The following is a 922,746-nucleotide window of genomic DNA, read 5'->3' on the forward strand; positions in this document are numbered from 1 at the left end:
TGTGATTCAACGCACCGCGCCGGAGGCCCCATGCTCCGTCTTGTTCGATTCGTTCCCGCCTGGGTTTGCTTCGTTGTCAGCGTCGGCGTGGTCCCGTCGACTGCCGTGGCCGACACCTATTGGGACAAGCTCAAGTGGCAGGTGCGCCCGCTGGTGCTGGTGGAGGGCGGTCCGGAGGCGGATAAATGGACTGAACGGCTGCGGGACGATCGCTGCGCACTGGCCGAGCGTCGCGTTCACTGGCTGGTCATCGACGAGGAAGGTGCGGTGTGGCGCCGGTTCGACGGCGGCGAGACGGCCGACTTCGAGTCGACGCGGCTGGATAAGAGTGCAGCAACCATCGTACGCGATCGGGTGGGCTGGTCTAGCGGTAATGACACGCGCCTGCTGTTGTTTGGCCTCGATGGGCAACGCAAGTACAGCGGTCGGCCCGATGCGTTGGAGACGATCTGGGCCCTGATCGATCGAATGCCGATGCGGCGTACCGAACTGGCCCGGGATCCGGATGACTGCCAGGGCCCTTGATAGCGTCCGGCGTGGAGCCATACCCGCCTACCGGCCCACGATCAGAAAATTCGATCATCCGGATATTGATTTGAACGATGCGCCGCGCAAGTATGAGATGAGAGGCTAATCGTTCGCCGGATTCGTTTTGTCGGCTTTATCTAGGGAAACGCTGCACGATTCGATGGCGTCTCTGCGGGACCTCCAAGGGCCCAGATGCAAGGCCGCAGCCCGCCGTGAAGGACCGTCGCCCTTTACAAGGGCTGTAACGCCGCAGATGGGCTACCAGAACAACGGCTACACTCTGATCCCGGGGTACGATTAGGGGAACGGCCTACGCGGGTTCGATGCCACTCTGGCCCGTTGGCCCCCAAGGGCGCGCGTGAGCCGGGCACCTGCCGCGTTACCGTTCTTGGAAAGGGAGTGACCCTTCCACGGCGAACGGGCGCCTTGCATCTGCCCGGCTCACGACACGCAGAGCAGCATCGAACCCGCGCAGCCCGTTCCCAAGGCTGGCAAAAGCCGGATATGACCCGCCTCCAGGGCGGGTTTTTCGATGGAACGAGAGGGAAGTGATCAATGACCGACGGCAAACCCACGGTTGGCTTGGCACTGGGCAGCGGAGCGGCCCGGGGTTGGGCGCATATTGGCGTGATCAAGGCGCTGGAAGAGGCCGGCATCCGTCCGACGGTGGTCGCCGGCTGTTCCTTCGGTGCGCTGATCGGGGCTGGCTACGCCGGCGAATCCATGGACAAGCTCGAGGCCTGGGCGCGCAGCATCCGCTCCTGGGACGTGATGCGCCTGCTGGATGTCCGGCTGGGTGGCGGGCTGATCGAGGGTGACGATCTGATGCGCTCGCTGGCCAAGCAGGTCGAGCCGGTCGACATCGAGAAACTGCGGATACCGTTTGCCGCGGTGGCGACCGATCTCGAAGCCGGCCGCGAGGTGTGGTTGCGAGAGGGCAGCCTGATAGACGCCGTCCACGCCTCGATTGCCGTGCCGGGGCTGATGTCACCGGTGCGCAACGAGGGCCGGTGGCTGGTCGATGGTGGGCTGACCGACCCGGTGCCGGTGTCGTTGTGTCGGGCGCTGGGCGCGGACGTCGTGATCGCCGTGAATCTCAACAGCGATCTGGTGGGGCGGCATGTGCGTGACATCCGCGGGGCGGCGCGGCACGACACCGACAACGAAAGCGGGCTGCGCAAGTGGGTCGACGGTCTGGACGAGCGCCTGCTCGATGGCCGGATTGGCAAGTGGCTGGAAGAACGTGAAAAGGCTGAGCCCACGCCGGGCATGCTCGACGTCATGGCCGGCGCGATCAACATCATGCAGGACCGCATCACCCGAAGCCGCATGGCCGGCGACCCGCCGGAACTGATGATTTCACCGAAGCTGTCGCATATCGGCCTGCTCGAATTCGAGCGTGCCGACGAGGCAATCGAGAAAGGCTATGAAGCGGCGCGCCGGGCGCTTGACGATTCGGCCCTGATCGTCGAGATCGGCGGCAAGAACCGGTCGTGATTGCCTATTGGCGGGTTAGTCTTCCAGCAATTCCTCGAAGCGGATATTTCCATCCGTGTCGCGCGTGAAGGCTTGGCCAAAGGCATTGTCGAAGATGCTCAGGAAAGCAGCCCAGGTGCCTCGTTCCGGGTCGTTTAGGTTCCCCTCGATCGGGATGCGGAAGGCGAACTGGTCCTCCGGTTGGTTCTTGAAGACATCCATGAACACGGAGACGGCCGACTCCCACAGGGCGTTGATCGGGTTCTGGTCGCTCTCGCTCAGGTCGACCACCGAAACGTCGGTGGCCACCGTCTTGAGGTAGCCGGTCAGGCGCCCGTCCACTGCGGCGAGCTCTGAAAAGAGGCCGACGGTCCCGCTCTCGAAGTCGATCGCGGCGGCCGCCTGGGTGTAGTCGTTGAAAGCCGCCAGGGAGGCGCCCCGCAACGCCAGGTCGATGTCGAAGTCGGGCGTCGACTTGATCACGTTCAACTTGCCCTCGACCGTCAACTCACCACCGCCAATCGAGTGGCCGGTGATGTTCAGGTCAGAGGGCAGGGTTGGATCGCCGCGCTCGACGTTACGCAGGTTTGTCACCCGAGCCTCGATGTCATCGATAAAGAGATGCACGTTCGGCTCGGTGCTGTAATCGATATACGCCACCCGGCCTCCGTGAATGGTCAGCCGGTTGATATCGAACGGCGACCAGGCTTCCACCAGGCGTTGCCAACCTGCGCCTTCGCCGCTTTGGGTCCGGGAGAAATTGAGGTCCGCGTCGTAGATGTCGATTTCAGCGACCACCGCGCCATCGAGCAGGGCGCTCCATTCCACCGACAGGTCAATGGTTTCCGCGGCGACGAAGGGTTCTTTCAGTCCGCCCTCCAACTTGTGGATCTCGAGACCATGAACGACGTAGGCGCCGCGCCACAGGTGGATGTCCACGTCCTCCAACGATCCTGCGTATCCGTCGAGGGCAGCAATCTGGGTATTCAGATAGTCGGTGACCCAGTAGGGCAGGTAGGCGCGTCCTACGATCAACAGAACCACGATCACCGCGATCAGGCCGAAGGCCACACTTCTTTTCTTGATGCCCTTCATGGATTCCTCCCGGGAGTACGGGGCGGGTGCGCGTCACCGGATCGTTTGCCGTCCGCGTCGTTTGCTGGAATGGGACAGGCGGGTCGACGATTCGGTTCGCTTATGGGAGCTTAGCTTTTCCGGCAGGTGCCGACAGGAAGCCGTGTCCCAAGGGAAGGATTACCAGATCAGGTCGTCGGGCACGGTGAATTCGGCATAGGCCGGATCGCGGATCTCGCCGCCGCTGGGCAGGGCCAGCAGATAGGCCGGGTCGCGCTGGGCGATTTTCTCGGCCGTGGTTGCCGAGACGATGTAGTAGCGCTTGTCCCACGTCGCCAGGCGCAGCTTGCGCGTGGCCAGCCCGCGCCGCAGGCGGGCGTTGACCGGCAGGCTCAGTATCCGACCCTGATCGACGAAGTAGAACGGCTCGCCGTGGCCGGCGAGTTTCTCGGCATGGTCGAGAATCAGCTGGCGGACCTCGGCACGCTGGGCGCGACGCTGCTCTTCCTCGCGCTGGCGGGCGCTGTTTTCGCGCGCCTTCTGGCGCTCGCGCTCGAGTTTCTCGGCAGCCGCCTTCCTGGCCGCTTCGATCTCAGCGGGCGGCTTGGTGTTCGCGTCCTTGTCGTGGCGATTGACGCGCCCCCAGGCCGACTTCTTCTGCTTGGGTTGCTTGCCACCCTTCTTGGCGAGGCCTGCCTTGAGTAGTTGATCCTGAAGCGATGCCTTGCTCATGAACCTGCCGTCTGTCGTGATTTAGGTCGAAGAGTTTATCAGTTCGACCGGGCGACCGACTCGGGCGTGGCGATGGGGTGCATGATCGATATCGCCGCGCGGCGGCCCCATCAAACGCTAGCCATCGCAGATTTCTCTATGCCGATCGGGCAAAGCTGCTATGCTGCGCCGGCTCGGTCTGACCAGTCCTGCCGATTTCATTACTGATGATGTGCCCACGGCACACCATCAACCCCGCGTTTTCCTTGCCGACTGGCGTGCGTCCCCTCCCGGGGCCGTGTGACGGGAAACGCCACGCCATTCGAGACGCCATTTTCGTCATGGCCTCCATGCGCTGAGCGTTCTCGTCCCCAAGGAAAATCATTTCTATGTTGTTTTCAGAACTGGGCCTTCGCCCGGAACTCCAGCGTGCCATCGAAGAGCGCGGCTACACCGAACCTACCCCCATCCAGGCCCAGGCCATCCCCGCCGTACTGTCCGGCAAGGACCTGCTCGCCGCGGCCCAGACCGGTACCGGCAAGACTGCCGGCTTTACCCTGCCGTTGCTTGAGCGCCTGATGGAGACGCACCCGGAAGGCGGCCACAAGGGTGGCAAGCGTCCGATTCGCGCACTGATCCTCACCCCGACACGTGAACTGGCCGCCCAGGTCGAGCAGAGCGTGCTCGACTACGGCCACCATTTGCCGCTCAAGTCGATGGTCATGTTCGGTGGCGTGGGCATCAACCCGCAGATCGACAAGCTCAAGAAGGGCGTCGACATCCTCGTCGCCACGCCGGGTCGTCTGCTGGATCACCAGAACCAGCGCACCGTGGACCTTTCGCAGGTGGAAGTCCTGGTGCTGGACGAAGCCGACCGCATGCTCGACATGGGCTTCATCCACGACATCAAGAAGATCCTCAAGATCGTGCCGGAAGACCGCCAGAACCTGCTGTTCTCCGCCACCTTCTCCGACGAGATCCGCACCCTGGCAGGCAAGCTGCTCGACAGCCCGGCCGAGATCTCCGTCACGCCGCGCAACACCACCGTTGAGGCGGTCAGCCAGTCGGTCTACGAGGTCGATCGCGACAAGAAGCGCGAGCTGCTCGCCGAATTGCTGATCGACCAGGACTGGCAGCAGGTGCTGGTGTTCACCCGCACCAAGCACGGCGCCAACCGCCTGGCCGAGTACCTGTCCAAGCGTGAGATCCCGGCGATGGCCATCCACGGCAACAAGAGCCAGACGGCCCGCACCAAGGCGTTGGAGTCCTTCAAGAACGGCACCATCCGCGTGCTGGTCGCCACTGATATCGCCGCGCGTGGCATCGACATCGCCCAGTTGCCCTACGTGGTCAACTTCGAGCTGCCGAACGTCGCCGAGGACTACGTTCACCGCATCGGCCGCACCGGTCGCGCGGGCGAGTCCGGCGAGGCGATCTCGCTGGTCTGCATCGACGAGCACAAGCTCCTGGCCGGCATCGAGCGCCTGACCAAGCAGAAGTTCACGCGCCACGTCGTGCCCGGCTTCGAGCCGGACCCGAACGCCAAGCCCGAGCCGATCCCCAACGGGCGTAACAACGCCGGTGGCGGTCGCCGTGGTGGCGGTGGTCGTCCCGGTGGCGGCCAGGGTGGTCCGCGTGGTCGTGGCGGTCCCGGCGGCGGCCAGGGTCGCGGCCCCGGTGGTGGCGGTCGTGGCCCGGGCGGTCGTCCCGGAGGCCGTGGTGCCCGCGGCGGCGGTGGCGGTGGTCGCAGTGGCAACCGCTAATTAAGACGCATTGATCGTCGGCTGCGGCCGATGATCGACAATCGAAACGCCCGGCTACTCAGCCGGGCGTTGTTCGTTTAGGGCAATCATCCTGTTGGCACCGGTGGGTAGCCCCTTATTGAATAACAGGCAAAGTAATTGGTGTTGTCCGTCGGGTCGGCTACCGTCTGATGGGAGAACACGACAATCCCTCAGGGATGCGAGGAGGAGCCGATGATCAAGCGTGCCTTGCTGTTTGCCTGCCTGCTGCCGGCCATGACTATTCCTATCGCCATCGCCAGTGATAACCGCCCCTGGGGCACGGCCGAGCTGAACGAGAAGGACTACCAGCCCGACAAGGTCGTCTACGACGTGGCGGCAAAGGATGCCGAGGCGCTCAACAGCATCATCGGCCGGGTCAGTCACCTGAACAACGAATACGCCGGCGATGTCTTCGACGCGCATATCGTCGTGGTCCTGCACGGCGACGAGATCCCGCTGTTCACTCACGAGAAGTACGAGGAGAACAAGGAGCTGATGGAGCGCGCGCAATCGCTCACCGTGGCCGGCAATATCGAGTACCGCATGTGCGCGGCTGCCGCGGCACTGCACGACGTCGCGCCCGAGGACGTGCATGGTTTCGTCAAGGTGGTGCCCATGGCCGACGCCGAGATCATCGAGTTGCAGCACCAGGGCTATGCCTACATGAAGTGATCGTCGGGTTCTCGAGAGGCCCCGTCGGCTCTATTTAAAGGGTTCTGACCCCTTTTTCGCGGGTGGGATTATCAGCACGAGTTCCTCGCGTCGCCACGGATGTGCGGTGAAGCCGCGGCGTCCGTCCCACCATTCCATGATGGCTACTTCGATCTGTGCTTCTTCGAGACGCCGGGCGATCGCGGGGTTGTTGTCGACGGTCATCTCGATCTCCGTTTCCGGTTTCCGGGTGCGGAAATCCTTGAGATAGGCAGGCAACAGGTACACGCCGATGTTGGTGCCCGCGCCAATACCCAACGAACGGTCCCGGAAGTGGGCACGCGCCCGCTTTTCGGTACGTAACAGGCTTTCGGCGTAGGGGACCAGTGCCAACCCTTCCGGGGTGGGCTTGCATCCACTGTGCTGACGCTGGATCAGTCCGACGCACAGTTCGGCCTCGAGCTTGCGGATGTGTTGGGAGAGGGCGGGTTGTGACGTCCCTGTCCGCGTTGCGGCTTCTCGGTAGCTTCCGTGTCGGAGTACCGCGAGGAAGCTCTCCAGATGTCTGAGGTTCACGCGCCTTTCCGTACCTGCGGGTCGTTGAGAGCACCATGTGGCCGGTCTCCGGCGAGGGCCTGAAGGATGTTGCGTGCCGCCTCGAGGGCGATGTCACGCCGAACGGCATCGACTGCCGAACCGCTATGCGGGGTGAAGAAGGTGTGCGGATGTTCCAGCAGGGCGGGCGGGATCTCTCGGGGACGTTCCGGCCGCGCCCATTCCTCCAATTCGAATACGTCCGCAGCGTAGGCGGCGAGCTTGCCGGTGTCCAGTGCCTGTGCGACGGACGCCTCGTCTACGACTGAGCCGCGACAGGCATTGACCAGGATGGTGCCGTCGCGCATCTGCGCCAGGGCATCGGAGTCGATCAGGTGAAGCGTCTCGGGTTTTATCGGGAGCATGGGGATCACGTAGTCGCTGCGGGAAAGCAGCTTCGGCAGTGCCACTGCTTCGGCCTGCCACGCCGCCTCTTCTTGCCGGCTCAGCGGCACCGGGTCGGTGTAGAGGATGCGGGTGTCGAAGGCGGCCAGGCGTTTGGCGATGGCGCGGCCCACCGCGCCCATGCCGATAATGCCCACGGTGGTGTCGGCCAGGCCGGTGCCATACAGTTGGGGGCGCCAGCCCGCGAACTCGCCACTGCGAACGAAACGATCTCCCTCCAGCATGCGTCGCCCGGCGGCCAGCATCAGTCCAATGGTCAGTTCGGCCGTGGGCACGGTGAGCAGATCCGGCACGATGGTGAACCAGATGCCGCGCTGGGTGCACGCCTGGACGTCGAAGTTGTCGTACCCCTTGAGGGCCGCCCCGACTACGCGCAGGTGCGGGCACGCGTCCAGGAATGCCGTATCGATGCTGTCGGGCATGAATACCATGATGGCGTCGGCATCGGCGGTGCGTCGACGGATTTCTTCGGCGGACAGCGTTTCCCGGGTGGGGTTGGCGACCACCTCGCAACGCGTCTGCAGTAGCTCGATCACCTCGGGGTGGACCCAGTGGGTAAGGACGACTTTGGGTTTGGACATGGATAGACTCCGATGTGGGAACAGGCGGCTCGCGCGCCGCGGTGGTGTTACTTGAACTTGCGGCGCAGTACGGCACTCAGGGCGTCGACCATGGTCACCATCACCAGGATCACCAGGAGAATCGCGAGAACCTCCTGATACTGCATGATGCGCAGCGAGCCCATGAGCTCGAAGCCGATGCCCCCGGCGCCGACCATCCCCATGACGGTGGAAGCGCGGAAGTTGTATTCCCAGCGATAGATGGAAACATCCGCCATTTGCGGCAGCACCTGGGGCAGGATGCCGTGCCAGATCACTTGCAGACCGTTGGCGCCGGCGGCGCGGGTTGCCTCGACTGGTGCCTCGTCAACGTGCTCGATGGCCTCGGCGAAAAACTTGCCCACCATCCCGATCGAGTGCAGTCCCAGGGCCAGGACGCCAGGGAGCGCGCCAAAACCGACCGCGGCGACGAAGATGATCCCCATGATCAGTTCCGGGATGGAGCGCAATCCGTTGAGAATGGCGCGGGCGACTTGGTAGACCACTGGGTGGGGGGTGGTGTTGCGCGCGGCCAGCAGGGCCAGGGGGACGGAGAAGGTCACGGCGAGAGCGGTGCCGGCGACACTCATGGCAAGTGTGTCGAGTAGCGGCTCGACCCAGTCGCGAGCATTCTGGAAGTCGGGCGGGAACATCTCGCCGATCAGGCTGATCATGCTCGGGATGCCCTCTGCCAGACGCGCGCCGTCGAACAGACCGACGTAAATGGAGCAGATGGTGATTACCGTGGCGACAACCAGCAACTGGATGCTGCCGCGGCGAAACGTTTGTCGCTGCTGGAGCAGTACTGCATCGTGTTCGCTTTGCATGGCGACGAAATACCTGTGGAGTTTCCTGTTCGTTCGAACGAGGGAAGCCGGCGGTCACACGAGCGCCGACTCCGTTTCGCATTACATCTTGGAGAAGTCCAGGTCGAGGAGCTGGCCGAGTTCACGCACCACGTCGTAGTCGCTGTCGGAAATGGGCTCGAAGGCATCTGCCTTGAACGGCTTGAGTACCGCCGGGTCCTCCAGATCGTAGAAGGCGTTGCGAATGCGCTCCTTGACTTCCGGTGCCAGGCTTGAGCGCATGGTCCACGGATACTGCGGATACGGCTTGGAGACCTCGATGACGCTCACCTTGTCTTCGTCGACCATCCCGCGGGCAACCAGCGAGTTGTAAATGGGCTGGCTCAAACCGCCGGCCTGAGCTCGGCCGTTCATGACGGCGATGGCCACTGCATCGTGGGAGCCGAGGAAGTGTTCCTCGTAATCGCCCTCATGGCTGATCTTCTGTTCGGCCATCATGGCCTTGGGGATGAGGTGACTCGAGGTGGATGCGACGTCACCGAAGGCGACATCCTTGCCAGTGATGTCTTCGTAGTCTTCAACACCGGCTTCGACGTTGCCGATGAGAACGGCGTGGTAGGAAGTGCTGCCGCCCTTGTTGATCGCTGCGAAGGCCTCGATCTCGCTCTTCTGTTTCGCCAGCACGTAGGAGAGCGGACCAAAGTAGCCAAGGTCGAGCCGGCCATGACGCATGGCCTCGATCATCGAGGAGTAGTCGGTGGTGACAACCAGTTCGATTTCCTTGTCCAGGCGATCTTCGAGGTAGTCCTGGAGCGGCTTGTTGTTCTTGATGATGGTGGCGGCGTTTTCATCCGGCAGCAGAGCAACCTTTAGGGTATCGGGGTCGGCCTGCGGCGCTGCGTGGGCTGCGCCGGTCATGAGGGTGGCGGCGGTAAGCAGTCCTGCGAAGAGCTTCTTCATCACGATTTCTCCGTTGCTAGGTTCAGGGGGAACTCGGTTGTGGTGGAAGGGGCGGCCGTGGCCTCGCTGCTGCGGGTCGGGTCACGGCGGTAGATGGCTTCCAGGTGGAGATCGCTGAGTCCGGCGGGTGCGCCATCGTAGACGACCCGTCCGGCTGCGATGCCGACAATGCGATCGGCGAATTGGCGAGCCAGGTCGAGTTGATGCAGGCTCACCACGGCGGGGATGTGATCCTCGGCGCAGACCCCGCGAATGAGTCCCAGTACTTGCACCGACGTGTGGGGATCGAGACTGGCGACGGGTTCGTCGGCGAGGACCATCTGCGGCCGTTGGGCGATCGCTCGGGCAATCCCGACGCGTTGTTGCTGGCCGCCTGAGAGTGAGTCGACCCGTTCCAGAGCCTTCGCCATCAGGCCCACGCGATCGAGGGCCTGTAGTGCGATACGTTGGTCTTCAGGAGGTAATGGAACCAGGCTGCGCCAAGTGCCGTGATAACCGAGCCGGCCGGTTAGTACGTTGCGCAACGCGCTGAGGCGGCCGATCAGCTGGTGCTGCTGAAATATCATTCCGGTACGTCTGCGGTGGGCCAGGAGTGCCGAGCGCCGCTTCAATTCGCCGATCCCTTCCACATGCACATGGCCGCTACTGGGGACATTGAGGTAGTTGAGGCAGCGCAACAGGGTCGACTTTCCGGCGCCGGAGGCGCCCAGCAGGACCGTGAACTCACCGCGACGGAATTCGATGTCCGTCGGGTGCAGGGCGGTGAAGCCGCCAGGGTAGGTCACGCTGACCTGATTGAGTCGGATCATGCTCGCCTCCACTTAGTTTGAATCAAAACCTAGATTCGATTCGAAAACCGAATTGAGTTCAGGCTATGGGGTAGATGTGACTACGCCGTGACGGGCGGATGACCAGGGGATGAAGCTTGATGGCCGTGGTGGATGTTCGTGACTACCCCGGGTTTGGAGGCTTAAGAAATAAGTGCTAACTCAGTTGTCGTGTTTGTCGAGATGGCAGCATGTCGCTCGAGATCGACATGATGGAGGTGCATTCGACGGCAATGAGGAAACCGCCGTTCGAGGTGCTTGTTGAGTAGGTCGCGTTTTTCCCGGGCATTGAGTCCGTGGGTGTGGAAATCCGCATCAGGCAATTGCGATCGCGCTGCTGGAACAAACGTTGACGGGGGGGGATGGACACAATCTGACGCGCGCGTTAGATGTCCCAGGTGATTTTTCGCCGGTGATCGTTCGTGGACCGACTGGCGACAGCGCGCATCCGACACGTCTTTAGGCCGGACAGGTCGTGGCCGTGCAATTCGTGCTGACGCGCTACCGGCGGGTCGTATGATCTGACAAAAAAAACGCCCAGCCGGTTTAATCGGCTGGGCGTTTGTGGATTCGGCGGGCCTGCGACGTCAGGAGAAGAAGGCGGCGACCGCCGAGTCGAGGGTATCGCGCATGTCCGGGTCGTCGGTGATCGGACGGACAAGGGTCATGGAGCAAGCATCGCGCGGGTCGACGCCCTTGGCGATCAGCTGGCCTGCGTAGACGAGCAGGCGGGTGGAGATGCCCTCGTCCAGGCCGTGGCCCTTGAGGTTGCGCGCCCGCTGGGCGATCTCTACCAGCTTGCCGGCGGTGTCGCGGTCTACACCCGTTTCGTGGGCAAGGATCTCGGTCTCGGTGTCCGGGTCCGGGTAGTCGAAGTCCAGCGCGCCGAAGCGCTGCTTGGTTGACTGCTTCAGGTCCTTCATCAGGTTCTGGTAGCCCGGGTTGTAGGAGATCACGATCTGGAAGTCGGGATGCGCCTCCACGAGCTCGCCCTTCTTCTCCAGCGGCAGGACGCGACGGTGGTCAGTCAGCGGGTGGATGACGACCGTGGTGTCCTGGCGGGCCTCGACGATCTCGTCGAGGTAGCAGATCGCGCCCATGCGGGCGGCCGTGGTCAGCGGGCCGTCCTGCCAGCGGGTGCCGTCCTTGTCGAGCAGGTAGCGGCCGACCAAGTCGGAGGCGGTCATGTCCTCGTTGCAGGCCACGCTGATCAGCGGACGCTGCAGCTTCCAGGCCATGTACTCGACGAAGCGGGTCTTGCCTGAGCCGGTCGGGCCCTTGAGCATCATCGGCATGCGGGCCTTGTAGGCGGCGTCGTACAGCTCGATCTCGTCGTGGACCGGGCGGTAGTAGGGCTCGGTCTGGATGCGGTACTGGTCGGCGTCCGCGCTGCTGGTGCCTTGTTGGGGGCTTTGATCAAACAACATGTTTGCGCTCTCGATTCGGTGTTGGGGTGTCGGTGGCGACGGCTGGGTCGCAATGCTACCGCGATCAGCCCTTGAACTTAACCAGTCGGCTGACCTGGATGTCGGAGACGAAGACCACACCGCTGTGCTTGTCAAAAAACGGGGCGAAGCCTTCGAGCAGCGGCTCGACCAGTTCTTCCGGAACGGCGGCGATGATCATGATCAGCACCTCGTCCTCGTTGAACATGAGGTGGCCTTCGTGGAAGCCCTGGCTGCCCTTGCCGGACAGGTTGCCGACGATGGTGTAGCCCTTGACGTCAGCGCGGTCGAGGAGGTCGGTGGCGAATTCTTGGTGCTCGCCCTCGATGATGATCTCGAGCTTCTTCAGCGGGTTGAGTTTGAGATTGCTCATGCAGGGCTCTCCTCTGCGTCAATGGATTCCAGTTGCTTGGCCCGCTGGGGTGCCGGTCCCAGGTCGTGCCATTCGCCGCGATCGAAGAAGTGCAGGTGGCCGCTCTCGGGGTCGGCGACCACCACGTTGATCCAGCCGTTGACGATCAGGCTCAGTGCCTTGGGTACCCGGCCGGCGGCGGCCAGTACGTGCGGTACCGGCGCCTCGACGATCACCAGCAGGCGCAGCGGCTCGTGGTACGGGCGGCCGTCCTTGAGCACCGTCTGCGAGGGCAGGCCGGTACGGATGTCGGACAGGTTGCCGGTCATCACGCCGAAGCGGCCGGCGACGTTGTGGTAGGCCTTGGAGCCGCTGCCGAAGCCCTCGTTGTCGACGGCAGAGAAGTAGTGCTCGAGGTTGATCCACTCGCCGATGATCAACGGGCCGGAGAGGATGGTATCCAGCAGGCGGCCCTTGGTGTCGAGCTTGTAGTCGTATGACAGCAGGAAGCTGCGCCCGTCGAGGTTCATGTCCTCGGTCAGGTGCCGGCCGCCGACGACCACCGCGGCATTGCGCGCCAGGCCCCACTCGGGGCGTACCTGGGTCCAGTCGCTGGTGTTGCGCTGGATGTGGCGGTACGCCGTGGTGGTGTCGAGGTTCGGGGCGACGCCATCCTCCAGCGTGGGCAGTCGTTCGGCGGCGCACAGGCGGCTGGCCGCGCGCAGGCCGTTGCGCAGGCGCTCCATGTAGACCAGGTGGCTGGTCGGCAGCAGGTCGAGGTCGTGCAGCACGATCTCGTCCGAGGTGGTGTTGTGCTGCGCCGGGACGAACCAGGTGTCATCCGGGATGTGGATGCCCTGTTCGGCCAGGCGACGACGCACCTCCGACTTGTTGGCCATCTGCGCAAGCACGCGCGCGGAGACCAGGCCGTGGCCGCCACCGCAGGCCCCGCAGTCCAGCGCGGACTCGTAGGGGTTGTTGTCCGACTGGCTGGCGTGGCCGGCGAGGATGACGAAACGGGAGAAGGTTTCCTTCATGCCCATCATCCGCAGCGCCTGGCCGACGAAGTAGACCTGCTCGTCGGTGGAAAAGCCGATCTTGCCCAGGCGTTCCATCTGCATGGAGACGAACGACGGGTTGATGCGGTACTCGTCGCGCAGCGTCTCGATGAAATCGGCCTCGGCCGCCGGGCTCAAGGCAAACTGGCGGGCGAACTCCGAGGTGCCCTCCTTGTTGCCCATCGCGATCTCGCGCAGCTCGCGGATCATCGCGTCGGTGATCGCGTCGCGGTCGATGCCGAGCTCCTGGCCGATGGCGCGCACGATCGTCACCCGCTGCAACGAGCGGACGATCGAGTCGCCCTGCTCGCGCGAGAGCTTGTCGATCAACAGGCGCGTCGAGGCGTCCTTGGGCTCGATGCGATTGCGCCAGCGGTCGTAGACGCGCGGCGCGACGGTCTTGCCGATCATGTCGAAGCCGAACAGCAGGCCGATCGCCTCGACGGTGAAGTAGGGCGAGAGCACCGAACTCTTCACGTCGTGCAGCACGTGGCTGGCCGAGGAGTAGAAATCTGTCTCGATCTGCGTCGCACCGGTGGGCACTTCCAGCACCACGTTCTTGGGCGTGATCTGCACCGGGCAGAGGTCGAGCTCGGTGCCCTTGCCCAGGCCGATGAAGCTGACCGGCACGCCGAAAAAGCCGGCGATGCCGAAGGTCTGGTAGTCCCCGACGTGCTCGAGTTGGCGACGGATGCGCTCGGAACGCACGTCGATGCAGAACAGCGCCTGGGCGAACGGGCGCTTTTCGCGCTTGGCCGGCGGCAGCAGCTTGATCTCGTTGAGGACCGACTTGCGGTAGACCGCTTCCATGGCGCGCAGCCACATCATGCCCTCGCCATCCTCGAACTCGTCGAGCAGGGTGAGCAGGGTGTCGACCTGGTCGGCGTCCAGCGCCTTGAGCGCCTCGGTCTGCCCGGCGGCCTCGGCCAGTGAGAGCAGGCGGTCGGCCTGTCGGCGCGCCTCGGCGATGCGCTCGGCCTGCAGGTATTCGGGCAGCAAGCGGTTGATGCGCCCGGGGTGCTTGTGCGCCAGGGCGTCGTCGACGCGGTGGGCCCACTCCGGCTGGACGGTGCCGCCGTGGTAGGCCTGGCGCAGGTAGCACTCGGCGGTGTGCTGCTCGAGATACGCGGCCAGCTCCGGGAAGGTGGCGGGCAGGCGCTTGCGACGGGCGTGTTCCCGGATCAGCGCCAGCCCCAGCACCAGCCGGATGGCCAGGAAGTCGATCAGGTCGGCGGGGTAGGTCTGCGACCAATGGTAGCGGTTGGCCGACGAGCGCCAGCGGATGAAGCCGGCCCAGCCGTGCAGGCGGGTCAGCTCGCGGGTGATCAGCCCGTCCCAGTGGGCCTCCTCGATGCCCAGTTCACCCAGCACGTAGGCGATCACGCCCTCGGCGGAGGTGTCCTGGGCGAGGATCTTCTTGATGTGCAGGCCGCGCAGGAACAGGCGCAGGTTGCGCTTGGCCAGCGCACTCCAGGCGGTGAAAAAGCCGTGTTCGCGGCCCGGCATCTGCAGGGTCGACTGGCCTTCGTCGAAGAAGTCCAGGCAGCTCTTGATTACCAGCTCGTCGAGGGTGGTGCCGATCTCGGTGCCGAACAAGAGGTCGATGGACTCGTACAGCGGGCGCTCGGGCGGGAACTGCCTGGCGAGGCCTTCCTGCAGGGCGTCGATGTCGGCGGTTACCTCGGCGCAGGAGGTCTCGCCGTCCATGGTGCACTTGATGTCCTCGGCATCCGCGAGGTCAAGCCTCACGCCAACCGTCTCCGGCGTCCGGCACAGCAGGGTCTGCAGCAGGCCGTGGAGGTCGAGTCCACCGATGGCATCGCGCTCGGCCAAGAAGCGACGGATGTCGTCACCGAGCGTGGCGTCGTCGACCTTGCCCTCGGCGTGGTAGCGCTGGTAGTCGGTTCGCGGCAGGAAGGCCCGGCCGTGGAACAGCTGCTCGCCCTGGCGCACGCCCTGCTCGAAGGGCAGGTGCTCGAGGCCATGCAGCGGGTTGTGGTGGATGAAGGTCCGCATCGGCCAGAAGAACGGGATCGGTTCGGCGGCCATGTGCACCATGGAGCGGATTTTCAGGCGATGGCCCAGCGTCAGTCGGCTCATGGCGTCAGACTCCTGTCCAGATCAGGTTCAACACGACCGCGGCGACGATCACGCCCGCGAAGGCCCAGGCGTGGGGCGCGGGCAGGTCGGCGACCTGCTTGCCGCTACGCGGACCGAATACCGTGTCCCGCAGCAGGCGGGTGCCGGCCCAGCTCCAGAAGAGCCAGGTCAGCAGCGCCACGATCACGGGGGCCGGGTCGCTCTCGAGCAGTAGGTCGAGCATGACGAAGAAGCCCGGCGAGATCGGCAGCGCCATCGCGGCGAGCAGCACCACCGTGATCAGGCCGGCGAGCCGGGGGATGTCCCGTGCCATGCCGGTGACCAGGCCGGAGTAGGCCGCCCCCAGGCGGCGTTCGAGCAACGTGGTGACCGCGACCAGCAGGGCCGGAGCGACGGCAAAGCCGAGGACAAAGGCGTGCAGGTCGACCGCCCCTGCGCCGTCGGCCGCCATCACCCAGGTCAGCGCGAAGGCCGAGGTGGCGAGCATGGCGGCCCACTGGCCCAGCTCGCGCACGGTGAGCAGGCGCCAGGCGTAGAAGGCGGCGGTGATCAGGCCCCACCAGAGGAAGGCGCTACCGGTCAGCGGCACGCCGGCGGCCAGCACGAGCAGCACGCCGATCTGCGGCCAGACGAGGATCAGCAGCACGCGGACGACGGGGTTGTTGAACCGCCCGAGCAACCAGTTGAAGGCCATGCTCAGGGGGAACAGGGGCAGGAAGAACCCTGCCAGCAACAGCAACAGCGTGTTCATGTCAGCGCCACCTCATCCAGACATTGATGCGCTTGGAGCCCTCGAGCAGGGCCTGGCTCAGTCGCTCGTACAGGTCGGCGATGTAGAGCTCGCGCGAGATCAGCGAGTAGAGCGTCAGCCGCAGCTCGGAGAAGCGGTTGCCGAACAGCGATTCCTCGCGGCTGGCGAGGTAACTGCCGATCCAGCCGACCAGCACGATCAGCCCCAGCAGCAGCACCAGCCCGTCGAAGGTGACCGCATCGAGCCCCGCGGCGTGATACAGCGCCTCGCGGAAGGCGGCATCCGGGTAGAGGAAGGTCTCGAAGGTGTGCCCGATGATGCTGTAGCCGATCACGATCAGGGCGAACGAGAGCAGGATCATCAGCATCATGCGCACCGGGTTGGTCGCATCCAGCCGATGGGTGGCGAACAGCACCTGCACGCCGGTGATCCAGCCGAAGAACAGGAGCACGATCGCGCCCTGTTTCTGGAAGAAGTCCGGCGAGACCGCCCAGTGCGCCAGCAGCAGGATGACCAGCGGCACGACGAGCGTCACCACGCCGATGGCGAGCCACGGTAATCGCGCCGGTTTGCCGGTCTTGCGGTCGACCAGGAAGGTATACAGCGGGTTCTGCGGCACGTCGTCGTGGCGGCGGGCATCGCCGATCAGGTCTCCCGAGCTCAGGAACATGGTTGCCTTGAACATGCCGTGGGCGATCAGGTGGAACACGGCCAGCGAAAATGCGCCGACGCCCGTTTCCATGATCATGAAGCCCATCTGGCCCATGGTGGAGTAGCCCAGCGACTTCTTGATGTCGTTCTGCGTGAGCATCAGCACCGAGCCGATCACGGCGGTGAGCAGGCCGACCACGAACAGCAGGTGCAGCACGCCGTCGGCATTGACGAACGCCGGGGCGAAGCGGTTGATGATGATGCCGCCGGCGTTGACGATGCCCGCGTGCATCAGTGCCGAGACCGGCGTCGGGCCGTCCATGGTGTAGGGCAGCCAGGTGTGCAGCGGGAACTGGGCGGACTTGGCGAAGGCCGAGACGGCGATCAGCCCGGCCGCGGTGATCGCCGCCGGCATGCCGAATACCTCGGTGTCGGGGGCGGCCATCAGCCGGTCGAACAACGTCGGGAAGTCCAGCGCCCCGTAGGCCTGGAACAGGATCACGGCGGCCAGGACCATCGGCAGATCGCCGATGCGGTAGGTCAGGAAGGTCCAGAAGGCATAGCGCTCGCCCGGCCGGGATTCGGTGTTCTGGCCGAGCAGGAAGTACATCATCACGCTGACCAGGTGCCAGGCGATCAGCAGGGTGATGAGATCACCGGCGGTGACGAACAGCAGGATGGATGCCGTCATCAGGTCGAGCAGCATGAAGAAGCGCGCGTAGCCGGGCTCCTCGGCCATGTAGCGCACCGAGTAGATGTGCACGATCAAACTAAAGCCGGAGACCACTAGCGCCATGGTGGCGCTCAGAGGGTCGAGGTAGACGCTGCCCCAGTTGCCGCCGATGCCCATCCAGCTCGGGCCCTGGTCGCTCGTGATGAAGACCACGATCTGCCAGAGGGCGACGAGGAAGGTGATCACCCCCATGCCCACGCTCAACTGGGCGACCCGCCTGCCAAGCCGACCGGCCAGCAGGTGCACCAGCAGGGCGGAGAGCACCGGCAATAAAGGGATCAACCATTGCAGTTTGATCATGTCCTTACTCCATCTTTCACTGGCCGGTGCCAGTTCGCTGCAAAAAAATCTCGTTTCCGCTCGCCGACCGGGCCCTGGGCCGGGTGGGGCGGTGATCGCCGTCCCGGCGGATCAGCGGGTCATCGACAGGTACAGCGCCGGCAGCTTTTCCGGCAGCCGTGAGACGTGGTCGAGCACCATGAAGTTCTTCGGGCCGAACACGCGCGAGACGTACTCGTCGGCGTTGGGGTCGAGGGTGACGCAGAAGGTCTCGACGCCCTGGCGGTGCAGCTCCTCGACCGCCTTCTTGGTGTCGTGGCGCAGGTACTGCGGATCGCGTACGTCGTTGTCCGAGGGTTCGCCGTCGGAGAGCATCAGCACCAGCTTTCGCTGGCTGGGCCGCCGGCTCATGACCGAGCCGGCGTGGCGCAGGGCCGCACCCATGCGCGTGGACAGCTGTCCGGTCATGCCGGCCAGACGCGCCTTGGCCTTGTCACCGTAGGGCTCGCCGAAGTCCTTGAAGCGGTAGTACTCGACGTCGTGGCGGCCGTTGGAATCAAAGCCGTGGATGGCGAACGGATCGCCCACCCGGTGGATCGCATCGGCCAGCAGGGCGGCCGCCTCGCGGGCCAGATCCAGGACGGTGGTCTCCTCTTCACCGCGGCCGATGATGTCGTTGGTCGACTCGGACAGGTCGATCAGCAGCATCACCGACAGGTCACGGACCTGCAGCCGGGTGCGGATGTTGATGCGTGGGTCCGGCGTCTGGCCCATGCGGATGTCAATCATCGCGCTGATCGCGGCGTTGATGTCGATCTGGTCGCCGTCCTCGACCTTCTTCTCGCGCACCACGCCCTGCGGCTGGATGCCCTCGATCAGGTACTTCAGGCGCCGGACCAGCGGCTTGTGACGCTCGAGGATCGCGTCGATGGTCTCGGGGTCGCCGTCGACCGGGCGCTTTTCGTTGATGGTGGTCCAGTACGGGCGCTCGAGCTGGGACATGTAGTCCCACTCGTGGTAGTGCACCGGCGAGGCGGTGCGGTCCTCGGCGAAGATGTCGGAGTACTTGCGGCCGTGGTTGTCGTAGAGCTCGGTGCCCAGCACCCAGATCTCTTCGGCGTCCTCGGCGGAGATGTACTCGACGTCAAGTTCGTTGAGCATTTCCATCAGCGAGACGTAGCGACGCTTGTCGTCGACGCTGCCCTGCTGCTGGACCTCGAAGGCCGACTCCGGCTTCTCGAACAGGAAGCGGTTGTCGTCGCGGTAGGGGATGCTGGGCACGTCCTGACTGGGGCTGAAGTGCAGGCCCATCTGCTCGGCACGTTCGGCCAGTGCCAGGCCTGCCTGGCGGACACGCTCATAGTCCTCGAGATCCGCACGGATGGAGGTCACCGCCTCGCGGGCCTGGACGATCAGCGGATGATCGTCGGTGTAGTCCGGGTCGAGCAGGGCGAGGGCCAGCCGGTCGAGTAGCGGGCCGACGCGCTCGGCATCGGTTTCTTCGTGGCGATTGACCGCGATGCGCGCGATACGCGTCCACAACGGCGCCAGGCCGGGGAAGTCCTTGCCGGCCAGCGTTTCGACGCGCGCATCCTCCATCAGGCCGATGAAGGTCTGCTGGAGCTTGGAGGCCTCTTCCGACTCGGCATCGAAGCCCGAGTAGATCATGTGCGCCGCGGCGTGAGCGGCCGAGGCGCGGTAGAGGTTGACGCCATCGACGGAGGAATCATCGCGGTCGACGTAGTCGTCGAAGGCATCGGGCAGGTTGATGAACGGCCCCTCGATGAACGGCCGGTAGCCCTGGCGGCTTTCGAAGTCACCCGAGGTGGGACGCAGCAGGAAATTGCGGGCCCACAGGGCACGCAGGTACATCACCAGGCGCCGCTGCACGTCGACGAACAGGGTGCCGCGACGCTCCTTCTGCAGCACGGCCTCGGCATCGGCACTCGCCAGGCTGAAGTAGGCGTCCAGTGCCTCGAAGTCACTGCGGTGGGCATTGATACCCCAGGTGGCCCAGCGTCGCAGGCCGCCGAGGGTGAGCACCTCGAGCAGGTGGTCGAGCTGCGTGAGCATGGGGCGCAGGGCGCGTGGCGCCTGCGCCAGGATGTAGTTGACCAGTGACAGGTACTGCTGGAACAGCGAGGCCTCGCCCAGACGGCTCGCGGCCACCGGGGCCGTGGAGAACAGCAGGACGAGCACCGCGGCACTGGTCTTCGAGAACATCTTGATCGCCATCGAGAGCAATTCGAAGGCGGCATCGGTGCCAAGCTCCCGTGCCACCTGGGGAGTGCTCTCGATATAGGCGAGGACCAGTTCCTCGCCACGTCCAAGCGATTGCAGGCTGATCGCACCCTCGAGATAGGCTTCGAGCGCACGCGGCGGGAAGACCCGCGAGGCGTCCACCCAGTGGATCTCGAGGATCTCGCGCGCGGATTCGCCCAGTTCGTCCAGGCGCTCCTGGTCTTCTAGCCGTGCACTCGTCATGACGTCGATCGTGGCTCTGCTGTTGACAAGGAAGAAAGTCGGCCGGCGCTAGGCCGGCCTGGAGGCAGGATCAGTCCGGCCAGACGCGGCGCGGGTGCAGCGGCTGTTCGCCCAGACCCGGCGCCTTCTTCGGCTTGCTGGCCGGCTTGCGGGGGGTCGAAGACTTGGTCGCGGTGCTCGACTTGGTGGCGGGCTTCTTGGCCGCGGTCTTCGTCGCCGGTGCCTTGCGCGCCGGGGCGGAACGCTTGGCGGGTGCCTTGCGGGCGGTGGAGGAGGCCGCGGCCGGCTTGCTGGCCGTGCTGCTTGCTGCCGTCGTCTTGGTTGCCGTGCTGCTGGTTGCGGCCGGCTTGGATTCGGTCTTGGGGGTCTCGGTCGGCTTGGACTCGGAGTCCGACTTCACGCTGGCGCTCAGCTTGTCTTCCAACTTGCTCATGGTGACGTTACCTCGTCGATGATGTTCTCGATTTCGTCCACCGCCGCACGACCACGGCCGCCAAGCTGGTAGACGCTCACTCCCTCCACGACCGCCGTCCGATAGGCGGCCCGACGGCGGACGGCCGCCGGGAGGACGGGCAAGCCAAGTCCCGTGACAGCATTCTGCATGGCACGGGTCATGGCGCTACGCGGTTCGGTCTGGTTGAGCAACAGAGCCGCGGAAAGTGATTGGTTGCCGTTCTCGCGTGCCTTGTTCACCGCTTTGACGGTGTCGGCGCTCGCCCAGAGGTCGAGCGGCGAGGGGAGAACGGGGATCAGGACCTGGTGACTGTGAAGCAGCAACTCGATGGTCACGTTCATGTCGAGTGACGGCGGGCAGTCGACGATCACGTAGTCGCAATGCTGGCGTGCCGCCGCGAGGTTGGCGTGGGCATCGTCGTGGTCGTCGAACAGACGTGGGAGGCCGGACTTGGCCTCGCCCCAGCCCGACCAGTGGCGCAGGGCACCCTGGGGGTCGGCGTCGATCAGGCCCACCTCGGCGCGCCGGGCGAGTCCGGAGGCGAGGTTGATCGACAGCGTGGTCTTGCCACAGCCGCCCTTGAGGTTGGCCAGTGCGATGACGTGTGCGGCCATGGTGTCACCCTCCTTGATGGGCTTAGCCTGCCTGGTTAACCCGCTTGGGTCTTCTCGGCCAGTTCGGTCGCCTGCTTGGCGAAACGCACCTCGAGGTCGCCGAGCGTCTCCTCAAGCGGGGAGACATTGACGCTGACCTGGGTGCGGTCGAATTGCAGGCTGGGGTGGTAGCCCATTTCCTCGGACACCTCGGCGAGGCGATCGAGAAAATCACGCGTCTGCGAATAGTCCTCGAACTCGAACTTGCGGATCAGCATGGGGGGGCGCTTCTGGGTCTGCCAGCCGTCCACCTGGATGTCGGTCGTCTCAACCATGTGCGTTCTCCCTGAGAACTCGTGTTGCCTAGCCGCCGAGCTGACGGACGTGGCCCAGCTCTTCGTTGAAGAGGTGGGCGAAGAGGGCGCCGGTTTCGTCCGGCTGGAAACGCCGGAACCAGTTGGACGCATCCTCGTAGAACCGTACGGTCTCCCATTCCTTGGCCCGACTGAGGGCCAAAAGTTCCTCCGGGTCCCGGCCGGGCCGGACCGGGGCGAGGGAGAGCGCCGGCGGGGCGAACCCCAACAGCAGCATCTGCCGGGTGACGAGGTCGGCATGCCCCATTTCCTCGTCCGACAGGCTGTAAAGTTGTTCGGCCAGCGAATGCTGGCCCCAGAGCGATGCCAACGTGGCACGGGTGGCATGCTGCTGGGCGGATTCCATTTCCAGTTCCAGGGCTCGTCCAAGTAGCCCGATCACACGCGAATTGTTCCGCATGCTCATCGCTAATCCCTCTCAAGGAACCTCTGCACGAATCGATAGTGTCTCTGCGGGACCGCCAAGGGTCCAGATGCAAGGCGCGGTGTGCAGCGAATGGTGGTTGCCATTCGCAAGCGCCGCAACGCCGCAGATGGGCCCTTGGCGGCCCGCCCGGGCGGGGCTCGCGGGTTTGTTCGCACTCGTCGTTACCGGCCCTCGACGGGCAACAAGCCCGCCTTCGGCCCGGCGCCTCGATTGCGAACAAACCCGCGAGCCAGAGGCACCATCGATTCGTGCAGCGGTTCCTTCGCTATCAGCCATTGTCAGTCGTGCGTCACGCGATAGACGGGACGCACCAGGAGGATTCGCAGTGGGCGGCATCCTCCGGCAGGATCGACTCGACCTCACCATGCACGCGGGCAATGATGTGGGCAGCCACCAGGCCGTCGCCGACTCGCTCGCAGGCATCGGCGCCGGCACGGACGGCGGCGTTCACGGCCCCGGTCTCGCCGCGCACGAGAACGGTGACGTAACCGCCACCGACGAACGAGCGGCCGACCAGCCGCACTTCGGCGGCCTTGGTCATCGCGTCCGCTGCCTCGATGGCAGGGACCAGGCCACGCGTTTCGATCATGCCCAGTGCAATACCGGAATTAGCCATGTAATGAACCCTCGGGTCGGTCAATCCAACAAGAGCCGTCAGCACTCATGTCTGAACGGCTCCTGAAAAAGAATCTGGTTGGCAGACAGGGTCGCGCCACGGGGACACGACCACAGGAGCCTGCTCAAATCGCGCGGACTTAGGCGTCCGGCGCTTTCGGCAGAATGTTCTCTACCTCGGAGTGGACGCGCGCGATGATGTGCGCAGCGACCAGGCCGTCACCAACGCGCTCACACGCATCAGCGCCAGCGCGAACGGCAGCGTTGACCGCGCCGGTCTCACCACGGACCAGAACGGTCACGTAACCACCGCCGACGAACTGACGACCAACCAGGCGAACCTCGGCAGCCTTGGTCATGGCGTCAGCCGCTTCGATTGCCGGCACCAGGCCGCGCGTTTCAATCATTCCCAGTGCGATACCGGATACATCAGCCATTTGAGTTACTCCCAAGCTGTAGTTGAATCAGTCGGCGACGTCAGGCCGCCGACATTACGTAAATCCGCCTTAGGCTTCCGGGGCTTTCGGCAGGATGTTTTCTACTTCGGAATGGACACGCGCGATGATGTGCGCGGCAACCAGACCGTCACCAACACGCTCACACGCATCAGCGCCAGCGCGAACGGCAGCGTTGACCGCGCCGGTCTCACCACGGACCAGAACGGTCACGTAGCCACCGCCGACGAATTGACGACCAACCAGGCGAACCTCGGCAGCCTTGGTCATGGCGTCAGCCGCCTCGATAGCCGGCACGAGACCGCGCGTTTCAATCATTCCCAGTGCGATACCGGATACATCAGCCATCTTGTCTCTCCTCTCGAACGACTTGTTAAAACGAAAACCTAATGTCAGCAAGGATCCCAGTGATCGATGATGCCGACAATTGTCAGATCCGTCTGGATCGTGGGATCCGGGAGCGCCAACCGGGCGGCGGAACCGCTGACGGTGACGACCCATTTACCCTCTGGTGCCCCGACCGGATCGGCCGCGACGTTGAGGCTGCCGGACTGGTCGACCAGCACCCTCAAGGAAACATGTTTCAACCCGGGCACGCGCCGCGTGGCCACCAGGTCGGAACGTACCTGCATGATCTCCATGTCACTCAGCGGACCACTGGTCGATGATCCCGACGATGGTCAGATCGGACGGGTAGGACTTGCTACCAGCCGCTTCCCGAGCCGCCGAGGAACCGACGCAGATCACCCAGTCACCCGGGATGCAGCCGATCGCGTCAACGGCAACCTGCGGCGTGCCGCCCGGCTTGTCGGTCACGACCAGGAGCGGGCGGTGGCCCAGCTCGCCGATCCGGTTGGTCGAGACCAAGGTCTTTTCGACCCGCATGATCTTCATGCCTGAGAAACCTCTTCAATTTCGCTGCCCGACGGGCGGTCCTGTACGGTCAGCTGGAAATACAGCATGTCCTGTTCATCCAGCTCCGAGTGACGCTCGCGGATCGCATTGCAGACCCGCTGTGCCCGGGCCACGGCCCGTTCGCGTCCACCCGGAACACGACCGTCGTAACGGAAGTGGATGGCGATCGGGATGGGCAGTCCGTGGCTCACATTGAGCTTGCGGAAAATCTTGATCCCGACGTCCAGGTCGTTCGTGTTCTCTTCCACCGTGTGGAGGTGCGCGAAATACGCCAGATTGCGCATCTGCACCTCCTCGAAGCCATCGCCGACGCTGATGTAGCGCTCGGCGTGGCCGATGATCTCGGCCGGGTAGCGCCCCTGGTAACGCTCCGTCACGTAATCGATCTGTGACAGGTTGTTGATCAACAGGTTGGCAATGAACCGCCGCATGCCGTCGTGCGGTTCGCCCCCGGTCGTGCGCCCCCAGTCGTCGGTTTCGTTGACCGAGCGGATGGCATCGTAAATGGCCAGATGGGCCGCATCGCGCTCCAAGTTCAACGTCTCCTGGTACAGGTAGGCGTTGTCGATGTATCGATGCACGCTGACATCGCCGTTGGCGTCGGGGACGTGGACGCGAATCGCGTCCGTGTCCGTGTCGACACCGACCAGCAGGATGTCCGTGCTGGCACCACAGCAGTAGGTATTCTCCACTGCCTGGCGGAAGGCCTGCAGCCGGTCCAGTGCGGCCTCGGCTGCCTTGCGCTCGTCGCTGCCATGCGCGGCGCAGCCTTCATGGTGAGGGTCCGATGAGCTGCCGTGGTAAACCGCGATCTTGAGATAGCGGGTACCCTCGTCAGCCCGGTTCGGTACGCCCTCGCGAAACCGGCGGAGTTCGACTTCGCTCCAGAGCCGAAGATCCTCTTCGACGTCGAACAGTGCGCCGGCATACGCCTTGCGATAAGTGAACGACCAGGGCGGGAGCCGAAAGATAAACGGCATCAGGCCCTTTAACCGTCCGTCCGAGCAGGGACTGATATCGACCGCGTGAAAATCGCAGTCGAGGAAGAAGCTGCTCGTGGACAGTGCGTCGTCCTTTTGGTCTTCCAATTTGCGCCCGAACTGCTTGGTAGCAGCGTTGAGCGCCTCAAAGGTGGCACTTGCGAAAAGCCCCTTCAGGTCCGGGCCCTCGATCCAGCTGTCGTTGACCAAGGCATCATCGAAGCCATGGCCCAGCCGGTTTTGGGCCAGATCCTGGATGCGGTCGCCCAGCTGCCCGTCACGGGGCAGGGCGGCCACTTCCTTGAGAAACGGAACGATGCGATCGAACCGCTCCTTGACGGAGTCTTCGCAATACGCCAGTTGTCGGTTGGCCTCGTGGTTGGTGAGCGGATGATGACAACCGCGTTCCGGCAGCGAGGGGCAGGCCGGGTGCGCCATCGGCTGAGGCGTGCCCAGGGGGCTGCGAAGCCCGCTGGGTGCGCCCAGACCGAACGGCGCCCGACGCTGACCCAGTCGGGGCGCACCCTGACTGCTGCGACGAAACGGCTGCTGTGTCATCTGACCGTTCATTCCTGCCACTTAGCCTCGAGCACCACCGGAGTAGGTGATCGTCGAGCCGTTCATGTCACTACCGCTGCTGCCGGTGATCTTGGATGCCGGAACATCCGGACGCGGCACTTCACGGTTGACCCAGGCATTGCGCACGGCACCACGAGCCTGACCACGCATGGACGGGTTGCGGCCCTGGGCCCACTGGCCCTCGGTACCGGTCACCGAACCGTTGCGAGACCAGTCATCACCGGAGATGCGGCAGCGTTCACCGCCTTCGCCAGTGACACGCTCACGGACTTGTGCTTCAGGAGCACACTGCAGCGCGGCGTCGGCCGGAGCAGCAGCCGGGATCTCCGGTTGCGGCTGGGCGGCTTCCACCGGCTGGGCCGGCGCGTTCTGAGTCGGTGCCGGAGCAGCCGGGGCAGGCGCGGGTGCCGGGGCCGGTGCCTGCGGGGCAGGCGTCGGCGTCGGCATGACCGAACCCATCCGCGGATGCGCGGCGCTCGGCTCAGGGTGACGGAACTCCGGCGTGCCGGTGATCAGTCCCATCGCCATGTTGCCGGGACCCGTGATGCGGCCACTACCCTGGTCAAACGAACTGCCCGTGACGCGGCCGCGAGCGGCGCGTGCCGGCGGGTTCACGCTGAAGTCCTCGGGGGCCGTGATCGGCTCCTGGGGTTGAGCGTAAGCCGCCTGAGGCGCGTACCGAGCACTCGGCTGGGTCCGCGCGGCCAGCGGGTAGCTGGTCGGTGCGGCACAACCGGTGTGCATCGCGTTGGCGTAGGGCGTGCCGCTGACGTAGTGGTCGTAACCGTACTCGTTGCCGGTGACGTGATCGGTCCGGTCCATCGGCGTGCCGCCAACGGTCTGGCCGTCACAGGTCATCGACGTCTCGACCTTCTCAGCGTGGGGTGCGGGCGAACCCGAGCAGTAGGCACCGTAGTGTTCAGTGCCGTAATACTCGGTACCGGTGACGGGCATGCACCCCCCTTGCTCGTCACCGGACATCTTTGGGTGATGGTCGACGCGCTGACCGGTCAGTCCACGACCCGCGAGGGTGTGCATGGACTGCACCTTGTCGACGCCGCCACCGCAAAGACGCGGTTCACCGTACTGAGAACCCGTGACACGGGAGCAGGAGCCCGGCTCGTTACCTGTCACGCGCTCGCTACGGTCCACGAGGTTACCCGTGATCCGCTCGCCTTGGCGCGACTGGTCGACGCCGACCTTCTGGTAGCCCGGCTCGGGGCGCGTGTCGCAGAACGACTCGTACTGCTCGAAGCTCAGATACTGAGTACCAGAGACATTGCGGCAGGTGCCCGGCTCGTCACCCGTGACGTGGCTGGAACGACCCATGGCGGTGCCCGACACGGTACGACCGGTGTAGGTGTGCGTTTCCGCAACCTTCTTCGGTGCCCCGTTGATGGTCATCCGCGCTACGCCGGAATCCGCGTACTCGGACCCGGTGATCGACCGGCTTGCGCCCGTTTCTCCACCGGTGGCCCGGGCGGGACGGAATTCGTCGCTACCGGTCACACGCATCTGCTTCTCGGTCCGACCTTCCACCACCTTGTTGGCGTGGGTTGGACGGGCCTTGGTGCCGCAGAACGATTGCAGGTCCTCGCTGCTCAGGTACTCGGTGCCGGTCACGGACTCGCAAGTCCCGCGCTCGTCACCGGTGACCTGGGCGGCTCGGCCTACCGCGGTGCCGCTGACGCCACGACCGCTGGCGGTCGTCGACGTGCGAACCTTCGGCGCGTTCGGCTGCGGGCGGGTGGAGCAGAACGATTCGTACTGCTCGTTACCGATGTACTCGGTACCCGAAATCATCCGGCAGCTGCCGGACTCGTTACCCGAAACGCGATGGGAGCGCTCCACCTGGGTGCCCTTCACCTCACGGCCGGAAATCGTGTGACCGGTTTCCACCTTTTTTGGCGTGGACGCCTCGCTGGTGGTATCGGTCTTGCGACGTCCGGTAGGACGGCAGGACGGGGAGCTGCCCCGGCCGTAGTGGCACAGCATCTCGCGATGGCGCATGGCCGCCTCGCGACCGCTGGCGCTGGTGTCCAGATAACCCGGAACCTGGTACCCCACACGTCCCGGACCGCCCTGCGAGGCCGGCTTGGCCGGCAACGCACGCTTGCCCTTGTTTGCCATCGCCTCGCGGCGAGCTTGGCAAATCTGGCGCACGCGGTTGGCCTGCGGGCCAAGGCGGGCCGGACGCTTTTTGGCGACCGTGCAGAGTGACTCGAACGAAGCCTCGTGCTCGGAGTCGGCCTGGGTCTCGTTGCTAGCCGGTGCCGGCTTCGGCTGCGAGCGAACCTCGTCAGCGAAGGGCATCTGCTTGCGACCCGGGCCACCCTGGGAGGCGGGCTTCGGCGGGAGTGCACTCTTGCCGTACTTCGCCATGGCCTGGCGACGGGTACGGCAAACGGACCGCACCAGATCTGCCTCGGAACCGTATTGACTCGGATCGGACTCGGCGAGCGAGCACATCTCGTCAACGGATTCCTCGGTGGACCCGGATGCGTGGGATTGTGAGGCGGCAGCGCCGTTGCTGCCGGAATCCCGCGATGCCGCGGGGTTCTGGCGAGCGGCCGACGCAGCCGTTTTCCAGGTCGAGGTGCTGGCGTTCTTGCCGTGTGCAGACAACTGCGCACGACGGGCGCGGGCCAGGTCCTTGCCGGTCAGACCGGCGAGGCTGCCGCCACCCTGAGAAGCTGCCGCGGTGTTGCCACCACGGGAAAGCTCCTCACGTCGGGCGTGAGCTGCTGCACGATTTCTGGCTGCATTGTTTCCAGATTGTACAGGCATGCCTGTTGTACCTCGTGTTGATGGTTAAGCTGCCTGCCCGAAGGCGGGCAGCCGCATCGCTTATCAGCCGGCGCGGTAAACCACGAAGGCCAGACCCTGGCTCTGGGTGAAGTTGTCATACGCAACCAGGCGAACGTGGTGGCCCGGGTACTTGCGATGGCACTCTTCGATCTCGGCCAGCACGTTCTCAACGTTGTCTTCACCGAAGAACGGCAGCTTCCACATGTACCAGTAGTGGTTCATCATGTTTTCCGGCTCGACGTGCTCCACGCTCGGGCTCCAGCCCTGGGCAATGGCGTACTCGATCTGAGCGCGGATCTGGTCCGGAGTCATCGGCGGCAGGTAGGAGAAAGTCTCGAACTTGACCGTCGTCTTGTAGTCCTGCATTTGGTTCATGGTTTCTTACCTATGAGTCAGATTCTGGTTAAGAAGGCCTGGATTAGCGGTTCTGAGTGTCGAGCTTGTCGACGGTGTCGAACTCGAACTTGATCTCTTTCCAGGTTTCCATGGCGATCTTCAGTTCCGGGCTGTGCTGTGCAGCCTGGGTGAGGATCTCCTTGCCTTCGCGCTCTACGTCACGACCCTGGTTGCGGGCCTCGACACAGGCTTCCAGAGCGACGCGGTTGGCGGCGGCGCCAGCGGCGTTGCCCCACGGGTGACCCAAGGTGCCACCACCGAACTGCAGGACGGAGTCGTCACCGAAGATGGCGACCAGTGCCGGCATGTGCCAGACGTGGATACCACCGGATGCGACGGCGAAGACGCCCGGCATGGAGCCCCAATCCTGATCGAAGAAGATGCCGCGCGAGCGGTCTTCCGGGATGAAGGATTCACGCAGCAGGTCGATCCAGCCCAGCGTGGAGGCGCGGTCGCCTTCCAGCTTGCCTACGACGGTACCGGTGTGCAGGTGGTCACCGCCGGACAGACGCAGGATCTTGGTCAGTACACGGAAGTGGATACCGTGGGTCGGGCTGCGGTCGATAACAGCGTGCATGGCACGGTGGATGTGCAGCAGGACGCCGTTTTCCTGACACCACTTGGCCAGACCGGTGTTCGCGGTGAAACCGCCGGTGATGTAGTCGTGCATGATGATCGGTGCGCCAATTTCCTTGGCGAACTCGGCACGCTTGTACATCTCTTCCGGAGTCGGCGCGGTGACGTTCAGGTAGTGACCCTTGCGCTCGCCGGTCTGGTTCTCGGCAGTCTGGGTGGCTTCCTGAACGAACAGGAAGCGGTCACGCCAGCGCATGAACGGCTGAGAGTTGATGTTCTCGTCGTCCTTGGTGAAGTCGAGACCACCACGGAGGCACTCGTAGACCGCACGGCCGTAGTTCTTGGCCGACAGGCCCAGCTTCGGCTTGATGGTGCAGCCCAGCATCGGACGGCCGTACTTGGACAGCTTGTCACGCTCGACCTGGATACCGTGCGGGGGACCGCCACAGGTCTTGATGTAGGCGATCGGGAAGCGAACGTCTTCCAGGCGCAGGCCACGGATGGCCTTGAAGCCGAATACGTTGCCGACCAGCGAGGTGAACACGTTGACGACAGAGCCTTCCTCGAACAGGTCGATCGGGTACGCGATGAACGCGTAGAAGGCGGAGTCGTCACCGGGCACGTCCTCGATGCGATACGCACGGCCCTTGTAGAAGTCCATGTCGGTCAGCAGGTCGGTCCACACCGTGGTCCAGGTACCGGTGGAGGACTCGGCTGCAACGGCGGCAGCGGCTTCCTCGCGGTCGATGCCCGGCTGCGGGGTGATCTTGAAGCACGCCAGCAGATCCGTGTCGAGCGGCGTGTACTCCGGCATCCAGTAGGTTTCGCGGTAATCTTTTACGCCCGCGCTGTAACTTTTGTTCGCCATAGCGATCCTCCGGAAGGGTAAGGTTGGCATTGGGTTTGGGATCGACCTAGGGGAAGGCCCCCTCTTTCGTCTCGGCCGATACTATACGTCCAGCGACCATCAAAGCAATTCAAAATAAGTGATGTTCACCATAAAGAAAGCCTTATGGGTTAGCCGATGATTCGATTCACACTGCACCAGCTGCGCGTCTTCAGCGCCGCGGCCGAGCTCCTCAACTACACCAAGGCAGCCGAGAAGCTGCATCTTACTCAACCCGCGGTGTCGATGCAGATTCGTCAACTGGAGAGCAATGTCGACCTGCCCCTGTTCGAGCAGACCGGTCGTCAACTGTACCTCACGGATGCCGGAAGGGAACTGTATGGATACGCCCAGCGCATCCTCGAGGTGATTACCGAGGCCGAGGAGGTGCTCGAGGGCATGAAGGGGGTGCACCGCGGCCACCTGCGTGTCAGCGTCGCGAGTACGGCGAACTACTTCGTCGCCCGGCTGCTGGCCGACTTCTCCAAGCGCTACCCGGGAGTGTCGATCAGCCTGGACGTGACTAACCGTCAGAGCCTGCTTCGGCAACTGGCTCACAACGAGACCGACATCGTGATCATGGGCGAGCCGCCCACGGATGCCGACCTGCATTCCGAGGCGTTCCTGGAGAACCCGCTGGTCGCGATCGCCGCGGCGGATCATCCCCTGGCCGGGCGCAAGTCGATCGCGCTCGAGGAACTCGCGCAGCACCGCTTCGTGCAGCGCGAATCCGCCTCGGGCACGCGGGCGGCGATCGAGCGTTTTTTCGAGGAGCACGGCCTGGCGGTCAAACCGGGGCTTGAAATGCGTTCGAACGAGGCGATCAAGCAGGCAATCGAGGCGGGCCTTGGTGTGGGGATCGTGTCGCAGCACACCCTCGAGCTTGAGTTGGAGACCGGCCGGCTTGTGATTCTGGACGTCGACGGGCTACCAATCATCCGGCACTGGTACATGGTCCAGCGCCAGGGCAAGCGGGACACGCCGGTGATGCGCAGCTTTCACGATCACGTGCTGGAGCAGGCCGAGCGGCAGGTGCGTCTTCCTAAGAAGCAGTGAGACTAGCGCTTCTGGCGCTCTTCCTCGCGCACCAGCGGCGCCCAGAATTCCCGCAACGCGCCAACCGGAACGGGTTCGCGCGCGTTCAGGAAAGGCTCGGCGCTGGTGACCAGCACCGGGTGGCGCTCGGTCATCTGCTGCATCCAGTGGATGTCGCGGTAGGAGAGGTAGTCGCGGCTGAAATGGGCCGGCAGGGCCACCCACTTGGCGACGGTTGCCGCCGGTGCCAGCGCGAGCCAGACGGCCATGGCAATCAGGGGCACGCCCACCCATGGATGCCCGTATTGCGCCGTGTCGGCCAGCAGCGACCATTGCAGCATGAAGAAGGCGCCGGTCAGGGCGATCACGCTGGCGTAGATCCAGCGATGGTTGTTGGCGATCTCGTAGACGTCGACCAGCCGGGCGATCAGCTCGGGCTGGTAGTCGAATTCGTCGCGCAGATCGAGGGACGGCTGGGTCATGCGGACTCCGGAGTTGGCGGTTCCGGCGGGGTGCCGCGCACCGCCGCCGTGATCGGGAATCCCTTCACCGGATGATAGTTGATGTCGTGGATCAGGTCAGACCGGCAAGGCCGGCCGAAATTCAGGCCGGAATGCGATCGAACACCAGGAACTGGTAGGCGTAGGGGTTGCGATCGTCCGGGTCGTGGCGCGTGGCCTCGGTCAGCTCCCACTCGTCGGGGACGTACACCGGGAAATGCGCGTCGCCCGCGACCTCGACTTCCACCAGCGTCAGGTACATCCGGTCGGCCCGGGGCAGGTACTGGTAATAGATGTTCGCCCCACCCATCACCATGGCCTCCTCGCTCTCGTCGAGGTGCTTCTCGGCCTCGGCCAGGGCGGCATTGAGCGAATGCACCACGATCACGCCCTCGGCGGCGAAGCCCTCGTCGCGGGTGACCACGATGTTGGTCCGGCCGGGCAGCGGTTTGCCGATCGACTCGTAGGTCTTGCGCCCCATGATCAGGGGCTTGCCCATGGTCAGCTGCTTGAAGTGCTTGAGATCGGCCGGCAGCCGCCAGGGGAGCTGGTTGTTGCGACCGATGACCTGGTTGCGGGCCATCGCGGCGATAAGACTGACGCGCATGCGGTTTCCTGCCTCGCGGCATGGTGATTGAGTGGGACCGACCCGGCAGTCTAGCCCAAACGTGGGGGCGGTTCACCTCTATCCGCCCGTTCTGACGCGAGGCCGACGTCGTCGGACGGCGACCTTGTTACACGGCGACCTTGGCCTTGATGTGCGGGTGCGGGTCGTAATCGGTCAGCTCAAAATCGTCGAAGACGAACTCGTCGATCGTGCGGCGATCGGGGTTGATGCGCATGATCGGCTGGTCGCGTGGCTCCCGGGTCAGTTGCTCGCGCGCCTGGTCGAGGTGGTTGTGATAGAGGTGCGCGTCACCCAGCGTGTGGACGAACTCGCCCGGCTCGAGATCGCAGACCTGCGCGATCATCATCGTCAACAGCGCGTAGCTGGCGATATTGAACGGCACGCCGAGGAAGATATCGGCGCTGCGCTGGTAGAGCTGGCAGGAGAGCCGGCCGTTGGCCACATAGAACTGGAACAGCAGGTGGCAGGGTGGCAGGGCCATCTCGGGCACGTCGGCCGGGTTCCAGGCCGTGACGATCAGCCGGCGCGAGTCCGGGTTGGTCTTGATCTGCTCGATCACCTGGCCGAGCTGGTCGATGGTGCCGCCGTCGCGCGTCGGCCAGGAGCGCCACTGCGCGCCGTAGACCGGGCCCAGGTCACCGTTTTCGTCGGCCCACTCGTTCCAGATGCGCACGCCATTGTCCTGCAGGTAGCGCACGTTGGTGTCGCCGCTGATGAACCACAACAGCTCGTGGATGATCGAGCGCAGGTGCAGCTTCTTGGTGGTCAGGGCGGGGAAACCCTTCGAGAGGTCGAAGCGCATCTGGTGGCCGAAAACGCTGCGCGTGCCGGTGCCGGTGCGATCGTCGCGATCCACGCCGTGGTCGAGGACGTGCTGCATCAGGTCGAGATAGGCCTTCATTCGGGTCTCGCGGTCGGTTGGGTGTCAGCGGGGCGGTCCATGATACCGCGGCGATAGGCCCAGATCAGCAGGGCGATGCCGGCCAGAATCATGGGCGCGGACAGCACATGACCCATGGTCAGCCAGTCGCCGGCGAGATAGCCGATGTGGGCATCGGGCTCGCGTACGAACTCCACCGCGAAGCGGAACGTGCCGTAGCCGGTGAGGAACAGCCCGGAGACGGCCATGCGCGGCCGGGGTTTCATCGAGAACACCCACAGCAGGACGAACAGCACCAGCCCTTCGAGGAACGCCTCGTAGAGCATCGAGGGGTGTCGCAGCTCGGGGCCGCCACCGGGGAACACCATGCCCCACGGCAGGGCGGTAGGGCTGCCCCACAGTTCGGCGTTGATGAAATTGCCGATCCGGCCGAAGAACAGGCCGATGGGGACCAGCGGGGCGATGAAATCGGTGACCGTGAAGAAGGCCAGTCCCTGTCGCCGGGCATACAGTGCCATGGCGACCAGTACGCCCAGCAGTCCGCCATGGAAGCTCATGCCGCCGTCCCAGAGCGCGAACAGCGACAGGGGCGAGTCGATCAGCTGCCCCGGTTGGTAGAACAGCATGTAGCCGATGCGCCCGCCGGCAATTACCCCCAGCGCACTGTAGAAAAGCAGATCGTCGACCTGCACCGGCTCGATCGGCCAGTCGGGACGACGGGCGCGCAGGCGGGCCAGCGCCCAGGCGCCGGCAAAGCCGAACAGGTACATCAGCCCGTACCAGTGAATGGCCAGGGGGCCGATCTGCAGGGCGACGGGGTCGATGGCGGGATAATCCATGGGGGCGTCGGTTGTGTCGGTTGTGAAAGTCGGGTGAGTCTACCAGTATCGTTGGCCCCGTTTCGCGACGTCCATCCGTCGCCTCAATGGAGCGATCCGATGAGCAATCCGCGCCTGCTGGAATCGACAAGCCCTTACCTCCAGGCCCACGCCGATAACCCGGTCGAGTGGTATGCCTGGAACGACGAGGCCCTGAGTCGTGCCCGCGACGAGGACCGACCGATCCTGCTGTCGATCGGCTACGCCGCTTGCCATTGGTGCCATGTCATGGCGCGCGAGAGCTTCTCCGATCCGGAAATCGCGGCGGTGATGAATCGGCATTTCGTCAATATCAAGGTCGATCGCGAGGAGCGCCCCGATCTGGACAAGACCTTCCAGACGGCGCATGCACTCCTGAACCAGCGCGGGGGCGGCTGGCCCCTGACCGCCTTTCTCAACCCGGATGACCTGACGCCGTTTTTCATCGGTACCTACTTTCCGGCAAAGCCGCGCTTCGGCATGCCCGGCTTTGCCGATCTGCTCGAGCGGGTGCACAGCGTCTACCGGGAAAAGCGTGACCAGACGCGAGAGCAGGGCATGGCGGTCCACCGGGCGCTCAGCGCAACGCCCCCCGGGGGTGCCGACCTGCCGCGGGTGTCGATCGCCCATGCCGCGCGGGCACGGCTGGATGGAGCGCTGGATGACAAGCACGGCGGACTGGGTGGTGCACCGAAATTCCCGCAATTGCCCATGCTCGACTTTCTGCTCGACGAGGCGGCCGCTCGCGGTGACGACGGGCAAGGCCCCTTGGATCACGCCGTGGCGGCCTTGCTCGACGGCGGGCTGTTCGACCACCTCGACGGCGGCATCTTCCGGTACTGCGTCGATGCCGACTGGACCATCCCCCACTTCGAGAAGATGCTCGTCGACAACGCCCAGTTACCGGACACCCTGTCGCGCTTTGCCGTCCTGGGAGGCGAATCGGACGGTCGACGCGCCGTGATCGAGTCGCTGCTCGAACGCAGCATCGACCACTTCCTCGAGCGCATGCGCCTGGCCGACGGCACCTTCGCTGCGAGCCTGGATGCCGATACCCAGGGCGAGGAGGGCGCCACCTACCTCTGGAAGCCCGATGAGGCGCGCGAGGTGCTGGAATTAGCCGGACTCGATGCCGACACCATCGAGGGGTTTCTGGGCGAGTACGGGCTCGACCACCCGGCGAACTTCGAGGGCAAGTGGCATCTGGCCGCGGTGCGCCGTGCTAGAAGCGTGGAGCAGGTGCGGCCACTGGCCGAACCCCTCCGTCGTGCCCTGCTGGCACGACGCGATGCCCGTCCGCAGCCCAAGCGTGACGACAAGTCCCTGCTGGGACTCAATGCCTTGCTGGCCACCGGGTTCCTGCGGGCCGGCAATCGGCTCGGGCGAGACGACTGGACAACCAAGGGCCTCGACCTGCTCGATCGGCTGGTACCCGCGGCCACCGCCGTGGCCGACCTGCCGACCGGCTATCTTGACGGGCGCCCGTCGGTGCCGGCCTTTCTCGACGATCTTGCCTTGCTGCTGGAGGCCCAGACCGAAGCCTTTTTTCGCGTACCCGACGCCGAGCGGCTGGCCCGCATCGAGGAGATCATCGGCACGATCACCGAGCGGTTCACTGATGGCAGTGGTGCCTTCCGGCTCAGCCATGCCGGTCACGGGGCACCGGTGGCGGGGCTGGTCGTGTTCACCGACGACGCCCAGCCGGCCGGCAACGCGGTGCTGGCCGATGTGCTTACCCGGCTGGGTTATGCCCTGGGCCGGACCGACTGGCTCGACATCGCGGAGGCAATCTTCAAGGCCGCCGCCGGGTCGATCGAACGTGCACCGCAGGCCCACACGCGGCTGCTTGCCGCCCTGCGACGCTTCCACCAGCCCGCGACGGTGGTGGTAATCAAGGCCCGGGAGATGACGGCCTGGCAGACGGCGATCGCCACGTTGCGTCGCCGCGGCATCACCGTGATCGCCAGTGGCAGTGATGACTTGCTGCCCGACAAGCCGTTGCCCCAGGGCGGCTCCGGGTTGGCGTACATCTGTCGCGGCACGGCCTGCCTGCCTCCCGAGGCCGATCCGGATCAGTTGCTTCTGCAGTTCGCGTAAGCAATTCCGGCGCAAATTGCCAGCGACTGTCATCCGGTCATCGGATCGACATCGTTTCGTCACCACGCTGCCAACTGGCCTCGCCACCCTGCGATCAGTATCAAACGCCAGGGGAGACGATCTATGCAGCGAGACGAGGGAAGCCGGCGTGACCGGCTGAATGAATCGGGTGGGCTGACGGTGGCCTTTGCCACCACTGGGGCGGAGCGCGAGGCCTGCTACCGACTGCGGTACCGGGTGTTCGTCGAGGAGATGGGGGCGAGGATCCCGCCGGGGCATGATGGCCTGGAGCGCGACGCGTTCGATCCGCACTGTCATCACCTGATGGTGCGGGATCGCCGCGGTGCGCTGGTGGCCTGCACCCGGGTGCTGACCGACACCCAGGCCTGCCTGACCGGCGGGTTCTATTCCGAGCAGGAATTCGATCTTGCCGGGATCCGCAAACTGCCCGGACGGGTCATGGAGATTGGGCGGACCTGCGTGCATCCCGACTGGCGTCGGGGTGGCACGATCGCTGCCCTTTGGGCGGGGCTGGCCCGGTTCATGGCGGACAACCGCTTCGGCTACCTGATCGGCTGCGCCTCGATTCCCATGGACGATGGTGGGGCAACCGCCCGGGCGATCACCGACAGCCTGCTCAATCGCCACCTGGCACCTGCCGAGCGGCGCGTGCGCCCGCGTCGTCCACTGCCGGCCCTCGATGAGCCGCCGGTCAGCATGCCATCGACCCGCCTGCCGCCACTGCTGAAGGCCTACATGCGCCTGGGGGCGACGGTCGGGGGAGAGCCGTGCTGGGATCCGGCGTTCGGCTGTGCCGACCTGTTCATCCTGCTGGAAAGTGCGGACCTGCAGGCGCGCTACCTGCGTCACTTCGTCGAACGCCGCCGCGAGCCGGAGCCGCGGGCGGGCCGCGTGCATATCGCGGCTTGAGTCGACTTAGGTTGGCTTACTGGTCCGGGTCGCGTTTGCCGCAGTAGGGGGTGAGTTCGTCGACCAGGGCCTCGAGGCCGAGTCGGATCTCGCGCAGGTCGAGCTGCCGGCCGCTGGGAACGGGGGCTTCGGGGGGTGGAGTGGCCGGTGTGGTTTCGTTGTCTGGCCGGGTTTCCCCTTGCGGGTCGAGCGCCAGCAGGTTGCCGCCACTCTGGCTGATGCGTTCGCGCATGTCGCGCACGGCTTCCAGCGCACTGGAGGACTCGCGCGAGGAGGCCTTGGGCAGGGCGGCAAGCTGCTGGCGGGCGCCGGCGATGGTGAAACCCTGATCGTAGAGCAGGGTGCGGATCAGGCGGATCAGCTCGATGTCGTGGCGTTGGTAGTAGCGGCGGTTGCCGCGGCGCTTGATCGGCTTGAGCGGTTCGAATTCCTGCTCCCAGTAACGCAGCACGTGCGACTTGACGTCACAGAGCTCGCCGACTTCCCCAATGGTGAAGTACCGCTTGCTGGGGATCGGCGGGAAGGTGAATTCAGTCTTGCTCTGGGCCGTCATAAGCTTCCACCAGCGACTTGAGTTTCTGGCCGGCGCGGAAGGTCACCACCCGGCGGGCGGTGACGGGAATCATCTCCCCGGTGCGCGGGTTGCGCCCGGGGCGTTCGTTCTTGTCCCGCAACTGGAAATTGCCGAAGCCGGAGAGCTTGATGTCCTCGCCCGATTCCAGCACCTGCCGCATCTCCTCGAAGAAGAGATCGACGAAGTCCTTTGCCTCACGCTTGTTGAGGCCAAGTTCGTTATGCAGCGTTTCTACCAGATCCGCTTTCGTAAGAGCCATGTAAATCGGTTCCCGGGTTCAAGTCAACCGCGCAGCTCGACATCGTGCTGGCGGAGGTTCTCGAGTATGTGATTGATTGTATCGGTAATTTCGTCGTCGGTGAGAGTGCGCTCGTCATTCTGGAACACGAGCTTCACTGCAAGCGACTGCTGGCCGTCGGCCACACCCTCACCCACGTAGCGGTCGAAGGGCTCGACATCGCGCAGGAATGCCCCGCCGGCGGCGCGGATGGCAGCGGCCAGCTCGTCGAAGGCAAGCGTGGTCGGGGTGACCAGCGCGAGATCCCGGCGGATGCGCGGAAACTTCGACAGCGGTGCACTCTGCGGCAGGGGGCGCTCGGCAATGCCCTCAAGTGACAGACGGGCGGCAAAGACCGGCCCCTTCAGATCGAAGGTCTTGAGCGTGTCCGGGTGCAGCGCGCCGATTTGACCGACCGGCTGGCCGTCGATCCGAATCTCGGCGGCCTGGCCCGGGTGCAGTGCGGGGTGCTCGCCGGGATGGAAGGAGAGCGCGTCTTTCAGGCCGAGTCCTTCGAGCAGATCCTCGAGGTCGCCCTTGATGTCATAGAAGTCGACGGTTCGCGTGGCCTGTCCCCATTGCTCGGGGGCCGCGTGGCCGGCGGCAACGAAGGCCAGTTCGCTTGATTCCCGCGCGGCTGCGGCGGTCGAACCGGCGAAGCGGTGGCCGGTCTCGAACAGGCGGATCGCCGGCTGTTGGCGTTTCTGGTTGTGGGCCACGGCCTCGAGCAGGCCCGGCCAGAGGCTCTGGCGCATCACCGCCATCTGCGAGGCGATCGGGTTCGCCAGTTCGATGGCGGGGGTGCCCGGGGTGATCACCGCATCCAGATCGCGGTCGACGAAGCTGTAGGTGATCGCCTCGAAGTAGCCACGGTCGGCCATGAGATCGCCGATGCGCGTGGTGGTGTTGGTGGTCGCCGCCGGCAGGCCGATCTCCGGGGTCATGCGCGTGATCGGCGCGCGGAAGTTGTCGTAGCCGATCAGGCGCGCCAGTTCCTCGAGCAGGTCCTCGGGGATGGCCAGATCGAAGCGGCGGGTCGGCGGCACCACGGAGAGCACGTCGGCATCACGAGTGACATCGCAGCCCAGCCGGGTAAGCAGGTCGGCGGCACGCTCGGTGGCGACCGGCAGGCCGAGGCGTCGCTCGGCCCATTCCATGTCGAGCGTGATCGCGGCCGGGGTCGTCAGTTCGCGACCGCCGCTCGCTTCGACCACCGGCCCGGCCTTGCCGCCGAGCATCTCGGTGATTAGCTGGGCGGCCCGGTCGATTGCCTGGCGCGGCAGGCCCGGGTCGACGCCACGCTCGAAGCGGAAGGCGGCATCGGTGGTCAGGCCAAAGCGGCGAGCGCGACCGGCGACCGCCTCAGGGGTGAAGTGGGCGGATTCCAGCACGATGCGGCGAGTCTCGCCTGAGACCCCCGAGGGGGCGCTGCCGATAATGCCCGCCAGCGCGATCGGGTTGCCGGCATCGGCCACCACCAGGCAGTCGTCCTCGAGGGCCAGTTCCTGCTCGTTCAATCCCACCATTTTCTCGCCGGCCTTCGCCCAGCGCACGCGGATGTCGCCGTCGAGCTTGTCGCCGTCGAAGGCGTGCATCGGCTGGCCGGTCTCGAGCATGACGTAGTTCAGGAGATCGACGATCGGCTCGACCGTCGAGACGCCGGCGCGGCGCAGGCGCTCGGCGATCAGCAGGTCGGTATCGTCACGGGCCGGGATATCCTCGATCACCTGGGTGAGATAGACCGGGCAGGCATCGGCAGCCTCGATCGCTGCCGCGCGGTTCGAGTCGGTGGCTGACGTGGGCGCCTGGGTGTCCGGTGCGGTAAGCGTGGCGTCGAACAGGGCGCTGCATTCCTGGGCCAGGCCCGCGATCGACAGGACATCACCGCGGTTGGGGGTTATCCCGAGCTCGATCACGGCGTCGTCGAGATCCAGCCACTCGCGCAGGTCCGCACCCACCGGCGCATCGTCGGGCAGTTCGAGCAGGCCGTCGCGGGAGCTTGCCAGGCCCAGCTCGTCGGCGCCGCAGAGCATGCCGTGGGACGGCTCGCCGCGCAGCTTGGCCTTCTTGATCTTCATGCCGCCGGGCAGGGTGGCGCCCACCCGGGCCAGCGGTGCACGCATGCCCTCGCGGACGTTGGGCGCACCGCAGACGACCTGCCAGGTGGTCTCGCCATCGAACACCTCGGTCACACGCAGCTTGTCGGCGTCCGGGTGCGGACGCACGGTCTTGACCTCGGCGACGACGACGTTGTCGAAGGCCGGGGCGGCGGGCTCGATGGCATCGACCTCGAGGCCGGCCATGGTCAGGCGGTGGGCCAGCTCCTCGGTATCGACCTGCGGGTCAATCCAGGTTCTCAGCCAGTTCTCGGAAAAAAGCATCGGGTGTCAGGTCCTCGGGCCTTGGTCCGGTCGGCCGCCGCGACGATGCGGGGCCGGGCACAAATCGGTGGGTCGGCCGGTCATACCGGCTCGACGGGAATCGGGTTTACTGGAATTGGCGCAGGAAGCGCAGGTCGTTCTCGAAGAACGCGCGCAGGTCGTCGACCCCGTAGCGGAGCATCGCCAGGCGCTCGACGCCCATGCCGATGGCGAAACCGCTCACCTCGGCCGGGTCCAGATTGACCGAGCGCAGCACGTTGGGGTGGACCATGCCGGCACCCAGCACCTCGATCCAGCCGGTCTTCTTGCACACGCGGCAGCCCTCGCCGCCGCAGTGGACGCACTGGATGTCGACTTCCGCGGACGGCTCGGTGAACGGGAAGAACGACGGGCGCAGGCGGACGGCCAAGTCCTCGCGCTCGAACAGGGCGGCGAGGAAGGTCTCCAGCGTGGCGCGCAGGTCGGTGAAGCGCACGTTCTCGTCGAGGTAGAGGACCTCGATCTGGTGGAACATCGGCGAGTGCGTCATGTCCGAGTCGCAGCGGTACACGCGACCGGGGGCGATCACCTTCAGCGGCGGCTTGGATTCCTGCATGGCGCGGATTTGCACCGGCGAGGTGTGGGTGCGCAGCAGGTGGTTGGCGTCGAAGTAGAAGGTGTCGTGCATCGCCCGGGCGGGGTGGCTCTCGGGGATGTTCAGGGCGGTGAAGTTGTGCCAGTCGTCCTCGATCTCCGGGCCTTCGGCGACGCGAAAGCCCATTGCCTGGAAGATGGCGGAGACGCGCTCGGTGATCTGCGTGACCGGGTGCTTGGCACCGGGCGGGCGGCGACGGCCGGGCAGGGTGACATCAATGGTCTCAGCACTGAGCTTGGCGGCCAGCGCCTCGGCCTGCAGGGTCTCCCGACGGCCCTTGAGCGCGCCGATGACCCGGTCCTTGACCGCGTTGATGGCCGCGCCCTGCGTCTTGCGCTCTTCGGGGTCGAGCTGGCCGAGGGTCTTCATCTGGGCCGTGATCGACCCTTTCTTGCCGGTGTATTCCACCCGCAGGGCCTCGAGTGCGTCGAGACTGTCGGCCGCCTCGATGCGCGCCAGTGCGTCGGTCTCCAAGGTGTCCAGGGAGTTGCTCACCGCTTAAACGCTCCTTCCAGTTGCTTAGCCACCCTTTGCCGGATGCCGTTGGAACCGGCATCTGGCGAAGGGCGTTATTGTGGCGTAAAGCCTAATAAAATCAATGCCTTCAACGAAAAAAGGCGCCGTGAGGCGCCTTTCGGGAATCCGGGCGAGCGGCCAGTGACCGTCCGCAATCCGTGATCGGTCCGGATCAGCCTGCCAGGGCAGCCTTGGCTTTCTCGGCCAGGGCGGCAAAGCCCGGCTTGTCGTGCACCGCGATGTCGGCGAGGACCTTGCGGTCGACCTCGACGTTGGCCTTGTTCAGGCCATCCATCATGCGGCTGTAAGACAGGCCGTTGTTGCGTGCCTCGGCGTTGATGCGAGTGATCCACAGGCCGCGGAACACGCGCTTCTTCGCGCGACGGTCACGATAGGCGTACTGACCGGCCTTGATGACCGCCTGCTTGGCAGAGCGGTAGGTGCGCGAACGGGCACCGTAGTAACCCTTCGCCTTGTTCAGGACTTTCTTGTGCTTGGCATGGGCGGTAACGCCACGCTTAACTCGTGCCATGGTCTATCTCCTCACTTCTTGCCGTAGGGCATCATGCGCTCGACGAGCTGGACATCGGCCTCGTGAACGTAGGCCGGCGAACCGAGCTGACGCTTCCGCTTCGACGATTTCTTCGTGAGGATGTGACGCAGGTGCGACTGACGACGCTTTACGCCGCCCGCGGTAATCTTGAACCGCTTGGCGGCCCCGCGATTAGTCTTGATCTTGGGCATGATCAACTCCAGTTCAGGTTTGTTTTTGGATATCCGGCCACGTCGGAGTGTTTAACGTGCGCGGACGATTTCACCGTTGCCTGCCCACGAGAGTTCCCGGGGCGGCGAAACGGCGCATGAGAATACCGGAGAGCGGTCGTGATCGCAATCCTTCCATGAAAAACACGAGGTTTGCGGTCGCCCGTCAAAGGCGGCGGACAACGCGCCGATGTGGCAGACCGATGCAGAATGGGTTGCACGGATGGGCGTGAAACACAGGGCAAGGGACTATGCTTGACTGCCATCCCGGCTGGGGTGTGTTGCGCCTTGGGGCTATTCCAGCCTTGTGCTGAGCTACCGGAGTGGCACAAAGCCATCTTCTTCCGGAGTCTTGTTGTGATGAGGAAGGCCGTGCTGATTTACTACGACGCGCGCATGCTCGGCCACGAGCCGTCAGGCTGGGACACTAACCACCCGGAATGGAGCGATGCCGTCAAGGCGATGATCGCTCACCAGTATCCCGAGGCCAGCCTGGAAACCTACGCCTACCCCGAGCGTCCGGAACGGTTGACGGCGATTGTCGAGCGGCTGCATGCCGAACCTGTCGACGGCCAAGGCTGGCGGACCCCGGTGCAAGCGACACACGCCCAACTCCAGCGAGTTCATACGGTCGAGCATCTGGCCTATATCGAATCGCTTGTCGGTGGTTCGGGCTGGCTGGCACAGGACACGACCGCGGTATCCCCCGAAAGCGTTGTCGCGGCGAGACTGGCTGCCGGCGCCGGCATCAGCGCCATCGAGGCCATTGCCAGCGGTGACGGTCGTCATGCGTTCTGCATCGTGCGCCCGCCGGGGCATCACGCCTCGACCGATCACGCCCGGGGCTTTTGCCTGTACAACAACATCGCCGTGGCCGCCATGCATGCACGGGAGGTACTGGGCTATCGCCGGGTGATGATCTGGGACTGGGACATGCACCATGGCAACGGTACCCAGGAGATATTCTACGACCAGCCCGACGTGCTGGTCGTCGACAGCCACTGCGAGGCCCCGTTCTACCCCGGCACCGGCACGCTGGCTGAAACCGGCACCGGGGCCGGGCTGGGCTATCACCTGAACGTCCCGTATCCACGGGGGAGTGGCAACGCGACACTGCTCGATGTGTTCGATCAGGTGGTGCGCCCGGCGGCACGGGCGTTCCGGCCCGAGCTCATCCTGATATCCGCCGGATTTGACTGCCACTACCTGGACCAGACCTGCACCATGGACGACACCGGCTTTGCCGCGCTGACGCAGCACATGTGCGCGCTGGCGCACGAGCTTTGCGACGATCGACTGGTGATGATGCTCGAGGGGGGCTACAACGCGCAGGCTTTGTCGGATTGCGCGCATGCCACCATCCGGGCGCTCGCCGGCCACATGGTGGATGGGATCAACGTGCTGCCCGCGGACGAGGGCCGTGCCGCGGTGGCCGAGGCGGCCCGATTCCACGCCGATTTCATCGCTGCGCTCGGGCGGCGGTCGGAGGGATCAGACACCGTCGGAGATTCTTTGTAGGGACGGTCTGCACGCATCCGGCAAACAAGAAACCCGCCGAGTGGGCGGGCTCCAAGGGTCAATGAACGGGGTGTCGGTCGGGCCTCGGCAGGTTTTGCCTTTCCAGGCTGTCTTTGCAAGGCCGCTGGGTCCCGTTGCTTCCCTTCATCGGTGGTATTCGCCCGCGCGCTCGGGTTGGTAGACCACTTCCTCGATGCGCACCTGAAGCGTACCGCCACCGGGGCGAGGCCACTCCATTTCGTCGCCCTCCGACAGCCCGATGAGGGCGCTGCCGATGGGTGCGAGGATCGAGATCGTGCTGCCATCCTCGGCCACGTTCTTCGGGTAGACCAGCGTCAGGCGGAATTCCTCATCGGAGGACATGACGCGGAACCGGACGGTGGAGTTCATGGTGACCGTGTTTGGCGGGATCGCGTGCGGATCGACGACATCGGCGCGATCCAGTTCCCGGGCGAGGTCTGCCTTGCCGGGAAAGGTGTCGGCCGGTGTCTGGTCGAGCAGTTTTTCCAGACGTTCGAGATCCAGTTCGGTGATGACGATACGTGGCTTGTCCATGAGAGTCGCTCCGCATGAACACCGGCACGAGGGCCGGTGGGGGTGATGTAAAAAAACCCCGCCGCAATGCGACGGGGTCGTTCGCAGGTCAGTCGCCCGGAGGCGAGCGGACGTGCGCTACCGGTTCGCGCGTGGAGCCATCACCATGGTGGCCTGACGGCCCTCCATGCGCGGCTTTTGCTCGACGGCTGCCAGCTCCGACAGATCTCCCTCGATACGGGAGAGCAGTTCGGCGCCGAGGTCCCGGTGGGCCATCTCTCGGCCGCGGAAGCGCAGGGTGATCTTCACCTTGTCGCCGGCCTCCAGGAAGCGAGTCGCGTTACGCAGCTTGACCTGGTAGTCGTGATCTTCCGTGCCGGGACGGAATTTCACTTCCTTGATCTCGATCTGCTTCTGCTTCTTCTTCGCCTCGTTTGCCTTCTTGCTCTGCTGATACTTGAACTTACCGAAGTCCATGATCTTGCAGACGGGCGGTTTGGCGGTCGGCGAGACCTCTACCAAGTCCAAGGCGGCGTCCTGAGCACGGCTCATTGCCTCATCCGTGGGGACGACTCCGACCTGTTCGCCGTTTTCGTCGACCAATCGGACTTCCCGAACGTTGATTTGATCATTGATCCTGGGGTCGTTGCTGTTGCTGCGACCCGCTCCGCGTTGTTGAGCGATGTTCGTACCCTCCAGTCAGGTTTGAACCGAATAGTACCCCGAAAAGCCGTCGGCCCGGGGCGATGTTGCGAAAATTAGCACACAAGTTGCGGTGGTTGCCAACCACCGCCCGTTTTAACGGGCTTGCCTCTTGGCTTAACGATGCTCGCTTATCTCGCCCTTGAGGCGCTCGATCAACTCGTCGACCTTGATCGAACCCAGATCCTCGCCCGATCGGGTGCGCACCGAAACCGAATCGGCATCGATCTCGCGGTCGCCGGCGACCAGCAGGTAGGGCACGCGCTCAAGCGTGTGCTCGCGGATCTTGAAGCCGACCTTCTCGTTGCGCAGATCGGCCTGCGCCCGCAGTCCGGCGGCCTTGAGGCGCTCGGCGACCTGGTCGACGTACTCGGCGTGCTTGTCGGTGATGCCCATGGTCACGGCCTGCGTCGGGGCGAGCCACAGCGGCATCTGTCCAGCGTGGTGCTCGATCAGGATGCCGATGAAGCGCTCCATCGAGCCGACGATCGCGCGGTGCAGCATGACCGGATGCTGGCGCTCGCTGTGCTCGTCGATGTAGGTCGCGCCCAGTCGCTCGGGCATCATGAAATCGACCTGGATGGTGCCCAGCTGCCAGGTCCGGCCGATGGCATCACTCAAGTGATATTCGATCTTCGGCCCGTAGAAGGCGCCTTCACCCGGCAGTTCTTCCCACTCCACATTGGCGGCACGCAGGGCCGAACGCAGGGCTTCTTCCGCCTCGTCCCAGACCTCGTCCGCGCCCATGCGCTTGTCCGGGCGGGTGGCGATCTTCACCTGCACGTCGGTAAAGCCGAAGGTCTCGTAGACCTCCAGTGCCTGGCCGTGGAAGGCACGCACTTCCGGCTCGATCTGCTTTTCGGTGCAGAAGATGTGGCCGTCGTCCTGGGTGAAGCCGCGCACGCGCAGGATGCCGTGCAGCGCGCCCGAGGGCTCGTTGCGGTGGCAGGAGCCGAACTCGCCGTAGCGGATCGGCAGGTCGCGGTAGCTGTGCAGGCCGTGGTTGAACACCTGGACGTGGCCCGGGCAGTTCATCGGCTTGACCGCGTAGGTGCGCTTCTCCGACTCGGTGAAGAACATGTTTTCCTGGTAGTTGTCCCAGTGGCCTGACTTCTTCCACAGGGACACGTCCAGGATCTGCGGGCACTTGATCTCCGCGTAGCCCGAGCGCTTGTAGACGTCACGCATGTACGACTCGATCACCTGCCAGATCGCCCAGCCGCGCGGGTGCCAGAACACCAGGCCCGGCGCCTCTTCCTGGAAGTGGAAGAGATCCAGCTGCTTGCCCAGACGACGGTGATCGCGCTTCTCGGCCTCCTCGCGCTGCTTGAGGTAGCGCTTTAGCTCCTTGTCGCTGGCGAACGCCGTCCCGTAGACGCGGGTGAGCATCTCGTTGTCCGAGTCGCCGCGCCAGTAGGCACCGGCCACCTTCAACAGCTTGAAGGCCTTGAGCTTGTTGGTGTGTGGCACGTGCGGACCGCGGCAGAGATCGGTGAAGTCCCCCTGGGTGTAGATGGAGAGCTCTTGCTCGCCCGGGATGTCCTTGATGATCTCGACCTTGTAGTCCTCGCCCAGGTCCTTGAAGAAGCGCACGGCATCGTCGCGCTCCATCACGCGGCGCTCGAGCTCGTCGCCCTCGCTGGCCAGCTCGCGCATGCGGGTCTCGATCTTCTCAAGGTCCTCGTCGTTGAAGGGCCGATCGAAGGCGAAGTCGTAGTAGAAGCCCTGGTCGATAACCGGGCCGATGGTGACCTGCGCCTCGGGGTAGAGCTGCTTGACCGCTTGGGCCATCAGGTGGGCGGTGGAGTGGCGGATGATCTCGACGCCCTCCTGGTCCTTCGCCGTGACGATGGCGATGTCCGCGTCATTCTCGACGGTGCGCGACAGATCAACGAGCTTGCCGTCGATCTTGCCGGCGACGGCGGCCTTGGCCAGCCCCGGACCGATGTCGGAGGCAATCTCGGCGAGTGAAACCGGGTGGTCGAACGTGCGCTGACTGCCGTCGGGTAGCGTGATAGTCGGCATGTGCCCTCCTGAAAAGCACTTGGGATGCCAGTGGCGGGCCCTACCAAAGCCCGCGTTTGCATCCGTGTGGGTCGAAGGGTGCGGACAGCATGGACCGTCGTGGCGCACCCGGGTAGCGGTGATTTTAGGGCCGGAATCATACCAGAGCAGGGTGCGGCCGGGGAGGGCGATCGGCTGGTTCCAGACGTCGTTTTGACGGCGGCTGCCTTGGCTCCTGTGTGCCCACCGGAAGAGGCTGGTCATCTGTGCTTGGGGCAAGGGCCCGTCGACAACCACCGACTGGTTCGCCAGTCGAACACGAAAAAGCCCGGCGAGCATGATGCTGCCGGGCTTTCAATGTTGGTAGGCGCGATTGGATTCGAACCAACGACCCCCACCATGTCAAGGTGGTGCTCTAACCAACTGAGCTACGCGCCTGTCGTTCAGTGGGAGCGCATTCTACCGCCTCTTGGTGGGGTGTCAACTCCGAATTTGATTGTGGCTATGGGCAGACATGTCCCCCTGAACCAACGGCCATCAATACACTCCTGTCTTTTGTCTTTGCTGGCCGCTGTCCTTCATAGCGTCCGGTTTGATACTGTTCGCTGGTTAATAAAAACCTGTTGAAGACCACGACATCCGTCTGGATGCAATGTGCCTTGAGTGGGTGCAAACTGAGCTTTTGCGCCACTTCCGGGTACTATCGGGCGCTGCAAAGCCAGATAACTATGCTTCGCACGCGCCTGTGGCGATGCTCCGTATGGGCGGTCCTTCCGTCGATGTTGCCTCTCGGGCCGAATGGCCCGCTTGGTTCCAGGCGGCGGAGGCCATTGAGTTGCAAACTCATTCGGATGCTGGGTTCGGGGTTGGTGTCTTCATCTAATGGATAAATAAGGGGTTTGTTCGTGTCGCGACTAACCGATCTGATCGCACGGACGAAGACGAAGGATCGAGCGCTTGGAGACGAGCTGGAGCGTGAATTCAAAGCCCTGGCGTCGCGGCGTGCGTTCGGCCTCAACTTCGAGCGGCATCGCCCCGAGAGCGTGGAATTGCCAGAGCGGCCGATCCGCTGGGGCGACAAAGTGCGGATCCTGCCGGCGCGCGGGTCCACAGAGAAAGGCGACCAACGTTTGTGGAAGGTGCTCCGGATCGACGAGGCGGACGGCAAGCGAACCGCGCACCTCACTCTCATCGACGCCGGGGAGCCTGAGACTGCCGCCAGGGCAACCGAAGACTTGGTTGTGGTGGCGGAATTCCGAGACCACATCTACCCGGGGCTCATCAGTACCGGGAAGGTCGAGCGCGGTGGTGACAAGCCGTATCACACTGTGATCAACGGCGAGAACTTCCATGTTCTGGAGGCCCTAACCTACACGCATCGGGGGAGGATCGACGCGATCTACATCGATCCGCCGTATAACACCGGCGCGCGCGATTGGAAGTACAACAACGACTACGTTGAAGGCGAAGACCTGTACCGTCACTCCAAATGGCTTGCCATGATGGAGCGACGGCTACTTATTTCAAAACCACTCCTCAACCCGAACGAAAGTGTTCTGATTGTCACCATTGATGAAAAGGAAGTTCTTCGCCTTGGCTTGCTACTAGAACAGATCTTTCCCGAAGCGAAAATCCAGATGATCTCTTCGGTGATTAACCCGAAGGGAACAGGACGAGTTAACGAGTTCTCCAGAACAGACGAATATATTTTCTTTGTCCTGTTGGGCAACGCTGGTGTTCCAAATAAGGTTGGCGACGGAAATGCCGTAGAAGTCCGGTGGCGGTACCTCAGAAGAACGGACGTTGAGTCTGCGCGTGGAACCAAGAAAGGTGGGCCTTCCCAATTCTATCCGATTTATGTGGACAACGAGACGGGAAAGATTGCCAAGATTGGGGCACCGCTTCCTCATGGCGTAGATCGCAACCAGGCACCAGATCTAGATGGGTGCACAAAAGTTTTCCCCATCAGAGAAGAAGATCAGATGGAGATGAACTGGGGTTTGACGGGACCTAGCTTGCGGAAAGCAATTGATAATGGGTATGTCCGTGTTTCGAGGAACGAAAAATCTGAGCTCCAACCATTTATTTTTTCGTACCTAACCGCACCAAATGTCAAAAAGATCGCACAGGGAGTTCTAGAGAAAGTAGGTAAGAGGGAAGACGGTTCATGGATTGTGGTTGACCCGAGTGGGAAATCCTCCCGACCGACGACGGCATGGAAATTTAAGAGTCATGAAGCGGGGGCATATGGGACTTCTATTCTAAGGTCCCTGCTTCCCGGCCGAAAATTTCCTTTCCCCAAGAGTATCTATGCAGTCGAGGATTGCCTTCGACTCTTTGTTGCGAACAAGCCATCGGCAACAATTCTGGACTTTTTCAGTGGGTCCGGCACTACGGCTCACGCCGTGATGCGATTAAATCACCAGGATGGTGGGCATCGACAGTGCATTTCCGTCACTAACAATGAAGTGGCTGCCGCTGAGCAAAAGGCGCTATGCCTTGAGGGTAAACGTCCCGGCGATCCCGATTGGGAGCAGTGGGGTATCTGCGACTACATCACGAAGCCACGTATCAGGGCAGTGATCACGGGAAAGACACCCGAAGGTGAATACATCAACGGCGACTATAAATTCACCGACGAGTTCCCGATGGCCGAGGGATTCGAAGAGAACGCGGAGTTCTTCACCCTGACCTACGAGACACCAATTTCGGTTCATCACAACCTCGCCTTCAAGCGCATAGCACCTCTCCTATGGATGCGCGCTGGGGCAGAGGGGAGCCGGATTGACGAGTTGCCCGAGCAGGGTTGGGCAATCGGCGACACCTATGGCCTCCTTATCGATTTGGATCGCTCAGCGGATTTCTGCGCCGCAGTCGAATCGCGCGAGGCGCTTCGCATGGCCTTCATCGTTACCGACGACGATCGTCGCTTCCAATCCGTCGGACGCAGATTGCCCGACTCGGTTGAGCCGATTCGCCTCTACGAGTCGTACCTATCCAATTTCCGCTTTTCTATGGGGCGTTAACCCATGAAGTTCACGCTCAAAGATTATCAGGAAGATGCCGTCAAAGGCGTGCTCACCAACCTCCGCAAGGCTGCGAAGCGCTGGCACGAAGATGGCGACCGCCATGCATTCTCGCTCACCGCGACCACTGGTGCCGGTAAGACTGTTATGGCTGCGGCTGTATTCGAGGCCCTCTTTCACGGTGACGACAATTTTGATTTCGAGCCCGATCCCGGTGCCGTCGTAATCTGGTTCAGCGACGATCCAGCGCTGAATGCTCAGTCGCAATTCCGGTTGCGCGAAGCGTCGGACCGGCTGACATTGTCCGATCTAGTCATTGTTCAGAATACCTTTAACCGCGAAAAGTTAGAGGCGGGGAAAGTGTATTTCCTGAATACGCAGAAGTTGAGCAAGTCAAGCCTTCTAGTGCGCGGCCATGAGATGGACGGTCGTCAGACGGTCATGCCCGACATGCGCGCGTTCACCATCTGGGACACCATCCAGAACACCATCGAAGATCCGCATCTGACCCTCTATCTCGTGCTGGACGAAGCGCACCGCGGCATGAAGGCTTCAAGTGGGAACGGTAGTGGCGAGAAGCCCACCATCGTCAAACGACTGATCAATGGGGCCGGCTCGGTACCCGGCATCCCAATCGTCCTCGGGATCTCAGCAACGGTCGAGCGCTTCAACACCGCGATGGCCGACATGCACAGCCGCGCCACGCTCCCGAATGTGGTGGTAGATTCTGCCAAGGTGCAGACCTCGGGTCTTCTAAAGGATACGATCATCCTGGACGTACCGAACGAGGTAGGACAGTTCGACACAGTGCTGGTGCGGCGCGGCACCGATAAGCTTAAAGAGATTACGGCCGCCTGGGGTGAGTACGCCAAGCAACAGGATGACGCGGACACCGTGGCACCGCTGATGGTCCTGCAGGTGCCGAACTCACCAGACCACGGCGAGATTGGACGCGCTCTCGATACGATCTACGAACGCTGGCCCGAACTTGCTAATGACGCCGTGGCCCACGTATTTGGGGACCATAAGACTCAGACCTTCGGTAGCTACTCGATCCCCTATATTTCCCCGGAGCGCGTACAGGAATCGACCTGGGTGCGCGTGTTGATCGCGAAGGATGCCATCAGCACTGGCTGGGACTGTCCTCGGGCAGAGGTGATGGTGTCGTTCCGACCCGCCAAAGACAGAACCCATATCACGCAGCTTCTGGGTCGAATGGTGCGCACTCCGCTTGCACGGCGGATTCCTGGCAATGAACGCCTAAACGCTGTGGACTGCCTGTTGCCTTTCTTCGACACCCAGTCCGTCAAGGATGTTGCAAAGGCGCTCATGTCTGGCGGGGACGGGGGCGAAGAGCTCCCTGGCCGGCGAGTGTTGATCAATCCGGACGAGATGAAGCCGAACCCGACAATTCCGGAGGTTGTATGGGACAAGCTGCTCTCACTCCCTTCGCAATCTCTTCCGAAGAGGCAGGCGAAGCCGGTCAAGCGGCTTACATCGCTAGCGCACGAACTTGCGGCTGATGGACTGCTTCCCGGGGCCGGTAAGAAGGCCCATGCCGACATGCACAAAGTGCTCAACGGCGCGCAGGAGCGTTACAAAACGGAAATTGAGAACGCGCGAAAAGCCGTTCTCACAGTTGAAGGGAAGAGCCTCAAGACGGATCTTAAGACCCAGGAGATGTCATTCAACGACTTTCTTGAGGCCGCAGACTTCGCCGTGATCGACGACGCATATCGGCGGGCTGGGCGTGCCATCAGCCCAGATCTCGCAACGTCCTACAGCGAAGCTCTTGCGATGGCGAAGGGCGACCAAGGTGATCTTGAAGCCGCGCTAATCGAGGCTCGCGTCACGGTCGCCGCCCTCGGACTGGTGCCGGAAGTGAAGGGTTATCTGGAGGCAGAAGCCGAAAGTCTTGCGAACCAGTGGCTTACGGAATACCGCGTTCAGATCAAGAGCCTCTCCGACGAACGTCAGGAGGTCTACCGCCAGATACGCGAGATGAGTGTGCATCCTCTTGATGTAGATCTTGCCAAACCGGCATCGTGGATGCAGCCGACTACCATTCGTGAAGCTGACGGGACGGAGAAACAACTGCCGCGCTTCGAGCATCATCTGCTATGTGGTGCGGACGGTATGTTCCCAGAAGACTTCAACTCATGGGAAGAGGAAGTTTTGTCCGCTGAGCTGAAGCGCCCGGATACGATCGCCTGGTATCGCAACCCCTCTCGAGCCAGCCAGGATTCTCTAGGCGTGACCTACGAAGAGGACGGTGATGTCAGAATTCTGCGTCCTGATTTCATCATTTTCGCAAAGCTTCCGGATGGCTCAATTGTTGCCGACATCATTGATCCGCATGGAACGCAGTTCAGTGACTCGATCCCGAAACTGAGGGGACTCGCACAATATGCCGCAACCTATGGAGAAACATTCCGCCGAATAGACGCGGTGGCTAAGGTTGGTGATGGATTTCGTGTACTCGACCTGAAAGAGTCTTCAGTGCGGTCGGCAATCGACAGCGCTACCTCTATCAAGGCCCTCTACGGCGGTGATGTGGCGGGCGAGTACGTTCTCTAGGACTGTTATTTCCTTTTGGTCGCCCGCTCGGCCGCCTCGAGCTTGATTCGTTGCTCACTCTTAATATTCGTGATATCTCAGGACGAGCAGCTGTAATGGGAAACGCCACCGACGTGGAACAAAGATGACGGCTTGAGCCGGTAGTACTTTTCTTCCACCGCTTCTGATTGCTCGGCGTATGGCTGCGTCATTACCTCCTGGAGTTCCCTGATTGCCGAATAGTCGCCGGCCGCCGCTTTTTGGTACGCGGGTACGAGGAACCACTCTCTCAAGGTGTACTTCGGGTTGACCCGTTTCATGGCCTTGGAGATGTCGTCGCGCGCTTGGGCCAACTCGGTTGCGGACTTGTTGTCGTCGACACCGGCGAGCGATCGCCACTTGGCCAGCCATTCGGACCAGCGCTCGCTGGTCGCGCGGCTGTTCTGTACAGACGGTTTGCTTGAAACGTCCGCGGCATCGAGATCGGCATAGAAGCTCTTCTTGAGCGGCTCGATGCTGTCGGGGACGTTCGAAAGCTCATGGAAGAAGAGGGTGTAATCCACCGGGGTGGTGGTCATCAGCGTTTGCAGTTCGGCAAACAACTCGGCATCGACCGACGCCAGGCCCAGTTTGCTGGCCCACATCCGTTCCAGTTTTTCGCCCATCACCTTGGCGAAGTCGTCCTGAATCGCGTCCAGTTGCTCGATGGCCTCCGGATCGTCGTCGAGTAGTGGGCGCAGGGTCGTGCAGAACGTGCGGAAGTTGCGTTCCGCGGCGGCGGGCTGGTTGGAAAAACAAAAATGACGTCCGCCGCCCGTCCAGGGTTGAAAGTACAGGTCGAAGGCTTCGATAAACCCGAACGGGCCGTAGTCGAGCGTGAAGCCCCCGGCCGCGCAGTTGTCACTGTTGAAGTTGCCCTGGCAGTAGCCCACCCGAATCCAGTCGGCAACCAGCGAGGTGAGCCGGTCTCGGAACGCGAGCGCGAGCGAAATCATTTGCTCGCGAACCCCCGCTTCTCGATCAACGTCCTCGGCGTATTCCCGGTCAATCAGGTGCGAGACGAGCGCTTTCAGTTCTTCCCTGGCTGTCGGGTGAGCCTGCTTGCGGGCGCGTCGGCTGAACAGCTCGAGCTGGCCGACCCGGATGAAGGAGGGCGCCACGCGGGTGGAGATGGCAACCGGTTCCCGTACCAGGGTGTCGGGATTCATGGCCTCGCTGCCCTCGGAGTACCAGGGTCGATCGACCGTTTCGGTTTTCGATACGTACAGGCTTAGTGACCGCGATGTGGGTATTCCGAGGGCGTGCATGTGCTCCTGGGCGAGAAATTCGCGAACGCTGGAGCGCAGGACCGCCCGGCCATCCGCGCCCCGGCAGTAGGGCGTGCGACCGGCGCCTTTCAGTTGCATCTCCCATCGCTGGCCCCTTGTCACGACCTCGAGTATGGAAAGGGCTCGACCGTCGCCGTAGCCATTGCCGGTCTGAAACGGGCACTGGCGGTCGAACTCCGTGCCATAGATGGACAGGGCGTAGCCAGAGGCCCAGCCGACATGGCTCATCGTCTCGGGGACGACGGACAGGTCGCCGGAGAACAGGCGGACGAAACCGTCGGATCGCGCCAGGCTGTCGTCGAAGCCCAGGTCACGGAAAAGCGCTCGACCGTGGGCGACGTATTCCGGGTTTTCGATCGGGGTCGGTTTGACGGGGACGTAATGCCCGGAGAAGACCTGTCTGGGTGCGTGGTCGATGCCATTGGTCCTCGCATCCGGATCGCGTTTCAGCGTTCTCATCAGGGAGTAGTCGACGACGTTGGCGAGTTCCTCAAGACTTGAGATGGCAGAGTGCTTTTCGGGTAAGTTTTCCTGGTTCTCTTGTTGGGTCTGTTTTGGGGTCATGCGTATTCCCGGGTGTACTTGGTGACGAACGGCGGGTTACGTGGGGCGAGTAGGGTTATCGCTGTTTTTGGCCGGACAGGCGGGGTGACGTCGGTACTCGTCGTGTGTTGCCTTTCCGAGTGACAAGTCGAGCCAGGAGATGGCCTACGCGGGGAGAGGTTCCGGTTTCCTGCCTCCCCGTGTCGACTGGCAGGCAACCGTCAATAGGTGGGCATGCTGCGATCGACTTGCGCTGCCCAGGCATCGACTCCGCCGGTGAGGTTGATCACGTCGGTGAATCCCTGCTGTTCCAGGAACCGGGCAACCTGCATGCTGCGCATGCCATGATGGCAAATGCACACGATCGGCCTATCTCGCTCCAAATGCGCGACGTTGGCCGGAACCGTGTTCATCGGCATCATCCGTGAGCCGTCGATATGACAGGTCTGGTGCTCCCACGGCTCTCGCACATCGAGTAGCAGGGGGTCAGCGCTTGTCTCGTCATCGAGCCACGCCGCGAGTTCTCTTGCCGTTACGTTTCGCATGGATTGAGCCTGTCGTTGCAATTGGATCTCGGAGGTATGGCGCCGGTGAGTGGGCGCTGAGCTGTTTTCGGTACGTTAACAGTGAATCGCTTCAGTGACCGATTGATGAACCCAACGCGGAGGGGTCTCTGTCGCTTGGCGGTGGAAGAGATGAAATGCCTTTTCTGCTGGAGTTCGACAAGGATGTCTTGGCGATCACGACAGCTGCATCAGTTGCTCAAGTGTCAGTCCAAAGAGCGCTCCATCCCCACGGGATGATGGTCCCGAATGCGGGGGCTTTGAGACCGATCTCAACTGCCCTGTCTGGGCTTGACTCCGAGCCTTGCGGCCATGCGGTGCAGGTTGCCGGGGTCCATGTCGAGCTGGCGTGCCGTGGCGGCCCAGTTGCCATTCTGGGATGACAGGGTGCGCAGAATGGTGTCTCGTTGGAACGCGTTGGTGGCCTCGCGCAGGCTGAGTGCTTCCGGACAATGGTCGGTTGATGCCTGAGTGCCGACGGGCTTTGGGTCGCTCGCTGAGCGCTCGCGGGACAGGTCCAGGTGCCGGTCGTGGATGCGGATGACGGCTCGGCGCTGTTCTTCGGCAGAGAAGGCGTCGGCCTCGCCCAGTGCGCGCAGTGCGCCCCGGGCAAGCACGTGCTCGAGTTCCCGGACGTTGCCTGGCCAGTCCCATTGCAGCAGGGCCCGCTCGGCCTCTGGCTCCAGTCGCAGGTTGGCTACGCCCAGGCGAATGCGGTTTTCCTCGAGAAAGTGTCCGGCCAGCAGCGGGATGTCCTCGAGCCGTTCACGCAGGGGTGGAACCCGTAGCGGGAAAACACCCAGCCGATGATAGAGATCCTCGCGAAAGCGTCCGGCCTTTACCTCGGTGATCAGATCACGGTTGGTCACGGCGACGACGCGCACATCTACGGGCTGCACCCGCTCGCTCCCCAGCGGTTGAATCTCGCCTTCCTGAAGCACCCGCAACAGCTTGGGTTGCAGCGACAGCGGCAATTCGCCGACCTCGTCGAGCATCAGGGTGCCGCCGTCCGCCATGGCGAAGTGTCCGCGGTGGTCGTTCATGGCGCCGGAAAAGGCGCCACGGCGGTGGCCGAACAGGGCGCTCTCGATCAGGCTCTCGGGCAGGGCGGCGCAGTTGACGTGCACCAGGGGGCCGTTTCGGCGTTGGGATCGATCATGCAGGGCGCGAACGACGTGCTCTTTGCCCACCCCGGTCTCGCCGGTCAGCAGGACGTTCATGTCCGTGGGGGCCACCAGCTTCACCGAGCCCATCAGCTCGCGCATGACCGGGCTGCCCCATTCATGCAGGGAGGGCTGGTGGTGGCCGTCATCCAGCGCTTCGCTGAGCATCGAGCGCGTGGCGCTGAGCCGTTTCGCCACGCGCAGACAGGTGGCGAGGAGTTCGGCGGCCGCCTGAAGCTCGCCTTCGTTGAGGTTGTCTAGATCGCCGGGGCCGAGCGCGTCGAGCGTCAGGATGCCCGTCAGGCGACGATCGTCCTTCAATGCCACGCCGACGCAGTCGTGCACGTGACTGAGTTGCTCGTCCAGCAGGCCGTCGAACGGGTCGGGAAGGTCCGTATCCGGGGGGAAGCGGCAGACGCCCGGGTGGGCGGCGATGGCGGCAAGCCGGGGGTGTTCGCCGAGTGTGAATTCCCGCCCGCGAACCTCGTCGTTGAGGCCGAGAACGGCGACGGGGCGCAGGATGCCATCGTCCATCACCATCAGGGTGCTGGCGTCGGCGGGATAGTCCCCGACCAGCGCCTGCAGTATCGATTGCCAGTGTTGGCTCAGCGCCTGGTCATCGTCGCCATCGGCCAATCGGGCAAGGAGTTCACGCAGGGAATGCAGGAATTCGGTCATCATGGATTGTTATCTTAACATCGACCGTGTCATTGGAACATTGTTGTTCGATGTCGAAAAAACATTGATTCGATTGGCTGCATGACGGCGACGAACGGGAGAGATGGCGTGGTGGCGCCATTTTCGAGGATTAAGCGTCGATCAGTGGGGTAGGCACGCTGCTTGCTCAGTGAAGGGGTAGACGATTCAATCCGACCAGGAGCTAGACCATGCTGACGAAAGACCAGGAAAGCCTGATCGAGGCCACTGCCCCGGTAGTGGCCGAGCACATCGACGAGATCACGAAACGGTTTTACCCGTTGATGTTCCAGCGTTACCCGGACGTCAAGCCGCTGTTCAACGAAGCCAATCAGAAGAGCGGCCAACAACCCCGCGCCCTGGCCGCTGCCGTGGTCGCCTACGTGCAGATGCGCAAGCACCCGGAATTGGTGGGCGACAAGATGGCCGTGGTGGTCAGCAAGCATGTCTCTCTTGGCATCCGTGCCGACCAGTACCCGATTGTCGGTGAGTGCCTGATGGCGGCGATTGGCGACGTGCTGGGAGAAGCGATCACCCCCGAGATTGCGGATGCCTGGGGTGCGCTTTACTGGGAACTCGCCGATTTCCTGATCGAGCAGGAAGATGCGCACTACGCGGCCTTTGCCGGCAAGCCTGGTGGCTGGCGCGGGACACGCCGGTTTCGCATTGCCGCAACCAATCAGGAGAGTGCGGTCATTCGCTCGTTCGTGCTTGAGCCCGAGGATGGCGGAACCGTGGCCGACTTCCAGCCGGGGCAGTTCATCGGCGTTCGGCTGACGATTGATGGCGAGCCGGTCTACCGGCACTACAGCCTGTCGGAGGAGCCCAACGGTCGCTATTACCGCATCTCCGTCAAGCGTGATCCCAACGGCACCGCCAGTCGTCACCTGCATGATGCAATGACCGTCGGAGACACGCTCGAGCTGCTACCGCCGGCGGGCGACCTCACGCTGCAGAAGGGCAGTGAGCCCTTGCTGCTGGTCAGCGGTGGTGTGGGGCAGACACCGATGCTGCCGCTGGCACGGCAGGCCCTGGCCGATGGACGCAAGGTGGTCTACATCCATGCCGCCATCGATGCGGACCATCATGCCTTTGCCGAGGAAATCGCCTCTTTGCGGGAAGGGCATCCTGAGCAGTTGCAGACGGTCACGATCTACGACCAGGGTGGCGGCGGTGATCACGCCGGCCGCATCGATCGGGATTTGCTCGCCCGCTATCTACCCGGCAGCGAGACCCGTTGCTACTTCGTGGGGCCGGCGCCATTCATGAGTGCAGTCGAGAACGCCCTGGCCGATTTGGGTGTGCCCGAAGATCGACGCCACTATGAGTACTTCGGCCCGTCACAGCCACTCCAGGCGGCCTGACACGCGTCACACGACGCACTGTCTCAAACCCGGAACCATCGTCGTTCCGGGTTTTTTTGTTGCGCCGGTGAGGGCTGGGTGTCGGAATCCATCACCCGCCCGCGAGGGGCGCTCTCTTCAATGGCGCGAGCGCCGCTATGTGCTCGGGTGACAGGCCGCAACAGCCACCCAGGACCTGCGCGCCTTCTTCGATCCATGTTTCGGCATACCGGCGCAGTTCGGGGGGCTCGATCACGTCCTCGAACTGCCAATGAGGGGATTTGAAATACCCCGAGTCCGGGTAGGCCATGAGCGGGCCGTCGAACGTCGCGCGCAGGATTTCCAGGGCATCGGAGACCAGATTCGCTGGCGTGTGCATGATGCCCGCCGCGTCGACTTCCCAGTCGTGCAGGATCGAGATGATTTTCGCGAATGGGACATCCTCACCGGGCCCGAACCCGAGGAGCTGCCCGTTCTCGCCGCGCCGGGCGGAGAATCCGGCCCAGACGGGCAGGCCGGTCTGGGCGGCCGCTTCGAAGACGAGCGGCATTCGGGCCGGGTCGTACATCATCTCGAGGAGGAGCAGATCGCAACCTTCGTCGCGAAGGAGCAGGGCCTGCTCGCGGAGCGCGCGAGCCATGTCGGCGAGGCCGATGGCCGCATTCGTGTCCGGCCGTGCCGATGCCTCGGCGATCGGTCCCCGATGTGACAACGACCCGGCGACCATCACATCCGGCCGGTGGCAGCGCTCCCTTGCCCGCAGTGCGGCGCGGACCGATGCCCGGTTGATCTCCTCGAACTTTTCGCCAAGGCCGTCGATTTCAAGCAGCGCGCGCGAGGTGGCGTAGGTATTCGCCGTGATGATGTCGGCACCAACAGCGATGTAGTCCCGGTGGATCTGTTCCAGGATCTCGCCGTGTTCGAGAGAGGCCGGGCCACTCCACGCGCCCACGCTCATGGGCACGCCACGTTTCTCAAGCTCGGTGCCGGTTGCACCGTCCAGTAGCCTGACCTCACCTTTTTGCAGCGCTTGGTACGTCATTGCCATGCCATCCCGGGTGGATCCGTGTCTCCCTGTCATTGTGGCAGACAACGTGGTTGCGGCTGGGGTCGCCGCCGTTCAGGCAAACGGTTGGTCCGTTGCGTGTGGCAGACGTGGCGGGTTGCTCGGGCTATCGATTAGCTCACCTGCGAGTCTGGCGGTGATCTGTCGCCAGAGTCGGTCGTGCTGCGCGAGTATCCGTCCGCTCGAAGTCCATGACTTCAGCGCGATTTCATCGGCAAGGCCGGCTAACATAAGCCCAGCTATCTATTTTTTCCAGGCTGGGGCCAGCATCAACCAATGGCGTGGGCCAACCGGCCGGCGTGATGTTTTCTTCTCGTGGAGGCCTTGCCGATGACATTCTCCCGCCCGTTTCTCGCGATCGTTCTCGCGACCTCATCCGTGGCAGCCTTCGCCGGTGACGAACCCAGCGGTATGTCGCTCGACGGCGTCGAGAACCACGAGGCGGTCATCCCGCCCCAGTGCTACACGCGCACCGAAGAGCGTTTCAATCCCTGCTTCACTTGCCACCAGAGCTACGAGGACGAGAAGCGCCCGAACTACATGCGGGATGCCAAGCTCCAGGCCGAGTACGACTTCTCCGATTTCGCCATGACCAACCGCTGGTCGAACCTGTTCCGCGATCGCTCCGATGAAGTGGCGGCGATCAGCGACGAGGAGATCCTCGAGTACATCGCCGAGGATAACTACTCGGCACTGGCCGGGCGTCTGGAGTCGATGGGCTGGGACGGGTTCGTCCCCGACCTCGATGACCTGCACCTGGCCGGCGGGGCGTTTGATGAACACGGGTTCGCGCGCGACGGCAGTGGCTGGGTGGCGTTCAACTACAAGCCCCTGCCGAGCACCTTCTGGCCCACGAACGGCTCGACCGACGACGTCTTGCTGCGCCTGCCGGAGCACTTTCGTCAGGCCAACGAGTGTTCGGGCGAGGGCGATTATTCGGTCGATGCCTACCGCGCGAATCTCGCCATCCTGGAGGCCGCGATCAAGGATCTCCCCGAGATCACGACCCTGCCGGTCGACGAGAACGCGGTGTGTGCGGATCTCGACGGGGATGGCGAGCGCACTCTGGTGACGCGGATCCAGCGCCCCGACCATTACGTCGGCGATGCCAGCGAAGTGGCGGTGGCATCCATGCTGTACCCCACAGGCACCCAGTTCCTGCACACGGTGCGCTATGTCGGAGTGACCGAGGATGGCCAGATCACGCCCACGCCGCGCATGAAGGAAGTGCGGTACATGAAGAAGCTTGCCTTCCATGATCGCGACGAGCTGCGCGAGATCTACGAGGGATCGGAAGAGGGCCATGACGACGGCGATCACGAGGAGGAGCACGGCGACGAGCAAGATGCCGATGTGCTACCGGGCTTCGCCGACACCGGCCACGGCCTGAAGAACGACTTCGGCTGGCTCGTGCTCGGGTTCATCGAGGACAAGCAGGGCGAACTGCGCCCGCAAACGAAAGAAGAGCAGCTTTTCTGCATGGGCTGCCACAGCACCATCGGCGCGACCATCGACCAGACGTTTGCCTTCCCGCGCAAGGTCACCGGGGCCGATGGCTGGGGTTACCTTGATCTCAAGGGAATGAAGGATGCGCCGAACGTCGGCGAGGTCGACGGCGAGATCCTGACCTACTTCAAGCGGGTCGGTGGCGGCAGCGAGTTCCGCAACAACCCGGAAATGCAGGCCCGCTGGTTTACCGACGACGGCGAGGTGGACCGCGACAAGGTCGAGGCGGCCGACGTCTATACCCTGATCACGCCGTCACCCGAGCGCGCCCTGCGGCTCAACAAGGCCTATCGCGTGATCGTCGAGGAGCAGAGCTTCATCCACGGACGCGATGCAACGGTCGTACCGCCGGAAAACGTCATCGAGAAAGTGGACGCCAGCGAGCAACCGCTGCCCGAGGAGCATCAGTACAACTGGGATATTCGCCTGGACTGGTCGCAAGTGGACCGCTCGAGCGAGAGGTAATGGGCCGATTCGTTGTTCAGTCGAAATCGGTGCGGTTGCGCAACCCCTCGGAGTCGGTCGCTGGGGTGAGGCCGAGTCAAAGCCACCCTTCAGGGCAGCAGGATTTTCACTTCAAGCCCGCCCAGCGTCTCGGAACGGGAAAAGGCGAGCGAGCCGCCGTAAAGCTCGACGATCTCGCGGACGATCGCCAGCCCCAGTCCATGGCCATCACGGGATTCGTCGAGGCGTGTGCCGCGGCGGGACAGTTCGTGGAGTGAATCGACCGCCACGCCGGGGCCGTCGTCTTCCACCCGGATCAGCCAGCCATCGGGGGTTTGGTTGACCGTCACGCGCACTTCGCTGTTGGCCCACTTGGCGGCATTGTCGAGCAGGTTGCCGAAGAGCTCGTACATGTCTTCGTGATCGGCGGGGAGTTGGGTTCTATCGCGGACCTCCAGCTGGGAGGTGAAGGTCATGTCGCCGTGGATGTGGCGAAACATATTGAGCAGCCGCGGGATTTCGCGGCCAACGTCGAAGCGGTGGGCACCACGTTGTTCCCCGGCCATGCGGGCCTGACGCAGCTCGCGGTCGGTGATCCGGCGCATGCGGGCGAGCCCTTCGGCCAGTGTTTCCACATCCTCGGGGGGGAGTCGTTCACGGGAGCGTTGCAGTACCTGATCGATCAGCGTGATCGGGGTCTTCAGCGCGTGGGCAAGGTTGCCGAGCGCCTTGCGTGAGCGCGACAGGCGTCGTTGCATGGCGTCCTGGAGGTGGTTGATCTCCTCGACCATGGGCTGAAGCTCCGGCGGGACGGTCTCGTCCAGCCGGTCGATCTCGCCGGCCTCGAGGCGACGGCAATCCCGCCGGACTCGATCGAGCGGGCGCAGGCTTGCCCGGACGATCAGCCGCTGCGCGACGAGCATGATCCCGAGCAGGATCAGCGTGACGATGGAAAAACGCCAGCGGAAGGTCTCGATCCGCTCCCCCAGCGCCGAGAGGTCCTCGGCCACGTGCACCTCGATCCAGGTGCCGTCCTTCTGAATCCGATCGGCATAAACGAGCAACGGCTGTTCCGCCGGGCCGGTGGCGTGGTAGGTGCCGGGGAGCGACTCGAGTTGGGCAGGCTGGAAGTCGAAATCCCACAGTGACCGCGAGCGCAAGGGGTCGCCGCCGACATCGAGTTGGTAATAGTGCCCGGAGTAGGGGCGCTCGTAGATAGGGTTGGCATAGGCCGAGTCGAGTCGGGGCGGCTCGGTGGTGGGGTCGACACCGAGTACGAGTACCTCGGCGTCATGGGCGAGCCGGTCGACGACGTAGCTCTCGGTGAGCACCACCGGGGCGCGGGCGGTGACCAGCCAGAACAGGGCGACCAGTACCAGCACGCTGGCCAGTAGCCAGAGCGTCAGGCGGGTCTGGATATGGCGGGGCTTTAACCGTTTCACGACCGTCTGTCCGGCGCGCGATGGAAAACGTATCCCTGGCCGCGGCGTGTCTCGATCCATTCGCGGCCGAGCTTGCGACGCAGGCGCGTGACGTAGGCCTCGATGACGTTGGGGTCCCGGTCGTCATCGAATTCGTAGAGATGCTCGGCCAGCCGTCCCTTCGACAGCACGTGGCCCGCGTGGTGGACGAAGTAGCGCAGCAGGCGGAATTCCGTGCCGGTCAGTTCCACGGGCTTGCCGTCGACCACGGCCTGCTGGCGGGACTCGTCGAGGGCAAGGCCACCGCTCGAGTTCATCAGGTCGGCGGGGTGTTCGCTCGCCCGCCGCGAGAGGGCGCGCAGTCGGGCGGAAAGTTCCTCGAAGTGAAACGGCTTGGCGAGGTAGTCGTCGGCCCCGGCCTCGAAGCCCTCGACCTTCTCGAACCAGGCATCCCGAGCGGTGAGCAGCAAGACCGGCAGGTCCAGTCCCCGTTCGCGCCATTCAAGCAGCACGGCCAGGCCATCCTTGCCGGGCAGGCCGATGTCGAGCACCACCAGGTCGTGCACGTTTTCACTGCCCAGCCACGCGGCCTCGACACCATCGCGTGCCCAGTCGACGGCATAACCCTGCTCGCGCAGGCGGGCCTGCAGGTCGGCGCCCAGCGATTCGTCGTCTTCGGCGAGCAGCAATCGCATCAATCAGTCGCCATTGTGGTGGTGATCGGAGCGAAAGGACTCCTCGGTCTCCTTGTGCTCGGAGAGGAGGCGTCCGTCCCGGGCATCGAAGTACATCTCGTGGTAGAGGTCGTCCTCGCCGTAGACGGTGATCTCGTAGACCAGGTCCTTCTCGTCGAGCCGTGCCTCCACCATCTGGCCGGGATGAATGGTCTGTGCCCGGTCGATCAGTTCGACCAGCGAGAGGATTTCGCCGCGCTGGTGCAACTCGAAGACCTGGTTGTGGTCGGCCCCGGCCGGCGATACGAGCGCCAGGGCGGGCAGCATGGCCGCCGCGACCAGCACCACGCGCAACCGGGAGAGGATGCCTGGCCGAGCCGTGTTCTGTGCCTGGATCATTCGATCGCTCCGCTGTCGAGCAGGGGGACGAGCCAGTATCGCAGACCGAGGCCCGAGAGTTCATCCCGCATGGCGGCGATCAACGGGTCGGCCTGGGTCGAGTCGATCTGCAGGTGAAACACCGCGCGGCGCTGGCGGCCGGTCACCTGTTCGACCAGGTTGAACTGGCCGTGATCCCGGCTGTGGCCCCAGGCGGCCTCGCCGGTAAAACCGGACAGCTCGTCGCGACCGAGCAGCCAGTCGATCACCACTTCCTCGACGTCCGGGCGGGCTATCAGGGTCAGCAGCATGTTCATGAGTCGGCTCCCGTGGGGATGGCTTTGGGTGATGCTTCACCGAAGCGGCGGTAGAGGATGGGCAGCAGGACCAGGGTCAGCAGGGTGGACGTCACCAGCCCACCAATGACGACGGCAGCGAGCGGCCGCTGGATCTCCGAGCCGGGCCCCGTCGCGAACAGCAGCGGGATCAGGCCGAATGCGGCGATCGAGGCGGTCATCAGCACCGGGCGCAGGCGCCGCTTGGCACCTTCGACCACGGTGTCATGCAATGACAGGCCCAGGGCACGCAACTGGTTGAAATAGCTCACCAGCACCACGCCGTTGAGCACCGCGATGCCCAAGAGGGCGATGAAGCCCACCGAGGCTGGCACCGACAGGTACTCGCCGGAGATCCACAGGCCGAACACGCCGCCGATCAGGGCAAACGGGATGTTCAGCAGGACCAGGATGGCCTGGCGGATCGAGCCAAAGGTGGTGAACAGCAACAGGAAGATCAGCCCGACCGAGACCGGCACCACCAGTCCCAGTCGCTTGGCCGCGCGTTGTTGGTTCTCGAACTGTCCGCCCCAGGCAAGGCGATACCCCGTGTCCAGGGAAACCTCCTCGGCAACCGCCCTGCGGGCGTCCTCGACGAAACTCACCAGGTCACGCCCGGCAACGTTCGCGGCCACCACGACGAACCGCTCACCCAGCTCGCGCTCGACCTGTACCGGGCCCTCGACCCGGTCGATGGTGGCCAGCGCCGTCAGTGGCACCCGGCGCCCGCCCGGCAGGCTGATGAGCAACTCGCGCAGGGCCTCCGGCGAGTTGGCGATCTCGCGGCTGCCGCGGATCATCAGCGGGGTGCGACGCATGCCCTCGTAGACGGTGCCGACGTCCTTGCCCTCGAGTTGTGCCCGCAGCAGGGTTTCCAGTTCCTCGATGGCCAGCCCGAAGCGACCGGCGGCCTGTCGGTCGGCCGTGACCTTGAGGTACTGCACGCCCTCGTTGCGGCTGTAGAAGACATCCGAGGCGCCGTCGACACCGCGCACGGTCTCGGCAATGCGTTGGGCCTTGTCGTTGAGGACGTCCAGGTCGGGGCCGAACAGCTTGATGGCCAGGTCCCCACGCACCCCGGTGAGCATTTCCGAGACGCGCATTTCGATGGGCTGGGTGAAGGCGTGGGCCATGCCGGGGAAGTCGGCCAGTACCTCGCGGATGGCCTCGACCAGTCCCTCCTTGGTCTCGAAGCGCCATTGGTCGCGCGGTTTCAAGACCAGGAAGCCGTCCGTCTCGTTGAGCCCCATCGGGTCCATCCCGAGCTCATCCGAGCCGGTGCGGGCGATCACGCCGGTGACTTCCGGCACACGTTCGATCAGGGCCTTCTGGAAACGCTTGTCCAGGGTGATCGATTGCTCCAGGGAAATGGAGGGCAGCTTCTCGAGCTGCACGATGACATCGCCCTCGTCCATGGTGGGCATGAAGATCTTGCCGATCTGCGTGTAGGCCGCGGCCGTGGCGCCCAGGGCGGCCACGGCGACGATGCCGATGACCTTCGGGTGGGCCAGCGACCAGCCGAGTGCCGGGGTGTAGACCTTGTGCAACTGGCGCACCAGCCAGGGGTCGTCATGCGGCACGTTGCGCAGCAAATACGAGCTGATCACCGGAATGGCCGTCAGGGACAGCAGCAGCGAGCTTCCCAGGGCGAAGACGATGGTCAGGGCCACCGGCTTGAACAGCTTGCCCTCGAGCCCCTGCAACGTGAGCAGCGGCAGGAAGACGATCACGATGATCAGGATACCGGCGGTCACCGGGGCGGCGACCTCGCGCACGGCGCGGTAGATCACGTGCAGCCGTGGCAGGCGTCGGGCCTCCTTCTCCCGCGCCAGGTGGGCGACGATGTTCTCGACCACCACCACGGCGGCGTCGACCAGCATGCCGATCGCGATCGCCAGCCCGCCGAGGCTCATCAGGTTGGCCGACATGCCCATCCGGTCCATGAGGATGAAGGTCACCAGGGCGGCCAGCGGCAGGATCAGGGCGACCGTGATCGCGGCCCGCAGGTTGCCGAGGAAGACCAACAGAAGGATCAGCACCAGGATGATCGCTTCTTCCAGCGCCTTCGTGACGGTATGCACGGCCCGGTCGACCAGGTTGCCGCGGTTGTAGAAGACGTTGATGGTCACGCCGTCGGGCAGGGTGGAGGACAGTTCGTCGATCTTGTCCTGCACACCGGCGACCACCTCGCGGGCATTCGCCCCGCGCAGGCCCAGCACCAGCCCCTGCACCGCCTCCTGTTCGCCGTCCTTGGTGACCGCCCCGTAGCGGGTGAGACTGCCGATCTGCACGCTGGCGACGTCCGCCACGTGGATGGGCGCACCGCCCGGGGTCATCGCCACCACGGTTTCGCGCAGGTCATCGAGTTGCGTGACGCTGCCCTCGATGCGGACCAGCAGGGCCTCCTCGCCATCGCGAACGCGGCCGGCGCCATCGTTGCGGTTGTTGCGCGACAGGGCCGTGCGCAATTGGTCGAGGGTGATGCCGCGGGCGCTCATCTTCGACGTGTCGGGGGTGACCTCGAAGGTGCGCACGTGGCCGCCCAGCGCGTTCACCTCGGCCACGCCCGGCACGGTGCGCAGCGCCGGGCGGATCACCCAGTCGAGCAGCGAGCGCCGCTCGGTCAGCGACAGGTCGCCGCCGTCGATGGTGAACATGAACATCTCGCCCAGCGGCGTGGTGATCGGCGCCATGCCGCCGGTGGCATCGGGCGGCAGGTCGGCCCAGACGGCATTCAGACGCTCGGCTACCTGCTGCCGTGCCCAGTAGATGTCGGTGCCTTCGGCAAAGTCGATGGTGATGTCGGTCAGGCCGTACTTGGCCACCGAGCGCAGCATCGCCTGGTCGGGGATGCCCAGCATCTCCACCTCGACCGGGGCGGTAATGCGCTGCTCGACCTCCTCGGGCGTCATGCCGGGGGCCTTGATGATGATCTTCACCTGGGGCGTCGAGACGTCCGGGAAGGCATCGATCGGGAGATTGAGAAAGGCGCGGGTACCCAGGCCCGCGATCAGGGCCACCAGCAACAGGATGAACAGGCGCTGGGTGAGCGAGAAACGGATCAGGGAGGCAAGCATCACTCGTCGCCTCCCATGCCTTGCCAGGCCCCCTTGATGGCGGCCACGCCATCCACGGCCACCTGGTCACCGGCCGACAGCTGGCTCTGGTCACCCGTGTCGCTCACCCGGATGGTCAACAGGCCATCGGCCTCGCCCAGCCGCTCGATCGGGAGGGCATCGAAGCCGCCGTCGGTCGCGACGAAGATGAAGAATGCCTCTCCCTGGCGGATGACGGCGTTGCCCGGCACCCGCAGCAGGCCTGCCTGGTCCGCGCCCTCGAGGCGCACGCGCAGGAATTGGCCCGGCCGCAGCCGGCCATCGACCGCGTCGACACGGGCCCGGACCATGACGGTCTGGTCATCCGGATCGATGCGGCTGCCGACGAGGATCACCTCCGCCTGTATCGCTTCGTCCACGACGGTTACCCGGTCGCCGGGTTGCACGTCGGCGAGGCGTTCGGTCGGCAGGCGGACCTCCAGCCAGAGCGTGTCCAGTGCGCTGATGCGGACCAGGGCGGAGGCGGCGTCGACCCGTTCGCCCGCGGTGACCATCTGTTCCATCACGGTGCCGTCCCGCGGGGCGACGAGGTCAAGCACGGCATCGATACGACGGGTCTGATCGAGCCGATCGATGGCCTCATCGCTCATCCCGGCAAGCGACAGGCTCTGGTGCAGGGCGGAAAGACGGGCATCGGACTGGTTGTAGGCGCCGCGGCTCTCATCGAGGCGGCGCTTGGCGATGATGCCCTCCTCCGCCAGTGCCCGGTCGCGTTCCAGGGCCTGTGCCGCCACGCGGTGGGACGCGAGTTCCTCGAGGTAGTCGCGTTGCAAGCCGACCAGTCCCGGGCTCAGCAGGCTGGCGATCGGCTGGTTTTGGGTGACGGTCTCGCCTTCGGCGACCCGGACCTGCTGGATCAAGCCGTCGACCGGGGCGGCGAGCACGGTCTCGTTGGCCGGCGGCACCCGGGTCTCGGCGGGGTAGGCGTGTCCGGCGACGTTGCTGGCCGCCTGAACCGCCGCGGTTTCAATACCCAGTGCCCGGGCCTGGGAGTCGCTCATGGTGATATCCGCTGCCTGCAGGGTCGGGCTGGACAGCAGCGCGGCCCCCATGGCGGCGAGAAGCACTTTCTTGATGTGACGATTCACGGCATGACCCCCTTGGCCTGGTTGTATTCGGCAATGCTGCGCTGCAGCCGGACGTGGCTCATTGCGGCGCGACGCTGTGCGGCAAGCTGGCGTTCCTGAACGCGAAGCAGGTCGGAAAGCCCGATCTCGCCCAGCGAGTAGGCCCGGCGGGCGAGTGAGAGGCTTTCGTCGGCCAGCTCGCGGTGAACCTGCGCCTGCTCCAGTTCCTCGCGGGCGGCAGAGAGGGACTCGTCGGCCTGCACGACCGCCAGGCGCAGACGGCGCTCGGTCAGGGAGGCCTGCGAGTGGGCATCGGCCACGCTCACGTTGGCGCTTGCTTCCTGCGGGGCCCGCAGGCGTTGGAATTGGAGTGGCAGGGAAATAGAAATACCCACGCTGTCGATCGAGTCACGGCCGTTTTCTTCCCGGCGGATGTTCATCCCCACGGTCGGTTGCGATCGGCCGCGTTCGCGGACCACCGCCCGGTCGGCTTCGGCGACCTGCACATCGGTTCGAGCGGCGAGGAGGGTGGGGTGCTGTTCAAACGTGGCGTCTGATGCGGGGGGCTCGGCCCAGTCGGCGGGGCGAGCGTTCAGGCCGGTGACCTGGCGGTATTCCTCGGCAACCTGGACCAGGGCCAGTTCCGCCTGTCGCAACTCGGCCTGTCGTTGCAGGGTTTCCTCCTGGGCGAGGATCAGGTGGGTGCGCGGCACGTCACCGTGATCCAGTCGCTTTTGCACCTGTGCTTGCAGTTGCTCGGCGGTATCGAGGGCCTGCCGGGCCAATGTCACGCCTTCGTCGGCTTCGGCCAGTCGGGCAAGCAGCCCTCGGACCCGGCCCGCGATCTCCAGACGCCAGGCGGCGGACTGCTGTTCGACGGCCACAAGGTAATCCTCGGCCTGGCGTTCGGCTGCCGACTGCAGGCCGGGCCGGCGGAGGGGAAGCTCGACCGACGTTTCCCATTCGCGCATGCCGGTGTCGCCGCCGAGTGCGTCGGTCTGGTGGGAAAACCCCAGCGAGGGCGGCCCGTCGAGCGGAATGCCGGCGCGTTTGTCCAGGGCATCAGCGTGCACGCGCTGCGCGTCGAACCGTTCGTTGTCGGGGCTGTGAGCCAGCGTGGCCGCCGTCACCTCGGCGACGCTCAGCTCGGCGTCAACGGTCAAGGCTTGTGTGGCGTGTGCGGGAGGGAGCATCCCCGCCAAGGCGAGCAATGCCAAGGCGGATCGCAAGGCAGTGTGTATGCGGCGCATGACCATCTCCGGATAAGGTATGCGGCGCATTGAATCAACCGTGCCTGAATCCAGGCTGAACAAGTCGGTCGTGCGTCCTTATCCGACGCAGCGCGGTAACAGCGGCACCCGGGGGAGGAGGGGAGTGAAATCAGGTGGCTTGCGCCAGATGGGTTTGGCGGGCCGACAAACGAACGCCCGGCGACCTTAGGCCTGCCGGGCGTTTTTCTTCCGGGCGAAAGAGCTGGCTAGAACCACATCCTTACGCCGGCAACGAACCGCAGGTCGTCGGTGTCGTGGCCTTCCGCGCGGGCCAGGTCGGCGGTGTCGCCCAGCTGCTTCTTCCAGCTCACGCCGATGTAGGGGGCGAACTCGCGCTTGATCTCGTAGCGCAGTCGCAGGCCGGCCTTGACGTGGTTGACGCCCTGACCGACGCCGAACTCCTCGACCTCCTGGAAGGCGAACGAGGTGCCGAAACGCGGCTGCAGGACCAGTCGCTGGGTGAGCAGAAAGTCGTACTCGGCCTCGAAGTCGACCGAGGCGTCGCCGTCTTCGCTGACCCGCAGGCTGGTGTCGATTTCGAACCAGTAGGGCGCCAGGCCCTCCAGGCCCACCACCGCAAAGCCGCGGTCATGATTCGGGCCGGGGCCGTATTCGAGTTGGTAACCGACGCCGGCCTGCACGGACCAGTACGGGGCGATCAGTCGGCCGTAGAGGAGATCGAGTGCTTCGATCTCGCCACCGTCGCCGCCGGAGACGACGTGTTCGCCTTCGCCCTTGACCACCAGTCGGTTGGTGTCGCCGCCGTACCAGCCCTTGAACTCCCAGTCGACGCTGTCCTCGTCGTCACCGGCGGCGTATTCCAGCCGGTCGAATAGCAGCACGCCTGTCTGCATGTCCGGGACGGGTGAATCCCAACCCTGTTCGCGGGCGTAGTCGCCCCGGCCATCGGCCCATGCCAATCCGGGGGCGAGGGCCAGTGCGCAGGCGGTAACCAACCATCGCGTCGGGTGTTTGATCGTCTTCTGCATAGTCATTGGTCTTTTTCTCCCGAGATTCACGCCACGGACACGACACGGAACATGCCGGCGTCCATGTGATAGAGCAGATGGCAGTGGAAGGCCCAGTCGCCCTTGTGTTCCGGGGTGATCTGCGCGGAGACCATCTCGCCGGGCTTGAGCGACAGGGTGTGCTTGCGTGGCCGGTACTTGCCATGACGGTTTTCCAGTTCCATCCACATGCCGTGGAGGTGGATCGGGTGGTCCATCATGGTGTCGTTGACCAGGATCAGGCGCAGCCGCTCGTTGTGGTGGAAACGGATCGGGCCGTCGACCTCGGAGAACTTCTTGCCGTCGAACGACCACATGTAGCGCTCCATGTTGCCGGTCAGGTGCAGCTCGATCTCGCGCTCCGGTTCGCGCTCATCCGGCCACGGGGCCAGTGCCCGCAGGTCGTCATAAACCAGGACCTTGTGATCCTCGGTGCTTTCCAGACCGATGCCGGGGTCGCTCATGCGGTTCTGCGGGTTGCTGGCGACCATGGCCGCGCCCGGGCCGTGATCATCGTGGCCGTGGTTGATCTTGCGGCCGGCGAGTGGCCACTCGTAAGGCTCGTCATCGGCCATGTCCATGCCACCGGAATCATCTTTCATGCCGGCCGAGTCGGCGCCATTCATGGCCTGGCCACCGCCGCTCATGTCGTGGCCGGCATGCGGGTCGCTAGCGTCGGAGGCCATTTCCTTGCCGCCGTTCATGTCGCCCGACATGTCGTTCTGGCCCATGTCCATGGCGCCGTGGTCCATGTCCATATCCATGTCTCCATGGTCCATGCCCATCGACTCCATGCCGCGTTCGGGCATGGGGCGGCGCTCGGGGATCTCGCCGCGCTCACCTTCCCGGGTGGCCAGGGTGGCGGCGGCATACCCGCTGCGATCCATGGCCTCGGCGAAGATGGTGTAGGCGCGATCCTCGGTCGGTTCGACGATCACGTCGTAGGTCTCGGCCACGCCGATCCGGAATTCGTCGACCGGCACGGGCTCGATGTTCTGCCCATCGGCCTGCACCACGGTCATCTTCAGTCCGGGAACGCGCACGTCGAAGAAGCTCATCGCCGAGCCGTTGATGACCCGCAGGCGCACCTTTTCACCTTGCTGGAACAGGCCGGTCCAGTTGTCGGCCGGTGAGCGGCCGTTGAGCAGGTAGGTGTAGGTGCTGCCGGTCACGTCGAGCAGATCACGAGAGCTCATGCGCATTTCGCCCCACATGGCCCGCTCGCGCATGGTCTGCTCCCAGCCCTTGCGCTTGATGTCCTCGAGCAGGTCCTGGACCGTGCGCTTCTGGTAGTTGTAATAGCCCTCGGCGACCTTGAGCTTGCGGAAGACGTCGTGCGGGTCCTCGAAGGTCCAGTCGGAGAGCATCACCACGTACTCACGGTCGTAGTCGAACGGCTCGGGTTCGGCCGGGTCGACGATCAGCGGGCCGTAATGGCCTTCCTGCTCCTGGAGCCCGGAATGGCTGTGATACCAGTAGGTGCCGCTCTGGCGGACGGGGTAGTGGTATTCGAAGGTCTCGCCGGGCTTGATGCCGGGGAAGGTCACGCCCGGCACCCCGTCCATCTCGAACGGCAAAAGGATGCCGTGCCAGTGGATCGAGGTGTCCTCGTCGAGGTTGTTGGTCACGCGGATGCGCACGTCCCGGCCTTCCTTGAGGCGGATCAGGGGGCCGGGCACGGTGCCGTTGACCGTGATCGGTCGCGCGTCCTTGCCGTCGATGGGCATCGGCGTGCGGTCGATGGTCAAGTTGAAGATGTCGGTATCCCCATCGGCCTGTTTTTCGGCCTCGAGGTTGCCACTGCGGGGCCAGGCGAAGGCCGGCTGAAGGCCCCCCACACCGTAGAGGGCGGCGAGGACGCTCATGGAAGTCGCGTTGCGCAAGAACCGGCGGCGGGACAGCCCGTCGGCGGTTAGGGTGTTGTTAGACTTCATTGGATCTCCTCCGATTACGTCGAGAAGCACGGTTGAGGGGGAATGCGTTTCATTGGGCCACGTCGATCCTGCCTTTCATGCCGGCCTCGAGGTGTCCGGGCAGCAGGCAGGCGAAGTCGATCTGTCCGGCCTGCGTGAATCGCCAGACCAGGTCGCCTGACTCGCCGGCATCGAGCTGGATCATGTTTGGTTCGTCGTGGGCCATGCCGGGGTGCTGTCGCATTTCTTCGGCGTGAGCCTTCAGGTCCTCGATCGAGCCGATGACCATCTCGTGGGGTTGGTCGCCGGTGTTGATTACGCGGAAACGCACCGTTTCGCCCGCTTGCACGTCGATCGACGACGGCTCGAATCGCATTTGGTCGTCCATCCGCACTTCGATGTGGCGATCGACTTCGGCCATCTGTCCCGGCTCGCCTGTGGCCGTCCCGGCATCCCCATGACCGCCGGCGTGTTGACCCGCGGCGAGGGCCGTTAAGGGAAGCAAGAGCGAGGTGATCAGCGCGTGTCTCATTGCCATCGGTCAGTTCCTCGTGGTTTCGACATTGCGTGCCGTGACGTTCCTGTTTCGATACCCATGACCTTACGCAGCCGGGCTGTCATGGACCTGACGGCGGGATTACGGTTTTGTCATCTTTAGGGGTTGTCCGAGGCTTTCAGTTCAGCGGTTGGTTGTCGGCCTATACGACTACGACGTGGTTAGAGGAGAGGGGAGAGTGGGGCAGCAGGTGATGTCGGGATTGGTGCCGCCGTCCCGCAAGGCAATGGCCCCGATTAGGGTGGTCGAGGCCGGTGGGCTCAATCGAGTTCGTCCTTCATGCGTTGGTAGGTCTCCTTGTCGATCTCGCCTCGCGCGTAGCGGCGATCGAGAATCTCCCGGGGAGACGGCTCTCCTGAGGAACGGTCTTGCCTGGACATGGCGACGACCAGCCAGACGATCGCCGCGATGACTAGTATCCAGATGACCCACATGAAGCCTCCGCCAAATCCCATGTAATGATCCCATCCCATTTTCTTCTCTCCTGATAACGCTGAGCCGAGGCCCGCCACCCGCCGGTGAGTCGGTTCAGGAAACGGTGAAATGTCCCATCATCCCGGCATCCTCGTGTTCCAGGATGTGGCAGTGGTACATGAACGGCGTGTCCTGGCTGGCCGGCTGGGTAAAACGAACCGCGATCTCGGCACGGCCATCGACCAGCAGGGTGTCCTTCGCGCCTCGATTTTCCAGCCGGGGCGATTGCCCCGTCTCGTCGGCGAGCACCTGGAAATGCACCCCATGGATGTGGAACGGGTGCATCAGCATGTCGCTCTCGATGGTCCAGTGCTCGATGGTGTCGAGCGCGATGTCCTCGTTGATGCGATGCGGATCGAACGGCCGGCCATTGATGCCCATGGAGGGCCCGGAGCCGTCACCCATCATGCCCCGCATCATCGGCATGCCGCCGAGCATCATGTCGAGGCGTAAGTGGCGTCGACGATCAAAGGTCGTCGGCCGCGATGGCGCGGAGTCGCCCGTGGCGTCGGGGAGCCGATCGACCCGGCCCTTGCGGCCATCGGGGTGGAACGACAGCACCCGTTGGTCGCCTTCGACCAGCCCGGAGGCAAACGAGCGGATGTTGCTCATCATTCCCATCATGCCGGGGCCGCCCCGGTTCTGATCCGGGCCGGTGATCAGCGCCACCTCGCGCCCGTCGCGGAAATCCACCAGTACCTCGAAGCGTTCGCCCGGTGACAGGCGCAGTTCGTCGGTGGCCACCGGCTTGGGCCAGAACCCGGCGTCGCCCGCGATCACATGCATCGGGCGCCCGTCCTCGAAGCGCAGGTGGAAGATGCGGGCATTCGAGCCGTTGAGCAGGCGTAACCGGACGATGGAGTTAGGCACCGGGCTGCGGGGTTGTTCCGCGCCGTTGACGAACAGGCGGTCTCCCTGGAAACCGTGCATGCGATCGAACATGCTCAGCCGGTAATCCAAGCGGCCTGCGTCATCGAGGCGCCGGTCCTGGATCACCAGCGTCAGGTCATCGACGCCGTGTTCGTGTGGCACGCCCCGGTCGGCATCACGCCCATCGTCGACCTGAAACACCCCGGCCAGGCCCGCGTAGACCTGGCGGGCCGTGTGCGGGAAGGTGTGGGCGTGAAACCAGGCCGTCGACGCCGGCTGGTCGATCGGCAGGACCGGCTTCCACACCTCCCCGGGGTCAATGGCCTGGTGAGGACCTCCATCGACGTCTCCCGGGATGAGCAGGCCGTGCCAGTGGGTGGCCAATGGCTCGTCGAGGTCGTTTTGTAGCCGGACGGCGACCTCCTGGCCCTGACGCGCCCGGACGAACGGGCCGAGGTAGCCCTGGTTGTATCCGAGCGTCGGCGAGGGCGACCCGCCGGCAAAGGCCGTTTTGCCGGTCTGGGCATTGAGTGTCAGGCGTCCGCTCTCGGTGACGTCGAGGAGCTCGGGCATCGGCAAGACGGGACGGTTGCGGTTGGCCGCCTGGACGGGGTAGGCGGTGATCGAGCCCAGGCTTGCCGTAGCGGCCACCGCGACGCTGTGCTTCAAGAAACGACGTCGATCCATTTGAGTGCTCCCTTGGGTTGCCTTGTCCGAATGACTTTTCTGGCTACTTGCTCACGAAGGTAGCCCGGGGAGCTGTCAGGCGCCTGACCTGCGGATTACATCCTTGTAATGTTCGTGGGCCAGATCTCGCCAGGTGGCAGAATGACCGCAGTTTGTTCGGGAGCTGTCGAATGAAAGTGTTGATCGTCGAGGACGAGAGCAAGACGGGTCAGTACCTGCAGCAGGGACTGACCGAGGCGGGGTATACCGTCGATCTGTCGAGGGACGGAGTGGAGGGTCTGCATCTGGCGCTCACCGAGCCCTATGACCTGATGCTGCTCGACGTCATGCTGCCGGGCATGGATGGCTGGCAGATATTAGAGACCTTGCGCCGCGGCGGTCGAGACATGCCGATCCTGCTGCTGACCGCGAAGGACCGGGTCGAGGATCGTGTGCGAGGTCTCGATCTGGGGGCCGACGACTACCTGATCAAGCCATTCGCCTTCTCGGAGTTGCTGGCGCGCGTGCGCACCCTCCTGCGTCGTGGCCGTGGCGAGCCGGAGCCCACGACGCTACAAGTGGCCGACCTGGAGCTCGATCTGCTCGGTCATCGGGCGACCCGGGCGGGTCAGCGCATTGACCTGACGGCCAAGGAATTCGCCTTGCTCGAGTTGTTCATGAGGCGCAAAGGGGAGGTGTTGCCCCGCTCCCTGATTGCCTCCCAGGTCTGGGACATGAACTTCGACAGCGATACCAACGTGGTCGAGGTCGCGGTACGCCGGTTGCGGCGAAAGGTGGACGAGCCGTTCGATACCCGTCTCATTCGCACCATCCGTGGCATGGGCTACGTCATGGAGGCCGAGCCGGCATGAAGCACCCGGCCTCCCTCACGACGCGCCTGACACTGCTATTTGTCCTAGTGTCATCAGCGGTGCTGATTGGGCTTGCCTGGGTCCTGCACGCCGCAGTTGAACGCCATTTCGTGGAAATGGATCGCGGCATCCTCCAAAGCAAGGTGGAGGTGCTTGAACGTCTCCTGTCGCGCCCGCCGGCACAAGAGGAGCTCCCGGCCCTGCAGCAATCCGTCGATGAAATGTTTCGCAGCGATCCCGGGCTTCAGTTGTTTGTCGAGACGACGGACGGAAACGTGTTGCTGTCATCCACGGAAACCGCCTTTCCCGCCGACAGGATTCGGGCGTTGGCCGAGGGGAAAACGCCCAGCGTGATTTCCTGGCAGGCGGATGAGTCTAGGTACCGGGGGCTGGTCAAGCGGATCGAGCCGGAGCTGGCCGACATTGATTCACTGATCGTGACTGCCGCGATCAATATCGATCACCACGATCGCTTCATGGATCGCTACAGCCGCACCCTTTTTGTCTTTATCCCGATTGCCACCGTGTTCAGCGGGCTGCTGGGCTGGTGGGCTGCCCGGCGCGGGTTGTCGCCCTTGCGACTGATTCAGGAGCGCGCCGCCGCCGTCACGGCCAGTCAGCTGAGCCAGCGGTTGCCGGAGGATTCGGTGCCCCGTGAGCTGACCGGGCTGGCGCATGAGCTCAACTGCATGCTCGACCGGCTCGAAGAGGCCTTTCGGCGGCTATCCAATTTCTCCTCGGATCTCGCCCATGAAATGCGCACGCCGGTCAGCAACCTGCTCACCCAGACCCAGGTTGTCCTCAGCCGTTCGCGCAGTGCTGCCGAGTACCAGGAGGTGTTGGCCTCGAGCGCCGAGGAGCTGGATCGATTGTCGCGGGTGATCAGTGACATGCTGTTTCTTGCCAAGGCGGAAAACGGCATGTCGACCCCCTCCACGCAGGAGCTTCGGTTGGACGAGGAAATCGCCGACCTGTTCGAATTTTACGATGCCCTTGCCGAGGAGGAGGGGGTGACACTTTGCGCGTCGGGCCGTGCCGCCATCCGCGGTAATCGTTTGATGCTGCGCCGGGCGCTGAGCAACCTGCTGTCCAATGCGCTGCGCCACACTCTGCCGGGCGGTCACGTCGGGGTGTTCATCCGTGACCGGAACGGGACAGTCGAGCTCACGGTCGAGAACGAGGGCGCGGCCATCCCTGCCGAAGAACTGCCGCGGCTGTTCGATCGGTTTTACCGGGGTGATCCCGCTCGCAGCCGGGACGATACCGCCGGCGTGGGGTTGGGTCTCGCTATTACCCAGGCGTTGATTCGTGCACATTCCGGAACGATTCGGGCGGAATCCGGCGACGGGGTGACGCGGTTTGTCGTTGAGCTGCCCCGGTCGGCGCCAATGCCTGCCGCCTGACCGGGCGCGGTCGGTCAGTCCTTTGCGATACGCCACTCGCCGCGATCGAAATTCTCCAGCGTGTGGCGCATCCGGCGCACGTGGCTGCCTCGCCAGAGGACCTTCTCGCACGTGGGGCAGTACCAGCCCTCCCGGGCGATGGCCAGGGCCGTTTCCGGCACGCGATCGAGTTGGGCGGGCGTCGCCGGGAGCAGGGGCGTGTTGCAGTCCAGGCAGCGGCTGAACGGTTGGTGCAGCCAATCGATCCCGAATCGAGCGGTCAGTTCGGCGGCAAGCTCGGTGGTCTCGTTGGCGTTGAGCAACACGATGCGTCCGTCGCCGTTTCGAAAGCGGGCCAGGTGCCGATCCCGGGTGATCAGCCAGCGTTTCTCGACGTTGGCCTGGGCGACCAGTGCACGGTCCTCGCTGCCCGGGGTGGCGATGGCGGTATCAAAGCCGGCAGCGCGCAGCCAGCGCCCCAGTCGCTGCAGCATTTCATCGCAGAGAAAGCGTGGCTCGGCCATGGTCGGTGACGGGTCAGTATGGTGTTTGTTGCCTGCCGGTAGTGTCTCAATCCGATGGGGCGGTCACGGAGCCTGCATAGAAGACCTCGCAGCTTTCATCGCCTCGTGAAATCGCGGCCAGTCCCCGTTGTAGCAGGCCGATCGGCGCGCCGAGAAGGGCTTCGATCAGGTTGGGTTCCTCGACCTGGGGCGCATCGAAGCTGCCGTGGACCTCCTGCGTCACGACCGGGCAGCCCTGCCGATCCACGACCGCCACGGTGGCCTGGTTGATCCGTCGCGACGGCAGATCGAGCGAGGCCTGGGCCGCGACACGATTGCGTGTGGTCGACAGGGCGACATCGCGGGTCCGCGCAGTACCCTCCTTGATGGTCCAGTCGGAGACCAGTTGGACCACCTGGGTCTGCTTGTCCTGGGCCCCGTCCAACATGCGCACGAAGTCGGACCCCTTGGTTGCCAGCAACGCGGCCGGGCCGAGGAAGATGACCGCGCCCGCATCCACGAGACTGAACCGCTGGATGCGCCGGTAATCGGCCAGTTCCGCGTCCAGGTCGACGCCGCGCAGTCGCAAGTCCCTTCCGCTCAGCTTCACCTCGCCCTGCAGGTGGCGCGGCACCGAGCCGGGTTCCACTTTGCTTGTCAGCGAGGCGGTCAGTTCCGCGCTGCCGGAGACACTACCGGCGGGCGCCCATTGTTCCGGCAGGTTGGCGAGTTGCAGGGAGTCGAAGGCAATCTCGAGCGTGGCATTCGGCGGCGAGTTGCGGAAATCCAGCGTGGCGTTCCCTTTTCCGCGGCTGTCGAGGAATGTCATTTGCCAGTCGTCCGTGGCAAACATACCGTCCTCCGCTGACCCCGACAGGGTCACGTCTGACAGGTGCAGGGTATTGAGGCGCACGGCATCGGCGGAGGCCGTCAGGTTCAACGACGCCTGCGCCAGCAGGTGTTCTCCCTCAGCCGGCCTCTGCCAATGCAGGTTGTCGAGGTCCAGGTCGAGACCTTTTATCGACATCTCCCGATCGCCTGCCGGTGTGCGCCAATGGATCTCGCCATCGCGGATACGCAGGTCCAACGGCTCGTTCGGATCGCCACGTCCGGTATCGGTCGGCGTGCCACGCGCGGCCAAGGCCTCCAGGATGCCCGGCGTCAGGCGCGCAACCGGGGCATCCAGCCGCAAGGTTTCCGGTACCAGGTCACCGCTGATCAGGGGCCACCAGCGCATGGACAGGCTGATCGCTTCGAGCTCGCCGACCGGATCATCACCCGACCCGGGTGCCGGCCCGACCCTCACCTCGGTCGCGTGGAGGGTGGGGAGGGGCCAAAACCGTAACGAGACGTCGCCATCGACGTGCACCGGCAGGCCCAGCTGGTCGCTTGCCAGTTGCGTGACGCGCTCTCGCAATTCGTCGGCGGACCATAACCGTGCCGCGACGATGGCAAGCAGGATTAGACCCACCACGATTCCCGCGAGCACGATGACTAGCGAACGGACCGGGTGGCGAGTGATGGCGTTCATGGCACGGCAGCTTCCTCGCGGGTTTGCTCAAGTGTAGGCAGGCGAGCGTGTTTCGACTGCATTTTTGACTGATCCGGTATCGATGGGAGGTCACGTCTCGGGCTGGATGTGGGGGAGGCCGTGAAGACTTTGTCCAATAGATAACCGTAATGCGAATGGTTTGCATGTAGATAGGCGATCCGATACGATCCGGAAATCGAGTCACGGGGGCGTCGAGCCGCCGCGCGGGCGTAACGGTGGGAGAACGACATGCAGGCAATTTCGGTGCAACCGCCAGTTCGCGTGGGGCGGCCCGGTCATTCCATCATCCTGCGCCCGGATGACCTGATGTTCTCCGGCTCGCTTGCGGAGATTCCTCAGCCGGTGAATCTGGCGGGGCCCCGCAGCGTGTCCGGCGCCTCCCTTAGGAATGGCTCGGTTGTCGATGAACTTCTGGATCGTTTTGCCACCGCCTACCCAGGGGGCGATCGACGTGCGATCGCCTCGCAATGGTCCAAGTGGCTGTTTCATGCCTGGCTATCACCGACCATCGCCGTCATGGTTCTGGATGGGTATTCGTTGCCTCGCCAGTCGGCCGACTGGGGGATGCGCTTTACGCCGGATGGACGCCCCGAGCGGCTTTGGCTCAGCTCGACGACTGTCCCGGTGCGACGTCAGCCCGTCGATCGACTGTTGGCGCAATTGGTTTGCGAGGAGCTCGACGACGTGGTGGCTACTCTGGCTCGCCATTCCGGAGCTTCGGTCAACGTGTTCTGGAGCAATGCAGGCAATCTTGTCGAGCATGTGCTCACGCGGCTGGCCGAGCATCCCGTCACCTGTGCGGATCGGCTGGCCCAGGCTCGGGCGTTTCTTGAAGCACCGCGACTGGCCGGCAGGCGCAATCGACTGTACCGGCCGGTGGTCTACCGCGTTGACGAGGGCTCAATCGAGCCCCAGCGACTGCGCCGGGTCTGCTGCATCCGCTATCGACTGGATGAACTCGACTACTGCGAGAATTGCCCCCTGGCCTGCCGGTCGGGCAAGCCGGCCGGGGAGGGGCGCTGATGTTCGAGGTGAGCGCGGCCACGTTCGTCGCCGGCGGCACCCGGGTGCTCGGGCCGGTGGATGCCGCCTTCGCACCGGGCGAGGTGGTCGGGCTGATCGGTCATAACGGTTCGGGCAAGTCGACGCTGCTCAAGCTGCTGGCCGGCCAGCAGGTGCCCTCGTCGGGAACGGTACGTTTCGAGGGGGTGCCGGTCGCGGACTGGGGGGCGCGGGCCTTCGCCCGTCGCGTTGCCTACCTGCCGCAGCACCCGCCGGCGACCGGGCACCTCACGGCCCGCGAGCTGGTGGGGTTCGGTCGGTATCCCTGGCACGGCCTGCTGGGGCGGTTCACCGCCGACGACCGTCGTCGTGTCGACACCGCCTTGCGCATGACCGATACCGAGGCCTTTGCCGACCGCGCCGTGGACACGCTTTCCGGGGGCGAGCGCCAGCGGGTATGGCTTGCCATGCTGCTGGCGCAGGAAAGCGATTTCCTGCTGCTCGACGAGCCGCTCTCGGCGCTCGACATCGCCCACCAGGTCGAGGTGCTCGAGCTGATTCGTCGCCTGTCGCACGAGTTGGGGCTGAGCGTGGTGATCGTCCTGCACGACATCAACATGGCCGCGCGCTTTTGCGACCAGCTGGTGGCGATGCACGGCGGCGGACTGCTGGTGCGCGGCACGCCGGGGCAGCTGATGGACTCGGCCACGCTGCGCAGCATCTACGGCGTGTCCATGCAGGTGCTCACCCCACCGGGACAGTCCCGTCCCGTCGCCATCGTCGATTGAACCGTGATGCGGTCCTCACCAACCGGCCGCCGACGGTGGCGCTGGCCGCTGGCCGTGTGGTTGCTGCCACTGCTGATGGCGGCATTGTCCGTACGGGCTGCCGACACGGCCCCGCGCATCGCCACCCTCGACTGGACGGTTGCCGAGACCTTGATCGCCATCGATGCCCGCCTGGTGGGCCTCGCACAACTCGACGGCTACGCGTCCTGGGTCGCCCGGCCGGCCGTGCCGGGCGCCGTGCGTGACCTGGGCCTGCGGGCTCAACCGAATCTCGAGCAGCTGGCCGCGATCGCCCCCGACCGGATCGCCCTCTCGCCCCTGTTCGCCAACCTCGAAGGCCGTCTGTCGATTGTCGCGCCGGTCGAGGTGTTCGAGCTCTACGGGCCCGGGGTCGACACCTGGCCGGCCTTGCGGCGTGTCACCCGCGAGCTGGGGGAATACGCCCATCGCCAAGGGCAGGCCGAGGCCCTCATTCGGCGCACGGAGGACCGTCTCGACGAGATCGCCGATCGCCTGCCCGACAAGCCGCCGGCGGTGATCGTGGTCCAGTTCATGGATGAACGTCACGTGCGGGTCTTTGGCAAGAACGGCCTGTATCACGCGGTGCTGGAGCGACTCGGCATCGACAATGGCTGGACCGGCGCCACCAATCGCTGGGGCTTTGCCCTGGTGGGGCTCGAGGAGCTGGTTGGACTCGACGGGCGCCTCGTGGTGGTCAAGCCCTATCCCGTGGGTGTCGAGCGTGCCTTGTCGAAAAGCGCATTCTGGCAGCGACTGACTCACGGTGCGGATCGCGATCCACTGGAGCTCGAGCCGGTCTGGAGCTTCGGTGGCCTGCCGTCGGCCGGCCGGTTTGCCGAGCAACTGCTGGGGGCGTTCAATGCGGACTGAGATCCCGGCCCGGTCGGTTGCCGCGCCCCTCGGCGTGACCGCAGGGCTGTTCGCCGTCCTGGTGGGGTTGGCCGTTTTGCAACTGCAGCAGCAGACCGGCGGGTTTGCGTGGTCGAGCTGGTGGCCGGATCTTGGCGGTGCGTCGGTGTCCGCTGGCGACTGGGCATTGGCGTTGGGTTGGTGGCCGCGCCTGATCACCGCGCTGGTCGCCGGTGCCGGGCTGGCGCTGGCGGGCGTGCTGATGCAGCAGGTGTTGCGCAACCCGCTTGCCTCGCCGACCACCCTGGGCGTCGCCGGCGGGGCGAATCTCGCCCTGATGGCGGCGACCCTGTTCGCCCCGGCGCTGATGGGGTGGGGTGCCGAGTGGGTGGCCTTGGCCGGCGGCGGGCTGGCGATGGGGCTAGTGTTCCTGCTCTCCTGGCGACGCGGGTTGGCGCCGCTGGTGGTCGTGCTCGCCGGGCTGGTGGTCAACCTCTATCTCGGCGCACTGGCCATGGCGCTCCTGCTGTTCAACCAGGAGACCCTCCAGGGCCTGCTGATCTGGGGGGCGGGGTCGCTGGCGCAGGACGGTTGGCACGACGCCGCGTTCCTGCTGCCACGCTTGGCGATCGCGCTGGTGATTGCCTGGTTGCTGCTCCGCCCGCTGCGGCTGCTCGAACTGGACGATGCCAGTGGGCGTGCGCTGGGGGTAAACCTGGCCTTTCTGCGGCTGGCCGCGCTCGGGGTGGCGGTATTCCTCACGGCGGTGACCGTCAGCGTCGTGGGCCTGATCGGCTTCATCGGCCTGGCCGCGCCGAATATCGCCCGGCTGTTGGGCGCGCACCGACTGGCATCCCGAGTGGTCTGGTCGATGCTGATCGGGGCGTTGCTGCTCGCGGTGACCGATCTCTCCCTCCAACACCTGGCTGCCTGGTTGCCCACCATGATCCCGACCGGGGCGATGACCGCGGCCCTGGGGGCCCCGTTGCTGCTCTGGCTGATCCCTCGGTTGCGCCTGGCCAGCCGGACCCCGCCGGAAACCATGACCTCGGGCTGGCCACGGGCGGATCGGCCGGCTCGCCGCTTGCTCCTCATGGCGCTGCTGATGCCGTTGGTGGCCGCGGTCTCGCTGCTCAGTGGCCATCTCGCCGACGGCTGGTCGTGGGTCAGCGGTGCCTGGACGGTCTGGGAGTGGCGCCTGCCGCGCCTGCTGGCGGCCGCCGGTGCGGGTCTGCTGCTTGCCGTGGCCGGCACCCTGCTGCAGCGCCTGAGCGGCAACCCGATGGCCAGCCCCGAGGTGCTTGGCATCAGTGGCGGGGTGTCGATCTTCCTGTTGCTCGGCATTGTCTGGATGCCCGCGGCCAGCACGTCTATCCTTGCCGCGCTGGGTGTGGGTGGGGCCTTGGCGGCCCTGAGCCTGTTGATCGTGCTCAACCGGCGAAGCGGATTTCTGCCCGAGCGGTTGCTGTTGACCGGGGTGGCCATCATGGCGCTGGCCGAGGCGGTCCGGGCGCTGGTGCTGGCCGGTAGCGACCCGCGCGGCCAGCAGATCGTGGCGTGGCTGTCGGGCTCGACCTACTATGTCGGTCTCGAGCAGGCCCTGCTGATAGTCGCGCTGGCCGGCGTGGCATTGGTGGTCGCGCTGCTGCTGTCGCGCTGGCTGGAGGTCTTTCCGCTGGGCGCCGCGGTCAGCCGGGCAGTCGGGGTGCCGGTGACCGGCGGGCGACTGGCGGTGCTGGTGCTTGCCGCCGTGATGACCGCCGCGGCGACGTTGGTGATTGGCCCGCTCTCGTTCATCGGGCTGCTCGCCCCCCACATGGCCCGCCTGTTGGGCCTGTCCCGCGCTCGCGACCACCTGCTGGGCGCGGCCCTGATCGGCATGGGGCTGATGGTTCTCGCCGACTGGATCGGCCGGCAGATCCTGTTCCCCCACGAGATCCCCGCCGGCCTGGTCGCCTCGCTGATCGGCGGGACCTATTTCCTCTGGGCGTTGCGCCGCTTCTAGGTGCCATCGGCTGTCGGCCACGGGGTAGTCGCCGTCGAGCATCGCGGCGCGACTCAACACCCCACTTTCCCAAGCATGACCCTTCCGCCTCCGTCACGGCCCCCGTCGCCGTAATCCGTCGCCGCAATCCGCTGCGGCAATCGGCGTGTCGCCGTCACGGTTGGCCATGCAGATCGGTTCGGGAACCCGCACGCAGCGCAAAAAAAAGCCCCGCACGGGGCGGGGCCTTCGGGGTCATGAGGACGTGTTGCCGACTCAGTACTTCCAGTCGAGCGTCAGCATGACGTTGCGAGGCTCGCCGTAGAACGCCTGGTCGTACTCGACGCTGTTGAGGTACTTCTCGTTGCCGACGTTGTTGACGTTGAGCGAGGCGCTCAGGTTGTCCGAGAACTCGTAGCGCGCCATCAGGTCGGTGACCAGGTAGTCGTCCTGGCGGGTCTGCCCGGTGTTGTACTGCTGGTCGCGGAAGGTTTCGCTCTGCCAGCGGATCTGGCCGCCGACGGTCATCTGCGGCCAGAACGGCAGCTGGTAGGTGGTCTGCGCGCGCAGCATCTGCTCCGGGATGAAGGTACGGGCCCGTTCGCCGTCGCTGTCCTCGATCTCGAGGTAGGTGTAGCCACCGCTGGCGCGCCAGCCCGGCAGGATTTCGCCGGCCAGCGTGAGTTCGATGCCTTCGCTGGTCAGGTCGCCGCTCGCCTCGTAGTAGTTGAAGTACCCGGGGCGCGGGTTGCTGAATGTGCCGGCGAGGGTGGCCGTGTTGTTCTGCTCGGTGCGGAACACGGCGGCAGTGGCATCCACGCGCTCGTCGAACAGGGCGGCCTTGAGTCCGACCTCGTAGCTGCGTCCCTCGATCGGCGGCAGCGGCTGGTAGTTCTGCGTCACCTCGTTCTGCGGCTCGAAGATCTCGGTGTAGCTCGCGTAGGCCGAGAGCGTGTCCGTGAGGTCGTAGACCAGGCCGGCGTAGGGGACGATCTCGGCGTCGTACTCGCTTTCGCGGGCCACGGTGTAGCTCACGCCGCTGTTCTCCAGCCAGGTGGCGCGCGCGCCGAAGATGGCGGTTGTCCGGTCGGTCAGGCTCAGGCGGGTCGCGCCGTAGATGGAGCTTTCCTCCTGGGTGAAGTCACTGCCGCCGTCGGAGGGGCCGAAGGTCGGGCGCGAGTAGTTGCCGTCCCACTGGTCGAGTGGCACGTCGATGTCGCTGGTCTCGTAGAGGCGGGCGGAGTAATCGGTGATCTCCGACTGGCTCCAGTTCACGCCGACCATGGCCTCGTGCTCGCGGCCGAACAGATCGAAGGGGCCCTTGGCCTGGGCGTCGGCGACCCACTGCTCGTTCTCGTAACGGTAGTTGTCCATGATGATCGACAGGTCTTCCGTGGTGCCCGGACGCAGCTGCTGGGCCGGGTCGTAGAGGTAGAAGATCTCGCTGTCGGAATCCGAGCTGAGGTAGCTGCCCGTCAGGGTCGCCTCCCAGCCGCCGGGCAGGAACTGCTGCACTTCGACGAAGCTGCGGTGGTCCTCGTTGTCCCAGTAGCTCCACTCGGGCGAGGAGCTGGCCGAACGATCGTAGTTGGTGGGCGAGCCATCGCCGTAGTACATCGGCAACGCGCCCCAGAGCGGGCTGTCGCTGTCGTTGTTCTGCCAGGTGTGACCGGCGGTCAGCAGGGTGGACTCGGTGAGATCGGCCTCGATCACGCCGTAGGCGACCTGGCGCTCGCGTCCGTGGCGGTCGAGGTAGGAATCGCCTTCTTCGGCGGCCACCACCAGGCGACCGCGCACCCGGTCACTGCCGAACAGAGAACCCGAGACGTCGCCTTCGATGCGGCGACGATCCCACGACCCGGCCGAGAGGCTGGCCGAGGCCTGCGTCTCGGCGGTGGGGCGCTTGCGAATGAAGTTGACGGTTGCCGACGGCGTGCCGCTACCGGACATCAGGCCGTTGGCACCGCGCACCACCTCGATGCGGTCGTAGACGGCGGTGTCGATATCGCCCTGGACGTTGTCGTAGGGCAGGGGGGCGCCGACGCCGTCGATCTGGAAGCGCTGGATGGTGAAGCCGCGCGACGTGTAGTACGTGCGATCGGTTTCCGGCTGCTCGACGGTGACACCCGGGGTGGATTCGAGTGCGCTGTTGACGTCGTCGAGCTGGAAGTCCTCCAGCTGCTGGTTGGTAATCACGGACAGCGATTGCGGGGTCTCGCGCGGCGTGAGCGTCAGCCCGGTCGCCGACGAGGAGGCCGGGGCGCGGTATTGCCCGGTCTGCTCGGTGGGTTGGAAGAACCCACCTCCCTCGACGACCACCTGATCGAGCACGACGGCGTCGTTTGACTGCTCGGCGGCGTGAATGACTCCGGTTCCGAGCGCGAGGCAGGGCAGGGAAAGGGTCAGGCAGTGCCGAACCGCTCGATTGATGGGTGTGCGCCGGGCACGTTTGGTTTGGGTCATGGCAAGCGGTCTCACGGATTGGATGACGAAAAATGGATCGATTCTTTGATCGCGACGGGTGTCGCTGTGGCGAATCTACATGAGAACGATTGCCATGCGCAATACCGATTGTTTGCTTGGGCGGCTTCCGTCCATGGGGAAACGAGTGAGGAGTAGGCTGGTCCTAACATTCGAGATGTCGGCGTGCGTCGACCACAAACGAGGAGATTGCCAATGGCTGGCGGCTGGGCGAAAGACGGCGCCGAGCAGGCGCAGATCGACGATACGGTCGAGGATGCCCTGCAACGGGTGCGCAGCGAAATTCCGGCAGGCGAAAGCCTGGCCGAGTGCGAGGAGTGCGGTGAGCCGATTCCCGAGGCGCGTCGTCGCGCCGTGCCGGGGGTGCGACTGTGCGTGGTCTGCCAGGCCGAACGCGACGAGGCGCAGGAGACGGCCTCGCCCTACAACCGCCGGGGATCGAAGGACAGCCAGCTTCGGTAGGGATTAAATAGGTGTGCGGGCGCCGTGGCGATGTATCGCCGATCCGCTGTCGCCGGGTGTCGGTCCGCTACACTCCCGCCATGATTCCTTTTTCCATTCTTGATCTCGCGCCCATCACCGAAGACTCGGATGCCGGCCAGGCATTGGCCCACACTGTCGACTTGGCGCAACGAGCCGATGATCTGGGCTATCGACGTTACTGGCTAGCCGAGCACCACAACATGCCAGGCATCGCCAGTGCTGCCACCGCGGTGGTCATCGGCCAGGTCGCCGCCAACACGCGAACGATCCGGGTCGGTGCCGGCGGGATCATGTTGCCGAATCACTCGCCGCTGGTGATCGCCGAGCAGTTCGGCACCCTGGATGCCTTCTTCCCAGGTCGCATCGACCTGGGATTGGGGCGCGCGCCGGGCACCGACCAGACCACGGCGCGTGCCCTGCGGCGCGAGTCGGCCAGTCATCCCGACCGTTTCCCCGATGATGTCGCCGAGATCCTGGCGCTGTTCGACCCACCCGAGCCCGGCCAGACGGTGCGCGCCATTCCGGGTGCCGGGAGCCAGGTGCCTGTCTGGATTCTCGGCTCGAGCCTGTTCGGCGCGCAACTTGCCGCCGCTCTCGGCCTGCCGTACGCGTTTGCCTCGCACTTCGCCCCCGGTGAACTAAAGCGCGCGATCGAGCATTACCGCAGCCATTTCCGTCCCTCGCGATTTCTCGACCGGCCCTATGCCATGGCGGGATTCAACGCCTACGTCGCCCAGACGGATGCCGAGGCGCGCTTTCACGCCAGTTCGATGGAGCAGGCCTTCGTGGCGTTACGCCAGGGGCGCCCCGGGCCGATCCCGCCGCCGATCGAGGGCTACCGGGAACGCTCGGGGCGTCTCGAGCGTTCGGTGGTCGAGCAGACCATGGCCTGCTCGGCAATCGGCTCGGTCGATACGGTCCGTGACGAGATCGCCGCGTTTGTCGCGCGCACGGGCATCGATGAGTTAATGGTGACCAACTCGACTTTCGACCACGACGCCCGCGTGCATTCCTACGAGCTGCTCGCGGAGGTGCGCAAGCAGCTTGATGGCCGCGTCACGTGAATGATGCGCTGATGGGTGGTGGCAAGGATGTGGGTTCACCCCCTGTCAGACGGGTCTTCCTCGCGCTCTGGCCGGATGAGGCCACGCGGCTGGCGCTGCACCACGTGGCGCGTTCATTGCCGGGCGGTCGCGGCGTACCCGCCGCCCACCTGCACCTGACCGTCGCGTTTCCCGGCAACGTCGGTATCGAGGTGGCCGATTGCCTGGCCGAACGGCTGGAATCGCTGGCGTTTTCACCCGTCCCGATCCTGCTTGACCGCCTGGGGTATTTCCCGGGTCCGCGGGTCACCTGGCTGGGTCCAAGTCGGGTGCCCGAGGAACTCGAGCATCTCGCAAGCGAGGCGCGCGGCCTGTGCCTGGCCTGCGGCGTCCCTGCCGATGCCGGCGCGTTCGTCCCCCATGTGACCCTGCGCCGTTTTACCCGGCCGCCGGTTTCGTCGGTGGTCGAGACGCCGATTCATTGGTATGCCGACCGGTTGGCGTTGGTCGAGTCGGGCCGGCATGGGCATCTCGGTCCCTATCGTCTGCTGGCTCGTTGGCCGGAGGGGTGATTAGCTGTCAGCGAGCAGATGTGCGCGGCGGACCTGCTTAGCGTGCTTGTGGTTCCACTGGCTGACGGAATGGGAGGGCCGCATGCCGGCGGATCACCGGTCCACCCGGTGAAGCCTACCTCGACTATCTGCTACGGCGAGATCGGGCCGATCGATGCCCTGTCTGTTCCACCTCGCGGAGTCATATCTCTCAACCCGGTCGATAATCTCCCGTGGCCTTCGGCCTCTTGCCTGTCGAGCGGTGAAGTGGGCCGAAAAGATATCGCCGGACACAAAAAGGGCCATCCGAGATGGATGGCCCTTGCGTGGGTCCTGGTCGTGGATGGGCGGTCAGAACTCGTATTCGATCTGCCAGCGCAGAATACTGTCCTCGGTCTCGTCGTTCAGACCGAAGAGCAGGCCGGCTTCCCATTTCACGCGCTCCATGCCGAAGGGGTTGGCGCCAATCAGAACCGGGCCCAGTGCCTGCGTGTCCTCGCTGCCGTAGTACTCGATGCCCGGCTCGAGCGTCGGGCTGAGCCGATACTTCAGCTGGGCCGAGCCGAGCGTCTCCCAATCACTTTGTGCGACGTCGTCGCCGAATTTCTTCTCGAACAGCAGGTTGCCGGTCGCGACCATCTTGCCGAACTGCTTCTGTACCAGCGGGCCGACCTTCGTTTCCCAGGCATCCTCGTCGAAGGCCTTTTCCAGCTCGACCAGCAGGCCGAAGTCGGCCCAGTACTGGCCCTGCTCGGTCAGTTGGAACTTGTTCTCGATCTCGGCTTCCTCGACCTCGAAATCGCCATCTTCCTTTTCGCCGATCAGGTAGCCTTCGACGAACCAGCGCGAGGTCACGCCATAGCCGATGCCGACCTTGGTCTTGTACTCGCCCGAATCGAGGCCATGCACGCCCCGGAGTTCGAGTTCGACCTCGCCCTGCTCGACATAGGGGTCATAGACCTTATCGACGCCGGCAAAGGCGGTGGTGGAGGCGAGGGTGGTCATGGCGGCGAGGCCGCTAAGCGACGTTTTCCACATACGATGGATTCCCGAATTTCAGTGGGTTGATGAAACTATCGGCCGATGGCTGGTGCCCCGTTGGCGCGACAGCACCATGCCGACGGCGATCAGCACCAGCGTGGTGAGATAGAAGGCGAGCTGGATGGCGGTGGGGCGATCCTGGTAGCCGACCAGCACGTGCAGGATCTCGCCGGGTACTGAGTGCTGCGAGAGCAGATCGGAGCTGTTCCAGAGCGGATGCTGCACCGGCAGCCAGCCGGCCTGGGCGAGAAAGCCCGCCGCACTTGCGGCCATACCGGCGGCGAGCAGCAGGATCAGCCAGCCGGTGACGGTGAACAGGTGACGAGTGGGGATGCGCACCAGACCGAAGTAGATCAGTGCGCCGAGGGCCAGACCGGCACCCAGCCCGATAACCCCGCCCCAAAGCAGCGACAGGTTGTCACTGCCGCCGGCGGCCATCCCCTGGGTGAATAGCACCACTTCCGAGCCTTCGCGTAGTACCGCCAGGCCCACGGCCATGGCGAGGAAGTAGATCGGCAGTCGGCCGCTGGAGACATTGCTCCCCACCTGCCTGAGATGGGTGACCAACTGGCTGGCGTGCCGCGACATCCAGATGTTGTGCCAGGCGAGCATCGCCACGGCGGTCAGGAGGATGGCGGCGTTGAACAGCTCCTGGCCGACGCCCTCGAATGCCATCGAGATCTCCTGGGTGAGGCCGGCGACCACGAACGAGCCGAGGAGGCCACCGGCAATGCCGCCGACGATCCAGCGGCTACGCCCGGCCAGCCCCTGCGTGGCGGCGAGGACGACGGCGACGACCAGCGCCGCCTCGAGAACTTCGCGGAACACGATGATTGCCGTACTGAACATGCGTCACCTGTGCGTTTGCTGAGGGTGAGGTGTCTGCGAGGGATTACTCGGCGATCACGTGGCCCTGGGCGGTGGCCTGGTTGAACTCGCCGAAGAAGGGGTATTCGCCGGGTTCGAGCGGACCGATGAAGATCACGGCCTTGCTGTTGCCGGGAATGATCTTTTCGCGGTTGAGCTCGTAGCTTTCGAACTCCTCCGGGGTGGCGTCCTGGTTGTGCACCATCAGCTTGACCTTCTCGCCGGCGGGGATGGTGACGGCCTCGGGCTGGAAGCGGTGGTCCTTGATGGTCAGGTCGAATGTCTGGGTGCCGGCCTGTGCGGTACCGGCGGCGAGCAGGGCGGCAGTAACGAACGAGAATGTAATGCGTGTCATGAAGCAAACCTCAAGTGGAACGAGAACAGTTCGCATTCTGCACAAAAAAGATTGCAATGCAATGGAATGATCTCGAGGAGGTTCCCCCGGTCGGTTTGTCGATGGGCAGGTGGCGACCGAGCGTGATCTCGGTGGTGCTCGGATCTGCTCTTACGAGGAGGTTGTGTTCACCGGGGTGTGGAGAGTGGGCGCAGCTGGTCGGGTGCTACCGGGGCTGGGGGCATCGGTTCACCCCTTGGCGCGATGGGCGCGGCTCCCGGTGTGTCCAGTTACAACATCCACTCGATCGGCATCAGCGAGAAGAACCACGTTACCGCGCGCTTGATTGGTCCGGCGCCTGGCTCCCTCGTGTGCCGGGTGATTTCGTTTTCTGTCCGCTCGATCCACCGAATCTCGCCGTCTTCCAGTTCCAGCTGATAGGTGGTCTTGGGTACGTGCATGCCGAAGGTGTGGCTGATCGCGCGGGCGAGATCCGGGCTGTCGATGACAAAACCCAGTTCGGTGTTGAGCAACACCGAACGGGGATCGACGTTGTAGGACCCGATGAACACCTGCGCGTCGTCGATCACGATGGCCTTGGCGTGCAGGGTGGTCGCCGGACTGCCGAAGGGGCCGGCGTCTGCGGGTTTCGGTTCCTGGTCGGCAACGCGACGCATTTCATATAGCTCTACCCCGGCTTCGAGCAACGCGACGCGGTAGCGGGCATACCCGGTATGCGCCGGTGCCATGTCGGTGGCATCGAGCGAGTTGGTCAACACGCGCACGCGCACGCCCTGACGCGCCAGGGCAATCAGGTCGTCGGTAAGTGTCGGCGTGGGAACGAAGAACGAGGAGATGATATCGAGCGACTGCTGTGGGGTGCGCAATTGCTCACGCAACGACAAGGTCAGCAGGTCATTCGGTTCATGTTCCCCCAGCCCCTTGGCAGGCGGGTCGATGACCAGTCGGGTGGGTGCCCAGGCCAGGCCCAGTTCTCCGTTGAGCAGCTGGCTGACGACGTAGTTCTCGCGCACCGCCACCATCAGGTCGCCAGCCTGGGGATCGAGGGCGATGGCGTCCGCTTCGAAGTCGAGCGTTTCCAGGGTTTCGGCCACCGCGTCGTTTTTCGGGGTGGGCAGGATACGGTCGGCCGGATAGGACGAGCGGCTCTGCCAGTACTGATCAAAGCCGCGCGAGACCTCGTCGACCACTGGCCCCACCCCGAGTATGTCGAGATCCGAGAACAAGAACCCCTCGGTCGAACCGAAATAGCTGTCGCCGATATTGCGTCCGCCGCTGATCAGGGCCTGGTTGTCGGCGATGAATACCTTGTTGTGCATGCGACGGTTGGCCCGATCGAAGTCGGTGAGAAAGCCGAGCCAACGCGCATCGCGAGTCATGAACGGATTGAACAGGCGCACGGCGATGTTGGGATGGGCGTGCAGGGCGGCGAGTTGGTCATCCAGCTGGCGTGTGCCCTGATCGTCGAGCAGCAACCGCACGCGCACCCCTCGGTTGGCGGCATCCAGCAGTTCGCGCAGCAACAGGGTGCCGGAGCGGTCGGCGTACCAGATGTAGTACTGCACATCGAGACTGCGCTGCGCGGTGCGCGCCAGATGGGTCCAGGCGGCGAAGGTCATCACCGGATCCGACAGGAGGTACACCCCGGTCTGACCCGGGTTGGCGGCCTTCTGCGGGGCGAGGGCATCGCCCAGCGGGGTGGCGCGTGCGTCGGCCGGCGTGATGGTGGTGCTGACGTGACGGCCTTCCAGTGGGGGCAGGGCGCACCCGGTCAGCAGCAGGGCGAGCAGGGCGACGAGCCCCGTCTGTCGTATCGGCATTCCCTTGATCAATCGCGAATCCTCCCTGGTTGTCCGCGGATCGAGCCTCTCGATGATTTCACGAATACCGGCTTGCCGTCATGGGGGTGTCGCACGGATGTCCTGACTGGTTGGAGGCGGGGGAGCAGGCGGGGTTCCGGCTGAGCGGAAAACCGGTGCATCGGGCCAGCCTGGGTGGCACAATCGCGCCCCTTTGAGCAGATCGTTTGCTTGCTTATCGATAGTGAACCTTGTTCGGTTGGGGTAAATCCTCGTAGAACACTAAAGTTTTCCTTCGCAGGCTCGAAAACGTCGATACCTGGGCGAATGGACCCATCTCGTCCGGCTTCCGTCCCATCCCCATCTTAGTCTCTGATTCATGCGAAATAACCTACCCGTCACCGATACCGAACGTACCTTCGCCCCCGGGGAGCGGCTGGTCTCGACCACCGATCTCAAGGGGCGGATCACGCATTGCAACGAGGCGTTCGTCTCGATCAGCGGGTATTCGCGTGACGAGCTGATCGGTCAGCCGCACAACATCGTGCGGCACCCGGACGTGCCGCCGTTGGCGTTCGAGGTGATGTGGAACCATCTCAAGGCCGGCCAGCCGTGGATGGGCCTGGTCAAGAACCGCTCGAAGAACGGCGACTACTACTGGGTCGATGCGTACGTCACGCCGATCACCGAACACGGCGAGGTAATCGGCTACGAGTCGGTGCGCTCCTGCCCGTCACGCCAGGATATCCAGCGCGCCGAGCGGCTGTACCGGCGCATCAACCAGCGGGGATACCGGGCGCGTCGTTTCCGCCTGCACGGCCAGGATGTGACCGGGTTGGTTGGTCTGATCGGCTCGGCCGGACTGTGGGCCGGTGGGTACGGTCTGCCGGCCTTGTGGGCATTGGCCGCCACGGGGCTGGTGTTCGGGGCGATGGGGCGGCTGCGTGAACGGCAACTGATTTCCGCCCTGACCGAGCAGTTGCCCAATGCCTTCAGCCACCCGCTGGCGGTCGACTCCTACACCGACGAGGCGGGTTTGCTGGGTCGCCTGAAGGTCTCGATCAAGAGCGAGCAGGCGCGGATGATCACGGTGCTGACCCGGATCGAGGATGCCTCCGACCAGGTCAGCCGCCAGTCTTCGGTGAGTCTGGAACTGTCCACCCAGGCCAAGGACGAAATCGCGCGGCAGCAGGCGGAAACCGAGCAGGTCGCCGCGGCCATGCACGAGATGTCGACCACCATCAACGACGTCTCCGAGCACGTCCAACGCACGGCGGACGAGGCCAGCCGCTCCCAGGAACTGGTCGAGGAGGGGCGCCACCTGTCCACCCGCACCCGCCAGTCGATTGTCGACCTGCAGGGGACGGTCAATGCCATCGGCGAGTCGGTCGAGGGGGTGTCGAACCAGACCGGGGCGATCGCCAGCGCCGCCGGCATCATCGATCAGATTGCCCAGCAGACGAACCTGCTGGCACTGAACGCCGCTATCGAGGCCGCCCGGGCCGGCGAGCACGGCCGTGGCTTTTCCGTGGTGGCCGAGGAAGTGCGCGACCTGGCACGGCGGACCCAGGAATCGACCCGCGACATCCACGAGATCATCGGTTCGTTGACGCAGCAGGCCGAGGAATCGGTGGCCGTTGCCCGGCGCGGTCGCGACGCGGCAACCGCTGGGGTCGAGCGCGTGCGCGAGTCGGAGGAAATGCTCAATGGCGTGGCCGAGGCAGTGGCGCAGATTCGGGACATGGCCACCTCGATGGCCGCGGCCGTCGAGGAGCAGGCAACCGTGTCCGGCGAGATCGACCGGCAGGTGCACACTATCTCCGATCTGGCCAGCTCCAGCCTCGGCCAGTCGGCCTCCGCCGAGGAGAAGATCCACGATCTCGAGCGCATCGCCGCCGAGCTTCACGAGCTGGTCACCCGCTTCAAGCGACATTGATGCCGGTGGGGACTGCGGTCATCGATTGGGCCCCACCTCTGGCATGCCAGTTCCCGGTCCGTGAACTAAGGTCCCCTCTACAAATCCCATGAACAGAAGTGCATTTCTGGTTGAAATGTGCCGGTTCACCCGAGAAGGAGGTGGTTCATGACCCAGGCAGAGATCATCAGCGAACAGTTTCCCCATAAGGTCAGCGCCGTATTCAACGATGCCGGTCGTGCCCGCGATGCGGTCAATGCATTGGCCGCCAAGGCCGGTTTCGCTTCGGACCAGATCGAACTGGTCGAACCGCATGACCAAAACCTGTCAAGCAAGGTCGAGAGAGATTCGGGCGCAATCTTCTCGACGATCCTGCGTTCACACGCCATATTGGGAGTTATCGGCGCCGTCGCCGGTTTGATCCTGGCCGGGATTCTGGTCGGTGCCGGCTTGGATTGGGCCACGACAAGTCCGGGCTGGGTCTTTGGCGTTTTCGCTGTGGTCGGCGGGGCAATCGGCATGCTCGGCGGGGGGTTGGTCTCGATCCGCCCGGACCACGAGCGGGTGATCACCGATGCCGAGGATGCCAGCGAGCACGGCCGATGGACGGTGGTGGTCCACGCACGCGACGAGGACGAGAAGCACCGCGCCGACGAACTCCTCGAGCGCCACTCCAAGAATGTGGCCGAATCCCTCTGATGCGGCGGCCAGCCGACCCCGACACAGCGATAGTGGGCTGTACATGACCCGGGAGTGGGTTTCGGGAAATTGCCAAGGCCGACGTCGTGGTCGACGCGTCGCCAGGGAGCCCGCGGATGCCATTTGATATCGATTGGGTCTCGGTTTACTCGAACCTGACCTACATGGCAGCAGCCTACGTGCTGGCCTTGCCGGTGGCTCTGGAGCGAGAGACGCACTCGCGCTCGGCCGGTTTGCGTACGTTTCCGCTCGTGGCGGTCGCCAGCTGCGCGTACATGCTGCTCGGCATCAACGTGCTCGAATCCAGTGGCGCCGAGGCGCGCGTTTTCGAGGGCATCATCACCGGCATGGGTTTCATCGGTGGCGGCGCGATTCTCAAGAGCCAGAATCGCACCACGGGCACGGCTACGGCAGCCAGTCTCTGGACCACCGGGGCGATCGGCGTGGCCGTGGCCTGGAACCATTTCGAGATTGCCTTGCTGCTTTCGATCGTCACCTTCGCTAGCCTGAAGCTGCTTTCACCGGCGAAACAGGTGCTCAATGGCCATCGGGACGAAGCACGCGAACCCGCCGCGGAGCGGTACAAGAGGGACGAGGACGGCTAGTTTGGACCGTAGTCGCAACGTCCAGCCGTCGGCGGGTTGGAAGCAGCGTCAGACGCGATCGCGCGCGTCAGCCAGAAACGAAAGAAGGCCACCGATCACTCGGTGGCCTTCTTGTCGTCAGGGGAGGGATTAGCAGCGGCCTTTCTTCGCCTGGCCCGGCGGACAGAAATTCCCGTGGCCGTGCCCATGGCCGTGGGTCTCGCGATAGCGATAGCGCTCATGGTGGCCATCGTCGCGATAGTAACGATCATCACGGCTGTTGCGCGTGGTTACGCCGGTGCCGACGGCCGCCCCGATGCCCGAACCGACGATCGCGCCTCCGCGGCCGCCGACTTCAGCGCCGACGACACCGCCCAGTGCACCGCCGAGCGCACCGCCAATAGCGGCGTCGCGGTGAAGATCGCCGCCGAACGCGGCGGTGGCCGGCAGGATCAGGGCAGCGAGCAGCGTAGGAATGCGTTTGGTCATGGTCTTGCTCCTGTGAGTGATGTCACGGGCCTGCCAAGCGCTGCCTGGCTGTATCGTGAGCCCGTGATGTTCAACCGATGACCGGTTTGATAGTCAGGTTTATCGCAAGTTCCCAAAGGAAGGTCTGGACGAATAGCCAACGTCTCTGCGGCCCGCCCGGCGGGGCTTGCCGGCTTGCCCGCCTTCGGTGTTGCCGATCCTCGCCGGGCAACGAGCCCGCCTTCGCATCGGCGCCTTGATGGCGAACAAGCCGGTAAGCCAGAGGCATTGGCTATTCGTCCAGACCTCCCCAAGGCGTTATTCGGCCCCGTCGTCCACCTCGGTTTCCTCGGCCGTGGGGCCGACGATCACCACCACCCGTTTCTGCGGCTCGACATGCCGTTCGAAGGCCTGACGGATCTCGTCGGCCGTCACGGCCTCGACCCGGTCGGTGTAGTCGTCGAAGTAATCCAGCGGCAGGTCGAGGAAAGCCAGCGCACCGATCTGCTCGATAATCTTGTCGTTGCTGTTCAGCCGCATCGGAAAGCCGCCGACGATATTTGCCTGACTGTCGGCCAGTTCCTCGTCGGTCGGCCCTTCATCGATGAAACGTGACAGCTCCTCATCCATCAACGACAGGGCCGTCCCAACCTGATCATTGCGCGTCTGGATGCCCATGACCAGCCGTCCACCGGCACGCAGCGGCATCAGGTAGCTATAGGTGCTGTAGGCCAGTCCGCGTTTCTCACGCAGCTCGGACATCAGCCGCGAGGCAAAGCCGCTGCCACCCAGCATGTGGTTGCCCACATAGAGCGGCAGGTAGTCCTGGTGCTTGCGTGGAATGCCGTCGAGTGCGACCAGCACCGTCGACTGCTCCGAGGGGAAGTCGATGCGCACTGTTTCGGACTCTTGGAGCGGCTCCACCTCGGGCAGGGCAGGCGCGGCCTCGCCCGTTGGCAGGTTTTCGGTGAGCGTGCCCGCCAGGCGGCGCGCCTGCTCGCTGTCCAGGTCGCCGACGATCACCACGGTGGCGTTGGTGGCCACGAACCGCTGCTGGTGGAAGGCACGGACATCCGAGGGGGCAATCGACTCTACCGACTCGCGGGTGCCGTCGGTGGGGTGGGCGTAGGGGTGATTCCCAAACGCGGTCTTGCGCAACGCGTCGCTGGCAACCGCCTGCGGGGATTGCTGGCGCGACTGGATGCCGCGCAACTGCTGTTCACGCTCACGCTGGATGTCCTCGTCCTCGAAGGCCGGCTTGGCGATGACCTCGGCCATCAGCTCGACCGCCGGCCAGAGCCAATCCTCTTCGGTCAGGCTGCGCAGGCGCACGGCGGTGGATTCGAGGTTGGCGCTGGCGGAGAACTCGGCACCCACGCGGGCGAAGCCATCGGCGATCGCCTTGGCATCCCGCTTGCTGGTGCCTTCCTCGAGCAATGAGGCGGTGAGGCTGGCCGTGCCGCCTTTGCCTTCGGGGTCGCGTGCGCTGCCGGCATCGAAGATCACCCGCGCGTCGACCATCGGCAGGCTGTCGGTGGGGTAGAACAGCACGTCGGCGCCGTTGTCGGTCTGCCAGGTCTCGACCGGCAGGACCGGCTCGGCACGCGCGGTGGTTGACAGAAGCAGGGCCCCGGCAGCGAGGATTGCCAGCCAAATGGTGTTGCGGGCATCAGTGGACACGTTCGATACCTCCGGTCGGGCTGGGCAGGGTGGTCGGCTTGTCGCTCGCCGGGTCGAGGGTGGCGATGGTCAGACCATCGTCTTGGAAATACTTGCGCGCAACGGCCTGTACGTCCTCGACGGTGACCGCTCGCACGCCTTCCACAAAGCGGTCGGCCAGTCGGTAGTCGAGTCCCACCGTCTCGTACATGCCCAGCTTCATGCCCTGGTAGAACAACGAGTCACGCTGGTAGACGTCCGAGGCGACCACCTGGGCCTTGATGCGCTCGAGTTCCTCTTTCTCGACCGGTTCGTTCTTCAGCCGTTCGATCTGTTCACGCAACAACCGCTCGACCTCGTCGAGTGGCTGGCCGTCGCGCGGAGTGGCATCGACGGTGAACAGGGTCATTTCACGGGCATTCAGGTTGTAGCGCGTGGAGGCTGAAGAGAGTTTGCCCGCGCGCACCAGGTCGTTGTTCAGGCGCGCCCCGGAATCGCCGGCGAGGATGCCGGAGACGACGGCGAGCGCGTAGGCGGCACCCGAATCCTCGGCGGTGACCAGCGAGGGGACCTTGTAGCCCATCGTCAGGTGCGGCAGCTTGGCGGGGATGTTGAGGCTCGCCCGCTTGAGGCCGTGTTGGGCCATCTCCTCGCGAGGCTTGGCCGGGGCCAGGTCGCGCTGCTCGACCTGGCCGTAGTGGCGCTCGGCCAAGTCGACCACTGCGTCGGGCTCGACGTCGCCGACCACGATCAGGGTGGCGTTGTTGGGCGCGTAATGCTCGCGGTACCAGCGTTGCAGGTCCTCGACGGTGTAGGCATCGATGTCGGTCTTCCAGCCGATGACCGGATGGTGATAGCCGCTGCTGGTAAACGCCGTGGCGTAGAGCAGTTGGTTGAGGCGGGCATTGGGGTTGTCGCGCACGCGCGAGCGCCATTCCTCCTTGACCACTTCCTTCTCGCGGGCGAATTCCTCGGGATCGATCTCGAGGTTGGCCATGCGATCGGCCTCCCAGCGCATCACCGTCTCCAGTTCGTCGGCCGACAGGGTCTGGTAGTACCCGGTAAAATCGCGGCCGGTAAACGCGTTTTCCTCGCCACCGAGGCGCGCGATAATGTCCGAGAACTCGCCGGGGCCGAGGTTTTCCGTGCCCTTGAACATCATGTGCTCGAACATGTGGGCAATTCCGGTGACCCCGCCCGGTTCGTCGACCGAGCCGACCTTGTACCAGATCTGGTGCGTGACCACCGGGGCCCGCTCGTCCGGCAGGACGAGGACCTTGAGGCCATTGTCGAGCGTGGTTTCGTGGACCGCGGCGCTCGTCTTGCCCGCGGCCGCCATCGGGGCGGCAATCAGCGCAAGCGAGGAGAGCACGACGGGTAGGAGGGCGGCGAGATAACGTCGGGGTTGCATGCGTTTGGGCTACCAAGGGTTGAACGAACGGTCAGCCATGCGGGCATGGCTGGGACAAGTGTGACCTGCGCCAACGGCGGCGGTTTCAAACTCCCGCCGCCGGGTCCAGACTCAAGGCTCGGGTTCCGAGAGACGGCCGCGGGAGGTGCTGCATGGATTTCTCGATCATACAGGGCAATATCGTGACGCAATCGGCCGATTGCCTGGTCAATGCCGCCGGCACGTCACTCGCCATGGGCAGTGGCGTGGCTGGGGCATTGCGCGAGGCCGCCAACGGGCCGATCAACGAGGCGGCGATGGCCCAGGGGCCGGTCCCGCTGGGCGGTGTGGCCGTCACGCAAGGCTTCGATCTGCCCGCCCGCTGGGTGATCCACGCGGCGGCCATGCCGCATTACGGCGATGGGCGCGCCACGGAGCATAGTATCCGTGCGGCGGTTCGCAACACCTTGGCCAAGGCCGATGGGCTGGGGTGTCGCTCAATGGTGATCCCGCCGCTGGGCTGCGGGGTGGCCGGTTTTGATCTTGCCACCGGGGTGCGCCTGATCCTCGAGGAGATCGACCGCTACGAGCCCGTCACGTTGACCGACCTGCGGTTGATCGTCTATCGCGAGGCGGATCTTCAGGTGGTCGAGGACGTTGCCCGCGCGGTTCGTGGGGGCTGAAAAACCAAGGTGACCACGAAAAAATCCGGGCCCGGTTGTGCTCCCGGGGCCGGATGGTTGATGGTCGAAGGGTCCTCGTGGATCAGGCGTTGACTACCCGTCGGGGCCCACTGCGCGGCGCCTCCTCCATCGCCGGCGGCGTGCCGTCGGATGCCTTGTCCGCGTAGGGCGTGCTCGGCCCGTTGACCAGGAAGTCCATCAGGTGGTTGCGGAACGGGTAGTAGTGCTCGTCGTGGTGCATTTCCTGGCGTGAGCGCGGCTTTTTCAGCGGGTTGTAGGCGCATTCGGCCACCTCGGCGAACGGCCCGTTGGTCATCAGCAGGATCTTGTCGGCCAGCAGGATCGCCTCGTCGACGTCGTGGGTGATCATGAAGACGGTCTGGTTGGTGGCCTGGCAGATCGCCAGCAGCTCGTCCTGGATCACGCCGCGGGTCAGGGCGTCGAGCGCACCGAACGGCTCGTCCATCAAAAGCATCTTCGGCTCGATGGCGAAGGCCCGGGCGATGCCGACGCGCTGGCGCATCCCGCCGGAGAGCTGGTGCGGCTTCTTGTCGATCGCCGGGGTCAGCCCAACCATGTCGACGTACTTCTCCACCTGCGCGTTCACCTCATCCTTGGAGTGGCGCTTGAAGCGGGATTTCACCGCGAAGGCGACGTTCTCGCGCACCGTCAGCCAGGGCATCAGGGCGTGGCCCTGGAAGACCACGCCGCGGTCGAGGCCCGGTCCGGTGACTTCCTTGTTTTCCATGAAGACGTAGCCGTCGGTCGCGGCATCCAGCCCGGCCAGGATGTTGAGGATGGTCGACTTGCCGCAGCCGGAGTGGCCGATCAGGCAGACGAACTCGCCTTTCTCGATCTCGAAGTCGAGGTTCTGGAACACCGTGACCGGTTCCTGGCCCATCGGCGCGGGGAAGGTCTTCTCCAGGCCGTCGACCTGGATGAATGCGGGGGTAGTCATGGTCAGACCTCCTTATAGCTGACGGCCTTGCCAAGCAGGCCGAAGATCATGTCGAGGATCATGCCGACCACGCCGATCAGGAGGATGGCGAAGATCACGTTGGCGAGATCGAGGTTGTTCCACTCGTTCCAGATGAAGTAGCCGATACCGGTGCCGCCGACGAGCATTTCCGCGGCGACGATGACCAGCCAGGCGATGCCCATCGAGATGCGCATGCCGGTGAGGATCGTGGGGGCCGCCGCCGGCAGGATCACCTTGAACGCCTTCTTGATTGGGCTGACCTCGAGGGTCTTGGCCACGGCGAGCCAGTCGTCGCGGACCGAGGCGACCCCGTAGGCGGTATTCACCATCATTGGCCAGATCGAGCAGATGAAGATCACGAAGATCGACGAGATCGAGGCGTCCTGGATGATGTAGAGGGCCAGCGGCATCCAGGCGAGCGGCGAGATGGGTTTCAGGATCTGGATGTACGGGTCGAGTGCCTTGTGCATCAACGGCGACATGCCGATCAGAAAGCCCAGCGGCACGGCGACCAGCGCGGCGAGCGCGAAGCCGGCGAGCACCCGCCAGAGCGAATGGGCCAGCTGGATACCGATGCCCATGTCGTTGGAGCCCGAGACGTAGAACGGATCGGACAGGTGCGTCCAGATCGCCGAGCCGATGTCCCCCGGGGTCGGGATGTCGGATTCCTGGACGGTATCCAGCCCCATCATCGCGGCGTACTCGGGATCCATGTCGCCGAGGTCGACCTGGGTGGGCAGGGTCGCCCCCCACCACGCGCCGATGAAGGCGAGCAGCAGGAGAATCGAGACGATGCCACCCCGTAAGCGCAGTGACTGACTCATGACTTAGGCCCTCCCGATCTCGAACGATTCGAGGTATTCCTGCGGGCGCGCCGGGTCGAATTCCTTGCCCATGATCATGTGCTTCTTGCTGTTGATCTCCGGTGCCGGCAGGCCCATCTCGGCCAGACGCTGGCGCGCGTCGGTTGCGCGGAAGATCTCCTCGGCGATGTCGGCGTAGTCGATCTCCTCTTCGATGTAGCCCCAGCGCTTCATCTGCGTGAGGATCCACACGCCCATCGATTCCCACGGGAACGGGTCGAAGTCGGCACGCTCCGGCTCCTCGATGATGTTGCCCAGGCCATCTGCATAGCGGCCGGTCATCACCTGGTCGAGCACGATCTTCGGCTGGTTGAGGTAGTTGGCCGGGGCGATCGCCTCGATGATCTCCGGGCGGTTCTCCTTCTTGTGCGCGTAGACCGTGGCGCTGGCGATGGCGCGGAACAGCGCGGAGAAGGTGTTGGGGTTCTCCTCGACGAAGCTCTTGGTCGCACCGAAGGCACAGCAGGGGTGGCCGTCCCAGAGGTCTTTCGACAGCACGTGGATGAAGCCGGCGCCCTCGTAGACCGCGCGCTGGTTGAACGGCTCGGGGCCGAGGAAGCCGTCGATGTTGCCGGCCTTGAGGTTGGCGACCATCTCCGGCGGGGCGATCACCTTGAGCTGGACGTCCTTGTCCGGGTCGACGCCGTGCTCGGCGAGGTAGTAGCGCAGCAACAGGTTGTGCATCGAGTGGTCGTAGGGGATGCCGAAGGTCATGCCCTTCCAGTTGCTCGGATCACGATTCTCCTTGTGCTTGTTGTGCATCGTGATCGCCTGGCCATTGATGTTCTGGATGGTGGCGACGTAGGTGTCCTGCTGGCGCGCGCCGACCCCGAGCGAGGCGGAGATCGGCATGGGCGAGAGCATGTGCGAGGCGTCGAGCTGGCCGTTGGCGACGTTGTCGCGGATCAGCGCCCAGCCGGCGGTCTTGACCACTTCGACGTCCAGGCCTTCACGCTCGTAGAAGCCCATCGGGTGGGCCATGATGATCGGCGTGGCGCAGGTGATCGGGATGAAGCCGACCTTGAGCTTCTTTTTCTCCAGCGGTCCGACCGGATCGGCGGCGACCGCCCGGGCGGCGGCCATCGGGAAGAAGGTGGAGACCGCGGCCATGGCCGTGCTTACGCCCACGGCCTTGAGGAAGTTGCGCCGGGTGTGATCTTCCGGGAACAGCGAACGCATCACCGCCGAGTCCACCGCGCGGTTGAGGGCTGCCTCCTCGTCGGTCGGCATGGCGCTCTCGGCGATCGCGGCGTTGTGATCGGCCTGGTTGGCGTGCTTGCCGCAGGTGCAGCCGCGGTGCAGTGACTTGTCGGGATCGAACGGGTTATCGAATGTGGACATGGTTTCGCTCTCGGGTCGGTGAGTGACGACCTCGAGATTGCAGATGCCGTGCCAGACCGCCCGTTTGCGTCAGATCAGCGCTGAATAGCCGAAAATGACGCATTTTCGCACCACGAAAGAGCGGTGGCGCGGCATCGGTCCCGCTCTTGGTGCGTCGATAGGGCCCGAATCGGCGCGCAATGCCCGCCAATGGCGGACACAGTCATGGGCCTGCTTCTTGCAGTTCCGGGAATGTCACCTATTCGCCCGGAGTTGCCCCATGACCCACGCGCAAGTCATTCAATCGTCGGCCCGTGCCGACAGTGCCGATGCTGAACTGCTCGTCGTGCACGACGCCACGCAATGGCTCTCGCACTTGAACGACCCCGACACCGTGATCGGCCGGATGCTGCGGTTGCTCTCGCAGATCACCGGGCTCAACCGTGGCCGGGTGGTATTGCTTGATGCCAGCGGCGAGTTCATGGAGATTCGCTACGCCTACGGCCTGTCGTCCCACGAGCGCGAGCGGGGACGCTACCGGGTGGGCGAGGGCGTGACCGGGCGGGTGATGCGCACCGGGCAGGTCGCGGTGGTCCAGGACATTGACGAGGAGCCGGTCTACCTGACCCGCGCGGTCGAGCGCGACACCCTGCCGCACGAGACGGTGGCCTTTTTGGCCGTGCCGATACTCAACGAGGATCAGCCGATGGGCGTGCTCGGCGCGCACCGCATTCGTGAGCGCCACCGTCCGTTGCACCGGGACATCACGCTACTGCGCATCATGGCCGCGTTGATCGCGCGCGTGCTCAAGGTCGACGACCTGATCCGCGAGCAGACCGCCGCGCTGGCGGAGGAGAACGAATCCCTGCGCGAGGCCCTGTCGAGCAACCAGGAGGCACGTCACGGCATCCTCGGCGAGAGTCCGGCGTTGCGTCAGGCCTTTCGCCAGACCCTGCACGTCTCGCCCACCCAGGCTACCGTGTTGCTAAACGGCGAGTCCGGCACCGGCAAGGAGCGCTTTGCGCGCATGGTGCACCTGACCAGCCCGCGCTGCGACGGGCCGTTCATCGCCATCAACTGCGCGGCCATTCCCGACCAACTGTTGGAATCCGAGCTGTTCGGTCACGAGAAGGGCGCGTTCACCGGGGCGGTCTCGGCCAAGAAGGGCAGCGTCGAACTCGCCTCCGGCGGCACGTTGTTTCTCGATGAGATCGGAGACTTGGCTTTCGATTTGCAGTCCAAGTTATTGCATGTGCTGGAAAAACAGACCATCCACCGGGTGGGTGGAACCAGGGATGTGCCCGTGGATGTACGCATCATTGCCGCCACCCACAAGAACCTGCAGGAGGCGGTCAACCAGGGGCGCTTTCGCATCGACCTGTTCTACCGGCTCAACGTCTTTCCCATCCACCTGCCGGCCCTGCGCGAGCGCGACGGCGACGTGAAGTTGCTCGCGCGGCACTTCCTGCAGGTCGCGAGCCAGGAGTTCGACCGCAACGCCACGTTCGAGGCCGGCGTGCTCGATCGGCTGGCGGCCTACAACTGGCCGGGCAATATCCGGCAACTGGAGAACGTGATCAAGCGGGCGGTGCTGGTGGCACAGAACGGCTGGATCACCGTGGCGGATATCGAACTGATCCTGACCCACGAATCGCACGTCACCGATCACCTCGAGGCCGGCGGCACACCGAACGCCCCCGAACCGCAGGCTGATTGGGGCGCGACTGAAACCGGCCGCCCGCGACCGGGGGGCACTGCATCATCCCCGCCCGCGACGGTCCCCGAGCGGAGTTATCGGTGGGTGCGCGAGGACGAGGCCGAGTCGTTGCTCCAGGCATTGCAGGAAACGGGCGGCAACAAGACGCAGGCCGCCAGGCGACTGGGCATGACGACCCGCCAGTTCCGCTATCGTCTCGATAAACTGCACTTGAGCGCGTAAGGACGCCCGGTTGGCCAGGTCGTGGTCGCGAGTGGAACTTCACGAAAGCGGTCTAGACTAACTGGCACGTCGTGGTTGCGGCGTGAAGTCGATTTCTACCAGAGGGAAATGTGATGAAACGAGTCGCCCGAATCGTCAGCCCATTCGTGATCGCCTCTTTCACCGTCGGCAGCATGCCGGCGATGGCTACCCCGTCGGCCGTGGCCGATGGGCTGGTCACGACCCAGGAAGCGGTGAGCGCCGATCAGGCCAGCGCCGATCGTGAGCGGATTGTCGAGCTGCTGTCCCGCGATGAGGTGCGTGACCAGCTGATTGCCCAAGGTGCCGATCCGGCACAGGTCGAGGAGCGTGTCGCCGCCCTGTCCGATCAAGAGGTGCGCGAGATGAACGAACGTCTCGACCAGATGCCTGCCGGTGCCAGTAGCGTCGTCGGCGTCCTGTTCGCGGTGTTCGTGATCCTGCTGGTCACCGATCTGCTGGGCTTGACCAACGTGTTCCCGTTCACCCGCTGATAGCGAGTCGTCGCGAGCATGCGATATCGATCGATCAAAAGCGCCCGCTGGTCGGGCGCTTTGTTGTTTCTGGTGGCCGCCTTGCTGAACGGTTGCGCCACGACGCCGCCGCTGTCCGAGGACGCACGTTCGGCCGTACCGGAGCGACATCTGATCGAGGAGGTGCCGTTTCACGGGCAGCGTGATTACCAGTGTGGCCCCGCGACATTGGCCATGGTCCTCGACCAGGGTGGCCGGACGGCCAGCGTCGACGAGCTGATCCCGCAGGTGTTCTTGCCCGGCCGCGAGGGCAGCGTCCAGCCGGAAATGCTGGCCACCGTTCGTCGTCACGGGCTGATTCCGTTCGTCATTCCGGGGCGGCTGGATGCCGTCTTGCAGGAGGTGGCGGCGGATCGGCCGGTGGCCGTGCTGCAGAACCTGTCCCTGCCGTGGTGGCCGATGTGGCACTACGCGGTGGTGATTGGTTACGACCTCGACGACGAACGTCTGGTGCTTCACAGCGGCGAGACACCACGCATGGACGTTTCCATGGGGCGCTTTGATGCCACCTGGTCGCGGTCGGATCGCTGGGCCTTCGTCGCCTTGCCACCGGGCGAATTGCCGGCCTCGGGCGTGGATCGCGAGTCCGCCAAGGCCATATCGGCGTTCGAGTCGGTGCAGGGGGCGGAAACGTCGCTGCCTGCGTGGCAGGTGCTGGCGGATCGTGAGCCCAAACTTGCCCTGGCCCAGTTCGGGTTGGGCAATGCGCTGGCCGCCACCGACAAGCCGCGCGAGGCGGCCCGGGCCTTCCGCCATGCGGTGGACGCAGACCCGGAGTTCGCGGCCGCCTGGCTCAACCTGGGGCTGGTGTTGCGTTCGCTTGACCGGACGGAGGAAGCCGAGGATGCCCTGCGTCGGGCTGCCGAGATCCCCGGCCCCCTGCAGGAGCGGGCGCAGCAGCGACTCGAGGAACGCTGATCCAGGCTAGTTAACCGACTCACGGCCCCGCGGCGATTGGTCGATTCAACCCGAATCGTCTTCCTGTTCGATCAACGGCACATAGCCGGGCAGGGCCTCGACCCGTGTGATCCATTTGCCGACTGCCGGGTAGGGGGCCAGTGACACGCCGGCTTCGTCGGCCAGCGCCACGTAGGGGTAGCAGGCGAGATCGGCGATGGTGGGATGATCGGCGGCCAGCCACTCGGCCTGTTCGAGGCGTTGCTCCATCAATCCCAACCCGGCACGTCCCTCCCGCTGGCACTGCTCCCGGTTGAAGGGTGAACCGAGCCGCCAGACGGCGCGGGCGCGGGCCAGACCGTAGAGCAGCTCGTCGCCGGCCACGGCCAGCCATTGCATCACGACCGCCTCGGCAGCCGGATCGTCGGGGAGCCAGTCGGTTGTGGCGTATTGGCGAGCCAGGTACACCAGAATCGCCATCGAATCCCAGATCCGTACCTCGCCATCGACCAAGAACGGCACCTGGCCGCGCGGGCTGATGCGCTTGTATTCCGGGGAGCCAGGTTGCCCGGCGACGACGTCGATGGGGACGCGCTCGTGCTCCAGGTCGAGCATCGAGAGCAGCAATCGCACCTTGTGGCAGTTGCCGGACAGGGGAAAGTCGTAGAGCGTAATCGAACTCACGGCGGCGTCTCCGGGAGTGGGTTGGGGCGGGAGTCCATTCGGCCCGCAGAAGAAAGGCCCGGCATGCCGGGCCCCACTGACATATGTTGGCGCCGCCAGGGCACGTCAGGTCAGGCCACGAACGGCAGGCCCTCCTCGATCGGCAGGCTCGGGTCGCGCGACCACTCGTTCCATGAGCCGAAGTACAGCCGCACGTTCTCGATGCCCGCCGCGCGCAGGGCGACCAGCGTATTCGACGCCCGGGCACCCTTGAAACAGTACAGGAACACCTGCGAGTCCGGCGAGATGCCGACGCTGTCGCACTCGGCGCGAATCTCGGCCGGCGACTTGAAGCGCGCCACCTCGCCGGGCTTCATCAGGGAACCCCTGCACGGTTCGATAGCGTCTCTGGCTCGCGGGTTTGTTCGCAATCAAGGCGCCGGACCGAAGACGGGCTCATTGCCCGTCGAGGGACGGCAACGCTGAGTGCGGGCAAACCCGCGAGCCCCATCCGGGCGGGCCTCCAAGGACCCATCTGCGGCGTTGCAGCCCTTGTAAAGGGCGACGGCCCTTCACGACGGACTGCGTCTTGCATCTGGGCCCTTGGAGGTCCCGCAGAGACGCTATCGAACCGTGCAGGGGTTCCCGTGATACCACTCGATCCACTTGGCATCGGGCAGACGCCCCTTGCGCGGGCAGAAATCCTTGCCGTAGGGCGAGGAGCTCTCGGCGATCCACTCGTCGACGTCACGCACGTCGAGCAGGACCACGTCGTCGCGCTCCAGGGCCGCGAGCACGTCGTCCTTGTCCAGCATGACGTCGCTGGCGCTACTGTCGAGCGGGAAGGTGGCGGCCACCGGGGTGGGCGTGTCGGTGCTGACCGGTAGGTCTGCTGCCACCCAGCCCTGGAACCCGCCGTGCAGGATGCAGATCTTGTCCTTCGGGTAGCCCAGATGCTCCAGCAGGAACAGGCCGCGACAGGACTGGCCGAAGCCCGTGTCCATCGCATCCTCGTAGAGCACCGCGGTCTTCTCCCCATCCAGCCCGGCGGCACCGAACTTGTCGCTGAACTGCTGTTCGAGTTCGTGTAGGGAAACTCTGCACGATTCGATGGCGCCTCTGGCTTGCGGGTTTGTTCGCAATCAAGGCGCCGTGCCGAAGGCGGGCTTGTTGCCCGGCGAGGGGCGGCAACGCCGAGTGCGGGCAAACCCGCAAGCCCCATCCGGGCGGGCCGCCAAGGACCCATTTGCGGCGTTGCAGTCCTTGTGAAGGACCGCGCCATTCACGGCGGACTGCGCCTTGCAACTGGGCCCTTGGCGGTCCCGCAGAGACGCTATCGAATCGTGCAGAGTTTCCCTGGCCCTTCCGGGGTGGAGGTGGCGAGGAAGGTGAAGATCTCCGGCATGTTGATCGCCCCCGGCAGATGCCCGGCGGCGTAGGCCTCGGGGCTGCGCGTGTCGATCGGCACCACGGCCGTTGTTCCGAGTAGTCCCTGCAGGTCCTGCGGTTCGATGAGGGGGTTGCTCATGTGTTGCTCCTGTGTGGTTCCTGGGGCTTTGGGCCCGGCGGTTGTGTCAACGGCGTTGGCCGCGGTTAGCCGGTGCGTCCCGCGACGCGCCGGTAAAGGGATTCGTGCTCACCGACCGCCTTGCCGGCCAGGGCGTAGCCGGCGAGTTGGCCGCGGCTGACGAAGTCGTTGCGCTGGCCCTCGGCCACGGTGTGCAGGGTCCAGCGGCCCAGGTCGGCAAGCCGGCGGTCGGGCGGGCAGAGCATGATCGGCAGACTGGGGGTCTTGACGCGAATCGCGGCCGGACGGTGCTCGAATGGCTCACAGTCGCCATTCAGGGCCGCGGCTGCTGTCGTGGCCATGCGGCGGATCGGCTCGATGAAGAAATAGCTGCGCCCCTTGATCTCGGCGCAGTCGCCGACGGCATAGACGTGCGGGTCGCTGGTCTGCATGGTTTGCGCCGAGGCGAGGATGCCGCGGTTGGTGACCAGCCCGGCGCGGTTGGCCAGATCGGTGTTGGGCACCAGCCCCATCGCCGAGATCACCTCGTCGGTGCGGATTTCCCCGCCGTTGGTCAGCGTGACCTTCAGGCGATCGTCGGCCGGGTCGACGCGGGCGAGGCTGATGCCAGGGCGAAAGTCGACGCCCTTGGCCGCCAGATGCCGCCCCAGCTCGTCGCCCAACGGGGCGGGGGCCAGGCGGTCGAGCGGGCGTTCGCCGAGATCGAGCACGGTGACGCGATGCCCGCCGGCGGTCAGGTCCTCGGCCAGTTCCACGCCGATCAGGCCGGCGCCGATGATGGTGACGTGGCGCGGTTCGCCGTCGAGACGAGCACGTAGACGCTGGTAGGCGGCGAGATGATTGAGCCGCGTGATGCGATGGGCGGCATCGCCGTCGAAGGCGCGAAAGCGCTGGCGGGCGCCGAGGGCGAGCACCAGATCCCCGTAGTGGACCGGGCCGCGGGTGGTCAGCAGTCGCTTGCCGTCGGTGTTCAGTGCGAGCACCGAGGTGTTCGGTTGCAGGGTGATGCCCAGTTCGGCCGCCTTGGCCGGCCCGCTTTGCTCGACGAGATCCTCGGGGGCGCGTCCCTGGCTGATCGCCATCGACAGGCCCGGCTTGGTGTAGGCGGCCGCTTCGTCGTTGCTGATCAGGGTGATCGGGCGGTCGGGATCGCGGGCACGCAGTTGTTCGGCGACGGTCCAGCCGGCGATGCCGGCGCCGACGATGACCACCGAGTCCGGACCGCCCACGCCGCCTTGTGCGGTGCGAGGGCGAGGGGCGTCGTTCTGGGCGGCGCGCTGGGCGGCGTATTCGTGCAGGGGCATGAAGTCGGCCTTGGTCACCCCGCACAGCGGGCAGTACCAGTCGTCGGGGATGTCCTCGAAGCGGGTGCCGGGCGCCAGCCCGCTGTCCGGGTCGCCCTCGTCCTCGTCGTAGATCCAGCCGCACACGGTGCAGATCCAGCGGATGTCTTCTTCAGGCGTGTTCATGGCGGGTCACCTTGGTCTCGTTTACTTCATTGGGCGCCGACGGGCGCGGTTCTGCCTTGGGGCGGGTCACGTCGATGGCGGCGAGGCACAGCCAGGCAAGCAGGCTGCCGGCCAGGAGCAGGATCGGCGTGCGTCCCGCGTGGGGCGCGGTCATGACAGCGCCTGCTGGTTGTTGGATCGTGGGCGGGGCATGGGATTAATCGATCAGTGCCTCGATTTCCTTGCGCAGATGCTTGATCGCCGGGGTCACGATCGCGACGAAGTACGCCTCGCGCAGCTTGCGTTGGGCCGGGGCATCGACGAGGTAGCCGTTCGCGCCGGTGTGCAGCATCGCGCTGTTGGCCGCGCGCAGGGCGAGCTCGGAGCCTGCCAGCCGCAGTTCCAGTACCTGGCGGAAGTACGCCGGGTCGGGGTTGTATACGTCCCGGGCCAGTTCGCGGACCAGCGCGCGGGTGTCTTCCAGTGCCTCGCGCAGTTCGTCGGGGCGGTCGTCGAGGTAGCAGTTGACGTGGCCGAGGCGCGGTTCGACGTCTTCGCACAGGCGGATGCAGCCCTCGATCACGCCGGTGGCCATGCCTGCCTGCAAGAGGACGAAGCCGGGCTTGATGCGATTGAGGAGCGGGCCGACCGGGTCGGCGATGATCTCGTTGTGGGGGATGAAGACATCCTTGAAGAACAGGGCGTAGGTGCCGGTGCCTTCCATGCCGCAGAACTCGGCCAGCTGCCGGAACTCGAATCCGGGGGTGTCGGTGTGGACCAGCGCCATCACGTCGCGCGGGTTGTCGCCCTCGACGCGGAAGATCGAGCCGAACACGTGCGATTCGCCCAGGTTCGAGATCCAGGGCAGTTGGCCATTGACGATAAAACCGTCCGCGGTCTCCTCGGCGTGCAGCAGGATGTCCTCGATGCCGGCGAAGTACTTCATCGGGTTGGACAGGGCGGTGCCGCCGAGCAGTTCGCCGCTGGCGAGCTTCGGCAGGACGGTGTCCTTGAGGTGGCGGTTGTCGGAATTCTCGACATACCAGGCCACGGCGTCCTGGCACCAGGTCATGAAGCCGGTGGACATGCATTCGGCCGAGATGCGGTCCATGTCGTCGATGGCCGCGGCAATGTCCATGCCGGCTGGGTTCTGTGAGGCGAGATGGTGGCGATAGGCCCCGGCTGCACCGATTTCGTGCAACACGTCGGCGGGGTATTCGCCATGGTCGATCGCGATCACCTTGGGCTTCAATGCGCGGCGAATCACCGTGTCGAGGTCGGGCGTCGCGTCGGTTTTCAGGAACGCCGGTACGTCGGGCGGGGCCGCCGTGGGCCGGGCTGCCACGGGGTCGTGGGTGGCAAGATTCATGGGATCACCTCCGGTAGAAGGCCCGGCGGACCGGGCCGATTGGACGACGTCTCGGCGATCAGGCGAGATGGCAGGAGAGGTCGACCGGACGGGTCATGGTGTTGGCCACCGGTGACCACTTCTCGGCGGTGTCCAGCAGGTCCTGCAGGTCTTCGTCGCTGATCGGATCGACCGTCTCGACGTCGAAGTAAACGCGGATGGCGGTAAAGCCCAGCGGCTTCGATTCGTCGAGGTCACCCGTGCCCCAGACGGCGGTGACGTTGATGTCCGCTTCCATGTTCAGCTCGAGCTTGCTGATCTTGATCTGGCGGGCGGTGGCGTTGGCATGCACGCCCACCGCCAGGCAGGCGCCCAGCGCAGCTAGGGTGGCCTCGGAGGGGTTGGGAGCGGTGTCGTCGCCCAGCAGGTGCGGCGGTTCGTCGACCACCACCGGATCGAGGTCGCGGATGTAGGTCAGGTTTCGGAAACGGCCTTCGCAGACGGTCTTCGCCTTGAGCGTGACCACTGCATCCGGGTTGGCCTTGCCCTTTTCACTCAGTGCCTTGAGGCCGTCGGCGTCGATTTCCTTGATCGCCTGGCGGATGCAGGACGGGGCGACGGGTTGGGCGGTTGCTGTGCTCATGGGTATTCACTCCGGTTTTGGATTGGCTTGGACGTGGGTCGGGATATCGCTGGACGAATCCCGTCGTCGCCCCCTGTATTGCAGAGGCTGTGCCAATAACCGGAAATGTCGTTGTGGCGCCGTTTGGAGGGGGTGGTGCATGGCGCTGCCCCAGGGTGGGGCAGGCATTGTCGGACAATGTCGGGGCTTTCGCCGGCGTGGGGCGGACAATGTCCGGTTGGCGGTGTGTTAGTGCGTTGATGGAATGCGTAAGTAGCGGAAATAAAAGGATAAGTGCTGCTTGGCAGGCTTCTTGTAACGACAGGGGACAGTGGCCCTGACGGTCACGACGACAAACCCGATATCCCTTGACGGAGATGCCCACATGATGACCAAGCAAGCACTGACCGACCTGATCCTGGAAAAGAAGACCGCGCTCGGCCTGTCGTGGGCCGATATCGCCAGTGGCGTCGGTCTGTCCCCGACGTTCGTCACCTCGGCCTGTTTAGGCATGAACAGCCTCAAGCCCGAGTTCGCCGACAAGCTGATCGCGATCCTCGAACTGCCGACCGAGGCCAAGGCCGCGATCGAAGCCTGCCCGATGAAGACCTGGGAGCAGACCGTCCCGACCGACCCGCTCATCTACCGCCTCTACGAGATCGTGGGTGTCTATGGTTCGACCATGAAGGAGCTGATCCACGAGGAATTCGGCGACGGGATCATGAGCGCGATCGACTTTTCCCTCGACATCGATCGCGAGGTCAACCCCGCCGGCGATCGCGTCGTGATCACCATGAACGGCAAGTTCCTCCCCTACAAATCCTGGTAAGGCCGCTTGCGGCGGGCCCGCGAGCCGAACGTGAAAAGGGCGCGTCCAAGACGCGCCCTTTTTCGATGACCGGCGGATGACGATCCGTCCACCGGGATCGGCTTCGCCGACACGATCAGTCGATCAGGACCCGTGCGTTGATCGGTTGAACCGGTCGGTTGTTTTCCTGGCCGATCGCCTTCTCGAACGACGTGATCTGCTCGGTGGAGAGGGTGGGGTGCTGTTGCATGATCACCCAGCGGACACCCTCGCTGCAGGGCGGCGTGGTCAGCGAACCGTTGTAACGATAATGTTCGGTTCCGGCAGGTAGCAGTTTGGCCGCGTTGAACGCGGCATCCAGCTCAACCTCTTCGCCTGCCGAGCCGGGGAGCTTCTTCACGAGCGGCTCGAGCGCGTCGTTGGCTTCTCCTTCCTCGAACAGCGCGGCCACGACGGCTAGGTTGCCGTCCGGGTCGGCATGGACGAAATGCACTTCCAGCGGGAAATGTTTCCCATCAATGGTGTGCTCGCTCGGGGCATGGAAATGGAACTGTTTGAGCTGGAAGTCCCGTCCGTCGAGCGTAAGGGTGCTGCCTTTCTGGTAGTCGACCTGAATGGCGTGACCATTATTGACGAGGTGGGTGCCGCCGTCGCTGTAGTCAAATGTCGGGGCTGACTGATCCGCCGACAAGGATGCAGTTACATCGATGGGTGACTGGTTTACGCCGTCACCACAGCTCGAGTAGGCCGGGTCGAGCGAGGCCCACTGGTCCGGGCCGGCATCGCCCTCGTAGCTCCAGTGAGTGGCGTCTGCTGCCATGGTGTGATGGGGCAGGCCGAACGCGGCGACCAGTACGGCAATGGTTCCGGGAGTAATTCGCATGTGGGACTCCTTGTTTGTTGTGGTTGGCGGATGACCGATCAAGTGCGACTAGGTAGCCAGGCTATTAGTTCCCCGAACGGTGAACGCTTTTGGTCCAAGTGCATAGACGGCTAATCAAAAGCCCGCTACCCTCGTGCCGTGCCTCGAAAACCATGACAAGGAGAGTGACGATGCTGATGCTGGACGTGAAGGATCTCGGGTGGTGGTACTGGTTGGTGACGGCCATGCTGCTGAGTGTCGGGCTGTTGATCGACCCGGTGGGGCTGTGGCTGGCCGTGGGGCTGACCGTTATCAACCTGGCGCATTTTGCCCTGCGCGCCGATCGCCTGACCGCCTTCCCGGTGCAGGTGCGGTTCTTCTACCTGCTGTTGCTGCTGGTTGCGTTGCCCGAGGCGATGCGCTGGCTGTTCTGGATCCCCATGATCGGCACCTGGGCGCAGGTGCTGGTGGGCTACTGCACCATGGCCCGCCTGGTCTCGCTCCTGCCGTGGAATCGCCGCGAGCCGCTGACCTGGCGGCTGGTGTGGCGGCGGTTCATGTCGCCCCCGGTACGGGGCAGCGTGGCGGACTGAGTCATCGAGGCCCGGGACGTGAACAAAAAACGGCGCGGATGATTCCGCGCCGTTTGCCGTTCTGGGTGCAGAGTTTCGCTAGGGGCTTACGCCGCTTCGCTGACCCAGTCCCCCGGGCCGCGGCGGCGCTGCACGTCGCCCTCGTCGGTCAGACGCAGCAGGGTGAGCCAGCGATTGCCCACCAGGTGCTGCAGGGTCTCGTTGCCTGCGATGATGTCGTCGATCGCCTCGGCCGGCGCCTCCACGAAGGCCGACAGGCGCAGCGGTTCGTGGCGCCAGTTCTCGCCGTCGTGCAGCGACTGCATCGACAGGCCCACCCGCAGGTCGCCGCCGTTGCCCTCGAGCACGCCGACCAGGCCGCCGACGACGTTGTGCAGCACCTTGTTGCCCGAGCCCTGGCGCTCGTTGTCGACCGTCGAGCCGTAGTACTGCAGGTTGATCCAGCTCGCCACCACCAGCGGGGCCGTGAGGATCAGCTCGAGCACGCCGAAGCCCTCGTCCTTGCGCCAGTCGTAGTCGTGCAGGAACGACCGGCCGCCCAGATCCAGGTCGCGGGTGCGCTCGCGCGGCGCGGCGATGAAGGCCGCGTTGCCGGCCAGGCCCCATTCCGGGCGGACCTCGGACCAGTCGCGCCCGCGATGGGCCACGGCCTTGCGCGCGGCCTCCCGGTCCGCCGGGTTGTCGGACAGGTTCTCGCGCAATGTCACCAGCCGCTCCAGGCGGGTGAGGTCACCGGCCTGCACCAGCGCCTGGCCCAGTTCGTCGAGCGTCGCGCGATCAACCGCCCCCTCGTTGAGGTCGAGCAGGTCGACCTCGTCGGTGGTGGTGTCGTGCAGCGCGGCGACGAAACGCGTGTCGGCGGGGATCTCGATGCCACGCCCGACCAGGCCGTCGCGGATCGCCGGGTCGTTCAGCAGGTCGGCGGCCACCCGGGCGCTGACCTCGCCGGTCTGCCCGGCGCAGGCACCACAATCCAGGCCCGCGCGGTGCGGGTTGTTGGTCGTGGTGCTGCCGTGGCCGGCCAGCAGCACGATCGGCGCGATCGACTCGGTCAGGCCCAGGCCGCGCAGGATGCCCTCGGCCATGCCCACGCGGGCCTCGAGGTCGGCCTCGGAGGCGAGCGACGGGTGGATCCGGGCGCGCTCCTCGTCGGTCAGCCCGGCCTGGTCCGGCGGCGGGGCCGGGGTGTGCCAGCCGAGCGTGTCGCCGATCAGCTTCGGGATGTAGGTCAGGCCGGCCGACTCGACGAAGGTGAAGCAGGAGGCCGCCGAGAGCTTGAACTGCTTCCACGACAGGCCGTTGCCGATCCGTTGTTCACGACGCGCGGCCAGTTCCTGGCCCGCCTGGTCGCCACCCTCGGCACGATCCGCGACGGTCACGCCCGGGTTCAAGAGCACCGGGGTGTGGGTGCGGCACTGCGACTCGCCCAGGCGCTGGTAGGCCAGCGGCACGCCGAAGAAACCGGCAAAGCCGATGGTCCGGGCACCCGGAAAGCTGGTTTCCAGATGACGACGGAAGACCTCCGAGCGCACGTCGATGCAGAAGGCAGCCTGTACCGGCGGGCGCGCCGCGTCGGTCCGTTCGGCAGGGCTCGCGTGACGGAAATGCCGGATGACCGGGTCGCGGAAGGCGATCTCGGTGGCCGTGAGCATGACCTCGTCGATCACCGCCTCGTTCTCGGCGGCGGCGATCGCCTCGTGATGGCGTTCGATCTCGCGCTGCCAGTCGCGACGAATCGCGGCGCTGTCGGTGGCCTTGAGCGCGAGCGCCTCCCAGACCAGCCGCACGGCGAGCAGGTCGGTGAGGTCCTCGTTGCTGCCACCGGTCAGCTCGGCGCCCCACAGGCGGTAGCGGCAATAGGCCGCCCAGCCGTTGATCGACTTGAGCGCGGCGAACAGGTAGTCGGCGTGGACCGATTCCGGCAGCTGCAGGGTCTCGATCGCCCAGGAGATCGCCTCGATCGGGTCGCTGGGCACCGCCTTCAGGTGGCGGCGCGCCTCGCCCAGGCCGGCAGCACGGGCGCTGCGATCGATCAGGGTGTACTCGCGCCAGGCGGTGAACAGCGATTCGCTCTCGTCCGGGGCGCTCCAGATCGCCTGACCGCGGTCGAAGTGGGCGGCGAGGAAATGGCTGATCTGGTCGACCACGAAGATCGAGATCGGGGCCGCGCCCGGGCGGTCGAGCATTTCGACCAGCATGGGGATCGGCGTGCTGCTCCGGTGCGGGGCCTCGAGTGCCTTGATCACCGTCTCGATGCCCACCGGGTGACCCAGTTGCTCGACGGCGCGCTCGATGTGCGTGCGGGCCAGTCGCCCGTCGCGCCAGCGCTGGGCGTACCACTCGTGGTCCATGACCGTGCGCTCGCCGGCGATCGCACCGAGGTAGCCGGCCGCCTCGCTGAACGGCTGGTCGATCAGGCCCAGGTAGGGATTGACCGCTACGAACGAGTCCAGCGGCCAGAGCGGGGCGATCTTGCGCCCGGCCGTGTCGGCCAGCTCGCGGACGTGGTCGAGGTCGAGCCGTCCGGTCGGGTCAGGCATCTGGGCGTTGTGCTTTTGGGGCTGCGTTGCCAGTGTCATGGCAGTGTCCTCCCGGTAGATATCCGGCGAATCAGTATTGGGTGGTTGTGACGGGCGTTTGCGCCTTGAGCGCGTCATGGCGCGACCGGTGCTGACCGACCTTGTGCGGCCAGAGGCGATGCGCGGCTCGCTCGACCAGCAAGTCGACGTAGAGCCCGTTGTAGAGGTGGACGAACAGCCCCTTGCGGCCCGAGCCGTTGAAGTGATCGCGGCCGGGGCCCTGCAACCACGCGAGGAACAGGAAGCTGATCGTGGTCAGCCCCAGCATCAGGCCGTAGGCCGGCGTCAGGGTGTCGGGGATCCCGGCGACCGTCGGCCCGAACAGGATCACGAAGGCTTCGTGCAGCGCGAAGTAGACCGCGGCCATGATCGCGGCAAGCCCCGCGGCCCGCGCGATGCCTACAGCGCCCGGCGCGACGATGATCGCCTTGAGCACCAGCTGGGCCACGGCCAGGGCGACGATCGCGATCAGGGCGATCAGTGCCGGTTCGTGGCTCACCGACAGGCCGAGCACGGCGGCCAGTGCCGAGGTCAACGCGAGGCTCGCGGCGATTGTGATCGCCCAGGTGCCGAAGCCGACGCGGCGGCGCGCTGCCGGTTTCGGCTGGCGCAGCTGGTCGGGGATGCTGCCGGCGGCGAGGAAGGCATGCGCCTTGTAGAGCGAGTGGCCGACCAGGTGCAGCAGGGCCAGGGCGAACAGGCCCAGGCCCAGCTCGAGCAGCATGAAGCCGAGTTGCCCGGTGGTCGACCAGGCCAGCGAAGACTTCACGGCCGTCTGCGTGAGCATGACTAGGGAGGCGATCACCAGCGTTGCCAGCCCGACGATCGCGAGCAGGAACAGCGCGCTGCCCTGGGCGGCGAGGAATTCGCTGGTGCGCAGCACGATGATCGCGCCGCTGTAGACGACACCCGCGTGCATCAGGGCCGAGACCGGCGTGGGCGCCTCCATGACCTGCAACAGCCAACCGTGGAACGGGAACTGCGCGCTCTTGAGGATCGCGGCGAGCACGATCAGGAAGGCCGCCACGTGCATCCCCATCGGCATGCCGTCCTGGGCATGGGCCCACTCGGCGATCGCGTCGAACTGCAGGCTGCCGACCTGGTGGCCGATCAGCAGGGTGGCGCCCACCAGGCAGGCGTCCGCGCTGCGGCTGAACAAGGATTTCTTGTGCGTTGCCATCACCGCGCGGGGGCGGTCGGGGTAGAACAGCAGCAGCTTGTGCAGCGAGAAGCCGGTCAGGATGATCGCCAGCGTGAACAGCGCAAGGTTGGCCGAGATGACGACCAGCAGGAAGAAGCCGGCGGTCAGGGCCAGCAGGCGGAAGAAGCGCGCCTGCTGCGGGTCGCCGTCGAGGTACTTCTCGCTGTAGCGGGCGATCAGGGTGACGACCAGCGCGACCAGTACGGCCAGCGCCATCGTGAGCTGGTCGACCTGGATCGAAAGTGCCAGTGCGCCGGTTTCGCCGGGCAGCGGCAGGGCGGCGAGCGTCAAGGAGGCACGGTCATCGGCCAGGAAGACGAGGGTCGCGGCGATGGCCAGCGCCAGCGCACCGATCGAGGCCCAACGAACCCGCGTGCGGTAGCGACGTGCCGTCTCGACGCCCCCGGTGGTCCCTGGAAGCGCGGCGACCAGCAGTAGCAGCGGCATCAGGGCGAGTAGGGCGCCGGCAAGCGGCCAGTTGGTCAATGCGTTCATGGTCTCCCTCCGGTCAGGCTGGTGGTTCGGGTCCGCTCGCGGAATCGGGGCGGTCCCGCCGGCAGGACGAAAGGTAGTGACGAGCCAAATCGATCACCAATACGAATTTCCGAAGCAACCCATTGGCTTTAGTCTATGCCAAGATTTTCGCTGGGCCTTCGGGGCAATGAATGCCCGTTTTGAGGGTGAAAATTCGCTCCAACGACCGCCGTGGCGGCGTTTCGTCATGGTATTGGTTCTAGTCAATGGGTTGCCGTTGGTTTATCTATGGATAGACTGGGTTGAATGGAATGGATCGAAAATTTCAATACAAGCGATCGATCTCCCCGCCTCGGCAGCCGGTGGGGGCCACGGAAATCAACGAAGGCCACCGAAGGACGACCGGATCGACCTTGGAGCCCGGGTTGCATAGAATTCGATCTATGCGAGAGGTGAGAAACAGGAAGGGGGGTGATGATGGCTAACGAGAACCGGCAATCAGAGGCGCGTTATCTCCTGCGGCGGGCCACCCTGCGACAGATCGAGATCGTCGAGGCGGTTGCCCGGCTGGGGAGCTTTACCCGGGCGGCCGAGGAGCTGTTTCTGACCCAGCCCACGGTGTCGGCCCAGGTCAAGAGCCTCTCGGAAACGGTCGGCATGCCGCTGTTCGAGCAGATCGGTCGCAAGATCTATCTCACGGATGCCGGCAATCGGGTCGCCCGTGGCTGTCGCGACGTGATCGACACCTTGTCGAATCTCGAGATGTCGCTCAACGATCTCAAGGGGCTGAAGAAAGGCCGGCTGCGCCTGTCGGTGATCACCACGGCCAAGTACTTCGCGCCGCTGGCGATGGGGGATTTCGCCAAGCAGTTCCCGGACATCGAGATGGAGCTCAAGGTTTCCAACCGCGACACGCTCGTCAAGCGCATCGAGGACAACCTTTCCGACCTCTACATCATCGGTCACGTGCCCGACAGCGGGCTGGATCTCGAACTGATTCCGTTCGCCCCCAACCCGCTGGTGGTGATCGCCCACCGTGACCACCCGCTGGCACGCGAGCGCCGGATTCCGCTGGAGCGGATCGCCGAGGAACCGTTCATCATGCGCGAGCCGGGGTCGGGCATCCGCAACAAGATCGAGGAACACTTCGCCCAGCATGGCCTGAAGCTCAGGCAGCGGCTGGTGTTGGAAGGGCCCGAGTCGATCAAGCACGCCGTCGTCGGGCAACTGGGTATCTCGGTCGTCTCCGAGCACGCACTCAATCTTGAAAGCGAGGCCGGACCGCTGGTCAAGCTGGACGTGGAGGGCTTTCCGCTGCAACGCCAGTGGAACATAGTCTACCCGCGCGGCAAGGCCCTGTCGGTGATCGCCCGCGAGTTTCTAGCCTTTCTCAAGGAACATGGCGGTGATTACCTCAAGATTGGCTGATCGGCGCCGAAAAAGGGTTATGGCAGCGCGTTCCCAGCCGCCGGTCGGCCTGGCCGTCGTGATAAAGTCTCGCCGCTCAAATGCTCGCACCGGGATCTCGCCCCAGACGTGAAACAAAGCTTCCGCCCCACCCTGATAAAACGGATTGCGCAGAATCCGGACTTCCCGGCGTTCGCGCGTACGGTGCAGGAAGCCTATCGCCTGACCGACGACGAGCTGGCCTCGGCCAACGATCTCTCCGCGTTGATCCTGCGCGACCCGGCGCTGACCCACCGCATCCTCCGCCTGGCCAATGCCGCGCATTACCGGCACCTGGGCGGGCAGATCAACACGGTCACCCGCGCGGTGACGGTGCTGGGCTTCGAGGAGGTGCGACTCGCCGCGCTGGCGCTGTCGCTGTTCGAACAGATCGACAGCAAGGCGCATAGCCGATTGCTGCAAAGCCGTTTCATGCAGGCGATCTACCAGGCCTTCCTCGCCCAAGGGCTGGCCCGCGAGCTGGGCGGTCTGTCCGCCGAGGAGATGTTCCTCTGCGCGCTGTTCCAGGATTTCGGCGCGTTGCTGGTCTATCGCCACGCCCCCGAGCACCTGGCCGAGATCGAGCGGGCCCGCCGAGAGGACGGGCTCGACGAGGACACGGCGATCCAGAAGGTGGTCGGCGTGCTGCCGGTCGCGCTGGCGCGTGACGTCTGTCGCCAGTGGGGCCTGCCGGAATCGGCGCGGCGGTTCCTGACCACGGCGCGGGCCTCGGGCAAGATCACCCGGCTGACCCCGGAGGCGCGCGCGCTGCGACTGGCGCAGCTGGCGCGCGCCTCGGCCGAGGTGATCGCGCGCGGCGAATCGGTCGATGCGATCCGCCGCGACACACTGGACCTTGCCCACCGCTGCGAGGTGGAGACGTCGGTCTTCGAAGAGGCGAGTGCCGCCGCGCGTGACCATATGCTCGAGTACGAGGAGCTCCTGTCCTCGGCCGAGCGCCCGGCGTTCCTGCAGCGCATGGAGGCCGACCAGGACACGCCGATGCCGGTGGAGGAGGGCGTCTCGAGCGCCCCGCAAGCCGAGGAGCGCTCGGAGCGCCTGATTGCCTGCATCGAGCAGACCACCCAGGCGTTGACCGAGGAAGAGCCCCTCGGCCAGATCTTCGCGCGCATGCTCGAGGCGATGCACGAGGGACTGGGCCTGGACCTGGCCGTGCTCTACATGCTCGAACGAAAGGCCTGGAAGCTCGTGCCCCGCCTGGGCCAGGGCGCCTCGTTCGCCGAGTTCAAGCCGCGCATGACCGTGCCGCTCGCGGAAACCAGCCGACTCGCTCAGGTGTTCCAGTCGGGCGAGGATCGCAGCATCCACCGCCCGAAGATGCCCAGCGACGACATCTTCGACTGGCAGTTCCGTGGGGCCGGCGATCTGGCGATGGTCTACCCGTTGCACGTCAACCGCGCCCCGTTCGGCCTGTTCTACCTTGAAGGCCCGGCCGCGGCCTTCACCGAGGGCAACCTCAACAGCCTGCGCACCCTGCGCAACCAGGCTGCATTGGCACTCAAGTCGCGCTCGAAGCGCTGATCGGCGCGACTCACAACGCCCCCGGCGTTACCCCGTGCGTCGACTGGCTACCAGTCGGTAGAGCGCCGGCAGCACCACCATGTTCAGGAAGGTCGAGGTAATCAGCCCGCCGAGGATAACCACGGCCATCGGCGCCTGGATCTCGGTCCCGGTCTCGCCCAGTCCCATCGCCAACGGAATCAGTGCCAGGCCGGCGGTCAGGGCGGTCATCAGGATGGGGGCAAGTCGCTCCATCGAGCCGGTGACCACCGCCTGGTCGACAGTCATGCCTTCCCGCGCCAATGCCTGATAGCGGCTGATCAGCAGAATGCCGTTACGAATGGCGATGCCGAACAGGGTGATGAAACCCACGAGTGCAGCCACCGTGATCGTCCCGCCCATGAACCAGACGGCCGCCACGCCCCCGACCAGGGCCAGCGGGATATTGACCATCACCAACAGCGCCAGTCGCAGCGAGCGGAAGGCCATCTGCAGCAGAAGCAGGATGCCGGCGAGCACGGCCAGCGAGACCCAGCCGATGGTGCGGGTGGCATTGGCCTCGGCCTCGAACTGGCCGCCGTACTCGATCCGGTAGTCCTCGGGCAGGGTCATGTCGGCGTCGACGCGCGCCTGGATGGCCTCGACCGCGCCACGTAGGTCGCGACCGGCGACATTGGCGCTGACCACGAGTCGGCGCTGGGCATTCTCGCGCAGGATAGTGCCCGGCCCGCGCTCGAACGACGGTCTGGCCAATGCCCGCAGCGGCACCATGTCGCCGATGGGTGTCTCGATCAGCGTGTCACCCACCGCATGGCGATCCCCGCGGGCCTGGTCATGGAAGCGCACCACCAGGTCGAAGCGGCGATTGCCCTCGAATACCTCCGAGACGACCTCGCCGCGGTAGGCCGTCTCCACCAGCCGGGCAACGTCTTCCACCGTCATGCCGTAGCGGGCGATGGCCTCGCGATCGGCACGCAGTCGCAGTTGCGGCACGGCTTGCAGCGGCTCCATGGCCACGTCGACCAGACCGTCCACCTCCTTCATCGTGGATTCGAGTTCACCACCCAGCTGCCGGAGTTCGGCGAGCGACGGGCCGAAGATTTTCACCGCGATGGCCGCCCGGGTGCCGGAGAGCATGTGATCGATGCGATGCGACAGCGGCTGGCCGATATTGAGGTTGACTCCGCGCACGCCATTCAACGCGCCGCGCAGGTCGGCCATGAACGCCTCTTTGCCTTGCGGGAGCTCACCCAGCGTCACCTCGAGCTCGGAGGCGTTGGGTCCCTGGGTATGGGCATCCAGGGCCGCACGACCCGTCTTGCGGGCCACGGTTTCCACCTCCTCGAAATCGAGCAGGACCTCCTCGAGCTGTCGGCCGATCGCCGCCGAGGTCTCCAGTGAGGTGCCGGGCGGGGCGGTCGCCTTGATGGTGAGGCTGCCCTCGTTGAATTCGGGCAGAAACGAGCGACCGAACTGGCTGATCACCAGCAGCGTGGCCACCACCATGATCACCGAGAAACCCAACACGGCCGGTGCGAACCGCAGGCTGGCGTTCAGGATCGGGGTATAGAGCCGCTTGGCAAAGCGGATTACCGGGGGGTCTTTCTCTTCACCCATGGCCTTGTCCTTCGATAACAACCACAGGCTCAGGACCGGCGTCAGTGTCAGCGCCACCAGCAAGGAAGCGGCGATCGCGAACAGGTAGGCCAGTCCCAGCGGCTCGAGCAGGCGCCCCTCGACCCCCTGGAGGAAGAACAGCGGGGCGAATACCAGCATGATGATGGCCGTCGAGAAGACCACCGACTGGCGCACTTCCGAGCAGGCGCGGTAGACCACGCCGGCCGCCGGGGCGGGCTGCTCGCGATGGGCGTTCTCGCGCAGTCGTCGGTAGATGTTCTCGACGAAGATGATCGCGTCGTCGACCAGTGCGCCGATGGCGATGGTCATGCCACCGAGGGTCATGGTGTTGATGCCGATGCCCATCCACTTGAGCCCGATGAGGGCGACCACGAGCGACAGCGGAATGGCGAGCACGGAGATCAGCGTGGTGCGGAAACTGAACAGGAAGGCGAACAACACCACCACGACGAAGATCGCGCCATCCCGAAGGGCGACGGCAACGTTGTCGATGGCGCGGGAGATGAAATCCGCCTGGCGGAACAATCCCGGCTCGAGGTGGATACCCTCCGGCAGGTCGGTCTCTGCCTGCTGCAGGACCTGACCGATACGCTCGGTCAGTTCGAGGGTGTCGGCGCCGGGTTGCTTGGATACCGCGACGACAACGCCCGGATCGCCGTTGATCCCGCCATCGCCAATCGGGATGCCCGGACCCTCGCGTACCTCGGCGACATGCCGGATGCGAATCGGTGCGTCGTCTCGGACGGTGATGACGGCTTCACCGATGTCCGGGGCATTTTGCGTGCGGCCGAGAAAGCGCAGCACGTAGTCCTGGCCACCCTCGCTGATCCAGCCGCCACCGGCATTCCGGTTCGACCGGGAGGCCGCCTCGCGCACCTGGTCGAGACCAATGTTCATCTCCTGCAGGCGGTCGGGCGAGACCAGCACCTGGTATTCGCGAATCTCGCCCCCCAGGGCGGTGACGTTCGCCACGCCGGGGATGGCAAGCAACTGGGGCTCGAGTAACCAGTCGGCGACCTCCCGGGCCTGCATGAGATCGCCGTTTTCCGAGGCGCGGACACCGAAGAACTCGATCTCGCCCATGATCGAGGTGATCGGGCCGAGTTGCGGCACGCCGGCGGCCCGGGGCAGGTCATCGCGGGCCTGATCGAGTCGCTCGGTGACGATCTGTCTCGATTCGAGGATGTCCGTGCCCCACTCGAATTCCACCCAGACGATGGAGAAGCCCGGCACCGACTGCGAGCGCAGGCGTCGGACGTCGGTCGCGCCATTCATCGCCGTCTCGATGGGGAAGCTGACCTGCTGTTCCACTTCCTCGGCGGCCAGGCCCGGTGCCTCGGTCATCACGGTGACTGTCGGGGCGGTGAGGTCGGGGAATACATCGACGGGCACATCGCGTGCCGTGATCACACCGAGGACAAGCAACACGGCGGAGGCGGCCACCACCAACAGACGGTTCTGCAGTGACCAGCTGATCAATCGGTCCAACATGTTTGTTCTCCGTTACGGAATCTCGGGCCGAATCGTCGGCGTCTCTGGTTTTCGGGTTGGTTCGTAATCAAGGAGCGGGCGCGAAGGCGGGCTTGTTGCCCGTCGAGCGCCTGCAACGCCGAGTACGGGCCAACCCGGAATCCCCTTTCGGGCGGGTCGCCAAGGGCTCATCTGCGGGATCACCGTCCTTGTGAAGGCCCTCGCCATTTACGGCGGGTCCCGCCTTGCGTGCGACCCCTTGGCGATCCCGCAGAGATGCTGCCGATTCGACCCGTGATTCCTTTAGTGGGCGTGGCCGTGGCCGATGTCCTGTTCGCCTCGCGAGGCCAGCAGGACGGTGTAGGCGCCTCGCGTGACCACGCGCTCACCCGGTTGCAGTCCGGCCGTGATCGCCACGCGGTCGCCACTGCGGATGCCGGTCTTGACCTGACGGCGCTCGAAGCGCTCGCCGCCGTGCTGGACGATGACCACCTCGATGCCGTCGTCGTCGAGAATCGCGGATTTCGGCACGACCACGGCCATCTGCCCGGAGCCGATCGAAAAGGCCGCCGACCAGGCCGTGCCCGGGATCAGCTCACCGTCGGGGTTGGGGACGTCGAAGACCACTGCCACGGTGCCGTTTTCCTCGGTCTGGCTGCCGACGTAGGCGAGTTCCGCACCAGCGAGCCTCTGCCACTGGCTGCCGGCCTGGCGTGCGAGGACGTTGTCGGGGCGCTTGATCCGCGCCATGTCGCCGGGGTAAGCCATGGCCTTGAGCCAGACGCGACTGTCGTCGAGCAGGGAGAACACGGTCTTGTTGGCCGCGACCATTTCGCCCGGCGCGTGTTGGCTGGCTGTGATTACCCCGCTGATCGGGGAGCGAAGGGTGATTGCTGCACCCGCCTGATCGCGCTCGCCTTCGACCTGACCGAGCCGTGTTCGGGCCCGTTCCAGTGCCTGTTGCGCAACGCGGTATTCGGACTGCGCCTGATCGAGGCGTTTTTGCGAGACGACCCCACCCTCGTACAGGTCCTGTACGCGATCGCGTTCGGCGCGGGCGAGGGAAACCCGTTCCCGCGCCTCGGTCAGGTCAAGACCGAGCAGGCTGACGTCATCGGCTCCGCTCAACGGCAGAACGCGGGCCAGGGCCTCACCGGCCTCGACGCGGTCGCCGGGGCGTTTCCACTCGCCACTTTCCGGCGGAACCAGCATGCCACCGGCCGGTGTGGCGGCCTCGACGCTCTGGCCCGGTCGGGGCTCGATGCGCGCGGGCACCGACAGACGCTCGGTGATGTAGTCGCTGAAGGCTTGGCGCACGGCAAAGTCCATGCGCCATTGCTGTTCCTTGAGGAACGCGATATCACCCGCCTCATCGCCATGTCCGTCCTCATGGTCTTCGGTGCCATGGTCGTGACCATGCTCGTCGTCCGCGGCACGGGCCTCGCCCGGCGCCGTGACGGTGACATGCCCGGCCTCGATGGTGAGCGCGTCCTCGCCCGTGCCGAGGATCAGATCGAGTTGATAGTGTCCCGGTTTCTCGACGCTGATCTCGGGCAGGAAGATGCCGTCCCGGGCGATCGCCTCGGCAACGTGTTCCTCGACGTGGCCGTCGTCGCGCTCGAAGCGGTAACGGAGCGGGCCGGACATGACGGGCGAGAACTCGCTGAGGTGGGTGAGGTGCGTGATGTACTGGCCCGGTTCGCCGGCGGTCGGCGCGGGGAACTCCATGAACAGCTCGAGTTCCCGCGACCAGGTCGTGACCGCGCGCATGGGCGGCTCGTCCGTGGCGGTATCCTCGCTACTCGCCTCGACATGCTCGCCCTGCTCGTCGTGTTCGTGGCCGAGTTCGTCGAGACAGCCGGACAGGGGAAGACTCAAGGCAGCCGCAAGGGCGAGCCAGAGCCGCCGGTGGGGCATGGCAATCGGGTTCATCGGTCTTGCTCCGGGTAATCGGTCGTGAGCATCAGGCCGGCGGCCAGACGCAGGTCGGATTCGTGTTCACGCGCCTCGAGCAGCAGGTCGATATACCGCCGCGAGCCGCGAATGTTGGCCTGGGCGGCGTCGATCAGTTCGGTCAGGCTCAGCTCGCCCTGCTCGAACCCTCGGCGTGTCTGCGACAGCACGTCGTCAGCCGGGGCCAGCACGGCCGTCCGGTGTTCGTCGATGTGCTCAAGCACCCCGGAGAGGCGCGCATGGGTGCGTTCCAGACGAATGCCGAGGTCACGCTTCGTCACGTGACGCTCGGCATCCTGTCGGATGGCCTGGCTTTGCTTGGCATCGACGCGACCACGTCCCTGCGACCAAAGGGGTAATTCGACCTGGAGGCCGATGTGGTTGGTGGTTTCCTTGCCGCCGTTGATATAGCTGCGCTCGCGTCCCATGCGGACGGCCAGGTCCGGCAGCCGCTCCGCCCGTGCCTGCTTTACCTCGGCGCGTGCGGCGGCCAGCTGTCGGGCAGCGGCGTACAGGGTGGGGTGGCGGTCGAGTCGCTCGCGCAGGGTGTCGAGTGCCGGGGGCGTGTCGGGCCGGCTCAGTTCGGCCAGGGAGACGGGGGTCTTCCTGTCGATGGCGAGCACACCGCGGTAGTCAACGAGCGCGGCCTTGCGCACCTGGCGAGCCTCGTCCAACTCGGCCTGGGCCTCGGCATGCAACAGGTTCAAGCGCAGGCGTTCGCGTTCGGACAGGTCGCCTGCACGGGCGCGGCGGTCACCGATGTGCGCGAAGCGCTGGGTCCATTCCTGCTGGTTCTTGGCCTGCTCGATACGCGCTTGTGCCCATTGCAGCCGGTGAAAGGCGAGGGCGGCGCGGTGTTCCATGGCGAGCGCGCGCTGGAGTTGCTGTGCCTCGGCCGCCTCGACGCGCTTGCCGGCGGCGTCTGCGCGGTGCGCAATACGCCCGTCGATCGGTAGGGGCTGGCGGATCACGTATTCCTTCACCGACCAGCCGCCCGAACCGTCCTGGATGCCGAGTTCGTCACTGAAGTTGACCTCCAGATCGGGGTTGGGCCAACGGCCCGCCTCCTCGGCCAGACCAGCACGGCGATCACGCTCGGCACGGGCGGCGTCGATTTCCGGTGCGACGGACAGTGCGCGTTCGGCACTGCGCTCGAGCGTCCAGTCGGCGGCCGGCAGCGTCATCGGGAGGAGCAACAACAGGCTGCCCACGAGCAAGGGGCGATGGGTAGGGCGAACCCACCTCGGGTGAGGCGTCAATGGCATGACGAACTCCTCTGGATCAATGCCCGCTATGGGGCGGATAACCACGCGTCGCTTCACTCGACGGTTGGCGTGGTGCGATCAGGGTGCGGAGTTGTCAGGCGAGGGGAGGGGCGCGTTCCGGGGGGCGCAGCCTGAGTAGCGATGAGCCAGGCGCGTAGGTGGCCAGCGGTGGGCGGATGGCTTGGGTGCGCGGCAGGACGATAAGCAATGCCACCAGGACCAACAGGGCAAGCCCACCGCCGAAGAACTTCAGCAGCGCGAGCGACTCGATCTCTACCGCGTCGGCGTGGTTGGCCTGATGGGATTCCGCGTGTTCCATGTGCGCCGGTGTGGCGAGATTGCCATGGTCACCCGAGGCGTGAATATGCCAGGCACCGAAGACAAGCCCTTGCAGCATGACGGCCACGCACAGCAGCCCGACGAGAAGCCGGGCTTGGGCAATGCGTTGTCGCAGTCGATGGATCAAGGGCAGTCCCGAGGCTGTGGAGTTCGGCCAACCTAGCCAGTCGGCACCTCGAGGACTGTAAGGCAAGACCCGGCTGGCCGCAATAACGCCGCAGGCCACTATTCTCGGTTGCGTGCTGTCCATTCGGGCTGCGCTGGGTTGCATGCCGCCACTTGGTCGAGTGGAGTGGGATGGTGACCGACATGGCATTATCGGCCCACGCAAACCCGTCAGTGGGGCGGGTGGGTTGCTGCAACCACAGGAGGTCCCATGGCCTGGTTGATTTTCAAGTACCTGACGACAGCCGGGGTAGTGGTGCTGGTTTCCGAGGTGGCCAAACGCAGCGACAAGCTCGGGGCACTGATCGCGGCCTTGCCCTTGGTCACGATCCTGGCGCTGATCTGGCTCCAGGTCGAGACCGGCTCGCAGGAGAAGGTGAGCAACCACGCCTGGTACACCTTCTGGTACGTCGTGCCGACCCTGCCGATGTTCCTGGCCTTTCCGTTTCTTCTCGGGCGGCTCGGCTTCTGGCCCACCATGCTGGCAAGCGCCGCGATCACGGTCGTGTCGTTCTGGCTGTTTACCTTTGTTGCTCGCTACTTCGGCGTGGAATTGATGCCGTGACGTTCGGCAGGGCATCCCGAGCTGGCGTGCGTGTCGGACCCACGTGGGGTGTTGGCAGGGTATCCTGTCTGTCCTTTGCGCGTTGGAGTCTGAAATGAGTGAGATGCCCCCTTGCCCCGAGTGCGGCTCGACCTTCACCTACCACGACGGCACGCTGTTCGTCTGCCCCGAGTGTGGCCACGAGTGGTCCGGCGAGGCCGAATCATCGAGCGAGGCCGGTGAACCTGCCGCGCGGGATGCCAACGGCAACCCACTGGCCGATGGCGACACGGTGACCGTGATCAAGGATCTCAAGCTCAAGGGCGGCTCGGGTGTCGTGAAGGTGGGCACCAAGGTCAAGAACATCCGCATCGTCGAGGGCGACCACGACATCGACTGCAAGGTCGAGGGCTTCGGTCCGATGAAGTTGAAGTCCGAGTTCGTCAAGAAGGCGTGATCGCCAGCCGGGCGGTTGGTCAGGCGATCGCCCAAGTGCTCGCCCAAGGTTTCGTCTAGGCGAGTTTCGAGACAGGGGCAGTCAGGGAGGAACGGAATGACTCGACGCCAATCGTTACCCGTCCACGCCATCACGGTCGAGGAGGTCGTCGCCGCTGCCGACCGCCTGTCGCGGATGGTGCGCTCGAGCGGTTATCAACCCGATACCGTGATCGCCGTGGCCCGTGGCGGGTTCATGCCCGCCCGGTTTGTCTGCGATTTCCTGGGCGTCTCGCGTTTGGTGAGCGTCAAGGTGCAGCATTACGCGGCCGGCGCGCACGCCGGGATGCAGGCGCGGGTCACCGTGCCGCTCGGCGGTCCGATCAAGGGCGAGAATGTGCTGGTGGTCGATGATGTCAACGACAGTGGCAAGACCTTGCAGGCCTTGCGCCCGTACCTGGACGATCTCCACCCGGCCTCGGTTCGTACCGCGGTATTGCATGAAAAGCAGGTGACGGAATGCCCGGCGGACTTCGTGGCCGAGTCCATCGAGCAATGGCGCTGGATGCTCTACCCCTGGGCGGTGGTCGAGGATGTCGGCCAGTTCCTGCGCGACATGCAGCCCGTGCCGGCAACCCGCAAGGAGGCGGTGTCCCGGCTAAATGCCGAGCATGGCTTGCGACTGGACGATGCCGAGCTCGACCGTGTGCTGTTCTTTGGCGGCATCCGCCTCGACCAGGACTAGGCGGTGGGCGGCGAGGACTCAGCACGTCACTTCACGCACACGTCGGACCCGGTCGGGTGGCCCGATCAATTCGACCAGCCCCTCGTACGTGACCGGCAGTTGGTGGCAGACGGAACCGTCCGCCGTGCACAGGACCGGCGAATGCCGGCCGCCGTGGCAATGCGAGCACAGGGTGATGAAGGCCGGTCCCTGCGCCTCGAAATGCACGTAGATGCCTCCTCCCTGGAACGCGGTTTGCCGGCTTGCCTTTTCCTTCCACGTGTCGGGCCATTGCGGTGGCGGCACGAAGGCCGGCAGATAGCGCGCGGTGAGGCTAGGGGTGAGTGCATCGAGCGCGATGGGTCGGCCTGCGTCGGGCAAGCGCATGGCGAGCGGGGGGAGGGCGTCCGGTGGTCGGCCCCGGTTGTCGATGCGCACCAGGTAGTACATGTACTGCTCCGGCTGCTCGAGTTGCTCGCCGAACGCGGTCAGGTGGTCTGCATCGACACGCGAGACGTGGGAACAGCCGCCCAGAAGGAAGGCCGAACCGAGCAGTGCGAGCACCAGAAGGGGTTTCACGTGGTGACGCCTCGTTGGATGGGGTAGCCGTTGCCGGGAGTTTAGCCTCCAGTTCAGCCGCCAGGGCCGCCGGTCGCCGCGAGCATCCCCTGGGTGATCAGGGCGCCGGTGGACAGCAGCATCCCCGCCCAGGGGATCCACCGAGCAACGTTCGGCACGTCCTCTGGCTGGCCGCGACGCTTGAGGACGATCAGCGAGGCGTTCACCGTGATGAAGACGGCCAGCATGATCGCGCTGGTGAGATTCGCCAAGGTCGCCAGTGGCAGGAAGAGTGCCAGTAGCAGGATGGTGATGGTCACCGCGAGGGTCGCGACGATCGGGGTATGGGTGCGGGAATGCACGCGGCCCAGCACCGACGGCGCCCCGGCCCGGTCGCGTCCCATATCCATGAGCAGGCGCGTGGCCATGATGATCTGGCCCAGCGCGCCGTTGACGATGATGAACAGGCTGATCAGGCCCAGCGGCACGCCCGGGTGCCCCATGGCCTCGACCACGGCCACCAGCGGAGCGTGGGCGCCGGCCAGATCATCCGGGGCGAGTACGCTGGTTGCGGCGATGGCGACCAGCGCGTAGACCACGAGCGAGATCACCACGGCGCTGACGATCGCGCGTGGCATGGTGCGCGGGGCGTCGCGGACCTCCTCGGCGAGGTTGGCCATGTCCTCGAAGCCGATGAACGAGTAGAACGCGAGGAAGGCGCCCAGGAACAGCCCAGTGACCATCCCGAACTCGAGCCCGCTTAGCGATTCGGCCAGCCGTACCGGCGCATCCCCCATCGCCGGGGCAGCCACCCAGACCACGTACCCCAGCCCGGCCATGCCCAGTAGCGTGGTGGCGGCCATGAACCAGGCGCTCTCGCGCATACCCGCGATCGCGATACCACCCAGTGCGAGGGTGACGATGATCAATGTCCAGGCGCGGGGCAGATCAATGAACAGCGAGGCATAGCGCTCGAAGCCGGTCAGGATGGTGGCCCCCGAAACGGTGCCGGTGGCCACCAGCCCCCAGCCGATGGCGATGCACAGCCCCCGTCGGCCAAAGGCCTGCCGCGCGTAGTCAATCGGCCCGCCGGCCTCCGGGATGCGCGCGGTGAGTTCGCTGAATGACAGCGCCGTGAGCGAGGCGACCAGCGCGGCGAGGATGAAGGCAAACGGTGTGAGCAGCCCGGCCGCACCGGCCACCTCGCCGATCACCACGTAGATGCCGGCCCCGAGGATGGTGCCCAGGCCATAGAGTGTCAGCAGCACCGGCCCGAGCTCGCGCCGAAGAACGGCCTGCCGTGGGGCCGGGAGGCCCTGAGGTGGGGGAGGGGTGTCGTGCCGGCCGTCGGGATCGCGCGTCATGTTCGGGAGTGTAGTCCCGTGGCCGGTCGGTGCCGAACCTCGGGGGATGGTGGGTTACTCTTGTTCTTGATCCGATTTACCAGATACACGCCCACGACGTGGAATCCATTGCATGCCGCTTTTTCTCTGGATGATGCCTGTCGCTGCGTTGCTGCTCCTTTCCGGGTGCAGCGACCGCTCGCCACAGGTCGTGCTGTCCTCGCCGTTCGACACGCAGCAGCTGGTCGTGGCGACGCGTAACGGCCCCACGACTCGCTACCTGGGACGTGACCAGTTGGCGACCGGTCCCGAGCACGACCTGGTCACCGCCTTTGCCGACAGCCGTGGCTGGACGGTGGAGTGGCGGGTTTATGAGTCGACCGCGGAGGTGGTCGAGGCACTGGATACCGGCCGAGCCCATCTCGCTGCGGCCGGGCTGACGCATCTGTCGGCGCGGAGCGAACGGTTCGAGCCGGGGCTGGTGCACGGCGAGGTGGTCCAGCAGGTGGTTTGCCATCGCGACGACCGGCCCTTGCCGAACACGATTGAAGGCCTGGCCGGGGTGGATCTGCAGGTGACGGGCGAGTCGAGTTATGTCGCGCGTCTCGAGGAGCTGGCGCGCACGGTGCCGGATCTGACCTTCGCCGCCGATCCATCGCGCAGCAGCGAGGTGCTGCTGACCCAGGTGGCGACCGGGGAGGTGGGGTGTACCGTCGCCGATTCGTCGATCGTACGCATGGTGCGGCGATACTGGCCGCATCTCGAGGTGGCGATGAACCTCGGTCAGTCCGAGTCGGTTGGTTGGTATGCCGCCGCCTTGCATGCGGATCTGGCCGAGGCCACGCGAGACTGGCGGGAGAGTGATCCCGGTGATCTGGCGGTTGCCAAGATGCGCGAGCGCTATTACGTGCACATCGGGGAATTCGATTTCGTCGACCTGCGGGCGCTCAATCGCCGGCTCGACGAGCGGCTGCCACGCTACCTGGACGAGTTCCGGCAGGCCGCGGAGGAAACCGGTCTGTCGGTGGAACTGCTCGCGGCGATGGCCTACCAGGAATCGCATTGGGACCCGCAGGCGACCTCGCCCACCGGGGTGCGCGGCATCATGATGCTCACCCGGCCGACCGCCGAATCGCTGGGGGTGGAGGACCGGCTCGATCCGCGCGAGGCCATTCTCGGTGGAGCGCGCTACCTTGCTGATCGTCGTGCGCGCTTGCCGGAGGATATTCCCGAACCGGACCGCACCTACCTTGCCCTGGCCAGCTACAACCTGGGACGCGCACACGTGCTGGATGCACGCCGGCTGGCTCGTGAACTCGGCCGCAACCCGGATTCCTGGGCCGAGATGCGCGAGGTGCTGCCGTTGAAGGCCGACAAGCGCTATTACCCGCAGACCAAGTACGGCTATGCACGCGGATACGAATCGGTGCACTACGTCCGCCGCATTCGCAATTACCGCGACGTGATCGATCAGGCCCTTCCCGATTGACTGCGAGTGCATCGCCGACCGGGCAGGGCAAGGTTCAATCCTCTAGTGGTCGTTCCGTTTCCATCCTTTCTAGCGGGGCGGTATTGGTCCTGGCGCTCACAAAAAAGCCCCGGCATTGCCGGGGCTTTTGATGCCGGGTTGTGAACCGATCAGTAGTCGGTCTCTTCCTCGACTTCGTCACCCGCCTCTTCGGCGTCGCCACCCATCTCGTCGGTGGCCTCCTCGATCTCGTCGCCCGCTTCTTCCATGGTCTGGTCGATCTGCTCGCCGGCCTCTTCTGCCGGACCTTGCTCTTCGGCGCAGCCAGCCACGGTCAGACCCAGAGCCATCATCAGGGCAATCAGTGCATTACGTGCGTTCATGTGTCGCTCTCCATGTCATGCCGGAACGTCCCGGCGAATGAGTGTCAGACTCGAAAAAGTGAAGGGGCAGTTTCGCGCTGCCAGCCCTTGGAGGTCGCTGTGACCGACAAGTTCAGAATCCATCGACATGGCGCACCTCGTCAAGCGAGAGCTGTCCAGGCCGGGGCCAGACGTCGGCGGCCTTCTTGCCGATCGCGACCATGAACGAGATCAGGTGATCATCGGGCAGGTTGATCAGGCGGCCGACGGCCTCGAAATCAAAGCCGTCCATTGGGCAGGAATCGAGCCCCATTTCCCGTGCCGCGAGCATCAGGCTCTGCCCGGCGATGCCGCAGCTGCGCATGACCTCGTCGCGTTCGACCTGCGGCTTGTCACGATAATAGGCATCGATCGCCCCGGCCATCATCTCGCGCACTTCGGCCCGGGGCATCGCGCCAGACGCGTTCGGCCTCGTCCTGCCAGACGTCACGACGGCCGGTGAGGATCACCAGCATCGAGGCGTCGGTCACCTGGGCCTGGTCCCATGCAAGCTCGCGGATCGCCTGGCGGCGCGCAGGATCGCGCACCACCACGAACCGCCAGTGTTGCAGGTTGAAGGCGGTTGGCGACTGCATCGCCAGTTCGATCAGCCGGTCCTGATCGCCCTCGGATAATTGGTGTTCCGGGTCGAATTGCTTGATGGCGCGTCGGGTTGCAATCGCCTCGCTGACTCGCATGCAGTCTCCTCGTATTACGGGTTTCGGTACGGGAGTATAGGCATCGAGTCGGTGGTTCGCCGGCGGGCTTGCGCGGGCACGATCGGTTCAGAATGACTTGCCGCGCAGGGCGCGCAGCAGGGCACGCGCCTGCTTGGCCGGCTTGTGGTGTGGGTTGAGCTCGCGCTCGGCACGCTGCTGCTCGGCGACCAGCCGGCGCTTCTCGATGCTCTCCGGTGTCTCCCGGTAGAGCAGCGCCGCCTCGCTGGCCGGTCCGCGTTTGGGATTGAGTGCCTCCACATCGACCACGAACCGCATGCCGGCCTTGCCGATAGTCAGCCGGTCGCCGGGACGTACCGACTTGCCGCGCTTGGTCACGGCCTGGCCGTTGAGCTCGATCTTGCCGCCGTCGATGGCCGTCGAGGCCAGCTGGCGGGTCTTGAAGAAACGCGCGGCCCAGAGCCAGGTATCGAGCCGTTGGCTGTCCTGGGCATTCGAAGCGGAAGTGGAATGACGTTTCTTGTCAGTTTTTTTCACGTTAACTGCGGCAATAGCGGCGGCCGGTAGGCTACGATTCGGGTCTAATTCGGACGACGTACGCGTGTCGCCCGCGGTTTTTTCGATGTGGAGGCATCATGCAACTCGAACTGATCAGCTTCAAGCTCTGTCCCTTTGTCCAGCGCTCGGTGATCACCCTCAAGCACAAGGGCGTGCCGTTCGATACCACCTTCATCCAGCTCAACGACCTGCCGAGCTGGTTCGACGAGGTCTCGCCGCTGGGCAAGGTGCCGGTGCTCAAGGTCGATGGCGAGGTGCTGTTCGAGTCGGCCGTGATCAACGAATTCCTCGACGAGTCCTTCGGCGAGCGCATGCTGTCGGACAATGCCCTGGAGCGCGCGCAGCAGCGGGCCTGGATCGAACTGGGTTCAGCGGGAATCATGGCGATGTTCGGCGCGATCACTGCCGCGGAGGAGTCCGCCAGTACCGCCAAGCGTGACGAACTGGCCAAGCTGTTCGGTCACCTGGAGAGGCAGCTGGCAAAGAAGCCACCCGCCCCATTCTTTGTCGGAAAAGAGCTCTCGCTGGTGGACACCTCGTTCGCCCCGCTGTTCCAGCGCCTGTTCGCCCTGCCGGAATCACTGCTCGACTGGAATACCATCCCGACGGTGATGCGCTGGGGCGAGCGACTGGTCGACGAGCCGGTGATCCGCGACTCGCTGCCTGAGGGCTTTGACGAGCTTTTCCCGATGATGCTGAAAAAGCAGAACGGCTGGTACGCGCAGCAACACCTGACCGATTGAATCGCCGGGTTCAACCTCGCTCGAGGCGGCGATTGATCCAGCTGCCGGCGCCCGATCCGACCAGGATGCCGGCGACCACCCACAGGGCGAACCCCTTGCCCTCGCCGATCATCGCCAGTGCGGTGCCGGGGCACACCCCGGTGCCGGCCCAGCCAAGCCCGAACAGCACCGCGCCGACGATCAGTCCACGCTTGAACGGCTTGTGCTGAATCGAGATCGGCTCGCCGGTGTTGCGCGCGCGCCAGCCCAAACGCCAGGCAAGCCAGGTGAGCGCGGCACCGAGGGCCACGGCGGTGGCGATCACCCACAGCAGGCGAAGGTCCTCGAACAGGAGTAGCTCACTGATGATCGCCGGGCTGGTCGCACCGGCCCGGCTGAGCAGGAAGCCAAAGGTGGTGCCGAAGGCAAGAAACAGCAGGTTGCGTCGGTTGATCATCGCTCAGACCCCCAGCATCCAGGCGGCGAGTTGGGCGGTGCCCACCGCGACGGCAAAGAAGACGGCCGAGGCCACCAGGCTCGCCGGTGCCCCCATGGCCACCCCCGCAATGGTATGGCCCGAGGTGCAGCCGCCGGCCAGGCGCGCGCCAAGGCCGATCAGCAGACCGCCGACCAGCCACCAGATCGCCGAGCCGAGCGTGGACTCGGGCACCAGGGCGGTATAGAAGCGGCCGAACTCCGCGGCGGTGCCTTGCCAGGCCGGTGCACCATCCGTGAGGGCTGCGATCAGGCCGCCGAGGACGATGCCCAGCAGGAACACGATCCGCCAGTCGTCCTGCGGGTCGCGTGCCGTGCCGGGCCTGAGATAACCCGCCAGGTTGGCAAAGCCGGTCGAGCAGGAGAGGGGCTGGTCGACCAGCCAGCGCTGAGTGAAGGCGAGCAGGGCGATCAGCGCCCCCACCAGCACGGGCGTCCACAGCGGGGAAAACAGAGCGTCGATGAGCGTTGCGAACGTATCCATTGTCGACAAGTGCCACGGTTACGGAATTAACGAACCTGGCACCTTAGCGGCCCTCGCGCATTGGCGCCAACAGATGTTTTTTACCGGCCCATAACGACAAACACCCCCGACTGGCGGGGGTGGACGAGTTGAGCTCAGAGCGGCGTTGGGCGGTCAGTCGGACCGCTCGTTGCCTTCGCCCTTCTCAGGCAGGGTGATGTTGAGCTCGAACAACTCGAACTGCTCGTTGTGTTCGACCTCGAACTTCACCGCATCGTCCTCGACGTGGACGTACTTGCGGATGACCTCGAGGATTTCCTTTTGCATTTCGGGCAGGTAATGCGGCGTGATGTGCTGACCCTGGGCGCGTTCGTGCGCGATCAGGATCTGCAGACGCTCCTTGGCCATCTTGGCCGACGGGTCCTGTGAACGGTTACGAAAGATATCCAGCAATCCCATGGCTTAACTCCGGCCGAACAGGCGACCGAAAAGCGACTTCTTTTCGGTCTCGATGAAACGCATTGGGCGCTCTTCGCCCAGCAGGCGACCAACGGCATCGTGGTAGGCCTGACCGGCGTCGGTGTTCTCGTCGAGAATCACCGGCCGGCCCGCGTTGGAGGCCTGCAGCACCGCGTTGGATTCTGGGATCACGCCCAACAGAGGCACGGCCAGGATCTCGAGCATGTCCTCGACCGACAGCATCTCGCCGGTGCCGACGCGATCGGGGGCGTAGCGGGTGATCAGCAGGTGCTCCTTGATGGCGGTCTCGCCATCCTTCGCCCGGCGTGATTTGCTGGCGAGGATGCCCAGCATGCGGTCGGAGTCACGCACCGAGGAGATCTCGGGGTTGGACACCACGATGGCCTCGTCGGCGTAGTACATCGCCAGTTGCGCGCCACGCTCGATGCCGGCCGGGGAATCGCAGACGATGTAGTCAAAGCCTTCCTCGCGCAGGTCGTTAAGGACCTTGCCGACGCCTTCCTCGGTCAGCGCGTCCTTGTCCTTGGTTTGCGAGGCGGGCAGGACGTAGAGGTTGTCGACTTCCTTGTGGCGGATCAGGGCCTGGTTCAGGCCCGCCTCACCCTGGATGACGTTGACGATGTCGTAGACCACGCGGCGCTCGACGCCCATGATCAGATCGAGGTTGCGCAGGCCGACGTCGAAGTCGATCACCACGGTCTTCTTGCCGGCCATGGCCAGGCCGCTCGAAATGGCGGCGCTGGTCGTCGTCTTGCCAACGCCGCCCTTGCCGGAGGTTACCACCAGGACTTTGGACACGGATTGTCTCCCTAATCGCGAAAGATTGTTGACGTCATGCCCCGCGGGGCGGGGTCGTGAGGTGAGGCGGACTGTGCCACAAAGGCGGGCCTTCCCCAACGACCGTGAAATTCTTCCATTCGCACCGTACGTGTGCGTTCAGTCAAACGGATGGACCATCAGCTGGCCATCGACCAGTTCAACCAACACGCGCTTGCCCCAGGCCGGATGCCGCGCCAATTGCTCGCCATCGAGGAAGGTGCCGCAGATGGCGATGATCTCCGGCTCGAACGACTCGCAGAAGATGCGCGCCTCGATCTGGTTGCCGGCGCCGGCCGCGGCGGTGCCCTTGAGCGCGCCGTGGATGTAGATCGATCCGTCCGCCACCACGCGTGCCCCGGCACCGACGGTGTTCATCACCACCATGTCCTGACCCTGGGCGTAGAGCTCGGTGCCGGAACGGACCGGGTGGCGCAGGATCATCGGGGCGATCGGGCCGGCCGGGCCGGCCGGGGCGGGTGATGCCGGCTCGGCAGGTGGTGCCGGTTCCTCTGCCTTGACGGGTTCCGGTTCGGCGGCGGGTTCCGGTTCCGGCTTGCTCTGAGGCTGAGCCTGCGCTGGTGCGTCGGCAACCGCCTGGTCGTCGAAGACCGGCAGGTCGGCGCCGCGCGCCTGGGTCTTTTGTTGATCGTTGCCGTGGACCACGCCGACCGGTTCGAGGCGATAGTTGCGTAGCAGGCTCACCAGGGCCGGGAAGTCGATCCATTTGCCGCTGTCCGCGATCGCCGCCAGATCGATCACGCAAGGCTGTCGCTCGTCACCGACCCCGGGGTTGCCGAAACGCTCGCTCAGGCTGCGGGTGAGCTTGAGCAGATGCGTCTCGTACAGGTGAACATGGGTGAGCGCCAGCGAGCGCTGGTCGATGTCGAGGGCCGGGGCGCCTGTCCTGGCGGCCTTGCGGGTGGTTGCGGTCATTGATGAGCTCGGTTTTCGTCCTGACGATGGTAAAGCCATGCTCGCCCTCGCATGGGCCTGGCTCCCTTCCGGCCTATCGGCCGGCGAAGGGATGGCCTGGGTGTCACAAACGGCACAGGGCGAGGCGGAATTCGATGTCTTCGTGGACCTGGCGTGGATGGCCGTTCTCGCGGTCCAGTGTCATGAAACGCACGGTAAAGCGGTGCTTGCCGGCGCTGATCTCGGGATAGCAGACGGTGTCGTCGTCGATCATCACACGCAGCAGTTGATAGGGCGTCGCGCTCTCGATGCTCTGCTGCAGGAAGCCCTCGTCGGCGACCACCGACATCGTATCGACGCTGTTTCGTATCAGGCTGATGACCAGTTCGTTGGCTTGGCGGATGTCGGTAAACGGCTCCAGCCACGTGTCGATATCCTCGCGGCGCTCGGCGTCCGGCAGGCTCAGCCAGTAGTGCAGCCCGGGTATATCGAATTCGCACAGGGCGCCGGGAATCGAGGCACGCTGACGCACGGCGTTCAACAGCTCGTGGGTCTTCAGGTGAGCGCCGGGCTGGGCGTGGTAGGCGTGCAGCGCCTTGATCAGGTCGTTTTGCTGATCGAGCAGGGCATTGAGCTTGTCGCGATCGACGCCGGGCGAGTCCGGCACGTTCATCAGGCGGGCCTGCTGGCGCTCGAGTTCCTTGATCAGTTCGCGCTTGATGTCGATACGCGAAAGGACGTCGGCGGCTTCGAGCAGCAGCAACACCGTGCAAAGCGCGTCGTCCCGCGAGGTGCTCTGCAGGTGATGGTCGATGCGGGTGAACAAGTGGTCGAGCCTGAGGCAGGCCCGGATCCGTTCGTTCAGTGGTTGCTCGTAGATTTTCAGAGGTGCGTTCCGATCCATTGGATGCCGATGCGGGTCGAGGGTGTGTCGGCGCGTCTCGCGCCTGCCATTCTCAGCCTGCTCGCGGGATAACTCAACTCCCGCGATCATTTGCAGGCGGGTGACGGTCAATCCGGCTCGTACCCCAGGATTGGCGCGAGCCACTTCTCGGCCTCGGCGCGGCTCCAGCCCTTGCGGTGGGCGTAGTCGTCGACCTGATCCGGGCCGATGCGGCCCACACCGAAGTAGCGTGCCTCCGGATGGGCGAGATACCAGCCCGATACGGCAGCGCCCGGGTGCATGGCGTACGAGTCGGTCAATTCCATTCCGATTCGTTCGGGCGCCAAGAGTTCCCACAACAATCCCTTTTCGGTGTGATCCGGACAGGCGGGGTAGCCGGGGGCGGGGCGGATGCCCTGATATTTCTCGGCGATCAGCTCGTCGTTGGAGAGCTCCTCGTCGGCCGCGTAGCCCCAGAATTCCTTGCGCACGCGCTCGTGCAATGTCTCGGCGAAGGCCTCGGCCAGCCGGTCGGCCAGCGATTGGAGCAGGATGGCGTGGTAGTCGTCGTTCGCTTCCTCGAAGCGCTTGACGTGCGGTTCAATGCCGTGGCCCGTGGTGACGGCGAACCCGCCGATCCAGTCCTTGACCTTGCTGCCCGTCGGCGCGACGAAGTCGGCCAGGCACTGGTTGGGCTTGCCGCCCGAGCGCGGCATCTGCTGACGGATGTGATGCAGGGTGGTGAGCACACCCTGACGCGTCTCGTCGGTGAACACGCGGATGTCGTCGTCGATCGAAGCGGCCGGCCAGAAACCGTAGACGGCGTTGGCCGTGAGCCACTTCTCCTCGACGATCTGCTTGAGCATGGCCCGGGCATCGTCGTAGAGCTTTGTCGCCTCGGTGCCCACCTTCTCGTCGTCGAGGATGGCCGGGAACTTGCCGAACAACTGCCAACTCTGGAAGAACGGCGTCCAGTCGATGCGTTCGACGATCATCTCGAGCGGGTAGTCCTCGAGGACATGCACACCCGGCTGCTTCGGCGCGACCGGGGTGTAGTCCTCGAAGTTCACCTTCTGGCGATTGTCTCGCGCCTGCTGGATGGAAACGCGCTTGGCCTCCTTCTGGTTGGCTTGGCGGCGTTCGACCACCTTGGCGTATTCGCCTTCGACCTCGTCGACGAATGCCTGTTTGTTCTTGCCCAGCAGCTTGCTGGCCACGCCCACGGCGCGTGAGGCGTCGAGCACGTGGATCACCGGCTGGTCGTAGACCGGGTTGATCTTGAGCGCGGTGTGCAGCTTGGAGGTGGTCGCCCCGCCGATCATCAGCGGGATGTCGAAGCCCTGGCGCTGCATCTCGCTGGCGACGTTGGTCATCTCCTCGAGCGACGGGGTGATCAGGCCGGACAGGCCGATCAGGTCGGCGTTTTCCTCGCGGGCGGTGTCGAGGATCTTCTGCGCCGGCACCATTACACCCAGGTCGACGATCTCGAAGCCGTTGCATTGCAGCACCACGCCGACGATGTTCTTGCCGATGTCATGCACGTCGCCCTTGACGGTGGCCATCACCACCTTGCCGGCCGACTGCGCCTGGCAGCTTTCCTCTTCCATGTAGGGCAGCAGGTGGGCGACGGCCTTTTTCATCACGCGGGCGGACTTGACCACCTGCGGCAGGAACATCTTGCCGGCGCCGAACAGGTCACCGACGACGTTCATGCCGTCCATCAGCGGGCCTTCGATCACGTGCAGCGGCAGTTCGGCGCGCTGGCGCGCTTCCTCGGTGTCCTCGACCACGTACTCGTCGATGCCCTTGACCAGCGAATGCTCAAGGCGCTTTTCCACCGGCCACTCGCGCCATTCGAGGCTGGGGCCGCTGGATTTCTCGCCGCCGGATTCACGGTACTTGTCGGCCAGATCGAGCATGCGGTCGGTGGCATCACTGCGGCGGTTGAGCACGATGTCCTCGACCGCCTCGCGCAGTTCCTCGGGGATCTCGTCGACCACGGTGAGCTGGCCGGCGTTGACGATGCCCATGTCCATGCCCGCCCGGGTGGCGTGGTAGAGGAACACGCTGTGAATCGCCTCGCGCACCGGCTCGTTGCCGCGGAAGGAGAACGACACGTTCGAGACGCCGCCGGAGACCAGCGCATGCGGCAGGTTTTCCTTGATCCAGCGGGTGCCCTCGATGAAGTCGACCGCGTAGTTGTTGTGCTCCTCGATGCCGGTGGCGATGGCGAAGATGTTCGGATCGAAGATGATGTCCTCGGGCGGGAAGCCGATCCCGGTCAGCAGGTCATAGGCCCGCTGGGCGATTTCCTTGCGCCGCTCGAGGCTGTCGGCCTGGCCGTCCTCGTCAAAGCCCATCACCACGGCGGCCGCCCCGTATCGCTGGACGGTACGCGCCTGCTCGAGGAACGACTCTTCGCCTTCCTTGAGGGAGATCGAGTTGACCACCGCCTTGCCTTGCACGCACTTGAGGCCCGCCTCGATCACCTCGAACTTCGAGGAGTCAATCATGATCGGCACGCGCGAGATGTCGGGTTCGGCGGCCACGAGCTTCAGAAAGCGCTGCATCGCCTCGACGCCGTCGATCAGACCCTCGTCCATGTTGATGTCGATCATCTGCGCACCGTTCTCGACCTGCTGGCGCGCGACGTCCAGCGCCGTGTCGTAGTCACCTTCCTTGATCAGGCGACGGAAACGCGCCGAGCCGGTGACATTGGTGCGCTCGCCGATGTTCACGAACAGCGAGTCGGGGGTGATGTTGAATGGCTCGAGCCCGGACAGGCGGCAGGCGATTTCCGGCTTGGCGGGTTTGCGCGGCGCGACGCCGTCGACCCGGCGAGCCATCTCGGCGGTGTGCGCGGGCGTGGTGCCGCAGCAGCCGCCGATGATGTTGAGCAGGCCCGCCTCGGCCCATTCGCCGATCGAGGCGGCCATCGGGTCGGCCTCGAGATCGTATTCGCCCAGTTCGTTGGGCAGGCCGGCGTTGGGGTGCGCGGAGACGAAGTATTCGCTCAGGCGCGAGAGCTCGGCGACGTACTGGCGCAACAGGTCGGGGCCCAGCGCGCAGTTCAGCCCGATCGACAACGGTCGGGCATGACGCAGGCTGTTGTAGAACGCCTCGGTGGTCTGGCCCGACAGCGTGCGGCCGGAGGCGTCGGTGATGGTCCCCGAGATCATGACCGGCCAGCGCTGGCCACGATCGACGAACAGTTCCTCGAGGGCGAATACCGCCGCCTTGGCGTTGAGCGTGTCGAAGATGGTCTCGATCAGGAAGATGTCGACGCCGCCCTCGAGCAGGGCCTCCGCGGATTCGCGGTAGGCCTCGACCAGTTCGTCGAAGCTGGTGTTGCGGTAGCCGGGGTCGTTGACGTCCGGCGAGATCGAGGCGGTGCGGTTGGTCGGGCCGAGGATGCCGGCGACGAAACGCGGCTTGTCTGGCGTCTCGGCGGTCTTGGCATCGGCGGCCTTCCGGGCGATCTGCGCGGCGACCACGTTGATCTCGCGCGACAGCTCTTCCATCTGGTAGTCGGCCATCGCGATGCGGGTGGCCGAGAAGGTGTTCGCCTCGATGATGTCCGCGCCGGCGTCCAGGTACTGGCGATGGATGTCCTCGATCACGTCCGGGCGCGTCAGGACCAGCAGGTCGTTGTTGCCCTTGAGGTCCACCGGCCAGTCGGCAAAGCGCTCGCCGCGGAAATCGTCCTCGTTGAGCTGCGCGTTCTGGATCATGGTGCCCATGGCGCCGTCGAGCACCAGGATGCGCTCGCGCATCAGGTCACGAAGCTGGTCGAAAACGGGGTGGTCTCGGTCGATCGAAGTCATGGGCGACGCGCGGTCCTGGATCGGCCGGGCCGTCGTCCTGCACAGGCGGGGCAGGCCGCACGGCCGGCGCGGTGAATTATTAAGGAAGGTCTGCACGAATAGCCAACGCCTCTGTGGGTCGCCAGGCGTCCAGATGCAAGGCGCAGTGCGCCGTTCAATGGCCGTAGTCATTGGCAAGCGCTGCAACACCGCAGGTGGGTGCCTGGCGACCCGCCCTACGGGGCCTGCCGGCTTGCCCGCCCTCGGTGTTGCCGATCCTCGCCGGGCAATGAGCCCGACTTCGAATCGGCGCCTTGATGGCGAACAAGCCGGTAAGCCAGAGGCATTGGCTATTCCTGCGGACCTTCCTTTTGAGCGGGAGTATAACGTAGAGCCCCTGCAAGGAGGGGAGGCGCGGGGTCAGTGCTTGCGCGAGTCGCGCTGGGATTGGCGCAGACGCAGAAAACGCTGGGCGCGGCGACGGCGCTTGTGGATCGAGATATTGATGCGCCAGAGCACGCGGATGATCGTAAAGCCGAGCAGGGCGCTGACGAACGACAGGGTGAGCAGCCCGACACCCAGCGGCAGCCAGATTGCGGGCAACTGGCTCATGGCATAACCAACGCTCATCTCGCCGGTTGGCGGGGCCAGTGCCGCGCCGGTAAGCATGGCGCCGATCTGGTAGGCAAGCCAAAGCAGGGGCGGGATGGTGACCGGGTTGGTGGTCCAGACGAGCGCGACCGCCAGGGCGATGTTGACACGCATGGCAATCGCCCCCACGGCCGCGATCAGCATCTGGCCCGGCAGCGGAATGAAGGCGAGAAACAGACCGAGGGCGACACCGCCGGAAACCGAGCGGCGGTTGAGGTGCCAGAGGTTCGGATCGCCGAGGAACTGCGCCACCGGGCGCAGGAACGGCTGGTTAACGATCCGCTGGCGATTGGGTGTCAGTCGACGAAAGAACTTGCGTGGCATTCTGGCCTCGTCAGACGTCGGCTTGGCGGCTCACCGGCGTTGCCCGTGAATGGCGGCGACCGTTGTGCCGCGTCACTCAAAGACTCTTGAGCAGGTCCCGCACCTTGCGGCTCAGTGTCATGTAGTCGCGTTTCTCCTCGTCGGTCAACTCACCGAGCACCCGGTGGCGGAAGCGAGCGAGGGCCTGGTCGGCGGCCTCGATGCGTGCATGGGCGTCGGGCTTGAGCCAGATGGTCTTGGCGCGACGGTCCGATTCGGAGATCCGCCGCTCGATCCAGTTGCCTTTTTCCAGGCCATCGAGCAGTTTGACCAGCGTTGGCCCTTCGATGGCCAGTTCGCCGGCGAGTTCCTTCTGCGTGCGGCCTTCGCCCTCGTCACGCAGGATGCGCAAGACGGCCCAGGCCGAGGCGGTCAGATCGAATTCGCTTAAGGTGTCGTTGACCTGCACGCGCCACAGCCTGGAGACGTCGAATACCAGACGAGTGATTTCGTCTTCGCGTTGCTGGACCGGATCGGAAGATTGGGTCATGGGCTGGTGCCGGCTGTCATGGGAATTAAACATCCGTATGGTCGCATTACTCGGGCGTTTTGGCCATCCCGCTGATTCGGATTGGGGTGGGGGAGCGTCGCCGGCCCTGGCCGGCGGTTGCGCGCCGGCGCGGGCGGGCCGCGGCGCATCTCGGGCTGGGCGGATAGATTGCCGCTGCAGGGCGTTTGCGGTACCATTCCGCCCTTGAAACGGGGCCCGTCGGCCCGCCTTTTACTTCGTCTGGAAATGGTTCGTTAATGACCAAGTTCGTCTTCGTTACCGGTGGGGTCGTCTCGTCACTGGGCAAGGGAATCGCCGCCGCCTCGCTGGGCGCGCTGCTCGAATCGCGCGGGCTGCGCGTGACGCTGATGAAGCTCGATCCCTACATCAACGTCGACCCGGGCACGATGAGTCCCTTCCAGCACGGCGAGGTGTTCGTCACCGACGACGGCGCGGAGACGGATCTCGATCTGGGTCACTACGAGCGCTTCGTGCGCTCCCCGGTCGGTCGACGCAACAATTTCACCACCGGGCGGGTCTACGAGACCGTCATCCGTCGTGAGCGGCGTGGCGACTATTTGGGTGGCACCGTCCAGGTCATCCCGCACGTCACCGACGAGATCAAGCGTCGGGTGGTCGAGGGCTCCAAGGGCTACGACGTCGCATTGATCGAAATCGGCGGCACCGTCGGCGATATCGAATCCCTGCCGTTCCTCGAGGCAATCCGTCAGCTGGGCGTAGAGATGGGCCGTGATCGTGCCATCTTCATGCACTTGACGCTGGTACCGTTCATCAAGGCGGCCGGCGAGGTCAAGACCAAGCCTACGCAGCACTCGGTCAAGGAGTTGCGCTCGATCGGCATCCAGCCAGACATCCTCGTCTGTCGCGCCGAGGTGCCGCTGCCGGAAGAGGAGCGACGCAAGATCGCCCTGTTCACCAATGTCGAACACGACGCGGTAATCTCGTCGATCGATGCCGACACGATCTACCGTATTCCGCGCCTGCTGCACGCTCAGAAGCTCGACGAGACGGTCCTGCGCAAGCTGCACTTGAGTGCCGGGCCGGCGGATCTCACCGAGTGGGACCGGGTAGTCGAGGCGCAGACCAAGCCCGACCGCATCGTCGATATCGCGATGGTAGGCAAGTACGTCGACCTCGTGGATGCCTACAAGAGCGTCAACGAGGCGCTGCTGCACGCCGGTATCCAGACCCGCACGCGGGTGAACATCCATTACTTCGACTCCGAGTCCTTCGAGCACGACGGCGTGTCCCGTCTCGAGGGCATGGACGCGATCCTGGTCCCCGGCGGCTTCGGTTCGCGCGGGGTCGAGGGCAAGATCGCGGCGGTTCGCTTTGCTCGCGAGTCCGGCAAGCCCTACCTGGGCATCTGCCTTGGGATGCAGGTGGCCGTGATCGAATACGCCCGCCACGTCGCCGGCCTCGAGGGTGCTCACTCGACCGAATTCGATCGCGACACGGAGAATCCGGTGATCGCGCTGATCACCGAATGGCGCGACGAGGAGGGCAACCTCATCGAGCGGGGCGAGGACGTCGACATGGGCGGCACCATGCGCCTGGGCGCGCAACGCTGCCGCATCGAGCCGGGCACGCTGGCACACCGCATCTACGGGCAGGGCGAGATCAGCGAGCGGCATCGCCATCGCTACGAATTCAACAACGGTTACCAGAAGGCGCTCTCCGAGGCCGGGCTGGTATTCGCCGGCTGGTCGGCGGAGAACGAGCTGGTCGAGACGGTGGAGTTGCCGGATCACCCGTTCTTCTTCGCCTGCCAGTTCCACCCGGAATTCCGTTCCACGCCGCGCGACGGCCATCCGCTGTTCGTCGCCTTTGTCAACGCGGCCCATGCCCAACGAGTGGGCAAGGCCGAGGCCCTGGACGACGCATGACGATGAAGCTCTTGGATTTCGAGGTCGGACTGGACCAGCCGCTGTTCCTGATCGCCGGCCCCTGCGTGATCGAGTCGGCCGACCTGGCGCAGGAAACGGCCGGTCGCTTGAAGGAAATGGCAGAAACCGCCGGTATCCGGCTGATCTACAAGAGTTCCTTCGACAAGGCGAACCGTTCCTCCACGGAAAGCTTCCGTGGGCCGGGGCTGGAGAAGGGGCTGGCGATCCTCGAGGACGTCAAGCGCGAATTCGGTCTGCCGGTGCTGACCGACGTCCACGAGGACACGCCGCTGGAGGAGGTCGCGTCGGTGGTCGACGTGCTGCAGACGCCGGCCTTCCTCTGCCGTCAGACGAATTTCATCCAGAACGTCGCCCGCCAGGGCAAGCCGGTGAACATCAAGAAGGGCCAGTTCCTCGCGCCCTGGGACATGGCCAACGTGGTCGAGAAGGCCCGTGCGGTTGGCAACGACCAGGTGATGGTCTGCGAGCGCGGCGTGTCCTTCGGCTACAACACGCTGGTTTCCGACATGCGCGGCCTGGCGATCATGCGCCAGACCGGCGCGCCGGTGGTTTTCGATGCTACCCACTCGGTCCAACAGCCGGGCGGACAGGGCAAGGCGTCGGGCGGTCAGCGCGAATTCGTGCCGGTGCTGGCGCGCGCCGCGGTGGCGGCCGGTGTGTCGGGCCTGTTCATGGAAACGCACCCGGACCCGGCCAAGGCGCTTTCCGACGGGCCGAATGCCTGGCCGCTCGACGAGATGGCCGACCTGCTGCTGACGCTGACCACGCTCGATCGTACGGTCAAGGCCTCGGGCTTCCCGGAGAACGCGCGGCTGGGTCTGACGGACTGAGTCGAACGAGTGCCGTCCCCAAACGGCAGGGCGGCCGACAAACGAATACAGGGCCGGGCGCGAAAGGCGCCGGTCCGCATCCGATCCAAATCGAACATATAGTCAGGAGAACACTGCATGGCAGCCATTGAGCGAGTGCACGCACGCGAAGTCATCGATTCACGCGGCAACCCGACCGTCGAGGCCGAGGTTCATCTGGCCGGCGGTATCGTGGGCCGGGCGATCGTACCCTCCGGCGCCTCCACCGGCGCCCGCGAGGCGATCGAGCTGCGTGACGGCGACAAGAGCCGGTTCCTCGGCAAGGGCGTGACCCGTGCGGTCGCCAACGTCAACGGTGAGATCAATGACGCCGTCAAGGGCATGAACGTGCACTCGCTGGCCGACATCGACAACAAGATGATCGAGCTCGATGGCACCGAGAACAAGTCGCGTCTGGGTGCGAACGCCATCCTCGCCGTCTCGCTGGCCGCCGCGCAGGCGGGTGCGCTCGAGCGCGGCGAGCCGCTGTTCTCCTACCTCGGTGGCGAGGCGGCCGTGACCCTGCCGGTGCCGATGATGAACATCATCAACGGCGGCGAGCACGCCGACAACTCCATCGACATGCAGGAGTTCATGATCATCCCGGCCGGCGCGCCGAGCTTCTCCGAGGCCCTGCGCTACGGCGTCGAGGTATTTCATGCCCTGAAGCAGGTGCTGGCCGCGCGCGGTCTGTCCACCGCCGTCGGCGACGAGGGCGGCTTCGCCCCCGATCTGCCGTCCAACGAGGCGGCGATCGAGGCGATCATGGAAGCGATCGAGAAGGCCGGCTACACCCCGGGCAAGGACGTGTTCCTCGGTCTGGACGCGGCGAGCTCCGAATACATCAAGGACGGCAAGTACGTCCTGAGCGGTGAGAACCGCACCCTGGATGCCGCCGGCATGGTCGACCTGCTGGCCGAATGGGTCGAGAAGTATCCGATCCTCTCGATCGAGGATGGCATGGCCGAGGACGACTGGGACGGCTGGGCGCTCTTGACCGAGCGACTGGGCGACAAGTGCCAGCTGGTCGGCGACGATCTGTTCGTCACCAACGAGAAGATCCTGCGCGAAGGCATCGAGCGCAAGATCGCCAACTCCATGCTGGTGAAGGTCAACCAGATCGGCACCCTGACCGAGACCCTGGCAGCCATGCGCCTGGCGCAGGAGAACGGCTACACCAACGTCGTCTCTCACCGTTCCGGCGAGACCGAGGACACCACCATCGCCGATCTCGCCGTGGCGACCAACGCCGGCCAGATCAAGACCGGCTCGCTGTCGCGCTCCGACCGGATCGCCAAGTACAACCAGCTGCTGCGTATCGAGGAGCGTCTTGGCGACAAGGCTCGCTTCCCGGGTCGTGCGGCCTTCGGTCAGTAAGGCCTCGGCTTAGGCCTTCGGGACGCACTGACCAGATGCCTTTCATTCCATCGGTGCCGTGCAGCGAACCCTCTCGGGACGTGGTGAATGCGGTGCCATCGACGGAATGGAGCGTCTTGTGCGCCTGCTGACCGTCATTCTCTTGTTGATGGTCGCCGGTCTGCAATGGCGGGTCTGGTTCAGCGAGGCCTCCGTGGGCGAGGTGAATGCCAAGCAGGAGCGCCTGGAGTCCTTGCAGGCCGAACAGACCCGTCTAGAGCGGCGTAACGAGACCCTGGCGGCCGAGGTGGGCAGCCTGCGGGAGGGCGTGGATGCCGTCGAGGCACAGGCGCGGCTGACGTTGGGCCTGGTTCGCGAGGACGAGCGTTTCTACCAGGTGGTCGAAGGGGTTCGCCCCGATACCATCACCCCGCCCGCGGTGGACCCGACCCGCGTGACGTCTCCCTCGATCGGCGAGTGATGCATCGATGAATCGATCACGGTCGTTGCGTTTCCCCGTGTCCGTCGAGGTTTGTGCACTGTCAGGTCGAGTAGGGCGATGAACGTCGCCGCCACCACCTTGCCGCCCGCCGCGGCGACTCCGGCTGAGGCCGGACGCTGGTGGCTGGTCGTGCCCGCGGCCGGCTTCGGCCGTCGCATGGGGAGCGAGACACCCAAGCAGTACCTGAGCCTGGGCGAGCGTTCCGTGCTGGAGGTGACCCTGTCGCGGTTTGCCGATCTGCCGGGACTGGCCGGGGTGGTGCTGGTCACCGGCGAGCAGGTCCCCGAAGGCACACTGCAGGCGTTGCACGTGGCCGGCGTGCCGATCCATCGCGTCGATGGCGGTGCCACGCGGGCGTTGAGCGTGCGCAACGGACTGGCCCTGTTTCGTGATCGCTGGGCGAGTCTCTCGCCCGGCCAGCGGCACGAACCGGCCGATGGGCTGGGGGAGTGGGTGATGGTGCATGACGCCGCGCGGCCTTGCGTGGCACCGGGGGACCTGCGCCGCCTGCTTTCTGCCGCTCGCTACCCGGACGGCGCATTGTTGACCGCGCCTGTGCGCGACACCATCAAGCGTGTCGACGCGGAGGGTCGGGTGGTGGAGACCATTGACCGCCGCGTACTGCGCCATGCCTTGACCCCGCAGCTGTTCCCGGTGGGCGTGCTGCTCGAGGCGATCGAGCAGGGCCTGGCGGCAGGGGCGGAGATCACCGACGAGGCCTCGGCGCTCGAACGCCTGGGCCTGTCGCCGCTGGCCGTGGACGCCGGCACGGACAACCTCAAGATTACCCACCCGGAGGATCTCGGCATTGCCCGGGCGATCCTCCGGCGGCAGGGGGTGCTCGATGATTGATCCCTTCTCGCTGCGTATCGGTCACGGCTTCGACGTGCATGCCTTCGAGCCGGGCGATCACCTCTGGATCGGCGGTTGCCGCATTCCCTTTGAACGAGGCTTTCGGGCGCATTCCGACGGTGACGTCCTGCTGCATGCGATCTGCGATGCCTTGTTGGGCGGGGCAGGGCTCGGCGATATCGGCCGGCATTTTCCGGACACGGACCCTGTCTGGGCGGGGGCCGACAGCCGGGACTTGCTGCGCCGGGTGGTCGAGCTGCTCGAGCAGGGCGGTTGGCAGCTGGTTAATGTCGATGCGACCGTGATTGCGCAGGCACCGAAGCTTGCGCCGTGGATCAACCCCATGCGTGAGTCGATCGCGGCGGCCGGCGGCTGGTCGACCGAGCAGGTAAACGTCAAGGCGACGACCTCGGAGAAACTCGGCTTTACCGGACGGGGTGAGGGCATCGCCGCCGAGGCGGTCGCCATGCTGTCGCGCACGCCCCGGGCGGATTGATTTATGGGGGGCGGCCAAGTAGTCTTGTCGCCCGTTTCCCGGGGCGGTGCGCGCAACTCGCGTCGCCGCGCGCCGGGGCAACCGATTTCGATAACTGACTCTCGAACATTTCAAGTGGAACCATCGGATGCGTAAACCGATCGTCGTAGGAAACTGGAAGCTCAATGGCGCGCTGGCCGACAACGAGTCGCTGGTGCTGGGCCTGCTTGACGGCATGCCGCAGCTCGAAGGCATCGATGTTGCCGTCTGCCCGCCGTTCGTCTTTGTGCCGCAAGTCGCCCGGCTGGCTGAATCCACCGCGTTGGATGTCGGCGCGCAGAACTGTTCCGAACACGACAATGGCGCGTTTACCGGCGAAGTCGCCGCGCCGATGCTGGCCGACGTGGGGGCGCGTTACGTGATCATCGGTCACTCCGAGCGTCGCGCCATGTACGGCGAGACCGACGAGATTGTCAGCGCCAAGGTCAAGGCCGCGCTGGCCGCCGGGCTCACACCGATCCTCTGCGTCGGCGAGACACTTGAAGAGCGCGAAGCAGACGAAACCGAGGCGGTGGTGCGTCGTCAGCTGGCCGCCGTGATTAGTGGCAACGGCATCCAGGCCTTTGATCGGATCGTGATTGCCTACGAGCCCGTCTGGGCGATCGGCACCGGCCGGACGGCCTCGCCGGAGCAGGCACAGGCCGTTCACGCGTTCATTCGCGGTCAGTTGGCCGACCACGACGCGGGCATCGCCCAGTCGGTGCGCATTCAGTACGGCGGCTCGATGAAACCCGGCAACGCGGCCGATCTGCTCGCACAGCCGGACATCGACGGCGGCCTGATCGGCGGGGCGTCGCTCAAGGCCGAGGACTTTCTGGGAATCTGCCGCGCCGCGGCGGACACGGTAGGTAAGTAATGACCACATTCGTAATCATCATCCACGTGCTGCTGGGTCTGGCCCTGATCGGGCTTGTGTTGATCCAGCATGGCAAGGGCGCGGATGCCGGCGCTGCGTTCGGTTCGGGCGCGTCTGGCACCGTTCATGGGGCGCGTGGGCCGGCAAACACCCTGCAGAAAGTGACTGGGTGGATGGTGGTGGCCTTTTTTGGCACCAGTTTGTTGCTTGCCTACGTGATTAACACTTCCCAGGAGCCCTCGAGCGTGGTAGATTCTGCACCCGTTTCCGAGAGTGGAAACGCGCCAGAGCAAGACGGACGCACCCCGTCCGACAAGCCGGCAGGCACGCCGACCGACGTCCCATCCTCGAACTCGGCGGCACCCTCTGGGCAGGAAGACGGCAGCACCCAATCGCCGTCGGATGTGCCCGGACAGTAACGGCAGTCAAACGCCGTTACGACCGGATCAAGCGATGATCCGGTGACAACCAAAGCGGACGTGGTGGAACTGGTAGACACGCTATCTTGAGGGGGTAGTGGCGAAAGCCGTGTGGGTTCGAGTCCCACCGTCCGCACCAAACACACTTTTCCGGTTCGATTCGTTATTCTTGTACGTTCCCGTGGTGATTTCTCCCGGTGCGCGCAAGGCGGTCGAACGCGCAGAAAAAATCGGCCGGGATCGACCCGGCCGGGTTTCGAGCAAGAGGGTGTCAGATGCTTGAAGGCTACATTCCCATCCTGATCTTCTTCGGTGTGGCCACCCTGTTCTCCCTGGGTCTTCTGGTCATTGGTCAGGTGTTGGCACCCAACCGGCCGGATGCGGCCAAGCTGGATGCGTACGAGTGCGGTTTCGCGCCCTTCGAGGACGCGCGCATGAAGTTCGACATCCGCTACTACCTGGTCGCCATCCTGTTCATCATCTTCGATCTGGAGATCGCCTTCCTGTTTCCCTGGGCCGTTGCGCTCGAGGACATCGGCGGCTTCGGGCTCGCGGCCATGGCCATTTTTCTGGGCGTGCTCGTGATCGGCTTCATTTACGAGTGGAAGAAGGGGGCGCTGGAATGGGAGTAGAAGGCGTTCTTGAGAAGGGCTTCGTCACCACGTCGGCCGACAAGCTGATCAACTGGGCCCGCACCGGCTCGCTCTGGCCGATGACCTTCGGCCTGGCCTGCTGTGCCGTCGAGATGATGCATGCCGGCGCGGCCCGTTACGACCTCGATCGCTTCGGCGTGGTGTTCCGCCCGAGTCCGCGTCAGTCCGACGTGATGATCGTGGCCGGCACCCTGGTCAACAAGATGGCCCCCGCACTGCGCAAGGTCTACGACCAGATGGCCGAGCCGCGCTGGGTGATTTCCATGGGCTCCTGCGCCAATGGTGGGGGCTACTACCACTACTCCTATTCCGTGGTGCGTGGTTGTGATCGGATCGTGCCGGTCGACATCTACGTGCCCGGGTGCCCGCCGACGGCCGAGGCACTCTTGTACGGAATCATCCAGTTGCAGAACAAGATCCGTCGCACCAACACCATTGCGCGTGCCTGACGGGTACCGGCAAGCACAGGGGTAGCCTCATTCATGAACCTGCAAACGGCCCTCAAGGAAACCATCGGCGAGTACATCGTCGATCAGACCTTCGACCGTGGTGAGCTCACCATCCAGGTCGAGGCCAAGCACTGGCGCGAAGTCGCCGAGCGGCTCGAGTCGAGCGAGGCGACGCGTTTCGAGCAGTGCGTCGATCTGTGCGGCGTCGACTACCTCGAGTACGGTCGCGATGAATGGGCCGGTGAAGAGACGGTTTCCTACACCGGTTACAGCCGCGGTGTCGAGCCGAATACCAGCGGCTGGCTCAAGTTCGGCGACGAGCCGGACCTGGGTGACCTGGGCCGACCGCGCTTTGCCGTGGTCGCCCACCTGCTTTCGTACACCCACAACTGGCGCCTGCGTGTGCGGGTCTATTGCCTGGACGACGAGGCCCCGGCGGTGCCGTCGGTGGTGTCGGTGTGGGCCGGTCTGAACTGGTTCGAGCGCGAGGCGTTCGACCTGTTCGGCATCCTGTTCGACGGCCACCCGGACCTGCGGCGAATCCTGACGGACTACGGCTTCGTCGGCCATCCGTTCCGCAAGGACTTCCCGCTGATCGGGCATGTCGAGGTGCGTTACGACGACGAGAAGCAGCGGGTGGTCTACGAGCCGGTTTCGATCGAGCCTCGTGTGCTGGTGCCGAAGGTGCACCGTGACGACAGCCGCTACATTGACCTCGACGAGGGCTGATAGATGCCGGAAATCGCCAACTACACCCTGAATTTCGGTCCCCAGCACCCGTCGGCCCACGGCGTGCTGCGCCTGGTGCTCGAGATGGACGGCGAGACCGTCGTTCGTGCCGACCCGCATATCGGTCTGCTGCACCGCGCGACCGAGAAGCTCGCCGAGAGCAAGCCCTACAACCAGTCGATCGGTTACATGGACCGGCTCGACTACGTCTCGATGATGTGTAACGAGCACGCCTACGTGCGCGCCATCGAGCAGTTGCTGGATCTGGAGATCCCCGAGCGCGCCCAGTACATCCGGGTGATGTTCGACGAGATCACCCGCATCCTGAATCACCTGCTGTGGCTGGGCGCACATGCGCTCGACATCGGTGCGATGGCGGTGTTCCTGTACGCCTTCCGCGAGCGCGAGGACCTGATGGACTGCTACGAGGCGGTCTCGGGTGCCCGCCTGCACGCCACCTACTACCGCCCGGGCGGTGTCGCGCGCGACCTGCCGGACTCGATGCCCAAGTACCAGGCATCCAAGTGGCACAGCGAGCGTGAAGTCAATCGCATGAACGAGGCGCGCCAGGGCTCGCTGCTCGACTTCCTCGAGGACTTCACCGAGCGTTTCCCGAAGTACGTCGACGAGTACGAGACCCTGCTGACCGACAACCGTATCTGGAAGCAGCGGACGGTCGACATTGGCATCGTCAGCAAGGAGCGGGCGCTGCAGATGGGCTTTACCGGCCCGATGCTGCGCGGCTCCGGCGTCGAGTGGGACCTGCGCAAGCACCAGCCCTATGCCGTCTATGACCAGCTCGACTTCGACATCCCGGTGGGCAAGAACGGTGATTGCTACGACCGTTACCTGGTGCGCGTCGAGGAGATGCGCCAGTCCAACCGCATCATCCGCCAGTGCATCGACTGGCTGCGCAAGAATCCCGGGCCGGTGATGGTCGACGACCACAAGGTCGCGCCGCCGCGCCGCGAGGAGGTGAAGGCGGACATGGAGTCGCTGATCCACCACTTCAAGCTGTTCACCGAGGGCTACACCCTGCCCAAGGGCGAGGCCTACGCGGCCGTGGAACACCCCAAGGGCGAGTTCGGTATCTACCTGGTTTCCGACGGGGCCAACAAGCCGTACCGCCTCAAGATTCGTGCGCCGGGCTTTGCCCACCTGTCGGGTCTCGACGAGATGTCACGCGGCCACATGCTGGCCGACGTCGTGGCGATCATCGGCACCCAGGACATCGTATTCGGAGAGGTCGACCGCTGATGACCGAGAGCAAACTCCACCTGTTGACCGATCACAGCCGCGAGGAAATCGACGGCTGGCTCGCGCGCTACCCCGAGGACCAGAAGCAGTCCGCCTCGCTGGCCGCGCTGCGGATTGCGCAGCACCAGAACGACGGTCACGTCACCGTCGATCTGATGGACGCGATCGCCGAGTACCTCGGGATGGAGCCGATCTCGGTCTACGAGGTCGCCTCGTTCTATTCCATGATCGAGACCAAGCCCTGCGGGCGCCATCACGTCTCGGTCTGCACCAACATTGCCTGCTCGCTGATGGGTTCCGACGAGATCGTCGAGCACTGCGAGAAGAAGCTCGGGATCAAGACCGGCGAGTCGACGCCCGACGGCCGGATCCTGCTCAAGAAGGAAGAAGAGTGCCTCGCGGCCTGCGGCGGCGGTCCGATGATGCAGGTCGATCACGTTTACTACGAGAATCTGACACCCGAGAAGGTGGACGAGATTCTCGACAAGCTGGATTGACGCCATGAGTTTCAATTACGTCAGTTCCACCCCGGTCTGCTTCGCCACGCTCGAACACGAGCAGCCGTGGTCGTTGGAGGCCTACCTCGCCTCCGGCGGCTACCAGGCCTGGAAGAAGATCCTCGAGGAAAAGACCGACCCCGCGCTGATCATCGAGGAGGTCAAGACCTCGAATCTGCGTGGCCGCGGCGGCGCCGGCTTCCCGACCGGGCTCAAGTGGTCGTTCATGCCGCGTAACGCCCCGGGGCAGAAGTACATCGTCTGCAACTCGGACGAGTCCGAGCCGGGCACCTTCAAGGATCGCCAGATCCTGATGAACAACCCGCATGCACTGGTCGAGGGCATGGCGATCGCCGGTTACTCCATCGGCGCGACCAAGGGCTACAACTACATGCGCGGCGAGTTCTCGGACCTGGTGTTCGAACGCTTCGAACAGGCCGTGCGCGAAGCCTACGAATACGGCGTGCTGGGCGAGAACATCCAGGGGTCCGGGATCGACTTCGACCTCTACGGTTCGCTCGGTGCCGGCGCGTACATCTGTGGCGAGGAGACCGCGCTGCTCGAATCGCTCGAGGGCAAGAAGGGCCAGCCACGCTTCAAGCCGCCGTTCCCGGCCAACTTCGGCCTGTACGGTCGGCCGACCACGGTCAACAACACCGAGACGCTGTCGTCCGTGCCGGCGATCATGCGCAACGGCGGCCAGTGGTTCGCGGATCTGGGCGTGCCCAACAGCGGCGGGGTGAAGATCTGGTCGGTCTCGGGGCACGTCAACAAGCCGGGCGTGTTCGAGATCCCGATGGGAACGCCGTTCGCCGACCTGCTGGAAATGGCCGGAGGCATGCGCGGTGGCAAGAAGTGCAAGGCCGTGATTCCCGGCGGCACCTCGTCGCCGGTCATCCCGGGCGAGATCATGCTCGAGACCAACATGGATTACGACTCGATCGCCAAGTCGGGCACGTTCCTGGGCTCGGGCGGGTTGATTGTCATGGACGAGGACACCTGCATGGTCAAGGCGCTGCGTCGCGTGGCGCAGTTCTATTACAAGGAATCCTGTGGCCAGTGCACGCCGTGCCGCGAAGGTACCGGCTGGCTGTTCCGCATGCTCAACCGGATCATCGACGGCAAGGGCACGCTCGAGGATCTCGACCGTCTCGACGACGTGGCGAGCAAGATCGAGGGGCGCACCATCTGCGCGTTCGGCGATGCCGCTGCCACGCCGGTTCGGAGCTTTATCAAGCACTTCCGGCCGGAATTCGAGTACTACATCAAGCACGGCCACAGCATGGTCGACCGCGCATCCCAGGCGGCCTAAGGCCGGCCGTGCAATCAGGTTTCCAGGTATGAGTGACGAGCAGATTACCTTTGAAGTCGACGGCATGACCCTCCAGGGCAACCCGGGGGACATGCTGATCGAGGTGACGGACAAGGCGGGGATCAACATCCCGCGCTTCTGTTATCACCGCAAGCTGTCGATCGCGGCCAACTGCCGCATGTGCCTGGTGGAGGTCGAGCGCGCGCCCAAGCCGCTGCCGGCCTGTTCGACGCCGATTTCCGAGGGCATGAAGGTCTCCACGCGCAGCCCCAAGGCGATCAGCGCCCAGCGCTCGACGATGGAGTTCCTGCTGATCAACCACCCGCTCGACTGCCCGATCTGCGATCAGGGTGGCGAGTGCGAGCTCCAGGACGTGGCCATGGGCTACGGCGAGGGCGTCGGTCAGTACTCCGAGGCCAAGCGCGTGGTCAAGGACAAGGACATCGGTCCGCTGATCGCGACCGACATGACCCGCTGCATTCACTGCACCCGTTGCGTGCGGTTCGGCGAGGAGATCGCGGGCCTGAAGGAGCTGGGCGCGACCGGTCGTACCGATCAGATGGAGATCGGTACCTACATCTCCAAGAGTGTGACCTCCGAGCTGTCCGGGAACGTCATCGACCTGTGCCCGGTCGGCGCGCTGACGGCCAAGCCGTCGCGCTACACGCATCGTCCCTGGGAACTGGTGCAGCACAAGCACCTGTCCACGCACGATGCCTTCGGCTCGAACCTCTACATCCACACCCGCGAAGGGCGGGTGATGCGCACCGTTCCGCGCGACAACGACGCGGTCAACGAGACCTGGATCGCCGACCGCGATCGTTACGCCTACACCGGCCTGTTCACCGACGACCGTCTGACCCGGCCGATGGTCAAGCGCGATGGCGAGTGGGTTGCCACGAGCTGGGAAGAAGCACTCGAGGCTGCCGCCCAGGGCATCCAGGAGATCGTCAACCAACAGGGGCCGGCATCACTCGGCGCGCTGATCTCGGCCAACGCGAGCCTCGAGGAGCAGTACCTGACCGCGCGCATCGTCCGTGGCATGGGCTCGAACAACATCGATCACCGTCTGCGCCAGACCGACTTCTCCGGTGACGCCGACGACCCGGTCATGCCGTGGCTGGGCATGGACATCCCGGCGATCGCGGATCTGAACGCGGCTGTGACCGTCGGCATGGCGGTACGCGAAGAGGTCCCGCTGTTCGCGCACCGCCTGCGCCAGACTGCATTGAACAACCAGGCGCGGATCACCCTGATCCATCCCTACCAGCAGGATCTGACCTTCCCGGCGCGCCAGGCCCCGAGCCAGGTGGCCGAAGGCGGCGAGCTCGGCAGCCTGCTGGCACTGCTCAAGGCCGCCGGTGGCGAGATCCCGTCCAATCTGTCCGACCACCCGGTCGCCCGGATGGATGACGCCGCCGCGATCGTCGCCGAACTCAAGGACGCCGAGAAGGGCGCGATCTTCCTGGGTGCCGTGGCACAGAACGCCCCCGAATTCGCCGCGCTGCGCGCCGTGGCCGCCGAGCTGGCGCGACTCACCGGCGTCCAGCTGGGCATCGTCGCGCAGGGTGGCAACGCCGCCGGCGCCTGGCTAGCCGGCGCGGTGCCTCACCGTGCCGCCGGTGGTGCCGATGCCGTCGGGCACGGCCGCAACGCCGCCGACATGCTGGCCGAACCCTGCGAGGCGATGATCCTGCAGGGCATCGAGCCGGAATTCGATTCGGCCGCCGGTCAGGCCGCCATCGATCGGCTGGAACAGGCCGGTTGCGTGGTCGCCATCACCAGTTACGTCACCCCGGCGATGAAGCGTTACGCCGGCGTGCTGTTGCCCATGGGCACCGCGGTCGAAACGGCCGGCACCTGGGTCAACGGCGAAGGGCGGTGGCAGTCGGTCAACGGCGCGGTCCGGGCGCTGGGCGAGTCGCGCCCGGCCTGGAAGATCCTGCGGGTGCTGGGCAATCTGCTCGACCTCAACGGCTTTGACTACATGGCGGTCACCGAGGTGCGTCGCGAGATCCAAACGCATTGCCAGGAAGTGGCGCTCGAGAACAAGACCGCGTCGCTCGCCGAGGCGCGCTACGAATTGCCGACCAAGGCCGGGCAGGGCGGCTATCAGCGGGTTGCGCCGGTGGCGATGTACGGCATCGACCCGGTCATCCGGCGGGCCGCTCCGCTGCAGGCGACAGAAAAGACCGAGATGCAGCACCATGTGCTGGTCAATCCGGCCGATGCCGAGCGCGAGGGCTGGGCAGACGACATGACTGCGGCGATCGAGCAGGACGGCGTGCGCGTCGAGTTGCCGATCCGCGTCGATCCGCGCGTCACACCGGGCAGCGTCGTCGTGTTCAGCGGCGTGTATGCCGGTGAACTGGCGCCGCGCGCCGGCAAGGTCGAAATTCATGTGGAGGTCGCGGCATGATCACCGAATGGCTCTCGCCGGTTATCGGCTGGATGTCGCCGTCGTGGCAGTACTTCGTCGTTCACCTGCTGCTCACGCTGGTGATCGTCCTGCCGATCGTGGTCGCGGTCGCCTACCTGACGCTCGCCGAGCGCAAGGTGATCGGTTACATGCACGTGCGCATCGGCCCCAACCGGGTCGGGCCGCGCGGGATGTTCCAGCCGTTCGCCGACGTATTCAAATTGATGTTCAAGGAGGTGATCACGCCGACGGTCGCCAACAAGTTCATCTTCTATCTCGCGCCGGTCCTGATCCTGGTCGCCGCGCTGGTGGCCTGGGCGGTCATCCCGTTTGACGACGGCTGGGTACTGGCCGACATCAACGCGGGTCTGCTGTACGTGCTCGCGATCGGTGCGGCGGGCGTCTATGGCGTGATCCTTGCCGGCTGGGCCTCGAACTCCAAGTACGCGCTGCTCGGCGGCATGCGCTCGGCGGCGCACAAGGTTGCCTACGAGCTGGCGATGGGCTTTGCGCTGGTCGGTGTGTTGATGGTGGCCGGCAGTCTGAACCTCTCCGAGATCGTGCGCGGCCAGGAGGGCAGCATCCTGCACTGGTACTGGCTGCCGCTGCTGCCGATGTTCGTGGTCTACTTCGTCTCCGGCGTGGCCGAGACCAACCGCGCACCGTTCGATATCTCCGAGGGTGAATCGGAAATCGTCGCGGGCTTCCACGTCGAGTATTCGGGCATTGCCTTCGCGCTGTTCATGCTCGCCGAATATGCCAGCATGATCCTGATCTCGGCGCTGACCGCGGTCATGTTCCTGGGTGGCTGGCTGTCGCCGTTCCAGGGCACGTTCCTCGAGCCGGTGTTCGCCTTCGTGCCGGGCATCGTCTGGTTCCTGCTCAAGATCTCGTTCCTGCTGTTCGTCTTCATCTGGTTCCGCGCGACGTTCCCGCGTTTCCGTTACGACCAGATCATGCGTCTCGGCTGGAAGGTCTTCATTCCGGTGACGATCCTCTGGATCGCGGTGGAAGGCGCGTTCTTCTACTTCGAAGTCGGTCCTTGGTTCTAAGAGGTTCCTGCGATGAACGCGATCAAGCATTTTTTCAAGACCTGGTTCCTGTGGGAACTGTTCCTCGGCATGTCGGTGACCGGCAAGTACTTCTTCGGCCACAAGTACACCGTGCAGTACCCGGAGGAGAAGACACCTCAGTCGCCTCGTTTCCGTGGCCTGCACGCACTGCGTCGCTACGCCAACGGTGAGGAGCGCTGCATTGCCTGCAAGCTCTGCGAGGCGGTCTGCCCGGCGCTGGCCATCACCATCGAATCCGAACAGCGCGAGGATGGCACGCGCCGGACCACGCGCTACGACATCGACCTGTTCAAGTGCATCTACTGCGGCTTTTGCGAAGAGGCCTGCCCGGTGGATTCCATCGTCGAGACAAGGGTTTACGAGTACCACTTCGAGAATCGTGGCGAGAACATCATGACCAAGGACAAGCTCCTCGAGATTGGTGATCGCCTCGAACCGCAGATTGCGGCGGACCGCCTGGCGGACGCGGCCTACCGGTAACGGCTCTCGATCAGGTGTAATCGGTACGGGGTGACGTGCCGGCGGGCGGTGGTCGTGGTAACGTCCCGTCCCGTCGTGGCACGACGCCCGGCACCTGGAACAACGAACGAAACAACGGTCAACCGGCTCAGGGGCGGACGCCCGCTCCCAGCAGAAGGATAGTCATGTCGCTCTATCAGATCCTTTTCTACGTATTCGCTTCGGTCGCGGTGCTTGCCGCCATCCGGGTGGTGACGGTCAAGAACCCGGTGCATGCCGCCCTTTACCTGGTGCTGACGTTCTTCTCGACCGCGCTGATCTGGATCCTGATGGAAGCGGAATTCCTCGGCATCGTGCTGCTGCTGGTCTACGTCGGGGCGGTGATGGTGCTGTTCCTGTTCGTGGTGATGATGCTCGATGTGAATATCGCGCCGCTGCGCGAGGGCTTCATCCGTAATCTGCCGGTGGGCGTGTTCGTCGCGCTGGTGATGATCATCGAGCTGGCACTGATCCTCGGCCCGGCGAGCTTCGGCCTGGATATCTACCCGTCACCGGAGCCGGCCCCGGCGGACGCGGGCAATACGCTCGCGATCGGCCAGGTGCTGTACACCAAGTTCGTCTATCCGTTCGAGATCGCGGCGTTCATCCTGCTGGTCGCCATTGTCGCGGCGATCGCGCTCGCCCATCGTCGTCGCCCGGGCGTCCACTACCAGGACATCGACGCGCAGGTGCGCGTGCGTGCCGAGGATCGCGTTCGCATTGCCGAGCTGGATGCCGACAAGACCCGCCGTGGCGATGTCGCGGGCGACTCCAACGCCAACCAGGATAAGGAAACGTCATGATCAGCTTGTCCGAGTTCCTGATCTTCGGCGGTCTGCTGTTCTCGATCAGCGTCGCCGGCATCTTCCTCAACCGCAAGAACGTGCTCGTGCTTCTGATGGCCATCGAGCTGATGCTTCTGGCGGTCAACGTGAACTTCGTGGCGTTCTCGCACTTCTCCGGCGATATCGACGGCCAGGCGTTCGTGTTCTTCGTCCTGACCGTCGCCGCGGCCGAGGCGGCGATCGGTCTGGCGATCCTGGTGACGCTGTTCCGCAATCGACGCACGATCAACGTCGAAGACCTGACCGAGATGAAGGGCTGATTCAATGGAAAAGGTTTATCTTGCCGTCGTACTTGCCCCGCTGATCGCCTCGATCATTGCGGGCCTGTTCGGACGACAGATCGGTCGGTCCGGCGCCCACTGGGTCACGATCATCGGCGTGGCGATCGCGCTGGCCGCCTCGGTGTACGCCTTCTACATGCACGTCTTCGGCGGGCTGGGGACGTTCGACGGCACCGTCTACACCTGGATCGCCTCGGACCTGTTCGAATTCAATATCGGCTTTCTGGTCGATAACCTCACCGTGATGATGATGGTGGTGGTCACCGCCGTGTCGCTGATGGTTCACATCTACACCATCGGCTACATGCACGATGATCCCGGCTACCAGCGCTTTTTCAGCTACATCTCGCTGTTCACCTTCTCGATGCTGATGCTGGTGATGTCGAACAACCTGCTGCAGTTGTTCTTCGGCTGGGAAGCGGTCGGCCTGGTCTCGTACCTGCTGATCGGCTTCTGGTACAAGCGCGAGTCGGCGATCTTCGCCAACCTCAAGGCCTTCCTCGTTAACCGGGTGGGCGACTTCGGCTTTTTGCTCGGCATCGCCGCGATCCTCGCCTACACCGACTCGTTGCACTACGCGACCGTGTTCGAGCGCCTGCCCGAGCTGGCCGACATCACGGTCGAGTACTGGCCGGGCGTCGAGTGGTCGCTGATCAGCGTGATCGCGATCCTGCTGTTCATCGGCGCGATGGGCAAATCGGCACAGGTGCCGCTGCACGTGTGGCTACCGGATTCCATGGAAGGCCCCACGCCGATCTCGGCGCTGATCCACGCGGCCACCATGGTGACCGCCGGCATCTTCATGGTGGCGCGCTTCTCGCCGCTGTTCGAACTATCCGATGCGGCGCTGTCGTTCATTCTGGTGATCGGCGCGGTGACCGCGATCTTCATGGGCCTGCTGGGTATCGTCCAGCACGACATCAAGCGCGTGATTGCCTACTCGACGCTCTCGCAGCTCGGCTTCATGACTGCCGCGCTGGGCGTGTCGGCCTACAGCCCGGCGCTGTTCCACCTGATGACCCATGCCTTCTTCAAGGCGCTGCTGTTCCTCGCGGCCGGCTCGGTGATCATCGCGCTCCACCACGAGCAGGACATGCGCAAGATGGGCGGGCTGGCGAAGAAGCTGCCGATCACCTTTGCGACCTTCTTTATCGGGGCACTGGCGCTGATCGGCTTCCCGGGCACCTCCGGGTTCTACTCCAAGGAGTCGATCATCTACGCCGTGGCGGCCTCCGAGCTACCCGGGGCAGAGTTTGCCTACTGGGCGCTGTTCATCGGCGTGTTCGTGACCGCGTTCTACACCTTCCGCATGCTGTTCCTGGTGTTCTTCGGCGAGTCGCGGATGGACGCCCATACGGCCTCGCACGCCAAGGAATCGCCCAAGGTGGTCACCGTGCCGCTGGTGCTGCTGGCCGTGCCGTCACTGATCATTGGTTTTCTGGTGGTCGAGCCGATGCTGTTCGGTGCCTACTTCGATGACTCGATCCGCGTACTGGCCACCCACGGGGCGATGGCGACGCTGGAAGACCAGTTCAAGGGCGCGTGGGGCATGTTCCTCTACGGCTGGACCACGCCGGTGGTCTGGATGGCGCTCGCCGGCGTGGCGGGTGCGGCGATCATGTACCTGGGTATGCCGAATGTATTGCCGCCGCTGTTCGCCCGCGTGTTCGCCTGGCCCAAGCGGATTCTCGAGGAAGGCTACGGTTTCGACAGCTTCAACAACACCGTCATCGCCGGCGGCTCGCGGCTGCTGGGCCGTGGGTTGTGGCAGGGCGCCGACCTGCGGGCGATCGACGGCTGGCTGGTCAATGGCACGGCCGCATTCGTGGGTTACATGGCCCGCACCTGGCGCCTGATCCAGACCGGCTACCTCTACCATTACGCGTTCGTCATGATCCTCGGCCTGATCGGGCTGATGACCTGGATCGTGTTCATTGGCGCGTAACGCCCAAACCGATAACAAGCGAAGGAAAACGGTTCGATGCTGACCTCCTGGCCCATACTGAGCCTGCTCGTCTGGTTGCCGATCGCGGCAGGCCTTGCCGTCATGCTGTTCGGCGAACGGCGTGCCGCCTCGGCGCGCTGGTTCGCGCTGATCGTCTCCGTCGTGGTCTTCGTGATCAGCCTCGGCCTGATCGTCGGATTCAACACGCAGACCGCCGCGATGCAGTTCGTCGAGCATCTGCCGTGGATCCCGGCCTTCGGCATCAACTATGCGTTGGGCGTCGACGGCATCTCCATGCCGCTGATCGTGCTGACCACCTTCACCACCATCCTCGTGGTGGTGGCCGCCTGGGAAGTGATCAAGGAAAAGGCCCACCAGTACCTGGCCGCCTTCCTGATCATGGAAGGCATGATGAACGGCACCTTCGCCGCAATGGATGCCATCGTCTTCTACTTCTTCTTCGAAGGCATGCTCATCCCGATGTTCATCATCATCGGTATCTGGGGTGGCCCGCAGCGGGTCTACGCGACGATCAAGTTCTTCTTGTATACCTTCCTCGGCTCGGTGTTCATGCTGGTCGCGCTGATCTACATGTACTTCCAGGCCGGTAGCTTCGCCATTCCCGTGCTGCACGAGTTGCCGCTGACACTGACCGAGCAGATCCTGATCTTCCTGGCCTTCCTGATCGCCTTCGCGGTGAAGATCCCGATGTGGCCGGTACATACCTGGTTGCCGGATGCGCACGTCGAGGCGCCCACCGGCGGCTCGGTCATCCTGGCGGCGATTATGCTCAAGATCGGTGGCTACGGCTTTCTGCGCTTCTCGCTGCCGATGACGCCGGACGCGGCGGCGACGCTCGACTGGCTGATGATCGCGCTGTCGCTGATCGCGATCGTCTACATCGGCCTGGTGGCGATGGTCCAGTCGGACATGAAGAAACTGGTCGCCTACTCGTCGATCTCGCACATGGGCTTCGTCACCCTGGGCCTGTTCGTGATCTACATGATTGTCGCCAACCCGGACAACGCGTCGGCTAGTGGCGTGACCCTGGCGCTCGAGGGCGCGATGGTGCAGATGATCTCGCACGGCCTGATCTCGGCGGCGATGTTCCTCTCGATCGGCGTGCTGTACGACCGGCTGCACACCCGCGACATCTCGGCCTACGGCGGGGTGGTCAACACCATGCCGTGGTTCGGCGCGCTGGTGGTGCTGTTCGCCATGGCCAATGTCGGTCTGCCAGGCACCTCGGGCTTCGTCGGCGAGTTCATGGTCATCCTCGCCGCGTTCAAGGCCAACTTCTGGATCGCCCTCGCCGCGGCGCTGACGCTAATCATCGGCGCGGCCTACACCCTGTGGATGGTCAAGCGCGTGATCTTCGGCGAGGTCAAGAACGAGGGCGTCAAGACCCTCCAGGATCTCAATTTCCGCGAGGCCTGGGTGCTAGGCGTGCTCGCGTTCCTGATCGTGCTGATCGGCGTCTGGCCGAACCCGCTGGTCGAGGTCATGCACGCCTCGATCGAGAATCTGGCGCAACAGGCGCTGACCACCAAGTTGTAAGACGTTCCCTATGACACTCGCCTCTCTGAACCTGCAACCGGTCCTTCCCGAAATCGTCCTCGCGGCGATGGCGTGCCTGATCTTGCTCGTCGATCCGTTCCTGCCCAAGCGCGGGCCGACGGTGAGCTTCGTGCTCTCGATCCTCACCCTGGTCGCGCTGTTCGTGATCACACTGGTGCAGATGGACGACAGCGTGCGCATGAGCTTCGGGGAGATGGTGGTCAACGACCCGATGGCCGACCTGATGAAGCTGGTGGTCTACGTGCTGGTCGCCGCGGTGTTCGTCATCTCGCGCACCTACCTGCGCCAGCGCGGCATCGACAAGGGCGAGTACTACATGCTCGGCCTGTTCGGCGTGCTGGGGATGATGATCACCATTTCCTCGAATCACCTGCTGCTGCTTTATCTCGGCCTCGAGCTGATGTCGCTGGCGCTGTACGCCATGACCGCGTTCAAGCGCGACGACGGCCGCGCCTCCGAGGCGGCGATGAAGTACTTCGTGCTCGGCGCGCTCGCCTCGGGCATCCTGCTCTACGGTATGTCGTTGCTCTACGGCGTCACCGGTGACCTGACCCTGACCGCGATCGCCGAGTCGGTGGCCGCCGGCGAGGACTCGATGGCGCTCAAGGCCGCCGTGGTGCTGATCGTGGTCGGCGCGGTGTTCAAGATGGGCATCGCCCCGTTCCACATGTGGTTGCCGGATGTCTACGAGGGCGCACCCACGGCGGTGACACTGTATCTGGCTGCCGCGCCGAAGGTCGCTGCGCTGGCCCTGGTGATGCGCCTGCTGGTCGATGGCATGGGGCCGTTGTTCTACGATTGGCAGCCGATGCTGATTGTGGTGGCGATGCTGTCGATGGCGATTGGCAACGTGGTCGCCATCGCGCAGACCAGTTTCAAGCGGATGCTGACATATTCCACCATCGGTCACGTCGGTTTCATCCTGCTGGGCGTGCTGGCTGGCACCAATGAGGGCTACGCCGCGGCGCTGTTCTACACCATCGCCTACGCGGTAATGACCATCGGTGGCTTCGGTATCATCCTGCTGCTCGCACGCCAGGGCTTCGAGGCCGAGAGCATGGATGACCTCAAGGGGCTGAACGATCGCAGCCCGGTGATGGCATTCGTCTTCCTGCTGCTGATGTTCTCGATGGCCGGTATCCCGTTCACCTTCGGTTTCTGGGCGAAGCTTGCCGTGCTGCAGTCGATCGTCGGCGTGGGCTTGTGGTGGCTTGCCACCTTTGCCGTGGTCACCGCGGTGATCGGTGCGTTCTACTACCTGCGTGCGGTCAAGATGGTCTACTTCGACCAGCCGGAAGACACCAGCCCAATCCAGGCCGACGTCAACGTGCGGGGGGTGCTGATCCTCAGCGGTGCCTCGATGCTGATCTTCGGCCTGTATCCGACCGGCCTGACTGCACTGACGGCTGGGGCCTTCGGGCTCTAAACCCACACTTGCCACACGCCACCGAAACGAGGCCCACATGATTGCCGACTGGATTATCGCGAGCTACCTGATCGGCCTGTTCGTTCTGGCGAATCTGCCTTTCATCAACCAGCGACTGTTCCTGGTGATCCCGGTGGCCGAACCGGGTCGCCAGAAGTCGTTCTGGTGGCGGATCGTCGAATGGCTGGTCTACTTTGCCATCGGCATGGGAGTCGGTATCTACCTCGAATACTCGATTGGCGGTATCGAACCCAAGGGCTGGGAATTCTGGGCCATAGCTACGTCGATTTTTGCTGTCTTCTCGGTGATCGGCTTCATCTGGCAGTACCAGTTGCGGAAATACCTACAGGCCTGACCCAACTCGCAACCCGAAGGGGTGTCTCGCCACGAAAAAACCGCCAGTCGAGCATGGCTCACTGGCGTTTTTTTGTGCCCGTTATCTAAGTGATGACACGTTGCCACGATTGGCGTGGAGCGAGGCCGGGGCGTGTTCCTCCCGCTGGTCATTGGGTGAGGAGGGCGGGTTGTCTTTCGCCCGGTCAGTGGCGCCCTGTGGATTGATCGCGGGGCTCGTGGTCGGCCGTTGCCTCTGACTCGTTGTCGTTGGATGCGGTCTCGGCAGGCGCGGCCGGCGGATAGATCAGGCTTGCCGGCTGCTGCCGGAGCAGTTGCCAGTAGGCCCGCACGAGGTTCATCGGCTTGGCGATGCGGGTGCCGCGCGCCCGCAGGGCGACGTTGAGGGCTAGGGCGAAGCTCACGGTGAGGTTGACCGCGCCGATCAGCAGCACGAAGCCCAGCAACAGGGCGAACGTGAGTGGTCCGGCGAATTCGTGCGACATCGCGTAGCCCAGGTCCGCCGAGGAAAAGGCTACGTGGCGGATGTCGAGTGGCAGGCCGAGCAGGTAGCCCACGTAGCCGGTGGAGCCGAGCATGATGCCGAAGGCGAAGTTACTGATCAGGGCGCCGTAATGGCCATCGATGTAGGTAGCTAGACGATGGCGGGCGCCTTGCGGCAGCACCCGTTGAAGCAGCGGATGCTCGCGCAGCCTCGCCTCGAGTCCCAGGTACGCGGCACGGTTGTCGAAGAACCCCGCGATCAGGCCCGACAGGAACAACCAGACGCCGGCGATGGCGGCGTAGAACAGGGCCAAACCGCTCACGGGATTGATTCCCGCCAGGATGTAATCCGCCCGTTCGCTGGTGATCAGCGAGCTGCCGGTCTGTTGTTGCCACAACCAGGCGATCAGGAAGGCAAGCGAGAGGGCGGCGATGACGTTGCCGGCGATGGCGACGAACTGGGTGCGTCCCACGCGCAGCAGGAGATTCGCGAGCTTGCGGGGGTTGGCGCGACCGTGTTCGCCTTGCTCGACCTGCTCGGCGATGCTCGCGGCTGTCATGGCCGGCTGCTTTGTGGCCACCGTCCCGTGCAGGATGTGGATCAGGACGAAACCCAGCCCGTAATTGAGACTGACCAGCACGGTTTCGGGCAGGCGCGCAAAGCCGCTCTCAAGGATGTGGATCTTGAGCAGGGCCATGACGGCGATGACTAGCCCGCCGGCCAGCCCCGAGGCCAACATGCGGAAATAGGCGGGGCGGTCGCCGGCGATGTAGTGCTCGCCCTTGTCACTGGCGTTCTCGGTGACGCTGCGCGCCAGTTGGCGCACGCTGCGGCGGATCAGCGGGCGGATGCCGTGGCGTTCGGAACTGGCCTCGACCAGTTCGGTGAACAGGGCGGTCGCCCGCTCGTTGCATTGCTCACATGCCTTGGGGTCAAGGATGTCGAGCAGTCGTTCGATCCGGGCGATGGTCTGGCCGAGGCGCTCGAGTAGGTGGGTCAACGAGATGCTGGTCCCGCGCGTGACCGCGCGCCGGTGCAGGCGTTCGACCTCCTCGCTGCATTGTTCGAGCAACACGCGGATGTGGGCATCATCGTGGAAGTCCTCGAGCTTGCCGTCCATCCAGCCGACGTAGTCACGCACGTAGGCGCCGACCTCACGTTGCAGGGCAATGAAACTCGAATCGCGGGTGGCCATGCTCGGGTCGAGTCGCAGGATGTCGGGCTCGAATTCCTCGGCCGCGATCCAGATGGCCAGCATCTCGACGGCGTACAGTGTCTCGCGGGTCAGCCGGTCCCTGCCTTTCTGGCCCGCCTCGTCCGGCGACCACGGCCAGAGTGTTCGCATCAGCCGCCCCCAGCAGGGCGGCGGCACCTGCGCCACCCACTCGGGGTCATCGGTCTCGTGGAACGCGAGGTAGAACACGTCACGCACGCTCATCGGATCGGCCGGCGCGGGATTCAGGCGCTCGTAGACCCGCTGACCCAGCTCCCGCAGGAAGCCGCGTCGCGAGAACAGTCCCAGTCCGGCGAGGATCTGAAAGAAGCGCGCCTGGTCGAGCCAGTCCCCAAGGCGCTCATGAAGGGCCTCCTGCATCGTGGAGTCTGCCTCGAGCGCTACCTGCAGTTGCTCGATGCGTTCGATGGCCGCCGAGGCATCCTCGTCCGAGCCGGGACGCAACCAGTCGATGATGGCGACCAACGTGCCGACCGGATCGTCTGCATGGCGTTCGGTGAGCGTCCGGAGCAGCTGTTGGGGCATGGCGTGATCCTGTGAGGAAGATGGCCGGTTGGCGGGCGGTTCAGAGGCGTCGCACCAATTCCTCGGCGCGCGCCAGGTACTTGCCGCGCTGGAACAGCAGGCGCCAGCGCCTACCACCCACCTGGTCGAACAGAATGGTCGCACGCACCCCGGCAAGCAGCAGGCCGCGGACCGACGCGGAGATCGCCATGTCCTCGAGGTGATGCTTCTCGCCGTTGATGACGAATTTCTGTGGCAGGTTGCTCAGGGTGCTGCGATAGAGGTTGTTCAGATCGGCCATCAGGCCGCTGTCGGCACCGTGTTGATCGAAGGCGGGCTTGAGTTCCTCCAGGCGGGAAAATAATTTCCCCGCCATCTCGTCATCGCGACGGAATGCCTTGGTCACGGCAAACAGCGTGACCAGGTAGCGGGTCAACTCGAGATCACGCTGTGCGCGCGAGTTGCCGGCCAGCATTTCGGTCAGTCGCGTCATGCCAAAACGTACCCCCGAGAGCCCGCCGTAGATGCTGGCCGTGTCGGGGGCGTCGAAGGCGAACAGCGAGCCGATGCTCGCCTCCAGCGCTTGGCTGTCCGCCACGCGGCCTTCGTAGGCCAGCGTCTGGATCAACTGGACGGCCTGGGTCATGCCGGCCATGGCGATCAATTGGTCGTCGGTATCTTGTGGCATGCGTCCCGAATCGGTTGGATTGATGATCAGTCCCGGGGCAGGGCGCGGGTAATCACCGCGCCACCCAGGCAGATGGGGCCATCATAGAACACCACCGACTGGCCGGGGGTAATCGCGCGTTGCGGCTCATCGAAGGTGGCGATCAGGCGATCGCCCGTCTGCTCGATGCTGACTGCCTGGTCGGGTTGCCGGTAGCGGATCTTGGCGGTCAGTGGCCGGTCGGTCGGTGGCGGCTCGATCCAGTGGACCTGCTCGGCCTCGAGCCGGTCGGCGAACAGGGCTGGGTGGTTCTTTCCCTGAACGACCAGCAGCGTGTTGGTCTCGAGATCCTTGCCCACCACGTACCAGGGCGCATCGCCATGGGTCCTCGTGCCGCCTATCCCTAGCCCCTGGCGCTGACCGATGGTGTGGTACATCAGGCCCTGATGGGTGCCCAGCGACTCGCCCTCGAGGGTCTCGATCGGGCCCGGCTGGGCGGGCAGGTAGGTCTTGAGGAAATCGGCGAATCGACGCTCGCCGATGAAACAGATGCCGGTCGAATCCTTCTTGTCCGCCGTGATCAGATCGTGGGCAGCGGCGATCTCGCGAACACGCGGCTTTTCCAGCTCACCGACCGGGAAGTAGGCCGAGCCGACCTGGTCGCGGGAGAGCGCGTGCAGGAAGTAGCTCTGGTCCTTGTTCGCATCGACGCCGCACGCCAGGTGCACGCCGGTCTCGTCGTCGAGCCGTCGCACGTAGTGACCGGTGGCGATCGCATCCGCTCCCAGCGCCCGGGCGTGGTCGAGAAAGGCGCGGAACTTGATCTCGCGGTTACAGAGGATGTCCGGGTTGGGCGTGCGCCCGGCCTGGTATTCGGCCAGGAAGTGCTCGAAGACCCGGTCCCAGTACTCGCCGGCGAAATTGACGAAATGGAACTCGATACCGAGCTTGTCGGCCACCGCCATGGCATCGAGCATGTCGTCCTTGGCGGCGCAGAAATCCTCGTCGTCGTCACCCTCCCAGTTCTTCATGAACAGGCCCTCGACGCGATAGCCGGCCTGCTTGAGGAGCAGGGCGGCCACCGAGGAATCCACGCCACCGGACATGCCCACCATGATGCGCGGCGCATCGGCCGGGGCCGGGGGAATCAGATTGACGAAACGGGTATCAGTCATCGGATCGAGTGCAGCAGGTCGAGGGGATAGCGGCGCCCCTGTTCGAAGTCGCGGATGGCGGCGGTGACGAACGGGGAGCGATGCGGAATGGTGGTGCGCTCGAGCGCCGCGCGGCTCATGAAGTGCGCGGCGAGGATGCCATCGTCCAGCGGCTCGTCGTCCGGGGCCTCGTTGATCTCGCCGATGATCGCCACCCGCAACACGCGCCGGCCCTGGTGCGGGTTGTCATGGTACAGCCCCAGCAGTTCGGTCGGCTCGAAGGCAAAGCGGCTCTCCTCGCGCACCTCGCGGATCACCGCCTCGAGCAGGGTTTCGCCCGGCTCGACGTGGCCGGCCGGCTGATTGAGGTAGCGCTGGCCGCGGATCCGTTCCTCGACGATCAGGTACTCGTCGTCTCGGCGGGCAATGCCGGCAACAGTCAGTGAAACCTGGGGACGATCGGTGGAATGTTCCATGGGGCCATTATACCGGGGAAGGCAAGGGGGACCGGTGGCCGTTGCTGATCCGGCTTGTCTCGGGATAGCGTCATGACGTCATGACGCTGATATACTGGTGACTTCGCTCAACGCAGCCACTGGGAGCCGAGCATGACCACTGAGACGAAACGCTCCACCATTTACTTCGATGCGCAATTGCATCAGGCCCTGCGATTGAAGGCCGCACAGTCCCACCGCTCAATTTCCGACATCGTCAACGACGCGGTCAAGGCGGCTCTGGCGGAGGATCAGGAGGACCTCGCCTCGTTTGACGAGCGAGTTGCCGAGCCCACGATCACCTATGAAGCGCTGCTCGAGGACTTGAAGGCGCATGGCAAGCTATAAGCTTTGTTTTCGCCAATCGGTTACGCGTGATCTCCGCCCCATACCTCGCCCTGATGTCGAGCGGATTCTCCGTCGGGTGGCAGCGCTCGCGGACGATCCGCGGCCATCAGGGAGCGAGAAGCTATCTGGACAGGAGCGATACCGCGTTCGCCAGGGCAATTATCGAATTCTGTACGAGATCGTCGATGACGAATTGATCGTCACCGTGGTCAAGATCGGCCATCGTCGGCACGTCTACCGGCGTTGATCGCCGGCGTCATTCCTGACGGTTAGCCTTCCATTCGTAAAGTAGATCGAGTGCCGCCCGGGGGGAGAGCTCGTCCGGATCGAGTGCGTCGATCGCCTCGAGCAACGGGTCGGGCTCGGGTTCGGTGAGCTCGGCCGGTCCTTCCGCCGCGAACAGGTCCATCTGCGGCACCTCGCCCCCGGCATGCGACTGCCACTCGAGTTTCTCCAGCAGCCCGCGCGCCCGACGAATGGTGGGGCGCGGCAAGCCGGCCAGGCGGGCCACGTCGATGCCGTAGCTCTGGTTGGCTGGACCGTCCTTCACGCCATGCAGGAACACCAGCTCGCCGTTGTGCGTGATGGCCTCAAGGTGCACGTTGATCAGCGTCTCGAACTGCTCGGACAGGGTGGTCAGCTCGAAATAGTGGGTGGCGAACAGCGTCATCGCGCGGTTTTTCTGCAACAGGTGCTCGGCGACTGCCCAGGCCAGCGCGAGGCCGTCGAAGGTCGACGTCCCGCGGCCGATCTCGTCGATAAGTACCAACGAGCGCTCGGTGGCGTGATGCAGGATCTCGGCGGTCTCGGTCATCTCCACCATGAAGGTCGAGCGACCGGAGGCCAGATCATCGGAGGCGCCGATGCGGGTGAAGATGCGATCGATCGGCCCGATCTCGGCCCCCTCGGCCGGCACGTGCGCCCCGGCGTGGGCCAGCAGCACGATCAACGCGGTCTGGCGCATGTAAGTCGACTTGCCGCCCATGTTCGGGCCGGTGATCAGCAGCATGCGCCGGTCGGGTGCCAGCTCGGCATCGTTGGGCACGAAGACCGCCTCGCTGTTGGCCTCGACCACCGGGTGGCGCCCCTGGCGGATGTCCACGCCCAGTGCCTTGCGAAAGCTCGGTGCGTTCCAGCCGTGGCGTTCGGCGACGTCGGCCAGCGCGGCCAGGGTGTCGAGGTCCGCCAGGGCATTGGCCCGACGGCGCAGCTCGCCCTGGTGCCCGGCCAGGGTGACTAGCAGCCCCTCGAAGCATTCGCGCTCGCGGGCCAGCGACCGGTCGCGTGCGGTGAGCACTTCCTGCTCGAAGGTCTTAAGGGTGTCGTTGGTGTAGCGCTCGACGGACTTGAGCGTCTGGCGACGGGTGAAGGTCTCCGGCATGCGTGCCGACTGGCTGCGCGGCACCTCGAAGTAGTAGCCGTGGACCCGGTTGTAGGCGAGTTTGAGGTTGTCGATGCCCGACTGGCGCCGCGCATCCTCTTCCATGGCGGTGAGCGTGGTGTCGGCGCGTTCGGACAGCCCGCGCAGGCGGTCGAGTTCCTCGTCGAAGCCGCTCGCAATCACCCCGCCGTCGCGCAGCCAGACCGAGGGCTTTTCGGCAATCGCGGCATCCAGCAATTCGCACACCTCGGGCAGATCGGCCAGCTCGTCGATCAGTGTGGTCAGCAGCGGCTGGTCACACGCGGCCAGCGTGGCGGTCAACGAGGGTAGCTGGTGCAGCGAGTCGCGTAGGGCGGCCAGATCGCGTGGGCGTGCCGTGCCCAGGACGATGCGCGTGGTGATCCGCTCGATGTCGTTGACCTGTCGCAGGGCGTCGAAGAGTGCGGCCGGCAGGTCGCGCTCGCGCAATTCGCCGATTGCCTGGTGCCGGGCGGCGAGCTGATCGTGGTCGCGCAGCGGGCGGGCCAGCCATTCGCGCAGGCGGCGCGCGCCCATGCCGGTGGCGGTCCGATCTAGAAGGCCGATCAGGGCGCCATCCGGTCGCCCCTGGCTGTCCTCGAACAGCTCCAGGTGGCGGCGGGTATGCACGTCGAGCAGCAGGGCGTCATTGGTCTGCTCCACGGCCAGGCCATCGATGTGGCCCAGGTGCGTCTTTTGTGTGTCGTTGACGTACTGCCACAACGCGCCGGCCGCACCCAGTGCCGCATCCAATGCCTGGCGGTTGTCGGCATGGATGCCGAAGCCGGCGAGATCGCGGGTGCCGAACTGGGCGCACAACCGCTCGGTGGCCGTCTCGCTCGAGAAGTGCCAGACCGGGCGTTCCCGGCTGAATCCCTCGGCGCGAAACAGGCCATCGGTCAACGCCTCGATGCGCAGCCCCTCGGGCAGCAGCAGCTCGCGCGGGTCGACGCGGGCGAGCTCGGTGGCCAGTTCGTCGGGCCCGTTGGGCGCCATGATGGCAAAACGCCCGCTGGAGAGGTCCAGATGGGCCAGACCAACGTATTCGCGACCACGCGAACGGCTGCGTGCCACCGCGACCAGGCGGTGCGCCTGGCGCTGCTCAAGCAACGCCTCGTCGGTGACCGTGCCCGGGGTGACCACCTTGACCACTTCGCGCTTCATCGGCCCCTTGGCCTGCACGTCGCCGACCTGTTCGCAGATGGCGACCGACTCGCCGGCCTTGAGCAGACGCGCCAGATACGACTCGTAGGCATGCACCGGTACACCGGCCATCGGGATGGGCTCGCCGGCCGACGTGCCGCGCTGGGTTAGGTTCAGATCGAGCAGCCTCGCTGCGTGGCGGGCGTCCTCGAAAAACAGCTCGTAGAAGTCGCCCATCCGGTAGAACAGCAGCACGTCCGGGTAATCTTGTTTGATCCCGAGAAACTGCTGCATCATGGGCGTATGCGCGCTGAGGGCGCCTGTCTCTCCGGCCGTCTCCGAGATCTGGACGGGGTGGGGCGATGTCGGTTTCGTCATGCGCGGCATTGTAACCAAAACCCCGGCCTCGGATTGATTCGGGATCGGCCGGCGGCACGAGGGAAGGGCAAGCAGGATGGCCGAGCAAGACGACGCGCAATCCCCGCAGCGACCGCCGGCATGGAACGGTATTGACTCGATGACCGAGGGTGGTCTGGAACGGCGCCCACGCATCCGGTGTTTGGGCGAGGCACTGACGTCGCGCGGCCTGCGTCTGGCCGTGGCCGAATCCTGCACGGGCGGGCTGTTGGCGGCTAATCTCACCGAACAGGCCGGCAGCTCGGCCTGGTTCGAGGGCGGCTGGGTCACCTACAGCAACCGGGCCAAGCAGCGCGAGCTTGGCGTGCCGCCCTCCCTGTTTGCCGAGGTGGGCGCGGTGTCGGGCGAGGTGGTCACGGCGATGGCGCGCGGGGCGATCGAGCGGGCGGATGTCGACTATGCGGTGGCCATCAGCGGCGTGGCCGGCCCGGGCGGTGGCAGCGAGACCAAGCCGGTCGGCACCGTTTGGATCGGTTGGAGCTATCGCTCATTGGCTCAATCCGATGCCACCCAAGCCGACCTGAGCACCTTCGCCACCCGCTTTCGTTTCCCCGGCGACCGGCAGGCCGTGCGCGAGGCGTCGATCGACGTTGCGTTACAAGGCCTCTGCGCCCACCTGGGCGGCAAGGGCTGGAGTCATCAGGCCGCGAGCCGATGGTCATCGGCCCACTGGCCGGCCGCCGGTCTCAAGTGGTCGGAAAACTAATTTTCCCAAGGGCGCCTCGCAAAACCGTAGCGAGCAGATTCGAGTGCAAGGAACCGCGCAGTGAGTGACGAGACATATCAATTGGATAGGCAGAAGCGGGCCGTCCATGGCCCGCTCCCTTCGGGCGCGGTGAGCGCGTCCCGATTTGCTCCAAGCAAATCGGTAGGAGCGAACGAGCACGTGACGCCGCAATCGGACTGCGCAGTAGGTTTTCGAGGTGCCCGCAATGAATATTGACCCTGCCACCCATCGCCTCGACAGCGCCCGCTATGTCCTGTCACCAAATCACGATCAGCGTCCCCGCGACGAGCGGATCGAACTGGTGGTGATCCACGGCATGTCACTGCCGCCGGGCGAGTTCGGTGGCACGGCCATCGAGCGGTTTTTTACCAATTGCCTTGATCCGGCCGAACACCCGTATTTCGAAGAGATCCGCGATCTGCGTGTGTCCGCCCACGTCGTGATCTATCGTGACGGTTCGGTCACGCAATTCGTGCCCTTCGACCGGCGCGCCTGGCATGCGGGGCAGTCGCGCTTCGGCGAGCGGATGCGCTGCAACGACTTTTCCATCGGCATCGAGCTCGAGGGCACCGACACCGACCCCTACACGGCGGTGCAATACGAAGTGCTCGGCAAGGTGCTGGCCGCGATCAAATCCGCCTATCCAACGGTGCACGCGGTGCGCGGTCATAGCCATATCGCCGCAGGGCGAAAGACCGACCCGGGCCCGGCGTTCGACTGGGGGCACCTGGCATCCCGATTGCCCGAGGGGGTCGCTAACGCATGACATCCCGTTCCTATTCATTACACGTTGGGGCATCCACGCGATGAAACTCCTGGTCCTGATCCTCGTCGTCGCCATCGATCGGTTTCTGGAATTCTTCCGGCGCTGGCGTGCCGATCGTTGGCCGCATCGCGCCACGATCGAGGTGTTCGACACGTTGGCTGGAATGATCGGCTCGACGGCCGCGCGCCTGATCGTCTGGTTGCTTTTGCCGGTGGCCTTGCTGATCTTGCTGGGGGCGGGCGGTGACGGTTGGATCGGCTGGGTGGTGTCGCTGGTCGTGCTTTTACTGGTGATCACGCCGCGCAACACCTCGGAGATCAACCGACAGTTGCTGGATGCGGCCGGTCGCGATGATCAGGAAACCGTCGAATCTGCACGCAAGGTGCTGTTCGACGGTACACCGGTCGATCCGGCCGCGGCGACCACCCGTCAGACCGGCGAGCGCATTATCGTGCTGGCGTTCAGGGAATGGTTCCTGGTGCTGTTCTGGTTCGTCCTGCTTGGCCCGGCCGGCGCGCTCTTCTATCGATTGACCGAATGGCTCGCCCAGGAGAACGACCCGGGGGTTGTCGAGGGGGCGAAGGTCGCGTGGCTGCATCGCTGGCAGAAAAAGACGCATGCACTGCTCGTCCTGCCGGCAGCCCCGGTGTTCACTGTGCTGATGCTCCTGGCGGGGTCGTTCCAACGTGGGGTGAATGCCTGGCGGGGCGATCCGGCTTTGGGCCGCGAACACGGCGCCATGGATGGCTGGGAGGCAGGCTCGATCGGGCTGATCGCCCGGGTGGGTCACGCGGTCATCGATGTCGAACGGGCCGACGAGTGCCTCGACGAAAACGCTTGCCTCGCCGACCAGCGCGCCTGGTATCGAGCCGCCCATGCCATCGTGCTGCGCGCCTTGTTGTTCGGATTGGCCCTGGTGGCCGTGCTCACCATGATTGGCTGGGTGCCGTGATCGGATACCCGGCTGGCCGCTTGCCACGGTGACTTGCCACGGTGGTAGGGCACGCACATGCTGCCCTTGTGTGGGTTGGGATGCCCAAGCAACGGTTGGGGTGACCGCCTACACTTGAACCAGTTTCCCCACACTAGGAGTAATCATCATGAAAACGCAGCAGATTATCGGCCTCGCCTTGCTTGTGCTCGGTCTCATCCTCCTCTTTTTTGGCTACCAGGCATCACAAGGCCTGGAAGACCAGCTCTCCGAGGCATTCACCGGCGAGTACACCGACAACACGATGATCTACTGGATTGCCGGTGGCGTGAGTGCGGTGGTTGGGCTGGTCATGCTGGTAGCCGGCAAGAAGTGACACTCGTCGGGTAGCCTTTTCCCGACCGACGGCGCCCGCCGTCGGTCACCGTTTGTCGCGAGGCCACAGGACCGCGGCGAACGGCGCTTGTCTCTCCCATCCCAAAGGGAACACTGCACGCATGCCATCCCGCTCTGCGTGCAGTGTGACTGATAGAATCCCGCCTCGAATTCGAACCGCGAGCGTCCATGACCTCCCAGACCACCCGACTCGATCTGATCCGCCACGGCGAACCCGTCGGCGGCCGCCGCTTTCGTGGCGACGCCGTCGACGATCCGTTGAGTGAACTCGGCTGGCAGCAACTCGAGCGTCGCCTGACGATGATCGAGGCACGTGGCGAAGCCGACTGGGACGTCATCGCCACCTCGCCGATGCGCCGCTGCCGCGCCTTTGCCGCCTCCGTCGCCGAGCGTCGCGGGCTGGAGCTGGTCGTCGACCCCGACCTGCGCGAGATCGGCTTCGGCCCCTGGGAGGGCTTGCGACATGCCGAAATCCCCGAGCGCTATCCCGAACAGCACGCGGCCTTTCTCGCCGATCCGGTCGACGGCCGCCCGCCCGGCAGCGAGCCGATGGCCGATTTCTTCGAGCGCGTCACGCGCGGGCTGGCCCGCCTGGAAACCAATCACGCTGGCCAGTCCGTGCTGGTGTTGTCGCACGCGATCGTCATGCGGGTCGCCTGTGCCTGGGTGCTCAATGCGCCGATGGCGGCGATTGCACACGTGGAAACCGAATACGCCGCCATGCTCTCCATCCGCCACAACCATCGTGGCCGGCGGTTGCTCGGCCTGGATAATGGCTTGGACAACGGCTTGTCGGGTGACCGGGCGTGACGCGGCGGGTCGTTGATGTCGAGCTGGGTGTATTGGGCCTTGAGCCGCTCGATGCACCGGGCGATGACCAGAGCGGCTTTTCCCGTCCCATCTGGACCTGGCCCAAAGGGGGGCTGGAGGGTTCCGAGACGGACGTTTCCCGCCTGGCCCATCTGCTCGATGGCCGCTTTCAACGCGGTGCGTCGACCGATGACGGCTCTCCCGAGGTGGTCTGCGACGATCCCGATACGCTCGCGCTGGCGGCCGTGGAAGGCGCCGCGCCATCTGGCATCACGAGCCCGGGCTACGCGCTGGCTCGCGCGCTGGGCGACTGGTGTCTTTCCGGCGGCACGCGGGCCGGGTTTACCGAGCAAGCCGCCGACTGGCGCACGCAGGGTTTCGCGCGGCTGCTGTGTTTCGATCCTGTTCACCTGAAGCCCGAGACCGACCATGCCATCGTGCTCGGCCCGCGTTTTCTCGCCTTGAGCGAAGCCGAGCTCGATGGCCTGCTCGATGACCTCAGTCCGTGGCTTGCCGACGATGGCATGCAAGCCGTTCGCATCGGTCGTCAGCTTTACCTGCTGGCCCAGTTGCGCCCGGACGGGATCGGCCCGGCAAATGCGGCCTTCCATCGAGGCGGGGCGCCGCTGGCCTGCCTGTTGAACCGCAATGCCGGGGTGTTCCTTAACGAGGAGCGCAGCGACCCCGTGCTGCGCCAATGGCTGACCGAGCTGCAGATGTGGCTCTACCCGCATCCGCTCAACGACCGCCGCGCCGCGCAAGGGCAACCCATCCTGAGCAGCTTCTGGCCGCACGGGCTGAGTGCCCTGTCCGATGAAATACCGTCACCATCAGCCGGGGAGCGATTGGTCCTGACCGACTCGCCCGCCGTGGTCGCCGAGTGCGATGCCAGCGTGTGGCAGGGCGACGAAGTGGGTGCGGCAAGCGAGGCGATTCGTGCCGGCCGGCCCGTGCGCGTGCTGCTGACCGAAGCGGCGTGGTGTCGGCTCGAAGGTGACGTCGGCGGTTTCCAGCAGGAACTGGCCCGCATCGATGCCTGGCTTGAACGATTGGAGACCGAGTGGCCGGGCGTGCGGGTTCGCCTGGACGATGGCCAGGGTGGGGTATGGCATCCGGAATCGTCGCTGAAACGTGCGTGGCGACGGCTGCTCCAGCGGGTGGGGCGATGACCTCTGCGGCAAAGGCGAACCCCAAGGTAGCTCGCCTGCTGGGCGTAGCGAGCATCCGCCGGCGGCAGGCGCCCGAACCCAGCGACGCCTTGGGGCATCTCAACCCCCGCTTGGCCCGCGTGCTCGCCGCGCGTGGGATCACACAGGCCGCGCAACTCGATCATCGCTTGCAGGCGGTCCTCCCGCCGGCCGGCCTGCCGGACCTCGATGAAGCGGCGCGACTGGTCAGCGATGCCATTGAGCGCCACGAATCCATCCTGATCGTCGGCGACTTCGATGCCGACGGCGCGACCGCTACGGCCCTGTGCCTTCGCGGCCTGCGTGCCATGGGGGCCGAGCGGGTCGACTTCCTGATCCCCGATCGCCAGCGCCATGGCTACGGCCTGAGTCCGGCGTTGCTCGACGAACTCGACGCGCCGCCGGCGTTGATCCTCACGGTCGACAACGGCATCAGCGCCCACGACGGGGTCGCCGCCGCCAAGGCCGCCGGGTCGCGCGTGGTGGTCACCGACCATCACCTGCCGGGCGAGACGCTCCCCGCCGCTGATGCCATTGTCAATCCCAACCGCACCGATGCCGACTTCGGATCAACCGCGCTGGCGGGCGTTGGCGTGGCCTTCTATCTGCTGGCCGCCGTGCGTGGCGAACTCGATCGGCGCGGCTGGTTCGCTACGCGGCAGCGGCCCAATCTCGCCAACTGGCTGGATCTGGTCGCCCTGGGCACCATCGCCGACGTGGTCGAACTCGATGACAACAACCGGCGCCTGGTCGCCCAGGGCATGGCTCGCATCCGCTCCCACGCCTGCGCGCCAGGGATACTCGCGCTGTTTGCCGTCGCCGGGCGGGACCCGCGCGAGGCGCGATCCAGCGATCTGGGTTTTGCCATCGGCCCACGACTCAACGCCGCCGGGCGACTGGAGAACATGAGGCTGGGGGTCGAATGCCTGCTCGCCGATGATGCGGCCGAGGCCCGCCGGCTGGCTGGCACGCTCGATCAGATCAACCGGCAACGTCGCGACGTCGAGGCCAACATGCTCGACACCGTCGCCGCCGACCTGGATCGGGCGATGGCCGGGCAGGGCGATACGCCGCCGTCAGACCCGGCTGACTGGGTGCGCTTCGATCCGGGCTTTCACCCCGGCGTGATCGGTATCGTCGCCGGGCGCCTGAAGACCCGCTGGGCGCGCCCCGTGTTCGTCTTCGCCCCGGCCGAGGTCGGTACCAATGACGGTCGGCTCAAGGGCTCGGGCCGCTCGATTTCGGGCATCCACCTGCGCGACCTGCTGGTCGAGATCGACGCGAGACACCCCGGGCTGATCGACGGCTTCGGCGGACACGCCATGGCCGCCGGGCTGTCACTCGAGCGCTCCCGACTCGACGCCTTCCGCCAGGCCTTCACGCAGGTTCTCGAACGCCACCACGAGCGGCTCCCCGACGGTCGCGAAGTGATCACCGATGGCCCGCTCGACGCCGCCGACCTCCACCTCGACTTCATCGACGCCCTCGACCACCACGGACCCTGGGGCACCGGCTTTCCCGAACCACTGTTCGACAACGCTTTCGAGGTGCTCGAGAAAACCGCCCTGAAAGACGGCAAGCACTGGCGCCTGTCGGTACGCCTTCTCGACCACCCCAACGCCCGCCCCGTCGACGCCATCTGGTTCCGCGCCCCCGATCCACTACCCCCCGGCCGCCACTGGCAGATCGCCTACCGCCCCGTCGCCGACAGCTTCCGCGGCCGAAAGCGCCTCAAGCTCTTCGTCGAGACGGCGTTGCCCGTCGGTGGCTGACAAACATCCTGTTGCCTGTAGGCGCGGCTTTAGCCGCGAAATATCAACGATCCCGCCCACGCGACAAGCGGCACGAAAGGCGGGCTAAATGGGGTGGTCGTTGAGCCGATTGTTGGACTGAAGTCCAACCCACAATCGCTCGTTCGATGAGGCGAGGGACCCTGTGGGTTGGACTTCAGCCCGACAATCCGCTCGTTCGGGCGGATGGTTTTCTGGATCTGAGTGGTTTGTAGAGTCTGTTCGCCTACATGACTTGAGACCACGACGGGGCCTAAGCTCGGCAGACGAGCCAACACCTTTTTTTGCCATTCATCAGGGACGATGAATGATGAGCTATACCGATCTCCTTCGCGGACGGTACTCCGAACCCGGTCGGGAATACCTGATTACGGCGGTAACCGATAAGCGCAAGCCGGACCTTGAATCGTTCGACGTCGCCCGACTACTGATACAAGTTTTCCGCGCATCCCATGAGACGGCACAAGCCGAATGGCTCGCCTTCGTGGTGATGCCGGATCACTTTCATGCGTTGTTGCGACTCAGGCAGATGTCTCTGCCCGCCGTGATGCGGTCAGTTCGCGGCTCCAGTGCACGGCGCATCAATGGATCACTCGGCCGCACCGGTCGGCTCTGGCAGCCCGGATACCACGATCGAGCGCTGAGATCGGAAGAAAATCGCGTTGCTGTCGCGCGCTACATCGTCGCCAATCCATTGCGCGCTGGCCTGGCCGAGCGTCTCGCCGACTACCCGCATTGGGATGCGATATGGCTGTGAGTCGGCCTAGAGGCCGACTGTTGGACTGAAGTCCAACCCACACCGCAAGGCGGGCCTCATGCCCGTGGGTCGGGCTTCAGCCCGACGTGCCGAGTTGACCGAGCGTCTTGCAGACTGTCCGAACTGGGATGCGATATGGCTCTGAGTAGGCCTTGAGGCCGACTGTTGGACTGAGATCCAATTCACTAAGTTACCAGACCCCGTGGGTCGGGCTTCAGCCCGACAATCCGACCTTGGAGGGCGGATGGACAAGGACTCAGGGCAAGGTGCTCGAGATAAGGTCGGCCCTGCGGTCGAACGTTGGACTGAACTCCAACCCCAAACTGGGCTCTGACACTGAGTTCTAGCCCGTCAAGCCTGATTTGTTCCCTGTTGAAGCGGTGAGCTTGAAGTCCACAGGACGTAAAACCCGTGATCGTCACATGAAGATTCTCGTAACGGGCGGCGCCGGTTTCATCGGTTCGGCGGTCGTCCGCCACATCATCGCCAACACCGCCGACGAGGTGGTGAACGTCGACAAGCTTACCTATGCCGGCAATCTGGAGTCGCTGGCATCGGTTGCCGACGATCCCCGCTACCGGTTCGAGCAGGTCGACATCGTTGACCGGGCTGCGCTGGCGGATGTGTTCTTCCGGCATCGCCCCGACGCGGTCATGCACCTGGCGGCGGAAAGCCATGTGGACCGATCCATTGACGGGCCGGCGGCGTTCATCGAGACCAACATCATCGGGACGTACACCCTGCTGGAAGTCGCGCGAGCCTACTGGAACGAGTTGGGCGACTCGGGCAGGGAGCGTTTCCGGTTCCATCACGTCTCCTCGGATGAAGTCTACGGTGATCTCGACGGCCAAAAAGGGCTGTTTTCCGAGCAAACGCCTTATGCGCCCAGCTCGCCGTACTCGGCATCCAAGGCCAGTTCGGATCACCTGGTGCGGGCCTGGCAGCGTACCTACGGGTTACCGACGCTGATGACCAATTGCTCCAACAACTATGGCCCCTACCACTTCCCGGAAAAGCTGGTGCCGTTGATGATCCTCAATGCCCTGGAAGGCAAGCCATTGCCGGTCTACGGCAAGGGTGAGCAGGTGCGCGATTGGCTCTACGTGGAGGATCATGCCCGGGCGCTGTACACCGTGCTGACTCATGGCGAGATCGCTGAGACCTACAACATCGGTGGTCACAACGAGAAGCGCAACATTGACGTGGTCCACGCCATCTGTGAGTTGGTAGACGAGATGAGGCCTGCCTCCTATGGCCTCACACGTCCCGCGTCCAGCTTGATTACGTTCGTCGCGGACCGCCCGGGTCACGATCTGCGCTATGCCATCGACGCCGGGAAGATCGAGCGGGAACTCGGATGGGCACCTGAGGAAACTTTTGAGAGCGGCCTGCGCAAGACCGTGGCCTGGTACCTGGATAACCTCGACTGGTGCCGCCGTGTGCAGGACGGCAGTTACCGAGGCGAGAGGCTCGGGGCCCGGGCATGAAGATCTTGCTGCTCGGCGCGAACGGACAGGTGGGGCGCGAGCTTTCGCGCACCTTGCTCTCGCATGGTGATGTGGTGGCACTTGGTCGCGAGCAGCTCAACCTGGCTGTGCCGGAACTTATGCGGCCGCGATTGTCCCACGAGCGGCCCGACATCATCGTCAACGCGGCGGCTTATACCGCGGTCGATAAGGCGGAAAAGGAAGAAGGTCTCGCCAGGGCGGTCAATGCGGAGTCCGTGGCAGAGATGGCTGCGTATGCCAACGATACGGGCGCGTTGGTAGTGCACTACTCCACGGACTACGTGTTCGACGGCTCAAAGCAAGGTGCTTACCAGCCAACTGATTCGACCAATCCGCAAAACGCCTATGGGCGCACAAAACGAGCCGGCGAAATTGCGTTGCAAGAAAGCGGTTGCCGCCACCTGATTTTCCGCACGAGCTGGGTGTATTCCGCGCGTGGGCAGAACTTCATCAAGACCATTCTGCGGTTGGCCTCGGAACGTGAGGAGTTGAAAGTGGTAGCCGATCAGATTGGTGCGCCAACTTCGGCGGCGCTGATCGCCGACGTCACCTCGCTTGCACTAGCGGGATTACGAAAGGATGAATTTTCAACCGGGATCTATCACCTCACCGCGAGCGGCGCGACAACCTGGCACGGCCTGGCCTGCCGAGTCGTTGAGCGTGCGATCGCCAATGGGCGGAAGCTGCGACTTCGTGGCTCCGACATTCATGCGATTGGCACAGCGGACTTCCCGACGCCGGCAACCCGCCCGGCGAACTCGTGCATGGACTCGAGCGGCCTCGAAGAGGCGCTAGACCTGCACTTTCCTGATTGGACCATTGACGTCGATCGGGTGGTCGACCAGATCACGAAGGAAAACGGATCCTGATGAAGCGAAAAGGCATCATCCTGGCGGGCGGCGCGGGAACGCGGCTGCATCCGGCGACGTTGTCGGTGAGCAAGCAGCTGCTTCCCGTGTACGACAAGCCGCTCATCTATTACCCGCTGAGCACACTCATGCTGGCGGGTATCCGCGACATCCTCATTATCTCCACGCCTCAGGACACGCCTCGCTTCGAGCAACTGCTCGGTAGTGGTGAACAGTGGGGACTCAACCTCCAGTACGCCGTCCAGCCCTCACCGGATGGTCTGGCCCAGGCATTCCTGATCGGAGAGGAGTTCATCGGCAACGATCCGTGTGCGTTGGTGCTGGGTGACAACATCTTCTATGGCCACCACTTCGATGACTTTCTGGGCAAGGCCGTGGCTCGCGAGCACGGTGCTACGGTGTTCGCCTACCACGTTCATGACCCGGAGCGTTACGGCGTGGCCGAGTTCGATGCGCACGGCAAGGTGCTTTCGCTGGAGGAAAAGCCCAAGAAGCCGAAATCGAACTACGCAGTGACCGGTCTCTATTTCTACGACAACGACGTGATCGAGATGGCCAAGGCCCTCGAGCCGTCGGCGCGCGGCGAACTGGAGATAACGGACATCAACTGTGGCTACATGGATGCCGGCAAGCTCAACGTCGAGATCATGGGGCGCGGTTACGCCTGGCTCGACACCGGTACTCACGAGTCGCTGTTGGATGCCGGTCAGTTCATCGCCACGCTCGAGCAACGACAGGGGCTGAAGGTGGCCTGCCCGGAGGAGATCGCGTTCCGTAAGGGCTGGATCGGAAGGGAACAACTCGAAGAGCTTGCCTCACCGTTGCTCAAGAGCGGGTACGGCCAGTACCTGAAACGCCTACTCAACGAAACCGTCTTCTGAAACCAACTGTAGGAGCGGCTTCAGCCGCGAAGAATAAGGGCACGCCGCTGTTCGCGCCTAAAGGCGCTCCTACAAAGGAAGAAAGAACCGTTGGACCGGCTTTAGCCGCGAAGGACGTCTACCGCCGCCGGGTCGCGCCTGAAGGCGCTCCGGCAAGGGAAAGGAAAGCCGTAGGGCCGCCTTCAACCGCATGAACCGCAATCCAATATCGCAACGACCAGAACACCACAAACACACCATGCAATCTACTCCCCTCGCCATCCCCGACGTCATGCTCATCGAGCCGCATGTGTTCGAGGACGAACGTGGTTTTTTCTATGAGAGCTACAACCAGAAGGCCTTTGAAGAGGCCGTCGGCTATCCCGTCACCTTCGTCCAGGACAACCACAGCCTCTCAGTCCGGGGCACCTTGCGTGGCCTGCATTTCCAACGTCCGCCGCATGCCCAAGGCAAACTGGTGCGCGTAACGGTAGGCGAAGTATTCGACGTGGCCGTGGACGTCCGCACGAACTCACCGACCTTCGGCCAGTGGGTGGGTCAAACGCTCTCGGCCGACAACCGGTGCCAGATCTGGATTCCACCTGGCTTTGCCCATGGCTTTCTGGCGGCCAGCGATGTGGCCGAGGTCCAGTACAAGTGTACGGATTTCTACGCCCCTGGTTGCGAGGCCAGTATCCGCTGGGACGACGCTGAACTCGGTATTGATTGGCCGATCCAGGGCCAGCCATTGCTCTCCGTCAAGGACGCCCATGCCCCGTCGTTCGGCGATGTGCGGACCTTCAATGATTGAGTGAGAGTCGGTACAACCGCATCCTCGGCAGCGCCCCGTTGATGTCATCCAGTGCAGCCGGACCACGTCTGACAATTAGGCTGCCGCTCCGTTGCCGATAGCTTTCTCGGTCGAAAGCGCCTTGAACTGTGTGTCGAGACGGTGTTGCCCCGATCAGCTTTTAAACACCTGTGAACCAGTATCTTTCATACTGAAGCGGCTGAAGCGGCTGAAGCGGCTGAAGCGGCTGAAGCGGCTGAAGCGGTCGAGGCTCCGTGGATTGCGCTGTAGCCTTGCATTCCTCGGCGCCCCCGTCATTCCCGCGAAAGCGGGAATCCAGAGCACGAAGCCACCAAACGCGGCTCCGGATCCCCGTTGTCCCGGGGATGACGAACTCGCGACCGGCACTCGCGGCCGAATCGGGCTCTACCCGACGAGTCTCTCGAGGCCTTCCGCTCGACTGCTCATTGCTCACCAGAGAAGACCTTCTGGCCTAAAATCCCCCCTCAGAGCCACCTCATTGAGATACAATCCCGCGCTAATCAATCCGAGTTAAACGGGAAACGGATTCATGTGCGGAATCGTCGCAGCGGTAGCCGAACGGCAGGTGGGGCCCATCCTCCTGGAAGGATTGCGTCGCCTGGAATACCGCGGCTACGACTCGGCCGGCGTGGCGTTGCTGGATGAAGAGCAGGGGCTGGCCTCGGCGCGTGCCGTGGGCAAGGTCGCCGCCCTTGCGGAGAAACTTGAAGCCACCCCCATCACCGGTCAGCTCGGCATCGCTCATACCCGATGGGCGACCCACGGTGTGCCGGTCGAGCGCAATGCCCACCCGCATCTCGCGCCCAATTGCGAACACGGCCGGGTGGCGGTGGTGCATAACGGCATTATCGAGAACTTCGCGACTCTCAAGGCCGAATTGGTCGATAGCGGCTGCACCTTCGCCTCGGATACCGATACCGAGGTCATTGCCCACCTCATCCATCACCAACTCGGACTCGGTCTGTCGCCTGAGGCCGCCTTCCATGCCGCCGTCGATCGTCTTCAGGGCGCGTTTGCACTGGCGGTAATCATCACCGATGCCCCCGAGACATTGTTCGTCGCCCGTCAGGGAAGCCCGCTGGTCATCGGTGTAGGGATCGGCGAGCACTTCGCCGCCTCGGATGCGCTCGCGCTGCTACCGGTCACCCAATCGTTCATCTACCTGGAAGAGGGTGACCGGGCGGTCATCACCCGCGAGACGCTCGCCGTCACGGATGCGGCGGGCAACGCCGTCGAACGCCCGGTACGCCAATCCGCCCAGCGGGCGGAAAGCGCCGACCGTGGGCGCTTTCGCCATTTCATGCTCAAGGAAATCCACGAGCAACCTCAGGCGATTGCCGACACCCTCGAAGGGCGCATCGCCCACGGCCACATTCTGCCGGCGGCGTTCGGGGTGGGCGCGGACGAGATGTTCGCCTCGGTTGAGCGTGTGCAGATCATCGCCTGCGGCACCAGCTATCACGCCGGCATGGTGGCGCGTTATTGGTTCGAGGATATCCTCCGCGTTCCCTGTGCTGTAGAGGTGGCCTCCGAATTCCACTACCGCAACCCGGTGGTCAGCCCCAATACCCTAATTGTGGCGCTGTCTCAGTCCGGCGAGACGGCCGATACCCTCGCCGCCATCCGTATGCTCAAGCGCGAGGACCCGAAGCGTCCGGTGCTGGCCATCTGCAACGCTCCGGAATCTTCGCTGGTACGCGAGTCGGACCTGGTGCTGATGACCCGCGCCGGCCCCGAGATTTCGGTGGCCTCCACCAAGGCCTTCTCCACGCAGCTCGTTTCGCTGGCCCTGTTGCTGCTCGCCGTTGGGCGCGCCAGCGGCCGCATGGAAGAAGCCGAAGAGCAACGCATCGTCGCCGGGCTGGAGAAGGTGCCCGGCCGTATCCAGGACGCCCTGGATCACGGTGACCGCGTCCGTGAGCTGGCCGAACTGCTGGTGGAAAAGGAACACGCCCTGTTCCTCGGACGTGGCCCGATGTACCCCATCGCCATGGAAGGGGCGCTCAAGCTCAAGGAAATCAGCTACATCCACGCGGAAGCCTACCCGGCGGGCGAGCTAAAGCACGGGCCACTGGCACTGATCGATGAGACCATGCCGGTGATCACCATCGCCCCGCAGAACGAGCTGCTCGACAAGCTGAAGTCGAACATTGCCGAGGTGACTGCGCGTGGAGCCGAGTTGTTCGTATTCGCTGACGAACGTGCCGGACTGCACTCGGCGGACTTCACCCATGTGCTGCCGGTTACATCGCATGTAGGGCGAATCAGTGCCCCGATCATCTTCAATATCCCGTTGCAGTTGCTGGCCTACCACGTGGCTGTACTCAAGGGCACGGACGTCGACCAGCCGCGCAACCTGGCCAAGTCGGTCACGGTGGAATAACTAAATCTGTATGAAAAAGGATGAATCGATGAACGAAATCCGGCCCAGCCAGCCGCGTACCACCAATCCGCCGCGATTTGACGATGAGATTGATCTGGTGGATCTGGCCCTTGCCCTGTGGCGGCGCAAGTGGACGGTGGTGGTTGTGGCGTTGATTATTATGGTGTTGGCCGCTCTCTATGCCTTTGCCCGGGGTGACGGTATAAAAGCCTCTTCATACGCGTCGATCTACAGCCTTCCCAAGAGCGTCGATGAAAATGGTAATGACCATTACATCATCGGACCGAGCTCGGTGATGGAGCTCACCGAACGGGTGTTTGTTCCCAAGTCCTTGAAGGAAGACCGTCAGGCCAAGTCTTCGGAAAGCTGGCGAGAGCTGGAGATTGGGCTGGACCATCCCAAAAGCACGTCACTTATCGTGCTGGAGACGCAAGCAACCGAGAACGAAGCAAAACGTGTCGAAACGCTGCATGAATCGATCATCGAACGGATCGCCGGCCTGGTCGAGAGTGAGGTTGACGATTTGCGAGAGAAACTGGATCGGCGCATCGAGATGCTGGAAACCCGCCTCGCCAACGCCGAATCTTTGGCGGAATCACTGGCCCAGACGGACGGCGACCTCGCGGACATTTCTCTCGAGATTTCGAAAGTGAAGGCAGACCTGCTTTCAGCGGAGCTGGAAAAGTCCTCGCTCGCCAGTGGTCGCCTGGTTGAGCTTGGTCAGCAACGCGATCTAGACGAGGGTGTTTCCGGTAAGTTGATCGTGGCCTTGGGCGCCATCCTCGGCTTATTTGCCGGGCTATTCGCCGCCTTGATGGTCAACTTCATTGCCGCCGCCCGAGAGCGCCTGCACGACGAGCTCGACGCTGAAGATTAATTAACAAAACGACACATCATGACGACAATCAACAAGTTTAACCCGCCCAAAGACGTCAAGATCGCCATGGTTGGCCTCGGCTACGTCGGTCTGCCGCTGGCCGTGGCTTTTGGCCGTGTCCAACCCGTGACCGGTTTCGATATCAACGCCAAGCGCATCGCTGAGCTTAAAAACGGTGTCGACCACACACGTGAGGTCGAGCCGGACGAACTGGCCGAGGCAACCCAGCTTTCCTTCACCGACCGCGTGGAAGACATTGCCGACTGCAATGTCTTCATCGTCACCGTTCCCACACCCATCGATCGATACAAGCGCCCCGATTTAAGCCCGCTCATTGCTGCCTCGAAGACAGTCGGCCAAGTGCTGAAGAAGGGCGATGTGGTCATCTACGAATCCACTGTCTACCCCGGCGCTACCGAGGACGACTGCGTGCCGGTGCTTGAACAGACCAGCGGCCTGACGTTCAACCAGGACTTCTTTGCCGGTTACAGCCCCGAGCGAATCAACCCGGGAGACAAGGAACACCGCGTCGCGGACATCATGAAGGTGACCTCGGGCTCCACGCCCGAAGCCGCCAAGTTCATCGATGCGCTTTATCGGCGCGTTATCCACGCCGGCACGCATCTGGCCCCGGCCATCCGCGTCGCCGAAGCCGCCAAGGTGATCGAGAATACCCAGCGGGACGTGAACATCGCGTTGGTCAATGAACTGGCCATGCTGTTCAACAAGATGGGCGTCGACACCCAGGCGGTACTCGAGGCCGCCGCCACCAAATGGAACTTCCTGCCCTTCAAGCCGGGTCTGGTCGGCGGCCACTGCATCGGCGTCGACCCTTACTACCTGACCCAGAAGGCCCAGGAAATTGGTTACCACCCTGAAATGATTCTCGCCGGCCGCCGCACCAACGACGGCATGGGTGAATACGTCGCTGCACAGATAGTGCAATTGATGACCCGGAAACGGGTACAGGTCGTCGATTCCAAGGTGCTGATCCTAGGGCTCACCTTCAAGGAAAACTGCCCCGACCTGCGCAACACCCGCGTGATCGATGTGATTCGTGAATTACGTGACTACAACGTCAATGTCCACGTCCATGACCCCTGGGCAGACCCGGACGAGGCCTGTGATGAATATGGCATTTCTCTCGTGGAGAAACCCGAGAAAAAGGATTATGACGCCGTCGTGATCGCCGTTGCTCACAATCAGTTCGTTGAGATGGGCGCGGAAGGTATTCGCTCGCTCACCCGAAATGGCGGGCTGGTTTACGATATCAAGCACGTGTTGGAGCGCCACGAAAGCGACGGGCGTTTGTGAAAAAATGGCCGGGATTTCGCGGCTAAAGCCGCTCCTACCTATCGTTTTCCGTAGGAGCGCCTTCAGGCGCGAAGCCGTAACCCGGCAAGTTTGCTGCGCACCGCGTTCTGACGGCGATACGCATCGTGCGTCTAGCCGTCCACCGTATTGGAAGACTCCTGAATCCACCAACAAAGACAAGACCCAATGTTTGAAACGATAACCGACCGAAAGATCCGCATCGCCATCGTCGGCTGTGGCCGCATCTCCCGCAATCACTTCGGCTCGATCGAAAAGCACGCCGATAACCTGGAACTGGTAGCGGTGTGCGACACGGACAAAGCCACCTTGGATGAGCATGCCGATAAGTACGGCGTGCCGGGCTACGGCAACATGGAAACCATGCTCGAGTCGGAAGACATCGATCTGGTTGCCCTGTGCACGCCCAGCGGCATTCATCCAGATCAGGCCGAGTTGGCAGCGCGCTACAAGGTCAATGTCATGACCGAAAAGCCGATGGCCACACGCTGGTCCGACGGTATGCGTATGGTCAAGGCCTGCGATGAGGCACGTGTTCGAATGTTCGTGGTCAAGCAGAATCGGCGCAACAGCACCCTGCAGTTACTCAAGCGCGCGGTGCAGGAGAAGCGCTTCGGACGTATCAATATGGTCCATTTGAACGTCTTCTGGACCCGCCCGCAGGAGTACTACGATGCGAGCAAGTGGCGTGGCACCTGGGAGCTGGATGGCGGCGCGTTCATGAACCAGGCCAGCCACTACGTCGACCTCTTTGATTGGCTGATCGGTCCCATCGCTGATGTGCAGGCCATGACTGGCACACTCGGTCGGGATATCGAGGTGGAAGATTCGGGCGTGTTGAACGTGCGCTGGCGGACGGGCGCCCTAGGCTCCATGTCGGTAACCATGCTCACCTACCCGAAGAACCTGGAAGGCTCCATCACCATCCTCGGCGAAAAGGGCACGGTCAAGGTTGGTGGTGTGGCCGTGAACGAGATCGAGCACTGGGAATTCGACGAGCCGCGCGACTACGACGAGGATGTGCTCAAGGCCAACTACGAAACCACCTCCGTCTACGGCTTCGGGCATCCGCTGTACTACAAGAACGTCATCGATACCCTGCGGGGCGACGCCGAGCCCGAGACCGACGGCCGAGAAGGCCTCAAGTCGCTTGAACTTCTCATTGCCGCTTACCTCTCCGCCCGCGACCGGAAGACCATCTCCCTGCCGTTGGAGTATTGAAGCTCACGCAAAGGCGCTAAGTCACTAAGTCCTCAAGGAAGAGGATGGCGAATGGAACAAGAGAATCGGATTGCGCGAGAGATTGTTGATGCGGCTTACAAGGTCCATGTGGAGACGGGTCCGGGGTTGCTCGAGTCGGTTTACGAATCCGTCCTCGCATACGAGCTGGGCGCGCGGGGGTGTCAAGTGGATGTGCAGGTGCCGATTGGCATCCGTTACCAGAGACTGGAAATTCCCGACGCGTTCCGCGCGGACCTGATAGTGGACGGGAAGGTGATCGTGGAGCTGAAGTCCGTGGAGCAGGTGCAGGCAGTTCACAAGAAACAGTTGCTGACATACCTGAGGTTATCGAACAGGCGGCTGGGTCTACTGATCAACTTCGGTGCCCCACTGCTCAAGCAGGGCCTAACCCGCATCATCAACTCATCAGACTTGCCGTGAGACATAGCAGTCGCGCCAGATTCTCACAAGCTTAGCGCCTCCGCGCCTTAGCGAGAGACCATAAAACTATGAACTACCAAGTACACGAAACCGCCATCGTCGATGAAGGCGCCACCATAGGCGAGGGCACCCGCATCTGGCACTGGGTGCACGTCTGTGGCGGGGCCCGTATCGGGCAGAAGTGCTCGTTCGGCCAGAACGTATTCGTCGGCAACCGCGTCGAGATTGGTGACAACGTCAAGGTGCAGAACAACGTCTCGGTGTACGACGACGTCACCCTTGAGGACGACGTCTTTTGCGGGCCAAGCATGGTCTTCACCAACGTCTACAACCCGCGTTCCGCCGTATCGCGCAAGGACGAGTACCGTCCCACGCTGGTTAAGCAGGGCGCGACCCTGGGCGCAAACTGCACCATCGTCTGCGGCGTCACCGTCGGACGCTACGCCTTTGTCGGTGCCGGTGCCGTCGTCAACCGCGACGTACCCGACTACGCCCTGATGGTCGGCGTGCCCGCGAAACAGATCGGCTGGATGAGCGAATACGGCGAACGCCTCGACCTGCCTCTGAAAGGGGATGGCGAGGCAGTCTGTGAGCACACGGGCAAGCGTTATAAGCTCTCCGGTGGTCAAGTAACGGCTGAGTGACTCTCGCTAAGGTGCGTAGTTACCAAGATAAAGAACAACAGCGGGTGCGGCAGGGATGCGCTGCCCGCCCATACAGGTGGAACCCCGACCCTTAGCGTCTTAGCGCCTTTGCGTGAGACCAAAACGAAGACCAAACACTATGCAGTTCATCGACCTCGCCGCGCAGCAGGCGCGCATCAAGGACAAGATCGACGCAAACATCCAGCGGGTGCTCGCTCACGGCAAGTACATCCTCGGCCCGGAAGTGGCCGAGCTGGAAGAAAAGCTCGCCGACTTCACCGGTGCGAAGTACTGCATCTCGTGCGCCAACGGCACCGATGCCCTGCAGATCGCCCAGATGGCCGTCGGCGTCGGTCCTGGCGACGAGGTGATTGTTCCTGGGTTCTCATACATCGCTACTGCGGAAACACCCGCCGTCCTTGGCGCGAAGCCGGTCTATGTCGACATCGATCCCGTGACCTACAACATGGACCCGGAAAAGATTGAAGCCGCGATTACGTCGAAGACACGCGCAATCATTCCGGTTTCGCTGTACGGCCAGTGTGCCGACTTCGACGAAATCAATGCGATTGCGGAAAAGCACGGCATACCGGTGATCGAGGACGGTGCGCAAAGCTTCGGCGCCACCTACAAGGGCGAACGCTCCTGCAATCTGACCACCATTGGCACCACCAGCTTCTTTCCAAGCAAACCGTTGGGTGCTTACGGTGACGGCGGAGCCCTGTTCACCAACGACGATGAACTGGCCACAAAACTACGCCAGATCGCTCGCCACGGCCAGGACCGCCGCTATCACCACCTGCGCGTAGGCGTGAACAGCCGGCTGGATACCCTGCAAGCCGCCATCCTGCTCCCCAAGCTGGAGATTCTGGAAGAGGAACTTGACCTACGAAACGAGGCGGCGGCTAGATACAACAAGCTGTTGTCGGCCACGGACGTTCACGGAAATTCACTGACAGAAATTCCGTCCGAGGCCCTCCGTGCTTTCCGTGGCCAAACTCCCGTCATCAAGGAACACAACACCAGCGCCTGGGCGCAGTACACCATCCGCGTTCCCGATCGGGATGCGGTGCAATCGGCGCTTAAGGAAGCCGGCATTCCCACAGCCGTCCACTACCCGATTCCGCTCAACAAGCAGCCGGCCGTGAGCGACGAATCGGTATCGCTGCCCGAGGGCGATATGGCAGCGATGAAAGTTATTAGTCTGCCCATGCATCCGTACTTGGCGGCCGAGCAACAGCAGGCGCTGGTTCGCGCTTTGGTAGATCGCCCCAAATGATTTCGGGAGCTCGAGAATCCCAGCGTGGAAAGAGCGCCGTCTCCTGCAAATACGCTTGGACAATTAGCAAGTTAGGGCTTTCCGACAAGCCTCACGGATACGTAAGTCTCTGATGATCCGTGCCAAGGCGCTAATTCAGCGGGGAATGAATAGCCGCTTCCTGCGCGGTGTCGCTGTACTGACATCGGCAAACGCCGCCGGGCAATTAATTCTGCTTGCGGTCGTCCCGCTGCTTACACGCCTGTACACCCCAAGCGATTTCGGCGTCTTTGCGGTCTTCGGCGCGGTCATGAGTGTCGTTCTGGTTGCCTCCAGCTTGCGCTATGAGTTAGCCATCCCACTGCCTCGACACGAACGGGACGCAGAAACCCTCCTGATCATTGCTCTGATGATCAATGTAACTACCGCGTTGATCATGGTGGTTGTGGTGTTCCTGCTCGGGGAGCGGATAGCGACATGGACGGAAACCCCGGCCCTGGCCAGTGTCCTGTGGTTGTTACCGATTGTTATTCTCGTCGCAGGCACCTACAAGGCACTCAAGTTTTGGGCGGTTCGTCGTCGAGATTTCCGAAGAATTGCGAAGACGCGCATCAGTCAGAGCCTCGCCAATGCCACAGCACAAGTGCTCGGTGGCTTGGCCGGATTGGGTGTGTGGGGGTTAGTGATTGGTCACGCGATCGGTCAGAGCGCCGGGGTCAGGAGCCTGTCCAGTAATCTCGGCCTCGTGACGTGGACCAAGGATGCGATTTCCCGGCCATTACGGTCCAAAGCACTTATCCGCAGACATCGACGGTTTCCGATGTATGACGTGCCAGCGGCGGTCGTGAACACTGCCAGCGTCCAGCTTCCCAATTTCCTGTTGGCGGTGTTGTTCAGTCCTGTTGTCGCCGGTTTTTACTACCTGGCGGACCGGATACTGGCTACTCCCATGACCATGGTCAGTCAAGCCGTAGCTCAAGTGCTTTACGGTGACATGAGGAACCTGCTGGCAGCCGGGAAGGCGCGCCAACGGTGTTTTCAGTTGCTACTCGTTATGGCAATTATCGGCCTGCCCCCAACACTTGTGATTTTTTTCTACGCCGAACCAATCTTCGCAGCTGTTTTCGGAGAAGACTGGCGAGATGCTGGTGTTTACGCCAGTTGGTTGATCGCAGGGTTGTTCGTTCAATTTCTCTATTCGCCACTTTCAATGGTTCTGATGGCAATTGAAGGGCAAATTTTCAATTTCCTTGTTCATTTGTTGATCGGCGCCATGAAGGTCGGTGCGTTGGGTGCCGCGTATGTGATTGAGGATGAGATGGTTGCCGTTATGGGAATTGCCGGGGCGACTATGGTTGGGTATGGCGTGGCTGTTGGCCTCGTGTTCTTTTTGCTTTCCAGATCGGGCCGGGTGGTTAGTAATGCGTGGTAAGCATCTCCTTCTATCTCTTGAGAGCCGAGGCTGGTTTGTTTTTAGTGGCCTTTTCCTGTGGGCAATGCTCGATTTTGGATATCGGATATATGTAAGTCCGGTGCACGCGTACTCTGGGTTTGGTTACGAGCCAGCTTGGGTAAAATATTTTGAAGGGCTTCTGCTGTTTGTCCTGCTGTTGATCCTAGCGCCTCGGTGTTTGGCGCGGCCGTCTGACTATTTTATGAATTTCCTTCTGTTTGGATTGATGGCGCCGTTGTTAATTTTTTACGGATTGGCGGATCAGTCGCGTGAACATTTGTATATAGTGCTACTCGGCTACGTAATCATTGACGCGATTCGAAGAGGCGCGTTAATCCGGTTTCCACTGTTGAAGGAGGGACCTTTTATTGCCTATGTGGGGCTCGGCGTAGGTGCGGGTCTGGTTACTATCTGGCTGATAGTTTCAGGCGGTGTTGCATACTTGAATCTGGACTTGAGTGAAGTATATGAATACCGCCGCGATGTGGGAGCTGTCATCAACCAAGGTTTCATGGGATATGCGAATACTTGGGCATACAAGATCTTTGGGCCAGCGCTTTTGGCAATTGCCCTCTGGAAGCGAGTGTACTGGTTGGCAGCTCTGGTGTTTGCGCTCCATGTGTTTTGGTTTGGTGTGAGTGCTCACAAATCGGTTCTATTTTTTCCGTTTCTCGTTCTGTTCTTATGGGTATGGTTCCGTAAAACTCGTGCGTTAAGTGTTGTGCCCATTGCGATGAGCGGGGTGGTTGTTGCCACTTTGCTTTTGTACGTGCTTTTTGATTCCGGATATCCAGCGAGTTTATTCGTGCGTCGGGTGTTTTTCGTTGTTGCTGACAATACGTTTGACTATTACTCGTTCTTCTCAGTTAATCAGCACGTCTATTGGTCCAACTCGATCCTTTCATCCCTAGTTGAATACCCGTATCATATTGGGTATCCGGAGCTTATCGGAGAGGCGCGAGGGACTGAGTCCCATGTAAATAACACCTTCCTGTCTACCGGGTTCATGCACGCGGGCGTGCTTGGAATAATTTTTTATTCAGTATTGGCCGGCTTCTTGTTCAAATTGATAGACAGTGTTTCTGCGCAAGGTATTCCGGTGTGGGTGGCGGTTGCCGTGCTTATTGTTCCGAGTCGGTCGTTGCTGCTTAGTGCGGATCTTCCTACAGCCCTGCTGACTCATGGTATTGGTGTTGGCTTCTTGTCTTTGTTCCTGCTGAGGAGTAAGCGTACGGAGATTGAGACAGGGGTACTCGTGAATAACAGGCATGGAGCCAGAATGCTTTGTAATTTTAAAAGAAAAGCGTCATGTTGATCCATTTCACAACAGTTCATCCTCGTTCTGATACGCGCATCCGGATCAAACAGGTTGCGTCATTGGCCGGGGCTCTTGAGGAGTCGGTGGCGCTTTATGTCCAGGACGATAAGGGCAACGAGCGAGATGAGGCTCGTGGCATCGATGTCGTTGATACAGGGGTGCCGTCTGGTGGTCGTCTGGCTCGCATGACGAAAGGGGCCTGGCGGATGTACCGTGCGGTGCTGGATGCGCGGCCGTCCGTCGCGCACTTTCATGACCCTGAGTTAATCCCGATTGGGATGTTGTTGAAGTTGTCCGGGATCAAGGTCATCTATGACGTGCATGAAGACGTGCCGCGGCAGATCTTGGGAAAGCACTGGCTTCACCCGTGGATACGTCGGCCCGTGGCGGTGTTGGTCGAGGGACTAGAGTGGTCTGCGGCCAAGTTGTTCGATGGGATAGTCGCGGCTACGCCGACAATTGCGCGTCGCTTCCCGGCGCAAAAGACGGTGATTGTCCAGAACTTCCCTGTGTTGGCGGAACTGGTCCTCCCGCAATTCACCCCATTTGCTGCTAGGCCCACGCATGTTGCCTACGTGGGTGGGATTACGGCCGCACGCGGTGCGCGAGAAATGGTGAAGGCCATTGGTCGCGTTAAAGACGATCACGTTCGGTTGCAGCTTGGGGGTACCTTTACCCCTACGGTTCTGGAAGATGAAGTCTGCGCTACAGAGGGTTGGAGCCGCGTCGTGGCACATGGTTGGATGGGGCGTGAAGACATTGCCGAAGTATTGGGGAATGTTCGGGCGGGTCTAGTGGTATTGCATCCGACCAAAAATTATCCGGATGCATTGCCGGTCAAGATGTTCGAGTACATGGCTGCTGGGCTACCAGTAATTGCCTCGGACTTCCCGTTGTGGCGGTCCATCATCGATGGAGCAGGCTGCGGACTTCTGGTGGATCCGCTGGACCCTGAGGCGATTGCTGAGGCGATCGACTGGGTAAACGAGCACCCGCAGGAAGCCGAAAGAATGGGGCAGCGGGGGCGTGCGGCCGTCGAGGACCGCTTTAATTGGTCGCATGAAGAGCGCAAGCTGGTTGCGCTTTACAAAGAAATGGTAACTGGCCAGTGAAAAGACTTGCTTTTTTCTGCGTTGTAATGATGTTTTCTGTTGGGTGTGATCAGACCAGCGCAACCGATCAGTTCGAAGGTCCAATCGCCTCCCGCGAAGATGTGCTGGGACCCGGAATCACTGAACTTTGGTGCAATTACCTCGCAGATCCGTTGTGGTCGGAGCGGGATGCATATGATGCAGCTCATATGCTCATGATCCCGCTTGAGTACTCTTACGCTTTCGACAATCCCACTTTGAAAGGCTGTTTTGCTGACTACGTTGACCGGCTCGAGAAAGCGGTAAAGGCCGATAAGGTCGACCTCGGGCGGTTGAACTGGTTGCAGCACCTTCACCTGGTGGCTCGCTATTTGGTACTGGAAGACGATGTAGATGCAGCTGGCTGGGTTCTTGACGAGTTCAACCGGTACTGGTCAGCGGAACCTGCCTGGCTATGGGGCCGGGAGCCATTTGCCGGCATTAGCGAGCGTATCGAGTGGAAACTTGCCACGACTAATGATGTGCTGGAACGCTCGTATTACAACGTAATCTTTGACGAAGATTATTTCGCCATGACACTAGGATTGGACCTGTATGGCCTATTTTCCAGAGCGGGTAAGCTGGGAGAGTGTGGATTGGGATGCGCGCAAGCAAAGGAATTTTTCCTTCGCGTGTTCACGGAGCGTGTGGAATGGCAAGGGGATGGATGGTTGATAGATGTCGGGCGATGGGATGATCATCGGGATTTTGCGTACTCCAGATACTACCGTCAGCCGGTATCGATGGACGGAGAACCTCTTCCTCCTCAACCCCTTGAGGATGCCGTAATTGATTCCAGTCACGCTCATCGCTATCCATCCTGGTTGAGATCAGCTGAGCTCTCGATCGGTAAAGAAACGGGGTTGATTCTTCGGTTGCAGGACGGCTTGGTTCATCAATTTCTTTCTGAGGTGTTGGCGCCTAATCAAGGCACAATTCCATTGCTAAATAATTATATGGACGGACATAACGGTTGGTTTCGCTGGAAATACGCATCGCACAAAGGCGTGCTGCAAGGATATGGACCATATGGATTATCCGGGACCTTTGCATTTGGGTGGTGGGCCTTGCTGGGCGATGAAAGAGTATCGTATCAATATGAAAGATTGATTGATTCGTTCCCGTTGAGTTCGTCTGAATTGAGTGTTTATTCAGACACATCAACCCGTCGGCGCCATCCGTTAGTCGAAACAAGGTGGTCTAACGGAATGATGGAATCATTGGCTCAAATGAGCGCCCGCATCTCGGAAAAGTTCTAGTTCCTTTTTTGTAAACACTTCGGAGTGTGTTTATGATTTTGTTTGTTTCAGGGCGTCTGGCTGCTCGATTGCTGGCCATATTTTCAGCGGGTGCGTTGCCCATCGACCAGGCCGAGTTGGTCGAGATTGGCGCCAACGAATTTTTTGCGGCGGACGTTGTTCCGGTCGTAGAGGCAGCAAAACGGCACCGGCACCTTGGCGAAGGTGATGACGGTGAGCTCTACGGTGGGAACGAAAAACCCGAGCGAATTGTCGGGCAGTTGCTTCATGGATCCGGTGCGTCTGCATGACCTCACGAACGATTTGGATCATCAATCAGTACGCGTCCTCTCCCTCAACTGGATACGCTGGTCGGCACTATAACTTAGCGCGGGAGTTAGCTGCCCAAGGGCATGGGGTTTATGTGATTGCGGCGAGTTTCACGCATCTCTTGCGGCAGGAGCCTGAGACCACGGGGGACATCACGCTGGAGGAAGCAGACGGCTTTCATATGGTGTGGCTGCGTATGCCGCACTACCCGGATGCCCACTCCAAAAAGCGAGTCGCCAACTGGTTTCGGTTTGCGTGGAAGTTGTTGAAGCTGCCGCGCGTAATTCCACATGCGCCCGACGTGGTGCTTTATTCATCGCCCGGGCTGGTTGGCTTTCTTGGTGCACAGCGTTTGGCCAAGCGCTTCCGGGTGCCTCTCATCTTTGAGGTGCGCGATATCTGGCCGCTGACACTGATGCAAGTGGGTGGCTACTCACGCCATCATCCATTCATGCGGTTCTTGCAGTGGATCGAGGACAAGGCCTATCGGGACGCGGACCGGGTGATTTCGAATCTCCGAAACGCGGTCGAACACATGCAGGCCCGCGGTATGAATCCGAGAAAGTTTGCCTGGGTGCCGAATGGCTTTTCGATGGCTGAGGTTTCCGCGCCGGAGCCTTTGTCGGAGCGAACCGTGGCACAGTTGCCGTTGGGGAAGTTCGTCGTTGGGTATACCGGAACGCTCGGTGTCGCGAACGCTCTGGACGTCCTGTTAGATGCGGCTTGCCAGTTGAAGCAGCATGGCGATGTCGCGTTTGTTCTCGTGGGCGGCGGGAAAGAGAAGTCAGCACTTGAGGCCCAGGCAAAGCGGTTGGGACTTGAAAATGTCACCTTTATTGACCCGATCCCCAAGACCCAGGTTCAGTCGATTTTGCAGCATTTCGATGTGTGTTACATCGGGTGGAGGGATGAGACGCTGTATCGCTTCGGAATTGGTGCCAACAAGCTTCCCGAGTATTTGTTCTCAGGGAAGCCGATCCTTCATTCTTTTTCTGGCTCCTGTGACCCTGTTGCGGAGTCTCGCTGTGGGTTGACCGTTCCTGCCGAAGATTCGAAGGCCGTTGCTGATGCGATCCTCAAGCTTGAGAGTGTGTCAGCGGATGAGCGCGCGGCTATGGGACGCGCTGGTCGGAAGTATGCCCTCGAGAACCATGAATTTGACGCACTGGCTAGTCGGCTAGGGGCAGTGATCGAAGAGGCGACGAATGAAAAGACTGTTTGATGTTGTTGTCTCGGTGTTCTTGTTGATCGGCTTGTCGCCGGTAATTGTTGTCCTGATTGCCCTCATCCGTTGGCGTTTGGGCACCCCGGTGTTCTTTCGCCAAACGCGCCCTGGGTTGGATGGTAAGCCGTTCGAGATGGTCAAGTTCCGCACCATGCGTGACCTTTTCGACGAATCTGGTACCCCGTTGCCGGACGAACAGCGCATGACGCGTTTGGGTCTTTTTTTGCGTTCCACGAGTCTCGATGAGCTTCCCGAGTTGTGGAACGTGCTCAAAGGTGAGATGAGCTTGGTCGGTCCAAGACCGTTGCTGATGGAATACTTGCCTTTGTACAACGCCGAGCAGATGCGACGGCACGAGGTGAGGCCCGGGGTGACGGGGTGGGCTCAGGTCAATGGGCGGAATGCTGTTTCCTGGGATCAGAAGTTCAAGCTCGATGTCTGGTACGTGGACAACCGGTCCTTCTGGTTGGATTTGAAGATACTGCTGTTGACCGTAAAAAAGGTGGTATCGCGTGAGGGTGTCTCGGGAGAAGGACACGTGACCGCCGATCGTTTTCGAGGGAATGACGAGTGAAATTGGCTGTGCTTGGTGCGAGTGGCCATGGCAAGGTAGTCGCCGAAACGGCTAGAGTCGCCGGCTGGTCCGAGATCGTTTTTTTCGACGACGCGTGGATGGGAAAACGGTTCGTGAGGCATCACCCGGTGGTCGGGGATGCAGCGGCAATGGTCCGGTCGGCCGCTGAGTTCGACGGAGTGATTGTCGCGATTGGTAATAACCGTGTGCGTCTGGACAAAACTCGCGCTCTTGTCGACGCAGGTGCCAAGGTGGTGAGCGTAATTCATCCCACCGCAGTGGTCAGTGAGTCGAGTTCGGTTGAGCAAGGGTCAGTGATCATGGCCGGCGCCGTGATTCAAGCAGCTGCGTCTCTCGGCGCCGCCTGTATCGTCAACACGAATGCAAGTGTGGATCACGACTGCCGATTGGCAGACGGGGTTCATGTGTGTCCTGGCGTGGCTATCTCCGGTGATGTTATCAGTGGAGAGTGTGCCTGGTTCGGTGTGGGCGCTTGTGTCCGCCAAGGGGTGCGTATCGGTGCTGATGCCGTGATCGGGGCCGGCGCGGCTGTCGTCAAGGACGTCGAACCCGGAACCACGGTAATCGGGGTGCCGGCTAGACCTGCTTCGTAAAGTTTACCGGCGACGGTTCCGTCGCCGCTTCTATTTTTGGTTTACATATGTTGAACGGACCTTTTTCGCCTTGGCCGTCTTTCACTCAGGAGGAAGCCGAAGCGGTGCAGCGTGTGCTGCTTTCCAACAAGGTTAATTATTGGACGGGACACGAGGGTCGCGAGTTTGAGCGTGAGTTCGCGGCTTTTGCTGAGACCGCTCATGCAATTGCCGTAGCCAACGGGACCGTTGCGCTGGATTTGGCGCTCAAGGGGCTGGGGGTCGGCGAGGGAGACGAAGTGATCGTCACTTCGCGGACGTTCCTCGCCTCGGTCTCGAGCATCGTCACGGCTGGAGCGGTGCCTGTCTTTGCGGACGTAGATCGTGAGTCACAGAACATCACGCTTGAGACGGTGGCGGAGAAGATCACACCGCGCACGCGGGCGATCATGGCGGTTCACCTGGCCGGCTGGCCCTGCGAGATGGACGGATTGATGGCGCTGGCCGAGGAGCACAATCTCTACGTGATTGAGGATTGCGCCCAGGCACATGGGGCGACGTACAAGGGGCAAAGCGTGGGCTCCATCGGCCATGTCGGCGCCTGGTCGTTCTGCCAGGACAAGATCATGAGCACCGGCGGGGAAGGCGGCATGGTCACCACGAATGACCGACACTTGTGGAAGCACATGTGGGCCTACAAGGATCATGGCAAGAGTTGGGAGGCAGTCTATGAGCGCGAACACCCGCCGGGTTTCCGTTGGCTGCATGAGTCGTTCGGTACCAACTGGCGGTTGACGGAGATGCAGTCGGCTATCGGGCGTATCCAGCTTGCGCGGATGCCGGAGTGGACGGCGACCCGACGAGCGCATGCCGGGCGGATATGGGAAGCTGCAAGGCAGTGCGAGGGCGTGCGGGTGCCGAGCATTCCTGACGAGATCGGTCACGCTGCCTACAAGTGCTATGTGTTCGTCGAGCCGGAGGCATTGAAGCCCGGCTGGGATCGCGACCGGATCATGCAGGCCATTCAAGCCGAGGGTGTGCCCTGTATGAGCGGATCCTGTTCCGAGGTTTATCTGGAAAAGGCCTTTGACGGGACCGGTTGGCGCCCGGACAAGCCCTTGCCGGTTGCGCACGAGTTGGGCGAGACCAGCCTCATGTTCTTGTGCCACCCGACGCTGACCGACGAGGAAGTTGAGCAAACCTGCGGGGTGCTTGATGAGGTTATGGCGCAAGCGGCTCGGTGAATTCGGGGGGGTACGTGCCTCGACAAGCGCGGGTCACGTTCCCGCGCAGGCGGAAATCCATATCGGAGTGGCTGGTGACCTCGGATTCAGGATCCCCGCTTTCGCGGGGATGACGCGATTTGGGGCCGTGCCAGGTGTGGAGGGGTGGGCATCACCAGACAGCTTGTTGGATTGGTCCCTGTTTCGATCAGGCATTTCGCCAGCCATCCTGACAGGCGGATCGTCGGGCTGAAGCCCGACCCACAGGGGTTGGCTCTAGACCTCGGCGTGGTTGCTATGTGGGTTGGCCTTCTCAGGCCCACGGCTGGGATAGAGGCCGGTTTCGTGAGTCACCCTTTGCCGGATGTGACAGAATCCCCTTTTCTATGAGCGCGCACATATAACCGCGGCGTGCACTTTCTCTTTATCTCTCGGAAGACACATCAGTGACGTCGATCGCACGTTTCAAACAACTCCTCCGTGAACTGCCGTCCATCTACAAGCGCGGGTTGATGGTGGCGCTCGACCTGTTCTTGATCCCCTTCGCGCTCTGGGCGGCGTTGTCGTTGCGCTATGGCGAGTGGTTCACGGATTTCAATCGGGCCGCTCTGGCCTTTGTGGGTCTGGTGGCCTTCACCATTCTCGTGTTCGTTCGGCTCGGGCTTTACCGCGCGGTGATGCGCTTTCTGGGCTGGAAGGCCTTCGAGCAGATTGCGATGGGCGTAGCTGGCTCGACGCTGGTGCTTTTGGCCATCCTCTTGCTTCACCCGCAGGCGGAGTTGCCGCGGTCGACCTTTGTTATTTATGGCCTTTTGTTGTTTGTGCTGGTTGGTGGTTCGCGCTTTCTGGCGCGGCGTGTGCTCGGTGCTGTTCCAGGCAGCAAGGGCCGTGAACGGGTGGCGATTTATGGGGCGGGTGCTAGTGGCCAGCAAGTCGTGGGAATGCTCAGCAAAGGTACCGACTATGAACCGGTCGTGTTCCTCGATGATGCCGAGGATCTGCATGGGCGCGAGATCGATGGCTTGCGGGTGGTCGATCCGAAAAAGCCGGGACTGACCCTACTTCTTGAGCGGATGGGGGTGCAATCGATCCTGCTTTCCGTGCCGTCAGCGGATGCGGCGACCCGACGTTCGATCCTGAATTTCCTCGAGCCCCTGCCGTTCCATGTGCGCACGGTGCCGGGTATCGAGGACATCCTGTCAGGCAAGGCGACCCTGGATCAGGTGCGCGAGGTCGATATCGAGGATCTGTTGGGTAGGGAACCGGTGCCGCCACGCCCGGAACTATTGGGTAAATGCATCGCGGGCAAGACCGTACTGGTGACCGGCGCCGGTGGGTCGATCGGCTCGGAGCTGTGCCGGCAGGTGGTCGATCAGGGGGCGGCACGGCTGATCCTGTTCGAGGTCTCCGAGTACGGGCTTTATCAGATCGATCAGGAATTGCGACGAATCCCGTCCGTGGCCAACGATTCGGTCGAGTTAATCGCAGCGTTGGGCAGCGTGCTCGACGAACGCCGCCTCAAACGGCTGTTCGACCATTTTTCCATCGATACCGTCTACCACGCGGCGGCCTACAAGCACGTGCCGCTGGTCGAGCACAATCCCATCGAAGGGCTTTCCAATAACGCGTTGGGGACGTTGATTGCCGCACGGGTGTCGGCAACCGCCGGCGTGAGCCATTTCGTGTTGATCTCCACGGACAAGGCCGTGCGCCCCACCAACGTGATGGGCGCGAGCAAGCGCTTGGCGGAAATGGCGTTGCAGGCATTGCAGCCCGAGTATGCGGCCACGACATTCAGCATGGTGCGTTTCGGCAACGTGCTGGGGTCGAGTGGTTCGGTGGTGCCGCTGTTTCGTCGACAGATTGCCGATGGCGGTCCGATCACCGTGACGCATCCGGACATCACCCGCTATTTCATGACCATCCCCGAAGCCGTGCAGCTGGTCATCCAGGCCGGCAGCATGGGCGAGGGCGGTGACGTGTTCGTGTTGGACATGGGCGAACCGGTGAAGATCGATCACCTTGCCCGCCGTATGGTGCATCTAAGCGGGCTGGAAGTGCGGGACGCGGAACACCCGGATGGCGATATCGAGATTACCTACTCTGGTCTCCGCCCTGGCGAGAAGCTGTTTGAGGAGCTGCTGATCGGTGAGGCGGTGAGTGGCACCGAACACCCGCGGATCATGCGCGCCAGTGAGGACTGCCTGCGTTGGCGAACCTTCGAAAAGTGCCTGTCGCGTTTGCAGAAGGACATGGAACACCATGATCTCGAGGCTGTGCGGGCGCAGTTGGCTCAATTGGTGAGTGGTTACAAACCGCACGAACGGATTGAAGATCATTGTTGGCAGGAACGGGACTGACGTGGTCAAGGCTTCGTCTGGCTGTGCAGCGTTTAAATCCTCAAGACATTCCCGCGCACGCGGGAACCCAGACTAGTGTTCGGCTAGCTTCGTTTGATGGATCCCCACTTCCGTGGGGATGACGGTTGAGCGGTTGGTTTCGGCTCGATGCCGGACGAGTCGGCGACTAAAACGCAGTCATATAGTGGGTTTTTCTGGTGGCTATGCTCACAGCGGCGCTTTTGGCCTGCTATCCTTCTTCACATCTTTCGATTCCTCCGGTGATGTGCCGGAGGTCATCCTTTTGTTTGAGCAACCAAGAAGGAGATCTTGATATGGCTTTTCAACTGCCTGATCTGCCGTATGGCTACGGTGACCTGGAAAAGTCCATCGACGCACAGACGATGGAGCTGCACCACACCAAGCACCACAACACCTACGTCACCAAGCTGAACGACGCCATCAAGGACTCCGAGTGGGACGAGAAGTCCATCGACGAGATCATGGCGAACATCTCCAAGCTGCCGACCGCGGTGCGCAACAACGGTGGCGGGCACTACAACCACGACCTGTTCTGGAAACTGATGTCGCCGAACGGTGGTGGCAAGCCGAGCGGTGCGCTGGCGGATGATATTGCCTCGTCCTTCGGCTCCTTCGACGACTTCGTCGAGAAGTTCAACAATGCCGCGCTCACGCGTTTCGGTTCCGGTTGGGCCTGGCTGGTCGTTGATGGTAGCGGCAAGCTGCAGGTCACCTCCACGCCGAACCAGGACAACCCGGCGATGGACATCGCTGAAGTGAAAGGCAGCCCGATCCTGGGCCTCGACGTCTGGGAGCACGCCTACTACCTGCGCTACCAGAACCGTCGCCCGGACTACGTCAATGCCTTCTGGGACGTGGTTAACTGGGACGAAGTGGTCAAGCGCTACACTGCGGCCAAGTAAGCAAGGTTCTACGGCCAGAACGACGAAAGCCGGGCAAATCGCCCGGCTTTTTTGTATTTGACGAAACGTAGCCACAAAAAAACCGCCCGTAGGCGGTTTTGATTTGAAACGGTAAAGGCTTAGAACTTGTAGGTGTAGCCTACGGTTGCCTCGTACTGCTTCATGCGAATGGTGAGCTGCTGGTCGATACCTTGAGCAGCGAACAGCGGGTTATCACCGTGAACTTCGACTTCCGGGGCGTACATGAACGCGCCGTGCAGCTCGTGGTTTTTGTTGAACGCGTAGCTGAAGCCGGCGGTGTAGTGGTTTTCGACCACGCCCGGCGCGATGGTGTTGAACAGCGCGTCCTCCGAGCTGATCGGGTTGTCGCCATGGTTCCAGCCGGCACGCAGCTGAAGCTTCGGCGTAGCTTGCCACTGGACGCCCAGTTTGAGTACATCCACGTCGCTCCACCCAAAGCCGGCGCCGTTCTCACCACCCAGTCGCTTCTCCGGTTCACCCATCATGGAGTCCATCAGGTAGGAGGTGGACGGGTTGGAGATCGCTTTTACGTCCTCGTAGTTGATGCGCTGGTAGTCAAAGGTCAGGGTGACGTCATCATGGACATGAGCGGCTAGGCCAACGGTCCAGGTCGCCGGGATATCGAAATCACCACCTTCAGCGAATAGGCCTGAGTAGTCGTCAAACTCGTCCATGTCGATCTTGGACTGGTAGCTTGCACCCAAGGTGATGAATTCATTTGGCTTGAATGTGACACCCACTTTTCCACCGAAGCCCCAAGCGCTGTCGTGACCGTTGCCGGTGACATAACCTGGGTCCGTGGAGTAGACCGGGTTATCAAACGCGTCCAACCCCTTGGCGGAGAACTTCTGTCGAGCAATGACTGCGCTGACGCCCAGCGACAGCTTGTCGCCCATGAACTTACGGGCGTACGTCGGGGTGATGAACATCTGCTCGAGGTCGACGCCGGCTGCACCAGCGCCGTACGGGCCAGACTCCGGTCCCGGGCCGCCCATCGGGCTGTAGAGGTAGTTGCTGTCGGTTGCGGGGTAGTCGGTGTTCATACCGCCATTGCCGTAGATGGCCAGACCAACCGCATCCCTTTCACTCATCTTGTAATTGAAGGCCAAGCTCGGGATGAAGAAGTTCTCGCTGTCGCTGTCACCGGAGCCGGACATTACCGGGCCGCCCATCGGCGAGAAGTCGGTGCGGAAGTCGTAGCCACGAACGGGCTTGAACCAGGACAAGTCGCCGTGCGCCTGGCTGCTGACATCGGTAATGCCAGCCGGGTTGGTGGCGATCACCATGGCGTTGTCGTTGGCGAAGGCGACGCCGCCACCTGCCATGCCCATGCTCTTCACGCCGTAGCCGTGCGAGAAGTAGCCGTTGGTGGCGTGTGCGGTGCCCGTGGCAAGTACGGCGCCGGTTACGGCTGCTGCTAGTAGGGTCCTTTTGAAGGTCATTCCTCTTTCCTCTCCTGTCGTCAATTCCATTGCCTGAAATTGTTGTTATCAAATCCATGTCGCCGACATCACTGTCGGCATGCAGAGCACGTTGATCGGGATCGGCTTGTCCTTGCCGAAGTTGTCCTTGTGGCCGTCTGCAGCGACCCGCCCGGATCAGTGACGGCAGTCAACGTATCAGAAATCGGTAATTTGCCCATTCAAAAACATTAAGTGTTGATTAAAAATTCCTACCTTTGCTTATGAATCGATTTGCTTATATTAGAGGGCGCTGATGCGCGGAGGTGGTGTCAACTTGATAAGCAATTGATAAGAAAGCGTGTGTGTTGATTTTTTGAAGGCTACGACGGGCAGTTGGGAAAGTGGTTGTGAACATCAGAGGTGATGTTGGCCGGAAGGCGAGGTGTTGTTTTCGCGACGAAAGGTTGGGGGTGGAGGTGGCTGGTTGGCTCTCGGTGCCACCGGTCGTTCTCAATCACGTCCTGGGTAAAGGGTTGGATAAAACCCTGCTTTGGCGAGGGTTATGGCGTTGCTTGAGAGGGGAGGGTGTTTCCGGTCCTCGCCCTTTGTTCGCCCCGATGGAGGGGGTGTCTGTCCGCTGTGGCCTGCCGGGAATCGTTGCTTTGTCGCAAGCGAGAGGGGCATTTTCGATAGGGGAGGGATCTGGGCGATTCCTGCGCTGAATTCTTAAATTGTCCTCTTGGAGTAGTACCCGCCGGCGATAAAGCGGGAGCAGCCCGTTGCCAGGAGCATTCCCGGGGTCATTCCGCTAGGGTTGGTATGACGGTTGATGCCATTTCAGGAGGGCCAATGAAGCTGCTGACGTATTCGATCGACGGTGAATCGCGCGTAGGGGCGTGGTTGGATCGTGCCTCTATCGTGGAGTTGTCGGATACCCGAGGATTTCCCGATTCGATGCTGGGGTTGATCGAGGAGTGGGATGTCTGGAAGGATCGGTTGCCCGAGTTGATCGAGCAGGGCCCGCGGCGCTCACTCTCCGACGTGCGTCTCGAGGCCCCGGTCCCGATCCCGCCACGCGACATTCTCTGTGTGGGGAAGAACTACGCCGACCACGTCAACGAGGTAAAGGCGCTGGGGTACGGCTCGATCCCGAGTCACCCGATTGTCTTCTCCAAGGCGACGACCACGATCAATCGGCCTGACGGATTGGTGGATATATCGGCCGACCCGACGGAAACCACCGATTATGAGGGTGAGCTGGCGGTCATTATTGGCACGGGCGGCCGGTATATCGATGAACGCGATGCCCGCGATTACGTGTTTGGTTACACGCTGATCAATGATGTCTCGTCCCGCGACCTCCAGGGGCGGCACGTGCAGTGGTTTCTGGGCAAGAGCATTGATGGATATGCCCCGATGGGCCCGGTTGTGGTTACGGAACAAGCGGCCGGCAATATCCGCGACTGGCGCTTGAAGACGGAGGTGAATGGCGAGTTGCGTCAGGATGCGTCGATCAGTCAGATGATCTTCTCGGTGCCCGAGGTCATTGCCACCATTTCTCGGTACGTGACTTTGATGCCCGGGGACATCATCGCTACTGGGACGCCCTCCGGCGTGGGAGCGGGGCACGAGCCGCCGGTCTATCTAAGGCCTGGGGATGAGGTGGTGGTGAGCTGTGAGGCGATCGGGGAGTTGCGGTCTCGGTTTGTTTGATTCGCGGGCGGCGGTAGGTCTTGGTTTCGCGCCTGAAGGCGCTCCTACGGTGGAAGAGCGCTTAGGGGCACCTTCAGGCGCGAAATGTTCCAAGGGGCAGTAAGCGGTCACGCGTCGGTGGATCGGTCAGAGGTCGATGTACTCCCCCTGTTCCGGCATTAGCACCTTCGTGCCGTGCAATGCCTCGGCAAATGCTTCCATCGCCTTTTCTTCACCGTGTACCAGGATGGTGCGCTCGGGCTTGATGGCGCCGTGCCAGGCGAGTAGCTCGTCCCGGTCGGCGTGGGCGGAGAAGCCGTTGATGGTGTAGATGTGGGCGTTGACGGGGATGTCGTCGCCGAACAGACGAACCTGTGCTTTTTTGTCTTCCTGCTTGCCGCTGTCGATGATCCGGCGGGCGAGGGTGCCGGGTGCCGCGAAACCGACGAAGATCACGCTCGCTTCGCGTTTCCAGAGGTTGTGGCGCAGGTGGTGGCGCACGCGGCCGCCGGTACACATGCCCGACCCGGCCATGATTACCGCGCCGCCAGACAGCCGGTTGAGGGCCATCGAGTCGGCCGTCTCGCGGGTGAAGTGCACCCCGGGCAGCCAGAACGGATCGATGTCTTGGGCGAACAGTGCCTGCGCCTCTTCGTCATAGCCCTCCGGGTGATGCCGGAAGATCTCGGTTGCCGAGATTGCCATCGGCGAGTCGAGGAAGACTTGCAGTGTTCTCGGCAGGGTGCCTGATTCCACGCCTTCCCGCAGGTGGTAGAGCAGCTCCTGGGCGCGTTCGAGTGCGAAGGTGGGGATGATGACATTGCCGCCGCGTGCCATGGTCTCGTTAATGGCCTCGTAGAACTCCTCGATCGACGGACCCAGCGGCTTGTGGTCGCGATCGCCATAGGTGGTCTCCATGACCACGGTTTCCGCCGCGGGCGGCACATGCGGATCGCGCAGCATCGGCCTGTCGCTGCTGCCGATGTCACCGGAGAAGATGATGGCCTTGTCCTGATCGCCGTCGCGGTAGCTCAGGCGGATACTGGCCGAACCCAGTATGTGTCCGGCGTCATAGAAGGTGGCGGTGACACCGGTTGCCAGGTCCAAGGGTTGCTCGTAATGCGCCCGGCGACCGAACAGGTCCATGGCGTTGAGCGCGTCGAGCTCGCCGTACAGGGGAGCCTCGGCCCGCTTCCCTCGCCGCTTGGCCTTGCGGGCGTTGCGTTCGGCCTCTTCCTCCTGCAGGTGAGCGGCGTCCAGCAGAATCACGCGCGCGAGCTCACGGGTGGCCGGCGTGGCGATGATCTCGCCGGTAAAGCCGCGCTTGACCAGAAGCGGAATCCGCCCGCAGTGATCGAGGTGCGCATGGGTCAGGAGCAGGATGTCGATCTCGCGCGGGTCGAAGCCGAATTCCGCGGCGTTCTCCTCGTCGATCTCTCGTCCGCCCTGGAAGAGGCCGCAGTCGACCAACACCTTGAGCCCGTCGAGCTCCAGCAGGTGACAGGAGCCGGTCACGCCCCGGTTCGCTCCGTGAAAGGACAGCCGCATCATGATGATTCTCCCTTGCCGCTAGAAATGGCCTTGCTCTTATTCAAGCACGGACCAGGCTCGAGTGCGCAGAGATGTCGTCATCAAGAAGGTAGAAACGAAAAAGGCGACATCCGCGGATGTCGCCAATTCGTCATTGTGTTCTGGTGCCGAGGGTCGGACTCGAACCGACACGATGTTTCCATCGGCGGATTTTGAATCCGCTGCGTCTACCAATTCCGCCACCCCGGCAGGGCAGCGAAAGGTAGCGCAACTGTGGTACAAAGGCAAGCCGCCGAACGGGGTGCCGGCGGCGCTCGCGCGTTGCGCGCATGCCCCGTTGGCGGTACCGATTCGATAAAGGACGACTGACATCAATGTGGACCCTTGGGGACGTATTCATCTTGATCCTGGTGCTGGCTGCTGTCGGCGTCTGGGTTCAGCACGATCGGTTCCGTCGGCGTGCGCTCTCGTTGGCGCGCCAGGCGACCGAGAAGGCGGACGTGCAATTGCTCGATCAGAGCGTGAGCCTGCGCCGAGTCGGGCTGGGGCGAGACGACCGGGGTTGGCCGCTGATCACGCGTCGGTTTGGCTTCGATTTCTCGCGCAGCGGATTTGATCGTTATAGGGGGCACGTGGATTTTCGCGGCCAGCACCTCAGCGAGGTCGAACTGGACCTGGGTGATCCCCACTGGCGCCACGAAAAGAACTGACATGCAGGCGCCTCGAGATACCTGTTGCGCCACCCGATTGCGGCGTCGCGTGGTCACTCGCTTCTCGCCTATCGATTCGATATGTCTCGTCGCTCGTTCGGCGGCTCCTTGCACTCGAGCGGCTCACGACGATTTTTCGAGGCGTCTATGGCCCTGAGTGAACTGGACCAACGCCGCATCGAGAAACAGGTCGGCGAGTTTGTCGATGCGCGTCGACCGCCGCCGGACATTCGCCCGCAGATCGATATCGGTTATCGGCTGGATAACCAGGCCGTCGAGTTGTTCGAGCGGCGCCGGTCGATGCGGGGGCACCGTATCGAGGAGGAATTCGCCCGTTTGGTGTATGTGAAGTCACGTGATGTCTGGAAGCTTTACTGGAAGCGGACCGATTTGAGATGGCATCGGTACACGCCGTTTCCGGAGTCGACGCGGCTGGATGTGCTGCTGCAGGAAATCGACGAGGATCCCAACGCCTGCTTCTTCGGGTGACGTTCGAGCTCTCGGATCCCGTAGGAGCGGCTTCAGGCGCGAAATATTCATGTGGCAATTCGTTCTGGTTTCGCGGCTGAAGCCGCTCCTACAATGCACGTGACGGCCCAAACGCAAAATGGCCGCCCGAGGGCGGCCATTTTCTTTATCGATGGTCGAATTCCTTATCGACGGTCGAAATTGCGACGCGGCGGGCGCCCCTTGCCGGGGTGACCACCCGGGCCGCCAGGGCCGCGGGGTTTGCGGCGCGGTCGGCCGGCGGGTGCTGGGCCGATCGCCTGCAGGCCGAGTTTGATGCCGAACAGATGGATGTTGCTCATCTGCTGGACCAGGCGGTCGGGCATGCCGCCGGGCAGGTCGACGAAGCTGTGATCCTGCTCGATCTCGATCGCACCGATCTGCTTGCCGTTGATGCCGCCCTCGTTGGTCAGCGCGCCGACGATGTTGCCCGGCGTGACGCCGTGCTCGCGGCCGACATTGATGCGATAGCGGATCTTGTCGGAATCGTCGCGCGGGCCGCTGTCACGCTCCTGCATGGCCGGCGGCGGGGCCATTTCCTTGATCTGCTCGGCGATCACCGGGCGATCTTTTTGCAGCAGGAAGGCCAGTGCGGCGGCCACCTCGGCCATCTCGATGTCGTGCTCGTTCTGGTAGTCGTTCAACATCTCGACGAACGGTGTCAGTTCCTCGGCCTCGCGCACCTCGGTGATCTGGTCCTTGAGCTGTGAGCTGCGCTTGCTGGCGATGTCGGTCGCGCTCGGCAGACGCATCTGCTCGATCGGCTGGCGCGTGGCCCGCTCGATGGCCTTGAGCATGCGCTTTTCACGCGGGGTGACGAACAGGATCGCCTCGCCCGAGCGCCCGGCACGGCCGGTACGGCCGATGCGGTGGACGTAGGCCTCGGTGTCGTAGGGGATGTCGTAGTTGATGACGTGGCTGATGCGCGGCACGTCGAGGCCGCGGGCGGCGACATCGGTGGCGACGATCATGTCGAGTTGCCCGTTCTTGAGCTTCTCGACCGTCTTTTCGCGCTCGGCCTGGCCCATTTCACCCGACAGGGCCGCGGCAGAGTGGCCCCGTGCCTGCAGGCGCTCGGCCAGGTCGTTGGTGGCCTGACGCGTGCGCACGAAGATGATCGCGGCGTCGAAGTCCTCGACCTCGAGGATGCGGGTCAGCGCGTCGGGCTTGTGCATGCCCGAGACCGGCCAGAACCGCTGGCGAATCGCCGAGACGGTGCTGGTGCTGTTCTTGATCTTGATTTCCTGCGGGTTGCGCAGGTGACGCTGGGCGATGCGACGGATCGGCTCGGGCATGGTCGCCGAGAACAGGGCAACCTGGCGCTCGGCGGGGACCTCGGCGAGGATCGCGTCGACGTCGTCGATAAAGCCCATCCGCAGCATCTCGTCGGCCTCGTCGAGGACGACCATGCGGATCTGGTCGAACTGGAGCGTGCCACGACGCAGGTGATCCTGGATGCGGCCCGGGGTGCCGACGACCACGTGTACGCCGCGCTGCAGCAGCTTGCGCTGCTGGAACATGGCCTGTCCGCCGTAGATCGGGGCGATGTGGAAGTCGGGAATGTGGCGGGCGTAGTTGGCCATCGCCTCGGCGACCTGGATGGCCAGTTCGCGGGTCGGGGCGAGGACCAGCATCTGCGGGGCGCGAATGCTGGTATCGATGCGGCTCAACAACGGCAGCGCGAACGCGGCGGTCTTGCCGGTGCCCGTCTGGGCCATGCCGATCAGGTCGCGGCCTTCCAGCAGCGGCGGGATGCTCTGCGCCTGGATCGGGGAGGGGGTTTCGTAGCCGACGTCCTGGATCGCCTGCTGGATGGCAGGGCTCAGATCGAGATCGGCAAAGCGAACCGAGGGTTGCTCGGTAGCGGGGGTATCGGACATGGATATCTCAACAACAGGCGGCAGGGGCCGCGGGGGACAGGCGGGCGCTGGGCCCTCACATCGGAGCGCTCCGGAGATGGTCCGGGGCTCTTTGGCGGGCTCGTGGCTCGGCGGAAACCCGGGGGCGCGGTGTATCGCAAGGCGACACAAAGCGGTAAATCCCGAGTAATCGGTCATTCTACCGTTCCGGGAGCGCTTTGTCCCGAACTATTGTGCGTCTCCGACTATTGAGGTGGCCGACGCGACGATGGGATGGCTGCTATGTTGAGTGAGGCGCGCGCCCGCGTCATTGGTCAATGGCAAATGGAGCTAGCAATGGTCCACGGATTCGAGTCGTATCTTCCCATGCGCCGCTGGCCTCGATTCGCCCATTATCCGATCCGGTCGCGACTACCGTCTTGGCGGGGCCTGATGGTAGTGGGGCTTCTGGTGCTGGCCACGCCACTGGGAGCGGCTACCAGCAGCGCGTTGACGCCGGGGGCAGGCTCGTCCAGCGCCGCCGCGACGGATGATGACGACGAGACGCCGGAGCCGAATCTCGACTCGCGCCTCTACGAACCGGACGGGGACCTGCGCTCGTCAGCGATCGGGGATCTCAGCACGCCACGTGGCACCCTGATGAACCTGATTGCGGCGGCGGGCAGTGCTGACTATCGACAGGCTGCCAAATCACTGCAAGTACCCGGCGACATGACGCAGGCCGAGATGGAGGACGCCGCCGGCAAGTTGACCTACGTGCTGCGCCAGCGACTGCAATTGCGGGAGGACGTATTGCCGAACAATGGCGACGGATTGCGTGAAAAGGAACGTGAGGAGGAACGGTCTCCCCGAGACTCGATCCTGTTGGCGGAGTTCGAGGTGGCGGGAGAGCAGGTGCCGGTGCGTCTCGTGCGCACGGTTACCGACGAGGGCGCGCGCTGGTGGTTCGATGCGGAAACCGTCGCCGGGACGGACGTTCTGTACGACAACACGGGCATGGGGAAGATTGTCTCCATGTTGCCGTTCTACCGGATCAAGTACGAGGTGCTGGAAAGCAACGTGTTCCGGCTGGGACTGGCGGCCTTCGGCGTGGCGCTCAGCGCGATCCTGGCCTTGCTGATTCGCTGGGCGGTGTTGCGTCTCGCAAGGCGCTTGTTGCCGAATGATGTGGTGACTGACTGGATGCCTTATCTGCGGCGTTATGTCGGCTTTGCGTTCCTGTCTCTGGTCTTCTTCCTGCTGGCGGGGTCGTTGTTTGAGCCGCTGATCCTGTTGCCTGCTCCGGCGCAGTCGTTTTACGAGTCGCTCGTTTTCGTCGGCGTGGCCGGCTCGGTGACCTGGCTGCTGATCAACGTGGTGCGCATGTTCTTTTCCACCTACGGGCAGAGCAAGCTGCGACGGCTGGAGGACAGCAGCATCTTTCTTGCCCGCACCTACAACACCAAGATGACGGTGCTCAGTCGGACGCTGATCGGTGTGATCTTTTTCGTCGGTGTGATTGTCGCGTTGTCGACCTTCGACTGGTTTGCCTCGCTGGGGCTCTCGTTGCTTGCCTCGGCCGGCCTGATCAGTCTGCTCATCGGTATCGGTGCCCAACGCAGCATCGCCAGTCTGTTTGCCGGGCTGCAGGTGGCGCTCACCCAGCCGATGCGCATCGGCGACCTGGTGATTTTCAAGGGCGAATGGGGGTACATCGAGAACATCACCTATACCTACGCGGTGATCCGTATATGGGACCTGCGTCGACTGACCGTGCCGTCGACGATGTTGATCGACGAGCCGATCTACAACTACTCGTATGCCAGTGAGGATGGCGACCTGAACGTCTATGGCGAGGTTTACCTGTATCTCGATTACACCGCGCCGATTGATGCGATCCGGGAGAAGCTGGCCGAGTTGGTCAAGGATGACGAGAACCACGACGGCGAGGTGGCCAGCGTCCTGGTCACCGACTGTCGCGACTGGACACTTGAGGTGCGGGCATTGGTGAGTGCGACCGACGGGTTGGCCGCCTGGTACCTTCGTTGCAAGGTACGTGAAGGACTGATTCGCTTCCTGCAGGAACTCGAGGACGGGCGATACTTGCCGCGCTCACGGGTGGTGCTCGAGCGAGAGCTGGCCGATGGCGGGTCGAGCGGAGAGTCGAGTCGCGGGGACGGCGATACGACGCCACAGCGGTCGCAGGAAGAGCGTCACGGTGTCGGGGCGCGTCCCGACGATCTTGCCGAGAACACCTGACGCGCCTGCGGGTGTGTCTGGTATCAAAGCCTTATTCGGGCCGCAGCCAATAAAAAAACCCGGCCTGTTGGGCCGGGTCGATGATCGATCGATGTTTGCCTTGCGGGTTATTCGCCCTTGTCGGCCTCTGCCTTGGCCGCCGCCTCTTCGAACAGCGGCTTCAATTCACCACGCTCGTACATCTCGATGGTGATGTCCGCGCCGCCGATCAGCTCGCCATTGACGTAGACCTGCGGGAAGGTCGGCCAGTCCTGGTAGCTCGGCAGGGCCTGCATGATCTCCGGGTCGGCCATCACGTTGACGTAGCCGAACGGCACGCCGCAGGCCTTCATTGCCTCGGCGGTACGGCTGGAAAAGCCGCAGGTCGGGAACTGCGGCGTGCCCTTCATGAAGATCAGGATCGGGTTTTCTTTGACGAACTGGTCGATGCGCTCAAGAGCATCCATGGTGATGGTCTCCCGTCTAAGTCGGTGTCTGGTGGCCCGTCGATGAACCGGCGGACCGAATGACTTTATATGGGACCAAATTCGTACCGATTTGGCAAGGCTTGCACGGGCGCGGCCCGACAGGCAGGGCGCACTAGTCTTCGTAGTGGCGCGCCTTTACCTGGTTGCGGCCGGCCTGCTTGGCGCTGTAGAGCGCGCCGTCGGCGGCGTTGATTATCTCTTGCGGCGTGATGTGTTCCGGGTAACCCGCCACACCGGCGCTGAACTGGCAGTGGATGGTGTCGCCGGCCTCGGTGGTCACGGCGATCTCGGCGAACTGCTCGCGCAGCCGGTCGATCAGCTCCACGGCCGCATCAATCTCGGTGGCCGGCAGGACGACCAGGAACTCCTCGCCGCCGTAGCGGCCCACGCCGTCGTACTTGCGCAGGCGGGTGTTCAGCAGGGTCGAGAGGCGGCGGATGACGCGGTCGCCACTCGGGTGGCCGTGGGTGTCGTTGATGCTCTTGAAGTTGTCGATGTCGATCATCACGACCGACAGCGGTTGTTCCTGACGGATGGCGCGGTCGAGCTCGCTGTCGACCAGGTTGGTGATCGCGCGGTGGTTAAGCAGCCCGGTGAGCGAGTCGGTGCGACGCTCGGCACGTGCCTGGCGGTAACGTTGCGCGCGGTAGCGCACCATGCGGATCAAATCGTCGCCGGCGATCGACTTGTTGAGGAAATCGTCGCCGCCCTGGAGCTTGGCCTCCAGTCGATGCTGGTCGCGTTCCTCGGTGGACATGAACAGGATCGGTACGTCCGAGAGCTGTGGGTGCTCGCGGAAGATGCGCGCGAGGTCCACGCCGTCCATCTCCGGCATGTAGAGATCCAGCAGGATCACGTCCGGCTGTTCGGTGATCGCCGCATCGAAGGCGGCCTGGGGGCGGGTCTCGAACAGCAGGCGGACATTGGCACGGGCGAACTGCTTGCGCCAGTACATGCCCGCGGTGGCCATGTCGTCGACCAGCAGCACGGTGATCTGCTCGTCGTCGCATTCGTAGGCGCGTGCCCCGGTCAGCAAGGTATTGAGGCGCGCGGAGTCGATCGGGTAGGTGATCACGTGGTCGATGCCGGCACGCACGGCGGCCGCGCGGATGGCGAAGTCGTCGCGCTGACTGATCATCAGTGACTGGGCGCAGGCGGACATGCGCTTTTTCAGGTCGGCAAGTTGGCTGAATTCGCGCTCGTGATCGGCATCGTCCTGCGCGAGATAAATCAATAAGCCCGTGTGCTCCAGCAGGGCCGGATCGGGGTTTTCCAGGTTGATCGGATGGGCGCCGAATCCGCTGCGCCGCAGGGAATCTTCCAGCACTTCGGGGACGTCGGTGCTGCCGGTGTAGAGCGCGATGGCCTCCGGGGTGTCGTCCTGCGTCTTTTGCAGGTGCTGGACCAGGCGATCGAAGTAGCGGATCAGTCGATTGAGCCTTGATAGGTCGGCCGATCCCTGCGCGTGTTCACGCGCGATTTCCTGATCGATGCGGTTGAGCACCCCCAGCAGCACGCGCAGCTTTTGGTGGCGGGCACGCTGAATCAGGCAGCGAACCTGGCTCTGCAGGTCGGCCAGTCGCGTTGCGCGGCGAGCGGTGGGGGCATCGACGGTCGCCCGCAGCGAGGAGGCCGCCATCGGCCAGTCGCGGGGGCCCGTGTCCCAGTCGGGCAGATCGATGGGGTCGGGCTCGGTCACGGCGTCGTCTGGCATGGGGCTCGGTCCATTGAGTCGGTTGGGCTGAGTCAGTTCAGCGTTTCCTGATATTGACTCTAACGCAATCCAACGACGGTCTGTACCGCCGCGATTTGATTGCCCATAAAGCTGGATAGTGAGGCAATCGACAGGCGTAAAGGTTCCCTGGCGGGGCGTACAGACCTTCCTTAAATACCCTGCTGTTGCAGCCAGAGTTCGAAGACTGCCAGGTGCCAGATCTTCGCCCCTTGCAGGCGGGTGAAGTGACGATCGGGTTCGGCGAGCAGCTTCTCCACGTAGGCCGGCTCGAACAGTCCGCGGGCGCGCGCGGTGTCCGAAGTGAGGATCTCGCGCATGAACTCCAGGAACGGGCCGCGCACGAACTTGAGCGCCGGCACCGGGAAGTAGCCCTTGGGCCGGTCGATGACCGTATCCGGAATGCGCCCGCGGGCGATGCGCTTGAGGATGCCCTTGCCACCCTGCGCGAGCTTGTGTTCCGCCGGCACGCGCATGGCCGCCTCGACCAGGGCGGTGTCGAGGAAGGGCACGCGCGCCTCCAGCCCCCAGGCCATAGTCATGTTGTCGACGCGCTTGACCGGGTCGTCGACGATCAGGGTGCTGGCATCGAAACCCAGCACGCGGTTGGCGAACGACCCGCCGCCGGCCCCCGCCAGTCCCTTCTTTACCAGCTCGCTGGTCGCATCCGGCCCGCGGAAGCGCTCGGTGACCATCGCCATCAGTTCCTCGTGGCTGCGGTCGAAGTAGTACGGCGCGAAGCGCTCCAGGTCGGAACCTTCTGTCTCCGCCATCTTCGGGTACCAGAAGTAGCCGCCAAAGACCTCGTCGGCGCCCTGGCCGGAGAGCACCACCTTGACCTCGCGTGCGACCTGCTCGGAGAGCAGGTAGAAGGCCACCGCGTCCTGGCCGAACATCGGCTCGTTCATCTCGCGCACCGCCTCGGGCAGGCGGGTGAGCACCTGCTCGTTGGGCACGTGAAAGCGGAAGTGCTCGGTCCGGTAGCGCTCGGCGACCGGGTCGGCGTACTCGAACTCGCTGCCCTTTTCCTCGGGCTGGTCCTCGAAGCCGATGGTGAAGGTCTTCGGGGTCACGCCCGCCTCGTGGGCCAGGGCGACGATCAACGAGGAATCCAGACCACCGGAAAGCAGTACGCCCACCGGCACGTCGCTGATGGCCAAGCGCTTTCGCACGGCATCCAGCAGTCGCTCGTGGATCAGCTCCGGCCACTCGTCGGCCGGGACGTCGTGGTCCTCGGCGGTATCGATGGCCCAGTAGCGTTGCAACTGGCGGTTGCCGTTGCGATCGACCCGCATCCAGTGGCCGGGCGGCAGCTTGTTCACCCCGCGGAAAATGGTGCGCGGCGCCGGCACCACGGCGTGCAGGGTGAACTGGTGGTGCAGGGCGGTGGGGTCAAAATCGGTGTCGACGTTGCCCGCGGCCAGCAGGGCTGGAAGGCTCGAGGCAAAGCGCAGCGGACCCTCGCCGACGGTGTGATAGAGCGGCTTGATGCCCTGGCGGTCGCGGAACAGGAACAGCGATTCGTCGCGCATGTCCCAGATCGCGAAGGCGAACATGCCGTCGAGGCGTGCCACACCATCCGGGCCCCACTCGCGGAAGGCGGCAAGGATCACCTCGGTGTCGCCGGTGGAGGCGAAACGATGCCCGAGCGACTGCAGTTCCTCGCGCAGTTGCGGGTGGTTGTAGATCGTGCCGTTGAAGACGATCGCCAGCCCACGCTCGCGGTCGACCATCGGCTGGTGGCCGTGGAAGGAGAGATCCAGGATCGACAGGCGCCGGTGACCGAAGGCCAGCGGGCCGTCGGAGAAGCTGCCCTCGTGGTCGGGCCCACGCCGTTCCAGCCGGCTCATCATCCGCCGTACCGCGGTCAGGTTGCCGTCACGTCCGCCGGTTTCCAGCCATCCGCAAATGCCACACATCGTTTCGCTCGCCTGTCGTCTGATCGTTGTCGGGATCGAGAGTCTAGCGCACGCTACCGGCCTACAGGCCGATGATGCCGTACTCGGTCAGGGTGGGCTCCCAGCGGCGCCAGTCGGGATAGGCATGATCCATCACGCCGTAGAATCGGGCGTTGTGGCCGCGCTCGACCAGGTGCGCCAGTTCGTGGACGATCACCAGGTCGATTGCCGCGACCGGCAGGCGCACCAGCTCGAGGTTGAGCCAGATGCGCCGCGCCTGGATGTTGCAGGTGCCCCAGCGTGATCGCATGCGCCGGATGCGGGTCTCGGGCCGGGTCAGCGCCATGTGATCGGCCCAATGAGGGACGCGGTGGTCGAGTACGCGTTTGAATTCCTGCCGGCAGTGCTCGCGCAGCAGCGCCTGCGCCTGATCGATCCCGGCGCTGCGGACATGGATGGTGCCGGGCTCCCGCCGCACTTGCCCCCGGGGTGTCGAGTCGTCGTGCCAGACAAGCGCGTGTTCCTCGCCGAACAGGTGGAGTCGATTCGGGAGTTGACCCTCGGTGATGACGGGCGGTCGATTGGCCAGCTTGCGGCGCTGTTCCTCGATCCAGCCGGCCCGGCTGGTGACAAACGCCCGCACCGCGCGGTCGCTGACTCGGCGTGGGGCGTTGACCCGCAGCGAACCATCCGCCGGATCGAGCCGCAGGTAGAGGTGTCGAATGGATTTGCGCTGCACCCGGACCTCGCCCATTGGGTGGTCGAGGCGGCTGACGCGTGTTTGTGTAGATCGTTTGGGGAGCAGGCGTTTCATTGGGGACGAAGTCTAACCGAGCGCGGCGAGCGGAACGGCAAGCGACTACGCTGGTCGCACGCGAAACCAGTTTCGAGCCAATGATCGAGGCCCCGGATGCTCAAGACACTGCAATCGTTGTTCTTCCCTGACCAGTCGACCACCGAGACCACCCGGGAGACACGTGTCGATGCGGCGGTGGCCATCCTGTTGATGGAGGTGGCGCGGGCGGATTTCGACGTCGCCGAGGGTGAGCTCGGCGTGATTCGCCGCACCCTGATCGACGATTTTGCTATGGGGGCGGATCAAGCCGATGAACTGGTGCGTCACGCTGCGGCCGAGGTGGATGATTCGACCGGATTCTTCCCGTTCGTGCGGGTGCTCAACGAGCAACTCGGCCAGAATCAGAAGCGACAGGTGGTCGAGACACTCTGGCGCGTGGCCTACGCCGATGCCGGCAAGCACCATCTCGAGGAATCGATCATCCGTCAGATAGCCGATCTGCTTTACGTGCCGCACAGCGAGTTCATCCGCGCCCGGGTGCGGGCCGAGCAAGCCGCCTCCGATTGAGTTCCGGCGAGGCGCCAATAAAAAGCCCCGCGACCGATGGGTGCGGGGCTCGTTGATCTCAACCGGTCGCCGTTCAGGTCTTGAACTGGTTCACCAGTGCCTGCAGCTGCGAGGCCAGTCGTGCCAGTTCGTGGCTCGCCGTTGAGGTCTGCGCACCGCCCTCGGCGGTCTGGGAGGCGGCCTCGTTGATGTTGGAGACGTTGCGGTTGATCTCCTCGGCCACCTGGCCCTGTTCCTCGGCGGCCGAGGCGATCTGGTGGTTCATGTCGGTGATCGTCTCGATCGCGCGGGTGATGGTCACCAGTGACTGGCCGGCCTCGCGGGCCTGATCGGCGGTCTTGCGGGCATGCACCTGGCTGCTCTGCATGGCGCCGACAGCCTGCTTGGAGCCACCCTGGATGCTCTCGACCATCTCGCGGATCTCCAGGGTAGAGGCCTGCGTCTTGCTTGCCAGCGAACGGACTTCTTCGGCCACCACGGCAAAGCCACGGCCGTGCTCGCCGGCCCGGGCCGCCTCGATCGCGGCGTTGAGGGCCAGCAGGTTGGTCTGCTCGGCGATCTCGCGGATGACATCGACCACCGTGCTGATCTTCTCGCTGGCGGTCTCGAGGTTACCGATGATCGCGCCGGCCTCCTCGATTTCGTCGGCCAGCGCGGCGACATGGTTGATCGTCTCGTTGACCACGCGCTGACCGTCCTTGGCCTCCTCGTCGGCATTCTGCGCGGCATCGGCGGCGCCCGAGGCGTTCTGGGCGATGTCCTGGACCGTGCTGGTCATCTCGTTCATGGCCGAGGCGACCATCTCGGTCTCTTGGCGCTGCTTCTGCACGCCCTCGTTGGTGTCCGCGGTGATCTGCGAGAGTTCCTCGGCGGAGGCCGAGAGCTGGCCGGTCGAGTTCGCGACTTCGTGGATCGAGTCGCGCATCTTGGCGGCAAAGCGGTTGAACGCGGCGGACAGGTCAGTGATCTCGTCGCGACCGCTCTCGTCGAGGCGCTGAGTGAGATCGCCGTCACCCTTGGAGATATCGTCCATCGCCTGGACGGTCCGACGCAGCGGCCGTGTGATGCTACGAGTGATCAGGAAACCGATCAGCGCGGCGATGGCGATCGCCACGGCCATCACGGAGATGACCTTGTTGCGGGCCGCGGCCTGGCGCTCAACGTACTCGCTGCGATCCATGCTCACGGCAAGCACGCCCACCGGGTTACCCGAGAAATCCGCGATGGTGTGGGCGTAGGTCACCATCGGCGTCTCGTCGAGCGCGTGCTCCCAGATCGTGGTGTCGCTCTTGGCGGCACGCAGCTGGTCGGCCGCGAGCGCGCTTGGCTGGCCGAGGGTCGAGCCGAAGGCCTCGAAGCCGCCGCTGTCGGTTTCCAGGTACAGGCCGATGTCCACGCCGTAGCCGGTCTTGAACTTGTCGAAGAATGGCTGACCGAAGCTCATGCCGAATTCGACGCTGCCCTGGTGCTCGCCCTGGTAGCGGATCGGTGCGATGCCGCGCATGCCGAGTCCGGCCACGCCGCGCTCCAGGCCTCGAACGCGCTTGCTTTCATTGTTGGTCGCCAGGACGGTCTTGCGGAAACTGGAGAGGTCGTCACCGAACTTCTCCGGCTTGTGGGCGCGGAAGAAGGAGGTAGCCGGCGGCAGGTGGAACTGGAACTGGCGCGCGCCGTAGTCCTCGCGCATCGGGGCGAACATCGGCAGGGTCATCGTGCTGATCCGCTCCCGATCCTGCTCGGCCATCGCCTGTTCGATATCCGGAATGCGCGAAACTGCCGTGCTCAACGCCTCGGCCAGACGCCCCTCGGCGCTGATCTCGGCCTGTGCGCTTTCGAACAGCCCGCGCAACTCACGTTGCTGGGCCTGCTTGATGGTGGCCGAGAATTCGGTGATCACCAGAGGGATGATCAGGGCGGCGATAAAGACGATGACCAGGGCAAAGCCGAGGGCGAGTCGGGCGCCGATGGTCAGGTTCTTGAAGAGGGCAGGCATGGTTGGCTCCGCGTGGTCTGGCTCGGGGCAGATGGATGAGTCGGGACCCGTGAAATCGGCCGATGCGCTGGAAACTTTAACCTCAGTTATTTGCTGAGGTATTAGTTCGTACTCAAACGATTCTCCGGCGCGGCTTCACGCGTTGGCCGGTCCGGTCCGAGGGTCACAAAAGGGGCGGGAGCCTAACCAACCAACCCTCCGTCGTCCATTGGAGGGCGTTTCTCAGTCGCCCTCGAGTTCCATCCAGCGGTCGAGAACCGCTTCGAGTTCCTGCTCGAGCTCGGTGACGCGGGCCAGCGTGCGTTCGACCTCGGCGGGATCGCCCTGGTAGAAGGCGGGATCGTTGATGGTGGTCTGCAAGTCGGCCTGTTCAGCCTCCAGCGCCTCGATGCGGGCGGGCAGGGCGTCGAGCTCGCGCTGGACCTTGTAGGAGCGCTTTTTCGCCTTTTTCGGCTTGTCTCCGGCCGGTTTCGCGTTTGCGCCGGCCTTTTGGGGGCCTTTCTGAGCCGTTGTGGCAGCCGGGTTGGACCGGGCCGCGCCTTGCGCTACCTGGTCGAGGTAGTCCTCGTAGCCGCCGATGACTTCCTCGATCTCGCCATCGCCCTTGAAGACCAGCAGGCCGGTGACGACGTTGTCGAGAAACGCCCGGTCGTGGCTGACCAGCAGCAGGGTGCCGTCGTAATCCGACAGCGCCTGCTCGAGCACCTCGAGGGTCTCGAGATCGAGATCGTTGGTGGGTTCGTCGAGTACCAGCAGGTTGGCCGGCTTGGCGAACAGTTTGGCCAGCAGCAGGCGGTTGCGCTCACCGCCGGACAGCAATTCGACCCGCGTGCGGGCCCGTTCCGGGGTGAACAGGAACTGTTGCAGGTAGCCGATGCCGTGGACGTTACTGCCCCGGACGTCGAGGCGGTCGCCACCGTCGCAGAGGTTCTCGATGGCGGTCCAGTTGTCGCGCAACTGGGCACGGTGCTGGTCGAAGTAGGCGATTTCCAACTGCGAGCCGCGCTTGATGCTGCCCGAGGTCGGTTCGATCTGGCCTAGGATCAGCTTGATCAGGGTGGACTTGCCTGCGCCGTTGGGGCCGACCAGTCCCACTCGATCGCCCCGCAGGATCGTGGTGGTCAGATCGCGGATGACGGTCTTGTCGCCGAAGGCCACGCTGGCGTCCTGTATCTCGGCGATGATCTTGCCGGAGGTGCGGCCGGAGTCGGTCGACAGGGCCACGCGCCCGGCCTTGTCTCGTCGGGCGGCGCGCTCGGCGCGCAGTTTTTCCAGGTTGCGGACACGCCCCTCGTTGCGGGTACGCCGCGCCTTGACACCCTGACGGATCCAGACCTCCTCCTGGGCGAGCGTCTTGTCGAAGCGCGCGTTCTCCTGCGCCTCGGCATTGGCTCGCTCCTCGACCCGCCGCAGGTAGTTGTCGTAGTCGCCCGGCCAGCTGGTCAGGTGACCGCGGTCGAGCTCGATGATGCCGTTGGCCAGCCGCTTGAGGAAGGCGCGATCGTGCGTGATGAAGACCACGGCGCCGGTGAAATTGCGGACGAGGTCCTCCAGCCATTCGATCCCGGCGATGTCGAGGTGGTTGGTGGGCTCGTCGAGCAGCAACAGCTCGGGCTCGATCACCAGCGCCTGGCCGAGCAGGACGCGGCGGCGTTCCCCACCGGACAGCCCGCGCACAGAGGCATCGGCATCCAGGCCCAACCGCGTCATGACCTCGTCGACCTTCTGCCCGGCCATCCAGCCGTCGCGGGTTTCCAGTTCGTGCTGGAGAACGGACAGGCGATCGAGTGCGGCATCGCTGTCCGCGTTCTGCGCCAGTTCGTGGTACTCGGTGAGCACGTCGTGCAGGTCACCCAGGCCCGAGGCGACCACGGAGTAGACCGTCTCGTCGGTATCGAGATGCGGGTCCTGCGGCAGGTAGGCGACCTGTGAGCCGGGTTCGAGGCGAATCTGGCCGTCGTCGGCTCGCTGAATGCCGGCCAGCATCTTGAGGAAGGTGGACTTGCCTTCGCCGTTGCGACCGATCAGCGCCAGCTTGTCGCCGCGCTCGATGGTGAGGTTGGCGTGGTCCAGTAGCTTGCGGTCGCCGATGGCGAATTGCAGGTTTTCGACGGTCAGAAGGGGCATAGGGGTCGGAGCTTGAAGCTGAAGGCTGAAAAGGGGTGTGCATTGTACGCGGTTGCTCCGCGTCAAGGCGGGGGATTCTCCCCTCAGCGTCGTTCGCGGAAGAACTCGGTGAGGAGTTCGGCCGCCTCGGTCTCGCAGGGGCCGGTGTCGATCACGGGACGAAAGTGATGCCAGTCGGCCCGATTGAGGTCGATGGCAGAGCCGCAGGCACCGCCGCGCGGGTCCGGGGCGGCGTAGACGATCCGTGCGACGCGGGCGTGCGAGGCCGCAGCCAGGCACATGGGGCAGGGCTCGAGGGTGACGTAGAGAGTGCAGTCGTCGAGGCGATAGTTGGCCAGATGCCGCCCGGCCTCGCGCATGGCCAGTATCTCGGCGTGTGCGCTCGGGTCGTGCAGGGCGACGGGGCGGTTGTGCCCGCGGCCGATGGTGGCTCCGTTCGCGTCGACCACGATGGCGCCGACCGGCACCTCGCCCAGCTCGATCGACTGTCGAGCCAGGGCAAGGCAGGCCTGCATCTGTTTGCGGTCGTGGCCGCTCATGGAGTCAGGGCTGGCGGCGAGCGGGCGTCATTCCCACTCGATGGTGCCGGGCGGCTTGCCGGTGACGTCGTAGACCACCCGCGAGATGCCGCGGACCTCGTTGACGATGCGCAGCGAGACCTTTTCCAGGAACTCGTAGGGCAGGCGTGCCCAGCGGGCGGTCATGAAGTCGATGGTCTCGACCGCGCGCAGGGCGACGACGTAGTCGTAGCGACGACCATCGCCCATCACGCCCACGGAGCGGACCGGCAGGAACACGGCGAAGGCCTGCGAGACCTGGTCGTAAAGGCCGGCCTCGCGCAGCTCGTGGATGAAGATGGCATCGGCGCGGCGCAGCAGCTCGGCGTATTCGTGCTTGACCTCGCCGAGGATGCGCACACCGAGGCCCGGGCCGGGGAAGGGGTGTCGCATGATCATCTCGCTGGGCAGGCCGAGTTCCAGGCCGATCTGGCGGACCTCGTCCTTGAACAGCTCGCGCAGCGGCTCGACCAGGCCGAGTTTCATGTGCTCGGGCAGGCCGCCGACGTTGTGATGTGACTTGATCACGTGGGCCTTGCCGGTCTTCGAGCCGGCCGACTCGATCACGTCGGGGTAGATGGTGCCCTGGGCGAGCCATTGCGCGTTCTCGCGCTTACCGGCCTCGTCATCGAAGATGTCGATGAAGGTGTTGCCGATGATCTTGCGCTTCTTCTCGGGGTCGGCCTCGCCGGCCAGCCGCGAAAGGAATTGGTCCTCGGCGTCGACACGGATGACACGCACGCCCAGGTGCTCGGCGAAGGTGCGCATCACCTGGTCGCCTTCACCCTCGCGCAGCAGACCGTTGTCGACGAAGATGCAGGTGAGTTGGTCGCCGATGGCGCGGTGGAGCAGGGCGGCGACCACCGATGAGTCCACGCCGCCGGACAGGCCGAGGATGACTTCCTCGTCCCCGACCTGCTCGCGGACCTGGTCGATCATGGTCTCGATGATCGCGTCCGAGCGCCACAGCCCTTGCGTGTCACAAATCTCGCGGACGAAGCGCTCGATGATGCGCGCGCCCTGGCGGGTGTGGGTGACCTCGGGATGGAACTGCACGCCGAAGAAGTTGCGCGACTCGTCGGCCATGCCGGCGATCGGCGCGTTGTCCGAGGAGGCCATCAGTTTGAAGCCCTCGGGCAGGTCAACCACGTGATCGCCATGGCTCATCCAGACGTCCAGCAGCCCGAAGCCTTCCTCGGTGACCTCGTCCTCGATGTCCTTCAACAGCGCGGTATGGCCACGGGCGCGCACCTTGGCAAAGCCGAATTCCTGGTGGCTGGCGTTCTCGACCTTGCCGCCCAGCTGGGCGGCCATGGTTTGCATGCCGTAGCAGATGCCCAGTACCGGTACGCCCAGAGTGAACACCAGCTCGGGGGCGCAGGGCGCGTTTTGCGGGTCGATGACCGATTCGGGGCCGCCGGAGAGGATGATGCCAGTGGGGTTGAAGTCACGAACGAAGGCGTTGTCGACATCCCAGGAGTGGATTTCACAATACACCCGTGACTCGCGCACGCGCCGAGCGATCAGTTGCGTGTACTGTGAGCCGAAATCCAGGATCAGGATGCGCTCGGCGTGGATGTCGGGATGCGGGATGGTCGAGGAAGCGGTCATCGTGAGGTCCGTGTTTTTCAGGCAAGGGCAGCTTGGCCCTGTAACAAGTCGACCCGGCAGGCAGGGCCGGGTCGATGGCAAACGAGGCGCCCCGGCAGGGGCGCGGCACTGGTTTTACACCCGGTAGTTCGGGCTCTCCTTGGTGATCGACACGTTGTGGACATGCGATTCGAGCATGCCGGCATTCGTGATGCGCACGAACTGCGGCTGCTTACGCATGGTGTCGATGTCCTTGGCGCCGACGTAGCCCATCGAGGCGCGCAGGCCGCCGATCATCTGGTGGACGATGGCGACCAGCGAGCCCTTGTAGGGCACGCGGCCCTCGATGCCTTCCGGTACCAGCTTCTCGGCGGTGGTCTCCGCCTGGAAGTAGCGATCCGAGGACCCCTGCTGCATCGCCCCGAGCGAGCCCATGCCCCGGTACGACTTATAGGAGCGGCCTTGGAACAGCTCGACCTCGCCGGGTGACTCCTCGGTGCCTGCCAGCATCGAGCCGACCATCACCGAGTGGGCACCGGCGGCCATGGCCTTGGCGAAGTCGCCGGAGAAACGTACGCCGCCGTCGGCAATCAGCGGCACGTCCGTGCCCTTGAGCGCCTCGGCCACGTTGGAAATGGCGGTGACCTGCGGTACGCCCACGCCAGCGACGATGCGGGTGGTGCAGATCGAACCCGGGCCGATACCGACCTTGACCGCGTCCGCGCCGGCCTCTACCAGCTCGAGGGCGGCCTGGCCGGTGGCGATGTTGCCGCCGATCACCTCCACCTGCGGGTAGCGGCCCTTGATCCAGGCCACCCGGTCGATCACGCCCTTGCTGTGACCATGTGCGGTGTCGACCACGATCACGTCCACGCCGGCGGCGACCAGCGCCTCGATGCGCTCCTCCGTGTCACCGCCGGTGCCGACGGCCGCGCCAACGCGCAGTTGCCCGGAGGCGTCCTTGCAGGCATTGGGGTAGTCGGTGGACTTCTGGATGTCCTTGACGGTGATCATGCCGCGCAGCTCGAAGTCATCGTTGACCACCAGCACCTTCTCGATGCGGTGCTTGTGCAGCAGGGCCTCGACTTCCTTGCGGTTGGCGCCTTCCTTGACGGTCACCAACTGCTCCTTGCCGGTCATGATGTTGGCCACCGCCTGGTCGAGATTCTGTTCGAAGCGCAGATCGCGACTGGTGACGATGCCGACGAGGTGGCCTTCGCTGACCACGGGCACGCCACTGATGGAGTGATCGCGCGTGATCTTGAGCACGTCGCGAATGCTGGTGTCCGGGGTGACCGTGATCGGGTCCTTGATGACACCCGATTCGTGTTTCTTCACCCGGCGGACATGCTCGGCCTGCTGCGTGGCCGTCATGTTCTTGTGGATGATCCCCATGCCCCCTTCCTGGGCAAGCGCAATCGCGAGGCGCGCCTCGGTGACCGTGTCCATCGCCGAGGAGATCAGCGGGATATTGATTTGGATATTACGGGTCAGGTGCGTGACAAGTGACACGTCCCGGGGCAGCACCGAGGAGCGGGCCGGAATGAGCAACACGTCGTCGAAGGTGAGACCTTCCTCGAGGATTCGCATGGTTGGGGGACTCTTGCGGATGGTAGAAAGTGTCCGCGCAATTATAGTGGCCTGCGCCCGACGGGTAAATGTCCGGATGGCTCGGTGTCCCTCACCGGGAGCATTCGGATGCGGTTTTGGGGCCATAAAGGGGCGTTGTTGGCATCCCGACTTTGATTGCGCTAAAGTCGGACTCGCTACCAGAGCAAACCACCTAGGAGGCAGTAAATAATGATTAAAACAGCACGCGTTGTTGCCGCAGCAGCGGGCTTTGCCCTGATCGGTTCGGTTGGCATGGCCAACGCCGCCAGCGAAGCAGATTACGAGAAGGCCAAGCAAGAAGCCCAAGCCGCCGTTGAAGCCGTTCAAGAGAAAGGCTACGCGCCGTGGAGCCCGCACCCGAAGAGCGCCTTGTTCGGCGAAGCCGACAAGCTGGCCAAGAAGGGCGAGTACGACAAGGCCATCGAGAAGGCCGAGTACATCAAGGAGCTGCAGGCACTGGCCGAGAAGCAGTGGGCCGAGCAGGAAGCCGGTCCGTACAAGACCTGGTAAAGGCTTGATGGTCCCGGCCAGCCCTGGCGGGTTGGCCGACCGCTAGAAACAGCAAGCATTCCCGGGCCGCGAGCGTTGTTCGCGGCCTTTTTCGTGCTGTACTTCGGGGCTGACTCGAGTCCCCGTCTTTTTTCTTGATCACGGATTGTGCCCATGTCATCTCCCACCGGATCGACCGCCCTGTCGGTCACCCAGATCAACAAGCAGGCCGGTGATCTGCTCGGCCAGGTGTTCGGCCTGGTCGAGGTGGTCGGCGAGATCAGTGAGCACAAGCGGGCGGCGTCAGGGCATCACTACTTCGCACTCAAGGATGATCGGTCGCAGTTGCGTTGCGCCTTTTTTCGCGGCAACGCACAACGCTGCGCCCATCCACTACGCGAGGGCGAAGAGGTGGTCGCGACCGGGCGGCTGGGTATCTACACCGAACGAGGTGCCTACCAGCTGATTGTCCAGTCGATCGCGCCGGCCGGTGAGGGGCGCCTGGCCGCCGAGTTCGAACGACTCAAGCAGCGCCTGCTGACCGAGGGGCTGTTCGCGCCAGAGCACAAGCGACCAACACCGGAGCTGCCGCGACATATCGCCGTGATCTCGTCGGACACCGGTGCGGCAATCCATGACGTGCACGTCACCTTGGCGCGGCGCTTTCCGCTGGCGCGGGTCACGTTGTTCCCGGTGCGGGTGCAGGGAAGCGAGTCGGCCGGCGAGTTGCGCCAGGCCGTGTCGCAGCTAACTAGTGATGTCTTCGATGTGGCGTTGATCGTGCGTGGCGGAGGGTCGTTGTCGGACCTCTGGTCCTTCAATGACGAGACGCTGGTGCGTGCCTTGTATGACTGCCCGGTGCCGGTGATCAGTGGGGTCGGTCACGAGACCGACACCACGCTCTGCGACCTGGTGGCCGACCGCCGGGCGGCCACCCCCACGGGGGCCGCTGAACTGACCACACCCATCACGACGAGCGACATGCGCCAACATGTGGGGCGGTTTGCCGATCGGGCCCGTCTGCGCTGGGAGGGGCGGCTGCAGGCCGAGTCGCAACGCCTGGACGGGCTGACGCGGCGCCTCGATCGTGCCGGTCCGGTCGAGCGGCTACGTCTCGGTCGTTATCGACTGGCTGGATTGAAGTCACCACTGCGACACGGTATCGAGCGTCGCGTCGCCCAAGGGCGTGAACGTGCCCATGGTTTACGCCGACGCCTGGAAGGGGCGCATCCTCGGCGTCGCCTCGAGGGGCTCAGGGAACAACTGGTGGGGCCGGCAAGCCGGTTGTATCGATGCATTGCCGCAATCAACTCCGCCGAGCGTGAGCGGGTTGCCACGCTCTCCCGGCGCCTGCTGGTGAGCCGAGAGCGGCTGTTGCCTCGCTGGCGAGTCCGTCTTGATGCCACGCGGCTTGATCCCCAGGGCCTCGAGCGGCGACTGCGTGAAGAGCGTACCCGGCTTGCCGGCCTGTCCCGTCAGCTCGAGGCACTTGGCCCGCGTCAGGTCCAGCAACGGGGGTATGCCCTGATCGAAACCCGTGGTGAGGTCCGAAGCGATGGTTCCGGCGTGTTGGTCAAGCGGGCCGCGGAGGTCGAGCGGCTGGGTAGTGCGACCGGGCGATTGCCGTTGACCATTCGGTTCGTTGACGGTGACGTGGCGGTGGACTGGACGGCGCCGATATCCAGCGAAGCTTCATCGGACTCCTGACAACCGGATAACGTGGGGCGGGTTTTCCGGTGGCGTATTGCGCAACCGTGCCGGTCATCAGCGCGCTGAGCGGCGCTCCATGGCGTCCAGCTGTTCCTCGATCCAACGGCGTGCCGGGACGGGGCGGGCAAAGCAGAAACCCTGGAACCGTGTGCAGTCGTTTGCCTTGAGGTAGTCGAACTGCTCGCAGGTCTCCACGCCCTCGGCGACCACGTCGATGCCAAGGCGTGCGGCCATGGCGAGGATGGCCTCGACCATGGCGGTGTCACCCGGGCTGCCGGGGACGTCGTCGACGAAGCTCTTGTCCAGCTTGATCTCGTTCAGGGGCAGGCGCTTGAGATAGGCGAACGAGGAATAGCCGGTACCGAAGTCGTCGATCGAGAACGTCAGGCCCAATTCGGCCAACGCGCGCATGCGTTCGATGGCCTCGGAGGCGTGGCTGACCAGCAAGTTCTCGGTGATCTCGATCATCAGGTGGGCCGGATCGATGCCGGTTTGCTCAATGGTCTGTCTCACCTGATCGACGAAGTCGGGCGTGCGGAACTGGCGCGGGCTGACATTCACCGAGATGTTGAGATGTCGCTGGCCGGGCGGTGTGGATTGCTCGAGCCCATGCAGCAGGTGGCAGGCCTCGTGCAGCACCCATTCGCCGATGGCGATGATCTGCCCGGATTCCTCGGCCAGCGCGATGAATTCCGCTGGCGAGACCAGCCCGCGCACCGGATGACGCCAGCGCAACAGCACCTCGGCGCCGACCACCACCTCGTCGCGGTCCACCTGGGATTGCAGGTGCAGCTCGAATTCGCCACGTTCCAGCGCCTGCTTGAGTTCCTGTTCCATTCGATAGCGGCGGGTCACCGACTCGACCATGCCCGACTCGAAGTTGACCAGGTTGTTCCGGCCGGCGCGCTTGGCCTGATACATCGCGATATCCGCCTCGCGGACCAGTTCCTCCGCGTTGTCGACCTTGCCGGCGAACAAGGTCAGGCCCACGCTGGCGGTTGCCAGGTGGCGGAAGTCCTCGAACTCGAACGGTTGTTCCATGGCATGGCGCAGCTTGTCGGCCAGCGCCGTCGCGCTGTGACGCGCCCCATGGATGTCGTGCGCCATTTCGGGAACGAGCACCAGGAATTCGTCGCCACCCAGCCGGGCCACCGTGTCGGTATCGCGGACCAGGCCGGACAGGCGTTGCGCGACCTCCATCAGGACCTGGTCGCCGCGCGCGTGACCGTACAGGTCGTTGATCTGTTTGAATTCGTCCAGGTCAACGAAGAGCAACGCGCCGACACCACCATGGCGTTTGCGTTGTCGGATAGCCTGATCGACCCGATCGAGCAGCAGGGCGCGGTTGGGCAGGTCGGTTAACCCGTCGTGATAGGCCAGTCGTTCGAGCTGGGCGGCGGTTTCCTTGTCCGCCGTGACGTCGACGCATTGCCCCATGACGCCCACGAACTCGCCCCGGCTGTTGAAACGCGGTGTGCCCTTGGCCAGCAACCAGCGGTATTCGCCGCTGTGATGGCGTAATCGATACTCGCGCGTGAACGGGGTGCGTCTCTCGTAGGCGGAGGCAATGGTCTGCTGCAATGCCGGCAGGTCGTCGGGATGCACGGCGCGCTGCCAGCCGTCTCCGAGCGCCACGGATTGGGACAGGCCGGTGAAGGCCAGCCAGGGGCGGTTGACGTAGTCGCGTTTGCCCTCCAGGTCGGCCGTCCAGATCAGTGTCTGGCCGTTGTCGGCAAGTGTGCGAAAGTGCTGTTCGCTCTCGGCAAGCGCGTCGCGCAACCGATATTCCGCGCTCACGTCATGGAAGACGAGCACGACCCCCACCAGCGAGCCGTCGTCATGCTGGATCGGCGCGGCGCTGTCGGCGATGTGGTACCGATTGCCGCTGCGGTCGGTGAGGACGGTGTGGTTTGCCAGTCCGACCAGGGTGCCTTCGGCCAGTACTCGGCGGATGGGGATCGCGATCGGCCGGTTGTCATCGGTCTGGCAAATCACGAACACCGCCTCGATGGGTTTGCCGATCGCCTCCTCGCGCGACCAACCGGTGAGCCGCTCGGCCACCGGGTTCATCAGCGTGATATGGCCGTCGAGATCGGTCGCGATCAGGCCATCGCCGATCGAGTCGAGAGTGACCGCCAGACGCTGTTCGCTTTCGAGCAATCGGTCGCGCGCCTCGGCGATCGCACACGTCATTGAGTTGAAGCCTTGAGCGACCTCGGCAATCTCGCTGCAGCCCCGCTCGGGCAGGCGCACGTCGTGATCACCCTGGCGCAGGCGCATTGCTGCCCGCCGCAGTCGTCCCAGTGGCCGGGTGATCTGCGAGTTGAGCACCCAGGCGGTGAGCAGGATGATCAGCAGCATCACGCCGGCCTCCGGCAGGCGCGCGAGGATCGCCTCGTTGCGGATGCGGGCGAGCGAGGCCGTCAGGTCCATGCGTACACAGACCACGCCGCGACTCTCCGAGCGCGGGCGGTCGGACAGGCCGGGCAACTCGAACGATTGCAGCGCACGGAGCGTTTCGTCCTCGTCCAAGTGCTCGAGGTAAGGCAGGCGCTGGTCCTGTCGTTGGCCAAACGTGCCGGGATTGAGATCGGCCAGCAGGTCATCGACCGACTTGCCTTGCCAAGTCCGGTTTGGGGAGACCAGGACCTCGCGATCGGGGCCAACGGCAATCAGCATGTCGACGCGCGGATCGGTCAGGATGCTGCTCACGCGTGCATTCAGGATGCCGGATTGTTCCAGCCCACCCTGTTCGATCGTGCGGGCAATCTCAGTCGTGTAGCCGAGCAAGCGCTGGCTCGAATCGGCGAGGAAGATGGCCGAGCGATTGTGGATGCCATTGACCAGCGAGACGGCCGTGATCAGGAGGAACAGCAGGCCAAGTCCCAGTGGGACCATCAGTCGCAAGGACAGGCGCGGCAGTTTCATGGCCCCTCCGGCAGGAAACGAGCCGTGGCGAGATCGGACAGGTCGGGGATCTGCTCGATCAGGGCGTTGGATTGCATGATTTCGGCGACGGTCCGTGCCGCCTCTCGCAGCGGGGCGGCGGGTGGCTCCAGCCAGGCATGATTGTCGGTCAGGCTCAGCAGGGCGATGCCCCCGTAGGCCTCCGCGGTTTCCTCGACGGTCAGCCCCAATCGCGGTGCCATGAGGCGGTGCGCTCGCCCCGGGCTCGATTTCACCACGGCCAGGGCCTCGAAGTAGGCCGTCAGCAGGTCGGTGAGTGTCGTGTGCTGGTGGTCGATGGCCGTTTCACTGACGGCCAGCACGTCGACAATCAACCCGGGAAAGGCACTGCTGTCGTAGAGCCGGTTCGCCCCGAGTGCGACCAGACGCGAGGCGAAAGGCTCGTAGCTGATCACCGCGTCGACCTCGCCGTGCCGGTAGGCATCCATCTGGCCGCCGCCGATCACCGGTACCCGGGTGACGTCGTCGGGTGTCAGACCGGCTGCCTCGAGCGACTTTCGCAGCATGAGGGCGCCGGCGGCCGTGTCTTCCACCCCGATCCGTCGACCGGCCAGATCCTCTAGCCGGTCGATGCCCGGACGGGCCATGATGACATCGGCCCCCTGGGAGGTGTCGAAGACCAGCGCGATGCGTACCGGTATGCCGCCGGCACGAGCGAGAATGAATTCATCGAGGGTAAGCGTAGCCGCCTCGACTTCGCCGGAGGCCAGCTGCATCAGGCTGTTGGTATTGGAGGGGGACTCGATTAGCCGGATCCGCTCGGGGGGAAGCAGGTCGAGTTCGCGGGCGAGGAACAGGGGCTCGTAGCCGACCCAGGTGATGCCGGAGATGCGCAACAACGGCTCGCGGGCCTCACAGCCGAGCAGGGCGGCGAGCGGGGCGAGTGCCCCGGTGACGAGAAACTGCCTTCGTTCCATGGCAGAAGCCCTCCCTGTGGGGCGTCGTGGTCCTTCCGAATGCGACCCGGGCGTTGGCTCGATGGCCCGTCAAAATCCGTTTCCGGATTATCCGCTCTGCTTGACTGGTGCAGACCAAAAGCCGCGTCGTGCCGGCAGGCCGCCTCAGAATTACTCGGGCCGGTTTCCTGCCAACTGTAGCTCATTGGCCTCGGCAGCGCGTCCCCCGCCCACGTACTTGCCTGACCAGAACACGTTGTCGAGGCTCGCGAATGAGACGGACTTGCCGCTGGAAGGGGCATGGATGAAGCGATCGCCACCGACGTAGATGCCGACATGATCGATCCGGTTGCCGTTCAATCGGAAAAACACCAGATCGCCGGGGCGTAGCGCCTCGCGCTCGATGCGCTTGGTGGCACGGTACTGCTCGGCGGAGGTGCGAGGCAGCTCAATGCTTGCCGCCTGGTAGGCGTGTTGGGTCAGGCCGCTGCAATCGAAGCCGTTCTCGGTGGACCCACCACCCCAGCGATAGGGCGTGCCCAGTTGGGAGACGGCCTGGATGACGGCCTCGATGGCGCGCGGATGCATGCCGGACAGGGTGTCGATGGTTTCGAGTGGGTCGTAGGGCAGGTTGCTGCGTCGCTGCGCCTGATCGAGCACCTCGGCTGCTTCCTTGGCCTTGCTGGCTTGCTCGCTGCTGTTCGGCTTATGACTGGGTTGGGTGGCGCACCCACTGGCCAGGGTGAGGACCAGCCCCAGTCCGGCCCAGCTCAACAGGGTGGATGGAAACCAACGCCGGGCCGTCATTTGGCCGGCGTCACTCGGCCGGCTCTCACCCGCGTTACTGGCCCGGAGGCCCCGCCCGTTGACGTCGCCATGGCGCTCAGGGACGCCGGATTTCACAGACAAAACGCCGCTCCGGGGTGCGTGCGAAATCCTTGGGCAGTGTTTTTCTCGAAATATCATCGATTTGGAATCGCTTCTCGATGGAAGGGTGCAATGTAAACCCTTTGCGGTTGTTTGAAAAGACAAGTACGCCACCCGGGGCGAGGTGGGGCATGCAGGCCGCGATCAGATCCGGGTGATCCCGCTGGATGTCGAGCGTGTCGTCCATCGACTTGGAATTGGAGAAGGATGGTGGGTCGAGAAAGATCACGTCAAAGCGTTCCGCGGCCGGCGGCCGGTGGTCGAGCCAGCGCAGCACGTCCGCGCGGAGCAACTGGTGTTGACCATTGAGGGCGATGCCATTGAGTTCGAAGTTGCGCTCGGCCCAGTCGAGGTAGGTATTGGAAAGGTCCACCGAGGTGGTGGCCTGCGCCCCGGCGACGGCGGCGCGTACCGAGGCGCTGGCGGTATAGCAGAACAGGTTCAGCAGCCGCTTGCCGCGTGACAGCTCGGCCAGGCGATCGCGCACCAGCCGGTGATCGATGAACAGGCCGACATCGAGGTAGTCGGTGAAGTTGATCAGCAACCGGGTGTCGCGCTCGCGCAAGATGCGTTCGATGTGTTCCCCGCCGAGTCGACCGTACTGCTGTCGACCCGACTGCCGAGCGCGCTGGCGCACCACGACACATTCAGGATCGACACCTAGGGTGTCGACCGCGATGGCCGTGGCGGCCGCCAGGCGGGTCCGCGCCTTCTGCGGATCGATCTGTTTCGGTGCCTGGTATTCCTGGATGTCCAGCCAGGTCTGGTTGTCCTCGGTGCGGTACCAATCCACGGCGAGCTTGAAGTCGGGCAGATCGGCATCGTAGATGCGCAGGGCATTGTCACCCTGCTTGATCAGCGACTTGCGCTGTTTCCAGTTCTTGGCCAGGCGATTGGCGAAGTCGGCGGCATCGTATTCGCCACGCCGGCCCTGCTCGATCAGTCGACCGGCCAGGGCATGCGGTCCGGCGGGCCGCCGCAGGCTTTTCTCGGAGAACTGTCCGCGCAGGAACTCCACCTCGACACCCCCGTGGAGCACCATCACGCGCTTCTCGAAACGCAGCGGCCAGGTCAATTCGCTTTCGGCTGCACGCAGGATGCCCCAGTACCAACCGGGCAGGCCTTCCACCCAGCGCGAGCACAGGGCGGTCCACTCGGCCTGGTCCTGTGATGCGTCGATGCGCTGGCCGAACGGCACGTTGCTGATCAGCAGGCCAGTGTCGACGGCTTTAAGTTCGGACGGGCAGGGCGAGCGGAAGCTGTCGGCATGGATCAGCTCGATCGCCTCGCCGAGCCCGGCCGACTCGATATTCGCGTGTGCGGCGGCAAGCTGCAGTGGATCGCGATCCTGGCCGACCATGGTGAGCGAGCCTCGAGCCGGCGGGTTGTCGAGCCAACCGCGCGGGGCATCCTCTAGGATCGCATCGCGGGCGGTCGGCACATGACCCTTCCACGCCGGCGAGCCCAGTCGTCGTTGGCGCATCGCGGCAGGCATGCCCCAGAGCGACAGGGCGGCCTCGACCAGGAAGGTGCCCGAGCCGCACATCGGGTCGAACAGCCCGCCACCGAGGCTCGCGACCTGCGGCCAGCGCGCCCGCCACAACAGACCGGCGGCCAGATTCTCGCGCAGGGGAGCCTCGCCGCCGTCGACCCGGTAGCCGCGCCGATGCAGCGAGCCGTTGGACAGCTCGATGGCGAGACTGGCCTGACCGTTGCCGGAAACATGGCAATGCAGGCGCAGGCCCGGGGTTTCGCTGTCGATGTCGGGGCGTTGGCCCGTTGCCGCCCGCAACTGGTCGACGACCGCATCCTTGACCCGGGTGGCGATGAAACCGGTGTGTCTAAGGGCCTCGTTGCCGCCGGTTGCCGTGATCGAGAGGCTGTCGGTGGCGGCCAGATGCACGGTCCAGTCGACCGAGTCGGCGAGATCGTAGAGTTCGTCGGCCTGTGAGGCCGGCCCCCGCGCGACGGGCAGGTAGACGCGCCCGGCGATCAGGCTGTCGGCGAGCACGCGGTAGACCGCCTCGACCGGCAGGTCGGCGCTCGCCCCGAACGGCCGATCGCTGATCGGCTCGCCGGTCAGGTGGCGCAGTTCTTCGGCCAGTGCCGTTTCCAGGCCAGGTGGGGCGATGATTTCCACCGACCAGACCGGCGCCTGCTCCTGATCCGGGAAGGGATCGGAACCGGTGGCGGCAGGGGATGGGGAATACGCGAGGGGATCTGTCATGGCAAAACGCGCAAGTCTACCGGAATGATTGCTGCATTCCGATCCTTTTGGTACCGGCCGCCTTCTTTAAGCGGTTGCTTTCTTTATCGATCCTCAAGGTGTTGCCGCGTCGCGGACGAGATGCAGGCGGGATTCAAGCCGACCCTCGAAGTGCGCCTTGAGGGTCACGCCATGGTCGTTCGCCTCGATCGCCAAGCCGGGTTGTGCCGGTGGGGAGCTTTCCTCGAACGCGAGCATCCCCTCCGGCCAGCGCACCTCAAGGCGGACCTGCATGGGGTAATAGCCGTCGAGAAAACGCCGCATGAAGGGGCCGTTCTCGACCACGTAACCCGCCTTGTCCGGGTGGGGCAGGATGGCGAGCGCTTGCGCCTCCACGCAGACACTCGCGCCCCGCTCTATGTCCCTCATCTGAACACTGGGGCCATCGACCTCGGCCTGGCCGACGCCGTCACGACGGGTGATGCGGATGTCGCGCGTGCGCTCGTCGTTATAAACGATCTGCACGGCCGGGGCAGGGTCGAGATTGTGATGGCACTGGTGCATGCGGGCCCAGCCATCGGTAAGGCTTTTTTGGTCCAGTTCGAGGCGTTTCTCCATTCGTGCCGAGTCGGGGGCAGGGTCCTGTTGGAGGAAGACGAGATCGCCTTCGTTGACGTTTTGGGCCTTTTCCAGCAGGCGCTGGTTTTCGCGTTCCCGCTCTTCGGCTTCCGCCCACGCCGCCTCCCACTCGGCCTCCGTGTCCTGGGCATGCAGTGCCGGCACGGCGAGCAAGAGGGTGGCGAGCGCAACCAGAGGGACGACTGGTCGGAGACGGATAAACCTCGTCGCGGTCATGGTGGCGCGCATGTCGTGTCGAACCTCGCTGGTCTGGCGGAACACCGTTCGGTGAAAATAGACGACAATCCGCCGGCATGACCCGTATTGGTTGGCTATCTTTGCGTGTGAGGGAGTCGTTCCCTCGAGTACCTCACGTCGAGGAGGACACGCTTTATGAGTACGAAACGCTCAAAAATTTCGGCCGTCGCGGTCGCGGCGGCCCTGAGCCTCGGTCTATCAGTGCCCATGGTCGCGGGGGCCCAGGAGACGGATCCCGCGCCGATCTACGGCAGCGAGCTGATGACCCAGGAGGAACGCCTTGAATACCGGCAGCGCATGCAGTCGGCGCAAAGCGCCGAGGAGCAGGAACGTATCCGGGTTGAACATCACGAGCAGATGCAACAGCGAGCCCGTGACCAGGGCGTCGATCTGCCCGAGCCGCCGGCGCGAGGCGGTGCCGGACAGGGCATGGGGCCTGACGGCGGTCCGGGAATGAACCAGGGACAGGGCATGGGCCCGAACAGCGACAATCCCATGCGGAACGATGGCTACCGAGAGGAGCAGCGCCAGCGCATGCATGATGCCGACTCGGCCGGTGAGCGTCAGCGTATCCAGCAGGAGCGTCAGGAACAGATGCAAGAACAGATCCGCGACTCGGACCCCTCCTACGAGCGTCGCCGTGACAACGGTGGCGGTGCTGGTGGGGGCGGTGGCATGAGGAACTGATTGTCCTTGCCGCTCACGAACCCCTAACCCCGGCCGCCCCCGACCGGGGTTTTTCTTTTCTGGCAAGCTCCGGGCGCTCCAGGACTCACGTTCCGGCGCAATTTGCTTTATGGTTTCCTCGGCATCTCGTCCCGAGTGGCGAGGCATGAACACTGACCGGATTCGAGGAGAACCGATGGCCGAGGCCGAGCCCAACCGGACCATAGAGAGCGACCCCCGCGCGATACTCGAGATGGATCGTCTGCATGTGTCCGTTGACGGCACGACAATCGTTCACGACGTGTCCTTCTCACTGCGTTCCGGCGAGCGGGTGGCCCTGGTCGGCGAGTCGGGCTCCGGCAAGACGGTGACGGCGTTGTCGATCCTGAGGCTGTTCGATGCCGCCGGGATGGAAACTCGTGGCGAGATCCGCTTCGAGGGTGAGAACGTGCTGGCCATGAGCATGCCGGCGATCCGGGCACTCCGGGGGGCGCGCGTCGGCATGATCTTCCAGGAGCCGATGACCGCCTTGAACCCGCTAAAGACGATTGGCGCACAGATTGCCGAGGTACTGGTAAGGCATCTGGGACTCCGAGGAGATGCGCTGCGTCGACGGGTTCGGGAACTGCTCGAACAGGTTCGACTCCCCCAACCGGAGCGCGTCATGCGGGCCTTGCCCCATCAACTCTCCGGCGGGCAACGTCAACGAGCGATGATCGCGATGGCCATCGCCTGCAATCCCAGCCTCGTGATCGCCGACGAACCGACCACCGCGCTGGATGCCGGTCTGCGCAAGACCATCATGGACCTGCTGGTCGAGTTGCAGCAGCGGATGGGCATGAGTTTGCTGCTGATTACCCATGATCTGCCGGTGGTGCGGCGCTATGCCGATCGTGTGATGGTGATGCGTGATGGTCGCATCATCGAGTCCGGTCCCACCGACGCGATCTTTGCCCGACCCAAGGACCGTTACACCCAGACCTTGCTGGAGGCGCGCCAGGTGGCCCCCATGATCGGGCCGATCGAGGAGGACGCCGTCGAGAGAATGCGCTGTGAGGGATTGGGGGTGACGGTCGGCAAACGGCGCTGGTTCGGGCCCGATACGCGCAGCGAGATACTCAAGGGCATCGACCTTGCGTTGCATGCCGGTCAGACGCTGGGCGTGGTGGGCGAATCCGGATCAGGAAAGACCACGCTTGCACTGTCATTGTTGCAATTGATGGATGGGGCCGAGGGGGCGGTTTGGCTGGCCGGCCGCCGGGTCGACGGCTTGAGTGAAAAGCAGTTCCGTGCGTTCCGTCGTGATCTGCAGGTGGTGTTCCAGGATCCTTACGGCGCGCTCTCGCCTCGCATGAACATCGCCCAGATCGTCGGTGAGGGTCTGGATGTCCACGAGGCGGGGCTCACGCGCGTCGAGCGGCGCCGACGCATCGAGCGGGTGCTTGAGGAAGTGGGGCTCGACCCGGCGGTGATGTCGCGTTATCCACACGAGTTCTCCGGCGGGCAGCGCCAGCGGATCGCCATCGCCCGTGCCCTGATCCTCAAGCCCAAGGTACTGATCCTCGACGAGCCGACCAGCGCACTGGATGCGGCCGTGCAGTTACAGGTATTGCGGCTGTTGCGGGACCTGCAGGCCGAACACGATCTCACCTACCTGTTGATTACCCACGATCTGGCCGTGGTGCGTGCATTGGCCCACCGGGTGATCGTGATGCTCGAGGGCGAGGTGATCGAATCGGGCCCGACCGGGGAGTTGCTCGATTCCCCCGGGCATGAGTACACCCGTCAGTTGATCGACAGTGCGCTGATGGCCTGAACGGCTCGACCGGCGTGATCGACCGTGCCGGTTATCTGAATGCAGGCGGATGACCGCCGGTCAGCCGGATTCGCTCTCAGGGCGTTTGATTACGTGGATATCGTCGGACTGGCCATCGCAGACGGCGATGCAGCCTCGGCCGGCCGCCTTGGCGGCATAGAGGGCCTGATCGGCCTCACGTAGCAAGTCGTCTCCTCTGTCCTCACGTCGGGGCGGCTCCAGGCTGGCGACGCCAACGCTGGTGCGGGTGTCGCAGGGGGAGAAGTCGGCCCGTTCCACGGCATCGAGAACTCGTTTGGCCACCTCGGTTGCCGCCCGACGGTCCGCCAACGGCAGGATGATCGCAAACTCGTCACCACCGTAACGGGCGATGAAATCGGTGGGACGCGAGACCGACCGCAGGATGTCGGCGAAGGTGCGAATCACCCGGTCGCCGACCTGGTGGCCGAATCGATCGTTGCAGGGCTTGAAGCGATCGAGATCAAGCAGCACCAGCGACAGTGGACTCTCGTGGTCGCGGGTCAGCACCAGGTCTTCCTCCAGGCGCGCGTCGAAGGCCGACCGGTTGCCCAGGCGTGAGAGCTTGTCGGTATCGGCCCGCACGCGCAGTTCGCCGGCCAACGCCTCCAGTTCCTGGTTGCGATGCTCGAGGTGGGCCAGGATGACCTCGCGCGCCTCTTGCTCGCGGTGCAGCTGTTGTTCGCGCTGCCCCAGTACGATTAGGCGCATCACCTGCCGGGCAAGGGCATCCAGTGCCTCGCGCTGTTCGATGTCGAGCGTGCGTGGTTGGTGATCGACCACGCACAGCGTGCCGAGCGGCAGGCCGTCGGCAGTGACCAGGGGCGCGCCGTAGTAGAAGAGGGTCGGCGGCTCGACAGCGACGACATTGGGATTGTCGGCGAAGCGAGGGTCCTTGCGGGCGTCGGGTACGTAGGTGGGGCGGTCAGGCGTGAGGATCGCGTGGGCGCAGAAGGTGTGGTCCCGCTCGGCGTCCCTGAGGGTGGCGCGGTCGACCGACTTGAACCACTCGCGGTCCGCATCGATCAGACCGATCAGCGCGAGCGGGGTGCCAGCGATGTAACGGGCAATGTGAGTGAGATCGTCGAACGACGCCTCGGGTGGCGTATCGAGGATATTGAGGCCCCGCAGGGCCTCGAGTCGTTCGCCTTCGTTGTCCGGGATGGCTGGCTGCATGGGCCTCCGTGCAAACCGGGGCCGTCCACGGCTGGGCGTGGATCAGCCCTCGAAGCGCTGCATCACCAACGAGGCGTTGGTGCCGCCGAAACCGAAGCTGTTGGAAAGGACGGTGTTGAGCCGCTTGCCTTCGAGCTTCTTCGTGGCGATGTTGGCGTTTTCGGCGTCCGGCTCGAGCGTCTCGACGTTGGCCGAGGCCGCGACGAAGTCGTTTTGCATCATCAGTAGCGAGTAGATCGCCTCGTGAACGCCGGCGGCGCCCAGCGCGTGGCCGGAGAGCGACTTGGTCGAGGTGACGATCGGCTGGTGCTCGCCGAACACCTCGGTCATCGCCTGCAGTTCGCGCAGGTCACCGACCTTGGTGGAGGTGCCGTGCGCGTTGACGTAGTCGATCGGTGCCTCGACCGTCGCGAGTGCCTGCTGCATGCAGCGCACCGCGCCTTCGCCGGACGGTTGGACCATGTCGTAGCCGTCGGAGGTGGCGCCGTAGCCGGTGACCTCGGCGAGGATAGTCGCGCCGCGGGCCTGGGCGTGCTCGAGCGACTCGAGGACGACCATGCCGCCGCCACCGGCGATGACGAAGCCGTCGCGGTCCACGTCGTAGGGACGCGAGGCCTTGTCCGGCGTGTCATTGAAGTTCGAGGACAGGGCGCCCATGGCATCGAACATCGCCGACAGTGACCAGTGCAGCTCCTCGCCGCCACCGGCGAAGATCACGTCCTGCTTGCCGAACTGGATCTGCTCGACGCCGGCACCGATGCAGTGCGCGGAGGTCGAGCAGGCCGAGCTGATCGAGTAGTTGATGCCCTTGATCTTGAACGGCGTGGCCAGGCAGGCCGAGGTGGTCGAGCCCATGGTGCGGGTGACCATGTACGGACCGACCCGCTTGATGCCTTTTTCCCGGGCGATATCGGCGGTGGCGACGATGTTCTCGCAGGAAGAGCCGCCAGAGCCGGTAATCAGACCGGCGCGCGGGTTGGAGACCTGCTCTTCGGTCAGGCCGGCTTGCTCGATCGCCTCTTTCATCGCGAGGTAGTTGTAGGCGGCTGCCGAGCCCATGAAGCGCAGCAGCTTGCGATCGATATGCTCGGCCGGATCGATCTTGAGCGTCCCGGCGACGTGCGAGCGAAAACCGTGCTCGACCTGCTCGGGGTTGCGTTCGATGCCCGAACGACCTTCCTGAAGCGAGGCGAGCACCTCTTTGCAGTTGTTGCCCAGGCTGGACACGATGCCCATGCCGGTGATGACGACTCGGCGCATTGAGTGGTTACTCCGAAAGTGCTTCTGTGCTGGTAAACAGTCCTACCCGAAGATCTTTGGCTTCGTAGATGACGACGCCGTCGCAGAGCATCTGCGCATCGGCAATGCCCATCGTGAGCTTGCGCATGATGACGCGCTTCATCTGCACACGGTATTCAACCTTCTTGTTTCTCGGCAAGACCTGTCCCGAGAATTTTACATCACCGACGCCCAATGCGCGTCCGTGGCCCTTGCCGCCGCTCCAGCCGAGGAAGAAGCCGACCAACTGCCACATGGCGTCCAGGCCCAGGCAGCCCGGCATGACCGGGTCGCCTTCGAAATGGCAGGCAAAGAACCAGAGATCCGGGTGGATCTTGAGTTCCGCCTGCATCTCGCCCTTGCCGTATTCGCCACCCTCGTCGGTGATCAGGTTGATGCGATCGAACATCAGCATCGGCGGCAGCGGCAGTTGCGCGTTGCCGGGCCCGAACATTTCGCCTTTGGCGCAGCGAATCAGATCGTCGTATTCGAAGGTCGATTGGGACATGGTATTCCTGGCGCAAAAACGCGGATGGTACCGCAATCCGGTCTTGTACGCAGCCTGCGGCAAATCACGCGGCACGTAGGTAATTGAATTGGCATATGATCACCTGTGTCGTGGTTGAAGACAATGAGTGGAGGTGACCAGATGAAAGGACGTATCGATAAGACGGTCGCGGGCCTGATGGCCGTGTTGCTGGCCCTGGGGCTGGCATTGGGGCCGGCGCAGGCCAGCGAGGACGAACACGATTCCAGCGGCGTGCACGAATTCCACGAAACCATGGAGAAGCTGGGCGAGCACACTGAGCAGATCGTGAAGGCGATCAACCACGAAGACTGGGAGTGGGTGGCCAAGGAAGCGCGGGCCATCGCGGAACACCCGCGCCCGCCCGCCGAGGAGCGCAAGCGCATCATGGCGTTTGCCGGGGATCGTCGTGCCGAGTTCCAGAAAGCCGACCACGCGGCCCACGAGTCGGCGGCGACGCTCGCCGACGTGGCGGATATCGGTGATGGCCGAGAGGTCATACGGGCGTTTGCTGACCTGCAGGCCACCTGCCTCGATTGTCACGCGAGTTTCCGGAACGATTTCCGCCAACACTTCTACGTAAACAAGTAGGGGCCAGTCGGTTAGTTCTTGTGTCATCGGGGCCAGACCTTGCGCCCCCCACAAAAGGCCGTCGCGTCTCCCTGCCATCGTGGCGGGGGCGGGCGGCCTTTGTCGTTACCTAATCGAACTCGGGCCGCTTGACGGCCAGCAGGCCGGTCAGCCAGCCGATCCAGCCGAGCATCAGAAATAGCCCGCCAATGGGCGTGATCGCCCCGGGCCAGGGTTGGTTGAACAGGGTCAGGGCGTAGAGGCTGCCACTGAACAGGATGATGCCGATCAGCCAGAGCCCCGCGATGGTCAGTCGCCAGCGCGCTGGGGCAGCCCAGTGGGCCATCAGCATCAGTGCTAGGGTGTGCACGAAGTGCAGCATGATGGCGGTGTCCACCTGCCGTTGGGCGTCCAGTTTGGTCGGCGCCATCGGGCCGTGCGCGGCCAGCGCGGCCAGCATGACCGCGACCAGGCCACTGACCAGACCGATGGCCAGCACCCGTCGGTCCGCGAGATGGACTTGATGGCCGGGAGTCTCCCGCATGCGTTGGCTCCGCTGGTTTGGAAGGGGGGGTCAGAACTCGTCGGTCATCTGCGCCCGCAGTCGGCGTTCCTCAAGGAGGTCGTCAAGTCGGCGCCGGGCATCCTTTGTACCCTTGATGCTGTCGAGCAGGGAGTCGTTGTTCTGCTCGTCGTCTTCGACGTCGGTATCGTCCCAGTCGTCGATATCTTGGTAGTCGTTTTCTTTGCTCATGATGTACCTGCCTGATCAACACGTTCAAGGCGACCATCGAGCGAGGTCGCGTTGGTATCGATCGACGGTCATGGCCAAGTCCTACAGGCCATCATGGGTCCCGGGTTCGTTTCCCGAGCCGGCGACCCGTCCGCGGGGATGACCAGCCGATTTCCGGCGCGTTATACCGCGTTTTTTCGGTCGGTCAAAGCAAATTGTTCATCGCGCCGGGGCGCGCAAGGGCGCGGGCTTTGCAGCGATGCAACAGGTGGGTACGGGGAGGTCGGAAAACGCGTCCGTTGAGCGCGTGTGCCGGAGCGCGGGAAAGGGCGGGGGTGAGGCTGATGCCGAGGCTCAGATCAGGTCGTGGTCGCGCAGTTTTTTTCGCAGTGTGCTGCGGTTGATGCCCAGGCAGGCGGCGGCCCGGCTCTGGTTGTGATCGCAGCGTTCCAGCACGCGGGCGAGCAGGGGGCGCTCCACCTGACCCATGACCAGCTGATAGAGGTTGCTGGGCTGGTCTTCCTCGAAGGCATCCCAGAGGATGTCGAGCGCGTCGATGATGGTCTCGTGCACGTCTTGGTGACATTCGGCCGCACGACGGGCGCTGCCGTTGAGCGACGACACGTTGGGCTGGGAGGTGGCGGTGCTGGATGAGTAGGTCATTATTCTTTTCAACAACGCGGCATGAGGGGCGGACAGGACCACGAGACGCCGGGACGAACGGATCACTCCGTGGTCGTCCCGTGTCTCCTCGATCGAGCGTTCCGCTGGCCGTTCAGGCGCTCACGTTGGCGGACGGTCTCGATACGCTGCGAAGCTCGGCCTCCCGCCGGTCAAGCCACCGGCGCTGGGACTCGATGGTCTCCAGACGGTTGAACTTCTTGCGCGTCCCTTCGTCAATCGGTAGCTGCGAAGAATACCACCCCCAGTGCTTCCTCGCGATGCGCACGCCCATCACATTTCCGTAATGGCGATAAATATTCTCGAATTGCTCGCGCACAAAGCCCATGATCTCGGTCGGTGCCGGGCCGCGCGGAACGTCGCGGCCTTCCAGCGCGGCACGCAACTGGGCGAATAGCCACGGGCGACCGAAGGCAGCACGACCGATCATCAGCCCGGCCGCACCGGTCTTTTCCAGCACCGCCAAGGCCCGGTTCACCGAGTCGATATCGCCGTTGGCCAGCACCGGGATGCGGCGTTCGGCGACCACCTGCGCGATGGTGTCGTATTCCGCCTCGCCGAGGTACTTCTGCGCCCGCGTGCGACCGTGAATCGAGAGCATGGCGATGCCCGACTCCTCGGCGATCCGGGCGATTTCGGGGGCATTGCGCCATGTCTCGTCCGGTCCGGTACGCATCTTGAGCGTGACCGGGCAGGGCACGGCATTGACCGTCGCCTCGAGCAGTCGGGCGACCGTATCGGGCTCGGCCATCAGGGCCGAACCGGCCGCCTTGCGGCAGACCTTCTTGGCCGGGCAGCCCAGGTTGAGGTCGATCAGTTGCGCGCCGTCGCGGTAGGCCTGACGCGCGGCCTCGGCAAGATCATGGGGCTCGTTGCCCAGAAGCTGGACGGCCCGCGGCTCCGGGTCGTCGGTGCGTATGCGGCGTTGTTCGCTCTTGCGCGTGTTCCGCAGCTCTGGCTTGCAGCTGATCATTTCGTTGACCACCAACCCCGCGCCCTGATCGAAGCACAGCTGACGAAAGGGGCGATCGGAAATGCCGGCCATCGGCGCGAGCGCCAGGGGAAACTCGATCGGCAGGCGCTGGTCGCGTCCGACCAGCTCGATCGGTGCAAGACGCGCTGCAGACGCGGTTTGCGTTGGCAGGTCAGGGTGTGCGGACGTCAAGGGTCTCGGGCAGCCAGGTGACGATGTCCGGGAAGATCACGAGCAGGGCCAGCACGGCTATCTGGATGGCGATGAACGGCAGGACCCCGCGATAGATCTGGGCGGTGCGAATGCTGGCCGGTGCCGCCCCGCGCAAGTAGAACAGAGAGAAGCCGAACGGCGGGGTGAGGAAGCTCGTCTGCAGGTTTACCGCGAGCAAGACGCCCAGCCAGATCGGGTCGATGCCCATCATCAGCAGGACGGGGGCGACGATCGGTACCACCACGAAGGTGATCTCGATGAAGTCGAGCATGAAGCCGAGCAGGAAGACGATCACCATGACGATCAGCAGGGCGGTCATCGCGCCCCCTGGCAGGCCCGAGAGCAGGTCATGAACCATTTCGTCGCCGCCGAACCCGCGGAAGACCAGCGAGAAGATCGAGGCGCCGATGAAGATCATGAACACCATCGCGGTTACTCGCAGGGTGGCGGTCAGGCTCTCGTGCAGCACGGGGAAGGTCAGGCGTCGCTTCGCCAAGGCGAGCAGCAGGGCGCCAACCGCGCCAACGGCGGCCGCCTCGGTCGGCGTGGCGATGCCGCTCATGATTGAGCCGAGCACAAGCACGATCAAAGCGATCGGTGGAGCCAGCGCGATCAGCAGCCGGCTGATCGGTGGTCGCTCGGCCAGTTCCGCCTCGGTGAGTCCCGGCACCCGCTCGGGCTGGCGCCAGGCGACGAACAGGATGTAGGCGGCGTAGGCGCTCACCAGGATCAGGCCGGGGATCAGGGCGCCGCTGAATAGATCGCTTACCGCCACGGTCTCGGGCGAGAAGATGCCTTGCTCGAGCTGCGCCTGGGTGTAGGCGTTGGCGAGCTGGTCGCCCAGCAGCACGAGGATGATCGACGGCGGGATGATCTGGCCGAGCGTGCCGGCGGCGGCCACCGAGCCCGAGGCCAGGCGGGGGTCGTAACCGCGGCGCAGCATGACGGGCAGGGCGATCAGGCCCAGGGTAACGACGGTCGCCCCGACGATGCCGGTGCTGGCCGCGAGGATCGCGCCGACCAGCATCATCGATAGCCCCAGTCCGCCGGGTCGCCGGCCGAACAGCGCGCTCATGTTCTCCAGGAGATCATCGGCGACGCGCGCCTTTTCCAGCAGCACGCCCATCAGCACGAACAGCGGCACGGCCACCAGCGTCTGGTTGAGCATGATGCCGAACAGGCGGTTGGGCATCGCGCTCATCAGGCCGTGGTCGAAGACGCCGATCAGCGTGCCGATGCCGGCGAAGACCAGTGAGACGCCGGCGAGCACGAAGGCGACCGGGAAGCCGCTCATCAGCGCGGCGAAGATGGTCAGCACCATCAGGAGCAGTAGCCATTCCATGCCTTACATGCCCTCCTTGATCGAGCCGTGCTCGGGTTCGGTGGGCTGCTCGTTGCGCAGCACGGCGACGTGTCGCAGCAGTTCGACCAGCCCCTGCCAGAAGAGCAGGGCGGGCATGAGGATCAGCAGGGTCTTCAAAAGATACAGCAGCGGGATGCCACCGGGCTCGGGCGAGCCCTCGCGCATGGCCCAACTGTTGCCGACGTACTCGAGGCTGCTGATGCCGATGAATAGGCAGACCGGCCAGAGCAGGAGCACGACGCCGATGATCTCGATCCAGGCGCGGGTCTTCGGCCGGGCGGTGCGCGAGAGCACGTCCACGCGCACGTGGCCGTCGTGGCGGTAGGTGTAGCCCATGCCCAGCATGAACATCAGCGCGAACCAGTAGGTGATCGACTCGGACAGCCACTGGTTGCTGTCCGATAGGCCGTAGCGCAGCGCCACCACGCCGAAGACGGTCAGGGTCAGGACCAGGCCAAGCCAGGCGACCAGTCGCCCGGTCCATTCATTGACCCGGTCGAGTCGGTCGACCAGTCGGCTCAGCCGGCTGTATGTATCCGATTGGCTCATCAGCGCACCTGTGCGGGCTGGTTGGTCTCGATCCACTTGCCGGTTGCGGTGCCGGCGGCGCGGTGCGCCTCGAGGATGCGGCGGAATGGCGTCGGGTCCTTGATGTAGGTCATCTCGCCGGCTCGCGGGAAGTATTGATCCTGCATGCGCGAGACCCAGAAGCGCAGCGCTGCGGCGCGCAACAGACCCGGCCAGGCCGCCTGTTCGGCCCCGGTGAAGGGGCGTTCGGCGAGATAGCCCGCCAGGAGCGCATCGCGTTCGGCGGCACGCGACTGACCCTGCTCGTCCACGCACCAGTCGTTGAGCGTCACCGCGAGATCGTAGGCGAACACGTCGGTGCAGGCGTAGTACAGATCGATGATGCCGGTGAGCTGTCCCGCGTCGAACAGGGCGTTGTCGCGGAACAGATCGGCGTGGATCGCGCCCTTCGGCAGCCCGGCGCGCGACTGGCCCTGTTGAAAGGCGATCTCGTCGTCGAGCAGCTCAAGGTCGTCGTCGGTGGCCTTGCTGTGCAGTTGTCGGGCGACATCCTCGGCCCAGGCAAGATCCCGATCAGGCGCGCGATATTCCGGGAAATCGGCAGAGACGCGGTGAAAGCGCGCCAGGGTCCGTCCGATCTCGGCGCAGGCAGCCGTGTCCGGGTGGTCGAGCGACGCGCCCGTCAGTCGCTGGACCAGGGCAGCCGGCTTGCCGTTGAGTTCGGTCAGGTAGGCCCCGTCACGGGTTGGTATCGGGTGGGCCGTGGGGATGTCGTGTTCGGCGAGGTAGGCCATCAGGTCGAGAAAGAACGGCAGCTCGTCGGCGCCGTGATTCTCGAACAGGGTCAGCACAAAATGGCCGCCGGTTGTGGTGACGAAGTAGTTGGTGTTCTCGATCCCGGCGGCGATGCCCCGGTGTTCGACCAACTCGCCCCGGTCAAACCGGGTCAGGAAGGTGGCGAGTTGTTCGGTATCGACCTTGGTAAAAACCGACATGACGGTCTCGTTCGTTGCTTGGGTTTGCCCGGATTTCGTTGTGTCGGCTCAGAGATCGAGCAGCTTCTGCTGCTCTTCCTCGGTCGCCGTGACACCGCGGTTGCGGTAGAAATCGAAGATCGCGTCCACCGCCTCGTCGGCCGTGTCGCACAGGGTAAAGAGGTCCATGTCCTCGGCGGCGATGGTCTTCTCGCCCAATAGCTGGTCGCCGAACCAGTCGATCAGTCCCTGCCAGAACGTGCTGCCCAGCAGGACGATCGGAATCCGCCTGGACTTGCCGGTCTGCACCAGGGTGAGGATCTCGGCCAGCTCGTCGAGGGTGCCGAAGCCGCCCGGCATCACCACGTAGGCCGAGGCGTGCTTGACGAACATCACCTTGCGGGCGAAGAAGTGCTGGAAATGCAGCGAGACATCCTGGTAGTCGTTGTCGTTCTGCTCGTGGGGCAGGGCGATGTTCAGACCCACGCTGGGTGCGCCTCCGGCCTGAGCGCCCTTGTTGGCCGCCTCCATGATGCCCGGCCCACCTCCGGAGATCACCGAGAAACCGGCGTTGGAGAGCTTCTGCGCCACCTCGACAGTCAGGCCGTACCAGGGATTGTCTTCCTTGTACCGCGCCGAACCGAAGATGCTGACGGCCGGCTCGATGCTGGCGAGCGTCTCGTAGCCGTGGACGAACTCGGCCATGATCTGGAAGACTTTCCACGACTCCTGCGAGAGCCGCTGTTGCTGATCCAGCCGGGTCGGGTGATTGGGTAGCTTTCTACTCATGCAAGACCGCGTGAAGCCGAGGTGTTCCCGGGGTGTTTCCACCGGAGTTCAGTGGGGTTTCAGTCGGTGCCGACCCGTCGGTGACGGGGCTGTCTGTGGCATAGTACCGGCCTGATATCCACGGAATACAAAAGGGGCAAATCCTACCATGTCCGACCGCAACGGACCCGTGATTCTCGTCGATGGCAGTTCCTTCCTGTTTCGCGCCTTCCACGCCCTCCCGCCGCTCACCGCGCCCGATGGCACGCCCACCGGCGCCATCCACGGCGTGGTCAACATGCTCCTCAAGATGCGGCGCGAGGCCGATCCCAGCCACATGGCGGTGGTGTTCGACGCCCCGGGGAAGACCTTTCGCGACGACATTTATCCCGACTACAAGGCTCACCGGCCGCCGTTGCCCGACGACCTGCGGGTGCAGATCGAGCCGGTGCATGCACTGGTTCGGGCGTTGGGTTTTCCGCTCCTGTGCATCGAGGGGGTCGAGGCCGACGACGTCATCGGCACCCTGATGCACGAGGCGCGCGAGAACGACGAGGAGGTGATCGTCGCGACCGCCGACAAGGATTTCGCCCAGCTGGTGGCCCCCAGCGTGACGCTGGTCAACACCATGAGCAACAAGACCACCGACGTCGCGGCCGTCGAGGAAAAGTACGGCATCACCCCGGCACAGTTCATCGATTTTCTCGCGCTGGTCGGCGACAAGGTCGACAACATCCCCGGCGTCCCGGGTTGTGGCCCCAAGACGGCCACCAAGTGGATCAACCAGTACGGCTCGCTCGACGAGATCATCGCTCATGCCGAGGAGCTAAAGGGCAAGGTGGGACAGTCGTTCCGCGATTCGCTCGAGTTCCTGCCCACCAGCCGCGAACTGGTGACCATCCGCACCGATTGCGAGTTGCCGGTAACCCTCAACGAGTTGGTGATCGAGCCGGCGGACGTCCAGACCGGCCTGGCATTGGCCGATCGCTACGGACTCAACTCGCTGCGCCGCTGGTTCGGCGAGCAAGGGCTAGAAGAGGGCAACTCGGTCGCGGAGACGGCCGAACGCCCCGAGGTCGAGTACCACACGGTGACCGATCTCGACACGCTGGATGCCTGGATCACGCGGATCGAGGCGGCCCCGCGCGTGGCCTTCGACACCGAGACCAATTCGCTCGAGCCGATGCAGATGGCGGTGGTCGGGCTGTCGTTCGCGGTCGATCCGCACGAGGCCATCTACGTGCCGTTCGCGCACGTCGATGCCCACGGGGAACGCATCGAGCCGCAATTGGATCGCGACACGGTGCTCGCCCGGCTCACCCCCTGGCTGGAAGACGATCGACCCACCAAGATCCTGCAGAACGCCAAGTTCGACATGCACGCGCTCGCCAATCACGGCATCACCCTGCGCGGGCTGGTCGACGACAGCATGCTCGAGTCCTACGTGCTCGATCCGACCGCCTCGCGCCACGACATGGACACGCTCGCCTCCCGCGAGCTGTCGCACCAGACCACTACCTTCGAGGAGATCGCCGGCAAGGGTGCCAAGCAACTGACCTTCGACCAGATCGAGATCGACGTGGCCGGCCCGTATGCCGCCGAGGATGCGGACATTACCCTCCAATTGGCCGACCGATTGCGCGCACAGCTGGCCGAGGTGCCCACCCTGATGACGGTCTACGAGGGGATCGAGCGGCCACTCGTGCCGGTGCTGTTCAACATGGAGCGTGCCGGCGTGGCGATCGACAGCGAGCAGTTGGCGCGCCAGGGCGAGGCGATCGCCGCACGAATCGCCGCGATCGAAGCCCAGGCCCAGGAGATCGCCGGCGAGACCTTCAATCTTGGTTCGACCAAGCAGCTCAAGGCCATCCTCTACGAGCGCATGGGGCTGCCGGTGAAGGTCAAGACGCCCAAGGGCGAGCCGTCGACCAACGAGGAGGCGCTCTCAGCGCTGGTCGACGAGCATCCGCTCGCCCAACTGATCCTCGATTACCGTGGCCTGACCAAGCTCAAGAGCACCTACATCGACCGCCTGCCCGAGCGCATCGACCCCACGACGGGGCGGGTGCACAGCATGTTCCACCAGGCGGTGACCGCCACCGGGCGCCTGTCATCCTCGAATCCCAACCTGCAGAACATCCCGGTGCGTACCGAGGAGGGCCGGCGCATCCGCAAGGCGTTCGTCGCCACGCCCGGTCACAAGCTGATTTCGGCAGATTACTCGCAGATCGAACTGCGGATCATGGCGCACCTGTCGGGTGACGAGGGATTGCTGTCGGCTTTCGAGCACGGCGAGGACATCCACCGGGCCACCGCCCGCGAGGTGTTCGCCGATGGCGGCGAGGTCTCGGACGAGCAGCGTCGTGCCGCCAAGGCGATTAACTTCGGCCTGATCTACGGCATGTCGGCCTTCGGGCTGGCGCGCCAGATTGGGGTGGGGCGGACCGAGGCGCAGGATTACATCGATCGCTACTTCGCTCGTTATCCCGGCGTGGCGCGCTACATGGACGACACGCGCCGGCAGGCCCACGAACGTGGCTTTGTCGAGACCGTCTTCGGCCGGCGCCTGTACCTGCCCGAACTCAAGAGCCGCAATGGCCAACGACGCCAGTATGCCGAGCGCACCGCGATCAACGCCCCGATGCAGGGAACGGCCGCCGATATCATCAAGCGGGCGATGTTGGCCCTGCACGAGAACGTGGTGCTGCCCGGTCGGGCCCGGATGATCATCCAGGTGCACGACGAGCTGATCTTCGAAGTGCCGGCCGCTGAGGCCGAGTCGCTGGCCAACGAGATCGAGGCCACCATGATCGCCGCCGCCGAGCTACGGGTGCCGCTGGAAGTGGGTATCGGCATCGGCGAGAGTTGGGACGAGGCGCATTGAATATGGGTGACTGAAACGATGCCCGATGGTATCGACAGGCCATCGAGTTGACTGAGGATTCTTCTCCCAGCCCACGCTCACGGGCAATCAAAAACGCCCGCTGGTGCAGAAGGCATCGGCGGGCGTTTTTTGTGGAAAGTGGGTCCAGTCTCAGTCGGTCTGACGGCTTGGTTGGATCTCGGGTACCGGGTAGCTGGGGATATTGCCGTGCATGAACTCGCCGTCCCAGTAGTCCTCGTCGAAGGGCCGTGAGAAGACGAAGCCCTGAATCTGCAGGCGACTGCCGAACTTTCGCAACTCGACCAATTGCTGTGGGGTTTCGACGCCCTCGATTACGACCTCGAACTCGAGCTTCTCGGCCATCGCGAGGATCGACTCGAGCAGCTTGCGGGCATCCTCGCTGCGCTCGATTTCGTCGACGAACTGCTTGTCGATCTTGAGCTTCGAGATCGGCAGATTGTTGAGGTAGGCGAGCGAGGAATGGCCGGTGCCGAAGTCGTCGATGGCGATGGCAAAGCCGTGCATCGCCAACTGGTGGAGTCGCTCGGCCAGCAGGGTCGGGTCGGAGCCGAAGTCGCTTTCGGTGATCTCGAGCACGATCGACGAGGTCGGCAGGCCGGCGGTCTTGGCCAACTGGATCAGGCGTTCGTCGACCTTGTCGAGCAACAATAGCTGCGGGGGGACGTTGATCGAGATGGTGAGTTCCTGGCCCGCCTGACGCTGCCAGTCGGCGACGCGCCGACAGGCGTGGTTGAGCGCCCATTCGGTGAACTCGCCGATCAGGTTGTGCTCCTCGGCCAGGGGAATGAATTCCGCCGGCGAGATCCAGTCGCCACGATAGCGCCAGCGCATCAGGGCCTCGAAGCCCACCAGCGTGCCACTGGCCAGTGACACCTGCGGCTGGTAGTGCACCCGCATCTCGCGATTGCCGAGCGCCTTGCCAAGCGCCTGGGTCAGCTCGAAACGCCGTTTTGCGGCATGCGTATGGCCTTGGGCGTGGCCGATGATGCGGTTGCCGCCCTCGGCTTTGGCCTGCGAGAGGCCGTTATCGGTAATGCGCAGCAATTCCTCGGCGGTCTGACCCTCGGCCGGGAACTGCGCCGAGGTGACGCTGGCGCGGATATCCAGGCGGTATCCGGCCAATTCCACGCGTTGGGTGAGGTGGGCGTGGGCCTGGCGCATCGCCTCGTCGACCCGCGATTCGAGCTCGGCGGCATTGTCGGCGAAGACCAGGAAGGCGAATTCGTCACCGTCGATGCGTGCGAGCAGGGCGCGTGGGTCGGTGATCTCGGCCAGGCGATCGCCCATGACCCGCAGGATACGGTCACCGAAGCGTCGGCCCAGGGCCTCGTTGAACGCCGTGAAGCCGTCCAGGCCCAGCGCGACCAGGGCGAATGGTTGGTCCGGATGAGTCTGAATCTGGGTGTCGACCTGCTGAACGAAGTAGCCGCGGTTGAGCCGGTCGGTGACCCGGTCCTGGCGGGCCAGCGCGAGGACCTCGTTCTCGCGGGCACGGATCTCGGTGTGATCGTTGATCACCACGATCACGTGGCCACGTTTCTCCCGCGGTTCGCCGACCAGCCGGATGGACACCAGCGCGATCAGTGCCTTGTCGTCCTCCGGGCGGGTGAACTCGATTTCGCTGCGCCACTCGCCCTTTTCCAGGACGTGCTTCCAGATCGGTGCGACCACGTGGCTGGGCTGGGCGAGCAGGATCTCGAGCAGGGGGCGTTCGGCCAGTTTTGTCGTGCTCATTTCGAGCAACAATTCAGCCGCCGGGTTGGCACGGCTGACGAAACCCTGAATGTCGGTGACCAGCACCGCCTCCTGCACCTCGTCGAAGACCGAGGCAGTCAGGGCCAGTGAGTCCTCGGCGCGCCGGCGACTCAGGGATTCCTTGTCGTGCTTCTTGAGCATCGCCTGGAGTTGCTCGCGGGAATTCGACAGGCTGACCAGCGAGCTGCGGAACTGCTGTACCGCCCGCGCAATCCGCCCCAACTGGTCGCGACGCTTCTGCTGGGCACCGGCGCTGGCCTGTTGGCCGGCGACGATGCGCTCGGTGATCTCGGCCAGCTGACGGATTTGCCGGTTCGTCAGCCAGAGCACCAGCATGAGCAGCAGGGCCTGCAGGGCGACGAACACGATCAGGACGAGTTGGTAATTGTCGGTGACCGCGGCATTGGCGCTCCGGATGGCCCGCATGGTCTCCTCGAGTTCATCGTTGGCCGCGTCGATCAGCCCACCGAATCCGTCGGTCATGATCGCGGCTCGCTGTTCGGCCAGCCGAGTCTGAATGCGCGCTATCTCGTCACGTGGCGCCGCGGCGACGTTCTGGTTGGCCTCGACGAGGCTGCGTGCCTGGGTTTCGACCGAATCGGCGAGCCGGTTGATGGCGCCGGGGTGGTTTTCCCGCAGCGGGGCGAGGGCCACGCTGCCTCGAATCGCGGAGGCGATCTGGGTGAGTTCGGTGCGCAGGTTCGAGACATCGCGGCGCGCCCCCGGTGCGAAGCCGGCGACCTCCCGTTCGACCTTGGCGGCGATGCCCGCGTACTCGTTACGGATCTGCTCGATCGACTTGTGCGTCTCGACGAAGCCGTGACTGGCCTCGGCGAAGGTCTCGACGTTCGACTGGGCCAGATTGCCCAGGTAGAAAACCAGGCCGGCACTGAGAGCCAACTGGGCGAGGATGAAGAGGAGGAATTGCAGCGGCAGGGGGAGCAGTCGCATTCGGGTCGTCCTGAGTCCGAGAAGATTTGTCCGTCGTCGTGGGCTTACACGGCGTGCGCAGAGTTTCGCGCAAGGGCATCCCCGAGTCCAGCGGCGATCGGTTGGATTCGGGCGAGCAACTCGATCGGTTCCATCGGTTCGCGCTCGCCGGCGCCCCAGACCACACCCGGCCAAGCCGGATCGTCGTCAAAGCGGACCACACAGTGCAGATGGAGCTGGTCAACGAGGTTGCCGATCGCGCCGACGTTGAGCCGCTCCGGCTGGTAGAGGCGTTCGAGGGTCTCGCTCAAGGCCTGAAGGCCGTCAAGCGCCTCGTTGCGCCAGTCTGGCGGGAGCTGATGTAGCTGCTCGGCGTGGGGACACATCGGCACGATCAGGGTCCAGACAAAGCGCCGGTCGTTGATCAGTCGGAACTGCAGCCGTCCATGATTGATTACCGGAAAACTGTCGGCTTTCAGGCGCGGGTGCAGGCGCCAATCCGTAGCGGTCGGGCGGGCATCGGTCATCGTGCGTCCTCCTCGTTGGCGGGCAGCTCCAGCACCAGATCCACTCGGCGGTTCTCGGCGCGGCCGGTGGCGGTGTCGTTGCCGGTGATGGGTTGCGTGTCGGCCAGCCCGACCGCGTGCAGTCGGCGGGGGCGGATGCCGGCATCGATCAATTCGCGTACCACCGCCGCGGCCCTCGCCGCCGACAACTCCCAGTTGGAGGGGTAGCGCCAGGTCTGAATGGGGCGATTGTCGGTGTGGCCCTCGACGGTGATGCGATAGTCGCTGCCCTCGAGGCGTTCGGCGAGTCGCGCGAGCAGGTGACGGCCAGCGCCTGACAGACCGGCCTCGCCGGTGGGGAAGAGGATATTGTCCTTGACCCGCAATTGCACCCGATCGGCGATTGTCGAGACCTCGACGTCGTCACCCATGTCCTCGAACTGCCCGGCCAGGGCTCGGGCCTGCTCACCCGAATGGTTTTGTCCTTGGGCGGATGCCCCACTGCCATCGGCGTCCATGGCCGTGCCGGACGTCGGCTCCGGTGCTTCCTGGTGAGACTCGGCATCGCCGGGTTCAGCGAACAGTTGCTCGTGGCGCTCGCCGATCAGGGCATCCCCGCTGGCGGTGCGGGCATCCGGGTTCGGTTTGTCGCCTCCAATGATTATCTCGGGTGGGTCGGTATCCCCGGTGGCGTCGCTGGCCGCTGGCCGATCCGTGTTCGCTGGCTGGTTGTTCTGCATGCCACTGCCCGGCTCGATCGGATTCTGTGCCTTGTGCTGATAGGCGTAGGCGGCGAGCAGGACGAACAGCGTCAGCAGCAGGGTCATCAGGTCGACCATGGTCAACAGCCAGTAGTTCTGATCGTCCTCGACCTGGCGGACGTCGGGCTCCCAGCCCTCGCTCCATGGCCGCCCCCCATCACGGGCGGCCGCGGCAACCCGAGCCTCCTGGAGTTCGAGTTCCTGTGCGCTGGGGTCGGCGCTCACGCTGTTCACTCGCTGGCCTGTCTCGGACGACGTCGTGGGCTTTCGCTCCGGCCGTTGGATCGATCCTTGGCCCGACTGCGTTGCCGGTCACCGTCACGTAGCTCATCCTCGCTCTGCGCAAGGAACGAGCCGAGCGTCTCCCGGATGAAGGCCGGCGAGCGATCTTCCTGCATTAGCAGCACGCCCTCGACCATCATGTTCATCAGCATCACGCGTTGCTCGGTACGCCGCTCGAGCTTCAGCGCGATCGGCTTGAACAGCATGTTCGACAGCAGGATGCCGTACAGGGTGGTGATCAGGGCCAGCGCCATGTTGGTGCCGATGGCGCCGAACTGGTCGGCATCCATCGCCGACAGCATATTGATCAGCCCGAGCAGGGTGCCGAGCATGCCGAAGGCCGGCGCGAAGGTCGCCATGGTGCGGAAGATCTGTGCCTCGGCCCGTTCGCGGGCGCGCATGCGGGAAATGCGCCACTGCATCAGGGTGATCAGATCCTCCGAGGACGCCCCGTCGAGCACCATTTGCATGCCCGAGCGCAGAAACGGGTTCTTGATCCGGTTGAGTTTCTCGTCCGCCCGGCTGATCTGGCCCTGGAACTTGAGCTTGGACACCTCGACCAGCTCGTTGATGTCGCGCTCGGCGTAGAGTCGTTCGTTCTTGAGCACGATGCCGAACACGCGAAAGACGCGCAGCACCTCGTGCAGCGGGTAGCTGACCAGCGTCGCCGCCATCGTGCCGCCGACGACCAGCAACAGGCCCGGCAGATTGAGGAAGTTGGCCGGATCCTCGGCGGAGAGGCCAATGGCCGCGACCACGATGGCCAGGCCGGAGAACATGCCGAGTAGCGTGCTGGGATTCAAAGGGCTCGGTCCTCGAGGATCGGTGATGCCGGAAACAAGGGCGCCCGCAGCAAACAGGCGAAAACAACAACCGCCACGAACAAAACGGACAAGCCAAACGATAGCATTGCCTTCGGCGTCCCCGATCCCGTTTGCGCGGGGCGTTCGACTCGTCCAGGTTGGCTGGCCGGGGCGACCGCCTGATGCCGGCGGTTATCCGGTTCGCCCGTGTCTGACGGTTATCTTTATCATCGACCGACTGGCCGTATTCTTGAGCCCTGATCTCAACTCAATGGCAGATAGGAGACGCAGCGTGGAGCGGATTGATACCCATTGTCACCTGGAAGCGGCCGCGTTTGCCGACGATCTCGACGAGGTGGTCCGGCACGCGCTTGCCAACGGGGTAACCGGAATCGTGGCGGTGGGGGTGTCTCCCGTCGACTTTAACGATCAGTGTCGGGCCATGGCGCAGGCCCGCGCCGTGGGCGTGTCTGCCTGGGGGGCGTTCGGCACGCATCCCTGGTGGAGTGATCGGGTGGATATTGATCAGGCCCTGGCGGGTCTGGAGCATCAGTGGCAGTCGGCCGAGCGTCCCATCGCGGTGGGGGAGATCGGCCTGGATTTCGCCCAACCGGGTCTGGATGCCGACGTGCAGAACGCGCTGTTCACCGCCCAGCTCGACTGGGCCGGCGAGCGAGGCCTGCCGGTGATCCTGCATGAGCGCAAGTCCGCCGATCGATTGTTGTACTGGCTGCGACGCCATCGTCACGCCGGCGGGGTGGTGCACGGGTTCACCGGCTCGCACCAGCAGGCCCAAGGCTTCATCGAGCAGGGTTTTTACCTCGGCGTGGGCGGGGCGATCACGCACCCCGGTGCCCATCGCATGCACCGGATGATGCGTGAGCTCCCGCTTGATGCACTGGTGCTGGAGACCGATGCCCCCAACCAGCCCGGGCACGCGCATCGCGGCGAGCGCAATCTGCCCGGCTACCTGCCCGAGAATCTGGACAGCCTGGCCGAATTGCGCGGTATGGAGCCGGAGGAATTGCTCGAGCGCGTCAATCGAAACACCCGGCGACTGTTCAAGAACCGGCTTGGCTACAATGCTGCCCCGTAATTCTCCAACCGCCACACGACAACCGGACCGAGCCAACGTGACTGCCATCAATCCCGTCGACGAACGTACCGAACTGCTTATCGGAGAGGAGGGTCTGCAACGCCTGCGTGCCGCGACCGTGCTGGTCGCCGGATTGGGTGGCGTGGGCGGCGCGGCTGCCGAGTCGTTGGCCCGCGCCGGGGTAGGGCGATTGATCCTGCTGGATCACGACACGTTCGCTGCTTCAAACCTCAATCGCCAGTTGCTATCCACCCGCGAGGTGCTCGGGCGTGGCAAGGCGGAAGTAGCGGTGGAGCGGCTGGCCTCGATTCGCGACGACATTGAACTGGTACCCAGCGCGGACTTTCTCGACGTCTCTGGGGTGGAGGTATTCCTTGACCGGCATCAACCGGATTTCGTCGCCGACTGCATCGACTCGATCGCGGTCAAGGCGAGGTTGCTGGCCGTGGCGCGCGAGCAGGGGCGAGGCACGTTTACCGCCCTGGGAGCGGGTAATCGTCTGGATCCGCGCCGGATGCAGGTCGGGCGGCTCGATCAGGTGCACGGCTGTGGGTTGGGGGCGGTGCTGCGGCGCAAGCTGAGAAAGGCGGGCGCCCCGGTGGACTTCCCGGTGGTCTACTCGACCGAAGCGCCGCGCAAGCCCGCCCCGCATCAGCCGACCGACGATGGCAGTCAGCCGCGCGCGGTCAACGGCACCATCAGCTACCTGCCCAACCTGTTCGGCCACGTGGTCGCCGGCGAGATCATTCGCCGGTTGCTGGACGGCGAAGGCTGAGCGCCGCCTTCGAACTCACTGCTCGCGCAGGAATACCCGCCGACCATTGACCCAGGTGGTCTCTACCTGGTGGGCGAAGTCCCAGCCCGTAAACGGCGTGTTCTCGCCGGCGCTCGCCAGGCCGACCGAGCCGAGGCTCCACATCGCATCTGGATCGACCAGGGTGAGATCGGCACGCTGGCCCACGGCGATCGAGCCGGCATCGGACAGACCAAACAGCGCGGCCGGGCGCGTCGTCAGCGCATCGATGGCGCGCTCGAAACCGATCACGCCTTCCTCGACCAGCTTCAACACCAGCGGCAGCAGGGTCTCGAGCCCCGAGATGCCGGGCTCGGTCTCCGGGAAGGGGGCGAGCTTGGCATCCGGTTCGTGCGGCTGATGATCCGAGACAACGGTGTCGATCAGGCCCTCGGCAAGCCCCCGGCGCAGCGCATCGCGATCGCGAATGGTCCGTAGCGGCGGGATGACGTGGGCGTTGGGATCGAGCGCGTCGGTGTCCATCTCGGTGAGCCAGAGATGGTGGGCCGAGACGCCTGCGGTGATCGGCAGGCCATCGGCCTTCGCCCGCTCGATCAACTTGAGGGCGGCGGTAGAGGATAGCTGCGGCACGTGCACTCGCGCGCCGGTCTCGCTGATCATGGCGATCAGTTGCGCCAGCGGCGCGGTCTCGGCGGAGACCGGCAGGCCCGGTAGGCCGAGGCGGGTGGCCACGGCGCCATCATGTGCGCAGCCCCGTGCGGAGAGCGAGGGGTCCAGCGGCTGGAGCAGTACCTGCAGATCGAAGGTCGCGGCGTACTCCAGTGCCCGCCGCATCAGGCGCAGGTCCTGGAATGGGTAGTGGGCATTCGAGATCGCGACGCAGCCACCGGCGTCCAGTGCCGCCATTTCGGCGAGCAGCTCACCGCCCAGTTGCTGGGTCATCGCGCCGATGGCAACCACGCGGGCGCGACCGGCCAGCTGGGCGCGGCGCTTGATGTAGCGCGCGACCGCGACGGTATCGAGTACGGGAACGGTATCGGGCGGCATGACCACCGTGGTGATCCCGCCGGCCACGGCGGCGGCGCTCTCGGTGGCGATGGTGGCCTTGTGTTCATGACCCGGCTCGCGCAGGCGCGCCCAGCCGTCGATGACGCCGGGAATCAGCCATTGGCCCTCGGCACAGACATGTTCAGCGGTGTCTGTCGGCCAGTCGCCGGGTGCCTCGCCGATACCGACGATGCGGCCATCGCCAAGGTAGATGTCGGTGGTGGTGTCGAGTCCATTGGATGGATCACGCAGCCGCGCGCCGCGGATCACCCAACGATCGCAATCGATACCGGGACGACATCCCTCCGGGTGGCGCACCGGGTCGTGATCGATGCCGAGGTTTTCCGGTGCGTCCTTCATGTGTTGTCTCCCCGGTTGGCGCTCATGCACAGACTCATCACCGCCATGCGCACGCCGATGCCGTTGGATACCTGCTCGAGAATCACCGACTGCGGCCCGTCGGCCACCGACGATTCGATTTCCACGCCTCGGTTGGCCGGGCCCGGATGCATGACCATCGCGTCGGGCTTGGCCCAGGCGAGTTTCTCCTCGGTCAGACCGTAAAGGCGGTAGAACTCCTCTTCGCTGGGCAGCAGGCCCGCCTCCATTCGTTCGCGTTGCAGGCGAAGCATGATGATCACGTCGACGTCCTTGAGCCCTTCACGCATGTCGTGGAATACGCGCACGCCGAGCTTCTCGACGTCGGTGGGGAGCAGGGTACGCGGGGCGATCACGCGCAGTTCACCCACATTGAGCGAGTTGAGCACGTGCATCTGCGAGCGGGCCACCCGGGAGTGGCGGATGTCGCCGACGATCGCCACCCGAAGCGGCGTGAAATCGCCCTTGTGCCGACGGATGGTGAAGGCGTCGAGCAGGGCCTGGGTCGGGTGCGAGTGCCATCCGTCGCCGGCATTGAGTACCGAGACGTGCGGGGCGACGTGGCGGGCGATGAAGTGGGCTGCACCGGACTGCTCGTGGCGGACGACGAACATGTCGGCCTGCATCGCCTCGATATTGCGCAGGGTGTCGAGCAGGCTTTCGCCCTTCTTGGTCGCCGAGGTGGCTAGATTGAGGTTGAGCACGTCGGCGGAGAGGCGCTTGGCGGCAAGCTCGAAGGTGGTACGGGTGCGGGTCGACGACTCGAAGAACAGGTTGACCACGGTCCGCCCGCGCAGCAGCGGCACCTTCTTGATCTCGCGATCGGTGACCGAGACGAAGCCCTCGGCGGTATCGAGAATGCGCGTGATCCACTGCGGCCCGAGTCCCTCGATTGTCAGCAGGTGGCGCAGGTGGCCTTGTTCATCGAACTGGATTGCCCAGGGATCCGGGGCAAACTTCGGGATCTTCGGGCGGACGAATTTCACGGCCATGGCGCTCAGCTCTCCTTGCTGGTGACGAGTCGGGCGGTCATCGGGTCCGGCCCGTCGACGTGGATCTGTTCGTCGGGGCCGAGCGTCAACTCTTGACCGGCCCAGTCGGCGCAGATCGGCAGCTCACGACCGTCGCGCTGGTAGAGCACCGCCAGGGCGATCCGGCGTGGTCGGCCGTAGTCGAACAGCTCGTTCATCGCCGCACGCACCGTGCGACCCGTAAACAGCACGTCGTCGACCAGGATGATATCGCGGCCGTCGACATCCACCGACAGGTCCGAAGGGCTGACCTGAGGATGCAGGCCGAGTGTATTGAAATCATCACGATAGAAGGTGATGTTCAACCGGCCCAGCGGCTCCTGGCAGCCCAGTGCGCGGTGCAGGGCATCGGCCACCCAGACCCCGCCGGTGTGAATACCCACGATCAGTGGATCCACCAGAGTGCCATCCTGCTGATCCGAGCGGATCCGGGCCTCGAGCCGGTCGATGGCCTCGTTGACGGGCAACAGGCGGTCGGTCTGTGTCATCGCAGGGGAGTCCGGGTGAGATTGATGGGATCGAATTGTATCAATGCCGTGACGTAGCGGGAGAGCCGACCAGGTTTTGCGTGACCTCGGCCTTGGTGACGGTCTCGATCAGGCGCGGCGTCGACTGGGCAAAGAAGGTATCAAGAATGACCGCGGCGGCCATGGCGTCGATCTGACCCTGATCGCGTTCGACGGCACGGCGCCCGCGGCGCTTGACCAGACGCTCGGTGGCCTGCTCGGAGCTCATGCGTTCATCAACGATGAATACCGGCAGGTGGTAGCGTTCGCGCAGACGATTGCCGAAGCGGCGGATGGCGGCGGCCTGCGGGTAGCAGCGTCCCGCGTCATCGATCGGCCAGCCGAGCACCAGCGCATCGGGCTGCCACTCCGAGACGAGGGCCTCGATCGCCGTCCAGTCAATCTGGTCGGCGTTGCGATTGTGCAGGGTGGTGAGCGGACGGCCACTAGCAAGGCGCCGGTCGCCCACGGCCAGCCCGATACGCCATTCGCCGTAGTCGAAGCCCAGTGCCAGGGAGCCGGGCATGGAGTCGGCCTGGGAGCCGGGCGCTGGTGAGGCAGGCTCCGTGGCAGTCATCAGGCGTGACCGGCCTCGCCGGAGAGCAGGTTGATGTCGATGCCAAGTTGGCTGGCCGCGGTCGTCCAACGCTCCTCGACCGGCTGATCGAACAGTATTTCCTCGGTGGCCTCGACATTGAGCCAGCTGTTTTCGGCGATCTCGCGATCCATTTGCTCGCGGCTCCAGCCGGAATAGCCAAGCGCGACGATGGCCTGCTTGGGGCCCGCCCCGTCGGCCAACGCCTGGAGGATGTCCTTCGAGGTGGTCAGACCGATGCGGTCGGTCACCTCGAGCGTGGATTCCCAGCCGCCGTGGGGGGCGTGCAGGACGAAGCCCCGCTCGAGGGCAATCGGGCCGCCCATGAACACCTGCCGGCTCCGTACGTCGGGGTCGGTGCAGGTGATGCTCATGTGGTCGAGGATGTCGCCGAGGTCGAGCTCCAGCGGGCGGTTGATGGTGATACCCATCACGCCCTCGTCGTTGTCTTCGCAGATGTACGTCACGCTGTGACTGAAGTTGGGATCCTCCAGGTTGGGCATGGCGATCAGGAGCTGGTTGGTCAGCGAGCTGTTTTCTTGCATGGTCTCCCCAGTATTGGTGGCGGGCGCGTTGCCTTCAAGCCCGAATGCGGCGAGCGCTTTTGGGCGAGGGCCTCTCGCCTCAGCGGCTCGTGCCGCGCCGGCGATTGGCTGCCCCGCCGCCCTTGCGTCGCGAGGTGGCCGGCTTGATGGTCGTTTCGCGCTTGAGCGAATGCCCGACCGGGCCGGCACTCTTGCCGCCCCCGCCACGGCGGGGTTGCGCGCGCTTGCTGTCACGCACCGACTGACCGGCCTTGAACGGCTTGTGGGCGCGGCGTGCGTCGTGGCGTCCCAGCGTCTTCTGCCGGGTCTCGGCCTTGAGGCCCACCAGTTCGGCCAGCGCACCCTGGACGTCGGGTTCGAGTTCCTGGACCTTGCCGGGCCGCAGACGCGGCGGCAGGGTGACCCCGGCGTAGCTGATGCGGATGAGCCTGGATACCGCCCCATTGACGGACTCGATCATGCGGCGCACCTCGCGGTTGCGGCCCTCGTGCAAGGTGACGTGGTACCAGTGGTTCTGCCCCTGGCCGCCGGCATCGACCAGGCGCTTGAAGCTGGCCGGTCCGTCGTCGAGTTCGACCCTTTCGAGCAGTTGTTTCTGCTGTTCGTCACTCAGGCCGCCGAACACGCGTACGGCGTAGGTGCGCTCGATGCCGTAGCTCGGGTGCATCAGCCGATTGGCCAGCTCGCCGTCGTTGGTTACCAGCAGCAGGCCGCTGGTGTTGAAGTCGAGTCGACCGACCGTGATCCAGCGACCCTCGCGGATCGGCGGCAGGTTTTCGGCGACCGTCGGTCGGCCCTGGGGGTCGTGGTTGGCGGTGATCTGCCCCTCGGGCTTGTGGTAGATCAGCACCCGGCGCACCGGTCGCACGTCGGGTACCTGGATGCGTCGCTCACCCATCTCGATGATGTCGCCGGGCCCGGCCTGGTCGCCCAGTGTCGCGGTCTGACCGTTGACGCGGACCGCGCCCTCGGCAATCCAGTTCTCGATCTTGCGACGCGAGCCCAGCCCCATGGCCGCGAGGACCTTCTGCAAGCGCTGTTTTTCCATGGGCATCTCCTCGTGTCGCGGTTATCCGCGTGGGTTGCGTTTGCCGGCGTGGTCAAGACGCGCGGCAGCCGCCAATAAAAGGCCCGGCATTCTATCAGGTTCGTCTGATCCGACCGACGCAACTGCCTTGCGATGAGGTGCGCGGTGGAGACCTTGCCAAGACGAATAGACGAGTGGGGCGCTTTGCGCCTACGCTTGGGCAATACAGTTGTTCGCGTTTGCATCGATTGCCTAGGCGGGGCGAGGGCTCCGGTTGGGGGCGAGCAGCGCCTAGGCTGCCGGTATTCTCCGTCCGAACAATCTGCCGAGATCGCCCGGTTCATGACAGAAAATGGATCTTCCGTGAACGTGCCGCCGCGTATCGCCCTCGATCGGGGCGATAACGACGTGTGGCACCTGCAGTTGGCCGGCGAATGGACCCTGGCGCAGTCCGAGACCCTTTCGACAATCGATCGGTCGCTACCCGCCGGATTCGGCGACTCGGCCGCGAGGGGCAAGACGATTCGGGTTGGCGGTGAGATCGATGCGCTCGACAGTGCCGGTGCACTGAGGCTCGCCCGGATCGTCGACGGAATGGAGCAGGGCGGTGCGGCGGTGGATCTGGAGGCGTTGCCTCAGAGGCAGCGCAATGTGATCGAGTTGCTCAAGGGGCGTCTGCCGCCACCCAAGACGCCGCGGCCGCCGCGCGAGGGCGTGTTGGCGGGAATCGGCCGGGCGACCGTCGCCAAGTTCACCGAGGGCAACGCCTTTCTCGCGTTTATCGGCGAACTGGTGGTGCGTGGCGGCAAGTTGATCGCTTTTCCCTGGCGCATTCGTTGGCGCGAGGTGGTGGCCGAGATCGAGGCGGCCGGGTTGCGTGCACTCGGTATTGTCGGCCTGCTCTCGTTCCTGGTCGGGATGGTGATGGCCTACCAGGCAGGTGCGACCCTGGCCGATTTCGGCGCCAACATCCTGATCGTCAACCTGGTCGCCATCATCACGCTGCGCGAGATGGGACCGTTGTTGACGGCGATCATCGTCGCCGGGCGGACGGGGTCCTCGTACACCGCGCAACTGGGCACGATGCGGATTACCGAGGAGATCGACGCGCTGCGATCCATCGGCATATCGCCGTTCGACATGCTCATCCTGCCCAAGATCATCGCCTTGATGGTGGTGCTGCCCCTGTTGACGGTGTTCGCCAACCTGCTGGGGTTGTTGGGCGGGGCAGTGGTCGCGGCCTACCGCTTCGAGGTGAGTTTTGCCGTCTACTTCGATCGGTTGCCGGAGGTGGTCGACTTGACCACGCTGATGCTCGGTCTGATCAAGACGCCGGTATTCGCCATCGCGATTGCGCTGATCGGGTGCATGCAGGGCATGCGGGTGGCGGGCAGCGCGCTGGCCGTCGGGCGGGCGACGACGGTCAGCGTGGTGCAAGCGACCTTCCTGGTCATCGTGCTGGATGCCGGGTTCTCCGTGCTCTTCAACCTGATGGGGTACTGACTGGCGATGGTTTCCGCGTCCCACAGCCCAGCTCAGAACGAATCCATGGCGCCAATCGCGCGTCTGAGCGGCATTCGAAACTGCTTTGGCGACGAGTGCGTCCATGACGGCCTGAGCCTTGAGCTTCCACCGGGACGGATCACCGCGCTGGTCGGCGGATCGGGAACCGGCAAGACGGTCCTGCTACGCACCCTGTCCATGCTCCGCCGCCCGGATGCAGGCCAACTGGAGTTGTTCGGTGAGGATGCCCTCGCGGTGGGCGAGCGCGCCCAACGCGACCTTCGACGGCGGATAGGCCTGTTGTTTCAGGGGGGTGCGTTGTTCACTGCCCTGACGGTGCTGGAAAACGTCATGCTGCCGCTGCGTGAACACACATCGGTTCGGGGGCACTGGCTCGAGGAACTGGCGATGAGCAAGGTGCTCCTGGCCGGGCTACCTGCCGATAGTGCCGGCAAGTACCCGGCCGAACTGTCGGGGGGCATGGTCAAGCGTGCGGCCCTGGCTCGCGCGCTGGCGCTCGATCCGCGCCTGTTGATCCTGGATGAGCCCACCTCGGGGCTCGATCCGATCGCCGCGGCGGGTTTCGATGATCTTATCCGCGAGTTGACCGATTCCCTGGGCCTGACCGTCATTCAGGCCACCCATGATCTCGATTCGATCTGGCGTGGTTCGGATGTGGTGGCCTTTCTGGCCAGAAAGCGCGTGCTCGCGTTCGCCCCGGCGGCCGAGCTGGCGCAACGCGACGAGCCGGAGCTAGTTGCCTATTTTCAAGGTAGTCGATCCGCGGAATATGCGAAACTCGGAACGAGTCAGCCGGGAACGAGCCGGGGGAGCGCCTAGGGCACGGTCATGGAATCAAAGGTCAATTACAGCATCGTGGGGTTGTTCGTCGTGTTGCTGCTCGGCGCGTCGGTGTTGACCGCCTGGTGGCTTTACAGCGGCGGTTCGTCTCGTCAGTACAACCCGTATGTGGTCTACGCCACCGACAGCGTTTCCGGTCTGAATAGCGACAGCCGCGTCTACTACCACGGGGTGGACGTCGGCTACGTGGATGAAATCCGCATCGATCGGCGCAACCCGGACAACATCCGGATCCGGCTGTTGATCGATCAGACCGTGCCCATTCGGGCCGATACCAGCGCCCAGTTGCAACCGCAGGGCGTCACCGGCCTGAGCGTGCTCAACCTCAAGGGCGGCTCGGCCGACGAAGATCTCCCGGCCGCCCCGAACGCCTGCTGCCCGGTGATTCCCTACGAGCCGTCGCTATTTTCCAAGCTCGAAGGCGGACTCAACGACACCATGGTGCGGCTGGTCGCTGTCAGCGAACGGATCGACCGGTTGCTGAGCAAGGAGAACCTGCAGGCGGTCGAACGCACCGCCAAAAACCTTGACCAGATCACCAGCACGCTCGCCGAGGAGCGGGAGACGCTCCGGTCCCTGTTGAACAACGCATCGCGTACCGCGGAGAACACGGCGGAGCTGACCGAGCACGGCGAGCGCCTGCTCGCCCGGGCCGACGGCACCATGGACTCCCTTGACCAGGCGATCGGCAAGTTCTCGGTGACCATGGATACGTTTGACGAGACGGCCGACCGGGTAGCCACCGCAGCCGAGGTGACGGTCGGCTTCAGCCAGGCGGGCGAACGGGCCGCCGACGAGATTTCGCGCCAGACGCTGCCCGATATCAGTCTGCTGATTCGGGATCTTCGGGATTTGTCGCGCCGACTGAGTGACTTTACCTCGACGCTGGATGATGACCCGTCGCGGGCGATCTTCGGTGGTGATCAGCGCACTCCGGGCCCCGGCGAGGCGAGCCGATGAGTGCCTCTCTCGAGCCGAACCAGGATGGAAGGAAGATGAATCAGGTCATTGAAAATAAAATGGAAAACATTTCGATGCGGTTGCTGGTGACGCTCGGGTTTGTGCTGCTGTTGGGTGGTTGCGCCGTCTTGCCGGAACGGGGCGGGGAGCCGCAGCAATGGCGGCTGGTTGCGCCCGCCCCCGTGGTAGAGGGGACCGACGTCAGTGATCCGGTGATCGTCCGCCTGATTGAAACGCGTGCCGCCAGTGCAATCGACCGACGGGACATGGCCTATAGCCGCGAACGTCAGTCGCTCGCCTATTACCGCGACAACCGCTGGGCCAGTCCGCCCGGTGTGATGCTCAACGAGATCATTGACGAGACCCTGTCGACCCAGCCCTGGGTGAGGACCGTGGTCCGAGGTGGGGCGCGCGTACCGTCCGATCTGAGCCTGTACTGCGAAATCCAGCGTCTGGAACATCAGCTCGAGCCCGGTGCGGCGATGACGCAGTCCGGGCAGGTGCAGATGAAGGTGGCCTGCAGTTGGTATCGGGCCGCCGAGCGACAACTGGTCGAGGCGATGATCTTCAATGAAACCATCGACCTCGAAGCCAATAATGCGGAAAGCTACGCCAAGGGCGCGCAATCGCTGGTCGACCAGCTGATGACACGGCTCGCCGCCCAGGGGGCATCGCTTGCCGCAACCACCACGCCGTTGCCTTCGGCCAAGGACTGACGGTCGTTACCGGGCTTGTTGGGCCTCGCGATACCAGGCATCGGGAATCGGCAGATGACCGGTCTTGACCCAGATGGTGCAGCCGGTTTCCGAGTAGGGCTGGTGAAGGCTCCAGTGGGGGTTGCGTAGCCAGGTCCCGGCGGGATAGCGACCGTACTCGTCGGCGAACGTCCCTTCCAGCACGAAGATCTCCTCCCCGCCAAAGTGATGGTGCGGTTTGAAATGCGTGCCCGGCGCCCATCGCACCAGGGCGGTGTGCTCGCCCTCGAAGCCGGCCAGCGGCATGACCTCCAGACCTTCGACCAGACCTGGTTGCCAGGGCGTGGCGTGGGTGTCCACCACCACCTGTTCGTCCTCACGCGAGTCGAGGTGGTGGAGCTTTACCAGGATCACGCAACCATTCGGCGCGCTCGGACTGTGGCGAGATCCGGGTGGATTGCGCACGTAGTGACCGGCGGGGAAGCAGCCGCTTTCATCGCAGAACGCCCCCTCCAGCACTAGGAACTCCTCTCCGCCGTGATGGACGTGCTCGGGAAAGCTCGCCCCGGGGGCGAAGCGCACCAGGCTGGTCGCGCGCGTGCCGTCGCCGCCCTCGCGTTCGATCAGCTTGCGCTCGACGGTCGGCTCCGGGGACTGTACCCAGGGCAGGGCGTTGGTATCGACGACGGCGCGCTCGAACAGGTCGGCGTGCCGCGGAGTCAGCGGATGTTCGGCCATCGGTTGGATCGCTTGCGGGTGTTTAACGGAGGCTTAAGCGTAGACAAAAAAAACCGCGACTGGCCAGATCGGCGGGTCGCGGTTGGTCTCGGCGCATGCCTGGCCGTCAGGCGGCCTTGCGTGCCTTCTTCTCGGCCTTGATCTGCTGATCGAGCTGCCAGAAGTAGTACATGATCGGGATTACCAGCAGCGTCAGCATGGTCGAGGCGAAGGTGCCGAAGATCAGCGAGACGGCCAGCCCGCCGAAGACCGGATCGGTGATCATGATCGCCGAGCCGAACATGATCGCCAGCGCGGTGAGCAGGATCGGGCGGAAGCGCACCGCGCCCGCCTCGAGCACAGACTCCTTCAGGCCGTACCCCTGCTGGCGATAGTCGAGGATGAAGTCGATCAGCAGCAACGAGTTGCGCACCACGATCCCCGCCAGCGCGATAAAACCGATCATCGAGGTGGCGTTGAACGGCATGTCGAACAGCCAGTGGCCCGGGAAGATGCCCACCAGGGTCAGCGGGATCGCGCCCATCACGATCACCGGCAGCATGAACGACTGGTAGTAGGCGACCAGCAGCAGGTAGATGAACACCAGCGCGACGATGAAGGCCGCCCCCAGGTCGCGGAAGACGTCGAGTGTCAGTCGCATGTCACCGCCCCAGAGGACCTCATAGCCCTTGAGGTCATCCGGCTGGCTGTCGACGAAGCCCAGGTTGCCGGTGCTGATCTCGACGTTGTCGTCGAGCTCCATCTCGTTGAGCCACTTGTTGAGCGTCAGCGTGGCGTAGACGGGGCTCGAACCGAGCAGGTCGCCCTGGACGAAGACCACCGGGTGCTGGTCGCGATCCATGATCGGCTTGGTGACCGTGCCCTCGCGGATATCGACCAGGTTGCCGATCTTCACGGCCTTGCCGTCGGGATTGGTGACGGTCAGGTCACGGATCTGGCGGATCCAGGCGCGATTGGCCTGATCGAGGCGCAACACGATGTTGACCGGCTCGGAGGTGTCGGTGTCGTGCACCGTGCCGAGCGTCTGGCCGTTGACGTACTCGTGGACCACCTTGGCGATCTGTGCCGGGGCGATGCCCGACTGCAGCGCCTTGGTCTGGTTGACCTCGATCCGGTATTCCGGCGCATCGGCGGTAATCGAGTCGTCGACGTTGATCATGCCGTAGACGTCGTCGAAGCGCTCACGCACCTGGCTTGCGATGTCGCGCAGGGTCTCGTAGTCCGGCCCGTGGATGCGGGCGAGCACTTGCGCACGCACCGGTGGACCGGGCGGGGTCAGGAACAGCTTGATGCCGGAGTCCATGTATTGCTGACGCACCGGTTCGAGCTGTTTCCACATCTCCATGGCGACTTCGCTGGTCACGGGGCGATGGTGTCGATCGACCAGATTGACGCGGATCTGTGCCATGTTGGGGGCTTGGCGCATCATGTCGCCACGGACCATACCGGCGAAGGTCAGCGGACCCGTGCGTCCGACGTACGTCTGGTAGTCGGTCACGTACTGGTTCTGCGAGACGACGTTGCCTACCGCGTCGGCGACCAGCGACGTGCGCTCCGTGGCCGTGCCTTCCGGGGTGTTGACCTCGAGCAGGAAGGTGTCGACGTTGCCCTCGGGCAGCATCTTGAGGCTCACGCCGGCCGGCGAAAGCGGGCCGTTCATGCCCGAGTCGCGCACGAACTGCCACGCCGGCATCAGCATCGAGGCGATCATCAGGCCGAGGACGAACAGCAGGAAGGCCAGCGAAAACATCCTCGAACCGAGCAACGGCTTGGCAATGCGCTTGTAGTTGCGCATCAGCCAGTCCTCGTGGTGCGGGTCGCCCTCGAGGGTTTCGCGCTTGGCGAGCGCCTTGCGGGCCTTCGAGCCCAGCCAGCGGTACGCCGTCCACGGGACGATGATGTAGGCGAGAATCAGCGAGGCGATCATCGCCACCGAGACGTTGATTGGGATCGGCAGCATGAACGGCCCCATCATCCCCGACACGAACGCCATCGGCACAAACGCCAGGATGACGGCCAGCGTCGCGATGTTGGTCGGGTTGCCGATCTCGTTGGTCGCCCGCACCAGAAGATCCGCGAATGACGGCTCCTTGCCCTCGTGCAGATGGCGGTGGATGTTCTCGATCACCACGATCGCGGCATCCACCAGCAGCCCCAACGACAGGATCAGGCCGAACAGCGAGATGCGGTTGATGGTCTGACCGAAGATCCAGCCCACGCCCAGGACGACGAACAGCGTCAACGGCACGGTCAGGGTGACGATCAATGCCTCGCGCCAGCCGAGGAAGAAGAACAGGATGATCAGGACCACCAGCACGGCCACACCGAGGTGCTCGATCAGGGTATTGACCGCGTCATCCGCCCGATCACCGTAGTCGCGCGTGATGGTCAGATCCACCTGTTCGGGCAGCAATTCGCGCTCGATGACCGCCAGCTTTTCCTTGACCGCCGCGGCGACCGTGACCGCGTTGGCCCCGGCGCGCTTGCCCACGGTGACGGTCACCGCCGCCGTGGGGTCGCCGGCAAGCTTGCCCATGTCGTTGGCCGGACCGAAGGCGTGGGTGGTGTACTGGTCGTTCTCCTCGGGCGTGTAGGAGATATCGGCGACCTGGGCGAGGTAGATCGGCCGCTGCTCGTGCTGACCGATGACCAGGTTCTCCAGGTCTTCCGGGCCGGTGAAGGCCGCGTCGGTACGCAGGCGGATTTCCTGGTTGTCGTTGGTCAGGGCGCCGCCCGGCAGGACGACGTTCGCGCCCTTGAGCATCTCGCTCAGCCGGCTCATCGGCACGCCGGCGGCCGCCAGGCGTTGTGGGTCGATGTCGATCGCCAGTACGCGGCGGTGACCGCCGATCACGTCGCTGGCACCCACCTCGGGCACGTTCTGGACCTGCTCGAGCAGGCGCTGGCCCACCTCGCGCAATTGGGTGCTGTCGAGCTCCTCGGAGCTCAAGGTCAGGCTCATGATCGGCACGTCGGTGATGCCGATGCTCTTGACCAGCGGCATGCTGGTATTGGGCGGCAGGCGGTCGAGGTTGCGCGAGATCTCGTTGTACAGGCGCAGCAGGCTAGCCTCCTCGTCGCTACCCACCTCGAACTGCACGGTGACCATCCCCAGGTCGTCCATCGCCACCCCGTAGGTGTGCTCGACACCCTTGAGACGCGCCATCAGCGCCTCGAGCGGCTTGACCACCTGGTCTTCGATCTGGGCGGCGTCGTTGCCCGGTCGTTGCACGAAGATCTGCGCGCCGGGAACCACGATTTCCGGGTTGTACAGGCGCGGGGTGATCAGCACCGCCATCAGGCCGAACAGGGTGATGGCGATCATGATCAGCGCGGTGATCTTGGAATAGAGAAAGCTGTTGGCCAGCCGGCCGGCAAGATTCAGCTTCGGCTCCTTGGCGTTGGTCGTCTGGTTCATGACGATGCATCACCCTCGCTTGCATTGCTCGATACGACCTTGGTCCCGTTGGCCAGTCGACCCTGGGCCGTGGTGATCACGCGATCACCGTCGTTCAGGCCGGCCAGCACGACCACCTCGCCGGCACGCTCCTGGCCCACGCGGACCAGGCGGAACCGGGCGCGGTCCAGGTCGTCGAGCACGAACACGCCCTGCATGCCGCCGCGGTCGTGAATGGCCTCCTTGGGTACCAGGATCGCTGCCTTCTGGTCGAGCACCACGCTGACGGTGACGAAATTGCCCGGCGTCAGGGACAGGTCGGACGGCACGCTCAGCTTGACTGTGTGGGTGCGGGTGATCGGGTCGGCGGCCGAAACCAGGCGCAGCACCTCGGCGGAGAAGGTCGCCGGGTTGCCGTCGTTGTCGCGGTAGCCCACGTCGAGTGTGTCGCCTTCGGAAAGCCGCGCAAAGGCCTGGTCATCCACCTCGACCTGCACCTCGCGATCGCCGCTGCCCATCAGCATCAGCAATGGCTGGCCGGGGGTGGCCAGCTGGCCGGGATCGACCATGCGCTGGACGATGGTCCCGGCAAACGGGGCGCGGATCTGGGCGTAATTGACCTGCGATTGCGCCTGTTCGACCGCGGCCTGCGCGGCCTGGAAATCCCCCTGGGCCACCTCGTAGGCCGTGCGCATCTGCTCGAACTGCTGCTTGGGCACGGCGTTCTGCTCGTATAGCCGCTGGAACCGTTCGTAGTTGCTGCGCGCATTCGCCAGTCCGGAACGGGCCTTCGCCAGTGCCGCTTCGGCCTGACGGATCTGCGTGTCGACGTCGCTCTGGTCGATGGTGAGCAACGGCTGATCCTTCTCGACGGTTTCGCCCTCGCGCACGTTGATCTCGCGCACGTAACCCATCATCCGCGAGGCGATCGGCGACTGGTCGCTTGCGATCACCGTGCCGGGGAAGAGCGCCGTGTCGTCGACCTGGCCCGCGTCCACGGTGACCCAGTCGGCCTGGATCTCGGTTTCGCCACCAGCCGGTGGTTGCTCGGTCGGTTCACCACCACAGCCCGCCAGCAAGAGGCCGGCGAACAGGGGGGCGACCAGCCGGCGGGCAAGTCGGTGGTCCATGACCGGGAAGAAGGAGTGTGTCGCTTGCTGCATCATCGATGGATCTCGTTCGTTGGATCGCAATAGGAACCGCGGCCGGGCCTGCCGACCGATCAGGATTCGGAGGTGTCGAGTGCCGCCTTCACGCCATCGGCGCGGACGGACTCGACCCGCTCGGGACCGAGTTCGCCCAGCGCCAGCCACAGGGCGGCGCGCTGCATGGTGCGTTGGAAACGGGCGCGGATCAGTTCGGCACGGGCGTTGTCCAGCTCGGTCTGCGCGGCGAGCAACTCGGTCATGGTCGCCAGGCCCTGCTGGTAACGCAGTTCCTCCAGGCGCACAGCCTCCTCGCTCTGGTTGATGGCCAGTCGACGCACCTCGACGCGCTTTTCCGCCATATTGGCTTCGCGCCAGACCTTGCCAACCTGGCCGATCAGCTTGTCGAGGGCCTGCTGGCGCTCGGCGAGACTGGCGTCGACCTTCGCCTGGGCCCGATCGACCTTGCCGGAGCGGGCGCCGAAGTCGAACACCCGCCAGGTGAGCACGCCGCCGACGGTGTAGCTGTCATTGCGTAGACCCAGCGATTCGTCGTTGAAGTCCTGCTGTGCCATCAGGTTGAACTGCGGCTTGTAGTCCGCCCGAGCCACGTCGACCTCGGCGCGAGCCGCGGCAATGCGGCCACGCAGTGCCTGGATGCGCGGGTTGTTGGACAGGGCCAGTTGGCGTGCCTCGTCCAGCGTGGTCTCGGGCAGGGAGACGTCGATCGCCTCGTTGAGCTCGATGTCCTGACGGGTGTCGATGCCGGTGAGTACCTTGAGGCCATCGGCGGCGTTGGCGGCCTGGTTGCGCGCATTCTCGATATCGAGTTCGCGCTCGCCGAGATTGACCTTGGCCTTGAGCAGGTCGGCCTTGGTGACCACACCCTCGTCATAGAGCTTCTGCGACAGATCACGGAAGGAGGTGGCCGCTTCCTGTGCCTGGCTGGCGACCTCGACGAAGGCCTCGGCGGTATTGATGCCCGCGTAGGCCTCGACGGTATGCAGTACCAGTTGCTGGCGCGCTGCCTCGTCGCCCGACTGTGCGGCCTGCAGCAGCGCCTGGGCCTGGGTACGCATCTCCCGGATCTTGCCGCCGTTGTAGATCGGGATGGAAAGCTTCAGCGAGGTCTGGAAGTTGTGGTGCCAGCCGGGATCGTTGAGGTTGTCCGGTTCGGTTGCCAAGGCACCGTCTAGGTCACCTTCATTGAACTTTTGGAAGAATTCGCCGGCGCCGAAATCGTTGAAGTTGGCCTGCTCCTGCTGCAGTTTCATGCCGAAGACGTTCAGCGGGTTGTTCGACCCCATCACGCCGAACGACAGGTCCAGCGTGGGCAGAAGGTTGCCGTTGGCTTGTTCGATTGCCGCGCGCGCCTCGGCGATTCGCGCCTGGGAAAGATCCACGGCGGCATTCTGGCTGAGCGTGCGTTCCACTGCCGCGTCGAAGGGAAGCGTCAGTGCTTGCTGGCTGTCGGTCGCCGGGGTGTCGGCGGTGAAGGCGATCGACTCGCCTTCGTTGGCCATCGCGTGGCCGCTGACGGACAGGGCCAGGATGATGGCGGCCGAGAGCAATCGCTGCGGCCGGGCCGGGTTGGGGAGGCGAGCCGATGAGATGCCGTATTCGCTCGTTGAACCCAGAGAGTGGTTGCTGCGCGCCATGCTGCGTGTCCTTGAATGCGGTTGCGGAGAGTCCGAAGACATCGTTCGCGTTCCCGTTAAGGTCGATGACATGAGCCGCTGGACGGGCCCATTTCCGGTCGATCCCTCACGGGCAGCGCGCACAATATCAGTAAACGCTAATATATGAAACCCGCGTAGTTATCCCTATCGATTGGATGCTAGCACGCGGATTCGTGCCTGCCTTTTCTATCAGTACGTTGCGAGATACTTATAGAGCATGGGTCATGCCTGCGTGGCGGCCGTTGGGTTAATCGGTATCATCGCGCTTCCTGTCCTAACGGTCGGGCTTGAGCGAAAGCAATTCGAGGGGAGTGGGGCATGCGATTGGCCATGGGGGTCGAGTACGACGGCGGGCGCTATCACGGCTGGCAACGTCAGTCGCACAGCGATTCCGTGCAGGAGCGCGTCGAGCGGGCGATCAGCCGTGTGGCCGACGGCCCGGTCGAGGTGGTCTGTGCCGGGCGCACCGATCGTGGCGTGCATGCCACCGGGCAGGTGATCCATTTCGACGTCGAGGTCGAACGACCGGTCTACGGCTGGCAGATGGGCACGATGCAGCACCTGCCGCGCGATATAACCGCCCTGTGGGTGCAGGAAGTGGACGAGACCTTTCATGCCCGGTTCTCCGCCACGGCGCGCGAGTACCGCTACTGCCTGATCAACCGATCCACGCGGCCGGCGATCTCTTCGGGGCGGCTGAGCTGGTGGTATCGCCCCCTGGACGAGTCGCTCATGCAGGCCGCCGCCGACCGCCTGCTGGGTGAACACGATTTCTCCAGCTTCCGCGGCAAGGACTGCCAGGCGCATTCCCCGGTGCGCACCGTAGAACGCGTCGATGTCACCCGCCAGGGCGACTACCTGTTCATTGACGTGCGCGCGAATGCGTTCCTGCACCACATGGTCAGAAACATCGTCGGCAGCCTGTTTGCCGTCGGGACGGGCGAGCGTCCCGTCGAGTGGATCAGCGAGGCGCTGGCGGCCTGCCATCGCGAGGCGGCGGGCATCACCGCCCCGGCCGATGGGTTGTACCTGACCGGGGTCGACTATCCGGCGGCTTTCGATCTGCCCACCCGGCCACGCCGGCCGCTGTTCGAGCAGGTGGGCTGAGGTCAAACGGACTCGTTTCCCCATGTTGGGAAGTCGATGCGGGCCCGCGGGGGAGTCGAGAGCCCTCGGGAATCCTGCTAGAATCCGCGGCCCCAATTATCTTTCTTAAGTCATCTTTCTCACGAGGGCCGACAAACCGGTGGACAGCAGCCGCACACGGGTAAAGATCTGCGGAATTACGCGTCTGGCCGATGTCGAAGCAGCGGTCGCCGCCGGAGCCGATGCGCTGGGCTTCGTGTTCGTGCCGGCCAGTCGGCGCTCGATTCGCGTCGAGACGGCGCGTGACCTGGTTGCCCGAGTGCCGGCCTTCGTGCAGACGGTGGCCCTATTTGCCGATCCGAGCGTGGACTGGGTCGAGACGGTAATCGACCAGGTCGGCCCGGATCTGCTGCAGTTTCATGGCAGCGAGACCGGGCGTTTCTGCCGGCAATTCGGTCGCCCCTACATCAAGGCGGTCAGTGCCGACCTGGACGACGAGGCGCGCCGGCGGATCATGCAGGAGCATCACACGGCACGCGGCTTTCTGATCGACAGTCACGCTGTCAGCGGCCTGGGTGGCACCGGCCATACCTTCGACTGGAGCCGCTGGCCGCGGGACAGCGGCCGGGACCGCCGACCCTGGATCCTGGCGGGCGGGCTGTCTCCGGATAACGTGACCGACGCGATCAGCACGCTGTCGCCTTACGCCGTCGATGTCTCCAGTGGGGTCGAGGAGGCGCCGGGCATCAAGTCGGCCGACAAAATTCATGCATTCATGCGAGGGGTGGGCCATGCCCGAAACCAACGTTAAGGCGACCGGCGCGCCAGTCGATTACGCGAGCTTCCCGGACCAACGCGGTCGTTTCGGGGATTACGGGGGCCGTTACGTCGCCGAAACCCTCATGGGGCCGATCGAGGAGCTGACCGCCGCCTACGAGAAATATCGCAACGACCCGGGCTTCATCGAGGAGTTCGAATCGGACCTGCGTGACTACGTCGGTCGGCCGACTGCCCTCTACCACGCCAAGCGCCTGTCCGAGCTTTACGGCGCGGAGATCTGGCTCAAGCGCGAGGACCTCAACCACACCGGCGCGCACAAGATCAACAATGCGCTGGGTCAGGCCCTGCTGGCCAAGCGGATGGGCAAGACCCGCATCATCGCCGAGACCGGTGCCGGGCAGCACGGCGTGGCCACGGCCACCGTGGCCGCGCGGTTGGGCATCGAGTGCGTGGTCTACATGGGCGCCGACGACATCCAGCGCCAGGCCCCGAACGTCTTCCGCATGCGCCTGCTGGGCGCGAAGGTCGTGCCGGTGGATTCCGGGACGCGCACGCTCAAGGATGCCCTCAACGAGGCGATGCGCGACTGGGTAACCAACGTCGATGACACCTTCTACATCATCGGTACCGTCGCCGGTCCGCATCCGTACCCGCTGATGGTGCGCGACTTTCAGTCGGTGATCGGCCGAGAGGCCCGTGCCCAGATGCTCGAGAAGACCGGTGAACTGCCCGACCAGGTAGTTGCCTGTGTGGGCGGTGGCTCGAACGCGATGGGCATCTTCCACGCGTTCCTCGCCGACGACTCGGTGGAGTTGCACGGCTCGGAGGCCGGTGGCGAAGGCCTCGAGTCCGGCCGCCACGCCGCCCCGCTGACCGCCGGCCGCCCGGGCGTGCTGCACGGCAACCGCACCTACCTGATGGAAGACGAGAACGGCCAGATCATCGGCACGCACTCGATCTCCGCCGGCCTCGACTACCCCGGCGTGGGGCCGGAGCATTCCTGGCTCAAGGATATCGGCCGCGTTCACTACGCCGCGATCACCGATGACCAGGCCATGGCGGCCTTCCACGACACCATGCGCTGCGAGGGGATCATCCCGGCGATCGAATCGGCCCACGCCGTCGCCCACGCCCGCCTGCTGGCCGAGGCGCGCGGCGGGCAGCGCATCCTGGTCAACCTGTCCGGCCGGGGCGACAAGGACATCAATACCGTGGCAAAGCTCGAGGGGATCGAACTGTGAGCGAGACGACCAAGCAACCCGCAAGCCGCCTGGCCTCCCTATTCGAGCGACTCAAGGGCGAGAACCGCGCGGCACTGATCCCCTACATCACCGCCGGCGACCCGGATGCCCAGGCCACCATCGAGCTGATGCACGCGATGGTCGAGGGCGGGGCGGATGCCATTGAAATCGGCGTGCCGTTCTCCGATCCCATGGCCGATGGCCCGGTCATCCAGGCCGCGCACGAACGCGCCCTGAAGTCAGGACTGGGTCTGCGCGGCGTGATCGATCTGGTGGCCGAGTTCCGGCAACGTGATGCCGAGACGCCGGTGGTGCTGATGGGCTACCAGAATCCGATCGAGGCGATGGGTGTGGCCGCCTTCGTCGACAAGGCGGCGTCAGCCGGCGTGGACGGTGTGCTGACGGTCGATCTGCCGCCGGAAGAGGCCGACGAGATGTCCGCGGCGATGGGCGAGAGGGGCATGGCACCGATCTTCCTGCTCGCGCCGACCACGAGCGCGGCGCGCACCCGCGAAGTGGCGAGCAAGGGCTCGGGCTTCGTCTATTACGTCTCGCTCAAGGGCGTCACCGGGGCGGCCAACCTGGACACCGATGCGCTCGCTGCACAGGTCAAAGGCGTTCGCGAGGCCTGCGCGTTGCCGGTGGGTGTCGGGTTCGGTATCCGCGATGCCGAGACCGCTGGACAGGTCGGCCGCGTGGCGGATGCGGTGATCGTCGGGAGCGCCATCGTCCGATTGATCCACGAACAGGCCTCGGCGGCCGGCGGCATGAATGCCCAGGGGTTGGAGACGGTGCGTGCCTTTCTCGCCGAGTTGCGCTCGGCCGTGGAAAGCGCACGGCAATAACGACACATACGCGAGGCCGATCCACCGCGAGGACTGCGGTGGTGCGGTCCGAGAACGACATCATCCTGGGAGAGTTCGAGCATGAGCTGGCTGGACAAACTGATTCCATCACGCATCCGAACGGAGAGCACCGGCAAGCGCGGTGTGCCGGAGGGATTGTGGGTCAAGTGCGACGGCTGCGATGCCGTGCTCTACCGCGAGGAGCTGCGTCGCAACCTCGAGGTCTGCCCCAAGTGCGGCCATCACATGCGCATCGCCGTGCGCGCAAGGCTGGATGCCTTTCTCGATCCGACCGGGCGCGAGGAATTGTTCACCGATATCTCTCCGGTGGACATGTTGAAATTCCGTGACCAGAAGAAGTACCGCGATCGCATCAGCGCGAGCCAGAAGAAGACCGGCGAGAACGATGCGTTGGTGGTGATGCGCGGCAGCACCGATGGCGTGCCGGTGATCGCCGCAGCCTTCAACTTTGCGTTCATGGGCGGTTCGATGGGCTCGGTGGTCGGCGAGAAATTCGTCCGGGCCGTCGAGGCGGCCATCCAGAACCGCTGTGCGCTGGTGGTGTTCACCGCCTCGGGTGGCGCACGCATGCAGGAAGCGCTGTTCTCGCTGATGCAGATGGCCAAGACCTCGGCGGCACTGACCCGCCTGTCGAAAAAGCAGCTGCCGTTCATCGTGGTGCTGACCGACCCGACCATGGGCGGTGTCTCCGCCTCGCTGGCCATGCTGGGCGACGTGCAGATCGCCGAACCGAATGCCCTGATCGGGTTCGCCGGCCCGCGCGTGATCGAGCAGACCGTACGCGAAACCCTGCCCGAGGGCTTCCAACGCAGTGAATTCCTGCTCGAGCACGGCGCGATCGACATGATCGTGCCCCGCGACGAGCTGCCGCAAACCGTGGCCCTGCTGGTCGCCAACCTGCAGAAGAAGGACCTGCCTCGCGAGACGAACCGCGCGGCTTCGTGACGGCGACTCGTTTCATACCAGCCATCCCGTTGGGCAAGTCTCGGGGCCCGAGGACGTGACCCGCACGGTCGATGACTGGCTCGAGGTCCTGTTGCAGCGCGACCCGAACCGGATCGAGCCGGGGGTCGAGCGTTGCCGACGGATAACGCACGACCTGCTGGGTAACCGGTCTCCGGCCTGCGTGATTACCGTGGCCGGCACCAACGGTAAGGGCTCGAGCGTAATGATGGCATCGGCCATCTGCCGTGCCGCGGGATACCGGGTGGGCAGTTACACCTCGCCGCACCTGGTGGATGTACGTGAACGCTTTTTGATCGACGGTGAGATGGTCGAGTCCGCCGCTTTGGTTCGCGCCTTCGAACGCATCGAGGCGCACCCTGACAGCGCCGCGTTGACCTACTTCGAGTGGCTCACCGTGGCGGCGTTTCTGGTGTTTGCCGAGGCGGGCGTCGACGTCTGGGTTCTTGAGGTCGGACTGGGCGGTCGCCTGGATGCGGTCAATGCCCTGGATGCCGATCTTGCCCTGATCACCGCGATCGGGCTCGATCATCAGGACTGGTTGGGCGAGGGGCGCGAGGCGATCGCCCTCGAGAAGGCGGGCATCCTGCGCCCCAATCAGCCGGCGGTGTATGTCGATCCGGAACCCGTAGAGGCGATCCGGGTGGCGGCTGCAAGGATTGGCGCCGATCTGCTGTGTCTGGGTGAGGATTTTTCCGTCTCGTCGACCTGCCCGTTGTCGGCGACCGGGACGGTACCTGTGTTCGGGCTGGAGCGAGACGGGCGGACCGTCTGCCTGCCACGGCCCGCGCTCATGGGGCGTCACCAGTGGAATAACGCCGCGGGCGTCGTTGTGTTGCTGCAACACCCGCGCAGCCCGCTTGCCATCCCGGATGAGGCCGTCCGCGAGGGGTTGGCGACGGTGCGATTGCCGGGTCGCTTGGAGCGATTTGTCGACCACGGGCGAACGGTGATCTTCGACGTGGCCCATAATGTCGAGGCGGCGCGGACGCTCGCCGCCGCGCTGGTCGAGAAACCGGTCGGTCGTCGACTGGCGGTGTTTTCGGCACTGGATGACAAGCCGATCGAAGCGATAGTGGAGACATTGGCCGCCTGTTTCGATGCCTGGTGGGTTGCCCCGCTCAAGGAACCACGGGCGGCGGATGTCGGTCGGATCGAGGCGGCCCTCGATCAAGCCGGCGTGAGAACCGTGCACCGTGAAGCCGATCTGGCCGGTGCGTATAATGTCGCGCTTGCCGAGGCCCGGGAGGGGGACGAAATCCTGGTGTTTGGTTCGTTCCACGTAGTCGGTCCATTGCGGGCACGACTGGATACGCGAGAGAATGTGGGGCATTGACGCCAAGTAGTCGTGCCGCCCCCGTTGCAAAGAGGACGCCGTGGCTGAGCAAACCGAATCAAGCTGGACCGAATCGCGCTTCCGCCAACGACTGGTGGGGGCCTCGGTGGTGGTGGCGCTGGCCGTCTTGCTGTTGCCCCTGTGGCTCGATGGCAGTGGCATCGACAGCCTGAGGGTGCAGTCGGCGCCCGAAAAACCCAAGGTCGAAGGCACGGACGGGATCGAGGTGCCCCAACCACCGGCGGATACGGGCGAGCCGCTAGAAAACCCGCCGACGTCGCTGTTTCCGGATCAGACGCCAATCGAGGCTCGCGAAGGAGCCGACACGACCGCGTCGCCGGCCGAGCCGGCGGCGTCTTCCCTGAACGAGGCCGAGGTGGAGGTCGCTTCCGCGGCCGGGGAGAACCGGGAGGGCGCGGATCAAGCAACATCCGCCGACTCCGACGCCTCCAGTGACCAGACCTCCAGTGAGGATCGTGAGGACTCACCGTCTGAGTCGGGACCAGCGGACGGTAAGGCTGCCGAAGACGACGAGCCATCGGAGCAGCCGGAAGAGACCGAGACGGAGACCGACTCGGCGTCGTCCGGCGAGAATCTCCCGGAAAGCTCGGCCAGCGGGGAATTCGTGGTCCAGTTGGGCAGTTTTTCCGACGAGCGGAATGCGCGCGCCTTGGCCAAGTCGGTCGAATCCTCGGGGTTCGATGTGTCGGTCACGCCGCTGTTCTCCGAGCAGGGCACTGTCTGGCGGGTGCGTGTCGGCCCGTATGCCACTCGTGATCTGGCAAGCGAGGCAACCGAACGGTTGCGCCAGCGCATCGGCCGGGACGGTCTGGTGATGACCAAGTGACTCGCCCCGGGAGCGGCGTGAGGAGTAAGGCAAGGAGGCAGCCATGACGATGGTCGACTGGATATTGCTGGCAATTGTCCTGATCTCCACGGCGATCGCGCTGGTGCGAGGTTTCGTCAAGGAGGTGATCTCGCTGGTCACCTGGCTGGCCGCCTTCGGTATTGCCCTGGCATTCTCGCAAACCGCGGCCGTGCTGGTGCCCGAGGCGGTGGACATTCCCTCGGCGCGCGTGGCGATCGCCTTCGTGGCCCTGTTCGTCGTGGTTCTGATCCTGGGTGGGATCATCAACTGGGCGATCTCGAAACTGGTGGAAACCACCGGCCTTTCGGGTACGGATCGGTCGGTGGGCATGGTCTTCGGCCTGTTGCGCGGCGTGCTGATCGTCGCCGGGCTGCTGCTGTTGGGCGGGTTCACCGCCTTGCCACAGGAAGCATGGTGGCAGGCCTCGACGCTGATACCGCACTTCCAGGTGGTGGCCGAGTGGCTGCTGGCAGTCATGCCGGCGGACGTTGCCCGCAACGTGCAGTGGTGACAGCGACTTCTTCAACAACACGGTGGCGTGCGGGATGCGTGTCGCCTTCGGGGATTTCCCGAACTGCGCCGGAACGGTCGACCGACCGCTCCGGCGTCGCCGTTTCGGCCTCGGGCAGGACGGCCCGAGCCGAGGCTTTTCGACTTTTTGCACGGTTACATACCGAGGTGGTTTGACGCATGTGCGGCATTATTGGGATGGTGGCGAAATCGCCGGTCAATCAGGCGTTGTATGACGGGTTGACCGTCCTGCAGCACCGTGGTCAGGATGCGGCGGGCATCCTCACCTGTGACGAGGAACGGCTTTTTCTCCGCAAGGAAAACGGTCTGGTCAAGGACGTCTTCCACACTCGTCACATGCGCCAGCTGATGGGCAACATGGGGATCGGTCACGTCCGTTACCCGACGGCCGGCTGTGATTCCTCTGCCGAGGCCCAGCCGTTCTATGTCAACGCGCCCTTCGGCATCGCGATGGGGCACAACGGCAACCTCACCAACGTCGACGAGCTGCGCGCGGCGGTGGTTGCCGAGGATCGGCGCCACCTCAACACGAACTCCGATTCCGAAGTGCTACTCAACGTCTTCGCCCACGAGTTGGGGGCGGTTGCCAAGACACGGCCGTCCGCCGATGACGTGTTCGCCGCGATCACCAACGTGCATCGCCGCGCCCGGGGCGCCTACGCCGTGATCGGCCTGATCGTGGGCGAGGGCGTGTTCGCCTTCCGTGACCCGCGCGGTATCCGCCCGGTCTGTTACGGCAAGCGCGAGACGGAAAACGGCACCGAGTACATGATCGCCTCCGAGTCGGTGGCCATCGAGGCCGGTGAATTCGAGCTGGTGCGTGACCTGGCCCCCGGCGAGGCCATCTACATCTCTCGCGAGGGCGAGGTGACCTTGCGCCAGTGCGCCGATGACCCGCACTACGCCAGTTGCATCTTCGAGTACGTCTATCTGGCACGCCCCGATTCGATCATCGACGACGTGTCGGTGTACCGGGCGCGCATGCGCATGGGCGAGATGCTGGCCGAGAAGATTCAGCGCGATTGGGCCCATCACGATATCGACGTGGTGATACCGATCCCTGATACCAGTCGAACGGCGGCGCTCGAGATCGCGGTCAATCTCAACCTCAAGTACCGCGAGGGCTTCGTCAAGAACCGTTACATCGCGCGGACGTTCATCATGCCGGGGCAGGCCAAGCGCAAACGCTCGGTTCGCCAGAAGCTCAACGCGATCGACCTGGAGTTCCGTGGCAAGAACGTGCTGTTGGTCGACGATTCGATCGTGCGCGGCACCACCTCCAGCGAGATCATCCGCATGGCTCGCGAGGCCGGTGCCAAGAAGGTCTTCATGGCGTCGGCGGCGCCGGCGGTGCGCTACCCGAACGTCTACGGCATCGACATGCCGGCGGCGAACGAATTTGTCGCCCACAACCGCGACGTCGAGGCGATTCGCGACGCGATCGGAGCCGATGATCTGATCTACCAGGACCTCGAGGACCTCAAGGAAGCCGTGCGTCTGGGCAACCCGACACTGGATCAGTTCGATTGCTCCTGCTTCACCGGCGATTACGTCACCAACGACATTGACGGCGATTACCTCGACAACCTGGCGAGCAATCGTGCCGACAGCGAGCGTGACAGGGCCAACGGGGCAGCCGGGGCATCACGCCGATCTCGCGATATCGTTTCCGTCGGTCTTTACAATGACCAGTAACCGTCTGCCGCGTCGGTGGCTTGCGGCCTTCTGGTTTGCCCTGATCGGCATGATGGGAATCGGCCCGGTTGCCGCGCTTGCCTCAACCGCTGAGGGTTCGTCGATGAGCGCTCAAGAGACGACAGTACCCGATCGCGTGCTGCGCTCGGCCGCGGCCATGGCCGAACGGCTCGCCGCTGCGGCCGAACCGGTGGAGCAGGCCCTGGTCGTGGATGTGTCCAGCCAGCGCCTCTACCTGTTCGAGTCCGGAGAACTGGTCGGCAGTTTCCCGGTGTCGACCGCCGAACGGGGCACCGGCAACCGGGAAGGCAGCCTGCAGACCCCGCTGGGACTGCATCGAGTCGACGAAAAGATCGGCGCCGACGCGCAGCGCGGCATGATCTTCCGTGGCCGTCAGCCGACCGGTGAACTGGCCGAGATACTCCAGGGGCCGGACGAGCGCGCCGCCCGCGACGACGTCACCTCTCGCATCCTCTGGCTTCAAGGCTTGGAGCCCGGCGTCAACCAGGGCGGAGACGTCGATTCCAAGCAGCGCTACATCTATATCCACGGTACCCCGGAGGAAGGGCGGATCGGCCGTCCCGCCTCGCATGGCTGCGTGCGCATGACCAATGCCGACGTGATTACCCTGTTCGACCGCGTCCGGGAAGGCGCGCTGGTCGACATCATCGAATAGGGGAAACTCTGCACGAATGCCATACCGCTCTGCGCGCCTTGAGCCGGGCAGATGCAAGGCGTTCGTCCGCCGCGGAAGGGTGATTCCCTTTCCAAGGACGACAACGCAGCAGATGCCCGGCTCAAGGCGCGCCCTGCGGGGCCTGTTGAGCCGCCCGTGCTCCGCGTTGCGTCGTCTTGACGTAGCCACCGGCACGCCGGCGACCACGCGCCTTGATCACGAACGGCTCGACAGGCCAGAGTGGCATGGTATTCGTGCAGAGTTTCCCCTAACAGACGACCCACCGTTTTTCGGAGACCCGATCCATGCCCGCTTATCGTTCCAAGACCACCACCCACGGCCGCAACATGGCCGGTGCCCGCGCCCTGTGGCGCGCGACGGGCGTGAAGGACGACGATTTCGGCAAGCCGATCATTGCGATCGCCAACTCATTTACCCAGTTCGTGCCGGGGCATGTCCATCTCAAGGACATGGGTCAGCTCGTGGCACGCGAGGTGGAGAAGGCAGGCGGGATCGCCAAGGAATTCAACACCATCGCCGTGGATGACGGCATCGCGATGGGTCACGGCGGCATGCTCTATTCGCTGCCCAGCCGCGACATCATCGCCGACTCGGTCGAGTACATGGTTAATGCCCACTGCGCCGACGCGCTGGTGTGCATCTCCAACTGCGACAAGATCACCCCGGGTATGCTCAACGCCGCCATGCGGCTGAACATCCCGGTGGTGTTCGTCTCCGGCGGACCTATGGAGGCGGGCAAGACCCGCCTGTCACCGGATTCCGATGAGGTGATCAAGCTCGACCTGGTCGATGCGATGGTCAAGGCGGCCGACGACTCGGTTTCCGACGAGACGCTCGCTCAGATCGAGCGGTCGGCCTGTCCGACCTGTGGGTCGTGCTCGGGCATGTTTACGGCCAACTCGATGAACTGCCTCACCGAGGCGCTGGGCCTGTCGCTGCCGGGCAATGGCTCGTTGCTGGCCACGCACGCCGATCGCCGCGAGCTGTTCCTCGAGGCCGGCCGCCAGATCGTGCGGCTGGCCAAGGAGTACTACGAGAACGACGCGGCTGACGTGCTGCCGCGCTCGATCGCCACACGAGAGGCCTTCGAGAACGCCATGGCGCTCGACATCGCGATGGGCGGTTCGACCAACACGGTGCTGCACCTGCTGGCCGCGGCCCGCGAGGGTGAGGTCGAGTTCGACATGACGGACATCGACCACATGAGCCGCAAGATCCCGCATCTGTGCAAGGTCGCGCCGAGCACGGCGCAGTACCACATGGAGGACGTGCACCGGGCCGGTGGCGTGATGGCGATCCTGGGCGAGCTCGATCGTGCCGGTTTGCTGCACAACGACATCCCGACCGTGCATAGCAAGACCGTGAAGGAAGGCCTTGACCGCTGGGATATCGCGCGCGAGACGGTGTGCGAGGAGGCCAAGAGCCGTTACTTGGCCGGCCCGGCCGGTATCCCCACCCAGACGGCGTTCTCGCAGGACACGCGCTGGCCGAGCCTGGACATCGACCGGGCCAAGGGCTGTATTCGCGACTACGAACACGCCTATTCGAAGGACGGCGGTCTGGCCGTGCTCTTTGGCAACATCGCCCGCGATGGCTGCATCGTCAAGACGGCCGGCGTGGACGAATCCATCCTCAAGTTCACTGGCCGCGCGCGTGTCTTCGAGTCGCAAGATGCCGCCGTCGAGGCGATCCTGGGTGACCGGATCGTGGCGGGCGACGTGGTGGTAATCCAGTACGAAGGCCCCAAGGGCGGGCCGGGGATGCAGGAAATGCTCTACCCGACCAGTTACTTGAAGTCCAAGGGGCTGGGCAAGGATTGTGCGCTGCTGACCGACGGGCGTTTCTCCGGCGGCACGTCGGGGCTGTCGATCGGTCATGCCTCGCCGGAGGCGGCCTCCGGGGGCGAGATCGCGCTGGTCGAGGAGGGCGACACCATCGTGATCGACATCCCCGAGCGCACGATTCATCTCGACATCAGCGATGCCGACATGGCCCACCGTCGCGAGAAGATGATCGAACGGGGTGATGACGCGTACAAGCCGGTCAACCGCGAGCGCTACGTCAGCCAGGCGCTCAAGGCCTACGCGGCGTTGACCACCTCGGCCTCGCTGGGCGCGGTGCGCGATCTCTCGCAGATCGGCGTGAAGTAAGCCGGTGACGGCCGGGACCTACATCCCGCCGGCCTTCCGCCAGGACGACCCGGCGGTACTGGCCGACGTGGTGGCAAGCCACCCGTTCGCCGCGCTGGTGCTGGCCAATGAAGGGCAGATGCGATGCGTGCATTTGCCCTTTCTTCGTTTTGGCGAGACCTGTCGGCCCGAGCAATGGCGGTTTGAGTCGCACCTGGCCCGGGCGAACCCGGTGGCCCAGGCACTGGCCGATGGCCGGGAGACTCAGGCGATACTGATCTTCACCGGCCCGGATGCCTATGTCTCTCCCCGCTGGTACGTGGATGCCCACGACACCAGCGTGCCGACCTGGAACTACCAGGCGGTTCATGTGCGCGGCACGGTCCGACTCGCCGGTGAAGGAGATACGGGCTGGCTCGACCGTCACCTGCATGACCTGATCGACACGCACCAGGAGCGGATCGGGGGCGATCCGTTCGACTGGGATCACCTGCCGGATAAGCAGATCGCCGGGATGAAGGCGGCGATCGTGGGCATCGAGTTGCTGCCCGATCGGATCGAGGGTATCGAGAAGCTGGGGCAGAACAAGACGGCTGCCGACCGCGGCGGCGTGATTGCCGGGCTCGAACGGCGATCGGACCACGAGTCGGGTGCGATGGCCGAGTTGATGGCCTTGCGTGAACCCACCGGGGACGTGGGCCATAATACCTAATTTGTTGTCGAGATAAACCTCGCAGGTGTCTGTCTATACTCCGTTTAACGTCGTTTCATTCGTAGGCGACGTAGGAGGAGTGTCGGTAGCCGCGGCAACCAGCCGGCGAGCAGCCGCAGGTGCATCCAGATCAGCAAACGGTTGTCCCGTCCGTAGCGAAAGTGCGACACGCCGTTGTGCTCGGCATCGAAGTATTGCACCGGGGCATCGACGTTGACCGGGGTGACCCCACGCCAGACCAGGCGCACGGCGGCCTCGGGATCGAAATCAAAGCGTCGCATCCAGCGCGTGCCTTCCATCTCCGCGATCAGGTCATCGATCGGGTACACGCGCATGCCGAACAGCGAATCCCCGATCCCCGCCCAGACCGTTTCCAGATTGGCCCAGAAATTCGAGACCTTGCGTCCGTGGACCCGTAGCGCCGGGGCATCGGCCGAGAACACCGGCCGGCCCAGGATCAGGGCATCGGCCTGTTCCTCAGCGGCGGCGATGAAGGCGGGAATGCGCTCGGACGGGTGCTGACCGTCGGCGTCCAGGGTCAGGGCGTGGGTGAAGCCCGCTTGTTGTGCCGCCCGGATGCCGGTAAGAATCGCGGCGCCCTTGCCCTGGTTTGTTTCATGGTGGAGCACCTGCACCCGCTCGTATTCCGTGGCCAATCGAGCCAGTCGCTCGCGGGTTGCTCGCCCACTGCCATCATCGACCACCCAGACCGGAAGTCCTTCGACGTGAGCCAGGGCATCACGCACCGTGGTTTCGATCCGTGGGCCCGGGTCGTAGCAGGGGATCAGGATCAGTGGTCGCATAGAGGGGGTGACGGAGGAGTTCATGGCGTACCGAGTTGTCGCTCGAAGCACTGCCGCCAGTCGCGGGCCGCCTGGTGGGGGCCATGATCGCCCGTTGCGTCTGGCACGTTTGTCAGGGCATCAACGTGCAGGTGGACGGGAAGTGGCGGTAATTGCCACACCGGTAGCTCCTTGGTGAGCAAGGGCCGATCGTATCGAAACACGAAGGCGTGCAGCGGGGCTCCCGCCCGACTGGCGAGCATGAACGGCGCCGGGTGGAACGGGCCGGTCGCCTTTTCGGTGCCGGAAGGGGTACGCGAACCCTCCGGGAACAGCAATACGTGGCAGCCGTTTCGGATGGCTTCGCGCGCGCCGAGCATCATCTCGACTGGGTGGTCGTTGGGCAGGTAGCCGGCAAGTCGAGCGGGCAGGGCGAACATGGGATTGCGTAACAGGCCGGCGCGCATCACGCAGACGACATTGGGTGCATGCGAGAGGACGATCAGGGCATCGAGCAGCGAGGGGTGGTTGGCCACGATCACCCCCGCGGGGGCATCCCGGAGTGTGTCGAGCGTGCGGCTGTCGATGCGCAGGACACCAATCAGCGTGAGCCACACTCGGTAGGCCTGCATGGCGTGGTGGATCAGCCGGCGCGCCGCCGCTCTGCGGGTAGGCCGCGGCAAGACGACGATGACCAGTGCAATCGGCAACCAACCGATGAGTAGCAGGGCCAGCCCGCCGTGTCCCAGTAGCCCGGCGATTGGTCGGTGCACTGCGCGCAAGATCTTGATCAGACGCGTGTTCACAATTCCGGCCATGCATCCCGGGCTGCCTCGGCCCCGGACCGGGTCTGGCGCAAGGTCGCCTCGATTTCCACCAGCAGGTCTGTGCGGCAGATATCAGCCTGCAAATAAACCCGTCTCGCGCGACTATCGAGCCAATGGTCGATCTGGTCACGGACAAGGGGCAGGTGCTCGGGATGGCGCAGGTAGACCCGCAGCAGGCTGCCATTATCCCAGGCGAATTGGGACTCACTCGGTCGTCGTTTGCCGTTGGCCTCCTGTAGCACGGCCTCGAGGTTGGCAATCGTCTCCCGAGTCTGGGTGACGACGTCACCCTGGTGACGGGTCTCGTGGCCGACGATCGAGGCGGTACCCGAGATAAACAGCCAGTCATGCCGTTTGCCCCGAGCCAGCGCTGCCCGCGCGAACAGCGGGCTTTTCGGGCCGTAGCGTTCGGGGTAATCCCAGGCACTGACCTGGCGCGGGTTCTCGATCCGCTCGGCCGGCGTGTCGGCGGCTAGGTAGATCACCCGGCCAGTGGTGTCGCGGGGACTACCCAACGCACAGGCGGCCGGCGCGGACTGGGCTGGCCCCTGATTGGCCCATTCGAAGGCGTTTGCCCGCCCCAGGTTGAACAGGCGGTAACGCTCGAGTCCGGTGGCTGTGTCGATGGCGTTGATGGCGGGTACGTAGTGCCAGACCCGCCAAAGGTGGGGCGTGTTCTCGCCATGCAGACGGGCGAACAGTTGTCGGTACGCGGTCTCGGTCGCGTGGATGAGCCCGTCGGTTTCATCGAGCGGGATGCTGCCGAACAGCCAACCCTCGGCGCGGGCCAGGCATTCGCCGGCGTGGTGCCGGGTGGTCACAGGCCCCGGGGCAAGGAATCCTTCCAGCAGGTCATCGACATTGCCGTCAAGCACGGCCAGCGGCAAGGTGCCGAGGCACCCCCTTAACTCCTCCGGATGGCTGCCGGGCGTGCCAAGCGCCCCCAATTGTCGTTCAGGGGACTCGGGTGGCATGGTGCATGTCGGTTGGTCGGCCATCATCACCGCAGGTCGGTTTCGCTGGTCAGTGGGCGGACCTTGCGGCGATGGGCGCGCCAGTCACCGACCGCCCGGCGGAGTCGTGCGAGCGAGGTGAGGTAGTAGATCCCCTTCAGTATCCGGATCGATGGCCAGATGGGGGTGCCGCGATGGATGTCGGCCGCGAGCAGCGAGATCAGGGCTTCCTTGACGCGGAAGAAGTTGCGCGGTGCCATGAACAGATCGCGCATGACCGGCTTGGTGATGCGATAGATGAACCAGGAGAACTCTTTCGGGCCCCGGCGCACCTGCCGGTCGTAGCGGGTCAAGGCCTGTTCGGCCTGCGCCGGCTCGCGCAATACCGTATCAATCGCCTCGCTGCCGAACGCGCCGCTCTGCATGGCGAGAAACACGCCGCTGGAAAAGACCGGGTCGATGAACATGAAGGCATCGCCCACCAGGATGAAGCGCTTGCCGTGGCTGCGGTCGGCCGAGTAGGAAAAATTGCCGGTCGCCTGCACGTCGCGCACCAGGGATGCCTGCGACAGTCGGCGCTTGAGTTCCGGGACCGTGTCGATGTTGTCGAGCAGAAACTGCTCGAGCGAGCGGCCCTGGCGCGATTTCATGTGGTAAGGCCAGGTGACCATGCCCACGCTGGTGACGCCGTTTTTGAGCGGGATGAACCAGAACCAGCCGTGGTCGAACCAGAACAGAGTGATGTTGCCCTCGGTCTTGCCCGGGTTGCGTACGGCGTTGCGGAAATGGCCGAACACGGCCGCGCTGTTGTGCTTGCGGCTGCGGCGCTTCCAGTCATGGCGGTTGGCGAGGAAGGTGTCGCGCCCGGTGGCATCGGCAACGAAGGCCGTGTGCCATGTCTGCTGTGTGCCGGTGTCATCCTGGGTGGTGATCGTCGCGTGGTACTCGCGCCCCTGATCGTCGCTGCGCGCGGCGTCGTGAAAGTCGATGTCGATTACCTTGGTGCCCTCGAAGGTACGCACCTCGTTGCGCTCGGCATTGCGAAACAGGATGCGGTCGAACTCGGCACGCTCGACCTCGTAGGCCTTGGGCATGGACTTGTCCCAGGCCTCGCCGAAATTGTAATGCTGGGTGTGATCGTGCTCCGGCGAGACGAACTCGGCCCCCCACTTGTCGATGCCGATCTCGGCGATCTCGTCTGCCACGCCCAGGGTCTCGAATAGCTCGAGGTTCGCCGGCAGCAGTGATTCGCCGATATGAAACCGCGGGTGGTGTTCCTTTTCGACCATCACCACGTCATGCCCCTTGCGCGCCAGTAGGGTCGACAGGGTCGAGCCGCCCGGACCACCGCCGACGACGAACACGTCGCAATAGCCGCCCGCGGGGGGGCGCTGGGCGTGTTCGGCATCAGTAGGCGAGTGGTTGGCGGAGGAGGTCGTGTCCTGGGCGTGCATGCGGTCGGCCTTCGTGGCGGTGTTCGGTGGTTCGGGGCTCACGTCGGCCGGTCAACTCCGGACGGCCTTGGCGGCGGGGCGATATGATCGGAGTCCGGGCAGGTCGCGTCAACTTCGATGGGCTGGCCAACGATTCCCCTGCCGTTGCCCGGCCCGGCACGTCCTTGTTCGACGTCTCAAAGGAGACTCAGAAAATGGCGGTCGCTTGAATGCGCGGGTAAGGGCGTGCGATAGTCGCGCGCACTCAGGGAAACCCTGCACCCTTCGATGACGTCTCTGCGGGACTTCCAAGGGCCCAGATGCAAGGCGCAGTCCGCCGTGAAGGGCCGTCGCCCTTTACAAGGGCTGCAACGGCGCAGATGGGCCCTTGGAGGCCCGCCCGGACGGGGCTCGCCGGTTTGCCCGCACTCGGCGTTGCCGTCCCTCGACGGGCAACGAGCCCGCCTTCGGCCCGGCGCCTTGATGGCGAACAAACCCGCGAGCCAGAGACGCCATCGAATCGTGCAGAGTTTCCCATTAGCGCACACGCCGGGAGCGAAATCAGGGTGGTATCGGACGACAGAGGAGGTGACGGCGCAGTGACGGGTGGGGACGCATGGTGGCGGGAGGTGCTTCGGCGGCTCGCTTGCTGCTGGCTCCTGAAGGGGCTGGGCACCACCGTGCTGATGACCCTGTTCTTCATCGCCTACTTTCACCTGCTCAACTCGCCGTTGGACGACCCCCGGGTCATGCCTGAAACCTGGGTCGACCGTCAGGTGTTGTTCCAGCCGATTTTCTTCTACCTGTATGCCTCGCTGTGGTTGTACGTCTCCCTCGTCCCGGCCCTGATGCCGGACCGGGTGACGCTGGTGCGTTACGGGGTGGCGATCGGCGGGTTGTGTCTGGCAGGCCTGGCGGTGTTTCTCGCGTTTCCTACCAGCATCGAGCGTGATCCGGGGCTGTGGGCGGGCGAGCCGGCCTTTGCCTTTTTGGCCGCCGTCGACAGCAGCGGCAATGCGTTTCCCTCCCTGCATGTCGCCACCGCCCTGTTCAGTGCCTTCTGGATGGATCGCCTGATCCGGGCGATCGGCATGCCTGCCTTCTGGCGCGGACTCTCGGCGCTCTGGGCGCTGGGCATCGTTTATTCGACCCTGGCCATTGGGCAGCATGTGTTCTGGGATGTGCTGGGCGGCGCGATGTTGGCCACCGCCTTCGCCTGGCTCTCAGCGAACAGGCTCTCGGTGCGACACCCGGTCGGGGCGCGGGCCGAGCAAGCCCAGAGCCTGTCCTCCATTGACCGATCGCCAGAGGTGGATCCATGAGCGCGTCGTCAGTCCGTGCGGCGTTGTCCCCAACCTTCCCCCGACTCGGCATCACGGCCCTGACCGCCACCACCGCGGCCGGGCCGGGTCAGGGTGCCTTGCTGGATGCGCTGCGTGATCGGCGTGGTGCGCTGGCGCCCTGCGACTTCCTCGATGTCGATCTGCCCACCTGGATCGGCCGGGTGGCGGATCTCGAATCGGTCTCCCTCCCGCGTGACCTGTCCGACTATGACTGCCGCAACAATCGGCTCGCCGAACTGGGTCTATACCAGGACGGGTTCGTCGAAGCGGTTGCAGCGGCAGTCCAGCGCCACGGTGCCGAGCGGATCGGCGTGGTTCTCGGCACCAGCACCTCGGGGATACTGCATACCGAACTGGCCTTTCGCGAGCGCGACCCGGAAACCGGGGCGCTGCCCAGTCCGCTGCACTACGCGACCACACACGAATTGTCTTCCGCCCCCCGGTACGTGCGTGAGCGCCTGGGCCTCAAGGGGCCGATCTATGCCGTGTCCACGGCCTGCTCGTCCAGCGGCAAGGTGTTTGCCAGCGCGCAACGCCTGATTGCCACCGGGATGTGCGATGCGGTCGTGGTTGGTGGCGTCGACAGTCTCTGTCTGACCACCTTGTACGGGTTCGCCTCGCTCGAGTTGACCTCAAGCGGGCCGTGTCGGCCGGGGGATGTGGCCCGGGATGGCATCTCCATCGGCGAGGCGGCCGGGTTCGCCTTGGTCGAGGCCGACCGCGGCGAGGCAGCGCTTTGCCTGTTCGGGGTCGGCGAGAGCGTCGATGCCCATCACATGTCCTCGCCGCACCCCGAGGGACTGGGGGCGGAACTGGCGATGCGGCGCGCCCTGGATGCCGCCTCGCTTTCTCCGGAATCGGTGGATTACGTCAATCTGCATGGCACGGCCAGCCGGGTAAACGATGCCGCCGAGGACCGTGCGCTGGAGTCGGTGTTCGGCCCGGGACAGGCGTGCTCGTCGACCAAGGGATGGACGGGTCACACGCTCGGCGCGGCGGGCATCACAGGACTGGTAACCGGGGCGCTTGCCATCGAACACGGTTTCATGCCCGGTACGCTCAACACCGAGCACGTCGATCCGGCCTTCACGGCCGACTACCTTGTGGAGAACCGTGACCAGCCCCCGGCCCGGGTGATGACCAACTCGTTCGGGTTCGGCGGGAACAATTGCAGCCTGTTGTTCGGTCGGTCGGAGGACAACGCATGAAGCTCTCGATCAGCGGCATCGGCTTTGTCGGCGCCGCGCTCGCGGACTGGGACGAGGCGGCAGACGCCTTGCGAAACGGCCGCGAGCCGGGTCACATGCCGCTCGACGAGCTAGGGCGGGCGCTGAAGGCCGATCGACTGCCCCGCACCGAGCGGCGCCGTGCCGGCAAGAGCACGCGCCTGGCGATGACGGCCTGCTGGGACGCCGTCGAGGCCGCCGGCCTCGATCCGGCCACGTTGCCGATGGTATTTGCCTCGTCCACCGGTGATACCGAGGTACTCACCCACAGTTGCGCCTCGCTGGCCGAGACAGAGCGCATGATCTCGCCGATTCGCTTTCACAATTCCGTGCACAACGCGGCCTCGGGCTACTGGTCGATTTCGGTGGGCGCGCAGGAACCCGCGACCGCCATCGCCGCTCACAACGAGACGGCCGCGGTCGGGCTCCTCGAGGCGGGGATGCAGGCCACCCTCGGGAACCGACCGGTGTTGCTGGTCGTTTACGACCTACCGTTCCCCGAGCCGATGCATCAGGCCGAGCCGATCTCGGAGCCCCTTGCCATCGCCCTGGTCATCCAGCCGGCACGGGAAGGCGATGCCGACCAATTGCATCTCGGACTGGCCGCCATAACCGATCCAAGTGATCCCGGTATGGCCGATCCGGCCTGGGAAAGGCTGCGCCGGGAAGTCCCCGCCGGTCGGCTCCTGCCATTGCTGGAGGCCATGGTCCGGGGCGAGCCACGCAAGTTCGCGTTGGCACTCGACGAGACCAGTGGTTTCAACCTGAGCTATCAACCCAAGTGATGAAAGCAAGCCCATGACTAACAAGGAATCGGTGCCAAGAAAACTGGCCCTGGTCACCGGTGCCAGTGGGGCGATCGGGGCGGCCATCGCCCGACGGCTCGCCGCCGATGGCTTCGATTTGCTGTTGCACGCCAACCGCAACGCCGAACGCGTCGGGGAGCTGGCCGTGGAGTTGCGTGCCGCGGGGGCTGAGGCCGAGGTGGTCATTTTCGATGTGACCGACCCGGAGGCCGTCGAGGCGGTCCTGGCCCCGATCCTCGCCGAGCGCCCGGTGCAAGTGCTGGTTAATAACGCCGGCATGCACGATGACGGCCCGCTGGCGGGGATGTCCGCGGCACGCTGGCGCGCGGTGGTGGATGTCTCGCTCAACGGCTTTCACCACGTGACCCAGCCGGTGCTGCTGCCCATGATCCGCACGCGCTGGGGACGGGTGATCAATATCGCCTCCGTCAGTGGCCTGATCGGCAATCGCGGCCAAAGTAATTATTCGGCGGCCAAGGCAGGGCTGATCGGTGCGACCCGTGCATTATCCCGGGAGGTGGCCTCGCGAGGGGTGCTGGTCAACGCCGTCGCGCCAGGCCTGATCGAGTCGCCTATGAGCGAGGGCTCGGCCGCGGCCGCTGGCATCAAGGATCACATCCCCATGCGCCGGGCCGGTCGACCGGAAGAGGTCGCCGAGGTGGTCGGTTTTCTGGCCGGCGAGGGCGCGGCCTATGTCACCGGGCAGGTGATCGCCGTTGATGGTGGCATGACGTGAGTCCGGGGCGATTCACGCCATGATGCGGCCATGAAGCCAATCAAGGGTGGGGTCGGCGGCTATCCCGTCATGCTCAGTTTCGATGACGGCCCGCGGCCCGGAACGACCGAGCGGGTCCTCGACGTGCTGGCCCGGCGTGGTGATGGGGCTGACGTCCCGTTACGCGCGGCGTTCTTCACGCTTGCGCGCAATCCGCCGGGCTGGTGGGCCCGCCGGCTGCTGTTCGCACCCTACGAGATCTGGACCGAGAAGGGGAGCCTCGATCGCCACCCCGATCTGGCACGCCGGATCGTCGAGGAGGGGCACTGGCTGGGCAATCACGGCGCGACCCACTTCTGGCCACGCTGGCCCTGGTATCGAAACCGGCGTCGTGTGATCGCGCAACTGCGGGAATGGGAGCGGGTGGCGGATGCCGTGGTGCCCGCCTGGCGGGGGCAGGTGGCACGCCTGGCACGCGCGCCTTACCTGATACGGACCTCCGCTTGGCGTGCGGCGACTGCGCAGACCGGATTTGCCGACCTTGGCGGTTTGACCACCGGCGATGCCGACCCGCGTGCCGACTGCGACGATGTCGGCCGTACGCTTTTGACTCGTCTCGATCGCGAGCGGCGACTGGCCGCCCAATCAGGCCGACCGGTGGTGCTGATCTTCCACGACATTCGCGAACTGACCGCCGAGTGCCTTGATCGGTGGCTCGATACGATCAGCGCGGCCGGGTATGACCTGACCGATTTCGAACCCGACCGTCTCTGACCGGCCGGCCCATCAAATGCCGTTCGTCAGCCAGACGGACAGGCCTCCCTCGAGTATCACCGCGCCTTCATGCGCCAGGGTGAACCCGTAGCGCGCCATCTCTCCGGCGTGCGCCTCGCAGGTCACGGTGATTTGTAATGGACCGACTAGCTCATCGAGCCGTTCCACGCGCGGGTTCAGGCTTTTGGCGCGCGTGATCATGCCTTCTCCGGCTGGTGCGTTGTCGTTGGACTGCAGCGCCAGGTGCAGGGCCATCGCCTGCCCGGCCATCTCCACGCCAGCAAAGGCTCCTAGCTGACCGCCCACGCACAGGGGATTGTCATCCCGCTGATGGGCCCGGGTCTCGGCGATGAGTCGGGTTTCATCAGCGCTCACGATTCGCTCGATCTGGCAGACATCACCGTGATGCGGCAGGCGTTTGCAGATGGCCGGGCCATCAAGGCTGGTCAGATCGGTCGGCATGGGTGCATACCTCAGGTTTGTCCTGTCATGTCAGGTAACGGGCGGGCGGCAGGGGTGGCGAAGATCGCGGCCAGCAGCCAGGCGGCAAGCGCCCCCGGCGCTACCGTGGCCCCGATGGCCTGCAGCACGGGTACCGACGAGAATGCCAGTACACCAAAGGCACAGACGGTGGTGGTCGTTGCCAGGGTCAATGACGCAAGGGTGCGCGCGTCCAGCCCGTTGCTCTGGCCTGGTGGCGGCTGGAAGAACAGGGCGTAGTTCGAGCCGATTGCCGCGACCAGCAGCAGGCCAACCAGGTGCAGCAGGGTCAGTTGCCCGCCAAACAGTGCGTGCCCCGCCACCACCAGCAGGACCGCAAGCGTGATCGGCAGCAGCGTGCGCAACGTGCGCCGAGGATTCGCCTGGACGATCAGGAGCAGCAGGACGATCGCTGCGGCGCCCGCGAGGGACACGACAAGCGTGGTGTTGAGGTAGCGAGCGTAGAGCCGGTTCGACTCCGTGAGCAGGTCGATGAGCACGGCGGATTCGACCGGGGCGATCGCCTCGCGCAGCGACGCCATTTCCTGCGGGCTGGTGTCGTCGGTGTGCAGGGTGATGACCGCCACGGCTTGACCCGCCGCGGCATCGGATGGCAACTGCCCGGCGACCGCGAGCCAGAGGGGCGTGCCCTCGAGATCCGCCAGTTCCATCGCCGCCGCCTTTTTCTGGCGCGCCACGTCATCGATGAAGCCTTGCAGCCGATTGGGCGATACCGGCAGGTCGGCCAGTGCCTGCTCAAGGCGTTGCTCCAGTTCCTCGCGAGCCGGCAGGGCCGTTTGGCGCGCGCGCTGCGTTGCCAGCGAGGGCAGCGTCTCGGTAGGCGAGCGATAACCGGCGAGCAGGCCAGCCTCGACCTGCTGATCCAGTATCGAGGTGACGCGTTCGGCCGCGCGTAGTGCGACCTCCCTGTCCTCGCCCTTTACCACGACCAGATGGCGGGGGCTCGGGGAGCCGAGTTCCACGCGCAGGCGGGTGTCGGTGGCCTCGAGTGCGGGGTCGATCGGGGCCAGCCCGGAAAGCGTATCTCGCCAGAAGCCGTCCTGCTGGAAGACGAGCACGACCACGGCCAATCCGCCGATCAGCACGGCAACGGGGCGCAATCGCCGCATTCCGGCGACCGGACGCTCGAGCCGTCGGCCCAGCCCGGCAATGTCCGCGCGGGGCAGCCGGGGCCCCAGGATCGGCAGAACGTAGCGCGTGACCAACGCCGCGGTCAGCAGGCCGGTCATCGCGTAGAGACCGATCTGCATCAACCCCGGGAAGCCCGAGAAGAGCAGGGCGGCGAAACCGATCAACGAGGTGATCAGCCCGAGGCGCACGGTGGGCCAGTAGTCGCGGAGCCAGGCACGTTGTCCCGCCCGTTGCCCGTCGCTATCCATGCCTGCCTGCCGTGACTGGACGAAGTAGTAGATGCTGTAGTCGATCGCCTCGCCCATCAGGGCGGTACCAAAACCGATCGTGATGCCGTGGACCTCGTCGAAGCCCAATCCGACCATCGCAATGCCGACCGCCACCCCGCTGCCGACCGGCAACAACCCGGCCAGCAGCACGGGCAGCGAGCGATAGGCGAGCAGCAGCACCAGGGTCACCAGGATCACGCTGATGGTCGTGAACAGGGTGACCTCGGCCTTGATGCGGTCGCGTGCCTCGATGGCAAACATCGGTGAACCGGCGATCGCGAGATGCAGGGACGGGTCAACGTCGTCGCGGATGGTGTCGAATGTGTCCTTGATGCGTTGGGAGGCACGGGCGAGCCCGTCGGTGTCGGAGCCAGACGCACTGGCCTGCGCGACGAGCAGCATGGTCGACCGATCGGAAGACGACCAGACGCCACAGCACCGAGCCGGGCCGCTGCCTGAATCGTGTCGGTCGAGCAGCGCCAGCATTTCACCCGTGGGATCGCGCGGGAAGAGCTCGCGGGTGACGTCGCCCAGCGGCGAGTTGAGGTCGCGGATCGACTTGCCAATGGCGCTGGTCAGCCCCTCGACGGAGAACCGCTCGGTATCGACGGCCGGGCTCAGGAGATAGCGGTGCTCGAACAGGAACTGGCGGGCCTGCTCCTGGTGGGCCCGATCGCCGTTCTGTATGGCGGCGAAGGCGGGGTCATCGACCAGGTTGGCATGCAGTTGCCGACTGGCCTCGGCACGCTGCTCATCGGTCCCGCCCTCGATCCCGACGAGGAAGGTGCGCGAGACCGCGCCTTGCTGGAGCTGATCCACCAGCAGCTGTTGCTCCGGGCTGGGCGAGGCCGGCAGGAAGGCAGACATGTCCGCCGTGAAGCGGGTCTGGGTGATCGAATAGATGGCCAGCAACACGACCGTCAGCCACAGACCGAGGGTCAGTGAATGCTTGAGACGCAAGCTCATGGTGACGCTGGCTCGTCATCCGGCTCATCTTCCCGATGCTGGTCGAGCCGCATCACGCTGCGATCGCCGTTGGCGAATTCCAGCGTCAACCGCTCGACATTGGCGATACCCGCGTCGATCTGTCCGATGACCTCGATGCGGCGAATACGGTCGGCCAACTCGTCGCGTAGCGGCAACAGGTTCAATCGCCAGCCATCGCCCGATCGTTGGTGCAGCACCAACTCGTAGTCCTCGCGCAGCACGTCGACCCGACCATTGAGGATACCGCGCAGGCTGTCGGCCAGCGCTGCGCCCTCGGGGGAGTCATCCAGTTCCACGACGCGTCGTCGACCGTCGGCCTCGAATGTCAGTTGCTCGCCGTCGAGCGTGAGGGTGCGGGCCTCGGGTTCACGTTGTTCCTGAACGAGACGATCGGGGGGCTCGAAAGAGAGACGGCCGCTGGATTCCAGTGGCTCGTCGAGGATGCCGAGATACCGCGTCTGCTGGTATTCCGTGCTGTCGGCGCCACGCTCGGCCAGAGCGGCCGCGAGCTCCTCGATGTCGATGGCGTACGTCGGTAGTGGCAGGCTTAACAGGAGCAGGACGGCGAAACGTCGGAAGATCGACAGGGTCATGATCGCTCCTCGGGTGAAGCTTGGGTGGTCGGTTCGCGGTTTGCCCTCCGGGATGGTGAGTCGGTTCGCTGCGAGCCGGTTTCCCATGACGGCGTGTCCCGGGCGCCTGCCCAGAAATCGAAGAAATTGAACCAGTTCTCGGGGTGCTCACGCACCAGCGCCTCGAGGCGTTCGACATAGCGATCCATGGCGGCTTCGACGGCCTTCGAGCGTTCACGCCGCGACACCTGGCGAAAATCAGCCAGCGGCTCGAAGTGAATCCGGTAGCGGTTGCCGCCCAGGTAGATGCCGGCCATGAACAACAGTCGCTGGCGGAGTATCGCGGCCATTCGAAAGGGGCCGGCGGCAAAACGCGCCGGTCGACCGAAAAACGGCCGCGTGCCCATCGGATCCCCATCGAGGCTACGATCGGCAAGCATGCCAATCAGTTCCCCTTGGTCAAGACGGGCGCCCGCCTCGAGCATCGAGTCGATCCGCCCGAGCGGGATGATGTCTCGCGCCCGCTCCGGGTTGATGGCGGCCAGCACGCGCTGGATCTTCCGGGCGTTCTCCGGGTACATCATCATGCTGATGGGCAAATCGCGCTCGACACGACCCATGGCGCGCAGGACGTCGAAGCTGCCGAAATGCGCCCCGACGAGGATCGCTGACTCCGGGGGCTCGAAACACTCACCGCCCTCCACCTCGATCTCGAACGCATCGAAGCGTCCGCTGAGGAAGAACACCCGGTCGTGGATCGTGCTGGCAAACGCATGGAAGTGCCGGTAGATCTCGGGCAGGCGCGGCGGTCGGCCGTGGACCTGGCGCAGAAAATCCCGGCTGGCGCGCCGGGCGGCCGGGACGAACAGCAGGAAGTAGAGGCTGATGGGGGCGAGCAGCAGTCGAGTCGCACGCCGGCCGGCCCAACGTGAGAGGAACGCCATCAACCGGATCAGCGCCGGGTGGCCCCGTTCCCGGCGTGCATGCCACTGGTTGGATTCGGCCTCCGGCTCGTTCACGGACTCTCCTCCACGCCACCGTGACCGGGTGAGTCGAGCAGTGCGTCCAGCACGACATAGGCCTCACCGTCGCTGGGCATTGCCAGGATCTGCAAACGTGTGCGGTTTCGGCGGGCAGTTTGCTGTTCGAGTTGGAGCGGCACGTCCGGGCGGGCAGGGGCGAGAAAGCGCGCCTGGCGCACGGAGCAATCGGCGACGCTATGTTGATTGGCGTTGGCCCATGCCGACACGGCCCAGTCGAGGAGCATGCTGCCGGGAAGGAGGGGGTTTTCCGGGAAATGCCCGGCGAACACATGTGACTGCGATGACGGCGTCCATTCGGCCAGGAATTGGCTAGGATGGTTCATCAGCTCGCATCCCGTCGTTGGTGGTCGGAATCGTTGCTGTCCGTCAACAGGGAATCGAGGGCATCGCGCGTGATTTTGCCGGTGGCATTGACCGGCATCTGCTCGACGAGCAAGAGGGGGCGGGGCAGGAAGACGGGGTCGAGTCGTTCCCGCAGGGCGCGGCGAATCGAGTCGGCGGTCAGTCCCGGTCCACGCACCACCGCAGCCAAACGCTCGGGTTGCCGACCATCGGAGCCGGTCGAGCGTGGACGAAAGAACACGCCGTCCTCCACGCCGTCGATCGCCTGCAGGGTGGCGTTCAGATACTCGATTGAACTGCGTTTCCCGGCAATGTTGACCTGATTGGCAAGGCGGCCGATCAGTCGGAAGCGGCCCTCATTCATCACTTCGATGCAATCTGCCAAGGAAACCGGGTGTTCGACATGTCCACCCGAGGCGATCACCTCGCCACTGGCCGTTTCCTCGAGGCGAACACCGTCCATCAGTTGCCAGTCGGCGCCTTCGGTTGGTTGGCGCACGGCAATCTGGCCCGTCTCGGTCGAACCGTAGATCTCCTGGAGTACCCCGCCCAAGGTCTGTTCGGCCTGGGTGGCAAGCCCGGGATCGAGTGGTGCCGTGGCACAGAGGATGTATTCGCAGGGTGGCAGGGCACATTCCGAGGCAAGTAGGTGATGCAGGTGGTAGGGCGTGGTCACCAGCATGCGCGGCGATGGCAATCGGGCCAGCGAGGCGGCGATATCACCGGGGAAAAAGGGTTGATCGACGGACAGGGTGGCGCCGCCACAGAGCGCGGCGAGGATCAGCGACTCGAAGCCGTACATGTGCTGGGACGGCACTGTCCCGAGCAGGTGGATGCCGTCGAATTGGCCGTGGTTCGCCTTGATCGCGTCGCGATTTCGGGTGGTGAGGGCACTGCCCGCAACCTGGGCGTTCGCGACTAGTCGACCCCAGTGCTTGTCATGCCCCTTGGGCTTGCCGGTGGTGCCCGAGGTGAATACCCGTGCGACCAGTTGGTCGGCGGCGATGCGCGGGACCTCGGCAACCCCCTCGGATGGCGGTTTCGCCCTGCGCAAGGGCGGGATCGTCAGGTGTGGGCCACAGGCGGCCAGGACCGGTTCGAGCGACTGGTCACTGTCGTGGAGGATCACGGTATCCGGATGGTCGGCAAGTAGGTCCTCGATCGCGCCACGACTGCGGGTCGAGGGCATGAGGCTCACCTGTGCGCCGAGGATGCCGGCGACGAGACCTACCAGGAACTGGTCGCGGCGGCCCGCAAGGTTGATCAGATGCGTGACCGGGCCGGGCAGGGCGCCGAGTGCTTGCTGTAGTTCTCGTGCGGTGGCCAACACGTCGGCAACCGTCCAGGGGTTGTCGCCGTCCAGCAGTAACACCCGGTGGAGGTTGCCATCCGGGGCCAGCGGGATGGAGTCGGACGTGGCGTCGATCATGGCTGGCTCCGTCGTTCGGCGCGTTCACGAACGTGGCGGCGGTAGGCGATGACCGCACTCCAAGGGCTGGAAAGATCCTCGCGCGGCAGTACCCCAAGTCGCACCAGGTACTCCAGCACGAACATCAGGGCGACCAGCGGGAAGGTGGCGTAGACGGCGTAGTCGGCCCAGATGGCCGGCCCGGCAAGGGCCATCAATGCCACCGAGAAGGCGCCATTGATGACAAAGAACAGCCCCCATGCCCAGGTGACTTGCCGGGTGTAGCGATTCAGTGCCGGCGTCATGGCGTCGTGGACCTGTTCGGCGAAACGCGTGCAGGCGGGGACCCGGCCTGATTGCAGGCTGGTTAGGAAAAAGGCGGCCAGTGCAATGTGGACCGCCAGATGTTGCAACAGGTAGAGCAGCGAAACCCGGTCGTGCAGGACGGTCGCGGTACCCAGCACCAGCAGCGATAGCCCGACGAGCCCAATCAGGCCGCCGATTCGGTTCAAGCGAGGAAGAACAAGGATCAGTGCGACGATGCCCAGCGGGCCGACGGCCAATGCCGCCTGGGCGAGCGAGACCTGATCCTGCCCGGCGAACAGATGGGCGAACACGACGTTGAGCGCCACCATGGCGCCGATCAGCCAGCCACGGAGTCGCGTGGCGGCACAGTCGCCGCTTACTTGGTCCGGTTCTCGGCGATGAAGCGGCATAGGTCACGCAGCGAGGCGAATATCTGCTCGTTTCGGTCGTCGTCGGAGCGCAGGTTCAATCCGTAGCGCCGCGAGACGACCAGGGCGATTTCCAGCACGTCGATGGAATCGAGACCCAGCCCGTCGCCGAACAATGGTTCGTCGGGATCGATTTCCTCGGGCGTCTCGTCGAGGTTCAGGGCCACCACCAGTTCGGCGGCAACCTCGGGGATCAGGGCATCGATGGTGTTGTCGTGGCTTTCGGTCATCGTTTGAGTCGGTCTGTCGGTGATAAAAAGGGGCGCGGCACGTCAGCCGTCGGGGCACGCAAAGGCCAGCACGGCATTGGTGCCGCCGAATGCGAACGAGTTCGACAGCGCCGCCCGGATGTCAGGGGCCTCACGCGCCGTGCCGCGTACGTGATCGACCCCCTCGCAGGCGGAATCAAGCCGATCCAGATGCGCGGTCGGCGGGAGTTTACCCTGTTGCAGCGCCAGGACGGTCAGTGCCGCCTCGATTGCACCGGTTGCGCCCATCGCGTGGCCATGGACGGCCTTGGTCGCGCTGACCGGCAACCGTTCGGCGCAACGGTCACCAAAGGCCTCGCGGATGGCGCGCACCTCGATGGCATCGCCCTCCGTCGTGGCGGTGCCGTGCGCGTTGATGTAGCCAACCGCATCGGGGGCAAGCTCGGCATCGGCCAGTGCCGCCCGGATGGCCCGAACCTGACCGCGGTGGTCCGGGCGGACGACGTGGTTGGCGTCGTTCGAGGCACCGTAGCCGGCCAGCTCGGCCAGGATCGGTGCCCCCCGGCGCTGGGCGTGTTCCAGCGATTCGAGTACTAGGCAGGCCGCGCCTTCGGCAAGCACCAGTCCGCGGCGATCCGGGTGAAATGGCAGGCAGGCCCGGTGGGCACTGCTCTCGTCGCCCGGGGCGAGCATGTGCATTGCATCCCAGGCCCGCAGTACCCCGACGCCGAGTGGCAGATCAGAGCCACCGGCGACCATCAGGTCCATTTCACGGTCACGGATGCGCTCGTAGGCCTCGCCGATGGCGATGGCGGCCGAGGCACAGGCGACGCTATGGGTCACGGACCGTCCGCCCAGCCCGTAGCGGATACCGATCTGCGAGGCGGCGGCGTTGTTCATGCCCATGACCACGGACATCGGCGAGAGTCGCTTGCGTCCCTCCTTCCAAAAGGCGCGATAGCCACTCTCGAAGGTGTTGATGCCCCCGAGCGCGGTTCCCCAGTGGACCCCGGCGCGCGGATCGGGTTCCTTGGCCGGTCGCGTCAATTGTGCCTGTTGCCAGGCCTCCTCGGTGGCTAGCAGGGCCAGGCGTGCGAAGGGATCGGTGCTGCGGCAGGTGGTCTTGCCGAGCCGCGCCTCGAAGTCGATCGGGTCGAAGTGGACGGCCGGCGTAGAGCCGCCGATCGCCTCGTCGCCGTAGGGAAACAGGCGAACGCTGGACTGGCCGGCCACGGCGCGTTCGAATACTGCATTCGTGTCACCGCCGAGCGGGTCGAGAATCGAAAGGCCGGTAACGACGACCCGTGCCTGGCGGCGGGATTCAGCCATTGGTGGGCAAATGGGGCTGGAGGATGTCGATCAGGTCCTGGACAGTCTCCGGCGTGCCGACGTCGCTTCCCAGTTCGATTTCCATTTGTTCCTCGAGCGTAAAGATCAATTCGAGCAGGGTGAACGAATCGACGCCGAGCTCATCGAGCCGGCTCGACGGGGTCACGGTGGCGGGGTCGATATCCGTGTTCTCGGCAATGCCGGTGCGGATGAGTTCCAGTGCCTGCATGCGTTCCTTCCTGTAAGCGCCTTTCACCGATGTCCAGCGTGCTTCGACCCAATCCCTGGATCGAGAATCCACCGACGGTGGCGGCGTGGGCTAGCTCAAAAACAAAAAAGACACCCGGAGGTGTCTCATTCGTCCGATCTGGTGGCGGAGGGTCAGGGATTCGAACCCTGGAAGGGCTATTAACCCTTGCCGGTTTTCAAGACCGGTGCATTCAACCGCTCTGCCAACCCTCCGAAGCCCGCGCATCTTCCGCGATCGAGCCGGTTGGTGTCAAGCCGGGCATCTGTTGTTGTGGATATACAACACGCCGTGTGGCGCTAAAGCAAAAAGGCCGCGTGGCGTGGGAACCGGATTGCTGTGTTCCAAGTCACAGCGCAGCAACTCGATACGGTTTTGCCGGTCGGGTGCTGTGCTATTGTTTTTCTCAGTCTCGTGTTGACTGAAGTATCCCAATTCAAGGAGATCGAATTATGCGTTGGTCCTATCTTGCTTCTGTCGGTGCACTGGCCGTGGTCCTCTCGGCGTGTAGCTCCACGCCGGATTCGGGGGCGGGTGCCGGGGACGGCGCCGATTCCGCCGATGGCGCACAAAGCACCGGCATGTATGGCGATGGCGGTATGAGCGAATCCCAGATGTACGAAGGTCAGCCGGCCGAGCGTGAGCGCGTCGTCTACTTCGGCTTCGACGAGTACTCGGTTGCCGGCCAGTATCAGGGCATGCTGCAAGCCAATGCCGATTTCCTCAAGGAAAACGGCAATCGCGAAGTGGTAATCGAAGGTCACACCGATGAGCGTGGCAGCCGCGAGTACAACATCGCGCTGGGTGAAAAGCGTGCCAATGCCGTTCGTGACGTGCTGCTCTCCTACGGCGTTTCCTCGAGCCAGATCGATACCGTCAGCTACGGTGAAGAGAGCCCGGCCGTGGACGGCAGTGGCGAATCCGCCTGGTCGAAGAACCGCCGTGCGGTGATCGAATACGGTCAGTAAGCCGTTTGACTTGACCGGTCGGGACGAGCCCGACCGGAAACACGAAAGCCAGGCATGTGCCTGGCTTTTTTTGTAGGAGGGTGTGCGTCAGCCTTGCAGCGGTGTGCCGTGGTGACGATCGCGGACGCTTGGGTAGGGGCGTGCCGGAGGTGGGACTAGCACGGTGTTGAAGTGCTCGGCCCGAGGGTTGGTTTGCGGGAAATCCTTGCTGAAATGCAGTCCACGGCTTTCGTGGCGCGTGAGTGCTGAGCGGACGATCAGGTCGGCGACTTCCACCAGGTTGCGCAGTTCGATCAGATTGTTGCTGACACGGAAATGCGCGTAGTAGTCGTGTATCTCGCGGCGCAGGAGGTTGATGCGGTCCCGGGCGCGGTACAGGCGTTTGGTGGTGCGCACGATCCCGACATAGCTCCACATGCTGCGCCGCAGTTCGTCCCAGTTGTGGGTGACCACCACGGCCTCGTCCGGATCGGTGACCTGGCTTTCGTCCCAGGCGGGGATGGTCGGGTGCTCGCGAACGGCCGCTTCCGGGGCTTCGGCAATGCGTTCAGCGGCAGCTTGGGCGAAGACGAGGCATTCAAGCAGCGAGTTGCTGGCCAGTCGATTGGCCCCGTGCAGGCCGGTATGGGCGGTTTCGCCGATGGCGTAGAGGTTCTCGATGTCGGTGCGCCCGTGTTTGTCGACCATCACCCCGCCACAGGTGTAGTGGGCGGCCGGGACGACTGGCAGCGGCTCACGGGTCATGTCGTAGCCGAACTCTAGGCAGCGGGCGTGGATCATCGGGAAGTGGGTCTCGATGAACTCGCGTCCCTTGAAGCTGATGTCCAGGTAAACGCAATCGATGCCCAGCCGCTTGATCTCGGCATCGATGGCCCGGGCGACGATGTCACGCGGCGCCAGTTCGGCGTCAGGGTGGTGCTCGGGCATGAATCGAGTGCCATCCGGTCGCAGCAGCACGCCGCCTTCACCGCGCACCGCTTCGCTGATCAGAAAGGATTTGGCGCGCGGCTCGTACAGGCAGGTGGGGTGGAACTGGATGAATTCCATGTTCGAGACCCGGCAGCCCGCACGCCACCCCATCGCGATGCCGTCGCCGGTGGCGCCGTCGGGATTGGTGGTGAACAGGTACGCCTTTGCGGCACCGCCCGTGGCGAGGGCCGTATGCCGAGCCCGCACTGTGATCACCCGATCATTTTTGATGTCGAGTACGTAGGCGCCCAGGCAGGCGTCTCGTGTCTCGCCCAGCCGACGAGCGGTGATCAGGTCGACGGCGTTGTGGTGCTCGAGTACGGTGACATTCTTGCGGGCGCGGACGGCGCTGACCAGCGTTTCCATCAGGGAGCGGCCGGTGTGATCGGCGGCATGGGCGACGCGGCGCTGGCTGTGGCCGCCCTCGCGTGTCAGGTGGAGGCGTTCTGGGTCATCGTGATCGTGACTGAAGGGCATATCCAGTGACTTGAGCCACTCGATCTGTTCCGGGCCGGCACGTACCACCCGTTCGACCACCTCGCGCTCGGGCAGGCCGGCGCCGGCCTTTATGGTGTCCTCGATGTGTTGATCGATGTCCTGGGGGCCACCAAGGGCCGCGGCGATTCCGCCCTGTGCCCAGGGTGTGCTTCCCCCGACCAATTCCGCCTTGCTGAGCACCAGCACCCGCAGGTTCTCTGGGAGCCGCAGGGCCATGGCCAGGCCGGCCGCTCCCGAACCAATGATCAGGATGTCGCTCTGAAGGGTGCTGCTGTCGTTTTGATCGCTCATGAAGGCTTACGAGTCCTCTTTCCGTGGGCCATGCGGATACGGCCTGCGGTATATGTCTCAAGCGTGGTTTTTCGGTACAATACCGCCCGGCGAGTATACGTGCTTAGGCGCCTCGGGCGGGGGCGGGCATTGCCTGATCAGACGCGGGGTCTTGAAGGCGACCGAGGTTGGCTGACAAACCAACCCAACCGTGTCGCCCGAAATGCCGCAACTTCACCTCTCTTAAATTAACGATTTGTACGCAAGGTAGGACCGGATACGAAAATGAGCGCCGAGGAGAACGACAAGGCCCTAGTGGCCCGCGCCCGCAAGGGCGACCGGCGAGCCTTCGATCTCCTGGTCCTGAAATATCAACATCGCGTGCAGCGTCTGATTGCGCGTTACATTCGCGATCCCGAGCAAGTATTTGATCTGTCTCAGGAAACCTTCATCAAGGCCTACCGGGCACTGGAGCGTTTTCGGGGGGACAGCGCGTTCTACACTTGGATCTATCGCATTGCCGTCAACACCGCCAAGAACCAGCTTGCCTCGGATGCGAGGGGCGGTTACATGGTTTCGTTGAACTCCGGCGGATCGGACGAGTCAGACGAACCAATGATGGAGCCCGAAGCGTTGCGTGATGGCGGAACGCCTGACGCGCTCGCAGCGACCGAGGAACTCAAGGGGGCCATTGATCGGGCTATCTCCGAACTGCCCGAGGACCTGCGCACCGCCTTGACGCTGCGAGAGATGGAAGGGCTCAGTTACGACGAGATCGCGGCGGTCATGGACTGCCCGATCGGGACGGTACGGTCGAGGATTTTCCGCGCCCGTGAAGCCATTGAACAGTCGATTGAACCGTTCAAAGGCGGTTAATTTAGGTGGCAACTGTGATGAAACAACGGCAAGCAAACGATCCAACAACCCTTCGGGACACCGTTTCCGACTGGTGGGACGATGAATGGCAGGCGGGCGAGCGAGAAATCGACGCACTGTTGGCCGATGTCGACGGCGTTCGCTCGCATACCCGCGACTACGATCTGATCGGTAGCCGGCTGCGCGGCGAGCCGCTGGTCACGCGTGATCTGCTTGATTCGATCAACGCGCGCCTTGACGAGATTCCGGATGCCGAACGTCCGGGCGGCGGCAAGGTTGTCTCGTTGCCCACCGCTCGCAACTGGCAGTCCCGCCGCGTCTGGCAGGGGGCCATGGCTGCCTCGCTGTTCGCCGCGGTGACAGCCGTTGGCTTGACTCTGTCAACCGGGGAGCGCTCGGCAGTTGACGTAGAGACGCCCATGCAGGCCGAGGGCGAGACGGATAACGATCGTGCCGTCATGGCGTCACTCAACGCGCAACAATTGCCTGAGGATGCCTCGCCGGCAGCGCTTGCGGCCAAGGCTCAGCAAAGTGGTGTTGTTCAAGTCTCCACGGCGCCGAGTAACGGCTCCAAGCTTCCCGATTGGGCGACGGGGCGTAGCGGGGCCGGTCCGGACCCCTACGTGGTGACCCATTACCGTATGGCGTCGCCCGAATTCGGCACCACCGGCCCCGAGGCGCGGGCCACGACCTTTGACCGGAAGTAAGCGAGGCGTGATGCAAGCATTGCGGTTGCCTTTTAGCAAGCCATTCTCGTTGGCCACTCTCGCTTTGGCGGGGGTGGCCTTCTGCTGTGCGCCCGCCAGGGCGGAACCACTGCTCAAGGCCCTTCCCGCCGAGCAGGAAGGGGTCAGCAGCCTGGAAACCCCGGCGGAGGGCGCCGGCCAAACCGACACGGAAACCCTGCGTGACCGTGTGCGATCGATGGTTGAGGCCATGGCCAGCCGCACCTACGGGGGCCGGTTCATTCACGTCCGTGGCGACCAGATCGACCTGATGCGAGTGGTGCACCGCCAGATTGATGGCAAGCGTGTCGAACTGTTGGTTGCCGAGAACGGTGAAGTCCGGGAGATCCGCCGACTGGGCGAACGATGCGCCTGTTTGTGGCCGGAGCGCCGTCAGGTGATGTTGGGCGACTATCCCAACATCAACAGCCGACTTTCCGGCGAGCGTTTCGAATCCATCGATCAACTCGAGGATGATTACCGCTTGATCGATCTGGGTGGCAGTCGCGTGGCCGGAATGACCTGCAACATGATGGCCGTCGTGCCGCGCGATGATTATCGATACGGGTACAAGCTCTGCATTGGCGACCAGGAGCCATTGCTGCTCCGCATGAGCATCTACGATGAGCGCGGTCGTCCGATCGAGCATAACCAGTTCACGCAGGTCGAATCGTTGGACTCGGTGGAACTGACGTTCCAGGACCAACTGCTCGCGGGGCTCGAGGAAGATTTCGAGCAGATCGAGCTGGGTGGCGAGCCCGTAGAGCAGGCACCCATCCGCCAGAGTGGCTGGGTTGTTGATCCGTTGCCGACCGGCTACACAATCAGCTCGCGTAGTTGGCGGCGTAACCCGGTCACTGGCCAGTATTTCGAGCACATGGTGATCACCGATGGGTTAGCAACGGCTTCGGTTTTCGTGGAGAAACGCGATAGCGACGCTGCGCAACAGGTGACACGTACCGACCAGGGCATGACGATGGCCGCGCGCAGTGTCGACAACGTGCGCATTACCGCCATGGGCGACGTGCCCTCGGCAACTGTCGAATCCCTGGTCGAAAACACGGTGCGTGACGTGGCCTCGGCGGGTACGGAACACGTCGAGCCCGGCTCGGGTGAATAATGGATCAGGAACGGGCGGCGATTGACCAGCCTGTGCTCGAGGCGGCACGGGTTGTCGCCGTGGAGGCTGGTGGCGCCTGGCTCGAGTCGGAAGGCCAGAGCGGTTGCGCCAATTGCCGCGAAGGTCGTGGCTGTGGCGTCAGTGTGTTCCAACGGCTGTTTCGTTTGCCCCGCCATCGGCTCTATTTGCCGACAGAAGAAGCATTGTCGGTGGGCGACCACGTGGTGATCGCGCTATCGCAACGAGCGGTGCTGACGGCATCGTTGTGGCTCTATCTCGCTCCGCTTGTCGGCCTCCTCGTGGGCGCGCTGTTGACCGAGATGCTTTTTGCGCGGGAAGGCTTGACGGTTCTGGGCGCAATTACCGGATTGGCCGGCGCCTTGCTGTTCGTGCGTGGCCGCCAACAACGTCAGGCCCGCTCCGGGGCATTCTTCCCCGTGCTGCACGAGATCACGCTTCGTCAGGCCGACGAGTCACCGAATAAGGCGTCGTAACGGATTGATTTTTCTTGGCGCTTATTCGGAGTAACCTTGCGCATCCGCCATGTGGCTTAGCATGCGGCATTGCCGCCGCGCGGCCCCGAGTTCCCGTCTTTCACGTTTCCCCGGTCGTTTCCCGATGCATTCACTCCGAATGATCTTTCCGCGCCTTACGAGGTTCCCGCGGGTACTCACGCTCGTTCTGTTATCGCCGCTGTGGATGATGGGTTGCACGGATCCCGAGGATCAGCGCCCACCCGAGCAGGTGACTGGCTTGCCGGACTTCACCGAGTTGGTGGAGGCCAATGCCTCGTCTGTCGTTAACATCACCAGCGTCAGCAGCCTGCCTTCCCTGTCTGAACAGGGGGAGGGCGGTGACAGCCGTCACGACTGGATGCGCGGCCTGTTTGGGGAGCGCGCGGATGAGTTGCCCGGACCTTTGTTGCCACAGGAAAACGATGGGTCGGGCTTTATCCTCAGCGAGGATGGCCACGTCGTCACCAACGCCCATGTGATTGATGGGGCAAACAAGGTGTTCGTGCGCTTGAGCGATGGTCGCGAGCTGGTTGCCGACGTGGTGGGTGTTGACGGTATTGGCGATATCGCGCTGCTCAAGGTGGAGGCCGATAGCCTGCCGGCGGTCTCGCTCGGCGATTCGGATGCGGTGCGCCCTGGGCAATGGGCGCTGGCTATCGGTTCGCCCTACGGGTTCGACCAGACCGTGACCGCCGGGGTCATTAGTGGGCTGGGTCGGCATCTTCCCGGTCAAGCAAACCAGCCCTATGTGCCCTTCATTCAAAGCGATGTCGCCATCAATCCGGGCAATTCGGGCGGTCCGCTATTCAACACGAGCGGGCAGGTGGTCGGCATCAATGCCCAGATATTCACCGAATCCGGCGCCTTCAACGGCATCTCGTTCGCCATCCCGATCAACTACGTCGTCGACGTGATCCGTCAGATAAAACAGAACGGTGAGGTCAAGCGGGGTTACGTCGGCGTCGAGGTGCGCGGTGTTAATCGTCAGCTTGCCGACCGCCTGGGCCTTGATGAGGCTCGTGGCGCCGAGGTGGTGCGTATCGTCGAGGGCTCGCCGGCGGCCGACTCGTCGATTGTGGCAGGGGACATCATCCTCGCGGTCAATGGCATTCCTATCAAAGATGGCGCCGACCTGACCGAAGCGTTGGGATCGTTGCCGCCGGGTTCCGAGGCATCCCTGGAGGTTTGGAGCGACGGGGAGACGCGTGATGTGGAGATCACGTTGGCCTCGCTTCCCGAACCGGAGGAGGCGCAGTCGGATACCACCATCCCGGAGTCTTCGGAAGAGCCGGAACTGGTCGTGATCGAGACCCTCGGCATGATCCTGCGGCCACTGGAAGAAGGCGGGGTGCGTATCGGTGAGCTTGATCCGAAGGGGCCCGCGTCCCTCGCCGGACTGATGCCGGGGGATCGGTTGATCTCGATCGATCGCCAGCCCGTGGGGACGCTGTCCGAGGCGTATCGAGAGATCGCTCGCATCGCGCACAACCGCAGCGGTAAGGGCAACGATCTCGTGCTGTTCCTGGTCGAACGTGATGGCAAACAACGTTTCTTCATGCCCGCCTTTTCGGGCAACCCGCATCAGTCGCGCTGACTCTGCGGGCTCCGGGGAAGGGCCTACACGAATCCGGTACCCCTCCGCGCCTCGTGCATCTGCCCGGCGCAAGAGGCATTCAGTTAGGCCAGGGTGGCGCCGGATTCGTGCAGCCCGATCCCTCGCCCTATATACTGTGCGGCTCTTCTCGCGGCGCGTTTTCGTTGCCCGCGGGGCTTTCCCCACGAACCGAAAGTTAAACCTCTATGGCGTCCGAGCGACTCTCCCGGATTCGCAATTTCTCGATCATTGCGCACATTGACCACGGCAAGTCGACCCTGGCCGATCGCATCATCCAGCGCTGTGAAGGCCTGGAAGAGCGCGAGATGAGCGCGCAGGTGCTCGATTCCATGGATATCGAGCGCGAGCGCGGTATCACCATCAAGGCGCAGAGCGTCTCGCTGGACTATCACTCCCGCGACGGTGAGACCTATCGCCTGAACTTCATCGACACGCCCGGGCACGTGGACTTCTCCTACGAGGTGTCGCGTTCGCTTGCTGCCTGTGAAGGGGCATTGCTGGTGGTGGATGCCTCGCAGGGCGTCGAGGCCCAGTCGGTCGCCAACTGTTACACAGCGATCGACCTTGGACTTGAAGTCGTGCCGGTGCTCAACAAGATTGACTTGCCGGCCGCCGAACCCGATCGGGTCAAGGCCGAGATCGAAGACATCATCGGCATCGAGGCACAGAACGCCGTGACCTGCTCGGCCAAGACGGGCGAGGGCGTCGACGAGGTGGTCGAGCGCCTGATCGAGCAGATCCCGCCGCCAGAAGGCAACGAGGACGGCCCGCTCAAGGCGCTGATCGTGGATTCGTGGTTTGACAACTACGTCGGCGTGGTCGCGTTGGTGCGCGTCATCGACGGGGCGATTCGGCCCAAGGCGAAGATCAAGGCCATGGGCACGGGCGACGTGTTCACCGTCGACAAGACGGGCGTGTTCACCCCCAAGACGCTGGCCCGCGACGGGCTATTCGCCGGCGAGGTAGGCTTCGTCATCGCGGGTATCAAGGATATCGATTCGGCCAAGGTGGGGGACACCCTGACCGACGCCGAGAATCCGGCCGATGGCCCGCTGCCGGGCTTCAAGGAGATGCAGCCGCGGGTCTTCTCCGGTCTTTACCCGGTAGAGGCCGATCACTACGACGACCTGCGCGAGGCACTGCGCAAGCTGCGCCTGAACGACGCGGCGCTGCATTTTGAGCCGGAAGTCTCGACCGCGCTGGGATTCGGTTTCCGCTGCGGCTTTCTGGGGCTCCTGCACATGGAGATCATCCAGGAGCGGCTCGAACGTGAATACGACATCGATCTGATCACCACCGCGCCGACGGTCATCTTCGAGATCGAGGAAAAGGACGGCACGACCTACCAGATCCACAATCCCTCGCAGTTGCCGGAACCGACGCTGATCAACGAGATCCGCGAGCCGATCATCGAGGCGCACATTCTCTGCCCGCAGGACTATGTCGGACCGGTACTCAACCTGTGCATGGAAAAGCGCGGCGTGCAGAAGAACATGCTGTATTCCGGCAATCAGGTCACTCTGATCTTCGATCTACCGATGGCCGAGGTGGTGCTCGACTTCTTCGATCGCCTGAAGTCGGTTTCGCGCGGCTATGCCTCCTTCGATTACCACCTGGACCGTTTCGAGGCGGCGCGCCTGGTCAAGATGGACATCCTGATCAACGGTGAGGCGGTCGACTCGCTCTCGTTGATCGTGCACCGCGACAAGGCCGAGCAGCGGGGCCGCGAGCTGGTGGAGAAGCTCAAGGAGCTCATCCCGCAGCAGATGTTCGAGGTGGCACTGCAGGCGGCCATCGGCGGCAAGATCATCGCGCGGACCAACGTTAAGGCGCTGCGCAAGAACGTGTTGGCCAAGTGCTACGGCGGTGATGTCTCGCGCAAGAAGAAGCTGATCGAAAAGCAGAAGGCCGGCAAGAAGCGGATGAAGAACATCGGCAAGGTCGAGGTGCCCCAGGAGGCGTTCCTCGCCGTCTTGCAGATGGACAACAAGAACTGATTGTCGCCACGAGCGACCCGATTGACCCAACGCGGAGCACGTCGTGGATTTTGAACTTCTCTTGGTGGTGGCCACCTTCGTCAGTGGTCTGATCTGGCTGATCGATCGATTGGTCTTCCGGCCCCGGCGTCGTGCCCGGTTGTCTTCCGAGGCGGAACATCTGGGTGCCGAGGCGGGTATCGACGGCGGGGCGGCCAAGGACCACGAGCCACTGCTGGTCGACTACGCCAAGTCGTTCTTTCCGATCCTGCTGGCAGTGCTGGTAATCCGCTCGTTCCTGTTCGAGCCGTTCCGTATCCCGTCGGGATCGATGATGCCCACCTTGCTGGTGGGTGATTTCATCCTGGTCAACAAGTTCACCTACGGCCTGCGCCTGCCGGTGGTCAACACCAAGGTGTTACCGATTGGCGAGCCCGAGCGTGGCGATGTCGCCGTTTTCCGTTATCCCGAGCAGCCCGAAGTCGATTACATCAAGCGCATCGTCGGTTTGCCCGGGGATTCGGTCCGGGTCGACGATCAGCGGTTGTGGATTAACGGCGAGGAAGTGTCACTGGAGACAACCGGGCGATACGACGGTGACGCCAATCTCAAGCATGCGGGCCTGACCACCGCAATCGAGACCCTGCCGGACGGCGGTCCGCACCAAATCCTGATGGATACCGACCGTCGCCTGGGTGCGGCGGAGTGGACCGTTCCGGAGGGGCAGTATTTCGTCATGGGTGACAACCGCAATCACAGCAACGACAGCCGCTTCTGGGGCACCGTGCCCGAATCGAATCTGGTGGGCAAAGCGGTTATGATCTGGCTGCACTGGAACTGGCAGGATGGTGGTTTCGACACCGGGCGCATCGGCCGCTCGATCGACACCGTCGATGCCGATTGACGTCAAACGAGGGAATGCCCCGTTCCTACCGGCGGGCAAGACGAGGATGAAGGAAATGGACAACAGCGTTTCGAAGGGACAATTCCGTGGGCAGCTGAACGGCCGAGCCGCAGGCGCCACTCGTCAGGGCGGCATGTCGCTGGTGGGGTTGATCATCGCCGCGATCGTGCTGGGTTTCTCCGCCCTGGTCGTGATGCAGGTTGTGCCGCTTTACATCGCCGACCAGAAGTTGACCAGCATCTTCAAGGGTCTCGAGGAAGCGTCCGCGGGCAGTCCGGCTGAGATCCGCCGCACGATCGACAAGCAGCTGGACATCAACGAAGTTGATGATCGCTTCGACTCGAAGGAATTCGAGATTCGACCGGTCACGGGCGGCTACAGCGTTACCTACAACTACGACGGGCGTGCCACCCTGTTCGGCAATCTCTCGCTCGTCGCCGAGTTCAAACATCAGACCCGTGTCAGTAACTAAAAGTTCCAATCCCCTTATCCGTGATCCCGACGCCCTGGCGCAATCGCTTGGGTTGTCTTTCGATAATGCCGACCTGCTCGGGCAGGCGCTGCGTCATCGCTCGTCCGGGAAGCTGAACAACGAACGCCTGGAATTCTTGGGCGATTCGATCCTCAATCTCGCCATCTCGGACTACCTCTACCGCCACAAGCCAGAAGCAACCGAGGGGGCGCTTTCCCGTCTGCGTGCCTCGGTGGTGCGCGAGGAGACCCTGGCTCAGGTCGCGCGCCGCATCGGTTTGGGGGACTACCTGGTCATGGGATCGGGCGAGTTGAAGAGTGGTGGTCATCGCCGGGATTCGATCCTCGCCGACGCGCTTGAAGCAATCATTGGGGCGTTGTACCTCGACCAAGGATTCACACCGGCCCACGACTGGGTCCAGTCGCTGTTCCAGGACGAGTTGACCTCGCTGCCGGACGCCCAACAGCTCAAGGATGCCAAGACACAATTGCAGGAATACCTGCAACGCGACCGGCAGCCATTACCCGAATACGAGGTGATCGAACAGACCGGTCAGGCCCACAAGCAGACTTTTGAAGTCGCCTGTCGGGTCAATTTCCGTGACGATCCGTTCGCGACCCGCGCAAGTGGATCGTCGCGTCGTCGTGCCGAACAGACGGCCGCACGCCGGATGCTCAAGACGCTCCAGGAGCGTCACGGCAACAACGCCCCATCGGAGAGCCAGACATGACTTCATCGCCCCGTTTTGGTCACGTGGCGATCGTCGGTCGCCCCAATGTTGGCAAGTCCACCCTGGTCAACCGACTGGTGGGGCAAAAGGTCTCGATCACCGCGCCCAAGCCGCAGACAACCCGTCATCGGATCACCGGCATTATCACCGAGCCGCGCGGCCAGATTGTGCTGATCGACACGCCGGGGCTCCACGAGGGCGGCCGGGATGCCCTCAATCGTCAACTCAATCGCACGGCGCGTAGCGCGCTCGAGGGCGTCGACCTGATCCTGTTCATGGTCCAGGCGGGGCAGTTCGGTGCCGAGGACGAGGCCGTGCTCCGTCTGCTCTCGCATGTCGAGGCGCCGGTGGTGCTGGTGGTCAACAAGGTCGACCTGGTCAACGACAAGACCGAACTGCTGCCGTTTCTGGCCAGGATCGGCGACAAGGGCGATTTCGCCGAGGTCTACCCGATGAGTGCCCGACGCCAGCGTGGCCTCGACGGCCTGCTGGACCTGGTGTTCTCGTACCTGCCCGAAGGGCCGATAGGTTACGACGAGGACCAGGTGACGACCGCGCCGGTACGCTTCATGACCGCGGAGATCATCCGCGAGAAACTGGCCCGCTCCCTGCACGACGAGTTGCCCTACCAGACGACCGTGATGATCGAGCGTTTCGAGGAGACCGATCGCCTGGTCACCATCGGGGCGGTCATTTATGTGGCGCGCGCCGGTCAGAAGGGCATCGTGATTGGCAATCGTGGCTCCCGCCTGAAGATCGTGGGGCAACAGGCGCGCGAGGCGATCGAGCACCTGCTCGACAAGCGCGTGATGCTCGATCTCTGGGTGAAGGTGGCCGACGACTGGGCGGACGATGAACGCTCCGTGGCCGCGCTCGGGTACCAGTTGCCCGAATGAGGCCGACCGGGCCCGTTGGCAAGGGCGGGTGACGCCATGCGCGGCTTTCTGCTCCACGCGCGACCATTCAAGGAACACGGCCTACTGCTCGACTGGTTGACCGACACCCGCGGCTGGGTGCGCATGCGCCAGAATGGGGGGCGTCGGGTCAAGAAACGCGGCAGTCAGCGGCCGCCCAATTTCGTCTGTCTCGAGGTGGAGACGGCCGGGCGAGGGGGCTGGCCAATACTGACCGGTGCCGAACCCGTCGAGGGGCTGCGTTTCCTACATGGCCAATCGTTGGCAGCGGCCTTCTACCTGCATGAGCTCATCCTTCGGGCACTGCGTCCGGAAGAGGCGATGCCGGGCCTGTTTCTCGACTACTGGAAAAGCCTGGCCATGCTCGATTCGCCTGAAATGCCGGTTTCCGTGGTGGTGCGTCGGTTCGAGCGTCGCTTGCTGGAACACCTCGGCGCCGGTCTTGACTGGGAGCAGGCGGCCAACGGCCTACCGATCGAGCCGGAACGGCAATATCGCGTCGGCCTGCAGGGCGGTATTGTGCCTGGCAACGGGGCGAATGCCGTCTCGGGCCGCCTCCTGCGTGCGATTGCCCGTGACGAGGCGCTGGCCGAGGCCGATGACCGGCGCCGGGCACGGGACCTGATGCAGGGCCTGCTGGCGCCGCATGTCGGCTCCGCGCCCTTTCTGTCGCGAAGGCTGTGGCCAAGTGCCGGGGATTCGGCTCGGGGACCCGATGCAGGCGATACTCTCAGGCCCTAGACTGTTCGACCAAGATAAATGCTACCCAGGCTCGACCCGCTCAACGCTCACACGAACTCCGGAAATCGAAGACCATGACCAATCGCGTCACCGCCCAATATCCCTTGCTCGGTCTGAATATCGATCACGTCGCGACCCTGCGTCAGGCGCGCGGGACGCGCTATCCCGATCCGGTGCATGCCGCCTTGCTCGCGGAGCAGTCGGGGGCCGACAGCATTACCCTGCACCTGCGCGAGGATCGTCGACACATCCAGGATCATGACGTGGCAACCCTCCGTGACCTGCTGCAGACCCGCATGAACCTCGAGATGGCGGCAACCGACGAGATGATCGAGCTGGCCTGCCTGCTTCGCCCCCACGACGTCTGCCTGGTACCCGAGCGGCGCGAGGAACTCACAACCGAGGGTGGCCTGGACGTGGCCGGTCAGATCGACCGCATCCACGCGGCCTGTGACCGGATGGGCGAGGCCGGCATTCGCGTGTCTCTGTTCGTCGATGCGGACCCGCGACAGATCGACGCGGCCGTGGCCTGCGAGGCGCCGGTGATCGAGATTCACACCGGTCATTACGCCGATGCGACCGATGATCACGCCGTCGCCGAGCAGCTTGAACTGATCCGCCAATGCGCCCGTGATGCTGCCGACGTCGGCCTGGCAGTCAATGCCGGCCACGGGCTGCATTATCACAACGTGGCGGCGATCGCGGCGATCGAGCAGATCGAAGAGCTCAATATCGGCCACGCCATCATCGCCCAGTCGGTGTTTTCCGGCTTGCCGGCGGCCGTGCGCGAGATGAAGACGCTGATGCACGCGGCCCGCTTCGGTCGTTCCGCAGGCTGACACGGATTGGGCCGGACACTGCTTACATGATTCTGGGGATCGGCACCGACCTGGTTGAGATCGCTCGTATCGAGGCGGCACTCGGACGCCACGGCACGCGGCTGGTGGAACGTGTCCTCGGTCCGGTGGAGCGTGAACGGGTGCCGGAACGCAACGCAGCCCCGTGGATCGCCAAGCGCTTTGCGACCAAGGAGGCCGTCGCCAAGGCCCTGGGCACTGGGTTTCGGGATGGCTTGCGCTTGGTCGATATCCAGACCGGGCATGACGAGTACGGTCGCCCGAGCGTCTTGCTCGACGGCAAGGCACGTGACCGTTTCGAACGGATGGGCGGGTTGTCGGTCGACTTGTCGGTCAGCGACGAACGTGCCTACGCACTTGCCTTTGTCGTGATCAGTGGTTGATGGCCTTTCGCCGCTGGCGTTGATACAGGGTGTCAAAAACGGCGATCGTGGCAGTGGCGGCGGTTGGAATGAGCAGGTTATTGGTGGTCCCCAGCGGCCCCTGAGCGAACACCGCCACGCTCCCGCCGGTGACATAACCCCCGAGTAGCGTCAGCAAAAGCCACCCTTGCCATGACCAGGCCCGTCGACGGATCAGCCGTGCCAGGTACACGCCGAGATCGGTGGCGATGCCGGTGACGTGAGTGGTGCGTATCAGCAGGCCTCGGTAACTGGCCACCAATGCGTTCTGCAGGCCACAGGCAATCGCGGCTGCCGCCAGGGCAGCGATGGCTTGACCGAGAACGACGCCGATGACGGCGGTCGCCAGGAGCAACGATTCCAGCCCGAGGGCCCAGGCATACCGTGAGCTTTCCGGGAATGGCCTTCGTCCGATCAATAGCCCCGAGAGGGTGGCCCCACCGATGAATCCGGACAGGATGATCACGGCGGTGAACATCACCATCGGGTCGGCCAGCGCCATTCCTTCACTCAGGTGGGAAGCCATGCCGGTCATCTGGCTGACCGGCAGGCCGAAGGCCATCAGCATGACGCTATTTATGTGACCGGCAAGGCCGGCCATGACGAAGGCGATCAGGAATGCCTTCGCTGGGGTGGATCCGTTCGTCGCGCGGGGTGGGTAGGGCATGTCGGTTGCTGTCTCATGATGGGGACGAGGCGTCGAGGATAATCAGATGATAGCCCTTGATGTGGCCGTTGAATGGCCGTAGAATCCGCCGCTTGTTTCTCCTGCCTGACCGTTCCGCATGCGGCAGGCTGCCTTCAATCCACAGGAGTTTTGATCCATGCGTCATTACGAAATCGTCTTCATGGTCCATCCGGACCAGAGCGACCAGGTCCCGGCCATGATCGAGCGCTACCGCGGCATCATCGAAGCTGCGCAGGGCACGGTCCATCGCCTTGAGGACTGGGGTCGCCGTCAACTGGCCTACCCGATCAAGAAACTGGTCAAGGCGCACTACGTCATGCTGAACGTCGAGACCGACCAGGAAGCCCTGGCCGAGCTCGAGGAAGCGTTCAAGTTCAACGACGCCGTTCTGCGCCACATGACCATCCGTTGCGACGAGGCCTACACCGAAGCCTCCCCGATGATGCAGGAGCGCGAGGCCGAGCGCCGTCCGCGCCGTCGTGACGATGACAACAAGCGCGAAGAGCGTCGTGACGACGACAAGAAGTCCGACGACTCCAGCGAATAAGTTTCAAGAGGTTTGATCCATGGCCCGTTTTTTCCGTCGCAAGCGTTTTTGCCGTTTCACCGCCGAGGGCGTGAAGCACATCGACTACAAGGACATTGACACCCTGCGTCAGTACGTCACCGAAACCGGCAAGATCGTGCCGAGCCGTGTGACCGGTACCAACGCCCGTTATCAGCGTCAGCTGCAGACCGCCATCAAGCGTGCGCGCTTCCTGGCCCTGCTGTCGTACACCGACCGTCACTGATCGCGTCCGTCCCGAGCGTCTAGGAGTCAATATCCATGCAAGTAATTCTGTTGAGTAAGGTCGAGAACCTCGGCTCGCTGGGCGACGTGGTCCGCGTCCGCCCGGGTTACGCCCGTAATTTCCTGATCCCGTACGGCAAGGCCAAGCCGGCCACCAAGGCCAACATGGAAGAGTTCGAAGCGCGCCGCGCCGAGCTCGAGAAGAAGGCCGCCGATGAGCTGGCTGCCGCCCAGGCCCGTGCCGCCAAGATTGGTGAAGAAGCCAGCGTCACCATCCCGGTCAAGGCCGGCGCTGAGGGCAAGCTGTTCGGCTCGGTTGGTACCGATGAAATCGCTGACGCGGTCAACGAAGCATTCGGTGTCGAGATGGAGAAGCGTGAAGTGCGGATGCCGGAAGGTGCCCTGCGCGCGCTGGGTGAGTTCCCGATTCAGCTCCACCTGCACTCGGAAGTCGACGTCGAAATCAACGTCGTGGTCGTTCCGGAGCAGTAATCCGGTCGATCGGTCCTCACGGTCGCCTAGCGCCCGTGAGAGCGCCGCCGACAGTACGGCAAGGCCCGCCCTCATTGAGGCGCGGGCCTTTCTTTTGCCCACAGCAAAGAGAAAATGTGCCGCTTTGGGATCAGGGAACCGGCCTCGATCCGCGTGGTCAACGTCGGACGCAGGGCGTATCATCGACCCTTCCATCGGGGGAGTCCCAACCGGCCGCCATGACGACCGTGGTCGGATGTCCCCTTGCGCCGTCACACCCTCTGGTACACGAGATACATGTCACTCCCGGACTACGATTCCGACAAGCCCAAACCCCGTCGCAGCGCGAATTCCACGGTGGGCTCACCGTTGGCCTTGCGGGTGCCACCGCATTCCCAGGAGGCCGAGCAGGCCGTGCTCGGTGGGCTGATGCTCGATCCGCTCGCCTTCGAGCAGGTGGGTGACAAGCTCGCGGCCCCGGATTTCTATTTCCACGACCATCGGTTGATATTCCAGGTGATCGGAGAGTTGGCCGAACGCAGCCAACCCTTCGACGCGATGGTGGTTTCCGAGCGCCTCAAGACGCTGGAAAAACTTGAGGACATCGGCGGGAACGATTACCTGGCGGCCCTGGTCGATTCGGTTCCCAGTGCAGCCAATATTGCCGCCTATGCCGAGATCATCCGTGAGCACTCGCTACTGCGCCAGTTGATCGAGGTCGGTACCGAGATCTCCCGCAAGAGTTACCAGACCGAAGGGCAGACCGCTTACGACGTGCTGGAACTGGCGGAAAAGCAGATCTTTGCCATTGCCGACGAAGGGTCGCGGACCCGGCGCGGCTTTCAGAGCATCACGGATCTGTTGACCGTGGCCATGGACCGCATCGCCGAGCTTTACGAAAACAAGGGCGAGGTGACTGGGCTTAGTACCGGTTTCAGCGACCTCGACGACATGACCACCGGGTTGGGCAAGGGGGATCTGGTGATCGTCGCCGGGCGCCCCTCGATGGGAAAAACCACCTTCTCGATGAACATCGCCGAGAACGTGGCCTTGTACAGCAAGAAGGCCGTTGCCGTCTTCTCGATGGAAATGCCGGGCGACCAGCTTGCCGTGCGGATGCTGTCGTCGCTGGGCCGGATCGATCAGACCAAGGTGCGTACCGGTCGTCTGGAAGACAGTGACTGGCATCGGATTTCCGGGGCGGTGGGCCAACTGAGCCAGACCAAGATCTTCATTGACGATACGCCGGCGCTTTCGCCGTCCGATCTGCGTTCGCGTGCGCGGCGGCTCGCACGGGAAGAGGACCTTGGCCTGATCGTGGTCGACTATCTCCAGCTGATGCAGGTGCCGGGCTCCAAGGAGAACCGGACCACCGAGATCTCGGAGATCTCGCGCTCACTCAAGGCGGTGGCCAAGGAGCTCAACGTGCCGGTGATCGCGCTCTCCCAGCTCAACCGTTCGCTCGAGCAACGACCCAACAAGCGCCCCGTCATGTCCGACCTGCGCGAATCGGGCGCGATCGAGCAGGATGCCGACATCATCATGTTCATCTACCGGGAAGAGGTCTACGAGCCGGATACCGAGAAGAAGGGCATGGCCGAGATCATCATCGGCAAGCAACGTAACGGCCCGGTGGGCACGGTGCCGATGACCTTCCGCGGTCAGAATACCCGGTTCGAGGACTTCATCAGCCCTGAGAGCGTTCCGGAAGCCTACCGGTGATGCGGCGCGCGCGATTGCTGATCGATACCCGGGCGATGCGACACAACCTCGAAGTGGCGCGGGATGCCGCCGGCACACGATCGATCTTCGCCGCGGTCAAGGCCGACGGCTACGGCCACGGGCTTCTCACGGCCGCGCGGGCGTTCTCTAAGGCCGAGACCGACGGGCTGGCCGTGGCGACGCCGGGGGAGGGCATCGCGCTGCGGGAGGCGGGGCTGTCCGAACGGATTTTGGTCCTTCAGGGCGCGCTGACCACCGAGGAACTGGAAGCGGCGGCTGCCCGTTCGCTCGATCTGGTCTTTCACGAGATGGCGCAACTCGATCTCTTGGAAAGCCACGCCCCGTCTTTACCGGCCGGACGCATTCGAGCGTGGATCAAGGTGGACACCGGGATGCATCGTGAGGGGTTGGTGCCCGAGCAGGTGCAATCAGCCCGCGATCGGTTGTCGGTCAGTCCGGCGGTCGGGGGAACGATCGGCCTGATGACTCATTTTGCCCGGGCCGACGAGCCGAATGGTTCGGCCACCGACGAGCAAATCGAGACGTTTCGTGCCGTTGGCCGAGACTGGTCGGGTGAGACGAGCCTGTGCAATTCCGCAGCACTGCTGGGCGCGAGCACGGCGGGTGGCGACTGGGTGCGCCCGGGCATCATGCTTTATGGCGGCAACCCGTTCATTTTCGGCGAGGCGGCCCAGTATCGTCTGCAGGCCGCCATGACCCTCAAGACGGTTCTGGTGGCCGTGCGCCAGGTCCCGCGCGGCGAGCCCATTGGCTATGGGGGGCGTTTTGTGGCCCCGGAGTCGATGCCGGTGGGACTGGCGTCGGTCGGCTATGGAGATGGATATCCGCGCCACGCGCCCGATGGCACACCGATCCTGGTCAATGGCCAGCGCAGCCAGGTGATCGGACGGGTCTCGATGGACCTGGTCACGGTGGATCTGCGTGGTATCGAGGCGCAGGTGGGTGACGAGGTGGAGTGCTGGGGAAGCGGATTGCCGATCGACCAGGTGGCGCAGGCTGCCGGCACCATCAGCTACGAGTTGATGTGCCAGGTCAGCGGACAGTTGCGATCCGAGGCAACGATTCTGGACTAGTTATCGCCGGCTGGGTCGGCCGCGCGTACGCGGCCGCGGCGGGGAAGACGGATGGGGCCGGTTGGCCATTCCCTTTCCCGGCTTCAGCCCTGGCCCTGTTCACGTTGGGTCAGTGCCACCAGGGTGCGTTCGACCAATCCCGCCTGGGCGTTCTCGTGGCTCTCGATGAGTGCGTCAAGCCGTCGTTCGCCTTCCACGATGGCAACGAAGGCATGCGCCGTCGAGCCCTGAATGCCGGCCGCCCGAGCCGCTTCGCGCATCTCGTTCAAGGCCGCCAGGGCGTCGCGCTCCCCCCAGGTGGCGGCGAGGATCAGGGCGGCAATCTGTTCGGCGGCTTCGACTTCGGCCTGTTCAGCGACGTGGTGCAACCACCGGGGCTCATCCTTGGCCCGGTCGATCGCCGCGAGGATCATGCGATCTTCGTCATCGAGCGTTGACTCGTCGACCGTCCGTCCAGTCAGGCGTCTCTTGAGGGCCTCGGCCAAAGCGCTCCAGCCGTCCTCCCGGTACCGATCGATTGCCAGCATCGCGGCTGTGCCCGCCGTCGGCGTGGCCTCGGGCAAGGTTAGTGCGCTGCTCACGGCCTCGATCAACTCGAGGTGTGCGGCGGCGACCTGACTGGAAACGTCTGTCATCTCGGCTACTCTACTGGGCTGTATTCGTGTGGCTGCATTGGCTGGGCCCAATGAGCCGGGCTTGAAGACATGTCTTGCAACACGCGGCCGCTCACCCGGAGCGGCATCACAGACTAAAGCGCTTGGAGTAACGATGGAATACCGACGACTGGGCAACAGTGGCCTCAAGGTGAGCGAGATCTGCCTCGGCACCATGACCTTTGGCGAGCAGAACACGGAGGCCGAGGCACACGAACAACTCGACCACGCGGTCGCCTCCGGGATCAATTTCATCGACACCGCCGAGATGTACCCGGTGCCTCCGCGTGCGGAGACACAGGGGCGGACGGAAGCGTACGTCGGTTCGTGGCTGCGCAAGCAGCGGCGTGACGAACTGATCATCGCCACCAAGATTACCGGGGCAGGGCGTGCCAGCCTCAATCATGTCCGTGGTGGCCCCCGCGTGACGCGAGAGCAGGTTGGGCAGGCCATCGATGACAGTCTGCAACGATTGCAGAGTGACTACGTCGATCTCTACCAGATTCATTGGCCCGATCGGTACGTCCCCAAGTTTGGCCAGGTCTATTACGATCCCGACGAACGTTGGGAGAGCGAATCGATCGATGCCCAGTTGCGGGCGCTCGGCGAGCAGGTCGAGGCCGGCAAGGTCCGTTACTTGGGGTTGTCGAACGAGACGCCCTATGGCGTGATGGCTTTCGTTGAGGCCGCGCGCCGGCATGGCCTGCCGATCGTCACCTCGGTACAGAATGCCTACCACCTGATGAACCGGACCTTCGAAACCGGTGGCCTGGCCGAGGTCTGCAACGAACTCGATGTGGCGCTGTTGCCCTACAGTCCGCTGGCCTTCGGTCACCTGACAGGCAAGTACCTGGACGATCCCTCTGCCCCGGGGCGAATCACGCGATTCCCGGATTTCGGCCAGCGTTACGAAAAGCCCAATGCCGCCGCTGCCACGCGCGCCTACGTCGATCTGGCTCGGGAACACGGTCTGTCTCCGGCGCAGATGGCGATCGCCTTCACCCTACGTCGCCCCGAGGTGGCTGCCACCATTATCGGTGCCACCACGCTGCGCCAGCTGGAGGAAAACATCGCCGCGGCGGATGTGTCACTCTCGTCGGAACTGCTCGACGCGATCGATGCGATCGACGCCCGCTACCCGAACCCCACGGTCTGAAGGGAGACGACCATGAACGACGATCTGATTGCATCGCTTGCCGGTGATCCGTTGTTCCGCGAGGCCTGCTTTATCGACGGGCAATGGATTGCACCCGAGAATACGGAACGACAGGCGGTTACCAACCCCGCCAACGGGGCGCAGATTGGCACGGTCCCCCGGCTGGGAGGCGAGCACACCCGGCAGGCGGTCGAGGCGGCCAACCGGGCCTGGCCGGCCTGGCGGGAGCAGACCGCCGAGGCGCGTGGCGCGATTCTGTACCGCTGGTACGAGCTGATGCTGGAGCATGAACAGGCGCTGGCGCGGATCATGACGATCGAGCAGGGCAAGCCGTTGGCCGAGTCGGCCGGCGAGATCCGCTACGCGGCCTCGTTTCTCAAGTGGTTCGCAGAGGAGGCTCGGCGTGCGTATGGGCGAACCATTCCGCCAGCCAAGGCCGGGCAACAGATCGTGGTGATTCGACAACCGATCGGCGTCTGTGCGGCGATCACGCCCTGGAATTTTCCTTCCTCGATGATCACCCGCAAGGCCGCCGCGGCGCTCGCGGCCGGTTGTCCGATCATAGTCAAGCCGGCCAGCGCCACGCCGTTTTCCGCCCTGGCGTTGGCAGTGCTCTCGGAACAGGCGGGGATGCCGGCCGGGGTGTTCAACGTGTTGACCGGTTCGGCCAGCGAGATTGCCACCGAAATGACGGCCAACCCGATCGTGCGCAAGATTTCGTTCACCGGTTCCACCGAGGTCGGCGGCGCCCTGATGCGCCAGGCGGCCGGGAACGTGCAGAAGATTTCCCTGGAACTGGGGGGCAATGCACCGTTTCTCGTCTTCGACGATGCCGACCTCGACGCCGCCGTGGATGGCGCGATTGCCGCCAAATTCCGGAACACCGGCCAGACCTGTGTGTGCGTCAACCGCTTCTATGTCCAGGATGGCGTATACGATGCGTTTGTCGGCCGGCTGAAGGACCGGATCGAGGGCCTGCAGCTGGGTGACGGCATGCACCCCGATTCCGACGTGACCCCGCTGATCGACAAGGCAGCCGCCGACAAGGTGCTGGCGCAGGTCGAGGATGCGATGGCGCAGGGTGCCACGCTGGTTAGCGGCGGCCGGCGTGATCCCCGCGGCGAGAATTACGTGTTACCGACCCTGCTGACGGAAATCCGCCAGTCGATGCTGGTCATGCGGGAGGAAACCTTCGGCCCACTGGTTGCCGTGTCACGCTTCACAGACGAGTCGGAGGCGATCGAGATGGCGAACGATACGCCTTTCGGCCTGGCAGCCTATTTCTACAGCGAGAACGTGCATCGGGTCTGGCGGGTAGCCGAGTCGATCGAGGCAGGCATGATCGGGATCAACACGGGGCTGGTGTCCAATGCCGCCGCGCCCTTCGGTGGGGTCAAGGCATCGGGCCTGGGTCGCGAGGGTGCGGCCGAGGGATTGGACGAGTACCTGGAGACCAAGTACTTGTTGATGGGATGAGGCCGTTGAGGCCGGTGCGCGATCGCATCGGCAGCGAGACAGGCCGGCCGCGTTCGGATCAAATGGCGGGCTGGCTCAGGCCACCGCATTGAGGTTCGAGCCCGGCACTGCTTGCTCGGCGGTGCGGCGATAGGCGGTGGCCGCGTCGCTGGACTCGCTGGTTGCGGATGAGCGGTCCTCGTCGCCTTCGGCGCCGGTGTCAGTGCGTGACTCGGCTTGGGCACGGTTACGTTCGGCCGTTGCCTGCGCGGCCACGGCGAGATCGGTAGGTGACGGTTCGGCCGGGGCCAGGGCAGCGCGGATCACCTGCGACATCTTCTCCGCGGTTGCTCGCGGATCGTCCGGGACGGGCGTGGTATCGATCTGGACGTCGCCGCCAACCGCGTAGCGTTTACCGTCCGGTCCCTGTTGGTAATCGTAGGAGCCACCGCGCACAAGGTCGCCACCGGCCGCACGATGCGCACTCTCATGGGCACGCACCTCGCGATCACGGGCCTTGAGGTCCGTCAGCATGCGTTGCTCCTCGATCGAGGCCGCGTCGGTCGCCGCGGGCGAGCGTTGCGGCCGTCCCGCCTCGCGCTCGCGCCCGGCAATCGAGGGTGTTTCGGTGCTTGCCGACGACCCTTGCGGTTTGTCGGCTGGCCCGGTGCCGCTTGGTGTCGCGCCAGCCGACCCGCCCGGCACGAACGGCGGGGCAGGCGGCAGGCTGGGCAATGAGGCGGCGATCGGCGTCATGGGCGAGGGCGGGGATCCATTGAGAACAATAGGTTATATCTTCTTCCCGCACGATCTGCAATGGCTGGTGGGCACGAAGGCAGCGATGGTGCCCGGTATAACGATTGGGCCCGAGTTAATGGAACCCCGTGCTGCTGCCGTTGTCCCCCAGATGGGTCCAGGTGAGCCCGGCTTGGATTCGCCCAAACCGACGACTACTCTCTAACGGAGAGTTGGACTTTATTATCAAGAGGATTCGCGACATGGCACAGGCACCACAGAAAGACAGCAACGCCGAACTGGAAGCGGTCAAGGCCGATCTGGCGAAACTGCGTGGCGACATGGGCGACCTGCTCAAGGCCGTCAAGGAGCAGGGTGAGTCCCGTGTGCGGCATGGCGCCGGCCGAGCACGCGACGAGGTCAAGGACGCCTTCGATGAAGGCCTGGACACCCTGAACCGCGGTTACGAGCATGCGCGACAGTACGGCGATAAGCGCGTTGAGGAGGCCGAGCAACTGGTCGGTCGCCACCCGTTGACCTCGGTGGTTGCCGCTTTCGGCGTCGGGTTTGTCATCGCCAAGCTGATCGACGGAGGCCGACACTGAAAGCGCTGACCGATTACGTCCTCGCCCTGACCAATCTGGTCGAGGCTGAGGGGCGGGTGCTCCGCCGACAAGTCGGCCGCGTCGCGGCCGCTGTCGTGATGCTGGGCGTCGTTGGCCTGTTGGCGGTGGTTGCCATCGGGTTGGTGCTCGCCGCGATCTACCATTGGGTTGCCCCGTTTTGGGGGGCGGCCGGTGGTTTTGCGGTGATTGCCTCCGTGAGCCTGCTGATAGCGGCCGTGTTGGGTATCTGGGCCTACCGATGGTTGCGGTGACAACCGGCGCCCGGCGGCTCGAGCAGCGCGCGCGTTTGCACCACCTCGAGCCTGACACGGTTACTCGGCGCGACCTCTCACCCTCAGAGGACTTGCACTGGGCCAAGCTGGCCCTGCAAGACAGCAGTCGACGCCTGCAAAGTGACGCCGAGATGCTTTGGCTACCGGTTGCGGCCGGCGTGCAGCATCATCCGTGGCGAACACTGGGTCTGGCCGTGGCCGCGGGCACGGCCTACGGGTGGCTGGATGATGCGACGCACGGCGCGATTTCTCGTTTTGCTTGGCGTATGTTGCGAACCCGCCTGCTCGGGAGTGGTCTTAGGTTGCGGTAACCACGTTCACGGGGGAGCGGTGATGCCGCAGAACGAAGACCGACCGCTGCCGGGCCAGGAACTGGCACTTGACGAAACACCGCGCAACCTGGGAGATCTGCTGCAGCGGATCGCCGAGGTGGCGTCCGTCCGTGACGAGGTCTATCTCGCCACGATCATGGATGCACTAGGGACCCGTTCGTTCGGCCCGGTCCTTCTCTTGATCGGCGTGATACTAGTCTCGCCCCTGAGTGGCGTGCCGGGCTTGGCGACGGTGTCGGGGATCGGCCTCGCGCTCATATCCTTGCAAATGCTGTGGGGGCGGGAGTCTTTTTGTTTACCTCGTTGGCTGCTCAATCGACACATCTCCAGTGACCGCCTCAGGACTGCACTTCGTTGGCTTGATCGGCCAGCGCGATTCATCGATTGGTGGCTGCGACCGCGATTAACCATGCTCGCCTCTGACAGCGGTGCGATGGTCGTCGCTGGCGTCTGTCTGTTGTTGGGGCTCGTCATGCCGGTAATGGAGTTGGTGCCATTCTCGGTGACGGCGGCGGGACTCGCTTTGGTCACGTTCGGTCTGGCGCTGGTTGCGGTCGATGGCCTGTTCGTCGTTCTTGGCGTGGTTTATCTGCTGACGGTTAGCGCGTTGGCTGTTACGGGACTTGTGGCGTTATGAGACGGTCGCTCGGTTTCTAATGTCGGCGACGTGAATAAGGCGTGCCACATGTCTCAGTCAGTCGGTTCTAACGCAGTCGATAAAGTAGCGAAGGCCCTCTTCCGTTTCCTCGGCCACGAGACCGTGCACATCGGTTTCAAACCCCGGTACCTGTTTGTTGAAGTGGCGAACGAACTTCAAGTACTCCACGATGCGGGCATTGAAGCGCTCGCCCGGGACCAGGAGGGGAATCCCCGGCGGGTAGGGCGTCACCAGTGACGCGGTGACCCGTCCCTCGAGTTCATCGATCGGCACACGGTCGATCTGCTTTCTCGCCATCTTCGACCAGGCATCCGCCGGGCGCATGGCCGGCTGGATATCCGAGAGATACATCTCGGTGGTCAACTTGGCGACATCGTGCTCCCGGTAGACCGCGTGGAGCTTTTCGCACAGATCACGCAGACCCACCCGTTCATAGCGCGGATGCTTGTTGACGAACTCGGGCATGATGCGCCACAGGGGCTGGTTGCGCTGGTACTCGTCCTTGAACTGCTGCAACGCGGTCAGCAGGGTGTTCCAGCGGCCCTTGGTGATGCCGATGGTGAACATGATGAAGAAGCTGTAGAGACCGGCCTTCTCGACCACCACGCCATGCTCGGCCAGATAGCGGGTGACGATTGCCGCCGGGATGCCCCAGTCGTGGAAATCGCCGTCCACGTCCAGCCCCGGCGTGATGATGGTCGCCTTGATCGGGTCGAGCATGTTGAAGCCGGTCGGCACCTGGCCGAAGCCGTGCCATCGGTCGTCCTCGTGCAGCATCCAGTCATCGCGCGTGCCGATGCCTTCTTCTGGAATCGAGTCCGGGCCCCAGACCTTGAACCACCAATCGTCGCCGTACTCGGCATCCACCTTCTGCATGGCCCGGCGGAAGTCCATCGCCTCGAATATGGATTCCTCGACCAGCGCGGTACCGCCCGGCGGCTCCATCATCGAGGCGGCCACGTCGCAGGAGGCGATGATCGCGTACTGCGGCGAGGTCGAGGAGTGCATCAGGTAGGCCTCGTTGAAGACGTCTTGGTCGAAGCGCTCCTGCTTGCAGTCCTGCACCAGCACCTGGGAGGCCTGTGACAGTCCCGCTAGCAGCTTGTGGGTCGACTGGGTGGAGTAGATCACCGAGTCCTCGCAGCGACGCCGGTCGGCACCGATGGCGTGGTAGTCGCCGTAGAAGTCGTGGAAGGCGGCGTGCGGCAGCCAGGCCTCGTCGAAGTGCAGGACCTCGACGAACCCGTCGAGCTCGTCCTTGATCTCCTCGACGTTGTAGAGAATGCCGTCATAGGTCGACTGGGTGATGGTCAGGATCTTGGGCTGCTGATCTTCGGCCTTGCCGGCGAACGGGTGTTCGGCGATTTTCTTCTTGATGTTCTCCTTGGAGAACTCCCGGCGCGGGATCGGGCCGATGATGCCGTAGTGGTTGCGCGTTGGCATCAGGAAGACCGGGATGGCGCCGGTGAGAATGATCGAGTGCAGGATCGACTTGTGACAGTTGCGATCGACCACCACCACGTCACCCGGCGCGACGTTCGAGTTCCAGACCATGCGGTTGGAGGTCGAGGTGCCGTTGGTGACGAAAAAGAGATGGTCGGCATTGAAGATACGCGCGGCATTGCGCTCGGAGGCGGCGACCGGGCCGGTATGATCGAGCAGCTGGCCCAATTCCTCGACGGCGTTGCAGACATCGGCACGCAGCAGGTTCTCACCAAAGAACTGGTGGAACATCTGACCGACCGGGCTTTTTAGGAAGGCCACTCCGCCGGAATGCCCCGGGCAGTGCCAGGAGTACGAGCCGTCGGCAGCGTAGCCGGTCAGTGCGCGAAAGAAGGGCGGGGCGAGCGAGTTGAGATAACTGCGCGCCTCGCGGATGACGTGGCGAGCGACGAACTCGGGCGTGTCCTCGAACATGTGGATGAAGCCGTGAAGCTCCTTGAGCACGTCGTTGGGCAAGTGCCGGCTGGTCCGCGTTTCACCGTATAGGAAGATTGGGATGTCGGCGTTGCGAAAGCGAATCTCCTGGATGAAGTTGCGCAGCTGGACGATGACCTCCAGCGATTCATCCACCGATGCGTTGCCGCCGTGGAATTCCTCGTCATCGATGGAGATGACGAAGGCCGACACCCGTGCCTGCTGCTGCGCGAAGGCGGCCAGGTCCACGTAGCTGGTGACCCCCAGTACCTCCTCGCCCTCGGCACGGATCGCCTCGGCGAGCGCGCGAATGCCCAGGCCGGAAACGTTTTCGGAGCGAAAGTCCTCGTCGATAATGACGATGGGAAAGCGGAAGATCATGGATGGTCAACCTCGGGATCCGCAGGTGGCTGTCTCGGCGAAACCAAAGCCCGTTTGTCGGGTCGGAGAGAATGCCGCGCCAATGGCAAACCCGGGGCAGGGCCCCGGGTGAAAAGATGGGTTCAAGTTTACAACAAATGCCCGCTGGCGCTGCGTCTTGCCGGTACGATCGGCAGCCAGGCCGTCTAAGGTTCCTGGTTCGGGGAGACCCCCATTTCAGGGGCCGGGATAGGTACCGACGTGGTTCAAAGGTAGGTGGCAGCAATGTCCAATTCATCTCAGCACGAATCAGATGCCACGGATGTCGTGGCCAAGGAGCCCGAGGGGCTCGTCGAGCTGCTGCAGTTGTTGGCCAATATCCGTGAGGATGGTGGTTCGATTCGGCTGGGGCGCGTACTGGACATCGTGGGCCGACGCTCGTTCGGGCCAATGCTTCTCCTGGCCGGCCTGATCACGGTCGCGCCGCTGATCGGCGACATACCCGGCGTGCCGACACTGATCGGTATTTTCGTGTTCCTCATTGCCCTGCAGTTGATGCTGGGGCGTGATCATTTCTGGCTGCCGTCGTTTTTGCTTGAACGCCAGATCCGCCGACAGACCCTGCACAAGGTGGTGGTCTGGATGATGCCCACGGCACGATTCACGGATCGCTTTCTGCGTCCTCGGTTGATGTTTCTCGTCAATGGTGGGGCGAGTTACGGGGTGGCCCTTTTGGCCATGCTCGTTTCCCTGATGATGCCGCTCATGGAGTTCATCCCGTTTTCGGCCAACGCCGCCGGGCTGACCCTCACCCTTTTCGGTCTTGCATTAATCGCGCGTGACGGCTTGATCGCGCTGTTTGCCTTTGCGCTGACCGGGGCCAGTGTCGGAGTAATCGTGTGGGCGTTGTTATGACGCCCGGGTTTTGGCAGGCGATCGAGCACCGAGTAAGGGGCGCATTGCTACCACGCCCACAACGGCGCCGGGCAATAGCAGCCAGCTCACGTGCGCGCCGAGGTCTTGCCAAAGACTGGTGGTGATCGGGATGGCCAGGGCACTCAAGCCAAAACCGATGCTGTTCATGATCGCAAGCGCGCTAGCAACCCCATCGGCCGGGGCATGGCGGCTGGCAAGCGCCGAGAACTGGGCCGAGTCGGCAATTACTGCAACACCCCAGATCAACAAGGCCACCAGGGCCAGGCCAGCCGAAAGTTCGGCGAGCCAGGGATAGAACAGGCAGAGCCCGCCGGAGATGGTGAGCGCAGCCACGGCAACCCGGGCGCTACCGAGGTGGCGGCTGAGGCGGCCCGCCGCGACGCAGCCGATGGCACCGATTCCGATCACCGCAAAGGCGAGCAGGGAGAGCGTCGTTGTCGAGCCTTCCGGGTAAAGCCCTCCAATAAATAGGGGGACGAGTACCCAGAAGGCGTAAAGCTCCCACATGTGGCCGAAATAGCCCAGTGCCGCGGCGCGGAATCCCGGTTGGCCGAAGGCCCGGAAGACGCCACCCCATTGCAACCGCGTTGAGCGCTTGAGATGCGGCCCGTCGCCGAGCCATGCGATCACCATGCCGCCCAGCAACGCCAGGCCCGAGGCAAACGTGATCACCCACGGCCAGGCCAGCCCCAGGCTTAAACCTTGTAGAAGATGCGGTGTGGCCGTTCCCAGCGTCAGCATGCCGACCAGCCAGGCCAGAGCCTCGCCGCGACGCTTCGGCGCCCAGCTGACGATCAGCTTCATGCCCACCGGATAGATGCCGGCCAGGGCGAATCCGGTGAGAAACCGGTAGAGCGTTGCCGCCGCCAAGTCCTGCGCAAGCCAGGCCAGCGCGAGATTGGCAATGGCGCCCGTGATTGCCGAGACCAGGAATACCCGGCTTGCGGCGAATCGGTCAGCCAGTCCGGAGACGGCGAACAACAGGGTGCCCAGGATAAAGCCCAACTGCACCGCGGCGGTGAGCATGCCGAGGTCCGCCGGTGAAAGAGCCCAGTCGCGCATCAGCGCATCGCCAACCCCGTTGGCACTGAACCAGAGCGACGTGCCAAACAGTTGGGCGAGGACGATAAGGGGGACGGGACGAATCATGGCCAGTATCGTACCGGCAAGCGGTTGGCTACGGTGGGCGCACCGGAAATGTTTTGCACCTGACAACGAAAAAACCCCGCACGAGGCGGGGTTTTGCTATCGACCGGGTTGGGTCCAGATTAGATCTGGACGTTTACCGCGGCCGGACCCTTCTGGCCTTGCTCGACTTCGAAGGTGACGGTCTGGCCTTCGGCCAGCGACTTGAAGCCGCCGCCCTGAATGGCGCTGTGATGGACGAAAACGTCCTTGGAGCCGTCGGAAGGAGCGATGAAGCCAAAGCCTTTTTCGTCACTAAACCACTTAACGGTGCCTGTAGCCATGATGGATACCTCTGATGCTATGCATGTGCATATATTTGAATGAAAACGAGGGGATGCTGAAGGACTGCAAAAGCGTCAGAGAACTGCAAATCGTAGCGGGGTAATACAAACTGGAAAATTCAATCTGTGGTCCTGCGGGGTTCGAGCCTGGTGCAATTGAGGAGTCCTTATCCGATTCCTCTCGGGAAAGCGTTCTTTCGTTTTCCCGGAACGCATTATCCCGCGTTCGCCTCAACAAACCATAGTTTTTTCGCAAAAAATGCGATTCGTGATGCTGTCTCAAGCGCGGGGAGAGCGACGCATGGCGATAAAGGCGACGTTTTCCCCGACGTAGCGCACATTTAGCCTCGTTTGACCGCTGAAAGTTTTTTGCTTCGAGTAGCCTAAACAGTTCGAATCCTGGCGCTAGGATCGCAACTATTGCGGTTTTGCGGGGCAAAAACGGCCTGCGGGCATCCTCGATGCGTCCCGAAAGCAGCCCCGTCTCGCCGCTAATGGGACATCGAGCGAGGCGCAGGGCACCGTCGATAAATGACCCTATCGCGTTGGTCGCGCTTGCCTTATCTGTCAGGTAGGGAGGGTGGAGTCCAGCGGCTCAACCCGGGACAGGCCGCGTTCGAACGCGCGCCGCCCTTCGGGCGCCGGCATTACGGGTTGCCGGTGGTCTTCTCGGTATGAATCGTCGTGGAGAGTGTGTGGCGCTCGCCGGGGCGGAGTGGGTAGCGATTGTCGATGGCGTTGCCCGTTTCCACGCAAAGCATCTCGCACCAGGCCTCATCGGGGATGTCATCAAAGCTCCGCGCCCCGTCGGGGCCGGGGTTCCAGACCACGGTGCTGGCGCTCCCGGTCTTTTCGATATGAATGCGTCGCCGCGGACCGTTTATTACCGCCTCGCCCAGGTGTTGGAAGTACACCCGGTCGATTGGAGGGTGAATCTGCAGCGGGTCCGACTGGATCCCGCGGGTGCCGCCCTCCTGCTTGTCCCAGTAGGTCAGGCCTTTCAGGCCGTCGACGCGAATGCCGCGAGCATCCTCAACGCGGAAATAGCTGTGCAGTGCCTCGGAGAGTGCCCATTCCTGATCGCTACGGTTTTCCGCAGTCAGTTCGAGATGCAGACGGTCGTCGAGGATGACCGTGAGTGTCAGGTTAAAGGCATGCGGCCAGATGCGCCGGGTGGTCTCGTCATCGCTGATGGTGAATACCGCGAGGGCCTGGTCTTCATCGTGGCTCAAGCGTTCGACCTGCCAGGTCATGTGTCGGACGAAACCGTGGGCACTCAACGACGAATCGCTGGGGTGGGCGCCAAACCAGGGCCAGCACACCGGGATGCCGCCGCGGACGGGGCGACTGCCATCCAGTCGGGAGCTCGGGCTCAACCACAGCACCTCGTTGCCGTCGCTATCCCGGTAATCGACCACGGTTGCCCCGAAGCAGGAGACCGTGGCCCGCCCGTGGGGAGAGACCAGCTCGACGGTCTCGAGCTCGCCGAGGCGGGAGGGGTAGGCAGCGGTTGCGGAAGGATTCATGGCTAGGTCTCCTGGAATCGTCAGGTACTTCTCGGGCCGACTACCCGGTCGCGCCCCTGTTGCTTGGCGAGATAGAGTCGTTGGTCGGCGAGTTGCACGGATTGTTCCGGCGTCGAGTCAGGCTCCAGGGCCACCACGCCGAAACTTGCCGTAACGCGGCCAACTTCGGGGAATTCGGCGTCATGGACACGGCAGCGCAGTTTGTCGGCCAGGAGCGTCGCGGCGTGTTCGTCGGTGTCGGGCGTGATCAGCATGAACTCCTCGCCGCCCCAGCGAGCGAAGCTGTCCGTGGTGCGAATGTGGTCGCTGACCAGGCGAGCGAAGCGCGTCAACACGGCATCTCCGCAAGGATGACCGAACTGGTCGTTGATCTGCTTGAAGCGATCGATGTCGATCATGATCAGCGCGGCCGGGTGACCGTAGCGCTGCACCCGCTCATGTTCGTGGGCAAGGATCTTTTCGAAATGCATCCGGTTGATCAGGCCGGTCAGCATGTCGGTGGTCGCCAGTCGCTTGAGTTCATCCTCGGCACGCACGCGATCAGTGATGTCCTTGCCGATGGACACGTAGCCGGTCAGATCGCCACGTGCGTCCCGGACCGGCGTGATGGTCTCTTCCATGTGGAGCAGCTGGCCGTTCTTCTGCTTGTCGATGAAGGTGTCACGAAAGACATCACCGCGATCGAGGGTGTCCCAGAGGCGTTGATAGAAGCTGCGGTCATGCATGCCGGACTGGAGCATGCGGGGATTCCTGCCACGCACTTCCTCACGGCTGTAGCCGGTGTGTTCCTCGAAGGCGCGATTGACGTCGAGGATGTGGTTGTCTCGATCGGTGATTACCACGCTGTCACTGCTGGCATCCAGCGCGTAGACCAGCATCTGGCGGCGCTCGTGCTCACGGGTTTCCACGCTGATGTCGCGTTGGACAGAAACGAAGTGGGTTACGGTGCCGGCCTCGTCGCGCACCGGCGAAATGCTCCATTCGACGTCGTAGGCGGTGCCGTCCTTGCGGTAATTCACGCTGCGCGCCGAGAACCGTTCTCCGGCCGCCAACGTGGTCCGCAGCCGGTCGAGCATCGGACGGTTGGTGGCCTTGCCCTGGAACAGGCGTGGCGTCTCGCCGAGGACCTCCTCAAGCGGATAGCCGGTCATCGACAGGAAGGCCGGGTTGGCATAGACGATCTGCGGGCCGGGGCGATCGAGTTGGGCCGTGGTAATCACCACGGCGTCAAACGACTGTTCCACAGCGGCCTGAAGCAGTCTCAGGTAGTCGAGATCGTGCATGGTGGCCATTAGCTCAACGAGTGGGTGGGCGGCCGGTAGCCGGCAATGATGGCGATGGGGGAATTGGCGACCGGCCGCATCTCACCGGTGCCGTCGAGGGATTCAAGCCTAGGGAAATCCGGTTGGAATTACCAATGGCCATTCCCATTGCCGCGCGACCGGATGACCGCTTGCATGCAGTGTGGGATAGGGACTCAGTCGTAGCGGATGTCGACGATTTCCCAGGGCAGGTGGCCCTTGTCCTCGCCGGCGGGCAGCCTCACGACGTCACCGGGACGGCGACCGATCAGCTTTCGGGCCACCGGGGAGTCGATGCTAATCCAGCCGCGCGAGGGATCAAGTTCGTCGGGCCCGACCAGGCGCAGGGTGCGTTCGAGGGACTGGGTCTCGCATTCCATCTCGACGAAGGCCGCGAAGTACACCTTGTCGGTGTCATCCGGGGCCCGGTCGACGACCTTGAGGTTCGGCAGGCGTTTTTGCAGGTAGCGGATGCGCCGGTCGATCTCGCGCAGGCGCTTCTTGCCGTAGATGTACTCGGCGTTCTCCGATCGGTCACCCAGCGCGGCGGCCTCGGAAACCGCCTGGACCACCTCGCGTCGTTCGACTCGCCAGAGACGGTCCAGCTCGGCCTCGAGGGCCAAAAAGCCGGGCCGGGTGATGATCGGCGTGCTCATCGCTCGCCGGCAGCGAGCGTCTTCTGGATGGCGCTGACCGCGTGGGCCAGATCGCGCAGGCGGTTGTCCTTGAGCTCACCACCGGCCGCACCGGGATGGCCGCCGCCACCGAAGTACCGTGCGGAAATTTCACCAGCGTTGACGCCCGGATTGGCGCGCAGGGAAAGACGGCCATTGCCGCGTATGCCCATTGCCATGTCGATCTGGCCTCGGACTTCCATCATGTCCATGATCACGCCGCGCCAGACGTCGTGCGGCCAGTTGAAGAACACGCCCGTACGCACACCCTCGATTTCGAGTACCGGGACGAAGTCCTCATCCAACACCGAAGCCGAGAGCATGTGGAACTTGTCGTTGAGCGGCAGGTTTTCGTCGTTGAAGATGCGTTTTTCCACCCGCCCCTTGAGAAAGGCCTTGCGCACCTCGAACAGATTGCGCTCGAACGCCTCCAGTGATTCGCCCGACTCGTGGGAACGGAAGAACGCCTCCATCACGTGGAAGCGGTAGGCGCGCTTCAGGTCCTTGAGGGGCGGGGCGAGGTGATCGTCCTGCATCACCAGACCGATCAGGTAGATCGCCCGGCGGAAATCGTCGTGGTCGCGCAGCCAGCGATCGCCGACGTCAATGAACTCGGCCCGCTGGCGCATCAGTTCCCGCTTGGTCTCGTCCAGCTGGTCGGCGACCGCCTCGAAGGTCAGCAGGCTCGCGCAGCGGTCGGTGTCGAGGTGGTACCAGGGATAAGCCTCGGCGCAGTCGGCGCCGGTGGCGTGGTGATCAAGCAACTGCAGCTCGACCGGCACCTTCATCTTGCCGATGCGCTTGTCGAGGGCCTTGGCCTGATCGAGTGTCAGGTTGAGGTCGGTGATCAGCAGACCCGCCGGCTCGCCGGCCTTGATGATGCGAGCGACGATGTCGTCGATGGCGTTGTTGATGTCACGGTAATCGGCATTGAAGAAATGACAGCGCTGGTCGGTCTGATCGACCATGTACTGCGCGCCATAGCCGTCAAGGTCGGTGTGCGACAGGTGATACAGCCAGCCTTCGGGACGGATGATGTTCGGTGTGCTCATGGATGCTCGCTGACAGCGGCCGCCGCGAGTGGCAGCCGTGGATGAAAAGGTATGTTCAAGCTATTGATCAATCGGGAAAACACAAGTGCTTCCCGTTGGTGCGCGTTCGGCAATGACTTATTGGCGGCGCCAGGTAGTGCCCTGCGGTCCGTCCTCGAGGGTGATGCCATTGTCGAGCAACAGGTCGCGGATACGATCGGATTCCTCGAAGTTGCGTGAGGCGCGGGCCTCGGCGCGTTGAGCGATCAACTGGTTGATGTCGGCATCGTCGAGGGTGTCCTCGCGATCGCCTTCGGCACTCCAGTGGAGGAAGACATCCGGGTCGAGTTGACCCAGGTTGAGGATCGCGCCCATGGCATTGATGGTGGCCGCGTGCGGGGCGGCGGCTTCCTTGTCGGATTCGCCGATCTTGTGCACCAGGCTCAATTGCTCGTGGATCAGGGCGATGGCCTTGGGGGTGTTGAAATCGTCGTCCATGGCGTCATGGAAGGCATCCATGACCTCGGCGATCGGCTCGGCATTGGCCGGCACCTTCTTCAGCGCGCTGTACCAGCGCGACAGGCTGGCCTGGGCGGCGTCCAGGTGCTGGTCCGAGTAGTTGAGCGGGCTGCGGTAGTGGCTCGAGAGGATGAACAGGCGCACCACCTCGGGGTGATAGCGCTGGGTCACTTCCTCGATGGTAAAGAAGTTGCCCAGCGACTTGGACATCTTCTCGTCGTCGACCCGCACGAAACCGTTGTGCATCCAGTAGTTGACGAAGTGGCAGCCAGTGGCGCATTCGCTCTGCGCGATCTCGTTCTCGTGGTGCGGGAACATCAGGTCGTGACCACCCCCGTGGATGTCGAAGGTGGTGCCCAGCGCCTCGGTGGACATTGCTGAGCATTCGATGTGCCAGCCGGGCCGGCCCGGCCCGAAGGGTGCGTCCCATTGCGGCTCGCCGGCCTTGGCGTGCTTCCACAGTACGAAGTCGAGCGGATCGTCCTTGGCCTCGTCGACGGCCACGCGGGATCCGGCGCGCAGGTCCTCCGGGTCGCGTCCGGAAAGCGAGCCGTAGCGATCGAAGGTCGAGACGTCGAAATAGACGTCACCGTTGTCGGCGCGGTAGGCGTTGCCACGGTCGATCAGCGTCGTGATCATCGCGATCATCTCGTCGACGTTCTCGGTCGCGCGCGGCTGCGAGGTCGGCGGCAGGCAGCCCAGCGCCTCGGCGTCGCGATGCATCAGCTCGATGAAACGGTTGGTCAGCGATTCGATGGACTCGGCGTTCTCGGCGGCGCGGGCGATGATCTTGTCGTCGATGTCGGTGATGTTGCGGACGTAGTTGACGTCGAAACCGCGTTCCTTGAGGTAGCGCACCACCATGTCGAAGACGACCAGCACCCGGGCATGACCGATGTGGCAGCGATCGTAGACCGTCATCCCGCATACGTAGATCCCGACGTGGCCGGGACGGATCGGGGTGAACTCGCGCTTGGCGCGGGCGGCGCTGTCATAGATTGTGAGCATGTTGGCTACGATTCCGGGTCGAAGGTCGTTAGACTGTTCTGCATTGGAAATGGCGTGTTTTCTGAAAGCCAGGCTTTCGGGAAAGGCGTTAGTTTAACGGCCCCGACAGACGAGATAAAACGCATGAGTGACATCAAGAGCAAGATCCGCTTCTCCACACGGCTAGGCGACATCACGATCGGCCTGTATGACGACAAGGCTCCCAAGACGGTGGAAAACATCCTTGCCTATGTCGACTCGGGCCATTTCGCGGGCACGACCTTCCACCGCGTGATTCCGGGCTTCGTCGTCCAGGGTGGCGGTCTGACGCCGGAGATGGAGCAAAAGCCCACTCGCGCACCGATCGAAAACGAGGCCAACAACGGCCTGAAGAACAAGCGCGGCACGCTGTCGATGGCGCGCACCCCGGATCCGAATTCGGCCACCAGCCAGTTCTTCATCAACCTGGCTGACAACGCCTTCCTGGATTTCTCCTCCGAGACCCCGCAGGGTTGGGGTTATGCCGTGTTCGGCGAAGTAATCGACGGCATGGAGGTGGTCGACAAGATGGCTACGCTGCAGACCGGTTCGCGCTACCGTCACCAGGATGTGCCGGTCGATGACGTGCTGATCGACAAGGCCGAGCGCATCGACTGATCGACTCGACCCGACTGACACCACTCGACTGACCACTCTGGGAGACGTGCCCGGTCATGGCCGAAACGCTGATCATCGCTGACCTGCACCTGGCGAAACCCGAGCCTCACACGCTGGTGCTGCTCGACACCTTTCTCGAACGTGCCGAGCATGCCGAGGCGGTCTATCTGCTCGGTGATCTGTTCGATTACTGGATCGGTGACGATCAGCCCATTGCCCCCGAGATTGCCGAGCGGCTCGAGCGCTTTGCCGATCTGACGGCCGCGGTGTACTTCCAGCCGGGCAACCGGGATTTCCTGGTCGGCCGCCAGTTGCTCGAGCGGATTGGCGCGACGCAACTGCCCGATCAGACGGTGCTCGAGCAGGGCGGGCGTCGCTGGTTGCTCACCCACGGTGACGAGCTCTGCATCGATGATGCCGCTTACCAGGCCATGCGCGCCCAGTTGCGTGATCCGGCCTTCGTGCGTGATTTCCTCTCCCGATCTTTGCCCGAGCGCATCGCGATTGCCGAGGACCTGCGCAACAAGAGCCGCACGGCCTCGTCGAGCAAGCCGGAGGACATCATGGACGTGAACGCCGCGGCGGTCGACGAGATACTCGAGCGGACCGGTACCGATGGACTGATCCACGGGCATACCCATCGCCCCGCGATCCATCGTCTTGGCGATGGTCGGCCACGGGTGGTGACCGGGGATTGGGGCGAGGCGGGCTGGCTGGTCTCGCTTGAGGGTGACGGTCTGACCCTGGAGCGTTTCACCCCGGAATCGAATGAGGTCATCGCGACCTGGCCACCGCGCCGGGAGGCAATCGCATGAATCTGCCGATGACGCTTACCTGGCTGCGAATCGCCGCCATCCCGTTGATGGTGGTGGTGTTCCTGTTCACTCCTGCCGAGTTCGCGCGTCCGGCGTCAGCCTGGATCTTCGGTCTGGCCTCGCTGACCGACTTTCTCGACGGCTATCTGGCCCGTCGCTGGAACCAGCAATCGGCCTTCGGTGCCTTTCTCGATCCGGTGGCGGACAAGCTGATCGTGACCGTGGCGCTGGTCCTACTGGTGTTCAGTGACGGCGATCTGCCGATCGTGATTGCCACGGCGGTGATCATCGGCCGCGAGGTCTTCGTCTCGGCCCTGCGTGAGTGGATGGCCAGTCGCGGCATCAGTGCGGCGGTCAAGGTGTCGTCTCTGGGCAAGCTCAAGACGACGGCACAGATGTTCGCCATCCTGTTCCTGCTCTACTACTTCCCCCTGTTCGGCGTGATCGATGTCTACCTCATCGGCTACTGGCTGCTGATGATCGCCGCCATCCTGACCTTTGTATCCGGGGCCCAGTACGCGCAGGCGGCCGTTGCGGCCGTTGCCCGGGCCGAAACCGCCGCGCGGGGGCACTGACGTCGGCATGCGATGCGCCCTGCGTGGACTGACTCGCGGTGTGCGTTTGGCGCGCTACTTCGTCAAGGGACTGTGGCGGACCCGGCGATTTGCCCAGTTGGACGAAGCGGTTCGTCTCGAGCAGGCAAGGGCCTGGCTGGGTGGGGCCGCACCGTTGCTCGGGGTGCAGGTGCGCGTCCATGGGCTGGACAGGCTGTCCGACTTGCCACCTGGGGGAAGTTTGTGGCTCCCCAATCACGTCAGCTGGCTGGATATTCCATTGCTGGGCGGGCTCTGCGACGGAACGGTGTTTCTTGCCAAGAGCGAGATTCGTCGCTGGCCGGTGATCGGTCGGCTGGCCAAGCTCAGCGGCACGGAGTTCATCGAGCGTGGTCGGGGGAGCGAAGCGGCCAGCGAGGCGGTGGCAAGCGGCCTTCAGCATGGTCGGCAGATCGTGGTGTTTGCCGAAGGCACCACCACTGACGGACACATGGTGCGCCGATTCCACGCCCGGTTGCTCGGACCCGCCGTGCAGATGGAACGTCCGGTGGTGCCGATCGCCTTGCGTTATTTCGACTCCGAAGGGCAGCGCACCACGGCGCCGGCGTTTATCGGCAACGAAAAGCTCTGGCCATCGTTGTGGCGGGTGCTTTCCTCCGAGGGGCTCGAGGCGCACATCGACGTGCTCGAGCCGATCTATCCAAAGTCGGACGACACCCGCAGCGAGATTGCGCGGCGAGCCCACCACGCGGTCGCCGCCCGGATCGCCACGCCGGGCCATTCAGACACCGACTGAATGCCGGCCATGTGTCGCCTTGTTGAGGCTCGGGCGCCGATAACCTTCCGTCAGTTACCCATTACCCCACGCATGATCTGTTGCAGGTCGACCGGTTTGCTTGGCATGGCGAATCTCTCATCGGGCTGGCGGGCATCCGAAATGGACTCGAGGCGGAAGTCGTCACCGAAGCGCAGCACGGCCAGGCCGCGACGCTTGAGCTCCTGTTCCGCGGCCTCATGGCCAGTCACGCCCGTGCCACGGGCAATCGCCCGGGTCATGCCGCCCAACAGGGCGAGTTGCATTTCCTTGACCAGCGGGTCCTCCGTCAGCACGGCCTCATCGATGCGAGCCTGTCCTTCACTGTCTACCCAACTTACCCGGTAGCGTTCGCCGTCGACCCCGGCGATCGTCTCGCGTTGCCCGGTCGGTTCCAGTGACGTGATCTGGCTGGGCACGACCGCGTCCGGACCGAGCCTCGAGAGGGCATTTTGCTGCCCCAGCAGTGTGGCGAGTTGATCGAGATCCATTGTTACCGGATGCCCGGCGACCTTCGCCACGCCCCAAGCCTTGCCGTCGATGGCCAGCACATGGGCGGTTTCGTTGGGTGTGTCCAGGCGACTGCGTTCGGGGGTTTGCCAACTGAACGTCAGCGACGGCATGGACGCATCGGCGGTCTGAAACACGGCCGTGCCATCGGCCATGGCGGTCGTGTGGATACCGGCAGCGAGGCCGACGACAAGCAGCGAGTGGATCAATCGTTTCAAGCGCGGCTCCCTTCAATTTTCGGATCGATAGGGTTCGACCGTGGCGGCGCCCGGTAATTCCGCGCGCACCGTCGAGCGGGCGAATCTCAGCGAATGACACTGGGGATGACCCGGGTATAGGCGATCAGCCCGACCAGTTCGATCAGCGACTGCAGGATGATCACGGTCACGGCGGGTTGCAGGAATCCCGGCAGGGCGAGGGCAATCGGCAGGACCATGAAGGAGTTTCGACTGCCGGCGCTGAAGGCGACGGTGCGCCGTGCGTGAACCGGCAGGTTTGCCAACCGTCCGGCCATCTCGGCGATCCAGGGCACGATCAGAACATAGAGCACGAAGACGAGCGCGACCGGCCAGAGCATGGCGAGCTCGCCCGTTAGCCGCGGGGCGTGGCCGACCATGATCACGAGAAGCACCACGGCCAGCAGCGGCACCGGCAGCCAGGCGAGCCGCTCGGTCCAGCGCGGCCCGGTCGGGCGGCGTCGTTCGCCGATGTCGGTGAGCCAGCCCGCCAGTAGGGGAAGGAGGATGATCAAGACGAACGCGCCGATCATGCTGCCGATCGGTAGGTCGGCCCGGATGTCGCTTGCGGTAAACGCCCACAGGTAGACGGGCAGGAGCAGGATCTGGGCGAGCAGCAGCAACGGGGTGGCGGCGATCGCGCGCGGCACGTCGGCCCGGCCCAGTTGCGAGAAGCTGATGAACCAGTCGGTGCAGGGCACCAGCAGGACCAGGAATACGCCGAGGGCGAGCACGGGGTCATCGACGAACACCCGTGTCAGGCCCCAGACGAGCAACGGCACCAGCAGGAAGTTGACCGCCAGCATCACGGTCAGAAACCGGCGATCGCCGAACGCCTGGCCGATGGCTCCCAGGTGGGTCTGGGTAAAGGTGACGTAAAGCAAGGCGGTTAACAGCGGCCAGATCAGCCAGTCGAGCCAGTCTCCCGTGGGTGGGTTTGTCAGGCCGATGCCTACTCCCGCAGCCACGGCGATGAGGTAGACAACAACCTGGTATTTCTCAAGAAGCAGCCGGGTCTCGAATCCTGGGGATGTCGTACTCATGTCAGCGTCGTCCGGCGTGGGCAAGTCGCTCGATGCCCACGACGACAAGGTAAATCACACAGGCCGTCGCGATGATTGCAGGCCCCGAGCCGACATCGAACCAATAACTGGCATACAGGCCGGCCAGGCAGAACAAGAGACTGAAGACCGCCGAGAGCACCATCATCCCGCCGAGCGTGTGCGTATAGCGCTGCGCCAGGTAGGGGGGCAGGGTCAGAAGGGCAATCACCAGCAGCAGTCCGACCACCTGGATCATCATGACCACGGTTTCGGCGACCAGTAGCAGCAGCATGAAGTAAAGCCCGGTAACGGGAATGCCGCGCGTGCGGGCATAGACGGGGTCGAAGGAGAACGAGAGTAGGTCGCGGTAGTAGTAGAGCGCCAGGCCCAGGATCACGGCATCGATGCCGGCCATCAGCCAGAGGTCGACGGTGGCGACGGTGAGGATCGAGCCGAACAGGTAGGTCATCAGCCCCGCCTGATAGCCCGGCGTGAGTTCTACCAGGATCAGGCCGAAGGCCATGCCCGCCGCCCAGATCACCCCGATCAAGGTGTCGGTGCGCTCCCGCCGCCGCCGTGTGAGTGCGCCCAGCAAGAGCGCCGCACCCGCGGTGAACAGCCCGGTGACCGGCAGTACCGGCAGGCCGAGGAAGATGGCGGTGCCTACGCCGCCATAGGCGGTGTGGGCGATACCGCCGGTCATGAATACCAGCCGGTTGACCACCACCAGTGCACCGACGATGCCGGCCGCAATGCTGACCAGAACCGCGGCAATCAGCGCATGCTGGACGAAGCCTTGCCCAAGCAGTTCCATCAGGCTCATTGCGTGTCTCTTCCGTGACTGGCGGATGTCGGCTGGGAGGGCAGGTGCGAGTTCAAGGCGGCGTGTCCCATCGGGCAATCCGCGCCGTGCTGGCCGTACATCAGTCCCAGCATCTCCTCGGTGATGGCCGGCCCTTCGCCGCTGACCAGCCAACGGTTGACTGCGAGTACCTGCGAGACGGCCTGCCGGGTGATGCCGAGGTCATGGCTAACCATCACCCGGGTGAGCGTGCCGCCGAGGTCTTCGAGGGTTTCGTGAATGCAGGCGCGGCCGTAAGGGTCGATATTGGAAAACGGCTCGTCGAGCAGCAAGAGTTCGGGCTCGGTAATCAGGGCGCGCGCGATCAATACCCGTTGCCGCTGTCCGCCCGAGAGTGAACCGAAGGGCCGTTCAGCCAGTTCCAGGATGCCGGTCCGTTCCAGCGCCTGCCGCGCGCAGTCGCGCTCATCGGTGTGAAATCCTGGCCCGTGGCGCCGGCCGTGCGGCAGACCCATCAGGACAACCTGTTCCACGGTGGCGGGGAAACCCGGCGCGAGGTTGCCGTGCTGCGGGACGTAGCCGATTCGCTCCGGGTGCCGGCCGGGCTTGTCGCCGAACACCCGCACCGAGCCGGCATCCGGCCGGTAAAGGCCGAGGATCAGGTGGAGCAGGGTCGTCTTGCCGCCCCCGTTGGGCCCCACGATCACGGTGAATGCCCCGTGTGGAATCACCAGATCGATCGCTTCGAGGATGGGCTCGCGATCGAAATGGAAACTCACGTTTTCCAGGACGATCGCGGCGGAATCGGGATCGGATGCCGTCATGGGGAGGATCAGTGCTCGTCTTCGTGGTTGGTATCGGTCGCCGGCGTTGACGGTGCGAGCGCCTCGACAAGCGTCGCGGCAATCGCCCGCATGCCGGCAGGCCAGTCCCGCGCCAGCGGGTCGAGTGTCAATACCTCGCCGCCGATCTCCCGTGCAATGGTACGGGCCGCACCCTGGGCGAACTGGGGTTCGATGAAGATTACCCGAATGCGATGGTCGCGCGCCTCCTCGATGATGCGCGCCAGTTCCCGCGGACCAGGTTCCTTGCCCTCGATCTCGATGGGCATCTGCTCGAGTCCATAGCTCGCGCCGAAATAGCCGAAGGCCGGGTGGAACACCAGGAAGCGGCGCGCGTCCGGATCAATACCGCTCAGGGCGTCGAGAATGGCATTGTCCAGGCGATTGATCTGTTCGGCCAGTTGGCGAAATCCGCGATGGAAGTCGGCAGATCGCTCGGGTGCGGCCTTGATTAGCGCATCGCGAATCGTTTCGGCTTGCAGGCGCACCAGGGGTGGGGACAGCCAGACGTGCGGATCACGGACAGTCTCATCGGGGGCATGGTGATCGTGTTCGTCATGATCGTGTCCCGAATGGGCGACCATCGCCCGGCGCTGGATGGTCGCGACGGTGTCGACGACGGTCATCTCGGGGTTGGCGGAACGGAATCGTGGCAGCCAACCCTTTTCGAAGGGTACGCCAATGGAGAAGTACAGCTCGGCGCGGGACAGGGCCGTCATCTGTCGTGGCGTCGGCTCGTAGGTGACCGGCTCGGCGTTGGCCGGGACCATGACCTGCACGTCGACATGTTCACCGCCGATGGTCTCGACGAAATGTGCCTGTGGCGGGATGGAAACGGCCACGTTCAGGGCGGCCGCCTGGACGTTAAGGGACAGGAACATGCCGGCCAGGGCGAGACCGGTAGCGACGAGTCGTGATGCAAGCAGGCGGGGAAGCGGCGAACGGTCAAGGATCATGAGCGGCACTCCCGAGGGAATCGACTGGCAAATTGTTATTGTATAACACTAAGGCTGGGCGAGGTGCTAGTCCTGGTGCCCTCCGGATGGTTTTCCTGGCCGCCGCCGTGACCAACGGCCGCGCCAGAACAGTCGCCGATGCAGGTTGGCCAACCGCGTCGTCAGCAGTGCCGACTGACGTCGGCTCGGGGAGCGCGCGTATCGGGTCGCTTCCAGTAACTGCCCGACTCGACGCAGGTCCTCGGCGGCGAAGGGAAGGGCGTTTGCGGCACGGCGAAGCAGCGCCCGCTCGGATTCCGGGTTGCCTCGGTGAACGCCAAGCCGTGCCAGATCCTCCTGGAGTCGGGTCCAGAGATATTCGGCCTCGCTGCCCGCCAGGCGTCGCCGCTCCTGACGGGCGAGAAGCACGAGCAGTCCCCACCATGCCAGCACCGCGACGGCCAGGGCCCACAGCGCCGACCAGACGGGATGGTTCATCGCCAGCCCCAGTTTGCCCAGCCATTCCTGTTGCAGCCGTCCGTCATAGCCGAGCACGTATTGGTTCCAGCGGTTGTCCATCTGCTCGGCCAGTAACCGCATTTGCCGACCGAACGAACCTTCCTGACGGCGAATGGTATCTGGCAGGCTGGCATCATCGGCCGACGATCGAGCGATACCGTCCTCGATGCGTTCGGGCGCGACCGCCGCCGTGGGATCGACGCGTTGCCAGCCATCGGCCTCGGTCCACACCTCCGCCCAGGCATGCGCATCGGACTGGCGAATGACGAGATAGTCGCCGTTGAATTCACCGCCCTGGTAACCGGTGACCACACGGGCCGGCACGTCGGCGGCGCGCATCAGGCGCACGAACGCATCGGCATAGTCCGCGCAGTAACCGCGTTGCGTCTCGAACAGGAAGGTATCGGCCCGATCCGCACCCTCCCGTCGCCCCGGCGAGCGGGTGTACTCGAAGGGTTGTTCGCGGAAGTAGGCCAGGGCCCGCTCGATGCGTTGAGCAGGCGGTTGATCGCGCCAGTCTTGGGCCAGATCGGCGAGCAAGGGATTGAGGCCGCCCAGGGCGAGGTATTGCTGGCGCCGAAAGCGGGGCAGGGTACCGACGTCGAGTCGGTATTCGAGTGCCGAGGTCATTCGATACCGCAGCCGATCGTCGACCGGGCGTTCGCGCTGCACCACGAGATTGCCGTCGACCCGGCTCCTGGCGGGTGTGTCGATCGCGGCGACAAGGCTGGGCAATTGACGGGCGTCGGTCGGCTCCAGGGTGATCTGGTAGGTCAGTCGCGAGTCGTCCAGTGTTTCCAGGCGCGGCGTACCGGCCACCGGGTCGGCGGTCCAGCTCTCCGGATCGTCTTCGGCAAAGCCGCTCATCACGAACACGCGCCAGTAGCGATCTACCGGCGGGATCGGGGTGTCGTCGAAACGTACCCGGAACGCGGGGCTCGGATCTTCGGCGAGTTGGTCGAATTGCCCGGGACGCATCTGTTCGGACAACCCGGTCTGCGCCTGACCACCCGGCTGTTGAACGCCCCAAAGGGCACCAGGTGGGCGGGGGAACAGGGCAAAGAGGATCAGGGTGAATGGCAGGCCGAGCAGCAGCAGTCGCGCGGCCTCTCGCAGGCGTTGGCCGAGGTGGTGTCCCGTCGGACCGGCCGGCTGGCTGATCCCCATCCAGGCGCCCACCAGCAGCCAGAACAGGACCATGACCAGGGAGAAAATCACGATCGCCTGGTCGAACAGCAGCACGCTGATCAGCAGGAAGAACGCCAGCAGCAGAACGCCGTACTGGTCGCGCGCCTCGCGGGTTTCCAACAACTTGAGGCCGGCGGCGACGACCAGCAGGGCCACCCCGGCATCGCGGCCCCACAGCGCATGAAAATGCAGGACGACCATTGCGGTGCTCGCCGCGGCAAGGAGCAGCAACAGCCAGCGCGGCGGCAAGGCCAGGCCGCTGACTTCATGCATGCGCCGCCAGGCGAATGCCGCGACGACGATCGGCAGCACCGCCCACGGCAAATGTGGCAACAACAGACCGATCGAGCCGACCAGCACCAGCCAGAGCAGCGGATCGAGCCGCGCCACCGCCATCAGTCGATCTCCCCAGGGGCCACATGGTCGAAGCCCTGGTCATCGCGCTCACGACCAAACCGCGCCAATCGCTGCAATGCGGTCTGGTAGCACTGGGCGAGGTTCGATGTCGCCGATGCGGCGAGATCGTCCTCCCCGGGCAGGCGCAGCACCCACGGCCGTTGATCACGATTGAGGTCCATCAGGCGCGCGGTCATGGCCGAAAGCCGTGTTTCGCGTGGCCCGGCGAATGTTTCGTAATCGACGAGTTCGGGGTTGGGGTGTTCGCTGTCCGCCTCCGGGTGACGGGTCAACAGTTGGCCGGTCTTGGCGTAGTGACGGAAGACGATATGGCGAATCGGATCGCCGGGGTGATAGCTGCGCAGGCGCGTCGGGTCGCCCTCCAGGCTCGCCTGGTCCCCTGATTCGTCGTTTTCTGTCCATTGGGCCCGGTCGATACCTTCGATCGGGGCAGGATGAACCCACTGGCCGATTCCCGGAGAGAACCGCCGCCGGACGGTCCAGAGCCCGAGCGGATAGGGCGTCTCGAGGGTCATTTCCGGGAGAGGCAGGTAGCCCCGCGGTTCGCCGGGGAGGGTTATTGCAACGATCGTGGCTCCCGGCGGGGAAAGGGCGGTATGGGCGGCGATTTCCTCAAGGCCGGCGTCGACCCGCAAAGGCGGCAGGGGTGCCTGGCTAGTGAACTCGACGGACAGCGAGCCTGGTTCACCGGCCGGGCGCATGCCGGGTGGGATGACGCGCGCTTGCACTGCGGACAGGGCGCGCCACCCCTGCCAGGCGCTGTTGATCATCAGCGCGATCATCATGAAGGCGATCAGGAAGATCAGGTTGTTGCCGTAGTTGATCGCCGCGAGCAGCATGGCAACCGTAATGACCGCCAGGCCCAGTCCGAAACGGCGCGGACGGATCTGCAGAGATGAGAGCGTTTGCTGGGACACAAGGAACGAACGGTCTACGGCGTTGGCACGCGTTCCAGCAGCAGATCGGCGGCATCACGGCCGTCGTGCCCGTCCAGACCGACGCGGTGGTTGACCAGGTCCGGCAACACCGCCTGGACATCGTCGGGGAGGACGTGATCTCGCTGATCGATCAAGGCCCAGGCACGGGCCAGATTCAGCAACATCAGACCCGCCCGTGGCGAGAGCCCCACGCGGAACTCCGGCGCCTCGCGGCTGGCCGCCAGCAGCGACTGGACGTAGCCGGCAATCCGCGTGGCGACATGCACGCGGGCCGTCTCCGCCCGCAGTCGTTGCAGTCCCTCGGCATCGACGATCGGTTCGACCTCGGCCAGGTGCGCGCGTCCTCCACCGGAAAGCAGCATCTCGCGCTCGGTATCTGCATCCGGGTAGCCCAGACGGATCACCATGGCGAACCGATCGAGTTGGGATTCGGGCAGGGGGTAGGTGCCCGCCTGGTCGAGCGGGTTCTGAGTGGCGATCACAAAGAAAACCGCCGGCAACGGGTAGCGCTTGCCGTCGACTGAGACCTGGCGTTCTTCCATGGCTTCGAGCAGCGCGCTCTGTACCTTGGGCGGGGCGCGGTTGATCTCGTCGGCCAGCAGCATCTGGGTGAAGACCGGCCCGGGCATGAAACGAAAACCCGAGGGGGCGCCCGTGCCGCCGGGCTGGAAGATCGAGCTGCCCACCACGTCCGCCGGCAGCATGTCGGCGGTGAACTGCAGTCGCTTGAACGACAGGCCGAGCACCTGGGCCAGCGTGTGGGCGAGGGTGGTCTTGCCCAGCCCCGGCAGGTCCTCGATCAACAGGTGACCGCCAGCGAGGATGCAGGTCAGTGCCTTTCGAATGGCCGGGCGCTGGCCGACCACGACCGAACCGGTGCGATCGATGATGCTCGGGCAGATAGTGGCATCCATGCGCGTTCCGTGCTCCCTGCTCAGTTGCTTCGATCCAGTTTTGCCTGATAGGCGCGCCGGTAGGCCTCGATCAGTGCCGTGTGGCGGGGTTCGTTGCGAAAGCCCGGTTCCAGAGCCGTCAGCGGATGATAGCCCCATTGCCCGGCCAGTACCTGACCGGCTTCCTCGACCAGGTCACCCGGGAACAGGGCGGCAAGCGACTGGCGGGTCGCTTGCGCCGTCAGGCCCGCCTCCTGTTGCAGTTGCCACAGCACCTGGGCTGCCCGGTAGCGCTGCTGCCGTTGTTGGGGCAGCGGCGGGACACTGGCGAGCCAGTCGATATCCATGCCGATTTCCTCGGGCTCCCGTGGGTTGATCGAGTCGGCATGCAGGCGGGCCAGCACCTCGATCTCGCCGATGCGGGTGCCGGCCCAGACGGATTCCGGTCCAGCGCACAGGCCGATGACGTCGCTCACCGGGGTGAGCGGATCGAGGGCAAGGTCGGCGATGGCCTCGGCAAACGCCCCGCTTTCATCGGGAGTGAGTCGGTCGAGCCGTTGGAAGAAGGGCAACAGCCTCAGGCCCTGGTTGTTGTTTCGCTCGATCAGTTCCTCGACCGGGTAGATCTCGGAGACATCCGGCACCAGGATCCGGCAGGCCGGCAGTCCCAGGTGCCCGAAATCGGCGATGTAGACGTCATGGCCCAGCTCGTGGAACGTGGCGATCAGCGCCTTTTCGTATTCCACGTTTTGTTCGTGACGGGTCATGTCGGCGACGTCCGCTGCGTCCATGCCCCACGGGGTGAACGGATAGTCCGGCTCGTCGCGCAGCATCTGCCACGGCAGGATGCCGGAGGAGTCGATGAAGTGCAGCTCAATGTTGTCCGGATCGGCGGCGAGCTCCTGGTCGGCCGTCGGTGCCGGGAAGGCGTGCAGGTCGTCGAGATCGCGGCCCTGGACCAGCTCGGTGAGCGTGCGCTCGAGCGCGACGTCGAAGCGCGGGTGGGCGCCAAAGGACGCGAACACGCCACCGGTCTGCGGGTCGTAGAGCAGCACGCAGATCACCGGGAATCGCCCGCCCAGCGAGGCATCGAAGGCACGCGCCGCGAAACCCGACTCGTTCAGCGCTTCGAGGGAGGCAAGGCTGGCCGGGAAGCGTTCCATGACCTCGGTCGGGATCTCCGGCAGGGCGATGCCCTCGGTGATGATCTGTTCCTTGACCGAGCGTTCGAAGACTTCCGAAAGACCCTGGGTGTGGGTTTCGGCCAGCGTGTTGCCGGCCGAGAGTCCGTTGGAGACGTAGAGATTGCCGACGACATTGACCGGGAAGTAGATCGTGGCCCCGTCGCGTTGGCGCACGAAGGGCAGGGCGCAGATCCGGTCGGTCTCGCCACTGTTGAGATCCGCCCAGTCGGCGGTGGACTCGAGCGTGTCGCCTCCGTAGAAGCTCCACAGTCGGTCGTCGAGCAACCCGTCAGGGCGTTCGCCCGGGCGTTCGAGGGTAAACCAGCGCTCGGTCGGATCGTGCAGGGTGCCACCATCGACGCTGGCGAGCTCGTGATGCCAGTGGAAGTCGGCAAAAAAGTATTGCGAGGCCAGCCGTTCGACGAACTCGCCCAGCGCGGAGGCCAACGCCGCCTCGCGGGTCGCGCCCTTGCCGTTGGTGAACAGTGCGGGGCATCCTCGATCCTTGATGTGCACCGACCAGCAGTTGGGGAGGGGGTTGCGCCACAGGCTGGGCTCGATGTCGAAGCCGAGTTCGGTCAGTCGGTTCTGGACGCGGGCGATGGTGTCTTCGAGCGGCGCTTCCTTGCCGGGGATCAGGGTTTCAGTCATTCGGGGATCTTTGTGTAGACGAACGTGGAAAAGAAGTCGGGGAGTACGTCAGAAGAGCACCAGCAGGCTCACCCGTCGCAGCTCCGAGGCGAGCACGGTATAGGTGCGCAGGGCCGCCGCCGTGTCCATGTACTCGATGCCCACCCCGCGGCGCATCAGGGCGGCCGAAAGAGCAGGCGGACCCATGCGGGTGCGGTTGCCGGTGCCGATGATGATCACTTCCGGGTCGTCGCGCAGCAGCAGGGATTCACCCTGTTCCGACAGGGCGTCCAGATCGTCCACCGACACATCGGGGTCCAGCGATTCGGGTGTCAGCAGAAAGGTCTGCCGAAGCTCCTGGTCGTTGACCGTCACGTGAGAATCGGAAAAGTCGCGGATCACGAATTGGCGGCCGCGATCATCCTGTGTCAGGCGCATGGCGTTAAACCGGGCGTAAGTGTGGGGCTAGCCTAATGGCTCATCCGCTTTGGCGCCACTCCATGTCCTCAATGCGGGAGGGCGCGCAGGCGCTGGACCAACCGCTCGCGCAGGTTGCCGGATCGGCGGGTGACACTTGTGATCGCGCTCTTGAGCACGGCCCGGGCCTGTGAGTCGGGCTCGTCGCCCGCTCGAATCGGCGAGACCAGGGTAAACCGTTGTTTCGCTCGCGTAATGGCCGTGTAGAGCAATTCGCGGGTCAGGATCGGGTTGCTGTGTTCGGGCATGACCATGGCGACCCGAGTGAATTCCGAGCCCTGCGACTTGTGAACGGTCAGCGCGAATGCCGTTTCGACCTCGGACAGGCGCGTGGGACTGACCCAGTGGAAGTGCCGTCCGGAGCGGCCGGCGTCGGGTTCGGCCGGGAAGACCACGCGCAGCCCGACGTCGCCGTTGTCCAGACGAGCCGGCAGGGTGAGTCCCATGTCGCCATTCGCGAGATCCAGTTGGGCATCGTTGCGGGTCACGATCACCGGACGTCCCGGGTACCAGGCGGTGGACCGCCCGATGCGCTCGGTGGCGGGCAAGAGACCCTCTCGTGAAAGCCATTCCTGCACCCGCGCATTGAGGCCCTCGACTCCGGCGGGGCCGCGGCGCAGGGCGCACAGGAGCTGGAAATCGTTATGCCGACGGAATAGCTCGACTATCGTGGCCTCGTCCTCGGGCGAATCCGGGTCGAAGCCGTCCGGCTGCGCGGCGATCATCGACAGCCAGGGGCGCAGTCCCTCGATCACCCGGGCGGCGACTGGGTCGGAGTGATCTGCGTCGGGACGGTCGAGCAACCAGTCGACCTCGCTGATGGCCGGCTCGCCATCGGCGCCTTCGAGAATTTGAATCGCCCCCGCGACGTCACCGCGATTCACGGCACGCGCCAGGGCACCGATGGCGCTGTCCTGGCCGAAGCGATGGGAGACGCGCAGTGTGGCAATGTGTGCCTGGACGGGATCCGCCCGATCCGCCGATGCCCCCGTGTCGGAGGCATGGGTCGGAACCGGCTGGCCGCTGGCCGCCTGCAGGTAGTCGCGTAGTGCCTCGGGGTAATCCCCGCTATCGGCGTGTCGACAGAGCTCACCTAGCACGGCACCGGCCTCGACCGAGGCGAGCTGGTCCTTGTCACCTAGCATCACCAGTCGACAACGCTCGGGCAGGGCCTCGACCAGTTGTCCCATCAATTCCATGCCGACCATCGAGGCCTCGTCGACCACCACGATGTCCAGATCGAGCGGGTTGTCGCGGTGATGCCGAGGTTTTTCCGCCAGCGGGCGCGTGCCGATCAGGCGGTGGATGGTCTGCACCTCCTCGGGCAGGTGTGCGGCCACGGCCGGCCAGTGCTCCACGTCAAAGTTGTCGGCGCGAATGGCCGCGATCTCGCGCACCTTCTCGCCGATGGACTCGGCCAACCGCGCGGCGGCCTTGCCGGTCGGCGCACACAGGGCGATTCGCGGCAGGGACGAGCCGTTTTCGCGGCCCAAGTGCAGCGACGTCAACGCCGCCAACAGCCGGACCACCGTGGTGGTCTTGCCGGTACCCGGCCCGCCGGTGATGATCGAAAACGGCTGGTATGCCGCCAGCGCGCAGGCGATCTTCTGCCAGTCGGTCGTCTGGGTATCGTCACTCGCGGGATAGAGGGCATCCAACACCGGGCGCACGCTCTGTGGGGACGGCTGGTCGGCCGCATCACGCTTGGCGAGCCCCTCGGCCACGCGGCCTTCGACCTGCCAGTATCGACGCAGGTAGAGCTGCGGGCGATCCGCCTCGACCAGTACCAAGGGCCGTCCCTCGTGATCCTCCTCATTCTGCTGCCATTGCAGGGTGTGTACCGCCCGGTGCTTGGCCAACGCCCGCTGCCAGTCCGCCAGGTCGATGCCGGCAAGCACGGCTGCCGGAGTGGCGGCCTCCCGTTGGGCTTTCCCTGTGGGTTCTGCCGGTGGCATGCGGAGCGTGAAATCCGGATTATCCCGCACCGCGGCCAGATCCAGGCAGACATGCCCGCTGCCACTCTGGTGGCTAGCCAAGACCGCGGCCAGCTGGACCAGCGGTGCGCTATCGGGCGCGCGCCGGGCGAGGAAACCGGCAACCGCCCGGTCAATGGGTCGCAACCACCCGGCGGCTACCCAGCGATCGAGCAGGGCGTGCAGTGAGACGTTATCGGCCAGGGCAGGGTGTCGGCTCATGCCACGGCCTCCTCGTCTCCGGTAAAGAGCGTATCGAGCGCCTCGATCAGTTCCCGGGGAGGGCGACAGGTGTAGATACCGGCGTTGTCCGGTGTATCGGAGGCCGACCGGATGCCCCGAAGGAAGACGTAGGCGGCACCACCGACATGGCGGTCGTAGTCGTAGCCGGGCAAGCGGTCGGACAAATGCCGATGCAGGGCAACCAGGTAGAGCACGAACTGCAAGTCGTATCGTGAATCAAGGATGGCGTGTTCCAGTGCCTCGGGGGTATAGGCCGCTTGGTCAGGCCCCAGCCAGTTGGATTTCCAGTCGATCAGGTAATAGCGCCCCTCATGCTCGACGGTCAGGTCGATGAAGCCCTTGAGCATGCCGTTGATGGCCTGACCGGAGATGGAGGGGCGATCCTGCCCCGGGGCGACGTGTTCACGCACCAGGCGGTCGAGCCGGCCCAGATCGGCTCCCTCCACCGCGAACCAGAATTCCATTTCCGCCTGGTAGTGCGACTGCTCGGCGAGTGCGAGTAGCTCGCCGTTACCGGGAGTCTGCCAGCGGGTCGTAAGCAGGGTGTCGAGCAGCCTGGCGACCACCTCGACCTGCCCGTCGTCGAGCGCGCGCAGTCCGGGATGGGCGGTTTGGGCCAGCAACCGACGGACCTTTTCGGGGTGGTTGGCGTAGCGGGAAAACCCCTCGTGGGCGATCGCCTCGATCAGGTCATGCAGCAGGGTGCCGATCTGCGCGCCACGTGGCAGGGCGTGGATGCCCTCCGGCGAGCGAGTGGGCGGATTGTCGGCGGTGGGGTTTTCAGGCGCATTTTGCGTCTCGAGGCGGACCTCGTCGCGTGCGGCCTCCGGGGCGGGCAGCGGGGTGGAATGTCCGACCGAGGCGGTGAGCGCGGAGAAGCTCGAGATCCACCACGGCTCGAAGGCGCCGAACTGCGGTTGGCGCGGCCCAAGGAGTTCCGGTTCCGGTGGCGGGGTGAAACGGTGAGTCGCCGGATCGCGGGGTTCGGGCACGGCCTCGATCTCGATCGCGGGATGCTCGGCCCATCGGGCGAGCCGTTCGAGATAGGCGGGGCGTTCACAGGTCTCGCCCGGCTGGAAGCCAAGAAACTGACCGAAGGCACTCATGCCGGGATTGAACGTCTTGGTGTTGCCGAACTTGACCGGGCCGGCCCCGAGCACACAGGCGTGCTCGGCCCGGGTCATCGCAACGTAGAACAGGCGGATGGATTCGGCAATGGATTCCTGCGCCGCGAAATCCGTTGCCTCCTTGTCGGGCGCCATTTCCCAGACGGTTCCATCGTCACGATGGCGACGCGCGGGCTCACCGGACTTGGGTTTTTCCGTGCCGAGCAGGGCGATGAACGGCAGGAATACGACCGGATACTGAAGGCCCTTGGAGCCATGGATGGTCACGATCCGCACCATGGCACTGTCCTGCTCCAGGCGGATCTCCTGCTCGGTCGCGCCCTCGGTCACGGCCAGGTGCAGCCGATGGATCAGGGCGGTTTCGCCGTCGACGTCCTGATCCGTCTGTTGCAGCCATTCGGCCAGATGCAGCAGGTTGGTCAAACGGCGTTCGCCGCGGCGGTTCTGGCGCTCATCCGCCGCCAGCAGACGGGCCGGGATGGCGAAATGGTGCAACAGGCCCATGACCGCGGCGAGCACCCCCTGTGATTGCCAGATGTGGTGCCATTCGTGGAATCGCTGGCAGATGGCGTCAAAGCGCGTTTCGTCACGCAGGATCGCTTCCAGTTCGTCCAGCGACAAGGCCACGCTGGCCGTCGCGACCGCCTGGCGGATGCGATCGCTGCGGGACGGCTCGGCCAGTGCCTCCAGCCAGACCAGCACGTCAGCGGCCTCGGTCGAATCGAACACCGATGAGCGTTCCGACAGGAACACCGCCGGCACACCGAAATCGGCCAGCACCCGGCGCATCAACTTGCCTTCCTCCTGCTTGCGTACCAGCACGGCAATGTCGCGTGGCGCGATACCGAGCCGTGGTCCGTTGTCGCTTTCAAAGCCGCAGGTGCCCGCCTGGCCGGCATTGAGCATCGCGGCGATCTCGCCGGCCGCGCGAACCGCCAGTTGTTCGCGAAAGACACCGCTCGTCCATGGGTCCTCCGGTGGCGAGGTCCACAGGGTCAGTGCCGGTACCTCGCCGTTGCGACGCTCGTCGACCAGGCGGTTGTTGCGCCCCTTGGCCTGGACCGGCTCGAAGGGGAGTGGCGAGCGACTTTCCTCGCCCTCACCCGCGCCTTGGGCCGGAAAGCGAAAGGCCCCATCGGAATGTTGGTCGGCGATGGAAAACAGGTGATTGACGGCCCCGACCAGCGCCTCGGTCGAACGGAAGTTGCAGGGCAGGCTGGCATGTCGCCCCTGCGTCGCTCGACGGGCGGTGAGGTAGCTGTGGATGTCGGCACCGCGAAAACTGTAGATCGCCTGCTTGGGGTCGCCGATCAGCACGATGGCGTGTTCGTCCGACTCCGGCGGCTCCTCGCCCAGCGGGTAGATGGCCGAGAAGATCGCGTACTGCAGAGGGTCGGTGTCCTGGAACTCGTCGATCAGGGCCACCGGGTACTGCGCGCGAACCGCCTCGATCATGCCCCGGGCATTCGGATTGCGCGTCGAATCGACCGCGTCTCGCATCTGGATCAGCATGTCGTCGAAACCCATGGCCCGGCTCGCTGCGAGCAGGTGTGCGATGCGTTCGCGGATCCACAGGGCGGCGAACCCCTGGATCATCGGTTTGATTTCCTTTGTGTGGCGATCGAGTCCTTCCAGCGCCTCCTTCCAGTCGGCGATCGCATCCAGCGCGGGATGCACTGGCGGCTCGTGGTCCTTTTTCGTCTTCGGTACGGCGAGCTTCCTGCGGTCGGTGTCGCTAAGTGTTCCCTCCCCGGCGGCCCAGGCATCGATGTGGCCCAGCCATGCCTGTAATTCCTCGCTCGTCTCTTTCTCGGGGTGGCTGGTCTTGTTCAACCCCTCGCGCACGCCATGCCAGAGCGTGTGAAGTGCCCCGGTATCGGCAAGCCAGGCACTCCGGGCGCGGCCCTCGGCCGCCTCGCTGCGTTTCTGATCGCCTGTCAGGCGGTCGAGCAACTCGGCCGGGGTCGGCAGGTCGGCAGAGGAGGCGGCCGTCACATCACCGATGGCGAGCGGGCTGCCGTCGCGCTTGATCAAATCCCTGACCTGCTGCTTGAGCTTGCCCGGGGTCTCCACGAGCCGCGCGAATTGCTGGGCAAGCCGCTCATCGGTTTGTGCCAGCGGATAGCCATGGGTGCGCCAGAAATCCCGGATGGCGTCACCAATCACCGGATCGAGATCGGTGACTAGCTCCTGCTCGAACAGGGCACCGCTGTGGAAGGCGTGCTCGCGCAGCATGCGCTGGCAGAAGCCGTGGATGGTGAAGATGGCCGCTTCGTCCATCCACTCCGCGGCACGTTGCAGCAGAAAGGCCCCCTGAGGGCGTTCGGTTTCGCTGAACTCCTCGTAGAGCTTGCTCAGTGGTGGATCGACCTCCGCCGGTGTCTGGGTGCCGGCAAACAACCATGCGGCTTGCTGCAGGCGGCTGCGAATCCGATCGCGCAGTTCGGCGACCGCCGCCTCGGTAAACGTGCTGACCAGGATCTCCGGCGGGGTGAGTGGCCGGGCATCCCGCCGGTCAGGGGCGCGATGGCCCAGAACCAGTCTCAGGTAGAGCAGGGAAATGGTGAAGGTCTTGCCGGTGCCGGCGCTGGCCTCGATCAGGCGGCTGCCTTGCAGGGGAAAGGTGATCGGGTCGAGTTGGTTCATGCCTCTCCCTCGGTCAACAGGCCTTTCTGGTGTTCGCCGCGGGTGGCCTTGGCCAACGGCAGGTAGATGGTTTGCGCGATCACATCGAAATCCGGCTGGGCCGCGAGGGTGTTGAACTCGGGCCACAATCGCGTCAGGTCGGCATCGTACTGGGCGCTGCCCTCGAAGGCCGCCCGGGCTACACCTCGGCGTTTGAAATCGTCCTTGGCCGTCAGCCAGGCGATCTGGGTGCGTGGCTCGGCCGGCAATGGTGCTCGGCAGGCATGGTGCCAGCTGGCGATCAATGCCATCAGGTGTTCACGGGCCTCTTCCGGCGCCAATGGCTGCATCGCGACTGGCCGTTCGCTGAGCGTCTCCTTGTGCGCATCGGATTCGCTGATCAGAAAGGTGGTTACCGGCCGGCCGGAGAGCTGGGCAGCGAGGTGGTAGGGCCATTCGCCGACGAGGCGATGCCATTTCAGTTCCTTGCCCTTGTGCAAGGCGCCCGGAACGAGCTTGAGACGGACCGCACCGTCGCCACCGACACGGATATCGTTGATCTCGCCGGTCAGCAATTCGTCATCCTCCGTCGAGAGTCGGTCGTCCGGGTGGAATCCCGCCAGGGTCTCGGGGTAGCGGGTCTGAAAGGCTGCCCACGTCTTGAGCTGCCGACCGACGGCCTCGCCATGTTCGCGGCGCAGCGACTCATCGAACGGCGGCAGGGGTAATTGGCCGGACCCGGCGATGTGCTGAAGGGCACCGTCAACCCACTCGGGTAGCCGTTGCTCGAGGATCTCGGGGGTTAGCGTTTCCACCGGCTCGCGGGAAAGCCGGGTGACCACGCGATCGAGCAGGTGGGCGCTGAGCTGCGATTCACCCAGGGCATCGAGCGCGAACGGCTCGTCGTCTTCCGGCAGGCTGATCTGTCGGCGCGGTGGCACATCAAGGTGGCGACCGAGATAGACGCGCCAGGGTTTTTTCAGAAGCTGGGCAAGGTCGGCCAGCGAGGGGGGATGCGACTCGTCCGGGTCCCCGGGGGGGGATGGAGGCGAAGCTGACTCGCGTGCGTCGTGAACCTCGTGCCATTCGCTGGCGTAACTGAACAGCTCGGGGCGTTCCGGGGCGAAGTAGTCGCGGCTGAACGGCTGTAGCGGGTGCTCAATCGTCAGCGTGGAGGATGCCTTGCCTGCATCTTGGTCATCACCCTTGTCATCGTCTTGGCCGCCGACGGACCAGCCGCGATCGATGTGATCACGCAACTGGTTGACCAGCACCGAAGCCGGTCGCTCGTGGTTGTCGCGGATATCGCGACCCACCCAGCTGATCCACAGCCGGTCGCGGGCCGAGAGCAGGGCCTCGAGGAACAGGTAGCGGTCATCCTCGCGCCGTGAACGGTCGCCGGGGCGGTAGCGGCCGCTCATCAGGTCGAAGTCGGCTGCCGGCTGGCGTCGCGGATAGGCCTCGTCGCTCATCCCGAGCAGGTAGACCTGGCGGAACGGGATGGCACGCATGGGCATGAGCGTGGCGAAATTCACGGCACCAACGAGGAATCGCTGGTTCAGGCGGTGCTCATCCAGGCGATCGAGCCAGGCACTTCGCGCCGTCTCGATGCCGATCGGCTGGTCGAACGCCGCCGAGCGGCAATCCTCAAGCCAGCCGGTGGTGGCATCCAGCACGCGGTCGCGCAGCTTGGCCGCCGACTCGCGCGTGGCCAACGGGTTGGTCTCGTCCCCGTCCGGTGGGATGGCGTCGGGATCAAAGAACGTCTCGATCAGTTCCTCGAAGCCGCTTGCCCAGTTCTTTGGCGTATGGCTCTCTCCCAAGATATGGCGCCAGCGCCCGAGCGCCTCGACCAACGTGTAAAGCGGTCCGATCACCGCCGCGCTCATGCCGTCCATTCCGCCCACCGGCACGATACCTTCCCAGTCGTCTTCCGCGCCGGCGAGGTAGGCGTATAACAGCCGCTCGAGGCCGAACCGCCAGCTGTTCTGTTCGATGCCCGCCGGCAGGCCGAAATCGGGGCGGTGATCGGCGTCGAGCCCCCAGCGAATGCCCGCGATTTCGATCCAGTGACGCAACAACGCGACATCGTCGGCGGCGATACCGAAGCGCGCCCGTAACGCGTCCACCTCCAGCAGGTCCATCACCTCGCTGGCCGTCAGGCGTGCCTCGGGCAGATGCACAAGCGTATCCAGCGCGCGGAGCATCGGGTGCGTCTCGCGCTCGGGACGATCGGAGATGGCGAACGGCAGGTAACGCGGGTCGTGCCGATCGATGCGCCCGAACACCGCGCTGATCGCCGCGGCGTAGTCGGCCATGTCCGGCACCATGACGATCACGTCACGCGGGCGGAGGGTCGGATCGGCGTCGAACGCCGCCAGCAGTTGATCCTGCAGGATTTCCACTTCCCGCAGCGGGCTATGCGCGATGGTGAACCGCAGCGAGTCGTCGGCGGGGTCGATCTGACGATGCTCGGCCTCGATTTCCTTCATCGGGCACAGGTCGAACAGGTCGGCCTGGATCTGTCCGAGCAGGTGCGTGGGTTCCGGTTCGTCGAACAGGTCGATATTCAGCGCTTCACTGCCCCGGGCCCGCTCGGGTGCCTGGTCGAACTCGTCGACCAGCCGAACGAGATCGCGCCCCTGCTTGCCCCAGGAGGCCAGCAGGGGGTGGGCATGCTGATGCAGGGCATGATCATCGAGGGTCGCGTCGACCTTGCGCTCGCTAATCCGGCGGTAGGCGGCCTTGAACAGGTGCCGGTCCTCGACGATGTCGCCCCAGTAGTGCTTGCAGGGGTTTTGCAGGCAGAAGATTACCTGCGTCCACCTAGAGATCGCGCCCAGGACCTCGAGCACCTGCGGGGGCAGGGCGGAGACGCCGAAGACCACGATGCGTCGCGGCAGATCGGTTGGTCGTTCGTTCAGGCGGGCGGCCTGCTCGAGAAACGCGCGGTGCACCAGCGCCCGGCCGGCATAACCCGTTGGAGCGCTTCCCTCGTCGGATTGTGGCGGATGAGCACCCAAGTCATCGAGAATCGCGCGCCACAGCGCCGGTTGCCAGCGAGAACCGCTGGGCACGGCAGGGGCCTCGCCCAAGGGGCCGAGCAGGGTGGCCTCGTCGTTGGCCCAGCGCTCGAGCCAGTCGGCGCGGTAGACCTGGTATTGGTCGAACTGGTCGGCCAGGCGCGCGGCGAGCTGGTAGGCGCGGTGCTCGTCGCCGTCGATGTAGTGCGACAGTGGATCGAAGACAGGATCGGCGGCAATCGACGGATCGCGCAGCAGCCGCAGCAGCCGCCAGGTCAGGCGTGGCTTGTCGAGCGGCGCCTCGGGAGGAACGGCGTCTCGGCCTAGCACCGCTCGGTAGCATTGCCACTGCAGTCGGGCGGGAAGCAGCAGGTCCATGGCGGTGGCGACGCCCAATCCACCATGCCCGTCATCCCGGCGCGAGCGACCAAGCGCTAGCCGCAACCACTGCGCCATGCCGTTGCTCTGCACCAGGATGCGCTCGTCTTCCAACGGGGCGAGCGGCGCACGGCCCAGCCACTCGACCAACAGATCGCGCAGGCCTTCAAGGCGATTTCCCTGCAGCACGATAAAGCCGGGCGTGATCGGGGCGTGGGTGTCCGTGGAATGCGTCAAGACGTCATGTCTTCCGGTTGGTGGCTGGTCAGGAAAGTGTATTGGATCGAATGCTACGGGGAAAACGCGACCAACCCTGTCGTGTCATTTGCGAATACCTCACACGACGGCGCGTCTTAAATTGCGCAAAAAGTGTCCAAATTATGGAAAAGGGCATATAGTCAGATAGTTGGATCACGGATGTTGACGCCCCGCCCGTCGGGCGGCCGGGAACCAAAGGGGGCTCGGCGTATGGATGTCCCGAGGAAATCGCTGCAATGAGTAGCCAGGGTTGCATGTTTCGGCGCTTGCCGATGCTCAGCGTGCGTGGCCAGGAAGCGATCCAAGAGGTCCGGCGCATTGCCGAGTCATTCTTTTGGGAAATCGTCGGTGTCGAGGACCCGGATCAGTTACGCAGCCAGATCAAACGCGATAGCGTTCGCGTTGTGTTGATCGACCTTCGCGGCGCCATGCAGTCGGCGATGAGCTGGTTGCCTGCCTTCTGCCGTGAATTTCCCTGCCTGCAACTGGTAGCGATCATCGAAAAGCCGCAGGCCGACAACCCCGCCCATGCCAGCTTCCTGCACGCCTACTTCTTCGATTTCTGCTTTGCGCCGATCGAACCTACCCGACTGACCTTCTCGATTGGACACGCCTGGACGATGGCCCGAGTAGCCGACCTGCATGCTGCAAGCGAGGTCGCCTGCGGTGTGGGTGGGGAGGGCGCCAACGAACTGGTCGGCCAAAGTGACGCCATGCAAGCAGTGCGGCGCCAGGTCCACCGTTATGCCGGTAATCACCTACCGGTGCTGATTACCGGACCCACCGGTACCGGCAAGGAACTTGCTGCCCGCTCAATACATCTTCAATCCGACCGATCCGACAAGCCGTTTGTCGCGGTCAACTGCGGAACACTCAGCCCAAACCTGATCCAGTCGGAATTGTTCGGTCATGAGAAGGGGGCGTTCACCGGGGCTGCCAAGCGGCGAATCGGCTGGGTGGAGCAGGCGCACGGAGGCACCTTGTTCCTCGACGAGATTGGCGATCTGCCGATGGAAGTCCAGGTAAATCTGCTGCGATTCCTGCAGCAGGGCGACATACAGCGTGTGGGCGGCGACACCACGGTGACGGTCGACGCTCGCATCATCGCCGCCACACACGTCGATCTGAACCGCGCCGTGCTCGATGGCTACTTCCGTGAAGATCTGCTGTTCCGTCTTGACGTGTTGCCCCTGGAGATGCCGCCGCTGGCAGATCGTGGCGCCGACGTGCTTGAGCTTGCGCAGTTCTATCTGGCCCGTTTTTGTGACGAGCTCGGGGTAAAGCGGAAACGCTTGAGCCCGGCGACCGAAGCGGCAATGCGCACCTATGCCTGGCCGGGCAATATCCGCGAACTGATGAACCGTCTACGTCGCGGTATCGTGCTCGCCGACGGACAGATAGTGTCGTTACCCGAAATCAAATCCCATTACGAAGATCAATCCGACTTTCCCACCCTGGCACGCGCCCGCGAGCACGCGGAAAAACGAGTAATCGGGGAGGCAATCGCCCGGGCTGGCAACAACGTCACCGAGGCCGCACGGTTACTGGATGTCTCCCGGTGCACCCTGCATCGATTGATACGCAAGCACGGTTTGTCGATCGACTGATCGCAGGCTGTGCAATAAGTAGCCCCTTTGTACTCGCGCGGCGGCCGGTTGAAATCGCTCCGATCCTCACCGTTGCATCGTTGCGATAGCTCCCGAATTCTCCCTGCTTTTCTGACTCATCGCGCTTCCCCGGCGCGATTCCTCGGTGCGCGGCTTAGACGTTCCGGGGTCGTTATCGGTAGGTCACGTTCATCGTGTATCGAAACTGAAACACGTCGGATGCGACGCAAACGCGCCACGAGTGGCTCTTGGCTTTTCGGCCCCCTGTGGGGTGTATCAAGGCTGCATCACCGGCGCCGAATTCAGCCACCAGACTCTCGTAACCCACTGTTTTAACTGTCCCACGTTTGTTGGCCCCACTCTTGCTCCTAGTAGTTGGCCCAGGGGGCGCCGCTCCCCAAAACCATTTCAGGGAGCCAAGTCATGAACGACACGATTGGCAGACAGGACATCACCTCGGCGGAGACGATCCAGAGGATCGCTACCGGCGGTCAATGGACACGGATGCGGTGGTTCTCCCATGACATCAAGATTCCTTTCACGCTGCTACTGGCTACCGGTGCGCTCGTCGCACTGATGGGGTCAGGCAGTGCGTTGGCGGCGGGCTCCCGTTCCGCCGTCGAGGCCAAACCGGGCGAGATTGTCGTTCTGCGAGCTGTTCCGGCCCGTCCGGCAGTGCGCTCCATGCCGCCTAGTCGAGCCCTATTGATCGATGCCAGCCCGAAATCCGAGTTGGAGCAAGGGCTTTCCCATCTGGAAATCTCGCCCAATGGTTACGGTCAGGTAGCCGCCGGGACCAACAGTAGTAGTGCGGTCGCCCCGAGTGGACTCGGCGCGACGATTACCTCCATCACCCACCAAGTGGGTGGTTCGGCGCACCGTGGTGACTCCGCGCCTTCAGCAGCGGGGGGCTCCATGGGATCGGTGACCGGATCGATCGGCTCCACGGTGACCGGTGCATTGTCCGGTGCGGGTTTGATGGGTCAGGGAGGGCAGCGCTAATGGCTACGCGAAACAAACACGCGATCGATTTCACCCACCTCGTTCGATTCTGCCTGGTGGCGCTCGGGCTGTTCGCCCTGGTGATGACCGCCCAGATGATCTACGCCGGCGACGCTCGGGCCGATGACGTCGCGCCTGTCGAATACGACCGGATGCTCGGCGTTCTCAATGACAACCAGATCGGACAGCGCTTCGCCCAAGGGGCATCCGGCAACGTGGCGGTGAACACGGCCGCTGGTTCCGCGAACTTGCAGGCCAATCTACGGGCTTTGAACGGCGGCGTCCTGGCCACGCAACGTATCGACAACCCGGGCTTGGAGATACCGGAGTTCATGCACGCGCAGACACGCATCGATGGTCAGGCATTTTCTCGCGGGCAGGGCGTGTTGGGTGTCAATCAGGTGGCCGGTGACGGCAATGCCCAGATCAATTCAATGGCTCTTGCCCCAGCAGGCGAGGGCTTCAAAGAGATTCGTGCGCTTGAACCGGTAAACCCGGTGCAGGCGTCGAATTCGGCTGCCCAGGATGGGCAGTCGGGGGAGGACTCTTCGGGACGGTATCGCGCGGTTGTCACGGACACCGCCTTTAGCGGATTCGGAGGGGTTCTCCAAATCAATCAGGTGTCGGGTAGCCGAAACGTGACGGGCAATCACTTCTCGATTTCCGGCCAACGACCCTGAGCTCATGATCGAAGAAACCCCAACAAGAAGGTAAGTGATATGAAAACGCAACTCAAGATGACATTGATCGCGTCCGCGGTCGCCGCGGTAATTTCCGGCCCCGTCATGGCTACGGGCGATGGCGACTACGTCGACTACGTCAACAACGATTACGGCGATCAGTACGAGCAGAACATCGACCGTGATGTGTCTATCGACGTGGACAAGAACATCAACACTGATGTGAACACCAACGTCGCAGTCGACCACGACATCAACGTTGAAAAGAACATCGATGTCGAGAAGAACGTTGATGTCGAGAAGAACATCTCGGTCAACAAGACCCATAACGAGATGGAACGTGTCGATCGGGTGTTGCGTGACATCGTGATCAATGCCTCGGCCGGTGCCACGGCGCACGATCGTCAGATCATCCACTCCAACGATGTGCAAAACATCAAGCTGACCAACAACGCCAGCATCGGTGACAACGTTGGCAATGGCGCCTCGGGCAACATCGGCATGAACGTCGCTGCTGGCGATACCAACGTGCAGGACAACGCTGCGGCCCTGGCGGCTGTGGATGCCGGGTTCGTCTTCGGTGAATCCTACGCCAGCGTGGATGTCGATCAGTCAAACCTGGTTAACACCACCCGTAACAGCGGTGTGATGAACAACGCCAGCATCGGCCAGAGCGCATTCGCCAATGCGTCGGGCAACATCGGCGTGAACGTCGCTGCCGGTACCGGCAATGCTCAGAAGAACACCATGGCGGCTTCGGTCTCCACGGCACGCGTGGCCAGCGCCAGCCTGAACAGCGACCAGGAGTCGTATGGCAACAGCATCCGCAACGAAGGTCGGACTGAGCAGTACACCGACACCACCGCGGTCACCTTGTCGGGTAGCGGTACGTATTCCGGTGGCGGTACCGGTCAACTCAGCGCGGATATCAGCGGCTCGATGGATCAGATCGGCGACGTCTATCCGGACATCTGGACCGACGCTCCGCACCCGGGGGGCAGTGCTGATGGTCACTTCGACCTCGACACGGCCACTCAGGGCGGTTCCGACCTGAATGGCGACGGCGGGGCACTGGCCTTCGGCGCTTCTGACATGGAAGCAGACGGCACCCTCGGTTTCCGTGAACGCGGCACCATCGACCTGGCTGGCGTCTCCGGCGAAGTGGCCACCACTCGCTACGTGGTCGTCAACGCCAAGAACGACTCCTCCCTGCTGGGCAACGCGTTCTCCAACGCCAGCGGCAACATCGGCGTGAACGTCGCTTCGGGCACCGGCAACCTGCAGAGCAACTCGCTCTCCATGGCTGTGGCCTGCAACACCTGCGTAGGCGGCGGTGCTGGCAACGGCAACGGCGGCGAGCAATAAAACCCGATAACCCATCGGTCGACGGGGCGCGCAAGCGCCCCGTCTTTCCAGACGGCCACCTTTGATCGGTGCCGTCCGGAAAGGCGACTGACCACAGCATCACCCTCGAATTTCCATGGAGGAATCATCGTGCAGGCAACGGCCATCACTCCATCCATCCCCGTCGCAGTTCGCAAGCATTGCGTATCTGCATGGCTGTTGGCGGTCACGAGTTGCATGACCGCGATGGTTGCGTTGCCGGTCCAGGCGGCCGATGTTCAGTTCGCCGGAATACTGCCGCACGGCCAGGTGATGGAAAAGCCGGTGGAAAGCATGCTCGAGCGGCGCTATCGCAACGTCGTTCGTCAGCAATTCGATTTCTCGTGCGGGGCGGCGGCACTCGCAACGCTGCTCAAGCACGGCTACGGCCTCAACCTTGATGAGGCGACGGTGCTCGCCGGGATGTGGGGCGTTTCCGACCACGAACAGGTGCGCACGCGCGGTTTCTCTCTGCTGGAGATGAAACATTACCTCCAGCAGCTTGGCTATCGCGGACGCGGCTACGAGATCGATCTTACCCGCCTAGGCCGGATCAGCGTGCCCACGATCGTGTTGATGGACGTCAACGGGTACCAGCACTTCGTCGTGCTCAAGACGGCTGGTGATGGTTACGTCCACGTCGCCGACCCGGCCTTGGGCAACAGGCGCTACACGACGGAAGAATTCATCGAGGCCTGGCCGTCGCAAACCGTGTTCGCGGTGATCGGCCCCGGATTTGATCGGCAGACGGTCCTATTGGAAAGCACCGATATCCCCAGCAGTGGCGACTTGCACGGGCGTTCGGGGCAAGTGCCCACAGCGGACCTGCTCGATTTTGGTTTTAAGCATGCCGACCTGTTCTGAGGTCGACGGCTCTTTGAGGGCATTCATCATGAAACGCAAGCACTGCATTCGATCGATCCACTATTACAACCAGCCCGCACCCGATCGCGACCGGCCCGTTTCCGGCCTGCCCACCAAGGTGTTGCTGGTCGGGGGCGTAGCCGTCGGTCTGGCCCTTGCCGGCCTGTTTGTCAGCGGAAAGGTCCTCGCCGCCAACCCGGCCATCGTGGCACTGAGCGATCCGGAACTGGCGCAGATGCGCGGGCGCTTTATCGCTGCCGATAACCGCGTGATGTATTTCGGCGTCGAGATGATCACGCAGTGGGATACCACGGGCGGCACGATGTCCGCCGGACTCACGGTCGGCATCGATCGGGGCGGGAGCCAACCCACAGTCACGTTCGCTCCCACCGTGTCCATCGAGGGAACGCCCAGCGTAGCCACCTCGGGTTCGCATAGCGTCGAGGGAAGCAATGCCGGCGAGACGCGCGGGATACGCCAACAAATCCAGGTGGCTGGCAATGACAACCGCGCGGACAACTATTTCGACGTACGCATCGAACCGCACAGCGGCGGCGGTACGACGTCGAGTAGCGGATACAACGTCGAAATCCAGCAGGGCGGGGCGTTGGTGGCCTCGGGGCTATCCAACGGCGGGCGACAGGCCGGAGTGAGCATGCAAATGGGTAACTCCCGTGTCTTTCAAGGATTTCAGGCCGGAAATGCCTCCCAGATGATCCGGTTGGCCGGTGACCACCAGGTGGTCAATAACCAGTTGCGGCTGGTGGTCGGGATCGATCCGGGTCAAATGAACAATCGTGAACGCCTGCAACGGCAGGTAGGACAATCGCTGGCTACATTGCGCGGCGGCATCTGACTCAAAGAAAACACGAGTGGCAAACGAGGGGACAACCCCCAAGGAGATAAGCCATGGATGCAAGGAGCAAGGAGTGGCCGGTGCGGACAAACCGCGTACCGGTGGCTTTGTCGACCCTGACTGTATGCCTGTCGCTGGGGTTGACACCGGTGACCTGGGCGGCCAACGAGGCCGATAACGTTCAGTACCTTCGGTCCGAACTGGACGAACTCAAGAAGCGATACGTCGACGAGGTGCGACGACTGCGCGAAATCGACGCTCGCTTGATAGCCGTGCAGACACGTCTGTCCGAAGCCGGGGTCGCCCCGGAAGGCGATCTCGAGGCATCCCCCCAAAGCAGTCCACAGGCGTCGACTGGCGAGGACCAGGCAGAGGGAGCGGTGCGTACCGCCCCAACTGCCGATGACAAACGACAGGCGACCCGCCGGAGCGTCGATGACTTCCTACAGCAGGAACACGTAGCCTTCGACCGGCCGCTGGTGATCGAGGCAGGTTTCGAGTACAGCCGTTATGACCGCACTCAGCTAACGCTAAACGGGTTTCTTGCCCTCGATGCGATCTTTCTCGGCAACATCGCGGTGGACAACGTCGCCTCGGACACCTTCAAGTACACACTGGCGGCTCGTTATGGCCTGACACCGCGCTGGAACATCGGCATATCGGCACCCTTCATCCAGCGCTACACGACCTATCAGAAAGGTGGGGCCGGTGGTTCGGCAGCGGCAATTGCCGAGATCGATCAGACCAGTGATCTGGCGATCGGCGACACGACCGTAAACCTCAGTTATCGGCTGTTCCCGGAAACGGTCAGTCGACCCGACGTGGTGCTGACCGGAAGCGTGATCGCGCCGACCGGCCGAGAGCCTTATGGAATCGACTGGCGCGTGATCGAAACCGGCAAGGATGCCGAGGGCAACTCCTTCGTGCGTTTCGCGGTACCGGAAGAACAGGCAACCGGCAATGGGCTCTGGGGCGTGGGCGCGTCCGTGTCCGCAGTCAAGACGCTCGACCCGGCACTGCTGTTCGCCAACTTCGGTTACACGCACTACATCTCGCGCAGTTTTGACGATCTCAACAATGACCCCGATACGGTCAATCCCGGCGAGGTCAGCTTGGGTGGCAGCTGGAACTGGGGCCTGGGCCTGGCGTTTGCGTTGAACGATCGCGCCAGCCTCTCGATGTCGTTCTCGCAACAGATCAATGACAAGGCTCGAACCAAGTACGAAGGTGATGAGTGGGTCGATCTGATCGGTAGTGACGCCAATTCCGCCATGTTCAATCTCGGTCTCACCTACGCCCTGGGCAAGAAAACCACCCTGGTTACCACCCTTGGTGTCGGCCTGACACCGGATGCCCCGGATTTCACCCTCGGTATCCGCATCCCTTACGCGCTCTGACCACCCGAAAGGGTGGCGTCGACCGATGCTCCTGCGGTCTTTCCTCCGCGACCCGTGTCAGGCCGGGTTCGGGGGATTTTTTCGTATACGGCCATTGTTCCAGCCGGAGGGATGGCCCTGATGACGAAACGATGGGTATAGTCCGTGTTTCGCATTGAGGAGTGACGATGGACGATTTTCGCACCTGGCACTGGCTGGAAACGGTGATTGAACTCGGTGGGCTCAAACCGGCTTCCGAGCGGTTGCACCGAACACCGTCGACCATCAGTCACGCCATCAAGCAGCTCGAACGTCGCATCGGTGTGACGCTGGTCGAGACGCGGGCCCGGCGCATTCAACTGACGGAGGCCGGCTCGATCCTGCTCGAGCATATGCGCCCGCTGATTCGCGAGCTCGAAGGGGTGCGCGGGGTCATCGAGCAGTTTCGTGACACCGGCGCGTCGGTCATGCGCCTGGCCGTCGACCAGGTGTTTCCACACGATCGGCTGATCGAGGCCATGGAACGCTTCTCGACGGATTACCCGCACACGCGGCTCGAATTGTTCGAGACGGTGCTCGGGGGCGGGCCGGCACTGTTCCGGGACGGCGATGTCGGTATCTATCTGGGGCTCGAACCGCTGGGGGATCACACCGGCGTTCAGGTCGGTCGAGTGCGCTTCGTCCCTTGCGTCGGTCCGGGCCATGCCCTGGCCCAAGAGGTCGAGGCCATGCCGGCGGGGCAGCTGCTCGCCGAGGGACAACTGCGCCAGCATCGACAGGTGGTGCTGCGGGATTCACACCCCGAGCGCGGGGCGAATGCCGGCTGGCTGGGGGCGGCACAGCGGGTCACGGTCGATCACCTGCACACGGCGGTTGAGCTGATGCGATCGGGGATGGGTTTCGGCTGGTTGCCTGAGCATCAGGCCCGTGAAGAGACGGATCTGACGGTGTTGCCCGTCGAGAAGGGATTGTGTCCCGAAGCGGCGATGATGCTGTACCGGCAACGTGAACTGATGGCGAGCCCGGCACATCAATGCATGATGGAATCGCTGGTCGATTCGTCACCGGGCTGATGGCTACCCACGCAGACGGGAGGCGTCGGCGACAGGCCGTCGGATTCTCTTGTCGGGGTAGGGCCGGGAAAGTGGCTCGCGGCGTGATCAGGCGGCAGCGCGTTCGGCGGCCAGTTGCCGGATTTTTTCGATCATGTTCGACAGCCCGGTCGCGCGATTGGCCGACAGGTGCGAGGACAGGCCCAGTTCGTCGATGAAGCTGCCATCGGTCGCCAGGATCTCATCGGCGGTTCGGCCCGAATACACGCGAAAGAGCAGGGCGATCAGGCCATTGACGATCATCGCGTCGCTGGTGCCGCGCAACTCGAGCCGGTCGTCGTCCCACTCGTAGTCGAACCACACCTGCGACTGGCAGCCATGGAACTTGTGCGCCTCGTCCTGCTTTTCGGACGGGAACGCGGGCATCTGCTTGCCCATGTCCATGATGTACTGGTAGCGCTCGGTCCAGTCGCCGAGAAAGGCGAATTCGTCCTTTAGCGCCTGGATCTCGGCGTCGATGCTGGGCGCCTGATCGGCCATGGGGTGACTCCTGGTCAGTCGGTTTCGCGGACGGTGAAGCTCTCGCCGCAGCCGCAGCTGTCCTCGACGTTGGGGTTGTTCACGTGGAGCATGCGCGTCAGGCCGTCGACCACGTAATCCAGCTCCGAACCGTGGATCGCATCCAGACTCTGTGGATCGGTGATGATCGGCATGCCGTTGCAGTCGAACCACAGATCGTCATCGGCGACGTCGCGCGCCACGTCCATCACGTAGGCAAACCCGGAGCAGCCGGACTTCTTGATGCCCAGCCGCAGGCCCAGCGCTGCCGGATCGTCGGCGAACGTGCGCTCGAGGTGCTTGCGTGCCGCCTCGGTCATGGTCAGTCCCTGACCCTCGGGCAGGGCAGCGGCGCGTTCGCGCGCGGCCTCGATCGCCGCCGGGTCGACCGGCGTGACGGGCGTGTCGGTAACAGGTTGTGCGCTGTGCGTCTGAGCGGTCATGTCGCTCCTCCAGCAATGCTCGCCTTTAGCCGTCGCGCGGCATCTTGGCAACAAAAATGGTGTCGTTTTCGACTCGAACATCGTAACAGTTGATCGGTTCGTAGGCCGGGGCTGAAAGGGCCTCGCCGTCCCGTAGGCAGAACTCGGCGTTGTGCCACGGGCAGGTGATGATGTTCCCGTCCAGCGGGCCCTCGGAAATCGGCAGTTCCTGGTGGCTGCATTCGTCGGCCACGGCCAGGATCACGCCGTCGGCGTTGACCACCAGTATGTCGACGTCCGGACCTTCCACTACGCGTCGCTCGCCGGGAGCCAGCTCGCGCTGTTCACAGACCCGGATCCAGTTTTCGTCGAGGGATTCGCTCACGATGTCTCTCTTATCCGTTTGATTTATTGAGTACGAGGTCGTTCCCAACCGACCTAGAACATGCCCGTGGCGAGTTTCGCCTCATCGGACATCATCTCGCGGCTCCAGGGCGGGTCGAAGACCAGTTCCACCGCCGCTTCCTCGATGGTGGGGATCTCCATGATCCGCTGATGGGCATCCGAGGCGATCACGCCGCCCATGCCGCAACCTGGCGCGGTCAGAGTCATGTCGACTTCCACCCGGCGGCCGGCAACCGGCAGTGATTCCACCTTGACCTTGTAGACCAGGCCCAGATCGACGATGTTGATCGGGATCTCGGGATCGAACACGCCGCGCAGCTGCTCCCAGACCATCTCCTCGACCTCGTCGTCGGAGGCGTTCGCCGGTAGCTCGGGCTGCGGGGGCGGCTCCTTGCCCAGCGCGTCGGCATCCTTGCCCTCGACCCGGAGCAGATGACCGCGCGCCTTGATGGTGAAACTGCCGCCCAGGGCCTGCATCAATTCGACGGGCGTGTCCTTGGAGGCGAGCACCTTCTGCCCCGAGGGCACCATGGTGCAGACCACGTCACGGCTTAGTCGGATGCGTTCCATCGGTTCCACGGTTCGTTCTCCCGGTTCAGACGAGCATGTCGCGCACGCGGGCGACCGCGGCGACGAACTGGTCGATCTCGTCGAGTGTGTTGTAGAAGGCCGCCGACGCACGGGCCGTACCCGCCGGCGCGTCGAAGCAGTGCATCAACGGCATCGCGCAGTGATGACCGGTGCGCACGGCAATGCCCATCGAGTCGAGCAGGGTGCCGATATCGTGTGGATGGGCCCCATCGACCAGAAACGAGACCACCGGCACCTTGTGCGCCGCCTGACCCACGATCCGCAGGCCCGGTATCTCGGTCAGCCCGCTAGTCATGCGCTCAAGCAGGGCGGCCTCGTGGCGTTCGATCGCCAGCCAGTCGAGTCCGTCGGCCCATTCGAGGGCAGCGCCGAAGCCGATCGCGCCCTCGATATTGGGGGTGCCAGCCTCGAATTTCGAAGGCGGCGGCGCGAAACGCACGCCGTCAAAGCGCACCTCTTCGATCATGTCACCGCCACCCATGAAAGGCGGCAGGCGATCAAGCCAGTCTCCGCGGGCGTACAGCGCCCCGACGCCGCTTGGGCCAAACACCTTGTGGCTGGAGCAGGCGTAGAAGTCGCAGCCGAGCGCCTGGACGTCCACCGGACCGTGCGGCAGACCCTGGGCGCCATCAACCAGCACCGGCACATCACGCTCGTGCGCGATCTCACCGACGCGTGCCACCGGGTTGATGGTCCCAAGAGCATTGGAGACGTGGTTGACCGCCACCAATCGTGTGCGGTCGGAGATCAGGTCGGGCAGGGCGTCGACCTTGAGCTCACCCTGTTCATTCACCGGAATGGTGCGGATCACGATTCCTTTGCGCTGACCGAGCATCAGCCACGGGACGATGTTGGCGTGGTGCTCGAGCTCGCTGAGGATCACCTCGTCACCGGCCCGCCAGTCGTCCGACAGCGAATGGGCCAACAGATTGATTGCTTCGGTCACACCGCGGACGAAGACGATTTCCCGGTCGTTGTCGGCATTCAGTGAGCGGGCGACTCGCGTTCGGGCGTTCTCGAACCGTTCGCTGGCCCGGGCCGAGAGCGTGTGCACCCCACGGTGGATGTTGGCGTTGTCGCGCTCGTAGAACTCGCGGATCGTGTCGATCACGACCCGTGGTTTCTGCGTGGTGGCCGCGTTGTCGAGATAGACGAGCGGCTTGCCGTGCACTTCTTGGTCCAGCGCCGGGAACTGGGCCCGGATCGCATCGACCGAGAACGGCTGGGTGCGACCATCGTTCGCCATCACGCCGTCTCGTTGCCAGCGGTGCCCCGGTCGCCCAGACGCTGCTCGACGCGCTCGGTGAGCCAGTCGCGCAGTTCGACCAGCGGGATCTCGTCGATTACCTCCTGGGCGAAACCGGCGATCAGCAGGCCACGGGCCTCGTCCATCTGCAGGCCACGGGAGCGCAGGTAGAACAGCGCTTCTTCGTCGAGACGGCCGATGGTCGCGCCATGTGAGCAGCTGACATCATCGGCGTAGATCTCGAGCTCGGGCTTGGCGTCGATCTCGGCGTTGTCCGACAGGATCAAGTTGTTGCTGGACTGGTACGCCTGGATGCGCTGGGCATCTTCCTCGATCAGGATGCGGCCCTTGAAGATGCCGCGGCCAGCGTCATCGGCGATGGTGCGGTAGTGCTCGTTGCTGGTGGTGTCCGCGGCTGCATGCGTGATCCGGGTGTGGGTGTCCAGCACCTGTTTGCCGCGCGGCATCATCAGCCCGATCAGATCTGTATGAGCGCCGGAGCCACCGACGTGGATGTCGTACTCCCGGCGGATCATCTGCCCAGCGAGTTGGATATTGTAGCTGTGGTAGCGGGCATCACGCTCGAGCGAGGCGAAGCTGCGCTCGGTAGCCAGGCGCGAGGCGCCGTCCAGACCCAGGGCGATGTGCGTCAACGCGGCGTTGGCGGCAATCGTCGAGACGATCACACTGTTGCGCCAGGCCGGTTGCTCACCGACGGTCTCGATGTGCTCGATCACGGTCGCGGCAGCACTCTGGCCCAGTCGAATGAGTACACGCGGATGACTCATCACCGATTCGGTCGCCCCGTCGAGCCATTCGATCACGATGGGGCGCTCGATGTTCGCATTGGCCGCGACGTCGATTACCACGCCCTCGCTGGCCATTGCCGTGTTCAGCGTAACCAGGGCATCGTTGGGATTCTCGACGCTCGGCGCCGGTGTCGGCGAGAAGGCCGCCTGTCGAGTTTCCTCGTCAGCATCGGCGAGTGAACTGAGCGTCAGGCCCTCGGGCACCTCGTTCGGCACTCCCTGGAACACGCCGTCGATAAAGCGCAGACGCAATGGGTTGTCCAGCGGCAGGCGGATGCTCGGTTCGATATCCGCGCCAACACCGCTAGGGGCGTTGAAACGGCCCCGCTGAATGGCACGCAGGTTCGTCCAGCGCCATTCCTCGTCACGCAGGCCGGGCAGGCCGAGGGACTCGACCTGGTTCCGTGCCGTACGGGCGATTGCGTCGGGGGCCGCGGCCGTCTCCGGCATGGCCGTCTTGAGCCAGTCGGGAAGCTCTTGGCGCATCACGATGCCTCCTCGAGAATCTCCTGGTAACCCTCGGCTTCAAGGCGATGGGCAAGGGTCTTGTCACCGGACTTGATGATCTTGCCCTTGTAGAGCACGTGGACGAAGTCCGGCTCGACGTAATTGAGCAGGCGCTGGTAGTGCGTGACCAGGATGATGCCGCGCTCCTCGCCGCGCATGCGGTTGATGCCCTCGGAGACCACCTTGAGCGCGTCGATGTCGAGCCCTGAATCGGTCTCGTCGAGCAGGGCGAGCTTGGGCTCGAGGAGCAGCATCTGCAGGATTTCGTTGCGCTTCTTCTCGCCACCGGAGAAGCCGGCGTTCACGCCGCGGTGCAGGAAGGCATCATCCATGTCCATGCTCGCGACCAGCTCGCGCACCTGCTTCATGAAGGTGAAGGTGTCGACCTCGTCGAGACCCTGCGCTTCGCGTTTGGCGTTGAGCGCCTCTTTCAACAGGTAGATGTTCTTGACGCCCGGGATCTCGACCGGGTGCTGGAAGCCCAGCAGCATGCCGGCGACCGCGCGCTCCTCGGTCTCCATTTCCAGGAGATCGTGGCCATCGAAGGTGATCGTGCCTTGGGTGACCTCGTAGCCGTCACGCCCGCCCAGCACGTGGCAGAGCGTGCTCTTGCCCGAGCCGTTAGGCCCCATGATGGCGTGGACTTCGCCCGCGTTGACGGTCAGGTCGATCCCCTTGAGGATCTCCTTGCCTTCGATTTCGGCGTGCAGATTCTTGATTTCGAGAAGTGCCATGTTGAAAAGCCTCAATAGTTTGTTCGGTTAGCCCACGGACCCTTCGAGGGACACGGCCAGCAGGGCCTGTGCCTCGACGGCGAACTCCATGGGCAGTTCGTTGAATACGTCCTTGCAGAAGCCGCTGACCACCATGTTCATGGCGTCTTCCTCGGACAGGCCACGCGAACGCAGGTAGAACATCTGGTCGTCGCTGACCTTGGAGGTGGTTGCCTCGTGTTCGACCTGGGCGCTGGCGTTCTTGGCCTCGATGTAGGGGAACGTGTGCGCGCCACAGCGATCGCCGATCAGCAGCGAGTCGCACTGGGTGAAGTTGCGGGCGTCCGTCGCGGTCTTGCCGATATGCACGAGACCGCGGTAGGCGTTCTCCGCCCGGCCGGCGGAAATACCCTTGGAGACGATCGTCGAGCGGGTGCGCTTGCCCAGATGGATCATCTTGGTGCCCGAGTCGATCTGCTGGTAGTTGTTCCCCACGGCCACCGAATAGAACTCGCCGACCGAGTCGTCACCCTTGAGCACGCAACTCGGGTATTTCCAGGTGATCGCCGAGCCGGCCTCGACCTGGGTCCAGGTGATCTTGGAGCGATCGCCGCGGCACTCGCCGCGCTTGGTGACGAAGTTGTAGATGCCGCCTTTGCCTTCCTCGTCGCCCGGGTACCAGTTCTGGACGGTGGAGTACTTGATCTCGGCATCGTCGAGAGCGACGAGCTCGACCACGGCCGCGTGCAACTGGTTCTCGTCACGCTGCGGAGCCGTGCAGCCCTCGAGGTAACTCACCGAGGCGCCTTCCTCGGCGATGATCAGCGTCCGCTCGAACTGGCCGGTGTTCTTCGCGTTGATGCGGAAGTAAGTGGACAGCTCCATCGGGCACTTCACACCCTTGGGCACGTAGACGAACGAGCCGTCGGAGAACACCGCCGAGTTGAGCGCGGCGAAGTAGTTGTCGCCCTGTGGCACCACGGTGCCGAGATATTTCTTGATCAGCTCGGGATGATTCTCGACCGCCTCGGAGAACGAACAGAAGATCACGCCCGCCTCGGCGAGCTTTTCCTTGAAGGTGGTGGTTACCGAAACGGAGTCGAATACCGCGTCAACTGCCACATTGGCACCTTTCACACCGGCCAGAACGGCACGTTCGTGCAACGGGATGCCAAGTTTCTCGTAGGTTTCCAGGAGTTTCGGATCGACGTCGTCCAGCGATTCCGGCGCGTCGGCGTCGAGCTCTTCCTGGGACTTCGGCGCGGCGTAGTAGGAAAGCGCCTGGTAGTCGATCTTCGGGTAGTGGACGTGTGCCCACTCCGGCTCTTTCATGGTCTGCCAATGGCGGAAGGCCGAAAGACGCCATTCGAGCATGAACTCGGGCTCATGCTTCTTCGCCGAGATCATTCGGACCACGTCTTCATCAAGACCCGGCGGGATGATCTCCTGCTCGATGTCGGTCGTGAAACCGTACTTGTACTCGCGCTGGACGAGCTGTTCGAGTTCCTGTGTTTCGGTCATGTCGTTATCACCTGGTCGAAGGCTGATGGCCGGTCGGTTGCGCCGCCCGGCGGTGTTCGTGTCTGGAATCCGTTCAGGAGGCGCCGGTCCGGGCGGGCGCCTCGGAATCGGTTACCTCCCCGCCGCGCGACCGCTCGTACCATACGGGCACTTGCGTCGTGATCGCGCTGTCTTTCACCGGCCGCGTCATGTCGGCCAGGGTGGTGGCGTCCAACAGCGCGTGTACGCCGCGGTTGATCGCCTCCCAGTGGGGGCGGACGGCGCAATCTCCCTGCATCGAGCAATCGTGGTCGGGGCGGAAGCAGTCGGTCATCGCGATCGGCCCGTCGATGGCCTCGATGATTTCAGCAAGCGTGATCTTGTCGGCCGGACGAGCGAGAAAATAGCCGCCGCTGCGCCCTTGACGGGATTGCACGATGCCCTCGCCGTTGAGCAGCTTGAGCAACTTCCCTACCGTCGGCATGTTGATGCCGGTGCGCTCGGCCAGTGCCCGGGCGTTGGCGCGCTGTTCGCTGGGTTTCTCGCGCGGATCACCGGCCAATGCCGTCAGGAGCACGATGGCGTAATCGCTCAGTCGGCTGATCTTCAACATGCCTGCCTCCGCGGGTAGCGGTCCGATGTCCCCGATTGCCAGCGGCATACACGGCGCCGCAGGCAACGGAATAAGTCCGTTAAAAGTACTAAAACGGTACGATTTAATCAAGCCACGCGGTCGATCGTGTCACGGCGTGAGTTCAGCGTCGCACTGATCGGGCTTAAGCCTTTGTCTCGGCTTCGATTTGGTAGCGATTTCTGCTATCTTTCGCCCCCTTTCCCCACGCCGGAATGACGAGGAATTCGTTGACGTGACGACCACAGCCACCGACAAGACATCCGTGCCCACCGATGGTGCCGGCAAGCGGCTCTACATCAAGACATGGGGCTGCCAGATGAACGAGTACGATTCGGCGAAGATGGCCGACGTGCTTGGCGTGTCCAGCGGCTTTGAACCGGTTGCCGACCCGGCCGATGCCGACGTGATCCTTCTTAACACCTGCTCGATCCGCGAAAAGGCCCAGGAAAAGGTGTTCTCCCAGCTAGGCCAGTGGCGCCCGCTAAAGGAGAAGAACCCGGACCTGATCATCGGCGTGGGCGGCTGTGTCGCGAGTCAGGAAGGCGATGCACTGCGCGAGCGCGCGCCATACGTCGATATCGTCTTCGGTCCGCAGACACTGCACCGTTTGCCGGAGATGGTGGCGGTGGTCGAGGCCGAGCGCAAACCGGTGGTCGACATTTCCTTCCCGGAAATCGAGAAGTTCGACAACCTGCCGGACCCGCGCGCCGACGGCCCGGTCGCGTTCGTCTCGATCATGGAAGGTTGCTCGAAGTACTGCACCTTCTGCGTGGTGCCCTACACCCGGGGCGAGGAAATTTCCCGGCCGTTCGACGATGTCGTGGCCGAGGTCGCGGATCTCGCCGAGCAGGGCGTACGCGAAGTCAACCTGCTCGGGCAGAACGTCAACGCCTTTCAGGGGCCGATGCATGACGGGCAGATCGCCGATCTCGCGCTGCTGATCGAGGTGATCGCCCAGATCGACGGCATCGACCGCATCCGTTTCACGACCTCTCATCCGGTGGAATTCACCGATCGCCTGATCGAGGCCTACCGCAACCTGCCGGAACTGGCGAGCTTCCTGCACCTGCCGGTCCAGTCGGGTTCGGATCGGGTGCTCGCCCTCATGAAGCGCGGTCACACCGCCATGGAATACAAGTCGAAGATCCGCAAGCTGCGCGAGGCGCGTCCGGGCATCTCGATTTCCTCGGATTTTATCGTCGGCTTCCCCGGCGAAACGGACGACGACTTCGAGCGGACCATGAAGCTGATCGAGGACATCGGCTTCGATCATTCCTTCTCATTTATCTACAGCGCGCGCCCGGGCACGCCGGCCTCCAACCTGCCGGACGACCAGCCCGAGGACGTCAAGAAGGCCCGCCTCAAGCGCCTGCAGTCACGCATTACCGAGTTCGAGCAGGAGATTTCCCGTTCGATGCTTGGCAGCACGCAGACCGTGCTGGTGCAGGGACCGTCGAAGAAAGATCCCAACGAACTGATGGGCAAGACCGAGAACAATCGCAGCGTGATCTTCCGCGGTCGTCCCGGTCTCGTGGGGCTGTTCGTGGATCTCGAGATCACGCAGGTCAACCCCAACTCGCTGCGCGGCGAGTTCATTGACATCCACCCCACGGATCGTGAGCGGGCCAAGGCGCGCAACCTGGTGGCTGCCTGATGAAAGAAGCGAACGCGCAACGTCTCGAATTTGCCCTCGAGCCGGCCGACAACGAGCGGCTTGCCAATCTTGCGGGTACCTTCGACGAGCACCTGCGCATGATCGAGCGCCGCCTGGGCGTGGAGATCAATCATCGGGGCAACCTGTTCGCGGTGATCGGCCCGTCGGCCGTCGCCGACCAGGTCGAAACCCTGCTCGCCGATCTCTACAAGCTCAGTGAAAGCCAGATCATCGACCCGGAACGCGTCAATCTCGGCATGCAGGAGGCCGGCATGGAGGAAGCGCCGCCTCCGCCGGGTGACGAGGTGATGATCAAGACCCTGCGCGGCATCGTCCGTGGCCGTGGCAACCGCCAGGTGCAGTACCTCAAGGCAATCCGCGAGTCGGACCTGAACTTCGGTATCGGCCCGGCCGGCACCGGCAAGACCTATCTGGCCGTGGCCAGTGCCATCGATGCCTTCGAACGCGGGCAGGTTCAGCGGATCGTGCTGGTGCGCCCGGCCGTCGAGGCGGGTGAGAAGCTGGGCTTTCTGCCCGGCGATCTGGCGCAAAAGATCGATCCTTACCTGCGGCCGATGTACGACGCGCTCTACGAGATGATGGGCTTCGACAAGGTCAATCGCCTGATCGAACGCAGCGTTATCGAGGTCGCGCCGCTGGCCTTCATGCGCGGTCGTACCCTCAACGAGTCGTTCGTGATTCTCGACGAGGCGCAGAACACCAGCATCGAACAGATGAAGATGTTCCTCACCCGGATCGGTTTCGGCACCTCCGCGGTGGTCACCGGCGACATCACCCAGGTCGACCTGCCCAAGGGGGTGACCTCGGGGCTGCGTCACGCGATCGACATGCTTAGCGAGGTGGAAGGCGTGCAGTTCACCTTCTTCCAGAGCCGCGACGTGGTGCGTCACCCGCTGGTCAAGCGCATCATCGATGCCTACGAAAGCCGGGAACGGGCGACCGATTGAACGTCCCCGTTTCAATCGACCGACAGCGCGCCTGCCAGGCACGATGCCCGTCCCGGGAGACGCTGGCGCGCTGGGTCGCGCGGACGCTCGACGAGCTGGGCGCGCAGGGACCGGGGGCGGGCGAGGTGACGGTACGTTACGTCGAACCCGGGGAGAGCCGCGAGCTGAACGCGCAGTTTCGCCACAAGGATCGGCCGACCAACGTGCTGTCGTTCCCGGCCGCGGATGAACCGGGCGAGCTGATGAAGCTGCCCGGGGCCGATCGTCCGTATCTGGGGGACCTCGTCATCTGCCCGGCGATCGTCGAGCGCGAGGCGGCCGAGCAGGGCAAGAGTCGGCGCTCGCATCACGCCCACATGGCGGTTCATGGGATTTTGCACCTGTTGGGCTATGATCACCTCACCGATGAGGAGGCCGAGCAAATGGAATCGATCGAGATTCGTGTGCTCGCCTCGCTGGGTTACCCCGATCCCTATACCTGACTCGCCACCGTTTCGACCTGTGAAAGCGCATTGCGAGTCGATCCGATCCATTTGATTATTCTCACCTTTGTCCCTTCTGAAAAAGAGCCCCATGGAAGACGAACCTCCTAGTACGGACTCGCCGCGCGGGTCCCTGTTGCAACGCCTCAAGCAACGCATCTGTCCCTGTGAAATCCGGTCGGTCGACCAGATGAAGTCCCTGGTCCGTCAGGCGACGGAAACCGAGGTGTTTCCCGTTTCGACCGGGGGGCTGATCGACTCGGTGCTGGATTTCCACGACCTGCGCGTGCGCGACGTCATGGTGCCGCGCGGTCAGATGGACGTGATCGAGGAGGGCACCACGCTCCCCGAACTGCTCTCGGCAGCGATCGAGACCGGGCATTCCCGTTACCCGGTGATACGCACCAACCGTGACGAGGTGATCGGGATTCTGCTGGTCAAGGAGCTGCTGCGGTTCTTCGCCAACTCGCAGGAAGCCGGCGGCGAGTCGAGTTTCGATCTGCTCGACTTGGTCCGCACGCCGATGTTCGTGCCCGAGAGCAAGCGTCTGGACGCGCTGCTGGCCGAATTCCGCCTGACCCGCACCCACATGGCCATCGTGCTCGACGAATTTGGTGGCGTGGCCGGTCTGGTCACCATCGAGGACGTGCTCGAGGAGATCGTCGGTGACATCGACGACGAGTTCGACGTCGAGGAACGGGTAAACATCCGCCAACAGGCGCCACGGCGCCACACGGTGCGGGCGTTGACGCCGATCGGTGAGTTCAACGAGGTGTTCGACACCGACTTTTCCGACGATGAGTACGACACCATTGGTGGGCTGGTCTCTAACACGCTGGGGCATCTGCCACGCCGCGGCGAAGTGGCTCGTCTGGGTGAGTACGAGTTCAAGGTGCTGGGCGCCGATCGTCGCCGGCTCCACTTGCTGCTGGTGACCAAGCTCGATTTCGAACCGAGTGAGGAAGCGGATGGCTCGCCAGCCGAAGAAACCTGATTCGAAAAACAGTGATTTCCGTGCCACCGAGCACAAGGGGCCGGCCTCGCTGAACGGCTGGGTCGGCAGCCTGGTCGCTCTGCTTGCGGGCGCCACCCTGGTGCTCGCATTCGCTCCATTCGCATTCTGGCCGGCAGCGGTTATCGCGCCGGCCATTTTGTTCGCCCTGATCCGTCGCTGTGGACCCGGGCGTGCCTTGCGACTCGGCTGGTGGTTCGGTCTGGGTCAATTCGGGCTGGGTGTCAGCTGGGTCTACGAGAGCTTTACCCTGTTTGGCGGCATCGTCGCCCCGCTGGCCGTCATGGTGACCGCGCTGTTTGTCATGGGGCTGGCTGTTTACCCAGCGGTGGCGGCATGGCTGGCCGTGCGCATTACCCCCCGCGCCGACTGGCCGAGCCGGGCGGCGGCGTTCGTGGCGAGTTGGGTGCTGATCGAGGCGTTGCGCGCTTGGCTTTTCGGCGGTTTCCCCTGGCTCAACCTCGGGATCAGCCAAGTGGACGGTCCCCTGATTGGCTGGTTGCCCGTGATTGGGGAATACGGCATCACCGCCATCCTGCTTACGCTCGCTATCATTCTCTGGCGGCTGAGCAACCGCGTATCGAAACATGGGCCGGATTGGCGTCGCTGGCTGGGTCCGGTCGGGCTGCTTGTTTTTGTCCCGCTTGCCTCGTTGCCGCTGCATTCCCTGGAATGGTCTGAGCCAACGGGTCAATCCCTGAGCATTGGGGTGGTGCAGGGCAATATCGCGCAGATGCAGAAATTCGACCCGGAATTCTTCCAGCGCACCCTGTCGATTTACCGGGACCTGACCGACTCGTTACCTGAGGTCGATCTCGTTCTATGGCCCGAAACTGCCATTCCACGAGTGATCGATGATCTCCCCGATCTGCGTGCCGAGCTTGATGCACTCGCTCGGGACCGTGATTTTTCGTTGCTGGCCGGCACATTCGAGCGTGACGAGACAGGGCGCTATTACAACTCGCTGCTCGGTTTTCCCGATTCGGTCGGCGGATACCGAAAGCGGCACCTGGTGCCATTCGGTGAGTATTTCCCACTGCGCGGATTGATCGAGCGCATGCCGTGGCTGTTCCAGGTGCCCATGTCGGATCTGAGCCCGGGCGGGGCAGATCAGCCCCCTCTGCGGGTAGGCGAACTGACATTGGGTGCCTCGATTTGTTTCGAGGCCGACTTTTCCCGCGATATCCGCGCGAGTATCCCGAGCGCGGATATTCTGGTGACGGTATCCAATGACTCATGGTTCGGTGACAGCTTTTCACCGCATCAGCACCTGCAGATGGCGCGGGCGCGGGCAATCGAGTTTCGTCGGCCGATGATTCGCGCCACGAACACCGGCATATCGGCCGTGATCGACGCCGATGGCCAGGTACGTGAAACCCTGGGTACCGGAAAGCAAGGCATCCTCGTGGCCGATGTCACACCGCGCCGGGGCGCGACACCCGTGGCGCATTGGGGCGCCTGGCCCACGCTTGCCGCCATGCTCGTCGTGTTGATCCTTGCCGGCTGGTTCGCTTGGCGACGGCGGAGCAATCAGTCGGGCTGAATCGGAACAAGAGTTGAAGAACTCCTGACGCCGGAAAACGAAAACCCCGCCTTTGAAGCGGGGTTTTCTGATATGGACATGCCGATATCGCACCTGGTGGCTATGGGTGCCATCGAAAATACGGCCACAGACCGCAACGCAACGCGGTTTGTGTCAGTGTGGACCATTCCGCCTCCCACTCTGGTCCCCACCTTTGCGGCCGGTTGCAAGCAAATCACAGGGGGACAATCTGACATGACAGCCAAGGCAATGACAGCAACGGGCCACGGACAGTCCGCCCGATTCAAGACAGCCGCCAGCCGGGTAGGGGGGCAGCATGATGGCCTGGGAAAAGCTTTCCCCGACTCCGGCGGACATTCCGCAGCTTGTAGCTCACGCTGAGGGCGTCCGGTATGACTTCAGATCAAAGAAGTGGGTAGGCGACCTCTCGAAAGAGACAGCCCGCGCCACCCTTAAGGCCCTGGTATTCGCGGCCGATGATCTAACGCGCTCGATCCCGGCGGTTGTACAGGTGACCGATGACGCATCATCACAGCGCGAAACGGAAAGCGCGCCCCGGTCTACGTCCGACTACGCCTCGTGGTTAGGGGACGCTCTAATAGCACGCGACCAGGTGGCGACCACGATCACCAGCGCGGCCACGCTTGCCGGTCAGGCTACCGGCGCGGCCTATCTGCTCTTTGAGTACGTTGCCAGTGCGCAGGAAGCGGAAAGCCGGAAACAGACCTAGGCATTGCTTCACCAGTGCACCGGCACAGCCCCGCCTGAACAACCGGCGCGGGGTTTTCTCGTTGTACCTGGCGACCCATCCGCCAGCGATGGAACGCGGCACCCTCGTTTTTTGATTTTTCGGACGCAAAAAACGCTACCCGCAGTCGTTCTGCCTCTGGGGTTGGTTGAACTTTTCTGCGCTTAGGCCGTCCATTTATCGCTTGGCTAGTGTCATCCATTTGTCATCTTGTTAGCAGTTAGAAACCAGAATGTAGCTAGGCGATTATTCAGGAATCCGAATACAGTTGGGCGAGTATCTAGGAATCACAATACCGTTATTCGGGTATTTAGAAAACCCGATATAGCTGGGTGAGTATTTAGAAATCACAAAGGTGAATTATGGCAAAACTGACGATCATTGTCGGCGTCGGGGCCTCCGGGAAGTCAACGCTACGTAAGCAGATTTGTGAAAAGACTGGTGCCCGGGGTTTTGAAGACGGGACTGCGGTGCCGCGGGGCAATGACAGACGAAGAGCCGGTCATCGCGCTCTTCCGGAGTTGGTCGCGAGACTGCTCGGGCCATCCGCACAAGATTGTGTGTTGGACGAGTCACATCTCGTGCATGAGAGGTTTCGGAAAGAGTTTCAGCGTTTTTGTGACAAACACCTGCCCGGAGTCGAACAAGAGTGGATTTTCTTTAACAATGACCTGGCTGCCTGCGCAAGTAACGCTTATTTCGACGCTATGAACCATGGGAGGAAAGACGCGAGCCGCTTTCGATCAATATTGGGTCAGAGCAAGAAGTACGTCGTCCCGGAAGTTGGGAGCTATCCCGGCCACGACCAAGTGCTCTCTGTCTATCAACAAGAGAAACCGCAATTTCGGACTGGCGAAGAAGAAAAAGCGCGTAAGTGGTTAAGAGCCGCTATCAAAGCGGTTGAGAATGGTGCGGAGTTCCCAGTTTAGCAGGCCGCCGTTGGGCAGTTGCAATAGACATTCGGACAAAAATAATGAGCAAACATTTATTTGAATATGTTCGCAAAAACTTTTCTCGCCGTTTAACGAAATCTGACGCAGAATTTCGCCAAAGAAACGATGGTGATGATGTAAGGAAAAAGTTTTACGGAAAATTAAATGAAATCGATTTATCGGGATTTTTAAGCGTAATTTATTGCCTATGTCCGTTGGCAAGTCGGTAGGAGATAATTGGTCAGATAATGAAGGTTGGCTTGTGCCGATTGAATGGACCGTTCTGCCATCGCCGGTTAGACCGAAAACACATATTGGACGCATCGCTCCGTTGCTTCCGGATAAATACACGCCGATACAATCCAACGGCAACGGAAATCAAGGGTGCTACCTTGCGCACACATCGAGAGACCTTGGTTTACTCTTGCTGTCTTTTAATGGACGAGTTGCTCAGCTGGAAGAGCTTGAAGAGGAACTTCAAGAGCAAGAAATCGTGGATCAGATACGGGATTCACCTAGACAGCCCACGGAAAAGAAACAGCTCGTTCGAGCCAGACAGGGCAGGGGGCTTCAGGCTTCGTCTGATGCGGATAGAGCGAAAGTGCAGAGTTACCGGGATGGGAAGACGATAGGTTGCTCGTGACAAGCCACATAAAGCCATGGCGCGACTCTAGCGACCGAGAACGCTTAGATGGTGACAATGGGCTGTTCCTGGCTTCACATGTCGGTCGGCTATTTGATCAGGGACTGAGAAGAAAGAGCCTTCCATATGGAAGTGAGGCGGGTAACAATTGTTTGAGGTGAGAGGCGCAGCATTCCTGATAAGTTGCGTCTCTTTTGTCGTTACCATGCCCTTCGGGTGGCCTACCGAGCAATAAAAAAGGCCTAGGTGTTCACGGAGAACGACCTAAGCCTTTGATAATGCTGGTGGCTATGGGTGGATTCGAACCACCGACTCCGGCATTATGAGTGCCGTGCTCTAACCAGCTGAGCTACATAGCCAAGCGAGGCGCGCATTATCGGGATTCCCCGACGGGTTGTCAACCCTGTCCGCGCGCCTTTTCACGCGGAATTCGACCTCCGTTCAGACGTTGAAGCGGAAGTGCACGATATCCCCTTCGTGCATGACGTAATCCTTGCCTTCCAGGCGCCATTTGCCGGCTTCCTTGGCCCCTTGCTCGCCACCACCGGCGACGAAATCGTCGTAGGCAACCACCTCGGCGCGGATGAACCCCTTCTCGAAGTCAGTGTGGATCACGCCGGCCGCCTGCGGGGCAGTCATGCCGCGCTTGATTGTCCAGGCACGCACCTCTTTCACGCCGGCAGTGAAGTAGGTCTGCAGGCCGAGCAGGTCGTAGCCGGCGCGGATCACGCGATCGAGCCCCGGTTCCTCGAGGCCCATTTCCTCGAGGAACATGGCCTTGTCCTCGCCCTCGAGGTCGATGAGCTCGGCCTCGGTGGTCGCGCACACGGGTACCACCGTCGCGTCCTCGCGCGCGGCAAGCTCGCGCACCTGGTCGAGGAAGGGGTTGTTCTCGAACCCGTTCTCGTCGACGTTGGCGATGAACATCAGCGGCTTGGCGGTGAGCAGGTGGAGGTCGTGGAGCAGGGCGAGCTTGTCGGCCTCCAGCTTCATGGAACGGACCGAGTGACCCTCGTCGAGCACCTCGGCCACCTGTTTGACCAGCTCGAGCTTCGCCGCGGCGTCCTTGTTCTGGCCGGACTTGGTCTGCTTGGTCAGCCGCTCGACCGCCTTCTGCACGGTGTCGAGGTCGGCGAGCGCCAGCTCGGTGTTGATGACCTCGATGTCGGCGGCCGGGTCGACCTTGCCGGCCACGTGAATCACGTCGTCATTGGCAAAGCAGCGCACGACCTGCACGATCGCATCGGTCTCGCGGATGTTCGCGAGGAACTGGTTGCCCAGACCTTCGCCCTTGGAGGCGCCGGCGACCAGCCCGGCAATGTCGACGAACTCCATGCTGGTCGGGATGACCCGCTCGGGCTTGACGATCTCGGCGAGCGTGTCGAGGCGCGGGTCCGGCACCGCCACCACGCCGACGTTCGGCTCAATGGTGCAGAACGGGTAGTTGGCGGCCTGGATGCCGGCCTTGGTCAGTGCATTGAACAGGGTGGACTTGCCGACGTTGGGCAGGCCCACGATGCCACAGTTGAAACCCATAGGGACTCCGTTGATTCAGTGTCTAGGCGCGGCCGGGCAGGGCGGTCGCGGAATGTGTGCGTGTTGCCCTCTCAGGAGGACGGCCGATAGCTGTTGATGGCCTGCATCAATGCCGGTTCGTCGGCACGGATCAGGTCGGGCGCCAGGTGACGGATTTCGATCACGGCGTCGTCGATCAGCCGGCGTTCTCCGGGCGGGGCGCTGGTGAGCACGTAGCCGACCACGGCGTCGCGGTGACCCGGATGCCCCACGCCGATACGCAGGCGCCAGAAATTCGCGCTGCCCAGGGCCGCCTGGATGTCCTTGAGGCCATTGTGACCGCCGTGACCGCCGCCGCACTTCAGGCGTAGGCGGCCTGGCGGCAGGTCGAGTTCATCGTGGATCACGAGGATCTCTTCCGGGGCGATCTTGAAGAACTGCGCCAGCGGTCCGACCGACTGGCCCGAGCGGTTCATGAACGTGTCCGGGCGCAGCAGCCGCAGGTCAACCCCGTCGACCATCACCCGGGTAACCGCGCCCTTGAATTTCCGCTCCTCGGCCCAGTGGCCGCCCAGCGTCGCCGCAATCGCATCCACGGCCCAGAAGCCGGCGTTGTGACGCGTGTTGTCGTACTTCTGCCCGGGATTACCCAGTCCCACGATCAGCTTGATACTCATGGGCGCGGATTATCGCATAGCTGATTGCACCCATACCCGGACCGAAATGAAAAAACCCCGATCGATTGATCGGGGTTTTTCGGACATCGGCTGGGGAAGATCAGGCTTCTTCTTCGCCTTTCTCTTCCTCGCCACCGGTTTCGGGCTGCTCTTCCTCTTCCGGCTCCTTCTCCACCTTCGGCGGGTGGATGGCGACGACGGCAACATCGTGACCTTCACCCAGCGCGAGTTCCGGAATGGCAATGCCTTCCGGCAGCTTGATCTCGGAGAGGTGGATGGACTCGTTGACGTCCAGGTCGGCCAGATCGATGGTCAGGTACTCCGGCAGCTGACGCGGCAGGCACTCGATCTCGATCTCGTTGTGGATGACGCTGATTACGCCACCGGCCTTGGCGCCCTTACTCTCTTCGCGGTTCTCGAAGTGCAGCGGGACGTGCATGCGCATCTTCTGACCACGGGTGATGCGCTGGAAGTCAGCGTGCAGCACGACGGTGGTCTTGTACGGGTGACGATGCAGGTCACGCAGGACCACCTCGTCGGTCTCGCCACCGACATTGAGCTCGAGGATATGCGAGAAGAACGCCTCGTGGTCGAGGTGCTTCAGGAGCTCGTTGTGATTGATGGTCAGCGAGACCGGCGGCTTCTTGCCACCGTAGACGATTGCCGGGATGTTCCCTTCGCGACGCAGGCGGCGGCTCGCACCCTTCCCCAGGTCATCGCGAACGGACGCTTCAATCTTGAAAGTTTCTTGAGACATGATTGGGTCCACTCCAGAAATAAAAACCGCCGGGGCGACGATTGTCCGGCTCCCGGCGTCTGATGTACGGCTGCGGCCCGCGACCAAGCCACAACCGACGCGCGCCACTCGATCAATCGAGTGGCGCGCGAATTGTACAGGGAAAGCCGTTCGGGAGGAAGGGTAGAGGGGCTTTCTTTGCCTGGTCAGTCGTCGTTGTAGAGCGAGCTGACCGATTCGTCGGTGTGAATGCGGCGAATCGTCTCGGCAAGCATGCCGGCGACCGATAGCACCCGGATGCGCTCACAGGCCTCGGCCTCGGGTTTCAGCGGCACGGTGTCGGTCACCACCAGCTCGTCGAGGGACGATGCCTCGATGTTGCTGATCGCGTTGCCCGAGAGGATGGCGTGGGTAGAGTAGGCCACCACCTTGCGGGCACCGTGCTTCTTGAGTGCATCGGCCGCCTTGCAGAGCGTGCCGGCGGTGTCGACCATGTCGTCGACCAGCACGCAGGTCTTGCCCTTGACCTCGCCGATGATGTGCATCACCTGGGAGACGTTGGCGCGCGGACGGCGCTTGTCGATAATGGCGAGATCCGCATCGTCGAGGCGCTTGGCAACGGCCCGAGCGCGGACTACGCCACCGACGTCCGGGGAGACGACGATCAGGTCTTCGTATTTCTGCCGCCAGATGTCACCCAGCAGGATAGGGGAGGCGTAAACGTTATCCACCGGGATGTCGAAGAAACCCTGGATCTGGTCGGCGTGCAGGTCGACGGTCAGGATGCGATCCACGCCGCCGCTCTGCAGCATGTTGGCCACAACCTTCGCGCTGATCGGCACGCGAGACGAGCGGACGCGACGGTCCTGGCGGGAGTAGCCGAAGTAGGGGACGACCGCGGTGATGCGGTGAGCCGAGGCCCGACGCAGCGCGTCGGTCATCAGCATGAGCTCCATGACGTGTTCGTTCGTCGGATCGCAGGTCGGCTGGATGACGAAGATGTCGCGACCGCGGACGTTTTCCAGGAGCTCGACGGCGGATTCACCGTCCGAGAAGTGCGCTACCGATGCCTGTCCGAGTTGGCTATCCAGGCTTTCCGCAACCCGTTCGGCCAATGGCCGATTCGCGTTGCCCGTGAAGACCATCAAGGAGCGTGTTAGTGACATCGGTCTCGCCGGTTATTTGGCTGGGCCGGCAGGATTCGAACCTGCGAATGCCGGAATCAAAATCCGGTGCCTTAACCAACTTGGCGACGGCCCATTCGAAAGAGGTGCGCATCTTAACCAAGCCATCCGGGTTTGCCAAGGGCTGGTGCCGGTTTTTTTCCCTTTTCGCTTGGTTAGCGATCTAAGGCGCTGATTTGGCGTGACCGCCCCCTGATGAGACGAAATACCGTCGCAGGATCTCGTGCCTCCTGACCAGATGATCGCCGATCCGCTGGCCCTCGTTTTCGGAGGAAACCGGTGCAAACAGGCACGCCCCCGAGCCTGTCATGCGCGCAAATCCCGCTTCGGTTTCCAGGTCGGCAAGCAAGGTGGCCAGTTGCGGCTGCTGAGCCAGCACCAGTGGTTCGAACACGTTTTGCCCCTTGTCACGCCAGTGATCAAGCAGCTCGGCATCCGGTTGCTTCGGCAGGGCGCGCTCCAATCGCTCATCGGCGAACAGGCCCGCGGTCGGCGAGGAGATACGGGGCACGAGCACCAGGTAGATCCCGCTGGTGTCACGCGCCACGCCAGGATGCAATTGCTCGCCGATGCCGTGCGCCGTGGCGCTGTCACCATGCACGAAGACCGGCACGTCGGCGCCAAGCTCCTTGCCGATTTGGGCGAGGATGTCGACGGGGTAATCGAGACCCCAAGCCTGATTAAGCACCTGCAACAGGCAGGCGGCAGCGGCTGAGCCACCACCTAGTCCGCCACCCACCGGGACATGTTTCTTTAGCGTGACGTGCGCGCCGCGGGGCGCGGTCCCATCGCCGAGTCGATCGTCACGGGCCCGCTCGCGCAACCGGGTGGCGGCCCGGTAGAGCAGATCGTCTTGGGGGACGGCGGGTTGTCCCGTGATCGGCTCGTCACCGGCGACCCATTCCACCCGGATATCGTCGTGAGCGCTGTCGACTAGCAGTTCGTCACCGTAGTCCAGCAGTTCGAAGAAAGTCTGCAACTCGTGATAGCCATCGGCGCGGCGGGCGTTGATGTGCAGGTAGAGGTTGAGCTTGCAGCCGGCACGGAACCAGTGGCCTTCGGTGGCGGGATCCATACTGGGGCAGGGTGTCATCGACGTGACTGTCCGGTATCCCAGGAGTCCACCACGATGCGAATTCGCATGCCTTCGTTGGTCAGCTCGACAAAGTGGGGCAGGGTGAGACGCCCGACATCCTGATAGCGGGCGTATTCCACCTCCCAGCCTTCGTCGATGAAGGTCACCAGCCGGCCCTGGTCGTCAAGGCGGTAATCGCCAGTGGAGAGCGCGGCCAGGGAATCACTCGGCAAACCTCTGAGCCAGCGGGGCAGGGTCGCCAGGGGAATACGCCAACCGGTCTGCTCTTCGAGGAGTGCTTCGGGGTCGTCGGTAACACGCCGATTGCCATTGCCATCGGTAAGGAGCATATGACTTGGTGTCCCGGTCATCGCCAGATGACCGGTGTCAAAGGGACCGCTCAACTCGAGCGAGGTCACCGCGCCAACCTGCGTCCATTCGAGCTGAACGCTCCCACCGGTGACACCGGACCGTACAGCGGCCCGTCCGCCGAACGCCCAGTCGGTCATCGATTCGAGTTCCTTCGAGTGCGATTCCCAGGCCGTCAGTTGTGCCTCGCTGGCAGGCTCGGTCGGCTGTGTGCCAAGTAGTGAGGCGCAGCCGGAAAGCAAGGTGGTGGCAACGAACAGGACGGCAACGCGCAGCGAAGCGGCAGAAGGTGGGATGACTGACATGAAAAAGGACGTCGATTGTTGGTGACGGGGGGACGGCTCACGGTTGACCGTCAGCCGGCATCAGCTCCGGGGCGAATCTCAGCAACGTTTCCAGCAGGGTGCTGTCAGTGGCATCGAGCTCCAGGGCCTCTTGCCACACCTCGAGTGCCTGGTCGCGCTCGCCGTCAGCCCAGAGGACCTCGCCGAGATGCGCACCGATCTCGGCGTTGGGCGCGCGACGGTAGGCGCTTCTCAACGCCTCGAGGGCCGATTGAATCTCGCCCTGACGGTATTTGAGCCAACCCAGGCTGTCGAGGTAGGCCGCGTTGTCCGGGTCGATGTGCAGCGCGCGATCGATCAGATCCTCGGCTTCGTCCAGGTTGCGATTTTCGTCAGCCAGGGTGTAGCCCAGCGCATTGAGTGCCTGGGCGTGCTCGGGGTCACGCTCGATGATCTCGCGCAGCACGCTGATCGCCGAACCGGATTCATCCAGGGCAAACAACGTCATGGACTTTTGCAGACGGAAATCGTTGGCATCCGGCCAGGCATCAAGTGCCTGATCGGCAATCTGTAGGCTCTCCTCGAACTGACCGGTTTCGGACAGTGTCGAGGCGAGTGCGAGCATCAGTTGTTGTTGGTCGGCCTCGTCAATCCCGTCGGAGAGCAGGGCGGTTTCCAACCCGCGGACGGCGGCGTCGCCCTGGCCTTGATCGACACGGGCACCGGCCAGCAGCACCTGGGCATTGGCGTAATGCTCGCTGCGAGCGCTTACCTGCGACAGGGCGGCTTCTGCGCCGCTGAGGTCGGCTTCCTGCAGGGCGACCCGTCCGCGGATCAGGTGAACCACGTCCGACTGGCCGGGCAGGCGTTCGAGCCGATTCAGTGCCTGTTCGGCCAGATCGGGGCGTTCCAGACGAAAGGCGAACAGCGACAGGTTGCGCAACAGCTCGGTATCGTCGGGCCGAGTCTCCAGGGTGCGCTCGAGCAGCGCGAGTGCGGCATCTGTTTGTCCGGCCGCCAACCGTGCCTCGATCAGCCCGCTCGTGTAACGCCCCTTGTCGGGAAACCGGTTGTGCGCCTTTTCGAGCACCCGGATGGCCTGTTCGACGTCACCGTCACGGTTGGCGATCACCATTGCCAGGTCGTAGGCCATGGTCTCGTCGGGGCGCAGAGACATCGCCCGATTGGCGGCCTCGCGCGCCAGCGTCATCTCACCGAAGGACAGCGCGAGCTTGGCGACGACCACCTGGGCCTCGTATTGCTGAGGAAAACGCTCGGCGAGGTGGTGCGTATAGTCCACCGCGCGGTCGCGATCGAGACTTTTCTGCAGGTACTGGCCTGTCTCATTGAAGATCTTCTCGACGTTGCCGGAATCGGATTCCAGCCACTGGTTGAGCGCCCGATCGGCCTGTTCGGTCTCGCCCAGTTCAAGCGAGGAGATCATCATCACCGCGGCGGCGCGGGCATTGTCCGGCGAAAGCTTGCGCAACTGTTCCGCAAGGCTCTGGGCCAGGTCGAATCGGTCGGCGAAGATGGCGGCCTGAATGGCGCGCTCGAGCAGTGCCGGGTCGTTGCTGTTTTGCGCAACCGCCGCGTAGTGGCTCGCTGCCTGATCATAATTCTTGTGGCGACCGTAGAATTCGCCGGCGAGGATGTTGAAAACCGGACTCTGTTCGAACGACTTCAATTCACGGGCGGTAGCGCCGGACTCAGTGGCGCCCACGTTCGATTCAGCCGCGGGTTCATTGGCCGGGCTGATGGAGCAGCCGGCCCCGAGCAAGGCGAGATTCATTCCGAGGAACAATGCAGCGGACGGGATCGGTCGCATGGCGGGCCTGTCGAAACGGTGGATTCATTCGGTCCGAAGAGAGTTCCGACCGACTGGCGACCATTGTAGTGCAACTGCCCGTGGGCATGGCGGCTGCGTGATGGGAATGGTCGAGGGCCAGGACATCCAGAGCGGAAAGGTCATGTCCCAGCCGGCTACGATACTTCGTAGAATATATATTATGTTAAATAGAATGCGAAGGATGGCGCGAGAGACATCTTGTGCTCCTGCTCATCTCACACGGCCACGGTTTTCCAAACCAGAGGTATCCAGCGAATTGCCTGTCGGCCACAAGGAGAAGCACCGCCTCCCCCTGAGTCCGACGAAGCAAGCCCTGGTCGATCAGAATCGGTAAACCAGACCGACCTGCACGACCGGGTAAAGCTTGTAGTCCTCCAGCTCGTCGTTCAGGTCTTTTTCTTCCTGTTCGGCGTACTGGTCAGCGTAAGGCTGTCGAAATGGGTCGCTCGTTTTTACATCGACAGTCGCATCCGGCGCGCCCTGATACATCACGCCGATGTCCGCCCGGAATGACAGCCCCGGCTCGTTGTTCGCACTGCTCCAGCCGATACCGAGGTACGGGGCGACCGGATTAAAGTCTACGTCGGCGGTGATTCTGTCGCCAGGCGCGGCTGGAACGGTGAGCCCTTGGACCTCGTAGCTGTCCTGGTCACCGACAGCGCTGTAACTGTTGTCATTGAAGATTACGCCGCCGGTGACGCGGAAGTAACCGCCGAACGGGTGATAGTCACCCAGGAGGCCGGCATTGCGCAGCTCCAGATCCCCTTCGTACTCGTTTCCGTCGACCGTGAAGGTTTCCGAATAACTGCCGAAGCCCGTTGTTACACGAGCGCGAAATTTGTTCGGCACGATCGTCATGCCCAGTTCGGGGCCGATACCCAGCGTGCCAACATTGACACCCACGTCGAACTCGGCGGCTTGAGCACCAGCGCTGGCCAGCATGACGGTCGGAAGCACGGACGTGAGAACAGCCTTCTTCATACAACACCTCAGTTGGTTGCGGTCGAGCCACGGTGTTTCTCGTTAATCACCGTGGCTTCGTCGACCATGAAAAAAGGCATGGTGCCGGACTGAGGTATTAGGCGCTACGTTATCGGGACATACGTATTTCCGAGATAAGGCCGATGTGGGAATCCGTTGTCACGGGGCTCACCAGCGGTATTTTCCCCAGAGTTCCGGGTTGGCCCAGTTGCGCGAGTTCAGCCAATCGGGCGTGTCCTTGTAACTCTCGATGTTGAACTCATAGAGCGGAGTCTCTGCCTTCAACCGTCGATAGCCCAGTGCGACCATCTGGCGGTCATTGGGACCGCCAACCCGCCCATCACCCAGGTGAACGATGATTCGGCGATTGGCGCGGTCTCGCAGCGCTGCTAGCAGTCCGCCCAGTGTTCCGGACCAGGTAACACTGTCGACAAGGATTTCGACTGCACCCTCACGACCTCGAATCTCGTCCAGGATGGCTTCCTGATCAGTCGGCAACCGCCGCGCGGCTTGTCGCGACGTACCTTGCCCGTCATGAGCAGTAACAACCAGCGTGATTCCGGCCATACCACCATTCACCTTTTCACATGCAATCAATCGGTTGTCCGCCTCAAGCCGCTCATGACGGCCCTTTTCGCTCAGCCGATGAACGTATAGTTCGGGTGTTTTTTTTGCATTCACTGTTGACAGCCCCTCTCAGGATTCCTACTATGCGCCGCGTTGCCCAGGTGGCGGAACTGGTAGACGCGCTAGTTTCAGGTACTAGTGGAGAGATCCGTGGAGGTTCGAGTCCTCTCCTGGGCACCAAATTGCAAGACCGATATGAAGGCCGGTGACTCAAAGAGTTATCGGCCTTTTTCGTTTCTGATCATCTAATCAACCGGTCATCGCCTGACCGGTCAAGTCCGATAGACCGGGGGCGCCCGCCCGTTACCAAACCACGTGCCGAATCAAGACGATAACAAAAAGGCCCACCAAACATCGGTGGGCCTTTTCTTATGGCACCGCGCTCAGCACCGGGGCAATATCAGCCCGCTTGACGTTTCTTCAACTCCTCCAGGCGCTCCAATGCCGCGGTGGCGCCCTCTTCCTGCAACTCGGATTCGATCATGTCGAAGCTCTCCCTATCACCTACGTCCAGGAAGGCCTCGGCCAATCCCACGCGTGTGTCGATGTCGGCTTCATCGTCGGCGGCAGATGAGGTGCGTTCGGCCGCATCCTCGGAAACGGCCTCGGACTCGTCCGGCGCTTCAGCCAACGGGATTTCGCCCAGATCGAGATCCATGCCTTCGTCCTGGTCGAACGAGGCTGCCGGCTCGTCTCGCTCTCCTGCCGGTTCGTAGCCCGACAGATCCAGGTCCAGCGGCTCTGGTTCATTCGTGTCGCTGGCCGGGGTATCGACGCTCGCCGGCGGGACCTCATTTTTGGGCAATTCGAGTTCGTTCGACTCATCCTGTCGACCGGTCTCCTCCACCTGGTCTGCCGGCGACTCTTCCCTACTCGGCGTTTCCAGCGCAAACGAGTCGTCAAAGTCCATCGACCGCTCGTCTTCTAACGTTTCATTGTCCGATTCGGGCGTGGCGAGCATGTCGTCGAGGTCATCGTCCCAGTCCACGTCGGCCGGAGCTTGCTGTTGGTCCGCCTCCCAATCATCGGTCGACTCAACCGTATCGGTTGGCTCCACGGGCTCAGACGAAACGTCGTCGGAGGTCACGCCGCCGGACCCTCCCCTCTCGACCATCGGTGTGGAGTCGTCACTCGGCGGACGGGATTCGTCCCCGGTCTCACCGGCATCAATGCCCTTGAGACGGTTCAATGCCGACTGCAGGCCGCTGTGCCCGGGGTGCTCGGCCAAGCTGTCCTGCAACAGCTCCACCGCCTGGTGGGTCAGGTTGAACGACTCGAGCACCCGCGCCTCTTCCAGCGCCATTTCCGGGTTCATGGGATCGTCCATGCCACTGGCCGACGCTGATTCCTCCGGCGTGTTGTCCGAATTCGCGTACGCCGCACCGGATGCCCCAAACGCCGCAGCTGCAGAGCCGCCCGCGGTCGATGCAGTCGTGCCCATGGGCGCAGGTTCGGCGATCGGATCGCGATCAAGTGATCGCTTGTTCGATGTGTCGGCAGTGACCGGCATCGGCACGCCCGGTTCCTCGTCGCGACGGGTCCGACGCAGGGCGAGTGCGATCAGCAACGCGATGATTACCAGCCCCAATGCGCCGGCGAGGTACTTGCCCCACTCCATCCAGAAATTGCCGGTCGTGCCCTCGGCGTTTTCCAGTTCAGCCCGGGACTGCTCGATGACCTCTTGCAATTCGGCAATCTGGGTATCGCGCTCGTCAACGGCGACCTTGACGGTATCAATCTGATCCTTCAGGGCACGGAGCTGCTCGGTCAAAGCCTCGTTTTCGGCACGGACCGATTCGACTTCCTCCTCGTCCAGCGCCGCCTCGCGGTTGGTCTGCGCGTTGGCCGATGACTGCGTGCCATCGGCGATCGCCGCAAGCGGTTGCTCACGAGTGAGCTCACCGAACCCACCAAGATTCGCGGGCGCAGCAGCTTGCTCACCACCCTCTTCCGGACCCAAAAGCTCAAGCGCAGGCAGTCGATCGGTCACCGTTGACTCGCCCGAAGTCGAGTCGTCTGCGTCCACTTGATCGCTGCTTGTGGCCGATGCGCCGGTGTTCGGCACCCGAAGACGTGCCCCGGCCATAAGGGCGTTGCCGTTGCCGTTGGCGAATGCTTGCGGATTGGCATCAATGATCGCCTGCATCATGGGGCGCACATCGGCGCCATCGGACACGTAATCGCGGGCAATCTCGTAGAGCGTATCGCCGCTTTGGACGTCACGCGTTCCGTCGAGGGAAACGTCTTCGGCCGGCTCAACGCGCTGCCAGCCGGAGGGCGCAGGCGAAGAGCGCGAAGACGATTGCGCCGAAGACGTGGGGGCCGCCGCCTGGCTGGAGGCGGTCACTCCTTCGGAGCGAGCGTCCTGCCCAGAGCCCATCGAAGGCGGATCGAGCAGCAGGTTGTACTCGCGGATCATTCTCCCCTGCGGGGAGTCGACCTCGAGCAGGATACTCAGGATGGGGTCACGAATCGGTCGCTTGGAACCGATCAGGACATAATCCTGACCCCGGTCCGATTCGATGCTGAACGTTAGATTGCCCGTGATGTTTTCCAGCGAGACCCCCGCCTCTCGGTAAAACGAGGGCGGGGCCAGCTTCACGGTGATCTCGTCGAGCGGCTCGTCGCTGGAGCGCGCCAGTGGCACTCGCACATCGAGGGGTTGACTCAAGTACGACTGCACCCGGGCCTCGCCCAGGGTGGCGGCCTGGCTGATCAACGGGGTCCCGGCACCCAGAATCCCCGCAATCACCAAACTCAACTTCCGCATGTCACTCACTCCTTGCTCGTGCCGGTGCGCCGGGTCTCATTGCCCGACTATCGTTCCGGCGCCTTCCTTTAGCCCCATTTCGAGCCCGATTGTGCCACAGATCAGAGGTAGTCGCGCACCAGACATTCGGCAATCTGAACGCTGTTGAGTGCCGCGCCCTTGCGCACGTTGTCGGCAACCACCCACAGGTTGAGGCCGCGCTCGTGCGAGATGTCTTCGCGGATACGGCCGACGTACACCGGGTCGTGCCCTGCCCCTTCGGTGACCGCCGTCGGATAACCACCGTCACGACGCGTATCGAGCACTTCGATCCCCTCGGCATTCTTGAACAGCTCCCACGCCTGCTCGGCGGTGATCTTGTCCCGGGTCTCGATGTGGACGGCTTCGGAATGACCGAAGAACACGGGCACACGGACTGCCGTGGGGTTCACGAGGATCGAGGGGTCCTCGAAGATCTTCTGGGTTTCCCAGACCATCTTCATCTCTTCCTTGGTGTAGCCGTTGTCCTGGAAGACATCGATCTGTGGCAGTGCGTTGAACGCGATCTGCTTCGGATAGACCACGGCATCGGCGTCCTGTCCATTGAGGCGTCGAGCACTTTGGGTCGCCAGCTCCTCGATGGCTTCCTTGCCCGAACCGGAGACGGCCTGGTAGGTGGCAACGTTGATCCGTTCGATACCGACCGCATCGTAGATCGGCTTGAGCGCCACCAGCATCTGGATGGTCGAGCAGTTCGGGTTGGCGATGATGTTGCGCTGGGTGTAGCCGGCGATCGCGTGAGCGTTGACCTCCGGAACGATCAGCGGCACATCATCGTCGTAGCGGAACTCGGAGGTGTTGTCGATCACCACGCACCCGGCCGCGGCGGCCTTGGGCGCATATTCGCGAGAGATGGCCCCGCCCGGCGAGAACAGCCCGATCTGGACCTTGGAGAAATCGAATGTCGCCAGGTCCTCGACCGTCACGAACGAGTTGCCGAAGGCAATCTTCTTGCCGGCGGAGCGCTTTGATGCGAGTGCGTACACCTTGCCGACCGGAAAATTGCGCTCGGCCAGGATGGACAGCATGGTCTCGCCAACGGCACCCGTGGCACCGACGACGGCAACGTCGACCGTCTTACTCATGAAGATTTCTCCTTGCGATTGGAAGTCTGTGTAAACGGTTGTTAGGCGGCGGCCGACAATCAGTCGCCCCCACCTGAATCTGACAGGATGAATCTAGCCTAGCGCATCACGCCGGGCGCACGAAGCGGTCCTTGGGCCCCTCAGGCGTTCAGGGCATCGACGACGGCCTGGCCCATCTCGCTGGTGGATACCTGTGTCATGCCTGCCTGCATGATGTCCGGGGTCCGCAGGCCCTGATCGAGCACGTCGACGCAGGCATTTTCAATCCGTTCGGCCAGATCGCCTCGACCGAAGGAATAGCGCAGCAGCATGGCCGCCGACAGGATGGTCGCCATCGGGTTGGCAACGCCCTTGCCGGTAATATCCGGTGCCGAGCCGTGGCTGGGCTCGTACAGACCCTGCCCCGTCTCGTTGAGCGATGCCGAGGGCAGCATGCCGATCGACCCGGTCAACATCGAGGCCTGGTCGGAGAGGATGTCACCGAACAGGTTCTCGGTGACCATCACGTCGAACTGCTTGGGTGCCCGCACAAGCTGCATGGCGGCATTGTCGACGTACATGTGCGACAGCTCGACGTCCGGGTACTCCGCGGACAGGCGATTCATCACCTCGCGCCAGAGCTCCGAGGTTTCCAAGACGTTGGCCTTGTCCACCGAGCAGAGGCGCTTGTTGCGCTTCTGTGCCGCCTCGAAGGCGACTCGGCCGATACGTTCGATCTCGGCCTCGTTGTAATGCATGGTGTTGAAGCCTTCGCGCTGGCCGTCGACCTCGCGGATACCGCGCGGCTGCCCGAAATAGACCCCGCCGGTCAGCTCGCGGACGATCAGGATGTCCAGACCCGACACCACCTCCGGCTTGAGCGAGGAGGCATCCGCCAGGGCGCTGTACAGCATCGCCGGGCGCAGGTTGGCAAACAGCCCCATCGTCTTGCGGATCGCCAGCAGGCCGCGCTCGGGGCGGAGCGGGCGATCAAGGTTGTCGTATTGCGGGCTGCCGACGGCGCCGAGCAGTACCGCATCGGCCTCGGCGGCCTGCTGCCGGGTGATCTCGGGAAATGGTTCACCTTCGGCGTCATAGGCTGCCCCGCCGATCAGGCCGTCGGTGAACGACAGCTCGAGGTCGCTTCCCTCGACGACCGCCTTGAGCACGTTGACCGCCTGTTCGGTGATCTCCGGGCCGATGCCGTCACCCGGCAGGACGAGAATGTTCTTCTGGCTCACGAGATTATCGATCCTTTTGTGTCTGTTTTCTCAGGAAAATCGCGTCGACAAATCAGCGCGTTATCCGCCGACGTTGCCCCGCAGGTCGTTGAACAACCACGGCGTCTTTTCCTGCTGGGCAAGCTCGTACGCCTTGATCTTGTCGGCGTGCTCCAGGGTCAGCGCGATGTCGTCGAGTCCCTCGATCAGGCAGTGCTTGCGGAAGCTGTCGATCTTGAATTCGTACGTGGACCCATTGGGGGCCTTGACCACCTGATTCGGCAAATCGACCTCGAGCTCAAGGCCCGGGTTCGCCTCGATCGCCTTGAAGATCGCGTCGACCTCTTCCTCTTTCAGGGCAATGGGAAGCAGCCCGTTCTTGAAGCTGTTGTTGAAGAAGATATCGGCAAACGACGGGGCGATCACGGCGCGAAAGCCGAAGTCGGTCAGTGCCCAGACGGCGTGTTCCCGCGATGAGCCGCAGCCGAAGTTCTCGCGCGCCAACAGGATGGTCGCGCGGTCGAATGGCTCGCGGTTGAGCACGAAATCCGGGTTCTTGCGCCGCTGGCTGTGATCCATGCCCGGCTCGCCCGGATCGAGATAACGCCAGTCGTCGAACGCCGTCGGGCCAAAGCCGGTGCGCTTGACCGACTTGAGGTACTGCTTCGGGATGATCGCGTCGGTGTCCACGTTCGAGCGGTCGAGAGGCGCGACGATTCCCTTGTGGGTAGTGAATGCCTGCATGTTTCTGTCTCCCTTACGCTTGACGGACGTCGACGAAATGGCCCGCGATCGCCGCGGCGGCAGCCATGGCCGGGCTGACCAGGTGCGTGCGACCGCCCTGCCCCTGCCGGCCCTCGAAGTTGCGGTTTGATGTCGAGGCACAGCGCTCGCCCGGCTCGAGCCGGTCGGCGTTCATCGCCAGGCACATCGAACAGCCCGGCTCGCGCCACTCGAATCCCGCCTCGAGGAAGACCTTGTCGAGGCCTTCCTTCTCGGCCTGCTGGCGCACCAGCCCCGAGCCCGGCACCACCATGGCGAGCGTGACGTTGTCGGCCACATGCCCACCCTTGATGGCGGCAGCCGCGGCGCGCAGGTCTTCAATGCGGGCGTTGGTGCATGAGCCGATGAAGACCTTGTCGATCTGGATGTCCGTCATCGGGGTGTTGGCCTCGAGCCCCATGTACGCGAGTGCCTTGCGCATTCCTTCGGCCTTGACCGGGTCGGACTCGGCCGCCGGGTCCGGGACTCGCCCGTTGACCGGCCCGACCATCTCCGGCGAGGTGCCCCAGCTCACTTGTGGCTCAATCTTGCTCCCATCCAGGGTAACCACCTTGTCGAACTGGGCATCGGGGTCGGACTTGAGCGTGCGCCAGTACTCGGCCGCTCGCTCGAACATCTCTCCGGTCGGCGCGAACGGCTTGTCACGGAAGTACTCGACCGTCTTTTCGTCGACCGCCACCATGCCGGCGCGCGCCCCTGCCTCGATCGACATGTTGCACACACTCATGCGGCCCTCGATCGAGAGCGATTCGATGGCCGAACCGGCGAACTCGATCGCGTAGCCGGTGCCACCCGCCGTGCCGATCTTGCCGATGATGGCGAGTACGACGTCTTTCGCGGTCACGCCCGGCCCAAGCTCGCCATCGACACGTACCTGCATGGTCTTGGTGCGCTTTTGCAACAAGGTCTGGGTCGCCATGACGTGCTCGACCTCGGAGGTGCCGATGCCGAAGGCCAAGGCGCCGATCGCACCGTGTGTCGAGGTGTGAGAATCGCCGCAGACCACGGTCGAGCCCGGCAGCGTGAACCCTTCCTCGGGCCCGATGATATGCACGATCCCCTGGCGCATGTCGGCCATCGGGAATTCCTGCACACCGAATTCCTGGCAGTTGCGATCGAGGGTACTGACCTGCTCGCGTGAGACGGGATCGACGATCCCGCCAGCCCGATTGGTGGTCGGCACGTTGTGATCCGGCACGGCCAGCATGGCGCCGGTTCGCCACGGTTTGCGACCGGCAAGACGCAGCCCTTCGAACGCCTGCGGGCTGGTCACCTCGTGAACGAGGTGGCGATCGATATAGAGAAGCGCGGTGCCATCCCCTTGTTCATGGACGACGTGCGCGTCGAAAAGCTTTTCGTAGAGTGTCTTTCCAGCCATTGGCGTTTTCCTCCGGATGGCCCATGTCGGCGTCTATCGCCGCCCGGGCAAGAATCCGTTTTTCAATACGTTGGGGCGTTATTTTCGTTAAAACTCGTAAAACCCGTCATCCAGTCCCGAGGCCGGTGGGTCGACGGCGTGTTCAATCAGATCACGCAGCTTGATGACCCGCAGCACCTCGTGGTGTGTCGAGGCCAGCACCACCGGGGGTGCCACGCCGGCCTCGAAGGCCTCTCGCCACCGCCAGGCGCAGACGCACCAGCGATCGCCGGCCGCAAGTCCCGGAAAATCGTAGGCCGGGATCGGTCGGCGCAACTCGTTTCCCTGTGCGGCGGTGTAGTCGAGAAACGCGTCATCAAGCTCCGCGCAAACCCCGTGCACACCACCGTCCTCGGCCCCGACCAAACATCGGCCGTCTCGGTAGAAGCCGGTAATCGGATCCACCGAGCATCTCGCCAGTGGCAGACCGAGCACGTTGAGCGCGTCTGTTTTCATGCGGAGATGATAGTGGCGGTTTATCAATAACTAAAATGGTAATATCTAATGAAGGCCATTCCTAATGGTTATGATAGAACCAGACGGGGCCAAATTTCGGAGATTGGCGATGAACCCCCTTCACTTGGACACCCAGCAGTTGCTGACTTTTCTGGCGGTGGCTGAAACCGGTTCGTTCTCGGCGGCGGCCACTCGGCTGCACATCAGTCAGCCGGCCGTTTCCAAGCGCCTGGCGCAGCTTGAGGAGCGGTTGGGATTCCGGCTATTCGATCGGCTTGGCCAGCGGGTGGTCCTGACCTACCGAGGTGAGCGGATGCTCCCCGCCGTGCGCGAGGTACAGTCTTGTCTGGACGACATCGCGACCGTGGCCGAGGTCAGTGGTGAGGGGCTCAGCGGGCGGCTGGCCCTGTCCCTGAGTCACTATGCCGGGTTGCATCTGCTACCGGAGGTACTCGAGCGATTTTCGGAACACTATCCCGGAGTCCTGCTCGATCTCAGTTTCCACGATTCCGAGCGGGCGATCGAGCAGGTGGCGCTGGGCGAGTCGGCGCTGGCCTATGCCACCCTGCCGCCCCGCCTCGACGATCGGGTGCGCACTCGCGTTCTCTGGGAGGAGACCATGCAGCCGGTGGTGGCCGAACGGCATTGCCCGGGAGGCAGACCACCGGCGCTGGATCGAATCGGCAAGCGACTGCCATTGATCTTGCCCGCGGAAGCGACCAGCACACGCATGGCCATCGATCGGTGGCTCGACGATCGGCGGCTTTTGCCACCGGCGATCATCGAGATCAACCAGCTGGATTCGATCGCGGTACTGGCCGCCACGGGGGTCGGATGGGCCGTGTTGCCAACTACCCTTCAGCGTGAAGGATTGTTGCGGTTGGAGTGTGGGGACGGCGGTCTGCCCACGCGGCGCCTGGGACGGATCGAGGCGGTCGGTCGGGCGCGCAATCCTCTCGCCGAGGCCTTCATGGCGATGGTAGAGGGGCCTGGCAAGGACTGAATCGGCCCCGTCTCATTCGTTCTCCAGCCAAGAGCGTGTCTCGGGCATGAAGTGCACGATGCCTTCGAGGATGCCTGCCGCGTAATTGCCGTTCATCCCATGCCATCCCCCGCGGGCGACGTACAGGCAATTCTCGATGCCCCGCTCCGCGGTAGCGTCCAGGGCGGCCTGCTTGACCCCCTCCCTGGCATTGGCCACTACGATCGCCTGAAGACCACTGGTCAGCGCGGGCAGGTCGTTGCCGCTGTCGCCGGCGAAGACCGTCCGGGCATGCGGCATTTGCAAATGCGCCTGGAGAAACCGGATAGCATGCACCTTGGTAGCTCTAGCCGGCAGGACATCAACCAGTCCGATATCGCGCATCTCGTCGATGCTCCAGATAACGCTGCTGCGCACCCCCGCTTGCGCCAGACGCTCCCTAATTTGCCCGGCAAGCGCGTCTCCATTCAGGGTCGCTGGGGCGTAATAGCTGAGTTTGTAGGTGTTCTGTTTTTCCGGTTCCTGAGGTTCGATATCCGGGATGTCCTCGAGCATTCCGGCGAGTGTCCGGCGATCCTCGCCGCCCCAGTCGGCCGCGATCTCGTCCGCCCAGGCTTCCCAGGGGTGCCAGATGCCCTCGTCGACGCGATAGATCGTCGTCCCCACGTCGCCGATGGCGAAATCCGGGACCGGCAGCGCGAACTCGTCGATTGCCGATTCGAGGAGGTACCGGTCCCTGCCACTGACGTAAGCCAGCGTGACCTCGGGGCGTTGGACCAGCCGGCGGAACAGATCGCGTGCACCCGGTGATTCCGGCTGGTGGCCGTTCGGGATCAGAGTACGGTCGAGGTCGGTACAGACCAGCAGTTCACTCGTCATCGTCGATCCTGAAAAGTGGCTCTCCCTGCAGGGCGTGATGGGCGGTGACCGCAGCGGCGGCACTCCATCCCTGGCATCGTGTCCCGCCTGGCGTGAGCTTGCGCCCGTGCACGAACTCCGGGAACGACCAGGGCTCATCCTCCATCGACAAGGCATTGGCCGCGTGAATGGCGTCGAGGTGCAGCCGGGCCTTTACCGTGTGTCCGCGGCTGGCCAGGTCGGCGACATAAAAGCCCGTGAGCATCGGCCAGAGTCCGCCGTTGTGGAACTCGTACGGTTTGTTTTTGAAGGTGTACGAGAACATCACCTGCAGGTTTTCCCAGTCCCGGTCCACGGGTTCGATGATGGGGTGAAAGGCCGGCAAGAGTGGCATGGCCTCGGGCGTGATCTTCGCGATATAGGCATCAACCTGGTCGCACTGCCAGTCCTTCGCCACACGGAACAGATTGGCGAGAACGTTCGCGAAGGCGTCAAACCGATAACCGTAGCCGGTTGGCGAGAAAAACGGCATCCAGTATTGATCGTCTCGATGCGGCGCGGCCTTGCGCCCCTTTTCGTATAGCACCTCGTGATAGATATCCGCCGACTCGTTGCCGTTAAACCAGAAATTGCCGCGAATCAGGTGAAGCAGCCGGGTGGTTCGATCCTGCAATTGATGGTCTGCCGAACCGTGGACATGAATGTGGATCCGGCAGAACGAGCGCAACGCCTGCAAATAGAGCAGCTGGTCGTAAAGGATGTAGCCGGACTGGACATACTCGTCGGCCCAGTCGCCGGTTTGCGGCACGTAAATCAGGCCACGATCGTTGAACTCCCATGCCCCGAGCAAAAACCGCACGCGCTCCAGAGCCGGCAGGATTTCCTCAAGGAAGGCGTCATCCCCGGTGGCACGCCAGTACTCGGCGCAACCGATCACGAACCAAAGATCCGCATCCACGCGCCCGGTGGTGCCGCCGTAGCTGATACGTTGAGTGGTGGTGTCAACATTGCTGGGGATCTCGCCGTGGGGACCCTGGTGACGCGCCAGGGTGCCGAGCGTCTGGCGCATCGTGGCTACGAGCGACTCTTCCCCGGTCATCAATGCGGCCAGCCCGATGATCACCCCGTCACGGGCCCAAACCCGGCGATAATTGTCCCGCTGGGTGGGCGAGGCAAGGAACCCGTCGTCGGTCGCGCACTGGCGCACCAGCTCCATTGCCTGCTCCAGGCCTTCCTTGCGCGTGTCGGATGATTTCGTCATCGTCCCCATCGGTCTCCTTTTCCGCCATCGTCACGTAGACGAGTGTAGAAGGTAGAGCGCGGAAAGCGGCCCTAAAAGCGGGGCGATGGCTGGCGCTACCCGATGGCGCTATCGCCCTCCCCGCCCAGGCTGGATTCCAGCGCGACGAGTCGCAGACTGAGAAGACCCGCAATCACCACGAAGGCCAGCGCAAAACCGAGGCTGCCGGCAATGCCCAGCCACTGATAGCTCGCCCCCGAAAGCACCGTGCCCAGCAATCGGCCACCGGCATTTGCGGCGTAGTAGAAGCCGACGTTCTGCGAGGCTTTCTCATCGGCCGAATAGCGCAATACCAGGTACGAGTGGGTGGCTGAATTCAGCGCGAAGACCACGCCGAAGAACGCCAACCCCAGCGTGATCATCCAGCCCGCGGTCTGACCCGAGGCAATGGCCAGCAGGAGTGCGCCCAGCGGCAGCACAAGGGCAAAACTCCAGGCGACCGCCGTGCGGGCGCCAGGGCCATCACGTGGGCCATCGTCCGCGACACCGGTATGGATGCCGCCCCTCCGCCGGCGCGTGCCAAGCAACCAGGGGGCGGCGGACTGAACCAGTCCGTAGCCGATCACCCAGAGGGCGAGATATGCCCCGACCCAGTGGAAATCCCAACCGATCGACACCAGGAAGACCGGCAACGCCACCACGAACCAGACATCACGGGCGCCGAACAGGAACAAACGCGCCGTGGCCAGCCAGTTGATCAGGGGCTCGCGCGAAAACATCTGCCGAAAGCCGGTCTTGCCCTTGACGGCCCCGAAACCGCCCGGCAGCGTCAGTGTCATCAAAAAGCCCCCTACCAGTAGCGCGGCGAGCACCCCCATGGCCCCCTGGAAACCGATGGCGGCCAGCAGCACGGCGCCGAGGAAGAACCCGGCCCCCTTCAGGGCATTCTTCGAGCCGGTGATCCAGGCGACCCAGCGGAACAGCTGCGCGTTCCCCTCGCGCGCGACCAGCTTGACCCCGGCCTTGGCCGACATCTTGTTGAGGTCCTTCGCGATGCCGGACAACGCCTGGGCGAACATCACGTAGGCCACCGTCAGCCAGGCGTCCGGAACCGTCAACATCAGCAAGGCGGCGATCTGCAGCCCGGTGCCGACCTGCATGGTTCGATTCAGGCCGATACGCGCGCCCAGCCAGCCCCCCATCAGGTTGGTGACGATGCCGAAGAACTCGTAGAAGAGAAACAGCATCGCGATGGCGAACGGCGAGTAACCGAGCTGGTAGAAATGCAGCACCACCAGCATGCGGATCGCCCCGTCGGTCAGGGTGAACAGCCAGTAATTGCCGGTGATCGTGAGGTAATGGCGCAGTGCCTGATTCATGGCAAGGGGCATGGTGACTCCAGATGCGTGTCTCAGGCCCGGCCGATCATCGACACGAGTTCGACTAGTCGTTGGGCATAGCCCCACTCGTTGTCATACCAGGCGAGCACCTTCACCAGATCCCCGTCTATCACCATCGTCGACGGCGCATCGATGATCGAGGAGCGCGGGTCGTTGGTGTAGTCCACCGAGACCAGCGGGCGTGTCTCGAACCCCAGGATGTCCTTCAACTCCCCCTCGGCGGCCGAGCGCAGCAACCCGTTCACCTCATCGACCGTGGTTGAGCGAGCGGGGGTGAAGACGAAGTCGGTCAACGAGGCGTTGAGTAACGGCACCCGAACGGCAAGACCGTTCAGCCGGCCCTCGAGCTCCGGGAAAATCGCGCCAATGGCCTTCGCCGAGCCCGTCGTGGTGGGCGACAGCGACATCGACGAGGCGCGAGCGCGCCGCCAGTCCTTGTCGCCCTTGTCGACCACCACTTGCGTGTTGGTAAGGTCGTGCATGGTGGTCATCGTGCCGCGCTGGATACCCAGCCCTTCGTGGAGCACCTTGACCACCGGTGCCAGGCAATTGGTGGTACAGGAAGCGGCGGTAACGACCTTGTGATGGCTGGCATCGAACAGGTCGTGATTGACCCCCATGACGACGTTCAGCACCTCATCGTGCTTTACAGGGGCGGCCACGGCGACGCGCGACACTCCTTGCACCAGGTGTCGAGTGATCTCGTCGAACTGCCGCCACCGCCCGGTGGATTCAATCACCACGTCGACCGCCGAACGGGCCCAGTCGATTCCCTCGACCGACTCGCTCTGGGTAAAGCGAATATCACGACCGGCCAGCGTCAGGGTGTCGCCCTCCCCTCCAATGGGCTGTTGCCAACGGCCATGAACGGAGTCGAATTCGGTCAGGTGGGCCATGCAGGCTGCGTCGGCAGCCGTTTCATTGACATGCACCACCTCGAGGTCGAGTTCCGGGCGATCGGCCAATGCCCGAAAGGCCAATCGGCCGATACGCCCGAAACCGTTGATACCTACCCGAATCGGCATGACTGAATTCTCCCGTTGGTGTCGATGGCCACGATCTGCGCGGACACAGCATATGGAATAAAGGATATGACGCAGCCTACCCCGTGAACATGACAGTTCCGTTTTGCCACTGGCCGGCCCCGGGAAGTATGCCTGTCGTTCCCGGTTGGTGACACACACTGGCAGACAACGCGAGGGCCGGAATTGCCCGGGTTCCGAGCCGAAAAAGTTTTTCACAGAAACTGTGGATAACTATGTGGAAGAAACCCAGAATTGTCGGCCCCACAAGGCAGGAGACGTTATTGGTTAATTTTTAACCAAACTGAAGCACTTGCGGCATAAATGCTTAATAACAACTAGTTAGCGCGTTTCTTTCGCTAACTGACTGATTCATCGTCCACGAAAAAGGCGCAACCGACGTTGCGCCCCGCTTGATGTGGAAAATACCGGCTGTCAAGGCTTGACAGCGGCCTTTTTTACCGTCACTTCGCGCCGATCAATTCGATGGCATAACCGTCCGGATCCGCGACGAAGGCAATGATGGTGGAACCGGCATTCATCGGGCCGGGTTCACGCAGGATCTTGCCCCCTTTCTCGCGAATCTTCTCGGCCGCCGCGTAGACGTCATCGACCTCGATCGCAATATGGCCATAGCCGTCGCCGAGGTCGTACTGGTGATCACCCCAGTTGTGGGTCAGTTCGAGCACTGCCGTTTCGCTCTCCTCGCCATAACCAACGAACGCCAGTGTGAACTCACCGGCCGGGTAGTCCTGCTGGCGCAGCAGCTTCATGCCGAGCACGTCGGTATAGAAGGCCAGGGACTTCTCGAGGTCACTGACACGGATCATGGTGTGAAGCATGCGCATGGGTCATCTCTCCCAATTGAAATGAATCGAAATCTGGTTTGAATCGGTGGCGCGAGACTGTAGACGATCAGCTCAATCCGTGCGAGTAGGCTCAAAGGCGCGGCTCAACGCTTGTCCAACGGTGTCGGACGATGCAGCAAAAAGCCCTGGATATAATCGACCCCCATCTCGGTCACCTGCCGGTACTGGTCGTCGGTTTCCACCCACTCGGCCACGGTCTGTGCGCCCATGACGCGGGAGACCTGGACGATGGCGGAGACGATGACCGCAGCCACGGGGTCGTGTGACAGGTCTTCGACCAGTCGCCCGTCGATCTTGACGATGTCCGGGTTCAGGCGACGCAGGTATTCGAACGACAGGAAACCGCCGCCGAAGTCGTCCAGGGCAAACCGGCAGCCAATGCGGCGCATCGCCCCGATCAATCGTTCGGCCTGGTCCAGGTTGATGATTGCCGCGGTTTCTGTGATCTCGAACACCACCCGAGACGGGTCCACGTCCCAGTCGCCGAGTTCCTGGCGAATGAAGTCCAGCATCTCGGGTTCCTGCACCGAATGCGCCGAGAGGTTGATGCTGAGGGTGCCGCTATCCGGTGACTGTCGAGCAAGCCAGCGACAGCTCTGGCGGATCACCCAGCGATCGATTTCGCCCATAGAATGATGTTTCTCGGCTATCTCTATGTATTCACTGGGAAATCTCAGGCGACCGTCGGCATCAGTAACGCGCAGCAGCATCTCGTGGATTATGGGAATGCCTGCCTTAACCGGGGCGATACGCTGGGCGGCAAGATCCAGCCGGTCCTCGGAGATTGCCGCCCGCAAAGCGTTGAAGCGTTCGATCTGTTGCTCGCGCTCCAGCAGCTCGGTGTCCTCGCCCGAGAATTGCACCACCCGGTCGCCGCCCAGCCGTTGGGCACTCTGACAGGCACGCTCGGCATCTTCCAGGCGGCGCGAGGCCAGCAGGTCGTCGCTGTCGATCCGGGTCACGCCGACACTAGCCTTGAGGCGCAGGTGCTCGTGCTCGTCCGGCAATCGAAACGCGTGAATGATCTCGAGCACCTCGCGGGCGACCAGCATGCAGGTATCACGGCTGGACAGGGGCATCCAGATGGCGAATTCGTCGACCCCCATGCGTGCGAGTACCGCATCCGACGGCAATTCGAGCGAGAAGTGACTGGCCAGCGAGGCGAGGATGCGGTCACCCAACTCACGGCTGCCGATTTCATTCAGCAGCCGGAATTCGTCCAGGTCCGTCCAGATCAGGCAACTGGCATGGATCGGCTCGTTTCGTGGCGCCTTGCCGGGCATGGCCTGGGAGAGGAATTCCTCCATGGCCTCGCGGTTGAGGACCCCGGTCAACCGGTCGTGCGTGGCCCGGTAGGTCAACAGGGCATGGGCCGAACGCAGATCGGTGACATCCAGCATCGACACGAGCAGTTGGGTGCCGCCCTCCGCCTCCAGCCGACTGAGCTTGAGGTTGACGTCAAATCGTTGATTGTCACGTTCGATCACGCCGTCGACCGAACGCGTTTCCAGGGTCTCGACCCGTTCGACCAGGTCATCGAACGCGCACTGCGGGGACACCCCCTCAATCTGGAGATTGAACGCCTCGCAGAAGGACCGCCCGATCAGTTCCCCCTCGAGATCGGCGCGAGCAAATTCTTCGACCGCCCGGTTCGTGAGCAAAATGTGCCCCGAGGCGTCGGTGAGTACCGCGCCGGTATGTAGGCCGGAGAAGGCACGTCGGAGTCGGCGTTTCTCGGCACCCAGCCGTTTCGTGGCACGGCGGGCCTGCCAGGCGAACAGGGCGAGCACCGCGGCCAGGATCAACACCAGGTAGTGCCAGAAGTGCCGCAGCAGCGAGCGCGGCGAGATCGGCTCGGGGAGCCATTTGTCGTGCAGGCGATCGACGATGGAGTAATCTAGTGGCGTGCGCCATCCAGCGATACGTGCCTGATCCGCCGCGGGCGCCTCGGCCGGCATGGCGATCAGTTGGCGGGCAACCCGGGCTGCGAGCCCCTTCGGCGCTTGGCCGGTGGCGGCAAAGGGCCATTCCGGGACCAACGGTGTATTGCTGGGATACGGAAAACCCTGGCGCTCCGCTGTCCCGACCGGAACCAGTCGGCTGTCGGGGTAGGCTTCCAGGTAGCGCTGAAAGAAGCTGGAGCGAACTACCCCGGCATGCGCCCGACCATCGAGCACGGCATCCACCACGGCTTCCAAAGGCAACCCGGTGAAGATCGGCGTGATCTGGTGTTCCACGTCCAGCCCGGCATCTTCCAACGCCTGCATCCCGAGTAGCCAGCCGCCCAGTGCATTCGGGCTGGTCCCGGCAACCCGGGTACCCACCAGATCATCCAGTTCGACAAACCCGGTACCCTGGCGGGTAAAGATCACCGCACCCAACTGCTCCAGTCGCTGGCCATTGCCCTTGACCACCAGGGTCGCCAACGGCCAGATGGAATCCAGACGCGAAAGCTCTGAAAACTGCAGCGATTGCGTCAAGACGAAATCAAGCTGGCCTTCGACAAACGCATTGCGCAACTCGGAAAGGAACAGCGGCCGGATGACAAAACGATAGCCCGGGTTGCGTTCGCTCAGGTAGTCGGCGGTAGCCTGCCAGCGCCTGGCCGCGTCATCCTTGCCGGCGTAGGCGAGTACTCCAACGTGGATCGGCGTTTCTGTGCTGTTCTGAGCTTCCTGCGCCTGCACCGGGCCGACACCCAAACCCACCGCCAAGGCGAGAAAGGCCAACGCGATCCATCGCCCACCGGAAACCAACAAGTGTCTGCCAAGCGTGTCAGCCATGCCCAACTTCAAATCCGTGCCGAACAGCGGCATGTCATCGTCACCATCAAAGTCCCTTCATGAGCAATCGGCAAACCGGGAATGTTCGCGCATGCGACGATCAAGGCCCGAAATGCGAGAGATAGCGTGCCGTCAACACGCGGTCGTTGATTACGTGCCGAACAACGTCAGCCCGTCAGTGCCTCGCGCTCCGCGGCAAGTCGCCCGATCAGTGGTTCCGGGCGATGCAGCAGGTAGCCCTGGGCAAAATCCACCCCGATACGCTCGAGTTGCGCCAGTGTCGTCGGGGTCTCGACCCACTCGCCCACGGTACGAGCACCCATGACATGCGCCACATCGTGAATGGATTCGACGATGACGGCCGCGACGCGATCGTGCTCCAGGTCGCGGACCAGTTTTCCGTCGATCTTGACGATGTCCGGTTTCAATCGACGCAGGAACTCGAACGAGATCAATCCGCCGCCGAAGTCATCCAGTGCCACCAGGCAACCGAGCTCACGTAGCGAGGCTATCAGTTCGGCCGCCTGATCAAAATTCGCGATGGCCGCCGTCTCGGTAATCTCGAAGCATAACCACGTGGGATCGATCTCGTATCGTCGCAATTCGTCCCGGACAAAACCGACCAGCTCACCGTCTTTCATCGACTGGCCAGACAGGTTGATCGTCAATCTCGCCGGCGGCGCGGCACCAGCGACCCGATGATCACGTAGCCCCTGCAATGTCCGGCGAACCACCCAGCGGTCGATTTGCGGCATGTAGTTGAATCGTTCGGCCAGCTCGATCAACGGGGCCGGCGAACCCAAGCTCCCATCTTCTCCAGCCAGGCGCATCAACACCTCCAGACGCACGCCGTCGGTCTCGGCAGCGCCGATGGCATGGATCTCCTGGGCGTGCAATACGAAGCGGTCCTGTTCGACGGCCTGCTTGAGCCGGTTGAGTTCGGCAAAATCGTTCTGGCGCAGGGACCGCTCGGCGCCGCTTTCCTCGAATACGACCAGGCGGTTGCCACCGAGCTTCTGGGCGGTCACGCAGGCCGATTCCGCCTCCTCGAAGACGGTGGCGGCGTTGTAACCCCCGCCGGCCACCAGATCACGGACACCGATACTGGCCGACGTGCGCAGCGACTGATCGTCGCCATCGAGGCGGAACTCCCGAATCGCATGGAGAATCCGTTCCGGCCAACCATCGCCGGCCGAGGAAGGCAGATAGATGCCGAATTCGTCACCGCCCAGCCGCCCAACCGGGGTATTCGGCGGCAACATCACCCGCAGGTAGCCCGCCAGGCGCCGGACCAGTTCATCACCCATCCGGTGCGAGCCACCCTCGTTGACGAGGCGGAAATGATCCAGATCCACCCAAAGCAGCGTGCCGCCTTCACTGCCCTGCTTCGCGTCAGCGAGTTGCATCCGCGACTCGATTTGCTCGAGGAAATGTCGTCGCGTCAGCAGGCCTGTCAACTCGTCGTGCGTGGCTCGGTAGGCCAGCTGACGACTGGTCTCGTCGAGCTCCGTGATGTCCATCATCGAGATGACCAGCCGCCGCACCCCGCCTCTCTCGTCCATTCCGTCCATCCGGGCGGCCGTGAGGTTGAGCACCCGTCGAGGATAGCCATGCGCGAGAATCACCGCGTATTCCACCCAGCTGCGAGTGCCAAGCTCTTCGATCATGCCGGCCAGCGAAAAGTCGTGCGTGTCGTGGCGCAACATCAACGCGAACACGTCCGTCAGGCGCTGATTCATAGCCTCGTTCGGCTGCATACCCTCGGGCAGCAATCGCTCGGCAGAGGGATTGAGGAACTGGATGCGTCCCTCGCCATCAAGCGTCACGACCGCGTCGTGCATCGCAGTCAGAGCGGCCCGGTGCTCACGTTCGCGACGGGCCAGGAGCCGGCGGGCATGCCATTGCTGCCAAAGCAAAAGAGACAACAGTGCACTCAGGCCAACGGGTGCTAGCCACCAGTACGCGCGCAACCAATCGACCACGGTCATCGGCGGCGTCAGCCAACGGTCGGCCAGTGACTCCAGGCCGCCGTAATCCACCGGCTCGGACCAACCGGCGATATTGGCGGCACGAAGCGGCGGTGAAGCCGTAGGCATTGAGAGCAGCGCCAAACGAACCTGTTCGCGCAACGTCAATTCGGCGCGTGTCGTCGCTGCCAACGGCCACTGCGGCACCAGCCGGGTCGAGAGGACATGCGGATAACCCGGCTCACTGACGCGGTTCAGCACACTGAACGTATCGGTGGCATAGCGCCCGGCCTCGATTTCCCGCGTGAGCACATCGGCCCGAACGATACCTGCATCGGCCCGCCCGGCCGCCACCGCGCCGAGAACGTTGGTCATCGGCAGGCCGACATATAGCGGCAGGATGTCCTTATCGATCGACAGCCCGGCCCGCTCGATCTCCTCAGCACCGAGGATCCACGCCCCCAGGGCATTGGGAGCAACCCCCGCCACGATGGCGCCCTGCAGGTCGCCCAGATCGCTGATCTCCTCTCGCCCTGCGAGCCGCACGATCGCCGAACCGAAGCGATTGCTGGGGTTGCCCGCCTCGTCGACCACCCGGGTGGCCAGGGCTTCGAGGCCGTAGTCGGCCCGCAACTGGACGAATTGAAGTGGCTGGAGGTGCACGAAGTGCAATTCGCCCTGCCGCACGGCACGCGCCACCTCCTGCAGATACAGCGGCCGGATCTCGAAACGCGTCCCCTCGATGCGGTCACTGAGATAATCGGCTGTCGGGTTCCAGCGTGCCTTCGCCTCTTCCTTGCTGGTGATCGTGAGCACGCCGATCGTGATCAGTCGACCTTCGCTGGCCCAGACCTGGGCATGAACCGGCGACTGCCACGCCCCTAACAAGATGGCGGTAAGCAAAAGACGTTGCACTAGAGCAATACCGAATCGGTTTCTCCAGCCAGCGAAAGCAAAAAGGCGGGCCGTGGCCATCGCCACGACCCGCCTTGTCGCTCCGGGTGTTTTCATGACACCCATTTCCCTGTGGTTTGCCACTCGCTGCATGCCAGACATCCCTTGCCTGTGAATCACACCCTTGCGGGTACGGTGTGGCTCGTCCCTGTCACGCAGGGAGGTGCCCTGTAATCCTTCCGGGGCACCCTTTCGCGACCGATCAGCCTCGTCGGCCGGCCTTCGCGCTGATACGCAGACGCAGGGCGTTGAGCTTGATGAAGCCCTCGGCATCACGCTGGTCGTAAGCACCAGCGTCATCCTCGAACGTCGCGATCGCCGGATCGAACAGGCTATTGTCGGACTGTCGACCCGCCACGATCACGTTGCCCTTGTACAGGCGCAGGCGCACATCACCGTTGACGTTGTCCTGGGTCGCGTCGATGGCCTTCTGCAGCATCTCGCGCTCGGGGGCGAACCAGTAACCGTTGTACACCAACTCGGCGTACTTGGGCATCAGTTCATCCTTCATGTGCGCCTCGCCGCGGTCGAGCGTAAGGGACTCGAGGGCCCGGCGTGCCTTCAGAAGGATGGTGCCACCCGGGGTCTCGTAGCAGCCGCGCGACTTCATCCCCACGTAGCGGTTCTCGACCATGTCGAGTCGACCGATGCCATTCGCGCCGCCCAATTGGTTGAGTTTGAGCAGCAACTCGGCCGGCGAGAGCTTCTCGCCGTTGATGGAGACCGGGTCGCCCTTCTCGAAGCCGATGACGATCTCGGTCGCCTCGTCGGGAGCGCGCTCGGGGCTGACCGACCAGCGCCACATCTCCTCTTCCGGCTCCCACCACGGGTCCTCGAGATTGCCGCCCTCGTAGGAGATGTGCAGCAGGTTGGCATCCATGGAGTACGGCGACTTCTTGCCGGCAGAGGCGAAGTCGACCGGAATGTCGCGGCTCTTGGCGTAGTTCATCAACTTCTCGCGGGAGTTGAGGTCCCACTCGCGCCACGGGGCGATCACCTGGATATCCGGGTTGAGCGCATAGGCGTTGAGCTCGAAACGCACCTGGTCGTTGCCCTTGCCAGTCGCGCCGTGGGCGACGGCGTCCGCGCCGGTCTCACGGGCGATGTCCACCAGGCGCTTCGCGATCAGCGGCCGGGCGATGGAGGTGCCCAACAGGTACTCGCCCTCGTAGATGGCGTTGGCACGGAACATCGGGAAAACGTAATCACGGACGAAGGTCTCGCGCAGGTCGTCGATGTAGATTTCCTTGACGCCCATCTTCTCGGCCTTCTCACGTGCCGGGTCGAGCTCCTCGCCCTGTCCCAGGTCCGCGGTAAAGGTGACTACCTCGCAGTCGTAGGTCTCCTCCAGCCACTTGAGGATCACCGAGGTGTCCAGGCCGCCGGAGTAGGCCAGTACCACCTTGCCGAGCTTCTTGGGGGCCGCGGGATTACTCATCAGAACTCCTGATTTCGATTTGTGTTTGCGATGTGCTTGGCACGAGATCGCGCCATTATATAGACACCGCTGCGCCATGACAGGGCATAGGGGTTTTCAATCCCCCGATTACGCCATGCCGAGCGGCGTCAATACGGCACTTGCCGTTTGCCCCCCGCTCCCCGATGGCGGCGTGAAACGGCTTCGCCATGCGCTCGAACATAGGAAAACTCGGCGTAATCGCGCATAATGAGGCGCAAATTTTGGTCCGGTGCGACCATCGAAGCCCCGCCATGAAGCGCTTTGCCGGGGTTTCGGACGCACCCAACGACAGCTTTGAGGAGTGCTTGTGACCGATTACATCGATCAGGATCCGCAGGAAACCCGGGAATGGCTTGACGCACTCGAGGCAGTGGTCAGCTTTGAAGGGACGGAAAAGGCCCGCCATCTGATTGGCAGCATGATCGAGCTGGCGCGCCAGCACGGCATCGACACCCCCTACTCCGCGACGACCCCCTACATCAACACCATTCCGCCCGAGAACGAGCCGCAATACCCCGGCGACCGTCAGCTCGAGCAGCGCCTGCGCGCCCTGATCCGCTGGAATGCGATGGCGATCGTGGTGCGGGCCAACAAGGAGAACTCGGTCGGCGGTCATATCGCCTCCTACCAGTCCAGCGCCACCATGTACGAGGTCGGCCTGAACCACTTCTTCAAGGGTCACGACCACCCGGAAGGCGCCGACATGGTCTTCTTCCAGGGTCACGTCGCACCAGGGATGTACGCTCGGGCATACCTCGAGGGGCGTATCACCGAGGAGCAACTGCTCAACTTCCGGCAGGAAGCGCACAAGGATGGCTTGAGCTCCTACCCGCACCCCTGGCTGATGCCGAACTTCTGGCAGTTCCCGACCGTCTCGATGGGCCTGGGTCCGCTGATGGCGATCTACCAGGCACGCTTCATGAAGTACATGGACGCGCGAGGTTTCGGCAAGGTCAACAGCCGCAAGGTCTACGCCTTCCTCGGTGATGGCGAGATGGACGAGCCCGAATCCCTCGGCGCAATCGGCCTGGCCGTGCGCGAGAAGCTCGACAACCTGGTGTTTGTCGTCAACGCCAACCTGCAGCGCCTCGATGGCCCGGTTCGCGGCAACGGCAAGATCATCCAGGAACTCGAAGGCAGCTTCCGCGGCGCCGGCTGGAACGTGATCAAGGTCATCTGGGGACCGGGCTGGGACGAGCTCCTCGCCCGCGACAAGTCGGGCAAGCTGATCGAACGAATGATGGAAGTCCCCGACGGCGAATACCAGGCCTACAAGGCGAAGGACGGCGCATTCGTCCGCGAGCACTTCTTCGGCAAGTACCCGGAGACCGCCGAGTTGGTCAAGAACATGACCGACGACGAGATCTTCTCGCTCACCCGGGGTGGCCACAGCCCGCGCAAGATGTACGCGGCCTACAACGCGGCCAACGAGTGCAAGGGCAAGCCGACCGTTATCATCGCCAAGACCATCAAGGGCTACGGTATGGGCCCGTTCGGCGAAGGCGCGATGACCGCTCACCAGCAGAAGAAGCTGGACAACGACGGGTTGAAGTACTTCCGCGACCGCTTCGGCCTGCCGATCTCCGATGAGCAGCTTGAGAAGAACGTGCCGTTCTACAAGCCGGACGACAGCCACGAGCTGATCAAGTACATGAACGAGCGACGCAAGGATCTGGGCGGTTACCTGCCCTCTCGCGTCGACCGCGCCGAGTCGATCCCGGCGCCGGAGCTCAAGGCGTTCGACATGATCCTCAAGGGCACCGGCGAGCGCGAGATGTCCTCGACCATGCTCTTCGGTCGCATCCTGGCGATGATCCTGCGCGACAAGAAGCTCGGCAAGCGCGTCGTACCGATCATCCCGGACGAAGCCCGGACCTTCGGCCTCGAGGGGCTGTTCCGCCAGGTGGGTATCTACGACCCGGCCGGTCAGCTCTATGAACCGGTCGATTCCGACCAGGTGGCCTGGTACAAGCAGGCTGCCAATGGCCAGGTATTGCAGGAAGGCATCAACGAGGCCGGCTCGATGTCCTCGTGGCTGGCCGCGGCAACCGCCTACGCCAACTACGGCGAGGCGATGGTGCCGTTCTACATCTACTACTCGATGTTCGGTTACCAGCGCGTGGGTGACCTGGCCTGGCTGGCCGGCGACATCCGGGCGCGGGGTTTCTTGATCGGCGCGACCGCGGGTCGGACCACGCTGGAAGGCGAAGGCCTGCAGCACAACGACGGCCACAACATCATGATGTTCTCGGCCGTACCGAGCTGCCGCGTCTATGACCCGACCTACGGCTACGAAATGGCCATCATCATTCGTGATGGCCTCAAGGCGATGGTCGAGGAAAAGCAGGATTGCTACTACTACATCACCGCCATGAACGAGAACTACTCGCACCCGGCAATGCCCGAGGGCATTGAGGAAGGGGTTCTCAAGGGCGCCTACCGCCTGCGCGAGAGCAAGAAAAAGGTCAAGAGCCGTGTCCAGCTCATGGGTTCCGGCAGCATCCTGCGCGAGGCCGAGGCCGCCGCCGCGATGCTCGAGGACGAGTGGAAGGTCGCCGCGGACGTCTGGTCGGCCACGAGCTTCACCGAGCTGGCCCGCGAAGGCCAGGCCTGCGAGCGTCACAACCGCCTGCACCCGGATGCCAAGCCGAAGACGCCGTACATCACCACGGCGCTCGAGGAGCGTAATGCCCCGGTTATCGCGGCGACCGACTACATCCAGGCCTACCCGGACCAGATCCGTCGCTTCGTTCCGAACACGTTCACCATCCTGGGCACCGACGGCTATGGCCGGTCCGACACCCGTGCCGCGCTGCGGCGCTTCTTCGAGGTCGACGCTGCCCACATCGTGGTCGCCGCGCTCAAGGCCCTGGCCGACGAGGGGACCATCCCGGCTGCCAAGGTCACCGAGGCGATCAAGAAGTACGGCATCGATCCCGACTGCGGCCCGCCGATCGAGCGCTAAGACCTACCGCCCCTGCCCCGCTCATCTCGGCATGAGGCGGGACAACGGCCCCATTCGATCCGACGCCCGTGTAGTTTGAGCGGGCGCGCATGCAACCTTTCATGGAGACAGGCTGATGGCCATCAAGTCGATCACCCTCCCCGATATCGGCAATTACGACAACACCCCGGTTATCGAGGTGCTGATCTCGCCCGGCGACCGGGTGGAAAAGGAAGACTCGCTGATCACGCTGGAGTCCGACAAGGCCACGATGGAGATCCCGTCCCCCTACTCGGGCGAGATCAAGAAGGTGCTGGTCAAGGTTGACGACACGCTGAAAGAAGGTGACCTGATCGCCGAAATCGAGGCCGAAGAAGACGCCGAGGCGCCGGCGGCCGAGGAAAAGCCGGCCGAACAGCCGACGGCCGACAAACCCGCGGAGGAAACCACCGAGCAAAAACCGGCCGAGCCGGAGAAGCCGGCTGCTACCACCGAGAAGCCCGCCTCGTCCGGGCCTACAGCGGCGCAAACACCGGCGCCGGTGAACCGTCAGAGCGCCGGTGCGAAATCGCACGCGAGCCCGTCGGTGCGCCTGTTCGCCCGCAAGTTGGGCGTGGATCTGGCCAACGTCACCGGCACGGGCCCCAAGGGTCGCATCCTGCAGGAGGATGTCGAAGGGGCAATCAAGAAGGTAATGGAGGGCGCGGCCAAGGGTGGCGCCGCTACCGGGGCCGGGATTCCACCGCTGCCGGAGATCGACTTCTCCCAGTTCGGCGAGATCGAGGAAAAGCCGCTCTCGCGCATCAAGAAGCTTTCCGGCAAGCACCTGTCCACGGCCTGGCTCAATATCCCGCACGTCACGCAGTTCGACGAGACGGACATCACCGAGCTAGAGGATTTCCGCAAGTCACTCAAGCCGCGGGCCGAGAAGTCCGGCATCAAGATGACGCCGCTGGTATTCGTGCTCAAGGCACTGGCGCACGTGCTGCGCGAGTTCCCGCACATGAATGCCTCGCTCGCTCCCGATGGCGAGAATCTGATCGTCAAGAAATACATCAACCTGGGCGTGGCGGTCGACACGCCCAACGGCCTGCTGGTGCCAGTGGTGCGTGACGTCGACCAGAAGGGCATCTTCGAGCTCTCCGAGGAACTCATGGCCATCTCGGAGCGGGCCCGCAACGGCAAGCTCACCGGCGAGGATCTCTCCGGCGGGACGTTCTCGGTTTCCAGCCTCGGCGGCATCGGCGGGACGCAGTTCACGCCGATCGTCAACGGCCCGGAAGTCGGCATCCTGGGGGTTTCCAAGGCCAGCATGCAGCCAGTCTGGAACGGCTCGGAGTTCGAGCCGCGCCTGATGCTGCCGCTGGCGCTTTCCTACGATCACCGCGTCATCGATGGCGCCGAGGGGGCACGGTTCATGACCACGCTCTCGCGCACGCTCACCGATCTTCGCGAACTGATGCTGTAAGGAGCACCGGATGACCATCGAAACCATCAACCTGCCGGACATCGGCAACTTTGACGAAGTCGAGATCATCGAGGTGCTGGTCGAGGCGGGCGACGCGGTCGAGGCCGAGGACTCGCTGATCACGCTCGAGACCGACAAGGCGACCATGGAGATTCCGGCCCCGGCCGCCGGCAAGATCACCGAGATGCTCGTCGGCGTGGGCGACAAGGTCAGCACGGGCAAGCCGATCGCCAAGTACGAGCCGGCCGCCGGTGGCGAGTCGAGCGAAGGCGCCGATGCGCCCGCCGAGCAAGCGCCTGCTACCGAAGACAAGGCGTCCTCCCCTGCCCCGGCCGCCGCTGCCGCCACCGACGAGAAGGCGGACGTCGAGTGCGACATCTGCGTGCTCGGCTCCGGGCCGGGCGGCTACACCGCTGCCTTCCGCGCCGCGGATCTAGGCAAGAAGGTCGTGCTGATCGAGCGCTACCCTGTCATCGGCGGCGTGTGCCTGAATGTCGGCTGCATACCCTCCAAGGCACTGCTGCACGTCTCCGAGGTGCTCAACGAAACCCGCTCGATGGGCGCGCATGGTGTGACCTTCGCCGAGCCGAAGATCGATCTCGACAAGCTGCGCGGCTTCAAGGACAAGACGATCAAGAAGCTTACCGGTGGTCTCGAGGCCCTGGCCAAGCAACGCAAGGTGCAGATCGTGCGCGGTTACGGCCGCTTCATCGATCCGCACCACGTCGCCGTTACCGATGACGATGGCAAGGAAACGCTGGTCAGGTTCGACAATGCCGTCGTCGCGGCCGGCTCGCAGCCGGTGAAGCTGCCGTTCATTCCGCATGACGACCCGCGCGTGATGGACTCCACCGACGCCCTCGAGCTTGAGGAAGTGCCGGGCAAGATGCTCGTTATCGGCGGTGGCATCATCGGGCTGGAAATGGCGCAGGTCTACGATTCGCTGGGTGCCGATATCTCGATCGTCGAGCTGGCCGACACCATCATCCCGGGGGCCGACAAGGACCTGACCCGCCCACTGCTGAAGATCCTCAAGAAGCGCTACCAGGACATTTTCCTCGGCTCCAAGGTGACCAATGTCGAGGCCAAGAAAGATGGCCTTCATGTCACATTCGAGGGCAAGAACACGCCGGAAACGGCTGTTTTTGATCGCATTCTTGTCGCAGTCGGTCGCGCACCGAACGGCAAGAAGATCGATGCGGACAAGGCAGGCGTATCCGTGGATGAGCGAGGCTTCATCGCCGTCGACGAGCGGATGCGGACCAACGTCGAACACATCCATGCCATTGGTGACGTCGTTGGTCAGCCAATGCTCGCGCACAAGGCTGTCCATGAAGGCAAGGTGGCCGCGGAAGTCATCTGTGGCCTGCCGTCCGCCTTCACGCCGATGGGCATTCCCAGCGTCGCCTACACCGATCCGGAGGTTGCCTGGGCCGGCAAGACCGAGGACGAACTCAAGGCCGAGGGTGTCGAATACGAGAAGGGCGCCTTCCCCTGGGCCGCCTCGGGCCGGTCATTGAGTCTCGGTCGTGACGAGGGGCTTACCAAGGCCCTGTTCTGCAAGGAGACCCATCGCCTGCTGGGTGCCGGTATCGTCGGCCCCAACGCCGGTGAACTGATCGCGGAAGCCATGCTGGCAATCGAGATGGGTGCCGACATGGCCGACATCGGCCTGACGATCCACCCCCACCCCACCCTGTCGGAGACGCTCGGTTTCGCCGCCGAGATGGCCGAAGGCACGATCACGGATCTATTGCCGCCCAAGAAACGCTGATCGAGCGCCGGCAAAGGGAGGTCGCCAGTGGAATACCTGTTATTCGCCATCCTCGGGATGGTCGGTGGAGTGGCCGCCGGCCTGCTCGGTATCGGTGGCGGGCTGATCATGGTCCCCGTCCTGCTGATGATTTTCCCGACCATCGGCATCAGTGGCCCTCATCTCGTACATATCGCCATCGGCACCTCGCTGGCGGCGATCGTGTTTGCCTCGATCACTTCGGTCTACAGCCATCACCGGCATGGGGGCGTACTCTGGGACGTGTTCGCACGGTTTGCTCCGGGGATGGCGCTCGGGGCGATACTCGGCTCCACCGTGGCGCATTACCTCCCCGGCGACGTACTCAAGATCGTCTTCGGCGTGCTCGAGATCGCGGTGGCCCTGCAAATGGCCTTCGGCAAGACCCCGCCGGCCAGTCGACAGCTGCCTGGCATTGTCCCGCTCACCGGGGTATCGAGCACCTTCGGGGCGATCGCCTCGATCATGGGCATGGGTGGCGGCGCGATGACGACGCCGTTCTTCCTTTACTGCAATATCACCGCCCGCAACGCGATTGCCACCAGTGCCTCACTGACTCTGCCAACCGCCTTGTTCGGGGCCGCGGGTTACGTGGTCAGCGGCTGGACGATCGACGGGCTGCCCGAAATGACGGCCGGCTATGTCTATTTGCCGGCACTGGCCGGCATCGCCGTGTTCTCTGTGCTTTTCGCTCCCATCGGTGCCAAACTCGCCCAGATACTGCCGGCCTTGGCACTCAAGCGCATCTTTGCCTTTGTGCTGATGGGGCTGGGCGTTCACATGATCCTTTCCTGATATGGGTCCGCTCCGGGCCTGATCCCGCTCCGCTATCGACCTCAGTCCTTCGGGGGCATTGGCATGACACGCAAGAAACGCATCGCGGTCTATCCGGGCACGTTCGACCCGATCACCTACGGTCACGTCGATCTCGCCCAGCGTGCCGCCCGCCTGTTCGATGAAGTGATCGTTGCGGTGGCCGGTGATTCGAGCAAGCACACCCTCTTCTCTCTGGAAAGGCGTCGGGCCTTGGCCGAAGAGGCGATCAACGATGACACCGGCACCATTCGCGTCGATTCGTTCGATGGCCTTCTGGTGGACTTTGCCGCCGAGGTGGGCGCCACCGCCCTGGTGCGAGGACTGCGCGCGGTGAGCGATTTCGAGTACGAAATCCAACTGGCTGCCATCAACCGACGTCTGAACAGCAAACTCGAGACCGTGTTCCTATCCCCGGCCGAAGATCTCGGATTCATCTCGTCGAGTATCGTGCGCGAGCTGGCCCGGCTGGGTGGCGACGTGACCGACTTCGTGCCGCCCGCCGTGGTTCAGGCACTCAAGGAGTCGCGCCGCGACTAGAGCCACGCAAGTAGGCGCGGTTTTTCTCCACCAGGGTGTGCCGGAAAATAACTGACCACCGCACTGTGGAATTTTGTCGCCAAGCGCGCCAAAATCACGTTTACCTGTTATCCTGTGCGCCAGTTACCGACCAGAAATTTGGGGAGGAATCCGCATGTCCCTGCTGATTACCGACGAATGCATCAACTGCGATGTCTGCGAGCCGGAATGCCCGAACGGCGCCATTTCCCAGGGTGACGAGATCTACGAGATCGCGCCCAACCTCTGCACCGAGTGCGTGGGGCATTACGATGAGCCGCAGTGTGTCGAGGTCTGCCCGGTCGACTGCATCATCACCGATCCGGACAACAACGAGACCGAAGATCAGCTGATGGACAAGTACCATCAATTGACTGGCAACTAAGCTCGTCCGAGCCTCGTCCCAAGAAAAAACCCGCCGAACGTTCGGCGGGTTTTTTACGTTTGGGCATTCGAAACGCGGGAGATCTCTTAGGTCCGCACCCGAATGAATTCGGTTACCGTACCGAAGGTCGCAAACCACTCGGCATCGACTTCATCATCGGAGAACTGGAGATCGAAGCGATCCTCGAGCGCGGTAAGCAACAGCACCACACCCATGGAGTCCAGCTCCGGTATTTCGCCGAACAAGCCGCTTTCCGGCGTGAAGCGTTGCGCCGGTCCGGGCAGATCCAGCGTATCGATGATGACCTTGCGGACCGTCTGGAAAAGCGGGTCGGGCGCGATCGATACCTCGCTCACACCTGGACCTCGATGCGCTCGATCCCGCCCATGTAGGGACGCAATGCCTCCGGCACGATCACGTCACCGTTCTCGCACTGGTAGTTTTCGAGCACCGCCACCAGGGTGCGGCCGACGGCCAGACCCGAGCCGTTGAGGGTATGCACGGGTTCCGGCTTGCCTTCGGCGTTACGCGTCCGTGCCTGCATCCGACGGGCCTGAAAATCGCGGGTATTGGAGCACGACGAAATCTCGCGATAACGTCCCTGCCCCGGCAGCCACACCTCCAGGTCATAGGTCTTGGCCGCGGAAAAGCCCATGTCACCCGTGCACAACACCAACCGACGGTAGGGCAAGCCCAGGGCGTCGAGGACCGTCTCGGCATGGCCGGTCAGTTCCTCCAGGGCGCGTTCGGACTCACCTGCGGGGACGATCTGTACCAGTTCGACCTTCTCGAACTGGTGCTGACGGATCAGCCCGCGCGTGTCACGACCTGCCGAACCGGCCTCGGATCGGAAACAAGGGGTGTGGGCGACCATCTTCAGTGGCAGCTGATCGCGCTCGAGGATCCGGTCCCGCGCCAGATTGGTCACCGGTACCTCGGCGGTCGGGATGAGGTACCACGGTGATTCGCCCTCGAGCTTGAACAGGTCCTCGGCGAATTTCGGCAACTGGCCGGTACCGAACAGCGAATCGGCATGCACGATGAACGGCACTTGCACCTCGGTGTAACCGTGCTCGCGGGTATGCAGATCGAGCATGAACTGAGCCAGCGCACGATGCAGCCGGGCCACCGGCCCGGACATGGTGACAAACCGCGCGCCAGTAAGCTTGGCCGCCGCCTCGAAATCCATGCCGGCGAGCCCGGCGCCCAGATCGACGTGATCTCGCGCCTCGAATGAGAACGTCGGGATCTCGCCCACGGCGTGCATTTCGACGTTGTCATCCTCGCTTTCGCCCACCGGCACGTCGTCGTCCGGCAGGTTCGGGATGCCGGCAAGAAACGCATCCAGTTCGTCGGCGATCTCATTGAGGCGAGCCTTGGCCGCATCGAGACGATCGCCGAGCTCACCCACGGCGGCTATCAACGGCTGGATGTCCTCGCCGGCCGACTTGGCCTTGCCGATCTTCTTGGACTCGGTGTTGCGCTCGGCCTGCAGGGTCTCCGTCTGCACCTGCAGCGATTTGCGTTCGGATTCGAGCGAATCGAACCGTTCGCGATCGAAGACAAACCCGCGACGGGCCAACCGTGCGGCGACATCGTCGGTTTCCTGGCGAAGAACTCGGGCGTCAAGCATTGGGGATCCATCGGTTGCGAGGGATAGACCGGCGGGTCGTGCCACCCGGCCGGCAAGGCGTGTCAGGCGATGTACTCGACCTCGACTATCTCGAAGGTGCGGGTCTTGCCACCCGGGGCATTAAAGGTGACCTCGTCGCCAACCGACTTGCCAATCAGGGCGCGGGCGATCGGCGAATGGATAGAGACCAGGTCCTTCTTGATGTCCGCCTCGTCGTCGCCGACGATCTTGTAGCGAATCTCGGAGTCGGTATCCAGATCGAGGAGCTCGACCGTGGCGCCAAAGATCACCTTGTCACCCGGCGGCATGCGGGTGACATCGATGATCTGCGCATGCGACAGCTTCGCCTCGATCTCCTTGATCCGACCCTCGACGAAGCCCTGCTCCTCGCGGGCGGCATGATATTCGGCGTTTTCCTTGAGATCGCCCAGCTCGCGCGCCTCGGCGATCGCCGCGATGATGCGGGGACGCTCGACACCGCGCAGCCGCTTGAGCTCTTCCTCCAGGGCGGCCGCACCGGCGGCCGTCATCGGGGTCTGATTCATACAACGCACTCCTGATGCAGGTCCTGCAGCCGGTTGACCGTGACCGGCTGGTGCAGATATTTCAGTGCCAGCGCCATCGCCTCGGCACCGGCCAGGGTGGTGAAGTACGGGATGCGGTAATGCAGCGCCTCACGCCGGATTTCGTAGGAATCGCTGCGCGATTGCTGACTGTTCGAGGTGGTGTTCACGATCATCGCGATTTCGCGGTTCTTGATCATGTCGACCACGTTCGGCCGTCCTTCCGTCACCTTGTTGACCGTGGTCACCGCCAGTCCGTTCTCGTCCAGGAAACGTGCCGTGCCGCGCGTGGCGACGAGCGAGAAGCCCCACTCCACCAGCGCCTTGGCGACCGGCAGCATCCCCTTGTAGTCCTGCTTGCGCACGGAAATGAAGGCGGTGCCCGACAACGGCAGGGAGTTGCTTGCCCCGGCCTGTGCCTTGGCAAAGGCCTCACCGAATTCGCGACCGACACCCATCACCTCGCCGGTCGATTTCATCTCGGGGCCGAGCAGCGGATCGACACCGGCGAACTTGATGAACGGGAACACGGCCTCCTTGACCGAGTAGAACGGCGGGATCCGCTCGGAGGTGATGCCCTGGCGTTTGAGGCTCACACCGGCCATCGTGCGGGCGGCCACCTGCGCGAGCGGAACGCCGACGGCCTTCGAGACAAACGGCACGGTGCGTGAGGCACGCGGATTGACCTCGATGATGAAGATATCGTCACCCTGGATGGCGACCTGGGTGTTCATCAGGCCAACGACGTTCAGCTCGCGTGCCATCGCCTTGATCTGTTCGCGGACCCGATCCTGCACCGACCGCGGCACCGTGTACGGCGGCAGCGAGCAGGCCGAATCACCCGAGTGGACCCCGGCCATCTCGATGTGTTCCATCAACCCGCCGATCACCACGTCCTCGCCGTCACAGACGGCGTCGATGTCCATCTCGGTGGCATCGTCGAGGAAGCGATCGAGCAGGACCGGTGACTCGTTGGACACCTTGACCGCGTCGCGAATGTATCGCTTGAGCCCGTCCTCGTCGTGGACGATCTCCATGGCACGACCGCCGAGCACGTAGGACGGACGCACCACGAGCGGGTAACCGATCTCGGCGGCGAGATGAATGGCCTGGTCGGCCGACTTCGCGGTGCGGTTTGGCGGCTGCTTGAGATCCAGCTTGTGGATCATGTCCTGGAAGCGCTCGCGATCCTCGGCCCGGTCGATCGCATCTGGCGTGGTGCCGATGATCGGCGCGCCGGCCTTCTCGAGGTCACGCGCGAGCTTGAGTGGTGTCTGCCCGCCAAACTGGACCACCACGCCACGCGGCTGCTCGACCTCGATGATCTCGAGCACGTCCTCGAGTGTCAGCGACTCGAAATACAGTCGATCCGAGATGTCGTAGTCGGTCGATACCGTTTCCGGGTTGCAGTTGACCATGATGGTCTCGTAACCATCTTCGCGCAGGGCGAGAGCCGCGTGAACGCAGCAATAGTCGAACTCGATCCCCTGACCGATGCGGTTCGGCCCGCCACCGAGGATCATGATCTTATCGCGGTTGGACGGCTCGGCCTCACAGAACGGCTCGTAGGTCGAGTACATGTACGCCGTGGAAGTCGGGAATTCGGCCGCGCAGGTGTCGACACGTTTGTAGACCGGACGCACACCCAGCGCGTGACGGTGCTTGCGCACGGTGCTCTCGGTTTCGTCGAGCAGCTTGGCCAGCCGCGCGTCCGAGAAACCCAGACGCTTGAGCTGGTACATCTGGGCGGTGCTGATCTCCTTGAGGCGTCCCCCGCGCAGTGATTCCTCGGTGCGCACCAGGTGTTCGATCTGCCGGAGGAACCACGGGTCGATGAACGAGTGACGGTGGATACGTTCGACGTCGAAGCCATGACGGAACGCGTCGGCGACGTACCAGAGCCGATCGGCACCCGGCGAGTGCAGTTCGCGCACCAGACGGTCCTCGATGTCGTCATCCGAGAGGCTGCCCTCCAGCACTTCGTCCAGACCGTCACGACCGATTTCCAGACCGCGCAACCCCTTCTGCAAGGATTCGCTGAACGTCCGGCCGATCGACATCACCTCGCCGACCGACTTCATCTGCGTGGTGAGGCGGTCGTTGGCGGCCGGGAACTTCTCGAAGGTAAAGCGCGGGATCTTGGTGACGACGTAGTCGATGGTCGGCTCGAACGAGGCCGGGGTCGCGCCGCTGGTGATGTCGTTCTTGAGCTCGTCGAGGGTGTAGCCGATGGCGAGTTTGGCCGCGACCTTGGCGATCGGGAAGCCGGTGGCCTTCGAGGCCAGCGCGGATGAACGCGACACCCGCGGGTTCATCTCGATGACGATCATGTCGCCGTTTGCCGGATTGACGGCGAACTGCACGTTCGAGCCGCCGGTTTCCACCCCGATCTTGCGCAACACCGCGAGCGAGGCGTTGCGCATGACCTGGTATTCCTTGTCGGTCAGCGTCTGTGCCGGGGCGACGGTGATCGAGTCACCGGTGTGCACGCCCATCGGATCGAGGTTCTCGATCGAGCAGATGATGATGGAGTTGTCGTTCTTGTCACGCACGACCTCCATCTCGTATTCCTTCCAGCCGAGCACTGACTGTTCGATCAACAGCTCATTGGTCGGCGAGAGATCCAGCCCGCGCCGAACCAGTTCCTCGTATTCCTCGCGGTTATAGGCGATGCCGCCACCGGTTCCGCCCATGGTGAACGACGGGCGGATGATTGCCGGAAAGCCGATCTCCACCTGAGCGGCGACCGCGGCGTCGAAGGTATGCACCACGGTCGACAGCGGGGTCGACAGGCCGATCTCGGTCATCGCGTCCTTGAAGCGGTCACGATCCTCGGCCATGTCGATGGCGTCCTGGCTTGCGCCGATCAACTCGCAGCCGAAGCGGTCGAGCACGCCGTGCCGGTAGAGATCCAACGCGCAGTTGAGCGCGGTCTGACCGCCCATGGTCGGCAGGACGGCATCCGGCCGTTCCTTCTCGATAATCGCGCTGACTGCCTCCCAGGTGATCGGCTCGATGTAGGTCGCATCGGCCATCTCCGGGTCGGTCATGATCGTTGCCGGGTTCGAGTTGATCAGGATGACCCGCAGGCCCTCCTCGCGCAGCGCCTTGCAGGCCTGGGCCCCGGAATAGTCGAACTCGCAGGCCTGACCGATCACGATCGGCCCCGCGCCGATGATCAACACACTTTGAATATCGTTTCTCTTTGGCATGCTCGACTCACCTGCCAGCCGCGGCTGGGCAGTTGGTTATTCTGGAAAGGCGGCTCAGCGACGGGCGTCGATGCTCTCGACGAACTGATCGAACAGCAGGTCGAGGTCATGCGGCCCGGGGCTCGCCTCGGGGTGGCCCTGGAAACTGAAGGCCGGACAGTCGGTACGGCGGATGCCCTGCAGGCTGCCGTCGAACAGAGACCGATGCGTGGCCTCGAGATGGGCCGGCAGGCTGTCCTCCTCGACCGCGAAGCCGTGGTTCTGGCTGGAGATCAGCACACGCTTGCTGCCGATATCCTGGACCGGGTGGTTCGCCCCATGGTGGCCGAACTTCATCTTGCTGGTCTTCGCGCCGCTGGCCAGGGCCAACAGCTGGTGTCCCAGGCAGATGCCGAACAGGGGGATGCCGGTCTCGAGCACGCGCTCGATATCGGCGATCGCCTTGGTGCAGGCCGCCGGATCACCCGGGCCATTGCCGACCAGTATGCCGTCGGGGTTGGCCGCCAGCAGCTTCTCGACCGGCGCGTCGGCCGGGAACAGCGTGATGCGGCAACCGCGATCGACCAGCTTGCGCAGGATGTTTTGCTTGAAGCCGTAGTCGTAGGCGACCACATGGCGGGTCGCGGCTGGCCGATCCGCCTCGTTTACCCACCAGGAACCGGCGGTCCATTCGCGTAGTTCGCGGGTGCCGACCTCGGGGATCAGGTCCATGCCGGCAAGTCCCGCGAAGCCCTGTGCCTTCTCCACCGCGGCGGTGGCATCCAGCTCGCCGCCGGCGACGATGCAGCCCTTCATGGCACCCTGGTCGCGCAGGCGCCGCGTCAGCTCGCGGGTGTCGATCTCCGAGATGGCGACCACACCATGCTCTCGGCAGTAGTCTTCAAGGGATTGTTCACCACGCCAGGAGCTCATCTGACCAGAATCGCGAACCACCAGACCGGCCACGTGGACCGAGTCGGATTCGGCGTCTTCGGCATTGGTGCCGACATTGCCGATGTGCGGGTAGGTGAGGGTCACGATCTGACGGCAGTAGGACGGGTCGGTGAGAATCTCCTGATAGCCCGTCATTGCGGTGTTGAACACCACCTCGCCCACCGACTCCCCATCGGCCCCGATGGAGGTGCCGTAAAAAACGCTCCCGTCTTCAAGAGCCAGGAGCGCCGTATTGGCCGGGAGCCCGGTGTTCGCGTCTGAGACCGTGCTATCCAAGAACTTTCCCCCACAGATTTGTCGTGTCGCCCCGCCCGAGTTGGCGCTGGCCGCCGAGGCAGCCGGCGCCCCTCGGTTTCGGGGCGCAATTATGACTGAAACGCCCCGATGCTGTCCACGGCGACAGGCGCCTAATCGGGGCGTTCCCTGAACCACCCCGCGCCGATTTGCCGGGAGATCAGACCGGTTTGAGACCCAGCACGTGGCTCATGTCGTAGAGTCCGGCGGGCTTGTCCGCCACCCATTGAGCGGCCCGGACGGCGCCCTTGGCGAATGTCATCCGGCTCGAGGCCTTGTGGGTGATCTCAACACGCTCGCCGATGCCGGCGAACAGCACCGTGTGGTCGCCGACCACGTCGCCTCCCCGAATCGTCGAGAAACCGATGGTCTCAGCGGACCGCTCACCCGTGATGCCCTCTCGACCGTAGATGGCCACTTTCTGCAGGTCTCGTTCGAGCGAGTCGGCGACCGCTTCACCGAGCCGCAAGGCCGTGCCGGACGGCGCATCGACCTTGTGACGATGATGCGCCTCGATGATCTCGACGTCGTAGTCGTCGCCCAGCATCGAGGCGACCTGCCCGAGCACCTGAAGCAGCACGTTAATCCCAATGCTCATGTTGGGAGCGAAGACGACTGGAATATCGCGGGCAGCGACCTGCAGCGTTTCCTTTTGCGCAACGGAGAGCCCGGTGGTGCCAATAACGATGGCCCGTCCGGCCTCTCGGCAGATCTCGAGATGACGCATCGTCGCGTCGATCGAGGTGAAATCGATCAGCACGTCGAAATCGTCACCGTGGCCGGCCAGATCGGCGACCACCGGCACGCCGATCTGCCCGATCCCGGCGATCTGGCCAGCGTCCTGGCCGATCAGCGGACTGCCACTGCGAGCGAACGCCGCACCCATCTGTGTCTGACCACCCTGGTGGGCCGCCTCGATCAAGCGACGCCCCATGCGGCCGTTGACGCCAACAATCCCGACTCGTGTGCTCATGATCTTCTGTCCGATTCCAAAGGTTTTGGTTGCGAATGCGGCAAAGTCTACCAACCCGTTCTGACGAGGCGTGACCTAGAGCTTGAAAAAGCCGGCACGGTAGTGCGACAGCTCGGCCACCGAACCCCGAATGTCGTCCATCGCCTGGTGATTCGAGTTCTTGCGGTAACCGGCCAGCACCTCCGGCTGCCAGCGACGAGCAAGTTCCTTGATAGTCGACACATCCAGGTTGCGGTAGTGGAAATACGCCTCGAGCTCCGGCATCAACCGAGCGAGGAACCGACGATCCTGACAGATGCTGTTGCCACACATCGGCGACTTGCCTTCCGGGACATACTGGCGGAGAAAGTCCAGCGTCCGCGTCTCGCCGCAACGCAGATCACAGTCGCTCTGGCGCACACGTTCGATCAGCCCGCTCTGCCCATGCACACGCTGGTTCCATTCATCCATTCCGGCGAGTTTGGCCTCGGGCTGGTGAATCGCTACCACCGGCCCTTCGGCCAGGACATTCAGGTGCTTGTCGGTCACCAGGGTCGCAATCTCGATAATCGTGTCTCGGACCGGATCGAGCCCCGTCATCTCGAGATCGATCCAGATCAGATTGTCTTCCGGGGCGTGCATGGACTCTCTCCTAAATTGATGGCAACCGTGGCAAGCGAGGCGCCGAGAAGCCTAGCACGTCAATGCAAGTGGAAGCCGTGCCGTACGCGGACCACCCTGCCCGGAGGCGCCTGGTGTCCGCTATACTGGCCGCCGGCTCATCCATCCTCGACGGCAGCCATCGCCTGCCTCCGAATTGCCCCGGATTTCCACGTTCATGGCCGAACTCACTGACATTGATCGCCAAGAAGAGCTCGATTCGCTGATCCACGAGATCCGCGACACGCTCTCTCAGGAGACGAGGACCGACCCGGGCAGCGATGCGGGGGATGGATTCGCCCCCCTGTCGGATCTGGCCAAGCACGATCTGGCGCAGCTGGCGCAAAAGATCGAACGGCTACACTCCGCCGACGTGGCCAAGGTGCTCGAATCCCTGCCGCAGGAAGAGCGCCTGATCATCTGGGAACTGGTCCATTCCGATCGCGACGGCGAGGTGTTGCTCGAGGTATCCGATTCGGTCCGGGACACCCTGATCGAGGTGATGGATCGCGAGGAGATCCTCAACGCCGCCTCCACCCTCGACACCGACGAACTCGCCGACCTGGCCCCCGATCTCCCCGAAGGGATGATGCAGGACGTCTTCACCGCCCTGCCGATCGACGATCGCGAGAAGTTGCGCTTCGTCATGTCCTACGACGAGGACACCATCGGCGCGCTGATGGACTTCGACCTGGTCACGGTCCGTGGCGACGTGACCATCGAGGTGGCGCTGCGCTACCTGCGGCGAATGGACTCGTTGCCCGATCACACCGACAAACTGTTCGTCACCGATCGCGACGGGTTATTCGAGGGCGTGATCCACCTGAAGACTCTGTTGCTCAACGACCCGGAAACGGTCGTGGCCGACGTGATGGAAGCCGACGCGGTGCGCTTTCACCCCGAAGACAAGGCACGTGATGGCGCGGATGCCTTCGAGCGCTACGACCTGGTTAGTGCGCCGGTGGTCGATGAGGTCGACCGACTGGTCGGCCGGGTCACCATCGACGCGGTGGTCGATTTCATTCGCGAGTCCTCCGACGAGGAGCGACTCTCCCAGGTCGGCCTTTCCGAGGAAGAGGACATCTTCGCGCCGGTGCGCAAGTCGGTGAAGAACCGCGCCCCCTGGCTGGCCGTGAATCTTGTTACGGCGATCGTCGCCGCGCAGGTCATCGGCCTGTTCGAGGGCTCGATCCAGGAACTGGTGGCACTGGCCGTGCTCATGCCGATCGTCGCGGGCATGGGCGGCAACGTCGGCAACCAGACCATCACCATGATCGTGAGGGAACTGGCCTTCCGGAAGCTCGGTGGCGGTGATATCCGCCTGCTTTACGGCAAGGAGCTCAAGGTCGCCCTGATCAACGGGGTCGTCTGGGGCGGGGTCCTCGGCCTGGTCACCTTCCTGATGTACCAGAACGCCGGGGTTTCCGCGGTCATGGTCGCGGCGGTAAGCCTCAACTTCCTGAGCGCCGCCTTCTTCGGCGTTACCATCCCCATCCTGCGCACCCGCATGGGCCGTGATCCAGCGCTCGGCAGCGCGGTCATGATTACCGCGATCACCGACTCGGGAGGTTTCTTCATCTTCCTGGGGCTCGCCACCCTCTTCCTGCTTTGAGCTAGCGGCATGACTCGAAAGATTCGCCTGAGCAAACAGCAGCAACGGCATATCGACCGCCGGCGGCGCGTCGATGACCAGGCCGAGACCTCGCTCTCTCCGGGCATCGTGGTGACCCATCACGGCCATGACCTGTTGATCGAGGACAGTGATCACCAGCTTCACCGTGGTCGCGCCCGGCGGACGGTGGGTCGCCTGACCACGGGCGACCGCATCCGCTGGCACTGCGACGAGCAAGGTAACGTGATGATCGAGCAGCGCGAGGACCGCCGGAACCTGCTGATCCGTCCGGACGCCTACGGCAAAAAGAAGATGATGGCCGCCAATATCGACCAGGTGCTGGTCATCACCTCGGTGTTGCCCTGGATGAACCCGGACGTGGTCGAACGCACCCTGGTGGCCGTTTTTGCCCTGCCAGCCACGCCTGTGATCGTGCTCAACAAGGTCGATCTCTTGCCCGGCCTGCCCGCCGGCGAGCGCCGCAGCATCGAGGAAAACATCGCCCTGTGGGAGTCGCTGGGTTTCGAGGTCATTCGTACCTCGGTGAAGTCCGGCGAGGGCATCGAGGCACTTCGCAGCCGGCTCCATGAACAAATCACGCTGATGGTTGGGTTGTCAGGGGTGGGCAAGACGTCCTTGTCGCGGGAGGTCACCCCCAGTGCCGATCAGGCGGCTATCGGCGAAATCTCGACGTTCAACCGCGAAGGCACCCACACCACGCGTGCCAGCACGCTCTACCGGTTTCCGGATGGCGAGGGTGGGCTGATCGACGCCCCCGGTGTGCGGGATTTCCCGGTCGAGGAAGTGCCCTCAGCCGCCCTGGAAGAGGGTTTTCCCGAGATCCACGCCGCGTCGGCCTACTGCCGTTTCAACGACTGTCGTCACATCAACGAACCCGGGTGCGCGGTGCGTGCGGCCGTGGCGGATGGTGACGTTCTCGAGCGCCGCTTGGCCCAATACCAGGCGATGCGCTAGGGAACCGCTGCACGATTCGATGGCGCCTCTGGCTGGCGGGTTTGTTCGCAATCAAGGCGCCGTGCCGAAGGCGGGCTCATTGCCCGGCGAGGGGCGGCAACGCCGAGTACGGCCAAACCCGCGAGCCCCATACGGGCGGGCCGCCAAGGGCCCATTTGCGGCGTTACAGTCCTTGTGAAGGACCCCGCCATTCACGGCGAACTGCGCCTTGCAACTGAGCCCTTGGCGGCCCGCAGAGACGCTATCGAATCGTGCAGCGGTTCCCCAGGTGAACGGTTAAACCCCGGCCGGGTGCAGTTCAGCCCGGTGGCCACTGCATCGCGCGCCCGCCAAGCAGATGCAGGTGCAGGTGGTAGACCTCCTGTCCCCCGTCACGGTTGCAGTTGAACACCGTGCGGTAGCCCGACTCGTCGATACCTTCCTGGGCGGCAAGCTCATGGGCAACAACGAACAGCTCTCCTACCAGCGGCGCATCCTCCGGCGAGATGTCATTCACCGTCGGAATCGACTTTTTCGGGATGATCAGCACATGTACCGGCGCCTGGGGATTGATGTCTCGAAACGCCAGTATGCGGTCGTTCTCGAACACGATATCCGCCGGAATCTCGCGATTGATGATCTTGCTGAAGATGGTCTCGCTCACGATCGAGCCTCCGTACGTGAATTCCCGCCCAGCTTAGCCTAAGTTCAAGGCTCCCCGGCGCGACATCCCGCCGCCGCAGGCGTTCCCTAGATTGCTGGCGAGCGAATTCATTAGTACACTACCTTTTTCCCGCGGCTGCCTTGCTGGCGTCCGCCGGATTGACGTGCTCCTACCCATGGCAGGCCCGACCTGTCGCCGACACGGTACATCACCCATGTCCTCGATCCGCGCCCTTTCCACACTCACCACTCGCCGACTGGTTGCTGCGGTGGTTCCGGCAGCCCTCTTGCTGGCCACCAGCCTACCCGCCAAGGCTCAACAGGGTGACCAACCGCCACCCAAGGTGCCGGTCATCCAGATCGAGCCGAGCAGCGCGTCCGTTTACAAGGAATACACTGGTCAGACCGAGGCAAACCGCTTTGTCGACGTCCGCGCCCAGGTGAACGGTATTCTCGAGTCTCGAGATTACGTCGAGGGGGCTCGTGTCGAGGCGGGGGACGCCCTCTTCCAAATCGACGACCGTCCGTTCCGCGCCGCGGTCAACGAGGCCGAGGCTGACCTGAGCTCGGCGCGGGCAACATTGGCCGCTGCCCAGCGCGACTGGCGCCGGATCAGTTCCCTGTTCGATCGTGGGGTTGCAAGCGAGAAGCAGCGGGATGATGCCCGCTCGGCACTCGAAACCGCCCAGTCCGCCGTCCAGGTGGCCGAGGCACAGCTCGAATCGGCGCAGATTGATCTTGACTACACGTCAGTATCGGCGCCGATCCCGGGCATCACCAGTCGTCGTGCCGTCGATCCCGGCAACCTGATCAGCGTCGGTGACCGACTGGTCAGCATCGAGGAAATCGACCCCATCCAGGTGACGCTCTCCTACCCGGTTGACGATCCGTTCGCCGACACGACCGCCCTCAACCCGTCCCCCGAGCGGACCACGCCCGCCGAGATCGCCGGTATCACCGGGCCCGAGGGTGAAACGATCAGCGGCAATCTCGATTATCGCTCGGCGAGCATCGAACGCGGCACCAACTCGATCGAGTTGCGCGGCGTATTCGACAACCCCGGGGATGTCCTGCGACCGAACCGTTACGTCCGGGTCCGCTTGAAGGTCGACGAGGTCGAGGACGCGGTGATCATCCCGGAAACCGCTATCGGCACTGGTGCAGAGCCCAATAGCACGGTGGTCTACGTCATCGACGACGAGAACAAGGCCGCCCAGCGCCGCGTGGAGCTCGGTCCGATGAGCGACCAGGGACGCATTATCCTGTCCGGTCTTGAGCCGGGCGATCGGTTGGTGATCGACGGACTGCTCAAGGTGCGCCCGGGCGCGCCGGTCGACCCGCAAGACCCGAGTGAAAGCAAGGACGACTGATCGTCACCTGCAGTCCGTCGAACCCTACCCGCCCGTGACGCCCTCGTCGACGAGGGCATCGGAGACCACCGATGTTTTCCAAGTTCTTCATTGACCGCCCGATCTTCTCCACCGTCCTGGCGATCGTGATCATGATCGCCGGCGGGGCTGCGTTCACCGGGCTGCCCGTCGAGCAGTACCCGGAGATCGTGCCTCCCGAGGTCGAGGTGAGTGCCACGTATGCCGGCGCCGACGCCGGCACTCTGGCCGAGTCCGTCGCCGCGCCACTCGAGCAGGCCATCAACGGCGTCGACGACATGCTCTACATGACGTCGGGCAGTTCGGATGCGGGCACGATGAACCTCTCGGTGACCTTCGCCACCGGTACCGACCCCGATCAGGCGACTATCGACGTCAACAACCGTGTCCAGCGCGCCCTGCCCCAGCTACCGCAGGAAGTGCGGGACCAGGGCGTGGTGGTGAACAAGAAGAGCAGCTCGCTGCTGATGGTGATCACGCTGATCTCCGAAAACGAGCAGTTCGACACCAAGTTCCTGAGCAACTACGGCCTGATCAACATCCTCGACTCGCTCAAGCGGGTGCCCGGCATCGGCGATGCTCGCCTGTTCGGTGCGCAGGATTATTCCATCCGGGTCTGGTTCGACCCCGCGAAACTGGCGCACTTCAACCTCACCCAGGACGACATCGCCGAGGCGATCCGTGAACAGAACGCCCAGTTTGCCGCCGGCAAGTTCAACGACTCACCCAACAAGGAAGGCGAGGCGTTCACCTACACCATCACCTCACAGGGGCGTTTTTCCGACGTCGAGGAATTCCAGAACATCATCCTCGCCTCGTCCGAGGACGGCGGGACCCTGCGCCTGAGCGACGTGGCCGAGGTTGAACTCGGGTCGCAGCGCTACGGCTTCAATGCCACCTATAACGGCGCGCCCACCGTCCCGATGGGGATCTATCTCGCCCCGGGCGCGAATGCCCTCGAAACCGTGGCCCAGGTGCGTGAGGAGATGGCAGAACTCTCCGAGCGATTCCCGGGCGACATGGGCTACGAGATTCCGCTGGATACCACCGACTTCGTGCGTATCTCGATCAAGGAAGTGCTCAAGGTATTCGTCGAGGCACTGATCCTGGTCACCCTAGTGATCTTCATCTTCCTGCAGAAACCACGCGCGACCATCGTGCCGCTGATTGCCATACCGGTCGCCCTGATCGGCGCGCTGGCCGGCCTGTTCCTGAGCGGCATGTCCATCAACCTGCTGACCCTGTTCGGCTTTGTGTTGGCAATCGGCATCGTCGTGGACGATGCAATCATCGTCATCGAGAACGTCGAACGCCTGATGCGCGAGGAGGGCCTAAAGGCCCGGGAAGCGTCGATCAAGGCCATGGAGCAAGTGACTGGGCCAATCGTTGCCACCACGCTGGTGTTGCTCGCAGTGTTCGTACCGGTGGCCTTTATCCCGGGGCTTGCCGGTGAGATGTATCGCCAGTTCGCCGTGGCCCTGTCTATCTCGGTGGTCCTCTCCGGCGTGGTCGCCCTGACGCTCACCCCGTCGATGACCGCCCTGCTCCTCAAGAATCACAAGGAGAAGGAGCCGGTGCTGCCGTTCCGGATCTTTAACCGGGGCTTCGATGCCTTCCGCGACGGCTACATGAAGATCGTGCACTTCTTCCTGGTCGCCTGGCCGGTCGGCTTGCTGATCTTCGCCGGCGTCGTGGTGGCTGCCGTGGTGATGTTCCGTAGCACCCCGACCGGTCTCGTCCCCGAAGAGGACCCGGGCTACTTCATCTCTACGTTGAATCTGGACCCGGCGGCGAGCCTCTCTCGCACGGGGGAAGTGCGGGACGAGTACTCGGCGATGATCCGCGAGAACCCTGACGTGCAGATGCAGGTCGCCTTCGCCGGCTTCGATCTTCTCGCCGGCACGCAGCGCCCCTACAAGGGGGTGGCCTTCACGCGGCTCAAGGACTGGTCGGAGCGCCCCGACGACGAGCAAAGCGTCCAAACGACGGTCAAGAAGGCCATGGGCGCGGGAACCCAGATCGAGGAAGGCATGATCATGGCGTTCGTGCCGCCGCCGATCCGTGGCATGTCGACCACAGGTGGCTTCGAGGCCTATCTGCAGCAGCGCGGCTCGGCCGACGTCAAGGCGCTCGCCGAGGCCGCTAACGCCTTGGTCGCCGCCGCCAACAAGCGACCGGAACTGGCAGGGGTACGCACCACTTTCGTAGACAACACCCCGCAGTTCCGCATGGACGTGGACCGGGAGCAGGCCTACGCGCTCGACGTGCCGGTCGCGGCGGTCTTCCGCACCATGCAAGGCACCTTCGGCACTCGTTACATCAACGACTTCACGCTGTTTGGCCGTAATTTCCAGGTCAATATGGCGGCAGATGCCGAGTTCCGCGCCGATCCTCAGGATCTGGAAAACGTCTTCGTACGCAGCGGTGATCAACAACTGGTGCCGATCAGCTCGGTGGTCACCCTGACCCGTACCACCGGGGCGGACGTGATCGATCGCTTCAACATTTTCCCATCCGCCAAGATCATGGGCAGTGCGGCCGAGGGATACTCCTCGGGCCAGGCCTTGATCGCCATGCAGGAAGTCATCGACCAAGCGCTCGGCGGCGGTGATTACACCCTGGGCTGGGTCGGGTCGGCGTTCCAGGAGCTTTCCAGTGGCTCCGCCGGCGCGATCGCCTTCTTGCTGGGTGTGATCATGGTGTTCCTGATCCTCGCCGCGCAGTACGAGCGTTGGTCCCTGCCCTTTGCCGTGATCACCGCCGTGCCGTTCGCCGTGCTCGGCGCGCTGATCGCCATCTGGATGCGTGACTTGAACATCGACATCTACTTCCAGGTCGGCATGTTGGTGTTGATCGCGATGTCGGCGAAGAACGCCATCCTGGTGGTCGAGTTCGCCTCCAAGATGCACACCGAGGAAGGCCTGTCGATCAAGGACGCTGCACTCAAGGCCGCTCGCATCCGTTTCCGGCCCGTGATCATGACCTCGATGGCCTTCATCCTGGGCGTGCTGCCGCTGGCGTTGGCGACCGGCGCGGGCGAGGCGGCACGCAATTCGCTGGGCACGCCGATCGTGGGCGGGATGATCCTGGCGACCTACGTGGCAATCCTGTTCATCCCGATGTTCTTCGAATTGCTGCAAACCGGCAGTGAAAAGCTCTTTCGCCGGAAGAAGGCACCGGCCTGACGACCCCTGATACGTAATGAATGCCGGCAGTTACCAAACGCTGATTCCCCTCGGTCATCCGGATGAACCATACGGTGGCAACCTCTGGGTGCGGCTGACATTCACCGAAGGAGTGCTCACGCGCATGCAGGTGGAAGAAGGCCCGGTCGACGCCCCGAAGCCCAATCGCGCCCTACCATCCGAATACACCGACGTCGGGCGGGAGCTCAGCGGCTGGCCTACACGTATCGACAACCGATTCGACTGGACGACCCACCCAGGCTTTCCCAGGGTAGGAACTGCATTCCAGCGGTCGGTGTGGTCGGCATTGTGCCGAGTGCCATGGGGGCAGTCGATCGGTTACGGCGAACTTGCCCAGCAGGTGGGCCGGCCGGGGGCCGCGCGGGCCGTGGGTCAGGCGGTGGGCGCCAACCCTTGGGCACCACTGATCCCGTGTCACCGCGTGCTAGCGGCGAATCACGGCTTGGGTGGTTACGCGCAGGGCACGCGCATCAAGGCACGATTGCTGGCTATCGAGGGGATTGCCTACCGCTGAGGTCGTGGTCCGGGGCCCTTTAGCCGGATGCGGAGTCGGACGACGCCGGGGCCCGTTTCTCGCTGGCCTGGTCGTCGAGTTCGTCCCAATACCGCATCCGCTCGGCGATGCTGCGTTCCAGGCCGCGTTCGACCGGTGCGTAGAATCGCTCGCCAACCAGTCCGTCGGGCAGGTAGGTCTCACCGGCGGCATAGGCCTCCGGCTCATCGTGGGCATAGCGATACCCTTTTCCCCAGCCCTCGCGTTCCATGAGGGCCGTGGGTGCGTTGCGCAGGTGCATCGGCACGGGGTCGGTGCCACGTTGCTTGACCGTGGCCAGTAACGCCTTGTGCGCGGTGTACACGGCATTGCTCTTGGGGGCGACGGCCAGGTACATGGCAGCCTGGGTGAGCATCAGCTCGCCTTCGGGCACACCGAGACGATCAAAGGCCGTCCAGGCATCCAGCGCCATGGTCAACGCGCGCGGATCGGCATTGCCGATATCCTCGGAGGCAATGCGAACCAGTCGACGGGCCAGGTATGACGGGTCGGCCCCGCCATCGAGCATGCGCAGCAGCCAGTACGCCCCGGCATCCGGATTCGACCCGCGGATCGCCTTGTGCATGGCCGATATCTGATCGTAGAACTCGTCTCCACCCTGGTCGAAACGCCGCGGTGACTGACTCAGGAGCGCCTCGAGCGTCTCTTCGCCCACCTCGCGTGCCGTTCCGTCGCTATTATCTCCGGCGAGTTGCGCGGCCAATTCCAGCAGGGTGAGCAGTCGTCGCGCATCCCCGTCAGCTGCGGCCACCAGTCGATCGGCGATGGCGGGCTCCATCACCAACGGCAGCCCACCCGTCGTTTCCCGCACACCCTCAGGGTGCGTCAACGCCCGGTCAAGCAAGGCATGCATCGCCGCATCGTCCAGTGGCTGCAGGCGGTAGACCCGCAGCCGAGAGAGCAACGCATTGTTCAACGAAAATGAGGGGTTCTCGGTGGTCGCGCCGACCAGGACCAACACGCCCCGCTCCACCGAAGGAAGCAATTGGTCCTGTTGCGACTTGTTGAACCGGTGGATTTCATCGAGAAAGAGGACGGTGAGACGCCCTGAAGACTGACGCCGTTCACGCGCCGCCTGTATGACGGCCCGCAGTTCACGCACCCCCGCCTCGACTGCAGACATGTAGACGATTTCTGCTTGCAGACGCTCGGCGTAGAGACCGGCCAGCGTGGTCTTGCCTACGCCGGGAGGCCCCCAGAGCAGGCAGGAATGGGCCTGGCGCTTTTCCATCGCCATACGCAACGGCGCCGATTCGCCCACCACGCGCACCTGCCCAGCAAATTCATCGACATGACTTGGCCGCAGGCGGTCGGCCAGTGGCCGATAGACCGAGGGGGGCTCGCCCCGAGGCTCCGTTTCCTCGACACCGAACAGATCGTCCTGCGAACTCAACTCGCCCACCTTGCGACCATATCTATGAGCACCACGGTGACGATCACGTCAGCCTCACTGGATGGCCGGTGGCTCGCGGGCCTCGACCACGTCCACGCCCTCGGGGGCCTCGAAACGGAAGGTCGACTCGTCCACCGGTTGGTTGAAACGACGGGACTCAAAGGACACCCGGGTGGTCTGATCGAGCTGGTCGATAAAGCGCATTTCGCGGATGCCCCGCTCGTCGACGCCCAGGAGGACCTCGCGGAAGTCGCCTTGCTCGTCCAGGGGACGCAAAGCGAACCACTTCAAGTCGCCCTCACCTTCGAGGGGGCGAACGCGAAAGACCTCGGTGATCGGCCGTTCACCAGTCAGGATCGCGATGGGTGCGCCATCGGTCGCCGACAAGGGCGAACGGCTGGCCTGTCGCAGATCGGGTTCGTAGACCCAGAGCGTTCCGTCGTTCGCGATGAGTTCCTGCACGTACGGGGTTTCGTATCGCCAGAAGAACCGCCCCGGGCGCTTGAGCACGAACGTACCCGACGATTCACGACGTACTTCGCCCTTGGCGTCACGCCGCTCCTGGGCGAAATCCGCTGACAATGTCTCGATATCGGCCAGCTGTTTGACCAGCGCATCAACATCTTCCGGTGGTGTGGCAAGAGCCAACGGCGAGAACAGTGCGGTGGTCAGAAAAGCCAACGCGGCAAGAAAACCGCTGTTGCGAAAATAATGTCTGTTCATGAATCACCAGGTCGTGGGTGGGACCGATTCGACGCCCGGCGTACGGCCGGGTTCCAACCCGTATATACGAATCGCTTGAAACTGCCCGAATACGGACCTATTTCGGCGGCGGAGGTGCGATCACTTCACGGCTGCCATTGGAGCCCAGTGCACCGACAACGCCATCGGCTTCCATCTGCTCAACCAGCCGCGCCGAACGGTTGTAGCCGATCTTGAGGCGGCGCTGGACGTAGGAAATCGAGGCCTTGCGGGACTCGGTGACGATCGCGACCGCCTGATCGTACAACTCGTCGATCTCCTCGCCATCGGCCCGCACCGGCTTTTCACCGGGCAAGGTCACATTGGCGGCAGTGTCCTCGGAGAGCACTTCGTCAACGTACTCAGGCTCGCCAAGGGTCTTGAGCGCCTCGACCACGCGATGCACCTCTTCGTCCCCGACGAAGGCGCCGTGAACCCGCATCGGCATGCCGCTGCCCGGCGGGAGATAGAGCATGTCACCGTGTCCGAGCAACTGCTCGGCGCCCATCTGGTCAAGAATCGTGCGGGAATCCACCTTGGAGGAAACCTGGAAGGCGATACGGGTGGGGATGTTGGCCTTGATCAGGCCCGTAATCACATCCACCGAGGGCCGCTGGGTGGCGAGGATCAGGTGGATGCCGGCGGCGCGAGCCTTCTGGGCCAGGCGCGCGATCAATTCCTCTACCTTCTTGCCGACGACCATCATCATGTCGGCAAACTCGTCGACCACGATCACGAGATAGGGCATCGGCTCAAGGGTTGGTGGCGGCAAGTCCGGATCGAAGGCCTGGGCGTGATCGTAGAACGGGTCCTTGATCGGCTCGCCCCGGGCAATCGCCTCGCGGATCTTCTCGTTGGCGCCCGCGATGTTTCGCACGCCAAGCTTGGCCATCAGCCGATAGCGGCGTTCCATCTCGCCAACCGCCCAACGCAGGGCATTCGATGCCTCCTTCATGTCGGTGACCACGGGGGCCAGCAGGTGCGGGATGCCCTCGTAGACAGACAATTCCAGCATCTTCGGATCAATCAGGATCAGCCGGACTTCCTCGGCGGTCGCCTTGTAGAGCAGGCTCAGGATCATGGCGTTGACCCCCACCGACTTGCCCGAACCGGTGGTCCCCGCTACCAGCAAGTGCGGCATGCGGCCTAGATCCGCCATGATCGGTTCACCGCCGATGTCCTTGCCCAACGCCACGGTCAGCGCAGAACGCGCCTCCCGGTAGCGGCGGGACTCGAGCAGTTCACGCAGCGCGATGATCTCGCGTGCCGTGTTGGGGATTTCCAGCCCCACGGTCGACTTGCCAGGAATAACCTCGACTACACGGACCGAGATAATCGACAAGGCACGAGCCAGATCCTTGGCAAGGTTCGAGATCTGGCTGACCTTGACTCCCGGGGCCGGTTGAAGCTCAAACCGAGTAATAACCGGTCCAGGGTGAGCGGCTACCACTTCGACGGCCACACCAAACTCGGACAGCCGCGCCTCGATGACCTCCGACATGTGTTGCAGGTCGTTCTTGTCAAAGCCACTGCTCTGCTGGACGGGGCGGTCCAGCAGTTCAAGGATGGGCTTCCCATTAGCCGTACCGAGTTCCGGCTGCGGCCGCGTGCCGGGTTTCTTCTTGGTCGGGACGATCGAGGCCGCGGGCGTGGGTTTCGGCGACGACGCGGCCTTGGCCCGGGGCTTAGGCTTGATTTCCGCCGGCGGCGTTTTCTTGCGACGCTGCTCGACCTCTTCATAACTCGCCCCGATTTCCGGGATCGGCGTGGGTCCCGGCCGACGGGACAGCGGCAACCGAGCCACAATCCAGCCAGAAATTGCCCGCACGCCATTGACAAAGCGCAGCAACGTCGCGCCGATCAAATCGAACAGAGCGAACCAGGAAAGCCCCGTGGTGGCAGAGACGCCAAGCATCATCAGACCGAGCAGGACCAACGTACTACCCAGCGCGCCCAGCAAGCGAACCATGCCCTCGGCAAGCACGAGACCCAGCACCCCGCCGGCTGAAAGACCGGTGGGTGCCGACAAGGGCTCATGGTTGATCGATGCAAGCACGCTCACACAGAGCACCAGGAGCAGAACGCCAAGCCACTGAATGGCAAACGGCAGGTCTGCCCAAGGCTTACCCTGCCGTGCACGGCGGAAGGTACGCCACAACAGCGGCAATAAGGCCGGCACCAACATGTAGGCACCGAAACCGACCAGGTAACGCGCGCCGTCAGCTACCCAGGCGCCCACCAATCCCGCCGCATTGCGCACTTCACCGGAGCCAGTGACACTAAAAGCGGGGTCGTCCGGATGGTAACTGAGCAACGCGAGCAGATAGACGCCCAGCAATAGAGCCACGACCAGTAATGCCAGCTCCAACAGGGCAAGCTGGGGACGGAAGATCGCAGGCTTGGTCATTCCGGGCATCTTGGGCTGCCTATCCTTAATATGCTCAACAGGTTACTCGCGTTTCTTTGAGTGAAGGATCGAGTCGCGATCATAGCAAGCCGACAACATCGGTGCCAAGTGCCTCATCGTCCAAAACTCCCGCCGAATAGCGTTTGACAAGCGATTCGGTCGACTATCATCGTCTGGGCACGATGAACCAACCAAACACCGACAAGCAAACGGAACGCATGCATGAGCAACGAACCTGATCAATGGCGCGAGACCCTTAGCGAAGAACAGTACCGTGTTTGTCGCCTTGGCGGCACGGAAGCACCGTGGTCGGGCGCCCTTAACGACGAAAAGCGCCCGGGGCGCTTCGACTGTGTCTGTTGCGGGCGTCCGCTGTTCGTCAGCGATGCCAAGTTCGATTCGGGCTCCGGCTGGCCCAGCTTCTTCCAACCCGCCAGTTCCGAGGCGCTAATCACCCGGAGTGATACCAGCCACGGCATGATCCGCACCGAAGTCCTCTGCGCCGGCTGCAACGCCCATCTCGGCCACGTATTCGACGATGGCCCGCAGCCAAACGGCCTGCGTTACTGCATAAACAGCGTCTGCCTGAACTTCGTACCAACCGAAGAAAACCCGACTACTTGACTACTCGGAGGCTCGGGCCACCCTTACCGCCACCCGACGGTGGCGGATCATCGTCTGGTCCCCCTCCATCTGAATCAGCATCCGATCCGCCGTCCGAGTCATGGGACGAGGGATCGGCAGCCCCCTTATCCGCTGCCCCGTCCTCTCCACCCGGGACGGCACGCAGCTGAGGACGCCCCTTGCCCTCGGCCCTCGGTGCCGGCGCCCCCTCACGGTCTTCCTCGGACTGAGGGAAGGTCTCTTCCGGTTCGTCCGGGAAGGTCGCCCCCTGCCCAGAGTCACGATCGACAATCGCGCGCACCGCGTGCATGGGGACGAATACCCGCTCGGGTTGACCACCGAAACGCGCCTCGAACGAGATCCCCACGCGATCCATGTGGAAATCACGCACCGCTGAGGGGCTGATATTGAGCTGAATGTGACCGTCTTCAACGAACTGTGTCGGCACCATCACCTCCTCGGCATCGGCATTCACTACCAGGTGAGGCGTGTGTCCCTGATCGAGAATCCAATCATAGAAGGCAGGAACGAGGTAAGGACGCTTCGAGAGCATTAAGAAACCTCTGCACGAATGGAATGGCGATTCGGCGTGGCTCGGTCCGCACTGATGAAAGGCACCCGGTTAAGCAACCGGCGCCACCGCAAACGCCCTGTTCCAAGCTGGAACGTTCGGGCAGTCAGGGCGGCGTGCCAGTCCTTGGGAGGAACCGTCAATCAGCCGCGCATCTCGCGTTCGACTTCGGTGAGGCTTGCCTGGAACGTCGGACGGCTGAACACCCGATCCATATAATCCAGGATCGGTTTGGCGCCGGGGCCGGAGAGCTCGATACCGTACTTCGGCAGGTACCAGAGCAGTGCTGCCAAGGTGACGTCAGCCAGCGAGAATTCCTCGCTCATGAAGAAAGGCATGGCCGAGAAGATCGGGGCGGCCGACAACAGTTCTTCCTTCAGTTGCTTGCGGGCACGAGCGACAGTCTTCTCGCCGCGCTCAAATTCAGGCAGCAAACCGTACCAGTCCTTCTCGATCCGGTAGAGCGCGGTGCGGACCTTGGCGCGGCTCACCGGGTCAACCGGCATCAGCGGCGGGTGCGGGAAGCGCTCGTCGAGGTACTCCATGATGACCCGCGCGTTGGTCAGCACGAGGTCACGATCGGCCAGTACAGGCACCGTGCCTTCCGGCGACAGGTCGTGGAAATCTTCCGGCGGCTCCTGCTCCGACAGGTCGATGATCTCGGCGGTCAGCTCCTTCTCCGCGAGAACAATGCGGGTTCGGTGGCAGTCCGGCGAGTCCGGGCTGGTGAACAAGGTCATGACCGAACGACGATTGACGGTCGCCATTGGCGCCTCCCGTGGTGCAATGGTTAAAACGGCATCATAACAAAAACCCGGCCTCGGGGCCGGGTTCATCGGTGGTTCGAGCGTCTACCTGACCGCTCGTTGGCGCCGATTCAGTGCTTGATGTCGCGCCAATATTCCTTCTTCAGCAAGTACATCACCAGCGTGAAGATAAACAGGAAGGCCAGCACGTACGGCCCGTAATGTGCGCGCAGCAGTGCGGCCGGCTCGGACATGTACACCATGAAGGCCGTCAGGTCGCGCATCTTCTGCTCGAACTCTTCCTCCGAAAGCGCGCCCGGACGCTCCGGCGACTCCAGCCCGACCAGGCGACGCTTGGCGTCCTCGCCCTCGCCTTCGGTCTCGTAAACCGGCTGGAGAAGCCCCTGTTCGGCGGCCAGTACGTGCGGCATGCCGACATCGGGGAATACTGCGTTGTTTACACCCCACGCCGTGTCCGGGTCGGCGTAGAAGGTCGTCAGGTACGTGTAAAGCCAGTCGCCGCCATTCACGCGAGCCGTCAACGTGAGGTCCGGCGGCACGATGCCGAAAGCCTCCTGGGCGTATTCCGCGGGCATGTTGGTTGTGATGACATCACCCGGCTTGGTGAACTCGTCGGGCATCAGTGCGGCCAACTGTTCTTCGGAAAGACCCAAATCGTCGCCAATGCGGCCGAACCGCATCATCTTGGCCCCGTGGCAGCTCGCGCAGCTATCCATGAACGTCTGTGCGCCACGGTACAGGGAGGCCTTGTCGCCAAGGTCGACCTCGGCATCCTCGAGCGGGTAGTTGCTGCTGGCCGCCTTGGCATTCGGCGCAGCCAGCAGGCCGATCAGACAGAGAAAAAACGTAATACGGATCATTGCAGGCGCTCCGGCACGGGCTGGGTACGTTCACGACGGCTGATGAAATACACCGCGACGAAGAAGCCGAAATACACGGCAGACAGCAGCTGGGAAGCCAGGGTGCCGAGCGTGGTCGGCGGCTGGGTGCCCAGATAGCCAAGCCCGATGAACGCGGCGGCGAACGCGAACAGGTTCACCTTGAACGCCGTCGAGCGGTAGCGGATGGACCGGGTTCGGTTGCGATCGATCCACGGCAGCACGAACAGAATTAGGATGGCAACTGTCATCGCGACGACGCCCAGGAACTTGTCCGGCACGGCGCGCAGGATCGCGTAGTGCGGCGCGAAGTACCAGACCGGGGCGATGTGCTCCGGCGTCTTGAGCGGATCGGCCGGCGTAAAGTTCGGATGCTCGAGGAACAGACCACCGCCATCCGGCCAGTAGAACAGCACGGCGGCAAAGATGAACATGAACACGCCCAGGCCGAACAGGTCCTTGACGGTGTAATACGGATGGAACGGGATGCCGTCGACCGGCTTGCCGGTGTCGTCCTTGTTCTCTTTGATGTCCACGCCGTCCGGGTTGTTCGATCCGACCTCGTGCAGGGCCATGATGTGACCACCGATCAGGAAGAGCAGCACTAGCGGCAGCGCGATCACGTGCAGGGCGAAGAACCGGTTCAGGGTGGCGTCGGAGACGACGTAGTCACCACGAATCCACAGCGCAAGATCCGGGCCGATCACCGGGACCGAACTGAACAGGGAAATGATCACCTGCGCGCCCCAGTAGGACATCTGGCCCCATGGCAGCAGGTAGCCCATGAAGGCCTCGGCCATCAGCACCAGCAGGATCAGGACCCCGAAAATCCAGATCAGCTCGCGCGGCTTCTTGTAACTGCCGTACATCATCCCGCGGAAGATATGCAGGTAGACGGCAATGAAGAAGAACGAGGCGCCGGTGGAATGCAGGTAGCGGAGCAGCCAGCCCCACTCGACATCACGCATGATGTACTCGACCGACGCGAAGGCATCGTCGGCCGACGGCTTGTAGCTCATCGTCAGCCAAATGCCGGTGACGATTTGCAGGACGAAGACGACCAGCAGCAGCGAGCCGAAGTAGTACCAGAAGTTGAAGTTGTGGGGGACGTAGTACTTCGCCAGGTGGGCATTCCAGAAATGCGACACCGGCAGGCGGTCATCCACCCATTTTCCCAGGGACTTGATCATGCTACGTCCTCCTCGGAGCCGCCGACGCGGATGATTTCATCGGTGACGTACACGTACTGCGGAACCTCCAGGTTGGTCGGCGCCGGAACACCCTTGTAGACGCGACCGGAGATATCGAACTTCGATCCGTGGCACGGGCAGAAAAAGCCTCCCTGCCAGTCGTCGCCCAGATCAGCCGGGGCGACTTCCGGTCGGTACGTCGGCGCGCAACCGAGGTGCGTGCACAGACCGACAATGACGAGGTAACGCTCGTGTTCCTTGCGCGCCCGGTACGGGTTGGCCGCGAACTCGGGCTGCTGGGTGACCACCTCGGAGTTGGGGTCGCGCAGACGATCGTCCATCTCGGGCAGGGATTCGAGCATGCGCTCGGTGCGATTCACGACATAGACGGGCTTGCCACGCCAGGCGACGGTCGTCATCTGGCCGGGGGAGAGCTTGCCGATGTTCACGTCGACCGGCGCGCCGGCGGCCTCGGCCTTGGCGCTGGGCTGGAAGGAACTCAAGAACGGCACGGCGGCAAAGCCGACGCCCACCGCGCCAACCGCCGTCGCCGCGCCGGTCAGGAACCGGCGCCTTGCCGGGTTGGAGGGAGAATCAGCCATTGTTACGTCGTACTCCTGGATGGTTGTCCGTCAATCGATTACGACCGGAAAGCGATTCCGAGTCGCTCGTGTTGTTGGCGAGCCTTTTCGGCCTCCCTGCACCCGGCGAAAAAACACCCGGAAGGATCCGGGTCGCCGAGGGAAGGTCTGCACGAATCCGATGTCACTCTGGCTTGGCGAGCCGTTCGTGATCAAGGTGCGTCGTCGCGCACGTGCCGGTGGTCACGTCAAGACGGCGCAACGCCGAGCACGGGCGGCTCGCCTAGCCCTGAAAGGCGTGCCTTGGGCCGGGCATCTGCTGCGTTGCCGCCCTTGGAAAGAGATAACTCTTCCGCGGCGGGCGAGCGCCTTGCACCTGCCCGGCCCAAGGCGCGCAGAGCGATATCGGATTCGTACAGACCTTCCCCAAGGCATCACCGATGCAAAGCATCTGCCATTTTTACGGCCGGAGTAGTTTAAGCATCTCGATGCGGCCGTCAAACAAGCGAGGCTAATACCTCGGGATAGACTTTTATTAGCTTGGGAAACCAGTTGGGCCGTTTCAGACCGGGTTCGGGATATCGATAAACTGGTGCTCGATCCCGAATTCCGCGGCGATGCGCTCGCCCAGCAAACGCACACCTCCCGTTTCGGTGGCATGATGCCCGGCGGCGAAATAGGTCACACCGGATTCCCGTGCCATGTGCGTGGTGCGTTCGGAGATCTCGCCGGAGATGAAGGCATCCAGGCCGAGCTCGATGGCCTCGCCCAGCATGTCCTGCGCCCCACCGGTACACAGACCGATACGCTGAATCGGGCGATTGGTCGGCCCGACGACCAGCGGTTCGCGACTCAAGCGATCGGTAATGCGGGCAGCAAGCTCGCCCCCCGTCGCCGGCTGTTCAAGGCGTCCGGCGACTGCGAGCTGCTGATGGCCGAAACGCTCGGTCACGTTCACACCCAGGCGATCGGCCAGCCAGGCGTTGTTGCCGATATCGACATGACCGTCCAGTGGCAGGTGGTACCCGATCAGGTTGATCTCATGGGCCAACAGGGTCGCGATGCGCCGGCGCTTCATTCCGGTGATGACCTCCGGTTCGTTCTTCCAGAAGTAACCGTGGTGTACGAGCACCGCATCCGCCTTGGCGTCGACGGCGGCATCGAGCAAATCCTGGCAGGCGGTGACACCGGTAACTAGCCGACGAATCTCGCGCCGTCCCTCGACCTGCAGGCCATTCGGTGCGTAGTCGCGGTAGGTTTCGGGCTCGAGCAGCTCCTCGCAATAGGCGAGCAGCTCGCGGATATCGACCGTCTCGGACATGGGCGCTCCTCCTGTCGTGACCATGGTGCCGGGCGAAACCCTAGCATGTTCCGCGACGCAATGGCTTGGCGCCCCCTCAGCCGCATGTTCCAATGCCGGAATACCCCCCAAGGAGCTTTTCGGCCATGCCCAGCCGCCCCACAGCATCCCTGCTGTCGCGCCGTTTTCTACCGTACTTCTTCACCCAGGCACTGGGGGCCTTCAACGACAACGCGTTTCGCTTCTCGGTGATGTTTCTGATCACCTACGAGATCGGCACCGCTCAAGACGGCAATATCGACGTGCTGATGAACCTGGCGGCGGGACTGTTCATCCTGCCGGGGTTGCTGTTCTCGCCGATGGCGGGTCACTGGGCCGATCGCCTCGATCAGGCGCGTCTGGCCCGGGCGCTCAAGTGGACCGAACTGGGCCTGATGATAATTGCCGCACTGGCATTCTGGTGGCAGAGCATCGTCCTGTTGATGACCCTGGTGTTCCTGATGGGCGCGCAATCCGCCTGGTTCGGCCCGCTCAAATACGCGATCGTGCCTCGCCACCTGCCGGCGGGCATGCTGATGCGCGCCAACGGCTGGGTCACGGCGAGCACCTTCACCGCCATTCTGCTGGGTACGCTGACCGGTGGACTGCTGGCCGCCACCGGTGAGCGCGCCACCCTGATCGCGAGCCTGCTGGTGATCGGTGTAGCGGTAGCGGGCCTGATTGCCGCACGCTATATTCCCCCTGCCCCGCCCCCGGGACGGCTGCCGGATCACGCCGGACCACTGAAAAGCTGGGCCACGACCTGGCGGCTCCTGCAGACCCAGGCAACCAGCCTGCGCCAGTCGATGTGGCTGATCAGCTGGTTCTGGTTCGTGGGCGCGGGGTATCTCACCCAGTTTCCCCGCTTTGCCGAGGACGTGCTCGAATTGCCGGCCGACGGTGCGACCGGGCTGCTCGCGCTGTTTGCCCTGAGCATCGGAATCGGCGGTCTGTTGGTGGGGTATCTTGGTGGCCGACGCCCACCGCGGGCGCTGGCGCCCTTCGCCGCGCTGGGCGTCGGCTTGGTCGCGATCGACTGGTATTTCGTCGCATCGGCGCCCTCTCCGTCGCTATGGCGAGTCGGGGTGGACATCGCGGTGACCGGTATGTTGGCGGGCATGCTGGTCGTCCCGCTGTACAGCCATCTGCAAAGGGCCTCGCGGCCCTCGCAACGCGCCCGCCTGATTGCGGCACTCAACGTGCAGAACGCATTGGCGATGGTAGTCAGCAGCCTGCTGGCGATTTTCCTGTTCGCGGCGCTTGGCATCGACCTGCCGACCTTCTTCCTGCTCTTCGGTGGAAGTGGGTTGCTGGTGGCCGCTTCGGTCTGGTGGCGCTGGAAGGGGCTGCTCCCGGTTCGAGGCGGAAACCCCGGACATCGGTAACCCATCAATCATCCAGGCCGATCACCTGCCAATCGCCTCCGGCGCTTTCCCGGCGCAGGCAAACCGCGCGACCGCCAACCAGTTCACCGGCACAGTAGTCGGCCGATTCCTCGGCCGTCGCCCACCAACCGGTCTCGACCCGCTCGATTTCCCCGTGCTGATGCACGAGTGCATCAGGGCGTCGTGGCTTATCGAGCCACCATAACGGCCGGAATGCCCCGGGTGATAGCCCGGGTAACAGCGATTCACCCGCCGGCTCGGTCGGCCTGGGGCGTGAGGACTTGTCTTGGTGCGGTGACATGGGGTGAAGACGGGAACGACGCATGGGAATCAGATCGGGCGCATCCTGCACCCGGCTGACGGCCTGTCGGCCCAGCCGGGCCTGCAGGCGCTGAAAGAGGGCTCGCTCATCACGCCCACGCTCGTCGGCATCGGCAAAAAGGCTGCCCTGCCCCGGTCGGGGGGTGACAAAGTGCTCGGCCTCCACCCGCAGACGGGTCACCGGCGCCAATCCCCCGGCCGACTCCAGGCGCAGGCGCAATTGCTCTTGCCATAGGGGCTCGTCCCGGCCGGGCTCGGCGGTTGCCACCTCCAACCGGGTCGACGGCCTGTCCTCGTGGGTGAGCCACACCACGAAATCCGCCACCGCGAGTTGCCGACGATGCAGGAAGTCGCTCAGTCCCACCAGCGGCCCACGGGCCAGTAGCAACAGGCGATCGACCTGGCTGGCCGGATCCCACAGGCTTACCTCCCGGGCATAGCGGGCCGGTGGCACCAGATCGGCCAACGGCCAGTCCCGTTCAGCGAACAAACGGTCCAGATCGGCCAACAGTAATGGATCGGTGCGCATTCCCAGGCCGTCACGCGGCAGGCGGCGCACCTCGCCCAGTCGCCGCAGCCCCAGTTCAGCAAAGCGATCAATCCAGCTGCTCGGCCAATCGGCAAGCGCCAGAGGCAGTTGGCTAACGGCCGCCAGTTGCTCTCGGGCGTGGCAAAGCCTCGGGGCCTCGTCATCCACCGCTGCGGCCAACGCCCAGGCAACGCGCGGATGCGGGGCCCCCGCGGCCTGCACCACCAGGTGCCACGATTTCAATGCCTCGAGCAGCCGGGAAACCAATGTCTCGAGCCCGCCGAATAGAGCTGCGCTCCCACCGATCTCCAGCAGCAGACCCGCACTGCTCTCTCCGCCGGGTTGCACCGGTGGCGGGCGGCTGACGCGCGAGGTGTATGTCAGTGCCCATTCGCCCCATTCGGCCAGCCACTCTTCCACGGCCCGGTGGTCGGTGGTCAAGCATCGTAGCGGGACAATGTCCGTCGAGGCATGCGCCCGGTGACGGGAGCGTGCTCCAGCCAGGCTCTGGCCGATCTCGATACCCAATCCGGCTGCCGCGTGGTTGATCGCCATCACCCGGCTGCCGCGCCCGCTGCCATCCAGGAGCACCGCGGGCGGACGGTCATGACGCTCTTCTTCGGGGCAACGACATTCGAACCAGGCCTCCGGGAAGCGCAGCGCCAGCCAGTAGGGTTCGTGTCGTAGCGACCGGGATGTGGACTCGATGGGCATAACGGACTCCGGGCACGAATACTGTTATTTTTTACAGTATACTTCGCTCATGCTTCCGCCAAGACCATCACCATGACCGAATCGACTACATCGCGCCCCCTTACGTCCCGCCAGGCCGAAATCCTTGCGTTCATCCGCGACACCATCCATGAGACCGGCATGCCGCCGACTCGGGCGGAGATAAACGCCGCCCTCGGTTTCCGCTCGCCCAATGCCGCGGAAAGCCATCTCAAGGCGCTGGCGAAAAAAGGGGCCATCGAGCTGATGGGAGGACGCTCCAGGGGCATTCGCCTGCCGGACGACTCCCACCGCGACGAGTTGGCCGTGATCGGCCGGATCGCTGCGGGCAGTCCGATCCTGGCGGCCGAACACGTCGAATCCCAGGTGCCGGTCAACCCGTCCCTGTTTCGCCCTCGTGCCGATTACCTGCTGCGCGTACGCGGCATGAGCATGCGCGATGCGGGGATCATGGATGGCGACCTGCTCGCGGTGCATCGCACCGAGGAAGTCAGCAACGGCCAGATCGTGGTGGCCCGCCTGGCCGACGAGGTCACCGTCAAGCGCTATCGACGTCGCGGGGCGAAGGTCTGGTTGATCCCGGAGAACACCGAGATGACACCGATCGAGGTCGACCTGCGACGCGAGGAATTGATCGTCGAGGGCCGTGTGGTCGGCGTGTTGCGGACATTCGACTGACGCGCACCTAGTGTCTCGACAACATCGAGGCGCCAGGAGGCACGACCACTCGTACACTCGTACCAGGAGGATCGTCACATCATGGCAGCACACGCCATCGGGGGGCACGACGTCACCGAGCTGCTGGCTCGGCATGACATCTGGCGTGGCCGGCAGACCCGCCCGCCCGAGTCGAGCGCCGCGCCCTGCCCCAGCGGCTGGTCGGCACTCGATGAATTGCTTGGCGGTGGCTGGCCAAGCGAGGGGTTGATAGAGCTTTATGCCGGTCGGGCCAACAGCGGGATCTGGCGGCGCCCTTGTGAGCGACTCGACACGACACCCCTGAAATCGCATCAGGACTGGTTCCAGTCGTCACTGGGCCATGGCACCACGGCCCTGCTGATGCCTTGGCTGCATCGACAAACCCGAACGGGGCGCGTGGCGCTGATCAACCCCCCGGCGCTCCCCTGTGCCGAGCGTTGGCAACGGGAGGGGGTGCAACTCGACAACCTGCTCGTCATCCAGCCGCGGAATCTGCGTGAACTGGGTTGGGCGACCGAGGAAGTCCTCCAGTCCGGCGTCTATCCGCTGATCGTCGCCTGGCTCCCCCCGCTGAGTTTCGCCCTGCGCCGACGGCTCAAGCTAGCCGCCGAAACGGGCGGCGGATGCCTGGTCACGCCCTACCCGCTCGGCGCCGAAATGGCATCAGGAACCGCCATGACCGCCCCCTCAAGCCCTGCCTGGGCACAACTGGCCGTGCATCGGCGTGCTCAAGGTTTGAGTGTGCGACGACTCAAACCGTTTCACCCCCGCGAGGTGCATCTCGAACTGGATGCCGGGAACGTCGAATCGACGCCTCCCGGCACAACAGGCGCCACCCCCTTGAAACTGGTCGGCTCGCGCTAGCGCCCGGTCGCCTGTCGATACTCGGGCATCACGCGCGGTATGGCACGTTCAAGCGCCTGGATGCGATTGCCGCTGTCCGGGTGGGTGCTCAGCCACTCAGGGCCGCCACCACCGCCATTCGCCTGCATCTTGCGCCACAGGCTCACGGCCGCACGCGGGTCGTAACCGGCCCTCGCAGCCAGCAGCAGCCCTACCTCATCGGCCTCGAGTTCCATTCGTCGACTGAACGGCAGGTCGATGGCCACGGTGGCAACCTGTTGCGCCATCGCCGCCGTCTGACTATCCAGACCACCCAGGGCCGAGGCCACCGACAACCCCATCTGCTGGGTCATCGCCATCGACATCTTCTCGCGAGTGTGCCCCGACAAGGCGTGGGCAATCTCATGGGCGATCACCTGCGCCAACTCATCATCGGTGGGGCGAAGCTTGTTGAGCATGCCGGTGTTGATGCCTACCTTGCCGCCGGCCATCGCAAACGCGTTGATGCTGTCATCACGAAACACGAGGCTTTGCCACTGCCATGCCGCCGCCTGCGGGTAGACACGAATCGCCTGCGGCACGATGCGCTGCGTGATGCGTTGCACCCGCTGACTGGCCGGGTCGGACGCCGACAACGTCGGCTTCTTCCTCGCCATCTGGGAATACGCCTGGTAGGCCATCTGATTGGCCTGATCCTCGGGCATGATCATCAGCTGGCTGCGTCCCGTGACCGGATGCGTCGCGCAACCGGCAATCACGAGCGACAGGCCCAGCAGGGAAACGGCAAATGGCAAACGCATAGCAACTACCCTCTTCAAACCGGCTGGCCGGAACAAAAAAACCCGATCTTCACGAAGACCGGGGATGGCGGTATCGGTTCCAGTCGACTGGCTCAGCCACCTAACGCACGGATGGCCTCGTCGAGCTCGTCATCGATCATGCTGGACTCGAGATCCACACCCAGTTTTTCGGCGGCCATGATCGGACGATCGTCCGATGTCCGACTGATGCCGTGTGCCTGTGCGATGGCACAGATCACAACATCACTGTAGTTCGGATCACCGTCGTGTTGATAACCCAGATCACCACAGTGCTCGATCACCTCGGCGAACATGTCGGGAAAATCCCAAGCCTTGACGATATTGCCACCCAGCCGTGACTGCAGGCTCTCAACCAACTCGTTGAGCACGGCCGGCGCGTCCTGCAGCTTCGGGATCTCCTCGGCCACCACGATCACCGGGATGCCGCCGACGCTGTGCAGCAAGCCGGCGAGCAGGGCCTGATCGGCATCGAGCTTCGTGTGCCGCCGAGCGATGTGATTCGCCAGAGCCGCAACCTGCGTGGCAAATGCCCAGTGATCCCGCATGATGCGCTTGATCATGGGTGTCTTGGCGCTAAACAACTGCTTGGCCGACAGCGAGACAATCAACTGGCTGACCGTGCGCATCCCCAACCGCGAGACGATCTGGTTGAGGTTGTCGATGTGCTGTGCCCCGCGATAGAGCGGGCTGTTTGCGACCTGGATCAGTCGGGCGGCGATCGCCGGATCCTGCGAGATGACCTCCACCAGATCGCTCGCCGAGCTGTTGGGATCATCGATTATCCGACGGGCCCGCAAGGCCACGTCGGGCAGCACGGGCAACGAGATCCCCTTGTCGCGAATCTTGTTGATGATCGCCTGTTCAAGTGCCGGATTGGCCACGTTCTCTTCTCCCTGAAAAGGGCCGTGCGCCCCTCATGGACGCCCGGCAATCAATATCAGTCTGCCAGACGGGTGTGCTTCACGCGCTTGGGCTGGTCGGCTGCATCACCGAGGCGCTTGTGCCGGTCGGCCTCGTATTCCTGGAAGTTACCTTCGAAGAACATCACCGAGCCATCGTCCTCGAAGGCGAGGATATGGGTGGCGATCCGGTCGAGGAACCAGCGATCGTGCGAGATCACCAGTGCCGACCCAGGGAAGTCCAGCAACGCGGTTTCCAGAGCACGCAGCGTCTCGATGTCGAGATCGTTGGTCGGCTCGTCGAGCAGCAGCACGTTGCCACCAGCCTTGAGCAGCTTGGCCAGATGCACCCGGTTGCGCTCACCGCCCGAGAGGTCCTTCATGAACTTCTGCTGATCCTGGCCCTTGAAGTTGAAACGCCCCAGGTAGGCACGAGAGGGCATCTCGAACTTGCCCACCGTGATGTGGTCGTAGCCGTCCGAGATTTCCTCCCACACCGTCTTGGTGTCTTCCATGTCCTCGCGGGACTGGGAGACATAGGCCAGCTCGACGCTCTCGCCAATCTCGATGTTGCCGCCATCCGGCTTTTCCTCGCCGATCAGCATACGGAACAGGGTCGACTTGCCCACGCCGTTCGGGCCGATGATGCCGACAATCGCGCCCTTGGGCACGGAGAAGTCCAGTCCCTGGTAAAGCTCGCGGTCGCCATAGCGCTTGCTCAGCCCCTCGACCTCGATCACCTTGTCGCCCAAGCGCGGGCCAGGCGGGATGTAGATCTCGTTTGTCTCCGAGCGCTTCTGGTACTCCTCGGACTGCAGTTCCTCAAAGCGCTTCATGCGCGCCTTGGATTTGGCCTGCCGGCCCTTGGGGTTCTGACGCACCCACTCGAGTTCCTGCTTCATGGCCTTCTGGTGAGCGGACTCGGCCTTCTCTTCCTGCTCGAGACGCTTTTCCTTGGTCTCCAACCACTGAGAATAGTTGCCCTCGAAGGGAATGCCCTGGCCGCGGTCGAGCTCGAGAATCCAGCCGGCGACGTTGTCGAGGAAGTAGCGATCGTGGGTGACTGCGACCACGGTGCCGGAGAATTCCTGCAGGAAGCGCTCCAGCCAGGCAACGGACTCGGCGTCGAGGTGGTTGGTCGGCTCGTCGAGGATCAGCATGTCGGGGTTCGACAGCAGCAGGCGGCACAGGGCAACGCGGCGGCGCTCGCCCCCGGAAAGCTTGGTGACGTCAGCATCCCACGGCGGCAGGCGCAGCGCGTCGGCGGCCACTTCGAGCTTGCGGTCGAGATCCCAGCCGCCACCCGCTTCGATCTGGTCCTGCAACTTGCCCTGCTCTTCCATCAACGCCTCGAAATCCGCATCCGGGTCGGCAAATTGCTCGGAGACGGCGTTGAAACGCTCAAGTAATTCGGCCATCTCGCCGACACCATCCATGACGTTGCCACGCACGTCCTTCTCCGGGTCGAGGTCCGGTTCCTGCTTGAGATAGCCGATCTTGGTACCCGGCTGCGGGCGCGCCTCGCCGATGATATCCGTGTCGACGCCGGCCATGATGCGCAGCAGGGTCGACTTCCCGGCCCCGTTGTAACCGAGCACGCCGATTTTTGCGCCGGGGAAGAAGTTGAGATTGATGTCCTTGAGGATGTGCTTTTTCGGCGGAACGACCTTGCCGACGCCGTTCATAGTAAAGATGTACTGAGCCATAGAATTCGAGACTTTGTGTTGTTGCAAACGAAATGAAGCGGCACTATCCCGCAAGATAGTGACCGCGTTTGATCACAAGGATACCAGCACTGTGCCGCGACTTGATGCCCCCCGCCCGACAACCCATCACGCCAGGCCTCACACGGTGGTTTCGATAACGGTTCGGGCAACTCGACTCTTGCGCCGACAGCGTGGTTCTTGGGCCGCACTTCTCGTTGCTGCCACGCTGGTCGCCAACCCGTCCCAAGCCGCGTCCGAACCCGAACTGCACGTGCTCATCGACGTCTCGGGCAGCATGAAGAACACCGACCCGGAGAACCTGCGCGAACCGGCCCTGCGCCTGCTCGGGGACCTGGTGCCCGAGGAAAGCCGCGTGCGAGTCGACCTGTTCGGCAATCGCATCAGCGAGGTCCTGCCTACCTCACTCGCCTCCCCCGAAACCAAGAAGGCCATGCGTGCGGCGGCCGCGCAAATCCGCTCGGACGAGCCCTTCACCGACATCCCGGCGGCGCTCGAAGCCGCCAACCGTGACTGGGCCGAGAGTACCGAGCGCAATATCATCCTGCTGTCCGACGGCAAGGTGGATATCTCTCCCGACGACGCGGTCAACGAGCGAGCCACGGCCGACCTGCGCGACACGGTCATCCCGTCACTGGTCGATGCCGACGTCCAGGTGCATACCGTGGCCCTTTCCGAGGCCGCCGACGAATCGATCCTCACGGAAATCGCCGAGCGCACTGGCGGGCTCGCGTTGAGCGCCCGCAGCAACGAGGACTTGCAGCGCGTGTTCCTCGCCCTGTTTGAGGCGACTGCCCCGCGTACGGGGGTGCCTCTGGTGGAAAACCGCTTCCGTGTCGATGAGAGCATCAGCGAACTGACCCTGGTCGTTTTCCGCGAATCCGACGCCGAACCCACCCGCATCCAGATCCCCGACGGCGGGGAAGTCGACGTGGAGACCGCCAGCGCGCTCGCCGACTGGCGCTGGGATGACAGCGCAGGTCGGGATCTGATCACGATCAGCAACCCGCCATCCGGTAGCTGGCGCATTCTCGCCGCCGAAGACCCAGACAACCGCGCCCTGGTGATCACCGACCTCAAGCTGGCCATGCCCGGCCTGCCCAGCCGCGTATTCCCCGGCGAGGCGATCGAGGGCGGGCTGGTGTTGACCAACCGCGGCGAACCGATCGTGGAACGGCGCCTGACCAACGACCTTCAGGCACAGGTTGACGTCAACGACCCGAAGGAAAAGGTCATCGAGTCGCTTGAGCTCAACGACATCGGCGCCGAACCCGACGTGCTCGGCGGCGATAGTCGCTACGATTTCCGCCTGCGGCTCGACGGAGACTCGGGGATCTACACACTGGAAGGCCGGGCCAGCGGCCCCACCTTCGAACGGGTGATTCGCAAGAAGATCGCGCTGGCCCGCAACCTGCCCTTCGCCGCCCGCGTTGTCCGCCCCCACCTGGCGGCCCGCGGTGACCACGGCGATAGCGGCAACCCCCGTGGACCTGCCGCCAGGCTGATCATCGAACAGGACGTGGCCCTGCTCGATCCAAGCGCCTCGCACCTCGTCGGGCAAATCGAATGCGAAACCGGCCAGACAATCGAGATCGAAGTCCGTCTCTTGGAAGCGACCAACCGCATCGAACTGCCAGATAGCGATGGCAATGGCTGCCGGGTCACTGGCACCGTCAGCGGTGAGACCGACGATGGCCGTGAGGTAAGCCTGCCACTCGATCAACCCATCCCTGCGCCGGCACCACGGAACGAAAGGCCAGCCGACGAACCCGCTACGGACGACGAGCCAAGCGAAAACAAGGCGGCTGACCGGAAGGGCAACCCGCTCGTCGCGGTGCTGATCGGCCTCGGCGGGCTGACGCTCCTCGGGCTGTTGGCATGGAGCTGGCGGCTGGTTTCCCGACGACAGCGTCGTCAACTGATTGAGGCCGCGCGGAACTGAACCCGCCGACCATCACGCACAATCGACACATCACGGAACACGGACACATGCTCGATTACTTCCTGAGTTCAGACTGGGCCATCATCGCCACCGAATTGCTGGCGGGATTCATCGTCATCTCACTGATCCTCGCCATCCTGGTCTGGCGGGGACAGCGACGGCATACCGGGGCCGCCGAACGTCTGCTGGACGATCGCGCCCCGATCATGCGCGCCTCCGAGGAGATGCTCGACCGCCAGATCCAGCGCACATGGCCCGAACTGACGATCGATGACGAGCAGCGCGAGAGCTATGCCGAACGCAGCCTCGATGCCGTCGAGGCCATGGTCGAGCCTTGGCTTGAACCCAAACGATACGAGCTGGCGGCAGTCGCCCGGCGTTTCCTGCAGGTGCGGCAGGCCGACCTGGACCAGTTGTTGACCCTGGCACGAGCCCAGGCCGAACAAAGCGAGGGTGACGATCCACGGCTCGCCGAGCTCGAAAAAGACATCGAGGAACTGCGCGACCAACGTGACCGACAGGCCAAGCACCTCGCCGAAAGCCTGGAAACCGTCAATGTCATGGTGCGTGAGTACGGCCGCAAGTTCGACTACAACAACGAGCCGCGTGTCGCCACCGTGCTCAAGGCCATCGTCATGGTCCAGGAGATGGATGCCGGGGCGGACTGCGAAACCGCCAAGAGCCGTGCCGACGAGGTGTTCACCGAGGATCTGGTTGCCACCCCGTCGACGCCTGCAGAGGAGAGCGAACCATCTCCCGCTGCGGGCGAGGACAGTCCGGCTGCCACGGGGGCCCAACCGGTCGAGGAAACCGATACGGACGCCGACACCCCTGATCTCTCTGCCGAAGACGAGATGGCCGCCGCCATGGCAGCCGAGGGCGTTTCGAACGAGAAGACCGAGGCGATGGAGGCCGCGTCGAGGGAACGTGAAGAGCAAGCCACCGCCGAGGCACAGGCCACCACCGGGACGGACACGGCAGACGACCCCGAAACGGATGAGCGGACCGCGGAACAAACCACCGACGAGCTAACTGGCGTCCAAGCCGAGGAGCAAGGTATCGACTCCACGGCAGAGCCGGACACCACGGTCGCGAATAGCGACGACCTGGATGAACTGATCGAGTCGGCCGCCAAGGCACAACCCGGAGCTCAACCCGAGCCCCCCGAGTCGCAACGCATCGACGGGCCCACTCGGGCCGAGGAGGCGGAAACGACGGGTCCAGACGAGGAAGTCGCCCAACCCTCGGGTGAAGGCCAACCAGACGAGAAGGAAACATCCCCTTCGTCCATCGACGGTGAGGACCAGGAGATTGCCAGCGCCCGGCCGGATGAGCCGGAAGTCCCGGGCGAAACCTCGGCGTCACCCGAAGAGACCGAATCGCGGCAAGACGAAAGGCGCGATGATGGGCAAGAAGAAGGTGATAACGGCGTGATCGACCTCGATGATGTCGAGATCCCCAAGGAAGACGAAAAGGACAAGGACGACGGCAAGGATCAAGAATTTGATCTCGACGACATCGACGCCCTCCTCGACGCCGAGATTGCCCGCAAACACGGCAAGGGCAACGATTAATCATCCAAAAACCCCGGAGATTGTCCGGGGTCGTGATGTTCAGGTCTTGGCGTCGCCGCCTTAGATCGACTTCTCGAGAAGTACCAGTCGTTGCACTCGTAGCCCTCGCTCAGGCGCTTTTGCGCCTCCCCGGTGGTATGCGGCGGCATGATCTCCATGTCACCCGGCTTACACGCCTCGGCCTTGTCAACATCATGGAGAACTCCTATCGATCGGTGACACACTCCGGCTCGACCACCAGACGAACACCCGTCTCGTCTTCTACCCGGTCACGCACCGACTCGGCAAAACGGAGAAACTCCGCGCCGCTCGCCCCACCGTGGTGCTCGAGCACCAACGCATGCCGTGATGACACGGCTACCGCTCCCTCGCGACGACCCTTCAGGCCCGCCGTTTCGATCAACCACCCAGCGGGGATCTTCACCCCACCCGGGGCATCGAAACGCGGCATGTCCGGCCAGCGCCGCGACAAGCGCGCGGCCACTTCCGGCGTTACGATCGGGTTGTGAAAGAAACTGCCGGCACTGCCGGGCCACCCACCGCGCCAGTCGGGCAGCTTGGCCAGGCGAACCGTGGTGATCACATCCGCGTACTCCGCCGGTGACATCGCCGAGCGCGCCCGGCCGGTCCGTGCACTCCAGTCGGCAACGGCCTTGTCCACCCCCGGATAGGCCACGGGCGGCCAGTCAGCCGGTGGCGTTGCCGACAGGCGCAGCCCGACCCTCAGGATCAGCCAGCGGTCCGGTTCGCGCTTGAAGCGACTGCTGCGATAGGAAAAGTCACAGGCGTTACGAGCGAATCGTTCGATGCGTCGTTCCTGGCGATCCCACACCTCGACCCAACGCGTCCGGTCGGCGATTTCCGTTCCGTACGCCCCGACGTTCTGCATCGGGGCCGCACCGACCGTGCCGGGTATTTCGGCAAGCGCCTCCAGTCCGAACCAGCCGCGCCCGGCGGTGGCCCGCACAAGCGCGTCCAATCCCATGCCCGCCTCCACGGACAACTCGATCGCGCTGGCATCCGTGGGCACGGCCGACCAATCGGTCGCGGTGACGATCGCGGCTTTAGCGATTCGTGGCGTGGCGAAGACAACGTTCGAGCCGCCGGCGGCGACCCGGGTGTCGGGATCGGCCAGCCAGCCGGCCACCTGGGGCGTGGCCAGTGTGGCCTCGGAGACGTCATTGAGCACGAGCATGCGCTCGGCCTTGGCCGGCAACCGAAGGGTGTTCGGCAGGGAGGCATCGTCGACCCATTCAAAGGCCGGCCGTTCGGCAGCACCCGTCTGTGTCTCGGTCCCCATGCTGGTCGATTTCATGGGCGTTCGGGTGTGACCTCGACGCCTTCCGGGCTGGACGACGGCTCTTCCGGCAGCTCGATCGGCGCCTTGCCTTGCGTGATGACCTGGATGATCGATTCCACCACGATCTCCGGCTGGTTCATCGGCGGATGATCGACGTTGATCAACTTCTGCCGCGAGCGCCGTGTGGTGATCACGCCCTCATGCTTGGCCTCGCCATCACGACAGACGCAGACCCCGGGGATGCCGAGTGCGGCCGCGAGCCAGCCGCAACGATTGTTCCCGACCAGCACGTACCGGCTCTGCGTCAGCCGGCGTTGCCACTCATCCATATCGCCGGGGGGATGAGCCGAAACGTCATCCAGGCTCACCCCGGTTTCGCCGAGGCGCCGTCGGATCAAGTCGATGCCCGCCTCCTCGAAAGGCAGACAACCGGTGTCGACCAACAGGTCCGTGACCACCGGCTCGGCCTCGATCGACAGCCCGTAATCCGGGTTGAGATCGTGCAGCGAATATTCGAGTACCGCGGCGAACAGCACGCGCACGGCCTGCACCCGATGCAGGTCATCCGGCACCGGGTATTGTGAATCGTAGGGTTGCCGTCTCGGCAGTCGCCCCTTGGTCGGTCGGGCGATACCCACTGAGGTGGCGGGGACGCGCTTTGCCATCGCCAGGGTTTCGGGGCGACCGAACGGGTCGATCACGTACTCGACCTGCTCCAGTTGCGGGTGCGCTCGCAAGGTGTCTTTCCAAGCACGACTCGCGCGCCATCCCGCCGGCGTCCAGCCCGATGCGAGCAACGCCGTACCGTCGAACACCACGACCTCGTCGACATCCGGGTGACGGCGGAACCAGCCGGCCGCCTCTGGGCCGGTAATCACGCTGAACTTGAGTCCCGGCCGGGCGCGGACCGCATCGGTCAGGGCGGGAAAGGTAGGGATGACCTCGTCCGGGAGGTCAGGGGCGACAATCGCAATACGCATGCACTCGGGCGTCCTGACGAGAAGGGGCGGGTTTTCGGTGACATGGCACCAGAATCTGGCAACGTCGCTGCATGCTAAACTGCCGCGCCCTGAATAACCAATCGTCAGCAATGCCGCCGCCGGGGCGGGCCCTCGGGGGCACCGCCTACCGGTCCGACAACCCTCATTTCAAGACAGCGCTCTCGCATGGACAAACAACGCCGGATTCTCGTCACCTCTGCCCTGCCCTACGCCAACGGTCCGTTGCACCTCGGGCACATCATCGAGACGATCCAGACCGATATCTGGGTGCGTGCACAGAAGCTGTTCGGCAACGAGTGCCGCTACGTTTGCGCCGATGACACCCACGGCACACCGATCATGCTGCGCGCCAAGCAGGAGGGCATCACGCCCGAGGAACTGATCGCGAAGATCCATCAGCTCCACGAGGCGGACTTCCAGGGGTTCGGTATCGGCTTCGACAACTTCGGCAGCACGCATACCGACGACAACCGCAAGATGGCCGAGGAGATCTTCGGCAAGCTCGATGCGGCCGGGCTGATCAGTCGCAAGACGATCAAGCAGGCCTTCGACGAGACCGAGCAGATGTTCCTGCCGGATCGCTTCATCAAGGGCACCTGCCCGAAGTGCGGCGCCGACGACCAGTACGGTGACAACTGCGAGGCCTGTGGGGCGACCTACTCGCCGACCGAGCTGAAGCACCCGAAATCGGTGCTTTCGGGCACCACCCCGGTCGAGCGCGACTCCGAGCACTACTTCTTCGACCTGCCCAAGATCGGCGACCGCCTGAAGACCTGGCTCGATGAAGCCCAGGTGCAGCCCTCGATCAAGGCCAAGCTAAACGAATGGTTCGAATCGGGCCTGCAGTCCTGGGACATCTCGCGCGACGCGCCCTACTTCGGCTTCGAGATCCCGGGCGCCCCGGGCAAGTTCTTCTACGTCTGGCTGGACGCGCCGATCGGCTACATCGGCTCGTTCATCGAGCTGGCCCGTCGCGAGGGGCTCGATTTCGACGCGTTCTGGGGCCGGCAAGCCGACACCGAGCTGGTGCACTTCATCGGCAAGGACATCGCCTACTTCCACACCCTGTTCTGGCCGGCGACGCTGATGGGCGCGGGCATGCGCACACCGGATGCGATCCACGCCCACGGCTTTCTCACCCTGAACGGCAAGAAGATGAGCAAGTCGCGCGGCACCTTCATCAAGGCCAAGACCTACCTCGAGCACCTCGATCCGGAAGCCCTGCGTTACTACTTCGCCGCCAAGCTCGGCTCGGGCATCGACGACATCGACCTCAACCTCGAGGACTTCCGCTACCGGGTCAACGCGGACCTGGTCGGCAAGGTGGTCAATATCGCCAGCCGCTGCGCGGGCTTTATCAAGAAGCACTTCGACGGCCGACTGGCCGCGACACTTGAGCGCCCGGAACTGCATCGTGAGATGACCGATGCGGCCGCGGGCATCGCCCAGCGCTACGAGCGCCGCGAGTACTCGGCCGCGATGCGCGAGATCATGGCGCTGGCCGACCGCGCCAACCAGTACATCGACGAGCGCAAGCCCTGGGTGCTGGCCAAGGACGAGGCGACCCGTGCCGAAGTCCAGTCGATCTGCACCGATGGGATCAATGCCTTCGCCGTGCTGATGACCTATCTCTCGCCCGTGCTGCCCAAGCTTGCTGCCAAGGCCGCGGATTTTCTCAATATCGAGGCATTGACCTGGCAGGGACTGAACGAGCCGTTGCTCGACCACCCGGTCAACAAGTTCAAGCCGATGATGCAGCGGATCGAGGAATCCTCGCTCGAGGCCCTGCTCGAGGCGGCCAAGCAGGACGCCGCCGACGAGGCCAAGACCAAGGCCGGCGACAACGCGCCGAAGACGACCGAGAAACGCGAGATCGAGCCGATCGCCGAGACCATCGACATCCAGCAGTTCGGCGCGGTCGACCTGCGGATCGCCAAGATCCTCGAGGCCGACCACGTCGAGGGCGCGGACAAACTGCTACGCCTGTCGCTCGATATCGGCGAGGAAAAGCCTCGGCAGGTGTTCGCGGGCATCAAAGCCGCCTACGACCCGGCCACCCTGGTGGGTCGTCACACCGTGATGGTCGCCAACCTCGCTCCGCGCAAAATGAAGTTCGGTCTCTCGGAGGGCATGGTGCTCGCCGCGGGGTCGGGCGGCTCGGATCTGCACATCCTGTCACCCGACGAGGGCGCCACGCCGGGCACCCGCGTTAAGTGATGGATACGACGGGGTAACGGACTGGTGACGTCGGCCCCGAATTGTGTATAATGCGTCTCGCGGGATGGAGCAGTCCGGTAGCTCGTCGGGCTCATAACCCGAAGGTCGCAGGTTCGAATCCTGCTCCCGCAACCAGATCCAGAAAAGCCCCGGGGCCTCGCCCCGGGGCTTTTTTCATGCTTAGTGCAGTCGGATTGGTGTCGATCTTCCCTTGACAGCATCGCGGGTCTGCGTAAAATGCGCGCCATACCAGACGCGGGATGGAGCAGTCCGGTAGCTCGTCGGGCTCATAACCCGAAGGTCGCAGGTTCGAATCCTGCTCCCGCAACCAGATCAGAAAAGCCCCGAGGCATCGCCCTCGGGGCTTTTTGTTTGTGCCTACTCAAGCCTCGATCAAGCCATCCGCGCGCGTCGGTGTTCGGCAATCCCGAGCACGCTCGCCGTCAGGGCCGGCAGGAAGGTCAATGTGACGATCGCCGCGCCCAACAACCCGAACATCACGATCGCACCAACCCCGCGATAGAGCTCCGTGCCCTCGCCCGGGATCAGCACTAGCGGCGAAAGTCCGCTGATGGTCGTGAGAGTGGTCATCACGATCGGGCGCAATCGCACCGCGACGGCGTCCATCACCGCCTGAACCGCATCACGCCCCTCGGCGAAGCTCCGCCGCGCCTGCTCGACCAGCAGGATGGGGTTGTTGACCACCGTGCCCATCAGGATGAGAAAGCCGAGCATGGTGATCATGTCGAACGGCTGACTGATGGCCTTCACACCGATCAACGGCAGCAGACCGCCCACCAGGTTCATCAACGCCAGCCCGGCAATCCCGCCGGCGATACCTAGCGGAATGGCGGTCATGATCAGCAACGGGTAGCGCCAGTGCGTGAAGATCGCCACCAGCAACAGATAGATGATCGCCAGAGCAATGACAAAGTTGCCGGAAAGGGCCTCGCGGGTGGCATTGAGCTGGTCGGAGGCCCCGGAGATCGACAGGCTGACACCCGCTGGGATCTCGCCGGCCTCGCGCATCTCGCCAACCAGTTCCTCGCGCACCCGCTCAACCCCGGCTTCCAAGGCCACAGACCCCGGCGGGATGATGTCCAGGGTCACCATCCGCTTGCCATCCACCCGTCGAACAATGCTCGTATCCACCCGAGTGTCGATGCGAGCCACCGATGACAGCGGCAGGCTAGCTCCCTGCGAACTTTTCAGCAGGATCTCGTCGAGTCGAGCCAGGCGCGGATCACGCCCGCCCGCCCCGTAGAGATAGATGTCGATCTTCTCGTCGTCGAGGAAGAAGTCGTCGACGTAGGCGCCCTCGGTGAGCGCGGAGACCGAAAATCCGATCGCCTCCATGCTCAACCCCAGTTCTGCTGCCCGGTCCCAGTCGGGGCGGATCTCGACCAGCGGCTGGGCGAGTTCCAGTGTCGACGGTCGCGTCTGAATGCGGGGGTTGTCGAAGATGACTTCGGCCCGTTCATACGCACGATTCGCGACCTCGTAGATATCGGCCAGATCGGATCCGGCGATATCCAGCGAGATGCTGCGGGTGCCGCCATCGTTGCTCGAGATGATCGATCCCTTGGCCGCAAATGCCCGCATCCCCGGGTACTGCTCGTAGAACCGGGTGATCTCGTCCATCAACGGTCCGATGTGATCGGGATCAATCGTCTCCGAGATCACCCGGATCTGAGTGGGCTGGACCTGCATCACCAGGTTCCGGATCGGCGGTACCGGTGTGTCGCCGCGCTCGAAAGCACCGGGGTCGGCGTCCACCGCCGGCAGCAGGTGCGCCTCGACCTCCTCCGCAATACGGGCCATCTCGTCGAGGTTGTAGCCCGGCGGGGCGTTCATGACCGCGAAAGTCTTGGGTTCCTCCCCCTCGGGAAGATATGCCGCCGGCGGGGTGAGAAACACCACGATTGAGACACTGCCCGCCAGCATCACGGCCATGGTCAACCAGCGGCGTGGCCGTGACCCGATCATCCCCTTCACCCCGGTCTCGACCGCACGCGCCCAACCGGGCGTCCAGTCGCCCTCCCGCCCCGAGCGCCCGAAATCAAGATGCGCACTCAGGGTGGGGATCAGCATGACCGCCACCAGCATCGAGGCAACGATCGCCGCGGCGATCGCAATGGCCACGTCCGAGTACAACTGACCCGCTTCTTCCTGGATAAACAGGATCGGCAGGAAGACCAATACCGTGGTCGCCGTCGAGGCCAGCACCGCCGGCCAGACTTCCCGCACTCCCTCGACCGCGGATTCCAGTCGGGCCATGCCCCGACGACGCAATCGCTCGATGTTCTCCAGCACCACGATGCTGTTGTCGACGGTCATGCCGATGGCGAAGGCGACACCGGCGAGCGAAATCACGTTGATGGTCCGCCCGGTTACCAGCAGCCCGAGGAACGCGGCGATGGCACACAATGGAATCCCGATCACACCGACCAGGGTCGCGCGGGTCGACCTCAGGAACAGGAACATCACCAGGGTGGCGAACGCCGCACCCAGTCCCAGATTGGTCCAGACGTTCTTGACCGAGGCCTGCACGTAACGTGCGTCGTCGGTGTTGAGTTCCAGGACCATCCCGGCCGGCTCGAGCACCTCCTCGTTGATGCGCTCGACCTCCTCGATCATCGCGTACTTGATATCGATGACGTTCGAGCCACTCTCGCGCCGTACCTGCAACCCGATGACCTTCTGACCATTGGTGAAGGCCAGCGCACGCTGACGCGAGCCGCCCTGCTCGACCTCGGCCACGTCACCCAGGCGGATCACCGCATCGCCACGCCGGGTGATCACCAGCTGTTCCAACTCCTCGGCACTGGCAAAACGGCCCACCGTGCGCAACAGATACCGTCGTTTCCCCGCATCCACCTCCCCGCCGGAAATGTCCTGGTTGCGGGCGCGAATGGCATCACGCAGATCGATCAGGGTCAGTCCCCGTCGCGCAAGCTGCCGTTCGTCGACGTGAATCTGCATCTGCCGCTCGGCGCCGCCACGCATGGTGATCTCCGAGACCCCAGGCACGCTTTCCATGCGCGGCCGAACCTCGTCGTAGACGAAGTCACGCATCAGATCGATGTCCAGACCGCGCGGGTTATCCGGCAACGTCGCGACCCGGAAGTACATGAAGGCATTGGAGGAAAACGACGTGGCCGCGATGCGCGGCTCGTCGACGTTGCGCGGGTAATCGGGCACCTGGCTCAGGGCATTGTTGACCTCGATCAGCGCCTCGGTGATGTCGGTGCCGAAGGGAAACTCCAGCTCGATCTCCGCCGCATCACTGGTGGCGGTGGCATTGAGCTCCGCCAAGCCGGGGATGTTGCGCAGGTAGCGCTCCTGCTCGATCAGGATGTCCTTCTCGATGTCCTGTGGCGTCGCGCCCGGCCAGCGGGTCTCGACGGTGATGGTGCGGACATCGAGATCCGGGATCATCTGGACGGGAATCCGCAACGCCGCGACCGCCCCGAGGATGGCAATGATCAAAGTGACGACCGTGACCAGCGTGCCGTGACGGACAACCGCAGCGAACATCAGTCGGCCTCCCCCTCGGCATCGCGGTCATCGATGCGCACTTCCATGCCCGCTTCCAGCGCCTCGTTACCCCGCACGATCACTTGGGCGCCCGCATCAAGCCCCTTGGTCACGACCACGCGGTCATCGAAGCCCTCGGCCAGTTCGACCTGCCGCTCGGCCACCGTCCGCTCGGTTTCGGCGTCGGCGTCGAGCACCCATACCGTGGTACGCCCGTCCGGATAGCGCTGCACGGCATCCCGTGCGACGGTCAGCCCCTCGCGGCCGGTTGGCAACCGCAGACGTCCTTCCACCGCCATGCCGGGCAGCAACGTTGTGGCACCGGTCACTTGGCCGCGCAGCAGGAAGGTCCGCGAGGTCGGATCGGTGACCGGCACCACGGTCACAATCTCGGCAGATCGCCAGTCCATGGACGAGCCATCGACGCGATAATCGAGCACCGCATTCTCGCCGAGCAGCGGGTAATACCGCTGAGGAACGGGGTAATCGAGGCGCAATGCATCTCGATCGACCAGATTGACCAATGCCTCTCCCGGATCGACCCATTCACCCCGTTCCGCGTGCCGTTCGGTCACCACGCCATCGAACGGGGCAACCAGGCGATGCCGATCCAGCCGCGCCCGGCCGCTTTCGAGATTCGCGGTCAGTCGCGCCAACCGTGCCTCCGCCTGCCGAACCGCGCTGGCCCGGGCCTGAACCTCGGTCTCGGGGATATTGCGACCGGCCCCGACCGATCTCGCCTCCTCGAGACGCCGAGCCGCTTCCTGACGAGCCGCGACCGCCTCACGCCGCTCGGCCTCGAGGCTCGTCACGGACAAACGCTCGAGTTCGTCATCCAGTTCGAACAGGGGCGTACCGGCGGTGATCCGGTCGCCGGTTTCGACCAGGACGGCATCGACCAATCCGGCGATTTCCACCGACAGCGCCGCCGTGTGCAGGCTGCTGACCGTGCCATCAAGCGGCACCACCTCGATGATCTCGGTCGGCTCGGCCGTTTCGGTCACCACGCGGGGACCCTCGGCCGCCGCGGCGAAACCGGGCAGGAACACCACACTCGCCATGAGCAAACCCAGAGCGTGAAAAACGGCGCGTGACAGACGAGAACAACGATTCATTTCGGTAGCGGGTCCAACGGTGGAACGGAACGGTTTCGGCCTTCAACGGAGACGGCTTGATTGAATTCACGCAAACGCATTCAGCGTAGTCGCATCCCCCACCACATGCCACGCACCGGCCGGGCGATCGGGCAAAAATGCTAATCTGAGCGGCCAATCGCAAAATCATTCGTCGAGAGTCACGCATGTCCAATCCCTTGCTGGATACCCCGGAGCTTCCGGCCTTCGATCGCATCCTGCCGGACCACGTCGAACCGGCCATCGATCGCATCCTCAGCGAGAACCGGGCCGCCATTGCCGAGCGCCTGGAACAGGGCGCTCCGTTCACCTGGGAGAACTTCGTCGCCCCGATGGAGGCACTGGAAGACCGGATCGATCGTGCCTGGTCCCCCGTCAGCCACCTCAATGCGGTGGTCAACACCCCGGAGCTGCGCGCGGCCTACGAGGCCTGCCTGCCCAAGCTGTCCGACTACTCGACCGACCTCGGGCAGAACGAGGCCCTGTTTGCGGCCTACCGGGAGGTCAGCGAGCGAGACGACTTCCAGACGCTATCCGTTGCCGAGCGCCGAGTGGTGGAAAACGCGATCCGCGACTTTCGTCTCGCCGGGGTTGACCTGGAGCCGACCGCAAAGGAGCGATTCAAGACGCTCAAGAGTCAGCTGTCCCAATTGAGCACGCGCTTTGCCAACAACCTGCTGGATGCCACGACCGCCTGGTCGCTGGACATCGAGGACGAGTCGCGCCTCGCCGGTTTGCCGGAATCATCTCGTGCCCTGTTCCGTCAGGCGGCCGAAAACGCCGACCGGCCGGGCTGGCGCATTACCCTTGAGATGCCCAGTTTCATCGCGGTCATGACCCATGCCGAGGACCGCGACCTGCGCGAGACGCTCTACGAGGCGTTCGTCACGCGCGCCTCCGAGGTCGGACCGCACGCCGGGCAATGGGACAATGGTCCGGTCATGGATCGCATCCTGGAGATCCGCCACGAACTGGCGCAATTGCTCGGATTCGACAATTACGCCCAGCGTTCGCTGGAAACCAAGATGGCCGGCAACCCGGCCGAGGTGCTCGAATTCCTGCAGGAGTTGGCCCAACAGGCCGTCCCCAAGGCTCGCCAGGAACTGGCCGACCTGCAGGCCTTCGCCGAGGAAGTCGGCGGTCCCGAATCCTTGCAGCCCTGGGACCTGGCCTTCTACGGCGAGAAGCTGCGCGAGGCCCGCTTCGCGATCTCCCAGGAGCAATTGAAGCCCTACTTCCCCGCCGGTCGGGTCGTCGAGGGACTGTTTACCGTGGTCGGGCGCCTGTTCGGCATCCAGGTGCGCGAGCGCGACGACGTGCCGACCTGGCACCCGGACGTGCGATTCTTTGAAATCGAGGACCGCGAGGGCAAGCCACGTGGTCGCTTCTACCTCGACCTGTACGCCCGGGCGCACAAGCGTGGTGGCGCATGGATGGCGGGGGCGATCCAGCGGCGCCGGCTGCCGGACGGGAGCATCCAGCAGCCAGCTGCCTTCCTTACCTGCAATTTCACCCCGCCGGTGGGCGGTGATCCCGCGCTGTTGACGCACGACGAGGTAACTACACTCTTCCACGAGTTCGGCCATGGCCTGCATCACCTGCTGACCCAGGTGGATGCAGCCAGCGTGTCGGGCATCAGCGGGGTCGCCTGGGATGCGGTGGAACTGCCCAGCCAGTTTCTCGAGAACTGGTGCTGGGAACGCGAGGCGCTCGACCTGTTCGCCCATCACGTTGATACCGGCGAGCCGCTGCCGGCGGCGTTGTTCGATCGCCTGCGTGCCGCGCGCCAGTTCCAGGCCGGTATGCAGATGGTTCGCCAACTGGAGTTCTCGCTGTTCGACCTGCTCCTGCACCAGGACTTCGATCCGGCAACCGGTGCGCGCATCCAGGACACCCTCGACCAGGTGCGCCAGTCGGTGTCCGTGATCCAGCCCCCCGCCTACAACCGCTTCCAGCACGGTTTCGCGCACATCTTCGCCGGTGGCTACGCCGCCGGTTACTACAGCTATAAGTGGGCCGAGGTCCTCTCGGCAGACGCCTGGTCGCGCTTCGAGGAAGACGGGGTGTTCAACGAGCGCGCCGGATCGGATTTCCTCGTCCACATCCTCGAGCGCGGCGGCAGCGAGGACCCGATGGCCCTATTCAAGGCCTTCCGTGGACGGGAGCCGAGCATCGAGCCGCTGCTCAAACAACACGGCATCGCCGCCTCCGAGGAGGCGACACGATGACCCCTGATGCCATCCACACGCACAAACCGAGCGCCCTGACTTGGCTTCTGGGGGCAGCGGCCGTGTTCATCCTGCTGGCCGGGCTGAAGACCGTCAGCCATATCGTGACGCCGTTTTTACTGGCGGCCTTTCTCGCGATTATCAGCGCCCCACCGATGGCCTGGATGCAGCGTCATGGCGTCCCGGGACTGGTATCGATCCTGTTCCTGTTCTCGTTGGTGGGCATCGCCTTCTTCCTGCTTTTTCTCGCCCTGCAGGGAGCGGCCGAGAGTCTGGCCAATCAGGCACCCGCCTACCAGGCAAAGCTTGCCGGCTGGCTCGAACAGATACGTACGATGCTCGCCGAGCGTGGCGCGCCGCCCGAACTGCTGCCAGCCCAGATCCCGTTGCCGGCGACCAGTACCATCACCGGCACGGCCACCGGCATCGCCACGGGTCTGGGCCAGTTCACGGCCAGCACCTTGCTCGTGCTGCTGGCCTTCATGTTCCTGCTGCTCGAGGAGCGTACGCTGGCCCACAAGCTGGCCGCGGCGTTTCCGGGGCGCCGCCGGGCACGCGTACGCACGCGTCGGTTCCTGCGCTCGGTCTACCGCTACCTGTTGATCAAGACCGGGGCCAGTGTGCTCACCGGCCTGCTGGTGGGCGTTGGCTTGAGTTGGCTAGGCATCGATTTCGCCATTCTCTGGGGCATTCTCGCCGGCCTGCTCAACTTCATCCCCACGATCGGCTCGTTCATCGCCGCAGTGCCCGCCCTGCTGGTCACGGTAGTCAGCGGCTCGCCGCTGGATCTCCTGCTGGTCGGCACGTTGTACCTGGTGGTCAACATCACCATCGGCAGCATCCTCGAGCCCCGTCTGCTCGGACGCACGCTCGGGCTTTCGCCGGTAATCGTGCTGATCTCGCTCCTGGTCTGGGGTTGGGTCTTCGGGCCGATCGGAATGCTCCTTGCCGTTCCGCTGACCATGATCGCCAAGCTGGCGCTGGACTCCAGCCCCCAGACACGCTGGGCGGGTATCCTGTTGAGTGACCGCGTTCGTCGCCAACCGGTTGCCGCGACCACCCCCGATGACTGAACCGGGTGAGCCGACGCCCAATCTGACCGGCAGTGTCTCCGCAGTGGTGGACACTCCATCGCGGCAGGTAACCTCGAGCCAGACGGCGCCGCACGATGACCTGGAACGGCAGCTGCTCCGGCATGCACAACGACCGTTCGCAAAGCCGATCGCCGCTTACAACCGCGAGGCTTTCGACTTCGTTGCAGGCCGACTGGCATCAATCGAGCGACCATTGATACTGGATTCGGGCTGCGGCACGGGCGACAGCAGCCGGCTGCTTGCTCACCGCTACCCGGATCACTGGGTCGTGGGCGTGGACCGATCCGCCGACCGGTTATCGCGCCAACGCGCGGACACCCCGTCAAACTGCCTGCTGATTCGGGCCGATCTGGTCGATTTCTGGCGCCTGGCCCACGAACATAACTGGGAACCGGTTCACCACTACCTGCTCTATCCCAACCCGGAACCCAAGCCCCGACATCTTAAGCGGCGATTTCACGCCCACCCGGTTTTCCCCACCTTCGTCGCCCTGGGGGGCCGGATCGAGTCACGCAGCAACTGGCGGATCTACCTGGAGGAGCTGGCACAGGCCTTGGCGTTCCATGGGCGAGCCAGTCATATCGAGACCATCCCGGCCGACGAGCCGCCCATGACGCTATTCGAGCGAAAATACCGGGCAAGTGGTCAAGCGTTATGGCGTTTGATCAGCATCGATAAATAAAACGTTTGATTATCAAAAAACCGCAGGCTTCATGCGGCTCCGCCGGGACGGCATTTCAAATAGCCATACTATTTTTTTGGCATTTAGTATTTCCTGATGGCGGACAGATTTGACAAGGCCGCTACCCTGTCCACTGGCAGTTACGAAATACCCCCGAGTTCGCAGAGCTTGTGGCCTGTGCCTATACTCGGGCGTGTCTTGAAGGCCGCTCTGCCGAAAGAGAATCAATTAAGGGTAGTGGCGGCCATTAAACGTCTCGTTCATGAAACAGGCCATTGGGCCTGCACTCATGGGAATTCCAGGAGGAGCCGATCGCATGTACCAATCGATAATGGTCCCGGTGGATCTCGCGCACCTCGACGCGCTGGAGAAACCGTTAACGGTGGCAGCCGACATGGCACGCCACTACAACGCCCAACTCTGCTACGTGGGTGTCACCACCTCCCAGCCCAGCTCGGTGGCCAGAACCCCCGAGGAGTACGAGCAGAAGCTCCAGGCCTTCGCCCGGGAGCACGCGCCGGACAACGGCCAACCACCGACGGCTCGCGTCTACAACAGTCACGACCCGGTGACCGACCTGGACGACATCCTGCTCAAGGCGATCGACGACGTCGGCGCCGATCTGGTGGTGATGGGCACGCACCTGCCGCACCACATCGACGCGATCATGCCGGCCAACGGCAGCAAGGTCGCCGCGCACTCGAACGTCTCGGTCTTCCTCGTTCGGCCCTGAACGCCCGACGATCAAACGAACTGACCTGGTCAACCAGAAACCGACGGAGAGACACACGTGGACAACAAACCCGATAACGCACCGGACACGCATAGCGAATCGGTCGGCGTCCCCGCACCCGAAGGGGCGGCAAACCTAATCGATACCGATTACAAGATCGGGCAAGACAACTACCAGGCCGCGCCGATGGGCGTGAACATCGACATCCATGGCGCGGTGTTCGCCTTTTCCTCCCTGATCATCCTGGCGTTCGTCGTGCTGACGCTCGCCCTGCCCGACCAGTCGACCGCCTGGTTCGATGGCGCCAAGAACTGGATCAACAACAACATGACCTGGTTCTTCCTGCTGGCGGCCAACATCTTCGTCGTCTTGAGCCTCGTCCTGATCGTCACGCCACTGGGCAAGATCCGCATCGGCGGGGCCAACGCCACGCCCGACTTCAGCTACCTCGGCTGGTTCTCGATGTTGTTCGCCGCGGGCATGGGCATCGGCCTGATGTTCTACGGCGTCTCCGAACCGCTTACCCACTACGGCACCGCGCTGGGTGGCACAAGCGTGGGCGAAGACGGCCTGCGGACCGATTGGGCACCGCTGGGTGCGGCCGCCGACAATCCCGCGGCAGCCTACAGCCTCAGTATGGCCGCCACGATCTTCCATTGGGGCCTGCACCCGTGGGCGATCTACGCCATCGTGGCGCTGTCGCTGGCGATCTTCGCCTACAACAAGGGCCTGCCGCTGACGGTCCGCTCGATTTTCTACCCGCTGCTGGGCGAGCGCATCTGGGGCTGGCCGGGCCATCTCATCGATATCCTGGCGGTATTCGCGACCCTCTTCGGCCTGGCGACCTCGCTTGGCATTGGTGCCCAGCAGGCATCCGCCGGTCTGAGCCACCTGTTCGACATACCGGGCGGCACGACCACGCTGGTACTGCTGATCACCGGCATCACCGCGGTGGCCATCGTGTCCATCGTGGCCGGTGTCGACAAGGGCGTGAAGCGGCTGTCCGAGATCAACATGGTGCTGGCGTTCCTGCTGCTGATGTTCGTGATCTTCGTCGGCCCGACGCTCCTGATCGCGACCGGGTTCTTCAAGAACCTCGGCGCGTACGTCACCGAACTGCCGTTCCTTTCCAATCCGTTCGCCCGCGACGACGCCAACTTCAGTCAGGGCTGGACCACGTTCTACTGGGCCTGGTGGATCAGCTGGTCGCCGTTCGTCGGCATGTTCATTGCCCGGGTCTCCCGCGGTCGCACGGTGCGTGAATTCCTGGCTGCCGTGCTGCTCGTGCCGTCGACCGTGTCGGTGCTGTGGATGACCGCCTTCGGCACCACCGCCATCGAGCAGCTGAAGAACGGTTTTGAAGGCGCCAAGAACTCCGACCTGCCGGTCCAGCTCTTCGAAGTGCTGAGCCAGCTGCCCTTGGCCGAGATCACCTCGTTCATTGGCATCGTGCTCGTGATCGTGTTCTTCGTGACCTCGTCGGATTCCGGTTCGCTGGTCATCGACACCATCACCGCCGGCGGCAAGATCGACGCCCCCAAACCCCAGCGTGTGTTCTGGGGCGTGATCGAGGGCGCGATCGCGATCGCCCTGCTGGTGGGTGGCGGCCTCGCGGCACTGCAGTCCGCGGCCGTCGCCGCGGGCCTGCCGTTCACGGTGGTCCTGCTGGTGGGCTGTTATGCCATCGTCAAGGGACTGATGAGCGAGCCCCGCGGTAAATGATGGACTGAGGTCCGATCTTATTGACGGCGAACTGGAACTGGCCGTCATCCATAGCCCAAAACCAGAAAGGCGGCCAATCGGCCGCCTTTTTTTCGTGCTCAGGCACAAATCATTTCAGTCTCGCGCTAGGTTATTCCCAAAGCTCACTCACGGGCGTATCGGGTGAATAGTGCCTCGCGATCTGCGCCTGCAGCAGCTCGGCGGTTGCCAGCGCGTCAATCTTGGCGTGGTGTGCCGAGTAGGTTGGCAAGCCGTAGCGTGTCCGGGTGTCAGACAGCCGGATCGACGTACGCGCCCCCAGCAGCATCCCCTTGAGACGGTTCCATCCCCCTTGGCGCACCTCACGGGCCTCGATGCTCATGGTGTCGATCAACGGAAACAGGCAGCGTTCACCGCGACGAGCCTGGACGGCGGCATCCAGGAACGGCCGTTCGATCCCGCGAAAGTGGACGACCACGAGGCAGCCCGCCAGTTCGGCCAGCAACTCGTCGAGGATCTCGTCGAGATCCGGTGCGTGGGCGACTTCGGCATGCGTAATCCGATGGAACCGGATCGAGGCCTCGTCCAGCGGCCGTTGCGGACGGACGACCCAGTAACGCCCCGCCGACGGGCGGATTCGTGTCAGGTCGAATGGCACCAGGCCGATCGACACGATGGCATGGCGATGGACGTCCATCCCGGTGGTCTCGAAATCCAATGCCACCAGCGGCACGTCACGTATGGGAGACTGTGGTGCCGGCACCCCCGCCGCGTAAAACATCCGCAGCGCCGGATCCTGACAACGCTTGGACTGGTCGGCAAAGAAAGCGGGCCAGGTGGATTCTTCTTGTTGTGGGTTCGACATGGGGACGATCAGCGACTGGGCATCGGGTAACGAAACCTCAGGAATTTCTGTGCGTTGCTCAACACGTGAAAGGCATCCTTGAGGTTGTGGCGTTCGCCATCCGACACGTTCTCCGGTTCGATGTTGTTGTCGGGCGCGTGGTGATGCTTGAGATCATGCGCCTGGTGCCGGATGCGGACCATCGAGATGAACTCCAGCGCGTAACGCAGCTTGTCGGCCTGGCCTGCCGGCAACGAGTTTGCCTGGACGATATCGTCGAGGCGATCGAACGAAGTCTGCGAACGCGAACCGACCGCCAGGGCATGCACACGGATGACGTCCACCAGCGGCGCCGTGCCACGCCGTTTGAGATTGATGGAATTGTTGTGCTGCCCGTCCTTTTCCATGACGAAGGTCCGGAAAAAGCCCAGCGGCGGCGTGCGATTGAGTGCATTGCGCGCCAGGGCGGCAAGAAACAACGGGCTTTGACTGGCGCGTTGCGCGATCAGATCCTGTAGCTGCTCGACGAAACACTCCTCCCCGTGCACGGCCTCGAGGTCGAAGAAGATCGAGCTGTGCAACAGTTTTTCCGGATCCGGCTTATCGATCCACTCCTCGAAGTAACGCCGCCACACCGACAGCGGTTGGCGCCACTTCTGGTTGGTGCCCATGATCCCGCCGCTGCAATAGGGATAACCGCAGGCATGCAGGCCGTCGCTCACGCGTTTGGCCAATGCAGCGAACCACGCATCGTGCTGCTCGGGATCGAAGGAATCATCCAGGATCAGGGCGTTGTCCTGGTCCGTGGCGATGGTCTGATCGTTTCGCGCCATCGAGCCATTGACCATGAAGCAATAGGGCACCGGCGGTGGACCCAACTCGGCCTCGGCCAGCTCGATCAGACGCCGGATAAGACTCCGGCCGATGCTGGACATCGCCTGGCCAATCATTTGAGAAGTTGCGCCGTCATCCACCAGCCGCACGAAGGCAGCGCGCACGTCCGGCATCAACCGGGCCAGGCCCTTGACCGATCCCTGATTGAAGATGTTGCTGACCAGATACAGGCTGCTGTGCGTTTCGTAACGCACGATATCCGACAGATGCACCACACCCACCGGGCGACGCCGATGTAGCACCGGCAGGTGGTGAACGTTGTTGCGCAACATCGCGAGCATGGCCTCGTAGACCGACTCGTCCGACTGGATAGTTATCAGCCGATCATGCTTGATCTCGGCAAGCGGCGTTTCTCCCGACAACCCGGCGGCCAGGACCCGGCCGCGCAGGTCCTGGTCCGTCAGGATGCCGGTCAACCGCCAATGGCCGTGTTCCTCACCGGCAAAGGCACGCTCGTCCCCCTCCTCGGCCGGAGACAGCAACAGGATCGACGAGACGTGATGCTCGGTCATCAACCGTGCCGCCTCATGCACTGAGGCATTTTCCTCGATGTTTACTGGAGCCCGGGTCAGCAAGCGGCGAACGCGGCTGACCATCAGGTCGTTTTCGCGCTCGTTCTGTTCCACCGTGGCCTGGAGACGAGGACCAGACAGCTCGACAAAATCGGCAAACTGGTCGTCTTCCTCGCAGAGCTGGTCAAAGACGTCCGCCGGGATCAGGTAAATCAGCGTGTCCTCGATGGCGCGAACCGGGAACCGCACTCGGCGATTGTGCAGGAGGCCGGTGTGACCAAAGATATCGCCCTCCCCGATCCGGTTGTACAACTCGCCGTTGTGGCGATAGACCTCGACCGCCCCGCTACGGATGTAACGCAGCGTGTCTATCGGCTCGCCGTACTCCTGAATCATCGAGCCTTCACGGTAATAGGCCACGTCCGTGCGGGCGGCAATCTGGTCCAGCCATTTCCGGTCGAGTCGGTCGAACGGCGGGTAGTGACGCAAGTGTTCGCTGATTTCCTGGACTTCCGCTTCCATCACTCGTCTCGCTACGATTCAGAATTATCAGGGCAAGTCTGGCACCCGTGAGCACGTTATGACAGTGGACTCAGACAAAAAAAAATGCCGGCGACCCAACTCAGGGCTACCGGCTCATGTGTAAGGAATCATTGCTGATTTAAAGTAAGCGGGATTTCCTTAATGATCAGAAGTCATAACGGAAGCCAACCGATACAGTCTGCCCACCATCTGCGGCCCAAAGAGTATCCGAAGCGCCACCGCGACGAGTCGTGATGGCTGCGGTTTCCTCTTCATAGTAGTACTCAGCGAACACCTTCAGGTCTTCCATCAACTGGTAGTCGTAGCCAGCGTGGAAGACGTTTTCACCATATTCCGGCACATCCGCGACCATGCCTTTAAACGTGTGCTTGCCAATGGCATACGAGGCGAAGAGATTGACTGCGGTATCACCGTCCTCGCCATAACCGTCATCCGTGTCACTGGAAAAACGTTCAGCCTTGGCACCGACATAGATGGAACCATCTCCCACGTTCTCGATGGTGTGCATCAGTGAAAGTCCGTAAATGCGAGTGTCGTCTGGTCCACCCAAATCATCCATGCCGGCGGAAAGCGTTGTCTCACCGAGGGTATAGCTGGCAGTCAATTGGTAACGATCGTCGGGATCGCCGTCGCTGTCCAGATTGCCGCCCTCATGACTGTATCCACCGGAAAACGAAAAACCCGACCAATCCGGGCTGTAGTACGCAAGCGTATTATTCCGACGAAATGCCGTATAGGTTGCAAAGCCGCTGTAATAGGTGGAGAACATATCCACCGGGTAAGCGATCGCGTTGTAGTAAGGCAACCAATCCTGACCGTAGGCCAGAGTGCCAAAATCACCGGATATGCCGACCTTTGCTATCCGCAGGTGATCCCACAGCTGCCCCTCATCATGCGCAGCGGTATCATTTTGCTCGTAGGGGCCTTGAACTCGAAAATTCGCTAGATCCAAGCCGGACTCCACGTGGCCGAAGAAGGTGACGGCTCCGGTGTCGTAGCTTGCCTTCGCTCCAATGCGGGAATAAGCATCCCGGAAGCCGAAATAATCGTCTTCAACCGAGTTGTCGTCGGGATCGACGTATTCACCCTGCATGCGGATGGAGCCATAAAAATCAAAGTCAAATGCGCTGGCCTCCTCGCCTGAAGAAGACTCAGCCATGCCACTGACTGGAAGCCCCAGGGCGAATGCCACGGATGCTGCGAGTAAACTCTTCTTCATCGTCACTTCCCTCATTCATCGTTGTTTATCAACGGCTCTGATCGTTTTATTTTGTGGCCGAGGCCACCGTAACATGGGGTGCAAGCCCCTGAATCTGACTCTCTCGGGCTCTGCCGACGTCAGTTTCGTTGCTCTTGTTCTCGGGCTGGCGCGCAAGGATCCTCCCGGGATACTTCCGGCATGATCAATCGTAGGTCGAACGCGTCGTCCGTTCCGGGGGGGGCACTCAAATGATTTATCGGCACCATGCCGACGGACATGACGTCCAAACGTGTCTTTTCCGCCACCTGGTCCAACCAATACCCAACGCCCCGATCCAGCCGGGCGTGCTGGTTGCCCATCACGGCAATGATCTGGCGGTCGGGGTAGGCTTCCCGTGCGGCCATGATCGCCTTGGCCATCAACACGTCGCGTGCGACCTGCGCCCGAACCATGCGGCTGGACATGTCGGCCGGTATCTCCTGACAATGCGATTGCTCGAGGACCTCGACCAAACCGCGCTGCTGCTCGGTCGGCAGGGACAGCTCCGGGGCAATTTCATCGACCCATGCGCGCGCGTCGGCATCCAACTCGCCACGCCAGCCGGCACCGTCTGCCATGGCCACCGCCATGGCCTTCTCTCGCGACAGGTTCAGTGGCCAGAGCGGCACTCGGCGTTCGGTTGCCCAGTCGAACAACGGGCCGTAGTGTTCCCACCCCCAGCCGTCGAAATCGAACCCACCCGCTTGGGCTCGCGCTCGACCGTTTTCAAAGCTCTCGGCATTGAGACGATCGATCTCGCCGTCCCCGCCCTGATCGAGTTGTTCGAGGGCCAGCACGAGCGGAGCGTTTAAAGCATTAAGAAGCTCGATCTGTCGCCGATGGATAGGCTGGGAATCATGAACTTCGCCGAGGAGAATCACGGGGGCATCACGCAAGCGATCCAGTGCCTGGTCATCCGTGACACTCTGACCCTGGAGATCCCACCAGCTACCAACAAGCGTTGATGCCTCAGCCCGAGCGCAGGAAAACGCCAGCAAAACGGCAAGCCCACAAAGCAGAGGCACAATTCGGGAAACCATCCGGCGAAACCGGACCACCACTGGAGTCAATTTGTCCGGGGATGCCATCGGGTCCATGCGTGACAGATCGACTCCTTTCAGCTGGGGCATAGAGTGGGCGGGCAAAAGCAATTTGAACCGGAGCTTAGTAAATCGAGGGCGATTTGCCTCACGTGCAACGCCCTCACCCTGATTTAAAGGGGGAAATACCTGATTCAAAGGTACCGATAGTGGAACGATTGCGCGTTTCTGTCTAACCATCGGAAACCGCCCAGCGGCGGACCTGATGCACCCCAAACATTCCAAAGGGGCTCTCCAAAGGCGGCTGACGCAGGAAAATCACACACCATTAGATCCACTGAAAACACTGCTTGCGTTCGCGCCCGAATCGTTTACTGTCAATCGGATGAAGGGTCCGATCCCTGCCTGGCGCAAGCTTGGTGTGGTGAGTTCGTTACCTTCATCCGACCGGGGTGGATGCGTGCTGAACACCCCGGCCGGTCGCCAGATCAGCACGGTTTTGAGAGTTTGTTTTCGAGATGATCAATATTTACGTGGGCAACCTGCCCTACTCCCAGGATGATCAGGGCCTTCAGGCCGCCTTCGAAGCCTTCGGCGAAGTCAAATCCGCCAAGGTGATCAAGGACATGGCCACTGGTCGTTCCAAGGGCTTCGGCTTTGTCGAGATGACCGACAAGGACGCCGGCATGAAGGCCATCGAAGCGCTGAACGATACCGACATGGACGGCCGCACCGTTCGTGTCAACGAAGCGCGTCCGCGCGAGCGTACCAACGACCGCGGTGGTTTCGGTTCGCGTTACTAAGACGCCCTCCGGGAGATGACGAAAAGCCGGCCATTGTGGCCGGCTTTTCTGTTTCTGGTTGATCGAGTGCCGCCCTAGCCGGCGATCGCGAGTTGCCGTTCACTCGGGTTCAGATATCGTCGATTGCCGCGGCAGTCGGGGATAACGATACAAGTCGAACCGCCCCGCACCGATCAAGGACTCGGCCTCGACCCCAGGCACCTCGAAGGCCAGCGAGTACAGGGCGCCCTCTTCGGGCAACTCGCGTTGACACTTGCGCCAGATCCGCAACATCGGTTCGGGTGAAAGAAAGGTGAATACCGCATCCTGTTCACGCCATGACACGCGCCAAAAATCACGGAACATCACCTGGCAATTCGACAGGTGACGGCAGCGCCATCGAGCCAGCAAATAGAGCAAAGGCGCGGTCTCAAAGCCGGTAAATTGCGTCTCGGGAAAACGTCTGGCCAAGGCCGCTATCACGTGGCCGTCGCCGCAGCCCACATCGGCCAGTTGACGAAGACCGCGTTGTTGAATTTCCTCGGACAATGCCTCGATCACCGCCGTCCCGGAGCGATATAGCGGCACCCGGTGGCGAATGGCGTTGAACTGAATCAGCAACAGGATCACGGCCGCGGCAAGGAACCAGCCCGGATGGATCTGTAACCCACCCCACATGACCAGCGGGGCCACCAGCAGCACGCCACGCCACCACGGCGGCAACAGGCGCCACCCCATCAGCATGGCCAGCACGCCGGCTAGCAACGCGATTAGCCACGCGTCCGGCATTTCACCCTGCCACTGCATCCAGACCCGCGACATCAAGAGACTCGCCAATATTGCGAGTGCCAGAATGGCAAACCCGATCAACAGGGCCAGATGACGACGCACGGTGAGATTACGGACTGGTTTCGGCGTCGGTCGGGCTGGCGGCATCGGGGGTGTCGCTCACCCCGGTCGCCTGGCCCGCGGCGCCCATCGGACGATCAAGGAGATCCTCGACATTCACCCCGCCCTCTCGAGAGGGTTCCAGTATTCGGCGGGTTGCAGACTCCCTCATCACCGTCATCGAGATCCGACGGTTCTGCGGGTCGAGCGGGTCCTCGGCAACGAACGGCAAAGCGTCCGCCATACCAATAACCTGCAGGAACTTGTCTTGCTGGTACCCATACTCCGCCAGTGAGCGACGAGCCGAATTGGCACGTTCAGCGGACAACTCCCAGTTGCTTCGCTCTTCCCGACCGAAGGGACGAGCGTCGGTATGACCCTCGATCGACAGGCGGTTGGGCATATCGTTTAACACCGGTGCCAGCGAATGCAGTATCTCGTCGGCATAACCCTGCAGGTCATCGGATCCCAACTCGAACATCGGGCGGTTTTCCTTGTCGATGATCTGGATACGCAGACCATCGCGGGTAATGTCGAGTTTTATCTGGTCCTTGTAGGCCTTGAGCGCGGGATCGACCTCGATCAATGACTCCAGGCGTTCCTTGAGCTCTTCGATCTGTTCACGTTCCAGCGCCTGGATCTGCTCCTGGATCTCTTCCTGGGTCATTTCCGACGGGTCGGCCGTCTTGTCCTCCGACCTCGTGTCCCGCTTTTCTGGGGTCGGCTTGTCGCCGGCCTGTACCTGGCCTTGCTCACGGGTGAGATCGTCGCCACCGCCATCGATCAGGCTTTCGCTCATGCCCGCGCTGTTACCACCCTCAAGTGTCACCTTGGTCGGGTTGGAGAAATACTCCGAGATACCCTTGAGTTCTTCCTCTCCCATGGAGCCCAGCAGCCACATGAGCAGGAAGAACGCCATCATCGCGGTCACAAAATCGGCATAGGCAATCTTCCAGGCACCACCGTGATGACCACCGTGGCCCTTCTTGACCTTCTTGATGACGATCTGTTGGTTTTGATCCGGTTGTTCGGCCACCGTGTTTCTACCCCGTCCTCAACCGGTTCACTTGTTTTCCTTTAGAAACGTCTCGAGTTCCGTGAAGCTCGGCCGATCAGAGGAAAACAACACCTTGCGACCGAACTCGACCGCCACCTGCGGCGGGTAACCGTTCATGAACGCAATCAACGCCGCCTTGATGCTTTGCTGGTACTTGGTCGAGTCGTTGATCTTGTGCTCAAGGTTGTTCGCCACCGGGTTGACGAAGGCGTAGGCCGCGAGAATACCGAGGAACGTCCCCACCAGTGCGGCGGCGATCAGTTTGCCAAGCTCCGACGGCGGCAGGTGGACCGACTCGAGGGTATGCACCACGCCGAGAACCGCGGCAACGATACCGAAAGCCGGCAGGGCCTCGCCCAACTTGGCTATCGCCGAACGAGGCAAGTCAGCCTCTTCGTGGTGGGTATCAATGTCCAGGTCCATCAAGTTGTCGATCTGGTGCACGTCGAGCGTACTTGAGACCATCAACCGCAGGTAATCGGTAATAAACTCGACGGTGTGATGGTCCTTCATCACGGTGGGAGCACTCTTGAACAACTCGCTGTTTTCAGGGTCGTCAATGTCCTCCTCGATCGCCATCAACCCCTCTTTGCGCGCACGAGTAAATATCGTGTAAAGCAGCGCAAGCGTTTCCATGTTGAGCTTCTTGCCATGACGCGAGCCCCTAAAGGCCGTGCCGAAACCGCCCATGGTGGCCTTGAGGGTTTTCGGCGAGTTGCCTGCCACCAGCGCCGCTGCGGCGGCCCCGAAAATAATCAGGTATTCGATCGGCTGGAAGAGAATGATCAGGTGCCCACCGGCGAGCATGAACCCGCCGATCACACTTGCCAGCACCACGAGCCAGCCAATTGCAACCATCATGGTCTAATCGTCTCCAATTCACGGATCATTATTATTTTATTTCAGCGCCTTACCAACAATTTCTGCCAGATCGGGTGAACAATCGGGGCGATCCAGCATGCGCTCGAGTTCCCCTCGCATCCGATCGGCACGCCCGCCATCATATCGGCGCCAGCGACTGAACACCGTCGCCATTCGGGCGGAGATTTGCGGGTTGAAGCCGTCGATCTCAATGATCTTGTCGGCAACCCAGCGATATCCTGAACCCGTCGCGGCATGAAACGCGACCGGATTGCCCCGCGAGAACGTGCCGACAAGGGCACGCACCCGGTTCGGATTGCGGATCGAAAACGCCGGATGCGCCTCGAGTGCCGCCAATGTCTCCATGTCATCCGGGTCGACGATCCGTGCCCGCAAGGCAAGCCACTTGTCCATGACCAGCGGGTCGTCTTTCCACTCGTTGGCGAAGGCCTCGAGCGCCTCGTCACGTTCAGCGGTCGCCCGCAGCGACAGCGCCGTTAGCGCGTTGAAGCGCTCCGTCATGTTGTCGGCTTCGCGGAATTGCTCGGCCGCAAGGCGACGCCAAGCCGGGTGATCGAGCGCATTCAGATACGACAATGCCTGCGCGCGCAATGACCGGCGGCCGACATCCACCCCATCGAAACGGTAACTTCCCTCGACGGCGAGCTTCTCGAACACCAGGACCAAGGTCTGGGACCACTCATTGGCCAATTGCTCCCGCAATTCGACACGCGCCTGGTGGATAGCATCCACCGGCACGTCCTGCGTGAACTGCTCGGCGATGTAATTCTCGCTCGGCAGCGTCAGGCACTCGGCGACAAAGCGCGGATCGGCACTTCCCTGCGTGCCCACCGCCGAGTGCAGTAATCGCCCGAAGGCCTCGCTCAAACCGTCGGGCAACCGGGTTTCCGGCCACTCTCCATGTTCCTCGGCGTCACGCACTCGTTCGACCAGTGTCTTCATCACCAGGCGCTGGTAGGCATCCCAGCGATTGAATTCATCGGTATCGGCACCGGCAAGCAACGCCAGATCCGCGGCATCGTAATCGTGTTCGATCTTGACCGGTGCGGTAAAACCGCGATTGAGCGAGAGCACCGGCAATTCGGACCCGCCCGGCAGGGAGTAACGTCGGGTTTCCCGTTTCTTCGCCAGCACCTGGGTCAACGCTTGTTCGCCGTTGCCGTCCGGGCTGCCGAGTGCAACCGGTTGGCCGTCACGGTCAAAGGCCGCCAGCCCAAGTGGAATCAGGAACGGCTCGTCATCGTCCTGCCCGGCGACCTTTGGGACCTCCTGCTGGAAGTCGACCACCAGCTCGTCACCTTCCAGGCGTTTGCTCACACGTACGATCGGCGTCCCCGCCCGGTCGTACCAACGTCGGAACTGGGCGGTATCGAAATCCGCCTGCTCGGCCATCGTGTCGATGAAGTCCTCGATGGTGACTGCCTGACCGTCGAAACGCTCGAAGTAGCGGTCGGTGCCACGGCGAAACGCGTCCCAGCCGAGCAGGTTGTGCCACATCCGCACCACTTCAGCGCCCTTGTTGTAGACGGTTGCGGTGTAGAAATTGTTGATCTGTTCGTATTCCTTGGGCTGCACGGGATGGGCCTGCGGACCGGCATCCTCGGGGAACTGAACCTGGCGGAGCAGATTGACCTCTTCGATGCGCTTGACGGCCCGTGACCCCATGTCCGCCGAGAACTCCTGGTCGCGAAACACGGTAAAACCTTCTTTCAGCGACAACTGGAACCAGTCACGGCAGGTCACCCGGTTACCGGACCAGTTGTGGAAGTATTCGTGGGCCACGACCGACTCGATGCCCTCGTAGTCGTGGTCGGTGGCCGTCTCCGAGCGAGCGAGGATGAACTTGGAGTTGAAGACGTTCAGCCCCTTGTTCTCCATCGCGCCCATGTTGAAGTCGTCGACCGCGACGATATTGAACACGTCCAGGTCGTATTCACGCCCGTAGGTCTCTTCATCCCAGACCATCGACTTGATCAGCGAGCGCATGGCGTGATCGCAACGATCGATGTTGTGGGGCTCCACGTAGATCCCCAGGTCGATCGTCCGGCCCGAGCAGGTCGTGAACTGATCGTGGATCGACTTGAGGTCACCCGCGACCAGTGCGAACAGGTAGGAGGGCTTGGGGTGCGGGTCTTCCCAGACGGCCAGGTGGCGGCCGCCCTCGAGATCGCGAGACTCGACGGGGTTGCCGTTGCTGAGCAGCACCGGACAGCTCGACTTGTCGGCAATCAACGTCACCCGGTAACGACTCAGCACGTCGGGCCGATCGGGGAAAAACGTGATCCGCCGAAAGCCTTCAGCCTCGCACTGGGTGCAGAAATTCCCGGATGACTGGTAGAGCCCATCGAGCGTGGTGTTGTCGACCGGGTCGACACGGCAGACCACGGTCAATCGGCACTTATCCGGCAAACCGGTGATCGACAAGCCGTTATCCCGCTCGTCGATCTGGTCCTTGGCCAACGGCTCACCGTCGAGCTCGATCGATTCGAGCGACAGCTCGTCGCCGTCCAGCCACAGTGGCTCGTCGTGGGCCCCGTTGCGCCGGATGGTCAGGGTTGACTCCACTCGGGTCCCGCGAGCGGCCAGCTCGAAGGTCAGGTCGACATGGTCAATCAGGTAGTTCGGCGGGCGGTAGTCGGCGAGGCGGACGATATGCGATTGACGTTCGGTCATGGTGGCCTTGTAGATAACAGCAAAAATAGAGTTTCAAGTCTCGTGAGCATATCAGGAACCGAATCAATTCCGTGCCCGCGGCCTGCGAGCAATGCCCCAAAGCAATGACTCTGGGCATCAGGCATAATGCGCCCCGACCTGACCCCGGTAGACCCGCCGCGGGTTTTTCATTTGCCAACCGTTTATCGGAGTCGCCGACGCCATGCTTTTTTCCCAGATTGCCGCCTTCGACCTGGCCGACTGGCCGGAACCGTCGCTGGATACGCTATCCGAACAGCTGGCCGAGAAGCGCTTTGCCCCTACCCTGTCGCAGCAGGTCGAATCCATGGGCTGGGCCCCGGTAGTCGCCGAGGCACTGGCCATCGAAACCGACGGGGCCTTCGGCTTGTTGTTCCGCCGCGAGGAACGCGCCGTGCCGCCGCGGGTGATTCAGGACCACGCGGCCAAGAAACTGGCCGAGGAGTCCGGCGAGCGCGAACCCTCCCGCGACGAACTTCGCCAGGCCCGTGAGAAGGCCCTGCTGGAACTGTTGCCACAGGCCTTCCCGCGACAGGCGGAGACCCGGCTGATCATCGACGCGCGCAACAAGCAGGCGTGGCTGGCCAACGCCGGCGAGAAGCGCAACAGCCAGATCAATTCCCTGCTCCGCGAGACGCTCGGCCAGTGGCGCGTCACCCCGGCGTTCGGCTCCGAGGAGCACGGTAGCCGATTGTCGCGCTGGCTGCTCGAGGGCCCGCCGGCCGGCTTCGAGCTGGGCGACTCGGCCAAACTGCTTGAACCGCGCGACGGTGGCAGCATCACGGTCACTCGTCTGGGCCTACCGGACGAGAACGTGCTGGCCCACTTGCGCGACGGCATGACAGTCGAGCAGCTTGAACTCGTCTGGCGAGATCGGCTGCGGTTTACCATCCGGGCCGACGGCGCGCTGACCAAGGTGAAGGCGCTCGATACACTCGATGACGAGTTCGACGACGATGGTCTGGACGATCCGGCGACCCGCCTCGAGGCTGAGCAACGCCTGACGCTCGACGTGTTGCGTGAACTGACCCGTGTGCTGCACGAGGCCCTGGCCCGGCCCGATGCCACAAGCTGACCGATACGAGTAACCCGGGCGCCTTGCCACAAAAGGTTGGCGCGCTCGCCCGGGCGGCACCAGGCTGCATTTGGCTAGCCCGGCTGCCGATCGCATAATCACGAACCAACCCGTTGAATTCGAGCCTCTTGCCTCTTCTCGGCTCGACCAACCGATTTTTACAGGAACGCGCATGACCGACTCCGCCCAAGCCGCCTTCGCCCTGACCGCCGTCTCCCCGCTCGACGGCCGCTATGCCCGCCACACCCGTGCGCTGACCGAGTGCTTCAGCGAGTACGCGCTGATCAAGTACCGCGTGCTGGTGGAAGTCGAGTGGTTCAAGGCACTGGCCGACGAGCCCAAGATCGCCGAGGTACCGGCGCTGAACGACGAGGACCGGGCCTCGCTCGACGCCATCGTATCGGAGTTCAAGGTCGAGTCAGCCATGCGGGTCAAGGAATTCGAGGCCACCACGAATCACGACGTCAAGGCGGTCGAGTACTTTCTCAAGGAGCAGGTCGCCGATCATCCGCGCCTGGCCTCGATCAGCGAGTTCTTCCATTTCGCCTGCACCTCCGAGGACATCAACAACCTCGCCTACGGCCTGATGCTCGCCAAGGCGCGCGAGGAGGTCGTCCTGCCGGAGATCGACGGGCTGATCGACACACTGCGCAGGATGGCCCACGAGTGGGCGGCCGTTTCCCTGCTCTCGCGCACCCACGGGCAACCGGCCTCGCCATCCACCATCGGCAAGGAGCTCGCCAACGTGGTCGCGCGCCTCGAGCGCCAGCGCGCCCAGATCGCCGACGTCAAGCTGATGGGCAAGATCAACGGCGCGGTGGGCAACTTCAACGCCCACCTGGCCGCCTACCCCGAAATCGACTGGCCGGGCTTCTCCAAGCGGTTTGTCGAGGGGCTGGGTCTTACTCACAACGCCTACACCATCCAGATCGAGCCGCACGACTACATCGCCGAGCTGTTCGACGCGATCGAACGGGCCAACACCATCCTGATCGATTTTGCCCGCGACATCTGGGGCCAGATCGCCCTGGGGCACTTCAAGCAGCGCCTGGTCGAGGGCGAGGTTGGCTCGTCGACCATGCCGCACAAGGTCAACCCGATCGATTTCGAGAACGCCGAAGGCAACCTGGGCGTGGGCAACGCGGTCATGGGTCATCTTGCCCGCAAGCTGCCGATCAGCCGCTGGCAGCGTGACCTGACCGACTCCACCGTCCTGCGCACCCTGGGCGTAGGCATCGGTCACTCGTTGATCGCCTATCGCTCGATGGCCAAGGGCCTGTCCAAGCTCGAGATCAACGCCGACCAACTGGCCGCCGAACTCGACGGCAACTGGGAAGTGCTCGGTGAAGCCATTCAGACGGTCATGCGGCGCTACGGCGTGGAAAAACCGTACGAAAAGCTCAAGGCACTCACCCGCGGCCAACGGGTTGACGGCCCGGCCATGCGCGCATTCATCGAGGGCATCAACGAGCTGCCGCCCGAGGCACGTGAGCGGCTTGCCGCGATGGCGCCGGCGGACTACGTCGGCAATGCCAAGGTAATGGCCGAACGGATCTGACGCCGGCGGTTGGGCATTGGACACGCGGGGATGCCAGTCTGGGCGAGGAGCCCGCTCTCGATCCGATCAAGGCTGGGGTAAGCCACCGGCTATTGCGCCCGGCGCGAAAAGCCCGCAATGTGGCGCTGATGGCCATGGAGTGACGTCCAGCGACTGGGTTTAGGGACTACGTGGGGGAAGCCGGCATGACGCTGCCCGATAACTGGAGCGAGTACCTGCTCGATCACCCGTTGCCTGTCCGGCGGGCGATTCATCAGGGCATGTGCCGGGAACTGCTGAGCGAATCTCCTGATTTCCCGCGACTGGTCGGCTGGCTGCGGCGTGACCCGGCGGCTGCCAGCTTCGTTCTCGGCGCGGCGGCCAGTGGTCAGCGCAAGCGCGAACGCAGCGCACCACACAACCTCGAGCACGCCCTGTCGCTTCTGGGCAGCAACTGGGCACGAAACCAGTTGACGCAACTCCCTATCCTCGAGAACACCCTGACCGACGAGGCGCAGCGGGCCGGCTACCTGGCCGCGTCCTCTCGAGCCATGCGTGCCGCGCGCCTGACCGAAACCTGGCTGATCGAGCGCCGCGAAACCGGCCATGACATGGTCTCGGTCGCCGCCCTGCTCCACAACCTGGTCGAACTCGCCCTGTGGCGTGACGCCCCGGAGCTGGCCCGACAGGCATTGGCGATCGCGCGAAAAAGCTTGATCGATTTCACGCAGGAACACGCGGAAAACGGCAGTCTCGACCGCTGTTTCTCGGTTGGCCGCGCCTTCGAAATGGTCCTGGGGGAGGCTGGCATCGATCTCCTCGCACTGGAGACGGCCTTGACCGAGCGTTACTACCTGCCGGTCATGCTTCTGGCCGAGGAGGCAAGCATTCCCACCCTCGGGGCCCACCACGAAGCCATTCTCGTGCTGGCTCGCCGCCTCGCCTTTGCCAGCGAGTTCGGCTGGTATCACCCCGTGATCCGACGCCTGACGATCAGCATTGCCGAGCAGCTCCACCTGTCCCCGCAGGCAGCCTGGCGCGTGACGGTCAAAAAGACCCTTACCGATGCCCGTGAATTCACCGAGATCCCGCTCTATCACCCCGGTCACCTGCTCGTTCAGCAGGACGACGGTCGCGACCTGCTCTGGCCGCTGACTGCCGACTACGGGCTCGACGATGGCGATAACGGCTGCCACGCCAGTGGCACGGCCAATCGAACTGCGCCCTCGGCCACGCCGGGACGTCTGTTGGGCGACACCATCCGGCAACTGAGTCGGCTTGAGGGCGTCGAGGAGATCGCGCTCTACGAAAATGGCGAGGACAGCCAGTCAAAGCGACGCTTCCACTGGAGTCGTAACGGGGAGGTGGCGCTCCCGGATCGACTGGCATTGGCCCAATCTCCGCTGCTCTCCCGCCTCCAGTCGCGCCTGGAAAGCCTGGGTATCGACGCGCAGAATCTCGAACGCCTGGCCCCTCACCTGGAGCCAAGTCTGGGCCAGGCCGCGCAATCGGGCCTGGTGATTGCCCCGCTGGCCGTCGACGGTGCGTTGATCTCGACCCTGTTCGTCCGGGGTCCTCGGGGCGAGCAACAGCGCGAAATCCTGGCAGTACTGGACCGCGGCTGACGATCCACGGCATGCGTTTTGCCGCGGCCAGTTAGTTCGCCAGCCGCGCCAACGCCCAGTTAATGTGTCGATCGACCTGATCGCCCGCCTCCCCCAATCCACCACGCAAGACCGCCAAGGCGGCCGGGACGCGCGGATGCCCTGCCGGCAGGTTACCCAGGGCGACGGCCAGGTTGCGCCGCCACCGCCGCCAACCGATACGCCGAATCGCCGAGCCTTCCGTGCGCGTCAGGAACGTCTGTTCGTCCCAGCCGAACAGCTCGACCAGGTCCGGCGCATCCAACCCCTGCCTGGCGTGAAAGTCCGCGTCGTCGGTCGTCCGGGCGAATCGATTCCACGGGCAGACCAACTGGCAATCGTCGCAGCCGTAGATCCGATTGCCCATCAATGGACGGAGCGATTCCGGTATGTCGTCGTGCGACTCGATGGTGAGATAGGAAATGCAGCGGCGCGCGTCGACCACGCCGTCGGCGACGATCGCCCCGGTCGGGCAGACGTCCAGGCAGGCCGTGCAACTGCCGCAATGCGGCTGCACGGGCTCGTCGACCGGAAGGTCGATATCGAGAAAGAGTGCACCGAGGAAGAACCAAGACCCGCCGGAACGGTTAAGCACCAGCGAGTGCTTGCCTTTCCAGCCTACCCCCGCCCGTTCGGCAAGGCCGGTCTCGTAGACCGGCGCGGAGTCGCAGAACGCCCGGTAAGTGAACGGCCCGACCGACTCGCTGATCCGCTGGGCCAGTTGCGCCAGGCGCTTGCGTACCAGCTTGTGATAATCCCGACCCAATGCGTATCGGCTCACATAGCCCAGCGCCGGCTCGCCCAGGACTTTCGACGGGCCGAGGGATTCAGGCGGCAGGTAGTCGCGCGTGACCATCAGTACCCGACGAGTCCCGGGCACGAGTTCCTCGGGGTGAAAACGCATCAGGCCATGACGCTGGAAGAACCCCATCGTGCCGGCGTGTCCCTCCGCGAGCCAACGTTCAAAACCCGCCTCGTAGGCAGACAGGTCGGTATCGGTTACCCGCGCCTCGGTAAAACCCAGTTCGGCGGCCCAGTCCCGGATCGATTCCTTGAGTCGCTCCGGCGAGAGCCGAGTCGTCATGTCATCCCGGGAATCGGTCATCCGGCGAGGCGCTCGCCCAGCAACATCCCGCCGCGCGCCGCCACCAGACACAGGGTCACCGTCGCCACCACGTACAGGCCGGCCCAGAGCCACGCCTGGCGCTGCATCAGGGCCAACGTGTCGATGGAGAAGGCGGACATGGTGGTGAACGCGCCGAGAAAGCCGGTCAGGATCGCGAGCCGATACTCGAGCGGCATGTGCCAGCGTGTCAGCAGCCAGACCCCGAGGAATCCCATCAATCCCGAGCCGATCACGTTGACGCTCAGCGTGCCCCAGGGGAAGGCACGCCCGCCGAATTGCGTGATCGCGGCAGTCAGACCGTAGCGGGCCATGGCGCCAAGGCCGCCGGCCAATCCAATCAACAGATACAGTTTCATTCCAACCAGCATTCTCCAGGGCGAACGACCACACGATCGATCGACGACCAACGGCAAAGCCGCGCCCAATGCAGCCCATCCTAACGCCATGGGCGTGAGTCCGACGGCAGGTTATCACGCTCGATCGTCCCGCCCGGCAGCTCCATTCCACCCCAGTCGCAACCCGTGCGCCGCGTCGGGAGGGCACTCCTTGAAACCGCGGGGAAGTGTCCTAAGCTCCAATCCAGACCGGCAAGGCGAGCACGGGGCAGTGGTTTTTCAAACTCCCAGCCGCTTGGCCGCCGAACGTTTTCAACCAAAGCACAGTCAAGGAGATCGCATGAAGAAATTGCTACTCGCCAGTGCAATCGCTGGGCTCTCCGTGGGTCTGACCACGCCGACCATGGCGGCGGAAGACAACTACGAGCAGTACCAGGCCGCCATCGATCAGCGCGGTGACTCAGGCGTCTCCGGCACGGCCATCTTCATTCCCCAGAACGGAGAGATGACGGTGAAGCTGAATGTGGAGAATGCCGACGGCATGTCAGCGGGCCTCCACAAAGGCATCTGCCGCTACGCCGAGGACAGTGACGGCGCACCGGACCTGCTGGCCTTCGACGAAGATCCGTTGTTCGAACTCAGCGCCGTTGACGGCAACGAATCCTCCACCACGATCGAGTTGTCCGCGGAAGGCCTGATGGGTGATCCTCAGTCCGTTGCCATCCATGACGGCAGTTCCATCGTCGCCTGCGGCAACATCCAGTAACCCGCGGCATCCGGTCGGTCAACCGGCCGAAAACGAGAACGCCCCGAAAGTGATTCGGGGCGTTTTTTATTGTTGAGCCCCCATCGGCGCTCTGTTGGACTGCCCCGGTCTCAACGACCGGCGACCTTGTCACGCAGATAGCTCGGCACGGCCTCGTCGGCCGCAATGCGCTCGCTTTCCGGCAGTCGGCGAATCAGTGCCAGCGCATCCCGGGCATGCGGCAGGGCTTCCGGTTCAACCCGTATTACCTCCGAGCCCCCGCCGAGTGCCGGATAACGCCCGAAGCCGGTACCGCAAGCCACCACTCTACTGCCCTGCGCCACCGGGAACGTCGGTTCGGTCACCGCCTCCTCCACGACCGTGATCAAGCCATCCAACTCGCCCAGACGATAGGCCGCACGGTAAATCTCGCCCATGCGGGCATCGATCGCGACCCGCACCTCGACGTCCCGGGTGTTCTCGCCGGATTCCTCCAGCCGCCGGAAAGCCCCGGCTGCCAGACAGGCCAGCGACGAAATCCCGACCATCGGCAGGTCACGCGCGATGGCAATACCCTGACCCATTGCCGTGGCAATACGCACACCGGTGAACGACCCCGGCCCGCGGCCGAAGCCGATCAGGTCCAGGTCGGCAAAATCGATCTGCGCTTGCTCCAGGAGCCCTTCGGCCATTGGCAACAATTTTTCGGCATGGCCACGCGGGGCGATCTCGAAGTCGGTAACCACTCGGTCGCCGGCGAGGACACCGGCGGTACAAGCTTCCGTCGAGGAATCGAGATAGAGAATGTTCACACTCACCCCTGGGTGTTGAAGTCGATCAGCCGACGGTCGGTCTGGCAGCACGACGATGAGTCGGCCTTTTTTGTGGCGGGGATTCTATCGGAAACAGCAGCGACACCGCGAGGCAGTCATCACCGGGACGCGAGGTGAAATCAGTCTCCCTCCGCGCCCTTCTGCTCGGCGGTCCAGTGCTGGCGAATCTCGTCGAGTAGCCAGCGGGTGGAGCCGTCAAAGTCACCGTCCTCGAGATCAGTGCCGACGAACGGTTCGAGCTCATTGGCCATCTGCTTGCCCAATTCCACGCCCCACTGGTCGAAGGAATCGATCTGCCATACTGCTCCGGCCACGAACACCCGATGCTCGTAGAGCGCCAGCAGTGCGCCGACTGCCTCCGGAGTCATCTGCGGGAACAAGATGGTATTGGACGGCTGGCCACCGGGGCAGACCCGGTGCGGGGCGATCCGCTCGATGGTTGCCTCATCGGCACCTTCGGCACGCATCTGCGCTTCGATGTCCTCGCGTGTGCGCCCCAACATCAATGCCCGGCTCTGAGCGACCAGGTTGGCCAGCAGTTGCTGTTGCTGGCTACCGATCGGGGAATGGGTGCGTATCGCGCTAATGAAATCGGAGGGGATCAGTCGGGTGCCCTGGTGCAGCAACTGGTAGAAAGCGTGCTGCCCGTTGGTACCCAGCCCCCCCCAAAGCACCGCGCTGGTATGCGAGTCGACCGGCTGGCCATCGATGCGCACGCGCTTGCCGTTGGATTCCATCATCACCTGCTGGAGGTGGGCGGGCAGGAAGCCGAGCCGCGTTCCATAGGGAAAGATGGCCAGCGAGTCCGATCCGAGGAAATCGGCATTCCAGACATCGATCAGCCCGAGGATCAGCGGCAAGTTGTCCCGTCCCGTGTTCAGCCGGAAGTTCTCGTCGAGGGCATGTGCCCCGTCAAGCAGTCGCTTGAAGCGATCCATGCCGAGATAAAGCGCGATCGGCAGGCCGATCGCGGACCACAAGGAATAACGGCCGCCCACCCAGTCCCAGATGGGAAACATGTTTTCCGGGTCGATGCCGAAGTCGCGCACGCGCTCGGTGTGGGTGGAAACGGCGACGAAATGCTTCTTGATCGCCTCCTCGTCCGGCGCAGTTTCGAGGAACCAGCGCCGGGCCGAGCGCGCATTGGCAAGCGTTTCCTGCGTGCCGAAGCTCTTGGAGGACACCACGAACAAGGTGGTCTTCGGGTCGAGCACGGCAAGCTTCGAGGCCAGATCGCTGGGCGCGATATTGGAGACGAAATGCACGCGGATGCCACGATCGGCATAGGAACCCAGTGCCCGGCACACCATGCGCGTGCCGAGATCTGAACCACCAACGCCGATATTCACCACGTCGGTGATCGGATCACCGGCATACCCCTTCCATTCGCCCGACTGGACCGAGTCAACAAAGGTTTCCATGTGGTCGAGGACGGCGTTGACCTCGGGCATCACGTCCTTGCCATCGAAGAAGATCGGCCGGTTCGACCGGTTGCGCAGTGCCACGTGCAGCACCGCCCGATCCTCGCTGCCGTTGATGTGCACGCCGTTGAACATGTCGTCGCGCAGCTCCAACACGCCGCGCTCCTCCGCAAGGGCCAGCAGACCGTCGATCACGTCATCGGTGACACGTTGTTTTGAGTAGTCGATCGACAGTCCCGCGGCGTGCCCCGAGAGGCGCGACGTTCGGTTGCCATCGGTCTGGAACCACTCATTCGGGTGGCGGCGGATGTGTTCGGTCGCCTTGACCTCTAGCAACTGCCAGATGGGGCTCATCCGGCCGACATACCGTTCCTGTCGCATCAATCCTCCCCGGGGATCTTGAGATTGTTTCGCCAGCGGTGCGAATCGGCATCGAACAGCCGGTCGGCTTCCGGCGGTCCCCAGCTGCCCGCCGGGTACGTCGGAATGTAGTCACGCTCGACCGCCCAGTTGCGCAGGATCGGATCGACCACCCGCCAGGCCCAAGACACCTCATCATACCGAAGGAAGAGCGTCTGATCGCCGTTCATCACGTCGAGCAGCAGGGTCGCGTAGGCATCCAGGTTGGGCGGCTCCTCCCCGGTATAGGTCGCATCCATCTGCACCGTGCGGGTGCGCATTTCCAGGCCCTCGGTCTTGATCTGCATCTCGAAGCGGAAGTTTTCCTCCGGCTGGATGCCGATCAGCAACCAGTTGGGGGCGGTGTTGGCTACCTGGGTCTCACGGAAAAGTTGCTGCGGGGGCTCGCGAAAACGAATCGAGATCTGCGAGTGGCTCTTTTTCATGCGCTTGCCGGTACGCAGGTAAAACGGCACGTCGCGCCAGCGCCAGTTGTCGATGTAGAGCTTGAGAGCGGCATACGTTTCGGTGACGGAGTCATCCGGCACGCCTGGTTCATCCAGGTAGCCGGGCTCGTTCGTTCCGTCGACCACGCCGCGGGCGTACTGGGCACGGAATGCCTGCGCATGAACGCTCCGATGCGAAATCGGACGAATGCAGCGCAGCACCTTGACCTTCTCGTCACGGACCGCCTCTGCGTCCATCGAGGCCGGCGGCTCCATGGCCGTCAGCGCCAACATCTGCATCAGGTGACTCTGCACCATGTCGCGCAGCGCACCGGCCGAGTCGTAGTACTGCCCTCGCCCCTCGATGCCCTGTTGCTCAGCGTGTGAAATCTGGACGTGATCGATGTAATTGCGATTCCACAACGGCTCGAGCAGCAGGTTGGCAAAACGCATCACCATGATGTTCTGCACCGTGCCTTTGCCCAGATAATGATCGATGCGGAAGATCTGGTGTTCGTCGAAGTACTGGTGCAGCAGGCCATCGAGGGCATGCGCACTGTCGATACCGTGCCCGAATGGCTTTTCGATGACCACGTGCCGGCAGCCAAGGGTCTCGTCGGTCAACCCACAGGCGCCGAGGTTCCGACAGATCGCGCCAAAGGCCGACGGGGAAACCGCGAAGTAAAACACCACGCAATCGGGATACTCCGCGTGCGTCAACCGGTCGGCCAGGTCCTCGAAGCTGCTGGTCTCGTCGAGATCGCCGTTGTGGAAATGCAGCTTGGCAAGCAGGCGCTCGATCGCGGCATCCGACGAACAACTGTCCCCGTCACCGCTACCGGCGAGACACAGCCGACGTACCTCCTTTCGCCAGGTGTCATCGTCCCAATCCCGACGACCGAAGCCGATGATGCGGCTGCCCTCCGCGAGGCGCCCGGCCACTTCCAACTGGTAGAGCGCCGGCAGAAGCTTCTTACGGGACAGGCTGCCTGTCGCCCCGAAGATGACGATGGTCACCGGTCGTGGCGGTTCGCTGCGAATCGGCTTACGCATGGTGCCGGCTCCTTTCCTGCCGAGCCCTTACGGCATGGTTGCTCATGATTCGTCCCGACGCTGGACCACGTGTCCACCGAAGGCGTTGCGCATCATCGCCAACACCCGGTTGCCATACCCTTCGTCGTCCTGGCTGGCAAAGCGCATCTGCAGAGCCAGCGTCATCACCGGAGCGGCCACGCCCAGATCGATCGCCTCGATCGCCGTCCATCGACCCTCGCCGGAATCGGCGACGTGTGGCTGGATGGATTCGAGCCCCTGCCCCTCCTGTTTCAGCGCGTCGGCCGTCAGGTCGAGCAACCAGCTTTGCACCACCGACCCCTCGCGCCACAGTTCGGTGACCTGGGCCAGGTCGAGGTCGAATTCCGATTTCTTGCGCAGCACGGCCAGCCCTTCGGCCATCGCCTGCATCATCCCGTACTCGATGCCGTTGTGGATCATCTTGGTGAAGTGGCCCGAACCGGCCGGACCGACATGCCCCCAGCCCGAATCGGGAGTTGGCGCCAGTACCCGAATCGCTGGTTCGATGTGTGCGAATCCGGCCTCTGTGCCGCCCACCATCAGGCTGTAACCGTTCTTCAGTCCCCAGACGCCTCCTGAAGTTCCACAATCCAGGAAATGCACCCCGGCCGCCTCGACACGCTCGGCATGCGCCATGGTCTCGCTGTAACGCGAGTTGCCCCCGTCGACCAGGACATCACCGGGACTCATCTGCGGCAGCAAGCGCTCGATCGCCTGACTGGTGATCTCGCCGGCCGGCAACATCAACCAGATCACGCGCGGGCCATCGAGCTTGCGGAACACCTCGGCCTCCTCATAGGCCGGCACAATGTGCTCCTCCTCGCGCAGCAGCTCGTCGATGGGCTCTCGACTGCGGTTGTGCGCTACCACCGTGATGCCACCACGCGAAAGGCGCCGCGCCATGTTTGCGCCCATGCGCCCCAGACCGAAAATCGCGAGTTTCATCGGCTCACACTCCTGTAATCGTGCAACGGTTAACCGTCCAACGGTTGAAAAACGGCGGGATACAAAACAACTCAACGCTCGGCCAAAACGACCGAGCGCACGCCCTGCCAGGTTATGCCAAGCCCCTGACATTGCGCCCGGATCGATCGACGGTCAACGATTGATCGGCCCTGAAGGCACGTCCCCGACAACCGCCTCAACGCGTTGGTTGAGAAAACATCTCTCACATCTGGGAGCAAGCTTCGCGCCAGTTCGGCGTGCTCCGGTCGTGATCGACTAATTCAAGCGTAGCCAACGCGGTTTCGATTTCCATGACGCCCACGTGGAAAGTGGGAACCCACGGGGCAAGCAAGCACGACACATGGAGCCCGCCATGGCGGGGCTTGCGGTGCAAACCGGCAAGAGCGGCCAGAAATCGCTATAATGCCCGCGATTTTGCCCGACGATCCCGACCCCCTTCCCACGGGCCAACCCCAGGGTCCCCGCGGTCGGGCGGGCCACTCCGGGCCGGGGCAACCCCCGGTCTCGGAGCCGCAACCATCAATGCGCGAGAACTCATACGCGATGACGACAAGCAAAGACAAGGACAAGGCCCTGCGCGCCCGAGTGCGCCTTTTCGGCAACCTGCTCGGTGAAGTGCTCCGCGAACAAGCTGGCGAGACGGTCTTCGACACCGTCGAAAGCCTGCGTCGTGGCTTCATCCGCCTGCGCAAGAGCTACGACCCCGAGCTCTACCGCGAACTGATGGACGAGATCGAAGCGCTGGACGCCGACAGCCTCAACCTGGTCGTGCGTGCCTATGGCCTGTACTTCAACCTCGTCAACATCGCCGAGGAAGACTATTCCCACCAGCATCGCCGCCGCCAGATCCGTCGCGGCCTGCGACTGTGGCGCGGGTCGTTCTACGACACCATCCGCGGCTTTGCCCGCGAGGGCATGACCTCGGAACAGCTTCAGGGGCTGCTCGACCAGTTGGTGTACATGCCGGTCTTCACCGCTCACCCGACCGAGGCCAAGCGCCGCACGGTCATGGATCTGCAGCGACGCATCTTCCTGCTGTGCGGGGAACTCGACCGTCCGGAATCCACCGGTGTCGAGCGCGAGCGGCTGCTGGATGAAGTGAAATCGATCATTCTCGCCCTGCTTCGCACCAACGAGGTGCGCACGACGCGCCCCGAGGTGTCCGACGAGATACGCCTGGGCATGTACTACTTCCGCACCTCAATCTTCGCGGCGGTGCCCAAGGCCTACCGCTACCTCGAGCGCGCGGTCAACCTCAATTACAACGCCACCAATCCCGACAACCCGGTCACGGTGCCCAGCCTGTTCAAGTTCGGCTCCTGGATTGGCGGTGATCGCGACGGCAATCCCTACGTCACCCACGACGTCACGATCCAGGCCGTCTGTCTAGCCTCCGAGACCATCCTCAAGGAATACCTGGATCGGCTCGAGACGCTCAAGCGCATCCTGACCCACTCCCTGCAGCTGGTGCCGGAGATCGACTGCGAGCAGTTGCAGCTCAAGGCCGATGCCGAGGCGCTCGGCATGCTGGAGGCCAACCAGCACAATGGGGAGTTCTTCCCCGAGGAACCCTATCGCCTGAAGCTGCGCGCCATCCGCCAGCGACTGCGCTACAACCTTGCCTACATCCACAGCGAACTGGATGGCAAACCGACCGCCCTCGACTCGCGCGCCTACCAGAGCAAGGACGCCTTCCTCGACGACCTCTACCGCCTGCGCGACTCGCTGATCGGTATTGGTGATCGGCTACTGGCCGAGGGTGATCTCAAGGACCTGACCCGCCTGGCCGAGACCTTCGGCTGGCATCTGGTGCGCCTGGACATCCGCCAGGAATCCACCGAGCACACCGAGACCGTCGCCGAGGTCTTGAAGCAACTGGCCCCGGAAATCGATTACGCGAATCTGGCCGAGGACGACCGCACCCGCGTGCTGGGCGAGCTGATTGAGGCCGGCAAGCACCGCGCCGAGGCGCTCGGCGGCAACGGGTTGAGCGAAAAGGCCCGCGAGGTGATCAAGGTCCTCGAGGTCAAACGCCAGCTGATCGATCACATCAGCCGCGAATGTTTCGGTACCTACGTCATCTCGATGACCCACTCGGCCAGCCACGTGATGGAGGTGATGTACCTCGCCTCGCTGACCGGCTTGGTGGGCAAGACCAATGACGGCGAATGGTTCAGCGACATCCAGGTCTCGCCGCTGTTCGAGACCATCGAGGATCTCAAGCACATCGAGCACGTGCTGGGCACGCTGTTCGACAACCCCACCTACCGAGGTCTGGTACGCGCCTCCGGCGAGCTGCAAGAGGTGATGCTGGGCTACTCGGACTCGTGCAAGGACGGGGGCTCGCTCGCCTCGGTCTGGAGTCTGTACAACGCCCAGAAGCGCGTCATCCGCCTGACCCGCAGCCACGGCATTCGGTGCCGCCTGTTCCATGGTCGTGGTGGCACGGTCGCGCGCGGCGGCGGTCCGACCCACGAGTCGATCCTCTCGCTGCCGCAGGGCACCGTCGAGGGCCAGATCAAATTCACCGAACAGGGTGAGGTGCTGTCCTCGAAGTACAGCAACAACGAGACGGCCATCTACGAGCTGACCATGGGCGCGACCGGCCTGATGAAGGCCTCGCAACACCAGGTGGTCGATGAGCATCCGGTGCCGGAGGAATACGAGCACGTGGTGGGCGATCTCGCGCGCTTCGGTGAAGAGGCCTATCGTGACCTGACCGACCACACGCCGTTCTTCTTCCACTACTTCCACGAGGCCACCCCGGTACGCGAACTCGGCCTGCTGAACATCGGTTCGCGCCCGACCTCGCGCAAGAAGGGCGATCTTTCCAAGGCATCGGTACGCGCGATTCCCTGGGTGTTTGGCTGGTCGCAGTCACGGCACACCCTGCCGGCGTGGTACGGCATGGGCTCGGCGCTCAAGCGCTGGCGCGAGGAAAACCCGGGCCGCGAGGAGCTGCTTCACGACCTGTTCGCGCAGTGGCCGTTCTTCCACAGCATGCTGCGCAACACACAGCTGTCGCTGACCAAGGGCGAGATGAACATCGCCCGGGAATACGCCGGCCTGGTATCCGACCAGGAGCAGGCCCAAGCGGTCTACGAAAAGATCCGGAAGGAATACGAGTGTGCCGTCGAGCAGCTGCTGGAGGTGGCCCACGCCGACTCGTTGGTGGAAATCGACGAGTACATCGGCACGTCGATGATGCGACGCAACCCCTATCTGGACGTGCTCAACCACATCCAGATCACGCTGCTGTCGCGCCATCGTGACGAAAGCGTGCCGGAAGGCGATCGCGAGCAGTGGCTGCCGCCGCTGCTGCGCAGTATCAACGCGATAGCCGCCGGGATGCGCAACACGGGCTGATCGACCGGCCCTCGCGATCTACCGAGGCCACCACCCGCACGCGGGCGGTGGCCTTTTCTTTGTCGGGGTTGAGGGCGGTATCGGTCAGCGAAGTCGATCGTGACGGGCAAGCCGGAGACGCATTCCTTGGGCAAGCGCGGCCCCCAGCGCGCCGTCGGGCAACCGCCAACACCAGTTGCCTTCCCGGGTTCCGGGGACATTGATGCGCGCCTCCGAGCCCAGGCCAAGCAAATCACCGACCGGCAGCATGGTCAGATTGGACGGCGAGGCCAATGCCGAGTCGATCATGGCCTCGGGCATGGGCGTGGCCGGGTCGATGTCCTGCATCGCTTCAAGCCACCGGCGCACGCGCGCCCGCCCCGCCTCGTCGAGCGAACGCCACCATCCCAGGGTGGTGTCGTTGTCGTGCGTGCCGGTGTAGACGACGCAATCGGGCCGATGGTGTCTCGGCAGGTGAGGATTGTCCTCGTCACCGTCGAAGGCGAAATGCAGCACCACCATGCCGGGCAACCCGAAGCGGTCGCGCAATTCGGTCACATCGGGCGTAATCACGCCCAAGTCTTCTGCCACCAGGGGCAAATCGTCACCGCCGACGGTCTCCAGGGCCTCGAGTAGGGCCGCGCCGGGCCCCGGCACCCATCGCCCGCCGGTGGCATCCGGGTCGTCAACAGGGATCGCCCAGTAAGCGGCAAGCCCGCGGAAGTGATCGATCCGGACCCAGTCATACAAGGCCAAGTGGCGAGCCAGCCGCTGTTTCCACCAGGCGAACCCGTCCTCGGCCATTCGCTGGAAATCAAACAGGGGGTTGCCCCAGCGTTGGCCAGTGGCGGAAAAGTAATCCGGCGGCACGCCAGCAACCACCGTCGGTCGGCCACTCGCATCCAGCTGAAACAACGATCGGTGCGCCCAGACATCGGCCGAGTCGCCGGCCACGAAGATCGGCAGATCGCCAAACAGAAAAATCGACCGCTCGCGGGCCTCGTCGCGCACCGCCTGCCATTGCCGTTCCAGCAAAAACTGCTCGAAGGCGATCGCCTCGATACGCGAGGCATGCTCCTGTTCGAACGCCAACATGGCGTGGGACTCACGATCGCGGAGACCCACCGGCCAGTCCAGCCAGCAACGCCCGTCCTGCACCTCGCGAATGGCCATGAACCGCGCGTAGTCTTCGATCCAGTGCGATTCCCGGTCGCGGAAACCGGCAAATGCCGCGCGCAAGGCCTCGCTGGCACCTTCCCCCTGCCGGCGGGCGCTCACCGGGATCGAGCGCTCGAACCCCGGGTCGGCGGCCAGTTCGCGTTCGTCGAGGTACGCCGGTTCCAGGGCAAACGACGACAGGCACTGGTAGGGACTCTTGTCGGGGTGGGTGGGACCCAGTGGCAACACCTGCCAGACGGACAGCCCCGACTTTTGCAGGAAAGCCAGTACCTCGCGGGCATCCTTGCCGAAGCCGGGCGAGGTCAGGCTGCCGATAGGAAGGAGAAGACCCGCGCGACGCCGCGTAGCCGGCGGCTCGCTGTGGGCCTCAATGCTCACGCCTGTCCTCGACGCATCGTGCCGCCACCGGTGACCCGATCGGCCGCTGCGGTCGGCACGCTGATGGGCTCGTCCAATATCACGGGTACCGGCACGTCGATCAGTTCATACAGGCGTGCCAGCTGCAGACGAAACAGCCGGTCGAAATCACGTGTCGCTTCGGCCGGATTGTCATCCCCGAACCACCAGAACCAGTCCGATCCCTCGCAGACAGCGAGTTGCTGGGCATTTCGGGCTCGGGTCGTGTCGTCCCATTCACCATGGGTTTCGGCATCGAGATAGGCCTGACGAGCCTCGATCAGCCGATCCCAGGCCCGGTTCTTGGCCGTCTCGCCCACCCAAGTCGCGAGATTGCCGTACACCCAGCTGCCGGCAACCAGCGCCTTGAGCTCCACGGCTGGCGGCTGCTCGTCCAGAAAGCTGGAGAAGGTGCTCATCTCGATACGCGGGTGGGCGGATAGTCGTTTGTAAAGACCATCAAGCAGCCAGAAGCCGTTATCCGGGTAATGCTCCCAGGCGTTCTCGCCATCGAGGATGATCGGTACCAGCGGTGCCTCCACCCCGAGGTGCTCACAGGTATCGGCAATCGACACCAGGTGATGCACCAGGTCCTCGACCGCGTCATCGGCGTGCCAGTTCTGGTAATCGAAGCCGATGCGATCGGAGAGCCCATCGTCGCGGAAGAACAACCGCAACCCCTGGCCAGGTCGCGAGAACACCTGGTGATCGCAGTGCAGTGTCTGGTGGGCGTGATTCAGACTGTTGCGCAGCACCTGCTGACCGCTGGCCGCCCACGCAAAGCCTGCCTGATCAAGCAGGCGGCAGGTGGCATCCGATATGGCCCCCTCGGCGGGCCAGCAACCGGCGGGATCACGCCCCAACAGCCGCCGGAAGACGGTACGCCCCTGTTCGATGTGCCAGCGCGAACGCTGCTCGCCATCCGGATAGTCCTCTGCCTCCGGCTGCGGGGCTGCCGGTTCGGCTTCCTGCCCGGCACGCATGTCCTGCAACAACGGCATGATCGGATGCGCGTAGGGCGTCATGGAGAGTTCGATCTGGCCCCTATCGGCAAGCGCCTGGAAGCGTTCGAACAACCCCCCAATCGTTTCGCCGATCACGCCGAGCAACGATCGGCGTGACTGAGCATCGAAATCGCCGTCGCGCTCGAGCAACTCGCGGGCCAGCGGATTTGATTGGCGCAGGGTCTCGCCCAACCACGCCAGGTGATACCAGGTCGAGAGATCACCGATGAACGCATCCGTGGCGTATCCGCCCGGATCGCGGGTTTGCAACAGGGTCTCGGCGGCATCGACCAGCCGGGCGAGCGGCTCGAACCGATCGATCATCCGCTCGCGATTGGCCCGCAATAGCGCTTCGATCACCCCGCGGCGCTGGTCACCGACCAGTTCGCTTGGCTCGGCGAGACTGACCAGCAGCGGATCGCGCAGATCGGTGACCTCGCCGCCACGCTGAAACGCATCGATCTGTGCCGCGTAATCCTCAAGTTGCTCGAGAAGTATGGGGACGAAATTGACCACCACTCGAGCATCGGGCCAGCGCTCGAGGTGCGCGGCCATGTCGGCGTAGTCCTTGATCGCATGCAGGTAGGTCCAGGGTTGCTGGTATACCCCGTCACGCGGATCGCGGTACTCCGGCTGGTGCATGTGCCAGAGGAACACGACCGGCAGCGGTCTTGAGGGAAGCGTGGTTGGCATGCCGAATCACCCAGCTGGGCGCCCAGGCGCCCGGTTTGTCACGAAAGACGCTGTCCCGGAATCATTCAGGGAAAATGCCCCGAGGCACCCCGGATCAACCAGGATCGCTATCAGCGCACCATGTGCAGTTTTTGTCCCAACATCTGGGGCGTGACCAGTACCACGCCCCCGGGGCTAACCTCAAAACGCTCCCGATCCGCCTCGAGATCGACCCCGATCTGCATGCCCGGCGGGATCAGGCAGCCCTTGTCGATTACCGCCCGTCGCACCTCGGCACCTTCGCCCACCTGCACGTTAGGCAGGATCACGGCATCTTCGACGTAGGCCTGCTCGCGCACCATCACGTTCGAGAACAGCAGCGAATGGCGCACCACCGCACCGGAGATGATGCAGCCGCCGCTGACCATCGAATCGATGGCCATGCCCCGGCGGCCGTCCTCATCGAAGACGAACTTCGCCGGCGGCAACTGCTCCTGGTAGGTCCAGATCGGCCAGTCGGTGTCATAGAGATTGAGATCGGGCTGCACGCCGATCAGCTCGAGGTTGGCCGACCAGTAGGCATCGATGGTGCCCACGTCGCGCCAGTAGGGTTGATCGGTCAGCCCCGGTTCGCGGAATGGGTAGGCGTAGACCTGATTCTCCTCGATCAGGCGCGGGATGACGTTCTTGCCGAAATCGTGCTCGGAGTCGGGATCGTCGGCATCGAGGATCAACTGCTCGAACAGGAAATCGGTGCGAAAGACGTAGATACCCATCGAGGCGAGCGACGAGTCGGGCGAACTCGGCATGCGTGGCGGGTCGTCGGGTTTCTCGACGAAGCTCTCGATACGGCCCTCGCGATCGATGCCCATCACGCCGAAGGCGCGGGCCTGATCAATCGGCACCTCGATGCAGCCGATGGTCAGGTCCGCGCCCTTCTCGACGTGGTAGGCGATCATGGGACCGTAATCCATCTTGTAGACGTGATCACCCGCGAGGATCAGGGTGTATTCCGACTCGTGCGCGCGCAGGATGTCGATGTTCTGGTAAACGGCGTCCGCGGTGCCGCTGTACCACGACTGGTCGTTCATGCGCTGCTGGGCGGGAAGCAACTCGACGAACTCACCACGGGCGACGTGATTGCCGCCCCAACCAAGCTGGACGTGCTTGATTAACGAATGGGCCTTGTATTGCGTCAGCACCCCCATGCGGCGAATGCCGGAATTGACGCAGTTGGACAGCGGGAAGTCGATGATTCGGAACTTGCCCCCGAACGGCACGGCCGGCTTGGCACGCCAGTCGGTCAACTGACGCAGCCGCGAGCCGCGTCCACCGGCAAGGACCAGGGCCAATGTATCCCTGGTGATTCGACTGACCAGTCGCTTGGGGCTGTCGACAATCATCCCGAGTTTCCTCTCGCGTTCCATGTGGTCGAAACAGCGGCTAACCGCCAGTCGAAAGCCTAGCGCATCCGTGTTTCCGGGGTATAACAATTTCGAGTCGAGGGAGACCATCGCAGGAAACGCCGGGCCTTGCGAACCTGCCCTGCTCTTTTCCAGGCCCTGCACACAGAGCCCCGGCAACGAGGCCACGGCACGCGTCATCCCGGAACCGGAGACCCGATCCGGGCTCGCTGCGACCCCGCGCCTATGCCATAGTCGGGTCAGCGAATCCGCCTGGCATCGCCGACAGTGCGCACCAGCGCCAACTACCGGGATCGAAACCGCATGGAAAACGACCTGCAAGCCATTGTCGATGCGCGCCACCACGACCCGCACCGGGTTCTGGGCGTGCATGCCATCGACAACGAAAACCTCCGGCTACGCACCTATCAGCCGCACGCCGCCTCGGTCGAGACCGTCGATCAGGACGGCGAGCCCATGGCATTGACGGCCCACCCGGAATGCCCCGGCCTGTTCGAGGCCTCCCTGCCGCGTGCCTGGGTTCCCAAACATCCGGCCTATACCGTCGTCATGCCAGACGGGCATCGGTACGAGATCGTCGATCCATACAGTTTCCTGCCGACGGTCGGCGAACTCGACCTGCACCTGTTCGCCGAGGGCCGACATCTGCAGTTGTGGCAAATGCTCGGTGCCCAGGTGCTTTCGGTCGACGAGGTGGTCGGCACCCGTTTTGCGGTGTGGGCCCCCAATGCCGAGCGCGTCAGCCTGGTCGGCAGCTTCAACGACTGGGACGGTCGTCGTCATCCCATGCGCGTGCTGGGTGACAGCGGCGTCTGGGAACTGTTCGTCCCGGGGGTAACGGTCGGCGATCTCTATAAGTTCGAGATCACCAGCCGCCTCACCGGCGAGACCCAGCTGCGCACAGACCCGGTCGGCCGCGCCTTCGAAATGCGCCCCGACACGGCCGCCATCGTGCCGGCCTTCCAGCCCTTCGAATGGCACGATGACGACTGGATGGCCCGCCGCGAGCAATGGCAATGGGACCAGGCGCCCATGGCGACCTACGAGGTGCATCTGGGCTCCTGGCGGTTGCCCGACGGGCAGTTTCCCAGTTACGACCAATTGGCCGACCAGCTGATCCCCTACGTCCAGGAACGCGGCTTTACCCACATCGAATTGCTGCCGGTCACCGAGCATCCCTTCGATGCCTCCTGGGGTTACCAGACCACCGGGTATTTCGCTCCGACCAGCCGCTTCGGCAGCCCGACCGCCTTCTGCCGTTTCGTCGACCGGGCCCATGCCGCGGGCATCGGCGTGATCCTGGACTGGGTCCCCGCTCATTTCCCGCGTGACGAATTCGCCCTGGCGCGCTTCGACGGCAGCGCGCTCTACGAACACGAGGACCCCCGTCGCGGCGAACACCGGGACTGGGGCACCCTGATCTTCAACTACGGCCGGCGCGAGGTGCAGAACTTCCTGATCGCCTCGGCACAGTACTGGGTCGAGCAACTGCACCTCGACGGCCTGCGCGTCGACGCGGTCGCCTCGATGCTCTACCTCGACTACTCCCGCCAGGCCGACGACTGGCTACCCAATCGGCACGGCGGGCGGGAGAACCTCGAGGCGATCGATTTCCTGCAGCGGCTCAACCACACGATTCTCTCGCGCAACCCCGGCACCCTGATGATGGCCGAGGAATCCACCGCCTGGCCGATGGTCTCCCGGCCACCGGAACACGGCGGACTGGGTTTTTCCATGAAGTGGAACATGGGCTGGATGAACGACTCGCTCGCCTACTTCAGCGAGGATCCGCTGCACCGGCCCTATCACCACAACCTACTGACCTTCGGGCTGCTGTACGCCTTTTCGGAAAACTTCGTCCTGCCGCTCTCCCACGACGAGGTCGTGCACGGCAAGCGCTCCTTGCCCGGCAAGATGCCGGGTGACGAATGGCAGCGTTTCGCCAATCTGCGCCTGCTGCTCGCCTGGCAGTACACCTTCCCCGGCAAGAAGCTCCTGTTCATGGGCACCGAGTTCGGCCAGGGCAACGAGTGGTCACATGCACGAGAACTCGACTGGTGGATGCTCGACTACCCGTTGCACCAGGGCATCCAGGCCCTGGTCGACCAGCTCAATTTCCGCTACCGGCACGAACCCGCTTTGCACGAACGCGACTTCGATGCCGGCGGCTTTGCCTGGATCGACTGCAACGACCGCAATCAGTCGGTGATCAGCTTCCTTCGTCATGGCCATTTCGAGACCGTGGTGGTGGTCTTCAACTTCACCCCGGTCGACCGCCCCGGCTACCGCATCGGCGTACCCGAGGCCGGGCGGTACCAGGTGCTCCTGAGTACCGACGGCGAGGGCTTCGGTGGCGCGGGCCACAACCCATCGCCCGGCACGGCCGAGGCCACCCCGTGGCACGATCAGCCGGCGAGCCTTACGCTCGATCTGCCCGGCCTGTCGGCGGTCGTGCTCAAGCACGGCGGCGACTGATGACTCCCGCTGTGCCGAACCACCACGGTCCGATAACATGCGATACTTGGCGGTTTGGGGCGCACATCCAAAGTGACCCCTTGGCGTGACGCCAACCGGCCGCCCTAACCGATATCAAGGAGATACCGACGTGTCGCTGTCTGTGCTGTTTGCGACGAGTGAAGCCTATCCCCTGATCAAGACCGGGGGACTCGCCGACGTCTCCGGCGCGTTGCCCGCCGCGCTGACCGAGCTGGGTATCGACGTACGCCTGGTCCTGCCGCGCTACGGCGACCTGGCCCTGCGCGAGGACCAGACCACCGAGCATCTCGCGCGCCTCGACGTCCTTGGCCAGCCGGTCGACATCCTGCAGACCGTCATGCCCGACAGCGGTGTACGCGTCTACCTGGTGGATCACCCCACGTTCTCCGCCCGCCAGGGCAATCCCTACATGGGTCCGGACGGCAACTCCTGGCACGACAACCCCGACCGATTCGCCCTGTTCGCCCGCGCGGCCGTCGCCGTCGCTACCGGCGAGGTCGACCCCGACTGGCACCCGGACGTGGTACATGCCAATGACTGGCAAACCGGCCTGATCCCGGCCCTGCTCCACGAGGCAGAAAAGCCGCAGACCGTCTTCACCCTGCACAACCTGGCCTATCAGGGCGTGTTCGACCGATCGACCTTTGAGCGCCTGGGGCTGCCATGGAGCCTGTGGCGACCCGACGGGCTCGAGTTCTGGGGCAACATGTCATTCATCAAGGGCGGCATCGTATTTGCCGACCGCATCACCACGGTGAGCCCCAACTACGCCCGGGAAATCCAGACCGCGGAGTTCGGTTACGGGCTCGATGGACTGCTACGCCATCGCAGTGATTCGCTGGTCGGCATCCTCAACGGTATCGGCTCGGACTGGAACCCGGAGACCGACCCCGCCCTGGTCACGCCCTATTCGCGCGACAAACTCGACGGCAAGGCGGCAAACAAGGCAGCCCTTCAGAAAGAGCTCGGCCTGCCGATACGGGATGACGTGCCCCTGATCGTGCATGTCGGTCGGCTGGTGGAACAGAAAGGGATCGACCTGCTCATCCAGGCCCTTTCCATGCTCGGGCAGCGCGACGTGCAGTTCGCCTGCCTGGGCAGCGGCGAGCGGCGCTTCGAACAGGCCCTGCGGGCACGTGCCGAGGCCGATCCCGAGCGCATCGCCGTACGCATCGGCTACGACGAGGGACTGGCCCATCGACTGGAAGGAGGTGGCGATGCGTTCATCATGCCGAGTCGGTTCGAGCCCTGCGGGCTCAACCAGCTTTACAGTCTCAAGTACGGCACCGTACCGATCGTTCACAGCGTCGGTGGCCTGGCCGACACGGTTACCCCCGTCACGCCGGCGACCCTCCGCGACGGCAGCGCCACCGGCATCGTGATGAACCAGGTCGATGTCACCTCGATCCTCTGGTCGATCGACGAATTCAAGGCGTTGTTCAAGCGACCGGACGACCTGATACAGGTCCGCCAACAGGCAATGAGCCAGGAGTACGACTGGGGGGCCAGCGCCCGTTCCTATCTCGAGCTCTATCGAGCGATATCGAACCCTGACACAAAATGATGAATCGATTCCAGACCAGCCCTGCCCAGGTCCGCGACGAACTGACCCGCCTAATGGGGGCCGCGTTGCACGAGGGCGTCAAACGGCTGTTTGCCCAAGTCGAGCGGCAGCTGTTCGATCAGGCCTCGTCCGAGACCGACAACGATCGACGGGCCGAGGCATTTGAAGCCATCGCCCAATGTCGAAGCGAGCAGGAGGACTTCTACCGCGCCTTTGCCCAGACCCTGCTGGAGCCGGCGGCGGACTGGCGGCAGGCCGAATGGCATCAACTGATCGGCGATCGCGCTCGCGCGCTGACGTTCGAAGACAAGCTTGCCGAGGCCGGCCAGCGCTGCGGCATCGAGCACACCCAGTTCGAGGCACGCATCGGTCAATTGCACAACGATGACCCGGAGAACGTTCCCGCCGGCCTGTTCACACTCGAATCGATCAGCCGGGCCTTTCTCGCCCGAACCCGCGACTTGCCGGGCAGCGTCCGCCAACGATTGATCGCCCACTGGGCCGAACAGGTGCTGTTCCGGCTCACCCCGATCTACTCGGTACTCAACGACTACCTGATCCAGGTGGGTGTCCTTCCCGGCATCAAGCGACTGCGCGACCCGCTGGCCGACGCAACCCCGCTCGGCACGCCGCCAACTGCCCAACCGACCGTCCCCGACGTGCCGCAACACGCCGGCCCCTCCCCCGAAGCACTGGCCGATCGGTTGGTGCCGTTGGTTCGCGCCAGCATTGCCGGCGACGACCAGTATCAGTTCCGCTTCGAGCGCGACCAGGACTGGCGTCCCGACGATTTCGCCGCGTTCATTCGCGACCGCCTCGAGCCCACCCTGCCGGCTGCCAACTGGCCGACCCGCAGCCGGGAAGTGATTCGCCTGGTCGGCATGACCTTGGGCGACGTACTCAATGACGAGTTGATCGATCCGCGCCACCGCCGACAGATCGCCACGCTGCAACTCGCGGTGTTGCTGCTCGCATCGAAAGATCGCCATTTCCTCTCCGATGCCGATCACCCGATGCGTCGCATCCTCAACCTGCTTGCCCTGATCGGCTCGGACCCGGATCTCAAGCCGGATATCGAGTCGACCGCGTCGATCCTTGGCCCCATCCAGCAGGCCGTGCTGGACAACCCCGCCGAGCTCGACACATTCGCCGATCACCTGCGGGATATCTCGCGCGGCAAGCCGACCGAGTCGCCCGAGCCGGCGGTCACCCCGGCGCACGAGCGTCTGGCCCAGATCGAGGAACGATGCCGAATCCGCGTCGGCAAGATCCTGGCCGGTCATACCAACGAGATGCCGGTGCGTGTGCCCACACGCGCCTTGCTCGACGAGGTATTCCAGCCCTTCATGGTCCGCACCATGATCAACCAGGGCCGGCAAAGCGCACCGTGGGCCGGGATCATCGGCCTGCTCCAGGATGCACTGACCCTGCAACTCGACCCCACCTTGGGGCCGGATGACGTCAAGGCATTCAGCCGCGAGGCCTCGCGGGTGTTCAACGACAGGACCAGCGACGGGCTGCTGGGCGAAGAGCAGCAGACCCTGGATGCCTTCATCGAGTATCTCGACGCCCAGAGCCGCGACAGCCTGGACGTGCCCGTGGTGTCCCGGTCGAAACCGGCAGGTGCCGAGCAAACGCCAACCCATGCCACCGTCGACGGCCCGAAGGCCGAAGCGGCGTCTGTCGAAGCGCTGACGATTCCCTCGCCGGTCGTCGAGGCGGACTCGCCGCCGGCCACCCCGGATCACGTGGCGTGCGCGGAGGAGGATTCGCAGGCAGACGTGGTCGCCAACGAACCGGAAACCACCGCAAGCCACATCCCCACCGACGGGCTACTGCTCGCCTCGCTCGACGTCGTTCAAGCATTTTTCGAGCAGCAGAGCACGAGCGAGGAATGGTTCGAGGTATACACCGGGCCCGGGCGTGCGCTGCGTCGCCTGAAAGTCCGGGATCTCGACATCGACAACGGCGTGGTCAACTTCGCCAACCGCACCGGGCAAGCCAAGCTGAACCTCCCCGTCGCTCAGGTACTCGATGACCTGTTCGCCGATCGCACGCGGCTGGTGTTCGGTAACCCACGATTCGCCCGCTCGCTTACCGAGCTGCGCGGCCAACTGGAGGAGCATCGCGATGAACACTGAACACGCGACTCGCCCCAGCGATGACGAGCACCACCGCGACCGCCGCGACTTCCTGCGGCTCGACAAGACCGGCACCGGCCTGCTGCGCCTCACCGGCGAATCCCACCCGGTAGGCAGCGGAAGCATCATCGATATCAGCGCCAACGGCCTGAATCTGTGCTGCGACGCCGACTGGGCCGACCGGGTACGCCCCGGCACACCGGTCGAGGTGGTTGCGCGCCTGGAGGAGAATGCCGAGCCGTTCTACCTGCTTGGCGAGGTGATCTGGCATCGTCCCCTGGAAAATGGCGAATGCCAGATCGGCATCGAACTGCCTCTGCCCGGGGAAAAACCCGACCTGCCACGCAACGACAACCGCGACTGGCGGGCCCTTTTTCTGGCCTGAGAACGCGAGGGGCGATTTGAACTGCCGGCGAGCCTGCCCCGACGACCGACTGGCTCCCACCGGAACCCTGCGCAACCGCTCAGCCGAACTGCGGCCATTCGACCAACGATCTGCCCCCAGACCCTACCGAGGTTGGCGCCAGGCTGTTGTACAATTCACGCCCTCAGCACGCGCCGCCCGACGACTGCCTTCCGCGTCCGCCATGCGCGACCCGTGCCTGCCACCCGACACACACCGACCCAGGCGACCAGCCCGACCGACCTATGCGAATTATTACCGGCAACGCCGCTCGATCCCCGTTTCGACTCGCCAAGCTCCAGCAGCGACTGGCGGCCATCCATCCCGGGATCGAGGCCGTGCATGCCCGGTTCGTGCACCTGGTCGATACCAAGGATGGCTCGCAGGTCGACGAGGCCCGCCTGGAGGAGCTCCTCGACTACGGCGAGCCGACGGAAGACTGGTCGGACGTCTGGCCGCGAGTCGTCGTCGCCCCTCGGGCCGGCACCATCTCGCCGTGGTCGAGCAAGGCCACGGACATTGCCCGCATCTGCGGCCTGGACGGCATCGATCGCATCGAGCGGGGCATCGAATTCGCGGTGTCCGGGCACTCGATCAATACCGATGACTTCGACTGGCGCCCGGCCCTCCTCGAGGTGCTGCACGACCGCATGACCGAGTCGGTCTACCACGACGAGCAGTCACTCGAGGCCCTGTTCACCCACGCGCAGCCCGCCCCGCTCTCGCGCATCGCCCTGGGCGACGACGCCCAGGGCGCGATTGCCGCGGCCAACCAGCGCATGGGCCTGGCCCTGAGTAGCGACGAGGTCGATTACCTCGCCGACGCCTATCGTCGACTCGAGCGCGATCCCACCGACGTCGAGCTGATGATGTTCGCGCAGGCGAACTCCGAGCACTGCCGGCACAAGATCTTCAACGCCGACTGGACCATTGACGGCGAGGAGCGCGACCTGTCGCTGTTCGCGATGATCCGCAACACCCACAAGCGCCACCCCGAGGGCACGCTGTCGGCCTACAAGGACAACGCCGCGGTTCTCCAGGGCCAGGACGGTACCCGCTTTGCCGTCAATCCCGTCACCGGCAACTACGAGACGGTCGACGAGCGTATCGACTTTCTCGCCAAGGTCGAGACACACAACCACCCCACCGCCATCTCGCCCGATCCGGGTGCCGCCACTGGCGCCGGCGGCGAGATTCGCGACGAGGGCGCGACCGGCCGCGGCGGCAAGCCCAAGGCCGGCCTGACCGGCTTTTCGGTCTCCAACCTGCGCATCCCGGAGCTGCCGCAGCCCTGGGAGGCGACCACCGCGGATATCGGCCGCCCGGACCGCATCGTCAGCCCGCTGGAGATCATGCTCGACGGCCCGATCGGTGCAGCCGCGTTCAACAACGAATTCGGTCGGCCCGCCTTGGGTGGCTATTTCCGCACGCTCGAGATGAACACCGGCGACGACGAGGGCGCGCACCAGCGCCACGCCTGGGGCTACCACAAGCCGATCATGATCGCCGGCGGCGTTGGCGTGATCCGCCCCAACCTGATCGAGAAGGAACCGATCGCCCCGGGCCACCTGCTGATCGTGCTGGGCGGCCCGGCCATGCAGATTGGTCTCGGCGGGGGCGCGGCCTCCTCGCAGGATTCCGGCGCCGGCCACGCCGAACTCGATTTCGCCTCGGTCCAGCGCGCCAACCCGGAGATGGAACGCCGCGTCCAGGAAGTGATCGACCGCTGCATCTCGCTCGGCGATACCAACCCGATCGTCTCGATCCACGACGTCGGCGCCGGTGGCCTGTCCAATGCCCTGCCCGAGCTGATCAACGATGCCGGCATGGGCGGCAGCTTCGACCTGCGCCAGATCCCCAACGACGAGCCGGGCATGACGCCGCTGGCCATCTGGTGCAACGAATCCCAGGAACGCTACGTGCTGGCGATCCAGCCCGGCGACCTCGAGCGCTTTGCCGCCCTGTGCGACCGTGAACGTGCCCCGTTCGCGGTCGTCGGCACGGCCACCGCGGAGCAGCACCTGCAGGTCGCCGACCCGCAGTTCGGCGACAACCCGGTCGATCTGCCGATGCAGACCCTCTTCGGCCACCCGCCGAAGATGCACCGTGACGTCAAGCACCAGCCGCACGCCGCCGTCGAGCTCGATCTCGACGGCGTGGAGGTCAACACCGCGCTCGATCGCGTACTCGCCCTGCCGGGCGTCGGTGACAAGAGCTTTCTGATTACCATCGGCGATCGCTCGGTCGGCGGCCTGGTCGCACGCGACCAGATGGTCGGGCCGGCCCAGGTGCCGGTGGCCGACAGCGCGGTGACCGCCACCGACTTCTACCACCACCACGGCGAGGCGATGGCCATGGGCGAACGCGCCCCGGTCGCCCTGCTCGATGCGCCGGCCTCTGCGCGGCTGGCACTGGCCGAGGTGGTCACGAATCTCGCCGGCACCGCCATCGACGGCACCGACCGCATCAAGCTGTCGGCCAACTGGATGGCTGCCTGTGGGCACGAGGGCGAGGACGCGCGCCTGTTCGATACCGTGCGCACCGTCGGCATGGAGTTCTGCCCGGCGCTGGGGATCAGCATCCCGGTGGGCAAGGACTCCCTGTCGATGAAGACCCGCTGGCAGGACGGCAAGACCGAAAAGACAGTCACCTCGCCGGTCTCGCTGGTGGTCACCGGCTTCGCCCCGGTCAGTGACGTGCGCCGGACCCTGACGCCGGAACTGGTCTCGGATACCGACAACCGCCTGTTCCTGGTCGACCTCGGGCTAGGTCAGAACCGCCTGGGTGGCTCGGCACTCGCCCAGGTCTTTAATGCGACCGGCTCGACCACCCCGGACATCGCGCCGGCGCCGCTCAAGGCGTTCTTCGACCTGACCCAGGAGCTTAACCGCCTGGGCTATCTCACCGCCTACCACGACCGCAGCGACGGCGGGGCGATCACCACCCTGCTGGAGATGGCCTTTGCCGGCCGCTGCGGGCTGGACCTTTCCATTGACGGCCTGGGCGGCGATCCGATGGCCGGGCTATTCGCCGAAGAGGTGGGTGCCGCCTTCCAGGTCAAGGCCGGCGATGCCGACTTCATCCGCGAGCAGTTCGAGCTCGCCGGGCTGGGCGAGGCCCTGATCGAACTGGGCCGCGCGGTCGCCAAGCCGCAGGTCCACGTCGACTGGCGCGGCAAGACCGTGATCGACCGCCCGCTGACCGACCTCAAGGCCATCTGGTCGGCGACCTCGTTCCACATCAGCGCCCTGCGCGACAACCCGGCAACCGCCGAACAGGCCTATGCCGCGGCAACCGACCTGGAGGACCCGCAACTGGCCGGCGCCGAGGCTAGCTTCGACGTGAGCCAGTCCGTCGCCGCGCCGATGATCGCCACCGGCACACGCCCGCGGATCGCGATCCTGCGCGAACAGGGCGTCAACGGTGAGGTCGAGATGGCCGCGGCCTTCACCGCCGCCGGCTTCGAGGCCGTCGACGTGCACATGGCCGACCTGATCGCCGGCCACCACGACCTGACCGACATGAAGGGGCTGGTGGCCTGCGGTGGTTTCTCCTTCGGCGACGTGCTCGGCGCCGGTTCGGGCTGGGCGCACGCGATCCGCTACAACGCCCGGGCCAGTGACGCCATGCAGGCGTTCTTCGAGCGCGACGACACCTTCGGTCTGGGGGTGTGCAACGGCTGCCAAATGTTCTCGCAGCTTTCCGACCTGATCCCGGGCGCGGCCCACTGGCCTCGTTTCCTGCGTAACCGCTCCGAGCAATTCGAGGCGCGCCTGTCGTTGGTAGAGATCCCGCAGTCGCCGTCGGTCCTGCTCGCCGGCATGGCCGGCAGTCGCCTGCCGATCACGGTCGCCCACGGCGAAGGACGCGTCGCCTACCGCCGTCCCGAGGATGCCGAACAGGCCTTCACCGCCCTGCGCTACGTCAATGGGCACGGCATCGCCACGGAAGCGTACCCGGCGAACCCCAATGGCTCGGCGGCCGGCGAGACCGGCTTTACCACCGAGGACGGCCGCTTCACCATCATGATGCCGCATCCCGAGCGCGTCTGGCGGGCGAGTCAGTTCTCCTGGCGTCCGGACCGCTGGTCCGCGGATCAGCGTGATCCGGACACCGATCGCGGCCCGTGGCTGCGTCTGTTCGAGAACGCGCGGGTCTGGGTCGACGGCTCGTGACGCCGGGCATGAATCGCCAACGTCTCCGGCGCGCCTAACGTGTCGCCCGCGATGACAGCGGGCGAGCGCGTCCCGCCCACCCTTATCCTGATGTCAGGCTCCACCCTATGGGGCCTGACCTGGATCTGGCTCAAATACGCCCACTCGCTGGGCATCGGCCCGATCCTGCTCACCGTCATTGCCTACGCCGCGCAATGGCTGATCATCCTTCCATTTGCCTGGCGTGCCTGGCACGACCCGACGCGACCGCCGATCACCCGGCTGAACTGGGAATGGCTGGCCCTGCTGGCCTTCGCCGCCGGCGTCTCGGGCGTGGGCTTCACGATCGCGATGGTCTACGGCGACGTTGTCCGGTCGATGATGCTGTTCTTTCTGATCCCCGCCTGGGGCGTGCTCTTCGGCCGCTTTTTCCTCAAGGAACCCCTGACACCCGCCCGCGTACTGGCGGTCATCAGTGCCCTGGCCGGGGCGTTTCTGATCCTCGGCCCGGATTTTGGTGACGGTTTGCGTGCCGCGGACCTGTTCGCTCTGGTCGCGGGCTTTACCCTGGCCGCGGCCAACACCCTGTTCCGTTTTCTCCACGAGCAGCCCATCCCGATCAAGCTCACCCTGATGCAGGGCTCGACCGTGGTGCTCGGCCTGATCGCCTGGGCCCTGTCCAGCGAGTTCGGCGTGGTACCGACGCTCTCGGCGGTCGGCAGCAGCGCACTCTACGGGGCGACCATGCTCCTGGCCGCCGTGCTGGCGACGCAGTACGCGGTCGAGCGCCTGCCCGCCTCGCGCACCGCCATCCTCATGACCCTCGAATTGCTGGTGGCCGTCGCCTCGGCGACCTGGCTGGGTGATCGCATCCACGGTGCCCACGTCTGGACCGGGGGCGCGCTGATACTCACCGCCGCCCTGCTCGAGGCGGCCACCGCCCGTCACCACCGTCCACCGGTCGCACCATGCAAGGGCTGAACCCGCAACAACAGGCCGCAGTGCGGCACATCGATACCCCGCTGCTGGTGCTCGCCGGCGCAGGATCGGGCAAGACGCGCGTGATCGTAGAAAAGATCGTCCACCTGATCGAGTCCAAGTGCACGCCCGCCCGCGGCATCTGGGCGGTGACCTTCACCAACAAGGCCGCGCGCGAGATGGGCGAACGGATCGGGCAACGCCTGCCTGCCGAGCGCCGTCGCGGGCTCAATATCTCGACCTTCCACACCCTCGGGCTGAACCTGATCCGTCGCGAGATCCGCACGCTCGGCCTGCGCCCGGGTTTCACCGTCCTCGACGCCGAAGACAGCCTCAACCTGATCAAGTCGCTACTGCAGCAGAACGACTCGGCCGCGGGGATGATCGAGCCCAAGGAGGCCCAGTGGCAGATCTCGCAGTGGAAGAACGACCTGCTCACCCCAAAACAGGCCGCCGAGATCAGCGCCGACGAGGTCGAGGCCGCCTGCGCCTCGCTCTACAGCGACTACGCCCGGCAACTGACCGCCTGCAACGCGCTCGATTTCGACGATTTGATCAAGCGACCGGTCGAGTTGCTGCGCGACGACCCCGAGGCGCGCGAGCGCTGGCAGCACCGCGTGCGCTACCTGCTGGTCGACGAATACCAGGACACCAACGCCAGCCAGTACGAACTGGTTCGCCTGCTGGTGGGCAAGTTGGGCCGCCTGACGGCAGTAGGCGACGACCACCAGTCGATCTACGCCTGGCGCGGGGCGCGCCCTGAGAATCTCTCCCATCTTGAGCGGGACTTCCCCAATCTCACCACCATCAAGCTCGAGCAGAACTATCGCTCGGTGAATACCGTGCTGACCGCGGCCAACCAGCTGATCGCCAACGACCCGACCACCCAGCCCAAGACCCTCTGGAGTGCGGTCGGCCCCGGCGAGGCACACCGGGTGCTGGTCTGCGACACCGCCGAAGACGAGGCCGAGCGCATTGCCACCGACATCCTGCACCGGCACTTCAAGGACGACTCGCCCTATCGCAACTTCGCGATCCTGTTCCGCGGCAACCACCAGGCGCGCCTGATCGAACAGCAACTGCGCAAGCTTTCAATCCCCTACATCCTTACCGGCGGCCAGTCGTTCTTCGAGCGCGCCGAGGTCAAGGACGCCATGGCCTACCTGCGCCTGATGGCCAACCCGTCCGACGATGCCGCGTTGCTGCGGATCATCAATACCCCGCGACGTGGCATCGGCCCGACCACCCTCGAGCGCCTGGGCCAGATCGCCCGCGAACGCCACGTCCACCTGGCGGCCGCCGCCCGGTCGGTGACCGCCGCGCAACGGCTCGACACCCGCGTGCATCACCAGCTGACCCAGTTCCTCGACTGGCTGGACGCCACGCGGGGGCGCATGGACGAGCAGCCCGCGGCCGAGGCAATGCGCACGATGCTCGAGGAAATCGACTACTTCGGGTACCTGCGCGAGCAGGAAAACAGCGCCAAGGCCGCCGAGCGTCGCTGGACCAACCTGCAGGACTGGCTCGAATGGACCGAGCGGATCGCCGTGGACAACGACAGCGGCGAATCGCTCTCGCTGACCGAACTGGTCCAGAAGATGAGCCTGCTGGGCATTCTCGAGCAGAAGACCCGCGACCAGGATGACAACGCCGTTCGCCTGCTAACCCTGCATGCCGCCAAGGGCCTGGAGTTCCCGCATGTCTATCTCACGGGCATGGAAGAGGACCTGCTGCCCCACCAGGACTGCCAGGAAGACGATCGGCTGGCCGAAGAGCGACGCCTGTGCTTCGTCGGCATCACCCGCGCCCAACGCAGCCTGACCTTCACGCTCACCCGCCGGCGGCGGCGCTATGGCCAGTGGCGCGACATCCAGCCCAGCCGTTTTCTCGAGGAGGTCGAACCCGACCTGCTCCGCTGGGAAGGCATCGGCGTGCAGAAAAGCGAAGAAGAAAGCAAAGCGACCGCCGCCGAGGCAATGAATGCGATCCGTGCCATGCTGGGCAAGCCGTGAGGCCAACACCATTTCAATTAGTTTTACTGATTCGGCATTAGTGGACCGGCGCAAACCCCAAGCCGATTTGCTATGCTTCGGGCGCTTGATTCCGTGACCCGATTCGCGGTCACGCCCGTCCAGTTGCCAGCGCGAAGGACCAGCGGAACACCATGCAGCCATCCGATACCCCGAGACGCTCTTCCCTACCGCGGCGCTGGCTGTTTCGGTTCCTGCTTCCCCTGCTGATCCTGGGCGTTGCAATCGCGGCCTTCCTCGCCCTCAAGGCGAGCCGGCCCGACGCCCCCCAGGCAAAGCCCGAGGAACGCGCCTGGCTGGTCGAGACCATGACCGTCGAACCGGCCAGGCGCCATCCCGTCTTGACCCTGTACGGCGAGGTGGCCAATCCCGACCGGCTCTCAATCAACGCCCCGCTTTCCGCGCGCGTCGCCGCCGTGCCGGTCGAGGATGGCCAGTCCGTGACCCAAGGCGAACGCCTGATCGAGCTCGATCGCCGCGATTTCCAACCGGCCCTGTCACGCGCCCAGGCCAACCTCGCCGATCTCGAGGCGCAGATCCGCGAGGTGCAGGCGCAACACGAATCCGATCGCCAAGCACTGGCCCTCGAACAGGAAATCGTCCAGAACGCCGAAACCGCCCTGTCTCGGAGCCGTGACCTGCGGGGACGCAACCTTGCCTCGCAGGCCGACGTCGACAACGCCCGAGACACCCTCAGTCAGGCACGCCTAGCCCTTAACACCCGGCGCGAGCGCCTGTCGACATTCGACGCCCGCCTCGCCGGGCTCGAGGCACGCCGTGACGCCGCCGAGGCCGACGTTCTGGCGGCCGAACGCGATCTCGAACGTGCCCGGGCCGAGGCCCCGGCCGACGGCCTGATCGGCAACGTCGAGGTCACACCGGGTGACCAGGTGGGTGCCAATGCCGCCCTGCTGACCTTCTACCCGTGGAGCGGTTTCGAGGCACGCGCCCTGATTCCCTCCACACGCGTTGCATCAATGCTTGAGGCGTTGCGGACAGGCAATCCGCCCCGTGCCCGCTCACGAGAGACCGACACGCCACTCGAGCTCGAACGCATCGCCGCCGAGGCCAGTGGCCAGGGGGCGACCGGGTTGTTCCGCTTTGTCGAGCCGGATCACTCCCTGCGGGCGGGTCAGGTGCTGACAATCGAGCTTGAGATGCCGGCGGTCGAGGATGCCGTCGCCATCCCGCACAGCGCGCTCTACGGCAACGATCACGTCTACCGTATCCGTGACGGGCGGCTCGAGCGCGCCCAGGTCGAGCGACTGGGCGAGTACCGCGGCGATGACACGACGGGCGACAAAGGCGTGCTGCTGGTGCGCGCCCCGTCCCTTGCCGCCGGCGACCGCCTGGCCACCACCCAGCTGCCCAATGCCGTCGACGGTCTGCGGGTGCGCTGGGAGGACGCTGAATCCGAGACGAGTGGCAGCTCCACCACCGGGGCGACGGAATGACCGACGGGCAACCGCGGGGCATCCTGGAGCGCTTTGCCCGACACCGGGTGGCCGCCCACCTAGTGATGCTGCTGATGATCCTGGGCGGGCTATTCGCCGTCTCACGGATGAACATCCAGTTCTTTCCCAATTTCGCCGTCGATATCGTCACCGTCTCGGTGGTCTGGACCGGCGCCTCGGCCGAGGACGTCGAACGCGGCATCACCAATCCGCTCGAGGAGCGTCTGCGCGCCGTGCCCGACGTGGACACCATGACCTCCACCTCCGCGCAGGGCATCTCCACCATCACGCTGGAATTCCTGCAGGGCACCGACCCGGTGCTCGCACTCAACGATGTGCGCGAGCAGGTCGACACCTTCCGCAACTTCCCCGCCGACGCGGAAAATCCGCAGATCAGCCGGGCACCGAAGTTCGACCCGGTCGCCCGGCTGCTGGTCTACGGCGACGTCGAACGCGGGGCGCTGCGCCAGTGGGTCGATCGCTTCGAGCGCGAACTGATCGACCGGGGCATCGACCGGGTCACCGTCAACGGGGTGCCCGAACAGCAAATCGCGATCGAGGTGCCCTCGTCCTCGCTGATGGCGCTGGGGCAATCCCTGCCGCAGCTCTCCGAGACGATAAATGCCCTGTCGCGCGACGTGCCGGCGGGCGAGTTCGGCAGCGCCGACGGCGGGCGCGAACTGCGTGCTGTCGAGCAACGGCGTCGGCCGCTGGAGTTCGCCAACCTGTCGGTGATCAGCAGCCCGCAGGCGCGCCTCGACCTCGACCAGATCGCCCACATCCTGCAGGAGCCGCGTCGCGACTCGCTGCTGCTGCGCCATGAGGGCATGCCGGCGGCAGAACTGGTACTGCAGCGGGCCGAGCACGGCGACAGCCTGGACTCGGCGCGGGCGTTGCAGCAGTGGGTCGACGAGACCGCCCCGAACCTGCCACCCGGCATGCATGTAAAGGCCTATGACCAGTCCTGGCAGCTGATTCGCGACCGCATCAACCTGCTGGTCACCAACGGCGCGGGTGGGTTGATCCTGGTCCTGGTGCTCCTGTACCTGTTCCTGCCCGGGCGGGTGGCCTTCTGGGTGGCCGCGGGCATCCCGGCGGCCTTTCTCGCCGCACTGGCGATCCTGTGGCTGATCGGCGGGTCGATCAACATGATCTCGCTGTTCGCCCTGATCATGGCACTCGGGGTGATCGTGGACGATGCGATCGTGGTCGGTGAGGACGCCGATGCGCACTTTCGCCACGGCGAGGCGCCCCTGCTCGCCTCGCAGGGCGCCGCCCGCCGCATGTTCTGGCCGGTGATGGCCTCCTCGCTGACCACCATCGCCGCCTTCATGCCGCTGCTGGTGGTCGGCGGCACCATTGGCCAGATCCTGCGTGACATCCCCATCGTGATGATCTGCGTGATCGGCGCCTCGCTGGTCGAGGCCTTCCTGGTGCTGCCGGGTCACCTGCGCGGGGCGTTCAGCGGTCGGCATCGCGACGACCCGCTCGAACAACGCCAATCCGGCCGCATGGCCCGCTTCCGCGCCGGATTCGATCGTCGCTTCGATCATTTCCGCCAGCGCCACTTCCGCCCCGCCGTGCGCTTCGCGATCGGCCACCGGGCCGTGACCCTGGCCACGGCGGTCGCCACCGTGATCGTCGCTGTGGGCCTACTCGCCGGCGGACGACTGGGCTTCACCTTCTTCCCGACCCCCGAGTCGCAGATCGTTTATGCCAACGCCACCTTCGTCGCCGGCACCGATCGCGAGCGCATGACCGCCTTCATGGACGAGGTGGAACGCAGCCTTGCCGAGACCGAGCAGGAACTAGGCGAGACACTCGTGCAAACGGCCATCATCCGCCAGGGCGGAACCATCGGTGCCGAGAGCGGCACCCAGGGCGACCAGCTCGGCTCGATGCTGATCGAGCTGGTCGAACCGGATGCCCGCACCACCCGTAATGCCGAGTTCATCCGCACCTGGCGCGAGAACACCCGCCTGCCGCCGGGCATGGAAAACTTCTCGATCAGCTCGCGCCAGGGCGGCCCGCCGGGCGCCGACCTGACCGTGCGTCTCAAGGGGGCCACCACCGACGATCTCAAGGAGGCCGCCGTCTCCCTGGCCGAGACCCTCAAGGGGGTCCCGGGGGTGGTCGACGTCACCGACGACCTGCCCTACGGCCGACAACAGATCACCTTCTCGGTCAACGCCCAGGGCCGGGCGCTCGGCCTGACCACCAGCGATGTCGGCAACCAACTGCGTGCGGCCTACGACGGCGCGCTGAGCCAGATCTACCAGTCCGGTCCGGACGAGGTGGAGGTGCGGGTGCTTTTGCCGCGCGCCGAACGCCGCCAGATCGCCTCGCTCGACGACCTGAGCATTCGCACCGACGACGGCAGCTTCGTGCCGGTTCGGCAGGTGGTCGATCTCGGCTCGCAACGCGGCTTCGAGGCCATCCGCCACGCCGAGGGCGTGCGCGCCGTGGAGGTGTCCGCCGAGATCAACCGCGAACTGGCCAACGCCGAGAACCTGCGCGCCTCGCTCGAACGCGAAACCCTGCCGGAACTGGCCAGCCGATACGGCATCGGTTACAGCTTCGAGGGACGCCAGGCCGACCAACGCGAGACCATGGCGGACATGAAGTTCGGGCTCTATCTGGGGCTGGCGCTGATGTACATCGTGCTGGTCTGGGTGTTCTCCGCCTGGACCATGCCGTTCATCGTGATGACGGTGATTCCCTTCGGCTTGGTCGGGGCAATCTTCGGCCACTGGGCGATGGGCATCGAGCTGACCATCCTGTCGCTGTTCGGGCTGTTCGGGCTGTCCGGGATCGTGGTCAACAACGCCATCATCCTGGTCGCCTTCTACCGCGATCAGCTCGCCGCGGGGCTATCGGTCGACGAGGCGCTCGAGCAGGCCGCCGTGCAGCGCCTGCGCGCCGTGATGCTGACCTCGCTGACCACCATCGGCGGGCTGACCCCGCTCTTGTTCGAGACCTCGCTGCAGGCTCAGTTCCTGATCCCGATGGCCACCTCGATCGCCTTCGGCCTGGGCTATTCCACCCTGCTGGTGCTGTTCGTCATCCCCGCCCTGCTCTCCCTGCGCGAGAGCATCAGCCAGCGGGTGATGCCGGCTCAGTCGGCCGCCTGAGCCATCTTCGTAGTCGGACCATTTGCACGATGCAGGCTTGTCGGGCTGAAGCCCGACCTACGGTTCCGGTGAGTTCTCATTGGCCCCTGTAGGTCGGGCTTCAGCCCGACACAAACTCAAAGCCAGACGGCATCCCAGTGAGGGTAATCACCGATTCTGTCCACCAAGCCCGCGCGTACGGGGTTGGCCACGATGTAACGTGCCACGTGGCGTCGCTCGTCGTCCGCACGCAAGGCATGATCGTGGTAGTTCGGTTGCCAGAGCCGTCCATGCCTGGCCATCTGTCTGTTGATCCGTCGAGCGCTGGCGCCGCGCACCCGTTGTACGACCTCTGCCAGACTCGGTCGCCGCAGTCTGATCAGGGCATGAAAATGATCCGGCATCACCACCCAAGCAAGCCAATCGGCTCGGTGATCGGCCTCACATTCACGGAAGGTGCTGATTAGCAGACGGGCTAAATGCCAGTCTTGGAAAATAGGCCGCCGCCCGCGGGTCACGGCCGTCACCAGATATTCCCGACCGGGCTCCGACCATCGGCCACGACGCAAGTGCGTGTAACTCATAAATCAACCCTCCTTGGTTGATGTGGACGCCCTCCCCCAAACAGGTCACCGTGTTTCGACTCACGTCGCCGTGGCTAGGCATGCCGGCCAGGGGATCAAAGCACCGACAACAGCCGCCGCACCGGCAGCCGTCCCTTGGGCGATACCCGGTCCTGGCACAGGGCCGAGTGCAGTTCAGCGGTCGCCAGCGCGTCGATCAGGGCGTGGTGGGCGTGGTAGCGCGGCAGGTGGTAACGCCCGCGCAAGGAATCCAGGCGCAGTTCGCCCGGGCCGTGATGCAGGTGGCGGCGTTCGAAGCCCTGCCGGGCCAGCTGCAGGGTGTCGATCACCGGGATGGCGAGTCCCGCACCGAAGTGCCGCCGGCAGGCGGCGTTGAGAAAGGCGATCTCGAAGCGCGCGTTGTGCGCCACCAGCACGCGCCCGGTCAGCGCCTCGAGCACCTGTTCCAGTGCCTGGCGTTCCGGCAACCCCTCCGCAGCGGCATCGTCGGTGATGCAGTGGATCACCGCGCTCTGCTCGGGGATGCCGATCATCGGGTTGATCACCTCGTGGTAAGCCGTGGCGAGATCGATGGTCGGGCCGCGCATCACCACCCAGCCCACGCTCAGCAATCGGTCAGTGCGCGGGTCGAGTCCGGTGGTCTCGAAATCGAGCACCAGGAAATCACCCTCGCGCCAATCGGTATCCAGATCGGCCAAGGGGCGGTCGAGGAAATCGGCCAGTGGCGTGCCGTCCGCCGCGCGCCGACGATGGTAGCGACGCCGCAGGGAAAGCCACGTGACATGCGGAAACCAGGACAGGCGCAGGCGGGCCATCTCAGCGGGTGCCGCTGACATCGAAGTGGGCGCGTACCCAGCGCTGGTGATCATCGACCACGCGGAAGGCGTCGCGCAGGTGGTCGCGCTCCAGGCCCGAAAGCTGGTCCGGATCAAGCCGGTTGTCCAGTGGCTCGCCCAGGCGTGCCTGCCGGGCCTGGTGGCGGGCACGTAGCACGTAGAACAGGCGCCAGGCATCGGCTAGCCCGGCGGCGGCCTGCTCCGACAGGCCACCGGCCCGCGCCGCAGCTTGCAGGCGACGTACCGTGTGCAACTCCGGCAACCCCAGGCTGACCGCGTGCAGACGGGCGAGATCGGCAATCGGCATCAGCCCGTACCGCTTGAGATCGAGCCGCTCGTCGTGTTGCTCGTCGTCCACCACCACCAGCCGGCGGAAAAAGCCCAGCGGCATGCGGATGGCCAGTGCATTGTTGGCCAGACGCCGCTGGAAGATGGTGTTCTCCTGGGCCGCCGGGCGTACCGTGGTCCAGAGCGCCTCTAGCAGCGCCTCGCGCCCGGCGACCATCCGCATGTCGAAGAAGTTGGTCGCCAGCATGACCGAGTGCGACTCGGGCTGATCGATCCAGTCACGAAACGTGTGGGCCCAGCCGGCCAACGGCTGGCGCCAGTCCGGGGTGGTCGCCATGGTACCGCCCGGGCACGGCGCCAGGCCGGCCGCCGCCAGGCCATCGGTCACGAACCGCGCGAAGCGCTCGAACCACTCGCCGTGGCGCTCCGGCTCGAAGGCGTCATCGAGGATCAGGGCGTTGTCCTGGTCGGTGAACGCCGTCTGCTCGCGCCGGCCCTGGCTGCCCAATGCCGCCCAGGCCCAGGCGATGGGCGCCGGGCCGAGTTCCTGCTCGGCCAGTTCGGTCAGCCGGCGGGTCATGGCGTCGGTGACCGTGACCATCGCCTCGCCCAGCGGCTCGGCCTCCGCGCCGATGGACACCAGTTGCGCCTCAAGATCCGGCAGGCGCGATCCGACCCGGGCGATCGCCCCGACATCCGGTGCCGCCATCGCATCACGCACCAGGTGAATCGAATGGGTGCCCTGGTGGCGCAGCAGATCGGAGGTCGACAGGATGCCCACCAGCTCACCGTCCTCGGCGACCACCGGCAGGTGGTGGATATTGTGCCGCGAGAACAGCAGCGAGGCCTCGAAGGCCGAGGCGGTCGGGGGGACCGTGATCAAGGCCTCGGTCATGATCTCGCGCAGTGACGAGTCGACCGATACTCCTGCGGCGATGCAGCGCCGACGCAGGTCGCGGTCGGTGACCAGCCCCACCAGTTGCCCGTCTTCGAGCAGCAACAACGCCGAGACCTGCGCCTCGGTCATGAGCTCGGCGCCTTCCCGGATTACGGTGTCCGGCGAGGTGGTGATCGGCTTGCGCCGCAGCAATGCCTCGACCGTTGCCGCCATCAGCGCCTCCGGGCGACCGCCCTGGCCCAGCTCACTCAGGGCCCGCTCGAGACGCTCACGACGCGTGCGCTCGAAGCGCCAGGCGAACACGGGATGGGCGGCAATCAGCTCCTCGAATGCCGGCAACGGCAACTGGTAGAGCAGGCTGTCCTCGACCACGGCCACGGTAGCCGCACCGCCATCGCCGTCCGCGCGGGTATCGGGTTCGGTCGCATCTGGGGTATCGAGGTACAGGTCGGTCTCGCCGAGCTTTTCGCGCAGGCGACCATCGGGTTCTCGCACGGCCAGCGCGCCACTGCGCACGATCCACAGGCCGGGCTCGGCATCGGGTGGCGGGAAAGGACGACCACGGCGCAGGTAGCGCACCGTCAGGCGACGAGGCAAAGAGTCGAGTACCGCCGCGGGCAGCTCGGCGAAGGCCGGTGCCTCGGCGATGAAATCGCGTATTTCCCAGAGTTCCGCGGCCATCTTGGCTCCTTGCCGGCCGGGCCCGACAGCCGGGCCCCGTGTGGCGATTCGATCAGCGGGGTGCGATGCGGATCGGACCCTCAGACCCCATAGTAGCCGCGATACCACTCGACGAAACGGGCCACGCCCTCCTCGACCGGCGTGCTCGGCGCGTAGCCGACATCGGCCTTGAGGTCGTCGACGTCGGCGTAGGTATCCGGCACGTCGCCCGGCTGCATCGGCAACAGGTTGAGTTCGGCCTTCTTGCCGGTGGCCTCCTCGATCAGCTCGATGTAACGCAGCAACTCCACCGGACGATGGCTGCCGATGTTGTAGACCCGCCAGGGAGCGAACGACGTGCCGGAATCGGGACTCGCGGCACTCCAGTCGGGGTTGGCCGTGGCGACGTGGTCGAGCGTGCGGATCACGCCCTCGACGATGTCGTCTACGTAGGTGAAGTCGCGCCGGTGATGACCGTAGTTGTACACGTCGATCGGCTTGCCTTCGAGGATGTTCTTGGTGAACTTGAACAGCGCCATGTCCGGTCGGCCCCACGGGCCGTAGACGGTGAAGAACCGCAGGCCGGTGGTAGGCAGGTTATAGAGCGAGGCGTAGGTATGCGCCATCAGCTCGTTGGCCTTCTTGGTCGCGGCATACAGCGATAGCGGGTGATCGACGTTGTGATGCACCGAGAACGGCATCTCGCTGTTCGCGCCGTAGACCGAGCTCGACGAGGCGTAGACCAGGTGCTTGACGTCGTTGTGGCGGCAGCCCTCGAGGATGTTGGTAAAGCCGACCAGGTTGGAATCGATGTAGGCATGCGGGTTCTCGATCGAGTAGCGCACCCCGGCCTGGGCGGCGAGATGCACCACGCGCTCGGGCTTCACGCGCTCGAACATGTCGGCCATGCCGGCGCGGTCGGCGACGTCGAGCTTCTCGAAGGAAAAGCCGTCGCGCCCGGTCAACCGGGCCAGGCGGGCCTCCTTGAGGCTCACGTCGTAGTAGTCGTTGAGGTTGTCCAGCCCGATGACCGTGTCACCGCGGTCGAGCAACCGCGCCGACAGCGTCGAGCCAATGAAACCGGCGGCGCCGGTGACCAGAATCCGCATGCCTACTCCCTTGAACTGATGGGGCGGCCCGCGCCGGGCGCAAGCTCGCCATGGCCGTGATTATGCCTGCCGCGACACCCCCCTCCAACCGGACACTGCCGGCGCCCCGAGCTGGCCACTCCCACCCCGGCGACCGCGCGAGGTTTTGCCCTACCCCCAAGGCTGGAAGACAAAAATTTTTTTCCTTCCCGATGGTTTTGTTGATGGCACCCCCGGCCGGTTGGCGGACAGCCGTGCGGGAACGCGGGGTTACCGGTTTTTCCACCGGGTTTATCCACAGGCTGTTCACCGCTTGCCCAGAACCTTCCCCCAGCATGCCCACCAACTAATACACAGCATATAGTGGTATTGACTCCATCAGAGCACAGTATTTGCGATTTTCCCAGTTGACTTTGCTCGGCCAGCGACCACAATCAAGGCCTTCAAGGGGGCAGCGATCGACTCGGTCGCCACCCCCGGATTCGCACCGGCAATGGCCCATGGGTCGGCCGGTCGACCAGACAAGGGCCGGGCTAACAGCGCGGCCCGTCGCGTTCCGGTTTGCCGGAGCGCGGGACGGACCACCATCGACACAGGGAATCGGCGCCCCGCGCACAGCGGGCCTTCGAACCAGAACACAGAGGACGGACCAGCGGCATGAGCACGAGTCAGACAGTAGAAACCCCGACCCAGGCGTACCACGAGCAGACCGGGCAGGCGGCCAGCGGCATCGAGAACGCTGCGGCCACCCCGGGCCAGGTACGCGTCATCCGCCGTAACGGCAAGCTGACCGCCTACGACCCGTCCAAGATCAAGGTCGCCATGACCAAGGCCTTCCTCGCGGTCGAGGGCGGCGGCGCGGCGGCCTCTCAGCGCGTCCACGAATCGGTCGAGTCGCTGGTCTCGCTGATCGACCAGGCCCTGAAGCGTCGCCTGCCCGGCGGCGGCACCGTCCACATCGAGGACATCCAGGACCAGGTCGAGCTCGCGCTGATGCGCGAAGGCCACCACAAGGTCGCCCGCGCCTACGTCCTCTACCGCGAGAGTCAGGCGCAGAAGCGTGCCGCCGAGATGGACGAGCAGGCCGAGGCCGCGCCGCAGACCAGCCTCAACGTGACCCGCTATGACGGCACCACCGAGCCGCTGGACACCGTTCGCCTGTCGCGCCTGGTCGACGAAGCCTGTGCCGGTCTGGAAAGCGTCGACAACCAGCGCATCGTCGACGAGACCATCCGCAACCTCTACGACGGCGTGGCCGAGCACGAGGTCAGCACCGCGCTGGTAATGAGCGCGCGCACCCTGATCGAGATCGACCCGGCCTACTCCCAGGTCGCCGCCCGCCTGCTGCTCGATTCCATGCGCACCGAGGCGCTGCGGTTCGTGCACAACCCGGTGACCGCCTGCACCCAGTCCGAGATGGCATCCATCTACCCGGCCTACTTCAAGGAATACATCAAGGTGGGCGTCGAGCACGAACTGCTCGACCCGACCCTGCAGCAGTACGACCTGGACAAGCTGGGCGCCGCACTGGATCACGAGCGTGACCTGCAATTCACCTATCTGGGCCTGCAGACGCTCTACGACCGTTACTTCCTGCACCAGGACGACGTGCGCTTCGAACTGCCGCAGGCGTTCTTCATGCGCGTGGCGATGGGTCTCGCGATCAACGAGATCGACCGCGAAGAGCGCGCCGTCGAGTTCTACCGCCTGCTGTCCTCGTTCGACTTCATGTCCTCGACCCCGACGCTGTTCAACTCCGGCACCCTGCGCCCGCAGCTGTCCTCCTGCTACCTGACCACCGTGCCGGACCACCTCGACGGCATCTACGGCTCGATCCGCGACAACGCCCTGCTCTCCAAGTTCGCCGGGGGCTTAGGCAACGACTGGACCCGCGTGCGGGCGCTGGGCAGCCACATCAAGGGCACCAACGGCAAGAGCCAGGGCGTCGTGCCGTTCCTCAAGGTGGCCAATGACACCGCCGTGGCGGTCAACCAGGGCGGCAAGCGCAAGGGCGCGGTCTGCGCGTACCTTGAGACCTGGCACCTCGACATCGAGGAATTCCTCGATCTGCGCAAGAACACCGGTGACGACCGCCGTCGTACCCACGACATGAACACCGCCAACTGGGTGCCGGACCTGTTCATGAAGCGGGTCGCCGAGGAAGCCGAGTGGACGCTGTTCTCGCCGGCCGAGTGCCCCGATCTGCACGACCTGTCCGGCACCGCCTTCGAGAAGGCCTACACCGCCTACGAGGAGAAGGCCGAACGCGGCGAGATCAAGAACTTCCGCAAGATCCCGGCGGTCAACCTGTGGCGTCGCATGCTCTCGATGCTGTTCGAGACCGGTCACCCGTGGGTCACCTTCAAGGACCCGTGCAACCTGCGTTACACCAACCAGCACGCCGGCGTGGTGCACAGCTCGAACCTCTGCACCGAGATCACCCTGCACACCAACGATTCTGAGATCGCCGTGTGCAACCTGGGCTCGGTCAATCTCGCGCAGCACACCACCGAGAACGGCATTGACGAGGAGAAGGTCGAGCGCACCATCAAGACCGCGATGCGCATGCTCGACAACGTGATCGAGTACAACTACTACTCGGTGCCGCAGGCACGCAATTCCAACCTGCGCCACCGCCCGGTGGGCCTGGGGATCATGGGTTTCCAGGATGCGCTCTACAAGCAGAAGATCGCCTACGGCTCCGACGAGGCGGTCGAATTCGCCGACCGCTCCATGGAGACGGTCAGCTACCACACCATCTCCGCCTCCAGTGATCTGGCCGCCGAGCGTGGCCGTTACGCGAGCTACGAGGGCTCGCTGTGGAGCCGCGGCATCCTGCCGATCGACTCGATCGAGCTGCTGGCCGAGTCGCGTGGCGAGTACCTGGACATGAACCGTGACCAGACCCTGGACTGGAACGCCCTGCGCAAGAAGATCAAGAAACAGGGCATGCGCAACTCCAACACCATGGCGATCGCGCCGACGGCCACTATCTCGAACATCTGCGGCGTCTCGCAGTCGATCGAGCCGACCTTCGAGAACCTGTTCGTGAAGTCCAACCTCTCGGGCGAGTTCACCGTGGTCAACCCGTACCTGGTGCGCGATCTCAAGGACCGCGGCCTGTGGGACGAGGTCATGGTCAACGACCTCAAATACTTCGACGGCTCCGTGCAGGCGATCGACCGCGTGCCGGACGAGCTCAAGAAGCTCTATGCCACCGCCTTCGAGATCGACCCGCGCTGGCTGATCGAGGCCGGTTCGCGCCGCCAGAAGTGGATCGACCAGGCCCAGTCGCTCAACCTGTACATGGCCGAACCGTCCGGTCCGAAGATCGACAACATGTACAAGCTCGCCTGGGTACGTGGCCTCAAGACCACCTACTACCTGCGCGCCGCCTCCAAGACGCGGATCGAGAAGACCACGATGAACAAGCTCGACGGCAAGCTGCGCGGCGTCTCCGCCGATCCGGCCGCCGCGGCCGGCCCCAAGGCCTGCTCGATCGACGATCCCGAGTGCGAGGCCTGCCAGTAAGACTGGCCCCGATTTATTGTGAATAGTGCCGGGCAGCCGCCCTGCCCGACCCGGTGACCCACCGGAGAAAAAGGAGAGAGACATGCTCGATTGGAATGATCCGCTCAAGAAAGGTGACGACGAACAGGCCCAGAACCAGGCCAGCGTGATGCCGGCTTCCTACGACGACGGCCAGGAGCACCACTTCGACCCATCGGCCGCCGAAGGCGCCGACCAGACCGGTCTGGGTGGCATCGAGGCCAACGCCGGGCGCGTCGACGTCTCCGAAAAGCGCATCATCAATGCCACCGCCGACGTCAACCAGCTGCTGCCGCTCAAGTACCAGTGGGCCTGGGAAAAGTACCTCGCCGGCTGCAACAACCACTGGATGCCCACCGAGGTCTCCATGCAGGCGGATCTGGCCCTGTGGAAGTCCAAGGACGGCCTGACCCAGGACGAGCGCAACATGGTCATGCGCAACCTCGGCTTCTTCGCCACCGCCGAGAGCCTGGTCGCCAACAACATCGTGCTGGCCGTTTACGAGCAGGTCACCAACCCCGAGTGCCGCCAGTACCTGCTGCGCCAGGCCTTCGAGGAAGCGGTGCACACCCACACCTTCCAGTACATCGTCGACAGCCTGGGCCTGGCCGAGGGCGAGCTGTTCAACATGTACCGCGAAGTGCCGTCGATCACCGCCAAGGACTCCTGGGCCCTGAAGTACACCCAGAACCTCTCCGACGGCACCTTCAACACCTCCACGCAGGACGGCGCCCAGAACTTCCTGCGTGACCTGGTCGCCTTCTACGTGGTCTTCGAAGGCATGTGGTTCTACACCGGTTTCGCGCAGATCCTGTCACTGGGCCGTCGCAACAAGATGACCGGCATCGCCGAGCAGTACCAGTACATCATGCGCGACGAGTCGATCCACCTGAACTTCGGCATCGACCTGATCAACCAGATCAAGATCGAGAACCCGGAGCTGTGGGGCGAAGCCTTCCAGCACGAAGTCCACGAGATGCTGCGCGAGGCCTGCGAACTCGAAATCGACTACGCCCGCGACACCATCCCCAACGGCCTGCTCGGCCTGAACGCGGAGATGTGCGAGGAGTACATGCACTTCATCACCAACCGCCGCTGCAGCCAGATCGGCCTGGCCGAGCTCTACCCGGGCGCGACCAACCCATTCCCGTGGATGAGTGAGGTGGTCGATCTCAAGAAGGAGAAGAACTTCTTCGAGACTCGGGTTACCGATTATCAGACTGGGGGCGCCCTCACCTGGTAAGCCCAGAACGAACAAACCCGCCGAAAGGCGGGTTTTTTATTGCCCTTAGATACACGCAATTCTAGCGGAGCCATCAATGAGAGATGCTTTTAAAGGCTTCTATACCCATAAAGAAAACACTATTGAACAAAAATGGAAGAATGAAAACACATTATTTGTTTTTGACGCGAACGTACTTCTGAACCTATATGGATACGCCAAACAAACCCAAAATGACTTTTTCAAACTACTAAACAAGCTCGATGAAAAAATTTGGATTCCGTACCATGTGGCGCTGGAATACCAAACCCAAAGACTCCCAGTAATAAAAAGAGAGAAGGCAATATTTCGAAAAGTAAATGATTTTTTAAGGAAAATTGAAGCGCCATTCGAAAAGGACCTACCGGAGCTCGCCCTTCAGACTCGTCTCCCAGAGCTTCATAAGAATACTGAGACACTACAAAAGGAAATAAAGACAGCAATAAATAAATACGAAAAATCCGTCGCACGCTGGGATGAAAAACAACCCTGCGTTAGGTCTCATGATGAGATCAGAGATCAGCTTGACGATCTATTTGAAAGCAAAATTGGGCCAAAACCAAAAAACCAAGACTGGCTCGACGAATTGTATTCAGAAGGGAAACACCGCTACGAAAGCAAGACCCCGCCGGGGTTTGAAGATCAAAACAAAGACAAATCCGAAAGCCCGCACTTCACATATGATGGGCTTTTTTATGAAAAAAAATATGGCGACCTGATCGTATGGAAACAAATTATTGACAAGGCACAATCGTCCCACATAAAGAATTTGATATTCGTATCAGACGATTCTAAGGAGGACTGGTGGTACATTTTGAACTCACGAGGAAAGAAAACAATCGGCCCGCATGCCGACCTACAAAGTGAAATATACCGAGAAACAGAAATAGACGTGTTTCACATGTACAACACGTCGGAGTTCCTAGAAAAAGGAAAAGAGATTCTAGAAATATCCGTACATGAAAGCTCCATTCAAGACGCTAGCAGTCACTTCCAGCAGGCCATAAATTACACAATTCATGCGCGAGAATTGAACAAAAGCGCCCAGAAACTAAGAGATGCACTTAATAAAGCCGAAGATCCTTGGGACAGACTTTTTAAGCAAAATCAGGCCTTCGAGGTCTTTGAAGCCGCCCGGAATTTTGATCAAATATACGGCAAAAATAACCATTGGAAAAAAATTATTGATTTTTATAAACAAAACCCAGATGCAGCAAACAACCAAACTAACCAGAGAATCCTCGAACTGCTTAGAAAATCAATTAATGACAATAAACCAGAGGATGACTCAAGCAACGAAAACGAAGATGACGATCTTGAGTGGATGAACTGAAATAGAAAGACATGACAGGGAAACAGGTCAGAAGCATTTAAGTCGCCTTTGTGACTTCGCACGCTTTCAACGCGAGTGCTGAATACCAAACTGCACTGGCAGGCGTGCGAGGCACTTTCTCTTGCTTGCCCAAGAGAAAGTGCCCAAAGAGAACGGCACCCCTCGCCTTGGCCCTGCGGGCTTCCCTCCCGTCCGGGGTACCGCGGACGGGTCGGTTCGACGCGACGTCCTGTCGCGGCGAACCTCGGCGCAACGTCCTTGTTGCGCCGACCCTGCGGGACCCCGGCCGCTCGGCAAGGGCGAAGGGGAGATCCCAGCCTGAGGAATCGCTCCCAATCCATTGTGGGTTGGGCTTTAGCCCAACAATCAGTGGAGATGCGCGGATGCCTAAGTCGCCCTATCGGGCGACGTTGGACTGAAGTCCAACCTACATGGGGTTCTATGGGAGCGGCTCTTGGCCGACTAAGCCGCTATGAGGCTGTCCCGCGTTCAAGCCGGCAACACGGTTAACCCACACCAAGGGATGCGCGGCTGACACCCCCGGGGCCCCTGCGCCTTGCCTCGTCGCCGACGGGTTGCAGGGTCTGGGCGGCATGGACGCCGCCCAGAGGTTCTGCGCGACAGGAAGTCGCGTCGAACCGACCCGTCCGCAACCCGGCGGCGGCGAGGGGAGCCCGAAGGGCCAAGGCGCCGGGGTGTCCTTGTCTTTGGGTACTTTCTATTGGACAAGCAATAGAAAGTACCTCGGGCGTGGGCAACGCGGTTCAGTCGAAACCGCCAAACAAAACAAACGCCCGAAACCATTCCACCTCCTTCACAACACACCCGGCTCCGCCCCCTCAATCAAAGTCGACCTCTCGGCCGACGTTGGGCTAAAGCCCAACCTACCGCGCTTTTCAGTCCGGGACACGCGCCGTTGGCGCGTTTCGCTTGCACGGCAAGCTCCCACAGGATCGCGGGGGAGCCATTGCCGCCAATGCACCACCCTGGTCTCTGAGCGACATGCCCCACCCCCTAAACCCTTGAGTCCCCGCAAATAAACGAGCAACTCCCCACAGCCGACCTACACTTTCGGTGGCGGTAGATCGCTCGGTCTGCTTTTGGCAAGTTCCTGAGATAAAGGAGAAACACCATGCTCGAGACCATTGCCATCATTCTGGTTGTCCTCTGGCTGTTGGGGTTCGTCACCTCCTACACCATGGGCGGGTTCATCCACATCCTGCTGGTCATTGCGGTCATCGTGATCGTGATTCGTCTGATTCAAGGACGACGCTTATGACGATGCCGAGGTAGTTCCTTTCAGGGGCGACCGGGCTGCGTGAACTGCCTGCGCCCCTTGCATTCCGTCGCCCTCTCCTGCGCGCCCCACGGCCAGCGGGCTAAAGGTTTTACGTGGCCATATTGGCCAACCGACGAGCCATCTCACCGCCACATCATTCGAACCTGGCGCCCCGGACACCGGCGCCTTGCCTTGTGTCGCTGGATTTAGGGAAATCTCCACGAGGTTCGCGCGGCATGACGTGGCGTCGACCCGCCCCGTCCACTACCCAGTCACACACCAAAGAAAATGCCCACCGACCGGTGGGCATCGTCCATCGTGGTTCCAGCGGAAACCGTCGCTCGATCAGGCCGTCGCGACCTCGACGCCCCGCTCCGTTTCGGGCAGGCGCTCGTCGGCGCGAATCGTCCGATAGAAGTTGTACGCCATCAGCACGAAGCCCACGAGGAAGATCGCCCCGCCCAGCGCACGCACCACGTACGGGATATGCAGGAAGGCGACGGTCTCGACGAAGGTGTAGGCCAGGTTGCCGTACTGGTCGAAGGCGCGAAGCATCAGCCCCTGCCCCACACCGGCGACCCAGAGCGCAACGATGTAGAGCACGATCCCGATGGTGGCCAACCAGAAGTGGGTGAACACCAGACGCGTCGAGTAGAGCGGCTTGCCCCAGAGCCTGGGCACGAGGTGATAGAACGAGCCGATGGTGATCATCGCCACCCAGCCGAGCGCGCCGGAGTGCACGTGGCCGATGGTCCAATCGGTGTAGTGCGACAGCGCGTTGACCGATTTCAGCGACAGCATCGGTCCCTCGAAGGTGGACATGCCGTAGAAGGCCAGCGCGGTGACCAGGAACAGGATGATCGGGTCAGTGCGCAACTTCTCCCACGCCCCGGAGAGCGTCATGATGCCGTTGATCATCCCGCCCCAGGACGGCAGCAGCAGGAGGATCGAGAAGGCGGCGGCGAGCGTGGAGACCCAGTCGGGCAGCGCCGTCCAGTGCAGGTGGTGCGCGCCGACCCACATGTACAGGAACGACAACGCCCAGAAGTGCACGATCGACAGGCGATACGAATACACGGGACGGCCAGCCTGCTTGGGCACGAAGTAGTACATCATGCCGAGAAAGCCGACCGTCAGGATGAAGCCCACCACGTTGTGCCCGTACCACCACTGCGTCATCGCGTCCTGCGTGCCGCCGAACACCGAGTAAGAGCCCCAGAGCGAGTACGGCACCTGCAGGTTGTTAAACAGGTGCAGGATCGCCGTGGCGAGGATGAAGGCGAGGTAGAACCAGTTGGCGACGTAGATATGCGGTTGGCTACGGCGCAGGATGGTGCCCAGGTAGATCACGAAGTACGCGCTCCAGGCGATCAGGATCAACAAGTCGACCACCAGCGGAAACTCGGCGTATTCCCGGGACTGGCTGTACCCGGCGACCATGCTGGCCACGCCCACGATCAGGATGAACTGCCATAGCCAGAACAACGCATGGTGTAATGACGGGCTGCCCCACAGCCGGGCCTGGCAGGTGCGCTGGACCACGTAGAACGAGGTGGCGATCAGCGCGTTGCCACCAAAACCGAAGATCACCAGGTTGGTGTGCACCGGGCGCAGTCGACCGAAGGTGATCTCGGCAATCCCTCCGTTGAGCCACGGCCAGGCCAACTCACTGGCGATGTACACCCCCGCCAGCATGCCGATCACGCCCCAGACGATCGAGGCGACGGTAAACCACTTGATCAGGTCGTATTCGTAGGTCTGTCGACCGGCGGTAATGGCCCCGCCTGATGAATCGGCATTCGTGACAGTCGCCATGGTGGAACCTCCCTTCAATCAACAAGTTCAAATAGATAGCAGTGCCATATAGGTATGTCAAATGCATATTTCCAGATCCGCGGGGAAAATGAATCGGGTTGATGTGGAGCACTTCCCATGCTGCCGGCGGCTTCCGCAGACGCTGCTCGAAACTCGCGCCTCTCGATTGCCAGCCGCGATTCGGCTTTCTCGGCAAGGTCCCACAACAATGGTGCGGTGATCGTGTGAAATCACCTTGGATATCGCGTCTTAAGGCGCTCGGGCACTCGGTTTCCCACGGGGCCTTCGGATCGACCAGCCCAAATCCGCTATGGTGGGATCAATCTCGAAGAACCCATGACCCGTCACAGACAGACTCCATGAACAAACTTCAGCTTCTCTACGGTCGCCTGCTGGGCGATGTCGGCACCGTCTTCTATCTCTCGGTGGTGATCATCGCCGGCTTCGTCACGGTCGCCGCGCTCTTTCCGGACGACGTCGAGCGGATCGCCAACCAGGTGCTGGATTACACCGCCAACAAGATGGGCTGGATGTACCTGCTGGCGACCAGCGGGTTCGTGATCTTCATCCTGTTCCTGGGGCTGTCGAAGTACGGCAATATCCGGCTGGGGCCAGACGACGAGCCGCCGGAATTCAGCTACGGAAGTTGGCTTGCCATGATCTTCTCCGGCGGCATGGGCGTGGGCCTGGTCTTCTGGGGCGTGGCCGAACCGATGATGCACTTCAACGAGCCGCCGCTCGGTATCGCCGAACCGCGGACGGCCGAAGCAGCGCAGACGGGCATGCGCTACGCCTTCTTCCACTGGGGGTTGCACCAGTGGGCGAACTTCGCGCTAGTGGGGCTAGCGATCGCCTACATCCGCTTTCGCCACAACGCGCGGGGTCTGATCAGCGAGACCTTCCGCCCCATCCTGGGCAATCGGGTCGACAGCGGCTGGGGCGTGGCCATCGATACGCTCGCCGTGGTCTCGACCATCTTCGGGGTCGCCACCACGCTGGGCCTGGGGGCCCTGCAGATCAACAGCGGCATCGCGCGCTTCGAGGGGGTCGAGTACGGCACCACCACGCAGATGATGATCATCGCCGGGCTGGGCGTGCTGTTCACGCTATCGGCGATGACGCCACTCAAGCACGGCATCCGCTATCTCTCGAATCTGAACATGATCCTGGCGATCGGGCTGTTCACCTACGTGATCGTGCTCGGGCCGACGGCGTTCATCTTCCAGGAGTTCACCCAGACGATGGGCGAATACCTGGGCAATATCGTGCAGATGAGCCTGGTGACCACGCCCTACTCCAGCGAGCACTGGGTCGAGCAGTGGACGATGTTCTACTGGGCGTGGGGGCTGTCGTGGGCACCGTTTGTGGGCTCGTTTATCGCGCGGATCTCGCGCGGGCGGACCATCCGCGAGTTCGTGCTGGGCGTGATGGTCGTGCCGGTGGGCCTGAGCATGCTGTGGTTCGCCGCCTTCGGTGGCAGCGCGATCTACATGGAGCTCTACGAGGCGGCCGGCATCGCCGATGCGGTGGCCCGCGAGGTGCCCGCCGGGCTCTACACCACGCTAGAACAACTGCCCTGGGGCACCTACGCGGGGTTGCTGGCAATCACGCTGGTGAGCGTGTTCGTGATCACCTCGGCGGATTCGGCCACCTTCGTGCTGGGCATGTTCACCTCCAAGGGGGTGCTCAACCCGACGCGTTTCGTGCGCGTGCTCTGGGGCATGCTGCAGCTATCGATGGCGGTGGTACTGCTCCTGAGCGGCGGGCTCGAGGGCCTGCGCACGGTCTCGATCGTCGCCGCTTTCCCCTTCATGCTGCTGATGGTGCTGATGGCCTTCGCCCTTCACCGCGACCTGACCCAGGAGTTCTGGCAACGCGAGGAGAAGGAGCGACTCATTCGCCAACGGATCGAGAACCTGCTGCTACGCGAATCCGAACGCGAGGCCGAACGCGAGGCCGCCGAGGAGGTCCACCCCTCCGCGCCCGACACGGTGCTCGGACCGGAGGAGCCGCCCCGCACCGGGCTCGGCGAGCATACCGAGGCACCCGAGTCGGACCCGCCTGCACCGCGCAAGTCGGATTGATCTCACACAGCCCCGCTTGCTGGCAACGAGAGAGCGGCCCGCTATTGGCAAAGCCGGGACGCTTTCGTGGCAATCAGGCGCCCGACCAACGGGTCAGGTTGGTGGCTGGTAGCGACAGGCCCGGTTGCGCCCGCCCGCCTTGGCTTCGTACATGGCCGAATCCGCCTGCTTGAGCAGCGTCTCGTCGTCGGCCTCGTTGGCCTGCGGATAGAAGGTGTAGCCGATGCTCGCGGTGACCTGCAGCGTTGCCCCGTCGATGTGGCGTTCGCGAGCCGCGGCCTCGACCAGGCGTTCAATGATCGGCTCGGCATCCGATGCCTGTTCCAGGCCACCAAGAATGATCACGAATTCGTCCCCACTGATCCGCGCCAGGGTATCGGTCTCACGCAGTTGCGTTCCGAGATCTCTCGCCACATCGATCAGGAGCTTGTCACCCATGTCATGACCGTGCACGTCGTTGACCGCCTTGAAGCCATCCAGGTCGAGGAAGGCCAGCGCCAACATGCCGTGACCACGACGTGCCGTCGCCATCGACTGGCGCAACCGGTCGGCCATCAGCACCCGGTTGGGCAGGCCGGTCAGCGCGTCGTGGTTGGCGCGGTGCTCGAGCTCGCTCTGGTATTTCTTGATGTCGGTGATGTCGGAGGCCAGCGCAATGTAGTTGCGTGGCCGCCCCTCGGCATCGTGGACCAGGCTGATGGTCAGGCGCTCGGCGAACAGCTCGCCGTTCTTGTGCCGGTTCCAGAGCTCGCCGCTCCAGTAGCCGGCCGAGCGCAGCCGCTTTCGCATGTGGCGATAGAACTCGCCGTCATGTTTGCCCGACTGCAGGAATTTCGGCGTGTGCCCGATGACCTCGTCGCGCCGCCAGCCGGTCATCTCGGTGAAGGCGGCATTTACGTCGATGATCCGTGCGTCGAGATCCGTAATCAGGATCGCCTCGCGGGCATGCACGAACACCGAGGCGGCGAGCTGGAGATCCTGCTCCATCTGCTTGCGGGCGGTGATGTCCTGGTGCGTGCCCCACATGCGCAGGGGTTTGCCGTCGGCGTCCCATTCCAGGATGCGGCCACGATCAAGCACCCAGATCCAGTGCCCCTCGCGGTGCCGCATGCGCACCTCGACCTCGTAATAGTCCTTCTCTCGATGGAAACAAGCCTGCAGCGCGCTTGCCGAGTGTGCCAGGTCATCGGGATGCGCGAAGCGCTCCCATGTGCCGATGGTGGTGGGTTCGAGCTCGGACAACTCGTAACCGACCATCTCCGCCCAACGTTCGTTGAAGACGGTTGCGCCGGTCTGGATGTTCCATTCCCAGGTGCCGACGTTGGTCCCCTCGATCACGTTGCGCAACCGTTCACGTTCACGATCCAATGACTTCTCGGCCCGTTCGCGCTCGGTGATGTCATGCACGATCACGAACATCCGTCCACCGTTCGGATGGTCGTTCATCGGCGTGACGTGTACCTCGACACGGCGCTCTTCGCCCGAACGCAGGCGGTGGGTGTGCAGGTGACAATGACCGCCGACCACCCCGCTTCGACAAACCGCGTCGAACTGCTGGCAGCGGTGCGCCCAAAGCCGGTCTACCGGGTGACCGATCAACTCCTCGCGTGGCCAGCCATAGAAACCCGCCGCGGCCTCGTTGGCATCCAGAATTTCGCCGTTGTCGAAGTCGACCAACAACAGCACCGAGGCGTTGTCCTCGAAAAATCGCCGGAAACGTTCCTCGCTGCGACGCAGAGCAACTTGCCGGAAAACCAGCGCGACCGACAGCAGCGCCACCATCAGCAACGCCGTGGCCAGCAACACCAGTTCATTGCGATGCTGCGCCCAGATATCGCTCCACGTGATCTCATCCATGCCGTCGAAGGGCGGCAAACGCAACTCCCGTGTGACCCGTTCGACCGGCAGGTAGTCGGCCGGTGGCCCGAAGCCGGCGATACCGGCCGTCTGCGCGGCCGGATCATCGACATCGAGACTGAACAGCGCCGCGGCGATCTGCCGCTCCAAAGCGAGCCCGACATGCGGCATGGTCACCAATGGCCATTCGGGATACAGGCGGGTCGAGACGAGATAGGGATAGTCGCCCAGGTGCTGACGGTTGATCACCTTGAGCGCACGCGGCTCGATATGACCGCGATCGATCAGGTCCTGCAACACGCCAGTGCGAATGAAGCCGACCTCGGCCTCCCGATCGAGAACGGCGCGTACCACGGCGTCATGGTTGCCGAGGAAACGAAACGAGGCGGTATCCCTCAGGTCGAAACCCGCCTCGAGTGCCTCGAACAGTGGAGCCTGGTAGCCACCGAGAAACCGCTCGCCCGGCGCGGCGATCACACGACCGGAAAGGTCGGCGAGCTCATTGATCGCCTCGGCATCGCGTCGGGCGATGATCACCCCACCCAGGCTGCGGGTGCTGCTGCCGCGGTGCTGGGTCACCAGCGTGCCGAGCACACCGGACAGCGCATTCTCGCTGCGGACCAGCTCGTAGTGCGTCGGCGTGGTGAGCAGGAGATCGATTTCGTTGCGCTGGATCGCCCGGTCGAGATCATCCAGATCGAGCACGCGCATTTCGAAGTCGACCGAGTCGACCGAGGCATCCAGGTAGTCGACCAACGGGCCAAACCGCAACTCCATCAAGGGAACGGGCCGCACGGCGAATATGCCTAGCACCAGGCGATCGTTGGGCGCGGCCAGCGTGAGAAGCGGCGTGCTGGTCAAGAGGATCAGCGCCGCCCAGCGCAGGAGACGGCCGAACGGACGGCCACGCCCGATGGATCGACCCCGCTTCCGGCGGTTGTCGGGGCGCTCAGCCGGCACGGGCATGACTCCGGGGCAGGAAGGCATCGCTGTACCAGCCATTGCCCAGCCCGTTGCCTGCCCCAAGCCGCCGCTCGAGTTCGGCTGCCGCGACGGTCAGTCGCGAGCCGGGACTGAGATACCGCTGGTTGGCCCGCCGATCCGGCAGGAGCACACCGCCCAGCGCGCGGCGCGCATCCGCCGGGGTCACGGATTCCACGTCGGCAATCCGGTATAGCGCGTCCTGGCGGTTGAAGCGCAGGTGCTCGAGGGCACGGAAATGCGCATCGACCAGGCCCAACAAGGTGTGTTCGACATGCTCGATGCAATCGCGGCGCACGGCGAGCACATCGAAAATGGTGTCGGGAAAGTCACGGCTGTCGGCCATCAGCACCGCGCCGGCACGCCGCAGCTGGGACACCGTGGGTTCGTAGCTGACCACGGCATCCACTTCGCCCGCCTCCCAGGCGGCGAGATGACGGTCGGCCGGTACGTCGACCACGGTCACCTGCTCTCGGGTCAATTCGGCCTTCTCGAGCACCCGGTCAAGCAGCATCGCCCCAACAGCCGAACCCTCCGCCCCGATTCGTTTGCCCTCGAGTTGCTCCAATCGCTTGATCGACTCGTGCACCACCAAGGCATCCGCTCCGGCCGAGACGTTGAACACCATCACCACGACCAGGTCCATGCCTTGCAGGCGCGCGCGAATCACCTCGTCGAGCGTCAGCGCGGCGGCATCGGCCTCGTGTTTCTGCAGGGCGGCAAGCGATTCGGAGGCAGACTGGCGACGAGTCAACCGGGCCGCGTCCGGCAGCCAGTTGAACCGCTCGGCCAGATAGAGGGTCTCGTAGCCGATCCACGGGTGGTAGGAGACGCGCAGCGGATCGTCCTGCCGACACCCGCCAAGAAACGGGAGCATTCCCGAGACGCCAAGGGCAAGCGGGGCCAGGGTGAGAAAACGACGACGATCCATGCGAGGCAGGGTCCTTTCTGGCCGGCAACGGGCCATAACGGCAGGAGGGTATACGCCAAAACCGATTCACTATATCAACCGGGCGGGCCGCGGCAACCCGTAGCGCACTAAGCATTTGACCGGCTCATCATTTTTCTTTCGAAAGCCATCCACCAACAAGGGCTTTATCGACCAACGCCAGTCAAGCGGTTGTGCCTCGCAGCCATGCCGCCCCAAGACAACCTGCCAACACAAAAAACCCACGTCAAAAGACGTGGGTTGGTCGTCTGGAACTGGGAGGTGAATTACGGCTCGACCGTGGTCAGCCCGAGCGTGTGCCATACCTGCATGCCGCCCCGGTACCAATAGATCTTGTCGGCCGGGTAGCCCATGCTCACCAGCGCCTTGATGTTGGTCGGCGACTGGCCGCACCAGGGGCCATTGCAGAACAGCACCAGCTTCTTGGCCTGGCGAAAATCGAACAGGCCGTCCTCCTTCTTCACGCCGAATTCGTCGAGCAGCAGTGTCTCGGCCACAAACGGATCGTACGTGGAGGCCCCTGGGTAGAGCTTGGTCCAGGAAATGTTGACTGCACTGGGGATGGTGCCCTTCTCGAACCAGTCCGGCGTACGCGAATCGATCAACAAAAACTCGTCTTCGCCCTTGGCGCGGGCGTCGAGCATTTCCAGCAGTTCGATCTCGCCGATGGTGTGTACGCCGGGCAGCAACTGCATGGGCTGGACACAGAACGGCGGGCATTCCCGGCTGGTCTGTTGGTAGTCCTCGGCGATGCGGTTGTCGGGATCCTGGTTCCGCTTGATCTCGACCTTTTCGCCTTCGTGCGTCACGGTGACGGATTCGAGGTCAGAGGTGACCTTGACCTTCATTTCCTCGGCGCCCACCACGCCGGCGGCGGCGAGCAGTGTCGCCCCGATCAACCAGGTTGGTTGTTTCATGGTCTACCTCCCATTCGTTTGAAACTCCAGGGAGTCTAGGCCGCGTTCCCCTACCCTGCAGGCGGATTCATGCGGATTGCGGGATGCGGCGCACCGTCTCGCCGCGACCGATGCCGTAGTAGTGCCAGCCCGCCGCCTTCAGGCGCTCGGGGTCGTAGAGATTGCGGCCATCGACGATCAACGGTTCGGCGAGCGACTCGCGCATCAGCTCGAAGTCCGGCGCGCGGAAGGCCTTCCACTCGGTGCAGATCACCAGGGCATCCGCGCCCTTGAGGGCGGCATCGCGCGTGCCCACCAGGGAGAGATCGTCACGGTGGCCGTAGATGCGCTGGGTTTCCTCCATGGCCTCGGGATCGAAGGCCTGCACCCGCGCGCCGGCCGCCCACAGGGCCTCCATGAGGGTACGTGACGGCGCCTCGCGCATGTCGTCGGTATTGGGCTTGAAGGCCAGCCCCCACAGGGCGAAGGTCTTGCCGGCCAACGCCTCGACGCTGCCGTAGTGCGCCACCAGCATCTCGAACGGCCGGTGCTTCTGGCGACGATTGACCGCCTCGACGGCATCGAGCAGCAGCGGCTGGTGGTCAACCGAACGGGCGATGCGCGAGAGCGCTTGCACGTCCTTGGGGAAACACGAGCCGCCGTAGCCACAGCCGGGATAGATAAAGTGATAGCCGATGCGCGGGTCCGAGCCGATGCCGAGACGCACGTTCTCGATATCCGCCCCGAGACGCTCGGCGAGGTTCGCAAGCTCGTTCATGAAGCTGATCTTGGTCGCCAGCATGGCATTGGCTGCGTACTTGGTCAGCTCGGCCGAGCGCAGGTCCATTACGATCACGCGGTCGTGGTTGCGGTTGAACGGCGCGTAGAGCTCGCGCATCACCGCCTCGCTGTGCGGATCGCTCGTGCCGACGATGATCCGATCGGGCTTCATGAAGTCGTTGACCGCCGCCCCTTCCTTGAGGAATTCGGGGTTGGAGACCACGTCGAAGCCAAACTCTACGCCACGCCGGGTAAGCGTCTCGCTGACCACCTCGCGCACCTGGTCGCCGGTACCCACCGGGACGGTGGACTTGTCGATGATGATCTTGGGCGCATCCATGTGCTGGGCGATGGTGGCAGCCACGGCGCGCACGTATTGCAGGTCGGCCGAACCGTCCTCGTCCGGTGGCGTACCGACGGCAATGAACTGCAGTTCACCGAATGCCACCCCTTGCGCGGCGTCGGTGGTGAAGTGCAGCCGTCCCTGCTCGTGGTTCTCGCGCACGATCGGCTCGAGGCCCGGCTCGTAGATCGGGATCACGCCGTCGTTCAGGCGCGCGATCTTGTCGGGGTCAACGTCGACACAGGTGACCTCGTGGCCCACCTCGGCAAGGCAGGCGCCCGTGACCAGGCCGACGTAGCCGGTACCGAAAATCGTCACCTTCATGCGTCATTCGTTCCTTCTTCGTTGATCTCGCCGGCGGCCTCGATCACCTCGCGCACCTCGAGGAACAGTGCCCGGCTGGCCTTGCCGTACTCCTCGCGTTCGGATTCGGCCCGGGCGCCGCGTTGCAGTTGGCGCAGGTGTTGTACGTCCACGGCCGGGTAGCTATCCACGAACCGCGTGATGGCTTTCAAGTCCTCGATCAGCGCATCGCGCCAGGCCTCAGCCTGCATCTGGCGACGCTGGTTTTCCGGCGAGTTCGGATCGAGCCGGTTGAGGGCCACCTCGATCGCCTCGACGTCCTCTTCGCGCATCAGGCGACCGATGTACTGGCGCTGGCGCTTGGCGGCACCGCGCGAACGCGTCGCCTTGAGCTTCTCGATCCCATCGCGCAACCGGTCCGTGATCGGCAGGCGATCGAGGGCATCGGCATCCAGTTCGGCCAGGCTGACGCCCAGCGCCTGGGCAGCGTGCGCCTCGCGCTTGAACTGGGACTTGCTCGGGCCGAAGTCTTCCTCGTCGTCGGCCTCCGACGAATCGGGCGGCAGGTTGTGCTCGGACATGATCGCTCCCGGCGTGGGCCCACGGTCGCCGAAGTGCATGGCGCATCGAAGCGCAAGCGCGGCCAACCGTGACCCTCTGTGACGTTAAAGCCGCGATTCTACCCAATTCCAGGCACTAGGCGGCGCCGATTGGCCAACCACCACTGCAAGAGAAACTGGCAGTCAGCCGTTACGCGGTGATGACTCGAACGGATTGAGCTTCCAGATCCGCGCATTGAGCATGGCGGCGAAGGCCACCCAGAACCAGTACGGAATCAGGAGCGCGGCGGCAAGGGTGCTGACCTGGGCAAACAGCACGACGGTGAGGCTGAGCACCATCCACAGCAGCAGGATGTCCACCAACCCGGCCACGATGCGCCGACGACCGAAGAACAGCCACGACCAGGCGGCGTTGAACAGCAGTTGCAGCACATAGAGAATCAGGCCGGCGGTGCGGGCGGAGGACTCATCGGCCATGAACACTCGCCAGGCGGCCACCGCCATCAACAGATAAAGCACCGCCCACGCGATTGGAAAGACCTTGTCCGGTGGTGTCCAGGAGGGCTTGGCCAGGGCGCGGTACCAGCCATCGGGACGAAACATGCCGCCGGTCAGGGCCGTCAGTGCAACCAGAACGATTGATCCCATCAGGACCGCGATGGATTCGAGCATCGGAGCTTCCCCTTCACACGTCGGAATGGGGTGAGCCTAGTCGGCCTGGCGACGAGATGCCGGCACGACCCGTCGGGCTGACGCGTCAGCTCGCCGCCTTGGGCGCAAACAGTTCGGCCACCAGTTCGGTGGCGTAACTGCCGGGTGGCAGAGAAAAGGCCAGTTCGACCCGGTCGCCCTCGATCCGATAGTCGAGATCGGTGATCCGAACCGTCAGGGGGCGGCGGTCGGCGACCACACGCCAGTCGGCAAGCCAGCGACGCCAGGTCTCCTCACCAAAGCGCGCCAGCATCTCGTCGGCCAGGGCCGTCTCGTGCTCGGCGACCGATCCGCCCGCCTGCGACGGCCCCTCACCCCAGAGCGGACCGGTGGGGGTGACATCTCCCTGTTCGAGACGCGCCTGCAGGGCATCAAGCTCGTCGAGCTCGGCAAGGAAACGACTGCGCGATCCGGCCAGTTGCAGCAGGTCACCGGGCACGACGCGGCCGACCGTACCGGCCGCGATGCGCTCGGCAAGCACGTGATCGAAGATCGACGATCGCAGGGTGGATAGCAGCCAGTTGCGGGCCTGGCGCTTGGGGCGCCCCGTGCGGATACCCTGCCCCCACTCGACCAACCCGCGCAGGTTGCCGAACTGGCGACCGTAACGCTGTTCACCGAAGTAATTGGCCATGCCCCGCGAGGCCAGAGCCGGCGCACGTTGGGCAAGATAGGCCGCCAGGTCGGTGTCGGTGTTCGCGTTGAGCGACTCGACGAGGCCAAGCTGCAGGCAAAAACGGTTGCCTCGATGGGTGCCGCGGCGCAGTTTGCGGTCGTGGCGATCGATCTCAAGCAGGCCGATACCCTCGCTCTGGCAGGCACGTTCAAAGGCCTGTGGGTCGAACGACTCGTGCGGGATGCTCAGCCACTGGGTGGTGATCGCCTGACGGTCCTTGAGACCGGAAAAACCGATGTCGCGGGCGCGCGTACCGGTCACCTTCGCCATCCAATCGACCAGCGCGCCGGTGGTCATATCGCGCTTTTCCAGTCGCAGCAGCCAGTGATTGCCGGCGCCACTGGGCGCAAAACCCAGGTCTTCGTCGACCCGGAACGATTCGGGCGTCTGCTTGATCGACGCCTGCCACAATGGCGCGCCCGACAGGCGCGGGCGGGCCGATCCCGGCGCGCCCGACCAGTCGAGAGGGGGATCAACGGGTGGGTTGCGGGTTATCTCGGACTCACTCATCGACAAGCGAGGCCGTCCACTCGATCGTCTCGCCACTCAAGAACGGCACCACCACGTCCCCGCCGCAGTCGAGCGGGTCCGGTACGGCCTGGGGCTTTCGCTGCAGGCGCAGCCGGCGCTCGTTGGCCGGCAAGCCGTAGAAGCGCGGCCCATTCAGGCTGGTGAACGCCTCAAGCCGATCGAGCGCACCCAGCTGGTCGAATACCTGGGCGTAGAGCTCGGTGGCCACCGGCGCGGTGAATGCGCCGGCACAGCCACAGGCGGATTCCTTGGCACCCTTGGGATGCGGTGCGCTGTCGGTGCCCATGAAGAACTTGCCCGACGGGTCGACCGCCGCTTCCAGCAGCGCCTCGCGATGCTTTTCACGCTTGAGGATCGGCAGGCAGTAGTAGTGCGGGCGAATCCCGCCGGCCAGCATCGCGTTGCGATTGAACATCAGGTGGTGTGCGGTGATGGTCGCGCCGAGGCGTTCGCCCTGAGAGCGCACGAAGGCGACCGCCTGGGCGGTGGTGATGTGCTCCATCACCACACGCAGGTTCGGGTAGCGCTCGAGCATCGGCGAGAGCACCCGTTCGATGAACACCGCCTCGCGATCGAAGATGTCCACCGCCGGGTCGACCACCTCGCCGTGCACGCACAGGGTCAGACCGGTGCGCTCGAGCGCCGCCAGCACCGGCTCGCTCGCCAGCGGATCGGTCACCCCGTTTTCGGAATTGGTGGTCGCCCCGGCCGGGTAGAGTTTCACGGCGTGGATATGCGGATCGGCCGCGGCCTGCTCGATCTCGGCGGCCGTGGTGCGGTCGGTGAGATAGAGCGTCATCAAGGGCTCGAAACCGCTGTCCGGACCTACGGCGGCCAGGATGCGGTCGCGGTAGGCCCGGGCCTCGGCCACGCTGGTCACGGGCGGCACCAGGTTGGGCATGATGATCGCGCGGCCGCACTGGCGGGCCGAAAAACCGGCGACCGCCTCGAGCATTGCACCGTCGCGCAGGTGCAGGTGCCAGTCGTCAGGCTGGCGAATGATCAGTTCATCCACGGACAATCCTTAATGGGATCAATGGGTTTCAATGGCCTTTCCGAGTGGATTGAGAAATCCTTACCAGGAAATGTAGGCGTAGCCATCTTCCTGGTATTCCATCAGCGCCGCGGCACCGACCTGCTCAACCCGGGCGAAATCCCGGATGTCGTCCTCGCTGTAGCCGACGGTATCCATGGTGTTGCCGCAGGCGATCCACTCGACGTCGTAGTTCGTGGCGAACCCCTCGACGCGGGCATAGATCTCCTCGTCGACTTCGCGCATGGGCTCCTTGGCGAGGATGTGAATGCCCTTGGCGAAGCAGGCGACGGCGATCTTCACGTTACCACCGTACTTGCCGATCATCGCATTCATCGAGTTGAGCACGTGGGTCTGATACTCCACGTCGCCGTGATTGAGCTGGTAGATGACCTTGTGCGCCGGCTCGTCACCCGGGAAGAACAACTCCTCGTCGCCAGGGCCCTCCTGGCCGTCCTGCGCGTGTGCGCGGCCCAAGCCGAACGCGGCGCCGGCGCCGGCCATGGCGGTCATGAAACGACGTCGATTCTTGAGAAAATCCTGCATACATCCACCTCTCTAACCAACAAGCCCCGTCGAGTGACGCCTGGCCTGCCATCGTGGGTCTGAACGATCCGTCGATTACGCTTCCATGGCCATCCATGACAAGCCATGGCGACCTGCGTTCATGGTAGCTCATTAACGATTGCAGGGCGGGGGCCCTGCGTCCAGGTAATCACTCGATGTCAATCACTGGAGCCAACCCGCATCAGCACGTAGCCGCCCTTCGCGTAGAGCACCTCGCCCGGCATGCGCTCGGCACGCTCGCTGCGGGTGAGCAGGAGATCCCCCTCCCGCACCGCGCGCCGCTCGACCACCTTTTGCGCATAAACGCCGAAGCTCGGCATGTTCATGTCCCGCATCACCAGCGGACCGGGCAGGTCGCGCGCCATCAGGCCCGCATCGCGCACTGGCCCCTGCTGCATCTGGCCCACGGCATTGAGCACCAGTGCATTGACCACCAGCGAGCACGACAACGCCACCGGGATCATCACCTTGGGCAACGACCACTTTCGCGCCAACCCGGCAGCAATGACCAAAACCAAGGTGCCACCGCCGATCAGGTACCACGACGCCCCGAAGAACTGACCGCGCTCGGCCAGCATGTCCTGCACGTAAGACGGCTTGATCTGGTCGAAATTGATTTCGACCAGCCAGGGCAACAGCAGGACGAACAGCAGGAACAGCGCCGGTGGCACCAGGTGCAACCAGCGATGGCGAATGTGCGGCAGGTGGGAGGCCATCACCAACATCAGGCCCACCAGGCCGTAATTGAGGTAATGCGGCAACTTGGTGCCGGAGAACGAGAACAGCAGCAGCGTCAGGCCGAACCAGATCCAGCCGAACCGCCGCAGCGCCAGCGGCAACGAAGCCGGCTTGCCGTACGCTGCCCGCCAGTCACTGGGCAGGTAACGCAATGCGGTCAGCACCGCACCGGTGAACGGCAACAGGGCAACCAGGGTGACCAAGGGGTAGTACCACAGGCCACCGGAATGGCCCTCCATCGGCTCGTCGAACCGGCTGACGTTGTTCTTGAGGAAGAATTCGTCGATGAAGTACTGGCCGTGTTCGATCCAGACGGCGATGTACCACGGCAGCGCCACGGCGAGAAAGATGAGAATGCCCTGCCAGTCGAGCACCGCCCGCCACCAGTCTCGACCCCGCGCCGTAACCAGGTAGAACGCGAAACTGGCCAGCGCCGGAATCACCACCGCCACCGGCCCCTTGGTGAGAAAACCCAGCCCCATCGCCAGGTAGGCCCAGCGCACCCAGCGCCGTTCGCCGCTCACCCAGTGATTGAAGGTGGCGAACACCGCGGCGGTTAGGAACAGGAGCAGGACGGCATCGGAGATCGCCGCCTTGCCGACCACCGTGGTCATCAGCGAGGTGGCCGCGATCAACCCGGCGAAGAAGGCCGGACGCGCGCCGAGATAGCGATCCGCAAAGGCATAGATCAGGCCCACCCACGCCGCCGAGGCCAGCACCGACGGCAAGCGAAAGGCCCATTCGGTGAAGCCGAACAGCCCAACGGAGGCAGCCTGCAACCAGTAGATCAGCACCGGCTTGGCGAAACGCGGCTCCTCGTTGAGGTACGGCGTCAGGAAGTCGCCGCGTTCGAACATCGCCCAGGTCGCGCCGGTGAACGCGCCCTCGTCGAGATCGAACAACGGCAGGCTGGCGATGCCCCAGACGTAGCCGATCGCCACGGCCACGGCGAGGACGATCAGGTGAAAACGGCGGGAGTCGAGCATGAGCAACTATCTCGTGACGGGCGATTTGCCCCGGCAAGACCGGGGAGCGCGGGTGGGCGAGTATATCAACCGCACCCAACCCTCGGGCCACATCCCCGCGTCGCCGGTGGCATCAATGCCGTTACAATGGCGTTTTTCCATCCGATTGCCATCAAATTGCGTGTGCCATGGACCTCTATCCCCTGCTTCGTCCGCTGCTGTTCCGACTCGCCCCGGAAACCGCTCACCGCGTCACCCTCGGGTTGCTCGACCTGGCCGCCCGCACCCCCTGGTGCGGGATGCAACGCCGCGGGGTGCCGAACGATCCGACCACCGTCATGGGCCTGGAGTTTCCCAACCGCGTCGGCCTGGCTGCCGGTCTGGACAAGAACGCCGCACACATCGCCGGGATGTCCTGCCTGGGCTTTGGCTTTATCGAGGTGGGCACGCTCACCCCGCGCGCCCAGCCGGGCAATCCGGCCCCCCGCCTATTCCGGCTGACCGATGCCGAGGCGCTGATCAACCGGATGGGCTTCAACAACGACGGCATCGAGTCGGCATTGGATAACATCGCCGCAGCGCCACGCACGGTGCCGCTGGGAATCAATATCGGCAAGAACTTCGACACGCCGATCGAGAACGCGCTGGATGATTACCGCGCGGGTCTCGCAGCCGTCTACGAAACCGCCGACTACGTCACCATCAACATCTCCTCACCCAACACCGCCAACCTGCGCAACCTGCAGGGCGGCGAGGCCTTCACCGCCCTGCTCGCCGGCCTGGCCGAAGAACGCGAGCGCCTGCGCGACGAGAGCGGGCGCCACGTGCCGCTTGCGATCAAGATCGCCCCGGACATCGAGGACGAGGAGTTCCCGGCACTGGTCGACGCGCTGGTCGCCCACGGCATCGATGCGGTGATCGCCACCAACACCACCGTGGGTCGACCGCTGGTCTCGGGCCTGCCGCAGGCCGACGAGGCGGGTGGGCTCTCCGGCCGCCCGGTACGCGAGCGCTCGACCGAGGTAATCGCCGCCCTGCGCGAGCGCCTGCCGGACGATTTCCCGATCATCGGGGTGGGTGGTATCGATTCGGGTGACGCGGCGCTGGAGAAGATCCGTGCCGGTGCAGACCTGGTTCAGGTCTACACGGGACTCATCTACCGCGGGCCGCAGCTGGTGCGCGACGTGGCCCGCTCCCTGGCCGACTCGGAAGACTGAGGGCGGGGTCCGCCAGCGTATGCCTCAATCGCCGCGACGCGCGGCACACACCGGGCAGCCCGGGTCCTGTCGATACTTGACGGTGCGCCACTCGGCATCCTTTAGATCGAACAGCGCCAGGCGGCCGACCAGCGGCCGGCCGGCCCCGGACAGCACCTTGATCGCCTCGGCGGCCTGAAGACTGCCGATCATGCCCACCAGCGGCGAGAGCACGCCGGTCTCGGCGCAGCGCAACTCGTCCTCACCCTCCTCGCGGTACAGGCAGCGATAACAGGGGGCGTCCGGGTCGCGATGGTCGAACACCGTCACCTGGCCGGCCCACTGGATCGCCGCCCCGGAAACGAGCGGCACGCGCCGCTCGGCACATGCCGCGTTCAGCGCGAAGCGCAACTCGAAGTTGTCCGAGCAGTCGACCACCAGGTCAACACCGGCCACCGCCTGATCCAGTTGCTTGCCTTCCAGCCGGGCCTCGATCGGCAGCAACCGGACGTCGGGATTGATCTCGCCAAGGCGTGCGCTGGCCGAGGCCACCTTGCTCTGCCCTACCCGCGCCTGGTCATGAATGATCTGGCGTTGGAGATTGGACAGATCGACCCGGTCGAAGTCGGCGAGATGCAGTTCGCCCACGCCGCTCGCGGCGAGGTACAACGCAACCGGCGATCCGAGCCCGCCCAGCCCGACGATCAGCACGCGGGCATCGAGCAGGCGTTGCTGACCCTCATAATCCAGTCCGTCGAGCATGATATGGCGCCCGTAGCGCAGCAATTGTTCGTCTTTCATTGCCAGTCAGTCGTCAGCAGTGAGTCGTCAGTTAGTGCCGGAACGCAAATGCCCGGCCTGGGGCCGGGCATTGGTGCCGGAGGGAGTCGTCCGCCTGCGGCGCGATCGATTACCAGATTCTTACAGGTAGTGGCGCCAGGGATCGTCGGACCGATCGCCCTGGTCCTCGGCGTGTCGCTCACGCACGATGCCCGCCTCTCCGGTGGGGCGGTATTTTTGCGGCGGCAGGTTGCAGCCATCCACCCCCAGTGCCTCACGCTGGTTCTGCTCGGTGTAGTCGACCAGCGCGCACTTGAGCTTTTCCAGCAACGCGGCATCGAGATGAAAACCGGATGCCTGCAGCGCCTGCCGGATCGCCTTCAGGCAGATGGCGGAGAGGTCGTACTCGACTTCCAGGCATAGCGGCCCACGGCGCCTCGCGGCAATCACCCCCGGCAACCATCGGGCGAACGATTCCGCGGCTCGGGCCGGCTCACCTTCCTGGTGCGGGCCACGAAACCAGATTTCGTGCATCTTGATCGGTTGCTTGTCTTCCATGCTGGCGCCTTGCCTTCCGCCCTGTACGGTTCAAGACTAGCGCAGTTGGCAGGGCGAACCAAGAACGGCGTTCCGCCCGACGACCGGCATCAGTCCGGGCGCCGCCCGGCAGTGACGCGGGGGTGTCCGGCAACGTCCCGGCGCGTATCGACCGCATCGAATCCCGCTTGTTCGAGCAGCCCACTAACCGCCTGGGCCTGCTCGAATCCGTGTTCGAGCAGCACCCACCCCCCCGGGCGCAGCACCGGACGGGCCTGGATGATGATCCGCCGGTAGTCGGCCAGCCCCTCCTCGTCGGCCACCAGGGCTTCGACCGGCTCGTGGCGCACGTCGCCTTCGGCGAGATGCGGATCATCGGCGGCGATGTAAGGCGGGTTGCTGACGATCAGGTCGACCGAGGCCGGGGCAACCGCCTCGAGCCAGTCGCCCTGCCACAGGCGCACTGTCACGGGGGCGCCCTGCTCGGCCAGAAACTCGCGATTGCGGGCCGTCAGACGAATCGCCACCTCGCTGCTGTCGACGGCATGCACCTCGGCGTCCGGCCGCTCGGCGGCAATCGACAGCGCGATCGCGCCGCTCCCCGTGCCGAGATCCAGCACCCGAGACCGCGTCGTTCTGGGGAGCAACTCGAGGGCCCATTCGACCAGCAGCTCGGTGTCCGGTCGGGGAATGAGCACGCCGGGCGCGGTCCGGAAGCGGTATCGCCAGAAGCCGCGCTCGCCGATCAGGTAGGCGACCGGCTCACCCGCCGCGCGCCGCGCGCAGAGCGACTCCAGCCGGTCACGGACGCCCGTTTCGGGCGGGCGGTCGCCCTGCAGCATCAGTGCGGAGGTATCCAGGCCGGTGACGAAGCCGGCCAGCAGGCGCGCCTCGAACAGGGCTTCGGCCCGGTCGCAGCCGCGCCCCGCCATGATCCGTTCACCGCAGCGTCGCAGCACGACATCGAGGCACTCGTCGGGGGATGCCGGGTTCACGGCTTGAGTCACGTGCCTTCCTGGGCCAACGCCTCGAGCTGCGCGGCCTGATCGGCTTGGCGCAACGGCACCACCACCTGGGCCAGATCGCCGGCCAGGATCTTGTCGAGTTGATGGAGCGTGAGGTTGATACGGTGGTCGGTCACGCGCCCCTGCGGGAAGTTGTAGGTGCGGATGCGATCGGAGCGATCGCCACTGCCGACCAGGGCCTTGCGGTTGGCCGCCGTCGCCTCGGCCTGCTCGCGGCGCGCCTCGTCGGCGAGTTTCGCTGCCAGCAGATCCATGGCCCGCGCCCGGTTCTTGTGCTGCGAGCGCTCTTCCTGGCACTCGACCACCGTGCCGCTCGGCAGGTGGGTGATGCGGATCGCCGAATCGGTCTTGTTGACGTGCTGACCGCCGGCCCCCGAGGCGCGGAAGGTATCGACCCGCAGGTCGTTGGCGTTGATCTCGGGGGCGTCGGCCGCGGGAATAACCGGCATGACGGCCACCGTCGCCGCCGAGGTGTGGATACGACCCTGGGTCTCGGTGACCGGCACACGCTGCACGCGGTGGGCGCCCGACTCAAACTTGAGCCACGAGTAGACACCATCACCGCTGACCCGCGAGATCAACTCGCGGTACCCACCGTGCTCGCCTTCCGAGGCCGACAGCACCTCGACCTTCCAGCCCTGGGACTCGGCGAAACGGCCGTACATGCGAAACAGGTCGCCGGCGAATATCGCCGCCTCGTCGCCGCCCGCGCCGGCGCGGATCTCGAGGAACACGTCGCCCTCGTCATTCGGATCCTCCGGCAGCAACTGGCGCTCGATCTCGGCGTCCAGCTCGGCGTATCGCGCTTCCAGATCGGCCAGTTCCTCGCGGGCCATCTCGGCCATGTCGGGGTCATCCCCCTCGACCAGGGAGCGCGCCTCCGCGAGCTCGCGCTCGGTGCGACGATAGGTCTCGACGTTCTTCACCAGCGCCTCAAGTCGGGCGTATTCGCGCGACAGGCGCTGAAAGCGCGTCTGATCGGCGATGACGTCGGGATCGGCGAGCAGCGCGGTGATTTCCTCGAAACGTTCAACCAGGCTGTCGAGCCGGGCGACCAGGGCGTTATGCATAAAGGATTCGGGTACGAAAAGTGAGGGGAACGATCAGGGAATGGAGCGCTGCCCGGCCGGATAGCGGGCGAAGGGAATCAGCTAGCGCTCGCGGTCGTCGTTCGGGTTGCGGTTTCCCCATTGGCCGACGGGCAACGCGCGCTGGGCGATTGTTTCGGCGTCCTCGTCGAGACCCACCACGTGGGAGACGCTCTGCACCGTGGCAAGATCCCCACTGACGCAGGCCTGGCGCAGCACCACGGTCGGCTGGTGGATCAGGCGATTGGTGAGCGTACGCGCGAGGTAGTCGAGCGCCTCCTGCGGGTCGCGTCCGGATTCGATCATCGAGCGTGCCCGGGCCAGCGTCTCGTCGCGCATGTCCTCGGCACGCCGGCGGTAATTGCGGATCAGTTCCGCGCCGGTCTGCAACTGCACCCATTGCAGGAAATGCTCGACCTGAACGTCGATGATCTCCTCGGCCTGCTCGGCCGCCTCACGCCGGCTGCGCTGACCCTCGTCGATGACCGTCTTGAGGTCGTCGACCGTGTAGAGATAGACGTCCTGGAGATTGCCGACCTGCGGCTCGATGTCGCGCGGCACGGCGATGTCGACCATGAAGATCGGCCGACGCTTGCGCTCGCGAATCGCCTGCTCGACCGCCCCCTTGCCGAGTACCGGCAGGGAACTGGCGGTCGAGGAGATGACAATGTCGGCGCGGTGAAGGTGGGCCGGGATATCACCCAGGCCGATGGCGCTGCCGTCATACTGCTCGGCGAGCATGTGGGCCCGCTCGATCGACCGGTTGGCGACGATCACCCGGCTCAACCCGGCCGACTGCAGATGGCGTGCGCACAGCTCGATGGTCTCACCGGCACCGATCAACAGCGCGGTCTTTTCCTCGAGCGAGCCGAAGATCTGGCGCGCCAGGCTGACCGCGGCAAAGGCCACCGACACCGGCGAGGCGCCGATCTGCGTGTCGGTGCGCACCTGCTTGGCCACGGCGAAGGTGTTCTGAAACAGGCGACCCAGGATCGGGCCGAGGGCATTGGCGTCCTGCGCCAGGGTGAACGCGTCCTTGATCTGGCCGAGGATCTGCGGCTCGCCCAGCACCATCGAATCGAGCCCGCAGGCCACCCGCATCAGGTGGCGAATGGCCGATTCGTCGGTATGGGCATAAACGTAGGGGGCCAGCGCCTCGGGCGACATCTGGTGGAACGTCGCCAGCCACTCGACCAGCTCGTCGGTGACGCACTCGGCGTGGGTGTAGATCTCGGTGCGGTTGCAGGTCGAGACGATCGCCGCCTCGCGCGCGCCGCCGTCGCCTAGCAATTCCTGGAGGGCGTTGTGCACACGCTCGGGGCCGAACGCGATGCGCTCGCGCACGTCCACCGGTGCGGTCTTGTGGTTAACCCCGAAGGCGATCAGTGACATGGCGGAATTATAGCCTCGCAGACCCGGTTTTGACGATCCCCGCGACAGCCATCAGCGTCCCCGCGACCCCAGCCGACCCAAGCGACGATCCAGTGACCGGCTCATTCGCCCCGGCCAGTACCGCAACGTGCCGAGAAACAGGGCGACGACACCGATCAGCGCGACCATCCAATTGGCCCACGCACCCTGCGGATAACCGACGTCGACCCAGGGCGCCCCCAGGGCGCACACCGCACAGACGAACACCGCCACGGGCACCGGCCAGCGGGCGTGACGGGCCGCCGGCCAACGGTTGACCAGCCAGACGGCCAACGCCACCGACACCAACCCGACGACCGCCCCGGCCAGGACGTCGGTCGGCCAGTGCACACCGGCCACCATGCGCGAGATACCCATGATCGAGGCGAGTGCCAGCAGCAGCGCCACCCAAGGCCAACGCGGACGCAATCCCAGGATGAGCAAGCCGGCGAAGGTAAACGCGGTCACCGTGTGCCCGGACGGAAACGCCTCGGAGCGGATCGAGTGTCCGATCAGATTGAAGGCATCGGCGTCGAGCACGCCCGGGGGACGAAGCTCGTCGAAAAGGGGCTTGAGGCTGTGGGTGATCACGGTGGCGACGATCGCGGCGAACAGCAGCAGGATCGCCAACCGCGGCCGCCAAAGCACGAACGGCAGCATCAACCCCAGCGTCAGCCAGGTGTCGGCCAAAGCATTGATGCCGGCCCAGAACGGCTGGGTCGATTCGATGCCACCCAGCGCGTTGAAGACATGAAATAGGGACTCGCGGGCACCCGGCCAGGCGAACACGCCCGCCAGCAGGACGGCCGCGGTCAGCACGAAGGCCAGCACCAGCTGGCTGGCCGGGGCCGGGTCACGACGAAAGGCGGTATGCGTGGTCATGCCGGGTCCCCCTCGGCAGAAACAGAATCGGTTGCCTCGCGGCCCTTGCTGTCCGCCGGCATGCGAAAGGCATCGTTCTCGCCCGCCAGGTCAAAGCGTGCCGGCAGGTGGTAGGTGCGCACGTCGCGCGACTCGTAGTAGGTCCGGGACAGCATCTCGGAGAGCACGCCGGTGGTCAGCATCTGCACCCCGATCAGGATGAACAGGATCGAGACCAGCAGCAGAGGCCGGTCACCGATATCGTGTCCCAGGACCTTCTCGATCAACAAGTAGAACATCCCCAGCCCGCCCAGCAGACCAAAGCCGGTACCCAGCAGGCCGAAGAAGTGCGCCGGCCGCGCCGAGAAGCGCATGAAGAAGTAGACGCTGATCAGGTCAATGATCACGCGGAAGGTGCGCGACAAGCCGTACTTGGAGGTACCCGCGGTGCGCGGATGATGCGTGACCACTTCCTCGGCGATCTGGCTGGGGGCGGTCTGCGTGGCGAGCCAGGCCGGGATAAACCGATGCATCTCGCCGTAAAGGCGCACACCCTTGATCACGTCGGCGCGGAAAACCTTCAGGCTGCAGCCGTAGTCGTGCAGGTTGACGCCGGTCAGCCGGCGAATCAGACGGTTGGCCAACCACGACGGTACCTTGCGGACCCAGTTGTCCTTGCGATCCCGCCGCCAGCCGGCAACCAGGTCCAGGTCCTCGCGCAGCAGCCGGTCAACCATGCGCGGGATGTCGATCGGGTCATTCTGCAGATCGCCGTCCATGGTCACGATCACCTCGCCGCGGGCCAGATCGATGCCGGCCTGCATGGCGGCGGTCTGGCCGAAGTTGCGTGTCAGCGGCACCGGGCGGACGTGCGAACCGAAGGCCTTGCGCGCCTCGCGGATCCGGGCGACCGTGGCATCCGACGAACCGTCGTCGACCAGCAGCAGCTCCCACGCTCCGGTATACTCGGCCAGCGCCTCGTGGACCCGCTCCACCAACGGCGAGACGTTCTCCTGTTCGTTGAACATCGGCACGACGATGGAAAGCGGCGCGGCGAGCTGAGCGGTCGTTGTCATGACGTAGGACACCCCGTGGTAACGCGTGATCTTGGCAACGCGTGACGGTTTGAAACGCGCGGCGAAATGAGCGCGTGAACTCACCGGATGCCGATCGACCCGAAACATGGCAAGGACGGCAACCGGGGATCATCGATTCCGCCCAGGAAGGCGGTATCGACAAAACGCCGGCAGTGTACGGCAGGAACGCCAGCGACCGCCACCACGGAGGTGGCACCACCCCCGGATGACCTGGCTCGGATCCGGGCCGAAAGTGCTGCCGATGCCTACCACTACACGACATCCACCGACTTGACCCCAACCCGTGACGGCTTGATCCTCTGAACCACATGAGCCACCGCCAACCCCTCCCTCGAACGGCAGCTTACCGCCAACCGACTCCGCCGCCGACGGGGCAAATTCCCCGGCAATGGATGTGCCCACGAGCGGCAACGCATCCCCGTCGGGGAGCTATCCGATGACACGGGAACGACTCGAGTCCCTGGCCCGTTCGTTGGGCGATCGACTGCCTCGCGACGAGGCGATTGCCACCCTGCTCGAAACGATTGCCGCCTGTTACCCGGCTCTGTCGCGCAGCGCGGTGTTCCTCAGCGAGGAAGGCCGCCTGCTGGCCGCGAGCAGCGATTTCGACCGTGCCCTGCTGCCGGAGCCGGGTGCAGGCGGCGATCCGATCGGCGCGTTCGAGGACATCGAGGAGCGCCTCTTCCTGCAGGCACTCGGGCCGGCAGATGGCACGCCCGGCTACTGGGCCATCGAGATCGTCGAGACCCTCCCCGACAAGACGACGCTCTCCAGTCTGCGCCGTAGCATCGAGCACGTGTTTGCCAGCACGCAACCGGATGCCGCCCTGCTCAAGAACCGCCAGCGCCAGCGCATTGAACGGCTGGAGCGCGACCAGGCACTGATGCAGTCGCTGCTCGCCCAGATCGACACCCTGATCCTGGCCGACGACGAACAACGCATGCTCGAGGTCGTGTGCACGCAGCTGGTGGAAACCGGCCTGTTCCTGGGAGCCTGGGTCGCCCCGGCCGAACACGGCATCACCCCGATTGCCATCGGGGGTGACAGCGAGATCGTCGACCGGCCGAACCCGGAGGTGAAACGCACCCTGGAAGACGGCATTCGCCACGCCCATGCGCTGGTCGATGCCGGCCGTCGTCTGGTGATCGACGAGCGTATCGCCGCACCCTTCGCGCAGTTGAACTGGTTCGACACGCCACCGCTCGCCGCCCTGGTTCCGTTGTCACGGAATGGCCGACTCTGGGCCTTCCTGGTGGTGATCGCGGCAGCCGAATCGGACCTCGACCAGCAGGTGAGCGAGGTGCTGATGCACCTGGGTGAACTGGTCAATCGCAGCCTCGAACAGCTCGACCTGCGCGACCGCCTCGACGAGGAACAGCAGCGCAACACCTATCTCGCGTATCACGACCCGCTGACCAACCTGTCCAATCGCCGCGCCGTCGACGCCGAGTTGCCCAAGGCGCTGGCGCGAGCCGACCGTCACCAGCAAATGCTCGCCGTCGCCCTACTGGACCTCGACGATTTCAAACCAATCAACGACCGGTTCGGGCACTCCGCCGGCGACGAGATGCTGATGACGCTCGCCGCCCGCCTCAAGTGCGCAATTCGTGACACCGACACGGCTGCCCGACTGGGTGGCGACGAGTTCCTGCTGATCCTGGAGGATATCGAGGACGACGCGGGCCTGGCGCGGGTACTCGATCGCATCGCCACCACCATCCGACAGCCGATCATTCTGGAAGATGGTGTCGAGGTGCACGCCAACGGCCAGATCGGGGTCACCCGCTACCCACTCGACGACAGCGCGCCGGAACAACTGATCCGCAATGCCGACGCCGCGCTGTACGCGGCCAAGAACAGCAAGTCGATTCGGCTGCAGGACTGGGTGATCTGGGAGCGGGAAACGACCCGGCGGGGCGAGGATCTCCCCGAGATGTCCGAGTCGGTGCCCGCCTATGGCCCCGCCGCAAAGATGCTTCTCGAACGGATTCAGTCGGACGTCGCCCCCTTGAGCGACGAATTCATCGAGCGTTTCTACGCCGAGCTGTCCCGGATGGAGTCGATACGCAACGTGCTCGGCCACCTGTCGCCCCGGGAGTTCCACGAGCTCAGGGCACAGCAGGCCCGACATCTTGGCTTCCTGCTCGATCCCGATCTGAGCGAGGAAGTGCATATCAATCGGGCCCGCCAGGTCGGGCACGTACACGCGCTGGCGGGGGTTTCGCCCAGTGACCTGGTCCGCGCGATCACCGTGTACATGCACGAGTTCAACGAGACCTTCAATCGCGCCCACGTCAATCAGCGTCACCAGAACCGGCTCGAACGCGTCTTTACCGAACGGTTGAGCATGGAGCTTTCCCACCAGCTCGCCGCGGGTCAGGCGGTCGACGACGAGTTCCATACCGCCCTGGTGACGATCGATGATCGCCGCCGCAACGAGCACAACTGGCCGGATTTCAACGAGCACCTGCTGGACACGCTGACCGGGCTACCCGGCATTCACGGGGTGGCAATCCTCTCGCCCAATGCCGATGGTCGCTTCGTCGCCAACTACGCCGAGGGCACCGACCTCTTCACCCGGCCGACCGATGAGCCCGATGGCCACGCCACGCTCGACCTCAGACGCCCGGAGTCGGCACATCCGGTCTCGGTCGCCTACCGGCAGGCGCGTGTCGTCACCATGGACAATACGATCGACGATCCCGCCGGTGCCCCGTGGTCGGTTCAGGCCGAAGCCCTGGGGATTCGCAGTTGCGTGGCGATCCCGATCCTCGACAACCGCGACCAGCCCATCGCCGTGATTTGCCTGTATGGACGCATCCCCGGGATGTTCACGAGCTCGACGTTGCAGGGTTTTACCGGCCAGTTGATGGCGCTGGTCAGCCAGGCCTGGCGACAGATCCGCAGTCCGGCCGCCCTGCTGTATGCCAAGGGCGATTACGATCGATGGCGGCAGGCCTTCTACGACGATGGGTTGGAGATGGTCTACCAACCGGTCATCGATGTGCAGACGGGTCGACTGACCACGCTCGAGGCCCTGGCAAGGTTGTACCTGCCCGACGGCGAGGTCATCCTGCCGAACATGTTCATCCCCTGGCTCAACGACGGTCAGGTAATGCGCCTGTTCGAGCTGGGTCTCGACCAGTCCCTGGCCTGTCTGCGAGACATCGAGGCGCGCCACGGGCCGTCCCTGTCGGTCGCCATCAACCTGCCGGTGAGTGTACTGATGGATCCGGCCACGCCGGGACACGTGCGCGCGGCGCTCGACCGCCACGCGGTAAGCCCCCATCGCATCACGCTCGAATTGCTTGAACAGGGCGACACCGGCTTCGAGCCGGGCGATCTGGCCAGCCCCATGCAGCGCATCGGCGAGCTGGGGGTGAACCTGGCGATGGACGATCTGGGCTCGGGCTACAACAACCTGTTGCGGCTGCGCAGCCTCCCCTTCAACACGGTCAAGATCGACCAGGGCATGGTGCGCGCGGCCCAGCACGAACCCGGCCGGGTCCTGACCTTCATCGCCTCGATGATCCAGATGGCGCAGGCCCTGGAGTTGCGCACCGTAGTCGAGGGTCTGGAAACACCCGACCTGATCGAGGCCACCGCCCTGCTCGGCGGGCAGCTGGGTCAGGGCTACGCCATTGCCCGCCCGATGCGTCGAACCGCCCTGACCGGCTGGATGACGCGCTTCGATTTCGTGATCAACCCGGCCAGGCCACGCACAGCACTGGGCGCCATGGCCGCGCTTTGGGGGCTGCGCTCACTGGGACGGGCCCACCTGGAACAATCCAAGCGCCATCATCAGCTACGTGCCGCGGCGGCCTGGTGGGCAACGGAGAACCTCGACCGGCATCGCCACCTGGCCACCGGCATCCTGTCACTCCTGCAGGAGTTCCATGACGGGACCGTGCCGGGCGAGACCTTCGAGGCCCGACTACAGGGTTACATGGGCTCGCTCGATCAATTGATTCGAAACACGGCGGTCGAAGAGATCAGCGCGGTGACGGACGACGAATGAACAGCGCCAAAGCCGCGGCGAGCAATGCGGTGCCCAGCACGAACAGGTGAAGGTTGACCGCCGCGGCCAACACGGTACGCGGCTCGTCGACAAGCGGGGCAAGCAACAGCGCCACTCCGGCCTCGTAGGTGCCAAACCCGCCCGGGGCATGCACGGGCAACACCGTGGTCAGATCCCCGCCGATCGCCCCGAGCACCCCCGCGGCGAAGCCCACCGGGGCCAGGGCGGCCAAGACCCAGCCCAGCGCGGCCAACTTGACCAGCCAGTTCGCCCAGGTCCAGAACAGCGTGCCAAGAAATTGAGTCGGCCGATCGGGCAGGCTTGCGAGCATGGTCACGCCCTTTTTCGCCAGCCGGCCATCCCGCCGGGCAAGCATCCCGTGCATCCAATGGCGCAGGCCGTACGCCACGACCGGGGCCAGTAGCAGCAACCCGAACAGCAGGCCCAAAACCTCGGCGGAAACTCCGAGCAAATGCCCGCCGGCCGCCAGACCGATCAGCAACACCACCTGTAGATCGAGCAGACGGAACCAGAACAGCACCGGCACGCTCTCCAGCGGCGACAGTCGGTAGTAGCGCTGCATCAACACCGGAAACGCCAACTCGCCCGAGCGCATCGGCAGCAGATTGTTCATCAGGTTGTGCCAACTCGACAGGCGGAAGGCCGACCAGAAATGGCCCGCCAGCCGGCCCGGGAAATAGCGGGTGATGCGCAGGGTCCGAATGAGGTAACTGGCCACCATCAGCGCCAGTGCCACCAGCAGCGCCCATGGGTCGATCGACCGCCAGGGCGCGATCAGGCGCTCAGGCCCTACCCAGACGATCGCCAATCCCAACACCAGCAGCACGGCAGCCCAGCTGACGATGGCCAACAGACGTGTCTTGAGCGATCTCACGATGCCCTCGAAAAGCCGTAGAAATTAGGGGGTGTCATAACGCTCCGGTGGGCTATCGCTAGGCCGATTTCTGGGCCGATCGCCTTGGGCGACATGGGGTAATTGGGCATAATGCTCGTTTGCTCCGTGGCGTGGGCGTCGGCGGCCCCGGTTACCAGTATCCGGCGGGCAGCATACCGACTGACCGCCAGCGTCGCAGCACACCCCAACCCGGACATCGACCACGCCCGAAGGCCCAGATGAGCGAGATTGTATTCCACCTGATCGACGACCCGGCCGAGGATGCCTTCTGGTATTTTGCCGCCGAACTATGCGCCGAGCAGGCCGAGGCACAGCACCCTACCTATGTGGTCTGCGCCAGTCTCGCCCACGTGGAAGGCTTTGACGACTACCTCTGGTCCTACCGTGACGACCGCTTCGTGCCGCACACCGCCGACCCGGAAGACGCGGACCACGCCCCGATCTTCATCGGCTGCGACCCGGAAGCCGGCGGCTTCGCCCGGGTGATCAATCTCACCGGCACCCCGATCCCGCGCCCGACCGACCGCGAGCACATCGACGAGGTCATTCGCGCCGGCGAACAGCCCCGCGCGGACGCCCGTGCCCGCTGGCGCCAATACAAGAGCGCCGGCGCGACCATCGACCATCATCGCGTCGAGTCGGTCCGCCCCAGCGACGAGTAAACCCGAAACCTTCCCGGCGGCCCCGAACCGTCCTTCCGACCCGACGACAAGCGAATCTGAATAACGGCATGGACAAGACTTACGACCCCCGACAGATCGAACAGGACTGCTACCAACGCTGGATGGACGGTGACCGATTCCGTCCGGACATGCAGGCTGAGGGCGCCTACTGCATCATGCTGCCGCCGCCGAACGTCACCGGCCGCCTGCACATGGGCCATGCCTTCCAGGACACCCTGATGGACACGCTGACTCGCTGGCATCGCATGCGAGGCGAGGCCACGCTGTGGCAGCCGGGTACCGACCACGCCGGCATCGCCACGCAGATGGTGGTCGAGCGCCGGCTGGAATCCGAAGGGGTTTCACGCCACGACATCGGTCGGGAAAAGTTCCTGGACAAGGTCTGGGAGTGGAAGGAGCAATCGGGCGGCTTTATCACCGAGCAGATGAAGCGCCTGGGCGCCTCCTGCGACTGGTCACGCGAGCGCTTCACCATGGACGAGGGCCTGTCCGAGGCCGTACGCGAGGTGTTCGTCCGCCTGTACGAGGACGGCTTGATCTACCGCGGCAAGCGGCTGGTCAACTGGGACCCGGTGCTGCGCACCGCCGTTTCCGACCTCGAGGTGGTCAGCGAGGAGGAGAAGGGTCACCTGTGGCACATGCGCTATCCGTTGACCAACGGCGAGGGCCACCTGGTTGTTGCGACCACCCGCCCCGAGACCATGCTCGGTGATACCGCCGTGGCCGTGCACCCGGAAGACGAGCGCTACAAGCACCTGATCGGCCAGACCATCACCCTGCCGCTGGTCGGCCGGCACATTCCGATCATCAGCGACGATTACGTCGACCCCGAGTTCGGTTCGGGTTGCGTCAAGATCACACCGGCGCACGACTTCAACGACTACGCCATCGGCCAGCGCCACGACCTGCCGATGCTCAACGTACTCACCGAGACTGCCACCATCCGCGAGGCGGCCGAATGCGTCGGTGACGCGGCCCGTGACGTCGACCCGCACCTGCCGGAGCGCTACCGCGGGTTGGATCGCTTCGAGGCCCGTCGCCAGATCGTGGCCGATCTCGGGGCGGAGGGGCTGCTGGTCCAGATCGACGACCACAAGCTGATGGTGCCGCGCGGCGATCGCAGCGGCACGGTGATCGAGCCGCTGCTGACCGACCAGTGGTTCGTCGATCTCACCCGCGATGAGACGGTCACCGGCAAGCCGGGCGGCAAAAAGGCGATCACCGAACCGGCGATTGATGCCGTGCGCTCGGGCGACATCCGCTTCGTGCCCGGCAACTGGGAGAACACCTACTTCCAGTGGCTGGAGAACATTCAGGACTGGTGCATCAGCCGGCAACTGTGGTGGGGCCATCGTATTCCGGCGTGGTTCGACGCGGACGGCAATATCTTCGTCGGTCGCGACGAGGCCGAGGTGCGGGCCAAGTACGAGATCGGCCCCGACGAGGAGCTGACCCAGGACGAGGACGTGCTCGACACCTGGTTCTCCTCGGCGCTGTGGCCGTTCTCCACGCTGGGCTGGCCCGAGCAGACCGCCGAACTCGAACGCTTCTACCCCACCAGCGTGCTGGTCACCGGCTTTGACATCATCTTCTTCTGGGTCGCCCGGATGGTGATGATGGGCAAGTACTTCGGCGGTGACGTGCCGTTCCGCGAGGTCTACGTGCATGGTCTGGTCCGCGATGCGCATGGCCAGAAGATGTCCAAGTCCAAGGGCAACGTACTTGACCCGATCGACATCATCGATGGTATCGATCTGGAAGCGCTGGTGGAGAAACGTACCACCGGGCTGATGCAGCCGAAGAAAGCCAAGCAGATCGAAAAACAGACCCGCGATGAGTTCCCCGACGGTATCGAGGAGCACGGCACCGACGCGCTGCGGTTCACCTTCGCCGCCCAGGCGACGACCGGACGCGACATCAGCTTCGACCTCGAGCGGGTCAAGGGCTACCGCAACTTCTGCAACAAGCTCTGGAACGCCAGTCGCTTTGTCCTGATGCAGTGCGAAGGCGAGGACACGGGCCTGGGTGACGCCCCGGTCACGCTGGGCACCGCCGACCGCTGGATCATCGGCGAACTGCAGACCTGCGAGGCCACGGTTACCAAGCACCTGGAAACCTACCGCTTCGATCTCGCCGCCCAGGCGCTTTACGACTTCACCTGGAGCACCTACTGCGACTGGTACCTCGAGCTTTCCAAGCCGGCCATCAAGCATGGCGACGAGGCGGCGAAGCGAGGCACCCGCCGCACGCTGGTGCGGGTACTAGAGACCCTGCTCCGCCTGCTGCACCCGTTCATCCCGTTCATCACCGAGACCATCTGGCAACGGGTTGCCCCGCTGGCCGGCACCAAGCGCACGGATGACGACACCATCATGACCGCGCCCTTCCCGGTCGCCGATGAGTCGAAGCACGACCCCGAGGCGCGCGAGGCGATCGACTGGTTGCAGGGCTTCATCCTCGGCGTGCGCCGCATCCGCGCGGAGATGGACATCGCACCAGGCAAGCCGCTGCCGGTCCTGGTCAGCGAGGCAAGTGACCTCGACGTGGCGCGCATCCGCGAGCTCGAACCGCTGCTGACCACGGTCGCGCGAATCGAGTCGATCGAGGAACTCGACGGCGAATTGCCGGAATCCGCGATGGCACTGGTGGGCAAGATGCAGGTGCACATCCCGCTGGCTGGCCTGATCGACGTTACCGCGGAGCTCGAGCGCCTGAACAAGGCGGTCGAGGGCATCGAGAAGCAGATCGAGAAGGCGCGCGGCAAATTGTCGAACGCCAACTTCGTCGAACGTGCACCCCAGGCCGTGGTCAACCAGGAACGCGAGCGACTGGCAGGCTTCGAGGCCGAGCTCGAGGAACTGGCCGCCCAGCGCGAACGCATTCGCCGCCTGGCTGACTGATCGGGCCCACTGATCGGACCAACTGATCCCATCGCTCGGTTTTAGCCGGACCGTCCGCCGCGGCGTGCCTGCTTGCGAGCGGCACGTTCGTCGAAGCGTTGCGGGCACAGGCCGTCGGCGAGGTCCCGCGGCAACGGCGACGGGGTTTGCTCGATTTGCGACGCGAGAAACTCGGCGAGCCAAGCCGACCAGGTGAGGCCACGGGCGCCATGTCCGGTCGATACCCACAGCCCGTCGGCTACCCGACCCACGATCGGCAGGCGGTCCGGCGTCGTGGCACGCAAGGAGGCGCGTCCCTGCAGGGCACCGGTGGACAGCTGCGCGGCGAGTGAGGGGGCGATGGCGGCAAGCCGTTGCCGGTTCTCCTCGTGCTCGACGTCCCGGACCATAAGCTCGGTATCGCCGGGGAGGAAGCTCGCCCCGAACAGGCGCTCGCCACTCGGCAGGTCGAGCGCATAGCCCTCGCGCATCAGGGGGCGACCACTCACCGGAGCATGGTCGGATCGCTCACTCCCATGCGCCCCCCAGCTGACCTGCCCCCGACATGGCTCGATCCACGGTGCCAGTGTCTCGATCAGGGCCCCGCTTGACGGGCCAGCCGCCACGATCACCTCGGCAAACGGCCCGTGCGTCAGACCATCGGCCGTCTGCACATACCACGCGCCCGTCTCCCCAAGCAGACGCCGCACCGGCCGATCGAGTCGCGTCTCGATACAGGGGGTGGCGAGCCAGTGGGCAATGACCTCGCGTGGACGAAGCCAGCCGGCCGTCGGGAAGTACCAGCCGGGGGAGTCGATATCGGTGACACCGGTCAGCCCGCGCAACGAGGTGGCCTCACACCACTGAGCGAAGCCCGGAACCGGCTGCAGTTCCGCGGCAATCCCGGCTTGGCGCGCGACATGCCGCTCGCTGCGCCCAAGCTTGATCACGCCGTCGAACGTAGCCGTCTCCCCGTCGACCAGCTCACCCAGTTCGGCGCGCATGAAGCCCATGCCGGTCGCGGTCAGTTGCGACAGGCGGTTCCAGTCGCGACTGATCACCGGGGCCACCAAGCCGGCCGGGTTGCCCGAGCCGCCACCGGCAGGCCGGGAACCGGCCTCGAACACCACGACCTCGCGCCCCCGTCGGGCAAGCGACCGGGCCGTCGTGGTCCCGGCCATCCCGGCACCCAGGACGGCGATGGGCCCATCGGCCCGGGTCGAGGCCGCGGCATTGTTGCCCTGCCCGTCGTCACGACGGGCAATGAGCATGTCTTCGTGGGGGACGAAGCCCGGACGCTGCTGGGCAGAGAAACCGGCCGCGACCAGCGCCTCACGCACCGATGGCGTCGCATCAGCCGCGGCGGCGGTCGCCCCCAGGGCAGATAGCCGATCCAGCTGCGCGATCAGCTGCTCCTGCCACGGCTCGGGATAGCGACCGGGGTTGACCCCATCCAGATAGAAGGCATCGAAACAGCCGTCAATGCGCGGGAACTGGACGCCGGGGTCGCCCCAGATCATGGTCAGGCGGATACGCCCACCTGCGAACAGGCGCCGATGAAACCCGGGCACGGGGTCGGGCCACTGCGCGTGTAGCGCCGACTGCAGGTCAACGAAACGTTCGTCGGCCCCTGCCGAGAACCGCGGGTGCGCGGCAAGCCACTGCCGCGCCGCGCGTTGCAGCACAACCGCCAGACGCGGCAGATCACCGGTCGCGACGGGGTGCGGCTCCAGGCTGACGAAATCGAGAGTGGCCTCCGGCGGCGCCACTTCCAGGAACCGCAACGCGGTGGCGAGGAAATTGCCACCCGTGCCGAAACCGGTCTCGAGGATGCGGTTCCCCCGCCCCTGAGCAAAGCGTGCGTGAAGGTCATTGCCGGCGAGAAAGACATGATCACTCTCGGCAAAACCACTCACCTGGGAAAAGTCCAGACCACCCAAGGTCTCGCCGTACGGGGCGCCATTCTCACGCCATGAAAGCTCGGCCGGCTTCAGCGGCCAGCCACCCTCGATCAGGCTCATTGCCGCTCGGGCAGTTGGGTGATCACGATGCGGCGCCGGTGCGGGTGGGCCCGGTGCTCCCACAGAAACACGCCCTGCCACGTTCCCAGCATCAAACGCCCGTCGCTCATGGGCAACGACAGCTCGTGACCTGCCAACAGGGTCCGAAAGTGGGCTGCCATGTCATCCGGCCCTTCGTCGTCGTGACGATAGTCCGGGTCTCCATCCGGGGCCGCGCGGCCGATCAGCGTCTCTAGGTCGGTGCGCACCTCCGGCGAGGCATTTTCGGTCAGGATCAGCGAGGCACTGGTGTGCTGCAGGAACAGATGGCAAAGACCACTGCCGGACAACCCGGCCTGCACCTGGCTGGTGATGTTGGTAAAGCCCCGTCCGGGGGTGCGTATCTCGATCACATTCGGCATGGGCGGCATTCTAGCAGCCCACGGCGCAGTCCCCACGTCCGACTCGGGCTCCCGGCGGTGGCGCTCGAGACGGGAAGAAAGTATCCTTGCAACCAATTGCGGCTCAGTGCACCACAGTCGTCCAGGAGCAGTACAACGGAATGATCACGCAACGCCGCTTCGCCCGTGTCGAGATCCCGCTTCCGGTGCGCATTCGCTGCCCGAAGGAAACGCTGCGGGGCACCATCCTCGACGTCTCGCTTAAGGGCATCCTCATCGAGCTCGAAACCGCTGGCAGCCTCAGCGACGACTGTGTCGCCGAAGCACTGAACATCGAGATCCTCTCGGATCCGGACCAGACCGTTCTCGTCGAGCTCACCGCCCGCATCGTCCGCGAGTCGAACCGCACCCTGGCCCTGGCTTGGTCCAGTATCGAACTCGATGCCCTGACCCATCTGCGCGAACTGTTGCAGGCCAACGGCGTGGAAGAGCATCAACTCTCGCGCGAGCTGTCCGAGCTCCTGGACGACTGACATAGACACCATTGCGTCGATGCCCGGGCGGCAGGCCCGACGCGACATACCAACACACGCCGCCGCCCGCGGCGTAAAGGACCGAAACGTTACATGTTCGATTACAGCCACGACCGCGGCCAAGCCAGCGAAATCATGCGAATGGTGCTCTCCCAACTCGCCGAGCTGGGACTGCCACCGACCCCGGTCTACATCACCCTGTTCTACGAACGCGCCCTCAAGCGCGACGCCAGCCTCACCAAGGACATGGACGACGCGATCAACAGCAGCAAAGGCCTGACCCAAGAGGTCGCCCAGGACCTGTTCGACACGCATGTGCTCAACGGCGCACTCAAACAGATGTCGCGCGCCCAGGACATCATGCTGCGCGTGATGCGCAACATGATGTTGCAGATGCTCAATACCGGGAATGAGTTCTCCAATTTCGCCTCGACCCTGGGCGACTTCGTACGCCAGATCGATCGCAGCGAATCGGTGGAAGCCCTGCGCGCGCTGACCGAAGAGGTCATGGAGGATACCCGCCACGTCGAGAAGAGCGCACTGGAATCCTCCGACCAGATGAACAGTGCCGGCGACCAGATCGCCAAGCTGCGCAAGGAACTGGAAAGCGCCCGTCGCGATGCCCGCACCGACCCGCTGACCGGCCTGCCCAACCGGCGCGGTCTCAATGACATGTTGCAAAAACAGATCACGGCCGCCGTATCGGCTGGGGAGCCGGGGGCGTTCCTGCTGGCCGATATCGATCACTTCAAGCAGATCAATGACAACTACGGCCACCTGGTCGGCGACAAGATCCTGCGCTTTATCGCCCGCACCCTCAAGGAACACGTCAAGGGTCAGGACCAGGTGTTGCGCTACGGTGGCGAAGAGTTCGCGATCGTCCTGCCCGACACCCCCACCGATGGCGCGATGGCCGTCGCCAACAAGCTGCGCAATATCATTTCGCAGTCAAAGCTGCGTCTGGCCGAGAGCGGCCGCGAACTCGGTGAGCTCACCATCTCGATCGGGCTGACAAACGTGACGTCCCAGGATTACGCCGACAGCATTATCCAGCGTGCCGACGACGCGCTGCTGGCCGCCAAGCGCAAGGGCCGCGACCGCGTGATCCACAACCCCGCCGATCCCAACGCGACCGGACCGGACACTCTGATCGACGAGCAAAACAACACCACGATCTAGGTTACTTCAGAGTCCTCACCAAGCCCGCGCACGGGTTGAGTGGCACAGGCCTTCTCTAGAATGCCCCTCTGACGTTCTTCTGGCTGCAAAGGTCTTCGCGTCCGACCACCTTTCCTTGCTCTAACCGATACACGGCCAGACAGTCGGCTTGGGTCACCAACGGATCGGACATGCCCTCTTCGCGTATCAGCACCACCGGGTAATCCCGATCACGCAGCGCCGGCAAGGCAAAGAGGCGGCTGATCAGGCCCGACATGCGGCTGATATCCGAGAGATAGACCACCTCCCCGCCGATCAACCGCTCACCCACAACCTCCTCAAGCACCGGTGACAGAGACTCATCGGCCTGTTTGGAGCGGGAAAAGACGATCGCCTCGGTGGAATCACCCGGTAGCTGATGCGTTTTCTCGTGCTGGTCATCCAGCTTCCAACTCGGAAAGGAGTCACCAATCTCGATTGCAGCTGCCTTGGTCGCCCCGTCGGCCATGGCATTGACCGTGAGGGCCGGTACGGCCATCAGTAATGTCGCGGCGAACGCCGCAAAGGAACGGGTCTGGATCATGGAGGCTTCTCCTCTTGGGGCAGGAGAAACTTATACTACATGCGTTGCCTTTATAGAGGCGCGTCCGACATGGCCGGAGATCAAGAATCGGCTTCCCGACGGCCCTTGAGCGCTAGGCTCAGCGTGCTGGCATCGATGTACTCAAGCTCGCCCCCCATCGGCACGCCCTGGGCCAGACGGGTGACACGCAACCCCCTTGAACGCGCCAACTCGGTGACGTACCCGGCGGTCGCCTCGCCCTCAATGGTTGCGCTGGTGGCGAGAATCACCTCCTCAATCCCCGACTGGTCGAGACGTGCGGCCAACTGGTCGAGTTTAAGCTCGTCCGGGCCGATCCCGTCCAACGGCGACAGGCGACCCAGCAGCAGGAAATAGCGCCCCTGATAGGCGCCCGAGGACTCGATCGCGATCCAGTCGGCGGGCGACTCGACCACACAAAGCAGCCGGTCATCGCGCTGATCGTCGGCACAGATCGGGCAGATCTCCCCCTCGGTGAATACCCGACACGAGCGGCAATGCCCGAGCTTTTCCAGTGCCTCGCCGATCGCCTCGGCCAGGCGCCCTGCCCCGGCGCGATCCCGTTCGAGCAGGTGCAGCGCCATTCGTTGCGCCGTCTTCTGCCCCACCGTGGGCAGACAGCGCAGCGCGTCGATCAGTTGCTGGAAACTGGGCGAGAATTGCACGAGTCACGTCTTCCGAAAGAGAAAAGCCCGAACCGCAAAGGATCGGGCGATGGGATCAGAAAAGGCCGATTTAGAACGGCATCTTGAAGCCCGGAGGCAGGTTCATGCCGGCGGTCATGCCTGACATCTTTTCCTGCTGCTCCTGCTCGATACGCCGGGCTGCGTCATTGATCGCCGCGGCAATCAGATCCTCGAGCATGTCCTTGTCGTCTTCCAGCAGGCTCGGATCGATCGAGACACGCCGCGCTTCGTGCTTGCCGGTCATGGTCACCTTGACCAGGCCGCCACCGGACTGGCCTTCGACTTCCATCTTGGCGACTTCTTCCTGCATGCGCTGCATGTTTTCCTGCATCGCCTGCGCCTGTTTCATCAGGTTGCCCATTCCACCTTTCATCTGCCGATGTCTCCTGCTCGCTAACGTTCGTTGACTGCGCCGTGATCGCCCACGGGACGCACGGATTCTCGAATCAGTTCGGCCCCGGCACGCTCCGCGACGACGCGTGCGGCCGGGTGGTCGCGCAACGATTGCTCTCGCGCCTCGGCCGCCGCTTGCTCGTTGCGCTCCCGGATTTGTGCCGGGGTTTCAACCGGGGTTTCCCCCTGGGCGTATCCTGGGGCGTCCGGTTGCGGTGACGGCTCGCCGGATGCCGCGGCCGGCTTGGCTCGCTCCGGTGCTGCCGCCGCCGACGTCTCACCGACTTCGAATCGAACCGGGTGTTGCACGCCGAGTCGTTGCAATTGTGCGACCAGCCGTTCCTGCGTGGCTTTCGAGGCCATGGAGAGGAACCCGGGGTCGATCACCAGGACGACCGAGTCGTCGTCGTTGATCGCGTGACAGCGCTCGGCGAGGCTACGAGCCGGCATGGAAAGCTGCGCGACAATCTCGAACCAGTTATCGGGCGTGATCGTCCGACCACTGCTTGCCTGGCTTTCCATTGCTCCGGGCGCCTCGATACGCCCCTTGCCGGGGCCAGCACGATTCCCCTCCTCAGCCGCGGCACTCGCCGGAGTCGATTGGCTCAAGCCGGCCGCATCGGCACGATAATCGGACGGCTCTCGGTCGGCGACACCGACCGGTGCCCCGGATGTTTCTTCATGAGACGCCGGGGTCGACTCCTGCTGCGATTGCGCGTGCCCTGTCGCGGTGGATGCCACCTGACGCGCGGGCGGTCCATCGTTTCCTGGGCCGGTGCCTGGCTCGAAGGCCAGCATGCGCAGCAGGGTCATCTCCAGGCCCACGCGTGGCGAGGGTGCCCAACCGATGTCGCGACGGCCGGACAAGGCGATCTGGTACCAGAGCTGCAGGGTGGCCGCATCCGCGTTCAGCGCCGGGGCATCGGTCGGCAACCATTGGGAGAGGGCCGCTTGGTGGACCGTCTCGGCCAGTTCGGCCAACAGCCGCGCCGGGTCCACCGATCGTTCCAGCGCCTGATCCACCAGCCCAAACACCCCGTCGGCATCGCCGGCGGCAAGCCGTTCGAGCAGACCGTGCAACAGGCGTCGATCGGTGACACCGAGCATGTCGGCTATCGCGTTCGTCTCCAGCCGACCATCGCAGAAACCGATCGCCTGATCGACGAGGCTCAGGGCATCGCGCATCGAGCCGCCGGCGGCCTCCGCGACCAGTCGCAGGGCTTCCGAGTCGGCCTCGATGCCCTCCCGATTGAGGATGTCGGCGAGATAGGTCTGGATATGTGCCTGCGGCAGCGCCCGCAGGTTGAACTGCAGGCAGCGAGACAGCACTGTCACCGGCAACTTCTGCGGATCGGTGGTCGCTAGCAGGAACTTGACGTGCTCGGGCGGCTCTTCCAGCGTCTTCAACAGGGCGTTGAAGCTGGCCTGGGAGAACATGTGCACTTCGTCGATCAGGTAGATCTTGAAGCGGCCCTTGACCGGCAGATAGACGACATTCTCCAGCAGGTCGCGGGTGTCATCGACCTTGGTTCGCGAAGCGGCGTCGACCTCGATCAGGTCGACAAAGCGACCCGAGTCGATCTCGAGACAGGCAGCGCATTCGCCGCAAGGCCGGCTGGAAACGCCCTGCTCGCAGTTGAGTGCCTTCGCGAAGATGCGGGCAACCGTCGTCTTGCCCACCCCGCGGGTGCCGGTGAACAGGTAGGCGTGGTGGAGACGGTCGCGATCCAGCGCGTTGGTGAGTGCCTGGAGCACGTGACCCTGGCCGACCATGTCGTCGAAACGCCGGGGTCGCCACTTGCGTGCCAGTACCAGATAACTCATAGCGCAGGATCCAATTGGGTGGCACCCTGCATCCGCCGATCTCCGGCGCCCGGATCGACCGCTACCGTTGCTCCCTTCCGGGCCTGGCGGAATTCACGGAGATCCGTCGCGAAGGGACGAACACAGGGCACCATTGGGTGGCGTCGTGGCCGGCCTGTTGCTGGCCAGAACGCGAGCGAAGAATAACACGCAGGCCGAGGCGAAAACAGGCCGGCCCGCACATCACCCCTCGGCGAGAATCTCGTCGAGGGCGGCGAGCAGGGCCGCGTTCTGCCCCTCGCTGCCGATCGTGATCCGCAGGTGATCACCGATCCGGGCGCGGTCGAAGTGGCGCACGATCACCCGACGTTCCCGCAGACTCGCGGCAAGCGCAGCCCCGGCACGCGTCGAGTGACGGGCAAGCAGGAAATTGGCGGCCGACGGCAACACCTCGAAGCCACGTGCCTCCAGATCAGCGCCGAGCTGCTCACGCATGGCGATGATCGCTCGACGCGTCTGTTCGAAGTACGCCTCGTCCTGGTAGGCGGCGATGGCGCCCGCACTTGCCAGGCGGTCGACGGGGTAGGAATTGAAGCTGTCCTTGACCCGCGCGAGCCCCTCGATCAGCCCGGCATCGCCGATGGCAAATCCCAGGCGCAGCCCGGCCAACGAACGCGACTTCGACAGGGTCTGCGTCACCAGCAGGTTCGGGTAGCTGTCGATCAGCCCGATCGCCGTTTCCCCGCCGAAATCGACGTAGGCTTCGTCGATCACTACCGCACAATCGGCAAAATGCGCCGCAAGTCGTTCGACCTGGTCGATCGACAGCAAGCGGCCAGTAGGCGCGTTTGGGTTGGGCAGGATCACCCCGCCCACGCTCGACGGGTCGATGGCGCACATCGCCTCGACATCCACCGCCAGTTCCTCGTCCAGGGCGACCATGCGCGGCTCGATGCCAAACAGCCGACAATAGACCGGGTAGAACGAGTAGGTGATGTCCGGAAACACCACCGGCCGGCCACGCTGAAACAGCGCCCGGAACAGGAAACCCAGCACCTCGTCCGAGCCATTGCCGACGAAGACCTGATCGGCCGTGACACCGTGGTATTCGGCGAGACACTCGCGCAGCGCCAGGCTGGTCGGATCCGGGTAGAGGCGCAGCCCATCGTCGGCCGCGGCGCGAATCGCCTCGATCACCCGCGGCGAGGGACCGAACGGATTCTCGTTGGTATTGAGCTTGACCAGGTCATCGATCTTCGGCTGCTCGCCCGGCACGTAGGGTGACAGCTCGCCCAGATCATCCGACCAGAAACGGTTGAACATGGCGTCGGCCATTGCTCAGTCCTCGGCCTCGACCCGATAGCGAGCCGACTGGGCGTGCGCCTCGAGCCCCTCGGCACGGGCCAGCCGGTCGGCAACGCGACCCAGTTCCGCGGCACCGGCCGGGGAACAGTGGATGATGCTCGATCGCTTCTGGAAGTCGTAAACCCCCAGTGGCGAGGAAAAGCGCGCCGTGCCCGATGTGGGCAGGACGTGGTTGGGGCCCGCGCAGTAGTCGCCCAGGGCCTCGGCGGTGTAGCGACCGACGAAGATGGCCCCGGCATTGCGGATATCACCCAGACGCTTCTCTGCACCCTCGAACGAGAGTTCCAGGTGCTCGGGGGCGATGCGGTTGACCAGTTCGATCGCGTGATCGATATCGGCAACCTCGATCAGCGCGCCACGGGTTTCCAGTGCCTTGGCGATGATCTCGGCACGCGGCTGATCCGGCAAGAGGCGCTCGATCGAGGCGGCAACCGTATCGAGGAAATCGGGATCGTGGGCCAACAGGATCGACTGCGCCTGCTCGTCGTGCTCGGCCTGCGAGAACAGGTCCATCGCGATCCAGTCGGGGTCGGTGTGACCGTCGCAGACGATCAGGATCTCGGACGGGCCGGCGATCATGTCGATGCCCACCTGGCCGAAGACCTCGCGTTTCGCGGCCGCGACGAAGATATTGCCCGGCCCGACAATCTTGTCCACTGCCGGGATCGTCTCGGTGCCATACGCCAATGCGCCGACGGCCTGGGCGCCACCGACGGTGAACACGCGATCCACGCCGGCGATACGTGCCGCGGCAAGCACGGTGTCGTTCTGCACCCCATCGGGGGTGGGCACGACCATGATCACCTGTTCGACCCCGGCGACCTTGGCCGGGATCGCGTTCATCAGCACCGACGACGGATAGGCCGCCTTGCCGCCGGGCACGTAGAGCCCCACCCGGTCGAGCGGCGTGACCTGCTGGCCAAGGACGTTGCCGTTGGCTTCGGTGTACGACCAGCTCTCGCCCTTCTGCCGCTCGGCGTAGGCCCGCAGGCGCTCAGCGGCCAGTTCGAGGGCCTCGCGCACATCGTCCGGGATCGCCCCGAGGGCGGCATCGAGTCGCTCGGCAGACAATTCCAGTTCGGCCGCGGAGGTGACCTCGAGCCGATCGAGACGTCGGGTGTGTTCGACCACGGCGGCATCACCGCGCTGGCGCACGTCGGCCAGGATCTCGCGAACGATGCCCTCGACCCGATCATCGGCCATGCCCGACCAGTCGAGGAGTTCGCCCAGTTGACTGTCAAAGCCCGCGGCGCGGGCATTCATGCGACGGATCATCACTTGCCCTCCAGGTACTGCTCCACCCGGTCGACGAAATCGGTCACCCGAGCATGCTTGAGCTTCTGCGCCGCGCGATTGACGATCAGGCGCGAGGAAATCTCGGCGATGTGCTCGAGCGGCTCCAGGCCATTGGCGCGCAGCGTGTTGCCGGTATCAACCACGTCGACGATGCAGTCGCCCAGATCGACCAGCGGCGCGAGCTCCATCGAGCCGTACAGCTTGATCAGCTCGATCTGCCGACCACGGTCGGCAAAATAGGACTCGGCGGCACGGGTGTACTTCGTGGCCACCCGGATGCGCCCGGCACGCTCGAGCGCCCCAGGCTTGCCCGCCACCATCAGCTTGCACTGGGCAATCTTGAGATCGACCAGTTCGAACAGGCCATCGCCGCCGTGCTCGAACAGCACGTCCTTGCCCGCAACACCGATGTCGGCGGCCCCATGCTGGACGTAGGTCGGCACATCCGAGGCACGCAGGATCAGCAGGCGCACACTCGGATCGCTGGTCTCGAGGATCAGCTTGCGGCTCTTGTCTGGGTCCTCGAGGGGTTCGATACCCACGGAGGCCAGCAGCGGCAGGGTTTCCTTGAAAATACGCCCCTTGGAGAGCGCAACGACGATCTGGTCGGATTGGGACATAGCGATCAGCTCGTGATCCGTTGGATATTGGCGCCGAGGCGAGAGAGCTTCTCTTCGATGGACTCGTAGCCTCGGTCGATGTGATAGATACGATTGACGACGGTTTCGCCGCTGGCGACCAGCCCCGCCAGCACCAGGCTGGCCGAGGCTCGCAGGTCGGTCGCCATGATGGGCGCACCCGACAGGGTTTCCACTCCGCGAATGATCGCGGTGTTCCCCTCGATGTGGATGTCCGCGCCCATGCGCTGGATTTCCTGGACGTGCATGAAACGGTTTTCGAAGATCGTCTCGACCACCGTCGAGGTGCCCTCGGCCACCGCGTTCATGGCCACGAACTGCGCCTGCATGTCGGTGGGGAAACCCGGATGCGGCGCGGTACGAATATCGACCGCCTTGGGCCGACGTCCGTGCATGTCGAGGCGAATCCAGTCCTCACCCAACTCGATCTCCGCGCCGGCCTGCTCGAGCTTGGCAAGCACCGCATCGAGGAGTTCGGGGCAGGTGTCGCGCACAAGGATACGACCGCGCGTCATTGCCGCGGCGACGAGGTAGGTGCCGGTCTCGATACGATCCGGCAGTACGCGATAGCGCACGCCCTGCAGGCCCTCGACCCCGTGTATGCGGATCACATCGCTGCCCGCACCGCGTACATCCGCGCCCATGGCATTTAGGAAGTTGGCCAGATCGACTACCTCGGGCTCGCGCGCGGCGTTCTCGAGCACGGTTTCACCCTTGGCGAAGACCGCTGCCATCATCAGGTTCTCGGTACCGGTGACCGTGACCTGGTCGAGTACGATGCGCGCGCCGACCAACTGCTCGGCGGCCGTCTCAATGTAGCCACCCTCGACTCGCACGTCGGCGCCCAGTGCCTCGAGCCCCTTGAGGTGGATGTCGACCGGACGGGTACCGATGGCACAACCACCCGGCAGGGAAACCCTCGCTTTCTTGAACCGGGCCAACATCGGGCCGAGCGTGAGGATCGAGGCACGCATGGTGCGCACCAGATCGTAGGGCGCCTCGAGGGTGTCGACCGTTGTGGTGTCGACCTCGACACTCATCTGGTCGCCCACCGTCAGCGTCGCGCCCATGCGGCCCAGCAACTCCATGGTGGTGGTCACGTCCTGCAGGTGCGGGACATTCTCGATGGTCACCGGCGAGTCGGCCAGAAGCGAGGCGGCCATCATCGGCAACACCGCGTTCTTTGCGCCGGAGATGCGAATCTCGCCGTCGAGCGGCGTGCCGCCGCGGATCAGGAGCTTATTCATGAAATCGGATCGGGTCTCGGGCCGTGGGCTAATCCAGGCCGGTCTCGACGGGCATGAGCCCCTCGAGACCGTAGACCGCCAGCATCTGGCGCATGGCCTGGGGCGCGTGAGTGTATCGCAGACGGATGCCTTTTGCCTCGGCGTCGGCCTGAATGGCGGCCAACCAGGCGAGTCCCGCGGTATCGATGCGCTCGACCTGACCGAGGTGCACATCGACCGTCGGGCCCACGACATCCGCCGGGAGATCGCCCGGCTGGCGATCGAGACCCGCACGCAGCAGCGATCCACTCAGGCGGATCACCCCCGGTTCGACGCGCAGATTCCAGCCGCGTTCAGCCCCGGCCGTCTTCATTCTGCTCCCGCAGGGTCCGGATCAGCCCGTCGATGCCGTCACGCTGGATCTTCTGCGCGAAGCTGCCACGGTAGTTGTTGACCAGGCTGATGCCGTCGACCACGACATCGTAGGATTTCCATTCGCCGTTGACCGGTGCCATGCGGTAGTCCACCGGCACGGTACCCAGATCGCCACCGGAGACCTCGGACTCGACCACCAACTCGTCGTCCACCCCACCCGGCTTGGTGCCAACGATCTCGATTTCCTGGTTGCCCAACTCGGAGAGCGGCCCGGCGTACGTCCGCACAAGCAGTCGCTGGAACTCCTTGTTGAACTGCGCGCGCTGTGCGGGGCTCGCCTGCCGGTAGTAACGACCCAAAACCAGCCGGGTCATGCGTTCTGAGTCGACGTGCGGCAACAGCAGCCGATCCACGATCTCGAGCAGCGCCTCGGGATCGGCCTCCACGGCGGCCTGATTCTCGCGAATCTCCGCGATCACCGCTTCGGCGGTCGATTCCACCAGTTCACGGGCCTGTGCTTCGTTCGGCTCGGCGCGTGCTGTCATGGAAAGGCTGGTCATCAGCAGGCCAACCAGCCCCAGGACGAACCAGGAAGCGCGGGGAGCGCGGAAAAACGGGGACAATGCAAAGCTCATAGGGGTCTCATTGTTTGGATGTCATTGGCGACGAGGCCGCGTCGCGACGCGGACTTATTGCTCGAGCCTTACTGGGGGTAGTCACCCGTGGCGATCGCCAGTTTCGCTACGCTCATGTTGTAGTCGTTGATGACGCGGAAATAGTCCGCCTGCGCCTCGGTGTTCGCCTTGACTGCCTCGGCCAACTCCTCGCCGCCCACCAGGCCCGCCTGGTAATCCATGAAGGTCGACACCATCCACTTGCGGGTGTTGTTCTTGGCCGACTCCAGCGCCTGAATCTGTCGATCCAGGCCATGCGACTGGTGATAGGCCTCGGCAACTTGGAACGGAATGCCCTGGCGGGCCAGCTGCGCCTTGGCGACCACACCCTGAAGCTGGGCCTCGGCGTCACTGACATTCGCTCGCATCACACCCGGGTTGAAATCCCACTGCAGCCCGACCACCGGAGCGGCATATGCCTGGTTGAGCGGCTGGTTGATATAGGGGTTGTTGAGCCGATCACGACCCGGCGTGTACGTCGCCCCGGCAACCAAACCGGCATACAGGTTCGGATACCGTTCACTCTTGCGAGCCGCGACGTAATTGCGCATGGCCGCCTGGCCATTGTCGGCCATTGCCATCTCCGGGCGCTGCGCCAGCGCACGATCCGCGAGTTCGCGGAGCTCGCCGTCGGGCAAGGTAATCGGCTCGATGTGCGTTTGTGCCACCTCAATGCTCGAATCGATCGGTACGCCGATGATGGTCTTGAGCCCATCGATTGCGATGGCCTCGACGCTGCCGGCCTCGGCCAGGTAGCGATCAAGCTGGGCCGCCCCGCTCTCGAGTGCGTACAGCTGGCTCATCGGCACTTCGCCGGCCTCGGCATCCTCGCGCATGTCGTCACGGGTGCGATCGACCTGGCGCTTGACCCCTTCGAGCATCTGGCGCGTGTCACGCGCGGCCAGGTAACCCCAGTAGGCGCGGCGTACGGTAAGCCAGGTCTCGCCCCGCGCCAAGGCGACCTCGGAGGCCTTCACGTCTCGGTTCAGACGGGCCGCATCACCGTAGTTCTCCAGCTTGCCGAAGGTGTACAGCGGCTGGATGATCGAGGCAGTCAGCCCGGAGGTGACGGTGAATCCCTCGTCGAGCTCGTTGCCATCGTCCCGCAGGGTGCATCCTCCCTCCGGGCAGGTGTTGGTGCCGTTGGTAAAGATGCCATCCTCGGCCTTCGGTGCCAGCCCCGCGAACAGGTTGGCCGAGACGCGCGGCCCGCCCTCGCCTTTCACCCGCTCGATCAGCGCCTGGGCTCGCGCCACATTGGCACGCTGCTCATCGATACGCGGATCGGCGTGGAGGGCCATCTCGGTGGCCAGCTCCAGGGTGATCGGCTCGCGCGGGGCCACCTCGGCCCGAACGGTGCCGCTTGCCAGGGCAACCAGGGCCACCGCCAGGACCAAGGACCCGCCCCGCTCTATGATTCCGTCTCGATTCTTCATTCTTTTGCCTTGTCGAACAGGAACTTGGAAACCACGCTTTCGAGGATGATCGCCGACTGTGTCATCGTGATCCGGTCGCCGTCCTCGAGCGACTCAAGCGCACCACCGGGCGAAATCTCGACGTATTGCGCCCCGAGCAGACCGGCGGTGTAGATATTGGCGAAGGAGTCAGTCGGCAGGTTGTCGTACTTGTCGTCGATCACCATGCGCACCTCCGCCTGGAACGTTTCCGGGTGGATCTCGATCGAGTCCACTCGGCCGATGGTCAGGCCCGCCAGCTTGACCGGCGATTGCACCGACAGCCCGCCGACGTTGTCGAACCGGGCCGTGACTTCGTAGCCAGCCACGCGACTGGCGCCGAAGTTGCTCCACTGCAGCGCCATCACCATCAGCGCGGCGATCCCGGCGAGCACGAACAGCCCTACCACCAGCTCGACTCCACGTTGCACATTCATTCCATCACGCCCCAAACATGAAAGCCGTCATTACAAAATCCAGTCCCAGCACGGCAAGCGAGCTCAGAACCACGGTCTGTGTCGTCGCGCGCGCCATGCCACTGGCGGTCGGCTCGGCCCGGTAGCCCTCGTAAACCGAGATCAGCGCAATCACCGCGCCGAAGGCAAGCGACTTGATGGCACCGCCACCAACATCGTCCCAGGCCTCCATCTGCTCGCGGATCTGCCCCCAGTATGAGGCCTGATCGACGCCCAGCACCACGACCCCGATCAGGTAACCACCGACGATACCGACCAGCGAAAACATGGCCGCCAGCAAGGGCACCGCGATCATCGCGCCCCAGAAACGCGGGCCGATCACTCGACGCATCGGGTCGACCGCCATCATCTCCAGCGCGGCGAGCTGCTCGGTGGTCTTCATCAAGGCGATCTCGGCGGTGATCGCCGACCCGGCCCGCCCGGCGAACAGCAACGCGGCGACCACGGGTCCAAGTTCACGCACCAGCGACAGGGCCACCATCACCCCGAGCGACTCGCTGGCATTGAAGTTCGACAGGATGTTGTAGCCCTGCAGTCCCAGCACCAGGCCGACGAACCCGCCGGCCACCAGAATAATCACCAGCGAGAGCACGCCGGCGGCGTAAATCTGCTGAAAGATATCCCGGGGGCGCGACCAGGTCGGGATCAGCACCCAGGCCAATTCGACGGCAAACAGCGCCATTGACCCGGCGTGCTGCGCCCCGTCGAGGAACAGGCGGCCGAGCCGGGCGATCGCGTTCAGGAGCGCCTTCACTGTCCACCTCCCAAACCGAGATCGGCAGACAACGGGGACTCGTCTTCAGCCGCGTTGAGCGGGCCGTCGGCAGCCCCGTCGAGAAACTGCGCCAGGGCCGGCTCCTGCTCGCGCTGCGCACGCACCTCCTCCGGTGTGCCCTGCCCGATGACCCGGCCGCCGGCGATCACAATCACCCGGTCGGCGATGCTCATCGCCTCTTTGACGTCGTGGGTCACGACGATGCTGGTCAGGCCCAAGGCATCGTTCAGCCGGCGGATCAGCCGTAGCAACACGCCCATGCTGACCGGGTCCTGACCCGCGAAAGGTTCGTCATAGAGCATGATTTCCGGGTCGAGGGCCATGGCGCGGGCCAGCGCGGCCCGGCGCGCCATGCCGCCGGAGAGTGCGGCCGGATACTTGTCCCGCGCCGAGCGCAACCCGACCGCCTCGAGCTTGAACAGGACAATGCGGCGAATCAGCGCCTCGTCCAGACGCGAATGGGCACGCAGCGGAAAAGCAACGTTCTCGCCCACCGTCAGGTCGGTGAACAGGGCCCCGTTCTGAAACAGCACGCCCATGCGCCGGCGCAGGGCGTACAGCGCCTTGCGGCGGGCACGCGCCACCTCGATGCCGTCGACCATCACCCGACCACTCGCCGGGCGCACCTGTCCACCGATCAAGCGCAACAGCGTCGTCTTGCCGGTGCCCGAGGGGCCGAGCACTACCGTGACCTCGCCGCGACCAAAATGCATGTCGACGCCATCGAAGATCACCTGGGCGCCACGGGAGAAGTGCACGCCGTCGAGCTCGATCATGTCGGTCGTGGTGCGTGAATCAGTCACCGTCCCATCAACTCCGTCAGGGTGCGCAACCGGTCAACCGTGGCAACCGAGGGCGGCTCGCCGTCGACGAACAAGGCGGCCTCGGCCGGCGCCTGATCCAGGAAGGCCGACAGCCAGGCATGCAGATCGGCCGGCTGGTCACTGGCCGGAACCAGCCCCACCACCGCCGGCGCACTGGGGGTACCGGGGCGCCAGAGTGGCGTATCGTCCGTCAAGCGCACCACGGCGTGGCGGCCAGCATCGACCAGCGACTGCCACCCGGGCGACCACGCCGCATCCTCGACCACCACAAACACGTCTGTGGGGGAATCGTGCAGCTCAGCGAGCACGGTATCGACGTCCGGATCGTCTCCTGCCACCCACAAGGCATCCTGCTCGTTGAGCAGAAAGGCCACACGCCAGTCGGCCGGCATCTCGGGATCGAAAAAGCTCGATTCCAGTGCCGGCGAACGCCGGTAGCGCAGACCTAGATGTATCGCCTTCATGGCTGGTGACTACCTCGGAAAGTCGATCGGCTGCCCCTGAGCGTGTCAAACGGGGGCCTCAGGATCGCGATCGGATCGCTAAATGCGCCGCGCATGATACACGTCGCTCAGGCACTGATCTCGCGCACCAAGCGAAAACCGAGGTTCAGGTCGAATTCGTCCTGATGACGACGCGCCCGAGAGCCGCTCCGGCAAGCCCCGGGCGGGTCGAACCACGAGCCGCCGCGCACCGCGCGCAGGTAGCGATATTTCCGATCGATGCTCTGGTAGGCCCGATCGCCGGGGCGCGGCCCACCGGGATACGCATCGCACCAATGATCCTGGGTGAATTCCTGCACGTTGCCGTGGACCTCGTAGAGCCCCCAGGCATTGGGTGGCAGGCTACCGACCGGCACCGGCTTGCCGATGCCGCAGAAAAACAGCCCGCGGGTGCAATGCAGGCCGCCGGCGCAATTGACCTCCTCGCGGCGAATGCGATCACCGAAGCAGAACATCGTGTCGGTGCCCGCCCGTGCGGCGTACTCCCACTCGGCTTCCGTGGGCAGACGATAGCTGTGGCCGGTGACGTCGCTCAACCAGCGCGCGTAGGCCTCGGCATCGTCCGCCGAGACGTTGTACATGGGGAATTCCGGGTCATTCCAGCTGTAGGGGCGTGGCCGACGATGCCCGCTCGCCTCGAGGAAGGCGAAATACTCGCGACGGCGTATCGCCCCACGGGTGATGGCAAAGGCACGCTCGAAATGCACTTCGTGCCGCGGCTGCTCGACGGGACGGGCACCATGTTCGTTGGCTCGACTACCCATCCAACAGCCCCCGGGCGGGATCACGGCCACCTCGGGGGCCGCCTCGCCGCCGGCATCGCCGTCACGGAAGACCACCTCCAGACGGTGGTGTCGTGCCGCTTCCCTTTGTCGCTCGATCACCGCATCCGCAGGATCCACCTGAATGGCCGTAGCTTCGGGCTGCATTCGCTCACCTCCAGGACTGGAATAAGGAATCAAACGACGCCGGAACCACAGCAACCGCTGCCTGTCTTCAAGGCACGGCGTGCCACGGGCGGTCCGCTTGCGTCGGGCTGATATACTCCGAAACCCGAAAATCTTAGCATGCCAACCGGATACCCCATGGAGCACAACGCCCTGCATCCCGACAACCTGCTGCGCATGGCCCGCGAGGTGATCGACATCGAGCGCAATGCCATCGACGCGTTGCCCGCACGACTCGATCAGACGTTCGTGGATGCCTGCCGCCTGATGCTCGATTGCGACGGTCGCGTGATCGTCACCGGCATGGGCAAATCCGGCCATATCGGCGGGAAGATCGCCGCTACCCTGGCGAGCACCGGCACACCGGCCTTCTTCGTCCACCCGGGCGAGGCGAGTCACGGCGATCTGGGCATGATCACCGAACGCGACGTGGTGATCGCCCTGTCGAACTCTGGCGAAACCGGCGAGATGCTGGCGATCCTGCCGGTAATCAAGCGCCTCGGCGTCAGCCTGATCGCCATGACCGGCCGCCCGCAGTCGACGCTCGCTCAGTCGGCCGACGTGCATCTCGACGTCGGCGTCGACCGCGAGGCCTGCCCACTCAACCTTGCGCCCACGGCAAGCACCACCGCCACACTCGTCATGGGCGACGCCCTCGCCGTCGCTCTGCTGGATGCCCGCGGTTTTCAGCCCGAGGACTTCGCGCTCTCCCACCCGGGAGGCTCGTTGGGACGACGCCTGCTGCTGCACGTGCGTGATGTCATGCACACCGGCGAGCAGCTGCCGCGCGTGGGACCTCGTCAGAGCGTCAAGCAGGCCCTGCTGGTGATGTCCTCGGGTGGCCTCGGCATGGCCGCCGTCGTGGACGAAGACGAACGCTTGCTGGGACTGTTCACCGACGGCGACCTGCGTCGCCTGCTCGATCGAAGCGATTTCGATCTCGACTGCCCGATCGAGCGGGCCATGACCCCCGACCCGCGCACCTGCCCGGCCAACGTGCTCGCCGCCGAGGCGATGGCGATGATGGAGCGCGACAAGATCAACGGGCTGTTGGTCGTCGACGAAAAAAACCGCCTGGTCGGTGCCCTGAACATGCATGACCTGCTGCGGGCGGGGGTAGCCTGATGGCCAACCGTGACACGACATGGATCGAACGGGCCCGACAAGTCCGACTGCTGGTGCTCGACGTCGACGGCGTGATGACCGACGGCCGCCTGCACCTGACCGAGGATGGTGAGGAGCACAAGATCTTCCACAGCCGCGACGGCCATGGCATCAAGCTCATCCAGGAACTGGGCGTGGACGTTGCGATCATCACCGGGCGTTCGTCGCCCGCGGTCAGCCGACGGGCGAAGTCGCTGGGCATCCAGCACGTGGTACTTGGCGCGACCGACAAGGGCCAGGCAATCGAGGAACTCGCGCAACTGCTCGAGATCGGCCTCGAGGAGATCGCGGCGATGGGTGATGACGTGCTCGACCTGCCAATGCTCAATCGCGCCGGACTGTCGGCAACGGTCAGCGATGCCCCCATGGTGATCCGCAGCCGGGTCGACTGGATCAGCCCGGTACCCGGTGGTTACGGGGCGGTACGGGCGTTGATCGACACACTGATCGACGCGCGTGATCAATGGGGTGACGTACTGGCGCGGTACCGCTGACCATGCGCTGGCCCATTTCGTCACGGGTCAATCGCGGCCTGCTCGCCATGGCGGGACTGGGGCTGGTTGCCTGGTTGGCGTGGCACAACCTCGCCGACGAGCTCGCCCTACCCCGGGATACGGCCAGCGGTTATGCCCAGCGTCTCGACAATCCCATCAGTTGGCAATACGACGAGGCAGGCCAACTTGCCTACCAGCTTCAGAGCACGCAGGCCATCCAGCTTGACCAGACAGCAACGGGAGACCGCTACGAGCTCGACTCCCCGCGAGTCACCCTGCTGGATGCCGATCCGGCCGTGCCGCCATGGACACTGCGTGCCGAACGCGGCACGGTGACCGATCGAGGCGAGACCGTCGAACTGGCGGGATCGGTTCACGCCCAGCGCGAGCCACACCAGGAGCGCGGGCTGCTGGAATTGACCACCGAACAACTCTGGCTTTACCCGGCACAGCGCCGGGCACGCACGGATGTCCCGGCTCGATTCAGCGAGACCGCGCCGGACGGCACGCCGCGCTGGCACAGTAACGCCGAAAAGATAGCCCTCGACTGGGGCATCGAGGTCCTGACCCAGACCGGGCAGGTTCGCGACGAAATCCAACCGGGTTCAACCGGTAAAACCGACTAACCCACCCGACTCGGCACGGCAGGAACGCCGCCCCGACGCCGGCGAGAAGGCAGGAAGATCACATCATGCACATCCCGACGCATTTCATCCGCTCACGCCGCAGCCACGCAAACCGGCTCGGGACACTCGGCCTGGCGCTGATGATCGGCCTCGGTGCCCAGCCAGTCCTCGCTGCTCAGGCCGACCGGACGCAGCCGGTCAAGGTTCAGGCAGACAAGAAGGTGACCAAGTACCAGGAAGGCACCAGCGTCTACACCGGTGACGTGGTAATCGATCAGGGCAGCCTGCACGCCACCGGCAACCGCGCCACGCTCTACCTCGAGGACGGCGAGCTGGTACGGGCCGTGCTCGAGGGCCGTCCCGCCACCTTCCGGGAGCGCGATGACGAAGGCAATTGGGTCGAGGGCGAGGCGCGCGAGGCCGACTACCGCACGGGCGAGGGCTCGGTCGTTCTTACGGGCGAGGCATGGCTCAAACGTACCGGGGACGAGATCCGGTCCGAGCGCATCACCTACGATCTCGGCACTGAGGTGGTCGAGGCCGGTGAGGAAGGCGGCAAAGCACGTGTCGAGATGACCCTGCAGCCACGCAACAAGAAAGACGACAACGGTGGGGACTGACGCGACCATGACCGAGGCGACCACCCAATCTCACCTTGCCGCTCAACAGCAGCGCCACGCCCTGCTCGAGGTCAAAAGCCTGTCGAAGAGTTATGGGGCTCGCCCGGTCGTGCGCGACGTGTCGTTGAGCGTCGAGGCCGGCGAGATCGTTGGCCTGCTCGGTCCCAATGGAGCCGGCAAGACGACCAGCTTCTACATGATCGTCGGGCTGGTCGGCGTCGATCAGGGCGCGGTCTATCTCGATGGCCGCGACATCACGCACACGCCGATCGACCGGCGCGCCCACCTCGGGCTGGGTTACCTGCCGCAGGAACCCTCGGTCTTTCGCAAGTTGACCGTGCGCGAGAACATCCTCGCCATTCTCGAGCTGCGCCGCGATCTGGATCGCGCCACGCGTCCTCGAGCGCTTGACGAGTTGCTCCGGGAGCTCCACATCACCCACATCGCCGACTCCAAGGGCCAATCCCTCTCCGGTGGCGAGCGTCGTCGCGTGGAGATCGCTCGGGCACTCGCCGCCAACCCCCGAGCCATGCTGCTCGACGAACCATTCGCCGGGATCGATCCGATCTCGGTGATCGATATCCAGCGCATCATCGAGCACCTGCGTGATCGCGGCATCGGCGTGCTGATCACCGACCACAACGTTCGCGAAACCCTCGGCGTGTGCAAGCGGGCCTACATCGTCTCCGACGGCACAATCCTGGCGCACGGCACGGCCGAGGAGTTGCTGGCTAACCAGTCGGTTCGGGACGTCTACCTGGGCCACGATTTCACCTTGTAATGCCCCCCACCGGACGTCCGACCGGCGAAATAGGCAAGGTGGCTTCCGAGCCGAAATCGTTGGCATAGTGCGCCTCCGATCGGCTAAACTCGATCTCATGCAAATTGCGTGCGCACTCCCCCTTCATGGCCTGTTCCCGGGCTTGACAACACCCACGGCAGCCGAACCCTTGGCTCGCTCCAAACTCGGCGCCGGTGCCACCGCGGAGGGTTCGACATGGCCGGCATGAAGGCAGGACTCGAACTTCGCCTGGGGCAGTCGCTGGCGATGACGCCGCAACTGCAGCAATCAATTAAGTTGCTGCAGCTCTCCACCCTGGAACTGAGCCTCGAGATTCAGCAGGCACTCGACAGCAACCCATTGCTCGAGGTCGCGGAAGACGAGCAACCCGAGGAAGACACCACCGATAAGGATGCCAACGAGGAGCAGGACCCTGGCGTGCAGGCCGGCGAGGAACTGCTCGAGGACCGCAAGGACAAGTCGGCCGACGACGACCTGGTGGTGGACTCGTCCTGGGATGATTACTACGAGTCCGATGGCAGCACCCCTCTTAGCGCCAACACCCCCGGCGACGACTACGACCCCTTCGCGACCCAATCGACCGGGGAGGACAATCTCCGCGATCACCTGCTAAGCCAGATTCATCTGGCCACGCTGTCGGAGACCGACCGCCGGATCGCCACGGCACTGATCGAATCCATTGAACCGTCCGGCTATCTCGAGGAGCCCCTCGAGGAACTCGTCGCCTTGCTCAAGGACGAGCTGCCGGGAATCGATGTCGAGGAGGTTGAGGCCACGCTTCACTATATCCAGCGGCTCGACCCGGTGGGTGTCGGTGCGCGTTCGCTGGCCGAGTGCCTGATCATCCAGATCGACCAACGGCATGGCGACGACCCGGCGGCCGCCGATGCCCGTGCCGTCCTGGAGGGCGACTGGCTCGAGGCGATCGCCCGGCGGGAACTGCCACAGGTCACCAAGGGATTGGGCATCAGTCGAGAACGACTCGAATCGGCGCTGAGACTCATCCAGATGCTCGACCCACGCCCGGGGCTGTCCATCGGCGACACGGCGGCCGACTACATCAAGCCGGACGTGCTCGTGACGCATCGCGAGGATGGCTGGCACGTCGACCTCAACCCGGAAATCGCGCCACGACTGCGAGTGAACCAGACATACGCGGGCCTGATCGACCGCTCCAGCCGCGGCAAGGATGCCACCTACATCCGCAACCACCTGCAGGAGGCCCGCTGGTTCATCAAGAGCCTGCGCAGCCGCAACGAGTCACTGCTGAACGTCGCCCGCGAAATCGTGCGCCGGCAGATCGAGTTCTTCGAGCAGGGCGAAATCGCCATGAAACCCCTGGTCCTGCGCGAGATCGCCGAGACGCTCGAACTGCACGAATCGACGGTCAGCCGGGTGACCACCAACAAGTACATGCTCACCCCCCGGGGCGTATTCGAGTTCAAGTATTTCTTCTCCAGCCACGTCGGCACCAGCGACGGCGGCGAATGTTCCGCCACCGCCATCCGGGCACGCATCAAGAAACTGGTCGAGGAAGAAAATCCCAAGAAGCCCTTGAGCGATGCCAAGATTGCGACCATGCTTGGAGACGAGGGGATCGACGTCGCGAGACGGACGATCGCCAAATACCGCGAGGCGATGGGGATCGCCTCATCAACCGACCGCAAGCGATTGATATAACGCACTTATAAGGAGCGGCACATGCAGATAGACATCACCGGTCATCACGTCGACGTTACCGAGGCCCTCAAGGCCCACGTCCACGAGAAGTTCACTCGTCTTGAACGACACTTCGACAAGCTGGTGGATATCCACGTCATTCTGACCGTGGAACGCAAGGAAGCGCAGAAAGCCGAAGCCAACCTGCACGTCAGCGGTCAGGACATGCACGCCGAGGCGGTCACCGACGACATGTACGCCTCCATCGACGCCATGATCAACAAGCTCGACCGGCAGATCGTCAAGCACAAGGAAAAGCTGACCAGCCACCGCTGAGCCGGCCCCGCCGGCGTAATCGCCGGCGGATGATGGGAGGCACGCATTGATCGCTCCCTTCGCCACGTCGGAATCGGTGTTGCACAGCCGGCGCAACACGCTATGATGCGCGCCGATTCAACACATTCCCGCCCCGACCCGTGAGCGATCCTCGCGGCCAGTCGACCGACAGGGTGCTTAATGAATACTGCCGAGCTGTTTCCGATCCATCACATCCGGATCGACGAGCTGTACCAGAGCCGCAAGCGAGTCCTGGAGGTACTCTCCGGACTGTTGGCCGACGATGAACTGGGTGGCCAGCAGGCCACCCGCATCTTCGAGGCCCTGGTTGCCCGCGAACGGCTGGGCTGCACGGCGATCGGTCATGGCATTGCCGTGCCCCACGGCCGGGTCGATGACATCCTCACCCCGCGAGGTGCCCTGATCCGGCTGCGAGAAGGCGTGGACTTCGGCGCCCCGGATGGCGCCCCAGTCACCTTGGTGATCGGCCTGGTCATTCCCGAGGATTGCCCCGAACAACACCTGGAAATCCTCGGCCGCCTGGCCCGCCATCTCAACGATCCCGACGAGCGGGAGACCATCATGGAGGCCCAGAGCGCCGAGCGCGTTCAGGCGCTGATGGTAGAGTGGCTTAAGGACAGCGCAGAAGCGACCGCCAGCTAGAGGGCAGGTCTGCACGAATGGATAGCGTTACCCCGGGGACACCAGGGGTTCGGGTGCAAGGCGCGGTCCGCCGTCACTCACAAGGGGCGCAACGCCGAGTGGGGCGAACCCGCGAGCCAGAATGGCGATCGATTCGTGCAGACCTTCCCTAATTCGGGCTTACGCCCGACCATCGAGCCTTGATCGGCAAACGGGCAGGCCATGATCCCGAGCTTTACATACCGCCACCTCCCCTCCGATGCCGGCGACGGCGACTGGCAGCAGGCGCTTCCCGACGGCTGGGACACACCGGTTGCCGACGACCAACGCCTGGTCGGCCCGGCGAATCCCTGGATTCCCACGCGCGTCGCACTGATCTCCCCGGCGCTGCGTCACTACCTGCAATGCGGTGAAGAGTGCCTGCAGCGGGCCAATGGGCCGGTGGCGACGATCACCCCGCCGCGGGTGATCATTCTCAGCCAGGCACACGCTGACGTACTTGCCGACTGGCTCGATCGGCACGCCACGGTCCCGAGCATAGGGGCCGACATCCATATCCTGAGCAGCAGTGAGGACGATGAAACCATCGCTCGCCGGCTGCGGCGCCTGTGTGGCAACACGAACGAGGACTGGCGCCATGGCGTGTTCATGGAGGTCAGCGGGCTGGGGGTGCTGATCCGCGGCTCGGCGGGCATTGGCAAGAGCGAGGTCGCACTCGAACTCCTCAGCCGCGGTCACCGCCTGATCGCCGATGACGCACCGTGCTTCACCGTTCACGGCGAGGAAGTCACGGGCTCCTGTCCCGATCGCCTGTTCGGCCTGCTCGAAGTCCGGGGCATCGGCATCGTCGACATTCGCGAACTCTTTGGCAGCAACGCCCTCAAAACTCGCAAATACCTCCGCCTGATCGTCGATCTCTACCCCGGCGATGCCGGCCGTCCCATCGGTGCCGAGGAACGCCTGTTCGGTGATCGCGGTAACGAACGGGTCGCCGGCCAGACTATCCCCGTCTGGCGCCTGCCGGTAGCACCGGGGCGCAACCTCGCCGTCCTGTTGGAAACGATCGTGCGTCAGCGTAACCTCGAACGCCAGCGCGGCGGCCAGCCGGCCAGCCGGCAGATCGCGCGGCTGTTCGCCGACGGCGAGATCCCCCCGCGACCCGACGAAAAACCGGAGGCCTGGTCATGACCAGACCGTTTCCGCGCCTGATACTCGTCACGGGGCAATCCGGCTCCGGCAAGTCCGTGGCCCTGGCCGCGCTGGAAGACAGCGGGTTCTACTGCATCGACAACCTGCCACCGGACCTGCTCGACCATCTCGCCGAAAGCTACCTGGAAGGCGGTATCGTCGCCCGGGGGATCGCCATCAGTATCGATGCGCGCGCACCGGAGCAATCGCTGGCCAGCCTCCCCGACCGGATCGACCGACTCAAGGAACGTCTGCCGGAACTGCAGATCAGCAGCCTGTTCCTCGAGGCCGATCGTCAACGCCTGATCACCCGGTTTTCCGAGACGCGACGACGCCACCCCCTCTCCTACCAGATCGAGAACCTGGTCGAGGCGATCGCGCGCGAAGGGCAATTGCTGATGCCGATCCGTGCCTACGCGGACCTGGTCATCGACACCAGCCTGACCACCGTCCACCAGCTACGCGAGGACGTGCGTGCCCGTCTGATCGGTGAAAAAGAGGCCGGGCCGCGCATCCTGATCCAGTCGTTCGGCTTCAAGTTCGGCATTCCGCTCGATTCCGACTTTCTCTTCGACGTGCGTTTTCTGCCCAACCCGCACTGGTCGGCGGCACTTCGCTCGCACAGCGGTCTCGATCAACCGGTCGTCGACTACCTCGAACAACACCCCGTGACCCACGAGACCCGTACGCGTATCGCGGACTTTCTCACACACATGCTGACCGAGGCGAGCCACAGTGATCGCAGTTACCTCACCTGCTCGATCGGCTGCACCGGCGGCAAGCACCGCTCGGTCTACATCGTCGAGCAGATTGCCCGTGACCTGCGACCGGCCTTCGCCAACCTGGTGGTCCGGCATCGTGATCTCGGCAACCACTGAACCGTGGCGACGGCCCCTGTCTCGAACCGGTTTTTCGGTATGATGCGGGTTTCGTCGACCGCGACCGAGGAAGCACTCCCGCAATGACCGTCGGAATCCTGCTGATCTGTCACAACGACATCGGAGGCCAGTTAATCGAGACGGCCACCGACATGCTCGAGCGTCTTCCCACCCGGCTCGACCACCTCGACGTCCGTCAGGACGACGACCCGATCGATCTGCTCAACGCCGCCCGCCGCAGCGTCGCCGACCTCGACAGTGGCGAGGGCGTGCTGGTGATGACCGACATGTACGGCTCCACCCCGTCGAACATCGCCCACCGCTTGCGTGACCAGCACGACGTGCAGGTGCTGTCGGGCGTGAATCTCCCCATGCTGGTCCGTGCCCTGAACTATCCTCGCCTGCCGCTCGAGCAGATGACAGCCAAGGCCCGCAGTGGGGGGCGCGAGGGCATCATCCAGGAAGGAGCGACCGACCGGCCATGAACGAGAGCACCGCGCCCGTCGTCCAGCGGGAGTTGACCCTGCGCAATCGTCGCGGCCTGCACGCCCGCGCTGCCGCGCGCTTTGCCGCCACCGCCGAACAGTTCGAAAGCGAGATCGAGGTCGAATTCAACGACCGCCGTGTCAACGGCAAGTCGATCATGGGCCTGATGATGCTGGCCGCCGCCTGTGGCAAGACGATCACCGTCACCGCCACCGGCGACGATGCGGCCCAGGCTATCGAGGGGATCGCCGAACTGGTCGATGCCCGTTTTCACGAATCCGAATAAGAGAGACGGAGTACAACATGCAGCGTAGAGGCAACTCAGCGAAAGATGGTTATGTCGGCATCGACAACGACCGAGACGGTGGCATGACGTTCCATGGCCGCCTGGTGCTCGACGCCCGCGTGTTCGGACTGATTCCGGAAGACGAGACCTGCGAAGGCTGGGAGCTTGGCCGCCTGCAGGGACTGGCCGACCGGGTCAATGCTGAGTGGGACAAGCACGGTGGTGGCATTCCGAGCCTGCTGCCCGACGACCTGCGCCGTCGCCATGCAGAGATCTACGAAAAGCAGATGCAACGCGCGCGCGATGCCGGCTGGAACCCCGACGCGAATCTCGAAGACGAACAGTAAAACGACCGCATTGCCGACCGGGCACGAAGCCCGGATCGGCCCTTGAACGTCAAAAGGCCGCCGGAACCCCGTTCCGGCGGCCTTTTTTACGGACCGGACCCGCTGTAAGCGGGCCGTTGGCATTCAACCCGCCATGCGGGCGAGCACACGCTCCGCAGCGGCGACGGTCGCATCGATCTCCGCCTCGCCGTGGGCCATCGAGACGAACCCCGCTTCGAACGACGACGGCGCGAAATAAACACCCTCGTCAAGCATGCCGTGGAAGAAGGTCTTGAAGGCCTCCTTGTCGCAGGCAGTCGCATCGTTGAAGTTGGCGACCCGGTCCTTGTTGGTGAAGAACAGGCCGAACATGCCGCCCACGTTCTGGGTGATCATCGGGATACCATGCGCCTTCGCGGCAGCCGACAGGCCGTCGCAGAGTGCCTGGGTGCGACGGGTCAGCACATCGAAGAAACCCGGCACGCTGATCAGTTCGAGCGTCTTGACGCCGGCCGCCATGGCCATCGGGTTACCCGAGAGCGTGCCGGCGTGATAGACCGGCCCCATGGGCGAGATCATCTCCATGATCTCGCGCCGGCCGCCGAAGGCGCCCACCGGCATGCCACCGCCGATCACCTTGCCCATGGTGGTGAGATCCGGCTTGATGCCGTAATGCCCTTGCGCCCCGCCCAGCGCGACGCGGAACCCGGTCATCACCTCGTCGAAGATCAGCACCGCGCCGTATTCGTCGCAGACGTGGCGCAGGCCTTCGAGGAAGCCCGGCTCCGGCGGGATGCAGTTCATGTTGCCGACCACCGGCTCGACGATGATCGCGGCGACCTCGTCACCGACCTCGGCGAACACCTCGCGCACCTGCTCGAGGTTGTTGTACTCGACCGTGGTGGTCAGATCGGCAAATGCCTTGGGCACACCCGGCGAGCTCGGCACGCCGTGCGTCAGCGCCCCAGAGCCGGCCTCGACCAGCAGCGAATCGGAATGGCCGTGGTAGTTGCCCTGGAACTTGACGATCCGATCGCGCCCGGTGAAGCCGCGCGCCAACCGGATCGCGCTCATGGTCGCCTCGGTACCCGAGGAGGTCAGGCGCACCATGTCCATCGACGGCACCAACTCGCAGAGCAGGTCGGCCATGCGCGTCTCGCTGACGGTGGGTGCACCGAAGGACAGGCCGCTCTTTGCCGCCTCGCGGACTGCCTCGATCACGTCGGGGTGCGCATGCCCGAGGATCATGGGGCCCCAAGAGCCGACATAATCGATGTAGGACTGGTCGTTCTCGTCGAAAAAGCGTGCGCCCTCGGCCCGCTTGACGAAGACGGGATCGCCGCCGACCGAGCCAAAGGCACGCACCGGCGAGTTCACCCCGCCGGGGATGTGGGTCTGCGCGCGTTCGAACAGCTCGTGGTTGGATGCGGTCATCTAGGGATTCTCCGGATCGTGGTTGGTTCTTGAATTGGGTCGGGCCATGCCGGCCGCCATGGCCCGCGTCAGGGACTCGGCCGCGGCTCGAATGTCGGGGGCGGCGAACACCTCGCTGATCACCGCGATCATGTCGGGCCGATGCAGCATCAGGTCGCCCACGTTGGTCGCCGTGATGCCGCCAATGCCGCAGACGGGTCGACCGAGATGCTCTCGGGCCCAGCTGAGCACATCCGCTGGCGCGCCGGGGGCATGCGGCTTGGTGGGCGACGGGAACATCGCGCCGAAGGCGAGGTAGTCGGCACCCTCCGCCGAAGCGCGCTCGGCCCGAAGGCGGTCAGCATAGCAAGAGACACCGATGATCGCATCGAGGCCCGCTGCCTCGAAACGGGCCCTCGTGTCGGTCAACGGGGCATCTTCGCGGCCAAGGTGCACGCCGTCGGCACCGACCTCGGTCGCCAGCGCCACGTCGTCGTTTACGATAAAGACGCGGCCATGGTGCCGACACAACTCGGCGAGGGCCGCTGCTTCGTTGTGGCGCCGCGTGACATCCGCGCTCTTGTCCCGGTACTGGACGATTCTTGCTCCACCGTGAATGGCCTCGCTCACCGCCTCGACCAGCGCCTCGCGCTGAAACCGGGTGGTGTCGGTAATCACGTACAGTCCGCTCAACTCGCCCTGGCTCATCGCTCTCCCCTGCTTGAATCCATTTCCCGCTCGGCCAGTTGGCGCGCGCCGGCCAGGCCGAGTCCGCCATCGGCAACCACCCATAGCGTCAAACGGCCGAGCATGGTCGCAAACCGGCCCTTGTCGAGAAAGCCCTCGAGCGTCTGCTCGCGCAGGAATGGCAGGATGTGCCCGACAATGCCACCGGCGAGGAACACCCCACCGGTCGGGAGTGCCTTGAGCGCCAGGTTGCCGGCCTCTGCCCCGAGGATCCGGGCGAACAGCCGACAGGCGATCACCGCACAGTCGTCCTCGCCGCGATTCGCCCATTGCGTGATCAGGGCATTGGGGTCCGATGCCGCCGAAAGCTGCCCATCGGCACCCGGGGCAGGTCGCCCGAGCTCCGCGTGACGCGCAAAGGCATAGAGCGAGGAAAAGCCGTCACCGCTGAGAATGCGTTCGTAACTGACGTGCCCACCGAATCGCCCGCGCAGGTAGGCCAGCAGCGCCGTCTCGCGCTCGTCGTTGGGCCCGAAGTCGCAATGCCCGCCCTCGCTTGGCATCGGCTGGTGGCCCTGCCCGTCATGGAAAAAGAGGGCTTCACCCAGCCCGGTACCCGGCGCAATCACGGCCGCGTGTCCCTCGGCCGGCGTGGCCTCGGGGTTGAGATTCACACGCCGGTCGACGGGGCTTGCCAGCGCACCCAGACCAACCGCGATCAGGTCATTGACCAACCGCACCGGCGCGCCGCCGAGAGCCTTGCCAATCGCCGCCGCCGACAAGGTCCAGGGCAGATTGGTCGCCTGAACCCGGGCATCGGCCCCCTCGCCTTGCACCGGGCCGGCAATACCGAACGCGGCCGCCTCGATCCGCCCGTGGTCATGCCGACCGGCAAGGTCAAGGAAGCACGACAGCAACGCGGAAAAATCCGTGTAATCCCGACTGGGTAAGGTCTGCTCGAATCGAGCTACTGGCTCTCCGGCGACGAACAGCGCAAGGCGCGAGTGTGTCCCACCGATGTCACCCGCTAGAATCATCGCCGGCATCCTCCGTAACACTCTCCGAATCCACGTCGGCCATGAGCAAGTAATCCAGGGCCTCGCCGACCCAGTGGGCAACGGCCTGAGGCGACCGATGGTAGAACGCTTGCCAAGCATCTGCCCGTGACTCGTCGTAGCGCCCCTCGTCCTCAGGGTGTTCTTGGAGCCACGCCAGACGGACGGCGTGCCCGATCACCACGTCGAGCACCAGTGGTTCCTCGATGGACAGATCCGGGGTTCGCGCCACGAGCTCGATCAGCGCGGCGATCGCCTCGACGTTCAGTTCACGGTATTCGGGTGCCTCGATTCGATTAAGCCGATGCTCGACGGCCAGGGCGAAGTTGTGCTCACGGGCGGTCGACTGGCCGCGATAAAGCGCACTGTCGAGCACGTTGCGCGGATCGAACCGGTTACCGATCACCAATGTCGGGACATGGCCGAGCAAGTCCCAGACCCCCTCGTAAAAGCGCTCGGGCAACCGACTCATCGCCCCGCCAATCTCACGATGGTGGTACCAATCCACCGGGCGCCCCGCCTCGTGCCGCCCCCCCTCATCCCCCAAACCATATCGATCCAGGATCGAGGCAACCGCCGGTGTGTCCATTTCGGCCCCAATCGACGCGGGGGTCGGGCTGGCGATATCGCGTCGATGCAACGCCTCGAGCCGCTCGGGTTGATCGCGCCAGTCGATCGCCTCACGCAACCGTTCCCGCAGGGCGTGTGGCGACATGCCGACGAGATCATCCAGTGCTTGCGACGGCGGAATCGCCGCCTCCCGGGCGCGCAGGGCCACCAGGATCTGCAGCAGCGGCCCGGTGCGCAGGGTAATCACGTTTCGGAATAGATCCGGCTCGGCGCGCAGCCAGGCACCGAGGTGAATCACGAGTTCCTGAGTCAGGGACCGTTCCCGCGGATCGTCATCGCAGTAGGCATGGATCCGTCGCAGGATCTCGCGATTCGAGATCGGTGCGTCGATCACGGCCGAACGGCTGTAGGAACGTCCCACCGCGAGCCGCTTCTGGCGCACGACCAGATCCATCAGGGCGATCTCAAGAAAACCGTCGATCACCCCGGCAAGGTCAGCCGCCAGGCGCATCACCCGCCAGGCACCCACTCGCTGGGCAAGCCGCAGCAGGGCGATGCAGTGACCTTTCCACTCGCGCTGCTCACCGTTGACATCGGCGAACGTCCGATCGGGGGGCAATGCACTCCGCGCCAGCCATTCGAGCAACGCCAGCCGTTCATCCAGCGCGGTGACGCGCCCGAAGGCGCCGATCAACTCGTCGACCGAATGCGCTTCGCCCAGCTCGGCGGCAATTGCATGCACGTCACCGCCCCACTCCCATGGCCCGTCAGTGACGGGCTGCTCGGCGGGCGCCTCAGGAAGATCGCCGGGCAACCGCCAGCTCGACGCCGAGCCGACCATCGCGTCCAAGCGCTCGACCCGAACCCCGTCGACCCGACTGCTCGCCAGCTTGTCGAGGAATGCCAACAGGGTCGTGGCACCCGGCCCGTCGAGCATCCAGTCGTACACCGGAATGGTCCATAGCGGCTGACCCGGACCATGGGCATATCGGGCCAGGTAAGCAAGGCTGGTACGAATCTCATGGACGAGCAATTCGGTGTCCCGGCCAAGGAGGAAGGTGTTGGTGTCGAACAGGGCCGGGATGACCGCGGAACATCCCGTGTCCGTGGTGATTAGCCGGCCTGCCGACAGGCCCAGCAGGCGGCGCTTGGGACGCCCGCTCAGCCCGAGGCGCGCATTCGCCCCTACCGAGGCCAATCGCTCGACCAGGACATCTGCCGGAATCGCGTTCGTCCGGCTCTGACCCGGCCACGAGATCGGCGCAATGCCGGCCGCCTCGAGTCGCTCGGCCACGGAGGTCGTCTGGGCCAGAAAAGCCACCCCGATTGCGGGAGGGGCCGTTTCCTGCCGGGGCCGATGGCGACCGATCGGATCCAGATCGTCCGGTTGAATACGTCCTGCCAACAACAGCCGGCCGGCCACCCACAGGCTCTGGGCCCAGACCAGCGGTCGGTTTTCATTCGCCAGACGATCGGTGGAGCCGGGGGCATGTCGCTCGGTCTCGATCGATTCCGCCGGCACATAATAAAGTTCAGGCAACACCGGTGCACCGCATTCGCAGACCGCCACCCGCTCGATCTGACGTTGGATCGACACGGCGGTCTCGCGATCCCCGGAAAAACAGGCGTTGATCAGTCGATAGGTGAAAAACAGTGGCCACTCGCACTCGATGCGCGCAAAGGCCTCGAGCTCCTCGGGCTCGTAATGGAGCTTGGTGTCATCCTCGATTGCCGTCTGGTGTCCGTCGCGCAGAAAGCGCTTGTAGCCGTAACGCCCGGCCAGCCGGGTCTCGATAAGTTCACCCACCTCCTCGGCCTTGTGGCCGGCGGCAAAGGCCGGAAAGCCGATTACGGCGAGCAGTGCCGAGTCGATTTCCTTGGAGGCCGATTCCCGAGGGAGGATGGAATCCAGGCACTGCTGAACCCGGGCGATATCGTCGGGCACCACCTGCAGTCGACTGCTGTCATCGCCCTGCCCACCGAACAGATCGAAGCCGTCGGCGGCCTCCAGGGCGGCCAGCACCAGGCCGAGTGAACTGGCGTTGAGCTCACGCACGCCGTGATTGATCTTGTTGCCACGCTCCCAGATGCCGTAGTCGGGAATCACGTATGCCCGAGAGAGGTACCAGATGAGGTTCTGGACGAAATCCACCTCGTCACGACCCTGTACGATCGTCAGGCCACCAGCGGTCATCTGCACCAGCATCAGCAAGAACAGCGAGGTGGCGTCCAGTTGCAGGTGCCCCCACTCCTCGTCGCCCACCACTGCCTCGCCCGTAGCGGTGTCGTACTTGGCATGCAGCGCATCGATCGGATCGAGGCTGTGCTTGAAGCGCTCGACCCGATCGGCCTGTCGCATCATCGCGAGCAGCAACCCGCGCATGTTGCGGACCACCGCCTGTTCGAGCTCGAAGGCCCGGGCCGACTGCCCGGCGCGGCGGCACGCGATACTGAGTGCCCAAGGGCCGAGGATGCTGTAGACGTTGTCGCGGACCCAGGCGTCGGTGTAATCGCCATGGGCGGTGACCGCCGTGCTGGCCGGCAGTAGCCCCGAAATCGGGTGTTGGCGGTCGAGGATATGGCGACGGACTTCGCCGAATAGGGTATCGAGCGACAGCTCGTCGACAACGGGGTCGACCGCGGTGTCGAAATGGGATGAAGCGTCAAAGGCGCGACCGGACGTCATGCGATACACCGGGTGATCTTTATGGACAGGCCGGAAACAGCATTCAGTATGGCCGCGTTGACGACGGCCGACCAGTGCTCGACCACATCGGCGTCAGTGACGGGTGGACTCGGGCGGCTCGACGCTGTCGCTGGTGAGCAATTGCTCGACGTCGACCCGGTCGAAGCGGTACAGGCTGCCGCAGAAGTCGCAACGAATCTCGACCAGTCCCGGCGTCTCGTCACTATCGAGGGTCGCCTCGAGTTCCTCCCGGCCCAGGCTGGCAAGCATCTGGCCGACACCTTCGCGTGTACAGCCACAATTGAACGACACCCGCGACACGTCATGGATGCGCAGCGCTTCCTGGTGGAACAGCCGGTGCAGCAATTCCGGCGCGGAAACCTGACGCATCTCCGTACGACCCTGCTCGCCGACCAGGGTGTCCACGAGCTTGCCCACGTGTTCGAATTCGCGGGCGGCCGATCCGCTCGTGGGGACGATCCCACCGGTCTCGGGCATCTGCTGGATCAGCATGCCCGCAGTCACCTCGCCGTCGGCCGCCAGGACCAGCCGGGTCGGCAATTGCTCGGACTGCTGGAAATACCCCTCGATGGCATTTTCCAGACCGGCGCCGGCGATCGGCACGAGTGACTGGTAACGCGCGCCATCCTCGGGCTCGATCGTCAGCACCAATTGACCGCGCCCGAGCTGGTCCTCGAGATGCTCGCTCGCGCCCTCGAGCCGCTCGTCGTCCCACTTGGCCATGCAGCGAAAGCGTCGATCTGAGGTCACCTGCACCACCAGCAAATTGATCGGACCGCGGCCCGCAAACTGCAGCACGAGGCGCCCCTCGAACTTGAGGCTGGCAACCATCAACACGGCCCCGGCGACGGCTTGTCCCAGAAGACTCGCCACCGCCGGCGGGTAATCATGGTTTTCGATCGCCGCCTGCCAGGTGGGCTCCAGGCGCAGGGAAACCCCGCGCACCCGCCCATCCTCGAAGGAAAAGCGGAACAGCTCATCGCCCTGCGGCAGGCTTTGCCAGTCGATCGATTCCGACTTGCCGGTTATCTCGCTCATGGGATTCCCCCGGTTGCTGCGCGACGGTTCAGTGGCCCTTTCAGTCACCACCGAGGCGGCGTTTGAGCACCTCGTTGACCGCCTGCGGGTTGGCCTTGCCCTTGGCCGCCTTCATCACCTGGCCGACGAAGAAGCCGAACAGCTTGTCCTTGCCGCCACGATAGGCCTCGACCTGGCCCGGGTTGGCCTCGATCACCTCGTCGACCATCGCCTCGATCGCCCCGGTGTCCGAGATCTGCTTGAGGCCACGTGCCTCGATGATCTCGTCGACCGAGCCGCCCTGCTCGGCCAGAGCCTCGAACACCTCGCGGCCGAGCTTGTTCGATAGCGTGCCGTCGGCAATCCGCTCGAGCAGATCAGCCAGTTTCTCGGCTGGGACCGGACATTCGCCGATCTCGCACTCGAGCCGGTTCAAGAGCGCGGCGACCTCGCCCATCACCCAGTTGGCGGCCAGCTTGGCGTCACTGTCCTCACGGGCGATGACGGCCTCGAAGTATTCCGCCGTGGCGCGACTCGAGGTGAGCACACCGGCATCGTAGGCGCTCAGTCCGTACTCGGACTGGTAGCGTTCGGCCTTGGCATCCGGTAGCTCAGGCAGCTCGGCACGCCAGGACTCGACGGTCTCGTCATCGACAACCACCGGCAGCAGGTCCGGGCAGGGGAAGTAGCGGTAATCGTCTGCCTCTTCCTTGGTCCGCATCAGGCGGGTCTCGTCGCGGTCCGGGTCGTACAGGCGGGTGGCCTGGACCACCTCGCCGCCGGTCTCGAGCAGGTCGACCTGGCGCTCGATCTCGAACTCGATCGCGCGCTGGAGGAAGCGGAACGAGTTGACGTTCTTGATCTCGGTACGCGTACCGAGCGCCTCGTCACCCTCGGGGCGCACGGAGACATTGGCATCCACCCGGAACGAACCTTCCTGCATGTTGCCGTCACAGATGCCCAGGTACTGGACGATCGCATGCACCTTGCGGGCGTAGGCCACCGCCTGCTCGGGGTTGCGCATGTCCGGCTCGGAGACGATCTCGATCAGGGGCGTGCCGGCACGGTTGAGATCGATACCCGTCATGCCGTGGAAATCCTCGTGCAACGACTTGCCGGCATCTTCCTCGAGGTGAGCGCGCGTCACGCGGATGGTGTGTTCCTTCGCCTGCTTGCCCTCGCCGGTGGTCACCGTCACCGCACCGCCGACGACGATCGGTCGCGCCAGCTGCGTGGTCTGGTAGCCCTTGGGCAGGTCCGGGTAGAAGTAGTTCTTGCGGTCGAAACTCGAGACCCGGGATATCTCGGCGTCGATGGCCAGACCGAACAGCGAGGCCATGCGTACCGCGCCCTCGTTGAGCACGGGCAGCACGCCCGGCAAGCCAAGATCGACGGCACAGGCCTGCGCATTGGGCTCGGCGCCGAAGGCGGTCGATGCGCCAGAGAAAATCTTGGAACGGGTGGCCAGCTGGGCGTGGATCTCCAGACCGATGACCACTTCCCAGCCCGAAGGGATTGCGAATTGACTCATTAGTGCTGTCCTTACCCTTCGCGGTTGTCGTTGGCGGAGTCGGCAGCCATGGACGGCATGCGCTCGTGCCAGTCCACGCGCTGCTGATACTGATGCGCGACGTTGAGCAGGCGCGCCTCGTCGAAGTGCCGACCGATCAACTGCAGGCCGACCGGACGCCCCTCGACGAAACCGGCCGGTACCGACATGCCGGGCAGGCCGGCGAGATTCACCGGGATCGTGAAGATGTCCTCCAGGTACATCTTGGCCGGATCGGCGCTGTGCGCGCCGCGGTCGAAGGCCGGGGTAGGCGTCACCGGACCGGCAATCACGTCGCATTGCTCGAAGGCGCGTTGGAAGTGGTCGGTCACGAGGCGACGGGCCTTCTGCGCGCGACGATAGAACGCGTCGTAGTAGCCTGCCGAGAGCGCATAGGTGCCGACCAGGATGCGACGCTTGACCTCCGAGCCGAAGCCCTCCGAGCGTGTCCGCTCGTAGAGATCCTGCAGGTCCTTGGGGTCCTCGCAGCGGTAGCCGAAGCGCACGCCGTCGAACCGCGACAGGTTGGAGGACGCCTCGGCGGGCGCGAGCAGGTAATAGGCGGCCAGCGCGATGTCGGCGTCCGGCAGGTCGATCTCGACGGTTTCGGCACCGGCGGCGCGCAACTCGTCGATCGCCGCCGAGACGGCATCACCCACGGCCGGGTCCAGGGCATCCGAGAACCACTGTTTCGGAATGCCGACACGCAGGCCGTTGATCGACTCGTCCAGCCCGGCAACGTAATCCGGTACGGGGCGGTCGGCCGAGGTGGAATCGCGTTCGTCGAATCCGGCCATCTCGCCGAGCACCAGCGCGCAGTCCGCGGCGGATTTCGCGATCACACCGCCCTGATCGAAGCTCGAGGCATAGGCGATCATCCCGTAGCGAGATACCCGCCCATAGGTCGGCTTGATGCCGGTCACGCCGCAGAAGGCCGCCGGCTGACGAATCGAACCACCGGTGTCGGTACCGGTGGCAAACGGCACGAGTCGCGCGGCGACCGCCGCGGCCGAACCGCCCGACGAACCACCCGGCACGGCGTTGGCATCCCAGGGGTTGGCCACCGCACCGAAGTGACTGTTCTCGTTGGACGAGCCCATAGCGAACTCGTCCATGTTTGCCTTGCCCAGCAGCACCGCCCCGCTTTCAGTCAAACGCTCATGGACGGTTGAATCGTAGGGCGCGACCCAGTCGGCGAGCATCCGTGAGCCGCAGGTCGTGCGCGTACCCTTGGCACAGAAGATGTCCTTGTGGACATAGGGGATGCCGGCGAGCCGACCGTTGGTCGATGCCGGATCGGCCGGCTCGACGCGACTGACCAGGCTATTGAGGGACGGATCGATCGTCTCGATGCGCTTAGCGAAGGCGGCCGCCAGATCGGCGGCCGTGTACTCGCCGGTCATCAGACCGTCGCGCAACTGGGCAATCGAGGCGTTGATAAGGGCGGCATCCCCGCCGCGGTGCTGTGTATCACTCGTGGGCACGAAAGGTGTTCCCCTTGCAGGCAATGTGGGCGTCGCTCAGAACATCGCCGGGCGGTGCCGGCGGGATACGGCTTACTCGATGACTTTTGGCACCAGGAAAAGCCCCTGTTCCTGGGCCGGCGCGCCTTCCATCAGGGTCTCGCGCTGGTCGGTCTCGGTAACCGAGTCGGGGCGCAGCCGCTGGACCTGGTCGAGCGGATGGGCCATCGGCTCGAGCTCGTTGAGCCTTGGGTCGTCCAGACGACTGGCCTGGTCGAGAATACCGTTGATATCCGAGCGCAGCGCCTCGATCCATTCCGGCTCGACGGCAATACGGGCGAGATGGGCCACGGTTTGCAACTGGTCATTGGTCAACGACATCGTCTCACCCCTCAAGGAACGTGGTTGGCGTGTCTATTTTGGTCTGCGGGTACCGTTCGCCCGCCAAATTCGGCGGGAACCCACCGACAAATGCCTTGTCTAATGGTGCCTGCCGGGAGGCGGAAATTCCGGCGGAAGCCTACCACAGCCGCGCCTGCCTGCCGAGTCCGGCACTTGCCTGAACGCGCGCATGTTGCTACCTTAACCGCTTATTTTTCGCGGCACCGCGGCGACGGTTTCCGACCGCTCACCGGGCGGAAGACCCCTGCCACAGCAGCCGAGTCGGACCGCGTAAACAGGAAAGGACTCAGGCAATGCCGCTCCGCCGCGGCATTGCGACAATGGACCGCCCCACCGGTCCGACCACATACAGCAGACATCATTCGGTTATAACCCCCATGTTCAAAGGCTTCCGCGGAATTTTCTCCACCGACCTGTCCATCGATCTGGGCACGGCAAACACGCTGATCTACGTCTCCGGCAAGGGCATCGTCCTCGACGAACCCTCGGTGGTCGCCCTGCGGAACGATGGCGGGCAGACCGTGATCCAGGCCTACGGCAACGAGGCCAAGCAGATGGTCGGCCGGACGCCGAAATCGATCCACGCCGTGCGCCCGCTGCGTGATGGCGTGATCGCCGACTTCCACGTCACCGAGAAGATGCTGCAGCACTTCATCAAGAAGGTGCATTCCTCGCACTGGTTCCGCCCCAGCCCGCGCGTGCTGGTCTGCGTGCCGGTCGGCGCGACCCAGGTCGAGCGCCGCGCGATCCGTGAATCCGTTCTTTCCGCCGGCGCCCGCCGCGCCTTCATCATCGAGGAGCCAATGGCGGCCGCGATCGGTGCCGGTGTCGACGTCGACGAGCCGCGCGGCTCGATGGTGGTCGACATCGGTGGCGGCACGTCCGAGGTGGGCGTCATCTCGCTCGACGGCATCGTCTACTCGTCTTCCGTGCGCATCGGCGGCGACAAGTTCGACGAATCGATCATCGCCTTCGTCCGCCGGCACTACGGCATCCTGATCGGCGAGGCGACTGCCGAGCGGATTAAGAAGGAAATCGGCTCGGCCTACCCGGGCAAGGAACTGCGCGAGATCGACGTCAAGGGCCGCAACCTCGCCGAGGGCGTGCCGCGCAGCTTCACGCTCAACTCCAACGAGATCCTAGAGGCGCTGCAGGAGCCGCTGTTCGGCATCGTTCAAGCCGTGCGCGCCGCCCTCGAGCAGACGCCGCCGGAACTGGGCGCCGACATCGCCGATCGCGGCATTGTCCTGACCGGCGGCGGTGCGCTGCTGCGTGACCTGGACAAACTGGTCATGGAAGAGACCGGACTCCCGGTCGTGGTTGCCGAAAACCCGCTCACCTGCGTGGCACGGGGCGGCGGCAAGGTCCTCGAACTGATCGACCAGCGCAACAACACTCTCTTCGCTGACGAGTAACGGCGCCGGTCATGGCGCTTTTCGATTCCCACCGTCCCGGATTCAACCTGCTCCTGGTGCTGGTGGTGATCTCGATTGCCCTGATGAGCCTCGACCGAATCGGCACCCGCTGGGTTAGTCAGCTCGATCAGGGACTGGGCGGTGCCACCGACGGCATCGTCAAGGCCATTCACCAACCGGTGGTGGTGTCCCGCGGCATCGGCCAATGGTTCGTCGAACGCCGCGAACTCCATGCAGAAGTCGACCGTTTGCGCGACGAGAACACGCTGCTCCGGGGCCAGATGCAGCAGTTCGTCGCCTTGCAGCGCGAAGTCGACGAACTACGCGCCATGCTCAATGGAGAGGCCAGCGCCATCCCCGGCGTGCTGCTTGCCCGACGCGTCGGACATCCTCCTAGCCTGCAGGGCAATCTCTTCACGATCGGTCGTGGTCACGGCGATGACGTCCGCCCCGGTGACCCGGTCATCGATGCCCACGGAGTCGTCGGCCAGATTCTGCGCAGCACGCGTAGCGGTGCGACCGTCATCCAACTGAACTCACGCGACCACATGCTCTCGGTCCTACTCGGCGATACCGGCCGCACCGCTCTGCTCCGTGGCACCGGTAACCGCCAGATGATTGCCGAGCGTGTGCCCGAGCGCACCACGATCGAACCAGGCGATCTGCTGACCACCTCCGGTATCGACACCGCCTTCCCGCGTGGCTACCCGGTCGCGCGTGTCACCTCCATCGAGATGGACGAGGCCCAGGGTTTTATCCGGCTGATCGCCGAGCCAGTCGCCGATCTCGAGCGCCTCGATCATGTCTTGGTGATCACCGAGGCACCGGACGCACCAGACGACTCGGGGTCGGAGTCGCATACCGCCCTGGAGCAACCAACGATCACACCACCCGCCGATAGCGCCGCCGACGAGTCCACGCCACCAGATGCCACGCCGGCCACGGGAGCGACCGATGACGACTAGCTGGTTCGCCATCATCCTGACGAGCATCGCGGCACTGGCACTAACCCTGCTGCCCCTGCCCGCGACGATGCAGCTGCACAACCCGCAATGGCTGCTTCTCACGATAATCTTCTGGTCGCTCTACCGCCCGGCGCAAGCGGGAATGATCTATGCCTGGATCGCCGGGCTGATGCTCGACGTGGCGACCAATGGCCTGTTGGGTCTCAATGCCCTGCTGTTCACGATGACGGCGTTCCTCGTCCTGTCGTTGCGACAGCGACTTGGCGTAGCGCCCCTGCTCTCTCAGGCGCTTCTGATTGCGGGCTTCACCCTGGTCTACCTGATGGTGGCGCTGTGGGTGGAAGGCGTGGCCACCGACCTGGTGTCCATGGCCACCTACTTGTCGCGTGCGCTCAGTAACCTGGCGGCATGGCCCGTGGTGTTCTTCCTGTTCAGCCGACTGGCACGCATCTCGGAGCGCTAGCCGGACCCACGGCGTGGCTCCTGCGACATGCTCAGTCGAACAACAGCACTCCCCAGACCACCGCGGCAATCACGATCGCCATCAACACGGCCGCCGATCCGACATCCTTGGCCCGCCCCGACAGCTTGTGTGGATCGGGACCGATGCGATCGACCACCGCCTCGATTCCGGTGTTGACCAACTCCACCATCAGCACCTGGAGCACCACCGCAATCAAGACGGCTCGCTCCAGCGCACTCTCGCCGACGAACCATGCCACCGGCACGGCTACCATGGCGACCACGACTTCCTGCCGGAAGGCCTCTTCCTTGCGCCAGGCCGCTCGTAAACCCTGCAGGGAATAACGCAGGGCGTACCAGACGCGCCTCAAGCCGTAGTTCTGTGCGGACGCCATCGGTTCCTCTCTCGGCTCAGGGGCGAGCGGACCGTCGACAACGGCTCGCCGGACCCGCGGCAACGTCGGTCAGTCGGTGGACTCGAGCATGCGGCCGTATTCGTCGGGGCTCATCCACTCGGCCGGCTCGCCCTCCATGCGGATTTTCAGGATCCAGCCCTCGTCGAGCGGATCGTCGTTGACCAGTTCCGGGCTGTCCTCAAGCGCCTCGTTGACCTCGAGCACCTCGCCGTCGACCGGGCAGAGCACGTCTGACGCCGCCTTGACCGACTCGAGCGTCGCACAGGGCGCGCCCTCGGAGACCGCCTGCCCCACGTCCGGCAGATCGGCGAACACCACGTCGCCCAGCATTTCCTGGCCCTGCTCGGTCACCCCCACCGTAATCACGTCGTCTTCGACCGTATACCACTCGTGGGTTTCGCCGTAGCGCCGATCCTGCAGAATTTCCATGGGCGACTCCTTCGTCGGGTAAAGCGGGTAAACAGGCCCGCGATTCTGGCACAAACCGCCAACCTTCTCGATTATCCCCATGCGCCCCACTGCGGCAAATGCCACACGGATTGCGGCATCTGCCACGCTCGAGGGATCGTCTGCAATGACAAATCAATAGCTTGCCGATGGCCCGTTTCCTGCTGTGTAGGGCGTCAACACGCCACCGCCAACCTACAACACAGTGAGGAACGATTCCCGCATGACTGCCGCTTGCCCGCACCGCCGCCCCACCCGCCTGCACACCGCCATTCTCGCCAGCGTGGCCACGATGGCAGCCGGCACCCAGACTGCCGCCGCTGAGGGGCTGGACACGATCCTGATTACCGCCCCCGAACCGGTATCGATCGACCAACCGGTCACGCTGACGGCCGAGGACACGGCACCTCGCGCCGACCTGGCTGAGGTGCTTCGCGAGATCAGCGGTGTCAACGCCGGACGCATGTCCGGGCATGGCCTCGATCCGATTATCCGCGGGCAGCGTGAACACCAACTCAACGTACTGCTCGACGGGGCGGGGATCGCCAATGCCTGCCCGAACCGCATGGACCCACCCACCAGCTTCGGCAACCTAGCCGGCTACGACGAGGTCGAGGTACGCAAGGGCGTGACCACCCTCACCCGTGGCCCGGGTGGCAGTGGCGGCAGCATCGATCTCACCCGCAACACCTTCGAGCGCGCCGCCGAGGTCGGCATGCAGTCACGCTTCGGTTTCGCCACCAGCAGCAACGGCCTGACCGATCAGAGCAGCGCCGACGTACTGATGAGCAACGGCCAGGCCTACGGCCGCGTGATCGGCCAGATTGCCAACGGCGAGAACTACGAGGACGGCGACGGCAACGAGGTGCCCTCGTCGTTCAAGCAGCGCAGCGGCACGATCATCGGTGGCTACCGCGTCTCCGATGTGACCGGCATCGAGGTGTCCATCGACCGCAACCGCATGCTCGACACCCGCTACGCCGGCACCGGCATGGATTCGATATTCGACAATGCCACCATCTACCGCCTCGACGGCCGACTGGGGGATATCGAAGGCCCGGTCGACGCGGTGCGCCTGGAGGTCTCACGCGCCAATGTCGACCACCTGATGGATAACTACAGCCTGCGTGAGCTGGCCGCCGCGATGCCGATGGACGCGCCGGCGGAGTCGCACACCACGACCGCCCGACTGACGGCGTCATCACGCAGCAACCAAATCGAGATCGACTACGGCCTCGATTTCCAGCGGGTGGAGCAAGATGCACAGGCGATCAACGCAATGACCGACATGCTTATCTTCCGCCAGTGGCCGGATGGCCAGACGGACCAAGTGGGGGCATTTTTGCAAGGCGACTGGCAACTCGATGACGACAACTCCCTGCGCGCCGGGCTGCGGATGGATCGCTTCGAGAGCGAGATCGATACCAGTCTCGACAAGAGCATCGCCACGAACATGATGGTGCCAGCCGACATCAGAGAGTCCGCCCGCGAGGCGAAGAGCGACACGGAAATTAGCGCCCTGCTTCGCTACAAACATTCCTTTGACTCGAACCTCTCCGGTCACGTCGGCATCAGCCGTACCGCGGTCGCGCCCAACCTGACCCAGAAGTACATCACCTTATTGATGAACGGCATGCTGGCGAAGATGGGCAACCCGGATCTGGAGCCCGAAATCCATCACCAGATCGAGGGCGGCCTGTCATGGCAGAACGAGCGGCTCGTGACGAGCGCCAACCTGTATGTCGATCAGGTCGACGACTATGTCCTGCAGGACCGAGAGATCGCGGGCTTGATGCCGATGAGCACGAGCTTCCGCAATGTCGACGCCCGCCTATACGGCGGCGAACTCGACCTGCGGTATGCCGTGACCGACTGGCTGGCGACCGAGGCACAATTGGCCTTTGTGCGTGGACGCAACACCAGCGACTCGCGCGACCTGCCGCAGATCCCGCCGCTGTCGGGCAACCTCGGGGTGCGCGCCGAACGAGGGGCGCTGGATGGCGCCGTGGTCCTACGCTGGGCGGGTCGCGCCGAGGCCATCGACGAACAGAGCGGACTGGACACCACAGAGACGGCCGGGTATGCCGTGCTCGACCTCAACGCGGGCTACGACATCACCCGTAACTGGCGAATGGAAGCCGGAGTCGACAACGTCTTCGACCGGACTTATGCCCAGCACGTCAACCGGGCCTATAGCGGGGCATTTGGTGATCCGACCAGCCGAATCAACGAGCCGGGACGCACGGTCTGGGCACGCCTCACCGCCACGTTCTGATCACTTTCCCACCTCCAGACTGCCACGCCTCGACGTGGCCTTGCGGCAGCCCCAGGCTGCCGTTTTTTTTGGACAACCACCGGAACATGGACACCAACAACCAATACCAATGCGACTAAAGCAAAGGCCCCGTCTCGGGCAATGCCAAAACGGGGCCTAAAGGTTCAGGGACAGGCGGATTCGTCAGTCACTATTCGATGGCAAACTTCTTCAGACGATAGAGAAACGTGTCACGCGAGAGGTGCAGCAGGCGAGCGGCGTGCGACTTGTTGCCGCCGGTATGGGCCAGGGCCTGACGCAGGAGATCGCTCTCGACGGCCTCGAGATCGACGCCGCCTTCCGGCAGCACGAACCCCGGAGCAAGTGGACCACCGCATTCGCTCTGCGCCGCGGATCGCATCGCCGTCGGCAATGCCTCGACGTCGACCACGCCGCCCGCGTGGAAGATCACCAGCCGCTCGGCCAGCTGCTTGAGCTCGCGAACATTGCCCGGCCAGCGGTAACGACGCAACACCCCGGTAGCGCGTGCCGTCAGACGAGGTATCGCCACCTCATTGCGAGCGGCGTTTTCTTCCAGGAAACGAGCGAACAACCAGTCGACGTCACCCTGACGGTCACGCAGCGGCAACAGCTCGACCGGCACGCCGGCCAGGCGAAAATAGAGGTCGGCTCGGAATTCACCCGCCTCGACCATGCCGGCGAGATCCCGGTGAGTCGCCGCCACCACGCGCAGGTCAACCCGACGCGTGCCGGTCTCCCCCACGGCGCGCGTCTCGCCGTTTTCCAGAAGCCGCAGCAGTTTTGACTGCAGGCCCAATGGCAGCTCGCCCAGCTCGTCGAGAAACAGCGTGCCACCGTCGGCCTGGTCGACCAGTCCCGCCTGGTCGGCCAGCGCCCCGGTGAACGCCCCGCGACGGTGACCGAACAGGGTCGATTCGGCCAGCTCGTCGGGGATGGTCGCGCAATTGACTGTGACCAATGGACGAGCGGCACGCGGCGAGCCGGCATGGATCGCGCGCGCAGCCAGCTCCTTGCCGGTGCCGGTCTCACCCGTGATCAGCACCGTCGCCTCGGTCGCCGCGACCAGACCGATGCTGCGCAGCGTGGACTCGAAACGTGGCGACTGGCTCTGCAATGCCTCAAGATAGGGGTTCGCGTTCATGGCGATCTGTCCATAACGTGACGGGAATGGCGCCCAGTCTACCGCTACCGGCCGTCACGATAAAGCCAGTTTTGCCGCCCAAAACCTGACTCAATCACCCGGAGATACGATGTCCGATACGGTCACCGACAACCTCGAGTGCTACATCGTCGGCGGCGCCGTGCGTGACCAGTTGCTCGGCCGAAAAGTGGTCGACCACGACTGGGTGGTCGTCGGCGCCACGCCCGAGGAGATGCTCAGCCGTGGCTTTCGCCAGGTCGGTGCGGACTTTCCCGTGTTCCTCCACCCGGAGACCGGCGAGGAATACGCGCTGGCCCGCACCGAACGCAAGCAGGGACGCGGCTATCACGGCTTTGCGGTGCATGCCGCCCCGGAGGTCACCCTCGAGGATGATCTGGCCCGGCGCGACCTGACCATCAACGCCATGGCCATGCGTGAGAACGGCGAGGTGGTCGATCCGTTCGGTGGTCGCGAGGACCTAGAGGCCCGCCGGCTGCGCCACGTCGGCCCCGCCTTTGTAGAGGACCCGTTACGCGTGCTGCGCGTGGCGCGGTTCGCCGCCCAGCTGGGCGCTCATGGATTCGAGGTCGCCGAGTCGACTGCCTCGCTGATGCGCCAGATGAGTGCCAGCGGGGAGCTTGCCGATCTGGTTCCCGAGCGCGTCTGGGCGGAGACGGTCAAGGCACTGGGAACCGAACGACCCTCACGCTATTTCGCCGTACTCCACGAGGTCGACGCCCTGGTCGAGACGTTTCCCGAGGTCGAGGCGCTGTTCGGCGTGCCCCAGCCCAAGGAATACCACCCCGAGGTCGACACAGGGATCCACACCCTGCTCGTACTGGATACGGCAGCCGACCTGAGCGACTCGATCGGCGTGCGCTTTGCCGCGGTCTGCCACGACCTGGGCAAGGCACTGACGCCCCCGGAGGAATGGCCCCGTCATATTGGCCACGAACGACGCGGCGTCGAGCCGACACGGACCCTGTGCGAGCGCCTGCGCACCCCCAAGGCGATTCGCGAGCTGGCCCTGACCGTCACCGCCCAGCACGGCCGGATTCATCGCGCCCTGGAAATGCGTGACAGCACCCTGGTCGAACTCATCGACGAGCTCGACGCCCTGCGGCGCCCGGAGCGATTCGAGGACATCCTGACCGTCTGTCATGCCGACTCGCGCGGCAAGCCCGGCAAGGAATCGGTCGACTACCCGGAGGGGGACTGGCTACGCCGAGTGCGTGAGACGGTGGCCACGATTTCGCCCCAACCGCTGCTTGAACAGGGGATTCGGGGCAAGGCGCTGGGCGAGGCCCTCAGGCGCGAACGCATCCGGGCGGTCGCCGAACTGCCCCGCCCGCAGTAAGCACGTCGTGGACGCTGGACCTTACTCGCTCATTGCCTGCGCCGGCCCGGTCGGCGGCACCCGACCGAGAAACCGCGATACCGTCGACAGGACCTGGTCGTCGAAGGGGAATACGTTCGACAGGCTGACCACCACGCCGGCATGACGCAGATTGTCGACCCGCAACAGCTCGACGGGCACGCCGACCCGCTCCAGTCGTGCGGCCATCCGCTCGGTATTGCGTGGGTCGACCACCGGGTCATCCTCGCTGACCACCAGCAACGTCGGCGGCACTTCGCCGTCCACCCAGTTGATCGGCTGGCTCGACTCAAGTGGGTCGGCAGGCTCAAAGATGCGTTCGAGCTTGGCGTCATTCAGCGGCAGGAAATCATAGGGCCCGGCAAGACCCGCCCAGGACGTAACCCAGTCCCGCGCGCCGCCGACCGCCTCAAGGTAGCGATCGTCGGTCACCAGCATGGCCACGTTGTAGGCCCCCGCCGAATGCCCCATCAGTGACAGGCGCGCCGGATCGGCACCGTGATCGTGGGCATGCGCCCGTGCCCAGGCCACCGCACGGGCCGAGTCATACAGGAAATCGGGGTAGCGCACCTCGGGATAGACGCGATAGTCCGGAATCATCACGACGAATCCCCGACTGGCCAGCGTCCGACCAAGGAAGGCATAAGTGGAGCGATCCCCCGTCTGCCAGCTCCCGCCCCAGAAGAACACCACCAGCGGTGCCCCCTCTGCGTCGATGGGGCGATAGACATCCAGCGCGAGATCGCGCTCGTCATCGAAGACCACGTCATTGGTCACCGTGACCGAGTCACTGGGCGCGAGCGATTCGAGCACCTTCGCCCCGGAACACGCCGTCAGGTTCATGAGGGTGACCGTCGCGGCGGTGATTACGGTCAGAAATCGCTTCACAAGGTGGCTCCGGGGTGATGGGGCACTGTCTTCACGGTGCGCCGAGTGTAGACCCCGCCGCGCCGGCGTGGAGCGCTTTATTCGCGACGGCACTCGCGGCGCAGATCGCGCGCCGCATCGACCAGGTTTTTCAGCCCGGCCCTAACCTCCTCCCAGCCGCGCGTCTTGAGACCGCAGTCGGGGTTCACCCACAGCCGTTCCACCGGCACCCTGTCCAGTGCCAGCCGCAACCGGTCGCCAATCTCCGCCACGCTCGGCACCAAGGGAGAGTGGATGTCCCAAACGCCCGGGCCGATCTCGTTGGGGTATTCGAATTCGGCAAAAGCGTCCAACAGCTTCATGTTCGAACGCGTTGTCTCGATGGTGATCACGTCGGCATCCAACGCGGCGATCGCCGCGATGATGTCGTTGAACTCGCTATAGCACATGTGGGTGTGGATCTGGACGTCATCCGGCGCTACCGCGGTGGCGAAACGGAAGGCACGCACCGCCCAGTCGAGGTAGCCATCCCAACCGGCACGGCGCAGCGGCAGCCCCTCTCGAAATGCGGGCTCATCGACCTGGATTGCGGCGATGCCGGCGGCGCACAGGTCGGCGACCTCTTCGCGCAGCACCGCGGCAAGCTGATACGCGACCTCTTCACGGGACAGGTCATCGCGCACGAACGACCACGAGAGCATCGTGACCGGACCGGTCAGCATCCCCTTGACCGGCCGATCGGTGAGCGACTGCGCATACCGACTCCAGTCCACGGTCAGGGGACGGGGACGCGCCACGTCGCCCCAGATGATCGGCGGCTTGACGCAGCGCGAGCCGTAGGACTGCACCCAGCCGGTGCGGGTGAAGGCAAAGCCCTCGAGCTGCTGGCCGAAGTACTCGACCATGTCGTTGCGCTCGGGCTCGCCATGCACCAGCAGGTCCAGACCCAAGGTCTCCTGCTCGCGAACCGTGTCGGCGATCGCCACGCGCATCGCCTGCTCGTAGGCAGAAATATCGATTTCCCCGCGGCGATACGCGCGGCGTGTTGCCCGGATTTCGTCGGTCTGCGGGAACGAGCCGATGGTCGTGGTGGGCAGGATCGGCAGGTTCAATCGCGCCTGCTGCGCCTTCGCGCGATCGACATACGGACGAGCCCGTGCCGGCTCTTCGGCAAGCGATCGGGCCAACCGATCACGACGCTGCGCATCCCGACGGCCATTCAATGCCTCCAGCTGTTGCCGGGCCGTGATAGTCGCCTCGAGCGCTTCGGCGATCGCCTCGCGGCCCTCGGCCAAGCCACGCGCCAGCAATGACAGCTCGCCGAGCTTCTGTCGGGCAAAGCTCAGGTTTGCAGCCAACGCAGGCGGCAAATCGGTTTCCTCGCCGGCATCCAGCGGCAGGTGCAACAGCGAGCAGCTAGGGGCCAGCCACAGGCGCTCGCCCAGTCGCTCATGGAGTGGCTCAAGGCGATCGAGCAGTGCCGACAGATCTGCCCGCCAGATCGATCGGCCGTCCAGCACGCCCGCGGAGAGTACCTTGAATCCCGGCAATCGATCCGCGAGGGCCTCGAGGTCGTCCCCGGCAGATACATCCACGTGCACGCCATCCACGGGCAGGTTGGCCAACAAGGCCAGACGCCCATCCACCGGCGAGAAGTAACTCGCCAGCAGCAGGCGCAACCCAGGTGTCTTCAGGCGGTGATAGATCGGCTCGAATGCCGCCAGCCAGCCCGTTGGAAGGTCCAGCCCCAGGATCGGCTCATCGAGCTGGACCCACTCCGCCCCGAGAGCGGCAATCTCGCTCAATAGCGTGGCGTAGGCATCGGCCAGCTCCAGGGCGCGCTGCAGGCGTGCGTCGCGATCGACACCGGCGCTTAGCCAAAGGAAAGTCAGTGGGCCAATCAGCACCGGTTTGCTGGCCGGGTCATCGGCGAGCGATTCGCGAATCTGGCTCAGCAGCCGATCGGCATCGAGTCGGAACGGGCGCTGCGCATCCAGTTCGGGGACCAGGTAGTGGTAGTTCGTATCAAACCACTTGGTCATCGCCAACGGCGCGAGATTGCCCTGCTCGGACGGCTCCCCCCGAGCCAGGGCAAACAGCGAATCGAGATCGTTGGGCAGGTCGCCGAAGCGAGTAGGCGCTTGCCCGAACAGCAGGCAGAGGTCCGCCATGCCGTCGTAGAAGGTGAAATCAGCGCAGGCCGGTCGCCCTACGCCGGCCTCGCGGTACCACTGGTGTGAGTCGGCCCGCACCTGAAGTGCGGTTTGCTGCAACGCGTCGATGTCCGTTTCGCCGCGCCAATGGCGCTCCAGGGCCCACTTCAGGGCGCGGTCGCGCCCGATCCGGGGGAAACCCAGGGTGTGCGTGACGGGGTAGGTGCTCGCAACCGGCATGTCGATTCCTCTGTGTTTCGGGTGATGGATTCACCCTATCGGAATGCAACATGCATTTTTTGTCGCCTTATTCGACCATTAGATTAGTTTCATTCATTCTCAGGCGACCCCGGTGGGTTAACCAGGTCCCGATGGAAGACGACGGTGTCATCCTTGGTTTCCTTGGCGCGGTACATGGCGGCATCTGCCCGCCTCGTCAGGCCATCGAGGGTGTCGGCATCGTCGGGGAAGCGGGCAAAACCGATGGAGGCGCGAACGTGAACCAGCTGAGTGGTCCCATCGAGCATCATGGGTTCCCGCAGAGACTCGAGTAGTGAGTCGCCCAATCGAAGTACGTCCTCGTCGTTACGCACGCCGTAGAAGGCGATCACAAACTCGTCGCCCCCCAATCGGGCGACGATGTCCTCACCCCGACCGACGCCAGACAGACGCCGGGCGACCTCGCGCAACACCTGGTCACCAACGTGGTGCCCGAGGGTGTCGTTGATGGGTTTGAAACCGTTCAGATCGACAAAGGCCAAGGCAATACCCGTGCCCTCGCGAATCGCGTGCAGGCGCGCCTGCTCGAACCGCTCCTCGAGACCGGACCGGTTGAGCATGTCGGTCAACGGATCATGCAGGGCACGATGATGCATGGCCTGCATGCGGCGATGCCGGGTCGTGACATCGCTCAGCACGACGACGTAGCGACTCACGCGCTGGCGATCATCGCGGATCAGGTCCACCGACCAGCCCAGAACACGCTCCCGGCCATCCGGCAGCCGACAAGCCAGCTCCTCGCTCCAGCGGCCCCGCTGTCGAAGCCCACGCAGGCATGCCTCAAGGCGCCGCCGGCTTTTATCCAGCACCTCGGGGGTGGCCAACCGCTCGCCGACCAGGTCCTTGGAGGGCAAGCCCACCAGACGCTCGAAGGCCGGATTGACAGCCAGCACCCGGCGATGGCGATCCAGTATGACTATCGAGTCCCCAGCGCCTTCGAACACCGCTGTCGCCAGCCCTTCCAGCTGCTCGAAGGCCTGCCGATCCGACAAATCGGTCAGGGTGCCGACCAGACCTGCTTGCCCGTACGACGCCGCGGTTACCGGCTCGACCCGCACCTCGACCGGGGCTTCCACCCCGTCGCTTCGCATCACACGAGTCGTCAATACCACCCGATCTCGGCGGGAGGGACCGAATGGGACTTGCTCGGACTGATGCATCCGCTCGGTGGCCTCACGGATCGGCCGCCGCTCGTCCTCGGGGAACAGATTCAGCCACGGCGCCCCTATCATCCCCTGCGCAGGACGGCCGATCATGCGCTCATAGGCCGGACTGACATAGATCAACTGCCCCGCCCCATCCGTGCGGAATACCGCGTCACTGACGTTCGAGGTGACATCGCGCAGCAGGCGCTCGGAGTCGACCATCAGTCGTTGTTGCGCCTGCCAGCGGACGGCGAGCCACATCACCAGCAGCCCGGCCATCAGGGCCACGAGTTCGGCGATTCGAGTCAGCCAGGTGACCATCGTGCTTGGTTTGCTGGGCTGCATGGCGAGCTGCCATCGCCCGTCCAGGGCGATCACCGGTGTTCTCAGGGTATTTTCCTGACGGAAAATCTCGGGGTGACCGAGAAAAACCGCTCCTTCGGCTCCAAGGCCATCCATCCCACGCACGGCCAGCGTGCCTTCAGTCAGTTCGTCCGATACCCCGGCCGCTTCGAACAAGCGCATCACGTCGATCGGGGTGGAAACCACGCCCCAATACTCGTCTGCCCCGTCCTGATCGCGATCGAAATACACCGGAACCCGATGAATGACCGCGTAGCCGCCCTGAATCAGTTCGTAGGGGCCACCGAGCACCGGTTCGCCACTTTGCATGGCCCGGCGCAACGACACCCCCTGCACTGGATGGGCGGCGAGGTCCACGCCAATGGCGGCCTCGTTGCCTTCCAGCGGGATGCTGACCTGGATCACATTGTCCGGCGCAATGGCGATCGACCGGATGACGGGGGTCCGCTCGAGCATCCGATCGGCAACGGATCGCAGACTAGGTTCGTCCAGCCCGCGGTTGACCTCGATCATCGCCCCAACCCCGTCGGAGACGTTGGATGCCTGGTTGAGCTGGGATTCGATGCGAGTTCGGATCTGGGCCAGGTCGTCGAGGTCGGCCTGCAAGACGGCGGTTGTGAACTGCCGCTCAACCACCCAGATGGTCGCGAGCAACACGCCACTAACCACGAAGCCCGCCGCGAGGGGCGGAAGAATCCGTTTCAGCCGGACAAAAAGGGGCTGGGAACCGAAAGAGGTCGGCTCCGTTTCCTGCTGATATCCGGCCGACCGGCCGACGTGGAAACTACCCACCACCGATCTCCCTGTTTATACGAATAACCCTATGAAGGAGTCTAGTTCAGAGCGCCGCCATCACCGTTAGCTTGACTACCGGAGCCGGGACTCCTTGCCGACCGTGGAAATGAAAAAGCCGGCGCCCTAAGAAGGGCGCCGGCCTTATCGCTTCATAGCGGAAACGATGGTCTTGATTGAGGTGGCCCGGAAGATCTGAAGCGCTCGACCTTCCCGGCCGGAATTTTTTTCATGTCAGCATCAACTGTGCTGATGTCGGTGCTCCCGTTCTTCCTGGGCGTGCTTGGCATCGCCGGACCTCTTCCAGAGCATCCAGAACGCTGCCAACGGCATGCCGACGATGCCGATCATGGCGAGGATGCTGATAAGCACGATTTGCAGTTCAATGTCCATGACAATCAACCTCCGATTGTTTGATCGCATGACCGCCTTGGGTCAGGCCAGGTCATGGCATCGAATTTAGACCCTGCTTATGCGCCTATCAACCCAGTAGATCACTGCAGTATTCCTCAACCCCTTTTGGCCACCGGAAATCGGCGTCAGCGCAGGCGTTTGCCAATGGAAAAGGGAAACTCTGTACGGTTCGATGGCATCTCTGGCTCGCGGGCTTGTTCGCAATCAAGGCGCCGAAGCGAAGACGGGCTCGTTACCCGTTTAGGGACGGCAAAACCGAGTGCGGGCAAACCCGCGAGCCCCGTCCGGGCGGGCCTCCAAGGACCCATCTGCAGCATCGCTGGGTTCGTCCGTGAACCCTCGCCCTTCGGGCCGGCTTGCGCCGGCCGGATCGGCGTCATGCCGATTCGGTCCAGCCCTTGTAAAGGGCGACGGCCCTTCACGACGGACTGCGCCTTGCATTTGGGCCCTTGGAGGTCCCGCAGAGACGTCATCGAACCGGGCAGTGTTTCCCTAGGAAAGCCGCCCCACGCACGCCGCTGGAATCCCCGAAGCGGGGCGCCACCAACCGGGTGGTGATCGGGTCGGAGAAGACGAACTCGTCCCACTGCCGCGGCACGTTCTGGTAGAGCCGTTCGACGTTCGACATCCCGCCTCCGAGCACGATCACGTCCGGATCGAACAGGTTGATCACGTACGCCAGTGCGCGAGCCAGCCGCATCTCGTAACGAGCGAGGCTCGCGTTGGCCGCGTCATCTCCGGCCAGCGCTCGGGCCACGATGGTCTCACCGCCAAGCGACTCGCCAGTGCGCTCGGCGTGATCGCGCTCGAATGCCGGCCCGGAAAGCCATTGCTCGATGCAGCCCTTGAGGCCACACCAGCAGGCAGGCCCGGGCGACTCACCCGTCTCCGCCCAAGGCAGTGGGTTGTGCCCCCACTCACCGGCAATCGCGTTGCGTCCGACCAGAACCCTGCCATCGACTACCAACCCGCCACCCACACCGGTACCCAGGATCACGCCGAACACCGAATCGGCGCCCGCCGCGGCCCCGTCATCCGCGGATTCGGATAACGCGAGGCAGTTGGCGTCGTTGGCCAATAGCACCTCGCGCCCAAGACGGGCCTCGAGATCCGCCTTGAGCGGTCGATCGTTGAGGACCACCGAGTTGGCGTTCTTGATCAGACCGGTGCGCGGCGAAATCGTGCCGGGGGTACCCACCCCGATGCCGTCGGCCCGACCGCACTCGCGCTCGGCGCGTTCGATCAGCGCGGCCATGGTCTCGACCGTTCCGGCGTAGTCACCCTTTGGCGTGGGTTCACGTTCCCGCCAGCGGATGTGGTTGTCGGGGTCAAGCACCGCGACTTCGATCTTGGTGCCGCCCAGGTCGACGCCCAGTCGATTGCTCATCGCCTTATTCCCCTGCTCCCAAAAACGGCGGCCCGGCCGCGAGGCGGATCAATATCCGTCCACGTACCGGGCCTGAATCTACGTCCGGTCGAGGCCGGACGCGGTCTGACTCGGATCAAAGCGCGCCAAGGGCGGCCTCGTAATCCGGCTGATCGGCAATCTCGCCGACCTGCTCGACGTGAAGCACCGTGTCGTCAGGGCCCAGAACGACCACGGTGCGTGCCGCGAGGCCTGCCAGGGGACCATCGGCGATGCGCACGCCGTAATCGTCGAGAAATTCCGGGTGACGGAAGGCCGAGAACATGGCGATGTTATCCAGCCCCTCCGCCTCGGCGAAACGGCCCTGGGCAAACGGCAGGTCCATGGAGATACCGAGCACCACCGTATCGCCAAGCTCACCGGCACGACGATCGAACTCGCGCACCGATTTGGCACAGGTGCCGGTATCCAGGCTCGGGAAGATATTCAGCACCTTCTTCTTGCCCGCAAACGCCTCCAGCCCCTTGTCGGAGAGATCGCTCGCGGTCAGCGAGAACGCGGGCGCCTTGTCACCCACGGACAGCAGCTTGCCGGCAACGTTGACGGGCGTACCCTTGAATGTGACCTGGGACATGGATTGCCTCCTTTCTCTTGAGCCAGCTGAACTGGCAGAAATGACTGTCGAAATCGTTGAAACGCGGGCGGCAGTGCGCCGCGTCGTCGAGGGTTGTCAGTTGCGTAGCGTCGCGATCAGCCGCTTGGGTTTCAAGAGTAGATCAAGAGCGCTGTTGATGTCCGGGCAGATCACGTCGCAAGCATCCAGCGCGTGGCGCGAGAGTCCCTCGGGCTGCATTACGCCGACACCCAGCACGGCTTCGGCCAGCATCAGGGCATCGTTGCGGCCATTGCCGATGGTGACGCACTCACGGGCCGAGAGGGTACGTACGTAACGCTGCTTGGCCTCGTCCTGGAGGTGATCGGACAAGGTCGAGAGCGTCACCGGCAGATCCACCAGTCGCCCTTCGACATCACCGTAGGTGTCGGCCGTGATCACGTGGACATCGACGTGCTTGGCCAGTTCACGCAGACGCTCGCCCACGCCCTCGACCAGGGCGCCGTCGAGCGCCAGCGTGCCGTTGTAGTCGAGCACCAGATGCGACAGGTGCAGGACGCCCCGACTGGGGATGGTGATTTCCAGCATGGTTTACTCCTCGATGACGATTTCCGGTCCAGTCTGATCCTGCGAGCGCACTGCCCGCCCGAGGCCGGCCGCCAGGCGCCGCGCGGCCTGCCGGTAGGTGCTGGCCAGAGCGCCGGACGGGTCCTTGGCAACCGTCGGGGTGCCGGCATCCAGATCCTCGCGGATCCGCAGGTCCAGGGGCAGACGACCCAGCAACTCGGTGCCGTACTGGCGGGCGATCGATTCACCTCCACCCTCGCCGAAGATCGCCTCGACGTGACCGCAGTTCGAACAGACGTGCGTCGCCATGTTCTCGATCACACCGAGGATCGGTACGTTGACCTTGTTGAACATGTTGATCGCCTTGCGCGCATCCAGGGTGGCAATCTCCTGGGGCGTGGTCACGATCACGCTGCCAGCTACCGGCACCTTTTGCGCAAGTGTCAGCTGCACGTCACCCGTGCCCGGCGGCATGTCGACGATCAGGTAATCCAGGCCGTCCCAGCGGGTGTCGTTGAGCAACTGCATCAGGGCCGAGGTCACCATCGGGCCACGCCATACCATCGCCGATTCCTCGTCGACCAGGTAACCGATCGACATGGTCTGCAGGCCATGGGCCTCGACGGGGGCCATCGACTTGTCGTCGACCTGGCGCGGCTTTTCACTGCTACCCAACATGCGCGGCTGGCTCGGGCCGTAGATGTCGGCATCCAGCAGCCCCACCTTCGCGCCATCGGCGGCCAGGGCCAGGGCGAGGTTGATGCTGGTGCTGGACTTGCCCACGCCGCCCTTGCCCGAGGCCACCGCGATGATGTTCTTCACGCCCGGCAGGGGCTTGCCGTGCAGGGCTGAGCCCTCGGGGGCGACAAAGGCCACCGTGACGGCGGGGACGAGCGAGGTATCAACGCTGGCGACAGCCTCGCGAACCCGGCTGGTCAGCTCGGCCTCCCAGTCCCCCGGCGGGTAGTCGAGCACGATATCGATCTGGCACGACTTGTCGCCGCATTCGACACGTTCGACCGCCCCCGATTCGGCCAGCGTCTGGTCGTTATTGGGATCGTGAATCGCCTCCACCGCACGCTGGATCTCGGCGTTTCGTTCGTCGTTCGCGTTGCGCTTCTTGCCGAACAGGCCCATCAATCTCGTCACTCCGCTTGGTTCTTTTGGCGCTGAACCGGCGCGACAGCCGGCAGGACCCCCTAGAGTAGCAAAATCGGACCAATCCGGTCTGGTTATCCCAACCGTTTTTCTGCCTCAAGCACCGTCTGCTGCATGGGCAGGAGACTGTCGGGGTTGAGCGACAGGCTCGAGATGCCCTGCTCGACCAGCCACTCGCTGATCTCGGGGAAATCCGAGGGTGCCTGTCCGCAGATCCCGATGTACTTACCTTGCTCGCGGCAGGCGGCGATCGCCATGGCCATCAGCTTGAGCACCGCCGGGTTGCGCTCGTCGAGCCCCTCGATCAGCGAGGAGTCACGATCGACCCCCAAGGTCAACTGCGTGAGATCGTTCGAGCCGATGGAAAAGCCGTCGACGTGCTCGAGGAATTCGTCGGCGAGCAGTGCATTGGCGGGGATTTCGCACATCAGGTAGACATTGAGGTCGTGTCGCCCCCGTTCGAGACCGGCCTTCGTCATCAAGGCAAGCACCCGGTCGACCTCCTCGACACTGCGCACGAAGGGCAGCATCACCTGGGCATTGGTCAGGCCCATCCCCTCGCGCACGCGCCGCAGGGCCTCGCACTCGAGCAGGAACGCCTCGGCGAACGACTCGGCGTAGTAACGCGATGCGCCACGGAACCCGAGCATCGGGTTTTCCTCGTGGGGCTCGAACCCCGCCCCGCCGACCATCGCGGCGTACTCGTTCGACTTGAAGTCCGACAGGCGCACGATCACCGGCCGCGGGTGGAAGGCCGCCGCGATCGTGCCCACGCCCTCGGCGAGTTTCTGGATATAGAACTCGCGTCGATCGGAGAAACCCACGGTGTGTCGGTCGATCTCGGCCTGCGTTTCGGCATCCAGCTGGTCGTATTCGAGCAACGCCCGCGGGTGAATCCCGATGCGGTTGTTGATGATGAATTCCAGTCGGGCCAGGCCCACCCCGGCCGCCGGCAGCGAGGCCAGCCGGAAGGCCTGCTCGGGATCGCCGAGATTGATCATCAGGTCCGTGCGTGTGGTCTCGGTGCCCGACAGATCGAGCCGCTCCACCGTGAACGGCAGTACGCCGCGATAGACATGCCCGGTGCTGCCCTCGGCACAGGAGACGGTCACCTCCTCGCCATCGGGCACCCGCTCGGTGGCATCACCGCAGCCGACGATTGCCGGGATGCCCAGTTCGCGGGCAATGATCGCCGCATGACAGGTCCGTCCACCCCGGTTGGTCACGATCGCACCGGCCCGCTTCATGATCGGCTCCCAGTCCGGGTCGGTCATGTCGGTGATCAGGATCTCGCCGTCGTCGAGCTTGGCCATTTCCGCCGAGGACTCGATCGTGCGCGCCCGACCGGCCGCAATGCGCTCGCCGACGCTCTTGCCTTCCACCAGCACCTCGCCCCGCTCTTCCAGCCGGTAGGTGGCGTGGGTGGCGGCCTCGCGCTGCGAGTGGACCGTCTCGGGGCGGGCCTGGAGAATGAACAGCTCAGCGCTGTCCCCGTCCTTGGCCCACTCGATGTCCATCGGACGGAATTCGCCGGCCTGCTCGCTGTAGTGGCGCTCGATCTCCACGGCAAAGCGGGCGAGCGTCAGCACCTCCTCGTCGGTGATCGCGAAGCGTTGCCGTTCCTCGACCGGTACGTCGACGTTGCGGGTCGAGGCACCGTGGCGGGCCTCCTCGGTGTAGATCATGCGGATCGCCTTCTCGCCCAGCTGGCGCGAGACGATCGGGCACAACCCATCCTTGAGCATCGGCTTGTAGACATAGAACTCGTCCGGATTGACCGCCCCCTGCACCACGTTCTCGCCCAGCCCGTAGGCCGCGGTGATGAACACGGCATCCCGAAAACCCGACTCGGTGTCGATGGTGAACATCACGCCCGAGGCGGCCTTGTCCGAGCGCACCATCTTCTGCACCCCGGCCGACAGGGCCACCGCCATGTGGTCGAACCCCTGGTGCACTCGGTAGGAGATGGCCCGGTCGGTGAACAGCGAGGCGAACACGTGGCGGATGCTGTCGATCAGGGCGGCTTCGCCGGCAATATTGAGATAGCTTTCCTGCTGGCCGGCGAACGAGGCGGTAGGCAGGTCCTCGGCGGTGGCCGAACTGCGCACGGCCACGTCCGTGTTCTCGCCGTACTCCCGACCCAGTTCCCGGTAGGCCGCGACGATCTCCTCGGCAAGGTCCGCCGGCACCTCACCCTCGGCAATCCAGCCGCGGATCTGCCGACCAGCCTTTTCCAGCGCGGTGACGTCGTTGGTATCGAGCGAACCGAGTACCTCGCCGATCCGGTCGGTCAGATCGTTGTGCTCGAGGTAATGGCGATACGCCTCGGCGGTGGTGGCAAAGCCATCCGGCACCCGCACGCCGCGCTCGGCCAGCTGGGCCACCATCTCACCCAGTGAGGCGTTCTTGCCACCGACCGTGGCTACGTCGTTCATACCCAGTTCGGAAAATCGCCGCACAAAGCGCATTACTGCCTCTCCCTTGATCGTTTCGGGTCACCGACATCGGTCCGGTGACCCTGACTATGGCCTTAGGTCGAGCTTAGCACCGGCCGGGATCTCGTTGCGGGAACCTTTCTATCAATATTCGGTCAGACGCATTTATACTTGGCCGCCCCCTCAAAGGAGAGACCCATGCACCGACTCACCGCCCTGCTCGCCGGCACGTTTGCCCTGCTGACCACTGCCCTCGGCCATGCCGATGGCGAGGTCACCTACCAACCGACCGCCGAGCCGGTCACCGGCTCGGTGTACGCGATCATCGGGCCGACCGATGCCCGTACCTACGAGAACCACGGCATGAATGCCAACTACGGGGTGATCGTGACCGATGAAGGCGTGATCCTGATCGATTCCGGTCCCGGCGCCTTTAGCGGCCCGTACATCGAGCGCGCCGTTGCCGAGGTTAGCGACCAGCCGATTTGCTGGGTGGTCAACATCGGCGTGCAGGACCACCGCTGGCTGGGTAACGATTACTTCCAACAACAGGGTGCCGAGGTGATCGCCTTCGAGCAGACCGTCGAGTCGCAGAAGGAGTTCGCCGAGCAGCACATGGAAGGCCGCCTGCCCGAGGCATTGGGCGAGCGCTTCGATGGCACCAAGCCGGCCTATGCCGACCGCGTCCTCGACGGTGAGACCGCGAGCATCACGCTCGGTGGTACCGAGATCGAACTCTCCCTGACCAACGCCCACTTCCCCGGCGATGCGATGGCCTACCTGCCGGAAAGCGACGTGGTGTTCACCGGTGACCTGGTCTACGTCGACCGCATGTTGGGCATCCACCCGTGGTCGAACCCGCGGAACGGGCTGGAAGCCTTCGCCCGACTCGAGGAAATCGACCCCGATCATGTCGTGCCAGGCCATGGCCGCGTCAGTGACATGGAACGGGCGCGACGCGACAGCGGCGACTACTACGACTTCCTGGTCAACACCGTCGGCGAGGCGGCCCGCAACTTCGAGGCCATGAGCGACGTCATGAACGCCAACGACGACCTCGAGGCCTTCAAGCACCTCGAGCACTACGACAGCTGGCATCGCACCAACATGAACCGCACATTCATCCTGTTCGAAGGCATGTAGGGCGATCGGCAAACGCCCCCGGTCGCATCGGGCGGGCGTCGGCAACGAAAAACGGGGCATTGCGCCCCGTTTTTTTTCGTGCCTTGCCTCACCCCGTGCTTACTACCGCTCCGGGCGAGCCTTCTCGATCCGGCTTACCGCCAGGCGGTCATCCCCGGGAAGGACCACCCAGTCCTCGCCGTGATCGGTAACCACATCGATTACCCGAACGCGCCGCCAGCAACCATCCACCCGAACCTCGGCGTGCCGTTTGTGCAATGCCGCGGCCTCCAGCACATCCACGATGCCGCACCGGAAATCGGCTCCCGACTCGTCAACCATGGAGACCATCAGTGACGGGAGTGGCACTGCCGGAGCGGCGATCCATCAGGTACAGGCCCAGGGCCAGCAGGAACAGCACCGGCAAGGCCGATTCCATGCCCTCTTCCAGGGAGAGCATCACCATGTCGATGTTCTCCGACAGGGTGATGTCGAACTGCACTCGCAGGATCGACGGGCCACGGTCGACGGCCTTGAGGATCGGCGAGATCGCCACCGCGAACAGGGCCAGCCAGCCCCAGGGACGACGCCACCCCCCGCGGGCGAACACCTCGCGCCCACCGAGCACCAGCAACCAGACCAGCGTAATCGTCAGACCCACCGCGACCGCCCCGGCGATCAGCTTTTCGGCCAGAGGCACGCCGGTCATCTGGTAGTAGTCCGACTTGAACAGGCTGTCGGTGGTGAACTTCTTGTGCCAGCCCTCCTCGCGGGCCGCCAGCACCGCGGCGATCACGGACATACCAATCCGACGCCCAAGCCCGATCGGCCTGGCGAACAGCAGTATCACGGCAAGAACCAGCCAGAACACGGCGCTGAGGTCTTCAAACCAGCCCGTTTCACTGAACATGGCATCGGCGCGCGCAGGCGGCAGCACGAGACCCAGGTAGACGAGCCAGGCGGCGTAGACCACCAGCAGCAAGCCCGTCAGGGCCACGATGGAACGTTGATTCATGGAATATCCGTCCAAAAAATCGCCATGCTACCCAGCCATACACGCGGCGGCAACGCGCGCCAACGTCAGACGTACGCTAATCGACGTACGGCCCGCGCTGACGGATCGGCTCGCCGTGCGGATGCCCGGCCGCCACCATCACCTCGCTATTCTCGCCGGCCTCGAGCTCGATTCGCGTCTCGCCGTCGAGGAAGGCGGCCTGCGCCGGCGAGAGTGACTGCCCATTGACCCGCACCGCGCCGTCCTTGACGTAGACGATCGCCCGCCAACCGCCTGGCAATTCGATGGCGTGACGACCGCCGGCATCCAGCAGGACATGGCGATACAGGGCGTCGGTCTTCAGAGTCACCCGGCCACCCTCGCCGGCAATGCGCCGCTCGCGCCCGCCCTCGAAGGCGACCTCGGGCACCGACTCGGCGGGGGCCTCCTCGTAGGCCGGCTCGCTGGCCTTCAGTCGACGCGGGAGATTCACCCACAGCTGGATACCGCTGGTGGTCTCTTCGACCGAGGGCATCTCCGAGTGGACGATCCCCGCCCCGGCCGTGAAACGTTGCGCGCCACCCGGGCCCACCGTCGACACGTTGCCGAGGTTGTCGCGGTGCTCGATCTCTCCACTGAACAAGTAGGTGATCGCCTCGAAGCCGCGATGCGGGTGCTCGGGAAAGCCCGTGCCCGCACCGAGCTCGAAGTGGTCGAACATCACGAACGGGTCGAAGTTCATGAACACCGGCAGCGGCAGATGGCGCTTGACCCGCGCGCCGGCGCCCTCGGCCATCACGGTGGCATCCCGGATATCGATACTCACAGCAATACCTCGCGCTCGTCACGGTGAAGGCCGCGGTGGTGGGGTTGCCCGAAATCGATCGCCGGCCCGCGCGGCACGATGCCGGTGGGATTGATCCAGTCGTGGCTGACGTAATAGTGGTGCTTGATGTGATCGAGGCGCACCGTCTCGGCCACGCCCGGCCACTGGTAGAGCTCGCGGGTGAACGCCCAGAGGTTGGGGAAGTCGGTCAGCCGGTTCCGATTGCACTTGAAGTGGCCGTGATAGACCGCATCGAAACGCACCAGGGTCGTGAACAGCCGCCAGTCGGCCTCGGTGATCCGCTCACCCACAAGGCATCGCTGGTTGGCCAGACGAGCTTCCAGTTCATCTAACGTCTCGAACAAGCGATCGAACGCCGTCTCGTAGGCGTCCTGAGCCGTGGCGAACCCGGCGCGATAGACCCCGTTGTTGACGTTCTCGTAGACAATTGCGTTGATCGAGTCGATCGCTTCGTGCAGCCCGCCCGGGTAGTAGTCATCACGATTACCCGTGAGATCGTCGAACGCCGAATTGAACATGCGAATGATCTCGGAAGACTCGTTGTTCACGATGGTCTGACGCTGCTTGTCCCAGAGCACCGGCACGGTGACGATGCCGCTGACCTTGGGATCGGCACGGGTGTAGAGCTGGTGAAGGTGGTGCGCGCCCATCTGGCTGTCGGGTGTGGCGCCGGGGAAGTCACCGAAGTGCCAGCCCTCGGCCAGCATGTGCGGGTGAACCACGTCAACGCTGATCAGGTCGGTCAGACCCTTGATGGCCCGGAAGATCAGCGTGCGGTGCGCCCAGGGGCAGGCATACGAGACGTAGAGATGGTAACGCCCGGCCTCGGCGGGAAAACCACCTTCCCCAGTCGGCCCCGGTGATCCATCCGGCGTGATCCAGTGACGGAACATCGAATCCTTGCGGACGAACTCGCCGCCCTCGGATTCCGACTCGAACCAGTCGGTATGCAGCTTCCCCTCGACAAGCAAACTCATCGCTTCCTCCATTAACGCGTCCAACCGGGCCCTGCCCGATATCAAGCGCCGGAGTATGGACCAGGTTTCCGGTGACGTTGTCGAACTATTCGAAACCTTTGATTCGATATCCCAACATCAAAATCGACCTCCATGGATGGCCGGCTTATGCCCCGATCACGAGATTCTGTGGCAAAAACAACGCCCTGACGTGCTTTTCGCCCTACCATGACCGGACACCCTTTTTACCCTTCGTGACACGTCTTCAATGCCCCTACTGTTCGACAATCCCTGGCTAACCCTTCTTACCGGTGCCGCGCTGATCGGACTGGCCTTTGGCGCCATCGCCGCGGCCACCCGTTACTGCAACATGGGTGCCGTCTCAGACTGGGTACTGACCGGCGATCCGGGACGGATGCGCGCCTGGCTACTATCGATCGCGGTCGCGGTCGCGGGCGTTGCCCTGCTCGAGGCCGGCGGGGTATTCGATCTCGATCAGACCCGGGTCAACTACCGTGCCGCCGAGTTTCCGTGGCTGCGCTACCTGCTCGGTGGGCTGCTGTTCGGGGTGGGCATGGTGCTGGCCGGGGGCTGCACCACCAAGACGCTGGTCAACATTGGCCAGGGGGACATGAAATCGCTGTGGGCGTACGCCGTGGTGGGCGTGACCGCCGCCGGGCTGCTCTACTGGCCCGAGGCACGCTGGTTCGTCGACCAGACATTGGCCTGGCCGCAGTTGAGTTTCGAGGCCGTCTCGATCGGCCATCAAGATCTGGGCGCCCTGCTAGCGGGCGTCAGCCCGAGCGGCTCATTGGAACACTGGCGCTTGGCCACGGCCCTGGTGGTGGCCGCCGGGTTGATTGTCTGGCTGTGGCGGATGGATCACGCCCAGCGCATGCGGCGCGCGGACGTGATTGGCGGGCTGGGCATCGGCCTGGTGATCACCGCCGGCTGGCTGTGGACCGGCTCGCCCACGGGGCAGGCCCTGATGAGCGAGGCGGCACTCGCCTTCGACCCGCCCAAGGGCACCGGCGCCCAGTCGCTAAGCTTCGTCGCCCCGGCAGCCGAGGTGCTGCGCCTGGCTGAATCACCAGCCCTTGGGCTAGTCACCTTCGGCATCGTGGCAATGCTCGGGGTCATCGTCGGTGCCGCCGCCTGGGCTGTCCTACGTGGCCATTTCCGGCTGCAGGGTTTCCGCGCCTGGTCGCAGTTCGGCACCTATTCGATCGGCGGGCTGCTGATGGGTACCGGCGGGATCATCGCGATGGGCTGCTCGGTCGGCCAAGGGCTCTCGGGCAGTTCCACCCTGGCGCTGGGCAGCCTGATCGCCCTGGGCGGCATCGTGCTGGGGGCGTTCGTGACCCTCAAGATCATGCTCTACCGCGCGCTCTACCCGGAAAGCCGCCGGCGTTCGCTCACCTGCGCGTTGCTGGCCGACCTGCACCTTATCCCGCGCCGCTGCCACCCCTTCCGAGACGAGGACCCCTCCGGCGAACCTCCCGCCGGCTGCTCGCGTTAAGCCGTAGCCCTGGGACCTCGTCGGTATCGGCGCTGAACCGCCGACTCAATGGGCGACGGGCTCGATCCGCAACAGCGGCGCACGCCCATCGGCAAACACCCGCTCGGCCAGCCCCGCCGGGTAGTCGAGGGAGACCCGGGCGTTGGGTTCGAGCACGTGCAACTCGCCCCACTCGCCATCGTCCACACCGACATCAGCGTGGGCGCCGTAATGGGCCTGCCGATACCCAAACGCCTGGTCCTCGTTGTTGATCAACGTCAGGCGGCTGGTTATCTCAGGCTGGCCCTCGAGCCCCGCCTGATCACGCACCCGCTCGATATTGCCCTGCACGTACGGCGGCAAACCGACCGACAAGGTCTGCTCGTGGAGCTTGATATTGACGTGCGAGAGGCCGCTCAACGTCTCGCCCGGGTTGGCATCGAACACGATCATGTTGCGAAATGTCGTCTCGGCCCCCGCCTCGAGCTCGCGGCAACCGCGATAGCGCGTGTCCGGGAATACGCCAGAAAGCACCCAGGTGGCCCAGCCCGCACTGCCCTCGCGCTCGGCACTGCGACTGCCGCGGTCGCAATCCTCGGTGCGCACCTTGCTGGTGGCAAACAGCCCATGGGTCTCGCGCTCGCGGATATCGCCGATCTCGAGCTCGGCCTCGACATCGGCCTGACAGCCGGTGAGCAGAGTGGTCAGGCCCATGCCGGCGAGCAGCAGGGGCATCAGGACGGTACGACGGGGCATGGGCAACCTCTCGGGCTCGACCTTCGGCTGGCCGCCCTTGGATTGGCGGACGCCCAGCCGATCACGGTGGTGAAATCGGGGATCGGAGTCTAGCACCCGGCCGGCCTGCCAGCCTTGCTCGCGACTGCTGTGACCTCGGCCACCGACATCGCCACGCCAGATGGCTATCATGAACGGCATGAACCTCCATCTGGCACTCACCTTCCTCGGCGGCGTCGGCCTGTTCCTGCTGGGCATGCGCCTGATGACCGATGGCCTGAAGGTCGCCGCCGGCGACGCGCTGCGCGAGATACTGGCCCGTGGCACGGCCACCACCCCGCGCGGGATCATCTCGGGCATCGGCATCACGGCGGTGGTGCAATCGTCCTCCGCGGTGATCTTCGCCACGGTCGGTTTCGTCAACGCAGGGCTGCTGACGTTGTTCCAGGCCGTCGGGGTGATCATCGGCAGCAACATCGGCACCACGGCCACCTCCTGGCTGGTGGCGATCGTCGGCTTCAAGGTCGACCTGCAAGCCCTGGCGCTGCCCGCCGTGGCCATCGGCATGCTGCTGCGCGTCACCGGCCAGGGCAAGCGGCGCGCCTACCTGGGGGATGCGCTGACCGGCTTTGGCATCTTCTTTCTCGGCCTGGATGTACTCAAGGCGAGCTTCGGTGATTTCGGCGAGGGCTTCGATCTGGCAGCGCATACCGGCAACGGCGTGTGGAGCCTGCTGATGTTCGCGGCCATTGGCGTGATCATGACCGTGGTGATGAATTCCTCCAGTGCGTCGCTGGCTATCACGCTCACGGCGGCCGGCACCGGCCTGATCCCACTGACCTCGGCTGCCGCCATGGTGATCGGCGCGAACGTCGGGACCACCTCCACCGCCCTGTTCGCGGTCATCGGCGCCACGTCCTCGGCCAAACGGGCCGCGATGGCCCACGTGCTCTTCAACGTGGTGGTCGGCATCGTTGCGTTCGTCGGCCTGCCCGCCCTGCTCTGGCTGGTCGCACACGCCGCCCAGCTCATGCGCCTCGAGCCGGGGCCGGCCACCTCGCTTGCCATCTTCCATACCACCACGAAGCTGCTGGGCATGGCGATCTTCTGGCCATTGACGCCCCGGCTGGTCAGATTTCTCGAACGCCGATTCCGCAGCGCCGAGGAGGATGAAGGCCAACCGCGCCATCTCGACCGCAACATCGCCAGTACGCCGGACCTGGCTCTCGACGCGCTGAACATGGAATTGAAACGCATCGGCGAGATCGCCCGTCGAGGCGCCCGCGACGTGATCAGCATGGAAGGCTCGTCGGCCATCGAGCGCCTGCGCCGTGATCGCGTGATCGTCGACCGACTGATCCTCGCCACCGCGGAATTCAGCAACCGGGCCCAGTACGGCGAGATACCCGCCTCGATTGCCGACGGCTTTCCCCTGGCCATGCGCATCGGCCGTTACTACGGCGATATCGTCGAGCACGTCGAAGAGGTTGCGAAGCTCGAGGCCACGCTGTCGACCCCCACGGACCCGGCGATCAGCGAGGCACTCACCGAATTCCGGCGCGAGACCGCGCATTTCCTTGCCCTGGCCGACCCGGACACCGAGGGCTTCGAGATGAAGCCGATCAAGCGGGCGATCAAGGATTTCGCCGACGACTATCAGTCGCTCAAGGCGCTGTTGTTGCGCGCCGGTGCCGATGACCGGCTGCCCGTACGTCAGATGGTCGCCCGACTGGACGAACTGAGCCACGTCCGGCGCATCGTCGACCAGGCCTACAAGGCCGCCAAGTACACCCGCCGGCTGCGCAAGCAGCTCTACCAGCACCAGGACGAAGCCGGTGGCGTCGAGGATACCGACACCTATCGCGACGATGCCGTGATGGAGATGACCGGGGCCCCGACCCCGTCGGCCACCGAGGACCAGGAGGCACCCACCGGGCCGGCATACCCGACGGGCTCTTCGGAAGCCGACGAGACCCAACCGAGATCGCCTGGCTAATCACCGGCCGTTCGGCCCGCTCCTTTCTCGGCAACAAAAAAAGCCACCGATCCGAGGATCGATGGCCTTGGCGATTCAGGCGTCGACCGACGGGGATCTCCGCCGACCCCGCCGCTGCCCTCGGTCAGTTCAGATCGCAACGTCCGGCGTTCATCACCTTGTTCCATGCCGCGACGAAGCCATGCACGAACCGCCCGCCGGCGTCGTCCTGGGCATAGGCCTCGGCGATCGCCCGCAGTTGCGAGTTGGAACCGAACACCAGGTCGACGCGCGTGCCGGTCCACTTGAGTTCGCCGGTCTTGCGGTCACGCCCCTCGTAGATGTCCTCGTCCGCCTCGGTGGGCTTCCAGACCGTGTCCATGTCGGTCAGGTTGACGAAGAAATCGTTGGTCAGGGTGCCCGGTTCCTCGGTGAACACGCCGTGCTTGCTCTCCCCGTGGTTCGCGCCCAGCACCCGCAGGCCGCCGACCAGGGCGGTCATCTCGGGAGCCGACAGGCCCAGCAGCTGGGCGCGGTCGATCAGCATTTCCTCGTCGGAGACGGTGAACTTCGCGCGACGGTAGTTGCGGAACCCGTCGGCCTCGGGCTTCATCGGGTCGAAGGAATCGGCATCGGTCTGCTCGTCGGTCGCGTCGGTACGACCCGGCGCGAACGGCACCTCGACCGGGTAACCGGCATCCCAGGAGGCCAGCTCGATGGCCGCGGCACCACCCAGCACGATCAGGTCGGCCAGTGACACGCGCTTGCCACCGTACTGCGCGTCGTTGAATTCCTTCTGGATGCCCTCGAGGGTCTTGAGCACGCGGGCGAGTTGCTCGGGCTCGTTGACCTCCCAATCCTTCTGCGGCGCCAGGCGAATGCGTGCGCCGTTGGCCCCGCCGCGCTTATCCGAGCCGCGGAAGGTGCAGGCCGAGGACCAGGCGGTATAGACCAGCTCACGCACGGTCAGCCCCTTGTCCAGAATGGCCGCCTTGAGCTCCTCGGCGTCCTGCTCGTCGATCAGCACGTGGTCGACCGGCGGTACCGGGTCCTGCCAGATCAGGTCCTCGTCCGGCACGTCCGGGCCGAGGTAGCAGTCCTTCGGCCCCATGTCGCGGTGGGTGAGCTTGAACCAGGCCCGGGCGAAGGCATCGGCGAACTCCTCCGGGTTCTTGTGGAAGTGCTCGGCGATCTTGCGGTACTCCGGGTCCTCGCGCATCGCCATGTCGGCGGTGCTCATCATGATGCCGACCCGCTTGTTCGGGTCCTCGGCATCCGGGGCGTGATCCTTTTCGGCGAGATTCTTCGGCCTCCACTGCCAAGCGCCGGCCGGGCTCTTGGTCAGTTCCCAGTCGTAACCGAACAGCACGTCGAGGTAGGTCATGTCCCACTTGGTCGGCGTCGGTGTCCAGGACCCCTCCAGGCCACTGGTGATGGTGTCGCGGCCCTTGCCGCTGCCATAGCTGCTCTTCCAGCCAAAGCCCATCTCCTCGATCGGCGCGGCCTCCGGCTCCGGGCCAACGTGCGCGGCATCACCGGCGCCGTGCACCTTGCCGAAGGTATGGCCACCGGCGGTCAGGGCGACGGTCTCGTAGTCGTTCATCGCCATGCGCTCGAACGTCTCGCGGATGTCGTGCGCCGAGGCGAGCGGATCGGGTTCACCGTCCGGGCCTTCCGGGTTGACGTAGATCAGGCCCATCTGCACGGCGGCGAGCGGGTTTTCCAGTTCACGATCACCGGAGTAACGGCTGTGCGGCTTATCACTGGTGGCCAGCCACTCTTCCTCGGCGCCCCAATAAATGTCCTCTTCCGGCGCCCAGATGTCCTTGCGACCGCCGCCAAAGCCGAAGGCCTTCAGCCCCATGGACTCGAGTGCCATGTTGCCGGCCAGGATGTAGAGATCGGCCCAGGAGAGCTTGTTGCCATACTTCTGCTTAATCGGCCACAACAGACGACGGGCCTTGTCGAGGTTGGCGTTGTCCGGCCAGCTGTTGATCGGCGCGAAGCGCTGGTTGCCGGTCGATGCGCCGCCACGGCCGTCGGCGGTCCGGTAGGTGCCCGCCGAGTGCCACGCCATACGGATCAGGAACGGGCCGTAGTGGCCGTAATCGGCCGGCCACCATTCCTTCGAGTCGGTCATCAGGTCGACCAGGTCCTTCTTCACCGCCTCGAGATCAAGTTTCTTGAACTCCTCGGCGTAATCGAAATCCTCGCCCAGCGGGTTCGACACGGGGGTGTGCTGATGCAGGATGCCGAGGTTGAGCTGGTTCGGCCACCAATCCGTGGCGCCACCGCCGCCACCGCCCATCCTGGTACGGCTGCCGTGCATTACCGGACATTTGCCTGCGTTCGCGTTCTCGCCCATTTCCTTCTCCTCGTGGTCTCGGCGGAAGCCAACCGTTCAACGGCCGGCTCTCCGGATTCGCTCATGCGAAATGTCCCAGCGAGCGAACCCGCCGGGAAAACTGCTATGCCTACAACCATCCGTCCGACGCCTTCCCGCCTGCGTCATTCGATGGGTGCCTCACGACACTGGCGTCAGTTCACCAACTTAGGCTCCCCACGCACCCGCTGCAAATTGATTTTTCACCGCACTTTAATAGCGAGTGACTATCACCTCTCCCGCCGCTTCAATGGGTGCGTCGCGGCGATACCTGAGTTGCTTTCACCTGCGCCTCGCCACGCGTTGCGTGTAGGATTCCAGGCAGCGACCGGCCAACCCGACGGCCACGCATCACTCTCGCCCCATTCCGAAGCACAACCCCATGCGTCATAACCGCTACCGCCCCGGCAAACGCACGTTGATGGTCCTGCTGTCGATCGGCCTGCTCGCCTGGCTGATCGTCGGCACCTGGCACGTCTACAAGCCGATGCCGGGCGGGCTCGATGTCGCCACCTCGTGGGTGCCGGCAGAGGACGTGACCTTCCTTGCCGACACCACCTACACCGCCCCCAACGGCAAACGCGTCAGCGACCAGGAGATCTTCGATGCGATAGCGGACATGGTGGTCGGGGCGCGGGAGTTGCTCGTGCTCGACATGTTCCTGTTCAACGATTTCGCCGGCGAGGCCAGCGACGGTCATCGCCCGCTTTCGGCCGAACTGACCACGGCACTGGTCGAGCAGGAGCGCCGCCAGACGGATTTCGATACGGTGCTGATTACCGACCCGGTCAACACCGTTTACGGCAGCATCGAATCCGATCACCTCGAACGACTGCGCTCTGCCGGCGTGCGGGTCATCACCACCGACCTGGACCGACTGCGTGATCCCAATGCCCTTTGGTCCGGGCTATGGCGACTATGCTGCCGCTGGCTTGAGAGCGAACCCGGCACGGGCTGGCTACCCAACCCCCTGGCCGAGGACCGCGCCTCCACCCTCGACGCATGGATGCGGCTGCTGAATTTCAAGGCCAACCATCGCAAGACCGTGATCGCCGACCGGGGAGATGACTGGATCGGGCTGGTCACCTCGGCCAATCCGCACGATGCAAGCAGCCGTCACGGCAACGTGGCGCTGCGGTTTGCCGGTCCCGCGGCCCTGGACCTGCTGTCAACGGAGAAGGCTGCGGCAAGCCTGTCAGGGGCCGAGCGGGCCTTCACCCTGCCCTCGCCGCCCCGCGGGGACTATTTTGATGTGAACGAAGGGCGCTTGCGCGTGCTCACCGAGGCCCGCATCCGTGAAGCCGCCGTGGCGATCATCGAGGCAGCCGAGGACGGCGAGCGGCTGGACCTGGCGATGTTCTACCTTGCGCATCGGGAGGTGATCGAAGCGCTCAAGCGTGCCGCCGAGCGCGGGGTGAAACTGCGCGCCCTGCTCGATCCGAACCACGACGCCTTCGGGCGAACGAAAAGCGGCATTCCCAATCGCCCGGTCGGCATGGAGCTCCATCGCGCAGGCATCGAGGTGCGCTGGTGCGATACCGACGGCGAGCAGTGTCACAGCAAGTTGTTGCTCCATCACAGGGCCAACGGTTCGGCCCGTCTGCTACTCGGCTCGGCGAATTTCACCCGTCGCAATCTCGACAACTTCAACATGGAAACCAACGTCGACTGGCAGGCCCCCGCCGGCCACCCGGCACTGCAGGCCGCGAGCCGCTTTTTCGATAGCCGCTGGTCCAACGAGAACGGCGAACGCCACAGCCTGCCCTTCACCGAGTACGCCGATGACTCGCCATGGCGTTATTGGCGCTACCGCCTGATGGAAGCCACGGGCCTGTCGACGTTCTGAGGGTCACCGGGTCAGACGGGGGAAAACATCGCCTCGTAGCCGGCTTGATCCACCTGGGACAGGCCCAGGCGTTGGAACTGCTGCCACATGTCCCGCCAGCGCTCGACATCCGGCACGACCGGGGCCACCAGGCGGTGGCAGGTATCCCGAACGATTGCGTCCATCAGGTCGCTTTGCGCCTCACCGCTGTGTCGGTACCACAGCCGCATCGCCTCGTCGGGGTCCTCGCGGCAGAGCGTCGCCCCTTCCGAGGCGATCCGCGTGACCGCCTCGATCACCTCGGGATATTCCCGCTGGAAGGCCTCGCCGGTGAACAACTCAAGCGCCGAAAAGTTGGGCAGCCCCACCTCGACGCTGGAGATCAATCGCGCGGCCACGCCCAGCTCGCGGGCCTCGACCCCTTCGAAATTTGCGAAACATAGCCACGCTCCCTGGAAGCCCGCCTGCAGATTCTTCAGGTGCTCGAAACCGGCCGCCTCGATCTGCAGTTGCGATGACTCGAAGCGCATACCCTCGCGTTCGCACCAGCGCGCGACGATCAAACGGGCGAGATCATCCGTCACCTCGCCGGCCACCGGTGAGGCCACCCGGATCGTTTCCACGCGCGCGAGCGCCTGCTCACCCTCCGGGGTCAGCATCACCCCGCCCTCGGTCTCGAAGAAACACCCCAGCGCCCGCAGTCCCGGGCGCGCCTCGTCGATCATGTGCAGTGGCTCGTTGCAGGCAAACGCCAACGTGCCCTTGGCGACCTCCGCCAGACCGTCATAGTGGCCTTCTGGCTCAATCAACGTCAGATCCAGGCCCGCGTCACGGAACCAGCCCTTCTCGATGCCGGCAATGAACGGCAGGTGATCCGGGTTGAGAAACCACGCCAGTCCCAGTTTGATCGATTTCATGGGGTCTTCCTCGCGACGTTAGATGCCAAACGGGTAGGTGTCGGGTGCGCCTGCGAGTTCCCGGCTGTCGAGCGGCGTCACTGCCCGGCTGCGGTCGACCCAGATGTACTCGTCGAACTGCGCGGGCAATTCGGCATGAAAGTAGTGGCTGGCGCGCTCGGTTTCCGGGCGGTAGATCACCCCGACCGCCCTCTCCAGGCGTGGCTCGGCCAGGCCCTGGCGCACCTGGGCGTCGCCACCCTTCCCCAACGGCAACAGAAAACCGGCCCGACCGGACTCGTGGCAGAGACGCTCGTAGCTGTCGGGCAGTGCTGGGCGCAGGGTTTTGATCTCCATCGGTTCGTCCCAGTTGGATGCCGCTGCCACCGTGCCGGTGTCGGTGCCGAAACCGATGGAGTAGACCGCATCGCCGAAACGCGCCCGGCACAGCTGGCCGATATTGAATTCGCCCCGGCGTGACATGTCGGTGGCCTGCGCGTCGCCCACGTGCGAGTTATGTGCCCAGATCACGCCCCGACTGCCCTCGCCGTGATGGGCCAGCAGTGCTTCGAGGGTCTCGAACATGTGGCCATCACGCAGGTTCCAGGCACTGCGCGAGCCGTAGAACATCGAGCGGTAGTACTCCTCGGCATTTGCGACCAGGCGGGCGTTCTGCACCGCGTCAAGGAAGCGGTCGCCGTCCTGCTCGGCGTACTGGCGGTGCCGTTGCTGCAGGTCGCGCAGCATCTCGACCACCGGGGTCTCGCAGCCGACATAGCCGGGGCTCAGCGACATCCGGGCATAGTCGGCCGGGTCGGGCTCGAACGGTGTCAGGCATCCATAGCGCTCCCGGGCAACGGCCGCGGCCTCGGGATCAACGTCGTCGAGGTACTCGAGTACCGCCGCAATCGAGTTGTAGAGGCTGTAAAGGTCCAGGCCATGAAAGGCGACACGATCGGCGGGCGCCCGATCGGCATTGTGCTCGCGCAGCCAGTCGACGAACCCGCGCACCTCCTCGTTGCGCCACATCCAGGTGGGAAACCGGGCAAAGGCCGTCCATTCGGACGGTGGGTACTCGGCGTGTCGCACGTAGTGATCGATGCGGGCGGTGTCGGGCCAGTCGCCCTCGATGGCGACGAAATCGAAGCCCTTCTGCTCGATTAGTGCCCGGGTAATCCGTTGGCGGGCCCGATAGAACTCCGAGGTGCCGTGCGAGGCCTCGCCGATCAGCACCAGTCGCGAGGCGCCGATGCGATCCAGCAGGCCGGCGAGCGGCAGGTCGTCGACCGATTCGAACCCCTCGGCCACGTCGGCAATACGGCGACTCAACGACCGATCCCGCTCGGAGATCGGGTGCCGCCCGAACCCCCGCCGTGGACGCGCACTCGCCTCGTCCCAACCCGCCTCACCCAGCAGGGAGACGAATCGCACATCGGCCAGGTCTTCGTGGCGATACTCGTTTTCGCCCAGACGCGTGACCCGCACCAGTTCCTGTGCGCTTTCGTCTGGGCCCACCGGGATCACCAATCGTCCACCAACCGCGAGCTGGCGCTTGAGCCCTTCGGGGACGTTGGGGCTCGCTGCGGCCACCATGATCGCATCGAAGGGCGCGGCCTCGGGCCAGCCCAGCGACCCGTCACCCACACGCACCTCGACATTCACAAGCCGTTGGTCGAGCAGTGCGCGACTCGCTTGTTTCGCGAGCTCGCCGATGCGCTCGATGCTGTACACCTCACCGGCGATCCGCGCGAGCACCGCCGCGGCGTAGCCCGAGCCAGTACCGACATCGAGCACCCGCTCGCCGCCCTTGAGGTCGAGCGCCTCGATCATCATCGCGACGATCCAGGGTTGGGTGATGGTCTGGCCGGCCGCGATGGGCAGCGCGGTGTCGTCGTAGGCAAACTCGCGCAGGTCCATGGGCACGAACGCCTCTCGTGGCACCTGCCGCATCGCCTCGAGCACCCTCGGCGATCGAACGCCCCGGGCACGCACCTGGTAGTCCACCATCGCCTCGCGACGGGCCTTCTGGTCTGGATCGGTCATCGGTCACCCCCGGCGGGAACCGTCATGGAACACGAGGTCAGCTGAGCTTAGTCAATGCACGGCCGAACAGTGCTTGGCCGCGCGCCTTGCACCCCGGTTGTGCGCCCATGGACATCACTGCACCAGAGATAGGCAATCATCATGGGGCGAGTGCCCCGTAATGCGGCATGCGGCCATGGAACGATTCCTGCTCATGGTGCAGGCAACAACTCAGACGGGAGACTTCGATGGAAACCTTTCAGGACGGTGCGAACACCTTCTTTCTCTTGATCGGCGCGGCGATGGTGCTGGCCATGCACGCCGGCTTCGCCTTCCTCGAGGTGGGCACGGTGCGCGAGAAGAACCAGGTCAACGCCCTGGTCAAGATCATCGGCGACTTTGCCGTCGCGACGATCGCCTACTTCTTCATCGGCTACTCGATCGCCTACGGCATGGACTTCTACGCCGCGGCCGCCGAGCTCAGTGTCGGCAACGGCTACGAGCTGGTGAAGTTCTTCTTCCTGCTGACCTTCGCGGCGGCCATCCCGGCGATCATTTCCGGCGGCATCGCCGAGCGGGCCAAATTCTACCCGGTACTCGCGGCGACCTTCCTGATCGTGGCGTTCATCTATCCCGTCTACGAGGGCATGATCTGGAACGGCCGGTTCGGCCTGCAGGGCTGGCTGGAATCGAGCTTCGGTGCAGGCTTCCATGACTTCGCCGGCTCGATGGTGGTGCACGGCATGGGCGGCTGGATCGCCCTGGCGGCGGTATTGCTGCTGGGCGCCCGCCGCGGTCGCTATGGCAAGAACGGCATGGCGGCCCACCCACCGTCGAGCATCCCGTTTCTGGCCCTGGGCGCGTGGATCCTCACCGTGGGCTGGTTCGGCTTCAACGTCATGTCCGCCCAATCCGTCGAAGCCGTTTCGGGCCTGGTGGCACTCAATTCGCTTATGGCGATGGTGGGTGGGGTGCTCGCCGCCCTGCTCGTCGGTCGCAACGACCCGGGTTTCGTCCACAACGGGCCGCTGGCGGGTCTGGTGGCGATCTGCGCCGGCTCGGACATCGTCCACCCGCTGGGCGCACTTGCGATCGGCGCGGTCGCCGGTGCTCTGTTCGTCGCCACGTTCATCCTCACCCAGAATCGCTGGAAGATCGACGACGTACTGGGTGTCTGGCCGCTGCACGGGCTGTGCGGCGCCTGGGGCGCGATTGCCGCCGGCATCTTCGGGCTCGAAGCGCTTGGCGGGATGGGTGGCGTGAGCCTGATCTCGCAGTTGATCGGCACACTGGTGGGCATCACGATCGCCCTGATCGGCGGATTCATCATCTACTGGGCGCTCAAGCACACCGTCGGCATCCGCCTGACCGAAGAACAGGAGTTCGAGGGCGCGGACCTGTCGATCCACCGCATCAGCGCCACCCCGCCCAACGGCAGCTGATTCGGCGACAAGTCCAGCACGGACCCAGCACACCCCGAGCAATCGGGGCTTTATCCGAAGGCTCGGTGACGCCGCGCGCGTTACCGGGCCTTTTGCTGGTACATACCCTCGTCGGCGACCTGTAACAGGGCGTCCGGCGTGGTGCCATCGGCCGGGTAGATCGCCGAGCCGATGCTGACCGTGACCCGCACCGTCGCCTCGTCCAGCGACATCGGCCTCTCGACCACCTCCCGCAGCTTGTCGGCAACGGTGCGCACGTCCTCGGCATCGGCCGGACGCACGACGAGTACCGCGAACTCGTCGCCACCCAGACGCGCCACGCTGTCGGTCTCGCGGGTCTCCTCCTGCAACCGACGCACCAGGGTCACCAGGACCCGGTCGCCGACGTCGTGGCCGTAGGTGTCGTTGATGGGCTTAAAGTCGTCCAGGTCGAGGTAGAGCACCGCCACCAAGTCACCATGGCGCTCGGCCTCGGCGATCGCGCGACTCAGGCGTTCGTGGAACAGCACCCGGTTGGCCGCGCCAGTAAGGGGATCGTGGTGGGCGCGGTGCCACATGCGCCGCTCGCGGTCGTGGATGTCGCTAATGTCGCTAAACAACCCGACCAGCCGGCGCTCACCCCAGTCGAGGGTCAGTGCCGTCAGCGAGAGCAGCACCGGGGTGCGATCGCCGCTTTCCCGATCGAGCAGCATCAGCTCGCCTTCCCAGGAGCCCTGTTCCCGCGCCTCGCGCCAGGCCGTGGTCAGGTCCACGGCGTCGTCGCGCGCGGTACCCGCAAAGATCGTCTGCACGCGCAAGGACTCGGCCTGCGCTTCGTCCACCCCGACCAGTCGACGGAAGGAGGCGTTGCAGCGTCGCAGACGCCCCTCGGTGTCACAGACGAAGATCGCCTCGTGCGCCGACTCGATGATCGCCTCGGATTCCATTCGGCTTTCCGCCAGTGCCCGTTGCTCACTGACGTCCTGAACCGTACCGATCAACCGCTCGCGGCCATCATCACCAGTCTCGATCACGCCCCGCTCCAGCACGTGGCGCACCTGCCCGTCCGGGCGCAGGATGCGGTGCTCGATCACGAAGGGGGCACCGGTGGAAAACGAGTGTTCAGCGGCCTCGACCACCCGATCGCGATCGATCGGGTGCACCAATGCCATGAACGATTCGTAGGTCGGGTGGAAGGATTCCGGCCACACGCCGACGATGTCGTACACCTGGTCCGACCAACGGATCTCGCCGCCCGGACCGTCCGACTCCCAGTTGCCCAGCCGGGCGATCCATTGCGCCTGCTCGAGCCGCTGGTGTTCGTCGTGTAGGTCGTCGAGCAGGCGGGCCCGCGCGCGGGTGCCGAGGTAATCGCGGCGATCGAGCACCAGCAGGGTCGCGACCACCAGCAGCAGCAACCCCAGGGCGATGGCGATCTTCAACCACATCCAGCGCCACGAGACCGCCACCTCGGGCACCCGGTGATAACGCAACACCCACGCGGAGGCATCACCCAAGATGTTCTCAACCGGCAGAAACGAGATGACCACCGGGCTTGGGTCCAGCGAAACGAGGAAGAACGGCCGCCCCGTGGCCAATTTGCCGGCGGCTCGATCGGCCACCGCTGCCTCCAGGGCGTCCGCCTCGTCGATACTCCAGTTGCCCGCCGGCGGTAGCAGGGACGGGTTAGCGAACGGGTCGGCCTCCCGATCACGCAGGTAGTCCGGGTGGAGCGGCGTGCTTGCGTAGTACCGATCACGCGGCTGCCCCCAGACCTTCGAGTCGACCAGCGAGCGCGGCAATATCAGCCGATACAGGCTGGCATCGAGATCGACGTGGTGGATCAGGAAGGTGCGAAACGAGAACGAGGCCTCGACCGAGCCGACAAACTCGGTCTCGTACATCAACGGAAAGATGTGACGAAAGCCGTTGTAGACCCGCCCCTCCTCGAAGCCGAACACCGGGCGCCGGGTCTCGTTGACCAGCCGCAGGCCCGCCCGCACGTCCCAGAGTTCGTCACCAAACGCGCCGGGGCGGTGAAATCGCAGGAAACTCACCGCGCCGGGCAGGTGGAAGTGCAACTGGCGAAAGCCATTGTCCCGCATGCGCTCATAGACAGGCTTCAACCGGGCGTGCAAACGCTCACGCAACCGCGCACGATCGTCAGGATCGGTGGCTGTTGCCGCCTGGCGCATCAGTTCGACCACCCCGGGCGTGCCCAGTTGACTGGCAACCATCTCCTCGGCCAGCGTGCGCTGGTAGCTCTTGAGGAGGTCGTACTCCGTGACGAGGTGGCTCAACGCCTCCTTGCCGAGCGAACGCTTGAGATCACGGTGTGAGTCGACGAACGTCCACACCAGCACGGAAAACCCCACCAGCACGGTCAGGATAACCAGTGCATGACGGAGGTAGAGACGTCTGATGGGTGCTTGAGTCTGCGGCATCCGTCGTCCGTAGCTGATGAATGCCCCTCGCCCAGAGCCGGCCTCGGGCGGAGGGAATGCAAGCGAATTTATAACATGCCCCGGGCCTGACCGATGCCTGACCGACGGGGACAGCTGCGATGTTCCCCTACTCCAGATCTTGGTTGCCCACGGGCTCTCCGGGGCCTCTCCGGGGCGATACACACTGCCTCACTCGCAGGAGTTGGCGACCACCGAAAACAAGCAGGCACAAGAACAACCGGTACAGCCCAGGCGGGCGTGATGCCGACTCACCTTAACGCCGATTGTTCGACGCCACCGATCCTTCAGCCTCCTTGTGACGCTGTTTCTCCGCGTACATGGCCCGATCGGCCACCTTGAGCAGCTCTTCTGCGGTCTGGCCGTCGTTCGGGTAGAGCGCCACCCCAATACTCGGCTTGATCTTGAGATCGTGGCCACGCCAGACCACGGCACGCGCCAGTTCGTCCCGTAGCTTCGTTACCACGGTCTGGACATCCTCATGTGTCGTCGGGCGAGCGATCAACACGGCGAACTCGTCACCGCCCAATCGACTGACCGTGTCGGTCTCGCGCATCACGCCCTGCATCCGATTGGCCACCTCACACAAGAGATAATCTCCCGCGTCGTGGCCCCAGGTGTCGTTGACCGGCTTGAACTCGTCGAGATCGATGTAGAGCAAACCGACCAGGTCGCCATGGCGCCGCGCCTCCTTGATGGCTCGCGACATCCGCTCCCGGAGCAACACCCGGTTCGACAGGCCAGTAAGCGCATCATGGTGGGCACTGCGCCACATGGCCGCTTCGCGTTCCTTGAACGAGGAGATGTCGGTCAACACCCCGACGTAATGGGTTGCCCCCCACTCCGAGCTCAAGGACGTGAGCGACACCCGCACGGGCAATGGCTCGCCATGCCGGCGTTTTTGCCAGATCTCACCCTCCCAGGCCCCGTTGCGCTCGAGTTGCTTCCAGACATCCTCGCAACGCAATTCCCCGGGCTGGTCCACACACAAGCTTGACGCAGGGCGGTTGATCAACTCATCCGAGGCATAACCAGTCAGGTCGGTGAAGGCGGGATTGACCCGGAGAATCAACCCGTTCTCGTCGGTCACCATGATCCCCTCGTGGGTGGATTCGATGATGGCCGCCGCCTGACGGCGCTCCTCTTCGGCCCGACGGCGCGCGGTGACGTCCTGGACCGTCCCGTAAAGGCGGGAGGGAGAGATATTCGGCTCGGCCTGGCCCCGGGACTGGATGTAGCGCACACGGCCGTTCTTGCGATAAATGCGGTGTTCGACGTTATAGGGAATTCCGCTGGTCAGCGCGCGCTCTACTGCGGCCCGGACACGCTCCCGGTCGACCGGGTGAACCGCCTTCAGAAAACGCTCGTAACTTGGCGTTATCTCGCCGGGCTCATAACCGAATATCCGATATATCTCATCCGACCACTGAACCTGTCCCGACGGCAGCCGAAATTCCCAGTTACCGACGTGAGCCAATTGCTGAGCCTCCTTGAGGCTCTGTTCGCGCTCTTGGAGCGAAGCCAATAGTGCCTCGCGCTCGCGCGTGTAACGCGTCTCCCGCCTGTCGAGATTTACCACCAGCACGATAGCGACCAGGAGAAGCACCCCCGTGAACAGGATCTTGAACCACAGGTAACCCCATTCACGCCCCATCCCAGGGGCTTGTTCATAGCGCACGATGTACGCCCCCCACTCGCCCCCGATGGTCTGGACAGGTAGAAACGACACCACCAAGGGCCGCGGTTGACCCACGGTCAAGGCAAACGCCGCCCACTCAGCCATGCGCGCCTGCACCCTAGAGGCAAGTTGCTCGTCGTAGGCAGATAGGTTGTCGACGAGCCAGGCGTATTCAGGCGGGATGAGATCGGGAAGGGATACCAGGTCGGCATACCGGTCGACCTCGAACCGTGAATTGAGCTCCGATGCCAGGTAGTTCTCCGAGACTTGCGCCTCCCAGCCCTTCTTGCGTATCAGGTCCCGGTCCACCAATAGCCGATAAAGCCCGTGATCCAACTCGGAATGATGGTTCAGGACGGCGCGAAACGAGAACGAGACCTCCACCGAGCCGACAAACTCGCCGTCGTGGAACAGGGGATAGACGTGACGAAACCCGTTGAAGAGACGCCCTTCCTCGAAACCCGAGACGGGCACTCTCTGCTCGTTAACCTGGCGCAGGCTGGGCCGGACCTCCCAAAGGGAATCGCCAAACCGGTCTGGACGGTGGAAACGGAGGAAACTAACGGCGCCCGGCAGATGAAAATGAAATTGCCGGACCCCCTTCTCCTGCAGGCGCGGGTAAAGGTCCTCGAGCGCGTGGGACAGGCGCTCCCGAAGCGACGAATGTCGCTGGGTATCGGTCGTGTTGGCAGCCTCGGCCAGAATGTCCGTGACTTGATCTCGTTGCAGCCGATCCTCATAGATCTGGTCGGCCAGTAACCCTTGCCAGTCGGCCCAGGCCTCGTATTCGGCATGCAGGTGGCTCAAGGCCTTCTGAGTGGTCGTATGCTCGAGTTCCCGATATCCCTGCCAAAAGCTCCATACCAGCAGGCCATAACCGACAAGCCCCAACAGCAGCGTGACCCAGTGACGCGCATTCCGTCTCGCGATCGATTCTTGAATCGGCAAGCTATCCCTCCCGGATGGCGCAACGGCACACTCCGTCCTTGATCGTGCGTAGTGGGCACGGTCCGAGCATAGTTCATCACGAATAGGACCTACGCCATACCACTTTCGTGTCAATCAGACGCCATGCCGTCCCTCGACACTGATCGTGATGACACTCAGCGGGCAAGACAGTAAGGAAGGCCGGATCACGATGACCCCGCTAACAACGGGGAATAGAGAGAGGGAGTTGCGTCCCGGGCGCGATTAGCCGCGTGGGATGGACGACACCGAATCGAGGACGTGCGAGGCGCCTTCGCGGATCTCCTCGACAATCGCCTCGACCGAGCGGACCTGTTCTCGACCCAGATCGGCCACCCGGCTGGCGTTCTCGATCCGCTGCACGATATCGCCGGTGTAGTCGAGGTTGCCGCGAATCACCTCGGCAATCTCGCCGGTGGCGGCACTGGTGCGCGCGGCCAGCTGGCGCACCTCGTCGGCCACCACGGCAAAGCCGCGACCCTGCTCGCCGGCCCGCGCGGCCTCGATGGCGGCATTCAACGCCAAAAGGTTGGTCTGGTCGGCCACGGCACTGATGGTGGCGACGATGGTCTCGATGTTCTTGGATTCATCGTTGAGATTACCGATCACCGCCTTGGCGTCGGCAATCAACTCCCGGATCTGTTCCGAGGTCTCGATCGAGGTGCGCAGCGAATCGGCACCCCGGGCGGCGATGTCGGCGGTCTGCTGCGCCGTGGAGTACGCGACCGACGAGGCATCGCGTGTCTGCTCAGCGGCCAGCACGGACTCGGTGATGTCTGTTGCGAACTTGATCACCTTCTCCACGCGCCCGTCCTCGTCGAGGATCGGGTTGTAGGTCGCCTCCAGCCAGACCTCCTGTCCGTTGGAACGAAAACGTCGGAACTTGCCCGACCGAAATGCCCCACCGGCCAGCTCCGACCAGAAATCCGGATGCTCGCGATAGAAGGCGTCGTCGCAGAACAGGCGGTGGTGCTTGCCGCGGACCTGGTCGCTCGTGTAGCCCACCGTGTCGAGGAAATTGCGGTTGGCATCGATAATCGTGCCGTCCGGGGTGAACGAAATCACCGCCATGGATCGATCCAGCGCCTTGAACATCGCCTCGTGTTCACGGAGCTCCTCTGCACGCTCGGTCACGTCCGAGGCGATCTTGACCACCCGTTCGACCCGGCCATCCGCCGACTTGACCGGGAAGTAGGTCGCTTCCAGCCAGAGACGATCGCCCCCGGCCGTCACCCGCGGGAACGTGCCCGAGTGCGACTCCCCGCTGCGCAAGATGTCCCAGAAACGTCGATAGGCGGTCGACTCGGCGTAGTCGTGGTCGCAGAACAAGCGGTGGTTTGCCCCCACCACCTCGCCGCGCGAGCGGCCCACCGTCTCGAGAAAGCGCTCGTTGACGTCCAGCACGTGGCCGTCCGGGCTGAACTCGATGTAGGCGACCGAGCCACGCACCGCATCCAACACGGCATTTCGCTGGCGCAGCTGGATTTGGCACTCGGCCAGTTCGTTGTGCAGACGACGATTGAACATCTTCGATTCCTCCCGGCCGCCTCGCTCCCGACAGATGCAGGGGGTCAAGATCGGCATTTTTGTATCGTTATTGTACATGTCTTGTACAACTTATGTGCAGCTTAGTGCACCAGCACGGGGAATGCAGAGTTTGCTGGCGAACACGAAACAGAAGGGACAGACCGGATGCCGGGGACTTGGCAACACTTCCCTGCCGTTGGATCATGCAGGCACGCAACACAATCACCAGGCAGGGAGTTTGAATGTCTTATCTAAAGGATTTTCCGAACAAGGAAGGCTACTTCGGTGAATTTGGGGGCGCTTTTCTGCCACCAGAGCTCGAGCCACACTTTGCCGAGATCGAACAGGCCTACCTGCGCCTGATGCGATCGGCCGACTTCCTCAACGAGCTGAGCTACATCCGAAAGCACTACCAGGGCCGCCCCACCCCCGTTTATTACGCGCACAACCTCAGTGCCGATGTCGGTGCCCATATCTATTTCAAGCGCGAGGACCTCAACCACTCCGGCGCGCACAAGCTCAACCACTGCATGGGCGAGGCGCTGCTGGCCAAGCACATGGGCAAAAAGAAGCTGATCGCCGAGACCGGCGCCGGACAGCACGGCGTGGCCCTCGCGACCGCCGCGGCCTACTTCGGCATGGAGTGCGAGATCCACATGGGCGAGATCGACATCGCCAAGGAAGCACCCAACGTCACGCGCATGAAGCTGCTTGGAGCCAACGTGGTGCCGGTGGGCTTCGGTGGCCGCAGCCTCAAGGAAGCGGTGGACTCGGCCTTCCAGAGCTATCTCTCGCAGGCCGACGAGGCGATCTTCGCGATCGGTTCGGTGGTCGGCCCGCACCCGTTCCCCAAGATGGTGCGCAACTTCCAGTCGGTAATGGGCCTCGAGGCGCGCGAGCAATACCTGGAGATGACCGGCGAGTTGCCAGATCACGTCACTGCCTGCGTCGGTGGCGGCTCTAACGCCCTAGGCCTGTTCGCCGGCTTTATCGACGATGACGACGTGCAGCTCCATGGCGTCGAGCCGCTGGGCAAGGGCACCGAGCTTGGCCAGCACTCGGCCACCATGACCTTCGGCAAGCCCGGCATGATCCACGGCTTCAAGTGCCTGCTGCTGGCTGACGAAGAAGGCAACCCGGCGCCGGTGCATTCGATCGCCTCGGGGCTGGACTACCCCGGCGTCGGCCCGGAGCACTCGCACCTCAAGACCTCCGGGCGGGTGAACTACCACGCCATCAGCGACGACGAGACCCTGGATGCGTTCTACAAGATCTCGCGCCGCGAGGGCATCATCCCGGCGCTGGAATCGGCCCACGCGATCGCCTGGGCGATGAAGTTCGGCCGGGAGAACCCCGGCACCACCATCCTGGCCAACCTCTCCGGACGTGGCGACAAGGACATCGACTACGTCACGGAGAACTTTGGCCATGGCTGATCACGGCAGCATCGACACCCGCGCGGCGCAACTGGGCGCCCCCGGTTCGCCCGAGGCCCTCCGGCTGATGCTCCTGGGCGCCGGCGAGCTCGGCAAGGAGGTCGCCATCGAGGCCCAGCGGCTGGGCCTGGAGGTGATCGCGGTCGACCGCTACGCCAACGCGCCGGCCATGCAGGTTGCGCACCGCTCGCACGTGATCGACATGCTCGACGGCACGGCCTTGAAGAGCGTGATCACCCAGGAGATGCCCGCCCTGATCGTCCCGGAGATCGAGGCGATTGCCACGCCGACACTGATCGAGCTGGAGGCACAGGGCTTCGTGGTCACCCCGAATGCACGCGCGGCGCGGCTGACCATGGATCGCGAGGGCATCCGCCGACTGGCCGCCGAGGCCCTCGCCCTGCCGACCAGCCGGTTCGCCTTCGCCGAGACCGAGGCGCAATTTCTTTCCGCCATCGACGAGATCGGCACCCCCTGCGTGGTCAAACCTGTGATGAGTTCATCGGGCAAGGGCCAGTCGCTGGTGCGCGAGCCGAGCACGGCACTGCGCGCCTGGGAGTTCGCCCAGTCCGGCGGCCGGGCGGGACGCGGACGGGTGATCGTCGAATCGTTCATCGACTTCGACTACGAGATCACCCTGCTCACCGTCCGCCATCGCGACGGCATCACCCTCTGCCCGCCGATCGGTCACACCCAGGTCGACGGCGATTACCGCGAAAGCTGGCAGCCCCACCCGATGAGCGAGACGGCGCTGGCACGGGCGGGCGAGATCGCGCGCACCATCGTCGAGGAGCTGGGCGGCTACGGCATCTTCGGCGTGGAGCTGTTCGTCAAGGAGGACCAGGTGTGGTTCAGCGAAGTCTCGCCACGCCCGCACGACACGGGGCTGGTGACCCTGGTCTCGCAGGACCTGTCGGAATTCGCCCTGCACCTGCGGGCGATGCTGGGCCTACCGGTGCACGAGATCGGCCAGCGCGGCCCGTCGGCCTCCTGCGCCATCGTGCGCGAGGGCGAAAGCACACACCCGATACTGACCGGGATGGCCGCCGCGCTGACCGAACCCGGCACCGAACTGCGCCTGTTCGGCAAGCCCTCGCTGGCCGGCAAGCGTCGCCTGGGCGTGGCGCTGGCCCGCGCGGAGACCGTCGAGGCGGCACGGGAGCGGGCCCGACGTGCGGCCGGCTCGATCCAACTCAAACCGTGACCCATCGCGATACCGGGAGAGGCACCCATGAGCACGCGTGACTGCATCCGTCTCGATGGTGGCGGTGGCCAGGCCGGCCCACACCAGCAACCGGTCGGCACCTGGATCCGCTTCAATTGGGAAGACCCAGACGATCGCGTCTGGCTGGAGCAGGACGCCGGCGTCGACGAGCTGGTGGTCGACAGCCTGCTCGCCGAGGACACCCGCCCGCGCGTGGTCGAGCACGACAACGGCCTGCTGCTGATCCTGCGCGGCGTCAACTTCAACGCGGGCAGCCGACCGGAAGACATGATCTCGCTCCGGCTGTGGTTCGACGGCGATCGGCTGATCAGCACCTCGCGCTCCCCGCTGCGCACCGTCGAGGGGATCGCGCACCGGATCGAGGAAGGCACCGGGCCTGCCGATCTCGGCGAACTGCTGATGGAACTCGTCGAGGGCCTGGCCGAACGCACCGACGAGTTGATCGAGTCGATCGAGGAGGAAATCGACGAGCTCGAGGCGCAACTGCTCGACGGCGCCGACCGCGAATTGCGCGGTCGCATCGGCCAGATCCGCCGCAGCATCATCGTCATCCGCCGCTATCTCGCGCCGCAGCGCGACGCCCTGGCCCGCCTGTCGACCATCAACCGCCCCCTTCTCGCCTCGCTCGATCGCGGCCGCATCCGCGAACAGGCCGACGCGCTCACCCGGCTAGTCGAAGACCTGGACATGGCCCGCGAACGCGGCGCCATGATCCACGAACAACTGCTCACGCGGCTGTCCGATCAGCTCAACACCCGCATGTACATCCTGTCGATCGTGGCGGCGATTTTCCTGCCGCTGGGCTTCGTCACCGGGCTGTTCGGCATCAATGTCGGCGGCATGCCGTGGGTGGAGACCGAGATGGGATTCTGGTGGGTGATGCTGCTGATCGTCGCCCTTGGCGCCGGGCTAGGGTTCTGGCTCAAGAGAAGGCGTTGGTTCTAGCCCTCGCATCCGGGCCAGGTCATTCAACTCAAGGCCACGTCCAGCACCATCATCACGATAAACCCGCCAACCACACCCAGCGTCGCGGCATCGGCATGGCCACTGCGCTGGGCCTCGGGGATCACCTCCTCGACCACCACGAAGATCATCGCCCCGGCGGCGAAGGCCAGCGCGTAGGGCAGGATGGGTTGCCAGAACAGCACCGCAGCCGCCCCAATCACCCCCGCGATCGGTTCGACCACGCCGGATAGCTGGCCGTACCAGAAGCTCTTTCTCCGGCTCATCCCCTCGCGGCGCAACGGCATCGCTACGGCCATGCCCTCGGGGAAATTCTGGATACCGATGCCGATGGCCAGCGCGACCGCCGCCCCGAGGCTGGCATTGTCAAAACCATAAGCCAGTGCGCCGAAGGCCACCCCGATCGCCAGCCCCTCGGGAATGTTGTGCAGGGTGATCGCCAGGACCAGCAACGTGGTTCGCCGCCAGGTCGTCGGCATCCCCTCGGCTTCGTGCATGGGGGCATTGAGATGCAGGTGCGGCAGAATCAGATCTGCCCCGCGCAGGAACACCGCGCCCAGGGCGAATCCCACCGCCGCCGGGAACCAGGCGGGCACGGACAGATCCGCGGCCATCTCGATCGATGGCGCCAGCAACGACCAGAAGCTGGCCGCAATCATCACCCCGCCCGTGAATCCCAGCAGCACATCGAGCAACCGACGGTTCTCGCGATCGGTGAAGAACACCGGCAGCGCCCCGGCGGCGGTCATGCCCCAGGTGAACAGCGTGGCGATCAGTGCCTGCACGACCGGGGACGCGTTCACGAAGGCGTCGATCGGCGTGAGAAACCAGTCAATCATCGCCACTCACCGGGTCTGAACTGGGCAACATGTATCGCCTTTGCTTGGGTCAGGTTGAACGTCGGGCCCGCGCCACGAGGACTCGACTGCCTCTGACAGGATACCGATCACCATCTACCCTTGTTAGTGGCGTTATCCATCCACGCACAAGGCAGGAGGGAAGCCATGAGCAACGACATGTTGAAGGTCGTCGAGGTCCTCGCGGAGTCGGAAAAGTCCTGGGAAGACGCGGCCAACCAAGCCATCGCCAAGGCCAGCCGCAGTGTCCACGGCATCAAGTCGATCTACATCAAGGACTTCGAGGCCAAGGTCGAGGACAACCGCATTACCAAGTACCGCATCAACGCCAAAATCACGTTCCAACTTGACTGATTGATACGTTGATCGGACCGATAGACCGGCCCTCCGCGTAGCGGGGCCGGTTTTTTTCTTCTGGCCAGCCAAGCCCAGAGGAGCAATGTCTGCAAGACAGGCAAGTGACCTAGTGCTCGGCGGCGAGCTTGTCGGTACGCGCGGCCATGATGAAGTCGTTGCGATGCAGCCCGCGAATCTTGTGACTCCACCAGGTGACGGTCACCCGACCCCACTCGGTCAGCAGCGCGGGGTGATGGCCTTCCGCCTCGGCAATCTCGCCCACGGCGTTGGTGAAGGCCAGGGCGCTCGCGAAATCGTCAAATCGAAACACGCGCTCGAGCTGTCGTACTCCGTCGCGGGTGATCACCTGCCAGTCATCCTGTAATTCCTTCTGCAGTGCAGCGATCTCGTTGTCGTCCAGGGTGGGCGCATCGGCCCGACATGCCGCACAGCGATTCGTGGCCAGTTCGCTCATCTCGTCAAGACCTCATCGACGTCAATTCAGGGTGTCCGCGCCATGGAAAAGGGGTTCTGGCGTCGCACTGGACTGTAGGCAACGAGTACCGCCGCGTCCATTGCTGTCCTTATCTGCGAGAGCATGTTAGTTTGCTTAGCTACCTAACTGTTCGATGGGTGCACCGTGACAGAGAGCCAACATCATCACCGTCTGGGCCTGATCCTGATGGCCCTCGCCGTTCTGACCATCCCGATGTCCGACACCATCGCCAAGTGGCTGTCGACCGAGTTGTCGGTGGGCGAGATCGCTTGGCTTCGGTTCGTGTTCCAGACCCTCTTCCTGCTGCCCTTTGTCGCCATGTACTGGCGCGGTGGCCGGCTGCGGCCGATCCATCTCCTGTTGGGCGCACTGATTGCCGCCTCGATCCTGTTCCTCTTCTGGGGGCTGGCCCACCTGCCACTGGCCAACAATATCGCGCTGTTCTTCGTCGAGCCGTTGATCCTGGTCATCTTCTCCGCCCTGTTCCTGGGCGAGCGCATCACCGCCAGGCGCTGGATCGGCGTGCTCGGCGGGCTGGTGGGTGCCGTGGTCATCCTGCGCCCGAACTGGAGCGCCTACGGACTGGCCTCCCTGCTGCCGATCGCCGCCGCTGCCTGCTATGCGGGCTACCTGACCGCGACGCGGGCTTGGACCAGCGCACCCCGGCCCCGCGATGCGCTGGTACTGCAATTCTGGGTGGGGGCCGCCGCCTCGTTGATCATGCTGGGCTTCGTGCTCCTGGGCCAGGGCCTCGGCTGGTCGATCGCCCGCTGGGACATGCCGGCACCGCACGAATGGTTCTGGCTGGCCGCCGCCGGGGTGCTCGCCGCCTTCGCCCATGTGCTGATCGCGATGGCCTTCGCCCGCAGCGATGCCAGCCTGCTCGCCCCGCTGCAGTATCTGGAGATCTTCGGTGCGACCGTACTCGGCTGGCTGATCTTCAGCGAATGGCCTGATGCCTTCACGATCCTCGGTGGCCTGATCATCATCGCGGCGGGCCTGGTGGTGATCCGCGAACGGCCGGTCGAGGCACACCCTTGATCGCCCCTGCCCGCCAGGCCATTGAAAGCCTTTGCGCTTGAGCAAAAAAATCCCGCCAGATGGCGGGATTGTCATATCGAGCCTGCGGCTGACCGTGGTCAGGCGCTCTCCATGTCCTCGCTGTACTTGCCGAGGCTCGCCAGCCCGTTGTACTTCGCCCGGGTGAATGCCCGTTTCTGGGCTTCCGCCACGTTGGCCGGCTCACCCTTCCAGTAGTTGAGCGCCGGGCCCTGGATGGCTCGGGCGTAGGAGAAGGTCAGCGGCCACGGCAGCCGGTCCGCGTGGCGGGTATGCATCGCGTTGAGGTGCGCGGAGGATTCCTCGACGCCCTGCCCCCCGGAGAGGAACACCACCCCACCGAGCGCCGCCGGGACGGTGCGCCGCAGCGTTTCCACGGTTCGATCGGCCACCTCGTCGACGCCGGCACGGTTCGAGGCACCCTTGCCCGAGATCACCATGCTGGTCTTGAGGATCACGCCCTCGAGCATCACGTTCTGGTGGTAGAGCTGACGGAAGACCTCGTGGAGCTCTTCCTCGGTAACCCGCTCGCAGGTGACGATGTCGTGATCGCCGTCGATCAGTACCTCGGGCTCGATGATCGGCACCAGGCCCGCCTCCTGGCAGAGGGCGGCATACCGTGCCAGGGCGTGGGCATTCGCCTCGATGCAGCCGCGGGTCGGCAGGCCCTTGGCGGTGTCGATCGCGATCACCGCCCGCCACTTGGCAAAGCGCGCGCCCATCTCGTAGTACTCCGCGAGGCGCTCGCGCAAGCCGTCGAGGCCCTCGGTGACCTTCTCACCATCCGAGCCGGCCAACGGCTTGGCACCGGTATCCACCTTGATGCCGACCACCTGGCCGCGCTCACGCATCACGTCGATGAACGACTTGCCGTCGGCCGCCGACTGGCGAATCGTCTCGTCGTAGAGGATCGCGCCGCTGACGTACTCCTGGAGGTTCGGCGTGGTCAACAGCAACTCGCGATACTCGCGCCGCTTCTCCTCGGTGGCATCGATACCGACGGCCTCGAAACGCTTGTTGCAGGTTCCATTGCTCTCGTCGATGGCCAGGATCCCTTTGCCGGGCGCGACCATCGCCTTGGCCGTCTTGATCAACTCGTCGGCTTTCTCGGGACGATAGGTAGTCATGCGCGAACTCCTTGATTCCGTGTGAAATCATGTCGTGAAAAGTGACCGCTCTAGGGAAACTCTTCACGATTCGATGGCATCTCTGGCTTGCGGGTTTGTCCGCAATCAAGGCGCCGGACCGAAGACGGGCTCGTTGCCCGTCGAGGGACGGTAACGCCGAGTGCGGACAAACCCGCGAGCCCCGTCCGGGCGGGCCTCCAAGGGCCCATCTGCGGCGTTGCAGCCCTTGTAAAGGGCCACGGCCCTTCACGGCGGACTGCGCCTTGCATCTGGGCCCTTGGAGGTCCCGCAGAGACGTCATCGAATCGTGAAGAGTTTCCCGAGACCATAGTCCCTGGCCGGGCGGTTTTTCAAACCAGCGCTCGCCCGACGCACCGCCTTACAGGTAGGAGCCGCCCCCACCGATCGCGATGCTCACCAGGCCCAGCCACATGATGATATGCACCAGCCGGCGGATGCGCGGAATCATTTCCCCGGCCCGTGACCAGTCCTCGGCCGCCACCGCGATGTGCAACTGCCGATACGGCCCGAAGGCGAGCACGACGAACGCGATGATCGTCAACCAGCCGAACAGTTGCATCCCGTGCAGGTAGCCCGGCGAACCGAACCCACCGAACGCCGAGAACAGCATCCCGTAGCCACTGATCAACAGGGCGGCAATCAGGACCCACACCCAACGAAAGAAGCGCGTAAACACCCGATCCCAGAGCGAGACCCGCTCAGGGCCGGAAAGAAACCCCACCGACGGGCGCAGGATCACGTAGGCATAGAAGACACCACCGATCCACAGGACCGCGGACAGCAGGTGGATCACCATCAATAAACCGGTCATCACGTCACTCCTTCGTTGTAAAAACGGCTCTTACCCTTGGGCCTGACGCGACCGACGGATGGTCTCGTAGGCGTTCTGGATTTCCTGGCTGCGCTCCTTGGCCAACTCGACCATTGAATCCGGCAACCCCTTGGCAATCAGCTTGTCCGGATGGTGCTCGCTCATCAACTTTCGATAGGCGCGCTTGACCTCGGGATCGGTCGCCGAGCGCTCCACCCCCAACGCCTGGTAGGCGTTGTCCAGGGCCGCGGCCGTGGTCGGCGCACCCGGACCACGTTGATAGTGGCCCGCCAGCAGTGCCTCGAGCCGGGAAAAGTCGGCATCCGACACGCCCAGCGCATGGGCGATACGCATCAACGCCTCGCGCTCGGCCGCGGCAATCTGGCCATCGGCGAACGCCGCCTGGATCTGGATTTCGAGAAAGACCCGCAGCAGTGTCGGCTGGCTGCCGCAAACGCGCACGAATCGGCGAATGATGTGTTCGGGATCGAAATCGCTGGCCTTGCCGCGATTGAAGGCCTCGATCGCCTTCTTGCGCCGTGCCTTGGTCAGGCGCATTTGCGTCATGATCTGCTCGGCCGCACGAATCTCCGCCTGCGTGACCTGGCCATCCGCCTTGCAGACGTGACCCAGCACGGTGAAGGTCGTCTCGAAGAAGGTCTGTTGCACCTCGAGCAGCCGCCCACCGACCCGCTTGATCCGGCCGAAGAATCGATCGAGAAAGTGCCCGAGCAACAGCCCGATACCCGCTCCGATCCAACCGAATATCCAGAAGCCAAGCCCGGCCCCCACCGCTTTTCCAATCCAGGACATGCGTGTTCCCATCAGTGAATCAAGCGTGCAGTGTGCCAAAAACCGACGATTGACGTTGCTGCCGAACGCCCCACCCTGTTTCCCGAAACCGCAGTTCGCCACCAGCAAACGCCGTGTACCCAGCCAATCCACTCTCGACTGCCACGCAACTACCCAGCGAGACGAGTACACTCGTGCGGGTCCATCCAATCCTGGTGAAACGGCCCGCGACCAGTCGTCGCGCTCAGCAAGGAGAAGCCGCCATGGGAACCGAAATCTGGATCGTGATCGCGCTGGTCGTGATCGCTGTCGTCTACGTCATCTACCTCTACAACAAGCTCACCTCGTACCAGACTCAGTACGAAAACGGCTTTGCGCAAATCGAGACGCAATTGAAGCGTCGCCATGACCTGATCCCCAACCTGGTCAACACGGCCAAGGGCTACATGGACCACGAAGCCTCGGTCCTCAAGGAAGTCACCGAGGCACGTGCCGCCGCCGAAAAAGCGGTCGACGCGGCGCACGACCGGCCGGGCAACCCCGAGACCATGGACCTGCTTTCCCGCGCGGAATCCGCGCTCACCAGTGGCCTGGGCCGACTGAATGCCACCTTCGAGGCCTACCCGGACCTCAAGGCCGATGCGAACATGCGCCAGCTCGCCGAGGAACTGGCCACCACGGAAAACCGCGTCGCCTACTCCCGCCAGGCCTACAACGACCTGGTGCAGAAGTACAACGAGTACCGCCGCTCCTTCCCGCCGGTCGTGATCGGCAAGCTGGTCGGCCATGGCGAGGACGCCCAATTGCTGGAATTCGAGGACAGCGAGGCCATCCAGAAGGCCCCCGAAGTCAGCTTCTGAGCCGGTAACTCATGGATTTTCGCGAACAACAGGACCTCGCTCGACGACAGACCCGAGTACTGGTCGGACTGTACGTGTTGCTACTTCTCGCCGCTGCCGCAACCGTGGGCGGGCTGATGTGGCTCGGGCTGACACTGGGTGAACAGGCACAGGCGGCTCAGGGCAGCGGTCCGTCCAGCATGCCGGTAGATGCAACGTGGGAGGCGTTTGCCTGGGCCGCCGGACTGACCGGCGGTGGCATTCTCCTGGTCACCCTGTTTCGCTGGTTCACCCGCTCGGACGGCGCCAAGGTGGCCCAGTCGCTCGGCGGGCGCGAGCTCACCGGCGCAGGCGAAACCAACCTCAGCCCGGCGGAACGCCAGTACCTGAACGTGGTCGACGAGATGGCGATCGCCTCCTCCCTGCCCCGGCCGCGGGTATTCGTGCTCGACCGGGAGGCCGGTATCAATGCCTTCGCCGCCGGCACGAAGCCAGAGAACGCCGCGGTGGCCGTGACCCAGGGGGCGTTGGACAACCTCAGCCGTGACGAGTTGGCCGGCGTGGTCGCCCACGAGTTCGGCCACATCGCCAACAGCGATATCAAGCTGTCCGTGCGCGTGGCGGCAATGGTGTTCGGTTTCACCTTCCTGTTCTTCGTCGCCCGCTGGTGGTTCCACGTCGGCATCGGACCAGGCCGGCGAGACGCTCGCCTGCGCATCGCCATGCTGGCAGGTGCGGCGGCCATCGCGCTGGTGGGGCTGCTGACCGTGTTCTTCGGTCGCATCCTGCAGGCGGCCGTCAGCCGCCAGCGCGAGTTTCTCGCCGACGCCTCGGCCGTGCAGTTCACCCGCTATCCCGACGGCCTGAAAAGCGCCTTCGAGAAGCTCAAGGGCGGCGCCTCCTCCCGGGTGGAGTCCGATGCCGCCGCGGAGATGAACCACGCCTTCCTGTTCCGCGCCGGCGGCGCCCGCCTGTTCGACACCCACCCGCCGCTCGACGAACGGATTCGGCGGCTCGAGGGCCAGCCGTCACCATAGGAGCGGCTTCAGCCGCGAAACATTCGGGTGGCACCGTCAAACCATCGCGCCTGAAGGCGCTCCTGCGAGACGCGATGGCTCGCCGACCATTGCCGTTGTTAGTGAATCGGCTCGTGAGTGAACTCGATCACCGCCCGGGCATCGTCGGCCGCCTGGGCAAAGGCATCGGCCCCGGTGCCGCTGTACCCCGTGCCGTCGAACACGGCATCCATGATCGACTCGGTCTGCTCGACATAGGTGCCGTCCCCATCCGGGTCGGTCAGGTAGGTAACGGTCCCCGTGTGGACACCGGTGCGCTCGTAGGCAAACCCGGACAGGTCGTAGTAGCCGTCCTCTGGGTTGTTGATGCCCAGGATGGTGTTCAGGTAGACGACCGTGTCCGTCGTGATGCCGTTGGTCTTGGACGAGGCACTACCCAGGAACACCGCGGCGTCCTGCAGGGTCCAGCTGCCATCGGTCAGGGCCGCCCGATAGAGCGAGAGGTTCGCCAGCGGTGAGTCGATGGTGAACTCGTTGCCGGCGGCATCCACCACCACGAGCCGGCCGGCGGCATCGGTGTCCAGTTCGCCGTCGGCATCCAGGGCAAGCGTGCGCAGTGCCTCTTCAAGCGAGTGATCAAGCACCGTTGGCGGCGCCCGGACCACGTTCAGCCGTTCGAATTCGACTTCCTGCAACGCCGCCTCGTTGACCACCTCGGTAAAGCCTTCGGCATCCGGATCATCTGAGGTGTACGCGATCACGTTCCCATCGGCATCGAGGAATTGCACGCGACCGAGGTCGTCGAGCTCGGGGGATCCGTCCGGATTGCGCAGGATCACGTAGAGATCGCCGTACAGCCCACCCTTGCCGGACGCACCTCGACCCGACGTTCCTGGCATCGCGTCGAGGCTGTCGCGCCCCTTGCCGCGGAACACGCTGTCGACCAGTTGCTGGCTGCCTGCGCCGGCGTGGCCACCGCCTTTGCCGCCCTTGCCGCCGGCACCACCCTTGCCACCCGGGCCTTTCTTGCCGTGGTCGCTGTCGGCGTGATCATCGGTACCGTCATCGGTGTGCGTCGTGCCGGTATCGTGGCCACCGCCCGCCGAGCCGCCCCGACCACCGCTGGAATGGCCGCCCTCGGCGGCCTGAACAGTCGAGATGGCGGTAACCGGCGCGAGCGGGCCCGCGTCGATGAGCATCGATCCGGAGACGAGCCCGGCGACGGCCAGACTGGCGAGTAACGGGCGATGTGTTTTCTTGAACGAATTATTGATAGTCATGTGAATCTCCCTGGAGATTGCCCTTCTGCACTGATCGGTCGCTTCGCTTGAGAGTCGAGGCGAAAAAAAGACCCCCGGAACGGGGGCCTTGAAAATGGCTACCAGCCATTCCACCTCATCAAGCGAATCAGTGAATCGGTTCGTGGATGAACTCGATTACCTGCAGGGCGTCGTCCGTCGACAAGGCGTAGCCCGTGGCGCCGTCAGCCGTCGCGGTTTCGCCGTCGAACACCGCGTCCAGCAGCGACTCGGTGACAGTGACGTAAGTCCCATCACCCTCCGGGTCGGAGAGGTATGTCACCTCGACGGGAGTCCCGTCCGGATTGGTGTAGGCATCAGTACGGTCATAGGTGAAACTTGTCAGGTCCACATAGTCCGTTGTGCCCGCATCGGTCACCGTGTTGAGGCCCAGGATGGTGTTCAGGTAGACCACCATGTCGAGGGTGACCTCGCCGAACTTGCTCGCGGCCGCGGCGAACAGCGCGTCGGTCTGATCCAGCGTGAACGTCTCGTTGCCATCGATGTCGTCATTCAACCGCGCGATGGCGTCCTGATAGAGCGCCAGGTTCTCCAGCGGAGAATCGATGGTGTAGACCACGCCGTCTGCATCCACGATCACCACGCGACCGGCGGCATCAAACTCCAGTACACCGTCGGCATCCAGGGCGATGGTCTCGAGTGCCGTGTCGAGAGAGTGACTCAGCACTGCGTCCGGCGAGCGGGCAAGGTTCAGGCGGTCAAACGAGACCTCCTGCAACAGCGTTTCATCGACGACCTCGGTATATCCCTCGTCTTCCGGATCATCCGATGCATAAGCGATCACGTTGCCATCGACATCGAGGAACTGCAGGCGACCCTCGTCATCCAGGATCGGCGCGCCAGTCAGCGGGTCTCGCAGCACGACATAGAGATCGCCGTAAAGGTCACCCTTGGTGGTACCGGCGTTCGGATTGCCGCCGCCCATGTCACCAGTCGGTCCATCACCTTCCGGCGGGCCCTTGTCGTCGGGTCGACCCGTGATGCCGGCATCCCGGCCACCGGTACCCTTGCCGCGCAGCACGTCGTTGACGTCCAGGCTCTGTTGGCCTCCGGAGACGCCGCCAGCGCCACCGATGCCGCCCTGGCCTTTCATGGCACCACCGGCCCCTTGGCCGCCTTGGCCTTGTTCCGAGGCCGCATGGGCCGACGAGATTGGCATCAGGTTGTGCGTGTAGGTGTTTCCGACCAGCATGGGCACGGCAAACACACCGGCAGCCACCAGGCTGACGGTCAAGCGTTTCTGGTTGGTATTGAAAAGCGATTTCATGTTCATAAGAGGGAGCCTCCTTTCTCAGCTGTCCCAATACACTTATATGCCCATAAACTACTTCGTACAAGGTAGTTAGCCGATCAAATTTTACGGACCAGACCAATATCGATTTATCAAACCTACTATCGAATAAAATCACAGCATATCAGTCAGTTATTTTATCGTCCGGCGGACGCCATTTGCGGGTCCAAACGCCACTATCCACCGCCCGGATCAGCCCCAAAAACAATGAACCCCGCTCGACGGCGGGGTTCTTTTCGCACAGGAAAATGGAGCGCCCCCAAGCTAGAAGCGGTAGCCCACCCCGAGCCGGAACTGGTCGGTTTCGTTGTCCAGGCTCACCGTGTCGGTGTTGCCATGGGTGGTCGCGAAATCAATGTCGCCGTAGTCCGTGCGGTTGTAGTCCATTCGCACGAAGGTATTGGGCGTCAACGGCACTTCCGCACCCAGGCCGAAACGGGTGCCGATCTCGCTGACATCGCGGTTGATGTCGTTATCGGGATTCTCGCCCTTGCGGTATCGGTAGTTGAACTGGCTGCGCGCCTTGCCCAGACGGGCGTAGAGCAGCGTGCCGTTGTCCAGCTGGTAGCCCAGACGAGCGGAGAGCGCCTGTCCACCCTTCTGCTCGGCGGAGAATTGGCGGCCCGTCGGCTCGCGGACGTGCTCCCATTCCGCGCCGCTGTTCTCGACGTCCAGTTCCAGGCCGAGATAGATCCGATCCCACTGCCAGCCATAACCGGCGAACACGCCGGTGCTGGCGCCGTCATTACCGAAACTAGCCTGCAAACGATACGGCCCCTCGTCCGAGTCGTAATGCTCGGCGTCGAGGTCGCTGGTGAGCAGGGTATGGCCGACCTGTCCACCGGCGTAGAAGCCGCCGATGTCTCCCTCGGTCGGGTCGACCGGCGCGTAGTCCTGGCCACCGAAGCGCCAGCCTAGACCGATGCGGAACAGCCCTTCACGTGTCTCGAACCGGTCGACGCCATCGGGCGTGGTGTCGTAGACCACATCGTAGCCGTCGTAATCGGTGATGCTGTAGCCCATGCGCCAGAACAGGTGCTTGCCCGCCGGCACGTCGACGCCCACTCCGTAGCGGGTGCCGTTCTGGTCGTCCGAGTCGTCCGCGGCGTTCTGCGGGGCGTCGTTGGCCTGGTAGAAGGTATCGAATTCGCTACGGACCATGCCGAGCTGGCCGTAGAGCAGCGCCCCATTCGCCAGCACGCGACCGCCGCGCAGGCTCGCGCCCCAGCTATCGTTCATGTCGAGCGAAAAGGTGCGACTGTCTTCCTTGTTCTTGGAGTGATCCCAGTCGGCACCGCTGCGCGCGCCTTCGATCTCGATGCCGCCGTACCAGTTGTTCCGGGTGGTCAGGCCCCAGCCGGCGAACAGACCCGTGTTCCAGCCCTTGCCGACCATGCTGGCGGTATCGGTGCCCTGCTCGCCACGCGGCCCGGTGGTATCGGTGGCCAAGCCACTCACCCCGGCTTGCGCACCGGCGTAGAAGCCACCGCCGAGCCCCGAACCGCGCGTGTCGGACAGCCCGGAGAAGGTGCCCGCGACCACCGCCGGCTCGCGTACCGGGTACAGCAGTGCCTTGAGACGCAGGTAGAACTGGTCGCGCTGGTAGTTGCCGTCGAACAGGTCGCCGTTGTAAACGTCCTGATTGGCCTTGTAATTGAACGGGTCGCGGAAATCGGAATCCCGCTGGAAGTGGCGATAGTCGAACTGCAGCAACAGGTTGCGCGTCAGCCGGTACTCGATCCCGACGCCGGCACTGATCAGGTCGTCGGTGCGATCCACCTCCTGGTAGTCCACCTGGCCATAGGAGGCTAGAGCCGACAAGGTCGTGCGGGGCGTGAGGCGGTGCTCGACGCTGGCCTCGGCACGGCTGTAGAGGTAGCTCGACGAAAAAATCGGCTGCACCCCATCGGGCATTACCCAATATGTCGTCTCTTCGAGCGAACGGTCGATCGAGCCCCGCAATTTGGTGAACGGCGTAACCTGCCAGTTCACTTGAGCGCCGATGTCCGGCGTCGTGATCGACGAGAAACGGGGATCATCGAAGTTCTGATGCAACAGCCCCGCATAGACTTCGCCATCGAGACTTGTGCCCTGGCGGAAAGCCAAGCCCCCCGCTACTCGATAACCGTCCGAATCACGGTCAACGTCCTCACCGGGTCGAGCAGTGGTTTCGAAATGGTTGGTTAGTTGCTCGTAGCGTCGGGTTTCGACCGAGCCCTGCACGAACGGCTGGATTTGCGGCGAGCGCAGGTAGGTCAACCGGGCCCCGAGGGCATAGATATCCCGATCACGGTCGTCGTGGTTGATCGGCACACCAGTTGCATCGATGCCGCTCTCGTAATCCAGTTGCTGCGCCGTCCCACCCAGTCGCAGCACGGTCTGGCCGATACGACGGGCGTAGCCGCCATGGGCATCCAGGCTGTCGTATTGCACCGGTTCCACCCCGGCCGCCCCTTCCGGCGAGGTGCGATCCTCGTGCGTCCGGGTGTAGCCCAGCCCGCCAAACAGGTTGGAGACGGCATTGATGTCGTAGCGGCCGTCTGTGTTGAGCCAGAAGTCGTCGTAGTTCTCGTCGCTGTTGTCGCGATAGCGCGCCAAGTCCGCCCCAGCGTTGAAGTTCAGTTCGTGGTTGTCCCAGTCCGAGCGCACCGCGAGGCTCGGCGAGAGAATGCCGACGGTATCCGCTGTCTCGTCTTCGATCGGTGCAGGTGGATCCTGTTCCTTAATGATCGGAACTGACCCGTTCACGCCGTAGATATTGGTGTCGTACAGCGTGGTGACGGTCACCTGGGGGAAGAAAAGAAAACCGCCCGCGGCCAAGCCGCTGGGCGGTGTTTCAGTCGATTCGTTTTCCGCCGCCGGTGCATCGGGTCCCGCCGGCAACGGCGCGGTGTCCTGGGCGTGGACGGCCAAGGGGCCGACGGACGCGACACCGAGGGCAATGGCTATCGATCGGGAAAGATGGTTGGACATGCGGCAGACCTCCTTCTGCTCAGACGGCCACGACGGCTGATCCAATCATGGATCGTTCGCCTGCATGCCCACTTTGATACTCCGGATGAGGTAAAAAGTCGATTAGGTTGTTAATCGACTGTTGCAAGATTGCGACAGCGTGGCGGTTCGTCGCCAATGCACGGCATGCGGCGGCAGGCAAGATCGCCTCCGGGGCATCTGTTCAGGTCTGCCCATTTGGCACGGGGCCGCTCATTGGCGCGCCTTGTCGCGACGCTCGGCTCAGCCGCGCACCAGCACCGCCCCGGGCGGGACTTGTCGCTCCAGGTCACGGCAATCGCCCGGGGATGGCTGGTCGCCCGGCTCTCGGTCCGGGTACCAGATGCGGCATTCGCCGGGCGGCGGCAAGTGGCCGGCCGGCACGGTCACCGGGTCGAGAGAGGTGTCCCCGCCCGGGTGAATGATGACCGTACGCTGCTCGCCCCCAGGCCCCGTCACGGCGCACCCCGTAAGAAACACCAGCCCCGCCAGGACAACGCCTCGCAGGGCCGTGCGGGCAGTTACGACTTGGTTCATGGTTTCGTCTCCCGGTTTTCCGTGCGGGCAAAGTACTCGCGCGTGATGGCGAACACCGTACCCGACAGGGCAATCAGGGCGATCAGGTTCGGAATCGCCATCAGGGCATTGAGGATGTCGGCGACCAGCCAGATCAGCTCCAGGTTGGCGATCGCACCGAGGAACAGGGCCCCGACCCAGACGTAGCGGTACGGCTTGATCACCTTGACGCCGAACAGGTACTCGGCGCTGCGCTCGCCGTAGTAGCTCCAGGCCACGATGGTGGTGAAGGCAAACAGCACCAGGCCGGCGGTGACCACCCAGTTGCCGCCGCCCAGGTTCGCGGCGAAGGCCGCCGAGGTCAGTGCCGCGCCACTCTCGCCGGTCTCCCAGACACCGGAAAGCACGATCACCAACGCGGTCATGGTGCAGATGATGATGGTATCGATGAAGGTGCCGAGCATGGCGATGGTGCCCTGGCGGACCGGATCGTTGGTCTGTGCCGCGGCGTGGGCGATGGGCGCGGAGCCCAGACCCGCCTCGTTGGAGAAGATGCCGCGCGCGACCCCGAAGCGGATCGCCGCCCAGACGGCCGCTCCGGCGAAACCACCGGTCGCCGCCGTGCCGGTAAAGGCATCACTGACGATCTGCGCGAGTGCCGCGGGCACATCGGTGATGTTCATCAGGATGATGATCAGCGCGAAACCCACGTAGAGAATCGCCATTGACGGCACCAGGTACTCGGCGAGATGCGCGATGCGGCGGATGCCGCCGATGATCACCACGAACACCAACGCGGCCAGCACCAGACCGGTGGCCCAGTCGGGAATGGCGAGGTTGGACTCGAGCACGTCGGCCACGGAGTTGGCCTGCACGGTGTTGCCGATGCCGAAGGCGGCGATCATGGCGAACAGCGCGAAGGCCGCGCCCAGCCATTTCCACTTCGCGCCCATGCCGTTCTTGATGTAGTACATCGGCCCGCCGACGTAGCGACCACGTTCATCGACCTCGCGATAGCGCACCGCCAGCACCGCCTCGGAATACTTGGTCGCCATGCCTACCAGCGCGGTCAGCCACATCCAGAAGATCGCGCCGGGCCCGCCCAAAGCGATCGCGGTGGCCACCCCGGCGATGTTGCCCGTGCCGATAGTCGCCGACAGCGCCGTGGCCAGTGCCTGGAAGGGCGTAATGTCACCGCGGTCGTCCTTGCCGGCGTGCCGACCAAGAAACAACTGGCGAAACCCGTAGCCGATCCGGCGAATCGGCATGCCGCGCAGCCCGGCGGTGAGATACACCCCCGTGCCGAGCAACAGGGCCAGCATCACCGGCCCCCAGACGAATCCACTGATGCTGCCAAGAAACTCGGTCACTGCGTCCATCGTGTGTACTCACTCCTGTCTGTGGATCGTGCCGCCGGATTCGTAGCGGCGGGGCTTTAGCGTCAAACCCTACCCGCTTTTCCTGCCGGAATACCAGCCCAGCCCGCATATGACGCCCGATTGGGGCTTTTTGTAGCCGCGGCGCGTGCTAGTCTCGATCCAAACAGGCATGTCTTGTCCCCACGGATTCGAGAGGCACTCATGGCCGACGCGCCTACCCGGCTGGAAGCCGACCAACTCTACCGCCCCTGCCCGGCGAGTTCTTTGCCGTTCGAGACGACCGCCGAACTCGATCCGCCGGCCGCCCCGCCCGGCCAGGAACGGGCGCTGGAGGCCCTGTCGTTCGGCACCGAGATCGGCGACGGCGGCTTCAACCTCTACGCCCTCGGTGCGACGGGCAGCGGCAAGTACGCCGTGGTGCGCGATTTCCTCGACCGTCGCGCCCGACGCGATGCGCCACCGCCCAGCTGGGCCTACGTCTTCAACTTCGATGATCCCGACAAGCCCCGGTTGCTGAAACTGCCTGCCCGGGCCGGGCGCGATCTGCAGTCGGATCTCAGCAATTTGATCGACGAATTTCGCACCGCCATTCCGGCGGTGTTCGAGAGCGACGAGTACCACAACCGCATCCAGGAACTGCGCGAAACTTACAAGCGTCGCCAGCACGAGGCGATTGCCGCCATCAGCAAGGAGGCCGAAAGCCGGCACGTGGCGATGGTGAGCACGCCGAACGGGTTCACCCTGGGCCCGTACCGTGACGGGAAAATCCTCGACCCGGAGGCCTTCGGCAAGTTGCCCGAGGAAGAACAGAAGGCCTGGCAGGCGGCCATCAACGAACTCGAGGAAAAGCTCAAGGAGACCCTGCACCAGGTGCCGAAGTGGCAGAAGGAGGCAGGCGAACGGCTGCAGGCACTCAACGAGGAGATGCTGCGCGTGGCTGTGGGCCAGCAGCTCCAGAACCTCGAGGAGCGCTGGGCGCACCTGCTCGACGTGACCCGGTTCCTCCACGCCATTCGCGATGACATCATCTCGCACGTCAACGATCTCGAGGACGACAGCAGCACCGTCCCCGAGGAGATCCTCAACCAGTACCAGATCAACCTGATCGTCGATAACGCCGAGCTCCACGGCGCGCCGGTGATCTACGAGGACCTGCCCACCCACGCGCGGCTGATCGGGCGGATCGAGCACTACTTCCGGGAAGGCGCCCTGCTGACCGACTTCCGCCTGATTCGCGCCGGCGCGCTACATCGTGCCAACGGCGGTTACCTGATCCTGCACGCCCGGCAGATCCTGATGCAGCCGTTCGCCTGGGAGACCCTCAAGCGGGCGATCTACGGCAAGCAGGTGCGCATCGAATCGCTGGAACAGCTCTACGCGGTGTTCACCACGATCACGCTCGAGCCCGACCCGATCCCGCTGGACGTCAAGGTCGTGCTGATCGGCGATCGCCTGCTCTACTACCTGCTGGCCGAATACGATCCCGACTTTGCCAAGCTGTTCAAGGTACAGGCCGACTTCGAGGACACGCTGCCCCGGCAGGCGGAAAACGAGCTCGACTACGCACGTACGCTGGCTGCCATTGCCCGACGTGACGGCCTGCGACCACTCGATCGCGGAGCGGTCGCCCGCAGTATCGAGCACGCCAGTCGCCTGGCCGACGATCGCGAGAAATTGGCCGCCGGCACCCGCCCGCTGGCCGACTTGCTTGCCGAGGCGAACCACCTCGCGGCGTCGAGCCACGCCGAACACATCACCGCCCACCACGTCGAGGCGGCCATCCGACGCCAGGAGCACCGCGCCGAGCGCCTGCGCGAACGCGCCGTCGAGGCCATCCTGCGCGAGACATTGAACGTGCCGACCCAAGGCGAGCGAATCGGCGCGATCAATGGCCTGGCCGTCAGCGAGCTGGGCGGTTTCCGCTTCGGGCTGCCCACCCGCATCACGGCCACCGCCCGCCCGGGCCGCGGCCAGGTGGTCGACATCGAACGCGAGGCCAAGCTCGGCGGAAATATCCACGCCAAGGCGGTGATGATCCTGTCGCGGTATCTCGCCAGCCACTACGCGCCCGAGGGGGAGCTGTCCTTGTCGGCCAGCCTGGCATTCGAACAGGTGTACGGCTCGATCGATGGCGACTCCGCCTCGGTGGCCGAGGTGGCTGCCCTGGTCTCGGCGATCGCCAAGGCACCCATCCGTCAGTCGCTGGCAGTGACCGGCTCGATCAACCAGCTGGGCGAAGTGCAGGCGATCGGCGGGGTCAACGAGAAGATCGAGGGCTTTTTCCGCATCTGCCGCGACCGGGGGCTGGATGGCTCACACGGGGTGCTCATCCCGGCCAGCAATCTGCCGCACCTGATGCTTGCCCAGGAGGTGCGCAGTGCAGTCGCCGCCGGGCGTTTCCAGATACACGCGATCAGCCACGTCGAACAGGCGCTGGCCCTGCTCACCGGTCTCGAACCGGGGCAGGCCGACGCTCACGGGGTGTTCCCCGCCGACAGCCTCAACCGCCGGGTGGTCGAGCGGTTGGCTCGCTTCGAGCGGGCGACCCGACACGATCGCGCCCGTCATCGCGAAGAACCGGACCGGGACGGGACCGGACCGGGATGACCGAACCGCACGTCCTGCTGCTGATCGATGCCTCGCCGAGCAGCCGGGCGGCGTTGGCCAGTGCCGCCCGGCTGGCACGGCATCACCATTGCCAGCTGATTGCACTATTCGTCGAAGATCAGGACCTGCTCGCCTCGGCGGATCATCCGTTCACCCGGGAGATCAGTGCCCTATCGGGTGAATCCCGACCATTCGATCGCGAGATCCTGCTCACCCGCCTGGCGCAACAACGCCGCCAGATTGAAATGCTTATGGCATCGCTCGACCGGCAGGATCGGCTGGGGTGGCGATTGGACGTGGTGAGCGGGCCGGTGACCGAGAGCATCCGGCGGGCCGTGCTCGGTGCCGAGTGGGTCGTGCTGGGCAAAACCGGGTGGTCGGCCTCACGTGGTGGCCGACTGGGTTCCACCGCGCGGCAAATCGTGGAAACCACCCGTAGTCGACTCTTGCTTTGGCAGGAGGACGCGTTCCCCACCTCGACGGCCATCGTTGCGCTGATCCACGCTTCGGGAGACTGCAGCCCGGTAATCGAGACCGCGTGCCTACTCGCCCTCGCTACCGACCGGATTGTTCGACTGCTTGTTTTGCCCGACTTCGAGCCGGCCGCGCTGCCGGCCCTGATCTCATGGCAGCAACAGAGTGAGCCCGAAGTGACGATCGAGCGGCTTATGGGCCAAGGCATCGAGGCCCTGCGCGGCGCACTGAAGAATCAACCGGCCGGCGCCCTGGTGATAGACGACCCGGGCGCCCTCGCCCTCGGCATGCCGATGGCCGATCTCATCGCCGAAATCGATATACCCATCATCCGCGTTCCCCCGCCCGTATAACCTGCCTGACAGGCAAAAAAGGCGGTGACCCAACAAGGATCGACCGCCCGATCGCGTCCAACATCAATACCGTTAGTAGCTCAACGCCACCACGCCCTCCTGCGAGAGCAGCTCGAACAGAGTGTCAGGTTTGCCGAGTTCGACACCGTCGATCAGGTCATCGGCAGAGAGCCCGCCCTGCTTCATGCACATCGGACAGACAAGCACCCGGGCTCCGTTCTCGATTGCCATCTGGAGGGTCTCCTGCGCGGTTCGGCCCGTTGCCCCCAAGGTATCCTGCTTGCGATCCTTGGCAGCGAGGTAAACGCCGCGCACGTTGAGATACACGATCACGTCATGTCCCCGCTTGGCGGCGTTGTAAGCCTGCGCCGCGGCCATCCCTGCCGGCCAGACTTCGTCGGTCGTCAGGTTGTAGAGCAATGTATTGCCCTTGTCCGGAGCGGCAACGACATTGCCTGATCCGACCAGGGCAAGCGCGAGGAAAAGTGTGGTGAACAGGCGCTTGAGCGTCGACATGGATTCTCTCCTCTCGAGGTTGGCTGATCTGACATGGAAAGTGTAGGCAACACATCAACGGACTTTCAGACCGCCGCCCGATATGGATGACAGGCGCAGGAAGAGGGTTGCCTACCCCGTGCATTGCCTCGCCAAGATCCACGGACCGGTGATCCGCACGCCGGTGACCAACTACCGACCGAGCCGAACGCGCTCTATAACCCTCACGGGGGTCCGGGGGCATGCTAGGATTCCGGGCCGTCTATTCGCCGTGCTTCACACGCGAATCATTCGGAACGATCCCGACCGCAGGAGACCCCATGACGTCCCGTCAACCTTTCGCCCGATCCCTCGTCTTGCTCGCCTTCAGCGCGCTGCTGGCCGTGATGCTGAGTACGCCCGCCGAGGCCAAGCGCTTCGGTGGTGGCAAGAGCTTCGGCTTCCAGGGCCAGAAGAGCTCGCAGACCACCAACCAACGGCAGGTCACCACCGACCAGAAAGCCACCCGTAGCCCGGGCGCCGGTCTGGGCGGCATGTTCGCAGGGTTGGCCGCCGGCGGCCTGCTGGCGTGGATGTTCATGGGCGGTGCCTTCGAGGGATTCCAGCCGATGGACTTCCTCGTGATCCTGCTGCTGGCCGCCGGGGCGTTTCTCCTGATTCGTCACCTGCGCGGCGGTGCCATGGGTGCCCGGCCGGCGTATGCGGGCGCGTCCCGAGCGGAGCGCATGGTCGACCAACCGACCCAGCAGGCCCGGGCGTCGAACGAGACGCTCGGCGGCTCGAACCACAGCAAACCGGGGGTGCGCCCCGGCTCGCTGATGGACGAGTTCGGCTTTGGCGGCACGTCCGGCTACCAGCCTCCCAGCTGGTTTGACGAGACCCGCTTCCTTGGCGCGGCACGTACCCATTTCACCAACCTGCAACTGGCCTGGGACGCCAATCGCATGGACGAGATCCGCGAGTTCGTCACCCCGGAGCTGTTCCGTGAGCTGGTGCGCGAACGCGCTGCCCTGGGCGATGCCGAGAACGTCACCGACGTACTCGATCTCGACGTATCACTGGAAGAGTTGGGCGAGGAAGGCCGTGACCTCGTCGCCGCCGTGCGCTTTACCGGCCACGTACGTGAAGGCCGCGAGGCAACGGCCGAGTCGCTCGACGAGACCTGGCTGGTCAGCCGCAATCTCGACGACGAGAACGCCAACTGGCTGATCGCCGGGATTCGCCAAAACGGCTGATCGAGACCGGAGCCTGCCCGCCGCAAAAACGAACCCCGCGGATCGATCGATTCGCGGGGTTTTTCATTGTCCAGATAGCGTGGCTCGACGCGTGACCGTCAGGTGAAGAACGATTCCTGAGCCAGCGCCTTCATCACCTCGGTCAAATTGGCTTCGGCATTATCGACCACCGCCACCATGCTCGACATTCCGCACACCGTGCGCTGATCACCATGTACGATCCAGCCGTTGGCCGGTGTCCAGCCGGGTTGGTGGACGAATAGGGCCAACTGGTCGGCATGCCCCTGGGTCATGCGTTTGAAATCCAGCGCCAGACGCGTCAGCCGCCGGGCATCGGTGTCCGACAGCTCACCGTGCACCTGCCACGGCTCGCCGGACTCCTCGCGAAAATGCGCGACGGCCTGAACACCCTTTATATCGAGCAGTTGCTTGAGCATGACACCCTCCTCACCCCGCCAGGGCCTTGTAGGCGGCGTCGAAGTCGGCCTGGTCGTTGGACAACACCACGCCCTGTCGGCCGCGAGCAACCGCCGACCAATCAAGCCCGACGAAAGTGAAGCCTTGGACCGGATAGAAGCCCTTGAGGTCGCTCATTCCTTCCCAGCCACGGGCCTGCATGGCGCCAATGGCCATGTTTGCCACGCAAAGATGACCGAGCAGATCGAGCGTATCTCGGTCGATCACTACATCGTCAGTGATCACCGCGTCCTCGAGTCGACCTTCCTCATCGAACTGGAACGCCGCCACGGTGCCGGGCATCGAACTGAGTGTCTTGAGATCGGACATCGTCATTCCTCCTTTTTGGGACGGATCGCCCGCGGGCGTCAGTTCAGGAAATCGGGTGCGTCGGCTAGACGGTCGCGCATCATGCCGAGCACATTCCCCAAGGATCCCCGCTCGTTGTCGATCACGCAGTACACGTTGGAGATCACACAGACACTGCGCGACTTGCCATGCATCACCCAGCCTTTGGTGGGCACGAAGCCGCAACCGCCGGCGCCCGGCTGGCACACGCGGGAGAACATCGCCAGCATGTCACCCTCCATCCGCACCGCCGCGGCGTTTGACCGACACAGCGACGAGATCACGCGGGTCTCGGCTGCAGACAAACCGCCCTTGTGGTGATAGTACTGATCCCCCCGGTAGGCGAAGTCGCCCGCCGCCACGACCCCGGGTTGGTCCATCAGCTCACTTACCAGACTCATTATGTCGCCCCTCTTCTGGACTCCGTACCAACCTTATAGACCGTTGAAGGCAAAAGGGCGCGCTTTGCAGATTCAATCTATTAATTTCAATGGGTTCTGGTTTATACGGAGAGCTTGCTTTTGGGTGAATCGCCGCCACACGTAGCGCCAAAATCGTCGCCGCCTGGCCATTTCGAGAGCGTCGCCACCGACTACGCCCGTCACCGCCCCACCTACCCGGAGGCATTGATCGAGTGGCTGGTGGGCAACTCGCCGGGTCGCGGCCTGGCGTGGGATTGTGGAACCGGCAATGGGCAGGTCGCGCGGTCGCTTGCCCCGCACATCGAGCAGGTGATCGCCACGGATCTCAGTGCCGCCCAACTGGCACAGGCCTCACCGCTCGCCGGGGTAACCTTCCGTCAGGCTCGCGCGGAGAACTCGGGGCTTGAACCGGCAAGCGTCGACCTGGTGGTGGTCGCCCAGGCATTGCACTGGTTCGACGTCGATGCCTTTAATCGCGAAGCCAGCCGCGTGCTTCGCCCTGGTGGCCTCATGGCGCAGTGGTGCTACGGGCTGATGAAAACCGGCGTCGCACCGATCGACGCCGAGGTCACCGCGTTCTACAAGAACATCGTCGGTCCATACTGGCCGGCTGAACGTCGCCACGTCGAAAACGGCTACCGTGACCTACCCTTCCCGTTTCAACGCATCCCGGCCAGGGCATTCTCGATGACCGCGGAATGGACACTTGCGGACGTGATCGGCTACCTGCGGAGCTGGTCGGCCACGGCACGTCATATCCAAATGACCGGTGTCGACCCCGTCCCCGACCTGACCGATCGGCTCGTCCGTCTCTGGGGCGACTCTGAACGCACAAGACACGTGGAGTGGCCGCTCATGCTACGCGTCGGGCGAGCCGACTGTTCTTAGGGGGTCCGCGGTATATCGCCAACACTCCGAGCTCAACGCGTGGACAGGATTGCCCGCAGTCGGGCCGCATCCCGCGGTGCCTGCGCCTCGGCATCGTTGTCGAAATAGGCATAGACATCCCGGCCGTCGTCCAGCGCCCCCTGGAAACGCTGAGCCAACGACCGCAACTGCGCGTCGCTGTACCCACCCCGATACGGTCCATCTGTCCCGTGCCAGCGCAAGTAGACGAAATCCGCGGTCTCGATGAACGGGCTGGTCTCCCCGTCGAGATCGAATACGCAGTACGCAGCACCGTGCGCGGCCAACAGGTCGGTCACCGCTGAATCCCACCAACTGCGATCACGAAACTCGAAGGCATAGCGATACCCACCGGGCAGTGCGTCGAGGAAGGCGGACAACCGCTCGACGTTGACGTGCCAGCGTGGCGGCAACTGGAACAGGATCGGCCCCAGCCGCTCGCCAAGCCGATCGATGCGCTCGAAGAACGTGGCGATGCTGGATTGGGGATCCTTGAGCTTCTTCAGATGGGTGATGTAGCGGCTGGCCTTCACCGCGAAGCGAAAATCAGGGGGAACGGCATCCAGCCAGGCATCCAGCGTTTCGGGGCTGGGCAGCCGGTAGAAGGTGGCGTTGATCTCGACGCTGGAGAAGTGCCGCACATAGAACGGCAACCAGTCGGCAGCGCGCAATCCGGCCGGGTAAAAGGCCTTCCGCCAATGGGGGTAATTCCAACCGGAGGTGCCGATATAAAGCGCCACGCCTGGCCTCCTCGAGATCAAGACAACCGAGGTTAGACGATCGGTTCAAGACGCTTGGTTCATTGGCTCAAATGAAACCGTGCTTTGAACAGACGATCCGGCCAAGAAAAACGCCCCATCCCCGGAACCGGGAATGAGGCGTGGTTCAGTTCGTCGCGGAGGCAATCAGCTCGCGAGTGCCTGGCCGGCCCCCTCGGCAATCACCCGATCACGTCCTCCCGACTTGGCGGCATACAGGCGCGAGTCGGCCAGCTTCATGAGCGGCTCGGCGCTGGTCACGCGATCGTTGGCGGTGCACGCAACCCCAATGCTGGCCGTTACCGACAGCGTATGTCCGGCAATCTCGACCTGGCTGTGTGCCAGCGCAAAGCGGATCCTCTCGGCCACTTCCTGACTGTCCTCGATATCCGAACCGGGCAGGATGGCGATGAACTCCTCGCCACCATAGCGCATCACCACATCGCCCTTGCGCAGCATGTCGCGAATCACACTTGCTGCCCGGACCAGCACCTTGTCGCCGGCCAGGTGCCCGTAGGTGTCGTTGAGACGCTTGAAATGATCCAGGTCGACAATGATCAACGACATCGGCGTCTGATTGCGCTGGATACGGGCCAGTTCCTCCTCGAGTCGCTTCATGCCGAAGCGGCGGTTGTACAGGCCGGTCAACGGATCCAGCGCCGCGACCCGTTGCAGGTCGTCGTGTAGCAACGCGTTGTTCAGCGCGAGACCCAATCCCTGGATCATCAGCGGCAACAGGCGTGTGGTCTTGTCGCTGAAGGGAGAGGCCGCTGCCAGCACCACCCAGCCGAGCAGCAGGCCATGGTGCTTGATCGGCAAGAGCAGCACGTCGCTGGGGGTGAAGTGCGAGAGCACCGCATCGACCTTGACCTCGGCCGGCAGATCGTAGCGTCGAACCACGGCCTGCTCGTGAGCCGCCTGCAAGGCCGGGCTCTTGAGGATCGCCTCGGGCTCGATCAGCCCGGTGGAGGCAGGGATGGTCCACTCGCCCTGCTTTTCCAGGATGATGGCGCCGCCATCGGCCTCGGAATGCTCGATCAACAACGACAAGGCCTGCTCGCTGAGATCGTGCAGGTCGAGCTGGCTCGAGAGGGTGTTGTTGAAGTTCTGGATGCGTTCCTCGACGCGATGGGCCGCGTGAAGCGCCTGCAACAGGGCGTTGTAGCTGTCGGCCACGTCACCGAGCTCATCCTCGGCCTGCTCCTTGAGCTGGCAGACTGCCGGATCGCATTCCGACCAGTCCCCGGAATAGGTGGCCTGGTCCATTGCCGAGCGCACCTGCCGCATACGGCTGGTCAGCCGGCGCAGGCGCGGACGGACGATGCGACTGGCCAGCGCGAAGTTCAGCCCACCCACGATCAGGCCCGCGGCCAAGGTGGTGACGATGAAGCTCGGTGACAGGGCCAGATCGGCCGACACCCCCAGCTCCATGGCCACGAGCGGGAAGATGGCTCCGGTGAGGACCCCCAGGAAAACCATGCCCCAGGCCAACGCTCGAAATACGTGCTTCGATCGGTAGAAACTCATCCCTGTTTCCCTCGTTATATTCGATTCGGCGCGGAACATTAGCATGCCATGATGGATTAATAACCCTCTGGTCTGCGCGGGAATTACACCGCCAAACGATCAGCCCCGCCCCACCGGTTCGCGGGGTGGTCTACCCTTGCCAGCATCCGAATCGAAGCATCAACCGACAGCGCAATCCGTCATTCGACACGCATAATCCACCACACCGAGGTAATCGCATGAGCAAGGTTCTCGTTCTCTACTACTCCATGTACGGCCACATCGAGACCATGACGCAGGCGGTGGCCAACGGCGCCGCCGAGGTCGACGGCACCGACGTCACCATCAAGCGCGTGCCGGAACTCATGGACGAGGAGACGGCAAAGAAGGCCGGGGCCAAGCTCGACCAGTTCGCCCCGATTGCCAGTCCGAAAGAGCTGGGTGACTACGATGCCGTGATCATCGGCACGCCGACGCGCTTCGGCAACATGGCCGCGCAGATGCGCAACTTCCTCGACCAGACCGGCAGTCTTTGGGCGGAAGGAAAGCTGATCGGCAAGGTCGGCAGTGTGTTCACCTCGACCGGCACTGGCGCGGGCAACGAGACCACCATCACCTCCACCTGGAACACGCTGGCCCATCTGGGGATGGTGATCGTCGGCACGCCCTACGGCATCCCCGAGATGTTCGACATCTCCGAGCCGCGCGGTGGCGGCCCCTACGGCGCCGGTACGCTGGCAGCCGGCGACGGCAGCCGTCAGCCCAGCGAGATGGAGCTGACCATTGCCCGCTATCAGGGCCGGCATGTCGCAGAGATCACTAAGAAACTGGCAGGCTAGCTCCCCGGCCGATCAGGCAGACGTGCGAACGAAACGGCTGAGGTGGAACGCGCAAAGCTTCACCTCTTCCGGCGACAATTGACCGGCACTGTTGCCGATGAACGCCGGCAGGGCCTTGGGGTTCAACACCCAGACATCACTCCGCTTCGCCTCAGCGGTCGGCTCGATATACCAACCGGGAAAGACCACGACCGGACGAATGGGGAACCGTCGCCCGGTCGACTCTTCAAGCACACCGGTCAACCAATGTTTCGCGGCTCTTACCTGAATGATGGGCGCATCTGTTGCGGGTGCGCCTTTCTTTTTGATGGTCGAGCCGTCGAACAGCAGCCGTGCCTCGCCCCGATCCGGCTTGGACCAGGTCTTGGTTTCGATCACATAGATGCCACTAAGATGGATGACCACGTGATCGAGGTTGAAATTCGGCCCCGGAATGTCATGGAACACGCGAGCGCCGGACTCGCGTAGCGACTCAAGGAACTGGCCGACGGCCCGCTCACCATCTAGTCCCTGCCTCATCCGACCTGCCTTCTTAAGAGCCCGCCGAATCTTCCAAACAGCAACACCAACGCCTAGGACCGCAATCGCCGTGGCTACCCCAGGGGCTGGGGGTATGTCGCGCAACTCACGCCACCATTCATGAGCTGCGAAAAGAACGAGAAATAAAGCGGCTGCGAAATATACAAGTGCCTCATCCCACAGCACGTCTTGGATTTGTCGTTCCAACGACTGACCCGGATTGTGCAGAGGCTTGTCCTTGATAGGTGATCTCATGGGTTCCTTTACCACCTCTGAAAAACGAAAGATCGGGAAACGGCTGGGAATCCGCCATTGCAGCATATCGCAATCAAAAAGGCCTGCCGGCGATACCACCACGTGGCCAGTGAGCTCCCCTCACGGCAACGATCGACCTTCGGGTCGATCTGGCCTTTAATGACATGACCGGCAACGCCACGACGTTGATCAGGAGACACCGTGTCGCATCTCGCACCGACGAAGCTATCCGCTGAATTGCCGCTACTGTTCGGCGGGGACGTGATGCTCGGGCGCGGTATCGACCAGATCATGGCTTCGCCCTCCGACCCCGTACTCTACGAGGACTACGTCCGGGACGCGCGCGAGTATGTCCGGCTGGCCGAGCGGGCCAATGGCCCCGTGGCGCGAGATGCCGATGCCGATTATGTCTGGGGGGCGGCACTCGGCACGCTTGCCGACCCGTCCCGACGGCGCATCCTCAACCTCGAGACCGCGATCACCACCAGCGACACGCCGTGGCCGGGCAAAGGCATCCACTACCGCATGCAACCGGCCAATATCGGCTGCCTGACGGCCATCGCGCCTGACTGCCTGGTGCTGGGCAACAACCACGTGCTCGACTGGGGACGTACGGGGCTGATCGAAACCATCGAGACCCTCGAGGCCGCCGGTATCCCGTTTGTCGGCGCCGGTCGGGACCGGCACGAAGCCGAGCGCCCGGCCATCCTGCCCGGGGCGGAAGGTAACCGGCTGCTGGTATTCGCCGCCGGGCACGGCGACAGCGGCATCCCGGCCGACTGGGCGGCCAACGAGTCGAGTGCCGGCGTTCACTACCTGCCCGACCTCGACGAGACAGCCGTCGACCGGCTGGGCGAACTCATCGACTCCCATCGCCAACCGGGTGACACGGTGGTGTTTTCGATCCACTGGGGCAGCAACTGGGGCTACCAGATCCCCAAGACGCAGCGGCGGTTTGCCCATGCATTGGTCGACGAGGCGAACGTCGACCTGGTCCACGGCCACTCCTCGCACCACCCGCGTGCGTTCGAAGTTCACCTCGATCGCCTGATCCTTTACGGCTGCGGCGATCTGATCAATGACTACGAGGGCATCGGCGAGACCACCCCGTATCGATCCGACCTAGCCCTGCTCTATCGCCCGACCCTGTGCCGGGGGCGCCTGCAGCGCCTCGAACTCGATCCGTTCGCGATCCGCCAGTTGCAGTTGCAGGCTTGCTCACCACCGGACCGGGACTGGCTGCTGGGCGTGATCGACCGGCAGGCGCAACGCTTTGGTGGGCTGGTCACCGATACCGGCAACACCCTCTCCTACCGCTGGAGCGACTAGTCGGACTCGCGGTCAATCCCGCAGCACGGCGTGGCCGTGTCGACGTCCTGCAGGATCGCGCCGGTGATCGGGTTGGGCCGGTAGGTGGTGCAACCTTTCAGCCCCAGTTCGAAGGCTCGCTGGTAGATGGCCTCGAAATCGGTAAACGGCATCGATTCGGGCACGTTGATGGTCTTGGAAATCGCACTGTCGACGAACGGTTGCAACGCAGCCTGCATCGCCAAATGCGCCTCGGGCAGCAGGGCCTCGGCCTCGACGAAGGTGTCCGGCGCCTGGCCGTGCGGATGCCCGGCACGCCATTGCTGCCAGGCGCGGTCCTCGAGCCGAAACGACTCGCGCGTGCCGTCGCCGGTGAGCACCGATCGGCACAACTCACGGCGAAATATCGGCTCGACACCGGATGACACGTTTCCCGCCAGCAGGCTGATGGTGCCGGTGGGGGCGATCGCCGTCAGATGGCTGTTGCGGATGCCATCGCGGGCAATCCCGGCGCGGATGTCGCCCGGCAGCCCGCGGACAAACGGCCGATCGAGAAAACGAGCGACCTCGAAGTACGCAAACGGCCGCTTCTCCCGCGCCAGTTCAATCGAGGCGCGATAGGCAGCGTGCGTGATCGACTGCATGATCGCGCCGGCCTGTTCCCGCGCCTCGAGACTCTCGTAATGCAGCCCCAGCATGATCAGCGCATCGGCCAGTCCGGTGACGCCCAGGCCGATCCGCCGGCTGCCGCGCGCCTGCTCGGCCTGCGCCGGCAACGGGAACGACGAGGCATCGATCACGTTATCGAGAAAACGCACCGCCAGGCGAACGGTCGCCTCCAACCCGTCGTAGTCCAGCGTCGCCCGCGACGTGAACGCATCGCTCACGAAGCGCGTCAGGTTGATCGAGCCGAGATCACAGGCGCCGTAGGGCGGCAGCGGGATCTCGCCGCAGGGGTTAGTGGCCGAGATACGTTCACGATCGCCCAGATTGTTCCACTGGTTGATCCGGTCGATGAACAGCACGCCCGGCTCGGCGTGATCGTAGGTCGCCCGCATGATGTGCTCCCAGAGCTCGCGGGCGCGCACCCGGCGGAGCACCCGGCAGACGACCGGCTCGTCGAACCCGGGCCAATCGCGCCGAACCGTTTCGCCCGTGCCCTCCCCGCTCGCACCCTCCAGCGCGGCGGCCGGGAAGACCAGCGGCCAATCCGCATCGGCGTGTACCGCGGCCATGAAGGCATCGCTGACCAGCACCGAGCAGTTGAAATGCGTCAGTTCCCCGGAACGATGCTTGGCATCGACAAACGATTCGATATCCGGGTGATCGACCCGCAGGGTGGCCATCATCGCCCCGCGCCGGGCGCCGGTGGAGAGAATGGTGGCGCACATGCTGTCCCAGATACGCATGAACGAGACCGGTCCCGAGGCGATCGTGCCGGCGTGCCGCGCCGCCGTGCCGGCCGGGCGCAGCGTGGAGAAGTCGTAACCGACGCCGCCGCCCTGCTGCATGGTGATCGCGCCTTCCTTGAGCGCCTCGAAGATCCCGTCCATGGAATCCTCGATCGGGCCCATGACAAAGCAGTTGAATAGCGTCACCTGGCGGTTGGTACCGGCCCCGGCGAGGATGCGTCCGCCCGGCAGGAATCGAAAATCAGCCAGCAGATCGGCAAACCGCCGCTCCCAGACCGCGGGCTCGGCTTCGACCGTCGCCAGTGCCCGTGCCACACGTTGCCACGTGGCCTCGATGCCCGGCTCGTCGGCATAGCGATAACGGGTCGCCCAGATGTGCCGAGCGATGTCGGTGTCGAAGACCTGCGTCGTCATGGGTTACCTAGGCCGGGATCAGCCAGCGGGTGAACCACTCGGCCGCCAGCCGCGCGGCTTGGAACAAGGTGCCCGGCTCCTCGAACAGGTGCGTGGCCCCCGGCACGATGGCCAGTTCGGTGGTCGCCTGCATGCGATCGCGGGCCATCTGGTTGAGTTCGATCACCTGGGTATCCGCCCCACCGACAATCAGCAGGGTCGGGGCGACCACGCGAGGCAGTGCCTCGCCTGCCAGATCCGGTCGACCGCCCCGCGAGACCACCGCCCGAATCGAGTCGGGCAGCTGCGCGGCGGCCTTCAGCGCGGCGGCCGCCCCGGTGCTGGCACCAAAATACCCCTGCGGCAGCTCGGCCAGCTCGGGCTGTTCGGCCACCCACGCGGATGCCTGCGCAAGCCGGTCGGCCAGCCGTTCGATGTCGAAGCGATTCTCGTAGACCTCGTCCTCCGACTCACTCAGCAGGTCGAACAGCAGCGTGGCCAGTCCCACCTCGCGCAGCTGGCGTGCGACGAACTGATTGCGCGAGCTGTGTCGGCTACTGCCGCTGCCATGGGCGAACAACACCAATCCCCGAGGCTTGGCCGGCAACCCGAGTATGCCCTCATGAATCGCCCCGCCGAGCCGCATCTCGACGTTCTGTTCCGTATCAGCGTTCATTGCCCACCTCCCGGCCGGTGGCCTCCTGCAGCATGGCGATCACCTCGTGGTCGGTCACCTGCGGGAAACTGTCGTAGTAGGCACCGACCGCCCCCAGGTACTGATCGGTAATCTCCAGCGCCACCAACTCGTCGGCCTCCCGTTCCAGTTGCGCGGCCGTCGAGGCCGGGACCACCGGGATGGCGACCACCACCCGGGCCGGCTCGCGGGCGTCGGCATCGCGAATGGCCGCTCGCATCGTCAACCCGGTGGCAATCCCGTCATCCACGATGATGGCGAGTTTGCCGGTGACCGACGGCGCATCCGCCCGACCGTAAAGCGCCCGGCGCCGGGAGGCCTCCACCCGCTCGCGCGATTCGGCGTCCGCGAGCCAGTTCGGATCGATGGCGGCCTCCTCGCGCGGGTTGCAGACCCGCGCGCCCTGCTCGGGCACCGCGCAGATGGCGTATTCCGGTTGCATCGGGTGACCGATCTTGCGCGGAATCAACACGTCCAACGGCATATCCAGGTAGCGCGCCACTTCCAGGCCGAGGGATACCCCTCCCCGGGGGAGCGCGTAGACCACACCGGGCTGGCCCCGGAAGCGCTCCAGGGCCTCGGCCAACTGGCGGCCGGCCTCACGTCGATCGGCGAATCGCATGACACCCTCCCAAGACATCCTGCATGGAGGACCCACTCATCGGGTCTGACATGACTATAGCCATTCAGCCGAGGAACGCTGTTTTTTAACGGGGATTTTTATCGGGCAAACAGTAGGTTGCGAACGATAACAGGGTGATTGGCTGTACTATGTTTGATGGTGGAACGCCGGTTTGTTAGTCGCGCCACACTTACCCCAACGTCGTAAGTCGAGGTCTTATCGATTAGGGGAGCCATTGTGGCCAGCCGCGTTCCGGGACATCCACGTCAGTGGGTGATCAGCAATACGGGGAACCAACCGAGCGCGTCATTGCAGATGTCCGCTCGGCGTTCCTCGATCGGACCGTCTGAGGAAGTCGCGTGTCGCCACATCCTGGGTGCCAATGTCGCTCCGAGTGATGGGTTGACCCGCGGGTTTACGGCGACCCGAGGCCTTCAACCCGAACAAGGAGGAGAAGTGCCATGATCAGGAAACGATTGTTACGAGAACTGACCGCCTGCGGTCTTGCCGCGACCATGCTGACCGCTGCCCCAGCGGTACTGGCCGATGACGACAAGCAGCGACGCGGCATGTACGGACCGGGCATGATGGACGGCTCCGGCCCCTACGGACCCGGTTATGGCCAAGGTTATGGCCAGGGATATGGACCCGGTTACGGGATGCAGGGTGGCGCACCGTGTGCCCCCGGTACCGGCTATGGCCCCGGCATGATGGGTCCGGGTTATGGCGGTGGCTACGGCCCAGGCATGATGCAGCCGGGTTACGGCCCCGGGATGATGGGGCCGGGCATGATGGGCCCTGGTGGTGGCTACGGGCCGATGATGAACGGCTCCGGATCGGGCTGGGCCGGCCAACCCCTTTCCGAAAAGCAGGCCGAACGGGTCCGCGAGCTTCAGCAGGAAGAGCAGAAGCAGAACTGGGAGCGCATGCAGCAAATGCAGGATCGCCAGCGCGAACTCCAGCGCATGCAGCTCGCCGATGAACCCGACTTCGACGCGATCAAAAAGAAGTCTCGGGAGATCAGTGAGCTCCAGCAGGAAATGGCCGAGGAACGCATCGAGATGCAAAAGCGCATGCGCGAGGCCTTGGATCAGGACTGATCGTCACTCTCGATCCGACACGAAACCAGAAAGGCCGCCCACGATGGGGCGGCCTTTCTCTTTGTCGCTAGCGACTGGCACGGGATGCCGTGTCATGCCATCAATCGTTCAACCGTCGTCGGCGCTCCTCGAACTCCTCGTGGTCGATCTCGCCGCGCGCATATCGTTCCTTGAGTATGTCCAGTGCCGTGCGCCGACCGTCACGCGGCTCGGATGGCCGCTGCTGGCCGGAGGAAAGCAGCCACTTGATCAGCGCGACAATGCCGATGATCAGCAGCACCCAGAAGAGCACCATCAGCACCCAACCTGCGCCGTACATGCCGCCATGCGGCATCCAGCCATAACCCCAGTCGTACATGCCTTGCCTCCGTGGAATTCAGGAATGGTCCCGCCACCTGGGCGATTATCAGAAACCGTAACCCAGCAACCCCAGCACCCCGATCGTGATCAGGTAGATCGCGACGATGTAGTTGAGCAGTTTGGGAACGATCAGGATCGCGATGCCCGCGACCAGCGAGATCAGAGGAACAAACTCGATATGGAAGGTCATGCCTTTCTCCTTGCCTTGTCGTCAGTGTGACAACCGTAAACCACGACATCGATCGTGCCGCGCCCGGCAGGTGTTGTCCACCGGCCTGGCCGACACATTACAGGGCGCCCTCGTCACGGAGCACCTCGGCAAGGCGCTCGGCCATGGCTCGATAGCCCTCGGCATTCAGGTGCACCGCATCGGCCTTGTATCCCGGACGACGCAGCAGGCTGGCGACCAGATCATCCACGAGCACCACCCCGTGTTCCTCCGCCAGCGAGTCGTAAAGGGGAGCGGACTGCGAGAACAGGGACTTCTCCGGCACGCCGACGAGCATCACGGCAATGCCCTTCGCCTGGGCCTGGTTGATCATCCGGGCGAGGTTGCGCTTGGCCTCGGCCAGATCCTGGTTGCGCAGCACGTCATTGCCGCCCATGAGCAGGATCACCAGGTCGGGCGCATGGGTCTCGAGTGCCTCCGGCAGACGCGTCACGCCATCGGCCGTGGTCTCACCTGCCACACCGGCGTTGACCACTGTCCAACCCGTAAGCCGGGCGAGTTGCTCGGGATAGGCCGCCCCGGCCGGCGCCCCCACCCCCTCGGTCAGGCTATCGCCAAACGCCAGAATGGTCGCATCACGCGGCAACGGCTCGAGCGCCGGCTCGCCGCAGCCAACCAGCGCCAGCACGACAATGGCCAAAAGCCAGCGGCGTGATCGTCCGAATCCGTTCATCAATCGCTTGCCGCCTCGTTCCGCGCGGCATGTTTCTCGTCGAGCATCGCCCGGTCCGCCTCGATTACGGCCGACTCGATATCCTGGCGCGGATTGCGCGCCGACCAGCCCACCGACGCCTCGATGCCGGCCTCGGCCAGTGCCCCGCGGATCTTGTTCTCGATGCGCCAACCGGCGTCGGCGCCACTTTCCATGCAAAGCACGGCAAACTCGTCCCCGCCGATCCGCGCCACGGCATCGGTGTCGCGCATGGCCGCACGCAGCGCTTGCCCGGCGCGCACCAGCAGATCGTCACCGACTTCGTGGCCCTGGTTGTCGTTGACTTCCTTGAGGCGATCCAGGTCGATGATGACTACCGTTGCCGGGCTGCCATAACGCCTTGCACGACGCTCCTCGATCTCCACCCGTTCGTTCCAGCCGCGACGGTTGAGCAGCCCGGTGAGCGGATCGAGGCTTGCCTCCTCCCGCACGGCCTGGAGCGTTCGCGCCAACTCCACACCGTGCAACTCGGCCTCGAGGATGCTGCCCAGCAACCGGGCGAACAGGTGAACCAGGGGCAATTCGGCGTTTAGTGCCTCCGGCTGCGGGTCGGGGTCGATCGCGCACAGGGTGCCGAACAACTCGCCGTTCGCCCGCATCACCGGCACCCCCACGTACGCCCCGATCGGGACCTGACGACCGATCGGGGCGTCTCGATAGCTCGACACCTCGGCGGCGCGTGGCGCCGACTGCGGACCCTTTCCCACCACCATCAGCGAGCAAAACGAATCCGCCCAGCGCATGACGTCGCCGTCCGTCACCGCGTATCGATCCCCCTCGGCCTGGAGCACGAGCCAGTCCTCGCCCTCGGTGCGGGTCATCATCCAAAGCCCCAGGCCGGTGCGTTCGCTCAAGTGCGCCAGTACCGCCCGGCAGGCAGTGTCGAAATCGTCGTAAGGCAGGACATCAGCGGATTTGTCGGTCATCGTTCGAGACCCTCACCTCTGGGACGGGGTCGATGGCTCACCGACCGTGTCGAATCCCGAGTGTAGTGGTCAAGCATACACCTCGCGCGAGCCCGCGCACGCGGCTTTGTGGGTCGTGGCACGCCCGGCACGAAACCGATGCCGCCCTGCCCCGGCGCGTCACTTGTGACCTGGCGTAACGTCGTCGACGTGCCAGTGGACACGTCACGACATCGGGATGCCGGGCGGTATGAGATTCGTGCAGACCTCGTTTACCGTATGGCAACCATAAGGGATCGCAATTCCTCCCGGTTCCTGCTGATGGTAGACTCGCCGCCATTCGACCTTTCCTGATACTTGTTATGGCTCGCGCCAAGGTCCCCGCTCGATGATCGAACTTCGGACGTACGTCTTTATCGACTCGCTCCAGCCCCAGTTGGCGGAGTACTTGGCGACGGCGTCCCAGGGCTTTTTGCCGGTCCCGGGCGATGCCTGCCTGTGGGTCGAGGTCTCGCCGGGGATGGCCGTCCACCGGCTGACCGACATCGCGCTCAAGGCCTCCAGCGTGCGCCTGGCGCAGCAGGTAGTCGAGCGGGCCTTCGGCTCGATGGTCATCCACCACCGCGTGCAGAGCGACGTGGTCCAGGCCGGCAACACCGTGCTCGAGTACCTTGGCCGCGAGCAGACCGAGCGCCAGCCCTGCGAGATCGCGTGGCAGGAGATCATCCGCGGCATGACGCCGGACCACACGGTACTGATCAACCGCCAGAACCGCCGCGGCAACATGATCCTGCCGGATCAGAGCATGTTCATCCTCGAGGTCGAGCCGGCCGGTTACGTCGTCTACGCCGCCAACCAGGCGGAAAAGGCGGCCAATATCTCGCTGATCGACGTACGGGCCGTCGGCAAGTACGGCCGCCTGACGATTGCCGGCACCGAGGGCAACGTCGACGAGGCCGCCCGCGCGGCCATCGCCGCGGTCAAGAACCCCGCCATGACCTAGGGGCGCCGACTCATGCATCGCTGCGACCTGCTTGACCAACTCGCCCGCTACGACACGCGCTACCTCGACGAGGCCGCCTTCGTCCAGCGCGCGCGGCAGTTCGTTGCCACGCACCCCGACACCTTCTACCGCGAGCATCTGCCGGCGCACGTCTCGGCGTCCACCTGGGTGGTCAATCCCTCGCGTACCGCGGTGCTCCTGATGCACCACAAGAAGCTCGACTGCTGGCTGCAGCCCGGCGGGCATGCCGACGGCGATACCGACATGCGCAACGTGGCCTTCAAGGAGTGCGTCGAGGAGACGGGTGTATCACCCGAGCATGTCCGGCTGGTCGGTGACGAGATCTTCGATGTCGACATCCACGCCACCCAGGAGCCGCACCCGGACGCGATGCCCCACCACCACATCGATATCCGTTACCTGGTGGAAGTGGATGACAACGTCCCCGCGCCGGGCAATGAAGAATCCTTCGAGGTGCGCTGGGTGCCCGTCTCCATGGTCACGCGGCTGAACAACAGCCGCTCGACCCTGCGCATGGTCGACAAGACACGCAAGATGCGCTGATCCCCCACTGGCACGACACCAGTCGGCACAAAAAAGCCCGGATCCAATGGATCCGGGCTTTCTCGTCATGGGGTCGCACTGGGCGGCCCGAAGAAGGCCGTTAGCTTGCCTTAGCGAGGCCGCGAGCGTGGTCCACCGCGTCGTCGAACACCGTGGTCTCGTAGAGGGTCTCCATGTCGCCCGGCACCGTCATGCGTCCGTTGGTCGATCCCTTGCGGGGTCGCCGTGCGGGCCGCTGCACCAGATACATGCCGTCGGTGGCCTGTTCAACCAGGATGTTGCCGTTGCGGTAGAAACCGCGTTCCGCGTCCATCTTCTCTGCCATGAGCATCACACCTTTGTCGTGATCAGGCCGTACCGCAAAAGGCGGCCGACCGTGGTGAGTGACAGCCCCGGAACACTCCGAGGCGCCCACTGGTCCACTGTAGGCCACTCGTCACCGCTGTGTCATGGAAAAATATCGAAGCAAACCGAGCCCCGATTCTCGCAGCATTCGTTCTCGACGAACGACGGCCACAGGCGGGCACAGGCCCCGGGCCGTGATTTCGAAGTTGTCGAACAAGGTATGTATGCGGCCCACCATTGATCGGTGCTGCCGGAAATGACATCGACGCCCGGAATCCCTACAATGGCGGGCTTCTTGAGGGCTTTCCCGCTGAACTTCCAGACATCATTTCTGGCAGGATTTCCCGGCCCCATCGAATCGTGACGGAGACCGATCAGTGACCAGCAGCAACCGCCCGCGCATCAGCGGCACCCGCTTTCTCAGCGCCGACGATGCGCCGAACTCACGCCTGAGCCTGGGCTCGTCCCACCGCGATGCCTACCGCTCGGTCACCGGCACCGGCAGCCATTACGACGCGATCGACGTGCCCGCCAACGAGAGCTGCGTGATCTGCGCCCCGGCGACGCGCCGCCTGGCCGAAGACCTGTTCAACCAGTGGAACGCCGCCCTGCAGACCGGTGACGCCGCCAAGGTCACGGCGCTGTACGCCGAGGACGGCGTGCTGCTGCCCACTGTCTCCAATGTGCCGCGCACCAGCCACGCCGAAATCCAGGACTACTTCGAGCACTTCCTGGAGAAGGACCCGGTCGGCACCATCAACACGCGCAACGTGAAGCTCGGCTGCAACAAGCTGACCGACGCCGGCACCTACACCTTTCGCGTCACCGACAGGGACGAGACCCGCGACGTCCCGGCCCGCTACACCTTCGTCTACGAGAACCGCGACGGCCGCTGGCTGATCGTGCATCACCACTCCTCGATGATGCCGACCGACTGATCAGCGCGATCGCAACGATCAAACCAAAACGCCCGCCAATTTGGCGGGCGTTTTTTCAGGTCGCAACGAACCGGTTGGCCAAGCGCCCTACAGGGCCTTGCGAATCCGCTGGAATCCGGTCACGCCCGCCAGCACGATCGCGCCGGCAACCAGGCCCACGATCCCGTTGAACAACATCGGGACCAGCAGCCCGGCCAGACCCTCGAAACCGGGATCGATCCATTCGAGCAGATGGTGCAGGAACGGCAAGCCGTGGACCAGGATGCCACCACCGACCAGGAACATGGCGACCATGCCGACAACCGACAGCCCGCGCATGAACTTCGGTGCCGCCACCAGGATGCCGCGCCCGACCGCTTCTTTGAAGCGTCCCCAGGCATCGCCTCCGGCACCCTTCACCATCGCCAGCCCCCAGTCATCGAAGCGCACGATCCCCGCGACCAGCCCGTAGACGCCCACGGTGGCCACCAGCGCCACCAGTGACACGACCATGGCCTGGGTCCAGATGCCTGCCGCGCTCGCCGCGCCCAGCGCGATCACGATGATCTCGGCCGAGAGGATGAAATCGGTGCGGATCGCACCCTTGATCTGCGCTTTCTCCGCCTGCTTCATGTCCTTTTTCCCGTCGACGGCGGCCTCGAGCACCTCCTTGCGGTGCGCCTCGTCTTCCTCGGGACTGTGCAGCCACTTGTGGGCGATCTTCTCCGCGCCCTCAAAACACAGGAACAGCCCGCCGAGCATCAGCAGCGGGGTGATAAGCCACGGCAGGAAGGCACTGATCAGCAAGGCCGCAGGCACCAGGATCAGCTTGTTGAGGAACGATCCCTTGGCCACTGCCCAGACCACCGGCAACTCACGGCTCGCGCCGGCACCGCTGACCTGCTGGGCATTGAGCGCCAGGTCGTCACCGAGCACGCCGGCCGTGTTCTTGGCGGCGACCTTGGAGTAGACGGCGACATCGTCGAGCAGCGTGGCGATGTCGTCGAGCAGTGCGAGCAGCCCGGCTGTGGCCATGGTTCGATTTCCCTACTAGTTCTCGTGAAAAAATCCCGTTCGATCCGTCACGCAGTGTGGCACAGGCGCACCGGCTCGCGTCCGACGGGTCGGTGCGCCCACTGCGCACCCAAGGCATGCGAAGATAACGCCCCTCGCCCCACACGCGGGTCTTTTGGCAACGTAAGCGGCAATGAATTCCTACCAACGCAAGGCAGCCAACCTGATCGCCGTGGTGAGCATCGCGCTCGCCATCGTCGCGGCTAGCGGCGCGTGGCTGATCGTGCCGGGGGATGGCGCGCTGACGGCCGCCCTGTTCGCCGCGCTGGCGGCGATCGCCTGCGGAGCGATGATCTACCCGATGGTGGTGCGCCTGAACAACGAGCAAGACCGCCAGTCGCGCCACCTGCTGAGCTCCCACGTCGCCCTGCTCGAGGCCATGGGCAAGGCGGTAGCCAAGCGTGACTCGGACACGGGCGATCACAACTACCGCGTCACCGACATCGCCATGGCCATCGGCGAGCGCATGGGCCTGGGCAAGGCGGCGATGCGCGCCCTGCTCTCCGGCGCCCTGCTCCACGACGTCGGCAAGATCGGCGTGCCGGATCGCATCCTGCTCAAGCCCGGCCGGCTCGACGACCACGAGATGGCGCTGATGCGCTCACATGTCCCACAGGGCGAGGACATCGTCGACGGCATCCCCTCGCTCGAGGAGGCCCGCGACGTGATCGCGTGTCACCACGAGAAATGGGACGGCAGCGGTTATCCGCGCGGGCTGGCCGGCGAGGCCATCCCGCTCGGTGCCCGCATCTTCGCCGTCGCCGACGTCTTCGACACACTGTGCTCACCGCGCCCCTACAAGGAGGCCATGTCCTTCGAGACGGCCTGGGGCATCATCCGCGACGATGCCGGCAGCCACTTCGACCCCAAGGTGGTCGAGGCCTTCCGTCCCATCGCCCGCCGCCTGTACGAACTGCACTTCAACGGTGACGCCCGGCGCTCACGTGAACTGCTCGAGCGCCAGATCCGCAAGTACTTCTTCTAGGGAAGGTGACCTGCCCTACTCGGGCATTTCCACCTCGTCTTCCGGCACCACCGGCCGGCTGCGGTAGGGGTAGTTCTTCAACCTCGTGTCGCCGCGCACGTGCGGCTCGGCGATGGTCTTCTCCGGGTCGACCCACTCTTCCCACTGGAAGTCCTCGATCACCTCGGCCTGGTAACTTTGCTCAAGCGGGTGTTCGAGGATGTCGTTGATATGCTGCCACTGGTAATGGCGCATCAAGTCGACCTGGTAGGGCGTCGGGTTGCCACCGGCCTGCTTGACCACCGCCTTGAGCGCGTTGACCTTCTCCATCGATACGGTCGGCTCCCAGTCGATCTTGCCCGGCAGCATCACCGGCTCGCCCGGGATGTTGTTGATGCCCTGCTTCCAGGTCGCCAGCACGGCGGTGTCCGTGTCCTCGCGGTACAGCAGGATGGCGTGGCTGTAGCGCGTGTCCTTGAAGAAGCCCAGCGTGCCGTACTGCAGGCGCGCCCCGGTCAGGTAGGCGACCGCGTCCGACCAGCACGGCGAGGTACCACTGATGCCACGCAGCACGCTGCGATCGATGATTCCGTCCGGGAACAACGTCTGGAAGGCCACCCAGGCCGCGTTGGCCGCGTGCGTGGTGCCCTCGCAATCGTGACCGTGGAAACGCACCAGGTCCTTGAGCGTAACCGGGTAGGTGTAGGGGTAATAGCGCCCCTGCGTGCCGCGGGTGGCCAGCATCTCGAACACCGGCGCGTGGGGTCTCGCCACCATCGAGGCGTACCAGGTCGGCTCGCGATCCGGCGCCTCAACGCCCGTCTCGATGAACATCGTCCGACCCTGCTCGAAGGTCGGCTCGTCGGCAATTGCTGCCGACCACGTCCCCCACAGGCCCATCACGCCCAATGACGCGACCAGCCCCGCGGCAAATCTTGTCCAACTCGATTTCATGGCACTGACCCTCCACGACTGTCCATTCGATCACCCGGCACCGTGGACAGGTCTCGCGCCTCATCACCTACATCTCGCGCCACCCTGCCCATCAACGAGCATAGGCCTTGCAGCACCGGAAACCACAAGACCCGTCGTTTAACGGGTCTACTGGACAGGCTCAGGTTTTAGGCGAGCGACCGTCAGTCGTAATGCACCGCCAACCAGACCGTATCCTCGTCCGGTGCGGTCCAGGCAACGCGGTGCCGAGTGTGGGCGGGAATGCTGAGATGGTCACCCGGGCCAAGGGTGACCTCCTCGCCGTGCTCGAATGCCACCACGCCTTTCCCCTTCAGCACGACCACCCACTCGTGGCGAGCCTGGTCGTACCAGCCGGAGGCCGGCGAGGTGTGACCGTGCGAGACGATGCGTTCCACCAACACGTGCTCGGCCTCGACCAGCGTGTCGAAGCACTCTTCCGTCAGGTGCGCGGGCATGTTTTCGAACAGATTGGCGGTCATGGATCACGTCTCTCCTGAGTGGAAACATGCAACGGCAACCACGTGAATGGGCGACGCAAAAGGACGGATGCGCAGCTCGTCGATAGGTCTGTCTTCGCGCATTTGATAACCGAGCGACATCCATACTAGATTCCTTGAGCGCTCCGCGACGCGAGCGCGTTTGGCAAGCCTTTTCCTATTCACTGGGAGGAATTCTCATGGATTCAGACCGCATCAAAGGCAAATGGAAACAGATCAAGGGCCGTATCAAGGAGGAATGGGGAGATCTGAGGGATGACGACCTAGACGAGGCCGAAGGTCACCGTGATTACCTGGTCGGCAAGGTGCAGGAACGGTATGGCATTGGCAAGGACGAAGCGCGCAAGCAGGTCGAGGAGTTCGAGCGCAAGCTCTGAATGCGCAACCGCGGGCCGCTGTTGTCAGCGGCCTGATTGACTCACGTCCCTGCTCAAGCAAGCCGTCTTCCTTCACGAGCCGGGGCGTACTCCAGCCATCCGCCAGCCAATCTGGGCATTACCCTTCCCCCCAACATAGCCCGACCAATGGAAGCCCGACCGCCCCCGGGCACATGCACCGCGAGCCTCTCTCGCCATACATAAGCGCCAAACCGGCAATTGAGGAACCCTCGCCCCCGGTCACAATGGCACTGGACGATCGGCAGCAATCGGGGAAACCGCTTCGGGCAGCGGGAACATAATCCGTCTCGGATAGTATCCGGCTAAATCGACACGTCGTTTGCCCATCCCAGGCGAAGCCAGGTCCACTCTTCCAGCGAACAATCGCCACACCCATGCGGGATTCGGGGAAATACCCGCAATGACAGCGCGGAATTTACCGGGGCAAAAGACCGTATCAATCACGCGGTTTCTCGGAACATAACCACCGTCCACGTCCGGTCTTTAGTCACGCGCCATCACCAACAGGGACGAGGCACAACGAATTCATAGCTATTCCTGGCCAGCCGGATGGCGCCAGCATGGTACGAAAGAACCGACGCGCCACCCCGGAATCGCACCCTCGCGGGTCTGCGAAGACCATCGCCTCACGCAAACCCGGGCTTCTGAAATAACTAAACACTTTCGGTAATTGTGTGGCAATGGAACGTCTGTTGTACTAAGAACCAATAACTGTGCTATTTGTGTAACCAACGCATTTCGAGAAAACCATAAAGTTAAGTATTTAATGGATTTCTAAATTACCAGAAACGGTTTCTGATTCCGCCAACCCATACCGAGAGCTTTCAAGCCAAGGAGGGCCGCGATGATGTGGAAAAAACTGCTATTGGCTCTGACCACCCTGTCCACGGCGGTCGTTGCCGCTGCGCAGGAGGAACCAAGCGCCTTCAACATGACCCGCGGGGTCACCGAAGTCAGCCGCGACGCCTACGACATGCACATGCTGCTGTTCTGGGTTTGCGTGGCGATCGGTGTCGGCGTGTTCGGCGTCATGATCTGGTCGCTTATCCGGCATCGGCGATCTCGCGGAGCGAGGGCGGCCAAGTTCTCGGAAAACACCGTGGTCGAGGTGGTCTGGACCGCCATCCCGGTACTGATCCTCGTGGCCGTGGCCGTTCCTGCCACGGCCGTTTTGTTGAAGACCAACTCACCATCGCCAGAACCGGACGTCATCGTCGATGTACACGGCTCCCAGTGGAAATGGGAGTACGTCTATCCCGACGAGGACATCTCCTTCTTCAGCAACCTCTCCTCCAGCAGCCGCGATGCCAGCCAGCTGAACGCCGAGAAATCACCGGCCGATGCCCCCAATTACCTCGTCGATGTCGACAACCCGCTGGTTGTCCCGGCGGGCAAGGACGTTCGGTTGCGCATCACCAGTGACGACGTGATCCACTCCTGGTGGGTACCGCAGCTGGGCTTCAAGAGAGACGCGGTCCCCGGCCAGTTCAACAACGCCGACATCCGTATTGACGAACCCGGCACCTACCGCGGCCAGTGCGCCGAACTCTGCGGTTCGGGGCATGCCTACATGCCCGTTGTCGTCGAGGCGGTAACGCCAGAGGCGTACAACGAATGGCTGGCCCAGAAGAAGCAGGCTGCAGCCGCGGAGGCCGAAGAGGCTTCCGGCCCATGGAACCGCGAGGTGGCCATGGCGCAAGGCAAGAAGATCTACGACTCGGCCTGCGCCTCCTGCCACCAAGCCAACGGCAAGGGCATCGAGGGCACCTTCCCCGCGCTGGAAGGCGGCGAGATCACCACCGGTCCTGTCGAGGGACACCTGAAGATCGTGATCCACGGCAGCGAGAAAAACCCGGTCATGCAGGCCTACGGCGACCAGCTGAGCGATCGCGAGATCGCGGCCGTGGTCACCTACGAGCGCAATGCCTGGAGCAATGACACCGGTGACCTGGTCACCCCGGAAGCAGTGGAGGCGGCACGATGAATCAAACAGCGGATTCTGTAGTCGATCAGATCGAACACGAGCACAGCCATCACGGGCCGAGAAAAGGCCCGCTGCGTTGGCTGCTGACCGTCAATCACAAGGACGTCGGCACCATGTACCTGGTGCTTGCCCTGGTGGCGCTGCTGGTCGGTGGCGTCATGGCGCTGGTCATCCGAGCCGAATTGTTCCAGCCGGGGCTGCAACTGACCCAGCCGCAGTTCTTCAACTCGCTAACCACCATGCACGGCCTGACCATGATCTTCCTGGCGATCATGCCGGGGCTGACGGGGCTGGCCAACTGGATGGTGCCGTTGCAGGTCGGCGCGGACGACATGTACTGGCCGCGGGTCAATAACTGGGCCTTCTGGATGCTGCCGCCGGCGGCGATCATGCTGTGGATCGGCTTTTTCATGCCCCAGGGCGCGCCCGGCGGCGGCTGGACCCTGTACGCGCCGCTCTCGTCGACCTACGCCCCGCCGTCGATCGACTGGGTGATCATGGCGATCCACATCATGGGCATCTCCTCGATCCTCGGTGCACTCAACATCATCCTCACGATCCTGAAGATGCGCGCCAAGGGGATGAGGCTCTGGGACATGCCGCTGTTCACGTGGACCTGGCTGATCACCGGCTTTCTGCTGCTGCTGGCGATGCCAACGCTGGCCATCGCGGTCACCATGCTCCTGACCGATCGGCACCTGGGCACCGCCTTCTTCGATGCCACTAACGGCGGCGACCCGGTGCTGTTCCAGCACATCTTCTGGTTCTTCGGTCACCCCGAGGTGTACATCATGATCCTGCCGGCCTTCGGCGTGGTCTCGGAGATCGTGCCGGCATTCAGCCGAAAGCCGCTCTTCGGGCGCACGTCGATGATCTGGGCCGTCATCGCCATCACCTTCCTGTCGGCGATCGTCTGGGCGCACCACATGTTCACCGTGGGCCTGCCGGTCGAGGCACAAGTGCTGTTCATGTACACCACGATGCTGATCGCGATCCCCACCGGCATCAAGATATTCAACTGGGTCGCCACCATGTGGCGCGGGTCGATGACGTTCGAGGCGCCGATGCTCTGGGCGCTCGCCTTCATCTTCCTGTTCACGATCGGCGGCTTTTCCGGACTGATGCTGGCCGACGTGCCGGCCGACTACCAGTATCACGACACCTACTTTGTCGTGGCGCACCTGCACTACGTGGTGGTGACCGGCTCGCTGTTCGCCATCATCGCCGGGGTCTATTTCTGGCTGCCCAAGTGGACCGGCCACATGTACAACGAGAAGCTCAGCCAGTGGCACTTCTGGTTGTCGGCCATCTCGGTCAACGTCACGTTCTTCCCGATGCACTTCGCCGGGCTGGCCGGCATGCCTCGCCGGATTCCCGACTACCCGTTGCAGTTCATGGACTTCAACATGATCTCGACCGTGGGGGCGTTTGTCTTCGGCTTCTCCCAGCTGCTGTTCATCTGGCTGATAATCCAGACGATCCGTGGCGGCAAGAAGGCGGGCAACCGCCCCTGGGATGGTGCAAAAGGCCTGGAATGGACCCTGTCCTCTCCGCCGCCGTACCACACGTTCACCGAGCCCCCGTCTCGCCAGACGATTCATGACGAAGGCCCGCACGGCTACCACTGAGGCGAACGTGAGACGACTCGGCCGCAGCGCGCAATGAACGGGATCTCGTCGCCAATGAAGGACGCGCGCGACAGCACGACAAGGCGAGGGGCGAAAATGGCAACGGCCAGGGACAACCGAACGGCTGACCTCACCGAAGGGACGGCATCGGCGAAGGGCGCCACCCCCGGCGGGCATCGATTCCGCCCTGCCCTGGTGCAAAGCCTCGCGACGCTGGTCCTGCTGCCGGTCTTTGTCGGGCTGGGTGTCTGGCAGGTACAGCGGGCGGCGGAAAAGCAGCATCTGCTCGAAGCCGAGTCGGCTGCAACGCAAGCCTCGCCGGTGCCGATCGGATCACTCGGTCCCACCAACGTGCCATTGCACGCCCGGGCCAGCGGCCGGTACGACGAGCACCTGTTCCTGCTGGACAACCGGGTACGGAATCGCCGCGCGGGCTACGAGGTGCTGGCGCCGTTGCGCATCACGGACGACGAGGCGGTACTGGTCAACCTGGGCTGGATAGCGCAAGGCGAAAGCCGCGAGCTACTGCCCACGGTCGGGGCACCAACCGGAACGGTGCAGGTTACCGGTCTGGCCATGACGCCCCAGCCACCACCGTTCGAACTGTCCGATCGCGAGACCTTCGCCGCCGGCTGGCCCAAGGTGGTACAGACCGCGGCACCCGGGACGCTGGAAAAGGAACTGGGCTACCGGTTGCGGCCGGTCGTGCTTTATCCCGACGGCTCCGAGGTCGCGGCACACAAGGTCGAGGTCATGCATGAGTTCGGCCCGTCGCGGCATCACGCCTACGCGGCGCAGTGGTTCGGATTCGCGGTGGTACTGGTGATTGTGTACCTGTGGCACGGCCTGCACCGGGGCAAACAAGGGAGAAACGCAAATTGGACGCAGTAATGACGCATGCCAATCGACGGCAATGGATCATTCTTCTGAGCTTGGCGGCGATCTTCATCCTGCCGCTGGCCGCTTCGTGGACCATGTACACCCTCCAGCCGTTCGAGAAACGGGGCGGACTCGAACACGGGGAGTTGATCACCCCCGCCGAGAAGGTGCCGGTGACAGGACTGGTAACGCTCGACGGTGAGCCCGTCGACGCCAACCTTTTCCAGGGCAAATGGACCTTGCTCTATCACGTGCCCGCCGGCGAGAACCAGGCCGGCTGCGACGCGGATTGCCGCGCGCTGATGGACACCCTCCGCCGGGTTCGCCTGGCGCAGGACGAAGGGATGCGGGTCGTGCAACGGGTCCTGCTGGAGCCGGCAGGCACTGGCCGACCCGCGGATTTCGACCAGGGTTTGCAGGTGCTCGAAAGCAACCAATGGCCGTTGGCACGCGAGTCCGTCTATGTGGTCGATCGACAGGGTTACCTGGTGTTGCGCTACGACGCCGGGTTCGATCCGCAGGGACTGCTGAAGGACCTGGAGCGCCTGTTGCGACTGGCCGGGGAGGGTTAACGTGGTGATTCTCAACTCGGCAAAGCAACGTATGAAAAGCACGGGTTCCGGCCGCGTCTACCGTCGCCTGACCTACCTGGCCACGGTGCTGGCCCTGGTGGTGGTCGTGCTCGGCGCCTACGTGCGCCTGACCGATGCCGGCCTGGGCTGCCCGGACTGGCCGGGCTGCTACGGCCATCTGACGGTTAGTTCGGCCCAGGCCAATGAAAGCCAAGTCAACGCCCTCTACCCCGACCAGCCATTGGAGGCCGGCAAGGCCCTCAACGAAATGGTGCACCGCTATGCCGCCGGGACCCTCGGCCTGCTGATCGTGATGCTGGTGGCGATCGGCTGGTGGTACAAGCGCCATCGGGCCCTCTTGTCCACCCTCGCCGCGCTGGTCGTGTTCCAGGCCCTGCTGGGCATGTGGACCGTGACCATGCTGCTCAAGCCCGTGGTGGTAACCGCCCACCTGTTGGGCGGCATGGCCGTGCTATCCATGCTCTGGTGGATATGGCTCGACAACCGCCACCGATGTCTGCGTGAGGCCGGGGCAACACCGCTGCCATCATCGACGGTAAGCCCCGGCATGCGCTGGTTCGCCGCAATCGGCCTGGTGCTGCTGATTGGCCAGATCTTCCTTGGCGGCTGGACCTCGACCAATTACGCCGGGCTGGCCTGCAGCGGCTTCCCCACCTGCAACGGCCAGTGGTGGCCGGATGCAGACTACGGCTCCGTCTTCGGTCTGCACGAAGTGAACGACCTGCATGGCCCCGGCCTGATCGCCACCCAGTGGTTTCATCGACTGGGGGCGCTGGTCGTGTTCATCACCCTGCTGGCATTGACGATCAAGGCAAGCCCAGTGGCGCCGCGAGTGGCCGTGGCCATCGGCACCCTGCTGGGGCTGCAGATATCGATCGGCGTCGCCAATGTCCTGTTCGGACTGCCCCTGGCGATGGCCGACGCCCACAACGCGGTCGCCGCGCTACTGCTGCTGGCGGTCCTCGCGCTCAATCACCACCTCAATCATCCGCTGACCCCCGCGATGGGTCAGGCACCGAAGGGAGTGTGCACATGAACGTTCGAGCCCAGACGGTTGCCGCGATCGGCGCCTTCCCGTGGCGCAGCTATGTCAAGCTGTGCAAGCCCAAGGTCGTCTCGCTGGTGGTGTTCACGGCACTGGTTGCCATGCTCCTGGCCGCGCCGCCGGGAAATCTGCCCTGGACGCTGCTCCTGGCCGGCACCGCCGGCATTACCCTCGCCGGTTTCTCGGCGGCGGCGTTCAACCACATCGCCGACCGCGAGATCGACGCGGAAATGGGCCGGACCAAGGCCCGGCCGCTGCCCACCGGCGACGTGTCGAGAAGCGCGGCGACCATCTTCGCCAGCCTGCTCGGCACGGCCTCGCTGGCCCTGCTGTGGTTCGCGGTCAACCCGCTCACCGCCGTGCTGACCCTGTTCACCCTGATCGGCTACGCCGTGATCTACACCCGCTATCTCAAGTGGATCGGGCCGCAGAACATCGTGCTGGGCGGGGCCTCGGGCGCGGCGCCGGCCCTGCTGGGCTGGACCGCCGTCACCGGCGTGGTCGGCTGGGAGGCCATCACCCTGTTCCTGATCATCTTCGTCTGGACGCCGCCACATTTCTGGCCGCTGGCGATCGCCCGGCGCGAGGAGTATGCCGCCGCCAAGGTGCCGATGATGCCGGTCACCAACGGCGTGACCTACACCAAGCGTCAAACCCTGTACTACGCGATCGCCCTGCTGCCCGTCAGCCTGCTGCCGGTGCTGGTGGGCATGAGCGGCCCGGTGTACCTGGTTGGTGCCACGCTGCTGGGTGGCAGTTTCATCCTGCGCGCCTGGCGGCTGCTGCACGTCGACAGCGACCGGCAGGCCATGAAGCTGTTCGGTTTCTCGATCACCTACCTGACCGCGCTGTTCGCCCTGATGCTGGCCGATCACTACCTGCCGCTCGGTTCCTTGCCGGCAGTGCTTGGTTAACCTGACCGACCGCGGGGGAGGAAATCATGACGCTGCCAACCATCCTCGAGCAGACCGTCGCCTTCCTCCAGCCGTACGACTTCTCGCCAACGGTGCTGCTGGTCTGTATCGGCGCCGGCCTGCTCTACCAACGGGGCTGGCGCAAGGCAGGTGGCGGGCTGGGCCAGGCCGTGATGTTCTGGATCGGGCTGGTGGCGATGTATGTCGTGCTGCAGACCCAGTTCGATTACTACGGCCAGCACAGCTTCTTCATGCATCGCTTGCAGCACCTGGTGCTGCACCACGTTGCCCCGTTCCTGATCGCCGTCTCGGCGCCGGCCGCGATTCTCGGGGCCGGCCTGCCCGAGCCCATCCATCGTTCCGTGGTCGCGCCGCTGCGACGCAACTGGCTGCTGCGCCGCCTGTATGCCGCGATCCAGGAGCCGCTGGTGGCGGGCGCGATCTTCGTCGGCCTGATCTACTTCTGGCTGATCCCGTCGGTGCACTTCTACGCCATGCTCAACGTGCCGCTCTACAACACGATGAACTGGGGCATGGCGATCGACGGGCTGCTGTTCTGGTGGATGATCTTCAACCTGCGCGCGCCGGGCGCGAGCGACATGCGCCACTACGGCTACCGCCTGCTGGTGCTGTTCCTGGTGATGTTTCCGCAGATCGCCCTCGGCGCCTACATCGCCCTGAGTGACCACGACCTGTTCGGCATCTACGCGGCTTGCGGCCGCATCCTGCCGATCACACCCCTGACGGACCAGGCGATTGGCGGCCTGCTCACCTGGGTTCCCGCGGCGATGATGAGCGTCGTCGGTGGACTGGTGCTGGTGCATCGATGGAACCGCCGGAGCCGTCACGTACAGAAACCCGTTTCCCCCACCCTTGGCTGTGCGAGGTGAGATCGTGTCGCGATCCAAACATCTGATCCTTTGGCTACTGCCCCTGTTCCTGCTCGGTTGCAGCGGGGAGGCATCCAACCAGTGGCACGGCCACAACATCACCGGCGTCATGCCGGACCTCGAGTTCGAACTGACCGACCACACCGGCCAACCGGTCACCGCCGAAGACTACCGCGGCAAGGTCACCATGATGTTCTTCGGCTACACCAGCTGCCAGCACGTCTGCCCGGTCGCCCTCAGCAAGCTGGCCGCCGCAACCCGGGAGCTGGGCGACCAGGCCGACAAGGTCGAGATCCTGTTCGTCGCGGTCGACCCCAAGCGCGACAAGAAGGTGCTCGACGACTACGTCACCGAATTCACCCCCGACCTCGTCGGCCTGACCGGCACCCAGAAGCAACTCAAAGCCGTGGCCAAGCGTTACCGCGTTGCCTTCAGCTACGAAGAGCCGCGTGAGGACGGCTTTTACATCGTCAATCACAGCGGCGCGGTATTCGTCTTCGGCCCGCAGGGAAAGGTCCGCCTGCTGATCGACGAGCAGTCCAGGACCGCCAATATCACCGAGGATCTCCGGCGCCTGATCGAGCAATCGTCCGGTTGATCCGGCCTCGGCACGAGGGCCGTTCTCCTTGAGGCGGCGTCTGGGTCAGCTGAACCTATTGACGAATGGCCGCGCGGCGCGGCCGTGAGGGTGACAGGCGAGAGCGCGATCGACCCCGATGGCCTGCCTCGAGGCGCTGGTGTATGTTCGATGGCATTCCATGCGTCGACAGGGAGCCACGACGATGAGCGAACACGTGCTGGTAGGCGGGGCCGATGGCCATGCCGTGAACCAACTGGGCCGGATGAGCAATCGGCACGGCCTGATCGCCGGGGCGACGGGCACCGGCAAGACCGTCAGCCTGCAGATCCTCGCCGAAGGTTTCTCCCGGCTGGGCGTGCCGGTCTTCGCCGCCGACATCAAGGGCGATCTTTCCGGACTGGCGGCCGCCGCCAAGCCTCATCCCAAGGTCGACGAGCGGGTTGAGCGCATCCCGGTGCCGGACTACCAGGCGGAGGCCTCGCCGGTGCTGTTCTGGGACCTGTTCGGCGAGTCCGGCCACCCGATACGCACCACCGTCTCGGAAATGGGGCCGTTGCTGCTCGGCTCCCTGCTCGAACTCAACGACACCCAGGAGGGCGTGCTCTACGCGGCCTTCCGCATCGCCGACGATGAAGGCATGCTGCTGCTCGACCTCAAGGACCTGCGCTCGTTGTTGAACTGGATGGGCGAGCATCGCAGCGAGCTCTCGCAGGAATACGGCAATCTGGCACCGGCCAGCATCGGGGCCATCCAGCGCCGTCTGCTGGTCCTACAGGAACAGGGTGGCAATCACTTCTTCGGCGAGCCTGCCGTCGAACTCAAGGACCTGATGCGCACGGATTTCTCGGGGCGCGGCGTGATCAGCCTGCTGGATGCCACCCGCCTCTACCGCGATTCGCCGCGGCTATACAGCGCGTTCCTCCTGTGGCTGCTGGCCGAGCTGTTCGAGGAATTGCCCGAGGCTGGCGACGCGGCACTACCGAAGCTGGTGTTCTTCTTCGACGAGGCGCACCTGTTGTTTGATCAGGCCACGCCGGCGCTGCTGGAGAAGATCGAGCAGGTGGTGCGGTTGATCCGCTCCAAGGGAGTCGGTGTCTACTTCGTCACGCAAAGCCCCACCGACGTGCCCGACACGGTTCTGGGGCAACTCGGGCTCAAGCTCCAGCATGCCCTGCGCGCCTTCACGCCCAAGGACCGCAAGGCGATCCGTGCCGCGGCCCAGAACTTCCCGGCCAACCCCGGTCTCGACGTCGAAGCGACCCTGACGGACCTGGGCATCGGCGAGGCGCTGGTATCGATACTGGATGCCAAGGGCCGTCCGCAGCCGGTGCAACGCACCTTGATCGTGCCGCCCCGCTCGCGCATGGGGCCGTTGTCTGACGAGGAACGCGCCGAGGTACTGTCGCGATCGCCACTTGCCGGGCAATACGACACGGTGAACGACCGGGACTCGGCCTACGAGGAGCTGGCTCGGCGTACCGAGACGCGCCAGAAGGAACTGGACGAGCAAGCCGATGCGCCGTCGAAGACAAAGGGAAAGTCGACATCCCGTGGTGACTCGGCCGGCGTCGCCTTCCTCAAAAGCGCCGCGCGCAGCTTCGGCACCCAGCTCGGTCGCCACCTGGTGCGTGGCCTGCTCGGCGCGTTATCGGGAAAACGATAAGCGCGGCTGGGTTATCACCCCTCAACGCCCCACGGGCGAGGCACACCGATTCCATATCGGCGCCACACAGGCACAAAAAAGCGGCCATCCGGAAATCCCGCGATGGCCGCCTTGGTCAGTGGGTGTTCAGGACTTGAACAGCCCGCCCAGCATGCCTTGCAACCCGCTGGCCGGCACCTGACTGTTTTCATCTACCTCGCCCTTGGGCGTCAGTCGATCGACGACCTGAGGAAGCGCCTTGGCAAGCATGCCGGATGCCTGGCCGGGATCGATGCCGAATTTCGAGGCCAGGTTGTTCAGGGTGTCGTTGCCCACGGCCGACGACACCTGGCTGGCATCGATGGGCTGATTGCTCCCATTACCCACCCAAGATGCGACCTGCTCGCCCAATCCGGCTTGTTGGAATTTCTGCAACAGGCCGCTCAGACCACCGCTGTCCTGGATCAGCTGGGTGATCATGCCCAACAGCGCACCATTGCCCTCCGGCCCGCCGAACCCCTTGCCCAGCACCTTGCCGACCACACCATCCAATAGACCCATGACCCTCTCCCCCTGCTGATGCGTCCGAAGACCGTCTATCGAATATAGCAGCCTGAATACCAGGGGGATTTCCGCCAGTCCCGAGGCGGGGACGCCTTTCCAGGTCACCCCGGCACGACGAGATCCGCGTCGATCAGGTCGGTCAGTAGTGCCTGCACGTCCACCCGAATCTGGCTCGCCAATACCGTCGGGTGCATATCGCTCAGCAAAAGCGCGATCTCGCGGCCGCTGATCGTTTCCGCCCGGAGCAACCCCCACACCAATTGCCCCGTGGCATTGAGCCGGTAGATGGCCCCGCTGGCGATGTGAATCAGGAAGCGTTCCTCGTCCAGTTCGTACTCACGGACGGCCTCGGTCGCCTGCCAGCGATCATCGGCGTCCACCATGGTGCGCGCCGGTTGGGCGGCAGGTGCATTGGGCGGTGCACTGGGGCCGGCATCCACCCCGTCGATAACGCCCGGCATCGACGCAAGCAGGCGTCGCGTTGCCGCCAATGGTTCGGGGTAGCGCAGCAGCCGGCACGGCAGCGACTGCATCAGGGGCAGAAAGCGCGCCATCAGCGCCTCGCTGGGCAAATCGTGGGCGAAATGCTGGCGCAGCAGCCGGGTCAGTCCCTCGCCCGGTGCCAGCCGCAGGAGCTCCGCCTTGTCCAGGCTCTCGTCACGTTCCAGCAGCACCACCGCGCCGAGCGGCAGCGTCTCGCCGTGATGCGCCAGTTGCCCGGCGGGCAGATCGAGGTAACGATAGCGATCGTCTTCCGGTCCGGCATGCGTGGTGGTGTATTGATGCAGCGCCACGTCCAGTGCGGGGGGTAGCGGCAGCGGCAAGCGCAACCGCGGGGCAATGCCCAACGCCATGCCCTGCCCGTCCTCACCCAGCGCCAGCACGTCGTCACCGAACACCCGCTGCCCGCCACCGGCCAGCGCCGCCATCAGGGTGCTCTTGCCCGCCCGGTGGGTTTCCGGGAACAGCACCAGCCGGCCGTTGACCTCGACCGAGGCGCAATGCAGGCCGATCCACTGAGGGTTCAGTTCAAGAAAGCGTTCGATCAAATCGGCGGCCACGGCGCACGCCGCCGACACCGGCGAACGGTGAGACACGCCACCGGGAAAGGCCGGCGAGACCTGCCGGCATTCCCCGTTCCGGCCCTCCAGCCGGATGGTCGGTGCGGGCCCGTCAGCCGCCACCTCGGTGATCGGCCAGCCCGCCAAGGCCGCCTTGAGCACCGCCGAGAACTCCGGACAACCCGAGACACGCACCGCCGGCCCGATACCCGGCAGGACGAGGTCCCGGACTTCCGTGGCTTTTCCCCCGGCGGTCACCAGCGGCTGGGATGCAGCAGGATGTTCAGTCGCAACTCGGAGTCACGATGGTGGTGATGATGCCGATCGTCGCGGTAGTACCGACGCTCGGTGTAATAGTGATGATGGTGATGACCGCCGCTGGGGCGGCTGTAGCTCGGACGGGAATAGCTGCCCCTGCCGTGTCCATGCGGACCCGGGTGCGCCCCCGCCACGTTCACCAATGTGGGTGCCACATAGGCCCCGGCCAGGCCCGCGCCCAGCGTGACAAGCAAACGACGACGGCGGCGATAGATTTCATCAGACTGGTGATCACTCATTGACCAATCCCCGTATCAGTCATTGGAAGAATCCTCGCGACCCGGACGCATAGCCAAAGTCGCGATCTTCCTTTTCTGACAGGGATGGGCGGCAAAAGTGCCGAGGTGAAAGCGTTCGGGGAAAGGGTAAAAAAAACACCCGACTATGACCATGCGACTGGCTGATTGGGTTACCCACGGCGAGTGACCGGCGGTCCCCGGGCCGCACGAGAAGGCAAGGCCGGCAAGCATCTCGGACCCTTACCTAGGCAATGCCCAAGGCGCCTCAATCCCTGCCGAGGTCTCTTACATCTTCATCGTCAGCCCGTCGCTTCACCTGCCAACTGGCCCAGAAGGCGCTGCCCTCGATACCGCATCCCAGCCGTCGCAGCCATTCGGCGACCTTGTGGTTGGAGTTGTTCCAGAACGCATAGGCCTCCGGATGCTCGACGAAGGCGAGATCATAGACGGCGTTGTACTTCAGGCTGTCCTCGTTGTCCCGGTAGAGACCTTCAAGCGAGGAGCGCAAGGTAGCCACCTGGTCGGTCTCGACCTGCACCTCGTGGAGATCCTGGATACCGACGATGAGGCCTGCGCGCACCCCGTTCGCGGTTGCGGCCTCTCCCTTCACGCTCCGCCCCAGCCCGGCACGGCTCGGCAAAAGAACGGCCCGACTCGCCTCTGTGGTGCCGGTTTCGACCTCGGCATACCAACCCCAGTCACCGTAGGCATAGCGGACAAAGCCGTCGGGGTGCGGTAGCACCAGACTGGAATGACGCCCGTGGTCCAGAACGAAAACCGATTGCGGCCGATCCACCGATGCGGGCGGAACAATGGTCGTGGTGCACGCACCCAGCAGCAAGCCCGCCCCGCCCGCGAGGGCAATCGAAGCGCACAACCGAAAAACACGCCGGAGACTTCGTGCCATATCAACCCGTTGACGTTGGGACACTCGACAAGGTCAGTAGCTGCCGATGAGTGCTGATAGATACCAGCGTAGGCCAGAACGGCTGGCTCGACCTGCGGAGATCAGTTGATGGTGACGGTCACAGTCAACCCCGGCTCGAGGCGGCCGCACGGAGGAATAAACGTCCAACTCACGAACAGGAAAAAGCCACGCCATAGCGGACTATCCTTGTTCCAAACCAACCAGAAAGCCCGGGCGAAGATCTATCGTGTACAGCTGGTCGAAATACGTGCTCTTGCTGCCCTGGCTGCTGGCATCCCCCCTGCTGGCGGCCCAGGACCCCTCCCTGCCACCCTACGAAAGGGAAACCACGCGCCAGACGGTCACGCTCGTCGAAAATGCGGCCGAGGCGATCAGCCGGGAAGGCGAGTCGGTCTTCGCGGACTTCCGTGAGCCGGCAAGTCGGTGGTATCGCGGTGAGCGCTACCTCTTCGTCTGGGACCTGGATGGCAACCGGGAGGTCTACCCGCCAGATCCCGAACACGAAAAGCAGAACCTGATCGACCTGAAGGACGTCGGCGGCAAGCCGATCGGGCGGATGTTCGTCGAGGCCGCCCGAGAGGGTGACGGCAAGGGGTGGGTGCACTACCAGTGGAACCGGCCCCACGAGCTGGAACCGACCTGGAAATCGACCTACATCGTTCGCGCGCGTTCACCGTCCGGAGGCGACTACCTGGTCGGCAGCGGGGTATACCAGGGCGGCATGGAGAAGGCCTTCCTCGTCGAAGAGGTGGAGGCCGCGGCCGACCTGCTGCAACGAGAGGGAAAGGCCGCGTTCCCGACGCTGCGCGATCCCACCAGCCGTTTCTTCTTTCATGACACCTACATCTTCGTCACCGCCGAAAACGGCGTGGAGCTCGTCAACCCTGCCTTTCCTGGCATCGAGGGCCGCAGCCTGTGGGATGCGCAGGACAGTACCGGCAAGTACCTGGTGCGTGAATACATCAGGCTGGCCAAGGAGAAGGGGCATGGCTGGGTCACCTATCACTGGCCGCGGCCCACTCAGCCACAGATTGATGCCGTGAAAAGCACCTATGTTCGAAGCATCGCAGTGGGTGACGAGACGCTGATCGTCGGGGCCGGCATGTATCAGTAACGGGCGCCGGAAGCCCGGGCTTCGGGCATTCACGGAAATCCTTACCCGACGCTGTTGAAGAACCGCCGCGTGAGGCGGCTGCTGCGCATGCAGTTGATCAGTCCCTACGCGATTTTGTGCCGCATATGCATGTCACCGCTTTCAGAGCCGAGAACCACGCCCTATAGCCGCATTGCCCGGCGTTTTCAGCCCGAAGCCCCACAAATTCAACACTTGCCCAGGTCCAACCCCGCGCTCATCGGTGCGATCCCAGGCCCTCTGAGAGCCGCGTCGCCTTCCCGACTCCCGGCCGGTAGACATCGCTTGTGTCCCTTGTGATCACCAATGGCTGGGATGCAGGAGGATGTTGAAATGCATGCTGCTGTCGTGGTGATCGTCGCGGCGACGACGATAGTGGTGCTTGTCGCGATAGTGGCGGCGTTCGGAGTAATGGTGATCGTGGTGGCCGCTGGGCCGGCTGTAGCTCGGCCCGGAATGACCGTGATGGCCGCCGTGACCACCATGGTGAGGCGGCTCCGCTCGGGCCACATTGACCAGCGTCGGCGCGACATAGGCACCGGCCACACCAGCGCCCAGCGTAATCAGCAGACGGCGACGACGATCGATACGGTCGGACTTCTGGTCACTCATACTCAGTCCCCCTGTCACGGTTCATGGTGATCCTGACCTCTTGTCACGAGGCCGTTGCATTCTTCGGACAGGGGAACACGGGGAAAGTGCCGGAAACAGCACGGATCGGGTGGGAAACAGATGCTTATCCAGCCCCATCCCGCATGCAGGCGATGTCGCCTCAGGGACGTCCGTCCGTTAGCGCCCTTTCACGAGCGGACAGTAATGATCAGGCAATCAAATGCCATTACGCATCGGATGAAGTCCGGGAGTCCGGTTCTGGAGTGGGAGGGGGCCGTTGCGAACCGTGGACACCCAGGACCAGTTCCACCAGCGTGGCCCAGCCTACCCCCAGCGCCAGCCCTAAAACGATTCCCGAGGGAGCGGCCCAGCCGGCCACGAGGGTGCCCATTCCCACGGTAAAGAGCACGAAGGTTCCGATCCCGGCGTAGGCCACCGCGGACCGCCAATTCGACATTCTGAAAGTGAACGCCGTCGTTTGAATCAAAAGCGCTGCTGCGGCCGCGACCGGCACCGAAGGAAACTCCGCATCGGGGACCACACCTTCCAGCACGAAGCGATCGAGAAAATAGGCGCCGCCGGCTGCGCAGAGGACACCGGCGCCGATTCGAAGCGCGGCTCCCCATCCGGCACGCCAGCACACGAACGCCATTAACGGGAGAGCCAGCGTCAGGATGCCAGGCCAATGAAACGCCAGGAGACCGCCGCGCGCGACCGCGACAGCCTCGTCCGTTCTCACGTCACCCATCCATTCGAGAACAGGAAAGTCGATCAGCGCCAAACCGGCTACGGCCCGTGTCTGGCTGACCACCAGGCCGACAGCCCCCGCGGCAACCAACAACACGAGGAAACTGAGCGTCAGGCTCAACCCCTGGGCCAAACTTGGGTTGAACCGGCGGCTCAGCCAGTGAAGACCCGGGACGAGTGCCTGGGCGACCCCGATGAAGCCCGTAACCCGCAGTGCGACGAGGAATACCTCTTCCACCCGGCGCCGGTTTGCCGCAATGCGGGCAGCCACCCAACGAATGACCAGCGCCATGATGAACAGGATCAGCACCAGAAGAGCGGCGGTTCCAGTGACTTCCTGCAGCACGTCCCAGGACGCACCGAGCACAACACCAAGCGTGATAAACGTGATTGCCCAGATGATGCTTGCCGGCACATCGAACAGCAGGAAACGACGATACGGCATCTCCGACGCACCAGCGAGAAAAGGCACGATGATCCGGGTAGGAGTGGACACCCGACCCAGCACGATCGCCCATTCCCCTCGTCGCTGCATGAAACCCTGAACTCGCTGGATCGAGGGGCCGAAGTAACGCTCCAGTGGTGCCCAGTGCAACATTCTGTCGCCCCAGCGACGACCGAGATAAAAACCCGTCGCATTACCCAGCAGCGTGGCCGACAGCACGACGCCAAGCACGGGCCCCATCTCGACTTGACCACGGGAGGCGAGGATGCCGCCGATTACCACGGCCACCTCACCGGGCGTGAAGAAGCCGAGAAAGAACGCGGCTTCCGCCCAACAAAGCACCCCGAGTACGAGATAGATCGTCAGGGGCGAGAGCTCCAAAGCAGACTGGAGAAACCTGTCGATGAGATCACCCGTGCGTGGTTGGGAGGGAGCGGAAAAGTATAGCCACTACGCACGACGATGTCGGTCAACGTAATACCGTGCTATCGGCGCGAGGTCAGACACCTGTGTGCTTGCTGGGAGAATTGGCCGGCCCTGAATGGTTTCCTCCAAGCCGATCGACAATCAGCCGACGGGGGCAAGCTGAGATCGCCCTGAACAGGATGAGCGCTGGTGTCGTGAGGTATTAGCCCTCGGTACGGACGATCGTCCCTGCCGGTTGGCCGTTGACGGCCTAGCTGAAGCTATTGAAGAACTGCCGCGCGACCGGGCCACTGCGTACGCCGCGGATCTGGGGAAACTTGATGGCTTCCGCGTGCGGGGCGTCGCGGTCGACCGTTCAAAGGGGTCTGATCCCTTTTTCACTCCGTTTGAGTGGCCCGGGCACTCAAACGCCTGTGGACCAGCAACGTTCCCACCCCCAGCAGCGTTACGTACGCAAAAACCTCGTAGACCATGATGACGGTGGTTATTCCATGCACAGTGGTGTCAAACAAGGAAGGGACACGGAACACCAGCACGGGCAACACCGCAGCAACAGCCGCCCACAGGGCATGACGCCCCGCAAGCCAGGCGATCGGATAGCTCATCGAGCTCCCCACAACTAGTGCGGCCAAAAAGCCCTGCAGCAGCAACAAACCAACGACCGACTGAAGATCCAGGCCTTGGGGCAACAGACTCGCCATGAGAGACAGCACATGGCCGTACAAAATGAAACCGACCACGGCCAACGCGATCAGCAATACAACGCGAACAACAATGAACACCACAGAATCCTTTCCTGTAGTCCAGACGGAAACGATATCAGGTTGTACTTTCACGGGAACTAGTACTAGATGATTCTGACCCCCGTTCCTACGTGGCGCCGCACGAACGGCGGGCGGTGAGATCCCCTTCGCCTTGCCGAGCGTCCGGGGTGACGCAGGGTCGGGGCGGCAAGGACGCCGCCCCGAGGTTCGCCGCGACAGGAAGTCGCGTCGAACCGACCCGTCCGCGGCGCCCCGGACGGGAGGGAAGCCCGCAGGGCCAAGGCGAGGGGTGCCCTTCTCTTTGGGCACTTTCTCTTGGGCAAGCAAGAGAAAGTGCCTCGCGCGCTGGGCTACGGGTGACGAAGCAGCCTCACCACGAAAGAGCGTGCGAAAACAAGCTCAGCGCCTAAACGGCGTTCTGATCCCTTTTCTCTAAGATCCTAAGATCTATCAACCCCCTCATGGAATCGACAGAAATGGACTGAAATCTTGAACAGAAACAAATAAAATCCAACCATGCTCAGCGTAAAGAGTTTCCCACTGAGGCCATCTCCTCCATGATGCGAAATTGGAACGGAGTGGATGTCGTCCAAAGGAGCAATATATTCGGCGGACTCACCAGGCTGGGGAGGAAAATAGAATATGCTTGACACACTCTGGCTCCTAATAGAGTCAAGCTTGCCCGAAACCTTTTCGGCTGGCAGTCCTTTCTCAATCAGACGCCTCTCATAATTCGCCAAGGACACCAGCGGTGCGAAAATTATTTTCGGCTCGATGTCTCTCGAATTCTCCGGCGAGATATCACAAGTGTTAGAAAGTATAACGCCTTTTACCTTTCTCACCTCGCAAGTTTGAAGGTTAACAACAGGAAAGCCTAGCCAGCCATCTCCTTGAAGGCGCTCGTCTTGATAACCTTTCATGTAAAAGCTTACCGACTCACGCTCCTTAAACTTAGAAAGCTCTCTTGCCAGCCCCTCTGCCCGTTCCTTCGTCAGGTAGTGGGGGATAAAATCTTCGATTCGATCAAGTTCAGCCCTCATCCTAGCGGGTTATTCCTCATATAGATCCCACAAGTTGTCGTTAAGAACTTCTGCAAACTCTCTCCCCAGAGGCTCTTGACGAGCTCCCAAGTCAGAATAAACACTCCTAATCGTGTTAAGCAGTCTTAACTTTTCCGCATCGCCGGATTCAAATGACATTCTGCCAACCGTCACTTCGTTTTGATCCGATGACGAGGCAGAACCTACCGTTCTATATACTTCCCCCACAAGAGCGGATCCAGCTTCAGGCGCTAACCCCAAGGCTTGCGCGGCCCACTCCTCGCTCAAATTTAGAGCAAAACTGACACCTTCTAACGACAGAAGGACCGGGATTCCCCCCGAAGAACCAGACCTTTCTATAGTTTGATAACTATTCATAAATGGGTTCCGCTAACTCAAGAGCTTTGTCGGACAAGCAATCGAAGAATGTTTCTTTGTTTCTTAACTTTACCCGATCTATTTGTTTTTCAACGTACCCAATCCAATCTGAGCGAACCCCGTCCGGATTCTCGAGGATCGAGTCAACGTCTATGACGAGACCTTGCTTCGAATTCCCTTCTTCGTCCTGCACAGCAGCTGAAGACGCAATAGTCAAGATCTGGATCAAGTCATTTTCAGGGAGCTCTAGGCGAAAATGAAACCTCTCCGACCGAAGGGCGTGGCTCCCAATTCGAATTGAGGAATCAACAAAAGAAACCTGCTCTTCAAGATCTTGCGAGGGAATCAGGTCTACATATTTCAATGAGAATCTATAAACGGACTCAACAACATCTAACTCCGAAACCTCTTGGAGAATCTCAAAGATCGAACTTCTAAATTCAGCCCAGCCGGGATAAGGCATCTTGCAACCGACTACGACATTGTTATCGCCAATAGAGACGACATAATTGCGCCAGTGCATCCTAACCAGTGGCGCGTGCTTCAAATTCGGAGTGTTATCCCTGACTGCCTTAGGCACTTCCGCCGCAGAGAGTCGTTCTGTCTTCGTCTCTCCTTTTAGCTTCCCATAAAGGTAGCCGGGCAGAACGTCAGATGCCGAAACCTTTGATTGAAATCGAATCTCAAAGACAGCATCTACCAAGGGTTCGTTTATTAGCTTAGTTGGCAATCTATCTGACATTGGATAAAAATCCGATTTTATGATCAGCCCCTAAAGTGTTCATATCGCAACCCTGACAACGGTTTCGGGGCCAATCAACCGCTCACTACTTAGTACGTTTGCCGAACAAAAAAGCAACTTCTAAAGACAGGGCTTCTTCGTTCTCGTTTCTCATCCGTAGAAACCGTCATTCTGGCCTCATGTGGGGGAACAGTAGCACATCCCGAATCGACGCCGAGTCGGTCAGCAGCATGATCAACCGATCGATGCCGATGCCCTCCCCCGCCGTCGGCGGCATGCCGTGCTCGAGCGCGCGGATGTAGTCTGCGTCGAAGTGCATGGCCTCCTCGTCGCCGGCTTCCTTCTCGTTGACCTGCTGGGCGAAGCGCTCGGCCTGGTCCTCGGCATCGTTGAGCTCCGAGAAGCCGTTGGCGATCTCGCGACCGCCGACGAAGAACTCGAAGCGCTCGGTGACGAACGGGTCGTCGTCCTTGCGGCGGGCCAGCGGTGAGACCTCGGCCGGGTACTCGGTGATGAAGGTCGGGTCGTGCAGCTTGTGCTCGGCGGTCTTCTCGAAGATCTCGATCTGCACCTTGCCCAGGCCGTAAGACTCCTTGAGCGGGATGCCGAGCTTCTCGGCCACCGCACGCGCCTTTTGTTCGTCGTCGATGTCCGCTTCCGTGAGATCCGAGTTGTGGCGCAGGATCGCCTCGCGGACGGTCAGGCGCTCGAAGGGCTTGCCGAACTCGAAGGTGCTGCCCTGGTACTCGATGGTGGTGCCGCCGTGGACCTCCTCGGTGCATTGGCGCAGCAGGTCCTCGGTGAGGTTCATCAGGTCCTGGTAGTCGGCGTAGGCCTGGTAGAACTCGATCATCGTGAACTCGGGGTTGTGCCGCGTGGAAAGCCCCTCGTTACGGAAGTTGCGGTTGATCTCGTAGACCCGCTCGAACCCGCCGACCACCAGGCGCTTGAGGAAAAGCTCCGGCGCGATGCGCAGGTAGAGCGGCATGTCGAGCGCGTTGTGGTGGGTCATGAACGGCTTGGCCGCCGCGCCGCCGGGGATGACGTGCATCATCGGCGTCTCGACCTCGAGGTAGCCACGCTGGTTGAGGTAGTCACGGATGAACTGGATCACGCGGCTGCGCAGGCGGAAGGTCTTGCGCGCCGACTCGTTCATCACCAGATCGAGGTAGCGCTGGCGATAGCGCGACTCGGTGTCCGACAGGCCGTGGAACTTGTCCGGCAGCGGGCGCAGGCTCTTGGTGAGCATGCGGATGGAATCGACCCGCACGGAGAGCTCGCCCTTGTTGGTCTTGAAGAGCACGCCCTCGCCGCCGACGATGTCGCCGATGTCCCAGGTCTTGAAGTCCTGGTAGACATCCGCACCGACGTCGTCGCGGGAGACGTAGAACTGGATGCGGCCGGACTGGTCGAGGATGGAGAGGAAACTCGCCTTGCCCATCACCCGCTTGGCCATGACGCGGCCGGCGACCGCGACGCGCACGGTGTTTTCCTCGAACCACGGTTTGTCGTGCTCACCGTACTCGGCCTGCAGTTCGCCTGCCATGTGCTCGCGGTCGAAGTCGTTGGGGAACGGGTTGCCGCTCTCGCGCAGCTTTTTCAGCTTCTCGCGGCGCTCGGCAATCAGTTGGTTCTCGTCGAGTGCGGGCTTTTGCTCGGCCATGGTTTCGGCTCTTGGTGGTGGGGTTGGGCCGGGCGGTGCCGGCGTGTCTGTTCAGTCGGTTGTAGGAGCGCCTTCAGGCGCGAATGCCGCGGGTGGCACTACGGCGTTTCGCGGCTGAAGCCGCTCCTACGGCGCGAGTTGTACGCTTTACAGGCCGCTCTTGAGGCTGGCCTCGATGAACGGGTCGAGGTCGCCGTCGAGCACGGCCTGCGTGTTGCCGGTCTCGTGGCTGGTGCGCAGGTCCTTGATGCGGCTCTGGTCGAGCACGTAGGAGCGGATCTGGCTGCCCCAGCCGACGTCGGCCTTGGTGTCTTCCACCGCCTGGGCCTCGGCGCGGCGCTTTTGCATCTCGAGCTCGTAGAGCTTGGCCTTGAGCTGCTTCATCGCCCGGTCCCGGTTCTGGATCTGCGAGCGCTCGGACTGGCATGCCACCACCACCCCGGTGGGGATGTGCGTGAAGCGCACCGCGGACTCGGTCCGGTTGACGTGCTGACCGCCGGCCCCGGAGGCGCGGTAGACGTCGACGCGGATGTCGGCCGGGTTGACCTCGATCTCGATGTTGTCGTCGATCTCGGGGGAAACGAACACCGAGGCGAACGAGGTGTGACGGCGGTTGTCAGAGTCAAAGGGCGATTTGCGGACCAGGCGGTGTACGCCGGTCTCGGAACGCAGCCAGCCGAAGGCGAACTCACCCTCGAAGCGGATCGTGGCCGACTTGATGCCGGCGACCTCGCCATCGGAGATCTCGGTGATCTCGGTCTTGAAGCCGTGCTTCTCGCCCCAGCGCAGGTACATGCGCAGCAGGATGGAGGCCCAGTCCTGCGCCTCGGTGCCGCCGGCGCCGGCCTGGATGTCCATGAAGGCGTTGGACTCGTCCATCTCGCCGGAGAACATGCGGCGGAACTCGAGGTCCTCGATCTGACCCTCGAAGGTCGACACGTCGGATTCGACCGAGGCGATGGTGTCCTCGTCGTCTTCCTCGCCGGCCATCTCGAGGATTTCGCGCGCGTCGGTCAGGCCGTCGCGCATCTCGGAAAGCGTGTCGACGATGCGCACCAGCGAGGCGCGCTCCTTGTTGAGCGCCTGGGCACGATCCGGATCATTCCAGACGTCGGGAACTTCCAGCTCGCGATCGACCTCTTCTAGACGTTCTTTCTTCTGATCGTAGTCAAAGGTACCCCCGGAGCGACTCGGAGCGCTCGATGAGGTTGTCGATTCGGTTCACGATCGGATTGATTTCGGCCATGGAATGCGGTTTCGCTGGTAGTCGATGAGATTTGAAGCAAGCGTCGTCTGATCGAATCCGAGCGAGGCCCGGATTCGACAGGAAGTGCGGTAGTTTACTGAATGCCCACGGTTACCTCAAAGCGCATGGCGACGGGAAAACGAGGGAGCGACATCCCCATATTCTCAGGCCTTTCCCCTATGGCATGATGAAGCTGATTCGCGGGTGGGCCCGCGCGAGACTTGAACACGTTACGACCGATATACCCGGCACGGAGCACCGATTTTCGGCCCGGCCCAACTTTCCGACCCAATGGACGACCTATACCCCATGGAACCGATGCTACCCAATCACACGCGCACCACCCGCTCATCCAGCCGGAAAACCGGCTGGCTTCGGACCCTGGGCCTGGCCTGCCTACTCGCCCTGCCGTTGGCAGCCCCGGCGGCGAACGACGCGCTGCCGGCCACGGTGAACTCGGCACTCGCGGCGCAGAAGCTCGATGCCAATCAACTCGGGCTGTGGGTGCAGGCGGTCGACAGCGACACGCCATTGATCAACCACCAGGGCGATCGACTGTTCAATCCCGCCTCGGTCATGAAGCTGGTGACCACGGTCGCCTCGCTGGACGTGCTGGGGCCGACGTTTCAGTGGAAGACCGAGTTCCTGGCCGATTCGGTGCCGGTCAACGGCGTGATCGCGGGCGATCTCTACATCAAGGGCTACGGCGACCCGTGGTTCCGCAGCGAGGACCTCTGGGACGCCGTGCGACGGTTGCGCGAGCTGGGCGTGAAGGAGATCCGAGGTGACGTGGTGCTCGACGATTCGTATTTCGCGCCGATAGCCGCCGATCCGGGCGATTTCGACAACCGACCGGACCGGGTCTACAACGCCCTGCCCAACGCGCTGCTGCTCGACAATCGCGCCGTGCGCATCAGCATCACGCCCCACGGCGAGGGCGAATCGGCGGTAACCACCTGGCCGCCGAACCCGCGCATGGCGCTGCAGAACACCCTCAACCTGGTGGATCAACCCTGCCGGAGCAGCACGAACCAGCCGGTGATCGACATTCGCAATCCCACCGACCCGGGGGCGGAGATCCAGGTGCGCGGTACGGTCTCGCGCCAGTGCGCGCCGCATCTGTACTACCGCGTCGCCGGCGACCCGCACGATGCCTTCTTCCACGCCTTCAAACGGCTGTTCGAATCCGCCGGCGGCACGATCACGGGCCACTGGCGCCAGGGACTGGTGCAGGCCGGCTCCAAGCGCCTGATCACCCACGAGTCGCGCCCGCTGTCGAACTACCTCTGGCTGATGAACAAGTGGTCGAACAACATCATGGCGCGCCAGATCATGCTCACCTTGGGCGCCGAACTCGAGGGCACACCGGCGACCGAACTCAAGGCCGCACGGGTGATCGAGCGTTGGGCTGCCGATCGTGACTTCAACTGGGAGGGCGCCGTGGTCGAGAACGGCTCGGGGCTGTCGCGTATCTCGCGGCTGTCGCCGCGCCAGCTCGGCAACATGCTGCTGTCGGTGTGGAAAAGCCCGTACATGGCCGAGGTGATGGCCACCCTGCCGATCGCCGGGATCGACGGCACCATGCGAAAGCGGCTGACCAGCGGCTCGATCCGTGGTCACGCCCATATCAAGACCGGCACCCTGCGCGACGTGCGCGCCGGCGCGGGCTACCTGCTGGCGAAATCGGGGCGACGCTACGTGGTGGTCATGCTGCACAACGAACAGGGCGTGCAGTACGGCGGCGGTACCCGCGTGCAGGACGCGTTGCTGACGTGGTTGTACGAGAACGGTTGAACGCCGCTGGGGCCTGAGCCGACCGTAGGAGCGCCTTTAGGCGCGAAGGTTTGAGGCCGGGAACCGGGGGTCGCCATTCGCTGAATTTCGCGGCTAAAGCCGCTCCTACGGGCGCCCTCGACCATTGTGGGAGCTTGCCTGGCGAGCGAAGCGCGTCGGGCGCATGCCCCGCTCAGCCCTTGGAAACATGCTCGGGATCATCCGAGCAACACGGCGGCGACTCACGTCGCCTTCGCGGGCAAGGCCTGCTCCCACGGGGTTAAACCTGACGGGATGAAGGTCATAGATTTTGAATCAACAGTTGATCACAACGCCTTGATTCAATTCACCTATTGTCCGGATTTTCGACGAAACCGAACAACCCGCTTATCTTAACCGGCACCCGCCTCCCGCACTTCGGTCATAACCCAGGCGGGCTCATCGGGGTTTGGCCGGAACGCCGTGTCCACCAGCCCGTGCTCGCCGGCCAGCACGGCGGCCAGCTGCCCGCCGATCTCCACCCCGACGGCTGCGGGCCGCTCCCACGGTGGGATGCCCTGGTCCTGGAACCATTGCTTGATCGGCAGGCTCGGCCGACCCTCGGCCGGGCGCAATCGTTCGCTGCCGCCCACCGGCCGCAAGCGCCACTCGTCAACGCATTGCCGCAGCAGGACGCCATCGTCGCCAACGGCGCGACTCGGACGGCGGCGGATTTCTCGCCCACCCTCGAGACGCAGGCAATCCTGATCGGCCGGCCAGTCGACCGGCTGCGTCGGTTCGGGCAAGACCTGCAGCCAATGGATGTGATCGCGGTAGCGGCGCAGCTGGCCACCCGGCCATTCGAGCAGCGGTTGGCGGTCGGCCGCAGCGGTGCGCAACTGGTTTAGCCATTCACCCAGCCGCTCGGGTGGCGGAGGCAGGCAACCCAGACGGGCGAGCCATTGGCGCAGCAGGTTGCACTGGCGATGCGGCGGCAGTGTCGCGGCCTTGCTCCAATCGAGCGTCGGGCCGTCGAGTGACTGGTCGGCGTCGATCTCGGCCAGCTCGCCGAGCAGGCCCTGCTCCATCACCAGTCGTTGGGCACTGGTGCGAATCCGGCCAACGGCATCGGGCCAGAATACCCGCAGTTCAGGCAGGACGTGATGGCGCAGGTGGTTGCGGGCAAATCCCGGATCATCGTTGGCCGGATCGTCGACCCAGCCCAACCCGCTGGCACGGGCCGCTGCCTCGAGTTCGTCGCGAGGCGTTTCCAGGAAGGGGCGCCAGTGGGCGAACGCATCGCGCGAGCGCCAGGCCGACATGCCCGACAGGCCCTGCCCGCCGGAGCCGCGCATCAGGGCCAGCAGGATGGTCTCCGCCTGGTCATCGGCATGGTGGGCGGTAACGAGCACGGGTGGATGGTTCGGGTCGTTCGAGGCAGCTTCGATCAGCGCCTCGTCCAGCGCCCGGTAACGCGCCTCGCGCGCCGCCGCCTCGGTCGACCCACGCCCCGCACCCACCGATGCCCGCTTGACCGCCACCCGGCGCACCTCGAACGCGCAGCCGTGGGCATGCGCCTGCTCACGGGCAATGTCGGCCCAGCTCGGGGCGTCGGGATGCAGGCCATGATCGACGTGAACGACCGACAGGCATGCGAAGACCCCTTCGTCACGCCATTGCGACAGACGGACCAGCGCGCCCAGGGAATCACGCCCGCCAGAGCTGGCGAGCAGGACATGGGAGGCCGGCGACGGACTGGCCGGGCGGGGCATGCCGTCCGGGCCGGTCACCGCTCCCGGCATCGCAGGACTAGCGTTCGGTGTACTCACCGTAGCTCATCAGTCGCTCGTAGCGACGCTCGAGCAGGGCCTGGGTGGGTCGATCGATCTGGGCGAGCACCGCCTTTTTCAGGCTCGCCTTGAGCGAAGACGCCATGGCGGGCACGTCACGATGGGCGCCGCCACAGGGCTCGGGGATGACCTCGTCGACCAGGCCCAGCTCCTTCAGACGCCCGGCGGTGATGCCAAGCGACTCGGCTGCCTCGGGGGCCTTCGCCGCGCTCTTGTAGAGGATCGAGGCGCAACCCTCCGGAGAGATCACCGAGTAGGTGCTGTACTGGAGCATCATGACGTGGTCACCCACGCCGATCGCCAGCGCGCCGCCCGAGCCACCCTCGCCGATCACGGTGACGATGATCGGCGTCTCCAGTTCGGCCATCACGTAGAGATTGCGCGCGATGGCCTCGCTCTGACCGCGTGCCTCGGCATCGATGCCCGGGTACGCGCCCGGGGTGTCGATGAAGGTGAGCACCGGCAGGCCGAACTTCTCCGCCAGCTCCATCAGGCGCTTGGCCTTGCGGTAGCCCTCGGGGCGCGGCATGCCGAAGTTGCGGCGGATCTTTTCCTTGGTGTCCCGGCCCTTCTGCTGACCGATGACCATGACCGGCAGGCCATCGAGCCGCGCCATGCCACCGATGATCGCCGGGTCGTCGCCGAAGGCACGGTCGCCATGCAGCTCGCGGAAATCGGTGAACACCCGCTCGAGATAGTCGGCCAGGTAGGGGCGCTGCGGGTGACGGGCCAACTGGTTGACCTGCCAGGCGCCGAGATTGGAAAAGATCGAGCGCGTCAGATCCATCGACTTGTTGCGCAGCCGCTCGATCTCCTCGTCGATATCCAGACCCTGATCGTCGTCCATCAGCTGGAGTTCGCGGATCTTGGCCTCGAGTTCGGCGATCGGCTGTTCAAAGTCGAGATAGTTCGGATTCATAGACGGCTGCGCTGTATGGGCGGGTAGTTAGGTATGCCGTCTCGCTTTTGGCATGGGGACCGAAAGGGTCGTCCATGGCGGCGAGACAGACGCGTATTGTGCCGAAGTTGCCGCCCCGGCGTAAATCGGGGCGGCTAACGATGGGTGCGAGAATCGCCTAGCGATCGCTCCCGACGCTTGCCGGATGCGGGCTGTGCACGGGCAGGTTGTCGATCAGCCGGACGCGACCGAGCCGCGCGGCGACCAGCAGCCGCCCGTGCGCGACCAGCCGGGTCTGCTCCTCGAAACGCTCGTCGTCACAGTAGACCAGGTAGTCGACCACGAAGCCCTGCTGGGTCAGCCAATGACGGGCACCGGCCAGTGTCGCGGCGACGGTATGGCCGCCGGCCAACGACTCGGCCGCACGCTTGAGGGCGCGATGCACCGCCGGGGCCTGGCGGCGCTGTTCGGCATCGAGAAAACGGTTGCGCGAGCTGATCGCCAGACCATCGGGCTCCCGGTGGGTCGGCTCGATCGCCAGCTCCACGGTCATGTCGAGGTCCGCCACCAGACGGCGTATCACGGCCACCTGCTGGGCGTCCTTCTCACCGAAGACGGCCACGTCCGGGCGCACCAGGTTGAACAGCTTGGTAACCACGGTCGCCACGCCGGTGAAGTGCCCCGGACGGGCCGCGCCTTCAAGACGGTCACCCAGCGGGCCGGCATCGACGCGCACGATGTCCTTCTGGCCGTGGGGATAGAGCTCGGGCTCGGTGGGCAGGAAGACCGCGGCTACCCCGGCGCGCTCGAGCAGCTCGAGGTCGCGCTCCTCGGTGCGCGGATAGCGCGCCAGGTCGTCCGGGTCCTCGAACTGCAGCGGATTGACGAAGATACTCACGATCACGGTATCCGCGCGTCGCTTGGCGTGATCGATCAGCGCCAGGTGGCCAGCGTGTAGATTGCCCATCGTCGGCACGAAGCCCACGCGCCGGGCATCGAACTCGACCGACTCGCGCCAGTCGCGCAGCTCGGGGATGTCGCGAATCACCTCCATCAGAAGCTTTCCTCGGCGGTGGGGAAACGCCGCTCGCGCACCGCCGCCACGTAGGCGGCGAATGCCCCGTGGATCGAACCACCTTCGGCGAGGAAATCGCGCACGAAGCGCGGCGGCTTTTCGGTCAGCCCCAGCATGTCGTGCATCACCAGCACCTGCCCGTCGGTATCCGCGCCGGCACCGATGCCGATCACCGGGACGTCGATCGCCTCGGCCAGCGCGCGACCGAGTTCGCTGGGCACGCATTCGACCACCAGCAGGTCGATGCCGGCAGCGACCAGCGCCTGGGCGTCTTCGAGGATCCGGCGGGCATCGGTCGCCTCGCGGCCCTGCACCCGGTAACCGCCCAGCTTGCGTACGCGCTGGGGCAACAGCCCGACATGCCCGCATACCGGCACCCCGCTGTTGGTCAGGGCACGAACGATGTCGGCCTTCTCGGCTCCGCCCTCGAGCTTGACCATGTCCGCCCCGCCCTCGCCCATCAGGACAGCGGCGGCATCCAGCGCCCGCTCGACGGACGCATCGCTGAGAAACGGCATGTCGGCGATCACCAGCGCATCACCCACGCCCCGGCGCACCGTGGCCGTGTGGTAGGCGACGTCGTCGACCGAGACGGCCAGCGTGTCACGCTGCCCCTGGACGACCATGCCAAGCGAGTCGCCCACCAGGAAGGCATCGACCCCTGCCGCGGCCGCGACGCGCGCAAAGCCGGCCTCGTAAGCCGTCAGCATGGCGATGGGTGTGCGATCGATCTTGGCCTGACGCAATCGGGAACGGGTCATGTCGACCTCCGCGTGGGGGTGGTGCGAGAGTCCTTGTCGTCACTCGGGCGATCGGTCCTGCGGGTGCGAGCCCGACCGGTTGCACCGGTCTCGTCGCCGCGGCGCTGCCAGTGCATGGCCCGCAGGAAGCGCAGAGGATGGTCGGCAACATGCTCCAGCAAGCCGGCCAAGGCCGTGCCGTCGGGCAGGCGGGCGTCCGGTCGGATCTCGAGCCACGGGGCAAGCACAAAGTGTCGATGGGCGATCTCCGGATGCGGCACCGTCAGTCCGGGGGAGTTTATCTGGCGATCGCCGAAGGCAAGGATGTCGAGGTCCAACATGCGCTCGCCCCAGTGACGCGTGTAGGAACGGCCCGCCGCGCGCTCGAGGCCCTTGAGGGCCCGGAGCAGCGCCTCGGGCGCCAGGGCGGTATCGATTTCGGCGACGGCGTTGATGTAGTCCGGCTGATCCTGCGGGCCGATCGGCGGATTGGCGTAAAGGCCGGAGACCGCGCGCACCTGGCAAAGCGGCAGGCTGTCGATCGCCTCCACCGCCCGTTCGATCTGGTCGACCGGGTCACCGAGATTGGCACCCAGGCCGATGGTCGCGATTTCCCGAACCATCACAATGCACCCGGAATCAGCTACCGGCGGACTGCGGCTTGCCGCCCGGCTTGCGACGGCGGGGGCGACGGCGACGTTTCTTGCCGAAGTCCGACGGCTGCAGCGCCTCGATCGGCGCCTCGTCGCGACTGCCGCGCTCGGGGGCGTGACGACGCCAGAAGGTGCAGACCGACTCGTCGACCTCGTTGGTGCGCGAGCGCAGGCAGAGGAAGTCCACCGCCGCCCGGAACCAGGGCGCCTCGGTCAGTGCGCGCTGCTCGTCGGTCAGCTTGTCCTCGCCCTTGTCCTTGCCCTGGGCACCGGGGGGCGAGGCGTGACGCTCGAGATCCGGCTGCAGCGTCCAGATCGCGCGGATGATCTCGGCCAGGCGGCGCGGGATCATCAGACGGCGGGCGGCCACGGCGAGCACCTCGTCGGCGGCGAGCACCATCGCATCCTCACCCGGCACCCGCTGGTGCATCCACTGGACGCGGTGGCGCCCCAGCATGCGCCAGAACAGCCCGGCGAACAGGAAGGCCGGGTTGACCGGCAGATCCTTGGCGACCCGCTCGTCGGTGGCCTCGAGCACCGGCTCGATCAGCACCCAGTCGCTGGCCGGGTCGTTGGGCTCGATCCAGGTCGCCAGTCCATCGAACAGGTATTCGAGCAGGCCGAGGCGCTTGAGCTCAAGCACTGTCTGTCGACCGGCGCCGCCTTGGAGCAGCTTGACGGTCTCGTCGAACAGGCGGGCCGGGGAAATGTCGGAGAGCGTCTCGCGGCAACGCGCGATCGCCTGCTCGCTGTCGGGCGTGAGGTGAAAGCCAAGCTTGGCGGCGAAGCGCGCCGCGCGCAGCATCCGCACCGGGTCCTCGCGGTAGCGCGCCTCCGGCTCGCCGATCACGCGCAGCCGACCGCTGTGAATGTCGGTCAGGCCTTCGACGTAGTCGATCAACTCGCCCGAGGCGAAGTCGAGGTAGAGGGCGTTGCAGGAAAAATCGCGCCGCCAGACATCCTCGTGGATGCTGCCGAAGACGTTGTCACGGGTGATCATGCCGCCGTCGGCACGCTTGATCTCGCCGGTATCGCCACCGCGGAAGGTGGTCACCTCGATCAATTCGTCGCGGAAAACCACGTGCACGATCTTGAAACGCCGGCCGATGATGCGCGCGCGCTTGAACAGGCGCTTGACCTCTTCGGGGCGGGCATCGGTGACCACGTCGAAGTCCTTCGGGCTTCGGCCGCGCAACAGGTCGCGGACGCAACCGCCAACGGCGTAGGCCTCGAAGCCGCCCTCGTGCAGGCGCTCGAGGACGAACCGGGCGTTGTCGCTCAGGTCATTCAGCGAGATGCCATGGGTCTCGGCGGGAATTCGGGTCTGGGTTGGAGTCACGTTGTCTGACAAAACGGTCTGCCATTGATCGCCGTGGCCGGCATCGACCCGGTTCGGGCGCTGTGCGGGCCGGCCGCGTTATTCGAACGCACCGACGGGCCACGGATGGGTTATCGAACCCCTGCACGGATTGCAGCGCCACTCTGGCTCGCAGAGTCGTATTGCTATTCGTGCAGAGGCTCCTCAGGAAAGGCGAAGTCTATCACTATGGCCGGGCTCGCGTGATTTACCCGCCAATCCGGCCAAAACCATGGCCAACGTCATTACCAGAGGCTCCACCGAGTCCGTCTCGCGCGCGCCCGCAGGATAAACACGTCTGGTGGCGCGCAAATGCGATGCTGTCGCGGCTTTACCGGGGGTCCCGAGGCATTTCTGTGCTAGGATTTTGCACTAATTGTGCCCGCCGGGCAGCCGAACCGAACCTGGGTTCAGGCTCCATTTCACCCGCATAAGGACGGTGTTCGTGAACGCGATCGAACTCTTGGCCGCAGTCGTCTTGCTGCCGTTCCTGGCCGCCCCGTTGGCCGCCTGGAGCGCCCGATTCAACCGTTATGCGGCCGCCTGGGTGGCGGGTGGCGTCACGCTGCTTGCCTTGGCGATCTTCTCCTGGCTGGTCGTTCTGCACATCGGTCAGATGCCCGTGGCCACCTCGCACGCCTGGATCGAGGCCGCCGGGCTGTCCTTCGGGTTCCGCCTCGACGGCCTGTCGCTGCTGTTCACCGGCCTGATCCTGGTGATCGGCCTGCTGATCGTCATCTACGCCCGCTACTACCTCTCGTCCAACGACTCGATGGGGCGCTTCTTCGCCTACATGATGATGTTCATGGGCGCGATGCTGGGCGTGGTGCTCTCCGAGAACATGATCAACCTGGTCATCTTCTGGGAGCTGACCTCGCTGGCCTCCTTCCTGCTCATCAGCTACTGGCAGCATCGCAAGGAGGCACGCTACGGCGCGCGCCTGGCGTTGGCGATCACCGGCGCCGGCGGGCTGGCGCTGCTGGGCGGCGTGCTGATCCTCGGCCATATCGTCGGCTCCTACGAGCTGACCGACGTGCTGGCATCGGGCGAGCTGATCAAGAACCATGAGCTCTACGCCCCGGCGCTGATCCTGATCCTGCTGGGCGTGTTCACCAAGTCCGCGCAGTTCCCGTTTCACTTCTGGCTGCCCAACGCCATGGCCGCGCCGACGCCGGTCTCGGCCTACCTGCACTCGGCGACGATGGTGAAGGCCGGCATCTTCCTGCTGGCGCGCTTCTTCCCGGCGCTGGCCGGCACGGAGCTGTGGGTGATCATCGTCTCCACCGCGGGCCTGATCACCTTCCTGCTGGGCGCCTACACCGCCCTGTTCCGCCATGACCTCAAGGGACTGCTGGCCTACTCGACCATCAGTCATCTGGGCCTGATCACGCTGCTGTTCGGCTTCGGCACGCCGCTGGCCGCCGTGGCGGGCATCTTCCACATCATCAACCACGCCACCTTCAAGGCCAGCCTGTTCATGGTCGCCGGCATCGTCGACCACGAGACTGGCACCCGCGACATGCGCCGCCTGGGCGGACTGGTCAAGTACATGCCGCACACGGCCGCGCTGGGCATGATCGCCGCGATGGCGATGGCGGGCGTGCCGCTGTTCAACGGCTTTCTCTCCAAGGAAATGTTCTTCACCGAGTCGGTGCGCGTCGCCGGCGACATCGGCCCGGTGTGGCTGCTGCCGATCCTGGTTTCGCTGGGTGGCCTGTTGTCGGTGGCCTACTCCCTGCGCTTCGTGCACGACACCTTCTTCGGCAAGCCCGACGGCGACCTGCCGAAGAAACCCCACGAGCCGCCGGGCATGATGAAGCGCCCGGTCGACCTGCTGGTGGTGCTGTGTCTCGCCGTGGGCATCCTGCCGGCGCTGGTGGTCGGCCCGCTGCTGCACATCGCCGTGACCGGGGTGCTGCAGGCCGAGCCGCCCTACTACAGCCTGTCGCTGTGGCACGGCTTCAACCTGCCGCTGCTGATGAGCGCGATCGCCCTGATCGGCGGCTTGCTGCTCTACCTGAACCGCGCGCCGATCTTCCGCTGGCATGCCCGTTCGCTGGCACATCTTGACGCGCGCACGGTCTACAACCGCCTCATGGAGCTGCTGATGCGCACCGGAGCGGGCGTCACGGGCGGGTTGGACAACGGTCGACTGGGCCGAATCGTGGTCCTCACGCTGGTCTTCTCGCTGATCGCCGGACTGGTCGGCTACGTCCAGACCGTTGGTCTCCCGGGTGTGCAGGCGGCCCTGGACCGTGGCACGGTCGAGGACAGCGGCGACTGGGTGACCTGGCTGGGCATGTTGCTGATCATCATCGCCACCCTGGTCACCGTGATCGGTCACCGCCAGCGCCTGTTCGCGCTGATCACCATGAGCGTGGTCGGGCTGGGCGTGGCGATGATCTTCGCGCGCTTCTCGGCACCGGATCTCGCTATGACGCAGTTGTCGGTCGAGGTGGTGACCATGATCCTCCTGCTGCTGGCCCTGTTCTACCTCCCGCAGCAGAGTCGCCGGCTTTCGTCGCCCAGCCGTCGCTGGCGTGATGCCGGCATCGCCACGGTGATCGGCGGCGGTATCGCGGCGCTGACCTACGCAATCATCAGCCGGCCGTTCGAGACCATTTCGGGCTATTTCCTGGAGCATTCCGTGCCGGGTGGCGGCGGCACCAACGTGGTCAACGTGATCCTGGTCGACTTCCGGGGCTACGACACCTTCGGCGAGATCACGGTGCTGGCGCTGGCCGCGCTGGGCATCTTCGCCATGCTGCACAACCTCTCGCTACCCTCCTCGCGACGCGATCCGTTCGGGCGCGCCTGGAGCGACGACCCGCACCCGTTGATGCTGCGTACCTTCGCCCAGATCATCCTGCCGCTGACCCTGCTGTTCGGCATCTACGTGTTCCTGCGCGGGCACAACGAGCCGGGCGGCGGGTTCATCGCCGGGCTGATCGTCGCCAGTGCGCTGGTGGCCCAGTACATGGCCTTCGGCATCGAGAACACGGAACGCAAGCTGCACCTGCCGATCCATGGGGTGATCGGTGCCGGGATCCTGATCGCGCTAGGAACTGGATTGGTCGCGATGGTTGTCGGCGTGCCGTTCCTCACCTCGAACACCTGGCACTTCACCCTGCCGCTGCTCGGTGAGATCCACCTCGCCTCGGCGATCGGCTTTGACCTGGGCGTGTTCCTGGTGGTGGTCGGCTCGACCATGCTCATCCTGCTCAACCTCGGCCGGCTCACCGACCACGCCATCGAGCATCCCGACTACGCATCCATCGAGGCAAGCCCAGCGGACAGCGCGACCCGCGGGGGGAGAGACGCATGACCAACCTGGCCATTTCCCTGCTGATCGGCGTGCTCACCGGGGCCGGCGTGTACCTGGTGCTACGCGCCCAGACCTTCCCTGTGGTGCTGGGACTGACCCTGATGTCCTACGGGGTCAACCTGTTCCTGTTCACCATGGGCCGACTGCATACCGCTGCCCCGGCCGTGGTGGGTGCGACCGAACAGTCGGCCGACGCCCTGCCCCAGGCGCTGGTGCTGACCGCCATCGTGATCGCGTTCGCCATGACCGCCTTCGTCATCGTGCTGGCACTCAAGGCGCGCGCCGCGCTCGGCAATGACCACGTCGACGGCACGCACATCCCGCAGGCCGACCGGGTGATGGATCGCCGCAAGGAGCCGCGCGCATGACTGACAACCTGATTTCCCTGCTGGTCCTGCTGCCGGTCGCCCTGGCGGCGATCCTCGCGATGACCGGACAACGCGCACCGGGATTGTCACGCGGGATCAGCCTGGCCGGGGTGGCCGCTTTGTTGGCGATGAGCCTCGGGCTGCTGCTGGGTGGATCCGGCAATACGGCACAGGTAATCGAACTGGGCGGATGGTCCGCCCCGTTCGGCATCGTGCTGGTATTCGATCGGCTCTCTGGCCTGATGGTGGTGCTGACCTCGATCGTCGCGATGCTTGCGCTGCTCTACGCCGTGCGCCGTGACGAGGATTCGGCCGGGCCGCACTTTCACGCCCTGTTCCAGGCGCAATTGTTCGGCCTGAACGGCGCGTTTCTTACCGGTGACCTGTTCAACCTGTTCGTCTTCTTCGAGGTGCTGCTGCTGGCCTCCTACGGCCTGCTGCTGCACGGCAACGGCCGCAAGCGCACCCGGGCGGGTTTCCATTACGTGGTGGTCAACCTGATCGGCTCGACGCTGTTCCTGTTCGCCGTGGGCGCGTTGTACGGCACGGTCGGTAGCCTCAACCTCGCCGACATCTCGCTCAAGTTGCCGGAGGTCGCCCCGGATGCGGTGCCGATCGTCACGACGGCCATCTTCCTGCTGTTCGTGGTGTTCCTGATCAAGGGGGCGGCCTTCCCGCTCTACCTGTGGCTGCCGGGCGCCTACGGGCACGCCTCGATCCCGGTCGCCGCCCTGTTCGCCATCATGACCAAGGTGGGGCTGTACTCGGTGCTGCGGGTCGACTCGGTGATGCTCTCGGGCAATTCCATCGGCGGGCTGGTCGAGACCACCGCCCTGATCGCACCCTGGCTATTGTGGTTGGGCCTGATCACCCTGCTGCTCGCGGCACTGGGCGTGGTAGCCGGGCGCATTCTCCGCCGCCAGGTGGCCTACCTGATCGTCGCCTCGGTCGGCACGATCCTGATCGCCCTGGGCCTGGTGACCGGCTCGGAGCGCGAACTCGCGATCAGCGGCGCGCTGTACTACTGGATCCACACCACGGTGCTGAGCGCCGGGTTCTTCCTGCTGGCCGGTCTGCTGATGCGCCACCGCCCCGAGGCAGGCGACGGCATCGAGGCCGCGCCGCCCATGCCGCACGCGGTCCTGGTGGGATCGCTATTCTTCGCCTACGCGATCGCCATGGCGGGCCTGCCACCACTGACCGGCTTCTTCGGCAAGGTGATGATCCTGGCCGCCGCGGTCGAGAGCCCGCTGATGGCACCGATCTTCGCCGTGGTACTGATCAGCGGCCTGATCATGGTGATCGCCCTGGCACGCACGGGCAGCCGACTGTTCTACCAGTCGCAGGCCACACCGGGCCACCCGGCTCACTCCACCCCGCGTGACGCGCGCACGCCCATGCCGGGTCTCGCCCTCAGCATCGCACCGCTCGCGATCGCTACCGTGATGGTCGTGGGTGCCCAACCGCTGTCGGAGTGGCTGGAGACGACCGCCGTGCAGATCACGACGCCATCGGGCTACCTGGACGCGGTGATGCCTGACGGCATCCTGTTGCCGGAGACCGCCCCCGGCAAGTTCGGCCAGGATTACCCGGATTACGAGGGAGGTAAACACTAAATGCGTCGCATCCTGCCTCAACCGCTGCTCAGCCTGGTCCTGTTGATCAGCTGGCTGGTGATCAACAACAGCATTCACCCCGCCTCAATCGTGATGGGCGCCATTGTCGCCCTGGTGATCCCATGGATCACGCATCGCTTCTGGGAGATCCGCGCCGGGGTGAAAAGCCCCGTCGCCCTGCTGGGCTACCTGGGCATCGTGGTGGTCGACATCATCCGCGCCAATTTCGTCGTTGCCCGCCAGGTACTCGGCCCCAACCGCGCCTTGCGCTCGCAACTGTTCAAGATGGAACTCGACCTGCAGGGGGCGCTGCCGGTGAGCATCCTCGCCGCGACCATTACGCTGACGCCGGGCACGGTCTCTTGCCGGATCAGCCCCGATCAGAGCCGCCTGTGGGTGCATGCCCTGCACGCCGACGAACTTTCCGAAGAGATCGCCGGGATCAAGCAGCGCTACGAGTCGCGTCTGATGCGGATCTTCGGCCAGACCGACCAGCGCACCGCGCGTTCCTCATCAACCCCGGGGACGGAATCATGATCCACGTCAGTCTCGGCATTGCCCTAGTCCTGATCGTCATCGCGATGGGCCTGGCGACCTACCGCCTGTTCAAGGGACCGGACCCGGCCGACCGCGTGCTCGCTCTCGACACCATGTCGATCAATGGCATCGCGCTGCTGATCGCGTTGGGGATCTGGTTCGAGACCTCGATCAACTTCGAGGCCGCGCTGCTGATCGCCGTGCTGGGGTTCATCACCACGGTGGCCTTGAGCAAGTACCTGATTCGCGGCGACATCGTCGAATAGCCCGGAGGCCATCATGCTTTTCGAACTCATCGTCAGCTTTCTGATCCTGTTCGGCGCCGCGTTCGTGCTGCTGGGCTCGCTGGGCCTGGCCAAGCTGCCGAGCTTCTTCATGCGCCTGCACGGCCCGACCAAGGCCTCCACCCTGGGGGTGGGCAGCATCCTGCTGGCCTCGGCGGTCTACTTCACCAGCCGCGGCAGCCTCTCGGTCCACGAGATCCTGATCCTGGTCTTCCTGTTCCTGACCGCGCCGATCAGCGCCCTGTTGATGGCGCGCGCCGGCATGCACCGCGAACTGTCCGGCGACAATCCACGCCATGACTCGGCCGGCAAGGCACCGGAAAACAACAAGCCGCCAAGCCCATAGCCACGCAAATCTCTCGTCCCGAACGACGAACGCCCCGTGCCGATCCGATCGACACGGGGCGTTTTCGTTTGGGGTGATCTCTCAAGGGTATCGCGGGCTATCGCTCCGGGGCAGTACCGAGCGACCGGCCGGATCAATCGACCGCCGTGCAGATCTGGTGGAGCCGCTCGATTGCCCTGAACAGGCCGGGCGTGATTTCCCAACGATCCTGGCTGATGTAGAGCCGCACGGCGACCACGCCCTCCTCTCCCACCGGTTCGGGCAGCATCACCACGCTGTGCCCGACGGCATTGATGATCGCGGCATTGCCGGCATCGACCTCGGCCGGATCACCGGCGTCACTGTGCATCCAACGCCCATCACCACTGACCAGCACCCGGCCCAGTTCGTCGGCCAGCGGACGCAGCAACGCCTGGTGATGGCGAAGGCTCTCGGGCAGGTGGGCTTCCAGGTAGGCGATCAGCGTCGCGCGATCGTGGATCTCACCGGTCGCCAGGGAAATCGTGCGGACGTCGAGGAATGGACTGGTTCGCTGCTCGGCCAGTGCCGCGCCCAGTACTTCGCGCTCGGAGGCCGGCAGGACGGCGCAACGGGCCGTCAGGTGATCGATCTGTGCACGCAGCGCGGTGTCGTCGGTCGCCCGCGCCGGGCGCAACATGCCGATCATTCGCTGCGGTATGCCCTCACCGTCACGCAATACACGCAACTCAAGCCACATCGGTCCAACCCCTGCTTGTCCCGGCAGCCGACCTTCCAGGGCGACCCGGTCGACCGCGCCGCGGGCGAAATACGCCGGCAGGGCGGTTTCCGGGTCGCCGGCCAGCGGCGAGCCGGGATCGTTGGATTCGAACAGATCGAACAGCGGTACGCCCACCAGGTTCTCGCGCGCCCGACCGAACCAGTCGGCGGCCTGCCGATTGGCGACGATCACATGCAAGCGACGTGGCTCGATTTCGATCAGGCCCAGCGCCGGCATGTCCAGCCAGGCGTGATGCCAGAAGTCACGCTCGCGAACGACATTGACGCTCCGGGCCGCGTAGCGTCCACGCAGAAAGCGCCACAGGAACAAGAGCGCGGCGAACAGGCCGAGCGTCGACAGCATGGCTGTCAGGCTCAGCCACTTTTCCAGTTGATCCACCGGCGCGAGCACCTTGCGGCGGTCCTGGAGCACGAGCAGACGCGACGACAGTCGCTCGACTGCGACGGTGGCGTAGACACGGTCGGCGCCCTCCTCGGAGTCCGACGCCTCCCCGGCTTCCGATAGACCGATTCTCAGGCGGTCGACGATTGCCGCGGGCGTCTCGCTGACCGTCGCGGACTCGTCCCTCGGGTCGAGCACCAGCATGGGCCAGAAACCCGAGCCGGCGGAGGGGTCGGCCGGCGCATTGATCAGCAGGGTCCGCAGGCCCTCACCGGCACGTACCTGCAGACCACCATCCTCGGCATCCGACAACAGGCTCTCGGTGTTCAGCCGGGTCCAGAACATGAGGAACCACGGCCCTCGACTGACGGCCGTGCGATCGTCGTAGACCGGGAGAATCCAGAACAGGTCGGCACCGCCCCGACCACGGGTGAAACGCGTCACGGTGCGGACTTCGCCCGTGACGGCCGCCTGGTCGAAATGCTGCATGTCCGGGGGGACGACGTTGGTCGCCCCCGTCTGTAACTGCGGGGTGCGATCCGGGTCCAGAAGGGTGATCGAGCGAAACCGGCCGATTAGACTTCCCCGCCGCAGGTCATCCGGGAAGCCGTCGACCTCGCCTTCGTCCAGTCTGGCGACCCATTCCTTGAGCCAGTCGTGACGCTGCGCAACGGCCTCGACCTGCTGGTCACGTTCGTCGACCCAGTTGTCCAGTTCGATGGCGCGAATGGCCGCCAGGTTGGCGACTTCACGCTGGGCCTTGTCCAGCAGCAGGGGGGCGTACTGACGGGCGGCGACCGCCGCGATGAAGATCTGCATGACCGCGATCAGCACCAGCGCGATCAGCATGGCAGTAAGCCAGCCCTGGCGGGGACGGGCCCGCTCGTGACCGAAATCGACAACGCCCTGGCGGGCCGCGGTCAGGCGGTCGACCAGCACGTAGAGCACCGCCCCGGTCACCAGCACGAAGATCTCGCCGAAAACGAGCCCGGCCGTGGAGATTTCCCAATGGGCCCCGCCCAGCCGTCCAAGCAGCCACTGGGTGACCCAGATCCACAGGGAGGCAAGCAGCAGGTACGCGACCGTGATTGGCAACGCCGGTCGCATGGCCCCGATCTTCATATCAGGCGCCGATCCGATCCCGGAAGGCGTTGAGACGCTGATGGCTGCGCACGCGGCCCATCAGCTCGAGGATCACCCCGAAACTCGGCGATGACGTGTGTCCCAGCAGGGCCAGTCGCAGCACCGGCCCGACCTTGCCGAGCTTGAGGTCGAGGGTCTTTGCCACGCCCTTGACCGTCGATTCGAGCGTCTCGCTGCTCTCCCAGGCGGCATCGTCCTCCAGGGCCACGATGAGCGCGTCGACCACCATCGCCGCCGACGCATCCAGCTTTTCCATCGCCTTGGGATCGGGCTCAACGGCATCCTGATAGTACGGCTGGGCCTCCTCGGCCATCTCGACCAGCGTGTGCACCCGATCGACGTAGGCCGGCACGATCGCCGCCGGTTTCGGCCCCTGCTCGTCCGGGTCAATGCCAAGGTGGCCGAGGTGCCAGCGCAGTTCGGCGGCCACGTCGGCCACCGGCAGCTCACGCATGTAGTGCTGGTTTAGCCAGCGCAGTTTTTCCGGGTTGATGCTCGAGGCCGAATGATTGACGTCGACCAGATCGAACAGCTGGACCAGCTCGGCGCGCGAGAAGATCTCCTCGTCGCCATGCGACCAGCCCAGACGCACCAGGTAGTTGAGCAGCGCCTCGGGCAGAAAGCCGTCGTGGCGGTACTGCACCACGCTCACTGCGCCGTGGCGCTTGGAGAGCTTCGCCCCGTCCGGGCCGTGGATCATCGGCAGGTGGGCGAATGACGGTGGCTCGACCCCCAGCGCGCGGTAAAGATTGATCTGGCGTGGCGTGTTGTTGAGGTGATCGTCACCGCGCACGACATGCGTGATCTGCATGTCCATGTCGTCGACCACCACCGTGAGGTTGTAGGTCGGGGTGCCGTCGCCGCGCGCGATGATCAGGTCGTCGAGCTCGTCGTTGCGGAACGTGACCCGGCCGCGGATGGCATCCTCGACCACCACCAGCCCGTCGAGCGGGTTCTTGAAACGCACCACCGGCTTGACGCCTTCCGGTGGCGTGCCGGTGAAATCCCGGTAACGACGGTCGTAGCGTGGCTTCTCGCCACGCTTCATCTGCGCCTCGCGCAGGGCGTCGAGCTCCTCGCGGGTGGCGTAGCAGTAGTAGGCCTTGTCCTCGGCGAGCAGCTGGTCGATCACCTCTCGGTAACGGTCCATGCGCTCGGTCTGGTAGAACGGGCCTTCGTCGTAGTCCAGCCCCAGCCAGGTCATGCCCTCGAGAATCGCGTTGACCGATTCGGGATTGGACCGTTCGCGGTCAGTGTCCTCCACGCGCAGCACGAACTCGCCGCCGTGGCGGCGGGCGAACAGGTAGCTGAACAGGGCCGTGCGAGCGCCGCCGATGTGCAGATAGCCGGTAGGCGACGGGGCGAAACGGGTGCGAACGGTCATCGATACCTCTGAGGACAGCTGAAACGTGGTCTGGACTGGCGGGACAGGACTCGCCCCGGCCGAGGCAAAGACCACATTATAGAGGCTAAGGTTCCGGTTTCGCAGGTCGATGGGCCGAACACGGCAGGGCCACGTCATGCTTGCTGCGAAAAGGCGTCACCGCGAGCGCATCGGGTGGCACCTCCCCCGACAGGCGCTGCACAACCACACCGTTAGGGGCCTTTGCGCAGAAGCGTTCTAGCTCCACCTCGCCGTGGCCCAGCACCACGACCGACTCCTTGAGCCGCCCATAGAAGTGGTACTCGTCGCGGTACTTGCCCACGAAAGCGACGGGACGCCCTTCCCGCTGCCACTGGCCCACCTGGCCGGCGAATGCCTGGAAGTCGAAGGCCGATCGCATCGGCACGAAGGCCAGGTGCAACAGCACCAGGGCGAGCGTGGTGATCATCGCAACTGACATTGCCTGTCGGGGCCAGCAGCGGTCACGCCACAACCAGGCACCGCATAGCAACAGCACCACGCCCACGGCACTGACCCAGCCCGGAAGCATGGCCAGCATTGGGCTGTTGTCCACCCAGGACAAGGCAACCAGCGCGAGCCCGACGAGAAACCAGAGCATCACCACCGACCGTGCGCCCAGCGGACGCCCAGCTTCCCCTGGGCTTGCCAGCACAGCCGCCGTGGCGATCGACAGGGCGGGCAGCATGGGCAACAGGTAATGAGGCAGCTTCCCCGATGCGAGCGACAGCAAGACGAAGGGCACCACGACCCAGACCAGCAACAGGCGGCCCATGTGCGGCTCGTCCCACGGCCCACCAGCCCAGCGCCAATTCCCTCTAGTCCGACGAAGCAGACCGGGCAGCAGCAGGGTCCACGGCAAAAACAGTAACGGCAGCAGCCACAGGTAGTAGTAGAACGGCTGGGCGTGATCGAAGGCATCCACGGCCCGACCCGCGAGTTGACTCCAGAGGATCGCCTCGGCGTAGGCCGGCCCACCAAGGTGCGCGGCCCACAAGGCCCAGCCGAGCGCCACGCAGGAGCCCAGCAACCCGACACTGCCCGCCTGGACAAACCAGCGCCACGACAAGGGCACGCCGGCCCACCAGGGTGCGGCGACCGTCAGCGGCACCAGGTAGATCAGGGCGAACGGCCCCTTGGCCAGCGTACCCAGCAATGTGCCGACAAACAGCCACAGCCAGCCACGCCGACGCCCCTGTCCCAGATCGAGCAGGCCGAGCACCCCGAGCAGGACAAAGAACACCACCAGCTGATCGAACATGGTCATGGTGGCAAAGCCCAGCCAGTAGACCGTGCCCAGCAACACCCAGGGGGCAAGCGTGGCAACTGCCGACCGTTCGGGGAACAATCGCCGGGCGACGGCACGCACCAGGAACAGGCTGCCCAGCGCGAATGCGGGCTCCACCAACCGGGCACTGATCTCGTTGACGCCGAACACGAACCAGCCGACATGGATCAGCCAGAACAGCAACGGCGGCTTGTGGCTGTAAGGTTCCCCGTCGAGCAAGGGCACCACCCAGGAGCCGGCGGACCACATGTCCCAGGCCACGCCCAAATAGCGTGTCTCATCGACCGGCATCAGCGGCCGCGTCAGCAGGGCGACGGCCACCACCAGCAGGAACAGAGGCAACCAGCCCCATTCGAAAACACGATTCCAGGCGCTCTTCCGTGACATATCACCCTCCCGACTCGATTCACCCGGGTTTTTATCCTGGGTAATTATCCCCTGTACTCACCCCGTTCTCTTCGACCCCCACCGGATCACTCGGCCAATCGATTGATTGCCCGCGCAACCTAACCGGGGGTGCGAAACGTCGCGATGGCACATCTCGTGCTTTCAGAGATACGCTGACTACCCACGATCACCAACGACCATGCTCCCCATGCCGAGACCACCCATGACCGGACACCCCGTCACGCGCCGCACGACCTGGCTGGCCTTCGCCGGCGCCCTACTCCTGCCGATCGCGACAAACGCCGCGCCGGAAACCGGCTCCGACCGTTGCCAAGCCAATCACCGGCTGGTCATGACCGAAGCCCGACTCACTCACGAGCCCGGGGACGTCACGGGGCTCCCAGCGGCTCTCGCCGAGCGGTTAGCGAGCCGGCTGGAAGCGGCCGGACAGCAGGTGGTCGACATCACTCCGCCGACCCGAAGCGAGGGGCTGGAGCCCGCGATGGACGCGTTCTCCCGCCATGGCGCACCCTACTTCCTGCGCCTGGTGGCGAGCGATCTCGGTACCGAGGGCCGTCCCTCGGGGATCGTCCTGCTGCCCGATCGCTACGCGCCCCGGGGCGGACAGCTGGCCGCCACCCTGGACGATGGCGCCCAGGGCGCGCGGCTGGACGCCTGGAGAATCGATCTATCAACGGCGAACGGCAAACCGTTCTCACCCGAGATCGCGGCGGACTCGACGCGTTTCTGGGAGAGCGATTGGGGTCAGTCGTTGGATGCCGCGATCGAGACGGTCGCACAGAACGTCCTCGACACGCTGGAATGCCGGCCCCTGGTCGGCCGGGTGCTGTCCACCGAAAGTCGCGGCGGCGGCACCGATCTGCGGATCGATCTCGGCCGCGCCGACGGTCTGGCCGCCAGCGATCGCTTGATCGTCATCGAACCGGGGGTGCCGACCGACTCGCTCGGCGTCAATCTCTTGACTCGCCCTGTCATGGAAATCACTGCCGGACCGGTTCGCGAACCGATAAACCTGGGGGAGGCCCGGGTCACCTTCCTGGGCGAGAACGACGCCACGGTTCGCTATCAGGGAACTGGTTCGGTCGAACGCGGCGACCTGGTGCAGGTGCAGTAGAACGCGGAAGCGCCGGTAATCAATCGATGGCGTCGCCCAGCCCGCGCGCCAGGTCGGCGATAATGTCCTGCGGATCCTCGAGCCCCACCGACAGGCGAACCAATCCCTCGTCGATCCCCGCCTCGGCGCGTGCCTCGGGGCTCAATCGACCGTGCGTGGTGCTCGCCGGATGGGTGATGGTGGTCTTGGTGTCACCGAGGTTCGCGGTGATCGAAAGCATGCGGGTACGGTTGATCACCTCCCAGGCCTTCTCGCGCCCGCCCTCGACCACGAACGAGACGATCGCCCCCGGACCGGTTTGCTGGGCGGCGATGATCTTCGCCTGCGGGTGATCGGCAAGCCCCGGGAAATGCACCTTGGCGACCCGCTCGTGGGCAACCAGCCAGTCGGCCACCTCGCGGGCATGGCGGCTGTGGGCCTCCATGCGCAGGTTCAGTGTCTCCAGGCCCTTGGCGAAGATCCAGGCGTTGAACGGCGCCATGGTTGGCCCGCAGGTACGCAGAAAGCCACGTACTTCCTTGCCGACCCGTTCGGCATCGCCCACCACGGCCCCGCCGATTGCGCGCCCCTGTCCATCGAGGAACTTGGTCGCCGAGTGGATCACGATGTCCGCGCCGAGGCTCAAGGGCCGCTGCAGCGCCGGGGTACAGAAACAGTTATCCACCACCAGCGCCGCCTCAAACGCGTGGGCCAGATCGGCCAGTTGGCGAATGTCGGCGACCTCGGTCAGCGGGTTCGAGGGCGTCTCGATGAACAGCAGGCGCGTGCGCTTATTGACCGCGGCTTCCCATTGCGACCAGTCGGTCAGGTCCACCCAGTGCACCACCAGGCCGAACTTGGCCAGGTACTTGTCGAACAGCACCTTGGTCGTGCCGAAGACCTGGCGGGCGATCACCACCTCGTCGCCGGCCTCGCACAACGCCATGAAGGTGGTCAGGATCGCGGCCATGCCCGAGGCAGTGGCAACACAATCCTCACCGCCTTCCATCACCGCCAGGCGCTCCTCGAAAATGCGCGTGGTGGGGTTGGTGAAGCGGGCGTAGATGTTGCCCGGCTCGTCGCCGGCGAAGCGCGCCGCGGCCTGCTCGGCCGACTCGAACGTAAAACTCGACGTGGTGAAGATCGGCTCGCCGTGCTCGCGCTCCGGTGTCGGATGGTGACCGACGCGGATGGCCTGGGTCGCGAGCGACCAGTGGGGATCGGGGCGGTGCGAATCGGTCATGGGATATCCGGTCTTGTCGATCTTGCCCGCGATCAGCGGGCGTTGAAGAAATGCCAGGCGATGTTGTCGAACTCGGCGATCGCCGCCAGCAGGCGGTCCGTGTCTTCCTCGAGTTCGGCAAACTGGTGCTCGGCCAACGGCGCCATCGAGCAGTTTTCCGGTGGCGTGCCGAACCGCTCGAGCAGGTCACTCATCTGCGGCAGGAATTTCCACTGCAGCCACTCCTCGAACGCCAGGGTGTCGAAGCAGAACGGATGAGGACTGGCCAGCGCCTGCTCGCTGGGTCGCTGATCCGACCACAGCCCGGCCTGTTGAAGCTCGTGGGCGATCTGGTCGAGTTGGCGCAGCATCATGTCGGTGCTGGGGCGAACGTTCTCCATCAAACCCTCTTCGTCAGCGTTCAGTGCACCCGCGATGAGCCGGGCGGTTCGTCATTCATGTCCGTCCCACCCTCATCGTCGGCCCAGAACAGCCGGTGGGGGATCAGCTGGCCGCGGCCGATGGCCGCCGCATGCATCAGGGTCTGGTGGGTGTATTCAAGTCCTTCGTGGACAGCGTTGACCGGGTCACTGCCCTGGGCGATCAGCCCGGCGATCGCCGAGGAGAGGGTGCAGCCCGAGCCGTGGAACTGGCCCGCCAGTCGCTCGTAGACGAATCGCCGCGGCGGCTCGACGCCGTATAGCCAGTTCTCCACCTTCTCGCCCGGCTCGTCACCGCCCTTGAGCAGGACGTACTCCGCCCCAAGGGCCGAGAGCATCTGGCCGCGCTGGTCCCGGTCAGTCGCATCCGGCGCCAGTACCCGCGCCTCGTGGGCGTTGGGTGTCACAATGGTCGCCCGCGGGAACAGGTGCTCGACGATCGCCGCGGCCACGGCATTCTCGGCGAGCGACCCGCCCCCGCCGGCCACCAGCACCGGGTCGAGCACCACCGGGATATCCGGGTAGCGCGCCAACACCGAGGCGACAGCCTCGACCAGTTCGACGGTGCCGAGCATGCCGATCTTGATCGCGCCGACCGGCATGTCCTTAAGCACCGCCAGCGACTGGTCGATCACGAGCTTCGGGTCGCTGGGCACGAAACCATGCACGTTGACTGTGTCCTGCACGGTCAACGCGGTGATCGCCGTGGCCGGATGCACGCCCTGGCTGACGATCGCCTCGATATCGGCATGGATGCCGGCTCCACCACTGGGGTCGTGTCCGGCAATGGCCAGGACGACCGGGACCTCGGGGGCGTCGGTGAGCGTCGGTGTGGTTTCCATCTGGTGCTAAGCTCCCTCGAACGGTAAGGCCGTGGCGGCAGCGGCGTCATGAAGGCGCCGGGCCAAGCATGATAACGCAGCCAGTGCCACAAGCATTGATTCGGCACGCCATGCCGACCGTCCCGGCGCGTTCAGGCGACAACGGGGCTTGCCGTGACAGGGCCCGTGCCGTTGTGACGTCCGCCCGACCACGAACCGCTCCACCAAGCCACGAAAAGGACCCGGCTGATTGATGATCCCCTTCACGCCCCGCCAATGGTTCGACTCGGCCAAACGCTGGATCTGGCATCACCGCCCGGCGACCCGACTCGGTCGCACGGCCCAGCGACTTACCCGCGCCATGCTGAGCGTGCTGTCCTCGGCGTCACGCGGCGACCTACAGCTCAACGCGATGAGCCTGTCCTACACGACGCTGCTCTCGATGGTGCCATTGTTGGCGGTGGCGTTCTCGGTGCTCAAGGCCTTCGGCTCGGCCTCAGTCATCGAGCCGTTCCTGCTCTCGATAATGGCGCCGCTGGGCGACGCCGCCGACGAACTGACGCTGCGCCTGCTCGATTTCGTCGACAATATCCGGGTTGGTGTCCTGGGTGCGGTCGGCATCGCCCTGCTCTTCTTCACGGTCATCGCCCTGATGCAGAAGATCGAACGGGTCTTCAACCGCATCTGGAACGTGCACCAGTTGCGCTCGATGTCGGCACGTTTCGCCAATTACCTGTCGGTGCTCATGGTCGGCCCGGTGCTGGTGATCGCCGCCGGCAGCCTTACCGCCACCCTGCTTGCCGCCCCCGGCGTTCGCGAGTTCGCCGAGCTGTCGGTGCTGGCCACCGTGCTCAAGTGGCTGGGTTATCTCGTCCCGCTAGCCGTCTGGACCGCCGCATTCGCCTTTCTCTACCTGTTCATCCCCAATACCCGGGTGCGGCCCAGCTCGGCGTTGGTCGGCGGGTTGGTGGCCGCGATTCTCTGGAACCTGCTGGGGTTGTTGTTCGGCGGACTGATTGCCGGATCGACCAGCTACACCGCCGTGTATTCAGCTTTCGCCTCACTGGTGTTGTTCCTGATCTGGTTGCAGATTGCCTGGATGATCGTGCTGGTGGGCGCGGGCATCAGCTATGCCTGGCAGCACAGCGATCGATTGACACTCGGAAAGCCCGTGCCGGTGCACCCGGGGACGCGACTGGCGGCGGCGATCGTGGTGCTCGACGACATCGAGCGTCGCTTCGAGGACGGCAAGCTGCCCCCGGACCGGGATCAGCTCGCGGGGCGTATCGAGCACTACCGAGAGCTCGCCCAGGTCTGGATCGACCCGTTGCTGGAAAAGCTGGTGGAAGCCAACCTGCTGCGCATCACCGAGCCGGCCGACACGACTTGCTTTCTGCCCGCCCGGCCGGGCGAGCGCATCACGCTGGCGGCGGTAGAACGGGCGATTGAAGGCAAGTCGCCCGAGTTGCCTCCGGCATTGATCGAGGCCATCCCGGCACTGGGGCGGTTTGCCGAGCACCGCCGGCAATGGGAAGAGGACATGGGTGAAACGACAATGGGCCCCGCCGAGCCGGCATCCAACCGCGCGGACGATACAACTTAGTCCGAGGCGGCCGCACCACGCCAGTAGACCGTGTGCTGACCGTCACGATCGAGCAGCCGGGCGAACACGAACCAGGCATCCGACAGCCGGTTCAGGTAGGTGGCCAACAGGGCACGTTCGTCGGCCTGATCACCTTCCTGGTTACCTTCTTGGCACCAGGACCAGGCCAGACGCTCGGCACGGCGGGTCGCCGTGCGAACCAGGTGCGCCCGCGCCATGGCCTCGGTGCCGCCCGGCAGGATGAATTCCTTGAGCGGCGTCAGGTCGCGATTGGCCGCCTCGATCCAGGCATCCAGGCGTTCGAGTGACGGCAACTGGCTCGACGCGGCCATCCCCCCCATCGCGACAAATCCGCCCAGGTCAAAGACCGCCTGCTGCTGCTCGCGGACGAACGCCAGCCTGTCGGGCTCGTCGGTCAGCGAAACGCTCAGGCTTCCCAGGCGGGCATTGAGCTCGTCGAGTTCACCCAGCAGTTCGATGGTAGCGGTGTCCTTCGACAGGCGACTGCCATCGGCCAGCCCCGTCTGCCCCTGATCGCCAGTGCGGGTGACCACCCGCGAGAGTCGATTACGCTCGTCGTCCGATCTCGTCATCCCGATCCGCCTTATCCCGCCTGGGGCTCACTGCGGTGCTCGTCACCCGGCACGTCCGTGGGCCAATCGAGCGGCCGGCCCACGAAAACCTTGAGGGCAAAGGCGAGAATCGCGATCACCCCGTAGCCAAGCCCGGCGACGACACCCATATCCACGATCCCGTGCCACGGCTGGGGGAGCAGGCTGACCAGCAGCACCAGCATGACCACGCCGGCGGTCACCGACAGGGCCACGATGCGTCGCTTCTTCGTTGCGTGGATGTAGCCCATGCAGTAAAGCGGAGCGAGCAGCACATGCCAGGCGACCGGGTGGTGCGACAGGTGAACGGCCCGGGCGACCACCCGCGGCGAGAATCCCTTCTGGAATCCCTTGTAGCCTTCGCTGTAGATCATGAACACCATCCAGCCGGCAAAGAACACCCAGTGCCACCAGGCCCAGGGTTCGGCCCAGGCCTCGATGGCGTAGAAGGACAGGCGGTAGATCGCCCAGAGCAGCAGCGCGCACAGACCCAGTACGCCCCAGGCTGCCCCAACGATTCCCAATGGCTTGTTCACGATCGACTCTCCCGGATGCGTGTCCGTCTAGCAGTTCTTCTGAGGGATGTCTGCAGGCATTCCCCGGACAAGGGCGCGGAGTTTATCATGCAGCCCACCACCCGATTTGCGAGTGACCGGACCGTCATGAATCCCCGCACCCGCCGCGAGATGTTCGCCCGTTTCCAGCGCCAACGGCCCGAGCCGACCACCGAACTCGAGTACCGCTCGCCCTTCGAACTGCTGGTTGCCGTGGTGCTGTCCGCCCAGGCGACCGACGCGGGCGTGAACAAGGCGACCCGGCCACTATTCCAACGCGCCGACACGCCACAGGCGATTCTCGACCTGGGTCTCGATGAACTCACCGACGCGATTCGCACCATCGGCCTGTACAAGACCAAGGCCAGGAACGTCTACGCCCTTTGCCAACAGCTGATCGACAAGCACGGTGGCGAGGTGCCCGCCGATCGCGACGCGCTCGAGGCCCTGCCCGGCGTGGGCCGCAAGACCGCCAACGTCGTGCTCAACACCGTCTTCCGCCGGCCAACCATGGCGGTCGACACCCACATCTTTCGCGTCGCCAACCGCACCGGCCTGGCCAAGGGCAAGACCGTGCGCGCCGTCGAGGACCGACTCCTCAAGGTCATCCCGAAGGAATACCAACTTGATGCCCACCACTGGCTGATCCTGCATGGCCGCTACGTCTGCAAGGCGCGTCGCCCCGACTGCGGGGCCTGTATCGTCTGTGACCTGTGCGATTTTCGCGACAAGACCGAGGAATGCAGCCCCGAACTGATCGCCCGCTACGCTACCGAACCCACCGAGGCCTGACTGTCATGTACTCCAGCGACCGCCGCAAGATGCGCCAGCCCTTTATCGATGCCTGGACCAAGGGCAAACAGAAAAAGCCGCTGGCGCCGATCGAGCAGATGATCTTCGACGTGATCCGCGATCACCCTGAATACCACTCGCTGCTCGACCAGCCCGAGTTCGCCCTGGAGGCCGACTGGCCCCCGGAGATGGGCGTGACCAACCCCTTCCTGCACATGAGCATGCACCTGTCGCTGCGCGAGATGGTGCAGACCGACCGCCCGGCCGGCATCCGCTCGGTGCATTCGGAACTGTCCCTGAAGAAGGCCGATCCGCTGGAAGCCGAACACGAGATGATCGACTGCCTCGGCGAGGCGCTCTGGCAGGCCCAGCAGAGCGGCGGCCCGCCGGACGAGGCCAAGCTCATGGAATGCCTCAGGGACAAGCTCAAGCGCTGACCCCGTGTACGCGGGTGACTGCGTCTGCCCGTCCATGAAATAGATTGAGGGTCTAGGCTCGAACGAGACAGCCGTCTCCCATCCATTCGAGGTAGGCCCCGATGAGCGAGTCGACAGACCAACGCCGCGAGCCCGTCACTGACCCCGTCTGTGGCATGCAGGTCGACCCGGCGACGAGCGAGCATCGCAGCGAGTATCACGGCGAGATCTTCCACTTCTGCTCGGACCACTGCCGGGCGCGCTTCGAGGACGACCCCGAGCGCTACCTGTCCGGCGATGGGCCATCCGACGACTCGGCCGCCGAGGACACGGACGCCATCTATACCTGCCCGATGCACCCGGAGATCCGCCAGCAGGGACCGGGGAGCTGCCCGATCTGCGGCATGGCACTGGAACCCGAAACCGTCAGCCGCGACGATGGCCCCAACCCGGAACTGCTCGACATGACCCGGCGGTTCTGGATCGGCGCGCTGCTGACCCTGCCGCTGTTCCTCATGGCCATGGGGGGCCACTTCCTCGGCATCGATCGCTGGATCTCACCCCAGATGAACCACTGGATCCAGTTGCTGCTGGCCACCCCGGTGGTCCTGTGGGCGGGCAAGCCGTTCTTCGTGCGGGGCTGGCGCTCGGTGGTCGACCGCCAGCTCAACATGTTCACCCTGATCGCGCTGGGCACGGGCGTGGCGTGGGCCTACAGCCTGGTCGCCACCGCCGCGCCCGGCATCTTCCCGGATGCCTTCCGCCAGTCCGACGGCTCGGTCGCCGTCTATTTCGAGGCCGCGGCGATGATCACGGTGCTGGTCCTGCTGGGCCAGGTCCTCGAACTGCGCGCCCGCGAGAAGACCTCCGGGGCCATTCGCGCCCTGCTCGACCTGGCGCCGACCACCGCCCGACGGATCACCGACAGCGGCGAGGAAGACGTGTCGCTCGACGAGGTCGAAATCGGCGACCACCTGCGGGTGCGCCCCGGCGATCGCGTCCCGCTGGACGGCGAGATCCTCGAGGGTCGCTCCAATATCGACGAGTCGATGATCACCGGGGAACCGATGGCGGTGGCCCGCAAGGCAGGCGACACCGTCATCGGCGGCAGCATCAACGGTCAGGGTAGCTTCGTGATGCGCGCCGACAAGGTCGGCCGCGACACCATGCTCTCGCGCATCGTACAGATGGTTGCCAAGGCGCAGCGCAGCCGCGCCCCCATCCAGGGGCTGGCCGACCGCGTGGCCGCCTGGTTCGTGCCTAGCGTCATCGCCGCGGCCGTGGTTGCCTTCGTCATCTGGTCGGTAGTCGGCCCCGAACCACCCATGGCCTACGCCCTGATCGCGGCGGTCAGCGTGTTGATCATCGCCTGCCCCTGTGCCCTGGGCCTGGCCACCCCGATGTCGATCATGGTGGGTGTTGGTCGTGGCGCGCGCGCCGGGGTATTGATTCGTGATGCCGAATCCCTGCAACGTTTTGAGCAGGTCGACACGGTGGTGATCGACAAGACCGGCACGCTCACCGAGGGCCGCCCACGCGTGACCCGCATCCAGGCTACCGGCGAGCTTGGGGAGGACGAGCTTCTTCGCCTGGTCGCCGGACTCGAACAAGGCAGTGAGCATCCCTTGGCCGAGGCGATCGTCGCCGAAGCACGGAAACGGCAACTTGATCTGCCCGACGCGGACGATTTCGATGCCGAAAATGGCAAGGGCGTCACCGGCTGCGTCGACGGGAGAACGGTGCTGGTCGGCAACCATACCCTCATGGATGGCCACGACATCGACACGAAAACGCTGGAGGATTCAGCGACATCCTGGCGCCATGAGGGTGCGACAGTGATCGTCGTCGCCATCGACGGCCAGCCCGCCGGGTTGTTGGCGATCGCCGACCCGATACGCAAGTCGACCGCCGATGCTATTCACCGCCTGCAACAGGTCGGACTCGAGGTGGTCATGCTCACCGGCGATTCGGAAGAGACCGCCCGCGCCGTCGCCCAGCAGCTCGACATCGATCAGGTGCGCGCCAATGTCCTGCCGGAGGGCAAGAGCGACGTGGTCGAACAGATGCGCTCAGAAGGCCGAGTCGTTGCGATGGCTGGCGACGGGGTGAACGATGCCCCGGCCCTGGCCGCAGCCGACGTCGGCATCGCCATGGGCAGCGGCACAGACGTGGCCATCGAGAGCGCCGGGATCACGTTGCTGCGCGGCGATCTCGACGGGCTGGTACAGGCGCATCGGCTGTCGAAAGCGACCATGCGCAACATCCGCCAGAACCTGTTCTTCGCCTTCGCCTACAACACGGCCGGCATCCCGATCGCCGCCGGCCTGCTCTACCCGGTCTTCGGCGTGCTGCTCTCGCCGATCATCGCCGCGGCCGCGATGTCGTTCTCCTCGGTGAGCGTGATCGGCAACGCCCTCCGGCTGCGCGTGATCCGACTGGATTAGGGGAGGTCTGCACGAATCCGATGCCACTCTGGCTTGGCGAGTCGTTCGTGATCAAGGCGCGCAGAGCGGTATCGGATTCGTGCAGAGCTTCCCTTAGTCACTCTCTTCCAGCGGCCAGTCGACCACGTGGGTCTCCCAGTCGATCGAGTCACGGTCCGCGTTCTCGGCGATCACGGCCCGCCCGGCGACCGAGTAGCCGCTTTTCATGGTGCTACCGGGATCACCAGTGAGCAGCGGGTGCCACGATGGCAGGTCGCGCCCCTCGGCAACACGCCGGTAGGCACAGGTGGGTGGCAGCCAGTCGAACTCCTCGACGTCCTCGGGACGCAACCAGACGCAGCCGGGCACGCGGGTCTGGCGATTGAGGTAGTCGGTGCACTGGCAGGTGCCGGCATCCAGCAGATGGCAGGCCACGTCCGTGTAGTAGACATCACCGCCTTCATCCTCCACCTTTTCCAGACAGCACTTGGCGCAGCCGTCGCAGAGGGATTCCCACTCGGACGGGGTCATCTCGGTGAGGCGCTTGCGACGCCAGAATGGCAGCTGGTCGCTCATGGGCTAAACGGGCGTGGCATCGGGATCGGGGAAGAGACCAGCAGCCTATCACGCAAGGGGTCGAGACCTGCGGATCTGGCCGGCGGTATGCGATGATTCGCCCATCACGTAACGAGGTAAAACGATGACGGCAACGGCCCAGACCACACCGGTGATGCGCATCGGCAGTGAGACGGACATCAACGAGGCACTGCATTCGGCGCGCAACGCGCGGGTCCAGCGCTTGGGCGAGGTACTGGTGCAGCGTGGGGCGCTGAGTCGCGAGGCGCTGGAGAGTGCGCTGGAGTCGTTGCGCCATCATCCGGCAACCCACCTGGGTGACTGGCTGGTCGAGCGCAAGATCATCTCGCCCGAACAGCTCGAACAGGCACTCTGCTCGCAACTCGGCATTCCGCAGGTCAACCTCGGCGCGTTCGTGCCGCCACCGGAAGTCGCCGCGCAGATTCCCTACGAGATGGCATTGCGTCTCAACGTGCTACCGCTGGCCCGCCGGAATTCCGTGCTGGTCGTTGCGTCGGCCCGGCCGACCGACCAGGAACTGCTGTCGATCCTGCGTTTCTACACCGGACTGGGCATCGAGCCGGTGCTGGCCTCGGCTCACCAGATCGCCAGTGCGATCAACCGCGCCTACCGCGTCGAGTCGGTCGGCGAGGATCGTGAGGCGTTACTGGGCCGCGAAGGCGAGGCTCCGTCGCCGACCAATGAGCCCGAGATCGAGAACCAAGCCACCAGCGCGCCGGTGGTCAAGATGGTCAACACGCTCTTGATGCAGGCGATCAGCCGAGGGGCCTCGGACATCCATTTCCTGCCGCGGCGCGACAACGTGTTGGTCCGGTTTCGCCTCGACGGGGCCCTGCAGACGATCCGCTCGATCGAGAAGACCCAGCTGTTGGCGGTGGTCGCGCGCATCAAGATCCTTGGCCGCATGAACATCGCCGAACACCGCCTGCCCCAGGATGGCCACGCCCGCGTGCACATGGGCAAGCAGGAAGTGGACCTGCGTATCTCCGTGATGCCGACGTTCAATGGCGAGAGCGTGGTCATCCGCATTCTGAACAAGAACATGGGCTTGAAGCCCTTGAACGCGCTAGGCTTTTCCAAGAGCGACGAGCGCATCATCCGTAACCTGATAGCCCGCGCCCAAGGCATGATCCTGGTCACCGGGCCTACCGGCTCGGGCAAGACCACCACGCTCTATTCGCTGCTCCAGGAGGTGAAGGCCGGCGACCCGCACATCATCACGGTCGAGGACCCGGTCGAGTACGACATGGACGGCATCGACCAAGTCCAGGTGCATGCCGGGATCGGTTATACCTTCGGTCGGGCCTTGCGCAACATCCTGCGCCATGATCCGGACGTGATCATGATCGGCGAGATGCGCGATCTGGAGACGGCCGAAAGCGGCGTGAAGGCCGCACTGACCGGTCACCTGGTCTTCTCCACCCTGCACACCAACGATGCCCCCAGCGCGGTCACTCGCCTGGTGGACATGGGTGTCGCCCCCTATCTGGTCAGCTCGACGGTCATGGGCGTACTGGCCCAGCGCCTAGTGCGCATCCTCTGCTCGCACTGCAAGAAAAAGCACCATCCCGAACCGTTGGTGCGCGAGACCATGGGCGTGGACGAAAACGAGACGTTCTGGCACTCGGCGGGCTGCGATCATTGCGACCAGACCGGCTATGTCGGTCGCACCATGGCCTACGAGCTGATCGTGGTCGACCGGGACATGGCCAACCACATCGCCCACGGCATCACCACCGAGGAACTACGCCAGCTGGCCGTGGACAAGGGAATGCGCACGCTGACGCGCCACGGCCTGGAAATGGCGCGTGCGGGGATTACCTCGCTGGAGGAAGCCTACCGGGTGCGCCTCGAGGACCTCGGTGGTCCCGAGAACGGCAACGACCACTAGAGGGGCACCATGGACCTGTTGCTGATCGTCCTGGTGGCTGTCGCCATGCTCCTGCTCGCGCTGCGCCGCCGGCGCAAACGGCCTGCCGATCGCCCGGCACCGCCTCGGCCCGCGACGCTTCCCCCACGCCGGCAAGGCTGGTCGTTTTCCCGCCACCCGCGTGAGGACTGGCGCTACTGGCGCGACCTGGCGGTCATCATCGGCCTGGTGTTGGCGCTGCTGCTGGCAATGCTGGTCCTCGGCGCGAAATACGGCGCCTGATCGGCTGCCTATGACCGACAACAGCCCTCTGCCGCGCCCGTCTGTTCCAACTCCTGGATGGGCGGACAGGGTCTATCGCCATACGAGCAGAATACGCAACAGTCACCCCGCATAGGAGAAAGCAATTCCCCGCAGGAAGGGCACTCGAAAAACCACAAGCACGAATTCACCGGCATGGTTTCCGTCGTCTTGTCCCCGCAGTGGGGGCAGGTCAGCTCCGATGTGAGATGCACTGCCATTACCGCCTCGCTCCCATCAGATCGGGCGGCGATAACCGCCGCGTGCCCCGGTCGGGGACAGGACGAACTGCCACAACTGAATCCGACGGGCACGAAATCCGCCGGCACAGGACTGCAGGTAGTATTTCCACATCCGGCCGAACGTCTCGCCATACTCCTCGCGCCACTTTGGCCAGGCCCGCTCGAAGTTCGCGTACCAGGCCATCAGGGTGTGATCGTAATCGGCGCCGAAGTTGTGCATGTCCTCGACCACGAAGCGCCCCTCGCAGGCGTCGATGACCTGCTGCATGGCTGGCAGCTCGCCGTTGGGAAAGATGTACTTGCCGACCCAAGGGTCCGGCGGCGAGCCTTCACGATTGGTGCCGATCGTGTGCAGCAAAAAAAGCCCGTCGGGCTTGAGGCAGCGACGGGCGACTTGCATGTATTCGTCGTAGTTGTGTCGGCCGACATGCTCGAACATGCCCACCGAGACGACATGATCGAAGGGCTCGTCGACATCGCGATAGTCCATTAGCCGGAACTCCACTGGCAGATCGCCCGCCAGATCCCGCCCAAAGGCAGCCTGCTCCTTCGAGATGGTCAGGCCCACGCATTCCACGCCGTAGTTCTCGGCGGCGTAGATCATGAAACTGCCCCACCCGCAGCCGATGTCGAGCACCCGCTGGCCGGGCTTGAGATCGAGCTTGCGACAGATGATGTCGAGCTTGTGCTCCTGGGCCTCGGCCAGCGTCTCGGCGCCGTCGCCCCAGAACCCACAGGTGTAGGTCATGCGGGGGTCAAGCATGTCGCGGTAGAAGTCGTTGCCAAGATCGTAGTGATGCTCGCCTACTTCCCAGCAGCGTGACCGCGTCTGGCAATTGAGCAGCCTCGCCTTGAGTGCAGGCCACCACAGGCGCGGGGATCGGCCGACCTCGCGGGTCAGTTCGGCTCGCAATACGCGATCGACGAACTCGTCGACCCGGTCGATCTCCACCCAGCCGGCCATGTACGACTCGCCCAGGCCCAGATTGCCCCAACCGAGGATGCGATCGACCGCCCGTGTATCACGGATGCGAATGTCCCAAGAACGATCGCCGTCGACACGGATGTCGGCCCTCGCCAACAGTTGCGCGAACCGGGAATCCGGCGCGATCACCTGATCACCGGCTGACTCCACCTCCATGGTCATTCGCCTACTCATCCGACACCTCTCATGGAGAACGCCTGACTTACGAGCTAGCCCAGTTGTACGAGACGTCCCGATTGCTCATCTCTACAGGCGCAAGGTTGGGGCGGAATCAACGGTCGCCGCCTCACACCCACACCGTGGAGGTAGAACAAAGCGCAACAGCTACAACCGAGTCAGCCGTTCCTTTGCCACATTGGCACGTGGCCGGCGCGACAAACCCACCACCGGATCACATAACAATCTAGTTTGGGTGGCGAGTGAATTCAAACTTGGCAAAACGAGCCCGGGACCAAACCCGTCCATTGGCAACCTGGAAGCTTCCCTAGCAAAACAAAAACCGGGCAGCCGGCAACCGATCGTAATCGATCACCGCACTGCCCGGTCGGGGAGATCCATTTTCCAACCACGCGACGAGCCGGTTGGAGAAAGTCGTTTGGTCAGACAGTGACCACCGGGATGTCCTTGAGCATCTGCAGCCCCTTGGTGGCCTCTTCCTGGTACTCCTCGATCTCGTTGAAATTGAGGTAACGATAGATCTCTGCCGACATCGTGGCCAGGTGGGCAACATGTTCCTGGTACTCCTCGACCGACGGCAGCTTGCCGAGGATCGCGGTCACCGCGGAGAGCTCGGCCGACCCCAGGTAGACGCGCGCGTCCTTGCCCATGCGGTTGGGGAAGTTGCGCGTCGAGGTCGACATCACTGTCGCCCCGTCGGCCACCCGGGCCTGGTTGCCCATGCACAGCGAACACCCAGCCATCTCGATGCGGGCACCCGCACGGCCGAAGATGTTGTAGTAACCCTCTTCGGAAAGCTGGTGCTGGTCCATGCGGGTCGGCGGGGCGATCCACAGGCGGGTCGGCACCGAGCCACCGTAGGACTCGAGCACCTTGCCGGCCGCACGGTAGTGGCCGATGTTGGTCATGCACGAACCGATGAACACCTCCTGGACCTCGTCGCCGGCGACCTCGGACAGCGGCTTGATGTCGTCCGGGTCGTTCGGGCAGGCCAGCAGCGGCTCGGTGATCTCATTGAGATCGATCTCGATGATCTCGGCGTACTCGGCATCCGCGTCCGGCTCCAGGAGTTCGGGATTGTCGAGCCATTCCTGCATGGCCTCGATGCGACGGCCCAAGGTGCGCTTGTCCTCGTAACCCTGGCTGATCATCCACTCGAGCAGCGTGATGTTGCTCTTGAGGAATTCCTTGATTGGCTCGGGCCCGAGGTGAACGGTACAGCCATTGGCCGAGCGCTCGGCCGAGGCGTCGGCGAACTCGAAGGCCTGCTCGACCTTCAGATCCGGTAACCCTTCGATCTCGAGTACGCGGCCATTGAAGACGTTCTGCTTGCCCTTCTTCTCGACGGTCAACTGGCCACTCTGGATCGCCTTGTAGGGAATCGCGTTGACCAGGTCACGCAGGGTGATGCCCGGCTGCATCTCACCCTTGAAGCGCACCAGCACGGATTCCGGCATGTCCAGCGGCATCACGCCCAGCGCGGCGGCGAACGCCACCAGGCCGGAGCCCGCCGGGAAGGAGATGCCCAACGGGAAGCGGGTATGCGAGTCGCCGCCGGTACCCACGGTATCCGGCAGGATCATGCGGTTGAGCCAGGAGTGGATCACGCCGTCGCCTGCTCGCAGGGAAACGCCGCCGCGGGTGGAGATGAATTCCGGCAGTTCGTGCTGCAGGGCGATGTCCACCGGCCGCGGGTAGGCGGCGGTGTGGCAGAACGACTGCATGACCAGATCGGCCGAGAAGCCCAGGCAGGCCAGTTCCTTGAGCTCGTCGCGGGTCATCGCGCCGGTGGTGTCCTGGCTGCCGACGGTGGTCATCTTCGGCTCGCAGTAGGTGCCCGGGCGCACGCCCTCGACACCGCAGGCACGGCCGACCATCTTCTGTGCCAGCGTGAAGCCCTTGCCGGTGTCCGCCGGCTGCTCGGCGCGCAGGAACACGTCGGACGGCTCCATCTTGAGCGATTCCCGTGCCTTGCCGGTCAGGCCGCGACCGACGATCAGCGGGATGCGGCCACCGGCGCGCACCTCGTCGGGCAGCGTGCTCGGGCGCATGTTGAAGGTGGTGATCACCTCGCCGTTCTTGAGGATCTCGCCCTTGAACGGACGGATGGTGAGGACGTCACCGGTCTCCATCGAGTCGACGTCGCACTCGATCGGGAACGCGCCCGAGTCCTCGGCGGTGTTGAAGAAGATCGGCGCGATCTTGCCGCCGAGCACCACGCCGCCAGTGCGCTTGTTGGGCACGTGCGGGATGTCACGGCCGATGTGCCACTGCACCGAGTTGATCGCGGATTTGCGCGAGGAGCCGGTGCCGACCACGTCGCCCACGTAGGCGATCTTGTGGCCGGACTCTTTCAGCTTCTTGATGGTGTCCAGCGCCTCGGGCATCTTCGACTGGAGCATCGAACGGGCGTGCAGCGGGATGTCCGGACGGCTCCAGGCCTCCTGGGCCGGGGAGAGGTCGTCGGTGTTGGTCTCGCCCGGCACCTTGAGGACGATCACCTCGATCTCGTCCTCCAAGGCCGGCTTGGCCTCGAACCAGTCGGCGTTGGCCCAGGAGTCGAGCACCCGGCCGGCATTCTTGCTGCCCTCGCGGTACTTGTCCTCGACGTCACGGAAGGAGTCGTAGACCATCACCAGCTTGGAGAGCGCCTTGACGGCGTCGTCGCCCACGACCTCATCATCGAGCAGCTCGATCAGCGGATCGACGTTGTAGCCACCCATCATCGTGCCCAGCAATTCGACCGCCTCGTGGCGATCGAGCAGCGGGGAGTCAGCACGGCCGTGGGCCAAATCGGCCAGGAAGGCGGCCTTGACGTAGGCGGCCTTGTCCACGCCCGGCGGGACGCGCTGGGAAAGCAGGTACTTGAGCTCGTCGTGCTCCACGTCCGCCGGCGGGTTCTTGATCAGCTCGATCAGTTCGGCGGTCTGCTCGGCAGTCAGTGCCAGCGGCGGAATGTCCTGCTCGGCACGTTCGGCCTTGTGTTCGCGATAGGCTTCAAGCATGGGTGATCCTCAACGGCTTGTGATCATGAATTCGGGGAACCTCGAAAAACCGGCTGCGCCACACGATTGCTACGTCGCGTGCTCGCTCCTCGCCTAGCTGGCGATATGTCTCGTCTCTCGCTCCGCGGCTCCTTGCACTGGGGCGGCTCGTGACGGTTTTTCAAGGTTCCTTGTGTTGTTCGTGTTTATTCGAGCCGGCCCAACCGGCCGATCGCAATGAATCGAAGACGCGGGATTCTATCAAATCCGGCGCTCTCCTTCGGCCCAATGACGCCTCACAGCTTTCCCTGCAACCGCAACCGGTCGAGCCAGAGCAAGGCGATCACCGGTGCGGCGGCCACGATCCGCCCGCCCTCGACGTCGGCCAGCGCCTGCTCGATCGGCACCACCCGCACCCGGATGTCCTCGTGCTCGTGGTCGAGACCGAACCGTCCATCGACCAAGCCATCGCCATCGCGATCGATCTGCGCGGTATTCACACACGCCAAGAACAGGTAGATGCTCTCGGTGCTACCGCCCGGGCTGACCCAATACCGGGTCAGCGGATACAACTCGTCGATCGCGAGCCCGGCCTCCTCGTCCGATTCGCGGCGGGCGACGTCCTCGGCCGACTCGCCCGGCTCGATCATGCCGGCGACGATCTCGGCCAACCACGGACCGGCCGGGGCATCGAGCGCCCCGGGACGGAACTGCTCGATCAGCACCACCTCGCCACGCTCGGGGTCGTAGGGCAGCACGGCAACCGCGTGGCCACGCTCGAAAATCTCGCGCTCGATCGGCTCCGACCAGCTGCCATCGAAGTATTCGAAGCGCAGCCGGTAACGCTGCAGGGAGAAAAAACCCCGGTACAGGGTCTCATTGGCCAACAGGTCAAAACGCATTGGTGGTGGCTCCTGCTACCATCCTCGGATTAATCAGGCTGGAGACAACCTGTCCGAACCGCCGACAGGCGGCTTACGCGAACGCTGCTCGGCAGACGGGTGGATTATCCAGAATCTCAAGACTAGCCTACATTTCGGCGAGCACGCTCGCCCGGCCGACGGATGCCATGAATACGATCCTCACCCTGCTCGAACCCCTGATCGGGCGCGAAATTCAGATCGGCGACCAGCGCGGCACGGTTATCGAGATCCACGACGAGCCGCCGGCGCTGATCATGCGCGCCGAGGGCAGCGCCGATGCCTTTCAGGTCGATTACCTCGGCCGCCCCCGCTCGATGACCCAGCCGACCTGGACCCAGCCGATCACCGGGGAGTCCGGCCGCGGGCTGCATCCCGATTTGCAGCGGCAACTGCCCCGAGAAACGGCCATCGCCCTGAACGATTTCATCCAGTCGCAGCAGGGCTAGTTCCATTCCCGCCCACACCCACTTACTGCCCGACAAGGAGTCACGCCCCATGGGAAATGTCGTTTCGACGCGCGGCGCTCGCGCCCTCGCCTTCGGCCTCGCGGCCGTTCTGCTCGCCCCAATGGCGCAAGCCGCGCCCACCCCGCCGAGCGACACGCACTGGCGCCTGGCGAACGTCGCCGGGCTGGACAGTATCGACCCGTCCATCACCGACCTGGTGGTCGACACCGAGGGAAATATCAGCGGGGTTGCCGGCTGTAACCAGTATCAGCGCCCGCTTAGCGATGACGGCTATGGCGAGATCGCCGTCACGCGCAAGAGCTGCTCGGACTCGCAAATGGAGCAGGAAGCAGCCTTTCTCCAGGCACTCGAGCACACCCGGGAGTGGGACACCGACGGCGAGCGTCTGCTGTTGCGCAACGCGCAGGGACGCACGCTGGCGATGATGCTCGAGCCGATCACGCGGACCTACCATTTCGACTGCCAAGGCCAATCAGTAGTCTTCGACGTCATCCGTCGTGGCCAGATCCGACTCAGCGTGGATGACGAGACCGTCTTGATGCAGCGCGAGGAAAGCGCGTCGGGCTCGCGCTACCGTGACGAAGACGGCGAGATGACGTTCTGGGGCAAGGGCACCGAAGGCCGCTTCACGCGTGACGGCGAGACCCGCGAATGCCAGCAGGTCCCGCCCCCCGACGCCCATTCGATCAACGACTGATCGGGCTCACTTCACTGCATCAAACGCCTTCCGGGCCTCGGGCAGGTCGATCGCCTGCTCGAACATCCGCGCCCAGGGATCGCCTTTTTGGCCCAGGCGGCGGAAGAGGTTCTCGAGCGTGTAGCCGTCCGGACGCAAGTCACCCTTGTCGAGTTCGACCCAATCGAGTGGTGTGGCCACGGGCGCGCCGGGTCGGGCCCGAAGGGAATACGGTGCCACGGCCGTCTGGCCGAAGGCATTGCGCATCACGTCGAGATACAGGCGCCCGTTGCGGGCCTCGATACGCTGCTCGGTGGTGAGCTCGTCAGGATGCTCGGCAACCAGGCGCGCGGCTATCCGCGCGGCCAGATCGCGTACCGCATCGAAATCCGAGCGGGGCTCAAGTGGCGCGACCACGTGCAGGCCGGAGGAGCCGGTGGTCATCACGAACGGCGAGAGCTGGCAGTCGCGCATGAGCGCGGCAACCCGTCGTGCGGCGCGTTTCAGCAATCCCATGTCGCCGTCGGGCGGGTCGAGATCGAAGATCATCAGGTCCGGCCGGCCGATCGTCCCGCGTCGGGCTGCCCAGCGGTGGAAGGTGAGTGTTCCCTGGTTGGCGAGAAAGGCTAGGCAATCCGCATCCTCGCAGAGCATGTGCTCGACCGATCCGATCGGCTCGTCGTGACGGATCCGCAGGCTACCGACCCGATCGCCGAAATGCTCGGCCCGTGCCTGTTGAAAGAACCCGTCGCGGTCGATGCCATCGGGGAAGCGGTGCAATGTCAGCGGGCGGCCTTCGAGGTGCGGCAGCATGTACTCAGCCACCCGACGGTAATAGCCCACGATGTCCGCCTTGGTCCATCCCGCATCGGGATAGAGGATCTTGTCAGGGCGGGAAACTTCGCTCGGCGCAGTCATGCCGACATCTCTTGCTGCCGAATCTCGTCCGCCGTCCGGTCGCTCTTGACCGAGCGCGTCTCGGTGGACACCGGGTTGCGGCGGGCATCCGCCGCCTCGTCACGCATCTTGATCAGCAACCACTGCGGCTTGTCACCGCCTTGAATGCGCTTGAACGCGTAACCGCCATGGATCTTCTCGCCGTCGAGCCACACCTCGATCAGGCCCTGCCTGAGCCCGTCGGCCACCGATTGCCCTTCGTCGAGGTTTCGGTACGTACCGCGATCCCAGACCATCACCGTTCCCGCGCCGTAATCGCCCTCCGGGATCACGCCCTCGAAATCGGCGTAGTCGAGCGCGTGATCCTCGACCTCGATGGCCAGACGCTTTTCGGACGGATCGGTCGACGGCCCCTTGGGCACGGCCCAGGACTTGAGCACCCCATCGACCTCCAGACGCACATCGAAATGGCGCTGGCTCGCGTCATGCCACTGGATGACGAAGTCGCGCGGCTTGTCTTCGGTACGTGTGCCCATGGCATGGCACCCCTCTCGATGGTGGACGTTCGCATTGGCCGCATCGAGTAAAGCAGTCCTCATCGCCGACTGCCGAGCCGGTTTCGATACCCACGCTATGTGCTTATCTTATGGAACAATTTATTTGTTTATGGGTCGGACCATTTAGTTCGCCTGTTCACGGGCGGCAAAGCCATATCTAGATCGACGAGGTTTTCCCATGCGATCAACCCTCCTTACCACCCTTCTTGGGACTTTCCTGGTGACCGGTGCCGCCCATGCCGGACACGCCAACCCCTGGGCCACTCCGGAAGACGACCTGCTGATGCAATACCACGACGAGAATCTGGAACAGAGCGAGGACACCCCGGGCGAAGACGAAATGCTCGGCGTGATGGACCAGGGCGCCTACGGCAAGCTGGACGGCTCACCGACGACTGGTGGCCCGGGGGCCGGTGCCGGCGTGGGTGGCGGCAACCCCGGGGTAGGCGGCGGCCGCTGATCCAAACCCCGGAAAAGAAAAACCCAGGAAACGAAAAAGCCCGCGCGGTAAACCCGCGCGGGCTTTTTCGTTGTGTGGCGTCCCCAAGGGGATTCGAACCCCTGTTACCGCCGTGAAAGGGCGGTGTCCTAGGCCTCTAGACGATGGGGACCTAGTTGAAAGGTCGGAGCCTACCCGACCAATTGATCACGTTTCAAGGTGACCAACAAGTAGGGCAGCACGCGTGACACGCACTGCCCGACCATATGGCGTCCCCAAGGGGATTCGAACCCCTGTTACCGCCGTGAAAGGGCGGTGTCCTAGGCCTCTAGACGATGGGGACCTGATTGGCGCGCCCGGGAAGATTCGAACTCCCGACCTTCTGGTTCGTAGCCAGACGCTCTATCCAACTGAGCTACGGGCGCTTTGGCTCCCCGAGCTGGACTCGAACCAGCGACCCAGTGATTAACAGTCACTTGCTCTACCAACTGAGCTATCGGGGAATACGTCTCTCGACGTGGGGCGGCATATTAATGATCCACCCGGGATGCGTCAACACCCGGGGCCATAAAAATGCGGCCATGAGCGCCCTGCCGGGCTAAGCCCTTGATACGCGGCCCAGGCAGGCGCGGGTAGCTCGGCAATGAAGCCCTCGCTCACCGGCCGCGGTGCCACTCGCCCAACGAGTCAAACGAAAAAGGCCCGGCGATGCCGGGCCAGCAGGACGTCACACACCACGTGATGGCGTGGCTATCGGCAGGCTGATCAGAGGAACTCGAGTTCCATGGCCACCGCTTCGGCGCCCTTGCGCGCGCACATCTCGTCGGTCTCGCCGGACGGCGCGCCCGAGACGCCGATCGCGCCATAGGTCTTGCCGCCGGCCTCAATGGTCACGCCACCGGCACCGAACATCAGGCCCGGCACGTGACCCAGGGCGCCGGCACCGCGATCCTCGATCGCCGAGGTGGCCGAGTTGAACGACATGGCGGTGTAGGCCTTGAGCTTGGAGATGCGCAGCGTCAGGTCCGGGGCAAGCACGTCGCGCAGCACGACCTGCTCGTTACCGCCACGGTCGACCACCGTCACGCCAACCTGGATGCCCTCGTCACGGCAGGCCTCCATCGTGGCCTGGGCGGCCTTCAGGGCCATCTCCATCGACAGGCGGTCGACACTGATGGTCGCCGGCTGGTCGGAAGCGGCCACGGCGGCATTGCCGGCCAGGGCGAGCCCGGTCGCGACTACCGCATGACGAATCGCGTTCTTCGTGAATTGCATGGGAATCCCCTCTTGCGTTGGTCTGGTGGTTGTTGTCGTTTCGGGCTCTGTCGGCCCGATCTTCTTTCGGATCGGCTTACGCCTGATCCAGGGTGGGGTAATCGATATACCCCTTTTCTCCTCCACCGTAGAAGGTCGAGGTGTCGGGTTCATTGAGCGGCGCATCACGGCGGAAACGCTCGAGCAGGTCCGGGTTGGCGATAAATGGCACCCCGAAGGCCACGGCCGCGGCGTGACCCTGCTCGACGTCACGCTCGGCGCGTGACTGGTCGTACTGGTAGTTGCGGATCACCGCCCCGTCGAACAGCGGCACGAGATCGGCGAGATCAAAGGCGGGACCCGCCTCGCCTGGGGCGTCCTCGCCCATCCCGGCAATGTGCAGGTAGGCCAGTCCGAAGGCATTGAGCTCGCGCACCACGTAGGAGAAGGTGCCCCAGGGATCGCTGTCGTACATGCCGTTGAACGGCTGCAACGGCGAGATGCGTACGCCGGTGCGCTCGGCGCCCGCGACCCGGATCACTGCCGAGAGCACCTCGCGCAACAGGCGCATGCGATTTTCCAGCGAGCCGCCGTAACGATCGGTGCGCTTGTTGGTGCCGTCACGCAGGAACTCGTCGATCAGATACCCGTTGGCCGCATGGACCTCCACCCCGTCGAAACCGGCGGCCAGCGCACGCTCGGTCGCCCGGGCGTAGGCCTCGACCAATTCGGGAATTTCCTCGGTTTCCAGTGCACGCGGCGTCTCGAAGGGTTTCTTCTCACCCGATGGCACGTAACCCTCGCCGTCGATAGCGATTGCCGACGGCGCCACCGGCAGCTTGTTGCCGGGCTGGAAGTCCGAGTGCGAGACCCGACCGACGTGCCAGAGCTGCAGGACGATGCGCCCGCCCGCGTCATGCACGGCCCGGGTAATCATCTCCCAGCCGGCCTGCTGCTCGTCGCTGTGGATGCCGGGCGTGGCCGGATACCCCTGCCCTTCCGGAACGACCTGGGTGGCCTCGTTGATGATCAGACCGGCCCCGGCACGTTGCCGGTAGTAGGTGCGCATCATCTCGTTGGGGACATTACCCGGCACGGTTGCCCGACAACGGGTAAGCGGCGCCATGATGACGCGGTTGGGCAGGGACAGGCCACCAAGGGTGACCGGGGTAAGCAACACGGAATCCTGACTCATGGAACCTCGAAGACGTTATGACCGCCGACACCGGCACGTAATCGAATCCGGGGCCGGCAAAAGAATTTGTTTAGGAAACCCTGCACGGTTCGATGGCATCTCTGGCTCGCGGGTTTGTTCGCTTTTCCCGGCGCCGGACCGAAGACGGGCTCGTTGCCCGTCGAGGGACGGCAACGTCGAGTGCGGAGAAACCCGCAAGCCCCGTCCGGGCGGACCTCCAAGGGCCCATCTGCGGCGTCGCGGGGTTCGTCCGTGAACCCCGCCCTTCGGGCCGGCTCGCGCCGGCCGGATCGGCGTCGTGCCGATCCGGTCCAGTCCTTGTAAAGGGCGACGGCCCTTCACGGCGGACTGCGCCTTGCATCTCAGCCCTTGGAGGTTCCGCAGAGACGTCATCGAACCGCGCAGAGTTTCCTTAGCCGGCTAACTTGTAGTCCACATGGCCGTCGAATGCCAATCGGATAGAACGCCTCAGTGCCGAGTAGGCGCCCCATCTGCCTCCTGAACCAGGATCCACGGCGGAGTGACCACGGCCCACAGGGTCGACTCGCCCGCCGCCCAACGTCGCGCGGTGTCGGTGTCGAGGGCCTCGATCTCACCGGCCTCCTGCCAGGCACCGACCGATTCGGCGCGGTCCCGGACCATCGCCATGGCGACGTCGACTAGATCCAGCGTCGGCGCAATCTTCAGGATTTGCCCCTTGGCGAAGAAGCGTTCGAGCTCCGCCCACTCGATCCGGGCGGTTTGTCCGACGAGCTCCGCGTAGAGCGTTTCGTCGTCGAGCGACTCCGGCCCGGTCTCGGGGAGATTGGAGGAGATTTCTGTCATGATCTGCCCTTGTTCAATGTATTCGGAAAGGAGAGCCAGCGATGGCAAAGCGCCGGCGTTCGGAGCCTGACCGCTCGAGCTACCTCAACCACCGCAGCCGCGTCGAGCCGATCACGGCTCCCGACGGCTCGGCCGTGCGCGAGCTGCTGCATCCATCCCGTCACGCCGTCGAGCGCCTAAGCGTGGCCGAGGCGACCGTGGAACCGGGACAGTCGACCCGACTGCACCGCCACCCGGTCGCCGAGGAGGTCTACCAGATCCTCGACGGCGCGGGCGTGCTGGAACTCGGCGGCGAACGTCTGGCGGTGGTGCCGGGTGATATCATCCGCATCGCTCCCGGCCAGCCGCACCGGATCGAGACCCGAAGCGACGTCCCGCTGCGGCTGCTGTGCATTTGCCAACCGGCCTATTCCGACGAGGATACCGAATTCCTCGACACCCCCGACTCCAGCGACGGCACCACCTGAACGACATGGTCATCCAGCGCAGCACACTCGAATTCCTGATCATCACCCTGGTTCTGGGCAGCATCATGGCCGCCACCCTCTGGCTGGGTCACGGCGCCGGCGTGCTGTTCCTGGTCGGCTGGGGCATAGCCGGCTTCATCTATCTCAAACGCAAGTCGCCCCGCGCCAAGCCGGCTGACGACGAGTCGGCCGACTGACTCAGCCCGCCCCGTCCTCGGCCATCAACCGACGTACCCGCTCGAGATCTGCCTGAGTATCCACCCCGGCAGGTGGCGTGACCTCGGCAATCTCGATGGCGATGGTCTCACCCATCGACAGGGCGCGCAGCTGCTCAAGCTTTTCCAGTCGCTCGATCTCCGGGCTACCCGTCGCAACGAAGCGCCGCAGGAACCCGGCCCGGTAGGCGTACAAGCCCAAGTGACGGAAACCGAACAGGCCCGCCTCGCCCGATTCGGGCACCCCATCGCGATGAAACGGTATCGGCGCGCGCGAGAAGTACATCGCCTCGGCGCGCTCGTTGGCGACCACCTTGACCGCGTCGGGCGAGAGGAACTCGTCGCGCCCGGTGATCGGCACCATCAAGGTCGCCATTGCCGCCTCGGGCTTGGCACGCAACAAATTGGCCACCTGAGCGAGTAGGACGGGAGGCATCATCGGCTCGTCACCCTGCAGGTTCACCACTACCGTGTCGTCGGGAAGCTCGAGGTGATCGATCACCTCGGCCAACCGGTCGGTGCCTGACTCATGGCCCTCGCTGGTCAACACGGCACGCGCGCCAATCTCACTCGAGGCCTCCTGGATGCGTTCGTCGTCGGTGGCGATGACCACGTTTTCGCCACCGGCCGCCACGGCGCGCTCGTAGACCCAGTGGATCATCGGTCGACCACCGATGTCCGCCAGCGGCTTGCCCGGCAGGCGGCTGGAGTCATGCCGCGCCGGGATGATGATCCAGTCGTTCTCGGCCATCATGAGCCCGTCTCTCCATTGGCCGGATGTTTCTTGCGCCAGGCCTGGTATTCCTCATCGGACAGCCGGCGGGCCTCGTCCTCAAGCATCACGGGGATGCCGTCACGGATCGGGTAAGCAAGATGGGCCGAAAGCGAGATCAGCTCGCCGTTCGGCTTGTCGTAGATCAGCGGCCCCTTGGTCACGGGACACACCAGGATATCGAGCAGCTTCTTGTCCATCGACGGTTTCACCTTGTGGAGTGGTCGGGGCGGTGCCGACGTGCAGCCGGTCGCACCGGGGACATCATGATTGCAGCCTTTTCAGGGTATTCTCGAGCAGCGCCGGCGGCAGATCGACGCCGCCCCGCACGACCAGCACTTGCCCGGCGCGCGTTGGTATCTCGGGCCATTTGACCGCATCCTTCTCCGTCATGACAACCGGGCGGCCATCGGCCAGCCACGCGCGGGCCTGCGCCCCAGTCGGCGCGGCGTGATCATCCAGCGGATGGGTCTCGATCACCGCCCCCTGCGCCTCGAGCATGCCGAAGAAACGTGCCGGGTTGCCGATGCCGGCGAGCGCGATGAACGCTTGCCCGGCCAGGTCCGTGATCGGGCGTTCGGTACGATCGAACAGGTCGACCAGGCCCTGCGGGCGGAAATCGATTCGCCAGGCGGGTACCCCGCGTGTGCCCGCCCCATGATGGGACGGCTCGTCTCCGTTGACCAGCACCGCATCGACCTCGTCGAGCACCGCGGGTGATTCGCGCAACGGGCCGGCAGGCAGGCACCAGCGGTTTCCGAGCCCGCGCTGGCCATCGACCACCACCCATTCGATCGTGCGCGCCAACCGGTGGTGCTGCAGCCCGTCATCGCTGACGATCACGTCGACCTCCGGGTAGCGGGCCTTTAACTGTCGGGCGGCCTCGCGTCGGTACGGGTGAACCACCACTGGTGCGTGGGTCCGTCGATGGATCAGCCAGGGCTCGTCCCCACAGCTCGACGGATCGACTGCCTCGGCAAGATCGACCGGCTCGATACCCACCTTCACGCCGAACCCTCGACTGATCACGCCGGGGGTGTGGCCCGCGGCACGCAATGCTTCGACCAGCGCGATTACCACCGGTGTCTTGCCCGTGCCGCCGACCGTCAAGTTGCCGACCACGATCACCGGGCATTCCGGGACCCGGCCAGACGCCCGACGACGTCGTCGGGCGGCCTCGGCACAGACCATCCGACCCAGGGGCCAGAGCGCCCGGGCCAGCAGGCCGCGTCGTTGCCAGAAATCGGGGTAACGCATCAGTCGGTCTGATCGGCGAATTGCAGCCGGTACAGGCCGGCATAGGCGCCATCGGCGGCCAGCAGTTCGTCGTGACGTCCCTGCTCGACGATCCGGCCACCCTCCATGACCACGATGCGATCGGCGTGCTCGATGGTCGACAGGCGGTGGGCAATGACCAGCGTGGTCCGCCCGCGGGTGAGGTTTTCGAGCGCCCGCTGGATAAAGCCTTCCGAACGGGTATCGAGCGCCGAGGTGGCCTCGTCGAGCAGCAGGATCGGGGCATCGCGGTACAGCGCCCGGGCAATCGCGATCCGTTGACGCTGGCCGCCGGAGAGCAGCACCCCGTTCTCGCCGATGTTGGTCTCGAAGCCCTCGGCCAGTTGGTCGATGAACTCCTCGGCAAACGCGGCCTTGGCCGCCTCGCGCACCCGGTCCATGTCGAAGTCCGACCCGTCGGCATAACCGATGTTCGCCGCGATGGTGGTGTTAAACAGCACGGTCTCCTGCGAGACGTAGGCGAACTGTCGACGCAGGTCGGCCAGCGGCAGCTCGTCGTGGCGATACTCGTCCAACCGAATCGCGCCCTGCTGAATCTCGACGAAACGCGGCAAGGCCCCCATCAGGCTCGACTTGCCCGCCCCGGATTGACCGACGAAGGCCACGGTCTCGCCCGCAGTGATCTCGAGTGACACGCCGCGCAACACCCAATCGGGGTCATTCCGCTCGGCCGGGGCCGGCTCACGGTAGCTCAACCAGACATCCTCCATCGCGATCCGGCCCGTCACCCGGTCGACCGACCGGGTGCCCGATTCGGATTCCCGCGGCTCGTCGAGCAAGGCAAACAGGCTCTCGCCGGCGGCGATGCCCTTCTGGATGATGGCGTTGAGGTTGATCAGGCGCTTGGCCGGCGCAAGCGTCATCGCCAGCGCGGTGATGAACGAGACGAAGGTGCCGACCGTGATGTCGTCCATGCGATCGCCGCTGGTGGCGAACCAGACCACGCCGGCTACGCCGATGGCGAGCACGAACTGGGTCAAGGGGGACGAAGCGGCCTGCACCGCCTGCATCTTCATGAAGGCACGGAAGTTGTACTGGTTCTGGCGATCGAAGCGGGCGCTCTCGTAGTCCTCGCCCCCGTAGAGCTTGACCACGCGATGGCCGCTGATCGTCTCCTCGGCAACGTGCGAGACCTTGCCCATCGACTCCTGGATGCGCCGGGCGTAACGACGGAAGGCGCGCGAGATACCGGCCACCATGCCCACCAGGATGGGTAGCAGGACCAGGATGAACAGCGTCAGCTGCCAGGAGAGATACAGCATCCACACCAGCAGCCCGATCACGGTCACGCTGTCGCGGATCAGGATGGTGAGCGCCTTGGAGGCGGCCTCGGAAACCTGCTCGCTCTGGTAGTTCAGCCGGGTGAGCACCTCGGTCGACGGCACCCGGTCGAAGTAGCGCGGCGGGAGGTGCAATACCTGGGCGAAGGTATCGTGGCGCAGATCACGGATCACCGAGCGCCCCACCCAGGCCATGCCGTAATTCGAGGCGAATTCGCCGATCACCCGGAAGACGAACACCCCCAACAAGGCCAGCGGCATCCAGGTGACCAGGGTCGGGTCGCGCTCGACGAAGCTGCCGTCGAGCAGCGGCTTCATCAGCGCGGCAAAACCCACCTCGGAGAGCCCCGCGACCACCATGCCGATGATCGCAGTCACCAGCACCCGCATGTAACGCCAGGTGTAGTTGAGCAGACGCCGGTAGGTTTCCCAGCCGGCCGCGGCGTGAGCTCTCTGATTCAGCGAATCGGGATTCATCGTGGCGGTGTCGTCCCCATGCCGATCTTCTCGACGCCGGCGCGACGGGCCTGATCAAGCACCGTCACCACCCGCTGGTTGACCACGTTGGCATCCGCCCAAAGCACCACCGGTCGACCGTCATTGGCAATCTCGGCCAGCACACGCGGCAAGTCCTGCTCGGAGACGCGTGTGCCGTCGATGGCGATCTCACCGCGGGCATCGAGTTCGATGACGTGATTCTTCAGTTCGGCGCGTTCGCTGCTGCCCGATTCGGACACCGGCAAGTCCACCTTGAGAGTGCGGTCGTGGACGAACGTCGTGGTCAGCATGAAGAAGATCAACAGCATGAAGACCACGTCAATCAACGGAATCAGGTTGAGTTCGAGCGGTTCGCGCGGTCGCTGACGGAAATTCATGCCGCCTGCCTCCGGCCCATCCCCGCCGGGTGGATCATGTCGACCAGGCGAATCGCCTCGGCTTCCATGTCGATCACCAGCTCGTCGATCAGGCCACGGAAATAGCGGTGGAAGATGAAGGCCGGCACCGCGACCATGATGCCGGCAGCGGTGGTGATCAGGGCCTTGGCGATGCCGCCGGCCAGCAGCTCCGGGGCGACCGCGCCGGCCCCGCTGTGGGAAGTAATTGCCTGGAACACATCGATAATGCCGATCACCGTCCCGAGCAGACCGAGCAGCGGGGCGATCAACGCGATTGTGCCCAGCGTGTTGAGATAGCGCTCCATCTGGTGGGCGACATGCCGGCCGGCATCCTCGATGCGCACACGCATGCTCTCGGCCGAATGGCTCCCGGCCAGACCCTCTGCGAGGATGCGGCCCAGCGGCGACACCCGACTCAGCTCGTCGAGCCGCGCTGCCGTGATGCCGCCGTGGCCTTGCCAGGAGCGGACCATTCCGACCGGGTCGCCGCCCATAATGCGCCCGCGGCGCAGGGTGTAGAGACGCTCGAAGATGATCGCCATGGCGATCACAGAGGCGATGATGATGGGCAGCATCATGCCGCCGCCGGCCAGAACGAGATCAAGCATGTTCGTGGTGGGTCCTTTTCCGTGGATTGAGGTTTAGTCGGTAATAGCGAACCGACCCGATCCGCCGACGCATCGACACGGGCCGGTCATGTCGGGTACGTCAGAACGGCGAGATCTGCTTGCCTTCGGGCCAACGCACTCGGTAGCCGAAATCGATTTGCCAGGGCTCGTCGGGCGCCAGCTTGCGCTCGTAGGCCCAGACCCCCTTCTGGTCGTCGAACTGTCGTTCGGCCGGCGTGTCGGTTTCCGCCAGCGGCTCCACCACGATATCGGCATCCAGCGGTGTGGGCATCCGCATCAGCACCACCACCGGCACGGCCGCCTGGTGCCGGCTGGTGACAGTGACCTCACGGCGGCGTTCGATCTGGTGGAACTTGCCGATTAGCCCATGACCCGCTCGCTCGTCCGGCGGGGCCTGGTAGTCGACGACCAGCCGGGGGTCGACGCCGAAGCTCAGCTCGACCGGCTCGTCGGGCTTGAGGGCTGGCCGGGAGAGGCTCGACTGTTGCTGGCCGTCCCGGTGGACTTCCCACTGACCGGCCGGCAATGGATTGACGATATTGGGGACGAAGCGGCCGACCACCACCGCATCTCGATCGGTTTGCGGGGCGACCCGCAACGAGATCTCGGCGTCGAGCGGCTGTTCCAGCACTACCAGGCTCACCCCGCCCTCGCCGCTGGGAATCGCCGCCGGCTTGTTCACGGCGATGCGCGTGGCAAAGCCGGTCTCGTCTTCGACGCGTCCCGCCTCGGCAAGGCCGGCCGCGTCGGCCCGCATCAGCGAGCTCTGGGCCATCGGTCGAATCGGCGCACCCTCGTCCGGGTCGATAAACCCGATGGTCAACGGCGAGAGCTCCGGCACGGGGTAGAAACGGCGCTGATCACTGGTGACCAGGGTCATCGGCACGGCCGGCCAATCCTCGCCCGTCTGCTGGTGCACCCGGGCGGTCATACGCCAATCCACCAGCTGCTCGGTGGTATCGAGCCGCGCCCGGTAGATCGGCTCCCAGCCCGCGTTCTCGACACGATACTCCAGGCGCAATGCCTCATCGCCCGGCTCGAGATCGGCTTGATCGAGCGCCACCTCGATCCGCCAACCGGGCGCCTGCCCGGCCAACTCGTCGAGAGCGGTGCGCAACGCGTCGATATCCTCGTCAAACGACGCCTGACGATCGAGCAGCACTCGACGCTCGTCGGTCAGTCGCGACATCAACTCATCCACCGGGCCGTTATCACGCCACAGCCCGGCGAGATCCTCACCGGTGGGCGACAAGGCCGCCAGTTGATCGCGGGCGATCCGGCGGCGCAACGTGTTCTCTTCCAACTCGACCGCCAGCCCGCGGGCCTCGGCCTGCACCTCTTTCAGGCGGTTAAACAGGCGCTGATAACGCGGTGTCTCACGTGTGATCTCACGCTCGAGACGAACGCCGGCCTCGCTATCGACCACCGGCCCGGCCACGCGCAGGGAGTCGCCGTCGAGGTCCGCCGGCAAGCCGCCGATCCAGAGCCGACCGCCCTCTTCGGGCGCCGCCCGGCGGAGGGCTGACGACTCGGCCTGATCGAGTTGCTCGAGAGATTCGACCGTCAGTGATCGAACCACCCATGCCCCGGCCGGCGCCACCGTCAGTTGCTCGATGGCCATGGCATGGTCATCGACCGACTCGATCAGCGTCTCGATCTCTGGCGAGACGGCAGCCTGCGAGACGGTCGTCCAACCCAGCAACGGCAGGGCGCAACCCAGCAGCACGCCGGCACCGGCGCGTTGCCAAACGCTGACGACAAGATGGCGACCGATCGCCTGATCAGCCATGGTCCGGCAACTCGTCGAGTACTCCACCACCAGCGCGACGGATTCGCACCGCCTCTGCCAGACGATGGATAACGGCCCGGCTGTCATCCCATCCGATACACGCGTCCGTGATGCTCTGGCCGTAGGTCAGCGGCTTGCCGGAGACCACGTCCTGGCGACCGGCAATCAGGTGGCTTTCGATCATCGCGCCAACGATGCCGGCATTTCCGCCTGCGATTTGCCCGGCAACATCCTCGGCCACCTGGATCTGGCGGGCATGCTGCTTCTGACTGTTGGCGTGAGAGAAGTCGATCATCAGCCGCTCGGGCATTTCGGTCTGACGAAGCTGCTCGAGCGCCTCGCTGACACTCGCGGCATCGTAGTTGGTGCTGCGCCCACCACGGAGAATGATGTGGCAATCGGGGTTGCCGCTGGTGGCGAAGATCGCCGAGCGACCCGCCTTGGTCACCGACAGGAAGTGGTGCGGGCGGGCCGAGGCGCGGATCGCATCGAGTGCCACGCGCAGGCCGCCATCGGTACCGTTCTTGAAGCCGACCGGGCAGGAAAGCCCCGAAGCCAGTTCACGGTGGACCTGCGATTCGGTGGTCCGCGCCCCGATCGCCCCCCAGGAGATGGAGTCCGAGATGTACTGCGGGCTGATCAGGTCGAGGTATTCGGTGGCCGTAGGCACACCCATTTCGGCCAGATCGACCAGCAGGTGACGGGCCACGCCCAGTCCCTTGTTGATGTTGAAGCTGCCGTCGAGATCCGGATCGTTGATCAGCCCCTTCCAGCCCACGGTGGTGCGCGGCTTCTCGAAATAGACCCGCATCACCAGGAAGACGTCGTCCTTGACCTCGTCGGCCAGCTCGCGCAGCCGGGCCGCGTAGTCACGCGCGGCGTCGACGTCATGGATGGAACACGGACCCATCACCACCATCAACCGGTCGTCACGACGATCGAGAATGTTCTGGATAGTCCGGCGCGCGTGGTCGACCGTCTCCGCCCCCTGTTCCGAGAGCACGTACTCGGCCCGGAAGACCTCGGGCGGGGTCAGCTGGTGGATCTCCTCGATGCGCAGGTCGTCGGTCTGTACGGTCATCTTTTCTCAACTATTCGGTGTGGCCGCCGGCGGCACGGCCGGGCGGGGATCAGGGCCCCATGGTAAAGGCCAAGCGCGATTTGCGCCATGGGCGCAAAGGCAAGTCAATTCCCCGTGGGAAAGACGTCCGGGCGATGCAGGTCTCGCACAGGAAAACGTTCGCGCAGGCCGCCAAGCCAGAGGTAGTCCAGTTGGGCGAACCGCAGGCAATCGGCTTGCTCGCCGGCATCCTCCAACACCCGCCCCCAGGGATCGACGACCAGGCTGTGGCCGAAGGTCTCGCGGCCGTCGGCATGGCGCCCGACCTGCGCGGGGGCTACCACCCAGGCGCTATTCTCGATGGCACGCGCCCGCAGCAGCACGTGCCAGTGCGCCTCGCCGGTCGGCCGGGTAAAGGCGGAGGGCAGACAGAACCAGTCCGCGCCGGCCGCCGCAAGATGAGTGAACAGCTCCGGGAAACGCAGGTCGAAGCAGGTCGCCAGCCCCAACCGCCCTGCCGGGGTATCGACGACCACCGACCGATCGCCGGCGACGAAGGTGTTCGACTCGCGATAGCTCTCGCCATCCGGCAACACCACATCGAACAGATGGATCTTGTCGTAGTGCTCGACCACCTGGCCCTTGGCATCGATCACCAGGGTTCGCGCCGCGACCCGATCGTTGTCCGCCCGAGCGCCGGGGACAAACGGCAAGGTGCCGGCGACCAGCCAGACGCCCCACTGAGCCGCCCATGCCGACAGATCCCGAACCGCCCGCGGCGTGTCGGTCGCGGCCATCGCGATCAGCTCGCGCGGGTCGGACGGCATCGCGAGCAGGTTTTCCGGCAGCACGACCACGCCGGCGCCGCCATCCGCCGCCTCGGCGATCAATCGCTCGACGACCGGGCGATTGGCATTCCAGTCGGCCCGACCATTGATCTGTACGACAGCGACAGTCGGTTTCGGCTCGCTCATGGTGTGCCCCCTCGCGTGACCTCGGGCTGTTCGAATGATCCCCCGATATGGTAGGTGACCGACGGCTCTGGGGCCTTGTCCAACTGCCGGAAGGTCTCCTGCAGGGCCAGTACGGCCCCGCCGACGAGCGGACCACCGGCGACCGTGCCGATCAGCGGTAGCAGCATGCCGAAATCGGCATAGATGCGCGCCGTCAGGTCAAGGCGGCGATCGACCAGCTGCAGTTCGCCGTCGATCAGCGCGCTCAACGACGGGTTGATCAGTTCGAGCGGATCGACGATCAACCGTCCGCGGTCAAGACGCCAATTCCCAGCCAGTGTCTCGAAGTACAGCCCTTCACGGGTGACATCACGGAAATCGAAACGCAATCGATCGGTCAACGCCCCCAGGCTCATCAACCCGACCAATCGGCCAGCGCCGGGATCAATGCTCTTGAGCTGCCCCTCGGAGAGAAGGAAACGACCATTGCCGGCCGACCGACCGACATGGAAACTCGTCGGACTGCCCGGCCAGGCAATGGTCACCTGCCCCTCCTCGACATCGCCGCCCTGGATGGGCGAATAGCCGTTGATCGCTTCGATCGCCGCGCCAAGATCGTCACCCTCAAGAGATAGGGACAGACGCGTCCGCTGCCCCTGGGGGGCTTCGCTGACACCATTCTCGACCCGACCACTCCCTGCGACGGTCAAGCTCGGGACCGGCTGCCACTCGACCCGGTCGATGCGGTAATGACTGTTCTCGGGCCGGGCCTCGACGTTCAACCGGCCGAGCCGTAGTTCGTCGACGGTCAGGGCGTCGACAGTGACACTCGCGGCCGGGAGTGTGGCCAGGCCCCAGGCCTGTGGGGGCACCGGCTCGCTGTCCTTCGATGCCGCGTCGCGGTGCAAGCGCAGCCGGTCAAACCGCCCCTCCAAGGTGCTAGTGGCCGTGGCACGCCCGGTCGCGAAACGCATCTCTCCCCGGTTCTCCTCGCCCGAAATGCCCAGCCACCAGCCATCGGCACGGGTCGACCAGCCGGCGGTCACGCCGTCAAGCCACCAGTCGCCGAAGACAAGCCGATCGATGCGGGCGTCGACCCACCAGGTATCACCAGGCTCGGTGCTGCCGCTACCCGAACCACCGCTCGACTCGACCGATGCCCACCAGTCGAGCCAGGGATCGACCGCCAGCTCTCCGAGGGTCAGGCCGATACGATGTGTCGCCGACTCCCCCTCGCCGGTCGACTCGCCGTCCGGAGGCCGGTTGCCGAATTGGCTTTTCGCCAGCGAACCGCCCTCATCGAAGCCCAAATCGGCACGCCAGGTCTGGGTTCCCTCCAGACGCGCGGACAGCGCACGCAGCCCCCCGTTGCGCACGTCCACGTCGACCGTCAGCGGCCAACTGATCGGCTCGGGCTTTTCCAGCGGGGCCGGGAGGCGGCTCCGCCAGCCGACCAGACCACTTTCCACCCGGATCCCGACTCCACCGCCCCCACCGTGAGGGATGTCGACGCGCACGCCGACGTCCGTCTTGCCTTCAAGGCTGTCGATCAGCGCCCCCGCGACCGGCGTCTCGCCGGCCGCCCCCAGCACCGTCGAGAGCCCCGTCGGCGTAAAGCGGGTATTGGCCTGGATTCGGGTGGCGGCCCGGTCGGCAAGGGGATTAACGCGTGCGCGGAACGACTCGCCGAGAAACTGTCCCGAAAGCGCATCGGCGGTAAAGCGCGTGTCCGAGAAACGCAGCGGACCGGAGACGTCCTCGAACACGAACCGACCATCGGCGACCGATAGCCGATGACCGGCAAACCGATAGGCCCCGGACGCCGAGGGCGGCGGTGAGCCCGAGGTCAGGCCGATCAGCACATCCAGCGTGAACTGCCCCTCGCCACGCCCCGAGAAACCGGCCAGCGCCCCGGCGTCGATCAACGGGGTCTGTCCAAGGCCTTCTAGGAGCGCATCGATCGCCACCGGCCGGTCGACCGCTATCTGCAGCTTGGGTTCGTCGAGATCGAAAATGCTCACGCGCGAATCGCCGACCGGCACCGGCCCAACCTGCCCCCGCTCGACATCGACGTGGTACTGCTTGTTGACGAACGCCATGCTGCCGCCGGCCTCGGTCAGCGCCGGCCAGCCCGGTCGATAGGGCAACGTCACGTCGTGGTAGTCGAACACGATCGAGAAGTAACCCCCGCCGTCGGTAAAGGGCGCTCGAGCCGGGTCACCATGGAAGATGAAATGTCCTCCGTCGATGCGACCTTGCGCCCCATCTCCCTCGAGCGCGGCATCCAGCCAGTCGAGCGTCTCCGAACCGATCACGTGGCGCGGCAGGTAGCCTGGGGCTCGGCGCGTGTCGTCAACGGTAAAACCGCTGTCAATTCCGAGATAGCCCGGCTGCTCGCCACTGGCCTGTCGGTAAAAAAATCGCCCGCCCACACCCAGCCCGGGAGAATCCAACACCAGATTCGGACTGAACAGCGACAGCCCGGCCGGGGTTTGATCACGGGCTCTGAGCGAGTCAACCGGGTCCAACCAGTAAAGATCCCCCTGCAGCCGATCGATGCTCACCGGTTCGCGGAACATCCCCGGCACGGCAAGGACGAGATCCCGTTGGTCGATCCGGGCCAACCAGCCGCCGGGCTGTCGATACAGGGTGAGGTCAGCACCGCCCCGTCCCGCGCGGGTACCGATGACCGGTCGCAGCGGCACGCCGGTGGTGTTCCCGAAGCCAGCGAGATCGAGAAAGCCTTCGACCAGTTCACCGTCGACGAAGCGCAGGCGCACGTCGCGGGCCTGACCGCGCGGCACGTTCTGGTCGAGCAATTCGAGAAAATCGGTCGGCAACGGCGCGGCGGCCAACCAGACGGCCAGGTGGCCAAGATCGGCGTGGTCGGTGGAAAACAGGAGCTCGTCGCCGATCGCGCGCATGCGAACGAACTCGGTAGGCAACGGCTCCTCGCGCGAGGGCCGGACCTTCACATCCTCGGCGTCGAGATGCCATCCCTCGGCATCGCGCCCCCAGGCGAGCGTCGCCGAAACGCGATCCAGTGACGCCTGGCTGGCATCGTCCTCGCGCAGTAGCTGCTCGCGGGTGACGGCGAGATTGCGCACGTCCGCCTGCACCGTCAGATCGGTCAATCGGGTCTGCTGCCAGTCGAGCCACAGTTGGCCGTCGAGACGACCGGAGTCGATGCGCGGCATACCCACCTCGCAGCGGGCCGGGTTGCCGTCGCCGGGACAGCCGCCCAACGTGCGCCGTACAGTGGGGCCGCCGTAGCGATCAAGACGCTGTTGCACCTGGGGGAGCTTCCAGTCGCTCACCTGCAGGAACAGGGACACCCGGCTCTGCTCACCGAAGCGGCCCTCGCCGGCAAACCGCATCGGCTCGTCACTGACCCCGGCCAGACGGGCGTCCCCCGACCCACGCCACTGATCGCGGTCGAGTTCAGCGGCGAGGCTGAAGGTTAGCCGATCGCCACGACCACTCGGATCGCGAAACTCCACCACCGCATCGCGCACCGACAGATGCCCGAGGCGAGCTAGCTGATCTTCCACCTCGGCCCAGGAAATCCGCTGGCCGGTCACGCCGGCGCGGCCCTCCAGGGAAAGATCGGCCACCGACCAGCCTTCGCGGTCACGGATCAAGGTGAAGCGGGGGGCATCGAGGGTGATCTTGTCGGCCACCAGACGCCATTCGGTCAGGCTGCGCCACCAGGATAGGCCCAGGCTCAGGGCGTCGGCACGCGGGCCGGCATCAATGCGCACGTCGCGGAAGATCACCTGTGGCTGGTAACCCTGCCAGCGCAGATCCAGGCTGCCAAAACGCACCGGCACGTCGAACGCCTCGCTGACGACCGCCTCGAAGTCCGGCTGGTAGCGCTCCACCCAGGGCAAGAGTGCGCGGGAGACGGCACTGAGTGCGGCGACCAGGACGAGCAGCACGGCAGCCGCCATCAGCAGGCGTCGAAATACCTGCCGCAGGCGTCGTTCGCGTTTTACGCTGTTCTCACCGCTCACCGGCCTCTCCCGCGTGCCCGATCACATCAGAACGATATCGTACTGCTCCGGCTGGTAATGCAGGTCAATCTGGAGCTTGAGGGGCACGTCGGTGAATTCCTGCAACTCGGCCAGCGAGGTGGAATCCTCCTCGCGCAAGCGGTCGATCACCGAGGCGCTGGCAATCACCAGCATCGACTTTGGACGGTACTGGCGCGCATCGCGGGTGACCTCACGGAAGATCTCGTAGCAGACGGTCTCGGCGGTCTTGACCGAGCCGCGCCCCGCGCACACCGGGCAGGTCTCGCAGAGCACGTGCTCGAGCGATTCGCGGGTGCGCTTTCTCGTCATCTCGACCAGGCCGAGCGTGGAGACGTCGCAGACCTTGGTGCGGGCGTGGTCGCGCTCGAGCGCCCGGTTGAGCGCCTGGTGCACCTGGACGCGGTGCTCGGGCTCGGCCATGTCGATGAAGTCGATGATGATGATCCCGCCGAGGTTGCGCAGGCGCAGTTGCCGCGCGATCGACGCGGCCGCCTCGAGGTTGGTCTTGAAAATGGTCTCCTCGAGCGTCTTGTGGCCGACAAACGCGCCGGTGTTGACGTCGATGGTGGTCATCGCCTCGGTCTGGTCGATGACGATGTAACCGCCAGACTTGAGCGCAACACGCTTCTCCAACGCCCGCTGGATCTCTTCCTCGATGTTGTGAAGCTCGAAGATCGGCCGCTCGCCCGGGTAGTGCTCGACGATCGGCAGGATGTCCGGGACCATCTCCTCGGCAAAGGCGATCGCCCGGTGGTAGGTCTCGCGCGAATCGATACGGATCTTCTCGACGAACTGGCCGAGCGTGTCCCGCAGCGTCCTAAGCGCCAGCGGCAGATCCTCGTAAACCAGCCCCGGGTCGGTCATCTGCTGGCGACGCTCGGCGAGGTTACTCCACAGCCGTCGCAGGAATCGGTAGTCGTGGCGCAGCTGCTCTTCCTCGACGCCCTCGGCCGCCGTGCGCAGGATCAGCCCACCAACGCCCTCGAGCGAACCCTCCTCCTCGAGGATCAGCTCGGCCAAGCCGGTCTTCAGACGGTCGCGCTCGGTCTTGTCTTCGATCCGGCTGGACACGCCGATATTGCGTCCGTTGGGCACGTAGACGAGATAGCGTGACGGGATGGTGATCTCGGTGGTCAGGCGGGCGCCCTTGGTGCCGATCGGGTCCTTGATCACCTGCACCAGCAGGTTCTGGCCAGTACGCAGCAGCGTCTCGATGGAAGGCGTCGCCGACTCGAGTTCGGTTGCGGTCTCGGCCGCCAGGCTCAGCTCGACGTCCGAGACATGCAGAAACGCGGCGCGCTCCTCGCCGATGTCGATGAAGGCCGCTTCCATACCCGGCAGCACGCGGGTCACGCGACCACGGTAGATGTTGCCCACCATCCCGCGCGAGCGTGAGCGCTCGATGTTGATCTCCTGGAGCACCCCGTTCTCGACCATCGCGATGCGGGTCTCCTGCGGGGTGATGTTGATCAGGACTTCTTCGCTCATGACTCAATTCTCGTTGTTATTCCGTGTCGCCCCGGTCCATGTCGCCTCGCTCCATCCAGGCCGGCCGAAGGTCGAACGACGCTAGCAGTCGGCTCGTGGCCGCCAAGGGCAGCCCGATGACCGCGCTGCAATCGCCGTCGATCGCCTCGACGAAGCTGCCGGCGCGCCCCTGCAAACCATAGCCGCCCGCCTTGTCCAGCGGCTCGCCGGTTGCCGCGTAGGCACGGATCGTCTCCGCTGACAGGCGAGCGAATCGCAGCCGGGATTCGACCACCGCGTCACGCTGGGCCTGACCATCTCCCACGGCGACCGCAGTGATCACCCGATGCCACTGTCCACTCAAGGTGGCAATCATGGCCTCGGCATCGGCCGCATCGACAGGTTTCCCCATCGGTCGTCCGTCCGGGCCGGCCACCAGGGTGTCGGCCGCCAGCAACACGGCACCGGCCGGCAGCGACGGTGCGGCCAGCGCCGCATGAAGTTTCGCCCGAGCGAGACGAAGAACGGCCGAATCGACCACCTCTCCCGGCAGGAGCGACTCGTCCACCGGTCCGGACGGATGAGCCCGCCCGGCGATGACGAAACCGGCCTGTTCGAGCAATTCCCGCCGGCGCGGCGAGCCGCTGGCCAACCACAAGGCGGGACGCGAGTCGGAATCGGGTGTCATCGCCTCATTCTAGGGAAAACTCTGCACGAATGGCATGCCGCTCTGCGTGCCTTGAGCCGGGCAGGTGCAAGGCGCTCGTCCGCCGCCGGAAGAGTCGTTCTCTTTCCAAGGACGACAACGCAGCAGATGCCCGGCTCAAGGCGCGCCCTGTGGGACCAGTCGAGCCGCCCGTGCTCGGTGTTGCGTCGTCTTGACGTGACCACCGGCACGCCGGCGACGACGCGCCTTGATCACGAACGGCTCGCCTGGCCAGAGTGGCATGCCATTCGTGCAGAGTTTCCCAAGCGATTCGATCCGATCCGTGGGGTCGCGTTTCCCGGTCGTCACTCGCGGTGATAAGGGTGATTCTGGTGGAGTGACCAAGCGCGATAGATCTGTTCGGCCACCAGCACGCGCACCAACGGGTGCGGCAGGGTCAACGCCGAGAGTCGCCAGGTCTCGTCGGCGCGCTGGCGCAGGGATTTGGCCACACCGTCCGGCCCGCCGATGACCAGCGCAACGTCACGTCCCTCGACCAGCCAGTCGCCCAGCGAGGCGGCCCACTGGCGCGTGTCCCGGTCGCGACCACGCTCGTCGAACAGGATCACGCGCGCGCCTTTCGGGATCGCCCGTTCGATGCGCTCGGCCTCCATCGTCTTGATGCGGTCGATGTCGGCGTTCTTGCCGCGCGGCGCGGCTGGGATCTCGGTCAGGCGCACCGGGCAGCCGGCGGGCAGGCGCTTGAGGTACTCCTGCGTGCCCTCCTCGGCCCAGCCGGGCAGCTTGTGCCCGACGCTGATCAGCTCGATCCGCACCCCGAAATTACGATTTCGTGGCCGACGGGTCGGCGGCCGGCGCCGACCAGAGCTTCTCGAGCTGATACAGCGCGCGGGTCTCGGGCATCATCAGGTGGACGATCACGTCGATGAAGTCGACCAGCACCCATTCGGTCTGCGGCGTGTCATCGCCTTCGACGTTCATCGGGCGCATGCCGCGTTCCTTGAGGGCCTTGACCACTTCCTGCGCCATCGCCTTGAGGTGGCGATCGGAGGTGCCGGAGGCAAACACCATGTAGTCGGTGAAATTGCAGCGCTCGCGCACGTCGAGCGTGACGAGATCCACGGCCTTGATGCCCTCCAGCGCCTCGACGGCATGCTTGAGGATCTCGTCGGCCGGCATCGCCGGGGACTGGTCGACGGGCTCGGTGCGGGTGGATGGCGGTTGATTCGCGCTCATGAAAGAAACCTGTTGCATGGCGGCATCGAGCCACCAATGAAGTTGAAACGAAATGAAATCGGAGTGAAATCAGCGTTGAAAACGGGGCAATGGTCGACCCAACCGGGGATACGGTCAACCACGGCTGAAATGACGGGCCACCGGCTCGGGCACGAGGTAGCGTAACGATCGACCTTGATCGATTAACCCGCGCAACGTGGTTGCCGAAATATCCAGCCGGGTGATGGCCACCGCCACGATCCGTCCGACCGGCGCATCGGCCAGGGCGGCCGGGTCAACTCGGCGTTCGGCCAGCCATTGGGCCGCCATCCCCTCGGCCTGCGACCCCGGGCGGGTCGCAACCGCGACATGCGCCAAATCGAGAATGCGCTCGACCTCGTGCCAGCCCGGCAGGCCGTTGAAGGCATCCATGCCCATCATCAGCACCAGCGGCTCGCCCGGGTACTCGGCGGCGAATTCGGCCAACGTGTCGGCGGTGTAGGACGGCCCGGCCCGGCGGTGCTCGCGGTCATCGAGGACGAATCGCGGTTCGTCGGCGATCGATTGGGCCACCAGATCGAGGCGCGTGGCCGGATCCAGGAGCGGCTCGCCCCGATGCGGTGGGATGGCCGCCGGCACCAGGTGCACCCGGGAAATATCGAGGGTCTCGGCCACCTCGGTCGCCAAACGCAGATGCCCAATGTGGACCGGATCGAACGTCCCGCCAAAAATGCCGATCATGGCCGGCTCAGTGCCGCGTCTCGCCGTTGCCCAGCACGATGAACTTCTGCGAGGTCAGGCCCTCGAGACCGACGGGGCCGCGGGCGTGGATCTTGTCGGTCGAGATGCCGATCTCGGCACCCAGGCCGTATTCCATGCCGTCGGCGAACCGCGTCGAGGCGTTGATCATCACCGAGGCCGAATCGACCTCGCGCAGGAAGCGCCGCGCGGTGGTGTAGTTCTCGGTCACGATCGAGTCGGTGTGATGCGACCCGTAGGTCTCGATGTGCTCGATCGCTGCATCCAGCCCGTCGACCACGGCGACGGCGAGGATCGGGCCGAGGTATTCCTCGCCCCAGTCGGCCTCGGTGGCCGCGGTCATCGACGAGACGATCGCCCGCGAGCGCTCGCAGCCGCGCAGCTCGACGTCGAGCTCACCGAATCGCTTGGCCAGATCCGGCAATACCGTTTCCGCCACCGACTGATCGACCAGGAGCGTCTCCATGGCGTTGCAGACGCCGTAGCGATGCGTCTTGGCATTGATCGCGATCGCCTTGGCCTTGTCCAGATCGGCATCCCGATCGATGTAGACGTGACAGACGCCGTCGAGGTGCTTGATCACCGGCATGCGCGCCTCGCGCGAGACCAGCGCCACCAGCCCTTTGCCGCCGCGCGGGATGATCACGTCGAGCGCCTCGGGGCTGTGCAACATCGCCGTGACCGCCTCGCGGTCGGTGGTACCGACGATCTGCACGGTCTCGGCGGGCAGGCCAGCGGCCTCCAGGCCGTCACGGATGCAGGCGGCCAGGGCCTGGTTGCTGTGGATGGCCTCGGAGCCGCCGCGCAGGATGGTGGCGTTGCCGGATTTCAGGCACAGCGCGGCGGCATCGATGGTCACGTTGGGACGCGACTCGTAGATGATGCCGATCACGCCCAGCGGTACGCGCATGCGCCCGACCTGGATGCCCGACGGGCGGAAGACGGTGTCGGTGATCTCGCCGACCGGGTCCGGCAGTGCGGCGATCTGTCGCACGCCCTCGGCCATCTTCTCGATGCCGGCGGCATCGAAGGCCAGGCGGTCGATCATCGCCTCGTCGAGCCCGTTGGCGCGCCCCGCCTCGAGATCCTTCTTGTTGGCCTCGATCAGGGTGCCGGTGTGTTGAACCAGCTGATCGGCGATGGCCAGCAAGGCTGCGTTCTTCTTCTGCGTGTCGACACGGGACAGCGCTCGTGCCGCGCGGCGAGCCGCTTGCCCCATCGCCTGAATGGTCTCGGTGACGCTCTTGTCATTGGCCATCGGTAGCTCTCTCCTAAGTTCGAGACGAGCCGCCGGGGCGCACTCGTCATGGATTCGGTTACGGCTCGAGCCGCTGGCCCGGGCCACCCATTAGGCCACCCATTAGGCCAGCCACGAGAGTCAACGTCCCGGGCGGGTCGCGTGCAACATCACCCGGTCGAGCAAGGCCCAGACCCGGCCGCCGCCGTCCGCGGTGTTGCAGCCCTCGCCCAGGCCCTTGATGCAGCGATCCACCTCCGCACAACCGGCAAGCAGGCGCTGCCAGTTTCCGGGCGGCATCGCACGGGCTCGTGCCTGGTAGCGACGCGCGAGGAACGCCGGAATCCGGGTCTTCTTGAAACCCGCCTGATCGTTGCCGGCCAGCGCCACGAGCGCGCGCAGGTCGCGCGCGATCACCCACAGGATCAAGAGCGGCTCGGTGCCCTCGGCGCGCAGGCGCGAGAGCAGGTACAGGCCGCGCTGACGGTCGGCATCCAGCACCGCGTCGCTCAATGCGAAGGTATCGACTCGCGACTGGTTGGCCAAGCCCTGGGCGACCCGGGCGGCATCGACCGGCCCCTCGAGGTCCATCAACGCGAGCTTCTCGATTTCCTGGGCGGCGGCCAACAGGTTGCCCTCCACGCGCCCGGCGATCAGCTCGGCGGCGTCCCGCTCCAGGCGCACGCCGTGCGTGGCGGCGCGCCGGGTGATCCAGGCCGGCAACTGCGCCAGCGGCACGTCGTTGAACCGTACCGCCAGCCCCGCGCCGGCCAGCGCCTTGAACCAGGCGCTTTTCTGCAGCTGGTTGTCCAGCCGCGGCAGGCTGACGATCCAGATATCCGACTCGCCGCCCCCCTTGACCCGCTCGGCGAGCGTACTCAGGGCCTTGGAGCCGACGCGGCCCGGCTTGCCGCCCGGCATGCGCAGGTCGATGATGCGCTGGCTGGCGAACAGCGACAGGCTCGCGCCCTGGCTTTCCAGCGCGCCCCAATCGAACTTGCCGTCCACCTCGAAGCGCAGCCGCTCCTCGCACCCCGCCTCGCGGGCCTTGGCGACGATGGCATCACGCGCCTCCTGGACCAGCAGCGGCTGATCGCCGCCGATCAAGTACAGGGATTCCAGCCCCCGGGCCAGGCCCTGCTCGAATTCCTGTGGCTTGGCGAGCACGCGGCCTCAGCGACCGTCGGCGGGCGCGATCAGGGTGTCGGGATCGATTGGCGCGAGCAGGCGGTAGAACAGCAGCTGCCCCACCAGCTCACCCAGCTCGCGACGGATCTGCCCCTCGTTGCTCGAGGAGGCCAGCACCCCGGTCGGATCGTAGTTGTAGTTGCGCGCCTGGCTGATCTCGCGGCTGGGCGTGCGCGAGCCGTCCGGCAGCTCGATGTGATAGCTCAGCTCCTGGAGCAACTCGTACTGGCGCACGTCGGCGCTCGGGTCGACCACCGAGGCGCGCTGTTCGACCGAATCGCTCTCGACCACCAACCGGGCCGTGGCGTCACGCCGATCGTCGACCAGCACCGCCTCCGAGTTGTCGATCTCGGCCGCCAGCGAGCGATAGACCGGGTTCGATGTCGACAGCCCCGAGACATACACCCGCTCGAACGTCGGGTCGACCTCGGTCACGCCACGCAACTGGTAGCCGCAGCCCGAGGTGGCCAGCGTCATCGCCGCCACCGCCATGGCCAGCCCGAGGAAAAAGGCACGGGGAACGGCACGCATGCCGGTGTGCGAGCGGGTCGTCCTAGCCCGGATCGTATCCATTACTTCGCCACCACGATATTGACCAGTTTGTTGGGAACCACGATCACGCGCTTGATCTCGCCCTCGTTGGTAAAGCGCTGCACGTCCTCGTTTTCCAGCGCCTGCGCCTCGATGGCCGCCTTGTCGGCGGCCGCCGGCACGTTGATCTTCGCGCGCAGCTTGCCGTTGACCTGCACGACCATCTCGATCTCGTCGCGCACCAGGGCCGCCTCGTCGACCGTCGGCCAGGCCGCATCGGCAATGGTGCCTTCCCCGCCCACTTCATGCCAGAGGGCATGGGTGATGTGCGGCACGATCGGCGCGAGCATGCGCAGCATGTCCTGGATGGTTGCTGCAACGACTGCCTGACCAACCGCGTCGTCCGCCTCGAAACGGGCCAGCTCGTTGAACAGCTCCATGTTCGCCGCGATCACGGTATTGAAGGTCTGGCGCTTGTCGATGTCGTCGGTGACCCGGCCGATGGTCTCGTGGAGCTTGCGATAGAGATCCTTGGCTGCCGCGTTGGCATCGGCGAGCTCGTCGGCCGAATCGATGCGTCGGGTCAGGTCGATGCCTGCGGTCTTGCGCTCGGCCACCTGGCGCCACAGGCGCTTGAGGAAGCGGTGCGCGCCTTCGACACCCGAGTCCGACCACTCCAGCCCCTGGTCGGGCGGCGCGGCGAACATCATGAACAGGCGCACGGTGTCCGCGCCGTATTCCTCGATCAGTTCCTGCGGATCGACCGTATTGCCCTTGGACTTGCTCATCTTCGCGCCGTCCTTGTTCACCATGCCCTGGGTGAGCAGGCGGGTGAACGGCTCGGCGCAGTCGGCCGGTATCAGGCCCTCGTCGCGCATCAGCTTGTGGAAGAAGCGCGCGTACAAGAGATGCAACACCGCGTGCTCGATACCGCCGACGTACTGGTCGACCGGCAGCCAGTAACCGGCCCGGTCGTCGAGCATCGCCTCACTGGAATCGGCACTCGCAAAGCGCGCGTAATACCAGCTCGACTCGAAGAAGGTGTCGAAGGTGTCGGTCTCGCGCTCGGCCTCGCCACCGCACTCCGGGCAGGTGGTGTCGATGAAGTCGCGGTCGGACTTGATCGGCGAGCCCGGGCCGTCCATGACCACGTCGGTGGGCAGCACCACGGGCAGGTCCGCGTCGGGCACCGGCACCGGACCGCAGTGTTCACAGTTGATGATCGGGATCGGGCAGCCCCAGTAGCGCTGGCGCGAGACGCCCCAGTCACGCAGGCGGTAGTTGATGGTCTGCTCGCCACGGCCGTCGGCCGAGAGCTTGGCGACGATGCGATCGAAGGCGTCCTCGCTGGAAAGCCCCGTAAACTCGCCCGAGTCGATCAGCGTGCCCTTCTCGGTCATCGCCCCCTGGGCGTAATCGTGGTCGGGGGCGCTGCCCTGGATCACCGGCTTGAGCGCCAGATCGTGCTTGGTGGCGAACTCCCAGTCGCGATCATCGTGTGCCGGGACGGACATCACCGCGCCGGTGCCGTATTCCATCAGCACGAAGTTGGCCACCCAGACCGGCACCGTCTCGCCGGTCAGTGGATGGGTGGCGGTCACGCCCAGCGGCAGCCCCTTTTTCTCCATGGTCGCCATGTCGGCCTCGGCGACCTTGGTGTGGCGGCATTCCTCGCGGAACTGGGCCACCTTAGAGTCCGTCTCGGCGGCGGCCACGGCCAGCGGGTGGTCGGCGGCCACGGCGAGGTAGGTCACGCCGTAGAGCGTGTCCGGGCGGGTGGTGAAGACGGTCAGCGGCTTGCCGTTCTCGACGGCAAAATCGAGCTGCACCCCGCGCGAACGACCGATCCAGTTGGCCTGCATTGTGCGGACCTGCTCGGGCCACTGGTCCAGCTTGTCCAGGTCCTCGAGCAGCTGGTCGGCATAGTCGGTAATGCGGATGAACCATTGCGGGATCTCGCGGCGCTCGACCGGCGCGCCCGAGCGCCAGCCGCAGCCGTCGATGACCTGCTCGTTGGCCAGCACCGTCTGGTCGACCGGGTCCCAGTTGACCACCGCGGTCTTCTTGTAGGCGATCCCCTTCTTCACCAGGCGGGTGAACAGCCATTGCTCCCAGCGGTAGTAGTCCGGGTCACAGGTGGCCAGCTCACGGTTCCAGTCATAGGCAAAGCCCAGGCGCTGGAGCTGGCCGCGCATATAGTCGATGTTCTCGAAGGTCCAGCGCGCCGGGGCCGCCTTGTTCTTGAGCGCCGCGTTCTCCGCCGGCAGGCCGAAGGCGTCCCAGCCCATCGGCTGGAGGACGTTCTTGCCTAGCATGCGCTGGTAGCGACTGATGACGTCGCCAATGGTGTAGTTGCGCACGTGCCCCATGTGCAGTCGGCCCGAGGGATACGGGAACATCGACAGGCAGTAGAACTTCTCGCGGGTGGGATCCTCGCGGACGTGAAACGCCTGCGTCTTTTCCCAGAAGCTTTGCGCCTCGTCCTCGATCTTCGCGGGGTTGTATTGCTCGTGCATGAACTAGGGGGTCTACCTTGGGTACGTTTTGATTGCCTGACTGGCAAGAAGGCCTGCAATCGGCCACGATAAAGGAACCTCTGCACGAATAGTATTACCGCTCTGCGCGGCTTGAGCGGGGCAGATGCAAGGCATCCGTCCGTAGTGGAAGGGTTGCTCCCTTGCCAAGGACGGTAACGCCGCAGATGCCTCGCTCAAGCCGCGCCCGCAGGGGCTTGCCGAGCCACCCGCCCTCGGCGTTGCGATGTCTTGACGGGACCACCGGCACGCCGGCGCCATCGCGCCTTGATGGCAAGCGGCTCGGCAAGCCGGAGCGGCAATATTATTCGAGCAGAGGTTCCATAGAGGCGACTAGAATACCGAAAGGAGCCACCCCCTGCACGACTCGGCCAGCATGTTGCCGACCCGGGCGTGGCCCACCCAGCCGGCAAGACGGAGACCAGAGCGAATGACCCACAACCAGCACGAGCACAGCGAGACCTTTGATGCCCTTCGGCACGGCTACTACCAGTTGCTCGAACGGATCTACGCCCGCCTGCTCGACGAGCCCGAGAACCAACCCGCCAACCGGGCCCGCATCGCTCAGCTGGCCGAGGAAGAAGCCGCCGGACTCGACACGCCCGATTTCCGCCACGAGATCGTCGAGGCGGTCAAAGACGATCTGGAACACACCCGCGAAAGCCTCGCCTCCGAAGGCGAAAGCATCCGTGACACCCTGCGGGACTGGGCCGGCGACATCGGCGCCAAGTTGCTGTCGATTGCCGATCACACCGATGTGACTCTCGAGCAGATCCGCAACGAAGCCGAGCGCACCCATCCGCGCGAATGGACCACCGGCCACGCCACCAGCCCCAAACGGCTCAAGTGCGTCGATTGCGGGACCATCCTCCACCACGATACCTTCGGCCCACTTCCCGCCTGCCCCGAGTGCGGCGGTCACTCCTTCCGCCGAGCCTGAGCCCATCCATGAAGGCCGTTCTGCCCCGTCTTTACCGGGGCCAGACGACACAGACTGCCTTGGCCCAACGCCCCGGAGAAGATGACGATGAAGCGTGTCCTCCTCATCCTGCTCGCCCTGTCGGCACTTGCCCTACCTCTGCGCATGGCGATGGCCATCAGCGTCCCGCCATTGATCCAACCCGAGTGGTTGAATGAGCGGCTGGACGAATCAGGCCTGTCGATCATCGAGATGTCGAACGAGTCATCCTTTACCTTCGACGGACACATCCCGGGCGCCGTATTTACCTCGAAATCGTCCTGGCGTGAACAGAATGACGAAGACACGTTGATCCGGCTCCCCGCAAAATCCCTGGAGAACCGTTTCCGTGAACTGGGCGTGAACGACGGTGAGGGCGTGGTGATCTACTACAAGGGCAACGACCGCGACGAGGTCCTGGGGGCCTATTACCTTTTCTGGCTATTGCACTACCTGGGGCACACCAACGTCGGGATGCTCGATGGCGGCTGGTACGGATGGCAACAGGCCGAAGGCCCGATATCGGACGAAGCCGGTGCGGTGGAATCGGGGGATTTTGTCGCGCGCCCCCTGCCCGCACTGGAGATATCAACCGAGGAACTCGACGCCATCCGTGACCACTACCCAGTGATCGATGGCCGACCCGCTACGCACTTCACCGGTGAGGACAAGTTCCCGGCCAATCCGCGCCACGGACGCATTCCAGACACCATCAGCCAGCCGTGGGCGGATTTTCTCCGGACATCCGAGGACGGGACGATCTACACCGAGCGCACCGATCTCGAGCCGTTCTTCGTTCAGCACGACATCGACCCGTCGACCCCGATGCTGATTACCTGCCTAGGCGGCACGGGTGCTGCCATCGACTACGCCATGTTCTACAGCCTTGGCTACCGCAACATGCGGGTGCACGATGCCGGACTACGCGAGTGGAACGTACGCGAGTTGCCCCTGATTTCACCCGACGACTAGGTGAGCGCCACGAACGGTCTGGGGCATCCGCTGACTCAGCGTCGGTTGAACAGCCGCGGGTTGCCATCAAGAAACGCCGCGATCCACTGCTCGAGAAACGACTTCCCCGCCGCTACCCTGAGATAACCGTAACCCAGCACGGCGATCACCGCGGCCCCGACCGTATCGACCACCAGGTCCAGCATCGTGTCCGTCAGTCCCGACGGGTCATCGAGCATCGCTTTCTGCATGTTGGTGCCCGCGAACTGGTCCATGGCGAATTCGAATATTTCCCAGAGTGCCCCCACCCCGACGGCGAACATGAAGGCGAAAAACGCCACGAACCCCGGGGTCATGTGAAACCGGAGGTTCTTCTTCTCGTTCAGGATGTAGACCAGCAGGAAACCGAAGATCCCGAGCAGGAACCCGGAAGCCGTGTGCAGCACCAGGTCCCACCACCAGAAACGGGTGTAGTAGCCCTGCACCTCGCCGAGAAACAACGAGGCGAAGATGAACCCCGTGGCCAGGAGCTTGAACTCCGAGGGGATGAATACCTCGAAGCGCTTGAACATCAACACCGGCGCCACGGTCAGCAGCAGGATGAGCACCGTGATGGCAGCGGTCAGCCAAAGTCCTTCCCACAAGGCAAAGGCCAGCTCGGCCAGCATGATCACCTGAATAACCAGAGTGACGCGTTGGTGGATTCGTCGTCGCTGCATACGCTCCTTGGGATTGGCCGGTGTTGCCGACGAGGATGAGGGTTGGTCCGACCCAGTATTACCTGACATCAGGCATCGTTACGATTGGAGCCGAAACCGTTTCCGGTGAAATCAGCGGGACGCCCTAGATGGCAATCGAATGCACATCAGCGGTGGGAAGCGGCCAAATGGGAAACGGATACGCGCCCTGCCTCACGCTGCGCGGATCGACGCGATCTCGAGGCAAAACGGCCCGGCCCGCCGATCCGCCAGAAGAAAGCCCAATCGATTGATCCGTTCGGGCGACAAGTGTGGCGCGTCGGGCACCGCGTGTCCGCGGCGCACTGCCTCGAACTCCTGCCAGGCCATGTGGACGTCCAGCCATTGCCCATCAATCGTGTCGAAATTGGTCGCGTAGGAAATATCGGGTGCCGTTTCCTCCGTCCCGACCCGACATTGATAGCGGCGACCATCACCACGAACCCGGATCGCAATCCCGCCGCTGTCCGCGAGCACTCCCGGTGACACCGCTCGCCGCACCGAAGCGAACCCGCCGCCATGCTCCAGCGATAGCTCGCCGCTGAACACGCCGATACCGTCGTCGAAATGAAACGCACCAGCGGACACACCGCCCATCACCCCATCGTTGACGGCATGCCAGTGATCCGATTGGGCGGGGTCGAGGAAACTTGTCATAGATGTCATTGGACTAAGCTAGATCACCGATGCAAGAGCCGCACATTGATCCGAACGGAAAACCGAGGAGGTGCACCATGCCGAGAACAACCCTTGCCTTGAGTCTCGCCCTGGCACTGCCACTGATTGCACAGACCGCTTGGGCGGCCGATGACGACCCCTGGAAGAAGCCCGGCTGGGAGCCGATCACCGAACAGGAACGCCAGCCTGCCAGCATCGACGAGACGGCAGAAAGCGCCGTGGATGTGCATGAGCATAACGGGATCCGTTACCTCACTGGCGGTTTGGGTACCGGAGAGCGCGCCTGGCTGAAGCAGCACGGATCGTCCTATCCGGTGGCCCTGCAGTTCTCTAAGGGTCAGCGTGGCGCATTCGTCTCGTCGGTGGACGTGAATATCCGCGCCACCGATGGTGAGACACGATTCGAGGCCACGACAGACGGTCCGATGATCTATATCGACCTGCCACCAGGGCGTTACAGCGTCACGACCCGATATCAGGGACATGACCGCGATTTCGCCCTGCAAGTCCCCACCAGTGGTCAAACCAGCCACTCGGTCAACTTCCCTTGAGAATACAGGCACATAGGCGGGAAATCAGGCGAAACGAAAAAATCCCGGGCCGCTAACGCGAGCCCGGGATTTTTTTGATATGTGCCGAAGCTCGGCCCCTACCAAATTAAGAAGTCATGGATTCATGCCAAGCGGAGGTTTGGCAAGGCTCCGGCTCTCTACGTCATATCCCCCGGCTCCAAGTGCTGGAATTTGCGGCACGAATGCTTCTCGCAACGATTCTTCACGCTGTTATTGACGGCGGAACAGACCCGATCCGCCGCGGTCCTAAGATTGCAACGACACCGATAACCAAACTGGCCAGAACCGTGTGCACCGTCACGTAATCGCTGGTTACCAGGGCGGGCAGTCGTTGCCCGGGGTGCCCCCGGCAACGGGCAGGCCCGCGGATCTTCAACAGTCATGCAATTGCGAGGAGGTGGGGATGTTGGTAGCACTGCTGAGGTATGGGTCGGTGGGACTGTTTCTGGCCACTTGGACCGGCACGGTCATGGCGTTTGGTCCAACGCAGTGGACCCAATACCGAATGGGGCCTGAACACAACGCGGTATTCGACGACGGCGAAGACACCGCCCTGCCGGATGCACACTACCGGACCGGCGATCAGGTGCGTGCAGCCCCCGTGATCGTCGACGGTCGGCTGTATGTCGGCAACCATGCCACCGGCGGCTTGTTCGCGTTCTCGGTGGATGACGGCAAGATCCTGTGGAGCGACAGCCATCCGGGGTTCCGCCATGCGCCCAACTGGGTACACGCCGAGACTGTTACCGACGGCAAGCGGGTGTATGTGGCATACGGAAATCGCGCCTTCCAGAGCGCCGACATCCGCGGCACCGGGGCGAGCGGCGTCATGGCGGTCGACCCGGAAACCGGCGGGACCTTGTGGAACCATCCCACGGTGGGCGAGGTCATGCCGACGCCGGCATTGTGGAACGGCCTCCTCTACGCCACCACCGGCGCGGCCAACCTGCGGGCGATTGACCCGAAAACCGGCGAGCTGGCGTGGAAACTGAAACTGCCGGGCTGGGTCAGCATGTCGTCTCCGGCGGTAACCGATGACGGGATGCTCTACGTCGGGGCGCTGGATTCGGTGGTGGGTGTCGACCTGCAACGCAAGAAGATCGCGTGGCGCCATGACGAGAAAGGCAGTTTCACGGACGTGCCGCCGGCGGTCGGCAAGGACGGTGTGGTGGTGATCACCGCGGTGAAGCCATACGCCGCTGCCACCAAAGAGGAGCGTGCCCAGTATCCGGACAAGGGCAAGGGCTTCATGCACTTCATCTACGGCTTCGACGCATCCAGCGGGAAATTGCTGTGGAAAGACCTGCTGGGCAGTGGCCCCAAGCAGGACAACAACACCTCCGGCAGCCCCGCGATCGCTGATGGCCGCGTCTACGTCGGCAGTCCATATACCAAATCGGTATTCGCCTACGATATCGGTAGCGGCGAGAAGCTGTGGGAGCATCCGGCTCAACACAAGGTCAAGGGGGCTCCGGCCATTGCTGACGGCCGTGTCTTCTTCGGCGACACAGGCGGCCTGCTATACGTGGTGGATGCCGAAAGCGGCGATGCCCTCAAGCGCAAGAACGGTCGCGAACTGCCGCCGCGCAAGCTGGGCGGGTCGTTGAGCAACGCGAAGAACACCGCGTTGGCGCCTGCTGGCCCGGTGGTGATCGGCAACACCTTGTTCGTCGGCAGCCAGGACCGCTACATCTATCGCATTTCGATCCCGGACTGGATCAACCAGTGATCCTCCGGTCCGAGGCGGGCGCGAGCCTGCCGGCGGACAATCGATCGCGTCACGAGCTCCGCTTGGGGCACACCTCGGCCGCGCTGGCCATCGCGAGGACATTCGCCACGACGGCCTTCATGTATCGGCCAACGAAAAAAGCCCGGATTCGCGTTAAGCGAATCCGGGCTTTTTCTTGATATTTGGTGGAGCCAGGCGGGATCGAACCGCCGACCTCCTGCATGCCATGCAGGCGCTCTCCCAGCTGAGCTATGGCCCCTCGTACCTGAGGAATGCGCGCATTGTACCGGCACGGCGGAGACTGTCAACACCCTCTCACCCGGATTTGCGCCGATCACGACAAGCCCCTGAATCCACGTCGATGGGAAAGCGAAGCATCGAGGCAAATGCGGTGCATGCCGAGCAAGGCACCGGGATTTTGGTTACATTACCGCCAATCGATCGGGCAGCCCATACCGGCTGCCCGCCCCGCCCTTTTCAACCGACGAGGTACGACATGACGGAGACCAAGGCCCCGAGCGTTTTGTTCGTGTGCATGGGCAATATTTGCCGCTCACCCACCGCCCACGCCGTGTTCGAGCGGCTGGTCGAGCAGGCAGAGCTGGCCGACCGCATCCGCATCGATTCGGCGGGCACCCACGCCTATCACGTCGGCAATCCGCCCGATGAGCGTGCCATGCGTGCCGCGATGGCCCGCCAATACCGCATGGACCATCTCACGGCTCGCCAGGTCCGCCCCGAGGACATCGCCGAGTACGACTATGTGCTCGCCATGGATCTGGCCAACCTCGAGATCCTGCAGTCACTTGCCGACGACGCGCTGCGAGACAAGCCGCACCTGTTCATGAGCTACGCACCGGACTACGGCCTCGACGAGGTGCCGGACCCGTATTACGGTGGCGGCAACGGCTTCGAGCAAGTTCTCGATATGGTCGAGGCGGCGGCCGGCAACCTGCTCGAGGACATCCGTCGCCGTCACCTCGGCTAAACCGAACAAGCCCAGCGCCCTGCTCCGTCCGCTCTCCTGCTACGCCGATAGGAGAGCCGCAAAAGAAAACGCCCCGCTTCGATAAAAGTGGGGCGTTCTTGTTTCCGGCGAGGTGGTGAGGGGATCAGCGCTCGCGCTTTTCCTCGTCGCCCGATGTTTCACCACCGACCTGCTGCTCGGAGGCATCCGCCTTTTCGGCCTCGGGCGCCGGGGCCTCGGCCGCCGGCGTCTCTTCCGCCCGTTGATCGGCCGCAGGCTTCGTCGGTGCCGGCTCTGGCTCAGCTTTTACCTCCGCAGCGCTCGATGCCGACGGCTCGGTGTCGGTCGTCGGCTTGGCCTCGGCGTTAACCGAGTCCTCGCTAGCCGACGTCGACTCGGTGGCCTTCGGCGTCTCGACCGGCGCCTCTGCTTGTGCCTCCCGCGTTTCGGAGACCATTTCAGAGACCGCTCCCGGGGCTTTCGCCTCCACCTGGCTCGAGGCGCCCGCACCGGTTACCTCCTCGGTGGCCACGTCGGAGCCAGCACTGCTGGGCACGGCCTTGGATGCGTCTGCCTTGGCGGACTTGGCATCACTCGCCTTGACCAACCGGTCGCTGGCCTCCAGTCGAACGGCGGCGTTGGGGGGCAGTTCTTCCGCCAGACCCTTCTTCTTCGAGACGTCCAGCGGCAAGCTCTTGCCTTCGCTGATCGGGGCGGCCAATTGCTGCTCGACCATTTGGCGCTCACGCTCACCCAGCGGCGGCGGGGTACGCGGCTCACTCTTCGGGCCACGGTCACCCCGACCACGCCCCTTGCCACCGGAGCCACCGGAGCCACCCGGGCCGCCGCGGCCGGACTGGCCACCGTCCTTCTTGCCCTCGCCGTCAGTCGGCGGCTTGCCACGGCTCGGCTCGGCCTTGGACTCCGCCGGCTGCTCGTTCTTCTGCTCGGGCTTCTGACCAGCATCCTGCTGCGCCGGGTTGCCACCGCTGCCGCGACGACCGCGACCACGGCGACGTCGGTTACCCGACTTGCCCTTGCCCTGACCCTTGTCCTTGTCCTGGGAATCGTCACGGGCGGACTTGGCCTTATCGCCCCCTTGATCGCCGGACTGACGGCGACCGCCGCCCTTGCGACCGGTCCGGTCACCGGACGTCTCGCCGCCCTTGCCAGAGGCCTTGCCCTTGGCCTTGCGTGAACCGGCTTCGGTCCCTTCGTCCTCGTCGGCGCGGGCACCAAAGAGCTGACCCACGACGCGACGAAGCAGTGAAACCGCGCCATTCGCGATCGGGCGCAACGGTGCGCTTTCGGCGGCCGGGGTTGCCGCGGCTACCGGCGTCGGCTCGGCCGACTTTGCCGGCTTCTCCGCGGCCGGCTGGGCCGCCCGCGGGATGGTCTGAACCGCAGCCTTCTCCGCCTGGCGATGACGCGGCTCCGGCGACGGGGTCTCGACGTTCAGCGGCTCGATCATCTGCTGCACGTCGCGCGCCCGCGCCTCGTTGTCATCGGCGCGCACACGCTCGATCTCGTAGTGTGGCGTCTCGAGGTTGATGTTCGGGATCAGCAGCAGGTCGACGTTGTTCGATTGCTCGATCTCGTTGATCTGGTCACGCTTCTCGTTGAGCAGGTAGGTCGCCACGTCGATGGGCACCTGGGCGATCACGCGACCGGTGTTGTCCTTCATCGCCTCGTCGACCAGCAGACGCAGGATCGCCAGCGACAGCGACTCGACCGAACGGATCACGCCCTGGCCGTTACAACGCGGGCACATGTGCTGACTGGATTCCTCCAGCGAGGCGCGCAGACGCTGGCGCGACATCTCCAGCAGGCCGAAGCGCGAGATGCGGCTGGTCTGCACCCGGGCACGGTCGTACTTCAAGGAATCGCGCAGGCGGTTTTCCACCTCGCGCTGGTGCTTCGAGGAGCCCATGTCGATGAAATCGATCACGATCAACCCGCCCAGATCCCGCAGGCGCAGTTGCCGCGCGATTTCCTCGGCCGCCTCCAGGTTGGTATTGAAGGCAGTGTCCTCGATGTCCTGGCCCTTGGTGTTGCGCCCGGAGTTGATGTCGACCGCGGTCATCGCCTCGGCGACGTCGAACACCAGTTCGCCGCCGGAGGGCAGCGTGACATTGCGCTGATAGGCCGATTCGATCTGCGACTCGATCTGGTAGCGCGAGAACAGCGGCGTGGGATCGTCGTAGAGCTTGATCTTCTCGGCGACCTTGGGGGTGACCATCTGGACGAAGTCCATCGCCTGCTGGTAGATGGTCGGCTCGTCGATCAGGATCTCGCCGATGTCGTTGCGCATGTAGTCGCGCAGCGCCCGGATGATGAGATTGCTTTCCTGGTAGATCAGGAAGGGGGCCGGACGGCCCTCGGCCGCCTCGTGGATCGCGCTCCAGACCTGGACGAGGTAGTCGAGGTCCCACTGCAGTTCCTCGACGTCACGCCCCACCCCGGCAGTGCGCACGATCAGGCCCATGCCCGCCGGTACGTTCAGCTGGGCCAGCGCGGCCTTGATCTCGGCGCGGTCATCGCCTTCGATGCGGCGCGAGACGCCACCGGCCTTGGGGTTGTTGGGCATGACCACCAGGTAGCGCCCGGCCAGGCTGACCAGCGTGGTCAGGGCCGCGCCCTTGTTGCCACGCTCTTCCTTCTCGACCTGGACGATCAGTTCCTGACCTTCCTTGAGCGCGTCCTTGATGATCGGACGTCCCTTGTCATCGACCGCCTTGGGGTCGAAGTACTCGGGCGAGATCTCCTTGAAGGGCAGGAAACCGTGGCGATTGGCACCGTAATTGACGAACACGGCCTCGAGGCTGGGCTCGATACGCGTGATGGTGGCCTTGTAGATGTTGGCCTTCTTTTGCTCCCGGGACGGGGTCTCTATGTCGATATCATAGAGGCGTTGCCCGTCTACGAGCGCAACGCGGATCTCCTCGGAGTGCGTTGCGTTGATCAGCATTCGTTTCATGAAAAAAATCTCGACGTTTCTGCACAAGCCGCGGCTGGCAACGGGCCGCGCGCGACAGGTGACTTGAGTTCAGAGGAACGTCCCGACGCGCGATTGCCGACCAGCCCGCCAGTCGTCGAGCCGCGCAGACACGCGAACACGACGCCTGCCGTCCGACCGCAACGAGGCGGTACAGGACGGAGAGCGGCAGGGAAAGGAACCGGAAAAGGCGCATTGAGTACAGGACGTAACAACCGTTGATCGTTCGTGACAACTGTGAGCGGGCGGCAGCCCGAGGCTGGTCGTGCCCGTCGAGGCCAAGCCAATGGTGTTGGCGAGGCCGCATCGTGGGCAAGCGGGATGGGCTGGCATGGGTCGCCGGCTTAAATGAAGAATCCGAGCGCTCGCTGGCTGCCGCGGGTGGTCGGCACGTGCCACACCACCTGACTTTCGCCACAGTGCGCTGATACTATCACAACCCCGCCAGCGCACGGTCTCAATTGCGCCGACAGCAAACCCGAGCCGATGACAACCGAGAATCGCCAAGCCACCGCCGAACAAGCCCCCACCGATCGCCCACGCGTTCGCCTCGAGACGGTCGATGCGCGCAGTGACGGTCAGCGCCTCGATAACTTCCTGCTGCGCGAGCTGGGTGCCCAGCACGACAAGCAGCCGCGGGCGCTGGTCTACCGCTTGATCCGCAAGGGCCAGGTGCGGGTGAACAAGAAGCGCGCCAAGCCGATGCAACGCCTGCGCGACGGTGACGTGGTCCGCATCCCGCCGGTGCGGGACCTGCGCGGCGACCCCGATACTGCACGCCCCGCGGCCCGGATTCCGACGGGCTGGCTCGAACGCGTCGAGACCCTGGTTCGTCACGAGGACGAGGCGTTGTTGGTAGTCGACAAGCCAGCCGGATTGGCCGCGCATGCCGGCAGTGGCTTCGATTTCGGCCTGATCGAACTGTTGCGCACCGCCCGCCCGGACAGCGACATGCTGGAGCTGGCCCACCGCATCGATCGCGAAACCAGCGGCCTGATCGTGGTGGCCAAGTCGCGCACGACGCTGCTCGATCTCCAGGAGCAGTTCCGCCCCGAGGGCGCGGCGAAAAAGCGCTACCTGGCCCTCTGTCACGGCCACTGGCGAGACGCGCACCAGACCATCACGGCCCCGCTGCGCAAGGACCAGGGCGATGGCCGGGCCCACCGAGTGGTGGTCGATCCGCGCGGTGGCAAGTTCGCTCGCACCGATTTCGAACGCCTGGGCGCCAGCCATCGGGGTCCGGCACTCAGCCTGATGGCGGCCACCCTGCATACCGGACGCACGCATCAGATCCGTGTGCACTGCCGGCATGCGGGCCATCCCATTGTCGGTGACAGCAAATACGGCGATCGTGCCCTGGACCGACCGTTGGCACGCCGTCGGCCCGAGCTGATGCTGCACGCCTACCGCCTCACCCTCACCCACCCGACCCACGGCGGCCGACTGACCATCACCAGCAACCCGCCGGAGACCTGGCAGCCATTGCTGGACAACGCCGGACTAGCCTTGAAAAACCACCAGCCGCCCCGATAACCGCCGCCATGACCGATATCAGCAAACTCCTGACCCGCCCGGAACATCTGACCGTCCCACCCCGACTGGTCGTGTTCGACTGGGACGGCACGCTGGCCGACTCCACCGGCCGGATCGTCACCGCCTTTCAGGAAGCACTGACCTCGGTGGACCACCCGCGCCTGCCCGACGAATCGATTCGCGGCATCATCGGCCTGTCGCTGGCCAACGCCATTATCGAACTGTTCCCCGAGGCCGAGCTGCGCTTCCGCGAGGCACTCGCCCAGGCCTATCACCGCTGCTACTTCGCCAATGAAGAACCGGTCGCACTCTACCCGGAGGCCGAGGCATTGCTCGAGGCCCTGACCAAGACCGGCTGCCTGCTGGCCGTGGCCACGGGCAAGTCGCGCCGCGGTCTTGATCGCGCCCTTGCGCAGACCGGAACGGCGGACTACTTTCACCACACGCTCACCGCCGAGGAGACGCGCTCGAAACCTCATCCGGAGATGCTCGAGGGTATCCTCGACTACACGGGCAGCGATCCGACCGAGACCTGGATGGTGGGCGACACCGACTTCGATCTGCTGATGGCACGAAACGCCGGCACGCACGCGATCGGCATTACCCACGGCGCGCACCCACGCGAGCGACTGGCCGCCGCACGACCGGATTGGTTGATCGACCGGCTGGCCCAGCTGCACGAAGGGCAAGGCCATGACGACCAACGCCCCGGTAAAACGGACGACACCGGCAACGCCGGGGAACCTGAGGCCCGTCCTGCCGTCTGATTCGGTCGTCGGGCTGCCAACTCACCCGACCCACCTCCCCATAACGGCGAGGCGTCCGACCGTTTGATGCCACGATCTAGCGATCGCTTCCGGCAACCACCTTGGATGACAACGCAGGCAAGACCCGCATGAACCAGAACACACCGCCAGACGACGTGCGCATCGAGCCACCCGGAGGCCCGGACTTCGACCCCGGTGAGCCGCGGACCGAGGAAAGACCGCCGCGGCGCTCAAGGGCCGAGCCCTCGCCGGACTGGGCGCGCGACGCCCTGCTCGACATGGCCCGCCACGGGCTGGTCGAGCAACGCCGCGCGCGGCGCTGGAAGGTGTTCTTCCGCTTTGTCTCCGTCGCGCTGGTGATCTGGTCACTGACCCTGATCACCCTGCTGTTCACGGCCGGGGATCGCAGCGCGCCCGGCCTCGCGAAACCCACCGCGGCGGTGATCGATATCAGCGGCCTGATCGCGGCGGGCGAGACCACCGAGGCCCGTCGTGTGATCCCGCAGCTGGAAAAGGCGTTCGAGGAAGATAACGTTAAAGGCATTGTCCTGCGTCTGAACACGCCCGGCGGCAGCCCGGTCCAGTCCAGCGCGATCTTCAATGCCATCCGTGAGCTCAAGCAGGAGTACCCGGACAAGCCGGTCTACGCGGTGGCCGAGGACATGGCAGCCTCGGGCGGTTACTACATCGCCGCCGCGGCCGACGAGATCTACGCCAACCCCTCCTCGATCGTCGGCTCGATCGGCGTGCGCATGGACAGCTTCGGCTTCGTCGACGCCATGGAGAAGCTCGGCATCGAGCGTCGCCTGCTCACCGCCGGCGAGAACAAGGCCCTCGGTGACCCCTTCAGCCCGAGCGATCCCGAGGAAACCGAGTATCTCCAGGGTGTCCTCGGCGAGATCCACGAACAGTTCATCGAGGCGGTGAAGACCGGCCGTGGTGACCGACTCGATGACGACGAGACGATCTTCACCGGGCTCTTCTACACCGGCGAGACCGCCCTGGAAATTGGCTTGATCGACGGCCTCGACAGTGTGCGCGGCGTGATTCGCGACCGCATCGGCGTCGAGCACCAGATCGATCTCACCCCGCGCAGCAATCGTCTGGAAAAACTGCTGGGCGCGACGGCCGAGGAATTCGGCTCGGCACTGACGGGCGTCAAGAGCGAGCCGGCGCGACCGATGATGCTGCCCTGAGACACAGTAAGGTCTGCACGAATCCGATACCGCTCTGCGCGCCTTGATCACGAACGACTCACCAAGCCAGAGTGGCATCGGATTCGTGCAGACCTTCCTGCACGCCGCTCGGGTTAGACTGTGGGCATGACTCAGACCCGCCAGACCCGCGTACCGTTTACTGCCGGCATCAGCGCCGGCCCGCAGACCACCTACCGCCCGCTGGAGACCGAGGAAGCCTCGGAACAGGCGGTCAGCGACGAGCCCCCCATGTACCGGGTGCTCTTGTTGAACGACGACTTCACCCCCATGGATTTCGTGGTGCAGATCCTGATGCAACTGTTCGGCATGACCTTTGATCAGGCCAACGCCGTCATGCTGGAAGTGCACCACTATGGGCGCGGGGTCTGCGGCGAATTCACCCGCGAGATCGCCGAGACGCGCGTCAGCCAGGTGAACCAGATCGCGCGTGAGCACGAATACCCGTTGATGTGCGTGATGGAACGCGCCGATTGAACGAGACGAAACTGGAAATTCCTCACCCCGTTGGCAACGCCGCAATCCGGCGTATCATCGGGACATGGGCAACGGCCCGGCTGCTAGCTGATGCCAGGCCACCCCAGGGAACCGCTGACTGGTTCCCTCACCAGACCGGAGGAGAGGATCGGTGCTGAGCAAATCCCTCGAAACCACTTTGAGCCGCGTGTTCGATCGAGCCCGGCGCCAGAACTACGAATTTGTCACCCTCGAGAGCCTGTTGCACACGCTGCTCGAGGATCCCGACGCGCGCATGGTGCTGGAGGGCTGCAACGCGAACATCTCCCAGCTCGCCATGGACCTCGAGGCGCACATCCGCCGCACCACCCCGCGCATCCCGGAAAACGACCCGCGCGAGACCCAGCCGACGCTGGGCTTTCAGCGCGTGCTCCAGCGCGCGGTGATGCAGGTACAGGCCGCCCAGCGCAGTGAAGTCTCCGGCGCGCATGTGCTCGCCGCGATCTTCGGCGAGCAGGATGCGCATGCCGTGCACCTGCTGCACAAGGCCGGCGTCACGCGCCTGGACGTGATCAACTTCATCTCGCACGGCCCCGAGGCCGACGACGAGGGCGTCGATGACGAGGAGCCCGAGATCAACCAGGCCGACGTCGAGGCCGCCGACGAGCAGCCGGCCGACGAGAACGCTTTCGAGAACTTCGCGATCAACCTCAACAAGCAGGCCGCCGAGGGCAAGATCGATCCGCTGATCGGCCGCAGCGCCGAGCTCGAACGCGTCCAGCAGGTCCTCTCGCGTCGGCGCAAGAACAACCCGCTGCTGGTCGGCGAGGCCGGTGTCGGCAAGACCGCCATCGCCGAGGGCCTGGCACGCAAGATCGTCGACGGCGAGGTGCCCGAGGCCTTGTCCGAGGCGACCATCTACGCGCTCGACCTCGGCGCGCTGGTCGCGGGCACCAAGTACCGCGGCGACTTCGAGAAGCGCCTGAAGATCGTCCTGAAGAAGGTCCGCTCGGTGCCCGACGCGATCCTGTTCATCGACGAGATCCACACCCTTATCGGTGCGGGCTCGGCCTCCGGCGGCTCGATGGATGCCTCGAACCTGATCAAGCCCGCACTCGCCTCGGGCGAGCTGCGCTGCATCGGCTCGACCACGCACCAGGAATACCGCAGCATCTTCGAGAAGGATGCCGCGCTGACCCGTCGTTTCCAGAAGATCGACGTCCCCGAACCCACCGAGGACGAGACCGTCGACATCATTCGCGGCCTGCGCGAGGGCTACGAAAAGCACCACCACGTGGTCTATACCGACGAGGCGATCGAGGCGGCGGTAAAGCTCTCCACCCGCCACATCAATGATCGCCACCTGCCGGACAAGGCGATCGACGTGATCGACGAGGTGGGCGCGCAGTATCGCCTGCTCCACCCGCGCCCCGAAGACAACCGCATCACCGCCAGCGACATCGAGCGCGTGGTCGCCCGCATGGCACGCATCCCCGAGCGCAGTGTCTCCACCTCGGATCGCGAGGTCCTGCGCCACCTGGACCGCAATCTCAAGATGGTGGTCTTCGGCCAGGACGAGGCGATCGCGCAGATCACCACCGCGATCCGCCTGGCTCGTTCGGGCCTGCGCCCGGACAACAAGCCGATCGGCTCGTACCTGTTCGCCGGGCCGACCGGCGTGGGCAAGACCGAGGTCTCAAAGCAGCTTGCCAGACTGCTGGGCATCGAGCTGGTGCGCTTCGACATGTCCGAGTACATGGAGCGCCACAGCGTCTCGCGCCTGATCGGCGCGCCGCCGGGCTACGTCGGTTTCGACGAGGGCGGTCTGTTGACGGAGAAGGTGCACAAGAACCCGCACTGCGTGCTGCTGCTCGACGAGATCGAGAAGGCGCACCCGGACGTGTTCAATGTGCTCTTGCAGGTGATGGACAACGGCTCGCTGACCGACACCAACGGGCGCAGCATCGACTTCCGCCACGTCATCCTGATCATGACCTCCAACATGGGGGCCGAGGAGATGGCGAAGAACAGCATGGGCTTCGTCGCCCAGGACATCGGTTCGTCCGGGATGGAAGCGATCAAGCGCGGCTTCACGCCGGAGTTCCGCAACCGGCTGGATGCGATCATCCAGTTCAGCTCGCTCGGCACCCGGCAGATCGCCAACGTGGTCGACAAGCTATTGCTGGAGCTCGAGCAGCAGCTCGAGGCGAACCACGTCACCCTGCAGGTCGACGACGAGGTACGCCACTGGTTGGGCGAGCATGGCTACGACGTGGTGCTCGGCGCCCGGCCGATGGCCCGCCTGATCCAGGACAAGCTCAAGCGGCCGCTGGCCGAGCAGATGCTTTTCGGCGATCTGGCCGACGGCGGCAAGGCGCGCTTCACCATGGACGAGGACGAGCCGGCCCTGATCGCCACGCCAGCACCCGAATCGGTCGCGGAGGAATCCTCCACGGCCTGACGGTGGCAAATGGCCTGATTAACGAGCAACGGCGCCCATCCATGAGCGCCGTTTTTTTGATGGGCTCTTTTTCGAGCGCACAAACGTGCTCTCCCGGCTCACGCAAGGCGTGGCCGGGTCGTCCGTCGGGATCGGTGGCGGTCGGCTCGGGCGGACCTACCGCGGGATCAGCGGGAGCGGAAGGAGATGCGACCCTTGGTCAGGTCGTACGGAGTCAGCTGCACCGTGACCTTGTCGCCGGTCAGGATGCGGATGTAGTTCTTGCGCATGCGCCCGGAGATGTGGGCGGTCACCACGTGGCCGTTTTCCAGCTCGACCCGGAACATGGTGTTCGGCAGGGTGTCGATCACCACGCCCTGCATCTCGATGTAATCTTCTTTTGCCATAAATCCTCTAGCAGGTTGAAATGGGGCGTGATTATCGACGAAAACCGATCTCGCGCCAAGAAAACGCCCCCTTCGGGCCGAGTACCGTGCCGAATGGTTCAACATGGGCGGCCCGTTCGATGACCAATCAGGTTGGTCGCAAGCCCGCCATTATGAACGAAAATCGTCCAACCTTATATCGAGAACCGCAGACATGACCGCACACCATGACCTGGTGGACACCCTCATCCATCGCCACTCCACGCCGCCGACCTGCCTGACCGGGCCGGCGCCCGACGACGACACGCTCCTGCGCATCCTGCAGGCCGCCGAAAGTGCGCCGGATCATGGCGGACTTCACCCGTGGCGTTTCCTGGTCATTGACGGTCCGGCCCTCGATCGTCTCGGCGAAACCTTCGTCGAAGCGATGCGCCAGAAGGACCCCGACGCCAAGGAGGAAACCCTGGACCGTGAGCGGGTGCGTGCCCAGCGCGCGCCGATGATCATCGCCGCGATCGCCCGTGAGGAACCAGGGCACGCCAAGATCCCCGAGATCGAACAACTGCTCTCTGCCGGCATCGCGACCCACCAGGTGCTTCTTGCCGCCCAGGCGCTGGGGTTCGGCGCCGTTTGGCTAACCGGACTGCGGGTCTACGACGAGAACGTCATGCGCGCCCTGGGCTTGGCCAAGAACGAGCGCCTTATCGGACTGATCAATATCGGCCAAATCAAGGAAGGCGCCCCGACGCGCGGCAAACGCCGCCGCAAGGCTGTGATCGAGCGCTGGGACGGCTGAACGATCCGCATTCGTCCCGGGACCGCAGCGGGCGGCCCGATTTTTCGTACAATGCCCGCTTCCACCCCATCCATCCGAGCCAGCCGAGGCCCATCGAGCAAGCATGTCCGAATCCAACGAGCCGATCAGCCACTTCATCCGCAACCGCATCGACGCCGACCAGGAGAAGGGCACCTACGGCGGCAAGGTGACCACGCGCTTCCCGCCAGAGCCCAACGGCTACCTGCACTTCGGGCACGCCAAGAGCATCTTTCTCAACTTCGGCCTGGCGCGGGACTACGACGGCATCTGCCACCTGCGCTTCGACGACACAAACCCGGTGAAAGAAGAGCAGGCGTACGTTGATGCCATCCGCGAAGACATCGAGTGGCTGGGCTTTCGTGACCCGGCGCACGAGCACTTCGCCTCGGACTACTTCGAGACGCTCTACCAGGGCGCGGTCGCGCTGGTAAAAGCCGGGCTGGCCTACGTCGATTCCCAGTCGGCCGAACAGATGAGGGCCAACCGCGGCACGCTGACCGAGCCGGGCAGCAATAGCCCCTATCGGGACCGCTCGATCGACGAGAACCTGGACCTCTTCACCCGCATGCGCGCGGGCGAGTTCACGGATGGCGAGCACATCCTGCGGGCGAAGATCGACATGGCCTCGCCGAATCTCAACATGCGCGACCCGGCCATCTACCGCATTCGCCATGCGCACCACCACCGCACCGGCGACGACTGGCCGATCTACCCGATGTACGACTACGCCCACTGCGTGTCGGACGCCATCGAGGGGGTCACGCACTCGCTGTGCACGCTGGAGTTCGAGGACCATCGCCCGCTGTACGACTGGTTCATCGACAAGCTCGCCGACCTGGGCTTCTTCGAACGCCCGCTACCGCAGCAGATCGAATTCTCGCGGCTGAACCTCACCTACATGCCGCTCTCCAAGCGCAAACTGATCCAGCTGGTCGAGGGCGGCCATGTCGACGGCTGGGACGACCCGCGCATGCCGACGCTCAAAGGCGCTCGTCGCCGCGGCTTTACCCCGTCCGGCTTCAAGCTATTCACCGATCGCATTGGCGTCTCGAAGTCCGACAGCCTCATCGACTTCGGCGTGCTTGAGGACTGCATGCGCGAGACGCTCAACGAGTCGGCCGAGCGCCGCATCGGCGTGCTCGACCCGCTCAAGTTGGTACTGGTGAATTTCCCCGAGGACCACGAGGAGACCTGCCACGCCCCGAACCATCCGCAGAAGCCGGACTGGGGCAAGCGCGAAGTGAAACTCACCCGGGAGTTGTGGATCGAGCGCGGCGACTTCGCCCTCGACCCGCCGAAGAAATACTTCCGCCTCAAGCCCGACGGCGAGGTGCGCCTGCGCTACGGTTTCATCATCAAGCACGTCGGCCACGACCTGGACGAGGATGGCAACGTCACCTGCGTCTACGCCGAGTACGACCCGGACACCAAGTCCGGCACACCGGGGGCGGACGCGCGCAAGGTCAAGGGCAACATCCACTGGCTGTCGGCACGCGATGCCGTCGAGACGGAAATCCGACAGTACGACCGCCTGTTCAACGTGCCCGCCCCGGGCGCGCGACGCGAAGGTGACGAGCCGGACGTCGAGCGCGACTTCCTCGACGATCTCAACCCCGACTCTATCCACACCTTGTCGGTTTATCTCGAGGCACGCGCGGCGAACGCCGAGCCGGAATCGATCTACCAGTTCGAGCGTCATGGCTACTTCGTCGCCGACCAGAAGGAACACGCGCCCGGCCAGCGCCCGGTATTCAACCGGGCCGTGACGTTGCGCGATTCCTGGGGCCAGGGGAAGTAAGGCCGCCGGGCGGCCGTGACGAACCGTAGGAGCGCCTTCAGGCGCGAAAGGCTCGGGCGGCACTTTGCGTGGTTTCGCGGCTAAAGCCGCTCCTACGAACCGCATCGTGATCGGTTTGCCTCGCGGGCGAAGAGGCCCGTTAAGCACACAAAAAACGGCCCGGGAGTCCCGGGCCGTTTTCTCGTTGCGCGGCCAGATCAGATGACCTGGTCCGTCGGACTCAGCCTTTCACGTAGGAACTGCACCAACCGGTCCCCTTGACCGCCTTGTCGCGGAAGATGGAACAACCGCCCCAGCCGTCGCCCGCCGCATCGGCCCGGTAGAGCGCGCAATTCGCGCAGGTCTGACCATCCTTGTACGACGAGTGCTCGACATCACTGGCCTCATGCTTGTAGTCCAGCGACTTGGCCATGGCGTCGTCCTCGGACAACTGCTCGAGCTCCTGCGCCTGTGCCGGGACGATCGCCATCAGCGGGATCACGGCCGAAGCCAGTGCCCCACCCACGAATCGCCGGCGCGATCGATCCATCGGCACGTCAAACTCCGATGATTGCTTATCCGTCATGTTTCCTCTCCCTTGGCTGGATTGACAGCACCTCGACTGTAGCGCGCTTCCCACCAGCAGGGAAATCATTTAGATAACGTTAACTTGTTAATATAAAAACGGTTCTCATTCTCCCGTCCATTCGTGTTTACTTCACGACATCCCCCAGCTCACCACCAGCATCACCACGGCAGCAATCACCAGCCACCAGGCCAGCCGTGAGGACTCCTCGGGTTCGGGCATCGCCTCATCACTTGCCTGGTCCCGCTCACTTGGCGGGGCGGGTTCTCGTTGTTCGTATTCGGCGATCACGCGCTCGGCACGGTCCTCGTCACGCTCGTCAATCAGCATCACCCGCGCGAAATCCTGCGGGGCCAACTGGCCCACCGCACCCTGCTGGTAGAAACCGGCCACCTCTGCCTCGATGCCCTCGGCGTTGAGCATGCCGGCGACGATGTGCGCCTCGAGGATGTCCGCCGCCCGGTAGATGGTTTTCATTGCCGCTCCATTCAATGCGATTCGCGCCCTTGCGGCACCCGCAGAAGGGGGCGCCGGACACCGAGATTGATGTAGACTACGCGCCATCTCAATCCAAGCGTCCAGCCTACCGCCATGTCCCAGGAAACTCCCCCGGAAAACACCCCCCTCACCTACCGCGATGCGGGCGTCGACATCGATGCCGGCAACAGCCTGGTCGAACGGATCAAGCCGGCGGTCAAGCGCACCCAGCGCCCCGAGGTCATGGGTGGCCTAGGCGGTTTCGGCGGTCTGTTCGCGCTGGATACATCCAAGTTCAAGCAACCGGTACTGGTCTCGGGCACCGACGGGGTCGGCACCAAGCTGCGCCTGGCGATCGATCTCGGCAAGCATGACGCCATCGGCATCGATCTCGTCGCCATGTGCGTCAACGATATCCTGGTGACCGGCGCCGAGCCGCTGTTCTTCCTCGACTACTACGCCACCGGCCGACTCGACGTCGACGTGGCCGCCCAGGTGGTCGAGGGCATCGCCAATGGCTGCGAGCAGGCCGGCTGCGCCCTGATCGGCGGCGAGACCGCCGAAATGCCCTCGATGTACGAGGAAGGCGACTACGATCTCGCCGGCTTTGCCGTCGGTGCGGTCGAGAAGGACCAGTTGATCGACGGCAGCAAGGTCGCCGCCGGCGACAAGCTGATCGCCCTGCCCGCTTCCGGCCCGCACGCCAACGGCTACTCTCTGATCCGCAAGATCATCGAGCGCGCCCAGCCGGACTGGAACAGCACCGAGGGCAAGCAACTGATCGAGCAACTGCTCGCCCCGACCCGCATCTACGCCCGTGCCGTGCAGGCACTGGGCGAGCAGGTCGACATCCACGCGATGAGCCACATCACCGGCGGCGGGCTGACCGAGAACCTGCCGCGCGTCTACCCGGACCACCTGGCCGCGGCCATCGATTGGTCGAGCTGGCAGCGCCCGACCGTATTCGACTGGCTGGCTGAGCAGGGCAGCGTCGAGATCGGCGAGATGCGCCGCACCTTTAACAACGGCGTGGGCATGGTGGTCATCGTCGCCGCCGACCAGGTCGAGAAGGCCGTCTCGGCCATGCAGGCGGCCGGCGAGAACGCCTGGGTGATCGGCGAGATCGTCGAGCGGGGTAACGGCGAGCCCGTCACCTACCGCTGATGGCAGCGGCGAACAAAGCGAGGCTGGTGGTACTGGCCTCCGGCAACGGCTCGAACTTCCAGGCGATCATCGATGCCTGCGAGAACGGTCGGCTCGACGCCGAGATCGTGCTGCTGGTAGTCAACCGTCCCGGCGCCTACGCGCTCGAACGAGCCCGGGCGCACGGCATCCCCAGCCGGCTGATCGACCACAAGGCCTACCCCGACCGCGAGGCCTTCGATGCCGAGCTGGCCACGGTGATCGACGAGGCGCGTCCGGACTGGATCATCATGGCCGGCTTCATGCGCATCCTCACCGACGGCTTCGTCGACCGGTTCCAGGGACGCCTGATCAACATCCACCCGTCGCTGTTGCCGAAGTATCCGGGCATGAACACCCACGCCCGGGCGCTCGAGGCCGGCGACCTCAAGCACGGCGCGACCGTGCACTTCGTCACCCCGACCGTCGATGCCGGCCCGCCGATCGTGCAGGGGCGCTTGGAGATCCTCGACAACGACGACGTCGAGTCACTCAAGCAGCGCATCCACGGTGTCGAGCATCGGCTCTACCCGCTCGCCATCGACTGGCTGGTCAAGGGCAAGATCGACTTCGAGCAAGCCGAGAAGCAGAGCCGCCCGGCGGTAGTCGATGCCTCCGGCGCGCTGATCGTCCCGCCGAGTCCGTAGCAGGCAGCTCCCGGCATTCGCCCGGCGCCGTATCCCTGCGTTTTCGGCAAATGACGTGAAGGCATTCCCGTAGGAGCGGCTTTAGCCGCGATACCCGGGGAACGCTCCCCCTTCGCGGCTAAAGCCGCTCCTACCGTGGTTATAACCGCCCCGCCCGACCGACCAGCCACGGCATAACTACCATCAGAAGCAAGCTGAGCGCGTAGGCCGTCCCGGCACCGAGCACCTTCACCGCTTTCCCATGAGAAAAGAAAAGGGCCCGCCTGAACCAGGCGGGCCCTCGTCACGTGCCATCGGGCGGACCGATCAGCCCTTGAGCATGGCGTAGAGCTCGTCCTTGAGCGCGAGGCGCTGCTTCTTGAGCTCTTCCATGTGCTCGTCGGTGACCGGCTCGTCCTGCTTCTCCAGCCGCTCGATTTCCTTGGTCAGCTCGTCGTAACGCTCGAACTGCTTGTGGAAATGGTTGTCGCTGGTCTTGAGCTCGTGAATGCGCTCCTTGAACTCCGGGAATTCATGGGCGAGATCGTGATGGTCTACCTGCATCGGTCACCTCTGTTTTCGGATAAAAAAACGGACCGGAACATCCGGCCGACACCAGCCTAGATCATAGCGCCTAAGCCGACAGGCGTCCCCCGAGCGCATCGCTCGGGAATCACCTCCAGCGATTTTAGAACCGGGCGTTGACCTGCAGGCCGAGAATGTCGACCTTGCCTTCGTACTCGCCCTGCAAGCGGTCGGAGAGCGGCGGAGAGGTCGAGTTATCGATCGTGCTGTCATTCAGCCAGATATGGGTATAACCAACATCCACCGACCAGTGTTTGTTGAAGGCGTAACCCAGGCCAATCGAACCCCAAATGCGATCGGCATCCGGCAGGCGGGCAGTGCGGAATTCCGCACTGGGTACCGGGGTGGGATCATAGGCGGCGCCAGCGCGCAGCGTCCAGCGCGGGGCGAACTCCCATTCACCGCCCATGGCGACACGCAGGGTATCGTCCCAGTTTTCCGGCGTAACCGACTCCTGCCCATTTGCCTGCACCACCCTCAACTCCTCGAAGCTGGACCAACCGGTCCAGAGCAGGCCAAGCGAGCCGGTTACTGTGTCGCTGAACCGATGAGTCAGACTTGCCGCCACGCTTGGCGGCAAATCCAACCCGGCCGTGGCGTCGAATTGGGTAGGTCCGGCAATCGTATTGAATAGCACGTTTTCTGTTGGCAACCTGAATTCGGAATCACCCTTTAGTTTGTGATCAATCCCTGAGTGGTAGCTCACGCCCAGCCGGGTGCGGTCCGTCGGCTGCCATAAGGCACCCACGGTGTAACCCACAGCCCAATCATCACCCTCAATCTCTACGTGGCCGTCGCTCACCGACCCCGAAGAGCCACCTAAAGAATTATCAGGGTCTTGGGTCGGAGGGTTCTGGTTCGGAGGGGTGGGGGGGACAAAAGCGAATGCGGAGGTCAGCTTCGCCTCGGCGCGCTGGATGTTGATCGCGCCGCCCACAGTCCAATCCGGCGTAATGTCGAAACTGATCGAGGGGCTGATGTCGATCACCTCGATTCGGCTCTCGATACCATGGTACCGACCCAGCCACTCCTCGTCGTACTCGGTGGCGAGCCCGAACGGCACGGTCAGCGCCACGCCCACGCGGGTACGCTCGTTGAGTTGGTGGACGATGGAGGCGTTCGGGATCATCGCGGACTCGCCCGCATCGCCCCCCAGACCGCCAACGGTCGGGCCAAAGGCGCTCTGCGAGGTCGCCCCGGCCTGGAGCTCGAACGATGGACGGATGTAGTTGATGCCGCCGGAAACGGCGGTCCCGTCGATCTGCGTCATCGCCGCCGGGTTGCCGATCATGCCGCTAGCCTGGCCGTTACCCGTGGCAAGGTTGGCGTAGGCCTGGCCGAGGTCGGTGGCGTTCTTCTCCATCAGCGCAAAGCCGGCGCCCTGGGCCTGACCGGCCATCATGGCCATCGACAGCGACACGGCGGTCGCCAGGGTGGTCTTGTGGATACGGTTCACGGTGGGACTCCTCTTTCTTTCCTTTGGTTTTTTCTATTTGATTTCCGTGACGGACTGGTCGCTTCTAGCGAGCGCACCGTAGGAGCGCCTTCAGGCGCGATAGGCTGAATTTGCCCCGCGGTTGTCGCGGAGCAATCGCGGCTAAAGCCGCTCCTACCATGACGCTAGCGCCCGGCGAACAGCTCGGCGATGTCTTCGGCGTGTTCCTTCTCGATCAGCGGGCGCTTGAGCTTTTGCGTGGGCGTCATCAGCCCGTCTTCGATGGTCCACGGCTCGGTGAGGATCTTCACGCGGCGGATCTGCGCGTAGCCGGGGAAGTCCTCGAGACGGGCGTTGACGCGCTTGAGCACCAGCCGCTCGACAAAGCGGTCAGTGAGCGTTTCCGGGTCCTCGGGATCCATGTCGAATTCGTGCATCAGACCGGCAAAGGTTTCCGGCTCGACCACCACCAGTGCCGCGAGCTGATGCTCGCCCTCGCCCAACACCAGTACCTGGTCGACCAGCGGGTCGAGGCCGATGGCGGACTCCATCGCCGCCGGCGGCACCTTCTCGCCGTTGGCCATGACGATGATGTCCTTGAGCCGGCCGGTGATGCGGATGTGGCCATCCTCGTCGATCGCCGCCTGGTCGCCGGTGTGCAGCCAGCCGTTCTCGTCGATGGCTGTCGCGGTGGCCTCCTCGTTCTTCCAGTAGCCCTGCATCACGCCGGCGCTCTTGACCAGGAGCTCGTCGTGCTCGCCGAGACGCACCTCGACGCCCTCGAGCACCGTGCCGATGGTTTCGGGGCGGTTGTCCTCGGGGCGGTTGACGGAGACCACGGGGCTGGCCTCGGTCAGGCCGTAGCCCTGCAGCACCGGCACGCCAATGCCGGTGAACAACGTCGCCAGTTCGGGAGACAGCGGCGCCCCGCCGCAGATGGCATAACGCAGCCGGCCGCCGAGACGCTCGCGGAGCTTATGGGCCACGAGACGGTCGAATAGCGGCCAGAAGGCGGCCTTCACGGCACTGCCGCCGCGCCCTTGAGCGCGCTCAAAGCGGGCCGTGCCCACGGACACGGTGCGCTCGAACAGGGTCTGCGCGACCTTGCCCTTCTTCTTCAGGGCCGAGCCGATGCGGTCGTAGACGCGCTCGTAGACGCGCGGCACGGAGATCAGCAGGGTCGGCTTGATGATGCCCAGATCCTCGCCCAGCTGCTGCGCCGAGCGGGCGAAGGCGACGGTCGAGCCGCAGATCATGGGGAGGTAATAGCCGCCGGTGCGCTCGAGGGTATGCGACAGGGGCAGGAATGAGAGGAACAGGTCGTTCCCGGTGATCGAGGCGACCTTCGAGCAGGCAAACGCGTTCTCCAGCATGTTGCTGTGCGTGAGCATCACGCCCTTGGCCCGCCCGGCCGTGCCGGAGGTGTAGACGATCGATGCCAGCGTCTGGCCATCGGCCTCCAGGCGCACCGGCTCGCCGCGGGCGCCGAAGGTCCAGTCGGCGAAGGACTCCAGGTGCTTGTCCTTGGCGCCGTCCTCCACGTCGACCGGCGCGAGCGTGATGATGTGCTTGAGCGTCTCGAACCCGTCGGAGACGGCCTCGAGCCCCCGCCACTGGCGCCGGCCATCGACGACCAGCAGCTTCGCCCCGGTCTCCTTGATGATCTTCGCCACGTTCTGTGGCCGGTCGTCCGTGTACAGCGGCACGGTCACCAGCCCGAGACCCAGGGCGGCCTGGTCGAACAGCACCCACTCGCGCGCGTTCTTCAGCATCATCGCGATGCGATCACCCGCCTCCAGGCCGTCACGCTTCATCGCCGCCTGGATGCGACCCACTTCATAGGCCATGTCGCCCCAGGTGGTGTCGATCCAGTCCTGGCAGCCGGGATCGTACTGCCGATACGCGATCGCCTCGGGCGTGCGCGCGACGCGCTCGAAAAAAAGCCCGCTCAGGTTGACGGCCTGGGCAGGCGTGACGCGGTGATCCGCCAAGTGACTGGCGTGGGTCGGGTTGGGCGAGGACATCGTTTTCCTCCGGCTAACATCCTGAACTTGCCGGAGTGTAACAGTGCGGTTACGGGAGGTAACGGCAGAGAGTTTTATGCCCCATCAGGGGCGAAAGCCTGTTGCAAGGCCATTTATCACCTAGACCAAGGACTCGGAGACGAGGTGATGAACTGGCGTGGGAGGGGTTTCGCACGCCGCTTGCGTGGTGCGACTTAGCGCAGCCGCCGTGCACGGCGTGCGAGGGTATTTTCTTGCTTGTCCAAGAAAACACCCGAAAAGAAGGACACCCCACGGCTTGGCCCTTCGGGCCTTCGAGGCCGGACTTCTGTCCGACCTCGAGGCCTCACGACCGACGGATGGCTCGGGGCCGGCTCGACGTGACCTCCTGTCACGGCGAGCCTCGGAGCGACGTCCCTGTCGCTCCGCCCCCGGCCAGCCGTCGGCCGTGAGGCAAGCCGAAAGGGGATGACACCTTCGCTTCACGCCATGCAGAAATTTGGCATTTCGGCACCTTCCGATCGAATCAGATGGCCACCGGATCGATCTCCTGGGTGACGCTGTCGCCTCGCTCAATCTCGGCGCGACGCAACTCGTATTCCATCTGCAGGTTCAGCCAGAAGCGCGCCGTGGTGCCGAAGTACCGCGCCAGGCGCAATGCCGTGTCCGCCGTTACGACCCGGCGCTCGACGACGATGTCGTTGATGCGGCTGGGCTGCACCTTCAGCGCCTTGGCCAGCGCATTGGCGCTCAGCTCCATCGGCTCGAGATAGTCCTCACGCAGGATTTCGCCCGGGTGGACCGGGCGCATGCCGTTATCGATGATGTTCGCCATCTGATCAACCGCGCAACAATCCCTTGACGCTGATGTCCTCGTCCAGTGCGGGCCAATGAATGCCCTCACCGTCTCCGAGTAACTCGAACGTCTCAAGTTGCTTCCGATCGGCGCCCGCGAGCGATGGGAACCAGGCCAACGGCACGCTGATCTTGCGACCATCGACAAGCACTACTGTAATGTCGTCGTCACCGAAAAATACTCGCTCAGCTCGGGGCTGCGCCTCAACCGCCAATGTGCTCATTCCAGGCCTCCAGGAAGGTGTCCTGATTCTTCCGAACTATGTCCATTATGGTCCGGAGTTCATGGGACGGGAAGTGGCTCGAACTCGCCAGCGCAACTGGCTTAAGCCAGCATTTCGCCAAGAGGCGATCCCGCTGCACGTGAATATGCGGCGGCTCACCGTGCTCGTTGCTGTAGAAGAAGAATCGATAGGGTCCAGATCGAAGTACCGTTGGCATACGCGTCCCTGCGTTAGCTACTTGGGCTATCACACGATCATTGCACAATTCCGACGTTCATCAACATGGTATGAAGGAACGTTTCGCACGCCGATTGCGCAATGCGGCACGGAGCAAACGCCGGGCCTGGCGCGCGAGGGCATTTTCTTGCTTGTCCAAGAAAATACCCGAAAAGAAGGACACCCCGTCGGCTTGGCCCTTCGGGCCTTCAAGGACGGACTGTTGTCCGCTCTTGAAGCCTCACGACCGCCGGCTGGCTTCGGGGCCGGCTCGACGCGACATCGTGTCGCGGCGAGCCTCGGAGCGACGTCCATGTCGCTCCGACCCCGGCCAGCCGCCGGCCGTGAGGCAAGCCGAAAGGGGGCAAACCTTCGTCTACCGCCGTGCGGTCCGATTGACGCCTCGACCTCTTGGGACATTCGAACCGCAAAAACCCAAAGGCAACACGCCGCTTGAGCGTGCCTAGCAATTGCAATCGAAGGGTGAGCCCCCTTACGCCTTGCCTCACGAGCGGGGAATCGCAGGGTCGGGCCGCCAAGGACGGCGGCCCGAGGTTCGCCGCGACAGGACGTCGCGTCGAACCGACCCGTCCGCGATGCCCCGTTCGCGAGGCTGATCGCGGCAGCGATCAGGCCCGCAGGGCCAAGGCGTCGGGGTGTCCTTCTTTTCGTCGGTTTTCTTGGACAAGCAAGAAAACCGACTCGCGCGCCAGGCACAGAGCCAGATGAGTAGTGCTCCGAGCTAACGGCGCGTGAAACAGTCCGCCGGGTGATGACGAACCGCTCCTCGTTTAGGAAACCAGTTAACCGCAGAAATTGACGCTCTAAGACAAGAAAAGCCGCCGCTCAAGCCACTGGCGGCAGCAATATCATATATTTGGCTGGGTCCGACCCCATATTGGGGTCTGTAGGAAGCCCGCCTTCCACCTCTTCAGAATGCCGAAGTCCGGACTACAACAAAAGCGGGCCTAGCAAAAACAGAAAAGACAATGCAAAAGAAAGCCAACCAGAACCCAAAACTAATATCAACGCATTCCGTGGAACACGACGCGACCTCGCCTTATGCTCCACTAGACCCACATAAGAGAGCAAAAAACAAAACAAAGACAACACAAACAAAGCTGCGGAAATCTTTATTTCTACTGCTAAGGGATCTATATCGTGGTATTTAAACAGCAAAGCAAATATAGCCGCCGAACAAATAGACAAAAGAATTTTGACCCAATCAAGGTAGTCCTTGACCTCACGACTCGGAATATCAACCAAAAACATACACAACCATCCCCTAATTGTTGTGTCGGGAATATTGAGCGAGAGTGTCTACAACTCTAACCACAAAGTCCTCACTAAGGTAATCGGAGCGGACAGGTTTCCGATCACCGGACTGATCCACTCCATTGGAAAACATCTTTTCACTCAAAGCAGACTTAATCCGGCTCTGCTCAGATCGTTCCAGAGAACTTAGAAATGGATCGATGGCCTTCACCTGCAGAGCAAACCATCTAGACCTCTTCTCATTATCACGATGCCGATTTGATTGCCGAGCCGAAAATACGGCCCCACCCAACAAGACGGCCGACATGGAAAAGACCGTAATCAATCTAGCCCAGACAACCGATTGAGGGTCTGAGTCTATAGGTGGATGACCATAAACATATAACAACCAACCCGCGGTTAGAACGACAAACACTATCGAAAGCCTTCGCCAATTGTTAGCTTTTCCACCTTCTTCATCGGCAGTCTTTTGATACCCTCCGCCAACGGTATCACCGGCGGCAAGGCCGTATAATTCGAGTATTGCCTTATGCTTAGACTCAGAATCCGCGAGAATATCTTTGGATCGGTCACTAAGGTGCGTAGCATGTCGATTAAATTCACTTTCGGCGTTATCTAGAACCTCGCGCTTCTCAGACAAAAAATCCTGCTCAGCTTTTTCAACGATCCCTGAGAAGTAAGACAGCCTTTTCTCCTGAGACTCGGAGAATTGTTCCTGCCATTTTGACATTTGTGAGTTAACCTCACTTCTTCGGCTTTCAACTTGCTTCTCGAGATCATCCAAAACCTTTTTGGAATAATCGACTTCGTCATTCAACTCCTGAAGACGATCTAAAGATTCATTCTTTTTCCTAGACAGGAAATCTGAAACCTCGTCTATCTGAGACTCAATTCTTTTAATATCAATCTGAATGTCATCAGATCTAGTAAGGCCTCGAAATATTGAAAGGCTGGCCAGAGGACCAACCATGTGGTTGTTTGAGTTGATCAGATTCTGAACTTGACCCGAGTTAAAATACCCCTGAGCCTGATTCCAAATATTTTGATGCCGAAGGTTATTATTCAGAGAGTCCAGATGATTTGTTGGGGCAAGCTCTTTATCGACTTTGGAAAGGATGTTCTCTAAAGCATCAATAGTCTTCAAGAACCTACGCCGTTCTGACGTTTCGCCAGATTTAAGCTCATCGTCCCTTGACTCGACCCAATCCCTTAGCTGAGTGAGCGCTTCGTGGACTGGGTGATTATCAAAATTCTCTTCCCACCGACTCATAACCCACCTATTTATCTTCCGTGAAGTATGCTTAAACTAAAAAAAACAATATTGTTTGCCGCAAGACTAAAGATTTCGCCCCGGATAGTACGCCGCCGCCCGAGTAACGGTATCCAGTTCCTCCAACCGCTCCATCAACGTAGCCTCCGGCGCCACCCGCCACTCGTCGGCCAGACGAAACGCCCCACGCCCCAACTCACTCTGCACCTCGACAATCACCGGCAGCCCCTCCGCCTCGCGGAACGGCTCGACGATATCGAGCAACCGCTCGGTCGCCTCGATGCCGCAGTCGGGCGTGAGCGCCACGGTGACGCACTGGGCAAAGCGCGCCCGCGCCTCGCCGAGCGTGTAGAGCCGCTTGTGGCGGATGCGCAGGTTGCCGTTGAAGGAATCGAAGGAGACGTCGCCCTCGACGATCACCAGCTGGTCGCGGCCGACGCGGTCGGCCAGGGTCTCGATGTCATCGCCCACCAACCGCATCTCGCCACGACCGTGGCCATCGTCCAGGGTGATGAACAGCTGCTTGTCGCCGCCCTGCGTGCGCATGGTGCGCTCGGCGACGCACAGCCCGGCCACCACGGCCGGCGTGCCGCGGACGAAGCCACCGCCGGCAGCGGCCGCGGCGGCCTCGGCCTTGTCGGTCAGCTCGTCCAGCCGTCCGGTGATGAAGCACTTGATCTCGTCGATGTACTGGTTGATCGGGTGGCCGGTGAGGTACAGCCCGAGCATGTTCTTCTCGAGGCGCAGTCGCTCGTCATCCGACCATTCGGGCAACGGCTTGATCGGGCTGGCGACGGCCGTCTCCGGCTCGTCCATGCCGCCGAACAGATCACTCATCCCGGCCTCGGCGGCGTTGGCAACCTGGCTGGCCGCCTTCATCGCCTCGGGGATGTGGGCGTGCAGGGCGGCGCGTGAGGGCCCGAGCTCGTCGAGCGCCCCGGCGCAGACCATGGCCTCGAGCACGCGCTTGTTGAGCGTGCCGGCACCGACGCGCTGGCAGAAGTCGTTCATGTCGCGGAACGGTCCATTCTCGCCGCGCTCCTCGACGATGCGCTGGATGACGCCCTCGCCCACCCCGCGGATCGCGCCGAGGCCATAGACAATCTCGCGCTCGCCGCCGGCGGTGAAGCGGTAGGCGCAGCGCTGCACCGACGGCGGCACCACGTCGAGCTCCATGCGGCGGCATTCCTCGATCAGGCCGACCACCTTGTCGGTGTTATCCATGTCCGCGGAAAGCACGGCGGCCATGAAGTACGCCGGGTAGTGGGCCTTGAGCCAGGCGGTCTGGTAGGCGACCAGCGCATAGGCGGCCGAGTGCGACTTGTTGAAGCCGTAGCCGGCGAATTTCTCCACCAGGTCGAAGATGTAGCCGGCCTGGTCGACGTCGACGCCCTTCGCCGATGCGCCATCGAGAAAGATCTGGCGCTGCTTGGCCATTTCCTCGGCCTTCTTCTTGCCCATCGCCCGGCGCAGCAGATCGGCGCCGCCCAGGGTGTAGCCGGCCAGGATCTGGGCGATCTGCATGACCTGTTCCTGGTACACGATCACCCCGTAGGTGGGCTTCAAGACCTCTGTGAGCCAGGGATGGAGGTACTCGACCTCCTGCTCGCCCTTTTTGCGCAAGATGAAGTCGTCGACCATGCCCGAATCGAGCGGCCCCGGGCGGAACAGGGCCACCAGGGCGATGATTTCCTCGAAGTTGTCCGGCTGGAGCTTCTTGATCAGGCCCTTCATCCCCTTGGACTCGAGCTGGAACACTGCGGTGGTCTCGCAACGCTTCAACAGCTCGAAGCTCTTGGGGTCGTCCATCGGGATCGCCGAGATGTCGATCGACTCTTGGCCCGCCTGCTCACGCGAGGCGTTGATCGCCTTCAGCGCCCAGTCGATGATGGTGAGGTTACGCAGGCCCAAAAAGTCGAACTTCACCAGACCGACGGCTTCGACGTCATCCTTGTCGAGCTGGGAGGCCGGCGAGGCGTGATTGGCCTCGCAGAACATCGGCGTGAAGTCGGTGAGCTTGGAGGGCGCGATCAACACCCCGCCGGCGTGCTTGCCCACCGAGCGCGGCAGGCCCTGCAGGGCGCCGCCCATGTCGATGATGGCCTGGACCTCCTCGTCGCGGTCGTAGAGGTCCTTCAAGTCGGCCGAGTAGCGCTCGGGTTCCTTCTGGCTCTTTTCGGTGCGCCCGAGGGCGTCGTCGAGTGAGACGTCCATGCCCGGCTTGAACGGAATCAGCTTGGCGATGCGGTCGACGAAGCCGTAGGGGTAGCCCAGCACCCGGCCGACGTCGCGCACCACCGCCTTGGCGGCCATGGTGCCGTGGGTGGCGATCTGCGAGACGGCGTCACGGCCGTAGCGCTCGGCGACGTAGTCGATCACCCGGTCCCGCCCTTCCATGCAGAAGTCGATATCGAAGTCGGGCATCGAGACCCGTTCGGGGTTCAGGAACCGCTCGAACAGCAGGTCGTAGGCCATCGGGTCGATGTCGGTGATCAATAGCGCCCAGGCGACGATCGAGCCCGCGCCCGAGCCCCGCCCCGGCCCGACCGGGATGTCCTGGCGCTTGGCCCACTGGATGAAGTCCGCGACGATCAGGAAGTAGCCGGGGAACCCCATCTGGATGATGACGTCCAGCTCGCGCTCGAGCCGTTCGCGGTAGGTCTGGTGGTCTTCGGCCGGCACGCGCTCGAGGCGCTCTTCAAGCCCCTGCGCGGAGAGCTCGCGGAGATAGTCGGATTCGCTCTGCCCCGCCGGGGTCGGGAAGTTGGGCAGGAAGTTCTCGCCGAGTTTCAGGGTGACGTTGCAACGCTCGGCGATGGCGAGGCTGTTGTCGATCGCCTCGGGGATGTCGGCGAACAGCTCGCGCATCTCGGCCGCGGTGCGCAGGTACTGGCGGTCGGAGTAGTCGCGCGGGCGGCGCGGGTCCTCGAGCGTGCGGCCCTGGTTGATGCACACCCGCACCTCGTGGGCCTCGAAGTCCGACTGGTCGAGAAAACGCACGTCGTTGCTGGCAACGACCGGCAGGTTCTTCGCGATGGCCAGATCCACGGCGGATTCGATGAACGCGCCCTCGTTGACGCGGTTGGTGCGCGTGAGCTCGAGATACAGCCGGTCGGGGAAGCGCTGGGTCCAGAAGGCGAGCGCCTCGTCGACGACATGATCCAGCCCGTGGACGAGACCACGACCAAGATCGCTGTCCACGCCGATCAGCGCGATCAGGCCATCGGTCTTCTCAGGACTCAGCCAGTCTCGGTTCAGGCAGGGCCGGTCGTCGTGCTGGCCCTCGCAGTAGGCCTGCGAGAGCAGTTCGGTCAGGTGCAAAAAGCCGGTGTCGTTCTGCGCGAGCAGCACCACGCGCGACGGTGGGGTCTGGGCGTTCTCGTAGACGAAGCAGTCCGCGCCGAAGATCGGCTTGATGCCGGCACCCAGCGCGGCCTTGTAGAACTTCACCATCGCGAACAGGTTGCCCTGGTCGGTCAGGGCGATGGCGGGCATGCCGCGTTCCTTGGCGTACTTGACCGCGTCCTTGACGCGCAGGGTGCCGTCGATCAGCGAGTACTCGCTGTGCACGTGGAGGTGGACGAAGCTCATTTGCCCTCCAGCATGGCGAGGGTCTCGGCTTCCATGTCCTTCAAATCCTGCATCTCGCCGTCGGTAAAGCCGGCGGCCTTGCGGCCGAACTCGTCGTAGGGGCCGCGGATGCGCCCGCTCATGTACTGCTGCAACAGCTCGCGGAAGGTGGTGCGCGGATCGACGCCGCGCTGCTCGCAGGCGTAACGGAACCAGCGCGTGCCGATATGAACGTGCTCGATTTCCTCGGTGTAGATCACATCGAGGATGTCGATCAGCGGCTGGTCGTCGTACTGGGCGAGTTTGCGCTGGATGCCGGGGGTCACGTCCAGCCCCCGGGCCTCGAGCACGCGCGGGATCAGCGCCATGCGCACCAGCACGTCGTGCTCGGTGCCGTGAACGGTCTCCCACAGGCTGGCGTGGGCCGGGAACGAGCCGTACTCGTAGCCGCGCTCGCGCAGGTAGGCATTGAGCAACTCGAAGTGCTTGGCCTCGTCGCGGGCCACCGACAGCCAGTCACGGTAGAAATCCGCCGGCATGGCATCGAAGCGGTAGCAGGCGTCCAGGCCGATGTTCATGGCGTTGAACTCGATATGCGCGAAGGAATGCGCCATCGACGCGCGGCCTTCGGGCGTGGCCGGGCCGCGCTTGGGGACGTCGCGCGGGGCGACCAGCTCGGGGCGCGCCGGACGGCCCGGGTCGGGTACCGGTTCGACCGACGCCGGCGGGAGCAGCACCTGGGCATCCGGCATGGCCATCGCCTCGTCATAGAGCGCGCGGACGGCATCGGCCTTGGTGGCGGGGTCGTTGTCGCGCAGGGCCCCGCCCGCGCGCTCGCGGAGCGTGTCGGTCATGCCCGCCCTCCCCGCTTGGCGCCACGCTTCTGGGCGCGCTGGCTCAAGAAGTCGCGCAGGTCGTCCTCGAGTTGGCGGTAGCGGGCGATCGCGGCCCGCCCGGTCTCGGTCACGGTGGCGTGACCGCCGCCGGCGCCACCGACTTCCTTGGCGACATACGGCTCGTCCTCGAGCTGGTTGACCTCCTGGATCAGCGACCAGGCGCGCTTGTAGCTCATGCCCAGGGTGCGGGCGGCGTGGCTGATCGAGCCGAGCTCGTCGATTGCCTCCATCAGCCGCACCTTGCCCACGCCCAGATAGTGCTCGCCGGCCTCGTCAATCAGCCACAGCCGGGCGTGGATGCCCGGGGCATAGGCCTGTCCAGGAAGGCGATTCTGGCGGGATTTCTTCGGCATGCGCGATCGATCCGTGACGGGGCGGGTGGGGGAGAATGAATGCGCCCCATGATACCCGAGCGGGTCGGGCGGGTGGCAAGGGAAGGACAGGAATCTGGCGCTTTATTCCATCGTCGCCAGGGCGGCCGCTAGAGCGGCCCTCTTGAGCGAGGTTTACCTCACGATTGTGAATTCCGTAGGAGCGCCTTCAGGCGCGAAATCCAATCGCGGAAACCTGCCTATCGCGGCTAAAGCCGCTCCTACGGTGGGCTGGCTCAGCCGCGGCGGGTGTCGAGCGCGTCGCGGGTGGCCTCGCCGACGAAGATCAGGAGCACCAGCGTGCCGACCAGGACGAAGAAGGTCGAGACCGACAGCCACCAGGCGTCGATGTTCGACTTGCCCTGCGAGAGCAGCTCGCCCAGCGAGGGCGTGGATGGCGGCACGCCCAGACCGAGGAAGTCGAGACTGGTCAGGGCGAGCACCGCCCCGGAGATGCGGAACGGCAGGAAGGTGATCACCGGGGTCATGGCGTTGGGCATCAGGTGGCGGAACATCAGCCTCGGCCCCGAGACCCCCAGCGCGCGGGCGGCCCGAACGTAGTCGAGGTTGCGCCCCTTGAGGAACTCGGCGCGCACGTAGTCCGACAGCCCCATCCAGCCGAACAGGGCCAGCAGGGCCAGCAGCAGCCCGATCGAGGGCTCGAAGATCGAGGCGAAGATGATCAGCAGGTACAGCTCCGGTAGTGCCGCCCAGACCTCGATGAAGCGCTGGAAGACCAGATCCGTCTTGCCACCGAGATACCCCTGCACCGCCCCGGCGAGCACGCCGATCGCCGTGCCGATCACCGTCAGGGCGAGCGCGAACAGCACCGAGATGCGAAAGCCGTAGATCAGGCGCGCGGCGACGTCGCGGCCGCGATCGTCGGTGCCCAGCAGGTGGCGACTGTTCGGCGCGGCCGGGTTGGGCTCTTCGTTGTAGTAGTCGATGGTGTCGAAGGAGAACGGGATCGGCGCGCGGATCACCCAGCCGTCGCGCTCGATCAGCTCGATCACATGTGGGTCGGTGTAATCCGCGGCGGTGGCGAAGTCCCCGCCGAAGCGCGTCTCGGGGTAGTCGTTCCACAGCGGGAACAGCAGCTCGCCCTGGTACTGGGCCAGCAGCGGCCGGTCGTTGGCGATCAGTTCGGCACCGAGGCTCAGGACGAACAGCGCCAGGAACACCCACAGGCTGATCCAGCCACGCCGATGGCGACGGAAACGTTTCCAGGCACGTGCCGCCGTGGAAACCTGCCCCTCGGTGCCACTGCCCTTGGTGACGGCCGTGTCCGCTCCGGCATCAACGATCGACATCAAGGAGCCTCTTTATGGATCGTGACACCGCTCTGCGCGGCTTGAGACAACCAATTAAGCCATGCCAACGAAGCACGCGCCCACCCGCGCGATAACGACATGGCGGCTGACCGAGCCACGCCGCGCCCTTCGGGCCCAGCCGAGACGTCCGCCTCCGGCGTTGCGATGCCTTGACGTGCCCACCGGCACGCCGGCGTCATCGCGCCTTGGTGGCGAACGTCTCGACAGATCAGAGCAGCATCACGACCCATGCAGAGGCTCCTACCGAACGGCTTCGAAGTGAATACGCGGATCGACCCAGACGTACACCAGGTCGGAGAGCAGCTTGCCGAACAGCCCGATCAGACTGAAGACGTAGAGCGTACCCAGCACCACGGGATAGTCACGCTGCAGCACGGCGTTGTAGGAGAGCAACCCCAGCCCGTCAAGCGAAAAGATGGTCTCGATCAGCAGGCTGCCGGTGAAGAATGCACCGATGAACGCCGCCGGAAAACCGGTGACGATCGGAATGAGCGCGTTGCGAAAGACGTGGCGGTAGAGCACCGTGCGCTCGGCCAGGCCCTTGGCGCGCGCGGTGAGCACGTACTGCTTGCGGATTTCCTCGAGGAAGCTGTTCTTGGTCAGCATGGTCATCACCGCGAAGTTGCCCACCACCATCGCCGTGATCGGCAGCACCAGGTGCCAGAGGTAATCCAGTATTTTCCCAATCAGCGACAACTGCTCGAAGTTGTCCGAGGTCAGCCCACGCAGCGGGAACCACTGCACGAAGCTGCCGCCACCGAACAGCACCAGCAGTACCAGACCAAGCACGAAGCCCGGGATGGCATAGCCGACCAGGATCACCGTCGAGGTGATCGAGTCGAACTTGCTGCCGTCGCGCACCGCCTTGGCCACCCCGAGGGGGATGGAGACGAGATAGGTGAGCAGGAAGGTCCACACCCCGAGACTGATCGAGACCGGCAGCTTCTCGACAATCAGCTCGGCGACGCTGCGCTGGTAAAAGTAGGAGTCGCCCAGATCGAAGGTCAGGTAGTTACCGAGCATATCGCCGAAGCGCTGGTAGGCCGGCTGGTCGAAGCCGTAGAACTCGCGGAACTGCTCGATCTGCTCCTCGCCCAGGCCCTGTTCCCCGCGGTAGAGCCCGCCGGTGAACTGCCCGCCCGATTCGGCCGCCGCGCCCTGCGTGCCGCCCTTCAACTGCATCATCAGCTGCTCGACCGGTCCGCCAGGGACGAACTGAATCACGGCAAACGAGATCAGCAGGATCCCAAACAAGGTCGGGATCATCAGGGCGAGGCGCTTGGCGATATACGCGCCCATCTACTCTGCTCCGCCCCTGTCGTTGGGTCCGCTGTTCGGGCTGGCCGGGATGCGTGAGACCGGCGCCTCGCCATCGCAGTTCTCCACGCAGACCACGCGACGTTCGACCTGCCCGCCGCAGCCGACGTAGCACTGGTCGAAGGCGGCCTGGCAGCCGCAATCGATGTTGCATTCCTGGTCGATCACCGCCGCGCGAATCGCTTCGCGACTGGGCGCCTCGGGCGGTATCGGCGGGTCGTCGTGGAAGCGGTCGGTGAACCAGAACGAGGCCGGGTAGCCGTAGTAGAACGGGTCACGGTACAGCCCGAACTGCATGGCGCGGTCGAGCTGGTAGTACTGGCGCTCGCGCATGTAGACACGCCGCTCGGCGTCGTACTGGCGCAGGGCCTGATCGAAGGCGGCATCCACCTGCGGGCCGATGCCGGCGATGCAGCTCTGCCGACGCGACTGGCAATCGGACTGGCAGGCCTGCATGTCGGTCTGGCAGCCCTGCAGGCAGGACAGCCCCGCCTGGCTCGTGGGTGGCAGGTAGCGCACCTCGGTGGCATAGCGCGGACCGGCACAGCCAGCCAGTACCACGACGGCTGCCAGGGCCAACAGGGCCAACAGCGGGGCCATTCGCCCCGCACCGATCCAATCAGGCGAGTCGGTGCGTGACACCGGCCGGTCGTTTGTTTTCATGACGGGCTCCCTCCATTCAGGCTGCTCACGTCGTTGACCACTGGCCCCGGCTGGGGTTCGGCGTGTGTCTCCCACCAGGTCTGCATCACCCATTCCGCCCCACTGAAATAACGCGGCAGCGGCTCGTCGTGGTAGTCAAAGCGGTTCCACCACGCCAACCGATGCGCGCCGATGTACCAGTTGGGCACCAGGTACTCGTTCCACATGAGCACCCGATCGAGCGCGCGGCAGGCGGTAACCAGGGCCCCACGATCCTCGGCGTAGATCACCGCATCGATCATCGCATCGACCGCCGGGTCGTCGATACCACTGTAGTTCCTCGAGCCCTCACGTTGCGCCGATTCGCTGCCGAACATCTCGCGCAGCTCGTTACCCGGCGACTGCGACTGGCCGTAGGACACGACGGTCATGTCGAACTCGAAGCGGTTCATGCGCCGCTGGTAGAGGGCTACGTCGATGGTGCGGTAGGAGACATCGATGCCCAACCGACGCAGGTTGTAGGCAAACGGCGCGACGATGCGCTCGAAGCCGCGCTGCGACAGCATGATCTCGAAGGAAAATGCCTGACCGACGGCGTTGCGCAACTTGCCGTCTTCCAACCCCCAGCCGGCCTGGGCCAGCAGTTGCTGGGCCTCGACCAGGTGCCGTCGCTGGATCTCGGGATTCGGCGCGAACGGCACCACGTGCGCCTGCTCGAACAACTCGGGCGGCAACTGCTCCCGGAATGGTTGCAACAACTCGAGCTCGGTGCCTTCGGGTATGTTCCGTGCGGCCAGCTCACTGTTGGCGAAGTAACTCTCGCAACGACTGTACTGGCCGTAGAACAGGTGCACATTCGACCAATGAAAATCGAAGGCGAGATTGAGGGCACGGCGAACGCGTCGATCCTGGAACAGCGACCGGCGGGTGTTCATGGCAAACCCCTGCATGCCGGCGTTGTTGCGATGCGGGATCTCGCGGCGACGGATGCGCCCCTGGTCAAACGGCTTGCCGTGGTAGGCGCGTGCCCAGCGCTTGGAATTGGTTTCATGGAAGACATCGAACTCGCCGGCCTTGAACGCCTCGAGTGCCACCGTCTCGTCCTTGTAGTACTTGAACCCCAGCGTGCGGAAGTTGTGCATGCCCTGGTTCACGCCGAGATCCTGCGCCCAGTAGTCGTCACGACGGCGATAGCGGATGTTGCGACCGAAGTTGACCGCCTCGATCTGGTAGGGGCCGCTGCCCGGCAACGGCGTGCGCGAATGCTCGGCAAAATCGACGTCGATCAGGGCATCCCGGGAAAACACCGGCAGTTCGCCAATGATCATGTGCAACTCGGGATTTGCGCGACGGAAATCGAACCGCACGTGCAAGGGGTCGACCGCCGAGGCCCCCGCCACGTCGGCCCAATAGTAACGATAGCGCGGGTGCCCGGCCTCGCCCACCAAGGTCTCAAAACTGAACACCACGTCTCGGGCGGTGACCGGCCGTCCATCGACGAAACGCGCCTCGCTGTTGATGCGAAACGTCGCCGACAGGCCATCATCGGCCAGCTCGAGCCGATCGGCCAACAGGCCATAGACGGAAAACGGCTCGTCCCAGGCCCGCACCACCAGCGTGTCGAAGAGCAAGGTGTTGGTGCCTGCGGCGGCCAACCCCTTGAGCAGGAAGGGATTGAGCGAATCGAAGGAGCCGAATACCGACAACGTCAGGGATCCCTCGCGCGGGGCGGCAGGATTGACGTAGTCGAAATGCGGGAATTCCACCGGGTAGGCAGGCGAATAGCCCAATCCCTCGGCAAAGCCGGCGGCCCTTGTCAGCGTCGGCAGGGTCGACATCGCGGCCAGGCCACCCAGCCCGGCAATCCGGCGCAGGAACGCACGCCGGTCGGGCAACAGGCAGTTTGTCCCGTCGACGGGGGTATCGGCCGCCTCGATACAATCGATCGGCCGCAATCTGGCGGCTGTGGGATGCTTGTTGCTCATCAGGCGAATACAATACGGTGAAAGTCGAACGCAGGCCAAGCATCACCGGGCGTTTTTACCCGCCCGCATCGATGCCGCCGCCCCCACCTTTGGAAAACAGGAGAGACCCATGGGATTCCTATCCGGCAAGCGCGCCCTGATTACCGGCATTGCCAACAACCGCTCGATCGCCTACGGCATCGCCGAGGCCATGCACCGCGAAGGTGCCGAGCTGGCCTTCACCTACCTCAACGACCGCTTCAAGCCGAAGGTCGAGAAGGCCACCAAGGATCTGGGATCCTCGATCTACCTGCCGCTGGACGCCACCGATGACGCACAGGTCGACGCGCTGTTCCCGGCGCTGGCCGAGCACTGGCCCGAAGGCGTGGACATCGTGATCCACGCGATGGCCTTCGCCCCGCGCGAGGCGCTCGACGGTGATTTCCTCGACGGCATGTCCCGCGAAGCCTTCGCCCAGGCGCACGACGTCTCGGCCTATTCGCTGGCCGCCCTGGCCAAGGCTGGTGAGAAGTACATGCGTGATGAAGGCGCCCTGCTCACCCTGAGTTACCTCGGCGCCGAGCGCGTCATGAAGAACTACAACGTCATGGGCGTGGCCAAGGCCTCGCTCGAGGCCACGGTCCGCTACCTGGCCGCCTCGAAGCTCGGCGAGCGCGGCATCCGTGTCAACGCGATCTCGGCCGGCCCCATCAAGACGCTGGCCGCCTCGGGTATCGGCGACTTCAAGGGCTTCCTCGACTACGTCTCCACGAATGCCCCGCTGCGTCGCAACGTCACCATCGAACAGGTCGGCAACACGGCTGCCTTCCTCTGCTCGGACCTCGCCTCCGGGATCACCGGCGAGAACGTGCACGTCGATTCCGGCTACTTCATCACCGGCATGGGTCGCTGCGAAGACTGACCCGGCCCAGTCGGTAGCGACGCGAGCTCAGGGCGCCTTCCGGCGCCCTTTTTCGTTACCCCGCCCGCACGCACTGGCAAGACCGATAAAAACACGAGGTAGGGCCGAGAAAACTTTGATTGGAAAAGAACATTTCCCACCACCAAGATCAGTTAACTAGGAATATCAGTGAATCAGGACATACTGGAGGAAACAGGGACGATGGATACCGGCATCCGCAAGGTCTTTCATTTTGGCGAACAGGTCGACGAGTACCCGGTTCGGGTCATCAACGAGCGCGAGGCACGGGCCGCGGCCGGTCTGCTCGCGCTGTTCGCGGGGTTTGCCTTCGCCCAGGGGTTTCTCAGCGGCGATTTCATGTGGGAGCGCCTGCTGATCCTGGCCTTCACCGTGGAGTTCGGCGTCCGGGTGCTGATCAACCCGCAGTACGCACCGTTCATGATCATGGGCCGCCTGATCACGCGCAACCAGGAGGTCGAATACGTCGGGGCTCCGCAGAAACGGGTGGCCTGGGGGATCGGCCTGCTGATCGCGGCCTTCATGATCTGGGTGGTGTTCGTCGAGGCGAATACCGGCCTGCTGAACCTGGTCGGCTGCTCGGCCTGCCTGTTGTTCCTGGCCTTCGAGTCGGCCTTCGGCATCTGCCTCGGCTGCGTGGCCTACAACCTGCTCACCGGCAAGCAGGCGCAGCTCTGCCCGGGCGGCGCCTGCCGCATCAAGCAGCTCGAGCCGATCCAGCGGATCAAGTGGTGGCAGGTAATCCTGGTGGTGGCCTTCCTCGGCCTGCTCTGGGCGATTCCGGAGTACAACCTCTGGAACATCCAGGACAACGTCGAGGTAGACGACCGCAACTTCGATACGATCGATCTGGACAGTCTCGAGTACTGACCCCGCCGATGATCGCCCCCAACGAAAAAGCCCGCCATCGGCGGGCTTTTTGCTGCGCATGGATTCATCCGACCTTAGCCGCGCTCGACGGTCCCGGCCAGTTCACCGGACTCGGCGCCCTCGTCAGGACGCGTATCCATCAGGATACGGTCCTCGCCACGCAGGCGAGCGACGATCACCGCGCCGGTGGCATCGCTGTAGACGTTGACCGAGGTGCGCAGCATGTCCAGCAAGCGGTCGACGACCAGCAACAGCCCCATGGCCTCCAGCGGCAGGCCGAGGACACCGAGGATCAGGGCGATCGCGACCAGACTCGCCGACGGCACGGCAGCCACGCCGATCGACGTGACCAGGGCGAGGACGACGATCAACACCTGCATCGACAGCGACAGGTCAACGCCGTAGGCCTGGGCGATGAACAGCACCGCGGCACACTCGTAGAGCGCCGTCCCATCCATGTTGATGGTCGCGCCCAGCGGCAGCACGAACGAGGAGGTCTCGCGTGACACGCCGGCCCGCTGCGTGAGCGCCTGCAGGGTGATCGGCAAGGTACCGGCCGACGAAGAGGTGGAAAAGGCGACCAACAAGGCCGGCCAGATCGCGCGCATGAAACGGATCGGCGAACGCCTCGCAACCAGCCACAGTACCAGCGGCAGGACCACCAAGGCGTGAATCGCCAGCCCCATGACCACGGCCAGGAAGAAGTCGATCAGCGGCAGGATTACCGACAGGCCGCTTTCGGCGATCACGCCAGCCACCAGCGCGAACACGCCGATCGGCGCGGTCTTCATCACCCAGTGGGTGATCTGGATCATCACGTCCTGCACGCCGGCCCAGAAGTCCTTGACCGTCTGCATCCCCGGCGAGGTCGCACGGGTCAGCGCGATACCGAACAGGACCGAAAAGAAAATCAGGCCCAGCATTTGCGCCTCGGCCCCGGCCTGGACGATGTTGGACGGCACCATGTCGCGAAGGATGTTGAAGAACTCGGACAGCTCCTTGCCCTCAAGCCGGCCGCTGACCTCGTCACCGATCGGCGGCAGCGCGACGGTTTCCGACAACGGTTGGCCGCCGGAAATCCCCGGCTGGAACAGGTTCATCACCATCAGGGCCGTGGTGACGGCCAGGGTGGTCGAGAACAGGTAGTAGATGACCGTGCGCCCGGCCATCATGCCAACCCCACCGGCACTGCCGATACTCGCGACGCCGGTGATGATCGAGGCGGTGATCAACGGCACGATCAGCATCTTCAGAGCGTCGAGGAACAAGCCGCCGACGAAATCGTAGATGGCCAGCAACGGAATGCCGGCCGCCTCGGTGCCGAACACGGCGCCGAAAAGGAAGGCTGCCGCCAGCGCGGTCAGGATCTGCCAGTGCAAGGCCATGCAATCACTCCTTCTCGCCCACCACCCTCATGGCGGGCGTGGACGGCTGCCGTCAATCGAAGGCGTTTTCGCGAATCTCGACGTCTGCCTCGGCGCGCAACGAGCGCATGAAGGCATCGATCAGACGATTGGCTTGGTTGTTTTCCAACTGGCCGGCCAGTCGGTTGCGGGTCTCGGCGTCCAGTTCGGACGGCTCGCCGGCACGCACGCCACTGAGAACGACCACGGCAGCATCGCCGTCGGACAACTGCGTGGTGGTCGCACTGACCGTCTGCTCGCCGGGCCTGGGCAGTCCAAAGCCCGCCGACAGGGCCTCTGTCGGCATCTCGTCGCTGGCATCGCCTCGGCCAACCCATTGCGCCGAAGTCCAGCTGGCCGCATCGACGTCGGCCACACGCTCGGCCGGATCCTTGCCCGCGACGAGATCGGACTCGATCGCCTCGGCCAGCTCGGCGATTGCCGCCTCGACCTGCTCCGCGCGCCACTGAGCGACGACCTGGTCGCGGACCTCCTCGAACGGCATCGGGTGGGCCTCGCGATGCTCCTCGACACGCAGGACCACGGCGTGGCTATTGTCCAGGTCGACGAGTTGGCTGTTGAAGCGCTCGTCGAGCACCGCCTCCTCGAAGGCGGCCTCGCGCACGGCACGACGCTCGCCGATGCCGTCTCCCGCTTCCCGGCTGATCCAGTCACTGGTCTCGATCTCCAGACCGACGGCCTCGGCGGCCGGCACCAGGCTGTCCGGCTGCTCGTAGCTCACGCTGGCCAGCTGCTCTGCGGCGTCGTAGTAGGCGCGCTCGGCGGCGTCCTGCTTGAGCTGCTCGATCAGCTCGCCCCGTGCCTCTTCCAACGGAGGCACTTCGGCCTGACTGACCTCGTAGACCTGAATCAAGTGCCAACCGAAGCGCGTACGCACCGGCTCGCTGATCTCGCCCTCGCCCAGGTCGGCGACGGCACGGTCGAAGGATTCGGCAATCTCCCCTTCGCCGACGCGACCGAGGTCACCGCCACTATCGCGGGTACTACCGTCATCCGACAGCTCGGCGGCCTTTTCCTCGAAGGCGGCCTCACCCGACTCGATCGCCTCGCGAGCCACCTCCAGGCGCTCACGCGCCTCGTCGACCGTGGCGGCATCGGCATCGCCGGGCAGCTGGATCAGGATATGGCGGGCACGACGCACGGCCTCGTCCGCCTGACGCTCACGATAATCCTCGTACGCCGACTGCAGGGCCGCATCACTGACCTCCTGGGAGGCGGCAAGCTTCTCCGGCGTAATTTCGACGTAGGCCAATTTGACCTGCTCGGGCCGCTGGAAGGCCTCGACACGCTCGTCGTAGTAGGCCTTGAGGGTTGATTCGTCGGGATCGTCGATGCCGGAGGCAACTGCCTGCCGATCGATACGCACCAGTCCGATCTCACGCGACTGATCACGCAGGGCGACCAGCTGGCGCACTTCGGGTTCGGTGACGAAGGCACTGCCGACCAAGGCATTGTCGAGGGTGTTGAACAGTAGGTCGCGTCGCACGTCGTTCTCGAACTGATCAACCGACATGCCCTGCTGGGCCAAGCGACGTTCGTAGGCCTCACGATCGAACTGCCCGTCGCGCTGGAAGGCGGAGATGCCACGGATCGTGGCGGCCACCAGACCATCGGGGACCGTGTAGCCTTGTTCTCGGGTGAACTGGACCAGCAGGCGCTCGTTGATCATCTGGTCGAGCACCTGACGCTTGAGCCCCATCTGCTCGATCATCTCGGCGGTAACCTTCTGCTCGCTCTGAGCGATCAGCTGCTGCCGGCGCTCGCTGAAGGCCTGGTCAAGTTGACGGGCGGTAATCTCTTCGCCCTCGACCTCGGCGACCAGCGTGTCCTTGCCGCCACCCAGGTATTCGCCCACACCCCACAACGCGAACGGGATGCTGATCAAACCAACGATTACATAAGCCAGCCAGCCGCGAATCTTCTCGCGGATATCCATCAACATGTCTACGTCACTCCCGCTTCGGGTCTGTCTTGGTGGTGTGGGGCGCGGCCGTCAATCCGACGGCACGATGATCGGCGCAAATCGAGCCGCATGATAGCAGGGGCGACGCTGCCAACCCATGCCACCGCTTATCTCAGGGGTATCGGACTCGGGCAAGCCCGGCGATCGGTCGACCGACGGTCGCCAGCTTTTCGGGCGGAATCTCCATCCCGCATCCGTGCCTGTCCATGCACCAGGCAAAAAGAAAGGGGCGTTGCCGCCCCTTCTCGTCGGGTGTCGGGCCGTCATTCCGGCCCGCATCCCGTATATATCCCGTTCGGATAGATCAGTTGACCGCGTCCTTGAGGCCCTTGCCTGCCTTGAAAGACGGCAGCTTGGATGCCTTGATGTTGATCGTCTCACCGGTGCGCGGGTTGCGGCCGGTCCGGGCCTCACGTTCGCGAACCAGGAAAGTACCAAAGCCAACCAGCGTGACCTGATCGCCTTTCTTCAGCGCGCCACCAACGGCATCGATGAAGCCATCCAGGGCACTCGCGGCCGCTGACTTGGAAATACCAGCGTTGTCGGCCATCGCATCGATCAGTTCAGATTTGTTCATACCTTGTCATCCCTTGGTGAAAAAAATGTCTGTTCGGGTCCCGGCTCACCGCGCGTCAGCGTCAGGACGCGGCGCAGCTGGCCACCGCACGGAAACAGCGAAAACAGTTATACAAGTGCGACCTTCGGCGTGTCAACACGCAAATTGCCCGCGCAGCGCGCATTCTGGCGCGACAGGTAGCCAGGCAAACCGCTGAATCCACCCGGCAACCCAGCGAACGTCGCAAGGCCCCGCAAACAAACCGCCCCTCCGTTTTTGGAGGGGCGGTGTGGTTTTCTTGCACGACTGGACGCCTAACCCGGACACAGACCGGTTCGCAAACCCGACCGACGACGCGCCGGCACGGGCCGTCGCCTGACTTAGTGCGCCAGGTTCTTGCCCTTGCCGCCGCGCTTTTTCTTCTCGATCAAGCCCACGTCCCCGGACGGCGTCGTCTCGTTGGGCATCGGCATGCGCACGAGCGCCGCCTCGAGCACCTGGTCGATCCAGCGAACCGGGCGAATGTCGAGTTTCTTCTTGATCTGGTCGGGAATTTCGGCGAGATCCTTGCGATTCTGCTCGGGAATCAACACCGTCTCGATGCCGCCACGCTGTGCCGCGAGGAGCTTTTCCTTGAGGCCACCGATGGGCAAGACCTCGCCGCGCAAAGTGATTTCGCCAGTCATGCCGACCGACGCCTTGACCGGGATGCCGGTCAGGGCCGAGACGATCGCGGTGCACATCGCACTGCCCGCCGACGGGCCATCCTTCGGTGTTGCGCCTTCCGGCACGTGCACGTGAATGTCGCTTTTCTGGTTGAAGTCCGGGTCGATGCCCAGCGTATCGGCACGGGCACGCACGACCGTGAGCGCGGCCTGGATGGACTCCTGCATCACCTCGCCGAGCTTACCGGTGTACTTGAGGTTGCCCTTACCTGGCACCGTGGTCGCCTCGATGGTCAAGAGATCACCGCCCACCTCGGTCCACGCCAACCCCGTGACCTGACCGACCTGGTCGGTCTCTTCGGCGCGACCAAAGTCGAAACGCTGCACACCAAGATACTTGTCGAGGTTCTTCGGCGTGACCGAGACCCCCTTCTTGTCCTTGGCGGTGATCAGCTCGCGCACCACCTTGCGGCAGATCTTCGCCAGCTCGCGTTCGAGATTGCGCACGCCCGCCTCGCGGGTGTAGTGACGGATGATGTCGCGGATCGCGTTGTGGCTGACCGTGAGCTCGCCGTCCTTGAGTCCGTTGGCCTTGATCTGCTTGGGCAACAGGTAGCGCTTGGCGATCTCGGTCTTCTCGTCCTCGGTGTAGCCGGCGATGCGGATGGTCTCCATCCGGTCGAGCAATGGCCCCGGGATGTTGTAGCTGTTCGCCGTGCAGACGAACATCACCTCGGAAAGATCGATGTCGACGTCCATGTAGTGATCGGCGAAGGCCTTGTTCTGCTCGGGGTCGAGCACCTCGAGCATGGCCGCGGCCGGGTCGCCGCGAAAATCTGAGGCCATCTTGTCGATTTCGTCGAGCAGGATCAGCGGGTTCTTGGTACCGACCTTCGAGAGCGCCTGCACGATCCGGCCCGGCAAGGCACCGACATAGGTACGACGGTGACCGCGGATCTCGGCGTCGTCACGCACGCCGCCCAGGGCAATGCGACCGAACTTGCGGTTGGTGGCCTTGGCGATCGACTGGCCCAGCGACGTCTTCCCCACGCCAGGAGGGCCAACCAGGCACAGGATCGGGCCGGCCATCTTGCGCACGCGGGTCTGGACCGCGAGGTACTCGATGATCCGCTCCTTCACCTTTTCCAGGCCGAAGTGATCGGCCTCGAGCACGGCCTCGGCCGCCTCGAGATCGTGCTTGATACGAGTGCGCTTCTTCCACGGCACCGCGACCATCCAGTCGAGATAGCTGCGCACCACCGAGGCCTCGGCGGACATCGGCGACATCATCTTGAGTTTGTTGAGCTCGGATTTCGCCTTCTCGCGGGCCTCCTTGGTCATGCCGGCCTTCTCGATCTTGTTCTCGAGATCGTCGAGCTCGTTGCCGCCGTCCTCCAGATCGCCCAGTTCCTTCTGGATGGCCTTCATCTGCTCGTTGAGGTAGTACTCGCGCTGGCTCTTCTCCATCTGCTGCTTGACGCGGCCACGGATGCGGCGTTCGACCTGCAGAGTGTCGATTTCTGACTCGATCAACATCATCAGGCGCTCGATGCGCTGATGCAGGTCGATGGTCTCGAGGATCGCCTGCTTTTCTTCCAACCCCAAGGCCATGTGCGCGGCAATCGTATCGGCCAGGCGCGAAACGTCATCGATGCCCGACAGCGAGGTCAGCACCTCGGGCGGGGTTTTCTTGTTCAGCTTGACGTAGCTCTCGAACTGGTTGAGCAGGGCCCGCGCCTCGAGCTCGACCTCGCGCTCATCGGTCTCCGAGGTGGACTCAATCGAGTGAACCTCAGCGGTCAGATGCCCGTCGAGTTCATGCACGCGGTCGAGCTCCACCCGTTCGATGCCCTCGACCAACACCTTGATGGTGCCGTCGGGAAGCTTGTGCAACTGCAGGATCGAGGCGAGCGTGCCTACGCCGTGCAGGTCACCGACACCTGGATCGTCGTTCTCGGCGTCCTTCTGCGCGACTAGCAAGAGCTGCTTGCTGCCCTTGACCGCCTCGTCGAGGGCGGCGACCGATTTCGGCCGCCCAACGAACAGCGGGATCACCATATGCGGGTAGACGACGACATCGCGCAGTGGCAGCACGTCGACCTGACGCGGCGAGCCCGAGATGACGGCAGAGGATTGTTCGCTGTGACTCATATAGGGGTATACCTGTAGCGCCGTGATGGCGGTGTATTCGGATGATCGGTCGCGTCAAAACACGCGGTCGGAAGTAAATGGGACGTCCCCTGAACGTATGACCGGAGAATAGCTTTTCAAGCGCGCCCTGTCAGGAAACCGCCCCATCCTGAGCACAATCTCGCGCGCATACGAAAACACCCCGGACAAGCCGGGGTGCAGGACATGCGACAAGGACAACCATCGGATCAGCGATCCGAGGAGGCCTTGTCGTGCTCGGGGGCCGTCTCGTCGGCATCAGCGTCGGGCTTGGTGCCCGACCCTGTCTTGCCGTAGACGAGGTAAGGCTCGGACTCGGCGCGAACCACCGCGCCGTCAACCACGACCTTCTCGACGTTGGACAGTGACGGCACCTCGTACATCGTGTCGAGCAGGATGTGCTCCATGATCGTACGCAGGCCACGCGCGCCAGTGTGCCGCCGGATGGCCTTCTTCGCGATCTCGCGCAGTGCGTCCTCGCGGAATTCGAGCTCGACGTCCTCCATCTCGAACAGACGCTCGTACTGCTTGGTCAGCGCGTTCTTCGGCTCAGTCAGGATGCGGATCAGCGCGTCCTCGTCGAGCTCCGTGAGCGTCGCGATCACGGGCAGACGGCCGATGAACTCGGGGATCAGACCGAAGCGGGTCAGGTCTTCCGATTCAATCTGCGTCATCAGCTCGTCGGTAGCCTTCTGGTCAAGCTCGGACTTCACTTCGGCCGAAAAGCCGATGCCGCCCTTCTCGACGCGCTGGCGAATGATCTTCTCCAGACCGGCGAAGGCCCCGCCCACGATGAACAGCATGTTGCTGGTGTCAATCTGGACGAACTCCTGCTGCGGGTGCTTGCGCCCACCCTGCGGCGGCACCGAGGCAGTGGTGCCCTCGATCATCTTCAGCAAGGCCTGCTGCACACCCTCGCCGGAAACGTCGCGGGTGATCGACGGGTTTTCCGACTTGCGGGTGATCTTGTCGATCTCATCGATGTAGATGATGCCGTGCTGGGCCTTCTCGACGTCGTAATCACAACGCTGCAGTAGTTTCTGCAGGATGTTCTCGACGTCTTCGCCGACGTAGCCCGCCTCGGTCAGCGTGGTCGCATCGGCGATGGTGAACGGCACATCCAGCACGCGGGCCAGGGTCTGGGCCAACAGGGTCTTGCCCGAGCCGGTCGGACCAATCAGCAGGATATTCGACTTCGACAACTCAACGTCATCGTCCTCGGCCTCACGGCGACGTTCACCGAACAGGTTCAGGCGCTTGTAGTGGTTGTAGACTGCCACCGCCAGCGCGCGCTTGGCGGTCATCTGGCCGATCACGTACTCGTCGAGTGCAGCAACCAGCTCGTGCGGGGTCGGCAGGCGCTCGGGGCCGTTCTCGCCCTCGGCCTCTACCTCTTCACGCAGAATGTCATTGCACAACTCGACGCATTCGTCGCAGATGTAGATATTCGGACCAGCGATCAGTTTCTTGACCTCGTCCTGGCTCTTGCCGCAGAACGAGCAGATCAGATCCTGCGTGTCTTTCGTCTTCTCAGCCATGGCTGTTCTCGTCGAACCTCGTGGGTCGATGCGGCCGAGCGTTACCCTGCTCGGCCGATCGACTGAATGGGGTCGCCGCCGGCAAGCGGTCGCAGACGGCCTTGATTAGTCTGGATCAATCCGCCTTGCCGGCCTTCCGACGGCTGGTAAGCACCTTGTCGACCAGATTGTAGTCGCAAGCCTGGTCAGCCGTCATGAAGTTGTCACGATCGGTATCGCGCTCGAGCTGCTCGAGGCTCTGACCGGTGTGGTGCGACAGTATGCCGTTCAGGCGCTCACGCAGCTTGATGATCTCCTCGGCGTGGATCTTGATGTCCGAGGCCTGACCCTGGAAGCCGCCCAGCGGCTGGTGGATCATGATGCGCGAGTTCGGCAGCGCGTAGCGCTTGCCTTCCGCCCCGCCGGCGAGCAGGAACGAACCCATGCTGGCCGCCTGGCCGATACACAGGGTCGAGACGTCCGGCTTGATGAACTGCATGGTGTCGTAGATCGCCATGCCGGCGGTCACCACGCCACCGGGCGAGTTGATGTAGAGGTGGATGTCCTTGTCCGGATTCTCCGACTCGAGGAACAACAGCTGAGCGACGATCAGGTTGGCCATCTGGTCCTCGATCGGACCGACGACGAAGATCACCCGTTCCTTGAGCAGGCGCGAGTAGATGTCGTAGGCGCGCTCGCCCCGGGAGCTCTGCTCGACGACCATCGGCACCAGGGCATTCATTTCCGGTTGGCCGCCATGGTGGCTTTCAAACGCCTCTTTCATTCATCACCTCGGTATAAACGGTTCGGCCGCCTCGAGGGCGGCCAGATTCCAGTCAGCTTTCGAACGACTCGGCCGGAACTCAGCCTTGCGGGTTCATCAGTTCCTTGAAGGGAACCTTCTTCTCGCTGACCTTGGCCTTGCCAAGGATATGCTCGACCGCCTGTTCTTCAAGGACCACGGTACGGGCATTGCTCATCATCTGATGATCGCCCTTGTAGTGGGCCACCACCTGCTCCGGCTCGTCGTAGGCCGCGGCGATCTCGTTGATGAAGGCGTCAACGCGCTCGTCTTCCGGCTTGAGATCAGCTTCCTTGACCACTTCCATGATCACCAGACCCATGCGAACGCGCTTTTCAGCCTGCTCGCGGAACAGCGTCGGATCGAGCTTGGAGGCATCCGCCTGCGGCATCTGGTTGCGGACGAACTGGTCGCGCATCGAGACCGACTCGTCGTCAATCAGCGTCGAAGGGACGTCGAACTCGAGCGATTCGGTCAGTGCCTCGATGGTGCGGTCCTTGTTGCGACGACGGATGGTCTGCTTGAGTTCACGCTCCATGTTGTCGCGCACGTCCTCGCGCAGCTTGTCTGCCGAGTCGGCGCCGAACTTCTTGGCGAACTCGTCGTCGACCTCAGGCAGCACCTGCTCTTCGACCTGGGTGGCCTCGATCTCGAACTCGGCGGTCTTGCCGGCCAAGTGCTCGGCCTGGTATTCCTCGGGGAAGTTCACCTCGATGGTGACCGGCTCGCCCGGCTTAATCCCCTTCAGGCCCTTCTCGAAGTCCGGCAGCATCTGCCCTTCGCCCAAGATCACCTCGACGCCTTCGGCCGAGCCGCCCTCGAAGGCTTCACCGTCGATCTTGCCGACGAAATTGATGGTGACCTTCTCGCCCTTGCGCGCCTTGTGGCGGACCTTCTTCCAGTCCGCGTTCTGCTTGCGCAGGGTGTCGATCATTTCGTCGACGTCTTCCTCGGCCACTTCGCTGGTCAGGGTCTCGACCTTGAGCTTGGACAGGTCACCCAGCTCGATCTCCGGGTAGACCTCGACCGCTGCGGTGAACTTCAGCGGCTCGCCGGCCTTGTTGTTCTCGATCGACTCGATGCTCGGCTGCCCGGCAACGCGCAGGTCGTTTTCCTCGACGGCCTTCTGGAAGCTCTGGCCCATGACGTCGCCAATGACGTCGTCGCGGACCCGACCGGCGTACTGCATCCGGATGACCGACAGCGGCGCCTTGCCCGGACGGAAGCCGTCGATGCGGGCGCGGCCGCGCATGTCCTTGAGACGCTTCTCGACCTGCTCGTCGATCTCGTTGGCGGGGACCTCGATCGCCAGGCGGCGGGTCAGGCCTTCGGCCGGCTGCAATTCAACCTGCATGGATGCGATACCTCAAAAAAAGAAAACAAATGTCTGGATGTCGATCGTCCCGCCACGGGTGGCAGGACGCCTATCGGGTCTGGTGCGAGAGGAGAGACTCGAACTCTCACGCCGTCAGGCGCTGGTACCTAAAACCAGTGCGTCTACCAATTCCGCCACTCTCGCTGGCTAGGAAACCATGGCAACAATGCCGAGTTTCCGACGATCAAAGCCGGGCAGTATACCGGAGCCGAACGCACGCCCAAAGCGCACCGCTCGGTTCCAACACCCGCTGTCAGAACGGCAAGCCCGGCATGCGCCCCTTCATGGAGCGCATCATCTTCTTCATGCCGCCGCCGGAAAGCTTCTTCATCATGTCGCGCATGTCGCGGTACTGCTTGAGCAGACGATTGACGTCCTGGACCTGCATGCCCGAACCATTCGCGATCCGGCGCTTGCGCGAGCCCTTGATGATGTCGGGCCGCTGACGCTCGCCTGGCGTCATCGACTCGATGATCGCGATCATGCGCTTGATGTCCTTGTCGTCGATGTGCTTCTGCGCATCGGCACCGAGCTTGCCCATGCCGGGCAGCTTGTCCATCAGCCCACCCATGCCGCCCATCTTGAGCATCTGGTTGAACTGGTCGCGCATATCCTCGAGCGTGAAGCCCTTGCCCGAACGCACCTTGTCGGCCAGTGCCTTTGCCTTGTCGGCATCGACCGTTTCCTGCGCCTGCTCGACCAACGAGACGACGTCGCCCATGCCAAGGATGCGCGAGGCGATCCGATCCGGGTGAAATGGCTCGAGCGCATCGAGCTTCTCGCCCACGCCAAGGAACTTGATCGGCTTGCCGGTGACGTGACGCACCGACAGCGCCGCCCCGCCCCGCGCATCACCGTCGGCCTTGGTCAGGATCACGCCGGTCAACGGCAACTGCTCGTGGAAGGCTTGCGCGGTGTTGGCGGCGTCCTGGCCGGTCATCGAGTCGACAACGAACAGCGTCTCGATCGGGTCGACCGCGCCGTGGATACGGGCGACCTCGCCCATCATCTCCTCGTCGACGTGCAGGCGACCGGCGGTGTCGACGATCAGCACGTCGTAGAACTTGAGCTCGGCCTCCTTGCGGGCGGCCTTGGCGATCTCGACCGGATCCTGGTCGCTGGTCGAGGGGAAGAAGTCGACGCCGACCTGCTTGGCCACCGTCTCGAGCTGGTCGATCGCCGCCGGGCGATACACGTCCGCCGAGACGACCAGCACCTTTTTCTTCTGGTTGTTCTTGAGCCAGCGGCCGAGCTTACCCGCCGTGGTGGTCTTGCCCGCGCCCTGCAGGCCGGCCATCAGGATCACCGCCGGCGGACGCGCGGCCAGGTCGAGCTCGGCGTTCTCCGAGCCCATCAGGCGAGTCAGCTCGTCGTTGACGATCTTGACGAACACCTGCCCCGGCTGGAGGCTCTTGGCCACCTCGGCGCCGACAGCGCGCTCGCGCACGTCCTTGATGAACTCGCGCACCACCGGCAGGGCGACGTCGGCCTCCAGCAGCGCCATGCGCACCTCGCGCAGGGCATCCTTGATGTTGTCCTCGGTCAGGCGCCCCTGGCCCTTCAGACCATCGAGCAGCCCACCGAGTCGCTTGGAAAGGTTGTCAAACATCGCTTGCCTCTCTCACTGCGGTGCACTCCGGCTCAATGCGGCGCACCGTGGAGCCGGCCGGCTCCCGCAACCGAATCGAGATCAGGAACCCCGGCTGGCGCGCTTGCGCTCGTTCTCGGTCAGGTACTTCTTGCGGATCCGGATCGACTCGGGGGTCACCTCGACCAGTTCGTCATCGTCGATGAATTCCAGCGCCTGCTCAAGCGTGTAACGGATCGGCGGGGTCAGGGTGAGCGCCTCGTCGGTACCGGCGGCACGGACGTTGGTCAGCTTCTTGCCCTTAAGGACGTTGACGGTCAGGTCGTTGTCGCGGGCGTGGATGCCGACTACCTGACCCTCGTAGACCTCGTCACTGTGACCGATCATCAGGCGACCGCGATCCTGCAGGTTGTACAGGGCATAGGCCAGTGCCTTGCCGGTGTCGGAGGCAATCAACACACCGTTGTTGCGCTGACCGACCATGCCCGGCTGATACGGACCGTAGTGATCGAAGACCGAGAACAGCAAGCCACTACCCTGCGTGGCGGTCAGGAACTCGGTACGGAACCCGATCAGGCCGCGCGACGGGATGATGAACTCCAGACGCACGCGGCCCTGGCCATCGGGTTCCATGTTGCGCATCTCGCCACGGCGCAGGCCGAGCTTTTCCATGACGCCGCCCTGGTGCTGCTCCTCGATGTCGACGACCAGCTGCTCGTAGGGCTCCTGCTTCTCGCCATCGACCTCGCGGACGATGACCTCGGGACGAGAGACGCCCAGCTCGTAGCCCTCGCGGCGCATGTTCTCGATCAGCACCGACAGGTGCAGCTCGCCGCGACCGGAAACACGGAACTTGTCCGGATCGTCGCCCTGCTCGACGCGCAGTGCCACGTTGTGCACCAGCTCGCGCTCGAGACGTTCGCGGATCTGGCGACTGGTGAGGAACTTGCCCTCACGGCCGGCAAACGGCGAGGTGTTGACCTGGAAGGTCATGGAGACCGTCGGCTCGTCGACGGTGAGCGCCGGCAGTGCCTCGACGTTTTCCGGATCGCAGAGCGTGTCGGAGATGTAGAGCGGGTCGACGCCGGAGAAGGCGATGATGTCACCAGCCTGGGCTGTGTCGACCTCGACACGGTCGAGGCCGTGGAAGCCCATGATCTGCAGGATGCGGCCACTGCGGACCTCGCCCTCGCGCCCAACGATCTTGACCTGGGTGTTGGTCTTGACCCGGCCGCGCTTGATCCGGCCGACGCCGATCACGCCGACGTAGGAGTTGTAGTCGAGGCTGGAGACCTGCATCTGGAACGGGCCGTCCGGATCGACGTCCGGGGCCGGCACGCGCTTGGTGATCGTTTCGAACAGCGGGGTCATGTCGCCCTCGCGGACGTCATCGTTCAGACCGGCATAGCCGTTGAGCGCCGAGGCGTAAACAATCGGGAAATCGAGTTGGTCGTCGCTGGCACCCAGACGATCGAACAGGTCGAAGACCTCGTTGATGACCCAGTCCGGACGTGCGCCCGGGCGATCGATCTTGTTGATCACCACGATAGGCTTGAGGCCGTGCTCGAAGGCCTTCTGGGTCACGAAGCGCGTCTGCGGCATCGGGCCGTCGACCGCGTCGACCAGCAGCAGCACGGAGTCGACCATCGACATGACCCGCTCGACCTCGCCGCCGAAATCGGCGTGCCCCGGGGTGTCGACGATGTTGATACGCCAATCCTCACCCTCGGGAGACTGCCACTTGATCGCGGTGTTCTTGGCCAGGATCGTGATGCCCCGCTCCTTCTCGATCTGGTTGGAGTCCATGACCCGTTCACCGTGGTCGGTGCGGGCATCGAGGGTGCCGGATTGCTGCAGCAAACGGTCGACCAGGGTGGTCTTGCCGTGGTCAACGTGGGCGATAATGGCGATATTACGGAGATTGGCGATCACAAAAAACGGTCCAAGGGATTGAAATAAGGCGCGCAGTATAAACACAAAAGCCAAACCAACCGAGGCGGAAAACCAAAAGTAGGCAACAACCCCGCCAACATGACCCGAACAAACGGGGCATGGCCGTGAAGATCAGCAAAAACACGCTCTAGGTGATATACCTACGGGGTCCTGGTCGCCGAGTCCCCAACTCGGGCATTCCGCGACACCATTTAATCAGAACGAACGAGAACGCAGGGAGCCCTCCATGAGCACCACCCCCACTATCGGCAAACGCACGACGCTGCTGATGCCGGTCTTTCTGCCCGCGGTGATCGTCATCGCACTGCTGGTCATTGGCACCGTGATCAACCCCGATCGCGCCGGGGATGTCTTTGCCAAGGTCCTGGAATGGATCACCAACGATTTCGGTTGGTTCTACATGCTGGCCGTGGCGATCTTCCTGATCTTCTTCATCGCGGTGGCCATCTCGCCCTGGGGGCGGATCAAGCTCGGCCCGGACCACTCCGAGCCGGAATACAGCTTCCCGGCGTGGTTCGCCATGCTGTTCTCGGCCGGCTACGGCATTGCGCTGCTGTTCTTCGGCGTGGCCGAGCCGGTGCTCCACTTCGCCAGCCCACCCAACGGCTCGGCCGAGACCATCGATGCGGCCAAGCAGGCGTTACAGATCTCGTTCTTCCACTGGGGCTTTCACATCTGGGCGATCTACGGCCTGGTCGGCCTGGTGCTGGCCTACTTTGCCTTCCGCCACGGTCTGCCGCTGTCGATGCGCTCGGCGCTCTACCCGCTGATCGGCGAACGCATCCACGGCCCGATCGGCCACACCGTGGACGTCTTCGCCATCCTCGGCACCATGTTCGGCATCGCCACCACGCTGGGCCTGTCGGTTGCACAGATCAACGCCGGCCTGAACTACCTGTGGCCGAACATTCCGGTGAACACCACCGTGCAGATCATCGCGATCGCCGTGATTACCGCCGCGGCTACCGTCTCGGTGGTCGCCGGCATGGACAAGGGGATCAAGCGCCTGTCGCAGCTGAACATGATCATGGCGATCGCGCTGGTGCTGTTCGTGTTCCTGATGGGGCCGACCGTCTTCCTGCTCGAAGCCTTCGTCGAGAACACCGGTTTTTACCTCTCGAATATCGTCGAGCGCACCTTCAGCCTGCAGGCCTACGAGTCGAGCGACTGGATCGGCAACTGGACGCTGTTCATCTTCGGCTGGACCATCGCCTGGGCACCGTTCGTCGGGCTGTTCATCGCGAAGATCAGCCGTGGGCGGACCATCCGCCAGTTCGTGCTGGGCGTGATGTTCGTGCCGACGATTTTCACCTTCTTCTGGTTCACCGTGTTCGGCGATACCGCGCTCAACGCGATCATGCACGAGGGGGCCGATGCCCTGATCGGCCAGGTGCAGACGGACAAGGCGATCGCCCTGTTCAAATTGTTCGAGATGCTGCCGCTCACGCCGATCATCTCCTTCCTGACGATCGTGCTGATCATCACCTTCTTCGTGACCTCTTCGGACTCCGGCTCGCTGGTCATTGATTCGCTGGCCTCGGGTGGCGCGATCCAGACCCCGGCACTCCAGCGGGTCTTCTGGGCCGTGCTGGAGGGCGTGGTCGCCTCGGTGCTGCTCCTCGCCGGCGGCCTGGGCGCCCTGCAGACGGCCTCGATCACCGCCGCCCTGCCGTTCGCGATCATCATGCTGATCGCCGCGGTGGGCATGTGGCGCGCGTTGCAGATCGAGGGGCATCGCGAGGTGAGCCTGCAGCACCACATGAATGCCGGTCGCCACGGCAGCCTCGGCGGGGTCGACAACTGGCGCAAGCGGGTGACCAACATGGTCAGCTTCCCGAAGCGCGAGCCGGTCGCCGCGTTCATCCAGAACGACGTGGTCGAGGCAATGGCCCAGGTGAGCGAGGAACTCAACGGGCAGGGTTGGCCGGTCGAGACCGACTTCGACGAGGAGCGCTGCCGTGCCCACCTGAGCGTCACCAAGACGGACACCATGGCATTCATCTATGAAGTGCGCCTGCGCGGCTACGCCAAGCCGGGCTTCGCCTTCCCGGAACAGGACCGCTCGCTCGATGGCGACAGCCACTACTACCGCGCCGAGGTCTACCTGCGCCGTGGTGGCCGTTCCTACAACATCTACGGCTACGACCGCGAGACGGTCATCAGCGACATCCTCGACCAGTTCGAGAAGTACATGCACTTCCTGCACACCTCCCCGGCCATCCTGCCGTGGAAGATGGAAGAGCATGACGATGACCTCCACACCCAGCGGATTCGTCAGCTGGGTAACGGCAAGGCCGGGCCGACCACCGACAGCTGATCGCCCCGCCGGGACGACGGTCGGACCGACCCACCAACCCGTCACGAGAGTGGCGGGTTTTTTCGTGCCCACCGGTCGGCAAGACCTCTCGACGTCACCCGGCCACACCCTCCGCTCGGTGGCGCCGAATGATAGAATTGGAGCAAGCTCCACCCCTGATCACGACGAGGCATTTCATGGCCCAACGGCTGGCTTTCACCAAGATGCACGGACTGGGCAACGATTTCATGGTGGTCGATGCCGTCAGTCGCCGCTTGCCGGTCGCCGAGTGGCTGACCCCAACGCGCGTTCAAGGCTGGGCCGATCGCCATTTCGGCATCGGCTTCGATCAGTTGCTTTTGATCGAGCCGCCGAGCGGCACGAAGGCCGATTTTCGCTACCGTATCTTCAACGCCGATGGCGGCGAGGTGGAACAGTGCGGCAATGGCGCGCGCTGCTTCGCACGCTTTGTGGCCGAACGTGGGCTGACCGATCGGCGCGAGATTCGCGTCGAAACCGCCGGCGGGCCGATCGTGTTGCACCTGACCGACGATGACCGCGTCCGGGTCGACATGGGTAGGCCTCGATTCGCCCCTGAGGCGATTCCCTTCAAGCCGCCGATCACGGCAAGCGAATCGCCCTACACCCTGATGCTCAGCGGGCAACCCGGCGGTCTCGACCGAGTCACGCTGGAGGCGGTCTCGATGGGCAACCCGCACGCGGTCCTCCAGGTCAAGGATCTCGAGAGCTTCCCGGTCGAGGCCGTGGGCACGGCACTCGAATCACACCCGGCCTTCCCCCGACGGGTGAATGTCGGCTTTGTCCAGCAACATCGCCCCGATCACATCGCCCTACGGGTGTTCGAGCGGGGGGCCGGCGAGACCCTGGCCTGTGGCACCGGTGCCTGCGCAGCCGTCGCCGCCGGCATTCGTGCCGGGCGACTGCACTCGCCCTGCCGGGTCGACTTGCGTGGTGGGGCGTTATCGATCGAGTGGTCCGGCCGCGAGGACGACTCGCTGTTCATGACCGGGCCGGCTACCTTCGTCTTCGACGGCGAGGTCGCGATCGACTCCACCGAATGACGACCGTCGCCACCGCATTGCCGAGCCCGGCACGCGGGGGTAAGGTAGACGCTTGAAAGGTCTGCGCGAATTCGACTCCGTTCTGCGGGGCCCCGCCTAAGTGGCATCGGATTCGCGCAGATCTACCCAAGCGCCCGAAGAGGCGCCTGCTGCCAATAACCATCAAGGGATTACGCATGAGCGAGAACGTGGCCTTCGAACTTGCCGACACGGACGCCGAGGTCGACAACCAGCAGACACCGAGCGCCGAGACGGTGCTCGCCTACCTGCGCACCCACCCGGACCTGTTCCTCGAGCACCCGGAAATTCTCGATCACATCGAACTGCCCGGCCCGCCACAGCCGGTTGTCTCCCTGCACCACTGGCAACTGCGACGCTGGCGCGGCCAGGCACTTCATAATCGTCATGCCCTGGATCAGCTCCACCAAGTGGCCGCCGACAACGCCGAGGCCGATCGCCTGTTGCACCGCTTCTGCGAGGGGCTGCTGAACGCCACGGATCGTTCCCCGGCCACGCTGGAAAAACAGATCCAGGCCGACTTCGACATCGACACGTGTCGCGTCGTGCCGCTGGCCGATCTCGACGGCGAGACCCGCAAGCTGCTGGCCGGCTGGCTGGACAACCCCACCCCGTTCTGCGGCCGCCCGCATGACACGGTGCGTGAGAGCCTGTTCGGTGACACGCTGCCGCAAACCGGCTCGGCCGCTCTGATCGCCATTCCCTCGAAGGCCTCCGGCCCCGCCCGCTACATCGTCGGCCTGGGGCGCCGCCTGCCGGACGGCTTCAACCCCGCCCAGGGCACGCATTTTCTCGAGCAGATCGGCGAGCTCGCAGGCGCGTTTCTCGGGCAGGCCGCGAGCGACAACGACCGCTACTGATCGATCGTGCCCGCCGCCCCGCTGAAAACGGCCTTCGACCGGGCGACCGAGGCACTGGCCGCCGATCACCGACTCAACCCGCTCACCCGCAAGGCCTACCAGGCCTCGTGGTCGCGACTGGCCGACCATCTCCGCGCCCAGGGCATCGAATCGTGCGCCACGATCGACGATCGGTCGCTGCGCCGCTTTCTCGCCGAGCTCGCCCGTGCCGGCCAGTCACCCCGCTCAATCGCCCGCCATGTCAGCGCGATCAAGCGCCTGATGGGCTTCTGGCAACGCCTTGGCCTTGATTGCCCGGCCGACCCGCTGTTGCTCAAGGCGCCGAAAGCGCCCAAACGCCTCCCCGACACCCCGGATATCGAGACGCTGGCCCGCTTACTCGACGACCCGAGCGCGTCTGCAAGCATCCCCACGGAGCAGGCGCAGAAGACCCCGGGACAACGCCGTGCCGCGGAAATCCGCGCCTTGCGGGATCGCTGCCTGTTCGAATGGCTCTACGGCAGCGGCCTGCGACTGGCCGAGGCGGTCGGCCTCGACCTGACCGATCTCGACCTGGCCGCCGGGCAGGCACGCGTGACCGGCAAACGCGACAAGACCCGCATCGTTCCGGTGGGTCGTCAGGCCCGCGCCGCGATGCAGGACTGGCTGACTGCGCGCCGCGAATGGGATCGGACCGGCACCGCGGCCGTGTTCATCAGCGATCGTGGCCGGCGCCTGTCGGCCCGCTCGGTGCAGTTGCGTCTCAACCGCGCCTCTCGCCAGGCCGGGCTTGACGCCCCACTGCACCCTCACCAATTGCGGCATGCCTTTGCCACGCACGTGCTCGAATCCTCGGGCGACCTGCGCGCCGTCCAGGAAATGCTGGGGCACGAGAGCCTCTCGACCACCCAGATCTATACCCACCTCGATTTCCAGCACCTGATGGGCGTCTACGAACGCGCGCATCCTCGCGCCATGCGCCACGGCCGGGACAAAACCGGGAACGGCACCCAGGGCGACGACAAGCCGGGTTGAAAAGCCCATCCATCGCCTACACTGTCTTCCCTTCAGATCGCCCTCTTCGGCCCACCCAATCAACCGGACCCGATCGTTTCCATGGCTCACCACGAAGAAACCCTTTACGGCACCACCATCCTCTGCCTGCGCAAAAACGGCCAGACCGTCATCGGCGGCGACGGCCAGGTCACGCTCGGCCACACCGTAGTCAAGGGTAACGCGCGCAAGGTGCGCACCCTGTACGACGGCAAGGTGCTCGCCGGGTTTGCCGGCGCGACCGCCGATGCCTTCACGCTGTTCGAGCGCTTCGAGGCCAAGCTGGAAAAGTACAGCGGCAACCTGCTGCGCTCGGCCGTGGAGCTGGCCAAGGACTGGCGCACCGACCGGATGATGCGCCGGCTCGAGGCAATGCTGGTGGTCGCCGATCGCAACGCGATGCTCACCATCAGCGGTAACGGCGACGTGATCGAGCCGGAGGACGCGCTGATCGCCATCGGCTCGGGGGGCGCCTATGCCCAGTCGGCCGCCACCGCGCTGATGCGTCATTCGGACCTCCCGGCCCGCGAGACGGTGGAAACCGCCCTGCACATTGCCGGCGACATCTGCATCTACACCAATCACAAGCTCACCATCGAAGAACTCGACTGATGAACCTGACACCCGCACAGATCGTCTCGGAACTCGACAAGCATATCGTCGGCCAACATGCCGCCAAGAAGGCGGTGGCCATCGCCCTGCGCAACCGCTGGCGTCGCCAACAGGTCGACGAGCCCCTAAAGAGCGAGATCACGCCCAAGAACATCCTGATGATCGGCCCGACCGGCGTGGGCAAGACCGAGATCGCCCGCCGGCTGGCCAAGCTGGCCAATGCGCCGTTCCTCAAGATCGAGGCGACCAAGTTCACCGAGGTGGGCTATGTCGGCCGCGACGTCGAATCGATGATCCGCGATCTGGCCGAATACGCCCTGAAGATGGTGCGCCAGGAGGCCATGGTCGAGGTGCGCGACCGGGCCAAGGTCGCCGCCGAGGACCGCGTGCTCGATGCCCTGCTGCCTGCCCCGCGCGACCCGTGGCAGAACGACGACAGCCATGGCCAGGAGGCCTACCGCAACACCCGCGAGAAGTTTCGCGACAAGATCCGCCGGGGCGAGATGGACGACCGCGAGGTGGAGATCGAGCTGCGCCAGGCCCCGGCCGGCATCGACGTGATGACCCCGCCGGGCATGGAGGAGATGGCCAGCCAGCTGCGCTCGGTGTTCCAGAACATGAGCCAGGACAAGACCCAGACGCGTCGCATGACCGTGGCCGAGGCGCTCGCCGCGCTGACCGACGAGGAGGCCGCGAACCTCGTCAACGAGGAAGAGATCCGCGCCGAGGCCGCCGACCGCGTCGAGCAGAACGGCATCGTCTTCATCGACGAGATCGACAAGGTCGCCAAGCGCGCCGAGCACGGCGGTGGCGAGGTCTCCCGCGAAGGCGTGCAGCGCGACATGCTGCCGCTGATCGAGGGCTCGACCGTCAACACCAAGGTGGGCATGGTGCGAACCGATCACATCCTGTTCATCGCCTCGGGGGCCTTCCACGTGGCGAGCCCCTCGGACCTGATCCCCGAGCTGCAAGGCCGCCTGCCGATCCGGGTCGAGCTCGAGGCGCTCTCCAGCGATGACTTCGTGCGCATCCTCACCGAGCCGGATGCCGCGCTCACGCGCCAGCACACGGCCCTGCTGGCCGCAGACGGGTTAACCATCGAGTTCAGCGACGATGCCATCCGCCGCATTGCCGAGATCGCCTACGAGGTGAACCACCGAACCGAGAACATCGGGGCCCGCCGTTTGCACACGGTGATGGAACACCTGCTCGAGGAACTGAGCTTCGAGGCGAGCGGCGAGAACAAGACGCTCTCGCTCGATGCCGAGTTCGTCGAAGAACGCCTGGGCGAACTGGCCCGCGACGAAGACCTGAGCCGCTACATCCTGTAAGGAAAAGTCGAGGTATCGCATGGCAACCAACCCACCCGCGCCGCGACAGATTCGCCTGGCCAAGGACCGCAGTGCCCTGAGTCTCGTCTTCCCAGACGGGGCGGCATTCGATCTGTCCGCCGAGTACCTGCGAGTGTTCAGCCCCTCGGCCGAGGTGCGCGGCCACGGCGGTGGCGAGATGATGCTGGTGCTGGGCAAGGAGCGGGTGAAGATCCTCGACGTGCAACCGGTGGGTCGTTACGCGGTCAAACTCGTGTTCGACGATGGGCACGACAGCGGCCTGTACGACTGGGGGCTGCTGCGCGAACTGGGTGACCGTCGAGACGAGCACTGGAACTACTACCTCGAGCGCCTTACAGCTGCGGGCATCGAGCGCGATCCCGAGCGTGCGGAACCTGCCGCACCTTACGATGTATTATCACCAAGCAGCCCCGCAACCAGCACGGCAACCCAGGCCAACGATTCATCGGGGTCATCGACGCGCGACTGAGCGGTCGACCCCGCATCCCTGACGAGAGAACCGACCATGACCGAGAAGACGCACTTTGGCTACCGGGAAGTCCCGCGCGAGGAAAAGTCCCGGCTGGTGGGTTCGGTCTTCGACTCGGTGGCCGGACGCTACGACCTGATGAACGATGCGATGTCGCTGGGCATCCACCGCATCTGGAAACGCGTCGCGCTCGAGTACACGGGCCTCCGGCGCGGCGGTCAGGCACTCGACCTGGCATCCGGCACCGGGGACCTCGCCGCGCGCATGGCGCGAATCGTAGGCGACACCGGGCTGGTGGTGCTCTCAGACATCAACGCCAGCATGCTCTCGATCGGCCGCGAAAAGCTCGACGAACAGGGCATCTTCAACAACGTCGAGTACAGCCTGGCCAACGCCGAGGACCTGCCCTTCGAAAGCAATCGTTTCGACTGCGTGACCATCGGTTTCGGCCTGCGCAACGTCACCGACAAGGCCCGCGCACTGGGCGAGATGGCACGCGTGGTCAAGCCCGGCGGCCGGGTGGTGATCCTCGAGTTCTCCAAGCCGACCAGCCCGCTGGTCGAGCGGGTCTACGACGCCTACTCGTTCTCGGCCCTGCCGGTGATGGGCAAGCTCCTGGCCAATGACGCCGACAGCTATCGATACCTGGCCGAGTCGATTCGCATGCACCCCGACCAAGAGACGCTCGAGCGAATGATGCTCGATAACGGTTTCGATCACGTCGACGTGCATAACCTCACCTTCGGCGTGGTCGCCATCCACGTGGGCTTCAGGTTTTGACGATGCCCCCGCGGCAACGCGGGATCGGCCGCTGGCTGATCCCGATGATCGGCGTGGGTGCCCTGTTTGCCGCCCCGTTGGCCTGGTGGATCCAGACCTGGACGCCCGCCGATCGCCCGGCCCGACTGGCCGCCATCGACGTCGCCGACACCTTTAAGCGCAGCCCGCAGCTTGAACAGGTGCGTGATCGCGGCGTTCTTCGCGTCGCCACCCTGATCGAACCAACCCTCTACATCCCCGACAGCTACCGACCACAGGGGCTGGAATACGACCTGACGGGGCGATTCGCCGAGCGCCTTGGCGTTGACGTGGAGTACGTGGTGGTGCCGACCATCGAGGCCGCCTACGAGGCCGTGGCCGATAATCGGGTCGATCTCGCCGCTGCAGGGCTGGCTGTCGACCCGGCACGTATGCAACGTTTCCGTTTCGGGCCGCCGTACCTAACGGTCAGTCGCAAGCTCATTCACGCCACTGACCGGCCCGCTCCCAAGGGGCTTGCCGATATCGACGGCGCGACCATCACCTTGCCGACCGGCTCGGCGAGTCGCTTCTGGCTCGAGCGTGTCATCGCACAGGACAACACCGTCCGCCTCGACGTGGTCGAGGCGCAGGACAAGCTGGCGATACTCGAGGGTATCCGCCATGGCGACATCGACTACGCGTTGGCCCTGTCGCATATCGCCCTGTTGGCACACAAACTCTCCGACGAGGTGGCCATCGGCCCGATCGTCGGCCCACCGGTTGCTCTGGCGTGGGTGTTCTCGCGACAGGCGGACGAGTCATTGCACCGGGTAGCGCGCCGTTTCTTCGCCGAAGCCCGCAGCGACCAGCAACTAAAGATGCTGGTCGATCGTCATTACGCCCAGTTCGAGCGACTCGACGAGTCGCTCTCGAGACGATTCCTGCAGGATTTGGAGACGCATGCTCGCCCCTACCTGGCCACCTTTAGACGAGCCGGAGAGCGTTACGAAATCGATTGGCGCCTGCTGGCCTCGGTCGGCTACCAGGAATCGAAATGGCAACCGGGCGCCGTGTCACACCAGGGCGCCTACGGGGTCATGCAGATCGTCCTGCCCACGGCACGGGATCTCGGCTTGACCGATCCCACCGACCCCACCACGAATATCATGAGCGGTGCGAAATACATCGCGCAGTTGCGTGAACTCGTCCCCGAAAAGGCGATTGAACCCGATCGCACCTACCTGGCGCTAGCCGCCTACAACGTCGGCATCGGCCATCTCAGCGATGCCCTCGAACTGACACGCCGACAAGGTGGCGACCCCACCCAGTGGGCGGACGTGCGCGAGCGCCTGCCACAGCTCTCCGACCCCGCTATCTACCGGGACATGCGGTATGGCTATGCCCACGGCAACGAAACCGTCAACTATGTCGAGAACATTCGTGCCTTCCACGACCTGATGATCTGGGTGGCCACCCGCAAGGATCTCCTCGCCGAACGGCCCTAAACCTTCGTCTTCGCCTCCAATGGCGATAAAAAACGAGCGACCATGAAAAACGCCCGTCTCGCCAAGCGACACGGGCGTTTCTCGTTTTGGCATCAGCCCCGAATCAAAGCTCCGCGACAATCGCCTCTAGCGCCCTGCCAGGGTCTGCCGCCGCCGTGATCGGTCGACCGATCACGAGGCTGGTCGCCCCGTTTGCCAACGCATCAGCGGGCGTGACCACCCGGCGCTGGTCGTCGCGGGCACTGCCTGCCGGGCGGACCCCGGGGGTGACCACCAATCCTGTCTCGCCGGGAAAGAGTGCACGCATCGAGGCCGCTTCTCGAGCCGAACACACCACCCCGTCGAGACCGACATCGGCGGCCAATCTGGCAAGGCGCCCAACCTGAGCCTCGGCACCATCAGTCACGCCAACCTCCGCCAGATCGGAATCCTCCATCGAGGTCAGTACCGTCACGGCTATCAGGGCCGGGGCGTCTCCGGAACCCCCGATTGCGTCCCGAGCCGCCTCGAGCATCCGGCGGCCACCGCTGGCGTGAACATTCACCAGGGCGACGTCTAGGTCGGCCGCGGCCCGACAAGCCTGGGCCACCGTGTTGGGGATGTCGTGGAATTTCAGATCCAGGAAAACCGGAAATCCACGCTGACGCGCCCATTCCACCGCCCGCGGCCCGTGGGCCGTGAAGGCTTCCTTGCCAATCTTGATCCCGCAGAGCGACGGGTCGAGCGTGGAGAGCAATTCCCTGACCCGCCCCTCTTCGGCGGCATCCAACGCCACGTAGATACGCGGTTGGGAGCGATGGCGAGCCAAGCTCAGTCCCCCTGCTTCACGGCCGCATTGACACGCTCACGCAATTCCTTGCCTGGCTTGAAGTGCGGCACGTACTTAGCCCCCAGCGAAACGGTCTCGCCGGTCTTCGGATTGCGACCCAGACGTGGGCGGCGATAGTTGAGCGAGAAGCTACCGAAACCACGGATCTCGATCCGGTCGCCGGCGCTCAACGCATCCATCATCTCGTCGAGCATCAGGCGTACCGAGGTCTCGATATCGCGCATTGGCAGGTACTGCTGGCGATCGGCCAGCCGTTCGATCAGCTCCGACTTAGTCATCGGTCAATCTCCGTTGCCGCCACGTGGGGCGCACAGCTAAGGTTTGGCAGAACTCCCCGGTGAACCGGGGGATTCCAAGGGAATTCGTGGCTTCCCGCTCGCCAATGGGGCCAAGATCAACCACCGAGGCGGACAGGCGGGGATAGCCATAAAAAACGCCATCACAAAGGATGGCGTTTTTCGGACACGACAGTTCCGAGTTACTCGGAGCGGCCGAGCTGTTCCTTGAGCAGATCACCCAGGGTCGGCGACGAGGTGCTCGGCGCCTTGCTGAGCTCGTCCATCGCCTCGGCTTCCTCGGCGTGATCCTTGGCGCGGATCGACAGGCTGATCATGCGGTTCTTACGGTCGATACCCATGAACTTGGCCTCAACTTCCTCACCTTCCTTCAGGACGGTGCGGGCGTCGTCAATACGCTCGCGAGCGATGTCCGAGGCACGGATGTAGCCGTCGATGCCTTCAGCCAGCTCGACCACGGCGCCGCGGGCGTCGACTTCACGCAGCGTACCCTTGACGATGCTGCCCTTCGGATTGTCGGCCGCCCAGTTGGACAGCGGATCGTCCTCGAGCTGCTTGAGCCCCAGTGAGATGCGCTCGCGCTCCGGGTCGATCGCGATGACCACGGCCTCGAGCTCCTCGCCCTTCTTGAACTGGCGCACGGCGTCTTCGCCCGGCTCGCTCCAGGACAGATCTGACAGGTGAACCAGGCCATCGATACCGCCGTCCAGGCCGATGAAGATGCCGAAGTCGGTGATCGACTTGATCTGGCCGGAAACCTTGTCGCCCTTGGTGTGCGATGCAGCGAAGGCATCCCACGGGTTCGGCTGACACTGCTTCATGCCCAGCGAGATCCGACGGCGGTCCTCGTCGATATCAAGGATCATCACCTCGACCTCGTCGCCGACGTTGACCAGCTTGCCCGGGTTGACGTTCTTGTTGGTCCAGTCCATCTCGGAGACGTGTACCAGACCTTCGACGCCATCCTCGATCTCGACGAAGCAGCCGTAATCGGTGATGTTGGTGACCTTGCCGAACAGACGGGTGGAGGTCGGGTAGCGACGGGAGATGTCGCTCCACGGATCTTCGCCCAGCTGCTTGAGACCCAGCGAGACGCGGTTGCGCTCGCGGTCGAACTTCAACACCTTGACGTCGATCTCGTCACCGATGTTGACCATCTCGGACGGATGCTTGACGCGCTTCCACGCCATGTCGGTGATGTGCAGCAGGCCGTCGATGCCGCCGAGGTCCAGGAACGCACCGTAGTCGGTGAGGTTCTTGACGATACCGCGCAGAACCATGCCTTCCTGCAGCTGCTCGAGCAGCGCTTCGCGCTCGGCGCTGTACTCTTCCTCGACAACCGCGCGGCGGGATACGACCACGTTGTTGCGGCGCTGATCGAGCTTGATGATCTTGAACTCGATGTCCTTGCCTTCGAGGTAGGTGGTGTCCCGGATCGGGCGCACGTCGACCAGCGAACCCGGCAGGAATGCACGGACGTCGCCGAGTTCGACGGTGAAACCACCCTTGACCTTCCCGGAAATGCGGCCGGTGACGATTTCGTCGTCGTCGAAAGCCTTCTCCAGCTTCTTCCACGCACGGGCACGCAGGGCCTTTTCACGCGACAGGCGGGTCTCGCCGAAACCGTCCTCGACGGCATCGAGGGCGACTTCGACCTCTTCACCAACGCTGATGTTCAGCTCGCCATTCTCGTCACGGAACTGATCGGTGGGGATGATACCTTCCGACTTCAGGCCAGCGTCGACGGTGACGTAGTCATCGTTGATGTCCACGACCTTGCCGTAGACGATCGAGCCCGCCTGCATGACGGCATTCTGGAGGCTTTCTTCAAAAAGCTGGGCAAAACTTTCAGACATTAATCCGCATTTCCAAAGGGTTGACGACTGGACGTTCCAATTGCTGTCCGTCGTGGTAAAAAAACACTGGCGTATCCGATCCCTGGGTTTGCCAGACAAACGGGTTGTTGAGCGGGCGGAATTGCCCGTACAAAAACACGAAGTCAACGACCCCGCCGTGTCGCTACGCGTCCCGATCGGCGAGCCGATCCTGGATGTAGCGCCACAGCGTGGCCTCCACCTCGTCGATGGAAAGATCGCTGGAATCAACGACTAACGCATCTTTCGCCGGTTTGAGCGGCGCAACCGACCGATTGCGATCCCGCTCGTCCCGTTGACGAATCTCCTCGACGAGGGCGGTAAAACTAGCATCGAATCCATTCTCGATCAACTGCTTATAACGTCGATCGGCGCGCACCTCGGCGCTGGCATCGAGAAAGATCTTCGCCGGCGCCTCCGGGAAGACCACCGTGCCCATGTCACGGCCGTCGGCAACCAGCCCCGGCGACTTGGCGAAATCACGTTGTCGCTGCAACAGCGCTTCGCGCACCTCGGGTCGGGCGGCGATCTGCGAGGCGATCGCGCCGGTGGTTTCGGTACGCAGTTCGCGGCTGACGTTCTCATCGTTGAGAAACACATTGCCCTCCTCGTCGAATCGACAGGCGAGATGACGGGCGATGTCGACGATCTCCGGGGCCTGCGGCGCCAGTCCGGCCTGCTGGCTGGCCAGGGCCGTGAGGCGATATAGGGCGCCTGAATCGAGCATGCCAAAGCCCAGGCGCGCGGCCAGTCGACGGGCGATGGTGCCCTTGCCGGAACCGCTGGGACCATCGATGGTGATGACGGGGACCATGGGATCTCCTCCAATGTGTTCAGTGGCGCGACAGTTCCAGGCAACCGCCGAGGCGATTGAACAACTCGGCAAACCCCGGAAACGAGGTCTCGACGAACTGGCAATCGTGGATGGTGACTTCACCGCGGGCCTTGAGTCCGGCGACGGCGAATGCCATCGCGATCCGGTGATCACCCTGCGCGTAGATGGTCGCCGACCCGAACGGCGTCGGCTCGCCGCGCCCCTCGATGATCATGCCGTCCTCGGTGGGGGTCGCGTCGATGCCGAGCTTGGCCAGCCCGTCGGCCATCACCGCGATGCGATCGGATTCCTTGACCCGCAACTCCTCTGCACCCGTCAGCACCGTCCGACCCTTGGCGCAGGCGGCGGCGACGAAGATCACTGGGAATTCGTCGATTGCAAGCGGCACCAGCGCCTCGTCGATCTCGATGCCTTGGAGCTCGGCGCTTTTCACGCGCAGGTCACCGACCGGCTCGCCACCCACCTCGCGACGGTTCTCGATACGGATGTCCGCGCCCATCGCCTGGAGAATATCGATCACCCCGGTGCGCGTCGGGTTCAGGCCCACGTGGGTAAGCAGGATGTCCGAGTCGGGGACGATGCTGGCCGCGACCAGGAAGAACGCTGCCGAGGAGATGTCGGCCGGCACCTCGAGCGCCCGCCCAACCAGCCGGCGCGCGCCGGCATCGCCCTGGTCGATGCAGACTCGCGCCCCCTCACGCTGCATGCCGACACCCAGCCCCGAGAGCATGCGCTCGGTGTGGTCTCGGGTCGGTGCCGGTTCGGTCACGCAGGTACGGCCCTCGGCGTACAGGCCGGCGAGCAACACACAGGATTTCACCTGGGCGCTGGCCATCGGCATGGCGTAGTCGATCGCCTTGAGCGGCTGACCGCCGTGGATTTTGAGCGGAGAACGCCCCTCGGGGCCGGATTCGATCCGTGCCCCCATGGCGGTGAGCGGGTCGATCACCCGTTTCATCGGCCGGCGCGACAGCGAGGCATCGCCCTCGAGCACCGAATCGAAGGCCTGTCCGGCGAGGATGCCGGACATCAGCCGCATCGACGTTCCCGAATTGCCGACGTAGAGTGGCTTTTCCGGCTGTTTCAGGCCATGCAGCCCCACGCCCTCGATGGTCACCCGCCCGGCCTCGGGATCGGTGATCGACACCCCCATGGCCCGGAAGCAGCGCAGCGTATTGAGGCTGTCCTCACCCTCGAGGAAACCGCTGATCTCGGTGGTGCCCTCGGCCAGCGAGCCGAACATGATCGAGCGATGCGAGATCGACTTGTCACCCGGCACCCGCGCCTCGCCCTCGAGCGCTTGGGCGGCGGTGCTGCGATAGATCAGGGAAGCGGAATCATGAACTGTAGTCATGGCGCGGTCATCCGGGGTTGGGCTGAAAAGGGATTGGTTCGGACAAGCCGGCGGGTCAGTGGCCGGACGTGTCCGTCTGGCTCACTCCGTTGGACCCGTTAGCGTGGGCCACGGGATACAGGGCGTCGCGCACGGCCTTAGCCTCGTGGAAATAATGTTCGATCTGCTCGCCATCGGCGGATTCCAGCATGCCCCGCAAGCAGTCGAGCTCGGCGCGATAGTGGTCGAGCATCACCAGGATCTCGTCGCGGTTGTCGAGGCAGATATCCCGCCACATGACCGGATCGGAGCTGGCAATGCGCGTGAAGTCACGAAAGCCGCCCGCAGCGTAGCGAAAGACCTCATAGCGCTCGGCCAGCCGGGCCAGTGCCGAGACCATCGCGTAGGCGGCTGCATGCGGGAGGTGGGATGTGGCGGCCAGCACGTGATCGTGATGGGCCACCTCAAGCCGTTCGATACGGGCCCCGGTCGCCTTCCACATCGCCTCGATGCGGGCGACGTCCTCGGCGCGGTTTTCCTTGATCGGCGTGAGGATCACGCGATGGCCGCGGTAGAGATCCGCGGTCGCCGCTTCCGGCCCGCTGCGCTCGCGCCCAGCAATCGGGTGCCCCGGGACGAATCGGGCGAGTTGCCCGGCCGACAGATGCGCCCGCGCCCGCTCGACCACCGCCCCCTTGACGCTGCCACCGTCGGTTACCAGGGCGTCATCCGGCAGGCAGGCCGCCAACTCGCCAAAAACCGCGTCCATCGCCTTGACCGGCGTGGCCAGGAACACTAGGTCTGCCCCCTCGACCGCCTCGGCAATCGAATCCGCCGGTCGGTCGATCAGCCCCAGCCGCTCGGCGGCCAGACGGGTGTCGAGTCGGCGCGAGTAGCCGACCACCTCGCCCACCTCGCCGCGCTCGCGCAGGGCCAGGGCCAGCGAACCACCGATCAGGCCGGTGCCGATCAGGGCCAGGCGGCGGAACATCATGCCGAGGCGTCCTCGTCGGCCAGTTGCGCCAACACGCCCTTCAGAGCATCGATGGCGCGGGCGTTCTGCTCGGCCGTCCCGATGGTGATACGAAGCGCTTGCGACAACCCGCCGCAGGCCTCCATACCACCGAGCGGCCGCACGATCACGCCCTCGCGCAGTAGCGCCTCGAAGACGCGCCCGGCCGCAAACGGTGTAATCACCGTGATGAAGTTCGCCCGACTGGGAACGGTCTGCCAGCCGTTCGCCTCGGCGGCGGTTGTCCACTGGGCCAGGCCGGCCTGGTTGACCTCGCGGCTTCGGGCGATGAACTCGCTGTCCTCGAGCGCCGCTTCGGCGGCCCGCAGGGCGAGCGCATTGACGTTGAAGGGATGACGCACGCGATCGAGCAGGCTGGCGATCGACGGTTCACTGACCGCGAAGCCCACGCGCAGGGCAGCCAGGCCGAAGATCTTCGAGAAGGTGCGCGTCACCACCAGGTTCGGGTAGTGCGCGAGCAGCTCGATGCCGTTCGGGAACGCCGGGTCGTCGACGTATTCGGTATACGCCTCGTCGAGCACCACGACCACGTGCGATGGCACGGCATCGAGTAGCGCGCGCAGCTCGGCGGCCTCTACCCAGGTCCCGGTCGGGTTGTTGGGGTTGGCGAGGAACAGCACGCGGGTGTGCTCATCGACCGCCGCGGCCATCGCCTCGAGATCGGCTCCAAAAGGCATCTCCGGATCGTCGGCCGGACGCGCCGGCACGACCTTCGCCGCGGCGCCCGCGGCCTGGGTGGCCAGGGCGTAGACGGCGAAGGCGTGCTCGGAGAACACGGCGTTCACGCCCGGCTCGAGGTAGGCACGCGCGACCAATTCGAGCACGTCGTTCGAGCCATTGCCCAGCGTGACCTGCTCCGGATTTACGCCGAAATGGCTGCCGATCGCTCGTTTGAGGTGGAAACCGCTGCCGTCCGGGTAGACATGCAGATCGGCCAGCCCCGCTTGAATCGCCTCGACGGCACGCGGCGACGGACCGAGCGGGTTTTCGTTGGAGGCGAGCTTGAGCACCTCCTCGATACCGTACTCACGCGCGACCTCCTCGGCCGGCTTGCCCGGCACGTAGGGCCGGATAGCCGCGACACAGTCGCGCACCCGTCCGAACGACAACTCGGTCTCGTTCACGCCCATCATTCGCCCCCCGGATGGCTGATCACCGGCACCGGGTAGGACCCCAGCACCCGCAGTTGACCGCAATGGGGGCGCAACCGCTCGAGTGCCGCCGCCACCGCCGGCTCGTCGCGATGACCGGCGATGTCGATGAAGAACACGTAATCCCAGACACGGTCCCGCGCCGGGCGTGACTCGATGCGCAGCACGTCGATACCGGCCTCGGACAACGGGAGTAGCAGCCGTGTCAGTGCGCCGGGCTCGTTGGTCACCGACAGCAGCAAGGCGGTCTTGTCGTTGCCCGAGGGCGCGACCGGCTCCCGGCCGAGCACCGCAAAACGGGTGGTGTTCTGGACGTTGTCCTGGATATTCGAGGCACGCACTACCAGCCCATGACGCTCGGCGGCAAACGTCGGACCGATGGCAAACACCTCGGGGTCGGACGCCGCCTGCTGGGCGGCAGCGCTATTGCTGGACACGGCCATGCGCTCGATGCCGGGGAAATGGGCATCGAGCCATTCGCGGCACTGGGCCAGCGACTGGGCATGCGAGACGATCACGCGGGGCGTGCTGCCGGCATCCGGGTGCGCCATCAACTGCTGGTCGATGCGCAGGGACACCTCGCCGCAGAGCAGCAGGTCGCTGCCGGCGAGTGAGTCGAGCGTGACCGAGACACTGCCCTCAGTGGAGTTCTCCAGCGGCACCACGCCGTAATCGACACTACCGGCGGAGACCGCACGGAACACCTCGGGGATGCCCGGCTCGAACTGCAGCCGCCCCCCGTGACCGAAGGCCGCCACCGCCGCCAACTCGGAGAACGTACCCGACGGCCCCAGGGTGGCAATCGAGAGCGGCCGCTCGTGGGCCAAGCAGGCCGACATGATCTCGCGAAACAGCCAGGCGACGGTCTCATCGTCCAGCGGACCGGGGTTGAGATCACGGATGCGGGAAAGCACCTGCGCCTCGCGCTCCGGCCGATAGAACGATTGCCCGGAATGATGCGCGGGATCGCGCTCCTTGATGAACGCGACCTGCTCGGCCAGGCGCGCGCGCTGGCTGAGCAGGTCGAGAATCTGCCGATCGACCGAGTCGATCAGCACCCGCACCTCGTCCAGGCTCTCGGGCAGTGCCGCGTCAGTCGCGGACTTGGCGTTTGTGCCGCCCATGTGCCCGAACGGGGATCAGAGCAGGCGCAGGCGCAGAACGCCGTCGATCGCGGCCAGCTCGTCGCGGGTCTCGGCCGGCACCTCGCGGTCGACGTCCAGCAGCGTGTAGGCCACCTTGTCACGCGACTCGTTGACCAAGTGCTCGATGTTCACGCCGGCCTTGCCGAGAATGTGCGAGATCTGACCGACCATGTCCGGACGGTTGAGGTTGGCGATCGCGATGCGCTGGGCACCCGAACGTGCCATCTGCACGTGCGGCATGTTGACCGCGTTCTTGATGTTGCCGTTCTCGATGTAGTCGCGGATCTGATCGGCAACCATGATCGCGCAGTTGTCCTCCGCCTCGTCGGTGGACGCACCCAGGTGCGGCAGGGCCAGGCACTTCGGGTGGTTCTTGGTCAGGTTGGTCGGGAAGTCGCAGACGTAGGACAGGGCCTTGCCGTTGTCCAGCGCGTCGACCATGGCCTGCTCGTTGACGATACCGGCACGGGCGAAGTTCAGGACCACGACGTTATCCTTCATGAACGCCAGGCGCTCGGCGTTGATCAGGTCACGGGTCGCGTCGATCAGCGGCACGTGCAGGGAAACGAAGTCGGCCTTGGCCAGGACCTCGTCGACACTGCCCGCCTGGTGGACGTCCGGCGACAGCTCCCAGGCGCGCTCGACGCTGATACCCGGGTCGAAGCCGATCACGCGCATGCCCAACGCCTTGGCCGAGTTGGCCACGCGTACGCCGATGGCGCCCAAGCCGATGATGCCCAGGGTGCGGCCCGGCAGCTCGAAGCCCTTGAAGTTCTTCTTGCCGGCCTCAGTCGCCTTGTTGATCTCCTCATCGGATCCCTCGAGCTTGCGCGCGAAGTCCCAGGCCGGACCGATGTTGCGGATCGACATCAGCATGCCGGCGATGACCAGCTCCTTGACCGCGTTGGCGTTCGCGCCCGGGGCGTTGAAGACCACCACGCCCTTGTCGGTCATGCGGTCGACCGGGACATTGTTGACGCCGGCGCCGGCACGGCCGATGGCCAGCAGCGACTCCGGCAGGTCCATGTCGTGCATCTTGGCCGAACGGACCAGGATGCCGTCCGCGTCGTTCAGGTCGGCACCGATGTCGTACTTGTCGGTCGGCAGGCGCTCGAGGCCCTTGTTGGAGATGGCGTTGAGGGTGTGAATCTTGTACATGACGGATTCCTTGAAAACAGTTTCTGGCAGCGAGGCGAGCGGGGCTCAGCCGTGGCGCTTGGCGAAGTCGTTCATGAAGTGGATCAGCGCGTCGACGCCGGCTTCCGGCATCGCGTTGTAGATGCTCGCGCGCATGCCGCCGACCGAACGGTGGCCGTTGAGCGTGACCAGACCCTGGCGACCGGCCTCTTCGAGGAAGGTCTTGTCGAGCGAATCGTCGGCCAGCATGAACGGCACGTTCATCCACGAGCGGTAGGCCGGCTCGACCGGGTTGCGGTAGAAGTCGTTGCCGTCGATGGCCGCGTAGAGCTTCTCGGCTTTGCGCTGGTTGATCTTGCCCATCTCCTCGAGACCGCCCTTGGCGAGCAGGTGCTCGAACACCAGACCGGCCATGTACCAGGCATAGGTCGGCGGGGTGTTGAACATGGAGTCGGCTTCCGCCTGGGTGGCCCAGTCGAGCATCGCCGGGGTATTCTCGCGCGACTTGCCCAGCAGGTCCTCGCGGACGATGACGATGGTCAGGCCGGCCGGGCCGATGTTCTTCTGCGCACCGGCGTAGATGACGCCGAACTTGGAGACGTCGATCGGGCGCGACAGGATGGTCGAGGACATGTCCGCGACCAGCGGCACGTCGCCGGTGTCCGGGATGTAGGGGAACTCGACGCCGGCGATGGTCTCGTTCGGGGTGTAGTGGACGTAGTCGGCATCCGGGGAGAACTTGATCTCGCCCTCGGCCGGCAGCGTGGTGAAGTTATCCGGCTTGGTGTCGGCGACGACGTTGACGTCGACGAAGCGCTTGGCTTCCTTGATCGCCTTGACCGACCAGTGGCCGGTGTTGAGGTAGTCGGCCTTGCCCGAGCCGTTGCCCAGGTTCAGCGGAATCGCTCCAAACTGGGTCGAGGCGCCACCCTGCAGGAACAGCACCTTGTAGTTGTCCGGGATGTTCATCAGCTTGCGCAGGTTCGCTTCCGCCTGCTCGGCGATGCCGACAAAATGCTTGCCGCGATGGCTCATTTCCATGACCGACATACCGGTCCCCTGGTAATCGACCATCTCGTCCCGTGCGCGGGTGAGGACCTCGGTGGGCAACATCGCCGGACCGGCGCTGAAGTTGTAAACGCGAGCCATGACTACTCCTGAACAGAAACGGAAAACAAGCGACCGGGCGATGATTCGCCCGGTCATTAATTCAGTCGAAAACAGCCCGCGATAGGCGGGCTGATTGGGGTGGCGCGTCCTTCGCCACGGCGGGGATCACTCCTCCGCGTCGTGTTCCTCGACTTCCTCCTCGTCGCCATCGTCCTCCATGGCGGCCACCGGCTCGATCTGGACCAGACGCTCGTCCTTGCCCAGACGGATGAGGGTCACACCCTGGGTGTTGCGCGACAGGGAGGAAATCTGGGACACCTCGGTGCGCACGAGTGTACCGCGGTTCGAGATCAGAATCACCTCGTCGGACTCGCGCACCAGGACCGCGCCGACCAGCTCGCCGTTGCGTTCACTGGTATTGATAGCGATCACGCCCTGCCCGCCCCGGTTGTAGACGGGGAACTCGTCGGTGGGCGTGCGCTTGCCGTAGCCGTTCTCGGTGGCGGTGAGCACCTCGCCTTCGTCGACCACGATCAACGAGACGACGAATTGCTTGTCCTGCAGGCGAATACCGCGCACGCCCGCCGCCGTGCGACCCATCGATCGCACATCTTCCTCGGCGAAACGCGTCGCCTTGCCGGCGTTGGAGAACAGCATGATCTCGCGGGAGCCGTCGGTCAGCGCCGCACCAATCAACCGGTCACCCTCGCGCAGGTCTATGGCGATGATGCCCGCCTGGCGCGGCCGGGAGAAGTCGACCAGCGGGGTCTTTTTCACCTGGCCATTGCGCGTGGCAAAGAAGATATAGTGATCGTCGACGAACTCGCGGATCGGCAACATGGTGTTGATGTGCTCGCCATCCTGCAGCGGCAGCACGTTGACCACCGGCCGGCCGCGCGCGCCGCGGGCACCCTGAGGCAACTGGTAGACCTTGCGCCAGTAGACCCGACCGTAGTTGGTGAACATCAGCACCCAGGCGTGGGTGCTGGCCACCAGCAGCTGTTCGATCACATCCTCGTCCTTCATCCGCGTCGAGGCCTTACCCCGGCCGCCGCGGCGCTGACTGCGGTAATCGGTCAGCGATTGGGTCTTGATGTAACCCTCGCGAGAGAGCGTGACCACGCGGTCTTCCTCGGCGATCAGGTCCTCCATCGAGAGATCTTCGTAATCGACGATGATCTCCGTGCGACGCGGATCGGCGTACTCGTCCCGAATCCGCATCAGCTCGTCGCGGATGACCTGCATCAGCCGATCTTCCGAGCGCAGGATGTCGAGCAGATCGATGATGCGCTCGAGGAGGTTGGCGTATTCCTCGACGATCTTGTCCTGCTCGAGACCGGTCAGGCGGTTCAGGCGCATCTCGAGGATGGCCTGGGCCTGCTCGGCCGAGAGCCGGTAGCTGCCGTCTTCCTGCAGACCGAATGCATCACCCAACCCCTCGGGGCGCGAGGCGGCGGCATCGGCCTTCTCGAGCATGGTGCGCACCACGCCGGACTCCCAGGTGCCGTCAAGCAGCTTGGCCTTGGCCTCGGCCGGGGTCGGCGCCGCCTTGATCACGGCGATCATCGGGTCGATGTTCGCCAGGGCCACGGCCAGACCTTCGAGGATGTGGGCGCGATCGCGCGCCTTGCGCAGATCGTAGATCGTGCGGCGAGTAACGACTTCGCGGCGATGACGCAGGAAGACGTTGAGGATCTCGCGCAGCCCGACGGTGCGTGGCTGGCCATCGATCAGGGCGACCATGTTGATGCCGAACACGCTCTGCAGCTGGGTCTGCTGGTAGAGGTTGTTCAGGAGCACATCGGGCATCTCGCCACGCTTGCACTCGATCACGACGCGCATGCCGTCCTTGTCGGACTCGTCACGGAGTTCGGCGATGCCATCGATCTTCTTCTCGCGCACCAGCTCGGCGATGCGCTCGATCAGGCGTGCCTTGTTGACCTGGTACGGCAGCTCGGTGATCACGATCGAGGTGCGGTCGGTCTTCTCGCTGTCCTCGAACTCGGCTCGGGCGCGCATCACGCAACGACCACGACCGGTCAGGTAGGCATCCCGCAGACCGGCCGCACCATTGATAATCCCGGCGGTCGGGAAGTCCGGGGCCGGCACGTAGGCGAGCAGGTCGTCATCATTGATGGCCGGGTCGTCGATCAAAGCGACGGTGGCGTCGAGCACCTCGCCCAGGTTGTGCGGCGGAATGTTGGTCGCCATGCCCACGGCAATACCCGAGGAACCGTTGACCAGCAGGTTCGGGAACTGGGCGGGCAGGACCTGCGGCTCGGATTCCGAGCCGTCGTAGTTGTCGATGAAGTCGACGGTTTCCTTGTCGATGTCGGCGAGCAGTTCGTGGGCGATCTTGGCCATGCGCACTTCGGTGTAACGCATCGCCGCCGGGGCGTCTCCGTCAACCGAGCCGAAGTTGCCCTGCCCGTCGATGAGCATGTTGCGCATGGAGAAATCCTGCGCCATGCGTACCAGCGCGTCGTAGACCGCCGAATCCCCGTGCGGGTGATACTTACCGATGACGTCACCCACGACACGCGCGGATTTCTTGTAGGGCTTGTTCCACTCGTTGCCCAACTCGCGCATGGCGTAGAGGACCCGGCGGTGTACCGGCTTGAGGCCGTCACGGGCATCCGGCAGCGCACGCCCCACGATCACGCTCATGGCGTAATCGAGATAGGACTGCCGCATCTCGTCTTCGAGATTGACCGGGAAGATTTCTTGAGCGAACTGAGTCATTCGAGTGTCCTGGTACCCACGAGTGTCCTGATTCAACGGCACGGTCCTTACGACCGCTGCGACGAGGCGCGAAGGCAACCACCCCCGAGCGTCACCCCTGCCGGGCCACCGCGACCCCGCGAGACCGCCGCAGAGCCCTTATGGCCGCGGTCGGACGGGTGCGTCGCCAAACCGGGGCATCGTACCACAGAGCGCCTCTTGACGCGGCGCCCCGGGCGGCCCGTCAATCGAACAGCCGCACAATCCCGGCACGATTCGGGTGACGCACCACGCCGGCCTCGGTAACCAGCGCGTCGATCAGCCCGGCCGGCGTGACATCGAAGGCCGGGTTGTACACGTCGACCCCTTCGGGGGCCACCGGTTGCCCGGCGATTTCACTGACCTCGGACCCCGAACGCTGCTCGATCTCGATAGCCCCGCCATCGGGGCAGTTGCGATCGATCGTCGAACGCGGAGCGACCACCATGAATCTCACGCCGTGATGCCGCGCCAGCACCGCAAGCGAATAGGTGCCGATCTTGTTCGCCACGTCGCCATTCGCCGCGACCCGATCGGCCCCCACGATCACCCAGCTCACCCGGCCGGTGGCCAGCACGCTCGCCGCAGCACTGTCACAAATCAGCCGGTACGGAATCGATTCCTGTTGCAATTCCCAAGCCGTCAGCCTCGAGCCCTGCAGCCAGGGACGGGTCTCGTCGACATATACCCCTTCGAGCCGCCCGGCGGCCCAGGCATCACGGACGACACCCAGCGCCGTGCCCTGCCCCGCGGTAGCCAACGCGCCGGTATTACAATGAGTAAGCACCCAGCTGCGTTCCGAGCCGGGCTCAATCAGGCCCGCCCCCAACTGACTCATAGCAAGGTTAGCCTCCACGTCGCGCGCCTCGATGGATCGCGCCTCCTCAGTCAGACGACGCAGCCGTTGACCACTCTCCAGCGATTCGACCTTACGCAGACAGGCGACCATGCGATCCAAGGCCCAGACCAGGTTGACGGCGGTCGGACGCGCGGCGGCCAATTCACCATACGCCGGCTCAAGCATCGCGACGGTGAGTTCGTCACCTCGTGCGGTTGCCGTGTGCGCGGCAAGCAGATACCCGTAAGCCGCCGCCACCCCGATGGCAGGCGCCCCGCGAACCGCCATCTCGCGTATCACTTTTGCCACGCACGTTGCATCTGTACAACACAGCCACTCGACCCGGTGCGGCAATAGCCTCTGATCGAGCACATGCAACTTTTTTTCCTTGTATGTCAGAGCCTTAAGCAAACCCAACCCCCACTTGAAAATGCACTGCAATCACGAACCCACACCCCTTTTATCCAAGGGCTTAAGCGCCATTGAGCGATTTTGATGCCTAGTTTCGCAATCGATCGGCGCTATTTTTGCACTTTGCCGGAAGGGGCGGCTACTATTCCGGTGAGATTCAACCAATGCCGGATCTGAATCGCGCTATTCCTAGCGACACCAAAGTCATCTCTGACCTCATAAGAAACAAGGAGATTTCACAGATGAAGAAAATGACCGTGATCGCTGCCTCCGTTGCAGCCACGTTTGCCTTCTCTGGCCAGTCCCTCGCCGGGGGTGATTCCCCGTACGTGTTTGACAGCAACGGCGACCCGGTAATGACCGGCCATGGCACGTGCCTGTACAACAATCACGGCACGCTGAACAGCGAGACCGCGATCGAAGCGTGCAACCCGGAACTGATCACCAAGGCCGAGCCGGCACCGAAGCCGGTCGTCGAGCCGCCTCCGGCACCGGAAGCCAAGACCATCACGCTCGAGGCTGACACCTACTTCGACTTCGACAAGTCGAACCTGAAGCCGGAAGGCAAGGACACCCTGAACGCGCTGGTCCGCGACATGGGTGACCTGAACGCCGTCGCGAACATCGAAGCCGTCGGTCACACCGACAGCATCGGTACCGACGAGTATAACCAAGGCCTGTCCGAGCGTCGCGCTGCGACCGTCAAGGACTACCTGGTTGACCAAGGTGTTCCGGGCGACAAGATCGAGACCCAGGGCATGGGCGAATCCAACCCGATCGCCACCAACCAGACCCGTGAAGGTCGTGCCCAGAACCGTCGTGTTGAAATCACCGTACAGGGCACCGCCCAGTAAGGCGTTTCCAACGCTCGATGTGAAAAACACCGCCTCCGGGCGGTGTTTTTGTTTGCGGCCAACTCACGGTCACACTCGAAGCGAACGGGATGGCACCTATACTGTTTACGCAATCCGTTCCACTCATAACGCAAAACGAATCGCTTTCAAGAGGAACCGTCATGGAAGAAGCAGGCTTTTTCTCCCTGTATGTATTGCCTTGGATCATCAAGATCCTGATTGCCGTCGCGATCGCCGCCGGTGGCTACTTCATCGCCAAGATCGGCAGCCCCTGGCTCGCCAAGCTGCTGGGGCGAACAGGCATAGAGCCGATGCTGGTCGGCTTTACAGTCGCCTTGGCGCGCACCGCGTTCCTGTTGTTCGTGGTAATCGCGGCCCTGTCACAGCTAGGCCTTGATACGACCTCGCTAGTCGCCCTGGTCGCCGGCGCCGGCATTGCCGTTGGCCTGGCACTGAAGGACTCGCTGGGCAACTTCGCCGCCGGGGTGATGGTGCTGATCTTTCGTCCGTTCAAGGCCGGCGACTTCATCATTGCCGATGGAGTCATGGGCACCGTGAACGAGATCGGCATCTTCCACACCCGCATGAACACACCCGACAACGTCGAACTGATCGTCCCCAACGGCCAGCTCTACGCCTCGGCGATCACCAACTACAGCGTGCGCGACACCCGTCGCCTGGACCTGGCAATCGGCATCGACTACGCCGACGATATCGCCAAGGCCAAGGAGTTGATCATGCAGGTGTTCGAGAAGGAAGAACGCGTCCTCAAGGATCCGGCCCCGGCCGTGTTGGTCGACCAGTTTGGCGCCTCGAGCGTCGACTTGCTGGTACGCCCATGGATTCGCTCAGCCGATATGCCGACGATCAAGTCCGACCTGCAGCAGCAGATCAAGGAAGCCTTCGATGCAAACGGCATCACCATCCCGTTCCCGCAGATGGTAATCAGTTCCGCCGAAGGCGCCGACGAGGGCGCGAAGACAAGCAAGTCCTGATCAACATACCCCGCACGAAGAAAGCCCCGCAATTGCGGGGCTTTCTTTTGCTTGCCGGAGTGAAAGTCTCCGGGGAAGACGGGGGGGGCTTATCGGCCACCGCCGTAACCACCGCCCATGCCACCAGCGCCGGCACCGGGACCCATACCGCCGCCACCGACCGAAACGGTGCTGTCGTCATCCAGGAAGCGGTTGGTTGAATCAGCGCCGCCGCCACCTTGGACAAAGGCGAGGAAGGCATCGTTGTCATCCAACGTATCAACGCGGGTGTTGTGGATGTCATTCGGCATGTTAGCCGTACCCTCGCCTGACGGGCTGTTGTGATCGGCCTGCGCCACGCCAGACGCGAGAAAGGCCGCGGAAGCCAGGAAAGCGGGAACAATGGTCTTCAACTTGATCATGGTGTACCTCTCGTACAGTCACCGGACATTCACGCATGGGAATATAACCATATTCTTGCCATGCATAAACTCAGACCATGCCTCATTTGAAAAGTTTCCTGCCGGCAGATAGTAGGCCCTGCGGCAGGAGATCCACTGATCGGCTACGGAGTGGGCCACCACGTCGCCAGAGCGACATCCAGACAGCAAAAAGCCCGGATGCACTGCACCCGGGCTTTAATGATTTCCGTCAACGATGTTTGGCGGAGAGGCAGGGATTCGAACCCTGGGACCCCGCGAGGGGGTCAACGGTTTTCGAGACCGCCCCGTTCGACCGCTCCGGCACCTCTCCAAACGGGAAAGACGCGACCGAGGTCGCGTCCACGCCCGGCTTTAAACCCCGGGCTATACAAAAACTGGCGGAGAGAGAGGGATTCGAACCCTCGGTACGGGGTTACCGTACACACGCTTTCCAGGCGTGCTCCTTCGACCGCTCGGACACCTCTCCGTTCTTCTACCCGACGGGGCAGACCCGCGTCAGGAAGGGCGCAGAGTTTACCCAAACCGCCAGCCCATGACAATGGGCAGACGACCACGAGCATGCACACACGATATCAGCGCCCCGGTTCAAGCACCGCCATGGATTCGACGTGTGCCGTATGGGGGAACATGTCCATCACGCCCGCCGCCAACAGCCGCCAACCGTGTTCGTTCACCAGTCGACCGACATCCCGGGCAAGCGTTCCCGGGTGGCAGGAGACGTAAACCACCCGGGCCGGCTTCATGCGCGCGATCACGGACATCATGGCCTCGGCACCCGCCCGCGGTGGGTCGAGCAGGACGCGGTCGAACGACTCGTTCATCCAGCCGTGGCCGGCATCGGGATCGAACAGGTTGCCGACGACGTGACGCGTGTTCTCGATGCCATTGCTCGTCGCACAGGCCGCGCCGCGCTCGACCATCGCCTGATCCGCCTCCACAGCGGTGACCGCCCCCGCCGGGCCGGCCTGCCGGGCCAGTGGCAGACTGAAATTGCCAAGCCCGGCGAACAGGTCCAGCACCCGATCGCCCGGTTGCACCGCAAGCCACTCCAACGCCTGGTGCACCATGCGGCGGTTGATCTCGGCATTGACCTGGGCGAAGTCCAGCGGCGAGAAGCGGATCTCGACATCGAACTCCTCGAGACGGTAGCTCGGGTAGACGTCGCGCGCCCCCTCTACCAGTGGCTCGAGGCTGTCCGGGCCGCCAGGTTGCAGGAAGATCGCGAAACCATGCGCGTCGGCAAAGGCATCCAGACGCGCCCGATCCGCCTCCCCCAGCGGCACCATGTGGCGGAAGGCCAAGGCGCAGTGCGCATCGCCACAGCCCACTTCGATCTGGGGAATGTCTCGCCGGGCATCCATCTCGCCGATCAGTTCGGCGATCGCCGGCAATTGCTCGCCCACCCGCGGGTCGAGCACCGGGCAGGTGTCGATATCGGCGAGCAGAGGCGAGCCGAGTTCGCGAAACCCCACCACCGCACGTCCCTTCTTGCGCACGAAGCGCACACCCAATCTCGCCATGCGGCGGTAGCCCCAGATCGCACCCGTCAACGGCTCGAGCACCTGCTCCGGTGTCACCCGCCCGATCCGCGACAGTTGATCCAGCAAGGCCTGTTGCTTGTGGCGCACCTGCGCCTCAGGGGCCAAGTGCTGCATGGCGCATCCACCGCAATGATGGAAATGCGGGCAGCCCGGCTCGATCCGTTCCGGACTGGCCCGATCCACAGCCACCGCATCGCCCAGATCGAAATGCCGGCGCTGGTCGCGATACACGAAGCGCACGTCCTCGCCCGGCAGCGCCCGACCGACGAAGGTCGCCTTGCCATCGACGTGAGCCACGCCGCGACCCTCGAGGGTGAGCGACTCGATGTGGGCTTCGAACTCGCCCGGCGGCAGCGGCTTGGCATGCTTGTGCTTGTGGCGTTTCTTGCGGTTGGGGTTGCGGGCCATCGATTTCTCGATCAGAGGAAAGACAAAGGCCCTGCCGCACGGGGTGCATGGCAGGGCCGGCTCAGGGTCAATTAGGCCAATCAGCCCGCCGGGAAGACCCCGGTGGACAGGTAGCGGTCACCACGATCGCAGACGATGGTGACGATCACGGCGTTCTCCACCTCGGCGGACACCTTCAGGGCCGCGGCCATCGCGCCGCCCGAGGAGATCCCCGCCATGATGCCCTCCTCGCGCGCCAGCCGCCGGGTCATTTCCTCGGCTTCATCCTGGCCGATATCCAGGGTGCGATCCACCCGCGCCGGCTCGAAGATCCGGGGCAGGTATTCTTTCGGCCAGCGCCGAATCCCCGGAATCTGCGCGCCCTCGCCCGGCTGAACGCCGACGATCTGCACACCGGGGTTCTGCTCCTTGAGGTAGTGCGAGGTGCCCATGATCGTGCCGGTGGTGCCCATCGCGGAGACGAAATGCGTCACACGGCCCTCGGTGGCCGCCCAGATTTCCGGGCCGGTCGTCAGGTAATGCGCCCGCGGGTTGTCCGGGTTGGCGAACTGGTCCAGCACCGTGCCCTCGCCTCGCGCGGCCATCGCGGCGGCAAGGTCCCGCGCGCCTTCCATGCCCTCATCCCGGGAGACCAGCTTGAGCTCCGCCCCGTAGGCGGCCATCGACTGGCGACGTTCGATCGACATATGCTCGGGCATGATCAGCGTCAGGCGCAGGCCCAGCGTAGCGGCCACCATCGCCAATGCGATGCCGGTATTGCCGGAGGTCGCCTCGACCAATCGGTCGCCGGGCTTGATCTCGCCGCGTTCCATGGCGCGTGCGATCATCGAATGTGCCGCGCGATCCTTCACCGACCCGGCCGGATTGTTGCCCTCGAGCTTGCCGAGAATCACGTTGCCGCGCGCCGCCCCCGTGGGGTCGAGACGCTGGATACGCGCCAGTGGCGTGTTGCCGATCAATTGATCAAGACGGTGACCTAACATACGCTTTGCCGGCTCGCTCCAGTTACCAAATTCTTCCGGGGAAGGCGGGTTTGCCTCGCGCCCCGAGTATGCCACAAAGGCCTTCGGTGAACGCTCCGATCCGCAGTAAACAGACCGCCACACAACGTGGCCCCGCCGGCCGTCTTGCCGCCCTGGGAGCTATCCTGCCCTGGGCCCTGCTCGCTCTGGTCGCTCCCCCGCTGCTGCTCGCGATCGAGGCGCTCGTTTCCGGCCGAACCCTTCCCTCGCCCGCGTTCTGGGCGGCAACCATCGGCTGGACCGGCATCTGGCTGCTCCTTGCCGGCCTGTCGATTACGCTCCTTTGGTTTCGGCGGCGATCCCATCCCTCGGACACCAACGCAACCAGCAAGTCGGTACCACCGATCCAGCGCACCGGACCGGAAAGCCAGCTTTCGGCCGCCACGGTACTCGAACTGGTCAACCAGCAATGGGTGACGCCGCTGGGGCACATCCGATCGGCGGTCGACAGCCTCGCCACGCTGGAACGTCGCCTGAGCCGCTGCGCGCCACCGGCCAAGGACGGCGAACAGGAACCGGCCCGATCACTCCAGCTGATGCGTCACGCCAGCCACCGCCTGCGCCTCTCGATCGAGAACATCATCGACTACCACGAGATCACCGCTGGCCGCATGACGCGCACCGACGGGCGGGTCAACCTGCGCACCACGGGCGAGGACCTGGTGACCGACTGGCAGACCACCGCCCAGCGCGACGGCGAGGTGTTGCAGTTCATCGGCTACCAGGACCTGCCGCGAGAGATCGTGTTCGATCCGCAGATGCTGCGCCGTCTGCTCGACCGTCTGCTCAACGAGATCCTCGGCATCGCCCACCTGCGCGAGCCGGCCATCACGCTGGAACTCGAGGATGACCACGAGAACGAGGGCGGCGACCGATTGGGACGCTTTCGCCTGACCATCGACGGGCAGGCCCGTGACGGTTCTCTCGATCGGGAACAACTAGCCGAACGCCTCGCGCAACCGTTGCCCGAGCAACTCGAGGGCCTGCTGATCGACGATCTGATCGATCTCTGGATCCTGCGCTGCATCTCCCATCACCTTGATTCGGCACTCGAGGTGGTCGACACCGGCCCGGAGCGCTTCGGGATGACCGCGACCTTCAGCGCCCCCATCCTGATCGGCGAACCCGACAGCAGCGACCGGCTGGCGGACCAACTGGCGGCCGTGGTCTGCGCCTCGGCGCAACATCGCCGTGCCTGGCAGGGCAACCTCGCCGCCCTCGGGGCGAACATCCAGGTGGAGCCGGATTTCGGCCAGCCAGTCGACCTGCTGTTCCTCGACGAGCGCATCGTCGAACGACACCATGAGGACCCGGCCTTCGGTCAGTGGGTCTCGCTGGCCGGGCGGGTCATCGGGCTATCCAGCCACCTGACTATTCGGGGGCGGCCGGCCGCGGCGCTGCACTGGGCGGACTTCACCTTGCCACTGTTCATTCGAGCTCGGGCGCTGGCCGCCTCGCTCGAACGGGTATTGGGCGCCCCGACACCGGGACCGGGTCGCAGCCCAGCCCGTTTTGCCCCACCTCGCCAAGCCGACAGCCCCCCCGCTAGCGGTGGCAGCGACAAACCACGGCAGGGCAAGCCGGGTCGACACGCCCTGTATTCCTTTGCCGGCCGGACCGCGCTGGTGATCGACGATGACCCGGTCTACCTCGCCCACCTGGGGCAAACGCTGCGTGAACTGGGATTCCACGTCCTCGAGGCCACCAACGGCAAGCAGGCGCTTGCACTGGCTGATCATGAAGACATCGACGTGGTGTTCACCGACATGCACATGCCGGACATCACCGGTGCCGGCGTCGCACGCATCCTGAAAAAGCGTCCGCGCCACCTGGAAACCCCGATAATCGCCATCACGGCCAACCGGCAGGGCAACGTGCACCAGGACCTGCTGCACAGCGGCATCGAACGGGTGCTGACCAAACCGGTCACCGCCGGCGATCTGCTCAGCTCGATCGGCGAATTCTTCCCCCTGGAGACTCACGGTCGTCCCGACCCGGAGACCACCCCGCCCGCCAGAAACGACCGCAAGGACGAACGCGACCCCTTCCTCACCCGACTGCTCTGCGATGAGCTGCCGGGCTATCGGCGGCTACTGACCGCACAGGCCGACGATCACGAAACACTGCGCCATGCCGCGCACAAGCTCCGGGGGGCCGCCGCCTGCTGTCGTGAAACCGAGTTGCAGACACTCGCCGGTGAGCTTGAGGATGCGCTCGACGCCAACGAAACGGCCGAGCGCATCGCGCCACGCATTGCCGCGCTGATCCGCTGCATCGACGGCATAAACGCCAACCCGCTCTGCGATACGAGGACCACCTGAATACGCCGCTTGGCGCGGCCGGGTTACATAAGACCGCGCTGATTCAGCTCGCGCCAATTCGCTGCTAGGATGCCTTCATGGGCATCATCCAGGAACGGATGACAGGAACGACTGGCAGGGAAGGAACAGGGACGATGCAACTCGACAACGCCACGGCCGACGGAGGGACCGATTCGGGCATGGTCGTCTTTCTTTGCACTGCCGCCGGGCGCGTCCTCAGCGCCACCCCCCGGGCCGACGAGCTGTTCCCGACCGACGGCGAGCGGACCCTTCGCGAACGCCTGGAACGCCGCCTGCGCATGAACCCCGGGCCGTCACTGGGCACTGCCCTGATCGATGGCGAGGAGACCTCGCTGATCGGACTGATGGACAACCGGGAGATCACGCTCGCCATCACCCCGCTGGACGAGCACCAGCGACTGGTCGTGCTGCTGGAAAGCCTCTGCCCGCCCACCAGCCTGGATTCGCTGACCGGCCTGCCGGACCGCAGCGCGATGCTCGAACGGATCCGCGACATCCAGTCCGATGGCGACGGCGGCCATCGCCTGATGCTGGTCGACATCGATCGGCTCAAGACCGTCAACGACTACCTCGGCTATCACGTCGGCGACCGGGTCATCCGCGATCTGGCCGGCGCCATGCAGGCAGCCGTCCCCGACGACGTGATGGCCGCCCGCTGGAGCGGTCACGAGTTCATGCTCCTGATCCCGCCCCGCCAGGCAGAACACAGCCAGCAGATTGCCGAACGCATCCGCGCGTCTGCCGCCAGCGTCCGCTTCAACGGCGGCGAAGACGCCCCGCCGCTGGGTTCAGTGACCGTCAGCATCGGTCACGGCGCGCTCGGCCCGGGTGAAACGTCCCGCACCCAGCCTCGCGACCAGCTAAGCGCGCTCAATGCCGCGGTCTACGAGGCCAAGCGCACCGGCCGTGACCGCGTGGTCAACGCCGACCGGCTGCAACAACCCTCGGTCTACACCACCGGCGGCGCGCTCGATCGCGCCATCCACGAAGGGCGCATCGTCGCCGCCAGCCAACCGATCGTCGATCTCAAGACCGGCGAGGTAGTCGCCGACGAGGCACTGGCCCGCATGATCACCCCCGAAGGCGACGTCATCCCGGCGGGCCTGTTCATCGATGCCGCCTCGCGGTTGCAGATGGCCCACCGGATCGACTTCGAGATCATTAACCAGACGATCAACAACTGCGTGGCCTCGATCGGTCATCGACCGATGGCGCATTTCGTCAACATCTCGGGGGACTTTCTGCAGCACCCGGAACTGATGGAACAGGTGATCACCAACGCCCAGGCCGCCTGCGAGTGCATCGGCGGTGAGAGGAATGCGGGTCCCAAGCCCTTGGTCCTGGAGATGACCGAGCGCGAGGTGCTCGAAGACACGTCAGATGCCTTCAGCGCACTCAGGCCCCTGATCGATTTCGGCCTGCGACTCGCCCTGGACGACTTCGGCAGCGGCTACTCTTCCTACCGCTACCTGCTCGACATGCCGTTCACCTTCCTCAAGATCGAAGGCGCACTGGTCCAGAACATGAGCGACAGCGTCCGGGCACAGAAGATCGTCCGGCATATCCAGGCCATGGCCAAGGACATGGGGCTGGTTACCGTCGCCGAGTTCATCGGCGACGAGCGCACCGCCGACTTGCTGCGCGAGATGGGGATCGACTGGGGCCAGGGTTTCCACTTCGGCCGGCCGGAGATCATCCGCCCACTGAAAAACGAAAACCGCGTCGCCATTCACGAAATCTAGCCGGACCCGCGCCACGGCCTTCCTCGACACGGAAAAGTGCGCTATCCTGCGCGCCCTGTTTCGGAGTGTAGCGCAGCCTGGTAGCGCACCTGCCTGGGGGGCAGGTGGTCGGGGGTTCGAATCCCTCCACTCCGACCAATAGATTCAAGTAGAAAGGCCGCCTTGCAAGGGCGGCCTTTCTGCGTTCTGGATCCATGTAACCGATCGGACATTCAATGGCTCTGCTCCTCCCTCACGCCGCGCGGCTACCTCGGCTCATCAACCCTTGGGGAGATCACTGCCGCGCCGGATAGAAGCCGGTGCTATTTTAAACCGGGCTGGTCGATGAACTCGCGGCACTCACCCGGGCTCATGTCCTTGGCACAGCGCTCGGCGCGATCGACGTTGCGATCCAGGTAATGGTTGTAGAACGCCGGGGCGGCGCCGGTGATCTCGCCGATCCGCTCGCCGTCCGGCGAGAAGAACAGCACGTAGGGCACACCCCGCACGTCGAGTTCGTCGGCAAACGCCGCCGGCTCCTTCATCTCCCCGTCGACACCGATGAAGTGATCGTCGGAATCGATCTGCACGCGGCGGATGATCAGGCGGCCCTGGTACTCCGGGTCGAGCCGCATGGGGATCAGGAATTCGTCGTCGATCTTCTGGCAATAGCCGCAGTAGCTCGCGTGGAAGAACAGCATCATCGGCTTGTCGTGCTTCTGCATCCAGGCCAGATCCGCGGGCAGGTCGGCCAGGTGATCGACGAAGCGAACGTCGCCGTAGATGGCCATCGCCGAGTCATCGGAATCGGCGGCAATTGCCGGGGCGGTTGCGCCCAGGCCGAGAGCCAGAAGCAGCGCGCCCAGCGGGCGGCTCAGGGCAGACAGGCAACGCAAAGGCAGGCGGCGGGATACGGTCATGGCGACACTCGCTGGTTGTGATTGGGCGTATATAACTAGCACCTACGATACGACCAACCGGACGCGCAATCCATCGTGGTGCACCATCGGTGCATTCAGGGTCGACGTCAGGACGAACGGCTTGAGCGTGGTTGGTTCGGCGGGCACACTTGAAGCCTTCCACGTTGAGTGCCAGACGCCAGCCACCCAAAACGCCTTCACGACACCTTCGCCACGATGACCACGCCTCACGCCCACACCTTCGCCCATCACCCCTCACTCGTGGTTCGTCACGCCCTGGCGATCGCGACCGAAGCGCACGAGGGCCAGGTACGCCGCTACACCCATGAACCGTTCGTCACGCACCCGATTGCCGTCGCCCAGACGGTCGCCCCCTTCAATCCCGACCCGCTGGTACTCGCAGCCGCCCTGCTCCACGACGTCGTCGAGGACACGCCGGTTACCGCCGCCGATCTCGCCCGCGAGATGCCGAGTTCGGTAGTGCGGATGGTGCTCTCGCTGACCAACCAGGCCAGCCCGACCGACGGCGACCGATCGAGTCGCAAGCAGATCGATCACGACCATGTCGCTCGTGCCGAGCCGCGCGCCCAGACGATCAAGTACGCCGACGTCTTGCACAACGTGCAGTCGATCGCCCGGCACGACCCGAGCTTTTCACCCACCTATCTGCAGGAAAAGGCCAGCCTGGTTCGACGACTGAACCGTGGCCACCCGGTGCTGCGCCGGCACGTCTGGCATTGCATCGACACGCTGATCGCCGAGCTCGACTGACACTACCCCGTCAGCGGCTCACCCCAACGAGGCCAACATCCGTCGAAAGCGTGCCAGCGAGAGCATGAACAGCACGCCGCCGATAGCCGCCAGCGCGGCGAATTGCGGCCAGACGACGTCGAATCCCGCCCCGCGGTAGAGCACCGCCTGCGCCATGGCGACAAAGTGAAGTGTCGGCGCGGCCTGCATCAACAGGTGTATCCAGTCGGGCAGGCTTTCGGCCGGGGTCATCCCGCCGGAAAGGATCTGCAGCGGCAGCAGTACCATCAGGATCAGCAGCCCGAACTGCGGCATCGAGCGGGCGATGGTGGCCAGAAAGATCCCCAGCGAGGTGGTCGCGAACAAGTGCAGCAACGCCCCGGCAAGGAACAGCATCACTGATCCCTCGATCGGGATGGCCAACAGCCCCTGCACGACGATAGTCAGGGAGAACGTCGCGGCCACCAGCACAACCACCGTCATCGACCAGATCTTGCTGGCCATGATCTCGAACGGCGTGACCGGCATGACCAGCAGGTGCTCGACCGTGCCGTGCTCGCGCTCACGCAGCAGCGCCGCGCCGGTGAGCACGATCGCCAGCATGGTGATGTTGTTGATCAGCTCCATCACCGCGCCGAACCACGATGCCTGCAGTTCCGGATTGAACCGGGCCCGCCAGACCAGTTCGACCGTCGGGGCTGCGGCCTGGCGGGTCCCCGCCAGAAAGGTCTGGATCTCGCCCTGGACGATCGCCTGGATATAGCCACTGCCGACAAAGGCCTGACTCATGCGGGTGGCATCGACGTTCAACTGGATCGTCGGGCTCCGACCGGCCAGCACGTCGCGCTGAAAGCCCGCCGGGATGTGCAGGGCGAAGGTATCCAGCCCGGCGTCCATGCGCTCGTCCATCTCGACGGCGGAAATAAGGCGCGGCGGCAGGAACGACGGCGGATAGAAGGCATCGGCAATGCGCATCGACAGCGGCGAGCGGTCCTCGTCGACGATCGCGATCGGTGCCTTGTTGAGGGTTTCCGGCATGGCGGTGGCGGCGGTGTAGATCGCGAGCGAGAAGGCAAAGACGATCAGCACCAGCATGATCGTGTCGCGCCACAGGCTGCGAAATTCCTTCAGGCCCAGGTACCAGATATTGCGCCACATGCCCCTAACGCTCCTGTTTTCTCAGCAAGAGGGTGGCGATCGCAATCATCACCGGCCCGGCCAGCAGCAACGGCAAAAACGAGCCGGCCAGGTCCTCGAAGCCCAGTGCCTTGGAGAACGTGCCGCGCGCGATGGTGACGAAGTGCGTCGCCGGAAATACCTGGCCGATCACCGCACCCAGCCCCTCCAGCGAGGTGACCGGGTCGATCAGGCCCGAATACTGCGCCGACGGGATCATGGTGAGGATCGCCGTACCAAAAATGGCTGCCAGCTGGCTCTTGACGAAGGTCGAGATCAACAGACCCAACGCGGTCGCCGCGAACACGTACAACAGGGCGGCCAGGCTCAGCGCGAGGAAACTACCGGTGATCGGCACGCCGAAGACGAACACCGCCAGCACGACCAGCAACAGGTAGTTACTCATCGCCAGCACCACGTAGGGCAATTGTTTGCCGAGCAGGAACTCCAGGCGCGTGACCGGGGTGACATAGAAATTCACGATCGACCCCAACTCCTTCTCGCGCACCACGGACAACGCACTCAGGATGGCGGGAATCAGCATCAGCAACAGCGGGATCATTGCCGGCACCATCGCCGGCAGGCTTTTCACGTCCGGGTTATAGCGAAAGCGCGGTTCGATCGAGGCCGGCACAGCCAGGGCCGACTCGCCGAGACGCTCACGCGCCCGCATCGTCAGCCAGTGCTGATGCATGCCCTGGGCATAGCCCGCCAGGGTCTCGGCCCGGGTCGGCATCGCCCCGTCGACCCAGGCCCCTACCTCGACCGCCGTGCCCCGAGCGAGATCACGGGCAAAGCCGGGCGGAATCTCGATCACCAGTCCCAGTTCGCCCGAGCGCATGCGGCGATCGAGCTCGGCGTAACTGGCCACGGGCGCGTGTTCGGTAAAATAGCGCGACCCCGACAACCCGGCGACGTAGTCGCGACTGACCGTGGTGTTGTCGCGATCGAGCACCGCGAAGGTCAGATCCTCAACATCCATGTTCATCCCGTAGCCGAGCACCAACATCAACAACAGCGTGCCCAGGGCGGCGAGCGTCAGGCGGATGGGGTCGCGCGTCAGCTCGCGCCCCTCACGGCGCGCGTAGGCAGCCAGCCGCCGGGCGCTGAACGCCACCGATCCGGCGGAGGCCTCGCCAACGGCCGTCTCCACCGATTCGTCGCCCGTTTGTGTTCCAGCCGCGTCATCCCGTTCGGAGGCCTCCTCGAGATAGCCGATGAAGGCCTCCTCCAGGTCGACGGCCCCGCGGGAGGCGATCACCTCGGCGGGCGTGCCCGTGACCAACACGCGACCGGCATGCATGAGCGAGAGTCGATCGCAGCGCTCGGCCTCGTTCATGAAATGCGTCGATATGAAGATTGTCACCTGCTCGTCGCGGGCCAGCTCGATCAGGATGCGCCAGAAGGCGTCGCGGGCGATCGGATCGACGCCCGAGGTGGGCTCGTCGAGGATCAGGATCTCGGGCTCGTGCACCAGTGCCACGGCCAGCGACAGTCGCTGACGCTCGCCCAGGGGCAGCTCGTCCGGCAGCGCGTCCATGACCCGATCGAGACCGAAACGACCGGCCACGGCATCCACTCGTTCGCCGACCGCCGAGCCGGCCAGGCCGAACAGCCGGGCATGCAGCTCGAGGTTCTGCCGCACGCTCAGCTCGCCGTAGAGGGAGAACCCCTGGGTCATGTAACCGACCCGGTGGCGGGTGGCGAGATCGTGCGGGTCGAGCCGATGCCCCAGCAGACGGGCCTCGCCTTCGCTTGCCGGCAGCAGACCGGTAAGCATCTTCATGGTGGTGGTCTTGCCGCAACCATTCGAGCCGACAAAGCCGAAGATCTCGCCGCGGGGAATGGAAAAACTGACGTCCTCGACCGCGGTGAACGTGCCGAAGCGCTTGGTCAGCCCCTGGGCCTCGATCGCCACCGGAGCGGTTTTCGTGTCCGGGTGCGCGCTGTGGTCGACCGGGCGATGCTCGTGATGAGCACCCGCCGGCAGCAGCGAAATGAAGGCCGCCTCCAGCGTCTCCCGTCCCGTCTGCTCCAGCAAGGCCTCGGGCGACCCCGTCGCCAGCACCCGGCCGGCATTCATCGCCACCAGGCAGTCGAAGCGTTCGGCCTCTTCCATGTAGGCGGTTGCCACCAGCACGCTCATGCCGTCGTGCTGGGCGCGGATACGTTCGATCAGGCGCCAGAACTGGCGGCGTGAAAGCGGGTCGACGCCGGTGGTGGGCTCGTCAAGGATCAACAGATCCGGCGAATGGATCAGCGCACAGCACAGGCCAAGCTTCTGTTTCATGCCGCCGGAGAGCTTGCCCACCGGTCGGTCGGCAAACGGGGCCAGGCCGGTGGCCTCCAGCAGCTCGGCGATGCGCCGCCGGCGCTCTGCCGGGGCATGTCCGAACAACCCACCGAAGAAATCGACGTTCTCGAACACCGACAGGGTCGGGTAGAGATTGCGACCCAGCCCCTGCGGCATGTAGGCGATGCGCGGGCTGACCTGTCCACGAAAGCGCGCCCGCCCGATGTCGCCACCGAGCACCTCGATCGTCCCGGACTGGATCGCGCGGGCCCCGGCGACCAGCGCGAGCAGGCTGGACTTGCCCACACCGTCCGGTCCGATCAGCCCGACCATCTGCCCGGCGGGGATATCGAGGTCGATTCCGTCGAGCGCCACCGTCTCGCCGTAGCGCAGGCCGACCCCGCGCAACCGGGCAACCGGTGCGGGGCTTGCCATCAGTCGGGCACCCGTACCTTGAGATGCTCGGGCCAGGGCTGCTCGTCATCGAGGCGTACCCACGCCATCCCAGGCAGGCCGGTCTTCACCTGGACAATGTATCGTTCGAGCAGATCCACCGGCAGGCGGGCACGCACGCGGAACATCAGCTTCTGGCGCTCGACCCGGGTCTCTACCGTCTTGGGGGTGAACTGTGCCACGTCGCTGATGTACGAGATCCGCGCCGGGATGACGTATTGCGGGGCGGCATCGATCACCAGCCGTGCCTCGCTACCCAGCCCGATACGACCGACCGCATCGGTCGGCAGGAAGAACGTCATATAGACGTCCTTGAGATCGACCATGTTCATCACCCGGCCACCGGCACCGACCACCTCTCCCGGTTGGGCGACGAGATATTGGATGCGCCCGTCGCGCGGGGCGTGGAGCGTGCTGTCGGCGATGTCGGCCTCAATACGTTCGATGGTCGCCCGCGCCGCGGAGACGGCTTCCTCGGTACCAACCACCTGCGCCCGGGCCGTGGCGATGCCCGCCTCGGCCGCGGCGATCTGGGCACGTGCGGCACTGACCGCGGCCGCCGCGCCCTTCACCCGCGCCTCGTCGTTGTCCACGTCCTGCCGGGAAACCGAGCCACTCTTGACCAACTGCGAGGTGCGCGCCAAGCGCTTCTCGGCGATATCCAGCTCCGCCTGGCGCTGGGCCAGCAGCGATTCGGCCGCGGCCTTCTCCGCCTCGCGCTGAGCCACCTGACTGCGCGCGGTCACCACGTCGCTACTCGCCTGACGCAGGCGTGCCTCGGCCTGATGGAGCTCGGCATCAAGCGTACGCGTATCCATGGCGGCGACCGGCTGTCCGGTGGTGACGAACTCGCCCTCATCGACATGGATCGATTCCACCCGTCCGGGCACCTTCGCCGCGATATCGATCTCCACCGCCTCGATCCGCCCATTGCCGCTGGCAAGACCGGGATACTCGTCCACCACGGTCAACTGCTGCCAGGCCCACCAGCCAAGGAAAGCCAACACCAAGGCAATGGCGATTATGCGGATTAGCCAGCGTCGACGAATCGGTGACATGCAACAGGCTCCTTGCCCTAAGGCGATTCAAGCATATCCATCATGCGCGAGGAGCTGATCCGACGGGCTTCCCCGTCAAAACGAGCCGGTTTGTCCGGCACGGACTCCTCTAGACGATAATCGCACGTTTCCCAGCCAGCAGGCATCAGGGCTCGCAGGCGAATGATCTGGGGGAGACGACTTGACTCCTTATCCTGTGGCGCAGCCTTGGGCCAGCAACAAAAAAACGCCCCGGGAAGGGACGTTTTCGCTACCCAATCACCCCACCGCGATGAGATGACGGGACAGGTGCCATGACGGTTGCTCTTAGAGCAGTTCGTCCTGGATTGCCTCGATACCGGCCGCGGCACACTCGTCATCGATGCTGCCGCTTGGCGAACCGGACACGCCAATCCCGCCGACGATACGCCCGTCGGAGGTAATCTGCTTGCCACCGCCAAGCACCGTCACCCCGTCAAGGTGCTGGATGCCGTAACTCTCGTCCCCGGGCTTGCTGGTCCCGTGCAACTCGATGGTATCGGTGCGGAAGCTCACCGCCGTCCAGGCCTTGCTCTGGGCCGTTTCCACCGAGTGCGGCCCGGCATAGCGGTCGCGCTTGAGTGCCTGGGCCGTACCGTCCGGCCCCACGACCACGGCGGTGACCTGGGCGTTCCGCTCACGACAGGCCTCCACGGCCGCCGCAACGGCCTTGACGGCCACCTCGGGAACCACGGCCGGCGTGTCGAACGTACCCTCGGCGGCATGCAGCGGCGTGGCGGTGATCATCAGTGCCGTGCCGGCAAAAATCGTATTGCGTACCTTGCTCATCTCGGGTTCCCCCTTTTTTATGTGGACATACCCCATTGTTATAGCCGGGAACGCCGGGATTACAACGCGGATACCTCCCCATAAATCAACAGGTTATTAGCTCGCCATTAGTTAATGAGGTGCGTTGGGAATTCAATATCACCCACAACGGAAACAGGGTTGTCCGCGAAGAGGGGACGGCCGGCCGCGCATCGACACGCCGTCACTGCCAGCGTTACCCGGTCGGCTGACGTTATTCTTTCTCCGAGCAAGGCAGTGGGGTAAATTGGCCCCGAAAACTGGTTCGTCGAACTATCGATAACCAACGGGCACGATTTTCCGGGGACATGGGATGGCGGAGTCGAGCGACTTCTATCGTAAAAGCTACGAGCGCATGCTCCGGGAATTCACCCGCCTGGAGGACCACGACCTGCGCCTGGTCAAGCTGTTCAAGCTGACCGTCAGCCGCACCCTGATCGCGGTGGAGAAGGCCTACCCCAGCCTCGTGCCGTTGTGCAATCGCATCCGTGGCCATGTCAGCCGCCAGGCCGATGCCGACTTTCCGCTCGACCGCCTGCAGGTCGACATCGAGCAGCTCTCGCAACGCCTGCGGGAGCTGGAAAGCGGCCGCGACAACGCGGCACCCGCCGACGAGAAACCCGACAACTCACGTGCCGAATACCAGCGCAAGCTGTTCGTCCGCGAGTTCGTTCCGCAGATGCTCGAGGGCATCGCCTTTATCGGTCCGCTGGAAAGCCACCGCCGCCAGCTACTCGATGCGATCGCCGCCCACCAGTTCGACGCCCACCCCAGCCTCGTGATCGACCGCACCGTGGCGTTGATCAACGAGATGCGCCAGATGATCGAGCAGGAGAAGACCGAGCTGACCCTGTTTCTCGACGAGATTAAGGCCTCGGTACAGCGAATCGAGGAGGACGCGTTTCACCAGGGCAAGCAGGCCGAGGAGCGCCGCGGCAAGCTCAGGCGCTTCGACAACATGCTCGGGCGCAGCGTCGGCAAGCTGAAAAAGCAGATCGAGGAGGCCGAGGACATCGACACCATCAAGCAGACCGTCCGCGACCAGATCGAACAGCTGCACGGCAAGGTGCGGGAATTCCACGAGACAGAGGGTCGACGACTGGCGGAATTCGAGAGCCAGAACCTGCGCCTGCGCGGTTACCTCACGACGGTAATCAAGCGGGCACAGATGCAAGAGAACAAGCTCAAAGAGCAGTGTGGCGATCGTAACCGCTGCACGCTGACCGCCCTGCCAAATGCCTTTGCCTTCGAGCAGCAGCTACGCAACGAATTGGCGCGACTGCGGCCCGGTCGGCCACCCCTCTCGATGCTGTTCGTCGACATCGACCACCTGAAAAAAGTCGCCAAGAGCCACGGCCAGCAGACGGCCGACAAGATCCTGATCGTGCTGGTGCAGACGATCTCGCGGATGATCCACTACAGCGACTACTTCGCCCGCATCGGCCCCGACGAGTTCGCCATCCTGACCAAGGAACAGGACGGCGATGCTGCCTTGGAACTGGCCGAGGCGATCCGGACGCGCGTGATGCGCACGCGACTGCGCCATGGCAGCAAGAGCCTGTCGCTCACCCTATCCTGCGGTGTGACCGAACTGGAGATCGGCCAGACCTCCGAAGAAGCCTACCGCCACGCGCTGGAGGCCTTGCAGCACGCCAAGGCCCAGGGCGGAAACCGCTGCCAGAGAATCGGACCGACTTGAGCCTCAGTCCCAACCGTTCCTGGCCACCACCTCGGGATTGAGCAGGCGGATCTGCTGAACCACCGGGTCGGAGTGTTCCCGCTCGGGCTCGATCTGCATCAAACGCAACAGGTAAGGCAGCAATGCACGGCGCACGGTCACACGGCGCTCGCCATTGACCATGCCGTAATCCGCGGCGATCACCGCCTGCTGGGCCGGCGCCAGGTCGGGATGCACCCCGACCCGCAACGTCACTTCCTCGAACCAGTCGGCATCGTCGTCCCGCGGTGCGCCCGGCCGGTCCGGCAGGGCCTCGGCATTCCCCATCCGTGCCAATACAAAATCGCGGTACTCGCCGTGTTCGTGGCTGAACGCCCGCAGGTGCCAGCGAAAGCCGCTGTAGACCAGCGTGTGCGGGGATAACTCGATCGGTCGCGGATGCGGTCGGCGCATCGACTGGTAATCCACGCGCAGCCGGTGGCCGTTGCTGGCCGCCGCCGACACCACGCGCAGGATGCCCAGGTCCAGTTCGCGTTCGAGCGGCCGCAGCAGTTCCACGTTCGGCCCGGCCGCCGCCAGCGCGACTACCGGCCGGTCCTCCCCCGGCAAGGCGGCCAGCACGTCCAGCAACTCGGACGTCCGCCCCGATAGCAGCAGCGCGGCAAAGCGATCACCGGGCTCGTAGTACTTCTGCGAACGGTTGTAAACCAGGTTGTCCGGGGCGAGTGCCTGGTAGACGGCGAAATCCTTGGAGGCCTGCGCCCGGCTGATGCCGAAACTCTCCGTCAGCGCCTGGGTGCGCACCCAGCCGTTGAGCAGCACAGTGCACTCGAGCAGCTTGAGGCGCTGGCGCAGGTCCCATTTCAGGTCATCGATGGTAGTCGGGGTGATGCGGTTCATGCGGCCCATTCTCCGCCCCGCTTCTGGTGTGTCAATAAAAATGACGTGAGTTTGTTGACACGCCCAGATTGTATACCTACTATCTGGACATGCCTAGTTTGTAGGCAGTAAACGAAAGGAGCACCGCCATGCAGACCTACCACGACGACGTGATCGATTTCTGGGCCAACATCTTCCGCGCCTGCCGCCTGTCGACGGCCGGCCTCGACCTGGAGACCTTCCTCGAGGCACCCAGCCAGCATCTCGATCGATTGGGGCTGTCCGATGCCGTCGAGATGCTCGCCAACGGCCACCTGCCGCTGCTGCCCGAACAGGCCGCGGTGCGCCGCGAGATCGACGCCCGCTTCCGCCAGCCGGCGGCACCGCAACCGGCCGCGCCGGCCCCCGTCCGGGCCTTTCTCCCGCCCCCGGCTTTTCTCGCCACCGCGAGCTGAGCCCGTCCGCGCCTCGCCGGGGGACAACGGCCCCACTGTGTCACCGGACCGCGTCCGCTCGGCCGAAGGCCTCGCGTATAGTTGAGGGTCACCCACCCACGCCGGATTCGAGGCCATGGACGCGACCAACTCGTTTATCCTGCTCGGCGCCCTGCTGCTGTTCACCAGCATCATCGCCGGCATGGCCTCGTCGCGTTTCGGCTTTCCGCTGCTGCTGATCTTCCTCGCCGTCGGCATGCTGGCCGGGCAGGACGGCATCGGCGGGGTGGAATTCGACGATTTCCAGACCGCTTTCCTGATCGGCAACATTGCCCTGGCCATCATCCTGCTCGATGGCGGCCTGCGCACCCATATCCGCACCTTCCGCGTCGCCCTCAAGCCGGCCCTGTCGCTGGCGACCGTCGGCGTGATGATCACCGCCGGGGCCATGGGCGCGCTGGCCACCTGGCTGATGGGGTTCGACTGGTACTACGGCTTGCTGATGGGCGCGATCATCGGCTCGACCGACGCGGCGGCCGTGTTCTCGCTGCTGAAGGGCAGCGGCACGCGACTGAACGAGCGGGTGGGCTCGACGCTCGAGATCGAGTCGGGCATCAACGACCCGATGGCGATCTTCCTCACCATCACCCTGCTCGAGGTGATCTCGGCCGGCCAGTCGTTGCTCGATCCCTGGATCCTGGTGTTCCTGGTCAAGCAGTTCGGCATCGGTGCCGTGCTGGGCGTGGCCTTCGGCTTTCTCCTGCGCGAGGTGCTGCGACGGATCGAACTGGCCGAGGGGCTCTACGCGCTGTTGATCGCCTCCGGCGGGCTATTGTCGTTCGCGCTGATCAACGAGTTGGGCGGCAGCGGCTTTCTGGGTATCTATCTCACGGGGCTGGTGATCGGCACGGCGAGAAACCGAGGCACCTTCCACGTCCTGCGCATCATGGACGGGCTGGCCTGGCTGGCGCAGGCGGGCATGTTCCTCATCCTGGGGCTATTGGTCACCCCGTCGGCGGTGCTCGACCAGATCGTCCCGGCCCTGATCCTGGCATTCGCCCTGCTTCTGGTGGCCCGGCCGATCGCCATCTGGATCGGGCTGTGGCCGTTTCACTTCAACTGGCGCGAGACCACCTTCATCGCCTGGGTGGGGCTGCGCGGTGCCGTGCCGATCGTGCTCGCCCTGTTCCCGATGATCTATGGCATTCCCGATGCCGAGCGCTTCTTCGAGATCGCCTACGTGGTGGTGATCACCTCGCTCTTGATCCAGGGCAGTACCGTGCCGCTGGCCGCCCGCCTGCTCAAGGTCGAGGTGCCACCACTGGCCGAGCCGCGTCAGCGCGCCGACCTGAACCTGCCGATCGAACCGCGCCTCGAAATGGTGCAGTTCGTGGTGGGCGAACACACGGATGCCGACGGCGCCGGCCCCGAGCGCATGCCGTTCGGTGAATCGGTAATGATCGCGGGCGTGGTGCGCAACCTTGCCCTGCGCAAGCCGGAGGCAGGCTTTCGCTTCCAGTCGGGTGACATCGTGCTGACGATCATTCCCGAGGACATGATCAATGACCTCAACCGCTTCTTCACCGGCGAGCGCCGCAAGAAGGCCGATCTGGCCGAACAGACCTTCTTCGGCGCCTTCTCGCTGCGTGGCGGGGCGCGCATCGCCGATCTGGCCCAGGTCTACGGGATCCATCCGCCCGACGAACTGCATGACGCGACCCTCGACGAGGCAATCAAGTCGCTGTTGCGCAACCCGCCGGTCGTGGGTGATTCGGTCGATCTCGATCGAGTCAGCCTGACAGTGCGCGAGATGGACGGCCCGACGATCACTCAGGTGGGTCTGAAATTCCGCGAGTAAGCTGCCCTCAGTCCGTGTCGAGCAACTGCGCGACCCGGGCCCGCAGGGCCGGAACCACCTCGTCCTCGAACCACGGATTGTTGCGTAGCCAGCGATTGTTGCGCGGACTGGGATGCGGCAGCGGAAAATGCGTCGGGGCAAGGCCGCGCCAGTCGGCGACCAGGTCGGTCAGCCGCTGGCCGCCCTTGAGCCCGAGGTGCCAGCCCAGCGCGTAGCGACCAATGACCACCGTGGTCTCGACCTGCGGCATCGCCGCCAGCAACGGTCGACGCCAGGTCGGGGCGCACTCGGGGCGCGGCGGCAGGTCCCCGCCCCGGCCGGTGCCGGGAAAGCAGAAGCCCATCGGCACGATGGCAATGGCCGGGTGGTGATAGAAGGTCTCTCGATCGATGCCGAGCCACTCGCGCAGCCGATCGCCGCTGGGGTCATTGAACGGCAGGCCGGTCTCGTGCACCCGTCGTCCCGGCGCCTGGGCGGCGATCAGCAGGCGGGCTTCGCGGCGGGCGATGAACACCGGCCGGGGTCCGAGCGGCAGATCCGCTTCGCACAGCCGGCAGGCGCGTATCTCGGCCTCTAGTTCCTCGAGCGCGACCGGCTCAGCCGACATCCCCGTCCAGCGCCTTGAGGTGGGCGAGCACCGAATCCTCCAGCCCCTTCAGGTCGTAACCACCCTCCAGCAAGGAGACCACCGGCAGGTCGTCGCCACCGGCTGCGGCGATCACCTCGCGCGTGATCCAGGCAAAGTCCTCGTCCTCGAGAATCCAGCCGCCCAGCGGATCGTTCTTGTGCGCATCGAAGCCCGCGGAGAACAACAGCAGCTGCGGGCGGAATTCGCGCAACGTCTCGAACCAGACCGAGTCGCGCACGCCCTGGCGGAACGCCTTGCCATCGGTCATGTTGGGCAGGCCGATCGGGAAGCAGTTGTCAGCGATCGGCGGAATACCCGAGTACGGGTAATACGGGTGCTGGAAGATCGAGAAGAAGCGTACCGCGTCGCTGTTGGCCACGATCTCCTCGGTGCCGTCGCCGTGATGCACGTCGAAATCCACGATCGCCACCCGCTCGAGGCCATGGTGGCGGATGGCGTAGTAGGCCGCGATCGAGACGTTGTTAAACACGCAAAACCCGCGCGGCTGGCAGGGCCCGGCGTGGTGGCCCGGCGGGCGGGTGGCAAGAAAGGCCCGGCGCTCGGGCCCCGGCAACACGGCATCGATCGCCGCCTTGGCCGCGCCCACCACCCGCCGGCTGGCCTCGATGGTGTACTCGTTGAGCGAGGTATCGCCGTCGACCCGCAACGCCTGGAAATCGCCGCCTGTTGGCGCCTGGCTGAAGATCGCCTCGACGTAGCGCGGGTCATGGGCCAGCTCGTAGTCGCTCTTGTCGCCCAGCGGCGCCTCGACCCGCGTATGTCGATCGGCCGGGAAGCGTTCGATGGCCGCCACCACCGCGTCCAGGCGCTCGGGGCGCTCCGGGTGCGGCAGCATGACGTCGTTTTCGTTCTCGTGCTTCCAGCAGACCGGGTGGCTGTAAATCAGCATGGGTGGTTCCTCGTCGACGGGTGGGCGGGCATCGGTCAAATCAAGCACCCGACCCGGCCGTTGTAAAGGAAACCCCGGAGGTATCGAGTGCCGTGGCTACCGATTGGCTACCGATCAGCCCATCGTGTCGCCGCCAGCGCGCACGGTCAGCACGTCGCCCTTCGACTCGCGCAGGATGTGCTGGGCCACGCTGCCTAGCAGCAGGTGGCGCAACCCCGTCTCGCCCTGGGTGCCGCAGACGGTGAGATGGGTGTGGGCCTTGGTCGCCGCCTCGATCACGGCGGTGCCGGGGTGGCCGGCAATGATGCGGTAGTCGGGTTCGTGATCACTACGCACCCCCGCCTCATGGGCGAATTCGCGCAATCGATCGTACAGCGCCTCTTCCTGTTCCTGGCGCAGACGCTCGTAGGTCACGACATCGATATAACTCTCGAACCAGGTCTCGTAGGCATGCACCAGGGTGAACTGCGCCTGCGGCGCCCAGGCGAGTGCCGCTCGCAGAGCTGCCCGGCTGGACTCGGAGAAGTCCACCGCCACCGTCACCTTCTGGTAGCTGTGCGTCGGTTCCACCCGGGCGACCAGAACCGGCACGTTGCCGGCACGGACCATCTTCTCGGCGGTCGTGCCGATGAACCAGTCGCGCACCGCGTGGCGGCCGTGGGCCCCCACCACGACCAGGCGCGCGTCCATGGACACGGCCATCTCGCTGGCCACCGCCGCCGGCTTGCCCAACCGGGCCTGCACATCCGATTCGGGCGGCTCGATCGCCAGACGCCGCGCCGCCTCCTGCAATTGCGATTTCAACCCGGCAAGCGCCTCACGCAGCAGTTCGGCGCGCAGGTCGTCCGGGTCGAGATCACGACTCTTGACCACCCACCACAATGGTTCCTCCTGAATGACATGCAGTGCGGTCAGGGGGCAGGAACGACGGGCGGCCAACTGCGTCGCACGGGTCACTGCCACCTCGCTGGCATCGGAGAGGTCACTGGCAATCAGGATGGGGCAGGTTTCGGCCATCGGTCGCTCCTGGAATCGGCATTGGCGATGATTGGAAGGTACCATCAGACGAATCGTCTTCACCAGCGTGGCGATGACCGCGCGGAACCACGCTCGCGGCCACCGCCCACACCAGGAGCGCGACGGGTTTGCGCGAGCTCAAGATCTTCTGGGACACCCTGCTGCACGCCGGCCGCAACCTGCTGCCGATCGTGCTGGTGGTCGCCGCGTTCCAGCTGTTCGTGCTCCAGTCCGTTCCCGAAGGGCTGACCGGCATCCTGATCGGCCTAGGCGTGGTTGTCGTCGGGGTCGCCCTGTTCCTGCAGGGCCTGGAGATGGGCATCTTCCCGATCGGCAAGAGCCTCTCGAACGCCTTTGCCCGACGTGGCTCGTTACCCTTGCTGCTGGGCTTCGGTTTTTCGTTCGGCTTTGCCGCCGTGATCGCCGAGCCGGCCCTGATCGCGGTGGCCGAACAGGCGCAGACCATCAGCCAGGGGCACATCGATGCCCTGACCCTGCGACTGATCATCGCCACCTCTGTGGGGCTGGTGGTGGCCCTGGGCGTGCTGCGCACCCTGCTCGGCTGGCCGATCCACTGGTTCATGATCGGCGGCTACATCGCGGTAGTTTCCGTCACCTGGTTCGCCCCGCCCGAGATCGTCGGGCTGGCCTACGATTCGGGCGGCGTGACCACCAACATCGTCACCGTGCCGCTGATCGCGGCGCTGGGCATGGGGCTGGCCGCCTCGATCAGTGGCCGCAATGTGCTCTCCGACGGGTTTGGCCTGGTGGCACTGGCCGTGATGGTGCCGATGATCACCGTGCAGGCCTACGGCATCTGGGTCTTCGAGATCGTGGGGGTCGATCCGGGCGCCGACTCGCTGGATCTGGCCGGGCAATCCGATGCCAATCAAGCCAATCTCGACCCGATGGGCATCCTCACGGGCTTGCTGATCACGCTGCGCGACGTGCTGCCGATCATCGCCGCCGTGCTTTTCTTCCAACTGGCGATCCTCCGCCAGCGCATCCCGCATCTCAAACGCGTGGTGATTGGCTTTCTACTGGTCATCCTGGGTCTGTACGCCTTTGTCGTCGGGTTGAAACTCGGCCTGTTCCCGATCGGCGAGCGCATGGCCGACCAGCTGATTGCCCGTGACAACGTGATCTTCCTGTACCTATTCGCCTTCGCGATCGGCTTTGCCACCACCATGGCCGAACCGGCGTTGATCGCCATCGGTGACCAGGCCGAGCAGGCCGCCCAGGGGCAGACACGCGCCAGCGTGATCCGGCTGCTCGTGGCCGTGGGGGTAGCGATCGGCATCACGATCGGCGTGCACCGCATACTGGCCGGGGATTCGATCCATTATTACGTGATCGGGGGTTATGCGCTGGTGATCCTTCTGACGATTATCGCGCCGCGCTATATCGTGGCGCTGGCCTATGATCTCGGCGGGGTGACCACCTCGGAGGTGACCGTGCCGCTGGTGACCGCACTGGGCATCGGGCTGGCCACGCAAATCGAGGGCCGGGATGCACTGATGGACGGCTTCGGGCTGATCGCCTTTGCCTCGATCTTCCCGATCGTGACCGTGCTCGGCTACGCCATATTCGCCGAGCTCGCCAACCGCTGGCTGACAAACCGGCCACCGAACGACACATCGACTGAAGAGGACGTATCGCGATGAGATTTTCCGTACTGGTCGCCATTCTCGCCGAGGACATGGAGGAGAAGGCCATCGATGTGGCCAAGGCCGCGGGTGCCGGTGGCGTCACCCTGCTCAATGGCCGCGGCATCGGCGCCGAGGAAAAAAAGACCTTTTTCGGGCTGACCTACGAGGGTAGCCAGTCGGTGTTGCTGTTCGTGCTGGAACGCTCGCTGTCACTCAAGGTGATGAAGGCGCTGACCCGGGAACTTGAGTTGACCGAACACTCGCGCGGGGTGGTGTTCACCCTCCCCCTCGAGCACATCGCCGGTATCGAGAACCGGCAGGTAGAACGATTTCAGGAGAACGTGAAAGATGACCTCTGAAACCCGCCCCCGGCTGGTCGGCGACGTGATGGTCCGCGAGGTTGCCACCATCTCGCCCATGGCCACCCTGCGTGAGGCCCTGCGTGAGATGCGCCAGAAGCGAGTGAAATCGCTGGTGGTCGAGAAGGCCCATCCGCATGACGCCTACGGCATCCTCACCTACACCTCGATTCTGCGCACCATCGTCGCCGAGGAAGGCGATATCGATCTGGCCAACGTCTACGACGTGATGAGCAAGCCGGCCATCTCCGTGCCCGAAGGCATGGAGATAAAGTACGCCGCGCGGCTGATGGTCTCGCAGTCGATTCGACGGGTGATCGTGCTTCGGGGCGACACGCTGGTCGGCATCGTCACCATGAGCGACATCGTCGAATCGATCATGGAACTGGCGGAGCGCTGAGACAGGGACAGTCAAACGAAAAAGGCGGATCCGCCCGGGCCCGCCTTTCTGTCTCTCCCCGGCCGATTCGGCCGGGTGACTCATTGGCTTACTGCCAGCCGATAAAATCGGTGGCGGCATCTGCCGCGTCGTAGAGGAACAGGTCGCGGAACATGTGATCCGCACCCGAGACGACCGTCATCTCGACGTGGTCGTCATCGACCCGCTCGGCCATCTTCTCCTCGAGGTCGGTGACCGTGTCATCGGCACCGGCGACCACGACCAGCGTCTCGATCGAGGTTTCACCCAGCACGGTGGGCGTGTCCATGCGCGGATCCTCGCGGTAGTAGCTGACCACGCTCGAGGCGGCGGCACGGGTATCCGGGCAGTAGATGAAGTCCATCTCCATCAGCTCATCACCCTTGCCCTCGTCGACCAGGGCCTCGGCCTTCTCCAGCAGCGGGGCGAGCTCGGTGTCGTAGTTCGACTTGTAGTCCTTGGCGTAGTAGCCCTCGGACCAGGTCTGCGGTGCCAGCAGGACCGCCTTCTCGACCATCGGGTCGGCCTGATCGGCGAGATAGCGCGCCACCTGGTTGCCGCCGCGCGAGTGCCCCATGACGGCAAGCCGCTCGGCACCCTCGCCCTTGAGCCACTCGGCCCAGGCAGCGATCTCGTCGACGGCATCCTCGTGCTTGTGACGATGGGTGGAATCGCAGTCGTACATGCCTTCACGAGCGTTCTGCCCGAGGCTCAAGTTGATGGCCAGCGAGTTGTAGCCAGCATCACGCAGCAATTCCTGCATGCTGCTCATGATCTCCATCTGCCCGTGGGCGAGTGTGCCGTGGACCATCAGTACCACGCCATCCTCGACCGAGCTGCCATCCGCCATTTCCATGTGCCCGAGCAGGGTCATGTCGTCATGCTCCAGCTCGACCCGATCAGCCGCCTGAGCCAAGCCGAGCCCGCCGACCAGCGGCAGGCAGATCGCCGCCGCGGCAAACCGCTTCAACGTGCTTTTCATTGTTATCTCCCCTTTGGTGGACGAGTCATTGGACGTCGACGTCGGAGTGTAGCCCGCGCCGACTGGTCATGCCCAGCCATATATGTCGTCGAACGATTGCTTGGCTAATGACTCCCAGCTAACGCAGACAGCCCGGGGAGGCCGGTTGAGATGACGGCAATTCTCTTTCGAACAGGCAAAAAAATGGGCAGGTCGCTCCCCGTGGGAACAGACCTGCCCGCAAAACTCACCGCAGGAGGAGTCGATGAAAACGAAGAAGCATCTCAACGCGACTCATGGCCTATGACCGGGACGAGATTCAGGAGTTCCCCAAATCACGATGAATCGCTGGAATCGATGCGCTGCGCTGGTCGATTCCTGGGGTTTGGCCGACTCGACCGCCCTTCGTCTTCAAGTGACGAAGCCAGTATAGCGGCGCGCCATGCGAATGCAAACGTTTCGCATTGCTGTTTACGTGACAACTTGATGACAGTCCGCCAGGGCCTCGGCTGGATCTAATGAAAATCCCGCGAGCGGGTGGGCAACTCGCCCAGCCACTCGCTGTGATCGACCAGCATGCGCGCGACGAGATGGGCGACGCCGTCGCGGTGCTGCCATTGGCCGCGCACCTCCAGCAGACGCGCATTGACCACCACCTGCTGGTATTCGGCGACACGGTCCGGCCAGACGATCACGTTGACCGTACCGACCTCGTCTTCGAGCGTGAGGAACACCGTGCCCTTGGCCGTGCCGGGACGCTGGCGCATGGTCACCAGGCCGCAGTAGCGCGTGTGTGCGCCATCGTGCCGGGTCTTGAGCTCGTCACTGCGTCGCAGGCGCAGCCGCCGCAGTCGATCACGCAGCAGACCCAGGGGATGGCCGTTCAACGACAGGCCCAGTCGCTGGTAGTCGGCGACGATGGTCTCGGCCTGGTTCGGCGCGGGCAGGTCGACGGACGGTTCGGTCACCATTCGGTCGGCCGGCAAGTCGGCCTCGAGCTCCATGTCCGCGGGGATGCCGCTGGCCGACCAGTGCGCCGCGTGGCGATTGGCCTCCAGTGCGGCGAAGGCGCCGGCATGGGCCAGCGCACGGCGATCGCGGGCATCCAGTCGCGCGCGGCGCACGCCGTCGGCCACGTCACGAAAGGGCATCTGGTCGCGAGCGGCCAGCAACCGCTCGATGCCGGCCGCGGAGAGTCCGTGGATGCGTCCCAGGCCCAGGCGCAGGGCGTGGGCCCGGACGGCATCTCCTGGCTGGGCCAGTGGTTCGAGCGTGCTCTCGCCGTCACTGGCCATCACGCAGGGCGGGCGCACGACCACGCCGTGGCGGCGGGCGTCCTGCACCAGTTGCGAGGGGCCATAGAAGCCCATCGGCTGGCTGTTCAAGAGCGCGCAGTAAAAGGCGACCGGCTCGTGGCACTTGAGCCAGGCCGAGGCGTAGGCGATCACGGCGAAGCTGGCCGAGTGCGACTCGGGAAAGCCATACTCGCCGAAGCCGAGGATCTGGCGGTAGACGCGATCGGCGAACTCGGCGGCAAAGCCGCGCTCGGTCATGCCGTCGAATAGCTTCTTGCGAAAGTCTTCCAGCGTGCCGCGCTTGCGCCAGGCGCCCAGTGCCCGGCGCAACTGGTCGGCCTCGCCAGCGGAAAACCCCGCGGCCACCATGGCCAGCTCGATCACCTGCTCCTGGAAGATCGGCACGCCCAACGTGCGCCCCAGCACCCGCCGGATTTCCTTGTTGGGATACTCCTCGGGCTCGAGCCCCTGCCGGCGCTTGAGATAGGGATGAACCATCTCGCCCTGGATCGGGCCGGGACGGACGATGGCGATCTCGATCACGAGATCGTAGAACGAGCGCGGCTTGAGGCGCGGCAGCATGCTCATCTGTGCCCTCGATTCGATCTGGAACACGCCGACGGTATCCGCCCGGCTGATCATCTCGAAGGTAGCCGGGTCCTCGCGCGGGATGGACCACAACGCCAGTTCCTGATCGCGGCGGCGGTGGTGATTGACCAGCTCCATTGCCCGGCGCACCGCCGAGAGCATGCCCAGTGCCAACACGTCGATCTTCATCAGTCCGACGGCATCCAGGTCGTCCTTGTCCCACTGGATGACCGTGCGATCGGCCATCGAGGCGTTCTCCACCGGCACCAGGTCGGCCAATTGTCCCCGGGCGATAACGAAACCGCCAACGTGCTGCGAGAGATGCCGCGGCATGCCGGTCAGCTGCCGGGCGATCGCCAGCCACCAGCGGATCTGACGCAGGTTGCCGTCGATTCCGGCAGCGGCAAGCTTCTCGTCGCTGACATCCCGGTCCCACCAGACCAGCTGCTCGTTGACGCGCTCGGTGACGTCCTCACCCACGCCTAGTGCCCGGGCGGCATCGCGCAGCGCCGAACGGCGCCGGTAGCGGATCACCGTGGCGGCCAGCGCGGCGCGATCGCGACCGTAACGGCGGTAGATGTACTGCATCACCTCCTCGCGACGGTGATGCTCGAAGTCGACGTCGATGTCGGGCGGTTCGGCCCGTTCCTTGGAGATAAAGCGCTCGAACAGCATCGAGGACTCGGCCGGATTGACCGCCGTGATACCGAGCGCGAAACACACCGCCGAGTTGGCCGCCGAACCGCGGCCCTGGCAGAGAATCCCGCGCGAGCGGGCAAAGTGCACGATGTCGTGCACGGTCAGGAAATACGGCTCGAAGGCCATCTCGTGGATGATCGTTAGCTCGCGCTCGATCTGGACAACCACGCGCTCGGGAATGCCCTCGGGCCAGCGCACGGCCGCGCCCTCGAAGGTCAGCCGGCGCAATTGCTCGCGCCCGGTCATGCCCGGCGGGATATCGTCCAGCGGGTACTCGTAGGACAGCTCGTTCAGGGAGAACCGGCACTGGGCAGCCAGTGCCACCGCCTCGGCCCGCCACTCGGCCGGAAACCGCTCGGCAAGCACCTCGACCGGGCGCAGGTGGCGCTCGGCATTCGACGGCAACCGGTCGGCCGCCTCCATCACGCTCAGGCGATGGCGCAGGGCCGTGACCACGTCGAGTAGTGGCTTTTCCTCGCGCTCGGCCATCAGCGTGTCGCCCAGGGCGGTGACGGGCAGCTCGAGGGCCGCCGCCAGCGCCCGTGCATGGGCCACCCGACGCCCGTCCAGCCCGTCGAGCCACGCCACCACGCCCAGCCAGGGGCGGATGCCACCGGCCAGCAGCCAGTCCGGCGAGGCCATGCCACCGGCCGGCACCTGCCAGATCACCCGCACGCCGCCGCCCATGTCCGCTATCAGGCCCTCCAGCACGTCCGCCCGTTCCAGCCGGTACTCGCCCTTGGCCGCCGCCCTCCGCCCGCGGGTGACGATCTGGCTGATCGCGGCATAGCCGGCCCGGCTCGCGGCGAGCAGTACCAGCTCGTCGCCCTCCTCGAGCACCAGCCGTGTACCGATGACCAACTGCGGACGCCCATCCTCCGGCAACGCCCGCCAGCCCTGCTGGGCCCGCACCACCCCGGCGAGCGAGCACTCGTCACACAGCGCGATGGCCGCATAACCGCGCTCGGCCGCCACCTCGACCAGCCGCTCGGGGTCGGGAGTGGCGGTCAGGAAGCTGAAATTGGAACGGGCGGAGAGCTCGGCATGGGCGTTCATGCCGATACTGTATATAAATACAGCTTACGATATCCAGTCACTGATCACGTCGATCTGTACCAAGCCGTATGACCGACTCGAATCATCGATCAGGATCCCCACCCCCGGCGCCAAAGACGGCAAGGCGGCTGGTCAGCCGGCATGGGCCACCAGGATGCGCAGGAAACCCTCGCCGTATTTCTCCAGCTTGTGCTCGCCCACCCCGGAGACTGCAGCCATCTCCTCGAGCTGGGTCGGTCGTATCTCGAGCATGTGCTTGAGCGTGGCATCGCTGAACACCATGTACGGCGGGATGCCCTGCTCCTCGGCCAGCCGCTTGCGATGGGCGCGCAGCGAATCCCAGAGCGGCTCGTCTTCCGTGGGGACCGGGGCGCTACCCGGCTTCGCCCCGCGCCTTCCGGCCTGGCGCTTTTTCTCCGGACGCAGGTGCAGACGCTCCTCGCCGCGCAGGACAGCCCGGGCACTCGGGTCGAGGTGCAGGCCACCGTGGCCTTCGGCATCGACGGCGATCAGACCGCGCGCGATCAACTGGCGGAACAGGCCCCGCCAGGCGGTGGCGGAAAGCTCCGTGCCGATACCGAAGGTGGATATCTGGTCGTGGCCGAAGCGACGCATCCGGTCGTCCGCCTCGCCACGCAGGACGGAAACCAGGTAATTGACGCCGAAACGCTGCCCGGTCCGGTGGATGCAGGACAGGGCCTTCTGCGCCGCCTCGGTGGCATCCCAGGTCTCCGGCGGCTCGAGGCAGTTGTCGCAATTGCCGCACGGCTCGGCCAGCGTCTCGCCGAAGTAGCCCAGCAGCGACTGCCGGCGGCAGCGGGTCTCCTCGGTCAGGCCGAGCATGGCGTCGAGCTTGGCGCGCTCGATGCGCTTGATGCGCTCGTCGGCCTCGGAGCCGGCCATCATCTGGCGCAGGGTGAGAACGTCCTGCAGGCCGTAGTCCATCCAGGCATCGGCCGGCTGGCCGTCGCGCCCCGCCCGGCCGGTCTCCTGGTAGTAGGCCTCGATGCTCTTGGGCAGATTGAGATGGGCGACAAAGCGCACGTCGGGCTTGTCGATGCCCATGCCGAAGGCGATGGTCGCGACCACGATCACGCCCTCCTCGGCGAGAAAGCGCTCCTGCACCTCGCGACGGTGCTCGGCCGACAGGCCCGCGTGATACGGCAAGGCGACCAGCCCCTGTGCCGTCAGCCAGTCGGCGGTCTGCTCAACCTTCTTTCGCGACAGGCAATAGACGATGCCCGCCTCGCCGGCATGTTCGTCGCGGATGAAGCGCAGCAGCCGGTCGCGGCTACCACCACTGCCCTGGCTGATCCGGTAGCGGATATTGGGTCGATCGAAGCCGGAAACGAACCGCCGCGCATTCGTGAGCCGCAGGCGATTGATGATCTCCTCACGGGTCGCCTCGTCGGCCGTAGCCGTCAGGGCGATGCGCGGCACGGTCGGGAAGTGGTCAGCCAGCTCGCCCAGACGGATATACTCGGGGCGGAAGTCGTGGCCCCACTGCGAGACGCAGTGCGCCTCGTCGATGGCGATCAGGTTCACCGGCAGGCTCGACAGTCGGTCGAGGGCCGCCGGGGTCATCAGTCGCTCCGGTGCCATGTAGAGCAGATCGAGCTCACCGGCGTGCAGTTGCCGGATCACCTCGCGGGACTCCTCGGCCGAGAGACTGGAATTGAGAAAGGCGGCAGCCACCCCCAGTTGGCGCAACGCGGCGACTTGGTCCTGCATCAGGGCAATCAGTGGCGAGACCACGATGGCCGTACCGGGGCTCGACAGCGCCGGCACCTGGTAACACAGCGACTTGCCGCCGCCAGTGGGCATCAGGACCAGGGCATCGCGGCCCGAGGTGACCGTCTCGATCACCTCGCCCTGCGGCGGGCGGAAGTCCTCGTAGCCGAAGACGCTGTTCAGGATTTCGCGGGGGGTTTTTGACATGGCGGGTATTGGGCCAGATTCGGCCTCGGAAGGAAACCGCACGCGGCCGAACACCCGCCTTCAAGACCGACGTCAGCGCTCGGGCAATGGACGAAGCGGCGCTGGTCCGCTAACGTGCCGTTTTTCATGACATTGTGACAGGCATATTCGACATGGATCTCAACGAGGTGGACGCGTTCGACAAGGTTGCCCAACCCGCTCGCCGGGAGCTGTTCCGCTTTGGTGTGGCCTTGCTGTTCGTCATCGGCGTGGCACTGTTCACCTGGCTCACTCAGGGGCACGTCAGTCTCGTGATGGTGGTCGCCGCGGTGATCGGTGCCTACATGGCCATGAACATCGGCGCGAACGACGTCGCCAACAATGTCGGCCCGGCGGTGGGCTCCAAGGCCCTCACACTGGGCGGGGCAATCGCGATCGCCGCGATCTTCGAGGCGGCCGGCGCGATCATCGCCGGTGGTGACGTGGTCAGCACCATCAAGGGCGGCATCATCGATCCGGCCGCCATCGGCGATCCGATGACCTTCGTCTGGCTGATGATGGCCGCCCTACTGGCCGCGGCGATCTGGCTCAACCTCGCCACGGCACTGGGTGCCCCCGTCTCGACAACCCACTCGATTGTCGGCGGGGTGATGGGCGGCGGCATCGCCGCGGCCGGCTGGGGCATCGCCAACTGGGGCACGGTCGGCCAGATCGCGGCCAGCTGGGTGATCTCGCCCCTGCTCGGCGGGCTGCTCGCCGCCGTCCTGTTGTACCTGATCAAGCGCAGCATCACCTATCAGGGCGACCTGATCGACGCGGCGAAAAAGCGCGTTCCCTGGTTCCTCGCCCTGATGGCCTGGGCCTTCGGCACCTACCTCGTGGTCAAGGGCCTGAAAAAGATCGTCGAGATCCCGTTCCTGGGCGCCGCACTGATAGGCCTGGTGATCGCCGCGATCGTGTTCTTCATCGTCCGTCCCATCGTCGCCCGGGCCGCCGACGGCATGCAGGAGAACAACAAGGCGAGCGTCAACCGCCTGTTCATCCTGCCGCTGATCTTCGCCGCCGCCCTGCTGAGCTTTGCCCATGGCTCGAACGACGTGGCCAACGCCGTCGGTCCGCTCGCGGCGATCAACGACGCGCTGACGCAGGCGGGCACCGCCAGCGAGGCGGCCATCCCGCTGTGGGTGATGCTGATCGGTGCTCTGGGTCTCGCGGTGGGTCTTGCCCTCTATGGCCCGAAGCTGATCCGCACCGTTGGTCACGAGATCACCGACATCGATCCGATGCGGGCCTACTGCATCGCGATGGCAGCCACGCTGACCGTCATCCTCGCCTCGCAGCTGGGCCTGCCGGTCTCCACCACCCACGTCACCATCGGTGCAGTGTTCGGGGTGGGCTTCCTGCGCGAGTACCTCAAGTCCAACTACGACCGTCTCGAGCAACAGGTCCGCGATCTCCACCCAGAAAGCGACGACGACGAGGTGATGCAGGAATACCTCGAGCGCTTCCGGGCCGCGCCGCTCAAGCACAAGAAGCTGATGCTCCAGGAGCTCAAGGACAAGGACACGCGCCGCGAGGCACACATCAGCAAGCGTCAGCGCAAGGGCCTGAAAAAGATCTACAAGCGTGAACTGGTCAAGCGCTCGCTGCTGCTCAAGGTCATTGCCGCCTGGGTGATCACCGTGCCGGCCGCCGCCCTGCTAGCCGCACTATTTTTCTTCCTGATCCGCGGCATCTTCGCCGGCGGATGATCGCCGTCGCTGGCCAAGGAATCTAGAATCCCTCCATGCCAGCGCACCCGACCGACCCGACCCTTCGCCACACGCTCGACGCGACCCTGCCGGCCTGGCAACGCACCGGGCATCGATTGGCGGTCCTCGTCAGCGGCACGCGCGACTGGGCGATCGCCCACGCCCAATCCCTGATCGACGACGACAGCCTCTGGGTTGGCCCGGACGGCCCCACCGGCGTGCCGTCACTCGGCTTTCGTCGGGCGGGCGAAGCGCTGGGCGGCGAGAACGGCCGAGTGGTCGTCAATGCCCTGTCAGGCTTCGATCCCGATGCACTCGGCGCGGCGGCCGGGCGAGTCCGCGGTGGCGGCTGCCTGATCCTGCTGACCCCGCCGCTTGCCGACTGGCCGTGGCAGACCGACCCCGACATGGCGCGCCTGGTGCCGTACCCCTACCAAGCCGGCGACGCCGGGCCGATCTACCGTGAGCGACTGGTGCGTTGTCTCGGCGAGGCCACCCACCTCTGGCACATTGCGCAAGATCAGCCCATTGCCGCGCCGCCACAACCTGACTCCACCTGGACCGCCAGCACGGGCACGCCCACCCCCTGCCGCACTGACGACCAGGCCCGCACCATCGACCGCATCCTCGCCGCCGCCCGCGGGCGCCCGCGCCGCCCTCTAGTGCTGCGATCGCATCGTGGCCGCGGCAAGACCTCGGCGCTTGGCCTGGCCGCGGCGCGAGTGCTGGAGGAAGGGCTGGGCGACGTGCTGGTGACCGCCCCGCGGCGCGAGGCGGTCACCCCGCTGTTCGACCGCCTGCGTGAAACGACCGGCTCGACGACAGACAAGGACGGGACCGTCCGGGTCGGCGACCACCAGCTGCGCTTCCTGCCGCCCGATGTGCTGATCGAGCAACGTCCCCAAAAAAATCACGAGGCGCGCCTGCTGCTGATCGACGAGGCCGCCGCCCTGCCGTCTGCCGTGCTCGAGGCACTGTTCGCCGCCTACCCGCGCTGTGTCTTCGCCACCACCGAGCACGGCTACGAGGGCAGCGGGCGCGGATTTACCCTGCGCTTTCTGCCCCGCCTTGAGGCCATGGCCGTCTCCGTGCATCACCACTGGCTGACCACGCCCATCCGCTGGGCGCCGGGCGATCCACTCGAGCGGTTGGTCGACCGCCTGTTGCTGCTGGATGCGGATCCCGCAGGGTCCCTGGCATCCCGCGCGCTACAGACGGCCCACCCGCCGCAACGTCTCGATCCCCGTGATCTCGCCGCCGACGAGCGCCGCCTGGGCGAATGGTTCGGCCTGCTGGTCAGCGCGCATTACCGCACCACCCCCCAGGACTTGCGCCAGTTGCTCGACGGCCCGGCCAGCCAGCTCTGGACCACCCAGACCGAAGCCGGGGTGATCGTGGCCGCCGCCACCCAGGACGAAGGCAACCTGCCGGCCGACCTCGCCGAGGCGGTCTTTCACGGCGAGCGTCGCCTGCGTGGCCACCTGCTTCCCCAGACACTGGCGGCCCACGCCGGGCTACCCGACTGGCCGGGACGGCGTGGGCGGCGGATCCAGCGGATTGCCGTTCACCCGACGGCCCGGCGACAGAGGGCGGGGAAGAAAATGGTGCGCGCGATCGCGGCGACCGCCCGCAGCGAGGGTCAGGATTTCCTCGGCGTGAGTTTCGGCATGGAAGACGAGTTGATCGCCTTCTGGGCGGCTTGTGGCATGCAGGTGCTGCACCTTGGTCAGCATCGCGACCATGCCTCCGGCAGCGAGGCCGTGGTCATGGCGATGGGGCTCACCGCCGAGGGCACGGCGGCCGTCGAGCACGCCGCCGGCTCTTTTGTTCGCCAGCTTGCCGCGCGCGCCGCCGGGCCGTTACGACACGTCGATCCCGAGCGGCTCGCCGCCCTGCTGGCCGCGAGCCAGCCGCATCCCCTCCCCTCACTAACTACGGTTGAGCGGCATCAACTGATGGCCTGCGCCCGGCACAGGCACCACCTCGATGCCGCTCTCGAACCGCTACGCCGCTGGCTGACCCCGGCCCTGACGCAAGCGGCGGCCATCGAGGCCGTGCCGCTCGGTCGCCGCGCGCTGCTGATTGGTCGTATGCTGCAATTGCAGGACGAGACTCGGCTCGCCCAATGGTTCGAGTTGACCGGTCGACGCGCGGTCGAGACCACCTGCCGACTGGCGCTTGCCGAGATGCTCGCTGCACTCGACACACCCGGTGAGGCGGCCAATCCGGTTTTCACGAACGGACAACAGGGATCACGGACATGAAAGTCGCACTCTTTTCCACCAAGCCCTATGACCGCGAGTCCTTCGAGGCGATCGATCACAGCCACGAGATCGACTTCTTCCCCCAACGGCTGACCGAGGACAGCGTCCATCTCGCACGCGGTTATCCGGCCGTCTGTGCGTTTGCCAACGACGTGCTTGGCGCCCCGGTGATCCAGGCACTGGCCGAGGGCGGCACCGAGGTGCTCGCCCTGCGCTGTGCCGGCTGCAACCACGTCGATTTCGATGCGGTCGCCGAGACCGGCATGCGCGTCGTGCACGTACCGGCCTACTCGCCCAACGCCGTCGCCGAACACGCCGTAGCGCTGATGCAGGCGGTCAACCGGCAGATCCCGCGGGCGACCGCGCGGGTGCGCATGGGCAACTACGCCCTGCACGGGCTGGCCGGCTTCGACGTGATCGGCAAGGCGGTGGGCGTGATCGGCACGGGCAAGATCGGCACGGTGTTCGCCCGGATCCTCAAGGCGGGCTTCGGCGCGCGGGTGATCGCCCACGACCCCTACCCCAACCCCGATTGCGAGGCGATGGGCGTGGAATACGTTTCCCTCGACGCGCTGTTCGAGCAATCGGACGTGATCAGCCTGCACTGCCCGCTGACCGAGGACAGCCATCACCTGATCGATGCCGACGCCATCGCCCGCATGAAACCGGGCGTGGTGATCGTCAATACCGCCCGGGGCGCGGTGATCGACACGCCGGCGGTCATCGAGGGCCTCAAGGCCGGGCGGATCGGCGGGCTGGGAATGGACGTCTACGAGCACGAAGGGCCGCTGTATTTCGAGGATCGCAGCGACGAGGTCCTCACCGACGACCTGTTCGCCCGGCTGCTGGGTTTTCACAACGTGGTGATCACCGGCCACCAGGCCTTCCTCACCCACGAGGCACTCGACCAGATCGCCAGTCAGACCCTCCAGAACCTGACCTGCATCGAGACCGGCACGGCCTGCGAGCGCGAGATCACCCCAACCAACGAACAGGCCGACTGATCGGCCCGCCCCTCTGGGGCGCTACAATCCCCGTTTTTCCCCGAGCGCCCATGGACCTGATCACCCCCCTAGAACTCTCCTCCCTCGAACCGGTTGGCCAAGGCGCGCAGAAACTGGTCTTTCGCCACCCGGATGACCCGCGCGTGCTGGTCAAGGTGGTCAATCCGCGCTTTATCGAGCGCCGGGACAAGCGGGACCGTTTCTACCAGAAGCGCCGTCGCATTGGGCATCACCGCGCGTTCGCCCGGGAGATGATCGAACATCTGGTTTCCCGGGCCTGGCATCCGGGCCAGTGCGCACCCTGCCCGCACATCCAGAACATCCTCGGCGTGGTCGACACGGACATGGGGGCAGCCCTGCTGGTCGAGGCGGTACTCGATGAAAACGGTGAGTTGGCGCCCACCCTGCGCGACCTGGTGGAATCCGGACGCTACGGGCAACGCGAGCAACAGGCGCTCGAGACCTTCCTCGACTGGGCGCTGACCTCCAACGTGCTGACCAACGACCTCTCGGCGGACAACCTCGCCCGGCATCCGGACGGGCACTTCGTGATGATCGATGGGCTGGGCGACCGCGCCGGCATCCCGATCCGCGCGGTCAGTCCCTGGCTTAACCGCCTCTACAAGCGCAAGAAAATCCGTCAACTGCGTGAGGAAATCGAGTCTCTCCGGCAAGCCGACTGATTCCGCGACTCGGGTGAGTGGTTCCCTGCTAATCTCGGTGCAAAACGACACTGGGAGGAGACCATGCGCCCCGAAACCATCGCCCTGCACGCAGGCTACGAGCCGGACAACCAGCACGCCGTCGCCGTGCCGATCCACCAGACCACCTCCTACAGCTTCGACAGCGCCCAGCACGCCGCCGACCTGTTCGATCTCAAGGTCCAGGGGAACATCTACTCGCGCATCATGAACCCCACCTGCGGGGTGCTCGAGGCTCGCATGGCCGCCCTTGACGGCGGTGTGGGCGCGCTGGCCACGGCCACCGGCATGGCGGCGATCACCTACGCCATCCAGACCGTCGCACAGGCCGGCGACAACATCATCTCGATCAGCGAGCTCTACGGCGGCACCTATAACCTGTTCGCGCACACCTTCCCGCGACAGGACATCGAGGTGCGGATGCAGGACAAGGACGATTTCGCCGGCATCGAGGCGGCGATCGACGAGCGCACCCGCGCGATCTACTGCGAGTCGATCGGCAACCCCTCGGGCGGCGTCGCCGACATCGAGCGCCTGGCCGACATCGCCCACCGCCATGGCCTGCCGCTGATGGTCGACAACACCGTGGGCACCCCCTTTCTCGTCAAGCCGATCGACTACGGCGCGGACATCGTCATCCACTCGGCGACCAAGTACATCGGCGGCCACGGCACGACGCTCGGCGGGGTGATCGTCGACTCGGGCCGCTTCGACTGGGCCGCGCACCCGGAACGCTTCTCGCTGTTGATCGAGCCGGACCCGTCCTACCACGGCGTGAGCTACACCAACGACGTCGGCGAGGCGGCCTTCATCACCCGCGCCCGCGTGGTGCCCCTGCGCAACACCGGCGCGGCCCTGTCGGCGCAATCCGCCTGGAACCTGCTGCAGGGGCTGGAGACCCTCTCGCTGCGCATGGATCGCATCTGCGAGAACACCCAGGAGGTGGCCGAGTTTCTCGAGGGTCACCCGCAGGTCGGCTGGGTGCAGTACGCGGGCCTGCCCGAGCACAAGGACCATCGCCTGGCGCAGAAGTACATGGACGGCCGCGCCTCGGGCATCCTCAGCTTCGGCCTCAAGGGCGGTCGCGAGGCGGGCGTGAAGTTCTACGACGCACTGAAACTGATCCTGCGGCTGGTCAATATCGGCGATGCCAAGAGCTGCGCGGCGATCCCCGCCTCGACCACCCACCGCCAGCTCAACGACGAGGAACTGCGCGCCGCCGGCGTGCCACCGGACATGGTGCGCCTGTCGATCGGCATCGAACACGTCGACGACCTGATCGAGGACCTTGATCAGGCGCTCAAGGCGGCACGTTGACGTAATCGAGGACGGACGCCAACACTCGCGCTGCCCAGCGAACGAGCGTCGCCACTGCAGGTCGGGCTTCAGCCCGACAGCCGCCCAGACCACCCCTCCCCTGCCGAAACCGAATTACCTGTCATCCGGGTGGAATGTCGGGCTGAAGCCCGACCTACGGATGACGGTGGTTTCTGGTAAGGGGCTTGGCCGCCTCAGGCCAGCAGCACGGCGATGATGCCGGTGATGAAGATCCCGTCGAAGGTCCCCGCCCCGCCGATGGAAGCCACCGGCGATCCCATCTTGCGCACGTCCTTCAGGCGCAGCAGATCCGCGCCGATCAGAACACCGATCGTCCCACCCACGTAGGCCAAGGCCGCACTATGCGCCGGGTCAAGCAGCAGACCGAAGCCCGCCGCGGCCAGTGGCGCGACCAGGACCGGCATGCCGATGCCCAGTCCCGGTATTGGACGGCTGGCCACGTAGGCCACCGTCGAGACCAGGCCGACGGCCAGCAGGTAGTTTTCCAGCGAAGCGCCCGCATTGAGCACGAGGTAAGCGGCAAAGGTGACCGGTAACAGGCAGCCACCCAGGTTCACGGCCACCGTCGTGAACCCCTCGAAGGGCACCTGGCGGTGTTTGAGCAGGCCGCGGAACGGTTCGGGGGGCGGTTCGGCCGGCTCCTCGGCTTCCATGCGGAACAACGGCACGTTGACGAGGCTGCCCATCAGGGAGACGAACAGAAGCGTCATTCCCGCTTGCGGGTCGAGCCCCAGCTTGTGGAAGGCGACCTGCAATGCCCCGACCTGGATCAGGACGAAGAGGAACATCAACCCGAACAGGGCGAACAGGAACGGACCGCCCGGCATCGGTATCAGCCCCCGTTGATGGCCGAAACGACCACGAAGGCACAATCGCCGTGCCCGGGCCGCAGGGGCTCGATTTCCCGTGTTGAGACAAGGGAGTGGACCAGTGTCTGGCCCCAGGCATCCACGCGGAAACCACCGCCCTCGAGGAAACCCGCCACCTCGTCGGCCGAGTAGAACGTGGCGTCCCGATAGAACACGCTCTCCTGCTGATGTGTCGCGTAGACCTGCCCGAGCGGACTCTCTCGATCGATGAAACCGATCACCAGCCGCCCGCCCGGTCGAAGCACACGACAGGCCTCGGCGACCATCGCCTCGGGCGAATCCAGAAAACAGATCGTGGTGACCAACAGCGCGTAGTCGAAGCGGTCTGACGCAAACGGCAGATCCTCCGCGACCCCCTCGACCACCTCAATGCCACGCCGGGCGGCATATCCCAGCATGGCCGGGGACGGGTCGAGCCCCACCCGCACGCCCAGTGGCCCGGCAAAGCGGCCGCTGCCCACGCCGATCTCCACCCCGTCGCCCTCGCGGGGCAGGAACGACCGCAGGGCGAGCAGTTCGGAGACATAGGCGGCCTTGTGGCGCTCGAACCAGTCTTCATAGCGCCGGTGATGGGCCTCAAAGGCGGCTTCTCTGGCCATTGCGCGTCTCCTGTCTGCGGTGGAGCCGGTCGTTTGCGATGCGTCAGCGCGCCTCGGCGACGACCGACGGCGGCCGCTCTCGGCCGCCGAGGACCCGACCGAGTGTCGCGAGTCGATCGACCGGCACGTAAGCCCGGCCAGCGGCACGCGGCAGGCTGTCATCCCCGGGCGTCATCGCCACCTGATCCAGCGCACGCCAGACCAGTTCGGAGCAGTACAGGCTCGGATCGTCGTCCAGCCGGAAACGCCTGTCGAACGCGGTTTCTTTCGCCAGGTGGTCGGCAAGCCAACTGCCGACCTGCGCACGCTGGCGGGGGTCGAGTGTCGGGCGAACCACCTTGACATGCCGAGCCCCCGAGGTGAACGCAGCGACCGATTCGCGCCGGATCCGCCCTCCCAGGGGCGAGCCGTCCATGTGGACCACGGCGACTCTCTCCTCGTCTCGGATCACCATGCCGGCATGGCTCCAGCGGCTGTCGCCATCGGCGAACCGGCGGGCGACAAAGCCCCAGGCGCTGTCATTGCCCAGCAGAACGATGTCGCCAGTCTGCAGGGAATGCGGCGGGGACGGAGGTTGCGCGTGGGCCAGCGGCGCAACCAGGATGAAAGCGAGCGCGCCGGCGCGGGCGATCAGGGGCGCGTCTCGCACTGCTTCGCGGCGATCATCAGTTCCTGGAAGGTGTTTTCCTCAAGACGGCCACCCACCTCCTCGAGAGACGCATCCTCGTCACCCATCAGCTTGACCAGTTCACCGAACTGCTCCTCGCTGAGGTTGTTCTCCAGGCGCTCGCCCATGCAGGCGCAGCCCTCGGCATCGCCGGAGTTCTTCTCGCAGGCGGCCTCGAAATCGGCCCTGGGACCTGAGCACCCGGCCAGCATCACCGACAACATCCCGGCCAGTGCGGTCAGGCCGATGACCTTCCCTGTCTTCATGACATGCATCATGCGTTGTATTCCTCATCGACTGATTCTTGCTGGAGATCGCAGGGCCGCAGAGGACGCCCCCGGCCGGCACAGTCTACCCGAGCCGGAAACTGCCCAGCCACAGGCCGAGACACTCACCCTGCAGCCGGGCTACCACTGGATTGGCGGTGCGGGCCATAGAATGCGGCCAGTGCCAACACCAGGCCGGACACCGTGGCAATCATGCCCGCAGCGCTCACGGCATCGTCGGCACCCAACCACAACGGCCCGTAACCGGCCAGCACGTAGCCCATGACTGCCGAAAAGACCGCAAAGGCCACCGACCAGAGCACCTGCGTTTCGAGGCGGTTGGTCATCAGCCGGGCAGCGGCCGGCGGGCAGATGAACATGGCGATGACGATGATCGAGCCCACCGCATCGAAGGCCGCGACCGCGGCGATTGCCGCCATGATCACCAGCCCGAAGCCGATCAGGTTGGTGCGCATACCCAGCACACGAGCAAACCCCTCGTCGAAGGTCGAGATCTTGAGCGGCCGCCAGAAAAGCACCGTAAAGATCAGCATCAACAGCGCCACGATGGCGATCCGCGGCAGTTCGGGCGGTAACCCGGCCAGGGCGACCGGATCGAACAGCGAACTCCAGCCCTTGGCCTCCACCCAGATCAGGCTCTCGAGGTTGCCATAGAGCGCATGCTGCACGTCCAGGTGCACCGAGGAGGTGTCCGACTGCTCGAGCAGGAGCACGCCGAAGGCAAACAATGCGGTGAAGGCCACGCCCATGGCCGCGCCCGGTTCGATCCGCCCCAGCCGCCGAATCAGCTCGATCAGGAGCACGGCCACCACCGCCGCGCCGGCGGCACCGGCCATCATCGCCCAGGAACTGACCGTACCGCTCAAGAGAAAGCCGACCACGATCCCCGGCAAGACCACGTGACTGATGGCGTCACCGATCAGGGCCTGGCGGCGCAGGACGAGAAAGTTGCCCGGTAGCGCGCAGGCAATGGCCGCGAGCACGCCGATCAGGATCGGCACCAGCGAGAGCATCACGAATTCGCCACCCATCAGGCGCACTCCCCGCCGACATCGGCGATCTGGCGATCGATTTCACGGATCTCGTCACGGGTCAGCACGTCCTCGATCGGCAGCAACCCGTCGTAGCGCGATACGGCCGATTCGTGCGAGTGCATGCGCCGGGCGACCGCCCAGCGCGATTCGTCACGGCAGGCCTTCTCGGCACGTCGGCGCCCCAGTTCGGTGGGCACGCCGTCCGCGCGGGCCAGCCCTGCGCGCACCAGCAATTGCAGGGTGTAGCGCTCGTAGATGGGCAAATCCTGGGCAATGGCCAATAGCCCCTGGCGCAGGTGAATGCGTCGTTGCTGACGTCGGTGCCTCATCCACGCGGCCAGCACGCCCCGCCCCGGGGCAAACAGCATCGAGACGGCAAACAGGACGAACGCCGTCAGTACGATGATCGGCCCGGTCGGCAGCGACGGTGCCGTCGCGGAGATCGCCGCACCGACAAAGCCCGACAGCCCGCCGAACAACCCGGCGATGACGACCACCCGGTCGCTGCGATTAGTCCAGAAACGAGCGGTCACCGGCGGGATGATCAGCAGCGCGACGATCAGCACCAGGCCGACGACCTTGAGCCCGATGATGGTCACCGCCAGCACCAGGCCCATCATGGCCAGATCTACCCGCCGGACGTTGACCCCCAAGGCGGCCGCAAAGCCGGCATCGAAGGCCACCAGAGTCATCGGCCGGCGCAAGGCCCAGACCACCAGCACCGCCAGTGCCCCGGCCACGGCAATCAGGACGGCATCCTGATAGAGCATTCCCGCCGTGGCACCGAGCAGAAAGTCCTCCAGCCCCGCCGGTCGACCGACCGAGACGGTCTGGATGACCGTCAGCAGCACCACCCCGAAACCGAAAAACACCGACAGCACGGCCCCGATGGCGGCATCCTCCGCCAGTCGGGTGTGACGGGTCAGTCCGTGCATGATCCACAGCCCGAAGGCCGCGGTCAGCGACGCCCCGATCAACAGCCCGACCAGGTGACGCCCGTCACCGCCAAAGGCCGTCATGACCAGGAACGCGAGCCCCACGCCCGGCAGGGTGGCGTGACTGATGGCATCGGAGACCAGCGCACGCTTGCGCAGGAACAGGAACGTGCCGGAGGCGCCGGCGGCAATCCCCAACAGGGCCGCGCCGATCGCCACCAGCGTGGCGTTGTATCCCAGCTGCAATGTCACGGCATCGATGAACATCAGAGTGCCTCGAAAAACCGTCGCGAGCCGCCCGAGCGCAAGGAACCGCGCAACGAGCGACGAGACATATCAAGACGATAGGCGAGGAGCGAATGAGCACGTGACGCCGCGATCAGGGGGCGCAGCAGGTTTGTCGAGGCACCCATTAATGGCCGCCGAGTTGCAACTGATTCATCAGGTTCGCCGCCAGTCGGCCACCATAGGCGCGTTGCAGGTTCTCCTCGCTGAAGGCTTCGGCGACCGGCCCTTCGGCGACCTTGTGCACGTTGATCATCATGACGTGATCGAAGTAGTCGCGCACCGTGGAAAGATCGTGGTGAACGGCCACCACCGTGCGCCCCTCGCTGCGCAGCCCCTTGAGCACGTCGATGATGGCCCGCTCGGTAGCCGCATCCACTCCGGCGAACGGCTCATCGAGCAGGTAGAGATCCGCGCCCTGCGCCAAGGCCCGGGCAAGAAAGACCCGTTGCTGCTGCCCGCCGGAAAGCTGACCGATCTGCCGCTCGGCAAAATCACGCATGCCGACGCGCTCGAGGCAATCGGAGGCCCGCTGTCGGTGGCTCTCGCGCACCGGCCGCAACAGACCCAGTTCACGTGAGAGCCCCATAAGGACAACATCGATCACGCGCGTGGGGAAATCCCAGTCGACCGACGCCCGTTGCGGGACATAGGCGATGCGGGGGCGGCTTTTCGCCAACGGCTGACCGAACACCGACACCACCCCCGACAACCGCGGCACGATGCCGAGCACGGCCTTGAGGGTGGTCGACTTGCCGGCGCCGTTCGGGCCGATGATGGCGGTCATCGAACCCTCCTCGACGGTCATGTCGAGCGAGAACACGGCGGGCTTGTCGCCATAGGAGACCGTCAGGCCCCGCACCGCCAGCGGCTTGTCCGACACGGTATCGAGCGGATCACCGATCGGAGATCGTCCCATCGCGGTTTGCAGCGCCCGGATCACGGTGCAGCCTCCGTCAGGCGGCCCTGCATGCCACCGGCGGGTGCCTCGCCACCGAGGGCACGGACGATGGTGGTGATGTTGTGGTCGATCATGCCGATGTACGTCCCCTCGTAACGACCCGCCGGACCCATGGCATCGGAGTAGAGTGTGCCGGCGATGCGCACCTCGTGCCCGCGTGAGGCCGCTCCCTCCACGAGGGCGCGGATATTGCGTTCCGAAACCGAGCTCTCCACGAACACCGCCGCAATCTCGCGCTCGACCAGCAGGTCGACCAGGTCGCGAATGCGGCGCAGCCCGGCCTCGGATTCGGTCGATATGCCCTGGATACCGATCACCTCGAAGTCGTGGGCGCGACCAAAATAGGCAAAGGCGTCGTGCGCGGTCAGCAGCACGCGCGACTCGACCGGCACGCTCGACGTGACCTCGGTGGCCCACTGGCCCAACCGCTTGATTCGCTCGATGTAATCGGTCGCCCGCTCGCGGAAAGTCGCTTCAAGATCGGGGCGCGCCTCGATCATGGCATCACGCACCGTGGCAACCACATCGGCCCAGAGTGCCGGGTCCATCCAGACGTGCGGATCGCGCTTGTCGTCATAATCCTCGTGACCGAGCAACCGGTCCCGATCGAGCTCCTCGGCCACGGCGACCACGGTCTGACGCTTGATCAGTCGCTGCAGGAATTCCTCCATCTGCGCCTCAAGGTACAGGCCATGCCAGAGAACCAAGTCGGCGCGTGTCATGGCGACGATGTCACTGCGGGTCTGACGATAGCTGTGCGGGTCGATGCCCGGGCCCATCAGGCCGTCCACCTGCACCTGGTCGCCGCC

The 922,746-nt window shown here is 64.3% G+C and carries 808 protein-coding genes, 18 tRNA genes, 1 other RNA gene and 3 pseudogenes (1 of these 830 running past the window's edge); 337 read left to right on the forward strand and 493 right to left on the reverse strand.

The window, feature by feature from the left end; genetic code table 11:
• Window positions 1–30 precede the first annotated feature (30 nt).
• Together VWP12_RS06245 and rssA are read left to right on the forward strand one after the other, a co-directional pair.
• Complete coding sequence (locus tag VWP12_RS06245) at window positions 31–525, forward strand: DUF4174 domain-containing protein (protein WP_410473427.1); 495 nt, start codon at window positions 31–33, stop codon at window positions 523–525.
• 558 nt (window positions 526–1,083) lie between these two features.
• Entirely contained in the window at window positions 1,084–2,025 is a 942-nt protein-coding gene (gene rssA / locus VWP12_RS06250; RefSeq protein WP_410473428.1) for a patatin-like phospholipase RssA, read from the forward strand.
• Between the two features lie 15 nt (window positions 2,026–2,040).
• On the opposite strand, the gene VWP12_RS06255 is transcribed toward rssA, so the two are convergent.
• Entirely contained in the window at window positions 2,041–3,099 is a 1,059-nt protein-coding gene (locus VWP12_RS06255) for a DUF748 domain-containing protein (protein ID WP_410473429.1), read from the reverse strand.
• A 159-nt stretch (window positions 3,100–3,258) separates the two neighbouring features.
• On the reverse strand, window positions 3,259–3,810 hold the full coding sequence (locus tag VWP12_RS06260) for a DUF2058 family protein (protein WP_410473430.1): 552 nt from the start codon (window positions 3,808–3,810) through the stop codon (window positions 3,259–3,261).
• A gap of 368 nt (window positions 3,811–4,178) precedes the next feature.
• Between VWP12_RS06260 and VWP12_RS06265 the strand changes: the two genes are divergently transcribed.
• The gene (locus VWP12_RS06265) at window positions 4,179–5,552 is read left to right on the forward strand and encodes a DEAD/DEAH box helicase (RefSeq protein WP_410473431.1); all 1,374 of its coding nucleotides are present in this window, start codon (window positions 4,179–4,181) and stop codon (window positions 5,550–5,552) included.
• 213 nt (window positions 5,553–5,765) lie between these two features.
• Window positions 5,766–6,245: a DsrE family protein gene (locus tag VWP12_RS06270; protein WP_410473432.1), complete on the forward strand. Its 480-nt coding sequence runs from the start codon at window positions 5,766–5,768 to the stop codon at window positions 6,243–6,245.
• A gap of 30 nt (window positions 6,246–6,275) precedes the next feature.
• Here the strand turns inward: VWP12_RS06270 and VWP12_RS06275 are convergent, their stop codons facing one another.
• The 24 genes and pseudogenes from VWP12_RS06275 to VWP12_RS06390 all read right to left on the reverse strand — a co-directional run bounded on the left by VWP12_RS06275 (window position 6,276) and on the right by VWP12_RS06390 (window position 30,308).
• Entirely contained in the window at window positions 6,276–6,800 is a 525-nt protein-coding gene (locus VWP12_RS06275) for a LysR family transcriptional regulator (RefSeq protein WP_156573321.1), read from the reverse strand.
• A complete protein-coding gene (locus tag VWP12_RS06280; RefSeq protein ID WP_156573323.1) occupies window positions 6,797–7,804 on the reverse strand; it encodes a phosphonate dehydrogenase in 1,008 nt (335 codons plus the stop codon). Before VWP12_RS06280 ends, VWP12_RS06275 begins: the two co-directional genes overlap by 4 nt.
• Window positions 7,805–7,851: 47 nt before the next feature.
• Entirely contained in the window at window positions 7,852–8,649 is a 798-nt protein-coding gene (phnE, locus tag VWP12_RS06285; protein ID WP_156573325.1) for a phosphonate ABC transporter, permease protein PhnE, read from the reverse strand.
• A gap of 81 nt (window positions 8,650–8,730) precedes the next feature.
• A complete protein-coding gene (gene phnD / locus VWP12_RS06290; protein WP_156575322.1) occupies window positions 8,731–9,588 on the reverse strand; it encodes a phosphate/phosphite/phosphonate ABC transporter substrate-binding protein in 858 nt (285 codons plus the stop codon).
• Window positions 9,588–10,397, reverse strand: coding sequence for a phosphonate ABC transporter ATP-binding protein (gene phnC, locus VWP12_RS06295; RefSeq protein WP_156573327.1), 810 nt, complete (start codon window positions 10,395–10,397; stop codon window positions 9,588–9,590). The genes phnD and phnC overlap by 1 nt, the downstream gene beginning before the upstream one ends.
• A 605-nt stretch (window positions 10,398–11,002) precedes the next feature.
• The gene (locus VWP12_RS06300; RefSeq protein WP_250106136.1) at window positions 11,003–11,842 is read right to left on the reverse strand and encodes a CbbQ/NirQ/NorQ/GpvN family protein; all 840 of its coding nucleotides are present in this window, start codon (window positions 11,840–11,842) and stop codon (window positions 11,003–11,005) included.
• Between the two features lie 64 nt (window positions 11,843–11,906).
• Entirely contained in the window at window positions 11,907–12,233 is a 327-nt protein-coding gene (locus VWP12_RS06305) for a P-II family nitrogen regulator (protein ID WP_058575608.1), read from the reverse strand.
• The gene (locus tag VWP12_RS06310; protein WP_410473433.1) at window positions 12,230–15,370 is read right to left on the reverse strand and encodes a DUF2309 domain-containing protein; all 3,141 of its coding nucleotides are present in this window, start codon (window positions 15,368–15,370) and stop codon (window positions 12,230–12,232) included. Before VWP12_RS06310 ends, VWP12_RS06305 begins: the two co-directional genes overlap by 4 nt.
• A gap of 4 nt (window positions 15,371–15,374) precedes the next feature.
• Complete coding sequence (locus VWP12_RS06315) at window positions 15,375–16,121, reverse strand: hypothetical protein (protein ID WP_410473434.1); 747 nt, start codon at window positions 16,119–16,121, stop codon at window positions 15,375–15,377.
• Between the two features lies 1 nt (window position 16,122).
• Complete coding sequence (locus VWP12_RS06320) at window positions 16,123–17,805, reverse strand: NADH-quinone oxidoreductase subunit L (protein ID WP_410473435.1); 1,683 nt, start codon at window positions 17,803–17,805, stop codon at window positions 16,123–16,125.
• 111 nt (window positions 17,806–17,916) lie between these two features.
• The gene (locus VWP12_RS06325; protein ID WP_410473436.1) at window positions 17,917–20,268 is read right to left on the reverse strand and encodes a nitric oxide reductase activation protein NorD; all 2,352 of its coding nucleotides are present in this window, start codon (window positions 20,266–20,268) and stop codon (window positions 17,917–17,919) included.
• Between the two features lie 70 nt (window positions 20,269–20,338).
• Window positions 20,339–20,701 carry a hypothetical protein gene (locus tag VWP12_RS06330; protein WP_410473437.1) on the reverse strand — a complete coding sequence of 121 codons (363 nt, stop codon included), beginning with the start codon at window positions 20,699–20,701 and terminating at the stop codon, window positions 20,339–20,341.
• Complete coding sequence (gene parA / locus VWP12_RS06335; protein WP_410473438.1) at window positions 20,698–21,336, reverse strand: ParA family partition ATPase; 639 nt, start codon at window positions 21,334–21,336, stop codon at window positions 20,698–20,700. The genes VWP12_RS06330 and parA overlap by 4 nt, the downstream gene beginning before the upstream one ends.
• 35 nt (window positions 21,337–21,371) lie before the next feature.
• A complete protein-coding gene (locus VWP12_RS06340) occupies window positions 21,372–21,650 on the reverse strand; it encodes a 4a-hydroxytetrahydrobiopterin dehydratase (RefSeq protein ID WP_158611738.1) in 279 nt (92 codons plus the stop codon).
• 28 nt (window positions 21,651–21,678) lie between these two features.
• On the reverse strand, window positions 21,679–22,095 hold the full coding sequence (locus VWP12_RS06345) for a bacterioferritin (RefSeq protein ID WP_410473439.1): 417 nt from the start codon (window positions 22,093–22,095) through the stop codon (window positions 21,679–21,681).
• Window positions 22,096–22,405: 310 nt separating this feature from the next.
• Window positions 22,406–22,732 carry a BMC domain-containing protein gene (locus tag VWP12_RS06350; protein WP_410473440.1) on the reverse strand — a complete coding sequence of 109 codons (327 nt, stop codon included), beginning with the start codon at window positions 22,730–22,732 and terminating at the stop codon, window positions 22,406–22,408.
• 139 nt (window positions 22,733–22,871) lie between these two features.
• Complete coding sequence (locus tag VWP12_RS06355; RefSeq protein WP_136865891.1) at window positions 22,872–23,168, reverse strand: BMC domain-containing protein; 297 nt, start codon at window positions 23,166–23,168, stop codon at window positions 22,872–22,874.
• A gap of 69 nt (window positions 23,169–23,237) precedes the next feature.
• Window positions 23,238–23,534 (reverse strand): BMC domain-containing protein, encoded by a 297-nt coding sequence (locus VWP12_RS06360; RefSeq protein ID WP_058575618.1) that lies wholly within the window; start codon window positions 23,532–23,534, stop codon window positions 23,238–23,240.
• A gap of 53 nt (window positions 23,535–23,587) precedes the next feature.
• Window positions 23,588–23,827, reverse strand: a pseudogene (locus tag VWP12_RS06365) (carboxysome peptide B); the annotation flags it as partial.
• A 1-nt stretch (window position 23,828) separates the two neighbouring features.
• Window positions 23,829–24,080: a carboxysome peptide A gene (locus tag VWP12_RS06370; protein WP_058575620.1), complete on the reverse strand. Its 252-nt coding sequence runs from the start codon at window positions 24,078–24,080 to the stop codon at window positions 23,829–23,831.
• Entirely contained in the window at window positions 24,077–25,639 is a 1,563-nt protein-coding gene (locus tag VWP12_RS06375) for a carboxysome shell carbonic anhydrase (RefSeq protein WP_410473441.1), read from the reverse strand. Before VWP12_RS06375 ends, VWP12_RS06370 begins: the two co-directional genes overlap by 4 nt.
• A gap of 21 nt (window positions 25,640–25,660) precedes the next feature.
• Window positions 25,661–28,447, reverse strand: coding sequence for a CsoS2 family carboxysome shell protein (locus VWP12_RS06380; protein ID WP_410473442.1), 2,787 nt, complete (start codon window positions 28,445–28,447; stop codon window positions 25,661–25,663).
• Window positions 28,448–28,510: 63 nt separating this feature from the next.
• Entirely contained in the window at window positions 28,511–28,843 is a 333-nt protein-coding gene (locus VWP12_RS06385) for a ribulose bisphosphate carboxylase small subunit (RefSeq protein ID WP_125198468.1), read from the reverse strand.
• 43 nt (window positions 28,844–28,886) lie between these two features.
• Window positions 28,887–30,308 (reverse strand): form I ribulose bisphosphate carboxylase large subunit, encoded by a 1,422-nt coding sequence (locus VWP12_RS06390; protein WP_125198469.1) that lies wholly within the window; start codon window positions 30,306–30,308, stop codon window positions 28,887–28,889.
• A gap of 156 nt (window positions 30,309–30,464) precedes the next feature.
• Here VWP12_RS06390 and VWP12_RS06395 point away from each other — a divergent pair, with 156 nt between their 5' ends.
• A complete protein-coding gene (locus VWP12_RS06395) occupies window positions 30,465–31,382 on the forward strand; it encodes a LysR family transcriptional regulator (protein ID WP_410473443.1) in 918 nt (305 codons plus the stop codon).
• 2 nt (window positions 31,383–31,384) lie between these two features.
• On the opposite strand, the gene VWP12_RS06400 is transcribed toward VWP12_RS06395, so the two are convergent.
• From VWP12_RS06400 to lgt, 4 genes are all read right to left on the reverse strand, one after another.
• Window positions 31,385–31,843 (reverse strand): hypothetical protein, encoded by a 459-nt coding sequence (locus VWP12_RS06400; protein WP_125198471.1) that lies wholly within the window; start codon window positions 31,841–31,843, stop codon window positions 31,385–31,387.
• A gap of 121 nt (window positions 31,844–31,964) precedes the next feature.
• Window positions 31,965–32,468 (reverse strand): type 3 dihydrofolate reductase, encoded by a 504-nt coding sequence (gene folA / locus VWP12_RS06405; protein ID WP_125198472.1) that lies wholly within the window; start codon window positions 32,466–32,468, stop codon window positions 31,965–31,967.
• Window positions 32,469–32,595: 127 nt separating this feature from the next.
• Complete coding sequence (locus VWP12_RS06410; RefSeq protein ID WP_410473444.1) at window positions 32,596–33,390, reverse strand: thymidylate synthase; 795 nt, start codon at window positions 33,388–33,390, stop codon at window positions 32,596–32,598.
• Window positions 33,387–34,208 carry a prolipoprotein diacylglyceryl transferase gene (lgt, locus tag VWP12_RS06415; protein WP_410473445.1) on the reverse strand — a complete coding sequence of 274 codons (822 nt, stop codon included), beginning with the start codon at window positions 34,206–34,208 and terminating at the stop codon, window positions 33,387–33,389. Before lgt ends, VWP12_RS06410 begins: the two co-directional genes overlap by 4 nt.
• Window positions 34,209–34,307: 99 nt before the next feature.
• On the opposite strand from lgt, the gene VWP12_RS06420 reads away from it, so the two are divergent.
• Window positions 34,308–36,323 carry a thioredoxin domain-containing protein gene (locus VWP12_RS06420; RefSeq protein ID WP_410473446.1) on the forward strand — a complete coding sequence of 672 codons (2,016 nt, stop codon included), beginning with the start codon at window positions 34,308–34,310 and terminating at the stop codon, window positions 36,321–36,323.
• A gap of 123 nt (window positions 36,324–36,446) precedes the next feature.
• A complete protein-coding gene (locus VWP12_RS06425) occupies window positions 36,447–37,253 on the forward strand; it encodes a GNAT family N-acetyltransferase (RefSeq protein WP_410473447.1) in 807 nt (268 codons plus the stop codon).
• A 288-nt stretch (window positions 37,254–37,541) separates the two neighbouring features.
• On the opposite strand, the pseudogene VWP12_RS06430 reads toward VWP12_RS06425, so the two are convergent.
• From VWP12_RS06430 to rpmI, 6 genes and pseudogenes are all read right to left on the reverse strand, one after another.
• Window positions 37,542–37,806, reverse strand: a pseudogene (locus VWP12_RS06430) (MerR family transcriptional regulator); the annotation flags it as partial.
• The gene (locus tag VWP12_RS06435) at window positions 37,784–38,086 is read right to left on the reverse strand and encodes an integration host factor subunit alpha (protein WP_125198477.1); all 303 of its coding nucleotides are present in this window, start codon (window positions 38,084–38,086) and stop codon (window positions 37,784–37,786) included. The pseudogene VWP12_RS06430 and the gene VWP12_RS06435, both read right to left, overlap by 23 nt.
• A 23-nt stretch (window positions 38,087–38,109) precedes the next feature.
• Window positions 38,110–40,485, reverse strand: coding sequence for a phenylalanine--tRNA ligase subunit beta (gene pheT, locus VWP12_RS06440; protein ID WP_410473448.1), 2,376 nt, complete (start codon window positions 40,483–40,485; stop codon window positions 38,110–38,112).
• Window positions 40,486–40,591: 106 nt separating this feature from the next.
• A complete protein-coding gene (pheS, locus tag VWP12_RS06445; RefSeq protein WP_410473449.1) occupies window positions 40,592–41,614 on the reverse strand; it encodes a phenylalanine--tRNA ligase subunit alpha in 1,023 nt (340 codons plus the stop codon).
• A gap of 193 nt (window positions 41,615–41,807) precedes the next feature.
• Entirely contained in the window at window positions 41,808–42,167 is a 360-nt protein-coding gene (gene rplT, locus VWP12_RS06450) for a 50S ribosomal protein L20 (RefSeq protein WP_125198479.1), read from the reverse strand.
• Window positions 42,168–42,178: 11 nt separating this feature from the next.
• On the reverse strand, window positions 42,179–42,379 hold the full coding sequence (gene rpmI, locus VWP12_RS06455) for a 50S ribosomal protein L35 (RefSeq protein WP_125198480.1): 201 nt from the start codon (window positions 42,377–42,379) through the stop codon (window positions 42,179–42,181).
• 378 nt (window positions 42,380–42,757) lie between these two features.
• On the opposite strand from rpmI, the gene VWP12_RS06460 reads away from it, so the two are divergent.
• Entirely contained in the window at window positions 42,758–43,915 is a 1,158-nt protein-coding gene (locus VWP12_RS06460) for a histone deacetylase (RefSeq protein ID WP_410473450.1), read from the forward strand.
• Between the two features lie 144 nt (window positions 43,916–44,059).
• Here the strand turns inward: VWP12_RS06460 and rnk are convergent, their stop codons facing one another.
• The 4 genes from rnk to VWP12_RS06480 all read right to left on the reverse strand — a co-directional run bounded on the left by rnk (window position 44,060) and on the right by VWP12_RS06480 (window position 47,593).
• Window positions 44,060–44,470: a nucleoside diphosphate kinase regulator gene (rnk, locus tag VWP12_RS06465; protein WP_410473451.1), complete on the reverse strand. Its 411-nt coding sequence runs from the start codon at window positions 44,468–44,470 to the stop codon at window positions 44,060–44,062.
• Between the two features lie 117 nt (window positions 44,471–44,587).
• Window positions 44,588–45,133: a translation initiation factor IF-3 gene (infC, locus tag VWP12_RS06470; RefSeq protein WP_410474951.1), complete on the reverse strand. Its 546-nt coding sequence runs from the start codon at window positions 45,131–45,133 to the stop codon at window positions 44,588–44,590.
• A gap of 135 nt (window positions 45,134–45,268) precedes the next feature.
• A complete protein-coding gene (gene thrS, locus VWP12_RS06475; RefSeq protein ID WP_410473452.1) occupies window positions 45,269–47,176 on the reverse strand; it encodes a threonine--tRNA ligase in 1,908 nt (635 codons plus the stop codon).
• A gap of 340 nt (window positions 47,177–47,516) precedes the next feature.
• A tRNA-Val gene (locus VWP12_RS06480) sits at window positions 47,517–47,593 on the reverse strand.
• 467 nt (window positions 47,594–48,060) lie between these two features.
• Here VWP12_RS06480 and VWP12_RS06485 point away from each other — a divergent pair.
• On the forward strand, window positions 48,061–50,181 hold the full coding sequence (locus tag VWP12_RS06485; protein ID WP_410473453.1) for a site-specific DNA-methyltransferase: 2,121 nt from the start codon (window positions 48,061–48,063) through the stop codon (window positions 50,179–50,181).
• Between the two features lie 3 nt (window positions 50,182–50,184).
• The gene (locus VWP12_RS06490; protein ID WP_410473454.1) at window positions 50,185–52,758 is read left to right on the forward strand and encodes a DEAD/DEAH box helicase; all 2,574 of its coding nucleotides are present in this window, start codon (window positions 50,185–50,187) and stop codon (window positions 52,756–52,758) included.
• A gap of 77 nt (window positions 52,759–52,835) precedes the next feature.
• Here the strand turns inward: VWP12_RS06490 and VWP12_RS06495 are convergent, their stop codons facing one another.
• The 3 genes from VWP12_RS06495 to norR form a co-directional block, all read right to left on the reverse strand.
• Entirely contained in the window at window positions 52,836–54,629 is a 1,794-nt protein-coding gene (locus VWP12_RS06495) for a protein adenylyltransferase SelO (RefSeq protein WP_410473455.1), read from the reverse strand.
• A 200-nt stretch (window positions 54,630–54,829) separates the two neighbouring features.
• Window positions 54,830–55,153, reverse strand: a complete 324-nt coding sequence (locus VWP12_RS06500) for a rhodanese-like domain-containing protein (RefSeq protein WP_410473456.1) — start codon at window positions 55,151–55,153, stop codon at window positions 54,830–54,832.
• Window positions 55,154–55,443: 290 nt separating this feature from the next.
• The gene (norR, locus tag VWP12_RS06505; RefSeq protein WP_410473457.1) at window positions 55,444–57,015 is read right to left on the reverse strand and encodes a nitric oxide reductase transcriptional regulator NorR; all 1,572 of its coding nucleotides are present in this window, start codon (window positions 57,013–57,015) and stop codon (window positions 55,444–55,446) included.
• A gap of 206 nt (window positions 57,016–57,221) precedes the next feature.
• On the opposite strand from norR, the gene hmpA reads away from it, so the two are divergent.
• Window positions 57,222–58,394, forward strand: a complete 1,173-nt coding sequence (gene hmpA, locus VWP12_RS06510; RefSeq protein ID WP_410473458.1) for an NO-inducible flavohemoprotein — start codon at window positions 57,222–57,224, stop codon at window positions 58,392–58,394.
• Between the two features lie 91 nt (window positions 58,395–58,485).
• Here hmpA and VWP12_RS06515 read toward each other — a convergent pair whose 3' ends face one another.
• Window positions 58,486–59,415: a homocysteine S-methyltransferase family protein gene (locus tag VWP12_RS06515; protein ID WP_410473459.1), complete on the reverse strand. Its 930-nt coding sequence runs from the start codon at window positions 59,413–59,415 to the stop codon at window positions 58,486–58,488.
• A 354-nt stretch (window positions 59,416–59,769) separates the two neighbouring features.
• Here VWP12_RS06515 and VWP12_RS06520 point away from each other — a divergent pair, with 354 nt between their 5' ends.
• Window positions 59,770–61,410 carry a hypothetical protein gene (locus VWP12_RS06520; protein WP_410473460.1) on the forward strand — a complete coding sequence of 547 codons (1,641 nt, stop codon included), beginning with the start codon at window positions 59,770–59,772 and terminating at the stop codon, window positions 61,408–61,410.
• 89 nt (window positions 61,411–61,499) lie between these two features.
• Here the strand turns inward: VWP12_RS06520 and VWP12_RS06525 are convergent, their stop codons facing one another.
• The 12 genes from VWP12_RS06525 to VWP12_RS06580 all read right to left on the reverse strand — a co-directional run bounded on the left by VWP12_RS06525 (window position 61,500) and on the right by VWP12_RS06580 (window position 75,158).
• Complete coding sequence (locus tag VWP12_RS06525) at window positions 61,500–62,831, reverse strand: sensor histidine kinase (protein WP_410473461.1); 1,332 nt, start codon at window positions 62,829–62,831, stop codon at window positions 61,500–61,502.
• Window positions 62,828–63,505 carry a response regulator transcription factor gene (locus VWP12_RS06530; RefSeq protein WP_410473462.1) on the reverse strand — a complete coding sequence of 226 codons (678 nt, stop codon included), beginning with the start codon at window positions 63,503–63,505 and terminating at the stop codon, window positions 62,828–62,830. The genes VWP12_RS06525 and VWP12_RS06530 overlap by 4 nt, the downstream gene beginning before the upstream one ends.
• A 3-nt stretch (window positions 63,506–63,508) precedes the next feature.
• Window positions 63,509–63,883, reverse strand: a complete 375-nt coding sequence (locus tag VWP12_RS06535) for a PepSY domain-containing protein (protein WP_410473463.1) — start codon at window positions 63,881–63,883, stop codon at window positions 63,509–63,511.
• A complete protein-coding gene (locus tag VWP12_RS06540) occupies window positions 63,880–64,179 on the reverse strand; it encodes a DUF3240 family protein (RefSeq protein WP_410473464.1) in 300 nt (99 codons plus the stop codon). Before VWP12_RS06540 ends, VWP12_RS06535 begins: the two co-directional genes overlap by 4 nt.
• On the reverse strand, window positions 64,176–67,274 hold the full coding sequence (locus VWP12_RS06545) for an efflux RND transporter permease subunit (protein WP_410473465.1): 3,099 nt from the start codon (window positions 67,272–67,274) through the stop codon (window positions 64,176–64,178). The genes VWP12_RS06540 and VWP12_RS06545 overlap by 4 nt, the downstream gene beginning before the upstream one ends.
• Complete coding sequence (locus VWP12_RS06550; protein ID WP_410473466.1) at window positions 67,274–68,401, reverse strand: efflux RND transporter periplasmic adaptor subunit; 1,128 nt, start codon at window positions 68,399–68,401, stop codon at window positions 67,274–67,276. Before VWP12_RS06550 ends, VWP12_RS06545 begins: the two co-directional genes overlap by 1 nt.
• The gene (locus tag VWP12_RS06555; RefSeq protein WP_410473467.1) at window positions 68,398–69,630 is read right to left on the reverse strand and encodes a TolC family protein; all 1,233 of its coding nucleotides are present in this window, start codon (window positions 69,628–69,630) and stop codon (window positions 68,398–68,400) included. Before VWP12_RS06555 ends, VWP12_RS06550 begins: the two co-directional genes overlap by 4 nt.
• A 227-nt stretch (window positions 69,631–69,857) precedes the next feature.
• Window positions 69,858–70,646, reverse strand: coding sequence for a copper resistance protein B (locus tag VWP12_RS06560; RefSeq protein ID WP_410473468.1), 789 nt, complete (start codon window positions 70,644–70,646; stop codon window positions 69,858–69,860).
• Between the two features lie 20 nt (window positions 70,647–70,666).
• Complete coding sequence (locus VWP12_RS06565; RefSeq protein ID WP_410473469.1) at window positions 70,667–72,592, reverse strand: copper resistance system multicopper oxidase; 1,926 nt, start codon at window positions 72,590–72,592, stop codon at window positions 70,667–70,669.
• 49 nt (window positions 72,593–72,641) lie between these two features.
• Window positions 72,642–73,109, reverse strand: coding sequence for a plastocyanin/azurin family copper-binding protein (locus VWP12_RS06570; RefSeq protein WP_410473470.1), 468 nt, complete (start codon window positions 73,107–73,109; stop codon window positions 72,642–72,644).
• Window positions 73,110–73,387: 278 nt separating this feature from the next.
• Window positions 73,388–73,600 (reverse strand): SHOCT domain-containing protein, encoded by a 213-nt coding sequence (locus VWP12_RS06575; protein WP_125198640.1) that lies wholly within the window; start codon window positions 73,598–73,600, stop codon window positions 73,388–73,390.
• 55 nt (window positions 73,601–73,655) lie between these two features.
• A complete protein-coding gene (locus VWP12_RS06580) occupies window positions 73,656–75,158 on the reverse strand; it encodes a multicopper oxidase domain-containing protein (protein WP_410473471.1) in 1,503 nt (500 codons plus the stop codon).
• Between the two features lie 170 nt (window positions 75,159–75,328).
• Between VWP12_RS06580 and VWP12_RS06585 the strand changes: the two genes are divergently transcribed.
• Both VWP12_RS06585 and VWP12_RS06590 read left to right on the forward strand, forming a co-directional pair.
• On the forward strand, window positions 75,329–76,009 hold the full coding sequence (locus VWP12_RS06585) for a heavy metal response regulator transcription factor (protein WP_125198642.1): 681 nt from the start codon (window positions 75,329–75,331) through the stop codon (window positions 76,007–76,009).
• Window positions 76,006–77,412, forward strand: coding sequence for a heavy metal sensor histidine kinase (locus tag VWP12_RS06590; RefSeq protein WP_410473472.1), 1,407 nt, complete (start codon window positions 76,006–76,008; stop codon window positions 77,410–77,412). Before VWP12_RS06585 ends, VWP12_RS06590 begins: the two co-directional genes overlap by 4 nt.
• Window positions 77,413–77,426: 14 nt before the next feature.
• Here the strand turns inward: VWP12_RS06590 and VWP12_RS06595 are convergent, their stop codons facing one another.
• Both VWP12_RS06595 and VWP12_RS06600 read right to left on the reverse strand, forming a co-directional pair.
• Window positions 77,427–77,915 carry a Mut7-C RNAse domain-containing protein gene (locus tag VWP12_RS06595; RefSeq protein WP_410473473.1) on the reverse strand — a complete coding sequence of 163 codons (489 nt, stop codon included), beginning with the start codon at window positions 77,913–77,915 and terminating at the stop codon, window positions 77,427–77,429.
• 46 nt (window positions 77,916–77,961) lie between these two features.
• Window positions 77,962–79,425 (reverse strand): AsmA family protein, encoded by a 1,464-nt coding sequence (locus VWP12_RS06600; RefSeq protein WP_410473474.1) that lies wholly within the window; start codon window positions 79,423–79,425, stop codon window positions 77,962–77,964.
• Between the two features lie 249 nt (window positions 79,426–79,674).
• Here VWP12_RS06600 and fhuF point away from each other — a divergent pair, with 249 nt between their 5' ends.
• The 4 genes from fhuF to fhuB are packed head-to-tail and all read left to right on the forward strand — an operon-like array spanning window position 79,675 to window position 84,111.
• Window positions 79,675–80,469 (forward strand): siderophore-iron reductase FhuF, encoded by a 795-nt coding sequence (gene fhuF, locus VWP12_RS06605; RefSeq protein ID WP_410473475.1) that lies wholly within the window; start codon window positions 79,675–79,677, stop codon window positions 80,467–80,469.
• Window positions 80,469–81,236 carry an ABC transporter ATP-binding protein gene (locus VWP12_RS06610; protein ID WP_410473476.1) on the forward strand — a complete coding sequence of 256 codons (768 nt, stop codon included), beginning with the start codon at window positions 80,469–80,471 and terminating at the stop codon, window positions 81,234–81,236. The genes fhuF and VWP12_RS06610 overlap by 1 nt, the downstream gene beginning before the upstream one ends.
• A 6-nt stretch (window positions 81,237–81,242) precedes the next feature.
• Window positions 81,243–82,127: an iron-siderophore ABC transporter substrate-binding protein gene (locus tag VWP12_RS06615; protein WP_410473477.1), complete on the forward strand. Its 885-nt coding sequence runs from the start codon at window positions 81,243–81,245 to the stop codon at window positions 82,125–82,127.
• Entirely contained in the window at window positions 82,117–84,111 is a 1,995-nt protein-coding gene (fhuB, locus tag VWP12_RS06620; protein ID WP_410473478.1) for a Fe(3+)-hydroxamate ABC transporter permease FhuB, read from the forward strand. The genes VWP12_RS06615 and fhuB overlap by 11 nt, the downstream gene beginning before the upstream one ends.
• Window positions 84,112–84,366: 255 nt before the next feature.
• On the opposite strand, the gene VWP12_RS06625 is transcribed toward fhuB, so the two are convergent.
• Window positions 84,367–86,553 (reverse strand): TonB-dependent siderophore receptor, encoded by a 2,187-nt coding sequence (locus tag VWP12_RS06625; protein ID WP_410473479.1) that lies wholly within the window; start codon window positions 86,551–86,553, stop codon window positions 84,367–84,369.
• A gap of 213 nt (window positions 86,554–86,766) precedes the next feature.
• Between VWP12_RS06625 and VWP12_RS06630 the strand changes: the two genes are divergently transcribed.
• The 3 genes from VWP12_RS06630 to thpR all read left to right on the forward strand — a co-directional run bounded on the left by VWP12_RS06630 (window position 86,767) and on the right by thpR (window position 88,669).
• Complete coding sequence (locus VWP12_RS06630; protein WP_125198650.1) at window positions 86,767–87,033, forward strand: DksA/TraR family C4-type zinc finger protein; 267 nt, start codon at window positions 86,767–86,769, stop codon at window positions 87,031–87,033.
• An 80-nt stretch (window positions 87,034–87,113) separates the two neighbouring features.
• The gene (locus VWP12_RS06635; protein WP_410473480.1) at window positions 87,114–88,118 is read left to right on the forward strand and encodes an LLM class flavin-dependent oxidoreductase; all 1,005 of its coding nucleotides are present in this window, start codon (window positions 87,114–87,116) and stop codon (window positions 88,116–88,118) included.
• Window positions 88,119–88,129: 11 nt separating this feature from the next.
• Window positions 88,130–88,669 (forward strand): RNA 2',3'-cyclic phosphodiesterase, encoded by a 540-nt coding sequence (thpR, locus tag VWP12_RS06640; protein WP_410474952.1) that lies wholly within the window; start codon window positions 88,130–88,132, stop codon window positions 88,667–88,669.
• A 330-nt stretch (window positions 88,670–88,999) separates the two neighbouring features.
• On the opposite strand, the gene VWP12_RS06645 is transcribed toward thpR, so the two are convergent.
• From VWP12_RS06645 to VWP12_RS06660, 4 genes are all read right to left on the reverse strand, one after another.
• A complete protein-coding gene (locus VWP12_RS06645; RefSeq protein ID WP_410473481.1) occupies window positions 89,000–89,686 on the reverse strand; it encodes a hypothetical protein in 687 nt (228 codons plus the stop codon).
• Between the two features lie 18 nt (window positions 89,687–89,704).
• A complete protein-coding gene (locus tag VWP12_RS06650) occupies window positions 89,705–90,538 on the reverse strand; it encodes an FTR1 family protein (protein ID WP_410473482.1) in 834 nt (277 codons plus the stop codon).
• Between the two features lie 43 nt (window positions 90,539–90,581).
• Window positions 90,582–90,911: a cupredoxin domain-containing protein gene (locus VWP12_RS06655; protein WP_410473483.1), complete on the reverse strand. Its 330-nt coding sequence runs from the start codon at window positions 90,909–90,911 to the stop codon at window positions 90,582–90,584.
• Between the two features lie 269 nt (window positions 90,912–91,180).
• Window positions 91,181–92,731 (reverse strand): phospholipase D family protein, encoded by a 1,551-nt coding sequence (locus VWP12_RS06660; RefSeq protein ID WP_410473484.1) that lies wholly within the window; start codon window positions 92,729–92,731, stop codon window positions 91,181–91,183.
• A 358-nt stretch (window positions 92,732–93,089) separates the two neighbouring features.
• On the opposite strand from VWP12_RS06660, the gene VWP12_RS06665 reads away from it, so the two are divergent.
• From VWP12_RS06665 to VWP12_RS06675, 3 genes are all read left to right on the forward strand, one after another.
• Window positions 93,090–94,646: a methyl-accepting chemotaxis protein gene (locus VWP12_RS06665; protein WP_410473485.1), complete on the forward strand. Its 1,557-nt coding sequence runs from the start codon at window positions 93,090–93,092 to the stop codon at window positions 94,644–94,646.
• A 147-nt stretch (window positions 94,647–94,793) separates the two neighbouring features.
• Window positions 94,794–95,324, forward strand: a complete 531-nt coding sequence (locus VWP12_RS06670) for a hypothetical protein (RefSeq protein WP_125198657.1) — start codon at window positions 94,794–94,796, stop codon at window positions 95,322–95,324.
• A 116-nt stretch (window positions 95,325–95,440) separates the two neighbouring features.
• Window positions 95,441–95,929 (forward strand): MgtC/SapB family protein, encoded by a 489-nt coding sequence (locus VWP12_RS06675; RefSeq protein ID WP_410473486.1) that lies wholly within the window; start codon window positions 95,441–95,443, stop codon window positions 95,927–95,929.
• 129 nt (window positions 95,930–96,058) lie between these two features.
• Here the strand turns inward: VWP12_RS06675 and VWP12_RS06680 are convergent, their stop codons facing one another.
• The 3 genes from VWP12_RS06680 to VWP12_RS06690 form a co-directional block, all read right to left on the reverse strand.
• The gene (locus VWP12_RS06680) at window positions 96,059–96,397 is read right to left on the reverse strand and encodes a hypothetical protein (protein ID WP_410473487.1); all 339 of its coding nucleotides are present in this window, start codon (window positions 96,395–96,397) and stop codon (window positions 96,059–96,061) included.
• Between the two features lie 297 nt (window positions 96,398–96,694).
• Window positions 96,695–98,056: a M16 family metallopeptidase gene (locus tag VWP12_RS06685; RefSeq protein ID WP_410473488.1), complete on the reverse strand. Its 1,362-nt coding sequence runs from the start codon at window positions 98,054–98,056 to the stop codon at window positions 96,695–96,697.
• Complete coding sequence (locus tag VWP12_RS06690; RefSeq protein WP_410473489.1) at window positions 98,046–99,446, reverse strand: M16 family metallopeptidase; 1,401 nt, start codon at window positions 99,444–99,446, stop codon at window positions 98,046–98,048. Before VWP12_RS06690 ends, VWP12_RS06685 begins: the two co-directional genes overlap by 11 nt.
• A 152-nt stretch (window positions 99,447–99,598) precedes the next feature.
• Here VWP12_RS06690 and VWP12_RS06695 point away from each other — a divergent pair, with 152 nt between their 5' ends.
• The gene (locus VWP12_RS06695) at window positions 99,599–100,108 is read left to right on the forward strand and encodes a macro domain-containing protein (RefSeq protein WP_410473490.1); all 510 of its coding nucleotides are present in this window, start codon (window positions 99,599–99,601) and stop codon (window positions 100,106–100,108) included.
• Window positions 100,109–100,190: 82 nt separating this feature from the next.
• Here VWP12_RS06695 and VWP12_RS06700 read toward each other — a convergent pair whose 3' ends face one another.
• The 3 genes from VWP12_RS06700 to VWP12_RS06710 are packed head-to-tail and all read right to left on the reverse strand — an operon-like array spanning window position 100,191 to window position 103,291.
• Complete coding sequence (locus VWP12_RS06700; RefSeq protein ID WP_125198663.1) at window positions 100,191–101,066, reverse strand: ABC transporter ATP-binding protein; 876 nt, start codon at window positions 101,064–101,066, stop codon at window positions 100,191–100,193.
• A 2-nt stretch (window positions 101,067–101,068) separates the two neighbouring features.
• On the reverse strand, window positions 101,069–101,911 hold the full coding sequence (gene ntrB / locus VWP12_RS06705; protein ID WP_410473491.1) for a nitrate ABC transporter permease: 843 nt from the start codon (window positions 101,909–101,911) through the stop codon (window positions 101,069–101,071).
• Between the two features lie 3 nt (window positions 101,912–101,914).
• Complete coding sequence (locus VWP12_RS06710; protein WP_410473492.1) at window positions 101,915–103,291, reverse strand: ABC transporter substrate-binding protein; 1,377 nt, start codon at window positions 103,289–103,291, stop codon at window positions 101,915–101,917.
• Window positions 103,292–103,550: 259 nt separating this feature from the next.
• Between VWP12_RS06710 and VWP12_RS06715 the strand changes: the two genes are divergently transcribed.
• The 3 genes from VWP12_RS06715 (at window position 103,551) to VWP12_RS06725 (ending at window position 106,678) form a co-directional block, all read left to right on the forward strand.
• Window positions 103,551–105,209 carry a sigma 54-interacting transcriptional regulator gene (locus tag VWP12_RS06715; protein ID WP_410473493.1) on the forward strand — a complete coding sequence of 553 codons (1,659 nt, stop codon included), beginning with the start codon at window positions 103,551–103,553 and terminating at the stop codon, window positions 105,207–105,209.
• 113 nt (window positions 105,210–105,322) lie between these two features.
• Complete coding sequence (locus VWP12_RS06720; RefSeq protein WP_125198667.1) at window positions 105,323–105,721, forward strand: PA2779 family protein; 399 nt, start codon at window positions 105,323–105,325, stop codon at window positions 105,719–105,721.
• Between the two features lie 18 nt (window positions 105,722–105,739).
• On the forward strand, window positions 105,740–106,678 hold the full coding sequence (locus VWP12_RS06725; RefSeq protein ID WP_410473494.1) for a PA2778 family cysteine peptidase: 939 nt from the start codon (window positions 105,740–105,742) through the stop codon (window positions 106,676–106,678).
• A gap of 45 nt (window positions 106,679–106,723) precedes the next feature.
• On the opposite strand, the gene VWP12_RS06730 is transcribed toward VWP12_RS06725, so the two are convergent.
• The 8 genes from VWP12_RS06730 to VWP12_RS06765 form a co-directional block, all read right to left on the reverse strand.
• On the reverse strand, window positions 106,724–107,341 hold the full coding sequence (locus VWP12_RS06730; protein WP_410473495.1) for a glutathione S-transferase family protein: 618 nt from the start codon (window positions 107,339–107,341) through the stop codon (window positions 106,724–106,726).
• 110 nt (window positions 107,342–107,451) lie between these two features.
• Window positions 107,452–107,697 carry a sulfurtransferase gene (locus VWP12_RS06735; RefSeq protein ID WP_410473496.1) on the reverse strand — a complete coding sequence of 82 codons (246 nt, stop codon included), beginning with the start codon at window positions 107,695–107,697 and terminating at the stop codon, window positions 107,452–107,454.
• A 246-nt stretch (window positions 107,698–107,943) separates the two neighbouring features.
• A complete protein-coding gene (locus tag VWP12_RS06740; protein WP_410473497.1) occupies window positions 107,944–108,462 on the reverse strand; it encodes a sulfurtransferase in 519 nt (172 codons plus the stop codon).
• Between the two features lie 191 nt (window positions 108,463–108,653).
• Entirely contained in the window at window positions 108,654–108,848 is a 195-nt protein-coding gene (locus VWP12_RS06745) for a rhodanese-like domain-containing protein (protein WP_410473498.1), read from the reverse strand.
• 65 nt (window positions 108,849–108,913) lie between these two features.
• Window positions 108,914–110,317, reverse strand: a complete 1,404-nt coding sequence (locus VWP12_RS06750) for an FAD-dependent oxidoreductase (RefSeq protein WP_410473499.1) — start codon at window positions 110,315–110,317, stop codon at window positions 108,914–108,916.
• Window positions 110,304–110,471 (reverse strand): hypothetical protein, encoded by a 168-nt coding sequence (locus VWP12_RS06755; protein ID WP_410473500.1) that lies wholly within the window; start codon window positions 110,469–110,471, stop codon window positions 110,304–110,306. The genes VWP12_RS06750 and VWP12_RS06755 overlap by 14 nt, the downstream gene beginning before the upstream one ends.
• A 42-nt stretch (window positions 110,472–110,513) precedes the next feature.
• Entirely contained in the window at window positions 110,514–111,665 is a 1,152-nt protein-coding gene (locus VWP12_RS06760) for an acyl-CoA dehydrogenase family protein (RefSeq protein ID WP_410473501.1), read from the reverse strand.
• A 58-nt stretch (window positions 111,666–111,723) separates the two neighbouring features.
• Window positions 111,724–112,287, reverse strand: a complete 564-nt coding sequence (locus tag VWP12_RS06765; RefSeq protein ID WP_396582035.1) for an OsmC family protein — start codon at window positions 112,285–112,287, stop codon at window positions 111,724–111,726.
• Between the two features lie 364 nt (window positions 112,288–112,651).
• On the opposite strand from VWP12_RS06765, the gene cynS reads away from it, so the two are divergent.
• Window positions 112,652–113,095, forward strand: a complete 444-nt coding sequence (gene cynS, locus VWP12_RS06770; RefSeq protein WP_410473502.1) for a cyanase — start codon at window positions 112,652–112,654, stop codon at window positions 113,093–113,095.
• Between the two features lie 115 nt (window positions 113,096–113,210).
• Here the strand turns inward: cynS and VWP12_RS06775 are convergent, their stop codons facing one another.
• Entirely contained in the window at window positions 113,211–113,957 is a 747-nt protein-coding gene (locus VWP12_RS06775; RefSeq protein WP_410473503.1) for a carbonic anhydrase, read from the reverse strand.
• Window positions 113,958–114,127: 170 nt separating this feature from the next.
• Between VWP12_RS06775 and VWP12_RS06780 the strand changes: the two genes are divergently transcribed.
• Window positions 114,128–114,529, forward strand: coding sequence for a hypothetical protein (locus tag VWP12_RS06780; RefSeq protein ID WP_410473504.1), 402 nt, complete (start codon window positions 114,128–114,130; stop codon window positions 114,527–114,529).
• Window positions 114,530–114,615: 86 nt separating this feature from the next.
• On the opposite strand, the gene VWP12_RS06785 is transcribed toward VWP12_RS06780, so the two are convergent.
• Window positions 114,616–117,108: a YbcC family protein gene (locus tag VWP12_RS06785; RefSeq protein ID WP_410473505.1), complete on the reverse strand. Its 2,493-nt coding sequence runs from the start codon at window positions 117,106–117,108 to the stop codon at window positions 114,616–114,618.
• A 31-nt stretch (window positions 117,109–117,139) separates the two neighbouring features.
• Window positions 117,140–118,804 (reverse strand): NADH-quinone oxidoreductase subunit L, encoded by a 1,665-nt coding sequence (locus tag VWP12_RS06790; RefSeq protein ID WP_410473506.1) that lies wholly within the window; start codon window positions 118,802–118,804, stop codon window positions 117,140–117,142.
• 453 nt (window positions 118,805–119,257) lie between these two features.
• On the opposite strand from VWP12_RS06790, the gene VWP12_RS06795 reads away from it, so the two are divergent.
• The gene (locus tag VWP12_RS06795; RefSeq protein ID WP_410473507.1) at window positions 119,258–120,211 is read left to right on the forward strand and encodes a LysR substrate-binding domain-containing protein; all 954 of its coding nucleotides are present in this window, start codon (window positions 119,258–119,260) and stop codon (window positions 120,209–120,211) included.
• 108 nt (window positions 120,212–120,319) lie between these two features.
• The gene (locus tag VWP12_RS06800; protein ID WP_410473508.1) at window positions 120,320–121,771 is read left to right on the forward strand and encodes an HDOD domain-containing protein; all 1,452 of its coding nucleotides are present in this window, start codon (window positions 120,320–120,322) and stop codon (window positions 121,769–121,771) included.
• 27 nt (window positions 121,772–121,798) lie between these two features.
• Here VWP12_RS06800 and VWP12_RS06805 read toward each other — a convergent pair whose 3' ends face one another.
• The 4 genes from VWP12_RS06805 to VWP12_RS06820 all read right to left on the reverse strand — a co-directional run bounded on the left by VWP12_RS06805 (window position 121,799) and on the right by VWP12_RS06820 (window position 128,542).
• Window positions 121,799–124,879, reverse strand: coding sequence for an efflux RND transporter permease subunit (locus VWP12_RS06805; RefSeq protein WP_410473509.1), 3,081 nt, complete (start codon window positions 124,877–124,879; stop codon window positions 121,799–121,801).
• Between the two features lie 282 nt (window positions 124,880–125,161).
• On the reverse strand, window positions 125,162–126,790 hold the full coding sequence (locus VWP12_RS06810) for an efflux RND transporter periplasmic adaptor subunit (RefSeq protein WP_410473510.1): 1,629 nt from the start codon (window positions 126,788–126,790) through the stop codon (window positions 125,162–125,164).
• On the reverse strand, window positions 126,787–128,076 hold the full coding sequence (locus VWP12_RS06815) for a TolC family protein (protein WP_410473511.1): 1,290 nt from the start codon (window positions 128,074–128,076) through the stop codon (window positions 126,787–126,789). Before VWP12_RS06815 ends, VWP12_RS06810 begins: the two co-directional genes overlap by 4 nt.
• A gap of 94 nt (window positions 128,077–128,170) precedes the next feature.
• Window positions 128,171–128,542 carry a hypothetical protein gene (locus VWP12_RS06820; protein WP_410473512.1) on the reverse strand — a complete coding sequence of 124 codons (372 nt, stop codon included), beginning with the start codon at window positions 128,540–128,542 and terminating at the stop codon, window positions 128,171–128,173.
• Window positions 128,543–128,791: 249 nt separating this feature from the next.
• On the opposite strand from VWP12_RS06820, the gene VWP12_RS06825 reads away from it, so the two are divergent.
• The 3 genes from VWP12_RS06825 to VWP12_RS06835 all read left to right on the forward strand — a co-directional run bounded on the left by VWP12_RS06825 (window position 128,792) and on the right by VWP12_RS06835 (window position 130,304).
• Window positions 128,792–129,145, forward strand: a complete 354-nt coding sequence (locus tag VWP12_RS06825; RefSeq protein WP_125198683.1) for a DUF3147 family protein — start codon at window positions 128,792–128,794, stop codon at window positions 129,143–129,145.
• 94 nt (window positions 129,146–129,239) lie between these two features.
• A complete protein-coding gene (locus VWP12_RS06830; protein WP_410473513.1) occupies window positions 129,240–129,581 on the forward strand; it encodes a zinc ribbon domain-containing protein YjdM in 342 nt (113 codons plus the stop codon).
• A 96-nt stretch (window positions 129,582–129,677) separates the two neighbouring features.
• The gene (locus VWP12_RS06835) at window positions 129,678–130,304 is read left to right on the forward strand and encodes a phosphoribosyltransferase (RefSeq protein ID WP_125198685.1); all 627 of its coding nucleotides are present in this window, start codon (window positions 129,678–129,680) and stop codon (window positions 130,302–130,304) included.
• A gap of 18 nt (window positions 130,305–130,322) precedes the next feature.
• On the opposite strand, the gene VWP12_RS06840 is transcribed toward VWP12_RS06835, so the two are convergent.
• A complete protein-coding gene (locus VWP12_RS06840; RefSeq protein ID WP_410473514.1) occupies window positions 130,323–130,862 on the reverse strand; it encodes a hypothetical protein in 540 nt (179 codons plus the stop codon).
• 53 nt (window positions 130,863–130,915) lie between these two features.
• Window positions 130,916–132,109, reverse strand: coding sequence for an APC family permease (locus VWP12_RS06845; protein WP_410473515.1), 1,194 nt, complete (start codon window positions 132,107–132,109; stop codon window positions 130,916–130,918).
• Between the two features lie 208 nt (window positions 132,110–132,317).
• On the opposite strand from VWP12_RS06845, the gene mltF (VWP12_RS06850) reads away from it, so the two are divergent.
• Window positions 132,318–133,673, forward strand: a complete 1,356-nt coding sequence (mltF, locus tag VWP12_RS06850; RefSeq protein ID WP_410473516.1) for a membrane-bound lytic murein transglycosylase MltF — start codon at window positions 132,318–132,320, stop codon at window positions 133,671–133,673.
• A 149-nt stretch (window positions 133,674–133,822) separates the two neighbouring features.
• On the opposite strand, the gene VWP12_RS06855 is transcribed toward mltF (VWP12_RS06850), so the two are convergent.
• The 4 genes from VWP12_RS06855 to VWP12_RS06870 all read right to left on the reverse strand — a co-directional run bounded on the left by VWP12_RS06855 (window position 133,823) and on the right by VWP12_RS06870 (window position 135,267).
• On the reverse strand, window positions 133,823–134,035 hold the full coding sequence (locus VWP12_RS06855; protein WP_410473517.1) for a hypothetical protein: 213 nt from the start codon (window positions 134,033–134,035) through the stop codon (window positions 133,823–133,825).
• A gap of 112 nt (window positions 134,036–134,147) precedes the next feature.
• Window positions 134,148–134,441: a nitroreductase family protein gene (locus VWP12_RS06860; RefSeq protein ID WP_410473518.1), complete on the reverse strand. Its 294-nt coding sequence runs from the start codon at window positions 134,439–134,441 to the stop codon at window positions 134,148–134,150.
• Entirely contained in the window at window positions 134,407–134,751 is a 345-nt protein-coding gene (locus tag VWP12_RS06865) for a nitroreductase family protein (protein WP_410473519.1), read from the reverse strand. The genes VWP12_RS06860 and VWP12_RS06865 overlap by 35 nt, the downstream gene beginning before the upstream one ends.
• Before the next feature lie 87 nt (window positions 134,752–134,838).
• Window positions 134,839–135,267: an RNA-binding S4 domain-containing protein gene (locus VWP12_RS06870; RefSeq protein ID WP_125198690.1), complete on the reverse strand. Its 429-nt coding sequence runs from the start codon at window positions 135,265–135,267 to the stop codon at window positions 134,839–134,841.
• 98 nt (window positions 135,268–135,365) lie between these two features.
• Between VWP12_RS06870 and VWP12_RS06875 the strand changes: the two genes are divergently transcribed.
• Window positions 135,366–136,031: a glutathione S-transferase family protein gene (locus VWP12_RS06875; protein WP_410473520.1), complete on the forward strand. Its 666-nt coding sequence runs from the start codon at window positions 135,366–135,368 to the stop codon at window positions 136,029–136,031.
• 10 nt (window positions 136,032–136,041) lie between these two features.
• Here the strand turns inward: VWP12_RS06875 and VWP12_RS06880 are convergent, their stop codons facing one another.
• From VWP12_RS06880 to VWP12_RS06920, 9 genes are all read right to left on the reverse strand, one after another.
• Window positions 136,042–136,467, reverse strand: coding sequence for a DUF6691 family protein (locus VWP12_RS06880; protein ID WP_410473521.1), 426 nt, complete (start codon window positions 136,465–136,467; stop codon window positions 136,042–136,044).
• A gap of 3 nt (window positions 136,468–136,470) precedes the next feature.
• Window positions 136,471–136,989 carry a YeeE/YedE family protein gene (locus tag VWP12_RS06885; protein ID WP_410473522.1) on the reverse strand — a complete coding sequence of 173 codons (519 nt, stop codon included), beginning with the start codon at window positions 136,987–136,989 and terminating at the stop codon, window positions 136,471–136,473.
• Window positions 136,990–137,142: 153 nt separating this feature from the next.
• Window positions 137,143–137,427, reverse strand: coding sequence for a cell division topological specificity factor MinE (gene minE / locus VWP12_RS06890; RefSeq protein ID WP_125198694.1), 285 nt, complete (start codon window positions 137,425–137,427; stop codon window positions 137,143–137,145).
• A 3-nt stretch (window positions 137,428–137,430) separates the two neighbouring features.
• Window positions 137,431–138,246 carry a septum site-determining protein MinD gene (minD, locus tag VWP12_RS06895; RefSeq protein WP_125198695.1) on the reverse strand — a complete coding sequence of 272 codons (816 nt, stop codon included), beginning with the start codon at window positions 138,244–138,246 and terminating at the stop codon, window positions 137,431–137,433.
• 138 nt (window positions 138,247–138,384) lie between these two features.
• Window positions 138,385–139,200 carry a septum site-determining protein MinC gene (minC, locus tag VWP12_RS06900; RefSeq protein WP_410473523.1) on the reverse strand — a complete coding sequence of 272 codons (816 nt, stop codon included), beginning with the start codon at window positions 139,198–139,200 and terminating at the stop codon, window positions 138,385–138,387.
• Window positions 139,201–139,303: 103 nt separating this feature from the next.
• Window positions 139,304–140,083: a cell division protein ZapD gene (zapD, locus tag VWP12_RS06905; protein WP_158611759.1), complete on the reverse strand. Its 780-nt coding sequence runs from the start codon at window positions 140,081–140,083 to the stop codon at window positions 139,304–139,306.
• Between the two features lie 107 nt (window positions 140,084–140,190).
• On the reverse strand, window positions 140,191–143,886 hold the full coding sequence (gene metH / locus VWP12_RS06910; RefSeq protein WP_410473524.1) for a methionine synthase: 3,696 nt from the start codon (window positions 143,884–143,886) through the stop codon (window positions 140,191–140,193).
• A 399-nt stretch (window positions 143,887–144,285) separates the two neighbouring features.
• A complete protein-coding gene (locus VWP12_RS06915; RefSeq protein ID WP_125198699.1) occupies window positions 144,286–144,840 on the reverse strand; it encodes a DUF2062 domain-containing protein in 555 nt (184 codons plus the stop codon).
• A 76-nt stretch (window positions 144,841–144,916) separates the two neighbouring features.
• Window positions 144,917–145,369: a MarR family winged helix-turn-helix transcriptional regulator gene (locus VWP12_RS06920; RefSeq protein ID WP_410473525.1), complete on the reverse strand. Its 453-nt coding sequence runs from the start codon at window positions 145,367–145,369 to the stop codon at window positions 144,917–144,919.
• Window positions 145,370–145,626: 257 nt separating this feature from the next.
• On the opposite strand from VWP12_RS06920, the gene VWP12_RS06925 reads away from it, so the two are divergent.
• The 24 genes from VWP12_RS06925 to VWP12_RS07040 all read left to right on the forward strand — a co-directional run bounded on the left by VWP12_RS06925 (window position 145,627) and on the right by VWP12_RS07040 (window position 167,982).
• Window positions 145,627–147,276: a CTP synthase gene (locus tag VWP12_RS06925; RefSeq protein ID WP_125198701.1), complete on the forward strand. Its 1,650-nt coding sequence runs from the start codon at window positions 145,627–145,629 to the stop codon at window positions 147,274–147,276.
• Between the two features lie 2 nt (window positions 147,277–147,278).
• The gene (gene kdsA, locus VWP12_RS06930; protein ID WP_125198743.1) at window positions 147,279–148,127 is read left to right on the forward strand and encodes a 3-deoxy-8-phosphooctulonate synthase; all 849 of its coding nucleotides are present in this window, start codon (window positions 147,279–147,281) and stop codon (window positions 148,125–148,127) included.
• A gap of 117 nt (window positions 148,128–148,244) precedes the next feature.
• Window positions 148,245–149,522, forward strand: coding sequence for a phosphopyruvate hydratase (eno, locus tag VWP12_RS06935; protein ID WP_410473526.1), 1,278 nt, complete (start codon window positions 148,245–148,247; stop codon window positions 149,520–149,522).
• Between the two features lie 106 nt (window positions 149,523–149,628).
• The gene (locus VWP12_RS06940) at window positions 149,629–149,982 is read left to right on the forward strand and encodes an FtsB family cell division protein (protein WP_410473527.1); all 354 of its coding nucleotides are present in this window, start codon (window positions 149,629–149,631) and stop codon (window positions 149,980–149,982) included.
• A 78-nt stretch (window positions 149,983–150,060) separates the two neighbouring features.
• Window positions 150,061–150,855, forward strand: coding sequence for a 2-C-methyl-D-erythritol 4-phosphate cytidylyltransferase (gene ispD, locus VWP12_RS06945; protein ID WP_410473528.1), 795 nt, complete (start codon window positions 150,061–150,063; stop codon window positions 150,853–150,855).
• A complete protein-coding gene (ispF, locus tag VWP12_RS06950) occupies window positions 150,848–151,351 on the forward strand; it encodes a 2-C-methyl-D-erythritol 2,4-cyclodiphosphate synthase (protein WP_410473529.1) in 504 nt (167 codons plus the stop codon). Before ispD ends, ispF begins: the two co-directional genes overlap by 8 nt.
• Before the next feature lie 127 nt (window positions 151,352–151,478).
• Complete coding sequence (gene tpiA, locus VWP12_RS06955) at window positions 151,479–152,246, forward strand: triose-phosphate isomerase (RefSeq protein WP_410473530.1); 768 nt, start codon at window positions 151,479–151,481, stop codon at window positions 152,244–152,246.
• On the forward strand, window positions 152,246–152,665 hold the full coding sequence (gene secG, locus VWP12_RS06960; RefSeq protein ID WP_136866052.1) for a preprotein translocase subunit SecG: 420 nt from the start codon (window positions 152,246–152,248) through the stop codon (window positions 152,663–152,665). The genes tpiA and secG overlap by 1 nt, the downstream gene beginning before the upstream one ends.
• Window positions 152,666–152,719: 54 nt before the next feature.
• Window positions 152,720–152,804 (forward strand) — tRNA-Leu (locus VWP12_RS06965).
• Between the two features lie 136 nt (window positions 152,805–152,940).
• Entirely contained in the window at window positions 152,941–153,297 is a 357-nt protein-coding gene (locus tag VWP12_RS06970; RefSeq protein WP_125198707.1) for an NADH-quinone oxidoreductase subunit A, read from the forward strand.
• A complete protein-coding gene (locus VWP12_RS06975) occupies window positions 153,288–153,767 on the forward strand; it encodes a NuoB/complex I 20 kDa subunit family protein (protein ID WP_058575719.1) in 480 nt (159 codons plus the stop codon). Before VWP12_RS06970 ends, VWP12_RS06975 begins: the two co-directional genes overlap by 10 nt.
• 33 nt (window positions 153,768–153,800) lie before the next feature.
• Complete coding sequence (locus VWP12_RS06980) at window positions 153,801–154,496, forward strand: NADH-quinone oxidoreductase subunit C (protein ID WP_410473531.1); 696 nt, start codon at window positions 153,801–153,803, stop codon at window positions 154,494–154,496.
• Between the two features lie 3 nt (window positions 154,497–154,499).
• A complete protein-coding gene (locus VWP12_RS06985; protein ID WP_410473532.1) occupies window positions 154,500–155,753 on the forward strand; it encodes an NADH-quinone oxidoreductase subunit D in 1,254 nt (417 codons plus the stop codon).
• A complete protein-coding gene (gene nuoE, locus VWP12_RS06990; protein WP_410473533.1) occupies window positions 155,753–156,250 on the forward strand; it encodes an NADH-quinone oxidoreductase subunit NuoE in 498 nt (165 codons plus the stop codon). The genes VWP12_RS06985 and nuoE overlap by 1 nt, the downstream gene beginning before the upstream one ends.
• Window positions 156,251–156,254: 4 nt before the next feature.
• Window positions 156,255–157,562, forward strand: coding sequence for an NADH-quinone oxidoreductase subunit NuoF (nuoF, locus tag VWP12_RS06995; RefSeq protein WP_125198711.1), 1,308 nt, complete (start codon window positions 156,255–156,257; stop codon window positions 157,560–157,562).
• 28 nt (window positions 157,563–157,590) lie between these two features.
• On the forward strand, window positions 157,591–159,981 hold the full coding sequence (nuoG, locus tag VWP12_RS07000; protein ID WP_410473534.1) for an NADH-quinone oxidoreductase subunit NuoG: 2,391 nt from the start codon (window positions 157,591–157,593) through the stop codon (window positions 159,979–159,981).
• Between the two features lie 32 nt (window positions 159,982–160,013).
• Window positions 160,014–161,033: an NADH-quinone oxidoreductase subunit NuoH gene (nuoH, locus tag VWP12_RS07005; RefSeq protein WP_125198745.1), complete on the forward strand. Its 1,020-nt coding sequence runs from the start codon at window positions 160,014–160,016 to the stop codon at window positions 161,031–161,033.
• Between the two features lie 12 nt (window positions 161,034–161,045).
• On the forward strand, window positions 161,046–161,534 hold the full coding sequence (nuoI, locus tag VWP12_RS07010; protein ID WP_125198713.1) for an NADH-quinone oxidoreductase subunit NuoI: 489 nt from the start codon (window positions 161,046–161,048) through the stop codon (window positions 161,532–161,534).
• Between the two features lie 164 nt (window positions 161,535–161,698).
• Window positions 161,699–162,355, forward strand: a complete 657-nt coding sequence (locus tag VWP12_RS07015) for an NADH-quinone oxidoreductase subunit J (protein ID WP_410473535.1) — start codon at window positions 161,699–161,701, stop codon at window positions 162,353–162,355.
• Window positions 162,352–162,657, forward strand: coding sequence for an NADH-quinone oxidoreductase subunit NuoK (gene nuoK, locus VWP12_RS07020; RefSeq protein WP_058575727.1), 306 nt, complete (start codon window positions 162,352–162,354; stop codon window positions 162,655–162,657). Before VWP12_RS07015 ends, nuoK begins: the two co-directional genes overlap by 4 nt.
• A gap of 4 nt (window positions 162,658–162,661) precedes the next feature.
• Window positions 162,662–164,623, forward strand: coding sequence for an NADH-quinone oxidoreductase subunit L (gene nuoL, locus VWP12_RS07025; protein WP_410473536.1), 1,962 nt, complete (start codon window positions 162,662–162,664; stop codon window positions 164,621–164,623).
• Between the two features lie 36 nt (window positions 164,624–164,659).
• A complete protein-coding gene (locus VWP12_RS07030) occupies window positions 164,660–166,180 on the forward strand; it encodes an NADH-quinone oxidoreductase subunit M (RefSeq protein WP_410473537.1) in 1,521 nt (506 codons plus the stop codon).
• A gap of 10 nt (window positions 166,181–166,190) precedes the next feature.
• Window positions 166,191–167,627, forward strand: coding sequence for an NADH-quinone oxidoreductase subunit NuoN (gene nuoN, locus VWP12_RS07035; protein WP_410473538.1), 1,437 nt, complete (start codon window positions 166,191–166,193; stop codon window positions 167,625–167,627).
• A gap of 37 nt (window positions 167,628–167,664) precedes the next feature.
• Window positions 167,665–167,982: a DUF2818 family protein gene (locus tag VWP12_RS07040; protein WP_410473539.1), complete on the forward strand. Its 318-nt coding sequence runs from the start codon at window positions 167,665–167,667 to the stop codon at window positions 167,980–167,982.
• Window positions 167,983–168,166: 184 nt separating this feature from the next.
• On the opposite strand, the gene VWP12_RS07045 is transcribed toward VWP12_RS07040, so the two are convergent.
• The 4 genes from VWP12_RS07045 to VWP12_RS07060 are packed head-to-tail and all read right to left on the reverse strand — an operon-like array spanning window position 168,167 to window position 172,500.
• A complete protein-coding gene (locus tag VWP12_RS07045; protein ID WP_410473540.1) occupies window positions 168,167–170,224 on the reverse strand; it encodes a site-specific recombinase in 2,058 nt (685 codons plus the stop codon).
• Window positions 170,225–170,264: 40 nt separating this feature from the next.
• Entirely contained in the window at window positions 170,265–170,891 is a 627-nt protein-coding gene (locus VWP12_RS07050; RefSeq protein WP_410473541.1) for a lysogenization protein HflD, read from the reverse strand.
• A gap of 26 nt (window positions 170,892–170,917) precedes the next feature.
• Window positions 170,918–172,045 carry a tRNA 2-thiouridine(34) synthase MnmA gene (mnmA, locus tag VWP12_RS07055; protein ID WP_410473542.1) on the reverse strand — a complete coding sequence of 376 codons (1,128 nt, stop codon included), beginning with the start codon at window positions 172,043–172,045 and terminating at the stop codon, window positions 170,918–170,920.
• Window positions 172,042–172,500 (reverse strand): NUDIX domain-containing protein, encoded by a 459-nt coding sequence (locus VWP12_RS07060; RefSeq protein WP_410473543.1) that lies wholly within the window; start codon window positions 172,498–172,500, stop codon window positions 172,042–172,044. Before VWP12_RS07060 ends, mnmA begins: the two co-directional genes overlap by 4 nt.
• Window positions 172,501–172,632: 132 nt before the next feature.
• Here VWP12_RS07060 and VWP12_RS07065 point away from each other — a divergent pair, with 132 nt between their 5' ends.
• Both VWP12_RS07065 and VWP12_RS07070 read left to right on the forward strand, forming a co-directional pair.
• Window positions 172,633–172,866 carry a CopG family transcriptional regulator gene (locus VWP12_RS07065; protein WP_410473544.1) on the forward strand — a complete coding sequence of 78 codons (234 nt, stop codon included), beginning with the start codon at window positions 172,633–172,635 and terminating at the stop codon, window positions 172,864–172,866.
• On the forward strand, window positions 172,853–173,113 hold the full coding sequence (locus VWP12_RS07070) for a type II toxin-antitoxin system RelE family toxin (protein WP_410473545.1): 261 nt from the start codon (window positions 172,853–172,855) through the stop codon (window positions 173,111–173,113). Before VWP12_RS07065 ends, VWP12_RS07070 begins: the two co-directional genes overlap by 14 nt.
• Before the next feature lie 9 nt (window positions 173,114–173,122).
• Here the strand turns inward: VWP12_RS07070 and mutS are convergent, their stop codons facing one another.
• A complete protein-coding gene (gene mutS / locus VWP12_RS07075; protein WP_410473546.1) occupies window positions 173,123–175,786 on the reverse strand; it encodes a DNA mismatch repair protein MutS in 2,664 nt (887 codons plus the stop codon).
• A gap of 76 nt (window positions 175,787–175,862) precedes the next feature.
• On the opposite strand from mutS, the gene VWP12_RS07080 reads away from it, so the two are divergent.
• The 23 genes from VWP12_RS07080 (at window position 175,863) to VWP12_RS07190 (ending at window position 200,574) form a co-directional block, all read left to right on the forward strand.
• Window positions 175,863–176,531 (forward strand): CinA family protein, encoded by a 669-nt coding sequence (locus VWP12_RS07080; protein WP_410473547.1) that lies wholly within the window; start codon window positions 175,863–175,865, stop codon window positions 176,529–176,531.
• A gap of 226 nt (window positions 176,532–176,757) precedes the next feature.
• Window positions 176,758–177,318: a 1,6-anhydro-N-acetylmuramyl-L-alanine amidase AmpD gene (gene ampD / locus VWP12_RS07085; RefSeq protein ID WP_410473548.1), complete on the forward strand. Its 561-nt coding sequence runs from the start codon at window positions 176,758–176,760 to the stop codon at window positions 177,316–177,318.
• 40 nt (window positions 177,319–177,358) lie between these two features.
• A complete protein-coding gene (gene ampE / locus VWP12_RS07090) occupies window positions 177,359–178,270 on the forward strand; it encodes a regulatory signaling modulator protein AmpE (RefSeq protein WP_410473549.1) in 912 nt (303 codons plus the stop codon).
• 148 nt (window positions 178,271–178,418) lie between these two features.
• Complete coding sequence (locus tag VWP12_RS07095; protein WP_410473550.1) at window positions 178,419–178,625, forward strand: DUF3185 family protein; 207 nt, start codon at window positions 178,419–178,421, stop codon at window positions 178,623–178,625.
• A 188-nt stretch (window positions 178,626–178,813) separates the two neighbouring features.
• On the forward strand, window positions 178,814–179,455 hold the full coding sequence (locus VWP12_RS07100) for a histidine phosphatase family protein (RefSeq protein ID WP_410473551.1): 642 nt from the start codon (window positions 178,814–178,816) through the stop codon (window positions 179,453–179,455).
• On the forward strand, window positions 179,452–180,624 hold the full coding sequence (locus VWP12_RS07105; RefSeq protein ID WP_410473552.1) for a hypothetical protein: 1,173 nt from the start codon (window positions 179,452–179,454) through the stop codon (window positions 180,622–180,624). Before VWP12_RS07100 ends, VWP12_RS07105 begins: the two co-directional genes overlap by 4 nt.
• Complete coding sequence (recJ, locus tag VWP12_RS07110; protein ID WP_410473553.1) at window positions 180,621–182,414, forward strand: single-stranded-DNA-specific exonuclease RecJ; 1,794 nt, start codon at window positions 180,621–180,623, stop codon at window positions 182,412–182,414. The genes VWP12_RS07105 and recJ overlap by 4 nt, the downstream gene beginning before the upstream one ends.
• Window positions 182,415–182,742: 328 nt before the next feature.
• Window positions 182,743–183,189, forward strand: coding sequence for an REP-associated tyrosine transposase (locus tag VWP12_RS07115; protein WP_410474953.1), 447 nt, complete (start codon window positions 182,743–182,745; stop codon window positions 183,187–183,189).
• 422 nt (window positions 183,190–183,611) lie between these two features.
• On the forward strand, window positions 183,612–184,676 hold the full coding sequence (gene rfbB / locus VWP12_RS07120) for a dTDP-glucose 4,6-dehydratase (protein WP_410473554.1): 1,065 nt from the start codon (window positions 183,612–183,614) through the stop codon (window positions 184,674–184,676).
• Window positions 184,673–185,566: a dTDP-4-dehydrorhamnose reductase gene (gene rfbD / locus VWP12_RS07125; RefSeq protein ID WP_410473555.1), complete on the forward strand. Its 894-nt coding sequence runs from the start codon at window positions 184,673–184,675 to the stop codon at window positions 185,564–185,566. Before rfbB ends, rfbD begins: the two co-directional genes overlap by 4 nt.
• Entirely contained in the window at window positions 185,566–186,447 is an 882-nt protein-coding gene (gene rfbA, locus VWP12_RS07130) for a glucose-1-phosphate thymidylyltransferase RfbA (RefSeq protein ID WP_410473556.1), read from the forward strand. Before rfbD ends, rfbA begins: the two co-directional genes overlap by 1 nt.
• Before the next feature lie 238 nt (window positions 186,448–186,685).
• Window positions 186,686–187,237 (forward strand): dTDP-4-dehydrorhamnose 3,5-epimerase, encoded by a 552-nt coding sequence (gene rfbC, locus VWP12_RS07135; RefSeq protein ID WP_410473557.1) that lies wholly within the window; start codon window positions 186,686–186,688, stop codon window positions 187,235–187,237.
• Window positions 187,238–187,787: 550 nt separating this feature from the next.
• A complete protein-coding gene (glmS, locus tag VWP12_RS07140; RefSeq protein ID WP_410473558.1) occupies window positions 187,788–189,641 on the forward strand; it encodes a glutamine--fructose-6-phosphate transaminase (isomerizing) in 1,854 nt (617 codons plus the stop codon).
• Window positions 189,642–189,651: 10 nt separating this feature from the next.
• Window positions 189,652–190,518: a Wzz/FepE/Etk N-terminal domain-containing protein gene (locus VWP12_RS07145; RefSeq protein WP_410473559.1), complete on the forward strand. Its 867-nt coding sequence runs from the start codon at window positions 189,652–189,654 to the stop codon at window positions 190,516–190,518.
• Window positions 190,519–190,536: 18 nt separating this feature from the next.
• Window positions 190,537–191,832, forward strand: coding sequence for a Vi polysaccharide biosynthesis UDP-N-acetylglucosamine C-6 dehydrogenase TviB (gene tviB / locus VWP12_RS07150; RefSeq protein ID WP_410473560.1), 1,296 nt, complete (start codon window positions 190,537–190,539; stop codon window positions 191,830–191,832).
• A gap of 186 nt (window positions 191,833–192,018) precedes the next feature.
• Window positions 192,019–193,071: a Gfo/Idh/MocA family protein gene (locus VWP12_RS07155; RefSeq protein ID WP_410473561.1), complete on the forward strand. Its 1,053-nt coding sequence runs from the start codon at window positions 192,019–192,021 to the stop codon at window positions 193,069–193,071.
• Between the two features lie 51 nt (window positions 193,072–193,122).
• Entirely contained in the window at window positions 193,123–193,512 is a 390-nt protein-coding gene (locus VWP12_RS07160) for a GxxExxY protein (RefSeq protein WP_410473562.1), read from the forward strand.
• A 68-nt stretch (window positions 193,513–193,580) separates the two neighbouring features.
• Complete coding sequence (locus VWP12_RS07165; RefSeq protein ID WP_410473563.1) at window positions 193,581–194,156, forward strand: acyltransferase; 576 nt, start codon at window positions 193,581–193,583, stop codon at window positions 194,154–194,156.
• Window positions 194,157–194,295: 139 nt separating this feature from the next.
• Window positions 194,296–195,435, forward strand: a complete 1,140-nt coding sequence (locus tag VWP12_RS07170) for a DegT/DnrJ/EryC1/StrS family aminotransferase (protein WP_410473564.1) — start codon at window positions 194,296–194,298, stop codon at window positions 195,433–195,435.
• Between the two features lie 112 nt (window positions 195,436–195,547).
• The gene (locus VWP12_RS07175) at window positions 195,548–196,846 is read left to right on the forward strand and encodes an oligosaccharide flippase family protein (protein WP_410473565.1); all 1,299 of its coding nucleotides are present in this window, start codon (window positions 195,548–195,550) and stop codon (window positions 196,844–196,846) included.
• Entirely contained in the window at window positions 196,836–198,182 is a 1,347-nt protein-coding gene (locus tag VWP12_RS07180) for a hypothetical protein (protein WP_410473566.1), read from the forward strand. The genes VWP12_RS07175 and VWP12_RS07180 overlap by 11 nt, the downstream gene beginning before the upstream one ends.
• The gene (locus VWP12_RS07185) at window positions 198,176–199,297 is read left to right on the forward strand and encodes a glycosyltransferase family 4 protein (protein ID WP_410473567.1); all 1,122 of its coding nucleotides are present in this window, start codon (window positions 198,176–198,178) and stop codon (window positions 199,295–199,297) included. Before VWP12_RS07180 ends, VWP12_RS07185 begins: the two co-directional genes overlap by 7 nt.
• A complete protein-coding gene (locus tag VWP12_RS07190) occupies window positions 199,294–200,574 on the forward strand; it encodes a hypothetical protein (protein WP_410473568.1) in 1,281 nt (426 codons plus the stop codon). Before VWP12_RS07185 ends, VWP12_RS07190 begins: the two co-directional genes overlap by 4 nt.
• An 83-nt stretch (window positions 200,575–200,657) precedes the next feature.
• Here the strand turns inward: VWP12_RS07190 and VWP12_RS07195 are convergent, their stop codons facing one another.
• Window positions 200,658–200,843 carry a hypothetical protein gene (locus VWP12_RS07195; protein ID WP_410473569.1) on the reverse strand — a complete coding sequence of 62 codons (186 nt, stop codon included), beginning with the start codon at window positions 200,841–200,843 and terminating at the stop codon, window positions 200,658–200,660.
• Between the two features lie 17 nt (window positions 200,844–200,860).
• Between VWP12_RS07195 and VWP12_RS07200 the strand changes: the two genes are divergently transcribed.
• From VWP12_RS07200 to VWP12_RS07225, 6 genes are all read left to right on the forward strand, one after another.
• Window positions 200,861–202,105: a glycosyltransferase family 4 protein gene (locus VWP12_RS07200; RefSeq protein WP_410473570.1), complete on the forward strand. Its 1,245-nt coding sequence runs from the start codon at window positions 200,861–200,863 to the stop codon at window positions 202,103–202,105.
• Window positions 202,089–202,682 (forward strand): sugar transferase, encoded by a 594-nt coding sequence (locus tag VWP12_RS07205; protein WP_410473571.1) that lies wholly within the window; start codon window positions 202,089–202,091, stop codon window positions 202,680–202,682. The genes VWP12_RS07200 and VWP12_RS07205 overlap by 17 nt, the downstream gene beginning before the upstream one ends.
• Entirely contained in the window at window positions 202,679–203,296 is a 618-nt protein-coding gene (locus VWP12_RS07210; protein ID WP_410473572.1) for an acetyltransferase, read from the forward strand. The genes VWP12_RS07205 and VWP12_RS07210 overlap by 4 nt, the downstream gene beginning before the upstream one ends.
• 47 nt (window positions 203,297–203,343) lie before the next feature.
• Window positions 203,344–204,519 (forward strand): DegT/DnrJ/EryC1/StrS family aminotransferase, encoded by a 1,176-nt coding sequence (locus tag VWP12_RS07215; protein ID WP_410473573.1) that lies wholly within the window; start codon window positions 203,344–203,346, stop codon window positions 204,517–204,519.
• A 425-nt stretch (window positions 204,520–204,944) separates the two neighbouring features.
• A complete protein-coding gene (locus VWP12_RS07220; RefSeq protein WP_410473574.1) occupies window positions 204,945–206,858 on the forward strand; it encodes a polysaccharide biosynthesis protein in 1,914 nt (637 codons plus the stop codon).
• Between the two features lie 314 nt (window positions 206,859–207,172).
• Window positions 207,173–207,781 (forward strand): superoxide dismutase, encoded by a 609-nt coding sequence (locus VWP12_RS07225; RefSeq protein WP_410473575.1) that lies wholly within the window; start codon window positions 207,173–207,175, stop codon window positions 207,779–207,781.
• A gap of 119 nt (window positions 207,782–207,900) precedes the next feature.
• On the opposite strand, the gene VWP12_RS07230 is transcribed toward VWP12_RS07225, so the two are convergent.
• The gene (locus VWP12_RS07230) at window positions 207,901–209,274 is read right to left on the reverse strand and encodes an OmpP1/FadL family transporter (protein WP_410473576.1); all 1,374 of its coding nucleotides are present in this window, start codon (window positions 209,272–209,274) and stop codon (window positions 207,901–207,903) included.
• Window positions 209,275–210,024: 750 nt separating this feature from the next.
• On the opposite strand from VWP12_RS07230, the gene VWP12_RS07235 reads away from it, so the two are divergent.
• On the forward strand, window positions 210,025–210,918 hold the full coding sequence (locus VWP12_RS07235) for a fumarylacetoacetate hydrolase family protein (RefSeq protein WP_410473577.1): 894 nt from the start codon (window positions 210,025–210,027) through the stop codon (window positions 210,916–210,918).
• 126 nt (window positions 210,919–211,044) lie between these two features.
• Here the strand turns inward: VWP12_RS07235 and VWP12_RS07240 are convergent, their stop codons facing one another.
• Complete coding sequence (locus VWP12_RS07240) at window positions 211,045–212,448, reverse strand: MBL fold metallo-hydrolase RNA specificity domain-containing protein (RefSeq protein ID WP_410473578.1); 1,404 nt, start codon at window positions 212,446–212,448, stop codon at window positions 211,045–211,047.
• Between the two features lie 141 nt (window positions 212,449–212,589).
• Window positions 212,590–212,676: transfer RNA gene (locus VWP12_RS07245), tRNA-Leu, on the reverse strand.
• A gap of 125 nt (window positions 212,677–212,801) precedes the next feature.
• Here VWP12_RS07245 and VWP12_RS07250 point away from each other — a divergent pair.
• Both VWP12_RS07250 and VWP12_RS07255 read left to right on the forward strand, forming a co-directional pair.
• Entirely contained in the window at window positions 212,802–213,137 is a 336-nt protein-coding gene (locus VWP12_RS07250; RefSeq protein WP_410473579.1) for a DUF3301 domain-containing protein, read from the forward strand.
• Window positions 213,138–213,284: 147 nt separating this feature from the next.
• On the forward strand, window positions 213,285–213,626 hold the full coding sequence (locus VWP12_RS07255) for a DUF3024 domain-containing protein (RefSeq protein WP_410473580.1): 342 nt from the start codon (window positions 213,285–213,287) through the stop codon (window positions 213,624–213,626).
• A 164-nt stretch (window positions 213,627–213,790) separates the two neighbouring features.
• Here VWP12_RS07255 and VWP12_RS07260 read toward each other — a convergent pair whose 3' ends face one another.
• Complete coding sequence (locus tag VWP12_RS07260; RefSeq protein WP_125198505.1) at window positions 213,791–215,524, reverse strand: DEAD/DEAH box helicase; 1,734 nt, start codon at window positions 215,522–215,524, stop codon at window positions 213,791–213,793.
• Window positions 215,525–215,935: 411 nt separating this feature from the next.
• On the opposite strand from VWP12_RS07260, the gene VWP12_RS07265 reads away from it, so the two are divergent.
• Complete coding sequence (locus VWP12_RS07265; protein ID WP_410473581.1) at window positions 215,936–217,741, forward strand: mechanosensitive ion channel family protein; 1,806 nt, start codon at window positions 215,936–215,938, stop codon at window positions 217,739–217,741.
• A gap of 107 nt (window positions 217,742–217,848) precedes the next feature.
• On the opposite strand, the gene grxD is transcribed toward VWP12_RS07265, so the two are convergent.
• From grxD to VWP12_RS07285, 4 genes are all read right to left on the reverse strand, one after another.
• Window positions 217,849–218,187 (reverse strand): Grx4 family monothiol glutaredoxin, encoded by a 339-nt coding sequence (gene grxD, locus VWP12_RS07270; RefSeq protein WP_125198507.1) that lies wholly within the window; start codon window positions 218,185–218,187, stop codon window positions 217,849–217,851.
• A 133-nt stretch (window positions 218,188–218,320) separates the two neighbouring features.
• Window positions 218,321–219,922 (reverse strand): diguanylate cyclase, encoded by a 1,602-nt coding sequence (locus VWP12_RS07275; protein ID WP_410473582.1) that lies wholly within the window; start codon window positions 219,920–219,922, stop codon window positions 218,321–218,323.
• Window positions 219,923–220,092: 170 nt separating this feature from the next.
• Complete coding sequence (locus VWP12_RS07280) at window positions 220,093–221,859, reverse strand: N-acetylglutaminylglutamine amidotransferase (RefSeq protein WP_410473583.1); 1,767 nt, start codon at window positions 221,857–221,859, stop codon at window positions 220,093–220,095.
• A 61-nt stretch (window positions 221,860–221,920) separates the two neighbouring features.
• Window positions 221,921–222,577, reverse strand: coding sequence for a M48 family metallopeptidase (locus VWP12_RS07285; RefSeq protein WP_410473584.1), 657 nt, complete (start codon window positions 222,575–222,577; stop codon window positions 221,921–221,923).
• A 171-nt stretch (window positions 222,578–222,748) separates the two neighbouring features.
• Between VWP12_RS07285 and VWP12_RS07290 the strand changes: the two genes are divergently transcribed.
• Entirely contained in the window at window positions 222,749–223,201 is a 453-nt protein-coding gene (locus VWP12_RS07290) for a TerB family tellurite resistance protein (RefSeq protein ID WP_410473585.1), read from the forward strand.
• 73 nt (window positions 223,202–223,274) lie between these two features.
• Here the strand turns inward: VWP12_RS07290 and VWP12_RS07295 are convergent, their stop codons facing one another.
• From VWP12_RS07295 to guaB, 5 genes are all read right to left on the reverse strand, one after another.
• Entirely contained in the window at window positions 223,275–225,194 is a 1,920-nt protein-coding gene (locus VWP12_RS07295; RefSeq protein WP_410473586.1) for a methyl-accepting chemotaxis protein, read from the reverse strand.
• 222 nt (window positions 225,195–225,416) lie between these two features.
• Window positions 225,417–227,321, reverse strand: a complete 1,905-nt coding sequence (locus tag VWP12_RS07300; RefSeq protein WP_410473587.1) for an ATP-binding cassette domain-containing protein — start codon at window positions 227,319–227,321, stop codon at window positions 225,417–225,419.
• Between the two features lie 83 nt (window positions 227,322–227,404).
• Window positions 227,405–227,836 carry a nucleoside deaminase gene (locus tag VWP12_RS07305; RefSeq protein ID WP_410474954.1) on the reverse strand — a complete coding sequence of 144 codons (432 nt, stop codon included), beginning with the start codon at window positions 227,834–227,836 and terminating at the stop codon, window positions 227,405–227,407.
• Between the two features lie 51 nt (window positions 227,837–227,887).
• Window positions 227,888–229,489: a glutamine-hydrolyzing GMP synthase gene (gene guaA, locus VWP12_RS07310; RefSeq protein WP_410473588.1), complete on the reverse strand. Its 1,602-nt coding sequence runs from the start codon at window positions 229,487–229,489 to the stop codon at window positions 227,888–227,890.
• A gap of 114 nt (window positions 229,490–229,603) precedes the next feature.
• Complete coding sequence (gene guaB / locus VWP12_RS07315; RefSeq protein ID WP_410473589.1) at window positions 229,604–231,058, reverse strand: IMP dehydrogenase; 1,455 nt, start codon at window positions 231,056–231,058, stop codon at window positions 229,604–229,606.
• Between the two features lie 210 nt (window positions 231,059–231,268).
• Here guaB and VWP12_RS07320 point away from each other — a divergent pair, with 210 nt between their 5' ends.
• Complete coding sequence (locus tag VWP12_RS07320) at window positions 231,269–231,589, forward strand: hypothetical protein (RefSeq protein WP_125198515.1); 321 nt, start codon at window positions 231,269–231,271, stop codon at window positions 231,587–231,589.
• 153 nt (window positions 231,590–231,742) lie between these two features.
• On the forward strand, window positions 231,743–233,275 hold the full coding sequence (xseA, locus tag VWP12_RS07325) for an exodeoxyribonuclease VII large subunit (protein ID WP_410473590.1): 1,533 nt from the start codon (window positions 231,743–231,745) through the stop codon (window positions 233,273–233,275).
• 57 nt (window positions 233,276–233,332) lie between these two features.
• Here the strand turns inward: xseA and VWP12_RS07330 are convergent, their stop codons facing one another.
• The 5 genes from VWP12_RS07330 to VWP12_RS07350 all read right to left on the reverse strand — a co-directional run bounded on the left by VWP12_RS07330 (window position 233,333) and on the right by VWP12_RS07350 (window position 241,129).
• Window positions 233,333–236,206 (reverse strand): EAL domain-containing protein, encoded by a 2,874-nt coding sequence (locus tag VWP12_RS07330; protein WP_410473591.1) that lies wholly within the window; start codon window positions 236,204–236,206, stop codon window positions 233,333–233,335.
• A complete protein-coding gene (locus tag VWP12_RS07335; protein ID WP_410473592.1) occupies window positions 236,203–237,162 on the reverse strand; it encodes an ABC transporter substrate-binding protein in 960 nt (319 codons plus the stop codon). Before VWP12_RS07335 ends, VWP12_RS07330 begins: the two co-directional genes overlap by 4 nt.
• Window positions 237,163–237,312: 150 nt before the next feature.
• The gene (locus VWP12_RS07340) at window positions 237,313–237,948 is read right to left on the reverse strand and encodes a C40 family peptidase (RefSeq protein ID WP_158611743.1); all 636 of its coding nucleotides are present in this window, start codon (window positions 237,946–237,948) and stop codon (window positions 237,313–237,315) included.
• A 76-nt stretch (window positions 237,949–238,024) separates the two neighbouring features.
• Window positions 238,025–240,295 carry a bifunctional 23S rRNA (guanine(2069)-N(7))-methyltransferase RlmK/23S rRNA (guanine(2445)-N(2))-methyltransferase RlmL gene (gene rlmKL / locus VWP12_RS07345; protein WP_410473593.1) on the reverse strand — a complete coding sequence of 757 codons (2,271 nt, stop codon included), beginning with the start codon at window positions 240,293–240,295 and terminating at the stop codon, window positions 238,025–238,027.
• A 93-nt stretch (window positions 240,296–240,388) separates the two neighbouring features.
• Window positions 240,389–241,129, reverse strand: coding sequence for an alpha/beta hydrolase (locus VWP12_RS07350; RefSeq protein WP_410473594.1), 741 nt, complete (start codon window positions 241,127–241,129; stop codon window positions 240,389–240,391).
• Window positions 241,130–241,285: 156 nt separating this feature from the next.
• On the opposite strand from VWP12_RS07350, the gene VWP12_RS07355 reads away from it, so the two are divergent.
• Window positions 241,286–241,837: a hypothetical protein gene (locus tag VWP12_RS07355; protein WP_410473595.1), complete on the forward strand. Its 552-nt coding sequence runs from the start codon at window positions 241,286–241,288 to the stop codon at window positions 241,835–241,837.
• Between the two features lie 145 nt (window positions 241,838–241,982).
• Entirely contained in the window at window positions 241,983–243,632 is a 1,650-nt protein-coding gene (locus VWP12_RS07360; RefSeq protein ID WP_410473596.1) for an ABC transporter ATP-binding protein, read from the forward strand.
• A gap of 60 nt (window positions 243,633–243,692) precedes the next feature.
• Here the strand turns inward: VWP12_RS07360 and VWP12_RS07365 are convergent, their stop codons facing one another.
• Genes VWP12_RS07365 through fabA form a run of 3 tightly spaced genes read right to left on the reverse strand, consistent with a single transcriptional unit; the run spans window position 243,693 to window position 246,612 of the window.
• Window positions 243,693–244,826 carry a diguanylate cyclase gene (locus tag VWP12_RS07365; RefSeq protein ID WP_410473597.1) on the reverse strand — a complete coding sequence of 378 codons (1,134 nt, stop codon included), beginning with the start codon at window positions 244,824–244,826 and terminating at the stop codon, window positions 243,693–243,695.
• Window positions 244,827–244,868: 42 nt separating this feature from the next.
• The gene (gene fabB / locus VWP12_RS07370) at window positions 244,869–246,086 is read right to left on the reverse strand and encodes a beta-ketoacyl-ACP synthase I (protein WP_410473598.1); all 1,218 of its coding nucleotides are present in this window, start codon (window positions 246,084–246,086) and stop codon (window positions 244,869–244,871) included.
• Window positions 246,087–246,093: 7 nt separating this feature from the next.
• Complete coding sequence (fabA, locus tag VWP12_RS07375) at window positions 246,094–246,612, reverse strand: bifunctional 3-hydroxydecanoyl-ACP dehydratase/trans-2-decenoyl-ACP isomerase (RefSeq protein WP_410473599.1); 519 nt, start codon at window positions 246,610–246,612, stop codon at window positions 246,094–246,096.
• A 141-nt stretch (window positions 246,613–246,753) separates the two neighbouring features.
• Between fabA and VWP12_RS07380 the strand changes: the two genes are divergently transcribed.
• Complete coding sequence (locus VWP12_RS07380; protein WP_410473600.1) at window positions 246,754–247,221, forward strand: cytochrome c; 468 nt, start codon at window positions 246,754–246,756, stop codon at window positions 247,219–247,221.
• A 109-nt stretch (window positions 247,222–247,330) separates the two neighbouring features.
• Here the strand turns inward: VWP12_RS07380 and VWP12_RS07385 are convergent, their stop codons facing one another.
• The 8 genes from VWP12_RS07385 to VWP12_RS07420 all read right to left on the reverse strand — a co-directional run bounded on the left by VWP12_RS07385 (window position 247,331) and on the right by VWP12_RS07420 (window position 253,454).
• The gene (locus tag VWP12_RS07385) at window positions 247,331–247,744 is read right to left on the reverse strand and encodes a DUF423 domain-containing protein (protein WP_410473601.1); all 414 of its coding nucleotides are present in this window, start codon (window positions 247,742–247,744) and stop codon (window positions 247,331–247,333) included.
• Window positions 247,745–247,774: 30 nt separating this feature from the next.
• Window positions 247,775–247,954, reverse strand: coding sequence for a PA3496 family putative envelope integrity protein (locus VWP12_RS07390; protein WP_125198534.1), 180 nt, complete (start codon window positions 247,952–247,954; stop codon window positions 247,775–247,777).
• 333 nt (window positions 247,955–248,287) lie between these two features.
• The gene (locus VWP12_RS07395) at window positions 248,288–248,596 is read right to left on the reverse strand and encodes a helix-turn-helix domain-containing protein (RefSeq protein ID WP_125198535.1); all 309 of its coding nucleotides are present in this window, start codon (window positions 248,594–248,596) and stop codon (window positions 248,288–248,290) included.
• 112 nt (window positions 248,597–248,708) lie between these two features.
• Complete coding sequence (gene dusB / locus VWP12_RS07400; protein WP_410474955.1) at window positions 248,709–249,692, reverse strand: tRNA dihydrouridine synthase DusB; 984 nt, start codon at window positions 249,690–249,692, stop codon at window positions 248,709–248,711.
• Window positions 249,693–249,759: 67 nt separating this feature from the next.
• Complete coding sequence (locus tag VWP12_RS07405; protein WP_410473602.1) at window positions 249,760–251,142, reverse strand: TRAP transporter large permease; 1,383 nt, start codon at window positions 251,140–251,142, stop codon at window positions 249,760–249,762.
• Between the two features lie 3 nt (window positions 251,143–251,145).
• Window positions 251,146–251,712, reverse strand: coding sequence for a TRAP transporter small permease subunit (locus VWP12_RS07410; protein ID WP_410473603.1), 567 nt, complete (start codon window positions 251,710–251,712; stop codon window positions 251,146–251,148).
• Window positions 251,712–252,686 carry a homoserine kinase gene (locus VWP12_RS07415; protein ID WP_410473604.1) on the reverse strand — a complete coding sequence of 325 codons (975 nt, stop codon included), beginning with the start codon at window positions 252,684–252,686 and terminating at the stop codon, window positions 251,712–251,714. The genes VWP12_RS07410 and VWP12_RS07415 overlap by 1 nt, the downstream gene beginning before the upstream one ends.
• Window positions 252,687–252,734: 48 nt before the next feature.
• On the reverse strand, window positions 252,735–253,454 hold the full coding sequence (locus VWP12_RS07420) for a TIGR00730 family Rossman fold protein (RefSeq protein ID WP_410473605.1): 720 nt from the start codon (window positions 253,452–253,454) through the stop codon (window positions 252,735–252,737).
• Between the two features lie 148 nt (window positions 253,455–253,602).
• On the opposite strand from VWP12_RS07420, the gene polA reads away from it, so the two are divergent.
• The gene (gene polA, locus VWP12_RS07425) at window positions 253,603–256,317 is read left to right on the forward strand and encodes a DNA polymerase I (RefSeq protein WP_410473606.1); all 2,715 of its coding nucleotides are present in this window, start codon (window positions 253,603–253,605) and stop codon (window positions 256,315–256,317) included.
• A gap of 150 nt (window positions 256,318–256,467) precedes the next feature.
• Here polA and VWP12_RS07430 read toward each other — a convergent pair whose 3' ends face one another.
• The 4 genes from VWP12_RS07430 to VWP12_RS07445 are packed head-to-tail and all read right to left on the reverse strand — an operon-like array spanning window position 256,468 to window position 261,375.
• Window positions 256,468–259,044, reverse strand: a complete 2,577-nt coding sequence (locus VWP12_RS07430) for a putative bifunctional diguanylate cyclase/phosphodiesterase (protein WP_410473607.1) — start codon at window positions 259,042–259,044, stop codon at window positions 256,468–256,470.
• Window positions 259,045–259,088: 44 nt separating this feature from the next.
• Window positions 259,089–259,550: an HIT family protein gene (locus VWP12_RS07435; protein ID WP_410473608.1), complete on the reverse strand. Its 462-nt coding sequence runs from the start codon at window positions 259,548–259,550 to the stop codon at window positions 259,089–259,091.
• A complete protein-coding gene (locus VWP12_RS07440; RefSeq protein ID WP_410473609.1) occupies window positions 259,547–260,515 on the reverse strand; it encodes a flagellar motor protein MotB in 969 nt (322 codons plus the stop codon). Before VWP12_RS07440 ends, VWP12_RS07435 begins: the two co-directional genes overlap by 4 nt.
• A 5-nt stretch (window positions 260,516–260,520) precedes the next feature.
• Entirely contained in the window at window positions 260,521–261,375 is an 855-nt protein-coding gene (locus VWP12_RS07445; RefSeq protein ID WP_410473610.1) for a motility protein A, read from the reverse strand.
• 292 nt (window positions 261,376–261,667) lie between these two features.
• Here VWP12_RS07445 and VWP12_RS07450 point away from each other — a divergent pair, with 292 nt between their 5' ends.
• A complete protein-coding gene (locus VWP12_RS07450) occupies window positions 261,668–262,471 on the forward strand; it encodes a TatD family hydrolase (protein ID WP_410473611.1) in 804 nt (267 codons plus the stop codon).
• A 37-nt stretch (window positions 262,472–262,508) separates the two neighbouring features.
• Entirely contained in the window at window positions 262,509–263,246 is a 738-nt protein-coding gene (locus VWP12_RS07455) for a ThiF family adenylyltransferase (protein WP_240031418.1), read from the forward strand.
• 15 nt (window positions 263,247–263,261) lie between these two features.
• Here VWP12_RS07455 and VWP12_RS07460 read toward each other — a convergent pair whose 3' ends face one another.
• From VWP12_RS07460 to VWP12_RS07485, 6 genes are all read right to left on the reverse strand, one after another.
• On the reverse strand, window positions 263,262–264,632 hold the full coding sequence (locus VWP12_RS07460; protein ID WP_410473612.1) for a dihydroorotase: 1,371 nt from the start codon (window positions 264,630–264,632) through the stop codon (window positions 263,262–263,264).
• Entirely contained in the window at window positions 264,629–265,642 is a 1,014-nt protein-coding gene (locus tag VWP12_RS07465) for an aspartate carbamoyltransferase catalytic subunit (protein WP_125198547.1), read from the reverse strand. Before VWP12_RS07465 ends, VWP12_RS07460 begins: the two co-directional genes overlap by 4 nt.
• 5 nt (window positions 265,643–265,647) lie before the next feature.
• The gene (pyrR, locus tag VWP12_RS07470) at window positions 265,648–266,169 is read right to left on the reverse strand and encodes a bifunctional pyr operon transcriptional regulator/uracil phosphoribosyltransferase PyrR (RefSeq protein ID WP_410473613.1); all 522 of its coding nucleotides are present in this window, start codon (window positions 266,167–266,169) and stop codon (window positions 265,648–265,650) included.
• A gap of 40 nt (window positions 266,170–266,209) precedes the next feature.
• Complete coding sequence (gene ruvX / locus VWP12_RS07475; RefSeq protein ID WP_410473614.1) at window positions 266,210–266,764, reverse strand: Holliday junction resolvase RuvX; 555 nt, start codon at window positions 266,762–266,764, stop codon at window positions 266,210–266,212.
• Window positions 266,764–267,327, reverse strand: coding sequence for a YqgE/AlgH family protein (locus VWP12_RS07480; protein ID WP_410473615.1), 564 nt, complete (start codon window positions 267,325–267,327; stop codon window positions 266,764–266,766). Before VWP12_RS07480 ends, ruvX begins: the two co-directional genes overlap by 1 nt.
• Window positions 267,328–267,406: 79 nt before the next feature.
• Window positions 267,407–268,375, reverse strand: coding sequence for a pseudouridine synthase (locus VWP12_RS07485; protein ID WP_410473616.1), 969 nt, complete (start codon window positions 268,373–268,375; stop codon window positions 267,407–267,409).
• Window positions 268,376–268,717: 342 nt separating this feature from the next.
• Here VWP12_RS07485 and VWP12_RS07490 point away from each other — a divergent pair, with 342 nt between their 5' ends.
• The 4 genes from VWP12_RS07490 to VWP12_RS07505 are packed head-to-tail and all read left to right on the forward strand — an operon-like array spanning window position 268,718 to window position 272,394.
• On the forward strand, window positions 268,718–269,857 hold the full coding sequence (locus VWP12_RS07490; RefSeq protein ID WP_410473617.1) for an MlaE family ABC transporter permease: 1,140 nt from the start codon (window positions 268,718–268,720) through the stop codon (window positions 269,855–269,857).
• Between the two features lie 45 nt (window positions 269,858–269,902).
• Complete coding sequence (locus tag VWP12_RS07495) at window positions 269,903–270,697, forward strand: ABC transporter ATP-binding protein (RefSeq protein ID WP_410473618.1); 795 nt, start codon at window positions 269,903–269,905, stop codon at window positions 270,695–270,697.
• A 9-nt stretch (window positions 270,698–270,706) separates the two neighbouring features.
• Complete coding sequence (locus VWP12_RS07500) at window positions 270,707–271,678, forward strand: MlaD family protein (RefSeq protein ID WP_410473619.1); 972 nt, start codon at window positions 270,707–270,709, stop codon at window positions 271,676–271,678.
• Window positions 271,679–271,737: 59 nt separating this feature from the next.
• On the forward strand, window positions 271,738–272,394 hold the full coding sequence (locus tag VWP12_RS07505) for an ABC-type transport auxiliary lipoprotein family protein (protein WP_410473620.1): 657 nt from the start codon (window positions 271,738–271,740) through the stop codon (window positions 272,392–272,394).
• Window positions 272,395–272,400: 6 nt separating this feature from the next.
• Here the strand turns inward: VWP12_RS07505 and VWP12_RS07510 are convergent, their stop codons facing one another.
• From VWP12_RS07510 to VWP12_RS07525, 4 genes are all read right to left on the reverse strand, one after another.
• Window positions 272,401–273,111 carry a cupin domain-containing protein gene (locus tag VWP12_RS07510; RefSeq protein ID WP_410473621.1) on the reverse strand — a complete coding sequence of 237 codons (711 nt, stop codon included), beginning with the start codon at window positions 273,109–273,111 and terminating at the stop codon, window positions 272,401–272,403.
• 106 nt (window positions 273,112–273,217) lie between these two features.
• On the reverse strand, window positions 273,218–276,529 hold the full coding sequence (locus tag VWP12_RS07515; protein WP_410473622.1) for an efflux RND transporter permease subunit: 3,312 nt from the start codon (window positions 276,527–276,529) through the stop codon (window positions 273,218–273,220).
• Window positions 276,526–277,674 (reverse strand): efflux RND transporter periplasmic adaptor subunit, encoded by a 1,149-nt coding sequence (locus tag VWP12_RS07520; protein WP_410473623.1) that lies wholly within the window; start codon window positions 277,672–277,674, stop codon window positions 276,526–276,528. The genes VWP12_RS07515 and VWP12_RS07520 overlap by 4 nt, the downstream gene beginning before the upstream one ends.
• A 56-nt stretch (window positions 277,675–277,730) precedes the next feature.
• Complete coding sequence (locus VWP12_RS07525) at window positions 277,731–279,311, reverse strand: TolC family protein (RefSeq protein ID WP_410473624.1); 1,581 nt, start codon at window positions 279,309–279,311, stop codon at window positions 277,731–277,733.
• Window positions 279,312–279,650: 339 nt separating this feature from the next.
• Between VWP12_RS07525 and truA the strand changes: the two genes are divergently transcribed.
• From truA to VWP12_RS07575, 10 genes are all read left to right on the forward strand, one after another.
• Window positions 279,651–280,439 carry a tRNA pseudouridine(38-40) synthase TruA gene (gene truA, locus VWP12_RS07530; RefSeq protein WP_410473625.1) on the forward strand — a complete coding sequence of 263 codons (789 nt, stop codon included), beginning with the start codon at window positions 279,651–279,653 and terminating at the stop codon, window positions 280,437–280,439.
• A 139-nt stretch (window positions 280,440–280,578) separates the two neighbouring features.
• A complete protein-coding gene (locus VWP12_RS07535; protein ID WP_410473626.1) occupies window positions 280,579–281,229 on the forward strand; it encodes a phosphoribosylanthranilate isomerase in 651 nt (216 codons plus the stop codon).
• Window positions 281,210–282,439, forward strand: coding sequence for a tryptophan synthase subunit beta (gene trpB, locus VWP12_RS07540; protein WP_410473627.1), 1,230 nt, complete (start codon window positions 281,210–281,212; stop codon window positions 282,437–282,439). Before VWP12_RS07535 ends, trpB (VWP12_RS07540) begins: the two co-directional genes overlap by 20 nt.
• Window positions 282,436–283,284, forward strand: a complete 849-nt coding sequence (gene trpA, locus VWP12_RS07545) for a tryptophan synthase subunit alpha (protein WP_410473628.1) — start codon at window positions 282,436–282,438, stop codon at window positions 283,282–283,284. The genes trpB (VWP12_RS07540) and trpA overlap by 4 nt, the downstream gene beginning before the upstream one ends.
• Window positions 283,285–283,365: 81 nt before the next feature.
• Window positions 283,366–284,250, forward strand: a complete 885-nt coding sequence (gene accD, locus VWP12_RS07550) for an acetyl-CoA carboxylase, carboxyltransferase subunit beta (protein WP_410473629.1) — start codon at window positions 283,366–283,368, stop codon at window positions 284,248–284,250.
• Between the two features lie 55 nt (window positions 284,251–284,305).
• The gene (locus tag VWP12_RS07555; protein ID WP_410473630.1) at window positions 284,306–285,604 is read left to right on the forward strand and encodes a bifunctional folylpolyglutamate synthase/dihydrofolate synthase; all 1,299 of its coding nucleotides are present in this window, start codon (window positions 284,306–284,308) and stop codon (window positions 285,602–285,604) included.
• 40 nt (window positions 285,605–285,644) lie between these two features.
• On the forward strand, window positions 285,645–286,451 hold the full coding sequence (locus VWP12_RS07560) for an SPOR domain-containing protein (protein ID WP_410473631.1): 807 nt from the start codon (window positions 285,645–285,647) through the stop codon (window positions 286,449–286,451).
• 43 nt (window positions 286,452–286,494) lie between these two features.
• Entirely contained in the window at window positions 286,495–286,983 is a 489-nt protein-coding gene (locus tag VWP12_RS07565; protein WP_410473632.1) for a CvpA family protein, read from the forward strand.
• A gap of 179 nt (window positions 286,984–287,162) precedes the next feature.
• Window positions 287,163–288,698 carry an amidophosphoribosyltransferase gene (gene purF, locus VWP12_RS07570; protein ID WP_410473633.1) on the forward strand — a complete coding sequence of 512 codons (1,536 nt, stop codon included), beginning with the start codon at window positions 287,163–287,165 and terminating at the stop codon, window positions 288,696–288,698.
• Window positions 288,699–288,855: 157 nt separating this feature from the next.
• The gene (locus VWP12_RS07575) at window positions 288,856–289,374 is read left to right on the forward strand and encodes a L,D-transpeptidase family protein (protein WP_410474956.1); all 519 of its coding nucleotides are present in this window, start codon (window positions 288,856–288,858) and stop codon (window positions 289,372–289,374) included.
• Between the two features lie 121 nt (window positions 289,375–289,495).
• Here the strand turns inward: VWP12_RS07575 and VWP12_RS07580 are convergent, their stop codons facing one another.
• Window positions 289,496–289,621, reverse strand: coding sequence for a hypothetical protein (locus VWP12_RS07580; protein WP_410473634.1), 126 nt, complete (start codon window positions 289,619–289,621; stop codon window positions 289,496–289,498).
• 100 nt (window positions 289,622–289,721) lie between these two features.
• On the opposite strand from VWP12_RS07580, the gene ilvD reads away from it, so the two are divergent.
• Window positions 289,722–291,545 carry a dihydroxy-acid dehydratase gene (ilvD, locus tag VWP12_RS07585; protein WP_410474957.1) on the forward strand — a complete coding sequence of 608 codons (1,824 nt, stop codon included), beginning with the start codon at window positions 289,722–289,724 and terminating at the stop codon, window positions 291,543–291,545.
• A 4-nt stretch (window positions 291,546–291,549) separates the two neighbouring features.
• The gene (locus VWP12_RS07590; protein ID WP_410473635.1) at window positions 291,550–292,236 is read left to right on the forward strand and encodes an FMN-binding negative transcriptional regulator; all 687 of its coding nucleotides are present in this window, start codon (window positions 291,550–291,552) and stop codon (window positions 292,234–292,236) included.
• Window positions 292,237–292,280: 44 nt separating this feature from the next.
• Here VWP12_RS07590 and VWP12_RS07595 read toward each other — a convergent pair whose 3' ends face one another.
• The 4 genes from VWP12_RS07595 to VWP12_RS07610 are packed head-to-tail and all read right to left on the reverse strand — an operon-like array spanning window position 292,281 to window position 296,294.
• Window positions 292,281–293,039, reverse strand: a complete 759-nt coding sequence (locus VWP12_RS07595; protein WP_410473636.1) for a glycosyltransferase family 2 protein — start codon at window positions 293,037–293,039, stop codon at window positions 292,281–292,283.
• 20 nt (window positions 293,040–293,059) lie between these two features.
• On the reverse strand, window positions 293,060–293,836 hold the full coding sequence (locus VWP12_RS07600; RefSeq protein WP_410473637.1) for a lysophospholipid acyltransferase family protein: 777 nt from the start codon (window positions 293,834–293,836) through the stop codon (window positions 293,060–293,062).
• Window positions 293,821–294,819 carry a hypothetical protein gene (locus tag VWP12_RS07605; protein ID WP_410473638.1) on the reverse strand — a complete coding sequence of 333 codons (999 nt, stop codon included), beginning with the start codon at window positions 294,817–294,819 and terminating at the stop codon, window positions 293,821–293,823. Before VWP12_RS07605 ends, VWP12_RS07600 begins: the two co-directional genes overlap by 16 nt.
• A gap of 26 nt (window positions 294,820–294,845) precedes the next feature.
• The gene (locus VWP12_RS07610; RefSeq protein WP_410473639.1) at window positions 294,846–296,294 is read right to left on the reverse strand and encodes an NAD(P)/FAD-dependent oxidoreductase; all 1,449 of its coding nucleotides are present in this window, start codon (window positions 296,292–296,294) and stop codon (window positions 294,846–294,848) included.
• Between the two features lie 536 nt (window positions 296,295–296,830).
• Here VWP12_RS07610 and VWP12_RS07615 point away from each other — a divergent pair.
• Genes VWP12_RS07615 through VWP12_RS07635 form a run of 5 tightly spaced genes read left to right on the forward strand, consistent with a single transcriptional unit; the run spans window position 296,831 to window position 301,095 of the window.
• Window positions 296,831–297,553, forward strand: a complete 723-nt coding sequence (locus VWP12_RS07615) for a phosphatase PAP2 family protein (RefSeq protein WP_158611751.1) — start codon at window positions 296,831–296,833, stop codon at window positions 297,551–297,553.
• Entirely contained in the window at window positions 297,550–298,782 is a 1,233-nt protein-coding gene (locus VWP12_RS07620) for a beta-ketoacyl-[acyl-carrier-protein] synthase family protein (RefSeq protein ID WP_410473640.1), read from the forward strand. The genes VWP12_RS07615 and VWP12_RS07620 overlap by 4 nt, the downstream gene beginning before the upstream one ends.
• Complete coding sequence (locus VWP12_RS07625; protein ID WP_410473641.1) at window positions 298,779–299,585, forward strand: beta-ketoacyl synthase chain length factor; 807 nt, start codon at window positions 298,779–298,781, stop codon at window positions 299,583–299,585. Before VWP12_RS07620 ends, VWP12_RS07625 begins: the two co-directional genes overlap by 4 nt.
• A gap of 13 nt (window positions 299,586–299,598) precedes the next feature.
• Entirely contained in the window at window positions 299,599–300,342 is a 744-nt protein-coding gene (gene fabG, locus VWP12_RS07630; RefSeq protein WP_410473642.1) for a 3-oxoacyl-ACP reductase FabG, read from the forward strand.
• 30 nt (window positions 300,343–300,372) lie between these two features.
• Window positions 300,373–301,095, forward strand: coding sequence for a polysaccharide deacetylase family protein (locus VWP12_RS07635; protein ID WP_410473643.1), 723 nt, complete (start codon window positions 300,373–300,375; stop codon window positions 301,093–301,095).
• 12 nt (window positions 301,096–301,107) lie between these two features.
• On the opposite strand, the gene VWP12_RS07640 is transcribed toward VWP12_RS07635, so the two are convergent.
• The 11 genes from VWP12_RS07640 to VWP12_RS07690 all read right to left on the reverse strand — a co-directional run bounded on the left by VWP12_RS07640 (window position 301,108) and on the right by VWP12_RS07690 (window position 310,082).
• Window positions 301,108–301,557 (reverse strand): hypothetical protein, encoded by a 450-nt coding sequence (locus VWP12_RS07640; RefSeq protein WP_410473644.1) that lies wholly within the window; start codon window positions 301,555–301,557, stop codon window positions 301,108–301,110.
• A gap of 11 nt (window positions 301,558–301,568) precedes the next feature.
• Window positions 301,569–303,962: an MMPL family transporter gene (locus VWP12_RS07645; RefSeq protein WP_410473645.1), complete on the reverse strand. Its 2,394-nt coding sequence runs from the start codon at window positions 303,960–303,962 to the stop codon at window positions 301,569–301,571.
• Window positions 303,959–304,576, reverse strand: coding sequence for an outer membrane lipoprotein carrier protein LolA (locus VWP12_RS07650; protein WP_410473646.1), 618 nt, complete (start codon window positions 304,574–304,576; stop codon window positions 303,959–303,961). The genes VWP12_RS07645 and VWP12_RS07650 overlap by 4 nt, the downstream gene beginning before the upstream one ends.
• A complete protein-coding gene (locus VWP12_RS07655) occupies window positions 304,573–305,574 on the reverse strand; it encodes an acyl-CoA synthetase (RefSeq protein ID WP_410473647.1) in 1,002 nt (333 codons plus the stop codon). Before VWP12_RS07655 ends, VWP12_RS07650 begins: the two co-directional genes overlap by 4 nt.
• On the reverse strand, window positions 305,571–305,921 hold the full coding sequence (locus VWP12_RS07660; protein ID WP_410473648.1) for a hypothetical protein: 351 nt from the start codon (window positions 305,919–305,921) through the stop codon (window positions 305,571–305,573). Before VWP12_RS07660 ends, VWP12_RS07655 begins: the two co-directional genes overlap by 4 nt.
• On the reverse strand, window positions 305,921–307,369 hold the full coding sequence (locus tag VWP12_RS07665; RefSeq protein WP_410473649.1) for an AMP-binding protein: 1,449 nt from the start codon (window positions 307,367–307,369) through the stop codon (window positions 305,921–305,923). Before VWP12_RS07665 ends, VWP12_RS07660 begins: the two co-directional genes overlap by 1 nt.
• Window positions 307,366–308,064, reverse strand: a complete 699-nt coding sequence (locus VWP12_RS07670) for a hypothetical protein (RefSeq protein WP_410473650.1) — start codon at window positions 308,062–308,064, stop codon at window positions 307,366–307,368. Before VWP12_RS07670 ends, VWP12_RS07665 begins: the two co-directional genes overlap by 4 nt.
• Entirely contained in the window at window positions 308,031–308,312 is a 282-nt protein-coding gene (locus VWP12_RS07675) for a phosphopantetheine-binding protein (protein WP_410473651.1), read from the reverse strand. Before VWP12_RS07675 ends, VWP12_RS07670 begins: the two co-directional genes overlap by 34 nt.
• Window positions 308,313–308,354: 42 nt before the next feature.
• The gene (locus tag VWP12_RS07680; RefSeq protein ID WP_410473652.1) at window positions 308,355–309,620 is read right to left on the reverse strand and encodes a beta-ketoacyl-[acyl-carrier-protein] synthase family protein; all 1,266 of its coding nucleotides are present in this window, start codon (window positions 309,618–309,620) and stop codon (window positions 308,355–308,357) included.
• On the reverse strand, window positions 309,613–309,849 hold the full coding sequence (locus tag VWP12_RS07685; RefSeq protein ID WP_125198584.1) for an acyl carrier protein: 237 nt from the start codon (window positions 309,847–309,849) through the stop codon (window positions 309,613–309,615). Before VWP12_RS07685 ends, VWP12_RS07680 begins: the two co-directional genes overlap by 8 nt.
• A gap of 142 nt (window positions 309,850–309,991) precedes the next feature.
• A tRNA-Ser gene (locus VWP12_RS07690) sits at window positions 309,992–310,082 on the reverse strand.
• 384 nt (window positions 310,083–310,466) lie between these two features.
• Between VWP12_RS07690 and pal the strand changes: the two genes are divergently transcribed.
• The gene (gene pal / locus VWP12_RS07695) at window positions 310,467–310,835 is read left to right on the forward strand and encodes a peptidoglycan-associated lipoprotein Pal (protein WP_410473653.1); all 369 of its coding nucleotides are present in this window, start codon (window positions 310,467–310,469) and stop codon (window positions 310,833–310,835) included.
• Between the two features lie 87 nt (window positions 310,836–310,922).
• Here pal and nadB read toward each other — a convergent pair whose 3' ends face one another.
• On the reverse strand, window positions 310,923–312,593 hold the full coding sequence (gene nadB / locus VWP12_RS07700) for an L-aspartate oxidase (protein ID WP_410473654.1): 1,671 nt from the start codon (window positions 312,591–312,593) through the stop codon (window positions 310,923–310,925).
• Between the two features lie 264 nt (window positions 312,594–312,857).
• Between nadB and rpoE the strand changes: the two genes are divergently transcribed.
• The 13 genes from rpoE (at window position 312,858) to acpS (ending at window position 324,400) form a co-directional block, all read left to right on the forward strand.
• Entirely contained in the window at window positions 312,858–313,448 is a 591-nt protein-coding gene (gene rpoE, locus VWP12_RS07705; RefSeq protein ID WP_410473655.1) for an RNA polymerase sigma factor RpoE, read from the forward strand.
• A 17-nt stretch (window positions 313,449–313,465) separates the two neighbouring features.
• Window positions 313,466–314,155 carry a hypothetical protein gene (locus VWP12_RS07710; protein ID WP_410473656.1) on the forward strand — a complete coding sequence of 230 codons (690 nt, stop codon included), beginning with the start codon at window positions 313,466–313,468 and terminating at the stop codon, window positions 314,153–314,155.
• Between the two features lie 49 nt (window positions 314,156–314,204).
• The gene (locus tag VWP12_RS07715; RefSeq protein ID WP_410473657.1) at window positions 314,205–315,293 is read left to right on the forward strand and encodes a MucB/RseB C-terminal domain-containing protein; all 1,089 of its coding nucleotides are present in this window, start codon (window positions 314,205–314,207) and stop codon (window positions 315,291–315,293) included.
• Window positions 315,293–315,787 (forward strand): SoxR reducing system RseC family protein, encoded by a 495-nt coding sequence (locus VWP12_RS07720; RefSeq protein ID WP_410473658.1) that lies wholly within the window; start codon window positions 315,293–315,295, stop codon window positions 315,785–315,787. Before VWP12_RS07715 ends, VWP12_RS07720 begins: the two co-directional genes overlap by 1 nt.
• Before the next feature lie 61 nt (window positions 315,788–315,848).
• Window positions 315,849–317,402, forward strand: coding sequence for a trypsin-like peptidase domain-containing protein (locus tag VWP12_RS07725; RefSeq protein WP_410473659.1), 1,554 nt, complete (start codon window positions 315,849–315,851; stop codon window positions 317,400–317,402).
• Between the two features lie 206 nt (window positions 317,403–317,608).
• Window positions 317,609–319,420, forward strand: coding sequence for a translation elongation factor 4 (gene lepA, locus VWP12_RS07730; protein ID WP_125198592.1), 1,812 nt, complete (start codon window positions 317,609–317,611; stop codon window positions 319,418–319,420).
• A 43-nt stretch (window positions 319,421–319,463) separates the two neighbouring features.
• Window positions 319,464–320,303, forward strand: a complete 840-nt coding sequence (lepB, locus tag VWP12_RS07735; protein WP_410473660.1) for a signal peptidase I — start codon at window positions 319,464–319,466, stop codon at window positions 320,301–320,303.
• Between the two features lie 55 nt (window positions 320,304–320,358).
• A complete protein-coding gene (locus tag VWP12_RS07740; RefSeq protein ID WP_410473661.1) occupies window positions 320,359–320,775 on the forward strand; it encodes a DUF4845 domain-containing protein in 417 nt (138 codons plus the stop codon).
• Window positions 320,762–321,505, forward strand: coding sequence for a ribonuclease III (rnc, locus tag VWP12_RS07745; protein ID WP_410473662.1), 744 nt, complete (start codon window positions 320,762–320,764; stop codon window positions 321,503–321,505). Before VWP12_RS07740 ends, rnc begins: the two co-directional genes overlap by 14 nt.
• Window positions 321,502–322,401, forward strand: a complete 900-nt coding sequence (era, locus tag VWP12_RS07750; RefSeq protein WP_125198596.1) for a GTPase Era — start codon at window positions 321,502–321,504, stop codon at window positions 322,399–322,401. Before rnc ends, era begins: the two co-directional genes overlap by 4 nt.
• 36 nt (window positions 322,402–322,437) lie before the next feature.
• The gene (gene recO / locus VWP12_RS07755) at window positions 322,438–323,160 is read left to right on the forward strand and encodes a DNA repair protein RecO (protein WP_410473663.1); all 723 of its coding nucleotides are present in this window, start codon (window positions 322,438–322,440) and stop codon (window positions 323,158–323,160) included.
• Between the two features lie 74 nt (window positions 323,161–323,234).
• Window positions 323,235–323,999 (forward strand): pyridoxine 5'-phosphate synthase, encoded by a 765-nt coding sequence (gene pdxJ / locus VWP12_RS07760; RefSeq protein ID WP_410473664.1) that lies wholly within the window; start codon window positions 323,235–323,237, stop codon window positions 323,997–323,999.
• A 26-nt stretch (window positions 324,000–324,025) separates the two neighbouring features.
• Entirely contained in the window at window positions 324,026–324,400 is a 375-nt protein-coding gene (gene acpS, locus VWP12_RS07765; RefSeq protein WP_410473665.1) for a holo-ACP synthase, read from the forward strand.
• On the opposite strand, the gene VWP12_RS07770 is transcribed toward acpS, so the two are convergent.
• Window positions 324,390–325,085 carry a YoaK family protein gene (locus tag VWP12_RS07770; RefSeq protein WP_410473666.1) on the reverse strand — a complete coding sequence of 232 codons (696 nt, stop codon included), beginning with the start codon at window positions 325,083–325,085 and terminating at the stop codon, window positions 324,390–324,392. The two genes, acpS and VWP12_RS07770, sit on opposite strands and share 11 nt — an antisense overlap.
• 157 nt (window positions 325,086–325,242) lie before the next feature.
• Here VWP12_RS07770 and rpsF point away from each other — a divergent pair, with 157 nt between their 5' ends.
• From rpsF to alr, 5 genes are all read left to right on the forward strand, one after another.
• Window positions 325,243–325,653, forward strand: coding sequence for a 30S ribosomal protein S6 (rpsF, locus tag VWP12_RS07775; protein WP_125198601.1), 411 nt, complete (start codon window positions 325,243–325,245; stop codon window positions 325,651–325,653).
• Window positions 325,654–325,672: 19 nt separating this feature from the next.
• Entirely contained in the window at window positions 325,673–325,897 is a 225-nt protein-coding gene (rpsR, locus tag VWP12_RS07780) for a 30S ribosomal protein S18 (protein WP_125198602.1), read from the forward strand.
• Between the two features lie 35 nt (window positions 325,898–325,932).
• Window positions 325,933–326,388, forward strand: coding sequence for a 50S ribosomal protein L9 (gene rplI / locus VWP12_RS07785; RefSeq protein ID WP_125198603.1), 456 nt, complete (start codon window positions 325,933–325,935; stop codon window positions 326,386–326,388).
• A 276-nt stretch (window positions 326,389–326,664) separates the two neighbouring features.
• Complete coding sequence (dnaB, locus tag VWP12_RS07790) at window positions 326,665–328,089, forward strand: replicative DNA helicase (RefSeq protein WP_125198604.1); 1,425 nt, start codon at window positions 326,665–326,667, stop codon at window positions 328,087–328,089.
• Entirely contained in the window at window positions 328,089–329,183 is a 1,095-nt protein-coding gene (gene alr / locus VWP12_RS07795) for an alanine racemase (RefSeq protein ID WP_410473667.1), read from the forward strand. The genes dnaB and alr overlap by 1 nt, the downstream gene beginning before the upstream one ends.
• Window positions 329,184–329,266: 83 nt before the next feature.
• Here alr and VWP12_RS07800 read toward each other — a convergent pair whose 3' ends face one another.
• A complete protein-coding gene (locus VWP12_RS07800) occupies window positions 329,267–329,818 on the reverse strand; it encodes a hypothetical protein (RefSeq protein ID WP_410473668.1) in 552 nt (183 codons plus the stop codon).
• 133 nt (window positions 329,819–329,951) lie between these two features.
• On the opposite strand from VWP12_RS07800, the gene VWP12_RS07805 reads away from it, so the two are divergent.
• Together VWP12_RS07805 and VWP12_RS07810 are read left to right on the forward strand one after the other, a co-directional pair.
• Window positions 329,952–330,992, forward strand: coding sequence for an aldo/keto reductase (locus VWP12_RS07805; RefSeq protein ID WP_410473669.1), 1,041 nt, complete (start codon window positions 329,952–329,954; stop codon window positions 330,990–330,992).
• A gap of 12 nt (window positions 330,993–331,004) precedes the next feature.
• Window positions 331,005–332,468, forward strand: a complete 1,464-nt coding sequence (locus VWP12_RS07810; protein WP_410473670.1) for an NAD-dependent succinate-semialdehyde dehydrogenase — start codon at window positions 331,005–331,007, stop codon at window positions 332,466–332,468.
• Window positions 332,469–332,543: 75 nt separating this feature from the next.
• Here the strand turns inward: VWP12_RS07810 and VWP12_RS07815 are convergent, their stop codons facing one another.
• On the reverse strand, window positions 332,544–333,203 hold the full coding sequence (locus tag VWP12_RS07815) for a putative metalloprotease CJM1_0395 family protein (RefSeq protein WP_410473671.1): 660 nt from the start codon (window positions 333,201–333,203) through the stop codon (window positions 332,544–332,546).
• 242 nt (window positions 333,204–333,445) lie between these two features.
• On the opposite strand from VWP12_RS07815, the gene VWP12_RS07820 reads away from it, so the two are divergent.
• The 3 genes from VWP12_RS07820 (at window position 333,446) to VWP12_RS07830 (ending at window position 335,049) form a co-directional block, all read left to right on the forward strand.
• Window positions 333,446–333,787: a YqjD family protein gene (locus VWP12_RS07820; RefSeq protein ID WP_125198610.1), complete on the forward strand. Its 342-nt coding sequence runs from the start codon at window positions 333,446–333,448 to the stop codon at window positions 333,785–333,787.
• Window positions 333,788–333,843: 56 nt separating this feature from the next.
• Window positions 333,844–334,059 (forward strand): phage holin family protein, encoded by a 216-nt coding sequence (locus VWP12_RS07825; protein ID WP_125198611.1) that lies wholly within the window; start codon window positions 333,844–333,846, stop codon window positions 334,057–334,059.
• A gap of 354 nt (window positions 334,060–334,413) precedes the next feature.
• Window positions 334,414–335,049, forward strand: coding sequence for an exopolysaccharide biosynthesis protein (locus tag VWP12_RS07830; RefSeq protein WP_158611754.1), 636 nt, complete (start codon window positions 334,414–334,416; stop codon window positions 335,047–335,049).
• A 57-nt stretch (window positions 335,050–335,106) separates the two neighbouring features.
• Here VWP12_RS07830 and VWP12_RS07835 read toward each other — a convergent pair whose 3' ends face one another.
• Window positions 335,107–337,368, reverse strand: a complete 2,262-nt coding sequence (locus VWP12_RS07835; protein ID WP_410473672.1) for an Orn/Lys/Arg decarboxylase N-terminal domain-containing protein — start codon at window positions 337,366–337,368, stop codon at window positions 335,107–335,109.
• Window positions 337,369–337,632: 264 nt separating this feature from the next.
• Between VWP12_RS07835 and VWP12_RS07840 the strand changes: the two genes are divergently transcribed.
• Window positions 337,633–338,262, forward strand: coding sequence for an exopolysaccharide biosynthesis protein (locus tag VWP12_RS07840; protein ID WP_410473673.1), 630 nt, complete (start codon window positions 337,633–337,635; stop codon window positions 338,260–338,262).
• On the opposite strand, the gene VWP12_RS07845 is transcribed toward VWP12_RS07840, so the two are convergent.
• From VWP12_RS07845 to cysS, 7 genes are all read right to left on the reverse strand, one after another.
• Window positions 338,257–339,432 (reverse strand): MFS transporter, encoded by a 1,176-nt coding sequence (locus VWP12_RS07845; protein ID WP_410473674.1) that lies wholly within the window; start codon window positions 339,430–339,432, stop codon window positions 338,257–338,259. The genes VWP12_RS07840 and VWP12_RS07845 overlap by 6 nt on opposite strands.
• Window positions 339,433–339,551: 119 nt before the next feature.
• The gene (locus VWP12_RS07850; protein WP_125198616.1) at window positions 339,552–339,752 is read right to left on the reverse strand and encodes a cold-shock protein; all 201 of its coding nucleotides are present in this window, start codon (window positions 339,750–339,752) and stop codon (window positions 339,552–339,554) included.
• A gap of 647 nt (window positions 339,753–340,399) precedes the next feature.
• Window positions 340,400–341,278, reverse strand: a complete 879-nt coding sequence (locus tag VWP12_RS07855) for a D-hexose-6-phosphate mutarotase (protein WP_410473675.1) — start codon at window positions 341,276–341,278, stop codon at window positions 340,400–340,402.
• 20 nt (window positions 341,279–341,298) lie between these two features.
• On the reverse strand, window positions 341,299–342,570 hold the full coding sequence (locus VWP12_RS07860) for a diguanylate cyclase (RefSeq protein WP_410473676.1): 1,272 nt from the start codon (window positions 342,568–342,570) through the stop codon (window positions 341,299–341,301).
• Between the two features lie 185 nt (window positions 342,571–342,755).
• A complete protein-coding gene (gene greB, locus VWP12_RS07865) occupies window positions 342,756–343,235 on the reverse strand; it encodes a transcription elongation factor GreB (RefSeq protein WP_410473677.1) in 480 nt (159 codons plus the stop codon).
• A complete protein-coding gene (locus VWP12_RS07870) occupies window positions 343,232–344,305 on the reverse strand; it encodes a DHHA1 domain-containing protein (RefSeq protein WP_410473678.1) in 1,074 nt (357 codons plus the stop codon). Before VWP12_RS07870 ends, greB begins: the two co-directional genes overlap by 4 nt.
• 117 nt (window positions 344,306–344,422) lie before the next feature.
• Entirely contained in the window at window positions 344,423–345,811 is a 1,389-nt protein-coding gene (gene cysS / locus VWP12_RS07875) for a cysteine--tRNA ligase (RefSeq protein WP_125198621.1), read from the reverse strand.
• A 123-nt stretch (window positions 345,812–345,934) separates the two neighbouring features.
• Here cysS and VWP12_RS07880 point away from each other — a divergent pair, with 123 nt between their 5' ends.
• From VWP12_RS07880 to VWP12_RS07895, 4 genes are read left to right on the forward strand one after another with little or no spacing between them, the layout of a single operon-like run.
• Window positions 345,935–346,447 (forward strand): peptidylprolyl isomerase, encoded by a 513-nt coding sequence (locus tag VWP12_RS07880; RefSeq protein WP_410473679.1) that lies wholly within the window; start codon window positions 345,935–345,937, stop codon window positions 346,445–346,447.
• Between the two features lie 56 nt (window positions 346,448–346,503).
• Complete coding sequence (locus VWP12_RS07885; RefSeq protein ID WP_410473680.1) at window positions 346,504–347,262, forward strand: UDP-2,3-diacylglucosamine diphosphatase; 759 nt, start codon at window positions 346,504–346,506, stop codon at window positions 347,260–347,262.
• Window positions 347,259–347,837 (forward strand): CDP-diacylglycerol--glycerol-3-phosphate 3-phosphatidyltransferase, encoded by a 579-nt coding sequence (pgsA, locus tag VWP12_RS07890; RefSeq protein ID WP_125199657.1) that lies wholly within the window; start codon window positions 347,259–347,261, stop codon window positions 347,835–347,837. Before VWP12_RS07885 ends, pgsA begins: the two co-directional genes overlap by 4 nt.
• A gap of 7 nt (window positions 347,838–347,844) precedes the next feature.
• The gene (locus VWP12_RS07895) at window positions 347,845–348,612 is read left to right on the forward strand and encodes a lysophospholipid acyltransferase family protein (RefSeq protein ID WP_125199656.1); all 768 of its coding nucleotides are present in this window, start codon (window positions 347,845–347,847) and stop codon (window positions 348,610–348,612) included.
• A gap of 50 nt (window positions 348,613–348,662) precedes the next feature.
• Here the strand turns inward: VWP12_RS07895 and VWP12_RS07900 are convergent, their stop codons facing one another.
• The 13 genes from VWP12_RS07900 to recC form a co-directional block, all read right to left on the reverse strand.
• Window positions 348,663–349,358: a hypothetical protein gene (locus VWP12_RS07900; RefSeq protein WP_125199655.1), complete on the reverse strand. Its 696-nt coding sequence runs from the start codon at window positions 349,356–349,358 to the stop codon at window positions 348,663–348,665.
• Between the two features lie 86 nt (window positions 349,359–349,444).
• Entirely contained in the window at window positions 349,445–350,419 is a 975-nt protein-coding gene (locus tag VWP12_RS07905) for an arsenic resistance protein (protein WP_410473681.1), read from the reverse strand.
• Between the two features lies 1 nt (window position 350,420).
• Window positions 350,421–351,242: a metal ABC transporter permease gene (locus VWP12_RS07910; RefSeq protein WP_125199653.1), complete on the reverse strand. Its 822-nt coding sequence runs from the start codon at window positions 351,240–351,242 to the stop codon at window positions 350,421–350,423.
• Window positions 351,239–352,045: a metal ABC transporter ATP-binding protein gene (locus VWP12_RS07915; RefSeq protein ID WP_410473682.1), complete on the reverse strand. Its 807-nt coding sequence runs from the start codon at window positions 352,043–352,045 to the stop codon at window positions 351,239–351,241. Before VWP12_RS07915 ends, VWP12_RS07910 begins: the two co-directional genes overlap by 4 nt.
• Window positions 352,046–352,053: 8 nt before the next feature.
• The gene (locus VWP12_RS07920) at window positions 352,054–353,019 is read right to left on the reverse strand and encodes a metal ABC transporter solute-binding protein, Zn/Mn family (RefSeq protein ID WP_410473683.1); all 966 of its coding nucleotides are present in this window, start codon (window positions 353,017–353,019) and stop codon (window positions 352,054–352,056) included.
• 66 nt (window positions 353,020–353,085) lie between these two features.
• Complete coding sequence (locus tag VWP12_RS07925; RefSeq protein WP_410473684.1) at window positions 353,086–355,101, reverse strand: DUF3488 and DUF4129 domain-containing transglutaminase family protein; 2,016 nt, start codon at window positions 355,099–355,101, stop codon at window positions 353,086–353,088.
• On the reverse strand, window positions 355,101–356,039 hold the full coding sequence (locus VWP12_RS07930) for a DUF58 domain-containing protein (RefSeq protein WP_410473685.1): 939 nt from the start codon (window positions 356,037–356,039) through the stop codon (window positions 355,101–355,103). The genes VWP12_RS07925 and VWP12_RS07930 overlap by 1 nt, the downstream gene beginning before the upstream one ends.
• 14 nt (window positions 356,040–356,053) lie before the next feature.
• Entirely contained in the window at window positions 356,054–356,974 is a 921-nt protein-coding gene (locus VWP12_RS07935; protein ID WP_410473686.1) for an AAA family ATPase, read from the reverse strand.
• Window positions 356,975–356,994: 20 nt separating this feature from the next.
• Entirely contained in the window at window positions 356,995–358,788 is a 1,794-nt protein-coding gene (locus VWP12_RS07940; RefSeq protein ID WP_410473687.1) for a YcaO-like family protein, read from the reverse strand.
• A gap of 48 nt (window positions 358,789–358,836) precedes the next feature.
• On the reverse strand, window positions 358,837–359,205 hold the full coding sequence (locus VWP12_RS07945; RefSeq protein WP_410473688.1) for an Mth938-like domain-containing protein: 369 nt from the start codon (window positions 359,203–359,205) through the stop codon (window positions 358,837–358,839).
• 68 nt (window positions 359,206–359,273) lie between these two features.
• Window positions 359,274–361,439, reverse strand: a complete 2,166-nt coding sequence (gene recD, locus VWP12_RS07950; RefSeq protein WP_410473689.1) for an exodeoxyribonuclease V subunit alpha — start codon at window positions 361,437–361,439, stop codon at window positions 359,274–359,276.
• Window positions 361,436–365,233 (reverse strand): exodeoxyribonuclease V subunit beta, encoded by a 3,798-nt coding sequence (gene recB / locus VWP12_RS07955; protein WP_410473690.1) that lies wholly within the window; start codon window positions 365,231–365,233, stop codon window positions 361,436–361,438. The genes recD and recB overlap by 4 nt, the downstream gene beginning before the upstream one ends.
• Window positions 365,230–368,850: an exodeoxyribonuclease V subunit gamma gene (recC, locus tag VWP12_RS07960; protein WP_410473691.1), complete on the reverse strand. Its 3,621-nt coding sequence runs from the start codon at window positions 368,848–368,850 to the stop codon at window positions 365,230–365,232. Before recC ends, recB begins: the two co-directional genes overlap by 4 nt.
• Window positions 368,851–369,107: 257 nt before the next feature.
• Between recC and VWP12_RS07965 the strand changes: the two genes are divergently transcribed.
• From VWP12_RS07965 to VWP12_RS08000, 8 genes are all read left to right on the forward strand, one after another.
• Window positions 369,108–370,478 (forward strand): sigma-54 interaction domain-containing protein, encoded by a 1,371-nt coding sequence (locus VWP12_RS07965; protein ID WP_410473692.1) that lies wholly within the window; start codon window positions 369,108–369,110, stop codon window positions 370,476–370,478.
• A gap of 423 nt (window positions 370,479–370,901) precedes the next feature.
• Complete coding sequence (locus VWP12_RS07970) at window positions 370,902–371,480, forward strand: hypothetical protein (protein WP_410473693.1); 579 nt, start codon at window positions 370,902–370,904, stop codon at window positions 371,478–371,480.
• Window positions 371,480–372,160 carry a hypothetical protein gene (locus tag VWP12_RS07975; RefSeq protein WP_410473694.1) on the forward strand — a complete coding sequence of 227 codons (681 nt, stop codon included), beginning with the start codon at window positions 371,480–371,482 and terminating at the stop codon, window positions 372,158–372,160. The genes VWP12_RS07970 and VWP12_RS07975 overlap by 1 nt, the downstream gene beginning before the upstream one ends.
• A 39-nt stretch (window positions 372,161–372,199) precedes the next feature.
• A complete protein-coding gene (locus VWP12_RS07980; RefSeq protein ID WP_410473695.1) occupies window positions 372,200–373,525 on the forward strand; it encodes a hypothetical protein in 1,326 nt (441 codons plus the stop codon).
• Between the two features lie 129 nt (window positions 373,526–373,654).
• Window positions 373,655–374,407, forward strand: coding sequence for a C39 family peptidase (locus VWP12_RS07985; RefSeq protein WP_410473696.1), 753 nt, complete (start codon window positions 373,655–373,657; stop codon window positions 374,405–374,407).
• A gap of 28 nt (window positions 374,408–374,435) precedes the next feature.
• Window positions 374,436–375,263 carry a hypothetical protein gene (locus VWP12_RS07990; protein ID WP_410473697.1) on the forward strand — a complete coding sequence of 276 codons (828 nt, stop codon included), beginning with the start codon at window positions 374,436–374,438 and terminating at the stop codon, window positions 375,261–375,263.
• A gap of 53 nt (window positions 375,264–375,316) precedes the next feature.
• Window positions 375,317–376,660, forward strand: coding sequence for a hypothetical protein (locus VWP12_RS07995; RefSeq protein WP_410473698.1), 1,344 nt, complete (start codon window positions 375,317–375,319; stop codon window positions 376,658–376,660).
• 167 nt (window positions 376,661–376,827) lie between these two features.
• Complete coding sequence (locus VWP12_RS08000; RefSeq protein ID WP_410473699.1) at window positions 376,828–377,712, forward strand: LysR family transcriptional regulator; 885 nt, start codon at window positions 376,828–376,830, stop codon at window positions 377,710–377,712.
• A gap of 87 nt (window positions 377,713–377,799) precedes the next feature.
• Here the strand turns inward: VWP12_RS08000 and VWP12_RS08005 are convergent, their stop codons facing one another.
• From VWP12_RS08005 to VWP12_RS08045, 9 genes are all read right to left on the reverse strand, one after another.
• The gene (locus VWP12_RS08005) at window positions 377,800–378,231 is read right to left on the reverse strand and encodes a SufE family protein (RefSeq protein WP_410473700.1); all 432 of its coding nucleotides are present in this window, start codon (window positions 378,229–378,231) and stop codon (window positions 377,800–377,802) included.
• A gap of 14 nt (window positions 378,232–378,245) precedes the next feature.
• Window positions 378,246–378,692, reverse strand: coding sequence for a HesB/IscA family protein (locus VWP12_RS08010; protein WP_410473701.1), 447 nt, complete (start codon window positions 378,690–378,692; stop codon window positions 378,246–378,248).
• 25 nt (window positions 378,693–378,717) lie between these two features.
• Window positions 378,718–379,056 (reverse strand): Rieske (2Fe-2S) protein, encoded by a 339-nt coding sequence (locus VWP12_RS08015; protein WP_410473702.1) that lies wholly within the window; start codon window positions 379,054–379,056, stop codon window positions 378,718–378,720.
• Window positions 379,057–379,109: 53 nt separating this feature from the next.
• Window positions 379,110–379,655, reverse strand: coding sequence for a putative Fe-S cluster assembly protein SufT (gene sufT, locus VWP12_RS08020; RefSeq protein WP_410473703.1), 546 nt, complete (start codon window positions 379,653–379,655; stop codon window positions 379,110–379,112).
• A 16-nt stretch (window positions 379,656–379,671) separates the two neighbouring features.
• Complete coding sequence (locus VWP12_RS08025; RefSeq protein ID WP_410474958.1) at window positions 379,672–380,913, reverse strand: aminotransferase class V-fold PLP-dependent enzyme; 1,242 nt, start codon at window positions 380,911–380,913, stop codon at window positions 379,672–379,674.
• On the reverse strand, window positions 380,913–382,208 hold the full coding sequence (gene sufD / locus VWP12_RS08030) for a Fe-S cluster assembly protein SufD (RefSeq protein ID WP_410473704.1): 1,296 nt from the start codon (window positions 382,206–382,208) through the stop codon (window positions 380,913–380,915). The genes VWP12_RS08025 and sufD overlap by 1 nt, the downstream gene beginning before the upstream one ends.
• Window positions 382,208–382,963: a Fe-S cluster assembly ATPase SufC gene (gene sufC / locus VWP12_RS08035; RefSeq protein WP_410473705.1), complete on the reverse strand. Its 756-nt coding sequence runs from the start codon at window positions 382,961–382,963 to the stop codon at window positions 382,208–382,210. The genes sufD and sufC overlap by 1 nt, the downstream gene beginning before the upstream one ends.
• Before the next feature lie 27 nt (window positions 382,964–382,990).
• Entirely contained in the window at window positions 382,991–384,463 is a 1,473-nt protein-coding gene (sufB, locus tag VWP12_RS08040) for a Fe-S cluster assembly protein SufB (RefSeq protein WP_410473706.1), read from the reverse strand.
• A gap of 73 nt (window positions 384,464–384,536) precedes the next feature.
• Window positions 384,537–385,055, reverse strand: coding sequence for an SUF system Fe-S cluster assembly regulator (locus VWP12_RS08045; RefSeq protein WP_410473707.1), 519 nt, complete (start codon window positions 385,053–385,055; stop codon window positions 384,537–384,539).
• A gap of 253 nt (window positions 385,056–385,308) precedes the next feature.
• On the opposite strand from VWP12_RS08045, the gene miaB reads away from it, so the two are divergent.
• The 8 genes from miaB to VWP12_RS08085 all read left to right on the forward strand — a co-directional run bounded on the left by miaB (window position 385,309) and on the right by VWP12_RS08085 (window position 393,219).
• Entirely contained in the window at window positions 385,309–386,730 is a 1,422-nt protein-coding gene (gene miaB, locus VWP12_RS08050; RefSeq protein WP_410473708.1) for a tRNA (N6-isopentenyl adenosine(37)-C2)-methylthiotransferase MiaB, read from the forward strand.
• On the forward strand, window positions 386,730–387,698 hold the full coding sequence (locus VWP12_RS08055) for a PhoH family protein (RefSeq protein WP_410473709.1): 969 nt from the start codon (window positions 386,730–386,732) through the stop codon (window positions 387,696–387,698). Before miaB ends, VWP12_RS08055 begins: the two co-directional genes overlap by 1 nt.
• Window positions 387,695–388,180, forward strand: coding sequence for an rRNA maturation RNase YbeY (gene ybeY, locus VWP12_RS08060; protein WP_410473710.1), 486 nt, complete (start codon window positions 387,695–387,697; stop codon window positions 388,178–388,180). Before VWP12_RS08055 ends, ybeY begins: the two co-directional genes overlap by 4 nt.
• 91 nt (window positions 388,181–388,271) lie before the next feature.
• Complete coding sequence (locus tag VWP12_RS08065; RefSeq protein WP_125199693.1) at window positions 388,272–389,174, forward strand: HlyC/CorC family transporter; 903 nt, start codon at window positions 388,272–388,274, stop codon at window positions 389,172–389,174.
• The gene (lnt, locus tag VWP12_RS08070) at window positions 389,149–390,735 is read left to right on the forward strand and encodes an apolipoprotein N-acyltransferase (RefSeq protein WP_410473711.1); all 1,587 of its coding nucleotides are present in this window, start codon (window positions 389,149–389,151) and stop codon (window positions 390,733–390,735) included. The genes VWP12_RS08065 and lnt overlap by 26 nt, the downstream gene beginning before the upstream one ends.
• A gap of 316 nt (window positions 390,736–391,051) precedes the next feature.
• Window positions 391,052–391,465 (forward strand): hypothetical protein, encoded by a 414-nt coding sequence (locus VWP12_RS08075; RefSeq protein ID WP_125199129.1) that lies wholly within the window; start codon window positions 391,052–391,054, stop codon window positions 391,463–391,465.
• Between the two features lie 380 nt (window positions 391,466–391,845).
• The gene (locus VWP12_RS08080; RefSeq protein WP_410473712.1) at window positions 391,846–392,412 is read left to right on the forward strand and encodes a hypothetical protein; all 567 of its coding nucleotides are present in this window, start codon (window positions 391,846–391,848) and stop codon (window positions 392,410–392,412) included.
• Window positions 392,413–393,048: 636 nt separating this feature from the next.
• Window positions 393,049–393,219, forward strand: a complete 171-nt coding sequence (locus tag VWP12_RS08085; RefSeq protein ID WP_410473713.1) for an HNH endonuclease — start codon at window positions 393,049–393,051, stop codon at window positions 393,217–393,219.
• 121 nt (window positions 393,220–393,340) lie between these two features.
• On the opposite strand, the gene VWP12_RS08090 is transcribed toward VWP12_RS08085, so the two are convergent.
• The 11 genes from VWP12_RS08090 to VWP12_RS08140 form a co-directional block, all read right to left on the reverse strand.
• Window positions 393,341–393,417, reverse strand: a tRNA-Met gene (locus tag VWP12_RS08090).
• Between the two features lie 82 nt (window positions 393,418–393,499).
• Entirely contained in the window at window positions 393,500–394,594 is a 1,095-nt protein-coding gene (gene ychF, locus VWP12_RS08095; protein ID WP_125199131.1) for a redox-regulated ATPase YchF, read from the reverse strand.
• A gap of 71 nt (window positions 394,595–394,665) precedes the next feature.
• On the reverse strand, window positions 394,666–395,250 hold the full coding sequence (gene pth / locus VWP12_RS08100) for an aminoacyl-tRNA hydrolase (RefSeq protein WP_410473714.1): 585 nt from the start codon (window positions 395,248–395,250) through the stop codon (window positions 394,666–394,668).
• A 100-nt stretch (window positions 395,251–395,350) separates the two neighbouring features.
• On the reverse strand, window positions 395,351–396,007 hold the full coding sequence (locus VWP12_RS08105; protein WP_125199133.1) for a 50S ribosomal protein L25/general stress protein Ctc: 657 nt from the start codon (window positions 396,005–396,007) through the stop codon (window positions 395,351–395,353).
• Window positions 396,008–396,192: 185 nt separating this feature from the next.
• Window positions 396,193–397,152: a ribose-phosphate diphosphokinase gene (locus tag VWP12_RS08110; protein WP_125199134.1), complete on the reverse strand. Its 960-nt coding sequence runs from the start codon at window positions 397,150–397,152 to the stop codon at window positions 396,193–396,195.
• A 17-nt stretch (window positions 397,153–397,169) separates the two neighbouring features.
• A tRNA-Gln gene (locus VWP12_RS08115) sits at window positions 397,170–397,246 on the reverse strand.
• A gap of 87 nt (window positions 397,247–397,333) precedes the next feature.
• The gene (ispE, locus tag VWP12_RS08120) at window positions 397,334–398,245 is read right to left on the reverse strand and encodes a 4-(cytidine 5'-diphospho)-2-C-methyl-D-erythritol kinase (protein ID WP_410473715.1); all 912 of its coding nucleotides are present in this window, start codon (window positions 398,243–398,245) and stop codon (window positions 397,334–397,336) included.
• Window positions 398,246–398,259: 14 nt separating this feature from the next.
• Window positions 398,260–398,919: a lipoprotein insertase outer membrane protein LolB gene (gene lolB / locus VWP12_RS08125; RefSeq protein WP_410473716.1), complete on the reverse strand. Its 660-nt coding sequence runs from the start codon at window positions 398,917–398,919 to the stop codon at window positions 398,260–398,262.
• 37 nt (window positions 398,920–398,956) lie between these two features.
• Window positions 398,957–400,726, reverse strand: a complete 1,770-nt coding sequence (locus VWP12_RS08130; RefSeq protein ID WP_410473717.1) for a tetratricopeptide repeat protein — start codon at window positions 400,724–400,726, stop codon at window positions 398,957–398,959.
• Window positions 400,727–401,068: 342 nt separating this feature from the next.
• Window positions 401,069–401,728: a hypothetical protein gene (locus tag VWP12_RS08135; protein ID WP_410473718.1), complete on the reverse strand. Its 660-nt coding sequence runs from the start codon at window positions 401,726–401,728 to the stop codon at window positions 401,069–401,071.
• A 168-nt stretch (window positions 401,729–401,896) separates the two neighbouring features.
• A complete protein-coding gene (locus VWP12_RS08140) occupies window positions 401,897–402,409 on the reverse strand; it encodes a DUF6231 family protein (RefSeq protein WP_410473719.1) in 513 nt (170 codons plus the stop codon).
• Window positions 402,410–402,450: 41 nt separating this feature from the next.
• Here VWP12_RS08140 and VWP12_RS08145 point away from each other — a divergent pair.
• Window positions 402,451–402,535, forward strand: a tRNA-Leu gene (locus tag VWP12_RS08145).
• A 220-nt stretch (window positions 402,536–402,755) separates the two neighbouring features.
• Here the strand turns inward: VWP12_RS08145 and VWP12_RS08150 are convergent.
• From VWP12_RS08150 to VWP12_RS08175, 6 genes are all read right to left on the reverse strand, one after another.
• Entirely contained in the window at window positions 402,756–405,125 is a 2,370-nt protein-coding gene (locus VWP12_RS08150; protein ID WP_410473720.1) for a FimV family protein, read from the reverse strand.
• 101 nt (window positions 405,126–405,226) lie between these two features.
• The gene (locus tag VWP12_RS08155) at window positions 405,227–406,249 is read right to left on the reverse strand and encodes an aspartate-semialdehyde dehydrogenase (RefSeq protein WP_410473721.1); all 1,023 of its coding nucleotides are present in this window, start codon (window positions 406,247–406,249) and stop codon (window positions 405,227–405,229) included.
• 140 nt (window positions 406,250–406,389) lie between these two features.
• The gene (gene leuB, locus VWP12_RS08160; RefSeq protein ID WP_410474959.1) at window positions 406,390–407,445 is read right to left on the reverse strand and encodes a 3-isopropylmalate dehydrogenase; all 1,056 of its coding nucleotides are present in this window, start codon (window positions 407,443–407,445) and stop codon (window positions 406,390–406,392) included.
• A gap of 84 nt (window positions 407,446–407,529) precedes the next feature.
• Window positions 407,530–408,192: a 3-isopropylmalate dehydratase small subunit gene (gene leuD, locus VWP12_RS08165; RefSeq protein ID WP_410473722.1), complete on the reverse strand. Its 663-nt coding sequence runs from the start codon at window positions 408,190–408,192 to the stop codon at window positions 407,530–407,532.
• A 13-nt stretch (window positions 408,193–408,205) separates the two neighbouring features.
• Window positions 408,206–409,609 carry a 3-isopropylmalate dehydratase large subunit gene (leuC, locus tag VWP12_RS08170; RefSeq protein ID WP_410473723.1) on the reverse strand — a complete coding sequence of 468 codons (1,404 nt, stop codon included), beginning with the start codon at window positions 409,607–409,609 and terminating at the stop codon, window positions 408,206–408,208.
• 87 nt (window positions 409,610–409,696) lie between these two features.
• The gene (locus tag VWP12_RS08175) at window positions 409,697–410,104 is read right to left on the reverse strand and encodes a DUF2237 family protein (protein WP_410473724.1); all 408 of its coding nucleotides are present in this window, start codon (window positions 410,102–410,104) and stop codon (window positions 409,697–409,699) included.
• A 109-nt stretch (window positions 410,105–410,213) separates the two neighbouring features.
• On the opposite strand from VWP12_RS08175, the gene VWP12_RS08180 reads away from it, so the two are divergent.
• Window positions 410,214–411,107: a LysR family transcriptional regulator gene (locus VWP12_RS08180; protein ID WP_410473725.1), complete on the forward strand. Its 894-nt coding sequence runs from the start codon at window positions 410,214–410,216 to the stop codon at window positions 411,105–411,107.
• A 12-nt stretch (window positions 411,108–411,119) separates the two neighbouring features.
• Here the strand turns inward: VWP12_RS08180 and VWP12_RS08185 are convergent, their stop codons facing one another.
• The 8 genes from VWP12_RS08185 to VWP12_RS08220 all read right to left on the reverse strand — a co-directional run bounded on the left by VWP12_RS08185 (window position 411,120) and on the right by VWP12_RS08220 (window position 423,617).
• Window positions 411,120–411,965: an HAD-IIB family hydrolase gene (locus VWP12_RS08185; protein WP_125199146.1), complete on the reverse strand. Its 846-nt coding sequence runs from the start codon at window positions 411,963–411,965 to the stop codon at window positions 411,120–411,122.
• Entirely contained in the window at window positions 411,955–413,205 is a 1,251-nt protein-coding gene (locus tag VWP12_RS08190; RefSeq protein ID WP_410473726.1) for an amylo-alpha-1,6-glucosidase, read from the reverse strand. Before VWP12_RS08190 ends, VWP12_RS08185 begins: the two co-directional genes overlap by 11 nt.
• Window positions 413,206–413,300: 95 nt before the next feature.
• The gene (gene arsJ / locus VWP12_RS08195; RefSeq protein ID WP_125199187.1) at window positions 413,301–414,563 is read right to left on the reverse strand and encodes an organoarsenical effux MFS transporter ArsJ; all 1,263 of its coding nucleotides are present in this window, start codon (window positions 414,561–414,563) and stop codon (window positions 413,301–413,303) included.
• Window positions 414,564–414,595: 32 nt separating this feature from the next.
• Complete coding sequence (locus VWP12_RS08200) at window positions 414,596–415,609, reverse strand: ArsJ-associated glyceraldehyde-3-phosphate dehydrogenase (RefSeq protein WP_125199148.1); 1,014 nt, start codon at window positions 415,607–415,609, stop codon at window positions 414,596–414,598.
• A 461-nt stretch (window positions 415,610–416,070) separates the two neighbouring features.
• A complete protein-coding gene (gene gloA / locus VWP12_RS08205; protein WP_125199149.1) occupies window positions 416,071–416,454 on the reverse strand; it encodes a lactoylglutathione lyase in 384 nt (127 codons plus the stop codon).
• 104 nt (window positions 416,455–416,558) lie between these two features.
• Window positions 416,559–419,258: an EAL domain-containing protein gene (locus VWP12_RS08210; protein ID WP_410473727.1), complete on the reverse strand. Its 2,700-nt coding sequence runs from the start codon at window positions 419,256–419,258 to the stop codon at window positions 416,559–416,561.
• Between the two features lie 167 nt (window positions 419,259–419,425).
• Window positions 419,426–422,140, reverse strand: coding sequence for an EAL domain-containing protein (locus tag VWP12_RS08215; protein WP_410473728.1), 2,715 nt, complete (start codon window positions 422,138–422,140; stop codon window positions 419,426–419,428).
• Between the two features lie 241 nt (window positions 422,141–422,381).
• Window positions 422,382–423,617, reverse strand: coding sequence for an argininosuccinate synthase (locus tag VWP12_RS08220; protein ID WP_410473729.1), 1,236 nt, complete (start codon window positions 423,615–423,617; stop codon window positions 422,382–422,384).
• Window positions 423,618–423,945: 328 nt separating this feature from the next.
• Between VWP12_RS08220 and aceE the strand changes: the two genes are divergently transcribed.
• The 6 genes from aceE (at window position 423,946) to VWP12_RS08250 (ending at window position 431,598) form a co-directional block, all read left to right on the forward strand.
• Window positions 423,946–426,603, forward strand: coding sequence for a pyruvate dehydrogenase (acetyl-transferring), homodimeric type (gene aceE / locus VWP12_RS08225; RefSeq protein ID WP_410473730.1), 2,658 nt, complete (start codon window positions 423,946–423,948; stop codon window positions 426,601–426,603).
• Between the two features lie 115 nt (window positions 426,604–426,718).
• Window positions 426,719–428,050, forward strand: a complete 1,332-nt coding sequence (aceF, locus tag VWP12_RS08230) for a dihydrolipoyllysine-residue acetyltransferase (RefSeq protein WP_410473731.1) — start codon at window positions 426,719–426,721, stop codon at window positions 428,048–428,050.
• Between the two features lie 10 nt (window positions 428,051–428,060).
• Window positions 428,061–429,824: a dihydrolipoyl dehydrogenase gene (gene lpdA / locus VWP12_RS08235; RefSeq protein ID WP_410473732.1), complete on the forward strand. Its 1,764-nt coding sequence runs from the start codon at window positions 428,061–428,063 to the stop codon at window positions 429,822–429,824.
• Window positions 429,825–429,851: 27 nt separating this feature from the next.
• Window positions 429,852–430,637 carry a sulfite exporter TauE/SafE family protein gene (locus tag VWP12_RS08240; protein ID WP_240031456.1) on the forward strand — a complete coding sequence of 262 codons (786 nt, stop codon included), beginning with the start codon at window positions 429,852–429,854 and terminating at the stop codon, window positions 430,635–430,637.
• Window positions 430,638–430,700: 63 nt separating this feature from the next.
• Window positions 430,701–431,195: a pantetheine-phosphate adenylyltransferase gene (gene coaD / locus VWP12_RS08245; RefSeq protein WP_192894161.1), complete on the forward strand. Its 495-nt coding sequence runs from the start codon at window positions 430,701–430,703 to the stop codon at window positions 431,193–431,195.
• Between the two features lie 154 nt (window positions 431,196–431,349).
• Entirely contained in the window at window positions 431,350–431,598 is a 249-nt protein-coding gene (locus tag VWP12_RS08250; RefSeq protein ID WP_125199157.1) for a YfhL family 4Fe-4S dicluster ferredoxin, read from the forward strand.
• Window positions 431,599–431,684: 86 nt separating this feature from the next.
• Here the strand turns inward: VWP12_RS08250 and VWP12_RS08255 are convergent, their stop codons facing one another.
• The 7 genes from VWP12_RS08255 to orn form a co-directional block, all read right to left on the reverse strand.
• The gene (locus VWP12_RS08255; protein WP_240031457.1) at window positions 431,685–431,954 is read right to left on the reverse strand and encodes an acyl carrier protein; all 270 of its coding nucleotides are present in this window, start codon (window positions 431,952–431,954) and stop codon (window positions 431,685–431,687) included.
• Window positions 431,951–433,231 carry a serine--tRNA ligase gene (serS, locus tag VWP12_RS08260; protein WP_410473733.1) on the reverse strand — a complete coding sequence of 427 codons (1,281 nt, stop codon included), beginning with the start codon at window positions 433,229–433,231 and terminating at the stop codon, window positions 431,951–431,953. The genes VWP12_RS08255 and serS overlap by 4 nt, the downstream gene beginning before the upstream one ends.
• A 62-nt stretch (window positions 433,232–433,293) precedes the next feature.
• Window positions 433,294–433,776, reverse strand: a complete 483-nt coding sequence (greA, locus tag VWP12_RS08265) for a transcription elongation factor GreA (protein ID WP_125199159.1) — start codon at window positions 433,774–433,776, stop codon at window positions 433,294–433,296.
• Window positions 433,773–437,006 carry a carbamoyl-phosphate synthase large subunit gene (gene carB / locus VWP12_RS08270; RefSeq protein ID WP_410473734.1) on the reverse strand — a complete coding sequence of 1,078 codons (3,234 nt, stop codon included), beginning with the start codon at window positions 437,004–437,006 and terminating at the stop codon, window positions 433,773–433,775. Before carB ends, greA begins: the two co-directional genes overlap by 4 nt.
• A gap of 54 nt (window positions 437,007–437,060) precedes the next feature.
• Window positions 437,061–438,215, reverse strand: a complete 1,155-nt coding sequence (gene carA, locus VWP12_RS08275; protein ID WP_410473735.1) for a glutamine-hydrolyzing carbamoyl-phosphate synthase small subunit — start codon at window positions 438,213–438,215, stop codon at window positions 437,061–437,063.
• Between the two features lie 178 nt (window positions 438,216–438,393).
• Window positions 438,394–439,206: a 4-hydroxy-tetrahydrodipicolinate reductase gene (gene dapB, locus VWP12_RS08280; protein WP_410473736.1), complete on the reverse strand. Its 813-nt coding sequence runs from the start codon at window positions 439,204–439,206 to the stop codon at window positions 438,394–438,396.
• A 75-nt stretch (window positions 439,207–439,281) separates the two neighbouring features.
• Complete coding sequence (gene orn / locus VWP12_RS08285) at window positions 439,282–439,827, reverse strand: oligoribonuclease (protein WP_125199163.1); 546 nt, start codon at window positions 439,825–439,827, stop codon at window positions 439,282–439,284.
• Window positions 439,828–440,023: 196 nt separating this feature from the next.
• Here orn and mgtE point away from each other — a divergent pair, with 196 nt between their 5' ends.
• Together mgtE and rsgA are read left to right on the forward strand one after the other, a co-directional pair.
• The gene (mgtE, locus tag VWP12_RS08290; RefSeq protein WP_410473737.1) at window positions 440,024–441,457 is read left to right on the forward strand and encodes a magnesium transporter; all 1,434 of its coding nucleotides are present in this window, start codon (window positions 440,024–440,026) and stop codon (window positions 441,455–441,457) included.
• A 9-nt stretch (window positions 441,458–441,466) separates the two neighbouring features.
• The gene (gene rsgA, locus VWP12_RS08295) at window positions 441,467–442,432 is read left to right on the forward strand and encodes a ribosome small subunit-dependent GTPase A (protein WP_410473738.1); all 966 of its coding nucleotides are present in this window, start codon (window positions 441,467–441,469) and stop codon (window positions 442,430–442,432) included.
• A gap of 298 nt (window positions 442,433–442,730) precedes the next feature.
• On the opposite strand, the gene VWP12_RS08300 is transcribed toward rsgA, so the two are convergent.
• Window positions 442,731–443,075 (reverse strand): histidine triad nucleotide-binding protein, encoded by a 345-nt coding sequence (locus VWP12_RS08300; RefSeq protein WP_410473739.1) that lies wholly within the window; start codon window positions 443,073–443,075, stop codon window positions 442,731–442,733.
• Between the two features lie 214 nt (window positions 443,076–443,289).
• On the opposite strand from VWP12_RS08300, the gene VWP12_RS08305 reads away from it, so the two are divergent.
• From VWP12_RS08305 to VWP12_RS08315, 3 genes are all read left to right on the forward strand, one after another.
• Entirely contained in the window at window positions 443,290–444,444 is a 1,155-nt protein-coding gene (locus VWP12_RS08305) for an efflux RND transporter periplasmic adaptor subunit (protein WP_410473740.1), read from the forward strand.
• A 71-nt stretch (window positions 444,445–444,515) separates the two neighbouring features.
• Entirely contained in the window at window positions 444,516–447,647 is a 3,132-nt protein-coding gene (locus VWP12_RS08310; RefSeq protein ID WP_125199168.1) for an efflux RND transporter permease subunit, read from the forward strand.
• A 16-nt stretch (window positions 447,648–447,663) separates the two neighbouring features.
• Entirely contained in the window at window positions 447,664–448,182 is a 519-nt protein-coding gene (locus VWP12_RS08315) for a methylated-DNA--[protein]-cysteine S-methyltransferase (protein ID WP_410473741.1), read from the forward strand.
• Between the two features lie 19 nt (window positions 448,183–448,201).
• On the opposite strand, the gene VWP12_RS08320 is transcribed toward VWP12_RS08315, so the two are convergent.
• The 3 genes from VWP12_RS08320 to VWP12_RS08330 form a co-directional block, all read right to left on the reverse strand.
• Window positions 448,202–449,614: a replication-associated recombination protein A gene (locus VWP12_RS08320; protein WP_410473742.1), complete on the reverse strand. Its 1,413-nt coding sequence runs from the start codon at window positions 449,612–449,614 to the stop codon at window positions 448,202–448,204.
• Between the two features lie 54 nt (window positions 449,615–449,668).
• Window positions 449,669–450,337, reverse strand: a complete 669-nt coding sequence (lolA, locus tag VWP12_RS08325; protein WP_410473743.1) for an outer membrane lipoprotein chaperone LolA — start codon at window positions 450,335–450,337, stop codon at window positions 449,669–449,671.
• A 97-nt stretch (window positions 450,338–450,434) separates the two neighbouring features.
• The gene (locus VWP12_RS08330; protein ID WP_410473744.1) at window positions 450,435–452,771 is read right to left on the reverse strand and encodes a DNA translocase FtsK; all 2,337 of its coding nucleotides are present in this window, start codon (window positions 452,769–452,771) and stop codon (window positions 450,435–450,437) included.
• A gap of 213 nt (window positions 452,772–452,984) precedes the next feature.
• Between VWP12_RS08330 and msrB the strand changes: the two genes are divergently transcribed.
• Window positions 452,985–453,386, forward strand: coding sequence for a peptide-methionine (R)-S-oxide reductase MsrB (gene msrB, locus VWP12_RS08335; RefSeq protein WP_410473745.1), 402 nt, complete (start codon window positions 452,985–452,987; stop codon window positions 453,384–453,386).
• On the opposite strand, the gene VWP12_RS08340 is transcribed toward msrB, so the two are convergent.
• From VWP12_RS08340 to VWP12_RS08365, 6 genes are all read right to left on the reverse strand, one after another.
• A complete protein-coding gene (locus VWP12_RS08340; RefSeq protein WP_410473746.1) occupies window positions 453,379–453,939 on the reverse strand; it encodes a ClpXP protease specificity-enhancing factor in 561 nt (186 codons plus the stop codon). The two genes, msrB and VWP12_RS08340, sit on opposite strands and share 8 nt — an antisense overlap.
• A gap of 161 nt (window positions 453,940–454,100) precedes the next feature.
• The gene (locus VWP12_RS08345) at window positions 454,101–454,724 is read right to left on the reverse strand and encodes a glutathione S-transferase N-terminal domain-containing protein (protein WP_125199192.1); all 624 of its coding nucleotides are present in this window, start codon (window positions 454,722–454,724) and stop codon (window positions 454,101–454,103) included.
• A 110-nt stretch (window positions 454,725–454,834) separates the two neighbouring features.
• Window positions 454,835–455,584: a cytochrome c1 gene (locus VWP12_RS08350; protein ID WP_125199174.1), complete on the reverse strand. Its 750-nt coding sequence runs from the start codon at window positions 455,582–455,584 to the stop codon at window positions 454,835–454,837.
• Entirely contained in the window at window positions 455,581–456,792 is a 1,212-nt protein-coding gene (locus VWP12_RS08355) for a cytochrome b (RefSeq protein ID WP_125199175.1), read from the reverse strand. Before VWP12_RS08355 ends, VWP12_RS08350 begins: the two co-directional genes overlap by 4 nt.
• On the reverse strand, window positions 456,789–457,394 hold the full coding sequence (gene petA, locus VWP12_RS08360; protein WP_125199176.1) for a ubiquinol-cytochrome c reductase iron-sulfur subunit: 606 nt from the start codon (window positions 457,392–457,394) through the stop codon (window positions 456,789–456,791). Before petA ends, VWP12_RS08355 begins: the two co-directional genes overlap by 4 nt.
• Before the next feature lie 541 nt (window positions 457,395–457,935).
• A complete protein-coding gene (locus VWP12_RS08365) occupies window positions 457,936–458,694 on the reverse strand; it encodes a Nif3-like dinuclear metal center hexameric protein (protein WP_410473747.1) in 759 nt (252 codons plus the stop codon).
• A gap of 125 nt (window positions 458,695–458,819) precedes the next feature.
• Here VWP12_RS08365 and VWP12_RS08370 point away from each other — a divergent pair, with 125 nt between their 5' ends.
• Window positions 458,820–460,097, forward strand: coding sequence for an MFS transporter (locus VWP12_RS08370; protein WP_410473748.1), 1,278 nt, complete (start codon window positions 458,820–458,822; stop codon window positions 460,095–460,097).
• Between the two features lie 4 nt (window positions 460,098–460,101).
• Here VWP12_RS08370 and VWP12_RS08375 read toward each other — a convergent pair whose 3' ends face one another.
• Window positions 460,102–461,661: a Y-family DNA polymerase gene (locus tag VWP12_RS08375; protein ID WP_410473749.1), complete on the reverse strand. Its 1,560-nt coding sequence runs from the start codon at window positions 461,659–461,661 to the stop codon at window positions 460,102–460,104.
• A gap of 72 nt (window positions 461,662–461,733) precedes the next feature.
• Between VWP12_RS08375 and lexA the strand changes: the two genes are divergently transcribed.
• Window positions 461,734–462,357: a transcriptional repressor LexA gene (gene lexA, locus VWP12_RS08380; RefSeq protein ID WP_125199180.1), complete on the forward strand. Its 624-nt coding sequence runs from the start codon at window positions 461,734–461,736 to the stop codon at window positions 462,355–462,357.
• A gap of 81 nt (window positions 462,358–462,438) precedes the next feature.
• Window positions 462,439–463,242 (forward strand): hypothetical protein, encoded by an 804-nt coding sequence (locus tag VWP12_RS08385; protein ID WP_125199181.1) that lies wholly within the window; start codon window positions 462,439–462,441, stop codon window positions 463,240–463,242.
• On the opposite strand, the gene VWP12_RS08390 is transcribed toward VWP12_RS08385, so the two are convergent.
• From VWP12_RS08390 to ettA, 3 genes are all read right to left on the reverse strand, one after another.
• Window positions 463,239–464,021, reverse strand: a complete 783-nt coding sequence (locus VWP12_RS08390) for a M48 family metallopeptidase (protein WP_125199182.1) — start codon at window positions 464,019–464,021, stop codon at window positions 463,239–463,241. The genes VWP12_RS08385 and VWP12_RS08390 overlap by 4 nt on opposite strands.
• Before the next feature lie 92 nt (window positions 464,022–464,113).
• Entirely contained in the window at window positions 464,114–464,923 is an 810-nt protein-coding gene (locus tag VWP12_RS08395; RefSeq protein WP_158611812.1) for an HDOD domain-containing protein, read from the reverse strand.
• A 56-nt stretch (window positions 464,924–464,979) separates the two neighbouring features.
• Window positions 464,980–466,647 (reverse strand): energy-dependent translational throttle protein EttA, encoded by a 1,668-nt coding sequence (ettA, locus tag VWP12_RS08400; RefSeq protein WP_125199184.1) that lies wholly within the window; start codon window positions 466,645–466,647, stop codon window positions 464,980–464,982.
• 271 nt (window positions 466,648–466,918) lie between these two features.
• Here ettA and VWP12_RS08405 point away from each other — a divergent pair, with 271 nt between their 5' ends.
• A complete protein-coding gene (locus VWP12_RS08405; protein WP_410473750.1) occupies window positions 466,919–468,607 on the forward strand; it encodes a VWA domain-containing protein in 1,689 nt (562 codons plus the stop codon).
• 47 nt (window positions 468,608–468,654) lie between these two features.
• Window positions 468,655–470,181: a hypothetical protein gene (locus VWP12_RS08410; protein ID WP_410473751.1), complete on the forward strand. Its 1,527-nt coding sequence runs from the start codon at window positions 468,655–468,657 to the stop codon at window positions 470,179–470,181.
• 205 nt (window positions 470,182–470,386) lie between these two features.
• On the opposite strand, the gene VWP12_RS08415 is transcribed toward VWP12_RS08410, so the two are convergent.
• Window positions 470,387–471,496: an FAD-binding protein gene (locus VWP12_RS08415; RefSeq protein WP_410473752.1), complete on the reverse strand. Its 1,110-nt coding sequence runs from the start codon at window positions 471,494–471,496 to the stop codon at window positions 470,387–470,389.
• Window positions 471,493–472,461: a glycosyltransferase family 9 protein gene (locus tag VWP12_RS08420; protein WP_410473753.1), complete on the reverse strand. Its 969-nt coding sequence runs from the start codon at window positions 472,459–472,461 to the stop codon at window positions 471,493–471,495. The genes VWP12_RS08415 and VWP12_RS08420 overlap by 4 nt, the downstream gene beginning before the upstream one ends.
• 186 nt (window positions 472,462–472,647) lie before the next feature.
• Here VWP12_RS08420 and metG point away from each other — a divergent pair, with 186 nt between their 5' ends.
• From metG to VWP12_RS08435, 3 genes are all read left to right on the forward strand, one after another.
• Window positions 472,648–474,699, forward strand: coding sequence for a methionine--tRNA ligase (gene metG, locus VWP12_RS08425; RefSeq protein WP_410473754.1), 2,052 nt, complete (start codon window positions 472,648–472,650; stop codon window positions 474,697–474,699).
• A 58-nt stretch (window positions 474,700–474,757) separates the two neighbouring features.
• Window positions 474,758–474,834: transfer RNA gene (locus VWP12_RS08430), tRNA-Met, on the forward strand.
• A gap of 119 nt (window positions 474,835–474,953) precedes the next feature.
• Window positions 474,954–475,030: transfer RNA gene (locus VWP12_RS08435), tRNA-Met, on the forward strand.
• Between the two features lie 62 nt (window positions 475,031–475,092).
• Here VWP12_RS08435 and VWP12_RS08440 read toward each other — a convergent pair.
• Entirely contained in the window at window positions 475,093–478,236 is a 3,144-nt protein-coding gene (locus VWP12_RS08440; protein WP_410473755.1) for an efflux RND transporter permease subunit, read from the reverse strand.
• Window positions 478,236–479,297: an efflux RND transporter periplasmic adaptor subunit gene (locus tag VWP12_RS08445; RefSeq protein ID WP_410473756.1), complete on the reverse strand. Its 1,062-nt coding sequence runs from the start codon at window positions 479,295–479,297 to the stop codon at window positions 478,236–478,238. The genes VWP12_RS08440 and VWP12_RS08445 overlap by 1 nt, the downstream gene beginning before the upstream one ends.
• Before the next feature lie 239 nt (window positions 479,298–479,536).
• Here VWP12_RS08445 and prlC point away from each other — a divergent pair, with 239 nt between their 5' ends.
• From prlC to VWP12_RS08470, 5 genes are all read left to right on the forward strand, one after another.
• Window positions 479,537–481,597, forward strand: a complete 2,061-nt coding sequence (gene prlC, locus VWP12_RS08450) for an oligopeptidase A (RefSeq protein ID WP_410473757.1) — start codon at window positions 479,537–479,539, stop codon at window positions 481,595–481,597.
• The gene (locus VWP12_RS08455; protein ID WP_410473758.1) at window positions 481,594–482,670 is read left to right on the forward strand and encodes an AI-2E family transporter; all 1,077 of its coding nucleotides are present in this window, start codon (window positions 481,594–481,596) and stop codon (window positions 482,668–482,670) included. Before prlC ends, VWP12_RS08455 begins: the two co-directional genes overlap by 4 nt.
• Window positions 482,663–483,373 carry a tRNA (guanine(46)-N(7))-methyltransferase TrmB gene (gene trmB / locus VWP12_RS08460; RefSeq protein ID WP_410473759.1) on the forward strand — a complete coding sequence of 237 codons (711 nt, stop codon included), beginning with the start codon at window positions 482,663–482,665 and terminating at the stop codon, window positions 483,371–483,373. The genes VWP12_RS08455 and trmB overlap by 8 nt, the downstream gene beginning before the upstream one ends.
• Before the next feature lie 316 nt (window positions 483,374–483,689).
• Window positions 483,690–484,106 carry a universal stress protein gene (locus VWP12_RS08465; protein WP_410473760.1) on the forward strand — a complete coding sequence of 139 codons (417 nt, stop codon included), beginning with the start codon at window positions 483,690–483,692 and terminating at the stop codon, window positions 484,104–484,106.
• A gap of 57 nt (window positions 484,107–484,163) precedes the next feature.
• The gene (locus VWP12_RS08470) at window positions 484,164–485,828 is read left to right on the forward strand and encodes a BCCT family transporter (protein WP_410473761.1); all 1,665 of its coding nucleotides are present in this window, start codon (window positions 484,164–484,166) and stop codon (window positions 485,826–485,828) included.
• Window positions 485,829–485,958: 130 nt separating this feature from the next.
• On the opposite strand, the gene VWP12_RS08475 is transcribed toward VWP12_RS08470, so the two are convergent.
• The 4 genes from VWP12_RS08475 to VWP12_RS08490 form a co-directional block, all read right to left on the reverse strand.
• Window positions 485,959–486,672, reverse strand: a complete 714-nt coding sequence (locus VWP12_RS08475; RefSeq protein ID WP_125198963.1) for a 3'-5' exonuclease — start codon at window positions 486,670–486,672, stop codon at window positions 485,959–485,961.
• Between the two features lie 8 nt (window positions 486,673–486,680).
• Window positions 486,681–488,579 carry a DUF294 nucleotidyltransferase-like domain-containing protein gene (locus VWP12_RS08480; RefSeq protein WP_410473762.1) on the reverse strand — a complete coding sequence of 633 codons (1,899 nt, stop codon included), beginning with the start codon at window positions 488,577–488,579 and terminating at the stop codon, window positions 486,681–486,683.
• A 166-nt stretch (window positions 488,580–488,745) separates the two neighbouring features.
• Complete coding sequence (locus VWP12_RS08485) at window positions 488,746–489,819, reverse strand: porin (RefSeq protein WP_410473763.1); 1,074 nt, start codon at window positions 489,817–489,819, stop codon at window positions 488,746–488,748.
• A gap of 119 nt (window positions 489,820–489,938) precedes the next feature.
• Entirely contained in the window at window positions 489,939–490,937 is a 999-nt protein-coding gene (locus VWP12_RS08490; RefSeq protein WP_410473764.1) for a ChaN family lipoprotein, read from the reverse strand.
• Window positions 490,938–491,398: 461 nt separating this feature from the next.
• Between VWP12_RS08490 and VWP12_RS08495 the strand changes: the two genes are divergently transcribed.
• Window positions 491,399–491,683: an RNA recognition motif domain-containing protein gene (locus VWP12_RS08495; RefSeq protein ID WP_125198966.1), complete on the forward strand. Its 285-nt coding sequence runs from the start codon at window positions 491,399–491,401 to the stop codon at window positions 491,681–491,683.
• 99 nt (window positions 491,684–491,782) lie between these two features.
• On the opposite strand, the gene VWP12_RS08500 is transcribed toward VWP12_RS08495, so the two are convergent.
• The 4 genes from VWP12_RS08500 to pepN all read right to left on the reverse strand — a co-directional run bounded on the left by VWP12_RS08500 (window position 491,783) and on the right by pepN (window position 497,162).
• Window positions 491,783–492,484 carry a class I SAM-dependent methyltransferase gene (locus VWP12_RS08500; protein ID WP_410473765.1) on the reverse strand — a complete coding sequence of 234 codons (702 nt, stop codon included), beginning with the start codon at window positions 492,482–492,484 and terminating at the stop codon, window positions 491,783–491,785.
• Between the two features lie 76 nt (window positions 492,485–492,560).
• Window positions 492,561–493,586, reverse strand: coding sequence for a flagellar motor protein MotB (gene motB, locus VWP12_RS08505; protein ID WP_410473766.1), 1,026 nt, complete (start codon window positions 493,584–493,586; stop codon window positions 492,561–492,563).
• Window positions 493,587–493,613: 27 nt separating this feature from the next.
• A complete protein-coding gene (gene motA / locus VWP12_RS08510) occupies window positions 493,614–494,468 on the reverse strand; it encodes a flagellar motor stator protein MotA (RefSeq protein WP_125198969.1) in 855 nt (284 codons plus the stop codon).
• Window positions 494,469–494,504: 36 nt separating this feature from the next.
• Window positions 494,505–497,162, reverse strand: a complete 2,658-nt coding sequence (pepN, locus tag VWP12_RS08515) for an aminopeptidase N (RefSeq protein ID WP_410473767.1) — start codon at window positions 497,160–497,162, stop codon at window positions 494,505–494,507.
• Window positions 497,163–497,364: 202 nt separating this feature from the next.
• On the opposite strand from pepN, the gene rdgC reads away from it, so the two are divergent.
• The 3 genes from rdgC (at window position 497,365) to VWP12_RS08530 (ending at window position 501,417) form a co-directional block, all read left to right on the forward strand.
• A complete protein-coding gene (gene rdgC, locus VWP12_RS08520) occupies window positions 497,365–498,255 on the forward strand; it encodes a recombination-associated protein RdgC (RefSeq protein ID WP_410473768.1) in 891 nt (296 codons plus the stop codon).
• A gap of 172 nt (window positions 498,256–498,427) precedes the next feature.
• Window positions 498,428–499,813, forward strand: coding sequence for an adenylosuccinate lyase (purB, locus tag VWP12_RS08525; RefSeq protein ID WP_410473769.1), 1,386 nt, complete (start codon window positions 498,428–498,430; stop codon window positions 499,811–499,813).
• A 185-nt stretch (window positions 499,814–499,998) separates the two neighbouring features.
• On the forward strand, window positions 499,999–501,417 hold the full coding sequence (locus tag VWP12_RS08530) for an HDOD domain-containing protein (RefSeq protein ID WP_410473770.1): 1,419 nt from the start codon (window positions 499,999–500,001) through the stop codon (window positions 501,415–501,417).
• Between the two features lie 31 nt (window positions 501,418–501,448).
• On the opposite strand, the gene queG is transcribed toward VWP12_RS08530, so the two are convergent.
• Together queG and crcB are read right to left on the reverse strand one after the other, a co-directional pair.
• Window positions 501,449–502,540, reverse strand: coding sequence for a tRNA epoxyqueuosine(34) reductase QueG (gene queG, locus VWP12_RS08535; protein WP_410473771.1), 1,092 nt, complete (start codon window positions 502,538–502,540; stop codon window positions 501,449–501,451).
• A complete protein-coding gene (gene crcB / locus VWP12_RS08540) occupies window positions 502,537–502,917 on the reverse strand; it encodes a fluoride efflux transporter CrcB (protein WP_410473772.1) in 381 nt (126 codons plus the stop codon). The genes queG and crcB overlap by 4 nt, the downstream gene beginning before the upstream one ends.
• Window positions 502,918–503,236: 319 nt before the next feature.
• Between crcB and VWP12_RS08545 the strand changes: the two genes are divergently transcribed.
• Window positions 503,237–503,662 carry a hypothetical protein gene (locus tag VWP12_RS08545; protein ID WP_410473773.1) on the forward strand — a complete coding sequence of 142 codons (426 nt, stop codon included), beginning with the start codon at window positions 503,237–503,239 and terminating at the stop codon, window positions 503,660–503,662.
• Between the two features lie 110 nt (window positions 503,663–503,772).
• Here VWP12_RS08545 and tsaB read toward each other — a convergent pair whose 3' ends face one another.
• From tsaB to gnd, 4 genes are all read right to left on the reverse strand, one after another.
• Window positions 503,773–504,453, reverse strand: a complete 681-nt coding sequence (gene tsaB, locus VWP12_RS08550) for a tRNA (adenosine(37)-N6)-threonylcarbamoyltransferase complex dimerization subunit type 1 TsaB (protein WP_410473774.1) — start codon at window positions 504,451–504,453, stop codon at window positions 503,773–503,775.
• A gap of 140 nt (window positions 504,454–504,593) precedes the next feature.
• A complete protein-coding gene (pgi, locus tag VWP12_RS08555) occupies window positions 504,594–506,276 on the reverse strand; it encodes a glucose-6-phosphate isomerase (RefSeq protein WP_240031441.1) in 1,683 nt (560 codons plus the stop codon).
• Window positions 506,276–507,793, reverse strand: coding sequence for a glucose-6-phosphate dehydrogenase (zwf, locus tag VWP12_RS08560; protein WP_410473775.1), 1,518 nt, complete (start codon window positions 507,791–507,793; stop codon window positions 506,276–506,278). Before zwf ends, pgi begins: the two co-directional genes overlap by 1 nt.
• 42 nt (window positions 507,794–507,835) lie before the next feature.
• On the reverse strand, window positions 507,836–508,891 hold the full coding sequence (gene gnd / locus VWP12_RS08565; protein WP_410473776.1) for a phosphogluconate dehydrogenase (NAD(+)-dependent, decarboxylating): 1,056 nt from the start codon (window positions 508,889–508,891) through the stop codon (window positions 507,836–507,838).
• Between the two features lie 432 nt (window positions 508,892–509,323).
• Here gnd and ppc point away from each other — a divergent pair, with 432 nt between their 5' ends.
• Entirely contained in the window at window positions 509,324–512,146 is a 2,823-nt protein-coding gene (gene ppc, locus VWP12_RS08570) for a phosphoenolpyruvate carboxylase (protein ID WP_410473777.1), read from the forward strand.
• Window positions 512,147–512,230: 84 nt separating this feature from the next.
• Here the strand turns inward: ppc and malQ are convergent, their stop codons facing one another.
• The 3 genes from malQ to glgC all read right to left on the reverse strand — a co-directional run bounded on the left by malQ (window position 512,231) and on the right by glgC (window position 516,779).
• Window positions 512,231–513,682, reverse strand: coding sequence for a 4-alpha-glucanotransferase (gene malQ, locus VWP12_RS08575; protein WP_410473778.1), 1,452 nt, complete (start codon window positions 513,680–513,682; stop codon window positions 512,231–512,233).
• The gene (locus VWP12_RS08580; RefSeq protein WP_410473779.1) at window positions 513,679–515,397 is read right to left on the reverse strand and encodes a glycoside hydrolase; all 1,719 of its coding nucleotides are present in this window, start codon (window positions 515,395–515,397) and stop codon (window positions 513,679–513,681) included. The genes malQ and VWP12_RS08580 overlap by 4 nt, the downstream gene beginning before the upstream one ends.
• 110 nt (window positions 515,398–515,507) lie before the next feature.
• A complete protein-coding gene (gene glgC / locus VWP12_RS08585) occupies window positions 515,508–516,779 on the reverse strand; it encodes a glucose-1-phosphate adenylyltransferase (protein ID WP_370271308.1) in 1,272 nt (423 codons plus the stop codon).
• A gap of 324 nt (window positions 516,780–517,103) precedes the next feature.
• Here glgC and glgB point away from each other — a divergent pair, with 324 nt between their 5' ends.
• The 9 genes from glgB to VWP12_RS08630 all read left to right on the forward strand — a co-directional run bounded on the left by glgB (window position 517,104) and on the right by VWP12_RS08630 (window position 535,151).
• Entirely contained in the window at window positions 517,104–519,275 is a 2,172-nt protein-coding gene (gene glgB / locus VWP12_RS08590; protein WP_410473780.1) for a 1,4-alpha-glucan branching protein GlgB, read from the forward strand.
• 130 nt (window positions 519,276–519,405) lie between these two features.
• Window positions 519,406–520,860, forward strand: a complete 1,455-nt coding sequence (gene glgA / locus VWP12_RS08595) for a glycogen synthase GlgA (RefSeq protein ID WP_370271309.1) — start codon at window positions 519,406–519,408, stop codon at window positions 520,858–520,860.
• A complete protein-coding gene (locus VWP12_RS08600; RefSeq protein ID WP_410473781.1) occupies window positions 520,857–523,001 on the forward strand; it encodes a DUF1631 family protein in 2,145 nt (714 codons plus the stop codon). The genes glgA and VWP12_RS08600 overlap by 4 nt, the downstream gene beginning before the upstream one ends.
• Window positions 522,991–523,386, forward strand: a complete 396-nt coding sequence (locus tag VWP12_RS08605; RefSeq protein WP_410473782.1) for a PilZ domain-containing protein — start codon at window positions 522,991–522,993, stop codon at window positions 523,384–523,386. Before VWP12_RS08600 ends, VWP12_RS08605 begins: the two co-directional genes overlap by 11 nt.
• A gap of 263 nt (window positions 523,387–523,649) precedes the next feature.
• Window positions 523,650–527,579, forward strand: a complete 3,930-nt coding sequence (gene purL, locus VWP12_RS08610; RefSeq protein WP_410473783.1) for a phosphoribosylformylglycinamidine synthase — start codon at window positions 523,650–523,652, stop codon at window positions 527,577–527,579.
• 51 nt (window positions 527,580–527,630) lie between these two features.
• Window positions 527,631–528,539: a DMT family transporter gene (locus VWP12_RS08615; protein WP_410473784.1), complete on the forward strand. Its 909-nt coding sequence runs from the start codon at window positions 527,631–527,633 to the stop codon at window positions 528,537–528,539.
• On the forward strand, window positions 528,527–530,548 hold the full coding sequence (locus VWP12_RS08620; RefSeq protein ID WP_410473785.1) for a UvrD-helicase domain-containing protein: 2,022 nt from the start codon (window positions 528,527–528,529) through the stop codon (window positions 530,546–530,548). Before VWP12_RS08615 ends, VWP12_RS08620 begins: the two co-directional genes overlap by 13 nt.
• A gap of 152 nt (window positions 530,549–530,700) precedes the next feature.
• Window positions 530,701–532,020: an efflux RND transporter periplasmic adaptor subunit gene (locus tag VWP12_RS08625; protein ID WP_410473786.1), complete on the forward strand. Its 1,320-nt coding sequence runs from the start codon at window positions 530,701–530,703 to the stop codon at window positions 532,018–532,020.
• The gene (locus VWP12_RS08630; protein WP_410473787.1) at window positions 532,017–535,151 is read left to right on the forward strand and encodes an efflux RND transporter permease subunit; all 3,135 of its coding nucleotides are present in this window, start codon (window positions 532,017–532,019) and stop codon (window positions 535,149–535,151) included. The genes VWP12_RS08625 and VWP12_RS08630 overlap by 4 nt, the downstream gene beginning before the upstream one ends.
• 116 nt (window positions 535,152–535,267) lie before the next feature.
• Here the strand turns inward: VWP12_RS08630 and VWP12_RS08635 are convergent, their stop codons facing one another.
• The 4 genes from VWP12_RS08635 to VWP12_RS08650 form a co-directional block, all read right to left on the reverse strand.
• The gene (locus VWP12_RS08635) at window positions 535,268–535,714 is read right to left on the reverse strand and encodes an REP-associated tyrosine transposase (RefSeq protein ID WP_410473788.1); all 447 of its coding nucleotides are present in this window, start codon (window positions 535,712–535,714) and stop codon (window positions 535,268–535,270) included.
• Between the two features lie 95 nt (window positions 535,715–535,809).
• On the reverse strand, window positions 535,810–536,550 hold the full coding sequence (locus VWP12_RS08640) for an exonuclease domain-containing protein (protein WP_410473789.1): 741 nt from the start codon (window positions 536,548–536,550) through the stop codon (window positions 535,810–535,812).
• The gene (locus VWP12_RS08645; RefSeq protein WP_410473790.1) at window positions 536,531–538,417 is read right to left on the reverse strand and encodes a DUF294 nucleotidyltransferase-like domain-containing protein; all 1,887 of its coding nucleotides are present in this window, start codon (window positions 538,415–538,417) and stop codon (window positions 536,531–536,533) included. Before VWP12_RS08645 ends, VWP12_RS08640 begins: the two co-directional genes overlap by 20 nt.
• Before the next feature lie 80 nt (window positions 538,418–538,497).
• Entirely contained in the window at window positions 538,498–539,505 is a 1,008-nt protein-coding gene (locus tag VWP12_RS08650) for an NAD-dependent epimerase (protein ID WP_410473791.1), read from the reverse strand.
• Window positions 539,506–540,141: 636 nt separating this feature from the next.
• Here VWP12_RS08650 and VWP12_RS08655 point away from each other — a divergent pair.
• From VWP12_RS08655 to VWP12_RS08670, 4 genes are all read left to right on the forward strand, one after another.
• Window positions 540,142–543,015 carry a ribonucleoside-diphosphate reductase subunit alpha gene (locus tag VWP12_RS08655; protein WP_410473792.1) on the forward strand — a complete coding sequence of 958 codons (2,874 nt, stop codon included), beginning with the start codon at window positions 540,142–540,144 and terminating at the stop codon, window positions 543,013–543,015.
• Window positions 543,016–543,097: 82 nt separating this feature from the next.
• Window positions 543,098–544,276: a ribonucleotide-diphosphate reductase subunit beta gene (locus VWP12_RS08660; protein ID WP_410473793.1), complete on the forward strand. Its 1,179-nt coding sequence runs from the start codon at window positions 543,098–543,100 to the stop codon at window positions 544,274–544,276.
• A gap of 76 nt (window positions 544,277–544,352) precedes the next feature.
• Complete coding sequence (locus tag VWP12_RS08665; RefSeq protein ID WP_410473794.1) at window positions 544,353–545,627, forward strand: PIN-like domain-containing protein; 1,275 nt, start codon at window positions 544,353–544,355, stop codon at window positions 545,625–545,627.
• A gap of 1,132 nt (window positions 545,628–546,759) precedes the next feature.
• Window positions 546,760–546,906, forward strand: coding sequence for a lmo0937 family membrane protein (locus tag VWP12_RS08670; RefSeq protein WP_125199495.1), 147 nt, complete (start codon window positions 546,760–546,762; stop codon window positions 546,904–546,906).
• A 345-nt stretch (window positions 546,907–547,251) separates the two neighbouring features.
• Here the strand turns inward: VWP12_RS08670 and ccoN are convergent, their stop codons facing one another.
• Window positions 547,252–548,721 (reverse strand): cytochrome-c oxidase, cbb3-type subunit I, encoded by a 1,470-nt coding sequence (ccoN, locus tag VWP12_RS08675; RefSeq protein ID WP_410473795.1) that lies wholly within the window; start codon window positions 548,719–548,721, stop codon window positions 547,252–547,254.
• 359 nt (window positions 548,722–549,080) lie between these two features.
• On the opposite strand from ccoN, the gene VWP12_RS08680 reads away from it, so the two are divergent.
• Window positions 549,081–550,805, forward strand: a complete 1,725-nt coding sequence (locus VWP12_RS08680) for a BCCT family transporter (protein WP_410473796.1) — start codon at window positions 549,081–549,083, stop codon at window positions 550,803–550,805.
• A 93-nt stretch (window positions 550,806–550,898) separates the two neighbouring features.
• On the opposite strand, the gene VWP12_RS08685 is transcribed toward VWP12_RS08680, so the two are convergent.
• From VWP12_RS08685 to VWP12_RS08730, 10 genes are all read right to left on the reverse strand, one after another.
• Entirely contained in the window at window positions 550,899–553,622 is a 2,724-nt protein-coding gene (locus VWP12_RS08685; protein WP_410473797.1) for a PAS domain S-box protein, read from the reverse strand.
• Entirely contained in the window at window positions 553,612–554,574 is a 963-nt protein-coding gene (locus VWP12_RS08690) for an ABC transporter substrate-binding protein (RefSeq protein WP_410473798.1), read from the reverse strand. Before VWP12_RS08690 ends, VWP12_RS08685 begins: the two co-directional genes overlap by 11 nt.
• A gap of 284 nt (window positions 554,575–554,858) precedes the next feature.
• Window positions 554,859–555,509: a rhodanese-like domain-containing protein gene (locus tag VWP12_RS08695; protein ID WP_410473799.1), complete on the reverse strand. Its 651-nt coding sequence runs from the start codon at window positions 555,507–555,509 to the stop codon at window positions 554,859–554,861.
• A gap of 67 nt (window positions 555,510–555,576) precedes the next feature.
• A complete protein-coding gene (locus VWP12_RS08700; protein ID WP_410473800.1) occupies window positions 555,577–556,935 on the reverse strand; it encodes a UDP-glucose dehydrogenase family protein in 1,359 nt (452 codons plus the stop codon).
• Window positions 556,932–557,495: a ribosome biogenesis factor YjgA gene (gene yjgA / locus VWP12_RS08705; protein ID WP_410473801.1), complete on the reverse strand. Its 564-nt coding sequence runs from the start codon at window positions 557,493–557,495 to the stop codon at window positions 556,932–556,934. The genes VWP12_RS08700 and yjgA overlap by 4 nt, the downstream gene beginning before the upstream one ends.
• Before the next feature lie 162 nt (window positions 557,496–557,657).
• Window positions 557,658–558,146: a TspO/MBR family protein gene (locus VWP12_RS08710; RefSeq protein ID WP_410473802.1), complete on the reverse strand. Its 489-nt coding sequence runs from the start codon at window positions 558,144–558,146 to the stop codon at window positions 557,658–557,660.
• Between the two features lie 85 nt (window positions 558,147–558,231).
• Entirely contained in the window at window positions 558,232–559,371 is a 1,140-nt protein-coding gene (gene truD, locus VWP12_RS08715; RefSeq protein ID WP_410473803.1) for a tRNA pseudouridine(13) synthase TruD, read from the reverse strand.
• A complete protein-coding gene (gene pyrC / locus VWP12_RS08720) occupies window positions 559,364–560,407 on the reverse strand; it encodes a dihydroorotase (protein ID WP_410473804.1) in 1,044 nt (347 codons plus the stop codon). The genes truD and pyrC overlap by 8 nt, the downstream gene beginning before the upstream one ends.
• 60 nt (window positions 560,408–560,467) lie before the next feature.
• Window positions 560,468–560,971, reverse strand: a complete 504-nt coding sequence (locus VWP12_RS08725) for a DsrE family protein (RefSeq protein ID WP_410473805.1) — start codon at window positions 560,969–560,971, stop codon at window positions 560,468–560,470.
• 179 nt (window positions 560,972–561,150) lie between these two features.
• Window positions 561,151–562,716, reverse strand: a complete 1,566-nt coding sequence (locus VWP12_RS08730) for an ArnT family glycosyltransferase (RefSeq protein WP_410473806.1) — start codon at window positions 562,714–562,716, stop codon at window positions 561,151–561,153.
• 167 nt (window positions 562,717–562,883) lie between these two features.
• On the opposite strand from VWP12_RS08730, the gene VWP12_RS08735 reads away from it, so the two are divergent.
• Complete coding sequence (locus tag VWP12_RS08735; RefSeq protein ID WP_410473807.1) at window positions 562,884–563,912, forward strand: quinone-dependent dihydroorotate dehydrogenase; 1,029 nt, start codon at window positions 562,884–562,886, stop codon at window positions 563,910–563,912.
• Window positions 563,913–563,936: 24 nt separating this feature from the next.
• On the opposite strand, the gene VWP12_RS08740 is transcribed toward VWP12_RS08735, so the two are convergent.
• The 7 genes from VWP12_RS08740 to VWP12_RS08770 all read right to left on the reverse strand — a co-directional run bounded on the left by VWP12_RS08740 (window position 563,937) and on the right by VWP12_RS08770 (window position 570,668).
• Complete coding sequence (locus tag VWP12_RS08740; RefSeq protein ID WP_410473808.1) at window positions 563,937–564,692, reverse strand: HesA/MoeB/ThiF family protein; 756 nt, start codon at window positions 564,690–564,692, stop codon at window positions 563,937–563,939.
• A gap of 120 nt (window positions 564,693–564,812) precedes the next feature.
• Entirely contained in the window at window positions 564,813–565,229 is a 417-nt protein-coding gene (locus VWP12_RS08745) for a hypothetical protein (RefSeq protein ID WP_125199510.1), read from the reverse strand.
• A gap of 89 nt (window positions 565,230–565,318) precedes the next feature.
• Window positions 565,319–566,215 carry a peptide chain release factor N(5)-glutamine methyltransferase gene (gene prmC, locus VWP12_RS08750; protein ID WP_410473809.1) on the reverse strand — a complete coding sequence of 299 codons (897 nt, stop codon included), beginning with the start codon at window positions 566,213–566,215 and terminating at the stop codon, window positions 565,319–565,321.
• The gene (gene prfA / locus VWP12_RS08755; RefSeq protein ID WP_410473810.1) at window positions 566,212–567,303 is read right to left on the reverse strand and encodes a peptide chain release factor 1; all 1,092 of its coding nucleotides are present in this window, start codon (window positions 567,301–567,303) and stop codon (window positions 566,212–566,214) included. The genes prmC and prfA overlap by 4 nt, the downstream gene beginning before the upstream one ends.
• Window positions 567,304–567,384: 81 nt before the next feature.
• Window positions 567,385–568,713 carry a glutamyl-tRNA reductase gene (gene hemA / locus VWP12_RS08760; protein WP_125199512.1) on the reverse strand — a complete coding sequence of 443 codons (1,329 nt, stop codon included), beginning with the start codon at window positions 568,711–568,713 and terminating at the stop codon, window positions 567,385–567,387.
• A gap of 51 nt (window positions 568,714–568,764) precedes the next feature.
• Entirely contained in the window at window positions 568,765–569,613 is an 849-nt protein-coding gene (locus VWP12_RS08765) for a phosphatase PAP2 family protein (protein ID WP_410473811.1), read from the reverse strand.
• Window positions 569,610–570,668: a glycosyltransferase family 2 protein gene (locus VWP12_RS08770; protein ID WP_410473812.1), complete on the reverse strand. Its 1,059-nt coding sequence runs from the start codon at window positions 570,666–570,668 to the stop codon at window positions 569,610–569,612. Before VWP12_RS08770 ends, VWP12_RS08765 begins: the two co-directional genes overlap by 4 nt.
• 457 nt (window positions 570,669–571,125) lie before the next feature.
• On the opposite strand from VWP12_RS08770, the gene VWP12_RS08775 reads away from it, so the two are divergent.
• Complete coding sequence (locus VWP12_RS08775) at window positions 571,126–574,707, forward strand: EAL domain-containing protein (protein ID WP_410473813.1); 3,582 nt, start codon at window positions 571,126–571,128, stop codon at window positions 574,705–574,707.
• Here VWP12_RS08775 and VWP12_RS08780 read toward each other — a convergent pair.
• Window positions 574,682–575,602, reverse strand: coding sequence for a lysylphosphatidylglycerol synthase domain-containing protein (locus tag VWP12_RS08780; protein ID WP_410473814.1), 921 nt, complete (start codon window positions 575,600–575,602; stop codon window positions 574,682–574,684). The genes VWP12_RS08775 and VWP12_RS08780 overlap by 26 nt on opposite strands.
• 239 nt (window positions 575,603–575,841) lie before the next feature.
• On the opposite strand from VWP12_RS08780, the gene VWP12_RS08785 reads away from it, so the two are divergent.
• Entirely contained in the window at window positions 575,842–576,285 is a 444-nt protein-coding gene (locus VWP12_RS08785) for a DNA polymerase III subunit chi (protein ID WP_410473815.1), read from the forward strand.
• 68 nt (window positions 576,286–576,353) lie between these two features.
• Window positions 576,354–579,206 carry a valine--tRNA ligase gene (locus VWP12_RS08790; RefSeq protein ID WP_410473816.1) on the forward strand — a complete coding sequence of 951 codons (2,853 nt, stop codon included), beginning with the start codon at window positions 576,354–576,356 and terminating at the stop codon, window positions 579,204–579,206.
• Window positions 579,207–579,247: 41 nt separating this feature from the next.
• Here VWP12_RS08790 and mnmC read toward each other — a convergent pair whose 3' ends face one another.
• Window positions 579,248–581,206: an FAD-dependent 5-carboxymethylaminomethyl-2-thiouridine(34) oxidoreductase MnmC gene (gene mnmC / locus VWP12_RS08795; RefSeq protein ID WP_410473817.1), complete on the reverse strand. Its 1,959-nt coding sequence runs from the start codon at window positions 581,204–581,206 to the stop codon at window positions 579,248–579,250.
• Window positions 581,203–581,616 (reverse strand): secondary thiamine-phosphate synthase enzyme YjbQ, encoded by a 414-nt coding sequence (locus VWP12_RS08800; protein ID WP_410473818.1) that lies wholly within the window; start codon window positions 581,614–581,616, stop codon window positions 581,203–581,205. The genes mnmC and VWP12_RS08800 overlap by 4 nt, the downstream gene beginning before the upstream one ends.
• Before the next feature lie 131 nt (window positions 581,617–581,747).
• Between VWP12_RS08800 and VWP12_RS08805 the strand changes: the two genes are divergently transcribed.
• Window positions 581,748–582,119: a PilZ domain-containing protein gene (locus VWP12_RS08805; RefSeq protein WP_125198942.1), complete on the forward strand. Its 372-nt coding sequence runs from the start codon at window positions 581,748–581,750 to the stop codon at window positions 582,117–582,119.
• 93 nt (window positions 582,120–582,212) lie between these two features.
• Window positions 582,213–583,298 (forward strand): GGDEF domain-containing protein, encoded by a 1,086-nt coding sequence (locus VWP12_RS08810; RefSeq protein ID WP_410473819.1) that lies wholly within the window; start codon window positions 582,213–582,215, stop codon window positions 583,296–583,298.
• Window positions 583,299–583,353: 55 nt separating this feature from the next.
• Here the strand turns inward: VWP12_RS08810 and VWP12_RS08815 are convergent, their stop codons facing one another.
• The 17 genes from VWP12_RS08815 to VWP12_RS08895 all read right to left on the reverse strand — a co-directional run bounded on the left by VWP12_RS08815 (window position 583,354) and on the right by VWP12_RS08895 (window position 597,295).
• Window positions 583,354–583,860, reverse strand: coding sequence for a hypothetical protein (locus VWP12_RS08815; RefSeq protein ID WP_410473820.1), 507 nt, complete (start codon window positions 583,858–583,860; stop codon window positions 583,354–583,356).
• Window positions 583,861–583,940: 80 nt separating this feature from the next.
• Window positions 583,941–584,543, reverse strand: a complete 603-nt coding sequence (gene recR / locus VWP12_RS08820) for a recombination mediator RecR (protein WP_410473821.1) — start codon at window positions 584,541–584,543, stop codon at window positions 583,941–583,943.
• Between the two features lie 70 nt (window positions 584,544–584,613).
• Entirely contained in the window at window positions 584,614–584,937 is a 324-nt protein-coding gene (locus tag VWP12_RS08825; protein ID WP_125198939.1) for a YbaB/EbfC family nucleoid-associated protein, read from the reverse strand.
• Between the two features lie 20 nt (window positions 584,938–584,957).
• Window positions 584,958–586,781 (reverse strand): DNA polymerase III subunit gamma/tau, encoded by a 1,824-nt coding sequence (dnaX, locus tag VWP12_RS08830; protein ID WP_410473822.1) that lies wholly within the window; start codon window positions 586,779–586,781, stop codon window positions 584,958–584,960.
• 26 nt (window positions 586,782–586,807) lie between these two features.
• Window positions 586,808–586,904: signal recognition particle sRNA small type (ffs, locus tag VWP12_RS08835), an RNA gene on the reverse strand.
• Between the two features lie 99 nt (window positions 586,905–587,003).
• Window positions 587,004–588,095 carry a histidinol-phosphate transaminase gene (gene hisC, locus VWP12_RS08840; protein WP_410473823.1) on the reverse strand — a complete coding sequence of 364 codons (1,092 nt, stop codon included), beginning with the start codon at window positions 588,093–588,095 and terminating at the stop codon, window positions 587,004–587,006.
• A gap of 3 nt (window positions 588,096–588,098) precedes the next feature.
• Entirely contained in the window at window positions 588,099–589,400 is a 1,302-nt protein-coding gene (hisD, locus tag VWP12_RS08845; protein WP_410473824.1) for a histidinol dehydrogenase, read from the reverse strand.
• Window positions 589,400–590,041 (reverse strand): ATP phosphoribosyltransferase, encoded by a 642-nt coding sequence (gene hisG, locus VWP12_RS08850; RefSeq protein ID WP_410473825.1) that lies wholly within the window; start codon window positions 590,039–590,041, stop codon window positions 589,400–589,402. Before hisG ends, hisD begins: the two co-directional genes overlap by 1 nt.
• Window positions 590,042–590,046: 5 nt before the next feature.
• Entirely contained in the window at window positions 590,047–591,306 is a 1,260-nt protein-coding gene (murA, locus tag VWP12_RS08855) for a UDP-N-acetylglucosamine 1-carboxyvinyltransferase (RefSeq protein ID WP_410473826.1), read from the reverse strand.
• Window positions 591,307–591,334: 28 nt separating this feature from the next.
• Window positions 591,335–591,658, reverse strand: a complete 324-nt coding sequence (locus tag VWP12_RS08860) for a lipid asymmetry maintenance protein MlaB (RefSeq protein WP_125198934.1) — start codon at window positions 591,656–591,658, stop codon at window positions 591,335–591,337.
• Entirely contained in the window at window positions 591,639–592,295 is a 657-nt protein-coding gene (locus VWP12_RS08865; protein WP_410473827.1) for a phospholipid-binding protein MlaC, read from the reverse strand. The genes VWP12_RS08860 and VWP12_RS08865 overlap by 20 nt, the downstream gene beginning before the upstream one ends.
• 68 nt (window positions 592,296–592,363) lie before the next feature.
• Window positions 592,364–593,770 (reverse strand): TolC family protein, encoded by a 1,407-nt coding sequence (locus VWP12_RS08870; protein WP_410473828.1) that lies wholly within the window; start codon window positions 593,768–593,770, stop codon window positions 592,364–592,366.
• Window positions 593,767–594,225, reverse strand: coding sequence for an outer membrane lipid asymmetry maintenance protein MlaD (mlaD, locus tag VWP12_RS08875; RefSeq protein WP_322520589.1), 459 nt, complete (start codon window positions 594,223–594,225; stop codon window positions 593,767–593,769). Before mlaD ends, VWP12_RS08870 begins: the two co-directional genes overlap by 4 nt.
• 4 nt (window positions 594,226–594,229) lie before the next feature.
• On the reverse strand, window positions 594,230–595,018 hold the full coding sequence (gene mlaE / locus VWP12_RS08880; protein ID WP_240031437.1) for a lipid asymmetry maintenance ABC transporter permease subunit MlaE: 789 nt from the start codon (window positions 595,016–595,018) through the stop codon (window positions 594,230–594,232).
• Window positions 595,015–595,815 carry an ABC transporter ATP-binding protein gene (locus VWP12_RS08885; RefSeq protein WP_125198949.1) on the reverse strand — a complete coding sequence of 267 codons (801 nt, stop codon included), beginning with the start codon at window positions 595,813–595,815 and terminating at the stop codon, window positions 595,015–595,017. The genes mlaE and VWP12_RS08885 overlap by 4 nt, the downstream gene beginning before the upstream one ends.
• A 23-nt stretch (window positions 595,816–595,838) precedes the next feature.
• Entirely contained in the window at window positions 595,839–596,327 is a 489-nt protein-coding gene (locus tag VWP12_RS08890) for a hypothetical protein (protein WP_410473829.1), read from the reverse strand.
• Between the two features lie 107 nt (window positions 596,328–596,434).
• Entirely contained in the window at window positions 596,435–597,295 is an 861-nt protein-coding gene (locus VWP12_RS08895) for a formylglycine-generating enzyme family protein (protein WP_410473830.1), read from the reverse strand.
• A gap of 156 nt (window positions 597,296–597,451) precedes the next feature.
• Here VWP12_RS08895 and VWP12_RS08900 point away from each other — a divergent pair, with 156 nt between their 5' ends.
• From VWP12_RS08900 to VWP12_RS08960, 13 genes are all read left to right on the forward strand, one after another.
• The gene (locus VWP12_RS08900) at window positions 597,452–598,438 is read left to right on the forward strand and encodes an SIS domain-containing protein (RefSeq protein WP_410473831.1); all 987 of its coding nucleotides are present in this window, start codon (window positions 597,452–597,454) and stop codon (window positions 598,436–598,438) included.
• A complete protein-coding gene (locus VWP12_RS08905; RefSeq protein ID WP_125198927.1) occupies window positions 598,438–598,971 on the forward strand; it encodes a KdsC family phosphatase in 534 nt (177 codons plus the stop codon). Before VWP12_RS08900 ends, VWP12_RS08905 begins: the two co-directional genes overlap by 1 nt.
• 2 nt (window positions 598,972–598,973) lie before the next feature.
• On the forward strand, window positions 598,974–599,597 hold the full coding sequence (gene lptC / locus VWP12_RS08910) for an LPS export ABC transporter periplasmic protein LptC (protein ID WP_410473832.1): 624 nt from the start codon (window positions 598,974–598,976) through the stop codon (window positions 599,595–599,597).
• Between the two features lie 65 nt (window positions 599,598–599,662).
• Window positions 599,663–600,217, forward strand: a complete 555-nt coding sequence (gene lptA, locus VWP12_RS08915; protein ID WP_410473833.1) for a lipopolysaccharide transport periplasmic protein LptA — start codon at window positions 599,663–599,665, stop codon at window positions 600,215–600,217.
• Window positions 600,218–600,224: 7 nt separating this feature from the next.
• Complete coding sequence (gene lptB / locus VWP12_RS08920; protein WP_125198924.1) at window positions 600,225–600,998, forward strand: LPS export ABC transporter ATP-binding protein; 774 nt, start codon at window positions 600,225–600,227, stop codon at window positions 600,996–600,998.
• Between the two features lie 225 nt (window positions 600,999–601,223).
• Complete coding sequence (locus VWP12_RS08925; RefSeq protein ID WP_410474960.1) at window positions 601,224–602,699, forward strand: RNA polymerase factor sigma-54; 1,476 nt, start codon at window positions 601,224–601,226, stop codon at window positions 602,697–602,699.
• 21 nt (window positions 602,700–602,720) lie between these two features.
• Window positions 602,721–603,014, forward strand: coding sequence for a ribosome hibernation-promoting factor, HPF/YfiA family (gene hpf / locus VWP12_RS08930; RefSeq protein WP_125198923.1), 294 nt, complete (start codon window positions 602,721–602,723; stop codon window positions 603,012–603,014).
• A 180-nt stretch (window positions 603,015–603,194) separates the two neighbouring features.
• Window positions 603,195–603,677, forward strand: a complete 483-nt coding sequence (locus VWP12_RS08935) for a PTS sugar transporter subunit IIA (RefSeq protein ID WP_125198922.1) — start codon at window positions 603,195–603,197, stop codon at window positions 603,675–603,677.
• Between the two features lie 201 nt (window positions 603,678–603,878).
• Window positions 603,879–604,844, forward strand: coding sequence for a hypothetical protein (locus VWP12_RS08940; protein WP_410473834.1), 966 nt, complete (start codon window positions 603,879–603,881; stop codon window positions 604,842–604,844).
• Window positions 604,841–605,722: an RNase adapter RapZ gene (rapZ, locus tag VWP12_RS08945; RefSeq protein WP_125198920.1), complete on the forward strand. Its 882-nt coding sequence runs from the start codon at window positions 604,841–604,843 to the stop codon at window positions 605,720–605,722. The genes VWP12_RS08940 and rapZ overlap by 4 nt, the downstream gene beginning before the upstream one ends.
• A gap of 83 nt (window positions 605,723–605,805) precedes the next feature.
• Window positions 605,806–606,207, forward strand: a complete 402-nt coding sequence (locus VWP12_RS08950; RefSeq protein WP_125198919.1) for a PTS sugar transporter subunit IIA — start codon at window positions 605,806–605,808, stop codon at window positions 606,205–606,207.
• Window positions 606,204–606,494, forward strand: coding sequence for an HPr family phosphocarrier protein (locus VWP12_RS08955; RefSeq protein WP_125198918.1), 291 nt, complete (start codon window positions 606,204–606,206; stop codon window positions 606,492–606,494). The genes VWP12_RS08950 and VWP12_RS08955 overlap by 4 nt, the downstream gene beginning before the upstream one ends.
• A 17-nt stretch (window positions 606,495–606,511) precedes the next feature.
• Window positions 606,512–606,841 (forward strand): hypothetical protein, encoded by a 330-nt coding sequence (locus VWP12_RS08960; RefSeq protein ID WP_125198917.1) that lies wholly within the window; start codon window positions 606,512–606,514, stop codon window positions 606,839–606,841.
• A 123-nt stretch (window positions 606,842–606,964) separates the two neighbouring features.
• Here the strand turns inward: VWP12_RS08960 and hemL are convergent, their stop codons facing one another.
• From hemL to gatC, 8 genes are all read right to left on the reverse strand, one after another.
• Complete coding sequence (hemL, locus tag VWP12_RS08965; protein WP_410473835.1) at window positions 606,965–608,254, reverse strand: glutamate-1-semialdehyde 2,1-aminomutase; 1,290 nt, start codon at window positions 608,252–608,254, stop codon at window positions 606,965–606,967.
• Window positions 608,255–608,941 carry a thiamine phosphate synthase gene (gene thiE, locus VWP12_RS08970; RefSeq protein ID WP_410473836.1) on the reverse strand — a complete coding sequence of 229 codons (687 nt, stop codon included), beginning with the start codon at window positions 608,939–608,941 and terminating at the stop codon, window positions 608,255–608,257. It lies immediately after the preceding gene.
• The gene (locus tag VWP12_RS08975; protein ID WP_158611782.1) at window positions 608,938–609,957 is read right to left on the reverse strand and encodes a glucokinase; all 1,020 of its coding nucleotides are present in this window, start codon (window positions 609,955–609,957) and stop codon (window positions 608,938–608,940) included. The genes thiE and VWP12_RS08975 overlap by 4 nt, the downstream gene beginning before the upstream one ends.
• Window positions 609,941–613,231 carry a glycoside hydrolase family 15 protein gene (locus VWP12_RS08980; RefSeq protein WP_410473837.1) on the reverse strand — a complete coding sequence of 1,097 codons (3,291 nt, stop codon included), beginning with the start codon at window positions 613,229–613,231 and terminating at the stop codon, window positions 609,941–609,943. Before VWP12_RS08980 ends, VWP12_RS08975 begins: the two co-directional genes overlap by 17 nt.
• A 93-nt stretch (window positions 613,232–613,324) precedes the next feature.
• A complete protein-coding gene (locus tag VWP12_RS08985; protein ID WP_410473838.1) occupies window positions 613,325–614,290 on the reverse strand; it encodes an Hsp33 family molecular chaperone HslO in 966 nt (321 codons plus the stop codon).
• Window positions 614,291–614,330: 40 nt separating this feature from the next.
• Window positions 614,331–615,800: an Asp-tRNA(Asn)/Glu-tRNA(Gln) amidotransferase subunit GatB gene (gene gatB, locus VWP12_RS08990; RefSeq protein ID WP_410473839.1), complete on the reverse strand. Its 1,470-nt coding sequence runs from the start codon at window positions 615,798–615,800 to the stop codon at window positions 614,331–614,333.
• Window positions 615,801–615,811: 11 nt separating this feature from the next.
• Window positions 615,812–617,221 carry an Asp-tRNA(Asn)/Glu-tRNA(Gln) amidotransferase subunit GatA gene (gene gatA / locus VWP12_RS08995; protein ID WP_410474961.1) on the reverse strand — a complete coding sequence of 470 codons (1,410 nt, stop codon included), beginning with the start codon at window positions 617,219–617,221 and terminating at the stop codon, window positions 615,812–615,814.
• Window positions 617,222–617,374: 153 nt separating this feature from the next.
• Window positions 617,375–617,662 (reverse strand): Asp-tRNA(Asn)/Glu-tRNA(Gln) amidotransferase subunit GatC, encoded by a 288-nt coding sequence (gene gatC / locus VWP12_RS09000; RefSeq protein ID WP_410473840.1) that lies wholly within the window; start codon window positions 617,660–617,662, stop codon window positions 617,375–617,377.
• A 398-nt stretch (window positions 617,663–618,060) separates the two neighbouring features.
• Between gatC and VWP12_RS09005 the strand changes: the two genes are divergently transcribed.
• From VWP12_RS09005 to mreD, 3 genes are read left to right on the forward strand one after another with little or no spacing between them, the layout of a single operon-like run.
• On the forward strand, window positions 618,061–619,098 hold the full coding sequence (locus VWP12_RS09005; RefSeq protein WP_125198909.1) for a rod shape-determining protein: 1,038 nt from the start codon (window positions 618,061–618,063) through the stop codon (window positions 619,096–619,098).
• 11 nt (window positions 619,099–619,109) lie between these two features.
• The gene (gene mreC, locus VWP12_RS09010) at window positions 619,110–620,063 is read left to right on the forward strand and encodes a rod shape-determining protein MreC (RefSeq protein ID WP_410473841.1); all 954 of its coding nucleotides are present in this window, start codon (window positions 619,110–619,112) and stop codon (window positions 620,061–620,063) included.
• Entirely contained in the window at window positions 620,053–620,526 is a 474-nt protein-coding gene (mreD, locus tag VWP12_RS09015; protein WP_410473842.1) for a rod shape-determining protein MreD, read from the forward strand. The genes mreC and mreD overlap by 11 nt, the downstream gene beginning before the upstream one ends.
• Before the next feature lie 31 nt (window positions 620,527–620,557).
• On the opposite strand, the gene VWP12_RS09020 is transcribed toward mreD, so the two are convergent.
• Together VWP12_RS09020 and gcvH are read right to left on the reverse strand one after the other, a co-directional pair.
• Window positions 620,558–620,920: a diacylglycerol kinase gene (locus tag VWP12_RS09020; RefSeq protein WP_125198906.1), complete on the reverse strand. Its 363-nt coding sequence runs from the start codon at window positions 620,918–620,920 to the stop codon at window positions 620,558–620,560.
• Window positions 620,921–620,989: 69 nt separating this feature from the next.
• Window positions 620,990–621,370, reverse strand: a complete 381-nt coding sequence (gene gcvH / locus VWP12_RS09025) for a glycine cleavage system protein GcvH (RefSeq protein ID WP_410473843.1) — start codon at window positions 621,368–621,370, stop codon at window positions 620,990–620,992.
• 241 nt (window positions 621,371–621,611) lie between these two features.
• Here gcvH and VWP12_RS09030 point away from each other — a divergent pair, with 241 nt between their 5' ends.
• Window positions 621,612–623,663 (forward strand): TonB-dependent receptor domain-containing protein, encoded by a 2,052-nt coding sequence (locus VWP12_RS09030; RefSeq protein WP_410473844.1) that lies wholly within the window; start codon window positions 621,612–621,614, stop codon window positions 623,661–623,663.
• A 190-nt stretch (window positions 623,664–623,853) separates the two neighbouring features.
• On the opposite strand, the gene VWP12_RS09035 is transcribed toward VWP12_RS09030, so the two are convergent.
• Window positions 623,854–624,825 (reverse strand): sigma-54 interaction domain-containing protein, encoded by a 972-nt coding sequence (locus VWP12_RS09035; RefSeq protein ID WP_410473845.1) that lies wholly within the window; start codon window positions 624,823–624,825, stop codon window positions 623,854–623,856.
• 109 nt (window positions 624,826–624,934) lie between these two features.
• Here VWP12_RS09035 and VWP12_RS09040 point away from each other — a divergent pair, with 109 nt between their 5' ends.
• The gene (locus VWP12_RS09040) at window positions 624,935–626,182 is read left to right on the forward strand and encodes a multifunctional CCA addition/repair protein (protein WP_410473846.1); all 1,248 of its coding nucleotides are present in this window, start codon (window positions 624,935–624,937) and stop codon (window positions 626,180–626,182) included.
• A gap of 21 nt (window positions 626,183–626,203) precedes the next feature.
• Here VWP12_RS09040 and VWP12_RS09045 read toward each other — a convergent pair whose 3' ends face one another.
• From VWP12_RS09045 to ppsA, 9 genes are all read right to left on the reverse strand, one after another.
• Window positions 626,204–627,088, reverse strand: coding sequence for an alpha/beta hydrolase (locus VWP12_RS09045; protein ID WP_410473847.1), 885 nt, complete (start codon window positions 627,086–627,088; stop codon window positions 626,204–626,206).
• A gap of 77 nt (window positions 627,089–627,165) precedes the next feature.
• Window positions 627,166–629,460: a 5-methyltetrahydropteroyltriglutamate--homocysteine S-methyltransferase gene (metE, locus tag VWP12_RS09050; RefSeq protein ID WP_410473848.1), complete on the reverse strand. Its 2,295-nt coding sequence runs from the start codon at window positions 629,458–629,460 to the stop codon at window positions 627,166–627,168.
• A gap of 89 nt (window positions 629,461–629,549) precedes the next feature.
• Window positions 629,550–631,664, reverse strand: a complete 2,115-nt coding sequence (locus VWP12_RS09055) for a diguanylate cyclase (RefSeq protein WP_410473849.1) — start codon at window positions 631,662–631,664, stop codon at window positions 629,550–629,552.
• Window positions 631,665–632,039: 375 nt separating this feature from the next.
• Complete coding sequence (locus VWP12_RS09060; RefSeq protein ID WP_158611780.1) at window positions 632,040–632,192, reverse strand: hypothetical protein; 153 nt, start codon at window positions 632,190–632,192, stop codon at window positions 632,040–632,042.
• A 490-nt stretch (window positions 632,193–632,682) separates the two neighbouring features.
• Window positions 632,683–633,600 (reverse strand): ROK family protein, encoded by a 918-nt coding sequence (locus tag VWP12_RS09065; RefSeq protein WP_410473850.1) that lies wholly within the window; start codon window positions 633,598–633,600, stop codon window positions 632,683–632,685.
• Between the two features lie 115 nt (window positions 633,601–633,715).
• Entirely contained in the window at window positions 633,716–634,213 is a 498-nt protein-coding gene (gene tpx / locus VWP12_RS09070; protein ID WP_410473851.1) for a thiol peroxidase, read from the reverse strand.
• A gap of 96 nt (window positions 634,214–634,309) precedes the next feature.
• A complete protein-coding gene (locus VWP12_RS09075) occupies window positions 634,310–634,780 on the reverse strand; it encodes an HAD family hydrolase (protein ID WP_125198896.1) in 471 nt (156 codons plus the stop codon).
• 3 nt (window positions 634,781–634,783) lie between these two features.
• Window positions 634,784–635,896, reverse strand: a complete 1,113-nt coding sequence (gene apbC, locus VWP12_RS09080) for an iron-sulfur cluster carrier protein ApbC (RefSeq protein WP_410474962.1) — start codon at window positions 635,894–635,896, stop codon at window positions 634,784–634,786.
• A gap of 95 nt (window positions 635,897–635,991) precedes the next feature.
• Window positions 635,992–638,385 (reverse strand): phosphoenolpyruvate synthase, encoded by a 2,394-nt coding sequence (ppsA, locus tag VWP12_RS09085; protein WP_410473852.1) that lies wholly within the window; start codon window positions 638,383–638,385, stop codon window positions 635,992–635,994.
• 165 nt (window positions 638,386–638,550) lie between these two features.
• Here ppsA and VWP12_RS09090 point away from each other — a divergent pair, with 165 nt between their 5' ends.
• Window positions 638,551–639,495 (forward strand): MBL fold metallo-hydrolase, encoded by a 945-nt coding sequence (locus VWP12_RS09090; RefSeq protein ID WP_410473853.1) that lies wholly within the window; start codon window positions 638,551–638,553, stop codon window positions 639,493–639,495.
• A 102-nt stretch (window positions 639,496–639,597) separates the two neighbouring features.
• Here VWP12_RS09090 and VWP12_RS09095 read toward each other — a convergent pair whose 3' ends face one another.
• The 4 genes from VWP12_RS09095 to VWP12_RS09110 all read right to left on the reverse strand — a co-directional run bounded on the left by VWP12_RS09095 (window position 639,598) and on the right by VWP12_RS09110 (window position 642,292).
• Window positions 639,598–639,816, reverse strand: a complete 219-nt coding sequence (locus VWP12_RS09095) for a hypothetical protein (RefSeq protein WP_410473854.1) — start codon at window positions 639,814–639,816, stop codon at window positions 639,598–639,600.
• Window positions 639,809–640,489: a hypothetical protein gene (locus VWP12_RS09100; protein ID WP_410473855.1), complete on the reverse strand. Its 681-nt coding sequence runs from the start codon at window positions 640,487–640,489 to the stop codon at window positions 639,809–639,811. The genes VWP12_RS09095 and VWP12_RS09100 overlap by 8 nt, the downstream gene beginning before the upstream one ends.
• Before the next feature lie 76 nt (window positions 640,490–640,565).
• Window positions 640,566–641,294, reverse strand: coding sequence for a pirin family protein (locus VWP12_RS09105; RefSeq protein WP_410473856.1), 729 nt, complete (start codon window positions 641,292–641,294; stop codon window positions 640,566–640,568).
• Window positions 641,291–642,292: a glutathione S-transferase family protein gene (locus VWP12_RS09110; protein WP_410473857.1), complete on the reverse strand. Its 1,002-nt coding sequence runs from the start codon at window positions 642,290–642,292 to the stop codon at window positions 641,291–641,293. The genes VWP12_RS09105 and VWP12_RS09110 overlap by 4 nt, the downstream gene beginning before the upstream one ends.
• A 247-nt stretch (window positions 642,293–642,539) precedes the next feature.
• Between VWP12_RS09110 and VWP12_RS09115 the strand changes: the two genes are divergently transcribed.
• The gene (locus VWP12_RS09115; protein ID WP_410473858.1) at window positions 642,540–643,790 is read left to right on the forward strand and encodes a YeeE/YedE family protein; all 1,251 of its coding nucleotides are present in this window, start codon (window positions 642,540–642,542) and stop codon (window positions 643,788–643,790) included.
• Between the two features lie 45 nt (window positions 643,791–643,835).
• On the opposite strand, the gene VWP12_RS09120 is transcribed toward VWP12_RS09115, so the two are convergent.
• On the reverse strand, window positions 643,836–644,705 hold the full coding sequence (locus tag VWP12_RS09120) for a hypothetical protein (RefSeq protein ID WP_410473859.1): 870 nt from the start codon (window positions 644,703–644,705) through the stop codon (window positions 643,836–643,838).
• Here VWP12_RS09120 and VWP12_RS09125 point away from each other — a divergent pair.
• The gene (locus VWP12_RS09125; protein WP_410473860.1) at window positions 644,695–646,500 is read left to right on the forward strand and encodes a Na/Pi cotransporter family protein; all 1,806 of its coding nucleotides are present in this window, start codon (window positions 644,695–644,697) and stop codon (window positions 646,498–646,500) included. The genes VWP12_RS09120 and VWP12_RS09125 overlap by 11 nt on opposite strands.
• A 124-nt stretch (window positions 646,501–646,624) precedes the next feature.
• Here VWP12_RS09125 and katG read toward each other — a convergent pair whose 3' ends face one another.
• Window positions 646,625–648,844: a catalase/peroxidase HPI gene (gene katG / locus VWP12_RS09130; protein WP_410473861.1), complete on the reverse strand. Its 2,220-nt coding sequence runs from the start codon at window positions 648,842–648,844 to the stop codon at window positions 646,625–646,627.
• A 400-nt stretch (window positions 648,845–649,244) separates the two neighbouring features.
• Here katG and VWP12_RS09135 point away from each other — a divergent pair, with 400 nt between their 5' ends.
• Window positions 649,245–650,708 carry a phospholipase D-like domain-containing protein gene (locus VWP12_RS09135; protein WP_410473862.1) on the forward strand — a complete coding sequence of 488 codons (1,464 nt, stop codon included), beginning with the start codon at window positions 649,245–649,247 and terminating at the stop codon, window positions 650,706–650,708.
• 11 nt (window positions 650,709–650,719) lie between these two features.
• Here the strand turns inward: VWP12_RS09135 and VWP12_RS09140 are convergent, their stop codons facing one another.
• Together VWP12_RS09140 and VWP12_RS09145 are read right to left on the reverse strand one after the other, a co-directional pair.
• Entirely contained in the window at window positions 650,720–651,604 is an 885-nt protein-coding gene (locus tag VWP12_RS09140) for an ABC transporter substrate-binding protein (protein ID WP_410473863.1), read from the reverse strand.
• A gap of 18 nt (window positions 651,605–651,622) precedes the next feature.
• On the reverse strand, window positions 651,623–653,626 hold the full coding sequence (locus VWP12_RS09145) for a protein-L-isoaspartate(D-aspartate) O-methyltransferase (RefSeq protein ID WP_410473864.1): 2,004 nt from the start codon (window positions 653,624–653,626) through the stop codon (window positions 651,623–651,625).
• Between the two features lie 227 nt (window positions 653,627–653,853).
• Here VWP12_RS09145 and VWP12_RS09150 point away from each other — a divergent pair, with 227 nt between their 5' ends.
• Window positions 653,854–655,047, forward strand: a complete 1,194-nt coding sequence (locus VWP12_RS09150; protein ID WP_410473865.1) for an ammonium transporter — start codon at window positions 653,854–653,856, stop codon at window positions 655,045–655,047.
• 80 nt (window positions 655,048–655,127) lie between these two features.
• Here the strand turns inward: VWP12_RS09150 and VWP12_RS09155 are convergent, their stop codons facing one another.
• From VWP12_RS09155 to VWP12_RS09165, 3 genes are all read right to left on the reverse strand, one after another.
• On the reverse strand, window positions 655,128–657,470 hold the full coding sequence (locus VWP12_RS09155; protein ID WP_410473866.1) for a diguanylate cyclase domain-containing protein: 2,343 nt from the start codon (window positions 657,468–657,470) through the stop codon (window positions 655,128–655,130).
• 274 nt (window positions 657,471–657,744) lie between these two features.
• Window positions 657,745–660,114, reverse strand: a complete 2,370-nt coding sequence (locus tag VWP12_RS09160) for a diguanylate cyclase domain-containing protein (protein ID WP_410473867.1) — start codon at window positions 660,112–660,114, stop codon at window positions 657,745–657,747.
• A gap of 243 nt (window positions 660,115–660,357) precedes the next feature.
• The gene (locus tag VWP12_RS09165) at window positions 660,358–661,659 is read right to left on the reverse strand and encodes a methyl-accepting chemotaxis protein (protein ID WP_410473868.1); all 1,302 of its coding nucleotides are present in this window, start codon (window positions 661,657–661,659) and stop codon (window positions 660,358–660,360) included.
• Window positions 661,660–661,901: 242 nt separating this feature from the next.
• On the opposite strand from VWP12_RS09165, the gene trpB (VWP12_RS09170) reads away from it, so the two are divergent.
• The 3 genes from trpB (VWP12_RS09170) to VWP12_RS09180 are packed head-to-tail and all read left to right on the forward strand — an operon-like array spanning window position 661,902 to window position 665,265.
• Entirely contained in the window at window positions 661,902–663,095 is a 1,194-nt protein-coding gene (trpB, locus tag VWP12_RS09170; protein WP_410473869.1) for a tryptophan synthase subunit beta, read from the forward strand.
• On the forward strand, window positions 663,088–664,299 hold the full coding sequence (gene purT, locus VWP12_RS09175) for a formate-dependent phosphoribosylglycinamide formyltransferase (RefSeq protein ID WP_410473870.1): 1,212 nt from the start codon (window positions 663,088–663,090) through the stop codon (window positions 664,297–664,299). The genes trpB (VWP12_RS09170) and purT overlap by 8 nt, the downstream gene beginning before the upstream one ends.
• Window positions 664,300–664,326: 27 nt before the next feature.
• Window positions 664,327–665,265 carry a zinc transporter ZntB gene (locus tag VWP12_RS09180; RefSeq protein ID WP_410473871.1) on the forward strand — a complete coding sequence of 313 codons (939 nt, stop codon included), beginning with the start codon at window positions 664,327–664,329 and terminating at the stop codon, window positions 665,263–665,265.
• 23 nt (window positions 665,266–665,288) lie between these two features.
• Here the strand turns inward: VWP12_RS09180 and VWP12_RS09185 are convergent, their stop codons facing one another.
• The gene (locus VWP12_RS09185) at window positions 665,289–666,122 is read right to left on the reverse strand and encodes a ZIP family metal transporter (RefSeq protein ID WP_410473872.1); all 834 of its coding nucleotides are present in this window, start codon (window positions 666,120–666,122) and stop codon (window positions 665,289–665,291) included.
• A 165-nt stretch (window positions 666,123–666,287) separates the two neighbouring features.
• Between VWP12_RS09185 and VWP12_RS09190 the strand changes: the two genes are divergently transcribed.
• On the forward strand, window positions 666,288–666,494 hold the full coding sequence (locus VWP12_RS09190; RefSeq protein ID WP_410473873.1) for a dodecin family protein: 207 nt from the start codon (window positions 666,288–666,290) through the stop codon (window positions 666,492–666,494).
• Between the two features lie 109 nt (window positions 666,495–666,603).
• Here the strand turns inward: VWP12_RS09190 and VWP12_RS09195 are convergent, their stop codons facing one another.
• Entirely contained in the window at window positions 666,604–666,951 is a 348-nt protein-coding gene (locus VWP12_RS09195; protein ID WP_410473874.1) for a 4a-hydroxytetrahydrobiopterin dehydratase, read from the reverse strand.
• Window positions 666,952–667,116: 165 nt separating this feature from the next.
• On the opposite strand from VWP12_RS09195, the gene VWP12_RS09200 reads away from it, so the two are divergent.
• The gene (locus VWP12_RS09200) at window positions 667,117–668,013 is read left to right on the forward strand and encodes a DMT family transporter (RefSeq protein WP_410473875.1); all 897 of its coding nucleotides are present in this window, start codon (window positions 667,117–667,119) and stop codon (window positions 668,011–668,013) included.
• A 98-nt stretch (window positions 668,014–668,111) separates the two neighbouring features.
• On the opposite strand, the gene VWP12_RS09205 is transcribed toward VWP12_RS09200, so the two are convergent.
• From VWP12_RS09205 to djlA, 3 genes are all read right to left on the reverse strand, one after another.
• Complete coding sequence (locus tag VWP12_RS09205; protein WP_410473876.1) at window positions 668,112–669,158, reverse strand: class I fructose-bisphosphate aldolase; 1,047 nt, start codon at window positions 669,156–669,158, stop codon at window positions 668,112–668,114.
• Between the two features lie 379 nt (window positions 669,159–669,537).
• Window positions 669,538–669,990 (reverse strand): CopD family protein, encoded by a 453-nt coding sequence (locus VWP12_RS09210; protein WP_125198870.1) that lies wholly within the window; start codon window positions 669,988–669,990, stop codon window positions 669,538–669,540.
• A gap of 30 nt (window positions 669,991–670,020) precedes the next feature.
• Complete coding sequence (gene djlA / locus VWP12_RS09215) at window positions 670,021–670,803, reverse strand: co-chaperone DjlA (RefSeq protein ID WP_410473877.1); 783 nt, start codon at window positions 670,801–670,803, stop codon at window positions 670,021–670,023.
• 242 nt (window positions 670,804–671,045) lie between these two features.
• Here djlA and VWP12_RS09220 point away from each other — a divergent pair, with 242 nt between their 5' ends.
• Together VWP12_RS09220 and VWP12_RS09225 are read left to right on the forward strand one after the other, a co-directional pair.
• Window positions 671,046–671,642, forward strand: a complete 597-nt coding sequence (locus tag VWP12_RS09220; RefSeq protein ID WP_410473878.1) for a LemA family protein — start codon at window positions 671,046–671,048, stop codon at window positions 671,640–671,642.
• A gap of 11 nt (window positions 671,643–671,653) precedes the next feature.
• Window positions 671,654–672,658, forward strand: coding sequence for a M48 family metallopeptidase (locus VWP12_RS09225; RefSeq protein WP_410473879.1), 1,005 nt, complete (start codon window positions 671,654–671,656; stop codon window positions 672,656–672,658).
• 98 nt (window positions 672,659–672,756) lie between these two features.
• On the opposite strand, the gene VWP12_RS09230 is transcribed toward VWP12_RS09225, so the two are convergent.
• From VWP12_RS09230 to VWP12_RS09250, 5 genes are all read right to left on the reverse strand, one after another.
• Window positions 672,757–673,917 carry a hypothetical protein gene (locus tag VWP12_RS09230; protein ID WP_125198866.1) on the reverse strand — a complete coding sequence of 387 codons (1,161 nt, stop codon included), beginning with the start codon at window positions 673,915–673,917 and terminating at the stop codon, window positions 672,757–672,759.
• 127 nt (window positions 673,918–674,044) lie between these two features.
• Window positions 674,045–675,229 carry a hypothetical protein gene (locus VWP12_RS09235; RefSeq protein ID WP_410473880.1) on the reverse strand — a complete coding sequence of 395 codons (1,185 nt, stop codon included), beginning with the start codon at window positions 675,227–675,229 and terminating at the stop codon, window positions 674,045–674,047.
• Window positions 675,230–675,511: 282 nt separating this feature from the next.
• Window positions 675,512–678,220, reverse strand: a complete 2,709-nt coding sequence (locus VWP12_RS09240; RefSeq protein WP_410473881.1) for an outer membrane beta-barrel protein — start codon at window positions 678,218–678,220, stop codon at window positions 675,512–675,514.
• Window positions 678,221–678,481: 261 nt separating this feature from the next.
• Window positions 678,482–678,775, reverse strand: a complete 294-nt coding sequence (locus VWP12_RS09245; RefSeq protein WP_410473882.1) for a hypothetical protein — start codon at window positions 678,773–678,775, stop codon at window positions 678,482–678,484.
• Complete coding sequence (locus VWP12_RS09250) at window positions 678,772–680,133, reverse strand: alanine/glycine:cation symporter family protein (RefSeq protein WP_410473883.1); 1,362 nt, start codon at window positions 680,131–680,133, stop codon at window positions 678,772–678,774. The genes VWP12_RS09245 and VWP12_RS09250 overlap by 4 nt, the downstream gene beginning before the upstream one ends.
• A gap of 201 nt (window positions 680,134–680,334) precedes the next feature.
• On the opposite strand from VWP12_RS09250, the gene VWP12_RS09255 reads away from it, so the two are divergent.
• Both VWP12_RS09255 and VWP12_RS09260 read left to right on the forward strand, forming a co-directional pair.
• On the forward strand, window positions 680,335–682,740 hold the full coding sequence (locus tag VWP12_RS09255; RefSeq protein ID WP_410473884.1) for a Lon protease family protein: 2,406 nt from the start codon (window positions 680,335–680,337) through the stop codon (window positions 682,738–682,740).
• Window positions 682,737–683,567: a universal stress protein gene (locus tag VWP12_RS09260; RefSeq protein WP_410473885.1), complete on the forward strand. Its 831-nt coding sequence runs from the start codon at window positions 682,737–682,739 to the stop codon at window positions 683,565–683,567. The genes VWP12_RS09255 and VWP12_RS09260 overlap by 4 nt, the downstream gene beginning before the upstream one ends.
• Window positions 683,568–683,639: 72 nt before the next feature.
• Here the strand turns inward: VWP12_RS09260 and VWP12_RS09265 are convergent, their stop codons facing one another.
• Window positions 683,640–684,083: a DsrE family protein gene (locus VWP12_RS09265; RefSeq protein WP_125199009.1), complete on the reverse strand. Its 444-nt coding sequence runs from the start codon at window positions 684,081–684,083 to the stop codon at window positions 683,640–683,642.
• Window positions 684,084–684,382: 299 nt separating this feature from the next.
• Here VWP12_RS09265 and VWP12_RS09270 point away from each other — a divergent pair, with 299 nt between their 5' ends.
• Window positions 684,383–685,297, forward strand: coding sequence for a Tim44 domain-containing protein (locus tag VWP12_RS09270; protein ID WP_410473886.1), 915 nt, complete (start codon window positions 684,383–684,385; stop codon window positions 685,295–685,297).
• A 98-nt stretch (window positions 685,298–685,395) separates the two neighbouring features.
• On the opposite strand, the gene VWP12_RS09275 is transcribed toward VWP12_RS09270, so the two are convergent.
• From VWP12_RS09275 to VWP12_RS09285, 3 genes are read right to left on the reverse strand one after another with little or no spacing between them, the layout of a single operon-like run.
• Entirely contained in the window at window positions 685,396–685,734 is a 339-nt protein-coding gene (locus tag VWP12_RS09275) for a DUF2173 family protein (RefSeq protein ID WP_410473887.1), read from the reverse strand.
• A 10-nt stretch (window positions 685,735–685,744) separates the two neighbouring features.
• Window positions 685,745–686,083, reverse strand: coding sequence for a DUF2173 family protein (locus VWP12_RS09280; protein WP_410473888.1), 339 nt, complete (start codon window positions 686,081–686,083; stop codon window positions 685,745–685,747).
• Between the two features lie 38 nt (window positions 686,084–686,121).
• Window positions 686,122–686,502: a DUF2173 family protein gene (locus VWP12_RS09285; protein WP_410473889.1), complete on the reverse strand. Its 381-nt coding sequence runs from the start codon at window positions 686,500–686,502 to the stop codon at window positions 686,122–686,124.
• Between the two features lie 120 nt (window positions 686,503–686,622).
• Here VWP12_RS09285 and VWP12_RS09290 point away from each other — a divergent pair, with 120 nt between their 5' ends.
• Complete coding sequence (locus VWP12_RS09290; RefSeq protein ID WP_410473890.1) at window positions 686,623–687,411, forward strand: class I SAM-dependent methyltransferase; 789 nt, start codon at window positions 686,623–686,625, stop codon at window positions 687,409–687,411.
• A 32-nt stretch (window positions 687,412–687,443) separates the two neighbouring features.
• On the opposite strand, the gene VWP12_RS09295 is transcribed toward VWP12_RS09290, so the two are convergent.
• Together VWP12_RS09295 and VWP12_RS09300 are read right to left on the reverse strand one after the other, a co-directional pair.
• Window positions 687,444–688,169, reverse strand: coding sequence for a DUF72 domain-containing protein (locus VWP12_RS09295; protein ID WP_410473891.1), 726 nt, complete (start codon window positions 688,167–688,169; stop codon window positions 687,444–687,446).
• A gap of 165 nt (window positions 688,170–688,334) precedes the next feature.
• The gene (locus VWP12_RS09300) at window positions 688,335–689,714 is read right to left on the reverse strand and encodes a diguanylate cyclase (RefSeq protein WP_410473892.1); all 1,380 of its coding nucleotides are present in this window, start codon (window positions 689,712–689,714) and stop codon (window positions 688,335–688,337) included.
• 218 nt (window positions 689,715–689,932) lie between these two features.
• Between VWP12_RS09300 and wrbA the strand changes: the two genes are divergently transcribed.
• Window positions 689,933–690,532, forward strand: a complete 600-nt coding sequence (wrbA, locus tag VWP12_RS09305) for an NAD(P)H:quinone oxidoreductase (RefSeq protein ID WP_410473893.1) — start codon at window positions 689,933–689,935, stop codon at window positions 690,530–690,532.
• A gap of 12 nt (window positions 690,533–690,544) precedes the next feature.
• Here wrbA and VWP12_RS09310 read toward each other — a convergent pair whose 3' ends face one another.
• Window positions 690,545–691,408, reverse strand: coding sequence for a nuclease-related domain-containing protein (locus tag VWP12_RS09310; protein ID WP_410473894.1), 864 nt, complete (start codon window positions 691,406–691,408; stop codon window positions 690,545–690,547).
• Between the two features lie 99 nt (window positions 691,409–691,507).
• Between VWP12_RS09310 and VWP12_RS09315 the strand changes: the two genes are divergently transcribed.
• Window positions 691,508–692,635 carry a CapA family protein gene (locus tag VWP12_RS09315; protein ID WP_410473895.1) on the forward strand — a complete coding sequence of 376 codons (1,128 nt, stop codon included), beginning with the start codon at window positions 691,508–691,510 and terminating at the stop codon, window positions 692,633–692,635.
• On the opposite strand, the gene VWP12_RS09320 is transcribed toward VWP12_RS09315, so the two are convergent.
• From VWP12_RS09320 to VWP12_RS09330, 3 genes are read right to left on the reverse strand one after another with little or no spacing between them, the layout of a single operon-like run.
• Complete coding sequence (locus tag VWP12_RS09320; RefSeq protein ID WP_410473896.1) at window positions 692,632–694,440, reverse strand: adenosylcobalamin-dependent ribonucleoside-diphosphate reductase; 1,809 nt, start codon at window positions 694,438–694,440, stop codon at window positions 692,632–692,634. The genes VWP12_RS09315 and VWP12_RS09320 overlap by 4 nt on opposite strands.
• Before the next feature lie 7 nt (window positions 694,441–694,447).
• Entirely contained in the window at window positions 694,448–695,095 is a 648-nt protein-coding gene (locus VWP12_RS09325; protein ID WP_410473897.1) for a dienelactone hydrolase family protein, read from the reverse strand.
• On the reverse strand, window positions 695,085–695,735 hold the full coding sequence (locus VWP12_RS09330) for a phosphoribosyltransferase (RefSeq protein ID WP_410473898.1): 651 nt from the start codon (window positions 695,733–695,735) through the stop codon (window positions 695,085–695,087). The genes VWP12_RS09325 and VWP12_RS09330 overlap by 11 nt, the downstream gene beginning before the upstream one ends.
• A gap of 461 nt (window positions 695,736–696,196) precedes the next feature.
• On the opposite strand from VWP12_RS09330, the gene VWP12_RS09335 reads away from it, so the two are divergent.
• Window positions 696,197–696,835 (forward strand): Spy/CpxP family protein refolding chaperone, encoded by a 639-nt coding sequence (locus VWP12_RS09335; RefSeq protein ID WP_410473899.1) that lies wholly within the window; start codon window positions 696,197–696,199, stop codon window positions 696,833–696,835.
• 100 nt (window positions 696,836–696,935) lie between these two features.
• Here VWP12_RS09335 and VWP12_RS09340 read toward each other — a convergent pair whose 3' ends face one another.
• The 4 genes from VWP12_RS09340 to VWP12_RS09355 form a co-directional block, all read right to left on the reverse strand.
• On the reverse strand, window positions 696,936–697,193 hold the full coding sequence (locus VWP12_RS09340) for an SHOCT domain-containing protein (protein ID WP_125199021.1): 258 nt from the start codon (window positions 697,191–697,193) through the stop codon (window positions 696,936–696,938).
• A gap of 48 nt (window positions 697,194–697,241) precedes the next feature.
• Complete coding sequence (locus VWP12_RS09345) at window positions 697,242–697,385, reverse strand: DUF3096 domain-containing protein (protein WP_125199022.1); 144 nt, start codon at window positions 697,383–697,385, stop codon at window positions 697,242–697,244.
• Between the two features lie 97 nt (window positions 697,386–697,482).
• Window positions 697,483–698,097, reverse strand: coding sequence for an arylesterase (locus VWP12_RS09350; RefSeq protein WP_410473900.1), 615 nt, complete (start codon window positions 698,095–698,097; stop codon window positions 697,483–697,485).
• Entirely contained in the window at window positions 698,097–699,062 is a 966-nt protein-coding gene (locus tag VWP12_RS09355; protein ID WP_410473901.1) for a diguanylate cyclase, read from the reverse strand. Before VWP12_RS09355 ends, VWP12_RS09350 begins: the two co-directional genes overlap by 1 nt.
• Window positions 699,063–699,429: 367 nt before the next feature.
• Here VWP12_RS09355 and VWP12_RS09360 point away from each other — a divergent pair, with 367 nt between their 5' ends.
• Both VWP12_RS09360 and VWP12_RS09365 read left to right on the forward strand, forming a co-directional pair.
• Window positions 699,430–700,044, forward strand: coding sequence for a BMC domain-containing protein (locus VWP12_RS09360; RefSeq protein WP_125199025.1), 615 nt, complete (start codon window positions 699,430–699,432; stop codon window positions 700,042–700,044).
• Between the two features lie 12 nt (window positions 700,045–700,056).
• Window positions 700,057–700,608: an NUDIX hydrolase gene (locus VWP12_RS09365; protein WP_410473902.1), complete on the forward strand. Its 552-nt coding sequence runs from the start codon at window positions 700,057–700,059 to the stop codon at window positions 700,606–700,608.
• Window positions 700,609–700,708: 100 nt separating this feature from the next.
• Here VWP12_RS09365 and VWP12_RS09370 read toward each other — a convergent pair whose 3' ends face one another.
• A complete protein-coding gene (locus tag VWP12_RS09370; RefSeq protein ID WP_125199027.1) occupies window positions 700,709–700,933 on the reverse strand; it encodes a hypothetical protein in 225 nt (74 codons plus the stop codon).
• Window positions 700,934–701,330: 397 nt separating this feature from the next.
• Between VWP12_RS09370 and VWP12_RS09375 the strand changes: the two genes are divergently transcribed.
• The gene (locus VWP12_RS09375) at window positions 701,331–701,891 is read left to right on the forward strand and encodes an SgcJ/EcaC family oxidoreductase (protein WP_410473903.1); all 561 of its coding nucleotides are present in this window, start codon (window positions 701,331–701,333) and stop codon (window positions 701,889–701,891) included.
• Between the two features lie 87 nt (window positions 701,892–701,978).
• Here the strand turns inward: VWP12_RS09375 and VWP12_RS09380 are convergent, their stop codons facing one another.
• Window positions 701,979–702,905, reverse strand: a complete 927-nt coding sequence (locus tag VWP12_RS09380; RefSeq protein ID WP_410473904.1) for a DUF808 domain-containing protein — start codon at window positions 702,903–702,905, stop codon at window positions 701,979–701,981.
• 172 nt (window positions 702,906–703,077) lie between these two features.
• Between VWP12_RS09380 and VWP12_RS09385 the strand changes: the two genes are divergently transcribed.
• Window positions 703,078–703,929 (forward strand): HD-GYP domain-containing protein, encoded by an 852-nt coding sequence (locus tag VWP12_RS09385; RefSeq protein ID WP_125199030.1) that lies wholly within the window; start codon window positions 703,078–703,080, stop codon window positions 703,927–703,929.
• A 15-nt stretch (window positions 703,930–703,944) separates the two neighbouring features.
• On the opposite strand, the gene VWP12_RS09390 is transcribed toward VWP12_RS09385, so the two are convergent.
• Both VWP12_RS09390 and VWP12_RS09395 read right to left on the reverse strand, forming a co-directional pair.
• On the reverse strand, window positions 703,945–704,862 hold the full coding sequence (locus tag VWP12_RS09390; protein ID WP_410473905.1) for a formylmethanofuran dehydrogenase subunit E family protein: 918 nt from the start codon (window positions 704,860–704,862) through the stop codon (window positions 703,945–703,947).
• Between the two features lie 182 nt (window positions 704,863–705,044).
• Window positions 705,045–705,362, reverse strand: a complete 318-nt coding sequence (locus tag VWP12_RS09395; RefSeq protein ID WP_410473906.1) for a cupin domain-containing protein — start codon at window positions 705,360–705,362, stop codon at window positions 705,045–705,047.
• Between the two features lie 197 nt (window positions 705,363–705,559).
• On the opposite strand from VWP12_RS09395, the gene VWP12_RS09400 reads away from it, so the two are divergent.
• The 10 genes from VWP12_RS09400 to VWP12_RS09445 all read left to right on the forward strand — a co-directional run bounded on the left by VWP12_RS09400 (window position 705,560) and on the right by VWP12_RS09445 (window position 715,954).
• Entirely contained in the window at window positions 705,560–705,757 is a 198-nt protein-coding gene (locus VWP12_RS09400; RefSeq protein WP_410473907.1) for a CsbD family protein, read from the forward strand.
• 865 nt (window positions 705,758–706,622) lie between these two features.
• Window positions 706,623–707,762 (forward strand): cytochrome c oxidase subunit II, encoded by a 1,140-nt coding sequence (gene coxB / locus VWP12_RS09405; protein ID WP_410473908.1) that lies wholly within the window; start codon window positions 706,623–706,625, stop codon window positions 707,760–707,762.
• Window positions 707,759–709,390 (forward strand): cytochrome c oxidase subunit I, encoded by a 1,632-nt coding sequence (ctaD, locus tag VWP12_RS09410; RefSeq protein WP_410473909.1) that lies wholly within the window; start codon window positions 707,759–707,761, stop codon window positions 709,388–709,390. The genes coxB and ctaD overlap by 4 nt, the downstream gene beginning before the upstream one ends.
• 54 nt (window positions 709,391–709,444) lie before the next feature.
• A complete protein-coding gene (locus VWP12_RS09415) occupies window positions 709,445–710,281 on the forward strand; it encodes an SURF1 family protein (protein ID WP_410473910.1) in 837 nt (278 codons plus the stop codon).
• Window positions 710,281–710,841, forward strand: a complete 561-nt coding sequence (locus VWP12_RS09420; protein WP_410473911.1) for a hypothetical protein — start codon at window positions 710,281–710,283, stop codon at window positions 710,839–710,841. The genes VWP12_RS09415 and VWP12_RS09420 overlap by 1 nt, the downstream gene beginning before the upstream one ends.
• Window positions 710,842–710,872: 31 nt before the next feature.
• A complete protein-coding gene (locus tag VWP12_RS09425; RefSeq protein ID WP_410473912.1) occupies window positions 710,873–711,898 on the forward strand; it encodes a COX15/CtaA family protein in 1,026 nt (341 codons plus the stop codon).
• The gene (gene cyoE / locus VWP12_RS09430) at window positions 711,895–712,821 is read left to right on the forward strand and encodes a heme o synthase (protein ID WP_410473913.1); all 927 of its coding nucleotides are present in this window, start codon (window positions 711,895–711,897) and stop codon (window positions 712,819–712,821) included. The genes VWP12_RS09425 and cyoE overlap by 4 nt, the downstream gene beginning before the upstream one ends.
• Window positions 712,822–712,847: 26 nt before the next feature.
• Window positions 712,848–713,711 carry a cytochrome c oxidase assembly protein gene (locus VWP12_RS09435; protein ID WP_410473914.1) on the forward strand — a complete coding sequence of 288 codons (864 nt, stop codon included), beginning with the start codon at window positions 712,848–712,850 and terminating at the stop codon, window positions 713,709–713,711.
• 4 nt (window positions 713,712–713,715) lie between these two features.
• The gene (locus VWP12_RS09440; protein ID WP_410473915.1) at window positions 713,716–714,309 is read left to right on the forward strand and encodes an SCO family protein; all 594 of its coding nucleotides are present in this window, start codon (window positions 713,716–713,718) and stop codon (window positions 714,307–714,309) included.
• Window positions 714,310–714,493: 184 nt separating this feature from the next.
• Complete coding sequence (locus VWP12_RS09445; protein ID WP_410473916.1) at window positions 714,494–715,954, forward strand: helicase HerA-like domain-containing protein; 1,461 nt, start codon at window positions 714,494–714,496, stop codon at window positions 715,952–715,954.
• 126 nt (window positions 715,955–716,080) lie between these two features.
• Here the strand turns inward: VWP12_RS09445 and VWP12_RS09450 are convergent, their stop codons facing one another.
• The 4 genes from VWP12_RS09450 to VWP12_RS09465 form a co-directional block, all read right to left on the reverse strand.
• Complete coding sequence (locus tag VWP12_RS09450; RefSeq protein ID WP_410473917.1) at window positions 716,081–716,494, reverse strand: YidB family protein; 414 nt, start codon at window positions 716,492–716,494, stop codon at window positions 716,081–716,083.
• A 104-nt stretch (window positions 716,495–716,598) separates the two neighbouring features.
• On the reverse strand, window positions 716,599–717,816 hold the full coding sequence (locus VWP12_RS09455) for a PqqD family protein (protein ID WP_410473918.1): 1,218 nt from the start codon (window positions 717,814–717,816) through the stop codon (window positions 716,599–716,601).
• Window positions 717,813–718,115: a hypothetical protein gene (locus tag VWP12_RS09460; RefSeq protein ID WP_410473919.1), complete on the reverse strand. Its 303-nt coding sequence runs from the start codon at window positions 718,113–718,115 to the stop codon at window positions 717,813–717,815. The genes VWP12_RS09455 and VWP12_RS09460 overlap by 4 nt, the downstream gene beginning before the upstream one ends.
• A 265-nt stretch (window positions 718,116–718,380) precedes the next feature.
• Complete coding sequence (locus VWP12_RS09465) at window positions 718,381–719,022, reverse strand: hypothetical protein (protein ID WP_410473920.1); 642 nt, start codon at window positions 719,020–719,022, stop codon at window positions 718,381–718,383.
• A gap of 247 nt (window positions 719,023–719,269) precedes the next feature.
• On the opposite strand from VWP12_RS09465, the gene VWP12_RS09470 reads away from it, so the two are divergent.
• On the forward strand, window positions 719,270–720,157 hold the full coding sequence (locus VWP12_RS09470; RefSeq protein WP_410473921.1) for a cache domain-containing protein: 888 nt from the start codon (window positions 719,270–719,272) through the stop codon (window positions 720,155–720,157).
• A gap of 318 nt (window positions 720,158–720,475) precedes the next feature.
• Here VWP12_RS09470 and VWP12_RS09475 read toward each other — a convergent pair whose 3' ends face one another.
• The 7 genes from VWP12_RS09475 to prfB all read right to left on the reverse strand — a co-directional run bounded on the left by VWP12_RS09475 (window position 720,476) and on the right by prfB (window position 728,238).
• Window positions 720,476–720,787, reverse strand: coding sequence for a hypothetical protein (locus VWP12_RS09475; RefSeq protein ID WP_410473922.1), 312 nt, complete (start codon window positions 720,785–720,787; stop codon window positions 720,476–720,478).
• A 226-nt stretch (window positions 720,788–721,013) separates the two neighbouring features.
• Entirely contained in the window at window positions 721,014–722,360 is a 1,347-nt protein-coding gene (locus tag VWP12_RS09480; RefSeq protein WP_410473923.1) for a VTT domain-containing protein, read from the reverse strand.
• Between the two features lie 422 nt (window positions 722,361–722,782).
• The gene (locus VWP12_RS09485) at window positions 722,783–723,241 is read right to left on the reverse strand and encodes a hypothetical protein (RefSeq protein ID WP_410473924.1); all 459 of its coding nucleotides are present in this window, start codon (window positions 723,239–723,241) and stop codon (window positions 722,783–722,785) included.
• Between the two features lie 368 nt (window positions 723,242–723,609).
• Window positions 723,610–724,209 carry a hypothetical protein gene (locus VWP12_RS09490; RefSeq protein ID WP_410473925.1) on the reverse strand — a complete coding sequence of 200 codons (600 nt, stop codon included), beginning with the start codon at window positions 724,207–724,209 and terminating at the stop codon, window positions 723,610–723,612.
• Window positions 724,210–724,579: 370 nt separating this feature from the next.
• Entirely contained in the window at window positions 724,580–725,329 is a 750-nt protein-coding gene (locus VWP12_RS09495) for a TIGR04255 family protein (protein ID WP_410473926.1), read from the reverse strand.
• 166 nt (window positions 725,330–725,495) lie between these two features.
• Entirely contained in the window at window positions 725,496–726,992 is a 1,497-nt protein-coding gene (gene lysS, locus VWP12_RS09500; protein WP_410473927.1) for a lysine--tRNA ligase, read from the reverse strand.
• Between the two features lie 147 nt (window positions 726,993–727,139).
• Window positions 727,140–728,238, reverse strand: a protein-coding gene (gene prfB / locus VWP12_RS09505; protein ID WP_410473928.1) for a peptide chain release factor 2 whose coding sequence is annotated in 2 segments (ribosomal slippage) — window positions 727,140–728,162 and window positions 728,164–728,238 — 1,098 coding nt in all. Because the reading frame shifts where the segments join, the coding sequence is not laid out codon by codon here.
• A gap of 309 nt (window positions 728,239–728,547) precedes the next feature.
• Here prfB and dacB point away from each other — a divergent pair.
• Window positions 728,548–730,032, forward strand: a complete 1,485-nt coding sequence (gene dacB, locus VWP12_RS09510; protein WP_410473929.1) for a D-alanyl-D-alanine carboxypeptidase/D-alanyl-D-alanine-endopeptidase — start codon at window positions 728,548–728,550, stop codon at window positions 730,030–730,032.
• Between the two features lie 371 nt (window positions 730,033–730,403).
• Here dacB and tilS read toward each other — a convergent pair whose 3' ends face one another.
• The 6 genes from tilS to pcnB all read right to left on the reverse strand — a co-directional run bounded on the left by tilS (window position 730,404) and on the right by pcnB (window position 736,545).
• On the reverse strand, window positions 730,404–731,780 hold the full coding sequence (tilS, locus tag VWP12_RS09515; protein ID WP_410473930.1) for a tRNA lysidine(34) synthetase TilS: 1,377 nt from the start codon (window positions 731,778–731,780) through the stop codon (window positions 730,404–730,406).
• Between the two features lie 19 nt (window positions 731,781–731,799).
• Window positions 731,800–732,759: an acetyl-CoA carboxylase carboxyltransferase subunit alpha gene (locus VWP12_RS09520; RefSeq protein ID WP_125199252.1), complete on the reverse strand. Its 960-nt coding sequence runs from the start codon at window positions 732,757–732,759 to the stop codon at window positions 731,800–731,802.
• Between the two features lie 157 nt (window positions 732,760–732,916).
• A complete protein-coding gene (gene panC, locus VWP12_RS09525; RefSeq protein ID WP_125199251.1) occupies window positions 732,917–733,792 on the reverse strand; it encodes a pantoate--beta-alanine ligase in 876 nt (291 codons plus the stop codon).
• Window positions 733,792–734,574 (reverse strand): 3-methyl-2-oxobutanoate hydroxymethyltransferase, encoded by a 783-nt coding sequence (gene panB, locus VWP12_RS09530; protein WP_125199250.1) that lies wholly within the window; start codon window positions 734,572–734,574, stop codon window positions 733,792–733,794. The genes panC and panB overlap by 1 nt, the downstream gene beginning before the upstream one ends.
• Window positions 734,571–735,176, reverse strand: coding sequence for a 2-amino-4-hydroxy-6-hydroxymethyldihydropteridine diphosphokinase (gene folK, locus VWP12_RS09535; protein ID WP_125199249.1), 606 nt, complete (start codon window positions 735,174–735,176; stop codon window positions 734,571–734,573). Before folK ends, panB begins: the two co-directional genes overlap by 4 nt.
• A 16-nt stretch (window positions 735,177–735,192) precedes the next feature.
• A complete protein-coding gene (gene pcnB / locus VWP12_RS09540; protein WP_410473931.1) occupies window positions 735,193–736,545 on the reverse strand; it encodes a polynucleotide adenylyltransferase PcnB in 1,353 nt (450 codons plus the stop codon).
• A 463-nt stretch (window positions 736,546–737,008) separates the two neighbouring features.
• Here pcnB and VWP12_RS09545 point away from each other — a divergent pair, with 463 nt between their 5' ends.
• Genes VWP12_RS09545 through VWP12_RS09570 form a run of 6 tightly spaced genes read left to right on the forward strand, consistent with a single transcriptional unit; the run spans window position 737,009 to window position 743,039 of the window.
• Complete coding sequence (locus tag VWP12_RS09545; RefSeq protein ID WP_410473932.1) at window positions 737,009–739,888, forward strand: monovalent cation/H+ antiporter subunit A; 2,880 nt, start codon at window positions 737,009–737,011, stop codon at window positions 739,886–739,888.
• Entirely contained in the window at window positions 739,885–740,256 is a 372-nt protein-coding gene (locus VWP12_RS09550; RefSeq protein ID WP_125199246.1) for a Na+/H+ antiporter subunit C, read from the forward strand. Before VWP12_RS09545 ends, VWP12_RS09550 begins: the two co-directional genes overlap by 4 nt.
• Window positions 740,253–741,872: a monovalent cation/H+ antiporter subunit D gene (locus tag VWP12_RS09555; RefSeq protein WP_125199245.1), complete on the forward strand. Its 1,620-nt coding sequence runs from the start codon at window positions 740,253–740,255 to the stop codon at window positions 741,870–741,872. The genes VWP12_RS09550 and VWP12_RS09555 overlap by 4 nt, the downstream gene beginning before the upstream one ends.
• A complete protein-coding gene (locus VWP12_RS09560; protein WP_410473933.1) occupies window positions 741,873–742,409 on the forward strand; it encodes a Na+/H+ antiporter subunit E in 537 nt (178 codons plus the stop codon).
• Window positions 742,406–742,675: a K+/H+ antiporter subunit F gene (locus VWP12_RS09565; protein WP_125199243.1), complete on the forward strand. Its 270-nt coding sequence runs from the start codon at window positions 742,406–742,408 to the stop codon at window positions 742,673–742,675. The genes VWP12_RS09560 and VWP12_RS09565 overlap by 4 nt, the downstream gene beginning before the upstream one ends.
• Before the next feature lie 13 nt (window positions 742,676–742,688).
• The gene (locus VWP12_RS09570) at window positions 742,689–743,039 is read left to right on the forward strand and encodes a Na+/H+ antiporter subunit G (RefSeq protein ID WP_410473934.1); all 351 of its coding nucleotides are present in this window, start codon (window positions 742,689–742,691) and stop codon (window positions 743,037–743,039) included.
• 133 nt (window positions 743,040–743,172) lie between these two features.
• On the opposite strand, the gene VWP12_RS09575 is transcribed toward VWP12_RS09570, so the two are convergent.
• From VWP12_RS09575 to VWP12_RS09585, 3 genes are all read right to left on the reverse strand, one after another.
• Window positions 743,173–745,302, reverse strand: coding sequence for a hypothetical protein (locus VWP12_RS09575; RefSeq protein ID WP_410473935.1), 2,130 nt, complete (start codon window positions 745,300–745,302; stop codon window positions 743,173–743,175).
• Between the two features lies 1 nt (window position 745,303).
• Window positions 745,304–746,707, reverse strand: coding sequence for a glutamate--tRNA ligase (gene gltX, locus VWP12_RS09580; RefSeq protein WP_410473936.1), 1,404 nt, complete (start codon window positions 746,705–746,707; stop codon window positions 745,304–745,306).
• An 85-nt stretch (window positions 746,708–746,792) separates the two neighbouring features.
• A complete protein-coding gene (locus VWP12_RS09585) occupies window positions 746,793–748,400 on the reverse strand; it encodes an ArnT family glycosyltransferase (protein WP_410473937.1) in 1,608 nt (535 codons plus the stop codon).
• A 223-nt stretch (window positions 748,401–748,623) separates the two neighbouring features.
• Here VWP12_RS09585 and VWP12_RS09590 point away from each other — a divergent pair, with 223 nt between their 5' ends.
• Entirely contained in the window at window positions 748,624–749,535 is a 912-nt protein-coding gene (locus tag VWP12_RS09590) for a hypothetical protein (protein WP_410473938.1), read from the forward strand.
• Window positions 749,536–749,554: 19 nt separating this feature from the next.
• Here VWP12_RS09590 and VWP12_RS09595 read toward each other — a convergent pair whose 3' ends face one another.
• Genes VWP12_RS09595 through thiD form a run of 3 tightly spaced genes read right to left on the reverse strand, consistent with a single transcriptional unit; the run spans window position 749,555 to window position 752,018 of the window.
• Complete coding sequence (locus VWP12_RS09595) at window positions 749,555–750,757, reverse strand: O-succinylhomoserine sulfhydrylase (RefSeq protein ID WP_410473939.1); 1,203 nt, start codon at window positions 750,755–750,757, stop codon at window positions 749,555–749,557.
• A 32-nt stretch (window positions 750,758–750,789) separates the two neighbouring features.
• On the reverse strand, window positions 750,790–751,137 hold the full coding sequence (locus VWP12_RS09600; protein ID WP_204742169.1) for a YqcC family protein: 348 nt from the start codon (window positions 751,135–751,137) through the stop codon (window positions 750,790–750,792).
• Window positions 751,138–751,157: 20 nt separating this feature from the next.
• Window positions 751,158–752,018, reverse strand: a complete 861-nt coding sequence (gene thiD / locus VWP12_RS09605) for a bifunctional hydroxymethylpyrimidine kinase/phosphomethylpyrimidine kinase (protein ID WP_125199237.1) — start codon at window positions 752,016–752,018, stop codon at window positions 751,158–751,160.
• Between the two features lie 232 nt (window positions 752,019–752,250).
• Between thiD and VWP12_RS09610 the strand changes: the two genes are divergently transcribed.
• Window positions 752,251–753,600 (forward strand): YihY/virulence factor BrkB family protein, encoded by a 1,350-nt coding sequence (locus VWP12_RS09610; RefSeq protein WP_410473940.1) that lies wholly within the window; start codon window positions 752,251–752,253, stop codon window positions 753,598–753,600.
• Here VWP12_RS09610 and VWP12_RS09615 read toward each other — a convergent pair.
• Both VWP12_RS09615 and VWP12_RS09620 read right to left on the reverse strand, forming a co-directional pair.
• Window positions 753,597–754,193, reverse strand: coding sequence for a cob(I)yrinic acid a,c-diamide adenosyltransferase (locus tag VWP12_RS09615; protein ID WP_410473941.1), 597 nt, complete (start codon window positions 754,191–754,193; stop codon window positions 753,597–753,599). The two genes, VWP12_RS09610 and VWP12_RS09615, sit on opposite strands and share 4 nt — an antisense overlap.
• A gap of 11 nt (window positions 754,194–754,204) precedes the next feature.
• Window positions 754,205–754,747: a hypothetical protein gene (locus tag VWP12_RS09620; RefSeq protein ID WP_410473942.1), complete on the reverse strand. Its 543-nt coding sequence runs from the start codon at window positions 754,745–754,747 to the stop codon at window positions 754,205–754,207.
• 126 nt (window positions 754,748–754,873) lie between these two features.
• Here VWP12_RS09620 and nth point away from each other — a divergent pair, with 126 nt between their 5' ends.
• From nth to VWP12_RS09635, 3 genes are all read left to right on the forward strand, one after another.
• The gene (nth, locus tag VWP12_RS09625) at window positions 754,874–755,557 is read left to right on the forward strand and encodes an endonuclease III (RefSeq protein ID WP_410474963.1); all 684 of its coding nucleotides are present in this window, start codon (window positions 754,874–754,876) and stop codon (window positions 755,555–755,557) included.
• Between the two features lie 5 nt (window positions 755,558–755,562).
• Window positions 755,563–755,994, forward strand: coding sequence for a DUF1841 family protein (locus VWP12_RS09630; protein ID WP_410473943.1), 432 nt, complete (start codon window positions 755,563–755,565; stop codon window positions 755,992–755,994).
• A gap of 101 nt (window positions 755,995–756,095) precedes the next feature.
• The gene (locus tag VWP12_RS09635) at window positions 756,096–758,417 is read left to right on the forward strand and encodes a heavy metal translocating P-type ATPase (protein ID WP_410473944.1); all 2,322 of its coding nucleotides are present in this window, start codon (window positions 756,096–756,098) and stop codon (window positions 758,415–758,417) included.
• Between the two features lie 93 nt (window positions 758,418–758,510).
• On the opposite strand, the gene VWP12_RS09640 is transcribed toward VWP12_RS09635, so the two are convergent.
• The gene (locus tag VWP12_RS09640) at window positions 758,511–758,972 is read right to left on the reverse strand and encodes a YcgN family cysteine cluster protein (protein ID WP_410473945.1); all 462 of its coding nucleotides are present in this window, start codon (window positions 758,970–758,972) and stop codon (window positions 758,511–758,513) included.
• Between the two features lie 124 nt (window positions 758,973–759,096).
• On the opposite strand from VWP12_RS09640, the gene VWP12_RS09645 reads away from it, so the two are divergent.
• The gene (locus VWP12_RS09645; protein WP_410473946.1) at window positions 759,097–760,884 is read left to right on the forward strand and encodes a GspE/PulE family protein; all 1,788 of its coding nucleotides are present in this window, start codon (window positions 759,097–759,099) and stop codon (window positions 760,882–760,884) included.
• 9 nt (window positions 760,885–760,893) lie between these two features.
• Complete coding sequence (locus tag VWP12_RS09650) at window positions 760,894–761,145, forward strand: hypothetical protein (RefSeq protein ID WP_410473947.1); 252 nt, start codon at window positions 760,894–760,896, stop codon at window positions 761,143–761,145.
• Between the two features lie 8 nt (window positions 761,146–761,153).
• On the opposite strand, the gene VWP12_RS09655 is transcribed toward VWP12_RS09650, so the two are convergent.
• The 4 genes from VWP12_RS09655 to VWP12_RS09670 form a co-directional block, all read right to left on the reverse strand.
• The gene (locus VWP12_RS09655; RefSeq protein WP_410473948.1) at window positions 761,154–761,384 is read right to left on the reverse strand and encodes a GDCCVxC domain-containing (seleno)protein; all 231 of its coding nucleotides are present in this window, start codon (window positions 761,382–761,384) and stop codon (window positions 761,154–761,156) included.
• A 16-nt stretch (window positions 761,385–761,400) separates the two neighbouring features.
• On the reverse strand, window positions 761,401–762,552 hold the full coding sequence (cfa, locus tag VWP12_RS09660) for a cyclopropane fatty acyl phospholipid synthase (protein WP_410473949.1): 1,152 nt from the start codon (window positions 762,550–762,552) through the stop codon (window positions 761,401–761,403).
• Between the two features lie 437 nt (window positions 762,553–762,989).
• A complete protein-coding gene (gene acnB / locus VWP12_RS09665) occupies window positions 762,990–765,572 on the reverse strand; it encodes a bifunctional aconitate hydratase 2/2-methylisocitrate dehydratase (RefSeq protein WP_410473950.1) in 2,583 nt (860 codons plus the stop codon).
• Window positions 765,573–765,847: 275 nt separating this feature from the next.
• A complete protein-coding gene (locus VWP12_RS09670) occupies window positions 765,848–766,453 on the reverse strand; it encodes an NUDIX domain-containing protein (protein WP_410473951.1) in 606 nt (201 codons plus the stop codon).
• Window positions 766,454–766,620: 167 nt separating this feature from the next.
• Between VWP12_RS09670 and VWP12_RS09675 the strand changes: the two genes are divergently transcribed.
• Both VWP12_RS09675 and VWP12_RS09680 read left to right on the forward strand, forming a co-directional pair.
• Entirely contained in the window at window positions 766,621–766,920 is a 300-nt protein-coding gene (locus VWP12_RS09675; RefSeq protein ID WP_410473952.1) for a hypothetical protein, read from the forward strand.
• 49 nt (window positions 766,921–766,969) lie between these two features.
• Window positions 766,970–767,638, forward strand: a complete 669-nt coding sequence (locus VWP12_RS09680) for an META domain-containing protein (RefSeq protein ID WP_410473953.1) — start codon at window positions 766,970–766,972, stop codon at window positions 767,636–767,638.
• A gap of 6 nt (window positions 767,639–767,644) precedes the next feature.
• Here VWP12_RS09680 and ligD read toward each other — a convergent pair whose 3' ends face one another.
• The gene (gene ligD, locus VWP12_RS09685) at window positions 767,645–768,535 is read right to left on the reverse strand and encodes a non-homologous end-joining DNA ligase (RefSeq protein ID WP_410473954.1); all 891 of its coding nucleotides are present in this window, start codon (window positions 768,533–768,535) and stop codon (window positions 767,645–767,647) included.
• Entirely contained in the window at window positions 768,532–769,050 is a 519-nt protein-coding gene (locus tag VWP12_RS09690; RefSeq protein WP_410473955.1) for a DNA polymerase ligase N-terminal domain-containing protein, read from the reverse strand. The genes ligD and VWP12_RS09690 overlap by 4 nt, the downstream gene beginning before the upstream one ends.
• Window positions 769,051–769,249: 199 nt before the next feature.
• Between VWP12_RS09690 and VWP12_RS09695 the strand changes: the two genes are divergently transcribed.
• Window positions 769,250–769,531 carry a hypothetical protein gene (locus VWP12_RS09695; protein WP_410473956.1) on the forward strand — a complete coding sequence of 94 codons (282 nt, stop codon included), beginning with the start codon at window positions 769,250–769,252 and terminating at the stop codon, window positions 769,529–769,531.
• Window positions 769,532–769,606: 75 nt separating this feature from the next.
• Here VWP12_RS09695 and VWP12_RS09700 read toward each other — a convergent pair.
• The 7 genes from VWP12_RS09700 to VWP12_RS09730 all read right to left on the reverse strand — a co-directional run bounded on the left by VWP12_RS09700 (window position 769,607) and on the right by VWP12_RS09730 (window position 772,784).
• Window positions 769,607–769,682: transfer RNA gene (locus VWP12_RS09700), tRNA-Glu, on the reverse strand.
• 95 nt (window positions 769,683–769,777) lie between these two features.
• Window positions 769,778–769,853: transfer RNA gene (locus VWP12_RS09705), tRNA-Glu, on the reverse strand.
• 5 nt (window positions 769,854–769,858) lie between these two features.
• A tRNA-Arg gene (locus tag VWP12_RS09710) sits at window positions 769,859–769,935 on the reverse strand.
• 2 nt (window positions 769,936–769,937) lie between these two features.
• A tRNA-Asn gene (locus tag VWP12_RS09715) sits at window positions 769,938–770,013 on the reverse strand.
• A gap of 262 nt (window positions 770,014–770,275) precedes the next feature.
• Window positions 770,276–770,785 (reverse strand): GlcG/HbpS family heme-binding protein, encoded by a 510-nt coding sequence (locus tag VWP12_RS09720; RefSeq protein ID WP_410473957.1) that lies wholly within the window; start codon window positions 770,783–770,785, stop codon window positions 770,276–770,278.
• A gap of 76 nt (window positions 770,786–770,861) precedes the next feature.
• Window positions 770,862–771,959 carry an alkene reductase gene (locus tag VWP12_RS09725; protein ID WP_410473958.1) on the reverse strand — a complete coding sequence of 366 codons (1,098 nt, stop codon included), beginning with the start codon at window positions 771,957–771,959 and terminating at the stop codon, window positions 770,862–770,864.
• 468 nt (window positions 771,960–772,427) lie between these two features.
• On the reverse strand, window positions 772,428–772,784 hold the full coding sequence (locus VWP12_RS09730) for a DUF2288 domain-containing protein (RefSeq protein WP_410473959.1): 357 nt from the start codon (window positions 772,782–772,784) through the stop codon (window positions 772,428–772,430).
• 41 nt (window positions 772,785–772,825) lie between these two features.
• Here VWP12_RS09730 and VWP12_RS09735 point away from each other — a divergent pair, with 41 nt between their 5' ends.
• Both VWP12_RS09735 and VWP12_RS09740 read left to right on the forward strand, forming a co-directional pair.
• A complete protein-coding gene (locus VWP12_RS09735) occupies window positions 772,826–773,251 on the forward strand; it encodes a cupin domain-containing protein (RefSeq protein WP_410473960.1) in 426 nt (141 codons plus the stop codon).
• Between the two features lie 5 nt (window positions 773,252–773,256).
• Window positions 773,257–773,448: a hypothetical protein gene (locus tag VWP12_RS09740; protein WP_410473962.1), complete on the forward strand. Its 192-nt coding sequence runs from the start codon at window positions 773,257–773,259 to the stop codon at window positions 773,446–773,448.
• 1 nt (window position 773,449) lies between these two features.
• Here VWP12_RS09740 and kdsB read toward each other — a convergent pair whose 3' ends face one another.
• The 19 genes from kdsB to leuS all read right to left on the reverse strand — a co-directional run bounded on the left by kdsB (window position 773,450) and on the right by leuS (window position 795,755).
• Window positions 773,450–774,220 carry a 3-deoxy-manno-octulosonate cytidylyltransferase gene (gene kdsB, locus VWP12_RS09745; RefSeq protein ID WP_410473963.1) on the reverse strand — a complete coding sequence of 257 codons (771 nt, stop codon included), beginning with the start codon at window positions 774,218–774,220 and terminating at the stop codon, window positions 773,450–773,452.
• Window positions 774,217–774,438 carry a Trm112 family protein gene (locus VWP12_RS09750; protein ID WP_125199216.1) on the reverse strand — a complete coding sequence of 74 codons (222 nt, stop codon included), beginning with the start codon at window positions 774,436–774,438 and terminating at the stop codon, window positions 774,217–774,219. Before VWP12_RS09750 ends, kdsB begins: the two co-directional genes overlap by 4 nt.
• 64 nt (window positions 774,439–774,502) lie before the next feature.
• Window positions 774,503–775,495: a tetraacyldisaccharide 4'-kinase gene (gene lpxK / locus VWP12_RS09755; protein WP_410473965.1), complete on the reverse strand. Its 993-nt coding sequence runs from the start codon at window positions 775,493–775,495 to the stop codon at window positions 774,503–774,505.
• Window positions 775,495–777,291, reverse strand: coding sequence for a lipid A export permease/ATP-binding protein MsbA (gene msbA, locus VWP12_RS09760; RefSeq protein ID WP_410473966.1), 1,797 nt, complete (start codon window positions 777,289–777,291; stop codon window positions 775,495–775,497). The genes lpxK and msbA overlap by 1 nt, the downstream gene beginning before the upstream one ends.
• The gene (locus VWP12_RS09765) at window positions 777,288–777,689 is read right to left on the reverse strand and encodes an ExbD/TolR family protein (RefSeq protein ID WP_125199213.1); all 402 of its coding nucleotides are present in this window, start codon (window positions 777,687–777,689) and stop codon (window positions 777,288–777,290) included. The genes msbA and VWP12_RS09765 overlap by 4 nt, the downstream gene beginning before the upstream one ends.
• Window positions 777,686–778,318, reverse strand: coding sequence for a MotA/TolQ/ExbB proton channel family protein (locus VWP12_RS09770; RefSeq protein ID WP_125199212.1), 633 nt, complete (start codon window positions 778,316–778,318; stop codon window positions 777,686–777,688). Before VWP12_RS09770 ends, VWP12_RS09765 begins: the two co-directional genes overlap by 4 nt.
• Before the next feature lie 100 nt (window positions 778,319–778,418).
• The gene (locus VWP12_RS09775; protein WP_410473967.1) at window positions 778,419–780,128 is read right to left on the reverse strand and encodes a mucoidy inhibitor MuiA family protein; all 1,710 of its coding nucleotides are present in this window, start codon (window positions 780,126–780,128) and stop codon (window positions 778,419–778,421) included.
• Window positions 780,121–781,209 (reverse strand): 3-deoxy-7-phosphoheptulonate synthase, encoded by a 1,089-nt coding sequence (locus VWP12_RS09780; RefSeq protein WP_410473968.1) that lies wholly within the window; start codon window positions 781,207–781,209, stop codon window positions 780,121–780,123. Before VWP12_RS09780 ends, VWP12_RS09775 begins: the two co-directional genes overlap by 8 nt.
• A gap of 104 nt (window positions 781,210–781,313) precedes the next feature.
• Window positions 781,314–782,162, reverse strand: a complete 849-nt coding sequence (locus VWP12_RS09785) for a carbon-nitrogen hydrolase family protein (protein WP_410473969.1) — start codon at window positions 782,160–782,162, stop codon at window positions 781,314–781,316.
• A complete protein-coding gene (locus VWP12_RS09790) occupies window positions 782,159–786,154 on the reverse strand; it encodes a YhdP family protein (protein ID WP_410473970.1) in 3,996 nt (1,331 codons plus the stop codon). The genes VWP12_RS09785 and VWP12_RS09790 overlap by 4 nt, the downstream gene beginning before the upstream one ends.
• Before the next feature lie 21 nt (window positions 786,155–786,175).
• Window positions 786,176–787,663 carry a ribonuclease G gene (rng, locus tag VWP12_RS09795; protein WP_410473971.1) on the reverse strand — a complete coding sequence of 496 codons (1,488 nt, stop codon included), beginning with the start codon at window positions 787,661–787,663 and terminating at the stop codon, window positions 786,176–786,178.
• A gap of 16 nt (window positions 787,664–787,679) precedes the next feature.
• On the reverse strand, window positions 787,680–788,330 hold the full coding sequence (locus VWP12_RS09800; protein ID WP_125199206.1) for a Maf family protein: 651 nt from the start codon (window positions 788,328–788,330) through the stop codon (window positions 787,680–787,682).
• Between the two features lie 323 nt (window positions 788,331–788,653).
• Window positions 788,654–789,124 (reverse strand): 23S rRNA (pseudouridine(1915)-N(3))-methyltransferase RlmH, encoded by a 471-nt coding sequence (gene rlmH, locus VWP12_RS09805; protein ID WP_410473972.1) that lies wholly within the window; start codon window positions 789,122–789,124, stop codon window positions 788,654–788,656.
• A 7-nt stretch (window positions 789,125–789,131) separates the two neighbouring features.
• A complete protein-coding gene (rsfS, locus tag VWP12_RS09810) occupies window positions 789,132–789,545 on the reverse strand; it encodes a ribosome silencing factor (RefSeq protein WP_410473973.1) in 414 nt (137 codons plus the stop codon).
• Between the two features lie 114 nt (window positions 789,546–789,659).
• A complete protein-coding gene (gene nadD / locus VWP12_RS09815; RefSeq protein ID WP_410473974.1) occupies window positions 789,660–790,265 on the reverse strand; it encodes a nicotinate-nucleotide adenylyltransferase in 606 nt (201 codons plus the stop codon).
• Window positions 790,266–790,272: 7 nt separating this feature from the next.
• A complete protein-coding gene (locus tag VWP12_RS09820; RefSeq protein WP_410473975.1) occupies window positions 790,273–791,541 on the reverse strand; it encodes a glutamate-5-semialdehyde dehydrogenase in 1,269 nt (422 codons plus the stop codon).
• A 120-nt stretch (window positions 791,542–791,661) separates the two neighbouring features.
• Window positions 791,662–792,687, reverse strand: coding sequence for a DNA polymerase III subunit delta (gene holA / locus VWP12_RS09825; RefSeq protein WP_410473976.1), 1,026 nt, complete (start codon window positions 792,685–792,687; stop codon window positions 791,662–791,664).
• Window positions 792,688–792,693: 6 nt separating this feature from the next.
• Window positions 792,694–793,281, reverse strand: a complete 588-nt coding sequence (gene lptE / locus VWP12_RS09830; protein WP_410473977.1) for an LPS assembly lipoprotein LptE — start codon at window positions 793,279–793,281, stop codon at window positions 792,694–792,696.
• Window positions 793,281–795,755: a leucine--tRNA ligase gene (gene leuS / locus VWP12_RS09835; RefSeq protein ID WP_410473978.1), complete on the reverse strand. Its 2,475-nt coding sequence runs from the start codon at window positions 795,753–795,755 to the stop codon at window positions 793,281–793,283. The genes lptE and leuS overlap by 1 nt, the downstream gene beginning before the upstream one ends.
• A 448-nt stretch (window positions 795,756–796,203) precedes the next feature.
• Between leuS and VWP12_RS09840 the strand changes: the two genes are divergently transcribed.
• Both VWP12_RS09840 and VWP12_RS09845 read left to right on the forward strand, forming a co-directional pair.
• Window positions 796,204–796,713, forward strand: coding sequence for a zinc ribbon-containing protein (locus VWP12_RS09840; protein WP_410473979.1), 510 nt, complete (start codon window positions 796,204–796,206; stop codon window positions 796,711–796,713).
• 87 nt (window positions 796,714–796,800) lie between these two features.
• Entirely contained in the window at window positions 796,801–797,703 is a 903-nt protein-coding gene (locus VWP12_RS09845; RefSeq protein WP_410473980.1) for a sulfurtransferase, read from the forward strand.
• 35 nt (window positions 797,704–797,738) lie between these two features.
• Here the strand turns inward: VWP12_RS09845 and VWP12_RS09850 are convergent, their stop codons facing one another.
• Both VWP12_RS09850 and VWP12_RS09855 read right to left on the reverse strand, forming a co-directional pair.
• Entirely contained in the window at window positions 797,739–798,401 is a 663-nt protein-coding gene (locus VWP12_RS09850; protein ID WP_410473981.1) for a hypothetical protein, read from the reverse strand.
• 192 nt (window positions 798,402–798,593) lie between these two features.
• On the reverse strand, window positions 798,594–799,085 hold the full coding sequence (locus VWP12_RS09855; RefSeq protein ID WP_410473982.1) for a CIA30 family protein: 492 nt from the start codon (window positions 799,083–799,085) through the stop codon (window positions 798,594–798,596).
• A 68-nt stretch (window positions 799,086–799,153) separates the two neighbouring features.
• On the opposite strand from VWP12_RS09855, the gene VWP12_RS09860 reads away from it, so the two are divergent.
• On the forward strand, window positions 799,154–799,648 hold the full coding sequence (locus tag VWP12_RS09860) for a hypothetical protein (protein WP_410473983.1): 495 nt from the start codon (window positions 799,154–799,156) through the stop codon (window positions 799,646–799,648).
• A gap of 526 nt (window positions 799,649–800,174) precedes the next feature.
• Window positions 800,175–801,398 (forward strand): PQQ-binding-like beta-propeller repeat protein, encoded by a 1,224-nt coding sequence (locus VWP12_RS09865; protein ID WP_410474964.1) that lies wholly within the window; start codon window positions 800,175–800,177, stop codon window positions 801,396–801,398.
• Between the two features lie 183 nt (window positions 801,399–801,581).
• Here VWP12_RS09865 and VWP12_RS09870 read toward each other — a convergent pair.
• Window positions 801,582–801,657, reverse strand: a tRNA-Ala gene (locus tag VWP12_RS09870).
• A 237-nt stretch (window positions 801,658–801,894) separates the two neighbouring features.
• Between VWP12_RS09870 and VWP12_RS09875 the strand changes: the two genes are divergently transcribed.
• On the forward strand, window positions 801,895–802,386 hold the full coding sequence (locus VWP12_RS09875) for a low molecular weight protein-tyrosine-phosphatase (protein WP_125199194.1): 492 nt from the start codon (window positions 801,895–801,897) through the stop codon (window positions 802,384–802,386).
• A gap of 124 nt (window positions 802,387–802,510) precedes the next feature.
• Here VWP12_RS09875 and rne read toward each other — a convergent pair whose 3' ends face one another.
• Complete coding sequence (gene rne, locus VWP12_RS09880; protein ID WP_410473984.1) at window positions 802,511–805,342, reverse strand: ribonuclease E; 2,832 nt, start codon at window positions 805,340–805,342, stop codon at window positions 802,511–802,513.
• Between the two features lie 504 nt (window positions 805,343–805,846).
• Between rne and VWP12_RS09885 the strand changes: the two genes are divergently transcribed.
• From VWP12_RS09885 to clpA, 5 genes are all read left to right on the forward strand, one after another.
• Entirely contained in the window at window positions 805,847–806,893 is a 1,047-nt protein-coding gene (locus tag VWP12_RS09885) for an RluA family pseudouridine synthase (RefSeq protein ID WP_410473985.1), read from the forward strand.
• Between the two features lie 8 nt (window positions 806,894–806,901).
• On the forward strand, window positions 806,902–807,660 hold the full coding sequence (locus VWP12_RS09890; protein ID WP_410473986.1) for an HAD-IA family hydrolase: 759 nt from the start codon (window positions 806,902–806,904) through the stop codon (window positions 807,658–807,660).
• Window positions 807,661–807,788: 128 nt separating this feature from the next.
• Window positions 807,789–808,856: a S49 family peptidase gene (locus tag VWP12_RS09895; protein ID WP_410473987.1), complete on the forward strand. Its 1,068-nt coding sequence runs from the start codon at window positions 807,789–807,791 to the stop codon at window positions 808,854–808,856.
• Between the two features lie 126 nt (window positions 808,857–808,982).
• Entirely contained in the window at window positions 808,983–809,351 is a 369-nt protein-coding gene (gene clpS / locus VWP12_RS09900) for an ATP-dependent Clp protease adapter ClpS (RefSeq protein ID WP_125197957.1), read from the forward strand.
• Between the two features lie 151 nt (window positions 809,352–809,502).
• Window positions 809,503–811,791 carry an ATP-dependent Clp protease ATP-binding subunit ClpA gene (gene clpA / locus VWP12_RS09905; RefSeq protein WP_410473988.1) on the forward strand — a complete coding sequence of 763 codons (2,289 nt, stop codon included), beginning with the start codon at window positions 809,503–809,505 and terminating at the stop codon, window positions 811,789–811,791.
• Window positions 811,792–811,958: 167 nt separating this feature from the next.
• On the opposite strand, the gene infA is transcribed toward clpA, so the two are convergent.
• Window positions 811,959–812,177: a translation initiation factor IF-1 gene (gene infA / locus VWP12_RS09910; RefSeq protein WP_058574334.1), complete on the reverse strand. Its 219-nt coding sequence runs from the start codon at window positions 812,175–812,177 to the stop codon at window positions 811,959–811,961.
• 193 nt (window positions 812,178–812,370) lie between these two features.
• Between infA and VWP12_RS09915 the strand changes: the two genes are divergently transcribed.
• Both VWP12_RS09915 and VWP12_RS09920 read left to right on the forward strand, forming a co-directional pair.
• Window positions 812,371–812,952 (forward strand): nitroreductase, encoded by a 582-nt coding sequence (locus tag VWP12_RS09915; protein ID WP_410473989.1) that lies wholly within the window; start codon window positions 812,371–812,373, stop codon window positions 812,950–812,952.
• Between the two features lie 103 nt (window positions 812,953–813,055).
• On the forward strand, window positions 813,056–814,771 hold the full coding sequence (locus VWP12_RS09920; protein WP_410473990.1) for a glutamine--tRNA ligase/YqeY domain fusion protein: 1,716 nt from the start codon (window positions 813,056–813,058) through the stop codon (window positions 814,769–814,771).
• A gap of 220 nt (window positions 814,772–814,991) precedes the next feature.
• Here VWP12_RS09920 and VWP12_RS09925 read toward each other — a convergent pair whose 3' ends face one another.
• Complete coding sequence (locus tag VWP12_RS09925; RefSeq protein WP_410473991.1) at window positions 814,992–815,336, reverse strand: high-potential iron-sulfur protein; 345 nt, start codon at window positions 815,334–815,336, stop codon at window positions 814,992–814,994.
• Between the two features lie 132 nt (window positions 815,337–815,468).
• Entirely contained in the window at window positions 815,469–815,813 is a 345-nt protein-coding gene (locus VWP12_RS09930; protein WP_410473992.1) for a DUF2007 domain-containing protein, read from the reverse strand.
• 114 nt (window positions 815,814–815,927) lie between these two features.
• On the opposite strand from VWP12_RS09930, the gene purM reads away from it, so the two are divergent.
• Both purM and purN read left to right on the forward strand, forming a co-directional pair.
• Window positions 815,928–816,977: a phosphoribosylformylglycinamidine cyclo-ligase gene (gene purM / locus VWP12_RS09935; protein WP_410473993.1), complete on the forward strand. Its 1,050-nt coding sequence runs from the start codon at window positions 815,928–815,930 to the stop codon at window positions 816,975–816,977.
• Entirely contained in the window at window positions 816,977–817,642 is a 666-nt protein-coding gene (gene purN, locus VWP12_RS09940; protein ID WP_410473994.1) for a phosphoribosylglycinamide formyltransferase, read from the forward strand. The genes purM and purN overlap by 1 nt, the downstream gene beginning before the upstream one ends.
• 306 nt (window positions 817,643–817,948) lie before the next feature.
• Here the strand turns inward: purN and VWP12_RS09945 are convergent, their stop codons facing one another.
• The 15 genes from VWP12_RS09945 to VWP12_RS10015 form a co-directional block, all read right to left on the reverse strand.
• Window positions 817,949–818,185 carry a YdcH family protein gene (locus VWP12_RS09945; protein WP_322520802.1) on the reverse strand — a complete coding sequence of 79 codons (237 nt, stop codon included), beginning with the start codon at window positions 818,183–818,185 and terminating at the stop codon, window positions 817,949–817,951.
• A 124-nt stretch (window positions 818,186–818,309) separates the two neighbouring features.
• A complete protein-coding gene (locus VWP12_RS09950) occupies window positions 818,310–819,626 on the reverse strand; it encodes an OmpP1/FadL family transporter (RefSeq protein WP_410473995.1) in 1,317 nt (438 codons plus the stop codon).
• Between the two features lie 200 nt (window positions 819,627–819,826).
• Window positions 819,827–821,632, reverse strand: a complete 1,806-nt coding sequence (locus VWP12_RS09955; protein WP_410474965.1) for an AMP-dependent synthetase/ligase — start codon at window positions 821,630–821,632, stop codon at window positions 819,827–819,829.
• A gap of 538 nt (window positions 821,633–822,170) precedes the next feature.
• Window positions 822,171–822,470, reverse strand: a complete 300-nt coding sequence (locus VWP12_RS09960; protein WP_410474966.1) for a HigA family addiction module antitoxin — start codon at window positions 822,468–822,470, stop codon at window positions 822,171–822,173.
• Window positions 822,471–822,483: 13 nt separating this feature from the next.
• Window positions 822,484–822,723 (reverse strand): DUF2442 domain-containing protein, encoded by a 240-nt coding sequence (locus tag VWP12_RS09965; RefSeq protein ID WP_410473996.1) that lies wholly within the window; start codon window positions 822,721–822,723, stop codon window positions 822,484–822,486.
• Window positions 822,704–822,940 carry a DUF4160 domain-containing protein gene (locus VWP12_RS09970; RefSeq protein WP_250105589.1) on the reverse strand — a complete coding sequence of 79 codons (237 nt, stop codon included), beginning with the start codon at window positions 822,938–822,940 and terminating at the stop codon, window positions 822,704–822,706. The genes VWP12_RS09965 and VWP12_RS09970 overlap by 20 nt, the downstream gene beginning before the upstream one ends.
• 950 nt (window positions 822,941–823,890) lie before the next feature.
• Window positions 823,891–824,211, reverse strand: a complete 321-nt coding sequence (locus tag VWP12_RS09975; protein ID WP_410473997.1) for a hypothetical protein — start codon at window positions 824,209–824,211, stop codon at window positions 823,891–823,893.
• Window positions 824,212–824,224: 13 nt separating this feature from the next.
• Complete coding sequence (locus tag VWP12_RS09980) at window positions 824,225–825,358, reverse strand: hypothetical protein (RefSeq protein WP_410473998.1); 1,134 nt, start codon at window positions 825,356–825,358, stop codon at window positions 824,225–824,227.
• A gap of 192 nt (window positions 825,359–825,550) precedes the next feature.
• Complete coding sequence (dnaE, locus tag VWP12_RS09985) at window positions 825,551–829,075, reverse strand: DNA polymerase III subunit alpha (protein WP_410473999.1); 3,525 nt, start codon at window positions 829,073–829,075, stop codon at window positions 825,551–825,553.
• Window positions 829,072–829,908 carry a ferritin-like domain-containing protein gene (locus VWP12_RS09990; protein ID WP_410474000.1) on the reverse strand — a complete coding sequence of 279 codons (837 nt, stop codon included), beginning with the start codon at window positions 829,906–829,908 and terminating at the stop codon, window positions 829,072–829,074. Before VWP12_RS09990 ends, dnaE begins: the two co-directional genes overlap by 4 nt.
• Complete coding sequence (locus VWP12_RS09995; RefSeq protein WP_125197941.1) at window positions 829,905–830,303, reverse strand: winged helix-turn-helix domain-containing protein; 399 nt, start codon at window positions 830,301–830,303, stop codon at window positions 829,905–829,907. Before VWP12_RS09995 ends, VWP12_RS09990 begins: the two co-directional genes overlap by 4 nt.
• Window positions 830,304–830,557: 254 nt before the next feature.
• The gene (locus VWP12_RS10000) at window positions 830,558–831,631 is read right to left on the reverse strand and encodes an ABC transporter permease (protein WP_410474001.1); all 1,074 of its coding nucleotides are present in this window, start codon (window positions 831,629–831,631) and stop codon (window positions 830,558–830,560) included.
• A gap of 261 nt (window positions 831,632–831,892) precedes the next feature.
• Window positions 831,893–832,951: a microcin C ABC transporter permease YejB gene (locus tag VWP12_RS10005; RefSeq protein WP_410474002.1), complete on the reverse strand. Its 1,059-nt coding sequence runs from the start codon at window positions 832,949–832,951 to the stop codon at window positions 831,893–831,895.
• Window positions 832,952–833,632 (reverse strand): hypothetical protein, encoded by a 681-nt coding sequence (locus VWP12_RS10010; RefSeq protein WP_125197938.1) that lies wholly within the window; start codon window positions 833,630–833,632, stop codon window positions 832,952–832,954.
• Window positions 833,629–835,596 carry an extracellular solute-binding protein gene (locus VWP12_RS10015; RefSeq protein WP_410474003.1) on the reverse strand — a complete coding sequence of 656 codons (1,968 nt, stop codon included), beginning with the start codon at window positions 835,594–835,596 and terminating at the stop codon, window positions 833,629–833,631. The genes VWP12_RS10010 and VWP12_RS10015 overlap by 4 nt, the downstream gene beginning before the upstream one ends.
• A gap of 109 nt (window positions 835,597–835,705) precedes the next feature.
• Here VWP12_RS10015 and VWP12_RS10020 point away from each other — a divergent pair, with 109 nt between their 5' ends.
• Together VWP12_RS10020 and VWP12_RS10025 are read left to right on the forward strand one after the other, a co-directional pair.
• Window positions 835,706–836,497, forward strand: a complete 792-nt coding sequence (locus VWP12_RS10020; protein WP_125197936.1) for an enoyl-ACP reductase — start codon at window positions 835,706–835,708, stop codon at window positions 836,495–836,497.
• 168 nt (window positions 836,498–836,665) lie between these two features.
• Complete coding sequence (locus VWP12_RS10025) at window positions 836,666–837,385, forward strand: DUF4395 domain-containing protein (protein ID WP_125197935.1); 720 nt, start codon at window positions 836,666–836,668, stop codon at window positions 837,383–837,385.
• Between the two features lie 74 nt (window positions 837,386–837,459).
• Here the strand turns inward: VWP12_RS10025 and VWP12_RS10030 are convergent, their stop codons facing one another.
• From VWP12_RS10030 to typA, 10 genes and pseudogenes are all read right to left on the reverse strand, one after another.
• A complete protein-coding gene (locus tag VWP12_RS10030) occupies window positions 837,460–838,770 on the reverse strand; it encodes a dicarboxylate/amino acid:cation symporter (RefSeq protein WP_410474004.1) in 1,311 nt (436 codons plus the stop codon).
• Window positions 838,771–838,822: 52 nt separating this feature from the next.
• On the reverse strand, window positions 838,823–840,751 hold the full coding sequence (locus VWP12_RS10035; RefSeq protein WP_410474005.1) for a SurA N-terminal domain-containing protein: 1,929 nt from the start codon (window positions 840,749–840,751) through the stop codon (window positions 838,823–838,825).
• 325 nt (window positions 840,752–841,076) lie between these two features.
• Window positions 841,077–841,349 carry an HU family DNA-binding protein gene (locus tag VWP12_RS10040; protein WP_125197932.1) on the reverse strand — a complete coding sequence of 91 codons (273 nt, stop codon included), beginning with the start codon at window positions 841,347–841,349 and terminating at the stop codon, window positions 841,077–841,079.
• Between the two features lie 451 nt (window positions 841,350–841,800).
• Window positions 841,801–844,144 (reverse strand): annotated as a pseudogene (lon, locus tag VWP12_RS10045) (endopeptidase La); the annotation flags it as partial.
• Window positions 844,145–844,371: 227 nt separating this feature from the next.
• Entirely contained in the window at window positions 844,372–845,700 is a 1,329-nt protein-coding gene (gene clpX / locus VWP12_RS10050) for an ATP-dependent Clp protease ATP-binding subunit ClpX (RefSeq protein WP_410474006.1), read from the reverse strand.
• 115 nt (window positions 845,701–845,815) lie between these two features.
• A complete protein-coding gene (gene clpP / locus VWP12_RS10055; RefSeq protein WP_125197929.1) occupies window positions 845,816–846,463 on the reverse strand; it encodes an ATP-dependent Clp endopeptidase proteolytic subunit ClpP in 648 nt (215 codons plus the stop codon).
• 79 nt (window positions 846,464–846,542) lie between these two features.
• On the reverse strand, window positions 846,543–847,835 hold the full coding sequence (gene tig, locus VWP12_RS10060) for a trigger factor (RefSeq protein ID WP_410474007.1): 1,293 nt from the start codon (window positions 847,833–847,835) through the stop codon (window positions 846,543–846,545).
• Window positions 847,836–847,915: 80 nt separating this feature from the next.
• Window positions 847,916–848,000: transfer RNA gene (locus VWP12_RS10065), tRNA-Leu, on the reverse strand.
• Window positions 848,001–848,109: 109 nt separating this feature from the next.
• On the reverse strand, window positions 848,110–849,465 hold the full coding sequence (gene ffh, locus VWP12_RS10070; RefSeq protein WP_410474008.1) for a signal recognition particle protein: 1,356 nt from the start codon (window positions 849,463–849,465) through the stop codon (window positions 848,110–848,112).
• Between the two features lie 81 nt (window positions 849,466–849,546).
• Window positions 849,547–851,376, reverse strand: a complete 1,830-nt coding sequence (typA, locus tag VWP12_RS10075; RefSeq protein ID WP_410474009.1) for a translational GTPase TypA — start codon at window positions 851,374–851,376, stop codon at window positions 849,547–849,549.
• A gap of 247 nt (window positions 851,377–851,623) precedes the next feature.
• Between typA and VWP12_RS10080 the strand changes: the two genes are divergently transcribed.
• The 9 genes from VWP12_RS10080 (at window position 851,624) to mltF (VWP12_RS10120) (ending at window position 861,364) form a co-directional block, all read left to right on the forward strand.
• Window positions 851,624–853,714: a BCCT family transporter gene (locus tag VWP12_RS10080; RefSeq protein WP_125197925.1), complete on the forward strand. Its 2,091-nt coding sequence runs from the start codon at window positions 851,624–851,626 to the stop codon at window positions 853,712–853,714.
• A gap of 176 nt (window positions 853,715–853,890) precedes the next feature.
• On the forward strand, window positions 853,891–854,775 hold the full coding sequence (gene dapF, locus VWP12_RS10085) for a diaminopimelate epimerase (protein WP_410474010.1): 885 nt from the start codon (window positions 853,891–853,893) through the stop codon (window positions 854,773–854,775).
• 176 nt (window positions 854,776–854,951) lie between these two features.
• The gene (locus tag VWP12_RS10090) at window positions 854,952–855,653 is read left to right on the forward strand and encodes a DUF484 family protein (protein ID WP_410474011.1); all 702 of its coding nucleotides are present in this window, start codon (window positions 854,952–854,954) and stop codon (window positions 855,651–855,653) included.
• Window positions 855,654–855,659: 6 nt separating this feature from the next.
• The gene (locus tag VWP12_RS10095) at window positions 855,660–856,667 is read left to right on the forward strand and encodes a tyrosine recombinase XerC (RefSeq protein WP_410474012.1); all 1,008 of its coding nucleotides are present in this window, start codon (window positions 855,660–855,662) and stop codon (window positions 856,665–856,667) included.
• 81 nt (window positions 856,668–856,748) lie between these two features.
• Window positions 856,749–857,297, forward strand: coding sequence for an ATP-dependent protease subunit HslV (gene hslV, locus VWP12_RS10100; RefSeq protein ID WP_125197922.1), 549 nt, complete (start codon window positions 856,749–856,751; stop codon window positions 857,295–857,297).
• A complete protein-coding gene (gene hslU, locus VWP12_RS10105; RefSeq protein WP_125197921.1) occupies window positions 857,294–858,628 on the forward strand; it encodes an ATP-dependent protease ATPase subunit HslU in 1,335 nt (444 codons plus the stop codon). Before hslV ends, hslU begins: the two co-directional genes overlap by 4 nt.
• A 19-nt stretch (window positions 858,629–858,647) precedes the next feature.
• The gene (locus tag VWP12_RS10110; RefSeq protein ID WP_410474013.1) at window positions 858,648–859,118 is read left to right on the forward strand and encodes a gamma-butyrobetaine hydroxylase-like domain-containing protein; all 471 of its coding nucleotides are present in this window, start codon (window positions 858,648–858,650) and stop codon (window positions 859,116–859,118) included.
• A gap of 36 nt (window positions 859,119–859,154) precedes the next feature.
• Entirely contained in the window at window positions 859,155–859,898 is a 744-nt protein-coding gene (gene ubiE / locus VWP12_RS10115; protein ID WP_410474014.1) for a bifunctional demethylmenaquinone methyltransferase/2-methoxy-6-polyprenyl-1,4-benzoquinol methylase UbiE, read from the forward strand.
• 2 nt (window positions 859,899–859,900) lie between these two features.
• Entirely contained in the window at window positions 859,901–861,364 is a 1,464-nt protein-coding gene (mltF, locus tag VWP12_RS10120) for a membrane-bound lytic murein transglycosylase MltF (RefSeq protein ID WP_410474015.1), read from the forward strand.
• Between the two features lie 103 nt (window positions 861,365–861,467).
• On the opposite strand, the gene pyrF is transcribed toward mltF (VWP12_RS10120), so the two are convergent.
• The 12 genes from pyrF to mtnA all read right to left on the reverse strand — a co-directional run bounded on the left by pyrF (window position 861,468) and on the right by mtnA (window position 876,137).
• Window positions 861,468–862,172, reverse strand: a complete 705-nt coding sequence (gene pyrF, locus VWP12_RS10125) for an orotidine-5'-phosphate decarboxylase (RefSeq protein WP_410474016.1) — start codon at window positions 862,170–862,172, stop codon at window positions 861,468–861,470.
• 2 nt (window positions 862,173–862,174) lie between these two features.
• Complete coding sequence (locus VWP12_RS10130; protein ID WP_125197917.1) at window positions 862,175–862,471, reverse strand: integration host factor subunit beta; 297 nt, start codon at window positions 862,469–862,471, stop codon at window positions 862,175–862,177.
• A gap of 200 nt (window positions 862,472–862,671) precedes the next feature.
• The gene (gene rpsA / locus VWP12_RS10135; RefSeq protein WP_125197916.1) at window positions 862,672–864,345 is read right to left on the reverse strand and encodes a 30S ribosomal protein S1; all 1,674 of its coding nucleotides are present in this window, start codon (window positions 864,343–864,345) and stop codon (window positions 862,672–862,674) included.
• A 163-nt stretch (window positions 864,346–864,508) separates the two neighbouring features.
• A complete protein-coding gene (gene cmk, locus VWP12_RS10140; protein ID WP_410474017.1) occupies window positions 864,509–865,177 on the reverse strand; it encodes a (d)CMP kinase in 669 nt (222 codons plus the stop codon).
• A gap of 19 nt (window positions 865,178–865,196) precedes the next feature.
• The gene (gene aroA, locus VWP12_RS10145; protein WP_410474018.1) at window positions 865,197–866,552 is read right to left on the reverse strand and encodes a 3-phosphoshikimate 1-carboxyvinyltransferase; all 1,356 of its coding nucleotides are present in this window, start codon (window positions 866,550–866,552) and stop codon (window positions 865,197–865,199) included.
• Window positions 866,553–866,607: 55 nt separating this feature from the next.
• Complete coding sequence (locus tag VWP12_RS10150) at window positions 866,608–867,522, reverse strand: prephenate dehydrogenase (RefSeq protein WP_410474967.1); 915 nt, start codon at window positions 867,520–867,522, stop codon at window positions 866,608–866,610.
• Window positions 867,522–868,694 (reverse strand): histidinol-phosphate transaminase, encoded by a 1,173-nt coding sequence (hisC, locus tag VWP12_RS10155; protein ID WP_410474968.1) that lies wholly within the window; start codon window positions 868,692–868,694, stop codon window positions 867,522–867,524. The genes VWP12_RS10150 and hisC (VWP12_RS10155) overlap by 1 nt, the downstream gene beginning before the upstream one ends.
• Entirely contained in the window at window positions 868,694–869,839 is a 1,146-nt protein-coding gene (gene pheA, locus VWP12_RS10160) for a prephenate dehydratase (protein ID WP_410474019.1), read from the reverse strand. Before pheA ends, hisC (VWP12_RS10155) begins: the two co-directional genes overlap by 1 nt.
• Window positions 869,840–869,854: 15 nt before the next feature.
• On the reverse strand, window positions 869,855–871,018 hold the full coding sequence (locus tag VWP12_RS10165) for a 3-phosphoglycerate dehydrogenase family protein (RefSeq protein ID WP_125197913.1): 1,164 nt from the start codon (window positions 871,016–871,018) through the stop codon (window positions 869,855–869,857).
• 45 nt (window positions 871,019–871,063) lie between these two features.
• The gene (serC, locus tag VWP12_RS10170) at window positions 871,064–872,146 is read right to left on the reverse strand and encodes a 3-phosphoserine/phosphohydroxythreonine transaminase (protein WP_410474020.1); all 1,083 of its coding nucleotides are present in this window, start codon (window positions 872,144–872,146) and stop codon (window positions 871,064–871,066) included.
• A gap of 126 nt (window positions 872,147–872,272) precedes the next feature.
• Window positions 872,273–874,849: a DNA gyrase subunit A gene (gene gyrA / locus VWP12_RS10175; protein WP_410474021.1), complete on the reverse strand. Its 2,577-nt coding sequence runs from the start codon at window positions 874,847–874,849 to the stop codon at window positions 872,273–872,275.
• Window positions 874,850–875,072: 223 nt separating this feature from the next.
• Window positions 875,073–876,137 carry an S-methyl-5-thioribose-1-phosphate isomerase gene (gene mtnA, locus VWP12_RS10180; protein WP_410474969.1) on the reverse strand — a complete coding sequence of 355 codons (1,065 nt, stop codon included), beginning with the start codon at window positions 876,135–876,137 and terminating at the stop codon, window positions 875,073–875,075.
• A 143-nt stretch (window positions 876,138–876,280) separates the two neighbouring features.
• Between mtnA and VWP12_RS10185 the strand changes: the two genes are divergently transcribed.
• Entirely contained in the window at window positions 876,281–876,970 is a 690-nt protein-coding gene (locus VWP12_RS10185; RefSeq protein ID WP_410474022.1) for an OmpA family protein, read from the forward strand.
• 161 nt (window positions 876,971–877,131) lie between these two features.
• On the forward strand, window positions 877,132–877,965 hold the full coding sequence (locus VWP12_RS10190; RefSeq protein ID WP_410474023.1) for a mechanosensitive ion channel family protein: 834 nt from the start codon (window positions 877,132–877,134) through the stop codon (window positions 877,963–877,965).
• 89 nt (window positions 877,966–878,054) lie between these two features.
• Here the strand turns inward: VWP12_RS10190 and VWP12_RS10195 are convergent, their stop codons facing one another.
• The 5 genes from VWP12_RS10195 to cysM all read right to left on the reverse strand — a co-directional run bounded on the left by VWP12_RS10195 (window position 878,055) and on the right by cysM (window position 881,319).
• Window positions 878,055–878,366: a hypothetical protein gene (locus tag VWP12_RS10195; protein WP_410474024.1), complete on the reverse strand. Its 312-nt coding sequence runs from the start codon at window positions 878,364–878,366 to the stop codon at window positions 878,055–878,057.
• Between the two features lie 240 nt (window positions 878,367–878,606).
• Window positions 878,607–878,697 (reverse strand) — tRNA-Ser (locus tag VWP12_RS10200).
• Between the two features lie 65 nt (window positions 878,698–878,762).
• Window positions 878,763–878,853: transfer RNA gene (locus tag VWP12_RS10205), tRNA-Ser, on the reverse strand.
• A 106-nt stretch (window positions 878,854–878,959) separates the two neighbouring features.
• Entirely contained in the window at window positions 878,960–880,336 is a 1,377-nt protein-coding gene (gene rlmD / locus VWP12_RS10210; RefSeq protein WP_410474025.1) for a 23S rRNA (uracil(1939)-C(5))-methyltransferase RlmD, read from the reverse strand.
• 80 nt (window positions 880,337–880,416) lie between these two features.
• Complete coding sequence (gene cysM, locus VWP12_RS10215) at window positions 880,417–881,319, reverse strand: cysteine synthase CysM (protein WP_410474026.1); 903 nt, start codon at window positions 881,317–881,319, stop codon at window positions 880,417–880,419.
• An 86-nt stretch (window positions 881,320–881,405) separates the two neighbouring features.
• On the opposite strand from cysM, the gene VWP12_RS10220 reads away from it, so the two are divergent.
• The 3 genes from VWP12_RS10220 (at window position 881,406) to VWP12_RS10230 (ending at window position 885,580) form a co-directional block, all read left to right on the forward strand.
• Entirely contained in the window at window positions 881,406–883,679 is a 2,274-nt protein-coding gene (locus VWP12_RS10220) for a response regulator (RefSeq protein ID WP_410474027.1), read from the forward strand.
• 134 nt (window positions 883,680–883,813) lie between these two features.
• Complete coding sequence (locus VWP12_RS10225; RefSeq protein ID WP_410474028.1) at window positions 883,814–885,442, forward strand: EAL domain-containing protein; 1,629 nt, start codon at window positions 883,814–883,816, stop codon at window positions 885,440–885,442.
• A 61-nt stretch (window positions 885,443–885,503) separates the two neighbouring features.
• A tRNA-Pro gene (locus VWP12_RS10230) sits at window positions 885,504–885,580 on the forward strand.
• A gap of 164 nt (window positions 885,581–885,744) precedes the next feature.
• Here the strand turns inward: VWP12_RS10230 and VWP12_RS10235 are convergent.
• Window positions 885,745–886,341, reverse strand: a complete 597-nt coding sequence (locus tag VWP12_RS10235) for a thioredoxin family protein (protein WP_410474029.1) — start codon at window positions 886,339–886,341, stop codon at window positions 885,745–885,747.
• Between the two features lie 216 nt (window positions 886,342–886,557).
• Here VWP12_RS10235 and VWP12_RS10240 point away from each other — a divergent pair, with 216 nt between their 5' ends.
• A complete protein-coding gene (locus VWP12_RS10240; RefSeq protein WP_410474030.1) occupies window positions 886,558–887,112 on the forward strand; it encodes an HD domain-containing protein in 555 nt (184 codons plus the stop codon).
• Window positions 887,113–887,130: 18 nt separating this feature from the next.
• Here the strand turns inward: VWP12_RS10240 and VWP12_RS10245 are convergent, their stop codons facing one another.
• From VWP12_RS10245 to VWP12_RS10260, 4 genes are all read right to left on the reverse strand, one after another.
• Complete coding sequence (locus tag VWP12_RS10245) at window positions 887,131–888,249, reverse strand: ABC transporter permease (protein WP_410474031.1); 1,119 nt, start codon at window positions 888,247–888,249, stop codon at window positions 887,131–887,133.
• A gap of 4 nt (window positions 888,250–888,253) precedes the next feature.
• Window positions 888,254–890,995 (reverse strand): ribosome-associated ATPase/putative transporter RbbA, encoded by a 2,742-nt coding sequence (rbbA, locus tag VWP12_RS10250; protein ID WP_410474032.1) that lies wholly within the window; start codon window positions 890,993–890,995, stop codon window positions 888,254–888,256.
• A complete protein-coding gene (locus tag VWP12_RS10255; protein ID WP_410474033.1) occupies window positions 890,995–892,071 on the reverse strand; it encodes an HlyD family secretion protein in 1,077 nt (358 codons plus the stop codon). Before VWP12_RS10255 ends, rbbA begins: the two co-directional genes overlap by 1 nt.
• A 306-nt stretch (window positions 892,072–892,377) precedes the next feature.
• Complete coding sequence (locus VWP12_RS10260) at window positions 892,378–892,878, reverse strand: GlcG/HbpS family heme-binding protein (protein WP_125197897.1); 501 nt, start codon at window positions 892,876–892,878, stop codon at window positions 892,378–892,380.
• A 331-nt stretch (window positions 892,879–893,209) separates the two neighbouring features.
• Between VWP12_RS10260 and VWP12_RS10265 the strand changes: the two genes are divergently transcribed.
• Complete coding sequence (locus VWP12_RS10265) at window positions 893,210–894,595, forward strand: GGDEF domain-containing protein (RefSeq protein WP_410474034.1); 1,386 nt, start codon at window positions 893,210–893,212, stop codon at window positions 894,593–894,595.
• Between the two features lie 3 nt (window positions 894,596–894,598).
• Here VWP12_RS10265 and VWP12_RS10270 read toward each other — a convergent pair whose 3' ends face one another.
• The gene (locus tag VWP12_RS10270; RefSeq protein ID WP_158611703.1) at window positions 894,599–895,474 is read right to left on the reverse strand and encodes a helix-turn-helix transcriptional regulator; all 876 of its coding nucleotides are present in this window, start codon (window positions 895,472–895,474) and stop codon (window positions 894,599–894,601) included.
• A 128-nt stretch (window positions 895,475–895,602) separates the two neighbouring features.
• Here VWP12_RS10270 and VWP12_RS10275 point away from each other — a divergent pair, with 128 nt between their 5' ends.
• Both VWP12_RS10275 and VWP12_RS10280 read left to right on the forward strand, forming a co-directional pair.
• Window positions 895,603–895,908, forward strand: a complete 306-nt coding sequence (locus VWP12_RS10275) for a hypothetical protein (protein ID WP_410474035.1) — start codon at window positions 895,603–895,605, stop codon at window positions 895,906–895,908.
• A gap of 115 nt (window positions 895,909–896,023) precedes the next feature.
• Entirely contained in the window at window positions 896,024–897,745 is a 1,722-nt protein-coding gene (locus tag VWP12_RS10280) for a potassium/proton antiporter (protein ID WP_410474036.1), read from the forward strand.
• A gap of 7 nt (window positions 897,746–897,752) precedes the next feature.
• Here VWP12_RS10280 and VWP12_RS10285 read toward each other — a convergent pair whose 3' ends face one another.
• The 3 genes from VWP12_RS10285 to VWP12_RS10295 form a co-directional block, all read right to left on the reverse strand.
• On the reverse strand, window positions 897,753–898,352 hold the full coding sequence (locus VWP12_RS10285) for a uracil-DNA glycosylase family protein (protein ID WP_410474037.1): 600 nt from the start codon (window positions 898,350–898,352) through the stop codon (window positions 897,753–897,755).
• On the reverse strand, window positions 898,342–899,283 hold the full coding sequence (locus tag VWP12_RS10290; RefSeq protein ID WP_410474038.1) for a histone deacetylase family protein: 942 nt from the start codon (window positions 899,281–899,283) through the stop codon (window positions 898,342–898,344). Before VWP12_RS10290 ends, VWP12_RS10285 begins: the two co-directional genes overlap by 11 nt.
• Window positions 899,284–899,397: 114 nt before the next feature.
• Window positions 899,398–900,300, reverse strand: coding sequence for a universal stress protein (locus tag VWP12_RS10295; RefSeq protein ID WP_410474039.1), 903 nt, complete (start codon window positions 900,298–900,300; stop codon window positions 899,398–899,400).
• A 128-nt stretch (window positions 900,301–900,428) separates the two neighbouring features.
• On the opposite strand from VWP12_RS10295, the gene VWP12_RS10300 reads away from it, so the two are divergent.
• Genes VWP12_RS10300 through VWP12_RS10310 form a run of 3 tightly spaced genes read left to right on the forward strand, consistent with a single transcriptional unit; the run spans window position 900,429 to window position 902,708 of the window.
• Complete coding sequence (locus VWP12_RS10300; RefSeq protein ID WP_410474040.1) at window positions 900,429–901,964, forward strand: DUF1538 domain-containing protein; 1,536 nt, start codon at window positions 900,429–900,431, stop codon at window positions 901,962–901,964.
• The gene (locus tag VWP12_RS10305; RefSeq protein ID WP_410474041.1) at window positions 901,961–902,308 is read left to right on the forward strand and encodes a P-II family nitrogen regulator; all 348 of its coding nucleotides are present in this window, start codon (window positions 901,961–901,963) and stop codon (window positions 902,306–902,308) included. Before VWP12_RS10300 ends, VWP12_RS10305 begins: the two co-directional genes overlap by 4 nt.
• Window positions 902,298–902,708 carry a CBS domain-containing protein gene (locus VWP12_RS10310; RefSeq protein ID WP_410474042.1) on the forward strand — a complete coding sequence of 137 codons (411 nt, stop codon included), beginning with the start codon at window positions 902,298–902,300 and terminating at the stop codon, window positions 902,706–902,708. Before VWP12_RS10305 ends, VWP12_RS10310 begins: the two co-directional genes overlap by 11 nt.
• An 88-nt stretch (window positions 902,709–902,796) precedes the next feature.
• Here VWP12_RS10310 and VWP12_RS10315 read toward each other — a convergent pair whose 3' ends face one another.
• The 3 genes from VWP12_RS10315 to recQ all read right to left on the reverse strand — a co-directional run bounded on the left by VWP12_RS10315 (window position 902,797) and on the right by recQ (window position 909,263).
• Entirely contained in the window at window positions 902,797–903,708 is a 912-nt protein-coding gene (locus VWP12_RS10315; RefSeq protein WP_410474043.1) for an alpha/beta hydrolase, read from the reverse strand.
• A 494-nt stretch (window positions 903,709–904,202) separates the two neighbouring features.
• A complete protein-coding gene (locus VWP12_RS10320; protein WP_410474044.1) occupies window positions 904,203–907,325 on the reverse strand; it encodes an error-prone DNA polymerase in 3,123 nt (1,040 codons plus the stop codon).
• A gap of 132 nt (window positions 907,326–907,457) precedes the next feature.
• Window positions 907,458–909,263, reverse strand: coding sequence for a DNA helicase RecQ (recQ, locus tag VWP12_RS10325; protein WP_410474045.1), 1,806 nt, complete (start codon window positions 909,261–909,263; stop codon window positions 907,458–907,460).
• 152 nt (window positions 909,264–909,415) lie between these two features.
• Between recQ and VWP12_RS10330 the strand changes: the two genes are divergently transcribed.
• The 5 genes from VWP12_RS10330 (at window position 909,416) to VWP12_RS10350 (ending at window position 916,279) form a co-directional block, all read left to right on the forward strand.
• Complete coding sequence (locus VWP12_RS10330; protein WP_410474047.1) at window positions 909,416–910,993, forward strand: inorganic phosphate transporter; 1,578 nt, start codon at window positions 909,416–909,418, stop codon at window positions 910,991–910,993.
• A 35-nt stretch (window positions 910,994–911,028) separates the two neighbouring features.
• Window positions 911,029–913,257 carry a tRNA(Met) cytidine acetyltransferase TmcA gene (locus VWP12_RS10335; protein WP_410474048.1) on the forward strand — a complete coding sequence of 743 codons (2,229 nt, stop codon included), beginning with the start codon at window positions 911,029–911,031 and terminating at the stop codon, window positions 913,255–913,257.
• Window positions 913,254–914,261: a 2-hydroxyacid dehydrogenase gene (locus VWP12_RS10340; RefSeq protein WP_410474049.1), complete on the forward strand. Its 1,008-nt coding sequence runs from the start codon at window positions 913,254–913,256 to the stop codon at window positions 914,259–914,261. Before VWP12_RS10335 ends, VWP12_RS10340 begins: the two co-directional genes overlap by 4 nt.
• A 50-nt stretch (window positions 914,262–914,311) precedes the next feature.
• Window positions 914,312–914,944: a YrbL family protein gene (locus tag VWP12_RS10345; RefSeq protein WP_410474050.1), complete on the forward strand. Its 633-nt coding sequence runs from the start codon at window positions 914,312–914,314 to the stop codon at window positions 914,942–914,944.
• Between the two features lie 63 nt (window positions 914,945–915,007).
• Window positions 915,008–916,279, forward strand: a complete 1,272-nt coding sequence (locus VWP12_RS10350; protein ID WP_410474051.1) for an O-acetylhomoserine aminocarboxypropyltransferase/cysteine synthase family protein — start codon at window positions 915,008–915,010, stop codon at window positions 916,277–916,279.
• Between the two features lie 194 nt (window positions 916,280–916,473).
• Here the strand turns inward: VWP12_RS10350 and VWP12_RS10355 are convergent, their stop codons facing one another.
• The 8 genes from VWP12_RS10355 to VWP12_RS10390 all read right to left on the reverse strand — a co-directional run.
• Entirely contained in the window at window positions 916,474–917,127 is a 654-nt protein-coding gene (locus VWP12_RS10355; protein ID WP_410474052.1) for a DUF1614 domain-containing protein, read from the reverse strand.
• Window positions 917,128–917,132: 5 nt separating this feature from the next.
• Complete coding sequence (locus VWP12_RS10360) at window positions 917,133–917,768, reverse strand: class I SAM-dependent methyltransferase (RefSeq protein ID WP_410474053.1); 636 nt, start codon at window positions 917,766–917,768, stop codon at window positions 917,133–917,135.
• Between the two features lie 43 nt (window positions 917,769–917,811).
• Complete coding sequence (locus VWP12_RS10365) at window positions 917,812–918,417, reverse strand: YiiX/YebB-like N1pC/P60 family cysteine hydrolase (protein WP_410474054.1); 606 nt, start codon at window positions 918,415–918,417, stop codon at window positions 917,812–917,814.
• Window positions 918,399–918,701 (reverse strand): hypothetical protein, encoded by a 303-nt coding sequence (locus VWP12_RS10370; RefSeq protein WP_410474056.1) that lies wholly within the window; start codon window positions 918,699–918,701, stop codon window positions 918,399–918,401. The genes VWP12_RS10365 and VWP12_RS10370 overlap by 19 nt, the downstream gene beginning before the upstream one ends.
• A 125-nt stretch (window positions 918,702–918,826) precedes the next feature.
• Complete coding sequence (locus VWP12_RS10375; RefSeq protein WP_410474057.1) at window positions 918,827–919,753, reverse strand: metal ABC transporter permease; 927 nt, start codon at window positions 919,751–919,753, stop codon at window positions 918,827–918,829.
• Window positions 919,753–920,958 (reverse strand): metal ABC transporter permease, encoded by a 1,206-nt coding sequence (locus tag VWP12_RS10380; protein WP_410474058.1) that lies wholly within the window; start codon window positions 920,956–920,958, stop codon window positions 919,753–919,755. The genes VWP12_RS10375 and VWP12_RS10380 overlap by 1 nt, the downstream gene beginning before the upstream one ends.
• Window positions 920,959–921,103: 145 nt before the next feature.
• On the reverse strand, window positions 921,104–921,919 hold the full coding sequence (locus VWP12_RS10385; protein ID WP_410474059.1) for a metal ABC transporter ATP-binding protein: 816 nt from the start codon (window positions 921,917–921,919) through the stop codon (window positions 921,104–921,106).
• Window positions 921,916–922,746, reverse strand: partial view of a metal ABC transporter solute-binding protein, Zn/Mn family gene (locus tag VWP12_RS10390; protein WP_410474061.1) — the 3' portion only. 141 nt of this gene lie beyond the right edge of the window; 831 of the gene's 972 nt are visible here — the last part of the coding sequence; its start codon lies beyond the right edge, outside the window; it ends in the stop codon at window positions 921,916–921,918. The genes VWP12_RS10385 and VWP12_RS10390 overlap by 4 nt, the downstream gene beginning before the upstream one ends.

This window comes from Guyparkeria sp. TX1, from assembly GCF_046523965.1.
Lineage (GTDB): Bacteria > Pseudomonadota > Gammaproteobacteria > Halothiobacillales > Halothiobacillaceae > Guyparkeria.

Excerpts from the sequence above, each read along its gene's own strand:
- VWP12_RS06245 (WP_410473427.1), top strand. The coding sequence starts at position 31 with ATGCTCCGTCTTGTTCGATTCGTTCCCGCCTGGGTTTGCTTCGTTGTC.
- rssA (WP_410473428.1), top strand. The coding sequence starts at position 1,084 with ATGACCGACGGCAAACCCACGGTTGGCTTGGCACTGGGCAGCGGAGCG.
- VWP12_RS06255 (WP_410473429.1), bottom strand. The coding sequence starts at position 3,099 with ATGAAGGGCATCAAGAAAAGAAGTGTGGCCTTCGGCCTGATCGCGGTG.
- VWP12_RS06260 (WP_410473430.1), bottom strand. The coding sequence starts at position 3,810 with ATGAGCAAGGCATCGCTTCAGGATCAACTACTCAAGGCAGGCCTCGCC.
- VWP12_RS06265 (WP_410473431.1), top strand. The coding sequence starts at position 4,179 with ATGTTGTTTTCAGAACTGGGCCTTCGCCCGGAACTCCAGCGTGCCATC.
- VWP12_RS06270 (WP_410473432.1), top strand. The coding sequence starts at position 5,766 with ATGATCAAGCGTGCCTTGCTGTTTGCCTGCCTGCTGCCGGCCATGACT.
- VWP12_RS06280 (WP_156573323.1), bottom strand. The coding sequence starts at position 7,804 with ATGTCCAAACCCAAAGTCGTCCTTACCCACTGGGTCCACCCCGAGGTG.
- phnE (WP_156573325.1), bottom strand. The coding sequence starts at position 8,649 with ATGCAAAGCGAACACGATGCAGTACTGCTCCAGCAGCGACAAACGTTT.
- phnD (WP_156575322.1), bottom strand. The coding sequence starts at position 9,588 with ATGAAGAAGCTCTTCGCAGGACTGCTTACCGCCGCCACCCTCATGACC.
- phnC (WP_156573327.1), bottom strand. The coding sequence starts at position 10,397 with ATGATCCGACTCAATCAGGTCAGCGTGACCTACCCTGGCGGCTTCACC.
- VWP12_RS06300 (WP_250106136.1), bottom strand. The coding sequence starts at position 11,842 with ATGTTGTTTGATCAAAGCCCCCAACAAGGCACCAGCAGCGCGGACGCC.
- VWP12_RS06305 (WP_058575608.1), bottom strand. The coding sequence starts at position 12,233 with ATGAGCAATCTCAAACTCAACCCGCTGAAGAAGCTCGAGATCATCATC.
- VWP12_RS06310 (WP_410473433.1), bottom strand. The coding sequence starts at position 15,370 with ATGAGCCGACTGACGCTGGGCCATCGCCTGAAAATCCGCTCCATGGTG.
- VWP12_RS06315 (WP_410473434.1), bottom strand. The coding sequence starts at position 16,121 with ATGAACACGCTGTTGCTGTTGCTGGCAGGGTTCTTCCTGCCCCTGTTC.
- VWP12_RS06320 (WP_410473435.1), bottom strand. The coding sequence starts at position 17,805 with ATGATCAAACTGCAATGGTTGATCCCTTTATTGCCGGTGCTCTCCGCC.
- VWP12_RS06325 (WP_410473436.1), bottom strand. The coding sequence starts at position 20,268 with ATGACGAGTGCACGGCTAGAAGACCAGGAGCGCCTGGACGAACTGGGC.
- VWP12_RS06330 (WP_410473437.1), bottom strand. The coding sequence starts at position 20,701 with ATGAGCAAGTTGGAAGACAAGCTGAGCGCCAGCGTGAAGTCGGACTCC.
- parA (WP_410473438.1), bottom strand. The coding sequence starts at position 21,336 with ATGGCCGCACACGTCATCGCACTGGCCAACCTCAAGGGCGGCTGTGGC.
- VWP12_RS06340 (WP_158611738.1), bottom strand. The coding sequence starts at position 21,650 with ATGGTTGAGACGACCGACATCCAGGTGGACGGCTGGCAGACCCAGAAG.
- VWP12_RS06345 (WP_410473439.1), bottom strand. The coding sequence starts at position 22,095 with ATGAGCATGCGGAACAATTCGCGTGTGATCGGGCTACTTGGACGAGCC.
- VWP12_RS06350 (WP_410473440.1), bottom strand. The coding sequence starts at position 22,732 with ATGGCTAATTCCGGTATTGCACTGGGCATGATCGAAACGCGTGGCCTG.
- VWP12_RS06355 (WP_136865891.1), bottom strand. The coding sequence starts at position 23,168 with ATGGCTGATGTATCCGGTATCGCACTGGGAATGATTGAAACGCGCGGC.
- VWP12_RS06360 (WP_058575618.1), bottom strand. The coding sequence starts at position 23,534 with ATGGCTGATGTATCCGGTATCGCACTGGGAATGATTGAAACGCGCGGT.
- VWP12_RS06370 (WP_058575620.1), bottom strand. The coding sequence starts at position 24,080 with ATGAAGATCATGCGGGTCGAAAAGACCTTGGTCTCGACCAACCGGATC.
- VWP12_RS06375 (WP_410473441.1), bottom strand. The coding sequence starts at position 25,639 with ATGACACAGCAGCCGTTTCGTCGCAGCAGTCAGGGTGCGCCCCGACTG.
- VWP12_RS06380 (WP_410473442.1), bottom strand. The coding sequence starts at position 28,447 with ATGCCTGTACAATCTGGAAACAATGCAGCCAGAAATCGTGCAGCAGCT.
- VWP12_RS06385 (WP_125198468.1), bottom strand. The coding sequence starts at position 28,843 with ATGAACCAAATGCAGGACTACAAGACGACGGTCAAGTTCGAGACTTTC.
- VWP12_RS06390 (WP_125198469.1), bottom strand. The coding sequence starts at position 30,308 with ATGGCGAACAAAAGTTACAGCGCGGGCGTAAAAGATTACCGCGAAACC.
- VWP12_RS06395 (WP_410473443.1), top strand. The coding sequence starts at position 30,465 with ATGATTCGATTCACACTGCACCAGCTGCGCGTCTTCAGCGCCGCGGCC.
- VWP12_RS06400 (WP_125198471.1), bottom strand. The coding sequence starts at position 31,843 with ATGACCCAGCCGTCCCTCGATCTGCGCGACGAATTCGACTACCAGCCC.
- folA (WP_125198472.1), bottom strand. The coding sequence starts at position 32,468 with ATGCGCGTCAGTCTTATCGCCGCGATGGCCCGCAACCAGGTCATCGGT.
- VWP12_RS06410 (WP_410473444.1), bottom strand. The coding sequence starts at position 33,390 with ATGAAGGCCTATCTCGACCTGATGCAGCACGTCCTCGACCACGGCGTG.
- lgt (WP_410473445.1), bottom strand. The coding sequence starts at position 34,208 with ATGGATTATCCCGCCATCGACCCCGTCGCCCTGCAGATCGGCCCCCTG.
- VWP12_RS06420 (WP_410473446.1), top strand. The coding sequence starts at position 34,308 with ATGAGCAATCCGCGCCTGCTGGAATCGACAAGCCCTTACCTCCAGGCC.
- VWP12_RS06425 (WP_410473447.1), top strand. The coding sequence starts at position 36,447 with ATGCAGCGAGACGAGGGAAGCCGGCGTGACCGGCTGAATGAATCGGGT.
- VWP12_RS06435 (WP_125198477.1), bottom strand. The coding sequence starts at position 38,086 with ATGGCTCTTACGAAAGCGGATCTGGTAGAAACGCTGCATAACGAACTT.
- pheT (WP_410473448.1), bottom strand. The coding sequence starts at position 40,485 with ATGCTTTTTTCCGAGAACTGGCTGAGAACCTGGATTGACCCGCAGGTC.
- rplT (WP_125198479.1), bottom strand. The coding sequence starts at position 42,167 with ATGGCACGAGTTAAGCGTGGCGTTACCGCCCATGCCAAGCACAAGAAA.
- rpmI (WP_125198480.1), bottom strand. The coding sequence starts at position 42,379 with ATGCCCAAGATCAAGACTAATCGCGGGGCCGCCAAGCGGTTCAAGATT.
- VWP12_RS06460 (WP_410473450.1), top strand. The coding sequence starts at position 42,758 with ATGAGGAAGGCCGTGCTGATTTACTACGACGCGCGCATGCTCGGCCAC.
- rnk (WP_410473451.1), bottom strand. The coding sequence starts at position 44,470 with ATGGACAAGCCACGTATCGTCATCACCGAACTGGATCTCGAACGTCTG.
- thrS (WP_410473452.1), bottom strand. The coding sequence starts at position 47,176 with ATGCCGACTATCACGCTACCCGACGGCAGTCAGCGCACGTTCGACCAC.
- VWP12_RS06490 (WP_410473454.1), top strand. The coding sequence starts at position 50,185 with ATGAAGTTCACGCTCAAAGATTATCAGGAAGATGCCGTCAAAGGCGTG.
- VWP12_RS06495 (WP_410473455.1), bottom strand. The coding sequence starts at position 54,629 with ATGACCCCAAAACAGACCCAACAAGAGAACCAGGAAAACTTACCCGAA.
- VWP12_RS06500 (WP_410473456.1), bottom strand. The coding sequence starts at position 55,153 with ATGCGAAACGTAACGGCAAGAGAACTCGCGGCGTGGCTCGATGACGAG.
- norR (WP_410473457.1), bottom strand. The coding sequence starts at position 57,015 with ATGATGACCGAATTCCTGCATTCCCTGCGTGAACTCCTTGCCCGATTG.
- hmpA (WP_410473458.1), top strand. The coding sequence starts at position 57,222 with ATGCTGACGAAAGACCAGGAAAGCCTGATCGAGGCCACTGCCCCGGTA.
- VWP12_RS06515 (WP_410473459.1), bottom strand. The coding sequence starts at position 59,415 with ATGACGTACCAAGCGCTGCAAAAAGGTGAGGTCAGGCTACTGGACGGT.
- VWP12_RS06520 (WP_410473460.1), top strand. The coding sequence starts at position 59,770 with ATGACATTCTCCCGCCCGTTTCTCGCGATCGTTCTCGCGACCTCATCC.
- VWP12_RS06530 (WP_410473462.1), bottom strand. The coding sequence starts at position 63,505 with ATGCGATTGCTGCTCGCCGAAGACGACGAATCGCTGGGCGCCGACCTG.
- VWP12_RS06535 (WP_410473463.1), bottom strand. The coding sequence starts at position 63,883 with ATGATCCAGGCACAGAACACGGCTCGGCCAGGCATCCTCTCCCGGTTG.
- VWP12_RS06540 (WP_410473464.1), bottom strand. The coding sequence starts at position 64,179 with ATGAACATGCTGCTGACCCTGATAGCCCGCCCGGACGTCGAGGAAGTG.
- VWP12_RS06545 (WP_410473465.1), bottom strand. The coding sequence starts at position 67,274 with ATGCTTGCCTCCCTGATCCGTTTCTCGCTCACCCAGCGCCTGTTCATC.
- VWP12_RS06555 (WP_410473467.1), bottom strand. The coding sequence starts at position 69,630 with ATGCGCCGCATACACACTGCCTTGCGATCCGCCTTGGCATTGCTCGCC.
- VWP12_RS06560 (WP_410473468.1), bottom strand. The coding sequence starts at position 70,646 with ATGACTATGCAGAAGACGATCAAACACCCGACGCGATGGTTGGTTACC.
- VWP12_RS06565 (WP_410473469.1), bottom strand. The coding sequence starts at position 72,592 with ATGAAGTCTAACAACACCCTAACCGCCGACGGGCTGTCCCGCCGCCGG.
- VWP12_RS06570 (WP_410473470.1), bottom strand. The coding sequence starts at position 73,109 with ATGGCAATGAGACACGCGCTGATCACCTCGCTCTTGCTTCCCTTAACG.
- VWP12_RS06575 (WP_125198640.1), bottom strand. The coding sequence starts at position 73,600 with ATGGGATGGGATCATTACATGGGATTTGGCGGAGGCTTCATGTGGGTC.
- VWP12_RS06580 (WP_410473471.1), bottom strand. The coding sequence starts at position 75,158 with ATGGATCGACGTCGTTTCTTGAAGCACAGCGTCGCGGTGGCCGCTACG.
- VWP12_RS06585 (WP_125198642.1), top strand. The coding sequence starts at position 75,329 with ATGAAAGTGTTGATCGTCGAGGACGAGAGCAAGACGGGTCAGTACCTG.
- VWP12_RS06590 (WP_410473472.1), top strand. The coding sequence starts at position 76,006 with ATGAAGCACCCGGCCTCCCTCACGACGCGCCTGACACTGCTATTTGTC.
- VWP12_RS06595 (WP_410473473.1), bottom strand. The coding sequence starts at position 77,915 with ATGGCCGAGCCACGCTTTCTCTGCGATGAAATGCTGCAGCGACTGGGG.
- VWP12_RS06600 (WP_410473474.1), bottom strand. The coding sequence starts at position 79,425 with ATGAACGCCATCACTCGCCACCCGGTCCGTTCGCTAGTCATCGTGCTC.
- fhuF (WP_410473475.1), top strand. The coding sequence starts at position 79,675 with ATGCAGGCAATTTCGGTGCAACCGCCAGTTCGCGTGGGGCGGCCCGGT.
- VWP12_RS06610 (WP_410473476.1), top strand. The coding sequence starts at position 80,469 with ATGTTCGAGGTGAGCGCGGCCACGTTCGTCGCCGGCGGCACCCGGGTG.
- VWP12_RS06615 (WP_410473477.1), top strand. The coding sequence starts at position 81,243 with ATGCGGTCCTCACCAACCGGCCGCCGACGGTGGCGCTGGCCGCTGGCC.
- fhuB (WP_410473478.1), top strand. The coding sequence starts at position 82,117 with ATGCGGACTGAGATCCCGGCCCGGTCGGTTGCCGCGCCCCTCGGCGTG.
- VWP12_RS06625 (WP_410473479.1), bottom strand. The coding sequence starts at position 86,553 with ATGACCCAAACCAAACGTGCCCGGCGCACACCCATCAATCGAGCGGTT.
- VWP12_RS06630 (WP_125198650.1), top strand. The coding sequence starts at position 86,767 with ATGGCTGGCGGCTGGGCGAAAGACGGCGCCGAGCAGGCGCAGATCGAC.
- VWP12_RS06635 (WP_410473480.1), top strand. The coding sequence starts at position 87,114 with ATGATTCCTTTTTCCATTCTTGATCTCGCGCCCATCACCGAAGACTCG.
- thpR (WP_410474952.1), top strand. The coding sequence starts at position 88,130 with ATGGGTGGTGGCAAGGATGTGGGTTCACCCCCTGTCAGACGGGTCTTC.
- VWP12_RS06645 (WP_410473481.1), bottom strand. The coding sequence starts at position 89,686 with ATGTGGAAAACGTCGCTTAGCGGCCTCGCCGCCATGACCACCCTCGCC.
- VWP12_RS06650 (WP_410473482.1), bottom strand. The coding sequence starts at position 90,538 with ATGTTCAGTACGGCAATCATCGTGTTCCGCGAAGTTCTCGAGGCGGCG.
- VWP12_RS06655 (WP_410473483.1), bottom strand. The coding sequence starts at position 90,911 with ATGACACGCATTACATTCTCGTTCGTTACTGCCGCCCTGCTCGCCGCC.
- VWP12_RS06660 (WP_410473484.1), bottom strand. The coding sequence starts at position 92,731 with ATGCCGATACGACAGACGGGGCTCGTCGCCCTGCTCGCCCTGCTGCTG.
- VWP12_RS06665 (WP_410473485.1), top strand. The coding sequence starts at position 93,090 with ATGCGAAATAACCTACCCGTCACCGATACCGAACGTACCTTCGCCCCC.
- VWP12_RS06670 (WP_125198657.1), top strand. The coding sequence starts at position 94,794 with ATGACCCAGGCAGAGATCATCAGCGAACAGTTTCCCCATAAGGTCAGC.
- VWP12_RS06675 (WP_410473486.1), top strand. The coding sequence starts at position 95,441 with ATGCCATTTGATATCGATTGGGTCTCGGTTTACTCGAACCTGACCTAC.
- VWP12_RS06680 (WP_410473487.1), bottom strand. The coding sequence starts at position 96,397 with ATGACCAAACGCATTCCTACGCTGCTCGCTGCCCTGATCCTGCCGGCC.
- VWP12_RS06690 (WP_410473489.1), bottom strand. The coding sequence starts at position 99,446 with ATGCAACCCCGACGTTATCTCGCCGCCCTCCTACCCGTCGTGCTCTCC.
- VWP12_RS06695 (WP_410473490.1), top strand. The coding sequence starts at position 99,599 with ATGGATTTCTCGATCATACAGGGCAATATCGTGACGCAATCGGCCGAT.
- VWP12_RS06700 (WP_125198663.1), bottom strand. The coding sequence starts at position 101,066 with ATGACTACCCCCGCATTCATCCAGGTCGACGGCCTGGAGAAGACCTTC.
- ntrB (WP_410473491.1), bottom strand. The coding sequence starts at position 101,911 with ATGAGTCAGTCACTGCGCTTACGGGGTGGCATCGTCTCGATTCTCCTG.
- VWP12_RS06710 (WP_410473492.1), bottom strand. The coding sequence starts at position 103,291 with ATGTCCACATTCGATAACCCGTTCGATCCCGACAAGTCACTGCACCGC.
- VWP12_RS06715 (WP_410473493.1), top strand. The coding sequence starts at position 103,551 with ATGACCCACGCGCAAGTCATTCAATCGTCGGCCCGTGCCGACAGTGCC.
- VWP12_RS06720 (WP_125198667.1), top strand. The coding sequence starts at position 105,323 with ATGAAACGAGTCGCCCGAATCGTCAGCCCATTCGTGATCGCCTCTTTC.
- VWP12_RS06725 (WP_410473494.1), top strand. The coding sequence starts at position 105,740 with ATGCGATATCGATCGATCAAAAGCGCCCGCTGGTCGGGCGCTTTGTTG.
- VWP12_RS06735 (WP_410473496.1), bottom strand. The coding sequence starts at position 107,697 with ATGAAGCCCGGCGAGGTGGCGCGCTTCAAGTCGCCGGCCGAGATTCGC.
- VWP12_RS06745 (WP_410473498.1), bottom strand. The coding sequence starts at position 108,848 with ATGAGCAACCCCCTCATCGAACCGCAGGACCTGCAGGGACTACTCGGA.
- VWP12_RS06750 (WP_410473499.1), bottom strand. The coding sequence starts at position 110,317 with ATGAACACGCCTGAAGAAGACATCCGCTGGATCTGCACCGTGTGCGGC.
- VWP12_RS06755 (WP_410473500.1), bottom strand. The coding sequence starts at position 110,471 with ATGACCGCGCCCCACGCGGGACGCACGCCGATCCTGCTCCTGGCCGGC.
- VWP12_RS06760 (WP_410473501.1), bottom strand. The coding sequence starts at position 111,665 with ATGAATCTTGCCACCCACGACCCCGTGGCAGCCCGGCCCACGGCGGCC.
- VWP12_RS06765 (WP_396582035.1), bottom strand. The coding sequence starts at position 112,287 with ATGAGCACAGCAACCGCCCAACCCGTCGCCCCGTCCTGCATCCGCCAG.
- cynS (WP_410473502.1), top strand. The coding sequence starts at position 112,652 with ATGATGACCAAGCAAGCACTGACCGACCTGATCCTGGAAAAGAAGACC.
- VWP12_RS06775 (WP_410473503.1), bottom strand. The coding sequence starts at position 113,957 with ATGCGAATTACTCCCGGAACCATTGCCGTACTGGTCGCCGCGTTCGGC.
- VWP12_RS06780 (WP_410473504.1), top strand. The coding sequence starts at position 114,128 with ATGCTGATGCTGGACGTGAAGGATCTCGGGTGGTGGTACTGGTTGGTG.
- VWP12_RS06785 (WP_410473505.1), bottom strand. The coding sequence starts at position 117,108 with ATGACACTGGCAACGCAGCCCCAAAAGCACAACGCCCAGATGCCTGAC.
- VWP12_RS06790 (WP_410473506.1), bottom strand. The coding sequence starts at position 118,804 with ATGAACGCATTGACCAACTGGCCGCTTGCCGGCGCCCTACTCGCCCTG.
- VWP12_RS06795 (WP_410473507.1), top strand. The coding sequence starts at position 119,258 with ATGATGGCTAACGAGAACCGGCAATCAGAGGCGCGTTATCTCCTGCGG.
- VWP12_RS06805 (WP_410473509.1), bottom strand. The coding sequence starts at position 124,879 with ATGTTGGACCGATTGATCAGCTGGTCACTGCAGAACCGTCTGTTGGTG.
- VWP12_RS06810 (WP_410473510.1), bottom strand. The coding sequence starts at position 126,790 with ATGAACCCGATTGCCATGCCCCACCGGCGGCTCTGGCTCGCCCTTGCG.
- VWP12_RS06815 (WP_410473511.1), bottom strand. The coding sequence starts at position 128,076 with ATGCCATTGACGCCTCACCCGAGGTGGGTTCGCCCTACCCATCGCCCC.
- VWP12_RS06825 (WP_125198683.1), top strand. The coding sequence starts at position 128,792 with ATGGCCTGGTTGATTTTCAAGTACCTGACGACAGCCGGGGTAGTGGTG.
- VWP12_RS06830 (WP_410473513.1), top strand. The coding sequence starts at position 129,240 with ATGAGTGAGATGCCCCCTTGCCCCGAGTGCGGCTCGACCTTCACCTAC.
- VWP12_RS06835 (WP_125198685.1), top strand. The coding sequence starts at position 129,678 with ATGACTCGACGCCAATCGTTACCCGTCCACGCCATCACGGTCGAGGAG.
- mltF (WP_410473516.1), top strand. The coding sequence starts at position 132,318 with ATGCCGCTTTTTCTCTGGATGATGCCTGTCGCTGCGTTGCTGCTCCTT.
- VWP12_RS06855 (WP_410473517.1), bottom strand. The coding sequence starts at position 134,035 with ATGAACGCACGTAATGCACTGATTGCCCTGATGATGGCTCTGGGTCTG.
- VWP12_RS06860 (WP_410473518.1), bottom strand. The coding sequence starts at position 134,441 with ATGATGGCCGGGGCGATCGATGCCTATTATCGTGACAAGCCGCAGGTC.
- VWP12_RS06865 (WP_410473519.1), bottom strand. The coding sequence starts at position 134,751 with ATGCGAGTCAGCGAGGCGATTGCAACCCGACGCGCCATCAAGCAATTC.
- VWP12_RS06875 (WP_410473520.1), top strand. The coding sequence starts at position 135,366 with ATGCAACTCGAACTGATCAGCTTCAAGCTCTGTCCCTTTGTCCAGCGC.
- VWP12_RS06880 (WP_410473521.1), bottom strand. The coding sequence starts at position 136,467 with ATGATCAACCGACGCAACCTGCTGTTTCTTGCCTTCGGCACCACCTTT.
- VWP12_RS06885 (WP_410473522.1), bottom strand. The coding sequence starts at position 136,989 with ATGGATACGTTCGCAACGCTCATCGACGCTCTGTTTTCCCCGCTGTGG.
- minE (WP_125198694.1), bottom strand. The coding sequence starts at position 137,427 with ATGGGATTGCTGGATATCTTTCGTAACCGTTCACAGGACCCGTCGGCC.
- minC (WP_410473523.1), bottom strand. The coding sequence starts at position 139,200 with ATGACCGCAACCACCCGCAAGGCCGCCAGGACAGGCGCCCCGGCCCTC.
- zapD (WP_158611759.1), bottom strand. The coding sequence starts at position 140,083 with ATGGATCGGAACGCACCTCTGAAAATCTACGAGCAACCACTGAACGAA.
- metH (WP_410473524.1), bottom strand. The coding sequence starts at position 143,886 with ATGACTTCGATCGACCGAGACCACCCCGTTTTCGACCAGCTTCGTGAC.
- VWP12_RS06915 (WP_125198699.1), bottom strand. The coding sequence starts at position 144,840 with ATGCCACGCAAGTTCTTTCGTCGACTGACACCCAATCGCCAGCGGATC.
- VWP12_RS06920 (WP_410473525.1), bottom strand. The coding sequence starts at position 145,369 with ATGACCCAATCTTCCGATCCGGTCCAGCAACGCGAAGACGAAATCACT.
- VWP12_RS06925 (WP_125198701.1), top strand. The coding sequence starts at position 145,627 with ATGACCAAGTTCGTCTTCGTTACCGGTGGGGTCGTCTCGTCACTGGGC.
- kdsA (WP_125198743.1), top strand. The coding sequence starts at position 147,279 with ATGAAGCTCTTGGATTTCGAGGTCGGACTGGACCAGCCGCTGTTCCTG.
- eno (WP_410473526.1), top strand. The coding sequence starts at position 148,245 with ATGGCAGCCATTGAGCGAGTGCACGCACGCGAAGTCATCGATTCACGC.
- VWP12_RS06940 (WP_410473527.1), top strand. The coding sequence starts at position 149,629 with ATGGAGCGTCTTGTGCGCCTGCTGACCGTCATTCTCTTGTTGATGGTC.
- ispD (WP_410473528.1), top strand. The coding sequence starts at position 150,061 with ATGAACGTCGCCGCCACCACCTTGCCGCCCGCCGCGGCGACTCCGGCT.
- ispF (WP_410473529.1), top strand. The coding sequence starts at position 150,848 with ATGATTGATCCCTTCTCGCTGCGTATCGGTCACGGCTTCGACGTGCAT.
- tpiA (WP_410473530.1), top strand. The coding sequence starts at position 151,479 with ATGCGTAAACCGATCGTCGTAGGAAACTGGAAGCTCAATGGCGCGCTG.
- secG (WP_136866052.1), top strand. The coding sequence starts at position 152,246 with ATGACCACATTCGTAATCATCATCCACGTGCTGCTGGGTCTGGCCCTG.
- VWP12_RS06970 (WP_125198707.1), top strand. The coding sequence starts at position 152,941 with ATGCTTGAAGGCTACATTCCCATCCTGATCTTCTTCGGTGTGGCCACC.
- VWP12_RS06975 (WP_058575719.1), top strand. The coding sequence starts at position 153,288 with ATGGGAGTAGAAGGCGTTCTTGAGAAGGGCTTCGTCACCACGTCGGCC.
- VWP12_RS06980 (WP_410473531.1), top strand. The coding sequence starts at position 153,801 with ATGAACCTGCAAACGGCCCTCAAGGAAACCATCGGCGAGTACATCGTC.
- VWP12_RS06985 (WP_410473532.1), top strand. The coding sequence starts at position 154,500 with ATGCCGGAAATCGCCAACTACACCCTGAATTTCGGTCCCCAGCACCCG.
- nuoE (WP_410473533.1), top strand. The coding sequence starts at position 155,753 with ATGACCGAGAGCAAACTCCACCTGTTGACCGATCACAGCCGCGAGGAA.
- nuoF (WP_125198711.1), top strand. The coding sequence starts at position 156,255 with ATGAGTTTCAATTACGTCAGTTCCACCCCGGTCTGCTTCGCCACGCTC.
- nuoG (WP_410473534.1), top strand. The coding sequence starts at position 157,591 with ATGAGTGACGAGCAGATTACCTTTGAAGTCGACGGCATGACCCTCCAG.
- nuoH (WP_125198745.1), top strand. The coding sequence starts at position 160,014 with ATGTCGCCGTCGTGGCAGTACTTCGTCGTTCACCTGCTGCTCACGCTG.
- nuoI (WP_125198713.1), top strand. The coding sequence starts at position 161,046 with ATGAACGCGATCAAGCATTTTTTCAAGACCTGGTTCCTGTGGGAACTG.
- VWP12_RS07015 (WP_410473535.1), top strand. The coding sequence starts at position 161,699 with ATGTCGCTCTATCAGATCCTTTTCTACGTATTCGCTTCGGTCGCGGTG.
- nuoK (WP_058575727.1), top strand. The coding sequence starts at position 162,352 with ATGATCAGCTTGTCCGAGTTCCTGATCTTCGGCGGTCTGCTGTTCTCG.
- nuoL (WP_410473536.1), top strand. The coding sequence starts at position 162,662 with ATGGAAAAGGTTTATCTTGCCGTCGTACTTGCCCCGCTGATCGCCTCG.
- VWP12_RS07030 (WP_410473537.1), top strand. The coding sequence starts at position 164,660 with ATGCTGACCTCCTGGCCCATACTGAGCCTGCTCGTCTGGTTGCCGATC.
- nuoN (WP_410473538.1), top strand. The coding sequence starts at position 166,191 with ATGACACTCGCCTCTCTGAACCTGCAACCGGTCCTTCCCGAAATCGTC.
- VWP12_RS07040 (WP_410473539.1), top strand. The coding sequence starts at position 167,665 with ATGATTGCCGACTGGATTATCGCGAGCTACCTGATCGGCCTGTTCGTT.
- VWP12_RS07045 (WP_410473540.1), bottom strand. The coding sequence starts at position 170,224 with ATGCCCCAACAGCTGCTCCGGACGCTCACCGAACGCCATGCAGACGAT.
- VWP12_RS07050 (WP_410473541.1), bottom strand. The coding sequence starts at position 170,891 with ATGCCACAAGATACCGACGACCAATTGATCGCCATGGCCGGCATGACC.
- mnmA (WP_410473542.1), bottom strand. The coding sequence starts at position 172,045 with ATGACTGATACCCGTTTCGTCAATCTGATTCCCCCGGCCCCGGCCGAT.
- VWP12_RS07060 (WP_410473543.1), bottom strand. The coding sequence starts at position 172,500 with ATGGAACATTCCACCGATCGTCCCCAGGTTTCACTGACTGTTGCCGGC.
- VWP12_RS07065 (WP_410473544.1), top strand. The coding sequence starts at position 172,633 with ATGACCACTGAGACGAAACGCTCCACCATTTACTTCGATGCGCAATTG.
- VWP12_RS07070 (WP_410473545.1), top strand. The coding sequence starts at position 172,853 with ATGGCAAGCTATAAGCTTTGTTTTCGCCAATCGGTTACGCGTGATCTC.
- mutS (WP_410473546.1), bottom strand. The coding sequence starts at position 175,786 with ATGACGAAACCGACATCGCCCCACCCCGTCCAGATCTCGGAGACGGCC.
- VWP12_RS07080 (WP_410473547.1), top strand. The coding sequence starts at position 175,863 with ATGGCCGAGCAAGACGACGCGCAATCCCCGCAGCGACCGCCGGCATGG.
- ampD (WP_410473548.1), top strand. The coding sequence starts at position 176,758 with ATGAATATTGACCCTGCCACCCATCGCCTCGACAGCGCCCGCTATGTC.
- ampE (WP_410473549.1), top strand. The coding sequence starts at position 177,359 with ATGAAACTCCTGGTCCTGATCCTCGTCGTCGCCATCGATCGGTTTCTG.
- VWP12_RS07095 (WP_410473550.1), top strand. The coding sequence starts at position 178,419 with ATGAAAACGCAGCAGATTATCGGCCTCGCCTTGCTTGTGCTCGGTCTC.
- VWP12_RS07100 (WP_410473551.1), top strand. The coding sequence starts at position 178,814 with ATGACCTCCCAGACCACCCGACTCGATCTGATCCGCCACGGCGAACCC.
- recJ (WP_410473553.1), top strand. The coding sequence starts at position 180,621 with ATGACCTCTGCGGCAAAGGCGAACCCCAAGGTAGCTCGCCTGCTGGGC.
- VWP12_RS07115 (WP_410474953.1), top strand. The coding sequence starts at position 182,743 with ATGAGCTATACCGATCTCCTTCGCGGACGGTACTCCGAACCCGGTCGG.
- rfbB (WP_410473554.1), top strand. The coding sequence starts at position 183,612 with ATGAAGATTCTCGTAACGGGCGGCGCCGGTTTCATCGGTTCGGCGGTC.
- rfbD (WP_410473555.1), top strand. The coding sequence starts at position 184,673 with ATGAAGATCTTGCTGCTCGGCGCGAACGGACAGGTGGGGCGCGAGCTT.
- rfbA (WP_410473556.1), top strand. The coding sequence starts at position 185,566 with ATGAAGCGAAAAGGCATCATCCTGGCGGGCGGCGCGGGAACGCGGCTG.
- rfbC (WP_410473557.1), top strand. The coding sequence starts at position 186,686 with ATGCAATCTACTCCCCTCGCCATCCCCGACGTCATGCTCATCGAGCCG.
- glmS (WP_410473558.1), top strand. The coding sequence starts at position 187,788 with ATGTGCGGAATCGTCGCAGCGGTAGCCGAACGGCAGGTGGGGCCCATC.
- VWP12_RS07145 (WP_410473559.1), top strand. The coding sequence starts at position 189,652 with ATGAAAAAGGATGAATCGATGAACGAAATCCGGCCCAGCCAGCCGCGT.
- tviB (WP_410473560.1), top strand. The coding sequence starts at position 190,537 with ATGACGACAATCAACAAGTTTAACCCGCCCAAAGACGTCAAGATCGCC.
- VWP12_RS07155 (WP_410473561.1), top strand. The coding sequence starts at position 192,019 with ATGTTTGAAACGATAACCGACCGAAAGATCCGCATCGCCATCGTCGGC.
- VWP12_RS07160 (WP_410473562.1), top strand. The coding sequence starts at position 193,123 with ATGGAACAAGAGAATCGGATTGCGCGAGAGATTGTTGATGCGGCTTAC.
- VWP12_RS07165 (WP_410473563.1), top strand. The coding sequence starts at position 193,581 with ATGAACTACCAAGTACACGAAACCGCCATCGTCGATGAAGGCGCCACC.
- VWP12_RS07170 (WP_410473564.1), top strand. The coding sequence starts at position 194,296 with ATGCAGTTCATCGACCTCGCCGCGCAGCAGGCGCGCATCAAGGACAAG.
- VWP12_RS07175 (WP_410473565.1), top strand. The coding sequence starts at position 195,548 with ATGATCCGTGCCAAGGCGCTAATTCAGCGGGGAATGAATAGCCGCTTC.
- VWP12_RS07180 (WP_410473566.1), top strand. The coding sequence starts at position 196,836 with ATGCGTGGTAAGCATCTCCTTCTATCTCTTGAGAGCCGAGGCTGGTTT.
- VWP12_RS07185 (WP_410473567.1), top strand. The coding sequence starts at position 198,176 with ATGTTGATCCATTTCACAACAGTTCATCCTCGTTCTGATACGCGCATC.
- VWP12_RS07195 (WP_410473569.1), bottom strand. The coding sequence starts at position 200,843 with ATGAAGCAACTGCCCGACAATTCGCTCGGGTTTTTCGTTCCCACCGTA.
- VWP12_RS07200 (WP_410473570.1), top strand. The coding sequence starts at position 200,861 with ATGACCTCACGAACGATTTGGATCATCAATCAGTACGCGTCCTCTCCC.
- VWP12_RS07205 (WP_410473571.1), top strand. The coding sequence starts at position 202,089 with ATGAAAAGACTGTTTGATGTTGTTGTCTCGGTGTTCTTGTTGATCGGC.
- VWP12_RS07215 (WP_410473573.1), top strand. The coding sequence starts at position 203,344 with ATGTTGAACGGACCTTTTTCGCCTTGGCCGTCTTTCACTCAGGAGGAA.
- VWP12_RS07225 (WP_410473575.1), top strand. The coding sequence starts at position 207,173 with ATGGCTTTTCAACTGCCTGATCTGCCGTATGGCTACGGTGACCTGGAA.
- VWP12_RS07230 (WP_410473576.1), bottom strand. The coding sequence starts at position 209,274 with ATGGAATTGACGACAGGAGAGGAAAGAGGAATGACCTTCAAAAGGACC.
- VWP12_RS07235 (WP_410473577.1), top strand. The coding sequence starts at position 210,025 with ATGACGGTTGATGCCATTTCAGGAGGGCCAATGAAGCTGCTGACGTAT.
- VWP12_RS07240 (WP_410473578.1), bottom strand. The coding sequence starts at position 212,448 with ATGATGCGGCTGTCCTTTCACGGAGCGAACCGGGGCGTGACCGGCTCC.
- VWP12_RS07250 (WP_410473579.1), top strand. The coding sequence starts at position 212,802 with ATGTGGACCCTTGGGGACGTATTCATCTTGATCCTGGTGCTGGCTGCT.
- VWP12_RS07255 (WP_410473580.1), top strand. The coding sequence starts at position 213,285 with ATGGCCCTGAGTGAACTGGACCAACGCCGCATCGAGAAACAGGTCGGC.
- VWP12_RS07260 (WP_125198505.1), bottom strand. The coding sequence starts at position 215,524 with ATGTCCGATACCCCCGCTACCGAGCAACCCTCGGTTCGCTTTGCCGAT.
- VWP12_RS07265 (WP_410473581.1), top strand. The coding sequence starts at position 215,936 with ATGGTAGTGGGGCTTCTGGTGCTGGCCACGCCACTGGGAGCGGCTACC.
- grxD (WP_125198507.1), bottom strand. The coding sequence starts at position 218,187 with ATGGATGCTCTTGAGCGCATCGACCAGTTCGTCAAAGAAAACCCGATC.
- VWP12_RS07275 (WP_410473582.1), bottom strand. The coding sequence starts at position 219,922 with ATGCCAGACGACGCCGTGACCGAGCCCGACCCCATCGATCTGCCCGAC.
- VWP12_RS07280 (WP_410473583.1), bottom strand. The coding sequence starts at position 221,859 with ATGTGTGGCATTTGCGGATGGCTGGAAACCGGCGGACGTGACGGCAAC.
- VWP12_RS07290 (WP_410473585.1), top strand. The coding sequence starts at position 222,749 with ATGCTCAAGACACTGCAATCGTTGTTCTTCCCTGACCAGTCGACCACC.
- VWP12_RS07295 (WP_410473586.1), bottom strand. The coding sequence starts at position 225,194 with ATGCCTGCCCTCTTCAAGAACCTGACCATCGGCGCCCGACTCGCCCTC.
- VWP12_RS07300 (WP_410473587.1), bottom strand. The coding sequence starts at position 227,321 with ATGCCCCTTCTGACCGTCGAAAACCTGCAATTCGCCATCGGCGACCGC.
- VWP12_RS07305 (WP_410474954.1), bottom strand. The coding sequence starts at position 227,836 with ATGCAGGCCTGCCTTGCCCTGGCTCGACAGTCGATCGAGCTGGGCGAG.
- guaA (WP_410473588.1), bottom strand. The coding sequence starts at position 229,489 with ATGACCGCTTCCTCGACCATCCCGCATCCCGACATCCACGCCGAGCGC.
- guaB (WP_410473589.1), bottom strand. The coding sequence starts at position 231,058 with ATGCGAATCCTCGAGGAAGGTCTCACCTTCGACGACGTGTTGCTCATT.
- VWP12_RS07320 (WP_125198515.1), top strand. The coding sequence starts at position 231,269 with ATGATTAAAACAGCACGCGTTGTTGCCGCAGCAGCGGGCTTTGCCCTG.
- xseA (WP_410473590.1), top strand. The coding sequence starts at position 231,743 with ATGTCATCTCCCACCGGATCGACCGCCCTGTCGGTCACCCAGATCAAC.
- VWP12_RS07330 (WP_410473591.1), bottom strand. The coding sequence starts at position 236,206 with ATGAAACTGCCGCGCCTGTCCTTGCGACTGATGGTCCCACTGGGACTT.
- VWP12_RS07335 (WP_410473592.1), bottom strand. The coding sequence starts at position 237,162 with ATGGAACGAAGGCAGTTTCTCGTCACCGGGGCACTCGCCCCGCTCGCC.
- VWP12_RS07340 (WP_158611743.1), bottom strand. The coding sequence starts at position 237,948 with ATGACGGCCCGGCGTTGGTTTCCATCCACCCTGTTGAGCTGGGCCGGA.
- rlmKL (WP_410473593.1), bottom strand. The coding sequence starts at position 240,295 with ATGACAGATCCCCTCGCGTATTCCCCATCCCCTGCCGCCACCGGTTCC.
- VWP12_RS07350 (WP_410473594.1), bottom strand. The coding sequence starts at position 241,129 with ATGACCGCGACGAGGTTTATCCGTCTCCGACCAGTCGTCCCTCTGGTT.
- VWP12_RS07355 (WP_410473595.1), top strand. The coding sequence starts at position 241,286 with ATGAGTACGAAACGCTCAAAAATTTCGGCCGTCGCGGTCGCGGCGGCC.
- VWP12_RS07360 (WP_410473596.1), top strand. The coding sequence starts at position 241,983 with ATGAACACTGACCGGATTCGAGGAGAACCGATGGCCGAGGCCGAGCCC.
- VWP12_RS07365 (WP_410473597.1), bottom strand. The coding sequence starts at position 244,826 with ATGCAGCCAGCCATCCCGGACAACGAAGGCGAACGACTCGAGGCCCTG.
- fabB (WP_410473598.1), bottom strand. The coding sequence starts at position 246,086 with ATGCGCCGAGTCGTCATCACCGGCATGGGCATCGTGTCCAGCCTGGGC.
- fabA (WP_410473599.1), bottom strand. The coding sequence starts at position 246,612 with ATGTCCCAATCGACCTTCGAATACGACGATCTGATTCGCTGCGCCAAA.
- VWP12_RS07380 (WP_410473600.1), top strand. The coding sequence starts at position 246,754 with ATGAAAGGACGTATCGATAAGACGGTCGCGGGCCTGATGGCCGTGTTG.
- VWP12_RS07385 (WP_410473601.1), bottom strand. The coding sequence starts at position 247,744 with ATGCGGGAGACTCCCGGCCATCAAGTCCATCTCGCGGACCGACGGGTG.
- VWP12_RS07390 (WP_125198534.1), bottom strand. The coding sequence starts at position 247,954 with ATGAGCAAAGAAAACGACTACCAAGATATCGACGACTGGGACGATACC.
- VWP12_RS07395 (WP_125198535.1), bottom strand. The coding sequence starts at position 248,596 with ATGACCTACTCATCCAGCACCGCCACCTCCCAGCCCAACGTGTCGTCG.
- VWP12_RS07405 (WP_410473602.1), bottom strand. The coding sequence starts at position 251,142 with ATGGAATGGCTACTGCTCCTGATGGTGCTGACCATCTTCGCCGCGCTG.
- VWP12_RS07410 (WP_410473603.1), bottom strand. The coding sequence starts at position 251,712 with ATGAGCCAATCGGATACATACAGCCGGCTGAGCCGACTGGTCGACCGA.
- VWP12_RS07415 (WP_410473604.1), bottom strand. The coding sequence starts at position 252,686 with ATGTCGGTTTTTACCAAGGTCGATACCGAACAACTCGCCACCTTCCTG.
- VWP12_RS07420 (WP_410473605.1), bottom strand. The coding sequence starts at position 253,454 with ATGAGTAGAAAGCTACCCAATCACCCGACCCGGCTGGATCAGCAACAG.
- polA (WP_410473606.1), top strand. The coding sequence starts at position 253,603 with ATGTCCGACCGCAACGGACCCGTGATTCTCGTCGATGGCAGTTCCTTC.
- VWP12_RS07430 (WP_410473607.1), bottom strand. The coding sequence starts at position 259,044 with ATGCGACTGCTCCCCCTGCCGCTGCAATTCCTCCTCTTCATCCTCGCC.
- VWP12_RS07435 (WP_410473608.1), bottom strand. The coding sequence starts at position 259,550 with ATGACCGATGCCCGCCCGACCGCTACGGATTGGCGCCTGCACCCGCGC.
- VWP12_RS07460 (WP_410473612.1), bottom strand. The coding sequence starts at position 264,632 with ATGAAGGACGCACCGGAAAACCTCGGCATCGATCACGACCCGGTGCGC.
- VWP12_RS07465 (WP_125198547.1), bottom strand. The coding sequence starts at position 265,642 with ATGGCCGTGAAATTCGTCCGCCCGAAGATCCCGAAGTTTGCCCCGGAT.
- pyrR (WP_410473613.1), bottom strand. The coding sequence starts at position 266,169 with ATGACACAGACCGACCGCCTGTTGCCCGTCAACGAGGCCATCGACCGG.
- ruvX (WP_410473614.1), bottom strand. The coding sequence starts at position 266,764 with ATGACTGCCACGGAGCCTGCCTCACCAGCGCCCGGCTCCCAGGCCGAC.
- VWP12_RS07480 (WP_410473615.1), bottom strand. The coding sequence starts at position 267,327 with ATGCAAGAAAACAGCTCGCTGACCAACCAGCTCCTGATCGCCATGCCC.
- VWP12_RS07485 (WP_410473616.1), bottom strand. The coding sequence starts at position 268,375 with ATGGAAAAACAGCGCTTGCAGAAGGTCCTCGCGGCCATGGGGCTGGGC.
- VWP12_RS07495 (WP_410473618.1), top strand. The coding sequence starts at position 269,903 with ATGGCGCCAATCGCGCGTCTGAGCGGCATTCGAAACTGCTTTGGCGAC.
- VWP12_RS07500 (WP_410473619.1), top strand. The coding sequence starts at position 270,707 with ATGGAATCAAAGGTCAATTACAGCATCGTGGGGTTGTTCGTCGTGTTG.
- VWP12_RS07505 (WP_410473620.1), top strand. The coding sequence starts at position 271,738 with ATGGAAAACATTTCGATGCGGTTGCTGGTGACGCTCGGGTTTGTGCTG.
- VWP12_RS07510 (WP_410473621.1), bottom strand. The coding sequence starts at position 273,111 with ATGGCCGAACATCCGCTGACTCCGCGGCACGCCGACCTGTTCGAGCGC.
- VWP12_RS07515 (WP_410473622.1), bottom strand. The coding sequence starts at position 276,529 with ATGAACCAGACGACCAACGCCAAGGAGCCGAAGCTGAATCTTGCCGGC.
- VWP12_RS07520 (WP_410473623.1), bottom strand. The coding sequence starts at position 277,674 with ATGATGCAGCAAGCGACACACTCCTTCTTCCCGGTCATGGACCACCGA.
- VWP12_RS07525 (WP_410473624.1), bottom strand. The coding sequence starts at position 279,311 with ATGGCGCGCAGCAACCACTCTCTGGGTTCAACGAGCGAATACGGCATC.
- truA (WP_410473625.1), top strand. The coding sequence starts at position 279,651 with ATGCGATTGGCCATGGGGGTCGAGTACGACGGCGGGCGCTATCACGGC.
- trpB (WP_410473627.1), top strand. The coding sequence starts at position 281,210 with ATGCCCGAAACCAACGTTAAGGCGACCGGCGCGCCAGTCGATTACGCG.
- accD (WP_410473629.1), top strand. The coding sequence starts at position 283,366 with ATGAGCTGGCTGGACAAACTGATTCCATCACGCATCCGAACGGAGAGC.
- VWP12_RS07565 (WP_410473632.1), top strand. The coding sequence starts at position 286,495 with ATGACGATGGTCGACTGGATATTGCTGGCAATTGTCCTGATCTCCACG.
- purF (WP_410473633.1), top strand. The coding sequence starts at position 287,163 with ATGTGCGGCATTATTGGGATGGTGGCGAAATCGCCGGTCAATCAGGCG.
- VWP12_RS07575 (WP_410474956.1), top strand. The coding sequence starts at position 288,856 with ATGGCCGAACGGCTCGCCGCTGCGGCCGAACCGGTGGAGCAGGCCCTG.
- VWP12_RS07580 (WP_410473634.1), bottom strand. The coding sequence starts at position 289,621 with ATGCCACTCTGGCCTGTCGAGCCGTTCGTGATCAAGGCGCGTGGTCGC.
- ilvD (WP_410474957.1), top strand. The coding sequence starts at position 289,722 with ATGGCCGGTGCCCGCGCCCTGTGGCGCGCGACGGGCGTGAAGGACGAC.
- VWP12_RS07595 (WP_410473636.1), bottom strand. The coding sequence starts at position 293,039 with ATGCGACCACTGATCCTGATCCCCTGCTACGACCCGGGCCCACGGATC.
- VWP12_RS07600 (WP_410473637.1), bottom strand. The coding sequence starts at position 293,836 with ATGGCCGGAATTGTGAACACGCGTCTGATCAAGATCTTGCGCGCAGTG.
- VWP12_RS07605 (WP_410473638.1), bottom strand. The coding sequence starts at position 294,819 with ATGCCACCCGAGTCCCCTGAACGACAATTGGGGGCGCTTGGCACGCCC.
- VWP12_RS07620 (WP_410473640.1), top strand. The coding sequence starts at position 297,550 with ATGAGCGCGTCGTCAGTCCGTGCGGCGTTGTCCCCAACCTTCCCCCGA.
- VWP12_RS07625 (WP_410473641.1), top strand. The coding sequence starts at position 298,779 with ATGAAGCTCTCGATCAGCGGCATCGGCTTTGTCGGCGCCGCGCTCGCG.
- fabG (WP_410473642.1), top strand. The coding sequence starts at position 299,599 with ATGACTAACAAGGAATCGGTGCCAAGAAAACTGGCCCTGGTCACCGGT.
- VWP12_RS07635 (WP_410473643.1), top strand. The coding sequence starts at position 300,373 with ATGAAGCCAATCAAGGGTGGGGTCGGCGGCTATCCCGTCATGCTCAGT.
- VWP12_RS07640 (WP_410473644.1), bottom strand. The coding sequence starts at position 301,557 with ATGCCGACCGATCTGACCAGCCTTGATGGCCCGGCCATCTGCAAACGC.
- VWP12_RS07645 (WP_410473645.1), bottom strand. The coding sequence starts at position 303,962 with ATGAGCTTGCGTCTCAAGCATTCACTGACCCTCGGTCTGTGGCTGACG.
- VWP12_RS07650 (WP_410473646.1), bottom strand. The coding sequence starts at position 304,576 with ATGACCCTGTCGATCTTCCGACGTTTCGCCGTCCTGCTCCTGTTAAGC.
- VWP12_RS07660 (WP_410473648.1), bottom strand. The coding sequence starts at position 305,921 with ATGAACCATCCTAGCCAATTCCTGGCCGAATGGACGCCGTCATCGCAG.
- VWP12_RS07665 (WP_410473649.1), bottom strand. The coding sequence starts at position 307,369 with ATGATCGACGCCACGTCCGACTCCATCCCGCTGGCCCCGGATGGCAAC.
- VWP12_RS07670 (WP_410473650.1), bottom strand. The coding sequence starts at position 308,064 with ATGCCGCTTCATCGCCGAGAACCGGACCAAGTAAGCGGCGACTGTGCC.
- VWP12_RS07675 (WP_410473651.1), bottom strand. The coding sequence starts at position 308,312 with ATGACCGAAAGCCACGACAACACCATCGATGCCCTGATCCCCGAGGTT.
- VWP12_RS07680 (WP_410473652.1), bottom strand. The coding sequence starts at position 309,620 with ATGGCTGAATCCCGCCGCCAGGCACGGGTCGTCGTTACCGGCCTTTCG.
- VWP12_RS07685 (WP_125198584.1), bottom strand. The coding sequence starts at position 309,849 with ATGCAGGCACTGGAACTCATCCGCACCGGCATTGCCGAGAACACGGAT.
- pal (WP_410473653.1), top strand. The coding sequence starts at position 310,467 with ATGAGCGAATCCCAGATGTACGAAGGTCAGCCGGCCGAGCGTGAGCGC.
- nadB (WP_410473654.1), bottom strand. The coding sequence starts at position 312,593 with ATGAGCGATCAAAACGACAGCAGCACCCTTCAGAGCGACATCCTGATC.
- rpoE (WP_410473655.1), top strand. The coding sequence starts at position 312,858 with ATGAGCGCCGAGGAGAACGACAAGGCCCTAGTGGCCCGCGCCCGCAAG.
- VWP12_RS07710 (WP_410473656.1), top strand. The coding sequence starts at position 313,466 with ATGAAACAACGGCAAGCAAACGATCCAACAACCCTTCGGGACACCGTT.
- VWP12_RS07720 (WP_410473658.1), top strand. The coding sequence starts at position 315,293 with ATGGATCAGGAACGGGCGGCGATTGACCAGCCTGTGCTCGAGGCGGCA.
- VWP12_RS07725 (WP_410473659.1), top strand. The coding sequence starts at position 315,849 with ATGCGGCATTGCCGCCGCGCGGCCCCGAGTTCCCGTCTTTCACGTTTC.
- lepA (WP_125198592.1), top strand. The coding sequence starts at position 317,609 with ATGGCGTCCGAGCGACTCTCCCGGATTCGCAATTTCTCGATCATTGCG.
- VWP12_RS07740 (WP_410473661.1), top strand. The coding sequence starts at position 320,359 with ATGGACAACAGCGTTTCGAAGGGACAATTCCGTGGGCAGCTGAACGGC.
- era (WP_125198596.1), top strand. The coding sequence starts at position 321,502 with ATGACTTCATCGCCCCGTTTTGGTCACGTGGCGATCGTCGGTCGCCCC.
- recO (WP_410473663.1), top strand. The coding sequence starts at position 322,438 with ATGCGCGGCTTTCTGCTCCACGCGCGACCATTCAAGGAACACGGCCTA.
- pdxJ (WP_410473664.1), top strand. The coding sequence starts at position 323,235 with ATGACCAATCGCGTCACCGCCCAATATCCCTTGCTCGGTCTGAATATC.
- acpS (WP_410473665.1), top strand. The coding sequence starts at position 324,026 with ATGATTCTGGGGATCGGCACCGACCTGGTTGAGATCGCTCGTATCGAG.
- VWP12_RS07770 (WP_410473666.1), bottom strand. The coding sequence starts at position 325,085 with ATGCCCTACCCACCCCGCGCGACGAACGGATCCACCCCAGCGAAGGCA.
- rpsF (WP_125198601.1), top strand. The coding sequence starts at position 325,243 with ATGCGTCATTACGAAATCGTCTTCATGGTCCATCCGGACCAGAGCGAC.
- rpsR (WP_125198602.1), top strand. The coding sequence starts at position 325,673 with ATGGCCCGTTTTTTCCGTCGCAAGCGTTTTTGCCGTTTCACCGCCGAG.
- rplI (WP_125198603.1), top strand. The coding sequence starts at position 325,933 with ATGCAAGTAATTCTGTTGAGTAAGGTCGAGAACCTCGGCTCGCTGGGC.
- dnaB (WP_125198604.1), top strand. The coding sequence starts at position 326,665 with ATGTCACTCCCGGACTACGATTCCGACAAGCCCAAACCCCGTCGCAGC.
- alr (WP_410473667.1), top strand. The coding sequence starts at position 328,089 with ATGCGGCGCGCGCGATTGCTGATCGATACCCGGGCGATGCGACACAAC.
- VWP12_RS07800 (WP_410473668.1), bottom strand. The coding sequence starts at position 329,818 with ATGACAGACGTTTCCAGTCAGGTCGCCGCCGCACACCTCGAGTTGATC.
- VWP12_RS07805 (WP_410473669.1), top strand. The coding sequence starts at position 329,952 with ATGGAATACCGACGACTGGGCAACAGTGGCCTCAAGGTGAGCGAGATC.
- VWP12_RS07810 (WP_410473670.1), top strand. The coding sequence starts at position 331,005 with ATGAACGACGATCTGATTGCATCGCTTGCCGGTGATCCGTTGTTCCGC.
- VWP12_RS07815 (WP_410473671.1), bottom strand. The coding sequence starts at position 333,203 with ATGACGCCGATCGCCGCCTCATTGCCCAGCCTGCCGCCTGCCCCGCCG.
- VWP12_RS07820 (WP_125198610.1), top strand. The coding sequence starts at position 333,446 with ATGGCACAGGCACCACAGAAAGACAGCAACGCCGAACTGGAAGCGGTC.
- VWP12_RS07830 (WP_158611754.1), top strand. The coding sequence starts at position 334,414 with ATGCCGCAGAACGAAGACCGACCGCTGCCGGGCCAGGAACTGGCACTT.
- VWP12_RS07835 (WP_410473672.1), bottom strand. The coding sequence starts at position 337,368 with ATGATCTTCCGCTTTCCCATCGTCATTATCGACGAGGACTTTCGCTCC.
- VWP12_RS07840 (WP_410473673.1), top strand. The coding sequence starts at position 337,633 with ATGTCCAATTCATCTCAGCACGAATCAGATGCCACGGATGTCGTGGCC.
- VWP12_RS07845 (WP_410473674.1), bottom strand. The coding sequence starts at position 339,432 with ATGATTCGTCCCGTCCCCCTTATCGTCCTCGCCCAACTGTTTGGCACG.
- VWP12_RS07850 (WP_125198616.1), bottom strand. The coding sequence starts at position 339,752 with ATGGCTACAGGCACCGTTAAGTGGTTTAGTGACGAAAAAGGCTTTGGC.
- VWP12_RS07855 (WP_410473675.1), bottom strand. The coding sequence starts at position 341,278 with ATGAATCCTTCCGCAACCGCTGCCTACCCCTCCCGCCTCGGCGAGCTC.
- VWP12_RS07860 (WP_410473676.1), bottom strand. The coding sequence starts at position 342,570 with ATGGCCACCATGCACGATCTCGACTACCTGAGACTGCTTCAGGCCGCT.
- greB (WP_410473677.1), bottom strand. The coding sequence starts at position 343,235 with ATGAGCACGCCGATCATCACCCGGCCCGGCTTTTTGGCCCTCGAGGCC.
- VWP12_RS07870 (WP_410473678.1), bottom strand. The coding sequence starts at position 344,305 with ATGAGCACACCGAACATCATCCGTCCCGAAGGCTGGCTGTATCACCTG.
- cysS (WP_125198621.1), bottom strand. The coding sequence starts at position 345,811 with ATGCTCACAATCTATGACAGCGCCGCCCGCGCCAAGCGCGAGTTCACC.
- VWP12_RS07880 (WP_410473679.1), top strand. The coding sequence starts at position 345,935 with ATGAGTGACATCAAGAGCAAGATCCGCTTCTCCACACGGCTAGGCGAC.
- VWP12_RS07885 (WP_410473680.1), top strand. The coding sequence starts at position 346,504 with ATGGCCGAAACGCTGATCATCGCTGACCTGCACCTGGCGAAACCCGAG.
- pgsA (WP_125199657.1), top strand. The coding sequence starts at position 347,259 with ATGAATCTGCCGATGACGCTTACCTGGCTGCGAATCGCCGCCATCCCG.
- VWP12_RS07895 (WP_125199656.1), top strand. The coding sequence starts at position 347,845 with ATGCGATGCGCCCTGCGTGGACTGACTCGCGGTGTGCGTTTGGCGCGC.
- VWP12_RS07905 (WP_410473681.1), bottom strand. The coding sequence starts at position 350,419 with ATGAGTACGACATCCCCAGGATTCGAGACCCGGCTGCTTCTTGAGAAA.
- VWP12_RS07910 (WP_125199653.1), bottom strand. The coding sequence starts at position 351,242 with ATGAGCCTGATGGAACTGCTTGGGCAAGGCTTCGTCCAGCATGCGCTG.
- VWP12_RS07915 (WP_410473682.1), bottom strand. The coding sequence starts at position 352,045 with ATGACGGCATCCGATCCCGATTCCGCCGCGATCGTCCTGGAAAACGTG.
- VWP12_RS07920 (WP_410473683.1), bottom strand. The coding sequence starts at position 353,019 with ATGATCCTTGACCGTTCGCCGCTTCCCCGCCTGCTTGCATCACGACTC.
- VWP12_RS07925 (WP_410473684.1), bottom strand. The coding sequence starts at position 355,101 with ATGGCGGTGGCGCGGCTCGATCCGCTGCTCTGGCTGGTGCTGGTCGGC.
- VWP12_RS07935 (WP_410473686.1), bottom strand. The coding sequence starts at position 356,974 with ATGGATGCCACTATCTGCCCGAGCATCATCGATCGCACCGGTTCGGTC.
- VWP12_RS07940 (WP_410473687.1), bottom strand. The coding sequence starts at position 358,788 with ATGACTGAAACCCTGATCCCCGGCAAGGAAGCGCCGCTCGAAGACACC.
- VWP12_RS07945 (WP_410473688.1), bottom strand. The coding sequence starts at position 359,205 with ATGCGCCTGACACAGGATGATCGCGGCCGCCAATTCGTGATCCGCGAC.
- recD (WP_410473689.1), bottom strand. The coding sequence starts at position 361,439 with ATGAGCCGACACCCTGCCCTGGCCGATAACGTCTCACTGCACGCCCTG.
- recB (WP_410473690.1), bottom strand. The coding sequence starts at position 365,233 with ATGAACCAACTCGACCCGATCACCTTTCCCCTGCAAGGCAGCCGCCTG.
- VWP12_RS07965 (WP_410473692.1), top strand. The coding sequence starts at position 369,108 with ATGAGTAGCCAGGGTTGCATGTTTCGGCGCTTGCCGATGCTCAGCGTG.
- VWP12_RS07970 (WP_410473693.1), top strand. The coding sequence starts at position 370,902 with ATGAACGACACGATTGGCAGACAGGACATCACCTCGGCGGAGACGATC.
- VWP12_RS07975 (WP_410473694.1), top strand. The coding sequence starts at position 371,480 with ATGGCTACGCGAAACAAACACGCGATCGATTTCACCCACCTCGTTCGA.
- VWP12_RS07980 (WP_410473695.1), top strand. The coding sequence starts at position 372,200 with ATGAAAACGCAACTCAAGATGACATTGATCGCGTCCGCGGTCGCCGCG.
- VWP12_RS07990 (WP_410473697.1), top strand. The coding sequence starts at position 374,436 with ATGAAACGCAAGCACTGCATTCGATCGATCCACTATTACAACCAGCCC.
- VWP12_RS07995 (WP_410473698.1), top strand. The coding sequence starts at position 375,317 with ATGGATGCAAGGAGCAAGGAGTGGCCGGTGCGGACAAACCGCGTACCG.
- VWP12_RS08000 (WP_410473699.1), top strand. The coding sequence starts at position 376,828 with ATGGACGATTTTCGCACCTGGCACTGGCTGGAAACGGTGATTGAACTC.
- VWP12_RS08005 (WP_410473700.1), bottom strand. The coding sequence starts at position 378,231 with ATGGCCGATCAGGCGCCCAGCATCGACGCCGAGATCCAGGCGCTAAAG.
- VWP12_RS08010 (WP_410473701.1), bottom strand. The coding sequence starts at position 378,692 with ATGACCGCTCAGACGCACAGCGCACAACCTGTTACCGACACGCCCGTC.
- VWP12_RS08025 (WP_410474958.1), bottom strand. The coding sequence starts at position 380,913 with ATGGCGAACGATGGTCGCACCCAGCCGTTCTCGGTCGATGCGATCCGG.
- sufD (WP_410473704.1), bottom strand. The coding sequence starts at position 382,208 with ATGCGCCAAGAGCTTCCCGACTGGCTCAAGACGGCCATGCCGGAGACG.
- sufC (WP_410473705.1), bottom strand. The coding sequence starts at position 382,963 with ATGGCACTTCTCGAAATCAAGAATCTGCACGCCGAAATCGAAGGCAAG.
- sufB (WP_410473706.1), bottom strand. The coding sequence starts at position 384,463 with ATGACCGAAACACAGGAACTCGAACAGCTCGTCCAGCGCGAGTACAAG.
- VWP12_RS08045 (WP_410473707.1), bottom strand. The coding sequence starts at position 385,055 with ATGTTGAAGATCAGCCGACTGAGCGATTACGCCATCGTGCTCCTGACG.
- VWP12_RS08055 (WP_410473709.1), top strand. The coding sequence starts at position 386,730 with ATGAAAGAAGCGAACGCGCAACGTCTCGAATTTGCCCTCGAGCCGGCC.
- VWP12_RS08065 (WP_125199693.1), top strand. The coding sequence starts at position 388,272 with ATGGAAGACGAACCTCCTAGTACGGACTCGCCGCGCGGGTCCCTGTTG.
- lnt (WP_410473711.1), top strand. The coding sequence starts at position 389,149 with ATGGCTCGCCAGCCGAAGAAACCTGATTCGAAAAACAGTGATTTCCGT.
- VWP12_RS08075 (WP_125199129.1), top strand. The coding sequence starts at position 391,052 with ATGATGGCCTGGGAAAAGCTTTCCCCGACTCCGGCGGACATTCCGCAG.
- VWP12_RS08080 (WP_410473712.1), top strand. The coding sequence starts at position 391,846 with ATGGCAAAACTGACGATCATTGTCGGCGTCGGGGCCTCCGGGAAGTCA.
- ychF (WP_125199131.1), bottom strand. The coding sequence starts at position 394,594 with ATGGGTTTCAACTGTGGCATCGTGGGCCTGCCCAACGTCGGCAAGTCC.
- pth (WP_410473714.1), bottom strand. The coding sequence starts at position 395,250 with ATGAGTATCAAGCTGATCGTGGGACTGGGTAATCCCGGGCAGAAGTAC.
- VWP12_RS08105 (WP_125199133.1), bottom strand. The coding sequence starts at position 396,007 with ATGTCTCAAGAAACTTTCAAGATTGAAGCGTCCGTTCGCGATGACCTG.
- VWP12_RS08110 (WP_125199134.1), bottom strand. The coding sequence starts at position 397,152 with ATGTCACTAACACGCTCCTTGATGGTCTTCACGGGCAACGCGAATCGG.
- ispE (WP_410473715.1), bottom strand. The coding sequence starts at position 398,245 with ATGGATCCCGCCACCGAAGGCCACTGGTTCCGTGCCGGCTGCAAGCTC.
- lolB (WP_410473716.1), bottom strand. The coding sequence starts at position 398,919 with ATGTCAGTCATCCCACCTTCTGCCGCTTCGCTGCGCGTTGCCGTCCTG.
- VWP12_RS08130 (WP_410473717.1), bottom strand. The coding sequence starts at position 400,726 with ATGCGACCGATCCCGTCCGCTGCATTGTTCCTCGGAATGAATCTCGCC.
- VWP12_RS08135 (WP_410473718.1), bottom strand. The coding sequence starts at position 401,728 with ATGAAGAAGGCTGTTCTCACGTCCGTGCTTCCGACCGTCATGCTGGCC.
- VWP12_RS08150 (WP_410473720.1), bottom strand. The coding sequence starts at position 405,125 with ATGCGGAAGTTGAGTTTGGTGATTGCGGGGATTCTGGGTGCCGGGACC.
- VWP12_RS08155 (WP_410473721.1), bottom strand. The coding sequence starts at position 406,249 with ATGAGTAAGACGGTCGACGTTGCCGTCGTCGGTGCCACGGGTGCCGTT.
- leuD (WP_410473722.1), bottom strand. The coding sequence starts at position 408,192 with ATGCAGGCATTCACTACCCACAAGGGAATCGTCGCGCCTCTCGACCGC.
- leuC (WP_410473723.1), bottom strand. The coding sequence starts at position 409,609 with ATGGCTGGAAAGACACTCTACGAAAAGCTTTTCGACGCGCACGTCGTC.
- VWP12_RS08175 (WP_410473724.1), bottom strand. The coding sequence starts at position 410,104 with ATGAAAACAGACGCGCTCAACGTGCTCGGTCTGCCACTGGCGAGATGC.
- VWP12_RS08180 (WP_410473725.1), top strand. The coding sequence starts at position 410,214 with ATGAACCCCCTTCACTTGGACACCCAGCAGTTGCTGACTTTTCTGGCG.
- VWP12_RS08185 (WP_125199146.1), bottom strand. The coding sequence starts at position 411,965 with ATGACGAGTGAACTGCTGGTCTGTACCGACCTCGACCGTACTCTGATC.
- VWP12_RS08190 (WP_410473726.1), bottom strand. The coding sequence starts at position 413,205 with ATGACGAAATCATCCGACACGCGCAAGGAAGGCCTGGAGCAGGCAATG.
- arsJ (WP_125199187.1), bottom strand. The coding sequence starts at position 414,563 with ATGAATCAGGCACTGCGCCATTACCTCACGATCACCGGCAATTACTGG.
- VWP12_RS08200 (WP_125199148.1), bottom strand. The coding sequence starts at position 415,609 with ATGCCGATTCGGGTAGGTATCAACGGTTTCGGGCGTATCGGCCGATTG.
- gloA (WP_125199149.1), bottom strand. The coding sequence starts at position 416,454 with ATGCGCATGCTTCACACCATGATCCGTGTCAGTGACCTCGAGAAGTCC.
- VWP12_RS08210 (WP_410473727.1), bottom strand. The coding sequence starts at position 419,258 with ATGGCTGACACGCTTGGCAGACACTTGTTGGTTTCCGGTGGGCGATGG.
- VWP12_RS08220 (WP_410473729.1), bottom strand. The coding sequence starts at position 423,617 with ATGAGTAATCCCGCGGCCCCCAAGAAGCTCGGCAAGGTGGTACTGGCC.
- aceF (WP_410473731.1), top strand. The coding sequence starts at position 426,719 with ATGGCCATCAAGTCGATCACCCTCCCCGATATCGGCAATTACGACAAC.
- lpdA (WP_410473732.1), top strand. The coding sequence starts at position 428,061 with ATGACCATCGAAACCATCAACCTGCCGGACATCGGCAACTTTGACGAA.
- coaD (WP_192894161.1), top strand. The coding sequence starts at position 430,701 with ATGACACGCAAGAAACGCATCGCGGTCTATCCGGGCACGTTCGACCCG.
- VWP12_RS08250 (WP_125199157.1), top strand. The coding sequence starts at position 431,350 with ATGTCCCTGCTGATTACCGACGAATGCATCAACTGCGATGTCTGCGAG.
- serS (WP_410473733.1), bottom strand. The coding sequence starts at position 433,231 with ATGCTTGACGCCCGAGTTCTTCGCCAGGAAACCGACGATGTCGCCGCA.
- greA (WP_125199159.1), bottom strand. The coding sequence starts at position 433,776 with ATGAATCAGACCCCGATGACGGCCGCCGGTGCGGCCGCCCTGGAGGAA.
- carB (WP_410473734.1), bottom strand. The coding sequence starts at position 437,006 with ATGCCAAAGAGAAACGATATTCAAAGTGTGTTGATCATCGGCGCGGGG.
- dapB (WP_410473736.1), bottom strand. The coding sequence starts at position 439,206 with ATGAGCACACGAGTCGGGATTGTTGGCGTCAACGGCCGCATGGGGCGT.
- orn (WP_125199163.1), bottom strand. The coding sequence starts at position 439,827 with ATGCACGCCCCGGAAGACAATCTGATCTGGATCGATCTCGAGATGACG.
- mgtE (WP_410473737.1), top strand. The coding sequence starts at position 440,024 with ATGGCCGAACTCACTGACATTGATCGCCAAGAAGAGCTCGATTCGCTG.
- rsgA (WP_410473738.1), top strand. The coding sequence starts at position 441,467 with ATGACTCGAAAGATTCGCCTGAGCAAACAGCAGCAACGGCATATCGAC.
- VWP12_RS08305 (WP_410473740.1), top strand. The coding sequence starts at position 443,290 with ATGTCCTCGATCCGCGCCCTTTCCACACTCACCACTCGCCGACTGGTT.
- VWP12_RS08310 (WP_125199168.1), top strand. The coding sequence starts at position 444,516 with ATGTTTTCCAAGTTCTTCATTGACCGCCCGATCTTCTCCACCGTCCTG.
- VWP12_RS08315 (WP_410473741.1), top strand. The coding sequence starts at position 447,664 with ATGAATGCCGGCAGTTACCAAACGCTGATTCCCCTCGGTCATCCGGAT.
- lolA (WP_410473743.1), bottom strand. The coding sequence starts at position 450,337 with ATGAACAGACATTATTTTCGCAACAGCGGTTTTCTTGCCGCGTTGGCT.
- VWP12_RS08330 (WP_410473744.1), bottom strand. The coding sequence starts at position 452,771 with ATGCCCGGAATGACCAAGCCTGCGATCTTCCGTCCCCAGCTTGCCCTG.
- msrB (WP_410473745.1), top strand. The coding sequence starts at position 452,985 with ATGAGCAACGAACCTGATCAATGGCGCGAGACCCTTAGCGAAGAACAG.
- VWP12_RS08340 (WP_410473746.1), bottom strand. The coding sequence starts at position 453,939 with ATGCTCTCGAAGCGTCCTTACCTCGTTCCTGCCTTCTATGATTGGATT.
- VWP12_RS08345 (WP_125199192.1), bottom strand. The coding sequence starts at position 454,724 with ATGGCGACCGTCAATCGTCGTTCGGTCATGACCTTGTTCACCAGCCCG.
- VWP12_RS08350 (WP_125199174.1), bottom strand. The coding sequence starts at position 455,584 with ATGATCCGTATTACGTTTTTTCTCTGTCTGATCGGCCTGCTGGCTGCG.
- VWP12_RS08355 (WP_125199175.1), bottom strand. The coding sequence starts at position 456,792 with ATGATCAAGTCCCTGGGAAAATGGGTGGATGACCGCCTGCCGGTGTCG.
- petA (WP_125199176.1), bottom strand. The coding sequence starts at position 457,394 with ATGGCTGATTCTCCCTCCAACCCGGCAAGGCGCCGGTTCCTGACCGGC.
- VWP12_RS08365 (WP_410473747.1), bottom strand. The coding sequence starts at position 458,694 with ATGTCCGAGACGGTCGATATCCGCGAGCTGCTCGCCTATTGCGAGGAG.
- VWP12_RS08370 (WP_410473748.1), top strand. The coding sequence starts at position 458,820 with ATGCCCAGCCGCCCCACAGCATCCCTGCTGTCGCGCCGTTTTCTACCG.
- VWP12_RS08375 (WP_410473749.1), bottom strand. The coding sequence starts at position 461,661 with ATGCCCATCGAGTCCACATCCCGGTCGCTACGACACGAACCCTACTGG.
- lexA (WP_125199180.1), top strand. The coding sequence starts at position 461,734 with ATGACCGAATCGACTACATCGCGCCCCCTTACGTCCCGCCAGGCCGAA.
- VWP12_RS08385 (WP_125199181.1), top strand. The coding sequence starts at position 462,439 with ATGGCAGCACACGCCATCGGGGGGCACGACGTCACCGAGCTGCTGGCT.
- VWP12_RS08390 (WP_125199182.1), bottom strand. The coding sequence starts at position 464,021 with ATGCGTTTGCCATTTGCCGTTTCCCTGCTGGGCCTGTCGCTCGTGATT.
- ettA (WP_125199184.1), bottom strand. The coding sequence starts at position 466,647 with ATGGCTCAGTACATCTTTACTATGAACGGCGTCGGCAAGGTCGTTCCG.
- VWP12_RS08410 (WP_410473751.1), top strand. The coding sequence starts at position 468,655 with ATGCTCGATTACTTCCTGAGTTCAGACTGGGCCATCATCGCCACCGAA.
- VWP12_RS08415 (WP_410473752.1), bottom strand. The coding sequence starts at position 471,496 with ATGAAATCGACCAGCATGGGGACCGAGACACAGACGGGTGCTGCCGAA.
- VWP12_RS08420 (WP_410473753.1), bottom strand. The coding sequence starts at position 472,461 with ATGCGTATTGCGATTGTCGCCCCTGACCTCCCGGACGAGGTCATCCCT.
- metG (WP_410473754.1), top strand. The coding sequence starts at position 472,648 with ATGGACAAACAACGCCGGATTCTCGTCACCTCTGCCCTGCCCTACGCC.
- VWP12_RS08440 (WP_410473755.1), bottom strand. The coding sequence starts at position 478,236 with ATGTTCGCTGCGGTTGTCCGTCACGGCACGCTGGTCACGGTCGTCACT.
- VWP12_RS08445 (WP_410473756.1), bottom strand. The coding sequence starts at position 479,297 with ATGGCGAGTGTGGTGTTCCTGCCCGGTTTCGCCGCGGCGGCCGAGGGT.
- prlC (WP_410473757.1), top strand. The coding sequence starts at position 479,537 with ATGTCCAATCCCTTGCTGGATACCCCGGAGCTTCCGGCCTTCGATCGC.
- VWP12_RS08455 (WP_410473758.1), top strand. The coding sequence starts at position 481,594 with ATGACCCCTGATGCCATCCACACGCACAAACCGAGCGCCCTGACTTGG.
- trmB (WP_410473759.1), top strand. The coding sequence starts at position 482,663 with ATGACTGAACCGGGTGAGCCGACGCCCAATCTGACCGGCAGTGTCTCC.
- VWP12_RS08465 (WP_410473760.1), top strand. The coding sequence starts at position 483,690 with ATGTACCAATCGATAATGGTCCCGGTGGATCTCGCGCACCTCGACGCG.
- VWP12_RS08475 (WP_125198963.1), bottom strand. The coding sequence starts at position 486,672 with ATGTCGAACCCACAACAAGAAGAATCCACCTGGCCCGCTTTCTTTGCC.
- VWP12_RS08480 (WP_410473762.1), bottom strand. The coding sequence starts at position 488,579 with ATGGAAGCGGAAGTCCAGGAAATCAGCGAACACTTGCGTCACTACCCG.
- VWP12_RS08485 (WP_410473763.1), bottom strand. The coding sequence starts at position 489,819 with ATGAAGAAGAGTTTACTCGCAGCATCCGTGGCATTCGCCCTGGGGCTT.
- VWP12_RS08490 (WP_410473764.1), bottom strand. The coding sequence starts at position 490,937 with ATGGACCCGATGGCATCCCCGGACAAATTGACTCCAGTGGTGGTCCGG.
- VWP12_RS08495 (WP_125198966.1), top strand. The coding sequence starts at position 491,399 with ATGATCAATATTTACGTGGGCAACCTGCCCTACTCCCAGGATGATCAG.
- VWP12_RS08500 (WP_410473765.1), bottom strand. The coding sequence starts at position 492,484 with ATGTCGCGGGTCTGGATGCAGTGGCAGGGTGAAATGCCGGACGCGTGG.
- motA (WP_125198969.1), bottom strand. The coding sequence starts at position 494,468 with ATGATGGTTGCAATTGGCTGGCTCGTGGTGCTGGCAAGTGTGATCGGC.
- pepN (WP_410473767.1), bottom strand. The coding sequence starts at position 497,162 with ATGACCGAACGTCAATCGCATATCGTCCGCCTCGCCGACTACCGCCCG.
- rdgC (WP_410473768.1), top strand. The coding sequence starts at position 497,365 with ATGCTTTTTTCCCAGATTGCCGCCTTCGACCTGGCCGACTGGCCGGAA.
- purB (WP_410473769.1), top strand. The coding sequence starts at position 498,428 with ATGACCGACTCCGCCCAAGCCGCCTTCGCCCTGACCGCCGTCTCCCCG.
- VWP12_RS08530 (WP_410473770.1), top strand. The coding sequence starts at position 499,999 with ATGACGCTGCCCGATAACTGGAGCGAGTACCTGCTCGATCACCCGTTG.
- queG (WP_410473771.1), bottom strand. The coding sequence starts at position 502,540 with ATGACCGATTCCCGGGATGACATGACGACTCGGCTCTCGCCGGAGCGA.
- crcB (WP_410473772.1), bottom strand. The coding sequence starts at position 502,917 with ATGAAACTGTATCTGTTGATTGGATTGGCCGGCGGCCTTGGCGCCATG.
- VWP12_RS08545 (WP_410473773.1), top strand. The coding sequence starts at position 503,237 with ATGAAGAAATTGCTACTCGCCAGTGCAATCGCTGGGCTCTCCGTGGGT.
- pgi (WP_240031441.1), bottom strand. The coding sequence starts at position 506,276 with ATGCGACAGGAACGGTATGTCGGCCGGATGAGCCCCATCTGGCAGTTG.
- zwf (WP_410473775.1), bottom strand. The coding sequence starts at position 507,793 with ATGCGTAAGCCGATTCGCAGCGAACCGCCACGACCGGTGACCATCGTC.
- gnd (WP_410473776.1), bottom strand. The coding sequence starts at position 508,891 with ATGTCAGGGGCTTGGCATAACCTGGCAGGGCGTGCGCTCGGTCGTTTT.
- ppc (WP_410473777.1), top strand. The coding sequence starts at position 509,324 with ATGACGACAAGCAAAGACAAGGACAAGGCCCTGCGCGCCCGAGTGCGC.
- VWP12_RS08580 (WP_410473779.1), bottom strand. The coding sequence starts at position 515,397 with ATGCCAACCACGCTTCCCTCAAGACCGCTGCCGGTCGTGTTCCTCTGG.
- glgC (WP_370271308.1), bottom strand. The coding sequence starts at position 516,779 with ATGATTGTCGACAGCCCCAAGCGACTGGTCAGTCGAATCACCAGGGAT.
- glgB (WP_410473780.1), top strand. The coding sequence starts at position 517,104 with ATGGAAAACGACCTGCAAGCCATTGTCGATGCGCGCCACCACGACCCG.
- VWP12_RS08600 (WP_410473781.1), top strand. The coding sequence starts at position 520,857 with ATGATGAATCGATTCCAGACCAGCCCTGCCCAGGTCCGCGACGAACTG.
- VWP12_RS08605 (WP_410473782.1), top strand. The coding sequence starts at position 522,991 with ATGAACACTGAACACGCGACTCGCCCCAGCGATGACGAGCACCACCGC.
- purL (WP_410473783.1), top strand. The coding sequence starts at position 523,650 with ATGCGAATTATTACCGGCAACGCCGCTCGATCCCCGTTTCGACTCGCC.
- VWP12_RS08615 (WP_410473784.1), top strand. The coding sequence starts at position 527,631 with ATGACAGCGGGCGAGCGCGTCCCGCCCACCCTTATCCTGATGTCAGGC.
- VWP12_RS08620 (WP_410473785.1), top strand. The coding sequence starts at position 528,527 with ATGCAAGGGCTGAACCCGCAACAACAGGCCGCAGTGCGGCACATCGAT.
- VWP12_RS08625 (WP_410473786.1), top strand. The coding sequence starts at position 530,701 with ATGCAGCCATCCGATACCCCGAGACGCTCTTCCCTACCGCGGCGCTGG.
- VWP12_RS08630 (WP_410473787.1), top strand. The coding sequence starts at position 532,017 with ATGACCGACGGGCAACCGCGGGGCATCCTGGAGCGCTTTGCCCGACAC.
- VWP12_RS08635 (WP_410473788.1), bottom strand. The coding sequence starts at position 535,714 with ATGAGTTACACGCACTTGCGTCGTGGCCGATGGTCGGAGCCCGGTCGG.
- VWP12_RS08640 (WP_410473789.1), bottom strand. The coding sequence starts at position 536,550 with ATGTCAGCGGCACCCGCTGAGATGGCCCGCCTGCGCCTGTCCTGGTTT.
- VWP12_RS08645 (WP_410473790.1), bottom strand. The coding sequence starts at position 538,417 with ATGGCCGCGGAACTCTGGGAAATACGCGATTTCATCGCCGAGGCACCG.
- VWP12_RS08650 (WP_410473791.1), bottom strand. The coding sequence starts at position 539,505 with ATGCGGATTCTGGTCACCGGCGCCGCCGGTTTCATTGGCTCGACGCTG.
- VWP12_RS08655 (WP_410473792.1), top strand. The coding sequence starts at position 540,142 with ATGAGCACGAGTCAGACAGTAGAAACCCCGACCCAGGCGTACCACGAG.
- VWP12_RS08660 (WP_410473793.1), top strand. The coding sequence starts at position 543,098 with ATGCTCGATTGGAATGATCCGCTCAAGAAAGGTGACGACGAACAGGCC.
- VWP12_RS08665 (WP_410473794.1), top strand. The coding sequence starts at position 544,353 with ATGAGAGATGCTTTTAAAGGCTTCTATACCCATAAAGAAAACACTATT.
- VWP12_RS08670 (WP_125199495.1), top strand. The coding sequence starts at position 546,760 with ATGCTCGAGACCATTGCCATCATTCTGGTTGTCCTCTGGCTGTTGGGG.
- ccoN (WP_410473795.1), bottom strand. The coding sequence starts at position 548,721 with ATGGCGACTGTCACGAATGCCGATTCATCAGGCGGGGCCATTACCGCC.
- VWP12_RS08680 (WP_410473796.1), top strand. The coding sequence starts at position 549,081 with ATGAACAAACTTCAGCTTCTCTACGGTCGCCTGCTGGGCGATGTCGGC.
- VWP12_RS08690 (WP_410473798.1), bottom strand. The coding sequence starts at position 554,574 with ATGGATCGTCGTCGTTTTCTCACCCTGGCCCCGCTTGCCCTTGGCGTC.
- VWP12_RS08695 (WP_410473799.1), bottom strand. The coding sequence starts at position 555,509 with ATGAAACAACCAACCTGGTTGATCGGGGCGACACTGCTCGCCGCCGCC.
- VWP12_RS08700 (WP_410473800.1), bottom strand. The coding sequence starts at position 556,935 with ATGAAGGTGACGATTTTCGGTACCGGCTACGTCGGCCTGGTCACGGGC.
- yjgA (WP_410473801.1), bottom strand. The coding sequence starts at position 557,495 with ATGTCCGAGCACAACCTGCCGCCCGATTCGTCGGAGGCCGACGACGAG.
- VWP12_RS08710 (WP_410473802.1), bottom strand. The coding sequence starts at position 558,146 with ATGCTCGAATCCATCGCGGTCCTGATGGGATCAATCGTTCTGGTTGCA.
- truD (WP_410473803.1), bottom strand. The coding sequence starts at position 559,371 with ATGAGTGAGTCCGAGATAACCCGCAACCCACCCGTTGATCCCCCTCTC.
- VWP12_RS08725 (WP_410473805.1), bottom strand. The coding sequence starts at position 560,971 with ATGCAGGATTTTCTCAAGAATCGACGTCGTTTCATGACCGCCATGGCC.
- VWP12_RS08730 (WP_410473806.1), bottom strand. The coding sequence starts at position 562,716 with ATGCTCGACTCCCGCCGTTTTCACCTGATCGTCCTCGCCGTGGCCGTG.
- VWP12_RS08735 (WP_410473807.1), top strand. The coding sequence starts at position 562,884 with ATGGACCTCTATCCCCTGCTTCGTCCGCTGCTGTTCCGACTCGCCCCG.
- VWP12_RS08740 (WP_410473808.1), bottom strand. The coding sequence starts at position 564,692 with ATGAAAGACGAACAATTGCTGCGCTACGGGCGCCATATCATGCTCGAC.
- VWP12_RS08745 (WP_125199510.1), bottom strand. The coding sequence starts at position 565,229 with ATGGAAGACAAGCAACCGATCAAGATGCACGAAATCTGGTTTCGTGGC.
- prfA (WP_410473810.1), bottom strand. The coding sequence starts at position 567,303 with ATGCATAACGCCCTGGTCGCCCGGCTCGACAGCCTGGTTGAACGTTTC.
- hemA (WP_125199512.1), bottom strand. The coding sequence starts at position 568,713 with ATGTCACTGATCGCCTTCGGGGTTAACCACAAGACCGCACCGGTGGAC.
- VWP12_RS08765 (WP_410473811.1), bottom strand. The coding sequence starts at position 569,613 with ATGACCACGCATACCGCCTTTCGTCGTGACCCGGCCCCGGCCAGCCAG.
- VWP12_RS08770 (WP_410473812.1), bottom strand. The coding sequence starts at position 570,668 with ATGACAACGACCGCTCAGCTCGCCGCGCCGCTTTCCATCGTCGTGCCG.
- VWP12_RS08775 (WP_410473813.1), top strand. The coding sequence starts at position 571,126 with ATGACACGGGAACGACTCGAGTCCCTGGCCCGTTCGTTGGGCGATCGA.
- VWP12_RS08785 (WP_410473815.1), top strand. The coding sequence starts at position 575,842 with ATGAGCGAGATTGTATTCCACCTGATCGACGACCCGGCCGAGGATGCC.
- VWP12_RS08790 (WP_410473816.1), top strand. The coding sequence starts at position 576,354 with ATGGACAAGACTTACGACCCCCGACAGATCGAACAGGACTGCTACCAA.
- mnmC (WP_410473817.1), bottom strand. The coding sequence starts at position 581,206 with ATGAGCCTGATCGAGGGTGGCTGGCCGCTGAAGCCGGCCGAGCTTTCA.
- VWP12_RS08800 (WP_410473818.1), bottom strand. The coding sequence starts at position 581,616 with ATGCCGCCCATGCCGAATGTGATCGAGATACGCACCCCCGGACGGGGC.
- VWP12_RS08805 (WP_125198942.1), top strand. The coding sequence starts at position 581,748 with ATGATCACGCAACGCCGCTTCGCCCGTGTCGAGATCCCGCTTCCGGTG.
- VWP12_RS08810 (WP_410473819.1), top strand. The coding sequence starts at position 582,213 with ATGTTCGATTACAGCCACGACCGCGGCCAAGCCAGCGAAATCATGCGA.
- VWP12_RS08815 (WP_410473820.1), bottom strand. The coding sequence starts at position 583,860 with ATGATCCAGACCCGTTCCTTTGCGGCGTTCGCCGCGACATTACTGATG.
- VWP12_RS08825 (WP_125198939.1), bottom strand. The coding sequence starts at position 584,937 with ATGAAAGGTGGAATGGGCAACCTGATGAAACAGGCGCAGGCGATGCAG.
- dnaX (WP_410473822.1), bottom strand. The coding sequence starts at position 586,781 with ATGAGTTATCTGGTACTGGCACGCAAGTGGCGACCCCGGCGTTTCGAC.
- hisC (WP_410473823.1), bottom strand. The coding sequence starts at position 588,095 with ATGGCCGACGCCATGTTCAACCGTTTCTGGTCGGATGATCTGGGCGAG.
- hisD (WP_410473824.1), bottom strand. The coding sequence starts at position 589,400 with ATGATCCGTCGCATGAATGCCCGCGCCGCGGGCTTTGACAGTCAACTG.
- hisG (WP_410473825.1), bottom strand. The coding sequence starts at position 590,041 with ATGTCCCAATCCGACCAGATCGTCGTTGCGCTCTCCAAGGGGCGTATT.
- murA (WP_410473826.1), bottom strand. The coding sequence starts at position 591,306 with ATGAATAAGCTCCTGATCCGCGGCGGCACGCCGCTCGACGGCGAGATT.
- VWP12_RS08860 (WP_125198934.1), bottom strand. The coding sequence starts at position 591,658 with ATGAAGACGGCCGGGGCTGAACGCGGCTGGAATCTGCGCGTCGAACCG.
- VWP12_RS08865 (WP_410473827.1), bottom strand. The coding sequence starts at position 592,295 with ATGAGCTTTGCATTGTCCCCGTTTTTCCGCGCTCCCCGCGCTTCCTGG.
- VWP12_RS08870 (WP_410473828.1), bottom strand. The coding sequence starts at position 593,770 with ATGAAGAATCGAGACGGAATCATAGAGCGGGGCGGGTCCTTGGTCCTG.
- mlaD (WP_322520589.1), bottom strand. The coding sequence starts at position 594,225 with ATGAATGTGCAACGTGGAGTCGAGCTGGTGGTAGGGCTGTTCGTGCTC.
- VWP12_RS08885 (WP_125198949.1), bottom strand. The coding sequence starts at position 595,815 with ATGATCGAGCTCGACGGCGTGCACTTCTCCCGTGGCGCCCAGGTGATC.
- VWP12_RS08890 (WP_410473829.1), bottom strand. The coding sequence starts at position 596,327 with ATGAAGGCGATACATCTAGGTCTGCGCTACCGGCGTTCGCCGGCACTG.
- VWP12_RS08895 (WP_410473830.1), bottom strand. The coding sequence starts at position 597,295 with ATGCAGCCCGAAGCTACGGCCATTCAGGTGGATCCTGCGGATGCGGTG.
- VWP12_RS08900 (WP_410473831.1), top strand. The coding sequence starts at position 597,452 with ATGGAGCACAACGCCCTGCATCCCGACAACCTGCTGCGCATGGCCCGC.
- VWP12_RS08905 (WP_125198927.1), top strand. The coding sequence starts at position 598,438 with ATGGCCAACCGTGACACGACATGGATCGAACGGGCCCGACAAGTCCGA.
- lptC (WP_410473832.1), top strand. The coding sequence starts at position 598,974 with ATGCGCTGGCCCATTTCGTCACGGGTCAATCGCGGCCTGCTCGCCATG.
- lptA (WP_410473833.1), top strand. The coding sequence starts at position 599,663 with ATGCACATCCCGACGCATTTCATCCGCTCACGCCGCAGCCACGCAAAC.
- lptB (WP_125198924.1), top strand. The coding sequence starts at position 600,225 with ATGACCGAGGCGACCACCCAATCTCACCTTGCCGCTCAACAGCAGCGC.
- VWP12_RS08925 (WP_410474960.1), top strand. The coding sequence starts at position 601,224 with ATGAAGGCAGGACTCGAACTTCGCCTGGGGCAGTCGCTGGCGATGACG.
- hpf (WP_125198923.1), top strand. The coding sequence starts at position 602,721 with ATGCAGATAGACATCACCGGTCATCACGTCGACGTTACCGAGGCCCTC.
- VWP12_RS08935 (WP_125198922.1), top strand. The coding sequence starts at position 603,195 with ATGAATACTGCCGAGCTGTTTCCGATCCATCACATCCGGATCGACGAG.
- VWP12_RS08940 (WP_410473834.1), top strand. The coding sequence starts at position 603,879 with ATGATCCCGAGCTTTACATACCGCCACCTCCCCTCCGATGCCGGCGAC.
- rapZ (WP_125198920.1), top strand. The coding sequence starts at position 604,841 with ATGACCAGACCGTTTCCGCGCCTGATACTCGTCACGGGGCAATCCGGC.
- VWP12_RS08950 (WP_125198919.1), top strand. The coding sequence starts at position 605,806 with ATGACCGTCGGAATCCTGCTGATCTGTCACAACGACATCGGAGGCCAG.
- VWP12_RS08955 (WP_125198918.1), top strand. The coding sequence starts at position 606,204 with ATGAACGAGAGCACCGCGCCCGTCGTCCAGCGGGAGTTGACCCTGCGC.
- VWP12_RS08960 (WP_125198917.1), top strand. The coding sequence starts at position 606,512 with ATGCAGCGTAGAGGCAACTCAGCGAAAGATGGTTATGTCGGCATCGAC.
- hemL (WP_410473835.1), bottom strand. The coding sequence starts at position 608,254 with ATGACCGCATCCAACCACGAGCTGTTCGAACGCGCGCAGACCCACATC.
- thiE (WP_410473836.1), bottom strand. The coding sequence starts at position 608,941 with ATGAGCCAGGGCGAGTTGAGCGGACTGTACGTGATTACCGACACCACC.
- VWP12_RS08975 (WP_158611782.1), bottom strand. The coding sequence starts at position 609,957 with ATGATTCTAGCGGGTGACATCGGTGGGACACACTCGCGCCTTGCGCTG.
- VWP12_RS08980 (WP_410473837.1), bottom strand. The coding sequence starts at position 613,231 with ATGACGTCCGGTCGCGCCTTTGACGCTTCATCCCATTTCGACACCGCG.
- VWP12_RS08985 (WP_410473838.1), bottom strand. The coding sequence starts at position 614,290 with ATGAGCGAGATAACCGGCAAGTCGGAATCGATCGACTGGCAAAGCCTG.
- gatB (WP_410473839.1), bottom strand. The coding sequence starts at position 615,800 with ATGAGTCAATTCGCAATCCCTTCGGGCTGGGAAGTGGTCATCGGTCTG.
- gatA (WP_410474961.1), bottom strand. The coding sequence starts at position 617,221 with ATGACCGGCGAGTACACGGCCGCCGATCTGGCGGCCGCCTTCGCTAAG.
- gatC (WP_410473840.1), bottom strand. The coding sequence starts at position 617,662 with ATGTCGTTGACCAATGACCAGTTGCAAACCGTGGCCCATCTCGCCCGT.
- VWP12_RS09005 (WP_125198909.1), top strand. The coding sequence starts at position 618,061 with ATGTTCAAAGGCTTCCGCGGAATTTTCTCCACCGACCTGTCCATCGAT.
- mreC (WP_410473841.1), top strand. The coding sequence starts at position 619,110 with ATGGCGCTTTTCGATTCCCACCGTCCCGGATTCAACCTGCTCCTGGTG.
- mreD (WP_410473842.1), top strand. The coding sequence starts at position 620,053 with ATGACGACTAGCTGGTTCGCCATCATCCTGACGAGCATCGCGGCACTG.
- VWP12_RS09020 (WP_125198906.1), bottom strand. The coding sequence starts at position 620,920 with ATGGCGTCCGCACAGAACTACGGCTTGAGGCGCGTCTGGTACGCCCTG.
- gcvH (WP_410473843.1), bottom strand. The coding sequence starts at position 621,370 with ATGGAAATTCTGCAGGATCGGCGCTACGGCGAAACCCACGAGTGGTAT.
- VWP12_RS09030 (WP_410473844.1), top strand. The coding sequence starts at position 621,612 with ATGACTGCCGCTTGCCCGCACCGCCGCCCCACCCGCCTGCACACCGCC.
- VWP12_RS09035 (WP_410473845.1), bottom strand. The coding sequence starts at position 624,825 with ATGAACGCGAACCCCTATCTTGAGGCATTGCAGAGCCAGTCGCCACGT.
- VWP12_RS09040 (WP_410473846.1), top strand. The coding sequence starts at position 624,935 with ATGTCCGATACGGTCACCGACAACCTCGAGTGCTACATCGTCGGCGGC.
- metE (WP_410473848.1), bottom strand. The coding sequence starts at position 629,460 with ATGCCGGTTGCGAGCACCTACCCCGTCACGCACACCCTGGGTTTCCCC.
- VWP12_RS09060 (WP_158611780.1), bottom strand. The coding sequence starts at position 632,192 with ATGGACATTGAACTGCAAATCGTGCTTATCAGCATCCTCGCCATGATC.
- VWP12_RS09065 (WP_410473850.1), bottom strand. The coding sequence starts at position 633,600 with ATGAGCAATCGACTGGGCGTCGACCTGGGCGGCACCAAGATCGAAGTC.
- tpx (WP_410473851.1), bottom strand. The coding sequence starts at position 634,213 with ATGTCCCAGGTCACATTCAAGGGTACGCCCGTCAACGTTGCCGGCAAG.
- VWP12_RS09075 (WP_125198896.1), bottom strand. The coding sequence starts at position 634,780 with ATGCTGGAAATCACCATCCCCAGTCGGGGCGTCCTGCACCTGTCGCAT.
- apbC (WP_410474962.1), bottom strand. The coding sequence starts at position 635,896 with ATGGGCCTGTTCGGCAAGAAGCGCAACGCGAACGACGAACGAAACGCC.
- ppsA (WP_410473852.1), bottom strand. The coding sequence starts at position 638,385 with ATGCGCTTTGTGCGGCGATTTTCCGAACTGGGTATGAACGACGTAGCC.
- VWP12_RS09090 (WP_410473853.1), top strand. The coding sequence starts at position 638,551 with ATGCACCGACTCACCGCCCTGCTCGCCGGCACGTTTGCCCTGCTGACC.
- VWP12_RS09095 (WP_410473854.1), bottom strand. The coding sequence starts at position 639,816 with ATGGTTGACGAGTCGGGAGCCGATTTCCGGTGCGGCATCGTGGATGTG.
- VWP12_RS09100 (WP_410473855.1), bottom strand. The coding sequence starts at position 640,489 with ATGAATCAACGTTCCATCGTGGCCCTGACGGGCTTGCTGCTGGTGGTC.
- VWP12_RS09110 (WP_410473857.1), bottom strand. The coding sequence starts at position 642,292 with ATGAGTTTGCTTGTCGAGGGGAAGCTGCATACCGACTGGTTCGAGTCG.
- VWP12_RS09115 (WP_410473858.1), top strand. The coding sequence starts at position 642,540 with ATGCCCCTACTGTTCGACAATCCCTGGCTAACCCTTCTTACCGGTGCC.
- VWP12_RS09125 (WP_410473860.1), top strand. The coding sequence starts at position 644,695 with ATGAACGGCATGAACCTCCATCTGGCACTCACCTTCCTCGGCGGCGTC.
- VWP12_RS09120 (WP_410473859.1), bottom strand. The coding sequence starts at position 644,705 with ATGCCGTTCATGATAGCCATCTGGCGTGGCGATGTCGGTGGCCGAGGT.
- katG (WP_410473861.1), bottom strand. The coding sequence starts at position 648,844 with ATGGGCGAGAACGCGAACGCAGGCAAATGTCCGGTAATGCACGGCAGC.
- VWP12_RS09135 (WP_410473862.1), top strand. The coding sequence starts at position 649,245 with ATGCGTCATAACCGCTACCGCCCCGGCAAACGCACGTTGATGGTCCTG.
- VWP12_RS09140 (WP_410473863.1), bottom strand. The coding sequence starts at position 651,604 with ATGAAATCGATCAAACTGGGACTGGCGTGGTTTCTCAACCCGGATCAC.
- VWP12_RS09145 (WP_410473864.1), bottom strand. The coding sequence starts at position 653,626 with ATGACCGATCCAGACCAGAAGGCCCGTCGCGAGGCGATGGTGGACTAC.
- VWP12_RS09150 (WP_410473865.1), top strand. The coding sequence starts at position 653,854 with ATGGAAACCTTTCAGGACGGTGCGAACACCTTCTTTCTCTTGATCGGC.
- VWP12_RS09155 (WP_410473866.1), bottom strand. The coding sequence starts at position 657,470 with ATGCCGCAGACTCAAGCACCCATCAGACGTCTCTACCTCCGTCATGCA.
- VWP12_RS09165 (WP_410473868.1), bottom strand. The coding sequence starts at position 661,659 with ATGTTCAATCGTCGTCTGCACAACGAACTGGCCGAGTGCCAAATCCAG.
- trpB (WP_410473869.1), top strand. The coding sequence starts at position 661,902 with ATGTCTTATCTAAAGGATTTTCCGAACAAGGAAGGCTACTTCGGTGAA.
- purT (WP_410473870.1), top strand. The coding sequence starts at position 663,088 with ATGGCTGATCACGGCAGCATCGACACCCGCGCGGCGCAACTGGGCGCC.
- VWP12_RS09180 (WP_410473871.1), top strand. The coding sequence starts at position 664,327 with ATGAGCACGCGTGACTGCATCCGTCTCGATGGTGGCGGTGGCCAGGCC.
- VWP12_RS09185 (WP_410473872.1), bottom strand. The coding sequence starts at position 666,122 with ATGATTGACTGGTTTCTCACGCCGATCGACGCCTTCGTGAACGCGTCC.
- VWP12_RS09190 (WP_410473873.1), top strand. The coding sequence starts at position 666,288 with ATGAGCAACGACATGTTGAAGGTCGTCGAGGTCCTCGCGGAGTCGGAA.
- VWP12_RS09195 (WP_410473874.1), bottom strand. The coding sequence starts at position 666,951 with ATGAGCGAACTGGCCACGAATCGCTGTGCGGCATGTCGGGCCGATGCG.
- VWP12_RS09205 (WP_410473876.1), bottom strand. The coding sequence starts at position 669,158 with ATGACTACCTATCGTCCCGAGAAAGCCGACGAGTTGATCAAGACGGCC.
- VWP12_RS09210 (WP_125198870.1), bottom strand. The coding sequence starts at position 669,990 with ATGACCGGTTTATTGATGGTGATCCACCTGCTGTCCGCGGTCCTGTGG.
- djlA (WP_410473877.1), bottom strand. The coding sequence starts at position 670,803 with ATGTCCTGGATTGGAAAAGCGGTGGGGGCCGGGCTTGGCTTCTGGATA.
- VWP12_RS09220 (WP_410473878.1), top strand. The coding sequence starts at position 671,046 with ATGGGAACCGAAATCTGGATCGTGATCGCGCTGGTCGTGATCGCTGTC.
- VWP12_RS09225 (WP_410473879.1), top strand. The coding sequence starts at position 671,654 with ATGGATTTTCGCGAACAACAGGACCTCGCTCGACGACAGACCCGAGTA.
- VWP12_RS09230 (WP_125198866.1), bottom strand. The coding sequence starts at position 673,917 with ATGACTATCAATAATTCGTTCAAGAAAACACATCGCCCGTTACTCGCC.
- VWP12_RS09235 (WP_410473880.1), bottom strand. The coding sequence starts at position 675,229 with ATGAACATGAAATCGCTTTTCAATACCAACCAGAAACGCTTGACCGTC.
- VWP12_RS09240 (WP_410473881.1), bottom strand. The coding sequence starts at position 678,220 with ATGTCCAACCATCTTTCCCGATCGATAGCCATTGCCCTCGGTGTCGCG.
- VWP12_RS09245 (WP_410473882.1), bottom strand. The coding sequence starts at position 678,775 with ATGAACCAAGTCGTAACTGCCCGCACGGCCCTGCGAGGCGTTGTCCTG.
- VWP12_RS09250 (WP_410473883.1), bottom strand. The coding sequence starts at position 680,133 with ATGGACGCAGTGACCGAGTTTCTTGGCAGCATCAGTGGATTCGTCTGG.
- VWP12_RS09255 (WP_410473884.1), top strand. The coding sequence starts at position 680,335 with ATGGCCGACGCGCCTACCCGGCTGGAAGCCGACCAACTCTACCGCCCC.
- VWP12_RS09260 (WP_410473885.1), top strand. The coding sequence starts at position 682,737 with ATGACCGAACCGCACGTCCTGCTGCTGATCGATGCCTCGCCGAGCAGC.
- VWP12_RS09265 (WP_125199009.1), bottom strand. The coding sequence starts at position 684,083 with ATGTCGACGCTCAAGCGCCTGTTCACCACACTTTTCCTCGCGCTTGCC.
- VWP12_RS09270 (WP_410473886.1), top strand. The coding sequence starts at position 684,383 with ATGACGTCCCGTCAACCTTTCGCCCGATCCCTCGTCTTGCTCGCCTTC.
- VWP12_RS09275 (WP_410473887.1), bottom strand. The coding sequence starts at position 685,734 with ATGCTCAAGCAACTGCTCGATATAAAGGGTGTTCAGGCCGTCGCGCAT.
- VWP12_RS09280 (WP_410473888.1), bottom strand. The coding sequence starts at position 686,083 with ATGTCCGATCTCAAGACACTCAGTTCGATGCCCGGCACCGTGGCGGCG.
- VWP12_RS09285 (WP_410473889.1), bottom strand. The coding sequence starts at position 686,502 with ATGAGTCTGGTAAGTGAGCTGATGGACCAACCCGGGGTCGTGGCGGCG.
- VWP12_RS09300 (WP_410473892.1), bottom strand. The coding sequence starts at position 689,714 with ATGAGTTTCTACCGATCGAAGCACGTATTTCGAGCGTTGGCCTGGGGC.
- wrbA (WP_410473893.1), top strand. The coding sequence starts at position 689,933 with ATGAGCAAGGTTCTCGTTCTCTACTACTCCATGTACGGCCACATCGAG.
- VWP12_RS09320 (WP_410473896.1), bottom strand. The coding sequence starts at position 694,440 with ATGACGACGCAGGTCTTCGACACCGACATCGCTCGGCACATCTGGGCG.
- VWP12_RS09325 (WP_410473897.1), bottom strand. The coding sequence starts at position 695,095 with ATGAACGCTGATACGGAACAGAACGTCGAGATGCGGCTCGGCGGGGCG.
- VWP12_RS09330 (WP_410473898.1), bottom strand. The coding sequence starts at position 695,735 with ATGCGATTCGCCGATCGACGTGAGGCCGGCCGCCAGTTGGCCGAGGCC.
- VWP12_RS09335 (WP_410473899.1), top strand. The coding sequence starts at position 696,197 with ATGATCAGGAAACGATTGTTACGAGAACTGACCGCCTGCGGTCTTGCC.
- VWP12_RS09340 (WP_125199021.1), bottom strand. The coding sequence starts at position 697,193 with ATGTACGACTGGGGTTATGGCTGGATGCCGCATGGCGGCATGTACGGC.
- VWP12_RS09345 (WP_125199022.1), bottom strand. The coding sequence starts at position 697,385 with ATGACCTTCCATATCGAGTTTGTTCCTCTGATCTCGCTGGTCGCGGGC.
- VWP12_RS09350 (WP_410473900.1), bottom strand. The coding sequence starts at position 698,097 with ATGAACGGATTCGGACGATCACGCCGCTGGCTTTTGGCCATTGTCGTG.
- VWP12_RS09355 (WP_410473901.1), bottom strand. The coding sequence starts at position 699,062 with ATGACCGACAAATCCGCTGATGTCCTGCCTTACGACGATTTCGACACT.
- VWP12_RS09360 (WP_125199025.1), top strand. The coding sequence starts at position 699,430 with ATGATCGAACTTCGGACGTACGTCTTTATCGACTCGCTCCAGCCCCAG.
- VWP12_RS09365 (WP_410473902.1), top strand. The coding sequence starts at position 700,057 with ATGCATCGCTGCGACCTGCTTGACCAACTCGCCCGCTACGACACGCGC.
- VWP12_RS09370 (WP_125199027.1), bottom strand. The coding sequence starts at position 700,933 with ATGGCAGAGAAGATGGACGCGGAACGCGGTTTCTACCGCAACGGCAAC.
- VWP12_RS09380 (WP_410473904.1), bottom strand. The coding sequence starts at position 702,905 with ATGGCCACAGCCGGGCTGCTCGCACTGCTCGACGACATCGCCACGCTG.
- VWP12_RS09385 (WP_125199030.1), top strand. The coding sequence starts at position 703,078 with ATGAATTCCTACCAACGCAAGGCAGCCAACCTGATCGCCGTGGTGAGC.
- VWP12_RS09390 (WP_410473905.1), bottom strand. The coding sequence starts at position 704,862 with ATGAAATCGAGTTGGACAAGATTTGCCGCGGGGCTGGTCGCGTCATTG.
- VWP12_RS09395 (WP_410473906.1), bottom strand. The coding sequence starts at position 705,362 with ATGACCGCCAATCTGTTCGAAAACATGCCCGCGCACCTGACGGAAGAG.
- VWP12_RS09400 (WP_410473907.1), top strand. The coding sequence starts at position 705,560 with ATGGATTCAGACCGCATCAAAGGCAAATGGAAACAGATCAAGGGCCGT.
- coxB (WP_410473908.1), top strand. The coding sequence starts at position 706,623 with ATGATGTGGAAAAAACTGCTATTGGCTCTGACCACCCTGTCCACGGCG.
- ctaD (WP_410473909.1), top strand. The coding sequence starts at position 707,759 with ATGAATCAAACAGCGGATTCTGTAGTCGATCAGATCGAACACGAGCAC.
- VWP12_RS09415 (WP_410473910.1), top strand. The coding sequence starts at position 709,445 with ATGAAGGACGCGCGCGACAGCACGACAAGGCGAGGGGCGAAAATGGCA.
- VWP12_RS09420 (WP_410473911.1), top strand. The coding sequence starts at position 710,281 with ATGACGCATGCCAATCGACGGCAATGGATCATTCTTCTGAGCTTGGCG.
- VWP12_RS09425 (WP_410473912.1), top strand. The coding sequence starts at position 710,873 with ATGAAAAGCACGGGTTCCGGCCGCGTCTACCGTCGCCTGACCTACCTG.
- cyoE (WP_410473913.1), top strand. The coding sequence starts at position 711,895 with ATGAACGTTCGAGCCCAGACGGTTGCCGCGATCGGCGCCTTCCCGTGG.
- VWP12_RS09435 (WP_410473914.1), top strand. The coding sequence starts at position 712,848 with ATGACGCTGCCAACCATCCTCGAGCAGACCGTCGCCTTCCTCCAGCCG.
- VWP12_RS09445 (WP_410473916.1), top strand. The coding sequence starts at position 714,494 with ATGAGCGAACACGTGCTGGTAGGCGGGGCCGATGGCCATGCCGTGAAC.
- VWP12_RS09450 (WP_410473917.1), bottom strand. The coding sequence starts at position 716,494 with ATGGGTCTATTGGATGGTGTGGTCGGCAAGGTGCTGGGCAAGGGGTTC.
- VWP12_RS09460 (WP_410473919.1), bottom strand. The coding sequence starts at position 718,115 with ATGAGTGATCACCAGTCTGATGAAATCTATCGCCGCCGTCGTCGTTTG.
- VWP12_RS09465 (WP_410473920.1), bottom strand. The coding sequence starts at position 719,022 with ATGGCACGAAGTCTCCGGCGTGTTTTTCGGTTGTGCGCTTCGATTGCC.
- VWP12_RS09475 (WP_410473922.1), bottom strand. The coding sequence starts at position 720,787 with ATGAGTGACCAGAAGTCCGACCGTATCGATCGTCGTCGCCGTCTGCTG.
- VWP12_RS09490 (WP_410473925.1), bottom strand. The coding sequence starts at position 724,209 with ATGAGGGCTGAACTTGATCGAATCGAAGATTTTATCCCCCACTACCTG.
- VWP12_RS09495 (WP_410473926.1), bottom strand. The coding sequence starts at position 725,329 with ATGTCAGATAGATTGCCAACTAAGCTAATAAACGAACCCTTGGTAGAT.
- lysS (WP_410473927.1), bottom strand. The coding sequence starts at position 726,992 with ATGGCCGAGCAAAAGCCCGCACTCGACGAGAACCAACTGATTGCCGAG.
- dacB (WP_410473929.1), top strand. The coding sequence starts at position 728,548 with ATGGAACCGATGCTACCCAATCACACGCGCACCACCCGCTCATCCAGC.
- VWP12_RS09520 (WP_125199252.1), bottom strand. The coding sequence starts at position 732,759 with ATGAATCCGAACTATCTCGACTTTGAACAGCCGATCGCCGAACTCGAG.
- panC (WP_125199251.1), bottom strand. The coding sequence starts at position 733,792 with ATGGAGGTGATTCGCGACATCCCCGAGCTGCGCGACTGGCGCGAGTCG.
- panB (WP_125199250.1), bottom strand. The coding sequence starts at position 734,574 with ATGACCCGTTCCCGATTGCGTCAGGCCAAGATCGATCGCACACCCATC.
- folK (WP_125199249.1), bottom strand. The coding sequence starts at position 735,176 with ATGGTTCGGGAAATCGCGACCATCGGCCTGGGTGCCAATCTCGGTGAC.
- VWP12_RS09550 (WP_125199246.1), top strand. The coding sequence starts at position 739,885 with ATGACCAACCTGGCCATTTCCCTGCTGATCGGCGTGCTCACCGGGGCC.
- VWP12_RS09555 (WP_125199245.1), top strand. The coding sequence starts at position 740,253 with ATGACTGACAACCTGATTTCCCTGCTGGTCCTGCTGCCGGTCGCCCTG.
- VWP12_RS09560 (WP_410473933.1), top strand. The coding sequence starts at position 741,873 with ATGCGTCGCATCCTGCCTCAACCGCTGCTCAGCCTGGTCCTGTTGATC.
- VWP12_RS09565 (WP_125199243.1), top strand. The coding sequence starts at position 742,406 with ATGATCCACGTCAGTCTCGGCATTGCCCTAGTCCTGATCGTCATCGCG.
- VWP12_RS09570 (WP_410473934.1), top strand. The coding sequence starts at position 742,689 with ATGCTTTTCGAACTCATCGTCAGCTTTCTGATCCTGTTCGGCGCCGCG.
- VWP12_RS09575 (WP_410473935.1), bottom strand. The coding sequence starts at position 745,302 with ATGAAGATCGGGGCCATGCGACCGGCGTTGCCAATCACGGTCGCGTAC.
- gltX (WP_410473936.1), bottom strand. The coding sequence starts at position 746,707 with ATGACCGTTCGCACCCGTTTCGCCCCGTCGCCTACCGGCTATCTGCAC.
- VWP12_RS09585 (WP_410473937.1), bottom strand. The coding sequence starts at position 748,400 with ATGTCACGGAAGAGCGCCTGGAATCGTGTTTTCGAATGGGGCTGGTTG.
- VWP12_RS09590 (WP_410473938.1), top strand. The coding sequence starts at position 748,624 with ATGACCGGACACCCCGTCACGCGCCGCACGACCTGGCTGGCCTTCGCC.
- VWP12_RS09595 (WP_410473939.1), bottom strand. The coding sequence starts at position 750,757 with ATGACCGATTCGCACCGCCCCGATCCCCACTGGTCGCTCGCGACCCAG.
- VWP12_RS09600 (WP_204742169.1), bottom strand. The coding sequence starts at position 751,137 with ATGGAGAACGTTCGCCCCAGCACCGACATGATGCTGCGCCAACTCGAC.
- thiD (WP_125199237.1), bottom strand. The coding sequence starts at position 752,018 with ATGGAAACCACACCGACGCTCACCGACGCCCCCGAGGTCCCGGTCGTC.
- VWP12_RS09610 (WP_410473940.1), top strand. The coding sequence starts at position 752,251 with ATGATCCCCTTCACGCCCCGCCAATGGTTCGACTCGGCCAAACGCTGG.
- VWP12_RS09615 (WP_410473941.1), bottom strand. The coding sequence starts at position 754,193 with ATGACGAGATCGGACGACGAGCGTAATCGACTCTCGCGGGTGGTCACC.
- nth (WP_410474963.1), top strand. The coding sequence starts at position 754,874 with ATGAATCCCCGCACCCGCCGCGAGATGTTCGCCCGTTTCCAGCGCCAA.
- VWP12_RS09630 (WP_410473943.1), top strand. The coding sequence starts at position 755,563 with ATGTACTCCAGCGACCGCCGCAAGATGCGCCAGCCCTTTATCGATGCC.
- VWP12_RS09635 (WP_410473944.1), top strand. The coding sequence starts at position 756,096 with ATGAGCGAGTCGACAGACCAACGCCGCGAGCCCGTCACTGACCCCGTC.
- VWP12_RS09640 (WP_410473945.1), bottom strand. The coding sequence starts at position 758,972 with ATGAGCGACCAGCTGCCATTCTGGCGTCGCAAGCGCCTCACCGAGATG.
- VWP12_RS09645 (WP_410473946.1), top strand. The coding sequence starts at position 759,097 with ATGACGGCAACGGCCCAGACCACACCGGTGATGCGCATCGGCAGTGAG.
- VWP12_RS09650 (WP_410473947.1), top strand. The coding sequence starts at position 760,894 with ATGGACCTGTTGCTGATCGTCCTGGTGGCTGTCGCCATGCTCCTGCTC.
- VWP12_RS09655 (WP_410473948.1), bottom strand. The coding sequence starts at position 761,384 with ATGGCAGTGCATCTCACATCGGAGCTGACCTGCCCCCACTGCGGGGAC.
- cfa (WP_410473949.1), bottom strand. The coding sequence starts at position 762,552 with ATGACCATGGAGGTGGAGTCAGCCGGTGATCAGGTGATCGCGCCGGAT.
- acnB (WP_410473950.1), bottom strand. The coding sequence starts at position 765,572 with ATGCTTGAAGCCTATCGCGAACACAAGGCCGAACGTGCCGAGCAGGAC.
- VWP12_RS09670 (WP_410473951.1), bottom strand. The coding sequence starts at position 766,453 with ATGCGTTTTGACCTGTTGGCCAATGAGACCCTGTACCGGGGTTTTTTC.
- VWP12_RS09675 (WP_410473952.1), top strand. The coding sequence starts at position 766,621 with ATGAATACGATCCTCACCCTGCTCGAACCCCTGATCGGGCGCGAAATT.
- VWP12_RS09680 (WP_410473953.1), top strand. The coding sequence starts at position 766,970 with ATGGGAAATGTCGTTTCGACGCGCGGCGCTCGCGCCCTCGCCTTCGGC.
- ligD (WP_410473954.1), bottom strand. The coding sequence starts at position 768,535 with ATGACTGCGCCGAGCGAAGTTTCCCGCCCTGACAAGATCCTCTATCCC.
- VWP12_RS09690 (WP_410473955.1), bottom strand. The coding sequence starts at position 769,050 with ATGGGCACACGTACCGAAGACAAGCCGCGCGACTTCGTCATCCAGTGG.
- VWP12_RS09695 (WP_410473956.1), top strand. The coding sequence starts at position 769,250 with ATGCGATCAACCCTCCTTACCACCCTTCTTGGGACTTTCCTGGTGACC.
- VWP12_RS09720 (WP_410473957.1), bottom strand. The coding sequence starts at position 770,785 with ATGCAATTCACGAAGAACGCGATTCGTCATGCGGTAGTCGCGACCGGG.
- VWP12_RS09725 (WP_410473958.1), bottom strand. The coding sequence starts at position 771,959 with ATGAGTCAGGATTCCGTGTTGCTTACCCCGGTCACCCTTGGTGGCCTG.
- VWP12_RS09730 (WP_410473959.1), bottom strand. The coding sequence starts at position 772,784 with ATGACAGAAATCTCCTCCAATCTCCCCGAGACCGGGCCGGAGTCGCTC.
- VWP12_RS09735 (WP_410473960.1), top strand. The coding sequence starts at position 772,826 with ATGGCAAAGCGCCGGCGTTCGGAGCCTGACCGCTCGAGCTACCTCAAC.
- VWP12_RS09740 (WP_410473962.1), top strand. The coding sequence starts at position 773,257 with ATGGTCATCCAGCGCAGCACACTCGAATTCCTGATCATCACCCTGGTT.
- kdsB (WP_410473963.1), bottom strand. The coding sequence starts at position 774,220 with ATGATGGCCGAGAACGACTGGATCATCATCCCGGCGCGGCATGACTCC.
- VWP12_RS09750 (WP_125199216.1), bottom strand. The coding sequence starts at position 774,438 with ATGGACAAGAAGCTGCTCGATATCCTGGTGTGTCCCGTGACCAAGGGG.
- lpxK (WP_410473965.1), bottom strand. The coding sequence starts at position 775,495 with ATGCGTTACCCCGATTTCTGGCAACGACGCGGCCTGCTGGCCCGGGCG.
- msbA (WP_410473966.1), bottom strand. The coding sequence starts at position 777,291 with ATGAATCCCGATTCGCTGAATCAGAGAGCTCACGCCGCGGCCGGCTGG.
- VWP12_RS09765 (WP_125199213.1), bottom strand. The coding sequence starts at position 777,689 with ATGAATTTCCGTCAGCGACCGCGCGAACCGCTCGAACTCAACCTGATT.
- VWP12_RS09770 (WP_125199212.1), bottom strand. The coding sequence starts at position 778,318 with ATGCTTGATCTCGTTCTGGCCGGCGGCGGCATGATGCTGCCCATCATC.
- VWP12_RS09775 (WP_410473967.1), bottom strand. The coding sequence starts at position 780,128 with ATGGCTGATCAGGCGATCGGTCGCCATCTTGTCGTCAGCGTTTGGCAA.
- VWP12_RS09780 (WP_410473968.1), bottom strand. The coding sequence starts at position 781,209 with ATGACCGTACAGACCGACGACCTGCGCATCGAGGAGATCCACCAGCTG.
- VWP12_RS09785 (WP_410473969.1), bottom strand. The coding sequence starts at position 782,162 with ATGAGCGAGCCGAAACCGACTGTCGCTGTCGTACAGATCAATGGTCGG.
- rng (WP_410473971.1), bottom strand. The coding sequence starts at position 787,663 with ATGAGCGAAGAAGTCCTGATCAACATCACCCCGCAGGAGACCCGCATC.
- VWP12_RS09800 (WP_125199206.1), bottom strand. The coding sequence starts at position 788,330 with ATGACACCCGATTCCGACTCGCGTCCCGCCTTGTGGTTGGCCAGCGGC.
- rsfS (WP_410473973.1), bottom strand. The coding sequence starts at position 789,545 with ATGAGCGCGAATCAACCGCCATCCACCCGCACCGAGCCCGTCGACCAG.
- nadD (WP_410473974.1), bottom strand. The coding sequence starts at position 790,265 with ATGATCGGCATTTTTGGCGGGACGTTCGATCCGGTCCACATTGGGCAT.
- VWP12_RS09820 (WP_410473975.1), bottom strand. The coding sequence starts at position 791,541 with ATGGCCAATGACAAGAGCGTCACCGAGACCATTCAGGCGATGGGGCAA.
- lptE (WP_410473977.1), bottom strand. The coding sequence starts at position 793,281 with ATGGATACGATCCGGGCTAGGACGACCCGCTCGCACACCGGCATGCGT.
- leuS (WP_410473978.1), bottom strand. The coding sequence starts at position 795,755 with ATGCACGAGCAATACAACCCCGCGAAGATCGAGGACGAGGCGCAAAGC.
- VWP12_RS09840 (WP_410473979.1), top strand. The coding sequence starts at position 796,204 with ATGACCCACAACCAGCACGAGCACAGCGAGACCTTTGATGCCCTTCGG.
- VWP12_RS09845 (WP_410473980.1), top strand. The coding sequence starts at position 796,801 with ATGAAGCGTGTCCTCCTCATCCTGCTCGCCCTGTCGGCACTTGCCCTA.
- VWP12_RS09850 (WP_410473981.1), bottom strand. The coding sequence starts at position 798,401 with ATGCAGCGACGACGAATCCACCAACGCGTCACTCTGGTTATTCAGGTG.
- VWP12_RS09855 (WP_410473982.1), bottom strand. The coding sequence starts at position 799,085 with ATGACATCTATGACAAGTTTCCTCGACCCCGCCCAATCGGATCACTGG.
- VWP12_RS09860 (WP_410473983.1), top strand. The coding sequence starts at position 799,154 with ATGCCGAGAACAACCCTTGCCTTGAGTCTCGCCCTGGCACTGCCACTG.
- VWP12_RS09865 (WP_410474964.1), top strand. The coding sequence starts at position 800,175 with ATGGGGCCTGAACACAACGCGGTATTCGACGACGGCGAAGACACCGCC.
- VWP12_RS09875 (WP_125199194.1), top strand. The coding sequence starts at position 801,895 with ATGACGGAGACCAAGGCCCCGAGCGTTTTGTTCGTGTGCATGGGCAAT.
- rne (WP_410473984.1), bottom strand. The coding sequence starts at position 805,342 with ATGAAACGAATGCTGATCAACGCAACGCACTCCGAGGAGATCCGCGTT.
- VWP12_RS09885 (WP_410473985.1), top strand. The coding sequence starts at position 805,847 with ATGACAACCGAGAATCGCCAAGCCACCGCCGAACAAGCCCCCACCGAT.
- VWP12_RS09890 (WP_410473986.1), top strand. The coding sequence starts at position 806,902 with ATGACCGATATCAGCAAACTCCTGACCCGCCCGGAACATCTGACCGTC.
- VWP12_RS09895 (WP_410473987.1), top strand. The coding sequence starts at position 807,789 with ATGAACCAGAACACACCGCCAGACGACGTGCGCATCGAGCCACCCGGA.
- clpS (WP_125197957.1), top strand. The coding sequence starts at position 808,983 with ATGACTCAGACCCGCCAGACCCGCGTACCGTTTACTGCCGGCATCAGC.
- infA (WP_058574334.1), bottom strand. The coding sequence starts at position 812,177 with ATGGCAAAAGAAGATTACATCGAGATGCAGGGCGTGGTGATCGACACC.
- VWP12_RS09915 (WP_410473989.1), top strand. The coding sequence starts at position 812,371 with ATGACCGCACACCATGACCTGGTGGACACCCTCATCCATCGCCACTCC.
- VWP12_RS09920 (WP_410473990.1), top strand. The coding sequence starts at position 813,056 with ATGTCCGAATCCAACGAGCCGATCAGCCACTTCATCCGCAACCGCATC.
- VWP12_RS09925 (WP_410473991.1), bottom strand. The coding sequence starts at position 815,336 with ATGACGGATAAGCAATCATCGGAGTTTGACGTGCCGATGGATCGATCG.
- VWP12_RS09930 (WP_410473992.1), bottom strand. The coding sequence starts at position 815,813 with ATGAAAACCATCTACCGGGCGGCGGACATCCTCGAGGCGCACATCGTC.
- purM (WP_410473993.1), top strand. The coding sequence starts at position 815,928 with ATGTCCCAGGAAACTCCCCCGGAAAACACCCCCCTCACCTACCGCGAT.
- purN (WP_410473994.1), top strand. The coding sequence starts at position 816,977 with ATGGCAGCGGCGAACAAAGCGAGGCTGGTGGTACTGGCCTCCGGCAAC.
- VWP12_RS09945 (WP_322520802.1), bottom strand. The coding sequence starts at position 818,185 with ATGCAGGTAGACCATCACGATCTCGCCCATGAATTCCCGGAGTTCAAG.
- VWP12_RS09965 (WP_410473996.1), bottom strand. The coding sequence starts at position 822,723 with ATGAGCACATTGGCGGTTGAGGCGCAGCCCCGAGCTGAGCGAGTATTT.
- VWP12_RS09970 (WP_250105589.1), bottom strand. The coding sequence starts at position 822,940 with ATGCCAACGGTACTTCGATCTGGACCCTATCGATTCTTCTTCTACAGC.
- VWP12_RS09975 (WP_410473997.1), bottom strand. The coding sequence starts at position 824,211 with ATGTTTTTGGTTGATATTCCGAGTCGTGAGGTCAAGGACTACCTTGAT.
- dnaE (WP_410473999.1), bottom strand. The coding sequence starts at position 829,075 with ATGAGCTTCGTCCACCTCCACGTGCACAGCGAGTACTCGCTGATCGAC.
- VWP12_RS09990 (WP_410474000.1), bottom strand. The coding sequence starts at position 829,908 with ATGACCGACACGCTCCGCGAGCGCGCGGGCGGGGCCCTGCGCGACAAC.
- VWP12_RS09995 (WP_125197941.1), bottom strand. The coding sequence starts at position 830,303 with ATGCCGAAGAAATCCCGCCAGAATCGCCTTCCTGGACAGGCCTATGCC.
- VWP12_RS10000 (WP_410474001.1), bottom strand. The coding sequence starts at position 831,631 with ATGTCGATCGTTGATGCCGGAGCGGACACGGCCGTCACCAAGGGCAGT.
- VWP12_RS10005 (WP_410474002.1), bottom strand. The coding sequence starts at position 832,951 with ATGGGCGCGTATATCGCCAAGCGCCTCGCCCTGATGATCCCGACCTTG.
- VWP12_RS10010 (WP_125197938.1), bottom strand. The coding sequence starts at position 833,632 with ATGAAAACAAACGACCGGCCGGTGTCACGCACCGACTCGCCTGATTGG.
- VWP12_RS10015 (WP_410474003.1), bottom strand. The coding sequence starts at position 835,596 with ATGAGCAACAAGCATCCCACAGCCGCCAGATTGCGGCCGATCGATTGT.
- VWP12_RS10020 (WP_125197936.1), top strand. The coding sequence starts at position 835,706 with ATGGGATTCCTATCCGGCAAGCGCGCCCTGATTACCGGCATTGCCAAC.
- VWP12_RS10030 (WP_410474004.1), bottom strand. The coding sequence starts at position 838,770 with ATGGCCTTGCACTGGCAGATCCTGACCGCGCTGGCGGCAGCCTTCCTT.
- VWP12_RS10035 (WP_410474005.1), bottom strand. The coding sequence starts at position 840,751 with ATGTTGATGGATATCCGCGAGAAGATTCGCGGCTGGCTGGCTTATGTA.
- VWP12_RS10040 (WP_125197932.1), bottom strand. The coding sequence starts at position 841,349 with ATGAACAAATCTGAACTGATCGATGCGATGGCCGACAACGCTGGTATT.
- clpX (WP_410474006.1), bottom strand. The coding sequence starts at position 845,700 with ATGGCTGAGAAGACGAAAGACACGCAGGATCTGATCTGCTCGTTCTGC.
- clpP (WP_125197929.1), bottom strand. The coding sequence starts at position 846,463 with ATGAAAGAGGCGTTTGAAAGCCACCATGGCGGCCAACCGGAAATGAAT.
- tig (WP_410474007.1), bottom strand. The coding sequence starts at position 847,835 with ATGCAGGTTGAATTGCAGCCGGCCGAAGGCCTGACCCGCCGCCTGGCG.
- ffh (WP_410474008.1), bottom strand. The coding sequence starts at position 849,465 with ATGTTTGACAACCTTTCCAAGCGACTCGGTGGGCTGCTCGATGGTCTG.
- VWP12_RS10080 (WP_125197925.1), top strand. The coding sequence starts at position 851,624 with ATGAGCACCACCCCCACTATCGGCAAACGCACGACGCTGCTGATGCCG.
- dapF (WP_410474010.1), top strand. The coding sequence starts at position 853,891 with ATGGCCCAACGGCTGGCTTTCACCAAGATGCACGGACTGGGCAACGAT.
- VWP12_RS10090 (WP_410474011.1), top strand. The coding sequence starts at position 854,952 with ATGAGCGAGAACGTGGCCTTCGAACTTGCCGACACGGACGCCGAGGTC.
- hslV (WP_125197922.1), top strand. The coding sequence starts at position 856,749 with ATGGCTCACCACGAAGAAACCCTTTACGGCACCACCATCCTCTGCCTG.
- VWP12_RS10110 (WP_410474013.1), top strand. The coding sequence starts at position 858,648 with ATGGCAACCAACCCACCCGCGCCGCGACAGATTCGCCTGGCCAAGGAC.
- ubiE (WP_410474014.1), top strand. The coding sequence starts at position 859,155 with ATGACCGAGAAGACGCACTTTGGCTACCGGGAAGTCCCGCGCGAGGAA.
- mltF (WP_410474015.1), top strand. The coding sequence starts at position 859,901 with ATGCCCCCGCGGCAACGCGGGATCGGCCGCTGGCTGATCCCGATGATC.
- VWP12_RS10130 (WP_125197917.1), bottom strand. The coding sequence starts at position 862,471 with ATGACTAAGTCGGAGCTGATCGAACGGCTGGCCGATCGCCAGCAGTAC.
- rpsA (WP_125197916.1), bottom strand. The coding sequence starts at position 864,345 with ATGTCTGAAAGTTTTGCCCAGCTTTTTGAAGAAAGCCTCCAGAATGCC.
- cmk (WP_410474017.1), bottom strand. The coding sequence starts at position 865,177 with ATGGTCCCCGTCATCACCATCGATGGTCCCAGCGGTTCCGGCAAGGGC.
- aroA (WP_410474018.1), bottom strand. The coding sequence starts at position 866,552 with ATGACTACAGTTCATGATTCCGCTTCCCTGATCTATCGCAGCACCGCC.
- VWP12_RS10150 (WP_410474967.1), bottom strand. The coding sequence starts at position 867,522 with ATGTTCCGCCGCCTGGCCCTGATCGGCACCGGCCTGATCGGTGGTTCG.
- hisC (WP_410474968.1), bottom strand. The coding sequence starts at position 868,694 with ATGGGCGTGAACGAGACCGAGTTGTCGTTCGGACGGGTGCGCGACTGT.
- pheA (WP_410474019.1), bottom strand. The coding sequence starts at position 869,839 with ATGGGCGGCACAAACGCCAAGTCCGCGACTGACGCGGCACTGCCCGAG.
- VWP12_RS10165 (WP_125197913.1), bottom strand. The coding sequence starts at position 871,018 with ATGTACAAGATTCACACCCTCAACGCCATCTCCAACAAGGGCCTCGAG.
- serC (WP_410474020.1), bottom strand. The coding sequence starts at position 872,146 with ATGGCTCGCGTTTACAACTTCAGCGCCGGTCCGGCGATGTTGCCCACC.
- gyrA (WP_410474021.1), bottom strand. The coding sequence starts at position 874,849 with ATGACTCAGTTCGCTCAAGAAATCTTCCCGGTCAATCTCGAAGACGAG.
- VWP12_RS10185 (WP_410474022.1), top strand. The coding sequence starts at position 876,281 with ATGCCGGATCTGAATCGCGCTATTCCTAGCGACACCAAAGTCATCTCT.
- VWP12_RS10190 (WP_410474023.1), top strand. The coding sequence starts at position 877,132 with ATGGAAGAAGCAGGCTTTTTCTCCCTGTATGTATTGCCTTGGATCATC.
- VWP12_RS10195 (WP_410474024.1), bottom strand. The coding sequence starts at position 878,366 with ATGATCAAGTTGAAGACCATTGTTCCCGCTTTCCTGGCTTCCGCGGCC.
- rlmD (WP_410474025.1), bottom strand. The coding sequence starts at position 880,336 with ATGGCCCGCAACCCCAACCGCAAGAAACGCCACAAGCACAAGCATGCC.
- cysM (WP_410474026.1), bottom strand. The coding sequence starts at position 881,319 with ATGTTAGGTCACCGTCTTGATCAATTGATCGGCAACACGCCACTGGCG.
- VWP12_RS10225 (WP_410474028.1), top strand. The coding sequence starts at position 883,814 with ATGCAACTCGACAACGCCACGGCCGACGGAGGGACCGATTCGGGCATG.
- VWP12_RS10235 (WP_410474029.1), bottom strand. The coding sequence starts at position 886,341 with ATGACCGTATCCCGCCGCCTGCCTTTGCGTTGCCTGTCTGCCCTGAGC.
- VWP12_RS10240 (WP_410474030.1), top strand. The coding sequence starts at position 886,558 with ATGACCACGCCTCACGCCCACACCTTCGCCCATCACCCCTCACTCGTG.
- VWP12_RS10245 (WP_410474031.1), bottom strand. The coding sequence starts at position 888,249 with ATGTGGCGCAATATCTGGTACCTGGGCCTGAAGGAATTTCGCAGCCTG.
- rbbA (WP_410474032.1), bottom strand. The coding sequence starts at position 890,995 with ATGGCAAGCCCCGCACCGGTTGCCCGGTTGCGCGGGGTCGGCCTGCGC.
- VWP12_RS10255 (WP_410474033.1), bottom strand. The coding sequence starts at position 892,071 with ATGTCACCGATTCGTCGACGCTGGCTAATCCGCATAATCGCCATTGCC.
- VWP12_RS10260 (WP_125197897.1), bottom strand. The coding sequence starts at position 892,878 with ATGAGCAAGGTACGCAATACGATTTTTGCCGGCACGGCACTGATGATC.
- VWP12_RS10265 (WP_410474034.1), top strand. The coding sequence starts at position 893,210 with ATGGCGGAGTCGAGCGACTTCTATCGTAAAAGCTACGAGCGCATGCTC.
- VWP12_RS10270 (WP_158611703.1), bottom strand. The coding sequence starts at position 895,474 with ATGAACCGCATCACCCCGACTACCATCGATGACCTGAAATGGGACCTG.
- VWP12_RS10275 (WP_410474035.1), top strand. The coding sequence starts at position 895,603 with ATGCAGACCTACCACGACGACGTGATCGATTTCTGGGCCAACATCTTC.
- VWP12_RS10280 (WP_410474036.1), top strand. The coding sequence starts at position 896,024 with ATGGACGCGACCAACTCGTTTATCCTGCTCGGCGCCCTGCTGCTGTTC.
- VWP12_RS10285 (WP_410474037.1), bottom strand. The coding sequence starts at position 898,352 with ATGTCGGCTGAGCCGGTCGCGCTCGAGGAACTAGAGGCCGAGATACGC.
- VWP12_RS10290 (WP_410474038.1), bottom strand. The coding sequence starts at position 899,283 with ATGCTGATTTACAGCCACCCGGTCTGCTGGAAGCACGAGAACGAAAAC.
- VWP12_RS10295 (WP_410474039.1), bottom strand. The coding sequence starts at position 900,300 with ATGGCCGAAACCTGCCCCATCCTGATTGCCAGTGACCTCTCCGATGCC.
- VWP12_RS10305 (WP_410474041.1), top strand. The coding sequence starts at position 901,961 with ATGAGATTTTCCGTACTGGTCGCCATTCTCGCCGAGGACATGGAGGAG.
- VWP12_RS10310 (WP_410474042.1), top strand. The coding sequence starts at position 902,298 with ATGACCTCTGAAACCCGCCCCCGGCTGGTCGGCGACGTGATGGTCCGC.
- VWP12_RS10315 (WP_410474043.1), bottom strand. The coding sequence starts at position 903,708 with ATGAAAAGCACGTTGAAGCGGTTTGCCGCGGCGGCGATCTGCCTGCCG.
- VWP12_RS10320 (WP_410474044.1), bottom strand. The coding sequence starts at position 907,325 with ATGAACGCCCATGCCGAGCTCTCCGCCCGTTCCAATTTCAGCTTCCTG.
- recQ (WP_410474045.1), bottom strand. The coding sequence starts at position 909,263 with ATGTCAAAAACCCCCCGCGAAATCCTGAACAGCGTCTTCGGCTACGAG.
- VWP12_RS10330 (WP_410474047.1), top strand. The coding sequence starts at position 909,416 with ATGGATCTCAACGAGGTGGACGCGTTCGACAAGGTTGCCCAACCCGCT.
- VWP12_RS10335 (WP_410474048.1), top strand. The coding sequence starts at position 911,029 with ATGCCAGCGCACCCGACCGACCCGACCCTTCGCCACACGCTCGACGCG.
- VWP12_RS10340 (WP_410474049.1), top strand. The coding sequence starts at position 913,254 with ATGAAAGTCGCACTCTTTTCCACCAAGCCCTATGACCGCGAGTCCTTC.
- VWP12_RS10345 (WP_410474050.1), top strand. The coding sequence starts at position 914,312 with ATGGACCTGATCACCCCCCTAGAACTCTCCTCCCTCGAACCGGTTGGC.
- VWP12_RS10350 (WP_410474051.1), top strand. The coding sequence starts at position 915,008 with ATGCGCCCCGAAACCATCGCCCTGCACGCAGGCTACGAGCCGGACAAC.
- VWP12_RS10355 (WP_410474052.1), bottom strand. The coding sequence starts at position 917,127 with ATGCCGGGCGGTCCGTTCCTGTTCGCCCTGTTCGGGTTGATGTTCCTC.
- VWP12_RS10360 (WP_410474053.1), bottom strand. The coding sequence starts at position 917,768 with ATGGCCAGAGAAGCCGCCTTTGAGGCCCATCACCGGCGCTATGAAGAC.
- VWP12_RS10370 (WP_410474056.1), bottom strand. The coding sequence starts at position 918,701 with ATGAAGACAGGGAAGGTCATCGGCCTGACCGCACTGGCCGGGATGTTG.
- VWP12_RS10375 (WP_410474057.1), bottom strand. The coding sequence starts at position 919,753 with ATGGGTGGCGAATTCGTGATGCTCTCGCTGGTGCCGATCCTGATCGGC.
- VWP12_RS10380 (WP_410474058.1), bottom strand. The coding sequence starts at position 920,958 with ATGTTCATCGATGCCGTGACATTGCAGCTGGGATACAACGCCACGCTG.